At 71.3% G+C, this 771,347-nt stretch carries 679 protein-coding genes, 1 tRNA gene, 4 pseudogenes and 2 riboswitches; of the genes and pseudogenes, 352 read left to right on the forward strand and 332 right to left on the reverse strand.

The window, feature by feature from the left end; genetic code table 11:
- Positions 1-1,993: 1,993 nt before the first annotated feature.
- A complete protein-coding gene (locus ACQEVI_RS24070; RefSeq protein WP_432903905.1) occupies positions 1,994-2,191 on the forward strand; it encodes a hypothetical protein in 198 nt (65 codons plus the stop codon).
- Between the two features lie 425 nt (positions 2,192-2,616).
- On the opposite strand, the gene ACQEVI_RS24075 is transcribed toward ACQEVI_RS24070, so the two are convergent.
- On the reverse strand, positions 2,617-3,318 hold the full coding sequence (locus ACQEVI_RS24075; protein WP_432903908.1) for a GNAT family N-acetyltransferase: 702 nt from the start codon (positions 3,316-3,318) through the stop codon (positions 2,617-2,619).
- A 36-nt stretch (positions 3,319-3,354) separates the two neighbouring features.
- Between ACQEVI_RS24075 and treY the strand changes: the two genes are divergently transcribed.
- Together treY and treZ are read left to right on the forward strand one after the other, a co-directional pair.
- Positions 3,355-5,901, forward strand: coding sequence for a malto-oligosyltrehalose synthase (gene treY / locus ACQEVI_RS24080; protein ID WP_432903911.1), 2,547 nt, complete (start codon positions 3,355-3,357; stop codon positions 5,899-5,901).
- The gene (gene treZ, locus ACQEVI_RS24085) at positions 5,898-7,778 is read left to right on the forward strand and encodes a malto-oligosyltrehalose trehalohydrolase (protein WP_432903914.1); all 1,881 of its coding nucleotides are present in this window, start codon (positions 5,898-5,900) and stop codon (positions 7,776-7,778) included. The genes treY and treZ overlap by 4 nt, the downstream gene beginning before the upstream one ends.
- A gap of 51 nt (positions 7,779-7,829) precedes the next feature.
- Here the strand turns inward: treZ and ACQEVI_RS24090 are convergent, their stop codons facing one another.
- Both ACQEVI_RS24090 and ACQEVI_RS24095 read right to left on the reverse strand, forming a co-directional pair.
- Positions 7,830-9,275, reverse strand: a complete 1,446-nt coding sequence (locus ACQEVI_RS24090) for a dihydrolipoyl dehydrogenase family protein (protein ID WP_432903917.1) — start codon at positions 9,273-9,275, stop codon at positions 7,830-7,832.
- Position 9,276: 1 nt separating this feature from the next.
- Positions 9,277-9,834 (reverse strand): hypothetical protein, encoded by a 558-nt coding sequence (locus ACQEVI_RS24095; protein ID WP_432903920.1) that lies wholly within the window; start codon positions 9,832-9,834, stop codon positions 9,277-9,279.
- 152 nt (positions 9,835-9,986) lie between these two features.
- On the opposite strand from ACQEVI_RS24095, the gene ACQEVI_RS24100 reads away from it, so the two are divergent.
- Positions 9,987-10,574, forward strand: a complete 588-nt coding sequence (locus ACQEVI_RS24100; protein WP_432903922.1) for a TetR/AcrR family transcriptional regulator — start codon at positions 9,987-9,989, stop codon at positions 10,572-10,574.
- A gap of 57 nt (positions 10,575-10,631) precedes the next feature.
- Positions 10,632-12,038, forward strand: coding sequence for a threonine/serine ThrE exporter family protein (locus tag ACQEVI_RS24105; protein WP_432903925.1), 1,407 nt, complete (start codon positions 10,632-10,634; stop codon positions 12,036-12,038).
- Between the two features lie 30 nt (positions 12,039-12,068).
- Here the strand turns inward: ACQEVI_RS24105 and ACQEVI_RS24110 are convergent, their stop codons facing one another.
- A complete protein-coding gene (locus tag ACQEVI_RS24110; RefSeq protein WP_432903928.1) occupies positions 12,069-14,489 on the reverse strand; it encodes a protein kinase domain-containing protein in 2,421 nt (806 codons plus the stop codon).
- A 165-nt stretch (positions 14,490-14,654) separates the two neighbouring features.
- Positions 14,655-15,014, reverse strand: coding sequence for a MerR family transcriptional regulator (locus tag ACQEVI_RS24115; RefSeq protein ID WP_432903931.1), 360 nt, complete (start codon positions 15,012-15,014; stop codon positions 14,655-14,657).
- 52 nt (positions 15,015-15,066) lie between these two features.
- On the opposite strand from ACQEVI_RS24115, the gene ACQEVI_RS24120 reads away from it, so the two are divergent.
- Entirely contained in the window at positions 15,067-16,080 is a 1,014-nt protein-coding gene (locus tag ACQEVI_RS24120) for an aldo/keto reductase (RefSeq protein ID WP_432903935.1), read from the forward strand.
- Positions 16,081-16,149: 69 nt separating this feature from the next.
- On the opposite strand, the gene ACQEVI_RS24125 is transcribed toward ACQEVI_RS24120, so the two are convergent.
- The gene (locus tag ACQEVI_RS24125; protein WP_432903938.1) at positions 16,150-16,614 is read right to left on the reverse strand and encodes an HtaA domain-containing protein; all 465 of its coding nucleotides are present in this window, start codon (positions 16,612-16,614) and stop codon (positions 16,150-16,152) included.
- A 146-nt stretch (positions 16,615-16,760) separates the two neighbouring features.
- Between ACQEVI_RS24125 and ACQEVI_RS24130 the strand changes: the two genes are divergently transcribed.
- Positions 16,761-17,834 carry a glycerophosphodiester phosphodiesterase family protein gene (locus ACQEVI_RS24130; RefSeq protein WP_432903941.1) on the forward strand — a complete coding sequence of 358 codons (1,074 nt, stop codon included), beginning with the start codon at positions 16,761-16,763 and terminating at the stop codon, positions 17,832-17,834.
- Between the two features lie 87 nt (positions 17,835-17,921).
- On the opposite strand, the gene ACQEVI_RS24135 is transcribed toward ACQEVI_RS24130, so the two are convergent.
- Complete coding sequence (locus tag ACQEVI_RS24135; RefSeq protein WP_432903944.1) at positions 17,922-18,398, reverse strand: ArsR/SmtB family transcription factor; 477 nt, start codon at positions 18,396-18,398, stop codon at positions 17,922-17,924.
- Positions 18,399-19,055 carry an SRPBCC family protein gene (locus ACQEVI_RS24140; RefSeq protein ID WP_432903947.1) on the reverse strand — a complete coding sequence of 219 codons (657 nt, stop codon included), beginning with the start codon at positions 19,053-19,055 and terminating at the stop codon, positions 18,399-18,401.
- Between the two features lie 154 nt (positions 19,056-19,209).
- Between ACQEVI_RS24140 and ACQEVI_RS24145 the strand changes: the two genes are divergently transcribed.
- Positions 19,210-19,854, forward strand: a complete 645-nt coding sequence (locus ACQEVI_RS24145; RefSeq protein WP_432903950.1) for a GNAT family N-acetyltransferase — start codon at positions 19,210-19,212, stop codon at positions 19,852-19,854.
- Positions 19,855-19,919: 65 nt separating this feature from the next.
- Here ACQEVI_RS24145 and ACQEVI_RS24150 read toward each other — a convergent pair whose 3' ends face one another.
- On the reverse strand, positions 19,920-20,315 hold the full coding sequence (locus tag ACQEVI_RS24150; protein ID WP_377131718.1) for a hypothetical protein: 396 nt from the start codon (positions 20,313-20,315) through the stop codon (positions 19,920-19,922).
- A gap of 80 nt (positions 20,316-20,395) precedes the next feature.
- Entirely contained in the window at positions 20,396-21,565 is a 1,170-nt protein-coding gene (locus ACQEVI_RS24155) for a trans-sulfuration enzyme family protein (protein WP_432903954.1), read from the reverse strand.
- A 59-nt stretch (positions 21,566-21,624) separates the two neighbouring features.
- On the opposite strand from ACQEVI_RS24155, the gene ACQEVI_RS24160 reads away from it, so the two are divergent.
- Positions 21,625-22,095, forward strand: a complete 471-nt coding sequence (locus tag ACQEVI_RS24160) for an Lrp/AsnC family transcriptional regulator (protein ID WP_432903957.1) — start codon at positions 21,625-21,627, stop codon at positions 22,093-22,095.
- A gap of 53 nt (positions 22,096-22,148) precedes the next feature.
- Here the strand turns inward: ACQEVI_RS24160 and ACQEVI_RS24165 are convergent, their stop codons facing one another.
- From ACQEVI_RS24165 to ACQEVI_RS24175, 3 genes are all read right to left on the reverse strand, one after another.
- Positions 22,149-23,201, reverse strand: a complete 1,053-nt coding sequence (locus tag ACQEVI_RS24165) for a serine protein kinase RIO (protein WP_432903960.1) — start codon at positions 23,199-23,201, stop codon at positions 22,149-22,151.
- Between the two features lie 269 nt (positions 23,202-23,470).
- Positions 23,471-25,711: a serine/threonine protein kinase gene (locus ACQEVI_RS24170; protein ID WP_432903963.1), complete on the reverse strand. Its 2,241-nt coding sequence runs from the start codon at positions 25,709-25,711 to the stop codon at positions 23,471-23,473.
- Between the two features lie 101 nt (positions 25,712-25,812).
- Positions 25,813-27,045, reverse strand: coding sequence for a hypothetical protein (locus ACQEVI_RS24175; protein WP_432903966.1), 1,233 nt, complete (start codon positions 27,043-27,045; stop codon positions 25,813-25,815).
- A 198-nt stretch (positions 27,046-27,243) separates the two neighbouring features.
- Here ACQEVI_RS24175 and ACQEVI_RS24180 point away from each other — a divergent pair, with 198 nt between their 5' ends.
- Positions 27,244-29,115, forward strand: coding sequence for an ATPase (locus tag ACQEVI_RS24180; protein WP_432903969.1), 1,872 nt, complete (start codon positions 27,244-27,246; stop codon positions 29,113-29,115).
- An 82-nt stretch (positions 29,116-29,197) separates the two neighbouring features.
- On the opposite strand, the gene ACQEVI_RS24185 is transcribed toward ACQEVI_RS24180, so the two are convergent.
- The gene (locus ACQEVI_RS24185; protein ID WP_432903972.1) at positions 29,198-30,019 is read right to left on the reverse strand and encodes a metal-dependent hydrolase; all 822 of its coding nucleotides are present in this window, start codon (positions 30,017-30,019) and stop codon (positions 29,198-29,200) included.
- Positions 30,020-30,185: 166 nt separating this feature from the next.
- On the reverse strand, positions 30,186-30,680 hold the full coding sequence (locus tag ACQEVI_RS24190; protein ID WP_432903975.1) for a GNAT family N-acetyltransferase: 495 nt from the start codon (positions 30,678-30,680) through the stop codon (positions 30,186-30,188).
- A gap of 141 nt (positions 30,681-30,821) precedes the next feature.
- On the opposite strand from ACQEVI_RS24190, the gene ACQEVI_RS24195 reads away from it, so the two are divergent.
- On the forward strand, positions 30,822-31,883 hold the full coding sequence (locus ACQEVI_RS24195) for an LLM class flavin-dependent oxidoreductase (protein WP_432903978.1): 1,062 nt from the start codon (positions 30,822-30,824) through the stop codon (positions 31,881-31,883).
- A gap of 115 nt (positions 31,884-31,998) precedes the next feature.
- Here ACQEVI_RS24195 and ACQEVI_RS24200 read toward each other — a convergent pair whose 3' ends face one another.
- From ACQEVI_RS24200 to ACQEVI_RS24225, 6 genes are all read right to left on the reverse strand, one after another.
- Positions 31,999-32,469, reverse strand: coding sequence for an HNH endonuclease (locus tag ACQEVI_RS24200; RefSeq protein ID WP_432903981.1), 471 nt, complete (start codon positions 32,467-32,469; stop codon positions 31,999-32,001).
- A gap of 576 nt (positions 32,470-33,045) precedes the next feature.
- Entirely contained in the window at positions 33,046-33,891 is an 846-nt protein-coding gene (locus tag ACQEVI_RS24205; protein WP_432903984.1) for an ion transporter, read from the reverse strand.
- Between the two features lie 66 nt (positions 33,892-33,957).
- Entirely contained in the window at positions 33,958-35,235 is a 1,278-nt protein-coding gene (locus tag ACQEVI_RS24210) for an arginine deiminase (RefSeq protein ID WP_432903987.1), read from the reverse strand.
- 216 nt (positions 35,236-35,451) lie between these two features.
- A complete protein-coding gene (locus tag ACQEVI_RS24215; protein ID WP_432903990.1) occupies positions 35,452-36,168 on the reverse strand; it encodes a DUF1684 domain-containing protein in 717 nt (238 codons plus the stop codon).
- Positions 36,169-36,210: 42 nt separating this feature from the next.
- Positions 36,211-37,086 (reverse strand): intradiol ring-cleavage dioxygenase, encoded by an 876-nt coding sequence (locus ACQEVI_RS24220; RefSeq protein ID WP_432903993.1) that lies wholly within the window; start codon positions 37,084-37,086, stop codon positions 36,211-36,213.
- A 122-nt stretch (positions 37,087-37,208) separates the two neighbouring features.
- Complete coding sequence (locus tag ACQEVI_RS24225) at positions 37,209-37,661, reverse strand: nitroreductase/quinone reductase family protein (RefSeq protein WP_432903996.1); 453 nt, start codon at positions 37,659-37,661, stop codon at positions 37,209-37,211.
- A 107-nt stretch (positions 37,662-37,768) separates the two neighbouring features.
- Here ACQEVI_RS24225 and ACQEVI_RS24230 point away from each other — a divergent pair, with 107 nt between their 5' ends.
- Positions 37,769-38,161 (forward strand): VOC family protein, encoded by a 393-nt coding sequence (locus ACQEVI_RS24230; protein WP_432903999.1) that lies wholly within the window; start codon positions 37,769-37,771, stop codon positions 38,159-38,161.
- Positions 38,162-38,205: 44 nt separating this feature from the next.
- Here the strand turns inward: ACQEVI_RS24230 and ACQEVI_RS24235 are convergent, their stop codons facing one another.
- A complete protein-coding gene (locus ACQEVI_RS24235; RefSeq protein WP_432904002.1) occupies positions 38,206-38,541 on the reverse strand; it encodes a PEP-utilizing enzyme in 336 nt (111 codons plus the stop codon).
- Positions 38,542-38,607: 66 nt separating this feature from the next.
- Between ACQEVI_RS24235 and ACQEVI_RS24240 the strand changes: the two genes are divergently transcribed.
- Both ACQEVI_RS24240 and ACQEVI_RS24245 read left to right on the forward strand, forming a co-directional pair.
- Positions 38,608-39,258, forward strand: a complete 651-nt coding sequence (locus ACQEVI_RS24240; protein WP_432904005.1) for a transcriptional regulator — start codon at positions 38,608-38,610, stop codon at positions 39,256-39,258.
- A gap of 10 nt (positions 39,259-39,268) precedes the next feature.
- Positions 39,269-39,862, forward strand: a complete 594-nt coding sequence (locus ACQEVI_RS24245) for a histidine phosphatase family protein (protein ID WP_432904008.1) — start codon at positions 39,269-39,271, stop codon at positions 39,860-39,862.
- A 13-nt stretch (positions 39,863-39,875) separates the two neighbouring features.
- On the opposite strand, the gene ACQEVI_RS24250 is transcribed toward ACQEVI_RS24245, so the two are convergent.
- Together ACQEVI_RS24250 and ACQEVI_RS24255 are read right to left on the reverse strand one after the other, a co-directional pair.
- Positions 39,876-40,325: an NUDIX hydrolase gene (locus ACQEVI_RS24250; RefSeq protein ID WP_432904011.1), complete on the reverse strand. Its 450-nt coding sequence runs from the start codon at positions 40,323-40,325 to the stop codon at positions 39,876-39,878.
- 103 nt (positions 40,326-40,428) lie between these two features.
- Positions 40,429-41,130, reverse strand: coding sequence for a TetR/AcrR family transcriptional regulator (locus ACQEVI_RS24255; RefSeq protein WP_432904014.1), 702 nt, complete (start codon positions 41,128-41,130; stop codon positions 40,429-40,431).
- 140 nt (positions 41,131-41,270) lie between these two features.
- Between ACQEVI_RS24255 and ACQEVI_RS24260 the strand changes: the two genes are divergently transcribed.
- On the forward strand, positions 41,271-42,467 hold the full coding sequence (locus ACQEVI_RS24260) for an FAD-dependent monooxygenase (protein ID WP_432904017.1): 1,197 nt from the start codon (positions 41,271-41,273) through the stop codon (positions 42,465-42,467).
- A gap of 114 nt (positions 42,468-42,581) precedes the next feature.
- Here the strand turns inward: ACQEVI_RS24260 and ACQEVI_RS24265 are convergent, their stop codons facing one another.
- Together ACQEVI_RS24265 and ACQEVI_RS24270 are read right to left on the reverse strand one after the other, a co-directional pair.
- Positions 42,582-43,418 carry an ABC transporter permease gene (locus ACQEVI_RS24265; RefSeq protein ID WP_432904020.1) on the reverse strand — a complete coding sequence of 279 codons (837 nt, stop codon included), beginning with the start codon at positions 43,416-43,418 and terminating at the stop codon, positions 42,582-42,584.
- A complete protein-coding gene (locus ACQEVI_RS24270) occupies positions 43,415-44,485 on the reverse strand; it encodes an ATP-binding cassette domain-containing protein (RefSeq protein WP_432904023.1) in 1,071 nt (356 codons plus the stop codon). The genes ACQEVI_RS24265 and ACQEVI_RS24270 overlap by 4 nt, the downstream gene beginning before the upstream one ends.
- Before the next feature lie 127 nt (positions 44,486-44,612).
- Between ACQEVI_RS24270 and ACQEVI_RS24275 the strand changes: the two genes are divergently transcribed.
- Entirely contained in the window at positions 44,613-45,629 is a 1,017-nt protein-coding gene (locus ACQEVI_RS24275) for a helix-turn-helix transcriptional regulator (protein WP_432904026.1), read from the forward strand.
- Positions 45,630-45,709: 80 nt separating this feature from the next.
- Positions 45,710-46,243 (forward strand): hypothetical protein, encoded by a 534-nt coding sequence (locus ACQEVI_RS24280; protein WP_432904028.1) that lies wholly within the window; start codon positions 45,710-45,712, stop codon positions 46,241-46,243.
- A 109-nt stretch (positions 46,244-46,352) separates the two neighbouring features.
- Here the strand turns inward: ACQEVI_RS24280 and ACQEVI_RS24285 are convergent, their stop codons facing one another.
- Both ACQEVI_RS24285 and ACQEVI_RS24290 read right to left on the reverse strand, forming a co-directional pair.
- Entirely contained in the window at positions 46,353-47,048 is a 696-nt protein-coding gene (locus ACQEVI_RS24285; RefSeq protein ID WP_432904031.1) for a response regulator, read from the reverse strand.
- On the reverse strand, positions 47,045-48,760 hold the full coding sequence (locus ACQEVI_RS24290) for an ATP-binding protein (RefSeq protein ID WP_432904034.1): 1,716 nt from the start codon (positions 48,758-48,760) through the stop codon (positions 47,045-47,047). Before ACQEVI_RS24290 ends, ACQEVI_RS24285 begins: the two co-directional genes overlap by 4 nt.
- 161 nt (positions 48,761-48,921) lie before the next feature.
- Here ACQEVI_RS24290 and ACQEVI_RS24295 point away from each other — a divergent pair, with 161 nt between their 5' ends.
- Together ACQEVI_RS24295 and bla are read left to right on the forward strand one after the other, a co-directional pair.
- On the forward strand, positions 48,922-50,334 hold the full coding sequence (locus ACQEVI_RS24295; RefSeq protein WP_432904037.1) for a cation:dicarboxylate symporter family transporter: 1,413 nt from the start codon (positions 48,922-48,924) through the stop codon (positions 50,332-50,334).
- Between the two features lie 119 nt (positions 50,335-50,453).
- Positions 50,454-51,452, forward strand: a complete 999-nt coding sequence (gene bla, locus ACQEVI_RS24300; protein WP_432904040.1) for a class A beta-lactamase — start codon at positions 50,454-50,456, stop codon at positions 51,450-51,452.
- Here the strand turns inward: bla and ACQEVI_RS24305 are convergent.
- From ACQEVI_RS24305 to ACQEVI_RS24320, 4 genes are all read right to left on the reverse strand, one after another.
- Positions 51,406-52,734, reverse strand: coding sequence for an enolase C-terminal domain-like protein (locus tag ACQEVI_RS24305; RefSeq protein WP_432904043.1), 1,329 nt, complete (start codon positions 52,732-52,734; stop codon positions 51,406-51,408). The genes bla and ACQEVI_RS24305 overlap by 47 nt on opposite strands.
- On the reverse strand, positions 52,731-54,353 hold the full coding sequence (locus tag ACQEVI_RS24310; protein WP_432904046.1) for an aldehyde dehydrogenase (NADP(+)): 1,623 nt from the start codon (positions 54,351-54,353) through the stop codon (positions 52,731-52,733). Before ACQEVI_RS24310 ends, ACQEVI_RS24305 begins: the two co-directional genes overlap by 4 nt.
- Before the next feature lie 20 nt (positions 54,354-54,373).
- On the reverse strand, positions 54,374-55,294 hold the full coding sequence (gene kdgD, locus ACQEVI_RS24315) for a 5-dehydro-4-deoxyglucarate dehydratase (RefSeq protein ID WP_432904049.1): 921 nt from the start codon (positions 55,292-55,294) through the stop codon (positions 54,374-54,376).
- 202 nt (positions 55,295-55,496) lie between these two features.
- Positions 55,497-56,378, reverse strand: coding sequence for a LysR family transcriptional regulator (locus tag ACQEVI_RS24320; RefSeq protein WP_432904052.1), 882 nt, complete (start codon positions 56,376-56,378; stop codon positions 55,497-55,499).
- Positions 56,379-56,546: 168 nt separating this feature from the next.
- Here ACQEVI_RS24320 and ACQEVI_RS24325 point away from each other — a divergent pair, with 168 nt between their 5' ends.
- The 4 genes from ACQEVI_RS24325 to ACQEVI_RS24340 are packed head-to-tail and all read left to right on the forward strand — an operon-like array spanning position 56,547 to position 60,056.
- Positions 56,547-57,566: a tripartite tricarboxylate transporter substrate binding protein gene (locus ACQEVI_RS24325; protein ID WP_432904055.1), complete on the forward strand. Its 1,020-nt coding sequence runs from the start codon at positions 56,547-56,549 to the stop codon at positions 57,564-57,566.
- A gap of 6 nt (positions 57,567-57,572) precedes the next feature.
- Complete coding sequence (locus ACQEVI_RS24330) at positions 57,573-58,082, forward strand: tripartite tricarboxylate transporter TctB family protein (protein ID WP_432904058.1); 510 nt, start codon at positions 57,573-57,575, stop codon at positions 58,080-58,082.
- A gap of 28 nt (positions 58,083-58,110) precedes the next feature.
- Positions 58,111-59,664: a tripartite tricarboxylate transporter permease gene (locus ACQEVI_RS24335; protein ID WP_432904061.1), complete on the forward strand. Its 1,554-nt coding sequence runs from the start codon at positions 58,111-58,113 to the stop codon at positions 59,662-59,664.
- Positions 59,661-60,056 carry a universal stress protein gene (locus ACQEVI_RS24340; RefSeq protein ID WP_357506222.1) on the forward strand — a complete coding sequence of 132 codons (396 nt, stop codon included), beginning with the start codon at positions 59,661-59,663 and terminating at the stop codon, positions 60,054-60,056. Before ACQEVI_RS24335 ends, ACQEVI_RS24340 begins: the two co-directional genes overlap by 4 nt.
- Here ACQEVI_RS24340 and ACQEVI_RS24345 read toward each other — a convergent pair.
- The gene (locus tag ACQEVI_RS24345; RefSeq protein ID WP_432904064.1) at positions 60,053-60,760 is read right to left on the reverse strand and encodes a FadR/GntR family transcriptional regulator; all 708 of its coding nucleotides are present in this window, start codon (positions 60,758-60,760) and stop codon (positions 60,053-60,055) included. The two genes, ACQEVI_RS24340 and ACQEVI_RS24345, sit on opposite strands and share 4 nt — an antisense overlap.
- A gap of 26 nt (positions 60,761-60,786) precedes the next feature.
- Positions 60,787-61,920, reverse strand: a complete 1,134-nt coding sequence (locus ACQEVI_RS24350; RefSeq protein WP_432904067.1) for an L-talarate/galactarate dehydratase — start codon at positions 61,918-61,920, stop codon at positions 60,787-60,789.
- 80 nt (positions 61,921-62,000) lie between these two features.
- Between ACQEVI_RS24350 and ACQEVI_RS24355 the strand changes: the two genes are divergently transcribed.
- The 4 genes from ACQEVI_RS24355 to ACQEVI_RS24370 are packed head-to-tail and all read left to right on the forward strand — an operon-like array spanning position 62,001 to position 65,003.
- Entirely contained in the window at positions 62,001-62,942 is a 942-nt protein-coding gene (locus tag ACQEVI_RS24355; protein WP_432904070.1) for an NAD-dependent epimerase/dehydratase family protein, read from the forward strand.
- A gap of 21 nt (positions 62,943-62,963) precedes the next feature.
- Positions 62,964-63,368 (forward strand): ArsR/SmtB family transcription factor, encoded by a 405-nt coding sequence (locus tag ACQEVI_RS24360; RefSeq protein ID WP_432904073.1) that lies wholly within the window; start codon positions 62,964-62,966, stop codon positions 63,366-63,368.
- Positions 63,365-64,078, forward strand: a complete 714-nt coding sequence (locus tag ACQEVI_RS24365) for a cation transporter (protein ID WP_432904076.1) — start codon at positions 63,365-63,367, stop codon at positions 64,076-64,078. The genes ACQEVI_RS24360 and ACQEVI_RS24365 overlap by 4 nt, the downstream gene beginning before the upstream one ends.
- Positions 64,071-65,003 carry a cation diffusion facilitator family transporter gene (locus tag ACQEVI_RS24370; protein ID WP_432906093.1) on the forward strand — a complete coding sequence of 311 codons (933 nt, stop codon included), beginning with the start codon at positions 64,071-64,073 and terminating at the stop codon, positions 65,001-65,003. The genes ACQEVI_RS24365 and ACQEVI_RS24370 overlap by 8 nt, the downstream gene beginning before the upstream one ends.
- 35 nt (positions 65,004-65,038) lie before the next feature.
- Here the strand turns inward: ACQEVI_RS24370 and ACQEVI_RS24375 are convergent, their stop codons facing one another.
- A complete protein-coding gene (locus ACQEVI_RS24375; RefSeq protein WP_432904079.1) occupies positions 65,039-65,647 on the reverse strand; it encodes a TetR/AcrR family transcriptional regulator in 609 nt (202 codons plus the stop codon).
- Positions 65,648-65,731: 84 nt separating this feature from the next.
- Between ACQEVI_RS24375 and ACQEVI_RS24380 the strand changes: the two genes are divergently transcribed.
- Positions 65,732-66,163: a nitroreductase/quinone reductase family protein gene (locus ACQEVI_RS24380; protein ID WP_432904082.1), complete on the forward strand. Its 432-nt coding sequence runs from the start codon at positions 65,732-65,734 to the stop codon at positions 66,161-66,163.
- A gap of 22 nt (positions 66,164-66,185) precedes the next feature.
- Here the strand turns inward: ACQEVI_RS24380 and ACQEVI_RS24385 are convergent, their stop codons facing one another.
- Positions 66,186-67,298 (reverse strand): epoxide hydrolase family protein, encoded by a 1,113-nt coding sequence (locus ACQEVI_RS24385; protein WP_432904085.1) that lies wholly within the window; start codon positions 67,296-67,298, stop codon positions 66,186-66,188.
- Between the two features lie 321 nt (positions 67,299-67,619).
- On the opposite strand from ACQEVI_RS24385, the gene ACQEVI_RS24390 reads away from it, so the two are divergent.
- On the forward strand, positions 67,620-69,527 hold the full coding sequence (locus ACQEVI_RS24390) for an HNH endonuclease signature motif containing protein (RefSeq protein ID WP_432904088.1): 1,908 nt from the start codon (positions 67,620-67,622) through the stop codon (positions 69,525-69,527).
- Positions 69,528-69,562: 35 nt separating this feature from the next.
- Here ACQEVI_RS24390 and ACQEVI_RS24395 read toward each other — a convergent pair whose 3' ends face one another.
- The 8 genes from ACQEVI_RS24395 to ACQEVI_RS24430 all read right to left on the reverse strand — a co-directional run bounded on the left by ACQEVI_RS24395 (position 69,563) and on the right by ACQEVI_RS24430 (position 81,264).
- On the reverse strand, positions 69,563-72,274 hold the full coding sequence (locus tag ACQEVI_RS24395; protein ID WP_432904091.1) for a glycoside hydrolase family 127 protein: 2,712 nt from the start codon (positions 72,272-72,274) through the stop codon (positions 69,563-69,565).
- A complete protein-coding gene (locus ACQEVI_RS24400) occupies positions 72,267-73,709 on the reverse strand; it encodes an aminopeptidase P family protein (protein ID WP_432904094.1) in 1,443 nt (480 codons plus the stop codon). The genes ACQEVI_RS24395 and ACQEVI_RS24400 overlap by 8 nt, the downstream gene beginning before the upstream one ends.
- 172 nt (positions 73,710-73,881) lie before the next feature.
- Positions 73,882-74,733 carry an ATP-binding cassette domain-containing protein gene (locus ACQEVI_RS24405; protein WP_432904097.1) on the reverse strand — a complete coding sequence of 284 codons (852 nt, stop codon included), beginning with the start codon at positions 74,731-74,733 and terminating at the stop codon, positions 73,882-73,884.
- Positions 74,730-75,626: an ABC transporter ATP-binding protein gene (locus ACQEVI_RS24410; protein ID WP_432904100.1), complete on the reverse strand. Its 897-nt coding sequence runs from the start codon at positions 75,624-75,626 to the stop codon at positions 74,730-74,732. The genes ACQEVI_RS24405 and ACQEVI_RS24410 overlap by 4 nt, the downstream gene beginning before the upstream one ends.
- The gene (locus ACQEVI_RS24415; RefSeq protein ID WP_432904103.1) at positions 75,623-76,615 is read right to left on the reverse strand and encodes an ABC transporter permease; all 993 of its coding nucleotides are present in this window, start codon (positions 76,613-76,615) and stop codon (positions 75,623-75,625) included. Before ACQEVI_RS24415 ends, ACQEVI_RS24410 begins: the two co-directional genes overlap by 4 nt.
- Positions 76,615-77,559, reverse strand: coding sequence for an ABC transporter permease (locus ACQEVI_RS24420; protein ID WP_432904106.1), 945 nt, complete (start codon positions 77,557-77,559; stop codon positions 76,615-76,617). The genes ACQEVI_RS24415 and ACQEVI_RS24420 overlap by 1 nt, the downstream gene beginning before the upstream one ends.
- Positions 77,560-77,563: 4 nt before the next feature.
- Positions 77,564-79,270 carry an ABC transporter substrate-binding protein gene (locus ACQEVI_RS24425; protein WP_432904109.1) on the reverse strand — a complete coding sequence of 569 codons (1,707 nt, stop codon included), beginning with the start codon at positions 79,268-79,270 and terminating at the stop codon, positions 77,564-77,566.
- A gap of 89 nt (positions 79,271-79,359) precedes the next feature.
- Positions 79,360-81,264: a glycoside hydrolase family 127 protein gene (locus tag ACQEVI_RS24430; protein ID WP_432904112.1), complete on the reverse strand. Its 1,905-nt coding sequence runs from the start codon at positions 81,262-81,264 to the stop codon at positions 79,360-79,362.
- A gap of 237 nt (positions 81,265-81,501) precedes the next feature.
- Between ACQEVI_RS24430 and ACQEVI_RS24435 the strand changes: the two genes are divergently transcribed.
- From ACQEVI_RS24435 to ACQEVI_RS24465, 7 genes are all read left to right on the forward strand, one after another.
- The gene (locus tag ACQEVI_RS24435) at positions 81,502-82,182 is read left to right on the forward strand and encodes a GntR family transcriptional regulator (protein WP_432904115.1); all 681 of its coding nucleotides are present in this window, start codon (positions 81,502-81,504) and stop codon (positions 82,180-82,182) included.
- 78 nt (positions 82,183-82,260) lie between these two features.
- Positions 82,261-83,451: an NAD(P)/FAD-dependent oxidoreductase gene (locus ACQEVI_RS24440; protein ID WP_432904118.1), complete on the forward strand. Its 1,191-nt coding sequence runs from the start codon at positions 82,261-82,263 to the stop codon at positions 83,449-83,451.
- Positions 83,448-83,768, forward strand: a complete 321-nt coding sequence (locus ACQEVI_RS24445; RefSeq protein ID WP_432904121.1) for a (2Fe-2S)-binding protein — start codon at positions 83,448-83,450, stop codon at positions 83,766-83,768. Before ACQEVI_RS24440 ends, ACQEVI_RS24445 begins: the two co-directional genes overlap by 4 nt.
- Entirely contained in the window at positions 83,765-85,228 is a 1,464-nt protein-coding gene (locus tag ACQEVI_RS24450; RefSeq protein WP_432904124.1) for an FAD-dependent oxidoreductase, read from the forward strand. Before ACQEVI_RS24445 ends, ACQEVI_RS24450 begins: the two co-directional genes overlap by 4 nt.
- 26 nt (positions 85,229-85,254) lie before the next feature.
- A complete protein-coding gene (locus tag ACQEVI_RS24455; RefSeq protein WP_432904127.1) occupies positions 85,255-86,172 on the forward strand; it encodes a dihydrodipicolinate synthase family protein in 918 nt (305 codons plus the stop codon).
- A gap of 73 nt (positions 86,173-86,245) precedes the next feature.
- Positions 86,246-87,247: a proline racemase family protein gene (locus ACQEVI_RS24460; RefSeq protein ID WP_432904130.1), complete on the forward strand. Its 1,002-nt coding sequence runs from the start codon at positions 86,246-86,248 to the stop codon at positions 87,245-87,247.
- A gap of 93 nt (positions 87,248-87,340) precedes the next feature.
- The gene (locus ACQEVI_RS24465) at positions 87,341-88,858 is read left to right on the forward strand and encodes an aldehyde dehydrogenase family protein (RefSeq protein ID WP_432904133.1); all 1,518 of its coding nucleotides are present in this window, start codon (positions 87,341-87,343) and stop codon (positions 88,856-88,858) included.
- A gap of 45 nt (positions 88,859-88,903) precedes the next feature.
- Here the strand turns inward: ACQEVI_RS24465 and ACQEVI_RS24470 are convergent, their stop codons facing one another.
- On the reverse strand, positions 88,904-89,902 hold the full coding sequence (locus ACQEVI_RS24470) for an aldo/keto reductase (protein WP_432904136.1): 999 nt from the start codon (positions 89,900-89,902) through the stop codon (positions 88,904-88,906).
- 171 nt (positions 89,903-90,073) lie between these two features.
- Positions 90,074-91,243: an epoxide hydrolase family protein gene (locus ACQEVI_RS24475; protein WP_432904140.1), complete on the reverse strand. Its 1,170-nt coding sequence runs from the start codon at positions 91,241-91,243 to the stop codon at positions 90,074-90,076.
- Positions 91,244-91,345: 102 nt separating this feature from the next.
- Here ACQEVI_RS24475 and ACQEVI_RS24480 point away from each other — a divergent pair, with 102 nt between their 5' ends.
- Complete coding sequence (locus ACQEVI_RS24480; RefSeq protein WP_432904143.1) at positions 91,346-92,032, forward strand: TetR/AcrR family transcriptional regulator; 687 nt, start codon at positions 91,346-91,348, stop codon at positions 92,030-92,032.
- Positions 92,029-93,639 (forward strand): CocE/NonD family hydrolase, encoded by a 1,611-nt coding sequence (locus ACQEVI_RS24485; RefSeq protein ID WP_432904146.1) that lies wholly within the window; start codon positions 92,029-92,031, stop codon positions 93,637-93,639. The genes ACQEVI_RS24480 and ACQEVI_RS24485 overlap by 4 nt, the downstream gene beginning before the upstream one ends.
- Here ACQEVI_RS24485 and ACQEVI_RS24490 read toward each other — a convergent pair.
- Positions 93,636-94,085, reverse strand: a complete 450-nt coding sequence (locus ACQEVI_RS24490; RefSeq protein ID WP_432904149.1) for a MarR family winged helix-turn-helix transcriptional regulator — start codon at positions 94,083-94,085, stop codon at positions 93,636-93,638. The genes ACQEVI_RS24485 and ACQEVI_RS24490 overlap by 4 nt on opposite strands.
- Before the next feature lie 127 nt (positions 94,086-94,212).
- Between ACQEVI_RS24490 and ACQEVI_RS24495 the strand changes: the two genes are divergently transcribed.
- Positions 94,213-97,338 (forward strand): efflux RND transporter permease subunit, encoded by a 3,126-nt coding sequence (locus ACQEVI_RS24495; RefSeq protein WP_432904151.1) that lies wholly within the window; start codon positions 94,213-94,215, stop codon positions 97,336-97,338.
- 40 nt (positions 97,339-97,378) lie between these two features.
- Here the strand turns inward: ACQEVI_RS24495 and ACQEVI_RS24500 are convergent, their stop codons facing one another.
- On the reverse strand, positions 97,379-103,474 hold the full coding sequence (locus ACQEVI_RS24500; protein WP_432904154.1) for an Ig-like domain-containing protein: 6,096 nt from the start codon (positions 103,472-103,474) through the stop codon (positions 97,379-97,381).
- 355 nt (positions 103,475-103,829) lie between these two features.
- On the opposite strand from ACQEVI_RS24500, the gene ACQEVI_RS24505 reads away from it, so the two are divergent.
- The 7 genes from ACQEVI_RS24505 to ACQEVI_RS24535 all read left to right on the forward strand — a co-directional run bounded on the left by ACQEVI_RS24505 (position 103,830) and on the right by ACQEVI_RS24535 (position 113,896).
- Positions 103,830-104,819, forward strand: a complete 990-nt coding sequence (locus ACQEVI_RS24505) for a heavy-metal-associated domain-containing protein (RefSeq protein WP_432904157.1) — start codon at positions 103,830-103,832, stop codon at positions 104,817-104,819.
- A 10-nt stretch (positions 104,820-104,829) separates the two neighbouring features.
- Entirely contained in the window at positions 104,830-107,184 is a 2,355-nt protein-coding gene (locus tag ACQEVI_RS24510) for a heavy metal translocating P-type ATPase (protein WP_432904160.1), read from the forward strand.
- A complete protein-coding gene (locus tag ACQEVI_RS24515; RefSeq protein WP_432904163.1) occupies positions 107,181-107,387 on the forward strand; it encodes a YHS domain-containing protein in 207 nt (68 codons plus the stop codon). The genes ACQEVI_RS24510 and ACQEVI_RS24515 overlap by 4 nt, the downstream gene beginning before the upstream one ends.
- A gap of 111 nt (positions 107,388-107,498) precedes the next feature.
- Positions 107,499-107,840 (forward strand): metal-sensitive transcriptional regulator, encoded by a 342-nt coding sequence (locus ACQEVI_RS24520; RefSeq protein WP_432904166.1) that lies wholly within the window; start codon positions 107,499-107,501, stop codon positions 107,838-107,840.
- An 87-nt stretch (positions 107,841-107,927) separates the two neighbouring features.
- The gene (locus ACQEVI_RS24525; protein ID WP_432904169.1) at positions 107,928-110,006 is read left to right on the forward strand and encodes a heavy metal translocating P-type ATPase; all 2,079 of its coding nucleotides are present in this window, start codon (positions 107,928-107,930) and stop codon (positions 110,004-110,006) included.
- A 116-nt stretch (positions 110,007-110,122) separates the two neighbouring features.
- Entirely contained in the window at positions 110,123-112,849 is a 2,727-nt protein-coding gene (locus ACQEVI_RS24530; protein WP_432904172.1) for a glycoside hydrolase family 97 catalytic domain-containing protein, read from the forward strand.
- Between the two features lie 99 nt (positions 112,850-112,948).
- Positions 112,949-113,896, forward strand: coding sequence for a DUF808 domain-containing protein (locus ACQEVI_RS24535; protein WP_432904175.1), 948 nt, complete (start codon positions 112,949-112,951; stop codon positions 113,894-113,896).
- On the opposite strand, the gene ACQEVI_RS24540 is transcribed toward ACQEVI_RS24535, so the two are convergent.
- The 3 genes from ACQEVI_RS24540 to ACQEVI_RS24550 all read right to left on the reverse strand — a co-directional run bounded on the left by ACQEVI_RS24540 (position 113,886) and on the right by ACQEVI_RS24550 (position 115,976).
- Positions 113,886-114,653 (reverse strand): GNAT family N-acetyltransferase, encoded by a 768-nt coding sequence (locus ACQEVI_RS24540; protein ID WP_432904177.1) that lies wholly within the window; start codon positions 114,651-114,653, stop codon positions 113,886-113,888. The two genes, ACQEVI_RS24535 and ACQEVI_RS24540, sit on opposite strands and share 11 nt — an antisense overlap.
- Before the next feature lie 91 nt (positions 114,654-114,744).
- Entirely contained in the window at positions 114,745-115,182 is a 438-nt protein-coding gene (locus ACQEVI_RS24545) for a VOC family protein (RefSeq protein ID WP_432904180.1), read from the reverse strand.
- A gap of 32 nt (positions 115,183-115,214) precedes the next feature.
- Positions 115,215-115,976, reverse strand: coding sequence for an SDR family NAD(P)-dependent oxidoreductase (locus ACQEVI_RS24550; protein WP_432904183.1), 762 nt, complete (start codon positions 115,974-115,976; stop codon positions 115,215-115,217).
- 134 nt (positions 115,977-116,110) lie between these two features.
- On the opposite strand from ACQEVI_RS24550, the gene ACQEVI_RS24555 reads away from it, so the two are divergent.
- The 4 genes from ACQEVI_RS24555 to ACQEVI_RS24570 are packed head-to-tail and all read left to right on the forward strand — an operon-like array spanning position 116,111 to position 119,391.
- Positions 116,111-117,202, forward strand: coding sequence for a cupin domain-containing protein (locus tag ACQEVI_RS24555; protein WP_432904186.1), 1,092 nt, complete (start codon positions 116,111-116,113; stop codon positions 117,200-117,202).
- Complete coding sequence (locus ACQEVI_RS24560) at positions 117,199-118,059, forward strand: fumarylacetoacetate hydrolase family protein (RefSeq protein ID WP_432904188.1); 861 nt, start codon at positions 117,199-117,201, stop codon at positions 118,057-118,059. Before ACQEVI_RS24555 ends, ACQEVI_RS24560 begins: the two co-directional genes overlap by 4 nt.
- A gap of 2 nt (positions 118,060-118,061) precedes the next feature.
- Positions 118,062-118,868 (forward strand): maleylpyruvate isomerase family mycothiol-dependent enzyme, encoded by an 807-nt coding sequence (locus ACQEVI_RS24565; RefSeq protein ID WP_432904190.1) that lies wholly within the window; start codon positions 118,062-118,064, stop codon positions 118,866-118,868.
- 10 nt (positions 118,869-118,878) lie between these two features.
- Positions 118,879-119,391 (forward strand): MarR family winged helix-turn-helix transcriptional regulator, encoded by a 513-nt coding sequence (locus ACQEVI_RS24570; protein WP_432904194.1) that lies wholly within the window; start codon positions 118,879-118,881, stop codon positions 119,389-119,391.
- 84 nt (positions 119,392-119,475) lie between these two features.
- Here ACQEVI_RS24570 and ACQEVI_RS24575 read toward each other — a convergent pair whose 3' ends face one another.
- From ACQEVI_RS24575 to ACQEVI_RS24590, 4 genes are read right to left on the reverse strand one after another with little or no spacing between them, the layout of a single operon-like run.
- Positions 119,476-120,330, reverse strand: a complete 855-nt coding sequence (locus ACQEVI_RS24575; protein WP_432904199.1) for an ABC transporter ATP-binding protein — start codon at positions 120,328-120,330, stop codon at positions 119,476-119,478.
- A complete protein-coding gene (locus tag ACQEVI_RS24580; protein ID WP_432904202.1) occupies positions 120,323-121,093 on the reverse strand; it encodes an ABC transporter permease in 771 nt (256 codons plus the stop codon). The genes ACQEVI_RS24575 and ACQEVI_RS24580 overlap by 8 nt, the downstream gene beginning before the upstream one ends.
- On the reverse strand, positions 121,093-121,887 hold the full coding sequence (locus ACQEVI_RS24585; RefSeq protein ID WP_432904205.1) for an ABC transporter permease: 795 nt from the start codon (positions 121,885-121,887) through the stop codon (positions 121,093-121,095). The genes ACQEVI_RS24580 and ACQEVI_RS24585 overlap by 1 nt, the downstream gene beginning before the upstream one ends.
- Positions 121,884-122,855 carry an ABC transporter substrate-binding protein gene (locus ACQEVI_RS24590; RefSeq protein WP_432904208.1) on the reverse strand — a complete coding sequence of 324 codons (972 nt, stop codon included), beginning with the start codon at positions 122,853-122,855 and terminating at the stop codon, positions 121,884-121,886. Before ACQEVI_RS24590 ends, ACQEVI_RS24585 begins: the two co-directional genes overlap by 4 nt.
- A gap of 142 nt (positions 122,856-122,997) precedes the next feature.
- On the opposite strand from ACQEVI_RS24590, the gene ACQEVI_RS24595 reads away from it, so the two are divergent.
- The 6 genes from ACQEVI_RS24595 to ACQEVI_RS24620 all read left to right on the forward strand — a co-directional run bounded on the left by ACQEVI_RS24595 (position 122,998) and on the right by ACQEVI_RS24620 (position 128,762).
- Positions 122,998-123,822 (forward strand): PaaX family transcriptional regulator, encoded by an 825-nt coding sequence (locus ACQEVI_RS24595; protein ID WP_432904211.1) that lies wholly within the window; start codon positions 122,998-123,000, stop codon positions 123,820-123,822.
- Between the two features lie 162 nt (positions 123,823-123,984).
- Positions 123,985-125,676 carry an AMP-binding protein gene (locus ACQEVI_RS24600; RefSeq protein WP_432904214.1) on the forward strand — a complete coding sequence of 564 codons (1,692 nt, stop codon included), beginning with the start codon at positions 123,985-123,987 and terminating at the stop codon, positions 125,674-125,676.
- Entirely contained in the window at positions 125,673-126,863 is a 1,191-nt protein-coding gene (locus ACQEVI_RS24605; RefSeq protein WP_432904217.1) for a thiolase family protein, read from the forward strand. Before ACQEVI_RS24600 ends, ACQEVI_RS24605 begins: the two co-directional genes overlap by 4 nt.
- Before the next feature lie 98 nt (positions 126,864-126,961).
- Complete coding sequence (locus ACQEVI_RS24610) at positions 126,962-127,420, forward strand: MaoC family dehydratase (protein ID WP_432904220.1); 459 nt, start codon at positions 126,962-126,964, stop codon at positions 127,418-127,420.
- Positions 127,417-128,361, forward strand: coding sequence for an SDR family NAD(P)-dependent oxidoreductase (locus tag ACQEVI_RS24615; RefSeq protein ID WP_432904223.1), 945 nt, complete (start codon positions 127,417-127,419; stop codon positions 128,359-128,361). Before ACQEVI_RS24610 ends, ACQEVI_RS24615 begins: the two co-directional genes overlap by 4 nt.
- Positions 128,358-128,762 (forward strand): acyl-CoA thioesterase, encoded by a 405-nt coding sequence (locus ACQEVI_RS24620; protein ID WP_432904226.1) that lies wholly within the window; start codon positions 128,358-128,360, stop codon positions 128,760-128,762. Before ACQEVI_RS24615 ends, ACQEVI_RS24620 begins: the two co-directional genes overlap by 4 nt.
- Here the strand turns inward: ACQEVI_RS24620 and ACQEVI_RS24625 are convergent.
- The gene (locus ACQEVI_RS24625) at positions 128,755-129,708 is read right to left on the reverse strand and encodes a PaaX family transcriptional regulator (protein ID WP_432904229.1); all 954 of its coding nucleotides are present in this window, start codon (positions 129,706-129,708) and stop codon (positions 128,755-128,757) included. The genes ACQEVI_RS24620 and ACQEVI_RS24625 overlap by 8 nt on opposite strands.
- Before the next feature lie 103 nt (positions 129,709-129,811).
- On the opposite strand from ACQEVI_RS24625, the gene ACQEVI_RS24630 reads away from it, so the two are divergent.
- From ACQEVI_RS24630 to ACQEVI_RS24665, 8 genes are all read left to right on the forward strand, one after another.
- Positions 129,812-130,672: a fumarylacetoacetate hydrolase family protein gene (locus tag ACQEVI_RS24630; protein ID WP_432904232.1), complete on the forward strand. Its 861-nt coding sequence runs from the start codon at positions 129,812-129,814 to the stop codon at positions 130,670-130,672.
- Positions 130,669-132,768, forward strand: coding sequence for an acetate--CoA ligase family protein (locus ACQEVI_RS24635; protein WP_432904235.1), 2,100 nt, complete (start codon positions 130,669-130,671; stop codon positions 132,766-132,768). Before ACQEVI_RS24630 ends, ACQEVI_RS24635 begins: the two co-directional genes overlap by 4 nt.
- Positions 132,752-133,990 carry an FAD-dependent monooxygenase gene (locus ACQEVI_RS24640; RefSeq protein WP_432904238.1) on the forward strand — a complete coding sequence of 413 codons (1,239 nt, stop codon included), beginning with the start codon at positions 132,752-132,754 and terminating at the stop codon, positions 133,988-133,990. The genes ACQEVI_RS24635 and ACQEVI_RS24640 overlap by 17 nt, the downstream gene beginning before the upstream one ends.
- Before the next feature lie 27 nt (positions 133,991-134,017).
- Positions 134,018-134,974, forward strand: coding sequence for an alpha/beta hydrolase (locus ACQEVI_RS24645; RefSeq protein ID WP_432904241.1), 957 nt, complete (start codon positions 134,018-134,020; stop codon positions 134,972-134,974).
- A complete protein-coding gene (locus tag ACQEVI_RS24650) occupies positions 134,971-136,479 on the forward strand; it encodes an aldehyde dehydrogenase family protein (protein ID WP_432904244.1) in 1,509 nt (502 codons plus the stop codon). Before ACQEVI_RS24645 ends, ACQEVI_RS24650 begins: the two co-directional genes overlap by 4 nt.
- A complete protein-coding gene (locus ACQEVI_RS24655) occupies positions 136,476-137,594 on the forward strand; it encodes an NAD(P)-dependent alcohol dehydrogenase (RefSeq protein WP_432904247.1) in 1,119 nt (372 codons plus the stop codon). Before ACQEVI_RS24650 ends, ACQEVI_RS24655 begins: the two co-directional genes overlap by 4 nt.
- Before the next feature lie 104 nt (positions 137,595-137,698).
- A complete protein-coding gene (locus ACQEVI_RS24660; protein ID WP_432904250.1) occupies positions 137,699-139,030 on the forward strand; it encodes a glycoside hydrolase family 125 protein in 1,332 nt (443 codons plus the stop codon).
- Between the two features lie 31 nt (positions 139,031-139,061).
- On the forward strand, positions 139,062-140,156 hold the full coding sequence (locus ACQEVI_RS24665) for a GntR family transcriptional regulator (protein WP_432904253.1): 1,095 nt from the start codon (positions 139,062-139,064) through the stop codon (positions 140,154-140,156).
- A 13-nt stretch (positions 140,157-140,169) separates the two neighbouring features.
- Here the strand turns inward: ACQEVI_RS24665 and ACQEVI_RS24670 are convergent, their stop codons facing one another.
- The gene (locus ACQEVI_RS24670) at positions 140,170-142,125 is read right to left on the reverse strand and encodes an HNH endonuclease (protein WP_432904255.1); all 1,956 of its coding nucleotides are present in this window, start codon (positions 142,123-142,125) and stop codon (positions 140,170-140,172) included.
- Positions 142,126-142,363: 238 nt separating this feature from the next.
- Between ACQEVI_RS24670 and ACQEVI_RS24675 the strand changes: the two genes are divergently transcribed.
- On the forward strand, positions 142,364-144,259 hold the full coding sequence (locus ACQEVI_RS24675; protein WP_432904258.1) for a glycoside hydrolase family 76 protein: 1,896 nt from the start codon (positions 142,364-142,366) through the stop codon (positions 144,257-144,259).
- Between the two features lie 18 nt (positions 144,260-144,277).
- On the opposite strand, the gene ACQEVI_RS24680 is transcribed toward ACQEVI_RS24675, so the two are convergent.
- Entirely contained in the window at positions 144,278-144,607 is a 330-nt protein-coding gene (locus tag ACQEVI_RS24680; protein ID WP_432904261.1) for an ANTAR domain-containing protein, read from the reverse strand.
- 220 nt (positions 144,608-144,827) lie between these two features.
- Here ACQEVI_RS24680 and ACQEVI_RS24685 point away from each other — a divergent pair, with 220 nt between their 5' ends.
- Positions 144,828-145,310 (forward strand): heme-degrading domain-containing protein, encoded by a 483-nt coding sequence (locus ACQEVI_RS24685; RefSeq protein WP_432904263.1) that lies wholly within the window; start codon positions 144,828-144,830, stop codon positions 145,308-145,310.
- 37 nt (positions 145,311-145,347) lie between these two features.
- Here the strand turns inward: ACQEVI_RS24685 and ACQEVI_RS24690 are convergent, their stop codons facing one another.
- Positions 145,348-145,986 carry an RICIN domain-containing protein gene (locus tag ACQEVI_RS24690; RefSeq protein ID WP_432904266.1) on the reverse strand — a complete coding sequence of 213 codons (639 nt, stop codon included), beginning with the start codon at positions 145,984-145,986 and terminating at the stop codon, positions 145,348-145,350.
- 204 nt (positions 145,987-146,190) lie between these two features.
- On the opposite strand from ACQEVI_RS24690, the gene ACQEVI_RS24695 reads away from it, so the two are divergent.
- Complete coding sequence (locus tag ACQEVI_RS24695; protein ID WP_432904269.1) at positions 146,191-147,468, forward strand: hypothetical protein; 1,278 nt, start codon at positions 146,191-146,193, stop codon at positions 147,466-147,468.
- Between the two features lie 2 nt (positions 147,469-147,470).
- On the opposite strand, the gene ACQEVI_RS24700 is transcribed toward ACQEVI_RS24695, so the two are convergent.
- From ACQEVI_RS24700 to recQ, 3 genes are all read right to left on the reverse strand, one after another.
- Entirely contained in the window at positions 147,471-148,124 is a 654-nt protein-coding gene (locus ACQEVI_RS24700; protein ID WP_432904272.1) for a hypothetical protein, read from the reverse strand.
- A 19-nt stretch (positions 148,125-148,143) separates the two neighbouring features.
- A complete protein-coding gene (locus tag ACQEVI_RS24705) occupies positions 148,144-148,446 on the reverse strand; it encodes a hypothetical protein (RefSeq protein WP_432904274.1) in 303 nt (100 codons plus the stop codon).
- A gap of 91 nt (positions 148,447-148,537) precedes the next feature.
- Positions 148,538-150,394, reverse strand: coding sequence for a DNA helicase RecQ (recQ, locus tag ACQEVI_RS24710; protein ID WP_432904277.1), 1,857 nt, complete (start codon positions 150,392-150,394; stop codon positions 148,538-148,540).
- A 101-nt stretch (positions 150,395-150,495) separates the two neighbouring features.
- Here recQ and ACQEVI_RS24715 point away from each other — a divergent pair, with 101 nt between their 5' ends.
- The 3 genes from ACQEVI_RS24715 to ACQEVI_RS24725 all read left to right on the forward strand — a co-directional run bounded on the left by ACQEVI_RS24715 (position 150,496) and on the right by ACQEVI_RS24725 (position 156,260).
- A complete protein-coding gene (locus ACQEVI_RS24715; protein WP_432904280.1) occupies positions 150,496-152,955 on the forward strand; it encodes a DUF1963 domain-containing protein in 2,460 nt (819 codons plus the stop codon).
- Positions 152,858-154,039: a DNA polymerase IV gene (dinB, locus tag ACQEVI_RS24720; protein ID WP_432904283.1), complete on the forward strand. Its 1,182-nt coding sequence runs from the start codon at positions 152,858-152,860 to the stop codon at positions 154,037-154,039. The genes ACQEVI_RS24715 and dinB overlap by 98 nt, the downstream gene beginning before the upstream one ends.
- A gap of 391 nt (positions 154,040-154,430) precedes the next feature.
- Complete coding sequence (locus tag ACQEVI_RS24725; protein WP_432904285.1) at positions 154,431-156,260, forward strand: family 43 glycosylhydrolase; 1,830 nt, start codon at positions 154,431-154,433, stop codon at positions 156,258-156,260.
- Positions 156,261-156,323: 63 nt separating this feature from the next.
- On the opposite strand, the gene ACQEVI_RS24730 is transcribed toward ACQEVI_RS24725, so the two are convergent.
- Positions 156,324-157,490 (reverse strand): aminotransferase class I/II-fold pyridoxal phosphate-dependent enzyme, encoded by a 1,167-nt coding sequence (locus ACQEVI_RS24730; protein ID WP_432904288.1) that lies wholly within the window; start codon positions 157,488-157,490, stop codon positions 156,324-156,326.
- 459 nt (positions 157,491-157,949) lie between these two features.
- Between ACQEVI_RS24730 and ACQEVI_RS24735 the strand changes: the two genes are divergently transcribed.
- Positions 157,950-159,665, forward strand: a complete 1,716-nt coding sequence (locus ACQEVI_RS24735; protein ID WP_432904290.1) for a glycoside hydrolase family 27 protein — start codon at positions 157,950-157,952, stop codon at positions 159,663-159,665.
- Positions 159,666-159,745: 80 nt separating this feature from the next.
- Here ACQEVI_RS24735 and ACQEVI_RS24740 read toward each other — a convergent pair.
- Positions 159,746-159,830 (reverse strand) — tRNA-Leu (locus ACQEVI_RS24740).
- A gap of 154 nt (positions 159,831-159,984) precedes the next feature.
- On the opposite strand from ACQEVI_RS24740, the gene ACQEVI_RS24745 reads away from it, so the two are divergent.
- The 16 genes from ACQEVI_RS24745 to ACQEVI_RS24820 all read left to right on the forward strand — a co-directional run bounded on the left by ACQEVI_RS24745 (position 159,985) and on the right by ACQEVI_RS24820 (position 177,168).
- Positions 159,985-160,536, forward strand: coding sequence for a GNAT family N-acetyltransferase (locus ACQEVI_RS24745; protein ID WP_432904292.1), 552 nt, complete (start codon positions 159,985-159,987; stop codon positions 160,534-160,536).
- Between the two features lie 76 nt (positions 160,537-160,612).
- The gene (locus tag ACQEVI_RS24750) at positions 160,613-161,842 is read left to right on the forward strand and encodes an AI-2E family transporter (RefSeq protein ID WP_432904295.1); all 1,230 of its coding nucleotides are present in this window, start codon (positions 160,613-160,615) and stop codon (positions 161,840-161,842) included.
- 4 nt (positions 161,843-161,846) lie between these two features.
- Entirely contained in the window at positions 161,847-163,025 is a 1,179-nt protein-coding gene (locus tag ACQEVI_RS24755) for an AI-2E family transporter (protein ID WP_432904298.1), read from the forward strand.
- A gap of 61 nt (positions 163,026-163,086) precedes the next feature.
- Entirely contained in the window at positions 163,087-164,472 is a 1,386-nt protein-coding gene (locus ACQEVI_RS24760; RefSeq protein WP_432904301.1) for a replication-associated recombination protein A, read from the forward strand.
- Between the two features lie 225 nt (positions 164,473-164,697).
- Positions 164,698-165,324: a 30S ribosomal protein S4 gene (gene rpsD, locus ACQEVI_RS24765; protein ID WP_275004421.1), complete on the forward strand. Its 627-nt coding sequence runs from the start codon at positions 164,698-164,700 to the stop codon at positions 165,322-165,324.
- A gap of 192 nt (positions 165,325-165,516) precedes the next feature.
- Positions 165,517-165,906 carry a DUF948 domain-containing protein gene (locus ACQEVI_RS24770; RefSeq protein ID WP_357506046.1) on the forward strand — a complete coding sequence of 130 codons (390 nt, stop codon included), beginning with the start codon at positions 165,517-165,519 and terminating at the stop codon, positions 165,904-165,906.
- Positions 165,903-166,157: a hypothetical protein gene (locus ACQEVI_RS24775; protein WP_432904305.1), complete on the forward strand. Its 255-nt coding sequence runs from the start codon at positions 165,903-165,905 to the stop codon at positions 166,155-166,157. Before ACQEVI_RS24770 ends, ACQEVI_RS24775 begins: the two co-directional genes overlap by 4 nt.
- 200 nt (positions 166,158-166,357) lie before the next feature.
- Complete coding sequence (alaS, locus tag ACQEVI_RS24780; protein ID WP_432904308.1) at positions 166,358-169,054, forward strand: alanine--tRNA ligase; 2,697 nt, start codon at positions 166,358-166,360, stop codon at positions 169,052-169,054.
- 77 nt (positions 169,055-169,131) lie between these two features.
- Positions 169,132-169,650: a Holliday junction resolvase RuvX gene (gene ruvX, locus ACQEVI_RS24785; protein ID WP_432906095.1), complete on the forward strand. Its 519-nt coding sequence runs from the start codon at positions 169,132-169,134 to the stop codon at positions 169,648-169,650.
- A 64-nt stretch (positions 169,651-169,714) separates the two neighbouring features.
- On the forward strand, positions 169,715-170,851 hold the full coding sequence (gene mltG, locus ACQEVI_RS24790; RefSeq protein WP_432904311.1) for an endolytic transglycosylase MltG: 1,137 nt from the start codon (positions 169,715-169,717) through the stop codon (positions 170,849-170,851).
- 278 nt (positions 170,852-171,129) lie between these two features.
- Complete coding sequence (locus tag ACQEVI_RS24795) at positions 171,130-172,239, forward strand: endolytic transglycosylase MltG (protein WP_432904314.1); 1,110 nt, start codon at positions 171,130-171,132, stop codon at positions 172,237-172,239.
- Positions 172,240-172,242: 3 nt separating this feature from the next.
- On the forward strand, positions 172,243-173,136 hold the full coding sequence (locus ACQEVI_RS24800) for a shikimate dehydrogenase (protein ID WP_432904317.1): 894 nt from the start codon (positions 172,243-172,245) through the stop codon (positions 173,134-173,136).
- 53 nt (positions 173,137-173,189) lie between these two features.
- Positions 173,190-174,434 (forward strand): chorismate synthase, encoded by a 1,245-nt coding sequence (aroC, locus tag ACQEVI_RS24805; protein WP_432904320.1) that lies wholly within the window; start codon positions 173,190-173,192, stop codon positions 174,432-174,434.
- A 32-nt stretch (positions 174,435-174,466) separates the two neighbouring features.
- Positions 174,467-175,021, forward strand: a complete 555-nt coding sequence (locus ACQEVI_RS24810; protein WP_432906098.1) for a shikimate kinase — start codon at positions 174,467-174,469, stop codon at positions 175,019-175,021.
- A 5-nt stretch (positions 175,022-175,026) separates the two neighbouring features.
- Entirely contained in the window at positions 175,027-176,190 is a 1,164-nt protein-coding gene (aroB, locus tag ACQEVI_RS24815) for a 3-dehydroquinate synthase (protein ID WP_432906101.1), read from the forward strand.
- Between the two features lie 237 nt (positions 176,191-176,427).
- Positions 176,428-177,168, forward strand: a complete 741-nt coding sequence (locus ACQEVI_RS24820) for an excalibur calcium-binding domain-containing protein (RefSeq protein ID WP_432904323.1) — start codon at positions 176,428-176,430, stop codon at positions 177,166-177,168.
- A gap of 33 nt (positions 177,169-177,201) precedes the next feature.
- Here the strand turns inward: ACQEVI_RS24820 and ACQEVI_RS24825 are convergent, their stop codons facing one another.
- The 3 genes from ACQEVI_RS24825 to ACQEVI_RS24835 form a co-directional block, all read right to left on the reverse strand.
- Complete coding sequence (locus ACQEVI_RS24825; protein ID WP_432904326.1) at positions 177,202-177,975, reverse strand: glycerophosphodiester phosphodiesterase; 774 nt, start codon at positions 177,973-177,975, stop codon at positions 177,202-177,204.
- Positions 177,976-178,054: 79 nt separating this feature from the next.
- Complete coding sequence (locus ACQEVI_RS24830; protein WP_432904329.1) at positions 178,055-179,104, reverse strand: alpha/beta hydrolase; 1,050 nt, start codon at positions 179,102-179,104, stop codon at positions 178,055-178,057.
- Positions 179,105-179,160: 56 nt separating this feature from the next.
- Positions 179,161-180,219 carry a LacI family DNA-binding transcriptional regulator gene (locus ACQEVI_RS24835; protein WP_432904332.1) on the reverse strand — a complete coding sequence of 353 codons (1,059 nt, stop codon included), beginning with the start codon at positions 180,217-180,219 and terminating at the stop codon, positions 179,161-179,163.
- A gap of 217 nt (positions 180,220-180,436) precedes the next feature.
- On the opposite strand from ACQEVI_RS24835, the gene ACQEVI_RS24840 reads away from it, so the two are divergent.
- From ACQEVI_RS24840 to ACQEVI_RS24860, 5 genes are all read left to right on the forward strand, one after another.
- Positions 180,437-181,738 carry an extracellular solute-binding protein gene (locus ACQEVI_RS24840; RefSeq protein WP_432904335.1) on the forward strand — a complete coding sequence of 434 codons (1,302 nt, stop codon included), beginning with the start codon at positions 180,437-180,439 and terminating at the stop codon, positions 181,736-181,738.
- Between the two features lie 86 nt (positions 181,739-181,824).
- Positions 181,825-182,670 (forward strand): carbohydrate ABC transporter permease, encoded by an 846-nt coding sequence (locus tag ACQEVI_RS24845; protein WP_432904338.1) that lies wholly within the window; start codon positions 181,825-181,827, stop codon positions 182,668-182,670.
- Complete coding sequence (locus ACQEVI_RS24850) at positions 182,670-183,521, forward strand: carbohydrate ABC transporter permease (RefSeq protein ID WP_432904340.1); 852 nt, start codon at positions 182,670-182,672, stop codon at positions 183,519-183,521. The genes ACQEVI_RS24845 and ACQEVI_RS24850 overlap by 1 nt, the downstream gene beginning before the upstream one ends.
- Positions 183,522-183,595: 74 nt before the next feature.
- Positions 183,596-184,981 carry an alpha-hydroxy-acid oxidizing protein gene (locus ACQEVI_RS24855; RefSeq protein ID WP_432904343.1) on the forward strand — a complete coding sequence of 462 codons (1,386 nt, stop codon included), beginning with the start codon at positions 183,596-183,598 and terminating at the stop codon, positions 184,979-184,981.
- 108 nt (positions 184,982-185,089) lie between these two features.
- Positions 185,090-186,532 (forward strand): MFS transporter, encoded by a 1,443-nt coding sequence (locus ACQEVI_RS24860; protein WP_432904346.1) that lies wholly within the window; start codon positions 185,090-185,092, stop codon positions 186,530-186,532.
- Between the two features lie 57 nt (positions 186,533-186,589).
- Here the strand turns inward: ACQEVI_RS24860 and sigJ are convergent, their stop codons facing one another.
- Positions 186,590-187,687, reverse strand: coding sequence for an RNA polymerase sigma factor SigJ (gene sigJ / locus ACQEVI_RS24865; protein WP_432904349.1), 1,098 nt, complete (start codon positions 187,685-187,687; stop codon positions 186,590-186,592).
- Between the two features lie 79 nt (positions 187,688-187,766).
- Here sigJ and ACQEVI_RS24870 point away from each other — a divergent pair, with 79 nt between their 5' ends.
- Positions 187,767-187,943: a hypothetical protein gene (locus ACQEVI_RS24870; RefSeq protein WP_432904352.1), complete on the forward strand. Its 177-nt coding sequence runs from the start codon at positions 187,767-187,769 to the stop codon at positions 187,941-187,943.
- Positions 187,944-187,966: 23 nt separating this feature from the next.
- On the opposite strand, the gene ACQEVI_RS24875 is transcribed toward ACQEVI_RS24870, so the two are convergent.
- A complete protein-coding gene (locus ACQEVI_RS24875) occupies positions 187,967-188,401 on the reverse strand; it encodes an iron chaperone (RefSeq protein WP_432904354.1) in 435 nt (144 codons plus the stop codon).
- Between the two features lie 117 nt (positions 188,402-188,518).
- Between ACQEVI_RS24875 and ACQEVI_RS24880 the strand changes: the two genes are divergently transcribed.
- Positions 188,519-190,018: a DUF222 domain-containing protein gene (locus ACQEVI_RS24880; protein WP_432904357.1), complete on the forward strand. Its 1,500-nt coding sequence runs from the start codon at positions 188,519-188,521 to the stop codon at positions 190,016-190,018.
- On the opposite strand, the gene ACQEVI_RS24885 is transcribed toward ACQEVI_RS24880, so the two are convergent.
- A protein-coding gene (locus ACQEVI_RS24885; protein WP_432894622.1) for an IS3 family transposase occupies positions 189,973-191,234 on the reverse strand; the annotation gives its coding sequence in 2 pieces (ribosomal slippage) (positions 189,973-190,889 and positions 190,889-191,234; 1,263 coding nt in all). The two genes, ACQEVI_RS24880 and ACQEVI_RS24885, sit on opposite strands and share 46 nt — an antisense overlap.
- A gap of 220 nt (positions 191,235-191,454) precedes the next feature.
- Here ACQEVI_RS24885 and ACQEVI_RS24890 point away from each other — a divergent pair.
- Positions 191,455-191,619: a hypothetical protein gene (locus ACQEVI_RS24890; RefSeq protein WP_432904360.1), complete on the forward strand. Its 165-nt coding sequence runs from the start codon at positions 191,455-191,457 to the stop codon at positions 191,617-191,619.
- Positions 191,620-191,848: 229 nt separating this feature from the next.
- Here ACQEVI_RS24890 and ACQEVI_RS24895 read toward each other — a convergent pair whose 3' ends face one another.
- Together ACQEVI_RS24895 and ACQEVI_RS24900 are read right to left on the reverse strand one after the other, a co-directional pair.
- The gene (locus ACQEVI_RS24895) at positions 191,849-193,327 is read right to left on the reverse strand and encodes an MFS transporter (protein ID WP_432904363.1); all 1,479 of its coding nucleotides are present in this window, start codon (positions 193,325-193,327) and stop codon (positions 191,849-191,851) included.
- Positions 193,324-194,373: an alcohol dehydrogenase catalytic domain-containing protein gene (locus ACQEVI_RS24900; protein ID WP_432904365.1), complete on the reverse strand. Its 1,050-nt coding sequence runs from the start codon at positions 194,371-194,373 to the stop codon at positions 193,324-193,326. The genes ACQEVI_RS24895 and ACQEVI_RS24900 overlap by 4 nt, the downstream gene beginning before the upstream one ends.
- Before the next feature lie 125 nt (positions 194,374-194,498).
- On the opposite strand from ACQEVI_RS24900, the gene soxR (ACQEVI_RS24905) reads away from it, so the two are divergent.
- From soxR (ACQEVI_RS24905) to ACQEVI_RS24915, 3 genes are all read left to right on the forward strand, one after another.
- Positions 194,499-194,987 (forward strand): redox-sensitive transcriptional activator SoxR, encoded by a 489-nt coding sequence (gene soxR / locus ACQEVI_RS24905; RefSeq protein WP_432904367.1) that lies wholly within the window; start codon positions 194,499-194,501, stop codon positions 194,985-194,987.
- A gap of 92 nt (positions 194,988-195,079) precedes the next feature.
- The gene (locus ACQEVI_RS24910) at positions 195,080-195,676 is read left to right on the forward strand and encodes a hypothetical protein (RefSeq protein WP_432904370.1); all 597 of its coding nucleotides are present in this window, start codon (positions 195,080-195,082) and stop codon (positions 195,674-195,676) included.
- Positions 195,677-195,712: 36 nt separating this feature from the next.
- On the forward strand, positions 195,713-196,168 hold the full coding sequence (locus tag ACQEVI_RS24915) for a type II 3-dehydroquinate dehydratase (RefSeq protein WP_432904374.1): 456 nt from the start codon (positions 195,713-195,715) through the stop codon (positions 196,166-196,168).
- Positions 196,169-196,206: 38 nt separating this feature from the next.
- Here ACQEVI_RS24915 and ACQEVI_RS24920 read toward each other — a convergent pair whose 3' ends face one another.
- Both ACQEVI_RS24920 and ACQEVI_RS24925 read right to left on the reverse strand, forming a co-directional pair.
- The gene (locus ACQEVI_RS24920; RefSeq protein ID WP_432904376.1) at positions 196,207-197,028 is read right to left on the reverse strand and encodes a hypothetical protein; all 822 of its coding nucleotides are present in this window, start codon (positions 197,026-197,028) and stop codon (positions 196,207-196,209) included.
- Between the two features lie 6 nt (positions 197,029-197,034).
- Positions 197,035-197,634: a SatD family protein gene (locus ACQEVI_RS24925; RefSeq protein ID WP_432904379.1), complete on the reverse strand. Its 600-nt coding sequence runs from the start codon at positions 197,632-197,634 to the stop codon at positions 197,035-197,037.
- Positions 197,635-197,950: 316 nt separating this feature from the next.
- On the opposite strand from ACQEVI_RS24925, the gene ACQEVI_RS24930 reads away from it, so the two are divergent.
- The 24 genes from ACQEVI_RS24930 to fmt all read left to right on the forward strand — a co-directional run bounded on the left by ACQEVI_RS24930 (position 197,951) and on the right by fmt (position 222,991).
- Entirely contained in the window at positions 197,951-198,700 is a 750-nt protein-coding gene (locus tag ACQEVI_RS24930; RefSeq protein WP_432904382.1) for a hypothetical protein, read from the forward strand.
- Positions 198,697-200,916, forward strand: coding sequence for a hypothetical protein (locus ACQEVI_RS24935; protein WP_432904385.1), 2,220 nt, complete (start codon positions 198,697-198,699; stop codon positions 200,914-200,916). The genes ACQEVI_RS24930 and ACQEVI_RS24935 overlap by 4 nt, the downstream gene beginning before the upstream one ends.
- 46 nt (positions 200,917-200,962) lie before the next feature.
- Positions 200,963-201,961 (forward strand): SPFH domain-containing protein, encoded by a 999-nt coding sequence (locus ACQEVI_RS24940; protein ID WP_432904388.1) that lies wholly within the window; start codon positions 200,963-200,965, stop codon positions 201,959-201,961.
- Between the two features lie 3 nt (positions 201,962-201,964).
- Complete coding sequence (locus ACQEVI_RS24945) at positions 201,965-202,525, forward strand: hypothetical protein (protein WP_432904391.1); 561 nt, start codon at positions 201,965-201,967, stop codon at positions 202,523-202,525.
- Entirely contained in the window at positions 202,522-203,115 is a 594-nt protein-coding gene (locus ACQEVI_RS24950) for a Pycsar system effector family protein (RefSeq protein WP_432904394.1), read from the forward strand. The genes ACQEVI_RS24945 and ACQEVI_RS24950 overlap by 4 nt, the downstream gene beginning before the upstream one ends.
- Before the next feature lie 140 nt (positions 203,116-203,255).
- Entirely contained in the window at positions 203,256-203,819 is a 564-nt protein-coding gene (gene efp / locus ACQEVI_RS24955; protein ID WP_357452682.1) for an elongation factor P, read from the forward strand.
- A 91-nt stretch (positions 203,820-203,910) separates the two neighbouring features.
- Positions 203,911-204,327: a transcription antitermination factor NusB gene (gene nusB, locus ACQEVI_RS24960; RefSeq protein WP_357452685.1), complete on the forward strand. Its 417-nt coding sequence runs from the start codon at positions 203,911-203,913 to the stop codon at positions 204,325-204,327.
- Positions 204,328-204,352: 25 nt separating this feature from the next.
- On the forward strand, positions 204,353-204,904 hold the full coding sequence (locus ACQEVI_RS24965; RefSeq protein WP_432904398.1) for an MFS transporter: 552 nt from the start codon (positions 204,353-204,355) through the stop codon (positions 204,902-204,904).
- A 65-nt stretch (positions 204,905-204,969) separates the two neighbouring features.
- Positions 204,970-205,245 (forward strand): ArsR/SmtB family transcription factor, encoded by a 276-nt coding sequence (locus ACQEVI_RS24970; RefSeq protein ID WP_432904401.1) that lies wholly within the window; start codon positions 204,970-204,972, stop codon positions 205,243-205,245.
- 293 nt (positions 205,246-205,538) lie between these two features.
- On the forward strand, positions 205,539-206,186 hold the full coding sequence (gene pyrR, locus ACQEVI_RS24975) for a bifunctional pyr operon transcriptional regulator/uracil phosphoribosyltransferase PyrR (protein ID WP_432904404.1): 648 nt from the start codon (positions 205,539-205,541) through the stop codon (positions 206,184-206,186).
- Positions 206,183-207,193 (forward strand): aspartate carbamoyltransferase catalytic subunit, encoded by a 1,011-nt coding sequence (locus ACQEVI_RS24980; protein WP_432904407.1) that lies wholly within the window; start codon positions 206,183-206,185, stop codon positions 207,191-207,193. Before pyrR ends, ACQEVI_RS24980 begins: the two co-directional genes overlap by 4 nt.
- Positions 207,190-208,545 (forward strand): dihydroorotase, encoded by a 1,356-nt coding sequence (locus ACQEVI_RS24985; RefSeq protein ID WP_432904410.1) that lies wholly within the window; start codon positions 207,190-207,192, stop codon positions 208,543-208,545. The genes ACQEVI_RS24980 and ACQEVI_RS24985 overlap by 4 nt, the downstream gene beginning before the upstream one ends.
- A complete protein-coding gene (locus ACQEVI_RS24990; RefSeq protein WP_432904412.1) occupies positions 208,542-209,168 on the forward strand; it encodes a hypothetical protein in 627 nt (208 codons plus the stop codon). Before ACQEVI_RS24985 ends, ACQEVI_RS24990 begins: the two co-directional genes overlap by 4 nt.
- An 8-nt stretch (positions 209,169-209,176) precedes the next feature.
- Entirely contained in the window at positions 209,177-210,457 is a 1,281-nt protein-coding gene (gene carA, locus ACQEVI_RS24995; RefSeq protein ID WP_432906104.1) for a glutamine-hydrolyzing carbamoyl-phosphate synthase small subunit, read from the forward strand.
- The gene (gene carB / locus ACQEVI_RS25000) at positions 210,457-213,831 is read left to right on the forward strand and encodes a carbamoyl-phosphate synthase large subunit (RefSeq protein ID WP_432904414.1); all 3,375 of its coding nucleotides are present in this window, start codon (positions 210,457-210,459) and stop codon (positions 213,829-213,831) included. Before carA ends, carB begins: the two co-directional genes overlap by 1 nt.
- The gene (pyrF, locus tag ACQEVI_RS25005) at positions 213,828-214,736 is read left to right on the forward strand and encodes an orotidine-5'-phosphate decarboxylase (protein ID WP_432904416.1); all 909 of its coding nucleotides are present in this window, start codon (positions 213,828-213,830) and stop codon (positions 214,734-214,736) included. Before carB ends, pyrF begins: the two co-directional genes overlap by 4 nt.
- Before the next feature lie 267 nt (positions 214,737-215,003).
- Complete coding sequence (mihF, locus tag ACQEVI_RS25010) at positions 215,004-215,315, forward strand: integration host factor, actinobacterial type (RefSeq protein WP_116675126.1); 312 nt, start codon at positions 215,004-215,006, stop codon at positions 215,313-215,315.
- 1 nt (position 215,316) lies between these two features.
- A complete protein-coding gene (gene gmk, locus ACQEVI_RS25015) occupies positions 215,317-215,916 on the forward strand; it encodes a guanylate kinase (RefSeq protein ID WP_432906106.1) in 600 nt (199 codons plus the stop codon).
- Positions 215,917-216,061: 145 nt separating this feature from the next.
- The gene (gene rpoZ / locus ACQEVI_RS25020; RefSeq protein ID WP_357508611.1) at positions 216,062-216,397 is read left to right on the forward strand and encodes a DNA-directed RNA polymerase subunit omega; all 336 of its coding nucleotides are present in this window, start codon (positions 216,062-216,064) and stop codon (positions 216,395-216,397) included.
- Between the two features lie 14 nt (positions 216,398-216,411).
- The gene (gene coaBC / locus ACQEVI_RS25025) at positions 216,412-217,650 is read left to right on the forward strand and encodes a bifunctional phosphopantothenoylcysteine decarboxylase/phosphopantothenate--cysteine ligase CoaBC (protein ID WP_432904421.1); all 1,239 of its coding nucleotides are present in this window, start codon (positions 216,412-216,414) and stop codon (positions 217,648-217,650) included.
- 58 nt (positions 217,651-217,708) lie between these two features.
- Positions 217,709-218,899 (forward strand): methionine adenosyltransferase, encoded by a 1,191-nt coding sequence (gene metK, locus ACQEVI_RS25030; protein ID WP_432904423.1) that lies wholly within the window; start codon positions 217,709-217,711, stop codon positions 218,897-218,899.
- A gap of 115 nt (positions 218,900-219,014) precedes the next feature.
- The gene (locus ACQEVI_RS25035) at positions 219,015-221,300 is read left to right on the forward strand and encodes a primosomal protein N' (protein WP_432904426.1); all 2,286 of its coding nucleotides are present in this window, start codon (positions 219,015-219,017) and stop codon (positions 221,298-221,300) included.
- A complete protein-coding gene (locus ACQEVI_RS25040; protein ID WP_432904429.1) occupies positions 221,297-221,968 on the forward strand; it encodes an HAD family hydrolase in 672 nt (223 codons plus the stop codon). The genes ACQEVI_RS25035 and ACQEVI_RS25040 overlap by 4 nt, the downstream gene beginning before the upstream one ends.
- Positions 221,969-222,043: 75 nt before the next feature.
- Positions 222,044-222,991 carry a methionyl-tRNA formyltransferase gene (gene fmt, locus ACQEVI_RS25045; RefSeq protein ID WP_432904432.1) on the forward strand — a complete coding sequence of 316 codons (948 nt, stop codon included), beginning with the start codon at positions 222,044-222,046 and terminating at the stop codon, positions 222,989-222,991.
- Positions 222,992-223,141: 150 nt separating this feature from the next.
- Here fmt and ACQEVI_RS25050 read toward each other — a convergent pair whose 3' ends face one another.
- Positions 223,142-223,537: a hypothetical protein gene (locus ACQEVI_RS25050; protein WP_432904433.1), complete on the reverse strand. Its 396-nt coding sequence runs from the start codon at positions 223,535-223,537 to the stop codon at positions 223,142-223,144.
- A 173-nt stretch (positions 223,538-223,710) separates the two neighbouring features.
- Between ACQEVI_RS25050 and ACQEVI_RS25055 the strand changes: the two genes are divergently transcribed.
- The gene (locus ACQEVI_RS25055) at positions 223,711-225,255 is read left to right on the forward strand and encodes an RsmB/NOP family class I SAM-dependent RNA methyltransferase (RefSeq protein ID WP_432904435.1); all 1,545 of its coding nucleotides are present in this window, start codon (positions 223,711-223,713) and stop codon (positions 225,253-225,255) included.
- 24 nt (positions 225,256-225,279) lie between these two features.
- Here ACQEVI_RS25055 and ACQEVI_RS25060 read toward each other — a convergent pair whose 3' ends face one another.
- From ACQEVI_RS25060 to ACQEVI_RS25070, 3 genes are all read right to left on the reverse strand, one after another.
- Positions 225,280-226,380 (reverse strand): DUF3592 domain-containing protein, encoded by a 1,101-nt coding sequence (locus ACQEVI_RS25060; protein WP_432904437.1) that lies wholly within the window; start codon positions 226,378-226,380, stop codon positions 225,280-225,282.
- 29 nt (positions 226,381-226,409) lie between these two features.
- Entirely contained in the window at positions 226,410-227,030 is a 621-nt protein-coding gene (locus ACQEVI_RS25065; protein WP_432904440.1) for a hypothetical protein, read from the reverse strand.
- A 65-nt stretch (positions 227,031-227,095) separates the two neighbouring features.
- Complete coding sequence (locus tag ACQEVI_RS25070; RefSeq protein ID WP_432904443.1) at positions 227,096-227,524, reverse strand: DUF1761 domain-containing protein; 429 nt, start codon at positions 227,522-227,524, stop codon at positions 227,096-227,098.
- A gap of 79 nt (positions 227,525-227,603) precedes the next feature.
- Between ACQEVI_RS25070 and rpe the strand changes: the two genes are divergently transcribed.
- From rpe to ACQEVI_RS25115, 9 genes are all read left to right on the forward strand, one after another.
- The gene (rpe, locus tag ACQEVI_RS25075; RefSeq protein ID WP_432904445.1) at positions 227,604-228,266 is read left to right on the forward strand and encodes a ribulose-phosphate 3-epimerase; all 663 of its coding nucleotides are present in this window, start codon (positions 227,604-227,606) and stop codon (positions 228,264-228,266) included.
- A gap of 219 nt (positions 228,267-228,485) precedes the next feature.
- A complete protein-coding gene (locus ACQEVI_RS25080) occupies positions 228,486-229,631 on the forward strand; it encodes a sensor histidine kinase (RefSeq protein WP_432904448.1) in 1,146 nt (381 codons plus the stop codon).
- Entirely contained in the window at positions 229,628-230,314 is a 687-nt protein-coding gene (locus ACQEVI_RS25085; RefSeq protein ID WP_432904450.1) for a response regulator, read from the forward strand. The genes ACQEVI_RS25080 and ACQEVI_RS25085 overlap by 4 nt, the downstream gene beginning before the upstream one ends.
- 75 nt (positions 230,315-230,389) lie before the next feature.
- Positions 230,390-231,043 carry a DUF2306 domain-containing protein gene (locus ACQEVI_RS25090; protein WP_432904453.1) on the forward strand — a complete coding sequence of 218 codons (654 nt, stop codon included), beginning with the start codon at positions 230,390-230,392 and terminating at the stop codon, positions 231,041-231,043.
- A 58-nt stretch (positions 231,044-231,101) separates the two neighbouring features.
- A riboswitch (FMN riboswitch) is annotated at positions 231,102-231,236 on the forward strand.
- Positions 231,237-231,429: 193 nt separating this feature from the next.
- Positions 231,430-232,470, forward strand: coding sequence for a bifunctional diaminohydroxyphosphoribosylaminopyrimidine deaminase/5-amino-6-(5-phosphoribosylamino)uracil reductase RibD (gene ribD / locus ACQEVI_RS25095; RefSeq protein ID WP_432906108.1), 1,041 nt, complete (start codon positions 231,430-231,432; stop codon positions 232,468-232,470).
- Positions 232,470-233,180, forward strand: a complete 711-nt coding sequence (locus tag ACQEVI_RS25100) for a riboflavin synthase (RefSeq protein WP_432904455.1) — start codon at positions 232,470-232,472, stop codon at positions 233,178-233,180. The genes ribD and ACQEVI_RS25100 overlap by 1 nt, the downstream gene beginning before the upstream one ends.
- Before the next feature lie 23 nt (positions 233,181-233,203).
- Entirely contained in the window at positions 233,204-234,601 is a 1,398-nt protein-coding gene (gene ribB / locus ACQEVI_RS25105) for a 3,4-dihydroxy-2-butanone-4-phosphate synthase (RefSeq protein ID WP_432906111.1), read from the forward strand.
- On the forward strand, positions 234,598-235,077 hold the full coding sequence (gene ribH, locus ACQEVI_RS25110) for a 6,7-dimethyl-8-ribityllumazine synthase (RefSeq protein WP_432904458.1): 480 nt from the start codon (positions 234,598-234,600) through the stop codon (positions 235,075-235,077). The genes ribB and ribH overlap by 4 nt, the downstream gene beginning before the upstream one ends.
- A gap of 329 nt (positions 235,078-235,406) precedes the next feature.
- A complete protein-coding gene (locus ACQEVI_RS25115; RefSeq protein ID WP_432904461.1) occupies positions 235,407-235,604 on the forward strand; it encodes a hypothetical protein in 198 nt (65 codons plus the stop codon).
- A gap of 176 nt (positions 235,605-235,780) precedes the next feature.
- Here ACQEVI_RS25115 and ACQEVI_RS25120 read toward each other — a convergent pair whose 3' ends face one another.
- On the reverse strand, positions 235,781-236,026 hold the full coding sequence (locus ACQEVI_RS25120) for a hypothetical protein (RefSeq protein WP_432904464.1): 246 nt from the start codon (positions 236,024-236,026) through the stop codon (positions 235,781-235,783).
- A gap of 915 nt (positions 236,027-236,941) precedes the next feature.
- Here ACQEVI_RS25120 and ACQEVI_RS25125 point away from each other — a divergent pair.
- Together ACQEVI_RS25125 and ACQEVI_RS25130 are read left to right on the forward strand one after the other, a co-directional pair.
- The gene (locus ACQEVI_RS25125) at positions 236,942-238,045 is read left to right on the forward strand and encodes a hypothetical protein (protein ID WP_432904467.1); all 1,104 of its coding nucleotides are present in this window, start codon (positions 236,942-236,944) and stop codon (positions 238,043-238,045) included.
- 319 nt (positions 238,046-238,364) lie between these two features.
- On the forward strand, positions 238,365-238,838 hold the full coding sequence (locus tag ACQEVI_RS25130) for an acyltransferase (RefSeq protein ID WP_432906113.1): 474 nt from the start codon (positions 238,365-238,367) through the stop codon (positions 238,836-238,838).
- A gap of 2 nt (positions 238,839-238,840) precedes the next feature.
- Here the strand turns inward: ACQEVI_RS25130 and ACQEVI_RS25135 are convergent, their stop codons facing one another.
- The 6 genes and pseudogenes from ACQEVI_RS25135 to ACQEVI_RS25160 all read right to left on the reverse strand — a co-directional run bounded on the left by ACQEVI_RS25135 (position 238,841) and on the right by ACQEVI_RS25160 (position 245,195).
- On the reverse strand, positions 238,841-239,308 hold the full coding sequence (locus ACQEVI_RS25135; RefSeq protein WP_432906165.1) for a hypothetical protein: 468 nt from the start codon (positions 239,306-239,308) through the stop codon (positions 238,841-238,843).
- A 163-nt stretch (positions 239,309-239,471) separates the two neighbouring features.
- Positions 239,472-240,114: pseudogene (locus ACQEVI_RS25140) on the reverse strand (IS701 family transposase); the annotation flags it as partial.
- Positions 240,115-240,355: 241 nt separating this feature from the next.
- A complete protein-coding gene (locus tag ACQEVI_RS25145) occupies positions 240,356-240,955 on the reverse strand; it encodes a histidine phosphatase family protein (protein WP_432904470.1) in 600 nt (199 codons plus the stop codon).
- A complete protein-coding gene (locus ACQEVI_RS25150; RefSeq protein ID WP_432904473.1) occupies positions 240,936-241,886 on the reverse strand; it encodes an alpha/beta hydrolase in 951 nt (316 codons plus the stop codon). The genes ACQEVI_RS25145 and ACQEVI_RS25150 overlap by 20 nt, the downstream gene beginning before the upstream one ends.
- A gap of 70 nt (positions 241,887-241,956) precedes the next feature.
- Positions 241,957-244,482, reverse strand: a complete 2,526-nt coding sequence (locus ACQEVI_RS25155) for a hypothetical protein (RefSeq protein ID WP_432904475.1) — start codon at positions 244,480-244,482, stop codon at positions 241,957-241,959.
- Between the two features lie 515 nt (positions 244,483-244,997).
- On the reverse strand, positions 244,998-245,195 hold the full coding sequence (locus ACQEVI_RS25160; protein ID WP_432904461.1) for a hypothetical protein: 198 nt from the start codon (positions 245,193-245,195) through the stop codon (positions 244,998-245,000).
- 192 nt (positions 245,196-245,387) lie between these two features.
- On the opposite strand from ACQEVI_RS25160, the gene ACQEVI_RS25165 reads away from it, so the two are divergent.
- From ACQEVI_RS25165 to ACQEVI_RS25180, 4 genes are all read left to right on the forward strand, one after another.
- Positions 245,388-245,897, forward strand: coding sequence for a hypothetical protein (locus ACQEVI_RS25165; protein WP_432904478.1), 510 nt, complete (start codon positions 245,388-245,390; stop codon positions 245,895-245,897).
- An 82-nt stretch (positions 245,898-245,979) separates the two neighbouring features.
- Complete coding sequence (locus tag ACQEVI_RS25170) at positions 245,980-246,243, forward strand: phosphoribosyl-ATP diphosphatase (protein WP_108494143.1); 264 nt, start codon at positions 245,980-245,982, stop codon at positions 246,241-246,243.
- A 56-nt stretch (positions 246,244-246,299) separates the two neighbouring features.
- Positions 246,300-247,163, forward strand: coding sequence for an ATP phosphoribosyltransferase (hisG, locus tag ACQEVI_RS25175; RefSeq protein WP_432904482.1), 864 nt, complete (start codon positions 246,300-246,302; stop codon positions 247,161-247,163).
- A gap of 5 nt (positions 247,164-247,168) precedes the next feature.
- Positions 247,169-247,657, forward strand: a complete 489-nt coding sequence (locus ACQEVI_RS25180) for a PH domain-containing protein (protein WP_432904485.1) — start codon at positions 247,169-247,171, stop codon at positions 247,655-247,657.
- Between the two features lie 99 nt (positions 247,658-247,756).
- Here ACQEVI_RS25180 and ACQEVI_RS25185 read toward each other — a convergent pair whose 3' ends face one another.
- The gene (locus ACQEVI_RS25185; RefSeq protein WP_432904488.1) at positions 247,757-249,751 is read right to left on the reverse strand and encodes a DEAD/DEAH box helicase; all 1,995 of its coding nucleotides are present in this window, start codon (positions 249,749-249,751) and stop codon (positions 247,757-247,759) included.
- Between the two features lie 374 nt (positions 249,752-250,125).
- Between ACQEVI_RS25185 and ACQEVI_RS25190 the strand changes: the two genes are divergently transcribed.
- The 10 genes from ACQEVI_RS25190 (at position 250,126) to ACQEVI_RS25235 (ending at position 257,589) form a co-directional block, all read left to right on the forward strand.
- On the forward strand, positions 250,126-250,680 hold the full coding sequence (locus ACQEVI_RS25190) for a CDP-alcohol phosphatidyltransferase family protein (protein ID WP_432906115.1): 555 nt from the start codon (positions 250,126-250,128) through the stop codon (positions 250,678-250,680).
- On the forward strand, positions 250,677-251,597 hold the full coding sequence (locus ACQEVI_RS25195; RefSeq protein WP_432904491.1) for a DUF881 domain-containing protein: 921 nt from the start codon (positions 250,677-250,679) through the stop codon (positions 251,595-251,597). Before ACQEVI_RS25190 ends, ACQEVI_RS25195 begins: the two co-directional genes overlap by 4 nt.
- Positions 251,594-251,926, forward strand: coding sequence for a small basic family protein (locus ACQEVI_RS25200; protein ID WP_116675147.1), 333 nt, complete (start codon positions 251,594-251,596; stop codon positions 251,924-251,926). The genes ACQEVI_RS25195 and ACQEVI_RS25200 overlap by 4 nt, the downstream gene beginning before the upstream one ends.
- 2 nt (positions 251,927-251,928) lie before the next feature.
- Entirely contained in the window at positions 251,929-252,684 is a 756-nt protein-coding gene (locus ACQEVI_RS25205; protein ID WP_432906118.1) for a DUF881 domain-containing protein, read from the forward strand.
- Between the two features lie 258 nt (positions 252,685-252,942).
- Positions 252,943-253,416, forward strand: a complete 474-nt coding sequence (locus ACQEVI_RS25210; protein ID WP_116675148.1) for an FHA domain-containing protein — start codon at positions 252,943-252,945, stop codon at positions 253,414-253,416.
- Positions 253,413-254,243: a transcriptional regulator FtsR gene (gene ftsR / locus ACQEVI_RS25215; protein ID WP_432904495.1), complete on the forward strand. Its 831-nt coding sequence runs from the start codon at positions 253,413-253,415 to the stop codon at positions 254,241-254,243. Before ACQEVI_RS25210 ends, ftsR begins: the two co-directional genes overlap by 4 nt.
- Positions 254,244-254,376: 133 nt before the next feature.
- Positions 254,377-254,886, forward strand: a complete 510-nt coding sequence (locus ACQEVI_RS25220; RefSeq protein WP_432906121.1) for a bifunctional nuclease family protein — start codon at positions 254,377-254,379, stop codon at positions 254,884-254,886.
- A gap of 122 nt (positions 254,887-255,008) precedes the next feature.
- Positions 255,009-255,599, forward strand: a complete 591-nt coding sequence (locus tag ACQEVI_RS25225) for a MerR family transcriptional regulator (protein ID WP_432904498.1) — start codon at positions 255,009-255,011, stop codon at positions 255,597-255,599.
- A gap of 113 nt (positions 255,600-255,712) precedes the next feature.
- Positions 255,713-256,393: an MBL fold metallo-hydrolase gene (locus tag ACQEVI_RS25230; protein WP_432904501.1), complete on the forward strand. Its 681-nt coding sequence runs from the start codon at positions 255,713-255,715 to the stop codon at positions 256,391-256,393.
- A 101-nt stretch (positions 256,394-256,494) separates the two neighbouring features.
- Positions 256,495-257,589 (forward strand): mechanosensitive ion channel family protein, encoded by a 1,095-nt coding sequence (locus tag ACQEVI_RS25235; RefSeq protein ID WP_432904504.1) that lies wholly within the window; start codon positions 256,495-256,497, stop codon positions 257,587-257,589.
- Positions 257,590-257,641: 52 nt separating this feature from the next.
- Here the strand turns inward: ACQEVI_RS25235 and ACQEVI_RS25240 are convergent, their stop codons facing one another.
- Complete coding sequence (locus tag ACQEVI_RS25240; RefSeq protein ID WP_432906123.1) at positions 257,642-258,871, reverse strand: phospholipase D-like domain-containing protein; 1,230 nt, start codon at positions 258,869-258,871, stop codon at positions 257,642-257,644.
- A gap of 381 nt (positions 258,872-259,252) precedes the next feature.
- Between ACQEVI_RS25240 and ACQEVI_RS25245 the strand changes: the two genes are divergently transcribed.
- The gene (locus ACQEVI_RS25245; RefSeq protein WP_432904507.1) at positions 259,253-260,842 is read left to right on the forward strand and encodes an FAD-binding oxidoreductase; all 1,590 of its coding nucleotides are present in this window, start codon (positions 259,253-259,255) and stop codon (positions 260,840-260,842) included.
- 37 nt (positions 260,843-260,879) lie between these two features.
- On the opposite strand, the gene ACQEVI_RS25250 is transcribed toward ACQEVI_RS25245, so the two are convergent.
- A complete protein-coding gene (locus tag ACQEVI_RS25250; protein WP_432904510.1) occupies positions 260,880-261,911 on the reverse strand; it encodes a tyrosine-type recombinase/integrase in 1,032 nt (343 codons plus the stop codon).
- Positions 261,912-262,095: 184 nt separating this feature from the next.
- Entirely contained in the window at positions 262,096-262,668 is a 573-nt protein-coding gene (locus tag ACQEVI_RS25255) for a TetR/AcrR family transcriptional regulator (RefSeq protein WP_432904512.1), read from the reverse strand.
- Positions 262,669-262,723: 55 nt separating this feature from the next.
- Here ACQEVI_RS25255 and ACQEVI_RS25260 point away from each other — a divergent pair, with 55 nt between their 5' ends.
- Together ACQEVI_RS25260 and ACQEVI_RS25265 are read left to right on the forward strand one after the other, a co-directional pair.
- Entirely contained in the window at positions 262,724-263,812 is a 1,089-nt protein-coding gene (locus ACQEVI_RS25260) for an FAD-dependent monooxygenase (protein WP_432904515.1), read from the forward strand.
- Between the two features lie 67 nt (positions 263,813-263,879).
- A complete protein-coding gene (locus ACQEVI_RS25265) occupies positions 263,880-264,926 on the forward strand; it encodes a zinc-binding dehydrogenase (protein ID WP_432904518.1) in 1,047 nt (348 codons plus the stop codon).
- Positions 264,927-264,999: 73 nt separating this feature from the next.
- Here the strand turns inward: ACQEVI_RS25265 and ACQEVI_RS25270 are convergent, their stop codons facing one another.
- Complete coding sequence (locus ACQEVI_RS25270) at positions 265,000-265,578, reverse strand: TOPRIM nucleotidyl transferase/hydrolase domain-containing protein (RefSeq protein WP_432904521.1); 579 nt, start codon at positions 265,576-265,578, stop codon at positions 265,000-265,002.
- A gap of 668 nt (positions 265,579-266,246) precedes the next feature.
- On the opposite strand from ACQEVI_RS25270, the gene ACQEVI_RS25275 reads away from it, so the two are divergent.
- Positions 266,247-267,077 carry a hypothetical protein gene (locus ACQEVI_RS25275; RefSeq protein WP_432904524.1) on the forward strand — a complete coding sequence of 277 codons (831 nt, stop codon included), beginning with the start codon at positions 266,247-266,249 and terminating at the stop codon, positions 267,075-267,077.
- A 153-nt stretch (positions 267,078-267,230) separates the two neighbouring features.
- Here ACQEVI_RS25275 and ACQEVI_RS25280 read toward each other — a convergent pair whose 3' ends face one another.
- From ACQEVI_RS25280 to ACQEVI_RS25290, 3 genes are read right to left on the reverse strand one after another with little or no spacing between them, the layout of a single operon-like run.
- Positions 267,231-267,608 (reverse strand): nuclear transport factor 2 family protein, encoded by a 378-nt coding sequence (locus tag ACQEVI_RS25280; RefSeq protein WP_432904527.1) that lies wholly within the window; start codon positions 267,606-267,608, stop codon positions 267,231-267,233.
- Positions 267,609-267,621: 13 nt separating this feature from the next.
- The gene (locus ACQEVI_RS25285; RefSeq protein WP_432904529.1) at positions 267,622-268,002 is read right to left on the reverse strand and encodes an MmcQ/YjbR family DNA-binding protein; all 381 of its coding nucleotides are present in this window, start codon (positions 268,000-268,002) and stop codon (positions 267,622-267,624) included.
- Positions 268,003-268,048: 46 nt separating this feature from the next.
- Positions 268,049-268,708: a DNA-binding response regulator gene (locus ACQEVI_RS25290; RefSeq protein WP_432904532.1), complete on the reverse strand. Its 660-nt coding sequence runs from the start codon at positions 268,706-268,708 to the stop codon at positions 268,049-268,051.
- A 107-nt stretch (positions 268,709-268,815) separates the two neighbouring features.
- Here ACQEVI_RS25290 and ACQEVI_RS25295 point away from each other — a divergent pair, with 107 nt between their 5' ends.
- Both ACQEVI_RS25295 and ACQEVI_RS25300 read left to right on the forward strand, forming a co-directional pair.
- Positions 268,816-269,850, forward strand: a complete 1,035-nt coding sequence (locus tag ACQEVI_RS25295) for an oxidoreductase (protein ID WP_432904535.1) — start codon at positions 268,816-268,818, stop codon at positions 269,848-269,850.
- Positions 269,851-269,860: 10 nt separating this feature from the next.
- Positions 269,861-270,775 carry an NmrA family NAD(P)-binding protein gene (locus ACQEVI_RS25300; protein WP_432904538.1) on the forward strand — a complete coding sequence of 305 codons (915 nt, stop codon included), beginning with the start codon at positions 269,861-269,863 and terminating at the stop codon, positions 270,773-270,775.
- A 21-nt stretch (positions 270,776-270,796) separates the two neighbouring features.
- Here ACQEVI_RS25300 and ACQEVI_RS25305 read toward each other — a convergent pair whose 3' ends face one another.
- Positions 270,797-271,894, reverse strand: a complete 1,098-nt coding sequence (locus tag ACQEVI_RS25305; protein ID WP_432904541.1) for an acyl-CoA desaturase — start codon at positions 271,892-271,894, stop codon at positions 270,797-270,799.
- A 98-nt stretch (positions 271,895-271,992) separates the two neighbouring features.
- A complete protein-coding gene (locus tag ACQEVI_RS25310; protein ID WP_432904544.1) occupies positions 271,993-273,282 on the reverse strand; it encodes a sensor histidine kinase in 1,290 nt (429 codons plus the stop codon).
- 102 nt (positions 273,283-273,384) lie between these two features.
- Between ACQEVI_RS25310 and ACQEVI_RS25315 the strand changes: the two genes are divergently transcribed.
- On the forward strand, positions 273,385-274,074 hold the full coding sequence (locus tag ACQEVI_RS25315; RefSeq protein ID WP_432904546.1) for a response regulator: 690 nt from the start codon (positions 273,385-273,387) through the stop codon (positions 274,072-274,074).
- 19 nt (positions 274,075-274,093) lie between these two features.
- Here the strand turns inward: ACQEVI_RS25315 and ACQEVI_RS25320 are convergent, their stop codons facing one another.
- Positions 274,094-276,508: an ATP-binding cassette domain-containing protein gene (locus ACQEVI_RS25320; RefSeq protein ID WP_432904548.1), complete on the reverse strand. Its 2,415-nt coding sequence runs from the start codon at positions 276,506-276,508 to the stop codon at positions 274,094-274,096.
- A 77-nt stretch (positions 276,509-276,585) separates the two neighbouring features.
- Here ACQEVI_RS25320 and ACQEVI_RS25325 point away from each other — a divergent pair, with 77 nt between their 5' ends.
- Positions 276,586-277,566 (forward strand): PhzF family phenazine biosynthesis protein, encoded by a 981-nt coding sequence (locus ACQEVI_RS25325; RefSeq protein WP_432904551.1) that lies wholly within the window; start codon positions 276,586-276,588, stop codon positions 277,564-277,566.
- Between the two features lie 7 nt (positions 277,567-277,573).
- Here the strand turns inward: ACQEVI_RS25325 and ACQEVI_RS25330 are convergent, their stop codons facing one another.
- From ACQEVI_RS25330 to ACQEVI_RS25340, 3 genes are all read right to left on the reverse strand, one after another.
- Positions 277,574-277,993 carry a VOC family protein gene (locus ACQEVI_RS25330; protein ID WP_377131173.1) on the reverse strand — a complete coding sequence of 140 codons (420 nt, stop codon included), beginning with the start codon at positions 277,991-277,993 and terminating at the stop codon, positions 277,574-277,576.
- 20 nt (positions 277,994-278,013) lie between these two features.
- A complete protein-coding gene (locus tag ACQEVI_RS25335; protein WP_432904555.1) occupies positions 278,014-278,514 on the reverse strand; it encodes a helix-turn-helix transcriptional regulator in 501 nt (166 codons plus the stop codon).
- Positions 278,515-278,583: 69 nt separating this feature from the next.
- Positions 278,584-278,955: a hypothetical protein gene (locus ACQEVI_RS25340; protein WP_432904558.1), complete on the reverse strand. Its 372-nt coding sequence runs from the start codon at positions 278,953-278,955 to the stop codon at positions 278,584-278,586.
- Between the two features lie 266 nt (positions 278,956-279,221).
- Between ACQEVI_RS25340 and ACQEVI_RS25345 the strand changes: the two genes are divergently transcribed.
- Positions 279,222-279,890, forward strand: a complete 669-nt coding sequence (locus ACQEVI_RS25345; RefSeq protein ID WP_432904561.1) for an AAA family ATPase — start codon at positions 279,222-279,224, stop codon at positions 279,888-279,890.
- A gap of 250 nt (positions 279,891-280,140) precedes the next feature.
- Positions 280,141-280,287 (forward strand): hypothetical protein, encoded by a 147-nt coding sequence (locus ACQEVI_RS25350; RefSeq protein WP_432904564.1) that lies wholly within the window; start codon positions 280,141-280,143, stop codon positions 280,285-280,287.
- Here ACQEVI_RS25350 and ACQEVI_RS25355 read toward each other — a convergent pair.
- Positions 280,284-281,720: a recombinase family protein gene (locus tag ACQEVI_RS25355; protein WP_432904567.1), complete on the reverse strand. Its 1,437-nt coding sequence runs from the start codon at positions 281,718-281,720 to the stop codon at positions 280,284-280,286. The genes ACQEVI_RS25350 and ACQEVI_RS25355 overlap by 4 nt on opposite strands.
- Before the next feature lie 171 nt (positions 281,721-281,891).
- Between ACQEVI_RS25355 and ACQEVI_RS25360 the strand changes: the two genes are divergently transcribed.
- Positions 281,892-282,071: a hypothetical protein gene (locus ACQEVI_RS25360; protein WP_432904570.1), complete on the forward strand. Its 180-nt coding sequence runs from the start codon at positions 281,892-281,894 to the stop codon at positions 282,069-282,071.
- Between the two features lie 124 nt (positions 282,072-282,195).
- Here ACQEVI_RS25360 and ACQEVI_RS25365 read toward each other — a convergent pair whose 3' ends face one another.
- Positions 282,196-283,572 (reverse strand): NAD-dependent malic enzyme, encoded by a 1,377-nt coding sequence (locus ACQEVI_RS25365; protein ID WP_432904573.1) that lies wholly within the window; start codon positions 283,570-283,572, stop codon positions 282,196-282,198.
- A 136-nt stretch (positions 283,573-283,708) separates the two neighbouring features.
- Between ACQEVI_RS25365 and ACQEVI_RS25370 the strand changes: the two genes are divergently transcribed.
- Positions 283,709-284,236 carry a GNAT family N-acetyltransferase gene (locus tag ACQEVI_RS25370; protein WP_432904576.1) on the forward strand — a complete coding sequence of 176 codons (528 nt, stop codon included), beginning with the start codon at positions 283,709-283,711 and terminating at the stop codon, positions 284,234-284,236.
- Here the strand turns inward: ACQEVI_RS25370 and ACQEVI_RS25375 are convergent.
- The 4 genes from ACQEVI_RS25375 to ACQEVI_RS25390 form a co-directional block, all read right to left on the reverse strand.
- The gene (locus ACQEVI_RS25375) at positions 284,190-285,029 is read right to left on the reverse strand and encodes a tyrosine-protein phosphatase (protein ID WP_432904579.1); all 840 of its coding nucleotides are present in this window, start codon (positions 285,027-285,029) and stop codon (positions 284,190-284,192) included. The genes ACQEVI_RS25370 and ACQEVI_RS25375 overlap by 47 nt on opposite strands.
- Before the next feature lie 70 nt (positions 285,030-285,099).
- Positions 285,100-286,194 carry a MerR family transcriptional regulator gene (locus tag ACQEVI_RS25380; RefSeq protein WP_432904582.1) on the reverse strand — a complete coding sequence of 365 codons (1,095 nt, stop codon included), beginning with the start codon at positions 286,192-286,194 and terminating at the stop codon, positions 285,100-285,102.
- A gap of 95 nt (positions 286,195-286,289) precedes the next feature.
- Positions 286,290-287,246: a ribonuclease Z gene (locus ACQEVI_RS25385; RefSeq protein ID WP_432904584.1), complete on the reverse strand. Its 957-nt coding sequence runs from the start codon at positions 287,244-287,246 to the stop codon at positions 286,290-286,292.
- An 80-nt stretch (positions 287,247-287,326) separates the two neighbouring features.
- On the reverse strand, positions 287,327-287,665 hold the full coding sequence (locus ACQEVI_RS25390; protein ID WP_377131149.1) for a hypothetical protein: 339 nt from the start codon (positions 287,663-287,665) through the stop codon (positions 287,327-287,329).
- A 205-nt stretch (positions 287,666-287,870) separates the two neighbouring features.
- Between ACQEVI_RS25390 and ACQEVI_RS25395 the strand changes: the two genes are divergently transcribed.
- The gene (locus ACQEVI_RS25395; protein ID WP_432904588.1) at positions 287,871-289,250 is read left to right on the forward strand and encodes a 3'-5' exonuclease; all 1,380 of its coding nucleotides are present in this window, start codon (positions 287,871-287,873) and stop codon (positions 289,248-289,250) included.
- 29 nt (positions 289,251-289,279) lie between these two features.
- On the opposite strand, the gene galE is transcribed toward ACQEVI_RS25395, so the two are convergent.
- Positions 289,280-290,302 (reverse strand): UDP-glucose 4-epimerase GalE, encoded by a 1,023-nt coding sequence (galE, locus tag ACQEVI_RS25400; protein WP_432904591.1) that lies wholly within the window; start codon positions 290,300-290,302, stop codon positions 289,280-289,282.
- A 63-nt stretch (positions 290,303-290,365) separates the two neighbouring features.
- Here galE and ACQEVI_RS25405 point away from each other — a divergent pair, with 63 nt between their 5' ends.
- From ACQEVI_RS25405 to ACQEVI_RS25420, 4 genes are all read left to right on the forward strand, one after another.
- Entirely contained in the window at positions 290,366-291,058 is a 693-nt protein-coding gene (locus ACQEVI_RS25405) for a LysE family translocator (RefSeq protein WP_432904594.1), read from the forward strand.
- Between the two features lie 31 nt (positions 291,059-291,089).
- The gene (locus ACQEVI_RS25410; RefSeq protein ID WP_432904597.1) at positions 291,090-292,544 is read left to right on the forward strand and encodes a tyrosine-type recombinase/integrase; all 1,455 of its coding nucleotides are present in this window, start codon (positions 291,090-291,092) and stop codon (positions 292,542-292,544) included.
- 166 nt (positions 292,545-292,710) lie between these two features.
- Positions 292,711-293,127 (forward strand): YciI family protein, encoded by a 417-nt coding sequence (locus ACQEVI_RS25415; RefSeq protein ID WP_432904600.1) that lies wholly within the window; start codon positions 292,711-292,713, stop codon positions 293,125-293,127.
- A gap of 14 nt (positions 293,128-293,141) precedes the next feature.
- On the forward strand, positions 293,142-294,332 hold the full coding sequence (locus ACQEVI_RS25420) for an RNA polymerase sigma factor (RefSeq protein WP_432904603.1): 1,191 nt from the start codon (positions 293,142-293,144) through the stop codon (positions 294,330-294,332).
- A gap of 85 nt (positions 294,333-294,417) precedes the next feature.
- Here ACQEVI_RS25420 and ACQEVI_RS25425 read toward each other — a convergent pair whose 3' ends face one another.
- Positions 294,418-295,179, reverse strand: coding sequence for a TioE family transcriptional regulator (locus ACQEVI_RS25425; protein WP_432904606.1), 762 nt, complete (start codon positions 295,177-295,179; stop codon positions 294,418-294,420).
- A 58-nt stretch (positions 295,180-295,237) separates the two neighbouring features.
- Here ACQEVI_RS25425 and ACQEVI_RS25430 point away from each other — a divergent pair, with 58 nt between their 5' ends.
- The 5 genes from ACQEVI_RS25430 to ACQEVI_RS25450 all read left to right on the forward strand — a co-directional run bounded on the left by ACQEVI_RS25430 (position 295,238) and on the right by ACQEVI_RS25450 (position 301,385).
- Positions 295,238-296,458: an erythromycin esterase family protein gene (locus tag ACQEVI_RS25430; protein WP_432904609.1), complete on the forward strand. Its 1,221-nt coding sequence runs from the start codon at positions 295,238-295,240 to the stop codon at positions 296,456-296,458.
- Positions 296,459-296,744: 286 nt separating this feature from the next.
- Complete coding sequence (locus ACQEVI_RS25435; protein WP_432904612.1) at positions 296,745-297,713, forward strand: DNA-binding protein; 969 nt, start codon at positions 296,745-296,747, stop codon at positions 297,711-297,713.
- Positions 297,714-297,787: 74 nt separating this feature from the next.
- Positions 297,788-298,204: a VOC family protein gene (locus ACQEVI_RS25440; RefSeq protein ID WP_432904615.1), complete on the forward strand. Its 417-nt coding sequence runs from the start codon at positions 297,788-297,790 to the stop codon at positions 298,202-298,204.
- A 144-nt stretch (positions 298,205-298,348) separates the two neighbouring features.
- Positions 298,349-299,962 carry a DUF222 domain-containing protein gene (locus tag ACQEVI_RS25445; protein WP_432904618.1) on the forward strand — a complete coding sequence of 538 codons (1,614 nt, stop codon included), beginning with the start codon at positions 298,349-298,351 and terminating at the stop codon, positions 299,960-299,962.
- Positions 299,963-300,098: 136 nt separating this feature from the next.
- A complete protein-coding gene (locus ACQEVI_RS25450) occupies positions 300,099-301,385 on the forward strand; it encodes a CehA/McbA family metallohydrolase (RefSeq protein WP_432904621.1) in 1,287 nt (428 codons plus the stop codon).
- Here ACQEVI_RS25450 and ACQEVI_RS25455 read toward each other — a convergent pair.
- The 6 genes from ACQEVI_RS25455 to ACQEVI_RS25480 form a co-directional block, all read right to left on the reverse strand.
- On the reverse strand, positions 301,375-302,754 hold the full coding sequence (locus ACQEVI_RS25455; protein ID WP_432904624.1) for an MFS transporter: 1,380 nt from the start codon (positions 302,752-302,754) through the stop codon (positions 301,375-301,377). The genes ACQEVI_RS25450 and ACQEVI_RS25455 overlap by 11 nt on opposite strands.
- 14 nt (positions 302,755-302,768) lie before the next feature.
- Positions 302,769-303,581: a ChbG/HpnK family deacetylase gene (locus ACQEVI_RS25460; protein WP_432904627.1), complete on the reverse strand. Its 813-nt coding sequence runs from the start codon at positions 303,579-303,581 to the stop codon at positions 302,769-302,771.
- A gap of 33 nt (positions 303,582-303,614) precedes the next feature.
- On the reverse strand, positions 303,615-304,184 hold the full coding sequence (locus ACQEVI_RS25465) for a hypothetical protein (protein WP_432904630.1): 570 nt from the start codon (positions 304,182-304,184) through the stop codon (positions 303,615-303,617).
- Between the two features lie 261 nt (positions 304,185-304,445).
- On the reverse strand, positions 304,446-305,081 hold the full coding sequence (locus ACQEVI_RS25470; protein ID WP_432904633.1) for a hypothetical protein: 636 nt from the start codon (positions 305,079-305,081) through the stop codon (positions 304,446-304,448).
- A gap of 154 nt (positions 305,082-305,235) precedes the next feature.
- Positions 305,236-305,907, reverse strand: coding sequence for an FMN reductase (locus ACQEVI_RS25475; protein ID WP_432904636.1), 672 nt, complete (start codon positions 305,905-305,907; stop codon positions 305,236-305,238).
- On the reverse strand, positions 305,904-307,070 hold the full coding sequence (locus ACQEVI_RS25480) for an LLM class flavin-dependent oxidoreductase (RefSeq protein WP_432904639.1): 1,167 nt from the start codon (positions 307,068-307,070) through the stop codon (positions 305,904-305,906). The genes ACQEVI_RS25475 and ACQEVI_RS25480 overlap by 4 nt, the downstream gene beginning before the upstream one ends.
- Positions 307,071-307,399: 329 nt before the next feature.
- Between ACQEVI_RS25480 and ACQEVI_RS25485 the strand changes: the two genes are divergently transcribed.
- A complete protein-coding gene (locus tag ACQEVI_RS25485) occupies positions 307,400-307,744 on the forward strand; it encodes an RNA polymerase-binding protein RbpA (protein WP_026365682.1) in 345 nt (114 codons plus the stop codon).
- Positions 307,745-307,857: 113 nt separating this feature from the next.
- Here ACQEVI_RS25485 and lnt (ACQEVI_RS25490) read toward each other — a convergent pair whose 3' ends face one another.
- The 6 genes from lnt (ACQEVI_RS25490) to ACQEVI_RS25515 form a co-directional block, all read right to left on the reverse strand.
- The gene (gene lnt / locus ACQEVI_RS25490; RefSeq protein ID WP_432904643.1) at positions 307,858-309,531 is read right to left on the reverse strand and encodes an apolipoprotein N-acyltransferase; all 1,674 of its coding nucleotides are present in this window, start codon (positions 309,529-309,531) and stop codon (positions 307,858-307,860) included.
- Positions 309,532-309,569: 38 nt separating this feature from the next.
- Positions 309,570-311,366, reverse strand: a complete 1,797-nt coding sequence (locus tag ACQEVI_RS25495; protein ID WP_432904646.1) for an amidohydrolase — start codon at positions 311,364-311,366, stop codon at positions 309,570-309,572.
- Between the two features lie 40 nt (positions 311,367-311,406).
- A complete protein-coding gene (locus ACQEVI_RS25500; protein WP_432904649.1) occupies positions 311,407-314,352 on the reverse strand; it encodes a DEAD/DEAH box helicase in 2,946 nt (981 codons plus the stop codon).
- A 63-nt stretch (positions 314,353-314,415) separates the two neighbouring features.
- Positions 314,416-315,156 carry a twin-arginine translocase subunit TatC gene (gene tatC, locus ACQEVI_RS25505; protein ID WP_432906126.1) on the reverse strand — a complete coding sequence of 247 codons (741 nt, stop codon included), beginning with the start codon at positions 315,154-315,156 and terminating at the stop codon, positions 314,416-314,418.
- A 37-nt stretch (positions 315,157-315,193) separates the two neighbouring features.
- Positions 315,194-315,493: a Sec-independent protein translocase subunit TatA gene (tatA, locus tag ACQEVI_RS25510; protein WP_432904652.1), complete on the reverse strand. Its 300-nt coding sequence runs from the start codon at positions 315,491-315,493 to the stop codon at positions 315,194-315,196.
- A gap of 173 nt (positions 315,494-315,666) precedes the next feature.
- Complete coding sequence (locus ACQEVI_RS25515) at positions 315,667-315,954, reverse strand: metal-sensitive transcriptional regulator (protein WP_432904655.1); 288 nt, start codon at positions 315,952-315,954, stop codon at positions 315,667-315,669.
- A gap of 130 nt (positions 315,955-316,084) precedes the next feature.
- Between ACQEVI_RS25515 and ACQEVI_RS25520 the strand changes: the two genes are divergently transcribed.
- The 3 genes from ACQEVI_RS25520 (at position 316,085) to ACQEVI_RS25530 (ending at position 318,614) form a co-directional block, all read left to right on the forward strand.
- Positions 316,085-316,270: a hypothetical protein gene (locus ACQEVI_RS25520; RefSeq protein WP_432904658.1), complete on the forward strand. Its 186-nt coding sequence runs from the start codon at positions 316,085-316,087 to the stop codon at positions 316,268-316,270.
- 69 nt (positions 316,271-316,339) lie between these two features.
- Positions 316,340-317,758: an MBL fold metallo-hydrolase gene (locus ACQEVI_RS25525; protein WP_432904661.1), complete on the forward strand. Its 1,419-nt coding sequence runs from the start codon at positions 316,340-316,342 to the stop codon at positions 317,756-317,758.
- A 46-nt stretch (positions 317,759-317,804) separates the two neighbouring features.
- The gene (locus tag ACQEVI_RS25530) at positions 317,805-318,614 is read left to right on the forward strand and encodes a sulfite exporter TauE/SafE family protein (protein WP_432904664.1); all 810 of its coding nucleotides are present in this window, start codon (positions 317,805-317,807) and stop codon (positions 318,612-318,614) included.
- Here the strand turns inward: ACQEVI_RS25530 and ACQEVI_RS25535 are convergent.
- From ACQEVI_RS25535 to ACQEVI_RS25545, 3 genes are all read right to left on the reverse strand, one after another.
- Positions 318,604-318,936, reverse strand: a complete 333-nt coding sequence (locus ACQEVI_RS25535) for a hypothetical protein (RefSeq protein ID WP_432904667.1) — start codon at positions 318,934-318,936, stop codon at positions 318,604-318,606. The two genes, ACQEVI_RS25530 and ACQEVI_RS25535, sit on opposite strands and share 11 nt — an antisense overlap.
- Before the next feature lie 77 nt (positions 318,937-319,013).
- Positions 319,014-319,988, reverse strand: coding sequence for a helix-turn-helix transcriptional regulator (locus ACQEVI_RS25540; RefSeq protein WP_432904670.1), 975 nt, complete (start codon positions 319,986-319,988; stop codon positions 319,014-319,016).
- The gene (locus ACQEVI_RS25545; RefSeq protein WP_432904673.1) at positions 319,981-321,153 is read right to left on the reverse strand and encodes a helix-turn-helix transcriptional regulator; all 1,173 of its coding nucleotides are present in this window, start codon (positions 321,151-321,153) and stop codon (positions 319,981-319,983) included. The genes ACQEVI_RS25540 and ACQEVI_RS25545 overlap by 8 nt, the downstream gene beginning before the upstream one ends.
- A gap of 34 nt (positions 321,154-321,187) precedes the next feature.
- On the opposite strand from ACQEVI_RS25545, the gene ACQEVI_RS25550 reads away from it, so the two are divergent.
- From ACQEVI_RS25550 to ACQEVI_RS25585, 8 genes are read left to right on the forward strand one after another with little or no spacing between them, the layout of a single operon-like run.
- Complete coding sequence (locus ACQEVI_RS25550; protein ID WP_432904676.1) at positions 321,188-322,384, forward strand: DUF3866 family protein; 1,197 nt, start codon at positions 321,188-321,190, stop codon at positions 322,382-322,384.
- Positions 322,381-323,124: a DUF4129 domain-containing protein gene (locus tag ACQEVI_RS25555; protein WP_432904679.1), complete on the forward strand. Its 744-nt coding sequence runs from the start codon at positions 322,381-322,383 to the stop codon at positions 323,122-323,124. The genes ACQEVI_RS25550 and ACQEVI_RS25555 overlap by 4 nt, the downstream gene beginning before the upstream one ends.
- Positions 323,121-323,618: a hypothetical protein gene (locus ACQEVI_RS25560; RefSeq protein WP_432904681.1), complete on the forward strand. Its 498-nt coding sequence runs from the start codon at positions 323,121-323,123 to the stop codon at positions 323,616-323,618. The genes ACQEVI_RS25555 and ACQEVI_RS25560 overlap by 4 nt, the downstream gene beginning before the upstream one ends.
- Complete coding sequence (locus ACQEVI_RS25565; protein ID WP_432904683.1) at positions 323,611-324,609, forward strand: AAA family ATPase; 999 nt, start codon at positions 323,611-323,613, stop codon at positions 324,607-324,609. Before ACQEVI_RS25560 ends, ACQEVI_RS25565 begins: the two co-directional genes overlap by 8 nt.
- Positions 324,606-326,003, forward strand: coding sequence for a DUF58 domain-containing protein (locus tag ACQEVI_RS25570; protein WP_432904686.1), 1,398 nt, complete (start codon positions 324,606-324,608; stop codon positions 326,001-326,003). The genes ACQEVI_RS25565 and ACQEVI_RS25570 overlap by 4 nt, the downstream gene beginning before the upstream one ends.
- A complete protein-coding gene (locus tag ACQEVI_RS25575; RefSeq protein WP_432904689.1) occupies positions 326,000-326,608 on the forward strand; it encodes a hypothetical protein in 609 nt (202 codons plus the stop codon). The genes ACQEVI_RS25570 and ACQEVI_RS25575 overlap by 4 nt, the downstream gene beginning before the upstream one ends.
- Positions 326,609-326,633: 25 nt before the next feature.
- Entirely contained in the window at positions 326,634-327,146 is a 513-nt protein-coding gene (locus ACQEVI_RS25580; RefSeq protein ID WP_432904691.1) for a Dps family protein, read from the forward strand.
- A 23-nt stretch (positions 327,147-327,169) separates the two neighbouring features.
- Positions 327,170-327,802, forward strand: a complete 633-nt coding sequence (locus ACQEVI_RS25585; RefSeq protein WP_432904694.1) for a GNAT family N-acetyltransferase — start codon at positions 327,170-327,172, stop codon at positions 327,800-327,802.
- Positions 327,803-327,860: 58 nt separating this feature from the next.
- On the opposite strand, the gene ACQEVI_RS25590 is transcribed toward ACQEVI_RS25585, so the two are convergent.
- Positions 327,861-328,466, reverse strand: a complete 606-nt coding sequence (locus ACQEVI_RS25590) for a tyrosine-type recombinase/integrase (protein WP_432904697.1) — start codon at positions 328,464-328,466, stop codon at positions 327,861-327,863.
- Positions 328,467-328,552: 86 nt separating this feature from the next.
- Here ACQEVI_RS25590 and ACQEVI_RS25595 point away from each other — a divergent pair, with 86 nt between their 5' ends.
- A complete protein-coding gene (locus tag ACQEVI_RS25595) occupies positions 328,553-329,227 on the forward strand; it encodes an IMPACT family protein (protein WP_432904700.1) in 675 nt (224 codons plus the stop codon).
- A gap of 76 nt (positions 329,228-329,303) precedes the next feature.
- Here the strand turns inward: ACQEVI_RS25595 and ACQEVI_RS25600 are convergent, their stop codons facing one another.
- Entirely contained in the window at positions 329,304-330,263 is a 960-nt protein-coding gene (locus ACQEVI_RS25600; protein WP_432904703.1) for a type IV toxin-antitoxin system AbiEi family antitoxin domain-containing protein, read from the reverse strand.
- A gap of 300 nt (positions 330,264-330,563) precedes the next feature.
- On the opposite strand from ACQEVI_RS25600, the gene ACQEVI_RS25605 reads away from it, so the two are divergent.
- The 5 genes from ACQEVI_RS25605 to ACQEVI_RS25625 are packed head-to-tail and all read left to right on the forward strand — an operon-like array spanning position 330,564 to position 337,437.
- Positions 330,564-331,952, forward strand: a complete 1,389-nt coding sequence (locus tag ACQEVI_RS25605; protein WP_432904705.1) for an ABC transporter substrate-binding protein — start codon at positions 330,564-330,566, stop codon at positions 331,950-331,952.
- Positions 331,949-332,881 carry a carbohydrate ABC transporter permease gene (locus tag ACQEVI_RS25610; protein ID WP_432904708.1) on the forward strand — a complete coding sequence of 311 codons (933 nt, stop codon included), beginning with the start codon at positions 331,949-331,951 and terminating at the stop codon, positions 332,879-332,881. The genes ACQEVI_RS25605 and ACQEVI_RS25610 overlap by 4 nt, the downstream gene beginning before the upstream one ends.
- A gap of 25 nt (positions 332,882-332,906) precedes the next feature.
- Positions 332,907-333,755, forward strand: coding sequence for a carbohydrate ABC transporter permease (locus tag ACQEVI_RS25615; RefSeq protein ID WP_432904711.1), 849 nt, complete (start codon positions 332,907-332,909; stop codon positions 333,753-333,755).
- On the forward strand, positions 333,752-335,194 hold the full coding sequence (locus ACQEVI_RS25620) for a Gfo/Idh/MocA family protein (RefSeq protein WP_432904714.1): 1,443 nt from the start codon (positions 333,752-333,754) through the stop codon (positions 335,192-335,194). Before ACQEVI_RS25615 ends, ACQEVI_RS25620 begins: the two co-directional genes overlap by 4 nt.
- A complete protein-coding gene (locus ACQEVI_RS25625; protein ID WP_432904717.1) occupies positions 335,191-337,437 on the forward strand; it encodes an alpha-N-acetylglucosaminidase TIM-barrel domain-containing protein in 2,247 nt (748 codons plus the stop codon). Before ACQEVI_RS25620 ends, ACQEVI_RS25625 begins: the two co-directional genes overlap by 4 nt.
- A gap of 22 nt (positions 337,438-337,459) precedes the next feature.
- On the opposite strand, the gene ACQEVI_RS25630 is transcribed toward ACQEVI_RS25625, so the two are convergent.
- Genes ACQEVI_RS25630 through ACQEVI_RS25640 form a run of 3 tightly spaced genes read right to left on the reverse strand, consistent with a single transcriptional unit; the run spans position 337,460 to position 340,554 of the window.
- The gene (locus ACQEVI_RS25630; RefSeq protein ID WP_432904720.1) at positions 337,460-338,863 is read right to left on the reverse strand and encodes a UTP--glucose-1-phosphate uridylyltransferase; all 1,404 of its coding nucleotides are present in this window, start codon (positions 338,861-338,863) and stop codon (positions 337,460-337,462) included.
- 22 nt (positions 338,864-338,885) lie between these two features.
- Positions 338,886-339,506 (reverse strand): L-threonylcarbamoyladenylate synthase, encoded by a 621-nt coding sequence (locus ACQEVI_RS25635; protein ID WP_432904723.1) that lies wholly within the window; start codon positions 339,504-339,506, stop codon positions 338,886-338,888.
- A gap of 52 nt (positions 339,507-339,558) precedes the next feature.
- On the reverse strand, positions 339,559-340,554 hold the full coding sequence (locus tag ACQEVI_RS25640; RefSeq protein WP_432904726.1) for a threonine ammonia-lyase: 996 nt from the start codon (positions 340,552-340,554) through the stop codon (positions 339,559-339,561).
- 95 nt (positions 340,555-340,649) lie between these two features.
- Between ACQEVI_RS25640 and ACQEVI_RS25645 the strand changes: the two genes are divergently transcribed.
- Together ACQEVI_RS25645 and ACQEVI_RS25650 are read left to right on the forward strand one after the other, a co-directional pair.
- A complete protein-coding gene (locus ACQEVI_RS25645) occupies positions 340,650-341,570 on the forward strand; it encodes a LysR family transcriptional regulator (RefSeq protein WP_432904729.1) in 921 nt (306 codons plus the stop codon).
- A 62-nt stretch (positions 341,571-341,632) separates the two neighbouring features.
- A complete protein-coding gene (locus ACQEVI_RS25650; RefSeq protein ID WP_432904732.1) occupies positions 341,633-342,091 on the forward strand; it encodes a hypothetical protein in 459 nt (152 codons plus the stop codon).
- Between the two features lie 28 nt (positions 342,092-342,119).
- Here the strand turns inward: ACQEVI_RS25650 and ACQEVI_RS25655 are convergent, their stop codons facing one another.
- On the reverse strand, positions 342,120-342,692 hold the full coding sequence (locus ACQEVI_RS25655) for a DinB family protein (protein WP_432904735.1): 573 nt from the start codon (positions 342,690-342,692) through the stop codon (positions 342,120-342,122).
- Positions 342,689-343,573 (reverse strand): class I SAM-dependent methyltransferase, encoded by an 885-nt coding sequence (locus tag ACQEVI_RS25660; RefSeq protein ID WP_432904739.1) that lies wholly within the window; start codon positions 343,571-343,573, stop codon positions 342,689-342,691. The genes ACQEVI_RS25655 and ACQEVI_RS25660 overlap by 4 nt, the downstream gene beginning before the upstream one ends.
- Before the next feature lie 130 nt (positions 343,574-343,703).
- Between ACQEVI_RS25660 and ACQEVI_RS25665 the strand changes: the two genes are divergently transcribed.
- Positions 343,704-344,780 carry a hypothetical protein gene (locus ACQEVI_RS25665; protein ID WP_432904754.1) on the forward strand — a complete coding sequence of 359 codons (1,077 nt, stop codon included), beginning with the start codon at positions 343,704-343,706 and terminating at the stop codon, positions 344,778-344,780.
- A gap of 4 nt (positions 344,781-344,784) precedes the next feature.
- Here the strand turns inward: ACQEVI_RS25665 and ACQEVI_RS25670 are convergent, their stop codons facing one another.
- A complete protein-coding gene (locus ACQEVI_RS25670; protein WP_432904757.1) occupies positions 344,785-345,696 on the reverse strand; it encodes a DMT family transporter in 912 nt (303 codons plus the stop codon).
- Between the two features lie 436 nt (positions 345,697-346,132).
- On the opposite strand from ACQEVI_RS25670, the gene ACQEVI_RS25675 reads away from it, so the two are divergent.
- Positions 346,133-348,160 carry an HNH endonuclease gene (locus ACQEVI_RS25675; RefSeq protein WP_432904760.1) on the forward strand — a complete coding sequence of 676 codons (2,028 nt, stop codon included), beginning with the start codon at positions 346,133-346,135 and terminating at the stop codon, positions 348,158-348,160.
- A gap of 226 nt (positions 348,161-348,386) precedes the next feature.
- On the opposite strand, the gene ACQEVI_RS25680 is transcribed toward ACQEVI_RS25675, so the two are convergent.
- Complete coding sequence (locus ACQEVI_RS25680) at positions 348,387-349,067, reverse strand: pyridoxamine 5'-phosphate oxidase family protein (protein ID WP_432904763.1); 681 nt, start codon at positions 349,065-349,067, stop codon at positions 348,387-348,389.
- A gap of 101 nt (positions 349,068-349,168) precedes the next feature.
- Between ACQEVI_RS25680 and ACQEVI_RS25685 the strand changes: the two genes are divergently transcribed.
- Positions 349,169-350,560 (forward strand): PLP-dependent aminotransferase family protein, encoded by a 1,392-nt coding sequence (locus ACQEVI_RS25685; protein WP_432904766.1) that lies wholly within the window; start codon positions 349,169-349,171, stop codon positions 350,558-350,560.
- 56 nt (positions 350,561-350,616) lie between these two features.
- Here the strand turns inward: ACQEVI_RS25685 and ACQEVI_RS25690 are convergent, their stop codons facing one another.
- The 9 genes from ACQEVI_RS25690 to ACQEVI_RS25730 all read right to left on the reverse strand — a co-directional run bounded on the left by ACQEVI_RS25690 (position 350,617) and on the right by ACQEVI_RS25730 (position 368,266).
- The gene (locus tag ACQEVI_RS25690; RefSeq protein ID WP_432904770.1) at positions 350,617-352,470 is read right to left on the reverse strand and encodes an ABC transporter ATP-binding protein; all 1,854 of its coding nucleotides are present in this window, start codon (positions 352,468-352,470) and stop codon (positions 350,617-350,619) included.
- On the reverse strand, positions 352,467-354,377 hold the full coding sequence (locus ACQEVI_RS25695) for an ABC transporter ATP-binding protein (protein ID WP_432904773.1): 1,911 nt from the start codon (positions 354,375-354,377) through the stop codon (positions 352,467-352,469). Before ACQEVI_RS25695 ends, ACQEVI_RS25690 begins: the two co-directional genes overlap by 4 nt.
- An 87-nt stretch (positions 354,378-354,464) precedes the next feature.
- The gene (gene ddaH / locus ACQEVI_RS25700) at positions 354,465-355,256 is read right to left on the reverse strand and encodes a dimethylargininase (RefSeq protein WP_432904776.1); all 792 of its coding nucleotides are present in this window, start codon (positions 355,254-355,256) and stop codon (positions 354,465-354,467) included.
- A gap of 9 nt (positions 355,257-355,265) precedes the next feature.
- Positions 355,266-357,896, reverse strand: coding sequence for a GNAT family N-acetyltransferase (locus ACQEVI_RS25705; protein WP_432904780.1), 2,631 nt, complete (start codon positions 357,894-357,896; stop codon positions 355,266-355,268).
- Positions 357,897-357,904: 8 nt separating this feature from the next.
- Positions 357,905-360,358 (reverse strand): GNAT family N-acetyltransferase, encoded by a 2,454-nt coding sequence (locus ACQEVI_RS25710; RefSeq protein ID WP_432904782.1) that lies wholly within the window; start codon positions 360,356-360,358, stop codon positions 357,905-357,907.
- A complete protein-coding gene (locus tag ACQEVI_RS25715; protein ID WP_432904785.1) occupies positions 360,355-361,767 on the reverse strand; it encodes a lysine N(6)-hydroxylase/L-ornithine N(5)-oxygenase family protein in 1,413 nt (470 codons plus the stop codon). The genes ACQEVI_RS25710 and ACQEVI_RS25715 overlap by 4 nt, the downstream gene beginning before the upstream one ends.
- Positions 361,764-363,359, reverse strand: coding sequence for a pyridoxal phosphate-dependent decarboxylase family protein (locus tag ACQEVI_RS25720; RefSeq protein ID WP_432904788.1), 1,596 nt, complete (start codon positions 363,357-363,359; stop codon positions 361,764-361,766). Before ACQEVI_RS25720 ends, ACQEVI_RS25715 begins: the two co-directional genes overlap by 4 nt.
- 178 nt (positions 363,360-363,537) lie before the next feature.
- A complete protein-coding gene (locus tag ACQEVI_RS25725; protein ID WP_432904791.1) occupies positions 363,538-367,320 on the reverse strand; it encodes an Ig-like domain-containing protein in 3,783 nt (1,260 codons plus the stop codon).
- 52 nt (positions 367,321-367,372) lie between these two features.
- Positions 367,373-368,266 carry a glycoside hydrolase family 16 protein gene (locus ACQEVI_RS25730; protein WP_432904794.1) on the reverse strand — a complete coding sequence of 298 codons (894 nt, stop codon included), beginning with the start codon at positions 368,264-368,266 and terminating at the stop codon, positions 367,373-367,375.
- A 210-nt stretch (positions 368,267-368,476) separates the two neighbouring features.
- Between ACQEVI_RS25730 and ACQEVI_RS25735 the strand changes: the two genes are divergently transcribed.
- Positions 368,477-368,863, forward strand: coding sequence for a hypothetical protein (locus tag ACQEVI_RS25735; RefSeq protein WP_432904796.1), 387 nt, complete (start codon positions 368,477-368,479; stop codon positions 368,861-368,863).
- Here ACQEVI_RS25735 and ACQEVI_RS25740 read toward each other — a convergent pair.
- The 3 genes from ACQEVI_RS25740 to ACQEVI_RS25750 form a co-directional block, all read right to left on the reverse strand.
- Entirely contained in the window at positions 368,858-369,370 is a 513-nt protein-coding gene (locus ACQEVI_RS25740) for a hypothetical protein (RefSeq protein WP_432904799.1), read from the reverse strand. The genes ACQEVI_RS25735 and ACQEVI_RS25740 overlap by 6 nt on opposite strands.
- A gap of 86 nt (positions 369,371-369,456) precedes the next feature.
- Complete coding sequence (locus ACQEVI_RS25745) at positions 369,457-371,682, reverse strand: carbohydrate-binding protein (protein WP_432904802.1); 2,226 nt, start codon at positions 371,680-371,682, stop codon at positions 369,457-369,459.
- Positions 371,683-371,918: 236 nt separating this feature from the next.
- Positions 371,919-372,923, reverse strand: coding sequence for an NADPH-dependent oxidoreductase (locus ACQEVI_RS25750; RefSeq protein ID WP_432904805.1), 1,005 nt, complete (start codon positions 372,921-372,923; stop codon positions 371,919-371,921).
- 113 nt (positions 372,924-373,036) lie between these two features.
- On the opposite strand from ACQEVI_RS25750, the gene ACQEVI_RS25755 reads away from it, so the two are divergent.
- Positions 373,037-373,411 (forward strand): hypothetical protein, encoded by a 375-nt coding sequence (locus ACQEVI_RS25755; protein WP_432904808.1) that lies wholly within the window; start codon positions 373,037-373,039, stop codon positions 373,409-373,411.
- Between the two features lie 121 nt (positions 373,412-373,532).
- Complete coding sequence (locus tag ACQEVI_RS25760; protein WP_432904811.1) at positions 373,533-374,201, forward strand: DsbA family protein; 669 nt, start codon at positions 373,533-373,535, stop codon at positions 374,199-374,201.
- An 18-nt stretch (positions 374,202-374,219) separates the two neighbouring features.
- On the opposite strand, the gene ACQEVI_RS25765 is transcribed toward ACQEVI_RS25760, so the two are convergent.
- The 3 genes from ACQEVI_RS25765 to ACQEVI_RS25775 are packed head-to-tail and all read right to left on the reverse strand — an operon-like array spanning position 374,220 to position 375,624.
- Positions 374,220-374,681, reverse strand: a complete 462-nt coding sequence (locus tag ACQEVI_RS25765; RefSeq protein ID WP_432904814.1) for an NUDIX hydrolase — start codon at positions 374,679-374,681, stop codon at positions 374,220-374,222.
- Positions 374,682-374,707: 26 nt separating this feature from the next.
- Positions 374,708-374,878 carry a hypothetical protein gene (locus ACQEVI_RS25770; protein ID WP_432904816.1) on the reverse strand — a complete coding sequence of 57 codons (171 nt, stop codon included), beginning with the start codon at positions 374,876-374,878 and terminating at the stop codon, positions 374,708-374,710.
- Positions 374,879-374,937: 59 nt separating this feature from the next.
- Positions 374,938-375,624, reverse strand: coding sequence for a PAS and ANTAR domain-containing protein (locus ACQEVI_RS25775; RefSeq protein WP_432904819.1), 687 nt, complete (start codon positions 375,622-375,624; stop codon positions 374,938-374,940).
- Between the two features lie 218 nt (positions 375,625-375,842).
- Between ACQEVI_RS25775 and ACQEVI_RS25780 the strand changes: the two genes are divergently transcribed.
- Positions 375,843-376,196, forward strand: a complete 354-nt coding sequence (locus tag ACQEVI_RS25780) for a TraR/DksA family transcriptional regulator (protein ID WP_432904821.1) — start codon at positions 375,843-375,845, stop codon at positions 376,194-376,196.
- Between the two features lie 79 nt (positions 376,197-376,275).
- A complete protein-coding gene (locus tag ACQEVI_RS25785) occupies positions 376,276-376,470 on the forward strand; it encodes a hypothetical protein (RefSeq protein ID WP_432904824.1) in 195 nt (64 codons plus the stop codon).
- Between the two features lie 35 nt (positions 376,471-376,505).
- On the opposite strand, the gene ACQEVI_RS25790 is transcribed toward ACQEVI_RS25785, so the two are convergent.
- A complete protein-coding gene (locus tag ACQEVI_RS25790; protein WP_432904827.1) occupies positions 376,506-376,964 on the reverse strand; it encodes a hypothetical protein in 459 nt (152 codons plus the stop codon).
- A gap of 241 nt (positions 376,965-377,205) precedes the next feature.
- Here ACQEVI_RS25790 and ACQEVI_RS25795 point away from each other — a divergent pair, with 241 nt between their 5' ends.
- Positions 377,206-378,525 carry a hypothetical protein gene (locus tag ACQEVI_RS25795; RefSeq protein WP_432904829.1) on the forward strand — a complete coding sequence of 440 codons (1,320 nt, stop codon included), beginning with the start codon at positions 377,206-377,208 and terminating at the stop codon, positions 378,523-378,525.
- Here ACQEVI_RS25795 and ACQEVI_RS25800 read toward each other — a convergent pair.
- From ACQEVI_RS25800 to ACQEVI_RS25825, 6 genes are all read right to left on the reverse strand, one after another.
- Entirely contained in the window at positions 378,447-380,153 is a 1,707-nt protein-coding gene (locus ACQEVI_RS25800) for an alpha/beta hydrolase (RefSeq protein ID WP_432904832.1), read from the reverse strand. The genes ACQEVI_RS25795 and ACQEVI_RS25800 overlap by 79 nt on opposite strands.
- Before the next feature lie 91 nt (positions 380,154-380,244).
- Positions 380,245-380,973: a response regulator transcription factor gene (locus tag ACQEVI_RS25805; protein ID WP_432904835.1), complete on the reverse strand. Its 729-nt coding sequence runs from the start codon at positions 380,971-380,973 to the stop codon at positions 380,245-380,247.
- Entirely contained in the window at positions 380,970-382,121 is a 1,152-nt protein-coding gene (locus ACQEVI_RS25810) for a sensor histidine kinase (RefSeq protein WP_432904837.1), read from the reverse strand. The genes ACQEVI_RS25805 and ACQEVI_RS25810 overlap by 4 nt, the downstream gene beginning before the upstream one ends.
- A gap of 38 nt (positions 382,122-382,159) precedes the next feature.
- Positions 382,160-383,308 carry an SGNH/GDSL hydrolase family protein gene (locus tag ACQEVI_RS25815; RefSeq protein ID WP_432904840.1) on the reverse strand — a complete coding sequence of 383 codons (1,149 nt, stop codon included), beginning with the start codon at positions 383,306-383,308 and terminating at the stop codon, positions 382,160-382,162.
- Positions 383,309-383,317: 9 nt separating this feature from the next.
- On the reverse strand, positions 383,318-384,262 hold the full coding sequence (locus ACQEVI_RS25820) for a lysostaphin resistance A-like protein (protein ID WP_432904843.1): 945 nt from the start codon (positions 384,260-384,262) through the stop codon (positions 383,318-383,320).
- Positions 384,259-384,816 (reverse strand): small multidrug efflux protein, encoded by a 558-nt coding sequence (locus ACQEVI_RS25825; protein ID WP_432904846.1) that lies wholly within the window; start codon positions 384,814-384,816, stop codon positions 384,259-384,261. The genes ACQEVI_RS25820 and ACQEVI_RS25825 overlap by 4 nt, the downstream gene beginning before the upstream one ends.
- Positions 384,817-385,076: 260 nt before the next feature.
- Here ACQEVI_RS25825 and ACQEVI_RS25830 point away from each other — a divergent pair, with 260 nt between their 5' ends.
- Together ACQEVI_RS25830 and ACQEVI_RS25835 are read left to right on the forward strand one after the other, a co-directional pair.
- The gene (locus ACQEVI_RS25830) at positions 385,077-385,412 is read left to right on the forward strand and encodes a PadR family transcriptional regulator (RefSeq protein ID WP_432904849.1); all 336 of its coding nucleotides are present in this window, start codon (positions 385,077-385,079) and stop codon (positions 385,410-385,412) included.
- Positions 385,412-385,888 (forward strand): HAAS signaling domain-containing protein, encoded by a 477-nt coding sequence (locus ACQEVI_RS25835; protein ID WP_432904851.1) that lies wholly within the window; start codon positions 385,412-385,414, stop codon positions 385,886-385,888. Before ACQEVI_RS25830 ends, ACQEVI_RS25835 begins: the two co-directional genes overlap by 1 nt.
- 39 nt (positions 385,889-385,927) lie before the next feature.
- Here ACQEVI_RS25835 and ACQEVI_RS25840 read toward each other — a convergent pair whose 3' ends face one another.
- The 9 genes from ACQEVI_RS25840 to ACQEVI_RS25880 all read right to left on the reverse strand — a co-directional run bounded on the left by ACQEVI_RS25840 (position 385,928) and on the right by ACQEVI_RS25880 (position 398,866).
- Complete coding sequence (locus tag ACQEVI_RS25840) at positions 385,928-387,439, reverse strand: mannitol dehydrogenase family protein (RefSeq protein ID WP_432904854.1); 1,512 nt, start codon at positions 387,437-387,439, stop codon at positions 385,928-385,930.
- A complete protein-coding gene (locus ACQEVI_RS25845) occupies positions 387,436-388,224 on the reverse strand; it encodes a carbohydrate ABC transporter permease (RefSeq protein ID WP_432904857.1) in 789 nt (262 codons plus the stop codon). Before ACQEVI_RS25845 ends, ACQEVI_RS25840 begins: the two co-directional genes overlap by 4 nt.
- 26 nt (positions 388,225-388,250) lie before the next feature.
- A complete protein-coding gene (locus tag ACQEVI_RS25850) occupies positions 388,251-389,195 on the reverse strand; it encodes a carbohydrate ABC transporter permease (RefSeq protein ID WP_432904860.1) in 945 nt (314 codons plus the stop codon).
- Between the two features lie 103 nt (positions 389,196-389,298).
- The gene (locus tag ACQEVI_RS25855) at positions 389,299-390,666 is read right to left on the reverse strand and encodes an ABC transporter substrate-binding protein (protein WP_432904863.1); all 1,368 of its coding nucleotides are present in this window, start codon (positions 390,664-390,666) and stop codon (positions 389,299-389,301) included.
- A 354-nt stretch (positions 390,667-391,020) separates the two neighbouring features.
- Positions 391,021-391,869, reverse strand: a complete 849-nt coding sequence (locus ACQEVI_RS25860; protein WP_432904866.1) for a DeoR/GlpR family DNA-binding transcription regulator — start codon at positions 391,867-391,869, stop codon at positions 391,021-391,023.
- Positions 391,870-391,980: 111 nt separating this feature from the next.
- On the reverse strand, positions 391,981-392,817 hold the full coding sequence (gene pflA / locus ACQEVI_RS25865) for a pyruvate formate-lyase-activating protein (RefSeq protein ID WP_432904869.1): 837 nt from the start codon (positions 392,815-392,817) through the stop codon (positions 391,981-391,983).
- Positions 392,817-395,066, reverse strand: a complete 2,250-nt coding sequence (pflB, locus tag ACQEVI_RS25870) for a formate C-acetyltransferase (RefSeq protein WP_432906129.1) — start codon at positions 395,064-395,066, stop codon at positions 392,817-392,819. The genes pflA and pflB overlap by 1 nt, the downstream gene beginning before the upstream one ends.
- 60 nt (positions 395,067-395,126) lie before the next feature.
- Complete coding sequence (adhP, locus tag ACQEVI_RS25875) at positions 395,127-396,137, reverse strand: alcohol dehydrogenase AdhP (protein WP_432904872.1); 1,011 nt, start codon at positions 396,135-396,137, stop codon at positions 395,127-395,129.
- Positions 396,134-398,866, reverse strand: a complete 2,733-nt coding sequence (locus tag ACQEVI_RS25880; protein ID WP_432904875.1) for a cation-translocating P-type ATPase — start codon at positions 398,864-398,866, stop codon at positions 396,134-396,136. The genes adhP and ACQEVI_RS25880 overlap by 4 nt, the downstream gene beginning before the upstream one ends.
- A 126-nt stretch (positions 398,867-398,992) precedes the next feature.
- Between ACQEVI_RS25880 and ACQEVI_RS25885 the strand changes: the two genes are divergently transcribed.
- On the forward strand, positions 398,993-399,871 hold the full coding sequence (locus tag ACQEVI_RS25885; RefSeq protein ID WP_432904877.1) for a universal stress protein: 879 nt from the start codon (positions 398,993-398,995) through the stop codon (positions 399,869-399,871).
- On the opposite strand, the gene ACQEVI_RS25890 is transcribed toward ACQEVI_RS25885, so the two are convergent.
- Entirely contained in the window at positions 399,859-401,334 is a 1,476-nt protein-coding gene (locus ACQEVI_RS25890; protein WP_432906132.1) for a multicopper oxidase family protein, read from the reverse strand. The two genes, ACQEVI_RS25885 and ACQEVI_RS25890, sit on opposite strands and share 13 nt — an antisense overlap.
- 536 nt (positions 401,335-401,870) lie before the next feature.
- Here ACQEVI_RS25890 and ppdK point away from each other — a divergent pair.
- Positions 401,871-404,588, forward strand: coding sequence for a pyruvate, phosphate dikinase (ppdK, locus tag ACQEVI_RS25895; protein WP_432904879.1), 2,718 nt, complete (start codon positions 401,871-401,873; stop codon positions 404,586-404,588).
- A 61-nt stretch (positions 404,589-404,649) separates the two neighbouring features.
- Here the strand turns inward: ppdK and ACQEVI_RS25900 are convergent, their stop codons facing one another.
- Positions 404,650-405,615 carry an Acg family FMN-binding oxidoreductase gene (locus ACQEVI_RS25900; RefSeq protein ID WP_432904881.1) on the reverse strand — a complete coding sequence of 322 codons (966 nt, stop codon included), beginning with the start codon at positions 405,613-405,615 and terminating at the stop codon, positions 404,650-404,652.
- 265 nt (positions 405,616-405,880) lie between these two features.
- On the opposite strand from ACQEVI_RS25900, the gene ACQEVI_RS25905 reads away from it, so the two are divergent.
- The 4 genes from ACQEVI_RS25905 to ACQEVI_RS25920 all read left to right on the forward strand — a co-directional run bounded on the left by ACQEVI_RS25905 (position 405,881) and on the right by ACQEVI_RS25920 (position 408,768).
- Complete coding sequence (locus ACQEVI_RS25905) at positions 405,881-406,174, forward strand: hypothetical protein (RefSeq protein ID WP_432904884.1); 294 nt, start codon at positions 405,881-405,883, stop codon at positions 406,172-406,174.
- Positions 406,175-406,184: 10 nt separating this feature from the next.
- On the forward strand, positions 406,185-407,477 hold the full coding sequence (locus tag ACQEVI_RS25910) for a wax ester/triacylglycerol synthase domain-containing protein (protein ID WP_432904887.1): 1,293 nt from the start codon (positions 406,185-406,187) through the stop codon (positions 407,475-407,477).
- 100 nt (positions 407,478-407,577) lie between these two features.
- Positions 407,578-408,468, forward strand: a complete 891-nt coding sequence (locus ACQEVI_RS25915) for a universal stress protein (RefSeq protein ID WP_432904889.1) — start codon at positions 407,578-407,580, stop codon at positions 408,466-408,468.
- A gap of 114 nt (positions 408,469-408,582) precedes the next feature.
- A complete protein-coding gene (locus ACQEVI_RS25920; protein ID WP_432906135.1) occupies positions 408,583-408,768 on the forward strand; it encodes a hypothetical protein in 186 nt (61 codons plus the stop codon).
- A 49-nt stretch (positions 408,769-408,817) separates the two neighbouring features.
- Here the strand turns inward: ACQEVI_RS25920 and ACQEVI_RS25925 are convergent, their stop codons facing one another.
- The 3 genes from ACQEVI_RS25925 to ACQEVI_RS25935 all read right to left on the reverse strand — a co-directional run bounded on the left by ACQEVI_RS25925 (position 408,818) and on the right by ACQEVI_RS25935 (position 412,349).
- The gene (locus ACQEVI_RS25925) at positions 408,818-409,753 is read right to left on the reverse strand and encodes a universal stress protein (protein WP_432904891.1); all 936 of its coding nucleotides are present in this window, start codon (positions 409,751-409,753) and stop codon (positions 408,818-408,820) included.
- A 129-nt stretch (positions 409,754-409,882) separates the two neighbouring features.
- Positions 409,883-411,796 carry a heavy metal translocating P-type ATPase gene (locus ACQEVI_RS25930; protein ID WP_432904894.1) on the reverse strand — a complete coding sequence of 638 codons (1,914 nt, stop codon included), beginning with the start codon at positions 411,794-411,796 and terminating at the stop codon, positions 409,883-409,885.
- A gap of 25 nt (positions 411,797-411,821) precedes the next feature.
- Positions 411,822-412,349, reverse strand: a complete 528-nt coding sequence (locus tag ACQEVI_RS25935) for a flavodoxin family protein (protein ID WP_432904896.1) — start codon at positions 412,347-412,349, stop codon at positions 411,822-411,824.
- A 177-nt stretch (positions 412,350-412,526) separates the two neighbouring features.
- On the opposite strand from ACQEVI_RS25935, the gene ACQEVI_RS25940 reads away from it, so the two are divergent.
- On the forward strand, positions 412,527-413,474 hold the full coding sequence (locus ACQEVI_RS25940; RefSeq protein WP_432904899.1) for an Acg family FMN-binding oxidoreductase: 948 nt from the start codon (positions 412,527-412,529) through the stop codon (positions 413,472-413,474).
- 12 nt (positions 413,475-413,486) lie between these two features.
- On the opposite strand, the gene ACQEVI_RS25945 is transcribed toward ACQEVI_RS25940, so the two are convergent.
- Together ACQEVI_RS25945 and ACQEVI_RS25950 are read right to left on the reverse strand one after the other, a co-directional pair.
- Positions 413,487-415,205 (reverse strand): GAF domain-containing protein, encoded by a 1,719-nt coding sequence (locus tag ACQEVI_RS25945; RefSeq protein ID WP_432904902.1) that lies wholly within the window; start codon positions 415,203-415,205, stop codon positions 413,487-413,489.
- 159 nt (positions 415,206-415,364) lie between these two features.
- Positions 415,365-418,226 carry a cation-translocating P-type ATPase gene (locus tag ACQEVI_RS25950; RefSeq protein ID WP_432904905.1) on the reverse strand — a complete coding sequence of 954 codons (2,862 nt, stop codon included), beginning with the start codon at positions 418,224-418,226 and terminating at the stop codon, positions 415,365-415,367.
- Between the two features lie 296 nt (positions 418,227-418,522).
- Here ACQEVI_RS25950 and ACQEVI_RS25955 point away from each other — a divergent pair, with 296 nt between their 5' ends.
- From ACQEVI_RS25955 to ACQEVI_RS25965, 3 genes are all read left to right on the forward strand, one after another.
- Positions 418,523-419,293: an SDR family oxidoreductase gene (locus ACQEVI_RS25955; RefSeq protein ID WP_432904907.1), complete on the forward strand. Its 771-nt coding sequence runs from the start codon at positions 418,523-418,525 to the stop codon at positions 419,291-419,293.
- A 146-nt stretch (positions 419,294-419,439) separates the two neighbouring features.
- On the forward strand, positions 419,440-420,009 hold the full coding sequence (locus ACQEVI_RS25960; protein WP_432904909.1) for a hypothetical protein: 570 nt from the start codon (positions 419,440-419,442) through the stop codon (positions 420,007-420,009).
- A gap of 95 nt (positions 420,010-420,104) precedes the next feature.
- Positions 420,105-420,758, forward strand: a complete 654-nt coding sequence (locus ACQEVI_RS25965) for a response regulator transcription factor (RefSeq protein WP_432904912.1) — start codon at positions 420,105-420,107, stop codon at positions 420,756-420,758.
- 60 nt (positions 420,759-420,818) lie between these two features.
- Here ACQEVI_RS25965 and ACQEVI_RS25970 read toward each other — a convergent pair whose 3' ends face one another.
- Positions 420,819-422,483, reverse strand: a complete 1,665-nt coding sequence (locus tag ACQEVI_RS25970) for a GAF domain-containing protein (protein WP_432904915.1) — start codon at positions 422,481-422,483, stop codon at positions 420,819-420,821.
- A gap of 137 nt (positions 422,484-422,620) precedes the next feature.
- On the opposite strand from ACQEVI_RS25970, the gene ACQEVI_RS25975 reads away from it, so the two are divergent.
- Together ACQEVI_RS25975 and ACQEVI_RS25980 are read left to right on the forward strand one after the other, a co-directional pair.
- Complete coding sequence (locus ACQEVI_RS25975; protein WP_432904917.1) at positions 422,621-423,502, forward strand: universal stress protein; 882 nt, start codon at positions 422,621-422,623, stop codon at positions 423,500-423,502.
- Positions 423,503-423,530: 28 nt separating this feature from the next.
- The gene (locus ACQEVI_RS25980; protein WP_432904920.1) at positions 423,531-424,418 is read left to right on the forward strand and encodes a universal stress protein; all 888 of its coding nucleotides are present in this window, start codon (positions 423,531-423,533) and stop codon (positions 424,416-424,418) included.
- A 13-nt stretch (positions 424,419-424,431) separates the two neighbouring features.
- Here ACQEVI_RS25980 and ACQEVI_RS25985 read toward each other — a convergent pair whose 3' ends face one another.
- The 3 genes from ACQEVI_RS25985 to ACQEVI_RS25995 form a co-directional block, all read right to left on the reverse strand.
- Positions 424,432-425,034 carry a GyrI-like domain-containing protein gene (locus ACQEVI_RS25985; RefSeq protein ID WP_432904923.1) on the reverse strand — a complete coding sequence of 201 codons (603 nt, stop codon included), beginning with the start codon at positions 425,032-425,034 and terminating at the stop codon, positions 424,432-424,434.
- Entirely contained in the window at positions 425,027-425,401 is a 375-nt protein-coding gene (locus ACQEVI_RS25990) for a hypothetical protein (protein ID WP_432904926.1), read from the reverse strand. The genes ACQEVI_RS25985 and ACQEVI_RS25990 overlap by 8 nt, the downstream gene beginning before the upstream one ends.
- A 125-nt stretch (positions 425,402-425,526) precedes the next feature.
- Positions 425,527-426,375: a helix-turn-helix domain-containing protein gene (locus tag ACQEVI_RS25995; protein ID WP_432904929.1), complete on the reverse strand. Its 849-nt coding sequence runs from the start codon at positions 426,373-426,375 to the stop codon at positions 425,527-425,529.
- Between the two features lie 116 nt (positions 426,376-426,491).
- On the opposite strand from ACQEVI_RS25995, the gene ACQEVI_RS26000 reads away from it, so the two are divergent.
- Entirely contained in the window at positions 426,492-427,439 is a 948-nt protein-coding gene (locus ACQEVI_RS26000; RefSeq protein ID WP_432904931.1) for a helix-turn-helix transcriptional regulator, read from the forward strand.
- Positions 427,440-427,501: 62 nt separating this feature from the next.
- Here ACQEVI_RS26000 and ACQEVI_RS26005 read toward each other — a convergent pair whose 3' ends face one another.
- Entirely contained in the window at positions 427,502-428,479 is a 978-nt protein-coding gene (locus ACQEVI_RS26005) for a saccharopine dehydrogenase family protein (protein WP_432904934.1), read from the reverse strand.
- 141 nt (positions 428,480-428,620) lie between these two features.
- Entirely contained in the window at positions 428,621-429,229 is a 609-nt protein-coding gene (locus tag ACQEVI_RS26010; RefSeq protein ID WP_432904937.1) for a TetR/AcrR family transcriptional regulator, read from the reverse strand.
- Positions 429,230-429,348: 119 nt separating this feature from the next.
- Here ACQEVI_RS26010 and ACQEVI_RS26015 point away from each other — a divergent pair, with 119 nt between their 5' ends.
- From ACQEVI_RS26015 to ACQEVI_RS26025, 3 genes are all read left to right on the forward strand, one after another.
- Complete coding sequence (locus tag ACQEVI_RS26015) at positions 429,349-429,825, forward strand: nuclear transport factor 2 family protein (RefSeq protein ID WP_432904940.1); 477 nt, start codon at positions 429,349-429,351, stop codon at positions 429,823-429,825.
- Positions 429,826-429,935: 110 nt separating this feature from the next.
- Positions 429,936-430,367 (forward strand): ArsR/SmtB family transcription factor, encoded by a 432-nt coding sequence (locus ACQEVI_RS26020; protein WP_432904943.1) that lies wholly within the window; start codon positions 429,936-429,938, stop codon positions 430,365-430,367.
- Entirely contained in the window at positions 430,364-432,064 is a 1,701-nt protein-coding gene (locus tag ACQEVI_RS26025; protein WP_432904945.1) for a SulP family inorganic anion transporter, read from the forward strand. The genes ACQEVI_RS26020 and ACQEVI_RS26025 overlap by 4 nt, the downstream gene beginning before the upstream one ends.
- A 60-nt stretch (positions 432,065-432,124) precedes the next feature.
- Here the strand turns inward: ACQEVI_RS26025 and ACQEVI_RS26030 are convergent, their stop codons facing one another.
- Complete coding sequence (locus tag ACQEVI_RS26030; RefSeq protein ID WP_432904948.1) at positions 432,125-434,614, reverse strand: phosphoketolase family protein; 2,490 nt, start codon at positions 434,612-434,614, stop codon at positions 432,125-432,127.
- Positions 434,615-434,826: 212 nt separating this feature from the next.
- On the opposite strand from ACQEVI_RS26030, the gene ACQEVI_RS26035 reads away from it, so the two are divergent.
- Entirely contained in the window at positions 434,827-435,705 is an 879-nt protein-coding gene (locus ACQEVI_RS26035) for a universal stress protein (RefSeq protein ID WP_432904951.1), read from the forward strand.
- A gap of 655 nt (positions 435,706-436,360) precedes the next feature.
- A complete protein-coding gene (locus tag ACQEVI_RS26040; RefSeq protein WP_432904954.1) occupies positions 436,361-437,353 on the forward strand; it encodes an ice-binding family protein in 993 nt (330 codons plus the stop codon).
- Between the two features lie 268 nt (positions 437,354-437,621).
- Here ACQEVI_RS26040 and ACQEVI_RS26045 read toward each other — a convergent pair whose 3' ends face one another.
- Positions 437,622-438,422, reverse strand: coding sequence for an SDR family NAD(P)-dependent oxidoreductase (locus ACQEVI_RS26045; RefSeq protein ID WP_432904957.1), 801 nt, complete (start codon positions 438,420-438,422; stop codon positions 437,622-437,624).
- A 121-nt stretch (positions 438,423-438,543) separates the two neighbouring features.
- On the opposite strand from ACQEVI_RS26045, the gene ACQEVI_RS26050 reads away from it, so the two are divergent.
- Both ACQEVI_RS26050 and ACQEVI_RS26055 read left to right on the forward strand, forming a co-directional pair.
- Positions 438,544-438,981: an AraC family transcriptional regulator N-terminal domain-containing protein gene (locus tag ACQEVI_RS26050; RefSeq protein ID WP_432904960.1), complete on the forward strand. Its 438-nt coding sequence runs from the start codon at positions 438,544-438,546 to the stop codon at positions 438,979-438,981.
- Complete coding sequence (locus ACQEVI_RS26055) at positions 438,978-439,211, forward strand: helix-turn-helix domain-containing protein (RefSeq protein WP_432904962.1); 234 nt, start codon at positions 438,978-438,980, stop codon at positions 439,209-439,211. The genes ACQEVI_RS26050 and ACQEVI_RS26055 overlap by 4 nt, the downstream gene beginning before the upstream one ends.
- A gap of 67 nt (positions 439,212-439,278) precedes the next feature.
- On the opposite strand, the gene ACQEVI_RS26060 is transcribed toward ACQEVI_RS26055, so the two are convergent.
- A complete protein-coding gene (locus ACQEVI_RS26060; RefSeq protein ID WP_432904965.1) occupies positions 439,279-440,307 on the reverse strand; it encodes an NAD-dependent epimerase/dehydratase family protein in 1,029 nt (342 codons plus the stop codon).
- A 138-nt stretch (positions 440,308-440,445) separates the two neighbouring features.
- On the opposite strand from ACQEVI_RS26060, the gene ACQEVI_RS26065 reads away from it, so the two are divergent.
- The gene (locus ACQEVI_RS26065) at positions 440,446-441,303 is read left to right on the forward strand and encodes a helix-turn-helix domain-containing protein (RefSeq protein ID WP_432904968.1); all 858 of its coding nucleotides are present in this window, start codon (positions 440,446-440,448) and stop codon (positions 441,301-441,303) included.
- Positions 441,304-441,308: 5 nt separating this feature from the next.
- On the opposite strand, the gene ACQEVI_RS26070 is transcribed toward ACQEVI_RS26065, so the two are convergent.
- Genes ACQEVI_RS26070 through ACQEVI_RS26085 form a run of 4 tightly spaced genes read right to left on the reverse strand, consistent with a single transcriptional unit; the run spans position 441,309 to position 444,899 of the window.
- Positions 441,309-442,544, reverse strand: coding sequence for an ABC transporter permease (locus ACQEVI_RS26070; protein ID WP_432904971.1), 1,236 nt, complete (start codon positions 442,542-442,544; stop codon positions 441,309-441,311).
- Complete coding sequence (locus ACQEVI_RS26075; RefSeq protein WP_432904974.1) at positions 442,541-443,248, reverse strand: ABC transporter ATP-binding protein; 708 nt, start codon at positions 443,246-443,248, stop codon at positions 442,541-442,543. Before ACQEVI_RS26075 ends, ACQEVI_RS26070 begins: the two co-directional genes overlap by 4 nt.
- Positions 443,249-443,256: 8 nt before the next feature.
- A complete protein-coding gene (locus tag ACQEVI_RS26080) occupies positions 443,257-444,384 on the reverse strand; it encodes a peptidoglycan-binding protein (protein WP_432904977.1) in 1,128 nt (375 codons plus the stop codon).
- Positions 444,384-444,899, reverse strand: coding sequence for a hypothetical protein (locus tag ACQEVI_RS26085; protein WP_432904980.1), 516 nt, complete (start codon positions 444,897-444,899; stop codon positions 444,384-444,386). Before ACQEVI_RS26085 ends, ACQEVI_RS26080 begins: the two co-directional genes overlap by 1 nt.
- A gap of 156 nt (positions 444,900-445,055) precedes the next feature.
- Between ACQEVI_RS26085 and ACQEVI_RS26090 the strand changes: the two genes are divergently transcribed.
- Positions 445,056-445,715: a response regulator transcription factor gene (locus ACQEVI_RS26090; protein ID WP_432904983.1), complete on the forward strand. Its 660-nt coding sequence runs from the start codon at positions 445,056-445,058 to the stop codon at positions 445,713-445,715.
- Between the two features lies 1 nt (position 445,716).
- Positions 445,717-446,949 (forward strand): sensor histidine kinase, encoded by a 1,233-nt coding sequence (locus ACQEVI_RS26095; protein ID WP_432904984.1) that lies wholly within the window; start codon positions 445,717-445,719, stop codon positions 446,947-446,949.
- Here ACQEVI_RS26095 and ACQEVI_RS26100 read toward each other — a convergent pair.
- The gene (locus ACQEVI_RS26100) at positions 446,936-448,000 is read right to left on the reverse strand and encodes a Kelch repeat-containing protein (protein ID WP_432904987.1); all 1,065 of its coding nucleotides are present in this window, start codon (positions 447,998-448,000) and stop codon (positions 446,936-446,938) included. The two genes, ACQEVI_RS26095 and ACQEVI_RS26100, sit on opposite strands and share 14 nt — an antisense overlap.
- A 111-nt stretch (positions 448,001-448,111) precedes the next feature.
- Between ACQEVI_RS26100 and ACQEVI_RS26105 the strand changes: the two genes are divergently transcribed.
- Positions 448,112-448,969, forward strand: coding sequence for a helix-turn-helix transcriptional regulator (locus ACQEVI_RS26105; RefSeq protein ID WP_432904990.1), 858 nt, complete (start codon positions 448,112-448,114; stop codon positions 448,967-448,969).
- 51 nt (positions 448,970-449,020) lie between these two features.
- Here ACQEVI_RS26105 and ACQEVI_RS26110 read toward each other — a convergent pair whose 3' ends face one another.
- The gene (locus tag ACQEVI_RS26110; protein WP_432904993.1) at positions 449,021-449,866 is read right to left on the reverse strand and encodes an SDR family NAD(P)-dependent oxidoreductase; all 846 of its coding nucleotides are present in this window, start codon (positions 449,864-449,866) and stop codon (positions 449,021-449,023) included.
- A 62-nt stretch (positions 449,867-449,928) separates the two neighbouring features.
- Between ACQEVI_RS26110 and ACQEVI_RS26115 the strand changes: the two genes are divergently transcribed.
- The gene (locus ACQEVI_RS26115; RefSeq protein WP_432904996.1) at positions 449,929-450,525 is read left to right on the forward strand and encodes a TetR/AcrR family transcriptional regulator; all 597 of its coding nucleotides are present in this window, start codon (positions 449,929-449,931) and stop codon (positions 450,523-450,525) included.
- A 27-nt stretch (positions 450,526-450,552) separates the two neighbouring features.
- On the opposite strand, the gene ACQEVI_RS26120 is transcribed toward ACQEVI_RS26115, so the two are convergent.
- On the reverse strand, positions 450,553-451,644 hold the full coding sequence (locus tag ACQEVI_RS26120) for an oxygenase MpaB family protein (RefSeq protein WP_432904999.1): 1,092 nt from the start codon (positions 451,642-451,644) through the stop codon (positions 450,553-450,555).
- 326 nt (positions 451,645-451,970) lie between these two features.
- On the opposite strand from ACQEVI_RS26120, the gene ACQEVI_RS26125 reads away from it, so the two are divergent.
- From ACQEVI_RS26125 to ACQEVI_RS26145, 5 genes are all read left to right on the forward strand, one after another.
- The gene (locus tag ACQEVI_RS26125) at positions 451,971-452,591 is read left to right on the forward strand and encodes a (2Fe-2S)-binding protein (protein WP_432905001.1); all 621 of its coding nucleotides are present in this window, start codon (positions 451,971-451,973) and stop codon (positions 452,589-452,591) included.
- Positions 452,591-453,568 (forward strand): FAD binding domain-containing protein, encoded by a 978-nt coding sequence (locus ACQEVI_RS26130; RefSeq protein WP_432905003.1) that lies wholly within the window; start codon positions 452,591-452,593, stop codon positions 453,566-453,568. The genes ACQEVI_RS26125 and ACQEVI_RS26130 overlap by 1 nt, the downstream gene beginning before the upstream one ends.
- A 9-nt stretch (positions 453,569-453,577) precedes the next feature.
- The gene (locus tag ACQEVI_RS26135) at positions 453,578-454,801 is read left to right on the forward strand and encodes an XdhC family protein (protein WP_432905005.1); all 1,224 of its coding nucleotides are present in this window, start codon (positions 453,578-453,580) and stop codon (positions 454,799-454,801) included.
- Between the two features lie 11 nt (positions 454,802-454,812).
- Positions 454,813-457,074, forward strand: a complete 2,262-nt coding sequence (locus tag ACQEVI_RS26140; protein ID WP_432905007.1) for a xanthine dehydrogenase family protein molybdopterin-binding subunit — start codon at positions 454,813-454,815, stop codon at positions 457,072-457,074.
- An 81-nt stretch (positions 457,075-457,155) separates the two neighbouring features.
- Positions 457,156-457,962: an SDR family NAD(P)-dependent oxidoreductase gene (locus tag ACQEVI_RS26145; RefSeq protein ID WP_432905009.1), complete on the forward strand. Its 807-nt coding sequence runs from the start codon at positions 457,156-457,158 to the stop codon at positions 457,960-457,962.
- Between the two features lies 1 nt (position 457,963).
- On the opposite strand, the gene ACQEVI_RS26150 is transcribed toward ACQEVI_RS26145, so the two are convergent.
- Positions 457,964-458,620, reverse strand: a complete 657-nt coding sequence (locus ACQEVI_RS26150) for an FMN-dependent NADH-azoreductase (RefSeq protein WP_432905012.1) — start codon at positions 458,618-458,620, stop codon at positions 457,964-457,966.
- Between the two features lie 79 nt (positions 458,621-458,699).
- On the opposite strand from ACQEVI_RS26150, the gene ACQEVI_RS26155 reads away from it, so the two are divergent.
- The 4 genes from ACQEVI_RS26155 (at position 458,700) to ACQEVI_RS26170 (ending at position 461,254) form a co-directional block, all read left to right on the forward strand.
- Positions 458,700-459,041: a winged helix-turn-helix transcriptional regulator gene (locus ACQEVI_RS26155; protein WP_432905015.1), complete on the forward strand. Its 342-nt coding sequence runs from the start codon at positions 458,700-458,702 to the stop codon at positions 459,039-459,041.
- A gap of 246 nt (positions 459,042-459,287) precedes the next feature.
- On the forward strand, positions 459,288-459,680 hold the full coding sequence (locus tag ACQEVI_RS26160) for an ester cyclase (RefSeq protein WP_432905018.1): 393 nt from the start codon (positions 459,288-459,290) through the stop codon (positions 459,678-459,680).
- A gap of 143 nt (positions 459,681-459,823) precedes the next feature.
- Complete coding sequence (locus ACQEVI_RS26165; RefSeq protein ID WP_432905020.1) at positions 459,824-460,768, forward strand: SDR family oxidoreductase; 945 nt, start codon at positions 459,824-459,826, stop codon at positions 460,766-460,768.
- Positions 460,769-460,924: 156 nt separating this feature from the next.
- Positions 460,925-461,254, forward strand: coding sequence for a hypothetical protein (locus ACQEVI_RS26170; RefSeq protein ID WP_432905023.1), 330 nt, complete (start codon positions 460,925-460,927; stop codon positions 461,252-461,254).
- Positions 461,255-461,394: 140 nt separating this feature from the next.
- Here the strand turns inward: ACQEVI_RS26170 and ACQEVI_RS26175 are convergent, their stop codons facing one another.
- Positions 461,395-462,318, reverse strand: a complete 924-nt coding sequence (locus ACQEVI_RS26175) for an alpha/beta hydrolase (protein WP_432905026.1) — start codon at positions 462,316-462,318, stop codon at positions 461,395-461,397.
- Between the two features lie 17 nt (positions 462,319-462,335).
- Here ACQEVI_RS26175 and ACQEVI_RS26180 point away from each other — a divergent pair, with 17 nt between their 5' ends.
- Entirely contained in the window at positions 462,336-462,674 is a 339-nt protein-coding gene (locus ACQEVI_RS26180; protein WP_432905029.1) for a MarR family winged helix-turn-helix transcriptional regulator, read from the forward strand.
- 11 nt (positions 462,675-462,685) lie between these two features.
- Positions 462,686-463,390, forward strand: a complete 705-nt coding sequence (locus ACQEVI_RS26185; protein WP_432905031.1) for a hypothetical protein — start codon at positions 462,686-462,688, stop codon at positions 463,388-463,390.
- A 53-nt stretch (positions 463,391-463,443) separates the two neighbouring features.
- Here the strand turns inward: ACQEVI_RS26185 and ACQEVI_RS26190 are convergent, their stop codons facing one another.
- The 5 genes from ACQEVI_RS26190 to ACQEVI_RS26210 all read right to left on the reverse strand — a co-directional run bounded on the left by ACQEVI_RS26190 (position 463,444) and on the right by ACQEVI_RS26210 (position 466,337).
- Positions 463,444-463,740 (reverse strand): SDR family oxidoreductase, encoded by a 297-nt coding sequence (locus tag ACQEVI_RS26190; RefSeq protein ID WP_432905034.1) that lies wholly within the window; start codon positions 463,738-463,740, stop codon positions 463,444-463,446.
- Complete coding sequence (locus ACQEVI_RS26195; RefSeq protein WP_432905036.1) at positions 463,728-464,177, reverse strand: DUF5709 domain-containing protein; 450 nt, start codon at positions 464,175-464,177, stop codon at positions 463,728-463,730. Before ACQEVI_RS26195 ends, ACQEVI_RS26190 begins: the two co-directional genes overlap by 13 nt.
- 203 nt (positions 464,178-464,380) lie before the next feature.
- Positions 464,381-465,025: a TetR/AcrR family transcriptional regulator gene (locus tag ACQEVI_RS26200; protein ID WP_432905038.1), complete on the reverse strand. Its 645-nt coding sequence runs from the start codon at positions 465,023-465,025 to the stop codon at positions 464,381-464,383.
- Between the two features lie 21 nt (positions 465,026-465,046).
- The gene (locus ACQEVI_RS26205; protein ID WP_432905041.1) at positions 465,047-465,388 is read right to left on the reverse strand and encodes a hypothetical protein; all 342 of its coding nucleotides are present in this window, start codon (positions 465,386-465,388) and stop codon (positions 465,047-465,049) included.
- Between the two features lie 319 nt (positions 465,389-465,707).
- Positions 465,708-466,337 carry a sigma-70 family RNA polymerase sigma factor gene (locus ACQEVI_RS26210; protein ID WP_432905043.1) on the reverse strand — a complete coding sequence of 210 codons (630 nt, stop codon included), beginning with the start codon at positions 466,335-466,337 and terminating at the stop codon, positions 465,708-465,710.
- A gap of 329 nt (positions 466,338-466,666) precedes the next feature.
- On the opposite strand from ACQEVI_RS26210, the gene ACQEVI_RS26215 reads away from it, so the two are divergent.
- From ACQEVI_RS26215 to ACQEVI_RS26230, 4 genes are read left to right on the forward strand one after another with little or no spacing between them, the layout of a single operon-like run.
- Entirely contained in the window at positions 466,667-466,915 is a 249-nt protein-coding gene (locus ACQEVI_RS26215; protein ID WP_432905045.1) for a hypothetical protein, read from the forward strand.
- A 58-nt stretch (positions 466,916-466,973) separates the two neighbouring features.
- Positions 466,974-467,567 carry a molybdopterin-dependent oxidoreductase gene (locus ACQEVI_RS26220; RefSeq protein ID WP_432905048.1) on the forward strand — a complete coding sequence of 198 codons (594 nt, stop codon included), beginning with the start codon at positions 466,974-466,976 and terminating at the stop codon, positions 467,565-467,567.
- The gene (locus tag ACQEVI_RS26225; protein WP_432905050.1) at positions 467,564-468,328 is read left to right on the forward strand and encodes an FAD-binding oxidoreductase; all 765 of its coding nucleotides are present in this window, start codon (positions 467,564-467,566) and stop codon (positions 468,326-468,328) included. The genes ACQEVI_RS26220 and ACQEVI_RS26225 overlap by 4 nt, the downstream gene beginning before the upstream one ends.
- Positions 468,328-468,648, forward strand: a complete 321-nt coding sequence (locus tag ACQEVI_RS26230) for a DUF6510 family protein (RefSeq protein WP_432905053.1) — start codon at positions 468,328-468,330, stop codon at positions 468,646-468,648. The genes ACQEVI_RS26225 and ACQEVI_RS26230 overlap by 1 nt, the downstream gene beginning before the upstream one ends.
- Before the next feature lie 51 nt (positions 468,649-468,699).
- On the opposite strand, the gene ACQEVI_RS26235 is transcribed toward ACQEVI_RS26230, so the two are convergent.
- From ACQEVI_RS26235 to trxA, 6 genes are all read right to left on the reverse strand, one after another.
- Entirely contained in the window at positions 468,700-468,939 is a 240-nt protein-coding gene (locus ACQEVI_RS26235; protein WP_432905056.1) for a uracil-DNA glycosylase family protein, read from the reverse strand.
- 63 nt (positions 468,940-469,002) lie between these two features.
- Positions 469,003-469,446 carry a GNAT family N-acetyltransferase gene (locus ACQEVI_RS26240; RefSeq protein WP_432905059.1) on the reverse strand — a complete coding sequence of 148 codons (444 nt, stop codon included), beginning with the start codon at positions 469,444-469,446 and terminating at the stop codon, positions 469,003-469,005.
- Between the two features lie 126 nt (positions 469,447-469,572).
- Entirely contained in the window at positions 469,573-470,127 is a 555-nt protein-coding gene (gene msrA / locus ACQEVI_RS26245) for a peptide-methionine (S)-S-oxide reductase MsrA (protein ID WP_432905062.1), read from the reverse strand.
- Positions 470,124-470,597 (reverse strand): peptide-methionine (R)-S-oxide reductase MsrB, encoded by a 474-nt coding sequence (msrB, locus tag ACQEVI_RS26250; protein WP_432905065.1) that lies wholly within the window; start codon positions 470,595-470,597, stop codon positions 470,124-470,126. The genes msrA and msrB overlap by 4 nt, the downstream gene beginning before the upstream one ends.
- A gap of 101 nt (positions 470,598-470,698) precedes the next feature.
- Positions 470,699-470,971 (reverse strand): hypothetical protein, encoded by a 273-nt coding sequence (locus ACQEVI_RS26255; protein WP_432905068.1) that lies wholly within the window; start codon positions 470,969-470,971, stop codon positions 470,699-470,701.
- A gap of 43 nt (positions 470,972-471,014) precedes the next feature.
- Positions 471,015-471,395, reverse strand: a complete 381-nt coding sequence (gene trxA, locus ACQEVI_RS26260; RefSeq protein ID WP_432905071.1) for a thioredoxin — start codon at positions 471,393-471,395, stop codon at positions 471,015-471,017.
- 294 nt (positions 471,396-471,689) lie between these two features.
- On the opposite strand from trxA, the gene ACQEVI_RS26265 reads away from it, so the two are divergent.
- The gene (locus ACQEVI_RS26265; protein WP_432905074.1) at positions 471,690-472,607 is read left to right on the forward strand and encodes an NADP-dependent oxidoreductase; all 918 of its coding nucleotides are present in this window, start codon (positions 471,690-471,692) and stop codon (positions 472,605-472,607) included.
- An 81-nt stretch (positions 472,608-472,688) separates the two neighbouring features.
- Here ACQEVI_RS26265 and ACQEVI_RS26270 read toward each other — a convergent pair whose 3' ends face one another.
- Complete coding sequence (locus tag ACQEVI_RS26270) at positions 472,689-473,336, reverse strand: DsbA family oxidoreductase (RefSeq protein ID WP_432905077.1); 648 nt, start codon at positions 473,334-473,336, stop codon at positions 472,689-472,691.
- Between the two features lie 192 nt (positions 473,337-473,528).
- The gene (locus tag ACQEVI_RS26275) at positions 473,529-475,991 is read right to left on the reverse strand and encodes a glycoside hydrolase family 9 protein (RefSeq protein ID WP_432905080.1); all 2,463 of its coding nucleotides are present in this window, start codon (positions 475,989-475,991) and stop codon (positions 473,529-473,531) included.
- Positions 475,992-476,581: 590 nt separating this feature from the next.
- Between ACQEVI_RS26275 and ACQEVI_RS26280 the strand changes: the two are divergent.
- Positions 476,582-478,230, forward strand: a pseudogene (locus ACQEVI_RS26280) (IS1634 family transposase).
- Between the two features lie 66 nt (positions 478,231-478,296).
- Here the strand turns inward: ACQEVI_RS26280 and ACQEVI_RS26285 are convergent.
- The 5 genes from ACQEVI_RS26285 to ACQEVI_RS26305 form a co-directional block, all read right to left on the reverse strand.
- Entirely contained in the window at positions 478,297-480,606 is a 2,310-nt protein-coding gene (locus ACQEVI_RS26285; RefSeq protein ID WP_432905083.1) for a hypothetical protein, read from the reverse strand.
- 687 nt (positions 480,607-481,293) lie between these two features.
- Entirely contained in the window at positions 481,294-482,463 is a 1,170-nt protein-coding gene (locus ACQEVI_RS26290) for an OmpA family protein (protein WP_432905086.1), read from the reverse strand.
- Between the two features lie 40 nt (positions 482,464-482,503).
- Positions 482,504-483,370: a hypothetical protein gene (locus ACQEVI_RS26295; protein WP_432905089.1), complete on the reverse strand. Its 867-nt coding sequence runs from the start codon at positions 483,368-483,370 to the stop codon at positions 482,504-482,506.
- Positions 483,367-483,855 carry a hypothetical protein gene (locus ACQEVI_RS26300; RefSeq protein WP_432905092.1) on the reverse strand — a complete coding sequence of 163 codons (489 nt, stop codon included), beginning with the start codon at positions 483,853-483,855 and terminating at the stop codon, positions 483,367-483,369. The genes ACQEVI_RS26295 and ACQEVI_RS26300 overlap by 4 nt, the downstream gene beginning before the upstream one ends.
- Entirely contained in the window at positions 483,855-484,649 is a 795-nt protein-coding gene (locus ACQEVI_RS26305; RefSeq protein ID WP_432905094.1) for a hypothetical protein, read from the reverse strand. Before ACQEVI_RS26305 ends, ACQEVI_RS26300 begins: the two co-directional genes overlap by 1 nt.
- Positions 484,650-485,186: 537 nt before the next feature.
- On the opposite strand from ACQEVI_RS26305, the gene ACQEVI_RS26310 reads away from it, so the two are divergent.
- From ACQEVI_RS26310 to ACQEVI_RS26320, 3 genes are all read left to right on the forward strand, one after another.
- Entirely contained in the window at positions 485,187-485,510 is a 324-nt protein-coding gene (locus tag ACQEVI_RS26310) for a DUF6112 family protein (protein WP_432905097.1), read from the forward strand.
- Positions 485,511-486,316: 806 nt separating this feature from the next.
- The gene (locus tag ACQEVI_RS26315; protein ID WP_432905100.1) at positions 486,317-487,402 is read left to right on the forward strand and encodes a hypothetical protein; all 1,086 of its coding nucleotides are present in this window, start codon (positions 486,317-486,319) and stop codon (positions 487,400-487,402) included.
- 441 nt (positions 487,403-487,843) lie between these two features.
- Positions 487,844-488,407 (forward strand): LysR family transcriptional regulator, encoded by a 564-nt coding sequence (locus ACQEVI_RS26320; protein WP_432905109.1) that lies wholly within the window; start codon positions 487,844-487,846, stop codon positions 488,405-488,407.
- A 236-nt stretch (positions 488,408-488,643) separates the two neighbouring features.
- Here ACQEVI_RS26320 and ACQEVI_RS26325 read toward each other — a convergent pair whose 3' ends face one another.
- Complete coding sequence (locus tag ACQEVI_RS26325; protein WP_432905112.1) at positions 488,644-489,243, reverse strand: hypothetical protein; 600 nt, start codon at positions 489,241-489,243, stop codon at positions 488,644-488,646.
- Positions 489,244-489,483: 240 nt separating this feature from the next.
- Here ACQEVI_RS26325 and ACQEVI_RS26330 point away from each other — a divergent pair.
- Positions 489,484-490,718 (forward strand): IS3 family transposase gene (locus ACQEVI_RS26330; RefSeq protein ID WP_432906138.1). Its coding sequence is split into 2 segments (ribosomal slippage): positions 489,484-489,712 and positions 489,712-490,718, totalling 1,236 coding nucleotides; the frame shifts between segments, so codons are not numbered across the junction.
- A 61-nt stretch (positions 490,719-490,779) separates the two neighbouring features.
- On the opposite strand, the gene ACQEVI_RS26335 is transcribed toward ACQEVI_RS26330, so the two are convergent.
- Together ACQEVI_RS26335 and ACQEVI_RS26340 are read right to left on the reverse strand one after the other, a co-directional pair.
- Complete coding sequence (locus ACQEVI_RS26335) at positions 490,780-491,871, reverse strand: IS630 family transposase (RefSeq protein ID WP_432905114.1); 1,092 nt, start codon at positions 491,869-491,871, stop codon at positions 490,780-490,782.
- A gap of 46 nt (positions 491,872-491,917) precedes the next feature.
- A pseudogene (locus tag ACQEVI_RS26340) lies at positions 491,918-492,988 on the reverse strand (IS630 family transposase); the annotation flags it as partial.
- Between the two features lie 322 nt (positions 492,989-493,310).
- Here ACQEVI_RS26340 and ACQEVI_RS26345 point away from each other — a divergent pair.
- The 5 genes from ACQEVI_RS26345 (at position 493,311) to ACQEVI_RS26365 (ending at position 498,943) form a co-directional block, all read left to right on the forward strand.
- The gene (locus ACQEVI_RS26345) at positions 493,311-494,240 is read left to right on the forward strand and encodes a hypothetical protein (protein WP_432905117.1); all 930 of its coding nucleotides are present in this window, start codon (positions 493,311-493,313) and stop codon (positions 494,238-494,240) included.
- A 133-nt stretch (positions 494,241-494,373) separates the two neighbouring features.
- Positions 494,374-496,806 (forward strand): CHAT domain-containing protein, encoded by a 2,433-nt coding sequence (locus ACQEVI_RS26350; RefSeq protein WP_432905120.1) that lies wholly within the window; start codon positions 494,374-494,376, stop codon positions 496,804-496,806.
- A gap of 16 nt (positions 496,807-496,822) precedes the next feature.
- Complete coding sequence (locus tag ACQEVI_RS26355; RefSeq protein ID WP_432905123.1) at positions 496,823-497,200, forward strand: hypothetical protein; 378 nt, start codon at positions 496,823-496,825, stop codon at positions 497,198-497,200.
- A complete protein-coding gene (locus ACQEVI_RS26360; protein WP_432905126.1) occupies positions 497,197-497,868 on the forward strand; it encodes a hypothetical protein in 672 nt (223 codons plus the stop codon). The genes ACQEVI_RS26355 and ACQEVI_RS26360 overlap by 4 nt, the downstream gene beginning before the upstream one ends.
- Positions 497,869-498,139: 271 nt before the next feature.
- Positions 498,140-498,943 (forward strand): hypothetical protein, encoded by an 804-nt coding sequence (locus ACQEVI_RS26365; protein ID WP_432905129.1) that lies wholly within the window; start codon positions 498,140-498,142, stop codon positions 498,941-498,943.
- A 16-nt stretch (positions 498,944-498,959) separates the two neighbouring features.
- Here the strand turns inward: ACQEVI_RS26365 and ACQEVI_RS26370 are convergent, their stop codons facing one another.
- Complete coding sequence (locus tag ACQEVI_RS26370; protein ID WP_432905131.1) at positions 498,960-499,184, reverse strand: hypothetical protein; 225 nt, start codon at positions 499,182-499,184, stop codon at positions 498,960-498,962.
- Positions 499,185-499,266: 82 nt separating this feature from the next.
- On the opposite strand from ACQEVI_RS26370, the gene ACQEVI_RS26375 reads away from it, so the two are divergent.
- The gene (locus tag ACQEVI_RS26375; RefSeq protein ID WP_432905134.1) at positions 499,267-500,022 is read left to right on the forward strand and encodes an alpha/beta fold hydrolase; all 756 of its coding nucleotides are present in this window, start codon (positions 499,267-499,269) and stop codon (positions 500,020-500,022) included.
- Here the strand turns inward: ACQEVI_RS26375 and ACQEVI_RS26380 are convergent.
- The 4 genes from ACQEVI_RS26380 to ACQEVI_RS26395 all read right to left on the reverse strand — a co-directional run bounded on the left by ACQEVI_RS26380 (position 499,991) and on the right by ACQEVI_RS26395 (position 503,181).
- Positions 499,991-500,362 (reverse strand): DUF1990 family protein, encoded by a 372-nt coding sequence (locus tag ACQEVI_RS26380; RefSeq protein ID WP_432906141.1) that lies wholly within the window; start codon positions 500,360-500,362, stop codon positions 499,991-499,993. The two genes, ACQEVI_RS26375 and ACQEVI_RS26380, sit on opposite strands and share 32 nt — an antisense overlap.
- 3 nt (positions 500,363-500,365) lie before the next feature.
- Complete coding sequence (locus ACQEVI_RS26385) at positions 500,366-500,542, reverse strand: hypothetical protein (protein ID WP_432905137.1); 177 nt, start codon at positions 500,540-500,542, stop codon at positions 500,366-500,368.
- Between the two features lie 25 nt (positions 500,543-500,567).
- Positions 500,568-501,815 carry a hypothetical protein gene (locus ACQEVI_RS26390; protein WP_432905140.1) on the reverse strand — a complete coding sequence of 416 codons (1,248 nt, stop codon included), beginning with the start codon at positions 501,813-501,815 and terminating at the stop codon, positions 500,568-500,570.
- A gap of 127 nt (positions 501,816-501,942) precedes the next feature.
- Entirely contained in the window at positions 501,943-503,181 is a 1,239-nt protein-coding gene (locus ACQEVI_RS26395) for a hypothetical protein (RefSeq protein ID WP_432905143.1), read from the reverse strand.
- 212 nt (positions 503,182-503,393) lie between these two features.
- On the opposite strand from ACQEVI_RS26395, the gene ACQEVI_RS26400 reads away from it, so the two are divergent.
- The 3 genes from ACQEVI_RS26400 (at position 503,394) to ACQEVI_RS26410 (ending at position 507,650) form a co-directional block, all read left to right on the forward strand.
- Complete coding sequence (locus tag ACQEVI_RS26400; protein ID WP_432905146.1) at positions 503,394-504,416, forward strand: hypothetical protein; 1,023 nt, start codon at positions 503,394-503,396, stop codon at positions 504,414-504,416.
- A 74-nt stretch (positions 504,417-504,490) separates the two neighbouring features.
- Entirely contained in the window at positions 504,491-505,141 is a 651-nt protein-coding gene (locus tag ACQEVI_RS26405; RefSeq protein ID WP_432905148.1) for a C39 family peptidase, read from the forward strand.
- A gap of 151 nt (positions 505,142-505,292) precedes the next feature.
- Positions 505,293-507,650 (forward strand): glycoside hydrolase family 3 C-terminal domain-containing protein, encoded by a 2,358-nt coding sequence (locus ACQEVI_RS26410; protein ID WP_432905151.1) that lies wholly within the window; start codon positions 505,293-505,295, stop codon positions 507,648-507,650.
- 8 nt (positions 507,651-507,658) lie between these two features.
- On the opposite strand, the gene ACQEVI_RS26415 is transcribed toward ACQEVI_RS26410, so the two are convergent.
- Both ACQEVI_RS26415 and ACQEVI_RS26420 read right to left on the reverse strand, forming a co-directional pair.
- On the reverse strand, positions 507,659-508,270 hold the full coding sequence (locus ACQEVI_RS26415) for a TetR family transcriptional regulator (RefSeq protein ID WP_432905154.1): 612 nt from the start codon (positions 508,268-508,270) through the stop codon (positions 507,659-507,661).
- Between the two features lie 7 nt (positions 508,271-508,277).
- Positions 508,278-509,192, reverse strand: coding sequence for a hypothetical protein (locus ACQEVI_RS26420; RefSeq protein ID WP_432905157.1), 915 nt, complete (start codon positions 509,190-509,192; stop codon positions 508,278-508,280).
- A gap of 158 nt (positions 509,193-509,350) precedes the next feature.
- Here ACQEVI_RS26420 and ACQEVI_RS26425 point away from each other — a divergent pair, with 158 nt between their 5' ends.
- Positions 509,351-510,952 (forward strand): RNA-guided endonuclease TnpB family protein, encoded by a 1,602-nt coding sequence (locus ACQEVI_RS26425; RefSeq protein ID WP_432905159.1) that lies wholly within the window; start codon positions 509,351-509,353, stop codon positions 510,950-510,952.
- A gap of 79 nt (positions 510,953-511,031) precedes the next feature.
- On the opposite strand, the gene ACQEVI_RS26430 is transcribed toward ACQEVI_RS26425, so the two are convergent.
- A complete protein-coding gene (locus tag ACQEVI_RS26430) occupies positions 511,032-512,075 on the reverse strand; it encodes an N-acetylmuramoyl-L-alanine amidase (RefSeq protein ID WP_432905162.1) in 1,044 nt (347 codons plus the stop codon).
- A gap of 134 nt (positions 512,076-512,209) precedes the next feature.
- On the opposite strand from ACQEVI_RS26430, the gene ACQEVI_RS26435 reads away from it, so the two are divergent.
- From ACQEVI_RS26435 to ACQEVI_RS26445, 3 genes are all read left to right on the forward strand, one after another.
- Positions 512,210-512,569: a GntR family transcriptional regulator gene (locus ACQEVI_RS26435; protein ID WP_432905164.1), complete on the forward strand. Its 360-nt coding sequence runs from the start codon at positions 512,210-512,212 to the stop codon at positions 512,567-512,569.
- Positions 512,570-512,793: 224 nt separating this feature from the next.
- Complete coding sequence (locus tag ACQEVI_RS26440) at positions 512,794-513,585, forward strand: DUF899 family protein (protein WP_432905167.1); 792 nt, start codon at positions 512,794-512,796, stop codon at positions 513,583-513,585.
- Between the two features lie 30 nt (positions 513,586-513,615).
- Positions 513,616-514,401, forward strand: coding sequence for a DUF899 family protein (locus ACQEVI_RS26445; RefSeq protein WP_432905170.1), 786 nt, complete (start codon positions 513,616-513,618; stop codon positions 514,399-514,401).
- Positions 514,402-514,431: 30 nt separating this feature from the next.
- Here the strand turns inward: ACQEVI_RS26445 and ACQEVI_RS26450 are convergent, their stop codons facing one another.
- Positions 514,432-514,887 carry a hypothetical protein gene (locus ACQEVI_RS26450; RefSeq protein ID WP_432905173.1) on the reverse strand — a complete coding sequence of 152 codons (456 nt, stop codon included), beginning with the start codon at positions 514,885-514,887 and terminating at the stop codon, positions 514,432-514,434.
- Positions 514,888-515,009: 122 nt separating this feature from the next.
- On the opposite strand from ACQEVI_RS26450, the gene ACQEVI_RS26455 reads away from it, so the two are divergent.
- A complete protein-coding gene (locus ACQEVI_RS26455; protein ID WP_432905175.1) occupies positions 515,010-515,441 on the forward strand; it encodes a hypothetical protein in 432 nt (143 codons plus the stop codon).
- A gap of 5 nt (positions 515,442-515,446) precedes the next feature.
- Here the strand turns inward: ACQEVI_RS26455 and ACQEVI_RS26460 are convergent, their stop codons facing one another.
- The gene (locus tag ACQEVI_RS26460; RefSeq protein WP_432905178.1) at positions 515,447-516,412 is read right to left on the reverse strand and encodes a hypothetical protein; all 966 of its coding nucleotides are present in this window, start codon (positions 516,410-516,412) and stop codon (positions 515,447-515,449) included.
- An 89-nt stretch (positions 516,413-516,501) separates the two neighbouring features.
- Positions 516,502-517,338, reverse strand: coding sequence for an SDR family NAD(P)-dependent oxidoreductase (locus ACQEVI_RS26465; protein WP_432905181.1), 837 nt, complete (start codon positions 517,336-517,338; stop codon positions 516,502-516,504).
- Positions 517,339-517,399: 61 nt separating this feature from the next.
- Between ACQEVI_RS26465 and ACQEVI_RS26470 the strand changes: the two genes are divergently transcribed.
- The gene (locus ACQEVI_RS26470) at positions 517,400-518,113 is read left to right on the forward strand and encodes a TetR/AcrR family transcriptional regulator (RefSeq protein ID WP_432905184.1); all 714 of its coding nucleotides are present in this window, start codon (positions 517,400-517,402) and stop codon (positions 518,111-518,113) included.
- A gap of 154 nt (positions 518,114-518,267) precedes the next feature.
- Here the strand turns inward: ACQEVI_RS26470 and ACQEVI_RS26475 are convergent, their stop codons facing one another.
- Positions 518,268-519,164, reverse strand: a complete 897-nt coding sequence (locus tag ACQEVI_RS26475; RefSeq protein WP_432905187.1) for an NADP-dependent oxidoreductase — start codon at positions 519,162-519,164, stop codon at positions 518,268-518,270.
- Positions 519,165-519,310: 146 nt separating this feature from the next.
- Here ACQEVI_RS26475 and ACQEVI_RS26480 point away from each other — a divergent pair.
- Positions 519,311-519,592: pseudogene (locus tag ACQEVI_RS26480) on the forward strand (MarR family winged helix-turn-helix transcriptional regulator); the annotation flags it as partial.
- 181 nt (positions 519,593-519,773) lie between these two features.
- On the opposite strand, the gene ACQEVI_RS26485 reads toward ACQEVI_RS26480, so the two are convergent.
- The 4 genes from ACQEVI_RS26485 to ACQEVI_RS26500 all read right to left on the reverse strand — a co-directional run bounded on the left by ACQEVI_RS26485 (position 519,774) and on the right by ACQEVI_RS26500 (position 523,637).
- Positions 519,774-521,000 (reverse strand): YibE/F family protein, encoded by a 1,227-nt coding sequence (locus ACQEVI_RS26485; RefSeq protein ID WP_432905190.1) that lies wholly within the window; start codon positions 520,998-521,000, stop codon positions 519,774-519,776.
- 58 nt (positions 521,001-521,058) lie between these two features.
- Positions 521,059-521,892: an HAD family hydrolase gene (locus tag ACQEVI_RS26490; RefSeq protein WP_432905193.1), complete on the reverse strand. Its 834-nt coding sequence runs from the start codon at positions 521,890-521,892 to the stop codon at positions 521,059-521,061.
- 131 nt (positions 521,893-522,023) lie between these two features.
- Complete coding sequence (locus ACQEVI_RS26495) at positions 522,024-522,614, reverse strand: putative glycolipid-binding domain-containing protein (RefSeq protein WP_432905195.1); 591 nt, start codon at positions 522,612-522,614, stop codon at positions 522,024-522,026.
- A 45-nt stretch (positions 522,615-522,659) separates the two neighbouring features.
- Positions 522,660-523,637 (reverse strand): D-alanyl-D-alanine carboxypeptidase family protein, encoded by a 978-nt coding sequence (locus ACQEVI_RS26500; protein ID WP_432905198.1) that lies wholly within the window; start codon positions 523,635-523,637, stop codon positions 522,660-522,662.
- A 174-nt stretch (positions 523,638-523,811) separates the two neighbouring features.
- On the opposite strand from ACQEVI_RS26500, the gene ACQEVI_RS26505 reads away from it, so the two are divergent.
- The 5 genes from ACQEVI_RS26505 (at position 523,812) to metE (ending at position 529,739) form a co-directional block, all read left to right on the forward strand.
- Positions 523,812-524,273: an RNA polymerase sigma factor gene (locus ACQEVI_RS26505; protein ID WP_432905200.1), complete on the forward strand. Its 462-nt coding sequence runs from the start codon at positions 523,812-523,814 to the stop codon at positions 524,271-524,273.
- Position 524,274: 1 nt separating this feature from the next.
- The gene (locus tag ACQEVI_RS26510) at positions 524,275-525,210 is read left to right on the forward strand and encodes a hypothetical protein (protein ID WP_432905203.1); all 936 of its coding nucleotides are present in this window, start codon (positions 524,275-524,277) and stop codon (positions 525,208-525,210) included.
- 9 nt (positions 525,211-525,219) lie between these two features.
- Positions 525,220-525,705 (forward strand): GNAT family N-acetyltransferase, encoded by a 486-nt coding sequence (locus ACQEVI_RS26515; protein WP_432905206.1) that lies wholly within the window; start codon positions 525,220-525,222, stop codon positions 525,703-525,705.
- 171 nt (positions 525,706-525,876) lie between these two features.
- Entirely contained in the window at positions 525,877-527,034 is a 1,158-nt protein-coding gene (locus ACQEVI_RS26520) for a Cmx/CmrA family chloramphenicol efflux MFS transporter (protein ID WP_432905209.1), read from the forward strand.
- A 197-nt stretch (positions 527,035-527,231) separates the two neighbouring features.
- A riboswitch (SAM riboswitch) is annotated at positions 527,232-527,334 on the forward strand.
- Between the two features lie 8 nt (positions 527,335-527,342).
- Positions 527,343-529,739, forward strand: coding sequence for a 5-methyltetrahydropteroyltriglutamate--homocysteine S-methyltransferase (gene metE, locus ACQEVI_RS26525; protein WP_432905212.1), 2,397 nt, complete (start codon positions 527,343-527,345; stop codon positions 529,737-529,739).
- A 77-nt stretch (positions 529,740-529,816) separates the two neighbouring features.
- On the opposite strand, the gene ACQEVI_RS26530 is transcribed toward metE, so the two are convergent.
- The 6 genes from ACQEVI_RS26530 to ACQEVI_RS26555 all read right to left on the reverse strand — a co-directional run bounded on the left by ACQEVI_RS26530 (position 529,817) and on the right by ACQEVI_RS26555 (position 536,858).
- Positions 529,817-531,415, reverse strand: coding sequence for a ricin-type beta-trefoil lectin domain protein (locus ACQEVI_RS26530; protein ID WP_432905215.1), 1,599 nt, complete (start codon positions 531,413-531,415; stop codon positions 529,817-529,819).
- Positions 531,416-531,572: 157 nt separating this feature from the next.
- Positions 531,573-532,577: a LacI family DNA-binding transcriptional regulator gene (locus tag ACQEVI_RS26535; RefSeq protein ID WP_432905218.1), complete on the reverse strand. Its 1,005-nt coding sequence runs from the start codon at positions 532,575-532,577 to the stop codon at positions 531,573-531,575.
- Positions 532,578-533,771 (reverse strand): sugar ABC transporter permease, encoded by a 1,194-nt coding sequence (locus ACQEVI_RS26540; RefSeq protein ID WP_432905221.1) that lies wholly within the window; start codon positions 533,769-533,771, stop codon positions 532,578-532,580. It abuts the gene before it with no gap.
- A complete protein-coding gene (locus ACQEVI_RS26545; protein WP_432905223.1) occupies positions 533,768-534,553 on the reverse strand; it encodes an ATP-binding cassette domain-containing protein in 786 nt (261 codons plus the stop codon). The genes ACQEVI_RS26540 and ACQEVI_RS26545 overlap by 4 nt, the downstream gene beginning before the upstream one ends.
- A complete protein-coding gene (locus tag ACQEVI_RS26550; RefSeq protein ID WP_432905226.1) occupies positions 534,550-535,641 on the reverse strand; it encodes a substrate-binding domain-containing protein in 1,092 nt (363 codons plus the stop codon). The genes ACQEVI_RS26545 and ACQEVI_RS26550 overlap by 4 nt, the downstream gene beginning before the upstream one ends.
- A 98-nt stretch (positions 535,642-535,739) precedes the next feature.
- Positions 535,740-536,858, reverse strand: coding sequence for an ROK family transcriptional regulator (locus ACQEVI_RS26555; protein ID WP_432905229.1), 1,119 nt, complete (start codon positions 536,856-536,858; stop codon positions 535,740-535,742).
- 340 nt (positions 536,859-537,198) lie between these two features.
- Here ACQEVI_RS26555 and ACQEVI_RS26560 point away from each other — a divergent pair, with 340 nt between their 5' ends.
- The 7 genes from ACQEVI_RS26560 to ACQEVI_RS26590 all read left to right on the forward strand — a co-directional run bounded on the left by ACQEVI_RS26560 (position 537,199) and on the right by ACQEVI_RS26590 (position 548,189).
- Positions 537,199-538,485 carry an ABC transporter substrate-binding protein gene (locus ACQEVI_RS26560; RefSeq protein WP_432905232.1) on the forward strand — a complete coding sequence of 429 codons (1,287 nt, stop codon included), beginning with the start codon at positions 537,199-537,201 and terminating at the stop codon, positions 538,483-538,485.
- 109 nt (positions 538,486-538,594) lie between these two features.
- Positions 538,595-539,497 carry a carbohydrate ABC transporter permease gene (locus tag ACQEVI_RS26565; RefSeq protein WP_432905235.1) on the forward strand — a complete coding sequence of 301 codons (903 nt, stop codon included), beginning with the start codon at positions 538,595-538,597 and terminating at the stop codon, positions 539,495-539,497.
- Positions 539,494-540,387, forward strand: coding sequence for a carbohydrate ABC transporter permease (locus ACQEVI_RS26570; protein ID WP_432905238.1), 894 nt, complete (start codon positions 539,494-539,496; stop codon positions 540,385-540,387). Before ACQEVI_RS26565 ends, ACQEVI_RS26570 begins: the two co-directional genes overlap by 4 nt.
- 49 nt (positions 540,388-540,436) lie before the next feature.
- Complete coding sequence (locus ACQEVI_RS26575; RefSeq protein WP_432905241.1) at positions 540,437-541,459, forward strand: helix-turn-helix transcriptional regulator; 1,023 nt, start codon at positions 540,437-540,439, stop codon at positions 541,457-541,459.
- 126 nt (positions 541,460-541,585) lie between these two features.
- Positions 541,586-546,274, forward strand: coding sequence for a S8 family serine peptidase (locus ACQEVI_RS26580; RefSeq protein WP_432905244.1), 4,689 nt, complete (start codon positions 541,586-541,588; stop codon positions 546,272-546,274).
- A gap of 89 nt (positions 546,275-546,363) precedes the next feature.
- A complete protein-coding gene (locus ACQEVI_RS26585) occupies positions 546,364-547,650 on the forward strand; it encodes an amidohydrolase (RefSeq protein ID WP_432905247.1) in 1,287 nt (428 codons plus the stop codon).
- Positions 547,651-547,715: 65 nt separating this feature from the next.
- A complete protein-coding gene (locus ACQEVI_RS26590; RefSeq protein WP_432905250.1) occupies positions 547,716-548,189 on the forward strand; it encodes a hypothetical protein in 474 nt (157 codons plus the stop codon).
- A gap of 12 nt (positions 548,190-548,201) precedes the next feature.
- Here ACQEVI_RS26590 and ACQEVI_RS26595 read toward each other — a convergent pair whose 3' ends face one another.
- Positions 548,202-548,834, reverse strand: coding sequence for a TetR family transcriptional regulator (locus ACQEVI_RS26595; protein ID WP_432905252.1), 633 nt, complete (start codon positions 548,832-548,834; stop codon positions 548,202-548,204).
- A 65-nt stretch (positions 548,835-548,899) separates the two neighbouring features.
- Here ACQEVI_RS26595 and ACQEVI_RS26600 point away from each other — a divergent pair, with 65 nt between their 5' ends.
- On the forward strand, positions 548,900-549,742 hold the full coding sequence (locus ACQEVI_RS26600; protein WP_432905255.1) for an SDR family NAD(P)-dependent oxidoreductase: 843 nt from the start codon (positions 548,900-548,902) through the stop codon (positions 549,740-549,742).
- A gap of 85 nt (positions 549,743-549,827) precedes the next feature.
- Here ACQEVI_RS26600 and ACQEVI_RS26605 read toward each other — a convergent pair whose 3' ends face one another.
- Together ACQEVI_RS26605 and ACQEVI_RS26610 are read right to left on the reverse strand one after the other, a co-directional pair.
- Entirely contained in the window at positions 549,828-550,577 is a 750-nt protein-coding gene (locus ACQEVI_RS26605) for a hypothetical protein (RefSeq protein ID WP_432905257.1), read from the reverse strand.
- 39 nt (positions 550,578-550,616) lie between these two features.
- A complete protein-coding gene (locus tag ACQEVI_RS26610; RefSeq protein ID WP_432905260.1) occupies positions 550,617-551,024 on the reverse strand; it encodes a winged helix-turn-helix transcriptional regulator in 408 nt (135 codons plus the stop codon).
- Between the two features lie 91 nt (positions 551,025-551,115).
- On the opposite strand from ACQEVI_RS26610, the gene ACQEVI_RS26615 reads away from it, so the two are divergent.
- Both ACQEVI_RS26615 and ACQEVI_RS26620 read left to right on the forward strand, forming a co-directional pair.
- On the forward strand, positions 551,116-551,973 hold the full coding sequence (locus ACQEVI_RS26615) for an SDR family oxidoreductase (protein WP_432905263.1): 858 nt from the start codon (positions 551,116-551,118) through the stop codon (positions 551,971-551,973).
- Between the two features lie 98 nt (positions 551,974-552,071).
- Positions 552,072-553,085 (forward strand): zinc-dependent alcohol dehydrogenase family protein, encoded by a 1,014-nt coding sequence (locus ACQEVI_RS26620; protein WP_432905266.1) that lies wholly within the window; start codon positions 552,072-552,074, stop codon positions 553,083-553,085.
- A gap of 107 nt (positions 553,086-553,192) precedes the next feature.
- Here ACQEVI_RS26620 and ACQEVI_RS26625 read toward each other — a convergent pair whose 3' ends face one another.
- Entirely contained in the window at positions 553,193-553,597 is a 405-nt protein-coding gene (locus ACQEVI_RS26625) for a RidA family protein (RefSeq protein WP_432905269.1), read from the reverse strand.
- A gap of 145 nt (positions 553,598-553,742) precedes the next feature.
- On the opposite strand from ACQEVI_RS26625, the gene ACQEVI_RS26630 reads away from it, so the two are divergent.
- Complete coding sequence (locus ACQEVI_RS26630) at positions 553,743-554,408, forward strand: TetR/AcrR family transcriptional regulator (protein ID WP_432905271.1); 666 nt, start codon at positions 553,743-553,745, stop codon at positions 554,406-554,408.
- Positions 554,409-554,429: 21 nt separating this feature from the next.
- Here the strand turns inward: ACQEVI_RS26630 and ACQEVI_RS26635 are convergent, their stop codons facing one another.
- Positions 554,430-555,137, reverse strand: coding sequence for a FadR/GntR family transcriptional regulator (locus ACQEVI_RS26635; RefSeq protein ID WP_432905274.1), 708 nt, complete (start codon positions 555,135-555,137; stop codon positions 554,430-554,432).
- 261 nt (positions 555,138-555,398) lie between these two features.
- Between ACQEVI_RS26635 and ACQEVI_RS26640 the strand changes: the two genes are divergently transcribed.
- Positions 555,399-555,881, forward strand: a complete 483-nt coding sequence (locus ACQEVI_RS26640; RefSeq protein WP_432906143.1) for a gluconokinase — start codon at positions 555,399-555,401, stop codon at positions 555,879-555,881.
- Here ACQEVI_RS26640 and ACQEVI_RS26645 read toward each other — a convergent pair.
- The 4 genes from ACQEVI_RS26645 to ACQEVI_RS26660 all read right to left on the reverse strand — a co-directional run bounded on the left by ACQEVI_RS26645 (position 555,865) and on the right by ACQEVI_RS26660 (position 560,040).
- Complete coding sequence (locus tag ACQEVI_RS26645) at positions 555,865-556,866, reverse strand: hypothetical protein (protein ID WP_432905277.1); 1,002 nt, start codon at positions 556,864-556,866, stop codon at positions 555,865-555,867. The genes ACQEVI_RS26640 and ACQEVI_RS26645 overlap by 17 nt on opposite strands.
- 43 nt (positions 556,867-556,909) lie before the next feature.
- Positions 556,910-557,881, reverse strand: coding sequence for an alpha/beta hydrolase (locus ACQEVI_RS26650; RefSeq protein ID WP_432905279.1), 972 nt, complete (start codon positions 557,879-557,881; stop codon positions 556,910-556,912).
- A 139-nt stretch (positions 557,882-558,020) separates the two neighbouring features.
- Positions 558,021-558,674, reverse strand: a complete 654-nt coding sequence (locus tag ACQEVI_RS26655) for a LuxR C-terminal-related transcriptional regulator (protein WP_432905281.1) — start codon at positions 558,672-558,674, stop codon at positions 558,021-558,023.
- Between the two features lies 1 nt (position 558,675).
- Positions 558,676-560,040: a sensor domain-containing protein gene (locus ACQEVI_RS26660; RefSeq protein WP_432905284.1), complete on the reverse strand. Its 1,365-nt coding sequence runs from the start codon at positions 560,038-560,040 to the stop codon at positions 558,676-558,678.
- A 131-nt stretch (positions 560,041-560,171) separates the two neighbouring features.
- Between ACQEVI_RS26660 and ACQEVI_RS26665 the strand changes: the two genes are divergently transcribed.
- Complete coding sequence (locus ACQEVI_RS26665; RefSeq protein ID WP_432905286.1) at positions 560,172-561,827, forward strand: glycosyltransferase family 2 protein; 1,656 nt, start codon at positions 560,172-560,174, stop codon at positions 561,825-561,827.
- A gap of 78 nt (positions 561,828-561,905) precedes the next feature.
- Here the strand turns inward: ACQEVI_RS26665 and ACQEVI_RS26670 are convergent, their stop codons facing one another.
- From ACQEVI_RS26670 to ACQEVI_RS26700, 7 genes are all read right to left on the reverse strand, one after another.
- The gene (locus ACQEVI_RS26670; protein WP_432905289.1) at positions 561,906-565,925 is read right to left on the reverse strand and encodes a LamG-like jellyroll fold domain-containing protein; all 4,020 of its coding nucleotides are present in this window, start codon (positions 565,923-565,925) and stop codon (positions 561,906-561,908) included.
- Between the two features lie 556 nt (positions 565,926-566,481).
- Positions 566,482-568,680 (reverse strand): glycoside hydrolase family 31 protein, encoded by a 2,199-nt coding sequence (locus ACQEVI_RS26675; protein WP_432905292.1) that lies wholly within the window; start codon positions 568,678-568,680, stop codon positions 566,482-566,484.
- Positions 568,677-570,806: a glycoside hydrolase family 127 protein gene (locus tag ACQEVI_RS26680; protein ID WP_432905295.1), complete on the reverse strand. Its 2,130-nt coding sequence runs from the start codon at positions 570,804-570,806 to the stop codon at positions 568,677-568,679. The genes ACQEVI_RS26675 and ACQEVI_RS26680 overlap by 4 nt, the downstream gene beginning before the upstream one ends.
- A 31-nt stretch (positions 570,807-570,837) precedes the next feature.
- Positions 570,838-571,656 (reverse strand): carbohydrate ABC transporter permease, encoded by an 819-nt coding sequence (locus tag ACQEVI_RS26685; RefSeq protein WP_432905297.1) that lies wholly within the window; start codon positions 571,654-571,656, stop codon positions 570,838-570,840.
- Positions 571,653-572,603: a carbohydrate ABC transporter permease gene (locus ACQEVI_RS26690; RefSeq protein WP_432905300.1), complete on the reverse strand. Its 951-nt coding sequence runs from the start codon at positions 572,601-572,603 to the stop codon at positions 571,653-571,655. The genes ACQEVI_RS26685 and ACQEVI_RS26690 overlap by 4 nt, the downstream gene beginning before the upstream one ends.
- A 95-nt stretch (positions 572,604-572,698) precedes the next feature.
- The gene (locus ACQEVI_RS26695) at positions 572,699-573,994 is read right to left on the reverse strand and encodes a sugar ABC transporter substrate-binding protein (RefSeq protein ID WP_432905303.1); all 1,296 of its coding nucleotides are present in this window, start codon (positions 573,992-573,994) and stop codon (positions 572,699-572,701) included.
- Positions 573,995-574,066: 72 nt separating this feature from the next.
- Positions 574,067-575,089 carry a LacI family DNA-binding transcriptional regulator gene (locus ACQEVI_RS26700; protein WP_432905306.1) on the reverse strand — a complete coding sequence of 341 codons (1,023 nt, stop codon included), beginning with the start codon at positions 575,087-575,089 and terminating at the stop codon, positions 574,067-574,069.
- A gap of 193 nt (positions 575,090-575,282) precedes the next feature.
- Between ACQEVI_RS26700 and ACQEVI_RS26705 the strand changes: the two genes are divergently transcribed.
- From ACQEVI_RS26705 to ACQEVI_RS26715, 3 genes are all read left to right on the forward strand, one after another.
- Positions 575,283-576,986, forward strand: a complete 1,704-nt coding sequence (locus tag ACQEVI_RS26705; RefSeq protein ID WP_432905309.1) for a CBM35 domain-containing protein — start codon at positions 575,283-575,285, stop codon at positions 576,984-576,986.
- Positions 576,987-577,178: 192 nt separating this feature from the next.
- Positions 577,179-578,237 (forward strand): LacI family DNA-binding transcriptional regulator, encoded by a 1,059-nt coding sequence (locus ACQEVI_RS26710; RefSeq protein ID WP_432905311.1) that lies wholly within the window; start codon positions 577,179-577,181, stop codon positions 578,235-578,237.
- A 73-nt stretch (positions 578,238-578,310) separates the two neighbouring features.
- The gene (locus tag ACQEVI_RS26715; RefSeq protein ID WP_432905314.1) at positions 578,311-580,446 is read left to right on the forward strand and encodes a beta-galactosidase; all 2,136 of its coding nucleotides are present in this window, start codon (positions 578,311-578,313) and stop codon (positions 580,444-580,446) included.
- 13 nt (positions 580,447-580,459) lie between these two features.
- Here the strand turns inward: ACQEVI_RS26715 and ACQEVI_RS26720 are convergent, their stop codons facing one another.
- Positions 580,460-581,023, reverse strand: a complete 564-nt coding sequence (locus ACQEVI_RS26720) for a MarR family winged helix-turn-helix transcriptional regulator (RefSeq protein ID WP_432905317.1) — start codon at positions 581,021-581,023, stop codon at positions 580,460-580,462.
- Positions 581,024-581,207: 184 nt separating this feature from the next.
- Between ACQEVI_RS26720 and ACQEVI_RS26725 the strand changes: the two genes are divergently transcribed.
- A complete protein-coding gene (locus ACQEVI_RS26725; RefSeq protein ID WP_432905320.1) occupies positions 581,208-583,448 on the forward strand; it encodes an MMPL family transporter in 2,241 nt (746 codons plus the stop codon).
- A 27-nt stretch (positions 583,449-583,475) separates the two neighbouring features.
- Here the strand turns inward: ACQEVI_RS26725 and ACQEVI_RS26730 are convergent, their stop codons facing one another.
- Complete coding sequence (locus tag ACQEVI_RS26730; RefSeq protein ID WP_432905323.1) at positions 583,476-584,270, reverse strand: ferredoxin reductase; 795 nt, start codon at positions 584,268-584,270, stop codon at positions 583,476-583,478.
- A complete protein-coding gene (locus ACQEVI_RS26735; protein WP_432905326.1) occupies positions 584,263-584,871 on the reverse strand; it encodes a sulfite oxidase-like oxidoreductase in 609 nt (202 codons plus the stop codon). Before ACQEVI_RS26735 ends, ACQEVI_RS26730 begins: the two co-directional genes overlap by 8 nt.
- A gap of 143 nt (positions 584,872-585,014) precedes the next feature.
- Between ACQEVI_RS26735 and ACQEVI_RS26740 the strand changes: the two genes are divergently transcribed.
- From ACQEVI_RS26740 to ACQEVI_RS26755, 4 genes are all read left to right on the forward strand, one after another.
- Complete coding sequence (locus ACQEVI_RS26740) at positions 585,015-585,791, forward strand: NPP1 family protein (RefSeq protein ID WP_432905328.1); 777 nt, start codon at positions 585,015-585,017, stop codon at positions 585,789-585,791.
- A 162-nt stretch (positions 585,792-585,953) separates the two neighbouring features.
- Positions 585,954-586,670, forward strand: coding sequence for an alpha/beta fold hydrolase (locus ACQEVI_RS26745; protein WP_432905330.1), 717 nt, complete (start codon positions 585,954-585,956; stop codon positions 586,668-586,670).
- Positions 586,671-586,754: 84 nt separating this feature from the next.
- Positions 586,755-588,158 (forward strand): NAD(P)/FAD-dependent oxidoreductase, encoded by a 1,404-nt coding sequence (locus ACQEVI_RS26750; protein WP_432905332.1) that lies wholly within the window; start codon positions 586,755-586,757, stop codon positions 588,156-588,158.
- A complete protein-coding gene (locus ACQEVI_RS26755; RefSeq protein ID WP_432905335.1) occupies positions 588,148-589,830 on the forward strand; it encodes a cytochrome b in 1,683 nt (560 codons plus the stop codon). The genes ACQEVI_RS26750 and ACQEVI_RS26755 overlap by 11 nt, the downstream gene beginning before the upstream one ends.
- 73 nt (positions 589,831-589,903) lie before the next feature.
- Here ACQEVI_RS26755 and ACQEVI_RS26760 read toward each other — a convergent pair whose 3' ends face one another.
- From ACQEVI_RS26760 to ACQEVI_RS26770, 3 genes are read right to left on the reverse strand one after another with little or no spacing between them, the layout of a single operon-like run.
- A complete protein-coding gene (locus tag ACQEVI_RS26760) occupies positions 589,904-590,875 on the reverse strand; it encodes a hypothetical protein (RefSeq protein ID WP_432905337.1) in 972 nt (323 codons plus the stop codon).
- Between the two features lie 14 nt (positions 590,876-590,889).
- Positions 590,890-592,314 (reverse strand): dCTP deaminase domain-containing protein, encoded by a 1,425-nt coding sequence (locus tag ACQEVI_RS26765; protein ID WP_432905338.1) that lies wholly within the window; start codon positions 592,312-592,314, stop codon positions 590,890-590,892.
- A gap of 5 nt (positions 592,315-592,319) precedes the next feature.
- The gene (locus tag ACQEVI_RS26770; RefSeq protein ID WP_432905340.1) at positions 592,320-593,339 is read right to left on the reverse strand and encodes a hypothetical protein; all 1,020 of its coding nucleotides are present in this window, start codon (positions 593,337-593,339) and stop codon (positions 592,320-592,322) included.
- A gap of 1,191 nt (positions 593,340-594,530) precedes the next feature.
- On the opposite strand from ACQEVI_RS26770, the gene ACQEVI_RS26775 reads away from it, so the two are divergent.
- From ACQEVI_RS26775 to ACQEVI_RS26785, 3 genes are all read left to right on the forward strand, one after another.
- Positions 594,531-595,025 carry a MarR family winged helix-turn-helix transcriptional regulator gene (locus tag ACQEVI_RS26775; protein ID WP_432905343.1) on the forward strand — a complete coding sequence of 165 codons (495 nt, stop codon included), beginning with the start codon at positions 594,531-594,533 and terminating at the stop codon, positions 595,023-595,025.
- 110 nt (positions 595,026-595,135) lie between these two features.
- Positions 595,136-595,942: an MBL fold metallo-hydrolase gene (locus ACQEVI_RS26780; RefSeq protein WP_432905346.1), complete on the forward strand. Its 807-nt coding sequence runs from the start codon at positions 595,136-595,138 to the stop codon at positions 595,940-595,942.
- Positions 595,933-596,343, forward strand: coding sequence for a nuclear transport factor 2 family protein (locus ACQEVI_RS26785; protein WP_432905349.1), 411 nt, complete (start codon positions 595,933-595,935; stop codon positions 596,341-596,343). Before ACQEVI_RS26780 ends, ACQEVI_RS26785 begins: the two co-directional genes overlap by 10 nt.
- An 85-nt stretch (positions 596,344-596,428) precedes the next feature.
- Here the strand turns inward: ACQEVI_RS26785 and ACQEVI_RS26790 are convergent, their stop codons facing one another.
- Positions 596,429-596,710 (reverse strand): DUF1905 domain-containing protein, encoded by a 282-nt coding sequence (locus tag ACQEVI_RS26790; RefSeq protein ID WP_432905351.1) that lies wholly within the window; start codon positions 596,708-596,710, stop codon positions 596,429-596,431.
- Positions 596,711-596,824: 114 nt separating this feature from the next.
- Here ACQEVI_RS26790 and ACQEVI_RS26795 point away from each other — a divergent pair, with 114 nt between their 5' ends.
- The 4 genes from ACQEVI_RS26795 to ACQEVI_RS26810 all read left to right on the forward strand — a co-directional run bounded on the left by ACQEVI_RS26795 (position 596,825) and on the right by ACQEVI_RS26810 (position 601,073).
- Positions 596,825-597,484: a TetR/AcrR family transcriptional regulator gene (locus ACQEVI_RS26795; protein ID WP_432905353.1), complete on the forward strand. Its 660-nt coding sequence runs from the start codon at positions 596,825-596,827 to the stop codon at positions 597,482-597,484.
- Positions 597,481-598,833 carry an FAD-binding oxidoreductase gene (locus tag ACQEVI_RS26800; protein WP_432905355.1) on the forward strand — a complete coding sequence of 451 codons (1,353 nt, stop codon included), beginning with the start codon at positions 597,481-597,483 and terminating at the stop codon, positions 598,831-598,833. The genes ACQEVI_RS26795 and ACQEVI_RS26800 overlap by 4 nt, the downstream gene beginning before the upstream one ends.
- A 127-nt stretch (positions 598,834-598,960) precedes the next feature.
- Entirely contained in the window at positions 598,961-600,322 is a 1,362-nt protein-coding gene (locus tag ACQEVI_RS26805; protein ID WP_432905358.1) for a jacalin-like lectin, read from the forward strand.
- A gap of 181 nt (positions 600,323-600,503) precedes the next feature.
- Positions 600,504-601,073, forward strand: coding sequence for an SgcJ/EcaC family oxidoreductase (locus ACQEVI_RS26810; RefSeq protein WP_432905360.1), 570 nt, complete (start codon positions 600,504-600,506; stop codon positions 601,071-601,073).
- On the opposite strand, the gene ACQEVI_RS26815 is transcribed toward ACQEVI_RS26810, so the two are convergent.
- Both ACQEVI_RS26815 and ACQEVI_RS26820 read right to left on the reverse strand, forming a co-directional pair.
- The gene (locus tag ACQEVI_RS26815) at positions 601,036-602,448 is read right to left on the reverse strand and encodes an ATP-binding protein (RefSeq protein WP_432905361.1); all 1,413 of its coding nucleotides are present in this window, start codon (positions 602,446-602,448) and stop codon (positions 601,036-601,038) included. The genes ACQEVI_RS26810 and ACQEVI_RS26815 overlap by 38 nt on opposite strands.
- The gene (locus ACQEVI_RS26820; protein ID WP_432905364.1) at positions 602,445-603,176 is read right to left on the reverse strand and encodes a response regulator transcription factor; all 732 of its coding nucleotides are present in this window, start codon (positions 603,174-603,176) and stop codon (positions 602,445-602,447) included. The genes ACQEVI_RS26815 and ACQEVI_RS26820 overlap by 4 nt, the downstream gene beginning before the upstream one ends.
- Positions 603,177-603,259: 83 nt before the next feature.
- Between ACQEVI_RS26820 and ACQEVI_RS26825 the strand changes: the two genes are divergently transcribed.
- Positions 603,260-604,057: a DUF4184 family protein gene (locus ACQEVI_RS26825; protein WP_432905367.1), complete on the forward strand. Its 798-nt coding sequence runs from the start codon at positions 603,260-603,262 to the stop codon at positions 604,055-604,057.
- A 19-nt stretch (positions 604,058-604,076) separates the two neighbouring features.
- Here ACQEVI_RS26825 and ACQEVI_RS26830 read toward each other — a convergent pair whose 3' ends face one another.
- The 7 genes from ACQEVI_RS26830 to ACQEVI_RS26860 form a co-directional block, all read right to left on the reverse strand.
- Positions 604,077-605,807 (reverse strand): ABC transporter ATP-binding protein, encoded by a 1,731-nt coding sequence (locus ACQEVI_RS26830; RefSeq protein ID WP_432905369.1) that lies wholly within the window; start codon positions 605,805-605,807, stop codon positions 604,077-604,079.
- Positions 605,804-607,507: an ABC transporter ATP-binding protein gene (locus tag ACQEVI_RS26835; RefSeq protein ID WP_432905372.1), complete on the reverse strand. Its 1,704-nt coding sequence runs from the start codon at positions 607,505-607,507 to the stop codon at positions 605,804-605,806. Before ACQEVI_RS26835 ends, ACQEVI_RS26830 begins: the two co-directional genes overlap by 4 nt.
- Before the next feature lie 260 nt (positions 607,508-607,767).
- Positions 607,768-608,598 (reverse strand): transglutaminase-like domain-containing protein, encoded by an 831-nt coding sequence (locus ACQEVI_RS26840; protein WP_432905375.1) that lies wholly within the window; start codon positions 608,596-608,598, stop codon positions 607,768-607,770.
- 74 nt (positions 608,599-608,672) lie between these two features.
- Entirely contained in the window at positions 608,673-610,700 is a 2,028-nt protein-coding gene (locus ACQEVI_RS26845; protein WP_432905377.1) for an HNH endonuclease signature motif containing protein, read from the reverse strand.
- Positions 610,701-611,003: 303 nt separating this feature from the next.
- Positions 611,004-611,921, reverse strand: a complete 918-nt coding sequence (locus tag ACQEVI_RS26850; protein ID WP_432905379.1) for a DNA-3-methyladenine glycosylase family protein — start codon at positions 611,919-611,921, stop codon at positions 611,004-611,006.
- 36 nt (positions 611,922-611,957) lie between these two features.
- Positions 611,958-612,674, reverse strand: a complete 717-nt coding sequence (locus ACQEVI_RS26855) for an esterase/lipase family protein (RefSeq protein ID WP_432905381.1) — start codon at positions 612,672-612,674, stop codon at positions 611,958-611,960.
- Positions 612,671-613,456, reverse strand: coding sequence for an alpha/beta fold hydrolase (locus ACQEVI_RS26860; RefSeq protein ID WP_432905384.1), 786 nt, complete (start codon positions 613,454-613,456; stop codon positions 612,671-612,673). The genes ACQEVI_RS26855 and ACQEVI_RS26860 overlap by 4 nt, the downstream gene beginning before the upstream one ends.
- A gap of 88 nt (positions 613,457-613,544) precedes the next feature.
- On the opposite strand from ACQEVI_RS26860, the gene ACQEVI_RS26865 reads away from it, so the two are divergent.
- Positions 613,545-615,116, forward strand: a complete 1,572-nt coding sequence (locus ACQEVI_RS26865; RefSeq protein WP_432905387.1) for an NAD-dependent epimerase/dehydratase family protein — start codon at positions 613,545-613,547, stop codon at positions 615,114-615,116.
- Here the strand turns inward: ACQEVI_RS26865 and ACQEVI_RS26870 are convergent.
- From ACQEVI_RS26870 to ACQEVI_RS26890, 5 genes are all read right to left on the reverse strand, one after another.
- A complete protein-coding gene (locus ACQEVI_RS26870) occupies positions 615,113-615,394 on the reverse strand; it encodes a CDGSH iron-sulfur domain-containing protein (RefSeq protein WP_432905390.1) in 282 nt (93 codons plus the stop codon). The two genes, ACQEVI_RS26865 and ACQEVI_RS26870, sit on opposite strands and share 4 nt — an antisense overlap.
- Before the next feature lie 10 nt (positions 615,395-615,404).
- Positions 615,405-616,499, reverse strand: a complete 1,095-nt coding sequence (locus tag ACQEVI_RS26875) for a YihY/virulence factor BrkB family protein (protein ID WP_432905393.1) — start codon at positions 616,497-616,499, stop codon at positions 615,405-615,407.
- Between the two features lie 198 nt (positions 616,500-616,697).
- Positions 616,698-617,324, reverse strand: a complete 627-nt coding sequence (locus ACQEVI_RS26880) for a DUF3618 domain-containing protein (protein WP_432905396.1) — start codon at positions 617,322-617,324, stop codon at positions 616,698-616,700.
- On the reverse strand, positions 617,321-617,800 hold the full coding sequence (locus ACQEVI_RS26885) for a phage holin family protein (protein ID WP_432905399.1): 480 nt from the start codon (positions 617,798-617,800) through the stop codon (positions 617,321-617,323). The genes ACQEVI_RS26880 and ACQEVI_RS26885 overlap by 4 nt, the downstream gene beginning before the upstream one ends.
- Positions 617,784-618,554: a hypothetical protein gene (locus tag ACQEVI_RS26890; protein WP_432905401.1), complete on the reverse strand. Its 771-nt coding sequence runs from the start codon at positions 618,552-618,554 to the stop codon at positions 617,784-617,786. Before ACQEVI_RS26890 ends, ACQEVI_RS26885 begins: the two co-directional genes overlap by 17 nt.
- A gap of 243 nt (positions 618,555-618,797) precedes the next feature.
- On the opposite strand from ACQEVI_RS26890, the gene ACQEVI_RS26895 reads away from it, so the two are divergent.
- A complete protein-coding gene (locus ACQEVI_RS26895; RefSeq protein ID WP_432905404.1) occupies positions 618,798-619,931 on the forward strand; it encodes an iron-containing redox enzyme family protein in 1,134 nt (377 codons plus the stop codon).
- A 119-nt stretch (positions 619,932-620,050) separates the two neighbouring features.
- Positions 620,051-620,839, forward strand: a complete 789-nt coding sequence (locus ACQEVI_RS26900) for a PAS and ANTAR domain-containing protein (protein ID WP_432905407.1) — start codon at positions 620,051-620,053, stop codon at positions 620,837-620,839.
- A 97-nt stretch (positions 620,840-620,936) separates the two neighbouring features.
- Here ACQEVI_RS26900 and ACQEVI_RS26905 read toward each other — a convergent pair whose 3' ends face one another.
- From ACQEVI_RS26905 to ACQEVI_RS26920, 4 genes are read right to left on the reverse strand one after another with little or no spacing between them, the layout of a single operon-like run.
- The gene (locus ACQEVI_RS26905) at positions 620,937-621,689 is read right to left on the reverse strand and encodes a succinate dehydrogenase/fumarate reductase iron-sulfur subunit (protein ID WP_432905410.1); all 753 of its coding nucleotides are present in this window, start codon (positions 621,687-621,689) and stop codon (positions 620,937-620,939) included.
- Positions 621,686-623,635 (reverse strand): fumarate reductase/succinate dehydrogenase flavoprotein subunit, encoded by a 1,950-nt coding sequence (locus ACQEVI_RS26910; RefSeq protein WP_432905412.1) that lies wholly within the window; start codon positions 623,633-623,635, stop codon positions 621,686-621,688. The genes ACQEVI_RS26905 and ACQEVI_RS26910 overlap by 4 nt, the downstream gene beginning before the upstream one ends.
- A 32-nt stretch (positions 623,636-623,667) precedes the next feature.
- Positions 623,668-624,477, reverse strand: coding sequence for a hypothetical protein (locus ACQEVI_RS26915; RefSeq protein WP_432905415.1), 810 nt, complete (start codon positions 624,475-624,477; stop codon positions 623,668-623,670).
- Positions 624,474-624,767: a hypothetical protein gene (locus tag ACQEVI_RS26920; RefSeq protein ID WP_432905417.1), complete on the reverse strand. Its 294-nt coding sequence runs from the start codon at positions 624,765-624,767 to the stop codon at positions 624,474-624,476. The genes ACQEVI_RS26915 and ACQEVI_RS26920 overlap by 4 nt, the downstream gene beginning before the upstream one ends.
- A 132-nt stretch (positions 624,768-624,899) precedes the next feature.
- Between ACQEVI_RS26920 and ACQEVI_RS26925 the strand changes: the two genes are divergently transcribed.
- Both ACQEVI_RS26925 and ACQEVI_RS26930 read left to right on the forward strand, forming a co-directional pair.
- Positions 624,900-625,931 (forward strand): protein kinase family protein, encoded by a 1,032-nt coding sequence (locus ACQEVI_RS26925; RefSeq protein ID WP_432905419.1) that lies wholly within the window; start codon positions 624,900-624,902, stop codon positions 625,929-625,931.
- A gap of 61 nt (positions 625,932-625,992) precedes the next feature.
- Entirely contained in the window at positions 625,993-626,340 is a 348-nt protein-coding gene (locus ACQEVI_RS26930) for a hypothetical protein (protein WP_432905422.1), read from the forward strand.
- 101 nt (positions 626,341-626,441) lie between these two features.
- Here the strand turns inward: ACQEVI_RS26930 and ACQEVI_RS26935 are convergent, their stop codons facing one another.
- Together ACQEVI_RS26935 and ACQEVI_RS26940 are read right to left on the reverse strand one after the other, a co-directional pair.
- Complete coding sequence (locus tag ACQEVI_RS26935; RefSeq protein ID WP_432905425.1) at positions 626,442-627,317, reverse strand: oxygenase MpaB family protein; 876 nt, start codon at positions 627,315-627,317, stop codon at positions 626,442-626,444.
- Positions 627,318-627,350: 33 nt separating this feature from the next.
- Entirely contained in the window at positions 627,351-628,289 is a 939-nt protein-coding gene (locus ACQEVI_RS26940) for a Ppx/GppA phosphatase family protein (RefSeq protein WP_432905427.1), read from the reverse strand.
- A gap of 135 nt (positions 628,290-628,424) precedes the next feature.
- On the opposite strand from ACQEVI_RS26940, the gene ACQEVI_RS26945 reads away from it, so the two are divergent.
- Positions 628,425-629,582: an endonuclease gene (locus ACQEVI_RS26945; protein WP_432905429.1), complete on the forward strand. Its 1,158-nt coding sequence runs from the start codon at positions 628,425-628,427 to the stop codon at positions 629,580-629,582.
- Positions 629,583-629,607: 25 nt separating this feature from the next.
- Here ACQEVI_RS26945 and ACQEVI_RS26950 read toward each other — a convergent pair whose 3' ends face one another.
- Both ACQEVI_RS26950 and ACQEVI_RS26955 read right to left on the reverse strand, forming a co-directional pair.
- Positions 629,608-631,146: an HNH endonuclease gene (locus tag ACQEVI_RS26950; protein ID WP_432906146.1), complete on the reverse strand. Its 1,539-nt coding sequence runs from the start codon at positions 631,144-631,146 to the stop codon at positions 629,608-629,610.
- A gap of 346 nt (positions 631,147-631,492) precedes the next feature.
- Entirely contained in the window at positions 631,493-633,328 is a 1,836-nt protein-coding gene (locus tag ACQEVI_RS26955) for an ABC transporter ATP-binding protein (protein ID WP_432905431.1), read from the reverse strand.
- Between the two features lie 133 nt (positions 633,329-633,461).
- Here ACQEVI_RS26955 and ACQEVI_RS26960 point away from each other — a divergent pair, with 133 nt between their 5' ends.
- Positions 633,462-634,028 (forward strand): TetR/AcrR family transcriptional regulator, encoded by a 567-nt coding sequence (locus tag ACQEVI_RS26960; protein WP_432905434.1) that lies wholly within the window; start codon positions 633,462-633,464, stop codon positions 634,026-634,028.
- 10 nt (positions 634,029-634,038) lie between these two features.
- Here the strand turns inward: ACQEVI_RS26960 and ACQEVI_RS26965 are convergent, their stop codons facing one another.
- Together ACQEVI_RS26965 and ACQEVI_RS26970 are read right to left on the reverse strand one after the other, a co-directional pair.
- Positions 634,039-635,139: a Gfo/Idh/MocA family protein gene (locus tag ACQEVI_RS26965; protein WP_432905437.1), complete on the reverse strand. Its 1,101-nt coding sequence runs from the start codon at positions 635,137-635,139 to the stop codon at positions 634,039-634,041.
- Positions 635,124-635,828 (reverse strand): ThuA domain-containing protein, encoded by a 705-nt coding sequence (locus ACQEVI_RS26970; RefSeq protein WP_432905440.1) that lies wholly within the window; start codon positions 635,826-635,828, stop codon positions 635,124-635,126. Before ACQEVI_RS26970 ends, ACQEVI_RS26965 begins: the two co-directional genes overlap by 16 nt.
- A 144-nt stretch (positions 635,829-635,972) precedes the next feature.
- Between ACQEVI_RS26970 and ACQEVI_RS26975 the strand changes: the two genes are divergently transcribed.
- Positions 635,973-637,013: a LacI family DNA-binding transcriptional regulator gene (locus ACQEVI_RS26975; RefSeq protein ID WP_432905442.1), complete on the forward strand. Its 1,041-nt coding sequence runs from the start codon at positions 635,973-635,975 to the stop codon at positions 637,011-637,013.
- A 3-nt stretch (positions 637,014-637,016) separates the two neighbouring features.
- Here the strand turns inward: ACQEVI_RS26975 and ACQEVI_RS26980 are convergent, their stop codons facing one another.
- Both ACQEVI_RS26980 and ACQEVI_RS26985 read right to left on the reverse strand, forming a co-directional pair.
- On the reverse strand, positions 637,017-638,738 hold the full coding sequence (locus tag ACQEVI_RS26980) for an acyltransferase (RefSeq protein WP_432905445.1): 1,722 nt from the start codon (positions 638,736-638,738) through the stop codon (positions 637,017-637,019).
- A 16-nt stretch (positions 638,739-638,754) separates the two neighbouring features.
- Positions 638,755-639,792 carry a DNA topoisomerase IB gene (locus ACQEVI_RS26985; RefSeq protein WP_432905447.1) on the reverse strand — a complete coding sequence of 346 codons (1,038 nt, stop codon included), beginning with the start codon at positions 639,790-639,792 and terminating at the stop codon, positions 638,755-638,757.
- A 523-nt stretch (positions 639,793-640,315) separates the two neighbouring features.
- On the opposite strand from ACQEVI_RS26985, the gene ACQEVI_RS26990 reads away from it, so the two are divergent.
- The 4 genes from ACQEVI_RS26990 (at position 640,316) to ACQEVI_RS27005 (ending at position 644,222) form a co-directional block, all read left to right on the forward strand.
- Entirely contained in the window at positions 640,316-641,323 is a 1,008-nt protein-coding gene (locus ACQEVI_RS26990) for a HAMP domain-containing sensor histidine kinase (RefSeq protein WP_432905450.1), read from the forward strand.
- The gene (locus ACQEVI_RS26995; RefSeq protein ID WP_432905453.1) at positions 641,320-641,967 is read left to right on the forward strand and encodes a response regulator; all 648 of its coding nucleotides are present in this window, start codon (positions 641,320-641,322) and stop codon (positions 641,965-641,967) included. The genes ACQEVI_RS26990 and ACQEVI_RS26995 overlap by 4 nt, the downstream gene beginning before the upstream one ends.
- Positions 641,968-642,019: 52 nt before the next feature.
- Positions 642,020-643,675 (forward strand): cation:proton antiporter, encoded by a 1,656-nt coding sequence (locus ACQEVI_RS27000; protein WP_432905456.1) that lies wholly within the window; start codon positions 642,020-642,022, stop codon positions 643,673-643,675.
- A gap of 76 nt (positions 643,676-643,751) precedes the next feature.
- On the forward strand, positions 643,752-644,222 hold the full coding sequence (locus tag ACQEVI_RS27005; RefSeq protein ID WP_432905459.1) for an SRPBCC family protein: 471 nt from the start codon (positions 643,752-643,754) through the stop codon (positions 644,220-644,222).
- An 11-nt stretch (positions 644,223-644,233) separates the two neighbouring features.
- Here ACQEVI_RS27005 and ACQEVI_RS27010 read toward each other — a convergent pair whose 3' ends face one another.
- The gene (locus ACQEVI_RS27010) at positions 644,234-645,700 is read right to left on the reverse strand and encodes a non-reducing end alpha-L-arabinofuranosidase family hydrolase (protein WP_432905462.1); all 1,467 of its coding nucleotides are present in this window, start codon (positions 645,698-645,700) and stop codon (positions 644,234-644,236) included.
- Between the two features lie 453 nt (positions 645,701-646,153).
- On the opposite strand from ACQEVI_RS27010, the gene ACQEVI_RS27015 reads away from it, so the two are divergent.
- Positions 646,154-647,131, forward strand: coding sequence for a TerC/Alx family metal homeostasis membrane protein (locus ACQEVI_RS27015; protein WP_432906149.1), 978 nt, complete (start codon positions 646,154-646,156; stop codon positions 647,129-647,131).
- A gap of 123 nt (positions 647,132-647,254) precedes the next feature.
- The gene (locus tag ACQEVI_RS27020) at positions 647,255-647,734 is read left to right on the forward strand and encodes a hypothetical protein (protein ID WP_432905465.1); all 480 of its coding nucleotides are present in this window, start codon (positions 647,255-647,257) and stop codon (positions 647,732-647,734) included.
- An 8-nt stretch (positions 647,735-647,742) separates the two neighbouring features.
- Here the strand turns inward: ACQEVI_RS27020 and ACQEVI_RS27025 are convergent, their stop codons facing one another.
- A complete protein-coding gene (locus ACQEVI_RS27025; protein ID WP_432905468.1) occupies positions 647,743-649,911 on the reverse strand; it encodes an MDR family MFS transporter in 2,169 nt (722 codons plus the stop codon).
- 89 nt (positions 649,912-650,000) lie between these two features.
- Between ACQEVI_RS27025 and ACQEVI_RS27030 the strand changes: the two genes are divergently transcribed.
- Positions 650,001-653,285, forward strand: coding sequence for a family 78 glycoside hydrolase catalytic domain (locus ACQEVI_RS27030; RefSeq protein ID WP_432905470.1), 3,285 nt, complete (start codon positions 650,001-650,003; stop codon positions 653,283-653,285).
- Positions 653,286-653,365: 80 nt separating this feature from the next.
- Here the strand turns inward: ACQEVI_RS27030 and ACQEVI_RS27035 are convergent, their stop codons facing one another.
- From ACQEVI_RS27035 to soxR (ACQEVI_RS27055), 5 genes are all read right to left on the reverse strand, one after another.
- Positions 653,366-653,560, reverse strand: coding sequence for a CsbD family protein (locus ACQEVI_RS27035; RefSeq protein WP_432905473.1), 195 nt, complete (start codon positions 653,558-653,560; stop codon positions 653,366-653,368).
- 86 nt (positions 653,561-653,646) lie between these two features.
- Complete coding sequence (locus ACQEVI_RS27040; RefSeq protein WP_432905476.1) at positions 653,647-657,519, reverse strand: S8 family serine peptidase; 3,873 nt, start codon at positions 657,517-657,519, stop codon at positions 653,647-653,649.
- Between the two features lie 87 nt (positions 657,520-657,606).
- Complete coding sequence (locus ACQEVI_RS27045; protein WP_432905478.1) at positions 657,607-658,290, reverse strand: PAS and ANTAR domain-containing protein; 684 nt, start codon at positions 658,288-658,290, stop codon at positions 657,607-657,609.
- A gap of 103 nt (positions 658,291-658,393) precedes the next feature.
- On the reverse strand, positions 658,394-658,780 hold the full coding sequence (locus ACQEVI_RS27050) for a VOC family protein (RefSeq protein ID WP_432905481.1): 387 nt from the start codon (positions 658,778-658,780) through the stop codon (positions 658,394-658,396).
- A 91-nt stretch (positions 658,781-658,871) separates the two neighbouring features.
- The gene (soxR, locus tag ACQEVI_RS27055) at positions 658,872-659,324 is read right to left on the reverse strand and encodes a redox-sensitive transcriptional activator SoxR (RefSeq protein ID WP_432905483.1); all 453 of its coding nucleotides are present in this window, start codon (positions 659,322-659,324) and stop codon (positions 658,872-658,874) included.
- 57 nt (positions 659,325-659,381) lie between these two features.
- On the opposite strand from soxR (ACQEVI_RS27055), the gene ACQEVI_RS27060 reads away from it, so the two are divergent.
- Positions 659,382-660,812, forward strand: a complete 1,431-nt coding sequence (locus ACQEVI_RS27060; protein WP_432905486.1) for an MFS transporter — start codon at positions 659,382-659,384, stop codon at positions 660,810-660,812.
- Here the strand turns inward: ACQEVI_RS27060 and ACQEVI_RS27065 are convergent.
- The 5 genes from ACQEVI_RS27065 to ACQEVI_RS27085 form a co-directional block, all read right to left on the reverse strand.
- Positions 660,780-661,193, reverse strand: a complete 414-nt coding sequence (locus tag ACQEVI_RS27065) for a nuclear transport factor 2 family protein (protein WP_432905488.1) — start codon at positions 661,191-661,193, stop codon at positions 660,780-660,782. The two genes, ACQEVI_RS27060 and ACQEVI_RS27065, sit on opposite strands and share 33 nt — an antisense overlap.
- Positions 661,194-661,304: 111 nt before the next feature.
- Positions 661,305-662,894: a trypsin-like serine protease gene (locus tag ACQEVI_RS27070; RefSeq protein ID WP_432905491.1), complete on the reverse strand. Its 1,590-nt coding sequence runs from the start codon at positions 662,892-662,894 to the stop codon at positions 661,305-661,307.
- 83 nt (positions 662,895-662,977) lie between these two features.
- Complete coding sequence (locus ACQEVI_RS27075; protein WP_432905493.1) at positions 662,978-666,478, reverse strand: hypothetical protein; 3,501 nt, start codon at positions 666,476-666,478, stop codon at positions 662,978-662,980.
- A gap of 144 nt (positions 666,479-666,622) precedes the next feature.
- Positions 666,623-667,114 (reverse strand): hypothetical protein, encoded by a 492-nt coding sequence (locus tag ACQEVI_RS27080; RefSeq protein WP_432905495.1) that lies wholly within the window; start codon positions 667,112-667,114, stop codon positions 666,623-666,625.
- A gap of 98 nt (positions 667,115-667,212) precedes the next feature.
- The gene (locus ACQEVI_RS27085) at positions 667,213-669,378 is read right to left on the reverse strand and encodes a trypsin-like serine protease (protein ID WP_432905498.1); all 2,166 of its coding nucleotides are present in this window, start codon (positions 669,376-669,378) and stop codon (positions 667,213-667,215) included.
- Positions 669,379-669,706: 328 nt separating this feature from the next.
- Here ACQEVI_RS27085 and ACQEVI_RS27090 point away from each other — a divergent pair, with 328 nt between their 5' ends.
- The 3 genes from ACQEVI_RS27090 to ACQEVI_RS27100 all read left to right on the forward strand — a co-directional run bounded on the left by ACQEVI_RS27090 (position 669,707) and on the right by ACQEVI_RS27100 (position 671,513).
- Positions 669,707-670,072 (forward strand): hypothetical protein, encoded by a 366-nt coding sequence (locus ACQEVI_RS27090; protein ID WP_432905501.1) that lies wholly within the window; start codon positions 669,707-669,709, stop codon positions 670,070-670,072.
- Between the two features lie 19 nt (positions 670,073-670,091).
- The gene (locus tag ACQEVI_RS27095; RefSeq protein WP_432905504.1) at positions 670,092-671,108 is read left to right on the forward strand and encodes a sodium:calcium antiporter; all 1,017 of its coding nucleotides are present in this window, start codon (positions 670,092-670,094) and stop codon (positions 671,106-671,108) included.
- A gap of 66 nt (positions 671,109-671,174) precedes the next feature.
- Positions 671,175-671,513: an Imm51 family immunity protein gene (locus ACQEVI_RS27100; protein ID WP_432905507.1), complete on the forward strand. Its 339-nt coding sequence runs from the start codon at positions 671,175-671,177 to the stop codon at positions 671,511-671,513.
- Between the two features lie 45 nt (positions 671,514-671,558).
- On the opposite strand, the gene ACQEVI_RS27105 is transcribed toward ACQEVI_RS27100, so the two are convergent.
- The 3 genes from ACQEVI_RS27105 to ACQEVI_RS27115 form a co-directional block, all read right to left on the reverse strand.
- On the reverse strand, positions 671,559-673,421 hold the full coding sequence (locus ACQEVI_RS27105) for a carboxylesterase/lipase family protein (RefSeq protein WP_432906151.1): 1,863 nt from the start codon (positions 673,419-673,421) through the stop codon (positions 671,559-671,561).
- A 37-nt stretch (positions 673,422-673,458) separates the two neighbouring features.
- Positions 673,459-674,214, reverse strand: coding sequence for a GOLPH3/VPS74 family protein (locus ACQEVI_RS27110; protein WP_432905510.1), 756 nt, complete (start codon positions 674,212-674,214; stop codon positions 673,459-673,461).
- A gap of 106 nt (positions 674,215-674,320) precedes the next feature.
- Positions 674,321-675,127: a MerR family transcriptional regulator gene (locus tag ACQEVI_RS27115; protein WP_432905512.1), complete on the reverse strand. Its 807-nt coding sequence runs from the start codon at positions 675,125-675,127 to the stop codon at positions 674,321-674,323.
- A 156-nt stretch (positions 675,128-675,283) separates the two neighbouring features.
- On the opposite strand from ACQEVI_RS27115, the gene ACQEVI_RS27120 reads away from it, so the two are divergent.
- Together ACQEVI_RS27120 and ACQEVI_RS27125 are read left to right on the forward strand one after the other, a co-directional pair.
- Positions 675,284-675,793, forward strand: coding sequence for a small multidrug efflux protein (locus ACQEVI_RS27120; protein ID WP_432905514.1), 510 nt, complete (start codon positions 675,284-675,286; stop codon positions 675,791-675,793).
- Positions 675,794-675,847: 54 nt separating this feature from the next.
- Positions 675,848-676,594, forward strand: coding sequence for a CPBP family intramembrane glutamic endopeptidase (locus ACQEVI_RS27125; RefSeq protein ID WP_432905517.1), 747 nt, complete (start codon positions 675,848-675,850; stop codon positions 676,592-676,594).
- Positions 676,595-676,834: 240 nt separating this feature from the next.
- On the opposite strand, the gene ACQEVI_RS27130 is transcribed toward ACQEVI_RS27125, so the two are convergent.
- The 7 genes from ACQEVI_RS27130 to ACQEVI_RS27160 form a co-directional block, all read right to left on the reverse strand.
- Positions 676,835-678,175, reverse strand: coding sequence for an FAD-binding oxidoreductase (locus ACQEVI_RS27130; RefSeq protein ID WP_432905520.1), 1,341 nt, complete (start codon positions 678,173-678,175; stop codon positions 676,835-676,837).
- A gap of 126 nt (positions 678,176-678,301) precedes the next feature.
- A complete protein-coding gene (locus ACQEVI_RS27135; protein ID WP_432905523.1) occupies positions 678,302-679,129 on the reverse strand; it encodes a helix-turn-helix transcriptional regulator in 828 nt (275 codons plus the stop codon).
- Positions 679,107-680,108 (reverse strand): SDR family oxidoreductase, encoded by a 1,002-nt coding sequence (locus ACQEVI_RS27140; RefSeq protein ID WP_432905525.1) that lies wholly within the window; start codon positions 680,106-680,108, stop codon positions 679,107-679,109. Before ACQEVI_RS27140 ends, ACQEVI_RS27135 begins: the two co-directional genes overlap by 23 nt.
- Before the next feature lie 98 nt (positions 680,109-680,206).
- Positions 680,207-680,968: a DUF427 domain-containing protein gene (locus ACQEVI_RS27145; protein WP_432905528.1), complete on the reverse strand. Its 762-nt coding sequence runs from the start codon at positions 680,966-680,968 to the stop codon at positions 680,207-680,209.
- A 117-nt stretch (positions 680,969-681,085) separates the two neighbouring features.
- Complete coding sequence (locus tag ACQEVI_RS27150) at positions 681,086-681,871, reverse strand: SDR family NAD(P)-dependent oxidoreductase (RefSeq protein WP_432905531.1); 786 nt, start codon at positions 681,869-681,871, stop codon at positions 681,086-681,088.
- Positions 681,872-681,921: 50 nt separating this feature from the next.
- Positions 681,922-682,899: an alpha/beta hydrolase gene (locus ACQEVI_RS27155; RefSeq protein ID WP_432905534.1), complete on the reverse strand. Its 978-nt coding sequence runs from the start codon at positions 682,897-682,899 to the stop codon at positions 681,922-681,924.
- Positions 682,900-682,966: 67 nt separating this feature from the next.
- On the reverse strand, positions 682,967-683,272 hold the full coding sequence (locus tag ACQEVI_RS27160) for a putative quinol monooxygenase (RefSeq protein ID WP_432905536.1): 306 nt from the start codon (positions 683,270-683,272) through the stop codon (positions 682,967-682,969).
- A gap of 157 nt (positions 683,273-683,429) precedes the next feature.
- Between ACQEVI_RS27160 and ACQEVI_RS27165 the strand changes: the two genes are divergently transcribed.
- From ACQEVI_RS27165 to ACQEVI_RS27175, 3 genes are all read left to right on the forward strand, one after another.
- Positions 683,430-684,347 (forward strand): AraC family transcriptional regulator, encoded by a 918-nt coding sequence (locus tag ACQEVI_RS27165; RefSeq protein ID WP_432905538.1) that lies wholly within the window; start codon positions 683,430-683,432, stop codon positions 684,345-684,347.
- Positions 684,348-684,502: 155 nt separating this feature from the next.
- A complete protein-coding gene (locus tag ACQEVI_RS27170) occupies positions 684,503-686,317 on the forward strand; it encodes a galactose-binding domain-containing protein (RefSeq protein WP_432905541.1) in 1,815 nt (604 codons plus the stop codon).
- A gap of 264 nt (positions 686,318-686,581) precedes the next feature.
- Positions 686,582-687,598, forward strand: a complete 1,017-nt coding sequence (locus tag ACQEVI_RS27175) for a hypothetical protein (protein ID WP_432905543.1) — start codon at positions 686,582-686,584, stop codon at positions 687,596-687,598.
- A 503-nt stretch (positions 687,599-688,101) separates the two neighbouring features.
- On the opposite strand, the gene ACQEVI_RS27180 is transcribed toward ACQEVI_RS27175, so the two are convergent.
- A complete protein-coding gene (locus ACQEVI_RS27180) occupies positions 688,102-688,605 on the reverse strand; it encodes a hypothetical protein (protein ID WP_432905545.1) in 504 nt (167 codons plus the stop codon).
- A gap of 277 nt (positions 688,606-688,882) precedes the next feature.
- Here ACQEVI_RS27180 and ACQEVI_RS27185 point away from each other — a divergent pair, with 277 nt between their 5' ends.
- Positions 688,883-689,314, forward strand: coding sequence for a transposase (locus tag ACQEVI_RS27185; protein WP_432905548.1), 432 nt, complete (start codon positions 688,883-688,885; stop codon positions 689,312-689,314).
- Between the two features lie 698 nt (positions 689,315-690,012).
- On the opposite strand, the gene ACQEVI_RS27190 is transcribed toward ACQEVI_RS27185, so the two are convergent.
- The 4 genes from ACQEVI_RS27190 to ACQEVI_RS27205 all read right to left on the reverse strand — a co-directional run bounded on the left by ACQEVI_RS27190 (position 690,013) and on the right by ACQEVI_RS27205 (position 701,875).
- The gene (locus ACQEVI_RS27190) at positions 690,013-690,270 is read right to left on the reverse strand and encodes a hypothetical protein (RefSeq protein WP_432905551.1); all 258 of its coding nucleotides are present in this window, start codon (positions 690,268-690,270) and stop codon (positions 690,013-690,015) included.
- Entirely contained in the window at positions 690,271-697,854 is a 7,584-nt protein-coding gene (locus tag ACQEVI_RS27195; RefSeq protein WP_432905553.1) for an RHS repeat-associated core domain-containing protein, read from the reverse strand. It lies immediately after the preceding gene.
- A gap of 59 nt (positions 697,855-697,913) precedes the next feature.
- A complete protein-coding gene (locus ACQEVI_RS27200) occupies positions 697,914-701,057 on the reverse strand; it encodes a LamG-like jellyroll fold domain-containing protein (protein ID WP_432905556.1) in 3,144 nt (1,047 codons plus the stop codon).
- 365 nt (positions 701,058-701,422) lie between these two features.
- Positions 701,423-701,875, reverse strand: coding sequence for an SRPBCC family protein (locus ACQEVI_RS27205; RefSeq protein WP_432905558.1), 453 nt, complete (start codon positions 701,873-701,875; stop codon positions 701,423-701,425).
- Positions 701,876-702,060: 185 nt separating this feature from the next.
- Between ACQEVI_RS27205 and ACQEVI_RS27210 the strand changes: the two genes are divergently transcribed.
- Genes ACQEVI_RS27210 through ACQEVI_RS27245 form a run of 8 tightly spaced genes read left to right on the forward strand, consistent with a single transcriptional unit; the run spans position 702,061 to position 711,941 of the window.
- Complete coding sequence (locus ACQEVI_RS27210; protein ID WP_432905560.1) at positions 702,061-703,224, forward strand: heme/hemin ABC transporter substrate-binding protein; 1,164 nt, start codon at positions 702,061-702,063, stop codon at positions 703,222-703,224.
- Positions 703,221-704,255, forward strand: a complete 1,035-nt coding sequence (locus tag ACQEVI_RS27215) for a FecCD family ABC transporter permease (protein WP_432905562.1) — start codon at positions 703,221-703,223, stop codon at positions 704,253-704,255. The genes ACQEVI_RS27210 and ACQEVI_RS27215 overlap by 4 nt, the downstream gene beginning before the upstream one ends.
- Positions 704,252-705,058, forward strand: coding sequence for a heme ABC transporter ATP-binding protein (locus ACQEVI_RS27220; protein ID WP_432905564.1), 807 nt, complete (start codon positions 704,252-704,254; stop codon positions 705,056-705,058). Before ACQEVI_RS27215 ends, ACQEVI_RS27220 begins: the two co-directional genes overlap by 4 nt.
- A complete protein-coding gene (locus ACQEVI_RS27225; protein ID WP_432905567.1) occupies positions 705,055-706,296 on the forward strand; it encodes a hypothetical protein in 1,242 nt (413 codons plus the stop codon). Before ACQEVI_RS27220 ends, ACQEVI_RS27225 begins: the two co-directional genes overlap by 4 nt.
- Positions 706,293-707,681 (forward strand): hypothetical protein, encoded by a 1,389-nt coding sequence (locus ACQEVI_RS27230; protein WP_432905569.1) that lies wholly within the window; start codon positions 706,293-706,295, stop codon positions 707,679-707,681. The genes ACQEVI_RS27225 and ACQEVI_RS27230 overlap by 4 nt, the downstream gene beginning before the upstream one ends.
- Positions 707,682-707,733: 52 nt before the next feature.
- Entirely contained in the window at positions 707,734-709,437 is a 1,704-nt protein-coding gene (locus ACQEVI_RS27235; protein ID WP_432905572.1) for an HtaA domain-containing protein, read from the forward strand.
- Between the two features lie 6 nt (positions 709,438-709,443).
- A complete protein-coding gene (locus tag ACQEVI_RS27240) occupies positions 709,444-710,469 on the forward strand; it encodes a WxL protein peptidoglycan domain-containing protein (RefSeq protein ID WP_432905574.1) in 1,026 nt (341 codons plus the stop codon).
- Complete coding sequence (locus tag ACQEVI_RS27245) at positions 710,466-711,941, forward strand: family 43 glycosylhydrolase (protein WP_432905577.1); 1,476 nt, start codon at positions 710,466-710,468, stop codon at positions 711,939-711,941. The genes ACQEVI_RS27240 and ACQEVI_RS27245 overlap by 4 nt, the downstream gene beginning before the upstream one ends.
- Before the next feature lie 47 nt (positions 711,942-711,988).
- Here the strand turns inward: ACQEVI_RS27245 and ACQEVI_RS27250 are convergent, their stop codons facing one another.
- Complete coding sequence (locus ACQEVI_RS27250) at positions 711,989-714,874, reverse strand: VWD domain-containing protein (RefSeq protein ID WP_432905579.1); 2,886 nt, start codon at positions 714,872-714,874, stop codon at positions 711,989-711,991.
- Between the two features lie 67 nt (positions 714,875-714,941).
- Positions 714,942-716,624, reverse strand: a complete 1,683-nt coding sequence (lnt, locus tag ACQEVI_RS27255) for an apolipoprotein N-acyltransferase (protein WP_432905583.1) — start codon at positions 716,622-716,624, stop codon at positions 714,942-714,944.
- Positions 716,625-717,061: 437 nt separating this feature from the next.
- Between lnt (ACQEVI_RS27255) and ACQEVI_RS27260 the strand changes: the two genes are divergently transcribed.
- From ACQEVI_RS27260 to ACQEVI_RS27275, 4 genes are read left to right on the forward strand one after another with little or no spacing between them, the layout of a single operon-like run.
- The gene (locus tag ACQEVI_RS27260) at positions 717,062-717,487 is read left to right on the forward strand and encodes a DUF6507 family protein (RefSeq protein ID WP_432905589.1); all 426 of its coding nucleotides are present in this window, start codon (positions 717,062-717,064) and stop codon (positions 717,485-717,487) included.
- On the forward strand, positions 717,484-718,242 hold the full coding sequence (locus ACQEVI_RS27265) for a hypothetical protein (RefSeq protein ID WP_432905592.1): 759 nt from the start codon (positions 717,484-717,486) through the stop codon (positions 718,240-718,242). Before ACQEVI_RS27260 ends, ACQEVI_RS27265 begins: the two co-directional genes overlap by 4 nt.
- Entirely contained in the window at positions 718,164-719,294 is a 1,131-nt protein-coding gene (locus ACQEVI_RS27270) for a hypothetical protein (RefSeq protein ID WP_432905595.1), read from the forward strand. Before ACQEVI_RS27265 ends, ACQEVI_RS27270 begins: the two co-directional genes overlap by 79 nt.
- A 9-nt stretch (positions 719,295-719,303) precedes the next feature.
- A complete protein-coding gene (locus ACQEVI_RS27275; RefSeq protein ID WP_432905598.1) occupies positions 719,304-719,723 on the forward strand; it encodes a hypothetical protein in 420 nt (139 codons plus the stop codon).
- A gap of 393 nt (positions 719,724-720,116) precedes the next feature.
- Here ACQEVI_RS27275 and ACQEVI_RS27280 read toward each other — a convergent pair whose 3' ends face one another.
- On the reverse strand, positions 720,117-721,046 hold the full coding sequence (locus ACQEVI_RS27280) for a hypothetical protein (protein ID WP_432905601.1): 930 nt from the start codon (positions 721,044-721,046) through the stop codon (positions 720,117-720,119).
- Positions 721,040-721,675, reverse strand: a complete 636-nt coding sequence (locus ACQEVI_RS27285) for a hypothetical protein (RefSeq protein ID WP_432905604.1) — start codon at positions 721,673-721,675, stop codon at positions 721,040-721,042. Before ACQEVI_RS27285 ends, ACQEVI_RS27280 begins: the two co-directional genes overlap by 7 nt.
- Before the next feature lie 484 nt (positions 721,676-722,159).
- Between ACQEVI_RS27285 and ACQEVI_RS27290 the strand changes: the two genes are divergently transcribed.
- The 8 genes from ACQEVI_RS27290 (at position 722,160) to rbsD (ending at position 733,198) form a co-directional block, all read left to right on the forward strand.
- Positions 722,160-723,623, forward strand: a complete 1,464-nt coding sequence (locus ACQEVI_RS27290; RefSeq protein WP_432905607.1) for a family 43 glycosylhydrolase — start codon at positions 722,160-722,162, stop codon at positions 723,621-723,623.
- Positions 723,624-723,695: 72 nt separating this feature from the next.
- Positions 723,696-726,614: a sugar-binding domain-containing protein gene (locus tag ACQEVI_RS27295; RefSeq protein WP_432905610.1), complete on the forward strand. Its 2,919-nt coding sequence runs from the start codon at positions 723,696-723,698 to the stop codon at positions 726,612-726,614.
- Positions 726,615-727,262: 648 nt separating this feature from the next.
- Positions 727,263-728,300, forward strand: a complete 1,038-nt coding sequence (locus ACQEVI_RS27300) for a LacI family DNA-binding transcriptional regulator (RefSeq protein WP_432905613.1) — start codon at positions 727,263-727,265, stop codon at positions 728,298-728,300.
- Entirely contained in the window at positions 728,300-729,856 is a 1,557-nt protein-coding gene (locus ACQEVI_RS27305; protein ID WP_432905615.1) for a sugar ABC transporter ATP-binding protein, read from the forward strand. The genes ACQEVI_RS27300 and ACQEVI_RS27305 overlap by 1 nt, the downstream gene beginning before the upstream one ends.
- Positions 729,853-730,833 (forward strand): ABC transporter permease, encoded by a 981-nt coding sequence (locus tag ACQEVI_RS27310; RefSeq protein ID WP_432905618.1) that lies wholly within the window; start codon positions 729,853-729,855, stop codon positions 730,831-730,833. The genes ACQEVI_RS27305 and ACQEVI_RS27310 overlap by 4 nt, the downstream gene beginning before the upstream one ends.
- A 105-nt stretch (positions 730,834-730,938) precedes the next feature.
- Complete coding sequence (locus tag ACQEVI_RS27315) at positions 730,939-731,883, forward strand: substrate-binding domain-containing protein (RefSeq protein WP_432905621.1); 945 nt, start codon at positions 730,939-730,941, stop codon at positions 731,881-731,883.
- Complete coding sequence (locus tag ACQEVI_RS27320) at positions 731,880-732,815, forward strand: ribokinase (RefSeq protein WP_432905624.1); 936 nt, start codon at positions 731,880-731,882, stop codon at positions 732,813-732,815. The genes ACQEVI_RS27315 and ACQEVI_RS27320 overlap by 4 nt, the downstream gene beginning before the upstream one ends.
- Positions 732,812-733,198, forward strand: a complete 387-nt coding sequence (gene rbsD, locus ACQEVI_RS27325) for a D-ribose pyranase (protein ID WP_432905627.1) — start codon at positions 732,812-732,814, stop codon at positions 733,196-733,198. Before ACQEVI_RS27320 ends, rbsD begins: the two co-directional genes overlap by 4 nt.
- Before the next feature lie 24 nt (positions 733,199-733,222).
- On the opposite strand, the gene ACQEVI_RS27330 is transcribed toward rbsD, so the two are convergent.
- From ACQEVI_RS27330 to ACQEVI_RS27345, 4 genes are all read right to left on the reverse strand, one after another.
- Positions 733,223-734,578 carry an ABC transporter substrate-binding protein gene (locus ACQEVI_RS27330; protein ID WP_432905630.1) on the reverse strand — a complete coding sequence of 452 codons (1,356 nt, stop codon included), beginning with the start codon at positions 734,576-734,578 and terminating at the stop codon, positions 733,223-733,225.
- 11 nt (positions 734,579-734,589) lie between these two features.
- Positions 734,590-735,516 (reverse strand): carbohydrate ABC transporter permease, encoded by a 927-nt coding sequence (locus ACQEVI_RS27335; protein WP_432905633.1) that lies wholly within the window; start codon positions 735,514-735,516, stop codon positions 734,590-734,592.
- A gap of 26 nt (positions 735,517-735,542) precedes the next feature.
- Positions 735,543-736,493, reverse strand: a complete 951-nt coding sequence (locus ACQEVI_RS27340; protein WP_432905636.1) for a carbohydrate ABC transporter permease — start codon at positions 736,491-736,493, stop codon at positions 735,543-735,545.
- A gap of 91 nt (positions 736,494-736,584) precedes the next feature.
- Positions 736,585-738,795 (reverse strand): alpha-galactosidase, encoded by a 2,211-nt coding sequence (locus ACQEVI_RS27345; protein WP_432905639.1) that lies wholly within the window; start codon positions 738,793-738,795, stop codon positions 736,585-736,587.
- 215 nt (positions 738,796-739,010) lie between these two features.
- On the opposite strand from ACQEVI_RS27345, the gene ACQEVI_RS27350 reads away from it, so the two are divergent.
- A complete protein-coding gene (locus tag ACQEVI_RS27350; protein ID WP_432905642.1) occupies positions 739,011-740,162 on the forward strand; it encodes an ROK family transcriptional regulator in 1,152 nt (383 codons plus the stop codon).
- 309 nt (positions 740,163-740,471) lie between these two features.
- On the opposite strand, the gene ACQEVI_RS27355 is transcribed toward ACQEVI_RS27350, so the two are convergent.
- Together ACQEVI_RS27355 and ACQEVI_RS27360 are read right to left on the reverse strand one after the other, a co-directional pair.
- Positions 740,472-741,269 carry a glyoxalase gene (locus ACQEVI_RS27355; RefSeq protein WP_432905644.1) on the reverse strand — a complete coding sequence of 266 codons (798 nt, stop codon included), beginning with the start codon at positions 741,267-741,269 and terminating at the stop codon, positions 740,472-740,474.
- 134 nt (positions 741,270-741,403) lie between these two features.
- A complete protein-coding gene (locus ACQEVI_RS27360; RefSeq protein WP_432905646.1) occupies positions 741,404-742,294 on the reverse strand; it encodes an HAD-IIB family hydrolase in 891 nt (296 codons plus the stop codon).
- Positions 742,295-742,495: 201 nt separating this feature from the next.
- Here ACQEVI_RS27360 and ACQEVI_RS27365 point away from each other — a divergent pair, with 201 nt between their 5' ends.
- A complete protein-coding gene (locus ACQEVI_RS27365; protein WP_432905649.1) occupies positions 742,496-743,533 on the forward strand; it encodes a helix-turn-helix domain-containing protein in 1,038 nt (345 codons plus the stop codon).
- A gap of 26 nt (positions 743,534-743,559) precedes the next feature.
- On the opposite strand, the gene ACQEVI_RS27370 is transcribed toward ACQEVI_RS27365, so the two are convergent.
- The 11 genes from ACQEVI_RS27370 to ACQEVI_RS27420 all read right to left on the reverse strand — a co-directional run bounded on the left by ACQEVI_RS27370 (position 743,560) and on the right by ACQEVI_RS27420 (position 757,202).
- On the reverse strand, positions 743,560-744,081 hold the full coding sequence (locus tag ACQEVI_RS27370) for a flavoprotein (protein ID WP_432905651.1): 522 nt from the start codon (positions 744,079-744,081) through the stop codon (positions 743,560-743,562).
- Between the two features lie 216 nt (positions 744,082-744,297).
- The gene (locus ACQEVI_RS27375; RefSeq protein WP_432905654.1) at positions 744,298-745,698 is read right to left on the reverse strand and encodes a PepSY-associated TM helix domain-containing protein; all 1,401 of its coding nucleotides are present in this window, start codon (positions 745,696-745,698) and stop codon (positions 744,298-744,300) included.
- The gene (locus ACQEVI_RS27380) at positions 745,695-746,942 is read right to left on the reverse strand and encodes a Dyp-type peroxidase (RefSeq protein ID WP_432905655.1); all 1,248 of its coding nucleotides are present in this window, start codon (positions 746,940-746,942) and stop codon (positions 745,695-745,697) included. Before ACQEVI_RS27380 ends, ACQEVI_RS27375 begins: the two co-directional genes overlap by 4 nt.
- Entirely contained in the window at positions 746,942-747,562 is a 621-nt protein-coding gene (locus ACQEVI_RS27385) for a copper chaperone PCu(A)C (protein WP_432905658.1), read from the reverse strand. The genes ACQEVI_RS27380 and ACQEVI_RS27385 overlap by 1 nt, the downstream gene beginning before the upstream one ends.
- A 14-nt stretch (positions 747,563-747,576) precedes the next feature.
- The gene (locus tag ACQEVI_RS27390; protein ID WP_432905660.1) at positions 747,577-748,239 is read right to left on the reverse strand and encodes a copper resistance CopC family protein; all 663 of its coding nucleotides are present in this window, start codon (positions 748,237-748,239) and stop codon (positions 747,577-747,579) included.
- Positions 748,240-748,372: 133 nt separating this feature from the next.
- Complete coding sequence (locus tag ACQEVI_RS27395) at positions 748,373-749,011, reverse strand: hypothetical protein (RefSeq protein WP_432905663.1); 639 nt, start codon at positions 749,009-749,011, stop codon at positions 748,373-748,375.
- A 213-nt stretch (positions 749,012-749,224) separates the two neighbouring features.
- Complete coding sequence (locus ACQEVI_RS27400) at positions 749,225-751,789, reverse strand: excinuclease ABC subunit UvrA (protein ID WP_432905666.1); 2,565 nt, start codon at positions 751,787-751,789, stop codon at positions 749,225-749,227.
- A 122-nt stretch (positions 751,790-751,911) separates the two neighbouring features.
- Positions 751,912-752,688, reverse strand: coding sequence for a cation-transporting ATPase (locus ACQEVI_RS27405; protein WP_432905669.1), 777 nt, complete (start codon positions 752,686-752,688; stop codon positions 751,912-751,914).
- Positions 752,689-752,793: 105 nt separating this feature from the next.
- On the reverse strand, positions 752,794-753,615 hold the full coding sequence (locus tag ACQEVI_RS27410; RefSeq protein ID WP_432905672.1) for a maleylpyruvate isomerase N-terminal domain-containing protein: 822 nt from the start codon (positions 753,613-753,615) through the stop codon (positions 752,794-752,796).
- A 150-nt stretch (positions 753,616-753,765) separates the two neighbouring features.
- Complete coding sequence (locus ACQEVI_RS27415) at positions 753,766-756,345, reverse strand: ABC transporter permease (RefSeq protein WP_432905675.1); 2,580 nt, start codon at positions 756,343-756,345, stop codon at positions 753,766-753,768.
- Between the two features lie 50 nt (positions 756,346-756,395).
- A complete protein-coding gene (locus tag ACQEVI_RS27420) occupies positions 756,396-757,202 on the reverse strand; it encodes an ABC transporter ATP-binding protein (RefSeq protein WP_432905678.1) in 807 nt (268 codons plus the stop codon).
- 234 nt (positions 757,203-757,436) lie between these two features.
- Between ACQEVI_RS27420 and ACQEVI_RS27425 the strand changes: the two genes are divergently transcribed.
- The gene (locus ACQEVI_RS27425) at positions 757,437-758,357 is read left to right on the forward strand and encodes an aminoglycoside phosphotransferase family protein (protein WP_432905680.1); all 921 of its coding nucleotides are present in this window, start codon (positions 757,437-757,439) and stop codon (positions 758,355-758,357) included.
- Between the two features lie 143 nt (positions 758,358-758,500).
- Positions 758,501-761,884: a S8 family serine peptidase gene (locus tag ACQEVI_RS27430; protein WP_432905683.1), complete on the forward strand. Its 3,384-nt coding sequence runs from the start codon at positions 758,501-758,503 to the stop codon at positions 761,882-761,884.
- A 221-nt stretch (positions 761,885-762,105) separates the two neighbouring features.
- Here the strand turns inward: ACQEVI_RS27430 and ACQEVI_RS27435 are convergent, their stop codons facing one another.
- Positions 762,106-762,321 (reverse strand): hypothetical protein, encoded by a 216-nt coding sequence (locus ACQEVI_RS27435; RefSeq protein WP_432905685.1) that lies wholly within the window; start codon positions 762,319-762,321, stop codon positions 762,106-762,108.
- A gap of 91 nt (positions 762,322-762,412) precedes the next feature.
- Here ACQEVI_RS27435 and ACQEVI_RS27440 point away from each other — a divergent pair, with 91 nt between their 5' ends.
- The 3 genes from ACQEVI_RS27440 (at position 762,413) to ACQEVI_RS27450 (ending at position 765,702) form a co-directional block, all read left to right on the forward strand.
- Complete coding sequence (locus ACQEVI_RS27440) at positions 762,413-763,684, forward strand: hemolysin family protein (protein WP_432905688.1); 1,272 nt, start codon at positions 762,413-762,415, stop codon at positions 763,682-763,684.
- Between the two features lie 69 nt (positions 763,685-763,753).
- Positions 763,754-764,422 carry a response regulator transcription factor gene (locus tag ACQEVI_RS27445; RefSeq protein ID WP_432905691.1) on the forward strand — a complete coding sequence of 223 codons (669 nt, stop codon included), beginning with the start codon at positions 763,754-763,756 and terminating at the stop codon, positions 764,420-764,422.
- Positions 764,419-765,702: an ATP-binding protein gene (locus ACQEVI_RS27450; protein ID WP_432905694.1), complete on the forward strand. Its 1,284-nt coding sequence runs from the start codon at positions 764,419-764,421 to the stop codon at positions 765,700-765,702. Before ACQEVI_RS27445 ends, ACQEVI_RS27450 begins: the two co-directional genes overlap by 4 nt.
- Here the strand turns inward: ACQEVI_RS27450 and ACQEVI_RS27455 are convergent.
- Positions 765,665-766,195 (reverse strand): SgcJ/EcaC family oxidoreductase, encoded by a 531-nt coding sequence (locus tag ACQEVI_RS27455; protein ID WP_432905697.1) that lies wholly within the window; start codon positions 766,193-766,195, stop codon positions 765,665-765,667. The genes ACQEVI_RS27450 and ACQEVI_RS27455 overlap by 38 nt on opposite strands.
- 203 nt (positions 766,196-766,398) lie before the next feature.
- Here ACQEVI_RS27455 and ACQEVI_RS27460 point away from each other — a divergent pair, with 203 nt between their 5' ends.
- Positions 766,399-767,784, forward strand: a complete 1,386-nt coding sequence (locus tag ACQEVI_RS27460) for an ABC transporter substrate-binding protein (protein WP_432905700.1) — start codon at positions 766,399-766,401, stop codon at positions 767,782-767,784.
- 19 nt (positions 767,785-767,803) lie between these two features.
- Here ACQEVI_RS27460 and ACQEVI_RS27465 read toward each other — a convergent pair whose 3' ends face one another.
- A complete protein-coding gene (locus ACQEVI_RS27465) occupies positions 767,804-768,013 on the reverse strand; it encodes a helix-hairpin-helix domain-containing protein (RefSeq protein ID WP_432905703.1) in 210 nt (69 codons plus the stop codon).
- A gap of 9 nt (positions 768,014-768,022) precedes the next feature.
- On the reverse strand, positions 768,023-768,601 hold the full coding sequence (locus ACQEVI_RS27470) for a TetR/AcrR family transcriptional regulator (protein ID WP_432905706.1): 579 nt from the start codon (positions 768,599-768,601) through the stop codon (positions 768,023-768,025).
- A 140-nt stretch (positions 768,602-768,741) separates the two neighbouring features.
- Between ACQEVI_RS27470 and ACQEVI_RS27475 the strand changes: the two genes are divergently transcribed.
- Both ACQEVI_RS27475 and ACQEVI_RS27480 read left to right on the forward strand, forming a co-directional pair.
- Positions 768,742-769,611: an alpha/beta hydrolase gene (locus ACQEVI_RS27475; protein WP_432905709.1), complete on the forward strand. Its 870-nt coding sequence runs from the start codon at positions 768,742-768,744 to the stop codon at positions 769,609-769,611.
- Positions 769,612-769,752: 141 nt separating this feature from the next.
- Positions 769,753-770,064 carry a hypothetical protein gene (locus tag ACQEVI_RS27480; protein WP_432905712.1) on the forward strand — a complete coding sequence of 104 codons (312 nt, stop codon included), beginning with the start codon at positions 769,753-769,755 and terminating at the stop codon, positions 770,062-770,064.
- 66 nt (positions 770,065-770,130) lie between these two features.
- Here the strand turns inward: ACQEVI_RS27480 and ACQEVI_RS27485 are convergent, their stop codons facing one another.
- A complete protein-coding gene (locus tag ACQEVI_RS27485; protein WP_432905715.1) occupies positions 770,131-771,231 on the reverse strand; it encodes a ricin-type beta-trefoil lectin domain protein in 1,101 nt (366 codons plus the stop codon).
- Positions 771,232-771,347 lie beyond the last annotated feature (116 nt).

Raw genomic sequence — 771,347 nt, forward strand, 5'->3', positions numbered from 1 at the left:
GACGGTTCCTGCTGCAACCGTTATAACCGTAGTTCTCGTGCGACAGTTCAAGGATCCTGGCGGAACCGTTAACCGACTGCCGCACGACGACATCGATGTCCGGCGCGCGCGGGCGCGTGCCGGAATAATGATAATTCCTGGAATCTGGTCACTGGCGGCTTATTCATGGCCCGGAACCATCGATTATATGGCGCAACGGGAGTGGAATACTGCACGCGGCACGTCTAGCGACTGGGTGGAGGTCGTTGAGGCTGCGCTTGGTTTCTGTGTCGCCTTATGCGTAGTAGTTGGTCTAGGGCTGTATTTTTTGAATCGCCCGAAACTTCTGATTCATCCGTGTTTTCGTGGTGATCCTGGTTTGTTGAGGGCACGTCGGCTTCGGGCTGAAGGTGTTGATGTGGATGCGTTGTATGAGGCGTCTGCGGAGCGGTGGCGAGAGCATCAGCGTCGTCGTGGGCGCACGGTGGAGTCGCCTGGGGATGGAGGCTCTGGGTGACGTGGTGCACCTGGGTGGCCACGGTCGGCGTCGGGCCAATGCCAGGAAGACTCTTCTTTTCGCGCTGCCTCGGTGGTGTGGCTCTTGTTGCCAGTGGTTGGGGTGTCGGGTGGTCAGGGCGGCGGCAAAGTCGTGGCTATAGGAGCGGCGTGAGGCCTGCTGTGTAGCGTCTTTGCTGGTGAGACGGGGTGCGAGGACGTGTCCGGGTTCGAGTTGGATCCGTAGTTCCTACACTGCCCGGTTCGCCCCGAAGGAACACGCCCTCGCGATGCCATCGTCTCGCCTTGTTGCCCCAGCGTCCAAGCCCGTCTCACGTGAGGCTCCTGCAACTACGGCAAGGGCGGGAGCATCACCAGGGCCAAGAAGAAGGCCAAGCCCAAGCCCACCATCAACGACTTCAATTCGCGTTCGAGAAAGGCCCAGGCATATATGCCGCCTGCTTACTGGGCGGTTCGCCCGGCATCGACCACTGGTGGCCTAATGGGCGGTGTCTATGGTCTCGGCGGGTCTAATTCATTTGGGTTTGGTGTGGGTGTCTCGGCCGGCGTGCATGGGCAGGTTGGTTACGGAAAATTGCTTCGGTAGTGAACCCGCCTAGGAAGGTTGTGTGACGTGGAGACAATTCCATTCGCTGTAGGACTAGGGCTCGCTGTGCTCGGGGTGATGGGGATTCGCGATCCGGATAAGTGGGGTGGGCGATATCAAAAGCTCCTTGACGCGATGCCTAATTTCTACCGAGACTCAAATGTTTGGGGTGGCACTCAGAGGGGCCTGTCGATTCGCCTCTCGATGTTTTGGATAGTTGGTGGTGCAATATTTGCTATCGGTTCAGTGGCGAGATTCTTGTGGTAATTTTGAAGTTTAGTAAATGATCTCCATTTTCCGCATGGTGGGCGGTGGGGCCTGAGAGGCCATATAGCATTTCTTATCAATGTCGTTCTGTAGCATTGCGGAGGGGACTGTTGCCAGAGCCTCGGCAAAGTCGCGAGGCGGGATTGATACCTGCGTCTTTGCACGTGGGGCGAAACAAGTGCGGGCGTGTCCGGCCCGGTTGGATGGAAGTCCTTCACGCCACCGTCCGACCGAGGAACACGCCCGCGTATGCGATCTTCCCGTCCTGACGCAGGGCTGGCCGGTTCTCGGTAGGTGAGATAGGTAGGGCGCGACCCTGACCTGCGAAGATGGGAGTTTTCTACACTTCCGTTTCGCGCGAAGGGGTCGCGCCCGTGTTCCCATCTTGGCTCATCCGTGCCCTGCCTGGCTACGACCTTTCCGGGTGGGAGCCCTCGGACGCGGCGGTCATCCGCGCGACAATCGAGGAAACATCACGGGGTTTTCGGGAGGCGCAGGGATAGGGGTCGGTTACCGATATGGGGGTACTATAAGCGTGGCAACACAGTAATTATCGGGCGGTGAAAGATGGATTGGGAATCAGTCATTGGCGACCCCGTGCGCGGTCCTATGCTTCTAGGGGGCTTCGGCTGCATACTTTTTGGTGTGGCGGTCATGATATTTTATCGCCCGATCGGGAGGTTCTTCGAATGGCTTATTGATCACATTATTCCCCCGGATCTCAGGGATCGGTTCGATGTGGCTCCTTGGGGGTTGGGCCTGGAGAAGAGCAATCTGCTGGCCGGTGGCCTCTTCATCATCTTTGGCTGTGTCTATGTATGGGTAATTCTGGTATTAACCTGAGCTCTTAGTCGGTTGCGGCTGACTCGCGACCATGGCTGGTCGGTTCGCGGTGAGTGCGATGCGGTGTGGACCGGGTTGTTGGGTTCCGGCAATGGGTTGAGCGTGGCCTTCGCTTCGCAAGACAGGAAATGTCGAGTCAACCGTCTTAAGACGCAGCATTTGCGGCAGCCGGTGGCTGGTCCGCTGGTGCCATCGTGGCGGCGGGCCCGGCGGCTCACCTCCTTATCTGCGGCGCCGAGTTTCCTTTGGAGGTCGCAATCAAGGCCCGTCGGGTGCTTCGCGATCCGCCGGAGTGACGCCGAGCGCTCCTAAATCCTTGGCCGTTGTGGCGGGCGGTGGGGTCTCCGCCGGATCGGTACTTCGAAGCCTTCGGGCCCGCTGCTCGAGCTGAATCCGGCGTCGTCGCTCGCCTGGACAGGTCGCTGTCAGACCGGGCGCGCAGCAAGTTGCCGACAATCCTCGTCGAAGCCGAGTCGGGCCGCGACGGCGAGCGACGCGGAGTTGGTCTCCAGCGCTCGCCAGCGTGCGATCCCATGGTGTCCGACGGCGTACCGGACGGCGGCCGAGGCGGCGGCTACGGCGTGACCACGTCCGCGGGCCTCCCGGGCTACCAGGACGCCCACGTCTGCTGCGACGCCGTCGAAGGGCGTTAGGTTTGCTGCGGCAACCGGTCGGTTCTGGGCGTCGTCCAGCAGCCAGGCGTGCCCGACGTCGTCACCTGCGAACCCGCTCTCTGCCCACTCGTCGGGCGATACCCGAGAGGCGAGCGCGGCTCGCACCTGTGCCGGCGACGCCGGGTAGGCCGATCCAGCGGCCTGTAGCTGCTCGTGCGAGCCGGCGAATGAGTGGACGCTCGGGCCGAGCACCTTCCAGCCAGGTAACCGCTCAGTCCACCAGTCCGGGCTCATCACGGTGTTCGGGCTCAGCGGCCACGCGCGCACATGCGCGGTCATCTCGGACGGCGCCGTGATGAGGACCGCGCCCTGTCGAAGTACGGCGTAGATGCCGGGGTAGCCGGCGAGGTGCTCACCGTGTGCGACGACGCGGACTTCTCCGTCTTGTTGGCTGGTCGCGCCGAAGGTCCGCTGCCAGAACTGATCGATGCGGGACCGAGTCGTAAAGTGCACGGTGCGAGTACAGCACCCCCGAGCGACGGAGGCACAGTGCATTCCCATCTCCCCGGACCAGGTCGCCGCACCCCGGTCAGCACCTACCGCCTGCAGCTCGGCCCCGATCTGACGTTCGCCGCGGCCGAGAAGGCGCTGCCCTACCTCGACACCCTGGGGATCACCGACCTCTACCTCTCACCCGTCCTGCAGGCCGCGCTGGGTTCCACGCATGGGTACGACGTCGTCGACCACACCCGGATCAGCTTCGCGATGGGTGGCCGGGAAGGGCTCGAACGGCTCGCCGCCGCGGCGCACGCGCGCGGGATGGGCGTCGTCGTCGACGTCGTGCCGAACCACATGGCGGTGCCCACGCCCGCCTGGCACAACCGCGCCCTGTGGTCCGTGCTGAAGTACGGGCCCGAGTCCCCGTACGCGAAGTGGTTCGACGTCGACCTCGCCGAGGGCGAAGGGCTGCTCATGCCGGTGCTGGGCGCACGGATCGGGACGGTGCTCGCCGCCGACGAGCTCGTGCTCGACCACACCGTCGTGCCGGGGGACGGCGGCGCAGGTACCGACGAGGAGCAGCCGGTCCTGCGCTACTTCGACCACCTGTTCCCCGTCCGGCCGGAGACGGAGCACCTGCCGCTCGCGGAACTGGTGGGCCGCCAGCACTACCGGCTCGCGTACTGGCGCGTGGCCGACGAGGAGCTCAACTACCGCCGCTTCTTCGACGTCGGCACCCTCGCGGGCATCCGCGTGGAGGACCCGGGGGTCTTCGACGCCACGCACGCGCTGCTGCTCGAGCTCTTCGATCAGGGCGTCATCGACGGCTTCCGGATCGACCATCCCGACGGCCTGGCTGATCCCCGCGGGTATCTGCGCAGGCTGAGCGAGGCGACCCGCGGGGCGTGGATAGCGGCGGAGAAGATCCTCGAGGAGGACGAGGAACTGCCCGACGACTGGCCCGTCGCCGGCACCACCGGCTACGACACGGCGTGGCGGCTGCACGCCCTGCAGGTCGACCCCGACGGCGCTGCGCCGCTCGCCGGCCTCCTGCACGAGGTGACGGGCGAGCACACCACCCTCGACGACCTCATCGAGGAGGCCAAACGACAGATCGTCGAGACCTCGCTGTACGCGGAGACGCACCTCGTGACCACCATGCTGGCCGACATCTGCCGCGAGGACGTGCGGCTGCGCGACCACACCTTCCGGTCCATCCAGGACTGCGTCACCGAGCTCATCGTCGCGTTCGGCCGGTACCGCGCCTACGTCGTGCCCGGGGAGGCGGCGCCGCCCCTGGCCGAACGGGTGGTGCGCGACGCGGCCGACGTCGCCCGGTCGCGGCTCGACCCGGACCGGCACGACACGCTGGACGTCGTCGTCGACCTGCTGCTCGGCCGGGAGGTCGGTTCTGCCGGCCGCCAGAACGAGGAGCGACGGGCCGAGCTCGTCGTCCGGTTCCCCCAGGTGTGCGGCGCCGTCATGGCCAAGGGCGTGGAGGACACCGCGTACTACAGGTGGACGCACCTGGTGAGCCTGTGCGAGGTGGGCAGCGCACCCGACCGCTTCGGCGTCGGGCCGGACGAGCTCCACGCCCTCGCGCGGCGCACGTCCGAGTCGTGGCCCGCGACCATGACCGCGGGCTCCACGCACGACACCAAGCGCGGCGAGGACGTGCGCTCGCGCATCGGGGCGATCGCCGCGCACGCCAACGCCTGGACGGCGCTCGTGCGGCGCCTGCGCGAGGCGACAGCCGACCTGCGCCCCGCCGACCTCGACGGCCGCACCGAGAACCTGCTGTGGCAGACGCTCGCGGGAACCTGGACCCCCGCGGGACCGATAGAGGCCGACCGCCTCACCGCGTACCTGGTCAAGGCGTCCCGGGAGCAGAAGGCGTGGACCACCTGGACCGCGCCGGACGAGGCTCGCGAGGAGGGTCTGGTGCGGTACGCGACAGACCTGCTCACCCACCCCGACGTCGTCGACGGCTTCACCGGCTGGGTCGAGCGCGTGACGCCGACCGTCCGGCGTTCGGTGCTCGCGACCAAGCTGCTCCAGCTCACCGTGCCCGGCGTCGCCGACGTCTACCAGGGCACCGAGGTCACGGGGACGTCGCTCGTCGACCCCGACAACCGGCGGCCCGTCGACCTGGAGGCGCTCGCGAGCACGCTCGCCGCGCTCGACACGGGCCGGACGCCGTCGGACCTCGCGGAGGAGAAGCTCGCGGTGACGGCCGCCGCGCTCCGTGTCCGGCGGGCGCACCCCGACGCGTTCGTCGGGGAGGACGCCGGCTACGAGCCGCTGCCGGTGACGACGGGCCGCGCTGTGGCGTTCGCCCGGCGGGACGCTTCCGGGCCTCGGGTAGTCGTGGTCGCGACACGGCTCGGCGACGCGCCCGGCCAGGCGGAGGCGACGGTCGTGCTGCCCGAACCGAACCCGGGCGAGGCATGGCGGTCGCTGCTCACGGACTCGACTGCCGACGGCGGCGCCGTGCACCTCGGCGACCTCCTCGGCGGCTGGCCTGTTGCGCTGCTCGTGGCCGAGCCCGCCGGCAGCGCCGGGTCTGTGGACATGACGACGGACGGGGCAACCGCATGACCGCGCCCCTGCGCCTCTGGGCGCCGCGCGCGTCCCGTGTCGACCTCGTTCTGCCGATGTCCGGCAGCACGGAGCCCATGACTGCCGACGACGGCGGCTGGTGGCACACCGCACGTCCCCTCCTGCCCGGCACCGACTACGCGTTCTCACTCGACGGCGGCCCGCCGCGCCCCGACCCGCGCAGCCCCTGGCAGCCTGCCGGCGTGCACGGTCCGTCACGCACGTTCGACGCCGCCGCGCACCCCTGGACCGACGCCGCCTGGCCCGGCCGCGACGTGCTCGGCGCCGTCACCTACGAGCTGCACGTCGGCACGTTCACGCCCGACGGCACGCTCGACGCCGCCGTCGGGCGCCTCGACCACCTGGTCGACCTGGGCGTCGACGTCGTCGAGCTCATGCCGGTGGCCGCGTTCGCCGGGCACCACGGCTGGGGGTACGACGGCGTCGCACTGTGGGCAGTGCACGAGCCGTACGGCGGCCCGGCCGCACTGCAGCGCTTCGTGGACGCCGCCCACGAGCGCGGCCTCGCCGTCTGCCTCGACGTCGTCGACAACCACCTGGGCCCGTCGGGCAACTACCTCGCCGAGTTCGGCCCCTACTTCACCGACCGGCACCAGACGCCCTGGGGCGCGGCCGTGAACCTCGACGGCGAAGGCTCCGCCGAGGTGCGCGCCTTCGTCATCGAGAAGGCACTGCGCTGGTTCCGCGACTTCCACGTCGACGCGCTGCGCCTCGACGCCGTCCACGCCCTGGTCGACGACTCGCCCCGGCACCTGCTGGCCGAGCTGTCCGACGCCGTCGCCACGCTGGCCAAGGAGATCGGGCGACCGCTCTCGCTCGTGGCCGAGTCCGACGCCAACGACCCCCGCACCGTCACGCTCACCAGCGAGGCGTTCGAGGGCCGCCCCGGGTACGGCATGACCGCCCAGTGGGCCGACGACGTCCACCACGCCCTGCACGCCCTCATCACCGGCGAGCGGCAGGGCTACTACGACGACTTCGGCGCACCCGAGACCCTCGCCAAGGCCCTCACCGGCGCCTTCGTGCACGACGGCGGCTGGTCCACCTTCCGCGGCAAGCTCTGGGGCGCGCCGGTACCGCCGGACCTGGACGGACGCCGCTTCGTCGTCTGCTCCCAGAACCACGACCAGGTGGGCAACCGGGCGCTCGGCGACCGACCCTCCCGCGTGCTGGCGCCGGGGGCGCTCGCGGTGAGCGCGGCCGTCGTACTGCTGGGACCGTTCACGCCGATGCTGTTCATGGGGGAGGAGTGGGGCGCGACCACGCCGTTCCAGTACTTCTCGGACCACGAGGAGCCGGAGCTCGCCGAGGCGATCTCACGCGGGCGTGCGCGGGAGTTCGGCGGGCACGGCTGGGCGGAGCTGTACGGGGCCGACGTCGTAGTGCCTGACCCGCAGGCGCGCGAGACGTTCGAGGCGTCCCGGCTCGACTGGGCGGAGCCCCGCTCCGACGGCGGACGCCGGATCCTCGACCTGTACCGGGCGCTGGTCCGGCTCCGGCACACCGAACCGGTCATCGCGTCGGGAGACCGGCGCGCCACGACGGTCCGGGTCGAGGACGGTGCGATCGTGCTGACCCGTGGCGCGGTCGAGGGTGGTTCAGCCGACAGCGGCCTGAGCGGCGGCGGCGCTCGCGTCGACGTGGTGCTCGGACTGGAGGAGCGGCCGGTGTCGGTGGTGGTCGAGCACGAGGGTGAGCCGCCGTCGGTTGCGCTCGATTCCGCGGCGGTGCTCGGAACTGATCCGGCGACGCTGGAGAGCCGACCCGGCGCGACGACCGTGACGGTGCGGGGCCCGGGCGTCGTCGTGCTGCGGCAGGCAGCGTCCGACCTCGGGGCTCACGACGACGAGCGGTGAGGCCGGCCGCCGGCCGCGCATGCGGTCGGCGACCGGAGGCCTTCGCACGCGCTACGCGGACCGGCCGTAGGTCTCCAGCAGCCGGAGCCAGACCTCGCTGATCGTGGGGTAGGCCGGGACGGCGTGCCACAGCCGGTCGATCGGCACCTCCGCGGTGATGGCGATCGTCGCGGCGTGGAGCAGCTCGGCGACGTCGGGTCCGACGACGGTGAAGCCGACCAGCACCTTGCGGTCCTCGTCCACGACCATCCCGGCGCGACCGGTGTACCCGTCGGCGTGCAGGCTGGCGCCCGCCACGGCCCCGAGGTCGTACTCCACGGCGCGGACGCGCAGCCCGGCCGCCTCGGCAGAAGCTGCCGTGTGACCGACGGACGCGATCTCCGGGTCGGTGAAGATCACCTGCGGGACGGCGCGCTCGTCGGCGGTCGCTGCGTGCCGGCCCCAGGGCTCCAGGTCCACGGGCTTGTCGCCCGCGCGAGCGACGAGGGTCTCGCCCAGCGCCCTGGCCTGGTACTTGCCCTGGTGCGTCAGCAGCACGCGATGGTTGACGTCGCCCGCGGCGTACAGCCAGCCGTCGCCGACGGGCGTGCCGTCGCTGCCGAGCACCCGCAGGGAGTCGTCCACGCGCAGCCAGTCGCCGGGGGCCAGCCCCACGTGCTCCAGGCCGATGGTGGCTGTGTTCGGGGTGCGGCCCGTGGCGACCAGCACCTCGTCGGCGTCGAACGTCGTGCCGTCGGCCAGGCGGACGTGCACCGTCCCGGCCTCGTCGCGGCGCACGCTCTCGGGCTCCGTGCGCAGGTGGAGCGTCACGCCGTGGCCCTTGAGGGTCTCGGCCACCAGGTCGCTCGCGAACGACTCCACGGTGGGCAGCAGCCCGTCGCGGGCGATCATCGTGACCTGCGACCCGAGGGCCGCGTAGGCGGTGGCCATCTCGGCGCCCACCACGCCGCCGCCGATGATCGCCAGCCGCCCCGGGACCGCCTGGGCGGACGCGGCCTCGCGGCTGGTCCACGGCGCGGCGTCGGCCAGGCCGGGGACGTGCGGGATCCGCGCGCTGCTGCCGGTGGCGACGACCACGGCGTGCCGGGCGGTCAGGACCGTGGTGCTCCCGTCGGTGCCCGTGACCTCGACGGTGCGGGGCGCGCTGATCCGGCCCACGCCGCGCACCAGCTCGATGTCGGCGCTGTCCAGCCAGGCGACCTGGCCGTCGTCGTGCCAGTGGGCGGCGAAGGCATCGCGGCGGGCGAGTACCGCGGCGGCGTCCAGCTCTCCGGTCACTGCCGCGTTCGCGCCGGGGAGGTTCCGGACCGCGCGCAGCGCGGCGGCGTCACGCAGCAGGGCCTTGGTGGGCATGCAGGCCCAGTAGGAGCACTCGCCGCCCACCAGCTCGCTCTCCACGACGGCGACCGTGAGGCCGCCCTTGACGGCGCCGTCGGCGACGTTCTCGCCGACCGGACCCGCGCCGATGACCACGACGTCGAAGGTGTTCTCGGTCATGTCAGCTCTCCTTCTTGGCGACTCGGTGCAGGCGCAGCGCGGAGGCGAGGAAGAAGATGCCGCCGAGCGTGGCGTACCCGGCCAGCGAGGTCAGCATGGCGTTCGGCCCGCCGGCCATCAGGAAGAAGCCCGTTCCGGCGAACACGGAGATGCCGCCGCTGAGGATCATGGCCCACTGCCCGCCGAGCCGGTAGCGGCGGACGGCGACGACGAGCTGCACGATGCCCGCGGTGATCGCCCAGACGCCCCACACGCGCAGCACGGCGGGGATGCCCGACGTGACGGCGACGGCCAGGCCGATGGCGGTGAGCAGGCTGAGGGCCATGTTGAGGTACAGGCCGACGGTCGGTCGCGCGGTCTTCGAGGACCGGAAGTCGACGACGGCGGCCGCGACGTCGAACAGCGGGTAGAGCACCAGCAGGCCGATCGCGACCGGGCCCAGGCTCTTGCCGACGGCGACCAGCAGCACCGCCCAGACGATGGCGAAGCCGAACCGGACGAAGTACAGGTTTCGCAGCGAGACGGCTGTGGCGGTGGGTGAATCCGTAGCGGTTGTCATGAGGTTCCTTGTGATCGAGGCCGCGGCGAGGGGAGCGGCTGCGCCCTTCCCAGCGGCGATATGTCTAGGTAGAATGACTAGTAACTCCACCTGTCTGGACAGTACACATCCACCAGCGCCGGGCGCAAGGGGAGCAAGAAGAGGAGCCACGTATGATCGCGACCGTGCAAGGGTCCATGCGAGAACGCCTGATCGAGGCGGCCAACGAGCTGTTCTACGCCCAGGGGCTGCGCGCCGTGAGCGTCGACAAGGTCATCGAGCGCGCGGGCACCACGAAGGTGACGTTCTACCGGCACTTCCAGAGCAAGGACGACCTGATCGTCGCGTACCTGGAGTCCCGCGCCGAGCTCGAGCGCACCGGCGTCGACGCGGCGATCGCCCACGGTGACGGCGACGTCGACGTCACGCTGGGCCTCATGGCCGACCACACCGGGGCGGCGGCGTGCAGCCCCGGGTTCCGCGGGTGCCCCTTCATCAACGCGGCCGCCGAGTACCCGGACCCGGACACCGCCGTCCGCAAGCTGGTCGACGCGCACCGCGACTGGTGGACGAGCGCGTTCGCCCGGCTCGTGGCCCCGCTCGGGCTGGCCGACCCCGCCGCCGTCGCGGACGACCTGATGCTGCTGCGCGACGGCATCATGGTCGCCGGCTACCTCGGGGAACCCACCAAGGTCGCCGCCTCGTTCCTGCGCAGCTGCCAGGCCGTCATCAAGTGCGCGCCCCGCGCGTCCGGCGGGTAGTCCCGGCGTGCTCCGGGCCGCGTGCCGGTGGCGGCGTCTCTGAGCACAATGGGGAGCATGCCTCAGCCAGCTCGTCGAAGCCTGTACTCGTCGGTGCGCAGAGCCCTGCGCACCGACCCGTCGGACGTTCCGGCCACCGAGGTGCATCCCGCCGTCGACGACACGATGGTCATCCGGTCGCTCGACCTGGCGATGCGCATCGGCGAGTCGATGTTCGCCGTCGGGGCGTCCGCCCACGAGGTGACCCTGGCGATCACCCGCGTGGCCGACGCGTACGGGCTCCAGGGCGTGCACGTGGACGTCACCTACACATCCATCACCCTGTCCTACCACCCCAGCGGCGAGAGCTGGCCGCACACGCTGCTCCGCGTGGTGCGCGTCGCGGCGCCCGACCACATGAAGCTGCAGCGGCTCCAGGCCCTGCTGGTCGACATCGACGAGGGCCTGGACCTCGACGAGGCGCGGACCGCGTTCCGGGCGATCCGCCGGGTGCCGTTCCGGTACCGGCAGCCCGTCGTCGTGACGGCGCGGGCGCTGCTCGCGGTCGGCGCGAGCATCCTCTCCGGGGGATCGCCGGTGGTCGTGGCGCTCACCTTCGTCGCGGCGCTCGCGGCCGCCGCGACGCAGTCCGGGCTCGCCAGGCTGCGCGTGCCGTCTTTCTTCAGCCAGATCGCGGGCGCCTTCGTCACCACAGCGGTCGCGGTGGTCGTGTCCGCGCTCGCCGCCGCGGACGTCGAGCCGTTCGCCGGCGTGCGGCCCTCCATCATCGTCGCTTCCGGGATCGTCCTCATGCTCTCGGGCCTCACCGTGGTGGGCGCGGCACAGGACGCCATCGACGGTTTCGCGCTGACGGCGGCCGGACGCATCCTCGACCTCACGCTGCAGACGCTCGGGCTGGTCGTGGGGATCCTGGCCGGGCTGGAGCTCGGCAGCATGCTCGGGTTCCGGATGACCCTGCCGGACGGTCCGCCACCGCTGGGCCCGCTGCCCGACCAGGTCTGCGGAGCGGTGATCATCGCGGTGGCCGTGGCGCTGTTCAACGGCGCGGGCATGCGGATCATCGCCGTCAGCGGGGTGCTGGGCGCGGTCGCGGCGCTCGGTTACGCCGTCGCGCTGACGGCGGCGGGGCTGCACCCGGCGGCGGCCAGCGGCGTCGCGGCACTGCTGGCCAGCTTCGTGGGTGTCCTGATCGCCCACAACCTGCATGTCCCGTCCGTCGCGGTGACGACGGCGGCCATCGTACCGCTCGTGCCCGGCGGCGCGGTGTTCTACGGGCTGCTCGGCATGGTGCACGCCGAGCCGGCGTCGGCGCTGACAGCCGACGGCGGGGCCGGCTCCCTGGTGCTCGCGGCATCGGTAGGGATCGGGCTGGCGGCGGGCGCGTCGCTCGGGATCTATCTCGGGACGCCGGTGCGGGCCACGCTCGCCGGCGTCGCACGCTCCCGCGCACGCGTCCGCCGCTGACGGCACGGTCCCGTCAGCGGCGGTTCCTCGTCAGGCTCCCAGGTACAGCAGGTCGGAGCTGATCGCCCACAACACTGCCGACCCCGCGCCCACGAGCAGCACGGAGACCACGTAGAACCAGATCCGCATGGGTTGCCCGACGATGCGCAGCAGCGCCGCCAGGCCGAGGGCGGCGATCGCGAACGCCGGCGCGGCCAGGAACGGGTCGCCCGCCTGCGGGTCTTGCGTGACCAGCAGGTACACGGCTCCCAGGAGCAGCAGCCGCGGGACCCAGCGCACCAGGGTGCCGAGCAGGCGTAGCGGCCACGGCCTCTTCTTGCGCTGCGGCGCGGCGACCGGGGCCGGGGGCCTCTGTTTCGCGGCCTGCTGGCCGGCCGGCTGCACCCTCTGCTGCGCACCGGGCCGGACGCCCTGCTGCACGGCCGGACGGGCACCCTGCTGGACACCGGGCTGGACACCGGGCCGGACACCCTGCTGTGCAGCCGGACGGGCGCCCGGCTGCATGCTCGGCGGCCGCGTCGCGGGCTGCTGCCGGGCGGGCGGCTGCATGACCGGCATCGGGCGCGTGGCGTGCGCTACCTGCTTCACCGGCGGTTGCTTCGGGGCCGGGCCGAGGTGCTTGACGGGGCTCTTGCGCGGCTCGAACGACTGGGGCTTCGGGGCCAGGGCCGCCTTGCGCACGACCTGGGTCGCCGCGACCGGCGAGGGCGCGGCCGATCCCGGCGGGACGGCCGGGGGAGCGGACCCCCGCCTGCCGCCGGCGGGCGCCTGCTCGACCTCCCGGACCGGTTCGGGGCTGCGGAACGCGCGCCAGCCGCGGAGCGTGTCCGCGTGGCCGTCGGGCGGGGACGCGCTCCGCCAGCGCATCGCCTGCCAGATCCAGTCCTTGATCTCGGCGGGTGTGCGGCCGTCGGCGACGTGCGCGCCGATCTCCGCGACGTGGTCGGCGACGACCTGCTCCGCGGCGCCGTCGAAACCGTCCGCGTGCACCTCGGCCAGGACGCTCATCAGTGCGCGGTCGTACACGAGGGCGTGCCAGGGCTCCGTGACGCGGGAGGAGGGCGTTGCGGCGTCGGACCGGTCGACGCCCGGCCGGAGCGGCCCCGGCTGGAACGGTTTGGTGTGGCCGCGTCCGGTCAGCACGTCGGTCGCCGGGAGGGCGGCCGCCTCGCCCGCCGTCACGCCGGCGCTGAGGACCTGCGAGGTGAGCATCAGCGTCGGGTCGGGCGTCGCACTCGCGAGACGGGCGCGCACCACCCGCGCGATGTTCTCCAGCGGCGGCCGGTGATCTGGCTGGTACCGGGTCATGGCGAGCACCAGCGACCGCACGTGCCTGTCGATGACGGGCGGTGCGGGCAGGGGCTCCTCGCCGGGGACGACGGCGGCGGGCTCCTCGTCGACCAGGTCGGTGGCCACCAGGTCGCGCCCCAGGAAGTTCAGGTCCAGCGGCAGCGTGCCCGTGCTCGCGTACAGGAGCAGCAGGCCGAGGCTGTACACGTCCGACCGCGGGTGCACCCGGCGCCCGAACAGCTCCGGCGCCATGTAGGAGACGGTTCCGGCGGGCTGGGTCGACGTCGCGGCGTCGAACACCTTGGCGATGCCCAGGTCGATGAGCACCGCACGGTCGCCGTCGACCATGATGTTCGCCGGCTTGAGGTCACGGTGCAGGGCACGCTGCTCCTGCAGCACCAGCAGCGCGTCGACCAGCTGCTTGGCCAGGCTCAGCGCCTCGCTTCCGGACAGCGGACCTTCCTCGCGCACGCGGTCCCGCAGCGTGGTGCCTGGCACGAGCTCCATCGCGAACCAGGGCTGGTCCGCGTCCAGGCCGGACTCCACGAAGCGCGGGAAGCCCCTGCCGTCCAGGCGTTCCAGGAGGTGCGCCTCCTGCGCGAAGCGATCCCTGGCGTCGTCGTGGAGGCCGGTGAGGACCTTGAGGGCTACCTCGGAGTCGTCGTCGGCCACCGCGCGGTACACGTGCGCGAAACCGCCGTGGCCGAGCGCCTCGGCGAGCGTGAACCGGCCCATGCGTTCGCCGCTCGCGGGGATGCGCCGAACCGGGCGCACGGGGAGCGCTCCGGCGAGCGGGGTGCGCCGGACCGGTGCGACGTCGGGTGCGGGCTCGGGTGCGAGGACCGGGACGAAGTCGGCCGGCGGGGCAGGCACCTGGGGTTCGTCGGGTTCCGGTGCCTGGTCGGACGGCGGTGCCTGGTCGGACGCAGGCGCCGGGTCGGGTGCCGGGGCTTCGTCGAGGGCGGGGTCGGGGTCGGCCGGCGGGGGCGGCGGAGGCTCCGCCGCCGAGGCCTGATCTGTCGCTGGGGCCGGAGCCGGCTCGGGGTCCAGGACGGAAGTCGGTGCGGCTACGGCTGGGAGCTCAGGATCGGGCAACGGGACCGGACCGGGGCCGACGGCCGCTGGCGCGACCTCGCCGACGCCTGGCGCTGGTGACGTCATGCGGGCAACCTACCAGCGCCTTCGCGCCCGTCCCAGAAAAGTCCCAGCCTGCCGCTGACGGATATTTCTGGTAATGGTCGGCCAACCTTCAACCAATAGTTGAGCCTCAGCCTCGACCTGAGGTTGAAGCTTGGTGCCGACGGTCCCGGCGTCGCGGTTGATGCCTCAGACGCCCTGTTCCCGGTACCACGCGATCTTCTCCCGCAGCCGCTCCTGCTGACGGCGGAGCGTGTCCATCGACTCCTGCACGCGCCGGTCGTGCTCGTCGAGCAGCGCCACCCGCGCGGCCAGGGTGGCCTCGTCGAGCGACAGCTCGGCGTACCGCTTGAGGTCGGCGATCGGCATGCCGGTGTCGCGCAGGCAGTGGACGAGGTCGAGCCAGCCCAGGTCGTCGTCGGTGTAGGTGCGGTGCCCGCTCGACGTGCGCGCGATGGGACGCAGGATGCCCTCCCGCTCGTAGTACCGCAGCGTGTCGATGCTGAAGCCGGAGACCTCGGCGGCCTGCGCGGGCGAGTATGTGGTCATGTTCAGATCTTGCCCTTGACCTGGAGCGCGCTCCAGGGTTTTGGCTCGTGCCATGACCACGTCGCAGACCACCTCGATGACCACGTCGCAGCCCACCACCGCCCACGACACCCAGCCCGCCGAACGTCTCGTGCTCGGCGCCATGATGTTAGGCACGGCGGTCGACGAGGCGACGTCGTTCGCCGTCCTGGACCGGTTCGTCGATGCCGGCGGCCGCTGGATCGACACCGCCGACTGCTACGCCTTCTGGGCGAGCGAGTCCGGCTACGGCGGGCAGAGCGAGGAACTCCTCGGCCGCTGGTTCGCGGCACGCCCCGGCGTCCGCGACCGCATCCTGCTCGCCACGAAGTTCGGGGCCGAGCCGCGCGACGCGGCGAACTGGCCCGCCTCCCGCACCGGCCTGTCCCCGGCGGCGATCCGCGAACAGATCACCGGCAGCCTGCGCCGCCTCGGCACCGACCACGTGGACCTCGCCTGGGGGCACATGGAGGACCGCTCGGTCCCGGTCGAGGAGACGGCTGACGCCTGCGCGGCCCTCGTGTCCGACGGCGTCGCTGCCCGCATCGGCCTCTCCAACCACCCGGCGTGGCGGGTCGAGCGGGCCCGGCAGCACGCCGTCGCCCAGGGGGCCGAGCCGTTCAGCGTGCTCCAGCACGCCTACAGCTACCTCCAGCCCCGCCCCGGGACGCTCACGGGGAACCACCGGTTCGGCTGGCTGAGCGACGAGCTGGCCGACCTGGCCGCCGTCGAGGGCCTGGACGTGTGGGCCTACACGCCGCTGCTGTCCGGGGCGTACGACAACCCGGCGAAGCCGATCCCCGAGATCTTCGACCACCCGGGCAGCACCCAGCGCCTCGCGGTGCTCGACGAGGTAGCGGCCGAGGTCGGGGCAGCACGTGGTCAGGTGGTCCTCGCCTGGCTCGTGGCGCGCGGCATCCGGCCGATGCTGGGCGGCAGCAAGGTGCACCAACTCGACGCGGCACTAGAGGCCGTGACCCTGGAGCTGGAGCCCGCCCTCATCTCGCGGCTGGACGAGGTAGACGTCATCCCGCCCTCCCCCCGTTGAGTGCTGGGTATTTGCCCTGTCGGAACGTTCCGACAGGGCAAATACCCAGCACTCAACGATCAGGGGTGGTCAGGTGAGGTCGATCGTCACGGGCTCGAAGGGGGTGGTTGCGGGGTAGGTGCCGCCCCAGAGCTTTGCGCCCTCTTCGGTCAGTTCTACCTGCTGCCAGGTGAGCCGCATGTCGTCCTCGGAGCGCTCGGGTGCCCCGACTAGCCGGAACGCGTCCGTGCGCACGTCCGCGTCGCGGTCCCGGATGGACATGGTCCAGTCGGGGCCGCCGTCTGCGGGGGCGGTGACCTCGATGTCGGCGACCTCGCCGACGAACGAGCCGAAGTGCCCGATGAAGACCACGGACCCCGTGAACGCGAACAAGCCGGAGTCGGCGGTCGGGTCCGGGCTGCGTTCCGGGTCGAGCGGGAAGTGGAACGAGGCGCCGCTGCCGCCGACGGCGTCGTCCTGCACGATGCGGCCGCCAGGCGCCCCCATGACGTACATCAGCAGGCTTGCCTTGATCTCCCAGTCCAGATGAGCCACGCGAGAACCGTACTCCCACGTGCGGGTTCATGGTTCTCGGCACCGTGAAGCGGTCATCGAGCGGATGACGCTCGTTCACAGGGGCTTCGACGGGACGACGGCGTGGCGCCATACCGCCGACACCGGACGTGGCCAGGCTCGGACGCATGAGAACCACCCCACGCCGCATCACCACAGCCCTGGCCGTGACCGTCGCGGGCGCGCTCGCCCTGGGCGCCGCACCGGCGTCCGCCGCGCCAGAGGGGCATCCCCGCGCCTTCGACCTCCAGGCCCATCGCGGCGGCATCGCGCTCACCGTCGAGAACACGCTCCCGGCCTTCGACAACGCGCTCGCGCTCGGCGTGAGCACGCTCGAGCTCGACGTGCAGATCACGCAGGACGGGTACGCCGTCGTCACGCACGACCGCGACCCGAGCCCCGCCAAGTGCGTCGACACGGAGCCCGCGTTCCCAGGCGATCCCGAGTTCCCCTACGTGCCCGACAAGACATACATCAAGGACCTCACGCTCGCGCAGGTCCGGACGATCGACTGCGGTTCGCTGCGGCAGCCGCAGTTCCCCGGGCAGGAGCTGCACCCCGGCGAGCGCATGCCGCTGCTGTCGGAGGTGCTCCGGCTGGTCAACCGCCACCACGCCCACCAGGTCACGCTCAACATCGAGACCAAGGTCGAGGCCGGCGCCCCTGAGCAGACGGCGCCGCGCGAGCAGTTCATCCAGGTCGTCGCGCGCGAGGTCCGCAGGGCGCACCTCGTGAACCAGGTCACGATCCAGAGCTTCGACTGGGGTTCGCTGATGCGGATGAGCGAGGTCGAGCCCCGGTTCCCGCTGGTCGCGCTGACCAACGGCCAGCAGTTCCTCCAGGTCGGCGCGCCGGGCGCGTCACCGTGGCTCGGTGGCATCGACATCGACGACTTCCAGGGTTCGATCCAGGAGAAGTTCGTCGCGGCCGCAGCCTCGTTCGGGGTCGACGCCGTCTCGCCCGTGCACGGCGACCCGCAGGGCGGCGGCGTGGACGACCCGGGCTACGTCCCCTTCACCACGCCCGAGCTCGTCGACGCCGCCCACGACGCCGGCCTGGACGTCATCCCGTGGACCGTCGACGACCGCGCCACCATCGAGTCCCTGATGGACATCGGCGTCGACGGCATCATCACGGACCGCCCCGACCTGCTGCGCACGATCATGGCGGAACGCCACCTGAAGCTCCCCAAGCGCTACTGACCGGCAGTACCGTCCGGGAGCCCAGTGATCTGGCCCAGAACTCCTGCGATTTCTGGGCCAGATCACTGGGCTGCGGGGGATCGGGGTTCAGCCGGCCGCTTCGCCCGCCCTGCTCTCGCCGCCCGCCTCGCGCGGCGCTGCCCGACGGCGTTCCCGGCGTCCGCGGGCCAGCTCCGTCGCCAGGGCGTCGAGCGGCTGGGCGAACGTGTCCTCGAACCGGGCAAGCCAGGCGCGGGCCGCGGCGGTCCCGGCGTCGTCCACGGCGTACAGGCGGCGCGTGCCCTCTGCGCGCACCTGGACCAGGCCCGCCTCGCGCAGCACCCGCAGGTGTTGCGAGACCGCCGGCTGCGTGATGCGCACGCGGGCCTGCAGGGCGGTGACCAGGGCTCCGGCCGGCTGCTCGCCGGTGACCAGGAGCTCCAGCAGTCGACGCCGCACCGGGTCGCCGAGCGCCTCGAACACGCCCGCCTGCGCCGAGTCCGAGACGCCGTCGCTGTCTGGAGCGCCGCTGTTCTGGTCCCGACCTTCCCGGCCGCCACGGTGCGGCCGGGCGGCCGCCGGCACTCAGGCCTCCGGCTCGGCGGTGGGCGGCACCGTGTAGAAGGCGAGGGTGCGCTCTCCTGCGGCGCGGGACTGGTCCGCGTCCTCCCCAGCGGCGATCGCGGCGTCGGCCCAGTCGGTGCTCGCGAGCCGCACGAACTCCACGCCGACGGGGGAGAGGGTCCACTCCTCGAACTCCTTCGCGTCGTTGTCGGAGCCGGTGGCCAGATGCAGGCCCAGGCCGACGAGGGAGAGGTCCCAGCCGACGCCGACGGCGCCCGGCCCGTACTGCGTCCAGAAGTCGGGGTCCACGGGGGCCTCGTGCACCAGCTCGAGCGTGGTGCCGTCGTCGGCCGGGCTGAGTGAGACCGTCACCCACGAGACCTGGCCGCCGAACTCCCAGGTGATGTCGAAGCTCTCCGGGGCGTCGCACCGCTCGACCTGGCCGCCGGCATTGCCCTCGAGCTGGTAGCGGCCGCCCACCGAGAGCTCGCCGTCGACCGGGAGGAACCACCGGGGCAGGCGCTCGGCAGAGGTCAGCGCGTTCCACAGGTCGTCGCGGTCGGAGGCGTAGGTGCGGCGCGCGACGGCGATCTTGGTCGGGACGCCGTCCCGGCTGCCGTCGCGGACCTCGCGGGTCACGAGACCGGCGGTGGCGACGGGATCGATGGTGGTGGTCATGGTGCTCCTTATATAAGCAGACACTTATGTTGGTTCACGAGACTCCCACGAGTGCAGGCGCTGGCGCAAGTGCAGGGATTTGTGACCGTGTCGATAAAAAGTGTGCCAAGCGGGTTGCCTCACGAGTGTCAGTCAGGCGGAGTAGGTTCCGAACATGGCCCAGATCGCCGTGGTTCCCGCGACTGCCGACCGGTTCGGCGACATCGCCCGCGTCCTCAACCCCACAGGGCGCGAGCAGGCGTGCTGGTGCATGCACTGGCGGGCGCCGACCAAGGAGGACGTCACGACGCGCGGGGCGCGGCTGCGTGAGCTGACCGAACGGGAGCCTGCGCCCGGAATGCTCGCGTACCTCGGGGATCCCGCCGGGGCGAACGCCGGCGCGGGGGAGTCAGGCGCGGAGGTGGCGGGCTGGCTCGGGTTCTCGCGGCGGTCGGACGCCAGATCGCTGCAACGGTCCCGGGTGCTGCCCGTCGGCGAGCCGGAGACGTGGGCCACCACCTGGGCGTTCATGTGCGTCACAGTGCGCGCCGGCTTCCGCCGACAAGGAGTCGCCCGGGCCCTGCTCGACGCCGGGGCCGACTACGCCGCCCGCCACGGGGCGACGGCGCTCGACGCGTTCCCCGTCGAACCCGAACCCGGTCGTCGGGTGCCCGTGGGCGCCGCCTTCGTCGGTACCGTCGGGATGTTCGAGGGTGCCGGGTTCGACCGGCTGGCGCCCACGGGTGCCACGAGCGGCCGGTTGATCCGCTGGCACATGCGGCGGGAGCTCACGGAGGGGCGGGCACTCCCGCCAGGCTGACCGCACGCCTCAGCTGATCGCCGCACACGGATCGTCGCGTGCGCCCGCCGCGCACGCGGCGGGCGCTACTCCTCGACCGGCACGACCACGCACAGCTCGAACGTCTCCCGGCCGCGGCGCAGGAGGTACCGCACGCGCTCCGCCGTCTCCTCCGACGCGTTCTCGTCCTTGTAGCTCCAGCGCACGTCGACCCAGAGCAGGGCGTCGCCGACCTGCTCCACGGCGCGCACCTCCGGGACGGCGGCGACGAGCCCCTGCTCCCGATAGGCGGCCAGCATGCCGCCGAGGGCGTCCCGCGCCGCCTCGGCGTCGGGCACGACGAGGGACCGTCCGGCCTCCACCACCACCGACGGGTAGGCGAGGCTCTCGGTCACGGTCTCCAGGTCGCCCGAGCCGAGCGCCACACCGTAGTCGACGAAGAACTTGACCAGGTCGTCCTGGTCATAGGGAGTGCTGCTCATCCCTCCACGTTAGGCCGACTCCCCGTTGAGTGCTGGGTATTTGCCCCCTCAGCGCCGCCAAGAGGGCAAATACCCAGCACTCAACGTGCCGCGTGGGTGAGGGCCGCCAGCAGGTCTTGCCAGAGGTCTTCTACGTCCTCCAGGCCTGTCGACAGGCGGACCAGGTCGGGGGAGATGCCCGCGTCCTTGCGGGATACCTCGTCCATGATCCGGTGGGTCAGGGAGGCGGGGTGCTGGATCAGGCTGTCGACGCTGCCGAGGCTCACGGCCGGCGTGATCAGCCGGACGGCGGAGACCAGCGCCACCGGGTCCACGGACGTCTCGAACGAGACCATCGCCCCGCCCACGCGCGGGTAGTGCACCCGCGTCACCCGGGGGTGCTCCGCCAGCCGGCGCGCGAGCTCCGCCGCAGTGGCCGACGCCGCGCGCACCCGCACCGGCAGGGTCGCCAGCCCGCGCAGGAGCTCGTAGCCCGCCATCGGGTGCAGCATGCCGCCGGTCATGAACCGGACCTGCCGCAGCGACCGGGCGAACTCCTCGGAGCAGGCGATGACGCCGCCCATCACGTCTCCGTGCCCGCCCAGGTACTTGGTGGCGCTGTGCAGCACCAGGCTCGCGCCGAGCGTCAGCGGCCGCTGCAGCACCGGTGTGGCGAACGTGTTGTCCACCAGGAGCGGCGCCGTTCCGCAGGCGTCGGCCAGCGCGCGCAGGTCCACCTCGGTGAGGGTCGGGTTGGCGGGGCTCTCGACCACCACCAGCCCTGTCCTGTCGGTGATGGCCGACGCCGCCTCGTCCGGCGTCACCCACCGCACGGTGTTGCCGAGCAGGCCGGACTCGAGCAGATGATCGGTGGTGCCGTACATCGGCCGGACGCCGACCACCTCCGGCTTGCCGGCAGCGACCTGGGCCAGCAGGCAGGCCGACAGCGCGGCCATCCCGCTCGCGAACGCGACGGCGGCCTGGGCTCCCTCGAGCTCGGCGAGCGCGTTCTCGAAGCGGCGCACGGTCGGGTTGGCGACGCGGCCGTACACGGGCGGGCCGCCGTCGTCGTGCCCCGCGGCGAACTCGTCGAGGCGCTCGGCCTCGCCGACGACGTCGTGCGACGGGTAGGTGGTGGACAGGTCGATCGGCGGGGCGTGCAGGCCCAGCGCGGCCAGGTCGTCCTTGCCGGCGTGGACGGCGCGCGTGTTCCAGGAGTGGGTGCTCCCTGCGGGCGGGGTCTCCGCGTGCGTGGTCATGTGCGTGGTCATGGAGGACTATCGGCACCCGGGGCCACACATACCGGTCAGGCATGCTAGAAATTCGGCCTATGGGCCAGAACGTGATCCTGGATTCGGTAGATCGTGCGCTGCTGGACGAGCTGCAGAAGGACGGTCGACTCTCGAACAAGACGCTCGCGCAGCGCGTGGGCGTCGCGCCGTCGACGTGCCTGGCCCGCACGCAGCGGCTGCAGAACGCCGGGGTGATCCGCGGCTACCGCGCCGAGATCGACCCGGCCGCCGTCGGGCGCGGGCTGCAGGCCATGCTGATGGTGCGGCTCACCACCCATTCCCGGCCCCTGCTGGGCCCGTTCGTCGAGTGGATCCGGCGGCTCCCGCAGACCCGAGCCGTGCACCACGTCTCCGGGCCTGACGACTTCCTGATCCACGTGGCCTGCGTCGACACCGACGAGCTGCAGCGCGTGGTCCTCGACCTCACGGCGCGCGGCGAGGTGGGCCGCGTCCAGACGGACCTGGTGTTCTCCTCCTGGACCTGCGGCCCGGTCACCCCGGCGGGCTGACGTGTCAGACGTACAGGTCACCGGAGTGACCTGTACGTCTGACACGTGCGGGGTCAGAGGGCCTGGCCCAGCAGGTCGGCGAACAGCGCGTCCGCGTCGACGTCCAGGCCCCGGGCCGTGAACCAGGCGCACACCGTGCGGCAGTCCCGCAGCAGCACGTCGCTCGCGAACGGGTTGGCCACCAGGTCCACGACCTGCGGCAGGTCGATGATGACCAGCCGCTCGCCGTCGGCCAGGATGTTGTACGGCGACAGGTCGCCGTGCGCGAAACCGAGCCTGGCCAGCACGGACATGCCGTGCGTCAGCTGCTCCCAGTACGACTCGAGCAGGTCGTGCGACGGGCGTTCCCGGGTCAGCCGTGGTGCGGCGACCGCCTGGACGCCGCCCATGTCGTCGGTCACCTCGGTGCCCACGAACTCCATGAGCACCTCGGTGCCGTCGATCTGCACCGGATAGGGCACCGGCGCCCCCGCCGACCAGAGGCCGCGCAGGGCGACGAACTCGGCGTCGGCCCACTGGGTGGCCGAGACCGCGCGGCCCCACGCGGACTTCCGGTCCTCCATGGCGCGCTGGTCGCGGGTACGGCGCGTCCGGCGGCCCTCTGTGTACTCGGTGCCGCGGTGGAACTGCCCGTGCTCCAGACTGCGGTACCGCTTGGCGACCAGGAGGCAGCGTTCGGCACCCCCGGACGGAGTGTCCTCGGACGGCGCCCCCGCCGGGACGGCGCGTTCGATCAGGAAGGCGTCCGCCTCCTTGCCGGTCTTGAGGATCCCGAGCTCGGTGTCGAACGCGGCGTCCCGGGTGACCAGCCAGTCGGGCAGGGGTTCCGGCCCGCGCTGTCCCTTGGCGACGGATCGCCAGGTGGACCAACGCTGGCCGGGGCCGGGCTGGCTGGGGTCCGGCGCGGGATCGGCGTGCGCGAGACCGGCGTCGGACGGGTCCGCCCCGAGCATGCTCGGATGCGGGCCCTCCAGCTCCTCGCGACCGACCTGAGCCCGCCGGGCGGTGCGCAGCTCGTCATCGGTCGGCCGGGTGCTGGGCTGGTTGTTGCTCCTGTTCGCGGCGTGGATCAGGAGGGACTTCGGTGCTTCGGGAAAACGGGGCAAGACAGTGCTCCTTGATGCCGGAGCACTACCGGATCAGTCCCGGGTGCTCCTGGTGACAGTGGCGTCTGCTGCCGCGAGGGCAGCCGCGCGAACGACGTCGTCCATGACCGCCTCCTCTGCTGTCCGCACTCCTGGAGTGCACCGTGCGGGAGCTCCTGCTCCCTGTGCTGGCCGGCCAACGAGCGCCGCCTCTGGGCTGCCTCGGTGACCGTGCGCCGAGCATGTCACGCCCGTGCGGCGGGCCGCACCTGATTATTGGAGAGGTCTTCTCAGTTCCAGGGCAGGGCGTTCTCGATCGACTCCCACACCGAGTCGCGCACGTCCTCGGTCGTGTCCTGGACACCCTGCTCGAGGTCGTCCTGGATCTGCTCCCGCTGCTGCTCGAACGAGTCACGCGCGTTCTGCGTGACCTGCTGCGCGTAGCCGACGACGCCCTGCACGGCGATCACGATCACCCACAGCACGACGACGAGCCAGAACGGCCACGTACGACCACCGCGGCGCGTCCGGACCGCCCGGAAGAGGTTCACGACGGCCGAGGTGACGATGCCGAGCAGCGGGATCGACAGCTCCGCCATGCGCGGCAGCCACACGGGGTCCAGGTTCAGCGCCGACACCGTGATGGCGCCGAGCGCCGTGAACAGCGGCAGCCCGGCCGCACTGGGCATCACGTCGAACCCGGGGACGAGGCGTACCAGCTGGTAGAGCGCGAGGGCGAGCAGCACGCGTGGGATCCAGCCGAGCAGGGCGGCCAGCACGCCCAGGCCACCGCCGGAGTCGCGCTTCGCGTCGCGGTCCCGGGCGTCCTGAGCGCCCCGGTCGTCGCGCCGCGACGGGGGCCCGGCCGGCTGGACCGGGGGCTGCGCGGGCGACTGTGGCGGGAGGTTCGGTTGGGTGCGGGCCGGGGCGGCGGGCCGCTGGGCGGGCGCGGGTGCCTGGCGGGTGTCGGACGCCGGAACCGGGCGGAACGCGGGTGCCACCTGCGTGGCCTGCTGGTTGGACACGGGTACGGGCACCGGTACCTGCGCCGTCCGCTGGGGCGGCCGGCCGGACTGCCGCCGGAGCGGGGGCGCCGCCGTCGGGCTGCCGGGGAGCGGCAGGCCGTGGCGCCGCCGGTAGGCGATCCAGCCGTCGAACGTGTCCGGGTATCCCTCGGGTGTGAAGGCCGGCGCCCAGCGCATGGCGGCCCACAGGTAGTCCTTGATCTCGGCGGGCGCCCGCCCACCGGCGCGCTGCGGCCCGACGGCGGACAGGTAGGTGGAGATGACCTCCTCCGCCGCGCCGTCGAACCCGTCACCGTGCACCTGGTGCAGGCGGCCCATGAGCTGCTGGTCGTAGACCAGGTTGGTGACGGGCTCGCCGTGCTGCACCGGGTTGTTCGCGAGCACGCTGGTCGGGGGGACGGCGGCCGACGGGGCCCCGCTCTCGGTGAGCACCTCGGTGACGAGGCCGCGCTCGATCGTGGTGGCGCCCGCCGCGGCGAGCAGTGCGGGGTCGAGCGCCGCGTTGTCGTTGGCGAGCTGGGCCACGGTCCCGATGAGGTTGTGCAGCGGCGGCCGGTCCTCGGGCTGGTGCCGGGTCATGGCCAGGACGAGGGGCAGCAGACGCCGGTCGACCGGTCCGACGTCGGCCGCCGTCAGGTCGCGGCCCACGAAGTTGAGGTCGTTGGGCAGCTGGCCCGTGGCGAGGAAGATCAGCAGCAGGCCCAGGCTGTACACGTCGGAGCGGGCGTGCGGCTTGCGCACGAACAGCTCGGGCGCCATGTAGGAGATGGTGCCGGCGGCGTGCGTCGACGTGCTGGTGCCGTGGCCCTTGGCGATGCCGAGGTCGATGAGCACGTACCGGTCGGGCGCGGCGATGATGTTGGCCGGCTTCACGTCCCGGTGCAGGAAGTGCTCCTCCTGGAGCACCGCGAGCGCGTCGAGGACATCGCCGGCCACGCGCAGCACGTCCCGCGTCGGCATGGGCCCCTCCGCGGACACCCGCTGGGACAGGGTCGGGCCCGGTACGAGCTCCATGGCGAACCACGGGGTGGGCGACTGCAGGTCGGCCGTGACGAGTCGCGGGAACCCGCGTCCGGCCAGTCGCTCCAGCAGCGCGGCCTCGCCGACGAACCGGTCCAGCGCGCCGAACTCGGAGTTGGTGAGCACCTTGAGGGCCACCTCGCCGCCCTGCCCGACGGCGCGGTATACGTGCGCGAACCCGCCGTGGCCGAGCGAGCCGACCAGCTGGAACGGGCCGAGGACCTCACCGGTGGCGGGGATCCGCTGCCCGGTGGCGGGTGCGGCGCCCGGGTATCCCGCTCCGTGCGACCCGTTCGTCGGACCGGCACCCGAGGGCTGCACGACCCGCGTCGCGGCGGTCGGCGGTGGCGCCGTCAGCGGTGGTGCGGGGGGCGACGTCAGTATCCGTGTCGGTGTCGGCGGCGGGACGGCAGCGGTCTGGTCGCCACCTCGAGCCGGCTGACCGGCGGGGTGTGCGGCCGTCGTGCGGGTGGTCTCGTCGGACAAGCAAGGACTCCTCAGCAGCGCACCGGCACAACCGGCTGGACCAGAGAAAATCTATCAGCGTCCCGCCGGACCGCTCAGTAAAGAGCCTGATCCGTGACCTCTCAGCCGTTCCCGCCGGGCAGGGCGTCCTCGAGCTGGTCGGTCGCGTTCTGCTTGGCGTCGTCCATGCCCTGCTCGATCTGCTGCTCGACGGAGTCCTGGGCGTCCTTCTTCGCGTCCTCGACCGTCTCGTCGACGGAGTTCTGGACGTCCTCCTGGATGTTCTTGGTGGCCTCCTGCGCGTAGCCGACGATGCCGCCGACGGCGAAGACCACTATCCAGGCGACGACCGCGAGCCCGTAGGGCCAGATCGCGATCGACGTGCCCAGCGAACGGATCGTGTTGAGCAGGCCGGCGAGCGCGATGCCGAGCGCCGGGATCGTCATGTTGGCGGCCTGGTCGGACCACTCCGGGTTGAGGTTGAGCAGGCCGAGCACACCGTCGCCGATACCGCGGAACAGCGGGAACTGCGAGACGTCCGGCATGACGTCGAACCCAGGGATCAGCCGGACGAGCTGGTAGACACTCAGCGCGAGCAGGATCCGCGGGATCCAGGCCAGGGCGGCGCCCGCCGCGGAACCGCCGGGGGAGTCGTCGCCCCGGTCCCGCTCGCGGCGCGGGATCGGCGGTGTCGGCGGCGTCTGCTGTGGTGCCTGCGGGCTGAAGGCCTGGTCGAAGGACTGTGGCTGGCCGTAACCCGGCTGCTGGCCCGCCTGGCCGTAACCCGGCGGCTGGCCGTACGCCTGCGTCGGCTGGACCGGCGGCTGGCCGTACGCCTGCGTCGGCTGGCCGTAGCCTGCCTGGCCCTGCCCGTAGCCCGGCTCGCCCGGGAAGGTGGCGGCCTGCGGCTGCGTGGGCTGCACGGTCTCGTACGGGCGGTACGGTCGCGCGGGCGGCGGGGTAGCGGCCCGGTAGTCCCGGCCCTGGTCCTGCTGCGGCATGCCCGACGGCGGTATCACCTGGGTCTGGTCGCCGTACTGGTTGCCGTATCCGGAACTTGCCTGCGGAGTGCCCGACGGCGGCATGACCTGGGTCCGGTCGTCGTACCCGGCGTTGCCCTGCGGCGCTCCGGTCGGAGGCATCATCTGGGTCCGGTCGCCCTCGCCCGCTTCGCCCTGGCCCGGCCAGGCCGCCTGTCCGCCACGCCCTGCCCGACCGTCCTGGACCGTGTCCATCCACTGCGTGGCGGCATACGATGACGGGGCACCGGGCTGCGCAACCGGGTGAGCGGGCGGCCGCTGGATCTGCGTGGGGTCGTCCGCCGGAGGAATACGGCGGGTGGGCTCGTCGGACACGCGAAGGCTCCTCGGTTGTGGTCCCGGCTTCGACAGCTGCACTGTGGCACCCGATCGCACTGTGGCACCTGATTGCGCGAGAACTTACCAGGTGGCGTGATTGCCTTGTTGGGGTGGCCAGGCGGACAAACATGTCCGACCCTTGCTTCGGGGGCGATCCACGCTATGCCGCCTGCCCAGGAACTTCGGAGGAAACGTATGAGCTCTGACACCGTGCCCCGCTGGCCCCGGATCGACGCAATAGTCCGGGAAGACGGTTCCGGTGAGGTGACGATCGACGGGACCTTCCACCCCATCACCACGGGCAGTCTGGAAGAGGCGCGCGTGGAGGTGCTCCGTAAGGTCACGGAGAACGCCGCGAAGGTCGGCCGGCCCGTGCGGGCGTCGGCGACAGGGCCCGAGGGGCTGTGGAACCTGATCGTGCACCCGGACGGGACGGTGGTGCCGGAGGAGGACGAACCCGCGCCGCCGTCGGCCCCGACGCCGCAGGCGCCGCCGGCCACGGCGCCTGCCGGTGAGGTACCCGGTGGGACGCCGGCTACGGAGCCCGGGGCGATGCCCGGCCCGACGGCGATGCCCGAGCCGACGGCGATGCCCGGCCCGACGGCGGAGCCCGCGCCGGTGTTCGAGGACGCACAGGCAGCGGATCTGCCGCCGCTGGGTGAGCCGGCTGACGTGACCGGTGGCGCGGACCAGGACTCGTTCGGCACGGCGGTCGAGGCCGACCCGGAGGACACCGTGCGTCGTCTGCCCCGGACCCCCGAGGTGACCGACGCCGCGGCGCCCGGCCCCACGTCGGCCTACGCGCCGAGCGGGGCGCACCCCGAGGCGGCCAGTGAGGCGGCCAGTGAGGTCCCGGTCGCGGACAGGGTGCGGCAGAACGCGACGGACGACACCAGGAGCGGCACGGTCTCCAGCCCGCCGAGCACCGTCCAGGGCAGCATGCCGACCACGATGCCGGGCAGCATGCCGAACACCGCGCCGGGCACCATGCCGGGCGCCATACCGGCCGGCATGCCGGCCCGGCACGTGAGCCCTCCGGCCGGCCCGGTGCACGCGGTGCCGGGCGCGGGGAGCATGGGCGGTGGGCTGTCCGCACCGCCGTCGGACCCGATCCCGGTGACCGATGGGGAGGCCCCGCGTTCGCGGCGCGAGGCCCGCGAGTCGTTCCTCACGCACCAGCAGGACGAGGAGCCCGCGACGCGCGGGTTCCGCGGGATGCTGACCCGGATCGGCATCCGGGTCGGGCCGAGCGAGGCCGAGCGGGCGGAGCGCGCCGACGAGCGCGCCGTCAGCCAGCACTGGCCGGGACCGCGCACCATCTCGATGGTGAACGGCAAGGGCGGGGCGGGCAAGACGCCGTCGACGGTGCTGCTCGCGGCGGTGTTCGCGCAGTTCGGCGGCGCCGGCGTCGTCACGTGGGACAACAACCAGACGCGCGGCACGCTCGGCTGGCGCACGGAGCAGGGCCCGCACGAGTCGACGCTGCTGGACCTGCTGCCGCAGACGGACCGCCTGCTCGGTCCGTCGGCCCAGGCCGCGGACCTCGCGCGGTACGTGCACCACCAGACGCGCGACCGGTTCGACGTGCTGCGGTCCAAGCCGATAGCGATGGCCAACGAGCAGCGCATCGAGCCGCAGGACGTGGACGCCATCCACTCCGTGCTCTCCAAGTACTACCGGATGATCCTCATCGACTCCGGCAACGACGAGTCCGACCCCATGTGGCAGCGGATGATCGACCTGACCGACCAGCTGGTGGTCGCCACGACCACGCGGGACGACCACGCGGAGGCCGGGGCGCTGCTGCTGGAGGCGCTGTCGACCCGCGACGGCCGGTCGGCATACCTGGCGCAGCAGGCGGTCGTCGTCGTGAGCCAGGCCGACCAGAAGGAGCCCGCGAGCGAGCTGGAGAAGGTCGCCGACGGGTACCGGTCGCTGGCCCGTGCGGTGGTCACCGTCCCGTTCGACCCGGCGATGGTCGACGGCCACCTCCGCTTCGGCGCGCTGCGTCCGGAGACGCGCCGGGCCTGGCTCGCGGCGGCCGCCGCCGTAGCGGGCGGCCTCTGACCCACCGAACCGTTGAGTGCTGGACATTTGCGGCTTCCGAGCCCCGAAAGGCGCAAATACCCAGCACTCAACGAGGCCAGGGTCAGGCGGGGAAGAGGGACACCAACTGGTTCCAGACCGACAGGGTGTCGAAGCCCATCTGGTCCAGCATCGCCCAGACGATGCCGACGATCGCGTACAGCGAGATCGGGATGAGCAGGATCCACTCGCGTACCGACCCGGCGTCGCCGATGATCGGGATCGACAGGTTGCCGCCGGTCCGCCACATCCAGTCGAGCTCGATGCCTCGCTTGTTGCGCATCCAGTACGGGGACCGGAACTTCAGCGGCCACAGCAGCGGCACGCCGGCGGTCGTGATCAGGTCGCCGATGATGTGCACGGTGCAGCCGAGCGCCACGCTGAACGGCATCCAGTACCACTCCTCGGGCGCGAAGATCGCGATGAGGACCGCCAGCGTCACCGACATCGTCCACGGGAAGATCTTCGTGTCGCGCGTGATCTTCAGCGCCTTCAGGGCGAACGCGACGAGCAGCACGCACATGATGCCCGGGCCGATCAGGATCGCCCCGAACTCCGCGGTGCCCGTGTCGATGCTCAGGAAGCTCAGCGCCCAGGCGATCGCAGTGAACACGGCGACGCCGAGGATCGAGTGCGTGCCCTTGCGGTGCCCGCCCGACACCGCCTCGATGCCCTTGACGACCACGTTCGACACGGGCTTCAACGAGTTCGCGATGGTGCCGGAGTGATGGTCGGCGTCGGGCAGCAGCGCCGCGCCCGCGCAGACGAGGGCCCCGGTGAACACGCTCGCGTCCGACACGGGATACCAGCCGAAGGCGATCGGCGTCGAGGCGGTCACAGCTATCCAGGCCGCGGCTCCCGACGCGGCGTGGTTGCCTCCCATCATGGTGGTGTGCACTCCAGTTCTCGGGTCTCCCCGAATCGACAGATGATGTGGCAGATGGCCCGCCGGCCCCCGGCCGGGCAGGCCGAAGGCCCTGGTGGCAGGGCCGAGCCAGGGCATTGAAGCAGGTGAGAGCGGTGGAGCGGGGGAGGGCGCGCCGATCCGGCGGTCAGGCGCCCGTCACGTACGCGTAGTGGTGGAAGTGCTGGTCGCGGACGAAACCCTCGGACTCGTACAGGCCCTGCGCCGCGACGTTGTCCCACGCGGTGGCCAGCGAGACCCGGATGGCGCCGGCCTCCTTGGCGCGGCGGCACGTCTCCCGTACCAGCGCCCGCGCCGCGCCCGTCCCGCGCACGTCGGGCGAGACGAACAGGTCGTTCAGGACCCATGACCGGCTCAGGCTCACCGACGACCACGTGGGGTAGCTCTGCGTGAAGCCCACCAGCGTCCCGGCGGCCGGCGCGTCGTCCGCATCCGACCTGTCGCCGTCCGGCTGTGCGACGGCGACCAGGAGCACGCTGTCGCCCGCATCGCGGCGGGCGGTCAGATAGGCGCGCGCTTCGGCGTCGGGCACCTCCTGGTCGTAGAACCTGAGGTACTGACGGAATAGGTCGACCACTGCATCGACGTCGTCGTCGGTCACGGTGCGCACATCAACAGACACCTCGCGATCATGTCAGGCCCCAGGGGGTGGGCGCTATGACCTTCGGCGATACCGCGACGATCGCCGGGGTGATAGACGCGCGAGCCCGCACGAGCGCCCCGCTCCGGAACACGCCGGACCCCGTGACGGTTGACAGAGGCGATGAATACCCAGCCACGCTTGTCCGTCCTTGACCTCGTGCCCGTCCGTTCGGGCCAGACCAGCGCTCAGGCCCTGTCGGCCTCGCTCGAGCTGGTGGCGCTCGCCGACCGCCTCGGTTACGAGCGCTACTGGTTCGCGGAGCACCACAACATGGCCGCCGTCGCGGCGTCGTCGCCGCCGGTCATGATCGCCGCCGCGGCCGCGCGGACCTCCCGCATCCGGGTCGGGTCGGGCGGCGTGATGCTGCCGAACCACGCCCCGCTCGTGGTCGCCGAGCAGTTCGCGGCGCTGGAGGCCATCGCGCCCGGTCGGATCGACCTCGGCATCGGCCGCGCCCCGGGCAGCGACCCGGTGGTCACGTCGTTGCTGCGCGCGACCGGTCCGACGGCGGACGTGGACCGGTTCCCGCAGCACGTCACCGACATCCTGAGCCTGATGGGGCCGGACGGTGCCCGCCTGCGACTCGTCTCCGGCGACATCTACGACGTGCGGGCCACGCCCGCCGCCGGGAGCGTCCCGACCGTGTGGCTGCTGGGCTCCAGCGACTACTCCGCGCGCCTCGCCGCCGAGCTCGGCCTGCCCTACGTGTTCGCCAACCACTTCTCCGGCCAGGGCATGGACCAGATCCTCGCGCTGTACCGGGACGGCTACCGGCCGTCCGAGGAGCATCCGGAGCCGCGCACGTTCATCACGTCCAACGCCGTGGTCGCGCCGACGTCGGACGAGGCGCACGACCGCGCACTGCCGCAGCTGCGGCAGATGGCCCGGCTGCGGTCCGGCCAGAAGCTCGGCCCGCTCGAGACGGTCGAGGACGCGGTGCGCGCGACCGCCGCCGAGCCCGTCGACGGCATGATCGCGCAGTCCATCGAGGCGATGCGCACCCGGTGGCTGATCGGTGACGCCCAGCACGTGGCCGCCGAGGTGCGGGGCCTGGCCGAGCGGCACGGGGTCGAGGAGGTCATGCTCGTCCCGGTCGCCGGGTCGCGGGCCGACGAGCCCCTGGACGCGACGCCCGGCCGTGCGCAGACCCTCGAGCTCCTGGCCGCCGCGCTCGCCTCCTGAGACGCGACTGCCCGAGAAGCGAAGGGTCAGGTGATCGGCACCTCGCAGTTGCCGATCACCTGACCCTTTGCCTACCTCACCGTGCCCGGTCGTCAGTACGGCCAGGTCGCTACAGCTAGGCCGCTCGGGCTGCCCGGTGCCGGATGGCGCGCGCGTACTCCGCCCGCGGGACGTGCGGCGTCACGTAGAGGACCATGCCGGCCTCGGCCGGCGTGCGGTCCGCCTTGAGGGAGTTGCACTCGTAGCAGGCGGCCACCAGGTTCATCCACGTCGAGGGGCCCCCGCGCGACCGCGGCAGGATGTGGTCCACCGTCTCGGGGGCACCGCCGCAGTAGGCGCAGATGCCGTCGCGCCGCTTGACGCCCAGCTTGGTGCACGCGGGCGCCCCGTCCGACTTGTAGAGCCACCGCATCGTGACGTACCGGACCAGCCGCAGCACGCGCGGTAAGGGGAACGGCCCGAAGGAGCGGCCGTCGACCGCCTCCTCCACCACCGCGACCTCGCGCACGAGCATGTGGATGGCGTGCCGGACCGATACCCGGTGCAGCGGCTCGTAGCCGGCATTGAGGACTAGGACGTCGGCCACGGGCCTGCTCCTTCCGGTGAGCTTCTCGTTCTCGTTCTTCTCGTGATCGTCGGTTCGTGCTGTTGTCTCTGGCCGTTCTGTACGACTACCCCCTGGACGATTCCCGCCCCGGGACGAAAAGAGCCGCCCGGGAAAAGGCATCCCGAGGCGGCTCACAGCGCTGGTCCGGCAGAACCGGATCAGCGGCGTATGGCGCCTCGTATGGCCTCACGGCCGTCTCGCAGGTGCGTCGCAGTGGTCGGGTAGGACGAAGCGGTGGTCGCACTGGTCTTGCACAGGCCTGAGGCCTGGAGCGCGATGCTGATGCGGGCCATCGTGGGTTTCGTCCTTCCGTCTCGTTCTGGTCTGACCGTATGAATCTGGCTTGTGCTGGTACCCCGGCAGGTAGCAAAGGCACACGACCTGCCGCCACGGCGCGAGTCCGTGTGTGAAGAAAGGTACAACGAGGACTTGGTAGCGTCTATGGCTTTTCCGGAACTGCAACCCAAGGATGCATCAAGTGCTCGGCGTGGCGCCGCAACACGGCGTGTCGCGGTGGCCGGCCGCTAGCTGTCCCGAGCTACGCGGGCCCACCGTTCAGGGAGCGACGGCGGGCACCGCGGCGGCCGCCGGCTCCGGGGCGCCTGCCCTGGACGAGGCGAGCTCGGCCTGCAGCGTGGCGAGCTGTGCCCGGATGGCGCGCAGCTCGGCCATGACCTCGGCGTCGGACTTCTCCTCGTGCTCGGCCAGGTCGTCGATGCTCTCCATACCGCTCACGACCACGGCGATGAAGAGGTTCAGCACGGCGAACGAGACCACCAGGATGAAGACGACGAAGAAGATCCAGGCGCTCGGCTCCTCCCGCATCACGTCGGCGGCTATCTCCGGCCACGCCTCGCCCGTCATGGTCTGGAAGAGAGTGAACGCGCTGGTCCCGAGGTCACCGAAGTGATCGGGTGCGATGCCCCCGTACAGGTTGGTCGCGATCACCACCGACACGTACATCACCAGGAGCAGCAGCGCGCCCACCGAGCCCATGCCGGGCACGGCCGCGACGAGGCCGTTGACGACCCGCTTCATCGACGGGACCGAGTCGGCAAGCCGCAGCACGCGCAGGATCCGCAGGGCCCGCAGCACGGACATCGGACCCGTCGCCGGGATCAGGGCGATCCCGACGACGAGCAGGTCGAAGACGTTCCAGGGATCACGGAAGAACCGCGTTCCGTGCGCGACCAGGCGCAGCGCGATCTCGGTGACGAAGAACCAGAGCATCACGTCGTCGAGGACCTGCAGCACCTGGTCGGCCCGCCCCGCGCTGATCGAGGTCTCCAGGCCCAGGACGACCGCGTTGGCGATGATCACGCCGAGCACCGCCCGCTGGAACCAGCGGTGCTCGACCAGCCGGCGCAGGTGCTCGCGAACCGTTCCGCCGTCGACCGGCATCCGGACTCCTTTCAGGGGTTTTGTCCGGGATGCAGGGTAACGGCTGCGGGTGGTGCGATCCGTCCTCTACCAGCTGACGGGCTCCCGGATGATCGGGCACGTCATGCAGTGGCCGCCGCCCCGGCCGCGGCCGAGCTCGCCGCCCGCGATCTCGATGACCTCGACGCCCGCCTTGCGCAGCAGGTCGTTGGTGGTGGTGTTGCGGTCGTAGGTGAACACCACGCCCGGCTCGACGGCGACCGAGTTGTTGCCGCTGTCCCACTGCTGGCGTTCCGACTCGTAGACGTCGCCGCCGGTCTCGATGACCCGCAGCTCGCCCAGCCCGGAGGCCTGGCCCACGACGTCGAGGAAGGACGACCCGCCGGCGTCCGTGACGGACACGCCGAGCGGTCCGGAGTCGGGGCGCAGCACGAACGGGTGCACCCGGTCGACGATCCGCGGGTAGACGGTGACGGTGTCGACGTCGACGAACGTCATGACCGTGTCCAGGTGCATGGCCGCGCGCAGCCGCGGCATGCCGGCCACCACTATCTGCTCGGCCGCGCCCTGCTCGAACAGGGACGCCGCGACCTGCGTGATCGCCTGGCGCGAGGTGCGCTCGCTCATGCCCATGAGGACCGTGCCGTTGCCGATCGGCATGATGTCGCCGCCCTCGAAGGTCGCCTCGCCGTGGCTGGTCTCCGGGTCGCCCCACCACACGCGGCTGCCGACGAAGTCGGGGTGGAACGCGTAGACCGCCTTCATGAGCAGGGTCTCGTCACGCCGGGCCTGCCAGTAGAGCGGGTTGAGCGTGAGCCCGCCGTAGATCCAGCAGGTCGTGTCGCGGGTGAAGAGGGTGTTCGGCAGCGGCGGCATGAGGTACTCGCGGGTGTCCGGGCTCATGTCCGCGAGCGCGCGGAAGCCCGGCGGCAGCTCGGGCACGTCGGCGACCGCGAGGCCGCCGATGAGGTACCTGGCCAGCTCGTGCTCCGGCAGCGACTCCAGGTACTCGCGCGTCGCCTCGACCAGGCCGTTGCCCACGATCTCCGGGACGATCTTGCGGTCCAGGAGCCAGTCGCGTGCGCCGGGTACGCGCAGCGTCTCGGCGAGCAGGGCGTGCAGCTCGACGACGTCGACGTCGCGGCTGCGCAGCTCGGCCACGAAGGCGGCGTGGTCCTGCTGGGCGCGTTCCACCCACAGGACGTCGTCGAACAGCAGGCCTGCCGAGTTGGACGGGGTGAGGCGCTGGTGCGCCAGGCCCGGCGCGCAGACCAGTACCTTGCGCAGGCGGCCGACCTCTGAGTGGACGCCGTACGCCGACGAGGGTGAGCCGGCAGGGGGCGGTGTGATGTCGATGGTGTTCATCGGGCGCTAACGGTACTCATCTGGCCGCCGTCGTGCCGAGCAGAGATCCGATCGCGCCGCCGCGCGCGTTGCATATACGCACTGATTAGCCTCATCGGCTGCGAACGAGTATTCCAAGTGTCAAAGTCGGACCATCGCCAGGATCCGCACTTGCCTGAGCCGGTGAATACGACGAGGAGGTGTGACAGATGGCCCGTTCATGGGACGACTTGGTCGTCAGCTACGCGTGCGCTCACCGACCGGGACCTCGACGTCGAGCGTGTTGCCGGGCTGCGCGAGCGGGCAGGTCCACGCCGGGTCGTAGGCGCAGGACGGGTTGTAGGCGAAGTTGAGGTCGAGCACCAGGTCGCCGACGCCGTCGTCGTCCGGCCCGCCGCCCGCGCCGCCGTCGGACCCGCCCGCGTGCCCCAGCCAGGCGCCCTTGATGGTGTCCAGGAGGTAGCGGCCACCGCCGTAGGTGCCGCCGGGCGGCCCGGCGAGAGCGTCCTTGATCGGCACGAACAGGCCGCCGCCGTACGAGGCGAGGCGCCAGACGTCGAGCGAGCCGAGGTCACCAAGGGTCTCGTGCCGGAGCACCACCTTGCCGAGCAGCTCGAACGGCACGACGCCGTCGGTTCCGGTCGGGACGTCGAGGCGGCGCGGGGCGCCGTCGGGCCCGGGATCGGCGGGTATCACCGGGGCGGTCAGGCGCCAGGCCGGGTCGTACGGCGTGACGGACAGGCCGGTGAAGCCGGGCTTGTCCTCGGGCAGGATCGGTGACGCCGGGTGGGTCGCGAAGAGCTCGTCCCGGGCCGCGACCCACCCGGCGTGCGCGGCCGCCGGGTTCACCACGGCACGGGCACGGACATCGGCGTAGAGCGCGAAGACACGCCGCCGCCAGTCCGCGGTCTGGAGGGCTGTGGTGGCCGGGGACGTGGTGGCAGCGTGCGTCATGCCCCCGACACTACCCAGGCACACCGACATTCACCCGGGTGCTCACACCGGCACACGGAGCGTGGCCGTGTAGCCCTGGTCCACCGAGCCCGACGTCTTCGCCATCTGCAGGGCGTACCCGTCGGAGAACACCATGTCGGAGTCGAGGGTCACGTCCTGCAGGTTCGCGACGCTGGACTCGTAGCCCGCCGTCGCGTACACGGCCTCGCTCACGGCCTGGGGGAGGGCGAGCTGCGAGGTGCGCATCCGGTTCGTGGCGCTGGTGGCGTCGTCGAGCGAGGGGTAGACCTCGAAGTGGACGTGCGGCCAGCGGCCCGGGTAGCAGGCGGGGAAGATCGACGTGAAGGTGACCCTGCCGTCGGCGTCGGCCTCCTGGACCCCGCGCAGGTAGTTCTGGTCCGTGATGTCGTACATCGAGTACCTGCCCTCGCGGTCGCAGTGCCACGCGTAGACGGCGGCGCCCGCGACGGGGGTGCCGGCGTCGCCCTCGCCGGAGACGTCGACGACGGTCAGCGAGAAGGTGAGCGGGATGCCCTCCGCGGTGCCGGACGAGTCGCCGAAGCTGGTGGTGATGTCGCTGCGCACCACGCCCGTCGTCGTCAGGATGTTGGGGCCGTTGGTGCCGTCGGCGGGGTAGGGGCCGTTCGTCTCCTCGGGGATCTCTCCCTCGCCGACGTCGGCCTGCGAGGTGTCGTCCGGTGCGCCGCCGCCGGGGCCGCCCGACGGCGGGCCGCCGGTCGACGCGCCGGTGGTCGGGGAGCAGGCGGCGAGCGCCGCCACCAGGCCGCCGGCGGTCAGCAGGCCGATGGCGTGCCGCCGGTTCAGGAGGGTGGGGAGGTCGTGGGAGAGCCCGAGGTCGTGCGGTTCGGGCTCCTCGGGCTCCACGGGGCGGCCGGGAGCGGTGCTGTGGTTGCTCATGGGCCGAACGTAGGCAGGGCCGCTGGGGCGAGCCGGTGGGAACGCTGGGAGGGCGCTGGAGCCCCAGGCACGGCCGGACAGGTCAGCGCGGCGTCAGTCTGCGCGGGCCGGCCCGCGCAGGGTCAGCGCGGCGTCAGCCGGATGACGGGGAGCAAACGGTCGGTGATCTGCTCGTACCTGCGGAAGTTGTCCGCCGCGTCCTTGATCTGCTGCCAGGCCTGCTCGCGCTCTGCCCCGTGCAGCTCCTCGGCGGTCACGGCGACCTTGCGGCCGGCCTGCTCGACGGTCACCTGGTCGGGGTGGGCGGCGAGGTTGAGGTACCAGGCGGGGTTGGCCGGCGCGCCGCCCGCGGACGCGACGACGAGCCAGCTGCCGTCGGGGCCCGGGAACCACGCGAGCGGCGTCTGGCGTTCCTGCCCGCTCTTGCGGCCGACGGTGGTCAGGACCAGGAGATCCATCCCCATGGTCTTTCCCTCGGTGCGCCGGGCGCGCCCCATCAGCAGCCGGTTCATCCAGCGGAACGTGCGGCCGGGCTGCTTGGCGCCGCGGGTACCGGTGGGGTGGGTGAAGCTCATGGTGGGTGCCTTCCCGGCAGACGACTGTCGTGGCCACAGCTGGTTCGCACCACCGACTATAGGGGCGTGGACCAGGCGCGGCGTCCGGCGACGTCTAGGATCTTCGGGTGCTGCGACTCTCCGATGTCACCTACCTCGTCCTCGACCACGACGAGGCGATCACGTTCTTCGTCGACGCCCTGGGATTCGTCGTCCGGGAGGACGAGACGAACGAGTCCGGCCGGCGCCGGGTCGTCGTCGGCCCCGCGGACGGGGGGACCGGGTTCGTGCTCGCCGTGACCGACGACGTGGGCGCGGCGGGCGCCGTCGGGCGGCAGGCCGGCGGGAAGGTCGCGTTCTTCCTGGAGACCGACGACTTCGCCGCGCAGCACGCGCGGATGACGGCGGCCGGCGTGCGGTTCCGCGAGGAGCCGCGCCACGAGGTCTACGGGACGGTGGCGGTATTCGAGGACCTGTACGGCATGCCGTGGGACCTGATCGAGCCGCCTGCGCAGGGCTGACGAGCTCCCTGCACAGCCGGGCGGGTCAGCGGTTGGGCGGTGGGTCAGGCGGTGACCCGCCCGGCCCCGCCGTCGACGGTGACGGTGTCGCCGTCGCGCAGCGTGGTCATGGCACCGGGGACCGCGAGCACCGCGGGGATGCCGTACTCACGGGCCACTATCGCCGCGTGCGAGAGCACGCCGCCGGTCTCGGTGACGACGGCGGCGACGACACCGAACAGGGCGGTCCAGGCCGGCTCGGTGAACCGGCACACGAGGACGTCGCCGGGCAGGACCCGCCCGAAGTCGTCAGGGCTGTGCACCACACGTGCCGGGCCGGAAGCGCGCCCTGGGCTACCCGGCGTCCCCGTGATGCTCGTGGCGGCGGAACTGTCCGACATGTCTTCCTCCCTGGGCGTACCTGCCTGCGTTGACATCGGCCACCAGGAGGATGCACGGTGAAAAATATGACGCACAACCCGGTGCTCGGCCGATCCTCTCAGCCCGAGCTGCTCGTCCTCCACTCGGTCCGGATCCAGGGTATGGCCGACGACGACGCCGTCGCCGTGCGGTTCGGGCTCGACGAGGCGGACACCCGCGAGACCTTGCTCGACGACGAGGCCTACGGCTGGATCAGGAAGGCGGCGTTCGGCGCCACCGCGGGCTGGTCCATGACCGACCGTGGCCGGGCCGAGGACGACCGACGGCTGGCCGAGGAGCTGTCCGACGCGGGTAGCCGGCCCGACGTCGAGAAGGTGCACCAGGCGTTCGGGCCGCTGAACGCGCGCCTGCTGCAGGCGTGCACCGACTGGCAGCTCCGCCCGGAGGGCGGCGACCGGCTCAGCGTGAACACGCACACCGACCCGGACTGGGACGCGGCGGTGCTCGCGGAGCTCGAGGTGCTGGACGACGAGCTGGCCCCGCTGGTGGGCGAGCTGAGCTCGCGGCTCGCGCGGTTCGAGGGGTACGACGAGCGCTTCTCCGCGGCGCTCGCGCACGCCCGGTCCGGGCGTGGCGAGTGGGTGGCCGGGACCGGCATCGATTCGTGCCACGTCGTGTGGATGGAACTGCACGAGGACCTGCTCTCGACCCTGGGGATCCAGCGGGACGCACAGTAGGTTCGTGCCCATGGCGACCAGACATCTCTACCTGGCCAGGCACGGCGCGGCGGACGCGTTCGGCGAGCTCACCGACGTCGGGCACCGGCAGGCCAGCCTGCTGGGTGAGCGGCTCGCCGGGCTGCCGGTCGACGCCGTCTGGCACTCGCCGTTGCCGCGTGCGGCGGCGAGCGCACGGGTGATCGGCGAGCACCTGCCGGGCGTCCCCGTCGCGGAGGCCGCGGAGCTCGTCGACCACGTGCCGTACGTCCCCGCAGCTGCCGACCTGCCGCCGGCCTGGGCCGGGTTCTTCGACGGGTTCGACGACGCCGAGCGCGCCCCGGGGGAGCGGCTCGCCGGGGCGCTGGTCGACCGGTTCGCGAGGCCCGCCGAGACCGAGACGCACGAGGTGCTCGTGACCCACGCGTTCCAGGTGGCCTGGCTGCTGCGGCACGCGCTGGACGCGCCGCCCGCGCGGTGGCTCGGGCTGAACAGCGGCAACACGGCGCTGACGGTCATCGAGTACCGGGAGAGCCTGCCGCCGGCGGTGGTGCTGTTCAACGACATGGGGCACCTGCCGCGGGACCTGCGCTGGACGGGTTTCCCGCCGTCGGCCCTGCCCTGAACGGCAGCCCCGCTCAGCTGATCAGGCCCGCCCAGCGGCGGGACAGGTCCACCAGCGGCACCCGGTTCAGCGCGTCGACCTCCTGCGGCGTGTGCCAGGCGACGTCGTCGGTGGAGCCGTCCACCTCGACGCGCAGCTCGCCGCCGATGACGTGCGCGCGGTACACGATCCGCAAGGCCTGCACGGGGCGTTCCGCCGGGCGCACGCGCTCCGCCGCGGGGATCACGAAGCTGTCGACGCCGAGCAGGCCGTCCAGCTCGACGTGGTAGCCGGTCTCCTCGAGGACCTCCCGGACTGCCGCGTCGGCGGGGTCCTCGCCCGGGTCGAGCCCGCCGCCGGGCATGGTCCAGCCGCTGTGCTCGTACTCGCTCCAGTGCGGCAGGAGCATCCGCCCCAGGTTGTCGGTGATGACGGCATAGGCGGCGACCCGCAGATCGATCCCGGCTGCTGTGCTTGTGAACATCCCCCCATCCTCCCGCCCACCGCCCGTTGAGTGCTGGGTATTTGTCCTTCGAAACCGATTCAGCACGACAAATACCCAGCACTCAGCGGAGAGGAGGGCTCGGTCAGGCGTCCGTGGTGACCGGGCGTTCCCGGGGCCGGAGCACCGCGGTGGTGGGGCGGTCCGGGGCCGCAGCCTCGACGAGCTGGTCGATCGTGTCCTCCAGGGCGCCGAGCACCTCCGGGAGGGCGGCGACGACGTCGGCCGGAGCCACGTCAGGGCGGCTGTACGTCGAGTCGAGCAGGCGTTCGGCGGCGTCCAGGAGCGTCTCCATCCGCTCCGGCGCCGCGAACCCGAGGGTGAGCGAGCCTTTCATCACGGTCTCGAAGCCCGCGACGATCTCGCTGGTAGGGGTGTCCCGGAGCAGACCGTGTGCCTGCATGATCGTGATGACCCTGTGCAGCGGGTCGCCGGGAAACCGCTCAGGATCCGGCGCCGCCCCCGGAACGCCCAGGACGTGCGGTGCGAGGTCCGGGTTCTCCAGGACCGCCAGGATCTCGCGCCGGACCACGCGTCCCACGGTCAGCTGGGTCGCACCAGTGCGCAGGTCGTCGGCGAGGTCGGCCATGAGCTTGGCCAGCTCGAGCTGCAGGACGGCGTCCCGGAGCCGGGCCTTGGTCGGCCAGTACAGGAAGACGGTGCCCTTGCCGACGCCGGCGCGCACGGCGACGGCGTCGACCGTCGTCTGCTCAGCCCCGTCCAGCCGGAACTGTGCTCTGGCCGCGGCCAGGATTCCCTCCGTGCGGTCCTGTACCGGACGCGCCATCGTCACCCCTCCGCTCGCTCGGTCCGGGGCCACCGTCGGCGCCCCTCGGCTCGGTCCGGCTCATCGTAGTCCGCCGTTCTTGACTGGCGAGCACTTACCAGTCAATAATGGAGCCAACATCGTCCGGAGGAGAGATCCACATGAGCAAGCCGCGCGCGCTGGTCGTCGGGATGGGTATCGGGGGGCTGGCCACAGCCCTGCGACTGCATGACGTCGGCTGGGAGACCGTGCTGATCGAGCGGGCAGCAGAGCGCCGAGGGGCTGGATACTTCGTCGGGATGTTCGGCACCGGGCAGGCCGCAGCCGCGCGGCTCGGGGTGCTGGACGCGATCGGGAACCGCACCGATCCGGCGTCGATCACCTACGACGTCGAACGGGACGGCCGCCGGCGTCCGGGCATGGGCTACGGCGACCTGCCGGGCAACCCGCAGCTCATCCTGCGCGGCGACGTCGAGGCGGCCCTGTACGACCAGGTGGTGCCACTCGCCGAGATGCGGTTCGGCACGACGCCGGTGGCCGTGGACGAGAGCGCCGACGGCGTCGACGTCACGCTGCGCACCACCACGGGCGGGCAGACGACCGAGCGGTTCGACCTCGTCGTCGGCGCGGACGGCCTGCGGTCCACGGTGCGCCGTCTGGTGTTCGGCCCCGACGCCGACTACCTCAATCCGTTCAACCACATCATCGGCGCGACGACCCTGAAGGAGCCCGCACCCGGCTTCACGGCGATGGATGGTCTGGTCCTCGCGGAGCCGGGCCGGTCGGCGTGGGTCTTCCCGTTCGCCGACCACCAGCCCGGGATCCTGTTCAACTACCGCACGGACGACGAGGACGCGCAGTTCCGGCGTCCGCCCATCGAGTCGCTGCGCCTCGCCTTCGGGCCCGAGCCCACCGGGCCGGTGCTGGGCAATCTCCTGGACCAGTTCGAGGCGGCCGACGACTTCCTCTTCGACTCCGTGCACCAGGTGGTGATGCCGAGCTGGCACACCGGCCGGGTGGTCCTGCTCGGCGACTCGGCCTGGTGCGTGACGCTCTACTCGGGCATGGGCGCGTCCAGCGCGCTGGCCGGTGCGGACCTGCTGGGCACGGTGCTGCAGCGCAACCCGGGCAACCCCGCCCGGGCGCTGCGGGAGTGGGAGATGCGGCTGCGCCCGTTCATCGCGGACCACCAGAAGAACGGGCGCCGGGACCTCGTGATGTTCGTCCCGCAGACCGATCGGGACAAGGTGAGACGCACGCTCACCCAGACGCTCCTGGGCAACGCCACGACCAAGCGACTGATGCAACGGGCCCTAGCGGGCCAGTTCAAGGAGAAGTCGATAGACGTGGCCGCCTGACCCGCCGTTCGTTGAGTGCTGGGTATTTGTCCTTCGAAACCGATTCGCCAGGACAAATATCCAGCACTCAACGGGGTGGGCCAGCCGGAACGGGGTGGGCCAGCCGGTGGGCGGTCAGTCCGCCGAGCGGATCATCGCGCGGACGCCGACCGCGAGGCCCAGCGCGGCGGTGGCGAGCGCCGCCACCCAGCCCCAGGCGACCGTCGCGGACAGGAGGTCGCCGGCGAAGGCGGCCCGGCCCGAGTCGACGACGTAGCGCAGCGGGTTCAGGGCCGACGCCGCCCGCATCCACGCCGGGCCGTTCTCCAGGGGCAGCAGCATCCCCGACAGCATCATGACCGGGAACAGGAACGTCTGCTGCACCACCCAGAACATCCACTCCTGCTTGCGCACCGCGAGCGCCAGCGCGTACGACAGCGAGCCGACGCCGATGCCGAGCACCGCGAGCTGTACGAGCGTGAGCACCGTCCCGATCGGGTCCGGGCGCAGGCCGAACGGCAGCATGACCAGTACCACGATCGCCGACTGGACGACGATCGGCACCATCTCCTTCAGGGCCCGCCCCACGAGCTGTGCCGGGCGGGACAGCGGTGTGACGAGCATGCGTTCGTGCACGCCTGAGGAGAGGTCGAGCTGCAGGTTGGAGCCGGTCACCGACGTGCCGAACAGCGTGGTCATCGCGAGCACGGCGGGCACGAACCACAGCCAGACGTCGCCGCCGAGCGCCTCGCCGGCCGAGCCGGCCAGGAGCGGGCCGAACAGCCCGAGGAAGACCAGCGGCTGGACGAGGCCGAAGACCAGCGAGAACGGGTCGCGCACCACGGGGTGCAGCTCGCGGACCAGGACGATCCGGGTGTCGCGCAGGAAGCTGCGGCGGGGGAGCGGCCGGGCGGTGCCGGACGCGGCAGGGCCGGATGCGGTAGGCCCGGGGGTCAGGGTCGCGGCGCTCATGCCAGGACCTCCTTCTTGTTGGTGCTGGTCGCGGGGGTGGTCTCGGCGGGCTCGGCCTGCGAGCCGGGCTCGCCCGGCGAATCCGGCGAGCTCTCCCGCAGGCTGCGTCCGGTGAGGTTCAGGAAGACGTCGTCGAGCGTGGGCCGCGTGACGTCCACGCGGCTGACCGGGACGCCTGCGGCGTCCGCCGCGCGGAGCAGCCCCGGTGTGGCGCCGGGTCCGTCGGCGGTGCGGATCTCGACGGTCCGCACCCCGCCCGCCGAGCCGGCACCGGCCCCGACCCGTACCGAACGTGTGCCGGGCGCCCGCTCCGCGATGGCGGCGAGCGCCGTCGCGTGCTCGGCTGCCACGCCGAGGGTGACGAGGTCTCCCGCGAGCTCGGCCTTCAGCGCGTCGGCGGTGGCGTCCGCGATGACCTGCCCGTGGTCGACGACGATGACCCGCTCGGCGAACGTGTCCGCCTCGTCGAGGTAGTGCGTGGTGAGCACGATGGTCATGGGCTCGGCAGCCGCGGTGCGCATGCGGAGGATGTGCTCCCACAGGTTCGCGCGGTTGTGCGGGTCCAGGCCCGTCGACGGCTCGTCGAGGAACAGCAGCGACGGATGGTGGACCAGGCCGACGGCCACGTCGAGGCGGCGCTTCTGCCCGCCCGACAGGCTCTCGATCTTGCGGTCCGCCTGCTCGGTCAGGTCCAGGGCCTCGACCAGCTCGGCGGCGCGGCTCCGGGCCGTGCGCCGGTCCAGGCCGTAGATCTCGCCCTGGGTGACGAGCTCGTCGCGGACGAGCTGGGACGCGCCGCCGGCGCCGCCCTGGCCGACGTAGCCGATGGCGGCACGGACGCGGTCGGGCCGGGTGGCGACGTCGTACCCTGCGACCTGTGCGGTGCCCGACGTCGGCGGGATGAGCGTCGTCAGCATGCGCAGCGTGGTGGTCTTGCCCGCGCCGTTGGGGCCGAGCACGGCCACCAGCTCGCCGGGCTCGACGTCGAGCGAGATGCCGCGCACGGCGTGCACGGTGCGGGTACGGCTCACCACGAAGTCCTTGGTGAGCGCTTGGGTGCGGATCACGATGTCTCCTCTTTGCGATCTGTCGTGCGGTCTGACTTGCGGTCTGGTTCTTCCGGCTGGCTACGTGTCCCACTCTCTCGGTAGTAGCGGTCAGGTTCTGGCCTCTACCCCGTGCGATGCTGAACTCATGCTCGAGACCTCCGGACGCCTCCTCGCCCTCCTGTCGCTCCTCCAGGCCCGACGGGACTGGCCGGGCGCGCTCCTGGCCGACCGGCTGAACGTGAGCCCGCGCACCGTGCGGCGCGACGTCGACCGCCTGCGCGAGCTGGGCTACCCCGTCAACGCCACCAAGGGGCCCGACGGCGGCTACCGCCTGGACGCCGGCGCCGAGCTGCCGCCGCTGCTCTTCGACGACGACCAGGCGGTAGCCGTCGCGATCGCGCTCCGCACCGGCACGATCCCCGGCGCTGAGGAGGGGGCGCTGCGGGCCCTGGCCACCATCCGGCAGGTGATGCCGGCGCGGCTGAGGGCCCGGCTGGACGCGCTGGAGGTGACCACCGTGCGTCGTCGGCGGGCCGGAGCGGCCGGGGCCGCCGAACCGGTGGTCGACCCCGACCTGCTTCTCTTGCTGGGCTCGGCGTGCCAGGCCCGCGAGGTGGTGCGCTTCGACTACGAGGGCGGCACGATGGCCACGATCGGCGAGGGCGCGGGCGCCTTCCGGCCGCCGCGCCGGGTCGAGCCGCACCACCTCGTGACGTCGGACGGGCGCTGGTACCTCGTGGCGTTCGACCTCGACCGCGACGACTGGCGGATGTTCCGGGTGGACCGGATGCGGCTCCGCACCGGGACCGGGCCGCGGTTCACGTTCCGCGAGGTGCCCGGCGGCTCCGTCGCGGACTTCGTCGGCTCCCGGATCAGCGGGTCGCCGTCACCGGTCCACGGCGAGGCGGTGCTCCACGCCCGGGCCAGCGACGTCGCCCCGTGGGTGGGCGGCCAGGGCCTGTGCGAGCCCCTGCCGGACGTCGACGGCATGCCGCGCTGCCGCGTGGGACTGGGTTCGTGGTCCTGGGGCGGCCTGGCCGCACGGTTCGGCGCCTTCGACGTGCCCTTCGAGGTGGAGGGGCCGCCCGAGCTGGTGGCGGCGACCCGCGAGCTGGCCGGCAGGTACCGCGCCGCGCTGCCGGACGACGTCTCCACCCAGTAGGTTGTGCCAGTTCCCGAAACAGACACAGCGGACACAACCGCAGCAGAGATGCCGCAGCAGAGATAACGGAGAGCGTGCGCATGACGAATCTGTCCGACTTCAGCGACGACGAGCTGGGCCAGATCCTGGACGCCCCGGGAGCGGTGCTGAAGGGTGCCACCCTGGCGGACGGCCGGCCCGGAGCGATCCGGTTCATCCGGGAGACCGCGACCGGCGCCAAGGTGTTCCGTGAGGCGCAGCAGCACGAGAACGACTTCATCCAGTCGGTGGCGATCGCGCTGCGGGACAGGATCAAGGACGAGGAGGCGGCCGAGCTGTCCCCGGCCGCCAAGGTGGGCACGCCGGAGGGCGTGGCCGTGCCGGAGGACCCGCGCCCGAACCCCGAGCGCGACACGGCGAAGGCGGTCGAGCTGACCGCGGCCTCGATAGCGGTGCTGCGGGAGCGGGCGGACCAGCAGGACCTCGCCGCGTACGGCGACTGGCTGCTCCGGATCGCGACGGAGGTCGTCAAGGCCACCAAGTCCAAGGAGGGCGGCCTCTTCAGCAAGCGCCTCACGGTCAGCGAGGGCGAGCAGGACTACCTCGACCGGCTGACGGCGGCGCTCGGTCGCTGACGCCCCTGGACCACGGTGCTGACTCGGCGCACGTGGTAGCGCGAGTCAGCACCGTGGTCCGACCAGCTCGCTGACTCGGCGCACCGCGTGCGGTCAGTCAGCACCGGGGTCACGTCGCGCGGTCCCGGGCGTACTCGAGCTCGGGCCGCCCGCGTGCCCCGTAGCGGGGCGCCCGGGACGCGACCCCGGCGTCCGCCAGGAACTCCAGGTACCGGCGTGCGGTGATGCGAGCGAGGTGCAGCTCGTCCGCGACCTCGCTGGCCGACAGCGCGCCGGGCCGCCGGGCCAGCAGGTCGGACACCGCGTCCAGCGTGTCCTGGGACAGGCCCTTCGGCAGCCCCGCCGCGTTGGAGGTCCGCAGCGCCGCGAACGCCGTGTCCACCTCACGCTGGCTGAGCGTCGAGACCGGCGAGCGCATCTGCTCGAAGTACTTGCGGTACGCGCCGAGCTTCTCGGCGAACAGCCCGAACACGAACGGCTTGATCAGGTACTGCACGACGCCGATGGCGACGGCCTCGCGCACCGTCTCGAGCTCGCGCGCCGCCGTCACCGCGATGACGTCCACGACCAGGCCCGCCGCGCGCAGCTGCCGGCACAGGACCAGGCCGTGCAGGTCGGGCAGGTTCATGTCGAGCAGGAGCAGGTGCACCTCCGCGTCCGCGCCCTGGGCGTCGCGCAGCGCGCGCACGGTCTCGCTCGCGGTGTGCACCACGCCGGCCAGCTCGAAGCCCTCGACCCGGCGCACGTACTCGCCGTGCGCCTCCGCCGTACGGTGGTCGTCCTCCACGACCAGTACCCGGATCATGCTCCGCTCACCTGTGCCCCCGTGGTGCCCGTTGCTCGTGCCCGCGGCGCGACGGCGGTCGGCCGGGGGAGCGTGACCGTGAAGACCGCCCCGGCGCTCGTGTCTGTGCCGTGCGAGACCTCGATGTCGCCGCCGAGGCTCTCCACGACCTGGCGCACGAGCGCCAGCCCGTAGCCCCGCCCGCCCGCCGTCGTGTCCTTGGTGCTCCAGCCGTGCTCGAAGATGCGGTCGCGGTCCGCGTCGGCGATGCCGCTCCCGCTGTCGGAGACCTGGAAGACCAGCGAACCGTCGTCGCCGTTGGCGAGGTACACCTCGACCCACGCCTCGACGGCCGGCTCCGTGGCTGGCTCCGTGGCTTCGTCCAGGGCGCGGGCCGCCGCGGCGTCTGTCGCGTTGTCGATCAGGTTGCCCAGGACGGTGACGACGTCGACCGGCTCCAGCCAGTGCGTGCCCGGCGCGAGGTGTGTCTCGAAGTGCATCTCCACCGCTCGTTCGCGCGCCTGCGCCGCCTTGCCCAGCACGAGCGCCGCGATGACGGGCTCCTCGATCGCCTGCACCACGCGGTCCGTGAGCCGTTGACCGAGGTCCCGCTCGCTCGCGACGAAGCGCAGCGCCTCGTCGCTGCGGCCCAGCTCGATGAGGGTGGCGATGGTGTGCAGGCGGTTGCTGAAGTCGTGGGTCTGGGCGCGCAGCGCGTCCGAGATGGTGCGCACCGACGACAGCTCGCCGGTGATCCGCTGCAGCTCCGTGCGGTCGCGCAGGGAGATGACCTCGCCGACGTTCCGGCCCGACGCCGCCGCCGTGTCGCGGCCCACGAGCAGGACCCGGTCACCCACCCGGACCGGCCCCTCGGGCGTGTCGCCGCCGAGCACGTCGCGGACGGCGGGGGACAGGCACGGGTCGGCGACGGCGAACGGGGCCGCGAGGTCGGGCACGCCGAGCAGGCGCAGCGCCTCGTCGTTGGCGAGCACCACCGTGCCGTCCTCGACGAGCAGCATGCCCTCCTCGACCGAGTGCAGCACCGCCTCGTGCGCGGTGAACAGGTGCGCGAGCTCGTCCGGGCCCTTGCTCTCCGTGATCCGGTCCAGGCGTCGCGCGAGCAGCGCCGCGGCGACCGCGCCCGCGCCGAACGCCAGGAGCGTCCCGACCCCGACGATCACCAGGCGCGGGACGATGCTGTCCCACAGCCGGTCGAGCGTTACCCCGGCGGACACCATGCCGACGACCTCGCCGTCGTCCCCCACGACCGGGACGACCGCGCGGACCGACGGGCCGAGCGTGCCGTCGTAGACCTCCGTGAACTTCTCGCCGCGCAGGGCCGGAGCGGTGCTGCCCACGAACGCGCGGCCGATCTGCCACTCGTTGCGGTGCGTGTACCGGGTCCGGTCGGTGTCCATGACGGTGAGGTAGTCGATCTGGGTCGCCTCCATCACCCGTTCGGCGTACGGCTGCAGCACGCCCGACGCCTCGGCCACCGAGCCCGCCCGGTCAGTGGCGGCGTCCGCGTGCGCCCGCGCGACCGTGTCGATCACCAGCGACTCCGTGGCCACCGTGGCGGCGAGGTCCGTGCTCTCCTTCGCCGCGTGCGTCTGCGCGGTGGACCGGGCGTCGAGCACCAGGAGCCCGAAGACGACCATCGCGCCGGCGAACAGCAGCGCCGTGTGCACGGCGAGGAACCACCTCGCGATACTCGCACCCCGTCGCTGCGCCACGGCCCCATTGTCACCCCCCGGCGCCGACGAGCCCGACCACCTGGAGGCCCGACCATCCGGCGGCCCGCCCATCTGGAGAACATTAAGTACGCAATGGCGGGATTCCCCGTCCCGCCCAGCACTCTTGCAGCTGACCACACAGCGTTGTGAGAGGAAAAACCATGGCGGTAACGAAGCCCGCCGGCACCGGGACCACCCCGCGCCGCCGGCTCGACAAGAGTCACTACCTGTACATCGCGGTGATCGTCGCCGTCGTGGCCGGCGTCATCGTGGGCCTCGCGTCCCCCGGCACCGGAGTGGCGCTGAAGCCGCTCGGCACCGGGTTCGTCGACCTGATCAAGATGATGATCTCGCCGGTGATCTTCTGCACCATCGTGCTGGGCATCGGATCCATCGCGAAGGCCGCTACGGTCGGCCGGGTCGGTGGCCTCGCGCTCCTCTACTTCCTCGTCATGTCGACCTTCGCGCTCGTGATCGGCCTGGTCGTCGGCAACCTGCTGCACCCGGGCGAGGGCCTGTCCATCGCCGGCACCAGCTACGAGGCGGAGGGCGAGGCGTCGTCCCTCACCGAGTTCGTGCTCGGCATCATCCCCACCACGCTCGTCTCGCCGCTCACCGGCGAGTCCGTGCTGCAGACCCTGTTCGTGGCGCTGCTCGTCGGGTTCGCCATCCAGCAGCTCGGCGCTCGCGGCAAGCCCGCCCTCGACGCGATCCGGCTGATCCAGGGGATCGTCTTCCGCGTCCTGACGATGATCCTGTGGGTCGCGCCGGTCGGCGCGTTCGGTGCCATCGCCGCCGTCGTCGGCGAGACCGGCTGGGGCGCCGTCGTCCAGCTCGGCACGCTGATGCTCGGGTTCTACGTGACCTGCGTCCTGTTCATCGTGATCGTGCTCGGCACCGTGCTGCGGCTCGTGTCCGGCGTGAACATCTTCCTGCTCATGAAGTACCTGGCGCGCGAGTACCTGCTGATCGTCAGCACGTCCTCGTCCGAGGCGGCCCTGCCGCGCCTGATCTCCAAGATGGAGCACCTCGGCGTGTCCAAGCCGGTCGTCGGCATCACGGTGCCGACCGGCTACTCGTTCAACCTGGACGGCACCGCGATCTACCTGACCATGGCGTCGCTGTTCATCGCCTCCGCCATGGGGACGCCGCTGTCCGTGCCGGAGCAGATCGGCATGCTCGCCTTCATGATCATCGCGTCCAAGGGCGCCGCGGGCGTCACCGGTGCGGGTCTGGCGACCCTCGCCGGCGGCCTGCAGACCTACCGCCCCGACCTGGTCGACGGCGTGGGGATCATCGTCGGCATCGACCGCTTCATGTCCGAGGCGCGTGCCCTGACCAACTTCACCGGCAACGCCGTCGCGACGGTGGTGATCGGTACCTGGACCAAGGAGATCGACCGCGAGCGCGTGACCCAGGTGCTCTCGGGCGACATCCCGTTCGACGAGAGCGCGATGGACGACCCGCACGGCGCCCCAGCCGACGACCACTCCGACAACGACTCCGCCGGCGACAACGCCGACGGGCGAGCGAACGGCTCCCGGGAGAAGGCGGTCGAGCCGGCCACGGTCTGAGACCGCGGACATGACCGACGGCGGTCCGGGCACTCTGGGGGTGCCTGGACCGTCGTCAGCTTCTCGGCCGGACGGCTCCTCGGACGGACGACGGCGGCGGCGAGCAGCAGACTGGTCGCATGCACCGGAACCTGCGACGGCTGGCGCCCCTGCTCGCCTCGGCCGCACTCGTCCTGACCTCCTGCACGCCCGGCAGCGCGGGACCCGCACCGAGCCCGACGCCCCCGGCGTCCGCCGGCCCCGCCGCCTCCGACCCGATGACGCGCGAGAAGGCGACCACGCCACCGGCTCCTGTGCCCGACGTCGCCGCCGAGATCGGCCGCCTCGAGAAGACGTACGACGCGGTAGTGGGGCTCTACGCGCTGGACACCGGCACCGGGGCGGAGGTGACCCACCGCGCGGACGACCGGTTCGCATATGCCTCGACGTTCAAGGCGCTGGCGGCTGCCGCGGTGCTGGAGCGCAGCAGCCCGGACGAGCTCGAGCAGGTCGTCACCTATGACGCCAACGACCTCCAGGAGTACTCGCCGGTGGCCGAGCGGCACGTGGCCGAGGGCATGACGATGCACCAGATCATCGACGCCGCGGTCCAGGAGAGCGACAACACGGCGGGCAACCTGCTGCTCGACGCGCTGGACGGTCCGTCGGGCCTGCAGGCGGCGCTGCGCGCGATCGGCGACGAGACCACGACGCCGTCGCGCTACGAGCCCGAGCTCAACGACGTCGCTCCCGGGGACGAGCGGGACACCAGCACCGCCCGGGCGCTCGCCCAGGACCTGCGCGCCTACGGCCTGGGCGACGTGCTCGACGGTGACGCCAGGGCGACCCTCGTCGACGCGCTGCGTGGCAGCGTCACCGGTTCCGAGACGATCCGGGCCGGTGTGCCGGACGGCTGGGTGGTCGGCAACAAGACCGGCACCTCGGGGCGCGGCGGCCGGAACGACATCGGCCTGCTCTGGCCGCCCGACGGCGAACCGGTGGTGCTGGCGGTCCTGACTCGGACCGAGGACCCCGAGGCGGAGCCCGACGACGCCCTCCTGGCGGAGGTGACGACGGCGGCCGTCGAGGCACTCAACGGACCAGGCAGGGGCGTTTCGGGTCGAACTGCCATCCCTTGACCAGGTACTGCATGGCCAGTGCGTCGTCGCGGGCGCCCAGGCCGTGCTCCAGGTACAGCTCGTGCGCGGCGGCCAGGCGGTCGCGGTCCAGCTGGACGCCGAGGCCCGGCGTCGTCGGCACCGCGATGGCGCCGTCGCGGATCCGGGGCGGCGCCGTCGTCAGGCCCTGCCCGTCCTGCCAGATCCAGTGGGTGTCCAGCGCCGTGATCGTGCCGGGCGCGGCCGCGCCGACGTGCGTGAACATGGCCAGCGAGACGTCGAGGTGGTTGTTGGAGTGCGAACCCCAGGTCAGCCCGAACTCGTGGCAGAGCTGCGCCACGCGGACGGAGCCGGCCATGGTCCAGAAGTGCGGGTCGGCCAGCGGGATGTCGACGGCGCCCGCGCGCACGGCGTGCGCCATCTCGCGCCAGTCCGTGGCGATCATGTTGGTCGCGGTCGGCAGGCCGGTCGCCCGGCGGAACTCCGCCATGACCTCCCGGCCGGAGAACCGGCCCTCCGCACCGCACGGGTCCTCGGCGTAGGCGACGACGCCGCGCATGCGTCTGCCCAGCCGGATCGCCTCGGCCAGCGGCCAGCCGCCGTTCGGGTCGAGGGTGATCCGGGCGTCGGGGAACCGCTCCTTGAGCGCCACGACGGCGTCGACCTCCAGGTCACCGGCCTGCACGCCGCCCTTGAGCTTGAAGTCGGTGAAGCCGTACCGCGCGGCGGCGGCCTCGGCCAGCCGCACGACGTCGTCGGGCGTCAGGGCCTGCTCGCGGCGCAGCCGCCCCCACGCGTCCGACTCGTCGTCCCCGCGCAGGTACGGCAGGTCGGTGGCGCCCGGGTCGCCCACGTAGAAGAGGTAGCCGAGCATCGGCACGCTCTCGCGCTGGACGCCGTCGCCGAGCAGCTCGGCGACGGGCACGCCGAGGTCCTGGCCGTGCAGGTCCAGCAGCGCGGACTCCAGGGCCGTGACGGCGTGCACCGTGGTGCGCAGGTCGAACGTCTGCAGGCCGCGACCGCCCGCGTCGCGTTCGGCGAAGACACCGGAGACGGTGCGCAGCAGACTGCGGTACCGGGCCACCGGCTGCCCGACGACGAGCCGCCCCGCCTCCTCGATGGTCGCCCGGATCTTCTCCCCGCCCGGCACCTCGCCCAGCCCGGTCCGCCCGTCGGAGTCGGTGACGATCGCGATGTTCCGCGTGAAGAACGGGGCGTGTGCGCCGGACAGGTTGAGCAGCATCGAGTCGTGGCCCGCCACGGGCACCACCTCGACACGGGCGATCGTGGGGTGGGCGCTCACCGGGCGGCCTCGCTCGGCTCGTTCGCGCCGAGGACCACGTCGAGCACGCCGTCGACCCGCCGCGTCAGGTGCCACGGGTTGTCCGGCCGGACCGGCTCGGGCAGCAGATACTCCGGCAGGTTCTGATAGGCGACGGGGCGCAGGAACCGCTCGATCGCGAGCGTCCCCACGGACGTGCCGCGGGAGTCCGACGTCGCGGGGAACGGACCGCCGTGCACCATCGCGTGCCCCACCTCGACGCCGGTCGGCCAGCCGTTGGCCAGGATGCGGCCCGCCTTGCGCTCCAGGGCGGGCAGCAGCGCCGTGGCGGTCGCCCGGTCGTCCTCGGTCAGGTGCAGCGTCACGGTGAGCTGCCCCTCCAGCCGCTCGATCGCGGCGAGCAGCTCGTCGACGTCGGCGTACCGGACCACCAGCGAGGCGGCGCCGAAGATCTCGGCCTGCAGCACGGGGTTGCTCAGCAGCGTCGGGACGGCGCTCGCGAACACGGCCGGTGCCGGGGCGTTGTGCGTGCCGCCCGGGGAGCCCGCCCCGACCAGGCGCACGCCGTCCTGTGCGGCCAGGGTGTCCACGCCCTGCTGCCAGGCCTCGGCGATCCCGGCGGTCAGCATCGTCTGGCCGGCGGCGGTCGCGGCGGCGCGCCCCGCGGCCTCGACGAACGCGTCGCCGCGCTCGCCGTCCGGCACGAAGACGAGCCCGGGCGCGGTGCAGAGCTGACCCGACGAACCCGTCACCGACGTGAGGTACGCGGCGGCGAGGGAGTCGACGTCGCCTGCCAGGGCGCCGTCGAGCAGGATCGTCGGGTTGATCGAGCTCATCTCGGCATACACGGGGATGGGCACGGGGCGGGCGGCGGCCGCCGCGACCAGCGCGAGGCCGCCGCCGCGGGAGCCGGTGAAACCGACGGCCTGGATCACGGGGTCCGTCACGAGGGCCTTGCCCACGGCGTTGCCGGGCCCGTAGAGCAGGGAGAACACGCCGGGGTGCAGGCCGCACGTCGCGACGGCGTCGGCCACCGCGCGACCGACCAGCTCCGCCGTGCCGGGGTGCGCGTTGTGCGCCTTGACGACCACGGGGCAGCCCGCCGCCAGCGCGGAGGCGGTGTCGCCGCCCGCGGTGGAGAAGGCGAGCGGGAAGTTGCTCGCGCCGAACACGGCGACGGGGCCGAGCGGCACCTTGCGCTGCCGGATGTCGGCCCGGGGCAGGGGAGTGCGGTCGGGCAGGGCCGGGTCGATCCGCACGCCACGGTGGTCGCCCTGGCGCACGACCTGCGCGAACAGGCGCAGCTGGCCGGTGGTCCGGGCGACCTCCCCGGTCAGGCGGGCCGCCGGGAGGCCGGTCTCGAGCATGGCGCGCGCGACGACGTCGGACCCCAGGGCGTCGATGTTGTCCGCGATCTGCTCCAGGAACCGGGCGTGCGGTTGCGGGGCGAGCGTGGAGAAGGAGGCGAAGGCTTCCTGCGCGGCGGCGGTCGCCCGGGCGACCTGGGCGTCGTCGAGCAGCGAGTAGGCGGGCTCGAGGGCCTGCGCCGTCGCGGGGTCCTGGCCGGCGCAGGTGCCCGCTGCGCCCGCGAGGGGCGCGCCGGCGACTATCGAGTGTCCGGTGAGCTCGGTCGTGGTCATCGTCTTTCTCCCGTGCTGTTTCAGCGGACGCCGGCGGCGTCGATCAGGGTGCCCAGGTCCTTCAGGTCCCGGTCGGTCAGGTCCTGCAGGGGCGGGCGGACACTTCCCATGTCCCGGCCGACCGCCTTCAGGCCACCCTTGACTATGGATACCCCGTACCCCTTGGCGCGGTCGCGGACGTCGAGATAGGGCAGCACGAACCGGCGCAGCTTCTCGGTCACTGCCGCGCGGTCCTGGGCGCGCACGTCCCGGTAGAAGGCCAGGGCGAACTCGGGCACGAAGTTGTACATGGCCGACGAGTAGGTGCTCATGCCGAGCTGGAGCAGCGGCAGCGCGAAGGTCTCCGCGGTGGGCAGCCCTCCGAGGTAGAAGAGCCGGTCACCGTTGGTGGCGTAGACGCGGGTGAGCTGCTCGATGTCGCCGATGGCGTCCTTGAACCCGATGAAGTTGGGGTGCCGCTCGGCCAGCCGGGCGACGGTCTGCGCGGAGTAGACGGCGTTGCCGCGGTTGTAGACGATGACGCCGAGACCGGTCGAGGCGCACACCGCGGAGGCGTGCTCCAGGAGCCCGTCCTGGTCGCACTCGGTCAGGTACGGGGGCAGCAGCAGGATCCCCTCCGCACCGGCGGTCTCGGCGGCCCGCGAGTTCGCGATCGCCTGGGCGGTGTTGCCGCCGGCGCTGCCGAGCACGGGGGTGCGTCCGGCCGCGGTCTCGACGGCGAGCCGCACGACGTGGGCCGACTCCTCGGGGGTCAGGCTGAAGCCCTCACCCGTGCCGCCGGCGGCGAACAGGCCGCCGATCTCGAAGCTCGACTGCCAGTCGATGTGCTCGCGGTACCGCTCGTCGTCGATCTCCCCGTCCCCGGCGAACGGGGTGACGGGGAACGAGAGCAGCCCGTCCTTGAGGGCGGCGGCGAGCTCCTGGGGTGCGTACGTGGCCAAGGGGGGGCCCTCCTGTGACAGACGTCGGCGATGTCGTTGCTGGGCGCCAACCTAAGAACCCGAACGATGCCTGTCCAAGCCCGAAAGTGCATCAACTCATACCCCAACAACATCGCTCGCCCACCCCCCGCTCCGTTGAGTGCTGGCTTTTCGCCCCTCAGGAGGCGCTGGCAGGGCGAAGATCCAGCACTCGACGAGGGGGTCAGTCGTTTGGGTGGAGGAAGGTCAGGAAGCTGTGGAGGGCCGGGTTCTTCGAGGTCCGGTTCCAGATGGCGTGGAGCTCGACCACGCCGTGCGGGACGTCGCCCAGCTCGGCGAACGTGACCCCCGGCAGGCCCAGGAGCCGGGCCGACTCGGGGACGAACGCGACGCCGCGGCCCGCTGCGACCAGCGAGCACATGGTCAGGATCTGGCTGACGACGTGCACGACGTTGGCGTGCTCGACGTCGATGTAGCGCACCACCATGTCGTAGAAGTACCGGGCCTTGGTGGGGTGGTGCCCGATCAGCGCCTGGTCACGCAGGTCGCCGACGACGACGGGCCGGTCCAGCCGGGCGAACGGGTGCTCGTGCGGCACGGCCAGGACGAGGTCCTCCGAGAGGAGCAGGCGCGAGTCGAAGCTCTCCTGGTCGAACGGCGGCCGGCCGAGGGCGAGGTCCAGCTCGCCGCGCCGGATCGCCTCGATCTGCTCGATCGTGACCAGCTCCTGGAGGTCGAGGTCCACGTCGGGCATGAACTCGGCGATCTCCTGCACGAGCGTGCCCAGCAGGCTGAACCCGGACGCGGCGGTGAACCCGAGGCGCAGCACGCCCGCCCGGCCCGCGGCGATCTTCCGGGCGAGCGCGGGGGCGGCGTCGGCGGCGGTGAGGAGGCGGCGGGCCTCCTCCAGGAAGACGGCGCCCGCCGTCGTCAGCTCGACGTGCCGGTTGTCCCGCTCCAGGAGCGGCACGCCCACCGCGCGTTCGAGCTTCTGGATCTGGCGGCTCAGCGGGGGCTGGGTCATGTTCAGCCGCCCCGCGGCGCGGCCGAAGTGAAGTTCCTCCGCGACGGCCTGGAAGCAGCGGAGCTGATCGAGGGTGTACACGATGGCCTTTCCGAGGCTCGATGCATTCCGAGAATCAAGCAATGCAGTAAGAGGCTTAGACAGGCATCGTAAGGGCTTCCTATGCTCAACGACCTACCGGGATATGCCCTTTCGATCTGATCCCCGTACCGATCTCAACCCGTATCCATCTCAATGAGGAGAGCTGCGATGACAACCCCAGCACACAGGACCCCGCGCACCCGCAGGGCCTTCCTCGGAGCCGGCGCGGCGTTCGCCGCCCTGACCCTCGCCGCATGCGGCGGAAACGTGGCCGGAGGCTCCGACGCCGACGGCGCCGACTTCCCGACCGGACCCGTGACCATCACCGTGGGCCAGGACGCCGGCGGTTCCACCGACCTGATCGCCCGCGCCGTGGCCGAGGGCATGGCCGAGGACCTCGGCGTGTCCGTGCCCGTGGTCAACCGGGCCGGGGCCAACGGCGCGCTCGCGACCGAGGAGGTCGCCGCCAAGCCCGCCGACGGCCACGAGCTTGTCCTGCTCAACGCCTCCCTCATCACGATCACGCCGCTGGCGGTGTCCGAGGACGAGGCGGTGGACCTGAGCAACCTCGACGTGCTCAAGGGCCTCTCGCAGGACGACTACGTGCTGCTCGCCAGCGCCGAGTCCGGCTTCGAGACCTTCGACGACCTCAAGAACGCCTCCGGTGACGTTACCTACGGCACCACCGGCGTGGGCACCGGCTCGCAGCTCGCGCAGGCGGTCCTGTTCGCGCAGGCCGACGTCGAGGGCACCGCGGTCCCGTTCGACTCCGGCTCGCCCGCGCTGACTGCCGTCGTCGGCGACCAGGTACAGGTGGCCACCGTGCAGCTCGGCGAGGCCAAGCCGCAGATCGACGCCGGGAACGTGGTGCCGCTGCTGGCCTTCTCGGCCGAGCGCAACCAGTTCCTCCCGGACGTGCCGACCGCCGTCGAGGAGGGGTACGACGTGCCCGTCTCGCAGTATCGCGCCGTCGCCGCCCCGAAGGGCCTGCCCGAGGACGTCAAGGCCCGGCTCGTGGAGTCGATAGACGCCGCCATCGGGTCCGGCACGTACCAGGACCTCAACGAGAACAACCTGCTCACGCCGCACGAGATCTCCGGTGAAGAGGTCACCGCGGAGTGGACGGAGCTCGCCGAGAAGTACCAGGCGCTCACCGACGAGTACGACATCAGCCTCGCGGAAGGCTGACCCGTCGTGGAGAGCCCAGCCGTACGGACCGCCGAGCCGGTCGAGCCCTTCGAGCCCGTGGACGACGTCGCACCGCCCGCCGCCGGCCCGGTCGCCAACCTGGCCGCGTGCCTGGTGACCGCCGGCGTCGGTGTGGCGGGTGCGGTGGCGGCGGTCTCTCTGGGTCTCGGGACGCCGTCGCGGCCCGGGGCCGGGCTCTGGCCGCTCGCGGTCAGCGTCGCGGTCGTCGTGCTGTCCCTCGTCCAGATCGCTGTCGGACGGCGGGGCGGGGACGGCGAGAAGTTCTCCCGGTACTCGTGGCTCTCGCTGGCCGGCCTCGCGACGCTCCTGGGGCTCGTGGCCCTGCTGCCGGTGATCGGCTTCGAGATTCCCGCGCTGCTGCTGAGCCTCGTCTGGATGAAGCTCCTCGGCGGGGAGTCCTGGCGCTCCGCCGTCCTGTACTCGGTGCTCGTCGTCGGCGTGCTCTACGCGGTGTTCGTCGGGGCGCTCGGCACGAACGTCCCGCACCTCCTCTGATCTGACTGCCCACAAAGGGATATCGCACGTGGAATCGCTGCAGAACGTCCTGGCCGGCTTCGCCGTCGTGCTGGAACCGACGAATCTCCTGTACTGCCTCATCGGGGTGGTCATCGGCATGCTCATCGGGGTGCTGCCGGGCCTCGGGCCGGCGGCCACCATCGCCATCCTGCTCCCGCTGACCTACGGCGTGGAGCCGGTCACCGCGATCATCATGCTCGCCGGGATCTTCTACGGTGCCCAGTACGGCGGCACGATCACCTCGGTGCTGCTGCGGCTGCCGGGCGAGGCCAGCTCCGTGGTCACCGTCCTGGACGGGCATGCGATGGCCCGGCAGGGTCGGGCGGGCACGGCGCTCGGCGTCGCCGCCATCGGCTCGTTCGTGGGTGGCACGGTCGCGATCATCGGGCTGACGTTCCTCGCGCCGGTCGTGGCGGGCTTCGCGCTCGACTTCGGGCCGCCCGAGTACACGGCGCTCGCGCTGCTGGGCATCCTGCTGGTCTCGACCATCGCGTCCGGTGCGAAGCTCAAGGCGCTCATCGCCGCGGCGATCGGGCTGCTGCTCGCCACCATCGGCCGCGACGCCTTCACCGGCGCCGAACGGTTCACGTTCGACAGCCTCAGCCTGGCCGACGGCATCGACTTCGTGCCCGTCGCCATGGGCCTGTTCGGCCTCGGCGAGATCCTCTACAACCTGGAGGAGCGGCACCGCGCCGTGCACGCGCCCGGCAAGATCGCGAACGTCTGGCCGTCGCGGAAGGATCTGCGGGAGTCGTCGGGGGCCGTGACCCGCGGGTCCGTGCTCGGCTTCTTCCTCGGCATCCTGCCCGGCGGCGGCGCGACCATCGCCTCCATGGCGGCCTACGCCGCCGAGAAGAAGCGCGCCAAGGACCCCAGCCGGTTCGGCAAGGGCGCCATCGAGGGCGTCGCCGGCCCGGAGACGGCGAACAACGCCGCCGCCACCAGCTCCTTCATCCCGCTGCTCACCCTCGGCATCCCCGCCAACGCAACGATGGCGCTCATGTTCGGCGCGCTGCTGATCCAGGGCATCACGCCGGGCCCGCAGCTCGTGACCGAGCACCCCGAGCTGTTCTGGGGCGTCGTCAACTCGATGTACATCGGCAACGTGCTGCTCCTGATCATGTCCATCCCGCTGGTGGGCGTCTTCGTCCGGATCCTGCGGGTGCGGTCGGCGATCCTCGCGCCGGTCACCGCGCTGATCACGATGATCGGCGCGTACACGATCAACAACTCCGTGTTCGACGTGCTCCTGGTCGTCGTCTTCGGAGCCATCGGCTACCTGATGAAGAAGTTCGGCTTCGAGCCAGGGCCGCTCGTGCTCGCGTTTGTGCTCGGTTCCTTGCTGGAGTCGAGCCTGCGGCGCTCGCTGCTCATGTTTGACGGGTCGGCCGCCGGCTTCTTCACCCGGCCCATCTCCGCGACGTTGCTGGTCGTGTTCGTGGTGGTCGCCGTGCTGCCCCTGGTCCGGTCCGTCCGCAACCGGCGGGCGGCGCAGAACCCCGCGCAGGACCGATCCGCGCAGGACCGATCAGCCCAGAACCGAGAGGAAGAGTCAGTATGACCATCGTCGTCGGCTACGTGCCCACGCCCGCGGGGGAGGCCGCCGTACGAGCGGCGATCACCGAGGCCCGGCTCCGGGACGAGGACCTGCTCGTCGTGAACTCGGCGCGCGAGGGGTCGGTGGTGGAGACCACCGTCGCCACGACGGAGGACCTCTCCCGGGTGCTCACCCTGGCGGACGACGCCGGGGTGCGGGCCGAGGTCGTGCGCGGCACACACCGTGACGACTTCACCGACGAGATCCTCGACCTGGCCGAGAAGCACGACGCGTCGCTGATCGTGATCGGCCTGCGCCGCCGCAGCACGGTGGGGAAGTTCATCATGGGCTCGGTCGCGCAGCGCATCCTCCTCCAGGCGGACCACCCGGTCCTGGCGGTCAAGCCCCCGCGCTAGCTGGGCCGTGGGCTATCGGTCGTCGTTGTTCCGGACTCGTCCAGGAGGCGGCGGCGCGAGCCTGCCAGGTGGACCCGCATCGCGGCCGCGGCGGCCAGCGGGTCCTGCGACTCCAGCGCCGCGAGCACTGCCCGGTGCTCCTGCACGACGGCGGTGAAGCGGCCGCCGTCGTGCCGGTCGAGGCGGCCGCGCGGCATGGCGATCATCTGCGGGCCGAGCCGGTCCAGGGCCTCCAGCAGGAACCTGTTCCCCGCGGCCTCGGCCACGAGCCGGTGGAAGGCGAAGTCGTGCTGCATCGCGGTCGCCGGGTGGCCGTCCGACGACGCGAGGGAGTCGAGGCGGTCGGCCAGCGCCGCGAGCTGGGCCGGCGTACGCCGGGTCGCGGCCAGCGCGGCGGCCTCGGCCTCCAGCGCCAGGCGGTACTCGACCAGGGCGAGCCGGTCGGCCAGCGAGCGGGCGAGCGGCGGGGCGCCGTCGGCGTCGTCGGCCGGGGGAGTGAGCGCGTAGCTGCCGCTGCCGCGCCGGGTATGGACCAGGCCCTCCAGGTTGAGGCGCGCGATCGCCTCGCGGACGACGGTGCGGCTCACCCCGTGCTCGGTCGCCAGCCGCGGCTCGCTGGGCAGCTTCTCGCCCGGGGCGATGTCGCCGTTGACGATGCGGGTCCGCAGCGACTCCACCAGGGTGCCGCTCAGGGTCTGGGCCATGTGCTCATGCTTCCATCTGTTTCGGGTCAGGCCGGGCCGAACAGGGCCGTGTCCGTCGTCCACGCGCGGGCCTGCTCGCTGAACGTGACGCCCAGCCCGGGGCGGTCCGGGACGAGCATGCGGCCGTCCTTCGTCTCCAGGCGCTCGTTGAACAGCGGGTCCAGCCAGTCGAAGTGTTCGACCCACGGCTCACGCGGGTAGGTGGCGGCCAGGTGGAGGTGGATCTCCATGGCGAAGTGCGGCGCGAGGTCCAGCCCGGCCTGGTCCGCGAGCGTGAGCAGGCGCAGGAACTGCGTGATCCCGCCGACGCGCGGGGCGTCCGGCTGGATGATGTCGCACGCCCGCGTCGCGATGAGGCGCTCGTGCTCCGCCACCGAGGCCAGCATCTCGCCCGTGGCGATCGGGGTGTCCAGGGCGGCGGCGAGCGCGGCGTGGCCCTCGGCGTCGTACGCGTCCAGCGGCTCCTCGATCCAGTCGAGGTCGAACTGCTCCAGCCGGCGGCCCATGCGCAGGGCGGTGGTGCGGTCCCACTGCTGGTTGGCGTCGACCATGAGGGGCACGTCCGGGCCGATGTGCTCGCGGACGGCGGCGACGCGCGCCAGGTCCGTGGCGCCGTCGGGCAGGCCGACCTTGATCTTGATGCCGCCGATGCCCTCGGCGATCGACCGGCTCGCGCGCTCCTTGACCTCCTCGATGCTCGCGTTGAGGAAGCCGCCGGAGGTGTTGTAGGTGCGCACCGAGTCGCGGTGCGCGCCGAGCAGCTTGGCCAGCGGCAGGTCCGCGCGCTTGGCCTTGAGGTCGTACAGCGCGATGTCGATCGCGGCGAGCGCCTGGGTGGCGACGCCCGACCGGCCTACGGAAGCCCCCGCCCACAGGAGCTTCGTGTACAGCTTGGCCACGTCGTTCGGGTCCTCGCCGACGGCGGTCTGCGCCACCTCCTTCGCGTGCGCGTACTGCGCGGGTCCCCCCGCGCGCTTGGAGTAGGAGAAGCCGAGGCCCTCGAAACCCTGCTCCGTGGTGATCTCCGCGAGCAGGAAGACGACCTCGGTCATCGGCTTCTGGCGGCCCGTGAAGACCTTGGCGTCGGAGATGGCGGTGGCCAGCGGCAGCGTGAGGGTCGAGAGCTGCACGGTCCGGATGGCGTCGGGCTGGTACGTCATGGCGCTCCTTTGCGGCGGGTGTCCAGGCGATCATACAAGTAGCGAACCTGTATGACGAATATGGGTGGCACCCTGAGCCCATGACCACGCATCTCGTCGTCGGCGCCGGACCCGTCGGCGCCGCTCTCGCGCGCCGGCTGTCCCAGGCCGGCCGCACCGTCCGGGTGGTGACCCGCTCCGGCGGCGGCCCCGAACTTCCCCGCGTCCAGCGGATCGCCCTCGACGCCACGGACGCCACGGCGCTCGCCGACGCCGCCCGCGGGGTCGGCGTCGTCTACAACTGCGCGAACCCCGGGGCGTACCCGGCATGGGAGCGCGGCTGGCCGCCCCTGGCGGCGTCGGTGCTGCGCGCGGCAGAGAGCTCGGGCGCGGTCCTCGTCAGCCTCGGGAACCTCTACGGCTACGGGCCGGTCGACGGGCCGATGACCCGCAACCGGCCGCTCGCGCCGTCGAGCGCCCTCGGTGAGGTCCGGGCGCGGGTCTGGCAGGAGGCGCTCGCCGCGCACCGGGCCGGACGCGTGCGTGTCACGGAGGCGCGTGCCTCCGACTACATCGGGCCGACCGTCCCTGAGTCGCACGGGCTGCTGCCGACCTACGCGGCCGCGACGCTCGCGGGCAGGACGGCGTCCGTCCTGGCCGATCCTGACCAGCCGCACACGTGGACCGCCGTCGACGACGTGGTCTCTACCCTCATCACGCTCGGCGCCGACGACCGGGCCTGGGGTTCGCCGTGGCTGGTGCCGTCCAACGCGCCCGCGACCGTCCGTGAGGTGCTGCGCGAGCTCGGGGCGCGGGCCGGGACCGGTGAGCCGCGACTGCGGCGCGTGCCGCGCATCGCGGTGCGGGCCGGAGGTCTCGCGGTGCCGCTGGTGCGCGAGGCGCTGGGTGTGCTCTACCAGTTCGACCAGCCCTTCGTCGCGGACGCTGCCGAGACCACCAGCGTGCTCGGCGTCCGCCCGACGCCGTGGTCGGCAGTCCTGGACGCGACGGCTGCGGCTTGGCGCGCGCGGGCGGTCGCGTAGCGCGCCTGTTAGCATCGCTGCATGGCGATGATAGAGGTGGATGGCGATGCAGTCGCGGACGGGCCTGCCGCGATGGCGGTGGCGGCCTGCCTGTTCCACGGGTTCTCGGACCCGTCCCGGCTTGCGATCCTGCGGCACCTCGCCCTCGGTGAGCACCGCGTGGTCGACCTGACCCGGCACCTGGACCTCGCCCAGTCGACGGTCTCCAAGCACCTGGCGTGCCTGCGGGACTGCGGACTCGTCGAGTCCCGGCCGGAGGGCCGGGCCTCCGTGTTCTCGCTGACCCACCCGGAGGCGACGCTCGCGGTGCTCGAGTCCGCGGAGCGGCTGCTCGCACTGACCGGCGACGCCGTCGCGCTGTGCCCGGTCTACGGTGTCGACGGTTCGGCCGCGCACGCGTCCGCGCCGGAAGGGGTCGCGTCATGAGCACCCGGCCGGGCGCGGAGACGCAGGCGCAGACGACGGAGCGGCTGACGCGACGGGGCTTGCGGCTGGCCAAGTTCACCGTCGCCTACAACGTCGTCGAGGGCGTGGTCGCGATCGCCGCCGGCATCGCGGCGGGGCTCGTCTCGGTGATCGGGTTCGGCATCGACTCCGGCATCGAGTCGATCTCGGCGGTGCTGGTGGGCCTTCGGCTCTCCGCCCGCCTGCGGCACGGCGAGGCCGACGAACGCAAGGAGCTCATCACGCTCCGCCTCGTCGCGATCACGTTCTTCCTGCTCGCGGGCTACGTCACCGTCGAGGGTGTGCGCAGTCTCGTGGTCGGTGCGACCCCGGAGAGCTCACCGGTCGCGATCGGGCTCCTGGTCGCGTCGCTCGTGGTCATGCCGCTACTGGCCGAGGCCAAGCGCCGCGTCGGGGTGGCCCTGGCCGACCCGCTGATCCTGGCCGACGCCGCCGAGACACGGATCTGCGTGCTGCTCTCCGTGTCGACGCTCGTCGGTCTCGTGGTGTTCGCGCTGACCGGTGCCGGCTGGGTGGACGCCGTCGCCGGGTTCGTCATCGCGGCATTCGCGATCCACGAGGGCCGCGAGGCGTGGGAGGGCGAGCTGGCGCACGACCATGGTCATGACGAGCACGGCCATGATGAGCACGAGCACGATGGCGACCAGCGAAAGGCTGCAGTCGATGGGTGACCACCAGCACCACCACGGCGCCCATGGCGCCGCCGGTGACGAGAGCAACCGGCGGCGCCTGGCGGTCGCGTTCGGGATCACGGCGGCCGTGTTCGTGGCGCAGGCGGTAGGCGCCGTGCTCACGGGCAGCCTCGCGCTCCTTGTCGACACCGCGCACATGCTGACCGACGTCGCAGGCCTGGCCATCGCGCTGTTCGCGGCGTCGCTCGCGCTGCGGCCGCCGTCGCCGCGCCGGACGTGGGGGTTCCGGCGGGCCGAGATCCTGGCCGCGCTGGCCCAGGCCGCCGTGCTGCTCGCCGTCGGCGTCTACGCCCTGGTCGAGGGGGTGAGCCGCCTGGCGGGTCCGGCCGAAGCACCCGGCCCGGGCCTGCTGGTGTTCGGCATTGTGGGCCTGGTCGGGAACGTCGTGGCGCTGCTGGTGCTGGCGGGCGGCCGGTCGGCGTCGCTCAACCTGCGTGCCGCCTTCCTGGAGGTCGCGAACGACGCGCTCGGGTCGGTCGCGGTGATCGTGGCGGCCGTCGTGATCGCGACCACCGGATGGCAGCGCGCCGATGCCGTCGCGGGGCTCGTCATCGCGCTGCTGATCCTGCCCCGCGCGGCGAAGCTCCTGACCGACTCGGCGAACGTGCTGCTGGAGTCGACGCCGGCCGGGATCGACCTGGACCAGGTGCGGGCCCGTCTGCTGGAGGTGGACAACGTGGAGTCGGTGCACGACCTGCACGCCTCCCTCGTCGCCACCGGCCTGCCGACCATCAGCGCGCACGTGGTGGTGCGGGACGCCTGCTTCCGCGACGGGCAGGCACCCCCGGTCCTCGACGCCCTGCAGCGCTGCGTCGCCACCGAGTTCGACGTGTCCGTCGAGCACTCGACCTTCCAGCTCGAGCCCGCCGAGCACGCACGTCACGAGTCGTCGACCCACGCATGACGGCGCCCGGTGGTCGCTGGTCGGCGACGTGCCGGTCAGACCGCCGGGAGGCAGACGCGCTCGACCAGGTAGCGCCAGCCGGCCTCGAAGCGGTCGGTGAGCCCTGACCGGTCCGGCTCAGGGCCGTCGAAGAGCCGGAGGAGGAGCGGGCCCTCCAGCGCGGACGTGAGCTGCCCGGCGAGCAGGTCGACGTCGGCGCCGGGCAGGTCGAGCTCGCGGAGCAGGACCCGGATGTGGATCTGGGACAGCGGCGGGCGGCGGCCGTTCGTCGGTCGGCCCTCGATCGCGGACCGGGCGATCTCGTGGTTCTCCGTGAGGAAGCGGATGCGGGCAGTTCCGTAGGCGACGAGGCGGTCGACCGGCGGAGCGCCCGGACCGAGCGGTGGGGCCCCGGAGAGGATCTCCTGCTGCAGGGCGCGCTCGTTGTCGTCCAGCAGTGCCTGGAAGATTCCCGCCCGGGTGCCGAACCGCCGGAACACGGTGCCCTTGCCGAGCCCTGAGCGTTCGGCGAGCCGGTCCATCGTGAGGCAGTCAGGACCGTCGGCGGCGATGAGCTCGCGGGCGGTGGTGAGCAGCAGCTGACGGTTCCGGGCGGCGTCGGCCCGTTCAGGGTGCGGTGTGCCCCAGGTCAGCGGTGTACTCATCCGTGGATGCTATCGGGAATCGCGTAAGCGGGGTAAAGTCCGGTTAGTCGACCGAAGTGGCCGACCAATACTGCGGAGGACAACATGGCAGACATGAACAGTGGCGTCATCGAGGCGTTCCGGGCCAACGCGGGCGTCGTGGGTGACGACGTCATGGGCGGGCACTTCACCGGCAAGCGACTCGTGCTGCTGCACCACGTGGGGCGGGTCAGCGGCAAGGACTACGTGACGCCGCTCGTGGCCGCGGCCGACGGGGACGCCTACGTCATCACCGGTTCGCTCGGCGGCGCGCCCAAGGACCCGGCCTGGGTCGCGAACATCGAGGACGGCCCCGGCGAGGCGACCATCGAGATCGGGGACAAGACCATCCGCGTGACCACCACCGTGGTCCGGCCGGGGCAGCCCGACTGGGAGCGGCTCTACGGCATCTGGGCCGAGTACTGGCCGGACGCCAAGGAGTACGAGAAGAACACCGACCGCAAGTTCCCGGTGATCCGGCTCGAACCGAAGGCCTGAGCTCCGGTTCGAGCCGACCGGGTCAGCCGACCGAGCGGACGAACCCCCGTATGCGCGCCGCCATCTCGGCAGGTACCTCGGCCACCGAGAAGTGACCGCCCTCCTCGAGGCGGTCGAACTCGCGAAGATCGAGATAGTGGCGGCGCGCGAGCACCTCGGGGTAGCCGGCCTCGTGGCGCTGGATGAACACCGCCGCGGGCACGTTCGTGGGCGGGATCGGATCCGGCTGGTCGGCCCCCTCGTAGTAGGGGCGGAACGATGACGCGATCGTCTGGGTAGCCCAGTAGATGGTCGCCTCCGTGAGGAGGCGGTCCCGCGAGATGCGGCGCTCCACCGCGCGGGGGTCGCCCGGCGGCGTGTCGCTCCACTCGACCAGCTTCTCGGCGAGCCACGCCAGCAGGCCGGCGGGGGAGTCGTTGAGCGCGGCCGCGAGGGTGTCGGGCCGGGTGGCCTGCACGTGGCCGTAGGCGCCGTCGGTCTGGTGCTTCGCGGCGATGTCGTCGAAGAACTCCTTGACCTCGGGGTCGCCGAGGGCGGCGCGCTCGTCGCTGGTGGGGAAGTGCGCGTGGGTGGCGACGATCCCCGCCACGTGCTCGGGGTAGCGGGCGGCGATGAGGTCGCTGACGTTCGCCGTGACGTCCTCGCCGTACGTGAAGTACCGCTCGTAGCCGAGCACGTCCGTCATCAGCGTGTGCATCGTCGCGGCCAGCCGTTTCTCCGATATCGGCCCCGCGACGTACGGCGAGGAGAACCCGAATCCGGGCAGGCTCGCGACCACCACGTGGAAGTCGGGCAGCAGGTCGGCGAAGTCGAGCTGCAGCGCGAACGTGTGCGGCCAGCCGTGCTGCACCAGGAGCGCCGGCGCGTCGGGCCGGTCCGAGCGCAGGTGGACGAAGTGCAGGTCGACGTCGTCGAGCTCCGCGATGAACTGCGGATGCTCGTTGAGCCAGGCCTCCCGGGCGCGCCAGTCCCAGCTGATCCAGTGGTCGACCAGCTCGCGCAGGTACGCCGCGGTCATGCCCGACGCCGGACGCCGGGGCGAGTCGTCCGGGATCCGACTGCGCGCCAGTCGCTCGCGCAGATCGGTGAGGACCTGGTCGGGGACGTGGACCGTGAAGGGCTGTGGCTCGCTCATGGGAAGGACGCTATGCCGAGCCACTGACATCGACACTCGCCGTCGGATGTGGGCCGCGGGCTCCGCGCTCTGAGGTCCGGATGGCGGCGAGGGCGCCGTTGCTCAGACGGAACGGGCTGCCCTGGAGCTCAACTGGCGGCGGCTCGGCGAGCTGACCGGCTGGGCATGTGGGCGACCCGGGTTACGCGGTTGGCAGAAGGTCGGGCGAGTGTGGGTGGTCGGCCATAGGGTCGAACAAACGTCCGTAGGAATGGCGCCCACGGCTAGCCTTGGCTTCGGATACCTGCCTGATCTCAGATACCTGGTGAGGAGTGTGCTGGCATGCGTGAAATTCTGTCCAGCGGCGTCATGCGCGACGGCGTCATGCCCGGCGGCGCGCCGGTCGATGAGGCGATCCCGTTCGGGGACTGGGACGCATTCGCCGGACCGGACCGGTTGCCGGAGATGCCTGGGTGGCTGGACTCGATGCCGGACTGGCCGCCGGATACGTTGCCGGTGGCGTTGTGGCCGGTGGAGGCGCTGCGGGCGGCGCTGAGTGATATGCCGGGCGCAGAGCTGGCGCGGGTGGTCGCGGAGGCGGTCGGCGTAGGCGTCGGTGCGAGCGCGGTCCCGGACGAGGACCCTCTGGAGGATCTTCCGGACGGCGCGCTGGGTGACCTGGTCGCCGCATGCGGGCGCCTGCAGTCCTGGGCTGCGGGGGTGCAAGCGAGGGTTGTGGCCGAACGCGCCGCCCGGGAGACCAACCCGCTCGCGCACAGCTCGCTGGTCGGGCAGGTCACCAGCGAGCTCGTGGTGACCGAGTCGGAAGGTACCGAGGTCGTCGTGCGTGCCGAGTCCGGTGCCCAGCACCCGAGGGTGATCGCAGCCCTGGCCGCTGGGCGGATCGACGTGCGCAAGGCACACACCCTGCTGCGCTCCGCGTCCCAGCTGACCGTGGCCGAGCGATCGGAAGCGATCGAGCGGTATCTGCCGCAGGCCCCGCACCGGACCTGGCGGTGGCTGCAGGCTCGGATGCTCGCGTTCGCCAAGGCCCGCCACGGCGCGGCGGCCACCGCGCGAGCCGAGGCACAGCGCCGCAGCGTGCAGCTGGACCGTGCCGAGAACGACATGGGCTGGGTGTCGGCCTACCTGCCGGCGGCCGACGCGGCTGCGGTATGGGGTGTGGTGGACGACATGGCCCACCAGCTGCGCCGCACCAGCGGCGAGGACCGCAACCTGGCACAGCTCCGCGCGGACTCGTTGACGGGGATCGTCACGGGCCGACTTCTACCCGTCGACCGCTTCACCGACACGGGCACACAGGGTGACACGGACACCGGCACGACTGGCACGACTGGCACCACCGAGACCACCGGAACCACGGCGAAGGACGGGCCCGCCGAGAGCGATGCGGCGTCGACCGATGGGGATGAGCGCGCGGAGGTTCCGGTCTGCTCGTGTGGTGGCCGGGCCCCCGTCCAGCAGGTAATAGTCCGGCCGGTGCGGATCATTCCGACCCGCCCGGTGGTACGGGTGACGGTCCCCGCCAGCGTGCTCCTGGGTCTGGACGACGCACCCGGCGACCTGAACGGATTCGGACCCATCCCGGCTGAAACGGCCCGGCTCATCGCGCAGGACGCGACTTGGCAGCGCCTGGTGACCGACCCGGTCACCGGGGTGCTGGTCGACTACTCCACCACCGCCTACCAACCGGGCCGGGTCCTGCGCGCAGCGGTCGAGGCCAGGGATGACACCTGCACCTTCCCTGGCTGCGACCTCCCGGCCGAACTATGCGACCTCGACCACATCGAACCCTTCGACCATCATCGGGACGATGGCCGAGGCCCCGGCCACGGCCATCAGCGTGAGAACCACATCGTCACCGCTGGTGCGGCCGGGCGGGGGCAGACGAGCGCATGGAACCTGCACGCTCTGTGCCGTCGGCATCACCTGCTCAAGACCCACGCGGGCTGGGGCGTCGTGCGCGACCCCGCGACCGGGATCACGACCTGGACCACTCCCACCGGCCGCACCCAGCACCGACCACCGACCGTGCTGGACACTCACGTCGACATCGACCAGGTCGACCCGGACACCAGTCACGACCTGAGTCTGCGAGCCCTGACCGGCCGACGCCTGCCACGGCGGTACGCCACTACCGAGCCGGGTGCCGTACCGGCCGGACCCAACGGACCCAACGGACCCGCCGAGCCGACCGGCTTGTTCGGCCCCGGAGAACCACCTTTCTGATGCGGTGCGTGTGCAGCGGGTTGTCGTGCGCGCGGTCAGCCGGCGGGCGGGAGCTCGAGGGTCTGCACCGGCTCCTCGTTGCCCGCCCGGTCGGTGGCGGTGAACTCGATGACCTGAGGCGCGTCGCCCAAGGCCCGCGTGAACGGTTCGCGGAAGGTCGCCCAGAACGTGTCCGGCCCCTTCCACCGGATGCTGTCCACGCCGGAGACGTCGTCCGTGGCGGCGAGGCTGATCTCGACGCCGTGCAGGCCAAGGCGGCGGGTCGTCGCGGTGGTCACCGGCGGCGTGGTGTCGACGCTTACCTCGCTGACGACGTGCCGTTCCCGTCCCTCGGAGTCGACGGCGCGCGCCGTGACGGTGTGGACGCCGTCGCCGAGCCGTAGCGGTTCGGCTCCCGCTGGTCGCCACGGCCCGTCGCCGACCCGGACCTCGACGGTCGGCTCGCCGACGTCGGCGCGCGCCGCAACGGTGAGCTCAGCCGGCCGGTGGTACCAGCCGGTGACGCTCGGCGCCGTGGCCGGCACCACCTCGACACGGGGCGCTGAGCCGGCGAAGGCGGCCGTGGGCGCCTCAGCGAGGAGAGCGGCTTCTTCACGCGCGGCCTCCGCCTCGTTCGCGATCCCGCCGACGTCTCCCATGTCCCGTCCGACGCCGGAGCGTGCGGCAGCCCGCAGGACGTCGCGCGCCTCGGCGGCGCTCAGCAGCCCCAGACCGACGAACTCGTGAGCGGTGCGCAGTACAGCCCGGAGGAACTCGGGCCGGGAGGCGAAGCCGCCGTCCGACCACAGGACGTCGAGGAACGTGTCGCCGTCCCGGCGGGCCACGTTGGGCACGCCGGAGTCGGCCGGCTCCGCGCCGGCGTCCAACCCCGCGCCCGCGCCCGCGAAGGCGATCCGGGCATCGGCCCGCCGCAGATACATGTGGTACCGCGCGTCCGATCCGGACCACGCGGGCTCCAGGACGAGGTCGCCCAGCCGCCACGTCCCGTCGTCGGCCCTCGTCAGGGGGGCGTCAAGCGTCCCGTCGAGGCGTCGCCAGGTCGCCGCGGCGACCGGGAGCCAGGTGGTGGCGGCGCTGCGGGCCAGCAAGACGGTCGGCCCGAGCTCAAGGGTCACCAGGGACGCGTCGTCGGGCGCCGGCACCTCGCGCAGGGCCAGCGGCATGCTGATCTCGACCACCGTGCCCGGCACCCAGTCCCGCCGCAGGGAGACGTACTGTCCGGGAACGGCGTCCACGGCCACGGGCGAACCGTCGACGGTCACCGCGAACCCACCCGCGGCCCAGCCCGGAACCCGCAGCCGAAGGTCGAGGTCGCCGGAGGCGTCGACCAGCAGACGGCTGCCGCCCTCCAGCGGGTACGCGGTCTCCTGGACCACCCGCACGTCCTGCTCGGCCCAGTCCAGGGCCGAGGCCACGTAGAGGTTGAACCAGAGGATGCGCTCACCGCCCCGCACGGACCGGAAGTAGACGGAGTCCTGGTACTTGACGTGGTTCTCGAGCCCGGTGCCGCCGCAGCACGTGCCGACGTTGTCGTACTCGCGCAGCGCCCCCGGGTTGACCGGGAACATGTACGTGACCTCGGGTGAGTCGTCCGAGTCGACGTCGTGCCGTGAGCCGAGGACCTGGTTGGTGACCGCCCGCTCGTGGTACTCGGCGTAGCGCGCGTCGCCGGTGCGCTCGAACAGGGCGCGGGCGAGCTTGAGCATGTTGTAGGCCACGCACGTCTCGGCGTTCCGGTTGCCGATGTCGCGCGCGACGGCGCCCGCCGGACCCCACAGCTCGTTCTCGCCGGAACCCCCGTGTGCGTACGTGCGCCCCGGGACGAGCATGTCCCAGATGTTGACCACGGCGTCCAGGTAGCGCGCCTCGCCCGTCAGGTCGTGCAGCGCGAGGTAGCCGAGCAGGGTCGCGGCGTGCTGGTTGGCGTGCATGCCGTCCAGCACGTCCCGGCCGGCGGCAGCGGCGTCGAGCAGCGAGTCCAGGTCGAAGAGCCGGGCCGTCTCGGCGAACCGCTTGTCGCCGGTCAGGACCGCGAGGTCGCACAGCACCTCGTTCATGCCGCCGGCCTCGCCCGCGATGTACAGGGACCACATGTCCCTGCGCTGGTCCGCCGACAGGACGGACAGCCGGCCGTGCACCCAGCGCCCCATCTCGGCGGCGATCTCCAGCGCCGTCCGCGACCCCGCGTGCCGGTGCGCGTCGAGCAGGCCCGCCATGATCTTGTGGCACGTGTAGTACGGCGCCCAGATCTCGCCGTACGGGGCGAGGCCCTCCAGCCGGGAGAACTGCCACTCGCCGTACGCCGCGAGGAACCCCGGATGGCTGTAGCGGCCCGACGCCGCGAGCGCATCCCGGACCTCACGCAGGCCCTCCACCATGTCGTCGACCTTGGCCTTCAGCTCGGCCCGCGGGGCAGCGTCGTTCGTACCGGCGTAGGCCAGGGCGAGCATGGACAGGAAGTGCCCCGCGTAGTGTCCGCGCAGCAGGTTCGCCGTGGGCGCCGCCTCGCGCCCGGGGTACTCGTCGGGCCCCCAGGCCTGCTCGTCGGGGTGGCCGAAGCCCTCCCACCCGCCCGGCGGCAGCGCGCCCCGGGTGTCCAGGCCGGCGTTCGCGCGGAAGACGGCGAGCAGCCGGTCGACGGGGTAGGCGTGCGCCAGGTGCAGCAGCTGGTCCCGGGCGCGCGTGAAGATGCTTTCCCGCAGCGAGACGGCGTCCAGCGGGAACGGTTCGGCGATCGGCTCAGGCATCGCCCATCCGCTCCTGGGTCCAGCGTTCGATGCCCGCGGCGTCGATCGGCAGCGCGTCGGAGAGCACCTCCGCGCCGTCGGCGGTGACCAGCAGGTCGTCCTCCAGGCGGACGCCGATCCCGCGCAGCTCGGGCGGCACCGTCTCGTCGTGCGCGTGGAAGTACAGCCCGGGCTCGACTGTCATGACCACGCCCGGCTCCAGGGGCGCCGCCTGGTACGTGGGGTAGTCGGAGTGGGCGCAGTCGTGCACGTCCAGGCCCAGGTGGTGGCCTATGCCGCAGACCAGCCAGCGGCGGTGCTGCTGCCCGCCGGGGGACAGGGCCTCGTCGACCGAGACGTCCAGCAGCCCCCAGTCGTGCAGGCCTTGGGCGATGACCTCCATGGAGGCGAAGTGGAAGTCGAGGTACTCGACGCCCGGCCGGATCTGCGCCATGCCCGCGCGGTGCGCCTTCTCGACCAGGTCGTGCACGTCCCGCTGCAGCGCGCTGAAGCTGCCCGACGGCGGGATGGTCCGCGTCACGTCGGCCGTGTACAGGGAGTTCGCCTCGACGCCCATGTCGAGCAGCAGCGGCATGTCGGGCAGCACGGGGCCGTCGCAGCGCACCCAGTGCAGGGTCGGCGCGTGGGGGCCGGAGCCGACGATCGTCGTGTACCCGGGCCCGTTGCCGTAGGTGCGCGCGTGCCTGTCGAACGTGCCCTGCAGCCAGCGTTCGCCCAGCCCGCCGATCGCGCGCGGCAGCTCCGCGACGACCGCCTCGAACCCGGTGACCGTGTGGTCGACCGCCTCGCGCAGCTGTGCGATCTCCCAGTCGTCCTTGATCATCCGCAGGTCCGACAGCGCTCGGGCGAGATCCTCGGACGGCTTCAGACCGTACCTGCGCACCAGCTCCTCGTCGACGGACGGCGACGCGAGCGCCCCGTCCAGGGTGTCCAGCACCGCGTCGAGCGCGGAGAGCGGTTCGACGGCGATGCCGAACGCCTCCGCCCAGTCGCTCAGGTCCGGGGACGGCCCGACCCAGAGCTCGCCGTACGCCGCGTTCCCGAAGAACGCGCTCTCGCCCGGCTTGGCCGGCGGCGGCAGGTAGAGCGTCGCGTCGTGGCTCCCGCCGCTCGCCCGCAGCACGAGCACGCCGTCCTCGGCCTGCGCGCCGGTGAGCCAGACGAAGTCGCTGTCCGCGCGGAACCCGTACTGCACGTCGCCGTTGCGCAGGCTCGCGCGCCCCGCGCCGACCACGACGTCGCTCGCGCCGATCCGCTCCGACAGGCGGCGGCGGTGCTCGGCAGCGGCGGCGGGCGCCCCGGGCGTCATCGGCACGACGACGGCCGGGGCGCCCCACCCGTGCGCCATGTGGGCGTTGAACGCCTCGCTCTCGACCAGCCGGGGGGCACGCGTTCCCGCATAGGGCGGACGTCCTGGGTTGGTGCTCGTGCTCATCGAATCTCCTTGTGGACGCGGGCAATGTGGTGACGGTGTGATGGTCTGCCATGTCGGACCAGCGAGCTGACTCGGCGTCCCGGAGTCGTCGAGTCAGCGCCCTGGTCCGACCAAGCCACTGACTCGCCGTACTGCGGACGCCGAGTCAGTGGCGCGGTCCCGGTGCCGGCGCTCATGCCGTCGCCCCAGTCGACCGGGCGGCGTTCGTCCGCCGCTGCCGCTCCCACTCGGGCCGGATGCGCGGGACGGCGTCGAGCAGCCTGCGGGTGTACTCGTGGCTCGGGGCGCCGAAGACGGCGTCCCGGTCGCCCTCCTCGACGATCTGTCCCTGCGTCATCACCGCGACCCGGGTCGCGATCTGCCGCACCACCGCGAGGTCGTGCGCGATGAACAGGTACGTCAGCCCCTCCTCGCGCTGCAGGTCCCGCAGCAGGTTGATGACCTGCGCCTGGACCGACACGTCGAGCGCCGAGACCGCCTCGTCGCACACCACCACACGCGGGCCGACCGCGAGCGCGCGGGCGATCCCGATGCGCTGCGCCTGCCCGCCCGAGAACTGCGCCGGATACTTCTGCGAGTGGTCCGGGTCCAGCCCGACCCGCTCCATGAGGGAGCGCGTGAACGCCCGGGCGTCGCCCGGGACCGGACGTCCCTGGTAGACCAGGGGAGCGGTGATGATCCGCTCGACGGTGTGCCGCGGGTTGAGCGAGGAGTACGGGTCCTGGAAGACGACCTGCACCTCGTTGCGGAAGCGGTTCAGCGCCGACCGCCTGAGCGTCGTGACGTCCTCGCCGTCGAGCTGCACGGTGCCCGAGGTGACGTCCAGCAGGCGGGCGGCGAGCCGCGCCGTCGTCGACTTGCCCGAGCCGGACTCGCCGACCAGGGCGAGGGTCTCGCCCGCGCGGAGCTCGAAGCTCACGTCATCGACGGCCCGGAACCGTTCCGGGGGACGCAGCAGGCCGCCGGTGCCCAGCACCGGGAACTCCTTGACCAGGTTCGTGGCTCTCAGGAGCGGCTCGCTCATGCGGCACCTCCGTTCTTCGGGACGACGTTCTCGGGGACGACGGCGGGCGCCACCGCACGCAGCTCGCCGATCTCGTCGTCGATGCGCGGCACGGCGTCGAGCAGCGCCTGGGTATAGGGGTGCTGCGGGCTGGTGAAGATCTGTTCGACGGCGCCCTGCTCGACGCACACGCCATCCTTCATGACGACGATGTGGTCGGTGATCTCGCTGACCACCGCCAGGTCGTGCGTGATCAGCACCAGGCCGGTGCCGGTCTCGCGGCGGATCTCCTGCAGCAGGTCCAGGATCTGGGCCTGCACGGTGACGTCGAGCGCCGTGGTCGGCTCGTCCGCGATCAGCAGCTCGGGCTCGGTGCTCAGCGCCATCGCGATCATGACGCGCTGGCGCATCCCGCCCGAGAACTGGTGCGGGTAGTGGTTCACCCGCACCGCAGCGTCCCGGATGTGCACCCGTTCCAGGGCCGCGATCGCGACCTTGCGCGCCTCCCGGCGGGTCACGCCGGGACGGTGGGCGCGGTAGGCCTCCTCGATCTGCAGCCCGACCGTGTAGTACGGGTTCAGCGAGGACAGCGGGTCCTGGAACACCATGGCGATGCGGTCGCCGCGCACCCGGCGCAGCTCGGCCTCGGACATGCCGACCAGCTCCCGCCCGCGCAGCCGCACGCTGCCCGTGCGCCGCGCCGCCCGGGGCTGCAGGCCCATGATCGCGAGGCTGGTCATGGACTTGCCCGAGCCGGACTCGCCGACGATGCCCAGCGCGCCGCCGGGCTCGAGGTCGAGGTCCAGCGAGCGGACGGCGTCGAGCGGGCCGCGCGGCGTCGTGAAGGTGACCGTGAGGTCGCGCACCTGCAGCAGCGCCTCGGTGTCGTTCTTGGGGCTGGACTCGGTCGTCATGCGTTCACCCGCACTCTCGGGTCGATGGCGCTGTACACGACGTCGACCACTATGTTTCCGACGACGACGAGGAACCCGGCCAGCAGCGTGACGCCCATGATCACCGGCTGGTCGTTGCGGGCGATGGAGTCGGCGGCCATCTTGCCGACGCCGTTGATCCCGAAGACCGTCTCGGTGATGAGCGCCCCGCCCAGCAGGCCGGCGAAGTCCATGCCGAAGATGGTCACCACCGGAGTCAGGGCCGGCCGCAGGGCGTGCCGCCGCCAGATCAGCGACTGCGGCAGGCCCTTGGCGTAGGCGGTGCGCACGTAGTTCTCGCGCAGCACGTCCAGCACGTTGGCGCGGGTGAGCCGCGTGTAGGCGGCCGCGTACCCGACCGCGAGGACTATCCACGGCATCACGAAGTTGAGGAACCACTGCACGGGATCGTCCGCGAAGGCGACCGCCTGGGGGAACGGCAGCCACTGGAGCTGGACCACCAGCACGTACTGCAGCACCAGGGCGAGCACGTAGTTGGGGATCGACATGCTCGTCAGGGTCAGCCCGGTGGTGAACCGGTCGAGGAACGTGCCCTCCTTCACCGCGCTGAGCAGGCCGCCGATCACTCCCGCGAGCAGCCACAGCACCGCGGCGCCGATGGCGATCGTCGCGGAGACGGGCAGCCGCTGCACGATCATGTCCCAGACCGCCTGGCTGGACTGGAACGAGTAGCCGAGGCACGGCGCCGCGCAGTCGACGGCGCTCGCGCCCGCACCGTAGGTGCGGCCCGCGAAGATGCCGGCGACGAACAGGAAGAACTGGGTACTGAACGGCTGGTCCAGCCCGAGGTTGCCGCGGATCTGGTCGATCACCTCGGGCGTGCAGTTCTTGCCGCAGATCTGCACCGCCGGGTCCGGCGAGAGCGCGAAGAAGACCAGATAGGTGAACAGGCACACCAGCAGCAGGACCACGAGTCCCGACGCGATGCGCGTGACGAGGAACCGGAGCATCAGCGACCCTCCTGGGCGTCGACGACGGCGCGCAGCCGGTCACCGAGCACGGTGAACGAGAGCACGAGCAGGAACAGGCACACGCCCGGCACCACGAAGTACGCGGGGTCGACGGCGTACCACTTCACGGAGGCGGCGATCATCTGCCCCCAGCTCGGGGCGGGTGGCACGACGCCGACGCCGAGGAACGACAGGCCCGCCTCGGTGCCGATGTAGCCGGGCACGGCCAGCGTCGACATCACGATGATCGTCGAGCGGAGGTTCGGCAGGATCTCGCGGAACACGATGCGTGTCCCGCTGGCCCCCGCCGCCCGGGCCGCCTCGACGAACTCCCGCTGCGCGAGCGACATGGTCTGCCCGCGCACGATGCGTGCCAGGTAGGGCCACCCGAAGACCGAGATCACGACAACGAGCAGCCCCGACCGGTTGCCGGCCGGCAGGGCGGAGAGCACGGCGATCATGAAGATGAGCGCCGGGAACGCCATGAGGAAGTCCATGACCCGCGAGATCACCAGGTCGACGCGCCCGCCGAAGTAGCCCGCCACGAGCCCGAGCGACACACCCAGCACGGTGGTCAGCGCGGTCGCCGACAGCGCGATGCTCATCGAGACCCGCGCGCCGTAGACGATGCGCGCGAAGATGTCGCGCCCGCTGCCCGGCTCGACGCCGAGCCAGTGCTCGGGGCCCATGCCGCCCCACGCGCCGATCGGCATGCCACCGAGGTTGGGGTCGATGGCGCTCTGGTCGAACTCGTACGGCGTCCAGCCGCTGATCGAGGTGAGCACGGGCGCGAAGATGGCGACGAGGGTGACCAGGGCTATGTAGCCGAGGCCGAGCATCGCGCCGACGTCGCGCCGCAGGGTCTGCCAGGTCCCGCCGGCACCGCCGCTCCGTGCGACGGTGCCGGCGGGACCTGCCGTGAGGTCCGTCTGGGACGGCATCATCGGGTCAGCCCTTCTCGGGGTCCTTGAGACCGACGCCGACGTAGTCGATGCCGCCGGTCGCGGCGTTCGCCGAGGAGAACAGGCCGGTCACGTTCTCGCCCGGCAGCATGACGCCCTTGGCGACCATGAGCGGGACGACCGGGGCCAGCTCGAGGATCTGCTCGTCGAGGTCACCCCACTGCTCGTTCGCGGCGTCGATGTCCGTCATCGCCTTGATCTCGTCGATCCGCTCGTTGACGGCCGGGTCGTCGATCTGGGCGATGTTGCCGTTGCCCTTGTCGTAGATGTTGCGGCCGTCGAACAGCGGCGGGATGAACGTCGCGGCCGACGACGCCCAGTCGGGACACCAGCCGGTGATCGCGGCGTCGTGCTGCTGCGACGGGGTGCCGATGGTCTCGTAGTAGGTGGAGGTGTCGATCAGGTTGAGCTCCACGGTGATGCCCACCCGCTCCAGCGACTGCTGGACCGCCTCGGCCTGGGCCTGCATGGACTCCTGCGCGCGGATGTCGAGGGTCATGGTGAACCCGTCGGACAGCCCCGCATCGTCCAGCAGCCTCTTGGCGGCCTCGACGTCGCCGGTGCCGTCCTCGGACGGGTACAGGTCGAAGTCCTTGTGGCCGGCGACCGACGGCGGCAGGATCGTCGTGGACGGGTCACCGAGCTGCGTGCCGCCGCTCGCGTTCACGATGGTGGTGCGGTCGATCGTGTAGCTGATCGCCTGCCGGACGCGGACGTCGTCCATGTGCTTCTTGGTGGTGTTCAGCCCCATGTACGTGGTGCAGATGCCGGGGAACTCCAGGACGCGTTCCTCGAGCTGGGGCGTCTGCAGGCGCGGGAGCGTGGCGGGCTGGATGTTGCCGGCGATCGCGTTGACGTCGGCGCCCTGCCCGGCGATGAGCCGCTCGTCGATGGTGGCCGGGTCCAGGCCAATGGTGAACTCCCAGGCGTCCGGCTTGGCGGCGCGCACCTCGTCGGTGGCCGGGTCCCAGTTCTCGTTGCGCTCCAGCTTGATGGTGCTGCCCGGCACGTACTCGGCCAGCTTGTACGGTCCCGAGGCGATGATCTCGTGGATGAACTCGTCGCCCGCGCCGCTGTCCACGGGGAACGGCGTCGCGTTCACCTGGGAGAGCACGGCGTCGAACTCGGGGAACGGCTCCTTGAGGTGGAACACGATCGTCTTGGCGTCCGGCGTCTCGATGGTCGGCAGGTCGCCGGTCTCGTACGGGCCCTCGTAGTCCTCCGGGGCGTCGATGACCTGCTTGAGGTACGGCGAGCCGATGCCGATCTGCGGGTCCCAGGCGCGGGAGATGCCGAACTTGACCTCGGCCGACGTGATGGGGTCGCCGTTGTCGAACGTGACCCCGTCCTTGAGCGTGTACGTCCAGGTCAGGCCGTCGTCGGACGCCTCGCCGAGGCTCTCGGCGAGGTCCGGGACGATCTCGTTGGGGTCCTCGGCCGAGCCAGGTGCCGACGTCGTGAGCTGCCGGTAGACCAGCCGGTAGAAGTTGTTCACCCCGCCGTCCCAGCCGCGGGCCGGGTCGAGGTACGAGAAGTCGGCGTTCTGCAGGACGTGCACGGTGCCGCCCACAGCGGGCTCCGCGGTGAAGCCGCCACCCCCGGAGGAGTCGTCCGGCGCGCCGCCGCCGCAGGAGGCGAGGGCGAGGGCGGTGGCGGCAGCGAGGACGGCTGTCGTTGTCCGATGGAGCTTCACGATGTGGCCTCTCGGTTGAAGACGCCGGAGCGTCGAGGGGTCGTACGGGTAGGGGCGTGCGGGCAGTAGCCCTCGGCGGGTCGGTCCGGTCAGGTGTGCCGGAGCCAGACCCGCATCGCCCCGGGTTCGCGGTTGGCCCAGAGGTGGTAGGGCACCAGCGGTACCTGCGTCGTCGTCGACGAGGTAGGTGGGTCGGTCCGGTTCGCGGCCGGGTACGGGTCGTCCGACGGCGCGGGCCGCCGGCTCACGTGCGCGGTCAGGGCATGCCGCAGCACGGGGCCCGGGAAGGGCGGCGAAGCTTCTTCGACGGCATGCACCACGAGCTCGTCGACCGGCACGGGGGAGTCTGCCTGCTCCAGGCAGTGCACCACCGGCCCGCGCACGGCGGCGACGGCGCCGCGGGTCGCGTCGACGGCGGGGTGCGAGACGACGAGCACCGGAGACATCGGCAGGTCGAGCACCATCTCCTGGCCGGGCCGCCACACGCGGGTCAGGTGGAGCCACCCGGCCGGCGCTTCGCCGTCGGCCTCGCTGTAGACCGGTTCGCCGTCGACCGTGACCCGCGGCGCCGTCGCCCAGCCCGGGACGCGGAGGGCCAGTGTCGACGGCTCGTCGCGGGCGGCGAGCACGCGGACCGTGACGCGACCGTCCCAGGGATAGTCGGTGACGACGTCGACGCAGAGGGCGGCGGAACGCACGCGGCACGCGGTGAGCAGCGCGATCGTCAGGCAGTCCGGCGTCTCGAGCGCCACGTGGTCCTGGAGCGCGCTGACCCAGCGCGCCGCGTTCGGCGGGCAGCAGGCACAGCCGAACCACCGGCGGCGCAGCGGCTCCGCGGGGCCGGTCGGCCGGCCGTCGGTGTGGTCGGGACGGCGCTGCAGCGGGTTGTCGTAGAAGAAGCGGGTGCCGTCCAGCGAGACGCCCGCGGCGAACCCGTTGTAGAGGACCCGCTCCACGTGGTCCAGGACCGCGGCGCTCCCGGTGGCCAGGAACAGCCGCCAGCCCCACTGCATGGTGCCGACGGCGGCGCAGGTCTCGGCGTAGGCGCGTTCTGAGGGCAGCTCGTACCGGTCGCCGAACGCCTCGTCCGAGTGCCGTGACCCGATCCCGCCCGTGACGTAGGACTTGGTGCGGACCATGTCGTCCCACAGGCGCAGCAGATGGTCGATCCGGGCCGTGTCACCGCGCTCGATGGCGACGTCGGTGGCGCCCGCCGCCAGGTAGACCATGCGCACGGCGTGCCCGGTCACCGTGTCCAGGTCGCGCAGCGGCGCGTGGTCCGCGTAGTACGCGGGCCCGAACGGCGCCCTCCCGAAGAGGCCGGAGCCGCGGCGCTCGACGAACAGCTCGGCCTGGCGCAGGTAGGGCTCGTGGCCCGTCTCGCGGTACAGCTCGACGAGCGCCGTCTCGATCTGCGGGTGGCCGCAGTACTCCGCGCGGCCGTCCTCGCCGAACCGGTCCACCACGAGGTCCGCGAACCGGCGGGCGACCGCGAGCAGCCGGTCGTCGTCCAGTCCGCGCGTGGCGGCGAGCGCGCCCTGGATCAGGTGGCCGAGGTTGTACAGCTCGTGCCCGCCCGCCAGGTCCGTCCACGGCGGGACCGTCGCGCCGGGGCCCTGGTGGAACGTCGACAGGTAGCCGTCGTCGGCCTGGACGCGCTCGATGAGGGACACCGCCTCGTCGTAGAAGGCGCGCACTGCTGCGTCCTCGGGTACCGCGTCTCCGGGTGCCGCTCCGCGGGCCAGCTCGTACACGGCCGCCTCCAGCGTCTTGTAGACGTCGGTGTCCATGAACGGGTAGCCGCCGCGGAACGGCTCGCCGGTCTGCTCGGCGACACGGCGGAAGTTGTCCAGGACGCCGGAGGCGCGTACCTGCTCGACGACGTGGGGCAGCGTCGCGGCGGTGTTGCGCTGCTGCCACCGGCCCAGCAGGCCGTCGGTGAGCGCTACCCGGGCCGCGCGCTGCTGCGCCTCTGTCCTCGTGTGGCTCGGCATCGTCCCCGCCCTCGGTCCATCGATCAGCGATATGTGATGCGTGATATTCTACTGATCGACGGTGGCGGTGTCGATGGGGTGAATGTAAACGACACGTTTCGGTGTCTCCCGGCCGGTCTTGGCCCCTGTAGCCCGGCTGGTCCGCCCACCCTCAGGTACCCTCAGGCGCCATTGACGACGGGCTTCGCATCCCGTGTAATATACTACTAGCGTTGCCTGACCACCCAGGAGTGCAGCATGAGCGCCACAACACCTACCCCGTCGGTCCGCCGTCTACCACCGGTCGCGAGCCTGCGCGAGCAGGTTCACCGCGCCCTCGTGGCGGCGATCGTCGCTGGTGAGCTCGAACCCGGTGAGCTCGTCTCCGTGCCGACGCTCGCCGCGCGGTTCGACGTGTCGGCGACCCCGGTGCGCGAGGCGGTGCTGGACCTGGAGCGGCGCGGTTTCCTGGAGGCGGTACGTAACAAGGGGTTCCGTGTCACCCGCGTGAGCGACCAGACCCTGCGGCACGTCGCCGCCGTCCGGCTGGTGATCGAGCCGGTCTGGATGGAACGGCTGGCCAAGTCGTTCCCCGTCGGGCAGCTCGCGGAGTTCCGCGCGCTGGCCGACGAGATCGTCGAGGGCGCGCGCACCGGCGACCTGGTCGCGTACCTGCAGGCGGACCAGACGTTCCACCTGCGGCTCATGGGCCTGCTGGGCAACCCGGTGGCCAGTGAGATCGTCGCCGACCTGCGCGACAGGGCGCGACTGCTCGGGCTGTCGACGATGGTCGCGAGCGGCACGCTGGCCAGCTCGGCCCAGGAGCACCACGAGCTGCTCGACCTGCTCGCCGCCGGTGACGGCCCGGGCGCCAAGGCGCTCATGGAGCGGCACATCGGGCACTCGCTCGGCACGTGGGCGGGCAAGCCGGAGGACTGACGCCGTCGGTGCTTGTCGAGACCGCTGAGCTGGTCGAGGCCACTGAGATGAACTGACCGGGCGATCGAGGGGGTGGATGTGGCAGCGGACGTCGTGATCGTCGGCGCCGGGATAGTCGGCGCGGCCTGCGCGCGAGCCCTCGCCCGCGCAGGCGCCCGGGTGACCGTGCTCGACCGCGGGGCGGCCGCGGCCGCGACCAGCGCCCACGGCGAGGGCAACCTGCTGGTCTCCGACAAGGGTCCCGGCCCGGAGCTGGAGCTCGCCAAGGTGTCGCTGCGCCGGTGGGTCACGCTCGCGGACGAGCTGGCGGACGAGCTCGGGCCCCGGTTCCCGTCCGTCGAGCACGAGGCCAAGGGCGGGCTGGTCGTCGTCACGTCCGACGACGGTCTGGCCGGGCTGCGCCGGTTCGCCGAGGCGCAGCGGGCGTCCGGCGTCGACGCGGCCGAGGTGACCGCCGAGGAGGCGCGCGGGCTCGAACCCGACCTGGCGCCCGGCGTCGTGGGCGCCGTCCACTACCCGCAGGACGCCCAGGTGCAGCCGGTCGCGGCCGCCGAGGCGCTGCTCGCGTCCGCGCGTCGGGCCGGGGCGGAGGTCCGCACCGGCGTCGAGGTGACCGGCCCGCTCCTCGGGGCCGACGGCGCTCTCGCCGGCGTCGTCACGTCACACGGGGAGGTGGCCGCGGGCGCCGTCGTCGTGGCAGCTGGTCCCTGGTCGGCGGAGGTCGCCGAACGGCTCGGCTCCTGGCTCCCCGTACGGCCCCGCCGCGGGATGGTGCTCGTGACCACCCCCATGCCCCAGCGGATCCGGCACAAGGTCTACGACGGTGACTACTTCGCCGCGACGCAGTCGGCGGGCGCTGAGCTGCAGACCTCCGCCGTCATCGAGTCCACGCGCGGCGGGACGGTGCTGATCGGGTCGAGCCGCGAGCAGGTCGGGTTCGACGAGCACTTCCGGGCAGAGGTGCCCGCCGCGATGGCGCGGCGCGCGGTGGCGGTGTTCCCGTTCCTGGCGCGCACCCAGGTCATGCGGTCCTACCTGGGCTTTCGGCCGTACATGCCGGACCACCTGCCGGTGATCGGCCCGGACCCCGTCCGCGCCGGGCTGTGGTTCGCCACGGGCCACGAGGGTGCCGGCGTCGGGCTGGCCCCGGCGACCGGCGACCTGCTCGCCGCGCAGCTGCTCGGGTTCGAGCCTTCCGTGGACGCCGGCCCGTACGCCGCCGACCGGCGGACGCTCCTGGAGACCCGGCCCTTGGAGTTCCGACCATGACCTCGTACCGCGTCCCCGCCGAGCGCGATCCCGCCCGGCCCGGTGCCGACCGGCCGCTGACCGTCGTCGTGGACGGCGAGCCCGTCACCGGGACGGCCGGTCAGACGATAGCCGGCGTGCTGCTGGGTGCCGGACGGCGCGAGTGGCGCACCACCACGACGGGCGGGGCGCCACGCGGCGTGTTCTGCGGGATCGGCGTGTGCTTCGACTGCCTCGTCGAGGTCAACGGCCTGCGCGACGTGCGCGCCTGTCTGCGGCGTGCGCAGGACGGCGACGTCGTGACCCGGCAGGGCGGCCTGGGGGAGGAGGCCCGATGAGCGCCGCGACGAGACACGTGGTCGTCGTCGGTGCGGGCCCGGCCGGGCTCGCCGCCGCGCGGGCCGCCGCGCGCGCGGGTGCGCGGGTCACGCTGCTGGACGCCGCCGACGGGCTCGGCGGCCAGTACTGGCGTCACCTGCCGGCGGAGCGTCCGGCTGGCCGCGAGGGCCTGCTGCACCACAGGTGGGCGACCTTCGGTGAGCTCGACGCCGCGCTGCGGGCGCACCCGGACGTGACGGTGCTGCCCTCGGCCCAGGTCTGGTCGCTCGAACGGCTCGACGCCGGCCTCCGGCTCAACGTGCTGATCGGGGAGCCCGACGGGGCCGGGCGCGAGGCGCTGGTGCTCGAACCGGACGCCCTGGTGCTCGCCACGGGTGCCCACGACCGCACCCTGCCGTTCCCCGGCTGGCAACTGCCCGGCGTCTACTCCGCGGGTGCGGCGCAGGCGCTGGCGAAGGGGGAACGGGTGGCGGTCGGACGGCAGGTCGTCGTCGCCGGGGCCGGGCCGTTCCTGTTGCCCGTCGCGTCATCCCTGCTGCAGACCGGCGCCGACGTCGTCGGCGTGCACGAGGCGAGCCGGCTCGGATCCCTGGCCCGCGGCTGGCTGAACCGGCCGTGGGAGCTGGCCGGGGCCGCGGGCAAGGCCGGCGAGCTGGCCGGATACGTCCGCGACCTGGTGCGCCACCGCGTGCCGTGGCGGCCCGGCGAGGCGGTGGTGGCCGCGCACGGCGACGGCCGGGTCGAGGCGGTGACCGTGGCGCGGCTCGACGCGCGCTGGGCACCCGTCGCCGGGACCGAGCGGCGCGTAGTGGCTGACGCGGTGTGCGTCAGCCACGGCTTCACGCCGCGCCTGGAGCTCGCGATCGCCGCCGGGTGCGACCTCACGCCGAGCCGGTTCGTGGTGGTCGACGACACCCAGGCCACCTCGGTCCCCGGGGTGTGGGCCGCCGGCGAGGTCACCGGCATCGGTGGCGCCGACGCGGCCCTGGCCGAGGGCGCCGTGGCCGGGACCGCGGCGGCCGGTGGTGACACCGGCACCGGAGCGGCTCGCGCGGCCGGCCGGGCACGCACCCGGGCGCGCGGCTTCGCGGCGCGCATCGAGGCGGCGCACGGGATCCGGGGTGGGTGGACCGGCTGGCTGCGCGACGACACCGTCGTCTGCCGCTGCGAGGAGACCACCTATGGACGCGTGCGCGAGGTCGTCGAGCTGACCGGATCGCACGAGCCGCGCTCCGTGAAGCTCACCAGCCGCGCCGGGCTCGGCCCGTGCCAGGCGCGCATGTGCGGCCGGACGCTCCAGGAGCTCCTGGCCGGTCCGGAGGCCGCGGACGCCGGAGGTGCCGCGGCGCCGACCATGGACCGCCGCCCGTTCGTCGTCCCCGTCCGGCTCGGTGACCTGGCCGCCCTGCCCACAACTTCCCGACCACAAGCGTCACCCACTGCCTCACCAACAGCATGAGCATCCCAACCCGGAGGAGACCGGACATGAACCAGCGCTTTGACCTCGGCGGCGTGATCGTCGCCACCACCCTCGCCTTCAAGCCGGACGCCTCCGCGCCGGCCGGGCTCGCCGTCGACTACGAGCGGTTCGCCGCGCACTGCGAGTTCCTGATCGACAACGGCTGCCGCGGCGTCGGGCCGAACGGTTCGCTCGGCGAGTACTCGTCCCTCACGGACGACGAGCGCCGCAAGGTCGTGCAGACCGCCGTCGCGACGGTCGGTGATCGCGGGCTGGTCGTGGCCGGTGTGCACGGCGTCGGCTCGCACCAGGCCAAGCACTGGGCAGAGCTCGCGAAGGAGGACGGCGCGGACGGCGTCCTGCTGCTGCCGCCCACCATCTACCGCGCGAACCGGTCCGAGGTGATCGCCCACTATGCCGCCGTCAACGAGGTCGGCCTCCCGATCATGGTCTACAACAACCCGTTCGACACGAAGGTGGACCTGACGCCCGACCTCCTCGCGGAGCTCGCCCAGCTGGAGAACGTGGTCGCCGTCAAGGAGTTCTCGGGCGACGTGCGGCGCGTGCTGGAGATCAAGGAGCTGGCCCCCGACCTCGACGTGATCGCCGGCGCCGACGACCTGCTCTTCGAGTCGCTCGTGGCAGGGGCCACGGGCTGGTTCGCCGGCTACCCGAACGCGTTCCCGCGCGAGGCGGTCGAGATCTACACGCTGGTCACCGAGGGCAGGATCGCCGAGGCGCGCGAGCTGTACACGCACCTCGTGCCGGCGTTCCGCTGGGACTCCCGCACCGAGTTCGTGCAGGCGATCAAGCTCTCGATCGACATCACCGGCCAGAGCTACGGTGGCCCCACCCGCCCGCCGCGCGGCCCACTGACGCCCGAGCACGAAACCCAGGTCCGCAAGGACACGGAGCAGGCCCTCACCTACATCGCCTCCCGCTGAGTGCTGGATATTCGCCCGCTCGAAAGGATTCGACGGGGCAAATACCCAGCACTCAACGGACCAAGGAGAGAGCATGCGTAGCAGTCGGACCATTAGCGCCGTCGATTCACATACCGAGGGGATGTCTACGCGGGTCGTGACCGGGGGTGTCGGGGTCATACCTGGGGACACCATGAACGACCGGCGGCTGTACTTCATGGAGCACATGGACGACCTGCGGCTGTTCCTCATGAACGAGCCGCGGGGGCACGCCGCGATGAGCGGCGCCATCCTCCAGCCGCCGACGCGGCCCGACTGCGACTGGGGCGTCGTCTACATCGAGGTGTCCGGCTGCCTGCCCATGTGCGGGCACGGCACCATCGGCGTGGCGACGGTCCTGGTCGAGACGGGCATGGTCGACGTCGTCGAGCCGGTCACCGAGATCCGGCTCGACACGCCCGCCGGGCTCGTCGTCGCCAAGGTGGCCGTCAGCGACGGCCACGCCGACGCCGTGACCATCGAGAACGTGCCCAGCTTCGTCACCGCGCTCGACCAGGTGATCGAGGTGCCCGGCTACGGCACCGTCCCGTACTCGATGGCGTTCGGCGGCAACTTCTACGCGCTCGTCGACCTCGACGATCTCGGGCTGCCCTTCGACCGTGCGCGCCAGCAGGACCTGCTCACCGCGGGGCTGGCGATCATGGACGCGATCAACGAGACCGCCATGCCGAAGCATCCCTCGCTCGACGGCGTGGAGGGCTGCCACCACGTCGAGCTGATCGCCCCCGGTTCGGATGCCCGGCACTCCCGGCACGCCATGGTGATCTACCCGGGCTGGTTCGACCGGTCGCCGTGCGGCACCGGGACGTCGGCCCGCATGGCCGAGCTCTGGGCCCGCGGCGAGCTCGGGCTGCACACCGACTTCGTCAACGAGTCGTTCATCGGCAGCCGGTTCGTCGGCCGCCTGGTCGCGGAGACCGACGTCGCCGGGGTTCCCGCCGTCGTACCGACCATCACCGGGCGGGCCTGGGTGACCGGAACCGCCAACTACGTGCTCGATCCCAGCGACCCGTTCCCGACCGGCTTCGTCTTCTGACTCTGCCCGCCCGACCTGCCCGCCCGACCTGCCCGCCCGACCTGCCCGCCCGACCTGCCCGCCGAACCCCGCCACCCGCTGAGGAGCCGACCCATGACCGCCACCGCGGCACCCGACCTCGACCGTACCGTCGACGACGTCGCCCGCCGGGCCGCCGACGCCTTCGACGAGCTCTCCCGCACGGCGCCCGGCGTCCGTGCCGAGGGCCTGCGCGCCGCGGCCGCCGCGCTCGCCGACCACGCGGACGAGCTGGTCGCCATCGCCCAGGAGGAGACCGGCCTCGCCGAGGCCCGTCTGCGCGGCGAGCTCAAGCGGACCCAGGTGCAGCTGCGCCTGTTCGCGCACGTCGTCGCCGACGGCGCCTACCTCGACGTACGCCTCGACGAGGCAGACCCCGAGTTTGTCCTCGGGCCCCGACCCGACCTGCGCCGCAGCCTCTGGCCCGTCGGCCCCGTGCTCAACTTCGCGGCGAGCAACTTCCCGTTCGCGTTCTCCGTCGCCGGCGGAGACACGGCGGCGGCGCTCGCGGCGGGCTGCCCCGTGATCGTCAAGGTGCATCCCGGCCATCCGCAGCTGTCGCAGCGCGTCGCGGAGCTGGCCTCGGTCGCGTTGGCCGCGGCCGGGCTGCCGGAGGCCACGCTGCAGCTGGTCGCCTCGCAGGACGCCGGGATCGCGCTGGTCGAGCACCCGGCGGTGCGCGCCGCCGCGTTCACCGGGTCGCAGCGCGTGGGGCAGCTGCTGGCAGCCCGGGCCGCCGCGCGGCCCGACCCGATCCCGTTCTACGGCGAGCTGGGCAGCGTCAACCCGGTGCTCGTCTCGCCGGAGGCGCTCCGCGAGCGGGCGGGTGACCTGCTCGCGGGGTACGTGGCGAGCGTGTCCGGTTCGGCGGGCCAGCTCTGCACCAAGCCCGGCTTCCTCCTCGTCCCCGAGGGCGCCGGGTACGACGACGTGGTGGTCACCGCCGCGGCGCAGGTGCCGGAGCACCGGCTGCTCAACCCGTCCATCGCTGACGGGTACGAGCGGCGGGTCGCAGAGGTGCTGGGGGTCGAGGGCGTGCGGGTGGTACACGCCGGCGGGTTCCGGCGCGACGCGGACGGACAGGCCTGGGTGACGCCCACGTTCGTCGCCGTCCCGCTCGACCTGCTTCGGAGCGCCGGGACGGCGCTCCTCGACGAGGTGTTCGGGCCGTTCTCCGTGATCGTGGAGTACCCGGCGGGTGCTCGCTCGACCGGTGAGCTGACGGCGGAGCTGGGCGCGGCGGTCGCCGAGCTGTTCCCCGGCAACCTCACGCTCACCCTGCACCTGGGATCAGGGGAGACGGAGGGGGAGTGGGCAAGCCTCGTGACGCGGCTGGCGCGGCACGCCGGCCGGATCCTGCTCGGTGGCTGGCCGACGGGCGTCGCCGTCACACCGGCCATGCAGCACGGTGGGCCGTGGCCGGCCACGACGACTGACGGGACGTCCGTCGGTACCGCGGCGATCGGCAGGTTCCTGCGCGGGGTCGCCTTCCAGGACGCCCCGCAGGAGCTGCTGCCGCCGCCGCTGCGCGACGACAACCCGTGGGACGTGCCCCGGACCGTCGCCGCGCGTGGCGAGTCGTCGGGCTGGTGACCGGCCCAGCCGATCAGCCCGATCAGCCCGATCAGCAGCCCCGCCTTACAGCCCCGTCATGCGGAGCATCGCCTCGGTGTAACGCTCGCCGCTGACCTGGATCTTCTCGGCACCGACCGCGATCTCGGCCAGGTCAGCGGCGGTGAGCTCGATGTCCGCGGCGCCGATGTTCTCCTCGAGACGGCTCGTCCGGCGGGTCCCGGGGATCGGGACGATCCACGGCTTCTGGGCGAGCAGCCAGGCGAGCGCCACCTGCGCCGTCGTGCAGCCCTTGCGGGCCGCGACGGCGCCGAGCAGCTCGACGAACGCCTGGTTGGCGTCGCGGTTCTCTGCCTTGAAGCGCGGAAGACCGGTGCGCATGTCGTCCTCGGCGAGCTGGGTGGCGGAGGTCAGCGCGCCCGTGAGGAACCCCCTGCCGAGCGGGCTGAACGGGACGAACCCGATCCCGAGCTCCTCGAGCGTCGGCAGGATCTCGGGCTCGGGATCCCGGGTCCACAGCGAGTACTCGCTCTGCAGCGCCGTGACGGGCTGGACCGCGTGTGCGCGACGGATGGTGTCGGCCCCCGCCTCCGACAGCCCGAACCGGCGCACCTTGCCGGCCTGGATCAGCTCGGCGACAGTGCCCGCGACGTCCTCGATCGGCACCTGTGGGTCGACGCGGTGCTGGTAGAAGAGGTCGATCACGTCCGTGCCGAGGCGGCGCAGCGCGGCGTCGGCCACCTCCCGGATGTGCTCGGGGCGGCTGTCCGTTCCGACGCTCCGGCCGTCCTCGTCGAGCTCGAAGCCGAACTTCGTGGCGATGACCACCTGGTCGCGCACCGGGGCGAGTGCCTCGCCGACCAGCTCCTCGTTGACGAACGGGCCGTACACCTCGGCCGTGTCGAAGAGGGTGATCCCGCGGTCGACCGCGCCGCGCAGGACCGTGATCATCTCCTCGCGGGTGCCCGGGTTGGGACCGTAACCCTGGCTCATGCCCATGCAGCCCAGCCCGATGGCCGAGACCTCGAGGCTGCTCGTGCCGGATCCCAGTGTTCGCGTCTGCATCACATGGCTCCTCGATCGTGATGAAGGGTTGCACCGAGCCTATGTCGCCTGGTCGGCAGTTGGCATCGAGATCGGTCCAGCGCTGGACCGATCTCGATGCCAACTGCCGACGTCATGCGAGAGTGCCGACTTCGACGCGAGGCGTCCTGCTTGGCTGTGCGCCAGGCGTCGTCAGCCCGCGCCACTCCCGCGGAACGGGCGGAAGAAGTCGCGCAGCTCCTGCGCATAGAGCTCGGGCTCCTCGAAGGGCGCGAAGTGCCCGCCCCGCTCGGGTTCCGTCACGCGGACCGTGTTGGCCGTGCGCTCGAGCCAGGCCCGCGGCGGGCGGACGACGTCGCCGCGGAACACCGAGAACCCGGACGGCACCTCGACCCGGCGGGTGAGCTGCCCGGCGGGGATGGCCGAGTTCGCGTTGTACATCCGCATGGACGACCCGATGGTGCCCGTGAGCCAGTAGATGGTGATGTTGGTGAGGATCTCGTCCCGGGTGTAGCCGCGCTCGACGCCGCCGTCGCTCCACGACTGCAGCTTCTCGACGATCCAGGCGGCCAGCCCGGCAGGGGAGTCGTTCAGCGCCGCGGCGACGGTCTGAGGCTTGGTGCGGTGGATCGCGCCGTAGGCGCCCTCGGTCGCGCTCCAGGTCGCGGCCTCGGCGAACCAGGCCCGCTCCGCGGCGGTGAGGGTTGCCGGGTCGCCGGCGAAGACGGGCAGGCCCCCGTCCGTGCGGTGCACCGCGGCGACGCGGTCGGGGTGGTCGAGAGCGAGGTATCGGCTCACGTGGCTGCCCAGGTCCCCGCCCGCGGCGCCGAACCGCTCGTAGCCGAGGGTCCGCATGAGCTCGGCCCACAGCCCGGCGACGGCGACGGAGCTCAGCGGCGGCCCGGTGGGCCGGTCCGAGTATCCGAAGCCGGGCATGTCGGGGACGACGACGTCGAACGCGTCGGCCGGGTCGGCGCCGTGCGAGCCAGGGTCGGTCAGGAGCGGGACGACCTTGGAGTACCGCCAGAACGAGTCCGGCCAGCCGTGGCAGAGGACCAGGGGCAGCACCGGGCCGGCCGGGGCCGCAGCGCGGGCGTGGACGAAGTGGATCCCGTGTCCGCCCACTCGGACGCGGAACCGGGGGAGCCGAGCGAGCGCGGCCTCCTGTGCCGGCCAGTCGAACCCGTCCGCCCAGTACGCGACCAGCTCGCGGAGATGGTCGAGGTCGGTGCCGAGGGACCACCCGACGTCCTCGGGGGCGTCGGGCCAGCGGGTCGCCCGCAGCCGCGCACGGAGGTCTTCGATGGCCTCGGGAGCCGTCCGCGAGACGAACGGCTCGGGGGCAGCAGGGGTGTCCGGCACGGATCTCACCCTACGTGGGCCGTCATTGTGAGGCGACGGCGATCAGGGCCCAGAGGCAGCCCCTACGAAAGCAGACACTTGTTCAATAATTAACATCTGTCTATGATCGGCGGCATGGAGCTCGACCTGGCGCAGTCGGCGCCCGTCAAGGACCGCCGCGTGCGGAGATCGCGTGCGGCGCTCACCCGGGCCGCCGTCGCCCTCGTCACGGAGCGGGGCACCGCCTCCGTGCCGCTCTCCGACATCGCGGCCGCCGCCGACGTGAGCCGGCAGATCGTCTACCAGCACTTCGGCGACCGGGACGCGCTGCTGCTGGAGGCCGCGCTGGACCTGGTCCGGACGGAGCTGATGCCCGGGCTTGCCGACGCCGACCCAGACGCCGATCCAGACGCCGACCCGGAGATCGACACAAGCACCGCCCCGGCGACCGCCCGGGATCAGGTGCTCGTCATGACGCGGCACTTCGCACAGCACCGCGTCTTCTACCGCGCGATGCTGAACAGCTCCAGCGCCTCAGCGCTCAACGAGGCGTTCGGCGGGCTGTTCGGCGCGGTGAACCGGCGTGCGTTGCAGGAGCAGTTCGCCGGCATGTTCGACCCCCAGCAGATCGAGGACCTCACGGTGTTCGTGACCGGGGGCAGCGCGAGCATCGTCTACGCGTGGGTCACGGCGGGCGACGAGCCGCTCGACCCGGAGGACCTTGCCGACCGGATGATCGGCCTGGCCGACATCTTCACCGCGGCACTGGGCCAGATCACCGCTACCGACACCAAGGAGTCCGGCCGATGAGCCTCATGAGTCATGTGCTGCAGCGCCAGCAGAAGCTTCCCGAGCCCCGGACGCGGCGGCTCCGGGCTGACCGGAACCTGCGCGTCCCGATGCGGGACGGCGTCGACCTGCTGGCCGACCGCTGGGCACCGCGCGACGGTGGCGACGGCCTGCCCACCGCGCTGATCCGCAGCCCGTACGGGCGCTCCGGGCTGTTCGCCGCGATGGTGGCCCGGCCGCTGGCCGAGCGCGGCTACCAGGTGCTGATCCAGAGCGCCCGGGGCACCTTCGGTTCCGGCGGTGTCATGGACCCGCTGCGCCAGGAGCGCGAGGACGGCCTGGACACGCTGGACTGGGTGATCAAGGAACCTTGGTTCGGTGAGGCGCTGGTGCTCTTCGGGGCGAGCTACATGGGCTTGGTGCAGTGGGCGGTCGCAGACAGCCTGCCGCCGCAGGTCAAGGCAATGATCCCTGTGGTCACCGAGTCGGCCCTGACCAGGGAGTTCCTGCGCGCGGACGGCCGGTCGCTGGAGGTGCCGCTCGAGTGGGGCGCCATGGTCGCCACCCAGGAGCGGCCGTTGGCGCTGCTGCGCATGAACGCCCAGACCAAGAGGTCCGCCCGTGCGCTGCGCACCCTGCCGCTGAGCGAGTTCGACGTCGCGGCGGTGGGCAGCCGGTCCCAGTACCTCCAGGACGCCCTGGCGCACGACGCCGCCGACCCGCACTGGGACCGTCTCGACCACACCCACCGGGTCGCCGGCACGAGCGTCCCGGTCAGCTCGGTCGCCGGCTGGTACGACATCTTCCTGCCGGGGCAGCTGCGGGACTTCAGGATCCTGCAGGACGCCGGCCGGACCGCCCGCCTCACCGTGGGGCCCTGGACGCACACGGAGCCGGTGGCAGCGACGTCCGAGGCGCTCGACTTCGGCCTGGCGTACGCCCGCGGCGAGGAGCCGGCGGAGCGCGCGCCGGTGCGGCTCTTCGTGATGGGGGAGGGAGAGTGGCGCGACTTCGAGAGCTGGCCGCCCGCGGGCTACGAGCCGCAGCGGTTCCACCTCCAGGCCGACGGCGGGCTCGCCGCGGACCTGCCCGTGGAGTCCGCCCCTGACGAGTACCGGTACGACCCCGCGGACCCGACCCCGGCTGCCGGAGGCATCAGCATCAGCAGCGGCGGCCGCGTCGAGAACAGCGCCCTGGAGTCCCGGCCGGACGTCCTGACGTACACGACCGAGGTGCTCGAGGAGGACGTCGAGGTCGTCGGCGAGGTGAGCGCGGAGGTCTGGTTCCGGTCGAGCCTTGCCCACGCCGACGTGTTCGTGCGGCTCTGCGACGTCGACCCCGAGGGCCGGTCGTTCAACGTGTGCGACGGCCTGGTGAGCCTGACCGGCGCGGACGCTCTGTCGCCGGCCGCCGTGACCCTGTGGCCGACGGCGCACCGGTTCAGGCGCGGTCACCGCATCCGGGTGCAGGTCTCCAGCGGCGCCTTCCCGCGCTTCGCCCGCAACACCGGGACCGGCGAACCACTCGCGTCCGCCACGACGCTCCTGGCCGCGGACCAGACCGTCCATCACGACCCGGAGCACCCCTCGGCGGTGATCCTGCCGGTCCGGTCGGCGCAGGGCGGCTAGCTCGCCAGCCGGCGGGCCGCCTCCAGCAGGGCGCCGGTGCCCTGGACGAGCGCGCGCAGGTCGTCGACGGAGAGCAGGGCGAGGAGGTCCGGCGGCAGGTCGTCGTCGTGCGCGACGAGGCGACGGATCGCCTCGGCCCCCTTCTCGGTGCTGGTCACGCGGCGGACCCGGCCGTCGACGGGGTCCTGCGTGCGCACGGTCATGCCGGCGGCCGTCAGCCGGTCCAGGATCCCGGAGACCGTGGCGGCCGAGACGCCGAGCGCCTCGGCGAGCCGCTGCGGCGTCGACTCGCGGTCGACCTGGACCAGGGCCAGCGCCCGCAGCTGCTGCACGGTCAGGTCCGTCTCCAGCAGCGGCCGCAGCCGCGTGGCGAAGAACTCCTCGCCGAGGAGGCGGTGCAGGTGGGCGAGCTCGGCGACGAGCTGGTCGCGGGTCTGGTCGGTCACGGGGTGACTGTAGTTGCGTGGCGGGAACCCCGGCCGGATCCTTTGCGTTAGGCAAAATACTGCGCCGGAGGGGAAGTGGGCCCGGCGTATCCCCAGATCTGGAGGCAGTGTGTTCCGTCTTGCCCGTATGTCGCTCGCGAACCGCGCGCTCGTCGCGCTCGCGACGATCGCCGTCTTCCTCGTCGGCATCTACAGCATGGGGCAGCTCCGGCAGGAACTCATCCCGTCGTTGAACGTGCCGATGGTGGCGGTCACCGCCGCCGACCCGGGTACGTCGCCCGAGATCGTCGCCGACCGGGTCACCGACCCGATCGAGACGGCGGTCCGGACCATCGACGGCGTCACGGGCGTGACCTCCACGGTCTCCACGGGCGTCTCCATGACGACGGTCGAGCTGGAGTACGGGACCGACGTCGACACGATCGAGCAGGAGATCACCTCCGCGGTGGACGGCCTCCGGGACCTGCCGGAGGACGTCGAGCCCCAGGTCATCGCCGGCTCCCTCGACGACCTGCCCGTGGTGCAGCTCGCGGTCTCCGGCGACGGCACCGAGCAGGAGCTCTCCGACGCCATCGAGTCCGTCCTGGTGCCGGAGCTGACGGGGATCGCGGAGGTCCGCGACGTCACCGTGACCGGGACCACCGAGCGCCAGGTGGTGATCGAGGCGGACGACGAGAAGCTCGCCGCGGCCGGGCTCAGCGCCACGCAGCTCTCGTCGCTGCTGCAGGAGAACGGCACGGTCGTGCCGGTGGGCGAGGTGACCGAGGACGGCGAGACGAGCAGCGTCCAGGTGGGCACCTCCGTCGAGTCGGTCGAAGAGCTCGAGAAGCTGCCGCTCGTGCCCGCCGCGGGTGCCCCGGGCACCCCGGGCGGCGTCGCCGGCGCACCCCAGGCCCCGGGCGCCGCGCCGGAAGCCGAGCCCGCCCCCGCCGTCGTGCACCTGGGTGACGTCGCGGAGGTGCGCGTGCAGGACGTGCCGCCCACCTCCTTCTCCCGCCTGGACGGTGAACCGTCGCTGGCCATCGCCCTGACCAAGACGCCGGACGGCAACACGGTGGACGTGTCGCACGCGGTGCACGACGTGCTGGCCGACGCGCAGGAAGAGCTCGACGCGGAGGGCGTGAGCACCACCGTCACGTTCGACCAGGCGCCGTTCATCGAGGAGTCGATCGAGGGCCTGACGACGGAGGGCGGGCTCGGCCTGCTCTTCGCGGTGCTCGTGATCCTCGTGTTCCTGGCGTCGATCCGGGCCACGCTGGTCTCGGCGATCTCGATCCCGCTGTCGCTCGCGGTGACGTTCGCGGCCATGAACCTGACCGGCTACACGCTGAACATCCTCACGCTCGCGGCGATGACCATCTCGATCGGGCGGATCGTTGACGACTCGATCGTCGTGATCGAGAACATCAAACGGCACCTGTCGTACGGCGAGGACCGGGTGGACGCCATCGTCACCGCCGTCCGCGAGGTGGGCGCCGCCATCACCGCCTCGACGGTGTGCACGGTGGCGGTCTTCGCCCCGATCGCGCTGGTCGGCGGCATGGCCGGCGAGCTGTTCCAGCCGTTCGCGGTCACCGTGGCGATCGCGATGGGCGCGTCCCTGGTCGTCGCGCTCGTGGTCGTGCCGGTGCTGGCCTACTGGTTCATCAAGGTCCCGGCCTCGGCCGACGGCGGCGTCGCCATGCGCGAGGCGGCCGAGCTCAAGGAGCGGCGCGGCGCCTGGCAGCGCGCGTACGTGCCGTCCCTGTCCGCCGCGCTGCGTCACCCGGCCGTCACGCTGGGGGTCGCGGTGGTGCTGCTGGCCGGCACCGTGGCGCTGGTGCCGCGCATGGAGACCAACTTCATCGGCAACGCGGGCGAGGACACGCTCACGGTCACCCAGGAGTTCGAGCCGGGTACCGCCCTGGCGGCCCAGGACGAGGCCGCCAAGGAGGTCGAGGACGTCCTCGCCGACATCGACGGCGTCGAGACCGTGCAGACCACCGTCGGATCCGGGGACGGGATGGCCGCCGCGTTCGGCCAGGGCGGCGGCGCCGGCAGTGCGTCGTTCGCGCTCGCGCTCCAGGACGACGTCGACGGCGAGGCCGTGCAGGACGACGTGAGCGAGGCGCTCGACAAGGCGGACCTGACGGGTGAGGTCACCGTGGGCGCCGGGGACTCCGGGTTCGCCGGCAGCACCGTGGACCTGGTCGTCACAGCCGCCGACGCCGACGGGCTGGCCGACGCCGCGAGCACCGTCGAGGACGCCGTGACGGGCCTGGACGGCGTGGCGGACGTGACGAACAACCTGGCCGCCGAGCAGGCCGGCATCCAGGTGACCGTCGACCGGGACGCCGCGGCGGAGGTCGGGCTCACCGAGGCCACGGTCTCCGGGCTGCTGGCCGGTGCGATGAACGAGTCGAGCATCGGGACGGTCGACCTGCGCGGGTCGTCGCTCGACGTCGTGGTGGCCGGCGACCCGCCGGAGACGGCGGCCGAGATCGAGGACATCGAGGTGCCGACGGCGGCGGGCGTGCTCCCGCTGAGCGACCTCGTGACCGTCGAGGAGGTGTCCGCCCCGGCGTCGATCACCCGGGTCGACGGCGAGCGCAGCGCCACCGTGGCCGTGACCCCCTCCGGGGACGACCTGGGCGCGCTGTCCCGGACGCTGACCGCGGAGATCGAGGACCTCGACCTGCCGGACGGCGCCGAGGTGAGCGTGGGCGGCCTCGCGGCCGACCAGGCCGACGCGTTCGCGGACCTCGGCCTGGCGCTGATCGCGGCGATCCTCATCGTGTACCTGGTGATGGTCGCGACCTTCCGGAGCATCGGGCAGCCACTGATCCTGCTGGTCTCCGTGCCGTTCGCGGCGACCGGTGCGCTGGGCGCGCTGCTGCTGACCGGCACGCCGCTGGACGTCGCGGCCCTGATCGGTGTGCTGATGCTGGTGGGCATCGTGGTGTCGAACGCCATCGTGCTGATCGACCTGATCAACCAGTACCGGGCGGACGGGCGGCCGCTCGACGAGGCGGTCAGGGAGGGGGCGCGGCAGCGGCTGCGGCCCATCGTGATGACCGCGGCCGCGACGATCCTTGCCCTGACCCCGATGGCGTTCGGCCTGACGGGCGGCGGGGCGTTCATCTCGCAGCCGCTGGCGCTCGTGGTGATCGGCGGCCTCGTGTCCTCGACCCTGCTCACGCTGTACGTGGTGCCGGTGATCTACACGCTGTTCGAGCGGCGCACCGAGAAACTGGCGGCGGGCACCGCGCGGTAGGCGCGGTGCCCGCCAGGGCGGCGAGCGAGCCGAACGGGTGTCAGCCGATGTTCCAGGTGCGCCCCGTGTAGAGGTCGTCAGGGGTCTTCACGCCCACTTGTGTGCCGTTGTAGCTCTGGCCCATGAAACAGCTCACCCGCTGCGAGCCGCTGTCGCCGCTGATGGTGTACTTGGTGCTGCCCGCCCACGTGGTGGCGTGCCCAGGGTGGATGTCGTGCCAGTGACGCGGGCCGCCGTTGTTCGACGTGTCGCCCGCCCAGCAGGCGACCTGGTGGTTGCCGCTGCCCATGTTCCGCCAGTTGATCATCCAGTACTCGCACCGTTCGTTCGCGCAGCCGGCGGACACGCCCGACGACGTCACCCACAGCTCCGGGTCGGGCCTCGCGTCCGTCCGTCCGGTCGCGCTGGACCAGGCGCTCCAGCCCGCGGCGTTGTGGGCGCGGGCCTGCAGCGTGAAGCTCTGGTCGTAGTCGTTCCCCGCGTTGACGTTGAACGGCCATGACCTGCGTGTGCCGGAGCCGCTGGAGCTGCCGGAGAGCCGGTACTCGATGCTGTCGACGGTCCGGCCACCGTTGCTGCCCGGACCGGTCACGGTGAAGTACCCGCTCCTGGCGTCGGACCGGTGGTAGGTGATCCCCGGGCTGCCGGGCACGGTGTACGGCGTCACGGCGTTCGACGGCGCCGACCAGTCCGAGCACGTGTGCTGGTTGCAGGCCTTCACACGGAAGGTGTACGACCGTCCGTTGCTCAGGCCCCTGTACGTGGTCGACGTCGTGTTGCCGACGTCCCGCGCGTCCAGGCCACTGGCCTGCACCTCGTAGCTCGGCCCGGAGCCGCGGAACTGGGGGATGTCGCTCCATCGCACGTCGGCCTGGCCGCTCGTCGTGGACCCGAGCGACGCGGTCGGCGCGCTCGGGGTGTCCGGTACGCCGTGCGGGATCACCTCGTTCGAGAACGGGCTCGCCAGGCCGGGGCCCGCCTTGTTGGTCGCCCGGACGCGGAACTTGTACGCGGAACCGGTCGAGAGGCCCTCCACCGTCTCCGTCGTCCTGGTGGTGTCGATGGACTTCACCAGCTCGCCGTTCGTGTACACGCCCAGCGAGTACTTGTCGATGGAGTCGCCGTTGTTCGCGGGCGCGTTCCACGTCACGGTGATCTGGCCACCCTCGAACGCGTCCACCCGGGCCGCCTCCGGCGCGCGCGGTGCCTCCGGGGGAGCTGCCGGGATCTCCTCCGCGGACGGCTCGGACCAGTCGGACGGGTCGGGGGCGTCGTTCTCGGCCTGCACCCGCACCGTGTACGCGGTGCCGTTCTCCAGGCCCGTCCAGACGGTCGTGCTGTTCTGGAGGCACTCCTTCTGGGTCACCCCGTTGTTGGGCGGCGGGCTGATCTCCAGGTTCACGCAGGTGATCGCGGACCGGTCGGTGTAGGCCCGGTTCTTCCAGGTCACGGTGAGCTCGCTGTCGCCGAACTCGAGCGTCGGCGGTGTGGGCTTGTCGGGCTTCTCGTCAGGTCGCGCCTCGCGCGACGGCGGCGACGGTTCCGACTCGTTCACCTCGTTGGTCGCCGTGACCGTGAAGGTGTACTTCACGTTGTTCCTCAGCCCGTCGAACGTGCAGGTGGTCGTGGCGCACCTGTGCTCCTGACCGGTGTTCGTCCGCAGGGTGTAGTCCGTGATGTCGGCGCCGTTGTTGTTCGGCTGCTCCCAGCTCAGCACCACGGTCTCGGAGCGGACCTCCTCGATCCGGGGCGCCCGCGGGGCGTCCGGCTTGCCGAGCACGGTGAGCTTGGCGATGCCGTCGACCTCCCGGTCCGGGTCCTTGGTGCCGTCCTGTACCCGGTAGCGCACCATCATGGTGCCGGTGAAGTCCGCCGCGGGCGTCACCACGAGCTGGTCACCGCTGTACGACGGGACGCCGTCACCGCTGTCGACGGTCGGCGCGCCGACCAGCCTCAGCGGCTCGCCCGGGAACGGGTTGACGTCGTTCGCGAGCACCGGGATGGTGGCCGCCTTGCCCTGGTGCGCGTCCAGCACCAGGTCCTGGGCCGTCTGCACCAGCGGGCGCGTCGAGGGCACCACCTGGACGACCAGCTTGGCCGAGACGGCCGGGTTCTGCCCGTCGGACACCGTCATGGGCAGCTCACGCCGGGTGCCCTTCGGCACCGACATCTCGACCTGACCGGTCACGGTGGCGCCCGACATCGACGCCGCGATCCCGTCCTTGCCCACCACCTCGAACGTCAGGGGATCCTTGTCCGGGTCCTTGACGTACCGCGACAGGTCGACCGAGGCCTCCTCGCCGGCAGCCACCTGGAGCACGGGGGTGTCGATGATCTTCGGCGGCAGGTTCTTGCCCGGCGTCACATCGATCGGCAGGGTCAGCACCGCGGTCAGGCCGTCCGGGTCGTCGAGCTCCGGGCTGTCGGTGACCTCGAAGCTGACCGACGCGGGACCCGCGTAGTCGTCGGCGGACGTGTAGACGACGGTGTTCTCGTCGGTCACGCTGACGTCCCCCTCGACCGCCTTGACGGTGCGCTGGGTGGTGATGCGCGGCTCGTGGTCCTCCCGCACCACCACGTAGTCCGCGAGGTCGATCGTGAGGGGTTCGCCGCTCGTGGCCTTCAGCGGGTCCAGGCCGGGCCTGACGTGCGGCCGCGACTCGTTGCCCGGCACCCGGACGAAGGCCTTGGCCGTCAGGCCGTCCATGTCGGTCACCGTGTAGGTGATGACGCGGGCTCGCTCCGTGAGCTGCACCTTGACCGCGTCCGAGCCGGTGACCGTCACACCCTCCAGGCCCTCCTCCACGGCGACCTCGAGGTCAGCCGCGACACCGTCGGGGTCGACGTCGTTCTCCAGGACGTTCACCGTGACGGCGGCGGCGCCCTTGACGTCGTCGGCCGTCACCACGTCGTCGTGCGCGACGGGGCGCAGCAGCGGGGCGTCCTTGTCCACCTTCACGGTGATGGCGCCCGTGGCGCGGGCCTTGAAGCTGTCCTGGATGCCGTAGAAGAAGGAGTAGACGTTCTGCTCTTCGGGCGCCGTGACGACGACGTCGTCGTCGACCGCCTTGGGCGTCATGTCCTCGGTGCCCTCGAAGCTCTTGGCCGTGAGGCCGATCTGGTTGCCGTCCGGGTCGGAGTCGTTGTCCAGGGCGGCGATCGCCACCGTCCGACCCGGCCGGACCGTCGTCTCGTCGTCGGCGGCGTGCGGGTTCTGGTTGCTCGGGGAGGGGGCCGCGACACCCACCCGGACGGTACCCTCGGCAACCGCCCCGCGGGTGTCCAGCACCTGGTAGGAGAAGCCGTCGAGACCCGTCGACTCCGGGCCGGCGTGGTAGTCGACGAAGCCGTCCACGATCGTGGCGGTGCCCTTGGACGGCGCCCCGGAGATCGAGCTCAGGGTCACGTGGTCACCGTCGGGGTCGGTGCCGTCCAGCGGCAGCGGGATCCGGACGATGCCGTCGCTCAGCACCCGCGCCTCGACGTCCGGCAGCTGGGGTGCGCCGTTCTCCGGCGCGTCCACCACGTTGATGGTGATCTGTGCCGAGTCCTGCTGGCCGTTCGCGTCCTCCACCTCGTAGACCGCGAAGAAGGTCCCGGCCTCCTTGCCGGCCCGGTAGCGCACGGTGTCCTCGGACACGAACGCCTCGCCGTCCGACGGCGACTCCTGCAGCTCGTCCGTGACCGTCATCGTGAGGCCGTCCGGGTGGGAGTCGTTCTTCAGCACCGGGATCGTCACCACGTCTCCGACGCGGACCCGGGCGGTGTCGGGACCGGCCTCGGGCGGCCGCAGCTGGTCCGACGCCGGGATGGGCACCACGCGCAGCTGACCCTCGACGGTCCCTGACCCGTTGGCCACCGTGTACCCGATGATCACCGGGTCGTCGAGACGCTTGACCTCGGAGACCTTGAGGATGTGGTGGTTCAGCACCGAGACGCTCACGGGGGAGCCGGACGGTTCCGTCACGTCCCGCACCACGAGCACGCCGCCGGCGGGGTCGGTGTCGTTGGCCAGGACGTCCACCAGGGCCGAGCCGCCGGTGGGCAGCAGCACCTGGTCGGAGACGGCGACGGGCGCCCGGGCCTCGTCGGGCGGGTCGGTGATGTCCACACGGACCAGGCCGAGGCTCGGGTTGGGGCCGTCGGACACCTGGTACGTGACGTCGTACGAGCCCGGCTCGTCGCTCTCGAACTTGAACGTACCCGCCGTCTGGTTCGCGGTGACCGTGACGTCCTTCGGCCCGTCCACCCGCGTCAGGCGCAGCGTGTCGTCGTTGGGGTCGCGATCGTTCCGCAGCGGGTGCACCGTCACCGGGTCGCCCGTGAGGACGGTCACGTGGTCCTGCACCGCCAGCGGCGGCACGTTGCTCGCCACCACGTTGACGATGAGCTTGCCCTCCACGGGCATGCCCTCCGAGTCCGACACGGTGACCTCGACGATCTTGTGGCCCGTCGTGGTGCCGCCGTCGCGGAACTCCACCGTCCCGTCGGGACGGAACCGGACCTCGTCGAGCTTGTTCACCGTGCTCGCGTTCGACAGGAACAGGTCGTCGCCGTCGGGGTCCTTGAAGTACGGCAGGATCTTGATCCGCCCCATGCCTTCCTGGCCCACCTGCAGCACGGGCTCGCCCGACTGCGTCGGCGGGTTGTTCTCCTCCGGCGGCACCACCCTGACCGTCACCGACTCGGTGGCGGTGCCGTTCTCGCGGCCGTCGTCGACCTCGTACTCGAAGGTCGTGGTCCCCTTGGCGTCCACCGGCACGTTCGCCTGCAGTGCTGCGCCGTCCAGCACGCGGTCGACGCTGATGTCGCCGTCCGGCTCGGACGCGACCTTCGCCGTCATGACGTCGCCGTCCGGGTCCATGTCGTTGCCCAGCACGTTCAGCACGGTGGTGCGGCCCGGCCGCACGCCGAACGTGTCGGGCTTGGGCTTGGGCGGACGGTTCGCCTGGTCGCGCGGGGTCACGGCCGTGTCGACCTGCTTCGGGGTGACCTCCTCCGACTCGGTCTTCTTGCCCTCACCGTCGTCGGGCGTCTCCAGGTCCCAGTCGTCGACCTTCTCGAAGTCGTCCGCGGCCATCCACAGGGCGCCGCCCGCGATGTCGTTCAGCACTATGACCTTGCGGTTGACCCGGTAGGCCAGGGTCGAGGAGCTCTCCAGACCCTCCAGCACCTCGTTCAGGTCGTGGTCCTGGCCCGGGCAGTTGCGCAGGACCTGGCCCGAGCCGGACCAGGCGCCGTAGGTGCAGCCGCCGAGCTGTACCGGCGCGGCGGGCTCGCCGGACGCCGCGCCCTCGGCGGTCAGGGTGGTCAGGACGGAGCCGCCCAGCGGCTGGGAGACCAGGCCCTTGGTGGTCGCCACGACCACGTCGTCGGCCTCGCCGGAAGGCTGCTGCAGCGCGCCCTGCGCGCCGCCCTCCACCTCGACGGTGTCGCCGCCCGGCAGCACCAGGTTCCCCGTCGACTCGTCCAGGACCACCGGCTCGTCGCCCACCGCGGTGACCTGGATCTCGGCGTCCGGCTGCACCGGCAGGTCGGACTCCTCGGGCTTCTGCGCGACGCCCTGCGTGTTCGTCGGGATCGTGTACAGCTTGCGGTCGGACGGCACCGCGAGGAACACGGTGCCCTCGGTGCTCACCGTGAGCTCACCGTTGATGCCGGCCTTCCGCGGCTTGAGCTCGTCCTCGTCGAACGCGACCGCGCTGTCGAACGGCAGGACCCAGATCCGGCCCGTCTCGCCGTCGTACACCGCGGTGGTGGCACCACCGGCGGCGGCCTGCGCGCCCGGGGGGAACTTCATCGTGCCCCGCAGCACGAGCTGCGCCGGGTCGACGGGGCTCGCGGAGGAGTTGCCCACGGCGTTCAGGAGGACGCGCTGCGCATCCTGCTCGACGTCGAAGTCGGTGGAGTCGGTCAGCAGGGTCCCGTCCAGGGCCCTCGCGTCGTAGTTGAACCGCCCGAGCTTGCCGTCGGCCGTATTGGTCACCCAGACGCCGGAGTCGTTCAGCTCGACGTCGGCCGTCGCCTCACCCTCGTAGAGGAGCGCGAAGCCGACCAGGCCCGCCGCGAAGAGGGTCACCGCCCCGACCGAGACGGCGGAACGGCGATTCTCGTACACGCGCGAGACCAGGCTCATGCGTCCTCCACTTGGTCATTCCCACCCCGGAACGCCCGCCCGATCACGACGTTGGCGGGGCGGGAGGAGTCTATCGAGGCGGCCGGGGCCCTGTCGCCGAATTCCGGGACGGCGTTGTGCCTGGTGCGGGCCCAGTTCTCGGCCAGTTCGGGCCGGTCGCGGCAGTACGACGCCGCGCGCTGCTCGACCCACTCCTTTGCCTGGGCCGCCTTGACCGGAATACACCCGGGGGGTATATGGTTGCCCGCATACGGTTACCCCCTAGGGGTAGCATCGTCCAGCGGAACGTCGAGCGGAAGGAAACGACAGTGGCGACCAGCGAGAACGTGACCGGGTACGAGGCGGAGCGCGCCTCATGAACGCCCCCCAGCGGCTCGGCGCCTTCGGAGCAGGTCTGGCGGCGCTCTTCGTCGCCGCCTTCGTCGTCGCGGGGGCCGTGGTCCCGCTGGGCACCGTCGCGGCCTGGTCCGGGGCGGCGCAGGACGAGAAGCACGAGGAGCCGGCGATGGACATGAGCGGGACGGCCGGGGCGACGACGTCGGTCCACGGGCTCGCCCTCGAGCAGGACGGCCTGCTCCTGAGCCCGGTGAACGCGCCGGACGAGGTTGACGACACGGGCACGCTCTCGTTCTCGATCACCACCGCGGCCGGCGCAGCGGTCACCGACTTCGAGACCGCGCACGACAAGAAGCTGCACCTCATCGTGGTGCGCGCGGACGGGTCGCAGTTCCGGCACGTCCACCCCGCGATGTCGGAGGACGGCCTCTGGTCCATCCCGTGGACCTGGGACGAGGCGGGCACGTACCGCGTGTTCACCGACTTCGTCCCCGGGACCACCGGCGAGAACCTGACGCTCAGCCGCACGATCGACGTCGCGGGGACCCTCTCGCCCGAACCCGCCACCAAGGTCGCCGCGAGCGACACCCTCGACGGGTACACCGCCACGCTCACCGGAGACCTGAGCGCGAACGGCAGCTCCATGCTCACCGCGACCGTCACGAAGGACGGCGAGCCGGTCACCACGCTGGAGCCGTACCTCGGCGCCTACGGGCACCTGGTCGCGCTGCGCGACGGCGACCTGGCCTACCTGCACGTGCACCCCGAGGGCGACGAGCCGGCGCCCGGATCGACGTCGGGCCCCGACATCGAGTTCATGACCGAGGCGCCCACCCCTGGTCGGTACCTGCTGTACCTCGACTTCAAGGTCGACGGGGAGGTGCGCACGGCGGAGTTCGTCCTCGACACGGGGGAGGCGGCGGCCGCTGACGAACCCGCCGACAAGCCTGCCGATGAACCCGCCGAGGAGCCCGCCGACGGGCACGGCGAGTCCGGCCACGGTCACTGAAAGGAGCACCATGTCTGACACGGAAACGACTGTCGACCTCGACATCGGCGGCATGACCTGCGCGTCCTGCGCCATGCGCATCGAGAAGAAGCTCAACCGCCTCGACGGGGTGAGCGCCACCGTCAACTACGCGACCGAGAAGGCCAAGGTCACGGCCCCCGCCGGGTACGACCTCGGCGCCATCGTCGCCGAGGTCGAGAAGACGGGCTACACGGCGACCCTCCCGGCGCCGAAGGAGGCCCCGGAGCCCGGCGGCGACGCCGTCGGCGCGCGCGACCTGGAGCTGCTGTCGCTGCGGAACCGGCTCGTCGCCTCCGTGGTGCTCGCCGTCCCCGTGATCGTGCTCGCCATGGTCCCGGCCTGGCAGTTCACCTACTGGCAGTGGGCGTCGCTGGCGCTCGCGGCCCCGGTGATCCTGTGGGGGGCGTGGCCGTTCCACAGGGCCGCGTGGACCAACCTGCGGCACGGCGCGGCGACCATGGACACGCTCGTCTCGCTCGGTGTCCTGTCCGCCTTCCTCTGGTCCCTGTACGCGCTGTTCCTCGGCAGGGCGGGGGAGCCGGGGATGACGCACGGCTTCGAGCTGACCGTCGCGCCGTCCGACGGCGCGGCCAACATCTACCTCGAGGTCGCCGCGGGCGTCACGATGTTCGTGCTCGCCGGGCGCTACTTCGAGAAGCGGTCCAAGCGGCAGGCCGGCGCCGCGCTGCGGGCGCTGCTCGAGCTGGGCGCGAAGGAGGTCGCCGTGCTGCGCGGCGGCACCGAGACACGCATCCCGGTCGGGGACCTGGGCGTGGGCGACGAGTTCGTCGTCCGGCCGGGGGAGAAGATCGCCACCGACGGCGTGGTGGTCGCCGGATCCTCCGCTGTCGACGCCTCGATGCTGACCGGCGAGTCCGTGCCCGTCGAGGTGGGGGTCGGCGACACGGTCGCCGGGGCCACCGTGAACGCGGGCGGCCGGCTCGTGGTCCGCGCCACGCAGGTGGGCGCAGGCACGCAGCTCGCGCGCATCGCCCGGCTCGTCGAGGACGCGCAGTCCGGCAAGGCCGAGGTCCAGCGGCTCGCCGACCGGGTCTCCGGGATCTTCGTCCCGGTGGTCATCGCGATCGCCGTCGCGACCCTCGGGGTCTGGCTGGGCGGCGGGTTCCCCGCCACCGCCGCGCTGACCGCCGCCGTCGCGGTGCTGATCATCGCCTGCCCCTGCGCGCTCGGTCTCGCGACGCCTACCGCGCTGCTCGTCGGCACGGGGCGCGGGGCGCAGCTCGGCATCCTGATCAAGGGTCCGGAGGTGCTGGAGTCGACGCGCAAGGTGGACACCGTGGTGCTCGACAAGACGGGCACCGTGACGACGGGCCGGATGACGCTGCTCGACGTCGTCCCGGCCGACGGCACCAGCCGCGCCGAGCTGCTCCGCCTGGCCGGTGCCCTGGAGGACGCCTCCGAGCACCCGGTCGCGCAGGCGGTCGCGAAGGGCGCGACCCAGGAGATCGGCGACCTGCCCACCCCGGAGTCGTTCGAGAGCGTCCAGGGGCTTGGCGTGCAGGGCGTCGTCGACGGGCACGCCGTGGTCGTCGGCCGTGAGGCCCTGCTCGCCGACTGGTCGCTGTACCTGCCGTCGGACCTGGCCGAGGCCAAGTCTCAAGCTCAGGTCGAGGGTAAGACGGTCGTCGCGGTCGGCTGGGACGGTCAGGCCCGTGGCATCCTCGTGGTCGCCGACCAGGTCAAGCCGACCAGCGCGGCCGCCGTCGCGCAGCTCGTCGCGCTGGGCCTCACGCCGGTGCTCCTCACCGGCGACAACCGTGCGGTGGCCGAGCAGGTGGCGGCCGAAGTGGGCATCACGGAGGTCATCGCCGAGGTGCTGCCGCAGGACAAGGCAGACGTCGTGGCCCGGCTGCAGGCCGAGGGCAAGGTGGTCGCGATGGTCGGTGACGGTGTGAACGACGCCCCCGCCCTCGCGCAGGCCGACCTGGGCCTCGCGATGGGCACCGGCACCGACGCGGCGATCGAGGCGGCGGACATCACGCTCGTGCGCGGCGACCTCACCTCGGCGGCCGACGCCATCCGGCTCTCCCGCCGGACCCTCGGCACGATCAAGGTGAACCTGTTCTGGGCCTTCGGGTACAACGTCGCGGCGATCCCGCTGGCCGCCCTCGGGCTGCTCAACCCCATGCTCGCCGGCGCGGCGATGGCGTTCTCCAGCGTCTTCGTCGTCGGCAACAGCCTCCGCCTGCGCTCGTTCCACCCATCACCGACGAAAGGACCCCGCACATGGGACACGACCACTCGCACGACGACCGTGCGCACGATGACCAGGCGCAGGCCGAAGGTAGCCACTGCGGAGGCCACGGAGGCGCGGCCTCGATGAGCCACCACGGCGGCAACCTGCTCGGCCCGTCGGCCGAGGAGCTCGCGGAGTGCCCGGTGATGCGCGGCAGCACGGTCGTCAAGGCCGACGCCGAGGCGAAGGGCCTGTTCCGCGACCACGAGGGCCAGCGGTACTGGTTCTGCTGCGCGGCGTGCGAGGCCCCGTTCGACGCGGACCCCGCCAAGTACGTGACGGCCGCCTGACCGAAGGGCGGCCTCGGTTCCGCGGCGCATCCCGTGCAGTGCGCCGCGGAACCGTCATTTCGCCCGCCCCACCAGGGTGCTTGACCAGATGGAGATGAGATCATGGGAACCATGACGGAATCAGGATCCCCTGCCGACCCCGGCCCGGCCGGAGAGGCTGAGGCGCCCACCGCCCACGGCTACATCACCGACAAGGAAAGGTACCTCGCGCGGCTCAAGCGCATCGAGGGCCAGGCGCGCGGGATCCACCGGATGGTCGACGAGGAGCAGTACTGCATCGACATCCTGACCCAGGTGTCCGCCCTGACCAAGGCGCTGGAGAGCGTCGCGCTCGGCCTGCTCGACGACCACCTCAAGCACTGCGTGGTGGACGCCGCCCGGATGGGCGGGCCCGAGGCCGATGCGAAGGTCAAGGAAGCCTCCGACGCGATAGCGCGGCTCGTCCGCTCGTAGCGCCCTGGTGCAGGTGGCCCGCGTCACAGGCTGTTCCGGCCGTCCGAACCCTTGACGGGGGTACCCCCTAGGGGTATATCTGGTTCTATGAACGAGTCACACCAGCACCCCACCGAGCCGCACGTCGCGTCGGGTGCGGCCGCGCACGAGATGCATGACGAGCACGCCGGCCACGCCGGCCACGCGGGTCACGCCGGCCACAGCGGCCACGGCGACCACGTAGGCCAGTTCCGCCGACTGTTCTGGATCATGCTCGTCCTGGCCGTGCCCGTGGTCGTGTTCTCGGACATGTTCGCGATGATCCTCGGCTACACGCTGCCCGACACGATGCTCGTGAACGCGATATCCCCGCTGCTCGGCACCGTCATGTACGCGTGGGGCGGGTGGCCGTTCCTCACGGGGGCGGTCGGTGAGCTCCGCTCCCGGAAGCCGGGCATGATGCTGCTGATCGGGCTCGCGATCACCGTCGCGTTCGTCGCCTCCCTCGGCGCGAGCCTCGGCCTGCTCGACCACCAGCTCGACTTCTGGTGGGAGCTCGCGCTCCTGATCGTCATCATGCTGCTCGGTCACTGGATCGAGATGCGCTCGCTCGCGCAGACGACGTCCGCCCTGGACTCCCTGGCCGCGCTGCTGCCCGACGAGGCGGAGCGCGTCGACGGCGACCAGATCGTCAAGGTCTCGCCGGCCGAGCTCGCGGTGGGCGACGTCGTGGTGGTCCGGCCGGGTGGCAGCGTCCCCGCCGACGGCCGCGTCGTCGACGGGCGCGCCGAGATGGACGAGTCCATGGTGACGGGGGAGTCGCGCACCGTCCCGCGGGGCCCGGGCGAGCCCGTGACCGCCGGGACCGTCGCCACGGACTCCGGCCTGCGCGTCGAGGTCACCGCCACCGGCGACGACACCGCGCTCGCCGGCATCCAGCGGCTCGTCACCGAGGCGCAGAGCTCGTCGTCGCGCGCACAGCGCCTGGCCGACGTCGCCGCGGGCTGGCTGTTCTGGTTCGCGCTGGCCGCCGCCGCGATCACCGCGATCGTCTGGTCGCTCGCCGGGATGCCCGACGGCGCCGTCGTCCGCACCGTCACCGTCCTCGTGATCGCGTGCCCCCACGCGCTCGGCCTCGCCATCCCGCTCGTCGTCTCCATCGCGACCGAACGGGCCGCGCGCGGCGGCGTGCTCGTCAAGGACCGCCTCGCGCTGGAGAGCATGCGCACCGTCGACACCGTGCTGTTCGACAAGACCGGCACCCTCACCAAGGGCGAGCCGACGGTCGCCGACGTCCAGCCGGCCGGCGACATCGACGGCGACACCCTGTTGGCACTCGCGGCCGCCGCCGAGTCGGACAGCGAGCACCCGCTGGCCAGGGCCATCGTGCGCGCGGCACAGGAGCGTGGGCTCGCCGTCCCGCGGGCATCAGGGTTCGCTTCCTCGCCCGCCGTGGGCGTGACCGCGACGGTCGACGGCCACGAGATCCGGGTCGGCGGTCCGCGGCTGCTCGAGGAGAGCGGCCAGGACGAGCTTCCGGTCGCGGACGCCTGGCGTGGTGACGGTGCGATCATCCTGCACGTCGTGCGCGATGGCACCGTCATCGGCGGCGTCAAGCTCGCGGACGAGGTGCGCCCCGAGTCCGCGGACGCTGTCCGCCGGCTGCACGACCTGGGGGTCCAGGTCGTCATGATCACCGGCGACGCCGAGGCGGTCGCGCGGTCCGTGGCCGAGGAGATCGGCGTCGACCGGTACTTCGCCGGCGTGCGGCCCGAGGACAAGTCGGCCAAGGTCCAGCAGCTGCAGGGCGAGGGTCGCAAGGTCGCGATGGTGGGCGACGGCGTCAACGACGCCCCGGCGCTGGCGCAGGCCGACGTCGGCATCGCCATCGGGGCGGGCACCGACGTGGCCATCGCGTCCGCGGGCGTCATCCTCGCGAGCGACGACCCCCGTTCGGTCCTGTCGGTGATCGAGCTCTCCCGGGCCAGCTACCGCAAGATGAAGCAGAACCTCTGGTGGGCAGCCGGGTACAACCTGATCTCGGTGCCGCTCGCCGCCGGTGTCCTGGCGCCGGTCGGGTTCGTGCTGCCGATGTCGGTGGGAGCTGTGCTGATGTCGCTCTCGACAGTAGTGGTCGCGCTCAACGCCCAGCTCCTGCGCCGCCTGGACCTCCGCCCGGGCAAGTAGGCCGATATCTGGAGCGATATTGCCCATATTCCCTATAAGGGTATTGACCCGGTCTGGGGTGTTCCCTAACCTGGCGGGCGGCGCACCGGGCGCCCGTCGGAGTCAAGGGAGACCTCGTGAAGCTGTTTGCTGCGCCCCGTCCTGCTCTTCTCCTGGTGTCAGCGGTGTCGGCGGTCGCGCTGGTGGCGAGCGGGCTGGTGCTCGGTGGCTCGGCGAGCGCCGCCCCGGCCCGCGACACCGCCGACCCGTCGAGCTGGCGGGTGAACGGCCCGCGCGGCTCGGCCCTGGACGGCGTCGTGCGGCTCGACGACGCCGGTGAGGTGGCGCTGGACGTCGTCGCCGACGGCGACACGGTGCTCTCGGCGACGCGCCTGGGGCTGCGCGGCAGCGACGGGGACCTCACCACCGGCCTGACGTTCGTCGAGCGGCGCGACCGCAGGGTCTCCGACTCGTACACCATGGCCACCGGCAAGAGCGTGCGGCGGTCCTACGTCCACACGGAGTCGGTGCTCACGTTCGCGGACGCCGCGGGCACCCGCCTCGGGATCGCCGTGCGGGTCTCCCGTGACGGCGTCGCCTACCGTTACCTGCTCGACGGCGCGGGCGAGCACCGGGTGGACGACGAGTCGGGTGCCTGGGAACCGGCGTCGGACGGGCCGGCCTGGATGCAGCGCTCGTACGCCGTCAACTATGAGGCCGAGTGGACCACCACGACGGCCGCGGCCGGGAACGGCGGCGGCAGCGTCGGCTTCCCGGTGCTGTTCCAGCAGGGTGACCGGTACGCGCTGGTCACCGAGGCGGACCTGCACGGCGACTACTCGGGCGCGCACCTGTCGCACACGGCGGGGTCGCTGCGCTACGACGTCGACCTGTTCGAGGGGCGGCCCGTCACCTCGACGGGTGCCCTGTCGACGCCGTGGCGGGTGGCGATCGTCGGTGACCTGCCCGCCGTTGTCGGCTCGAACCTGGTCGACGACCTCGCCACGCCCAGCGCCCTGGACCCGGACACCGAGTGGATCAAGCCCGGCCGGTCGAGCTGGAGCTGGCTCACCGACTGGGACAGCCCGCGCGACGAGGCCCGGCAGCGGGACTTCATCGACCTGGCCGCGCGGAACGGCTGGGAGTACGTGCTGCTCGACGAGGGCTGGAACGCGAGCTGGGTGCCGCGCACCGTACGCTACGCCCACACGCACGGCGTCGACGTCATCGCCTGGTTCCACAGCCGTGACCTGCGCACCCAGGAGCAGCGCGACGAGTGGCTGCCGCGCCTGAAGTCGTGGGGGATCAGCGGCATCAAGGTCGACTTCATGGACTCCGACTCGCAGGAGATCCACCGCTGGTACGACGACGTCGCCCGCGACACCGCCCGGTACGAGCTGATGATCAACTTCCACGGGTCCGCCCTGCCCACGGGCATGCAGCGCACGTGGCCGCACATCATGAGCTACGAGTCCGTGCGCGGCATGGAGAACGGGATCAGCCCGGAGCGCAGCCTGATCGTGCCGTTCACGCGCAACGTCGTGGGGTCGATGGACTTCACGCCGGTGGTCTTCTCCCGCGACAACGACAAGACGTCCAAGGCGCAGCAGGTCGCGATGAGCGTCGCGTACGAGTCCGGCTGGCAGCACATCTCGGACAAGCCCGAGGGGTACGCGGCCGAGCCGAACGCCATGCCGTTCCTGCAGAACCTCCCCACGACGTGGGACGAGGTGCGGCTCCTGAGCGGCACGCCCGGCCGGGACGCCGTGCTGGCGCGCAGGTCGGGGGACCGCTGGTTCGTGGGCGGGATGCGCGCCGGCTCCGGTGACCCGCTGGCACTCCCGCTGGAGGGTCTGACCCGCGGCAAGCGGGTGCTGGTCGACCTGCTGACCGACGACGGCGCGAACGGCTCGGCCACGGTGCACACCACCGTCCGGGCCGGGGCGGGGGAGACCCTCGCGGTCCCGACGGCGAACAACGGCGGCTTCGTGGCGGTCGTGTGCGAGGCGACCCGGAACCGTGCGTCCTGCCTGGAGCCGGTCGTGGACCGGCCGGACGCCACGCTCGCCGTGGAGCCGACCGAGGCCGACGTCGAGCCGGGCGCCACCGTCGAGGTCCGGGCCACGTTCACCGTGGCCGACCGGGACGTCACGAGCGTGCGGCTGACGCCGGACCTGCCCGCGGGCTGGACCGCGGACCAGGGCACCCAGACCGTCGCGCGCCTCGCCGCGGGCCGGAGCGCCGAGGTGACCTGGCAGGTCCAGGTGCCCGCCGACGGGGCCACCGGCACGTTCGAGGTGCCGATCGACGTCGGCTACCGAGCGGCCGCGGGCCACGGCGGCCGGGACCGGTACGTCGCGGCGAGCCAGGCCACCCTCTGGGTCACGCCGCCCGCGCTGACGGGCACCCGCCACGTCTCCGACCTCGACTGGCTGGAGGAGTCCAACGGCTACGGCCCGATCGAGCGCGACCGGTCCAACGGCGAGGCCGCGGGTGACGATGGGCGGCCGATCACCATCGCGGGCGTCACCTACGCCAAGGGCGTGGGCATGCACGCCACCGGCTCGCTGACCACCTGGCTCGGCGGCACGTGCACGGCGTTCCGTGCGGTGGTCGGCATCGACGACGAGGTCCTGGACAAGCCGGGCGACACCGGCGTCGGCTCGGTGCGGTTCCGCGTCTACGGCGACGGCGTCCTGCTGACCGAGACGCCGGTGCTGTCCAACGACGACGGCGGCATCCCGCTCGACGTCGACGTCACCGGCGTGCGCCGCCTGCGCCTGGTGGCCGACGAGGGCGCCGACGGCAAGAACTTCGACCACGCCGACTGGGCGGACGCCCGGGTGACGTGCGGGGAGGGCTGACCCGCCGGACCGCATGCCCGCTCATCGGCCCACGTTGCATAGGCTGCGCCTCATGACGACACATCGCTCGGAGACGGGGGCGGCGCCGTGGGTGGCCTGATGGGACTGCTGGACGACATTGCCGCGCTGGCGAAGCTGGCGGCGGCCTCGATCGACGACGTCGGGGCCGCCGCCGGCCGCGCGACGGCCAAGGCGGCGGGCGTCGTCGTGGACGACACCGCCGTGACACCGCAGTACCTGCGCAGCGTCGCGGCGCAGCGCGAGCTGCCGATCGTGTGGAAGATCGCCAAGGGCTCGATCCGCAACAAGCTGATCTTCATCCTCCCGGCCGCGCTGCTGCTGAGCCAGTTCCTGCCGTGGCTCCTGCCGATCATCCTCATGATCGGCGGCACCTACCTGGCCTACGAGGGCGCCGAGAAGATCTGGCACAAGGTCTCCGGCCACCACGACGCCGAGCTGCCGGCCACGGAGGTCAGCCCCGAGGCCGAGAAGAAGATGATCGCGGGCGCCGTCCGCACCGACCTCATCCTGTCGGCCGAGATCATGGTGATCGCGCTCGCCGAGGTGGCCGACGAGGCCTTCTGGTCCAGGCTCCTGATCCTCGTGGTCGTGGCGTTCGTCATCACGATCATCGTGTACGGCATCGTCGCGGCGATCGTGAAGATGGACGACGTCGGCCTGCGGATGGCCCAGTACGACTCCGGGTTCGCCAAGAGGTTCGGCCGTGGGCTCGTCCTGGCGATGCCCCGGGTGCTCGCCGTGATCTCCGTGGTCGGCACCGTCGCGATGCTCTGGGTCGGCGGGCACATCCTGCTCGTCAACCTCGGCGCGGACGGCACCGGCTGGATCCCGGCACCGTACGAATGGGTGCACCACCTCGAGGTGGCGATCCACGACGGCACCGGCGCGCTCGGCGGCACCCTCGGGTGGCTCTTCAACACGCTGTGCTCGGCGATCGTCGGCCTGATCGTCGGCGCCGCCGTGGTGGCGGTGCTCCACCTCCTGCCCTCACGGAAGAAGAAGGAGGAGGAGCCGGTCAGCCACTGACCGGTGCGCCGGCCGGGCCGACCGGCCCGGCCGGCGTCCGCACGGAGCCGAACGCCACGCGCCGGCGCAGCGTGAAGCCCAGGTTCTCGTAGAGAGCTGTCGCGTGCGTGTTGCTCGCCGCGGCGTGCAGCATGGCGCGCGCGCCGCGCTCGTGGATGTGGTGGACGACGTCCAGCACGAGACGCGTGGCCAGGCCCTGCCCGCGGTACCGCTCGTCGGTCGCGACCGCGCTGATCTCGGTCCAGCCGGCGGGCCGCAGGCGCTCGCCGGCCATGGCCGCGAGGCGTCCGTCGCGCCGGATCCCGACGTACCGGCCCAGCTGGTACGTCCGGGGCAGGAACGGGCCGGGCTGGGCGCGCTCCACGAGGTCGAGCATCTCGGGGACGTCGGCGGCCCCCAGGAGCACCGCCTCGTCGTCGGGGCGGCCGTGCAGGCGTTCGGTCTCGACCAGCTGCACGCCCTGGAAGGGCTCGCCGCGTACCCAGCCGGGCGGCAGCGCCACCGACTCGGGTGGCCCGGGGAACTCGGCGTCGTACCCGACCAGCTCGATCACCGCGTCCCACACGCCGGGGTCGTCCCAGGTCCGGACGGCGGCGAAGGGCGAGACGTCGGCGGGGTACCGGCGGGCGAGGTCGTTGCCCTCCGCCAGGTGTGCGTGCGCGCCGGTGAGGGCGGACCACGCGGGGTTGTCGAGCACCGCGTAGTCGGGTGCCGCGTGATCGGGTGCTGCGTCGAGGGTTCCGGACCTGAGGTTCACGTAGTTCTCCAACGGGCATCCGGCCGGTCGCATTCCGGCCGGGCCGCCCGCCGTCCGCGCTCAGCGCAGCGCGGCGACGACCGCGCCCAGGTCAGTCCAGGCAGAACTCGTTGCCCTCGACGTCCTGCATGTTCTGGCAGGACTCGTTCTCCCCGTCGGCCAGCAACAGGACCCCGCGCGTCGCGCCGATCGCCTCCAAGCGCGCCGCGTGGGACTCCAGGACGGCCAGGCGTTCCTCGCCCACGAAGCCCCTGCCGACCTTGACGTCGAGGTGCACGCGGTTCTTGACGACCTTGCCCTCGGGCACACGCTGGAAGAACAGCCGTGGGCCGGCGCCGGTGGGGTCGCTCGCGGCGAACCATGAGTCCCGCTCCGGCTCGGGCAGCGAGAGGCTGTACTCCTCCCACGTGGCGAACCCGTCCTCCGTCACGTCCGGGGGGACGTATCCCAGGGCTTCGCACCAGAACCGGCCCACGCGCTCGGGACTGGCACAGTCGAAGGTGATCTGGATGGGCTGCACGGTCGTCATGGGCACACCCTAGGACGGCGGCGGGCCGCCGATCACACTGATTCCTTGGTGATACTCCAGCCGCCGTCGACCGGCAGCTCGACGCCCGTGACGTACGAGGCGCGGTCGGAGCAGAGATACGCGATGGCATCGGCCACCTCAAACGCCTCGCCCAGGCGTCCGAGGGCGGTCGCGCCCGCCGCGCTCGCCCGGTCCGCCGCGCTCGCGCCGTCCCAGTGCGGCGTGAGCACCGGGCCGGGCAGCACGCTGTTGACGCGCACCGCGGGGGCGTACTCGGCGGCGAGCTGCCTGGCGAGCCCGGTCATCCCCGCCTTCGCCGAGGCGTAGGCGGCCCGGCCCGGCAGCCCGAAGCGCGCGTGCACCGACGAGACCATGACCACCGCGCCGCGCCCCGACGCCGTCAGGTCGGGCAGCAGCGCACGGGTGCCGAGGTAGGCGCCGGTGAGCGAGACCCGGAGCTGGTGCTCCCAGCTGTCCAGCGGCGTGTCCTCGAGGGACGCGACAGTGGTGGCGTACGCGTTGTGCACCAGGATCTGCGGCCGGCCCAGCTCGGCCCGGCACGTGAGGGCGGCCGTGGTCCAGGCGGCCTCGACGGCGACGTCCATGACCGCCGCGGCGGCGCGGTGGCCGGCGGCGCGCAGCTCGTCGCGGAGGTCGAGCACCGTGGGGGAGACGTCGACGAGGAAGACGTCGGCACCGTCCTGGGCCAGCCGTCGAGCGGTGGCGGCACCGATGCCTCGGGCGGCGCCGGTGACGACGGCGGTGCGACCGTCCAGGGGGAGATCACGCGTCATCACAGGTGCCTTTCGTCGATGGGTGGTCCTTCGGCAGGCTACCCGCGACGGAGCAGGGTGGTGCTGGACGGCGAGTGCTCCCGACTATATCGTTGGCATACCAACGAATGGCGACGAGGCCAGGAGGAGCACCCATGCAGCAGATGGACGGCACGGCCGACACCCCGGAGCTCGAACAGCTCTACGCGGACTTCGAGACGAACCACCTGGCCCCGCTGTGGACCCAGCGCGACGACCTGATGCCCTTCACTCCCTCGCCGAAGGCGGTGCCGCACGTGTGGGAGTGGTCCACGCTGTTCGGCATCGCGGAGCGGTCGGGCGAGCTCGTGCCCGTCGGGCGCGGCGGGGAGCGGCGAGCGATCGGCTTGGCCAACCCCGGGCTCCCCGGCACGGCGTACGCGACGCCCACCCTGTGGTGCGCGATCCAGTACCTCGGCGGGTTCGAGACCGCGCCCGAGCACCGGCACAGCCAGAACGCCTTCCGGTTCGTCGTCGAGGGCGAGGGCGTCTGGACCGTCGTCAACGGTGATCCCGTGGCGATGCGGCGCGGCGACCTGCTGCTCACCCCCGGCTGGAACTTCCACGGCCACCACAACGACACCGATCGGCCCATGGCGTGGATCGACGGCCTCGACGTGCCGTTCGCGCACTACGCCGACGTCGGCTTCTTCGAGTTCGGCTCCGAGCGCGTCACCGACGAGGCGTCCCCGGACGTCTCCCGCTCCGAGCGGCTCTGGGCGCACCCCGGCCTGCGCCCCCTCAGCGCGCTCGAGGACACCACGAGCTCGCCCCTCGCCGCCTACCGCTGGGAGCACACCGACCGGGCGCTGACCGAACAGCTCGCCCTGGAGGACGCCGGCCACCCGGCGACCGTCGGCCAGGGTCACGCCGCCGTCCGGTACACGAACCCGACCACCGGCGGCGACGTCATGCCGACGCTGCGCTGCGAGTTCCACCGGCTCCGCGCCGGCGCGTCCACGCCGGTCACGCACGAGGTCGGGTCCTCGGTGTGGCAGGTGTTCGAGGGTGAGGGCACCGTGGTGCTCGGCGAGACGGAGCACCGGCTCCACACCGGCGACCTGTTCGCCGTGCCGAGCTGGGTGCCGTGGTCGCTGCACGCCGACAGCCAGTTCGACCTGTTCCGGTTCAACGACGGCCCGATCGTCGACCGGCTGCACTTCACGCGCACCTACGTGCCCGGCCAGCGCAACGAGGACCTCGCATGAGGCTCGGGACGCTCCGGCTCGGCACAAGCGCAAGCACGAGCACAGGCACGGGCACCGTCGCCGTCCGGGTCGACGAGGGGGTGGCGGTCGAGATCGGGGGCCACGCCGACGTCGGGCATCTGCTCCAGGACCCGTCGTGGGCCACGATCGCCCGCTCCGCCGACGGCCCGGAGCATGAGCTGGCGGGACTCGACCCGCAGGCGTGGGCGCCTCCGGTGCTCCGGCCGGCCAAGATCGTCTGCGTCGGGCTCAACTACCGCAACCACATCCGCGAGATGGGTCGCGAGCTGCCGGAGTACCCGACGCTCTTCGCCAAGTATCCCGAGGCGCTGATCGGCCCGTACGACCCGATAGTCCTGCCGGCGCACGCCGCGGACGCCGTCGACTGGGAGGGCGAGATCGCCGTCGTCGTCGGGCGGACGGCGCGGCGGCTCACCGTCGCGGAGGCCGAGGACGCGATAGCCGGCTACGCCGTGCTCAACGACGTGACGATGCGCGACTTCCAGTACCGCAGTCCGCAGTGGCTGCAGGGCAAGACCTTCGAGGCGACGACGCCGTTCGGCCCCTGGCTGACGACGCCCGACAGCGTCGACCAGGCGGGGGAGCTGCTCACGGAGGTCGACGGCGAGGTCGTGCAGCGCACGGCGATCGACGACATGGTGTTCGGCCCGGCCGCGCTCGTGGCCTACATCTCGCAGATCGTCACGCTGCACCCGGGCGACGTCATCGCGACCGGGACGCCGGGCGGCGTCGGCCACGCTCGCAAGCCGGCGCGCTACCTCGCGCCCGGGCAGGAGCTGGTCACGTCCGTCACCGGGCTCGGCACGCTGCGCAACGCCGTCGTCAAGGAGGGCTGAACATGCCCGCCCGCACCGACCGGACCACCGACCCGGACCTGCTCGCCGGCCTGCTGCTCGCCCGCCGCGGACAGGCGTACTTCTCGCGCAAGCTCAACGAGCTCCGGAACGACCGCCTCGAGGCACCGTCCCTCGTGGCGGGCTGGACGCGGCGGCACGTCGTCGCGCACGTCGGGCTGAACGCGCGGGCGCTGACCCGGCTCACCGAGTGGGCGGCGACCGGCGTCGAGACGCCGATGTACGCCTCGCCCGAAGAGCGCGACCAGGAGATCGAGTTCGCCGCGACGCTGCCCGCCCGGGCGCTGCGGAACCTGTGCGCGCATGCCGCCGTGCACCTCTCCGTTGAATGGCGTGACTTGCCTGAGGAGGCCTGGCGTGCCCCGGTGCGCACGGCGCTCGGGCGGGTCGTGCCGGCGTCCGAGACCGTGTGGATGCGGACCCGGGAGGTCTGGGTGCACGCCGTCGACCTCGACAACGGCGGCTCGTTCGACGACTTCCCGCCGGAGCTGCTCGACGCGCTGCTCGCCGACGTGGTCGGCGGGTGGCGGCGTCGGCTGGGGCCGGACGGCTTGCCGTCGCTTGTTCTGGAGCCCGTCGACCGCGAGCGCGCGGTGCCGGTCGCCGAGCCCGGGACGACGGCTGACGGGTCGACAGCGGACGGGACGTCGTCGTCCGGGACGGTGGCGCTGGGAACGGTGGCGCTCCGCGGGACCGCCGCGGACCTGACCCGGTGGGCGACGGGACGCGGGGGTGCGGGCGTCGTCGCCCCGAACGGCGGTGCGGTGCCCGCGCCGCCGCGCTGGCTGTGATGATCGGGCCATGACTCAACCAAGCGGCGTGGCCGCCGCCCAGGCGAGCGAGGCGGACGGCGTCGGCGCGCGGCAGTCCCTGAACCTGCCCGAGCACGTGGGCTTCCTCATCCGGCGCGCCCAGCAGGTGCACCTGGCGGTGTGGGCCGAGGAGGCGGGGCAGGGCCTGAGCAACGTCCAGTTCGGCGTGCTCAACGTGCTGCACCGGACGGGCGGCGCCAGCCAGCGTGAGCTGTGCGACGCGCTGGACCTCGACCGCTCGACCGTCGCGGGCCTCGTCTCGCGGCTCGAGGCCCGGGGCCTGGTCGAGCGCGCGCGGGCGGCGTCGGACCGCCGCCGCAACCTCGTTGGTCTCACCGAGGCGGGCGCCGCCGAGCTGCGCCGGCTCGTCCCGCACGCGGCCGAGGTGGACGCCTCGCTCACCGCCGGGCTCAGCGAGGAGGAGCAGGCCACGCTGCGCCGACTCCTCACCCGGATCCTCGACACGCACGGCCACCACGCGAGCGACCCCACCCCTCGTTGAGCTGTCAGACGTCGCCCGACGTGTCAGACACACAGGTCACCCGGGTGACCTGTGTGTCTGACACGTCCGGAGGCGTCTGACAACTCAACGAGGGCTGGCCGGCAGGCCGGTCCGGTCGCCGCGTTTCGCGCGCTGGATCTGCTCGTGCACGTGCGTGCGCAGCTCCGTGAATCGCGGCAGGGCGCGGGTCGAGATCTGGTCGCGCTCGGCGGGCAGGTCGACCGCCAGGTCCTCCTGCACCACCGTCGGAGAGCTCGACAGCACCAGCACCCGCTCGCCCAGGTACACCGACTCGTCGATGTCGTGCGTGACGAAGAGGACGGTGACCCCGAGGTCCTGCCACACGCGCCGGACCAGGTCCTCCAGGTCGGCGCGGGTCTGGGCGTCGACGGCCGCGAACGGCTCGTCCATGACGAGCACCTCGGGCTGGTAGGCGATGGCCCGGGCGATCGCGACCCGCTGCTGCATGCCGCCGGAGAGCTGCCACGGATACGTCGACAGCGCGTGCCCCAGGCCCACCTCCTCGAGCGCGGCCCGGACGACGTCGTCCCGCTCGCCGCGCGGCATCCCGCGGGACTTGAGCGGCAGGGCGACGTTGTCCCGCACGCTGAGCCACGGGTACAGGCTGCGCCCGTACTCCTGGAAGACGACGGCCATCTTCTTGGGCGGTGCGAGCACGGTCTCGCCGCCGAGGGCCACCGATCCGGTCGTCGGAGCGAGCAGTCCCGACAGGCACTTGAGCAGCGTCGTCTTGCCGCAGCCCGACGGGCCGACTATGCAGACCAGCTCGCCCGCCCGGACGTCGAAGCTGATGGAGCGGATCGCCTCGACCCCGTCGGAACCCGCCGAACCCGAGTAGGTCTTGCCGAGGTCCCGCACCGAGAGCAGGGTGGTGCTCGGCGCCTCCGTCGGCTTCTCGTGCGTGCTGATGTCAGCCACGTGCCACCTCTCTCATCCCGTGGTACCAGTGCAGGACCCGCCGTTCGGCGATCCCGTAGAGCCCCGCCACGGCGACGCCGACGAGCCCGAGCAGCACGATGCCGCTCCACATCTGGGCGATCATGAAGCTGCGCTGGAAGTAGACGATCCGGTAGCCGAGCCCCGAGGACGAGGCGAACATCTCCGAGATCACCATGAGGATCAGCCCGATCGACAGGCACAGGCGGATGCCGGCCATGATCTGCGGGCTCGCGGCGGGCAGCACCACGTAGCGCAGCGACAGCGCACCGCGCAGCCGGTAGGAGCGGGACGTCTCGGTGAGCACCGGGTCGACCCCGCGCACCCCCTCGACGGTGTTGAGCAGCACGGGCCACACGCAGCCCGAGACGATGACGGCGATCCGCATCGTGTCGCCGATGCCGAGCATCAGCATGAGCACCGGCACCAGGACGACGGGCGGCACCGCGCGGAAGAACTCGAGCAGCGGTTCGAGCAGGTCCCGCAGCCAGCGGGTGGTGCCGATCGCGGTTCCGGCGACCACCCCGATCACTATCGACAGCAGCACGCCGATCGCGAACCGGCCGAGGCTCGGCAGCACGTCGGCTGTGAACGCGGGGCCGAACCAGGTGTCGACGAACGCCTGAGCGATGGTCGCCGGCGGCGGGAAGTAGATAGAGGCCGACCGGTCCGTGACCAGGACCCAGGCCAGCAGGGCGAGCGCGGGCAGTCCGGCCGCGTAGCCGATGGCGCGCAGCGTACGCATCACAAGGCCTCCTCCCTGCGCACCGAGGGGTGCCAGTGCAGCAGCCGCCGTTCGAGCAGCCGGCTCGCGAGATTGACGAGGATCCCGAGCCCGCCCGTGACCAGCACGAGCGCGTACAGGCCGGGTGCGTCGGGGGCGGACCGGTAGAGCTCGATCTGCCGCCCGAGGCCCGGGTTGCCGATCACCAGCTCGGCCGTGATGGTCAGGACCAGGGCCACCGAGGCGGCGAGCCGGAACCCGGTGATGACGTAGGGCAGCGCCGTCGGCAGCACGAGATGGCGCAGCTGGTCGAGCCGCCCGAGGCCGTAGCTGCGAGCGGTGTCCCGGGCGACCGGGTCGACGTCGGCCACGCCGTGCAGCACCTGGACGAACACCTGCCAGAACGGCGCGTACACGACCACCATGAGCGCGGCCTCCCGGGACAGCCCCGCGACGAGCACCGCGAGCGGGATGATCGCGACCGACGGGATCGGCCGCAGGAACTCCACGCTGCTGTGCGTGGCCCGGTCGAGGAACGGCACGAGCCCGACGACGGTCCCGAGCATGATCGCGGCGACGACGGCGATCCCCAGTCCCGCCGACCACGTGATGACGGTGTCAGCGAGGGTGGTCCAGAAGTCCGGCGTCGTGAGTTCGTGGCCGAGGCGCACCAGCGTCGTCGAGGCGGTCGGCAGGTACGTCCGGCTGACCACGCCGGAGAGCGCGGCGGCCTCCCACGCGGCCAGGAACCCGAGGATGCCCAGCAGGCCGAGCACTCGGGTCCTCGTCGGGCTCGTACGGATCACTCGGTTCACTCGACGATGATCGCGTCGACGTCGGGTGCGGTCTGGAAGTAGTCGTACTCGACGCCGAGGTCGGCCAGCGCCTGGATGGCGTCGGTGTTGACGGTGGTGGTGAAGTGCGGCAGCGGCAGGTTCGCCGCGGCCTCCTCGGGCAGCTCGAGGTTGTCGACGAGCGTCTGGCGGACGGCGTCGTCGTTCTCCTCCGCCCAGGTGAACGCGTCGTCGAACGCCGCCCGCACGTCGGCGACCAGCTCGGGGTCCTGCTCGACCGTCTCGGTGGTCGCCTGGACCACGAGGGTCGGCAGGCCGGGGACGACCGCCTGGTAGGGGTAGACGACGGTGGTGCCGCCCGCGCCGACGATCATGGAGACGAACGGCTCCGGGACCCATGCGGCGTCGATGTTCCCGGCCTCGAGCTGGGCCGCGGCGTCGGGGAAGGCCACCTCGACGAACTCGATGGCTGCGGGGTCGCCGCCGTCCGCCTCGACGGCGGCGCGGATCGTGAGGTCGCCCGCCGCGCCGAGGGAGTTGACCGCCACCTTCGCGCCGGCGAGGTCGGCCGGGCGAGTGATGCCGGTGTCCGCACCGGCGACCACCGCGTTGATGTCGTCCCCCTCGGGGTAGCTCTCGGCGTACCCGGAGATGATCACGGCGGGGAGCCCCTGCTCGGCCGCCCGCAGGGCTCCGAACGGCTGCCCGATCGTCAGGTCGACGTCCCCGTTGACCAGGGCGGGCATCGCCTGCGCGCCGCCCTGGATCGGCTGGACTGTCACGTCCAGGCCGCGGTCGGCGAACACGCCGGCCTCGACGGCGGCCCACAGCGGCGCCGTCTCGCTGATGCTCAGCGCCCCGATCGTCACGGCCCGGTTCCCGTCCTCCCCGGTCTCGGGCGGGTCCTGCGCATCGGCCGTGCAGGCGGCCAGGCCGAGGGCCAGCAGAGCGGCACCGGCGGCCAGGACGCCCGGGCGTCGTCGGCTCATGGTTTCCTCAATTCGTCGTTGAATCGTGAGGGTGTGCGAAATGCATGACACTTGCGTGTACAGCGTGCAGCCTCCATGTCATGCATGTCAACGGCCCTGGTCGTCGCGCTCGCTCTGAGACCGTTCTGGAATACTCCGATCCATGTCCCGCCGTCCCGAACAGCTGCTTCTCGCGTTCCTCGGGGAGTTCGTGCTCGACGCCGACGTCGAGCACGTCCCCTCTGCCGTGCTCATCGGGCTGCTCGCCGAGCTCGGCACCGGCGACGCCGCGACCCGCGCCACGCTCGCCCGGATGAGCCGCCGCGGCCTGCTCGAGAAGGTCCGCGCGGGCCGGGAGGTGGCGTACGGCCTCGCTCCGGCCGGTGAGTCCGTGCTCCGCGAGGCGCGCGGCCGCGTGCTCGCCGACGAGCCCTTCGCGCCCGTCGGCACCGGCTGGACCCTCGTGACGTTCTCCGTACCGGAGAGCCAGCGGGACGCGCGCCACCGGGTACGGGCGGCCCTGACCTGGGCGGGCTTCGGCCTGCTGCGCGACGGGTTGTGGATCGCACCCGGCGAGGTCGACGTCGCGACCGCACTCCGGCCGCTCGACGGCGACCTCACCGACGTCGAGCTGTCCGCGTTCCGCGCGTACGAGATCGAGGGGTTCTCGGCGGCGCGGGCCGTTCGCTCGGCCTGGGGGCTGGACGAGATCCGTGCGCACCACCTCCAGTTCCTCGCGACGTGGGCTGACGTCGAGGCCGATGTCGGCGGCTCGGCCCACCCGCTGCGGGACATGACCGCGCTGGGCGCGGACTGGCTCGCACTGCTGCGCGCCGACCCTCGCCTCCCCGCCGAGCACCTCACTGCCGACTGGCCGTCCGGGCGGTCCGCGGCCACGTTCCGTCGGCTCCGCGAGGAGCTCGTCGGCGCGGCGCGGGCGGACCTCGCCGGGCTGCTGGGTCGCTCGAAGGCGCCGTCGGCCGGCTGATCTCGGTCGGTCGACATTCGACGTTCTCATGACGGGCGTCACGAAAGTGCTTGACGTCATGCGGCGCGGTGGGGCACGATCGAAGCCTCGCCGACGTCCGGCTGCCTGAGACCCGTCTGGGACCCAGGAGCCGGCCGCGGCCCGCCCACGAGGATGTGAGCAGTGGACCAGCCGACCCCTCAGCCGATACAGGACAACGATCTGAGCCGAGCGAACTACGCGACCATCTGGGAGTCCGTGGCTCGCGCCGTACCCGAGCGGCCCGCCGTCGTCGCCGACGGCCGCACGATGAGCTACCGCGACCTGGACGACGCCGCGGCCCGCGTCGCCGGCACGTTCCGCGCCGAGGGGCTCGGCGCCGGGTCGCGTGTCGCGATCTTCATGTACAACCGCGTCGAGTACCTGGTGACCGTGTACGCGGCGTACAAGATCGGCGCGATCCCGGTCAACATCAACTTCCGCTACCAGGGCCGCGAGCTCGCCGACCTGCTGCGCGCCGCGCACCCCGAGGCGCTCGTCCACCCGACCAGCCTCGGGCAGCACGTGCGCGACGCCGCCGCGCACGTCGCGCTGCCGGGCCTCGTCCTCACGGTGCCGGACGAAGCAGTGACCGACGACGACAGCCCCACGGCGCCCGGCCGGCCGTTCGCCACCGCGCTGGCCGCCGAGCCGCTCGACCCGCAGCCGCTGTCCCCGGACCACCAGATCTTCATGTTCACGGGCGGCACGACGGGCACCCCGAAGGCCGTCGTCTGGACGCACGGGAACCTGTTCGACAGCCAGCTCTTCTCGATCTACGGCTCGCTGCCCGTGGCCGTCCCGAAAGACCTCGACGAGGTCACGCGCATCGCCGCGCGCACGGACCTCCCGCCGACCGTGACCCTGCCGCTGACCCCGCTCATGCACGCCCTCGCGCTGTTCAACGTGATGAACGCGCTGGTCCTCGGCGGGTGCGTGATCTTCCTGCCGTCCGCGAACCAGGGTCCGCCGGCCGCCGCCCGGACCGTCCACGAGCGCCGGGTGACGCGGCTGATCGTGGCGGGCAACGCCGTCGTCGGCCCGCTCGTCGACGTGCTCGACTCGCCCGCGGGCGCCGGGCTCGACGTGTCCAGCCTGACCACGGTGCTCAGCTCGGGCATGGCCTGGTCCGACGAGCTCAAGCTGCGCCTCCTCGCCCACGCGCCCCGGGCGACGCTCGTCGACATCTTCGGCTCGAGCGAGGGCGGCCCCTTCGCCTACGGGGTGGTCCGCGGGCCGCAGGACATCCCGTGCCATCCGCGGCTGGCCCAGGGCACCGTCGTGTTCGACGCCGAGCTGCGCGAGGTCCAGGACGTCCCCGGCGCCACCGGTGTGCTGGCCTACCGCGGGCAGATGCCGCTCGGCTACGACGGCGACCCGGAGCGGACCGCCGAGGCATACCCGGTCATCGACGGCGTCCGGTACGTGATGCCGGGGGACCACGTGCGGGTCCTCGGCGACGGCCTGGTGGAGCTGCTCGGCCGCGGCTCGGCGGTCGTCAACACGGGCGGCGAGAAGGTCTTCACCGGTGAGGTCGAGGCGGTCCTGACGGCGATCCCCGGCGTGACCGACGCCGTCGTCTTCGGCTCGCCCGACCCCCGCTGGGGCGAGGTCGTGACCGCCTACGTGGTCACCGCGCCCGGCTCGTCGCTCACCGCGGAGCAGGTCCAGGAGGAGGTCGGACGGCGGCTCGCCGGCTACAAGAAGCCGCGCAAGGTCTTCTTCGTCGACGCCCTGGAGCGCAGCCCGAGCGGAAAGCTCAACATGCGCGCCCTGCGCGCCCAGGTCCCTGAACTAGAGGCAGTCCCCGAGCTGGAGGCAGGTCAGCACACATGAGGTTCCGCGACGCGCACATCCCCTTCGGCCTGAGCTGGACCTCGCCGTTCGCCAAGTGGCAGGGCCCCCTGGCGGAGGTGAACAGCCTCGACCTGGCGGTCGACGTCACCGGCCGGGCGCTTGCGGCCCGCGGGCTGCCGCCCGAGGAGATCACCGAGTGGACGCTCGGCTGCACCGTGCCCCAGCAGTACGGGTTCTACGGCGTGACCCTCGTGTCCCGGCGGCTGGGCGCCGGCCGGTACGGCGGGCCGTGGCTCTCGCGGGCCTGCGCGACCTCCGCCGTCGTCGTCGAGCACCTGGCCACCCAGGTCGAGCTCGGCGCGCACGCCACGACCATCGGCGTCATCACCGACCGGACCAGCAACGGCCCGCTCATGCTGTACTCCAGCCAGCGCAGCGCGGGTGGCGCGCCGCTGGCCGAGCACTGGGTGCTCGACCCGATGAAGCTCGACCCGACCACCGGCCAGAGCATGAACGACACCGCGGAGAACACCGCCGTCGACGGCGGCTACACACGCGAACAGGTCGACGAGGTCGCGCTGCTGCGCCACGAGCAGTACGTGAGCTCGCTCGCCGACGACCGCGCGATCCAGCGCGAGTACATGGTGTCCGTGCGCCTCCCGACCAAGAGGGGCGAGACCTGGGTCGAGGAGGACCACGGCGTCTTCCCGACCACCGCCGAGGGCCTGGCCAAGCTGTCACCCGTCAAGCCCGGGGGAGTGGTCACCCACGGCGCGCAGACCCACCCCGCCGACGGCTGCGCCGGCGTCGTCGTCGCGTCCGCCGACCGGGCCCGGGAGATCGGGCAGGACGGCGTCACCGCGCAGATCCTCGCGACCGGGTTCGGCCGCGCCGAGCCCGCGTACATGCCCAAGGCCCCCGTCGAGGCCGCCCGCACAGCACTGACGGACGCCGGGATCGAGATGTCCGACGTCGACGTCGTCACCACGCACAACCCGTTCGCGGTGAACGACCTGTGGCTGGCCGAGCAGACGGGCTACCCGCTGGAGCGGATGAACCCCTACGGGTCCTCGCTCGTCTACGGACACCCGCAGGGTCCGACCGGGGCCCGGGCGATCACCGAGCTCATCCATGCCCTGCACGCCCGGGGCGGCGGCACCGGCCTGTTCACGGGCTGCGCGGCGGGCGACTCCGCCGGGGCCGTCGTGGTCCGGGTCGACGGATAGCCCACCCCGCCTCCTGCCTACCTACCTCAACCACCGACCCGATTGCGAGCGACCCGATGACCCCGGTACCCACACCGCCCACGACAGAGACCGAGACCGTGACAGCCCCCACGAGAGTGGCCCTGGCCGACCTGCCCCAGCACGTCGGGACCGTGTTCGGCCCGTCGTCGTGGCGCACCATCACCCAGGAGGAGGTGGGCGACTTCGCCGACCTCACCTCCGACCACAACCCCATCCACGTCGACCCCGAGGCCGCCGCGCGGTCGCCCTTCGGCGGGACCATCGCGCACGGCTACTTCACGCTGAGCCTCCTCGTCCCGCTCATGGCCGAGATCTTCGAGGTCACGGGCGTGGCGACCGGCATCAACTACGGGCTGGACCGCCTGCGCTTCCCGGCTCCGGTGCCGGTCGGCGCGCGGGTCCGGGTGCTGTCCACGTTGCACGAGGTCACCGAGGTGCCCGGGGGGTACCAGACGGTCTTCGAGAACATCGTCGAGGTGGAGGGCCAGGCCAAGCCCGGCGTCGTCGCCGTGATGGTCCTGAGGTTCCTGGGATGAGCGGGCACATCGACCTGACCGGGAAGGTCGCGATCGTCACCGGCAGCGGGCAGGGCCTCGGGCTGGCCTACGCGAAGGCGCTCGCGGCGGCGGGCGCGAAGGTCGTGGTGAACGACGTCGACGGTGCCGCCGCCGAGCGCGCCGTCGCGGCGATCACCGAGGCGGGCGGCGCGGCGGTGGCGGTCGTCGCACCGGTAGGCCCGACGAGCACGGCCGACCTGCTGGTGCAGACGGCGGTCGAGGAGTTCGGGCGGCTCGACGTGCTGGTGGCCAATGCCGGGGTGCTCCGGGACCGGGTGCTGTGGAAGATGGCGGACGCCGACTTCGACGACGTCGTCGGAACGCACCTGCGGGGCACGTTCACCACAGTGCGTGCGGCCGCGATCCGCCTGCGGGAGCAGGGCGAGGGCGGCCGGATCGTCGTGATCGGGTCCCCGGCGGGGCAGCACGGGAACTTCGGGCAGACGAGCTACGCGGCCGCCAAGGCCGGCGTCGTCGTGATGGCCCGCACGTGGTCGCTGGAGCTGGCGCGCGCGCAGGTGACGGTGAACGTGGTGGTCCCGACGGCGATCACCGCGATGACCGCGACCATTCCCGTGTACCAGGAGGTCGCCGCGGCGTACGAGCGCGGCGAGACCCTGCCGCACGTCGTCCGCCGGGAGCACGCGCTCGGCGGCCCGGAGGACGTGGCGCCGCTGATCGTGTGGCTCGCCTCGGACAGCAGCGCGGGGGTCACCGGGCAGGCGATCGGCGTCGGCGGCGACAAGCTCTCGCTGTACTCGTACTCCGAGGAGCTCGCCGTCACCTACCGGGAGGGCGGCTGGTCGGCCGAGGCGATCGCCGAGGCCTGGCCGTCGACCTTCGCCCCGGCGAGGCAGACGAGCGGCATCACGCTGCCGCCGCTGGACGCTGATGCCGCGGCGGATGTTCCGGCACGGTGAGCAGGCACAGTGAGCAGGTCCGGGTCGAGTTCGCCGACACGGACGCGGGCGGTCTGATCCATCACACCGCGGCCCTGCGGTGGGCCGAGCGGGCGGAGCACCAGCTGCTCCGCTCGCTCGGACGCTCCGAGCGCAATGGGTCCGAGCTCATCGGGCCAGAGCTCACCCGGTTCCCGCGGCGCCGGCTGGAGGTGGACTTCCTCGGCCCCCTCCGGTTCGGCGACGAGGTGGTCGTCGAGATCGCGGCCACGGCGGTCGGCCGGACGTCGGTCACCTACCGCTGGCAGGTGCTGCGCGACGGCGTGAGCTGCGTCGAGGGCACGACGACGTGCGTCCACGTGGACGACGCCGGCCTGCCGTCCCCCGTGCCGGCGGCGCTGCGGGCGGCGCTCGTCACCTGACCGCCGGGTCGGCCGTGGCCGGCAGCACGGGCGGCGTCGAGCGCTGGGCCACGTGGTCGGCGAGCTCGGGCGCGTGGCGGCCGATGATCTCGCGCACCCGCGCCGAGGCGGGTACGCCGAGGCGGTCGTAGGTGTCGAGGAAGAGCTCGCGGGCCCGCGGCCGCGGCCAGCCCGCCGGCAGGAGCGACGTCGGCAGCTCGGGGTCGAGGCCAGGGAACGCGCGCCAGGCGTCCATGAGCTCGGTGCGCCGCACGAGGGCGTCGACCGGGTCGATCGCCCCCTGGCCGAGCGCGGCGTGGGTCGGCTCCCACTCGTCGACGAACGCCTGGTACATCGCGGCGAGGCCGTCGAGGTCCCAGGCGTTCTGCGGGGGCACGGTCGAGGGCAGGTCGGGTGCGGTCGCCACGAACGCCGTGGCTGCCGTGACGCCGAGCTCGACCAGCTCGGCGAGCGCCTCCGCGTGGTGCTCGTGGGGCGAGACCCAGAGGGCGTCGTAGAGCGGCGCGAAGCCCAGCCAGCGCAGGCGCGTGCGCAACGCCTCGCGGACGGAGCGGTTGGCCTCGGGCACGGAGAACGCGACGACGCTCCAGCGGCCGTCCCAGGCGTGGCCGTCGTCGTCGCCGAAGCCGAAGATCCGGGTGGCGCCGTCGCTCAGGACGTCCTGGGCGCGCGGGGTGAGCCCGTGGAAGGTGTTGCGCCCGGCGCGGGCGGTCTCGAGCAGGCCGTGCTTGACCATGCGGCTCAGCGCGGCCCGGGCGGCGACGTCGCTGACCCCGAAGTCGGCGAGCAGCTCGACGAGCGCGGCCGACGGCAGCGGCTCGCCGCGTCCCCACCAGTAGTCGCCCAGCAGGGTCAGCAGCAGGCTCGGCGGTGAGCCCTGGCGGGTGCGCGGCAGCCGGGGGTGCTCGGTCTCGGCTCTGGCGCTCGCCTTGGTCGCCTTCGTCATAGGTCGCCTTCCCACGTTCAGAACTCGGGCCAGAACCCGATGCTTGACATACCGTACCCCGACCGCCGATGGTTGTGTCACATTACCGAAGGAGCACCTGACGATGAGGTTAGCCAGCACCGTCGACGCCCGCCTGCACGCCGTCGTGGAGGACCGTCTCGTCGACCTGACCGACGCCCTGGGAATCAGCGGGCCCGGCGCGGGCGGTCCGCTGCTCGCGTTCCTCGAGCGTGGGGGCACCCTCGCCGAGCTCGCCGCCCTGCCGCTGGACGCCCTGCCCACCCGCCCGCTGGACGGGGCCCGGCTCGCCGCGCCGATCGCCCGCCCCGGCAAGGTCGTCGGCGCACCGGTCAACTATCTGGACCACAAGGCCGAGATGGGGGAGCAGAAGACCATCGCGGAGTACGGCGTGTTCCTCAAGGCGAGCTCCTCGGTGATCGGTCCCGACGACGCGATCCGGCTGCCGTACACCGACGTGCGGACCGACCAGGAGGGCGAGCTCGCCGTCGTCATCGGGCGGACGGCGTGCCGCGTGGCCGCCGCCGACGCCCTGGATCACGTGCTCGGGTACGCCCCGACCCTGGACATCACCGTGCGCTCCACCGAGGACCGCTCGACCCGGAAGTCGTTCGACACGTTCACGCCGTTCGGCCCCTGGATCACCACCGCCGACGAGGTCGGCGACCCCGGCGAGCTGGAGCTGCGCTGCTGGGTCGGCGGGGAGCTGCGCCAGCGGGTGGCGACCAAGGAGCTCATCTTCGACGTCGCCGAGCTGGTCGCGTACACCAGCCACGTCATGACCCTGTACCCCGGGGACGTCATCGCGACGGGCACCCCCGCGGGTGTCGGGCCGATCTCCGCGGGCCAGCGTGTGGTGGTCGAGATCGACCGGCTCGGGCGCCTCGACGTCCCCGTGACCGACGACGGCGCCATCCCCTACGGCAGCCGGCCGGGTGCGCGATGAGTGCCGGGACGAACGCCCTGAGGAACGGTCTCGACCCTCTGCTCCGGCCCCGCAGCATCGCCGTGGTGGGCGCCTCGGCCAGCCCGGACAAGGCCGGGCACGCGATGATGCAGGCGCTCGACGGCTTCGCCGGCGACCTCTTCCCGGTCAACCCCCGCGGCGGCACCATCCTCGGCCGCACTGCGGCGACCGGCCTGGGCGAGCTCCCCGGTCCGGTGGACCTCGCCGTCCTCGTGATCCCGCCCCAGGCCGTCCCCCGTGCGATCGAGGAGGCCGCGGCGGCCGGTGTGCGCGCCGCCGTCGTGTGCGCGGGCGGCTTCGCCGAGAGCGGCCCCGACGGCCGCAAGGTCCAGGAGCAGACCGTCGAGGCCGCCCGGCGCGGCGGCGTCCGGCTGCTCGGCCCCAACACGTCCGGCTTCATGAACCCGGTCGACGGCGTGTTCGCGAACTTCATGCCCGCGGCCGCCGCGCTGCGGCCCGGCACGGTAGGGGTCGTCGCCCAGTCCGGCGGCATCAACCTCGCTCTCGCCTTCCTCCTGGAGCGCGCGGGCATCGGCCTGCGCCTCGGCGTGGGGCTGGGCAACGCGCCCGACGTCGGCTTCGCCGAGATGCTGGACTTCTTCGCGGACGACGACACGACCACCGCCGTCGGCCTGCACGTCGAGGGCATCGCCGACGGCGGCGCCCTCGTCGCGGCCCTGCGCCGGGTCACGGCCCGAAAGCCCGTGGTCGCCTTCAAGGTCGGGCGCTCCGACGTCGGCGACTTCGCCAGGTCCCACACCGGAGCGCTCACCGGCTCCTACGCGCTGACCCGCGCCGCGCTCGCGCAGGCCGGGGCGGTCGTCGTCGACGGCCTCGACGAGATGGTCGCCGCCGTCACGGCGCTGCGGTCCGTGCGGCTGCCCGCCGCGCCCCGGTCCGCGACCGGCGTCGCCGTGCTCACCGGCCAGGCCGGGCCCGGCCTCGTCGTCGCCGACGCGCTCGGCGCCCGGGGCGTGCGCCTCCCCGAGCTGACCCCCGCGACCCTCGACCGGCTCGGCGACCTCCTGCCCCCGCTGACCTACCAGCGCAACCCGGTGGACACCGGGCGGCCCTCGGACACGTTCCCCGACGTGCTGCGCCTCGTCGCCGCCGAACCCGGCATCGACGCCGTCGGCGTCTACGCGCTCGACGAGCCCGGCGTCCTGGACCCGGTGACCGCCGTCGAGGGCGCCGCCGGGCGGGTGCTGTACGCGACCGGCGGGCCGACGTCCGCGATCGAGCGGCACCGGGCCCGGCTGGCGGAGATCGGCGTCCCGCTGTACTCCGGCCCCGGTGACCTCGCGATCGGGCTCGCCGCCCTGGTCAGCGACGCCGCCGCCCGCGCGGTGCCCGACGCCCCGCCCGTCGCCGCCGTGCGGACCCTCGGGCGCGACCTGGACGAGGACGAGGCCAAGACGCTCTTCGAGGCCCAGGGCCTGCGCACCATGCGCCGTCGCGCGGCCGCGAACCGGGCCGCCGCCCACGCGGCCCTGGACGCGCTCGGCGGTCCGGAGAGCCCCGTGGTCGTCAAGGTCCTCGACGCGACGGTGCTGCACAAGTCCGACGTCGGCGGCGTGCACGTCGGGATCCGCAGCCACGCGGAGCTGGACGCGGCCCTCGACGCCATTGACGCGATCGGCACGACCGGACGCCCGCCAGGGCAGCGCTACCTCGTCGAGGAGCAGGCGCCGTCCGGCACCGAGCTCATCCTCGGCGGCGTCCGCGACGCCGTCTTCGGGCCGGTCGTCCTGCTCGGCCTCGGCGGCGTGACCGTCGAGCTGGGTGGGCCCGGAGCTGAGCCGGTGCTGCGTCTCGCCCCCCTGTCCGCCGAACGCGCCGCCGAGATGGTCGACGCACTGCCGCCCGCGGTCCTCGACGGCTTCCGCGGGGCGCCCCCGGTCGACCGCGGGGCGCTCGCAGCGGCCCTGCTCGCCGTGAGCGACGTGCTCACGGCGCACCACGACATCACCGAGATCGATCTCAACCCGGTACGGGTCACCTCCCGTGGACCGGTCGTCCTGGACGCCGTCGTCGTCCGGACCCCAAAGGAGGAGAACCATGACCAGCACGCCTGAGACCGAAGGGGTCCGCGAGCGCGAGACCCTCGTCGTCGGCGCCGGCCCGGTCGGCCTGACCGCGGCCCTGGCGCTACGGTCCTTCGGCCGGCCGGTGACCGTCCTGGAGGCGGGGCCGGAGGGCCGGGAGCGGCCGGGCAGCCGGGCGATCTTCACGCACAGCCAGACGCTGCAGATCCTCGACCGGCTCAGCCCAGGGCTCGGCGCCGAGCTGTACGAGCACGGCGTCTACTGGAACACCCAGCGCACGTTCTACGAGGGGAAGGAGGTCTACGCCAAGACCTACCCCGACCCCGCGCCGGGCACGTACCCGCACTTCACGAGCCTGCCGCAGGTCGAGACCGAGCGGTACCTCCACGAGCGGGCGGTCGCCGCCGGCGTCGAGTTCGTGTGGGAGCAGGAGGTCTCCGACGTGGTCGCCACCGACGACGGCGTACGGGTCACCACCGAGGGCGGCGACCGCTGGCAGGCGCGGTACGTGATCGCCGCGGACGGCTCTCGCTCCGCCGTGCGCAAGCAGATCGGCGCCCGGATGGAGGGCGGGCGCGACGACGGCTGGTACATCGTCGTGGACGTCGGCGAGATCGATCAGCCGGCGCTGCCCCAGGAGCGGCACTTCCACTACGCCCACCCCGCGGTCCAGGGCCGCAACGTCCTGGTCGTCCCGTACGCGGGCGGCTACCGCGTCGACCTGCAGCTCGTCGACGGCGACGACGCGGACAAGTTCGCCTCGCCCGACGGCGTCCGGGCCTGGCTCGACGCGGTGCTCCCGTCCGGGTACGCGGAGCGCACCTCGTGGGTCTCGACCTACCAGTTCCTCCAGCTCGTCGCGCACGACTTCGCCGACCCGGCCCGCAGGGTGCTGCTGGTGGGGGAGGCCGCGCACCTGTTCGCGCCGTTCGGCGCGCGGGGCCTCAACTCGGGAGTGCCCGACGCCGAGGCGGCCGCCTCCGCCGTCGTCCTCGCGCTCGCAGCGGGCACCCGGGAGTCCGCGCGGACGGCGGTCGAGTCGTTCGCCCTGGCCCGCCGGTCCGCGGCACTGTTCAACCGCGACGCCGCGGGGGAGGCGCTGGCGCACCTGCGCCCCACGACCGAGAAGGCCCAGGAGGTCCGGGCCGCCGCCGAGGTCGCCCCGCAGAACGAGGCGGCGTCCAACTGGCTCGAGAAGGCGCCCTACGGCCCCCGTGGCGTGCACACCGCGCAGACCGTCTACCGGTACTGACGACACACACTGGGAGAGGTGGCAAAGATGTCCGTACTCAGCAACGTGCACGTGGCGTCCGCGGTCGCGCTCGGCATGCAGCGGCTCTCCGCGGTCGGCCTCAAGCTGGCCGCGCGCGGCAAGCCGACGCCGTTCCCCGAGTGCCGCGCGGAGGTCGACGAGATCGACGTCCCGACGTCGATCGGTCCCGCGCGGGCGTACGTCTACCGGCCTGCCGGCCCGTCCGTCGCCACATCCGCCGACGAGGCCGCGAACCCGCCCGTGCACGTGAACTTCCACGGCGGTGGATACGTCATGCGGGACGTCGAGCTCGACGACCCCCTGTGCCGCTACCTCGCCGCCGAGGCGGGGGTGGTCGTGATCAACGTCGACTACGCCGTCGCGCCGCAGCACAGGTTCCCCGCGCCGCCCCACCAGGCCTACGAGGTCGTGCGGTGGGTCGCGGAGCACGCGGACACCCACGGCTGGGACGCGAGCCGGCTCACGGTCGGCGGACAGAGCGCGGGCGGTGCGCTCGCGGCGGCCGTGGCGCGCCAGGCCCTGGAGCAGGGCGGCCCGCGCATCGCGCTCCAGGTGCTCCACTACCCGCCGCTCGACCTGGTCACGCATGCCCGCGACAAGGTGGCGGCCGGCACGAACCCGCTGATCAAGCCCTGGATGGGCGACGTCTTCGACAACGCCTACATCCCCGACCCCGCGATGCGCGCGGACCGCCTCGCCTCCCCGGCGGGCACCGCCGACACCGCCGACCTGACCGGTATCGCGCCCGCCGTGGTTCTGACCTGCGAGCTGGACCGGCTCCGCGGGGACGGCGTGGCCTACGCGCGACGGTTGCGCGCGGCGGGCGCCCTGCTCGCCCACGTCGACCTCCCCGGCGTCGACCACGGCTACGACATGAACGACCTCGACACCGCCCGGCGCACCTACGCACTCATCGCCGAGCGGCTCCGCGAAACATTCTCGATGACGAGAGGGCAGTCATGACCATCACCGACAACCCGACCGCTGTCACGGGCAGCGTCCAGTTCCCGCCCGGCCGGCTCTTCATCCGCGGAGAGTGGCGCGAGGCGGCCGACGGTGAGCGCCGCGACGTCATCAGCCCGGCCACGGGCGCGGTGATCTCCTCGGTGGCCTGGGCCTCGACGGCCGACGTCGACGCCGCCGTCGCCGCCGCACGGGAGTCGTTCGACTCCGGCGTCTGGTCGCGGCTGAGCGGCCGCGAGCGGTCGCGCGTCCTGCTGAAGGCCGTCGAGATCCTGCGCGAGCGGCGCGAGGAGTTCGCGCAGCTGGAGAGCCACGACGTCGGCAAGCCGATCACGTTCGCGCGGATCGTCGACGTCGAGCACGCGATCCTGCAGTTCGAGTACGCCGCGAGCCTCGGCCAGCACCTGGACGGCTCGGTCCGGGAGATCCCCGCCAACGCCCACGCGTACGTCCGCAAGGAGCCGATCGGCGTCGTCGCCGCGATCACGCCCTTCAACTTCCCGCTGATCCTGTCCTCGACCAAGATCGCCCCGGCGCTCGTCGCCGGGAACTCGGTGGTGCACAAGCCGGCCGGCGACACGCCGTTGAGCGCCCTGTTCATGGCCCAGGTGCTCAAGGACGCCGGCGTCCCGGACGGCGTCCTCAACGTCGTCACGGGCTCGGGCGCGAGCCTGGGCGACCACCTCGTCGGCCACCCCCAGGTCGACAAGGTCGCGTTCACCGGGTCGACGGAGGTGGGCGCGCACGCCGCGGCGCTCGCCGCGCGCACCCTCAAGCCGTTCACCGCGGAGCTCGGCGGCAACGCGGCCAACATCCTGTTCGCCGACGCCGACCTCGACAAGGCGATCGGCACCGTGATCGGCGCCTTCGTCTTCAACGCCGGCCAGTTCTGCATGGCCGGGCCGCGCCTGCTCGTCGAGCGGCCGATCTACGACACCGTGCTCGGCATCCTGGGCCAGGCGGTGCCCGGCGTGCCCTTCGGTGACATCACGGACGACGCCACCGTCGTCGGGCCGCTCGCCAGCCAGAAGCAGCTCGACAAGGTAGCGGCCATGGTCGAGTCCGCGCGCAAGGACGGCGCGCAGGTGGTGTGCGGCGGCGAGCAGGCGGATCTGGGCGGGGACCTGGGCGGTGGGTTCTACTACCGGCCCACGGTCCTGGCGGGCCTGTCGTCGGACGCCGAGTGCGTGGCCGAGGAGGTGTTCGGGCCGGTGCTGACCGTCCAGCCCTTCGACACCGAGGAGGAGGCGATCGCGATGGCCAACGGCACGGCGTACGGCCTGGCGTCCGGTATCCAGAGCTCGGACATCGCGCGCATCCACCGCGTCGCCAAGCGGCTCGACGCCGGGATCTGCTGGGTCAACGGCTGGGCCGTGCTCGACCCGGCTGTGCCGTTCGGCGGGGTCAAGGCGTCCGGCTGGGGGCGGGAGTACGGCCCGGAGGCGCTGGCGTCGTACCAGCGCACCAAGTCCGTCGTGATCGACCTCGGCGAGGACCAGTCATGAGCACGGGCACGAGCACCACGACCAGGGCCGCCGTCCTGTCCGCGCCCCGGACCTCGTTCACCGTGCGGGACGTCGAGCTCGCCGACCTGCGCGAGCGGGAGGTCCTGGTGCGGATGGTCGCCACCGGCGTCTGCCACACCGACCTCGGCGTGTGGGCGGGCGGCATCCCGTTCCCGCTTCCGGGAGTCGTCGGTCACGAGGGCGCGGGAGTCGTGGAGCAGGTGGGCTCGGCGGTCACCGCGATCGCTGTCGGGGACAAGGTGGTGCTGAGCTACGCGTCCTGCGGGGACTGCCCGGCGTGCCTGGACGGCCACCCGGCCTACTGCGCCACGTGGCTGCCCCGGAACCTGTTCGCCGGGGCTCGCGAGGACGGGACGGCGACCCTCTCGCTCGACGGCACGCCGATCGGCGGGCACTTCTTCGCCCAGTCGTCGTTCGCCCAGCACGCGATCGCCGAGGAGCGCAACGTCGTCGTCGTGCGCGCCGACGCCGACCTGGCAAGCCTCGCCCCGCTCGGGTGCGGGGTGATGACGGGCTTCGGATCGGTGTGGAACGCGCTGGACGTGCGGGCGGGCGCGCGGGTCGCGGTGTTCGGCGCCGGTGCCGTCGGCCTGTCGGGCGTGGTGGCCGCCGCGCTGCGCGAGCCCGACCTGCTCGTCGCCGTCGACGTCGTGCCGGAGCGGCTGGAGCTCGCCCTGGGGCTCGGTGCCACGCACGCGATCAACGGCCGGGAGGAGGACGCCGTCGCCCGGATCGCGGAGCTCACCGGCGGCGCGGGCCTGACCCACGCCTTCGACACCACGGGGGTGCCCGCAGTGGCCCGGTCCGCGATCGAGGCGCTCGGCGCTCGGGGGCACCTGGTGACCTGTGGCGCCCCGCCGCCCGGCACGGACATCCCCGTGGACTTCCAGGGCATCCTCCCCGGGAAGTCGGTCAGCGGGGTGACGATGGGCGACGCCGACCCGAAGGTGCTCGTCCCGCAGCTCGTCGACCTCGTCGCCGCCGGTCGGCTCCCGCTCGGCCGCCTCGTCAAGCAGTACAAGCTGTCCGAGCTCGACGAGGCGTTCGCCGACATGCACCACGGCACCACCGTGAAGCCGGTCATCGTGCACTGATCTCTTTATTGCACCTATTGCAATACTTTGACGTAGGTGTAATGGCCTCCTACGCTGCACGGCAGGTCGGGCGACACCGGTCGCCGCAGCACGGAGGCAGAATCATGACCAGCGCACTCTTCCCGCACGACGCCCTGTACGACCCGGACGTCCTCGCGGGCCTGGTCGCCGCGGTGGCCGAGCGGCTCGGCAGCCGGGTGGCCGACGCCGTCGGCCGCTGCATGTCGGACACGCTCGCACGGACGATCACCTCGCACCCGGACGGCACGGCCTTCGTGATCACCGGCGACATCCCGGCGATGTGGCTGCGGGACTCCACGACGCAGCTCGCGCCGTTCCTGCACCTCGCGGACGCCGACCCCCGGCTGGCCGACACGATCGCTGCGGTCTCGCGGCGGCAGCAGGACTCGATCCTGCACGACCCCTACGCCAACGCGTTCAACGACGGCCCGACCGGGGCCGGGCACCGGGACCGCACCGGAGAGCGAGGCACCGGCCAGTCACCGTGGGTGTGGGAGCGCAAGTACGAGATCGACTCCCTCGCCTACCCGGTCCAGCTCGCCTATGACCTGTGGCGCATCACCGGCCGCACCGACCACCTCGCGCGGTTCGGCGAGGTGGCGCGCACCGTCGTCGACCTGTGGCGCACCGAGCAGTGGCACGAAGAGGCGTCCCCGTACACGTTCGAGCGGGCCGACTGCCCGCCGTCCGACACCCTGGTGCGCGACGGACGCGGCCCCGAGGCCGCGTTCACGGGGATGACGTGGGCGGGCTTCCGGCCGAGCGACGACGCGTGCCGGTACGGCTACAACGTGCCCGGCAACGCCTTCGCCGTCGTGGCGCTCGGCTACCTCGGCACGCTCGCGTCCGAGGTGCTGCACGACGTCGCCCTGGCCGAAGACGCCGCCGCGCTGCGGGCGGACATCGAGCGCGGCATCCGCGTGCACGGCGTCGTCCCCGGGCCGGCGGGCGAGCCGGTGTACGCGTACGAGGTCGACGGGCGCGGGGGAGCGCTCCTGGCTGACGACGGCAACTCGCCGAGCCTGCTGTCCCTGCCGCTGCTGGGCTGGTGCGCCGCCGACGACCCGCTCTACACCGCGACCCGCGCGATGATCCTCAGCGACGCGAACCCGTACTACTACAGCGGTTCGGCGGCGTCCGGGATCGGCAGCCCGCACACGCCGGAGGGGCACGTCTGGCCCATCGCACTCGCGATCCAGGGGCTCACCACCACCGACCCGGACGAGCGCCGGGAGCTGCTGGACCTGATCCTGGCGACCGACGCGGGGACGGGCGCGGTCCACGAGTCCTTCCACGTGGACGACCCCGCCACCTACACGCGCGAGTGGTTCTCCTGGGCGAACGCGATGTTCTGCGAGCTCGCGCTGGAGACCGCCGGCCTGCGCACGTACCGGCGGATTCATTGGTCATACTGATTGGCCACGTCCGATCCGCGAAGGGGCATCAGTGAGCCAGCCGCTCTACCTCGAGGTGTACGAGAAGCTCCGCGACGCCATCCACGCCGGCACCTATGGTGTCGGTGACCGGATGCCCGCAGAGGCGGAGCTGACCAAGCAGCTGGGGGTCAGCGCCATCACGCTCAAGCGGGCGATGGACCTGCTGCGCGCCGACGGTTACATCACCCGCCGGCCCCGGCTGGGCACCGTCGTCGTCAGCGACACCGCCACGACCGCCGTCAGCACCGGTGGCGGACCCACCCCGCTCATCGGGTGCGTGCTGACCGACTTCGACGACACGTTCGGCACACGAGTGCTGGCCGGACTGCTCGACGCGTCGAGCACCGTCGCGAACCTCGTGGTCAAGCGCAGCCTCGGCAACCGCGAGGCGGAGGACGACACGGTCCGGGCACTGGTGGCCGACGGCATCCAGGGACTGATCCTCGAGCCGAGCTCGTCGCAGTACGTGGCCCCGGCAGTGCTGGAGCTGATCACCCAGTCGTTCCCGGTCGCCATCCTGGACCGCGTGTTCGACGGCGTCCCGGTGTCGTCGGTCTGCTCCGACAACGTCTCGGCGGGCCGCCAGGCCGCCGACGTCCTCTTCGCCGCGGGATACGACCACGTCGGGCTGGTGTCGGCGTCGAGCACCGTCTCGACGGTGCAGGACCGGCTCGACGGCGTCGTCGCCGCGCACGCGACCCGGCATATCCCGTTCGACCCGGCGCACCAGTTCCGCAAGGTCCGTTCTACGGTCCCCGGGAGCGGCGTCGCGCCCGACGACGACATCGCCGAGCTGGAGAAGTTCCTCGCCACCAACCCCGGCCTGACGGGCGTGGTCGCCACCGAGTACAACATCGCCGTCCTGCTGCGGGAGGCAGCGCAGCGGGCCGGCCGGACCGTCCCCGGTGACCTCGGCATCGTCTGCTTCGACCACCCCGACGCGTTCTACGACAAGGCGCGCTACCGGTTCACCCACATCCGGCAGGACGAGTCGCGCATGGGGCACGAGGCGGTGGACCTCGTGCTCGCCCAGTTCCGCGAGGCAGGACAGGTCACCAAGGTCACGCTGCCCACCGAGCTGGTGCCCGGGAGCTCGACGCGCTGAGACCGCTGCTCGCTCAGAACGGGGGTTCATCGGGTTGAGCTCGGCCCGTCGCGTGGGTAGAGGCGGTCGAGCCGCCTGAGCCGTCCGAGCTGGCCGGGCGGGGTAGGTGTCGGCCGGTCAGGGCGCGCAGGGTGAGGTCGTGGCTGGTGTCGGGGTCGATCTCGTCGATCTCGATGTGGGTGTCCAGCACGGTCGGTGGCCGGGTGTGGGTGCGTCCGGTCGGTGTGGTCCAGGTGGTGATCCCGGTCCGGGGGTCGCGGACGACGCCCCAGCCGGCGTGGGTCTTGAGCAGGTGGTGCTTGCGGCACAGGGGTTGCAGGTTCTGTGCGCGGGTCTGCCCGGGAGCACCACCTGTGTTGTTGCTGTCGCGGACGGGGTCGTCGTTCTTGTGGTGGTCGAAGGGTTGGATGTGGTCGAGGTCGCATCCGGTGGCGGCGGTGTCGCACCATCCGAAGGTGCAGGTCTCGTCTCTGGCTTCGACGGCTGCGCGGAGGACTTTGCCGGGTTGGTAGGTAGTGGTGGAGTAGTCGGTCAGGATTCCGGTGACGGGGTCGGTGAGCAGGCGTTGCCAGGTCGCGTCCTGCGCGATGATGCGTGCGGTCTCGGCGGGGATGGGGCCGAACCCGGCCAGGTGTCCAGGTGCGTCGTCCAGGCCGAGCAGGGCGCTGGCGGGGATGGTGACGCGGACGATCGGGCGGGTGGGTGTGATCCGCACCGGCCGCACGATCTCCTGCACGATCTGCTGCACGACGGGCGCCCTGCCGCCGCAGGTGCATACCGAACCGTCCGTGGCGTCAGGCGCCCCGGCACCGCCGGAACCCTCCGTGCTGGTCTGCGCGCTTGTGTCGCTCACGGTGATCACCGCGACGTCCGGGCTGGTGCCTGTGCTGGTGTCGGTCTCGGTGGGGGTGAGGCGGTCGGCGGGTAGGAGGCGGCCGGTGACGATGCCGGTCAGGGAGTCGGCGCGTAGCTGGCTCAGGGTGCGGTCCTCGCCGGTGGTGTGGCGGAGCTGGTGGGCCATGTCGTCCACGACGCCCCAGACTGCTGCGGCGTCGGTCGCGGGCAGGTAGGCGGACAGCCAGCCCATGTCGTTCTCCGCCCGGTCCACGTGCACGCTACGGCGGGCCGTCTCCGTGTTCGTGGTCTCGGCGGCGCCGTGCCGGTTCTTGGCGAAGGCGAGCATCCGGGCCTGTAGCCATCTCCACGTCCGTCGTGGTGCCTGGGGCAGGAACCGGTTGATGGCTTCGGTGCGTTCGGCCACGGTCAGCTGGGCGGCGGAGCGCAGCAGGGTGTGTGCCTTGCGTGCGTCGATCCGCCCGGCCAGGAGGGCTTGGATGACGGTGGGGTGCTGGGTGCCGGACTCGGCCCGGACCACGACCTCGCTCGCCTCGGGCTCGGTGACCACGAGTTCGTTGGTGACCTGTCCGACCAGCGAGTTGTGTGCCAGCGGGTGACTCTCGCGCGTGGAACGCTCGGCCAGGACACGGGCTTGTATGCCTGCGGACCAGGACTGCAGCCGGCCGGACGCGATCATCAGGTCGCCCAGGGCGTCGTCCGACAGGTCGGCCAGCGGGCCCGTACCCAGCGCGCCGCCGGGCACGCCCGGGTCCGCGTGTGCTTCGGGGTGGGGGTCGAGGTTGCCGGCCAGGTCGATCGCCTCGGCCACCACCCGCGCCAGCCTTGGGCCCGGCGCACCCCGCAGTGCCTGCCGCAGGACCTCCTCCGGCCACAGGAACACGGGAATCGTGTCGGGAGGCCAGTCCGGCCCAGGATCCGGCATCTCGTCCGGCCCCGACCCCACACCCGCATCGAGCTCCCAGGCAGGGAATGCGTCCTCGACGGGCGTCACATGACCGAAGGGCGCTTTGGCGGGTACCGAGCCGTCGCCGACGGCGCCGGAGACGCCGTTCCGGGACATGCCGTTCAGCAGCGTGCCGCTCGCGCCGTCGTCGCACTGTTGTTCACCCATGCCGGCACACCCCCTTTCACTGTGGACCTCTTGAACTATCGGAACATAAGTCTATGGATCAGCCCCGTGACTGCGGACATGTGTTCGATTCTACGCTCAGCCTCTGACACTCGCCCCGGCCGCCTGCCATGCCCGCCGTGGGTGATATCGGACCGATAGGTGCATTGCACCGTTTGCTAATGTAGTTTTTGGGGAAAATCCGGGACGCAACGTCGCGCCCGGGGGAGGAGCCCACCTGATGCTGCGTCGGATCCGACTTGTCCTGATCGCTCTCGCCGTGGTCGTCGGCCTCCAGCCGGTCGCCGTCGTCCAGGCGAGCTCGCCCCCTGAGGCTCCGGTGGCCGCCGGCTCGGCCGAGGTCGCCCGTGCCCGGGTCGCCACCGAGGTGCTGCTGGACTCCTACGACGAGCAGAAGGCGTGGTTTCCCTCGAGCTGGTGGAACTCCGCGGTCGCCCTGCAGACCATCGGCGACTACATGGAGCGCACCGGGGACCGGAGCTATCTGGACGAGCTGGACCACAGCTTCGAGACCAACAAGGGACCGTTCCCGGCCGGCGAGCGCTCCACCGACGAGATCTACGGCAACTTCACGAGCCGCGCCATCGACGACGCCGGCTGGTGGGCCCTGAACTGGGTGACCGCCTACGACCTGACCGGTGACCAGAAGTACCTCGACATGGCGGGCACCATCGCCGACTTCATGCACGGGTTCTGGGACCCGAGCACGTGCGGCGGCGGGATCTGGTGGAACGAGGAGCGCACGTACAAGAACGCCGTCACCAACGGCCAGTGGATCCGGCTGACCGCCGAGCTGCACAACCGCATCCCCGGTGACACCGCCTGGCTGAGGCGGTCCCAGGAGGCCTGGGACTGGTACGTCGCCAGCGGCCTGATCAACTCCGAGGGACTGGTCAACGACGGGCTGACCGACGCCTGCGCCAACAACCGCGACACGGTGTGGAGCTACAACCAGGGCCTCGGCATCGGCGCAGCGCTGGAGCTGTACCGGGCGACGGGTGACGCCGAGCTGCTCGCCTCCGCGCGGCGGCTGGCCGACGCGGCGCTCGGGTCCGACGCGCTGACGACGGACGGGGTGCTCACCGAGTCCTGTGATCCGCTCGGCCGCACCTGCGACGACAACCAGAAGCAGTTCAAGGGCATCTTCATGCGCTACTTCACGGAGCTGGCCGATACCACCGGCGACGCGCGCTACGCGGAGTTCGTGGACCAGCAGGCGGAGACGATCTGGGCGAACGACCGCGACTCCGCCGAGCGGCTCGGCCTGCGCTGGTCGGGTGCGGGCACCACGGCTTCGCCGAACGTCTTCGACTGGCGCACCCAGGCCAGTGCGCTCAGCGCCCTGATCGCTGACGCTCCGCAGGACGCGCCGAGCCGGTCGCTGTCCGCGACGATGTCGCCGACGCAGCTGGTGGTGATGCCGAGCCCCGGTGCCACGTCGTCGGCGCGGACCGAGGTGGAGGTGGCCGCGACGTCGGAGAGGCGCCGGTCCGTGCGGGCCGACGTGCGGGTGGGCGGTCCGGACGGCTGGACGGTGGACCCGGCCCGGAGCCGGGTCCGGCTTCTCCCGCCGGGCGGCGGCACGCCCGCGCGGGCGAGCATCCCGCTGGACGTCACGGTGCCCGCGAACACCGCGGACGGCAGCTACCCGCTGACCGTGACGGTCACCGCGAAGCCCGGGCTCAGCTACACCACCCGGGTCACGATCCAGGTGGCGAGCACCATCGACTTCGACGCCGGGTCGACGCAGGAGCTCGCCTGGCTGTGGGACGCGGGCGGCTCCGGGCTGAGCCACGTCGGGAGCCGGTTCGCCGACGGCACCAGCCACTTCGTCTACCGGTTCCCGTTCCCCGCCGAGGCCACGTCGGCCGAGGCGACCCTGACCATCGACAACCAGTACGTCGTCCAGGTCGGGCCCGACGGCGAGAGCTGGACCACGGTGCTGACCGAGGACGAGCCGATCAGGGACAGCTCCAACAAGGCCGACCACACCCTCGACCTGACGCCTCACCTCGGCTCGGACAAGGCCGTGTACATCAGGGTGACCGACGCCTTCCCCGAGGATGGCTGGGGCGGCGGGGTCTACCACGTCGCGGCGCAGTTCGGTACGTCCTGACTGCCTGACGCCGGCCCGTCAGGCCGCCTGGTGGGCCGGTGGTCCGGTGGGCAGCGGCTTGTTGTCCTCGTCTCTCGGGTCTCTCGGGTCGCTGCTCGGGTCGGGCTCGACGGGCCGCACGCAGCCGAGGGCCTGCACCAGCATGTCCTGTGTGATGCCGCCGCGGAGGTCGTCGCCGTCCTGCAGCGCGGTCATGACCTGGTCCGCGGCGATGCGTACCGGGATGCGAGCCCTGTCGGCGGCGTCCAGCAGGATCTGGGCGGCCTGGTCCTCGTCGACCCGACTGGCGACGACGACCACGGTCTTCGCCCGTTCGATCATCGCCTCGCCCAGGAGCGCCGGAGACACGGGCGTGTCCACCTGACCGGGGCGGTCGCTCTCGGGACCGTGGCCACCGGCAACGTGTTTGGTGGAGGTGTCTTGATACTGATTGACGGATGTCATGTGTCATCTCCCAGATCCCCCTGCGGACCTGGAGCCGTTTCATGACCCCGGACTTGCAGTATAGAGCACTTCGGACGATTCGGACAGGCCCTCATTGCTCGCGGATATTGGGCAGTATGGGGGTATGACCGAATCGGATGTCAAAACAGCCGTCGCCGAGGTAGAGGCGCAGGAGGCTGAGCTCGTCCTGACCACGTTCACCCACGAGGAGGCCTGGCGCCTGGGCTCCCGGCTCGTCGAGCTGGCGACCGAGCGCGACCTGCCCGTCGTCGTCGACATCCGCAAGGGCACGCAGCAGGTGTTCCACGCGGCGCGGCCGGGCACGACGCCCGACAACGACTCCTGGATCAAGCGCAAGGTGCGGGTCGTCTACCGGTTCGGGGCGTCGTCGTACCTGATGGGGCTGCGGGCCAGGGCGAAGGGGACCGACTTCAACGCCGACCAGGGCCTGCTGTTCCAGGAGTACGCCGCGCACGGCGGAGCCTTCCCGGTGCGTATCGCGGGTGTGGGCATCGTCGGTGTCGTCACCGTGTCCGGTCTGGCGCAGCAGGACGACCACGCCCTCGTCGTCGAGGCGCTGCGGGAGCTCGCGGCGTCCCAGGTGTGACGTCGGCCGCCGACCCGGGGTGGCGTGCCACCCCGGGTCACCCCGAGACGGACCATCGCTGGTTGTCGCCGGCATGGCAGTCGTAGACGATGACGGGCGTCGCGTTCTCCGTGCCCGCCCCTGAGACGTCCAGGCAGAGACCCGTCGCGACGTTGCGCACGGTGCCGTCGGCCTGCGGCGCCCACTGCTGGTTGGCTCCGCCGTGGCAGGTCCAGACGGCGACGGCGGCACCGGGCGCCCCGCCGCTCTGGTCGTCCACGCACATCGATCCGAGAGCGCGCAGCTCCCCGGAGCCGGACACCGTCCACTGCTGGGCCGCGCTGCCGTTGCAGTCGTAGATCTGCAGGGCGGCTCCGTCGACGGCGGTACCCCCGGGCACGTCGAGACACCGGCCGGACGCGGCGCCCTGCACCGCGACGACCGTCGGCTCCGGGGGAGGCGCGCTCGGGGTGGCGGACGGGTCCGGGCCGGCGGAGGCCTCGGACGGGCTCGGGCCCGGCGCGGACGCCGTCGTGCCCTGGGCAGGGCTCTGCGTGGGCGCGCTCCGCGGGTCGGACACGTCGCGGGTCAGGACCCACACCGTGCCGATCACCGCCGCGAGCCCCAGCAGGACGGCGAGCACCCACACGAGCAGTGCCACCGGCATGCGCCGACGCGACGTGACCTGGTCGTACACCCTGACGTTTCCCTTCGTGCCCGACGGCGTTCCCGCCCGCCGGCGTGAGCATCGACGAGCCGCACCCTACTGGGTCGCCGATGCCGCCTGATCCGGCGCGGCATTCTCAGCGACTGCGGATTCGGCGACCGGGGGCTCGGGGGTTTCCTATAGAACTGTGGATGAAGAGGCTGTTTGGCAATGATGGTGTCGGATCATGTTCGTATGGACTTCGAAGAGACGACCACATCTGAGACGACCGCATCCGCACTGAGGCACGCGTCCGAGCTGTACGCGAGGCTGCTGGAGTACGCGACCAGCCCGCCGTTCGGCGAGCGCACTGCCGCCAACTTCCGCCGCGTTGCTGCGATGACCGGGCATCATGACGGCGGCACCCTGTGCGGGCATCATGGCGCGGGTCGCGCACGGGCCCTCGCGACGGCACAGATCGTCTTCGACGCCCCACCGCTGGGGATGCGCCTGATCGACCGCTACGCCGACTGGTCCGCGGAAGCGACCGGCCGGGACCGGGGACTGCTCGACGCATGGCGTGCCGGCGGTGTCCACGCCGTCTTCGAGATCACGCGCCGCGCCGGCAGCGGGGTGCGGGCACGCTGCCTCGGCGACGACCTGGAGTACACGCTGCACGTCGACCCCAAGGCTCCGCTGCCCCGTGCGGACCTGCGGACCGGGCGGTTCCTGGCCGGGCACGCACTCCCGGTCGGTGAGCTCTGGATGCTGGTGGGTGCCGTCGACCTGTACGCGCCGGGGGAGCGGAAGGCGATGCTCGGCCTGATGGCCGAGCTGGTCCGGGACGCACCGGCGCTGCCGTTCCGCAACCCCGCGATCCTCGAGCAGGCACGGGTGGCCCTCGCGGCGGAGCACCAGGAGTTCCTGCGCCTGTTCGGTGGGCAGGGCGTGGCCAGGGCCGGCTCCCGGCTCGTCGAGGACCTCGACCGGCTGTGGGAGACGTCGGGCATCTGGGAGACCTGGTGGTCGAGCCTGCCGCTGGAGCGCGACCTCTGCGACCTCCGCGAGGCGCTGGACCAGGAGAAGCCAGACGGCGGGACGTGGTACCCCGTGCACCACCCGGTCCACGGGCTACGTGTGCTCGGGCCCGGCTACGGGATGCTCGCGGACCTGCACGGCTCGACGTCGCCGATCAGCCCGGCGACCGCGGACCACGTGTCCGAGGTCCTGGACGCGAGGCGCGTCCCCGACTTCGCACTCCGGGACCTCGCGGAACGGCACCCCGTCCGCGCGGGCGAGATCTACCGTGCCGCCCTCGGCCGGCCTGGGTTCACGTGGGCGCAGGAGGGCGCCGCCTGGCTCAGGGATCGTGCCGGCGACGTGCCCGCGCACCCGGCGCTGGTGTGGATGCCGGAAGGTGCGATGCCCGCCGGGTCCGGGAAGCCTGACCGCGCGATCGCGGTGCCGCACCCCTTGGCGGTCACGTTCCCTCCGGTTCCGACGCCGTCCGGAATGACGGGCGACGCGCACTGAGATCAGCGCCCACCCTCCACCACGACCTCGCGCACCCACGCCCCGTCCGCAGGGCCCTCGGGACGGAAGCCCACGCTCCGCAGGTACGCGAGCTCCCCGGGCCCGGCACGCGGCACCATGACACGCCGGAAACCCTTCGCCGCGAAGATCCCGCTGCGCCGGTACACGAACTCGCCGGGCGTGAAGTCACGGAACCGCTTGGTCACCCAGTCGAGGTCGACGACGCCTGTGCCGTCCCCGGCGTCGCGCACCTCCACGACCCCGACGGTCTCGTCACCGCGCTGCACCAGGAACGCCGAACGCTCTTCACCAGGCCCGGGCAGCGCCACGAACCCCGGTGCGACGCTCGCGATGTCCGCGGCGTGGGTGCGGAGCACGTGCAGCAGGTACGCGTCGTCGGGCGCCACCTCGATCACCTCGTACACCGCGGCGTCGTGGCGCTCCCGGTTCAGGCGCCACAACCAGTAGATGTTGATGAGGCTGATCGCGGCGTTCATGGCGGCGAACGGCCAGATGCCCACTATCGCGTTGTAGGCGGTCGCGACGAGCGAGCCGATGAGGTTGAGCCAGCGGAAGCGGAGCACGCGCGCCTGCGTGAGAGAGAGCACGACGAGGATGGAGCCGGTCCACCCGGCGATCTCGAGCCAGGGAAACATGCCCTGACCCTAGGCGCTCTTACCAGGACCAGCCGCGCGAGCTGAGCTCCAGCTCCTCTCGCAGGCGCTCGCCCGCCGCGGTGCGCTCGTCCGCGCGCAGCGGTGCCGTCTCGGTGGGCAGCCCCGCGAGCTGGCACGCCTCGCGCAGCAGCGCGTCGTAGGCGCCCTGGACGGCGAACCAGTGGTGGGCCCGCGCGTAGACGTCGGGGTCCTCCTCGACGCGGCGCAGCTCGGCCGCGAGCTCCCCGAGCCGGATCTGCAGGCGCAGCGTCACCAGCGGGTCGGGCTCGCGCGCCGGACGTGGGAGGAAGTTCCAGGTCATGGTGTGCCACCGCTACGTCGTCGTAGGACTGGGGGACACGACCAGCGTAGGTCCGCCGGGCGGCTATGGCCATGGGATTGCCGCCGGAGCGTCAGTCGGAGGCGTGCAGCGCCGCCAGGATCCCCTCCCCGTAGCGCTCCAGCTTCGCCTGGCCGACGCCGCTGATCCCGCTCAGCGCATCCAGGTCCGCCGGGCGCTCGGCGACCACCGCGCGCAGCGTCGCGTCGTGGAACACGACGTAGGCCGGCACCCCCTGCTCCTTGGCAGCCGCGGCACGCCAGGCCCGCAGGCGCTCGAAGACCGGCTGGTCGACGTCCGACAGCGGGGCTGCCTCCGGGCGTGCGCCGCCGGAACGCACGGGCTTGCGTGCGGTACGCGCCGTCGGGGCCGGGTCACGCCGCATCCGCACCTCGCGCTTCCGGCCCAGTACCTCCGAGCTCGCCTCCGTGAGCACGAGCGTGCCGTGGTTCGAGTCCACCTCCAGCAGCCCCTGGGCCAGGAGCTGGCGCGCCACGGACCGCCACTCGCCGTCGGACAGGTCCTCGCCGACACCGAACACGGTGAGGCTGTCGTGCCCCCACTGCGTGATCTTCGGCGTGGACTTTCCCCGCAGGATGTCGACCACGTGCCCCACACCGAAACGCTGGTTGCGCTCGCGGTCCAGGCGGAACACCGCGGACAGCAGCATCTGCGCCGGGACCGTCCCGTCCCAGGCCTCGGGCGGGTTCTGGCACGTGTCGCAGGCGCCGCAGCTGCCCGGATGGCTCTGGCCGAAGTAGCGCAGCAACTGGGCGCGGCGGCACTCGACGGTCTCGCACAGCGCGAGCATCGCGTCGAGGTGCGCCGAGAGCTTGCGCCGGTGCGCGAGGTCGCCGTCGGACTCGGCGATCATCTTGCGCTGCTGCACGACGTCGGCCAGCCCGTACGCGAGCCACGCCGTGGACGGCAGGCCGTCGCGTCCGGCACGCCCGGTCTCCTGGTAGTACCCCTCGACCGACTTGGGGAGGTCGAGGTGGGCGACGAACCGGACGTCGGGCTTGTCGATGCCCATGCCGAACGCGATGGTCGCGACCATGATGACGCCGTCCTCGCGCAGGAACGTCGACTGGTTGGCCGACCGTACGTGCGCGGGGAGGCCCGCGTGGTAGGGCAGGGCACGGATGCCCTGGTCGGTCAGCTGCTGAGCCGTCTTCTCCACCGAGGCGCGCGACAGGCAGTAGACGATCCCGGCGTCGCCGGGGTGCTCGGTGCGCAGCAGGTCCAGCAGCTGCTTGCCCGGGTTGTCCTTCGGTGCGACGCGGTAGGTGATGTTGGGGCGGTCGAAGCTCGCGACGAAGTGCCTGGCCTTGGTCAGCCCGAGGCGGGTGGCGATCTCCTCGCGGGTCTGGTGGGTGGCCGTCGCGGTCAGCGCGATGCGCGGGACGCCCGGCCAGCGTTCGGCCAGCTCGCTCAGGCGCAGGTAGTCGGGCCGGAAGTCGTGGCCCCACTGGGACACGCAGTGCGCCTCGTCGATCGCGAACAGGGCGATGGTGCCCTGGTCGAGCAGCCGCGCCGTGGACTCGACGCCGAGCCGTTCCGGGGCCAGGTACAGCAGATCGAGCTCGCCCGAGCGGTAGGCCTGCTCCACCGCGCGACGCTGGCCCGGGTCCTGCGTGGAGTTGAGGAAGCCGGCCCGGACGCCGAGCGCGTCCAGTGCGTCCACCTGGTCCTGCATGAGCGCGATCAGCGGCGAGATCACCACGCCGGTGCCGCGCCGGACGAGCGCCGGGATCTGGTAGCACAGCGACTTGCCGCCGCCCGTCGGCATGAGCACGAGGGCATCTCCGCCGTCGGCGACGGTGTCGATGATGTCCTGCTGCTCGCCACGGAAGGCGTCGTACCCGAAGACGTCACGCAGCACGTCGAGCGCGGTGGCGGTCGGGGTGGGGGCGACGTCCGGAAGGGTCATGGCCGCCAGTGTGCCAGGGACCGCTGACACCGGCCGAACGGCCGGCGGGTCGAGCGGCCGAGCCGGGCGGGCATGTCAGACCCTGCCCATAAACTCCCGGTATGTACACATTCGACGAGGAAACGGCGTCCGCGGTGCGTGAGGCTCTCGCGCCGCTCAAGGTGGCGCAGGTCTCCGACCCCGCAGTGGACCACGTGCTGCGTGGCACCGGGCCGGGCGTCCTGGAGCTGCTGCGCGAACGGCCGCGCGGTACGAGGATGATCGCCGAGCCGGGCGGGTACCACCCGGCCGAGCTGACGGACGCCGTCGTCGAGCTGCATCCCGGGTGGACCCGGCGGGATGCCGAGGCCGCGCGGCTCGCCATCTACAAGGGAGCGCCCGTCGGCCTGCTCGCCCGGTTCGGGCAGGTGCTGCACGCGGCCTCGGGCCGGGCCGCGGGGGACGGCGAGCCGTCATGGCTGGCCACGCTGACCCACGACGTCGGGCGAGCGAGCACCGCCACGGACGCGGCCGACGCGGCCGACGTCCGGCTGCGGTGGAACCCGGACCTCGTCGAGGAGATCGCGAGGGCCGGCGACGCGCCCGGCCGGTCAGCAGTGCACTCCACCCTGTCGGCACTGCTGTACGTGGACCACCACCACTGGGCACGCAGCCGGCACCACATGCTGGAGGGTGACGCGGGTGTCGCGTACCTCGCCCGGCACACCGACATGCTCGCGGAGGTCGCCACCGGGTCGGAGTTCCACGTCCGGACCTATGTGGCAGCCCGGTGCGCGCACACTCCGGGAGCGCACGCGGATCTGGTCGCCCGGCTGGCCGTCGACGCGGACGCCGGCGTCCGCGCCCAGGCACTGGCCACGCTGTCCCGGCTCGACGGGCCCAGGCAGGTCGACGCGCTGAGAAGGCACCTACGGACCGCGCCGCCGGACCGGCTGCCGGACGTCCTCGCCCGCCTGGGCGACCTCGACGACGGCGTCGTGGCGATCGAGGAGGCCCTGGCCGTCGACGGCGGCGACGCCGTCGCCGGGCCGCTGGACCCGGACCGCGAGCGGCTCCTGCGCCGGGCCGCCTTCCGCGTGCGGGTGCTGCGCTCGGCGGAGGCGGCCGTCCCCGTGCCTCCCGTCGCGGCGCCGCAGGACGCGGCGCTCGCGGAGGAGCTGCAGGCCCTGCACGGCCTGCGGCCAGGGAGCGGGAAGGACGAGGACCGTGCCTGGCGAATTGCCGAGAGCAGGCTCGCCCTGCTGCCCGACGTGCGCGCCCTGCGGGACGCACGGCGCGCCGCCGGAGCGGACGACGCGGACCGCTGGACCGCCGAGCTGCTCATCACCCGCTTGGACGACTGGGGGCGGAAGATCGGTGCCACCCTCACGCCCGAGGACGCCGAGCGCTGGTGGCCGCTGTTCGCCGAACGGCTCGACCTCGCGGACGAGTACCTCGACGGCGGCGACGGGAAACGGCACCCGGACCACTACGCCGTCGACACGAGGACGATGATCCTGACGATCCTCGAACGGTTCCCCGCAACCCCCGAGGCGCTGGTCCCGCGTCTTGCCTCGTTCGCCCTGGGCGGGGACCGCCATCGTCTGCCCGCCCGGCGGATGCTCGGTGAGCACCCGGGCGCCCGGGCCACCGCGCGGGCTGCTCTGTCTGAGCTGTCCGACGGCGACGCGAGCACGCGCTCGTCCGCAGCGGAGTGGCTCGCGGAGCTCGGCGAGCTGGGAGCGGTCGCGCCGGAGCCCGGCTGGGAGTTCGGGGAGGGGGTGCTGCCCGCGTCCGTCCGGACCCTGCCGGCGTCGACGCTGTGGTGGCTGGACCGGTTCCAGGAACAGGCGCTCGACCGTGGCGTCCCGGCGGACGACGTCGACCGGTGGCTCGGGCTCGCACGCCCGGCACTGCGCACGGCGCCCGACGGCGGTGGCCCCGTCGTCGGCCGGCTCGGTGGCCCGCTGCTGCTACCGCCGGACGTGCCCACCCCTGCCGCGGTCTTCGAGCCCGACTACCGCGCCGAGTACCAGCTCATCGTGACGCTCGACCTGGCGGCGATCCCGCCGGACGCCACCGACCTGCCGCTGCCGCCCGACGGTCAGGTGCTCCTGTTCGCGAACGTCGAGCTGGAGGACGAGCTCCTCGCGGGCGGCGCCGTGCACGTCCCCGCGGGGACGCCGGTCGAGGAGCGGGTTGTCGCTCTCGACCACGAGACCTACGGCTACGACTCTCCCGAGGACCTGGACGAGTCCCTGCGGCGCAGGCCTGACCTCCGCCTGGTCCCCGGCGTGTCCCTGCCGTCCTGCCCGCTCGACGCCGAGACCCGCGCCGCGCACCCCCACGCGGAGACGCTGCAGGCCGTCTGGTCCGAGCAGTCCGACGAGGGCGGCGAGTGGCAGCTCGGTGGTCACGCCTACGACTTCGACGGCATGGGCGACCCGGCCCGTGGGGACTGGGTGGTGCTCGCACAGTGGGTCGGTGTGCCGATGGGGATCCTGTACTGGACCATCGACCGCCGGGATCTCGAGATGCGGCGCTTCGACCGGGTCGTCGTGCGGATGTACGCGAATCCCTGACGGGCTCGGCGCCACGATCCTGCATGCCGACCTCGACGCGTTCTACGCGTCGGTCGAGCAGCTGCTGGATCCCGCCCTGCGCGGTCGGCCGGTCGCCGTCGGCGGCGGGCCGCGCGGGGGAGTGGTCCTCGCGGCCTCGTACGAGGCCAAGGCGCACGGGGTGCAGGGTGGGATGCCCGGCTGGCGGGCGGCCCGGCTCTGTCCTGACCTCGTGTTCGTGGGCGGTCACTTCGGCGAGTACCAGCGGCTGGGGGACGCCGTGATGGCCGTCCTGGCGGACGTCACGCCCACGGTCGAGCGGATCTCGATCGACGAGGCCTTCCTCGACGTCGCGGGTGCGACGCACCTGTTCGGCCCGCCCGCCGCGATCGGCGCGCGGATCCGCACGCGCGTCCGGACCGAGGTGGGGCTCTCCATCTCGGTCGGCGCCGCGCGGACCAAGCACCTCGCGAAGATCGCCTCCCAGGTGGCCAAGCCGGACGGCCTGGTCGTCGTCGACCCCGGCGCCGAGCGGGCCTTCCTCGACCCTCTGCCGGTGGGCCTGATCTGGGGCGTGGGCCCCGTGAACGAGCGGCGCCTCGCGGACCTGGGCATCCGGACGATCGGTGAGCTGGCACGGACCCCGTCGTCGGCGGTGGAGCACATCCTCGGGCAAGCCGTCGGGCACAAGCTGAGCGCGATGGCGCACGACGAGGACCCTCGCCGGGTCGTCACCAGCCGCCGCGCACGCTCCGTGGGGGCGCAGTCCGCCCTGAGCCGGCGCCGCCCCGAGCCCGACGACGTCCGGGCGGTCGTGGCGCACCTGTCCGACCGGGTGTCGCGGCGGCTGCGTGCCAAGGGGCGCGCGGGCCGCACCGTGACGGTCGCGGTGCGGTTCGCGGGTATGCACCGGGCGACGCGGTCCCTCACGCTGCCCGTGCCGGTCGCGGCCGCGCAGGGCGCGGCACGGCGCGCCGTCGACGAGTCGATGGACGCGATCCGCACGCGGTTCGGTGGTGACGCCGTCGGCTACCTGCCCGTCGTGCTGCGCCGTGGCGGTGCCGTGCCCGACGAGTTCCGGGAGCTGGCCGAGCGCGACCCGTGACCGAGCGGTCGACCCTGACGTATGACGTCAGACCCTTGACGTGTGACGTTGTTAGCGCTCACAATTGGGTCAAGCCAGACTTACCAGGCAGAGTCGCTCTCATCAGAACGTGGATAGTTCCGCCTGCTCCGTCGAAGGATGTTAGCGCTCACTTCTTCGCGCGGGCAGGCGTCTTGGTGTGCCCTCTCGGGTGAACCGTTCGGCCTTGATCAAGGAGGATCATGTCTGCCCTTTCTCGCTCATGCCGACTTCTGGTTCTCGATCGATGACGCCGCCGTCGCGCACGTCCTGGATCGAGTTCTCCATCAGCCGCAGGCGGCTGCTCATCGGCGGAGCCGGCCACCGGTTCGCGACTGCCGCAGCAACTCCATCCGAACGAGGGGATCGAACAGTGAAACTCACACTTCAGCGGACGTCGAAACGCGTCCTCGCCGTGGCGTTGAGCCTCCTGTGCACGGCGGCTCTTGTTCCGCCCGCGGCTCAGGCGGACAACCCGATCGTGCAACACGTCTACACGGCCGACCCGTCACCGCTGGTCCACGACGGCCGGGTCTACCTGTACACCGGGCACGACGAGGACGGCTCCACGTCCTTCGTGATGAAGGACTGGCGGGTGTCGTCCTCGTCGGACATGGTGAACTGGACCGATCACGGCTCGCCGATGAGCCTGGAGACCTTCAGCTGGGCCAGCTCGGACGCCTGGGCGGGGCAAGCCGTCGAGCGCGACGGCAAGTTCTACTGGTACGTGCCGGTGCGCATGTCCAACGGATCGGGAGCCATCGGGGTCGGGGTGTCGGACAGCCCCACCGGACCGTTCCGTGACGCGATCGGTGGTCCGCTGATCCAGAACTCCGAGATCGACCCCACCGTCTTCATCGACGACGACGGCCAGGCCTACCTCTACTACGGCAACCCGAATCTCTGGTACGTGCGGCTCAACGCCGACATGATCTCGTACTCCGGCAGCCCGACGCAGATACCGCTGACCACCGCGGGGTTCGGCACCCGCACCGGCAACCCGGACCGTCCCACGCTGTACGAAGAAGGACCCTGGGTCTACAAACGGGGCGGTCTGTACTACAACGTGTATGCGGCCAACTGCTGCCAGGAGTTCATCGCATACTCCACGGCACCCAGTCCGACCGGGCCGTGGACCTACCGTGGAACGGTCATGCCCGCCCAGGGCGGCAGCTTCACCAACCACCCAGGGATCGTGGACTTCAAGGGCGGCTCGTACTTCTTCTACCACAACGGCGCTCTGCCGGGCGGTGGCGGCTTCACGCGGTCGGTCGCGGTGGAGAAGTTCAGCTACGACGCCGACGGCACCATTCCGGCCATGAACATGACGACTGAGGGGGCGCCGCAAGTCGGCACGCTCGATCCCTATGTCCGCCAGGAGGCCGAGACCATCGCGTGGGGCAGCGGCATCGAGACCGAACCCTCCAGCGAGGGTGGGATGAACGTCGGCTGGATCGAGGACGGCGACTACATCAAGGTCAAGGGCGTAGCCTTCGGTTCCGGCGCGAGCTCGTTCACCACCAGGGTGGCCTCAGATACCAGCGGCGGCCGGGTCGAGCTGCACCTGGACAGTCCTACCGGGCCGACGGTCGGGACCTGCACCGTGCCGGGCACCGGAGGCTGGCAGGCGTGGAGCACTGTCTCGTGTCCCGTCACCGGTGCTACCGGGACCCACGATCTCTACCTGCGCTTCGCCGGTGACAGCGGGTTCCTGTTCAACATGAACTGGTGGCAGTTCGCCGCCGGCCAGGCCGCCTTCTCGTCCACCGCCGTCGCCCAGCACAGCGGGCACTGCCTGGACGACCCCGACCGGAGCACCGCCGACGGCACCCAGTACCGGCAGCACACCTGCGGCGCCGGTGCGGAACAGCGGTTCGACTTCCGCCCGGTGTCAGGGGTGGCGGACGCCTACTCCCTGGTGAACCAGCACAGCGGCAAGTGCCTCGACGTCGGTGGCGCCTCCACCGCCGACGGCGCGGCGGTCCAGCAGTGGACCTGCCACGGCGGCACGAACCAGCGGTTCACGCTGCGGCAGGTCGCCGACGACGACTACCAGCTCGTCGCGGTGCACAGCGGCAAGTGCGTGGACGTCAGCGGGATCTCCACCGCCGTCGGAGCACAGGTTCACCAGTGGACCTGTGACTCCGCCAGTGCCCTGGACACCAAGAGGAACCAGGTCTGGCGCCTGGCCGGCAAGAACTGAACCAGTACAGGGTCGGGCCCGGGCCGAAGCCCGGCGCCTGATCCTGTCCGAGGCTGGGCGGCGTCAGCCGGGGCCGAGCTCGCGCAGGGCGGGCAGCGCCTTCTCGAGCATGGTTGTCGTCGCCGTCAGGCTGATCCGGAAGTAGCCCGGGCTGTTGAACACGGTGCCCGGCAGCACGAACACACCGCGTTCGGCGAGTGCGGCGACGAAGGCGGTCGCGTCGCCGCCCGGCGCCGCGCCCCACAGGTAGAACGCGCCCTCAGGGACGGTGAGTGCGTACCCGGCAGCGCCGAGCGCACGCACCATGAGGTCGCGGCGCCGTTCGAGCTCCGCCACGTCGATCGAGACGGTCTCCAGGGCGGGCGCCGCGTACTGCATGACGGCGTCCGGGAAGCCCCAGCCCATCCCCATCTGGAGCGGCAGCATCGCGGCGCGCAGCTCGGCGCGCTCCGCACGGGGTATCAGGGGTGAGAGCGCGAGGTAGCCCAGGCGCTGGCCGGGAGCGAGCAGCACCTTGCCGTAGCTGTAGTCGATCAGGGTCCACGGGTAGCAGGCGGCGGGGCTCGTGAAGTTGATGCCGTCGAAGCGGAGCCGCCGGTACGGCTCGTCGGAGAGCAGCCAGATCCGCCGGCCGCCTCGTACCGACGCCGACTCGAGCGCCTCCGCGAGCTCGGCCAGCCGGTCTCTGGTGTAGATGCGGCCGGTGGGGTTCGCCGGCGAGTTGACGACGACGATGCGCGTGCGGGGTGTGATCGCCCGGGCGACGGCGTCGACGTCCAGGTCGAAGGTGTCCGGGTCGAGCGGCGCCTTGACGGCGACCAGGTCCGCGGCGCCGAGCATCGGGGCGTAGAACCAGCCCGGCTGCGGGACCACCACCTCGTCGCCCACGTCGGCGACGAGCCGGAACGCGACCGATATGGCACCGAAGGCGCCCTGGGTCAGGGCGATGTCGTCCGGCTCGAAGGGCAGCCCGAGCTCGTCCCGCAGACCGGCGGCGACCGCCTCCTGTGCCGGCGCCTGGCTGCTCTTGTAGGCGAACCAGTCCTCGGCGCGCGGCTCGAGGTTCGCCCGCAGCGCGTCGACGAACGCGGGCAGCGGCATCTCGTGCGGGTCGCCGAACGTCAGGTCCACGACCCCGGGCCGGCCGTCCACGGCACGCAGCGAGAGGAAGAACGACGTGACGGGTTCGATCGCGTCGCGTGCCGCGAGGGCTCGCTTCGACAGCTCCATGCCGCAGTTCCTCTCGCGAGATACCGGCCGCCCCCGACGCTCCTCATGATGCCCCCGAACCGGTGGGTGCCGCTAGGAGCAGGTGCCTGGTGCGGGGCCTCGCGGAGGATGGCGTCGACCTGTCAGAGAAGTAGAAGAATCGTTTAACTCTCTGTCTGGCCATTGCACTCAGGGTGAGTGCCTGCCAGTATCGCCCTGATGTTAGCGCTCACAAGGTCTCCCGAATCGAAGCTGATGCGGCCTCGCGCCCGGCACTGACTCCTCGGATCCGTGTCCAGCGCTCCTGCGCAAGTGCTCGTCCATCGATGAGAGGAAGTCAATGATGCCTTCCCCACCGCTTCGGGATCCTCAACTACGCCACCACCTCCCTCGGCGGCGAGGTCACCGTGCGGCGGTCCGACCTGACCGCCCCGTAGAGCACCACTCACCGCCCACCTCACCCCGCACGAAGGAGTGCTCGTGAAGAACCTGTCTCGTCGCCGCCGGCTCTCGTTGCTCGCCGCGACCGCACTGACCACGTCCATGCTCGCCGTCGTACCGGTGGCTGGTGCCGCTGCTCCGTCCACGACCGCTGCCACCACCACCGCCACCACCACCACCACCACCGCGGCCGCTGCTGCGCCCGACCCGACCGTCGAGGAGCCGGCGCCGCTGCCTCCGCTGGGCTGGAACAGCTGGAACACCTTCTACTGCAACATCAACGAGCAGATGGTGCGTGAGACGGCGGACGCCATGGTGAGCTCGGGCATGGCCGCTGCCGGGTACCAGTACGTCGTCGTCGACGACTGCTGGATGCAGGACACCCGGGACGGGGCAGGCAACCTGCGCGCCCGGACGGACCGCTTCCCGTCGGGGATGAAGGCGCTGGGTGACTACATCCACGCCCGTGGGCTGAAGTTCGGGATCTACCACGCGCCGCGGGAGAAGACCTGCAACCAGTACTTCGCGAACCTCCCGGGGACGTCGTCGAACGGGTTCGAGACCCAGGACGCGAACCTGTTCGCCTCGTGGGGCGTCGACTACGTCAAGCACGACTGGTGCGACCCGCGCGGCACCGTGACGGAGCAGGCCGCGCTGTTCAAGAAGTTCGGTGACGCGCTGAAGGCCACCGGCCGCCCCATCGTCTACTCGATCAACCCGAACAGCGCCCACTCGAACACCGCCCCGACCTACCCCGGCTGGGGCGAGTTCTCGGACATGTGGCGCACCTCCGAGGACCTGGACGACGCCTGGTCGACGGGCTGCTCGCCGTCGGCCGACTGCTTCGTCGGGATCACGGAAGCCCTCGACATCATCGAGCCGATGCGCGAGTGGACCCGGCCCGGACGGTACAACGACCCCGACATGCTCATGGTCGGCGTGCGGAACACGCTGACGCCCACGGAGAACCGCGCGCACCAGAGCATGTGGGCGATGCTCAGCGCCCCGCTGATCGCCGGCAACGACCTGAGGAACATGAGCGCCGACGTGCGTGCGGTCCTCACCAACCGCGACGTCCTCGCGATCGACCAGGACCCGCTGGTGCGACAGGCGGACCGGGTGCGGGACGACGGTGACGCCGAGGTCTGGGCCAAGCCGCTCGCCGACGGCTCCGTGGCGGTCGCTCTGCTCAACCGCGGCTCCGGCAGCCGGCAGATCTCGACCACGCTCGGCCAGGTCGGGCTCGGCTCCGGCACGCACTCGCACCGCGAGCTGTGGACCGGCGCCACGGGCGCGACCACCGGACAGCTCACCGCACAGGTCGCCGCGCACGGCGTCGCGCTGTTCAAGGTAAACCCTGGCGGCACGTCCGAGCCGCCGACCGGCACGCTGGTCAGCTCCGCATCGGGCCGCTGCCTCGACGTTCCGGGCAGCGCCACGGCCAACGGCACCGGCCTGGCGATCTGGGACTGCCACTCAGGAGCGAACCAGACGTGGACGGCGACGGACGGCACGCTGCGGTCGCTGGGCAAGTGCCTCGACGCCCCGCTCGACGCCACGGCGGGCACCCGGGTGCAGCTCTGGGACTGCAACGGCGGCAACAACCAGCAGTGGACGTTCCAGGCCGACGGCACGATCCGCAGTGTGCGGTCCGGCCTGTGCCTGGACGTCGACCGCAACCTCACCGCCAACAGCACCGCGGTGCTGCTCTGGACGTGCACGGGCGCGGCGAACCAGCTCTGGACGCGCCGGTAGCCCGGTAGCACTTCCGCCGGACAACACAGAAGGCCCCCGACGTGGAGGTCGGGGGCCTTCTGAGTCGCTGTCTCAACGAGTGTCCGGAGGGGGACTTGAACCCCCACGCCCGATAAAGGGCACTAGCACCTCAAGCTAGCGCGTCTGCCATTCCGCCACCCGGACAGGTGGACCGTTCCCGGCGTTTCCGCCTTCTCGGTGCGTGGAAAAACATAGCACGCAGGTCGGGTCGGTTCCGAATCGAAAAGCGTGTGACCTGGGTCGCGTGCGATCCACCGTACGTGCGAGCACCCACGACCGGCTGGCACACTCGCAAGACGTGACTACCCCGCACTGGCCCCTGACCACCGAACGGCTCGAGCTGCGTCCGGTCACCCCCGCGGACGCCGACGCGTTCTACGCGTGGCGCTCGCTGCCGGAGGTGGCGCGCTACATGTTCCAGCCCCCGTGGACGCCCGAGCTCGCCGCGCGCAAGCTCGTCGACTGGTCGGGCGCCCCGTTCACCATGCCGGGTGACGTGCTGGTGATGGCGGTGACCCACCGCGCGAGCAGGGACGTCATCGGCGAGGTGCTCCTGAAGTGGGCACCCGGTACCGGGCAGGTGGAGGTGGGCTACGGGTTCCGCCCGGACGTGGCGGGACACGGTTATGCCACCGAGTCCGTCCGCGCGGCGCTCGGCCTCGCGTTCGAGGACTACGGGTTCCACCGGGTCTTCGCGCGCATCGACGAGGAGAACACGCCGTCGACAAGGGTGTGCGAGCGCCTCGGCATGCGGCTGGAGGCCCGCCTGGTGGAGAGCGACATCCGGCCCGACGACGGCGTGTGGGCCACCGAGCTGAACTACGCGATGCTCGCGCACGAGCACCCGTAGCCGTGCCAGTTGTCGGGAGCTGCGACCTGCCGCTAACGTCCGCCTGGACAATTCGCCCAAAAACAATAGTGGGAGCATGGCGATGACGGTTGACGCGCCGACGGTAGCGCCGACGACAGCGGCGGAGTCGCCGACCACCCCCCAGTCTCTGCCAGGACAGTCTCTGCCAGGGCAGCCTCTGGCCGGGCGCTCTCCGGCGGGGGCAGGGTTCGGGGCACCCTGGATCCGCTCCACCGGCGACCTGGCGTGGAAGCTGATCGGCATCGGGCTCGCGGTGGCCCTGATCTTCTACGTGGTGAGCCTGGTCCAGCTCGTGTTCGTCGCGCTGTTCCTCGCCCTGGTCTTCACCTCGGTGCTGCTCCCGCTCGGGGACCTGTACGACCGCGTGATGCCCCGCGGGCTGGCGATGGCCGCGTCCCTGCTGACCGCGGTGCTCGCCGTCGGCGGGCTCGTGACCTACGTGGTGTCCTCCGTGGTGAGCCGGTGGGAGGAGCTGGCCGCGGAGTTCGGCACAGGCCTCACGGACCTCGCGGTGCTGGTCACCGACATCCCGCTCGTCGCGAGCCTCGGTACACCCACCGACTGGCTGAAGGACGGCGGCGCCTGGCTCCAGGAGAACGCCGGCTCGTACGCGGGCACCGCCGCCGAGAGCGCCGGGATCATCGGCGAGGGTGCGACCGCCGTCGTGCTCGCCATCTTCTGCACGGTGTTCTTCCTGACCCAGGGCAGCCGCATGTGGCGCTGGGTGCTGTCCCTGGTCCCCGCCGACCGGCACGACCGCTGGGAGAGCGCCGCGGTCGCGGGCTGGACCTCGTTCTCCGGGTTCACGCGCGGCATGTTCTTCGTCGCCCTGGCCGACGGCGCGCTCGCCGGCGTCTTCCTGACAGTCGTGGGCGTGCCGCTCGCGCTCCCGCTGTCCGTGGTGGTGTTCCTCGGGGCGTTCGTGCCCATGATCGGCCCGGTCGCCGCCATCGTCGTCGCCGCGCTCGTCGCCCTGGCCGCCAAGGGCCCCGTGCTGGCGCTCGTGGTGCTCATCGGCATGGTGGTCGTGGCACAGATCGACGCCAACGTCCTTCAGCCGCTGATCACCGGCAAGCAGGTCTCGCTGCACCCCGTGGTGATGGCGCTCGTGGTCGCCGGGGGCTCGGTGCTCGGCGGCCTGCTCGGCGCCGTCGTCGCGGTGCCGCTCACCGCGGTGACCTGGGCAGTGATCAGCACGCTGCGCAAGACTCCGGTACTGGTCGCAGGGTCGGGCACAGAGTCGGGCGCGGCGTCAGGCACCGCGTCCCACCATGAGGCAGACTGAATCGGTGCCTGACCCTGCACCACCCCCGAAGACCGTGCCGCACGACCCGGCGCCGGCCGAGGGCGCACCACCACCCTGGTTGCGCACCTCCGCCGGCTGGTCGTGGCGCCTCATCCTGCTCGTCGCCGCCATCGCCCTTGTCTTCTGGGCTGTCACGCAGGTCCTGATCGTCTTCGTCGCCGTGTTCCTGGCACTCGTCATCACCGCGGTGCTCAACCCGCTGACCGACCTCTACGACCGGGTGATGCCCCGCCCCCTGGCCACGGCCGCCGCCATCCTCTCCGGCGTGCTGGTCATCGGCGGCCTCCTCACCTACGTCATCGTGTCCGTCGCCGGCCAGTGGGAACGACTCGCAGGCGAGTTCAACACCGGCATCGACCAGATAGTCGACCTGATCGAGAACAACTCGTTCCCGGTCGAGGTCCAGGTCGACACGCGCGACCAGTGGATCGACGACGCCGCCAACTGGATCCAGGAGAACGCCCAGACCCTCGTGGGCACGGCCGCCGAGAGCGCCGGCTCTATCGTCGAGGGCGTCGCCGTCCTCGTGCTGGCGATCTTCTGCACCGTCTTCTTCCTCGCGTCCGGCGCCACGATGTGGCGCTGGTTCATGACCCAGGTGCCCGCCCGCACCCGGAGCAGATGGCACGCCGTCGCAGGCGCCGGCTGGTACACGTTCTCCGGCTACACCCGCGGCATCGTGCTCGTCGCGATCACCAACGGCATCCTGGCCGGCATCTTCCTGTCCGTCCTCGGCGTGCCGCTGGCCGCACCCCTGGCCGTCCTGGTGTTCATCGGTACCTTCATCCCGCTCATCGGCGCGCCGCTGGCCATGATCATCGCGGCGGTCGTGGCGCTCGCGGCCGACGGCCTCCTGATCGCCCTCATCGTCACGCTCGGCATCGCGGGCATCGGCCAGCTCGAGGGGCACGTGCTGCAGCCGCTCATCATGGGCAAGCAGGTCTCGCTGCACCCGGTGGTCGTCGCGCTGGGCGTGACCTGCGGGACGGTGGTGGGTGGCATCCTCGGCGCGATCATCGCCGTCCCGCTCATCGCCGTCGCCTGGTCCGTGTACAGCACGCTCCGCAAGGATCCCGACGACGGCGCGCCTGACGAGCGGGCCGACGACGAGGCCGGCCCGCCCGGCGACGTCGACCCGCCCCACGAGTCGCCGGCGACGTAGACCCGCACCGGCTGTGCCGGGCATGGCCGGGCATGTCGGTGAGCGTCCGTAGGCTGGGGGCATGGTCGATCTCTTCGATGCCGCGACTACCGACACGGCCGGCACCCCGGCTGCTCGGTCGTCGTCACCCCTCGCCGTGCGCATGCGCCCGGCCACCGTCGACGAGATCGCCGGGCAGCAGCACCTGCTCGAGCCCGGGTCCCCGCTGCGCCGGCTGATCGAACCCGGGGCGGGCGGCCGTGCGGCGCCGTCGTCGGTGATCCTGTGGGGCCCGCCCGGAACCGGCAAGACCACGCTCGCCTACCTCGTCGCCACCGTGTCCGGGCGCCGCTTCGTCGAGCTGAGCGCCGTCACCGCAGGCGTCAAGGACGTGCGCCAGGTGGTGGAGGACGCCCGTCGCCGCCTCGCCACGGGCGGCGACGAGACCGTGCTCTTCGTCGACGAGGTGCACCGCTTCTCCAAGTCCCAGCAGGACGCCCTGCTGCCCAGCGTCGAGAACCGGTGGGTCACGCTCGTCGCCGCGACCACCGAGAACCCCAGCTTCTCCGTGAACTCGCCCCTGCTGTCCCGCTCGCTGCTGCTCACGCTCCGTCCCCTGGAGACCGAGCACATCCGCGAGCTGATCCTGCGCGCGGTCACCGACGAACGCGGCCTCGGCGGGGCGGTGGAGCTCGACGACGAGGCGACCGAGCACCTCCTACGGCTCTCCGGCGGCGACGCCCGCAAGGCGCTCACCATCCTGGAGGCCGCGGCGGGAGCCGTGCTGTCGGACGACGTCTCGACGGGCGGCGACGAGGATGCCGTGCCCCGCATCGGCCTGCCCGACGTCGAGCGCGCCGTCGACGTCGCCGCCGTCCGCTACGACCGCGACGGCGACCAGCACTACGACGTCATCTCCGCCTTCATCAAGTCCATCCGCGGGTCCGACGTCGACGCCGCCCTGCACTACCTCGCCCGCATGGTCGCCGCAGGGGAGGACCCCCGCTTCATCGCCCGGCGCCTGGTCATCTCCGCGGCCGAGGACGTCGGCATGGCCGACCCCTCCGCCCTGCAGACCGCCGTCGCCGCCGCACAGGCGGTCCAGCTCATCGGGATGCCCGAGGGGCAGCTCGTGCTGGCCGAGGCCGTCGTGCACCTGGCCACCGCACCGAAGTCGAACGCCGCCTACGTGGGCATCAACGCGGCGCTCGCGGACGTACGTGCCGGGCGGATCGGCACCGTACCGCCGCACCTGCGCGACGCGCACTACTCGGGCGCGAAGCAGATGGGGCACGGCGACGGCTACCGCTACGCGCACGACTGGCCGCACGGCGTCGCGCCGCAGCAGTACCTGCCCGACGTCCTGGCCGGCTCGCGCTACTACGACCCGAGCGACCGCGGTTACGAGCGGCAGGTCTCGGAGCGGCTGGAGCGCATCAGGGGGATCCTGGGCAGCGAGGGGAAGTGACGGGCACGAGTGACCCGCCCCACGGCAGGCCGATCGCCTGACGTGCGCTAAGATGTTCAGGTTGCCCATGGCGACCCCCTGGGACCTCGGCCCCGCGAACGGGATGGTCGGATCACTGATCCACCCACCCGTTCCATCGGCTGGTCCCGCACCCGGTGTGGTTCCCCCTCGCGGGAGAGCTGTGCGCGGGTGTGACCTTCATTCACTACAGGACAGGAATTCACAGTGACTTCTGTGACCCGTGCGCGCCGTCAGGTGCGCCTGAGCCGCAAGCTGGGCCTCGCGCTCACGCCCAAGGCCGTCAAGCACTTCGAGAAGCGTCCCTACCCGCCTGGTGAGCACGGCCGTGCCCGTCGCCGCACCGAGTCGGACTACGCGGTGCGTCTCCGCGAGAAGCAGCGTCTGCGTGCGCAGTACATGCTCCGCGAGAAGCAGCTGCTCAAGGTGTACGAGAACGCCCGCAAGCAGGCCGGCCTGACCGGTGAGGTCATGGTCGAGGACCTCGAGACCCGCCTCGACGCCGTCGTGCTGCGTGCCGGCTTCGGCCGCACGATCCTGCAGGCGCGTCAGCACGTGACGCACCGCCACATCCTCGTGGACGGCAAGATCGTGGACCGCCCCTCGTTCCGCGTGAAGCCGGGCCAGACCATCCAGGTCAAGCCGAAGAGCCAGGCCACCGTGCCGTTCCAGGTCGCCGCCGCCGGTGCGCACCGCGACGTGCTGCCGGCCCTGCCGGGCTACCTGGACGTGCAGCTCGAGAAGCTGTCGGCCACGATGACCCGCAAGCCGAAGCGTGCCGAGGTCCCCGTGACCTGCGACGTGCAGATGGTCGTCGAGTTCTACGCTCGCTGACCCGGCCTGCTCGGTAGTACAGGACGCCCCGTCCGCGCCTCGGCGCAGGCGGGGCGTCCTGCTGTCGTTTGGCGGGGCGCGGGCGGCGGCGTCCGGGATAGGGTGACAAACGGTTCCGGCCGACAGCTCTGACAGAGCTTCAGGGCCGGGCACCAGCTGACCACCAGCGGACCTTCAGGTAGGAGTTTGCGCATGACCTTCGGCGACCTCGGAGACGTGGCGGGACTGATCGCGGCCATCGCGTTCGTGCTCCTCGTGGGCTTTCTCGCCGTTCCCCTGTGGAAGCTGGGCAAGCTCCTCGACGAGGCGCGCTCCAGCGTCCGTGACGTCACCGAGCACTCGGTGCCGATCCTCGACGAGGCAGCGGCCACCGTCGCGTCCGCGAACACCCAGCTCGTCAAGGTCGACACGATCACCACGTCGGCGGCGTCGGTCAGCGAGAACGTTTCGGCGCTGACCGGGCTGTACGCGGCGACGCTCGGCAAGCCGCTCGTCAAGGTCGCCGCGTTCTCCTACGGCGTGCGCCAGGCCTTCGGCCAGGCCAAGGGCCGGTCCGGCAAGCACACCGAGGCCGGAGCATGATCCGCCGCCTGTTCTGGGTGGGCGTCGGGGTGGCCGTCACGGTCGTCGTCATCCGCAAGGGCCGCCAGGTCGTCGCGCGCTACACGCCCGAAGCGGTGAGCGAGCGCGCCGCGGCCGCCGTGGACGAGGCGGGCGTCCGGCTGAACCGGATGGCGCACACCTTCCGGTCGGACTTCGCCACGGCGCGCGCCGAGCGCGAGGCCGAGCTCATGGCTTCCCTCCGGGGCGAGCTGCCGGGCCACCAGCGCTAGCCCGCTCCCAGCCGTACAGCGTTGCCAGTCGTACAGCGTCGTCAGCCGTACGCCATCATTCAGTTTCCGTCCGTGGCACTACCAGCGGCAGAATAGAGTCGCGTCCGGATCCGGACGCGACTCGCGCGTCCCACCCGCGATTCACCGCACTTCCGCACGACCACATCTCCGCACGACCGAGAAGAAGGATCACTGACCTCATGCGCACCGCCGAGATCCGCAAGCGTTGGCTCGACTACTTCGAAGCTCAGGGTCACGCGGTGGTGCCGTCTGCGTCGTTGATCTCGCCGGACCCGTCGACGCTGTTCACGATCGCGGGCATGGTGCCGTTCATCCCGTACATGACGGCGCAGCAGACGCCGCCGTGGAAGCGCGCCACGAGCGTGCAGAAGTGCGTGCGCACCCTTGACATCGAGGACGTCGGCAAGACGACGCGCCACGGCACGTTCTTCCAGATGAACGGCAACTTCTCGTTCGGCGACTACTTCAAGGCCGACGCCATCCGCATGGCCTGGGACTTCCTGACCGGCTCGCTGGACGACGGCAAGCTGGGCATCGACCCCGACAAGCTGTGGGTCACCGTCTACTACGAGGACGACGAGGCCCGCCAGCTCTGGAAGGACATCGTCGGCCTGCCCGACGAGCGCATCCAGGGGCTCGGCAAGAAGGACAACTACTGGTCCACCGGCCAGCCCGGCCCGGCCGGCCCGTGCTCGGAGATCTTCTACGACCGCGGCGCCGCCTACGGCCCCGACGGCGGCCCGCTGATCGACGAGGGCGGTGACCGCTTCGTCGAGATCTGGAACCTCGTGTTCATGCAGTACGAGATCGACGAGGTGCGGTCCAAGGAGGAGTTCCGCATCCTCGGGGAGCTCGCCAACAAGAACATCGACACCGGCATGGGTCTCGAGCGTGTTGCCTTCCTGCTGCAGGGCAAGGACAACATGTACGAGATCGACGAGGTGTTCCCCGTCATCGAGGCAGCCGAGAAGCTCAGCGGCAAGGTCTACGGCGAGAACCGGGACGACGACGTGCGCATGCGCGTCGTGGCCGACCACGTCCGCTCGGCCCTGATGATCATCGGCGACGGCGTGCGCCCCTCCAACGAGGGCCGCGGCTACGTGCTGCGCCGTCTGCTGCGCCGCTCCGTGCGCGCCATGCGCCTGCTCGGCGTCGACGGCCTCGCGCTGCCGTCGCTGCTGCCCGTCTCCAAGGACGCGATGGCCGCGTCCTACCCGGAGCTCGCAGAGAACTTCGACCAGATCTCCGCCGTGGCCTACGCCGAGGAGGAGGCCTTCCGGCGCACGCTGGCCTCGGGCACCACGATCCTGGACACGGCCGTCGCGAACCTGAAGAAGAGCTCGGGCGGCGAGGGCGGCGTGCTGCCGGGCGAGGCCGCCTTCCAGCTGCACGACACCTACGGCTTCCCGATCGACCTCACGCTCGAGATGGCCGCAGAGCAGGGCGTCCAGGTCGACGAGCAGGCCTTCCGCTCCCTCATGCAGGAGCAGCGCACCCGCGCCCGTGCCGACGCGCTGGCCAAGCGCACGGGCGGGGCCGACGTCGCCGCGTACGAGGCCCTGGAGAAGGAGCTGTCGGCTCCCGTCGAGTTCCTCGGCTACACGCAGACGGACGCCTCCGTACGCGTGACGGGCCTGCTGTCCGGCGGTGTGCCCGCCCCGGCCGTCACCGCGCCGGCCGAGGTCGAGGTCATCCTGGACCGCACCCCGTTCTACGCCGAGGCCGGTGGCCAGCTCGCCGACCACGGCACCATCGTGCTCGACGCCGGTGCCACCATCGAGGTCGACGACGTGCAGCGCCCCATCAAGGGCCTGAGCGTGCACCGCGGCCGCCTCGTCGAGGGCACCGTGGCGCTGGGCGACCCCGGCACCGCCCAGATCGACACGGAGCGCCGCAAGGCCATCAGCCGTGCCCACTCGGCCACGCACATGATCCACAAGGCGCTGCACGAGCTCGTCGGCCAGGACCGCACGCAGGCCGGGTCGGAGAACGCCCCGAGCCGCATCCGGTTCGACTTCCGCTCGCCGTCGGCCGTGCCGGCCTCGGCGCTGTCGGAGATCGAGGAGCGCGTCAACGTGCGGCTCGCCGACAACCTCGAGGTGACCGACCAGCTCATGCCGATCGCCCAGGCCCGCGAGGCCGGCGCCATGGCGCTGTTCGGCGAGAAGTACGGCGACGTCGTACGCGTGGTCTCCATCGGTGACGACTGGTCGCGCGAGCTGTGCGCCGGTACGCACGTCAAGCAGACGGGCCAGCTGGGCCGCGTGACGCTGCTGGGCGAGTCGTCCATCGGCTCGGGCGTACGCCGCGTCGACGCCCTCGTGGGCGACGGCGCGTACGGGTTCCAGGCCAAGGAGCACGCCCTGGTGGGCCAGCTCACCGGGCTGCTCAACACGCGCGCCGAGGAGCTTCCCGACCGAGTGAGCTCGCTCGTGTCCCGCCTCAAGGAGGCCGAGAAGGAGCTCGCCGGGCTGCGGCAGGGCCAGCTCCTGGCCACGGCCGGCAAGCTCGCCGCCGAGGCGCCTCGCGTCGGCGAGGTCCGCGTCATCGCGCACGACGCCGGCGAGGCCCAGGCCGACGACCTCCGCGCCCTCGTGCTCGACGTGCGTGGACGCCTCGGCGAGGCCGAGCCCGTCGTGGCCGCCGCCGGCGGCGTCTCGGGCGGCCGGCCGGTCGTGGTGGTCGTGACCAACGCCGCCGCCCGCGCGGCCGGCTACAAGGCCGGCGACCTGGTCCGCACCGCGGCCCAGACGCTCGGCGGCGGTGGCGGCGGCAAGCCGGACATGGCCCAGGGCGGCGGCACCGACCCGGCCAAGCTGGGCGAGGCGCTGGCGGGTATCGCCGAGAGCGTCCGCCTGGCCGCCGTCGGCGCCTGACGCCTGTGCCTGTCGAGCCTGTCGAGACCTCCGAGCCCGGCCTCCCTCGGGGGGCCCGGCTCGGGGTCGACGTCGGTATGGCGCGGATCGGGCTCGCCGCGAGCGACCCCGACGGCCTCGTCGCCACCCCGGTGGAGACGGTGCCGCGGGTGCTGACGCCCGGGGGCAAGGGCGGCAGCGGCGGCAAGGGCGGTGGCGGCAAGAGTGCCCGTGGCACCACCGCCGACGTCGCCCGGATCGTCGCCGAGGCGGAGGAACGTTTCGCCGCCGTCGTCTACGTGGGGCTGCCCAGGCACCTGTCCGGCAAGGAGGGCGCCGCGACGGCCGACGCGCGGGCCTTCGCGGCCCGCCTGGTCGTCGCGCTCGCCGCTGCCGGTCAGGCCGCGGAGGTCCGTCTCGTGGACGAGCGGATGACCACTGTGTCGGCGCACCAGGCCCTGACCGCGGCGGGTCGAAAAACCAAACGGCACAGGTCTGTGATCGATCAGGCCGCTGCCGTTATCATTCTGCAATCTGCACTCGACGCGGAGCGGGCGAAGGGGGAGCGCGCCGGCGAGCTCGTCGAGGCGCGGACCATGTCAGACACGCATGAATGACCACGCACGAATGACCACGCACATATGACCTAGTCGCCCCCCAACGAAGGACAGTGAGTCTCCGGTGACGGATCTCTTCACGGCGCCCCCGCGTAACCAGGAAGACCCCGCGTTCCCTGAACCCAGATCGAGCAGAAGGGCACAGCGCCGCCGACGGCGGAACCGGCACGGCCGTTCCCTCGTCGTGCTCCTGGTCGCCCTCGTCCTGGTCGGCGGGGCCGGCTACGCCGTCTGGTCGAACCTCGAGTCCCTGACCGGCCTGTCGAACCCGCTCGCGTCCAAGGACTTCCCCGGACCCGGCGGCGACCAGATCGACGTCGAGATCCCCGAGGGCGCCACCGGCACCGCCATGGGCGAGGCGCTCTACGACGCCGGTGTCGTGGCGAGCGTCGCCGCGTTCACCGCCGCGTTCGAGGCGAACCCGGACTCCGTGATGATCCGCCCGGGCACCCACACCATGCTCGAGGAGATGCCCGCTAGCGACGCGGTGGCGCTGCTCGTCAAGAACGACACGGTCGACCTGCAGCTCACGATCCCGGAGGGCTACACGGCCGACCAGATCGTCGAGCGCGCCGTGCAGGTCAGCGGCCTGCCCGCCGAGGACTTCCGGGCAGCGCTGGAGGACCCGGCGGAGATCGGGCTGCCCGACCAGGCCGACGGCAAGGTCGAGGGCTGGCTGTACCCGGACACCTACACGCTGGATCCGGACGAGACGGCCGCGGGGCTGCTCACGCAGATGGTCGAGCGCACCAAGGGGCTGCTGGAGGAGAAGGGCGTCTCCTCCAAGCAGTGGCAGGTGGTGCTGACCAAGGCGTCCCTCGTCGAGCGCGAGGGTCTGCACAGCGACGACAAGCCGAAGATCGCGCGCGCCATCGAGAACCGGCTGGACGACGACATGCGGCTCGAGATCGACGCAGCGCTCGCGTACGGTGCGAAGAAGCCGGGCACCGAGCTGACGAAGGCCGACCGCGACAACACGGAGAACCCGTACAACACCTATCGGCACTCGGGCCTGCCGCCCGGTCCGATCGCCAGCCCTGGCGAGGTGTCCGTCGACGCTGTCCTGAACCCGACGCCCGGGGACTGGAAGTTCTGGGTGACGGTCAACCTCGACACCGGCGAGACGAAGTTCGCCGATGACTTCGAGGAGCACCAGCGGTACGTGCAGGAGCTGCGTGAGTGGCAGGCCGCGAACGGGTGAATTCCCAGGTCGCTGCGGTTCCTGACGGTTCGGCGCGGTGACTTCGGGAGTTGGCCGCGAACGTGCTGATCGGGGTAGCGTTCGCGGCACCCGGGCTGTGATGCGATCGTGACATCCGATCGTGATGTCGCGCGCCCGGGCGTGACCAGGCATGGATCGACCACGATCCAGGCAGCGCAGAGGATGGAGCGAGCGTGACCGAGGCCCTTCCCGGAGTGAGTTATCAGGGGCCCCCGCGGCACGCCAGCGGCTCTCGCGGCCGACGAGGAGATCGGGACATGCCCGGCGGCAGGCGCGACAGCGGCATTGGGAGCGACCGGCGCGGCGGCAGGCGGGACAGGCGGCAGAAGCGGTCCAGGCGACCGCTGGTCGTCGCCGTGCTCGCCGTCCTGCTGGTCGTCGGCGCCCTGGGCGCGTGGACGGTGGTCAACGACGGCTACCTCTTCGGCATCCGTACCCCGCTGGCCGCCCCGGACTACGAGGGCACGGGCGGCGAGGCGATAGTGGTCGAGGTGCCCCAGGGCAACGGCTACACGATCGGCGCGGAGCTCGTGGAGCAGGACGTGGTCGCCAGCGCCGAGGCGTTCGTGCGTGCGTTCAACGCGAACCCGGACGCCTCGTCGATCCAGCCCGGCACCCGTGAGATGAAGCTGCGGATGAGCGCGGCGTCGGCCGTGGCGCTGCTGGCGCAGAACAACGTGGACCGCGCCGGCCTGACCGTCGTCGAGGGCAGCACGGTCGCGCAGATCGAGCAGACGATGATCGAGACGGGCTGGCCCGAGGCGGACGTCAAGGCGGCCCTGGCGGACCCGGCGGCACTGGGCCTGCCCGCGGAGGCAGGCGGGCACCTGGAGGGCTGGCTGGCGGCCAACACCTACGAGGTCAAGCCGGACAGCACGAGCGCGGCGGACGTGCTGGGGCAGATGGTCGCCCTCACCGTGCAGGAGCTGACCGAGCTGAACGTGCCGGCCGACCAGCGCAACGATCTGGTCATCAAGGCGTCGCTGGTCGAGCGGGAAGCGCCGGACGACTACCGGGGCGAGGTCGCCCGGGTGATCGAGAACCGGCTCGCCGCCGGCGAGGCGCTGGGTCTGGACGCGATCGACTCCTACGGCCGCAAGAAGCCGTCGCACGAGATCACGAAGGCGGAGTTCCAGGACAAGTCGTTCCCGTACGCCTCGCGCGTGGTCAAGGGACTGCCGCCGACCGCCATCGGTGCGCCGAGCAAGGCGTCGATCGAAGCAGTCCTGAAAGCGCCCGAGGGGCCGTGGCGGTGGTACGTGACGGTGAACCTGGACACGCAGGAGACGAAGTTCACCGACAACTACGACGAGTTCCTGGCCTTCAAGGACGAGTACCAGGCCTGGGCAGCGGAGAACGGGTACTGAGCCATGAGCACCACGATGACCCGCCGGGCCGCCGTGCTCGGGCACCCCGTCGCGCACTCCCTGTCCCCGGTGCTGCACGGCGCGGCCTACCGGGCCCTGGGGCTGGACGGCTGGCAGTACGGCGTGCACGACGTCACGGAGGACGCCCTGGAGGGCTTCCTGCGTGACGTCGACGCCGGCTGGGCGGGTCTGAGCCTGACCATGCCGCTCAAGCAGGTGGTGATCCCGCTCCTGGACCACGTGGACCCGCTCGCCGAGGCGGTGGGTGCCGTCAACACCGTGCTGGTCTCCGGGGGTGGCCTCTCCGCGGGGCGTGCCGGCAGTGGCGCCGTGACCACCACCGGCACGAACACCGACGTGCACGGCATCGTCGCGGCGCTGCGCGAGGGCCTCGGCGCCCGCGGCGTCGCCGACGCGGTGATCCTCGGCGGTGGCGCGACGGCGGCGTCGGCCCTCGCGGCGGTGGCGGAGCTCGGCTGCGTCTCGCCGCGGGTCTTCGTGCGCTCCCTGGACCGGATCGGCCCGCTGCGCGCGGCCGTCGCGCGGATGGGCGTGAGCCCGTCGTTCGCGGTGTTCGACGAGCGGGCGACGACGTCGGCCCTCGCGGTCGCGGACGCCGTCGTCTCGACGACGCCGAAGTACGCCGCCGACCAGTGGGCGCCGCTGCTGACGGGGCTGCTGACCGGCGCGGGGGAGAAGCCCCGCGGCGTGCTCCTCGACGTCGTCTACGACCCCCGCCCCACTGCCCTGCAGTCCGCCTGGACCGCGCTGGGCGCCGACGCCGTGGGCGGCGAGCGCATGCTCCTGCATCAGGCCGCCGAGCAGGTGCGCCTGATGACCGGCCGCCCCGCGCCGCTCGCCGCGATGGACGACGCGCTCCGGACGGCGCTGGGCTGACGGCCTGTGGACAGCGGGCGCCGGGTGCGTCACGCGCGTGAAACAATCGCGCCATGCTGCGTTGGTTGACATCGGGTGAGTCGCACGGTCCTGCCCTCGTGGGCGTGATGGAGGGTCTGCCCGCTGGGGTGGAGCTCACGACGGGGGACATCCAGGGTGCGCTCGCGCGCCGCCGCCTCGGTTACGGCCGGGGCGCGCGCATGAAGTTCGAGCAGGACGAGGTGCGGGTGCTCGGCGGGCTGCGCCACGGGATCACGCAGGGCGGTCCGCTCGCCATCGAGATCGCCAACACCGAGTGGCCCAAGTGGACCGACGTCATGTCGGCCGACCCGGTGCCGCCGGAGGCACTCATGGTCGACGCCGGCACCGGTGACGAGCGCGAGGTGGCCCGCAACCGGCCGCTGACGCGCCCGCGTCCCGGCCACGCCGACCTGATCGGCATGCGCAAGTACGGCTTCGAGGACGCCCGGCCGGTCCTGGAGCGTGCGTCGGCCCGCGAGACGGCGGCCCGCGTGGCGCTCGGCGTCGCGGCCGCGAAGTTCCTGGAGCAGGCTCTCGGCATCCGCCTGGTCTCGCACGTGGTCGCCATCGGCGGTGCCGCGGTGCCCGACGACTCCGCGCTCCCGACCCCCGACGACCTCGCCGCGCTCGACGCCGACCCGGTGCGCTGCCTCGACGCCTCCTCCTCGAAGCTCATGGTCGAGGAGATCGACCTGGCCAAGAAGGACGGCGACACGCTCGGCGGCGTCGTCGAGGTGCTCGCCTACGGCGTGCCGTCCGGGCTGGGCACCTACGTGCAGGGCGACCGCCGCCTCGACGCGCGCCTCGCCGCCGCACTCATGGGGATCCAGGCGATCAAGGGTGTCGAGGTCGGCGACGGCTTCCGCACCGCGCGCCGCCGTGGCACCGCGGCCCACGACGAGATCGTGCGCGAGGCCGCGGCCGGCCCGGACGGCGCGGGCGCGCCCGGGCGGATCCGTCGTACGACCAACCGCGCGGGCGGCATCGAGGGCGGTATGTCGAACGGTGAGGTCGTGCGCGTCCGTGCGGCGATGAAGCCCATCTCGACGGTGCCGCGCGCGCTGCCGACCGTGGACACCGCCACCGGCGAGCCCGTCACGGCGCACCACCAGCGGTCGGATGTCTGCGCGGTGCCGCCCGCCGCCGTCGTCGCCGAGGCGATGGTCGCGCTCACCCTTGCCGAGGCCGCGGTCGAGAAGTTCGGCGGCGACTCGGTGGCCGAGGTACGCCGCAACATGGAGTCCTACCTCGCGGCCATCCCGGAGCTGCTGCAGTGAGCGGCCCTGCCAAGATCGGCCCCGTCGCCGTGATGATCGGCCCGCCCGGCTCCGGCAAGTCCAAGGTCGGCCGCATCCTCGCGGCGGGCCTCGGCGTCACGGTCCGGGACACCGACGCGGACATCGAGGCGGGCGCGGGCAAGCCCGTCAGCGAGATCTTCGTGGACGACGGCGAGCCCCGCTTCCGCGAGCTGGAGCGCGCGGCGGTGCTCACCGCCCTCGCGGAGCACGACGGCGTCCTGTCCCTCGGCGGTGGCGCGGTCATGAACCCCGCCACCCAGGAGGCGCTCGAGAAGTACACGGCCGACGGCGGGCAGGTCGTCTTCCTCGACGTGCCGCTGGCGATCGCCGCGCAGCGGGTGGGCATGAACCAGGCCCGGCCGCTGCTGCTGGGCAACCCGCGCGCGCAGTGGCAGAAGCTGATGACCGAGCGGCGCCCCACGTACGAGCGGCTCGCGACCCTGACCGTCGTCTCGAGCGAGCGGCCCGGCGAGCAGGTGGCCGCCGAGATCGTCGAGGCGCTGGGCCTGGAGGCCACGGCGGGCGAGCTGATGGATCCCAAGAAGAACGAGGAGAGCACCACGTGAGCACCATGAGTGCCTCGAGCGAGACCGCCCCTACGCGGGTCACCGTGCAGGGAGACACCCCCTACGACGTCGTCATCGGCCGCCACCTGCTCGGTGAGCTGCCCGCGCTGGTCGGCCCGGCCCGCAAGGTGATGGTGGTCCACCCGGCCGCGCTGTCCGCGACCGCCGACGCGATCGCGGAGGACCTGAAGGCCGGCGGGTACGAGGCGTTCGTGGCAGAGGTGCCCGACGCCGAGGAGGCCAAGACGCCCCAGGTCGCGGCGTTCCTGTGGGGGCTGCTGGGCCAGCTGGACTTCACGCGGTCGGACGCGATCATCGGGGTGGGGGGCGGAGCCACCACCGACCTCGCGGGCTTCGTGGCCGCCACCTGGCTGCGCGGGATCCGGGTGGTGCACGTGCCGACCACGCTGCTCGCGATGGTCGACGCCGCGGTGGGCGGCAAGACGGGCATCAACACGTCGGAGGGCAAGAACCTCGTCGGTGCGTTCCACCCGCCTGCGGGCGTGCTGTGCGACCTGGCGGCCCTCGGCTCGCTCGACAAGTGGGACCTGGTCGCGGGCCTGGCCGAGGTCGTCAAGACCGGCTTCATCGCCGACCCGGTCATCCTGGAGCTGGTCGAGGCGCACGTCGACGAGCTGCGGAACTGGGCGGGCACCGAGGCCACCGACGACACCTGGGCGGTCGTCGCCGAGCTCGTCGAGCGTTCGGTCCGGGTCAAGGCGCAGGTCGTCGGCGAGGACCTCAAGGAGGCGGGCCTGCGGGAGATCCTGAACTACGGGCACACCCTGGGTCACGCGATCGAGCTGGCCGAGCGGTACCAGTGGCGCCACGGCGCCGCGGTGAGCGTCGGCATGGTCTTCGCCGCCGAGCTCGCCCGCATGGCGGGCAAGCTCCCCGACGACGTCGCCGACCGCCACCGCGCCATCCTGTCCTCGCTCGGGCTCCCCGTGCACTACCGGGGCGACCGCTGGGACCAGCTGCTGGCTGCCATGCGGCGGGACAAGAAGACCCGCGGCGACCTGCTGCGGTTCGTGGTGCTGGACGACGTCGCCAAGCCGGTCCGCCTGGAGGGCCCCGACCCGACCCTGCTGGCCGCCGCCTACGCGGAGGTCTCGAAGGAGCCGCCGACCCAGGGTCCGGGAACGCCGGTCACGCTGACGCTGGGCTGAGTGCGCCTGCACCGGGCCGACTGAGCCGGGTCGCGCGTCGGGCTGCACGCTGGTGGCAACGTGACCTGGCACCTGCCACCGGGGTGTTGGTTGACCGGGCGACCAGGATCGAGGGGGAGGTGCCGCGGGTGATCTTGCTGCGATCACTGCGCGGTGCGAGGTGAACGGGCCTACCGTCCGACGCACAGGGGCAACCCGCGTGCGGCTCCGGTCGCACGCCGACCGGAAGGCGCCATCGTGCGTAAGGTCTACAACTTGCCGCCAGGCTGGCCCGCTCCTACCTCGGAGTGGACGCCGGACCTGCGGTGGGAACCCAATCCCGAGTGGTCGAAGCCTGATGGCTGGCAGCTCTGGGTCGACGTACCCGACACGGCGCTGATCGGCGAGGGCGCTGTCGTCGTGGACGTACCGGACGAGGAAGTGCACAAGCCACCCCGGCGCAAGCCGCTGCTGGTCCTCGGCGGGGTGGCGGCGACAGTGGTCGTCTTCCTCTTCGGCGTCGCCGCGGGCGGAGGATCGGGTGCGGCCGCCGCGGCGGAGGCTGAGGCGTCCGCCGCGGCGGCGGAACGCGCGGAAGTGCAGACCGAGACGGAGGCGCTCGCCGGGGCGCAGGAGCTGCTCGCCGCGGACGAGGCGCAGCTTGCTACCGACCAGAAGGGCCTCACGACACAGACGGCCGACATGAAGCAGAAGGCGGAAAAGCTCAGGTCACGGGAGGTCGCGGTGAAGTCCGCCGAGACGGACCTGGAGGCGAGAGAGTCCGACGTCGCGAACCGTGAGGCGGCCGTCGAGTCCGCGGAAGCCGCGGGCACCGCGGAGGAGGAACCCGCGGTCGAGGAGCCCGAGGACACGGGCGGCGCGGTGTACTACGACAACTGCGACGCCGCCCGAGCGGCCGGCGCCGCTCCGGTGCGCTCCGGGGACCCCGGGTACGGCTCGCACCTGGACCGGGACGGGGACGGCGTCGGCTGCGAGTGAGAAGCCGGTTCCTGACGGCGGGCCGCGCTGCGCCTACTCCCAGAGACCTCGCTCGATCAGGAGGTCCTTGAGCAGGTCCGCGCGGTCCGTCACCAGGCCGTCGACGCCCAGGTCGATCAGCTGCTCCATCTCGTCGCGGTCGTTGATGGTCCACACGTGCACCTTCTTGCCGAGCGCGTGCGCCGCCTCGAGCGATGCGGCGTCGACCACCGTGACGGACTTCTCGCGCACGGGGACCTGCAGCGCGTCGACGTCGCGCAGGGAGCGGCGGGCCAGCGGGCGGGCGTGCAGGCGCACTCCGGTGAGGAAGCCTCTGATCTCGTTGCGTCCTGCGGACGTGGCCACCGGGCGGGACAGCTTGGCGAGCGTGGCCCGGCGCCGGGCGGCGTCGAAGGAGGTGACGCACACGCGGTCCCAGGACGACGTCTTCTCGACGGCGCGGGCCACGGGGCCCACCCCGGAGGCGTGCTTGACGTCGATGTTCACGCGCAGCTCCGGCCAGCCGCCCAGGATGTCCTCGAGCAGCGGCACGGGTTCGACTCCGCCGATTCGGGCCTCGCTGACGTCGGACCACGGCAGCTCGGCGACGAGGCCGGTGCCGTCGGTGGTGCGGTCGAGGGACTCGTCGTGCAGCGCGACCGCTACGCCGTCGGCGGTGCCGTGCGCGTCCGTCTCCACGTACCGGAAGCCGAGGTCGACGGCGGCGCCGAACGCGGCCAGCGAGTTCTCCAGGCCCTCGGTACCGACCGAGGCGTGTGCGAACCCGCGATGGGCGAGGGCTTGGAACGGCCCCTCGAAATAGGTCACTGGCTGTCCTTCGTGTCTCGGTACTGAGCGGTCTGACGGGTGGTCTGGCGGGTGGTCCTGCGGGTCGGTCGTGCCGGCCTCAGGTCGCGTCCCGGGCACCGACGACGGCGCCCACCCGGCTGTTCGTCCATTTCAACATGCCGTCGAGGTATGCCTCGCGCGGCCCGCTGGCCGACAGCGTCAGATCGTGCACCGCGCCGGGTACGACGAGCTCCGTGACGTCATGCCCCAGGGACGGGGCGAGCGCGGCCATCTGCTCGACGTCGAGCACCGTGTCCTGCGCGTCGAGGAGCGGGTTGTCGAGCGCGTCCGGGCCGGAGGAGTCGGACCGCGCCAGCAGCACCGGGCACGCGATCTCCAGTCCCTGGGCGACGCGTGCCTGCCCGCGCCGGACCGCGACGAACCACCCGACCCGGCTGGGCAGGCCGTCGGGCCGCTTCAGCGTCGTGTCGAACTCCCAGCGCCCGCCGTTGGCGGCCAGCAGGTGCTCCGCGTACCGCGAGGGACTGTCCTTCAGGACCGCGGTGGCGGCGAGGCGGCCGACGGTGTCCAGCAGCCGCGTGCCGACACCGCGGTGGAACTCGGACGCCCAGAGGTCGAGGAACGGGGAGTCGAGCACGAGGACGTCGGGCCCGGCGTCGGCGCCCACGGCGTTGCGGTGCGCGTGCGCCCACAGCGCTCCCGTGAGCCCGCCGGTGGAGTGGGCGTGCAGCACGAGCGGCAGCCCGGGCTCCAGTGCGCGGACGGCCCGGGCGGCCGTCGAGATGTCCGTGGCCTGCTCGCGCAGGTCCATCACGAAGTGCGGGATCTGGTCGGGCTGCAGGGACCGCCCGGCAGCGCGCAGGTCGAGCGCGTAGAACGCGTAGCCCGCCGCCGCGAACGCGCGGGCCAGGTGCTCCTGGAAGAAGTAGTCGTTGTAGCCGTGCACATGGACGACGGCCGCGTGGGGCGCGGGAGCGTCGTCCGGGTGCGGGTACCGCACCAGCGTGGCCGGCCCGAGCGGGGCCTCCTGGAACGGTTCGCCGAGCAGGTGGTCGGTGTGCCAGTCGAGGCCGACGGGCGCCGCCCCCGGGTCCTGGGCGCCTGCCGGGTAGCCGTCTGCCCGGTCCGCAAGGTACTGCTCTTCCAATGGTGCCTCCACGTCGTCGCGCGCTGCTCTCGGTGCCCTCGTCGTGCTCAGTGTCGTCAGTGCCGGGGGTGCGGCCCGGGGACCGTGGTCACCGGCGCGGCGGTCGATCCCCGGATCACCAGCTGTGTGGACAGCTGGACGTGGTGGGAGTCGGCCGGTTCCCCGCGCGACTGCTGGAGCAGGGTGCGCAGCGCGACCCGGCCCATGTCGCTGATGGGCTGCCGCACCGTGGTGAGCGGAGGTGCGGTGGACACGGCCATGGAGGTGTCGTCGAAACCGACGACCGACAGGTCCTGGGGCACGCGCAGGCCGCGCTGGCGCGCCGCCTCGAGCACCCCGAGCGCCGAGGCGTCGCAGCCCGCGAAGATGGCCGTGGGCGGCTGCGGCTCGGTGAGGAACCTGCTGGCCATCTCGAGGCCCGCGGGGACGCTGAACTCGCGCTCCAGGATCAGCTCCGGGTCGATCGCCGCGCCGGCGGAGCCCATGGCGCTGAGATAGCCCTGCAGGCGCTCGCGCGAGGCTATCGAGCCCGGAGGCCCGCCGGCGAACGCGATACGGCGATGCCCCAGGTCCAAGAGGTGCTGGGTCGCCTGCAGGCCCCCGGTGAAGTTCGTGGCCCCCACCGAGACCACCTCGTCGTCGAGGGGGTTGAGCGGGTCGATCAGGACGACGCTGAGTCCGAGGGCGCCCATCAGGTCCCGCTGGTCGGCGGTGAGCTCGGAGGTCACGACTATCACGCCCGTACGTCCGTGCGCCGCCAGCCGGCGGATCCAGGGCGCGGAGAGCGGTCCGTCCTCCCCGAGGTCCGGATCGGCCATGTCGACGAGCACCTCGACCCGCTGCGCGTGCGCCGCGGCGACGATCCCTTCCAGTACGTGCATCGAGTAGAGGTTCACGAGCGTGTTGAAGACGACGTTCACCTTCTGCAGGCGGTCGCGCTCGCGCGGCCCGGTGGTCGGCACGTAGCCGAGCTCGTCGATAGCCCGCTCCACCCGCCGGCGGGTCTGCGAGGAGATGTTCGGCCGGCGGTTGAGCACCTTGGAGGCGGTCGCCTTGGAGACCCCGGCCGCCCGGGCGACCTGCTCCAGCGTGGGGCGCGATGCCTGCATCCTCATCAGTGCGACCTCCCTCGGACTGCTCGCCTCGACCCGTTCGGGACGACAGGTCCCAGCCTATGCCAAGGAAATAGTTTCGCAGTATTGGTGCGCGTAGAGCGCCCGTAGTCCCTTGACAGCCCTCGAATGCCCTCCCTACCGTCGAAGGCCATTAGGAAACGCCATGAAACTATTTCTGAACGGTCGACACCGTCGTCGGCAGGAGAGGACTCGGACAATGAGGCTCGGGATCGGACGACGCGCGGGTGCGGTGGTGGCCGCGGTGACCGTGGCGGCTGTGCTGGCGGCCTGCGGGGGCGGCAGACAGCCCGGACAGGCTCCCGCGGGCGGCGCGAACGCGTGGGCTCTGACCGGTGAGAGCGGCGACGTGCTCGGTGCGCAGTTCGACGCGTGGAACGAGGCCCACCCGGAGGAGGAGTTCGCCGTCGAGTACTTCGCGAACGACGCCTACAAGGAGAAGATCCGCACCGCCGTCGGCGCGGGGAACGCGCCGACGCTCATCTACTCGTGGGCGGGCGGCACGCTCGAGGACTACGTGGCGAACGGGAAGGTCGTCGACCTTGGCGACAGCACGGCGCGGCTGGAGGAGGAGCTGATCCCCTCGGTCGCCGACAACGGCAAGGTCGACGGCACGGCATACGCCGTGCCGACCACGCACAGCCAGCCGGTCGTCCTCTACTACAACCAGGAAGTGCTGGACGCGGCGGGGGTCGAGGTCCCGGCGACCTACGAGGAGCTGCTCGCCGCGGTGGGCACGCTCAAGGACGAGGACGTGATCCCGATCGCGCTGGCGGGCCAGAGCGTGTGGCCCGAGCTGATGTGGATCCAGTACCTGACCGACCGGACCGGCGGTCCGGAGGTCTTCCAGGCGGTGCTCGACGGCGAGGAGGGCGCATGGTCGGACCCGGCGATCGTCGAGGCCACGACCAAGATCCGTGAGCTGGTCGACGCGGGCGCCTTCGGTGACACCTTCGGGTCCGTCAACGCCGACCAGAACGGTGACACCGCGCTCGTGCAGACCGGGAAGGCGGCGTTCCTCCTGCAGGGCAGCTGGGTCTACCCGGACTTCGTCGCGGGCAACCCCGAGCTCGTGGAGTCCGGCGGACTCGGCTATGCGGCGTTCCCGGTCGTCGAGGGCGGCGCCGGTGACCCGGCCAACATCGTCGGCAACCCGTCGAACTTCTGGTCGGTCTCCGCGGACGCCTCCGAGGAGGCACAGGCCACGGCGAAGCAGTTCATCTCGACCGAGGTGCTGAACGACGCCGCCGTCGACGACCTTCTCGCCATCGGCACCGTGCCGCCGATCACCGGGATCGAGGACAAGATCGCCGAGCAGGACGACGCCGACTACCTGTCGTTCGTCTACGGCCTGGTCAGCGATGCCCCGCACTTCCAGCTCTCCTGGGACCAGGCGCTACCGCCCGCCCGGTCCCAGGCGTTGCTGGACAACCTGAGCCAGCTGTTCCTCGGGCAGATCGACCCGCAGCAGTTCTCCGACGCGATGGACGCGACGCCGTGACCGTGGCGGCCCCCTCCTTGAGCCCTGCCCGTTCCCACCCGGCTCGCCGGCCGGGAACGGGCAGGACCCAGGGGCCGCCGGTATGGATGGCCGCCCCGGCGCTCGCGCTGTTCGGGGTCTTCGCCGTGGTGCCGCTCCTGGGTGTGCTCGTGCTGTCCTTCATGAGCTGGGACGGCCTGGGGGACCCGGTATGGACCGGTGTCGACAACTGGGGGCGGACCCTGTCGGACCCGGTGACGCTGAACGCGATGCGGCTGACCGCCGTCGTCACGGTCGCCTCATGGCTGTTCCAGGCGCCGGTGTCCCTGCTGCTGGGTGTCTTCATGGCGGGCAGGCAGCGCTATCGAGCCGTGCTGTCGGTGCTGTACTTCCTGCCCCTGCTCTTCTCGGCGGCGGCCGCGGCAATCGCCTACCGTGCGCTGCTGGACCCGAACTTCGGTCTCGGCTCGGCGCTGGGCATACCGCTGCTGGCCCAGGACTGGATCGGGAACCCCGACCTTGCGCTCTGGGTGGTGCTGTTCGTCATCGGCTGGTGCTTCGTCCCGTTCCACTCCTTGCTCTACCAGGGCGGCGTGCGGCAGATCCCCGCGTCGCTCTACGAGGCCGCGCTGCTGGACGGCGCCGGCCGGGTGCAGCAGTTCTTCCACATCACCCTGCCGCAGCTGAAGTACACGATCATCACGTCCTCGACGCTCATGATCGTCGGCTCCCTGACCTATTTCGACCTGATCTTCGTGCTGACCGGAGGCGGGCCCGGGAACGCGACCCGCATCCTTCCGCTGGACATGTACCTGGCGGGCTTCCGCAGCTACGACATGGGCCGGGCGAGCGTCATCGCGGTGATCCTCGTCGTCGTCGGGCTGGGTGTTTCGCTGGCGCTGAACCGGTTCTCGGGCGCGAGCCGCATGGAGTCCCAGATGGAGGGCGTCTGATGTCCGCACGCGCTGCCCGGGCGGTGCGCACGGCGCGCACCGCGCCCAACGTCGTCGGTGGCCTGGCCGGCTGGATCTGGCTGCTCGTCATCATCGTGCCGATCTACTACATCATCGTCACGAGCCTGCGGCCCGAGGCCGACTACTACTCCGAGAACTCGCTGTCGTGGCCGTCCCGCCCCACGCTGGACGCCTACGGCGAGGTGATCGCGAACGACTTCCTGCTCTACTTCGGCAACTCCGTGTTCGTCACCGTCGTCTCCGTCGTGGTGATCCTCGCGGTCTCGCTGATGGCGTCCTACGTCGTCGTGCGCTCCAGGCGCCGCTCCGCCGCGCGGATGTTCCAGATCTTCCTGCTGGGCATCGCGATCCCGATCCAGGCCACGATCGTGCCCGTCTACTACCTGATCATCCAGCTCGGCCTGTACGACACGCTGTGGGCGCTGATCCTGCCCTCCATAGCGTTCGCGATACCGCTGTCCGTGCTGATCCTGACCAACTTCCTCCGGGACGTGCCGGTCGAGCTGTTCGAGTCGATGCGGGTCGACGGCGCGGGCGAGTGGCGCACCCTGTGGAGCCTCGCGCTGCCGCTGACCCGCCCGGCCGTCGTCACGGTGGCGGTCTACAACGCGCTGCAGGTCTGGAACGGCTTCCTCTTCCCGCTCGTGCTCACCCAGAGCGCCGAGACCCGGGTGCTGCCGCTGTCCCTGTGGGCGTTCCAGGGAGAGTTCTCCGTGAACGTGCCCGCGGTGCTCGCCGCGGTGGTGCTGTCCGTACTGCCGATCCTGGCCGCCTACGTGATCGGGCGGCGTCAGCTCGTGTCGGGCCTCACGGCGGGGTTCGGCAAGTAGTCCGTCGGGTGGTTCAGCCGGGGCATCGCCGTGTGGGCGGGAGGCGTCAGGCAGCGCGTGACAGGATGTCCGGCATGCGCGATATCGGCCGGGCGGTGCAGTCGTCGATCTACCGCAACGGGGTGTTCGGCCACCGGCCGGTCGTCCCCACCGACCCGGACGCGCTCGCCGAGAGCGCCCGACGCCGGATGACCCGTACCGGCTGGTCCTACGTCGCCGGGGGAGCCGGCGCGCAGCGTACCGTCGACGCGAACCGGGAGGCGTTCGGCAGGTACCGGATCGTGCCCCGCCAGATGGTCGACGTCGGCGAGCGGTCGCTGGCCACCACCCTCCTCGGGCGCGACCTGCCCGCGCCCGTGCTGTTCGCGCCCGTGGGGGCGCTCGAGCTCGCCGTGCGGCACCAGCTCGTCCGAGGAGGCAGGCGGGCCGCACCCCGCAACGCCGAGCCCGCGCTCGCCCGGGCCGCCCGCGACCTCGGCCTGCCCGTCGTCATCTCCACGCAGGCGTCGACGCCCATGGAGGACACCGCCGCGGTGCTCGGCAGCAGCCCGCGCTGGTTCCAGCTCTACTGGTCGTCCGACGACGCACTGGTCGAGTCCTTCGTCAGCCGCGCCGAGGCCAGCGGCTGCGCAGCGATCGTCGTCACGCTCGACACCCACGTGCTCGGCTGGCGCACACGCGACCTCGACCTCGGCTACCTCCCGTTCGCCCGCGCCGAGGGCATCGCCCAGTACCTGAGCGACCCCGTGTTCCAGGAGCTGGTCGAGGCCCGCGTCCGCGCTGCGGGCTCTGCGGGCTCGGGCTCTGCGGGCTCGGACACGGCAGCCTCGGGGCCGACGTCGCCCCGGCCCACCGTCGCCGCCGTCCGCTCCCTGCTGTCCATGGCCCGCCACCACCCCGGACCCACCTGGCGCAACCTCACCCAGCCCTACGCCCGCGCCGCCGTCGAGACCTTCCTCGACGTGTTCTCCCGCTCCACCCTGACCTGGGCCGACCTCGCCTGGCTCCGCGAACGCACCTCGCTCCCGATCCTCGTCAAGGGTATCCAGCACCCCGACGACGCCCGCGCCGCCCTCGACCACGGCGCGAACGGCATCATCGTGTCCAACCACGGCGGCCGGCAGATCGACAACGCGCTCGCCTCGCTCGACGCCCTGGCGCCGGTGGTCGACGCGGTACGCGCCCACGCGGGGACGGGTACGGGCACGGATACCGGCACGGCGGGGGTCCCCGTCCTGTTCGACTCCGGCATCCGCACCGGCGCCGACGTCTTCACCGCACTCGCCCTCGGCGCGGACGCCGTCCTCCTGGGCAGGCCCTGGGTCTACGGCCTCGCCCTCGCGGGCGCCGACGGCGTCCGCGCCGTCACCGAGCACGTCCTGGCCGAGCTCGACCTCACCATGGCGCTCGCGGGTGTGTCGGCCACGGGACAGATCGGGCGGCACAACCTGGCACTCTGACGTGCGCTGTGACGTGCGCTGTGACCTGCGGCTCCGGCCCGGGCGTCGGTATCAGATCGTGACCGCCTTCAGCACCCGCCGTTCACCGGATCCGGGCAGACTGCCGCCATGACCGACGCCACCCGCGGACCCGAGACACCGGATCCCACCACTGCCGCCCCGCTACCCCCGAGAACGGGCCTGGAGCTGCAGGAGGGTGTGCGGGTCCCGCGCCGTCAGGTGTTCTCGTGGGCACTGTGGGACTGGGGCACGCAGCCGTTCAACACGGTGATCCTGACGTTCGTGTTCACGGCGCTGTACCTGACCACGGAGTCCTTCCTGGACCCGGCCGTCGCGGCCCTCGGCGAGAACGACCCCGCCTACGAGCGCGGCCTCGCCGGGCTCACCAGCGGCGTCGGCCTGTGGAACACGCTCGCCGGCCTGCTCATCCTGGTGCTCGCCCCCGTGCTCGGACAGCGCGCCGACGCGACCGGCCGCCGCAAGGTGTGGCTGGCCGGCGGTACGGCCGGCATGGTCCTGTGCATGCTCGCGCTGTGGTTCGTCGAGGCAGACCCGGTGTACTTCGTGCTCGGCGCCGCTCTGATCGGACTGGGCAGCGTGCTCAACGAGATCGCCGGCGTGAACTACAACGCCATGATGGTCTCCGTCGCCACGCCCCGGACCGTCGGCAAGGTGTCCGGTCTCGGCTGGGGTCTCGGCTACGTCGGCGGCATCCTCGTGCTCCTGTTCGTCGTCATCGCGGACTGGGCCGCCTGGTGGGGCATGCCCACCGACAACGGTCTCGCCTTCCGCGTGATCGCCGTGGGCTGCGCCCTCTGGACCATCGCCTTCGCCTGGCCGATCCTGGCCTTCGTGCCGGAGCTGCCGCCCACCAAAGGCCACGCCAAGGTCGGCTTCTTCGCCAGCTACGTGGTCCTGTTCCGCGACGTGCAGGGCCTGTGGCGCACGTCGCGCCGCACGTTCTGGTTCCTGCTGGCCAGCGCCGTGTTCCGGGACGGCCTGAGCGGTGTCTTCGCCTTCGGCGCGATCATCGGCAAGGTGGCGTTCGGTTTCAGCACCAGCGAGGTGATCATCTTCGGCATCGCCGCCAATCTGGTGGCCGGCATCAGCACCGTCGTCATCGGCCGTGCCGACGACCGCTTCGGTCCCCGTTCGGTCATCCTCAGCACGCTCAGCATCATCGTGGTGGCCGGGCTCGCTGTCGTGTTCCTGCGCGATCTCGGCCCGATCGTGTACTGGGTCGGCGGCCTGATCCTGTCGGCCTGCGTCGGGCCCGCGCAGGCCGCGTCGCGGTCCTACCTCGCCCGGGTCACGCCGGCGGGCAAGGAGTCGGAGATCTTCGGCCTCTACGCGACGACCGGCCGCGCCGCGTCCTGGATGTCGAGCGCCCTGTGGACCATCACCATCGCTGTGACCGGCGCGACCATCTGGGGCACCCTCGGGATCGTCGCCGTCGTCCTCGTCGGCCTGGTGCTCATGTGGTTCGTGCAGGACGCACCAGTGGCAGGGAGCCGGTCCGAAGCGCTGCCCGGGACGCACACCGGCGCGTGACGGCGACGGTGCGTGCGCGGGTCACGCGCACGCACCTGGGAGACCTGCCCGGGAGACCTAGCGAGCGCCCCCGCGCTGGCGGTCGTTCCGCAGCCACTCCCGGAGCCGCTCCAGGTCCGCCTGCGGCCCCAGGTGCCGCAGCTTCTCCGGGTTGACCACGCCCCGGATACCCGCGAGCTGTCCGTCGACCACCTCGAACGACCAGGTACCGATCAGACCACCGCCGATGACGTCGTCCGCCACGATGAGCAGACCGGGCTCCCCACCCACCAGAGCACGCTCGAAGTGGACAGGCGCCCCACGGCGCATGAAGCCCGCCAGCAGACGCGCCACCGCGTCCCGCCCCGAGACCGGCCGGATGATCGACAGGCCCGGCGGCACCTTCCCGCCGCCGTCACCGGTGACCATGACGTCCTCGGCGAGCAGCTCCAGGAACGGGTCCACCGCACCCTCCTCGCACGCGGCCAGGAACCGCGTGACGAGCTCCTCCGCACGCACCCGGTCGGAGCGACCGGGTGCTGAGCGACCGGGTGCCGAACGGGCGGCGTCGTCCCGCTCCCGCGCGATCCGCCGTCGGGCACGCGACGCCAGCTGACGCGCAGACACCTCGCTCGTGCCGATGACGCCCGCCGCCTCGGCGTGGGAGTAGCCCAGCACGTCGTGCAGCAGGAAGGCCGCGCGCTCCGTAGGGGTGAGCCTCTCCAGCAGTACGAGGAACGCGGTCGAGAGGTCGTCGGCCAGCTCGGCGTGCGCCGCGGCGTCCGGCGGCGCGGACGCCATGGCGACCGGGAGGTTCGTCTGCACAGGACCGACCAGAGGCTCCGGCAGCCACTCGCCCACATATGACTCACGCCGCACCCGGGCCGAACGCAGCACGTCGATGGCGATCCGCGTCGTCACCGTGGTCACGAACGCGTCCGGGTTACGCACCCCTTCGGTCTGCGACAGACGCAGCAACGCCTCCTGGACCACGTCCTCCGCCTCGGCCACGCTGCCGAGCATCCGGTACGCCACGCTGAACGCCAGGGGGCGCAGCCGGTCCAGGGCGGCGCCGTCGAGCCGCGTACCGGGTGGTTCTGTGGCCTCCTGCGCGTGGCCGTCCTGTGTGTGGCTGTCCTGTGTGTGGCCGCCCTGGGAGGTCTCCGGGTCCGTCATGAGCACATGCTCTCGCGTCATACCCCTACGACGAGGGACAGGCATCAAACGTGACAGCGGCTGGACATACTCTGCGCCCGTGAGAACAACCGCGCTCCTCTTCGGCGGCGTCGGCTACCTGCTCTGGCAGGCAGGGGCATCGGCGATCGGGACGGCGCTCGCGGTCGTACGGGTGCTGCACCGTGCTGGTGCTGACCGCCGGCACGCCGAGCATCCTGGAGACGGGCGGGACGGGGCTCTGACCGGCGCGGTATGAGGTCACTGCGGCAGGGCCGAGCGTCAGCGTGAATGCATCGCGTCTATCTCGTCACGGCGGAACAGGATCAGCCGGTCCAGGACATCGTCGGGCAAGGGGCGGTCGGACGTGAACCGGATGGTCCCCTTCGACGTCGAGAAGCCGGCCAGGTCAGTTTCGAGCGCCTCGATCGCGGGAGGGCTGAACGGGTACAGGCCGATGTGCTTCGCCGTGGCCCGGGCCGACACGAGTGGGCTTCCTCGATAGCGCAGCGCTGCCATGCCGTAGCTCATGCCTTCCTCGGCGTCGGGCACGAGCTCCAGCGCCCTTGCTCGCACGCGCCCGACGGCGTCGCGGACTGAGCCGTCGAGGCTGGCGATGTAGTCGGTGAACTCGTCCATGAGCACAGCCTCGCCGGAAGGACGGCGGGGCGCGAGGCGGTGCCCGGTAGGGCGGTCGAGGTCCACGGTGGTCTTCAAAGGGTTATCCACAGATTCGAGATCCATCATGCAGACCGCACGAGTGTTCGACATAATAGATGCACTGAGAGAGTGAGCACTAGATACCAGCGATTCAGATGGGCGGAGGTGGGCATGATGGAGCACACGACAAACAGCGGTCCGGCCAGTGGCCCGCCTCCTGCTGCGGTCTCGATCGAGGAAACCCTGGCCCGGATCGAGAACGAGATCGACCACCTCACCACCCTGACTACCCCGGAGACCCTGACCGGGTGGGACGCCCCGGCGGTCGGCCGCCTGGTCGAAGCCCACACCCGCATCCGTCGGCTCACCGGCCGTCTGGACGGTGTCCGGTACACCCTGCTGCCCCGGATCGAGGACGAGGGCTCCTGGCGCTCGGGTGGCATGACGCGCACGTTCACGACCTGGCTGCGCCTGCGTGAAGGGATCTCCGCGCGCACGGCCGGTAAGGACATGACGATCGCGCGGCGTCTCGCGACGGCGCTCCCCGTGACCCGGGAACGACTGGTCGCCGGCACCCTGGGTGTCGACCACGCCCGCGTGATGACCGAGGTCGCACCCACCAGTGAGACGCGCACCGACGCACTGTCATGGTTGATCGATACCCGTACCGGGCACACCACCACCCCGGAACAGTTCGTGCAGAGCGTCCCGGTCGACTTCCCCGACCCCGCCGACGACCCCGACGGGGCACGGACCCGGGAGCTGGTCACCCAGGTCCTGCAGGACGCGGTCACCGAGGGGACCCTGGTCACGGGTGAGGGCATAGTGCTGCGTGAGGCGGGTGTGTTGAACGCGGACCAGTTCCGCACGGTCGCGCGCCGGTTCGCGACCGTGACCGACCCGGACACCGACGACCTCGATGACGACAAGGCCGCCCACGGTGAGTTCTTCGACCTGGCCAAGACGTTCGGCGGGTACCACGTGGCCGGATTCCTGACCGACGAGCATGGTCTGCAGCTGGCCACCGCGATCAACGCGGTCCTGGGCGCCCCGTCCGCGGACGACGCCCGGACCACGACGCAGCGCCGCGCACAAGGCCTCGCCGACGTCGCCCGGGTGGTGCTGGACACGAACCAGGCCTCCCCAGGGGCCGCGATCGCCCCGCACCTGAACGTGACGGTGTCCTGGAACGAGTTCGTCACCCAGGTCACCCGCACCCGCGACGGCCTATGCCTCTCGTGCGGACAGACCCGACCCGGGCGCGGCCACCGCCCGGGCGCGGGTCCGAACGTCCCGAGCACCAGCACCAGCACCAGCACCAGCACCGGTAGCGGTAGCCCGACCGGCAGCCCCACCAGTAGTCCGGGTGGAGACCAGGGTGGCTGGAGTACCGCGGGAGCAACAGTGTCCGGGTTCTTGTCCTCCGGTGGTCCGGTGTTCACCGAGACCGGCAGCCGTGCCCCACGCGCCCTGGTGCGCCGCCTCGCGTGCCACAGCGCGGTCACCCGGATCGTGTTCGGACCCGACGGCGCCGTCCTGGACGTCGGACGCGCGCAACGCACCGTGACAGGACAGATGCGACGCGCCGTCGGGCCTTCGCCCCGAGAAGTGGACACGTCTTCGTGTGGTCAGGCGGCCAGCCGTAGCGTAGCCGGGTCGGTCTCGTGTTCGTAGTCGATAGGGCTCTGGTTCCCGAGGCGGGAATGCGGGCGGCGCAGGTTGTAACGCGTGATCCAGCGGAAGACCGCGAGGCGGCAGGCGCGGGCGCCGTCGAACGCGGGTGCGCCGGCCAGGGTCTCGCGTTTCAGCGTGGCGTTGAACGACTCTGCCAGGGCGTTGTCGGCGCTGGTGCCGACCGCGCCCATGGACTGAGTCACCTGCAGCCGGCCGCATAGCTGCGCGTAGTCCTTCGATCCGTACTGGGCTCCGTGGTCGCTGTGGAAGATCGCGCCGGCCAGAGAGCCGCGCTCGGCTACGGCGGCCTGGAGGGCGTCGGTGACCAGCTCGGTGCGCATGTGATCAGCCAGCGACCAGCCCACCAGACGGCGCGAGTACAGGTCGATCACCGTCGCCAGATACAAGAACTGCCCGCCACCGACCGGCAGGTAGGTGATGTCGCCGACATACCTGCGGTTGGGTGCCTGCGCGGTGAAGTCCCGCTTGATCAGGTCGCCCACCCTCTGCCCCGATGGGTCCGGGACTGTGGTGCGTACTCGTCGTCGTAGCCGGATCCCCGCGATGCCGTGCTCGCGCATCACACGAGCGACCCGTTTGTGGTTCACCGGCGGCCCGACCGGGTCGGCCTTACGCAGCTCGGTCGTCACCCGCGGCGAGCCAAGAGCCGGATCCTCCTTCAGCAGAGCCCGGATCCGCGCCGCCAGCCCGGCATCAGCAGCAGCCCGGGCGGCACGACCAGCGGCGCCGTCGCGCCACTTGTAGTAGCTCGACCGGTTGATCTCAAGGACCTGGCACAGCCGCTTCACCGAGTAGGTGGGATGGTGCTCGGCGACGAACTGGAAGCGGCTCACCAGGTCGTCTCTCCCGCGAAATACTTCGCGGCCTTACGCAGGATCTCCCGCTCGGTGGCGAGCTTGCGCTTGTCGGCCTCCAGGCGGGCGTTGGCCGCCTCGAGCTCGGCGACCCGTGCCTCCAGCTGCCCGACCCTGCCACCGGAACGCACCGCGGGCTCGCCGGGCGTCGTGCCCGCTGCCGGACCGGCCGTCACGGCGGCCTGCCCGCGCTGCTCGGCAGCGCGGCGCACCCATAACCGCAACGTCTCTCGCGAGACGCCCAAGTCCCGGGCGATGCCCTTGATCGTCGCCCCGGGCGTGGACTCGTACAAGGCCACAGCATCGGCCTTGAACTCCTCCGGATAGTTCTTCATAGCCATGCGGATCAAACTCGCTTCCTCTGGATCCACGATCCAGTATCAGCGTGTCCACCAAACGGGGTGAGGGCCCGTCATCGCGAGGGACCAGCACTGCGTCTGGCCAGGGTGTGACCAACCACCCTCACGCTGCGAGGTCCACCACGCGATCACCCACTGGGCCGATGGCGGAGACACGTCGGTGACCAACAGTGCGTTGTTGTGCTGGTACCACCACCAACTCGTGGACTCCAAGAACATCACCATGCACTGGACCGGGAAGCCCCCGGCCGACAACACAGCAAACACCCTGCTGGAGACCGGATGGGCCTTCACCGACGCCTACGGACACCGCATCCGCCTACCCGAACCCATCGAAGCCCCACCCCCACCCGTCGAAGCTGCCTGACTGACCAGCCGGCCGGGTAAGGCGCGACCGCGGCAACCCGTCCGGCCCGGCTGGTGGCCCGCCGCAGCCGCCTGACCTGTCAGGCCCAGCGGACCAGCAGGCCTGGCGCATCCGGCTGACCCACCAAGAGCATCTCCCCGAGAGGTGATACCCGCTCACTGCCCCGGACCCGGACCCGTCGGCTATTGAGGCAGCCTGACCTCCAGCTAGCCAGGCCGCCTCGCTCCGCTCATTGCCTGATGAGTCGTGTGCGGCCCGCCAGGAGCACGGTCATCATCGAGAGCAGGCCGGTGAGCCCGAGCACCGCTGCGTAGGCGGGCAGCCCCACGACGTCGTGCAGGGTCCACAGGAGCGCCCCGGTCGCGGTGGACGCGATCGCGGCGGCGACGGCGTCGGCCACCTGGAGCGCCGACGAGGCCGAGCCCTGCTCGTGCGGCGCCGCCAGCTCGAGCGTCAGGACCGACAGCGTGGGGTAGACCAGGCCCATACCGCTGCCGGACAGCACCCAGAACGCCATCCCGATCCCGGCCGGCACGGCGGGGAGCACGAGGACGGCCGCGCCGATCATCCCGAGGGCGAGCAGGCCTCCGCCCAGCCGCACGTAGCCGGCATGGCTGAGGTGCAACAGGTCGCGGCCACGCACCCAGGACGCCCCGGACCAGCCGAGCGCTCCCACCGTCAGGATGAGGCCGGCACCACCAGGGCTCAGGTGCCGCTCGTGCACCAGGAGCAGGGGCAGCAGCACCTCCGCACCGACGAACGCCGCCGACACCAGGGCCCGCACCGACACCACGGCCGGCAACCCGCGTCCGGCCCGCAGCACGGCCAGGGCGAGGCGCAGCGCGTGCAGCGGGGGACCAACTGGTTGACCGGCGGCCGCATCGCGCCGGTCGCCGTTCGCGCTGGTCTCCTCCAGGGTCGTGCCGACCGGGGCCAGGTTCTTGAAGGCTGTGCTGTCTGAGCCTGCGCCGTTCGAGGTTGTGGCGCCGTTCGAGACCGTGCCGTCCGAGACCGTGCCGTCCGCGGGGTCCGCCCGGTCGCCGCGGGCCGCCGTGAGGCCGGGGCGCATCAGGAGCGCCGCCGGCACCGTGAGCGCTGCGGCGCCCAGGAACACCCAGCGCCAGCCCACGTGGTCCACGACGAGCCCGGCGAGGCCTGGCCCGACGATCGCTGGCACGACCCACGCCGCGGCGAACGCCGAGAACACGGCGGGGTGCCGTTCGGCGGCGAACACGCGCGCGACCAGGACGTACAGTGCGACGCCGAACAAGCCGTTGCCGACGCCCTGCACCGCGCGCCCCGCGACGAGGGCGCCGATGTCGGTGGCCGTCCCTGCGACGACGAGCCCGACCACGAAGAGCGCCACGCCGGTCCACATGGCGGGCGTCGGGCCGCTGCGGTCGCACCAGCGCCCGGCCGCGAGCATCCCGACCACGCTGGTCGCGAAGGTCACCGCGAACGCGAGCGTGTAGTACCGCAGCCCGTCGAGCTCGACGGCGACCGTCGGCATCGCCGTGGACACGGCGAGGGCCTCGAACGCCCCGAGCGAGCAGAGCGCGACCATCCCGGCGAGGACGAGGCGCTGCGCCGCCCGGCTCAGCGCCCCCGACGCAGGAGCCGGCTGCGTGGCCGACGGCATGGCTGGGTCACCGCCCGGCGGAGTCGCCGGGGGAGCGTCCGACGGCGACGGAGGAACGGTCGCGGTCACACCAGCACCACCTTGCCGGTGGTGCGACGCTCCTCGAGCTCGCGGTGAGCCCGGGCGGCTTCGGCGAACGGCACGCGGTGCGTCGCGATCCGCCACCGGCCGGACGCGGCACGCGCCAGCGCACGCTCCTGGTAGGGGCGCTGGTCGGGCATCGGGGGAGCGTCGGGTCCGAGGGCGTAGCGCACCTCGATCCGGGAATCGACCTGGTCGGCCTCTGTCCAGGAGGTGTACCGGTTGGGCTCGCCGGACGCCCAGCCGTAGGCCACGAGCCGGGCGCGAGCGGAGGTGGTGGCCACCCCGCCGTCGTCGAGCAACGCGGTGGCGGCGGTACCGAGGTCCCCGCCGACGCCGTCGAGCACGACCGTCGCAGGGGAGTCGCCGAGCGCGTCCCGCGCGATGTCCGTCCAGCCCGGGACGGAGTAGTCGACGAGAGCGAGCCGTGCACCGGCGTCCGCTCCCGCCAGCAGGTCCTCCAGGACCTTCAGCCGAGGCCTGCTGCTCGCCAGGGCGACGACGCGCGCACCGGCACCGAGCGCCTCCTGCACGAATAGTGTGCCAAGCCCGCCTGCGGCACCGGTGACGACGACGACGTCGGCGGCGGTCACAGCCGCGATGTCGAGGGTGTAGACGGCCATCCGGCCCGTGCCGATCATGGCTGTCGCGTCGGCAGGGTCCAGGGGAGTGCCGTCCGGACCGTCGGGGATCAGGTGCAGCTTGTCGGTTCCGACGACGACGCGCCGGGCGTACCCGCCGCCGTCGGGCACGCGGCCGAGGTGTGCCACGACGCGCCGTCCGGTCCACGAGGGATCGACACCGGGGCCGACGCCGGAGACGGTGCCCGCGATCTCCCGGCCCGGGACCGTCGGGAGGCTGGGCAGGGGGAGCGGAGGACCCTCCTCGCCGCGGCGGATGCTCGTGTCGACCAGGTGCACTCCGTGCGCCACCGCGTCGACGAGCACCTCACCGGGGCCGGGCGCGGGGTCCGGGATCTGTTCGAGCGTGAGCACCTCGGGCGGACCGAAGGAGTGGTGTCTGATGGCGTCCATGCGGTCATCCTCTAACCTGAACCAAAGTTGAGGTCAATCGCGTCCCGTGCGAGCGGCTCCACGGCGGCCGTCGGCGTCGCCCGAGCGTCGTCGCGGGAGTCCTGGAGAGCCTGAGGAGGCCACCTGTGGAAGCACCCAGCCCCGCCGTCCCGTGGGACCGTGACGAGCTCACGGTCGGTGATCTCGCCGCGCGGAGCGGCGTGTCCGTGTCAGCGTTGCACTTCTACGAGCGCAAAGGGCTGATCGCGAGCCGGCGCACGTCGGGCAACCAGCGCCGGTACCGGCGCGAGACGCTGCGGCGTGTGGCGTTCATCAGGGTGTCGCAGCGCGTGGGGATACCGCTCGCGGACATCGGTGCCGCGCTCGGCACGCTCCCCGGTGACCGCACGCCGACCGCGAAGGACTGGCGGCGCATCTCGCAGGCCTGGCACGACGATCTCGACGCGCGGATCGAGCAGCTCTCCCGGCTCCGTGACCATCTCACCGACTGCATCGGCTGCGGCTGCCTCTCGCTGCGGCGCTGCACGCTGACCAACCCGCACGACGAGCTCGCCGAGGCCGGCCCCGGGCCGCGGACGCTCCTGGTGGAGGGGCTGGAGCCGGACGGGTCGTGACGGCGGGGCTGATGGAGGTCGACTTTGCGGGCGGTCCCGGCGTCGGTTCTGGTAGAAAGCCGCACTGGTGCCGCGCCGACCGAGGGAGAGCTGTGGGTACGTACTACGAGTGGGTCGCCGACCTGGACGTGAGCGAGCGCGACGCGCCCGAGGTCGGACGGCGGGTGGTGGAGGCGCTGGTCGCCCGCGGGGTGATCCTTCCGGAGCTGTCCCCGGACGCGGCGCTCGGGGGCGACGGCCATCCTGCGGGACCTGCGTGGGCCGACACCGTGGAGGCGTCGGCGTCGGGAGATTCGCCGTGGGGCGTCCAGGTCCAGGTCGGCCGCGTGGTGCAGGACGGCGGGCAGTTCGACGTCGGCTCGGTGACGTGCCCGCGCTGCTCGGCCACGAGAGAGTTCTTCGGGCCGCCGGAGGAGTTCGGTCCGACCTGCTCGGACGAGGAGGGCCTGGGGCGGTTCTACGACGCGGCGGCGGCCTGGAGCGAGGGGGACGGCGGGAGCGATGCGGACCTGGAGTGCCGGGCGTGCGGCGTCGCCACGCCGGTCGTCGAGTGGCGGGCCGACGGCGCGGCGCTCACCTGCCTGGCCTTCATCTTCTGGGGCTGGGACGAGCTTCGTCCCGAGGTGCTGCGCTGGGTCGCCGACGCGACGGGCGGGCACCGGATCACGAGCGGGAGCGGCAAGATCTGACGGCGCTGTACCGCCGTGCCCGTTAGGCTCGCGGCCATGGCTTCTGCGCTGCCCCGTGTCCTGGTGCTCAACGGTCCCAACCTCGGCCGTCTCGGCGTCCGCGAGCCCGAGATCTATGGCCATGCGTCCATGGCAGACCTCGAGGTCGCCGCCGCGAAGTGGGGCGAGGAGCTGGGGCTGGAGGTCGAGGTGCGGCAGACCGACGGCGAGTCGGAGATCGTCGGCTGGCTCCACGAGGCGGTCGACGCCGGCGCCCACGTGGTGCTCAACCCGGCCGCGTTCACGCACTACTCGTACGCGCTGCGCGACGCCGCTGCCCAGGTCACCACCGCGGACCTGCTGCTCATCGAGGTGCACCTCTCCAACCCGGCCACGCGGGAGTCGTTCCGGCACTACTCCGTGGTGGCCGGGATCGCGACGGGCACCATCGCGGGGTTCGGGTTCGACTCCTACCGGCTGGCGCTGTCGGCGATCGCGATGCGCCTCGGATGAAGCGCATGGCTTCAGTCGGTGAGAGTTGAGCTGCTGGCTTAACCAAGCACCAGCCTCGCAAGCCCGAGACCTGCGAGTGCGAGAAGCCAGCTGGCGAAGCTGCCGATGAGGAAGTACTCGGTGACAGGGTTCGGGCCCTGATGCGCCGGGACGGTGGGCGAGACGCCGGCGCCCTTGGCCGGTTCGCCGCTCATGGACGACTGGATGATGATGGGCGAAGCCGCTGCTCGCGTGCTCGACTCGCTGGCGGCCAGCTCAGGGAAGCGGAGCAGGCCCTTGGCCCCGACCACGACGGCTGCGGCGGTCAGATTGCCCGCAAGGCCCAGTCCGACGATGAAGAGCCGCTCCATCGGGCCGAGCACGCGCCCGCTCCGTAGCCGGTCGGTCCCTGCCTTGGTGGGAACCTTGACCGCGTCGAGAATGAGTCGCACGAGCACGTTCGCGGTCGTGACCTGCGCGAGTGCGATCCCGGTCACGAATACCACCTGTGAGGGCGAGAACGCGGACAGCGGACCCGGGGCCCAGGCCGGCCATGCTGCGGAGCTGCTGTCCCCGAAGAGGAGCGCAACGATGATGCCCGCGCCGAGCGCCAGGAACGCCGCGCTCCGCGCTGCCGTCTCGCCGACGGTGCGAGTGATCACGTCGAGCAGCACCCAGACAGCGAGGAGCAGCGCGAGCGGTACACCGACGCTGAGCCCCGTGGCTGGGGTGACTCCACCGGCTGCGAAAAGTGCGATCAGGGTGACCAGGCCGGCGACGAGCGCGGTGTAGCGGCGGGCGGGGGAGATGCCGTGCGGGTGAGTGTCACGGAACGCGTCCGCCACCCCCAGCGCTGCCAGGAACGCTCCGAGGACTGCCATCCGTGATCACGCCTTTCCGAAGGTGAGCTGTGCGTCGTGCGCGGCCCGCACGCCCCTGGCGAACGCCTGGCTGACTGCTGACTGCGAGATCTTCTCAGCCGTGGCGATCTCGCGCTGCAATCGTCCCTGAAAGGACAAAAGGAGCATTCGCTGCTGGCGATCGCTGAGTCTAGCGACGAGGGCGTCGCGAGCAAGCAGGAATGCGTTCACGAGTGCGGGGGACGGATTCTCCTCGGAGGGGCCCACGTACCAGGTGCCATGACGGCCCTTGAGAGTGCCGATCGCCTCGCGTGCCGTCCACCACCCCGGGCCGTCCTGAAGGAGGGGGTGGCGGCTGCTGTCGTGGACGGTGACGTCACCCTTGCCAAGGCCGAAACGCATCTCGATATCGGGTGACAGCTCGAGGTTGATCAAGAGTGCTGCGAGCGTCGCATCGCCCACCGTGGTGAACCCGCCCTGCACCTCGTCGCCGAGCGTGGGCTCAAGGGGTTGCGCGGTGTCGATCGTCTCGTTGACGCGGTTCAGGGCTGCGCCGATTGCCTGCTGCGCAGCTGCCCGGTCGGTGATCTTGCGGGAGCCGACGATGTCTCCGATGAGGGTGAACACCAGTTCAGCATATACCTCAACTTCTAGGAAAGTAAGTTGTGCGCTTCTGCGTTTGATCGATCTTGAGTCTGGATGGTAACGAGACCGTCGTTGGTATTCGGCTCGGTCATAGCGGGCCCGGGGCTTCTCCCCTAAAATCCCTAATCTGGTTCAGACTGGTTGAGAACGGACTCAAACGTGGTGGCCCGCAGGGCCGTACGGTCACGCGAGGTCAGGCGAGCAGCGTTGCGACCTGCTTCGGTAGTGCTTGGTGGTATCGGCGGCGACGCTTGGGGATGCCTTGGCATATTCAGAGAACCACGCTCGACACCGACTGATGCTCGGCGTCGACCTGCAAGGCTCATCCGATCCGGCCCGCGAGGAGAGCCTGTCCTCGGAACTGGTCGGTAACCTGCAAAGTCTGGTCCGTCAGGCCTTGAAGAGCCAGGGCATCGGGTCGGACGCGTACTCCTGGCAGAACCGTGGCGACGGCGGTCGCTTCGACTTCCATGACGTCTCGCCGGTACGCGTGATCGAGGCCGTGACGGAGCAGGTGCCGTCGGCGTTGCGTCGACACAACAGGCGAGTAGCGCAGGCTCTGCGGATGGCACTGCGGTTCGTTGTTCATGAGGGCTACGTCGTACCGCACGAGGCCGATCGCGATCACAACGGCCGCGCCGTGCAAGACCTCTCTGGAATCCTGGACTCGCCCGAGCTTCGCGAAGCTCTGCGCCGGCGCGGCGACTGGGTGCTGGCAGTGACGGAGCCGATATGGAACGGGGTGGTCCTTCCCCGGCACGGGGATCTCGACCCCGGAGCGTTCGAGGCAAGCAGCGTGCGAGTGAAGTCACGCGGCGTGCTGCCGGTCTGGATCACTCCCCGGGGTACTGGCGCTGCCCGGCCTGACCCGGCTGCGGCGAGCCGGCCTACGAGCCACGACGCACCGTCCGGCGGCGTGCACGGGTCCGCTGAACCACCTCGCGTCAGTTTTGGTGCGCCCGTGACGTTCGACGGAATCACCTCGATCGGGGGCACCCAGTACATCGGTGGGCAGAGCGACAGGACACGCGACAGGCAGAGCCCGTGACGGCCGACGAGAAGCCCGCCGGCGGGACGCCGCAGAACGACGCCGACAGACCTCGTCGGAGGGCAGGCGGTGACGAGCCCGCCGACCAGGACGGCCGCGTTGACCAGAACGACCGTGAGGCCGAGCCGGACGGCGACCCGGAGGCCGACCCGAGCCTGAACCTCGCCGACCTTGATCGCGACCTGACGCGCTTCCTGGGGCCCGACTCCATCAGGTTCGACGCGCCGGTTGACGTCCATGGCGTCACGGCGATCGGCGGTAGCCAGCACATTCACCTGGGTGGTGAGCAGCGCAGACGGACGCTGTCCACGCCGATCGCCGTCGAGTACCTCGCCGAGATGCGGCATCTCGACGCCGACCATCCTTCCGCGGGCGCCGCGCGCGCCGCGCTGCAGACCAACAGGGTGTGCATCCTGCAGGGACCACGCGGAAGCGGGCGAGGCTTCATCGCGAGGACGGCGGCGGCAGATCTTGTCGGCGAGGGTGGCGACTGCCGCCTCATCGAACCGGGTACGGATCCCCGTGACCTCGCGGCGGAGGACTTCGAGGCAGGCTGCAGCTATGTTCTGGAGTCTCCCGAGATCGCCCGGGACCGGTCGCTCGCCGAGTACGTCCTGGCACGGCTCGCCGGCCTGCTCACGCGCCGCAAAGCCGCCCTCGTGCTGGTGGTCGATGACGACGTCCTGGCCACGGACGAGGTGATGACCTGGGTCGTTCGGATCACCGACTCGCTCTCCCGGGCCGCTGTCCTGCGCAGCCATCTGCGCCACCACTCGGCGCGCGAGGGCCGCACCGAGGCCCTGGAGCTGCTCGATGATCCCCTGATCACCACGTGGCTGGACGAGGACGCTCCGTCGCTCGTGGAGGTGGCGAGGATCGGGGCGCGGCTCGCCAAGGGGGACGCGCCCGCGGAATGTGTCGAGGGCGCCGGTGCGCGGCAGCGGGAAACGGTAAGAGAGATCCTCGGCTCCCCGGAGAAGCCCCGCGAGCTGGCCATCGCGATCGCGTTCTTCGGCGGGCTCCCGTACTCGACCGTGTACCGGATGGAGACGGGACTGGCGGAGCTGGTCCACGCCGTGACAGGGGACGACAGCCCGAGGCGAGGCAGGTTCCTCCGGGAGCGGCGCTCGCGCCTCGACGCGATCGGCGCGGAGATCACCCAACGAACCGTGACCACCGAATACGGGGCCAGCCCCGCGGAACTGGTGGAGTTCCGGCGTCCACAGATGTTCGATGCGGTGATAGAGCAGACCTGGCGCGACTTCGGCGGGTCCGAGATCCTCCTGACCTGGCTGGGCGGCTTGGCCGTGCACCGAGACGTGGCCGTCCGGCTGCGGGCGGCGACCTCGGTCGGCCGGCTCTCCTGGCTGGGATTCGGGGACGTGGCCGAGAACCTGCTGCAGTCCTGGTCCTACTCGACCAGCTCGCGCAGGCGCCTCGCTGCCGCGATGGCACTGAGCGTCGCCATGCAGAACGAGGCCGTCGCCGGCCACGCACTCGGGCTCGTGGAGTCCTGGACGGTTTCGGGAAGCCGCCAGCAGAGGACCACCGCCGCTTTGTCGTGGGGCCTCGCTGTCAGTCCGCTCTGGCCGTACCCGGCCCTCGACGGGCTGGGCCGGCTGTTGTCGGACCGCGACGGCGGCGTGGTCGCTCGGGCGGTGCGCGACGGCCTGTCCAACGTGTTCGAGGGGCATCCAGAGCTGGTCGTCCGAACCCTGGACCAGTGGTGGTCGACGGCGGACGTGTCCTATCGGCGGGAGATTATCGCCGCGTTCCTGCAGAGCTGCCCGCTCCCCGGAGTCGGGCGACGAGCTTCCGCGCTGCCCGCGGTACTGGAGATGCTCGAGACCGGTCTGACCCGTCCGTCCCCCCGGCCGGCTTATGGGTCCGGCGGCGGGTCGGCGCGAGATGCGGTGCTCCGCCTGTGGCGCGCGGCGCTCAGGGCGCCGGAGAGCCAGCCGGTCGCACTTCCCCTTCTGCTGGGCTGGGTTCGACAGGCCGACCGCGAGACGGCGTATCGAGATCCGGTGCTGGAGCTGATTGTTCACGTCGCGGTGGACGAGCGAGACCGGTTGCGGTTGCGGCACGCGCTGAAAGGACTCCTGGGCAAGCCGAGCGACCCGTCCCCGACCGCCTCGTCCCCGACCGCCCAGGCCGCGCTCGAACGGCTCGATGAACGGGCGTCGACCCGCGCGCGGCCAGGAGCGTTGCCATGAGCACTGCCCGCACTGCCAGGAGCACTGCCAGGAATGGAGCGAGCTGATGGGTACAGAGCGGGTTGTTGTCGTCCGGGGACCCTTCGAGCCGAAACGTCCGAGGCACGTCGTCGAGGACGCGAGGCCGGGAAGCCACGAGCAGGTCGTCTTCCATCGCGGAGGGATCTCAAGCGTGCTGCAACCGGGGGAGCTACCCACCTCTGGGATGAGCTGGTTCTCGCGGCAAGGACACGGGACCTACCGGATCGTCGACATGAGCAGCCATCCGCTGCTTATCGAGGCGCCGCTGGCCAGCTCGGACAAGGGTCTCGCCTTCGCGTGCGAGGTCAGTGCGAAGTGGCGTGTCAACGACCCGCTCGGTGCGGTGGAACATGCCCAGACCGATGTCCGGCAGCTCGTGGAGCGAGCCGTGCTCCAGACACTACGCAGGACGAGCCGGCGGTATCAGATGGAGGATGCGCCAGAGCTGGAGCAGGCGTTCCTGCAATCGGATCTCGGGGCGCTCGCGTCCGCGGACCTGGAGTTCGTCGAGGTTCGATCCGTCGACGTCAAGGTCGACTTCGACCCGGCGTGGGAAGGCGAGCACCGGACGCGGAAGCTCAAGGAGCAGGTTCACCGGACCGCCAAGGCTGACCGCGAGGCCGCCGGCGACGTGCTCAACGACGAGGACGGGGTGACCAGAGAGGCGATCGCGCGGGATCCCTCGTACGCGACCAAGCTCGCGGACGATCTCCGCAAGCGGCGGGACGAGGACCGCGTCTGGGGCCATGACCGGGAGAGCGCACTCCTGCAGGCGCGGTTCGCACTGCTGAAAGCGAAGGTGCAGTCGCCAGACACCGAGGAATGGGAGGTCGCGCCGCTCCTGGAGGCCATGGACGCGTTGTTGATCGAAGCCGGGAGCCGTACCCGTGAATCGGAGCCGCAGGCGATAGCGAGTCCAAGCACTCACGCGATCACCGACGAAGATCGGGACGGAGATGCGGATGGAGACCCCGGTGGAGCTCACGCGAGCCCGGGTGGCGACGCACCTGACCGGCAGGACTGATGCGTGGAACCGATCGGTGTGTTGAGTGCGGTAGTCGCGTTCTGGGTCGGCCTCTTCCCCTGGCTCCCTTACCCGGTCCGCGTTCCGGTGTCAGCGGTCGCCGCGGTGATCGCCGTGCGTCTCTCCCTGCGCTGGCTCGTTCCGCTCGTCGGCCGGGTGCTGGGCGGCGTGGGACCAGTTCTGACGGACGTCATCTGCAGCGTTCTCCTGTACGTGGACCTGCTGTGGTCGAGCCTGCTCGTCCGGATCCGCCGACCGTTCCCGGTGATTCTGCGCCGGTACGGCGCGCTCGTCGAGGACGCCGTGGACCTGCTCGGCCGGGCACTGGGACTGCTGTCCGGTGCGCTGGCGCGCGCCGCCAAGGCCGGCGTGGGCCTGGCCGTCGCGGTCGTCGCCGTGGTGATCCTCCTGATCAACGTGCCGGGGGTCGCTGACGGCGGCTCCGGGGGAGAAAACGACGTCCCGATGACGAGCTGGTGGAACCAGGTCGGCGCCTGGGTCGAAGGATCGTCCGATGTCCAGAAGCCCTCTGACGGCAAGAGATCCGGGGAGAGTGAGGAATGAGCTGGTGGGGATCCGCCCGTATGCACCGGGCCTCCCGTGGTCTGTTCGGCGTGTTCAGGCCGCGCGACCCGGCAGAGCAGCCCGATCGCCGGAGCGAGAACGCGGCTGACGCGCAGTTCGTCCAGTCGATGCTCCACCTGACGATCACCAACGCCGACATCAAGACGAGTGTTCTCGTGGGAGCCATCGCCCTGACCTTCGGGGTAGGCACTCCGGCGCTCCCGTTCTCGCTCGCGCTGGAGTCCGGCGCCCGGCCGGCCGTGGTCGGCGCCGTGATCGGCATCGCCGCGATGGTGCTGTGCGGTATCGCGGGACTCCATCTGGTCCTCTCTCTCCGGCCACGCATGAAGCAGAGCGGGTTCTCCCGGTACTCCTTGCCGGACATCACGAACGCCTCGGTCGAGGAACTGGTCGCGACCAGACCGGAGGACGACCGGCATGAAGCCTGGCTCCAGGCCAAGAACCTGGCCGACATCTCCGCGCAGAAGCATGCGCATATCCGACGTGCGCTCATGTACTACCCGGTCTCGGTGGTCCTGATGGTCGTCGCCGCAGGGATCGGCATCGTCGTGCGCGGCGGTGGGGGATAGGCCGACGTTCGTGTCGCCGTCCGCTAGACTTGACCGCTGCTGCTTGACACCTGCTTGATCACCCAGCTCGATCACCCCAGCCGCCGGCCCCCTGTCGGCGCGCCCCGGGTGCAAACCTTCACCGACACAGGAAGACGAACGTGGCTACCTCCAACGACATCAAGAACGGCACCGTGCTCCGTATCGACGGCAACCTCTGGTCCGTCATCGAGTTCCAGCATGTCAAGCCGGGCAAGGGTGGAGCGTTCGTCCGAACGAAGATGAAGAACGTGCTGTCCGGCAAGGTCGTCGACAAGACGTTCAACGCGGGCATCAAGGTCGAGACGGCCAACGTCGACCGTCGCGACTTCCAGTACCTGTACATGGACGGCGAGGACTTCGTCTTCATGGACAACGACACGTACGACCAGGTGAACGTGCCTGCGGCGACGGTCGGCGACGCCAAGGACTACATGCTCGAGGGCATGAGCGTCATGCTCGCCTCGAACGACGGCACGCCGCTGTACATCGAGCTGCCGACGTCGGTGGTCCTCGAGATCACCTACACCGAGCCGGGCCTGCAGGGCGACCGGTCCACCGGTGGCACCAAGCCGGCGACGCTCGAGACGGGCGCCGAGATCCAGGTCCCGCTGTTCCTCGAGCAGGGCGTCAAGGTGAAGGTCGACACGCGCACCGGTGACTACCTCGGTCGCGTCACGGAGTGACCCGCGGCTGACGGGCAACCGGCGCACAACAGCCCACCAGCGGGTTTCGTAGCAGAGCTCCAGTAGCGAACTTCAGTAGCAGAAAGAGACCATGGGCGCACGCACCAAGGCGCGCAAGCGCGCCGCCGACATCCTCTTCGAGGCGGAGCAGCGGGGCATCGACCCGCTGAAGCTCCTCGCCGACCGCGTGGCGGTGCCGCACACCGAGGCGGCAGTGCCGCAGTACACGGTTGACATCGTCGAGGGTGTGCTCGCGCACCGCGACCGCATCGACGAGGTGCTCGAGACGTACTCGCAGGGCTGGACGCTCCAGCGCATGCCGGCCGTCGACCGCGCACTGCTGCGGATCGGCTCCTGGGAGGTCCTGTTCAACGACGAGGTGCCCGACGCCGTCGCGGTCGACGAGGCGGTCGACCTCGCCGGTGACCTGTCGACGGACGACTCGCCGGCCTTCGTCAACGGCCTCCTCGGCCGGGTCAAGGACCTGAAGCCGACCCTGCTGGCGTGAGTGCCCGCGCAGGCCTGCAGTACGCGTGAGCAGCACCGGTCCCGGCGCTGAACGGTTCGACGAGCGACGTCTGCTCGTCGCCCTGTTCGGCGCCGGGACCGCTGTGTTCGCGCAGCTCTACGCGCCGCAGTCCGTCCTGCCCGACGCGGCCCGCGAGCTGGCGACGTCCGCCTCCGCGACAGCGCTGCTCGTCTCCGCCGCCACCCTCGGCCTGGCCGTCGGCGTGCTGCCCTGGGCCTGGGTGGCCGACCGCGTCGGCCGGGTGCGGGCGATGACCTTCGCGATGCTCGGCGCGACGGCGGTCGGGCTCGCGGTCCCGTTCGCGCCGACGTTCGGCCTGATGGTCGCCGGGCGGGCGGTGGAGGGGCTGCTCGTCGCGGGGGTGCCCGCCGTCGCCATGGCGTACCTGACGGAGATGCTCATCGACGCGGGTGCGGCCTCCGCTGTGCCACGTGCCGCGGGAACGTACGTGGCGGGCACCTCGATGGGCGGGCTCCTGGGCCGGCTCGTGGCGGGCGGCGTCGCCGAGCACCTCGGCCGGCGCGGGAGCCTGGCGGCCGCGGTGCTGCAGGACTGAAAGTACGCCGAGTCCCGTTCCTGGTGAAGGCCCCGCCAGCAGTGACACAAGAAGTGACACAAGAAGTGACACAAGAAGCGCCGCCCGCGCGGTCGCCCGTCGCCACGTTCGCCGCCCTCGCTGGTCGGCTGCCCGTCACGTGGCAGGCGATCACCAAGCATCTCGCGCTCCTCGAAGCGGCCGGGCTGGTCGAGTCGCAGAAGGTGGGCCGCGAGCGCCGGTACCGTGCCCTGGGTGCCGAGCTGACGGCGCTGGGCCGGCGGCTGGTCCGCATCGGGGGCGCCTGGGAGGCGCGGCTGGTCCGGATCGCGAGCATCGCTGAGGACCTGGAGCGGGGCTGAGGTCGGCACGTTGCTGGGTCCGGTCCGCGGGGTCGGCACTTCGCATCGAGATCGGTCCAGCGCTGGACCGATCTCGATGCAGACTGCCGACCTCGGTGCAGGCATCCAGCGGGCTGCCGACCTCAGCGCTGCAGGACACCCAGCAGACCGCCGCCCGCCACGCCCTCCGGATGTGAGCAACGCCGCTCCGGCGGGCGGCGGCCCCGGCTCTCGGCGCAGGGGCGGCGGGTTAGGGTGGTGGCTGTCAGACTCCCTTTAATCCCGTCCCGTGAGGCGGAGAAGGAGGTCGCCAGATGAATCCTGGCAGCCGCATGCCCGAATCCAGCGCCATCCCCAGCAGCCCTCAGAGCACAGAGCCCAGCACGGACCCCGGTACCGCCGCACGGACGGTGCTCGGCGAGGCCGACATCGCTCGTGCCCTGACTCGCATCGCCCACGAGATCGTGGAGCGGAACAAGGGCGCCGCCGACCTCCTCCTGCTCGGCATCCCGACGCGCGGCGTGCAGCTCGCGCACCGGCTCGCCGAGCGCCTGGCGCAGATCGAGCCCTCGTTCAACGGCGAGTACGGCACCCTCGACGTCACCATGTACCGCGACGACCTGCGCCGTCAGCCCACGCGCGCCGTCGGGCAGACGGTCCTGCCGGGCAGCCTGGACGGCACCATCGACGACAAGGTGGTCGTGCTGGTCGACGACGTCCTCTTCTCCGGCCGCACCATCCGTGCCGCGCTCGACGCCCTGAACGACCTGGGCCGCCCCCGCGTGGTGCAGCTCGCGGCCCTGGTCGACCGCGGCCACCGCGAGCTCCCGATCCGCGCCGACTACGTGGGCAAGAACCTGCCCACGTCGCGCAGCGAGCGGGTGCGGGTCCGGCTGTCGGACGTCGACGGGGGAGCCGACTCCGTCGTCATCAGCGGGGTCGAGAAGGGGGCCGGGTCGTGAAGCACCTCCTGACCACCCAGGGCATGTCCAAGGACGACGCGATCCTGCTGCTGGACACGTCCGCGCAGATGGCCGCCACGCAGTCGCGCGAGAACAAGAAGCTGCCGACGCTGCGCGGGCGCACCGTCGTGAACCTGTTCTACGAGGACTCCACGCGCACCCGGATCTCGTTCGAGACGGCGGCCAAGCGCCTCTCGGCCGACGTCATCAACTTCTCCGCCAAGGGGTCGAGCGTGTCCAAGGGGGAGTCCCTCAAGGACACTGCCCTGACCCTGCACGCCATGGGGGCCGACGCCGTGGTGGTGCGCCACTCGGCGTCGGGTGCCGCGCACCAGCTGGCCCACGCGGGCTGGCTCGACGCGGGCGTGCTCAACGCGGGCGACGGCATGCACCAGCACCCGACGCAGGCGCTGCTGGACGCGTTCACGATCCGCCGGCACCTGGTGGGCAACGTCGGCGAGGACGGTCGCGGCACGGACACATCCGTGGGAGCGGACCTGGCCGGGCTGCGCATCGCGATCGTCGGTGACGTGCTGCACTCCCGCGTGGCCCGCTCGAACGTGTACCTGCTGCACACCCTCGGCGCCGAGGTGACGCTGGTGGCGCCGCCCACGCTGGTCCCGGTGGGCGTGGAGACGTGGCCCTGCCGCGTCTCGTACCACCTGGACGAGACGCTCGAGCAGTGGCAGCCCGATGCGGTCATGATGCTGCGGGTGCAGCGCGAGCGGATGTCGGGCGGCTCGGGTTCGTTCTTCCCGAGCCCCATGGAGTACAGCCGCAAGTTCGGGTTCGACGCCCGCCGCCTCGCGGTGCTGCCCGACCATTCGATAGTGATGCACCCCGGTCCGATGAACCGCGGCCTGGAGATCTCCGCGGCCGCCGCCGACCACCCCCGCTCCGTGATCGTGGAGCAGGTGGCTAACGGTGTCGCCGTCCGGATGGCTGCCCTGTACCTGCTGCTGGCCGGAACTGACGAGTCCGGCACCGACGAGAGGAACACTCTGTGAGCGCCCCTTCAACCACGACCTACGTGCTGCGCGGGGTGCTCCCCTACGGCGCGGACGCGGTCGATGTCGTCCTGGCGGACGGAGTGATCGCCGCGATCGGGGCCCCCGGCACGGTAGTGGTGCCCGAGGGAGCCCATGAGGTCCGGGCGGAGGGGCACGTGCTCCTGCCCGGGCTCGTCGACCTGCACACCCACCTGCGCGAGCCTGGCCGGGAGGACGCCGAGACGGTGTTCTCCGGCACCCGGGCCGCCGCGGCGGGCGGGTTCACCGCGGTGCACGCCATGGCCAACACGACGCCGACGCAGGACACCGCGGGCGTCGTCGAGCAGGTGTACCGGCTGGGCCAGGAGGCCGGCTGGGTCGACGTGCACCCCGTCGGCGCGGTGACCGTGGGCCTGGACGGACGGACGCTCGCCGAGCTGGGCGCCATGGCCGACTCCGCGGCCCGTGTCCGGGTCTTCTCGGACGACGGCAAGTGCGTGCACGACCCGGTCCTGATGCGCCGGGCGCTGGAGTACGTCAAGGCGTTCGACGGCGTCGTGGCCCAGCACGCGCAGGAGCCGCGCCTGACCGAGGGCGCGCAGATGAACGAGGGCATCGTGTCCGCCCAGATCGGCCTGACGGGCTGGCCGGCCGTGGCCGAGGAGTCGATCATCGCGCGCGACGTGCTGCTGGCCGAGCACGTGGGCTCGCGGCTGCACGTGTGCCACCTGTCGACGGCCGGGTCGGTGGAGATCATCCGGTGGGCCAAGGGCCGGGGCATCGACGTCACCGCCGAGGTGACGCCGCACCACCTGGTGCTGACCGACGAGCTCGCCCGCGACTACGACCCCGTGTTCAAGGTCAACCCGCCGCTGCGTACCGCCAAGGACGTCGAGGCGGTCCGCGCGGGCCTGGCCGACGGCACCATCGACATCGTCGCCACCGACCACGCGCCGCACCCGGTCGAGGACAAGGACTGCGAGTGGGCGTCGGCCGCGTTCGGCATGACCGGCCTGGAGACGGCCCTGTCCGTCGTGCAGCAGACCATGGTCGACACGGGCCGTATGACCTGGGCCGACGTCGCCCGCGTGCTCTCGGAGAACCCGGCCCGGATCGGCCGGATCGAGCAGGGCCAGGGCCGGCCGGTCGCCGTCGGCGAGCCCGCCAACCTGACCCTCGTCGACCCGTCCGCGACCCGGGCGATCGACGGCCGCACCCAGGTCACCGCCAGCGACAACACGCCGTTCACGGGCATGGAGCTGCCGGGCCGCGTGGTCGCGACGTTCCTGCGCGGCCGTGCGACGGTGCTCGACGGCACAGTCGTTGACCGAGCCGTCGAGAGCAAGCCCTTCGAAGGAGCCACCCGATGAAAATCCTGGCCGTCGTCCTGCTGGTCCTCCTGGCGATCTTCCTGGTGCTGTACGTGACGCTCATCGGCCGACGCCGGCTCGCGCAGCGCACCACCGCCCTCGTGCCGGTGCCACCGCCGGTGCCGGGCACGGACCAGACGGGCACGGACCAGACGGGCACCGTACGGTTCGGCCCGCTGGAGGCGGTCTACGTCTCCACCACGCTGCACGGCGACTGGCTCGCCCGCGTCGGCGCGCACGGGCTCGGCGACCGGTCCAACGCGCTGGTCTCCGTGCACGACGGCGGCGTCCTGGTCGAGCGTGAGGGCGCCGACGACCTCTGGGTGCCCGTGCATACCATCCGCAGCACGAACCTCGCCCCGGGCATGGCCGGCAAGTACGTGGGCGCCGACGGGCTCGTCGTCCTGACGTGGGCGGTCCCGGAGGCCGACGGCGTCGCCGCCGCCCTCGTGGACACCGGCCTGCGCACCCGGCGCGCCGAGGACCGCGGCGCGCTCGTCGACGCCGTCCGGCACCTGCTGGCCGCTCAGCAGCCCCAGCAGTACGTCCAGCAGGACCCTCTGCAGTACCCGTACCCGCAAGACCCGCACCAGCAAGACCCGCACCAGCAGGAGGCCCGGTGACCATCCCGATGACACCCGCAGCACAGACCGCCGCGGAGTCCGCAGCGCTCGTCCTCGAGGACGGCACGACCTACCGGGGCCGTGCGTACGGCGCCACCGGCACCACGTTCGGCGAGATCGTCTTCTCCACCGGCATGACCGGATACCAGGAGACGCTGACGGACCCGTCCTACCACCGGCAGATCGTCGTCATGACGGCCCCGCACATCGGGAACACCGGCGTGAACGACGAGGACCCCGAGTCCGGCCAGATCTGGGTCTCCGGCTACGTGGTCCGCGACCCCGCGCGCCGCGTGTCGAGCTGGCGGGCGCAGCACTCGCTCGGCGAGGAGCTCGCCGAGCAGGGCGTCGTCGGCATCTCCGACGTCGACACCCGTGCGCTGACCCGACGGCTGCGCGAGGAGGGCGTGATGCGCGCCGGCATCTTCTCGGGCGAGAACCTGGTCCGCGACGGCTACCCGCGCTCCGTCGAGGAGCTCGTGGCCCAGGTGCAGGCCTCCCCGCAGATGGCGGGCGCCGACCTGGCCCGCGAGGTCTCCACGAAGGAGGCCTACACGGTCGAGCCGCAGGGTGAGTGGCTGGAGAACAACCCGGGCAAGGCCCCCGTCGCCACGGTGGTCGCCGTCGACCTCGGCATCAAGACCATGACGCCGGTCCGCCTCGCCGAGCGCGGCGTCCGCGTCGTCGTCGTGCCGCAGGCCTCCACCATCGCGGACATCGAGGGCGCGTTCGCCGCGCTGCCCGACGACGCCCCGCGCGGCGTCTTCTTCTCCAACGGCCCCGGGGACCCGGGCGCCGCCGGCCACGAGGTCGAGCTGCTGCGCGAGGTCCTGGACCGCGGGATCCCGTTCTTCGGCATCTGCTTCGGCAACCAGCTCCTGGGCAGGGCCCTCGGCTACGGCACCTACAAGCTCGGCTACGGGCACCGCGGCATCAACCAGCCGGTGCTCGACCGCACCACCGCCAAGGTGGAGGTCACCGCGCACAACCACGGCTTCGCGGTCGACGCCCCGCTCGACGAGTCCGGCTCGACGGCGCCGCACGACGGCGGCCGCTACGGCCGCGTCGTCGTCTCCCACGTCGGGCTCAACGACCAGGTCGTCGAAGGCCTGACCTGCCTCGACCTGCCCGCCTTCTCGGTGCAGTACCACCCCGAGGCGGCCGCGGGCCCGCACGACGCCGCCTACCTGTTCGACCGGTTCGTCGGCCTGCTGACGAACCCGGCGGCCTGGCCGCCCGCGATCAAGTCCCAGCCAGCAGCTCAGATCAACACCGAGGAGAACCACTGATGCCTCGCCGTTCCGACATCTCCTCGGTCCTCGTCATCGGGTCCGGCCCGATCGTCATCGGCCAGGCCTGCGAGTTCGACTACTCCGGCACCCAGGCGTGCCGCGTCCTGCGCGAGGAGGGCCTGCGGGTCATCCTCGTGAACTCGAACCCGGCGACGATCATGACCGACCCCGAGTTCGCGGACGCCACGTACGTGGAGCCCATCACCACCGAGGTCCTCACCACGATCATCGCCAAGGAGCGTCCCGACGCCCTGCTGCCCACCCTCGGTGGCCAGACGGCGCTGAACGCCGCCATCGCGCTGGACGAGGCAGGGGTGCTCGAGAAGTACGGCGTCGAGCTGATCGGCGCCAACATCCCCGCCATCCAGAAGGGCGAGGACCGCCAGCAGTTCAAGGACGTCGTCGCCAAGTGCGGCGGCGAGTCCGCGCGCTCCGAGATCGTGCACTCCATCGACGAGGCCCTCAAGGCAGCGGAGATCCTCGGCTACCCGATGGTCGTGCGCCCCTCGTTCACCATGGGCGGCCTCGGTTCCGGCCTGGCCTACGACGAGGCGGACCTGCACCGCATCGTCGGGCAGGGCCTGCACTACTCGCCCACCACGGAGGTGCTCCTGGAGGAGTCCATCCTGGGGTGGAAGGAGTACGAGCTGGAGCTCATGCGCGACCGCAACGACAACGTCGTGGTCGTCTGCTCCATCGAGAACGTCGACCCCGTGGGCGTGCACACCGGCGACTCCGTCACCGTGGCCCCCGCGATGACGCTGACGGACCGCGAGTACCAGAAGCTGCGCGACATCGGCATCGCCGTGATCCGCGAGGTCGGCGTCGACACCGGCGGCTGCAACATCCAGTTCGCCATCGACCCGGCCAACGGGCGGATCATCGTCATCGAGATGAACCCGCGCGTCTCCCGCTCCTCGGCCCTGGCCTCCAAGGCGACCGGCTTCCCGATCGCGAAGATCGCGGCCAAGCTCGCCGTCGGCTACACGCTGGACGAGATCCCGAACGACATCACCAAGGTGACCCCCGCGAGCTTCGAGCCCACGCTCGACTACGTCGTGGTCAAGGTCCCGCGGTTCGCGTTCGAGAAGTTCCCCGCCGCCGACGACACGCTGACCACCACCATGAAGTCCGTGGGCGAGGCCATGGCGCTCGGCCGTAACTTCACCGAGGCGCTCGGCAAGGCCCTGCGGTCCATCGACAAGGGCGGCGTCCAGTTCCACTGGGACGGCGCCGCCCCGTCGGGCGAGGACCTGGCGACGCTGCTCAAGGAGATCGAGCGGCCCACGGAGGGTCGCATGGTCGCCGTCCAGCAGGCGCTGCGGGCGGTCGCCACCGGTGAGACGACGCTCGAGCAGGTCTTCGACGCCACCAAGATCGACCCATGGTTCCTCGACCAGATCCAGCTCGTCAACGAGGTCGCGGCCGAGGTCGCGGCGTCGCCCACCGTCACCCAGGACGTGCTGCGGCACGCCAAGCGGCACGGGCTGTCCGACGCCCAGGTCGCGCGGCTGCGCGGCATGGGCTCCTCGGGCGAGGTGACGGTCCGCGAGATCCGGCACGCGCTCGGCGTCCGCCCGGTCTACAAGACCGTGGACACCTGCGCCGCCGAGTTCGCGGCCAGGACGCCGTACCACTACTCGAGCTACGACTCCGAGACCGAGGTCGCGCCCCGCGAGCGCGAGGCGGTGATCATCCTCGGCTCCGGGCCCAACCGCATCGGGCAGGGCATCGAGTTCGACTACTCGTGCGTGCACGCCACCCTGGCGCTCAAGGACAAGTACGAGACCGTCATGGTCAACTGCAACCCGGAGACCGTCTCGACGGACTACGACACGGCCGACCGCCTGTACTTCGAGCCGCTGACCTTCGAGGACGTCCTCGAGGTCTACCAGGCCGAGCTCGCGGCCGGACCGGTCAAGGGCATCATCGTGCAGCTCGGCGGGCAGACGCCGCTGGGCCTCGCGCGGCGCCTGGCCGAGGCCGGCCTGCCGATCCTCGGCACCAGCCCCGAGGCGATCGACGCCGCGGAGGACCGCGGCCTCTTCGGGCAGGTCCTGCTCGACGCCGGTCTGCCGGCCCCGGCCTTCGGCACCGCTCGGTCGCTCCCGCAGGCCCGCGAGATCGCCGACCGCATCGGCTACCCCGTGCTCGTGCGCCCGTCGTACGTGCTGGGCGGCCGCGGCATGGAGATCGTCTACAGCGAGGACCAGCTCACCGGGTACGTGGAGCGCGCGCTGGAGGCGGCCGCCGTCTCCCACGCCGACTCCGGCGCGCACGGCACACTCGCCGCGCCGCTGCTGATCGACCGCTTCCTCGACGACGCGATGGAGATCGACGTCGACGCCCTGTTCGACGGCGAGGAGATGTTCCTCGGCGGCGTCATGGAGCACATCGAGGAGGCGGGCATCCACTCGGGTGACTCGGCCTGCGTGCTGCCCCCGGTGTCGCTGAGCGAGACCGAGATCGCGCGCATCCGCCGCTCCACCGAGGCCATCGCCCGGGGCGTCGGGGTCCGCGGCCTGCTGAACGTCCAGTACGCGCTCGTGAGCGACGTCCTGTACGTCCTGGAGGCCAACCCCCGCGCGTCGCGGACCGTGCCGTTCGTCTCCAAGGCGACGGGCACGCCGCTCGCCAAGGCGGCCGCGCGGGTCATGGTCGGGGACTCGATCGCCGACCTGCGCGCGGAGGGCCTGCTCCCGGAGCACGACGGCGCCACGCTGGACCTGGGCGCCCCGCTCGCGGTCAAGGAGGCGGTGCTGCCGTTCAAGCGGTTCCGCACCCGCGAGGGCCTGGTCGTCGACTCGGTGCTCGGCCCGGAGATGCGCTCGACGGGCGAGGTCATGGGCTTCGACAAGGACTTCCCGCACGCGTTCGCGAAGTCGCAGGCGGCGGCGTTCGGCGGGCTGCCGACGTCGGGCACGGTGTTCGTCTCCGTGGCCGACAGCGACAAGCGGCACGTGGTCTTCCCCGTGAAGCGCCTGGTGGAGCTCGGCTTCAAGGTCCTGGCGACCGAGGGCACCGCCACGGTGCTGCGCCGCAACGGCATCGAGGCGACGGTGGTGCGCAAGCACACCGAGGGCCGCGGGCCGGACGGCGAGCTCACGGTCGTGGGGCTTATCACCGAGGGGCAGATCGACCTCGTGGTGAACTCGCCCTCCGGTCAGGGTGCGCGCGCGGACGGCTACGAGATCCGGGCGGCCACGACGGCGGCGGACAAGCCCATAGCGACCACTGTCGACCAGCTCGCGGCCGCGGTACAGGGTATCGAGGCGGTGCTCGCGGGTCCGTTCGAGGTGGCGAGCCTCCAGGAGCACCAGGCCGCGACGGTGGCCCGCCTGGCGGCGGCCGAGGCAGCGGTGGGCGGATGACCGGCGTCGAGCCCTTCGGTGCCCGGCTCGCCGCCGCGATGGACGAGCACGGTCCGCTGTGCGTCGGCATCGACCCGCACGCGTCGCTCCTCGCGGCCTGGGGCCTGCGGGACGACGTCGACGGGCTGCGCGAGTTCTCGCTGCGGGTGGTGGACGCGCTCGGCGGCAGGGTCGCGGCGTTCAAGCCACAGGCGGCCTTCTTCGAACGGCACGGCTCGCGTGGTCTGGCGGTGCTGGAGGAGGTCATCGCGGCGGCTCGCGCGGCGGGGTCAGGGGGCTCCGGCAGCGCCGGGACGCTGACGATCGTGGATGCCAAGCGCGGCGACATCGGCTCGACGATGGGCGCCTACGCGGAGGCGTTCCTCGCGGACGGCTCGCCCCTGGCGGGGGACGCACTCACGGTGTCGCCGTACCTCGGGTTCGGCTCGCTCGCGCCGGCCGTCGAGCTCGCCGCGGCCACCGGTCGCGGGCTGTTCGTGCTGTGCCTCACCTCCAACAAGGAGGGTTTCGAGGTGCAGCACGCCCGCACCGGGATCTCAGGGCAGTCGGGCCCGGCTGGAGTCCCGGGCGGCACGGTGGCAGCCCTCATGGCCGCGCGTGCGGCGGTGCTCAACGCGGGTGCGGAGCCCATGGGTTCCGTGGGCCTCGTGGTGGGCGCGACGATCGGTGACGCCGTCGCTGCCACGGGGACCGACCTCGTCGCCGTCAACGGACCTCTCCTGGCCCCCGGTGTGGGTGCGCAGGGGGCGGGGGAGCGGGAGCTCGCGACGACGTTCGGGGACGCCCGGCGGAACGTGCTGGCGTCGTCGTCCAGGGGGGTGCTCGCGGCCGGACCGGACCCGGACGCACTGGTGGGAGCGGCACGAACGGCCGCGCAGGAGGCGAAGACCGCACTCCGGAGCTGAAAATCGTCCGCAGGACAAAGCGCCCTCGATCGCTATGGATCGAGGGCGCTTTGTCATGGAATGCACCAAATGCGTAAAAGACCATGTGCATGAGTTTTCACGAAGTGGCGTTCTGCGATTGCCGACCGGTGGGGCGGTGGCTACTTTCGATGCAGCAGTTCACACCAGACCGGTCGCGGACCAGGTCACGGACTTGGGCATCCGGCCCGAGCGAGGACCGGACGTCCTAGCCCAGGAGGCCGGTCGAGACACGAGTAGGTGACTTGCGTGGCACTACCTCCCCTCACCCCCGAGCAGCGTGCGGCAGCACTCGAGAAGGCCGCCGAGGCGCGTCGCGCTCGGGCAGTGATCAAGAACAAGCTCAAGTACTCGCAGGGCTCCCTCAAGGAGGTCATCGAGCAGGGTCAGAAGGACGACGTCGTCGGCAAGCTCAAGGTCGTCTCGTTGCTCGAGTCACTGCCCGGGGTCGGTAAGGTTAAGGCCAGGGCGATCATGGAAGAGATCGGGATCGCCGAGACCCGCCGCGTCCGAGGCCTCGGACCGCACCAGTCGGCGGCGCTCATCGAGAGGTTTGGCTGAGATCAGTACGACACAACCCGCACGGCTGACCGTGCTCGCAGGACCCACCGCGGTGGGCAAGGGCACGGTCTCCGCCGATGTGCGGGACCGCTATCCCCAGGTCTGGCTCTCCGTGTCGGCGACCACCAGGTTGCCGCGCCCGGGCGAGGTGGACGGAGTGCACTACCTGTTCGTGTCACCGGAGGAGTTCGACCGTATGGTCGCCGCCGGCGAGATGCTGGAGTGGGCAGTGGTGCACGGTCACAACCGTTACGGGACGCCACGGCGGCCGGTGGAGCAGAAGCTCGCCGCCGGGGTGCCCGTCCTCCTGGAGATCGACCTCCAGGGTGCACGCCAGGTGCGTGACGCGGTGACGGCCTCGGGTCTTGAAGCCCGATTCGTCTTCCTCGCCCCGCCGAGCTTCGACGAGCTGGTCCGCCGGCTCGTCGGGCGCGGTACCGAGGACTCCGAGGAGCGCGAGCGCCGACTCGCCACCGCGCGGGTCGAGCTCGCCGCGGAGGCGGAGTTCGACGTCACGATCGTGAACGACGACGTCCACCGCGCCACGGACGCGCTCGTCGCTGTGATGGGTGTGGGTTCCACCACACCTGTCGCCGGCTAACTGGCCTGCCCGGATCAGACCAGGGCAGACCACAGCAGGCCGGAGCAGACCGGATCCGGTCTGCTCTGCCGCGTCCGAGTGATCGAGCAGGTAGACTCGTGCCTCGGACTTTCCCCCCCGTACCTCAGACTTCTGGAGCTTCACCATGGCCGGAACCGTCGCCGCCCCCGAGGGCATCACCGACCCGCCGATCGACGAGCTGCTCGAGCGCATCGACTCGAAGTACGGCCTCGTGCTGTACGCCTCCATGCGCGCACGCCAGATCAACGCCTACTACTCGCAGCTCAACGAGGGCCTGCTGGAGAACGTGGGTCCGCTCGTCGAGACCCGCAACCAGGAGAAGCCGCTCTCCATCGCGATGCGCGAGATCACCCAGGGCCTCCTCACGATCGAAGAGGTCGACCCGGCGGAGGTCCAGGCGCAGGCCGACGCCGCCGCGGCAGCCAAGGCCGAGCAGCCGCTGCCCGACTTCCCGGCCTGACCGGACTCGTCGTCATGAGGATCCTCCTCGGCGTGACCGGGGGGATCGCCGCGTACAAGGCGGTCCTCCTGCTGCGCCTGCTGCGCGAGCAGGGGCATGCCGTGCGGGTGATCCCCACCAGTGCCGCCCTCGAGTTCGTGGGCGCGCCGACCTTCGAGGCGCTGTCGGGCGAGCCTGTCAGCACCGAGGTGTTCGACGACGTGCCCGGCGTGCAGCACGTGGCGCTGGGCAAGGGCGCCGACCTCGTGATCGTCGCCCCGGCGACCGCCGACTTCATGGCGCGTGCGGTCGCCGGCCTCGCCGACGACCTGCTGACCACCACGCTGCTGGCGGCCCGCTGCCCGGTGGTGTTCGCCCCGGCGATGCACACCGAGATGTGGGACCACCCCGCGACACGGTCGAACGTGGCGACGCTGCGCGAGCGCGGCGTGCACGTGATCGAGCCGGCGTCGGGCCGGCTCACCGGCACCGACACGGGCCCCGGCCGCCTGCCTGAGCCCGAGGACATCGCGCGCGAGGCCCTGGCGCTGGTCGAGACCCCCGAGACCCAGGACCTGACCGGCCGCCGCGTGGTCGTCTCCGCGGGCGGCACGCGCGAGCCGATCGACCCCGTCCGGTTCATCGGCAACCGGTCCAGCGGCCGGCAGGGTGTCGCGCTCGCGCAGGCGGCTGCCGCGCGCGGCGCGGAGGTGACGCTGGTCGCGGCGAACCTCGCCCAGGACGTGACCGACCAGGTCGAATCCGTGCGGGGTGCGGCGGGCCGGCTCGCCTGCTCCGTCGTACGGGTCGAGTCGACCGCCGAGCTGCGCTCCGCCGTTCGGGTCGCCGGTGCCGCGGCCGACGTCGTGGTGATGGCCGCCGCCGTCGCCGACTTCCGGCCCGCCGTCACGCCGGACGCCAAGATCAAGAAGGTGCCGGGCCAGGGCCCCGCGCCGATCGAGCTCCTCGAGAACCCGGACATCCTGGCCGAGCTCGCGCACGAGCGCCTGCGTCCCGGCCAGGTGGTGGTGGGCTTCGCCGCCGAGACCGGGGACGCGTCCGGCAGCGTGCTCGACCACGGCCGCACCAAGGCACGGCGCAAGGGCGCCGACCTGATAGCGGTCAACGCCGTCGGCTCCGGGCGTGGGTTCGGCACCGACAGCAACGAGGTCACGTTGCTCGACGGCACCGGCGAGGTCGTCGGTGCGGCGTCGGGGACGAAGCGTGAGGTCGCGGACGCCGTCTGGGACGCCGTCGTCAAGCTGTTGCCGTGATCCCCGTCTCACCTTTCAGGATCGACTGCTCGCTGTGCGAGACAGTAGGCTGGGCCTCATGAGCGAGCTGCGTCTGTTCACGTCCGAGTCCGTGACCGAGGGTCATCCGGACAAGGTGTGCGATCAGATCAGTGATGCGATCCTCGACGCGCTCCTGGAGCAGGACCCGGCGTCGCGCGTGGCGGTGGAGACCATGGTCACCACCGGCCTGGTGCACGTCGCCGGTGAGGTCACGACCGAGGCCTACGTCGAGATCCCGCAGATCGTGCGGGACGTCGTGCGCGGGATCGGCTACACGTCGTCCACCATCGGGTTCGACGCCGACTCGTGCGGCGTCTCCGTGTCGATCGGCCAGCAGTCGCCGGACATCGCGCAGGGCGTCGACAAGGCCCTCGAGATGCGGGACGACACGAGCGACCTCGACCCCCTGGACGCCCAGGGCGCGGGGGACCAGGGGCTCATGTTCGGCTACGCGTCCGACGAGACCCCGTCGCTGATGCCCGTGGCCGGCTGGCTGGCGCACCGCCTCTCGGAGCGGCTGGCCGCGGTGCGCAAGTCCGGCGAGGTGCTGGGCCTGCGCCCGGACGGCAAGACGCAGGTCACCGTCGGGTACGACGGCGACCGCCCCGTCGCGATCGACACGGTGGTGCTCTCGACGCAGCACGACGCCGACGTCCTGCAGGAGAAGCTGCACGTCGAGGTGGCCGAGCACGTGATCGCTCCCGTGCTGGAGTCCGCGGGGCTCGAGTGGTCGGGCGCCAAGAAGTTCGTGAACCCGACCGGCAAGTTCGTCATCGGCGGGCCGCAGGGCGACGCCGGACTGACGGGCCGCAAGATCATCGTCGACACCTACGGCGGCATGGCGCGGCACGGCGGCGGTGCGTTCTCGGGCAAGGACCCCTCCAAGGTGGACCGGTCCGCCGCGTACGCCATGCGCTGGGTGGCCAAGAACGTGGTCGCGGCAGGGCTGGCGCGGCGCTGCGAGGCGCAGGTCGCCTACGCGATCGGCAAGGCGCACCCCGTGGGTCTCTACGTCGAGACGTTCGGCACCGAGACGGTGCCCGTGGAGCGGATCACCGCCGCCATCCGCGAGGTGTTCGACCTGCGCCCTGCCGCCATCGTGCGCGACCTCGACCTGCTGCGGCCCATCTACCGCGCGACGTCGACGTACGGGCACTTCGGGCGGGACCTGCCCGACTTCACGTGGGAGCGCACGAACCGCGTCGAGGACCTGCTCAGCCTGTTCTGAGCGTGTCCTGAGCCTGTTCTGACGGCGGTCCGCTCCGGCGGCGGGCTGATCCGACGGCCGCCCGGCGCGAGCAGGCCCGGCTCCGGATGTCGGTGGCGCGTGGTGGGATAGGCACGTGAACGGGGACACGGAGCAGGACACGCTGCCGGACGGAGCGCTGCTCGGGCTGGACGAGGTGGGCGCCGTGCCCGCGGGTGGCCGTGGGCGGAGCAGGTCCCGGAACCCGCTCGACAACGCCGAGACCAACGGCGTCCCGATCACTCAGACGTTCCCGGTGGCGCACGTCGTGCTCGACCTGCAGCCCGCGCACCTCGACCAGGCGTACGACTACCTCGTCCCGGTCACCATGGCCGACGACGCCCGGCCCGGCGTCCGCGTCAAGGCCCGCTTCGGGCGGCAGGACGTCGCGGGGTACGTGGTGGCCCGCCAGGAGACCTCCGACCACGACGGCCGCCTCGTGCCGCTGCGCAAGGTCGTGTCCGGCGAGCAGGTCCTGACGCCGCAGGTGCTCGACCTGTGCCGGGCGGTCGCGAACCGATACGCGGGCACGCTGGCCGACGTGCTGCGCCTCGCCCTGCCGCCGCGGCACGCACGCGTCGAGAAGGAGCCGGTGCCGGCCGCCGATCCGCTGGTCGAGCCTGACCCTTCGCCGGTCGAGCCTGCCGAGAGCCCCGACTCCGCGGGCACCCCGCCGTCGTCCACCGCCTGGGCCCCGTACCGCGGGGGAGAGGCGTACCTGCGCCGGATCATGGCGGGCGAGGCACCACGCGCCGTGTGGTCGGCGCTGCCGGGCGTGGGGATCGATACGGATACCCGTACCGATACCCGAACCGGCAGCGCGAGCACGCCGCACTGGGCCGCCGCGGTCGCACGGGCCGTCCTGGCGTGCGTCGCGGGCGGCCGCGGGGTGCTCGTGGTCGTGCCGGACGCCCGCGACGCGGCGCGCGTGACCGCCGCGCTGGAGCTCGCCGGCCTCGGGACGGACGACGTCGTGCGGCTCCTCGCCGACGACGGCCCGGCCCCTCGCTACCGCGCGTTCCTGCGCGCCCTGCGGGGCGCCGCGCGCGTGGTGGTCGGTACCCGGGCCGCGATGTTCGCGCCGGTCATGGACCTCGGGCTGGTCGTCCTGTGGGGCGACGGCGAGGAGACCCTCGCGGAGCCGCACTCCCCGTACCCGCACGCCCGCGACGTGCTGGCGCTGCGTGCGGAGCGGGAGAGCGCGGCGTTCCTGCTGGGCTCGCCGGGCCGTACGGTGCAGGCACAGGCGCTGCTGGCGTCGGGCTGGGCCCGTGAGCTGGCGGCGCCCCGGGACGTCGTCCGCTCCCGCGCGCCGCGCGTCCGGGCCCTGACCTCGGTCGAGCTGGCGCGGGACGGCGCCGCCGCAGCGGCCAGGCTGCCGTCCGTGGCCTGGAAGGCGGCCCGCGACGCTCTGGAGCGGGGCCCCGTGCTGGTGCAGGTGCCACGATCGGGCTACCTGCCGGTCGTGGCGTGCTCCCGGTGCCGGGTGGCGGCCCGTTGCGGCCACTGCCACGGCCCGCTGGGTCTCCCGCACGCCGACGGCGCCCCGCAGTGCTCGTGGTGCGGCCGGCTCGCGGGCGGATGGCACTGCGACGAGTGCGGCTGGACCGGACTGCGGTCGGTGCGTGTCGGCTCCGCACGCACGGCAGAAGAGCTCGGGCGCGCGTTCACCGGCGTGCCGGTGCGGCTGTCGTCGGCCACGGCACCGGGCGGTGTGCTCGACGCCGTTCCCGGCACGCCCGCGCTCGTCGTCGCGACGCCCGGCGCGGAGCCGGTCGCCGAGTCCGGGTACGCGACGGCCCTCCTCCTCGACGCGGCGGTGATGACGGGCGGCACCGGCCTCGCCTCGGGCACGGAGGCCCTGCACCGCTGGCTGGCCGCCGCGTCCCTGGTCCGGCCCGGGCCTCAGGGGCAGGTGCTGCTCGTCGGCGACGGCGCACCAGGCCCTACGCAGGGCCTGGTGCGCTGGGACCCCGCCGGCTTCGCGGAGCGCGAGCTCGACGAGCGGGCCGAGCTGCACCTCCCGCCCGCCGTGCGCGTCGCGGCGGTGACCGGCGACCGGACGGCTGTCGAGGCCGTCGTCGCGCGGGTCGGGCTGCGCGAGGACCCAGGGACGGGCTCGGGCGTGCTGGGGCCGGTCGAGCTCGACCCGGACGCCGTCGGGCGCGGGCCGGGCGGCCGAGGCACGGGGGCGCCGTCGTCCGGCCGGGGCGGTCCAGCCGGGGTGCAGGCGCTGGACCTGCCCGTACGGACCGTGCTGCGCGTACCGCTCGCCCAGGGCGACGAGCTCGCCCGTAGGCTCAAGGCGAGCCTCGCCGTCCGGTCCGCACGCCGTGAGGGCGGGACGGTCCGTGTCCAGCTCGATCCGAAGGAGATCCTGTGAGCTCTGCCGATACCAACCCCGTGACCGGCCCTGCGACAGACCCGACCGAACCGACCGGCCCGGCGATCGACACCGTGGTGTACGACTTCGGGAACGTGCTGATCGGCTGGGACCCGTTCGGCCCGTACGAGGGCCGGCCCAAGGCCGAGATCGAGGCGTTCTTCGAGGCCGTGGACTTCAGCTCGATCAACCACGCCGCCGACGCCGGGACGCCGTACGCCGTCTTGCTGGAGCGCGTGGAGCGCACACGCCCCGACCTGGTCGCCGACCTGCGCCGGTACGTGGAGCACCATGAGCTGTCGCTGACCGGACCGATCGAGGGGTCGGCGGAGCTCGTGGCGGAGCTCAAGGGCCTAGGGCTGAGGCTGTACGGGCTGACGAACTGGCAGGCCGAGACGTTCTACAGCGCCGAGCCCGCCGCGCCGGCGATCGGCCTCATGGAGGACGTCATAGTGTCCGGCCGCGAGGGCATGGCCAAGCCCGACCGGCGCATCTTCGAGCTGGTCGTGGAGCGGTTCGGCGTCGACCCGGCCCGCGCCGTGTTCATCGACGACAAGGACGTGAACGTGGACGCCGCGCGCGGCGTCGGGTTCCACGGTGTCGTGTTCACGAACACGGAGGCCCTGCGCAAGGACCTGCGCGCGCTGGGGCTCCCGGTGGCGGAGTAGCAGCCCGAGAACGAACTGCCGGAAGACGCTGCGCCCGAGAACACAGCGCCGGGCCGCCGAACCTAGAATGACCCGGTGCGTCTTCTCTTCGCAGGAACCCCCGAACCCGCCGTCGCCTCGCTGGAGGCACTGATCGCCTCCCGTCACGAGGTCGTCGCCGTCCTGACCCGCGCCGACGCGCCGTCCGGCCGCGGCCGCAAGCTCACGCCGAGCCCCGTGCGGGCCCGCGCCGAGGAGGCCGGGATCCCCGTCATCACGGACGTCCCGCGCGGCGACGAGTTCATCGAGCGGCTGCGGGCCCTCGAGGTCGACGCCGCCCCCGTCGTCGCGTACGGCCACATCCTGCGGCCGGCGGTCCTGGCAGTGCCCCGCCTCGGCTGGATCAACCTGCACTTCTCGGTACTGCCCGCCTGGCGCGGTGCCGCTCCGGTCCAGCGCGCGGTGATCGCGGGCGACGAGGTGACGGGCGCCACGACGTTCCTCCTCGACGAGGGCATGGACACCGGCCCCGTGCTCGGCACGGCCACCGAGACCATCCGCCCCACCGACACGTCGGGCGACCTGCTCGGCCGGCTCGCGGTCTCCGGCGCGGAACTGCTCGTGGCCACCCTCGACGCGCTGGAGGACGGCGCCCTCCAGCCCCAGCCGCAGCCGGCCGACGGCGTGTCCGTGGCCCCCAAGCTCACCACCGACGACGCCCGCGTGGCCTGGACCGACCCTGCGCTCGCGATCGACCGCCTGGTGCGGGGCTGCACGCCCGCCCCCGGCGCGTGGACCGTGCTGCCGGACGGCAGCCGCCTGGGCCTCGGGCCGGTCGGACCGCGCCCGGAGGTCACCGACCTGCGGGCGGGCGAGGTGCGTGCGCTGAAGCACGAGGTGCTGGTCGGCACGGCCACGCACGCCGTCGCGCTCGGCGAGGTGCGGCCCGTCGGGAAGAAGGCGATGCCCGCGCCCGACTGGGCGCGGGGCGGCGGACGCCCCCTCGTGGAGGCAGGCCTCGTGCTGGGCGGCGCGGCCGTCTGAGACTGCGGGTGACGCTGAGACGGCTGGGCCCGGAGGGGGCGTCCCCTCCGGGCCCAGCGGTGTCCGCTCCGGTGCGGACGGTGTCGGCTCAGCTCAAGGGCGCCTCAGCTCAAGGGCGGCTCGACCCAAGCCCGTGCTCAGTTGTGGAACTCAGTTGTAGAACTCCTTGACGCCGGTGCAGCGCGTCGCCGTCGAACCGTTCATCTCGCAGAGCTGTCCGGCGAGGCGGGTGTCCTCCACCCAGATCATGGCCTTGTCACACTTGACCCCGTCCGCGGCGACGTTGTCCCGGCAGTACACGTGTGTGCCGCCCTTGTTCCCGACACGCCAGACGTCGAGCCGCACGTTGCGGTCGTTGCCGTAGGTGTCCCAGGCCTGGACCCGGTTGGCGGAGTCGTCCGCGAACGCCTTCGCGACCACGGTGCCCGAGGCGTTCTTCAGGGTCCAGGACATGTCGTTGGCGGACGCGCTCGGCATTGCCCCCAGCACGAGCCCGATCGACGCCGCTGCGACCAGGGCACCGCGGGCCAGCTTCTTCCCGAACATGTTTCCTCCAGTGGTTCTCGTCCGATTGGTGCGCTTCTGTCACCGCGCGGACGAAAGGTTAAGAGCCGTCGAGGGCGATCGGCTCGACGGAGGGATGGGGAGTTCTCCCCATGGTGCTCCAGCCGGATCCGTGCAGAACCGGCTGACCAGGCGCGTCAACGTAGGATCGGGGAGTGCCGAACACCTCATCTCACCCGCCCCAGGACGATCCGCGTCGCGACGATCCGCGCCGGAACTCTCGAGGCCGGGAACGCAGCGCGGCGCGGTTCCGGGCCGGCGACCGTCCCCGCACGTCGCAGGCGCCGTCGGAGCGTCGCAAGCGCACCGACCCGGCCCGGATGGTCGCGTTCGACGTGCTGCGTGAGGTGGACGAGTCCGACGCGTACGCGAACCTCGTGCTGCCCCCGCTGCTGCGCGAGCGGCAGATCCGCGGACGGGACGCGGGCTTCGCGACCGAGCTCACCTACGGCACGCTGCGCCTGCGCGGCCGGTACGACACGATCCTGGCGACCTTGGTGGACCGTCCGCTGCCGGGGCTGGACCCGGCGCTGCTCGACGTCCTGCGGCTCGGTGCACACCAGGTTCTCGGCATGCGGGTGCCCGTGCACGCCGCCGTCTCCGAGACGGTGGGGCTCGCGCGCAACCGCGTGGGCGCCGGGCCCGCGCAGATGGTGAACGCGGTGCTGCGCCGTGTCTCGGAGCGTTCGCTCGACGAGTGGCTCTCGGTGCTCACGAAGGAGGCGCCGGACGTGTTGGCCGGCCTCGCGGCGACCGAGTCGCACCCGATATGGATCGCCCGGGCTATGCGCGAGGCGCTGGCCGGCAACGGCCGCGACGTGGACGAGATCGGTGCGCTGCTGGCCGCCGACAACGTGCCGCCGCGCGTCACGCTGGTGGCGCGGCCGGGTCTGGTGGACGTCTCGGACGAGGCCGCCTGGGGCGACGCCGAGCTGGTGGGCGGGCGCTGGGCATCGACCGCGCTGCGCCTGGAGGGCTCGGACCCCGCTGGAATCCCGGCGATCCGGGAAGGGCTCGCCGGCGTTCAGGACGAGGGTTCGCAGCTCGTGACGCTCGCCCTCGCGGACGCGCCCCTGGAGGGCCGTGACGGGCGCTGGCTCGACCTGTGCGCCGGCCCGGGTGGCAAGGCGGCCCTGCTGGCGGCGCTGGCCGCGCAGCGCGGCGCGACGCTGGTCGCCAACGAGGTGGCACCGCACCGTGCCCGCCTCGTCGCGAACGCCCTCGCTGCCATGCCCGAGGGCGCGGTCGAGGAGGTGCGCACCGGTGACGGGCGTGAGGTGGGTGCCGACGAGCCCGGCGCCTACGACCGGGTGCTCGTCGACGCTCCCTGTACCGGGCTGGGCGCGCTCCGCCGTCGGCCCGAGAGCCGGTGGCGGCGGACGCCGTCGGACCTCGCAGCGCTCACCGGCCTGCAGCGCGAGCTGCTCGCCTCGGCGCTGGACGCCGTCCGGCCCGGGGGAGTGGTGGCGTACGTGACGTGCTCGCCGCACCTCGCCGAGACGCAGCTCGTGGTCTCCGACGTGCTGAAGAAGCGCGACGACGTCGAGCGGCTCGACACGGCCGCCGCCGTGCGGTCCGTGGTCAGCACCAGTGGCACAGGCGAGGAGATTCCCCTGTCGGACCGCGACGACGTCCAGCTGTGGCCGCACGTGCACGGGACGGACGCGATGCACCTGACGCTGCTCCGCAAGGTCGCTTGACCTGTCGGCCTGCCTGTCCTGTCGTCATCCGGCCGGTGGACCGGCCGCGTGGTCTGTCGCGTGGTCTGTCGCCGGCCGCCGGGCGCGCTGGACGAGCGCGACGGCCGCGGCGAGGACAGCCACCGACGCCGTCGCGGTGAGCGCGACGGACAGGCCGACGACGAACCGCGTCTCGGCCTGCCAACCACTGTCTCCCAGGGCCTGCGCGTTGCCCGGCTGACCCGGCTCGTAGACCAGCTCTACGACGTCGCCCTCGAAATAGACGTCGTCCCACGGGCTGATCGAGGAGGTCGCCTCGGTGCCGTCCGGCAGTTGGAAACGCACGTCGAGCCAGCAGCCGCCGGCGCTCCAGTCGCTCCTCTCGACGACCCCCCGTGCGCGGGCACCGGTGTCCTGGAGGGCTCGCGCGTCGTTGACGGACTCTGCCGCGAACAGCCCGAACAGCACCGCGCTCGCCACGGGCGCGAGGATCAGGAAGAACACGATCTGCGGCGTCTCGAGGCGGGCAAGCACCTGCGGGCGGCGCCTGGCGGGACGAATTTCGAGCGGTGGTTGTTCGCTGAGGAGATGTTCGTTCCCAGGACGCCCGTCGCGCAGACGGGTCCAGGCGCGTCGAAGGAGCTCGCCGATCGCGAGAGGCACGAGGAGCAGCAGTGCGAGAGCGAACAGGTCGAACAGCGCGACAAGAATGGTGTCGAAGTTGACCAGTGGTTCGTCGACGGCTATGGCGACCCCTGGGTCACGAGGGTCGTAGACCACGTCGATCGTCTCGCCCACATCGACGCCGCGTGGCCACCTGTCGAGGGTGGTCTCGAAGCGCGGTGGCTCGATGGGCCGGGCCGTGAGCGAGTCGGGGCCGCGCCCCACGTCGAGGCGCAGCACCGAGGCTTCGACGCGCACGCCGTGACTCTCCAGAACTGCCCGCTCCTGGAAGTAGCCGAACGTCAGATAGGCGGGAAATGCTGCGAAGGCGAGAAGCCCACAGATCATCGCCAGGAGCGCACCAGCGGTCGCGGATCGGAGGGCTGCCCGCGTCCTTGCCGACTGCGCGGCCATGCGGGCTCGCGCCGTTGCCCAGCGCGAGTCTCGCGACTCTTCTTCCCCCGCGGCGATCTGGCGCTCCATCGCGCGGCGCGCCTCCTTCTGCCGCCGCGTCACTCCGGCCGCCCGCGGCGTCGGCGGCGGAGCGACCCCAGAGCGGCCGGGACCGAGAGCGGCACGAGCACGAGCGCGACGGCCCCGATGACGACAAGAACCCGCACGTCCGAGGTCCAGCCGTACCGGATCCCGTCGACGACGACCAAGACGCCGAGTGCCGCGTTCAGGGGCGGAGCGATCAGCATGATGAGCACGAGACGAGTGTCCAGGCTGTCGAACCAGTCGCCCGTGTCCGTGCGGGCCTGGGCCGTGAACCGGGCGGCGGCTCGCGCACAGCGGGTGAGCAGCGGGCCGTCGTCGTCCGTGGTGAGGAGGTGCCGAAGGCGCCGGATGACCTCGCCGCCTGCTACGACCACCCCGGGCAGGCAGACCACCACCACCAGATCGACCAACAGCGCGGCAGGGAGTCGCCAGTCGAACGGTGCGCCGGCACGGACCTGCGAGATCGTCGTCCAGAAGAATCCGGTCGCCAGGGTTGCCATACCTCCCACGAGGGCGACGAGCTGCGGCGTCGACCGCGCCCTGATCTCGTCCACGCGGAACGTCGCGCGCAGCGACCGGAGGCGTCGGTGCCGACTGCTCAGCACGTCGCCCCCTTGCTCCCGCTCTTCGGTCACGCCGGGAGACTAGCGGTGCGTCCCGCCGACGGGTCGGGGATCCGGCACGCCCGGTGGGTGAACTTCTACACGCCCGTCGGCGGCCACACCCCGATGATCACTGCCATGACCAGGATCGTCACCAGCTCGTGGGCCAGGTTCAGGGTGGTGAGCGCCGGGGGACGGCCCTCGAAGGCGTCGTGCGTGATCATGCGCGCGGCGGTGAACCCGATCCAGAGCAGGACGGCGGTCACGACGGACGCCGTCAGGAACGCGCCCTCGTAGAACTCCCACGAGATGTAGACGGCGCCGGCCAGCACCCACGCCGTCAGGAAGCTGACGACGACCGTGACGACGATGGGCCAGATGCCGGCCGCCTCGGCGGCCTTGGGGTCCACCTTCGCCAGCCGCATCCAGCGGGTGCCGAACACCTTCGGCGTGTACCAGAGCGAGCCCACGACCAGCGTGGACAGCGTGGCCACGATCACTGCCCAGTAGTTCACTTCGGGGATCATCGTCGCTCCCGGACTGTGGGGACTGCGTGGTTGGGTATGCGGTTCGGTGGTGCGGAGAATCGCGCTCTACGCTGGCATCATGGCAGCCCTCATCGCCCCGAGCATCCTGTCCGCCGACTTCGCGAACCTGGAGCGCGACCTCGGCCGGATCGCCGACGCCGACTACGCGCACGTCGACGTCATGGACAACCACTTCGTGCCGAACCTGACGCTGGGGCTGCCGATCTTCGAGCGGCTCGCGAAGGTGTCGCCGATCCCGCTCGACGCGCACCTCATGATCGAGAACCCTGACCGGTGGGCGCCCGCGTTCGCGGAGGCGGGGGCGGCGTCGGTCACCTTCCACGCGGAGGCCGCGCAGGCGCCGGTACGCCTGGCGAGGGAGCTGCGGAGGCTCGGGTCGCGGGCGGGTGTCGCCCTGCGCCCGGCGACGCCGGTGGAGCCCTACCTCGACCTCCTCGCCGAGATCGACATGATCCTCGTGATGACCGTCGAGCCGGGGTTCGGCGGGCAGTCCTTCATCGAGGGGACCCTGCCGAAGATCCGCCGCGCGCGGGAGGCTGTGAGCGAGTCCGGTCTGGACGTGTGGATCCAGGTCGACGGGGGAGTGTCGCGAGAGACGATCGAGCGTGCGGCCGAGGCCGGGGCGAACGTCTTCGTGGCGGGTTCGGCGGTGTACGGGGCCGAGGACATCCCGGCCGAGATCGCGACGCTGCGCGAGCTGGCGAGCAAGCACGCGCACTGACCTTGCGCCTCAGCGGGACCGGATCGCTCTACACAGCGATTGTGCCCACAATTCACGGGAGTTTTGGGCCCAATCGCTACGTAGGAATAAATAGTGTGCCAAGCGCGCCGCGCGACCGCGCCCGGCAAGCAGTACGTCGCACCAACAGCCCAGGATCGGGGAGCCCGGCTCGTACTTTTGCCTGATCCGGCGGTGTCCTGGCCCTCGTAGCATGAGCGCGTGTCCGCCATCCGCTCGGTCTGGGACGAACCGCGGCCCGCCGACCCGCCCGTGCGCGTGTGGCGGGACTGGGTGCTCGTCGCCGTTGTCGTGGCCGGGGCCGTGATCGAGGCGGTCACGCGGACGGACGTCCAGGGACGGTGGCTGGAGCTCGCCACCGTCGTCGTGCTCGCGCCGACGCTGCTGTGCCGCCGGACGCACCCGCTGACGACGGTCGCCGTCGCGTTCGTGGCGTCGACGGCGCCGGCCCTCGTGCTCGGCCGGGACCTGGCCTTCGCCTCGAACATCTTCATGCTGGTCCTGGCGTACGCGCTGTTCCGATGGGGGAGCGGGCGGGCGATCGTGCTCGGCGTGGCCGTGGTGCTCGCGAAGATGGGGACGAACGTGGCGCTCGGCTTCCTCACGCTCGCCGACGTGGGCATCGGCTGCCTGATCCTCGGCTCGACGTTCGCGCTCGGCCTGGCGCTCCGGTACCGGTCCGGCGCGCGTCGGCGCGAACGCGAGCAGGTGGTGCTGCTCGAACGGGAGCGACTGGCCCGGGACCTGCACGACGTCGTCGGGCACCACATCTCGGCGGTCGCGGTGCGGGCACAGGCCGGGCTCGCCGTGTCGCAGACCGATCCCGGAGCGGCTGCCGAGTCCTTGCGGGTGATCGAGGAGCAGGCCTCCCGTGCGCTGGCCGAGATGCGCACGCTGGTCCGCGTCCTGCGGTCGGACGAGCTCCGCCCTGGCGAGGACGGCGGCGACGGTGCGGACGAGCTCGCTCCCGGGCCCACGCTGGCCGACGTCGAACGCCTCGCCGACCCCACCGTGCCGCACGTCGGGGTCGACCTGGAGGGCGACCCCGCCCGGGTCTCGGCGGCCGTGGGCGGTGCGGTGCACCGCATCGCCCAGGAGTCGGTCACGAACGCGCGCCGTCACGCCCGGGGCGCCACCCGGATCGCGGTCCGCGTCACCGTCGGTGAGACGTCCGTCCGGCTCCGGGTGTCCGACGACGGCGGTGCGCCGGTCTCCCCGACCCGCGCCGGGTACGGGCTGGCCGGGATGCGTGAGCGTGCGGCACTGCTGGGCGGCACGCTCGACGCCGGGCCTGACGCGGCCGGCTGGACCGTCGAGGCGAACCTCCCGCTCACGGGCGCCGTATGAGTGCCGGAGACATCCGCGTCCTCGTGGCCGACGACCAGGAGATCGTCCGTACGGGCCTCACCATGATCCTGAACGCCCAGGAGGGCATCGAGGTCGTCGGTGAGGCCGCCGACGGCCGGGCCGCCGTGGAGCTCGCGCAGCGGCTGCGCCCCGACGTCGCCCTGCTCGACATCCGGATGCCGGACGTCGACGGTATCGAGGCGACCAGGCTGCTCGCGGGCCCCGGTGTCGCGGACCCGCTCGCCGTCGTCGTGATCACCACGTTCGACCTGGACCAGTACGTGTACGCCGCCCTGCGCGCAGGGGCTCGCGGATTCCTGCTCAAGGACGCCGGGCCGGAGCTCCTGGCCCAGGCGATCCGGGCCGCCGCGTCCGGTGACGCCCTGATCGCCCCGAGCGTCACGACGCGCCTCCTGCGCGCCTTCGCCGACGCCGGTCCGCGCGCCGTCCCCGCCCAGCCGCTGGACCCGCTCACGGCGCGCGAGGAGGAGGTGCTGCTGGCGGTGGCCGGTGGCCGGACGAACACCGAGATAGCGCGCGAGCTGTTCGTCACGCTGAGCACCGTGAAGTCCCACGTCGCGAACCTGATGACCAAGCTGGGGGCGCGCAACCGCGTGGAGGTGGCGCTCTGGGCGTACGACACGGGGCGGCTCCGCCCCGCGCGCCCCACGCCCCGACCCTGACTCGTACTTTCGGCCAGGCCGAGACCGGTCCCCGGGCCCATGACCCGCAGGGGCACGGCCGAGCAGGCTCGCACCATGACCACATCCCAGGTGACGACCAAGCTCACCAGCCGCCGCCCGTGGCTCGTCCCCGCGGGCCTCCTCCTGCTCGCGCTCGTCCCCGCGCTCGGCGGTGCCGCGCGCGTCTCCGAGCTGGCCTCCGACCCCGTGCTCACCGCCGACAACGCGCGGTTCGTGACCCAGCCCGTCCCGGTGCTGGTGCACATCGTCTGCGTGACCGTCTACAGCATGCTGGGCGGGTTCCAGTTCGTCCCGAGCCTGCGACGACGCAGCTGGCACCGGCTGGCGGGCCGCGTCCTGTTCCCCGCCGGGCTCGGTGTCGCGCTGACCGGGCTCTGGATGACCGCGTTCTACGACCTGCCCACCAAGGACACCGTGGTCGTCAACGGGGTCCGCTACGTGGTCGGCGTCGTGATGGTGGTGTCGTTGGTCCTGGGCGTGCGCGCGGCGCTGCGGCGCGACTTCGTGGCGCACCCGGCATGGATGATGCGGGCCTACGCGCTGGCCATGGGCGCGGGTACGCAGGCGCTGCTGATCGGTCCGTACATCGTGGTCGCGGGGATGCCGGGGCCGGTCGTCAACACGGTGCTCATGACGGCTGCGTGGGTCATCAACGCGGCGGTGGCCGAGTGGGTGATCCGTCGACGGCGGATCGCGGCCCGGATGTGACGCAAGCCATGCCGACTGCCGCGAGGTTTGTGGCATGCTGGCAGACAGCAGTACGCACACACGTGCTCCGGGGTCGGTGTAATTCCGAGCCGGCGGTTATAGTCCGCGACCCGCGTTCTCCGCAAGGAGGACCGGTTGATCTGGTGAAACTCCAGGACCGACGGTGAAAGTCCGGATGGGAGGAAGCACGTGCGGCGTCGCCGTCCCCTGGGGCGTGCGTCGTCGTGACGTCGTGCGCGCGGGCAGGGCCGGTCGGCCTCGCCCGCGCCCCCGTCGTCCACCCCGGAGCACCGAAGCTCGGGGAGGACAGCATGACCCAATCACCGCAGGGCCGCGCCGCGGACTATGCGGCCACGACGCTCGGAACGACGACACTCCGGACCGCCATGCGCCGCGCTCTCGCGCTGGCCGCGCAGGGTCCCGCGTACGGCCCGAACCCGCGCGTCGGCTGCGTGCTCCTCGACCAGGGCGGTCAGCCGGTCGCCGAGGGCTTCCACCGCGGCGCGGGCACACCGCACGCGGAGGCGGCGGCGCTGGCCGCCGCTCGTTCGCGTGGCGTCGACCCGCGGGGCACGACAGCGGTCGTGACGCTCGAGCCCTGCGCCCACCACGGCCGTACCGGCCCCTGCGCCGACGCACTGATCGACGCCGGCGTGGCCGCGGTGCACGTGGCGGTCGCCGACCCGAACCCGGTGGCGACGGGTGGCGCGGCCAGGCTGCGCGCCGCAGGGATCGAGGTGACGACCGGCATCCTCGCCGACGAGGGCGAGGAGCTGCTGCGGCAGTGGCTGCACGCCGTCCGGACCGGACGCCCCTACGTCACCCTCAAGCTCGCGACCAGCCTCGACGGACGGGTCGCCGCCGCGGACGGGACGAGCCGCTGGATCACCGGCCCGCAGGCACGCGCCCACGCCCACACGATCCGCGCGCAGGTCGACGCGATAGTCGTCGGCACGGGGACCGCACTGATCGACGACCCGTCGCTCACCGCACGGACGATCGACGGCGGCCTCTTCGAGCACCAGCCGCTCCGGGTGGTCGTCGGCCGCCGCGCGGTGCCCGACGACGCTCGCCTGCGTGGTCCGGGCGGTGCCCTGCTGCACGTGCCCGAGCACGACCTCGACGCCGTCCTGCGCGAGCTCGCGGAGCGCGAGGTGCGGCACCTGCTCGTGGAGGGCGGCCCCACCCTGGCCACCGCGCTGCTCGCCGCCGACGCGGTGGACGAGCTCCACGCGTACGTGGCGCCCGTCCTGCTCGGCGCGGGCGCGACCGCCGTCGGGGACCTGGGCGTCACCACGATCGGCGACGCCGCACGCTTCACCACCCACGACGTGACCCGGCTCGGCGACGACGTGCTCCTGGTAGCGCGCCGCAGCCAGCCAGTCCAGCCAGGTCGGCTCAGCCGGCACACCAAGGAGGAGATCTGATGTTCACCGGAATCATCGAGGAGCTCGGCTCCGTCGTAGCGCTCGACCGCCCCGACGGTGACGAGGGCGCGGACGCCGTCGTCACCGTCGCGGGCCCGCTCGCCGCGTCCGACGCCCAGGCCGGTGACTCGATCGCCGTCGACGGGGTGTGCCTCACCGTCGTCTCCGTGGCGGACGGCGCGTTCGTCGCGGAGATCATGCCCGAGTCGCTGCGCCGCAGCTCGCTCGGGGGCCTCGTGCCGGGTTCCGTGGTGAACCTGGAGCGCGCACTGCCCGCGAACGGCAGGTTGGGCGGCCACGTGGTCCAGGGACACGTCGACGGCATCGCCACGCTGGTGCGCCGCACGCCCGGCCCGCGCTGGGACGACCTGGAGTTCTCCGCACCCGCGGCACTCACCCGGTACGTCGCGGAGAAGGGCTCCATCGCGCTGGCGGGGGTCTCGCTGACCGTCACGTGGGTGTCGGACGGCGGCTTCGGGGTGTCGCTCATCCCGACCACGCTCGCCGCGACGACGCTCGGCAGGCTGGTCCCGGGCGACGTCGTGAACGTCGAGGTGGACGTGCTCGCGAAGTACGTCGAGCGGCTCCTTGGGGCGGGGGTGGCGGTGCCGGGCGGGACGACCGCGGCGGATACGTCGGCGGATACGTCGGCGGATACGTCGGCGGATACGGCAGCCGGCGTCGGCGACCTGACCGGGGCCGCACGATGAGCGCGGGCGGGACGGTGCACGTCATGCACCAGGGCGCCGTGAACGGGCCGGACACGAGCCTCGTGGAGCGGGCCCTCGCCGAGCTCGCCGCCGGCCGGCCCGTCCTCGTGGCGGACGACGCCGGGCGGGAGAACGAGGTCGACGTGGTGTTCGCGGCGAGCGTCGCGACCGCCGAGTGGGTGGGCTGGACCGTGCGGCACTCGTCGGGCTACCTGTGCGCGCCGATGCCCGCGCACCGTGCGGACGCGCTGGAGCTTCCGCTGATGGTGGAGCAGAGCGAGGACCCCCGGAGGACGGCGTACACGGTGTCCGTCGACGCCGCGGTGGGTGTCACGACCGGCATCTCCGCTGCGGACCGGGCGCGGACACTGCGCGTGCTGGGTGACCCGTCCGCCGGCCCGCGAGACCTGATCCGGCCGGGGCACGTGCTGCCCCTGCGGGCGCGGGCCGGCGGCGTGCTGGAGCGCGCGGGGCACACCGAGGCCGCCGTTGACCTCGTACGACTGGCGGGCGGTCCGGCAGGCGACCTGGGCGAGGTGGGCGCCATCGCCGAGCTCGTCCGGGACGACGGCGCCGTGATGCGCCTGGACGAGGCCCAGGCGCTGGCCGAGGAGAAGGGGCTCGTGGTGCTGACCGTCGCGGACCTGGTGGCGTGGCGCCGGGTGCACGACCCCGCCCCGCAGCCCGACGCCGCGGCGGCCGATGGTGCCGATGGTGCCGAAGACACGGTCGTCCGGGTGCTCCGGGCGGGGGAGGCGTCGCTGCCGACACGGCACGGGAACTTCCGGGTGATGGCGTACCGGGACCTGCGTTCGGGTGCGGAGCACCTGGCGCTGACGCCCGTCGCCCTGTCCGGCCCGCTGTCCGGCCCGCGGCGCGCGGGCTCCCTGGTGCGGGTGCACTCCGAGTGCCTGACGGGTGATGCGCTGGGCTCCCTGCGGTGCGACTGCGGTCCGCAGCTGGAGGCGTCGCTGGCGGCGGTCGCCGCGGAGGGTGGCGCCGTCGTGTACCTGCGGGGCCACGAGGGCCGGGGCATCGGCCTGGCGGCGAAGATCCAGGCGTACGCGCTGCAGGACGGCGGCCGGGACACCGTCGAGGCGAACGTCGACCTCGGGCTGCCGGTGGACGCGCGGGAGTACGGCGCGGCGTCGGCCATCCTGGCGGACCTCGGGCTCGACGGCGTGACGCTGCTGACGAACAACCCGGAGAAGGTCGCGGGCCTGCGCGCGGCGGGCACCGACGTCGTCGGGCGCCGGGGGCTCGTGGTGGGACGCGGCGTGCACAACCACCGGTACCTGGAGACGAAGCGTGTGGTCATGGGCCACCGCATCGAAGAGCTGGACCTTGATCTCGAGCTCGAACCGAGCCTCGAACGAAGCCTTGGACGAAGCATGAACGAGGACGAAGGAGCATGCGCATGAGTGGCGCTGGAGCACCGAAGGTGACAGTGGACGGTAGCGGCCTGCGGGTCGTCGTGATCGCGGCGAGCTGGCACGAGCAGGTGATGGACGGGCTCCTGGCGGGTGCCCGGAGGGCGCTGCGGGAGTCGGGCGCCGACTGGACGGAGGTCCGCGTGCCCGGCTCGTTCGAGCTGCCGGTCGCGGCGGCGCGGGCGGCAGCCGGGGGTGCGGACGCCGTGGTGGCGCTCGGCGTCGTGATCCGGGGCGGCACACCGCACTTCGAGTACGTGTGCTCCGCCGCGACGACCGGACTGACGGACGTGAGCGTGCGCACCGGGGTCCCTGTGGGGTTCGGTCTGCTGACCTGCGACGACGAGGCGCAGGCACTGGACCGGGCAGGGCTGGAGGGTTCGCACGAGGACAAGGGAGCGGAGGCGGCGGAAGCTGCCATAGCGACCTCGGTGGTTTTGCGTGACCTCTCTTCGGTCGCATCGTGAAGATGGAGGCGACTCATTACTGGAGCGTGGCTCCCATATCTGGGTGGTGAGGTGCGCAGCAGAACCGTGAGCGTGGACGCAACGATCAACCGGGCCCATCAGGACGGTACGAACACAACGCGCCCGGAGCCAGGACACAGGGAGCGAAAGCGAACACAAGAATCCCGGTGACGGCTTCGTCTCCAGCTCTCGGGGCCGAGACCGCGAACCGGCGGGTCTCGGGATCGTTCGCTCGTGGCGGGCTGAGCACCAAGATTCATCACGCGGTGTACGGGCGTAGGCGGCCGCTGGTCGCGGTGGTCACTGGCGGGCAGCGTAACGACGGTGCGATGTTGGTCGAGGTCCTGGCCGACATCCGCGCACCGGGCCAGGACGACCGTGTACCCGCCCCGAGGCTGTGCTCGCGGACCGGGCCTATGCCACCAGCCCTGGTCCGTAAGCACCCGCGCGGCTGGGGCATCAAGACCGTGATCCCGAGAAGAACGACAGCCGCTGCCCGCAAGCGCAAGGGCTCGGCCGGCGGGTGACCAACGGATCTGGACGTCGAGCTCTATAGTCAGCGCGACATCGTGAAACGCTCCTTCGCTCTGATCAAGCAAAGGTGCGGCCTGGCCACCCGCCACAACAAGCTCGCCCTCACCTACCGCGCCGCGACCATCCTGTCCGCCTGCCTCATCTGGTCACGCCACACAGGAAACACGACCTAGCTAATGCGGCGGCGCAGAACTTCCCAGAACTTCTTCAGGATCGTCTTGACAAGGTTGGCATCGACGCGCGGGCCGGTGGCCGAATCCTCGGCGGGTTCGCTGCGCGTCACCTCGACCTTCGGGACAGCCCGCCGATCCTTCAGGTAACCCAACACCTGCGGGACGATCATGTGCGCAAGGATGAAGACCACCGCCACGACCGCCTGCGGCCACGAGTCAATCTCGACCTCGATGCCATCCATCACTCCGCCACCTTGCCCATCGAGCAGCCAAACTCGCCGTAGCAATCGGCTGGCTCCGTGCCGTACCAACCGACCCAGCCAAGCATCACGTTGTACTGTGCGTTCACGGGCTTCTCCTCACTTGGGGCTCGTGCCGTCGCCCGGATCCCTTCAAGTTCCCGGGCGACGGCTTTTGCGGCCCTTTCATTAGGGCTACAAATACAGAGAATACGCTGGCAAATGTATCGACCGCCGAAGTATTGAACGGTTCCGCAGGGTTTCTCATAGTCTCTTGAAGTAAGCCCACGGGGATGCGCGGTTACCTGCAGGATCCTGAAGTAAGCAACAGAGATATGCAGTCACACACGACGCACCGCCTCTTCTTGCGGCCTACCGGGTATGTTCTGCTCAACTCACCAGTCTCACAAGCCAACGACGGTGACGGCGTTCTTTCAATCCCGGTCGGCAGGATCGTGAGGCTGTGGTGGTAAGTACCGAGTCAGTGGCCGGCGGTCGCACACAACCCGCGCAACGAAGGCGTTGGCGCTGCCTTCGATGAATCTGGCGTCGTTCGAGGGCTTCGCGGGCGTCGGCGGGAACGCACCCTCGTATCCGACGATTCAGCTCGACTCCTAGGCCAGGCGTATGGCGGCCGAGGCGAGGCGGCAGTGCACGAGCACGCTGGATGGCTCGCGTGAAGCACCGAGACTGGACGAACCAGCGCAAACTGTGCGAATGTTCACGAGATACCCTTGATCAGCCGTGCCAGCGATGCACGTTCCACTCGGACCTCTAGAGCTAAAGTACTCACTAGCTGGCACCCCTCTGCCGCAGTCCTCGGGACGGCCTGACCACGGTTCACGCCGAAAGGCAATCCGTCGACTACGCACCTGCCTGAGCAAGCCGATGCATCTCGACTGTAGGAGAGCCACGGAGATGAAGTCACTCGGACGTGTGGATGCAACAAAACGACTCCTACTCGAAGAACTCCGAGTAACGGAACAAATGTTGGCGAGCGCCGCCACCAAGGAATCCCGCCGTTACTGCGACGCGCAGATCACAACACTTCCCGACCTCGGGCTGCCCTACAATGTACGCCGCATGCACGGCGGGTTCTTTACCGGTGCATGCTACCAATGGGAATCCGATGTCCCACTCGTCCCAATCGATGCCACCGTCAATGTCTGCGGCGTGAGCATCTTCCGTACTGACATCGACATATCGAGTGCCGAACATTTCAGGGAGCGAATCGACCACGCCAAGAACGCCCTGGCGGAAACCACGCCCTTCGTCTGGAACTTCACGTCGGGGCATCACTTCATCATTCTTGCTGAGTCAGACGGCGCCGGTACTTTGCCTGCAGGTCGTTATATAGTTCTTCATGCTTCGACTGCGGAGTTCAAGGCCCAGTTCAATGGGCTGTACCCTGGACCAACCAACTGGTATTCCGACGCAGTCAAGACCCTGGACGGCGAGAACGGCCGATACCTGCGTTACCTGGCGGGCCGTCCTGCGGAAGAGTTCTATCGCACGGCCTCAATGCTCGAGAGCTACCAGCGAGAGCGTCAAAGGATTTGTGCTGCATTGGTGGTGGGCAACAGACACCTCCAAGAAGAGATTCTGTCTCTCCCCCACTACGGCATGCCCGACCAAGCATCTGTCGCAATTGGATGTCAATGGGTGTCACCGGCTTCTGCGGACTACGTTCTACTAACTCGACCGCGAGGGCCGATCTTTCTCCTCAGAGCGCGTGAAGGCGGCTCCAACACACTCAACACGATGAACGGCGAGCGGCTGCTCGCCCCACACGGTCTCGGAGTCCGCGCCGAACACGAACTCACGCTTGGACGGACGGCGGAGACTCTGGTCGTCTCAGGTCAGCAATTCCCGCTCGAATCAAGTCTCGTCGATGCACCCATCGCCACGATACGAGAGTTCGACCGAGAGGAGACCATGAGAGAAGTTACAGCGGCATGCCCCAGCGACATTGAAGCAGAACTCGTTCAAATCCACGCCTATTTCCGCACTGGAACACTCTAACGACGGCACTAGAAAAGATTCGGCAGCATGTCGAAATACACAGGCCAACGTTCTACCGCCTAAAAACACAACTCAACGACAAAAGTTGGGCGGAGGCTCGATGAGGAAAGAACTGCTAGGACGCGATCCTGGTGCTCGCGGAGTAGCGAGGCTCGGATTCGCGTATTACTCCCTAAAATCACAGATCATATTTGCCATATTGCGCAAGGTTGTTCCGGCGCACGTAGAATGCGGAGGACCAGTTTGGCACATCCTACAGAACTGGCTCGCCAAGAGGTCCTCCGTCGGCGTGGACCTGGCAATGCGCAACTGGTTCTACATGGCGACACTGAAAGATCGATCCAAGGCCAAACTTTGCGTGCTCCCAGACGTAACAATCCACTACCCGACCAACGTGCAGATCGGATACAACGTATTCGTCAACCGAGGCGTTCAGATCGACGCACCATCGTCAATTTGTATCGGCGACGGTACCCTTATCGGGCCGCACGTAGTAATTAATAGCGGGAACCACAGATTCGATGCGCCAGACCTTTGGATCCGTAACCAAGGGCACGATTTGCGGCCCATAATAATTGGGTCGGACGTCTGGATTGGAGCCAACGTAACCATTCTTGCTGGCGCAATAGTCGGCGACGGTTGCGTGATCGGTGCGGGCGCCGTCGTGTCCGGCAAAATCCCAGCCAATTCAGTCGCAACCGGAATCCCCGCGCGTGCTGTACGGCGTCGCGGGCGGAGGCCTACAGCCGAGAACACCGAGGAGAGCAATACCGCACATATGGACCATGACTAGTACTACAGCCGTAGATCGGGCCGGTGGGCTGCGGTGATGCTGCCTTCGCGTCGTCGGTAGTGAGCGCGGCGGGCACGGTGCTGGTGTCGTCGTCGCCACCGGGACCAGGCCAGGACCCGCTTGACGGTCTTGGAGGCCGTCGCGGTGAGAGCGGCGAATAGTCGTCTGGCCTCGCCCAGGGTGATCGGGACGAGCCCGACGCTGTCGTGGTCGGGCTCGGTGTCGTTCATCGTCATGGCGAGCATGGTGAGGAAGGCGTGGGCGAGCATTGCCAGGGTGGTCCACCGGTGCCAGGAGTTCCAGCGGCGGACCTGGTGCTCGTCCAGGCCGGCGTGGGTCTTGGCGGCCTGGACGTTCTCCTCGACGGTCCACCGGCGGGCCGCCACGTGCACCAGGTCGCCGATCGCGACTGGGCGTGGTATCCAGCAGCGGTACCAGGCCAGCTCTCCGGTCTGGTCGTTGCGGCGCACGAGCAGGGCGTGGTGACCGGACCCAAGGTCTGATCCGTCGGCCTCTGGTTGCAGCTCGAGGACTACCCAGGAGTACCAGCGCCGCCCTTTGGACCCGTCGCCGCACGACATCCGCGCCCACGCATCGTCCGGAACCAGGCTGGTGGCCTTGTCTGCGCGCAGCGGTCCGGCGCCGGTCGGAACGACCCCGGTTGCAGCCGATCGCCGGCACATAGCCCAATCCGAGCCGCCGGCAGGTAGCGCGTAGGTGCGGGTCGGCGCCGTAGACCTCGTCCCCGGCGACCCACCGCGCCGGCGTCCCGGCGGCCAGCGCGTCGGTGATCATGTCCGCGGCCAGGTGTGGCTTGGTCGCGAACGTTGCGTCGTGCGGGACTCCGGCCTCGGTGCGGCGGTCCGGGTCGCTCGCCCAGGACTGGCAGGTAGAGACGCCGGTCGATGAACGTGTGCCCGCGCTGTGCGGCGTAGGTCAGGAACACCGCGACCTGCGCCTTCTCGACCCTGCCCGCGGTGCCGGTGTACTGCCGCTGTACCCCGACCGACCTGGTGCCCTTCTTCAGATCGCCGGTCTCGTCGACCACGAGCACCGCACCCGGGTCGGCCAGGCGCCCAAGCGCGTAGGCACGCACGTCGTCACGCGCCCCGTCGGCATCCCAGACCGCCCGCCCGAGCAGGTGCTGGAACCGGTGCGGGGTCTCGTGGCCGGCGTGCTCGGCGATCGTCCAGCAGCTCTTCCGCTCCAGCGGGGCGACCAGCCCCGCGAGCAGATCCCGGCCGGCACCACGGGCGTCTCGGCGCGCGAACCGGCCGGTGACCTGCCCGAACGCGGTCTCGAACGCGGCCTGCCACGCTTGAGGGTCTACGCTATTGGCCGCGGCCACCGCCACGGACTTCTTGTTCCACACAAGCAACGAAGCATCCCGGCGGTGGCCGCCCCATGTCCAGGCATCACCGCAGGTCAGCGACCCGATCTACGGCAGTAGTACTAGCAGCCAACAAGCTCAATTGATACCTTACGCGGCGCCGACGTCGGCCAGATGCCCAGAGTGCTCACTCCAATCTGGCAGATCGGGATTGGTGACACATCCTCGGTGACAGGCGAATCACCTGCGCATGAGGCGTTGCCTCGGCATAAATCGCGACAGCGTCGACGAGTCCACACACCGACAATGCGGCTCGAATCCAGCCATTGTGCGTGACCACCATCGGAACACTTCCGGGCTCCAGCCTTTGAATCTCATCAAGGAAGGAGCCGATTCGATCACACATCTCGTCCAGGGACTCGCCACGGATGGGCGTGTGCCTTGCGTCGATCCAGCCAAACTCGGAAACTGCTTGAGGATCGGACTCTCTCACCTCCGCCTTGGTGCGTCCCTCCCAGACTCCCAAGTTGCGTTCCAGTAAGCGATCATCAAGCCGAATCGGCAACGCAGTGGTAAGCAACTCGGCCGTTTGACGCGCGCGCAGAAGAGGGGAGCTATAGAGGTGGGTCACGTGCCAAGCCTCTGCCTTGTCCGCCAACAGGTCTCGGGCAGCGCGAAGCCCCTCGTCACTCGCCGGGAGATCGCGCTGACCCATAAACGTACCGGACGAGTTACTTTGCGTTCGGGCATGCCTGACCAAGAGAATCTCAGGGATCAACTCTGTCACCCAATCCCTCCAGCATCCTCCGAAGCGCAGAGCATGCTTCAGAGAGAATTTTCGCTGCCCGGTCGATGGCGCGAGTCTGCATTGCGAACCCGTGCATCTGATCGTCCGCATTGACGTACGAGACGGTCACGCCAGCCTTCGCCATCGCGTCAGCTAGAGCCGCGCCCTCGTCACGGAGGGGGTCAAACTCAGCGGTATAAATAATGGTCGGCGGAAGTGCGACCTGGTCTCCCTGGAGAGGAAATAGGTAGGGGTCGCTCCGATCCCAGGCCTCGGGCAGGTATGCGGACCACGCCCACTCCATAAAGGCTCGGTTGAGAGAATATCCAACGCCACGTTGTACATAGGATGCAGTCTCAGGCTCGAGGTAGTCGGTCACGGGGTACAGCAGGAACTGTGCCGCAATTGCCGGCCCACCAAAGTCACGGGTCTGCTTCGCGAGGGAAACTGCAATTGTCCCGCCTGAACTATCGCCCCCGACCGCAATTTGGTTGTTCACACCAAGACTCGCTCGGTGGTTTGCGGCCCAAGCGAGAGCTTGACGTGCATCCTCGATCGCTGCGGGGTACTTGTTCTCCGGGCTGCGGCGGTAGTCGACCGAGAGGACCGCAACCCGTGCTTCCTTGGCGATGATGCTGCATAGGCGATCGTGAGTGTCAAGGTCATTCACAATCCATCCACCCCCGTGAAAGAAGAGCAGAAGCGGGAGTTGCCCACCAGGTTCAGGGTGGTATAGCCGCGCCCGAATATCCTCTGCCTCCGTGGGAACGACAAAGTCCTCCAAGCGCGGGATGCTCTCCGGTTCGCCCTGGATGAAAGCCGCTCGCATTCGGGCGCGCGACTCTTCGGTGGGCAGCTGATAGACCGGCGGCAGTCCACTCGCGGCCGCGGCGTCGATGATGGCTTGTGCTTGCTGGTTTAGTTCCGTCACTACTAATCACTCCATTTCCAATAGTTGGAAGTCTGCTTCTGCCGGACCTCACGAGACAGCAAAGTCCGCCCTACTCGGGAGATTGCTGAATCCACTCAGCCGTTTCCTCCGCTCTATCGCTCAGTCCGAGACTCTCAAAGCGCGCGGAGGCGCTCTGCGCTTGATCCGTCGCCTCCATCGTCCGGTCCATTGCCCGCAATGCGCGCGCCATTAGCCACTCGACTTCGGCAAGGTAGTATTGATCTCGCAACTCCTCGCAGTTCTGACGAACTCCAACCAGTTCCTGGAACACTGTTGCCGGCGCGCGCGAAGAGGTCTCAGCAAGATCCAGGTCAGCAAGCTGAAGTTGGATCACCACATTTGCCCTGCGGAACCCGTGGGCCTGCGCGTGCTCAGCGGCCTTCTTGAGTTCCTTACGCGCAGCGCTCGCCCGTCCGTCGTGGCGCTGAACGATACATCGCGCGAACCAACGCAGATTTGCACTGTAGTCAGCCGGGCCGAGCGTCTCGGGGGAGCGGAGATTTTCAAGCCAGAGCTGTTCCGAAGCGTCGCATTCGGATCGTGCATGGTGGTAGAGGGCCCGAGCGTGGCGAAGTTCCGCTAGCGCGCGCGGGCTCAGTTCGGTCGCCGCAGATGTGACCAGTTCCTGCAGCCTTGGTAGGCGTCGCTCAACCTCTGCCACGTTGTGCTGTTTGGCAGCGATGTTGATGTGGTAAACAAGTGCGTCGAATTCCTCGACGGCATCAGCCAGGCGCCGGGCGGCCTCTGCTCGCATGAGATTCACATTGGGCGTAGCAGACCAAAGTCCGCGAACGTAGTAGTAGTATCGAACCTCTCGGCAGAGCTCGATAACAATTTCATCCAAACCGCGCCTATCGGCCTCGATGATCGCGTATTCGACTGCACTCCGCACACCGGGTGCGTCGAGGGCCCGTAACCGAGACACGTCGTCCGGACAGAAACCAACAGTATTGGCGATCCGTAGTGCTTCACCCATCCATCTGCCGACCAGGTCTTCGTCCGCCCCTTGCTCGACCGCTGCCCGTGCGCGCCGCGCCGCCAAGCCGTCGAGACTGTATGACAGCGAGAACGCACGAAGCTGCGGGCTCGCGAACCTCGCATCCTGCAGTTCAGTCATGGCCCTCTCGAAGCGGGCTTCTGGCATGCCCGTGACTGCAATTACTGATGTGTGTTCAGCACCGTCCGGGAATAGCGACAGGGCCCTGAGAAGCAACTGTCCATCGTCCGACAGTGCGCTCCACGATTCGCGGAGCAGATCTAAGTCAGGATCGGCTGAATTTCGGATGTCCTTCAGAATCACCTCCACCGGTCTCCTCCTGAGCAAACCCACGGCGCGCTCTAGGAGTTTGAAGTTGCCGTCAGCAGCTTCCCATAATGTCATCAACTCCGGACTTCCCGCGGTGATACCGGAAAGTGCACGTTGCCGGAGTAACCGCTCGAAAAAGGCTGGCGCAACCGAGTCGTCAGGTCGCTCTACATCGACCTCCACCATGAAGTGTCCCATTCCGCGTGGGGCGATTGTCGACGTCAACATGACCTTGCTCGGGCTCGGAACCAACCGAATCCAGTGCCCAACGTCGGGATCTGTGATCGTCTCGAAATTGTTCAATACGAGAAGCGTTGGAACCTGCGCAAGTAGCGCGAGCGTCCGCTCTGAGCCGACGTCCACGTCCCCACGGGCAAGAGTCGGGTCGTTCAACGTCACCGAGATTGCCTCGAACAGCGAGTCGAGCGTCGTCGTCCCGGGGATCTCTTCGTCAGACACCCAAACGACGGCGCGGAAGAGTTGCCCTTTGCCGACCTGTTCTAGTGCGACCCGGTGGGCCAAGGTGGTCTTCCCTCGCCCGCTCACCCCTACGAGACATACCACCGGCTGAGTGCTTTCTAGGCACTCGATCAGTTGCGACCGTAGGGGTGGGCGATCAATAAAGTCTCCGTACCAGGGTGCGGGAATGTTCGACAGCGCCATCACCCCGGCTGGGCCAGGCAAGGTAGGCAAGACGGCGACATTGGCTCCTGTCAGGCCGCCCAAGGGTCCACTGACGCCCTCCCGTCCAGGCGACTCGGTGCCCGTGCGATTTGCCTTCGTCGCGTTAATTGCAGCGCGCACAGAGTCGGCGCGGAACGGGATCTGCTTGTTCACCGCCTTCTTCTTCAACCGAGGATCACGCGCCCGAGTCGTAATCCAAGCAGTCACGGAGGCGGGAATGCGGGCGCCGAAGGCCAGCTCGTCAAGCTTGTACACAGTCTCTTGATCGAAGAAGTTCCGCGCTTTGGGGCCTTCTTTGAAGCGCGGGTCAGTCTTCTGTTCTGTGATCCAGTCGATGTCATACGACTGGAACAGGCCCATGCGCAGGAACCAGTAGGCGTGCTGATGACCTGGACAGTCGCCGTAGTCGAGCGTGCGCTCGCGCCCCCCGTCGGTCCACACGTGGTACGACTGTGCTCCGACCCTTAGCTCCACCTCCTCCATCGAGCCCTGCCCCGCCTCGGGGGCGTAAGCGCCGATCGCCCACGACACAAGTTCACGAAAGGAGGTGAGGGCGCGGACCTCCTCTGGCGGCACGAACTCCATGCCATAGAGCATGCCAGTCGGGAGGCTGCTCGTGCGCGTGTCGCCAGCACGCAACGCCCACTAACCCAGCCGCTAACCCTCGCTCACTCACAGCAGATGTTCTGGGCAGATGTTCTTGGACGTGGGGGGCCACCGACTGCAGGACTCGTCGCTTGTGTGGAACAAGGCGCAGCGTTGGTGGTCTGAAGCTACTCCGGGGCTTGATGCCCTCGGAGAGGAGCCGAGGACGGCGTACCCAGAGGCGGCTCCTGAGCTCAGCCAGACGGTGCGCTCGTTGGCACGCTATCCGCCAGGTGCAGTACCTACGACCTGGAAGTTCTGCGCCGCCGCATTAGCTAGGTCGTGTTTCCTGTGTGGCGTGACCAGATGAGGCAGGCGGACAGGATGGTCGCGGCGCGGTAGGTGAGGGCGAGCTTGTTGTGGCGGGTGGCCAGGCCGCACCTTTGCTTGATCAGAGCGAAGGAGCGTTTCACGATGTCGCGCTGACTATAGAGCTCGACGTCCAGATCCGTTGGTCACCCGCCGGCCGAGCCCTTGCGCTTGCGGGCAGCGGCTGTCGTTCTTCTCGGGATCACGGTCTTGATGCCCCAGCCGCGCGGGTGCTTACGGACCAGGGCTGGTGGCATAGGCCCGGTCCGCGAGCACAGCCTCGGGGCGGGTACACGGTCGTCCTGGCCCGGTGCGCGGATGTCGGCCAGGACCTCGACCAACATCGCAAGGTGCTGCTACGTGATCCGACTCTCACCCTAGCGCCCTAGCCGCATGTTAATAGTGTGCCAAGCGGACTAGAAGCACCCAACCTCCAGAAAAAAGTTCACCAACAGCCAAAAGGACAGGCGGACAGGCCACACTGACCAGGTACGACACCTTCATGGCCCTGGCGGGCGGCTTCGGCAGCACTGACGGTGGCGGCGCTCTCGGGTTGGCTCACCGATTGCGCCGCCGTCGGCACCACGACGCCGGCAACGAGCGGCGAGGCGTGTGTCGACTGGGTGATCTTCGAGTCGCCTGACGAAGCGGCCGCCGACGCGGGCGCCGTGCTGCGGGGGAGCGTCGTCGAACGGGAGGGCGCCGCGCCGCCCTTCAGCGTTGAGGCGCACCGCTGGCTGTTCGACGTCGAGGAGGTGCTCGAACGGCCGGAGCCGCCCGGCGGTGTGGAGCCATCGCCGGAGGTGGAGGTCGCGCCGGGGGAGCGGGTGGCCGTCGTGTCGACGCCGGAGACGTGCCGCGAAGGCGGCCTGTACCCCGGGGGTGACCCGCTGGACCCTGCGACGGGCCTGGCGGCCGCGGACGGTTCGGTGATCGTGCTGCTGTCCGAGGGTGACGGTCAGGGCGGCGGGGGAGAGCTCCACCTGATCACGCCGGTCCAGGGAGTGCTCACGCCCGACGAGGACGGCTCGCGGCTGGCCGGGTGAGTGGCTGGTGCCATAGCCGGAACACGGCCAGAACGTGGGACGGCGGAGGGTGGTGCCCCCGTCGCCCGACTAGGCTGAGCCCGTGAAGACCTTCGAGACCCTGTTCGCCGAGCTGACCGAGAAGGCCGAGACCCGTCCAGCGGGATCCGGCACCGTGGCCCAGCTGGACGCCGGCGTCCATGCGATCGGCAAGAAGGTGGTGGAGGAGGCCGCCGAGGTGTGGATGGCGGCCGAGTACCAGTCGGACAGCGAGACCGCTGAGGAGATCTCCCAGCTCCTGTACCACCTGCAGGTCCTGATGGTTGCCAAGGGACTGACCCTCGAGGACGTGTACACGCATCTGTAGCGAGACCTCGTGTCTCGCGCCCAGATCCGTCGTACACCCAGAGAGGAACCAACCACATGCTGCGCATCGCCGTCCCCAACAAGGGTGCCCTGTCCGGCCCCGCTTCCGAGATGCTGCGCGAGGCGGGCTATCGCCAGCGCCGCGACACCCGTGAGCTCGTGCTCGCCGACCCCGAGAACGACGTCGAGTTCTTCTTCCTGCGCCCGCGCGACGTCGCGGTCTACGTGGGCACCGGAACGGTCGACGTCGGCATCACCGGCCGTGACCTGATGCTCGACTCGGGCGCGGACGCCGTCGAGCACCTGGGCCTCGGGTTCGCCCGGTCCACGTTCCGTTACGCGGCCCCCGCGGGCCCGGGCGAGGCCGACCCCGTGACCTCCGTCAGCCAGATCGCCGGGCGGCGCGTGGCGTCGTCGTACACCACGCTCGTGGCCCAGCACCTGGCGAAGCAGGGCGTCGAGCCCGCCGCGATCGTGCACCTGGACGGCGCCGTGGAGTCGAGCGTGCGGCTCGGCGTCGCCGACGTCATCGCCGACGTGGTCGAGACCGGCACGACGCTGCGGGCCGCGGGCCTCGAGGTGTTCGGCGAACCGATCCTGCGCTCCGAGGCAGTGCTCATCCGGCAGTCCGACGCCGAGCCGCCCGCAGGCCTCGGCATCCTGACCCGCCGCCTGGAGGGCGTGATCACCGCCCGTGAGTACGTGCTCATGGACTACGTGGTCCCCGCGTCGCGGCTGGAGGAGGCGGTGGCGATCACCCCGGGCAAGGAGTCCCCGACCGTCTCGGCGCAGCACCACAGCGATGCCTGCGCCGTGCGCGTCATGGTCCCGCGCCGGGAGACCAACCGGATCATGGACGCCCTGTACGACGTCGGGGCGCGTGCCGTCATCGTGACGTCGATCCACGCCTCGCGGCTGTAGACCTCATGGGTGCGGGGGCGGACACAGGTCAGGGAGCAGGGGGCAGCGCCCCTCGCGGTGACCGCTTCCGCACCTTCCGGGGTCGCTTCGGCACGCCGTCGGCGTACGGTCTGGCGATCCTGGCCGGGGGCGGCTGCACGTTCGTCGCGCTGGCGTCGAGCACCGCGGACACCGTCAACCGCGTGGCGATGATCGTCTTCGGGCTGGTGGGCGCCGTGATCGCGTGGCGGTTCGGCGCCGTGCGTGCCGTCCCGGACCCGGGCGGCCTCACCGTGGTCAACTACGCCACGAGCCGCCGGCTCGACTGGGCCGAGATAGTGACCGTGCGGTTCGGGCCGAACGACCCGTGGGTGCACCTCGACCTGGCCGACGGCGACGTGCTCGCCGTGATGGGCATCCAGCGGGCGGACGGCGAGCACGGCATGGCCGAGGCGCGCCGCCTGGTGGCGCTCATCGCGGAGCTGGGCGAGGCCGCGGAGCCCGACCGCCCGTAGCGGGTCACCCGGCCGGACGACAAAGAACGGCGGTCGTGCTTACCGAGATCAGGTCTCGGTAGGCACGACCGCCGTCGTCATACGACTGCGTTCACCGCGTCAGCGGCTGGTGCGCGCGTCCCAGTGCGGGGTGGTGCGGGCACGGGGGCCACGCTCGCCGTCGGGACGGCGGTGGTCGCCACCGCTCCGGGGCGCGCGGTCACGGTCGCCGCCGGTGCGCGCGGGGCCGCGGTCGAGCGTGATGCGGAGCGGCTTGCCGGCAACGCGAGCCCGGCCCAGACGGTCCAGCGCCTCGGTGTCCAGCGGGGCGATGATGTCCACCAGCGAGAAGCTGCCGAAGATGTCGATCTTGCCGACGTCGGCGCCGGTGATGCCACCCTCGCCCGTCAGCGCGCCGACGATCCCGCCCGGCTGCACGCCGTGCGTGTGCCCGACGGCGATGCGGTAGCGCGTGCCCCGGGCCGGACGGCGGATGCCGCGGTCACCCTCGGACCGGCCGCGCGGAGCGCCACGGTCACCGGACCGGTCGTGCCGGTCACCGTCGCGCGTGGTGCGCCTGGCGGCCGCCGACCTGGCCTCGGCCTGCTCGCGCTCGTACTCCTCCTGCTCGGCGCGGGCACGGGGGCCGTCGTCGCCGACCGCGAGCGCCGCCATGGCGGCTGCGATCTCGATGGGGTCGGTGCCGGTCTCGTCCGCGTAGGTGCGGATGAGGTCGGTGTACATCTCGAGGCGTCCGGCTTCGCGGCGGGCCGCGACCTTGCCGATTGCGCGCTTGACCTGGTGGGCCGAGACGTCGCGGGGGGAGGGGATGGCGACCTCTTCGAGCGAGGCGCGGATGGTGCGCTCGATGCTGCGGAGCTTGCCGCGCTCGTGGGGGGTGACGAAGGTGAGTGCTTCGCCGGTGCGTCCGGCGCGGCCGGTGCGGCCGATGCGGTGGACGTAGGCCTCGGGCTCGCCGGGGACGTCGAAGTTGACGACGAGGCCGATGCGGTCGACGTCGAGGCCGCGGGCTGCGACGTCGGTGGCGACGAGGACGTCGAGGGCGCCGGAGCGGAGTCGCTCGACGATCTTCTCGCGTTCCTTCTGGGCGACGTCACCGGAGATGGTGGCGGCGGAGATGCCCTTCTCGATGAGGGCGGAGCCGACGTCTTCTGCTGCGCCGCGGGTGCGGGTGAAGACGATGGCGGCGTCGGCGTCGGAGGTGGCGAGGACGCGGGCGAGGGAGCCGACCTTGTGGCGGAAGGGCACGACGGCGTAGGTCTGGCGCACCGCGGTGACGGTGGAGGCCTGCCGGGTGACGGCGATCTGCACGGGGTCGGTCATGTGGTGGTCGGCGACCTTGCGGATGGCCGGCGGCATGGTCGCGGAGAAGAGGGCGACCTGGCGCTTGGTGGGTGCCTGGCCGAAGATCTCTTCGACGTCCTCGGCGAAGCCCATGCGGAGCATCTCGTCGGCCTCGTCGAGGACGAGGAAGCGGATGTCGTCGAGCTTGAGGGCGCCGCGGTCGAGGTGGTCCTTGATGCGGCCGGGGGTGCCGACGACGACGTGGACGCCGTCGCGCAGGGCGCGCTGCTGGGGGATGTAGGGGGCGCCGCCGTAGACGGGCAGGACGCGGACGTCGTCGAGCTCGGTCGCGAAGGACTCGATGGCGTCGGCGACCTGCATGGCGAGCTCGCGGGTGGGGGCCAGGACGAGGGCCTGGACCTTGCGGAGCTTGGGGTCGATGGCGGCGAGCAGCGGGAGGCCGAACGCGGCGGTCTTGCCGGTGCCGGTCTGGGCGACGCCGGTGATGTCGCGGCCGGAGAGGAGCTCGGGGATGGCGCGTGCCTGGATGGCGGACGGCGTGACGAAGCCGAGCTTGTCGACGGCTGCCATGAGCTGCGCGGGGAGGCCGAGGCTCGCGAAGGTCGGGCCGGTGGGCTCGGGTTCCGGGGCGGGGGCCGTGGTCTCCGGGGTGGTGTCCTCGGAGGTCGTGTCCTTGGTGGTGACTGCCTCGGGGGCCGTCTGGTCGCCGGTGTCGGCGGTGGCCTGCGCATTGTCCTGCTGGATGTCCTGCTCAGCAGGCGCGATCAGGTCATGGGTGTCGATAGACATGCAGTGATGCACCGTTCGTCGTCGCGGGCGGAGTCAGGGCCGAGGTGAGGGCCCTCGCGTCGCTCGCTCCCGAAACACCTTCCCCGCAGCCGAGGCTGCGGGCCTGTCTCGCACGTTTTGTGCACACACGGGAAGACGACGAACTCCAAGGGGATGTGGCACCACCCTATCGGGTGCTGGGGCCTTCGGCACAGAGCGGGGGAGCGTGACGTGCAGCACGCGGGTGATGTTGTGCGTGGTGAGGGGCGTTGTCGGACGGTCGGACGGCGCGCCGGTGCGGATACGCAACGCTTACGCAGCGCTCTCCCCGTAGTATTGCGACCGAGACGAAACCGGCGTGAGCGAGGGCGGTGAGCGTGTCCACTGGGGCGGAGATGAGCTCCCGGGTCCTGACCGTGCCCAACATGATCAGCCTGGTGCGGCTGGCGCTCGTGCCGGTCTTCGCGGTGCTGATCGTCGTGGGCGAGGACGGCTGGGCGCTGTTGGTGCTCGCTGTCTCGGGTGCCTCGGACTGGCTCGACGGTGTGCTTGCCCGTCGCCTGAACCAGGTCACCCGGCTCGGGCAGATGCTTGACCCGTTCGCAGACCGGCTCTTCATCTTCGTGACGCTGATCGGTCTGGCGTGGCGTGAGGTGGTTCCCCTGTGGCTGGTGCTGGCGATCGTGGCGCGGGACGTGCTGCTCGCGCTGACGGTGCCGGTCCTGGCCCGCCTGGGCTACGGGACGCTCGAGGTGACGCTGGTCGGCAAGGTCGCGACGTTCGCCCTGCTCTACGCGTTCCCGCTGCTGCTCCTGGCCGCGGTACCCGGCTGGCTGGGCACCGCGGCGCACGTGGTCGGCTGGGCCTTCACCTGGTGGGGAGTCGGCCTGTACTGGCTGGCGGGGCTGCAGTACGTGGCGCAGGTGCGGCGCCTGGCGGCCGCGGGATGACCGCTCCGCGCACCACAGCTCCGAGCACCGCTGTCGCCCGCCGGGCAGGGCGGCGTCCCGACGAGTCGATGACGCTGCTGCGCGAGGTCACGGAGCGACCCCTGGACCCGGGCTACGCGCTGATGGCACAACGGCGCGCGGAGGCGGGGGAGACGACGTCGCGTCGTGGGACGGCGAGCACGCTGGGCCTGCTCCTGGTCGCCGTGCTGCTCGGTGCCGCGACCACCGTCGCCGTCCTCGACCTGCGAGCGCCGCAGCCGTTGGCCACGAAGGGTCGTACGGTGCTCATCGAGCAGATCCAGGAGCGCAGCGCCGAGGTGGAGTCGCTGTCGCGGCGTTCCGCGGAGCTCAGCTCGGAGGTGGACGGGCTGCAGGGTGCCGCGTTGTTGCCGTCGGCGCTGGTGGAGATCAACGAGCTGGACCGGTGGGTGAACGGTGCGGTGCCGGTGCGGGGTCCTGGTGTGGTGGTGAGGCTGACGGACGGCGCGGGTGGTGGGCTGGTGGATCCGGGTGACGCGCCCGCGGAGTCCCGGGTGCGGGACGCGGACGTGCAGTTCGTCGTCAACGAGCTGTGGGCGGCCGGCGCGGAGGCGATCGCGGTGAACGATCAGCGGCTGACGTCGTTGTCGGCGATCCGGAACGCGGGTGACGCGATCCTGGTGGATCTGCAGCCGTTGAACGGTCCCGTGTACACGGTCGAGGCGGTGGGTGACCCGGAGGACATGCAGGTCGAGTTCGCGCGTTCGGCGGGTCTGGGGTTTCTGCAGCTGCTGAGCGCGGAGTACGGCATCGAGCACGAGGTGACGGCGAGCGAGGGGATGTACCTGCCGGGTGCGGGTGCCCCGACGTTGCGGTACGCGCAGACAGCGCAGTCAATGCAGTCAATGCAGGACCGATCAGTGGAGGACAACGGATGATCGCGATCGTCGGGCTCGTGATCGGGGTGGTCGCCGGTCTCGTGCTGCAGCCGACCGTCCCGCTGATGCTGCAGCCGTACCTGCCGATCGCGGTGGTCGCAGCCCTGGACGCCCTGTTCGGGGGTCTGCGGGCGATGCTCGACGGGCTGTTCGACGACAAGGTCTTCCTGGTCTCGTTCCTGTCGAACGTGGTGGTGGCGGCGTTCATCGTGTTCCTCGGCGACCAGCTCGGCGTGGGTGGGCAGCTGTCGACGGCGGTGGTGGTGGTGCTGGGTATCCGGATCTTCTCGAACGCCGCCTCCATCCGCCGGCACATCTTCAAGGCGTGAGCATGGGCGACGAGCGCGACAGGACCGAGCCCGACCCGTCGGTGTCGGGCTGGAAGCGTCTGATGCGGCTGCTGCGACCCCGTGGCACGCGTTCCGAGGTGCTCACCGGCCTGCTGTGCCTGGCGCTGGGCTTCGCGCTGGCCGTCCAGGTGGGGCAGTCGACGGGGGACCAGCTCAGCAGCCTGCGCCAGGACGAGCTCGTGCGGCTCCTGGACGAGGTGACGCAGCGCGCCGACCAGCTCGACGCGCAGGTCGCGGACCTGGAGGGCATCCGGGACGACCTGCGCTCGGAGGACGGACGCGACCAGGCGGCCCGTGACCTCGCGCGGCAGCGCGCCGAGCAGGAGGGGATCCTCTCGGGCCGGCTTCCCGCCCACGGTCCGGGCGTGCAGGTCCACGTCGCCGACGGCGACCGGCCGCTGGAGGCGCAGGTCCTGTTCAACCTTCTCGAGGAGCTGCGCAACGCCGGTGCGGAGGCGATCGAGGTCAACGGGGTACGGCTGGTCACCACCAGCTACTTCGTCGACTCCGGTGGCGGGGTCGTGCTCGACGGCGCCGCCGTCGCGTCCCCGTACGAGTGGACCGCGATCGGCAACGCCGAGACGATCGACCGCGCCCTCGAGATTCCCGGCGGCGCCCTGCCCCGGATCCGGGAGGCGGGCGGCGAGGCGACCACCACGGTCTCCGCCCAGGTCAGCGTCGAAGCCGTGCGCATACCCGGCGAGCCCGAGCACGCCGAGCCGACCCAGGAGAAGTGACTGGGGAAGTGACTCGCGCCACGTTTGCGCCGGTTCCTGGCGCAGATCACCGGAACATCGGGCCGAGCTGTGAAAACTGGCATGCGGAACGGCCGTGACCTGGGTAGTTTTATCCGGGTTGGTTCCCTTCTATGGTTCCCGCCCCGATCCCGATCGAGGTAGGTTGAGTGGAACCCGGACGCGGTCCCGACCGTTGTCCGAACGTAGCGCCCCGCCTTGTGACCAACGCAGTATCCCCACCGCACCCGAGGAGACCTGATGACGGACCCCAGCGCCCATCCGGTCGGGCCCGATACCACGGCCAACCTGGGTCGGATCGCGTTCCCGACCTCAGACGAGCAGGCGCCCCGCACGGCGCTCAGCCCCGAGGAGGCCGCCGCCGTCGCCGCCCTGCCGCGGCACTCCGCGCTGCTGATCGTGCAGCGCGGTCCCGGATTCGGCGCCCGCTTCCTCCTGGACACCGGCCGCAGCGTCGCCGGCCGCAGCGAGCAGGCCGACATCTTCCTCGACGACGTCACGGTCTCCCGCAAGCACGCCGAGTTCGTCCGCGAGGGCGACTCGTTCGTCGTGCGCGACATCGGCTCCCTGAACGGCACCTACGTCAACCGCGGTCGCATCGACGCCGCCACGCTGGTCACCGGCGACGAGGTGCAGATCGGCAAGTTCCGCCTCACCTTCCACGCCAGCCCGCAGTCGCCGGCGCAGTGGGGCGCGGGGACGCCCGCCCCGTGACAGCCGGAGCCGCGCGCGACCATCGTGGGGTCCACGGCGGCACCGAACCGCGTCATGACCGTGCCCACGAGCGCGGCCGTGACCACGAGCAGGACGCCGAGCAGGGCCCGCAGCACGGTGCCGCGCAGGACGACCTCGACGCGCCCTGGCCCCGCGGGATCTCCCGCCAGGCCACCATGCGCATCAGCGACGTCCTGCGCGCCCTCGGCCAGGAGTTCCCGTCCGTATCGCACTCCAAGCTCCGCTTCCTCGAGGAACAGGGCCTGATCGAGCCGGTGCGCACGCCGTCGGGCTACCGCCAGTACAGCCAGGCCGACGTCGAACGCCTGCGCTTCGTCCTCACCGAGCAGCGCGACAGCTACATGCCGCTGAAGGTGATCAAGGAACGCCTCGCCGCGATGGACGCCGACCCCGACTCGGCCGAGCACCCCGCGCCCCGACTCGCCGGCACGGGCTCACCCGCCCGGCGCCGCTGGAGCGCGCAGGCCGTGGCCGACGCAGCCGGCGTCACCGAGGAGTTCGTGCAGAACCTCGCCCAGGCAGGGCTCCTGCCCGCGTCGGGCGGCACGTTCGGCTCGGGCGCCGTCGAGGTGGCCCGTATCGCAGGGGCACTGGCCGAGTTCGGCATCGAACCACGCCACCTGCGTTCCTACCGCACCGCCGCCGACCGGCAGGTAACGCTCGTGGACCAGGTCGTCGCACCCCTGCGCAGCCAGCACGCCAGCGCGGCCCGCGGTCGCGCCGCGAGCATGGCCAGCGACATGGGCGAACTGTTCACCCGCTTGCACGCCGCATGGGTCCGACAGGGTATCGACGACCTCGGCTGAGCCGTGACCGCCACAATTATTCACCCACCATTGCCTCCGGGCGACCGGTCCGTGACCAGAAATTTGTCCCGAGCGCGCGACGAGTGACGGTCAATGGCCGTACGGTGAAAGCGTGAGGCCGGACGACGTGCCGATGGTCCCCGTGGAGATCCTCGGCGTTCGACAGCAGCAGCGCGATCAGGAGATCGTCGTGCTGCTGCTCGACAGCGCCGCTGACCTGGCCATCCCCATCGTCATCGGAGCACGCGAGGCCAGCGCCATCGCGATGGCACAGGCCGGGCTCGCCACACCCCGCCCCATGACGCACGACCTGCTGCGCGACGTGCTCGGCGCAGTGGGCGTCGCGCTCGAACGAGTGGACATCGTCGCCCTGGAAGGCGGGATCTATTTCGCCGAGCTCGTCCTGAGCAACGGCGTCCACCTCGACTCCCGGGCCTCCGACGCGATAGCGCTGGCCGTCCGCACCGGCAGCCCCGTCCTGTGCTCCGCCGAGATCGTCGCACTGGCCGGCGTGGAGATCGTCGACGTCGACCAGCAGGCCGAGGTCGAACGGTTCCGCGACTTCCTGGACCACGTCACGCCCGAAGACTTCCTGGGGCCGCCAGGAGGTGGAGCCCAAGGCGGCAGTGGCCGAACCGGGTGAAACGGGATCAATCTGGTGGGTGAAAACCCACCAACTCGCGACACGCCGAACCTTTCACGGCGCGCATCTTTGAAATCACCTTCGACGCGCCTTAGCGTGGCCATGACACCCCAGGAGGCACAGTGAACACCAGCGGTGAGAGAGCCACACGCGCTACGGTCCCGCACGGCGCGCAGGGCCTCCTCTTCGGTGAGGACCTGACGGAGCAGGACGCCACGACGGGCTACCGCGGAACCACGGCATGCCACATCGCCGGCATCACGTACCGGCAGCTCGACTACTGGGCCCGTACCGGCCTCGTCGAGCCGAGCATCAAGCCGGCCACCGGCTCCGGCACGCACCGGCTGTACAGCTTCCGCGACATCCTCGTGCTCAAGGTTGTCAAGCGACTCCTCGACACAGGCGTCTCCCTGCAGCAGATCCGCACCGCCGTCACCGCACTGCGCGAACGCGGCGTGGACGACCTGGCGCAGATCACGCTGATGTCCGACGGCGCGAGCGTGTACGAGTGCACCTCGCCCGACGAGGTGGTCGATCTCGTCGCCGGCGGTCAGGGCGTGTTCGGCATCGCGGTCGGACGGGTGTGGCGCGAGATCGAGGGCACCCTGGCCCAGATGCCGACCGAGACCCTCGACCAGGGCGAGACAGGCGAGGTCGCCACGGTCGAGGGTGACGAGCTCGCGCAACGCCGAGCAGCCAGGTCCGCCGTCTGACAACCGCCTCCACACCGAACGACATATCGAACGACTCAGCCGTCTGGCACGGGGCGCCACGCACCCCGACCAGGCGGTCTGCCGTATCCAGGGGTCGGGCGTAGCCTGCGAGCATGCAGCTCATCTTCCACGGGCACGCGTGCGTCTCCCTCGCTCTGCCGGACGGCGGCGACACCCTCGTGATCGACCCCGGCGCCTACAGCGACACCGCCACCGCGCTCACGGGCGCCGCTGCAGTGCTCATCACTCACGACCACTTCGACCATATGGACCTGGAAGCGGTGCTCAAACACCTCGAGTGCTCCACCGACACCCACGTGTGGGGCCCAGCCTCCGCGCTCGAGGACCTGACCTCCGGCGGCGCGCCCACGGAACGCCTGCACGAGGTCGCACCGGGCGACGTCCTGGAGATCGTCGGCACCCAGGTCACTGTCGGCGGGGGAGCCCATGCCGAGATCCACCCCGAGGTCCCGCAGCTCGCTATGAACGTGACCTACCTTGTCGAAGTCGACGGAGGCCGCATTTACCACCCAGGCGATTCGTACGAGGCACCGGCTACGGTGCCCGATGGCGGGCTCGACGTGCTGCTGGTCCCGGTGTCGGGGCCCTGGACGAAGCTGGCCGAGGCCATGGACTTCGCGCGCTCCGTCCCCGCCGGCGCCGTCGTGCCGATCCACGACGCCCTGCTGTCCGAGATCGGGCACACGCTCACCGGTCGGTGGCTGGACACCGCGCGGCTGGGCGGGAAGTACACGTACTCGCGACTCCAGGTCGGGGAGTCCACGGCCGTGTGACGCGGCCCGGCTCGTCCGGAGCTCGAGGGCGCCTCGGACGAGGCCCCATGTCTGGCTTGTGGGGTTTGCGGCATGTGGCGTCGGTGGGTGACGCTGTGCGCGTGGCAGACGAAGAGATCGAACAGGCAACGAACCTCGCCGTCACGCTCGGGTGGGTGGCCCTTGCGGTGACGGTGGCGTTCTTCGCGGTGATGCTGGCATCGAAGCTGGTGCGTTTCGCCGCTCGCCGTCACGACACCGTCCGGGAGATCGCGCTGCGGTTGCGCAAGCCCGCCCACGCCACGTTCATGGTGCTGGGCATGTGGATCGCCGTGTGGTTGACCGCGAACCGCGGCGACCAATGGCTGCCCGTGCTGCGGCACGTCGTGCTCGTCTCCGTGATCCTGAGCTCGGCGTGGATGGTCGCGACCATCGCGCTCGTGATCGAGGACCGGGCTCTGCACCGTGTGGGCAACCGCATGTCGGGACGGCACGCACGCCGCTTGCGGACCCAGATCATGGTGGTGCGGCGGCTGACCATCGGTCTGGTGTCCGTGGTGGCCTGCGCTGCCGTGCTGTTCACCTTCCCCGAGGCGCGCGCCGCGAGCGCGAGCCTCCTGGCGTCCGCGGGTGTGCTGTCCGTGGTCGCGGCGCTGGCTGCGCAGTCGGATCTGGGGAACGTGTTCGCCGGGCTGCAGATCGCGTTCAGCGAAGCGGTGCGGGTCGGTGACGTCGTGGTCGTCGAGGGCGAGTGGGGCACCGTCGAGGACATCACCCTCGCGTACGTGGTGGTGGGCATCTGGGACGAGCGCAAGCTGATCCTGCCGTGCACCTACTTCACCTCGACACCGTACGAGAACTGGACGCGGAAGTCGTCGGAGGTGCTGGGCACGGTGGAGATCGACGTCGACTTCCGGGTGCCGCTGGATGCCATGCGCGCGGAGCTGCGCCGTATCGTGACGGGGTCCTCGTTGTGGGACGGGCGGGTGGTGAGCTTGCAGGTGACTTCCGCCGTGTCCGGTGTCGTGCGCGCTCGGGCCCTGGTCAGTGGCGCTGACAGCTCAGCGCTGTGGGACCTGAGGTGCCTGGTGCGCGAAGGTCTGGTGACCTGGCTGCAACGTGAGGCCCCGGACGCCCTGCCGCGGACCCGGTGGGAGAACGGCACCGGCGGCACCGGGGGTGTCGTGGTGCCAGGACCTGCGGACGCACTCGTGTAGGCCCTGGCGCTCTGCGGCGGAGAGTCCGCGGCGGGAGTCTTGCAGCAGGGTTCTACAGCAGGGGGCGCAGCGGGATCAGGAGGTACTCGCCGATCTTGGCGAGCGCGCCACGTTCTTCCCACTGGGCGAGGGTGAGCTCCTGCGCGTTGGACAGGTCCATGGCGAAGATGTCCTCCATGCGGCCGGCGAGGCCTGGGTCGACGACCTCGAGGTTGATCTCGTAGTTGCCGGTGAGGCTGAGCCGGTCGATGTTGGCGGTGCCGATGGTGGTCCAGCGGCGGTCGATGGTCGCGGTCTTGGCGTGCACCATGGCGCCCTGGTACAGGAAGATCCGTACCCCGCCGCGCAGCAGGGAGGCGTACTGGCCGCGGGCGAGCCAGTCGGCCACCACGTGGTTGGAGCGGTGCGGCACGAGGACGCGGACGTCGACGCCCCGTGCGGCGGCGGCCAGCAGCCCGGCGTGGATGTCGTGGTCCGGGATGAAGTACGCCTGGGTGATGTAGACGTGGCTGATGGCCCGGTCGATGGCGTCGAGGTAGATCCCGCGGATGGGGAACACGAGCTCGGACGGCGCGTTGCGCGCGGCCTTGAGGTGGGGCAGCCAGGTCCCGGATCCGGCGTCGGCCAGGATGGGGTGGCGCTGCTTGCGGTGCCGGTTCCAGAAGTCGACGAACGCGTTGCGCAGCTCCCACGCGGACGGCCCCTCGAGACGGACATGGGTGTCGCGCCAGTGCGTGGCGTACAGGGAGCCGATGTTGTACCCGCCGACGAACCCGGTCTCGTCGTCGACCACGAGGATCTTGCGGTGGTCGCGGCCCGAGGTGCGGATGTTGAGGTACGCCATCCCTGGGCGCAGCACGGGGAAGCGCAGCACGTGCACGGCGGGCGGGAAGCGGAAGAACGAGTACGGGACGACGAGGTTGGCGAAGCCGTCGACGATGACGTACACCTCGACGCCGCGCGCGGACGCGTCGATCAGGGCCTGCTTGAACCGCTGGCCCATCTCGTCGTTCTTCCAGATGTACGACTCGAGCATCACGGTCTTGCGGGCGCCGGCGATGGCCTCGAGCATCGCCTCGAACAGGTCGGCGCCATAGGTGTAGACCGTGGTGGCGGTCTCGTCGATGTGCTCGGTGAGCGGCTTCTCCGTGGGGAACCTCGACGTGAGCGGGTGCAGCCGCTGCCGGATCTTGTCCGTGATGGTGAGCGCTACCGCCGCCCCTACCGGTACCGCCGCGGCGACGATCGCGGCCCGGGTCGCCAGCGTGCGCGCACGCTGCATGAAGTCGGTCGGGATGTCGAGCGTGAGCTTGGGAAGGTTGCGGGGGAGGTTGCCAGGGACCTTGCGAGACGCCACGGACTCAAGGTACCCGGTCTCAGACGCAGGATCGCGGAATTACGGCCGCTTGGCGTCGTCACGCCGGTCAGCACATGCCGGTGAGACGTCGGCCGCGTACTGACGCCGTCGTTTATTGGAGCGAATTTCGCTCCGCATGTCCCTATGCTCACGTCGACGACAGCGTGCCCTCCGTGGTGGCGATACAGCTCTTCGGTCACGAGGCCTCGACCGGACCCGTCTGTCGTGAACGACGGTGGCCCGACGGAGGGACTTTCCATGGCAGGACCAGGCCCCGCGCGCCGGGTACGGCAGCGGATACGGAGCGTGCGGCGGTGGGCTCTGGGCGCCGTCCTCGTCGTGGTGCTCGTCGTCGGCATCCTCGCGGGCGACCGGTACTCCTCGGCGCCGGTCGGACCCCGGACGTGTACCGCCGAGGTGCGGCCCGTCAGCTCCGGGGCCACGGGCACCATCCCGACCGTACCGGCGCGACCGGACGCCGTCGCGGGCCTGAGAGGCCTGGAACAGGTCGGCGGTGTCGTGAACGACGCCAGCTGCCTGAACGAGGTGCCCGTGCACGGTGTCGTGCGTCCCGGCGGCGAGGAGGACGTCGTCCGGGCGGTCGCGTACGCGCGGGAGAACGACCTGGCGGTATCCGTGTCGGGGACGCGGCACGCGATGGGCGGGCAGGCGTCCTATCCCGGCGGTCTCGTGCTCGACATGCGAGGGCTCGACACCGTGACCGTGGATGCGGAAGCGGGCACGGTGCGGGTGGGAGCCGGCGCCACCTGGCGGAGCGTCCTGGAGACCCTGCACGCAGAGGGCCGGGCCGTGGCCGCGATGCCGAGCATCGACATCCTCAGCGTGGGCGGGACGGTCTCGGTGAACGCGCACGGGGTCGACTTCCGGCGGGGATCGATCGCCGGGACGGTACGGTCCCTGCGGCTCGTGTCCGCCGACGGCACGGTGCGCGACGTCGACCGGGCGAGCGACCCTGCCCTGTTCAGTGCGGTGATCGGTGGCTACGGGCTGTTCGGAGTGATCACCGAGGTCGAGCTGGAGACCGAGCGGGACACCGTGTACCGGCTGGAGCAGCGCGTGATCCCGAGCGGGGACCTCGCCCGGACCTACCTCGACGAGGTCGCGCCCGACGAGGACGCGCGCCTGATGTACGCCCACCTGTCCACGGCGCCGTCGTCCTTCCTCTCCGAGGCCATCCTCTATACGTACAGCGACGCCGGAACCCCCGGAAGCGTCGCCGAGCCGATCCCGATGCTGAAGGACACCCAGAACTCCCGTGTGGGACGGTTCGCACTGAACCTCGCCAGGCACGGCGGCTTCTTCCAGGAGGCACGCTGGGTCGCGCAGAAGCACGTACTACCGAGCTTCCAGCCCTGCGCCACCTCGCGCAACGCGGCGCTGCGCGACGCCGAGGCCTGCATGGTCGCCCGGACCCAGGCCACGTACAACGGGCTAGGGCTGCTCAACCACAAGCTGCCGGACCGTACCGATGTCCTGCACGAGTACTTCGTGGAACCGGACCGGCTCGGCGAGTTCCTCGAAGCCGCGGCACCCGTGCTGCGTGACCACGACGCCGAGCTGCTCAGTGCGTCCGTCCGGGTGGTGCACCGTGACGAGGCGCTCCTGTCCTACGCGCAGGGCACCCGGCTGTCGGTGGTCCTGTACCTCAGTCAGGACCTGTCCGACGCCGGGAACGCCGACATGGCAGGGCTGACACGACGGCTGGTACGCCTCGCCCTGGAGTGCGACGGCACGTTCTACCTGCCGTACCAGCCGCACTACACGCGCGAGCAGGTGGCGCAGGCATACCCGACCCTCGACGAGTTCTTCGCGCTGAAACGACAGCACGACCCCGAGGAGCGGTTTCGCAACGCGTTCTACGCGCGGTTCTCCTGACCGCGGTGAAGCCCGAGCGGGGCACGACGTCGCGTGATCAGTCGAAGGCCCCCGCCAAGGGGTGGGACCGGATGGCGGCGGCGAGCTCGCCCTCGATGCGGTCGAGGTAGACGCCGGTGGTGGCGATCGAGGCGTGCCCGAGCAGCTCCGCGACGACCTTGACGTCCCAACCGTCGGCCACCAGCAGCGTCGCCGTGGTGTGCCGCAGGGCGTGCGGGGTGGCCTCACGCTGGTAGGGCGCGGGCATGCGGCGCACCGCACGGGAGAGCAGTGCCCGGATCGCCTGGGTGTCGATACGGCGCCCACGCCAGGACAGCAGGAGGGCACGCTGCGCGTCAGTGTCCTGCGGGCGTCTGGCGGCCAGGGTGGGACGTAGGTGGGTGAGGTAGTCGTCCAGGGCGCAAGCCAGGGGCGGGGACAGCGTCACCGTGCGGGTGTTGCCACCCTTGCCACGGATACGCCAGGTGGTGCGCTCGGGCTCGCGTGCGACGTCGTCGACGTCGGTACGGGCCAGCTCCGAGACACGCGGGCCCAGGACCAGGAGCAGCGCGACCACCAGCCGGTCGCGCAGCGCGAGGTCCTGGTCGGTGCGGGCAGGGGTCTCGGCCGGGCCGGTGGTCAGCAGGCTGCGCGCCGCACCCGCCGACAGCGCCGTACGGGCGGTGCGCAGGGTGCCACGTACCTTGGCCGGCGGCGCGGCCCACTGCATGGGGTCGGCCTGTACCCAGCACTCCCGGGCCGCGTACGCGAAGAACCGCGTGACGGACTGCCGGAACCGGTTGACCGTGGCCGTGCTGCGCCCGGGCCCGGGTTTGCGGTCCGGGTCGGTGTAGCGGGCGTCGGGCGCCGACTGGTAACGCACCAGGACGCTGTCGACGTCGGAACCGCTGACGTCGTCCAGGATGCGATCCCGCCCCGTGAGGCGGCCGAACTCGGTGACGTCGCGCGTGTAGCTGCGCGCCGTGGCGGGCGACAGGACACCACGGATCGTCTCGACCTCGACCGCCGCGAGGTAGCGGCGGGTGGCTTCGGCGACGGTGATGCGCTCGAGGCGCGGGGGAGCGACCATGACCGCCACCCTAGGCGGGACCACTGACACTCCCGATATGCCGGAATGTGCCGCTGACCTGCGACGCGACCCGCACCTCTCGACAGGTCGTGCGGAGGTCGTCCGGCACGGCCGTGCCAACGCTCAGGCGAGCCTGCCGCGAGCGCCGGCACGGAGCCGACACCTGCGTGGTCGGCGGGCACCGTCAGCGGGGCTTCGGGATGAGGGCGCGCAGCAGAGTCGTCAGGCCGGCCGCGGCTGCGTCTGACCCGGGAGGGGTGTCGGGGAAGGCGAGCCGGTGCACCACCAGGCCGTCCAGGTGTGCCATGAGCAGTGTGGTGTGTGCGTCCGGGTCGCTGGAGCCGGCCGCCGTCAGCCACTCCCGGCCGATGGCGGCCACCCGTTGCGCACCGCGTCCCATCTCGGTCTGTAGCGCCTCGTCACGTGCCGCCTCCATGAACAGCGAGTACCGCGCGACCGTCAGGGTGCGCAGGGGGCCTGTGAGGGTCTCGACCATGCTTCCGAGCGTCGTGGCCAGTGTGTCCGGGGTGGTGGGGGCCGCCGCGCCTGCCAGGCGGCTCCAGCCCTCGGCCTCGACGTCGATCATGCGCACCACCATGGCCCGTAGCAGGGCCTCCCGGGTGCGGAACAGGTTGGACGCCGAACCGGTGGGCAGCCCGGCGGCGGCATCGACGGCGCGGTGGGTGAGGGCACGTATGCCTTCCGTCCCGACCACATGGATCGCGGCGTCGAGCAGGGTCTCGGTACGGGTGGGCACCCCCACACACTACGAATGTAGTCAACCGCACTACATCTGTAGTACCGTCGCCGGCATGCCCCACGCCACCATCATCGGAGCCGGCATCGCGGGCACCGCCACCGCGATCGGCCTCACCCACGTCGGCTGGCACGTCACCCTCCACGAACGCGCCACCCACCCCGAGACCAGCGGAGCGGCCCTCGGCATCTGGCCGACGGCGCTCGCGGCCCTGGACGAGCTCGGCGTGGGGGAGGCGCTGCGCGCGGTGGCCACACCTCAGGCGGCAGGCAGCATCCGGCGGCCCGACGGCGCGGTGCTGGCCGCCCTCAGCGCCGAACGCGTCACGCGCCGCCCTGGTGACCCGGTGCACCTGATCGCACGCCGTGACCTTACCGAGGTGCTCGCCGCGGCCCTGCCCGCCGGTGCCGTCCGGTACGGCTCGAGGGTCGAACCGGCGGGAGAGGGGCTCGACAGCCTGGCCGGCCTGGAGAACGAGGCGGGCGAGCCGCGGGCCGACGTCGTCGTCGTGGCGGACGGCGTCTTCAGCACCTACCGCACCGCGCTCCTCGGGGCGCGGTACCGCGCCCGCTACACGGGGCAGAGCGGCCTGCGTGGGCGGGTGGCGGTCACCACGCGCGAGGTGACGGAGACCTGGGGGCCAGGCCGCCGCTTCGGCGTCACGCCCTATCTCGATGGCACCACCAACTGGTACGCGTCGCTCGACGCGCCACCCGGACAGCGTGCCGCCGGGGGAGAGGTGGTGCTGCTGCGCGAGCTGTTCGCCGGCTGGCACGACCCGATCGGGCAGATCCTCGAGGTGATCACCGAGGACGACGTCATGCGCCACGACGTGTACGACGTCCACCCGCACCTGCCCAGCTACGTCGTGACCGGGGGAGCCCGCAACGCCGTCCTGGTCGGCGACGCCGCGCACGGCATGACGCCGGACCTCGGCCGCGGCGCGTGCGAGGCGTTGGTCGACGCCGTCACGCTGGCCCGCTGCCTCGCGTCCGACCGTGTCGCCGAGGGGCTCGTCCGCTATGACAGCCTGCGCCGCCGTCCGACCCAGCGCCTCCAGACGCTCGCCCGGAACGTGGGCCGGATCGCGCACGCGCGGCGTCTGGCAGGGGCACGCGACCTCCTGCTGCGTGCGGCACGCTGACCGGTCCGCCCTGGACCGGGTGGCTGGGATGCGGCTGGGAGGCGAGTGGTCGTGATTCAATCCGCCTGTGCGTGCCATCGTGTTCGACCAGTTCCAGGGCCCCGTCGACGTCCGTGAGGTGGCCGACCCGAGCGCCCCTGACGGAGGTGTGGTCGTGCGCGTGCACGCGACCGGGCTGTGCCTGAGCGACTGGCACGCCTGGGCCGGGCACGACACCGACATCACCACCCTGCCGCACGTCCCCGGCCACGAGCTCGCCGGCACCGTCGCCGCGGTCGGCGCGGGTATCACGAAGTGGCAGGTGGGGGATCGTGTGACCGTCCCGTTCGTCAGCGGTTGCGGCACCTGTGAGTGGTGCCGCAGCGGGCAGGCGCAGGTCTGCCCGGACCAGACCCAGCCCGGCTTCACGCACTGGGGCTCGTACGCCGAGCTGGTGGTGCTGTACGCGGCCGACGCCAACCTGGTCGCCGTCCCCGACGGCGTCTCCTACGAGACCGCGGCGAGCCTCGGCTGCCGCTTTGCCACCGCCTACCGGGCGGTGGCCGGACGTGCGTGCGTCCAGGCAGGGGAGTGGGTGGTGGTGGTCGGAGCGGGCGGCGTCGGCCTCAGCGCGATCATGATCGCCGTCGCCCGCGGTGCCCGCGTCGTGGCGGTCGACCGGTCGGAAGGCGCGCTGGAGGCGGCCCGCCGCGCCGGCGCCGAACGCACCGTGCTGGCCGACGGCCGCGACGTACCCGCCGTCGTGCGGCAGCTGACCGACGGCGGCGCGCACGTCGCAGTGGACGCCGTGGGGAGCGAGCAGACGTGCGCCGACGCGATCGGGAGCCTGCGCCGCCGCGGGCGCCACGTGCAGGTGGGCCTGTTCGCGCCGGTCGACGGCGGTCCGCGCGTGCCCATGGGCCGCGTGATCGCCTGGGAGCTCGACGTGCTCGGCAGCCACGGCATGGCGGCGGCCGACTATCCCGAGATGCTCGAGCTCGTGGCGTCCGGGGCGCTGCGCCCGCAGGACCTGCTGGACCGGATCATCGGGCTGGCCGAGGCGGCAGCGCTCGTGCCGACCATGGACACGGAGCCGCGCGCCGGGATGGTCGTGCTCGACCCGCGGCGGGCCTGATCCTCCTCGTGGGCGTGGGCGTGGGCGTGGGCGTGGGCGTGGGCGTGGGCGTGGGCGTGGGCGTCGGCGTCGGTCAGGTCGCCCAGCGCAGCACCGCGTCCAGCGGGGCGGGCACCCGGTCCAGCGGCAGCGCCTCCGCCAGGCGCCGGCCGTAGCGTTCCTTGCGCCCGCCCTTGGACCCGATGAAGCGGTGCAGCTGCTGGGTGGTCGTGCGTTCGCGCTGAGCGGGCTGCCCCTGCAGCCGTTCGAAGCTGCGCAGCTCGCCCTCGTCGTCGATCAGGGCCAGGAACCCGTCGATGCCGATCGCCCGGATGAGCTCGTCCTCAAGATCGCGGTCGCAGCGGAAGAAACCGAGGTCGGTCAGGGGAGTGGTCGCCGCGAACGGGCGCAGGCCCACCCGGTCGAGCCCCTTGATGACGAAGCGTTCCTCGGCGGCGTCGTACAGCCCGCCCAGACGAACCCCCTGGCCGCCGAACGCCACCAGGTGGTGGCCGATGTTCGTGATGCCGCCCATCGCGAGGACCTGCACCCCGAGGTCGTCGAGGGGGAGACCCAGCCGTGCGGCCAGCGTCTCGACCGCCGCGCGGTCACTCTCGCCCTCCACGAGCAGCACCGTGCTCGTGGAAGCGGCGAGGACTCCTGCGAGGTTCATGGTTCCCGGATGGTATGCCCCGTCCACAGGGGCAGGCCGCAGGATTTTCGGGCTGCTACCGTGTTGACCTTGCTTCGTAGTGGAAGACCGTTGTGTTGCGCTATACACAATGCTATAGATGTCTTGCTGGTCGAGGTCGGCGGGGAGCGGGGCGGCGTGCGCAGCGGTAGTCCCGCGACGTCGCGGTAGTCGAGCCGCTTGGACTGCGTGAGCGGCGGCCAGGGCGCATCGCTGATCCCTGAGATCGGTCCATCACGCGGCGCTGATCGTGACTTCGGTCGGTTGCACTGAGATCGGCCCATCAGAGCGCATTCGTCAACCGACCGAGGTCAGAGGATCCTGCCGAGGGGCGATCGTGCAGGACGGCGCCCATCGTGGCCCATCGTGCGCCAGACCGTGCAACGGGTGCGGCATGACCGGTGGACGGCGGGGCAGTAGCTCTCCGGGCCGCTTCTCCGCCGTAATGACATAATGTGCATTATCGGTTTCAACCTGATCTGGCTGCACAGGCCGATCCACGACGCGAAACTGGTGCGCTGACGTGCCAGACTGCGGCCGTGGCCCAGCACACGTCGTCGCCATACGAACCAGCGTCAGCGCCAGGATCTCCAGCAGGATCGTCACCAGGGACCGAGCTGCCACCAGGGCCGTCGACGCCGACGTCCTCGATGCCGCCAGCGTCACCGTCGTCAGCCTCCGCAGCTCCACCAGCTCCACCAGCCTCGCCAGGACCGCCAGGACCGGCCGAGCTCGTCGAGCGCCTCACCGCCTGGGCGCGTGAGACCCCGTGGGTCGAGTGGCTCGAGCTCGCCGGCTCTCTGGGACGAGGCGCCGGAGACGAGTACTCGGACATCGACGCCGGTGTCGGCCTGCTGGACGGCGGCGTCCTGGGCGCCGTCCAGCAGGCGGTGACCGAGTTCGCCCCTGCGGCCGCGGTGCTGCGCCAGCCGTTCGGGCCGGAGACGACGCACCTGGTCTGCATCTACCAGGACGGACGGCAGCTCTCGCTCGTCGTGATGCCGTCGGCAACGCGTACCGGTCTCGCACCCGAAGCCCTCGCCCTGGTGGACAAATTGGACAGGCTTTCCACCTCGCTGGACCGAGCCATGTGGGACCCCGATGCTGACGGACGGCGCCAATGGGCCTTTCTCGCCTGCATCGCCGCAGGTGACGCGCTCAAGCACGCCCGCAGGGGCACCTGCTGGAGAGCCCTGCGCAGCCTGACCGAGGCTCGGGACCTGTACCTCCAGCTGGTCGCCGCACAGGAACGGGTGGTCTTTCCGCAGTTCGGGGCTGTCAGCCTGGAGAACGCCGGCCGGCCCGTACCCGAGAGGCTCGCCGCTACTCTCGTCGACTCCCCCGACCCGGATGCGATAGCCGACGCCGTCCAGGCGCTCCTGTCGCTCCTCGCACCGTTCGTCGCGGAGCACGGGCTCGAGGAGCTCTGTCGTGCCCTTCGCCTCGACCTCCGCCAGGGCGAACCGGACTCACCGCGATGACGTCTGAACGCGCCGTCCCGGAGCTCGCCCGACCGCGTCCTGGGTCTACTCCCCCGTTGCTGGTGTAGAGCACCTGGCGCCGACGTCCTCCCACTCCCCCACCCACATCCCGTACCCCGTAGCGCTCATCACGCCGGAGCTGCTGAGCCAGCTCTACTGGGACTCGGTCCGGTCCGGGGCGATCGGCCACTCCTCGAAGGCGGTGCAACGGCCGTCGTCGTCGAGCTCGATGATCCAGAGGTCGAGCCAGCGGTCACCGGACCCGCCGTACTCGACGCTCACGCGGACGACCGCCGTCGGACCTTCTACGGCCACCACCTCGGCGGACATGGTGAACGACTCGTCCGGCCCGTCACGATGGGACTCCCAGAACTCCGCGAGCGCCGGCAGTCCGACGATGGGTGCTGCCCAGGGTGAGGTCTTGTAGGTGGCGTCGGTGGTGAAGAGGTCGGTGAGGGCGTCGGTGCCTGGTGTGCGCCAGAGGCGTTCGTAGGTGCGGATCCAGGTCTGGACTGTGGTGTGCTGGCTCATGTCTCGAGATTAGTCAGCCGGCTTGGGGCGTGGGTCGGTCGACCTGTGCGGCGAGGTCTTGTGGTGCCTGGATGCAGTAGGAGTCGGTGAGGAGCTCGGCGAGCTCGTCCCAGTCGGTGTGCTGGTCGAGGATCAGGCCGACGACGTTGGTGCCCCAGCTGGCCTTGAAGTACTGGGGGCCGAGGTGTGGGAAGGCCTCTACCTCGTCGGGTTCGGCGCGGAAGGTGATGCGGACGAGGCCGTCCTCTCCCCCGAAGACGTGACCGATGGTGGCGTCTCGGACCTTCCAGGCGATGCCGGTCCAGGCGTCGTGCTCTGCGCACTCCGGGAGGGGTTCCAGGATGGCGGCGAGGCGCTGGACGGTGTCGGTCGGGACGGGGGCTCGTTCGCTCACGGCAGGAGTCTTGCACCAGCCACTGACATGGTCGCCGGCAGGGTGGTCAGACGAGGCCGAGCTCTCGTGCGCGTACGCCGGCCTGGAAGCGGGACTCGGCGCCGAGGGCGTCCATGAGCTCGGCGACGCGGCGGCGGTAGGTGCGTACGCCGAGGCCGAGGGTTCGGGCGGCGGCCTCGTCCTTGGCTCCCTGGCTCAGCAGGTCGAGGACCTGGGGTGCGAGCTGGCGGATCTCGGCGATCTGGGTGTCGTAGACGTCGAGCTCGGTGGCTGAGTGCCAGGCGGCGTCGAACAGGGAGGTGACTCCCTGTACTGCCTCGCGCTGGGTGATGACGGTGTAGCTGCGCCTCCCTGCGGTGAGGTCGCCGGCGAGGATCACCAGGCGGCGGTCGAGGATGATCGTCTCGTTGATCTCCTGGGTGGTGACGCGGACGTGTGCGCCGTGGCTGTCGCGGTCGCGGGCGAGGTGTCGTGCGGCGGCGTGGTCGAGCAGCATCGCGGAGCGGTACATCTTGCGCAGGCGGGCTCCGGCCGGCCGGCGTTCGCGGACCAGGCCGGTGAACTCGGCGGAGGTCTGTGCGGTGGCCCAGGTGGCGAGGTCGTTGGCCGCGCAGGCGACGTCGGTCGCGGTGGTGAACAGGTGCCTGGTCCGCTCGAAGAGCTCCTGCTCGCCGTGGACGATGGTGACGGCTTCCCCGGTCTGCATGGGTTCGATTATGGGTTCGATGGTGCCGGCCGCGCTCCCCCGCGCCGGGGTCGGCAGCTTGTTGCCATCGTGCCGGCTCCGGGTCGGGGCGGCGTGATGCTGGCTGCATGACGACAGACGTGAACACGACAGCAGCGAGCGCCCCGACGATCCCGACCGGCCCGGCCATCCCGGCCATCCCGGACGCTGCGGCGGCCGGTACCTGGCGGCTCGGCGACCGCACGGTCAACCGGGTTGGGCTCGGTGCGATGCGGTTGGTGGGGATGCCCGGGGACGAGGCGCCGCGTGGCCGGGACGGTTCCATGGCGGTCCTGCGCCGGGCCGTCGAGCTCGGGGTGAACCACATCGACACGGCGGCGTTCTACTTCATGCCGCTGCGTTCGGCCAACGAGCTGATCAGTACTGCACTGCAGCCCTATGGGGATGCCCTGACGATCACCACCAAGGTGGGTCCGTCCCGGGCCCGGGACGGCGGGTTCGAGCACATGGCGCGTCCCGACGAGCTGCGTGCCCAGGTGGAGGAGAACATCCGCCAGCTCGGTCGCGACCACCTCGACGTCGTGAACCTGCGCTGGGGTACGCGAATGGCTGGTGAGGGGCGTGAGCCCGAGTCGGTCGCGGAGCACTTCGGGGCGCTCGCGGACCTGCGTGACGCGGGTCTGGTCCGGCATCTCGGTATCTCGAACGTGCTGCCGGAGCAGGTGACCGAGGCGATGTCCGTCGCGCCGGTGGTGTGCGTGCAGAACCAGTACGGCCTGACCAGCCGGGAGGACGACGCGGTGCTCGACCTGTGCGGTCAGCACGGTATCGCGTTCGTGCCGTTCTTCGCGGTCGGGGCGGCGGTGCCGGGTGCGGCCCTGCACGGAGGTCCTGACGAGACCGGTCAGGCGGAGGTGGCGGCCGTCGCCGCGGCGCACGGTGCGACGCCGGCGCAGGTCCGCCTGGCGTGGACCCTGCACCGGGGCCCGCACGTCCTCGCGATCCCGGGTACCGGGAACGTGGCGCACCTCGAGGAGAACGTCGCGGCGGGTGCCCTGCGGCTGACGGACGACGAGCTGGCGCTGCTCGACGGCGTCGGCCGGGACAGTGCAGGCCGTGACGGCGCCGGCACGGGAACCACGGAGGCACCCGCGTCCCGGTAGCCTGACCGCCGTGAGAATCGCGGTCACCGGCGCGACCGGCACACTCGGGAGCCAGGTCGTCGACCTCCTGGCCAGCACAGGACACAGGGCAGAAGGACACGGCGCCGACGGCGGCCCCGAGCACGGCCCGCACGAGGTGCTGGCACTCGCCCGACGGCCCGACGCCGTCCTGGCCGCGCTGAGCCCCGCAGCGCGCGCCTCCGGCGTCGTCTTAGCGGTGTATGCCGACTACGACGACGCCGGGTCGCTCCGGGCGGCCCTGCGCGGGGTCGACGTCCTGGTGTTCGTGTCCAGCGACGGCGAGGCCGCGCGGATGCTGGTCCAGCACGAGAACGTGGTGCGGGCCGCGAGCGCCTGCGGGGTGGGGCACGTGGTGTACCTGAGCGGTGTGGACGCGGATGTGGCGTCGCCGTTCTGCTACGCGTTCACGAACGGGCGTACGGAGGCGCTGCTGGCGGAGAGCGGGTGCGGTGTCACGTTCGCGCGGGCGTCGTTGTTCACGCAGTTCTTCGCGGGGTTCCTGCGTCCGGCGCTCGTCTCGGGTGAGCTGCGTGTGCCTGCGGGGAGCGGGCGGGTCGCCCTGGTGTCGCGGGCCGACGTCGGGCGGTGCCTGGCGGCGCTCGCCCTGCTGCCGCCGAGTGGGCGGTACCGCGACCTGACGGGACCGGAGTCGTTCACGTTCGAGGCGCTCGCGGGTGTGCTCACCGGGATCGCGGGGATCCCGGTGAGCTACACCGACGTTCCGGCGCGGGTTCACGTGGAGGAGTTGGCCAGGTCCGGGGAGGACCCCTGGTGGACGTATGCGTACTCGACCATGTTCGCGTCGGTCCGGGCGGGCCGCTGGGGCACCGTGTCGGGCGAGGTGCTCAGGCTCACGGGGCGGGCGCCGTCGTCCGTCGCGGATGTCCTGAGGCCTGCTGCCTGACTTCTCCTGCCCGTGCTGCTGTTACCGGTACTGCGCGACGATCGGGCAGTCCATGGGGTTGGCCTCGCCGAGCCCCACGCGGTTGAGGTAGGCGGTGATGATGCCGTAGGACTCGAACAGCCCGGTCTCGGTGTAGGGGATGTCGCGCTCGGCGCAGAACGCCTGCACGATCGGCCGGACCTGCTTCAGGTTGACGCTGGCCATCCGCGGGAAGATGTGGTGCTCGATCTGGTAGTTCAGGCCGCCCATGGCGATGTCCGTGAACCAGCCGCCGCGGATGTTGCGGGAGGTGAGCACCTGGCGGCGCAGGAAGTCGATCTTGAGGTCCTTGGGCAGCAGCGGCATGCCCTTGTGGTTCGGCGCGAAGGTCGCGCCCATGTACAGGCCGAACGTCGCGAGCTGAACGGCCATGAACGCGGCGCCGAGCGCGGGCCCGAGCGTGAGGAACATGAGCGTCGGGAACCCGATGAGCCGGACGCCGACGAGCACGCCCTCGGTGGCGCGGTGCTTGATCGCCGGCGTGGTGGCGAGGCTCTGGATGGCGGTGAGGTGCAGCGACGGGCCGAAGAGCGTCAGCAGCGGGAAGAACAGCCAGCCCTGGCGGCGGGTGAACCAGCGCATGAAGCCGGTGCGCCCGGCCTCCTCGCCCGGCACGAACACGAGCGTGCCGGTGGCGATGTCGCCGTCCTTGCCGATCACGTTGGGGTTGCCGTGGTGCTTGTTGTGCTTGCGGGCCCACCAGCCGTGGCTGAGGCCGACGACGAGGTTGGCGATGATCCGCCCGGCCCACTCGTTGTGCCGTCCGGAGCGGAAGATCTGCAGGTGCCCGGCGTCGTGGCCGAGGAACGCCCACTGGGTGAACACGATGCCGAACAGGACGGCCACCGCGAGCTGCCACCACGTGTCGCCCAGCGTCAGCAGCAGCGTGAACGCGAGCGCCAGGCCTGCCGCGAGGAAGGCGGCGCGGGCCGCGTACCAGCCGACGCGACGGCCCATCAGGCCGGCGGCAGTGGCGCGCTCGGCGAGATCGAAGTAGTCGTTCGTCTGCTGGTTGCGCGCGGTGCGTGCTGGGCGGGTCCGCTGGGCCGAGCGAGGCGGCGCTTCGGTCGTGGTCGTCATAGGTGTCAACCTAGGAACCGGGTTGCCGGTCGCGCGTCCCCCGCGGGAGCCAACCTCACCCCCTACGTGAGTAGTGGGTGTCACCGACGTGACCGGCCCTATGCGAGCAGCGGGTGCTCGTCCTCGCCTACGGGAAGGGTCGCGGAGAGCTCGAAGCCGCCGTCAGGGGTGGGGCCGGAGGCGACCGTGCCGCCGAGGGCGGCCGCGCGTTCGCGGATGCCCGCCAGGCCGAGCTGGGCGCCCGGCGTGGGTTCCTCGCTGCGCGCGGGGGCCGTGTTGGTGATGCGGACGCGCAGGTCGTGCCCGTCGTCGGTGACCGTGACGGTGATCGCCGAGCCCGGAGCGTGCCGCAGGGCGTTGCTCAAGGCCTCCTGGACGACGCGGAAGCCGGTGAGCCCTACCGCGTCGGGGACCACTGCTTCCGTGCCCTCGTAGGCGATCTCCGCGCCGGAGGCGCGGGTGGATCTGACGAGCTCGGCGATGTCGGACAGACCTGGCATGGGGGCGGTGGGTGCGGTGTCGTGGCCGCGCAGGATGCCGAGCAGTCCGCGCATCTCGCTCAGGGCGCGCCGGGAGGAGGCGGCGATCTCCTCGAACTCCTGCTGGATCGTCTCGTCGAGGCCGGGCTGCCGGTAGCGCGCGGTCGAGGCCTGGACCGTGATGACGGACATGCTGTGCGCGACGACGTCGTGCAGCTCGCGCGCGATCCTGTTGCGTTCCTCGAGCTCCCGGCGCCGGCCTGCCTCGGCGGCGCTCTGCCGTTCGGCCTGCTCCATGCGGACGACGCTGAGGATCCACAGGCGCACGAGCACGCCGACCAGGGCGATGGCGCCGCTGAGGGAGACCAGCACCACACCGTTGGCGCCGGCGGACGCGGTGGCGTCTCCGACGATCAGCGCGGGCGCGAGGACCGTCAGCATGGCTCCCGCGAGCCACAGGGACGCCGCCCAGTACCAGGAGTGGCGCAGGGCGAGCACGAACACCGTCAGGCAGTGCGTGAGCAGCACGGTGACCGGCCACGGCCAGGGCCACTCGGGGGCCGCGCCGGCAGTCACGATCATCAGGCCGAGCGCGGCCGGGATGGACGCGCCGAGCCCGGCCCAGGCCCAGCGCACCGCCATGATCGCAGCGGCGCAGTGCACGATGGTCAGGGCCATCGCGGCCACCGGGTGGGTGTCGTACCCGGTAGCCGTCACCGGCCAGCCGACGGCGACGAGCGCCACCGCGGCGACGGAGACCACTGTCCACATCCAGACGACCTCGCGCCGGGCGATCGAGAACGTGCTGAGGTCCAGGCGGGTCAGCGAGCGCAGCCGCCAGTAGCGGGCGCCACGACTGGCTGCGGCGACGGCGCTCGGTACCTGTGCACGAGCATGTGGGTGGTCCATTCTCTGCAGGCTATGCGCCCCACGTGTGCGGCGCGTCACCCGCGAGAGGGACCCGGCGTCATACTTTCGGGTTTCCTCTCGGGCGTCGGCTACTTTGGTTCTATGCCCCCAGCCCCCGAAGATGCCGACAGTGCGATCCGGGTGCTGATCGTCGACGACCAGTCGATGATCCGGGCCGGGTTCGCCGCCCTCCTGAACGCGCACGAGGGGATCACCGTCGTCGGCACGGCCGAGGACGGTGACGGGATCTTCGACGTCGTGCGGCGCACCCAGCCCGACGTCGTGCTGATGGACATCCGCATGCCGAAGGTCAACGGGCTGGACGCGACCCGCACGATCATGGCCATGCCCGGCACACCGCCGAAGGTCATCATGCTGACCACCTTCGACGCCGACGACTACGTGTTCTCGGCCCTGCGCGCGGGGGCGAGCGGGTTCCTGCTGAAGGACTCCCCGCCCGAGGAGCTCACCCAGGCCGTCCGTGTGGTCGCCGCGGGCGAGGCGCTCCTGTCACCGAAGATCACGCGGGCCCTCATCGCCGACTACGCGGCCCGCCCGGAGCGGCCCGCCTCGGCGGACGCCAGACTGTCCGCGCTGACCGACCGCGAGCTCGACGTCATGAAGCTGGTCGCCGCCGGCCAGTCCAACGCCGAGATAGCCACCGAGCTGTACCTGGCCGAGCAGACGGTCAAGACCCACGTCTCACGCATCCTGAACAAGCTCGAGCTGCGCGACCGGACCCAGATGGTGGTCTGCGCGTACGAGTCGGGCCTGGTGCGCGCGGGCCACTGACCCCCAGGAGCCTGTCCCGTCAGCGCGCGGGCTGCTCCCCCACGTACTGCGCGAGGTGCTCGCCCGTGAGCGTCGGCCGGCCCGAGGTCGCCTGGGCCACCAGGTCGGCCGGGGTGCCCTCGAAGACGATGCGGCCGCCGTCGTGCCCGGCGCCCGGACCGAGGTCGATGATCCAGTCGGCGTGCGCCATGACCGCCTGGTGGTGCTCGATCACGATGACCGACTTGCCCGACTCGACGAGGCGGTCCAGGAGGGCGAGCAGGTTCTCGACGTCCGCCAGGTGCAGACCCGTGGTCGGCTCGTCGAGCACGTAGACGCCACCCTCACGGGCCATCTCGACGGCCAGCTTGAGCCGCTGCCGCTCTCCCCCGGACAGCGTCGTCAGCGGCTGGCCGATACCCAGGTAGCCGAGACCGACGTCGGACAGCCGCTCCAGGATCTTGTGCGCGGCCGGGACCGGCGCGGGGCCGTCCTTCGCGAAGAACGCGGTGGCCTCGGCGACCGGCATCGCGAGCACCTCGCTGATGTCCTTGCCGTTCTCACCACCGTTCTGGCCACCACCGAGCGTGTACACCAGCGCCGACGCGTCGAACCTCTTGCCACCGCAGTCCTCGCACGTGGTGGCGACGGTGTCCATGAACCCGAGCTCCGTGTAGATCACGCCGGCGCCCTTGCAGGTGGGGCACGCACCCTCCGAGTTCGCACTGAACAGCGCGGGCTTGACGCCGTTGGCCTTGGCGAACGCCTTGCGGATCGGGTCCAGCAGACCCGTGTACGTCGCGGGGTTGGACCGCCGCGAACCCCTGATCGCGCCCTGGTCGACCGTCACGACCCCTACGTCGGCCGGCAACGACCCGTGGATCAGCGAGCTCTTCCCGGACCCCGCGACACCCGTGACGACGGTCAGCACCCCGAGCGGCACGTCGACGTCGACGTCGCGCAGGTTGTGGGCGCTCGCCCCGCGGATCTCCAGCTTCCCCGAGGCCGGGCGCACGGAGTCCTTGAGCCGTGAGCGGTACCCGAGGTGGCGGCCGGTGAGGGTGTCGCTCCTGCGCAGCTCCTCGACGGTTCCCTGGAACTGGATCGTCCCGCCCGCGGAACCGGCGCCCGGTCCCAGGTCGACCACGTGGTCGGCGATCGCTATCGCCTCGGGCTTGTGCTCGACGACGAGCACCGTGTTGCCCTTGTCCCGCAGCTCGGCCAGCAGCCGGTTCATCCGCTGGATGTCGTGCGGGTGCAGCCCGATCGTCGGCTCGTCGAACACGTACGTGACGTCGGTCAGCGCCGAGCCGAGGTGCCGGATCAGCTTGGTGCGCTGCGCCTCACCCCCGGACAGGGTTCCTGAGGGACGGTCGAGCGAGAGGTAGCCCAGGCCGATCTCGGTGAACTTGTCGAGCTGGAGCTGCAGACCCGTCAGGAGCGGGCCGGTGGACGCACCCTCGTCGGTGGTGGCGAGCTTGCGCACCCAGGCGGCGAGGTCGCTGATCTGCATGGCGCACGCGTCGGCGATGCTGATGCCGTCGATCCTGGACGACCGTGCCGCCTCCGCGAGCCGGGTGCCGTCGCACTCCGGGCAGGTCACGAACGTCACCGCCTGCTCCACCCACGCCCGGATGTGCGGCTGGAGCGAGTCGACGTCCTTGCTCAGCACCGCCTTGCGGACCTTCGGGATGAGACCCTCATAGGTGAGGTTGATGCCCTTGGCCTTGATCTTGGTGGGCTCCTTGTGCAGGAAGTCCGCGAGCTCCGTCTCGGTGTAGTCGCGGATCGCCTTGTCCGGGTCGACGAAGCCCGACTCGATGTACGTGGCGACCATCCAGCCCTCGGCGTTGTAGCCGGGAATCTTGATCGCGCCCTCGTTCAGCGACTGCGAGTCGTCGAAGAACTTCGTCAGATCCAGGTCGGAGACCTGACCGCGGCCCTCGCACCGCGGGCACATGCCACCGTGGTAGACCTGCTCCCGCACGATCGTCTTCTCGCCGGTGGCCGACGTCATCACCCCGCTCGCCTTGCGCGCCGGGACGTTGAACGAGAACGCGATGGGCGGCCCCACCTGCGGCTGACCCAGCCGGCTGAACAGGATGCGCAGCAGCGCGTTGGTGTCCGTGACGGTGCCGAGCGTGGAGCGCGGGTTGGACCCCAGGCGCTCCTGGTCGACGACGATCGCCGTGGTCAGCCCGTCGAGCTGGTCCACCTCCGGCCGGTCCAGGGACGGCATGAAACCCTGCACGAACGCGCTGTACGTCTCGTTGATCATGCGCTGCGACTCCGCGGCGACGGTCGCGAACACCAGCGAGCTCTTGCCCGACCCGGAGACGCCCGTGAACACGGTCAGACGCCGCTTCGGGATGTCCAGGCTGATGTCCTTGAGGTTGTTCTCCCGAGCGCCCTTGACGCGGATCAGGTCGTGGCTGTCGGCCGGGTGGGTGTCCATGGCAGCAGACTAGGCGGGGTGCCGCGAGCGCCGCTTCTCGATATCTGATCGGTATTCCGCGCCCCTACAGTTGCGCTGTGAATGATGCGAGCAATGCCGCGAGCAAGGTGCCGTTCGTGCTGGTCGATGTCTTCGCGGGGCGGCCCCTGGCGGGGAACCCGGTGTCCGTGGTCCCGGACGCGGACGGCCTTCCCGTGGGGACGATGCGGGCGATCGCGCGGGAGTTCAACCAGTCGGAGACGACGTTCGTGCTCGGTGCCTCGGACGGGCGGGCGGACGTCCGGTTCCGTTCGTTCACGCCGACCGGTGAGGAGGTCGGCGGGGCGGGGCACAACATAGTGGGTGCGTGGATCTGGCTCGCGAGCGCGGGCCGGCTGCCGGTCGGGCAGGAGTCGTTCGTGCAGGAGATCGGCGACGACCTGCTCCGGGTGCGGGTCGCGCGGGCCGGCGGCGCGGCAGTACCTGGAGCGGCAGTACCTGGAGCAGCGGGGCCCGGGTCGGCGGGCGGCGTCGAGGTCACGATGACCCAGCTGGCGCCGGTCGCGGGCGGCGTGCTTCCCGCGGGCGCACGGGGCGGGCTGGCGGGCGCGCTCGGGATCCGGGCGGCCGACCTGGCAGAGAGCTCGCCGCGCGTGATCTCGACCGGTGCCGGTCACCTGCTCACGGAGGTGCGGTCGCGGGACGTGGTGGACCGGGTCTCGCCCGACTCTCGGCGGCTGGCCGACGCGCTGCGGGCGGTCGGCGCGGAGGGCTGCTACGTGTACACGCTCGAGGCGGGTACGCAGGAGGAGCGGGTGGCGCCGTACGCGCGGTTCTTCAACCCGATCATGGGTATCCCGGAGGATCCGGCGACCGGTACGGCGGCCGGGCCGCTGGCGGCGCGCCTGGTCGAGGAGGGCGTCCTTGCCCCGGGTGCGGCCGTGGAGATCGAGCAGGGCACGGCCCTGGGCCGGCGGAGCCTGATCCGGGTGCGCGCGCTGCCGGACGGCGTGGAGCTGACCGGCAGCGGCGTCGTCTCGGCGGAAGGCGTGCTGCACCTGTGGGCGGACCAGGTCTGACCCAGGGTCAGAGCTGCTTGATGCGGACGGTGTTGCCCGCCGGGTCGCGGAAGGCGCAGTCCCGGAAGCCGTAGGGCTGGTCGATGGGCTCCTGCATGACCTCGGCGCCGCTGGCCGCCACCCGTTCGAAGGTGCTGTCGAGGTCGCTGGCGCCCAGGATGACGGCGGCGTAGGTGCCCTTGGCCATCATCTCGGCCACGGTGCGGCGTTCGGTGTCCGTGACGCCGGGGTCGGCGGCGGGCGGGGTCAGGACGATGGACGGGCCGGACCCGCCGCCGGGGCCCACGGTGATCCACCGCATGGTGCCCTGGCCGACGTCCAGGAGGACCTCGAAGCCGAGAGCGTCACGGTAGAAGGCGAGCGAGGCCTCCGGATCGGTGTGCGGGAGGAACGTCTGGTGGATGCTGATGCCGGTGTCTGTGCTCATGGCAGTCACGCTAGAGCCGGTCAGGGGGTGCGCGCTTCTCGATTCCTGACCGGGTTCTTGGCCGCGTTCCGCACGGGTCTGGTGACCTGCTTCGCGATGCACGCCGGGAGGCCTGCCGTGTCGACCGACTCGGCCGCCAGCAGCGGATCGTTGCGGTAGACGCTCGGCGGAACACCGACGAGCTCGGTGAAGCGGGTGCTGAACGTCCCCAGCGAGGAGCAGCCGACGGCGAAGCAGACCTCGGTGACGCTGAGATCCCCACGGCGCAGCAGCATCATGGCGCGCTCGATGCGGCGCGTCATGAGGTAGCTGTACGGGGACTCGCCGTAAGCGGCCTTGAACTGCCGCGACAGGTGGCCGGCCGACATGTGGACCCCGGCCGCGAGCGCCTCGACGTCCAGGGGCTGGGTGTACTCGCGGTCCATGCGGTCGCGCACCCGGCGCAGCAGCGTGAGGTCGCGCAGGCGCTGGGCGGCGCGCTGGGCATCGGTGGCGTTGCCGGCGGGGGTGTTGCTGGTCACGTGTGCGATGTTGCCACGGCACGGCGGTTCGCGGTGGCGACGGGCTCGGTCCCCCTGTCGAGCCTCTGGTCAGTCCTCGCTGATGAAGTCGTCGGTGAGGATCAGCTCGGAGCCGTCGTGCCCGTGCACCACCAGGTGGCCGGTCTCGAACGTCACCTCTATCTCCTCGGCGGTGTGGTGCTCGAGGTCGGTGAACGGGCTGGCGACATAGCTGATGCGCGGGCCGAGCTCGGGGTCCTTGCGTGCGACCCACAGGACACCGCCGGGCGACCCGTCGTCACGCAGCTGGACGCACAGCGGCCCCGCTGGCTGCCCCGGGTCCGGGTCGCACACCTCGTGCACGAGCCGTGGCTGGAGGTGGTCGGCCACCACCGACCAGGTACCCACGCCGGCCAAGGCGATCACCGCACCGGACAGGACACCCAGGAGGAAGCGTTTCACACCGCCGACCCTAGCGGGTCGGGGAGCTCGCCCGGACGTCGCGATATGCGCTCCCACCAGCCAGGACTCATCGCCGGAACTGGGAACAAACGTGCTGGTTTCGTCCGTTACCAGTCAGTGGAATGAGTACGGAACGAGCATCTGTCCGACGACCTCACTCGCTCCGGTCCGTGTGCCATGTCCAGCACCTCCTCAGGGTGTTCCCGGTGTTTCCGGATCGGCTCGCGCGATGCTGCTCACCCGGCCCCCTACGAGTGGAGGACCATGTGACGACACCCGCTGTACCGCCCCGCCTGCGCCCCGTACCCGGCCCTGACGAGACCCCCGGCCCGCTGATGATCGTCGTGGGAGGCGTACCAGGGGCCGGCAAGAGCACCTTGCTCGCGAGGGTCGCCGACGACGTGCCCCGCACCGTCGTGCTCGACCCCGACCGCTACCGGCGCGCGATCGCCCGGCGCCTGCCGTCCTTCGTCCCGTACCCCGCCTACCGGTGGGCGGTGCACACGCTGCACGCCGTCGAGACGGTGGCCCGCCTGGCGCGCGGCCCCCGCTCCGCCGCCCCGCTCCTCGTGCACGACACGGCCACCCGCGCCCGGCGTCGGGAGACCCTCGGCCTCCTGGCGCGGCTGCGCGGCTGGGACCCCGTCCTGGTGGCGGTGGACGTCTCCCTGGCCGAGGCGCTCGACGGCCAGCTCGACCGCGGCCGGGTGGTACAGCCCGAGGAGTTCGTGCGGCACTGGGAACGGTGGACGGCGCAGCGCTCGGCGCTCGCGGCGTTGGACGGCGGTCCGCGCGGCCCGTGGTCCGGCGTGTACCTGATGGCGCGCTGCGACGCGTACCGGCGAGTTCGCGAGATGGCCAGGGCGCGCTCGCTGGTGCTGGCGGCCGCGGTGCCTGCCACAGCCGGCACCGCCGACCGGCCGTGCGCCGCGTAGCCCGCTGAGCGACCGTTGCCCCGGCCCTCACCGCCAGCCGAGGTCCGGGGCGACTTGCCGCAGGATGTTCTCGATGCCGTGCACGTTGTAGTCGACGCCGAGCTGGTTGGACACGGTCAGCAGCACGCCGGGCGCGCTGGAACACGAGTCGCCGAGCTGCGCGAGGAGTACCGCGTTACGCGCCGGCCCGGTAAGCGCGCACGTCAGTGGTTCGGGCCATACTTCCGGATATGGCGGGATGGCGACCGGCGTGGACGCACTCGCCGGAGACCGGCGGTCGGCACCGAGCCTGACACTCATGGCGCACGAGCTGACGCTGGAGTTTGACCAGGCCACGCTCACCGACGACCCGCGCGCTCGCACCTACGCCGAGGCACTCGCCACCTTCGCGAGCTAACGGGCCTTCGCTGCCGCGTGCTCCGTCTCGTGCGTCGATCCTCGGCGGACGATCGCCACGTTCGCCGGATCGAAGCCGCGCACGGCAGCCTTCGTCACGACGATGGCGTCAAGTACGGTCGCCAGCGCTTCCGCTGCCCCGTGGACGTCGTCAGGGTCCGTGAGCGCCTCCCAGAGTGTGCGGCCGGTCGGCACGTTCCGTACCTGCCCGGCGTCTGCCTGTAGCGCTGCCAGCGCCGAGCGAGCGGCGTCGACGTCTTCATACGCGGCGAGCGCGTCCTCGCGCGTCCTGGCGGCCCGCTGGCGCGCCTCTGCCGCCTCGACGACGCCCTCGGCGGCCCGGAGCGCTGCCGGGTTGGTGCCGTGCGTCTCGACTCGGAGGAGCTGCACACGCGTGGCCCACGGCTCGAGCTCCGCGAGAACGTGCGCCTCGAGGCGCTCGTAGTTGATGTTGGCTGGCGCCGGACAGTCCCCGCCGTTGGTCTTGACGGAGCATCGCGCGTAGAGGTAGCCCTGGTCGCGCTTCACCCATAGGGGCGACGAGCACCCGGCGCACTCCATGACGAGCGAGAGACGCCACGTTGTGGAGCGCGGTCGGCGGCCGTCACGCGGACCCGTCCGCCGCGACGCGAAGATCTCGCGCACGGCGTGCCACAGGTCGGCGTCGAGGGCAGGCTCGTAGACCTGGCGGCCGTCCCGAATACCGACGATCGCGTCGCCGGTGAGCGTCGAGCGGATCGTTGACGTGTTGAACGTCTTGCCGACGCGGGGCCGGAAGAGCGACGCGTTCGCCTGCGCCGTCGCGGCGTGCAAGCTCCCGCCGTCGCGGATGAACTCGGCGAGCTTGGTCCAGAACGCGGCCTCGTCGGGCTTCGGCGTGAGGATCACGCCCGCGCTGTTCGGGTCCTCGGCGATCTGGTAGCCGTACGGCACCCGCCCGCCAGCGAAGCGCCCCTTCGCGTCGAGGACCGCCCGGGCGTCGCGGACGCGGTCGGCAATCACGGCGGCCTCGAGTTCGGCGAACGATGCCAGCACCTGGGCCACGAACCGGCCCATCGGTGTAGCGAGATCGAGACCCTCCTTTACCGTGGCGAGCGTCGCGCCGAGCGCTTCGAGGTCCTCGGCGATCGTGAGGAAGTCCTTCGTCGAGCGGGCGAGGCGGTCGATCTTGAGCGACAGCACGCGGGTAGCGCCGTGCCGAGTGACATGTTCCCGCACTTCGCGCAGGCCGGGCCGATCGAGGCGCTTGCCCTTCACGCTGGCAGAGACGTCGAGATCGCGCACGACTGCGACGACGTCCCAGCCCTGCGATCGCGCGTAGGCGCGACATGCGTCCTCTTGGCTCTCGGGCGAGACGGTCGGGTCAGCGGTGCCACGGTGCACGCTGAGGCGTATGTAGATGACCGCGCGCGGGGCGCCTGCTGGAGTGTCCATCCGGCGAGCGTACGCGCCACTCCGCTTTACCGGCTACGCGCTCTCGTAATGCATGGCGATGGCGCGAACCGTGGTCTCGATGCGGTGGTCCATCCCGTGACTGCGGGACCGTTCCCGAACCGTTATCGATACCCGGGCATCGTTTACGCCTCCCCGGACGTCTCTATCAGTGTGAGCAACAGTGTGAACACCAACTATCAGTACCGCACCGACGACCGTCGCACCCAGCCGGACCCCGTCCGCTGGTGGATCCCCCTCGTCGCCTCCACGGGCGCCCTGCTCGTGCTCGTTCTCGGCACCGCCGCGATGGTCAGTGGCCTCGTGAACGCCACCATCAGCAACATCGGCTGAGCTGCCCGCTCGCCAGGCATGATCTTGGCAGACAGGATCTCGGCAGGCATGGAACGGCCCGGACGTCAGCGACGTCCGGGCCGTTCCATGCTCAGGCCATGCTCAGGCCATGCTCAGGCCATGCTCAGGCCTGCTTGCGCACCGCGTCCGCCACGGCCTCGGCCACCTGGTGGTCGAAGACACCCGGGACGATGTACGCGCTGTTCAGCTCGTCCGGTCCGACGACCTCGGCGATCGCCACCGCGGACACCCGGAGCATCTCCGTCGTGATGTCCTTGGCGCCCGTGTCCAGCAGGCCACGGAACAGTCCGGGGAACGCGAGCACGTTGTTGATCTGGTTCGGGTAGTCGCTGCGCCCGGTCGCCACCACCGCCGCCGTCTCGGACGCCTCCAGCGGGTCGACCTCCGGTGTCGGGTTCGCCAGGGCGAACACCACCGCGCGCTCGGCCATCTGCGCGATGTCCGCGCCCGACAGGATCCCGGCCGCCGAGACGCCGATGAACACGTCGGCGCCCTTCAGCCCCTCCTGGAGCGTGCCGGCGAACCCGTCGACGTTCGTGTTCTCCACGATCCAGCGCCGGTGCGGGTCCTGCGTCACGACCCCCTGGTGCAGGGCGCCGTCCCGCCCGAACGCGACGATGTGCCGTGCGCCCTGCGCCTTGAGCAGCCGGACGATGGCGTTGCCCGCCGCCCCGACGCCCGACACGACGATCCGCACGTCCTGAAGCTTCTTGTCGACCACCTTGAGCGCGTTGATCATGGCCGCGAGCACCACGATCGCCGTCCCGTGCTGGTCGTCGTGGAAGACGGGGATGTCGAGCTCCTCGCGCAGCCGCGCCTCGATCTCGAAGCAGCGCGGCGCCGCGATGTCCTCCAGGTTCACGCCCCCGTAGACGGGCGCCATCGCCTTGACGATCCGCACGATCTCGTCGGTGTCGGTCGTGTCCAGGCACACCGGCCACGCGTCCACCCCGCCGAACTCCTTGAACAGGGCCGCCTTGCCCTCTATGACCGGCAGGGCGGCAGCCGGGCCGATGTCGCCCAGGCCCAGCACGGCCGTGCCGTCGGTGACCACGGCAACCGTGTTGCGCTTGATCGTCAGCCGACGGGCGTCCTCAGGGTTCTCCGCGATGGCCAGGCACACCCGCGCCACACCCGGCGTGTACGCCCGCGACAGGTCCCGGCGCGTCTTGAGCGGCACCTTGTTCGTGACCTCGATCTTGCCGCCCAGGTGCATCAGGAACGTCGAGTCGCTCGACTTGAGCACCTCCGCCCCGTCGATGGCGTTCACGGCCGCCACGACCCGCTCGCCGTGCTCCGCGTCGATCGTGTCGCACGTGACGTCCACGACCAGCCCGTGCGACGTCGAGTGCGCGATGTCCACGCCCATGACCGCGCCCCCGGCGTCGGCTACCGCCGCTACCACCGAGCTCGTGGCACGCTGCGACGCTGCCACCTCCACGCGCAGGGTGATCGTGTAGCTCGGGCTGGGCAACGACATCGTGGTTCTCCTCGGTGATCCGGTGCTACCGGGCGCGACACTGCGCACGAGGAGATTCCTACCGCCACAGGGTGACGTGCGCCACACGGGCCCGCCATGCGGACGATCCGGCCCGCTCCCGACGGAAGATGGCGCCGTGCAGATCGCCATCGACTCCCCCGCCCGCGACGACGTCAGACGGCTCCTCGACGAGCACCTCACCGACATGTTCGCCACCTCCCCCGCCGAGAGCGTGCACGCCCTCGACCGCTCGGCGCTGCTCGCCCCGACGATCACCTTCTGGACCGCACGCGACGACGACGACGACGCCACCCTGCTCGGCTGCGGCGCCCTCAGCCGGCTCGACGTCCCCGGACTCGGCGATACCGGCCCCAGCGATACCGGCCCGCACGGCGAGATCAAGTCCATGCGCACCGCCGCGCACGCCCGAGGCCGCGGCGTCGCCTCAGCACTGCTCGACGAGATACTGGCCGAGGCGCGCCGACGCCGGTACACCCGCGTCAGCCTGGAGACCGGGACGCAGGACTACTTCGCCCCCGCACGCAGGCTGTACGCCCGGCACGGATTCACCGAGTGCGGCCCGTTCGGCAGCTACACCCTCGACCCGCACAGCGTGTTCATGACCCTCGACCTGAGCGAGCCCGACCTGAGCGAGCCCCGGTAGCGCCCGCCCCGGACGACCCGGACCCGGACCACGGCTCCCCGGTCCGCAGACGCCCCCGCAAGGCGGCGATCCGCCCCTCGTCCAGCCCCGCGTACCGCAGGTAGGCCACCGGATCCAGCTCCGCCAACCAGCTCAGCAGCGCCGCACGGCGCTCGCGGACACGCACGTCCAGCTGCTGCGCGGTCCAGGTCCTCCCCGGGTTCTGGACCCAGGCGCCCTGCTCCTCGTCGTAGGCGACGCCGCCACCGCAATGGGTGGTGCCGCGGAACGCCTGCACGTAGTCCTCGGCGATCGCCTCGTGCTCCACGCCCGTCAGGGACAGCAGCATCGCGGAGATCATCCCGGTCCGGTCGCGGCCGGCCGCGCAGTGCACCAGCGCCGGACCCGCCGCGTCCGCGAGCGCCCGGAAGGCGGTGCCGATCAGGTGCGGGTACATCGCGATGTTGGGCGCGTAGGAGCGCGGGTGGTCGAGCCATGGCCCGCAGGTCTCCAGGAAGTGGGGGTCGCCGGGGTCCTCGGTGGGGGTGTTGCGGGTGAGGAGCCCGCCCGGCCGTGCGGCGTCGGGCATGCGGTCGCGGGCCTGCTTGATCTCGGCGGGGTTGCGCAGGTCGACGACGGTGGTCAGGCCCGCTTCGAGCGCTTCGGCCCAGCCCGTGGGGGTGATCGGTTCGGGTGCGCCGGAGCGCCAGACGCGTCCGGGAGCGGTGGTGCCGCCGTCGTCGAGCGGAAGGCCGCCCAGGTCGTGGAGGTTGACGGCGCCGTCCCAGGCCATGGGGTTCACCGGATTGCTCATGGGCGGCATCGTGGTTCGGGTCCAGGGGCTGGTCAACGGGGAGAACTGCCCCTGGACACCGAGGTAGCCGTCAGGCGGCCAGGTCGACCACGACGAGCGCGTAGTTGTCGGGCGCACCGGCTTGCTCGACGGCGTCGGCGATCGCCTGCCCGACGTCGTCCGGGTCGCCGTGCGCCACCATGAGGGTCGCGAGGTGGTCGGGTTCGAGGACGGCGTGGACCCCGTCGCCGGTGAGGACCAGGCGGTCGCCCGGGCGGACTGCGGTCGTGGCGAGGTCGGGGCCGCTGCTGGTGCCGGCGTGACCCCTGGTCCCGGCCGGGACGATCGCGCGGTTGAGGAGGCTGCGGTCCTCGTGCGAGCGGGCCTCGTCCTCGGTGAGCCGGCCCTCCTCGATCAGTGCGGCGACCACCGTGTGGTCCCGGGTGAGCTGCTCTGCCCGGCCGTCGCGTACGAGCCACAGGCGGGAGTCGCCGACGTGGGCGCTGAGGAGGGTCGAGCCCACGAGCAGCGCGGCGGTGAGGGTGGTGCCGAAGTGGTCCGGGTCGGTCAGCGCCGAGGCCTCGGCGGTGAGGGTGCGCTCGGCTTCGGCGGCAGCGGCGAGGAGGGCCGCGGACGGGTCTCCGTCGGACTCGGCCCAGGGCGTGTCCAGGGCGGTGAACGCGCTGACGGCCAGCCCGGCCGGGACGGCGCTCTGGTGGGGTCCGAAGCCGTCGGCGACGACGAACAGGGACTGCCCGGCGTGGAGCGCGTCCTGCTGGGCCGGGCGGGTCCCCTGCCCGAGCCGTGCGGCGCTGCGGGCGGTGAGTGTCGGTCCTGTGGTGGCCATGGTGGTCTCCTTCGTGCGCAGGTCATCGACGAGGGAGGCGACGACGGAGCGCCGGGAGGCGGTGTCGGCCTCGGCCTGTCTCCAGAAGGCGGTGATCTCCGCGGCAGCAGCGCCGGGCGGCAGGGCGGCGACCGCCCTGATCCGCGCGAGCGGCATCCCGATCAGGCGCAGCCTCGCGACCAGGCGGGCCTGGTCGAGCTGCTCGGGCGTGTACCAGCGGTACCCGTTGAACGGGTCCACCCTGGTGGGGGCGAGCAGGCCGAGGTCGTCGTACAGCCGCAACGCTTTCGGCGTCAGGCCGGACATCCGGGCGAACTCGCCGATGCTCAGCTGCTCCACTCTCACCATCCTCGTCCCCGGCGAGGGTCGCCGGTGTCCAGGAGGTTGACGCTTCCCCCAGGGTGAAGGTCAAGGGGACGGCGCGCCGGTCGTCGTCACCGCCTCCGGGGCACCGGGACGCGGTCCAGGTCGGCCGCGACGGTGAGCTCGCCGTCGAACACCGTACGTGCCTCCTTCTCGAACTCCTCCGGGTCGGTGTACCGCTGCGAGAAGTGGGTGAGCACCAGGCTGCGCACACCGCACTGCGCCGCGACGGTCGCCGCCTGCAGGGCCGTCAGGTGCCCGTGGTCGCGTGCGAGGTCCCGGTCGCGGTCCAGGAACGTCGACTCGATGACGAGGAGGTCGACGCCGTCGGCGAGGCTCCACACCGCGTCGCAGAGCCGGGTGTCCATCACGAACGCGAACGACTGCCCCGGTCGCGGGTCGCTGACGTCCTCGACCCGGACGGTCCCCCGCGGGGTGTCCAGCGCACCTTCCTGGGCCAGCCGCCCGACGTCGGGCCCGCTGATCCCCGCGGCGGCGAGCCGGTCGGGGTCCATCCGGCGGCCGTCCACCTCGTCGAGCCGGTACCCGTAGGCCTCCAGGGAGTGGTCGAGGCGGGCCGCCCGCAGGACCGTGGGGCCGTGCACCTCTCCCGGCACGCGCGGCACGACGCCGTCGTGGGCCAGGCCCTGCTGCGCGAGGTGCTCCTGGTGGTAGTACGCGGTGGAGTCGCACAGCGCCTCGATCCAGCGCCTGCCGGACGCCGGGAACGTGACGGGCACGGTGTGCGGCACGCCGTCGAGGCTGATGCGCTGCACGACGCCGGCCAGGCCGAGGCTGTGGTCGCCGTGCAGGTGGGTGATCGCTATCCGGGTCAGGGCGGTCGCGGAGATGCCCGCGTGCAGCATCTGGCGCTGGGTGCCCTCGCCGGGATCGAACAGGATCACCTCGTCGTCCCAGAACAGCGCGTAGCCGTTGTGGTTGCGGGTCCTGGTGGGCACCTGGCTCGCCGTGCCGAGCGCGACGAGCTCGCGGCTGGCGAGCCGGTGGTTAGCGGGGCGCTGGAACACGTTCGCATTGTGTCCCGAAGACACCGGAACCGGCACGAGAAAACTGCATGACAGAGGTACTGGCAGGCATTTTCAAAAGATCACCCGCATCCGGGAAGCAGATTCACCGGGTCACAGCCATACTTCGCCTGAGCCAGTACGAGGACGGCCCAGCCGAATCCGAGCAGCATGGCTCCGCCAACAAGGATGTTGAGGACCGGATAGTTCCCGTCCTGCAGGACGGGAGCCAGCGCCAGGGCGGCCCCCGCGAGGAGGCAACCGAGTGTCACAATGGTGATTGGGCTGGTCAGAGCGTCGGAACCGGTCGGCGCGGACCACCCGAACCGGCCCCCGAAGAGGGTCAGAGCGACGTACGGAAGAGCGAAACCGAGCGCGGCGATCGCGCGCCAGTCCATGATCGAGAGCTTCGACAACACCATGACCTCCCCTTTTGACCCACCCCGGACGGTGGCCAAACACCCACTACAAGTGTTAATAATCAGGGGGTGGTCCGCTATCTTTGGTAGTGATTTTCACAGAATCCGACATATTCGTACGATCTCCACTTTCAGGACTCCCGCGCTGATGGCACCCTGTGGCGCGTCGTAGCGCCACGGGCGGTACGGCTGTCGAGAAAGGACTCGCATGGCGAGGGACGAACGCGTAGGCAAGCCCGCCTACGCAGCGGTGTCGACACGGATCACCGGTATCCGGGTGGCTCGGGCGCGCTTGCGGGAGATCGCCGTCGTGCGGGTCGACGAACGGGGCGCGGTCGTCGACGAGTGGTCGGCGGTCCTGCATCCGGACGGCGCGTGGATCGCGCTCGCCGACGTCGCCGCCACCCTGCGCGAACGCCTCTCGCAGATGGCGATCATCACCCACAACGGCCGGCTCGGCATCGAGGTTCTGCGGGCCGAGCTGTCGCACCTGGGATGGCAGCTGCCCGCCTTCGCGCAGCTGACGACCGTCGACGCCAGCTATCACTACCTGCCGGGCCTGGTGCACCGGCGGCTCTCCGACTGCTGCACCGCCGCAGGGGTCCCGTTCGACGGTGGCGGCGTCCCGCCCAACACGAGTCCCGTGAACGAGGCCCGCGCCACCGCGGGGCTGCTGAGCCGGTTCCTGCAGAGCGGGAACGGGAAGTCCGACCTGCCGGAGCTGCTGCAGGTCACGCTGCGAGCCTGGGTGTACCCCTGGCCGGCTGGTCCCAGCCGGGCGGCCGAGCCGCCCCGTCCGTGGCCGGGCCGCCGGGGCCCCGGCATCCTCACCACCCTGGCGGGACAGCCGCTGGCCGACGCGATCTCCGCCGTCGCCGACGTGCACACCCACGGTTACCTGGCGCTCGTCGCGGAGCTGCTCCAGGACGGGCGCCTCACGCCGGAGACGTCCGCCGGGCTCGCCGACGCGGAGCCGCTCTACCGGCTCACGCCCGAGGCCTCCGCCGACATCCGCAGAAAGTTCTTCGACGCACTGGTGCGCCAGGCGATCGCCGCCGACCGGTACCACCTGGAGGCACGACAGGAGCTGTGGCGGGTCGCGGACACGATCGGCTGCCCACGGGACGCGGTGATCGAGCCGATCGTCGAGGCCACCCCCGTCGAGTTCCCCAAGCTGGACGACGACACCGGAGCCAAGAAGCCCACCGACGGCCGCAGCGTGGCCACCCCGGCCCAGATGCGGGCCTGGGCCATCGCCAACGGGTTCGACGTCGAGGGCTACATCCGGCTGCCCTGGTCGATAGTGCGGGCCTTCGAGGAGGCGCACGCCGAGCCGGTGGACCGGACCGCGCGCCCGACGTCGTCGCACGACGGGCCGGCGAACGAGCAGCCGGTGAACGAACGGCCCACGCTCGACCAGTCGATGCTCGACCGGGTAGCGCGCGAGCGGCCGATCCTGCGATCGGGCTCGCTGCCGAACCCGCACCCGGCTCCCCGGCTGGGCCGGGAGCAGGGCCTCGACGGCGAGGTACCCCAGCTCGAGTTCGACCGGCTGGAGACCCCGCCCATCGGCAACCCGGTCGTCTGACCCGGTCGTCGGACGCAGGGCCCGCCCGCTCAGGCGTCCGGGAACCCCTTCGGGTTCTTGGACTGCCAGCGCCAGGTGTCCGCGCACATGTCGTCGATCGTCCTGGTCGCGCGCCAGCCGAGCTCGGTGTTGGCGCGGGTCGGGTCGGCCCAGAACGCGGGCAGGTCACCGGCCCGGCGCGGGCCGATCTCGTAGGGCAGCTCACGGCCGACGGCCCGCTCGAACGCCTTGAGCAGCTCCAGGACCGACGTCCCCGTACCGGTCCCGAGGTTGAACGCGCGCGCCGGCTCCTTCATGTCGTCCAGGTGCTCCAGGGCCGCCACGTGCCCGGCCGCGAGGTCGGTGACGTGCAGGTAGTCGCGCTCGGCGGTGCCGTCCGCCGTCGGGTAGTCGTTCCCGAAGACCGTCAGCTTGTCCCGGCGCCCCACGGCGACCTGCGCGATGAACGGCATCAGGTTGTTCGGGATGCCCTGCGGGTCCTCGCCGATGTCGCCGCTCTCGTGCGCGCCGACCGGGTTGAAGTACCGCAGGAGCGCGACCTTCCAGCCCTCGGAGATCTGCGCGATGTCCGTCAGGACCCGCTCGATCATCACCTTGGTCTGCCCGTACGGGGACGAGGACGACAGGTGCTCGTAGTCCTCCCGGTACGGCACCGGCGCCTTCTCGCCGTACACCGTGGCCGACGACGAGAACACCAGCTTCCGCACGCCGTACTTCGTCATCGCCGACGCCAGGGCGAACGTGGAGTCCAGGTTGTTGCGGTAGTACTCCAGCGGCTTCGTCACCGACTCCCCCACCGCCTTGTACCCGGCGAAGTGGACGACGGCGTCGATCCGCTCGTGCGCGAAGAGCGCCTCCGTCTTGTCGACGTCGGTCAGGTTGAACGCGTGGACCGGGATCGCACGGCCCGCGAGCGCCTCCAGGCGGCCCTGCACGGTGGGCTTGGAGTTGGAGAAGTCGTCGACGACCACGACGTCATGACCGGCGGCTACCAGGGCGAGGACGGTGTGTGAGCCGATGTAGCCGGCTCCACCGGAGACGAGAACGCGCATGGTCCCAAACTACCGGCTGCCAGAGCCTTCCCGGTTCGGGCGGACGCGGGTAGCCTCCGGCCCGTGACGGTGCTCGAGGCGATGCTCCTGTTCGCGCTGGTCGCGATCCCGCTGACGATCATGCCCGGTCTGGACAGCGCGCTCGTGCTGCGCACGGCCGTCGTGAGCGGCCGCAAGCATGCCTATGCGACGGCGCTCGGCATCAACGCGGGCGTCCTGGTCTGGGGAGTGGCCGCCGCGGTGGGTGCGACGGCGGTGCTCGCCGCCTCCGCGACCGCGTACCGCGCCCTCACCCTGGCGGGCGCCGCCTACCTCCTGTGGCTCGGCGGGCAGATGCTGTGGTCCAGCTTCCGTCCTGGCCGCTACGACACGCTGCCCGACGCCGCTCTGACCCGTGGTGCCCCGGTCGAGGCCGACCTCGCCAGGGAGCGCTCGGCCTGGCGCTCGTTCGCCCTCGGTGCGACGACCAACCTCCTGAACCCGAAGGTCGGCGTCTTCTACCTCGCCACCATCCCCCAGTTCCTGCCCGACGACGTACCGCACCTGCTCATGGGTCTGCTGCTGGCCGTGGAGCACGACGTCCTCGGGTTCGCCTGGCTGGCCCTTCTCATCAGCGCTGCCGGCCTGGCCCGGCGCTGGCTCTCCGGGCGTGTCATCGCCCGGGTCACGGACCGGATCACCGGCACGGTGCTGCTCGCCTTCGGCGGACGCATCGGATGGAACGCCCTGACCGGCCAGGCCCGCGTCGTTCCCTGACCTGCGCCGTCATGCCCGATATCCTCGCCGTGTGGCCTACACCGAGCAGCGCACCGACTCCGAGGGTCGCACCGGCCACGTCGGCCGCTACCGCGTCGACGGGCGCCTGCGCAGCACCCGCCGCTTCACCGCCAAGCGCGAGGCGCTCGCGGAGGCGAGGCGGCAGGAGGAGGCGGGCAAGCACGCCGAGTGGGTGGACCCCGCCGCCGGCCGGGTCACGGTCGCCGAGTGGTTCGCGATCTGGCAGGAGTCCCGGGTGGACCGTGCGCCGCGGACCATCGAGGCCGAGCGCGAGCGCTTCCGGTCCCTGGTCGCTCCCGTGTTCGGTGACCGGCCGCTGCGGCAGGTCACGCACGAGGACGTCGCCCGCTGGGCCGCGACGATGACGTCGCCCACCACCGGTGAGACCGCCTCGCCGGCCCGGCGCCGGGACGCGGCCCGCCTGCTGGTTGCGCTGCTCGACGCCGCCGTCGACGCGCGGCGCCTGCGCAACAACCCGGCGCGGACGCCGTCGGGCAAGGTGCCAGCTCTGCCGCGCGCGCCGAAGACCAAGCCGCACCGCTACCTCTCGCACGAGCAGCTGCGCCGCGTGGCGGACGCCGCCAGGACGCCGCAGGCCCGCACCCTCGTGCTGCTGACGGCGCTGACCGGTCTGCGCTGGGGCGAGGTCAGCGCGCTCACGGTGGCCGACGTCGACCCGTTGCGCCGTCGCGTACGCGTCAGCAAGGCGTACACCCGCCTCGACGACGGCACCCTGCTGCTCGGCGACACCAAGACCCATGCCCGCCGCGAGGTCCCGCTGCCAGCGATCCTCGTCGCCGACGTCGCGGCGCAGGCCGCGGGCCGGACGCCCGCCGACCTGCTGTTCACCGGGACCCGGGGAGGTCCCCTGCGCCGGGAGAGCTTCGACCGGTCGGCGTTCCGGCCCGCCGTCCTCGCGGCCGGCCGTGCGGTCCGCACGCTGCGCGAGGCCCTGGGCCTGCGTGCCTCCGGCCTGTACGACGACGGTGTGGTCGCCGCGGTCCGCCGGCTCCAGTCCGACGCGGGGCTCGACCCCACCGGCGTCTGCGACCCGGCGACCTGGTCCCTGGTGGCCGACGCCGACCGGACGCGCCGGGACGGGACCCGCGGCGAGAAGGTGAGCCGCACCAGGCTGCTCACCGCGCTGTCGGGTACGACGCTGGGGCCGGGCGCCGAGGACTTCGACACGCTCACCCTGCACGACCTGCGCCACACCGCCGCCTCCCTCGCCATCTCGGGCGGGGCGACGGTCAAGGCGGTGCAGCGCATGCTCGGGCACGAGTCGCCGGTCCTGACCCTGTCCACCTACGCGGGCCTGTTCGAGGACGACCTCGACGCGCTGGGCGACACGATGAGCGCGGCGTTCCAGGCGACGTCGTTCGAGCCCGCTGGCGCATCCGCGTCCCCGGACGCACCCGCCAACGTCACCGCGATCGGCTCCGCGCGGGCCTGGGCGGCGGGCTGACCCGCCCCGCCCCGCCCCGCCCCGAAGAGTGCTTGCCGCACAAGTTCTCGCGAATCCGGGATGCTGATGTCGAGAACGTGCGACCGGCTCCGTCCCAGGGGCGAGGGCGCGCACCGCGTCCACGACCGACGGGCCCGGCGACGGGCCCTCGACCAGGGAGAACACCATGGCGAAGTACCTGCTGCTCAAGCACTACCGGCACAGCGGCCCCGCACCCGTCCCCGGCACCGAGGTCATGATGGACCAGTGGACGCCCGAGGAGATCACCGCGCACATCGACTACATGAGCCGGTTCGCCGAGAAGCTGACGGAGCGCGGTGAGTTCGTCAGCGAGGGCGCGCTCCTGCCGGAGGGCACGTTCGTCCGGTACGACGGCGAGGGCCGGCCCCCGGTGACCGACGGGCCGTTCGCGGAGACCAAGGACCTGATCGCGGGCTTCATGATCATCGACGTCGAGTCCCAGGAGCGGGCCTACGAGGCCGCCGCCGAGCTCTCCGCCGCGCCCGGCCAGGGTGGTCGCCCGATCCACGAGTGGCTCGAGGTGCGGCCGTTCTTCGCCGAGCTGCAGGCGACTGCGGAATAGGTCAGGACCGCAGAATGCACGAGGACCGGGTGAACGAGCTGATGCGGACGCTGGCGCCGCAGGTCCTGGGCGTCCTCGTCCGTCGCGGAGCGGATTTCGCGACGGCCGAGGACGCCGTGCAGGAGGCCCTGATCGAGGCGGTGCGCCACTGGCCCGACAGCCTCCCGGACGAGCCGAAGGCCTGGCTCCTGCGCGTCGCCGGCCGCAAGCTGATCGACGCCCAGCGCGCCGAGGCGGCCCGACGGCGACGGGAGGAACGCGTGCACGACGAGCCCGCACCCGGCCCCACCGAGCAGTCGGACGACACGCTGCTCCTGCTGAGCCGGTGCTGCCATCCGGCGCTCAGCCCGGCGTCGGCCATCGCGCTGACGCTGCGCGCCGTCGGCGGACTCACCACCGCGCAGATCGCCCGAGCCTTCCTCGTGCCCGAGGCGACCATGGCGCAGCGAATCTCCCGGGCCAAGCGCACGATCACCGGCGAACGGTTCGACACCCCGGGTGACGTCCGGGCAGTGCTGCACGTGCTGTACCTGATGTTCAACGAGGGCTTCACGGGCGAGATCTCGCTCGCCGACGAGGCGATCCGGCTGACCCGCCAGCTCGCCACGACCGTCTCCCGGGACGCCGTCGACAGCGCGGACCCTGAGATCTCCGGCCTTCTCGCCCTGATGCTCCTGCACCACGCCAGGCGGGCCGCCCGGTACAACACCTCGGGTGAGCTCGTCCCCCTGGACCAGCAGGACCGGTCGTCGTGGGACACGGCGATGATCACCGAGGGCGTCACCGTCCTGCAGGGGGCCCTGGCCGGCGACCGGCTCGGGCCCTACCAGGCGCAGGCCGCGATCGCGGCGCTGCACGACGACGCGCCCACCGCCGAGGAGACCGACTGGCCGCAGATCCTCGAGTGGTACGACGAGCTGACCCGGCTCGCGGACAGCCCGGTCGTCGCCCTGAACCGGGCGGTCGCCGTCGGTCAGGTCGACGGCCCGCGTGCGGGACTGGCCGTCCTGGCCGACGGCGACCCGAAGCTCGCACGCTGGGACGCGGTGGCGGCCCACCTGTACGAGCGCGCGGACGACGCCGCCCAGGCGATCCGGCACTACACGATCGCCGCCGACCGGGCGACCAGCCTGTTCGAGCGGACCCACCTCATGAAGCAGGCGGCGCGGCTGCGGGTGTCGTCGCCGGACGCACCGGGGTCGTGAGCACCACAGCGAGCGCACGTGGTGGCCGGTCCGGATGCGGCCGAACCCTGCTCCGGTTCGGCGTTGACGACCTACCTCGGTCTCGTCAGGTGCGCTGGAGGTACGCCTCCAGCGCGGCGGCGCCGGTCAGCATCGCCCGACCGCGCGCGGTCAGCCGGGCGTTCCAGCCGTGCAGCGTGGCTTCGAGGGGCTCGAGCCCGCCGGCGGAGCGCACCTGGGCGATCAGCGGGGCGATCTGCTCCAGGAGGTAGCCGCCGCGGCGGAGCTGGTGGGTCAGCCTGGCATCTCGCACGGCTGCCTCGTCGTAGACGCGGTAGCCGGTCTGCGGGTCGCGGCGCGGGCGCACCAGGCCTGCGCGCTCCCAGGTGCGCAGCGTCGCGGGCCGGATCCGGAGCTGTGCGGCGAGCGGGCCGATGAACGTCTCGCGCGGCCCGGTGCGGGGTGCGGGCGTGGTGCCGGTCTCCGCGCCCGTCTCTGTGCCCGTCTTCGTGCCGGCGGGATCGAGGTCGCGCAAGGCGCTCTCGACTGCCCGGAGCGTCCGGCGGTCGTCCAGGAGCTGGACGTGGCTCTCGTCGACGAGACGGAGCGCGTAGGCGGTGTCGCCGTCGTTCACCGCTCGCATGATCGTCGCCGCAGTCCGGTGGCCGTGGCCCGGAACCAGGGCGAGGAAGGCGCGCAGCGCACGCGCGTGCAGCGGGGTGTAGGTGCGGTATCCGCTCGGCGTGCGGACGGCGGCCGGGAGTATGCCCGCATCCTCGTAGTTCCTGATCGCCTGGGTGGACAGGCCGTGCTCACGTGCCAGGTCGATCGGCCTGAGCCGAACATCGCTTTGAAGCTTTGGGCCCATCCGCACTCCAGATTCGAGGGCAAGTCTCAACCGAGGCGTCAACGATACCTTTGAAGGAATGGCGACCGACCTCAAAGAGACCATCCGTCCCGTCGACTCCGCAGCCGTCATGGGGCTGCTCCCGGCCCGCCCGCGCATCCTCGCGCTGGGTGAACCCACCCACGGCGAGGGCGCCCTGCACGCCGTGCGCAACGAGCTCTTCCGGCAGCTCGTCGAGCAGGAGGGTTATCGGACCATCGCCCTGGAGAGCGACTGCCTGATGGGCCTGCTCGTGGACGACTACGTCACCGGTCTCGACGACGCCTCTGCTGAGGACGAGCTCGACGACGTGATGACACACGGCTTCAGTCACGAGTGGGGTGCGTTCCCCGGCAACCGCGAGCTGGTGCGCTGGATGCGGTCCTTCAACGCGGGCCGGCCGGCGTCCGACCAGGTCCGGTTCGCGGGCGTCGACGGCCCGCTGGAGATCACGGGCGCCGCGAGCCCACGACAGACCCTGACCACGCTGCACGGATTCCTGGCGGAGCGGCTGGGCACGGGCCTGCTCCCCTGCTCCGGCGACGCCCTCGACAGCCTGATCGGCCCGGACGACCGGTGGACCGAACCCGCCGCCATGATCGACCCGTCCCGTTCCGTGGGGCAGTCGGCCCAGGCGCGGGAGCTGCGGCTCATCGCTGACGACCTCGTGGCGCTGCTCGTGGCGCACGCACCCGGGCTGATCGCCGCGTCCACACCGGACGAGTGGGAACGGGCCCGCCTGTACGGGCGTACCGCGACGGGCCTGCTGCGCTACCACTTCTGGATGGCGGACACCTCCCCGGGCCGCATGACCTGGCTGCTCGGTGTGCGGGACGCGATGATCGCCGCCAACCTGCTCGCACTGGCCGAACGTGGACCGGTGCTGGTGAGCGCCCACAACAGCCACCTGCAGCGAAACCAGAGCACCATGCGCATGTGGGACCACCCGAGGCTGGAGTGGTGGGGCGCCGGGGCGCTCGTCGACGCGGAGCTCGGTGCGGGATACGCCTTCCTGGCCACGGCCGTCGGCACCATCCGGCACCAGGGTGTGGACGCTCCGCCGTCGGGCAGCGTGGAAGGCCTGCTGTACGCACTGCCCGGGGATCACTACCTGGTCGACGCCGGCCGGCTGGCGGCCTCGCTCGGAGAGCACCTGCCGGACGCCCGCGTGTCCCCCTGGTTCGGGTACGCCCCGCTCGACCCGGCGCAGCTCGCGGCCGCCGACGGCATCGTGTTCGTCAGGGACGCGGAAGAGCGCTGAGCGCTCGCCGTCCAACGCGGCCTCGGCAGATCCTGCGGAGCTCGGTGCGCCGGTGGCGACGGAGCGCTCGTTCCACAGCGCGGAGTCACGGCATCCGGTGCTCACTATGTGCTCTTGACGCCGCTTCTTGAGCTCTCAGAACGGGCGCTGATCGTTGATATTTAGCCGTTCTCGGGTCCAGTACGCACCCGCTTCAGGAAAGCGGGTGCGTACTTTGTGGGTCGAGAAGTAGTAGTAGTATTGCGCCACTACTCGTACTACTACGAGTGCGAAACTGTGGGCCGGAATGACTGACGGATCGGGGAACAACGTGCGGGACAAAGAACGCGTCTTCCAGGCTGCCGAGGCGCTGACGGCGGAGGGTGCTGCCGTCACGGTGACGAACGTGCGAGAGCGCGCGGGCTGCTCCAACGCCGCGGCGACGAAGTACCTGCGGGAGTGGCGAGACAGCAAGGCCGCGGAGAGCGAAGCGCGGCAGACCCTCCCCGAGCTGCCGGCGGCGGTTGCCGCGCTGGTGGACCGTGGCGTCGACGCGCTGTGGGGCGCCGCGGTCGAGGTGGCCCGGTCCGAGCACGAGGCCGCGGCCGCCGCACAGGACGAGGCGCTGACCGCCGTCGTCGGCGAGGCGGACGCCCTGGCCGCGCGCGTGGACGAGGCGGACGCGGAGCTCGCGCAGTTCCGTGCGGTCCTGGAGTCGGCGCGCGAGCAGGCACGGTCCGCCGAGGAGGATCGCGCAGCGGTGGAGAAGGAGCGGGCGGACGCCGTGGCGACGTCGGCCCGCCTGGAGGGCGACCTGGCCGCACTGCGAGAGGCGCTCGACACCGCACGGGACGAGCTCACACAGGAGCGAGCCGCCACGACCGCGGCCGAGCGCGCACGGTCCGACGCCGAGGCGGCCCGTGCGCAGGCGGAGGGCGCCGCCGTCGGGCTGCGGGAATCGCTGGCCGATGTACGTGGGGCACTCGAGATCGCGCGGACCGAAGCCGCTCAGGCACACCGGGACCAGGCGACGGCCGAGACGGCCCGCGCCCTGGCAGAGGCGTCGGTCGCCCGGCTGGAGGGCGATCTGTCCGCGTCGCGTGACGCTCTGGCGTCGGCACAAGAACAGGCGGCGGAGGCGGAGCAGGCCCGTGTGGCGGCGATCGCAGCGCGGGCTCAGGCAGAGGGGATGGCGGCCGGGCTGCGGGAGGCGCTGGAGGCGGCGACGTCCGCGGCGATCTCGTCGCCTGTTCCTGCCGAGAGGGCGGGCAGCTGATCGGTAGGTAGTGACGTCCGCGCCCCTGCCCAGCGGCGGGCACGAGTGTCAGTGGGTGGTGCTGTGATGGCCTGATGAACCTTCGCGGATTTGCCACCATCAACTACTGGGCCGACGACGTCACCGCGGCCGCGGCCTGGTACACCGAGCTGCTCGGGGTGGAGCCGTACTTCCAGCGCCCCGGCCCGGACGGGGCGCTCGCCTACGCCGAGTTCCGGATCGGCGACAGCGAGGCAGAGCTCGGCCTCGTCAGCCGGGCCTTCGCGCCGCCCGGCCTGCCCTCCGCGCCGGGCGGCGCACTCATGTACTGGCACGTCGACGACCTGGAGGGCACGATGGCGCACCTGCTTGAGCTGGGCGCCACCGAGTTCCAGCCGATCACCTCGCGCGGCGACATCGGCTTCGTCACCGCGTCCGTGGTGGACCCGTTCGGGAACATCCTCGGGGTCATGTACAACCCGCACTACGTGGAGCAGCACCCGGTCTCCTGACGGCTCACGCCATCTCAACGCAGCTGAAAAAGTTATCCACGGATTTCAAACAGCGCGCGCCATGCGTACACACGTTCGATAGGGTTGAAGGGTGAGGTACCCGCACCGGGAACCGCAAGAGACTCAGGAAGGAGGCGGAGCACCATGGCATTCACGTCCCCGCCTCCGTCCGGTCAGGAGCCCGAGGCCCGCGCCTTCGAAGAGACACTGACCGACCTGGAGTCCCTGGCCGACGAGCTCGTCGAGTCAGCCGGTCCCGACGCGGTGGCCGGTGTCGGCGGGCACGCGACGACAGGCGGAGTCGCGGTCTCCCGTCTCGCGTCCGCCGCACCCCGCCTCCGCGCACTCGGTACGCGGCTCGACACCCTCCGGCTCACCTGGCTACCCGTCATCGAGGCGGAGCTTCCGTGGCAGACAACCGGCGCACGAAACTTCTCGGCCTGGCTGGCACGGACGGAGAACGTCAGCACGACCACCGCGAAGCGTGAGACCCGGACCGGCCGAGCGCTCCGCGACCACCTACCCTCCACCCGCACAACGGCGCTCGCGGGCGGCATCGGCGCCGACCACGTCCGCGCACTGGTGGACGTGGCTCCGACCAGCGACGCCCGCAGGGCCGCGCTCGCCGCGCCGATCGAGCCGGATGATCTGCCGCCCACCGTGGAGCCAGTCGTGGTGCCGAGCGTGCCGGCCGGTGACGTTCCCGATGCGCCCACCGGCGACGAAGCGACCACCGAACCGGCGGACCAGGATTCGGTGGGGTCGGACTCCGCCGGGCCGGGCGTTGACGGATCGGGCGAGGACGGATCGACCGAGGACGGCGTCCCCGCTCCCCCGCCGATCACCGGCGAGGAATATCTGACCGGCCTGGCGGGCGCGTGTGACCCGTCGCGGTTCCGTCGGGTGCTGAAGCGGTTCGGGCAGGTCGTCGATCCGGACGCGGACGACCGTGGGTACCGGCAAGCGACCGAGCGGGAGCACCTGGAGGTCTCCCCGACCTTCGGTGGCTGGCACGTCAACGGGTTCCTGACGGACGAGCACGGGCAGCTGCTCGCGACGGTGCTCGGCTCGATGATGGGCGCTCCGACACCGGGCGACGACCGCACGCCGACGCAACGTCGCGCGCAGGCACTTGCCGACGTCGCCCGGGACGTGCTGGACAACGGGCGCGTCGGCACGGGTGCCGCGGTGCGGCCGCACGTCCACGTCACGGTCTCGCTGACAGAGCTGATCCGGCACACGGACCGAGCCGCCGCACGCACGGGCACCGGCGGGCTCCGTCCCGGAGACCTGACGTCCTTGACGGCCCAGCCCGCGACGTTCATGGGTGCGTCGGCGACGGGCAGCGTCGTCCCGCGCGACCTCCTGCGCCGGCTGACGTGTGACGCGGAGATCACGCGGGTCGTGTTCGGCGCGGACGGGACCGCTATCGACGTCGGTCGTGCACAACGCACGGTGACGGGCCAGATGCGCAAGGCGGTGATCGCGCGGGACCAGCATTGTGTCTACCCCGGGTGCGATCAGCCCCCGAGCCGGTGCGAGGTGCACCACGCGCTACGGCACTGGGCCGACGGCGGGGAGACCTCCGTCGCGAACTCGGCGCTGTTGTGCTGGCATCACCACACGCTGGTGGACACCACCGGGATCACGATGGCCTGGGAAGCAGGCGCGAACCCGGATCAGCCCGGCCGATGGACGTTCACCAACCGCCACGGTCATCGAATAGAGCTGCGCGGTGCGTGGCCCAGGGCCGCATGAGCCAGATCGGCCGCCCAGAGTGCGCCGTCCGGGCTGACGCTGATGCCGCGCGGCTCGGACACGTCCCGCTGTCCGAGGCACAACAGATCGCGGCGGCGCTCGCGGAACACGCCGGAGCACGGCTTACGCTCAAGACGTGACCAGCGAGGAGCGCCGTCTGCGGCTGTCGATCGACGACCAGATCGAGGACCGGTACCTCGAGGTGCCGTTCGACATCCCGGCGGGGCGCGCCGTCGAGGCACTGGAGGTCACCCTCGCCTACGACCGGGATGCCGCGGTGATCGACCTGGGCTGCCGCGATCCGGAACGCTGGCGCGGGTGGTCGGGCGGCGCCCGGTCCCGCTTCGTGATCACGCCGGGTGCCGCGACCCCCGGGTACGAGCCCGGTGAGCTGGTTCCCGGCCGGTGGGCGGTGGTCCTCGGTCTGCACGGGCTGCCGGCCGAACCCGTCGACGTCACCGTCACGATCGCCACGGGGGTCGACGCCGGCGCGGTCGAGGACGAGCCGCCCGCCCCGCCCCCGCCGTCGGGCGGCAGCGCAGGATCCCGGGCAGCGACCGGCCGCACCCGCCTCGGTCGGGACCTGCCGGCGCCGGACGGCCTGACCTGGTTCGCGGGCGACCTGCACGCGCACACCACGCACTCGGACGGGACGCTGAGCATCGCCCAGCTCACGGCGGCCGCAGCGGCCCGGGGCCTGGACTTCCTCGCGGTGACCGACCACAACACCGTCTCCCACCACGCGCACCTGCCGGGCGTGGGCGCCGCGTACGACGTCTGCCTCCTGTCGGGCCAGGAGGTGACCACGCATGCGGGCCATGCGAACGCGTTCGGCGACATCGGCTGGGTGGACTTCCGGCGTCCGGCGGCGCGGTGGCTGTCCGACGTCGAGGGGCGCGGCGGCCTGCTGTCCGTGAACCACCCCGTGCAGGACGACTGCGGGTGGCTCCATCCCGTGCGGACCGGATTTCTCGAGCTGTGGCACATCTCGTGGTTCCTCGACCTGACGGCAACGGGCCCCTGGGCCTACCTGCGGGCGGCGGGCGGAGCACCCGGCGCCGCAGGGGAGCTCGACAGGCCCGTCCTGCTGGGCGGCAGCGACTTCCACACGCCCGACCAGGGTTTCCCGCCCGGCACGCCCACCACGTGGGTAGCCGCCGAGGACCGCACGCCGGGTGCGATCCTGGACGCCGTCCGGCACGGGCGGACCGCCATCAGCCGCTTCCCCGGGCCGGGCGAGCCCGTTCTGGTGCGGGTGGGCGACGATCTGGTGGCCGTCGACGCGGACGGCACGGTGCTGGTGGACGCGTCCGGCCGGCGTCGTCGGGTGCGCGGCGACCGGGTGGTCCTCCCTGCGCCGTCCGAGCCCGGGCCCTACCGGCTGGAGGCGCCCGACCGCACGCTGCTGGCGATCAGCGCGTGACCGGCTCCGGCCCTGACAGAGAACCCGTCTCCTCAGGTCCGGCCTCCGCCGAGCCTGTCTCCTCCGGGGCCCCGGGCAGCCTGATGAACCGCGACACCGTCGTACCGATCACGAGCAGCGCGAACGGGTACAGGGACAGGTAGACGCGGAACGCCTGCCCCGGGTCGGGCCCGGGGTCCGTGCCGGAGCGGTAGCCGAACCACAGCGCCAGCGAGGCCAGCGCTCCAGCGGTCACCAGGCCGTTGAGCCGCCCCAGCACCCCGAACGACGCCAGGAAGAGGCCGCTACGGTGCGTGCCGTGGCGGGCGGCGTCGGCGTCGAGCACGCGGGCGATGACCAGGTCGTTCGTCGCGAGCACACCCGAGTAGCCGACGGCGACCGCGAGCCCGGCCAGGATTCCCGTGAGCAGGTCGTTCGCGAAGTACATCGGGATGAACCCGACGGCCGCCACCGGCAGCGCGAGCCGCCAGGTCCACGCGGCGCCCTTGCGCCGGACCACGGCGGCCCACACGCTCAGCATCCCGATCGCCACCACGATCACGACCAGCTGCAGGATGCTCGCGTCCAGGGCCGAGCCCTGCAGCGTGTGGTGCACGTACAGCTGCAGGCCGCCGAGGACCAGCGCCATCGCGGAGCCGTAGCAGGCGTTCACGATCCCGACCGTCCAGAAGTGCGACGTCGACAGGATCTGCCGGACCGACCGGAAGAACAGCGGCTTCGGCTCCGCGTCGAGCGCGGGGTCCTCCCGCACACCGAACGCCGTCCACAGGATCACGGCTGCCGCCACCACGGCGAAGATCAGCGCCAGGCGCCCGTAACCGACCGTCGAGCCCTCGGTGCCCAGCACGTTCCGCGCCAGGACGGGCGTCAGCGCCAGCGCGATCACCAGCGCGATGAGCTGGGCGCCCTGCCGGACGGCGTTCGCCGTCGCCCGCCGCCGCTCGTGCGTGAACAGCTCGGGCAGCAGCGCGCCGTAGCTCGCGTTGATCAGGGAGTCGGCCATCTCGGTGGTGATCGCGAACACCGCGAACCACACCGCGAGCCCCACCGCGGAGTCGGCCACCGGCCCCGGCACGGAGAACAGGGCGACGGTCGTGACCGCCAGCACCAGCGCACCGGTCACCAGGTACGGCCGACGCCGCCCCCACCGCGACCGCGTCCGGTCCGACAGGTACCCGAACAGCGGGTTGTCCAGCGCGTCGAGCACCCCGTAGACCGCGTACACGGCCGCGTAGACGACGGCGTCCAGGCCCAGCAGCTCCACGTACACGTAGAGCATCGAGCCCTTGACGAGGTTGATCGGCAGCGAGGTGCCGAACATGCCGATGCCGTAGCGCATCGGCGACGTCCCCACATGCTCGGTGGCCACGTCGGCGAGCCTACTCACCAGCGCGCGACCAGGTCGATGCCCTGCCGCTCGACCTCCCGGATGAAAACCGGGTCGCCCAGCAGCCGCAGCTCCCACGTCCGCTTGCGCCACCACCCCGCCGACAGCTCCCGCAGGCGCGGCGTGTCCGGAGCCGGATGCAGGAAGATCTCGCTGGTGCCCTCGGGCAGCCGTTCCAGCAGGCGCAGGTAGTGGTCACGCAGCCTCTTGTAGTCGCGGGCCTCCGCGTCGCCGCCCCGGAGCGTGGCGATGGCCCGCGGCAGGCGCACCCCCGCGGCGTCGGCCGCCGCCACGGCGCTCGCATGCCGTTCCCGCACGACGGCGGTGGCCAGCAGGGGGTCGCCGTCCCCGTACAGCTCCAGACCGCGAGGCAGGCGGAAGGCCAGGCCGCGCCGCGCGCACACCCCGATCGCCTCGGCGAGGTAGGAGCGGCCCAGCAGCCCGTAGAGCGTCCCCTGATGGGAGTCGAGGCGGTCGGGCGGGGGCGAGCCGACGGCGGACGTGGCCCGGGCCAGCGCGTCGATCTGATCGGTGACCCGGTCGGCGACGTCGTCGAAGCCGCCCGCGGGCGCGGGCGCCGGAAGCACGACGTGCACACCGGGTGCGACGTCGGGAGCCGCACGGGCGAACGCGTCCACGGCACGTGCCGCACCCGGGTTCTCGGGGTCCTCGGGCGGACTGCCCTCGACGTGTGCCGTGATCACGCCGACCGCGGTCAGCGGTGAGCCGGCCAGCAGGGCGGCGATCTCGCGGTCGGCGTCGGGGTCGGTGCCTGCGTCGTCCGCGGTGAGCACGAGGCTGCGCGTCATGTGCCCAGTCTGGCTCAGCCGGGCTGGGCAGGCTCAGTGGTCGCCGATCACGCTCGTGCCGAGAGAGTCCGCGGCCTCGCCGAGCTCCACCTCGAGGGCCCACGGCGTGGTCACGTGCGGGATGGCCGCGGGGACGCTGGGCAGCATCGTCGTGTGCAGGGTCAGGCTCGTACCCAGTGAGTCGGAGCGCCAGACGCCGGGGCCGACGATCTCGAACTCACCCGCCCCGGTGCGGTGCAGCACGACCACGTACTCGTGACCGTCCCGCAGGATGGCGGCCATCCCGGCCCCGGGCGGCGCATCCGTCGACCCGACCTGGGTGACGGCGAGGTGCGCGTTCTTCGCGACCACGCCCAGCAGCACCTTGCGCAGCTTCAGCTCGGTGCGGGTGTACGGCACCTTGTCGACGACGTCGACCGCCGAGTCGCCCGCCTGCACGACGGCCACGACGTCGGCGTCCGAGACCAGCTGCTCGACCGTCTCGTAGTCCTCGGGTGCGGTGAAACCCACGGCCGCCTGGTCACTCATGCAGCCGCTGAGGAGACCGATCGTGCTGATCGCGCCGATCACGCCGAGGGCTGCCCCCGCCCGCCGTCGCATCACTGGTGCTGCCCTCCCCGTCCTGGCCTCAGGTGCCTCGTTCGGCGCCTCTCGTTGAAGAGAGGGACGGGACGCGGCGCATGGTGCACTCGGTTCACGAGCCCGTGCCGCGTGCTCGTTCGTGCAACGAATGTTCCTCCGCTGTACGAACACGGGACAAGGGCTCACGGGGGCGAACAACGGCTGTCGAGCCACGGAGATTGCCGCGATGCGAAAAAGCGGCCGCACGCCGACGACCGGCCCGATGCGGTGGGCGGAACCTCGTCAGGCGGCGTGCGCCCTGCCGATCGCGCGGACGAGGCCCGACGTCGAGATCGAGCCCTTGCGGTAGCGCTCCACGGCGGCGACGAGCGCCTCGCTGACGTCACGCGGCACGTGCGACGACCGGGTGACGGGGTACCAGATCTCGCGCTCGAAGACGGCGGTCCGCCGGGCGGGCCCGCGGAAGAGACGCCCGGCGAGGGCCGGCGGCGCGGGGACCGGGCCCGCGGCCGGAAGCGTTGGAGGCCCGGGCGGGGCGGGTACCGGTGCCGGGGGCGCCGGGACGGGCGCGGCCTGTGGCGCGTCCGCCACGGGGTGGTCCGCGAGGCGCGACGCACGGTAGCGGGCACCGGGGTTCCAGCGCAGCGTGGGTACGGCCGGCTTGGCGGGCTTCACGCCGCTGGTCTCCCGGCGGGGTGCGGGAGCGTCGGACAGCGCGGCGGTGTCCGTGTCCATGTCCCTGTCCGTGGTGAAACCAGCGGTCGAGCCGGCAGCCGCCTGCTCCGCGTGGGCCTTGCGCAGCGCCGCCACTATCCGGGCGACGCGTCCGGTGTCGGCCGCGAGGTAGGGGGCGTGCGGTCCCTGAGGGGCGTTGGCGCTCGAACCGTCCGAGACCTGATTCTCCGTACCGTCCACCATGACAGCTCCCTCACCCATCGTCCCGGCCACGACCAGCGGCGACCGCTGTCCCATATGTTCCCCGCCCGGCCCGGGGCATGCAAGCCCCGGGCGAGACTCTCCGACCGGGGCTTCTGCCTGGTCACCGCGCGGACGGTGCCTGCGCGGACGGTGCCTAGTTGCTGTCTCGTTCGCCGCCGAGCATGTCCAGGAAGCTCGGGGTGCTCGCGAACGGGTCGGCGGGCTTCGCGTGCTCGCCCCGGGCGAACACGAGGGCGGCGAGGGACCGGCCGGCCCGTTCGATGCGCTGCGGCAGGGAGCTGCCCCCGTCGTCGTGCCCGGTGCCCGCGGCCTGCGCCCAGTCGTCCGTGGCCGCGAAGACCGACGTCGTCACGACGTCGGCCCGCAGGTAGGTGAACAGGGGCCGCAGCGAGTACTCGAGTGCGAGCGAGTGGCGTGGGGTGCCGCCCGTCGCGCCGAGCAGCACGGGCATGCCCGTGAGCGCTTCCTTGTCGAGGATGTCGACGAACGACTTGAAGAGCCCCGAGTAGGTGGTGGTGAACAGCGGGGTGACGGCGATGACGGCGTCGGCCCGCGTGATCGTCTCGATGGCGCGGGCGAGGTCGCCCGTGGGGAAGCCGGTGAGCATCGCGTCCACGATCGCGTGGCCGTGGTCGCGCAGCTCGACGACCTCGACGGTCACGTCCTGGCCGAGGGCCTCGAGCTCGCGCACCGTGGCGTCGGCGAGGCGGTCCGCCAGCAGTCGCGTGGACGACGGCTGTCCCAGCCCGGCGTGCACGACGGCGACGGTGCGGCGGGCCGCCCCCGCAGTCCTGAAGTCGGTCATGAGAGGACTTCCTCTGCTTCCTCGGCCAGCTTGCCGGTGTACTCGTCCCCGCCGTCGCCGACGTGGGTGGCCCCCGCCGCGTTCTTCGCGCGCGCCGCGGCGACCCGCTCGGTGTGCGTGGGCGGGTTCGCCGGCACGCCCTCCGGGCGCTTCGCGTCGGCGATCTTGCGCAGCTCGGGCACGACGTCGGCGGCCAGCAGGTCGATCTGCTCCAGGACCGTCTTGAGCGGCAGACCCGCGTGGTCGACGAGGAACAGCTGACGCTGGTAGTAGCCGACGTCGTCGATGAACGAGCCGTACCGGTCGATGACCTGCTGCGGCGACCCGACGGTCAGCGGGGTGTCCCGCGTGAAGTCCTCCATGGAGGGGCCGTGGCCGTAGACGGGGGCGTTGTCGAAGTAGGGCCGGAACTCGTCCCAGGCCGCCTGGCTGTTCTTGCGCAGGAACGCCTGCCCGCCGAGGCCCACGATCGCCTGGTCGGCGCGGCCGTGGCCGTAGTGCTCGAACCGCTGGCGGTAGAACTGGACCATCTGCTTGGTGTGGCTCATGGGCCAGAAGATGTTGTTGTGCAGGAACCCGTCGCCGTAGTAGGCGGCCTGCTCGGCGATCTCGGGGCTGCGGATCGAGCCGTGCCACACGAAGGGCGGCACGCCGTCCAGCGGCCGCGGCGTGGCGGTGAAGCCCTGCAACGGGGTGCGGAACTTGCCCTCCCAGTCCACGACGTCCTCGGTCCACAGCCGCCGCACGAGCGCGTAGTTCTCGATCGCGAGCGGGATGCCCTGGCGGATGTCCTGCCCGAACCACGGGTACACGGGGCCGGTGTTGCCGCGCCCCATCATGAGGTCCATGCGGCCGTCGGAGATGACCTGGAGCATCGCGTACTCCTCGGCGATGCGCACCGGGTCGTTGGTCGTGATCAGCGTCGTCGCGGTGGACAGGGTGATGTTCTTGGTGACGCCGGCCAGGTAGCCGAGCATCGTCGTCGGGCTGGAGGCCACGAACGGCGGGTTGTGGTGCTCACCCGTGGCGAAGACGTCCAGGCCCGCCTCGTCGGCGTGCTTGGCGATGGTGAGCATCGCCTTGACGCGTTCGGTGTCGTCCGGGGTGTGCCCCGTGGTCGGGTCCGTCGTCACGTCGCTGACACTGAAGATCCCGAACTGCATGATGCCTGTGCTCCCAAGGTTGTGTGCTGCTGCTCTTCCAGATGTTCATGCAGATGCATGCACGTCGGCCTCAACCTGCTGCTAGTGTCGATTGTTCCCACCGAGCCCGCTCCCACCGGCCGGGACGCACGTGAGATCGGGCACATCAGCGCCCAGTTTGCCCGGAGTGCGCTTGCGCGCGCACATCCGACGCGTAGCCTGATCAGACGGCTGGAAAGTGGACGGCCGAAGAGTTTGAGCAATCACGGCTGGAACATCACAGAGGGTCCCCGCGTTGGCACTACGGACCTTTTTCCGCCACCAATCCCGACAACCCTCTGGAGGACATCGTGCCCGACCGGTCCCTGCGCGGTATGAGCATCGGTAGTAAGAGCATGGAGTCCGACGAGGGCGTGGACTTCGCCCCTCGGTTCCAGGCCTACTACGACTGCCCCAATGGCCACACCATCATCCTGCCCTTCGCCACTGACGCGGACGTACCCCCGATCTGGGAGTGCCGCTGCGGCGAGGAAGCACTCCTGCGCGACGCCGAGAAGCCGGAGCCCAAGGCGACGAAGCCCCAGCGCACCCACTGGGACATGCTCCTGGAGCGCCGCACGGTGAAGGAGCTCGAAGACCTGCTCGACGAGCGCCTCGAGCTGCTGCGCGCCGGCAAGCTCCGCCGCTCCGCCTGAGAGCAGCACTTGAAAGCAGTACCTGAAAGCAGCTGAACGACCGTCGGGTCCGGACCACATGGTCCGGACCCGACGGTCGTTCTACGTCTACCGGTTCTGTCTACCGGTTCCGTCTACCGGTGCCGACGTCCACCGACCAGCCCCGCCACGACCAGAGCCACCGCGAGAGCACCGACCACCCAGCCCGGCCAGTACCCCGCAGCGACCGCAGGCGTGATCGAGGACCGCAACGGCAGGTGCGTCACGAACTCGTCAGCCGTGAACAACCCCGTACGCCGCACCACCGTGCCGTCCGGCGTGATCACCCCCGACACACCCACCGTCGAGATCTGCACCGCCGCCCGACCCGTCGTGATCGCCTGCATCCGCGACATCGCCAGCTGCTGCGTCGACTCCGCCGTGAACCCGAACGACGCATTGTTCGTCGGGACCACCAGCACCTGCGCACCCTCCAGGACCGCGTCCCGCACGATCTCGTCGTACGCCACCTCGAAACAGATGACCGTGCCCATCCGGTACCCGCCCTGCCCCAACCGGCTCGGCACCTCCACGACCGGCGGGTTCACCCCCGCGATCATGTCCGTCGTCACCCGGTCCACCTGATCCGACAGCAGCCGCAGGAACGGCCGCATCGGGATGTACTCACCGAACGGCGCCGGATGCTGCTTCGCGTACCGCCCGATCACCCCGTTGCCCGCCTGCCACAGCAACGACACGTTGTACCGGCCCCCCGACTCCGGGAACTCCTGCGCCCCCACCAGGATCGGCGCCCCCACCGCCGTCGCCGCCGCGTCCAGCCCCCGCGCGACGTCCGGCGCCGTCTGCGGGTCCAGATCACTGCCGTTCTCCGGCCACAGCACCACGTCCAGCTCACCCGCGAAGTCCTCCGCCAGCGTGTACGTACCCTCCAGATGGTTGTTCAGCACCTCCGCCCGGTTCGCGAAAGCACCAAGACCCGGCTCCCCCACGTTCCCCTGGACCGCACCCGCCCACAGCGTCCCGTCCTCCGCCAGGTCGCTCCCCGCGTCATACACCTCGGCCCCGTCCGGCGTCTCGACGGCGCCGGCGCTCGCGGACGTCGCCAGTGGCAGCGCGAGCGGCGCGACGACGACCGCGACACCCAGCGCGAGGGCTCCGGCGGCGCGGCGTACCTCGCGTCCGGGGGTGCTCGCCGGTGCGGTAGCTGGCGTGGTAGCTGGCGTGGTGATTGGCGTGGCACGGAGCCGGACCGCGCGGACCAGGCCGGCCACGGCCAGGGCGAGCAGCACACCGGCGAACGCGACCAGCAGGCTCACGGCGACGGTGCCGCCCAGCCAGGCGGCGCGTCCGGTGGGGGTGCCTGCCATCGCCCACGCGAGGCGGCCCCAGGGGAACCCGCCGAACGGGACCTCGGCGCGCCACTGCTCCACCGCCACGTAGAGCACGGCGAACGCCGCGGCGAGCCGCCAGCCGCGGCGGCGCAGGAATCTCGCGCGGCGCACCCAGGTCCAGAGCGCGCCGAACAGCGCGAGGAACAGGGCTTCGACCGTCGACATGGCGATCCAGGGCGCGGTCTCGGTCGACTCGTGCGCCCACCACAGGTGGGGCAGGAAGAAGGCCAGGCCGAACAGGAGACCGATCAGGAAGTTCCACCGGGCGCTGTCCCTGCCGAGCGACCAGTACAGGGTGGCGACGGCGACGAAGGCGGCGGGCCACGCTCCGGCGTCGGGGAACGCGGACCAGAGCAGGAGGCCACCGGCACCGGCGAGAAAGAGGGACAGCAGCCGTGACGGCTCGGGCAGACGCACGCCCGCAGCCTACCGTCGGCCCACAACGAGGCCGATCATCAGAACGTGTCGTGGAGGATGACGCCGTCGCGCATCGTGTGCAGGCACTCCGGCGTGACGGCGTCCGGGGCGAGGTCGGGCAGCAGGGGCGTGCCCGCGCGGGCCTCCTCGCTCCAGGAGCTGAGGCGGCCGGGTGCGGCCTGCACGCCGAGGCGTTCGGCCCGCCAGACGGCGAGGTGCGCGGGCGCGCCGACCCGCAGCTGCCCGGCGCCGGTGTGGTCGAGGCCGGCGAGGCGCCAGCCGCCGCGGGTGTGGGCGCGGAACGCGGCGCCGGCGGAGATGCGCTGGTCGGGGTCCTCGTGGCTGGTCGCGGCGCGCACGCCCTGCCAGGGGTCCACGGGGGTGACCGGGGTGTCGGACCCGAACGCGAGCGGCACCCCGGCCTGGGCGAGGTCGGCGAACGGCATGAGTGATCCGGCCCGCAGAGGGCCGAGGCGCGTGGCGTAGACGCCCTTGCTGCCGCCGAAGGAGGAGTCGAACGCCGGCTGCACCGACAGGCCGACGCCCTGCGTGAGCAGTACGGCGAGCGTCGTCGCGTCCACGAACAGGCCGTGCTCGATGCGGTGGTGCGCGGCGCGTACCGCGCTGTCGCCGGTGAGCTGGGCGGCGATCTGGAGCCCGAGGACCATGGTGTCCATCGCGCGGTCCCCGATGACGTGGAACGCGCCCTGCACACCCGCGCCCGGTCCCCGGGCGTTCTGGACGGCGGCCAGGTGGTGGGCGATCTGCTCGGCGGACAGGTACAGGTTGCCGGTCCAGGGGCTGCCGTCGGCGTGGGTCAGCGCGCCGGAGAAGGACGCGGAGGACGGGTCGAGCGGCAGGTCGGAGTAGGGGCTGCGCAGGGCGGCGGTGCGGGACCCGATGGAGCCGTCGACGTTGAGGTCCCCGCCGATCCCGGTGAGGAACGGCAGCTCGGCCAGCAGTGCGCGGGCGTCGTCGGTGGTGCGGCAGAGCTCGCCGCGGTAAGCGGCCAGGTGCGGCAGGGCGGGGGCGTCCGGATCCGCGACGGACTCCTCGCTGATCGAGCCCGTCGTCATGGTGTACAGCTCGGCGAGGCCGGCCCGGGTGTCGAGGTGCGCACCGCTCATCTCGTGCACGGACACGATGCCGCGGGCCGCCCATGCGGCGAGGGTCTCGCGGTAGAGGCGGGTGCGGCGCTCGGGAGAGAGCGTGTGGGCCACGGCGCGCACCGTGTGGTGCAGGTCGGCGGTGACGAGGCCGGTGTCGACGGGGGCGTCGGACCAGCCGGAGCCGGACATTCCCATGCCCGTCCAGGCGGGGTCGCGTTCGATGCCGGCGCGGGCGGCCATGGCGCTGGAGACCACGGCCGAGTGCACGTCGACGCGTGCCGCGTAGACGGGACGGCCGCCGCAGGCGTCGTCGAGCTCCTGCCGGGTGAACGTGCGCTCCTCGGGCCAGGTCTGCTCGTCCCAGCCGAAGGCGAGCAGCACCTGGTCACCGGACGGGTCGGTGGCGGCCAGCCGCCGGGCACCGGTGTGCAGGGCGGCCAGCGCGTCGGCGAGGGAGTGCACTCCCCCGGCGGGCGTGAGGTCCACGGCGTCGCTCGCCAGGCCGGTCTCCAGGACGTGGGCGTGCGCGTCGACGAACCCGGGGGTCACCAGCGCGCCGTCCAGGTCGATCACGCGGTCCGCGCGGGCGGCGAGGCCCGCGGCGGTGTCGTTCGCACCGAGCCAGGCCACCACACCGTCGTCGACCAGGATCGCCTCGGCGAAGGGGTCCGCCGACGAGTGGATGACGCCGTTGCGGTACAGGATGGATCGGGCGGGCTGGCTCACGGTGGAAATCGTATGCGATCAGCCCGCCCGGCGCGGCTGGTCAGAGGCTCGAGTACGCCACCACCCCGCGCAGCACCGCGTCCTGTGCCTTGCGCGCCGTGGTGCGCAGCTTGTCCGACGGCGCCGCGCCCCCGAGCTGGTCGAGCACGTCGATGACCTGCTTGCACCAGCGCACGAAGTCGCCGGCGGCCAGGTCGGACCCGCGCAGCACGCTGTCCAGCGTCTTGCCGGACGCCCACCGGTACATCGCGCCGACCAGTCCCAGGTCGAGCGGGCCGGTGGCGTCGATGCCGTGCGCCTCCTCGAGGTCGTCGACCTCGGACCAGACCCGCTGGGTCTCGTCCAGCACGGCGGCCAGGCGCCCGGTGGGGCCGCCGGGGATGTACGGGTCGGGGGCGTCGTCGCGTCGTGACTGGTACACGACCGTGGAGACGACGGCGGCCAGGCCTGCCGGGTCGAGGCCGTCCCATGCCCCGCGGCGCAGGCACTCGGCCAGGAGCAGGTCGTTCTCCGCGTAGAGGCGGCGCAGCCATCGGCCGTCGTCGGTGACCCGGATCCTGCCGGACTCCTGCAGGCCGGTGCCCGTGTCGGTGCGGGCGTCGGTGCGCTGCAGGTAGCCGAGGGTGAGGAGCACGTCGAGGGTGCGGTCGAAGGTGCGGGCGATGGACCCGGTGCGGCCCTCGACGCGGCGCACGAGCTGGTCGTGCTCCCGCTTGAGCTTGTTCCAGCGTTCCGCCCAGCGCGCGTGGTCATCGCGTTCGGGGCAGGCGTGGCACGGGTGCGCCTTGAGGGCCTTGCGCAGCCGGGCGAGCTCGGCGTCGGTCGCGGCGTCGGACCGCCGTCCGACCCGGCCCCCGCGTGCGGCGGCGCCGGGTGGTGTGCTGGTGGAGTGGGCGGAGGGGACGTCGTCGGCGAGGGCGCCCAGTGCGTTACGCATGGAGGAGACGAGGTCGCGGCGGGCGTCGGGCTTGCGGGGGTTGAACGCCTTGGGGATCTTGACGGTCGTGACGGTCTCCAGGCCGGCGGGGGCGTCGGCGAGGGTCAGCTTCTTGACCTGTCGTTCCTGGGTGAGCACCGTGGGGCGTGGTCCGTCGAACCCGCCGGGTTCGCCGGGGTCGAGCACGAGGACGTACCCGCGCCGCCGTCCGGTCGGGACCTCGACGACGTCGCCGCGGCGCAGCGCCTCCAGGGAGGCCACGATCTGTGCGCGTTCGGCGCCGGACGCGGCGCGCGACAGCTCCTTCTCGCGGTCCTTGATGGCGCGACGCAGGTCCATGTACGCGCCGAAGTCGCCTTCGGTGCAGGACATGGCCTTGGCGTACCCGTCGAGGGCCTCGGCGTGCGCCTGGGCCTGCTTGGCGAGGCCGACGACGCCGCGGTCGGCCTGGAACTGCGCGAAGGAGGTCTCCAGGACCTCGCGGGCGCGGTCGCGGCCGACCTGGGCGACGAGGTTGACGGCCATGTTGTACGTGGGCCGGAAGCTGGACTTGAGCGGGTAGAGGCGCTTGGACGCGAGGCCGGCCAGCGCCACGGGGTCCAGCGCGGGGTGGTCGACGACGACGGCGTGGCCCTCGACATCGATGCCGCGGCGGCCGGCGCGCCCGGTGAGCTGGGTGAACTCGCCCGGGGTGACGGGGACGTGGCTGGTGCCGTCCCACTTGACGAGCTTGTCCAGGACGACGGACCGGGCGGGCATGTTGATGCCGAGCGCGAGGGTCTCGGTGGCGAACACGACCTTGACGAGGCCGCGCGAGAAGAGGTCCTCGACGGTCTCCTTGAACACGGGGAGCATGCCGGCGTGGTGGGCGGCGACGCCGCGGGCCAGGGCCTGTGACCAGGCCCAGTAGCCGAGGACGTCGAGGTCCTCCGGCGGGATGGCGGCGGTGCGCTCCTCCACGACGGACCGGATGGTCGCCTCCTCCTGCGGGGAGGTCAGCCGCAGCCCGGCCTTGAGGCACTGGTCGACGGCGGCCTCGCAGCCCGCGCGCGAGAACACGAAGTAGATGGCGGGCAGCAGGGCGTCGGCGTTGAGCGCGTCGATGACGATGAACCGCGGCGGGGTGCGTCGGTTCGGGCCGATGCCCCCTGAGCTGTCGTCGCCGCGGCGTGCGTCACCGCCGCGGTACCCGCGGCCGCGCCCGGCGCCCCGGCCGCGTCGTCCGCCGGGGCCGGAGCGGTAGTCGCCGGGGCGGTTGCCGCCGCGCCCGGACCGGAACGCGGCGGACAGGTCGGGGTTGATGGGCGGGTTGGTGCCGGGGTCGGTCGGGTCGACGTGCCCGTCGTACAGGTCCAGGAGGCGCGGCTTGCCGCGCGGCTCCTGGGAGGACATGAGGACGTGCTGCCACAGGGGTACGGGCCGGCGTTCGGAGACGACGACGGCGGTGTCGCCGCGGACCATCTCGAGCCAGTCGCCGAACTCCTCGGCGTTGGACACGGTCGCGCTGAGGGAGACGAGCTGCACGTCGTCGGAGAGGTGGATGATCACCTCTTCCCAGACGGGGCCGCGGAAGCGGTCGGCGAGGTAGTGCACCTCGTCCATGACCACGTACGCCAGGCCGTCCAGGGTCGGGGAGCCCGCGTAGAGCATGTTGCGGAGCACCTCGGTGGTCATGACCACCACCGGTGCGTCGCCGTTGATCGTGGTGTCGCCGGTGAGCAGGCCGACGTTGTCGATGCCGTGGCGGCGCACGAGGTCGGCGTACTTCTGGTTGGACAGGGCCTTGATGGGCGTGGTGTAGAACGCCTTGCGGCCGGACGCCAGCGCGAGGTGGACGGCGAACTCGCCGACGACGGTCTTGCCGGCTCCGGTGGGTGCTGCCACGAGGACGGCGCGGCCTTGTTCGAGGGCCTCGCAGGCCTGCACCTGGAAGTCGTCGAGCTCGAAGCCGATGACCTCCCGGAAGCGGGTCAGCTCGGGGTGCTCGGCCGCTGAACGGCTCTGGGTCCGAAAGGCCGTGTACCGCTCGGCGGGGCTCAGCTCGCTCATGGGCACAGCCTACGGTCACTCACCGACAGCCCCGGGCGCGACAGGCGCACCGGGGCTGTCGGGTCAGAGCTCGGCGGCCGCGAGCCGCTTCTCGACGCGCTTGTCGTGCAGCTGCGCGACGCCGACGGCGGCGAAGTAGAGCACGCAGATCGGCAGTGCGACGAGGATCATCGTCATGGCGTCCGGGGTCGGCGTGATGATCGCCGCGAACGTGAAGGCGACGAGGATCGCCCACCGCCAGCCGGCCAGCATCGCCTTGGCGGTCAGGATGCCCGCGAAGTTCAGGCCCACCAGCAGCACCGGGGACAGGAACGCGAGCCCGAACGCGATGAGCAGCCGCATCACGAGGGACAGGTACTCCTGGGCGTTGGTGAACGCGGTCGCGTCGTCCGGCAGGAACCCGGACAGGATCTCGATCGCGTGCGGGAACACGAGCCACGCCATGTACGCGCCACCGAGGAACAGCGGGAACGCCGCACCGACGAACCCGTACGCGTACTTCTTCTCGTTCTTGTTCAGGCCCGGGGTGATGAACGCCCACACCTGGTAGAGCCACCAGGGGCAGGTGAGGAACACGGCGAGGAACAGGGACGACTTGATCTTCAGGTCCAGTGCTGCCATCGGACCGGCGAAGTTCAGGGTCATCTCGTTGCCCCGCATCTCCTCCGCCACCACGAGGGGTCGCTGGAGCAGGACCAGCAACGGGTCGTAGAGCAGCCATCCGGCGACGGCGCCGACCACGAGGCCGACTGCTATCAGGACGAATCTCTTGCGCAGCTCGAGCAGGTGCGCGAGCAGAGGCATGCGGCCGTCGGACGGCCGCCTCGTACGTGCCACCGGTTCAGGCCTTGGGGATGTCGCGGTCCCTGTTGGAGATCAAGCCCGGTACCTCGTCGGTGCTCGAGCTCGCGCCCGGTCCCGCCGTCGAGCTGGGGCTGGAGGTGGTGGTCCCGCCCGGGGCCTCAGCAACGTTGCTGTTCGCGTTCCCGGAGCCGTCCTCGCGCAGGTCCTTGACCTCCTTCTTGAAGATCTTCATCGACTGGCCGACGCTCTTGGCCAGACCCGGCAGGCGGGAGGACCCGAAGAGCAGAAGGACGACGACGAGCAGGACGATCCAGTGCCACGGCTGCATTGCGCCCATGGTGACTCCTTACGGTGCGGTACCGATACGCGGTGTGATGCGGATATGACCGATCCTACGCGGACCAGGGGGGCACAAAGGTAGCCCTGCGGTGGACGGAAGATGGCACGGCCCGCGGGTGCCCGTGCCGACGGGCACCCGCGGGCACGGGCAGGCACCGGTCCGGACCAGGCTCAGGCGAGCGTCAGGAACAGCTTCTCGAGCTCGTCGGGCTGGGCGAGGTTCTCGGCGTCGGGGTCGGCGAGGCACTCCTTCAGCGCTGTCGAGATCACCAGGAAGCCGGCCCGGTCAAGGGCCTTCGAGACTGCCGCGAGCTGCTGGACGACGTCGCGGCAGTCCTCGCCGTTCTCCACCGCGGTGACGACGGCGGCGAGCTGACCGTGCGCGCGCCGCAGCCGGTTCACGATCTTGCGCTGAGCGTCCGCGTCGTGGAGCACTCCCGTGCGCGTCGTATCCGTCATGGAACTCCCTCTCGTGGTTCGACTTGACACCGAGGATACCCCCCTGGGTATCCTCCCCACATACCCCGGGGGGTATCTACGACAGGCTAGCGCCGGACACGACAGACATTCAGACCTGAAGGAGTACGACATGTGTCGAGCAGTGACCTGCAACGTGTGCAAGAAGACGACCTGGGCCGGCTGCGGACAGCACGTCCAGATCGTGAAGCAGTCCGTGCCCGCATCCCAGTGGTGCAACGGCAAGCACACGCCGGCGCAGATCGAGGCGTCGAAGACGGCCGGCGAGGGCTTCTTCGCCAGGCTCTTCGGCCGTTGAGCAGGTCGTGCGACGCGAAGCGACCGCGACGAACGGCTGACGGACACCTGATCTGAAGGAGGAGCGACCATGCTGCTGGAACGTATCTACGACGAGGACCTCGCCCAGGCGAGCTACCTGATCGGCTGCCAGGCGACCGGTGAGGCGATGGTGGTCGACCCCCGGCGTGACCTGGCCGTGTACCTGAGGAGTGCCGAGCAGAACGGGATGCGGATCACGGCAGTGGCCGAGACCCACATCCACGCCGACTACCTCTCCGGTACCCGCGAGCTCGCCGCGCGGACCGGCGCGACGATGTACGTCTCGGACGAGGGCGGGCCGGACTGGACCTACGGCACCGCGTTCGACGGCGCGGTGCGGATGAAGGACCGTCACGACATCAGGCTCGGCAACATCACCGTCCAGGCCGTGCACACCCCGGGCCACACGCCCGAGCACCTGTCGTTCCTCGTCACGGACGGGGCGCAGGCAGATTCGCCAGGGTTCATGCTGACCGGCGACTTCGTCTTCGTCGGCGACGTGGGCCGCCCTGACCTGCTGGACGAGGCGGCCGGTGGTGTCGACACCCGCTTCGCGGGTGCGAAGGCTCTGTTCGCGAGCCTGCGAGACCGGTTCCTGACGTTGCCCGACTACGTGCAGGTGCTGCCCGCCCACGGTTCCGGCAGCGCGTGCGGCAAGGCGCTCGGCTCCGTCCCGGCCTCCACCGTCGGCTACGAGCGTGCGTTCTCGTGGTGGAGCGGCTACGTCGAGAACAACGACGAACAGGGTTTCGTGGACGAGCTCCTCGCCGGCCAGCCGGACGCGCACGCCTACTTCGCTCGCATGAAGGTGCAGAACAAGACGGGCCCGGCTGTGCTCGGCGAGCTGCCTGCCCTGGTGGAGTACACGGCAGAGCAGCTGAACGCGGGGCTCGCGAACGACGAGCTGATCGTCGTCGACACGCGACACAACAGCGACGTGCACAAGGGCACCGTGTCGGGCGCGCTCAATATCCCGGGTCCGGCGAAGGCCGCAAGCTACGGCGCGTGGGTGTACGACCCAGAGACCGAGAGCCGTCCGCTGGTGCTGCTGACCAGCGATGCCGCTCAGGCGGAGGTCTTGCGCGACCACCTCGTGCGCGTCGGCATCGACACGGTCACCGGCTACACGACGTCGTGCGACGGACTCGAGCTGGTGACGCCCACGCTGCTGGCTCCGCAGGACCTCGGCTCGTTCGAGCACGCGCTGCTCCTGGACGTGCGCAACAAGACCGAGTACGCGCAAGGCCACCTGCCGGGCGCGGAGCAGCTGAGCGGCGGCCGGGTGCTCTGGTCGCTGGACCAGCTTCCCGAGGACGGCACGATCGTGACCTACTGCCAGAGCGGCGTGCGCAACAGCGTCGTCGCGAGCGCACTGCGCCGGCACGGATACGACGTGGCCGAGCTCGACGGCTCCTACCAGGGCTGGGCGGCACTACCGGGGAACGTTCCAGTGGTGTCGGTGGCGTGAACGACGGCACCGGCCCGCCCTCCCCCTGCTACCCGAGAGACAGATCATGGACCTAGTCCTCATCGGCACGCTCCTCCTGGCGGTCCTTGTCGGTATCTCGCTCGGGTTGCTGGGCGGGGGCGGGTCCATCCTCACCGTGCCGATCCTCACGTACGTCGTCGGCATGGACCCGCAGGAGGCGATCGCGGCATCCCTGTTCATCGTCGGCACCACCAGCGCGGTCAGCACGCTCTCGCACGCCCGAGCGCACCGGGTGCGCTGGCGGACCGGCCTCGTCTTCGGTGCCGCCGGCATGGCGGGCGCCTTCGTGGGAGGCCTGCTCGGCGGGTTCGTGCCCGGCACGGTGCTCCTGCTCCTGTTCGCCGCGATGATGATCGCCACGGCGACCGCGGTGATCCGTGGGCGCTCGCGGCGGACCGCAGCCGTGGACGACGCCGCGCGGCCGCTGCCGGTCGCGCGCCTTGTCCTGGACGGGTTCCTGGTCGGTATCGCGACGGGTCTCGTGGGCGCCGGCGGCGGGTTCCTCGTCGTGCCTGCGCTGACGTTGCTCGGCGGTCTGCCCGTCGCGGTCGCGATCGGCACGTCGCTGCTGGTGATCACCATGAAGTCGTTCGCCGGCCTGGCGGGCTACCTCCTCACCGTGCAGCTGCAGTGGCCGACCGTCCTCGCGTTCACCGCGGCAGCCGTGGCCGGTTCGTTCATCGGCACCGCGCTGGCGGGGAAGATCCCCGAGAAGCGGTTGCGTACCGGCTTCGGCGTCTTCGTACTGGTCATGGGGGTGGTCGTGCTGGTGCAGGAGCTGCCGGCGGCCATCTCGCTCGTCACCCCGGGTGCGTGCCCTGGGATCAGTCGTTGAAGTGCTTCCACTTCTGCCACGTCACCAGGTGCCGCGCCCGGCGCGCGTCCTTGCGCCCTGCGCGGGCGGTGCGCTGCGCGTTGACGCGCTGGTAGTGGATCGTCACGTCGTCGAACAGGCTGGGGCCGGCGTGCCGCGTGGTCGCGGCCTCGCGTGCCCGGTCGGACAGCTCCTGCAACCGGTCGCTCGACTCGCCGATGCGGCGCGACGCCCGTCCCAGCTCTTCCATCAGACCCTTTGCCGACCGCCAGAGAGAGCGGGCGAGAAAGAACGCTCCGACGAGGCTGCCTACGATCAGCAGGGTCCATACCCAGAACCACATGGTCGCCAAGCGTAGTGCGAATTTGCGGATGTGGCTGCGTCTCGGGTCGGCGGACCTGTCGCTGCCCTGGTTCGGGCCTAGTTCTCGTAGAGGGCGAGTGCCTCTGCGGCGGTCCCCGCGACGTCGTCGGCCAGGGAGCTGGGTGAGACGGACCGCACGTACGGGGCGAGCTGGATCAGGGTGCTGCGCAGCCAGCCCGGGTTGGTGACGCGCAGGGTGACCTCGAAGTCGCCGTCGGGCAGGTTGCGTACCGACTCGACGGGGACCTCCTCGGCGAACCACCGGGCCCGGGGTGCGAACCGGATGGTCGCCAGCGGTGAGGACCCGCCGGCGAACAGGGCCGCGAAGTCGATCTCGGCCGCCCGCTCCCCCACACCCGGGTGGTCCTGCACGGGAAGGTCGGACTCGGTGGCCTCCAGGATCCGGTCGACCCGGAAGGTGCGGGGCGCGGCGGCGCGGTAGCACCAGGCGGCGAGGTAGGCGAACTCGTCCTGCGTGTGCAGCCGGACGGGGTCGACCTCGCGTTCGCTGACGACGTCGGAGGAGGTCACGTACCGGATCCGGAGGCGGTGGCGGGCGGTCAGCGCGGACGTGATCGCGGACACGACCTGCCGGTCCCCGCCGGGAGCGAGGCGGACGTCGACGGCGTTCGCCGCCTCACCGGTCGCATCGGTGAGCTTGCGCAGCGCCGACTCCACGACGGCGGACCGGGCGGGGTCGGCCTGCACCGCGCCCGTGGCCTTCATGGCGCGCAGCGCGGCGACCAGCGCGACGGCCTCCCGAGTACCGAGCCGCAGCGGCCTGGTCATGCCCCGCGCCTCGGTCAGGTGCACGACGCCGCGGTCGATGGACGCGGCGTCGAAGTCGATGAGGTCGTCGGGCCAGTACCCGGGCGTGCCGGAGACCCAGAGGGCGTCGACGTCCTTCTGGATCTGTGCGGGCGTGGTCCCGAACCGCCTGGCCAGGTCAGCCACCGAAACCGGTCCGGCGCCGTCGAGGTAGGCGACGATGCCCAGCAGGCGCAGCAGCCTGTCGTCCGCGCGCTCAGCCACGGGACACCCCCTGTGTTCCCGTGCCGGCAACAGAACCCGTGCCCAGTGCCGCCGCCGCGGTGAGCCGGCGCAGCGTCTCGTTCCGTACCGGTTCGGGTTCGAGCACCACCAGCGCCGCCCCGTACCCGGCGGCCTCGGACGCCATCCCGGACAGGGACCGGTAGGGCACCTCGAGGATGTCCCACCCGGCGTGATCGCCGGCCCGTTCGCCCGCTGAGGCACCGGCATCTGCCCCGACAGGTCGGGGCAGGCGCTCGCTGTAGGCCTCGCGCTCTCCCTCGGGTACTGGTTTGGCGCGGGCACGCAGCGCCCCGGCGCGTTCGGGGCGGACGGCGACCACCGCCGCCCGGACCTCACCGTGCTGCGCCTTGCCGAGCATGACGTCGGTCTCGAAGTCGGGGATCTCGTAGGCGACGGCAGGACCGGTGATGCGCACGCGGGACTCGATGCGGGACATGCGGAACACGCGGGGGGCCAGCCGGTCGCGGTCGAAGCACATGAGGTACCAGCCGCCGTCGCGCGCCGCTATGCGCCAGGGTTCGACGTGCCTGGTCAGCACCGCGCCGTTGTACGCGGCCCGGTAGCTGAACGTGACCACGCGGCGGGCCTCTATCGCCTCCATGAGGGGCCCGTAGGCGTCACCCACGGCGCGCACGGACGGCGCGAGACCGGCCAGGGCATCCACGGAGGGGTCCCCGGCGCCGGCGGCACGCAGCTTGACCATCGCCCGGTTGATGTCCGTCCGCAGGGTCTTGTCCTGCCAGAACTGGGCGGCCAGGGACAGCACGCCGAGCTCGGCCGGAGTGAGGTCGACCGGCGGCAGCGCGTAGGCGTCCTGGTCGATCCGGTACCCGAGCTCGTCGGTGTGCCCACCGGTCCCGACCGTCACGACAGGGATGCCGAGCGCCCGCAGCATGTCCTTGTCCCGCTCGAACATCCGCTCGAACGCCTCGTCGCTGGGCGCGTCGGCGTACCCGGCCACCGCGGTGCGGACCTGCTGCTTGGTCATCGCCGCGTTCGTGTTCACGAGCGCGATGACAAGGTTCAGGAGCCGCTCGGCGGGGTTCAGACCGGGCGGCTGGCCGCCCGGCTGAGCGGACAGCTGGGTGGACGGCGGGACGGGTGACGGCGCGCTCTGCGCGCTGGGAGGCGGATCGATGGACATCAGGACAACGGTAGCGTTCGGTAGCCTCCACCCTGTGATGACGTGGCGGATCGGGACCGTGATTTCCACAGGCAGGTCGTGGCGGGGCGCACGCGAGCTCGAGGTGACGCTCGACCGCCCCCTGCCGGGGCGCGACGCCGCCGAGGCGGTGACAGGGCAGGTGACAGGACCGGTGACGGTGCGCGCCCTCGCCTACACCGACCTGGTGGGCGACCCCGGGCCAGGCGACGCACTGCTCCTGAACGTCTCCGCGCTCGCCCGCGGACTGGGCACCGGCGGGTACGCGCTCGTCGTCGGTCCGGCCTCGGCAGGCACCCCCCTGCCACCCGACCCGACCCCGGGCCCGGGACACCTCGTCAAGGCCCGGTACACACCCCTGCAGACCATGGTGCTCGGCGTCGACGAGCAGGAGTCGCCCCACCACGCGACCCTGGCCGACGCCGACAACCTCGACGGCATGCCCGTGGTCGTCGCGGACCTGCACTCCGCGCTGCCCGCCGTCGTCGCCGGACTACGGCACGCCCACGCGGCCGCCGGATCCCCGGACGAGCTGCGGATCGCCTACGTCATGACCGACGGCGGTGCCCTGCCCGCCGCGTTCTCCCGCACCGTAGCCGCCCTGCGCGACGCCGACTGGCTCACCACCTGCGTCACCGTCGGCCAGGCCTTCGGCGGCGACCTGGAAGCAGTGACCGTGCACACCGGCCTGCTCGCCGCCCGGCACGTCGCCGAGTGCGACGTCGCCGTCGTCACCCAGGGGCCCGGCAACCTCGGAACCGGCACCCGCTGGGGCTACTCCGGCGTCGCCGCCGGGGAAGCCGTCAACGCCGCCGCCACCCTCCACGGCCGCCCCGTCGCCTCCCTGCGCGTGTCCGGCGCCGACCCCCGCGACCGCCACCTCGGCATCTCCCACCACTCCCTGACCGCATACACCAGGGTCGCCCTCGCCCCCGCCGACATCCCCGTCCCCGCACCGGACACCGCGCTGGAGCACCTGCCCGCCTGGGGCGCACCCCTCACCCACCGCATCCGCGAACAGGCAAAGACCCTCGCCGCACCCGGCAGCACCCGCCACACCCTCGTCGACGTCCCCACCGACACCACCCTCCTCGACACCCTGCGCACCGCACCGGGCGGACTACGCACCATGGGCCGCAACCTCGACGCCGACCCCGCATCCTTCGTCACAGCCGCCGCCGCCGGCATCCACGCCCACCACCTCACGACATGAAACCCATCACCCGCCTGACCATCACCTTCCTCCTGGTCACCCTCGTGGTACTCGGCGCAGCCACCGCCGCCCCCTGGCACCTCAACCCGCCCCACCTGCCCACCCCGGAGCTCTCCATGCCCCAACAGCAACCACCACCGAGCCCCGAAGCCAGCCCCAGCCCACAACCCCAACCCCTCGACGAACCCACCCGCGACGACCGCTGGGTCGTCCTCGTCACCGCAATCCTCCTCAGCCTCCTCCTCGCAGCCCTGCTGACCTTCGCCGCCCGCAAGCTCCTCACCATCCTCCGCGGCCAGATCGACACCACACCCGACAACCTCACCGGCGGCACCGGCACCACAACCCCCGACGACACCGTCGACCTCCCCGAGCTCCAGGACGCCGTCACCCGCGCCCTCGCCCACCTCGACGGACACGCCCGCCCCCGCGACGCCGTCGTCGCCGCCTGGGTAGCCCTCGAAGAAGCCGCAGCCCGCGCAGGCACCCACCGCGACCCCGCCCAGACCCCCACCGAGTTCACCGGCACCGTCCTCGCCAACACCCCCGCACCACCAACCGCCGTCGCCCGCCTGCGCACCCTCTACCAACGCGCCCGCTTCACCGACCGGCCCATCGACCGAACCGCCGTCACCCAGGCCCGAACGGCGCTCGCGGACATCGCACGCAGCCTCGACGTCTACGACCCCACCGGCCCCACCGACGACCTCGCCGGCGACAGCGAACAAGGCCGCGCGTGACGTCCTGGAACTGGCGACGCGTCACCACCGTCACCCTCGTCGCAGGCCTCGCCGCCACCGGACTCGTCTACTGGAACGTCGTCGACCCCTGGCACGCCGCCGCAGCAGCAGCCGTAACCGCCGCGATCAGCATCCTGTGGTCCGCCACCGACGCCACCACCCCCGACCCCGAATGGCCCGACCTCCCCATCGAGGCCCGCGCCGGCGGACGCCACGACGTCTCCGACCTCGGCTGGTCCGTGTTCGGCCGCGACGGCCACGTCACCGACCGGGTGGTCCGCCGCATCCGCGCGCTCGCCGCCGACCGGCTCCGCGCACACGGCGTCGACCCCACCGACCCCGCAGCCGAACCCGACGCCGAACGACTCCTCGGCGCTCGCGTCCTGCACCAGCTCAAGTCCCGACAGCCTCCGACGGCGCGCACCGTACAGACCTGGCTCGACGCGATAGACCGCCTCGGCGCCGCACCCACCACCGAGGAGAACCATGCCTGACCGCACCAACCCTGAGACCGGCCCAGCACCACTGCCCGTCGCCGACGTCGCGGCGCTGGGCGAACAGGTCCTCACCGAGGTGGGCACCGCCGTCGTCGGCATGCGTGACGCGCTCCAGGTGGCCCTCGCCACCATCCTCGCCGGCGGGCACGTGCTCTTCGAGGACGTGCCAGGCCTCGGCAAGACCCTCGCGGCCCGCTCCCTGGCCGCCGCCCTCGGTCTCGACTTCGCGCGCCTCCAGTGCACCCCCGACCTGCTGCCCGCGGACATCACCGGCTCCTCGGTCTTCGACCCGGCGACCCGCACCTTCGAGTTCCGCCCCGGACCGGTCTTCACCGGCCTCTTCCTCGCCGACGAGATCAACCGGACCGCGCCCAAGACCCAGTCCGCGCTCTTGGAGGCCATGGCCGAACGGCAGGTCTCCATCGAGGGCACCAGCCGCCCCCTGCCCAACCCCTTCCACGTGCTGGCCACCTCCAACCCCGTCGAGTACGAGGGCACCTACCCCCTCCCGGAGGCTCAGCTCGACCGCTTCATGGTCCGCCTCGGCGTCGGCTACCCCGACCGGGCCCAGGAGGCCGAGGTCGTCACCCGTCGCCTCGCCCGCCGACAGGAAGCCACCTCCGTCCGCCGCGTCGTCGACGCCGCCACCGTGCGCGCCATGCAGGCCGGGACCGAGCTGGTCCCCGTCGACCCCGACGTCGTCCGCTATTGCGTCGACCTCACCGCCGCGACCCGTGGACACCAGGCCCTGGAGGTCGGTGCCTCCCCGCGCGGCTCGCAGAACCTCGTCCTCCTCGCCCGCGCGGTCGCCGTCCTCGACGGACGCGACTACGTGCTGCCCGAGGACGTCAAGCGCGTGGCGATCCCCGTCCTCGCCCACCGCATCACCCTCACGCCCACCGCGTGGGCGTCGGCCACCCGGCCCGAGACCGTCGTCGCGGACCTCCTGCACACCGTCCCCACGCCTGCCACGGTCCCCACCCGATGACCGTCGGCGGCATCATCGTCGCCGGCGGACGGACCTCGTACAGCAGACCCGCTGACGGCTCCCACGGCTGGCGCCCCACCTCCGCGCACACCGCCGCCGTCACGGTCGGGATCCTCCTGCTCGCCACGAGCGTCCTCGCCGGCCGCGCCGACATCGCGCTCATCGGCATACCCGGCCTCCTCGCCGCTACCTGGGCCCACTCCAGCCGTCCCACCACACCCCTGCGTGCGGACCTCCACGAACCGGCGGGCCCCACCACCCCGGGCGAGCTCACCGCGACCCTCCAGCTCGCCGCCGGTCCTGGCGAGGGAGCCGACGTCGTCCACCTCCGCATCACCGCGCCCGGGCACCGCACCACCCACCTGACACTGGCGGCCCGCCCGCAGGATCACGCCCAGGAACAAGCCCAGGCCCAGGGTCGCGACGTACCGCTCCGCCTCTCGTCCGTCCGCACCGGCCCCCAGCAGACCTTCACCGTCGACCTGCGCGGGTCCCGGCACGGCACCTGGGAGGAGGAGCCGACCCTGGTCCGCGCCGCGACCCGGCTGGTCCTGCCCGGCGCGGCGCCGCTCGGCCGCCTGCCCCTGCCGCGACGGCTGCGCGGCCTCACCGGACCGCACTCGGCACGCCGCCTCGGCGACGGCACCGAGCTCCGCGACATCCACCCCTTCACGCCGGGGGACCGGCTGCGCCGGATCGACTGGCGCACCACCGCCCGCCGCTCCCCCGAGCTCGACACCCTCTACGTCCGCCGCACCTACTCCACGGCCGAGGCGACGGCGGTCCTCGTCGTCGACTCCCGCGACGAGGTAGGACCCGACGTCCGCACCTGGCGCGGCTACGGCATCATCCGGGTCGACGAGCCGACGTCGCTCGACCTCGCCCGCCACGCCGCGGCCTCGGTCGCCACAGCCCTGGTCGAAGCGGGCGACCGCGTGGGCCTCGAGGACCTCGCCCGACGACGACGCCCCCTCCCGCCCTCAGCCGGACGACGCCACCTCCGCCGCCTCGTGCACGGACTCGCCCTGGCCCACCCGAAGGACCCCGCTTCGGCACACCGCGTACGGCCGCCGCAGCTCCCGGCGGACGCCATCGTCTACCTCTTCACGACGCTCCTCGACGACGACCCCCTGCACCTCGTCCGCACCTGGCGCACCGCGGGCCACCCCGTCGTCGTGATCGACACCCTCCCCGACGTCCACCCCGTCATCGAGAGCCACCTCGTGATCGCCTGGCAGATCGGCCGCCTCGAGCGCGAGGACCGGATAGCCGCCCTGAACGTCGAGGGCATCCCCGTCGTCCGCTGGGCCGGATCCGCGCGGGAGCAGGCCGCCGTCCGCTTCGAAGCACTCGCCCACGCAGCCCGACGCCACATCCCCGGACGTACCCCATGATCCCCAGCTCCCTCACCGAACGGCTGCGGCACCTCAGGCTCCGCCTCGACGACCCCGGCCGGCGCCCCCTGCCCGCCGTCACCGTCGAGACCGGACCCACCCTCCGCGGCTGGACCTTCCGCCTCGCACTGCTCGCCCTCACCCCGCTCCTGCTCTTCACCGCCGCCGCCCGCACCCCCGACGTCCCCCTCGGGGTCACCGGAACCGTCGCCGTCCTCGCCACCGGCCTCCTCGTCGTCCGCCCCACCCCCGCCACGGCCGGCGGCGTCATCGTCGTCGCTACCGTGCTGTTCTGGGGCTTCACCAGCGAACCCTTCGACCCCTGGGCACTCGTCGTCGCGCTGCTCGCCCACCTCCTCGCCCGCACCACCTGGTGGGCCGCCCACGTCCCACCAGGTGGTCGCACCGAGCTCGCGGCCCTCCGCACCGGCTGGCGACGCGACGCCTCGGTCCTCGGCGCCACCGGCCTCCTCGGCGCCCTCGCCATGCTCGCCTCCGGGACGACGGCGACCACGGCCGTGCTGCTCGCGGCACTGGCCCTGGTCGGGATCGTGCTCCTCGCGCTGGCGACCGGACGAACCTCGCATGAGGATGGGCAGAACTGACCGATCGCTGGAAGAGAGGATCGACATGTCCCCGAAGCTGCCCCGCTACACCGTCCCGTCCCTCACCCCCGAGCAGGGGGCCGAGGTCGCGGAGATCCTCCAGCAGCGGCTGCACGCGCTGAACGACCTGCACCTCACGCTCAAGCACGTGCACTGGAACGTCGTGGGACCGCACTTCATCGGCGTCCACGAGATGCTCGACCCGCAGGTCGACGCCGTGCGCGCGATGGTCGACCAGATCGCCGAGCGCATCGCCACCCTGGGCGGTGTCCCGGTCGGTACGCCGGGTGCGCTCGTCGCGGCCCGGAACTGGGAGGACTACCCGCTCGGCCGCGCCACGACCACCAAGCACCTGGCCGCGCTCGACGACGTCTACGACTCGGTGATCACGCACCACCGCAAGGCCGCCGACGACACCGCGAAGCTGGACGACGTGACGAACGACCTGCTCATCGGCCACCTGCACGAGCTGGAGCAGTTCCACTGGTTCGTGCGCGCCCACCTGGAGTCGGCGTCCGGGGCGATCCCCGAGCAGTGACCGCGAGCGGTTAGGGTGCCGGGGTGACCGAGCCCTTCATCCGCCCGTACGGCGTCGCCGACCGTGCCGACGTCGCAGACATCTGCGTCCGCACCGCCGCTGCCGGCGGCGACGCGCGCGGCGTCTACTCGTCCGACCTGCTCATGCCCGACGTCTACGCCCTCCCGTACGTGGAGCACTCCCCCGACCTCGCGTGGGTCGTCGAGCACGAGGGCCGTGCCGCCGGATACATCATCGGTGTCGCCGACACCCAGGCCTTCGTCGACTGGTGGGCCCGCGAGTGGACGCCGGGCTTCGTCGCCCGCCACCCCGCCGTCGGCCCGGCCACAGGCCGGAACCCGTCCTACACCGAGGCCCAGCTGCTGCACGACGGCACGGACCCGCAGCGCATGGTCCGGGGCCTGCACCACGGCGAGCTGACGACGCATCCCGCCCACCTGCACATCGACCTGCTCCCGGTGCTCCAGCGCCGCGGCCTGGGCTCCCGCCTCATCGACACGCTCCGTGCCGCCCTCGCGGAGCGCGGCGTGCCCGGTGTGCACCTGGGCTACGCCGCGGAGAACACCGCTGCCCACTCGTTCTACGACCGCTACGGCTTCACGAAGCTCCCCTCATCGACCCCGAGCGCCCCACTGGTAGGCATCCCGACCAAGTGACCGTTGAGTGCTGGATATTCGCCCCTTCAGCAGGCCTGGACGGGCGAATATCCAGCACTCAACTGGACTGGGCCGCTTCTATCCAGGCTCGGCGGATCTGTTCGAAGCGGGTGGGGAGTGGTGGACGCAAGGCGCCGTAGCGCGCGTTGGTCCGGTGCACGAACCGCCGCCACGACAGCACCAGCCCCTGCCGGCTGATCGGCAGACCGGACGCGACGGTCGTCCCGTTGTCGTGCGTGTGGTGCACCGTGAGCAGCAGCGCCCTCGGCACCGAACCCTCGAGCTCCGCCGCGAGCTCCTCGCGCACGACCATCCAGTGCTTCAGCAGCACCACGAGGTCGGCCGGCAGCAGGTGCCGCCGCGGTGTGCGGTGCTTGCCGTGCCGGACCAGGACGCTGCCGTCCGAGGCCTTCGCCCGGGCCGGCCCGAGATCGATGTCCTCGACACGGACCCGCAGCAGGTCCCCGTACCGGGCACCCGTCGCGCGCACCAGGCCGGTGATCACCGCGAGCCGCACCGCCTCGGGCTTCGCGCCGGTGCGCATCGCCTCGGTGGAGAGCTCGCGCCAGACCCACTCGGCCTCCTCGAGGCTCACGGGCGGCCGCGGATAGCGGGCGAGCTCCCCGCTCCCTGCTTGTGGTGACGTGGCATCGGTGCTGGTCATGGTGGAAATATACGCTTGGCACACTATTAATCGATGGAGAAGACGCCGCGTGTCGTCGATCCGCGAAGTCCCCGTACCCTCGTGCGGTGGACCTCCCCAGCACCATCGCCCGGCCGATCGACCACGAGGTGGTCATCAAGAAGTCCCGGTTCCTGGCCCACCTCGCACCCGCCACGAGCGTCGCGGAGGCCGACGCCGTCATCGCGCGCCTCCGCAAGGAGCTGTGGGACGCAGGCCACCACTGCGTCGCGATGGTCCTCGGGACCGGCGCCGACGGCGCGAGCCAGACGGCCCGCTCCTCCGACGACGGCGAGCCCGGCGGCACCGCAGGCGTGCCCATGCTCGAGGTCCTGCGCCATCGCGACATGACTGACCTGGTCGCGGTGGTCACCCGCTACTTCGGCGGCGTCAAGCTGGGCGCGGGCGGGCTGGTCCGGGCGTACTCGGGTGCGGTGGCCGGCGCCCTGGACGTCGCCTCCGGGGCCGGGGCGCTGCTTCGCCGGGAGCTCCTGTACGAGGTCGAGGTGCCCGTCCCCCACGGCGACGCCGGCCGGATCGACAACGTGCTGCGCGACTGGGCCTCGTCCCACGGGTCGGTGATGGAGCCGCCCGCCTACGACGCCGTCGCGCACCTGCGGCTGCTGGTGCCGAGGGAACAGCTGGACACCCTGACCGCCGACGTCGCCGCCGCCTCCGCGGGCGCCCTCTCCCCCGCCGTCGGCTCCCCGCGGGTGGTGGACGTGCCGGTACCGGCCGGGTAAGTGGGTTCGACCCCTACATTCTGCATGCCACCGTCGGCGTGTCGCGTGCAGAACGTAGGGGTCGAATGCCCGGGACCTACGGTGGGTGCACCACTTTGCGGACCGCGCCGCCGACAGTGCCGGGAGCCCGGACCTCCTTCCAGGTGAACCGGAGGATCATCACGCCGCCCAGTGCGACGAGGTCGTTCTGACGTGATCGGTCACGAAAGAGCGCAGCCAGCTCGGAATGCACCCCGGCGCCGTCGATCTCGACGACGAGCAGGCGGCCGTCCGCCAGCCGGAAGCCCATGTCGCCCCGCCCGAGCAACGTGCCGTCCGGGGCGAACACCTCCACCTGGAGCTCGTCCGGCGGGACACCCGCGTCGATGCAGTCCAACCGGGCCAGCGACTCGAGCACCGACTCCGCGCCCTCCACCGACTCGTCCCACCAGGGCGCCGATCGCATCGAACCACGCCGCCCCCTGGCCAGCTCGCGCGCTCGGTCCAGTCCTCGCGCATCGACCACCCTGCGGTGGCGAGCGCTGTCGAGCACGGCGATCGCCGTCCGGCGATCCAGCCTCGGAACCGCCTGCGCGAGCGCCCGCTCCGGCTCGGTGTACCGAAGCCCGTTCCGTACGAGGTGCCGGTCCCCCAGATCCACCTGCCGGACCATCAGGTGCTCGCTGCTCCGCCCGTACCGACCGTCCAGGTATGCAACCTCGGGAGTGAACTCCCACGGGATGCCGTGCACCCCGGCCACCACGAGCGCGGCCTCGCCGACCGCTACCGCACCGGGACCGGCCAGGAGCTGCCCCAGCCACACCTTCCAGAGCCGGACATGGTCGTACTCCCGCGCGGTCAGTCGGTCGGCGATGGTGTCCCTTCGGGTGTCGCAGATGCCCCGAGCCACCCGCCGCAAGACTCCCGCCGCGACGAGCCTCTCCCGTCGACCCCGGTCGACGCCGTACATGTCGCACTGGGCGATCGTGAGCAGGCCCTCTTGGGCGGCTGCGAGGCGCAGCAGGCGGGGCGGCAGGGTGGGCAGGGGGCGGGCCATGCAGCTAGTTGACCGCACCGGGAGACAACACCGCCGCGCCAGGACCGCCCGCTGTGGACGACCTGGCACAACCACGGCCTGTGGTCACGCTCGGCCCCACCGCGGCATGCGCAGGCGAGCCCAACACGCGGCACGCCACCCTCGGCGTGTCGCGTGCAGGATGTTGGGGTGGCCCGCGGGAACCGCCGGGACCGGGTCGACGGCGAGCACGGTCCCCTCCCGCGCGTCGGCCTTGACTGACCTCCTTCGCGGGTGAAGTCTCTGGGGCACCCGCACCGGCACAAACACCGAGGAGGGACCATGCACCGTCGCATCCGCTCGTCCGCCGTCGTCGTCGCACTGACCGCCGCCGCAACCCTCCTGGCCGCTTGCGGCCCGAGCGCCGAGCAGGAGGGGCCGGCCGACGCCATCACCTTCTGGACGCCGCAGTCGACGCCGGAGCGGGTCGCTGCCCAGGAGGCCGTGGCGGCCCGGTTCACCGAGGAGACGGGCATCGAGGTCGACGTCGTCCCGCTCGCGGCCGCCGACCAGGACCAGGCGCTGGTCACCGGTGCCGCGTCCGGCGAGGTGCCGGACGTGATCCTCGCCGGTTCCTCGCAGATCACGTCCTGGCAGGCCCAGGGACTGCTCGACACGGACGTCGTGCAGGAGGCGATGGACACGCTGGACCCGACGACCTTCAACGATAACGCGCTGGGCGCGGTCACCGTTCAGGACGACGGGGGCAACGGCACGGTCGCCGCCGTCCCGAGCGACGGCTGGGTACACCTCATCGCCTACCGCACGGACCTGCTCGAGGAGGCGGGGGTCGAGGTGCCGACCACCGTGGCCGAGCTCGCCGAGGCCGCGACCACCGTCAAGGACGAGCTCGACATCACGGGCATCGCGCTCGGCACCCAGTCCGGCACCGCCTCGGGCACGGAGGGCATCGAGTCGATCTTCCAGTCGGCGGGCTGCGAGCTCGTGGCCGACGGCGCGGTCACGATCGACTCGCCGGAGTGCGCACAGGCCGCCGGGCACTTCAAGGAGCTGCGCGACTCGTCGGTCGCCGGCGACTACGACGTCGAGTCCGCACGCGCCGCCTACCTGGCGGGGGACGCGGCGATGCTGCTCTTCTCCACGCACATCCTCGACGAGCTGGCGAACCTCGACGAGGCCGTGCCGCCGTCGTGCGAGCAGTGCGCCGACGACCCGGAGTTCCTCGCCGAGCAGTCGGGCTTCATCACGGTGCTGGACGAGTCCCATCCGGCCCAGTTCGGCGCCACGCTCGCCTACGCGGTCCCCGCACGCGCGAACGCCGACGAGGCGCGCCAGTACATCGAGTACGTGCTGGGCGAGGGCTACGCCGACACGCTCGCCGTCGCGACCGAGGGCCGCCTCCCGCTGCGCACCGGTACCCCCGAGAACCCGACGGAGTACCTCGACGCGTGGGGCGGCCTGGGCTTCGGGCCCGAGGTCGAGTCGTCGGTCGCCGAGGTGTACGGCGACGACCTGGTCACCGCGATGGGCGAGGGCATGGCCGCCGTCTCCCGCTGGGGCCAGGGCACTCCCGACGCCACGCTCGCCGGGCTGGTCGCCACCCAGGGCACGCTCGCGCAGCAGCTCGACCCGCTGTACCGGGGTACCGATCCGGCAGAGGTGACCCAGCAGATGGCCGCCGAGGTGACGGCCCTGCAGCAGGACCAGTGACGGCCCGACCGACCACGGCTGCCCAGCGCACGAACCGCTCGGGGTGGCTGCTCGTCTCGCCGTCGCTCGCGGTGGTCGCCCTGGTCGTGCTGCTGCCGTTCGCCCTGGTGGTGGTGTTCGGGTTCTCCGAGATCCGCCTCGTCGACATCCCGTACCTCGGGACGGAGCCGATCGAGTGGACGCTGGACAACTTCCGCCAGGCCGCGGCGTCGCAGGCGTTCTGGGGCGCCCTGTGGACCACGGTCCTGTACGCGGGTCTGACGGCGGTGGGGTCGCTCGCCGTGGGCCTCGTGCTCGCGCTGGCGCTGCGGCGGCCGTTCCCCGGACGCGGCCTGGTGCGCGCCCTGCTGCTCGTGCCGTACGTGCTCCCGGTGGTCGCCGCGGCCACCATCTGGAAGACGGCGCTCAACCCGCAGTACGGCGTGGTCAACGCGTTCGGCCGCGCGTACCTCGGGTGGGACACGCCGGTGGGCTTCCTCAGCACCACCACTGCGGACGTCTGGGGTGTCCCGGTGCCGGTGGCGCTGCTCGTGGTGGTGCTGTTCGACGTCTGGAAGTCGGCGCCGCTCGCGTTCCTGTTCCTCACGGCCCGGCTCCAGTCCGTGCCCGGCGAGATCGAGGAGGCCGCCGCGCTCGACGGCGCGAACCGCCGGCAGGCCCTGCGGTTCATCCTGATCCCGCAGCTGCGGGCGGTGGCCCTGCTGCTCCTGCTGCTGCGGTTCATCTGGTCGTTCCAGACCTTCGACGACGTCTACCTGCTCACCGAGGGCGCCGGGAGCACACAGGTCATGGCCATCCAGGTCTACACGGAGCTCGTCACCAAGGCCGACATCGGCAGCGCCGCGGCGTTCGGCCTGCTCATGAGCCTCATCCTGTGCGTGCTCCTCGCGGGGTACGTGCTGCTCTCCCGACGAACCGACGAATCATGAGAGGGCAGCACATGGGGGGGCAGTCATGAACGGCATCCGGCCCACCCGTGCCGCACGCGTCGGACGCGGCGTGGTGGTCACCGTCGCGCTCCTGTGGTCGCTGGGGCCCGTGCTGTACGGCGTGGTGCTCTCGGTGCGGCCGTACGGCGAGGTGGTCCGCGACCCGCTCGGCCTGCCGTCCGGGCTCGACCTGTCCGCCTTCACGACGGCGATGCGGGACGAGGCCGACGGCGGGTTCGGGCTGGGCCGCTTCGTGCTCAACTCGCTCGGCGTCGCCGTCGGGACCGTCGCGCTGAGCATCCTGGCGTGCGTGCTCGGCGCGTACGCCGCCGCCCGTCTGCGATACCGCGGCCGGGCCGTCACGAACGGCATCATCCTGGCGGTGTACCTGTTCCCCGGGATCGTGCTGGCAGTGCCGAAGTTCGTCATCCTGTCCCGCCTCGGCCTGACCAGCACCCTGGTGGGCCTCCTGATCGTCTACGTGGCGGCCACGGTGCCCGTCGCGCTCTACATGATGCGGAACTTCTTCCTGGCGCTGCCGCAGAGCGTCGAGGAGGCGGCGATCATGGACGGCTGCACGCTACCCCAGCTCCTGGTCCGGGTGGTGCTGCCGATCGCGATCCCCGGCGTCGTCGCCACCGCCATCTACGTGTTCATGATCGCCTGGAACGAGTACTTCTACGCCCTGCTGTTCCTGGTGCAGCACCGCGACCTCTGGACCGCGCCGCTCGGCATCGCGCAGCTCGGCGACTTCCAGGTGCCGGTCACCGTGCTCCTGGCCGGCTCCATCGCGGTGACGGTACCCGTGGTCATCGTCTTCTTCCTCGCGCAGCGGTACATCGTGTCGGGCCTGGTCCAGGGGGCGGAGCGATGACGACGCCCCCGGTCCGGCCGCCCGTCAGGCTGGCCGTCCTCGGAGCCGGCGGCCGCGGCGCCGACGCCTACGGCCGCTGGGTCCGGGCGCACCCCGACCGTGCGCGGATCGCGGCCGTGGCCGACCCGGACGCGACCCGTCTGGCGGCCCTGGCCGGCACGACCGCCGCCCGCTACGCCGACTGGACCGACCTGGTCGCGGACCTCGGCCGGCTGCGGCCCGCCGCCGTGATCGTCGCACTGCCCGACGCCCTCCATGTCGCCGCGGCCACGGCGGTCGCGCAGCACGACGATCACGGCGGCGGGCTGCCGATGCTGCTGGAGAAGCCCGCCGCGCCGACACTCACCGCCCTGACCGACCTGGCGGGCGTGGTGCGCCGGACGGGCGCCCGGATCGCCGTCGGGCACGTGCTGCGGTTCGCGCCGTTCTGGCGGGCGGTGCGGGCCGTCGTCGAGGCGGGTGCCCTCGGCGACCTCGCGACCATCGAGGTGCGCGAGAACATCGGGTTCTGGCACTTCGCGCACTCGTTCGTCCGGGGCAACTGGCGCAACGCCGCCGAGTCGAGCCCCATGGTGCTCGCCAAGACCTGCCACGACCTCGACCTGATCCGCTGGCTCGCCGGGTCGGCGCCCCGGACCGTGGCGAGCGAGGGTTCGCTGCTGCACTTCCGCCCCGAGCACGCACCGGAGGGCGCCCCCGCCCGCTGCACCGACGGCTGTCCCGCCGCCGCGGACTGCCCGTTCCACGCGCCGCGCTACTACCTGGACGCGCTGCGCGACGTCACGGGTCATCCGGTCACGATGCTCGGCGACGACCTGTCCCCCGCCGGCCGCCTGGCCGCCCTGCGGCGCGGGCCGTACGGGCGCTGCGTCTACCACTGCGACAACGACGTCGCCGACCACCAGCAGACCCTCCTGCGGTTCCCCTCCGGCCTGACCGCGACGCTCACAGCCAGCGCGTTCACCGCCGAGAACACGCGGCACCTGGCGATCACCGGCACGCGCGGGCAGCTGCACGGGCACATGGAGTCGGGCGAGATCCGGGTGGACCTGTTCTCGCCGTCGGGCCGGCTGCCGGACGCCGTCCTGGGCGCCCTGCCGGGCGTGGAGCTCGTCGAGTCCGGCACGGACGGGCCGCTCGGCCACGCCACCCACTCGCTCGTGGCCCACCCGGCCCCGGAATCCGGTCACGCCGGCGGCGACGACGGTCTCATGGACGCGTTCTGCCGGGCGGTGGTCGACGGCACCGTCGGTTCGGGCGAGCTGTCGTTCGCCACGGCGCTGGACAGCCACCTCATGGCGTTCGCCGCGGAGCGGTCGCGTGCGGGTGCGGGCGTGGTGGACTTCGGGCGGTGGTCCGGCGCGGCGCTCGGCTCCCCGGGCGCGGGACCCTGCCAGGACGGCACGGGCCAGGACAACACTGTCCGGAGCGCGCTGTGAGCGCGACGAGCGCGTGGGCGGACGCCGTCCGCGGCGTCGCCGAGCGGGCCGGCCTGGACCCGCGGCAGGTCACGGTCGAGGGCGCCGGGATCGAGACCAACCAGTCCGACACCGCCGGGTACCGAGCCGAGGCCGGCCACCTGACGATCCGGGCGACCGACGCGGTGGCGGCGTCCGTCGCGCTGGCCCGGTACGTCCGCGACAACCTGGGGACGCGGCTGACCTGGCAGCGGGCGCGCGTCAGCGCGAGCCCCCTGCCCGACGCGCCCCCCACCACCGTCTCGTCGCCGCACGAGGTGCGGTACTACCTGAACGTCGTGACCTTCGGGTACTCGACGCCGTTCTGGGGCTGGGACCGCTGGGAGCGCGAGGTCGACTGGATGGCGCTGCACGGCATCACGCACCCGCTGATGCTGGTGGCACACGAGGCGGTGCTGGCCGAGACGTTCCGCCGGGCCGGTCTGCCCGACGCCGAGGCCGCACGCTGGCTGGGCGGCGCCGCCCACTTCCCGTGGACGTTCATGGGCGGCATGCACTCGTTCGGCGGTCCGCTGCCGGCGCGCTGGGCCGAGCGCCGCGTCGACCTGGCCCGGCGCATCCTTGACCGGATGCGCGAGCTCGGCATGACGCCGGTGCTCCCCGCGTTCGGCGGGCACGTCCCGCCCGCCCTCGCGGGTCCCGGGCCGGACGACGACCCCGCCGACGACCACCCAGCCGGCGAGATCGAGTGGCAGGGCTGGCGCATCCCCCTCCTGCACCCGGAGTCGCGTCGTTTCCGGGAGCTGTTCGCGACCTTCGCGCAGGTCCAGCGCGAGCTGCTCGGCCCGGGGTCGGGGCACTACGCCGTCGACCCGTACATCGAGTCGGTCCCGCCGTCGGGCGACGTCGAGTACCTGCGCGCCGCCGGCCGCGGCACGTACCGGGCCCTCGCCGCCGCGGATCCCGACGCCGTCTGGGTGCTCCAGGGCTGGCCCTTCCACTACAAGGGCGCGTTCTGGACGCCCGACCGGGTAGCCGCGTACCTGCGCGACGTCCCCGTCGACCGCACGCTCGTCCTGGACCTCTGGGGTGAGCACGTACCGCTGCACACGGCCCTCCTGGCCGACGGCGCCCCGCTCGCCGGGCGGCCCTGGGTCTGGTGCGCGCTGCACAACTTCGGCGGCCGGCCGGCGCTGTTCGGCGACCTGCGCGGCCTGGTCCGGGACACACACGCCCTGCCCGACGGCGTACCCCACCTGCACGGGATCGGTCTCGCCCCCGAGGCCATCGAGAACAACGAGGTCTTCTACGAGCTGGCGACCGACCTCGCCTGGGACGACGCGCCGCGCTCCCCCACGGAGCTCGACCGCTGGCTGGACCGGTTCGTGCTGGACCGGTACGGGCTGACCGGTGAGCTACGGGCGAACCTGGCCCAGACAGCGCTACGCGCTTGGCACACTATTTATTCGACCCTCCACGGCGAGGGCCGCACCCGTTCCGTCCCGACGCCCGTCATCGCTCGTCCCTGGAGCGCGGGCCTGCCGTTCCCCGCCCAGCGCAGCGCGGGCGAGGCCATCGGGAACGTGCCCCCGACGCCGTCGTCCGACATCGACGCCGAGAACGACCCCGCCGTCGCAGCCGCGCTCCCCCGCCTCGACCGGGCGGTGCGGCAGCTGACCGAGGTCCGCGACAACCTCCCGGAATCCCTGCCCAGCTCCGCGTCCAGCTCTGCGCCCGACCCCGTAGCGAACCCAGCGCGCGACCTCCTGAGCGCCGACATCGCCGAGCTGGCGGGCCACGTTCTCGCGCAGGGCACCCGGGCGCACGTGCGGGGCATCCTGGCGGCGGCACGCGCGGGCGACCCGGACGGCGTCCGCACCCACATGAGCCGTCTGCGCGCCGACCTGCTGCGGCTCGACGACCTGGCCGGCGCCCGCCCCGAGACCCGGCTCTCCACCTGGGTCGACGCTGCCCGCGCCTGGGGCGACACCGACGCAGAGCGGGACGCCATGGAGCGCGAGGCGCGGAGCCTGGTCAGCGTCTGGGGTGGGCAGCACAACGGCCTGCACGACTACTCGGGCAGGCACTGGCAGGGCCTGGTCCGGGACCTCTACCTGCCGCGCTGGCAGGCCTGGGCGGACTGGCTGGCCGACGCCGCCGCGCACGGCCCGGTCCCACCGGACACCGACCCGGCCCCACTACACGAACGCGTAGTAGCGCTGGAGGAGACCTGGCGAGCACGCACACGATCCGGCACACGATGATCGGTAGAGCCGAACCCCGCGCTCAGAAGCCTTCCGGGCCCACCGTCACGCCGTCGGGCACCGTGCCGCCGTCGCCCGTGAGCTGCCCCTTGCCCTCCACCCGCACGCCGGACCCGAAGGTCCAGTCGCCGCGGACCGTCAGCGAGTCCGCGTCGCGCAGCGACGGCGCGCCCGCGGCGAACCGTTCGGTGAAGCCGTCGATGAGCTTGTAGTGGTCCTTGTCGAGGTCCACGAGCGGTGCGAGGGCCTGTGCCTCGAGCCGGTAGTCGGGCGTCAGGTCGTAGACGTCCGACCGCAGCACGAGCAGGTCGTTGGTCGTCTTGACCGGCAGGAACCGCGAGCGCTCCACCTCGATCGCCGTCGCGCCCTCGAAGACGGCGACCGCGGCACCCATCGCGGACTCGATCTGCACGACCTCGGGCGACGACGGGTCCGACGGGTCGACGGTCTTGTCGTTGCGGATCAGCGGGAGCTCCAGCACCCCCGACGTCCGCTCGAGCTCGGCGCCCAGCGCCTCGAGGTTGAACCAGAGGTTGTTGGTGTGGAAGAACGGGTGGCGCGTGGCGTCCAGGGACGCGGCGACATCGTCGGGGTGGGTCTGCGCGGTCTCGCGCTGGACCACCTGGCCGTCGGCCTTGCGGATCACGAGCTGGCCGCCCTTGACGTCAGCGGGCGTCTTGCGACACAGCTCGGCGGCGTACGGGGCGCCGGACGCGGCGAACCAGCCGGCGATCGTGGCGTCCGGCGTGGCGCCGAGGTTGTCCGAGTTGGAGACGCACATGTACCGGAAGCCGGCCTCCAGCAGCGCGACGACGACACCGGACGCGTGCAGCGCCGGGTAGAGGTCGCCGTGGCCGGGCGGGCACCACTCGAGGTCGGGGTCCTTCTCCCAGGTGACCGGCGTGAGGTCCTGGCTGAGCAGCTTGGGCTCGCGGTTCTGCAGGAAGTCGATCGGCAGCCCGTCCACCGCGAGGTCGGGATAGCGCTCCAGCGCCGCGAGCGAGTCGTCGCGGGTACGAAAGGAGTTCATGAACAGCAGCGGGAGCCGGGCGCCGGTGGCCTCCCGGGCCGCGCGCACCTGACCGACGATGATGTCGAGGAACGTGAGGATCTCTGATCCGTCGGGTGCCTCCCGCACCGGCAGCAGCGACTTCGCCTGGTCCATGCCCATGGACGTGCCGAGCCCGCCGTTGAGCTTGAGCATCGCGGTCTTCGCGAGGGCGGCGGCCGCCTCGTCGTCACCGATGGTCAGCTCGGCGCGGTTCGGGATGTCGACCAGCGGGTCGATGTCGTCCTCGCGGATCATGCCGCTCGCACCCGACTGCAGCAGGTGGTAGAACCGCGTGAACGTCTCGATGGCGGCGGGCGCCACGCCGGCTTCGGTCATCTTGGTACGGGCCTGCTCGAGCCCGGTGAGGTCCGTCATGGGCACAGGTTATTCGAAGCGGTCACTCAAAACGCGCAGGATCCCCGGCACCTACGCGCACGACGTCGGGGAACCCGTCGGACCAGTCGATGACGGTCGTGGGCTCGGTCCCGGCGTCCCCGCCGTCGACCACGGCGTCGAGCAGGTGGTCGAGCTCTTCCTTGATGGTCCAGCCGTCCGTCATCGGCTCGGCCTGGTCCGGCAGGATCAGCGTGGACGAGAGCAGCGGCTCCCCCAGCTCACGCAGCAGCGCCTGCGTGACGGCGGAGTCGGGGATGCGCACGCCCACCGTCTTCTTCTTGGGGTGGGCGAGCCGGCGCGGGACCTCGGCGGTGGCCGGGAGGATGAACGTGTACGGCCCCGGCGTGGCCGACTTGATCGCGCGGAACGCCGAGTTGTCGAGCTTCACGAGCTGCCCGAGCTGCGCGAAGTCCGAGCACACCAGCGTGAAGTGGTGCTTGTCGTCGAGCTTGCGGATGCTGCGGATGCGGTCCGCGCCGTCGTGGTATTCCATCCGGCAGCCCAGCGCGTAGGAGGAGTCGGTCGGGTAGGCGACCAGGGCGTCGTCGCGCAGCATGGCGACGACCTGCGCGATGCTGCGCGGCTGGGGGTCGACGGGGTGGACGTCGAAGTAGCGGGCCATGCCGCCGAGCCTAGTCGGGCCCGGATACCTGCGCAGCGCTCACACGACGGACTCACAGGACGGACAGGGCCCGCCGCAGCTCGTCCCCGCTGGCGTTCCCGCCGGTGCACACGACGCCGACGTCGCGGCCCGCGAAACGATCCGGATCGGCGAGGACCGCCGCGAGCGCCGCGGCGCCGGCGCCTTCGGCGACGGTGTGCGCGCCGGTGAGGTACAGGTGCTGGGCGGCGGTGATCTGCTCGTCGGTGACGAGGACGAAGTCGGTGAGGTGCTCGCGCATGAGGGTCTGGGTGGTCTCGAAACCGCAGCCGACGGCGAGGCCTTCGGCGCGGGTGCTGTTGGCGCGCTCGACGAGGGCTCCGGCGTGCCAGGAGTCGTGGGCGGCGGGCGAGGCGGCGGACTGGACGCCGATCACCGCGGTGCCCGGGGCGACGGCGGCGGCGACCAGGCTCGCGGCGGCGGCGCCGGACCCGCCTCCGACGGGTACGACGAGGACGTCGAGTCCGGGGGCCTGCTGGAACAGCTCGAGGTAGAGGGTGCCGACGCCGGCGATGATGCCGGGTTCGTTGGCCGCGCCGACGAGGCGGGCGCCCGAGCTCTCGGCGAGCGCGGTGGCCTGGGCGCGGGCGTCGTCGAAGTTGGCGCCGTGCAGCAGCACGTCGGCGCCCTGGTCGAGGACTGCCCGGAGCTTGACCGGGTTGGGGTCGTCGGGCATGACGATGGTGCAGGCGGTGCCGGTGAGGCGGGCGGCGTAGGCGACGCCCTGGGCGTGGTTGCCGGTGGAGTAGGCGACGACGCCGCGGGCGCGTTCGGCGTCGGACATGGAGAGCAGGAGGTTGCTGGCGCCGCGGGCCTTGAAGGCTCCGGTGCGTTGCTGGTTCTCGTGCTTGACGACGATCGCGGCGTCGGTGGCGCGGTCGAGCTCGGCGTACTGCCCGACGGGGGTGCGGACGACGACGCCCTCCAGGCGGGCCTGTGCGGCGAGGACGTCGGCGATGGTCGGCGGGGCCGGGGCCGAGAGCCGGGGCGGGAGGGTCGCGAGCGTCATGGTTCCAGCGTGACCCCCGCATGACCCATAGGTCCAATACCTATTACGAAGATTTTCGATCGATAACGCCTATCTTTCTGGGTTAGCCTGGTGTCATGACCGCAGAGCTCGACCTGACCCGGCTGCGTGTCCTCGCGGCGGTGGCCCGTACCGGTTCCGTCACGGCGGCAGCGAAGGAGCTGCACTACGCGCAGCCATCGGTGAGTCACCACCTGTCCCGCCTGGAGGCCGACGCGGGGATCCCCCTGCTCCAGCGGCACGGCCGCGGCGTCCGCCTCACCGAGGCCGGCCGCCTCCTCGCGACGCGCGCCGAGGAGATCCTGGGCCGCGTCGAGGGCGCACGCCGCGAGCTCGACGCGCTCGCCGGCCTGCGTGCGGGCCGCGCCAGGCTCGCCGCGTTCCCCTCCGCGCTGGCCACCGTGGTGCCCGACGCCGTCGCCCGGCTGCAGCAGGAGCATCCTGGCCTCTCCGTGGGTTTGGTGGAGCACGAGCCGCCGGACGCCGTCGCCGCCCTGCAGTCGGGCGCCGTCGACGTCGCGCTGGTGTTCGAGCACACGGACGTGCGCCACGCGCGGTCCATGGACGACCTGTCGCGCTACGAGTCCACGACGATCCTCGACGACCCGGTCCACCTCGTGACGGCAGTCGACCTCGACGCGGCTCCCGTACCGGGGTTCGTGCCGGACCTGAAGCTGCTCGACGACGCGGAGTGGATCGCCGGCTGCGAACGATGTCGCGCCGACATGGTGGCCCGCTGCGCCGCCGTGGGGTTCGCGCCGCGCATCGCGTTCGAGACCGACGACTACGTGGCGGTCCAGGCCCTGGTGGCCGCAGGGGCGGGCGTGAGCCTGCTGCCCGGGCTCACGCTCCGCGCCCACCGCAACCCCGGGATCGCGAACGCTCCCCTGCCGGGCGCCGTGCGCCGGGTCATGGCGCTGACCGTCGGGCCGCCCGCGCCGCCCGCCGAGGCCCTGATTCGGCAGCTCGTCGCGGCAGGCGCTAACGTCCCACTGTGACCACGGCCACTTCGCCGCACGCTGCCGGCTGAGGACTGACCGAGGACGGACGAACAAGCCCGATGCTCCTGCTGTCCACCTTCTTCTACTCCGCGGGCTCCGCCGTGGCGGCCTTCATGGCGCTCGAGGCGTACCTGGCCGTCGCCGCGACCAACGACACCTACCCGAGCGTGCTGCTGGCGGCCGTGGCCGCGACCGGGCAGATCACCGGCAAGCTGCTCTGGTACTGGGCCGGCGCCGGGACCACCCGCCTGCCGTGGCTGCGCCGCAAGCTGGAGTCCCCGAAGGCCGCCGCCGCGATGACCCGCTGGCGCGACCGGACCGACGGGCGCCCCGTCTACATGGGCCTGGTGCTGCTCGCCTCCGCGTTCGCGGGCCTCCCGCCGTTCATGGTGATGTCGGTGGTCGCGGGCGTGCTGCGCGTGCGGCTGTGGCTGTTCATCAGCACCGGTCTGGTCGGCCGGTTCTTCCGGTTCTGGATAGTGCTCGAGGCGGCCGACTACGCGTGGCTGCTGCTCTGAGCCCTCCGGGGCGTCAGGGGTTGGGTCGTCAGAGGTCCGTCGCGCCGTCCAGGGCCTCGCGCAGCAGGTCGGCGTGCCCCGCGTGCCGGGAGTACTCCTCCACCATGTGCACGAGGATCCAGCGCAGCGAGATGGGGCCCCTGCGGCCGGGCCGCGCGGTGGTCCGGTCCAGGACGCCCGCGCCGGGCGGCGGCACCTCGCTCAGTACCTCGTCGAGGATCCGCTCGGAGGCCGCGACGGCGTCGTCGAACAGCGCGGTGAGCTGCTCGGGTGTGTCCTCGAGGGCGCTGTGCCAGTCCCAGTCGGAGTCTGCCTCCCAGTCCACCGTGTCCCAGGGCGGGGCCGGCTCGTTGCCGGCCAGCCGCACGTTGAACCAGACGTCCTCGACGTACGCCAGGTGCTTGAGCATCCCCGCCAGCGTCATGGTCGACGGCGGGTGCGGCGTACGCAGCTGCTCCACCGTCAGGCCCTCGCACTGGCGGCGGATCGTGGCACGGTAGAAGTCGATGAACGACCGCAGGATCGTCAGCTCGTCGCCGACGATCGGCGGGTCGGTCCTCGGGACTGCGCTGGTCTCGGTGTCCGGCTGGGAAGTACTCATGGCGAGACAGTACCGATCGCCAGGACGTGCTGACTCATGTCGGCGACCCCGGGCGTCGTCGACAGCGCACGGGCCAGCGTGAGCGCGGCGTCGATCAGCTCAGGGGCCTCGGGGGCGTCGAGCCGCACCCGTTCCAGCGCCCCGCCGGCAGGCCCCTCGATGCCGTGCACGACGACGTCGGACAGTCCCGCTTCGGCGGCCTCCGCCGCGAGCTCCGCGGCGTCGTGGAAGTGGGCCACGGGGAACGCGATGCTGTCGGGGGCCCTGCCGTGCTCGAGGATCGCCTGCCAGGTCGCGGGTGGGAAGAGCTCGTAGCCGCCGCCGACCAGCCCCGCGAGCCGCGTGATCGCGGCCGCGACGACGGTGCCGCCCGGTCGGGTCACACGCACCGCCTCACGCAGGGCGAGCAGCCGGTCCTCGCGGCTCGCGAGGTGGTAGAGCGGGCCGAGGAGGAGCACCGCGTCGAACTCGCCGTCCACGAGGTCCAGATTCGGTGCGCCCAGGTTCCTGGCGTCGCCGACGCGCGCCTCGAACGTGCCGTGCTGCGCCGCTCGGGCGACCTGGGCGGCGACCGGGTCGACCAGCAGCACGTCGTAGCCGTCCTCCGCCAGCGGTGCGGCGTGCACCCCGGTGGCGCCGCCGACGTCGAGCACCCGCGCGCCAGGCGCGAGTCGCTGCCGGATCAGCTCCTGGGTCCTGGTGTGCTCCACGGAGCCCTGCGCCGAGCCGGCCGACAGCCGGGCATGCTCGTCCCAGCCAGTCCGGCCCGAGTAGTACTCCTGCACACGGGTGTCGACGGTGCCCTGGTCGGCCGCATACCGATCGGTCCGGCCGCAGTCGTGCCCGCCGGCTCGTCCGTTGCCGCTCGTCTCGCTCACCATGGCGAGACCGTAGCGGCGCCCCGAGGCCGCCCGCCACGTGTTTCCAGCAGGAAAAAATTGTCTTCTTCACGCGAAACGAATCGTTACGTGTCCAGTAAGCCTCTTTTGCTCGGAGTGTGAGCATGGCAACATGCGCAAGGTGCACCTGATCCGAGAATTCGCACCTGACGCCTACGAGTTCGCGCTGTCGTCCTGGTCGTGGATCGGAACCGGTGACAAGACCCCGCGCTTCGCGTCCTGCTTCGGCGACATGTTCCTCGAGTCCCCTGACGGCTGGTGGTTCCTCGACACGGTGGAAGGCACGCTCGAACGCCGCTGGAGCTCCATGGACGGCATGTTCGCCGAACTCCAGGGCAGCGACGGCCGCGCCGAGTACCTCCTCGAGGAGACGTTGAACGCGGCCCTCGGCCAAGGGCTGCTGCTGGGCGAGGACGAGGTCTTCGCCTTCCTGCCGCCCCCGGCAGTGACCGGCACCATGTCCGTGAGCTCCCTGGCGCCGCTGCGCTTCGCCATCGCCGCGAACCTCGCCGGCCGCATCCACGGTGAGCTGAACGGCGTGCAGCCCGACGCCGGCGCGTCCGCCCTCTTCGCCGCCCAGCGGTACGCGGCGCAGCAGGCGGCGGCGCAGGCGGCTGCGGCGCAGGCCGCCGCCCAGGACGAGGCGGCCAGGGAGGCGGCCGCGCAGGAGGCGGCGGCGGAGCGGGCAGGGGGACAGCGGGCAGCGGGACAGCGGGCGGCGGCGCAGCGCGCTGCGGCAGCCCGGTCGGCTCAGCAGGCACCCGCACAGCGAGCAGCCGCGGTCCAGGCCGTGCCCGCCCGACAGGTTGTGCCCGCCCAGCGGGTCGCCGCAGCGCCGCCCACCTTCGACGCGCCCAACCCGCAGACCGACCGGTGGCAGCCCGCGGCGCAGCAGCCGATCACCGGCGCCTACCCCGTGTACCGGCCCGCCCCGGAGCCCGAGTACGCGGACGCCGGCTACGAGCCCCGGTACGCCGCGGGTTCGGAGCTGGACTACACCGGGGGCTACGTCGCCCCGGGCGGGAACGGCGGGTACGACTACGTGGACAACTCCCACACCGCCGACTCCGGGCAGTTCAGCCAGTACATCGCCGACCAGTACAACACCGGCCAGATGGCCGCCATCGACCACACGTCCGTCCCGGCACGGCAGGGGCCGCACCAGGACGGACGCTGGTCGTACGCCTGACGCGCTACTCCTCCAGACCCGCCACGGCCGCCAGGATCAGCACCGACCCCACGATCCCCAGGGGACCGAGCCGCTCCCCCAGCAGGACCGCGGCCGCGACCGCCGCCGTCACCGGCTCCAACAGCGTCGCGACGACCGCCGCGCCGCTGCGGGTCGTGCGCAGCCCGGCGTAGAAGAGGCCGTAGGCCAGCGCCATCGTGAAGATCCCGAGATAGGCGAGCGTGCCGAGCGCCGTCGGATCGCTCGTGACGAACGGTCCGCCGCCGACCAGCGCCACGGGGACGAGGCCGACGGCGCCCGCCGTCGTCGCGACCGTCGTCAGGGCGAGGGGGTCCACACCGTCGGACGCGAGCAGGGTGCTGCCGAGCGCCGTCGTCGCCGCGTAGACGGAGCCTGAGGCGATCGCCAGCAGCAGGCCGAGCACGGGCCGGGGCCCGACGGCGTTCGCGCCCGACGCTGTACCCGACGCCATGCTCACCAGCACGAGGCCGGACAGCGCGGAGCTCACGACGAGCGTCAGCCGGACGGTGCTCCTGGTCGCCGTCCGACGCCGGGCCCGGACGAGGTCGACGACCGCGAGGAGGACCGGAGCCAGCCCCAGGCTGACCACGGTCGCGACGGTGACACCGGCCGTGGCCACCGACCCGAAGTACAGCGCCTGGTAGGCGCCGGTCCCCAGGCCGACGACGACGGAGCGGGCCGGGTGCGCCCGCACAAGCGCCACGAGGCGCGGACCCCTGCGCAGGGCGAGCGAGGCGACGAGCAGCGCGCCGGCCGCGATGAGCATGCGGTAGGCGCTGACCGTGAGGACCGACATCGGCGCGTGGTCGCGCAGGATCTCAAGTGCGAGGCCGCCGGTGCCCCAGAGAATTCCGGCGAGGCATACGAAGAGCAGCCCGATACGAGTGGATGACATGTGTGCTCCTGGCCGGTCCCCGCGGGGTCCGGCCCGTTCCGAGGGAATTCCGAGGGCAGGGAATCGTCGTGGAGCACGCCCCAGCACCGGCCCGTGTGGGCCGGTCGTAGTGCCGCTCCGGTCAGACGACCGGGGGCGGCAGGACGGAACGAGTGGGAGTCACGATCGGGATGTTAGCAGCGCTTCTCGGGGTGGTGGTGGGGTGTCCGGTCGGGTCGGCCGGTCGAGTCGGCCGATCGAGTTGGTGGGCGTGTCGGTGTCGCTGGGTAGGGTCGTTGGCACGGGCTCTGTGGTGGAAGGAACGGCCGTTCGGCTACCCCAGTGCTTCCGGCGACATGGGTTGTCCACATCTTCGAATCTGGAGATGCGGAGCGCCTCTATCGAACATATATTCGATTCTGAGGGCACTTTTGATAGCGAGAGGGAGGTAAACGACATGGGTGGAAGCGTGGACGGCAGCACCGGGCCCACCACAGTTGTCGAGGGCTTCCTGCGCGATGCGCTGCTGCCCTCTCCCGTCGACCCGGCTCTCGACGCCGCAACGGCCGCATGCACGACCCTGACCTGGAATGCGATCCGCCACGACGGCGAAGGCAACCTACCGACCGCCACCGTCACGTGGCCCGGTCACAGCCTGGCCACGAAGGTCCGGAGCACGACGAACGTCACGGGCACGCCGGGCACGCCGGGCACCTCAGCCACTGACGGTGGCCCAGACGACGCGAGCTCCGGCGCACCGGCCGGGCTTGACCACTTGCCTGTCGGCGCGGGTCTGGTCGAGGTGCTGGCCGGTATCGAGGTCGCTGACCTGACAGACGATGTCCTGCTCGATGCCGCGGCACGCTGGCAGGACCTGATCTCCTGGGCCACCGCGATGCAGTCACGTGCGCTGGGCGAGATCGCCCGACGCCGGTCTTGGACCGAGGAACACAACGCCGCAGCCGCCGAGATCAGCGCCCGCCTGCGAGTCCCGCAACGCGAGGCGAACAAGCACCTCGCCCGCGGCGCCGGCCTGGCCGAGCACCCCCAGGTCATGAACGCCCTGCACGCAAGCCTGATCGATACCGCCAAGGCCGACATCCTGCTGCGCTCGGGCAACCCCCTGACCCACGAGGAACGCGACGAAGCGATCACCCGCTACCTACCCGAGGCACCCGACCGAACCCGCGGGTGGCTGCGGAACAAGATGAACGAGTTCGCCCACCAGCTCAACGGCACCCTGAAGACCACCAAGCACGCCATGGCCCGCCGCGCGGTCTACCTCGACCCGGCCGACAACACCATGGCCTGGGTCAGCGCGAACCTGCCCGCCCCCGACGCCGCAGCCGTCTGGGACGCGATCGAACAAGCCGCCCACACCCTGCGCCGCGCCCCGGGCAGCACCCGGACCCTGACCCAGGCCCGCGCCGACGCCCTCGTCGCGATCACCACCGGCCGCATCATCGTCCCACCCCACCCCGAGTGCGCCCAGGCCGACGGCAACGACGCGGCCACCAGCGCAGTCACCACGACCACCACTGACACGACCACCACACCGACGACGGCAGAGGCAGCTACGCCTGAGGCGACAGCGGTCACGCCAGAGGTAGCAGCAACGGCAGAGACAGCCGAGACCGCCGGGACCGCAGGGACTGCTCTGGCGGCGGTCTCGCACGAGGAGACGCTGCCCCGGACCACGGTCGCGGCCACGGGGTGCACCTGCGGCGGCTGCACCTGCGGCGGAACGACGATACGCGTGATCCAGGTCAAACCTCAGATCAGGGTCACGATCCCGGCCACCACGCTCCTGGGCCTGGACAGCGCCCCCGGACACCTCGAGGGGTACGGGCCGATCCCCGCGGACATCGCCGCCCAGATCGCGACCGACGCGACCTGGCAGCGTCTGCTGACCGATCCCACCACCGGGATCCTCACCGACTACTCCACCACCACCTACCAACCCGGCAAGATCCTGCGCCAAGCAGTCACCACCCGCGACCAGAGCTGCACCTTCCTGCAGTGCGAGCGACCCGCCCACTGGGCCGACCTGGACCACATCCAGCCCTTCGACCACGACCTCGACCCCACCAACCAGCCTCCCGGCACTCCAGGGCAGACACGCGCCACCAACCTGCAACCCCTGTGCCGCGCCCACCACCTCGCCAAGACCCACCACGGCTGGACCCCCGTGCGTGACCCCACCACCGGCACCACGACCTGGACCGCGCCCACCGGACACACCTACACCCGGCCACCCACCCAGACCGGCCAGGTCAGCAACGACATCACCAGCCTGAGCGACGACACCCGAGCACGCCTCGGACAACCACCACTCAACCAACGACCCACCACCACAGAACCGACGTCTGACGGATCGACGACTCACGGATCGAACACCGACGGGTCGAACACCGAACGGTCATCGGTCGAACTACCCACTACCGAACAGCGCCTGAACCGCTTCCCCGACGAACCACCCTTCTGAGGCAGCCCCACCGATCGGCAGCCCCCTCAGAGAGTTCACTCAGACAGCTCGCTCAGCAGGCCAGCTGATAGCTCAGGCTCGCCAACAGGGCGGCTCGTCGCTCAGCACGGTCAGTCAGTCAGCACGGCCAGGCAGGGAGGCGGCCGGACGGAAAGTCCAACAGTGCCCCGGGGGACATCAAGACCCCGTCACGCGCCGACGTCGAGCACGGACCCCGGCGGGCGCTTCACGCCTGGCCGAGCTCCGCCGCACGACGCAGGACCAGCTCCGGCACCGGCTCATTCACGTAGTCCTCGGTCACGGGCGCCGATGCGGCCCAGCGCACGGGAACGAGCCCGGCCCAGCCGGTCAGGTCCAGGTCCCCCGGCTCGAGCGTGGCGCCGCCCGCGCGCTGCTTCATCGAGGCCTCGGCCAGCGGCAGCGCGATGACCGCCGTCGCCGCGAGCTCCTTGCGCGTCGCGGGCGGAAGGGTCGCGGCCCGCCCGGGCATCATGTGGTCGACGACGAGGTCCAGCGCCAGGCGTCGTTCCTCCAGGTCGGTCACCCGGCGCGGTCGCCCTATCACGACCGCCGACCGGTAGTTCATCGAGTGGTGGAAGCCGGTCCGCGCCAGGACCAGCCCGTCGAGCTCGGTGACGGTCACGCAGATGTCCTGCTCCAGGGCCGGGGCGAGCCAGCCCGCGGCGACGGACCCGTGCAGGTAGAGCGAACCGCCGTCGTCGGGCCCGGAGGCATCGACGGCGAAGGCCGTCGGCAGCACGACCGGGTGTCCTCCGGCGACGACGCCCAGGTGCGCAACGAGCGCGTCCGAGAGCAGCGCCATGAGCTGACGCCGGTCCTCGACCTGGCGGTTGCGGCCGCGGGTCGGAGTGGTGCGCGGGGTCGGGGAGAGCTGCTGCGTCGTCATACCGCTAGCCTGGCCCGGAAGTGGCTGGTGGACACGGGCCAGTTCACCGCGATTCAAACAAGCCACTTGTCCCAGCCCCAGCCCCAGCCGGAGAAGACCTCATGCTCCCCGTCCGCCTCGACCGCACCCGCGCCGAGCCGCTCCCCGCACAGCTCGCCGGCACCGTCCGCGAGCTGGTGACCGGTGGCACGCTCACCGCGGGCGACCGCCTGCCCTCCAGCCGCGCCCTGGCGGCCGACCTGGGGGTGGCGCGCGCCGTCATCGAGCAGGCGTACGACCAGCTCCTGGCCGAGGCGTGGGTGGAGACGCGCCGTGGGTCGGGCACGTTCGTGGCGTCCGGCGGAGCGCTTCCCCCGGCCGCGCGCGCAGCACAGGCACACGCATCCGCGCACACGCCGGCACATGCCTCCGCTCCCCCGACCCGACCCCGAATCCGGCCGGCCACCCGCGAGCCGCAGCTCATCCGCCTCGACTCCGGGACGCCCTGGATCGACCCCAGGCACCTCGCGGGCTGGCGGCGGGCCTGGCGCGAGGTGTCCGCGGCGGTCCCGCCGCGGGGCTATCCCGATCCGCGCGGACTCCCCGACCTCCGCGAAGCACTCGCCGAACGGCTCGCCCGCACCCGCGGCATCGCGGTGCAGCCCGACGAGATCCTGGTCACCGCCGGCTCGACGGACGGCCTGCGGCAGCTCCTGGGGGCATTGCGCCCGGGGGACGTCCTCGTCGAGGACCCCGGCTACCGCGCGGCCGCCGAGTCGGTCCGGTCGGCCGGGCGCGGCGTCGTCGACCACCCTGCCCTCGAGCCCGTCACGGGCCTGGCCGGCTGCGCCGCCGCCTACGTCACGCCCGCACACCAGCACCCGCTGGGCCGGGTCATGCCGGCCGCGGACCGGCTCGCCCTGCTGGCGGCGGCCCGGGAGGCGGACGCGGTGGTGGTCGAGGACGACTACGACTCGGAGTTCCGGTACGACGTCGCCCCCGTGCCCGCCCTCGCGGCCCTCGACCGGTCCCGGGTCGCCTACCTGGGCACCGCCTCGAAGTCGGTGAGCCCGAGCCTGCGGCTGGGTTGGCTCGTCGCGCCGCCGGAGGTCCACGAGCGCCTGGTCCGGCGTCGCACGGTCACCCACGACACCCCACCCTGGCCCACCCAGCGCGCCATGCTCACCCTGCTGCGCGACGGCTGGGCCGACAAGGTCATGCGCACCGCCCGCCGGGTCTACGCGGACCGGGCGCCGCGCGTCGCAGCCGCCATGGCGCCGCACGCGGAGCTCGCCGGCCCGTTGGCGGGGATGTACTCGACCTGGCTGACGGACCCGGCGTCGGCCGAGCGGGCACGCGCGGCAGGGCGCGGCGCCGGCTTCGACGTCCCGATCCTCGCCGACTACTGCCGCAGCGCCCGCCTGACGGGGCTGGTGCTCGGCTTCGGCGGGGTGACCGACGCGGAGCTGGACCGCGCGCTCGACGCGATCGTCGACGGCCTGGCCCGGAGGTGAACCCTTTCGAGGTCCACCCCGTCAGACCACCCCGGCAGACCCCCGTCAGCCCCCCGTCAGACCAGCGAGTCCCGCCACGCCTCGTGCAGCCGGGCGTACCGGCCGTCACCCGCGACGAGCTCGGCAGGCGCCCCGTCCTCGACGATCCGCCCGTGCTCCATCACCAGCACCCGGTCGGCGATCGCCACCGTGGACAGCCGGTGCGCGATGATGATGGCCGTCCGGTCCGCGAGCAGCGTCTGCAGGCCGCGCTGCACGAGCCGTTCGCCGGGCATGTCGAGCGACGACGTCGCCTCGTCGAGCACGAGCACCGCCGGGTCGGCCAGGAACGCCCTGGCGAACGACAGCAGCTGCCGCTGGCCGGCCGAGACCCGCCCGCCGCGCTTGTTCACGTCGGTGTCGTACCCGTCAGGCATGTCGAGCACGAACTCGTGCGCGCCCACCGCCCGGGCGGCGGCCTCGATCTCCTCCTGGGTGGCGTCCGGCCGGCCGAGCGCGATGTTCTCCCGCACCGACCCGCTGAACAGGTACGCCTCCTGGGTGACCATGACGACGGCGCGGCGCAGGTCGGCCGAGGCCAGGTCGCGCACGTCGACGCCGTCCAGGCGCACCGCCCCCTCCGAGGCGTCGTAGAACCTGGTCACCAGCTTGGCGACCGTCGACTTGCCGGCTCCGGTCGTCCCGACCACCGCGACGGTCTGCCCGGCGGGGATCGTGAGGTCCAGGCCGGGCAGCACGACGGGGCCGTCCCCGTACCGGAACCGCACGTGGTCCAGCCGCAGCTCGCCGCGGGCCCGCCCGCCGTCCGCCAGCGGCAGCGGCGTCGGGTGCGCGGGCTCGGTGACCGTGGGCTCCTCGGACAGCAGGCCCGAGACCTTCTCGAGCGCCGCCGTCGCGGACTGGAAGGAGTTGTAGAACATGCCGAGCTGCTGCACCGGCTGGAAGAACCGCTTGCAGTAGAGCAGCACGGCCGCCAGCGCGCCCACGGCCAGGGTGCCGTCCAGGACCCGCCAGCCGCCGACCGCGAGCGCCGCCACCACGGTCAGGTTGCCGATCAGGATGAGACCTGGTTGGAACCGGCCGTTGACGCCGAAGATCTGCAGGTTGGCGTCCCGGTAGTCCTCGCCGAGCGTGCGGTACTCGGCCTCCGTGGTGGGCTCGCGACGGAACGCCTGGACGGCGCGCATGCCCGTCATCGTCTCGACGAACTTCACGATGAGCCGGGCCGACGCCGTCCGCTGCTCCCGGTAGAACCGCTGCGACATGCGCTGGAACCAGCGGGTGAGCAGCCAGGCGGGGACGAACGCGACGGCGAGCACCAGGCCGGACCGCCAGTCGATGAGCAGCAGGCTCACGAAGGTGAACAGCATGAGCAGCAGGGAGGAGACGACTCCGGTCAGGCCGCCGTCGAGCAGCTCGCGCAGCGCCTCCAGGTCGGAGGTCTGCCGGGAGATGATCCGGCCCGACGTGTACGACTCGTGGAACTCCAGCGAGAGGCGCTGCGTCTGGCGGAACACGCGGCGGCGCAGGTCGAGCAGCACCGCCTGCGCGATGTGTGCGGCTGCACGTACGTAGGCGCCGGCGGCGACCCCGCCGAGGATCGCGGCGGCGAGGTACCCGGTGCCGCTGAGGACCAGCGGGGTGGCCGAACCGTCCTGCAGTGCGGGTACCGCCTGGTCGATGGCGACGGCCACGAGCCACGGTCCGGCGACCTGGCCGAGGGTGGATGCGACGACGAGCACCGCCGCCCAGGCAAGGGCCTTCTTGTGCGGGCGCAGCAGGTCGCCCAGCAGGCGCATCGACCGGCGCCGGACGTTGCGCGAGGCCTCCTTGCCGAGGCGGGTCTCGTCGTCCGCCGCGGCGTCGGTGGGCCGACGGCGGGCGGTGGTCGGCTCGGTGGTGGCGGTCATGACAGCGCCTCCTGGCTCTGGTCGGAGGTCTGCCGGTCGGAGCTTCCCGGGGCCGGGCAGTGCGGATCGTTCGCCTGGTAGTCGTTCTCGAGGCTTGAGATGATGTACCGGTAGTGCGGGTCGCGCGCGAGCAGGTCGTGGTGCGTCCCGACGGCGGTGACCCGGCCGTCCTGGAGCACGGCCACCCGGTCGGCGAGGGCGACGGTGGAGGGCCGGTGCGCGATGACGAGCGTCGTCGTGGCGTCGAGCACGTCCCGGAGGCGGGCGGTGACCGCTTCCTCGGTGGTGACGTCGAGCGCGGAGAGCGGGTCGTCGAGCACGAGCACCCGCGGCCGGGCGGCGATGGCGCGGGCCAGCGCCAGGCGCTGCCGCTGTCCCCCGGACAGCGACAGGCCCTCCTCGCCGATGCGTGTGTCGACGCCGTCGGGCAGCTCGGCGACGAACTGCGCCTGCGCCACCTCGAGCGCCTGGGTCAGGAGCGCCTCGCGCTCGGTCTCCGGCAGGGTGTCGGGGACGCCGAGCAGCACGTTCTCGCGTACGGACGCGGAGAACAGCGTGGGGTCCTCGAACGCGACGGCGACCCGCTCGCGCACCTGGGCGCGGGTCAGGTCCCGGACGTCGACGCCGTCGACCTCGACCGCGCCGTCGGTCACGTCGAAGAGCCGGGGCGGGAGCATCGCGAGCGTCGACTTGCCGGACCCGGTCAGCCCGACCAGGGCGGTGGTGGTGCCGGGCGGCAGCTCGAGGTCGACGTGGTCGAGCACGGGGCGGACGGCGTCGTCGTACCGGAAGGTGACGTCGCGGAAGGCGACGTGGCCGCCGGCCTGTCCGGCCCTCCCGGGGGTGACCGCCGGGAGGCCGGCGGGCGTCGCCGGGTCGGTCAGCGGGTTGGTGGTCTCCATGACCTCGAAGAACCGGTCGACGGCGGTGCGGGCGTTGAGCGTCATCGAGAGGGTCATGCCGAGGTCGACGACGGGGCCGTTGATGACCTGGGCCGTGGCGAAGAACGCGACCAGGGCGCCGAGCGTCATGTCGCCCTGGGCCACCAGGTAGGCGCCCACCACGAGCGCCACGGCCTGCGTGACCTCCGGGATGGTGCGCAGGGCTGTGGTCAGGCCGGCGTCGGTGGTGGCCTTGCGGATCTCGGTCTCGCGCAGCCCTTCGGCCTGGTCGGTGAACTGGTCCAGCGCGTCGGGCCCGCGACCGAACGCCTTGAGCACGCGGATGCCGTGCACGGACTCCTCGACGGTGGTGGCGAGGTCACCGGACTGGTCCTGGGAGAGCCGCGAGATCTTGCGGTACCTGCTGGAGAACCGGAAGGCCAGGATGGTCACCGGGATCGACCCGCACAGGAAGATGATGCCGAGCCAGCCACCCGTGGCGACGAGCAGGGCGACACCCACGATGATGGTCACGACGCTGACCACGAGCTGCAGGATGCCGAACACGAGCCAGCGGCGCAGCAGGCCGAGGTCACCCATGATGCGGCTCAGCAGCTGGCCGCCGGGCCAGCGGTCGTGGAACGCGACGGGCAGGTCCTGCAGGTGCGTGAACAGGGCCATCCGCATCCCGGCCTCGACGCGGGTTCCCGGGAACATCACCAGGGTGCGGCGCAGCAGGATGAGCCCGGCCTCCCCCACGCCGAGCACGGCGATGAGGACGACGGACCAGGCCAGGCCCGACCAGTCGTGCTCACGGACGCCCTCGGTGAGCGGGCCGTCGGTGACCCACCGGAGCACGGCAGGGATGGCGAGCGCCATGAGGCTGGCGCCGAGCGACGCGACCAGCCCGCCGACCAGGCGGGGCAGGGCGGTGCGGACGTAGGGGTGGAGACGGCGGATCGAGGCGAAGGTGCTGCGCTCGGACGATGGATCGGATCGATTCGAACTATCGGCTGTTTGAGGCATCGGATCCATTATCCCGCCGCCCGCAAGTTGTTAGTTGCGGTAAGCACTTTGTTCCGGTGTGACCTGCGTCACGCCGAGAGCAACCCGTCAGCGCACCCGCACGGACAGGCAGGTCACGCACCCCTCGAGCTTCTCGAACTCGGTGACGGGCGTGGTGAGCACCGTCAGCCCGCGCCCCCGGAGCAGCTCGGTGGTGGCGGGCGCGGCCGCGGACATCAGCACCGTGGACTCGTCCAGCACGACGACGGCGCTCCCCTCCGCCTCGGGCACCGGCACGAACGCGTCGAACACGCCCGGGTCCTCGACGAGGGGCGCGTACCCGACGACCGTGCCGTCGGGCAGGGCGGTCACCGCGGACTTCAGGTGCAGCGCCCGGGTCACGGGTACCTCGACGACGCGCCACCCGCGCGGCTCGAGCAGCGCCCGGAGCTGGGCGGCTCCCTCGGCGTTCGTGCGTGCCGTGCGGCCGACGTACACGGTGCGGCCCACCTTGAGGACGTCGCCGCCCTCGAGCGTGCCCGGCTCCGTGATCTGCGCGAGCTCGGTCACCACCGCCTCGACCGCCGGCCGCACCGACTCCACCTCGCCGCGCCGGGTCAGCGCCCCCGGACGGGTCAGGACCGCCAGGTCGCCGAACACGACCACCGCGTCCTCCACGAAGACCCCGTCCGGGTGCGCCTCCGCCGCCGGCACCGCGCGCACGTCCCAGCCGTACCCGCGGAACACCTCGACGTACCGCTGCCACTGCTCGGCCGCCAGGTCCGCGTCGACGGGGACGCGCTCCAGGTGGGTGAGCTCGCCGTCGGCCAGGCGGGCCGACGGCGGGCGGACCAGCAGGGTGCGCCGTGGGCGTCCGGCAGCGGTCTGTTCAGTGGCCATCCCGCGACGTTAGCGGACCGCCCGGCCGCCGTCCGCCTCCTCGCGCCCCAGGTACGCCATCCGGGCCACCTTGGGACCCTGCGGCGACTCGTACGAGACCTGCTCCCCCGCGGTGAAGCCCATGGCGACCATCCGGCGAAGAGCCTTGTCGTTGTTCGCGTCGGGCTCGCCGACCAGCCGGCGGGTGCCCGGCCCGGCGAAGAGGAACCCGTGCAGGGCCGGCCCGAGGACGGTCCACGGGTTGGCGGGCGAGCCGTGCCGCGCGGTGGGCCCGCGGCTGCCGAGGAAGAAGTGCATGCCGAGGTCGCCCGGCTGGACGTCGTAGGCGGTGGCGATCGGGTCGTGCTCCGGGAGGTACGCCTGCAGGAGCACCACGGGCTCGCCGTCCCACCGCACCAGGTAGGCGTGATGGGTCGGCAGGGACTCGACGAACGCGTAGGTGTCCCGCACCTCGTCCCGCGTGTGCTCACCCATGCCCCAGAAGCCCGCCCGCGGCTGGGTGAACCAGCCGTGCAGCACGTCGGCGTCGGCGTCGGGGTCGACCAGGTGCACGGTGATGACGCCGACCGCGCCGAAGTCGCGGCGCCACACCTCCGCCCCGCGCGGGCCGTTCAGCAGCCGCAGCGTCGTGTCCACGGGATGCAGCCGGTCCCAGTCGGTGACGACGGGGGTGGTGGCGGCGTCGGCCCAGGTGGCGTGCTGGTCGTCGAAGTGCGGGCTGCCCGGCCGGCCGTCGGCGCCGAAGGGCACGCCCCAGCGACTGTTGGCGCGGTCCGCCAGGTCCCAGACGTAGCGCGCCACGGAGCCGCGGTAGGCGGTGGCCGCCACCCCCGGCGACCCGCCGGTGCAGCGGACCGTGTCGTTGTTCCCGGAGATCGGTGCCGGGGTCACGCCGGCCGCCGGGTCGCCCGGGCCCGGCACCGGGTGCAGCGGGGCGGGGACGTGCAGCTCGCCCCAGGTGGGCTCGCCGGTCTGCCCGACGGCGGACACCTCGGCCAGCGCCGCCCGCGCCTCGGCCGCGGAGTCGATCCGCAGCCAGTCTGCGCCAAGGATGTTGGCGAGCCCGGCCCCGACCGCCGTCGGCACGTCGAACACGCCGCCGAGCACCGGGGCGAAGGACGGGTCCTGCCCGTGCGGCTCGTGCAGCGGCGCGAGCACGGGATGCCGGGCGAGGCGGTGCGTCAGGGTGTCCCGCCACCGCATGTACAGGGCGGCGTCCGTCGAGCCGGCGTCGACGTGGGCGCCGTCCGCGACCCAGGCGCGCAGGCGGACGGCGGCGGGCGAGGCATCGTCGACGAGGTGCGCGACGAGCCCGGGCGCGCCCAGGTCACGGGTGTCGCCGTGGATCCGCGCCTGCGTCGCGGGCGACTCCGGGACGGTCGCCGCGGCGAGCAGCTGCCGGATCCGCTCCGCGCGGTGCGGCGCGTACGACCAGCCGAGGTCGTGCTGCTCGCGGCCGGGCCGGACGTCGCGCGGGCCGAGGCCCGGGCGGCCGTCGAGCCCTCTGCCCGAGCCAGCAGGCTGCTGGGTCACGGGCCGCTCGTTCGCGTCGACGGCGACCTGGGTCACCGCTACCGGCGCGGGAAGGTCCACGTACCCGTCGGCGGGCTTGGCGGCGTACAGGGCACGGTCGGCGGCGGCGGGGACCTTGCCCGCCGTCATGCTGAGCACCTCGCCGGTGCTGTCCGCCGCGAGGACCCGGTTGACCGGGTCCACCCACCCGCTGAACGCCTCGGCGACGTCGCCGACGGTGCGGGCGTGCAGCAGGGCGCGCCAGGACGCGACGCCGACGTCGGCCAGCTCGCGCGCCGGCCAGTGCAGGTGCCAGCCGTCGGCGCCGCCGCTGTCCGCGCCGTCGGCCACCACCTCGACATGGTGCGCGATGGCGTTGGTGATGCCCCAGGCCACGGAGCCCGCGTGCCCGAAGTGCGGGATGCCGGGCACCCCGGGGAAGGCGAACCCGAGCACGTCGTACGGCGCGGCCGGGTCGGTGCAGGCGAGCCGGACCTGCTGGTAGGGGCCGGGGAGCTCGAGCGTGCGGTGCGGGTCCCCCGCGACGAGCGGGCTGCCCGACGAGGTGTGCGAGCCGTGCACCGCCCACGCGTTCGATCCGGAGCTCGGCCCGGCTTCTGCCGCGAACAGGCCGAGCACCTGCTCCAGCGGCACTCCCGGCACGTGCAGGTGCCGGGCGACGTGCTCGCGCCACAGGATGCTCGGGAAACCGTTGAACAGCACGTGCGCGGTGAGGAACACCCCGATCGGCGTCCACGGCTGCCAGGGCTCGTGCGGCACCCCGGCCAGCTCCGGCACGTCCCGCCCGCCGGCGAGCAGGCCGGCGCTCACGCCGTCGGCGTACGCGGCGAGCCACTCCTGCTCGGGCCGGTCCAGGGCCGCGTAGATCTCACGGGCCGTGGCGGCCAGGCGCTCCCGGGCCGCGAACCGGTCCCAGGCGTCACCCGCCGTGCCGGCGATCTCGGCGTACCGCTCCTCGGCCCGCATCCGGTCGGCCTCGATCTGCAGGCCGCGGTCCTGGGCGGTCACCCAGCCCTGGCCGTAGGCCAGCGCCGTCTCGGAGGCCGCCCGCACGTGCGGGATGCCGAGGTCGTCACGGAACAGGTCGAACTCCACGTTGCCCATCATCCTTCGAATCATCTGTCGGTTCTTCGGCCGGCCGGGTTGGCCAGGGTCCCGGCGTAGATCAGCGACTCCGACTGGTTGGTCAGGTCGACCATCTGGAGGGTGTTGCGCAGCTGCAGCCGGTTGAGGCACGAGTGCGCGAAGTGCGCGGCCCGCAGGTCGATCCCGGGAACGGCCGCGGCCGGGTGCTCCGCGGCGTGCCGGTCGATGGTCTCCGCGACGAGCGCCCAGAACCGGTCCTCGCCCAGCACGCCGTCCTCGGCGAGGATGCCGGACAGGTGGCGCAGCACGCCGTCGAACACGTCGGTGAAGATCGCGAGCGCCTTCTCCTCGTCGTCGACCACCTCGCGGATGCGTTCGATCCGGTCGGGCAGGGGCTGGTCGCCGAGGACCACCACCTCCTCGCCGATGTCCTTCATGACGGCGCGGCGGACCACGCCGTCGTGCAGCACGAGGATGAGGTTCTCGCCGTGGGGCATGAACGCCAGCTCGTAGGTCACCAGGCAGTGCACCAGCGGGTACAGGTAGGCGTCCAGGTAGGCACGCAGCCACTGCTCCGGCGCGATGCCGGACTCGCGGACCAGGGCGGTGGCGAACGCCGTGCCGCTCACGTCCCGGTGCAGCAGGCTCGCCATGGTCACCAGTCGCTCGCCGGCGGCGAGGCGCGGTACGGGAGACTCGCGCCAGAGGGCCGCGAGCATCTTGCGGTGCGGATTGGGCGCGGGCGTGCGGTGGTAGACGTCGCCCGTGTAGCCGACGGACGCGACCTCGCGCAGGACGCTGAACCCGGCGGCCTGCAGGGTCGAGTCGTTCGTGACCAGGTCGGCCACCCAGTCGTTGATCGACGGCGTCGCACGCATGTAGGCGGGCGACAGGCCGCGCAGGAACCCCATGTTCTGGATCGCGAGCGCGACCTTGACGTAGTGCCGTTCGGGGCGTGTGCGGTTGAACATGGTGCGGATCGACTGCTGCGGCTGGTACTCGTCCGAGCCGGGGCCGAGCGGCACGAGGTCGCCGCGGGCGACGTCGGCCGCGAAGGTGATCGCCACGCGGTGCTCCCACTGCCAGGGGTGCACGGGCAGGTACAGGTAGTCGGCGCTGTCCAGGCCACGCGCGGCGAGCCGGTCGGCGAAGGCCGCGCGCTCGGCGTCGGACAGCTCGGCGCCGTAGTGGCCCTGCTCGCTCTGGTCGGTGGCGAGCGCCAGGTGGGTGTGCTCCCGGCGGGCGGCGAGCCACAGCATGCGCATGCGGGCGCCGCGTTCGGGGGCGTAGGCGCGGTAGTCGCTCAGGGAGAACCCGATGCGGCCGTTGTTCGCGACGAAGCCGGGGTGGCCCTCGGACATGGCTGCCTCGACCTGCTGGAACGCCTCGGCGGCGGCCCGGGTGCCGGACGCCGTCCGCATCGCCTCGAGCAGGCCGGTCACCGACGGGGTGTGCCCGTCGAGCTCGCGCTCCCGCTTCGCGGCGGCGCTGGCCAGGGTGGAGGAGAGCTCTTCGAGGTAGGTCGCGAGCATGGCGTCGGGCACCTGCAGCAGGGGCTGCAGCTCGGTGACGAGCTCGAGCGCGTCGACGGGCAGCTCGACGTCGCCGCGCATCCCGGCGGTGGCCGTGCGGCGGATCGACGCCGGGTCGACGACCCAGTGCTCCAGGGCGTACCGGCGGGCGGTGTACCGGTAGGTGACGCCGTCGAGCGTGAGGCGGAAGCCGTCCGCGGGGGCGCCGGGGGCGTCGTCGGGCTCCGGCTGGAACAGCCGCTCGTGCGCGAGCTCGGCGAGCGCCTTGGCCGCGAGGTGCCGGTGGGCGTGCTCCATGTGATCGGGGGTCAGGTGGTCGGCGGTCAGGTGGGTCGCGAGATCCACTCCGTCGCCCAGGGCGGACGCCGCGAAGTCGGCGCGGGTGGCGACGCTCAGCGCGGCGCGCTTGGCGTGCGCGCCGCGGCCGAGGTCCAGCTCGCGCAGGACGCGGAAGCCCGCCGCGGCGTTCTTGTCGGCGATCTTCCGGTTGCCGACGTCGGGCTCGACGACGACGCGGGTGGCGCCCCTGCCGCCGTCGGGCAGAGCGTCAGTGAGGCAGAACCGCATGACCGCCGTCATGACGGCGTCGGTCATGCCGTGCCGCGGGTTGACGGGCGGGGCGACCAGCAGGTGCATGCCGAGGTCCCCGGGCAGGGCGTCGTGGACGTCCACGAGCAGGACGTGCGCGGGGTCGTACGTCTCGGTCATGAAGACGGGCTCGCCATCGAGGCGGCCGAGCCAGGCGGCCTCGTGGGGGCCCGCCTGGACGCCGGCGAGGTACTCGCGCACCTCGTCGAGGCGCAGCTCGGCCATCTGCCAGTACGAGGCGGCGGGGTGCGCGAGCCAGCCCTGGACGAGCTCGGCGTCCCGGTCCGGGACTATCGGCTCGATGGTGATCTCGCCGAGCCGGGTGGTCGTGGTGAACGTGTGCACGGTCGTCGGGGCGGTCACCGGGCGGCCTCCATCTCGTCGGGCTGGCTGGCGGTGGTCTCGACAGGATCGGCTCCCGAGGCCGGCAGGCCGAACTGCTGGAACGCGATCCGGCGCTCCGTCGCGTACGGCTCGCGGCCCGTGACGTTAGCGAGGATCACGGAGTTGCGCCAGGGTCCGAACCCGAGGTCGGGCGCGGTGACGCCGTGCGTGTGCTCCTCGACGCCCACGACGTGGATCCGCCGGTCGTCGTCGACCGTGTAGTCGCGCGCGACGGCGTACCGGCCGCGGTGGTCGAGGTTGACCAGGCCGGGCGCCAGGAAGCCGGGCGCCGTCGGGGCGTAACCGGTGGCGACGACGAGCGCCCGGGTGCGGTGCTCCGCCGTCGTGCCGAGCTGGGCGTGCCACAGGGTCAGGACGTACTCGCCGGCCCCGTCCGCGCCGTCGGCGTCGAACCGGGCGGCGGTCACCTCGGTGTCGGACAGGAGGGTCGTCGGCACCTCGGCGCCCAGCGCGGACTTGCGGTACAGGGTGTCGTAGATGTCGTCGATCAGGTCACCGCTGATCCCCTTGTAGAGGTTGCGCTGCTCGCGGGCCAGGACGTCGCGCTGCGCAGGAGGCAGGGACACGTAGTGGTCGGTGTACTCGGGCGACGTCATCTCGAGCGTCAGCTTCGTGTACTCCATCGGGAAGAACCGCGGCGAGCGGGTCACCCAGTCCACGCGGTGCTCCCCCGCGCCCGTGCCGCAACCGTCCAGCAGGTCGCGGTACACCTCGGCGGCGGACTGGCCGCTGCCGACGACCGTCACCGAACCGGACCCTGCGCCGGCCGCCGCCAGCTCCGCGCGGTGCGGCAGGTAGTCGCTGGTGTGCACGACGGGCCCCGCACCCTCCAGGCCCTGGAGGTGAGCCGGCAGGCGCGGCTGCGTCCCGGTGCCGAGCACGACGTGCTTGGCACAGTATTTCTCGACACGCCTCTCGACGCCCTGGCCGGTCTCGGCGGTCACCTCGAACAGATAGCCGCCCTCCCCCGCCGTGGGGTCCTCGACCCGGACGACGCTCGTCACGCGCCGCCCCCAGCGCAGCGACGGCAGCTGCTCCGCGACCCAGCGGCAGTACTGGTCGTACTCGGCGCGCAGCGGGTAGAACGACTCGCGGATGTAGAACTGGTACAGCCGCCCCGTCGCCTTGAGCCACGCGAGGAACGAGTACGGCGACGTCGGGTCCGCCATCGTCACCAGGTCGGCCAGGAACGGCACCTGGAGCGTGGTGCCCTCGATGAGCATCCCGGCGTGCCAGGAGAACCCGTCACGCTGGTCGAGGAACACCGCCTCGACGTCGTCGAGAGGTTCCGCGAGCGCCGCGAGGCCGAGGCCGAACGGGCCGATCCCGATCCCGAGCAGGTCATAGGTGGTGGTCGGGGCGGTCATCGCGTCTCTCCGTCGGTATTCAGGTCGGCGCGGGCCAGCCGCGGGTGCACGTCGCGGCAGGGCGGCTCGTCGGCATCCAGCAGCGCCTCCCCCGCGAGCAGGCCGTGGGCGGCGGAGCGGACGAGCTCGAGCACGCCCCGGATGTCGGCGAGCGTCGCGTCGGGGTTGAGCAGCGTGAGCTTGAGGCAGGGGCGGCCGTCGATGACGGTCTTCGCGACGAGCGCGCGGCCCGAGTCGAACAGCACGCGCCGCACCTGGGGCACCAGGGCGTCGGCCCGCGCGGCGTCGAGGCCCTCGGGCTGGTAGCGGAACAGGACCGTGGAGAGCTGGGTGGTCCCCACGACCCGGAAGTCGTGGTCCGTCGCGAGGTCCTGGTGCACCGCGGCGGCCAGGTCGCAGACGGCGTCCACCATCGTGCCGACGCCGTCCGCGCCGAGCGCGCGCAGCGTGACCCAGAGCTTGAGCGCGTCGAACCGGCGGGTCGTCTGCAGGGACTTGTCGACCTGGTTGGGCTCGGCGTTCTCCTCCGGGTTGAGGTAGTCGGCGTGCCAGGCGACGGGTGCGAGGTCGGCCCGCTCCCGGACGACGAGCGCGCTGGAGGACACGGGCTGGAAGAACGACTTGTGGAAGTCGACGGTGACGCTGCGGGCCCGCTCGATGCCGTCCAGCAGGTGGCGGCGGCGCGGGCTCACGAGCAGCCCGCAGCCGTAGGCGGCGTCGACGTGCAGCCAGGTGCCCACGGCGTCGCAGAGGTCGGCGATCGGGTCGAGGGGGTCGATGCAGCCGCGGTCGGTGGTCCCGGCTGTCGCGACGACGGCGATGACCGTGTCGCCGGTGCGCTCGATGTCGACGAGGGTCTGGGCCAGGGCGTCCGGGCTCATGCGGCCGTCGCTGTCGGTGCCGACGGTGACCACTGCGTCGTCGGGCAGGCCGAGCAGCAGGGCGGACTTGGCGATGCTGAAGTGGCTCACCGCGGTGGCGAGGATGCGCATGGACTCCAGCGGGGTTCCGGCGCGGCGTGACTTCTCGCGCGCCAGGAACAGTGCCTGGAAGTTGGACTGGGTGCCGCCGGACGTGAAGATGCCGTCGGCGACGGCGTCGTCGTCCTCCGCGCCCACCGCGAAGCCGATGCGGCCCGCGGTCCACTCGACCAGGCGGCGCTCCATGAAGGTGGCGACGGTGGACTGGTCGTAGGTGTCGACCGAGGTGTTGATGGCGGCGAGCATCGTCTCGGCACCGATCGCGGGCAGCGCCACCGGGCAGTTCAGGTGCGCCGTGTACGTGGGCTCGTGGAACCAGATCGCGTGCTTCGCGTACAGGTCGCCGGCCTCGCGCAGCGCCTCCTGCGTGCCGGACGGCGGGCCGTCCAGGTCCACGGCGTCCACCAGGGCGCGCAGCTCGGAGCGGCTGGCGCCGGAGAACGGCTGCGTGACGGCGGCGAGCCGGGCGGCGACGTCGTCGGCGACCTCGCGGACCGTGTCCGCATAGACACTCGCGGTGGCCCCGCGCAACAGTGCTGTCGTGTCGTGGCTCGCGCCCGGGCTGGGGGCGGTGGTCGCTGGCTGCGTCGCTGCGGGCAGGCGTGAGGGCATGCGGAAGGCTCCTCGAGAAGGGATGGGGAAGTTACCGGCGTAGTACTGCCACGCCGCCCGAAGGGGGCGACGTGGCAGTACTTAGGTTTGCCTGACCTAACTTAATCGTTCGGCGAGCCGCGTCAAGACGTGGGTGAAAGGAGCTTCGTGGTACAGGTCACTCTGGTCACCTGGATCTTCAGCCTCCGTGCCCGGGCCGGACCACCAGCCGCAGGACGAGCTCCGTGCCGGAGCTCGCACCGCGCAGCACGAGGTCGTGGCTGCCCGGGCGAACCCGCGGGACCACGAAGCGCGGGGTGACCGTTCCGCCGTCCGTCGCGGTCACCTCGCCCAACGACAGGTTCTTCCATGGCCACCGGTCGGCCTCCAGCCCGACGGACACCACCTCGCCGGGCGCGAAACCGCCCGCGCCGAACGTGACCTCCCGCCCGACGGCGCCGTGCACCGGCCACGGGGCGACGGTCACCGTGGCGACCGCGACGAGCCCGGTCCCCTCTACAGCGCCGCGCACGGTGAACGTCCCCGCCTTGGCGTACGCGGCCTTCTTGACGGGCTCCCAGTCGACGGCGGACGTCGTCCGGCCGCCCCCGGCGAGCGTCACGCCCACCGTCCGAGGCAGCGCCGGCGCCCTGCGGGCCACCGTGCCGACGCCCACGGCGTCGACGCTCTCCGGCTCGTCCCAGAACCGCGTGCGCAGGAACGTAGCGGTCGACGTCGCCCGGGTGCTGTTCGCCGTGGCGGTGACGCCAGCGTCGAGCTCGGCGTCGGCGTCGGTCAGCGGCGCGGTCCCGACCTGCGTCCACGACCGCTCGGGCGACGTGCGGTAGTAGCCGGTCATCGTGCTGTCGTCGGTCCGTTCGAGGCGGAGCTCGACGGGCGCCGTCGCGAGCGCGACCTTGCTGCCCTCGCTGTCGAGCCAGCCGTCGCCGTTCGAGTCCCACTGCAGGTAGGCGCCCGACGGGCTGGTCACCAGGTCCACGTACCCGTCGGCGCTCCCCTTCCCGGCCGCCGACAGGTCGTTGCGGACGACGAGCCCCGCGCGCGGGTCGGCGCTGTCCCCTCGGTCAAGACCTGCCACATACGTCTGCACGGACCCGCCGACGGGCAGCCGGCCCGGCTGGTAGACGACGCTGAGGTTGTCCTTGTTCGTCCACAGCCCGTCGTCGGAGTCGGAGACGCGGAACGCCGCCCCCTCCCCCTCGCAGGCCGACCCCGGGCGGGTCGCCAGCGTGGCGAAGGACCACGGGGCGCTCACCTCGTCGTCGGCGCACTCCGTGGCGGCGAAGGCGACCGTGTACGTCCGCGTGGTGCGCCCGTCGGGCGCCGTGACGGTCACCCGCGCGGCCGCCTGGTCGGCACGGACGGACACCGTCGCGTCGCCCTGGACGGGGTCAGCGGTCACCTCGGGGACGGGTCCCCACGGCCCGGGGTCCACCCGGTAGTCGAGGGTGGCGGCGTCGAACCCGGGGACGGCGGCGCCGTCGACGGCGAGACCCGTCAGCCGGGCGTCGCTGCGGGGGTTCAGGACGCGGACGAGGTAGATCCGTTCGGCGACCGCGGCGTCGTCCTCCGTGGTCGTCACCGTCACGTGCGCCCACGGGTGCTCGGCGGTCGGCTGGTCCACGGTGACGGCCGCGGCGGGATCCGCCGCGGTCCCCGTGATGACCGGCTCGGAGCCGGTGGTGACCACCGTCTGGTCCCAGTCCGCCGGGTCGAAGCCGTCCACGGTCTCGCCGTCGACGGCCAGCGTCGCGAGATCGGTGGCCGACGTCGGCGCGAGCCCCAGGATCTCCACCTCCGCGACCGCCTGCCACGTCGCGGCCTCGGTCGTCAGCCGCAGGCGGACGCCGGTGGTGGGCGGCACGGACGACGTGTCCAGCCGGACCGCCGGCGCGGGGCCCGCGGCGTCCTGCGCGACGTCGGCCGCGACGTCCGTCGTCTGCCAGTCCCCGTTGGTGTCGACGTACTCCACGGTGATCCGTGACGGCCAGGTCGCGGTGGCGCCGTCCTTGTACAGGTGGGCCACCATCTCCTGCGGCGCACGCAGCTCCGGCCACGTGTAGTCGAGGGTGCTGTTGCGGGGGTGGTTGCCCCCGGCAGCCCAGTCGTCCCAGCCCTTGCCGAGCCTCCCGTCCGTGGTGCTCTCCGCGAGCTCCTGCCGGACCGATGCCGTGACCTGGGCCGACGGCGCGAGGTTGTGCACGCCGTGCGCGACCACCTCGACGGTGCGCCGGAACGTCCGGCCGGCCGTGAACTCGTCGTCACCGGCAAGGGTGCCCGTGATCGTCTGCGGACCCGCCGAGCGGATCACGTCCGGGCTCCACGTGACGGCGACGTCGGTGGCGACGCCGTTCGCCGTGACCTCCACCGTGCCGGGCAGCGCCTCCGCGAGGTCGTCGTTGGTACGGACCGTCGCCGGCAGCCGGTCGTCGGTGACCTCCCAGATGTACCGGCCCGCGCCCTTGTCGTCCCAGTACTCGCCGGTCCACCCGTCCGCCCAGCGGGCGTCCTCGACCGCGGGGTTGCGCATCTCGAGGCTCCCGCGCTCACCGATGGTGATCGGCAGCCAGACGTACGTGGAGTCGGCGGCGCCGGCGTTCCAGCGGTCGCCCATGTAGACGAACCTGCCGGCCGCCGCGTCGAGCGGGAAGACGTTCGTGGACTGCGACCCGAAGCTCGTCTTGCGCGAGTCGCCGACCGACAGCAGGCCGTCGCCACCCTCGGGGATCGTGTTGTAGGGGACGTGCTCGTACTGGTCGTCCGGGTCGACGCCGCGGATCCACGTGCCGAGCATCGAGTCGGCGGTGTAGTAGGTCTCCGGGTTCGGCGACCAGCCGGTCGCACCGGAGGCGACCGTGTAGTACTTGCCGTCGTGCACGAACACCGCGGGCGCCTCCAGGACGCCGCAGCGGCGCACGATGCCGTAGTCCGCACCCGCGACGGGTGCGCCCTCGGTGCCGTCGGCCCAGATGCGCGGGTACCGGCCGTCGGCCGAGAACTGGATGCCCACCTCGTCCTCGGTGGTCGTCCTCTCGACGTTCGTGTACTCGTCGTCGAGCTTCGCGATGTAGAGGCTGCGGTTCTCCTCCGAGGAGTAGACGACGTAGGCGGTGCCGTCGGCGTCCTGGAAGACGGTCATGTCGCGGGCCTGGCCGGGCACGGCGCTGGGCATGTCGCACGCGGTCTGGTAGGTCGGCTCGTTGTAGAGGCGGTAGGCGCCCTGGAGCTCGAACGGGCCGGTCGGCGAGTCGGCGACGGCGACCGCCGCCAGCGACCGGGCGTAGTTGCTGCCGCCGGGCGTGATGCTCCCGTCGGAGTGCCACCACATCACCCACTTGCCGGTGCGCTCGTTGTGCAGCACCTTCGGCCGCTCGAAGATGGCGTTGAGCTGCGCCCCGCCCGCCTCCGTCGTGGCCCGGACGTTGAGGTGGTAGAACAGCTCGTCGATGCGCTCGGCGTCGGGCGTGCCGTCGTCGGCCACCGTGTCGTAGAGCGCGTCGAAGTACTCGGACTCCAGCTCCGCGCGCGACGTGACCGAGCGCAGCACCACGCCCTCGTTGGTCCAGTTGTACGTGTCGGTGGACGTGTACAGCGAGACACCGGGGCTCTCGTAGTAGCCGTTGGACCGGTCCTCGCCGTACCAGTGGTAGACGGTGGTGCCGTCCTGGTCGACGGCGGTGGTCTCACTCGCCTCGACGCCGAGCTCCTCGGCGGTCTGCGTGACGATCTGCCCGCCGTGCGCCTGGATGTGGCGCCCGTCGGTGTCGTACCAGTGCGGCCGGAAGTAGCTGCCCGACGACGCACCGGGGTCGGCCACGGCCGGATAGGCCCGGTAGTCGACGGGGTCGGGGATCGTCGGGACGTCGGCGGCGGCCGGCGCGGCGACACCGGCCGCGCCGGCCGCGAGAGCGAGGACCGTGGCGGCTGCCGCCAGTCCGCGCGAGGTACGTCGAATACTCATGGCTGGAAAGTCCTCACGCGTCGTTGGCTGATCAGCCGGCCCTGCGGACCGATCAGTTGGCGGTCCGGCCCACGTAGACGTCGCGGGCACGGAAATGGGTGTCGGTGGTGGGGCCGGGCGAGCCCGACGACCCCTCCATCTGCAGGTTGATGATGAGGTTCATCGGCTTGCCCACGAAGTTGGATCCGATGTGCGAGGCCTTCCACACGTCGTCCAGGTAGTAGTGGATCTCGACGTCGGTGGCGTTGATCTTGGTCATCCAGATGCGGTACTCGTGCCAGCTCCCTGGTGAGCTGACCGGGACGATCGTGTTGTCCCAGGCGCCGTCGTAGGTGTTGAACCAGTTCCGGGCGTCACCCTTGAACTCGAGGATGTCGCTCTCCGGCGGCCAGCTGTTCGCGCCCGTGATCCAGAACGCGGGCCACGTGCCCCGGGCCGACGGCGCCTGGAACTCACCGCGGATCTCGTAGCTCGGGTAGGTGTCGTTCACGATGATCTGGTTCTTCGCGTGGATCGCGGCCGAGTGGTACTCGATCGGCAGGAAGGGGTCCTTGTCGCTGTTGCCCTCGTCCCACGTGATCCGGGTCGCCTTGATGTTGAGCTGCCCGGCGGGCGACAGGAACAGGTGGTTGCTGTCGGTGGAGCTGGCGTACATGCGGGCGGTGCCGTTGTGGTCCGACCCCCACGGGTACAGGTAGTTCCACTCCGCCTCGAGCGCGGCACGGCTGGCAAAGGAGCTCCCGTCGATCAGGGTCTCCCACGCCATCGCCCCGGCCTCCGCCGGTGCGTTCTCGTCCGCGGGACCGGCCGAGGCCGCGGGGACGGACCCGCCGGCGAGCAGGAGGACCGCGGCGGCCCCGGCCGCGTACACCGCACGCAACGGGCCGGGACGGGCTGGTACCGGACCGGCCGGCACAGGACGGAGGTTCGCAGCGCTGATCGGCATGAGGTTCCCCTTTTGGTCGACTGTCCTCGTTGACTGTCCCGGTCGGGCGCTGGTTTCCCTGGGGTGCGAACTGCGATGTTAGCGCCACCATTTGGGGAGTTTGCCACCATCTGCGGGGTTGGTCAAGATTGCGTCAAGTCGCGGAGCTCCACGCGAGCGAGGCGCCGTGCCGCGGGCGGACACGCTCCGGAAAAGTGCACTATGGGGACCATGCCGCGAAACAGCTACCTCGTCGCTCTGTTCACCTTCGTCATCGCCGCGCTGACGACCGCCACATGGTGGACCCTGGGCCGGGACACGACCCGTGAGGTCGACGCCGCCACCGGCAACGTGACCGGGCCCTACGAGGCGCCCCAGGTGATCGCGTGCGTGGTGGTGCTCGTCGCTCTGGTGGTGGTCGGCGCCCTGGTGCTCCCGGCGTGGCTCGCGGTGCTCGCGGTCAGCCTGCCCTTCACGGCCGCCTGGACGCTCCACGCGTCGTCGACCGACGACTCGGGGCTCTGGGCGGTCGGCGCGATACTCGTCCTGGTCGGCACGCTCGTCGGCGGCGTCGTGGTCACCGCGATCACTCGCAGGCTCGTGCGCAACCGGTCATGACGACGCCCGGGCCACGTCCCGGACGAGCACGGGCGTGCGCCGCCGGCCGACGCGGGTGAACCATTGCGTCATCGGATACGACAGCCGCACCACGAAGTAGTTCACGTACTCGAGGACCCCGAACGCCCAGACGAGCAGGCACAGCACCAGGGCACCCGGACCCGGGCCGGTCAGCAGCAGCCCGGCGAGGCACGCGGCGAGCAGGACGGGGTCGAGCAGCCGGAACGCCTGGTACAGCAGCGCGACACCGCGCGGCATCCCCGGGCGCCCCGCACCCGGCAGCCAGGTGCGTGCGAGGAGCCAGTACGCGCTGCCCTGGAGCAGGATGACGAGCAGCGGCGCCATGGCCCACCAGAGCGCCCGCCCGCCCGCGTCGTCGAGCCGACCTGCCACCATCGGCTGCACGACGACGAACACCACCACCGCGGCCAGCTCCCCCGTGCCGAGGCTCAGGTAGGTACGACGCAGGCCTGCGATGCCGTGGCGAGGTCGGGCTCCGTCGATCACCCGCGCCAGCGTAGTGGACCGCCTCGGGCGGTCGGGGCGGGCGGACCGCACGGTCCGCCCGCCCCTGATCTGGAGCCGTGGCTCCGTTACGGGGTGTGGATGTCGGGCCAGGGATAGCTGGTGACCTCGCTGCCGATGTGGAAGCTCGGGTGCGGCGGCTGGTTGTAGGCGGTGTTCTGCCAGGCGATCGCCACGCGGTACTGGGGGTCGTGCATCAGTGTCGCGATGCGCAGGGTCGTCCGGTGCGGTGTGGCGTAGATGCGCAGCGCCGTGTTGTCAGCGGTGCGCCAGACGACCTCTTCACGCCAGTCGCCGAACAGGTCCGCCGAGAGCGACGGCGTCGCCTTGGTGCCGTTGTTCGACGCCACGTTCGAGCCGGTCAGGAGCCGGCCGTTCTGGTAGTCGTCGATGTGGGTGCCGTCGAGCAGCTCGCGCTCGCCGTCACCGTCCCACCAGGCCAGGAAGTTCAGCGAGCTCGGCTTGCCGCCGACGGAGCCTCCTGAGGCGTTCCGCAGGTCCGTCACGTTCGCGGACCAGAACTCGCCCCCGGCATTGGCGGTGGTGACGTTCGCGGCCACGCCACGGCCGTTGTCGCCGCTGGGGCTGGTCTGGAACAGGACCGTGCCGTTCGAGCCATGGAGGCTGGACGACGGGGCAGAGCCGCTCTCGTGCACCATGTACACCTCTTGGCCCGCACGACTGGGCACGAAGTCCGAGACATGGAGCGCGTCGCCGTGGCCCATGCGGGAGTTCCACAGCGGGTTGCCGTCCGAGCCGACCACCATCGCCCCGTAGACCACGTCCTGCCGGCCGTCGCCGTTCATGTCGGCGATCGACAGGCTGTGTGCGCCCTGGCCCTCGTACTGCGAGCCCCTCGCGTTCGAGTCGAAGATCCAGCGGGTCGTGAGGTTCTGGCCGTCGAAGTCGACCGCCCAGATCACCGAGCGCGTGTAGTAGCCACGCGCGAAGATCATCGACGGCGTGGACCCGTCGAGGTATGCGGTGCCGGCCAGGAAGCGGTCGACCCGGTTGCCGTAGTTGTCACCCCAGCTGGCGACGTTGCCGCGCGGGGGCTGGTAGTCGACGGTGTCGACCGCGCCGCCCGTGCGGCCGTCGAAGATCGTCAGGTACTCCGGCCCCGTCAGGACGTAGCCGCCGCTGTTGCGGTGGTCGGCACCGGCGTTGCCGATGACGACGCCACGGCCGTCGCGCGTGCCGTCGGCGGTCTTCATCGCGATCTCGGCGTCGCCGTCGCCGTCGTAGTCGTACACCTGGAACTGGGTGTAGTGGGCCCCGGACCGGATGTTGCGCCCCAGGTCGATGCGCCACAGGCGGGTTCCCTGCAGGGTGTACGCGTCGACGATCGTGTTGTCGGTGACGCCGGACTGCGAGTTGTCCTTGGCGTTGTTCGGGGACCACTTGACGACGTACTCGTAGTCACCGTCGCCGTCCAGGTCGGCGACGCTGGCGTCGTTGGCCTCGTGGATGCTCGAGGGCCGGCTGATCGGGATGTCGAAGTAGCCGCCCGAGCCGAACCTGACCTCGGCTCCCGAGCGCGCACCCTCCGTGCCGCCGTTGACGGCCGCGACGGTGTAGGTCCCGTTTCCGGTGTCGAGGTAGTTGGTGGCACCGGTGATCGGCGTCGAGTTGAGCCGCGTGCCGTCGCGATAGACGTTGAAGGCCACGTTCTGTGCGTCGGTGCCCAGCAGGCGCCAGCTGACGAGGTTGCCGCTGCCCGAGGGCACGACGGTCACGCCACGGGTGAGGGCCTCGACCTCGTAGGCGCCGTTGCCGCCGCCGGGCTCCTCGGAGCCGCCGGTCGTGGCGTCCAGGTAGTCGATGTTGGCCAGGCCGCCCGCGCTGGTGGCCCGCAGCCGCACCGTGTTCGTACCAGCGGCGAGCTGAGCGGTGACCGTCTGGCTCGCCCAGGCCGTCCAGGCGCCGGTGGCGCCGAACTGCGAGGTCCCCACCACCGCGCCGTTGACGAGCACCTCGCCCGGCCTGCTCTCCGTGGCGCCGTTGGCATAGCCGAACGTCAGCGTCGCCGGACCCGCCGTGGCGGCGTTGACCCGGAACTCGACAGCGGCGCCGACAGCGTTCTCGGAGTTGCAGAACCCGCTGCCCGAGTGCCCGGCGTGGTTGGCCTCGACCAGGCCGCCGCAGACGGTCGGGGCGGTCTCCGCCTCGTGGCGGACGGTGGCCGCGTAGGCCGTGCTCAGCGCGACGACGCTCGACGCGACGACAGCGAGACCGGAGAGCCCGGCCACGAGCGCCGCTCTGGTACTTCTTCGCCTCGATCTTGTCTCGGACATTGTTCGCTCCTCTGTGCAGTGACTCGTCATTGAGGTGGCTCGGCCGTTTCAGGCACGGGCGGAGGGCTGGCGAGGTGCGGTGACGACGACGGGGCTCCATCGCCACGGTGTCGTCCACCACCGACTTGTATCGATCTAATCGGCGTCGTCGACGGTAAGGTAAGCGTTTGCCCGGTGTCAACGAGCAGCGCCTGCTTAAACGTTTCGTCGCCCTCGGTCAGGCGCGTCAGCGAACGTCACCACGACGGCATGCCCAGCGCGGCCAGCGCGGAGCGCAGTCGTTCCCGTCCGCGCAGCGACCCGTTGCCGCGCATGCGGGTCAGCACGCGCCCGATCCACCCTCCTGTGAAGCCCTGGTCGCGGTAGAAGGCGGTCATGCGCCGCTCGTACGCGCCGAGCGACCGGAGCTGCCGCGCCATGTCGTAGGTCTCGTGGTGCAGGACGACGGCCTGCGGCAGGCGGGGCTTGACCCGTCCGGGGCATGCCGGGTCCGGGCGGCCCACGACCAGCCCCACGACAGGTGCGGCCCCCCGGGGCAGCTTCAGCTCGGCCGCGAGCGCCTCCGGGTCGTCCCGCACCCCGCCGAGGTAGACGGTGCCCAGGCCGAGGGACTCGGCGGCGACGACTGCGTTCTGGGCGGCGAGAGCCGCATCGAGGAACGCGGTCATGGTGGTCTCGAGGTAGCCGGTGGCGTGTACCGCCGTGCTCCGGCTCGCGCCGAGCGCGCGGACGCGGGCGAGGTCCGCGATCCAGACGAGCAGGAGCGGTGCGTCTCGCACGTGGTCCTGCTCGCCGCACAGCGTGGCGAGGCGGGCGAGGCGTGCCGGGTCGGTGACGGCGACGACGCTCCAGAGCTGCAGGTTGGACGACGTCGGTGCGGACTGCGCGGCCGCGACGAGGGTGGGCAGCACGGAGGGTGCCAGCGGCCCGGGCAGGAACCGGCGGACGGAGCGGTGGGCGAGCTGGACCTCGAGCACCGAGCGGGGCAGGTCGGCTGCGGCCGCGAGGGTCCCGGACACCTGCGGCGCAGCGGTGTCCGCGTGCCGGGAGCTCACGCCGTAGCGTGCGGCGACCTGGGTGCGGGCGGCGGCGAGCCGGCCGGGGTGCTCGCGCGGCCCGGGGTCGGGCTGGAGCGTTCGTGCGGTGCGGGTGGTTCGGCCGGTACGGGGGGATCGGGTGGCGGGTGCGGAGGCGGTCTCGGTCGGTCGGGTGGCGACCGGAGAGGCGTCGATGGCTGTCATGAGAGCTCCGTAGGGTGGACGGAGGGCTACGCACTCATGCGGAGCGCCTTCTCGTCAAGACCCCGTAGCGGCATCTCGTGCTCCGGGCGGGTTCGGTTACTGTTGGGCTCGCCATGGACGTGACTCGTCGCACTCGACCCCTCCTCGCCGGTGTCCGGCGCGGGCTGGCGGGCGCCCTGACGGCCATGCTCCTCGTGCTCGCCGTGGTCAGCGCGGGCGCCGTGGTCAGCACGTATCACGACGCAACCACCGTCGAGGTCGCCGTCGGGCCGATCCACGACGGCCTCCGGGACTGCTCCGACCACCACTCGCCGTCGGCGCACTGCGATCCGGTCGTGCCTGTCTTCTCCTCCGGGCCCGCCGCGGCGCCCGTACCGTCGACAGGCTGGCTCGTCTCCGCCGTGGGGCACGGCGACACCCCGGTCCCCGCCAACACGGCTGACGCGAGCGCACCGTCGCTGCACGCGCTCGGGATCTCCCGGACGTAGACCGACCCGCACCGCCGACGCGCCCCCGTGTCGGCGGCATCGGCGCGCCCTGATCTCGGGTGCGCTCCGCGTGGTTCTGCTCCGAGTCGACCGGCTTCGGCCTCCGCCCAAAGGAATCTCCATGACTGCACAGCGCCCGACCTCCCAGCGCCCGACCTCACGACGCCTGCTCCAGCTCGTCCTCCTGGCCGGGGTGCTCGGCCTGCTCGGCCTGCTGGTCGCCTACATCCTGAACAGCCCCGAGCGTGACGCGACCGCCGCCGACGTCGTGCGCGAGGACAGCCACGTCCTGAACCAGGCACCCGACGAGAAGGCGGTGCTCGTGGAGTTCCTCGACTTCGAGTGCGAGGTCTGCCGCGCCTACTACCCCACGGTCGAGCAGCTGCGCGCGGAGCACGGCGACGAGCTCACCGTCGTGATGCGCTACTTCCCGATCCCCGCGCACGCCAACTCCACCAACGCCGCCGTCGCGGTCGAGGCCGCCGCGGCACAGGGCCGGCTCGAGTCGATGTACCAGCGGATGTACGAGACGCAGGGCGAGTGGGGCGAGGCGCAGGACTCCAGGGCAGATGTCTTTCGCGGCTTCGCACAGGAGCTGGACCTGGACATGGACGCCTACGACGCCGCTGTCGCCGACCCGGCGACCACCGAACGAGTCCGGTCCGACTTCGACGAGGGCCGAGCGCTCGGCGTCGGCGGCACGCCCACGTTCTTCCTGGACGGCGAGAAGCTCGAGACCACCAGCCCCGAAGCCCTGACCCAGGCAGTCCAGTCCGCCCTGGCCGGGTAGCACACTCGTTGAGTGCTGTCAGTGCTCGACGAGCCCGCCGACGGGGACTGGTGCGACGTGGCCGTCGGCGGGCGTGTGCTCGTTCAGGCTGAGCCCGATCGCGACGAGCGACGAACGCCTGAGGTTCGCGACGTCGTCGACCGGAACCCAGGCCGCCGCGACGATCTCGGGGTCGGGCTCCGCCCGCATGTCGCCGCCCGTGATCGAGACCCGGTAGTAGATGCCGACGTTCTGGTGCTCGGGTCCCGGCTGAAGTCGTTCCGCTGCCGGGATGATCCGGGAGTCCACGCCGAGCAGCCGCTGGACCGCACCGCGGTAGCCGGTCTCCTCAAGCAGCTCCCGCACCGGGGTCTCGACCGGATCCTCGCCGTGCTCGACACCTCCGCCGGGCAACGTCCAGTGTCCAGTTGCACGGTGATGAACGAGGAGCACGCACCCGGCATCGATGCAGACAGCATAGGCCGCCAGCCGAAAGGTCATCGCAGCAGCGTACGGCGGCGGCGCTCCTAGCCCTCCACGAGCCGGAGAGCCTTCTCGGTGAAGTAGGTGACCTCGCCGTCGGCGTCCTCGACGCCGAAGACGAACTTGCCCGAGGGAGTCGCACGGACATCGACGACTGCGCCGCGTCCACGCGCGGTGACCACTTCGGCTCCTGGCGTGAAGATGCTTGTGCCCATACGCCGAATTATGCGGGCACCAGGTGGCGGCGCGCCTCCGACGGGAGACGGATTGGGCATCAGAGGTCGTCGGATATCTCCGGGTCGGCCAGGAAGTTGTCGATGACCTCGCTCGTCGGGAACTCCGTGACGTCCGGCCCGGAGAACAGCTGCACCAGCGAGTAGGCGATGTCCCGCAGAGGGACGTTCGACTGGTTGGACGCCTCGCGCAGCCGGTCGATCGCCTCGTCCTCCTCGATACCGTGAACGACCATGAGCACGCCCTTGGCCTGCTCGATCACCGCGCGGCGCTCCGAGGACGCCTGGATCGAGGCCGACGCCTCGCGAGCCGCTGCCTCACGCTGCGCCTTGGTCACGTCGATGAAGTACCCGAACAGCTCCGTCGTCCGACCGGTGGCAGGGTCACGCCGGCCTTGACCGGTGACGGCCAGCGTGCGGGTCCTTCCCGCGGCATCCACGATGCGGTGCACCGAGCTGAACGGCTCCCCCGTCTCCGCCGCGCGCTGGAGCATACCGTCCACGCGGTTGCGGTCGTCCGGATGCTTGTGCGACAGCATCAGCGGCGTCGTCGGCACGACCTCGCCCGCCTCGAAGCCATACATCACATACACCTCGTCCGACCAGGCCCACTCCCCCGTCGCCAGGTCGAGCCGGTACCGACCCACAGGAGGCCGGACGCCGCTGACGAGCGCCTCCTCGATGTCGCTCGCGGACGGCGTCTGGCTGGTCCCTGGCCTGGGGTCCACGGGGGCCTCCTCTGGTACCGGTTGTCAGGGCTCCGTGCCCTGCTAGGGAACGGAAACTACGGTGGGAAGGATATCGCGACGAAGATGCTTCATCGGCCAGCAGTTTCACCCGGCGTCCGTTCACCACCCGACCGCTCAGCGCGCGAACCACGATGGACCGTCAGCTGTAGCCTGCGAGGGGCGGCAGGACCAAGGCTCGTGAGGAAGGTGGCGGGAGAATGGCTCCGATCACTGAGATCCACGGACTGTTGATCGCCGACCGCGAGCGCACATGTGATCTGATCTCCTCCCTCTCGGGCAACATCGCCTCGATGGTGGAGGCGTCGCAGCTCACCACGGCCGACGACGAGCACGATCCCGAAGGGTCGACGATCGCCTTCGAGCGTTCCCAGGCGAGCACGCTGCTCGCTGCGGCCAGGGACCACCTGGCCGACGTGGATGCAGCGCTCGCGAGGATCACGGCCGGCAGCTATGGCTACTGCGAGCGCTGCGGACAAGCAGTCGCACCTGACCGCCTGCTGGCCCGGCCCGCTGCACGCACCTGCATCAGCTGCGCCGCCGCCGGCCAGTGAGTGCGAGCACAGCGCGGTCCCCGTAGCGTCGAGGCGTCGCGCGACCGCGCGGCCACCATCGGCTCTGGAGGAACCAGCAATGAGCGAGAGCGACCCTTCGCGGAACGACGCCGAATTCGCCGAGCTGGCCGAGCGTCAGGCAGAGGCCGTCCGGGCGCAGGACCCGGACCCGGACGACACGGATGCTCGCCCCGCGGACGAGAAGGCGATACCCGGCGAGCACCCCGAGGACAACCCCGACAAGGACGGTGAGGACCGGTTCGACGCCGGCTGAGGCGGGCGGGCGGACGACGACGGCGGAGGGTGCGGCTAAGGGGTGGCCAGCTCCCGCTCCGGATACACCGCGACGTCCACCAGGGTCCGGGCACCCAGCGGCTCGTCCAGCTCGACGGTGAACGGCGTCGGCGGGTTGGACGGACAGGTCTGGCCTTCGCCCGGCGGGGCCTCGACACCGACCACGAGCTCGACCCGGTCCTCGTGCTCGACCAGCCGCTCCAGGGTCACCCGGCCGTCGGCCGCCTTGCCGCCCGCGCACGCGACCTCGGTGACGAGCAGGTGCACCTGAGACGACTCGGGGTCCGGAAGGTTGTCCGGGTCGAGCGCCAGTATCGCCTCGCCGAGGTCACCGAGGTCGTACTGCGACGCGCTCGGTCCCCCGGATGCGTCATCGACGGATGGCCCGCCTGCAGCACCCGCCTGGGCGCAACCACCGATCAGCATCGCCAGGGCGACCGCCCCGCCCTGCATCAGCCTGCTCCGTCGCATCATGTCGGCTCCTCCGGTCAGAGCCGCATCGTCAGCGGCGCTCTTCCGGAATGTGTGCGGTGCGGGTCAGGTCTTGCAGGCCGCCGGCGTCGGCCCTGCTCCGGCAGGCGGTCGCTACGGGCAGCACGCCGCGCCCGGCGAACAGCCCGACCGCGACCGCGGGAGACCGCAAGAGCAGGCTCGCACGGCACACATGACGGGTGTGGGACCACCGCGGCCCCCACATTCAGCACGGAGGACCACGATGGACACCAACAAGAACTGCGACCCCGGCGTGCCGGTGCCCGCTGACGAGCTCGCCGCGCGGCGTGCCCGGCGTCGGACCAGATGGATCGGTGCGTCCGCCGCGGTGGCCCTCGTGGCCGTCGGGGGCGGCGGGTACCTGGCGGGCGCCGCGAGGGTCGTCGGTGGCTCCGACGGCGTGGGCGAGAGCACGGCCGAGGCGCCGATCACGCTGGAGGCCCCGGTCGGCGCGGCGGACTCGCGCGGCGGCGCGCCGGCGTCCGGCCCGATGGCGGCGACGGACTCGGAGATGGCGGCCGAGAGTGCCGACCAGAAGCTGTCGTACCCGTACGGCTTCTGGGGCCGCACCGTGTTCCACGCGGATACCGGCCTGTCGACGACGGGCTCGGAGGCCGAGGCGTTCGGCCTCGACCCCGCGGGAGTCCTGTCGGCCGAGACGGCACGCCGTGTGGGCGACACGCTCGGCGCCTCCGGTAAGCCGCGCCAGGAGGGTGGCTCCTGGCTGGTCGGCCCGGCCGACGGCAGCGGCCCGACGGTCCACGTCTACGCGGACGGCTCGGGGAGCTTCGACTTCTACGACCCGGCGCGCGACCCGTGGTCCTGCCCGCTCCCGGACAAGGCCGAGCCGGGTACGACGGACGAGGGCGGCACCGACAGCGCGGAGATTCTCCCGGCCCCGGACTGCCCGACCACCGTGACGCCCGACGCGGCCCCGGCCACGGGCGACGCCGTCACGGCGCTGCGGGACGTGATGGACCGCCTCGGCGTCGACCCCGCGGGCTTCGAGCTGGAGGCGGGCGAGTCGTACGAGGATGACCCGTGGCGCTCCGTCACGGCGTGGCAGGTGGTCGAGGGGCAGCGCACGGGGCTCTCCTGGAGCGCGTCGGTGTCGGCGTCCGGCATCGCGAACCTGTACGGCTTCCTCGCGGAGACGATCTCGCTCGGCCAGTACCCGGTGGTGAGCGAGGCCGAGGCCGTGGAGCGCCTGGGTGACCCGCGGTTCGGCGCCGCCGGCGGCACGATCGCGCAGGCGGCAGAGGCGCGTGTCGTACAGGACGGTGCCGCGGAGGACGGCGACACGGCCGCCAGCGACATGGTGCCCGTCCCCGACCCGACCGTGCCCGCCACCCCGACCCCCGGCGCACAGATCGCCTGGCCGGTGACCGACGTGACGATCACGTCGGCCCGTCTCGGCGTGGCGCAGCAGCACATGCCGGACGGCGCGGTGCTGCTGCTCCCGGCCTACGAGCTCCGGGACGCCGACGGCACCGTCTGGTCGGTCCTCGCGGTCGCCGAGGACGTACTCGACGTCACGCCCTGACCAGCGCCGGGCGGGCGGGTGGTGGCCGGGGCGACGTCGCAGACCGTGCCGTCCGCGGGAAGCACCCCGTCGATCAGCGCGGCGTCCACGGCGTCGTCGACGCACGGGCCGCTGGTGCGGTAGGACGTGTGCGCCACACCCTCACGGGTGAGCAGCACGGCGTCGTCCAGCCGCTTCGCCATGGTCTCGGCCCAGTGGTGCGGGGACACGTTGTCCAGCCGACCGCCGACCACCAGGATCGGCGGGGCGCCGGCGCCGGTGAGCTCCTTCGTGAAGCGGTCCTCGTTCTCGACGGGCCACAGCGCACAGTTGAGCGCGCTGTACGCGGCCCGGCTGCCCAGCCGGTCGGCACGGGCGGCGATCTTCCTCGCCGCGGCGCGGTGCACCGCCAGGTTGTTCAGCCGGGGCCAGTCGGCGCACCGGACCGCGGTGTGCGCCTCCTGGAGCGTCGCGAACGGACCGCCGAACGGCGCGACGGTGACCTTGGAGACCAGGAAGTGCAGGGCCGTGCCGTCGCCCTGCTGGGCGGCGAGCAGGCCCGCGGTGAGCACGGGCCAGAGCGCGCGGTTGCCCGCTGCCGCCCGCACGCTCTCGAGCGCCATGGCGCCGTCGAGCGGGCCGCCCGGCGTGAGACCCTCGGCCGGCGGGACCTGCAGCGGCTCCGCCTCGAGCTCGGTGATCAGGGCGTCGAGCGCGGCCTCCGGATCGCCGTCGCCGAAGGGGCACACCTCGACGCCCTCGGCGCGGCACGTCTCGAACCACGCGTCGAGCGTCTCCTCGTTGGACACCGCGACGTCGTCGAGGAGCCGGAGCGGGTTCCTGAGCCACAGCCTGGTGTCGACGGGGGCGTCGATCACCATCTGGCGCACACGGTCCGGGAACATCGTGGCGTACATCGGACCGACCACCGTGCCGTAGGAGGCACCGTAGAAGGTGACCTGCTCCTCGCCGAGCGCGGCACGGACCTGGTCGAGGTCGCGTGCGACGTTGTCGGTGGACAGGCTCGCCAGGAACTCGGGGCTCTGGTGCGCCAGGCAGCCCTCGGTGAACGTGTCGGCATCGGCGAGCAGCGTGGCGAACCGCTTGCCGCCGGGGAGGTTCGGGTCGCGGTCCTCCGTCGCCTGCTCGGCGCGCTGCTCGTCGGTGAGGCAGCGGACGGCGCCGGACTCCCCGACACCGCGCGGGTCCATGCCGACGACGTCGAACCGGGCGACGACGTCGGGCGAGTACGGGCTGGCGGCACCGTCCGGGTCGATGGACGCGACCGTCTCGGTGGCCGACACACCCGGACCGCCCGGGTTGATGAACAGGCTGCCGATGCGCCGTTCCGGATCGGTGGCCCGGTGGCGGGTCACCGCGAGCGCGATCTGCTCGCCGTCCGGCTCCGTGTACTCGAGCGGCACCTCGACCGTCGCGCAGTCCAGGCGTGGGCCGCACTCGGTCCAGTCGATCGGGTCGGGGGTGGGCGGCTGCACGTCCGGGGCCGCCGGGCCGCGGTCCGGCGACGCGGCCAGCGCCATGCCGGACGCACCTGCGCATCCGCTGAGCGCCAGGGTGGCGGCGACCAGGGCCACGACGATCCTCGGCGCGAAGGACGGGACAGCTGTCTGTCGGGTTGTTCGATGCATGAGACCGACGTTAAGCATTTCACCCGGCGTGCGCCTCCGCCGATGGGTCGGAGTCTCCCCACCAAAGGAGGAACGGTGTCGCGGAGGACGCTCACTCCGGTCGTTCGGGCTGATCCGGTCGTTCGGGCTGATCTGGTCGTTCGAGCTCGGCGTCGTGCACGAGCAGGGCGATCTGCACCCGGTTGTTGAGGTCGAGCTTGGTGAGGATCGCCGACGCGTGGGACTTGACCGTGGTCAGGCCGAGGTGCTGGCGCGCCGCGATCTCGGCGTTGGAGCGCCCTGTCCCGATCTCGACGGCGATCACGCGTTCCCGCTCGCTGAGCGCGCCGAGGCGACGACGGGCCGTGGCTCGGCGCGTGCTCTGCCCCGGCTCCGCGACCCGGGCGATCAGCCGCTTCGTGACCTCCGGCGACAGCACCGGCCGCCCCTGGGCCGCCTGCCTGATCGCGACGACGAGCTCGTCCGGCGGGGTGTCCTTGAGGAGGTAGCCGGCTGCCCCGGCACGGAGCGCACGCAGGACGTGGGTGTCGGCGTCGAAGGTGGTGAGCATCATGACCTGCGGGGCGTCCGGCCGCCTCCGCAGCGTCTCGGTGGCGGTGAGCCCGTCGGTGCCGGGCATCCGGATGTCCATCAGGACGACGTCGGGGCTGTGGCGTCGGGCCAGCTCCACCGCTTCGGCGCCGTCGCTCGCTTCCGCGACGACGCGCAGGTCGGGGGCGCCGCTCAGCATCATCCTCAGCCCGAAGCGGACGACCGGGTCGTCGTCGGCGACCAGCACGTCGATGGTCGGCCTGTCGTCGGCGGGCACGAGAGGAGTCACGACGGCCAGGGTAGGCGCAGCCGGACCCGCCAGCCGCCCGACCCGGTCGGGCCGTGGTCGAGACGCCCGTCCACGATCCGGGCGCGCTCCCCCAGGCCGCGCAGCCCCGCGCCGGGACCGGCCGGGCGGGCGGGGTACGACGGCGGGCCGTCCGGCGGACCGTTCACCACCTCGGCCAGCACCTGGTCGCCGGGCCGTCCGGCGATCCGCACGACGACCGACGTGCCCGCCGCGTGCTTGCGCACGTTGGTCAGCCCTTCCTGCACCAGGCGGTAGAGCGTGCGGCCCTGGGTGTCCGGGAGGGTCCGGTCGCCGGTGGTCACTCCGGCCTCGTCCCGCAGCTCGACCGACGTCCCGGCCGTACGGGCCTCGTCGACCAGCTCCAGGACGTCCGCGACGGCAGGTAGCGGCAGCTCGCCCACGGGCGCCCGGAGCACCCCGATCACCTCGCGGAGGTCCTGCAGGGCGCGGTGCGCGTTCTCGCGGACCACCTCGGCCGCCCGCGCCACGTCCGCGGCGGGCGCGCCGCGCGAGTAGGCGAGGGCGCCCGCGTGGACGCTGAGCAGCGACAGGCGGTGCCCGAGGACGTCGTGCATCTCCCGCGCGAGGGCCTCGCGGGCCTCGCGCTCGGAGCGCTCTGCACGGAGCCGCGCCTCGACCTCGGCCGCCATGGCCCGCTCCCGCAGGGACGCGATCAGCGCCCGGCGGTGACGCACGGAGAGCCCCCACGCGACGGTGGCGAGATGTCCCAGCCCGATGATGACGAACACCGTGACCGGCGGGACCTCGGCGACGGGCCACAGCAGCTGGTACGTGCTGACGGCCGCCAGGCTGACCGTGCACACCGCCGCCGTGGCCCGGGCCGAGCGGTGCACCGCCACGGTGAACAGCGCGATGATCGCCGCCCCGGCGACCGTCTCCGAGAACGAGCTCGAGGCGGTGAGGGCGACACCGATCACCAGCGGGAACCGGCGCCGCCACCACAGCGCGACGCAGCCGAGCAGCCCCGGGGCCCAGTCCGTGTACACGGCCCACGCCGGGACCGCTCCCGGCTCGCTCGCCTGGAGAACCGCCGTGACCAGCCCCAGCGCGGCGGCCACCGCGATCATCACGCAGTCGACCAGCCGCCGGCGCACGGCTGTGCCCACGTCGCCTCCTGAGGTCGGTGTCGCGACCGTGTCCGGGCTCACGAGCTCGTGAACGGCCCCGTTCCGGCGAACGCGTACCGGGCGAACCGTTCGCCGATCAGCCGGTGGGTGGCGGTGTCCGGGTGCAGGGCGTCGGGCAGCGGGTGTTCGACGGCGTCGTCCGCGCCGTAGAGCGTGGTGCCGTCGAGGTGGTGCAGGTTCGGGTCGCCGCGGCGTTCGACCACGGCGGCCAGCGCGTCGCGGATCACTCGGAGGGTGAGCTTGCCCTGCTGCTGCTCCTCGCTGCGACCGGTGGCGACGAACCGGAGCTGCCCGGTCCCGAGCGCGTCCGGATCGACGGCGCCCGGCCCCGGCGTGTCCTCGTGGATGCCGCAGAAGATCGGCGAGGCCAGCACGAGCGGGGTCGTCGGGTGGCCGTCGCGGATCGTGTCGAGAAAGCCGTGCACCGCCGGCACGAAGGTGCGCAGCCGCATCCCGTCGAGGTTGACGACGTTGATGCCGAGCTTGACGCTGATCAGGTCGGCGGGCGTGTCGCGGATGACGCGGGCGAGGAACGGGTCGACCAGGGCGCTGCCGCCGAACCCGAGGTTGCGCAGGTCGACGTCGCCGAGACGCGCGGCGACGGCCGGCCAGATCTGGGTGGGCGTGCTCGCGTTCGACCCGTGGCTGATGGAGCTGCCGTGGTGGAGCCAGAGGCGACGCGTCGGCTCCACGGGAGCGACGGGCGCGTCGGAACGGAGCTCGACGAGCTCGACCGACTCGTTGTGGGGCAGCCAGAGCTCGACCAGCTTGTCGCCCGCGGGCAGCCCGTCGAACGTGGTGGTGTGCGGCAGGCCGGGACGGAACTCGGTGGCGCCCGTCTCCAGGTCGGCCTCGATCAGGTCGCCGCCGTCGAGCACGCTGCTGGCGACGGGCTCGCCGTCGAGCACCAGGTCGACGGCGCCCCGCGGGCGGTCGGCGCCGCGGTAGGCCACCCGCAGGGGGTGGCTCACGAGCGAGACGGTGCGGGCGCTGGTGGTCAGCACCACGCGGACGCCCGACGGCTGACCCTCCACCATCAGCAGCTGCGGGTCCGGGAACCGTTCCCGCACCCAGCCCGGGAGCCGATGGGGACGCAGGCCGCGCGCGGTGCGTTCGAGCTCGGCGGTGCCGTGCAGGAACTGCGCGGTCAGGGGCGTGCTGAGCATGGTGCTCCTCTACCTCGACTGATTTCCTTGAATAGTTCCACCTCGTCGGTCAGCCGGCGGTCCGTCGTGCCGGGTCCGGTACCAGACCACCGAGGTGATGACCGCCAGCAGGGCGACCGGGATCAGGAAGGCGACCGAGCCCGCACCGGACGAGCGGTCCGTCGCGGTGAAGAGGTCCGCGTGCAGCACCAGCGCGAGCAGGAACCCGAAGACGTTGTTGGCGGCGTGCAGCACCACCGCCGTCTCGACGCCGCCCGTGCGCCAGGTGATGAGCGCGAACGCGACGCCGACCGCCAGGAACTGGAGGTTGAGCCAGAGGTCCGTGGAGAGGTGGATCGTGGCGAACAGCACCGCCGAGACCACGACACCCAGGGCGAGCGCGGAACGTGGGCCGCGGCCCCAGCTCGCGGCGACGCGGAAGATCAGCCCGCGGTAGCCGTACTCCTCACCCGCGCTCTGCAGCGGCACGACGACGAGCGAGACCGCGAACATGAACAGCAGGTCCGCCGGCACCCAGTCCCCCGGCGCCGAGGGCTCCAGGACGGCGAGCACCGTCATGTAGACCGCCCAGACCGGCACCAGGAACAGGACCGCCCGGCCGAGGACCGCGGGCCGGAACACCTGGAGCACGGAGTGCAGCGAGGCGCCCCGCACCCCGTACAGCCAGCGCTGGATGAGCATGCTCCAGGGGATCAGCAGCGCCGTGGACGCGAACGTGGCGGCCATGGTGACCGGCGTGAGCCCGGTGCCGCCCGTCACGACGCCGTCCCGCCCGAGCAGGAGGTCGATCTGACCGCCGAGCTGGGCGAAGGCGGCGCCGAAGCCCACCAGTCCGGCGTGCAGCAGCACGATCGCCAGGATGCCGCGCCCGATGCGGCGCTTGTCGCCCGCGAGCGCCAGGTGGTACGGCACACCTTCAGGCACCGGCCTGGGCAGAGCGGTCCAGCGGCTCATCGGACGGCCCCGAGGACGCCGCTGATGATGAGGGCGGTGAGGGTGGTCCAGGCGATGATGGCGATGGCCTGCCAGATCAGGATGCGGGTCTTGCCGACGCCGGAGGCGGCGAGCATGGTGGCCGTGAAGTGCGTGGGCAGCAGGAGCGGGCCGAGCAGGCTCACGCCGGGGACGCCGTAGCGCTCGTAGGCGCGCTGGAACTTCGCGCGGCGCGCGTCGCTGCGCGCGTCTTCGGTCCTCGCGCCCGGCGGTACCTCCAGCGTGGACCCGGCGCGGGCCGGGGCGCCGGCGTGGGCCAGGACCTTTTCGCGGTGCCGGGTCACGACGGCGTTGCGCGCGCCGGAGCCGAGCAGCACCAGGGCGGTCACGACGAGGAAGTTGCCGGCCATCGCGGCGATGGCGGCGACGACCGGGTTGATGCCGCCGAGGATGCCGATCGCGACGCCGCCCTCGCCCTCGATGAAGGGGATGGCGCCGGCGACCGCGACGATCAGCGGCTGGACGAGCTCGGGCACCTGCCCGAGGAGGTTCTGGAGGGTTTCGACGAGGTCCATGGGGTGCTCCTGCGGTGGTGGCCGGCGGTGGGCGTCGGGGTGGCCCCGGTGCTGACTCCAGTCCACCGCTCGCGAGCTCCGCCCAGAAGTGCCGGACTGTCACCGCCTTCCGGATGCTCCGCACACCCCACCCATGACATGTGTCACGCCCCCGGAAGCAGGTGCGCTACCACCACCAGATCGGTCTGGTGCCTCAGCACGACGGGGCTCCTCGCGGGGCGGCTACCTTGTTACGCAGGGTACCTGCTATCGTGTACCGCATGATACCGACCTCGGACATGGTCCTGACGCAGTTCCGCAAGGGAGTCGTGGAGTACTGCGTCCTGGCCTGCCTGCGTTCGGCACCCGCCTACGGGCTCGAGCTCGCCGAGCGGCTCGGTGCCAACAGCTCCCTGCTGACCAGCGAGGGCACGCTCTACCCGCTGCTGTCGCGTCTGCGCCAGCAGGGCTGGGTCACCACGACCCAGGTTGCGTCCCCGGTAGGCCCTCCGCGCCGTTACTACGAGATCACCGACGAGGGCCGGGCGGCGCTGGAGACCTTCACCGCCACCTGGTCCCGCTTCACGACCGACGTCCGCACGACCCTGGAGTCCTGATGACCGCAACGCCCGACTACCCGCCTCTGGTCGAGGCCTACCTCGCCGACCTGGACCGCGCCCTGACCGCCGCGGACCCGCGCGAACGCGCCGAGACCGTGGCGGCGGTGCGCGAGCACTCCGCCGAGCTGCTCGCGCGGTACGGCAGCGACGACGAGGCGGCCCGTCGCGTGCTCGACGACCTGGGCCCCGTGGAGACCATCGCGGCCGAGGTGACCCCCGCGCCGGCGCCCGTCGCCCCAGCACCCGTCGGTACGGCGGGAACGACCGAGGCCGTCGACGTGGTGCTGGTCGTGCTCGCCGTCGTGGTCTGGCCGCTGTCCCCGGTCGCCCTCGTGTGGGCGATCGTGCGTCTGCGCGCTCGCGTCGGCAACCGCGCCCTGCAGTGGCTCACCGTGGTGCTCGGCGCCCTCCCGACCCTCGGCGGCATCTTTCTCCTCCTGATGCACACGTTGAACCTTGTGTTCGACGCGTAGATCGAGACACCGGTACGCGTGACCGGCTGCTCAGCAGGCTCAGGTGCGCAGGTGGTCACCACGCCCGGGGCCGTCGCCGAACAGCTCGACCAGGGTCGCGTGCGCCCCCACCCGGTGCAGCGAGGCGAGCGCTTCGAGGTAGGCCTCCACGAAGCGCGGTTCGTCGACGAGCGACCCGAACAACGCCGGGTTGCGCAGGAACGCGACCGGGTCGTCCCGCTGGGACCGGGCGAGCGGCACGAGCTCGCCGGCGAGCCGGTCGACGACGTCGATGGGCTCGCCCCGCTCGTCGACGCCCTCGGCGTAGCGCGCCCAGCTCGCGATCACCGCGGCCGACCGGGCGATCTCGCCGCCCGAACGGAGCTGCTCGCGCACGACGGGCACGAGCCACTTCGGGATCCGGTCCGACGTCTCGGCGCAGAGCCGCGCGAGGGTGTCCCGCACGGCGGGGTTCCCGAAGCGCTCGACGAGCGTCGCCTTGTACTCGTCGAGGTCGACGCCAGGCACCGGCCGCAGCGTCGGCGTCGCCTCGTGGTCCATGAAGCCGCGCACGAACGCCGCCAGCACCGGGTCCGCGACCGCCTCGTGCGCGTACCGGTAGCCGCTCAGCCACCCGAGGTAGGCGATCGCCTGGTGGCTCGCGTTGAGCAGCCGCAGCTTCATGAGCTCGTACGGCTCGACGTCCTGCACCAGCTGGACCCCGGCGTCCTCGAACGCGGGCCGGCCGAGCGGGAACCGGTCCTCGAGCACCCACTGGAAGAACGGCTCGGCGACCACGGGCCAGCGGTCCTGGACACCGAACCGCTCACGGACGAGGGCGCGGTCCTCGTCGGTGGTCACGGGCGTGATGCGGTCCACCATCGAGCTCGGGAACGCGACGGCGTCGTGCACCCACGCGCCCAGGTCCGGGTCGCGCAGCGCCGCGAACGCGGAGAAGACGGTGCGCGCCTTCTCACCGTTGCCCTGGACGTTGTCGCAGGACATCACGGCGAAGGGCGGCACTCCCGCGGCCCGTCGCCGGGCCAGGGCCTCCACCACGTAGCCGAACACGGTGGTCGGCACCGCCCCGGGCCGGGCGTCGGCGACGACGCCGGGCGCCGTCGCGTCGAACTCGCCGGTGACCTGGTCGAAGTTGTAGCCGCCCTCGGTGATGGTGAGGGAGACGATGCGGGTCGCGGGGTCGGTGAGCCGCGCCAGCACGGCCTCCGGGGCGTCCGGCGCGAACAGGTACTCGACCAGGCTGCCGATGACGCGGGCGTCGAGCCGGCCGTCCGCATGCTTGGTCACGAGCGTGTACAGGCCGTCCTGCGCCCGCAGCACGTCACGCATCACGGCGTCACCGGGCAGCAGGCCGACGCCGCAGATACCCCACTCACGGGCCTCGCCGTGGCGCAGCAGCTCGTCGACCGCGAGCGCCTGGTGCGCGCGGTGGAAGCCGCCGACGCCGAGGTGGACGATGCCGACCTGGATGCCGGTGCGGTCGTACGGGGGCAGGCTGACGCGGGCGCCGTCCGGGGCCGTGCGGAGCCGGAGGCCGAGGTCCAGGGTCATTTGATGGCTCCCATCGCGAGGCCGCGGACGAGCTGCTTCTGCGCGATCCAGCCGGCGAGCACCACCGGCACGATCGCGACGGTCGCGGCCGCGGACAGGACGGCGAGGAACTGGCCGCGGCCGTCGACGAAGCTGGTCAGGAACGGCGGGGTGGTGCGGGCGGTCTGGGCGGTCAGGAGGTTCGCGAGGAAGAACTCGTTCCACGCGAAGATGAAGCAGATCAGGCCGGCCGCGGCGACGCCGGGCATCACGATGGGCAGCACGACGCGGAAGATCTCGGTGCCGAGGCGGGCGCCGTCGAGCTGTGCCGCCTCGATGAGCTCGCGGGGCACCTCGACGAGGAAGGACCGCATCATCCAGACCGCGATCGGCAGGTTCACGCCGATGTACAGGATGGTCAGCCAGGTGATGTTGTCGAGCCCGCCCACGGACTGCAGCAGCAGGTAGACGGGGATGATCGAGGCGGCGACCGGCATGAAGCGGGTCGAGATGAAGAAGAACAGCGCGTCACGCACGTTGACGACGGGCCGGATGCTCAGCGCGTAGGCGGCGGGAACGGCCAGCACGAGCACCAGGAGCGTGGAGCCGACGCTCGCGCTGAACGAGTTGATCAGGTACGGCATCATGTCGCGGCCGAAGACGGCCCGGAACTGGTCGAGCGTGAAGTCGGGCGCGAAGGTGGGCGGCACGGTGGCGGCCTGGCTCTCCGGCTTGAACGCCGTGAACACCATCCAGGCCACGGGGAAGAAGAAGGCGAGCACGAGCACCCAGGTGGCCGCGGTCACCAGGGATCCGCGTAGACGCGACGACGTCATCGTGCGATTCCTTCCGTGGAGAAGACCTTGAAGAGGGTCCGCAGGGCGACCGAGGCGACGACGATCGTGACGAGCACGGTCATCACGCCGTACGCGGCGGCCTCGCCGACCTCCAGGCCGATGAACGCCCGCTCGTAGAGCAGGTAGGACAGTGTCTTGGTGCCGCCGGTGCCGCGGGTCATGATGGCGATCGGGTCGAAGACCTGCAGCAGCATGATCGACGCGAGCAGCACCGCGATCTCGACGTACTGGCGCAGGTGGGGCAGCGTGATCCAGCCGAAGGTGCGCAGCGGGCCGGCGCCGTCGACGGCGGCCGCCTCGAGCACGTCCTTGTTCTGCGCCTGGAGGCCGGCCAGGAGGATGAGCATCGCGAACGGCGTGTACTGCCAGGTGAGCACCAGGATGATCGTGACGATCGGCACCTCGGTGTTCCATGCGACGGGCGGCAGCCCGACCAGGCCGAGTCCCCAGTTGGCCATGCCGGTGGCGGCGTCGAGGATCGACCACTTCCACACGAGGGCGGCGGCCGCGGGCATGACGAGGAACGGGGTGATCATCAGCGTGCGGGCCACGCCGCGCCCGACGAAGTTGCGGTCGAGCAGCACGGCGAAGAGCAGGCCGAGCAGCGTGGAGAGCACCACGGAGGTGCCGGTCACCGCGACGGTCGCCCCGAGCGAGGACAGGAACGAGCCGTCGCGCAGCACGTGCACGTAGTTGTCGAGGCCCGCGAACCCGCGGTCGCCCGGGCGCAGCAGGTTCCAGCTCTGCAGGGAGTAGTAGATCGTCATGACGAAGGGGATCTGCGTCAGCACGATCGAGGTGGCCAGCGCGGGCCACAGCATGGCGCGCGACACGGCCAGGCTGCGCCTCCTGCCCGATCCCCCGGGCGGCGCCGGCCGCCGGGGGCGCCTCGTCGTCGGGGCGCTCATGAGAGTGGTCATCTGGCCCTCCTGGGGCTCGCGAACAGGTGCCCGCAGCGCGGCGGGCAGGTGGACGACGGCGGGGCCGGGCGCGGGGAGCCGTGCTCCCCGCGCCCGGGACCGGCTACTTCTGGGCGTCGCCCGCTTCCTGGGCGAGCTCCTGGCCGCGCTCCAGCACGGGACCGAGCTCGCTGCGTCCGGCGAAGACCTCCGCCAGGTCCTGCGAGACCTGGTTGCCGAGGTCCTGGAACTCCGGGATGGTGACGTACTGGATCCCGGTCCACGACTGGGGCGCCACGCCCGGCTGCTCCGGGTTCACCGCGAGCATGATGTCCCGTGTGATGGGCGCGAAGGCCGCGGCGGCCTCCTCGTACTCCGGGATCTCGTAGGTGGAGTTGCGCGCGCCCGGGGGCACCCGGCTCCAGCCGAGCTCGGTGCCGACGAGCTGGTGGTACTCCTTGCTCGTGGCCCACTTGACGAACTCGATCGCTTCCGCACGGTTCTGGGTGGTCTCCGGGATCGCGAGGTTCCAGGACCACAGCCAGCCGGACTCCTCGGTCTCGACCACCGGTGCGTGCGCGTAGCCCATCTTGCCCGCGACCTGCGACGACTCGGGGTCCTCGAGCAGGCCCGCGGCCACCGTCGCGTCCACCCACATGGCGGACCGGCCCTGGCTCACGTTGTTCAGGCACTCGGTGAAGCCGGTGGACACGGGGTCCGCCTCCCCGGCGTCCTCGACGAGGTCCACGTAGAACTGGACGGCCTCCTCGAACTCCGGGGAGTCGACCTGGGCGTTCCACTCGGCGTCGTACCAGCTGCCGCCGAACGTCTGCACGACCGTCGTCAGGGGTGCGAAGAGCTCGCCCCAGCCGGGCTTGCCGCGCAGGCAGATGCCGTCGACCGTGTCCGAGTCGATCTCCCGGGCGATGTCCGCGACCTCCTGCCACGTCGGGTGCTCTGGGACCGTGAGCCCGGCCTCGTCGAGCAGCTCCTTGTTGTACATGAGCATCGACGACTCGCCGTAGAACGGGACCGCGTAGAGCGAGTCGTCGACCGTCAGCGCCTTCTTCACGGGCTCGAACAGGTCGTCGACGTCGTAGTCCGCGTCCGACTCGAGGTCGCCCGTCAGGTCCGTGAGCCAGCCGTTGTCCGCCCAGATCGGCACCTCGTAGGAGCCGACCGTGACGATGTCGTACTGGCCGCCGTCGGTGGCGACGTCCTTGGTGACGGCGTCACGCAGGTCGTTCTCCTCCATCTGGACGAAGTTGACCTTGATGTCCGGGTGGTCCGCCTCGAACGCGGACTTGAGCTCCTCCATGTCCTTCATCTGCGGGTTGTTCACGGTCGCGAGCGTCAGCTCGACCGTCCCGCCGTCCTCGCCGGCGGCACCGCCGTTGCCGCCGCCTCCGGCCCCGGCGCACGCGGTCAGCACCAGTGCCAGCGCGGCGGCCGCGGCCCCTGCGGGCGCGACCCTTCGGCGCGCAGTCCTCATGAGCATCATTGCCTCGGCCCTTCTCGTCACGTCGTCGTGAGTTCGTTGTCGTGAGTTCGGTGTCGCGTCCCGGGGACGCGGATCCGCACATAGTGGGCGGGGCCGCTAGGGCGGTCAACGACGGCGTCTCCGAAACGTTCACCGGGGCTGTGGAATAGCACAGACGCGGCGCGTCACGGCCCCGCACGCCGGATCCTCCCGGCCGCGCACGGGGGCCCGCACGGGCGCCGGGGCCGACAAGATGGGCGGTTCCGCACCGTTCGCGGCCCGCGTCCGCCCCCGGAAAACGCATCCCGGACCGGGCACGAACTGGTACGTCCCGGCGGGCGGATCGGTCACGCCGCGGGACGCTCGTCAGACCTGGACGATCTCCGCACCAGCCGCGTGGAAGGCACGCGCGCGCGCCGAGCCGAGCTCCGTGCCGGTGATCATCGCCTCGAAGTCGTGGAGCCCGGCGAAGCGCACGAAGCTCGTGACGCCGAACTTGTGGTGCGCCCCGATGAAGATCCGGCGCCTGCTCACCTGGACCGCCGCCGCCTTGACGCGCGCGACCGCCGGGTCGGGCGTCGTCAGCCCGTCCTCGACGGTCACCCCGTTCGCGCCGATCAGCCCGAGGTCGAGGCGGAAGGTGCGCAGCATGTCCACCGCCGTGCCGTCGACGACGCCGAGCGTCTTGCCGCGCACCCGGCCGCCGATGATGATGATCTGCACGTTCGCCCGGGCCGAGAGCTCCGTCGCGACCGGCAGGGACGACGTGACCACGGTCAGCTCGCGGTCCCGCGGCAGGGCCCGCGCGGCGAGCAGCGGCTGGAACCCCTCGTCGACGAAGATCGTCTGCGCCTCCCCCAGCCGCCGCGCCACCTCGGCGGCTATCCGGGCCTTCTCCTCGGGGAAGCTCTCCTGCCGCTGCGAGAGCGCAGACTCGAACGAGCTCGTCTCGACCGGGAACGCGAGCCCGTAGCTGCGCCGGACCAGGCCCTGCGCCTCAAGCTTGCGCAGCTCACGGCGCACCGTCTCCTGCGAGACCGACAGCACGCGGGCGGACTCGCTGACCTCGATGCGCCCGCGGCGACGCACCAGGGCGAGCAGCTCCTCGGACCGCGACGCCTGCCGCCCAGGACTGGTCGCGGGCGCCACGCGTTCCTGCGCCACGCCCGGTTCCGGGCGCACCGGCCCGGTTCCGGCGGGCGTGTCGATCGCCATGATCAAGCCTCTCGTCGTGCGAGTTCCTGGCCTGAGTCTGCCAACTGCGGCCGCGTTGCGGAACCGGCCCCCGGCGGCACCCGCGGTCCGGCACGCGACCAGGGCACGCCGTCAGTACGTCGTCAGGCCCTGCGCCCGGAACTGGTTCCGCACACGCTCCGTCAGCTCGGGCGACGGCGGCCGGGTCCCCTCGAGCTCGTAGGTACGCCCGAGCGCGGCCCACTTGTAGCGCCCCATCTGGTGGAAGGGCAGCACCTCGACCCGCGAGACGGTACCCGGCCGGATCTCGTTGAGCTCGGCCACGTAGGCGGCGACCCGCTCGACGTTGTCCGCGTCGTCGGTCAGGCCGGGGACCAGGACGAACCTGACCCAGACCTCGGGAGCGTGGCCGCCGGCCAGCCCGGCCCGGGCGAGGCGCTGCCCGAACGCGAGCGTCGGCGCCAGCTCGCCGCCCGTGACCCGGCGGTACGTGTCCGGGTCACCGGACTTCACGTCGAGCAGGACCAGGTCGGTGTCGGCGAGCATCTGGTCGGTGAGGTTGGCGCCGAGGAACCCGGAGGTGTCCAGCGCCGTGTGCACGCCCAACTCCTTGGCACCGCGCAGCACGCGCGCCGCGAACCTGGACTGCATCAGCACCTCGCCACCGGACAGGGTCAGACCGCCACCGGTAGCCCGGAACGTCGGCAGGCAACGACGCACACGCGCGAGGACCTGCTCGACGGTGACGGGCTCGCCGTCCTTCATCTCGAGCATGTCCGGGTTGTGGCAGTACAGGCAGCGCAGCGGACAGCCCGCCACGAACACGGTGAGCCGGGTCCCCGGGCCGTCCACCGCGGTGACCAGCTCCCAGGAGTGCACCGAGCCCAGCTCACCGGACCGCGTCGCGGCCAGTCGCCGCGAGCGCAGAGGGGACAGGTCGGTGACGCGAGCCGGCGCCCGCAGGGGCATCACAGCGCCCCGTGGAAGGTCCTGCTGAGCACGTCGAGCTGCTGCTCGCGCGTCAGCCGGACGAAGTTCACGGCGTACCCGGAGACCCGGATCGTCAGCTGCGGGTAGTTCTCGGGGTGCTCCATGGCGTCCTCCAGGGTCTCCCGGTTCAGCACGTTGACGTTCATGTGGTAGCCGTCCAGCCCCACCGACGCGTCCAGCAGCCCCGCCAGGTTGGCGACCTGCTCGTCGCGTGTCCGTCCAAGACCGGCCGGTACCACGGTGTTGGTCAGCGAGATGCCGTCCCACGCCTGGTCGTACGGCAGCTTGGCCACCGACAGCGCCGAGGCGAGCATGCCGTGCGTGTCCCTCCCGTTCATGGGGTTGGCGCCCGGTGAGAACGGCTCCCCCGCCCGCCGCCCGTCCGGCGTGTTGCCCGTGGCCTTGCCGTAGACGACGTTCGACGTGATCGTCAGGACCGACTGGGTGGGCAGCGCGTCCCGGTACGTGTTCTGGCGACGGATCTTGTCCATGAAGGACTCGACGAGCTCGACGGCGATGGCGTCGGCCCGGTCGTCGTCGTTCCCGTAGGCCGGGAACGACCCCTCGACCTCGTAGTCGGCCACGATGCCGCGCTCGTCGAACACCGGCATGACGCGGGCGTACCGGATCGCGCTCAGCGAGTCCGCCGTCACCGCCAGCCCCGCGATGCCGCAGGCCATCGTGCGCAGCACGTCGCGGTCGTGCAGCGCCATCTCCAGGCGCTCGTACGCGTACTTGTCGTGCATGTAGTGGATGACGTTCAGCGCCTCGACGTAGGTCGCGGCGAGCCACTCCATCGTCGTGTCGAGACGGCGGCGGACGTCGACGTACTCGAGCGGGCGGCCGGCGGGGACCGCCGGGAACGCCGGCGTGACCTGTCCGCCGCTGACCTCGTCACGCCCGCCGTTGATGGCGTACAGCAGGGTCTTGGCCAGGTTCACGCGAGCGCCGAAGAACTGCATCTGCTTGCCGACCGCCATCGGGGACACGCAGCAGGCGATCGCCGCGTCGTCACCCCAGGCGGCACGGATCTGCCGGTCGGACTCGTACTGCAGGGCGCTGGTGTCGATCGAGACGCGGGCACAGAAGTCCTTGAACCCGCGGGGCAGGTCCTGGCTCCAGAACACGGTGAGGTTGGGCTCGGGAGCGGGGCCCAGGTTGTACAGGGTCTGCAGGTAGCGGAACGAGGTCCTCGTGACCAGGGTGCGGCCGTCGTCGCCCATGCCGCCCACGGTCTCGGTGACCCAGGTGGGATCGCCCGAGAACAGCGTGTCGTACTCGGGGGTCCGCAGGAAGCGCACGATGCGCAGCTTGATGACGAGGTCGTCGACGAGCTCCTGCGCCTGTTCCTCGGTGATGCGGCCCGCCGCCAGGTCCCGCTGGAGGTACACGTCCAGGAACGTCGAGGTGCGACCCAGCGACATCGCGGCCCCGTTCTGCTCCTTGACCGCGCCCAGGTACGCGAAGTAGAGCCACTGCACGGCCTCCCGGGCCGTCCTGGCCGGGCCGGAGATGTCGTAGCCGTAGGAGGCGGCCATCTCCTTGAGCTCGCCCAGAGCTCGGAGCTGCTCGGCGTGCTCCTCCCGCTCACGGACGACCTTCTCGCTGAACGGCTGCGTGTCCAGGCTCAGCTTGTCCGCCCTCTTGGCGTCGATCAGGGCGTCGACGCCGTACAGGGCCACCCGGCGGTAGTCGCCGATGATCCGCCCCCGGCCATAGGCATCCGGCAGGCCGGTGATGATGTGGCTCCTGCGGGCGGCGCGGACGTCCGGCGAGTACGCGTCGAAGACGCCCTCGTTGTGGGTCTTGCGGTACTTGGTGAACGTCTCCTTGACGGACTCGTCCACGGCGTAGCCGTAGGTGGCCAGCGAGGTCTCGACCAACCGCCAGCCGCCGTTCGGCATGATCGCGCGTCTCAGCGGCGCGTCGGTCTGCAGCCCGACGATCAGCTCGGCATCCCGGTCGATGTAGCCCGGCGCGTGGGCGGTGATGCCGGCGGGGGTGTGCGGGTCGACGTCGTACACGCCCTTGGCGCGTTCCTCCGGGAACAGGGCGCTCACGGTGTCCCACACGTGCGTGGTGCGGGCGGTCGGCCCCGCGAGGAAGCTCGCGTCGCCCTCGTACGGCGTGTAGTTGCGCTGGATGAAGTCGCGCACGTCCACCTGGTCCTGCCAGGGTCCGCCGACGAGACCGGCCCACGGGGAACCGTCCGCCTCGCTGCCCGACATCGGTACGGCCCGCACCTCGTGCACGGTGGTCATGGTTTCGCTCCTGCGTGGTAGTCGGGCTCAGAAGCCGAAGACGATGCGGGCGGGCACCTGTCCGCTCAGCACCTCGGCGATGGACTCGTTGACCTCGTCGAGCTTGCGCTCCACGGCCACGACCTCGGTGCGGCCGGCCGCGTGCAGCGCGAACACGTCCGCGAGGTCGTTCCGCGTACCGACGATCGACCCGATCACCGAGATGCCCTTGAGCACCGTGTCGAAGATCGGCAGCTGGATCGTGCCCTCGGCGGGCAGCGCCACGCAGACCAGCCGGCCACCACGCCGCAGCGACGCGAAGGCCTGGTCGAACGAGGCGGACGACGCGGCGAGCGCCACCGCCACGTCGGCACCGCCCAGCCGCTGGATGGCCTCGACCGGGTCCTCCCGGGCGGCGTTGACCACGTGGTCCGCGCCGAGCCGCGTGGCGAGCGCGAGCTTGTGGTCCTCGACGTCCACGGCGATGACGAAGGCACCGGCGATCCGCGCGTACTGCAGCGCGAGGTGGCCCAGCCCACCGATACCGAACACGACCACGGTCTCCGCGGGGGCCACGTTCGCGACCTTGATGGCCTTGTAGGTGGTCACTCCGGCGCAGCTCAGCGGAGCGGCGTCGGCGGGCGACACGCCGTCGGGCACAGGCGTGGCGAACTTGGCGGCCACGACGGCGTACTCGGCGAAGGCCCCGTTGACGGAGTAGCCGGAGTTCGCCTGCTGCTCGCACAGGGTCTCCCAGCCGCTGATGCAGTAGCGGCACTCGCCGCACGCGCTGCCGAGCCAGGCGATGGCTACTCGCTGGCCGAGAGCACGGGACGTCACGTCGGGCCCGAGCTTCTCGATGCGGCCCACACCCTCGTGCCCCGGGACGAACGGCGGGGTCGGCTTGACCGGCCAGTCGCCGTGGGCGGCGTGGATGTCGGTGTGGCACAGCCCGCTGGCCTCGATCCGGACCAGCACCTCGCCCGGTCCGGGCTCCGGCACGGGGATCTCCTGGATCTCCAGCGGGGCGGTGAAGTCGGTGACGACCGCGGCTCTCATGACAGCTCCGTTCGGGCGGTGATGCTGGACTGGCGACCGCCTGGGTGGCGGTAGCTCCAACATCTCTCCGCACGGCCCGCGCGTGGCAGGGACGAAGGTCCCTCGTGCGGCAGAGAAGGTCCTGGGCTGCCGCCGTGTGCTCGAACGGCCTTGGCAGCGGCATCGGCCAGCACGACGACGACCGGTGCGGCGAGCACGACCGCCCAGCCGGCGGCGGGTGGCGAGCTGCCGCCGAGCAGGCCGGCCAACGGGGGCGCCAGGAACACGGCGAGCAGGACGAGCTCGATCCCCACTGCCCAGAGCAGCATCGGGTTACCCGCCATCCGCAGCGCGCCGACCCAGCGGTACTCGCTGCGGCACGCGAACGCGTTGCCGAGTTGGCCCAGGACGACAGCGGCGAAGGCGGCCCCGGACGCCGCTGCCAGCGACTGCCCGGAGGGCTCGGCACCGAGAGTCCAGCCGGCCAGTCCGAGGACCACGAAGAAGGCCGCCATCTCGACCGCCGCCTCGGCCGGGCCGAGGACACCGAACACCCGCCCCAGCACACCACGGTCGATCAGCGCGCCGGTCGACGGCCGCTGCCGCATCGTCGCGCGGCTGGGCGGTTCCGCACCGAGCGCGAGGGCGGGCAGCAGGTCGGTGCCGATGTCGAGGGCGAGGATCTGCAGCACGGTCAGCGCGAGCGGGATCTCGCCGCCGCTGAGCGCCCAGAAGAGGAACGGGGTGAGCTCGGCGACATTGTCGGTCAGGTGGTAGGTCAGGAACCGGCGGATGTTGGCGAACGCCGCACGGCCCAGCTCGACGGCGGCGACGATGGTCGCGAAGTTGTCGTCCAGGAGCACGACGTCAGCGGCCTCGCGGGCGACGTCGGAGCCGCTGCGGCCCATGGCGATGCCGATGTCGGCCTCGCGCAGGGCCGGGCCGTCGTTGACCCCGTCGCCGGTCATGGCGACCGCGTGTCCACGAGCATGGAGCGCGCGAGCGATCCGCAGCTTGTCCTCGGGTGTGACCCGGGCGACGACCACGCCGTCCCGGTCGACCAGCTCACCGAGCGCGGCGTCGTCCGCCGGAAGGTCGGAGCCTTCGAGGACCGGCCCGTCCCGCAGCAGACCGACCTCCCGGGCGATCGCCGTCGCCGTGCCGATGTGGTCGCCGGTGACCATGGCGAGCTTGATGCCCGCACTGCGGCACGCGGCCACAGCGGCGTGGACGTCGTCGCGGGGCGGGTCCTCCAGACCGACGAGGCCGAGCAGCTCCAGGTCCTTCTCCACATCGGGCATCGACGCGTCCTGATCTGCCACGGCGGCGGCGCGGCGCGCGATCGCCAGGACCCGCAGGCCTCGCTCCGCCATCTCGGCCACGGCACGGACGGCGTCGTCGCCTGCGGAGGTGAGTGCGAGGACCGAGTCCGGTGCGCCCTTGACGTAGACCTGGTCTCCTGCGACGACCGACATACGACGGCGGCGTGAGTCGAACGGCAGTCGCCGCAGCAACGGCCGCGCCGTCTCCTCGGCGGATACGTCGATGCCTGCCCGCAAGGCCAGGACGTGCAGGGCGACCTCCATCGGGTCCCCGTGCGCCGTCCACTGCTCACCGCTGCGGACCATCCGCCCGGTGGAGCACCGCGCCGCGACCAGCGCGACGTCGCGGAGAGCCGGAACCACATCGTCCTCGGCAGCGATGCGAGCGGTGGGCGCGTACCCGTGCCCGACGACGGACGCGGTTCCCTCGGGCGTCCACACCTCGACGACCGACATCTCGTTGCGGGTGAGCGTGCCGGTCTTGTCGGTGCAGATGAACGTCGTGGAGCCCATGGTCTCCACGGAGTCGAGGCGGCGCACGAGCGCGTTGCGGGTCGCCATCCGCTGCGCGCCCCGGGCCAGGGAGAGGGTCACGGTCGGCAGCAAGCCCTCGGGGACCAGCGCGACCATGATGCCGACGGCGAAGAGGAACCCGTCCGACACCGGCATGCCGAGCACGAGGGCGACGACGAAGAACGTGGCGCCGACGGCGATGGCGATCCCGGCGATCATGCGCACGACGCGACGAAGCCGGATCGCGAGCGGGCTCGCGGAACGGCTCGCGGTCCGGGTGAGGGCCATGACGTGGGCCAGCTCTGTCCCCATTCCTGTCGCGGTGGCCTCGACGGTTGCCTCGCCCTCGACCACATAGGTCCCCGCGTGGACGTCGTCGCCCGGCGATGGATGGGTCGTGCTGCTCTCGCCGGTCAGAGCCGACTCGTCGAGCGCGAGACCGGTCACCGAGACCACGCTGCCGTCTGCTGCTATGCCGTCGCCGGCCTCCAGGAGAAGCAGATCCCCGACGACGACGTCCGCCACCGGGATCTGCCGGCGGCGCCCGTCGCGCAGGACGGTCGCCAGGGCGGGCATGAGCTCGAGCAGCTTCTGGCCGGCCTTGTCGGCCCGGTACTCCTGCAGGAACGCGAAGATGCCGTTGACGATCACCACCACCGCGATGGCGACCGCGAGCTCGGGCATGTCGGCGATCCATGCGAGGACCGCAGCGGCCCACAGCAGCAGCGCGAAGAAGTGGAGCAGCTGCCCGAGCAGGAGCCGCACCGGGGACGGTGGCCGAGCCTTCGGTACCAGGTTCGGCCCCAGCTCCAGGAGGCGATGAGCCGCGTCGGACGACGACAGGCCCCTGCGTCCCCCGTCCGGCGTACCTGTCCCTACCGTCCCCATCGTCACTCCCGACGCGGTTCGCTCCACGCCATCAGCCTGTGGTCGCGGCCACCGGTGAACCAGTGACCTTGGTCCCGGCCCAGGGGGGCCACCAGTCACTGCCGTGTCGGCCACGAGGGCTGCTGTGCTGGCGGTACGAGAAGGAGGACGATCATGGACAGCACCTGGTACCGAGGCGTCATCGTCGGGGTCGACGGCTCGCACGAGAGCATGGCGGCGCTGCGCTGGGCAGCCTACGCGGCTGACCTGCACGGGGCCCGTCTGACGGTGATTGCCGCTCACCCTGTGCCGCCGGAAGCAGGCCCGGGCCTGAGCAACCTCGCCGAGGACGCACACGAGCACGCACGCCGCGCGGCCGACGCCGCCCGGGAACGGCTCGGCACGCGGCGGCCCGGAGGACAGGACGTCGAGACGCTCGTCCTGCCCGGTAACGCCGCCCATGTCCTCGTCCAGCGGTCGACCGTCGACGATCTCGTCGTGGTGGGGCGACGCGGACTCGGTGCGTTCGACCGCGCGCTGCTCGGTTCCACCTCCTCAGCGCTGTCGGCTGCTGTGTCCGGCACGGTCGCGGTGGTGCCGGCCGGCGTGCTGACCGAAGTGCCCCGGAGGATCAGGGCCGGAGTGGGGCCCGTCGACGAACCGGACGTCCTGGGCACGGCGTTCACGGAGGCGGACGCACGCGGGTGCCCGCTCGAGGTGCTGCACATCACGGGCACCGACCCGATGTCGTCCGCCCTGCTCGACGGCGACCCCCTGGCGTCGTCGTGGCGCGAGGCCACGACGACGGATCTCTCCGACAGGTTGGCCCGGTGGTCGGACAAGTACCCGGAGGTCAGCTACACGGTGGTGATCCGGCGCGGCGACCCGATCACGACGGTGCTCCGTGGCCTGAGCCAGGAGGATGTCCTGGTCCTCGGCGGGCGGCGTCGCTCGGCGGTCGCCGGCCGCCTGCTGCGCAGCGTGCCCGACGCCGTGCTGCGCGCCGCACCGTGCCCGGTCGTGGTGGTGCACGCGCATCGTCAGGTGCGGTAGGACAGGGTGGTCATCATCCCGGCCTCGGCGTGCAGGATGTTGTGGCAGTGCAGCGCCCACTGGCCGGGGTTGTCGGCGTCGAGGTCGACCTCGAGCGACTCCATCGGCCGGACGATCACGGTGTCCTTGCGGGCCCCGCCGTCGACCAGACCGAACGTGTGACCGTGCAGGTGCATCGGGTGGAACATCATCGTCTGATTGATGAAGCGCAGCCGCACCCGCTCGCCCGACCGGACCGGCAGCGGGCGCGAGTCCGGGAACGTGCGGCCGTTGATCGTCCACCGGTACCGGCTCATCGAGCCGCCGAGGACCACGTCGTGCCGCCGGTCCACATCACCGCCCGGGAGAAGCACGGCCTCCGCGGCGACCAGATCCGTGCCCAGCAGCACCTGGCGGCTCAGCTCGGAGATCGTGGCGTCCGCGGGCGAGACGCCGCCACCGGTCCGGATGAGAGCACGCCCCTGGCCCTGCTTTCCCTCCGCGGACGCCACGAGCGGGAACACACCGTCATCGAGGGTGAGCGTGACGTCGACGCGCTCACCCATCCCGATCAGAAGCGCGTCGGAGGTCACCGGGGTGACGAGGAAGCCGTCGCTGTGCGTGACCGTCATGCGATGCCCGCCGACCGCGACACGGAACGCCGTGTCCGTGCCGGCGTTCACGAACCGGACCCTGACCCGCTGCCCCGGCCGGGCGGTGAACTGGTACGGCGCGTCCGGGGTGCGGCCGTTGACCAGGTAGTGCGGGTAGTCGACGTCGCCCGCGCCGCCGAGCAGCGGTGAGCTCATCGAACCGCCCATACCGCCGCCCATGGACCCTTGGTCCATACCGCCGCCGTTCTCGGTCAGCTCCGCGAGGACGTCGTCGGGAGTCCGGCCGGTGCCGTCGACCCAGTCGTCGAGCACGACCACCCACTCGTCGTCATAGGCCCCCGGCTCGGCCGGGTCGTCGATCACCAGCACGCCGTAGAGGCCACGGTCGAGCTGCACGCCGGTATGCGGGTGGTAGAAGTACGTCCCCGGGTCCGGCGCGACGAACTCGTAGGTGAACGACCCGGCGGCGGCGATGGGGTCCTGGGTGATGTGCGGGACGCCGTCCATGTCGTTGCGCAGCGCGAGACCGTGCCAGTGCACGCTGGTGTCGGTCGGGAGCTGGTTGTCGACGGTGACCTCGAGCAGGTCGCCCGCCGTCGCGCGCAGCAGCGGTCCGGGCACCTCGTCCCCGTAGGCCCAGGTCTCGACGGTTCGGCCACCGAGATCGAGGGTGACGGGACGCGGCGTCAGCCGGGCGGTCACGGTCGAGCGGCCCGCGACCAAGCGGGCCCGCTCGGCCTCGGCCACAGCGGCCGACCGCGGGCCCACCGACGTCTGCCCCGAACCGGTGCTGGTGCAAGCCGTCAGGCCACCGATCGCCGCGGCGCCGGCCAGGCCGGCGAGCCCGGCGACGAAGGTACGGCGGGTCATCGAGGTCAACGAGCTCTCCTCACCGTCGTGTCTTTGTCGGGCTCAGGAGCGTCGGACGCTGGGTGTACCCGTTCTCGTCGCGCTCACCGGCGGGCGTAGCGCCGGGCAGGCGGATGCTGCGCCGATGGGCGTACAGCCGACAAGCATGTACGGCATGCTCCACAGGCTCATGTCGTTGTCCCCGTACATCATCGTCACTCCTCGTGATCCGGGCCGGTCGACGCCGGCCGGTGGCTCCTGGGGTGCGGAACTCATGGTGCGCACAGGATGCTCGGACGGTTCAGGGGCCAAGGTCGTCTCGTGGTGGGACCAACGTCCCTACCCCCTATGGATGCGACTCGGTCGTCGTGGAGCCGTGCAGGGTCTGCCGCGCCGCGTCCGGGGGACTTCGTCCTGAGATTCCGGGCCGTTCGTCCCTGGTACGGCCGTGCCCGGGCGAGGAACGTTGGCCACGTGGTGACGCCGGCCTGCCGTCGGCAGGACCGTCGCGTCATGGCCCTGGCCCGCGATCGCGGGCGCAGACCGATGGAGGCGCAATGACCACGCATGCGGAGAGCCCGACCGGAGACCTCGTCACGAACGCACCGGCGGAAGCGACCGACGAGCGGTACGTCTACGACCTGTCGGAGGGGAACGCCGAGAGGAAGGCGCTCCTCGGCGGCAAGGGAGCGGGCGTCGCCGAGATGAAGCGCATCGGTGTACCCGTCCCGGACGGCTTCACGGTGACCACCTCGGCGTGTGTCACCACGATGAGGAACGACGGCGCGTGGCCCGCAAAGCTGTGGGACGAGATCCAGGCGCACCTGGACGCCCTGGAGCGGCGCACGGGCCGCACGCTGGGAGCGGCCGAGCGGCCGCTGCTGGTGTCGGTGCGGTCGGGCGCCGTGCGCTCGATGCCCGGGATGATGGACACGATCCTCAACCTGGGCATCTCGGACGCGGCGGCCGACGGCCTGGCAGCCGAGTCGGGCGATCCCCGGTTCGCCTGGGACTCCTACCGCCGGTTCGTGCAGATGTACGGCGAGGTCGTCGAGGGCGTGCCGGGGCAGGTGTTCGAGGACGAGCTGACGGCGCTCAAGGAGCGCCGCGGCGTGACGCAGGACACCGAGCTGACGGTGGACGACCTGAGGGAGCTGGTGACGACGTTCCGGAGCGTGGCCCGCCGGACCACGGGTCACGACCTGCCGACCGACCCGCGCGAACAGCTGCGCCGGTCGGTGGACGCGGTGTTCGGATCGTGGAACAGCCCACGAGCGCGCGTGTACCGCAGGCTGAACGACATCCCGGACGACCTGGGTACCGCTGTGAACGTCATGCAGATGGTGTTCGGCAACAAGGGCGACACATCTGCGACGGGCGTGTGCTTCACGCGCAACCCGGCGACCGGCGCCAAGGAGCGGTACGGGGAGTTCCTCCTCGACGCGCAGGGCGAGGACGTGGTCGCGGGCATCCGGACGCCGCGGCCCCTGCCGGAGCTGGAGTCGGTGCTGCCGAACGCGTACGCCCAGCTCATGGCCATGATGGACAAGCTGGAGCACCACTACAAGGACATGCAGGACATCGAGTTCACGATCGAGGACGGCACGCTCTACCTGCTGCAGGTGCGCGCCGGGAAGCGCACCGCCGCGGCGGCACTGAAGGTGGCCCGCGACCTCGTCGCGGAGGGCGAGATCGACAAGGAGACCGCGCTGCGGCGGATCGACCCGGCCCAGCTCGACCAGCTCCTGCACCCCACGCTCGACACCGCCCGGGCCCCCGCCCCGCTCACGCACGGTCTCAACGCGTCCCCGGGCGCCGCGGTGGGCACCATCGTGTTCGACGCCGACACCGCGGCCGCACGAGGCAGCGCCGGCGAGAACGTGGTGCTCGTGCGCTGGGAGACGACGCCGGACGACATCCACGGCGTAGCGGCGGCCCAGGGCGTGCTCACCGCGCACGGCGGTATGACGTCGCACGCAGCGGTGGTCGCGCGTGGCATGGGCAAGCCGTGCGTGGCCGGCGTGGGCGACCTGCGCATCGACGCCGACGCCCGCACGCTGACGGTCGGCGACACCGTCCTGACCGACGCGGACACGATCACCCTGGACGGCACCACGGGCCTCGTCTACACCGGAGCGCTGACGCTGAGGCCACCGCGGATCACCGACGACTTCTCCACGGTGCTGGGCTGGGCCGACGAGGTACGCCGCCTGGGTGTTCGCGCCAACGCCGACACGGGCACCGACGCGGTCAGGGCCCGCGAGCTCGGCGCCGAGGGCGTGGGGCTGTGCCGCACCGAGCACATGTTCATGGCCACGGACCGCCTGCCCGTGGTGCGGCGCATGATCATGGCCGATTCCGCCGCGACCCGGCAGACCGCCCTGGACGAGCTGCTGCCCATGCAGCAGGCCGACTTCGAGGAGATCTTCACCGCGATGACGAGCCTGCCGGTCGCCGTCCGGCTCATCGACCCGCCGCTGCACGAGTTCCTCCCGGACCTGGTGGAGCAGTCCCTGCTGGTGCAGCGGCTGGAGACCGACGGCACGTCCGGGGAGCTGGAGCAGGCGCGAGCCGTCCTGGCCCGCATCACACGCCTGACCGAGACGAACCCCATGCTCGGCACCCGCGGCGTGCGCCTCTCGCTGCTGTACCCCGAGATCGCCGTCATGCAGACCCGTGCGATCATCCGCGCCGCGCTCGCGGTGCGCGGGCGCGGCCTGGACCCGCGCGTGGAGATCATGGTGCCGCTCGTCGGGTTCGCCGAAGAGCTGCGGAGCGCGCGCGAGATCGTCGTGGCCACCGCGGACGACGAGCTGGACCGCGCCGGGGCGGTGGACCTCGGCTACCGGGTCGGCACGATGATCGAGCTGCCACGAGCGGCCCTCACGGCGAACGAGATCGCCGAGCACGCCGACTTCTTCTCGTTCGGCACGAATGACCTGACGCAGACGACGATCGGCATCTCTCGCGACGACGCCGAGGAGTCCTTCCTCGCCGCCTACCTCGAGGCAGGCATCGTGCCGGCCGACCCCTTCGCGTCCCTCGACGTCGACGGTGTGGGCGAGCTCGTCCGGATCGGCGTCGAGCGCGGGCTGCGGACCAGGCCCGACCTCGAGACCGGCGTCTGCGGCGAGCACGGCGGCGACCCCGCGTCGATCGCCGCGTTCGACGCCATCGGCCTCGACTACGTGTCCTGCTCGCCCTACCGCGTCCCGATCGCCCGCTTGGCCGCCGCGCTCGTCAGGCTCGACGACGCAGCGCGCGACGCGACGTAGCCGGCGCGGCCGTCAGCCCCGCGGCGAGGGCCGCGGGGCTGACGGCTACCTGGTTCGCCGGCTACTCGACGCGACGCGACGCGGTGTCTCGGAGTGCACTGGCCCGGCGGGGTGCGTGCGCCGGCCTCGCGCTGCGCCCGAGCCGCATGAGCATCTGCGGATGCCCGCTGAGCGACAGGGCCTTGCGCAGGTCGTGACGCGTCGTGGGGTTCTCCAGGACGGTGGTCGCGAACGACGCGTGGACGAAGTGGGTGGTGGCGGCCAGCAGAGCGTGCTCCAGCGCCTGGCCGGCCGCGATCCACTCCCGGGGGGAGTCGCCGGAAGTGCTCAGGACCGCCAGCGTCGAGTCCCGCTCGAACTGTTCGCGGCCCACGCTGGCGGGAAACCGACGCACCGGTGCGTCGGGGTTGCTCGGCGCGCGCCCCAGGAGGTGTGCGGGTACGCCGTCGTCACGCCCCGGCCAGCTGGTCGTCCACGCCGCCTCCTCGTCGCGGCCGACCATGTCCTCTGCCGCGATCGCCTCCGCCCTCCGCATGAGTCCGACCACCTCGGCCCGTGCGGGGTCCGAGGGCTGGATCGTGCGCAGGCTCGCCCCGTCCGCGTCGGCGGCCCGCTGGATGGCGACCAGGACGTCCCCGGGAAGGGGCCGGTCCTCGAAGGGGGTGCGCGAGGTCACGCGGTGCTCGATCGCCAGGGACAGCTCGAGCTCGTCCGCGCTCGGATCGCCACCCGGCTCGAGCACGAGCTCGGCGACGAGCAGCTCGTCCTCCGGATCGGGCAGCACCGTCACGACCGCGGTCAGCGACTCACGACGAGCCGCAGCTCTGGCGTTGAACAGGAAGGCCCCGCAGCTGATGAACATCTCGCGGCCCTGAGGGTCACTGTGCCGCAGCCGTCGCGACGGGTCGGCACGGAGGGTCAGGCTGGAACCCGTGACCGCCACCTGCCAGGGCTGGGTGTTCAGGACGCTCGGGGCATCCCCTGCCGCTCTCAGGATCCTCTCGATCCGTGCGTCGACGACGTCCATGTCTCGTCTCCCTCGGTTCTCGCTCATGCGGGCGCCGGCCTGACCCGCCAGGTCCGGAGGGGGCCTCCGTGCCGGCGGGGACCGACTCGTGCTCTTGCCCAGCACACCACCCGCGCCCCGCGGCTCGGCAGGGCAGGTGGTCCTTGCTTCGCCTGACCTTCGTCCCGTTCGTGAGAGAACAAAGCCCCGCACCGGCCGGACGATCGCCTCTGCCACCCCGGCCCGACCGGTTGGTGTCCTGGTGAGGAGCAGGAGGAGGGCGGTCATGAACAAGAACCGGTACAGGGGCGTCATCGCCGGCTGTGACATCCACACGTCAGACGTGCTCGTGCCAGAGCTCCGCATCCGCGCCGTCGGCGACGAGGTCAAGCTCGCGCCTTCGGTAGCGCTGACAGCCCCGGGCACCACCCGCCTCGTCGTCCGTGAGCGATACGCGTATCTGGCGGGCTGGGCGCGCATCCTCGCCGAACCGGTCGAGATGGTGAGCTTCCTCATGTCGCAACGAATGCTCCGCGGCATCCGCGAGCGCGCGGAGCGCCAGACGCCGGCCGGAGCCTGAGCGGCGACCCGTGCGCCCGGCATCGCAGCGGCTCGCCGCGGTCGACGAGGCGAACCTGGTGCTCGACCACGCCGGCCAGGTCAACGTCTTCCTCGTCGCGGGCCTCCTCTCCCCGGGCGGGTTCGTCGGTCCCGACGGCGCCCCTGACCTCGCGGCGCTGCGCTCCGCGCTCGGTGAACGAATCACCGGGCTGCCACCGCTGCGCAGAGTTCCCCGCGCCACCGGCCGCAGGCGCCGCTGGGAAGAGGCATCACCGGACCTCGGGTACCACATTCGGCTCGTCAGGACGGTCGGCGGCCTCGTGGGCCTCGAACGGCTGTGCGCGGAGCTGATGACCGCGCCGCTGCCGCTCGACCGGCCGCTCTGGGAGATCCTGGTCGTGCCGGGCGCGGGTCCCGGACGGACCGGCGTCGTGCTCCGCATCCACCACGCGGTGGCGGACGGAACGGCAGCGGTGACGATCGCCCGGACACTGTTCGATCCTCCCGAACCAGAGCCGGCAACTGTGCCGACCGCCACGTGGGCGCCGACGATTCCACGGCCCCGGCCGGGCGCGGAACCACGACAACGACGCGACCCGCGGCGCCCTCTCCGCAGGCTCGGCTACGCCTTGCACCGCATCCGGAAGACTCTCACCGGCCGAGAGCTGGGGTCCACGGTGCTGCTCGGCGAGCGCAGTCCGCGCCGCGGCGTCGCCTTCGTGGACGTGGACCTCGCGGCGCTCGAGGCGCGCGTGCGACCGCTCGGAGCCACCGTCAATGACGCGTTGCTCGCGTCCGTCGCCTCGGGCTACCGGGCAGCTCTGCCCGCAGCCGGCGAGCAGATCCCTGCGCGGCTTCCCGTCTCCGTGCCGGTCGCGCTCCAGCGGCACGGCACATCGGGCAACCAGGTCGGTGTCATGCTCGTACGGCTGCCGCTCGACGTGCCCGCGCCCCGCGATCGCCTTCGGCTGATCGCGGGGCAGACCCGGGCGGAGAAGGTACGGGCGCGGGAGCAGGGCACGCTCGAGTTCATGCGCGGCCCCGTCGGGGCGCGCATCATGGACCGTGTCGCGCGGCGGCAGCACCTCGTCGGCGGGTTCGTCACCAACGTGCCGGGTCCGGTCGGCAGGTTGTGCCTCGCGGGCGCTCCCGTCACCGCGATCTGGCCGGTCGCGGTGCTCGCCGCGAACGTCCGGCTGGGCGTGGCTGCCTTCTCGTACGCCGGCCGGCTCTCCTGCAGCGTCCACTTCGACGCGGCGAACGTGCCAGGTACCGCTTTCGCACGCGCCATGAGCGAAGAGCTGGTGCGCCTCACCGCGTGACTGCCATCAGGGGACGTTGGTCCCGCTCGGGCGGGCCGCTCGTCTCTGCCGCCAGGAGTGACCAGTTTGGTGTCCTGGTGGTGAGCAGAGGAGGACGATCATGAACAACGACAACAACAGCTGGTACCGAAGTGTCATCGTCGGGGTCGACGGTTCGGACGAGAGCCTGGCGGCGCTGAACTGGGCGACCCTCGCCGCCGATGTGCACGGGGCTCGTCTGGTGGTGGTGGCCGCTCACCCCGTGCCGCCCGAGGCGGGCCCCGAGACGAGCAGCCTCATCGAGGAAGCGCACGAGGAGGCACGCCACGCGGCCCGTGCCGCGCGCGACCGGCTCGGCGGATGGCGCCCTGGAGGTAGGGACGTCGAGACACACGTCCTACCGGGTAGCGCCGCCAGTGTCCTTGCCGAGCAGTCGACCAACGACGACCTCGTCGTGGTGGGGCGCCGCGGGCTCGGTGCGTTCGACCGCGCGCTGCTCGGGTCCACCTCCTCAGCACTGGCGGCGGCCGCACGGGGCACGGTAGCGGTCGTGCCGTCCGGCGCAGCAGCCGACGAGCCTCGCCGGATCAGGGTCGGAGTAGGCCCCGCCGACGAGCCCGACGTGCTGGGAACGGCGTTCGCGGAGGCAGACGCGCGGGGGCGCCCGCTCGAGGTGCTGCACGTGACGGGGACCGACCCGATCTCGTCGGCCCTGCTCGACATGGATCCCGTGGCCGCGTCGTGGCACGAGGCCGCCGGGGTCGACCTGGCTGATCGGCTGGCGCGGTGGTCGGACAAGTACCCGACGGTCACGTACACGGTGGTGATCCGCCGTGGGGACCCGGTCGCCACCCTGCTCCAGGGCCTGGCCCGGAACGACATCCTGGTCGTCGGCGGACGCAGCCACTCGGGGGTCACCGGGCGCCTGTTGCGCAGTGTGCCCGACTCCGTGGTCCGCGGCGCGCCGTGCCCGGTCCTGGTCGTGCACGCACACCGGCACCCGGTCAGCTGACCGGAGCCGGTTCAAGACCCGGCAGTGCCCGGCCGCAGGCGGGCACTGCCGGGTTCTGCCGGCAGGAGACCCCTGCGCACATACCCGACAGAGGAAACAGAGGAGATGGATGTGATGGGAGATCGGAACACGGGTGCCGCCGCGGGCGGCGGCGCGATCTACGGGCTCGGCATCTTCGGTGCCTGGGTCTATTTCTGGCAGCAGGCCGACGGGTTCTGGGAGTTCGTCTGGGCGGTCGTGCAGGGCGTCTTCTGGCCGGCGTTCATGGTGTACGAGGCCTTCGCCGCGCTCGGTGGCTGACCCCGCATCGGGTACCCGGTGGGCTGATCGCGAAGAAGGGCTGATCGCGTCAGCTCTTCAGGATCTCTCCGGAGCTCTCGAGCACGAGCGGTGCCATGGACGGTTCACGCCCGAGCGGAACCAGCTCGACCGGCGTGTCCGAGACACCGAGCACGGCTCGCGGCGTCCGCCCCAGGCGCACCGGGTGCCGCAGGTCGCGGTGCGGACGTGCGAGCATCAGGAGGTCCGCGTCGGCCGCGGCGTCGACGAGGACGTCGGCGGGGCGGCCCTCGACCGCCGATGTCTCCACCTCCACGCCCGGGAAGGCGTCCCGCCAGTCGCGAGCAGCGGTCTCCAGCATCTGGTTGCCAGAACTGACGGACTCGCCTGCGGAGGCGTCGGTGCCACCGGTCTCGGCCGCGAGCTCCGGGACCTCCACGGCATGCAGCAGGCGCAGACCGGCGTGCCGGGCGGACGCCATCGAGTAGGCGCGAGCCAGCAGCTCACCGTCACGCACGATCGACTTGATCCCGACGACGATCCGCCCGAGCTCGCGCTCCCGCCAGTCCGACGGAACGACCACCACGGGAACCGCCGCCCGGGCGACCACCCCGGCGGTCGTCGTTCCCGCGAGCAGTCCCTCCGTTCCCCGGCGGGTCTCCCTGCCGAGCACCACGAGATCACCCGCTGCGGCCGCCGCGACGAGCTCGGCCACGCGCGGACCCCGGCCGAGCAACGACTCGAACCTGACGTCGAACGCACCAGAGCGTGCCTCTGCCACCACTCTCTCGAGGACGCGCTCACCTGAGCTGCGCAGGTCGTCGACGTCGCGCCCCGCCGAGGGCCAGAGACCGCCCTCCGGAAGAGAGGTCGGTACGACATGCACCAGCCGGACGGCGCAGCCCTGGATCCGGGCCGCGCGAACCGCGTACCGCACGGCACCGGCGCTGCGTCCGGTTCCATCGACCGCGACGACTACCAGGGAGGGTTGCCGGGTTGTTCTCATGACGGATCTCCTTGTCCTGTGCTCTCCACGCTGTTCGAGTCGTGCTTGTCCTGCGTGCTTGTTCCTGCGTCGCTCGTGCTCAGCCTGTCGGGCACGGCCACGTCCCTTGCAGGGCCGACGGTCACGGGTTCACGGGACCTTCGACCCGTGCGTCGGCACTGGTCGCCGTCCGCTCCTCGGGGCTGCGGCGGTGGCGAGCCCGCTGGGCGGGCCGCCCAGCGCACGGAGCGCGTAGAGGATCGTCGCCAGGTCGACCAGCTCCTGCACCAGGGCGCCCGCGACCGCGGGAATCGCTCCGGTCATGGCCACGAGCATGAGACCGACGCTCAGCCCGATACCGATCCAGATCGCGGTGAGCGCGACACGCAGCGTGTGCCGACCGATCGATATGGCGTCGACGACCTTGGCGAGCGAGTCGACGAGCAGCACGACACCGGCAGCGTCACCGGCCGCGGTCGCGCCCTTCGCGCCCATGGCGACCCCGACGTCGGAGGCCGCCAGCACCGGGGCGTCGTTCACCCCGTCACCGACCATCAGCACCGGCCGAGGACTCAGCTCGGCGGCAAGCCGCACCTTCTCCGGCGGGAGCAGCTCGGCCCGGACGTCGTCGATCCCGACCTGCCGGGCGATCGACTCCGCCGTCGGCCGCGCGTCCCCGGTCAGCATCGTGATGTGCTCGATGCCGTTCGCCCGCAGCCAGGAGACGACTGCAGGCGACTCGGGGCGAGCATCGTCCGCGAGCACGATGACCCCCGCGAATCGCCCGTCGACCGCCACGTAGGCCGCGGCCTCGCCGGGGCCGAGTGCGGCTCGGGTCGTGTCCGGCGCGATGGACGCGACGTAGGCCGGCTTGCCGACGACGACGGTCCGCCCCTCGACGACGGCGGTCACGCCGTTCGTCGCGACCTCGGTGGCGTCGGTGGCGGTCAGCAGGTCGAGACCGCGCTCGGTGGCGGCACGGCGGATGCTCTCGGCGAACACGTGCGAGGAGTACTGCTCGGCCGAGGCCGCGAGCCGCAGCAGCTCGTGGGCGGCGAACCCGTCAGCGGGCCGGACGGCGACGAGGTCGGGGCGGCCCCGCGTCAAGGTTCCCGTCTTGTCGAACGCGGCGGACCGCAGGCGTGCGAGCTGCTCGATGACCGTGCCGCTCTTCATGATCACCCCGCTCCTGGCCGCACGCGAGAGCCCACCGAGAAAGGCGACCGGTGCGGCGATGAGGAGTGGGCACGGGGTCGCCAGCACGAGCACCTCGGCGAAGCGGGTCGGGTCTCCGGAGATGGTCCACGCCGCGCCCGCCAGCACGAGCGAGACGGCCGTGAACGGGACCGCGAAACGATCGGCGAGCCGGACGACCGGTGCCCGTGAGCTCTCGGCGGCCTGCACGAGCGCGACGATCTGCTGGTACTGGCTGTCCACGCTGCGGCGTACGGCTCGCATCCGCACCACCCGCGACCCGTTCACGGCGCCCGACAGCGCCTCCTCGCCGGCCGCGCGAGTGACGGGCAGGCTCTCCCCGGTCAGTGAGGACTCGTCGAACGTCCCGCTGTCGGTGAGCAGGACGCCATCGACCGGCACGATCTCCCCGGGGCGCACGAGCAGCACGTCCCCGATGGCGACGTCGTCGACGGCTACGTCCCGCAGCTCGTCGTCCCGGGGCGTGTCCGCGTGCCGCAGCACGTGCGCGACCCGGGGCGAGCGATCGAGCAGGGACGTCAGATCACGCTTCGCGCGCCGTGCGGCGAAGTCCTCGAGCGCTCTGCCGCCCGAGAGCATCAGCACGATGATCAGTGCCGCGACGTACTCCCCTACCGCCAGGGTCGCGACCATCGCCACGACCGCGAGGACGTCGAGGCCGACGTGCCCGCGAAGCACGTCGCGCACCATCCCGACGAGCGTCCAGACGATGAACGCGCCGACGTAGGCGGTGGCGACCCACCGCGCGACGATGCCCTCGCCCGTGGCGCGAAGAGCGAGCACCGACGCGAGGAGCACGATCGCGACGGTGATCTCCGGATACCGCCACAAGACGCGGAACACCCGCATGGTCACGTCTCCTTCGCCGGCCAGGTCAGGAGCTCGGTCTGCTGGACCTACGCGCCGCGACCTCGGCACCCAGTGCCCTCCCCCAGTCACGTGCGCGATCGACCTCACCGTCGCCCAGCGGACCGGCGACGTCCATGACCCGAAAGCTGGTGAAGGCCGCGGTGAGGCGGTAGCCCAGCCGGTCCAGCCGGTGGCTCGCCGCCCGCGCGGCGGATCCTGTGATCCGCGTGGTCACCCGGGTGTCGAACGTCGTGGCCTCCGTGTCCGCCGTCGCGGCCGGAAGGCTACCGAGCCACTCGCGGATACCACGGCCGCGGGAGACGAGGGTCCCGGCCCGTTGCGCGGCGTCGCGCCGGGTCGTGGGCCAGGACATGCTGAAGGCATGGGTCGGCCCGCCGACGACCAGCAGCGTGACGTCGGCCGGAACGGCGTCGGGCGCCGCACCCACCTCCACGACATGGGTGTGCATCGACGCCTCGATCCCCTCCCCGACCGCCCGCGCGACCTCTTCCGTGTTGCCGAACATGGACTCATAGACCACGAGCGCACGCATCGCCGTCACCTCCTGTTACCTCATGTGTCCGTGCAGTCCACGTTCCTCGCCCGGTCCCCTGGGCATCAGGGCCGTCCGGCCCCGGCCGGCGGGACGTTCGGCCCTGCCGCGTGCGTACCGCGCGACGAAGACTGAGGACCTGTCCGTACCCGGACGGCCGTCGAAGGGAGAGACATCATGGACGTCGTCGACTCGCGGGTCGAGCGGATCTTGAGGGCGGCGGCGAGCGCCCCGAGCGTCTACAACACCCAGCCGTGGCAGGTGGATGCCACGGGCAGCACCGTGCTCCTGCGTGCGGACGCCGCGCGGCAGCTGCGGCACTCCGACCCGCACGGCCGCGAGATGCTGATCAGCTGCGGGGCGTTCCTGTTCAATGCCAGGACGGCCGCTCGGCGGGACTCGCTGACCGCCGTCGTCAAGGTCCTGCCGGACCCGGACGACGAGCTCCTGGTGGCCGAGATCGAGTTCGAACCGGGCCCGGTCCCGAACACGGACGAGCTCGAGCTGTCCGTGGCGATCGAGCGGCGCACGACGTCACGGGTCCCGTTCGACGACCAGCCGCTGTTCACGGACGTGCTGATGTCCATCCAGCAGGCCGCACTGGACGAGGGCGCGGAGCTGCGGCTGATCCAGCCCTCGGAGCCCGTGCGCGAGGACGTGATCGGGCTGGTGCGCAGGGCGGAGGCGCTCGCCGCCGAGGATCCCGCGGCTCGTGCCGAGGAGGCAGCATGGACCGCCACCGGTCCTGGACGCGAGGACGGCGTCCCGCAGGAGCTGCTCGGTCCGGGCGCGAGCGACGACCAGGCTCCGGTGCGACGGTTCCACGCCAGCACCGGCAGCACGCAGTTCGAGCAGCGGTCGACGTTGGCGGTTCTCTCGACCGCCGGAGACTCCGCCCGGGAGTGGGTGGCGGCGGGCCAGGCGTTGCAGCACGTGCTGCTGGTCGCCACCACCTACTTCGTCCACGCGTCGTTCGCGACCACGGTCCTGGAGAACCCGACGACTCGTCATGACCTGCGCCAGGCCCTGTCGCTCGACGGGGCACCGCAGATGCTCATGCGGCTGGGGTACAGCTCGAGGCCGGAGCACACGCCTCGCCGCTCGGTTCCCCTCGCCGTGAGCTAGCGACGATCCGGGCTAGCGACGATCCGGCGAGCGCTCCTGCCGTGACGACCTCGGGACGGGAGCAAGCGGGACGTGCCATCGTGCTCGCGTGCCGCTGGAGTCTCGCCGTTCGAGGACGAAGGTACCGCCTCGCGACCGTGCCCTGGCGGTCAGGTTGGCGGTGCCGCTGGCACGCGCGATCCGCGGTGGGATCCCGACCCCGTCGTCATCGACGATGACCACGACCTCCGACATCGTGGCGGTCAGGCTCACCTCGGCCGTGCTGGCCTGCGCGTGCCGGGCCACGTTGGCGAGTGCTTCCCGCACCACGGCGAGGACGTCGTCGGCGAGGGGGCCGATGACGACCAGGTCGACCGGCCCGCTGAACGTGATCCTCGGCGGGCTCCGGAGACTCGGGGCGATCTCCGTCGTGACGTCGAGGAGGCGGCGGCGCACGGACTCCGACGTGGGACGGGTCTGCAGGGCGAAGATCGCGGTGCGGATGTCACCGATGGCCGCGTCGAGGTCGGCGATGTGCCTGTCGATCGTGACCGCATGCTCCGGCGCGCGAGCCGCCAGGGCCTGCAACCCGAGACCCGCGCCGAAGAGCCTCTGGATGACGTGGTCGTGCAGATCCCTGGCGATGCGGGCACGGTCCTCGATCACATCGAGTCGCTGCCGGTCCGCGCGGGCCCAGGCCAGGGCGACCGCGAGCCCGGCCTGGGCAGCGAACTCGGACACGATCCCGCGGTCGTCGGCCGAGAATCGCGGTCGCTGGGCACCCCTACTCACGCACAGGGCGCCGACCGGCGTCCCGGACACGATCAGCGGCACGGCGATCGAGGAACCGCCCGTGGGCTGCTCGCCCAGCGCGGACGTACCGATGACCTCGTCGGAGGACACGATGTGCCCGCCGGAGATCGCCTCCGCGACGACCGAGTCGTCGGCAGGCATGGTGGCGCCCTCGTGCGCATCGGCACCGACCCCGCGTGCGGTGTCTACCAGCAGCTCGCCGTCTCCGGCCGGCACGACGACGGTGACGAGGTCCGCGTCGACGAGTGAGACGACCCGTTCGGCGACGGCGCCGAAGGCGTCGGCCGTCTCGGGTGCCAGCAGGGTCGCGGTGACCTCTGCCAGGGCCTTGCTCAGCCGCTGGGCCCGGCGCGACTGCTCGTACAGACGTGCGTTGTCGATGGCGACGGCCGCCGTCGCGGCCAGCGCCGTCACGAGCTCTTCGTCCTCCGCGCTGAACGGCCCGTCCGCCCGATTCGTCAGGTACAGATTGCCGTAGGTAGCGTCGCGGACCCGGATCGGGACGCCGAGAAAAGCCCCCATGGGCGGGTGATGCGCGGGAAACCCGATCGAGCGCGGGTCAGCGCCCAGGTCTTCCAGCCGGATCGGCCCGTCGCAGTCGATGACGGCGCCGAGGATGCCGTGGCCCTCCGGGAGGTGCCCGATCTCGCGGGCGGCATCATCGCTCATCCCGACATGGATGAACCGCTCCAGGCCTCCGTCGGCATCGATGACGCCGAGCGCACCGTACTGGGCGTCCACCAGGGTGACGGCCGCGTCGACGATACGGTGCAGGACCTGCTCCAGCTCCAGGTCTCCGACCACTATGCGGTTGGCGCGCAACAGGTCTCGCAGACGTCCGTGTGCGGCCTGTACCTTGTGGGCTCGCTCGATGAGCTCCCCTATCGTGCTCTCGAGCTCCAGGGGCACGTCGGGGAATTGGAACGACTCGTCATTCATCGCTCCCCTCTCCCAGGCATCCACCCGAGTCTACGTCCGAGTCCCGGCTTCGGGACCTTGGACACGGTGGAGATCCACGCCGCGGTCGGACCCGTATTTCTCAGTCCGGAACGGCAGGGGGCGTACCGGGGCGTTAGCCCCCTGTCCCTGGCGAAGGTCCTACGCCACCTCACCGGGGTGGCGTGCCCGCCACAGCAGCTTGCGGAGCTCGTCGAACCAGAGCACCGAGGACGCCATGGCGACCGCGACGCCCCAGTGTGCGAGGTCGAGGCTCGCGGTGCCGAAGGCGACCTGGAGGAACGGCACCTGCACGACGGCGACCTGGAGCACCACGCCCAGGCCGATCGCACCCCAGAGCCAGCGGCCGGCGAACATCCGGTGGAAGGCGCTCGTGGTCTCCGACCGGGAGTTGAGGACGTTGAACAGCTGAGCCAGGACGAGGGTGGTGAACCCGGCGGTGCGGGCCACGTCGAGCGAGTCGGTCCCTTCGATCATGCCGCCCGGCAGGAAGATGTCGATGGTCAGCAGCGTGGCCACGCCCATGACGAGCCCGATGCTCAGGACACCCGTCCACATGCGCGCGTCGATGATGCGCTCGTGCGCTCCGCGCGGGGGCCGGGCCATGACGTCGTCGGTCTCGGGGTCCACACCCATGGCCAGGGCCGGCCCGGAGTCGGTCACCAGGTTGATCCACAGGATCTGGGTGGCCAGCAGCGGCACGACGACGGCCTCGCCGCCCGCCGCCCCCTCCAGGCCGATGACGCCGGCCAGCAGTACACCGAGCAGCACCGTGAACACCTCGCCCATGTTCGACGAGAGCAGGTAGCGCAGGAACTTCTTGATGTTGTCGAAGATGACCCGGCCCTGGCGCACGGCGGCGACGATGGTGGCGAAGTTGTCGTCACCGAGGATCATCTTGGCCGACTCCTTGGTCACCTCCGTGCCGGTGATCCCCATGGCCACGCCGATGTCGGCGGTCTTGAGGGCCGGGGCATCGTTCACGCCGTCGCCGGTCATGGCGACCACGTGCCCGTCGGCCTGGAGCGCGTCCACGATCTGCAGCTTGTTCTGCGGGGCCACCCGGGCGTACACGGACACGGTGCGGGTGGTCTCGCGCAGGCCTGCGGCGTCGAGGCCGTCGAGCTCGGTCCCGGTCACAGCCCGGGCCCCGGCCTCCACGATGCCCAGATCGGTAGCGATCCGGGTGGCCGTGACCGGGTGGTCGCCGGTGATCATCATGACGCGGATGCCGGCCCGGTGGGCCTCGGCCACCGCGGCCGTCACCTCGGGTCGGGGCGGGTCGATGATGCCCACCACTCCGAGGTAGACCAGGTCGGACTCGTGCTCCTCCAGGCCCTCGTGCCCGAGCCCCTCGGCGACCCGCCGGTACGCGACGCCGAGCGTGCGGTACGCCTGGTCCGACAGGCGCTCGACCGCGTCGAGTGCCGCGCCTCGCCGCTCGTCGTCGAGCGGGACCGTCTCGTCGCCCACCTGCACGGAGGTACAGCGTCCGAGCAGCACGTCGGGGGCGCCCTTGGTGACCAGCGCCCAGGCGCCGTCGCCCGGCGGGTCCACCAGTGCGGACATCAGCTTGCGCTCCGAGGTGAAGGGGACCTCTCCGCGGCGCTCGAACTCGGCCACGCGGTCCACGGTGCCGGCGAGCTTGTGCGCGGCGACGAGGAAGGCCGCCTCGGTGGGGTCGCCCTGCACCGTCCACTCGCCCTCGGCCTCGACGAGCTGGGCGTCGTTGGCGAGCGAGCCACCGCCCAGCACCATGGTCACCTCCCGGAGCAGCGGCTCGTCGGCGAGCGGTCCCCCGTCACCGTCCGGCCCGGTGTGCACCTCGCCGTCCGGCCGGTAGCCGACGCCGGTGAGCGCGACCTCGCCGGAGGCGGTGACGACCCGCTGGATGGTCATCTCGTTCTTGGTGAGGGTGCCCGTCTTGTCCGACGCGATGACGGACGCCGAGCCCAGCGTCTCCGCGGAGTGCAGCTTCTTCACGACGGCGTTCCGGCGCGCCATGGTCCGCACACCCACTGCCAGGACCACCGACAGGATCGCCGGCAGGCCCTCGGGCACCGCTGCCACGGCGAGCGAGACGCCGAGCAGGAGGACGGTGACGAGGTCTTCCGCCGTGCGGACGTCGTTGACCACTGCGGCGAGGACCATCACGACGACGGCGATGCCGATGACCGTGAGGCCGAGCACCTTGCTCACCCGGGCGATCTCCCGCTGCAGCGGGGTGATCTCCTCCTCGGTGACGTCGAGCAGCTGCGCGATCGCGCCCATCTGCGTACCCATGCCGGTGGCGACCACGACGGCCCGGCCGACGCCCTGGGCGACTGCGGTGCCCTTGTAGACCATGTCGAACCGGTCGCCCAGCGGCGCGGCGGCCGGCAGGACCGCCGCGTCCTTGAGGACCGCCTCGGACTCGCCGGTCAGCGACGCCTCCTGGACCCGCAGCGCCGTCGCGCTCAGCAGGCGCGCGTCGGCGCCGACGGCGTCACCCTCGGTCAGCACGAGTACGTCCCCGCGGACCAGCTCGGCCGACCGCACGGTGACCCGGCGGCCGTCCCGGAGCACGGTGGAGCTCGCCTCCGTCATCGAGCGGAGCGCCGCGACGGCATTCGCCGCCTTGCTCTCCTGGACCAGACCGAGCACCGCGTTGAGCACGACGATGGCGGCGATCACCAAGGCGTCCACGGGTACGCCGTCGGCACCCTCGACCCACCAGACGGTGACCGAGATGCCCACGGCGACCAGCAGCAGCGCCACGAGCGGGTCGCGGAACGGCTCGAGGACCTTGCGCCACAGCGGCACGGGCGGCTTGGACCGCAGCTCGTTGGGTCCGTCGGCGGCCAGCCGGCGCGCGGCCTCGGCGTCGTCCAGCCCGAGGGCGGGATCGACGCCGAGCTCGCGGGCGACGTCGGCCGCCTCCCGCAGCGACGGGTCGGACCGATCGGAGGCCGTCGACGAGACGGACGACGGGCGGCTGGGTCTGGACGAGGTGCCTGAGGTCACGAGTGCAGCCGGACCGGGCGGTGCTCGATCTCCGCGATGTCCTCCGCGTCGAAGAGGCGGACGGTGACGTTCCAGGCATGGGCCATAGCAGGGCTCCTGTCGATCGGTTCCCCTCCCGACCTGGGAGAGCGAGCGAGCTCCCAGGGTCTCGTGCGAGTGCGCGCACACACCAGGGACCAACGGCCCGAGGCATCGGGACCGACGGCACAGGGCTGTGCCCGTACCGGCTGCCTAGCGTGAGAACCGCCCCGGTGACCTGCCGGGATCGGCGCGACGCACGACACGGAGGAACCACCATGCGCACCATCGTCGTCACCGGCTCGGCCTCGGGAATCGGCCGCGCGATCCTGCGGCTGCTCGAACAGCGAGGCGACCGGGCCATCGGCGTGGACCTTCACGACGCGGAGATCGAGACCGACCTCCGCACCCCGGACGGCCGGGCCACGATGGTCGAAGAGCTACGGGCACGCAGGGACCACATCGACGGCGTCGTCGCCAACGCCGGCGTGGCGCACCAGACCCCGGACGACATCGCGGTCAACTTCTTCGGCACGGTCGCGACGCTGGAAGGGCTGCGACCCTTGCTCGCCGGCTCGCGTGCCCCTCGCGCGGTCGCCACGGCATCGATGGCCAGCCTCATGCCGTCGGACGCCGAGCTGGTCGACCTGTGCCTGGCCGGAGACGAGGCCGGTGCGCTGGAGCGCGCCGCCAAGCTCGTGGAGGCGCGGCAGAACGACCTCATCTATGCCAGCAGCAAGGTGGCTCTGTGCCGTTGGCTGCGCCGCGCGGCTCCCGGGAAGGAGTGGGCGGGTGCCAGGATCCCGCTCAACGCCATCGCGCCGGGAGTCGTCGAGACTCCCATGGTCGCGGGCATGATCGGTACGGAGATCCAGCGCGCGGCGATGTCCGCCCTGGTGCCGATGCCGCTGAACGGCTTCATGCGGCCCGAGGTCCCCGCAAACCTCCTGACCTGGCTCGTCAGTGAGAAGAACTCGCACCTGTGCGGCCAGGTCATCTTCGTCGACGGCGGGTCCGACGCGATCATCCGCGGCGACTCGACCTGGTAGGCGCAGCCCGGGCCGTTGTCCCGTCTCGGCACGGGACCAAGGTCCTGTCCGACAGGAGTCAGGTGGCCCTGCACCCGACCATACGGTTCGCGGGACGGTGGTCCCAGGCAGCCGGAAAGGTTCCGGCGCATCCCCAGGAGGACATCATGAGCTCCATCAGCCACTCCGCATCGTCGGCGCACGCGCCGGTCGCACGGGAGCGTGCGGCCACGTCCGCCACGACCGTCACGAGCACGGCGGTCGCCCGGTACAGCTTCGCGGGCGTCCGGCTGCTGCTGGCCGTCGAGTTCCTCTGGGCGTTCGGCGACAAGCTGTTCGGCTGGGGCCTGGGCACGCCCACCGAGCGCGCCTGGATCAACGGCGGCTCCCCGACCGCGGGCTACCTCGGCGGCGTCGAGGGACCGTTCGCCGGCTTCTTCGGCGCCCTGGCCGGAAACGTCGTCATCGACTGGCTGTTCATGCTCGGCCTGCTCGGCATCGGGCTCGCCCTGGCACTCGGCATCGGCATGCGGATCGCGGCCGGCGCCGGTGCGCTGCTCATGCTGCTGATGTGGTTCGCATCGATGCCGCTGGAGAACAACCCCTTCGTGGACTACCACCTGGTCGACGCCGTTCTGCTCATCGGGCTGGCCGCGTTCCTGGCCGGCGACACGTTCGGCCTCGGCAAGCAGTGGGCCCGGCTGCCGCTGGTCAAGCGGTTCCCCGTCCTGCGATGACGCAGCAGCCCATGGTGCCTGCACCCGCGGTGCCCGTCCCGGTAGCCACCGGGACGGGCACCGCCGCCGCAGGACGGACCGCTACCGTAGGTCGCATGGACGTACGTGTGTTTCTTGTCGACGACCACGAAGTCGTGCGCCGCGGCGTCGCCGACCTGCTGGAGTCAGAGCCCGGGGTGACCGTCGTGGGCGAGGCGGGCACCGCCCGCGAGGCGCTCGCCCGCGTCCCCGCCCTCGCCCCTGACGTCGTGGTGCTGGACGTGCGGCTGCCCGACGGCGACGGCGTCACCGTCTGCCGCGAGCTGCGCTCCCGCATGCCGGACCTCGCCTGCCTCATGCTCACCTCGTTCTCCGACGACGAGGCCCTCTACGACGCGATCCTCGCCGGAGCGGCCGGCTACGTCCTCAAGCAGGTGCGCGGCACCGACCTCGTCCAGGCCGTGCTGACCGTCGCCTCGGGCGGGTCCATGCTCGACCCCCGCGCCGCGGCCCGCGTCATGGAACGTATCCGCACCGACGCCCACCACGAACCCGACGCCCTGGCCGGCTTGACCGAGCAGGAACGCCGCATCCTCGGCCTCATCGGCCACGGGCTGACCAACCGGCAGATCGGCGCCGAGCTGTTCCTCGCCGAGAAGACCGTCAAGAACTACGTCTCCAGCATCTTCGCCAAGCTCGGCCTCGAACGCCGAGCCCAGGCCGCCGTCCTCGCCGACCGGCTCGAGCAGGACGAACGCCGACAGCACTGAGTCCGACAGCACTGAGTCCGACACCGCTGAGCGGTGCCCGGCAGGTTGGTTGCGTCGGGCCTACAGGGAATCGTCGGCCGGCAAGGGCACACGCCACACCAGACGCGTCCCTGCCCGGTCGGCACCCGGGTCCACGAGCTCGATGACGAGCGACCCGCCGAGCTCTTCCGCACGTTGCGCCAGGTTCCGTAGCCCGCTGCGGGCAGCCGTCGGCGGGATGCCCGTGCCGTCGTCGCTGACGACGAGCACAAGATCGTCAGTCACGGCAAGCCGAACCTCCGCCCGGGACGCGGATGCGTGCCGGGCGACGTTCGACAGTGCCTCACGCACGACCGCGACGACGTGGTGGGCGACGTCCGGCGGCACCAAGGTGTCCACCGCACCCTCGAACCGCAGCCGTGTCCCGAACCCGAGCGAGACCGCAGCGGCGTCGACCTCGGTGATGACGCGCGAGCGCAGACCGACTCGCCGGGCGCCGGCACCGTCAGACCGTTCACCCGGCTGCAGCCGGTAGATCGTGGTCCGCACCAGGGCGATCGTCTCGTCGACCTCGTCGACCGCCGTGGCCAGCTGTTCCGCCAGCTCCGGCGGCGCGGTGCGCGCCACTCGCTGCAGCGAGAGCCCGGTCGCGTACAGCCGTTGGATCGCCAGGTCGTGCAGGTCGCGCGCGATCCGCTCGCGATCACGGAGCAGGACGAGCCGTTCGGCGTCGGCACGTCCCTCTGCCAGCTCCAGCGCGACGGCGGCCTGTGCGGCGAAGGCGCCCAGGGCTTCCACCACCACCGACGAGAACGGCTGGCTGCCCTGCACGCGTGCCGCAGCCAGGACACCACGGACGCGACCCTGCTCGCCGAGCGGCCACACCGCCAGCGGTCCGAGCTCCACCGGCAGGTCCAGCGCGAACTCGGCGCGCTCGTCCTTCGTGGCGTCGTCGGTGACCATCGGCACCCCGGTGCGGAACGTGAGTGCTGCGAACGTCCCGTCGGCCGACAGGACCGAACCCACCCGGTCCTCCACCCCCAGCCCGGACGCCGTCTGCAGCAGCAGGCGGCCTGTGTCCGGATCCGGCACGGAGACGGCCGTGAGATCCGCGTTGGCGACCTCACGTGCCTGGCTGCCGATGAGCGCCAGGACCTCGTCGGGCGACGACCCGGCCAGGACCTGGCGCGAGATCCGGTCGTTGGCGCGGGCCCAGCGTTCCCGCAGCTGCGCGACGTCGTACAGGCGCGCGTTCTCGATGGCCACGCTCGCGGCCGACGCGAGCGCTTCCAGCACCCGCTCGTCCTCGGCCGTGAAGTCTCCCCCGCCGCGCTTGTCCGTGAGGTAGAGGTTGCCGAACGGCGCGCCGTGCACTCGCAGCGGCATCCCGGCGAAGGTGTGCATCGGTGGGTGGTGCGCGGGGAAACCGACCGAGACGGGGTGGGTGGACAGGTCGTGCAGGCGGAGCGGCACGGGGTGGCGGATCAGCTCGCCCAGCACGCCGTGCCCCGTGGGGTAGGGACCGATCGCGGCGATCTGCTCGTCGGTCATGCCGACGGTCAGGAACCGGGCGATCCTGCCGTCGTCACCCAGCACGCCCAGCGCACCGTACCGGGCGTCGACGAGCACCATCGCGGTCTCGACGATGTGGTGCAGCACCGTCTCCAGGTCCAGGCCGCGGCTGACCGTGACGACCGCTTCCAGCAGCAGGTCGGTGCGGTCGCGCGGGTCACTCGTCGGGTCCATCGGCGCCTCCGGGGCCACGGTAGCGCCTGCGGGTCGCAACCACGAGTGAGGACCTTGGTCCCGAGCCCCTGGGCCTCCCGGCTCTGCCGGACACCGTCCGCCGGCTGGTGTCCTGTAGGTGACAAAGGAGGAAGATCATGAGCACCACCTGGTACCACGACATCGTCGTCGGGATCGACGGCTCGCACGAGAGCCTGGCAGCACTGGACTGGGCGGCACGTGCCGCCGACCTGCACCGGGCACACCTGACGGTGGTGGCGGCCTACGCCCCACCCATGACTCCCGACCCGGGGATCGGCGATCCGATCGGAGAGCTGCGCGACCAGGCCCACCGGGCCGTACAGGCAGCACGCACCCAGCTCGCCGAGCACCACCCCGAAGCTGGAGACGTCGAGTTCACCGTGACCCCGGGCGCCGCCAGCTACGTGCTGGGTCAGCGGGCCCAGACCTGCGACCTGGTCGTCGTCGGACGCCGTGGCCTCGGAAAGTTCGACCGCATGGTGCTCGGCTCGACCTCGTCCGCGCTGGCGGCGGCCGCCGGCGGAGCAGTCGCCGTCGTACCGGCAGGCGCGACGACCGGTGATCCGCACCGGATCAGGGTGGGTGTCGGCCGGGACGACGAGCCAGACGTGCTCGGTGCGGCGTTCGCCGAGGCGAACGTGCGCGGTTGCCCCCTCGAGGTGTTCCACGTGACGGCGAGCGACCCGATCGCTTCCGCCGTCCTCGAGATGGAGCCGGTCGCCGGTTCGTGGCAGGAGGCGGCCAGGGCCGCCCTGGCCGATCGGGTCGCCCGCTGGTCCGAGAAGTACCCGCGCGTCACCTGCTCGATCGTGATCCGCCGCGGGGACACGGTCGCCGCGCTCCGCAACGGTGTCACGACCGACGACCTCGTGATCGTCGGCGGACGTAGGCACTCCCGGGCGATGGGCCGGATGCTCGGCAGCGTGCCCGACGCCCTGCTTCGTTCGGCGCCGTGCTCGATCATGGTGGTGCACGCACATCACCACGCGCACGACTGAACCCGACCTACGTGAGGAGAGGACTCCCATGGCCCAGACGGTGCAGCGCCCCGTAGTGGTCGGCGTGGACGGGTCGGAATCGGCCACGCAGGCAGTGCGCTGGGCCGCCCACGAGGCCGGCCGCCGCAGCGCTCCGTTGGTGCTCTTCCACGCGTGGACGCCGATCCCCGTCGCCCCTCGGCACGCGGGTTCGCTGGGCCCTTACCACGACGCGCTGGTCGAGCAAGGGGGCGAGTGGCTCAGGGAAGCCGCCGCGGCGGCCCGGGAAGCGGCGCCCGGCGTCCTCACCACCACCCAGCTGGTCAGCGGCTCGGCGGCCGCTCACCTGATCGAGAGGTCAGCCTCGGCCGGCCTGGTGGTGCTCGGCTCACGCGGGCTCGGCGGGTTCGCGGGCCTGGTCGTCGGGTCGATCGCCGTCGCGGTCGCTACCCACGGGTGCTGCCCCGTCGTGGTGGTCCGGGGCGTGGAGCCAGGTACCGCGCCCCGACAGGACGGGCCGGTGGTGGTCGGCGTGGACGGGTCGCCGAACAGCCGGGCCGCGCTCGACTTCGCCTTCCAGGCCGCAGCCCTCCGCGGCGCGCCCCTGACAGCCGTGCACGCGTGGAGCGACCTGCCCGTCACGACCGTCTGGGAGCTGACGACGGACTGGCACTCGATCCAGCAGAACGAGTCGGAGGAGCTGAGCCGCTGGCTGGCCGACGGCAAGGCGCGCTACCCCGACGTCCCCGTCGAGCAGGTCGTGGTCCGGGACGGCCCGGCCCACATCCTTCTCGAACGCGCCAGGACCGCCCAGCTGGTCGTGGTCGGATCGCGCGGACGCGGTGGATTCCGTGGACTCCTGCTGGGATCCACCAGCCAGGCCATGATCCATCACGCTGCCTGCCCGGTGGCCGTCGTCCCACCGTCCCGACCATGAGCGGTCGCAACCGTCAGGCCACCGGATCCCGCAGGATCGTGCGCAGCGTGTCCTGCGGGGTCGTGCTGGTATAGGCGTCGAGGTACATCTCCCGGTGGGGCCCGCTGCGAGCCACGCCGGCCTGCTCGGCGAACCGGCCGAGCCGGTCGAGCGTGGCGAGCTCGTCGGCGAAGGGTCCGTGGTGCATCACCTGGACCACGGTCTCCTCGGGCAGGTCGAACAGCTCGAGCCGGTCCTCTGTCGGGTCCGAAGGGCTCGCCGCCGCGAGACGAGCAGCGGCGAGGTCCGCGTCGGTGGTCGTGGCCCCGACGGCGGCCATGAGGCGGTAGTGCAGCGCCGAGACGGGGTGCACGCTGTAGAAGTCCGCGATGCCGACCTGCGTCGAGCCCTCCGGGTACCAGTACTGGCCCTCGGCCACCGGCTCCGACGCACCGGGTGATGCCGGCGGAGCGAGCGCCCGGGCGACGTCGACGACCAGCGCCTTCTTGCGGTAGTACTCGTCGTCGCCCGGTGCTCCCGCTCCCGTCACGAAAACGTAGCGGGCTGCGGGCGAACGAACGAGCTCCGGCTCGTCGGACGCCGCGTAGTGATCGGTCAGGGGAAGCGCGTCAGCCACGGAGCCCACCCCCGATCTTCTGCATGGTCTCGGCGTAGGCGGCGGGTAGGTCGACGTCGAGCTTGTCGGCCAGGACGAAGAGCCACCACAGGCACTCGGCGAGCTTGTGCCTGAGCTCGGCGTCGACGTCGCCCTCGATGTCCCAGGTGCGCTCGGCGGCCAGGACGAGGCGGCCCACGTAGGCGGCGTCGTTGGTGAATCCGACCGCCAGCTCGGGCAGGGTCCAGGTGCGCTGCAGGATGCGCTGTTCGATCTGCTCGTACAGGGCACGCACCTCCAGCGCGGTGGTGTCGGCGTCGGCCAGGGTCTGCTGGGCCGGGTCGTGCTCGGCCCCGCGGCCCGTGGCGGGAGACCTGTTGCCGGTCATGTCAGTTCCTCTCGTGGTCTGGCGCGCACCGGTGGTCCGGTACGGCTCCAGCCTGCGGGGCACGAGGACGGTGAAGAAGGCAGTGGCTCCCTGGGTGTGGCACACCCTGGCTCCCGGGCGGACGTCTACTTCGGGTCGGCGAGTTCCGTGGAAGCCGCACGGTCGGCCGCGATGGTGCCGAGGAGAGCGAGCGAGTCGGCGCTGGGCGACCCGGCCGCAGCGGTGGCGACCGTGAGCTGCTGCCCCGGTGCGTCCCGGCTCTCGAACGTCTGGTAGACCAGCTCCAGCTGCCCGACGGCGGGGTGGTCGATGCGCTTGGCCGTCGCGCTCAGGCCGGTCACACGGTGGTCCTGCCACAGACGCGCGAAGTCCGGGCTCTCGTCCTTCATCCGAGCCACCAGTGCGGACACCTCCGGGTGCACGGGGCTGTATCCCACCGCCAGCCGGAGCGCGCTGACCGCGGCGCGCGCGATGTGCTCCCAGTCCATGAAGTACCTGCGCGAGGCGGGGTCGGTGAACAGGTAGGGCACGGCCCCCTTGGCTACCTGTTCGCTGCCGAGCAGCTCCCCGGCCACGGGGTTGGTGGCCAGGATCCGGAAGGCCGGGTTGACGACGTACGCGGCGACGTTCGGCATGCTGTCGAGCAGACGCAGCATGTCCTGGCCGACCAGGTCGCTCGTGGCGAGCGCGGTAGGTGTCAGGCGGGCCAGCCGGAACGCGTGCGCCTGTGCGTCCGGGCCCAGCTGCAGGGCGGTGCAGATCGCCTCGACGACCTGGGCCGACGGCGTCCGCTCGCGCCCCTGCTCGAGGCGTGCGTAGTAGTCGGCACTGACCCCCGCCAGGACGGCCACCTCCTCCCGCCGCAGACCCTTGACCCGGCGTGAGCCGGCCGTCGGCAGGCCGACGTCCTGCGGGGAGACCCGGGCGCGCTGTGCCGTGAGGAACTCCCCGAACGCGTTCTCTCTTGTTGCCATGCGTTCGAGGCTACGCGCGGACCGGCCGTGGACCCTGGGTGTGGCTGCCTGGGTGCGGCGCACCCCCGCGGTGCGGCCTCGCGGACTACGGCCGGGGCCGGCCGTGTTGGACAGTCGTGATCAGCACCTCCTCGCGGCTGCTGCAGCTGCTGTCCCTCCTGTGGTCACGGACGAGCTGGACGGCCGGCGAGCTCGCGCAGCGCATGGACGTCACGGAACGGACGGTGCGCCGTGACGTCGCTCGCCTGCGCGACCTCGGCTACGACGTCGAGTCCGAGCCAGGCCACTGGGGTGGATACCGGCTCGGGGAGAGTCGTAGCCACCTGCCCCTCGTGCTCGACGACGAGGAGGCGCTGGCCGTCAGCGTGGCGCTGCGGGAGGCCGCGCAGACCAGGGTGCTCAGCGACGACCAGGCGGTGCTGTCGGCTCTGTTGAAGCTGCGCCAGCTGCTGCCGGCGCGGGTGGCGTCCCGGCTGGGCGCGATGGACGACGTCTTCGAGCACACCACGAGAGTCTGCGGGCAGCCGCTCTCACCCGGGATGCTCGCCGGGCTGGCGCAGGTCTGCCGGCGCAGCGAGCGGATCACGCTGTCCTACCGAAGCATGCAGGGAACCGACACGGTGCGCGACGTCGACCCGTATCGCCTCGTCTTCACCGGGAACCGCTGGTACCTCGTAGCGCGGGACGTGGCCAAGGGAGCCTGGCGGACCTTCCGCGCCGACCGGGTGATCGACGTACACCCCACCGGCCGGGTGGTGCGTCTGACCGACCCGCCCGACGCCGCGCGCCTGGTCGCCGAGATGCTCGTCAGCGACCACCCGCTCTACGCCGTCGTGCGCCTGCGGCTCCCGCTCGACGACGCGATGCGCGCGGTGCCGCCCACCGCCGGTACTCATGAGCCCGACGGGCCGCACGCCACGATCGTGCGGGTCGGCGGCACGGACGCGCAGTCCCTCGGGGAGTACCTGATGCGCCTGGGCGTCCCGCTGACCGTCCTCTCCCCGGAGCCCGTACGCGAGGCGGTACGACGATGTGCCGTGGCGCTGGTCGAGAGCAACACCTGACCAGGGCGGCGGGTGCGCCGCCCCGGCCGCGGTGCACGTACGGTTCCGCCCGGCGGTGACTGTCAGAGGTCGACGACGGTCGTGTCCGCGATGCCGGTGGCCAGCTCCGGTCCGTAGGCCGAGGCCGGGCTCTGGAACCCGGCGGTGAACTGCCCGTCGAGCACACGGCGCGCGATCTCGACCGAGCTCAGCTGGGTGAACGTGTAACCGGTCGGGGTGTCGATCAGCGACCGCACTACCTGTCCGTTCCGGCCGGTCACCTCGGCCAGCGCCAGGTAGCGGCCCTGGCTGCGCTCGGCCGCGGTGGGTCCCGGGTGGGCGTCGTCGACGTCGGGGAAGCCCGCGTCGGTGCCCAGGAACACCTCGATGTTCTCGATGCCGGTCGACCTCACGGCGGTGATCAGGTCGCCCATCGGGACCGGCACGCAGTCCTCCGGGCCGTTGCCGAAGTCGAACGACCGCGTGGCGGCCTCGTCGAGCCGGGTCAGCTCGCCCGACCGGCGCACCAGGTCGCCCAGGTCCTCGATACCGGCGGAGCTGGCGAGCGAGCCGCGAGAGAAGCCGCCGGTCACGCGTAGCGCGATCGTGAGCTTCTCGGCGTCGGCCACCCGGCGGGCGGTGTGCAGGGCGAGGCTGTCGCTCGGCACCACGTCCCACCCGGTGCCGGACATGATCATGACCCCGGCACGAGACGCCTCGGCGTCCTTGGACTCCGCCAGCGCGAAGATCTCGAGCTCCGCGGTCGTGTCGAGATAGTGCACGCCGGCCTCGATGGCCGCGTCCATCAGCTGGCGGGCCGTGTGCCGGAACGGTCCGGCGACGTTGAGCACGCAGTCGACGTCCCGCAGCGCGGCGCGCACCGCGTCGACGTCATCGACGGCGAACACCCGGGACGCGATGCCCAGGGAGCCCGCCAGGTCGCCGACCTTTCCGGTGTCCCGTCCGGCCACGGTCACGTCCAGGCCGATATGCACCGCCCGCTCCGCGACCAGTCGACCGGTGTACCCGGTCGCGCCGTAGATCAGCAGTCGTCCGCTCATAGCTGGGGTTCCTCTCGCAGGCCGGGCCCTTCCCGGTTCACCTGCACGCTATGGACCGACCCGGACAGGTCGGGTCCGCAAAGCGCCGCCGGTCGTGTGATCCAGCAGACAGCACCGTCCGCGGGCACCTCGGCCGCGTAGTCAGGACGACGATTCGCGGGGGTGCTGCATCCAGTCGGGCAGGGCCGCGTACAGGCGGCGAGCGATCTCCTCCGGCTCGCCGTCGAGACCGTCCCCGAGCGCGGCCGACAGGACGCCGTTCATCCCGCAGGCCGTGTAGATGTCCTCGACGGCACTGTCGGCGTCGGACTGCTGCTCGTCGCCGCCGAACTCGTGCCGAAAGTCCCGGATCTGGTCCACGAGCAGGTCCCCGATACCCATCAGTCCACTCGGTGACTGCCAGGTCGAAGCCAGCAGGAAGAGGCTTCTGCGGCGCCGAAGGGTCTCGAGCATGGTGTTCAGCGTCGCCAACGCCACCGAGGCGGGGTCGGCACCGAGCTGACGGTCGCCGAAGTCGAGGGTCCGCAGGGCGCGGAAGTCGCTCGTGATCACGTGAACCGCGGCGTGCTCGACCGAGTCGAAGTGGTTGTAGAACGTCGCCCGGTGAATCCCGGCGGCCTCCGCCAGGGTGGAGACCGAAGGGCACGCGTCCGTCCGCAGCACGAGGTCGGCCAGCGCGTCCGCGATCGCCTGTCGTGAGCGCGCGAACCGCGGGTCCTCACCAACCACCGCAGGCGGTTCAGTCACCATGCGCCGCACCGTACATGACGTTCCTCTCCACGAGCGCCTCCGACACCCATGCTATTCGACAGGTGTCGATTAGAGGGCTACGTTGATCTCAACATCGCATCGTCAGACAAGGAAGCGTCATGTCGGTCATCGACAGCACCACCACCCCCACGGCAACAGCGGACAAGCTCGCCGTGATCGAAGCCCTCTACCGCTATGCGGCCGGTCTCGACCTGCGCGACCGAGCCCTGCTCGCGTCGGCGTTCGCCGAGGACGCGGTGGCCGACTTCGGGCCCGCCACGAGGAAGGCCGGCTTCGACTACCCGGAGGTGGAGGGCAGGGAGACGATCGCCGCGGCCCTGGCGGACTCGCTCAGCAAGCTGGACACGACGCACTCCGTGAGCAACCCGCGGGCCGACGTCGACGGAGACACCGCGAGCCTGGAAGCCATCGTGGCGTGCCAGCACCTGCCGCGCGACGACCACTCGCGCCACGTCCTGATGACCAACCGGTACGACGTCGAACTGGTGCGGCAGGGTGACGCCTGGGTCATCCAGCACCTCATCGTCGACAACGCCTGGACCGAGGGTGACACCACCGTCCTCTACGGCGTCTGACGCCCGGGGCCTCATCTCGGACACGGACCAGGTTCCGCCCTTCGCTCGGCGAGGGCGCGCAGGCAGAGCACCGAGCACGCATTGGTTTCAGCAAGTGCTAAAGTCACGAGGTGGATACGCAGCCGCTGTACGCGATCAAGGCAGAGCTGTTCAAGGCCCTGGCCCATCCGGTCCGCATCCGGCTGCTGGAGGTGATCGCGGCGGACCCGGACCTGGCCGCCCCGGTCTCTCGCCTGCTGAACGTGACGGGTGCTGAACCCTCTGCGATGTCCCAGCACTTGGCGGTCCTCAAACGTGCGGGGGTCGTGGCCTCGACCCGCTCGGGCAACGCCGTGGTGTACCGGCTGACCGAACCCTTGGTCGCAGACCTGCTCGTCGTCGCCCGCGCCTTCCTGCTGCGTCGCCTGGCCGGCCACGACGCCGAAGCCGCCCAGCTCGCGGTCGCGCAGCAGCTGCCGACGCTGCCCGGGGCGAGCGCCCGGGCCGTGCTCGAAGCAGCCCTGACCGAGAGCGTCCCGGCCGAGCGGACGGCGAAGCCGTGACGGTCCGCGACGTGCTGGTCCGGCTGGACGTGCGCGACCTGCTACCCCGGCGTGACGACTACGACCTGCGCCCTCGGTCGATCGGGGCCGACCTGCTCGCCGGGTTGACCGTGGGCGTGGTCGCACTGCCGCTGGCTCTCGCGTTCGGTGTCAGCTCCGGCGTCGGGCCGGCCGCGGGCCTGGTGACCGCTGTCATCGCGGGCGTGGTCGCGGCGGTGTTCGGCGGTTCCCGGTTCCAGGTCTCCGGCCCGACCGGCGCGATGGCCGTCGTCCTGGCGCCCGTCGTGGCCGCGTACGGACTGCCCTCTGTCGTCCTGGTCACGATGCTCGGCGGGCTGATCGTCCTGGCTGCCGGACTGCTGCGGCTCGGGCGCGTGGTCACCTTCATCCCGTGGCCGGTGGTCGAGGGGTTCACCCTCGGGATCGCCGCGATCATCTTCCTGCAGCAGGTCCCCGCTGCCATCGGGCAGGACGCCGCCGTCGGGGGCAACACGCTGGTGACAGCTGCCCACGCGATCGCCGACGCCGCCGGCGCCCTCGATGCGCTCGCCCTGGACGCGACCACGTTGTGGTCGCTCGCGACCGTTGCGCTGGTCGCCGCTCTCATGCTCGTCCTGCCCCGGCTGCATGCCGCGATCCCCGCCTCGCTGGTCGCTGTCGTGGCCGCCACGGTGCTCGCCGAGGTCACCAGTGCACCGGTCGCCCGCATCGGGGCCCTGCCCGACACGCTCCCGGTCCCGGCACTGCCCGGCGTCAGCGCCACCGGGCTGGGCGACCTGCTGGGTGCGGCCGTCGCGATCGCGGCGCTGGCCGCCATCGAGTCCCTGCTGTCCGCCCGGGTCGCCGCGTCGATGGCACCCGGAGGGTCCGTCTACCACCCCGACCGGGAGCTGGTAGGTCAGGGTCTGGCCTCGCTCGCCTCCGGCCTGTTCGGCGGCATGCCGGCCACCGGCGCCATCGCGCGCACCGCGGTCAACGTGCGTTCCGGAGCCCGCACCCGCCTGGCCGCGGTCATCCACGCGCTGGTCATCCTCGCCGTGATCTACCTCGCCACCGGGCCGGTGAGCCGCATCCCGCTGGCAGCGCTGGCCGGCGTGCTCATGGTGACCGCGTTCCGCATGATCGGCGCCGGCACGATCCGCGCGGTCCTGCGCTCCACGCGCTCGGACGCCGCCACGTTCGTCGTCACGGCCGTCATCACCGTCGCGTTCGACCTCGTCGAGGCAGTCCAGATCGGGCTGGTCGTGGCCGCGTTCTTCGCGTTGCGGCGCCTGGCCCGCGCCTCGTCCGTGCACCGCGAGCCGCTGCCCGGCGTCGCGCACGAGGGCGACGAGCACATCGCGCTCTTCCGGCTGGACGGCGCCATGTTCTTCGGAGCCTCGGACAGGATCCTCACGGAGGTCACCGACGCCTCGGTACGGGAGAACGTCCTGGTCGTCATCCTGCGCCTGTCCCAGCTGGGCATGGTCGACGCCACCGGAGCACGCGCACTGGCCGAGCTAGTCGCCGCCCTCGAGCAGCGCGGCATCACGGTCCTGGTCAAGGGCGTGCAACCCCGGCACCGCAAGCTGATGACCACCGTCGGGGTGCTGGACGAGCTCCGCCACGAGAGCCACCTGTTCCTCAGGCTCGACGACGCCGTCGCCCACGCCCGCTCCCACGTGCGACGCGCGGACGAAGGCCCCGACGTCTCGTGACCGCCCCGGGACCCCAGCGGCTCATGAAACTAGGCGAACGTCAGCCGCGTTCGATCCCTGCTACTCGTTGTCTCCACCGGTGCCGAGCGTAGCGTCAACCTGGCCGCCGTCTGCCAGGTCCTGGGCATCGGGCCAGACCCAGTCGCGGACCTCGGGGATGTCGTCGCCGTGCTCGCGGGTCCAGGCACGCGCACGGATCCGCGCGTCCTGCATACGCTGACGCAGCCCGGCCTGCGCAGCGCCGAGGGAGGGGACCCGGTCGATGACATCGATCACCAGGTGGTACCGGTCCAGGTCGTTGAGCATGACCATGTCGAACGGCGTCGTCGTCGTGCCCTCCTCCTTGTACCCGCGCACGTGCAGGTTCGGGTGGCCCGCGCGACGGTACGTGAGCCGGTGGATCAGCCACGGGTACCCGTGGTACGCGAAGATGACCGGCCGGTCCGTGGTGAACAGGCCGTCGAACTCGGAGTCCGTCAGGCCGTGCGGGTGCTCGGTCGAGTCCTGCAACCGCATCAGGTCCACGACGTTGATCACCCGGACCTTCAGGTCGGGCAGCTCACGACGCAGGATGTCCGCCGCGGCCAAGACCTCCAGGGTCGGCACATCACCCGCACACCCCAGGACCACATCCGGCTGCTCGCCCGCCTTTTCGGTGCCGGCCCACTCCCAGATGCCCAGCCCGCGCGTGCAGTGCTCGACAGCCTGCTCCATGTCCAGGAAGTTCGGCGCGGGCTGCTTGCCCGCCACCACCACGTTGACGTACTGGCGGCTGCGCAGGCAGTGGTCGTACGTGGACAGCAGAGTGTTCGCGTCCGGCGGGAGATACACCCGCACGATCTCGGCCTTCTTGTTCACGACATGGTCGATGAACCCGGGATCCTGGTGACTGAACCCGTTGTGGTCCTGGCGCCACACATGACTGGACAACAGATAGTTCAACGACGCGATCGGCCGCCGCCACGAGATGTCGTTCGTGACCTTGAGCCACTTCGCGTGCTGGTTGAACATCGAGTCGATGATGTGGATGAACGCCTCATAGCTCGTCAGCAGGCCGTGCCGACCCGTGAGGAGGTAGCCCTCCAGCCAGCCCTGGACCTGGTGCTCGCTGAGCATCTCCATCACCCGGCCCGCCCGCGCCAAATGGTCGTCCACCTCCGGGCCGAGGTACTGCGCGTTCCACTGCTTGTCGGTCGTGTCGTACACGGCCTGCAGACGGTTGGACGCGACCTCGTCCGGCCCGAAGATCCGGAAGCTGGTCGGGTTGCGCCGGATCACGTCGGTGAGCCACTCGCCCAGCACCCGCGGCGCCTCCGAGACCGAACCGCCGGGCACCGGGACGTCGACCGCGTAGTCACGGAAGTCGGGCAGGCGCAGGTCCTTGAGCAGCAGGCCACCGTTCGCGTGCGGGGTCGCGCTCATCCGCAGCTCCCCGTCCGGCGCCAGCGAGGCGATCTCCGGCAGCACCCGGCCGTCGTCGTCGAACAGCTCCTGCGGGCGGTACGACCTCAGCCACGCCTCCAGCACGCGCAGGTGCTCGTCGGTGTCGCGGGCGTTCGCGAGCGGCACCTGGTGCGCCCGCCACGACCCCGTCGTCTTCTTCCCGTCGATCTGCGCCGGGCCGCTCCACCCCTTCGGGGTGCGGAACACGATCATCGGCCACGCCGGACGACTCAGGTCGCCCTGCGCGGCACGCGTCTTGATTGCGGCGATCTCGTCGAGGACCTCGTCCAGCAGGGCCGCGAACCGTGCGTGGAACACGGTGGGCGACTCCGGTGAGTCGTCCTGCACGGTGAAGAAGTACGGCTTGTGCCCATACCCGACCATCAGGTCACGCAGCTCGCCCTCCGGGATGCGCGCGAGGACCGTGGGGTTGGCGATCTTGTAGCCGTTGAGGTGCAGGATCGGCAGCACGACACCGTCCTGGGCGGGGTGGAGGAACTTGTTCGAGTGCCACGACGTCGCCAGCGGACCGGTCTCGGCCTCACCATCGCCTACCACCGCCGCGACGAGCAGGTCGGGGTTGTCGAACGCCGCACCGTAGGCATGGCTCAGGGAATAGCCCAGCTCACCGCCCTCGTGGATCGACCCCGGTGTCTCCGGCGCGACATGACTCGGGATCCCACCCGGGAAGGAGAACTGCCGGAACAAGCGCTTGACGCCCTCGGCGTCCTCGGGGATGTCGCTGTAGACCTCGGAGTAGGTGCCGTCCAGGTAGGCAGAGGCGACCAGACCCGGCCCGCCGTGGCCAGGGCCGGTGATGTAGATCGTCTTCTGCTGCCGCTCCTTGATCGCCCGGTTCAGATGCGCATACAGAAAGTTCAGACCCGGTGTCGTGCCCCAGTGGCCCAGCAACCGGGGCTTGACGTGCTCCCGGGTGAGCGGCTCGCGCAGCAGCGGGTTGTCGAGCAGGTAGATCTGACCGACCGAGAGGTAGTTCGCGGCCCGCCACCACGCATGGATGCGTTGCAACTCGGCGGGCTCAAGCTCGGCGACACCGGTCGCGCGCCATCCGGTGGCCGTGGAGTCGGGGACAGTGATCGTCGTCATCGCGTCTGCTCCTGTTTGCGAGTTACGTACGGGCTCAGTGCCGGCTGACGGCAGCCGCTCCACCATGGCTTCGAAGGTTCGGCGCGGGAAAGGGACGAAGGTCCCCAGGCACGACGGAGAAGGTCCCGTCGATCCGTGACCCTCAGCCCTACCGACGACGGCTCGCCTCCGGGCAGTCTCGAAGGAAATGCCGAGTCAAGGGAGGGTTCGTCATGGGTACCACGCAGAGAACGGCACCTGCCGTCGTCGTCGCCGTCGACGGGAGGGGACAAGGTTTGGGAGCGCTCAGGTTCGCAATTGACGAGGCCCGCGCCCGGGGCACCGGTGTGCGAATGGTCCATGTCCTGGACCGCGACGACACGGGCCAGATCATGGACCCGCACATGACGGAGGCGTGCGTCGCCGCGCCCGACGTCGAGTTCGACTGGCGTTTCAGGCGCGGCCAGCTTGCGGACGAACTGGTCGCGGCCGCTGGGGCCGGCGACCTCCTGGTCCTGGGGCAGACGACACCGTGGAGCCCCGAGCGGCCCGGCATCAGCGCTGTGATCACGGAGACCGCCGCGCGCACGGTGGCCGCCGTGGTGGTGGTTCCCGCCGACTGGCGAGCCCGGCACCACCAGCGCATCGTCGTCGGGGTCAAGTCGTGCACGAACGCCGGAGGGCTGCTGGCGCGTGCGTTCGCGGAGGCCTCCGCACGAGGTGCCACCCTGGAGATCATGCATGTGTGCGACACCCCGGATCTCACCGCTGCCGCCCGCGTCGACGTCCGGCCGGGCGACCGGCACAGGTCCGAGGGCAGGTCGCTGGAGACCCTGGTGCACGACTGGTCCAACATCTTTCCCGGCGTCGCGGTGGAGACGTCGTTCACCCGCGGACAGCCGGCGCGCGTACTGGTCGACGCCGCGACCGACGCGGACCTCCTGATGATCGCCCGGCACCAGCTGGACCTGCGGCATCTGGTCCGCCTCGGGCCGGTGCCGCGGGCAGTCCTCGGGGCCGCGGACGTCCCGGTCGAAGTGGTTCCGCTGACCGGTGCGCCGACCCGGGCACCGCTCGTGCTCGCACGTTCGGGCACGATCCTGGAGAACTGACGTAGCGAAGGTCTACCGTTCCCGCTCGCAGCGCAGGTTGCACTGCAGTGCGTTTCTTTCCGCGATTCAGGGTCTTTTCCATGACGGGCTCATGAAATCCGACGACCCGTTGTATCGGGGCCATGACGCGAAAGGGATGCGGCTCCCGCCCCCAGAGCGGGAGCCGCGTTCGCAACATATCACCCGCAATTTCATCCCCCGTCGAAACGGTTGCCAAAACGGGGGTAATTCCCCCTGCCCGCGCAGCACGTCAAGCAATTACCGGATGCTCGATTTCTAATGGTGAACACCGCCACGAGCATGCATTCCCAGGTCGTACGGGTGCGCGATGCTGCCAGTGCGACAAAACGGGCGGCAAACACGGCGCGAGGCCACTCCCCCGGCCCGAAATACGGCGTAGCGTGGAATCGACAAGAACTGCCCAAGAGCTCAGGTTACTCTTCATTGGAATCCCATTCCGGGCGCTAAATCACCGTCCTATGCGTAGTGTCCGATGCATTCACAAGGCGCGATTGAGACTCCGAGATCCGGAGGATCGGAAGGGGTTTTCATGAGAAAGCATAAAGTCCAGCATGCTGAGGCGACAGCACGGCCGCGTTCGCTCCGACGTGCCGCCACGGGCACGACCCTTGCACTGGGAGGCGCGCTCACACTCGTGGTCGCGACACAGCAGGCCTGGGCGATAGGCACCCCTGTCGACCTCGGCACCGCCGGCACCTACTCGGTGCTCGGCGGGCAGACCGTCACCAACACCGGACCCTCGGTTCTCTCCGACAACGTCGGTGTGAGCCCGGGTACTGCGATCACAGGGTTCCCGCCCGGCGTCGCCCTGGGCGACACACACTCGGCGAACGCGCACGCGCTCCAGGCGCAGAGCGACCTCACCACCGCGTACAACGACGCCGCGGGACAGGCACCCGACGCCAGCATCTCCGGCGACCTGGGCGGACTCACCCTTGAGCCAGGGGTCTACAACGCATCCAGCTCGATCGGGCTCACCGGGACGCTCACGCTCGACGCTCAGGGCGACCCGGACGCGGTCTTCATCTTCCAGGTGGGATCCGCACTCACCACCGCGAGCTCGAGCACTGTCGCGCTCCTGAACGACGCACGGGCCTGCAACGTATTCTGGCAGATCGGCAGCTCGGCCACGCTGGGCACGGATACCACGTTCGTGGGCACGATCATGGCTCTGACCTCGATCAGCGTCACCACCGGCACCACCGTGGACGGGCGCGCTCTGGCCCGCAACGGGTCGGTCACCCTGGACTCCGACGTCTTCACCCAGAGCGCCTGCGAGACCACTCCGCCGTCCTCGCCGCCGCCGACGGGCAGCCCATCACCCACCGACAACCCGACAGGGCCACCGACCGACGGCCCCACCACACCGCCGAGCGACGCCCCCTCAGGGCCACCGAGCCCGACTCCGTCCGGTGACGGCAGCCCCGGTGGCAACGGCAGTCCAGGCGGCCCGGGCAGCGGGAATGGCAACGGCAGTGGCAACGGGCCCGGCGGAGGCAGCCAGGGCATGCTCGCCACGACCGGGCCGTCAGTCAACGCGCCGCTGCTCGCCACTTCGATCGCGGCGATCCTCGCCGGAGTCGGCCTCATCGCGACGAGCGTCCGGATGCACCGCCGTAGGGCCTGACACGTGTGATCGTGAGGGATCTGGCAGCCTGGCCGAGCGCGGCGAGTCCGTCTCCTGCCCGTACGACAGGACGGCGAGAAAGCCCTCCTCCAGCGGGTACACCCCGATGGGCGTCTCATAGGGCTTGCCCGAGCGCCGCCCCACGTGCCGGAGCGCGATTGACACGCCCAGCACCTGTACTGCTGGGAGTCCTCGAGGTCCATCAGAGCGAGCGACGACCAGCCGGTGAACGGCTCGCCGTCGGACGCGCCGCCGCAGACGAGCGGGCTCAGCCCCGCAACCGGGTCGTGGCGAGGCCGCCGTCGACGTCGACCGTCCCACCGTGCACGAAGGCCGCCTCGTCGGAAGCGAGCCAACGGACCGCGAACGCGATGTCGACCGGCCGCACCGGCACCCCGGCAGGCGTCCCCGCGGTCATCATCGCGAGCAGCTCGCTCGAGTCCGCGTTCCCTGGGGTGGCCGTCGCACCCGGTGCGACGGTCGACACTCGTACCCCATGGGGTCCGAACTCGGCCGCCCACGCGCGGGTGAGCTGCTCGAGCGCCGCCTTCGTCGCCGGATAGAGAGCCATCGCCGGCACCCCGACGCGGGCCATCCATGAGCCGATGTTCACGATGACACCTGATCCTCGGTCGACCATCGCAGGGGCGAGCGCGGCGACGAGCACGTGTGGTGCCCGGATGTTCGTGGCCCAGAGCGATTCCATCTGCTCGTCGGTGGTCGCCGGGGTCGGCGCGTTCGGGTAGACCCCGGCATTGTTCACCAGGATGTCCACCCTGCCACCGAGCGCATCGGTGGCGCGAGCGGCGAAGGTGCGCACGGCGTCCGGTGCCGCCCCGAGGTCGCCGCGGACCGCGGCGGCGGAACCGCCCGCCGCGGTGATCGTGTCGACGACGGCCCGCGTCCGGTCGGCGTTCCGCCCGGCGACGGCGACGTGTGCGCCGGAAGAGGCGAGAACCCTGGCGATCGCCTCACCGATGCCGCTGGAGGCGCCGGTGACGAGCGCGGTCCGGCCCGCCAGTCGATCGTCGGTGGTCAGGGAGCCAAGGAGCGCTTCGTTCGTCTGCATGCTCCGATCGTCACTCGAACCCGGGTGCCGAGGGTTGCCCAGAACTCCGGACTCGTTGCCGGATCCCGTGTCGTCCACAGCGGTGCCGCCCTTGTCCGCCCCGGCCAGGCAGAATGAGGATGTGGACGACGTCACCTCGGACCGGCTGGACCACGCGCTGGCCAGTGCGCTCCGCAACGTGGGTCAAGCGACACGCGCGTCCCGCATCGGGCTTCGCGTGTCGCAGGTCCCCGGGCCCACGAAGCTCGGGTACCAGCGCTACCGACCGTCCCTCTCAGTCGTGCTCGCGGGATGGAAGCGGTCGATCGTCGTTGACGACGACGACACCTGGGGCCGGGAGCGGTTCATCATCACGCCGGTGGACCTGCCCGTGGTCGCCGGCGTCGTCTCGACAGACCCGGACGTCGGTTTCGTGGCCGGGGTCTGGCAGCTGGACACCCGGATCATCACCGAGGTCGCCGCCACGATGTCCCGGCCACACCGTGACGACGTCCCCACCGCCCGGCTCGGCACCTGGACACCCGGTCTCGCCGACGCTTCCGCCAGGTCACCGGGATGACACCCGTGCAGTACCTCCGGCGCGTCCGGCTCGGCGAGGCCCGGCACCGCATGGTCGTCCTGGGTGACAGCGCGGCTCAGGCGGCCACCGCGGTGGGGTACAAGAGCGCCTCGCACTTCTCCCGGGACTACCACGCGCTGCACGGCCGCCCACCGGCCACCGACGCCCAGTGGGTACGTCAGCAGATCGCGCTCGGCGAGGTCACCACCAGCGACGTCGCGCTCGGCTGACCGACCACGCCGAGTACGTCGAGCGCACGCTGACCGCTCCTCCGGCGTACGGGCGTGCTGGTAGTAACTAGTCGGCGAGTCCTCGGGCGATCATGCTGCGGCCGGCGGCGACGATCGCCTCGCGGGCAGGCCGAGGGGTGATGCCGAGGAGCGTGCGGGTCTTGTCGTTGGAGACCCGCTTGATGTAACCGAGGTCCGCGGCGACGGACTTGTACTCGTCCTGAAACAGCGCGGTGAGTCTCACGACGAAGTTCGGGATGGACCGGGTCGGGACCTTCGACGCCTGCACGCCGAGGTCGCGCCTGAGGGTCGCGCCGATCTCCTTCATCGCGATCGCAGGCTCGCCCGTGGCGACCAGGAAACGCTGGCCGGCCGCGCCCGGCGCGGTCATCGCTGCGACGTGGGCCGCGGCGACGTCGCGTACGTCCACGATCGGCACGAACATGTTCGGGTATCCCGGCATGTGCCCGTTCAGGCTGTTCTGCACGATGTGGTTCGCGCCCGACACGTCGTTGCCCATGACCGGACCCATGACGGCGACGGGCAGGATCGTCGTGAGCTCCAGCCTGTCGCCACGCTGCGCCATGAAGTCCCACGCGGCCCTCTCAGCGAGGATCTTGCTACGCCCGTACACGTCCACGCCGGGGCCGTTCAGCGGCGACCAGTCGCGCTCGGTGAAGACGCGGTCGAGGTGCCCGTGCCCGAACCCGACCGCGTGGAACGCGGAGGTCAGCACCACACGCCGCGCCCCGGCGTCGCGGGCAGCACGCAGCACACGCAGCGCCCCGTCGCGGGCCGGCGAGATGACCTCCTCCTCGTCCTTGACCTTGCCGGTACGGATGGGCGAGGCGAGGTGGATGACATAGTCCGTCCCGGCCACTGCTTCCGCCCATCCGGCGTCGTTCATCAGGTCCGCTTCGACGAAGGCCAGCGCGTCGTCGCGGACCGCTCCGCCATCTCGCAGCACGCTGCGGACGGTGGCCTCTTTGCGCAGGGAACGAATGGTGGAGCGCACCGTGTGCCCCTGCTCCAGGAGCTGGACGATGACATGCCCCGCGATGAAGCCGGACCCGCCAGTGACGAGAACGTGTGACATGAGAGTCTCTTTCCGTGACGTGAACCTCGAGCGATGACGCGATCCTCCCCACCCGGCCGGCGGCCACCCAGACCCCTGCTGACACTGGTAGCGGCAGGGCCTACCCTCCGATCAGAGCCCCCGCTTACCGTGGTGGGCATGACTGACGAGCCGAACGCCCTGGGCGAGTACCTCAGGGCCCGACGTGAGCTCGTCGCCCCGGAACAGGTCGGGATCCCCGTCGTCGGCGTCCGCCGGGTTCCCGGCCTGCGGCGTGAGGAAGTCGCGATGCTCGCCGGTATCAGCGCCGAGTACTACCTGCGCCTCGAGCAAGGGCGAGACCGCCATCCCTCCCCCCAGGTCGTCGAAGCGATCGCACGCGTCCTCCAGCTCGACGACGACGCCTACCTCTTCAGCCTCACCTCCGGACGGCCCCGCCGGAAACGCCCCAGGGCCCGCCGCGAAGTGCTCCCTGCCAGCACCGCTCGGCTCGTCGACGAGCTCCCGTTCCCCGCCTTCATCGAGGGTCGCTACCTCGACGTCCTCGCCGCCAACCCCCTCGCCTCCGCCATCTCGCCCCGGCTGGTCACCGGCGGCAACCGACTTCGAGACGTGTTCCTCAGCGAGGCAGAACAGGACCTCTTCGAAGACTGGAAGCGTGCCGCCGCCGCCCTCCTCGCCGGGTTCCGCAAGACTGTCGGTCGCAGCGTCGACGACCCTCGCGTCGTCGAACTCGTCGGAGAGCTCTCTGTCGCGAGCCCGGAGTTCCGCAGGCTCTGGGCGCGCCACGACATCGCCGAGCGCACCGGCGCAGGAGTCACCTTCGACCACCCCGCTGTCGGCGCACTCCACCTCGACCGGGAAAAGCTCGCCGTCGCGGGCGCAGATGGCGTCATGCTCGTCATCTACCACGCCCAACCTGGCACGGATGCCGCCGAACGCCTCACACTGCTCGGAGCCATGGCCGCCGCGGCCCCGGTAGATCAGCATGCGACAGCAGCGGCCGGCCCTGGCTGATCCGGTCAGGAGCTCAGCGCCGCCGTGGGTGGGGTCCTGGCGGCGCGGACCGCCGGGTACAGCCCTGCGACCGCCCCGATCACGAGCGTTGCGCCCACCCCGACGACCATCGCGACCGGTGGAAGCGCGAACGGCCAGCCGTTGACGCCGGCCATGACCGCCGTCGCGGCGGCGCCGAAGACGCTGCCGAACACCCCGCCCAGCGCCGACAGCAGGAGCGCCTCGGCCAGGAACTGGGCCAGCACGTGCCCCCGGGTGGCCCCGAGCGAACGGCGCAGGCCGATCTCACGTCGTCGTTCCAGCACCGAGATGATCATCGTGTTGGCCACGCCGATGCCGCCTACCAGCAGAGCGATCGAGCCGAGCCCGAGCAGCAGACCCGTGAACGCCTGGTTCGCCGCTGTCCGCGCGGCCAGTGCGTCCGACGGGCGCGACACCTCCACCTCGTCGGGCGCCTCGGGCGCGATGGTCGGTGCGAGCAGCTCGCGGACCTGTTCCACGGCGTCGTCCGCCGACCGCTCGTAGACCATGGTGGGGCTGCCGTCGAAGCCGAACAGGTCACCGGCGACCTCGTGACCCACGAGCGCGGCGGAGTCGAGCTCGGGGGCCAGTGCCACCGGCCTCAGGATGCCGACCACGGTGAAGTAGGTACCGCCCAGCCAGACCTGGGTGCCCGGCACCACGACGCCCAGGCGCTGGGCGGCCGTGCTGCCGAGCACGACGGTCTGGAAGGTGGCCGTGGCCGGGTTCAGCCACACGCCGGAGCTCACCTCGGCCGAGACCACGCCGAGCAGATTCCGGTCGGCGACCATCGTCGTGATCCCGCCGGTGGCGGCCGGGTCCGACAGCGAGCTGCGGTAGACCGGCTCGGCCAGGGTCGCCGTGCTGCTCGCGCTCACGACCCCCTCCACCCGCCTGACCTTGCTCACCGTGTCCGGCGGCAACGTGGTCTGCTCGCCGGTGAGACTAGTGCCGGCCTTGGCCGTGAGCAGGTTGGTCCCGAGCGCGGCGAGCTGGTCGTTCAGCCTGGCCTGGCTGGACGACGAGACACCGACGACGGCGATCATCGCGGCGATGCCGATCGCGATCCCCAGCGCTGACAGCACGGCCCGCGTGGGGCGGGCCCGCAGGCCGGTGGTGCCCAGCCGCAGCACGTCCCGCCCGAGCAGGCGGGACCGGGTGGGCACCGGGCCGGTGCCGGACGGTGCGGCCGGGAGGCGGGTCGACGTCGTCGTGCTCATGCCTCCACCCCCGGGGCACGTGTGTCGCTCAGCACGCGCCCGTCGCGCAGAGCGATCCGGCGGGGTAGCTGCGCGGCGAGCTCCGCATCGTGGGTGATCACGACGACGGTCGTGCCCTGGTCGTTGAGCTCGTGGAGCAGCTCGACGATCGCGGCCCCTGACGCGCTGTCCAGGTTCCCGGTGGGTTCGTCGGCCAGGAGCAGAGGCGGATCGCCCACCACCGCACGGGCGATCGCCACGCGCTGGCGCTCACCGCCGGAGAGCTCGTTCGGCCGGTGGTCGAGCCGGCGGCCCAGTCCCACACGCTTCAGCGCGGCGACGGCCCGACGGCGCCGCTCCGCCCGAGGAACGCCGACGTACAGCAGCCCGTCGGCCACGTTGTCCAGGGCGTTGACGCCCTCGGCGAGGTGGAACTGCTGGAACACGAACCCGATCCGGTGGGCGCGCAGCGCCGAGAGCGACCGGTCGTCAAGCTCGGCCACGTCGAGACCGTCGATGCGGGCCACGCCTGCGGTCGGGCGGTCGAGCGTGCCGATGAGGTTGAGCAGCGTCGACTTGCCCGACCCGCTGGGGCCGACGATCGCGACCAGCTCACCGGGCAGGATCTGCAAGGTCACGCCGGCGCAGGCCAGCACGGGTGGATCGCCGTAGCTGCGCTGAACATCGTCGAGCGCGACGATCGGATTCGGAGGTAGGGCGGTCATCAGTACCGTCATCGCTGCGGCACCACCACTCGCTGACCGGCGGCCACGTCATCGCCGGAGATCTCGACCCGGCCGCCGGCGAACAGGCCGGTCTCCACGGGCACCTGGCGGGTGCCGCCGTCGGCGTCGACCACCTCCACGCCGAACTGCTGCGGCGTGATGGCGATCAGCGCGCCTACCGGCACCGAGAGCACGTCCTCACGTCGCGCACTGGGGATGTCGACGGTCACCGAGGCCTCCTGGAAGGCGGAGGCGGCCTGGGGGTCGTCCAGCGCGACCACGACGGGGATGACGGTCTGCGGCTGCCCGGTCCCGTCCTCCGTCTCGGTCGGGGTGCCGACCGACGTGATGTGCCCGGTGGTCTCCTCGCCGCCGGGCAGCCGCACTGTCACCTCGGTGCCGAGCACGGCGAGCTGCTGGTCGGCAAGCCGCATGTTCACGTTCACGACCTGTTCGGTGCCGGTCGCCTCGAACAGCTCGGCCCCGGGTGCGGTCCGGTCGCCGACGGATGCGGTGAGCGTGCCGATCCGCAGGGCGCCGTCGGCGAACTGCACGGACCCGAGCGTGAGCTCACCCGTGCGTGTCTGATCGTTCTCCTCCTGCCAGTCCATGATCGCCTCGGTGGTGTCCCACGTGAACGTCGCGTCTGGCTGCTCGTCGAGATGGCCCAGCGCACGCAGGCTCCGCTCGAGTTGACGCACGTCGGGTCCGTCGCTCATGCCGCTCTCGTAGTCGCGCCAGGCGGGTAGCCCGCCCTCCAGCAGAAACACCGGCACGTTGTCCACGCCATACAGTCGTTCGCCCGGACTCACCTCCGTGCCGGCCTTCGGCAGACCGGTCACCACTCCGGCACGGGCCGACTGGATGGCACGCAGGTCGGAGAACCGCAGCGTTCCCGCTGCGGTGGTGCTGCCCTCCAGGTCGCCCAGGACCACCTCGTCGGTGTCGCCCTGGAACGCCTGCGTGGTGCTGACCTGCTGCTCGGCCGAGCTCGCGAAGGCATGTACTCCCACTCCCACGCCACCGGCCGCCGCCACGCCGACGGCCAGCCAGGCCACAGCGCGCCCGCGGCGCCGGGGGCGTGGCGGCGCGCTCACCGACGGCACGTTCTCGTTGTCCGGTTCGGTGCCGGACATCAGTTGCCTGCCCCGGTGGAGCCGCCGACGCCCTGCGGTGCACATGTCTCGAACACGTCGCCCGCGACGTCCGCGGGGACGATGAGCTCGTCACCGGGCCCCGGGTCCGGCACGTCCACGCCGTTCTCGCGGAAGCACGCCGCGATCTCCAACCACTCGGCGCGCTGCTCCTCGTCCGACGCACCAGAGCCGCCACCCGGGGCGGCGGGCGGCAGACCGAGCTCGTCCTGGCAGGTCTGAGCGGCCTCCATGAACCCGTCGCCCGCAGGCGCCTGGATCGAGCCGTTCTCGTCGGGGTCGGGCATGTCGATGCCCTTGTCGCGCATGCAGGACGCGAAATCGAGCTGGTACTCGTCGAACGACCGGTCGGAGGCCGAGCTGTCGGAGCCGCTGCTCGAGCCGTCGTCCTGGCCGGACGCGTCGGCATCGTCGGGACCGCATGCCGTCAGTGCGGTCAGCAGCAGGGGGATCGCCAGCGCGGCGATGGTCAGCCGGGTGGGACGGTACGTACGCATCGAGGTCTCCTCGGATCGGTGCCACGGGTTGTCCGTGGACACCGAGCAGTCCAGCAGCGCACCCGTTGTCAGGGTGTTCAGAGAAACCTTGATGTTTTCCCAACATCGTGTGTGGTTGTCTGGCTCCTGTCGTGTCCCCGTGGTCGGAGGTTGGTCGTGCGCGTGTTGATCGTCGAGGACGAGCCCTACCTCGCGGACGCCGTCCGGGTGGGCCTGCGCCGCGAGACCATCGCCGCCGACGTGGTCCACGACGGCGGCGCAGCGCTCGCCGCGGTGGAGGAGCACACGTACGACGTGGTGGTGCTCGACCGTGACCTGCCGGGCATCCACGGCGACGAGGTCTGCCGACAGCTCGCCGAGCACCATCCCGGCGTGCGCGTCCTGATGCTCACGGCCGCCCGCACCCTCGGCGACCGCGTCTCCGGGTTCGAGCTGGGTGCCGACGACTACCTGCTCAAGCCGTTCGAGTTCCCCGAGCTCGTGGTGCGGTTGCGGGCGCTGGAGCGGCGCAGCCAGCCGGCCCGGCCCCCGGTGGTCGAAGGGCAGGGGGTGCGGCTGGACGCGTTCCGCCGCGAGGTCTACCGGGACGGCCGCCTGGTGCGGCTCAGCCCCAAGGAGTTCGCCGTGCTGCAGATGCTGATGAACGCCGACGGCGGGGTGCTCAGCGCCGAGACGCTGCTGGAGCGCGCGTGGGACGCCAACGCCGACCCGTTCACCAATACCATTCGTGTCACGGTCTCGAACCTGCGCCGGCGCCTGGGCGAGCCACGGGTCGTACAAACCGTCCCCGGTGCCGGCTACCGGTTCGGTGCCTGAGATGGCTACCCCGGCCCCCGTCGCCGGACGTCGGCGTCGGCGTCGGCGTCGGTTGACGATCCGGGCCCGCCTCACCCTGAGCTACGCCGCCCTGACGACCGGCTGCGGCGCCGTGCTCATCACGATCGTGTACTTGTACATGCGGTACGTGCCCAACTATCAGATCATCGAGACGCAAGCACTGGGCCCGGACGATGCCGAACCCTCCGGGATCTCGGGCTCGACCGGCCTCACGCCGGTGAGCCCTTCCGGGCCCACCGACTACGGGGTATCCATCCAGATCAGAACCGTCGCCGACTTCCTCGACACCCTGTTGGTCGCGTCGGTCGTCGCGCTCGTGCTGCTGGCCGTGGTCGGCGGAGCCGTGGGCTGGGTCGTGGCCGGGCGGATCATCAGACCGCTCGCCGTCATCAACGCGGCCGCTGCCCGCGCCTCGGCCGGCACTCTCGACCACCGCATCGACCTGGAGGGCCCGGACGACGAGATCCGCGGCCTCGCCGATACGTTCGACCGCATGCTGGCCTCGCTCGACCGCTCGTTCACCGCGCACCGCCGGTTCGCCGCCAATGCGTCCCACGAGCTGCGCACGCCGCTGGCGACCACCAAGACCATGATCGACGTGACCCTGGCCGACCCGGACGCGGAACGCGCCGAGCTGCGCCAGCTCGCGGAGCGCATCGGCGAGGTCAATCAGGCCAGCATCGAGACCATCGACGCGCTCCTGGATCTCGCCGACGCCGACTCGAGCACCCCGACACGGGAACTCGTCGATCTCGCCGACCTGGTGGAGAGCGTCGTCGCAGAGTTCTTCGACGAGGCGGCGGCGGCCGACGTGGAGCTCACGGCCGAGTACGCCCCGTGCACCGTGCGGGGCGACGCCGTGCTGCTGCGGCAGGCCGCGACCAACCTCGTGCGCAACTCGATCCGGCACAACCTGCCCGCGGGACACGCCGCCGTGCGGGTCCTGGCGCACGGCGCACGGGCACGCGTGGCCGTCACCAACTCCGGCCCGCGAGTCGCCGCAGCCGCCGTGGAGTCCCTCACCGAGCCGTTCGTCCGCGGCGCCGGGCGCTCGACGACCCGGGGTTCCGGGCACGGGCTGGGTCTGGCCATCGTGGCGGCCGTGGCCACCGCGCACCACGGGACGCTCGCTCTGCACCCTCGTCCTGAGGGAGGGCTGCGGGTGCACCTCGATCTGCCGGCGGCGTCCTCGCTCTCTCCTATCCCGGGGTGAACGCTTCGTTGAGCGCGCTGGCGAAGTTGCCGCCCACCTCGGTACCCCCGCCAAAGGTGTAGATGACATCACCGACGGTGGCGGCGCCGAGACCGTGCCGCGGCGTGGGCAGGTTCCCCGCGTCGGTCCACTCGTCGGCTTCCGGGTCGTACCGCCAGACGTCGTCGTAGACGAGCGGGTCCGGGTTGTGCTGCTCGCCACCGAACACGTAGATCGAACCATCGTGCACGGCCGCGGCCAGCCCACCACGCGCCTCGGGGAGCGGTGCGACCGTCTCCCACTCGTCGGTGGCCGGGTCGTACACCTCGACCGTCGCCACGTTCTCCTGGACGGCGGAACCATCCTCGGCGAGCGAGAACTCCCTGCCACCGATCACATGGATCCGATCGTCCACGACGGCCGACGCGGCGCTGTTCCGCGGGGTCGGAGCCGGAGCAAGCCGCGTCCAGGTACCGGTAGCGGGGTCGAACATCTCGTTCCTGTCGCTGTCGACGTGGGTCGTGAACGTCGTGGCGTCAGGTGTCCCACGGACCCGACCGCCGATCACGAACACCTGGTCACGCACGCTCTCGATCACGAACTCGGCACGCGGCTCCGGCAGGTCGACGCCGGTCGACCAGGCGTCGTCCTCCGGTGAGTAGACGAACGTGTCCGGCTCGGCCCGCCACCGAGGAAAGCCGCCGCTGAACCCGCCGACGGCGTACAGCGCACCGTTCGCCTCGGCAAGGCCGATGTGATGCCTGGCCTGCGGCATCGTCGCCAGCCGGCGCCAGGAGTCGGCGACGGGGTCGTAGGCGTCGAAGTGCGCGGACACACCGGTGTTGGGGTTGAGCAGTCCCCCGGCGACGTAGATCTGGTCGTCGACCACCTCGGGGTAGAGCTCCTGCCGTTCGAGCGCCATGGGCGCGCGCTCCTGCCAGCTGTCCGTCCGGCTGGAGGACACCTCGGACGACGAGGCCGGCGCGACGGTGCACGCCGTGGTCAGCATCGTGCCGACGGCGAGCGTGGCGACGGCCGCGCTGGTTCGGCGAGCGAGTATCTGTCTGGTCACGGTGGATCCTCCGTCTGTTCGTCGGGAACCCCACGTTCCAGGACCTTGGCAGCGCGAACCAGGGGATGCCACCCCCTGTGACGGCGACCCCGCTCACCTGATACTTGGGACATGAGAGCCACCGGGTACGCCGAGCTGGGCGCATTCCTCCGCTCACGCCGCGAACGGATCCGGCCCGAGGACGTCGGGCTGGTTCCCGGTCCGCGGCGCCGGGTGCCCGGCCTGCGGCGGGACGAGGTCGCCCTGCTGGCGGGCGCCTCGGTGGACTACTACAACGAGCTCGAACGCGGAGCCGGCTCCCAGCCGTCCGAACAGATGCTCGCCGCGCTCGGCCGGGCGCTGCGGTTGTCCGACGACGAGTGGCGTCACCTCTTCCATCTGGCCGAGCGGCCCGTGCCCCCCGCGGGCGGTGCGACGTCGCACGTGCAACCCGGGATGCTGGACCTGCTCGGCCGCCTGACCTCGACGCCCGCGAAGGTGATCACCGACCTGCACGTGACGCTCGTACAGAACCCGCTCGCCGTCGCGATGCTGGGCGATCACTCGCACTTCACCGGCAGGCACGCCAGCTTCGCCTACCGCTGGTTCATGGACCCGGCGTCCCGGGCCATCTACCCCGAGGCCGACCACGGCTCACAGTCACAGGCCTTCGTCGCCGACCTGCGCGCGGGGGCTGCCCGCCGAGGCAGCAAGGACACCGAGGCACGGTCCATGATCGCCGAGCTGCAGGACGGCTCCGCGGAGTTCGCCGAGCTGTGGGCCAGGCACGACGTGGCATTTCGCCGCCGTGGCCGCAAGCGCGTCAACCATCCCCGGCTCGGCCTGCTCGACGTCAACTGCCTCAACCTGTTCAGCGAGGACGGTCGGCAACGACTGCTCTGGTTCACTCCCACACCCGGCACCGACAGCGCCGAGCTGCTCGACCTGCTCACGGTGATCGGAACACAGTCGCTCGACGCCCCGTCCTGAAGGCACCGGCGCGGGATCACCCGCGCCGACGCGACCGTGCCGGGGGTCCCCTTATCGGTCCGCTCGACCGCGCGCGGCGAGAGCGGGTGCAGCGGCTGGGGCATTGCGTGAGCGAGCGCCGAACTGCCCGGAGATGATCACGCCCCGGCGGCGGGTGAAGAACCGGCCGGCGCCGGCTGCGATCGTGTTGACCCGGCCCGAGACGACGCTGGGCTGGCGGTTTCCGCGGTCGAGGGAGCGCAGACCGGTGTCGACCACCTGCTCGGGGGTCTGGTAGCTCCCGTTGTAGGCGCCGCTGGCGAGGTCGTCGAAGAACTCGGTGCGGGTCAGGCCGGGGGCGAGGGAGAGCACGCGCAGGCCGCTGGACCGCGACTCGTACCAGAGCGCCTCGGTGAAGCTCAGCACGAAGGCCTTGCAGGCGGCGTAGACCGCCATGTCCGGCGCGGGAGCGTAGGCGGCCATGCTGGCGACGTTGACCAGGATCCCGCGCCCCGCCAGCCGGAGCGGCTCGATGAACGCACGGGAGATGTCGACGAGGTTCGCCACGTCGACGGCGATCTCGTCCTGCAGGCGCGCCGGGTCCTCCTCGTGGAACGGCCCGTCGGTGCCGAAGCCGGCGTTGTTGACGAGCCCGGTCACGGTGAGGCCGCGTGCAGCCACCTCGCCGGCGAGGACCTGCCCGGCTCCGCGCCCGCTCAGGTCGAGGGCGATCGGGGTGGCGCGCACGCCGTGCTCGCGTTCGAGCTCGTTCGCGAGCCCCTGGAGGCGGTCGAGGCGGCGGGCGACCAGGACCACGTCGGAGCCGCGCTTCGCGAGAGCCCGTGCGAAGGCGGCGCCGATCCCGGAGCTGGCGCCGGTGACGATGGTGGTCTGGGACGTGAAGTCGACAGGAGGCATGCTGCACTGTAGGCACGCCCTTGCACCGAATGCAAGAGACGTACTGCGGGTAAGGTTGGTGCATGGATCCACAGTCTGATGTTCCGACGCTGCGCGAACGGACGCGCCGGGCCGTCCACGCCGAGATCGCCGGCACGGCCTTGCGCCTGTTCGTGGAGCAGGGCTTCGAAGCGACGACCGTCGACCAGATCGCGGCCGCCGCCGGGATCTCGCGGCGGTCGTTCTTCCACTACTTCGGGAGCAAGGAGGACGTCGTGATGGGCGACCTCGAGGCACTCGGGCTACGCGTGCGCGAGACGCTCGAGGCACGCCCCGCGACGGAGACGGCGTGGGAAGCGCTGCGGGAGACGTTCATCGACCTGCACCAGCGGGGCACCGACGCCGCGACCCCGTTGCAGATCGCCAACATGTACGCCGATGCGCCATCGCTGCGCGCACGACACCTCGAGAAGCACCTGCGCTGGCAGGAACTGCTCGCCCCGGACATCGAACGGCGTCTGGGCATCGAGCCCGGCGCGGCAGCCGACCCGCGAGCGCGTGCCGTCATCGCCGCAGCCCTCGCCTGCCTGGACGTGGCGGTGGAGGCATGGCGCCAGTCGGGCGGCACCAGCGATCCCGTGGACCTGTTCGACCAGGCGGTGGCCGCCCTCCGCGCCTGACGCACTCCGTGACGTCACGGCCCCACGTCACGGGGCCGTGGCATGGTCCTGATAGGCGGTGCTGCCTCCGGAGAGCGCAGTGACCATCCCGTGTACGGCGAGGGTGCCGTCCTCCACGGCCTTCTGCACCGCGCCCGGGATCTGCGCCTGGTAGTGACGCACCGTGGCCTCCCCCGCCGCGAGCAGGGGCAGCACCGCTGTGATCGGCGAGTCCGGGATGCCCAGAGCGGCAGCGTTCTTGCCGTGGTATTGGCCTGCCAGGGCGTTGAGCAGGTCGCGCCAGCCCGGCGCGTCCATCGGCGACTGCGGCGCGTTCGCGAGGGTCACCGTCGCCGCGTCGAACAGTGCCCCGACCAGAGCGCGGCTGTTCTCATCGGGCGGGGCGGTGGTGGAGTCGAGCAGGTCGAGCAGCTCGCCGGCCCGTGCGTGGTCCTCGATGTCGAGGAAGAACTCCTCGTCCAGGCCGAGCAGGTGACCGATGTACCACCAGTAGCGGTACAGGCGCGACTGTTCCTCGGGAGTGAGCCGGTAGCCGACGCTCTCCAGGAACGTGAACGGCACCACGGTGAAGTCGAGCCAGGTGCGCGCGACGTCGGCCTGGTTGATCGGGATCCCCCACCGGTCGGCGTCCCAGCCGTGGGACATGGCCGATGCCCGGGCGCGTGCGTGCAGCAGCCGGACCTGGACCGTCTGCACGTAGCCGGGGGCGCCGTGGTGCAGGCCGCCGGGCAGGATCGCGGAGGCGACCCACAGCCCGGTCTCGGCGAGCCGGCGCGGCGCCGTCGAGGTCAGCCGGCCCGTGCCGACGAGAAGTCGCGCGATGGCTGGGGAGCTGTAGGTGTGCGCAAGGGAGCCGCCGGCGGAGGCCAGGCCGCGCCAGTGCGGTGGCACGGCGAGCGAGGTCCGGTCTCCTGTGTCCAGCAGCTCCGGCGAGATCCAGCCGGGCACGGTCTCGGCGTGGGCGAGCAGCGCGTCGACGGCGGGCGGTGCGTCCGGCACGTTCGCCCGGCCCTCGGTGAGACCGCGCTGGAGCGTCGTCCGTGCGGACCGGCCGAGCTCGTCGAACTCGACGATGACGGCGTCGGCGAGCGGGTCCCCCACCTGAAGCATGCGCGCCATGAAGTCGGCACGATCGCCGTGCCTGTTCCGGGCTGAGTCGAGATCGACAAGGCGTTCGGGCACCGATGAGTCATTGCTCGAAGGGGTCATGACGTCATTCAAGTCGCCGCCGAGGCCGACAGCCACGCCCTGTCGATCCCCCCAAAGAGCGCGGAGGCACGGACCCTCCAGCGCCACCAGCTCGACCTCAGCCTGGGATCGACAGAGCCTGGCTGTCTCCCTCCCCGTTGGCCAACCTGGGACCAGCACCGGACCCGGACGCCACACGGCGGATCGCGGCACCGCCCTTCCCCTGCCCGATCCAGCGACCAGCCAGGAGAGACCCGATGAACCAAGACAACGATGCAGGACGCGCCCGTTCGGGTGTGTCCCGGCGCAACTTCCTGGGCGGCGGCCTGGTCGCCGCCGCCGTGACCCCGCTGCTGACCGGACAGGCGGAGGCGGCAGACGCCGCCGCACCCACCGCGGACGGTGTGCCCCAGGTGACGGTGCGCGCCGCCGTCAACGGTGACCCGGTCTCGGTGCGGGTGGACCCGCGCGCCACCCTGCTCGACACGCTCCGCGAGCGGCTGGACCTCAAGGGCACCAAGAAGGGCTGCGACCGCGGCCAGTGCGGTGCGTGCACCGTCCACGTCGACGGCCGGCGCGTGCTGTCCTGTCTCACCCTGGCCGCCTCGACCAACGGCCGAGCCGTCACCACCATCGAGGGCCTCGCCGACGGCGACCGCCTGCACCCGATGCAGCAGGCCTTCGTCGACCACGACGGTCTGCAGTGCGGCTTCTGCACGCCGGGGCAGATCATGTCCGCCGTCGCGATGGTCGACGACGAGGGCCCCGCGCGCTCGGACGCCGAGATCCGCGAGCGCATGTCCGGCAACATCTGCCGGTGCAGCGCCTACCCCCGCATCGTCGACGCGATCCGGGACGCGCAGCAGGTGATGCGCTGATGCGGCCCTACACCTTCGCCCAGCCGCGCTCGGTGCGCGAGGCCCTGCGGGGCGCGGGACCGGACACCGCCTTCCTGGCCGGGGGCACCACCCTGGTCGACCTGATGAAGCTCGAGGTGATGACCCCCGACCACGTCGTGGACATCAACCGGCTCCCGCTGGACGGGATCACGCTGGACCACAAGGGGCTGCACATCGGTGCGCTCGAACGGATGAGCGACGTGGCCGCCGACCGCACCGTGCGGCAGCACTACCCGATGGTCGCCGAGGCGCTGGAGCTCAGTGCCTCGGCCCAGCTGCGCAACATGGCGAGCATCGGCGGCAACCTGCTGCAACGCACCCGGTGCGGCTACTTCCGCGACGTCACGACGCCGTGCAACAAGCGCGAGCCCGGCAGCGGCTGCTCGGCTCTGGAGGGGATCAACCGCGGCCACGCCGTCCTCGGCACGAGCGACGCCTGCATCGCGACCCATCCCAGCGACCTGGCCGTCCCGCTGGTCGCTCTGGACACGGTGGTGCACCTGGGCTCCAACCGCGGCACCCGGACCGTGCCGCTGGAGACCTTCTACACGCTGCCCGGGGCCACGCCCCACATCGAGAACACCCTGCGTCCGGGCGAGCTCGTCACCGGGATCACGGTGCCCAGCTCCCCCTTCGCGGCGCGCTCGCACTACCTCAAGGTCCGCGACCGGCAGTCCTACGAGTTCGCGCTCGCCTCCGCCGCCGTCGCCCTCGAGCTGCGCGGGCGCACCATCACCCAGGCCAGGATCGCTGTCGGCGGTGTGGGGACCCGGCCGTGGCGGCTGCCGGCGGTCGAACGCGCGCTGGCCGGGCGACCGGCGACCTCCGCCACGTTCGAGGCCGCCGTCAGGCGCGCGGCGGACGGCGCCCAGCCCCGCGAGTACAACGCGTTCAAGCCAGCCCTGCTGCGTCGCACCCTGGTACGGGCACTGACCGAGCTCGTGGAGAGCCGATGAGCGGCCCACGTGAGCCGGTTCGGCCGGGCGCCGTCGAGCCGGGCGGTCCCGGATCGGACGGTGGCCATGCTTGAGCTCGCCGATGAGCTGCTCGAACGCGTCCGGCGCGGAGTCCCGTTCGTCACGGCCACCGTGACCGGCGTGGCCGGTAGTACTCCCCGGCAGCCTGGCTCTTCCCTGGTCGTCGATGCGGACGGCGCGGTGCTGGGCAACGTGTCCGGCGGCTGCGTCGACGCCGCCGTCCACGAGGCCTGCCAGGAGATGCTGGCCGGCGACCACCAGCCCCAGGCGCTACGGTTCGGCTACTCCGACGCCGACGCCATCGGCGTGGGCCTGACCTGCGGCGGCACGATCGAGCTGCTCCTGCGCCACCACGACCCGGCCGCCGGGCCGGAGCTCGAAGGGGCACTCGCCGACGCCGCGGGCGGCCGAGCGGTGGCCGTGGCCACGGTCGTGCGTGGCCCGGGCACCCACCTCGGCCGGGCGGTCGTCGTGCGGCCCGGCCGGACCGTCGCGGGAAGTCTCGGGGACGAGCTGCTCGACCGGGTGGCCGGGGATCGAGCGACGGACCTGCTGCATGCAGGGCAGACCGGCACGGTCGAGCTCGGGGTGGCGGACAGCCTCTGCCGGGAGCCCCTGACCCTGCTGGTGGAGTCCAGCACCCCGGCCCCACGGTTGCTCGTCTTCGGCGCGATCGACCACGCCGCCGCGCTGGCCCGCATCGGCACGTTCCTCGGCTACCGCGTGACCGTGTGCGACGCGCGGGCCACGTTCGCCACCCCGGAGCGCTTCGCGGACGCCGAGGTGGTCGTCGACTGGCCGCACCGTTACCTCCAGGCGCAGGCCGACGCCGGGCTGCTCGACAGCCGCACCGTTGCCTGCGTGCTCACCCACGACCCCAAGTTCGACCTCCCGCTCCTGACGGCCGCTCTGCGGCTGCCCCTGGCGTACGTCGGGGCCATGGGCTCACGCCGCACCCACGAGGAACGCCTGGCCCGGCTCCGCGGCGCAGGCCTGACCGGTGGCGAGCTGGGCCGCCTCCACTCCCCCATCGGCCTCGACCTCGGGGCCCGTTCCCCGCAGGAGACCGCGCTGTCCATCGCCGCGGAGATCGTCGCCGACCGGCACGGCGGCTCAGGGGTGCCCTTGAGCACCGGGGTCCCCATCCACCACCACAGCGCCCCCATCCACCACAGCGCCGCCTCGACCGGCGCGCTCACGCTCAGCAGCTAGAAGGAGTCACGATGCCCCGTACCCCAGTCGGACGCGAGACCGACCGCGTCGACGGCAGGCGGAAAGTCACCGGCGCGGCCGAGTACTCCGGCGACTACCCCGCCACCGACCTCGCCCACGCCCACCTCGTGACCAGCACCATCGCACGAGGCACCATCACCAGGATCGACACGGCGGCCGCGCTCGCCTCGCCCGGTGTCCTGCGCGTCTACGCCGCGCCAGAGCCACGCCTGGGCCTGTATCCGATCACCGGTCCGCTAGCCGGCTTCGTGGAGAACTACGTGCCCCTGAAGGACACAGAGGTCCGCTTCCACGGCCAGGCCATCGCGATGGTCGTCGCCGAGACCCCCGAACAGGCACGCGACGCCGCGGCACTGGTCACCACGACCTACGACACCCAGCCGCCACGCACCTCCCTCGCGGACGAGCCCCACGAGCCGGCCGGCCCCACCCTGACCGGGACGCCGAGCAGCGTCGAGGTCCTGGCTCCCGGCGTGGGGTCGATCGACGACGCGCTCGCCGCCAGCGACGTCGTCGTGGAGGCCGAGTTCCACCAGCACATGCAGCACCACGTGGCCATGGAACCCCACGCGATCCTCGCCGTCTGGGACGGCGACCAGGTGTTGATCCACGCCGGCGCGCAGATCCCCGCAGCGTTCGCGCTGGGGATGTCCCAGCGACTCGGCGTCCTGCCGCAGAACGTCCGGCTGAACACCAAGTACGTGGGCGGTGCGTTCGGTGCCCGCGTCATCCTGTGGAGCGACACCCCGCTACCCGCCGCCGCGGCCCGGGAGATCGGCCGCCCGGTCCGGCTCGTTCTCACCCGCGAGCAGATGTTCACCCTCACCGGCCACCGACCCCAGCTCACTCAGACCGTCCGGCTGGGCGCCTCCCGTGACGGCGTCCTGAACGCCGTCAGCCACCGGAGCGTCTCCGAGCGGCCGACCACCGTCACCTTCCCCATGACACCGGCCCACAACACCACGGACTCCCTCTACCGCACTCACAACCTGCACGTCCACGCCGAGCTGGCCGTGCTGGACATTCCTGGGAGCCGGGCGATGCGCGGCCCCAACGAAGCCCCCGGATCGTTCGCCCTGGAGACGGCGATGGACGAGCTGGCCGTCGCCACCGGTATAGATCCGGTCGAGCTGCGGCTGCGCAACCACGCCACGGTCCATCCCGTCTCGGGCCTGCCCTGGTCGAGCAAGCACCTCGAGGAGTGCTACCGCGTCGGGGCGCGGCGATTCGGCTGGTCCGCTCGCAGCGCCACACCCCGGTCGCGCGTCGAGGGGCAGTGGTTGTACGGCACCGGGATGGCCGCCGCCATCTACCCGGCACACCGCCGCCCCGCGAGCGTGCGCGTCCGGTTGCTCGACGACGACACGGCCGTGGTCTCGACGGGGATCTCGGACTTCGGCACCGGCGGGGCGACCATGGTCGCGGTGTCCGGTGCTGACGCCCTGGGGATACCCCTGGACCGGGTGACGCCCGAGATCGGTGACTCCGTGCTGCCCCAGGGCGCACCCGCCGTCGGCTCCAGCGCCACGCACGCCACAGTGCCCCTGGTCGTGGACGCCGCCCGCGACGCGATCGACGAGCTCAAGCGGCTCGCCGTCACCGACGACGGGTCACCGTGGCACGGCGCGAGCGTGGACGACCTGCACTACGAGCGCGGGATCCTGCACGGCCTCGGCCGCTCGATGACCTTCGGCCGCCTGCTCAGAGCCGTCGGCTCACCGGGCATCACCACGCTCGCCGAGTCCCCCGGGGCCGCCGACCCGGGGTACGTGCACCACAGCTTCGGCGCCCACTTCTGCGAGGTACGCGTCAACCGGTTCACCGGCGAGACCCGCGTCACCCGGTTCACCACCGTCGCCGACGTCGGCCGCGTCATCAACGCCAAGGCCGCCCGCAGCCAGCTCGTCGGCGGCGTCATCTTCGGCATCGGCCACGCCCTCCTGGAGGAGAACCACGTCGAGCTCCGCACCGGACGCCTGGCGAACAGCACCCTGGCCGACTACCTCGTGCCCGTCAACGCGGATGTCCCCGACATCGACGTGGTCATGCTCGACCGCCCCGATCCGATTCTCACCGGGCCGCTCGGCGACGGCAGCGAGGACGTCGGGACCCAGAGCCTGGGCGCACGGGGCCTCGGCGAGATCGGCACGGTCGGCTCGGCGGCCGCGATCGCCAACGCCGTCTACAACGCCACCGGCATCCGGGTGCGCGACGTGCCCCTCACCCTCGACAAGCTGATCGACCGCCTCTAGTCAACGACCGGGGTCAGGCGCCGCGGGGCGGCGCGAGGGCAATCCGTACGGCAAATCAGGCATGGGATCAAGGGGTATGGGATGAGAGTACTTGTGACCGGTACGTCGAGCGGCATCGGCAGCGCGATCGCCGTCAGACTCGCCGAGCGCGGCCACGAGGTCGTGGCCGGAGTGCGGCGCCTCGCGGCCGCCCCGGCCCACCCGCGGATCAGGGCCGTAGAGCTGGAGGTGACCGACGCCGCGCAGCTCGCCGCCGTGGCAGAGGAGGTCGGCCCGCTCGGCGGCGTGGTGAACAACGCCGGGATCACCATCGCAGGGCCCCTGGAGCACCTGCCCCTCGACCGCCTTCAGGAGCAGCTGGAGGTCAACGTCGTCGGGGTCGTCGCCGTGACCCAGGCGTTCCTGCCCGCGATCAGAGCGGGGCGCGGGCGTCTCGTCATGATCGGTTCAGCCGCCGGTCTTGTCACCACACCGTTCCTCGGCGCATACAGCGCCTCGAAGTTCGCCGTCGAGGCGGTCACGGACGCGCTCCGTCAGGAGCTGACCCCGTGGAGCCTTCCCGTGGTGATGATCAATCCCGGCAGCTTCACCTCGCAGAACCGGGCCAGGACAACGGCGACGGCGGAGGCGGACCGCGCGACCATGGCGGAGCCCGCGGAGCGCCGGTACGGACGCGCCCTGGACGCGTTCGTCCGGTTCAACGAGTCCGTGGAGGCGGGGGCCGGTGATCCGGCGCGGGTCGCCGCCGTCGTCGAGCGAGCACTGACCGCGCGTCGGCCCCGGACGCGCTACCTCGTCGGCGCGGACGCACGCATGGTCGTCACCATGAAGCAGCTCCTACCGGCCCGGACGGTGGACAGGATCCTGTCCAGGGTCATGGGTCTGTGAGTCAGACCTTCTGCGTCGCGCGCGCCTCAGCCAGCTCGCGCCCGGAGCGGACAGCGGCTGTCTCGGCATTGCGCTTGAGCTCGGCCGCCGGCTCGGCGAAGGCGTCCAGCGCCGGGTTGACGCCGACGAGGGTGAACGCGCGGTGCACGACGCGCAGGTCGAGGCCCCAGACGTCTTCGAGCACGCGGCGCAGCCAGGCGGTGGAGTGGTCCCAGCCCTCCTTGGGCGAGCCCTCGGTGTAGTTGCCGCCGAGCACCGTGACCAGGGTGGCGGGCTTGCCGCGCAGCGCGGTGCCCTGCGGGTCGATGCGCGGGTCGGTGTAGGCGAGGTCGAACCAGGTCTTGAAGTGCTGTGAGACGCCGTAGTTGTACAGCGGCACGTTGAACAGGAGGGCGTCGGCGCCGGTGAGCTCGTCGGCGAAGGTGCGGGCCAGGGAGATCGCCTCGCGCTGCGCCTCGGTGCGCTGGCCCTCCGGGGTGAACCCGCCGTGCACGGCGTCCGGCCACGCGGTGGCTGGTACCGGGGCGGTGGCGAGGTCACGGCGCACCACGGTCGAAGCGGGGTGGGCCGCGGTCCATTCTCCCTCGACAAGGTCGCCGAGGGAGCGGCTGGCCGAGGTGGCGGGAAGGATGCTTGCGTCCAGGCGGAAGAGGGTCACGACAGCTCCAGTTCTTGTTTCCAGAGTCACTCTGCAAATCAGAGCGACTAGCGAAACCGTAGCACGCTAGACTGGCGCGATGGCAGACGACGGCGTGCAGACGCACCAGTGCGATGCGGCGATCACGCTCGCCTTCTCGATCCTGGGCAAGCGCTGGAACGGCATGATCGTGGCAGTCCTCGGCTCAGGTCCGCTGTCGTTCGTGGCCGTGCGGCGCGCCGTCACCGGCATCAGCGACGCGGTGCTGTCGGACCGGCTCTCCGAGCTCGCCGACGCCGGGCTCGTCACCCGCGATGTCGATCCCGGGCCGCCCGTAGCCGTCACCTACGCCCTCACGCCGTCCGGTCAGCAGCTGCTGCCGTTGCTGCAGGATCTCGGGCGCTGGGCCCTGGAGAACATGGCAGACGTCGCCCACCGCTGAGACGCAGCGGCGGTGGGCCGTCGATCGTGTGCTGAACGCGCTCTCGGACTCGTACCCGGTGGCGAACGCGAGCTCGGAGATCGTCTGCACGTTCCGCCGAAGACCGTCGCGTGCCAAGCTCATGCGCCCCTGGATCAGGCGCGGTTGCAGGCTTGTCGTGTGCCCGCACCTCGATCGCAGACTGCGAGACGAGGTGACCTTGTGCGGCTCAGTTCTGTTCGAGATCTGTTCGAGAGGAAGATTGACATGACATACGCCGAACTCCGCGAGTTCTACGAGGACTACATCGCGGTGCTCAACGCCCGCGAGTTCCACCGCCTCGAAGAGTTCATCGCCGAGGAGCTCACGCACTTCGGTGACGCCGTTACCCGTGACCAGGTCGTCGCCGCGCTGAACGCTCAGGTGGACGCCGTGCCCGATCTGAAGTGGCGCCTGGACGACTTCAGGGCCAGCGGCCACGAGGTGGCCGCACGCCTGACCAACACCGGCACCCCCGTCAAGGAGTGGCTCGGGGTCGCTCCCACTGGCGCATCGTTCGAGGTCACCGAGTACGCGCTCTACCGGATCCGCGACGGACGGTTCGTCAACATGACGAACCTGCAGGACTCCGACGCCGCCAGGCAGCAGCTGGGCGGCTGACCGCGGAGGGGTCAGCCCGCTCGGGCCGCCTTCTGGCCGTCGCTCACGGCTCGGCTCTCGTAAGGGCGGATTGTCAGGTCCTGAATAACGCCGTCCACTTCGGCGACAGTAGGACCGACAACCTGACTTCTAGGAGTGGACCAATGTCGCGCAAAACCATCGATATCGCAATCCCCGACCTGTCGGGAAAGCTTGCCGTCGTCACCGGTGCCAGCGACGGAATGGGCCTGGGTATGGCCTCGCGCCTCGCAGCGGCAGGCGCCGAGGTGATCATGCCCGTGCGCAACCCGCGCAAGGGGGAAGCCGCGATCACGAAGATCCGGGACTCCGTGCCCGCGGCGAAGGTATCGCTGCGAGACCTCGACCTGTCCTCGCTCACGTCCGTCGCCGCACTCGGTGACACGTTGCGCGAAGAAGGGCGCCCGATTCATCTCCTGATCAACAACGCGGGTGTCATGACCCCACCGGACCGACAGGCCACGGCCGACGGGTTCGAGCTTCAGTTCGGCACGAACCACCTGGGTCACTTCGCACTTGTCGCGCATCTGATGCCGCTCCTGCGGGCCGGCCGCGCGCGGGTCACCTCGCAGGTGAGCATCGCCGCGAACCAGGGCTCCATCAACTGGGGCGACCTGAACTGGGAACGCAGCTATGACGGGACGCGCGCCTACAGCCAGTCAAAGATCGCATTCGGCCAGTTCGGCCTGGAGCTCGACCGGCGCAGCCGCGCGAGCGGCTGGGGTATCACCAGCAACCTCTCGCATCCTGGGGTCGCTCCGACGAACCTGCTCGCGGCACGTCCAGAACTCGGTCGCAGCGAGGAGGTACCGTCCCGGAGAATGATTCGCTTCCTGTCCGAGAGGGGCATCCTGCTCGGGACGGTCGAGACGGCCAAGCTGCCAGCTCTCATGGCAGCCACCGACCCCAACTCCAAGCCTGGCGGTTTCTACGGCCCGAACTGGCCTGGACGTGTCGGAGGGCCGCCCGCCGAGCAGAAGCTCTACTCACGACTGCGCAGCACGGACGAGGCCGCACGCGTCTGGGACGTCTCCGAGCAACTGACGAAGACGGCCATCGGTGCCTTCTGAGAGTCGGCGTCGATCTTCGCCGGCGACCTGCGGGCCGGCCTGCCGGCCTACCGTGTGCACCGGGTCGGTGAGCTCCTCGAAGAGCTCACCGACGCCCGGGGCTCGAACTACGTGGTGCCGTGAGCCGCACCGCTCACATCAGAGATCGTCGGCTGCTTGCTGGACGGCCGCGGCGATCGGTGTGGTCCCGGACACCAGCTCGAGAACCTTGCGAGCCGTGGCCGGCGCATCCAGCAGGGCGACGATCACTGCGGCGACATCCGTCCGAGGGACGGGAGCCAGCCCCAGACCGGTAGCCAGGGTCACCTGCCCGGTGCCCGGCTCGACCGGCCCGACCCTGTCCTCAGCGAGCTCGGCGCCAAGGGGCTCGGCGAGATCGGGACGGTCGCATCGGCCGCCGCGGTCGGCAACGCCGTCTTCAACGCCACGGGCAGACGAGTGCGCGACCTCCCCATCACCCTCGACAAGCTGCTGCAGCACGACTAGCCGCACGGCCCGGCAGCTCCTGGTCACCAGCCTGGGATCGGGCGGGCCTGGATAGGGCTCCGGCGTCGTTTCGTGGCAGGGTCGTCGACCAGGGCGGAACTACAGCGCCGGCTGCCGCATGCGCGCGTGGCGGCTCCGACCTACAGGTGGTCCGTGTAGAAGCCGGCCAGCCGGTCGACGGCGGCGTCGACGTACTCGGGCACGTCGTACATCTCGTAGTGGCCGGCGCCCTCGATCACCATGAGGTCGACGGGGTCGGGGGCCAGCTTCCACAGCCGCATACCGGACTCGTAGGAGCCGGTGTTGCCGACGCGTCCGGCGAGCACGACCTGCAGCGGCTGGGTCATGAGCTGATCGGCCAGGTGGAAGGCGTCATAGCCCAGGAGCAGCGCGTCGCCGCGCGAGAGGCGGCGGTTGGTCGACTTCTCGTGGTGACCTCGCTCGGTGCGGTAGTAGGTGATCGCCTGGGTGGTGTCGATGTCGGTCAGGCCGGCCGCGGCGGCGTCCTCCAGGGTGTCGGGCAGCCAGTTCTCACGGGTCAGGTCGCCGGTCCGCGCCTCCTCGGTCCGCGCGTCGGCCATGTCGTCGAGCGCAGCCACCGGCCCGTCCGGCTGGAATCCACGGAACGAGGTACCCATGTTCGTCGGCACGACCGTGCCGACCGCCTTGATGCGGTGGTCGGTGCGGGCGGTGTGGACCGCGTAGCTCCCGCCGGCACAGATACCGAGCACGCCGATCCGGTGCGGGTCGATGCCAGGGATCGTGCCCAGCGCGTCGATGGCGAAGGAGATGTCCTCACCGCGGCGGTAGGGGTCCTCGAGGTCGCGTGGCTGGCCGCCGCTCTGACCCTGGTGTGCGGGGTCGAACACGAGCGCCGCGATACCCCGGGCGGCCAGGCGTGCGGCGTAGTTCGCGCCGATCTGCTCCTTCACGCTGCTGCCCGGGGTCGAGAGCACCACGGCGCGCAGGGGCTCGGCGTCGGAGGTGGCGGAGAAGCCGTCGGGCAGATGAAGGTCGGCGGCGAGCTCAACCAGCCCCCGGGGGATCGTCAGGTGCTCGAGCATGGTGGAGAACCTCTCTCGTGGTTTCGTTCCATGATGTCGCCGAGGTCGCCGCCTCGCCGTACCCGGCCCAGCTGGCGAAGGAGTTGGTGATCCCCAAGGCGAGCGTGACGGTCTACGTGCGCAACCTCGTCGCCAAGGGGTTCATGCGTCGCGAGATCGACGACGCCGACCTGCGGCGGCACCGGCTCGAGCTCACCGAGGCGGGCGAAGCGGCGCGCGACCGTTCTTTCGCGGCGCTGGCGGCGGCGTTCGAGCGCCGGCTCGCGCTGATCGGGCCCGGAGACCGGGCTGATCTCGCCCGCATCCTGACGGCGCTGCTCGCGCCCGGAGCGGGAGCAGTTCCATCAGCGCTGTAGGGTCCGTGGCCATGAGCTCGACGAAGAGGCTGCTGGTCGACGACGTGGACTGGTCGCGGCTGTTCCATGCCTACGGGGTCGCGTCGGACACGGCGCAGCACCTGCAGGGCCTGTTGTCCGACGACGATGCCGCGTTCGGTGAGGGTCTCGACCATCTCCACGGTGCCGTGCTCCACCAGGGGACCGTCTACCCGGCGACGGCGCCCTCGCTACGGGTCGTGGCCGGGATGCTGCACGACCGAGGGCGCCACCAGGTACTGCGCCGCCACGACGAACACGGGCGGTCGCGCCTGGCCTCGCTGCTGGAATGGGTCGACGCAGTGGGAGACAGCGCGTCCTGGCACGAGGACACCCGCGCGCGGGACGCTGCCGAACCCACTCACGAGGACATCGACGCCTTCTACCGTGCGATGGCAGCGGACGACGAGACGGTGTGGGAGTCCGACCTCAACCACTACCTGTGGGCCAGGTCGATCGCCGAGCTGCCGGCGGCCTGCGGCGAGGCGCTGACACCGGTCTCGACGTTCTTGGCCGACGAGGACGAGGCAGTGCGTCTCGCGGCTCTGGATGCCTACGTCCGACTCGCAGCGGTGCAACCGGACCGGGCGACGCCGGCCGGACCGCTGGCTGCAGCAGCGCAGGTCGCGTCCGGGCGGGACGAGCGTGCCGTGGTCGTCCTGGGCCTGGGCGGCCTCGGAACGGACACCACCCGGTAGCTGTCCGACGATCGCGACGCGGTGGCCGGCCTCGCCTCCTGACCGGTAGGCCTTCACAGCGCGAATCCCCCGGAGACCTGGATGTCCTGGCCGGTGATCCGCCCGGTATCCGACGAGACCAGGAACGCGATCACCCTGCCGACGTCCTGCGGCTCGCCGATCCGGCCGAGCGTGGTCCTCGCCGCGATGCCGTCGATGATCTCCGGGAAGCGATCGAACGCGTCGTCTCCGATCCGCGTGCGAGCAGGCCCCGGAGCGACGGAGTTGACAGTGATGCCGCGGCCGGCGAGCTCCTTGGCCAGGTACCGGGTAGCCGTGACGAGGCCGCCGTTCTCGCTCAAGCCCGCCATGCATCGTCGTCAAGGACGACATGGATCGCGGCTTCCTCCGCGGAAGCACCGGCGCCGTCGATCCCCACGTCGCTCGCCCGCAGGTCTGAGGAAGGGTCGTCGGCATCCTGCTGGGCCCAGACAAGGCGACCCGCCCGCAAAGAGCCGACTTGGTCGTCGATGAGCTCACCGTCCGTGTCTGACGCGTCTCCCAGACCGTCGCCCAGGTAGGCGTCCGTGGTTTCGGGGACCTCTCGGGCCAGCCTCGTCGCGAGCGGCTCGTGCTCACCAACCTCCTGGGGCGTGAAGCCCCAGCCGAATGCCAGTGGCTTGTCGAGCGGGGAATACCCTGCCCCGTCGTCGTCCCCTCCGAGCTCGTCGTCGTCGAGGCTCTCGTCCTGTGGGAGAAGTCCGAACACGTCCTGTTCGGTGCCGTAGTCGTCAAACTTGTCGCTCATGTCGCCCTACCTCCGATGGGGTGTGCACTGGGGCCTGAGGCCGGGCCTTGTGGTGTCGTGGCCTGCCGTCGTTCTCGCGCGTCGCGGACCGCTCGTGGTACCGGGATGCGGCCGGCCTCCGTCACGGCCCCACATCGTTCGTGCGCACCGGGTGAGCAGATCTTTCGCGCGCGACCGCGACAGGCCACACAGCTGGGCTGTGACTAGGAAGCTGCGCGCCCTGGTGCGGCGAGACCTTCCAGGTGGGTGAGAGCGACGTCGATCGCGATGGCCATCGGTTCGACGTCGCGGGCAGTCTGCGCCAGGAGGTAGCCACCCTGGAGAGATGCGAGGAATCCGACAGCGAGACGAGCAGTGTCGACAGAGTCGTCCAGCACCCCGGCTCGCTGCATCCTGCCGAGGGCGCCGTCGATCAGCTGCCGCCAGGCACGGAACAGCTCGTCCAGCATGGCGCGGGCGACCGCGTCATGGTCGGAGACCTCGCTCGCGAGCGAGCCGAGCGCGCACCCGTACATGCCGTGGCGCAACGTGTTCGCCTTGACCAGTGAGTCTCGCCAACGCCGCAGCCCGGCCAGTGTCGAGACCTTTCCGAGCATGTTCGTCTCGCGGTCGATGACGAACTCCCCCACGTGCGTGATGACGGCCCGCACGAGCGACGGCTTGTCCTCGAAGTGGCGGTAGAGCTGGGACTTGCTCGCGCCACTCGCGACCATGACATCGTCCAGGGTGGTGCCTGCGATCCCCTGGACACGCATCAGGTCGGCGGCCGCGGCGACGATCCGGGTCCTGGTCTTCATACCTCGTGCCGTCAGCCGAATCGCCGGGCTCTCGTCCGAGTTCTCGTTCACAGCGACATCGTACTGAGAAGGCTAATCAGGTCGTCGGTCATCGGGATCCTCCGGTTCTGGGTGTAGGAGCACTGGTGCCAACGCGATGTCGAGCGCGGCCTCGAGCGACTGTGCGTCCTGCGCCAGCCAGCTCAGGGTGGCGCCACCGTGTAGTGCTGCCAGGATCGCGGTGGCCACCTTCTCAACGCGTCCGGACGCGGCCGCCGGGCCGGCACCGGTGTCGCAACCCGCCGCGATCCGTTCCAGTGCCGCTGCGATCAGCGCCTGCCAGCTCTGGATGAACTCGTTCTGCCGATCGGCCCCATGACCACGACGCAGCGCCTGGGCGTACGGAGACTGGCGGTCCATGACCTCACGGATCACGCGGTTTCGCCAATGAGCGAAGTCGTCGGAGTGACCGGCCGCGGACAACCAGCGTTCCTCTGTGTCGAGAACTGCTCGAAAGTGCTCCGTGACGTCAGCGCCGGTTCCGCCCGTGGTGCCGGTGCCGGTGCCCGTGCCCGTACACGTGGAGTGGTCGCCCGTACGTTCGCTTGTCACCGCGTTGTTCGTCCCCTCATGAAATGCGTCGGCCGCGGGCTTCCAGGTAGCCCCTGCGGCCACTTACATGGACCAGATAGTCCTGTTCGACCGGATGCTCGCGCGAGGCTCGGGACGAGCGACGAGCGCAGGCCAGGACCGCTCATGGTGAACGGAGCGCCGGCAGATAGCCCTCCGAGACGAGTTCCGCACGCAACTTCTTGCGAGCGTCGAACAGCACCTTGTACAGCGCGTTCCTCGTCGAACCGAGCTTCTCCGCGAGAGCGTCCATGGGCACCTCGTTCACCACGGTCGCCATGAAGACGAGCCGCTGCCGATCGGTGAGCTTGTTCTTGATGACGCCCGACACCGCTGTGACGAACTCGGCCGCTTCAGCCTCCTGGCCCGGGCCGGCCTCGAACCTGGATGCCAGTCGCGACCAGTCCTCGTAGTCGTACGGAACATCGTGATGACGCCAGTGGTGCCGGTTCATCTTCGTTGCGACATCGAAGATGACGAACTTGAATGCCCACGTCGTAAAGCGTGATTCACCCCGAAAGGTATCCAGCCTCCGACTGATCGCCATCAGTGCGTCGGCCGCGGCTTGATGGGCGATGTCGTCCACTTCGGGCCCGTACATGCGCAAGGACGAGGCGCGCCGTGTCGCCTCGCGGCGCGCGACCCGGTGCAGAAGCGAGTAGAGCTCCCCACAGGCGGCCTCGCGGACCGATCCGGTTGCACCGAGGCGCCGCACCCACCTGCGGTTGTCCTGAGCAATCTGCAGATCGTCCATCGTGTCCACCCTCCTGGCCCGCGGGCGAAGAGGAATCAGCGCCGGCCATGTCCGTGCACGCCTCGAACCGAGGGCGTCCCCACACCGTAGACCGGACCCTAGGGTCCAGACAAGACAAGAGATCGGCACACTGTCGGACAGAGAAGGACCCTCACGTCCATTTGGTACGCCGGTGCCGGACATCCTCCAGGGATGTCTCGAGGCAATGACGTAAGACGGTGTCGGCAAACGTCCACTCACCTCGTGAACCAGCCATTCAGGTTGTGTCGTTGAGCGCCCGATGAGCACTGACACGACGAGCGGGACCTCACGCTCGGCATGGGAGAGGCATGGGATACGGCCCCAAGGGCTCCGGTGATGGGCACTGGTCGAGGCTGGACAACCTCCTCCGGACCAGCCCCGTCGATCCCGGCTGCTCCGTGAGCCGACGGGACATCGGTGCCTACGCCGAGCTCACCATCAGTGGTGGCGCTCCCGCACCGCGCTTTCCGGGCGTCGCGGCCCATCTGGAGTCGTGCGCTGACTGTCGGGAGGACGTCGAAGGGCTGATCGCCGCGCTCCGGGACACGGCCGATTGAGATCCATCACCAGACACCTCGGGCCCCCGCGAGGGCACCAGTTCAGATTGGAGTCGGCATGTCATTCGCGACCCGCGGATTTTCCGGCCGCAGAGGCCAAGCAGACACGCGCCTACCACCAGGGCAGACCATGGTCGACAAGTGGCCCGTGCTCAGCGCTGGGCCCACACCGCACGTCGAGACCAAGGACTGGGAGCTCACCGTCCAGGACGAGACCAGCGACGATCACCGCTGGGGCTGGGACGAGCTACTCGCACTCGGTGTCGAGGACATCACGGTGGACATCCACTGCGTCACCCACTGGTCCAAGCTCGGCATGGCCTGGCGCGGCGTCAGCCTCGACAAGATCCTCGAGAACGTCGCCTCCGAGCACCAGTACGTCATGGCGCACTCCTACGGCGGCTACACCACCAACCTGCCTCTGGAAGACCTGGCGGGCGGCAAGGCCTGGATCGCTACGGAAGCCGAGGGCAGTCCCCTGCACCCGGAGCACGGCGGCCCGGCCCGCCTGCTCGTGCCGCACCTCTACTTCTGGAAGAGCGCCAAGTGGGTGCGGGGCCTGACCATGATGCCGACCAACGACCCCGGGTTCTGGGAACGGTACGGCTACCACATCTACGGCGACCCGTGGAAGGAGCAGCGGTACCGGTGAACACATCCCGTACGACGGCCCAGCCCGCCCAGCACCGCATGCGCAGCACCTGGCACGCGGCCACGATCGTGGCGAACCGCGCCGAGACACCGCACTCGGCCCGCATGACGTTGGCCGTACCGACCTGGCCGGGAAGCGAGCCGGGCTCACACCTCGACGTGCGGCTGACCGCGCCGGACGGGTACCAGGCCAGCCGCTCCTACTCGATCGCGTCCTCGACGCCGTGGGGTCATGTCGTCCTGGCGATCGATGAGCTGCCCGACGGCGAGGTGTCGCCGTTCCTGGTCAACGAGGCCCGGCCCGGCGACAAGGTCGAGGTCCACGGCCCTCTCGGGTCCTACTTCGTCTGGTGTCCCGGCCAGAGCCACCGGCCGGTTCAGCTGATCGCCGGCGGCTCCGGCATCGTCCCGCTGTACGCGATGGCCGTGGCGCACGACCTGGCCGAGGACTCCACGCCCTTCCAGCTGCTCTACTCGGTGCGCACGCCCGCGGACGTCTTCTTCGCCGACGAGCTGGCCAGGCTGGCGGGGCCGCACCTCCGGGTCGAGCACGTCTACACGCGCCACGCCCCGGACGACTGGTCCGGCACCGTGGGGCGCCTCACGCGGGAGTCGCTGGCGGCGAGCACGATCCCACCCGCGGAACGGCCCCGCATCTACGTCTGCGGATCCACCGGATTCGCAGAGACCGTCGCTGCCTGGTTGCTCGACCTCGGTCATGCCCCAGCGGACATCCTCACCGAACGATTCGGAGGACTCTGATGTCGAACCACCTCGACGGCAACGCGCTCGCCGGTGTGCTCTCGGAGGTGTTCGCCACTGACGTGACCGCGGCACGTGCCCGGTGCGGCAGGTGCGGACGGACCTCCCCCGTCGCCGAAGCGATGGTCTACCCAGACGCTCCCGGCCTCGTCGCGCGGTGCGCGTCGTGCGACCACGTCCTCGTCGTCGTGGTCACCGCAGGCGAGCGCCTGGTTCTCAGCCTCGCGGGACTGGACACCATCGACCTGCGGATCTCAACGGCTCACCGCGCTGTCGACCACGCCGGTGACGACGCCCGGGTCAGTCGCGGATCCGGATGACCGTCTTGCCGCGCGCGGGTTCGGTCGAGTTGAAGGCTGCTTCGTCTCGGTCTACCGCGTCAGGGCCGACGCGACCCGCGTCCGAAGAACGGGGACGACCTCGTCGGCGAACCATGGGTTGCGGGTGTGCCAGCGGAAGTTCAGTGGTGAGGGGTGCACCAGCGGGATCATGGTCGGCAGGTACTCGTGAAAGGCGCGGACGGTCTCGGTGAGGTTCTTCTTCACCTTGTCAGCCAGGTAGTGCTTCTGTGCGTAGCCGCCGATCAGGATGGTCAGCCCGATCTTCGGCATCAGGTCCGGCGATGGCAGCCCGGATGCTCTCGAAGCTCGGACCGTCAGCGCCCCGTGGCGCCGTCACCGCGGCGCCACCTTGACGACGCCCGGGTGCTCCTGGTCGACGACGTCCTGGTACTCGACATGCTTGTCGATGAAGGTCCGCACGATCGGGCACAGGACCGTGGCCGTCCTGCCCTGGGCACGAAGGTCGTCCAGGACGTGCCGGATGAGCGTGGTGGCGGCCCCCTGGTCGCGGAACTGGGGAAGGATCGACACGGCGACGAGGACGACCCTCTCGCCGACGTCATTGAAGGTCAGGCCGCCGACCTGCTGGCTGCCGACAGTCGCGTCGTAGATGCCGACCTCGTCGTCCCTGGCGATCTTCAGCTCGAGAGGCTGGTCGTGACCAACGACAACCTCGTGCACCAGAGCCTCCTGGTCTTCGTCCAGCGGGCCGGCCGGATCGGCGCTCGCCTCAGCGTCTTTCCGCGTCGTGGGTGCGGCCTGGTTCGGATCGGTCATGGGAGTTTTCCTTTTCACCGAGGCTTCTTCTTGGTCTGGTCTGGTGCGTGGTTCTCTCGCCCTCGCCTGGGCGCAGGCGAACCGGGGCGTGGCCCCCCACGGAGCGAGGGGGCCACGCCTGCTCGGTCAGGCGGAGGTGGTGCTGCGCCGCGGAAGCACCCAGTTCGGGCGCGGGAAGTGGCAGGTGTAGCCGTTCGGATAGGTGATCAGGTAGTCCTGGTGCTCGGGTTCGGCCTCCCAGAAGGGTCCTGCGGGCTCGATCGTCGTCACCGCCTTACCGGGCCAGAGGCCCGAGGCGTCGACGTCGGCGATCGTGTCGCGAGCGACCGTCTCCTGCCCGGGGCTGAGCGGGAAGATCGCCGAGCGATAGCTCGCACCGATGTCGTTCCCCTGCCGATCGAGGGTGGACGGGTCGTGGATCTGGAAGAAGAACGCCAGGATGTCGCGGTAGCTCGTCGAGTTCGGGTCGAAGATGATCTCGACCGCCTCGGCGTGCCCCGGATGGTTTCGGTAGGTCGCGTGATCGTTGCGGCCACCGGTGTATCCCACGCGGGTGGCCAGGACGCCGGGCTGTCGGCGGATCAGGTCCTCCATCCCCCAGAAGCACCCGCCGGCCAGCACGGCCGTCTCGGTGCCCGTGAGGCGTGTGACCTGTCCGCTGTCGTTCGGTCCGCTGCTCATGAGCCCTGCCCTTCGCTCGACGTGGGTGTCTCGAACAGCGACAGGTACTCGCCGTAGCCCTGTGCCTCCAGCTCGGCGACGGGCACGAAGCGCAGCGCGGCCGAGTTCATGCAGTACCGCTCACCTCCGCGATCCGTGGGGCCGTCCCCGAAAAGGTGGCCGAGGTGGCTGTCCGCGGCGGTGGAACGCACCTCGGTGCGGACCATGCCGTACGACCTGTCCGTCACTGCTCGGACGGTGCCTGCGCTGATCGGCTTGGTGAAGCTGGGCCAGCCGGTGCCGCTGTCGTACTTGTCGATCGAGGAGAACAGGGGCTGGCCGGAGACGACGTCGACGTAGATGCCGGGCTCGTGGTTGTCCCAGTACTTGTTCCTGAACGCCGGCTCCGTTCCGCCGTCCTGCGTGACACGCAGCTGCGTCTTCGTGAGTCGAGCCAGCACGTCCGGCGACCGGCTGTAGTCCTGTGTCATGTCTTCGTCCCTTCTGACACCAGATCGTGGTGCCGTCACTACGGGTAACACTGCGACCTCTGGTTGTGGTCCCGAGATCTCGACGATCCGTCGAGGGCCGGTCAGTACTGGGGCGCGGCGGCCCGGAGGAAGCTGACGACGGCGTCCGCGGGCACCTCGCACGGCTTGAGCACGGGCCCGTTGGTCGTGATCCATACGTTCGCGCTGATCTGCTCGGCGTCGCTGAGACGCTCGGCGCTGATCGAGACGACCTTGCCGTTCGCGCGGGTCGTGCGCGTCACGCCCCAGGTCTGCCCCGATACCCGCACGCTGGACCATCCCTCGGGAATCTTCACCACGAGTGCGTCCAGCTCTCGGTCGCGTGGTTGGTCCATGGATCGCCTCCCTCTGGCTGTCACGTCTCGATGATGCCCTGAGTCACCTGCCGTGCGCGTGTGGGGCGCTCTCCGCCGCAAGATCCCCGCGGACCGTGTCCATGTCGAGGTTCTTGACCTCGTCGACGACCTCCGCGAGAGCCGCGGCCGGAAGGGCACCCGCCTGGTTGAAGACCAGAATGCCCTCTCGGAACGCCATCAGCGTCGGGATCGCAGTGATGCCGGCAGCCGCCGCGGTCCTCTCGGCCGCCTCGGTGTCGAGCTTGCCGTGGACGACGTCAGGGTTCTTCTTCGCGGACTCCTCGAAGATGGGTGCGAACTGCCGGCACGGGCCGCACCAGGTAGCCCAGAAGTCCACCAGGACGATGTCGTTGTCCTTGATCGTGCTCTGGAAGTTGCTGTCGGTGAGCTCGATGGTCGTCATCGTCTCCCTCTCTCTCGAAGCGGTGGTCGCGGTCGCGACCTCCTCATCGGGTCGCGGCGGCCACGTCGCGGCGCCAGCCCGGCGAGCCGTGGATGACGGTCGAGCGGCTGGCAACCGAGCGCCGCCTGGTACCGGTGGCATCCCCGCACGTGACCGCCGCGACCCTTGCCTCGTGGGTGTCACGGGTTCCCGTCGTCTTACCCGGGCGCTGGTAAGACGACGGACTCTCGCGCCGCTAACTCTGATGAACCGAAATACGGTTGGAGACACGCACGCGATACGGGGAGGCGCCCGATGAGAGCCATCGTGGTGACTGACGAGGCCGCAGGTATGGCCGGTATGACGTTGACGGATCGTCCCGAGCCGGAGCCGGCCGGGAACGACGTCGTCGTCCGGGTGCACGCGTCGGGGTTCACTCCCGGTGAGCTGACGTGGCCAGGGACATGGACCGATCGCCTGGGACGTGACCGGACGCCGTCCGTCCCTGGGCACGAGGTGGCCGGCGTGGTGAGCGCGCTCGGCTACGGCACGAGGGGGCTGTCCGTCGGCCAGCGGGTGTTCGGCCTTACGGACTGGACCCGCGACGGCACGCTGGCCGAGTACGTGGCTGTCGAGGCGCGCAACCTCGCGCCGCTTCCCGGGGATGTTGACTTCACGGTGGCCGCGAGCCTGCCGATCTCGGGCCTGACCGCGTGGCAGGGCCTGTTCGTCCACGGTCGCTTCGAGGCGGGGCAGACCGTTCTGGTGCACGGGGCCGCCGGCGGCGTCGGGTCTGTCGTGACTCAGCTCGCGCGGGAAGCGGGCGCCTACGTGATCGGCACCGGCCGTACCGCAGACCGGCAGGCCGCGCTCGACTTCGGGGCGCAGGAGTTCGTGGATCTCGGCAACGACTCGCTCGGGGACGTCGGTGAGGTCGACCTCGTCTTCGACATGATCGGTGGAGACATCCAGAAGCGCTCGGCGGCCCTGGTCCGGTCCGGCGGAACGCTGGTCAGCATCGCCGGACCGCCCGAGGTGCGTCCGGCCGACGGCCTGGCGGTCGACTTCGTCGTCGAGGCCGACCGTGCCCAGCTCGGCGAGCTCGTCCAGCGCGTTCGCGACGGACGGCTACGGACGAACATCGCGAACATCGCGACCCTGGACGACGCGATTGCCGCGCTCAACCCGACAGAACGGGTCAAGGGCAAGACGATCATCCGCGTTCGTCCGTAGAGCACTGGTCGAGCTTGTCGAAACCTCGGTCTCGACGAGCTCGACCAACGCAGCGACACGCCCCACGGACCGTCATCAGAGTCACGCTCCGTGCGCGTTGCGCGCAAGCACAAGAGCGTTCTTGACCGTGCCCGCCGTCTGTATACCGCTCAGCGTGTACTTGCCGTTGACCACTGCGAACGGCACGCCTGACACACCGAGCAGATATGCCAGGTGGTTGTCCTGCTCGACCGCGGCCGAGTACATCCCTCGCCGAAGCGCGGTGGCAGCTCCGTCTTTGTCGAGACCGCACTCGACAGCGAGATCGACGAGCGTCCCGAGATCACTGATGTCCAAACCCTCGGCGAAGTGTGCCCGGAAGAGCCGCTCGACCATCGGCAGGGGCTCCCCGCACGCCGCCGCGAAGTGCACGAGCTCGTGGGCCTTCTGCGACCCGGTCGAGACAAGCTTCGTACCGTCGTAACCCAGGCCCAGCTCCGACGTCAGACTGGCGATCCCCGCAGGGAACCAGCTCGTCTCGCCTTCGCGTGGCCCGTCGGCAAGGTGCCCAGCCCGGTCGGGAAAGAGTGAGTACGTTCGGAACCTGACGTCAACACCACCCAGCTCGGCGGCAGCTCTCCTGAACGCGGCGAGCTCGATGTAGCACCAGACACACTGCAGGTCTCCCCACATCTCCACCTTCAGCGGCGCGACGTCGTGCTGGTCATAGCTCGCGGTGTCCAACTCCATACCTCCGACTCGGCGGAACGATCTGCTACGGACAAGTATCCGGACCCGGGACGCAGCATCCGAGAGTCGCCGCTCTCGTTGTTCTCGATCCTGCGGTGCCCGGGAGATCTCGGCTCCACACGACAGGGCCGAGGCCGGGTACCGGACACATGGTCCGGTACCCGGCCTCGGCGGTCCTACCGAGCGTCGGCCCTAGCGTCCGTGGTGACCGCCTCCAGGACGTCCACCACCCGGGTGACCCGAGTGACCCGGGCAACCGGAGCCGGCGGCCGACATGTCGTCCGCCCAGGACGCGAGCCAGCCGAGCGGCGCGTTCCAGTTGATCGTCATCTCGTTCGTCGACCACGAGTCGACGAGGTCGATGTAGCAGAACTGCGGGGCACAACCCTGGAGGTTCTCCTGGGCGACCGGGTCCTGGATCGCCGAGTTCGCGCCGCCCGCCATCATGCCGTCGGGGTGCGGTGGCAGACGGTCGGCCGATGCCATCCAGCGGTTGTGCATGTTCTCCGAGTACTTGGTCCCGTACCCCTTGACGTAGGAGTTGTTGAGCGCGTTGCGTCCCAGGACGTAGTCGAACGACTCCAGTGCTGCAGCACGGTAGCGGTCTTCGCCCGTCAGGTCGTACGCGGTCGCGATGACCACCGCGTTGTTGATCACCTGGTGGTTCGAGCCCCAGCTGTAGTCCCCCGGGTGGTAGGCGTGACCGAACGGCTCGTCCTGCTGCACGGCGGCGTACTCGTCCGCCCCCTCGATCACGGAGGCGACCACGTCCGCACGCCCGGGCAGGTCGTTCGGCACCGTCGCGAGGTCGAGTCGTGCGGCCGCCGCGGTAAAGCCCCAGTCGAAGCCGGAGGGCCGCCAGATGTCGCCCTCGGCGCCACCGACGTGGTACTCCGAGGCCAGCACGGCGTCGGAGAACTCGCCCTCGCCCGTGGCCAGGAACAGCTGCGCGGCCGCCCAGTACCACTCGTCACCCAGGGAGGTGTCGTTGTACGGGCCGCCTCCCGGATTCGGGTCGATGCTGTTCGTGTCCGGCGCGTAGATCTCCGGGTGGGCGACCGCCGCGTCCCAGGCGCGCCGCGCGGCGGCGAGCAGCTCGTCGGCGTACGCCGCGTCGTGCTCGGCGTACAGACGGGCGCCCTGCGCGGCCGCTGCGGCCGTGTTGAGCGTCGCCGCCGTCGAGGGCCGGTGCACGTAGCGCGGCATCGGGTCCTCGCTCGGCAGAGTGTTCATGCCGGTCCAGGCGATGTCGTGGAGCTTGTGGTGCACCAGGCCGCCGGCATCGACCCGCTGTCCGTCGATCGTCATCTCGACGCCGTCGGCCACCTGCATGCTGAGCATCCAGTCGAGGTTCCAGCGGGTCTCGTCGAGGATGTCCGGCACGCCGTTGTCCCGCTCGGGAATCACCAGCGTGGAGTCGCCCAGCGCGCCGTCGGTCACCGTGTCGGCGTGCAGCGTGCGCTCGTAGGCGGACAGCAGCTGGTACACCGAGATGCCGGAGTTCACGACGTACTTGCCGTGGTCGCCGGCGTCGTACCAGCCGCCGGTCGCGTCGATGGCGTAACCGTCAGGGCAGGCCCAGCCGTCCTCGCCGTAGTGCCCGTCAGCGCCCAGCTGCGGATTGCCCTGGTGGTCGACGGCGCCGCTCGGCGGCAGGCAGGGCACGCTCACGTCGCCCTGGTTGACGTCGTCGCCACCGAACTCGGACACGTGGCCCGCTGGGCGCACGTACTCGGTCTTGAGCTGTTCGCCGTCCACATCGACCGGCACGATCTCGTAGCCGGAACGCTGCGTGTAGTAGATGCCGAGGGAGTCGGCACGCAGCTGGTCGTAGAGGTCGGCGGAGATGTCGAACGGGTAGGACGTCTCGCCGTCCGCGGCCAGGGTGAAGCCGGTGCCGGTCGAGGTGACGTCCGAGAAGTCGATCGTGTGCACGTCGAGGCCGGCCGACTCGTCGAACCCCTCGGGGACGGACTCACCGGAGGCGACGACGGCGCCGTCCGGCCCCTCGACCTCCCAGGCGACCGGCTCGGTCGCGTCGGTGACGAGCGTGGCGCGCTTCGGACCGTCCGGCAGGTAGCCGACCTGGTTCACCCGGACCCGGGGGCCGGTGTCGGGTTCGTACTCCTCGACCTCACCGCCGGTGAGGAGCGAGACCTCGTCGAGGCACAGCTCGAAGTCCGCGGCGTTGCCGCCAAGCTGGAGCTGGACCTCGGTCTCGGCGTCGGCGGCGAGCTCGAACACCTCGGTGAACGCCTGCCCGTCCGCGCTCAGGGCGATGTCCGCGTAGTAGAGGGGAGGCCATTCGGCCTCCGGGTCGGGCACGAGCACGCGGGCGGACGCCTCGGGGGCCGCACTCGCCGTCACCCCGATCGTGTAGGTCTCGCCGGCTGCGACAGAGACGTCGCTCTGGCCGACGATGACGTCCCACTGCTGGCCGCCACCGGGCACGACGCCGCACAGGCCGGCCTCCGTCTCGGTGAACTCGACACCGCCCGCGACCCACCAGGGCGCCATGCCGCCGTCGAACGTGGGATTGGTCAGGATCTCCGTGCCGTCGTCGGCCTGGGCCGTTGCAGGCAACACGACGCCCACAAGGGCGAGCGATGCCACTATCGCGGCCAGCCGACGTCGTCGCTGCTGTCTTGTGTTCACGCTGACTCCTCGATGAGTGCGCTTCCAGAGCCGGAAGTTCGTCACCGTATCCAGAGCCGGGTCCGATGTGGCACCCTCGGGCGCCGATCTGATTCGTTTAAGACACCGAGAGGACCAGCCCATGCCCCGCACGAATCCGTGGGGCACCAGTGGGGGTTTCAGGTGGCCCCTGCGGGCCATTCCTGTCCACCGCCGTCCAAACAGGGTGAAGAATCGGCACAGGTAAAACGCTGCGCCCACCGAGATAGTCGACCTAGAACGGGCAGAGCAGTACCCTTTGGCCATGAACGCGCTTCACCGCGCTGACCTGGTCCGATGCCCTAACGAACGCCCGATTGGGCACCAGTGGGGTTTCATCGATCAGTTGCCGTTGCCACCAGGCTGAGCCGGTAGGCACGATGTCGACAGCCAGGTGGGCTGAATCATCGGTGTACGAGGCGTTTGCCCCGCGGGTTCAGGCTAGCGGTTGGACGGCGGACCTGAGTTTGGTCACCTCGGTCTGAGTAGCTCGGTTGCAGGGCTCTGATCTGCGGTGATGTTGGTCTTAGTGCGCGGTTTCACGCACTAACGGGCTGGCCTACGCTCGGTGGGTGGCGTTCATTCGACGGGTCCGGACCGCGTCCGGGGCGACGGCTGTACAGATCGCGGAGTATGTCGGCGGGCGTCGTCAGCGGATCGTGGAGCATCTCGGGTCGGCGCACTCGGAGGCTGAGCTCGGGATCTTGCTGGAGCGGGCTCGCGGCCTGCTGGCCGATGACCAACAGGGCGTCCTGACCTGGGCCCGGAGCCCATGACGCGCGCGGTGGGACTGGTCCCGGCGCCCGGTGAGCCGGCCTTGCTCGGCGACCAGCCGGCCCTATCTCAGGCGGCATCTCAGGCGGCGCTGGTCGGTCCCGCGCGGGTGGAGTCGACCGCGTCGCGGGTCTTGTTCGACGCTCTGGTCGGCGTGTTCACTGATCTGGGGTTCGACGGGCTCGGGGACGACGTGTTCCGGGACCTGGTGATCGCCAGGGTCGTGGAGCCGACCTCGATCCTGGACGTCGGGAGGGTCCTGAGGGACCTGGGCCACAGCCCGGTCAGCGACAAGACGATGCGCCACACCCTGGCCCGCTGCGTCGGCAACGGCTACCGCGACCAGATCGCCGGGCTGTGCTTCGATCACGCGCAGGCCAGCGGTGATGTGTCGTTGTGTTTGTACGACGTCACCACGCTCTACTTCGAGGCCGAGAAAGAGGACGGGCTGCGCAAGGTCGGCTACTCCAAGGAACGACGAGCCGACCCGCAGATCGTCGTGGGCCTGCTGGTAGACCGGTACGGCTTCCCGCTGGAGATCGGCTGTTTCGAGGGAAACAAGGCAGAGCGCCTCACGATCGTGCCGATCATCGAGCAGTTCCAGGCCCGCCACCAGATCGAGGGTGTCGTGGTGGTCGCCGACGCGGGCATGCTCTCCGCGGGCAACCTGGCCGAGCTGGACCGCGCCGGGCTCGGGTTCATCGTCGGCTCCAGGATGACCAAGGCGCCGATCGACCTGGAGTCCCACTTCCGCTGGCATGGGGACGCGTTCACCGACGCCCAGGTCATCGACACCATCACTCCCAAGACCGGGCAGAACCTCGAGAACGACCCGATGCTGCGCAGCGAACCGGTCTGGGACCCGGCCACGCACACGCGGTCCTGGCGGGCGGTGTGGTCCTTCTCCCGCAAATGGTTCGTGCGCGACAACGCGACCCTGACCCTGCAGGAGAACCGCGCCCGAGACGTGATCGACGGATCCCGGACCGCGAAGGCCACGAGGTTCGTCAAGACCAGCGGGGACGCACGCACCCTGGACGAGAAGGCGCTGACGCGAGCCCGGGCACTGGCCGGGCTGAAGGGCTACGTCACCAACATCCCGGCCACGGTGATGCCGCCGGCAGAGGTGATGGCCTGCTACCACGACCTATGGCACGTGGAGCAGTCCTTCCGGATGAGCAAGACCGATCTGGCCGCCCGGCCGATGTTCGCCCGCACCCGCGACGCGATCGAGGCGCACCTGACCATCGTGTTCACCGCCCTGGCCGTCGCCCGCACGGCCCAGGACCGCACCGGTCTCGCGATCCGCAACATCGTGCGCCAGCTACGTCCCCTGCGCTCGGCCACGATCACGATCAACGGCACTACCGCCACGTTCCCGCCCGCGATCCCCGCACCACAGCAGACCATCCTCGACGCACTGAACCGCGACGACGTCACGCACTAACCCGAATGACCAAACTCAGGTCAGAAAAGGGGCCCGTCCGGAATTTTCAGAGCATCTGGCCTCGGATCATGCCAGTGACAGCGCCCCGCACTTGCATGGTTCAGACAACCGGGCCCAAGTTGCGCACGTAACGCAGTGTGTGCCGTCATAGATGACGAGCGCTGCCTGCGCCAACTGTTCGACGTCGCTCCAGGGTATTGCCTCGGCCCATTCGTTGAAATGCGCACCGAGGAGGTTCCGGATTACCAGTCGTAGATGGACTGCCTTGACCGCATCCTGCAACGACGTCTTACGAAGCACCTTCTCCACACCAGGCCATAGGTCGCCGAGCGTGTACCTGTCACCCTCCTTACGGTGAATACTGATTTCCAGCCGCCAGGACAGTTCCTGGCAGATCTGCTCCAGAAGCATTCCGGAAGCGCTGGCTGTAGCACGAGGCCTTCCCTGGGCGAGCTCCTCCCGTACATCATGAGCGATATCGCCGCCCGCATCGCCGAGCTCAATTCCGCCGTTGAACGTCCATCGTGTAATCATGTGCTCGTTAAAAGGCCGACCATGCGTCTGATATAGCCTTCGGAGCTGGTTGAGCCATGCTCGGTCATGACCTGTGACGATGAGTTGCCACTCCTTGAATTCCTCAAGGACGAAGTCCATTACGTCGAGCCGAACTGACGCATCGACACTTTGGAGTGCATCGTCGAGCACAAGAATCTTCGCTTGCCCCATCTCTCCGGCTTTTCGCGTGACGGCCAGAAAGAATAGCAGTGCGATCAAATCGCGGTAGCCTTCGCTCAATACCTGCTGGGGCAGCGCAACTGCGCCATTAGTGAATTCGACGACCACGTCGAGACTCACCGGACCCGACTTGCCCAGCAGTACCTTGATCGCCTTGACGTGCTCCGCACGAGCGATGCGCAAAAAACCACCCGTCAAATCATCGGAGATCGCATGGAGGACGGGAACTATTCGTGCCTGCTGGTCTCTGTATGCCTTAGGATTAAGATTTTGGACGCCGGCATCCAATTTCTTCTTCAACTCAGACAGACGCGTCTGGATCTGCCATAGGGCAGATACATTTCCTCGCGCTTGGGTGGGGAGGGCGTCCATTGGCTGCTCGTACGCACTGAGATCGACACCCGCTAGCAACTCCTTAACCAAGGCGTCGACGTGCCCCCGGTTGGTGTAGTCCTTACCGTCGCGTGGGTACAGGGCTCGGACTTCATGGGCAAGCTCGTCACGGGCAACTCTGAGCCGGAACTGTTCCTCGCGAAGCATGTTTAGTTCTTCGTCCGGGCGGGCGCCGATGTCACCAGTCGGATCAGGGAAATAGTCGAAAAAGATGGTGCCCCGAGAAATCGCCTCAGTGTCGAGGAACCGGATGATGTCGGCCCGCCTGATCGCGACCGGCGCGATTCGAAATCCGGGTCGCACTGCTTCTCTAGACGCAGCCACGCGCCCATCGATAGTCTTCGCTAGGTCCCTGTAGACCGTGCTTTCGTCGCTGAGCTCCACTGTCGCCGAGGCCTTCTCGACGGTGAGATTCGGAACCCTCGCCCGCAGACTACTGTTGAAATCCGCGGATCGATCGATCCGGCCTTGCAGGGCAAACTCAAGCCCATCGACAAAGGTTGACTTCCCAACGCCGTTATCGCCCCAAAGGAGAACATCCGTCGGCTTGCCGTTCTTAGTGACACTCAAGGAGATCTGGCCCACCGCCCCCCTGAAGCCCGCTACAGTCACTGAACGCACGCTCAGGTTGGCCTCGGAGCGGTCGTATACGGGAAGCTCGCCAGTTACAGCCTCTACTTCAGAAGCGGCGATGCGCGACAAGTTGCGGGCCACATCGAGATCTACAGCAGCCGATTCAACGTTGGCAATGTGCTCGCCAGCTTGGGACATGACGACGTTCGTATACGCGTGCACGCGACTAACCAGCGTGCCCCACTCCGAGGCGTTGAGACCTGCGATGCGCTGGACGTCGCGCGGGTTCACACGAGTTGTGGATCTCTTCGTGTATCTCGTGGCCCACTGGGGCAGGCCTACACATCCGTCAAGCAGGGTGGCCGCCATCCTCGCGGATCCCGCGTACGCCCCCAACTTGTTTGCAGCTGAAACAAGCACGCTTACGAATGCCAACAGTACTTTGAGATGCGTTCGGCGCTCGAGACGATCGCCTGCCACCCTCACTTCGCGCTTCATGATTTCGAGCGCAACGACCGCGGCCGATGCGTGATCACGTTTCTTTGTGTAACCCATTCGCACCGAGTACAGGGCATTCGTCTCGACCTTCTTCAGTCCGAACGCTCGGCTCTCGGCGTCGACTCGGCCAGCGATGGTCGATGCGACATCGAGAAGATCGTCGTAGACAGACTGCACGCCCATCCTCAGCACCAGCCGCGTGAAGTAACACACCCGTGGACTAGCCAGCGCTGCTCGGTTGCCTGCGCCGCCCCTGTCGACGCTCCCGGGAACCCGTATCGCAGGGTTGCAACTTTGCTCACGACATCTCCTCCCCTGAGCCAGCCACGACGTCCCGACCTCGGGAAACCTTTGGCGTCTCAGCATGCCAGAGCTCGAACGAGCTCATTGGAGAACTGGTCGATCTTCACCCGTATCCGCACTTAAGCGCCGGTGTAGGCGCCGGCGTTCGGTAGGTGGCCGGGTGAACTCGACGCCGCTGACTCGGATCACCCCGTGATGCGCTTGTCTGCCGCCGGAGGGCTCCGCCACCCTAGACGTCCGCCGGGGGATGGAGAAGATGTGTCAGCCGATCCTGTCGTGACGCCCTCTGAGGAGTTGGCGTACTGGCTCAGGAACCTACGTCGTGTATCGGGTTTGACGCTTAACCAGATGGCTGATGCCTCGGGCCGGGTCAGCGCCGCAGCTTTCGGAGCGGCGTGCGTTGGTACGCGGCCTGCAAGCCGCAAGACCCTTGAGGAGTTCGTTCGGGTCTGTGGTGGTGTCTGGGATATCTGGCTGCCGTACTGGGCATATCTCCAGCGCGAACGAGAAGCTGGGGATCGGCCACGTCCCCGGTCCGAGTTTCTTCCGCCGCCTGACCCGCTAGGCGCACGCCTCACCGGATAGGAGCATGACTACCTTCCGGTTGCGGGCGGCAGGTTCTGGGATGCGCTGCTCGTCCTCCCAGTCGTGGATGTGCCACCGGTCCCACCAGCCCTGACCTTCCGACGTGACTCGACGGGAGTCCACTCCCTGGTCGATGAGGACTCGCCGGACAGCGGCGGCCCGCCTCTGCGACAGGTCCCTGGCTTTGTCCTGGCTTGTGCCGGTCGCCGTCGTGCCGATCAGGTGCACCTGCAGGTCGCTGGTACTGATCTGCTCGGCCCAGGAACTGAGGATGGTGTCCACCTCAGTGGGCCGTAGGAAGGTCGCCTGGTCAGGGACGAATTTCACGGTCGCGTCCTTGAAGGTCACAGTTTCGCAGGTCGGCGTGGGTGGCGGTGGCGGTGGTTCCGCGACAGGAACGACAGTGACGGCGGGAAGCTTCGCGGAAGGCGCCCTTCCGGCCGGAACATCCTGAAATTCGACAGTGGCGCCGGTGCGTTCGATCACGGCGCGCCAGATGCTCTCGAGGTCGGCTCGTTGGCCAACAGTGAGGTCCGGCTGAGGAGCCGCTGTCTGCCCCATTCCAACCCAGACGACCTCCAGACCGGTGAGGTCTGGCAGATCTTGTACGTCATCTTTCAGATAGTTGGCCGCGTCACTTGGCTCCGATGAGATCGAGAAGTCTGTGACGAAGGAGAACGGGTCCACCGTCTGCAACCCCGAATCAACGAGGATGATCGTCCGCTTGTGATCTTCGTCGACGTCGCCCAGGCTTAGGGCGGCCACCTCGAGAGCGGCCAGTGGGGCAGCCTCAGGCTCGTCGGCAACCACCCTCGGAAGCGTCGTACCCACAACCTCATTCACATACTCACTGATCGCGATCTCTCGCCATTCCTGTGTCTTCGCATCTCGTACATCGCCTGCGTCCGTAAGCCAGCCGGTGAACGTGGGCTGGCCGTCGATGCCCACAATCCCAATCTCTCCGCATGAATCCACTGCGTCCGCGAGGAGATCGATAGCAGGCTTCGAGAGCTGGGGCACCGGGGAGTTTTGACGGCCCCCTACCGCAAAGACGATCGACTGGGGATCACCGACGCAGTCGGGCGGCTCGGCAGCGTCATTTCCGCAGCCCGCGAGCACTATGGGGGTGATGGTGAGGACCAGCACGGCGGAGGCACGTGGTCGTCGACCTGTCTTCTGCACAGCGTCACCTGTTCTTTGCTTCGGGGGCGGACATAACCGTGGCGATTGCCTCGGTGGTGGGAATTCCTTTGGCCACGGTCGTGGATGCTGGGTCCCTAAGAACGGCGGCGATATCGGTGCGGACGGTGTGTTTGAGCGCGTTTGCCTCGCTCACGATAACCTCGACGGATGCACTAATGATGTCGTCATCGAGACGCGAATCCAACGGCTTTGCGAGCGTCTTCGAGAGGGCGTTCAGGTACGCGATCTCATTGAGGGTGCGGCTACGTAGTGCCTCGAGCCTCTTGACGCGTGCGACGGTGCGTCGCACCTCGGAGAGATGGGCCTGGTAGAGCATCCAGACCAGAAGGAACGTCGTCAGGCCGATCATTACGGTCACAATGCCGAACAGCGCGGTGTACAGGACCGCACTCGTTATCTCAAGACCGTAGATGACGTACACGTTCGTCGAAGAGTTGCCCATGACCACAATCTCGCCCGGTACCGAGACTTCCTTTGGGCCGTCGCTCCCCGCGGCCCGTGCCGCAACGAGAATGACGATGAGCGCTATCCAGACTATTGCGGTCAGCCAGATGAGCCAGGCCGGAACCTTTTTGCCGTTGCGACGTTCTTGGATGAACGTCGCAAGGAAATGCGGAAGGACGGCCGCTCCAACCGCGGCTACGGCGCTAAAGAGCTGAACTGTCAGTCCGTATTCCCTGCCGCCGGTGAGTGTCGTCATAGCTGCGACGATGTTGGACCAGTCGACCGTCACGAGGACGGTGACGGCCGCGCCGCTGACCAGTCCAGGCGCCACGCCACGTACGGCTGGCCGAGCCACGGTCGCGGCGAACTCGTCAGGCGTCACGCCGCTCTGAACTTGGGGCTTCATGACCGCGCCTCCTCGCTGGTGGACTCACTGGTGGGTGCGGGGTCCTTGTCATCGCTGCGCCACTCGCGCCTTTGAGCGGCCCGCCACCGTTTGAGAGCGGCGTTTCGCTCGGTCCGCGCTTCTGCGATCTCGCTGTTGAGGACCGTGACGCGATTTTCGAGCGCGCGTGCGAGTTCCTCGGCCTCCGTCGCGATGTGCGCCCGCTCCTGCTGCGTTCTGGCAGCGACAGCGCGCCGCTGGAGTTGCTGGCGCTTGAGGTCAATCCGGTCGAGCTTGGCCGCGGCGTCGATGTCGCTGTCGAAGTCGCCAGCGTTGCCGGCGTCTAGCGCCCCTCGATCCGCTGCTGAGCGCACCGCGTTACGGAGCTGATCGGCAAGGCCGGCAAGCCGGTGGGGCTCGGCGTAAGGTTCCGGATCGCGGTAGGAGGGGACGCCGCGGACCAGCGTTCGATAGCGGAAGTTCTCCCAGAACCGACTGAGGCTCATCAGTTGTACTCCCCTGCTGCTGACGGATCCAATGTTGGTGGTGCGATGGTCTCGACGGCCTTTCGATAGGCACGTTCCGCGACGCCGCCGATGGAGGGGATCGACGTAGCCAGGACCGCTGGGTAGCGCTCCGGCAGTGCGTCAGCCTTCTGCCCGTCAGGACCAGGGATCCGACGTGGGACAGAATTGTCTGCAGTCGATGCGGCTGCGCGGAGATAGATCGCCAAGCGCGCTCCGAGCACGTGCTGCTGGAGATCTGCCTTGGTGGTGGCGATCCGCTCATGTTCTGAGATCGCCGCCTCGAGCGCGTGAAGTTGCACCTCCAACGCGGTATGGACGTCCATCTCAGCACTCCGGCGCGCGCGCACGGGCCGAAGCTCACGCTGCTGCTCGGCCCGGCGGCGGGCGCGAACGACATCTTTCGGGAGCTGATCTTCGTACGCACGAACTTCGGCGCTCCTGTCGTTCGAGCGCGCGGTGGCGACCAGCTCTGTCGATGCCGCCGCGTGCCGACGTGCTGCCGACGCCATCTCAGCCCGGATGCGCTGCGCATCCCTGTGAGCTGCCGCTGTGTATCCGAGGCAGTGCTTCCAGATGACGCTGGTCACGCCGGTGGCCCGGCTGAGCTCCTCGTCGATGAAATGGCTTCGCGCCCGCCCGTCCTCGGCAACGGTGATGACGCCGGAACGTCCATCGCTTCGCCCCGCCCGAGCAAGACGGAATCGCACGAACAGTCCGATGGACCGGCGTGGCAGCTTCGGCTGCCGGGCAAGGTGGCGCTCGAGGTCGTCCACGGTGTCCCCCTTACGTGCGTGGTCGTGCACTCATTTAAGGGACAACATCCGTTTTTGTCCTGTTGAACCGCAATGTAGGCGTTTGTAGAAATTTGTAGAGAGGGATAACCCGACCTATCTCCGTTCACTCCAGGAGAGACTGCGGCCTTGGGGCAGGCAGACATCGACAGGGTGCATGCAGTGCCGCAACCGATGTGCTATGCCCGGTCCGCTTGGAGCGCGTGGTTCGGTGTGAGCTCGATACCCTCCTCGCCCCGCGCCAATCCTCGTTCCCGGTCCGATCGCGGCGAGCACTGAGGTCTGCCCCGATCTCGTCCAGGCGAACGACCCATCTGCGGTGCATCAGCCGCCTCAACGGCGATCACCGGCCCAGCGTCAGCACGCGGTATCTACCTCGATCGGAATCTAGGTTTAGCGGCCCGCGGTCAATCCCGATGGTGCTCGCCCGCCCGCGTCACCGCTGCTGCACCGGTCCAGCGGTGTTGCTCTCGCCCCTGCTCTCAGACAGCCGTGTCACTGCTGCTGAGGGAGTCAACCATGTTGCACCGTGCCATCACGGGTGTGGCCACCGGTCTGGTCGGTGGCATCTCGATAGACCCGAACACAAACGGTCTACCTGGTATCGACCAGTTCAAGACCATCGTCGGCGCGTTGATGACCGTGGGACTGACTTGCGCGGTACTCGCTGTGATCGTCTCGGCGATGGTGTGGGCGCTGGGCGCCAACTCGTCGAACCCCCAGTTGGCAGGCCGCGGGAAGACCGGTGTGCTGGTCGGGCTCGGGGCGGCGATCATCTGCGGCGCGTCGGTGACTGCCGTGAACTTTTTCTGGGATGTCGGTCAGTCCATCCAGGCCGGGTGAGCCCTGTAGGGATTCATCGAAGATGTCGGTCTGACCGGTGTTGTTGTCGACCAGATGTCGGTTGACCGGATTCTTGTCGGTTCTCCGAATGGCGGTCGTTCGAAATGTCCCGTTGCCGCGCCATGGCCGGCGGCAGCCTGAATCGACCGGTACTGGCCAAACCCTGAAGCCATGCGGGACAATGCGTCCGGAGCCCACCATTGCCCACGTGCCGTCGGTCATCCGTTAGTGCGCGCTCTGGGAGCGGGGTTGGTCCGCCGACACCGGCACCACTGCGGAGCGCCCTACAGGGGACGGCCGCGACGCGACACGGGCGACACGCCGGGCCGGACGTACGCGCCCCGTCATTTCACCCTGGTTTCACGCCGCCAACCATGGCTCCTGATGTCCGCTTTGCATACGTTTGTGACGACCACGTACCCGACAGGCGCTCGGCAACGAGCGTGGAAAGGAACGATGGCATGTCACGGATTCATCGACGGCGCGGCCTCGTAGTTGCGCTCACCACCCTGGCGGTAGCGGCCGCCGGACTCACTTCGTCAGCAGTCGCCTCGGACGGAACACCGGATACAGAGGTCGGGCAGCTCAGTCCCGCTGATCTGACGGAGGAAGCGCGCGACCTCGGGATCAAGCCCAGCTCGCTGAGCGAACTCATGAAGCACGCCGAGGTTCAACCTGCGGGGAGCCTACCCGGGGCGGAGGTCCAAGCGCCTCAGGAGGTTGCGGACCTGGCCGCCGACTTGTGGGCGGACCGACCCGCTGGCTTCGGAGATGTCCAATGGGACCACTCGCAGAAGCAAGCAACGGTGTGGTGGCACGGTACGCCGCCGAAGACCATCGCGGAGCAAGTAGCCGGACTCGGTGTCGCTGCCGACTTCAAGGCGATGCTCTACCCACGTCACGAGCTGGAGGCCGAAGCGGAGCGGGTGCTCGCATCCGGTAAGGGCCTCTTTGGGACGATCACGGTCAAGACCGACGGCACCGGCCTGGTGGCGACGGTCGAGAGCCTCGACGCGAAGCGCTCTGCCGCGACGCAGATCAACAGCGCTTTCCCGCTCGAGATCGACGTCGTCGAGGGCGGTGTGACTCCAGCGGTCTCTCCTGACGACCGGAAGTACACCCCGTACTTCCCGTACGCGGGCGGGGCGAACATCATCCATCAGTCCGGTACCACTGCGTGCACGTCGGGATGGCCGGTGATGATCGATGCCCCGCACTCAAGTCGGCCACGCAACTACGGCATGATGTTCGCGGACCACTGCATCGACGGGCAGCCGGACCAGAATGATGACGTCTGGGCAACCTGGCCCGACCCGCAGGACTCCAACCGGTCGTACTTCTACGGGGCGACCTCCTCGTACATGTACCGCAGCCACGACCAAGACGTTGCGCTCATGGTCAACCTGCCCAGCTGGACGGGGATCAATGACCCCGACCTGATCTACTACCCGTACGTCTACGTGGGTCCGCACGTGAACGCGAGCCGGTACATCGTCACGCAGTCCAGGGTTGCGGTCATCGGGGAGAACTGGTGCCTCGGTGGCGCGCCCAGCGGCACGAACTGCAACAACGAGGTCACCTCGACTGGTGTGTACTACAACTGGCCGCGTGGGCAGGTCGGGCCGATGGTGCGGACGGTGAACCCGACGCAGGCAGGCGCTGGTCAGGGTGACAGTGGCGGCCCGGTCCACACGACCTCGCTCGATGGCAACCCATACGCACAGGTCGGCGGCATCATCTCGGCCATCGAGGGCCCGTACGTCAACTGCCGGGCGAACAACGACGGCCGGCTGTGCAGCCGCACGGTCCTGAGCGCGCAGTACTGGTCGATCCAGGACAACGGCCTCGCGATCCGTGCGATGACGGCATCCAACTACGACGAGGACATGTAGGGTTCAGCAATCCCTGTGCTGGGTGGTGCCGGTCTGCTCATCCGCAGACCGGCATCACTCGCTCGACACCGTCCTGCGTCGAACGACTCATCTCGCACTCCATCAACCCGTTGCCCAGGCTGAGCCAGATCAGCACTCCAACGAGTACCGCCACACCCACGAGAAACACGGTCGCCCAACGCTTGGTCCGCAGGGACACGAGTGCCTCCATGGTTAGATGTCTGACCTTGTGGCATCACAGTGCCCGTTCGCTAGCGCCCTGGTCAAGGCCGTGCGTCGGCCATGAGCGCAACAACTTAGTCCAGCGAAACATGCGGTGCGCCGCATTGGCCGAGGACGACAGCCGGAATGCTGTCGGCGCGCTCGCCGGAGAGATTGTCCCATTTTGGGTACGTTGGCGGTTCCCGCCGCGCAGGTGGGGCCTCGACGGAAGGCCCGGCTATGGGTGCCGGCAGTCCGCTCAGCTTCAAGGACAGCTCCGGCAGGGAGTCGACCACGGATCTCGGGACCGTTGCGTCGAGCATCCTGGCCGTGGCCGCGCCATGGCGGGTGTTACGGTGGCGGCACGGGCAGGCGCACTATTCGGGCTGGCACTGGTCGGCGACCACCGGCGGGCATGTCGTCTACGAGAGCCGTCTGGAGCTGGCGCGCCTGTTGCTGGACACACACGACTTCATCGACCGGCACGCAACCGGCGGGCGCCACCCCTCGCAATTCCCGCTACCGCTGCGTGACGCGCTACGCGGATTAGGCGCCCGGCAACGACTCGAACGCTTCGTGACCCTCGCCCACCAGCCCAGCCTCAACCAGGCCGCCCGAGCCCACGACTGCAGTTCGGCAAACCTGACCACTCAGCTGGCCACGCTGGAACGCGCCACCGGAGGATCGCTCATCCAACGGCGCCCCCGGCCCCTTCCCGTCGGGCCGCTCACACCTCTCGGACAGGAACTATGCCGCCAAGCCCAAGAGCACCTTGGAATCGCGCCCATCCTCCCCACCACATGAGAAGAACCGGACACAATCGAGGAAGAGAACAACTCTGATGCACGTTCTACTGCAGCAGAAATTCCAGAGCTGGTCTATTCCTCGGCTTACCGACAAAAATGCTGCGCACCTGACAAGTCAGTGCAATCCCTACATCACCGTAATGATCCACCAAAGGTGTGAAGCGGTGCACTTGTACCAAGTTGTCCTCGAATGAGTTGCTCGTTACCGGCTGCCGATCCTGTGACTACGACACGTCAAGGGCGGCCAGCCGAGCCGAGCACGATATCGTTCGAAATCTTCTCGGCGAGTTCTGCCTGTCGAGCCCAGACCTGACCAATCGCGGCGTTCAGTTCATCACTCGGGGGTTCGCCGTCAAGCGCTCGACCCGCTTCGCCGAATTCGAAAAGTGTCGCGTACCCGTGCGCCGCATCTGAGAATGCCTCTTCTGCAGTCTTAACTTCATCCGAGCAGTACGCCCGAACTCGGATCTCAAGCTGACGTGAAATACATGCCTCTTCGATAAAACTGACTATGTCTGGATCCTGCCCCCGCATGATCAGATCTTCGTAGAAATCATGCGCCTTTTTTACACGATCTTCCAGGCTTGCCGCCCATTCAAGAAGGTCGGCCCCCACTTTCCGACGCTCTTCCCATACTCGCTCATCTGCCGCTAATTTCCGCTGCGCTTCGAGTTGATCCGCCGCCATCCTCCGCTGCGCTTTGAGGGTGCGGCTCGTCGTCCACCAGCTAACAAACGGCCCTGCAAATCCGACCAGCAGGGCAATTCCGGCTGCAACCAAGGCGACCTTCGTCTCCGCGGTCAGTGACGTCCAGTTCAGATCGAGGAGCTCCACGCCCCAGAGCGTGCCGCATCGGCGCACGTTTGGCCAGGTCGCGGCCACAGTCCCCAGAAGGAGGCGGACCTTGGCGGCTGCCCAGCAACGCCTCGAACGCTTCGTCACCCTCGCCTACCGGCACAGCATCAACCAGGCTGAACCGCCCCGGGTTTCGTGGAGGGTTCCTTCCTTGGGAGGATCCTGATCGTGTCGACCTCGAAGCGTTACCCGGATGAGTTGAAGGCCCGTGCGGTGCGCATGGTGCTGGAGCACCGGGCGGAGTATCCGTCGCAGTACGCGGCGGTCAAGGCAGTGGCCGAGCGGCTGGACATCGGTATCGAGAGCCTGCGGTTGTGGGTCAAGCGGACCGACGTCGATGCGGGCCGGGCGCCGGGCGTCACGACCGCGGAGTCGGCCCGGATCAAGGAGCTGGAGCGGGAGAACCGTGAGCTGCGGCGGGCCAATGAGATCTTGAAGTCCGCAGCGAGTTTCTTCGCGCGGGAGCTCGACCCGCCACGTCGGTGATCTGCGAGTTCATCACCGATCACAAAGCACGGTTCAGGGTCGAGCCGATCTGCAGGGTGCTCACGGAGCACGGCTGCGCGATCGCCCCGAGCACGTATTACGCCCACCTCCAACGCCTCGCCCGGCCCGCCGCGCGGACGGTGTCCGATGCGGTGCTGGTCGAGCAGATCCGCGCGCTGCGGACCCTCACCAACACCGCTGGTGAGGTCGTGGCGGCCCCCGAGTCGCTCTACGGGTATCGCAAGACCTGGCGGGTGCTGCGCGCCCGAGGCGTCCAGGTCGCGCGCTGCACGGTCGCTCGCGTCATGGCCTCCAACGGCTGGTGGGGCACGACCCGGCGGCGCAAGGTCCGCACCACGATCCCGGGCAAGGACGGCCACCGTGCTGGTGATCTGCTGAACCGGCAGTTCACCGCGCTGCGGCCGGACCATACCTGGATCGCGGACTTCACCTACGTGCGGACCTGGGCCGGGTTCGTCTACGTCGCGTTCGTCGTGGACGTGTTCGCCCAGCGGATCGTGGGGTGGCACGCCGCCCGGACCAAGCACACCGATCTGGTGCTGCACGCGCTGCGGATGGGGACCTGGACCCGTGCCCACCACGGCCGGCCCGTGACCGGTGTGATCCATCACTCGGATGCCGGGTCCCAGTACGTCAGCGTGCGCTACGTCGAACGGCTCGCGCTGGAGGGCCTGACGCCGTCGGTGGGCAGCGTCGGGGATGCGTATGACAACGCGCTGATGGAGACGATCGTGGGCCTGTTCAAGGCCGAGTGCATCGACACGACCGTGTTCCATCTCGGGCCCTGGAAGACGCTGACCGACGTCGAGTACGCGACTGCTGAGTGGGTCGAGTGGTTCAACAACCGCCGCGTCCACTCCACCCTCGACTACCGCACCCCCGCGGCCGTCGAGGACATCTACTACGCTCAAGCCCCGGCTGGAGAGCCGGAAACCGTCAACAACTGAACTCTCCAACGAACCCGGGGCGGTTCAACTCGCAGTTCAGGACCATAATCCCGAACAGGTCCTAGTGTCCTGAGTCAGGAATTCTGTTCAAATATCCGGCGAGTCGTTCGAGGATCTCGTCGGCGGTCTTGGTCCAGACATAGGGCTTGGGGTCGGTGTTCCAGGTCGCGATCCAGTCGCGGATGTCTTTCTCCAGGGCCTGGACGGACTTGTGCGCGCCGCGGCGGATCTGCTTGTTGGTCAGCTCGGCGAACCACCGCTCCACGAGGTTGAGCCAGGACGACCCGGTCGGCGTGAAGTGCAGGTGGAACCGCGGATGGGCGACCAGCCAGGTCCGGATCGCGGGCGTCTTGTGGGTCGCGTAGTTGTCCAGCACGAGATGCACGTCCAGGTCAGCGGGCGTCTGCTTGTCCAGCATGATCAGGAACTTCTTGAACTCCTCGGCACGGTGACGGCGGTGCAGCGACCCGATGACCTTGCCGGACGCGATCTCCAGGGCGGCGAACAAGGTTGTGGTGCCGGCCCGGACGTAGTCGTGCGTCACGCGCTGCGGGATCCCGGGCATCATCGGCAGCACGGGCTGGGAGCGGTCCAGCGCCTGGATCTGGGACTTCTCGTCCACGCAGAACACCAGCGCCCGCTCGGGCGGGTCGAGATAGAGCCCGACGACGTCGTGGACCTTGTCCACGAAGTACGGGTCGGTCGAGAGCTTGAACCCCTCCACCCGGTGGGGCTGCAGGCCGAACGCCCGCCAGACCCGCGAGACCGTCGACTGCGACATGCCGATCTCCTTGGCCATCGACCGGGTCGACCAGTGCGTGGCGTTCTTCGGTGTGCTCTCCAAGGTCTTGGTCACCAGGGCGGCGACCTGCTCGTCGGTCACCGACCGGGGCCCGCCCGAGCGCGGCATGTCACCCAGGCCCGCGATCCGGTGCTCGACGAACCGCGCCCGCCACCGCCCCACCGCGTGCGACGTCGACCCGAGCCGCTCGGCGACGTCCTTGTTCGTCGCGCCCGTCGCGCACTCCAGGATGATCCGGCACCGCAACGCCCACGACTGCGGCGTCGAACGACGCCGCACCCACCCCTCCAACGCTGCCCGCTCGTCCTCGGACAACACCAGCTCAGCCTTCGGCCGCCCCGCACGCGTCATGACCCCAGCATATAATTAGGAACAGAATTCCTGATTCAGGACACAAGTGCCCCGCGTTTGAAGTGGTCTGACGGTTGGCTTTCTTGAGGATCTGGTCGGTGGTCTTGGTCCAGACGAACGGATGGCAGCGGTCGTTCCACCCGGTGATGAACTGGCGGATCTTGGCGTTGAGGTCCTTGACCGAGCGGTAGGTGCCGCGGTGGATGGCCTGGCGTTCGATAATCGAGAACCAGACCTCCACCAGGTTCATCCAGGAGGCGTGGGTCGGCGTGAAGTGCACGACGATCCGCGCGTTGGCCTCCAGCCAGGCCCGTACTTCTGCGGTCTTGTGGGCTGCGTAGTTGTCCATGACGAGATGCAGCTCCTGGTCGGGGTAGGCGCGGGCGACCTGACGCAGGAACGCGAGGAACTCCTGGCGGCGGTGGCGGGGTTTGCACGCGGCGGTGACCTTGCCGGTCGCGATCTCCAGCGCGGCGAACAGGGTCGTGGTCCCGTGCCGCACGTAGTCGTGGGAGCGCCGCTCGATCAGGTGGGGCTGGGTCGGCAGGACGGGCTGGGTGCGGTCCAGGGCCTGGATCTGGGACTTCTCGTCGATCGAGAGAACGATCGCGTTCTGCGGCGGGTTCAGGTAGAGCCCGACGACGTCGCTCACTTTCGCGACGAGCTCGGGGTCGGTGGAGAACCGGAACGACTCGGCGCGCCAGGGCTGGATCCCCGCTTCGCGCCAGATCGCCGCGACGGTCGCGTCGGCGATGCCCAGGTGCCGGCCCATCAGCCGGGTGGACCAGTGCGTCACCCCGTACTTCTTCGGCGGGGGGTTCAGCGTGGTCGCGATGACCTTGGCCCGGTCGACCACGCGCGGGCGCCCTGAACGTGGCTCGTCGAGCAGGCCGTCCAGCCCGTGGCGCAGATACCGGTCGCGCCATGCGATGACCGTCGGGCGCGAGACCCCGACCCGGACCGCGGTCTGCGTGTTCGAGTGACCCTCACCAGCCAGCAGCACGATCCGCGCCCGCTGCGCCAGACCTGCCGCGACCGTCGAGGACCGCGTCCATCGCACCAGCTCCTGATGATCTTCCGCGGTGATGCTCAACGTCGGGGCAGGACGATTCGCCATGCCTCATGATCCCAAAGACCCAACCGTCAAACAACTAACCACGCGGAGCACTAGAGCGTCTATTCACTGAGCGCTCGACGATCGGTCCCGGTCGTCCCGAAGGACGACCCCGACGCAACGGCCTACCTTCACCGTTGGGAACACTGCCGGGGCGGGCCGCCGCTCTTCTGGCCTGTGTCGACACCAGCGTTCGCCGCGTCAGATCACCCGCTGGTTCACCCCGGATTCCGTTGTGCCCGGTCGACCGGCTCAATAACGTTCGATGCCACTCGCTGATGCGACGCCGTCCCTGGGTATCCGAACCGTGCGAGGAGTTCCTGTCATGTTCGAAGGTGTCAAAGCCTGGTTCGAGGGCATGGGCGTCGGATTCCAGCTGGCGCGGGACGGCTGGACCGAGATGGTCCGGCCCACCTACAGCTTCTTCGGCGGGCAGAAGGACCGAACGATGGAGATCGTCGCCGGGTTGCGCGGCACCGGCGGCATGCTGATCTTCCTCGCCCTGTGGTACTTCAGTGCCCTGCCCCGGGACGCGGCCGAGCGCACCGTCGAGGACTGGGCCGTCCTGGGACCGCTGGAGACCATGGCCGATGGCCTGATCGCATTCCTCCTGGTGCTCGTCGTGATGTGGATCGTCTCGGTCTTCCTGCTCGTCGTAGCGCGGCCCGGGAACCGAAGGGCGGTGTACCAGTGCGCCCAGATCGCGTTCGCCCCGGTGCGCTGGATGATCATGACGCCGTTGAGAGTGCTTCTTCCGCTTCTGCTGGTCGACGCCCTCGCGGTGGCTGCCTTCGCGAGCTTCTTCCTCCCCGAGGAGTGGTGGCCGCTGAAGGTCCTGGCCGGCCTGGCACTGCTGCCGCTGGGGATAGCGGCCTGCGTGCTGCAGGGGGCGTTGATCGGTCTGCTCTTCTATATGGGCTGGATCGTGCTCTCGGGTTCCGGATCGATCGCCACCAACTACTTCCGCGCCATCGACGGGCACCCGACGATGCGCGCGCTCATCGCCATCGGCGTCTTCGGCACCTACCTTGCCTTCGGCCTCCTCGGTTTCGAGATCTTCGATCTCGGCCTCACCGAGTCCGGCGACCTCGCGGCGACCTACTTCACGTTCTCTGGCGGCGGCGAGCTCGGCTGGTACCTGTTGACCGTACCGGTGCCGCTGATCGGCGTCCTCATCGCGATCTGGGAACTACGTCGGCTGCATCGCGAGCACGGCGCCACCGTGCGCTCCGAACTGACCTACTCCCAGGACTGAACAGATCCCGTCGCTCAAGTCGGCGGGTACGAGTGCCCGGACGACCCCATGGGCATCCGGCATATGCCTATCGCACATCGACAAACAGTTCGAGGCGTCGTCACACTCGGAACCGGTCACGTAGAGAGGACCCATGTTGTCGGAGATGCCCAATGAGGCGCTCAGCCGCACGATCCATGCCGCGTGGTGCATGTTGCCGTCGGAGGACGCCACTCGGCTTCTTGACGACGTACACGCCCCCGAAGCTCTCGCGCTTCGACAGCGGTACTTCGTCATCAAGGACGCGGTCTCGCTTCCGGAGAACGCGGGATCGTTCCGCATGCCCTTTGACCTCTGGTACGAACAGGTGCGCGAGTACAACCTCGCAGACGTCGCCCTGAGGGCTCATCAACTCGACGACGCCCATCAACACTTCGAGAGGCTCGCTCTCCTCCAGCGACCTGGTGACTTCCCAGCCGCGGCGGTGGAAGCACGCGTCGGTCAGGCGGGCGCACTGGCCGCGGCAGGCAAACTCCGGCCGGCGGCCGAGGTGTTCGCCGAGGCGATCGACTTGGCTCGGTCCGCCGGGTATGCCCATGCCAAGGTCCGAGCCTTGATCTTCGTCGGCCACATCCAGCTGAGCGACGGAGGCCTGGACGAAGCCGTGACGACCTTCCACGAGGCGGCACGCACGGCCCATGAGCGCGGATGGCAGCTCGACGAGGCAAACGCGGCCATCGGGCTCAGCACGGCGCTTCGCCAACGCGACCTGCACGACCCCGAGGCGGCCGCAAGCATCATGGGCGCGATGGCGCTCATGGAACGAATCAACTCGCGCGAGGGGCTCCTTAACGCACGGCTTGAGTTCGGCGAACTGCTGCGGATGCAAGGCCGAGACGATGAGGCGATCGACCAACTCACCATCGCGGCCGATGAGGCGCGAAATCTGGAGCGACCGGTCCAGCTCGCCAAGATCCTGGACGCAGTCGGGTCGGCGGCGCTGAACGCGGAGCGGTTCGACGAGGCCGAGCGCTGGTTCCGTGACGCAGCCGAGGCTGCGCCTCAAGATTCCCCGCTCGAGCGGGCGAATCCTTCATACAACTTGGGCAAGCTCCTTCGTTGGACCGGCGCCCCCGAGGAAGGTCTTACCGCTTTCACAGCGGCCCGTGACGGCTATGTGGCCGCTGCCAACCTGTGGATGGCTGCCACTGCGGAGTCGGGTATCGCGGACTGCTTGGAGCAGTTGGACGACGTCCAGGCCGCCCTCGGCCACCGGCTCGACGCCCTTCGGATGATCGAGACCGGACGCGCCGGGCAGCTAGGGCACCGTTCCCAGTCCGACTACGCGAACCGTCAGGGGCAGCTCTACGGCAAAGCCTTGCAGACCGCGACGAACGCCGACTCGGCACCGGCCTTCGTCGCCGCGTTCGAGTCCCTCTCCGGGCGGCGGCTCGCCGGCATCCTGGAGGAGGGCACGACCGACGACACACTCCTGCGCGCCGACGTGATCGCAGCTCGCAAGCACACGGCCCTGCTGGCCGCGGTCGCCGTCGACCTAGGAGACCCGCGTGACGAAGACCGGTTCGACGACATCGTCGCAAGGATCTACTCGCCGTTCGACCCGAACCACGGACAGGACCTCATCGATTCGCTCGAGCTCGCCGACGGCGACACGATAGTCACGGTCTCGCTGCTGCCGAGGACCGACCACATCGCGTGGGCCGTCTTCTCCGGATCGTCGACGATCACACTGGGCGACCACCCGATCAGCGCAGAAGCCGCAGCTCTGATCCGGGACCTGCATGCACGGGGCCTCGACCCCAAGGCAGAGCTCGAGAGCCTGGCACCGCTGGGTGAGCTGTTCGCACATGGTCTCGCCGACGTCCTGCCGGCCGACGGGCGACGAATCTCCCTGGTTCCGTCCGGCGAGACCTGGGCCGTCCCGTGGAGCGCCGTCCCTCTGGCGGACGGTTCACGCTTCGGCGCGCGCTGGCCGTTCACCGTGGCGCCGTCGCTGACCGCCCTCGCCTACGCACGCAAGACCCCCCGGCCAGATCTCCCCCGGCATGGCGCCTGGTGGCGAGCGCCTGATGTCGCCAGCCACTGGGCGGACGGAGCGTCGTTCACGCCCCTCCCGGACGCGGCCACGGCCCGTGTCTGCCTGCTCTCCGGGACCACAGATCTGGTGGTAACCGTGACACACGGCCGAATCCATGCGACAGACGTCCATTATCTGGCGCTTGACGACGAGGTCCGGGTGACCCCGCGCGACCTGCAGGACGCGACCCCTGCCCGGCTCTTGGCGATGATCGCGTGCTTCGGCGCTGTCGTTCCCGACGCAGGCGGAGGAGACCCACTCACCCTGCCGGTGATGGCCCTCGTCCGAGGCTCGCGTCATGTCCTGGCAACGACGTCCGAACTTCTACGAGACCAGTCGGCCGAGTACGTCAACTTTGTCCTTGCCGAGCTGCGGAGCCGCCCGGCGCCAGAGGCTGTCCACGAGATGGTCCGTAGATGGCTACGCCGAGGCCGGTTCGAGAACCGTCCCGCCGCCGCATGGGCGCCCCTGCTCGTCGTCGGCGCCTGAACGAAAGGGAACTCTCATGGCCATGCTGCCCTACGAGACTGCCGACACCATGGGCTTGCGGTGGACGGACAACGCTTACGACTTGATCGAGGCTCAGAAGCTCGTCGTCACCTTCACCGGCACCCAAGAGGTTCCTGTCGTCCAGGTCTCGGGACTGTGCCCCCGGTGCGGTGATCCGTTCACCGCAGACCAGGTCCTGGCCGCGGCGCTGGCCAACGGCGATGTGCTCGGCGACCAGGGTACCGATCGGGACATGCATCCGGACGCGGGGTCATGGCGCCGGATCGTGGTGTCATGCGAGTGCACTGAGCCGCACGACGGCCGGCCCGCCGAGCGGCCGCATGGCTGCGGCATCACGTACGTCATCGAGATCGACGAAAACTCCGCCGGATGAGTGCCACGCCGGCGCCGCGTCCGGCTCGATTGCGCCGTCCGGCAAAGGGGCCGAGCCCCGCCGAGGTCAAACATCGTCATGACTGGGACGCGAAGGTTGCCGCCAGCCTCACTCGGACCACCGACACGGCAGAAAAGTGGCGCAACGGCCTAGCCGGCCTCGTCACAGTAGTCCTCGGTGCGATGCTGTTCAGAGGACCCGAATCCGTCGCGAAGTTTGCAGGCGTCTGGGGCTACGTAGTCGCGACCCTGTTCGTCCTGGCCGTGGGGCTCATCCTTCGAGGGCTCTGGCACGCACAACACGCGGCTGCACCGCCAGTCACGCTGCGCAAGCTCAAGGACGTCCTGGAGCGGTACGGGTCGATCGCAGCGCACGAGGTCGCGGTCGCGGAGGCCTCCAGCGACCGGCTGAAGGACGCCCGAAGTCTCGTCGCCATCGGTCTCGCCACACTGCTCGCAGGCATCTTCATCTGGTGGCTGGCCCCCGCCGCGGGCACGGAGGACCCGTCGGTCGAAGTCATCCTCAAGGGCAAACCCGCGACTGTCCTGTGCGGAACCCTCACGGGCGCGGGCGGTGAGGTACTCCGCATCGAGACAGATCGCACGACCTATGACGTCAACCTGACCGATATTGCCACCTTCGAGATCTCCAAGGGCTGTCGCAGCTGACCTTGGAGTACCCGCGCGCGGCGACCGTGACCTCAGGAACGCCCTTGGATCTCGTTCGAGAATGACCGGCAGCACGAACACGATCCCGGCCATCGGCCCGTCGCCGCCCGTGATGCCCCGCGCGATCCTGTGGAGCATCAGTCGGGTTTCAGATGACCCCTGAAGGCCAATCCTGTCCAGCACCGCCTAAACAGGGTGAAGCGACTACCGGCAGCACGCCGCGCCCACCGAGATAGTCGACCTAGAACGGGCAGAGCAGTACCTTTTGGCCATGAGCAGCGACAGCGACGCGCCTCCGAGCGAGGGCGGCGAGAAAGCCGAGCGGATGGACCGCCTCCGGGCACTGTTGACCAAGCCCATCAAGATTCCCGAGTCCGCGTCGAACGACAGCGAGGACGCGGACTACTCCGCACCCGTGGCGGCCGCCGCGGGGCCCAAGGCGGCCAAGGGCGCCAAGGTGCCGGTCGAGACCCCACCGGCGGTCAAGGCGGCGGCCGAGGCTCTCGATCGCCTCAGCGACGAGGAGAAGGAGCCTGCCGCGGACGACGGCGCGCAGTCCGGCCGGCCGAGCAGGTCACGCCGCACCTGGGCGGACGCCTACCTCGCCAAGCCGGACAAGCCCCTGACCCCGGAGGAGGTCCGCGCCGAGCTGACCGTCAACCTCAAGGAACAGGCCACCGACCTGCGTGAGCTCATCGCCAAGGAGAGCGTCGCACAGGCGAAGGCCCACGAGCAGGCGCTCGCCCAGGCGATCGAGCAGGCGCGCGAGACCACGGCGGGCGAGCTGGCCACCGCGATCGAGCAGTCCGCCGGCACCGCCCGCGAGGAGGCCGCGCGGCTGCGGGAGCGGATCGACGAGCTCACCTCGACGACCGGCGCGCTGCGCACGGACCTCGACTCGGCGCGCGCTGTCGCCTCGGCGGCTCAGGCCGCCGCGGACGCCGCCACGACGTCGGCGCACGCTGCCCGTGAGGCGGCCGACGCTGCCACCAAGAAGGCGGCTACCGCGACCACGTTCGCCTGGGTGGGCATCGCCCTGGCCCTGGTGGCCGCGGTGCTCGCAGTGGTGCTGTAGCTCAGCACTGATCAGCTCAACGCGGATCGTCGAGATCGGTACCGGCGCGCAGCACGAAGCGCCGGTGCCGACGACGGCCGTGACCCCCGTAGTACGTGGGCGACTCCCGGACCGGCGGGTACGTGAACCGCGGGCCCGTGAACAGCTCGTCGAGCAGTTCGGCGAACGCCCCGTCGACCGGCGAGCCCACCGCCTGCGCGCCTGGCCGGCCGGGTGCCTGACCTTCTGTTGATTCGTACATGTGTTCGATCCTACTCGTCGCCCGCACCGGAGTCCATCGAATGCGTTGGCCAGTTCCGCACCGCCGCCGTTACGGTCGGCGGATGATCCTCAGCCACGACGTCACGGGCTCCGGCCCTGCCGTCCTGCTCCTGCACGCAGGTGTCGCCGACTCCCGGATGTGGGGCCCGCAGCAGGCCCCGCTCGCCGAGCACCACCGCGTGATCCGGTGCGACCTGCGCGGCTACGGTGACACGCCGCTGACCAGCGAGCCGTTCGACAACGCGGGCGACGTGCGGGCCCTGCTCGGCTCGCTCGGCGAGCGTCCGGTGGCGATCGTCGGGGCGTCGGCGGGCGGGAACGTGGCGCTCCAGCTGGCCTCCGAGTGGCCGGACCTCGTGTCCCACCTGGTCCTGCTGAACTCGGCCTTCGCCCTGCCCGCGACCCGCTCCCTGCAGCGGTTCGGGCGGCGCGAGGACGCTCTGCTCGAGGCTGGCGACGTCGACGGCGCCACCGAGCTGAACGTCGCCACCTGGCTCGGACCCGACGCCGACGACGTCGCCCGCGGCCTGGTGCGCACCATGCAGCGGCACGCGTTCCAGGTTCAGCTCGGCGCCGGTGACGACATCCACCAGGAGGCCGGCCCGGACATCGACCTGGAGGCGATCACCGCCCACACCCTCGTCGTCTCGGGCGGCCAGGACCTCGACCACTTCCGCGCCGTCGCGAACCATCTCGCCGGCCGCATCCCCGGCGCGAAGCACACCCAGCTCGGCTGGGCCGGCCACCTGCCGAACCTCGAACGCCCGGCCGAGGTGACGGCGCTGGTCAGGGAGTTCCTGGCCGAGTTCCCGCGCTGAGCCCGGCGGCGCTCAGGTAGCCGCGCGTCACCCGGTCCTGGACACGGTGGGCGACGCGCGGCAGGATCCGGGAGCCCCAGAAGTCGTGCCGGGCCACCGCGTGGATCTCGAAGACGAACCGGTCGCCGTCGCGCAGCACGCGGAACGACTCGACACCCGTCTCCGGGTGACGGGGCAGCGTCGCGTAGGTGAAGCCGGTCTCGTCGGGCGTCCGGACGACGTCGATCACCCGGCACGGCGCGGCGAACCAGAGCGGCCCAGCCCGTACAGCCTGCACCACTGTGACGCCGACGGCGGCCGGCCCGCTCGGGACGATGACGAGTCCGGCGCCGCGGTGGATCTGTCAGCCGAAGAGCGCGTCGGCTGTGGCGGCCGGCGTCACGTCCGGGCCGAGCACCACCCGTTCGCGCAGCACGCGGGCGCGCGCGGGTGGCGCGTCGAGCCAGCCGAGCTCGGCGGTGGGCCGCTCGGCAGCCGAACGGTCGAGGATCCGCGCGAGGTCGGGCCGGGTCAGGTGCACCCGGGAAGCCTACGGCTCTGGGCCGTCACCGCGCCGGGCGCTGCTCCTCGAAGCGGACCGGGAGCTCCCGGGGCACCGACGACCACAGCGTCCCGGTGGCGCGCAGCTCCTCGGGCGGGACCGTCAGCGTGATGCCGCCGAGGCGGCGCAGCGCGGCCCCCACCGCCACCTGCGCGATCACCGTGGCGGGCCGGCGGGCGGGGCAGGCGTGCGGGCCGGCGCCCCACGTGAGGTAGGAGAGGTTGCCCGACTCCATCCAGATGTCGTCGCCGCTGGCGCGCGACTCGGCGCTCGCGCCGAGGATGCCGGGCACCACCGCGTCGCCGGCGAGGATCTTCCGGCCGCCGAGCGTCGTGTCCGCGAGCGCGAAGCGGGGTGCGGCGTTGGGTGCGGGCGGGGCCGAGCCGAGCACGGCGGTCAGGGTGTCGGGCGCGGACAGCCGCCCGCCGGAGCGCCCGTCGAACCGCGGGTCGGTGAGCCGCATGCGCAGGGCCTGGGTGATCCACGCGACCTCGAACTCGCTGCCGAGGATCAGGGTCGCGGAGACAGCGCTCTGCGCGTCCAGGTCGGTGGGTGCGCTGGGGTGGTTCAGGATCGCGGAGGTCAGGTCGTCCGACGGTTCCGCGCGGCGGCTGGCGATCAGGTCGGCGATCAGGGCCCGCTGCGCGTTGAGCGACTCGCGGCCCGCCGCGCCCTCGGCCTGGAACACCCGCTGGGCGTGGCGGAGCATGTCGCGGGACTGCGGGGCGTCGAGGCCGAAGATGGTGGACATCACCAGGATGGGGACGGCGCGCGCGTAGTCGCCGACGAGGTCGCCCTCGCCCTTGGCCAGCAGCCGGTCCAGCGCGATCCCGCACCACTGCTCGACGATCGTCGCGAGCCGGTGCTCGTCGATGCTCTCGAACGCGTCGTCGACGAGGCGGCGCAGGTGGCGGTGCCGCACGCCGTCCACGTAGTAGATCCCGTCGCGCGGGGCGAGGACGCCGCCGACGCCGCGGTCCGGGCGGACCGTGCCGTCGACGAGCAGGCTCCAGTTGCGCGAGTCCCGCGCGAAGAGGCTCTCGTTGCGCAGCACGGTGACCAGCTCGCGGTGCCCGAGCACCAGCCAGGCCGGCACGCCGGGCTCCAGCAGCACGGGGGCGACGTTGCCCCACCGTGCGCGCAGCCGCTCGTAGACCTGCGCGGGATCGGCGCTGGTGGTGGTCTCGATGAGTGGCGTCAGGTCGTCCAGGTCGATCAGGCGCTCCGACTGGGTGGTCGTCGTGACTGTCATGGCTCCCCGGGGGTTTCGGGCGCGACAGATCGCGCAACACGGCTTTTAGGCGGAATGTACCTCATGTCCGATGCGCGCCATGAACCCGGAGCTCTCTCCCGGCACGTGGCCGCCCGCAGCCCAAGCGCTAGCGGCGCGCCTCGAACCGCACCGGGAGCTGCCACGGCATGGACGACCACAGGGTTCCCGTGACGGGCAGCGAGTCGGCGGGGACCGTGAGCACCACCCCGCCGAGCCGGCGGAGCGCCACCTCGACCGCCACCTGCGCGATCACCCTGGCCGGGCGCCGCACGGGACAGGCGTGCGGGCCCGCGCCCCAGGTGAGGTAGGCGAGGTTGCCGGGCTCGAGCCAGAGGTCGTCCCCCGACGCTCCTCGTGACTCCGCGCTCGCGCCGAGGATGCCCGGCACGAGGGCGTCGCCCGCCGCGATCCTGCGACCGCCCAGCATCGTGTCCGCCATCGCGTAGCGCGGCCCGGTGTTGCTGGCGGGCGGGATGGAGCCGAGCACGGCCTCCAGCGTGTCCGACGCCGACAGCATGCCGCCCGACCGCCCGTCGAACCGCGGGTCCGTCAGCCGCATCCGGAGCGCCTGCGTGATCCACGCGACCTCGAACTCGCTGCCCAGGACGAGCATCGTGGAGACCGCGCTCTGCACGTCCTCGTCGGTGGGGCGGCTCGGGTGGTGCAGGATCGCCGAGGTCATGTCGTCCGACGGCTGCGTCCGGCGCCGGGCGACCAGGTCCACGACCAGGCGCTTCTGCGCGGTGAGCGCCTCGGCACCCTCCGCGCCCCTGGCCCGGAAGATCCGGCGCGCGTGGCCCAGCATCGCCCGCGCCTCCTCCGGGCCGAGCCCGAACATCGTGGACATCGCCAGCAGCGGCACGGCCCACGCGTACTCGCTGACCAGGTCGGCCTCGCCCTTGGCCGCCACCCGGTCCAGCGTGCTCTCGCACCACTGCCGGACGGTCACGGCGAGGCGGCGCTCGTCGAACCCCTCGAACGCGTCGTCGACAAGACGGCGCAGGTGCCGGTGCCGCGTGCCGTCGACGTAGTAGACGCTGTCCCGCGGGGCGAGGACCGCGCCGACGCCGCTGCTCGGGTCCAGGCCGCCGGCCGCGACCAGGCTCCAGTTGCGGGAGTCGCGCGAGTACAGGCTCTCGTTGCGCAGCAGCGTGGCCAGCTCCCGGTGTCCCAGCACGAGCCAGGCCCGCACGTCACCCTCCAGGAGCACTGGGGCAACGTTGCCCCATCTGGCACGCAGCCGCTCGTACACCGCGGCCGGGTCGGGGCTCCTGGTGGTCTCGGTCAGCGGCGTCAGGTCGGCCAGGTCGGTCAGGCGTTCGGCCAGGGTCGTCGTGACTGTCATGGTTCTCGGTTCTCGACGCGCCAGAGGCGCACGGTACGTCGTCGTCGATCGAAACGTATCGCATACGCGGCGCTCTGTACCGAAAAGTCGGGCAACCGCCCTTCGCCTGACAAGTCGTCATCCATCTGCCATGCGCTCTTCGCTCGTCGGTAATGCCGCGGGTGAAGTCTTCCCGGGACGATGGTCACCTGCCGATCGGGACGAGGGAGAACATGCCTGGAACTGCACGAACACCGAAGCTCGTGATGGGTACGACGGCGGCCGTGGTCGCCCTGGGCGTCACGGCCGCGGGATCCGCGGCGGCCGGTACGACGGCGACCACGCCGGTGCCCGCGGAGCTCTCCGCGGCCGGCAGCGCCGACCTGGCGCAGCGCTGGGCGCCCATCCACTACCAGGACGTCGACCAGACCGGCACCAACGCGCTGGGCGGCCGGTCGGACTACATCGCGGCCTACGACTTCGACGGCGACCTCGACGCCCGCAACAACTGGGAGAACACCGGCAACCACTCCCTGGCCGCGACCGCCTACTACTCCGTGCTGGAGACGGGCACCCACTGGTTCGTCACCTACATGTTCTTTCACCCGCGGGACTGGTCCGACTCGATCTTCGACACGGAGCACGAGAACGACGCCGAGGGCGTCATGGTCGCCGTCCAGAAGGACGGCTCGACGTACGGCGTCCTGCGCGCGGCCGTCACCGTCGCGCACACCGACTTCTTCTCGTACACGCCGGCGGGCAGCACGTGGGGCGCCGGCGCCGAGAGCATCGACGGCACCCTGCAGACGGCGACCAGCCCGCACGACGGGCTGGCCCATCCCGTCACCGCCCAGGAGGCCAAGGGACACGGTCTCAAGGCCCGCCCGGGCTACGACATCCGGGGCGACGGCGTCATCTACTACCCGGCGGGCCGCGCCGAGGTGCCCGAGCACCCGGACGACCGCGACGTCTCCTACCGCCTGGTGGACGTGCACGCGCCCGGCGGGCTCTGGTCGCAGCGCGCCAACACATCGCTGTTCGCGAGCCACGGCACGTTCGCGGGCGACGGCGGCGGAAGCTGCGGCGACGGCGGCATCTCCTGCTCGCAGAACTCCGCGAACGCGCCGTGGGGCTGGGACGACCGCGACGACGGCCCGGGCCGTGGTGCCCTCGCGACCGACCCGGCGGGGCTCGCGGCGAACTACTTCCGCATCCCGGAGGCGCTGGACCGTGCCTATGTGAACTACCCGTACTGATCCCGCGACCGGCTCGTGTCAGACGCTCAGGTCACCGGGGTGACCTGAGCGTCTGACACGCGAGAATGGTGCCCGTGACCGACACCACCTCACCCGCCGTCCGACACCAGGTCCCGTACTACTCGCAGTGGGCCTCCCCCGAGCTCGTGCCCGCGATCGTCGGCGGCACCATGCGTGCCGCCGACGATCCACGATGGGCCGAGTACGGGGCGAGCACCCCCGAGGAGTACGAGTGGTGGGCCGATCAACTGTGCGGCGTGGCGTGCCTGCGCATGGCCCTGGGGTACTGGCACCTGGACGTCCCGGATCCGATGCGGCTCGCCGCCGACTGCGTCGAGGTCGGCGCTTACGTCCACCGCGAGGACGGTGGTCTCGACGGCCTCATCTACGCCCCCTTCGCCGCGTACGTACGGGCTCGGTGGGGCCTCGGCGCCGACGTCTACCCGGACCTTCCGATGGACCAGATCACCAAGCACGTCGCCGCCGGGGACCTGGTGATGCTGTCGGTCTACCGGACCATCCGCGCGCTCGACCCGGCTCCGCCCCGCCGGGGTGGGCACCTGGTGCTCGCCGTCGGCGCCGACGAGGAGCACGTCGTGATCCACGACCCGTCCGGGCTTCCTGGGAAGTCGCAGGAGTACACCCACGTCCGCTGGTCCGACCTGGACCGCTTCTACGCCGGCCGGGGCATCGTCCTCGGCCCGCCCCTGGCGTCGCGGACCTGAATGCCCGCGGCGGTGCGCTGAGGTTCGGGTCGAGGTTGAGAGTTCGTCAACCTTCACGTTCAAGTTGAACCTCAGTTTTCGCGCCGACGGCCCAATTACTACCACCTGGTAGGTTTGCGCCGCGAGGGTCGCGACAACCAAGGAGTGCAGCATGTCCGTCGAGGAATCCGTCGAGGAGCCGACCGCCCAGGGTCGCGTGCTCGACGTCGAGCACGTGCTGGCCGGACTCACGCTCGAGGAGAAGGCGTCGCTGCTCTCGGGTCTGGACTTCTGGACCACGCAGCCGATCGACCGGGACGGCGGCGGCGCCGTGCCCGGTGTGATGGTCACCGACGGCCCGCACGGCCTGCGCAAGCAGGCGGACTCCCCCGACCACATCGGCCTCGGCAACTCCGTGCCCGCCACCTGCTTCCCCACCGCGGCCACGCTCGGTTCGACCTGGGACCCCGCGCTGCTGCGCCGCGTCGGCGAGGCACTCGGCCGGGAGACCCGCGCCAACGACGTCGCCGTGCTGCTCGGGCCGGGCATCAACATCAAGCGGTCGCCGCTGAACGGGCGCAACTTCGAGTACCTCTCCGAGGACCCGGTGATCGCCGGCGAGCTCGGCGCCGCGCTCGTGGCCGGCATCCAGTCGCAGGGCGTCGGCACGTCGCTGAAGCACTTCGCGGCGAACAACCAGGAGGCCGACCGCATGCGCGTCTCGGCCGACGTCGACGAGCGCACCCTGCGCGAGATCTACCTCGCGGGGTTCGAGCGCGTCGTCGAGCGGGCACAGCCGTGGACCGTGATGTGCTCCTACAACAAGATCAACGACGTGTACGCGTCGCAGAACCACTGGCTCCTGACCGAGGTGCTGCGTGACGAGTGGGGCTTCACGGGTCTCGTGATGTCCGACTGGGGCGCGGTCCGCGACCGGGTCGCCGCCGTCGCGGCGGGGCTCGACCTGGAGATGCCGGCCTCGGGCGGGCGCACCGACGCCGAGGTGGTCGCCGCGGTCCGCGCGGGCGAGCTCGACGAAGCCGTGGTCGACGTCGCGGCGCGGCGGGTGCTGCGGCTGGTCGCGCGCTCCCTGCCCGCGCTGGACGCTCCGGGGACCTACGACGCCGAGGCGCACCATGCGCTGGCGCGGGAGACCGCGGCGGCCGGCGTCGTGCTGCTGAAGAACACACCGGTCGACGGGCGGGGTGGCGGGCCGCTGCTGCCGCTCGCGTCGGGGGACGGCGTCGCCGTCGTCGGCGAGCTCGCCCGCACGCCGCGCTACCAGGGGGCCGGCTCCTCCCAGGTCAACCCCACACGGCTCGACGACGCACTGACCGCCCTGCGCACCGCGACGGGTGCGGAGGTGCCGTTCGCCGCCGGATACACGGTAGACGGCGCGGACCGGGGTTCGGGCACGGACGACGACGCCCTCCGTGCCGAGGCCGTCGAGCTGGCCCGCACGGCCGGCACGGTGCTCGTCTTCCTGGGGCTGCCCGCCTCCTACGAGTCCGAGGGCTTCGACCGCACGCACCTGGACCTCCCGGCGCAGCAGGTCGCGCTTCTGGAGGCGGTCGCCGCCGTCAACCCCCGCGTCGTGGTGGTGCTGGCGAACGGCTCGGCCGTCTCCGTGGCGCCCTGGCAGGACCTCGCCCCGGCGGTCGTCGAGGGCTGGCTCGGCGGGCAGGCGGGCGGCTCCGGCGTCGTCGACGTGCTGCTCGGCGCGGTGAACCCGGCCGGGCGCCTGGCCGAGACGCTGCCCCTGCGCCTGGTCGACAACCCGTCCTACGGCAACTTCCCCGGCGAGCTGGGGCACGTCCGGTACGGCGAGGGCGTCCTGGTGGGCTACCGCTGGTACGACGCGCGGGAGCTCGACGTCGCCTACCCGTTCGGGCACGGCCTGTCGTACACGACGTTCGCCTACGACGGCGTCGCGGCCGAGGTGCTCAGCACCGACGGCGGCGGCGCCGACACCAGCGGCTCCGGCGGCGGCACCGACGGCGCAGCGCGGGTCCGCGTGCGGGCCACCGTCACCAACACCGGCGACCGCGCCGGTGCGGAGGTCGTGCAGGTGTACGTCGGCGACCCGGTGTCGCAGGTGCAGCGCCCCGAACGCGAGCTCAAGGCGTTCGCCAAGATCCACCTCGCCCCGGGCGAGTCCCGCGAGGTCACGCTCGACCTCACGGCGCGCGACCTGTCCTACTGGCACCCGGTGCTGCGCCGCTGGGTCCTGGAGGGTGGCGAGTTCGTGGTGTCGGCCGGCGCGTCGTCGCGCGACCTGCGGGGCTCGGCCACGGTCGTGGTCGACGGCGACGACGTCCGCCTGCCGCTCGGGCCCCTGTCCACGGTGGCCGAGGCGATCGACCACCCGGTCGTCGGCGCCAGGGTCGACGCCCTGGTGCACGGCGGCGCCGTCGGCGACGACCTGCTCGCCATGGTCGGCGACATGCCGCTCGCCGTCGTCGCCGACTTCGGCCTGGCCGGCCTGGACCGCGCCGCGCTGGCGACCCTCCTGACGGAGGCCAACGCCTGACCGTTGGCCTAGCGGAGGATCAGGGTCAGGTAGGCCTTCAGGTCTGCGGCCATGTCTACTCGATCGGCGGCCGGGCCTTCCAGGGACAGCAGCCACTGGACCTGCAGCCCGTCCATGAGGGCCACCACCGTGCGCGCCGCCTGCTCCGGGTCGACGCCGGGCGCGAGACCGCCGCGCGCGGCCCGCTCCCGGAGGTGGGCCGCCTGGTCGGCGACCAGCCGGGTGTAGCGCCGCTGGAAGAAGGCGTGGGCGGGATGGTCCGGTGACGTCGCCTCGGTGGACAGGCCCGCGAACAGCTCCACGAGCGGACGGCGCAGCCGGTTGCGCTCCACGACACGGACCAGGGCGTCGAACTCGTCGGCGCCCCGCGCCAGGTCCTCCCGGACGGCCTCCTGGTCCACCGCGTCGCGGTACTCCAGCACCGCTTCCAGCAGGGCTGCCTTGTTCGGGAAGTGGTGCAGCAGCCCGGGGTGGGACATGCCCGCGCGCGCGGCGATGTCCCGCAGCGAGGCGCCGTGGTAGCCGACGTCGGCGAACACGAGGATCGCCGTGCGGATGATCTCCTGCTGGGTCGCGCGGCCCTTGGCGTACCCGCCGCGCGCACCGGTGGTGGTGTCCATGACGACGTCAGGCCAGCCTGGCGCTCACCACGAGCTCCTGTCCGACGTCGAGGCGCACGTCGGCCAGCCGGACGCCGTCGGGCAGCTGCTCGGCGAGGTCGATGTCCCGGCTCGTGGCGGCCTCCACCCGGCCCCTGATCGTGCCGAGCAGCGCGGCCACTATCGGGTTGCCGCTCGCGAGCTGCACGTCGCGGACCGCGAGCACCATGTTCTCGTCGATGCTGACCGACGCGGTGGCCTGCACCCGGGCCGAGAGGAACATGCCCTTCTTGACCGCGGCGTCGACCCGGAGCGCCGCCGCGCGCGGGCCGCGCGACACCAGGTCGACGTCCAGCCCGGTCAGCGTGACGCCCTGCTGCAGCAGCACCACCGTGAGCAGCCCGCGGGCCGTCGCGACCAGGCCCGCCTTGTCGACGGCGACGCGCGCGTGACCTGCTACCGGGTGCGCCTCGCTCGGCTCCACCGGCTGGATGCCGACACGGCCGTCCGCGCCCTCCACCCAGTCGAACCGCAGCCCCTCGACCTCGGCGGTGATGTCGACCGGCAGGTCCACGGCGACGAGCCGGTGGGCGTCCACCCGGAGCCGGCGCAGCGTGCCGGGCTCGCGCCGGACCACCTCGGGGCGCCACTGCTGCGCGGCGTCGCCGACGCCCGGCGCCCCCGCCGGTCCGGGGGCGCCGTCGGCGCGGACGACGACGCCCGTCAGGTCGATGTCCGCGGACGCGACGTCGCTGCCGTCCAGGACGGCGCGGATGCCCGCCCGCTCGAGCCCGACCGCCCGGCCGCCCAGCGCTTCCGCGAGCGCCACGCGGACGCGGGCGACGAGGTCGGCGGCGTCGGCGGGCCGCGGCGCGGTGCCGAGCGGGATCGCTTCGGGGGTGCGCTGCTCGGTGGACTGGGGTCGCGGGTAGGCGTCGCTCATGGACGTGAGACTAGGCCGTGTTTCGGAGCTCGTGGGAATCCGGGAGCAGGCTGGTGAGCTGGAGAGTTGTCAGGAAGGTCGAACTGACGTCCGGATCCATTAATAGTTGAAGTGCGGTTCACGGGCGTTTGTCAGTGGCTGGTGGCAGGATGATCCGCATGCCCAGGCACACGTCGTTCCGGTTCTGTCTCGACCCGTCGGTCGAGCAGGAATACGTGCTGTCCCAGCACGTCGGAGCGGCGAGGTTCGCCTTCAACCAGGCCCTGCGCCTGCACAAGGACGCCCGCGCCGCCGCCGAGCGCGGGCAGGGCCGGGACTCCACGCCCGAGGCCGCGCCCGGAGTCGGGTCCGACGATCACCCCGGGCGTGACATCTCTAACGCCGTCCACGCGCCGTGGACGGGGTTCGATCTGATCAACGAGTTCAACAAGTGGAAAAGGTCCGAGGCTGCCGGACGCCGGTTCCTGGTCGACTCGACTGGGATGACAGGGGTTCAGGTGACGGGTCTGGTCTGGCAGGGCCGGGTGCTGGCGCAGGTGTTCGAGGAAGCCTGCGTCGACCTCGGGCGCGCGCTGAAGGCAGCCACCGACTCCCGCACCGGTACCCGGAAGGGACCGAAGATCGGCTTCCCGCGCTTCAAGAAGAAGAGCCTCACGGGTGGGTCGTTCCGGATCCGGAACAAGATCAGTAAGGGGAGGGCCAGTATTCGCCTCGGGACCGGGGAGCGTGTCCGGGCGGTGAGCCTGCCGAAGATCGGCGTCCTGCGGGTACGGGGATGCACCCGACGGCTGCGGCGGATGATCACCAAAGATCGTGCCCGGATCCTGTTCGTGACTGTGTCCCGCGGGGCCAGCAGATGGTGGATCTCTATCACTGTAGAGGCCGCGGACCTGCACCCCACGCAACGGCATGCATCCCAGCCCGGCGAGGTCGAGGCCGCTAAGCGCGCCACCCAGCCCAGCAAGCAGAGCTGGGTGGGTGTGGATCGTGGCCTGCACGCCCTGGCCGTCGCCGGTTCGTCCGACGGCACCGAGGTGCTGCGGGTCGACAACCAGCGCGTCCTGCGGCGTGGCCTGCCGCGCCTGCGTCGCCTGTCCAAAGCCGTGTCACGCAAGAAGAAGGGATCGAAGAACCGCAAGAAGGCCGTCGTTCGTCTGGGACGGCAGCATGCCCGGATCCGTGACCGTCGTCGCCACGTGCTGCATCAGGTGTCCAACCAGCTGGTCAAGAACCACGCCCGGCTGGTCCTGGAAGACCTGAACATCACCGGCATGCGATCCAACCCCAAGCTCTCCCGCGCCATCTCGGATGCGGCGTGGGGTGAGCTCGCCCGGCAGATCACGTACAAGCAGGCCTGGCGCAGCGGCCAGGTCGTGGTCGCGGACCGGTGGTTCCCGTCGTCCAAGACCTGCTCCGCCTGCGGCACTGTGCGCAAGGACCTGACACTCAAGGACCGCACCTTCGAGTGCCGCGAGTGCGGGCACGTAATGGACCGGGATCTGAATGCCGCAGTGAATCTCGCCGCCTGGGCCGAGAACCACACCCCCACCGTCGCAGACACTGACGGTGTGGGGCGTGGTGTTGCCCGGGTCGGGACCGTCAAGCAGCCGGCCCCGTCAAAAACGCCCACCGACAGGACACCCCCACCCGCCCCGGCCCGCGTGGCCGGGGTGGGGAGGGACTGGATGACGTGGGAACCAACCCTCAGGCCGCACCCGCGGCCTGAGGGTTGGACGCCCGAGAAGGGCGGTGTTCCATGAGCCTCGTGACTTCTGAAACACGCCGTAACTGCGTGAGACTGGCTGCGAACGCGCCGTGGCGATCGGAGCTGTACCCGCCCTATACCCGCCCGTCGTTGAGGCGGCGCTGGAGTGCCATGACTGCCCGGGACTCACGGGAGATGACGCCGTCGACGCGCGTGCCGAGGTAGTCCTGGAGGGCGCGGATCGTCTGGGGGCCGATCTTGCCGTCGACCTGTCCGGACCTCATGCCGATCCGGCGCTGCAGGGTGGCGATCACGCGGGAGCCCTGCGCGTCGAACACCCACTCCCAGCCGGTGGTCAGGCCCGGGTTGTCGTCCCGCCACGCGATGCTCTGCGAGGAGACGACGCCGTCGACGGGGGTGCCGAGCTCCTGCTGCAGCCGCGTGGTCGTGGTGCGGCCCCAGAACCCGTCGACCCTGATGCCGGCGGGCTTGCCGGGGCTCGGCGGGGTGGAGCCGGAGCCGGTGCGGATGTCGTCGAGGCGCGCGTACAGGTGCCGGCCGGGGCAGGCGGTCTGCGAGACGTCGCGGTGCCCGGCGAGCGGCGCGCCACGCGTCCACAAGCGCCCCTTGCCCGCGCCGAAGATGGCGGCGGCCGTCGAGATCTGGGCGGCCGTGGGCGAGCTCACCTCGTAGTTGCCCGCGAAGCAGATGGACCGCGCGGTGCTGTTGCGGCCGCCGGTGTGGGTGCCGCGGCGGTTCCAGCTCACGCCCTGGTACGCGCGGCCGGAGGGGAAGACGACCACGTTGTAGGAGATGCCGGTGCCGAACCGTGTCTGGCCGACGCTCTCCAGCGCTCGCATCTGCTCGGCCTCTTCGGCGACGCTCGCGTCGGGTGAGAGCTGGGCGGTGACCGAGTGGTGCACGAAGACCTCGACCGCCGGGCCGGTCAGGGTGAGGTCCCCGTCGGGATACCGGGCGCCCCACGAGGCGCGCGACGCGATGCTCGGTGTGGCCAGGGGCTCGTTGCCGGCTGCGTCTGTGGGCTCGACGTCGGTGGGCTCGACGTCGGTGGGTGTCTCGCCGGTGGTCCGGCCGCCGTCGCCCGCCGGCTCGTCGTCCGCGCCGAGCACCTCCAGCACCGTCCCGTCGTCGTCCCTGATCTCGTACAGCTCAGTCATGGTGACTCCCATGCTCCAGAAATGTCTCACATGTCTACCATCGGGTGGTTGCCGTGGCGACCTCCGGGCGTGGTCCCGAACCACGGCCCGGTGTGGGACGATCCCACGCGTCGCGGACGCCCGGCACTTGTACTGTGGATGCCGTGATCAGCATCGATGCCGACTCCCCCGTTCCGCCCTTCGAGCAGGTGCGCACCACGCTCGCGCAGCAGATGGCGGACCGGGCCCTGCCCGTCGGCACGCGCCTGCCGACGGTGCGGGCGCTCGCGGCGGAGCTCGGCATCGCCGTCAACACCGTGGCGCGCGCGTACCGCGAGCTGGAGACGGCGGGCCTGGTCGAGACCCGCGGCAGGGCCGGAACCTTCGTGAGTGCGGCCGGCGACCAGCGCCTCTCCCTCGCCCAGGGCGCGGCGTCCACGTACGCGGAGACGGTCCGCGCGCTCGGGATCGGCCGGGCCGAGGCGCTGGAGATCGTCTCGGCGGCGCTGCGGTAGCGATCAGCTGGCCGAGAACGCGCACGGGGCTGCCTGCCGCCCAGGCGGCGTCCGACCAGCTGGTAGTCGTCGAGCACGGCGATGCGCATACGCCTCACCTTGAGCGTGCCGTGTCGATCTGTTCGGGACTCGTTCGTCGAAGGGGTGGCCGGTCGGCCGATGACATTCGGTGCTGCCGGTCGTCAGTACTCGTGGAAGAGCCTGCGACCGAACACGGAGCGAACATGACCGACACGCACGACGCCCGCCTCGACGACACCGCTGCAGCGGCCGCTGCCGCCCCGTCGGTGGTCGACCGGGAGACCTGGCTGCGCGAGCGCAGCGAGCTGCTGGCCCAGGAGAAGGCACACACGCGCCGGGGCGACGCGATCGCCGCTGCCCGACGACGGCTGCCGATGACCGAGGTCGACGCGAACCTCACCGTGACCGGGCCGGACGGACCGCGGTCCCTGCTGGACCTGTTCGAGGGCCGCGAGGAGCTGTTGGTCTACAAGCACATGTGGCACCGCGGAGAGCCGTTCGAGAACCAGTGCCCTGGTTGCACGTTCGCCTACTTCGCCGTGCGCGACCCGGCGTACCTGACGGCGCGCGGCGTCTCGTTCGCGCTGCTCGCGCAGGGGCCCTGGGACGAGGTCGCGCCGTTCGTGGAGTTCATGGGCTATCCCCCGCACTGGTACGCGGCGGACGGGATCGAGGACCCCGCAGTGGGCGGCGGCGAGTTCGGCTGGGTGTCCTTCCTGCGTCAGGGAGACCGCGTGTACCTCACGTACGAGACGACGGGACGGGGCGCCGAGGTCGCGATGCCGTCGCTCGGCCTGCTCGACATGACGCCGCGCGGACGCCTGGAGACCTGGCAGGACAGCCCCGCGGGCTGGCCGGAGAGCAAGGCCTCCTTCTGGTTCTGGACGGCGGACGAGGACGGCACCGGGAACGGCGGGAGCGGCGGCCGCCCGACCGCTCAGTGGTCCCGGCCGGGCGCGACGGCCGCCGTCGTACACGGTTCCCATGACCACTGAACAGCTTGTCGATCCAGCGAGGAGAGCATCATGACAACGACGCACGAAGGCCACACCGAACGGACCGGCCCGGTGGCGGTCCCGCCCATCACTGACCGGGAGGCGTGGCAGGCCGCGCGCGACGAGCTGCTGGTGCGCGAGAAGGCGCACACCCGCGAGGGTGACGCGATCGCCGCGGCCCGGCGCCGGCTGCCGATGACCGAGGTCGACGGTACGGCGGTCGTCGTCGGGCCGGAGGGGCCGACCACCCTGCTGGACCTGTTCGAGGGCCGCGAGGAGCTGATCGTCTACAAGCACATGTGGCACCTGGGCGAGCCGTTCGAGAACCAGTGCCCGGGCTGCACGATGACCTACTACGCGGTGCAGGACCCCGCGTACCTGAGGGCGCGGGGCGTGTCGTTCGCGGTGTTCGCGAAGGCGCCGTACGCCGAGCTGGCACCGTTCGTCGAGTTCATGGGGTACCCGCAGGACTGGTACTCGGTCTTCGACTCCGACGACGAGACGGTGAGCGGCGACGACTTCGGCACCTGGGTGTGCTTCCTGCGCCGGGGCGACCAGGTGTTCCTCACCAACTCCGTCACGGGACGCGGCGCCGAGTCGACCATGCCGGCCCTCGCGCTGCTCGACATGACGGCACGGGGCCGCATGGAGGCCTGGCAGGACCACCCCGAGGGCTGGCCGGAGGGCAAGGCGCCGGGCTGGTTCTGGCGTGCCGACGAGGACGGCGTCGGGAACAGCTGGAACGGCGGGCGCCCCGCCGTCCAGTGGACCCGTCCGGGTGCGACGCCGGTGACGGCGGGCGAGCACCACCACTGACCGCCTCTGCCGGGCGGGGTGCCCGGGCGCTCAGGCCGCCGCGGTGCGGTCCGGGCGCCCGGCCCCGTCCAGGCTCAACCGCACCCCGGGCCGCAGCATGGTCACGACGCCGGCCACCACGAAGGCGATGTGCAGCACGCGGATCGCCGGCATCGCCGGGGAGACGTCTCCGCCGAGCGTGTAGTACCAGCTCGCGCCGCCGGCGAGGTCGGCGGCCATGGGCACCACCATCGAGGCCAGGCCGAGCACGCCGAGGCCGGCCAGGAGCGCCCACCAGGCCCAGCGGCGTCCGGCCACCAGGTACCAGGCGCACGCGAGCGCCGCGGCGAAGACCAGGCCGCGGAGGACCATCTGGGTGACGAGCTCACCGTCGATGCCCTGCTGGGCGTGGATGGCCGCGACGGAGACGGCGCCCTCGGCGATCCCGGCGAGGACGGCGAGCGCGAAGGCCGCCGCCGACAGTGTGCGGAGCTTGGTTTCGGTCATACGTACATGCTGGTCAGGACGCGGCTCCGGGAGAATCCGGCTGGCCTACGTCCTGGGCGGTGGGTTGTCCCGACCGTGTCTCGTGACCCTGCCTCGCCGGCGCGGGTGCGACACTTCCTGCCATGCGCGACGAAGAGTGGTCCCGGCAGCGAGCGGAAGCGGTCCGGCTGCAGGGCGAGCGCCTGCAGGCGCGGCAGGACGCCGAGCACACCCGCGCCGAGGCCCTGCTGCGCGAGTTCGTGGCCGTGGCCCGGGACTCCGAGCTACCGGCGGAGCCCCTGCAGGTGCAGGGGTACGGCGGCCGCGGCACCGCCCGCACGCCGTTGCGGGGCTGGTACCTGCGCGTCGACCGCACGTCCGGGATCAGCACCGACGGCGACTTCTACGTGCTCACCGCACCCCTCGGGCTGCTCGACAGGGTGCGCGGGGTGCGGCCGGAGCCGCGCCGTCCGCCGCTGCTGCTCGGCGCGGGCGGCAAGGACGGCGACTCCATCTCCCTGGCCGACGCCCTGGAACGCCTCCTGCCGGGCTGGCGGGCTCCCTCAGCCGGCTGACCCGGTCATGATCCGGCCAGGAGCTGCTCGCGTCGCTTGCCGAGATTGGCGAGGCCGCCCTCCAGCACCACCACACGACTGGCGGCCCGCTGCTGCACATCGGTGACGGCGTCCAGCGCCGCGCGCACCCGGTCGCGCGCCTCGCCGATCCGGCTCATGACCGACCAGTCGCTGAAGATGTTGTCGAACCAGACGTCGAACATGTCCTCGAGGCTGTCGGACGTGATGCCGCCGACGCCGTTCTGGCCGAGGTCCCCGAGCTCGCGGGTCAGGGCGCGCAGCGCCTCGTCGGCGTCCCGCATCAGCACGACGGCCTGGTCCATCTTCTCGCGCTTGATCATGTCCGTGAGGAACCCGCCGCCGCCGAACGTGTCGTACGCCGCCCAGTTCCCGGCGCTGTCCAGGTGGCCCAGGGCACTGGTCAGCGCTCGTTCGGCACGCTCCGCCGCACCGACCACCTCGCGCAGCTCGGTCAGCTCGCCGCGCGTCGTGCCGACCTTCTCCGCCAGGAGGGCGAGCTCGTCCGCGCCGTCAGACCTGGTCGCGACCACCCATGCCTCCTTCGCGGCCAGCGCCGCGGTCCGCCGGGCCGTGACGTCGCCCAGCGCGGTCAGCGCGCGGCGGACCTCCGTGCGCTCCTGGTCGGCGCTGCTGACCGCTGCCCGCGCTGCCGCCACCCGGTACTCGGCGGCGCGGTGCTCCGCCCGCTCCACCTCGAGCCGCTCGTCACGGTTGCCGCGGATGGTCGCCCAGATCAGCGTGGGGCTGAAGTCCTCCAGCTTCTGGACGTCCGCCGCCTCCCCCTCGAGCGCCTCGGTCGCCCGCGCCAGCTCGGCCCGGGCGGCGGCGAGCGCCGACTCCGCGGTCGTGCGCCGGCCGCTGAGCCGCGCGTGCTCGAAGCTCGCCTCCTGTGCTGCCTCGAGCTCGGACTGGACCTGCTGCGCCTGGGTCGGGTGCGCGTGTGCTGCCATGCCGGTCAGGCTATGGCGTGGGCGGCCGGGGCGATACGAAACTCGGCGGCACCTGAGGCGCTCGCCGGCCGCCGGCCGTAGTCCGGCCGTCAGCCCGCCGAGCGGCCCAGGTCCTCCCAGCGTCGCCAGCCCGCCAGCCGCTCCTCGGTCAGGGGCAGGACGGCGTCCGCCGCGAGGTCGCCCACCAGGATCCGCAGCGGCGGCTCGTCCGCGTCGACCACGGCGAGGACCACCCGGGCGACGTCCGCCGGGGACGACGAGCCGGGCGGGTGCCACGCGGACGCCCGCAGCGCGTCGTACGCGGGCAGCGCCTCGGCCCGCACCGCCGACTCCCCACGCCACGCGGTGTCCACGGGCCCGGGCTCGACGAGCGTGACCCGGATCCCGAATCCGGCCACCTCCTGGGCGAGCGCTTCGGAGAGCCCCTCCAGCGCCCACTTCGACGCGCTGTAGCCACCGAGCCCCGGCCAGGCGGCGACGCCGCTGGAGCTGGACACCTGCACCACGTGCCCCGAACCCTGCGCACGCAGCACCGGGAGCGCCGCCTGGGTCACGTGCAGCACGCCGAAGAGGTTGACCTCCAACTGTTCGCGCAGCTGTTCGGACGTGATCTCCTCGACGTACCCGAACAGCCCGTGGCCCGCGTTGTTCACGACCACGTCGATGCGGCCGAGCCGTTCGGTGGCCGCCCGCACCGCGGCCGTCGCCTGGGCCGGGTCGGTCACGTCCAGGCGCAGCGGTACGACGGCGTCGCCGTGCTCGGCCACCAGGTCGTCCAGCGCGGCGACGTCGCGCGCCGTCGCCGCCACCCGGTCGCCGCGCTCCAGGGCTGCGGTGACGATGGCGCGGCCGAGCCCGCGGCTCGCGCCCGTCACGAACCAGACCCGGCCGGGTGCCACGTCTACCTGCGCGCTTTCAGCCGTCATGGGCGACATCGTGCCAGGTGGGCGCCGTGTCGGCACCTGCCTTTCGAGCTAGGCTCGCGATATGCCCGAGGACGACGACACCCGGCCCCTGACTCGGCGCGAACGGCTCCGGCGGCAGACCGTCGACGAGATCGTCGAGGCGGCACTGGGGCTCGTCGACGACGGCGGTGCGCACGGCCTGTCGCTCGCCTCGGTCGGCAAGGCGGTAGGCATGACGCCGCCCGCGCTCTACCACTACTTCGCATCCCGCGAGGCGCTGCTCGACGCCCTGGTCCTGGCCGGGTACGCAGACCTGGGCACGGCCGTCGAGACCGCGGCACGACAGGCGCAGGACAGGTCCCCGGCAGACCGGCTCGCCGCGATCACCGGCGCCTGGCGTCGCTGGGCCCTGGACCATCCGCGCCGGTACTCGATGCTCTTCACCGGCAGCCGACGCGAGGCGGTGGACCCCCTGGAGAGCGTCGGCGCGATCAGCCAGAGCATGCTCGCCCTGGTCACGACCATCCAGGAGGCCGCGGGCGACACGGGTGACACCGGCGGCGACGCCGAGGGATCGGTGCTAGACCAGGATCTGGCCCGCTGGGGCAGGTCCGTCGGCTTTCCGGCGAAGGAGGCGTCACCGGCGGCGCTCCGCCTGGCCCTGTCTACCTGGTACCGCGTGCACGGGCTCGTGTCCCTGGAGATCGTCGGCGCGTTCGGCACCATGGGGCTCGACGGCGAGCGCCTCCTGGCCGCCGAGCTGGAGGGCCTGGTCCGCGAGGCCGCGCGCATCTGACCCCGGAACCTGGTCGAGCGTCGCAGATCCCCCGCCTCCGATGGTCCGCTCTGACCAAGCTGCTGCGCATGCGTTCGAGGTGCTGTTGTCAATCGGTCAGAACCATGCGTACCTGCTTGCTCGAAGCGGACCTCGCGGAGCCACTGGACGAGCGTCACGGCACGAGGACGACCTTGCCGCCCGCATGGCCGCCGTCGACCAGGGCCTGCGCCCGCGCGGCCTCCGCGAAGGGCAGCACCTTAGCGACCGGCACGGAGACCTCGCCGCGGGCGACCAGCCCCATGACCTCCGCGAGGACCTCCGCAGAGTGCTCGGACCGCTCCGAGAACTCGACACCCAGCGCGTGCGCCGCCGGGTCGGCGAGGGTCAGCACCCGGTCGGTGCCGCCCCGCAGCTCGATGCTGTCGGGCAGGACGCCGCTGCCCGCGCTGTCCAGCACCGCGTCGACGGCGGGGGCGAGCGCACGGACCCGGTCGACCACGCCTTCGCCGTAGGTCGTGGGCGTCGCCCCGTATCCCGCCACCCGCTCCTGGTTGGCCGGCGACGCCGTGCCGATCACGCGCACGCCCGCCGCGACCGCGAGCTGCGTCGCCAGGCCGCCGACACCGCCGCTCGCGCCGTGCACCAGCAGCGTCTCCCCCGGCTTGAGGTCGAGGATCCGCAGCGCGCGCCGGGACGTCTCGGCGACGACGGGGAGCGCTGCCGCCTGGGTGGCGTCCAGCCCGTCGGGCACCGGCGCCCAGACGCGCAGGACCGCGAGCTCCGCGGCGCCGCGGCCGGCCGGGCCGGCGACCCGGTCCCCGACGGCGACCCCGGTGACGTCGGCCCCCACCTGGTCGACGATGCCCGCCACCTCGAGGCCGGTGACGGCCGGGAGCCGCGTGCGGAACGCCGCCTCCATGGCGCCCGACCTGACCTTCCCGTCGAACGCGTTGACGCCGACGGCCTCCACCTGGACGCGGACCTGGCCGGGGCCCGCCTCCGGTTCCGGCACCTCCCCCAGGTGCAGGACCTCGGGGCCGCCGAACTCGTCAAGAACCACTGCGCGCATCACGTTCTCCTTGGTCTTCGGCAGGCCGCCGAACCACGCGCCTGACGATTTTGCTGTTCGGGACAGGTAACCTCGGGGACCGCCTCCCTATTCCGCCCGCCATCGCTCCCGCGACCGTGCCCGCACCGCGTCCTACGATGGGGCGCATGGCACCTGCCCCGGACAGTGGGTCGAACGCTTCATCCGCCGGACCGCTCAGCCTCGCGATCTTCTCGCTCGCGCGGGCACACCGGGCGCTCGCCGCGGACCTGCTGCGCCCGCTCGGCCTCCATCCGGGCCAGGAGCTGCTGCTCATGTTCCTCTGGGAGCACGGACCCCAGCGGCAGACGGACCTCGCCGAGCACGTCGCGACGGACTCGGCGTCGATGACGCGGACGGTCCAGCGGCTGGAGCGCACGGGGTTCGTGCGGCGTCGGCCCGGACCCGACGACCGGCGCGTCACCCTGGTGGAGCCGACACCCGCGAGCCTGGCGCTGCGGCCGCGCGTCGCCGAGATCTGGGCCCAGCTGGAGCGGGCGACGGCGGGCGACCTCGACCCGGCGCGCCGTGACGAGGCCACGTCGCTCCTGCGTGCGCTGGAGCAGAACGTGGGCAGCACCGCCGTGACCGTCAGCTCGCCGTCGTCCCGGGACCGGGCCCTGCGGCCCACGCCTCGGACACGGGCGCCATCAGCTCCGGGTCGGAGGCCGGCTCGGGCGTCGTCGAACCCTCCGCCGCCGGCCCGGGGACGGTGAGCGTCGCGATCGCGGTGGTGATCGGGATGGCGAGCACCAGCCCGATCGAGCCGACGAGGGTACGCACGACCTCCTCGGCGATCTCGCCGGAGGTCAGCGCGGTGGCCGGCGACTGGTCGACGAGCCAGACCATCATCAGCAGCGGCAGCGCGGCGCCGACGTAGGCGAACGCGATGGTGTAGACGGTCGACGCGATGTGGTCGCGGCCGATCCGCATCGCGCTGGTGAACAGCTCGGAGCGCGACGCCCCGGGCGCGACGGCCCGTAGCTCCCACACCGCGGACGCCTGGGTGATCGTCACGTCGTTCAGCACGCCCATCCCGGCCAGGACGATGCCGCACAGCGCGATCCCGCGCAGGTCGGCGCCCGGCGCGCTGGACGGCAGGAACGCCGACATCTCGTCGTTCGTCCCGGTGATCTGCGCGGCCCCCGAGGCCCAGGCGGCGAGCCCGGCGGTCAGCGCGAGGCCGACGAGCGTGCCGAGCAGCGCGGTCGACGTGCGGGCCGACAGGCCGTGCGCCAGGTACAGGGTCACGAACATCACCAGGGACGACGTCACCAGCGCGACGCCGATGGCGGACTGCCCCGCCAGCAGCGCCGGCATGGTGAAGCCCAGGAGCACCACGAACGCGACACCCAGCCCCGCCATGGCGGCCAGTCCGCGCCAGCGCGCGACCAGCAGCACGACGACGGCGTAGACGATCGCCAGCAGCGCGATCGGCAGCTCACGCTGGAAGTCCATGAACACCAGCGGGTCGACACCGGGCTGCGCGACCTGGGAGATGTCGACGGCGGTGATCCGGTCCCCCGCGGCGAGCGGGATCGACGGACCGGGCGACTGCATGCGGGACGACGCGCCGCCGGGGAGCTCTACCGGGATGCTCCCGGTGGTGGGGTCGGCGGGCCCGGTGACGGTGGCGTCGACGAACGAGGTGCCCTCGGCTCGCGCGGGCACGCGGTCGGGCACGTCGCCGGCGTTCGGCCACAGCAGCCACAGCCCGGCGAGGGTCACCAGAAGAGCGGAGACCAGGGTCACGACCAGCAGGAACGTCGTGCGTGGCGCGGCTGGGCCGGCCGCACCGTGCGAGTGAGCGTGCGCCATGCGCACATCCTCACCCAAGGCCGCGTCGTGGGCGCGGCGAGCGGGACACGGTCCGGGGTCAGGCGGTCGGGAGCCGGAGCGCGTCGACGAGCGCGGCTGCAGCGCCGTCCTCGTCCACCGTGCCCGTGATCCGGCCGGCGACGGCGCGGACCGTCGCGGGCGCATGCCCCATGGCGATCGCCACGGCCGCCCACCGAAGCATTTCGAGATCGTTTTCGCCGTCGCCGACGGCGATGGTCCGGGCCGACGCGACTCCCAGCTCGAGCCGGATGCGCTCGAGCGCCGTCACCTTGGTGACCTCGGGAGCGGTGACGTCCACCCAGTCCACACGGGCCGCGACGGCGGTGACGCCCGACTCGCGCAGCGCCGGCGCGAGCCGCAGCGCCCACTGCCCGTACACGACCACCCGCGGCGTCGGGCGCGCCCAGATCTCCTCCAGCGTGCCCAGCACCTCCTGGTGCCCGTTGAGCAGGCGGTCGGGGAACCGTCTGGTCACGCGGTACCCGGTGCCGACCACCTCGGCGGCGAGCCGCAGGTCGGGCCGCGTCCTGGCGACGAGCCGGCACACGGGCCCCGCGTCCAGGGCGGTCACCTCGACGACGGAGTACCCGTCCGGGCGCAGCCGCGCGGTCACCGCGCCGTTCGCCGCGACCACCCAGCCGTCGCTGATGCCGAGCTGGCGGGCCGCCTGCACGGCACCCGACAACGACCTGCCCGTGGCGACCACCAGGTGGTGCCCGGCGGCGCGAACGGCGGCTATCGCATCGAGCACCGCGCCGGTCGGCCGCCGTCCGGCGCGCACGAGCGTGCCCTCGACGTCGCAGGCGACGAGAGCGGGTGTGGACGTGGGCACGTCCGAGAGTGCTGCGGCCCGGGAGGTGGTCGCGGTCACGATATTCCCCTGGTGATAGGTGGTGGGAACATCATGTCTCATACTGGGACATTTTGGAACTCGCGTCTCAGGGTCTGGAGACCCGATCACGCAGGTCAGCCCCGCTGGTCGGCGCTCGGCCGGCCCTCGGCTCAACGCTCCCGGACGGCGATCCCCGGATACTTCAGGACCAGGCCGGACCCGTCGTAGGTGAGCACGCACTCGAAGTCGAAGGTCGACGACGCGTAGTCGAACCTGATCACGGTCGGCGTCCGGCTCCGGAGCCGGTACTCCTGCTCGAGCCGCTCGACCCCGAGGTCACCCGCCCGGACGAAGGCCGCGGGCACCTCGCGCGGCTCCCCCGGGGCGGGATCCAGCCGGTGGACGGGCAGCGTGTTCGTCACCGCCGACGACTCCAGGTCCACGTCGAGACAGCCGTCGAGGTCGCGGCGCGGGACGCCGTCGACGAGCCACCGGGCGTCGTCGCCCTGCCCGGTCCGGTCGAGAGTGGTCCGGACGGTTCCGGCTGCCGACACCGCCCGCACCTCGGCCCGACGGGTGCACCACTGCGGGTCGACCTCGATCCGGTACCCGACGGACCACGCCTGCGGCCCTTCGACGGCGGTGGTGTGCCCGCGGAGCAGGTACCCGTCCGCCGTCGGCTCCGCGAAGAGCACCTCGAAACCTGCCCGGACCCCGCTGTGGGTCCAGGCGGACACGTCGGGCAACGGATCCAGCCGCACGGCACCAACCCTATCCGCGCGGGACCAGGAGGCCCGGTCGACGACTCAGTCGGCGTAGTCCCCGCCCGGCACGTCGAAGACCTCCTCCAGGGTCGTGACGCCGGTGGCCCGCATGTGCGCCGCCAGCTCCCGGCCGACCCAGCGCAGGTGCCAGGGTTCGGGTGCGTAGCCGGTGACTGCGCTGTTCTGGCGTGTGTACCGCACGAGCATGCCGAACTCGGCGGCGTGCTCGGCGACCCAGCGACCCTTTACGGTCTCGGCGAAGCAGGCCTCGAAGTCGCACCCCGGCCGGGTGGTGCCGCCGACGTCCACCCCGAGGCCCGTCTGGTGCTCGCTGTGCCCCGGACGTGCCGAGACGGCGTCCGCCTGCTCGGCGCCGAGCTGCGCCACCCACCCTTCGTAGACCTCCACCTGCTTGGGATAGCCCCGGTAGGCGCTGCGCAGGGTGAGCCGCACGCCGTCGGCGTCGGCGGCGTCGAGCAGCGCGGCGACGTCGGGAGCGGCATCCGTCCGGACGAGGTACCCGCGCACGACGGTGAGGTCGGGCTCGTGGTCGATCGGGTCGAGCGGCCTGCGCTTGTTGACGACCACCCAGGGGCTCTCGGGATCGCCGGTCGAGTGCTCCCTCAGGTCGAGGCCGGTAGCAGGTGGGGCGGCCGGGGCGTCGACGGGGCCCTCCGCGGGGGCCGGTATCGGGCTCGGCCCCGTCCGCGGCGCCGGGGCTTCTGCCGGCTGCTCTGCCAGCTGCTCTGCCGACTTGTCTGCCGGGTTCTGCGCTGCCGGGTTCTGCGCTGCCGGGCCGGACGCGGCGGCCTGCGGCTCCGCTCCGCTCGTACCACCCCCTTCCTTGCCGAGGTCTGCGGCAGCACAGCCGGTGAGGAGCAGGCTCGCGGCGAGGACGACGGGGGCGAGGCCCGCCGGACGGAACCAGGTGCGGGCACGGCTGCGGGAGACGGTCACATCAGCGTTGGTGTGCACGGTCCGGATCGCGATGTCAGCGGCGGGCTGTGACGTGGACAACATCCGCGAGGTGCCATGGGGGCGCTCCTGCCGGACACACTGAGTCGGAAGCACGTCTCTTCGTCCGTCTCTTCGTCTGCGGAGCCCACCCTGGCCACGAACACCGAGCCACAGCGCCTCGAACCGGGCAGGCACACGCCTGCCCACCTCTCGTCCGCCCTGACGGAGTCGCTGTTCGTGGCGCACGCGAGCGCCGTGTACCGGTACGCGCGCTCGCGGCTCCCTGCCGCCGAGGCGGAGGACGTGGTGGCCGAGGTCTTCGCCGTCGCGTGGCGCAAGGGCGAGCTGCCGGACAACCCGCGCGCCTGGCTCCTCGGGGTGGCCCGCCGCGTGATGGCGAACCAGGTGCGCGCCCAGCAGCGACGCAACGCGCTGGTCGAGCGGGTCCGGGCGCATCCGGTCCCGGCGGGTCAGGACGGCGTGCGGCTCGTCGGCGAGCTGGACGAGCTGCGCCGGGCGCTGGCCCTGCTGCGCCCCGCGGACCGCGAGGTGATCGCCCTGCTCGCCGCCGCGGAGCTGTCCACGGCGGAGGTCGCCCAGGTCCTCGGCTGCACGACGGCGACGGCGGCCACCCGGGTGCACCGCGCACGACGCCGTCTGCGTGCGGTCTACGAACAGCTCACCGAGGAAGGTTCCTGACGTGGAAGACGAAGAGCTGACCCGCGCCCGGCGCGCCCTGCGGGGGGTCGACCCGGAGCTCGACCTGGCGCGCGTGTACGCCGAGTCGCGGGCCCGCGCGCTCGGCGTCGGCAACCATCTGGAGGGCGACGCGCACCTGGACGAGCAGGAGCACGCGCAGGACCACTGGGCGACCGACGAGCGCGTAGTGGTCCTCCTGCACGACCTCGACGCCGAGCCCCGGCGTGGCCGCTCCCGCGCGTACCGCGGCCGGGCACTGGTGTGGGGCGTCGCGGCGGCGGCAGCGGCCGCCGTCGTGGTGACCGTCGTGAACCTGCCGGCGCCCGGCGCGCAGCCCGGCTCGTCGCCCGGCACCAGCCTCTCGCCGACGACCTCCCCCGAGCCGCGCCCGTCGCCGACCAGAGCGCTGACGCCGTCCGAGGTGGTCGACCGCACCGCGCCCGCGGTGGCCGGCGCGGACTGCGCCGTGAAGGTCCGTTCGACGCTCGGCAGGGAGTCGGCGACCCGTTTCGACCGCCCTGCGACGGACACCGGGACGCCCGAGCCGGTCCCGCTGAGCACGCGGCCGCTGGAGGTGCTGCAGCTGGCGACGGTCGACGCGGCCCTCGACCTGCCCGGCCTCGCGGGGAGGGACCACCGCCTGGACGACGAGTTCCTGCTGGAGGAGGAAGACGGCCGGGCCCTGGTCCGGATCCGGTTCGACACCCCGGCCGAGCAGGTGCTCGGCGGCGAGCTGACACGGATCGACGTGGTCGTCGACACGGCCACCTGGCTCCCGTACACCGCGGAGACCTGGGCGAAGTCCGACGACGGCCAGGGGTACCAGGTGCACAGCGAGTTCAGCTGGACGTCGTGCGCCACCCCCAGCAGCGGCCCGAGCCCGGCGGCCACCGACGGCGACCCGTCGCCGTCCGACCCGGGTAGCCGCTCCCGCTAGGATTCCGGCGTGCTCCACCTTGCGACACCTGACGACCTCGACGACCTGGCTGCCTTCCTGCGGTCGGCCGACCTGACAGTCGCCGCCCTCGCGGAGCCGGCGGTGCACCTGTGGCTGGAGCGCGACGAGGCCGGCGCCGTGTGCACGACCACCGGCTTCGAGCTCGGGGCGGGCGGCGAGCACGCGCTGGTCCGCAGCGTCGCCGTCCGACCGGACCTCCGGGGCACCGGGGACGGACTGCGCCTGGCGCGCTTCGCGCTCGACCGGGCCGCCGACGCCGGGGCGCGCCAGGCCTGGCTGTTCTCCCGCCGTTCCGGCGGCTTCTGGCAGAAGCTCGGCTTCGAGGCGACTACGACGGACGCGCTCGCCGCCGCGCTCCCCGACGCCCACCAGGTGCGCCTGTTCCGCTCGACCGGCCAGCTGGACCGCGAGGTCGCGTGGCACCGGCCGCTGCCCGCGCGCGCCGATTCCGGCGCACGGCACACGGCCCGATAGGGTCGGCTCATGAGGTCTCCAGAAGCATCCAGGTTCGGGCTGCCGGTACTCCGGTAGCCCGAGATGCCCCTGTAGAGACCGCCGAGCCACACCTCGGCCGCTTTCCAGCGCATCCGAAGGGCCCGTAGTGCCGTCCAGGCCTACCCGTTCCCCCTTCCTTCGGAGGCATCCATGCCTGTCCTGCTCCACGTGCTCGCCGTCGCGGTCTTCGCGCAAGGCACGTCGGAATTCGTCCTCGCCGGGCTCGTCCCCGGCATCTCCGCCGACCTCGGCATCACCATCGCCCGGGCCGGCTACCTGACCTCCGGCTTCGCGGTCGGCATGGTCGTCGGCGCACCGCTCACGGCGGCGCTCGGCCGCCACCTGCCACCCCGGTGGACCCTGACCGGCTGCCTGCTGGTCTTCGTCGCGGCCCACGCGGCGGGCGCGCTCACCGACCAGTTCGCCGTGCTGCTCGTCAGCCGGTTCGTGGCCGCGCTGGCCAACGCCGGGTTCCTCGCCGTCGCGCTCTCGACGGTCACGACGATCGTCCCGGCCGGCAAGCAGGCCAGGGCGCTCGCCGCGGTCCTCGGCGGTACGACGCTCGCCCTGATCGCCGGTGTCCCAGCCGGCGCCCTCCTCGGCGAGGTCTGGGGCTGGCGCTCCGCGCTCTGGGCGATCGCCGGGCTGTCCGCGCTCGCCCTGGTCGCGGTCGCCGTGCTGACGCCGGGGCGGCTCGGTCCGCACGGGCCGCACGCCCGGGTGGACCTCCGGGCGGAGCTCGGCACCCTTCGCTCCCCCGACCTGGTGCGCTACCTCGTGCTCGGGGTGCTGGTGAACGGCGCGACGTTCTGCGCGTTCACCTACCTGGCGCCGATCGTCACGGACGGTGCCGGGCTCGGTTCGTCGCTGGTACCGGTGGTGCTCGCGCTGTTCGGGCTGGGGGCCTTCGCCGGTGTCTCGGCAGCGGGGCGCCTCGCCGACGTGCACGGGCACCTGGTTCTCGGGATCGGCGTCCCGGTTCTCGTCGCGGGCTGGATCCTGTGGGCAGTTCTCGCGGGGAGCCCGTCGGCCGTGTGGGTGCTCGCCCCGGTGCTGGGCGCGCTGTCGTTCGCGGTCGGCGGCACGCTGATCGCGCGCGGCATGGCCGCGGCCCACGGAGCCCCGACGATGGGCGGCGCGTTCTCGACGGTGGCGCTGAACCTCGGCGCGCTCGTCGGCCCGCTGCTCGGCGGCCTGGCCATCGGGCCGCTCGGGCTCGCGGGCCCGCTGGTGGTCAGCGCGTCGCTCGCCGCCGCCGCGGCGTTGTGGTCCGCGACGAGCCGACGTCGGCCCACTCCCCGGAGCTGACCGGTCGGCGGTCGCCGCGCTGACCCTGCCTATGGCCGATCTGACCATGCACCTGCTGCCAGATCGGGGCCTCGCCTGGCAGCAACCGCATGGTCATCTGCTTGGCACACTTTTCAGCCGCCGACCAGCCACGACACGATCGTCTTGAGGGGTGGACGGTTTTCCGTTCGCATCGCGGTCATGCTTACGATCCAGGTCAATCATCCAGAGCGGTCGAGAGTCCTGGCTCAACGACACCGCAGCAACCTGCCCCCGAACCGCCACACTCGGGCAAGGTGCTAACGCCAGGTCCGATGGAGCTGATACGCATGGCAGTCGAGTTCACGCACCTTCCCACCGCCACGATCCTGGGCTACCCGCGCATCGGCCGACGACGCGAGCTCAAGCGCGCCGTCGAGTCGTTCTGGGCCGGGCGCACCACCGCCGACGAGCTGGAGGCCACGGCCCGTGACCTGCGGCTGGCCACCGCTCGGCATCTCGCCGGACTGGGTCTGGACGGCGCGGCCGCCGTCCCCGGCTCGTTCTCGTTCTACGACCAGGTGCTCGACGCCGTCGCCCTGCTGGGCGCGGTGCCCGAGCGGTTCCGCGACCTGGTCCCGACGGGCTCGACCGACGAGAGCGAAGGCCCGCTCTCCCTGGAGGGCTACTTCACGCTGGCCCGCGGCGAGGGCGACAAGCCGCCGCTCGAGATGACCAAGTGGTTCGACACGAACTACCACTACCTGGTCCCGGAGATCGGGCCGGACACCCCGATCGGGTTCGTGGACGACCGCCTGGTGCGCCAGTTCACGGAGCTCGCCGAGCCCGCCGACGGCGGCCAGGCGGTCGTGACCCGCCCCGTGCTCGTGGGCCCGGTGACGTTCCTGCTGCTCAGCAAGGCGGCGGACGGGGCCCCCGACGGCTTCCACCCCCTCGACCGGCTCGACGACGTCGTCGCCGCCTACGCCGACGTGCTGCGCGCACTGGCCGCCGCGGGCGCCCCCTGGGTACAGCTCGACGAGCCCGCGCTGGTCACGGACCTGCTGGACGTCCCGTTCGACGAGGTGGCGGACGCCGTCCGCCGGGCCTACGCGCGGCTCGCCACCGGCCTCTCCCCCGCCGCCGGTGCGACCGGCACCGCCGAGCGCCCCGCCATCCTGGTCACCGCGCCGTACGGCGACCTGCGCAGCGAGGCGGGCGACGGGCTCGCCCTGCTCGCCGGCACCGACGTCGAGGCGATCGCGGTCGACGTCGTCAAGGGCGCCGTCCCCACCGGCCCCGTCGCCGGCCTGGAGACCAAGACCCTCGTGGCCGGCGTCGTCGACGGGCACAACATCTGGCGCGCCGACCTCGACGCCCGCCTGACCACGCTCGAAGGCCTGTCCGCAGTGGGAGCGGGCGCGGTCGCCGTCGGCACCTCGACCTCGCTGCTGCACGTGCCGCACGACGTCGCCGACGAACCCCGCCTCGACGCCGGCCTGAAGTCGTGGCTCGCGTTCGCCGACCAGAAGGTCGCCGAGGTCGTCACGCTGGCGACGGGCCTGACCGGCGGCCGGACGGCGGTCGCCGACGCGCTCGCCGAGTCGACGGCCGCGGTACGGTCCCGCGCCCAGGCGCCCGGCGTCGTCGTACCGGAGGTCCGGGAGCGGACCGCGGCGCTGACCCCCGCCGACGTCGAACGCGCGCCGTACGCCGAGCGGGCCGCGGCCCAGCAGGCGACGCTCGACCTGCCGCCGCTGCCGACCACGACTATCGGCTCGTTCCCGCAGACGGCGGAGATCCGCAGGACCCGGGCGGCCTGGGTGCGCGGCGAGCTGTCGGACGCCGAGTACACGACCGCCATGCGCGCCGAGATCGCGAGCACCGTGGCGCTCCAGGAGGAGCTGGGCCTGGACGTGCTGGTGCACGGCGAGCCCGAGCGCAACGACATGGTGCAGTACTTCGCGGAGCAGCTCGACGGCTTCGTGACCACGGTGCACGGCTGGGTGCAGTCGTACGGCTCGCGCTGCGTGCGCCCGCCGATCCTGTGGGGTGACGTGTCCCGGCCCGCGCCCCTGACCGTCGAGTGGACCGCGTACGCGGCGTCGCTGACGGACAAGCCCGTCAAGGGCATGCTGACGGGCCCGGTCACGATCCTGGCCTGGTCGTTCGTGCGCGACGACCTGCCGCTGGGCGACACCGCGGACCAGGTCGCCCTGGCGCTCCGCGACGAGGTCACGGACCTGGAGGAGGCGGGCATCGGCGTCGTGCAGGTGGACGAGCCCGCGCTGCGCGAGCTGCTGCCGCTGCGCCGGGCCGACCACCCGGGGTACCTCGACTGGTCGGTGCGCTCGTTCCGGCTGTCGACCGCCGGGGCCGGCACCGCGACGCAGGTGCACACGCACCTGTGCTACTCGGAGTTCGGCCAGGTCATCGGTGCGATCGACGGCCTGGACGCCGACGTGACCTCCGTCGAGGCGGCGCGGTCCCGCATGGAGATCGTCCCCGAGCTGGCCGACGCCGGGTACGGGCGCGGCATCGGGCCGGGCGTCTACGACATCCACAGCCCGCGCGTGCCGTCGGTCGAGGAGGTGACCGAGCTCGTGCGGCTCGCCGCCAAGTCGATCGACCCGCGCCTGGTCTGGGTCAACCCGGACTGCGGCCTGAAGACGCGCGCCTACGCGGAGACCAAGGAGTCCCTCCGCAACCTGGTGAGTGCGACGCAAGAGGTCCGCGCCACCCTCTGACCCCTCGTTGAGTGCTGGATATTCGCCCCGCAACGCCCGTTGGAAGGGCGAATATCCAGCACTCAACGGAGTGGGTGTCAGCCGACGCGCCACTTCTGGGCCGCCGTGCCGTTGCACGTCCAGATCTGCAGCTGCGTGCCGTTCGCGCTGTTGCCGTTCGGGACGTCCACGCACTTGTTCGCGAGGATCGAGACCAGGTCCCCCGCCCCGCTGAGCGTGAACCGCTGGGCGGCGTTGCCGCTGCAGTTCGCGAGCTGGACCGCCGTGCCGTCCGCGGTGTTGGCCCAGGCGACGTCCATGCACTTACCGCCGGCGCGCAGGGTGCCGTCGGAGTGGAAGGTCCAGCGCTGCGCCGCCGTGCCGTTGCAGGTCCAGATCTGCAGGCGCTTGCCGTCGGTGAACTCGGAGTTGGGTACGTCGATGCACTTGCCACCCACCCCCACGAGCGGCCTGCCGTCCCCGCCGCCGCCCGACGTCGTCGTGAGCTGCAGCCCGTAGGCGCTCAGGATCGGGTTCAGCGGCTGGTAGATGAACCGGCCGCCCGAGGAGCAGTCGCCGATCCGGCCGGACGTGACGCCCTGAGCCTGGTTGCCCGACAGCACGGAGCCGCCGGAGTCGCCGCCCTCTGCGCACGCCGAACCCGTCGCCATGCCGGGGATGTCACCGTTGCCGTAGTTGATGGTGACGTTCTTCTCCTGGATGACGCCGCAGCGCCAGCCCGTCGTGCGGCCCGAGCGGCAGACCGACGCGCCGATACCCTGCTCCGCCGATCCGGCGACCGCCGCCGTCCCGCCCGCGTAGTTGTTGACGCGCGGGGTGGGCGTCCAGTTGCCGTTGGTGGCCACCCACGCCCAGTCGCGGCCGGGGAACACCGAGGCACGGTAGGTGCCGAGCGCCGCGCCGTCGGGCGCGTTGACGGGGTTGCCGGCCGCACCGCAGTGCCCGGCCGTCACGAACCCGCCCTGCACGGCGAACCCGATCGAGCACAGCGTGACGAACCCGTCGCCCGTCGGACGGTGGAACTCGTCGCCGCCGCGGATGTCGCGCGCGATCTTCGGGGCGACCTTCGACCTCTCGACGCGCACGACGTCGGCCGGCAGGTCCGCCTCGGCGATCAGCGCCTTGGCCGCGGCGACGTCGGCGGCCTGGACGACCACCTCGTTGGTGGTGGGGTCGGCGTACCAGGAGTGGACGGACGCCGGGGCGCCCACCTCGTCCAGGGACTCCTTCCACTCGGTCAGCGCCTCCAGGCTGTGCTCGACGACGACGGCGTCCGCGCCCGCCCGCTCGGCGACCTTGGCCGCCGCGGGGGTGGTGACGGCGACCCGGGGCGCGTCGGCGCCGTCGGGCAGCCAGGTGCCCGCGTAGGCGCCGCCGAGCCGGGACGTGAGGTGGGCCTCGACGATCGCGGCCTCGGCGTCGAGCGCGAGCCGGTCCGGGATCTCGGCGGGGGTGAGGCCGAGGTCGCGCACCATCGCGCGGACCTGGGCGTCGGGGAGCTTGTTGCTGAGCTGCGTCGTGCTGGACTGCGTCGCGCTGAGCCGGCTCGTGCCGGCCGCCGTCTCCGAGGGCGGCGCTGCCCCCGCCGCGGCGGCTCCGGTGAACGTTGTACCGACGACGATCGCGGCGGCCGACAGCGCTATCAGAGAGCGGGAGGCTCTCAAGGATCGTGACATGGTGTGCTCCTCATCAGGCCTGGGGAACCGGGTGCCTGGGAGCGTATTGACGCCACGTCACCACCAGAACAGGTGGGACGGCGCCGTGTGGAAAGTACGTATCACCCCTTATGTGCCTCTGAGACGGGCTCGGGAGGGCCCAGGGACGACGAGACCGTCAGCGGGGCGGACGCTCCCCGCTCCCCCGGGCGACCACCCGGGTCGGTAGCACCACGAGCTCCACGGGCCGCGCCGGGTCCGCCGACCGCGCGACGGCGAGCTCGGCCGCACGCCGCCCCATCTCCACGGCGTCGTAGGCCACGACGGTGATGCCCAGCAGGTCGGCGAGCTCGAAGTCGTCGAAGCCGACGACCGCCACATCGGAGCCGCCCGGCGCTTCCCGCAGCGCCTGGAGCGTCCCGACGGTCACGCGGTTGTTCGCGGCGAGCACCGCGGTGGGCGGCTCCGGGTCCGCGAACAGCTCCACCACCAGGTCGTGGGCGGCCGCGACGGAGTGGGCGCCCGAGCGGTGCAGGCGCTCGGCGTCGGGCACCCCGGCGTCGCGCATGGTCGCGAGGAACTCGGTGCTGCGCTCCTGATAGGTCCACAGGTGCGGCTCGTCGCCCACGAAGGCGATGCGGCGGTGCCCCTGGGCGAGCAGGTGGTCGACGGCGGCCCGCGTGCCGCCGCGGTTGTCGATGACCACGGTGTCGACGTCCATCCCGGCCGCCGGGCGGTCCACCGCCACCACGGTCAGCCCGGCGGCGATCTCGGCCTGCAGCGCCGAGTGGTCGGCGCCGGCGGGCGTCACGATCAGCGCGCCGACGCGCCGCTCGAGCAGCTCGCCGGTCAGCGACCCCTCCCGCGCGGGGTCCTCGTCGGACGACGCGGTGAGCAGCTGCAGCCCGTGCTCCCGCAGCTCCCGCTCGATGCCGCTGGCGAGGGCGGAGTAGAACTGGTTGGCGAGGTCGCCGGTGATGAAGCCGACCAGGCGCGAGAAGCCGCCGCGTGCGAGGTCGGCGGCGACCGCGTTGCGCCGGAAGCCCAGCGAGGTTGCGGCGTCCAGCACCCGCTCACGAGTGGCATCGGCCACGTTGGGCTCGCGATTGAGCACCCGGGACGCCGTCTTCAGGCTCACCCCTGCGGCCTCGGCCACCACTGCCAGTGTCGGACGACGAATCATTCAGGCCTCCCGGCGCTTGCGCAGCAGCATGTCGATGATGATCGCCAGCAGCAGCACGGCGCCGGTCACCATGTAGCGGGCCGCCTGGTCGACGTTCATCAGGGTGAGCCCGTTCGCGATGGACTGGATGACGAGCACCCCGAGCACCGCGGACCACGCGCTGCCCCGCCCGCCGAACAGGCTGGTCCCGCCGATCACCGCCGCGGCGATCGCCACGAGGTAGGTGTCGGCCCCTCCGGTGCCCTGGTTGGCGGCGCCGAGGCGGCCTGCCGCGAGCACGCCACCGAGCGCGGCGAGGGTCGAGCAGGCCACGAAGCACAGCACGACGGTGCGCCGCACGGGCACGCCCGCGAGCATCGCCGCCCGCCGGTCGCCGCCCACCGCGCGCACGGACCGGCCCCACCGCGTGCGGCGCAGCAGCACGTCTGTGACCACCACCAGCAGCGCGAACAGGAGGACCGACCAGCCGATGCCGCGTGCGGTGCCCGCGTACAGGTACGCCACTATCGCGGACAGCACCGCGGCCAGGACGAGGGTGCGGACGGCGATCTGCGGCACGCTCGCGCAGGCGAGGTCCGCGCGCCGCCGTCGGACCCGGGCGGCGACCTGCAGGGCCGCGGAGACGACCACCGTCACGGCGACCAGCGCCCAGGCGACGCCCGAGGGCAGGAACCCCTGCTGCACCGAGCGGACGAACCACGACTCGAACGGCAGGTTGATCGAGCCGAGCGGGCCGAGCACCCGCAGCTGCACCCCGGCGAGGAACAGCAGCCCGGCCAGGGTGAACACGAAGCTGGGCAGCCCGAGCCGCGTCGAGAGCGCGCCGTAGCCCAGCCCGACCACCACCCCGCAGGCCAGGGCGGCGAGGATCGCGACCGCCACCGGCCAGCCCAGCGTCACGGAGCCGACGGCGACGACCGCCGCCGCGAGCCCGCTGAGCGACCCGACCGACAGGTCGATCTGGCCCACGAGGAGCACCAGCACGACGCCGAGCGCGATGACGCCGACGGGGGCGCTCTGCAGCGTGAGGTTGACGAGGTTCTCGGGTGCGAGGAACGCGGGGTTGACGGCGCCGAGGATCAGCCAGATGCCGGCGAGCGCGGCGACTATCGGCAGCAGGCTGTTGCTGCCCCGCATGCGCTGCCAGACGGCGCCGGACAGGCCCGCGCCGGTGACGCTCGGTTGTGCGCTCATCGGCGTGCCGCCCGGTCCGGTCCGGTCTGCTTGGTGCCGATCTGCTTGGTGCCGGGCCGGACGGCGCCCGTCATGGCGGCGAGCAGGTCCTCGTAGGACGCGTCGCCGTCGAACACGTCGTGCACCCGGCCGAGCCGCAGCACGAGGATCCGGTCCGCGACCGCCTGCAGGTCGCCGGCCTGGTGGCTGACCAGGACGACGGCGTGGCCGCGCTCCCGCAGCCGGACGATCAGGTTGAGCACCTCGGCGGTCTGGCGCACACCGAGGGACGCCGTCGGCTCGTCGAGGACGACGACACGCGGCGAGCCGAGCAGCGCCCTGGCCACCGCGAGGACCTGGCGCTGGCCGCCGGACAGCGTGCGCACCGGTTCGCGCAGGGTGGGCACGCTCGCGGCGAGCTGGTCGAGCAGGCGCCAGGCCTCGCGTTCCATGGCCACCTCGTCGAGCAGGGGCCCGCGCCGGGTCTCGTGCCCGAGGAACAGGTTCTCGACGACGTCGAGATCGTCGACGAGCGCGAGCTCCTGGAACACCGCGGCGATGCCGACGGCGCGCGCGGCGGCGGGCGAGCCCAGCACCACGGGGCGCCCGTCGAGCAGCACCTGGCCGGCGTCCGGCCGGTGGGCGCCCGCGAGGACGCCCGCGAGCGTGGACTTGCCCGCGCCGTTGTCGCCGACGACGGCCAGCACCTCGTGCTCGTGCACGTCGGCGTCGACGTCGACCAGCGCGCGGACGCCGCCGAACCGCTTGGACACGCCCCGCAGGGAGAGCACCGGGTCGCTCATGACTCCTCCTGCCCGATCAGGCCCGCACGCTCGCACGCGGCCTCGTACGCGGGCACGCAGATCTGCTCGGTGGAGTAGACCCGCCCGTCGACGATCACGTGCTGGACGTCGGCGGCGGCGACCGCGCGGGGTGCCAGCAGCATGGTCGGCACACCCTTGATGACCACGCTCGCACGGGGGTCCTCGCCGCGCAGCACGCGTACGGCGAGCTCGGCGGCCGTCTGGGCCTGCTGGTCGGTCGCCTTGTAGACGGTCATGTACTGGTCCCCCGCGATGATCCGCTGGACGGCGGCAAGCTCGCCGTCCTGCCCGGTGGTGACGGGCACGGGGTCGAGCCCAGCGGCCTTCGCAGCGGCGATCGCGCCGCCCGCCATGCCGTCGTTGGCGGCGAGGATGCCGTCGACCTGGCCCGGGTACCTGGTCAGCATCGCCTCGGTCCACTCGGTGGCCTTGTCGGGGCTCCAGTCGGGCGTGTAGTGCTCGGCGAGCACGTCGATGTCCTCTCCTTCGAGGGCGCGGCGGGTGCCGGCCGCGATCGCGAGCGCGTTGGGCTCGGTCGCCGAGCCGTGCACCAGCAGTACCCCTGGCCGTCCGTCGTCGGAGCCGTCGTCGGCCCGTGCCTCTGCTCGCTCGCCGACTCGCTCCTTGACCGCACCGACCAGGGCCGAGCCCAGCAGGAAGCCGATGAACTCGTAGTCGTACGACACGTAGTAGTCCGCGCCGTCCACGAACCGATCGTAGGCGATGACCTGCGCTCCGAGCCTCTTGGCCTGCACCACTATGCCGACGGCGGCGACGGTGTCCACGGCGTCGAGCACCAGCACGTCGGCGCCCTGCGCGAGCATCGACTCCGCCTGCTGGAGCTGGGCCGCGGCGTCCTGCCCCGCGTTGGCGTACAGGACGGTGCAGCCGGGGCAGCGGCGGTCGACGACGGACACGAAGGTGGGCCGGTCGGAGGCCTCGTACCGCGCGGTCTGCGCCTCGGGCAGCAGCAGCCCGATGGTCCCCTCGTGCGCGCCCCCCTCACTCCCGGCCGACCCCCCGACCCCGCTGGTGGTACACCCCCCAACCAGAACCCCGACCGCCACCACCCACCCCACCGCCCGTTGAGTGCGTGATATCCGCCCTCTCGAAACGGTTCGACGGGGCAAATACCCCGCACTCAACGGGCGGGAGGGACGGGCGGTCACTGGGCCACTCCTAGGGAGCCGAACATGCGGGCCTGGTCCAGGGCTGCCGCCAGGGCACCGCGGACACCGGCGTCCGCGCCCAGGGTCGAAGGGATGACCTCGACCGGGCCGCGGGACGTCGCGACGATGCGCTGGCCGAGCGCGGTGCGCAGGGGTTCGAGGAGCACGTCCCCGGCCTCGGCGAGGGTGCCGCCGATCACCACGATGTCGGGGTCGACGAGGTTGCACAGGTTGGCCAGCGCGATGCCGAGGTGCCGGCCGGCGTCGAACACGACGCGGCGGCAGCCGGCGTCGCCGGCGAGCGCGCGGGCCACGAGGTCCGCGAGGGTGAGGTGCCCCGCCTCGGGGGGCAGCATCGACAGCAGGCTGGTGGCACCCACCAGCATCTCGAGGCAGCCGCGGTTGCCGCAGCGGCAGACGGGACCGTGCTCGTCGACGGACACATGACCGATCTCGCCGGCCACCCCGGACCTGCCGTGCAGGGCCCGGCCGCCGAGCACCAGCCCACCGCCCACGCCGTGCGAGACCCGGACGTAGGCGACCGAGTCGTACCCCGCTCCGGCGCCGAACCTGGCCTCCGCGATCGCGGCGAGCGTCGAGTCGTTGTCGGCGGTCACGGGGACGTCGAGCTCTGCGCCCAGGATCTCATCGACGTGCACGCCGTCCCAGCCGCGCATCATGCCGACGGTCACCACCTGGCCGGTGCGGATGTCGACGGGCGCGGGCACCCCGACGCCGACCGCGAGGAGCTCGGACGGGTCGGCGTCGACCGCCTCCATCATCTCCCTGACCAGCATCGCGACGCGCTGCAGGCCGGCGTCGGCGCGGTGGTCGGGGGCGAGCGGCATGCGCTGCTCGGCCAGGACCCGCATGGACGCGTCGGAGAGCGCGACGCTGAGCGAGCGCATCCCGAACCGGATGCCGGCGACCACACCGAGGTTGCGGGCGAGGGTCACCTGGAGCGCGCGCCGGCCGTTGCGCGTGGACTGCGCGGTGTGGAGCACACCGGCGGTGGTGAGCTCCTTGACGATGTTGGAGATAGTGGCTGGGGACAGCCCTGTGACGCCGGCCAGCTCGATCTGCGTGAGCGAGCCACGCTGCTGGACGGCGCTCACGATACGGGCTCGGTTGGCCTCACGGAGTGAGGTCTGCGAACCCGGTGTTACCCGATCCGCGCGCACAGCGCCCAGGGTAACCGCCTTCCGGGGCACTATGCGGGGTTTGGATACACGAACTGAACCTTCAGGTCACGATCAGGCCTCGCTTGCGTTCAATTCTTGACACCAACGCGGCCCGGTCGTTCGAATAGGACCCGGGTTCACGGGCGTACAGGCGCGCCCGGCCGGTCGCAGGAACGATGTGGTCCTGGGCGCGAAGTGACTTCACCCTTCGGCGCACACCACGACGTCGTCCGGGTCGGTGCTCCAGCGACCGAGGAAGGTTGAGGGACCCCAGATGCGTTCGAACCGGAGGATTACCGCGACGGTGGCGACAGCCGCTGTTCTCGGTCTCACGCTGGCCGCGTGCGGCGGCGGGAACACGGGTGGCGACAACGGTGGGGAGGGCGGCGGCAGCCAGGTCGAGGTGTTCACCTGGTGGGCGGCCGGCTCCGAGAAGGCAGGCCTCGACGCCCTGGTCGGCGAGTTCGAGAAGCAGCACCCCGACATCGAGTTCGTCAACGGCGCCGTCGCCGGTGGTGCGGGCTCCGCCGCGAAGGACCTGCTCCAGACCCGCCTGCAGGCGGCGGACCCGCCGGACACGTTCCAGGCCCACGCCGGCCTGGAGCTGCAGGACTACATCGACGCCGCGCAGATCGAGGACGTCTCCGACCTCTACGACGAGTTCGGGCTGACGGACGCGTTCCCGGCCGACCTGGTCGACCGGCTCTCGTCGGACGACGGCGCGATCTACTCGATCCCGTCGAACATCCACCGCGCGAACGTCGTCTGGGCCAACCCGACGGTGCTCGAGGAGAACGGGATCGACCCCGCTGCCGAGTACGAGGACCTCGACGCGTGGATCGCCGACCTCGAGACGCTTGACGCCGCAGGCGTCACGGCGCTCTCGGTGGGCACCACCTGGACCCAGGTGCACCTGCTCGAGACGGTGCTGCTCGCCAGCCTGGGCGCCGACGCGTACAGCGGGCTGTGGGACGGCAGCACCGACTGGGAGGGAGCCGAGGTCACCGCGGCGCTCGAGAACTTCGAGACGCTCATGGGCTTCACCAACGACGACCGCGACGGGCTCGACTGGCCGGAGGCCACCCAGCTGGTGATCGACGGCAGCGCGGCGTTCAACGTCATGGGTGACTGGGCGGTCGCGGCGTTCGAGGAGCAGGACAAGGCACTGGGCACGGACTTCACGGCGGCCCCGGTTCCGGGTACCGACGGGACGTTCGACTTCCTCGCCGACTCCTTCACGCTGCCGGTCGGCGCCCCCGACCCCGAGGGCGCGAAGGCGTGGCTGGAGACGGTGGGCTCGCTCGAGGGCCAGGTCGCGTTCAACAAGGCGAAGGGCTCCATCCCCGCCCGCACCGACGCCGACCCCGCGGACTTCTCGGAGTACCAGCAGACCGCCATCGAGTCGTTCGCGAACGACACGATCGTGTCCTCGCTGATGCACGGAGCAGCGACCCCGGTCGCGACGCTCAACGCGATCTCCGACTCGACGAGCAAGTTCACCACCGGTGCGTCCGACCTGGCCGGGTTCCAGTCCGAGCTGGCAGCCGCCGCACAGGGCTGACACCGCCGTGGGCCGCGCGCCGTCGGGACGTCCCGACGGCGCGCGGCTGCGCCCACCATCTCGGCCGCTGTCCCGGCCACCATCTCGCCCATCCATCTGGGGTACCTACATGATCAACAAGCTGCGGCGACTCGGGCCTCCACTCCTCCTGCTCGCCCCGTCCCTGATCCTCATCGGCGTCTTCGTCTACGGGCTGATCGCGGCGAACTTCACGACGTCGCTGACGGACAACCACACCGCGGCGCAGGCCACCGGGCAGGAGCCCACCGCCTTCGTGTGGTTCACGAACTACCTCGACCTGCTGGCCAGCGAGGACTTCCAGCACTCGCTGATGAACCTCGTGCTGTACACGGTCGTGTTCCTGGCCGGGACCATGGTCATGGGCTTCCTGTGGGCGTGGATGCTCGAGAAGCCCGTCAAGGGCGAGGGGCTCTTCCGCTCGGTGTACCTCTTCCCGATGGCGGTCTCGTTCGTCGCCTCGGGTGTGGTGTGGCGCTGGCTGCTCAACTCCAACCAGGACGACAAGGCCTCGGGCCTGAACCGCCTGTTCCAGATCGTCGGTCTCGACGCGCTGCAGAACAACTGGTGGAACAACGTCACGTTCGGCATCATCGCCATCGCCATCCCCGCGATCTGGCAGCTGTCCGGCTACGTGATGGCGCTGTTCCTCGCCGGGTTCCGCGGCATCCCCGAGGAACTGCGCGAGGCCGCGCGGATCGACGGCGCGAGCGAGTGGAAGCTCTACCGGTACGTCCTGTTCCCGCAGCTGTCACCGGTCGCGCTGTCCGCGCTGATCATCATCGGCCACATGTCGCTCAAGGCGTTCGACCTCATCATGTCGATCTCCAAGCCGGCCAACTACCAGACCAAGGTTCCCGCCGTCGACATGTTCGTGTTCAAGTCGAGCTTCGACTACGCGAACGCCGCCGCCGTCGGCTCGATCCTGCTGATCATCGTCGCGCTCGTCATCGTGCCGTACCTGATCCGCACGAACCGCGAGGAGAAGCGATGACCGCCGCGACCAACGTGCTCGCCAGCCCGCGCCCGGCGCCCACCAGGCGCCCGCCGCGCGTCAGCAGGAGCCGCTACTCCCTGGCCCGCACCCTCAAGTACGCGGGGCTCATCTTCTTCCTGGTAGTGGTCCTCATCCCGGTGTACGTGCTGCTGGTGACCAGCTTCAAGGGCACCGGCGACGCCGACCCGAGCCGCGCCTGGGCGCTGCCCCAGCTCTGGACGCTCGACAACTGGGCCACCGCGTGGACCGCGCTGTCCCCCGCGATCATGCGTTCCCTCGCGATAGTGGTGCCGAGCTCGATCATCTCGGCGTTCCTCGGGTCGCTCAACGGGTTCGTGCTGGCCCGGTGGAGCTTCCGCGGCGCGGACCTCGTCTTCACGCTGATCCTGTTCGGGATGTTCATCCCCTACCAGGCGGTGATGATCCCGCTGAACCAGCTGGTCCTGGACATCGGCGTACCCACGGGCGTGCCGACGCTGATCATGCTGCACGTCGTCTACGGCATCCCGATCACCACGCTGATCTTCCGCAACTACTACATGACGGTGCCGCACGAGCTCATCGAGGCCGGACGGGTCGACGGCGCGGGCATGCTGCGCACGTACTGGTCGATAGTCCTGCCGATCTCGATCCCGAGCTTCGTCGTGGTGCTCATCTGGCAGTTCACCTCGGCGTGGAACGACTTCCTGTTCGCGGTGTTCTTCTCGTCGTCCCAGAACGGTCCGGTCACGGTCGCGCTGAACAACCTGGCCAACGGTGCGCTGCTGCAGAACTACGGCGTATCGATGGCGGGCGCGCTGCTCGCGTCGCTGCCCACGCTGCTGGTCTACATCGTGCTGGGCAAGTACTTCGTGGGCGGCCTGATGTCGGGTTCGGTCAAGGGCTGAGGTCCAGGGCGGGCCGGGTCGGCGGCCGCGGCGTCCTACCCTGGGATCCATGACAGCGGAAGCCGGCAGCGGCGTCGATGCCAGCAGCGCCGATCCGAGCGCCGGGTTCGATGCCGTCGGCATCGACGACGACACCCGGCTCGTCTACCGCTACGTGCTCGCCCAGGGCACGGTGCGGGTGGACGACGTCGTCCGCGACGTCCCCCTGGAGGGGACCGACGCCGCCGGCATGCTGGCCCGGCTGCGGACCGCAGGGCTCATCAACCGCACGAGCGGCGGCGAGGGCGAGTACACCGCCGTCGACCCACGGATCGCCCTGCGCGCCCTGACGGAGCGCACGGCGACTCACCTCGACCGCGTCCGGGCGGCGATCCCCGACCTGGCCGACCTGTTCGAGCAGACGGCCGACGCCGGCGCGTCCGGCGCCGGTGTGCACGTGATCGACGACCCCGCGCTGATCGGCGCCTGGTACACCCGCCTGGAGCACGAGGTGACCGGCGAGTTCATGGCGTTCGACCGGCCGCCCTACGTGCTGGCGGGCGAGAACCCCGTCGAACCGCTCGTCCTGGAGCGCGGCGTGCTGTGGCGCGCGGTGTACGCGGCAGAGGTGCTCGAACGGCCGGGCGCCTGGGCCGAGATGCGCTACGCCGCGAGCAAGGGCGAGCGGGCCCGCATCGCGCGGACCCTGCCGACCAAGCTCGCCATCGCCGACCGGCGGACGGCGCTCGTCAGCTCCACCCTCGACGCGCACCGGCCGACGGCGATCGTCGTCGAGGGCGGGCCCCTCGTCGACCTGCTCTGCGCCGCCTTCGAGGCCGTGTGGGCGGACTCGACAGAGGTCCCGGCGACCGACAGCCTGGAGGGCGCCACTCCCCCGGACCGCGGCCCGGGCAAGGACGACCGGGCGCTGCTCGCCCTGCTCGGCTCGGGCGCGAAGGACGAGACGATCGCGCGCGAGCTCGGGCTGTCCGAACGGACGCTGCGCCGGCGCAGCGCGGACCTGCTGCGCCGCCTCGGCGCGGCCAACCGCTTCCAGGCCGGGGCGCAGGCGGTCCGCCGCGGCTGGATCTGATCCCGACCCCGGATCGCCCTCTCCGCGTGACAGCCGTGTAAACACTTGTGGCCGGTAGCGGCCAGTGGCCGGAGCCGGCCATTACCGCCATTGCCGAGCCGGTACGACGGCGGCTAGACAACCCCTATGCAACCTCCGTCCTCCGGCCGCCGCTGGGGTGCTCTCGTCACGGGTACCCTCGTCGCTGCCTGCGTGATCCTGCCGCCGGGTGCCGCCGTCGCCGCCCCGAAGCCCATCCCCCAGAGCGACCCGGTCCGGGTGATCATCGAGCTCGACGCGCCGAGCGCCGCCGAGGTGGTCGGTGCCGAGAAGGTCGCCGCCGCGCGTACCGGCACGGGCTCGGCCAGGGCGCGCAGCGCCTTCGCCGCCGAGTACCGGGCCGCCGTCGAGAGAGTCGAGGACGCCCAGGGCGGCGTCACGTCGTGGGCCGTCCGTAACGACGTCGTGCTCGACGACCCGCGGTCGGTCACCGGGGTGCTCGACGCGATGGCCGCCACGGTCGACCCCGCGGACCTGTCCGAGCTGCGGGCCGCCCCCGGCGTCGCCCGTGTCACCGAGGACGCGCCCGTCCGCCTCCTCGGCGAGGCCAACATCCCCGCCACGGGCGCGCCGCAGGTCTGGGAGCGCAGCGACGCCGACGGCACCCCCGTCAAGGGTGAGGGCCGTACCGTGGCGATCATCGACACGGGCATCGACTACACGCTGCCCGACCTCGGGGCCGGGTTCGGCCCGGGCCACCGGGTGGTGGGCGGGTACGACTTCGTCAACGACGACGCCGACCCGATGGACGACCACATGCACGGCACCCACGTGGCCGGCATCGTCGGCGCCGGCGGGGACAACCTCTCCGGTATGGCGCCCGACGTCACGCTCACCGCGTGGAAGGCCATGGACGCGAACGGCGGCGGCACCACCGAGAACCTGCTGCTCGCCCTGGACGCCGCGATCGACCCGCTGGGCGAGGCTCCGGCCGACGTCGTGAACATGAGCCTCGGCACGCCCGGTGACGGCACCGACCCGCTGGGCCGGGCGTCCACCGCGGCCGTCCGGCAGGGTGTCGTGGTCGTGGCCGCGGCGGGCAACTCCGGGCCCTACGGCCAGAGCGTCAGCTCGCCGGCCGCCGCCGAGGGCGTCATCGCCGTCGGCGCGAGCGTGACCGGCGTCGCCGACCCGACCCTCACGCTCGACCCGGCCCGGCGGGGCGGCGAGCGCCGGCCCCTGGACGTGACCCGGTTCCCGCTGTCGGCGAACCCGCCCGCCGGGGGCCTCAAGGCCCGGCTGGTCGACGTCGGCGACGGCTTCGAGGAGGAGGACTACGAGCAGGCGGGCGACGTGCGCGGCGCGATAGTCGTCATGCAGAGCATGACCACGACCTCGCTGGGCCAGGTCCAGGGACCGCACCTGCTCCAGGCGCAGCTCGCCGAGCAGCACGGCGCCGTGGGCGCGCTGCTGTACACGCCGAGCCCGACCGACCCGGCGGGCGACGACGGTGCCGGTCCCCAGGGCTCGGCCGACATCCTGGCGGAAGGCGGCTTCGACCTGCGCCGCGAGCGCCTGGTCATGATGAACATCAGCTCGGCCCAGTACCAGACGTTCAAGAAGGAGGTGCTGGCCGGCACGGCACGCGGCACGATCGGCTCCGTCGACCGGACCGACACGATCACGGGCTTCAGCTCGCGCGGCCCGAGCGACGCGATGACACTCAAGCCCGAGATCGTGGCGCCGGGCTTCGAGATCATGTCCGACATCCCCGCCGAGTTCGGCGTGGACGGCGACCAGTACCGGATGTCCGGCACCTCGATGGCCGCGCCGCACGTCGCGGGGGCCGCCGCGCTCCTGGCGCAGGCGCGTCCTGAGCAGTCCGGGGAGCAGCTGCGTGCGTCCCTCGTCGGCAGCGCGCGGGGGCTCCGGTCCGACGACGCCGACGTGTCGCCGTCGGCCCAGGGCGCCGGCACGCTGGACGTGGCCGCCGCCGTCGACCAGCGGGTCACGGCCTCCCCCGACGCCGTCTCGCTGGGGCTGGCCGACATGGGTGCCGACCCGGCGCGTACGAGCACCCTCGTGCTGCGCAACTCCGGCACGAAGCCGGTGACCGTCAAGCTGGCGGCGAAGCCCGCCGCGACGAGCACCGGCCGGGCCGAGCTCTCGGCGCGCCAGGTCAGGATCCCGGCCGGCCGCAGTGCCTCGGTCGACCTCACCGTCACGCCGGACACCGCGTCCCCGGAGGCCGGCAGCGTCGACACGGAGACCTCCGGCGTCGTCGTCGGCAAGGTCACGGACGGCAGCACCGTCCGCGTGCCGTACGCGGCGTACGTGCGCCCGCTGCAGGTCCAGGCCTCGCCGTCGCTGGCTACCGGGAGCACCGAGGTGTTCGTCCACGCGCCGATGACGCCCGAGGCGCCGCCGACCGTGCGGGCCACCGCGCCGTCGGGCGACGTGTACGCCGCGGCGCTGACCGCCGTCGGCTCCAGCCCCGGCTGGTTCCGCGGCACGGTGCCGCTCGACGAGCCGGGCACCTACCGGCTCGACGCCCGGGCGACGGTCGCCGGCCGCACCCTGACCGGTTCGGGAGGCGTGCAGTCCGAGGGCGCCGACCAGCCGGGCGGGTGGGAGCAGGTGGGCCTCTCGGGCGCGGCCCGTGAGCTGGCCACGTCACCGACGTCGCCGGGCACGGGCCTGGCGATGACGTCGACCGGCGTGCACCCGTTCGTCACCACCGACCACGGCGCCACGTGGCAGCGGGTGCGCAGCATGCCCGTCGCCGACGGCTGGGGCATCCCCGTGGCCGACACGGCGAAGCCCGGCGGGTTCTACGTCGCACTCAACGGGGCGTCCGGCAGGGTCGTCCTCGACCCGAGCTATCAGGGCCGCGTAGTGCACACGCCGGACGCCGGGGCCACCTGGACGGTCCTGCCGTTCCCGGACGTCGCGATCCGTGAGCTCGTCGCCGACGGCGACGCGCTCGCCGCGGTCACGGACGAGGGCCTCTACCTCAGCCAGGACGGCGGGCAGCGCTGGCGCCACGTCGCCGCCACCTGGGGCAGCCTGGTCTACAACGCGGCCTTCGCGGGCGACGACCTGCTGATCGCCACCTACGAGGGCGTCTACCGGATCGCCGACGTCCTCGCCGGCGGCAGCGAGGTCACGCAGCCCTACGTCACCACCGACTACGTCGACCGGCCCCAGGGCGTGGTGGCCGAGGGTTCCACCGCGGTGCTGGTCCGCGGCGACGGCGTCTCGCTGACCTCGACCGACTCCGGGACCACCTGGACGGAGGGCGCCGATTCCGGTCAGTCGTACGTCACCGTGACCACGCTGACCGACGGCACCGTGTACGCGTCGGGCCTGTCGTCCTACAGCACGAGCTCCGACAAGGGCGCGACGTGGCAGACCCACCCGCTGCCCGTCCACGGCCCGCTCGCCTCCGACGTCGACCACTGGCCCGGGGCTCCCGCCGGCCAGGTGATCATGGCGATGGAGGGCGCCGGGTACTACACGACCGACGACGGCGAGGAGTGGACCAAGGCGGGGGTGTCCGGCAGCGACATCTCCGGCGTGCACGCCGGGTTCGACGGCGACGGCGAGCCCGTGCTCCGGGCGGTCGACTTCGAGGGCCTGCACCAGCAGCCGCTGGCCGAGCTGGACCCGGGCGCGCAGGACTGGGGCTCGATCGGCGCCGAGGGCATCGTCGGGCGTCAGCTCACGCACGTGACCCAGTCCCCGCTCGGCGACCGCGACGTCTGGGCGGTCGGCACCAACGCGTTCGGCGGCGGCCGCATCCTCACCGCGAGCGCCGGTGAGTCCGACGCCGACCTCGCGCAGGTCGGCCCGACCGGGGGCTTCAGCCCGACGGCGCTGGCGGTGTCCCCGCACGACGAGGAGACCGTCGCGGTGGGCTACACGTCGATGGTCGACTCGGGCCTCATGGTGTCGCGCGACGGGTTCGAGACGTGGACCAGCTACGACCACGGCCTGCTGATCCAGCAGGTGGTGGCCGACCCGGTGGACGACGAGCGGCTGTGGCTGGCGACGTCGTCCGGCCTGTACCGCTCGGACGACCTGGGCAGGACGCTCACCCGGCTGACGCAGGACGAGGCCCGGTCGGTCTGGGTCGACCCCGCCGACACGGACCACGTGGTGGTCGGCGAGCTGCCGGGCATCCGGGTGAGCTCGGACGGCGGCGAGTCGTTCCGGACCGCGGAGGTGCCGAACGCGTCCGCCGCGGTGGACTCGTTCGTGGCCGTCGAGGTGCCGGACGGGCCGGCCGCCGGGACGGAGCTCCTGGTCGCGGGGGCCGCGCGGTGGCGGCCGTACGGGCTGGCGGCCAACGGCGCCGGGGTGCTCGTGTCGGCCGACGGCGGCGCCACGTGGGCCGCGGCGTCGAACGGTCTGACGGCGATGTCCGTGCGCTCCCTGGCCGTGAGCCCGGACGGCGCGTGGGTCTACGCGGGCGCCTCCGAGGGCGGGGTGCACCGCACGGCGGTCAGCGCGCTCGTGCCGGACGACCTGCTGCCCGCGGCGACCAGCACCGGGATCGAGGCGCCCGGCTCGGTGCGGCCGCTGGAGCCGTTCCGGGTGCAGGTGGAGGTCTCCGCGCAGGACGTGACGCCGTCGGGACGGGTGACCGTGACGGTCGGCCGCGAGGGTGACCGTCACCCGTACGAGCGGACGGTGCGGCTGCGCAACGGCCGCGCCGAGGTGCTCGTGCCCCCGCTGCTGCGGCCGGGCGCGTACACGGTGACGGCGCGGTACGCGGGCACGGACGACCTGGCGGCGTCCGAGGCGAGCGCCGACCTGGAGGTGCGCCGCCGCTGACCCGCTGCCGAGGTAGGACCCTGGGGAGGGTTCTACCTCGGCAGGGCGGGCGCGGGCGGGTGCGGGCCTCCGGTGGCATCGTGGGGCACATGACGGATCCAGTGGTGCCCGCAGGTGTCGATGCCGTTCTCGCGCCGCTGGGCGGGCTGCGGCAGGAGCTGTACGACACCTATGTCGACCTGCACCAGCACCCCGAGCTGTCCTTCGAGGAGCACCGGACCGCGGCCGTCGCCGCCGAGCGGCTCGCTGCCCTCGGGTACGTGGTGCACTCCGGCCTGGGCGGGACCGGCGTCGCGGGCGTCCTGAGCAACGGTGACGGACCGTGCGTGCTGCTGCGAGCCGACATGGACGCCCTGCCCGTGACGGAGGACACCGGGCTGCCGTACGCCAGCACCGTGCGCGCCACCACCGCGGACGGGGTCGAGTCGGGCGTGATGCACGCGTGCGGGCACGACGTGCACGTCACCGCCCTGCTGGGTGCGGCCGACCTGCTGGCCCGGGGCCGGTCGGCCTGGTCGGGAACGTTGGTGGTCGTCTTCCAGCCCGCGGAGGAGCTGGGCCGCGGCGCCCGCGCCATGATCGACGACGGCCTGTACGACCTGGTGCCCCGCCCCGACATCGTGCTGGGGCAGCACGTCGCGCCCGTCTCGGCGGGCCTGCTCGGCGTCCACGCCGGTCCGGCGTTCGCCGGCACCGATGTCGTCAACGTCCGGCTCGTCGGCAGGGGCGGCCACGGGTCGCGGCCGGAGGCGACCGTCGACCCGGTGGTCATGGCCGCGTCGGCGGTGCTGCGGCTGCAGACCATCGTCTCGCGCGAGGTCGCGGCGGGCGACGCCGCCGTCGTCACCGTGGGAACACTGCACGCCGGGACGAAGGAGAACATCATTCCCGACGACGCCTACCTCGGCGTGAACGTCCGCTCCTACGACGAGGCGGTGCGGGCCCGGGTCCTGGCCGCCATCGAGCGCATGGTGCGGGGCGAGGCGGCCGCGGCGGGCGCACCGGAGCCACCGACGATCACCACCGGCGACTCGTTCCCGCCCGTGGTCAACGACCCGGTCGAGACCGAGCGCACACGAGGCGTCCTCGCCGCCCGCTTCGGCGCCGAGCGCGTCATCGACCCGGGCCCGGTCGCGGGCAGCGAGGACGTCGGCCTGCTCGCCACCGCGGTCGGCGTGCCGATCGTGTACTGGCTGCTGGGCGGCTGGGACCCGGCCGCCTATCGGGCAGCGTTCGCCGCGGGCACGACGGACCGCGACATCCCCTCCAACCACTCCCCGCGGTTCGCGCCGGTGCCCCACCCGACGCTGGAGACGGGCGTCGAGGCGCTCGTGGTCGCGGCCCTGGACCGCCTGGCGGCGCCGGTCGCCGGCTGAGCGCCCCAGCCGCGGTGAGGCGAGCGGACTTCCCGACGGCGCCCTGTCGTGGTTGGCTTCCGCTCGTGGAAATCATCGTGACCAGCGTGGTCGCCGTCCTCGGCACGCTGCTCGGTTCGCTGGCGACGCACTACTTCCAACGCCGGAACCGGGCCGACGCCGAACGCTTCGAGCGCAACGAGCGCCTGCGCCAGGAGCGGGTCAGCGCGTACACCACGTACGGCGGCGCGCTCGTCAGCCTGCGCCGGGCGCAGATCGACCGCTGGTACGCGGTGCACGAGGACCGCTACAACGCCGACCCCGAGGAGTTCCGCTACGAGACCTACCGGCTGCGGACGAGCGCGCTCGAGGCGATGTTCCGGGTCCAGCTCGTCACGGAGTCCCGGCAGCTGATCGACCTCGCACAGCAGGCGATCGACAGTGTCGACCGCGTCAAGCTGCGCACCCCGGCAGAGGAGTTCAAGGACGCCCGCGACGCGTCCAGGCAGCACATCTTCGACTTCGTCGAGGCGGCGCGCAAGCACGTCGACGTCGCGTAGGACGCGCGGGCGTCAGGCAGGTTCCCGCGGTCCGACGGCGGCCATCGCCCGGTCGACAAGCACCGCCATCGTCTGCGTGGCGCCGCCGGCGAGCCACGCGTGCTCCGCGGCCAGGACGCAGCCCAGCGCGGCCGCGACGACGGCGCGCGGCGTCGGGTCGTCGGCGGCCCACGGCGTGCCCGCCTCGTCGGCGCGCTCGCGCACGACCAGCTCCGCAGCGCTCTCGACCCGCTCGATCTTCTCCAGGTACCGCGCGCGCAGGCCCGGCGTCTCGAGGATGATGCGCTGCATCGGCGCCGCGAGACCGCTGGACCCGGCGTGGTCGAGGTGCGCGATCATCCCGTCGAACGAGTGCCGCAGTGCGGTCCAGACCGGTTCGTCCGCCGGTCGTTCGCGCAGCGCCGCGAGCACCTCGTCGCCCACCACGTCGAGCTTTCCGAGCACCACGTCCTCGCGCGTCGAGAAGTACCGGTAGAGGGTGCGGCGCGACATCCCGGCGGCCTCGGCGATGTGCCCGATCGTCGTCGCCTCGTAGCCGCGCTCGACGAACAGCCGCTCGGCGGCCTCCGTGATCTCCTTCTGGATCGCGCGGCGGGTGCGTTCCCGGAGGCCGGTACGTGCCTGGTCGGTGTGCGCCTGGTCCATGCTGCGCGAGGTTACACGATGCGCCGCTGTTGACACACTGTGCCACTCGCTACATGCTGTGCAATATGGACACCACCTCCCCCAGGATCATCGTCATCACGGGCGCGAGCGACGGGATCGGCGCCGCCGCGGCCCGGCTGCTCAGCGCCGCCGGCCACCGCATCGCCGTCGTCGGGCGGTCACCGGAGAAGACCGCCCACGTCGCGCGCGAGGTCGGCGGGAAGCACTTCGTCGCCGACTTCACGGACCTCGCCGACGTGCGCCGACTGGCCACCGAGCTCGACGACGCCTACCCGCGCATCGACGTCCTGGCGAACAACGCCGGCGGCATCCTCGGCGGCGACCGCACCAGGACCGTCGACGGCCACGAGCGCACGCTCCAGGTCAACCACCTCGCGCCGTTCCTGCTGACCAGCCTGCTCCTGGACAAGCTCCTCGCCAGCCACGCCTCCGTCATCCAGACGTCGAGCGTGGGCGCCCGGCTCTTCGGGCACCTCGACCTCGACGACCTGGGCCACGACCGGGACTTCACCCCGCACCGCGCGTACGGCACGGCGAAGCTCGAGAACATCCTGTTCACCACCGAGCTGCACCGGCGCTTCCACGACCAGGGGCTGTCGGCGGCGGCGTTCCACCCGGGCGGCGTCGCGACCAACTTCGGCGCCGAGAGCACCAGCTTCTTCCGGCCGCTCTACCAGAGCCGGATCGGCAAGATGGTCCTGGTCACGCCGGAGAAGGGCGCCGCGCAGCTGGTCCGGTTCGCACAGACGCAGCCCGGCGCCGCCTGGCAGTCGGGCGCGTACTACGAGAGCGGCCGGGTCGCGCGCCGGGTCAACCCCCAGGCGCGCGACGCCGACCTGGCCCGCCGGCTGTGGGACCGCTCGGCGGAGCTGGTGGGCCCTCGTTGACCACAGCGGTTGCTGCCAGAAGTCGGCCCGATCTGGCAGCAACCGCTGTGGTCAACTTCGCGGATCGCCGGGTGGCTCGCCGGCGTCAGACCGTCTCGCGGGCGCCGCGGCCCGCGCCGCCGGTCCACCGGCGGCGGAACCAGCCCTCCCAGGCGTGCCCGCCGAACCGCTCGCCCGCCTCGATGAGGTCCGCGAACGAGTGGTAGCCGCCGGGCAGCCCGACGCGCAGGCGTACCGGGGGCAGGCCGGGCAGCGGTGCGGGGTCCTTGGTGCGGTACCGCTTGAGGCGGGGCAGCTCGAGCAGCTCACCCTCGCGCATCGGAACGATCTCCAGCGCGATGCCGCGCTTGTCGGTGATCCGCAGCGCACCGTAGAGCCGGTCCTTGAGCCAGCCGCTCACCTTCGCCTTGAGGTGGGCAACGGGTCCGCCGATGGTCGGCAGCTCCGGCGGCATCTCGTACGACAGGCCGACCCGGGCCGCCTGCGTCCACCGGACCAGGTCCCAGGAGGCGCCGTGCCAGAACCAGATCCCTGCCGCGTCGACGACGACGCCGCGAGGCCGGGTCACGCGCCAGAAGTTCGCGATGAACAGGACGCACAGCCCGCCGAACAGGAGCCCGAAGAAGCCCGCTATCGCCTTGGCCACGGGATCCGGGTCGGTCACCACCGCGTAGCCGCAGGCCCACCCGAGCGGTCCGGTCAGCACGATGCCGACGACGAGCGTGATCGCGCCGAGGCGTCCGAGGTCGAGCCGGTGCGCGTCCGGCGAGAAGACCGGTTCGGCGGCCCGCGCCGGACCGCCCTGCGCCGGGCCCATCATGTCCTGGTTTGTCACCCGGGTGATCGTAGCGGCCGAACCGGTAGCACGGACTGCTTACGCGCGCTCCTCGCCCGGCTCCGCAGCGGCTTGGCCGAGGGCACCCTCGGCCGCCGCACCCTCGAGGAGGTCCGCGAGCGCACGCAGCTTCTGCGCGACGCCCTCGCCGAGCGGCGTCAGCGCGTACTCGACACGTGGCGGGATGGTCGTGACGACGTCGCGCGTGACCATGCCGTCGCGTTCGAGCGCCTGCAGCGTCTGGGACAGCATCTTCTCGCTGACCCCCTCGACCCGTCGGCGCAGCGCATTGAAGCGGTAGCTCCCCTCGCCGAGCGCGAGCAGCGCGAGTGAGGCCCACTTGGAGGTGACGACCTCGAACGCGGCGCGCGAGCCGCAGTCGCGCGCGAAGACGTCCGCCACCAGCTCCTGCGCGGGGCTGTCGGATTCCAGGTCGGTGGTGCTCACGGACCCAGGGTACCGCGCACGGCGGGAATGTGGTGTACTTTCGATTCGTTAGTGCTTCCTGCTAGCAACTACCCGAGCAATGGAGAGTGTCATGACCACCTACGCCGTCACCGGAGCCACCGGGGGCCTCGGCCACCGCGTCGTCGAGGAGCTCCTCTCCCGCGGCGTTCCCGCCTCGGACGTCGTCGCGATCGTCCGCACGCCCGGCAAGGCCGCGGACCTCGCGGAGCGCGGCGTCCAGGTCCGCGAGGGCGACTACGCCCGGCCCGAGACCCTTCCCGCGGCGCTGGCCGGGGTGGACCGCCTGCTGCTCGTCTCCGCGAGCGAGCCGGGCACGCGCGTCGCGCTGCACAGCGCGGTGATCGACGCCGCGAAGGCCGCCGGCGTGGGGCGCATCGCCTACACAAGCATCCTCAAGGCGGGCAGCACCTCGAACCCGCTCGCGGGCGAGCACGAGGGCACCGAGGGGGCGCTGCGCGCGTCCGGCGTCCCGATCAGCATCCTGCGCAACGGCTGGTACTACGAGAACTACACCGGACAGCTGGGCCAGTACCTCGAGCGTGGCGAGATCGCCGGCGCCACCGGGGACGGCAAGATCTCGGGTGCGGCGCGCGCCGACTACGCCGTCGCTGCCGCAGCGGCGCTGCTGACCGACGAGGGCGACGAGGTCGTCCACGAGCTGGGCGGGCCCGCGTTCACCCTCGCCGACCTCGCCGCGACGATCAGCGACGTGACCGGCACCAAGGTCGCCTACCGCGACCTGCCGGTCGACGAGTTCCAGGCCGAGCTGCAGCAGGTCGGGCTCGACGCCGGCACCGCGGGCTTCGTCGCCGGGCTCGACGCCTCGATCGCGGCGAGCGACCTCGAGACGGACAGCGACGACCTGACCCGCCTCCTGGGCCGTCCCGCGACGTCGCTCGCGGACGCGGTCCGCGCCGCGCACTCCTGACCCCGCCGGGGGGGTCGGCAGTTCGTCAGGTGGTCGGCACCCCGGGCTGCCGACCACCTGACGAGCTGCCGACCACCCGGCACCTGCACAATGGGCACATGCGCGGAGCAATCATTCATGGCCCTGGGGACGTCCGCTTCGAGGAGCGGACCGACCCCGTCATCGTGGAACCCACCGACGCCGTCATCCGGACCGTCGCCGCCTGCGTGTGCGGCTCGGACCTGTGGCGCTACCGCGGGATCTCCCAGGTCAAGCGGCCGACGCCGATCGGGCACGAGTACGTGGGCGTCGTCGAGCAGGTCGGTGACGCGGTCACGACCATCCAGCCCGGCGACTTCGTCGTCGGCGGGTTCCTGCACAGCGACAACACCTGTGCGGTGTGCCGCAAGGGTATGCAGGCCAACTGCCTGCACGGCGGCGGGTTCGACGGCTGCCAGGCCGAGAAGATCCGCATCCCGAACGCGGACGGCACCCTGCTCGCCACCCCGGGCGAGCCGGACGCCGACCTGATCCCGAGCCTGCTGAGCCTCTCCGACGTGATGTGCACGGGCTGGCACGCGGCGGTCTCCGCCGGCGTCGGACCGGGTTCGAGCGTCGTGGTGGTGGGCGACGGCGCCGTCGGGCTGAGTGGCGTGCTCGCCGCGGCGCAGCTCGGCGCGACGACGATCATCGCGATGAGCCGGCACGAGTCGCGGCAGAAGGTGGCGAAGGAGTTCGGCGCCACCCACATCGTCGCCGAGCGCGGCGAGGAGGGGCTCGCCAAGGTCCTGGAGCTGACCGAGGGCATCGGCGCGGACGCCGTGCTGGAGTGCGTGGGCACCGAGGAGGCCCGCGCGCAGTCGGTGGGGCTCGTGCGCCCCGGCGGCATGATCGGCCTGGTCGGCGTACCGCACGGGGACCTGCCCACCGACACGCTGTTCTGGGGCAACAAGGGCATCCGCGGCGGCGTCGCCCCCGTGCGCGAGTACCTTCCGCACCTGCTGGACCTGGTGTGGAAGCGCGAGATCGACCCGGGCAAGGTCTTCGACCTCACCCTGCCGCTGGCCGAGGTCGCCGAGGCGTACCGAGCGATGGACGAACGGCGCGCCATCAAGGTGCTGCTCCAGAACTGATCCCTGCGGTTCGGGAGCCGGGCCCGATGACCATGCAGCTGCTGCCAGACCGATCCCGGAACTGGCAGCAGGTGCATGGTCATCTCGCGCCGGTGGCGGACGGCGGGTCAGTCCGCGAGCGCCGCCGTCAGGTCGACCTCGACGAGCTGGCCAGGGAACCCGAGGACCGCGACACCCAGGAGGGTGCTCGCGGTGGTGAACGCCTGCGCGAGCGGGCCGTCGTTCAGCCGCTGCCAGACGGCGGAGAGGTCCCCACGCTCGCCGCTCGCCACGTAGATGACGGAGCGGACGACGTCGCTCGGCGCGGCCCCGGCGGCCGACAGAGCGGCCAGCGCGTTGGCCGCCACCTGGTCCGTCTGCGCCAGGAGGTCGCCGGGCCCGACGAGGATGCCGGACTCGTCGAGCGGGCACTGGCCCGCGAGGTAGGCGGTCCGGCCCGACTTGACGATGGTCACGTGGTGGTAGCCCGGTGTGGGGTGCAGGCCGTCGGGCTGTACTCGGTTGATCTGCATCGCCGGAGTGTCGCAACGTGCCGCTGCGCGATGCGACCTTTTTCGCGAAGTCCGGACGGGAAGTACCAGGCTGGTCCCGTCTCCGAGTCGTGGGACCATGGTCGCGCGAGTGGAACACCCCGTCCGTTTCGGCGAAGCGAGAATGATGACCGAGCACCAGTCCGAGCCCGCCGGGACGACCATGTCCGCGCCTGCGCCGCACGAGCTGCGCTCCGACGCGCGCGACAACCGCGAGCGCATCCTGCAGGTGGCGCGCACGATCTTCGCGGAGGACGGCATCGACGTCCCGATGCGGGAGGTGGCCCGCCGCGCCGGCGTCGGCCCGGCGACGCTGTACCGGCGGTTCCCGACCAAGGAGGCCCTGGTCACCGAGGCGTTCCGGGAGCAGATGGCGACCTGCAACGCGCTGGTCGACGCCGCCGTCGCCGACCCGGACCCGTGGCGCGGGCTGCGTACCGTGATCGAGCAGGTCTGCGCGATGCACGCCGAGGACCGTGGCTTCACCGCCGCGTTCGTCTCGGCCTTCCCGCAGGCCGTCGACTTCGCCCAGGAGCGCAGCAGGGCCCTGCAGGCGCTGTCCGGGCTCATCCGCCGGGCCAAGGAAGCAGGTGGTCTGCGCCGCGACTTCGTCCTGGACGACCTCGTCATGCTGATCATGGCCAACTCCGGCATCCGGGCGACCTCACGCGAGGCCGTGGTGGCCGCCTCGCGCCGGTTCGTGGCGCTCCAGCTGCGGTCCATCAGCACGCGGCCCGACGACGGTCCGCTGCCGCCCGCCGTCCGCCTCCCGCTGCTGGCCGCGCTCCGCTGAACCTGAGAACCGGGACAGCCGTCAGGGCTTGAGCGCCCGGCTCTCGCCGAGAGCCCCGCGCACCTCGCGCACGATCCGCGCCATCGCCTCCTCGGCGCCCGGGCCGTCGCCCCTGGCCACCGCGGCGGCGACCGCCTCGTGCGCGTCGAGCGCCTCGGGCTCGGGGTAGGCGGGCATCAGGCCCAGGTGGGTGCGTCCGGAGATGACGACGGCGACGACATCGGCGAGCGCGCTGAACAGCTCGTTGCCGCTGGAGCGCAGGAGGAGCTCGTGCATCTCGATGTCGAGCGCCAGGAACTCCTCGCCGCCACCCTTGCCCGCCTCGCCGAGCTCGCGCATCCGGCGCGCGATGCCGACCAGCTCGTCGCGGACGGCGGCCGTGGCCGCGCGCGCGGTGCAGGCGGCGGCGAGCGGCTCGACGGCCTGGCGCAGCTCGGTGAGCGAGCGCAGCTGCGAGGCCCGGCCGGGACCGGCCAGCCGCCACTCGATGACCCGCGGGTCGAGCACGTTCCACGCGTCGTGCGGCAGGACGACGATGCCCACGCGCGGCCCGGAACGGACCAGCCCGGCGCCCTCGAGGAGGCGCATCGCCTCCCGCGCCACGGTGCGCGAGACCCCGAACTCCGCCCCTATCCCGTCCAGCGTCAGCGACGCCCCGACAGGCAGCTCGCCTGCGGTGATGCGGCGGCCCAGGGCATCGAGGACGGGGCCGTGCAGCACTGGCGACATCCTCCAAGAGTAGGGCGCTCTGCGGTCAGGCTCCGCGGCCGTGCTCGGTGCGGCGTTCGTTCGCGGCGTCGGCGGCCGCACTACCCGATCTTTATTGGTGACATGAATCACGCGCCAATGGTGTTATCAATAAGTGAGGATGGGGAGATGGACACAGACGTCACCGAGACAGCGAAGTTCTCGGCCCAGCCAGCCAGCGGGCCGCTCAGCAGCGCAACGGGCAGCAGCGGGACGGACCGCGCACCCCGGGCGATCGTCGTCATGGGCGTGGCCGGATCGGGCAAGACGACGGTCGCCGCGCTCCTGGCCGGACGGCTCGGCGCCTCGTTCGCCGAGGGAGACGACTTCCACTCCCCCGCGAACGTCGCGAAGATGGCCGCCGGCCACCCCCTGGAGGACGACGACCGCTGGCCGTGGCTGACCGGGATCCGCGACTGGTTCGCGACGGAGCTCGCAGCAGGCCGGAGCGCCGTCGTGCCGTGCAGCGCCCTGCGCCGGAGCTACCGCGACCTGCTGGAGACCGCCGGCGACGTTCGGTTCGTGCACCTCACCGGCTCCTACGACCTGCTGCGCGAGCGCATCCAGGGCCGGGCCGGGCACTTCATGAAGCCCGAGATGCTCGACAGCCAGCTCGCTGCCCTCGAACCCCTCGGGGACGACGAGCCCGGGTTCGCCGTCGACATCACCCCGCGGCCGGACCAGATCGTCGAGGAGGCCCTCCGCCTGCTCAGGGGGCCTCGGTGAGGCGCAGCAGCAGCTGGGCCAGCCGGAACCGCGCTCGCCCGTCGAGGGACCGCGGGTCGTAGCCGAGGTCGTTCGTCAGGGCGTCGTGGCGGGCCTGGAGCGTCGAGTGGTGCATGCCCAGCGCCGCCGCGGCGGCGCGGACGCTCTCGGCGGACGCGAGCTCGTCGAGCACCGCCCGGGTGCGCGCGTCGAGCCGGGCCAGCGCTACGACGTCCGGCTGCTCGGCGGCCACCGGCTCCAGCGCGCTGACGGCGGCCAGCACTATCCCGAGGGCGGCGGCGTCCACGACGGCGTCGCTCCCGGGAAGCAGCCGCAGCGCGAGCACCGCCGTCCGGAAGGACTCGGGGAGCTCGTCCGCACGGAGCGGGACACCCACCCCGGCGGGGCCGGAGACCTCCGCGTCCCGGTCGAGGACCACCGCCCGCACCAGGCCGTGGGGTGTGGCCACCACGGTCGACGGGCCCGTCCCTGCCCGCCGCTCGACCGGGTGGGCGAGCGGCCGCGCCACCACGCGGACGAGGCGCGCGGGATCGAGCCGGAGCCGCGACAGCGCGACCCGGCGCTCCTCGACGTCGCGAGCGGCGTCGAGGGCCGTCTCCAGCGCGCTGTCCGCTTGGCCCGGGCGGCGAGCGCCGACGACGTCGACCGCGAGCGCCAGCCGTTCGATGACCATCTCGTCGTTGGCGTGCGGTGAACCGTCCCGCTCCAGCCAGACCCTCCCGGTGCTGACGGGGCGGGTCGGCCAGCCGGGCAGCGGGCCGGCGGAACCGGCGTCGTCGGCAGGCTGGTCGCCGTCCGGCCCGATGCGGTGGGTCCGCCGGCCGTCGAACGCACCGGCGACCGTTCCGCTGAGCACCGCCGCGCCGCGCAACAGGGCCTGGAGGCCTACGCCGCCCGCGACCAGCACGTCGAAGTAGGCCACGACCTTGAGGGTCTCGCTGGCCTCAGGATCGAGTGCGGTCAGACGTCCCACGAGTTCTTGCATGAGTTCGCTCCATCGCGCGTGTGGGACAAACCCTAGGCGATGCTCACACGCCGAGTGCTCGCGCCACCCACGAGTCCCGTGCCGCGCGCGCCGCCTTGGCCAGCACGCTGTGCGGCGCCATCATGTCGAACCCGTGGAACCCGCCGGGCCATACGTGCAGCTCGGCCTGCACGCCCGCGGCCCAGAGCGCCGTCGCGTAGGCGACGTCCTCGTCGCGGAAGACCTCTGCGCTGCCGCAGTCGATGAACGCGGGCGGCAGCCCGGACAGGTCGGCGGCTCGGGCCGGCGCGGCGTAGATCGAGACGTCGTCCGTCCCGCGCCGGTCGCCCAGGAGCGCCGACCAGCCGGTGACGTTCGAGCCGCGGTCCCAGACGCCCACCCCGTCGATCTGCCGGGTGGAGACCGTCTGGTCCCGGTCGTCGAGCATGGGGCAGATCAGCACCTGCCCGGCCAGGGCGGGGCCGCCCTCGTCCCGGGCGATCAGGGCGACACCCGCGGCCAGGCCGCCGCCCGCGCTGCCGCCGGCGATGATCAGGCGGTCCGGGTCGATACCCAGCTCCTCGGCGTGCTCCGCCGTCCAGACGAGACCCGCGTAGCAGTCGCGCACGGGGTACGGGTCGGGGAACTCGGGGGCGAGGCGGTACTCCACGGTGACAGCTACCGCGTCGAGCTCGGTGATCCAGGCCAGGAGCAGGTCCAGCCCGGTGAACCGGTCGCCGATGATCATGCCGCCGCCGTGGGTGTGATAGATCCCCGGGCCGACACCGGTGCTGCCCTGGCGGCGCAGCACGCTCACCTGGATCTCGTCGCCGTCGTGGCCGGGGATCGTCACGTCCCGGCGCTCGACGCCCGCCGCAGCGAGCGAGTCGTCGACGCTCACGTCGAGCCCGGGCATCCCCTGGCGCAGCATCGGGATCATCTCGACGGTGAACGTCGTCGGCATCTGCTCCGACAGCAGCGTGAGCGCCGCCTCGAGCTCCGGGTCGAACGGGGGCCTCTTCAAGGTCTCGGCCACGAGAACTCCTTCGTTCTGTGCACCGCACAACGAGGACGGCGGCGCGCTCTACCCGAAGTCTCTGCCACCGGTGCCCGTGGAGGCACCCGCCGAACGGGGCGCGATGCCGCCTGATCGTCCGCCACCCGGCGGGTGCCGGTCAGCCGCGCAGGTAGGCGAGCACCGCGCGGACCCGGCGGTGGCCCGCGTCGTCGGCGGTGAGCCCCAGCTTGGCGAACACGTTGCCGATGTGCTTGGCGACCGCCGCGTCGCTCACGACGAGCCGCCGGGCGATCTCGGGGTTCGCCCTGCCCTCCGCCATCAGTGCAAGCACCTCGCGTTCGCGTGGCGTCAGGGTGTCCAGCGGCGACGAGCTCCGGTCGAGCAGCGACCGGACGATCTGCGGGTCGATGACCGTGCCGCCGGCCGCCACGACCTCCAGCGACGTCATGACGTCGCTCACCCGCCCGATGCGGTCCTTGAGCAGGTAGCCGATCCCGCCCGACGAGCCGGCGAGCAGGTCACGCGCATAGGCGTCGGCGACGTACTGCGACAGCAGCACCACCGGCAGCGCCGGGTGGTGGTGGCGGAGCTCCACCGCAGCGTCGATGCCGTCGTTCTCCAGCCGCGGCGGCATCCGGACGTCGGTGATCACCAGGTCGGGCAGCTCACCGTGCGCGCCGTCCGCCAGCACGAGCCGCACCAGCTCGTCGGCGTTGTCCGTCACGTGCACCACCTCGTGCCCCACTCGTTCGAGCAGCCCGACCAGGCCGTCACGGAGCAGGATCGAGTCCTCGGCCAGCACTATCCGCATGTCACACAGTCTCCGTCACGGTGGGCGGGGCGGACGGCGGCTGGGCTGTTCGCGGCTCGGCGGGTCGCGGCTCGGCGTCCAGCGCGGCCGTCCGTGCACGGGCCGGCAGGAGGAGGGCAACCGTCGTCGGCCCGCCGGACGGGCTGGTCACCGTCAGACTGCCCCCTGCGGCCTCGGCACGCTCCCGCAGCCCGACGAGCCCGGTCCCCGAGCCTGCGCCCGAGCCGAAGTCGGCCCCGCCGAGGCCGTCGTCGTGCACCCGGACCGTCAGCAGCCCACCGTCGCGAGCGAGCACCACCCGCGCCCTCCCCGCCTGGCTGTGCCGCGCGACGTTCGTCAGAGCCTCGCTGACGACGAAGTAGGCGCAGAGCTCGATCTCCGGGTCAAAGCGGTCCTCGACGGTGCACGCCAGAACCACCGGGACCGGCATCCGGGAGGTCAGCTCGTGCACCGCCGCCCTCAGCCCGTGGTCGGCGAGCACCCGCGGATGAATGGCGCGGACCGTCGAGCGGAGGTCCTCGAGCGCGGCCTCGGCGAGATCGTGGGCCCGCCCCAGGTGGCGGTGCAGCCGCCCGACGTCGACGCCCGCCCGGGCCAGCTCGCCGGCGTCCAGCTCGGCCGAGCCCAGAGCGATCGTGAGCGTCACGAGCTTCTGCTGGACGCCGTCGTGCAGGTCGCGTTCGATGCGGCGCAGGTCGCCCTCGAACGACCGGACCAGGCTCGTCCGCGAGGCGGTGAGGCGCTCGATCTGCCGACGCAGCTCAGGGCCTCGCGGCGCCAGGAGAGCCCGTGCCAGGGCCGCCTGCAGGAGCGCGAGCAGCCCGAGGACATAACCCACGGCGGGGATCATGACGATCGCGGCGAGGAACCCAAGGAGGACGCCGGACGAGTTGTCGACCCAGAAGGGGTCGCCGTTCATCCAGTACTGGGGAACCGTGAAGACCATGACCACGGACCACACGGCGGCTATGTGCACGGCCGCGGCGACCCAGCCGATCGGCAGCACGACAGCCACATAGGCCACCTCCCGCCAGGTCGCGGGTTCGCGCAGCCGGAACACGACGCGGCGGAACCCACCGAGCTCGGTCGGCTCGTGCGGGTCCGCGATCCGCGTACTGCCCAGCCGGCGCACCCGGCCGCGGTCGAGCCGGGCGATCAGCGGGCTGAGCACCAGCATGGCCGCCAGCAGCACGGCGAAGGCACGGAAGGACGTAGGCCACCGCATGGCCCCGCTCAGACAGAAGGCCCCCAGCGGGCCCGCGATGAGCGCGGTCATGGACGTGAACAGCCACGCCTGCGGCAGCCACCTCGAGACGAGGTAGCCAGGCCGCCGCAAGGCGAGGGCGAGACGGTCGGGTTGGCGCACTCGTTCAAGGTACCGTCGCGGATTCCAGCCCGGGATAGCGCCCGCTCGACTTCCGGGGTAGTGCCTGGTCTACCCCTGGTCTCGCCCCCGTGCCAGTGACCCGCGGGCCCGCCCCGGGTGGGATCGAAGGCATGCTGACCACCGGCCCAGAGGACCGCAACCCCGACGAGCCCCGCACCCACCGCGGCCGCTCCCACGATCGCTCCGGACGGGGCGAAGGCATGCCCGGACCGCTCTCCGCACTCGGTCCCGCGCTGGTGCTCACCGTGGCCTGGGCCGTCCTCTCGACGGCCGCCTGTCTCGTCCTGGCAGCGGCAACCCACCCAGCGACCCCCACGACCTGGACGACGACGGGGCTCGCCGCCGCCGCGATCGCCGCGGCCTGGCTGGTCGGCATCCGGGCTGCGGTGCTCCTGGTCGCCGCGACCCGGCGTCCGCACCCCTCGGTCGGAGTGCGGGCCCGCAGACCGCGCCCCGAGCTCGACGACCTGGAGGTCGCTCTGCTCTGCACGACGGCGGACGACTTCCGCGCCGACGTCGTGGAGCGCAGCATGCGCCAGAGCCACCCGCGCACCAGGGTCGTCGTCCTCGACGACTCGCGTAGCGCCGCGGCCCGGGCCACCGTGGACGCGTTCGCGTCCCGCACCGCTGCTGCCGATTCCGCTGCCGGCGGGACCGTCCAGGTGGTCCGCCGCGCCGACCGCACCGGGTTCAAGGCCGGGAACATCAACAACTACCTGCGCCATCATGCGGAAGGCGTGGACGCGGTGGTGATCCTCGACGCCGACCAGGAGATCGGCCCGGACTTCGTCCGGACGGCACTGCGACATCTCCACGCGAGCCCCCAGGTGGCGGTCGTGCAGGGTGCCATCCGCTCGCGACGAGGCAAGACCCGGTTCGTCCGGGACTTCCGCGGAATGTTCGACACCCACCTGCGCGCGATCTCGGCGGGCCGGGCCTGGTTCGGCATGGCGACCTTCGTCGGCCGGGGAGCGCTGCTCGACGTCGGCGCGCTGCGTGACGCCGGCGAGTTCCCCGAGGTAGTCGCCGAGGACGCCGCACTGACCCTTGAGCTGGCGCGTCGAGGACGCATCGTGCGCTATGTGCCGGACCTCGTCTCCGTCGAGGACGCCCCCACCGACTACACCGCTTTCACCACGCAGTTCGGCAAGTTCACCGAGGGTGCCATGCAGTTGCTTGGTAGAGGCCGCGGCAGAGGCTCCGGCACAGGCCCCGGCCGGGGCCGTGGCCTGCTCTTCGACACCCGGCTGCGCCCCGCACGACGGCTGGACGTGTTCCTGGACCTGGTCTCGCCGCTCGTCGGTACCGTCATGATGGTCGCGCTGTTCGGGTTCGCCCTCGCGGCGGCCGCCGCACGGATGCCAGGAATACCGGTCGCGCTCGGCGCCTCGCTCGGGATCCTCGGGTCAGTACCCCTGCTGCCCGAGGCGATCCGAAACGTCCGGCGCGGCGGTCCGGTGGCGGCTTGCCTGTTCCTGCTGCGCGGCGGCTTGCTGTACGCGTCCGTCGCGATCGTCACGCTGCGCGCGGTCCTGCGGGTGGGCCTCGGAGTCCGCGCGCGGTTCCTGGTCACGCCCAAGACGAACGACCACGCGGGGCTGCGCACCGCCGTCCACAGACGGCGGCCGGAGCTCGCCGCCGCTGCAGCGTCGATCCTGACGGCGGTCCTGCTCACCGGGACCGTCGCACCGGCGGGGGTGTTCTGCGTCGTGGCGGCCACCGCCGTCGGGTACTCGCTGACCGGCGGCCGCCCGGCCCGCCAGTGACCAGGCGTCCCGGCTACCTCGTTGGTCGAGCTGGTCGAGACCGGGGTCTCGACCAGCTCGACCAACGGGCAGTCAGCTCTACGAGCCGCAGGCGTTCCCCTCGTAGGTGTGCTCTGTCGCCACGCCGGCCGCCGTGACCGTCACCGATCCGGCCGCCAGTGCCGACGAGCGGGCCGGGAACGTCTGGCGCCAGGTGTCACCGGGCGCCAGGTCTCTCGTCGACCGCTTCCCGAGCTCGCTCGCGATCCGCACGTCGAGCGGCTCGTCCGAGACGTTCCGTGTGCTCACGACGAGGAACGCACGCGGTCCGCGACAGATGGTCTCGGTCATGACCTCGGTCAGAGCCGGTGCTGCGTGGGATGCCGCGAGCGGCGACACAGTGATCCGGTCGACGACCGGCGCCCAGCGGGACCGCAGCGGGAAGTCCGGCCAGACGTCGGACGCGTAGGTGGTGCCGTCGAAGTTCGGCGCCTCCTGCGAGCTCAGCGTGATGGTGTTCGCCCCCTCCTCCAGGTCGAGCACCACCGTCTTCTCCCAGAAGCTGTTCGCGTGGAACGTGTGCGGGAAGAGCACCGGGGCCGGGGCGCCACCGTTCACCGAGATGTCCGCCCGGCGGGCGATCGGGTCCGGGTTGTAGTGCGACGCCGGCGACTGCTCAGGGTTCGAGTACCGCAGGACGACGGCGTGCGGGCCGGCCTGGCCTGCGTCGACCTGGAACGTCAGCGTGCTGCCGTTGCCCGGCTCTCCCCCGACGTCTGTCACCGCCTGGCCGCCCTCGGCCAGTGAGAAGTCGGCGACCTTCGCCGAACCGGCCAGCTCGGCGTCCTCGGCCTGGTACTCGGTCGCCGCGAGCGCCCCGGTCCCGGGGGCCACGGTGAGCCGGTCGACGACGACGCCGTCGGCGCCGCCCGTGACGACCACCTTGTTGACGCCTCCGGTCAGGTGCGCGGCGACCTCGTGGGCTCGCGCCGACCCACCCTGGCCGAGGTCGAGGACCTCGCGGCCGTTGACGGTGAGCGTGCCGGTGCCGGCACCGAGGGTGTCGACGCCGAGGGTCGCCTCGCCGTCGCGGGCGCCGTACACCCAGAACGTGGCGGTCTCGCCCTCGGCCAGCTCGACGCCGCCCGCGCCGGAGACCGTTGCCGGGTCGACGCCGTCGGGCGCCTCGTACAGCGCGCGCCCGCCGTCGAGCGTCGCGTGCTCCGCTTCGTAGACGGACACGCCGGCGTCCGGGTTCGGCAGGGCGAGCGTGATGCGGTCGAGGATCGCGTCCCCCTGGGTGACGCCGGTGCCGTCGAGGCTCTGCGCGGCGAGCGAGATGGTGTGCGTGCCCGCCGTCAGCTCCACCGTCGTGTCGGCGTGGTCCCAGACCACCCACTTGTAGCCGAGCGGCAGGTGGAGCTCCTGCTCGGCGGCGCCGTCGACCCGGACGAACACGTTGGTCGGGCCTTGCTCGGCCACCGCCTCGTACGTGTTGGCGCTGTTGGCGAAGACCGACAGGTCGTACGTGCCGTCCTCGGGCACGGTCACCTCGAAGTCGAGGACGCCGTCGGAACCGGTGCGCAGCCCGCCGACGTCGTACCCGCCGGAGGTGTAGAACTTGCCGACGTCGGCCGGGGAGCCCTCCGGGCCGTTCAGGCTGTAGCCCGACCCGGTGTAGGTGGCGTCCTCCGCCTCGTAGCTGCCCTCCCAGGACGTGGGTGCCTTGCTGGTGCTCTCGCCGACGCCCGCGGGCGTCACGACGATCTCGTAGGCGGACGACTCCTTGAGGAGCGGCAGCGCCTCGCCGTCGAACTCCACCGCTACCTTGCCGCCGGCGACCGGGAGGGTCAGCTCGGCGAGGTGTCGCGGCTGGGCGGAGTCGCCGAGCTGGCCGGTCCACGGGATCTCCCGGACCGTGACGCGGACGTCGTCGCCGAACACGTCGGCGGGCACGTTCACGAGCTCGACGGGCGCTGCGCCGTCGGCCCCGCCGACGATGGTGCGCGACATCGCGCGCTCGGTGTCCAGGGTGGAGACGCCCTGCAGCGTGTAGTTCTCGCCGGGGAACGGCGGAGTCACCTCGACCGTGCTCCCGCTCATCTGGGCGTACGCGTTGAACAGCCACCACTGCCCGTTGCCGCGGTCGGACTGGACGGCGGAGTCGGAGAGGTTCCCGTCGATGTTCCAGTACGCGATGTCGGCGTCGACCTTGGAGTCCTCGATGGCCGAGATCCACTGGATCATCTGGCCGGGGACCGAGGTGTGGTAGTTGAACGCGTACTCGTTGATGTTGATCGGCAGGTTGATGCCGGCCAGGTCGGTGCCGGCGAAGACCTCGGCCTCCCAGTCGCGGTAGGTCGCCACGGACTCGCGGATCTTCTCCGGGTGGGACAGCTCGTGCCAGGTGATGATCTCCGGCACGGTCCCGGCCTCGACGGTGTGCTCGAGGAAGCCCTTGACCTGGCTGTACAGGATGCTCGTGTTCGGGCCGGCGATCCGCGCGTCGGGCATGCGCTCCTTGATCAGCGCGTGCACCCGGTCCCAGGCGGCGAAGTAGTCGGCCGGGTCGTCGAGCCAGGACGTGCCGTCATAGCTCCACTGCCCGGTCCCGAACATGTTGCCCTCGGGCTCGTTGAACGGGACGAAGACGATGTTGTCCCGGTACTCCTCCGGGAGCTCCAGCACCTGGTCGACCTGGACGGCGATCTTGTCGACGAAACCGTCGAGCTTCTCCTGCGGGGTGTCGCCCGGCCACTCGTACGGGAAGCCGCGGTGGATGTCGGTCATGTAGATGTAGACGTCGCCGTCCGTGGCGTCCGCGAGCGGCCGGACCACCTCGAGCGCGTCGGCGCCCGGGTGCTGGGGGCCGTCCTGCGCCTTGGTCGAGACGGTCCGGACGCCCATGCCCTCGATCAGGTTGTCGCTCGGCAGCCCGTCGCCGTACAGGCCGTACAGGGTGCCGGACGCGCCGCCGTGGAACTGGCCGGTCTCGGAACCCAGGTCTACTTGCAGCTCACCCCGGTGCACCGTGACGGTGGTGGTCACGGGCGCGCCCGTTGCGTCCCCCGCGACGGTGAACTCCCCCGGCTGCGCGTACTGCGCGGGGTCGATCTCGTCCCAGGTCACCGGTACGTCGCGGTCGTAGTCGTCGCTGAAGACGGCGCGCACCGCCTCGGGCAGCTCGGGCGCCGCGGCGACCGTCGTGCGCACCTCGAACGTGTCCTTCGTCAGCTCCACCATGTCTGGCCTCTCCTCCACGAGCTGGGCCACCTGGTCCCCGCTCAGGGCCGCCCGGTACAGGCGGAAGTCGTCGATCGCGCCGTCCAGCAGCGGATCAGGGTAGAACGACCGGCCGATGTAGCCGGCCGACTGCGCGGCGTCCGTGAGCAGGTCGCCGGCGGCCACCGTGGACCGGGCGCTGCCGACGGCCACGCCGTCCAGGTAGGTGGTGAGCCGGTCGGCCGCCGTGTCGAGGGTGGCGGTGAGCGTCACCCAGTCATCGGCGCGCAGCGGGCCGTAGCCGCTGGTCTGCGCCTCGCCGCCCCCGCCGTTCGTGGTCAGCGCGGTGCGCAGGCGTCCGTCACCGTTCGACGGCGTGGCGAACAGGTACCGCGAGGTGTCCGTGCCGAGGTCGAAGACCCGCTGCCACGCACCGCCGGTGCCGCCCCAGCGCACGCGTGCCGACACGGTGACGTCGGTGGCACCCTCCAGCGCGGCCCGCGGGATGGTCACGTAGCCGCCGCCGGACCCGCCCGGCAGGTCGAGCGCGGTGCCCCCGCCCTCGGCGTCCACCACGCTCGTGGTGCCCGAGATCGCGCCGTCCAGGCCGTTCCCCGAGGTGTCGGGGACGACGGCGCCCGCGACGTCGTCCATCGTGTAGTGCAGGTCGGGCGCCGGAAGCTCCTGCGCGGTCCCCGTGGTGGTGGCGCCGACCCCGGCGGCCGGGGCCGCCAGCGCCGCACCGGCTGTGCTGCCGGCGAGCGCCAAGGCCGCGAGCGCCGCGACGGCGGAGCGCCGGGACCTACGCCACGCCGGTCCGGGGTGGGGTGCTGGTGCTGGTCCGCTGCTCGGCGGCCCGCTGCGCGAGCGGCCGTGCCATGAAGGTGTCGTGCTCATCGTTGAGTGCCTTCCTTCTCGTCATGGGTGGAACGTGGTTCATGGGTGGAACAGGGTTCATGGGTGGAACAGGGTTCATGGGTGGAACGGGGATCGGTCGCTGGGCCTGGGCTCGAGATCGGTCGGTTGCTGGATTGGGCTCCTTGAGTTCGGTCGGTTGCTGACCTCGATCCGTGAGATCGGTCTTTTGCTCTGAGATCGGTCGTTTGATTGACCGATCTCAGAGCAAAAGACCGATCTCACGCCTGGCGCCGTGCAAGGGACCGAACCCACGCCCGGGCGGTGCAGCGGACCGGCCTCGTCGAGAGACCTCCCCCGCCCGGCGAACCGGTTCGACGATGCCCAGCAGAACGGCATCCGGGAAGATGTGTCCGGACGCTGGTAGGCCGCTGCGGCCAGCCCACGAGGTCGGCAGTCCGCTGCGCGCCGCCTGCGAGGTCGGCACTCCGCATCGAGGTCGGTCCAGCGCTGGACCGATCTCGATGCCATGTGCCGACCTCGTGCGGGACTGCCGACCTCGCGGAGCGAAGCGTCGACCGGTGCCCAGCAGGCGCACTCAAACCGCCCCGTCGGTACGCGGTCCCGCAGTAGCTGTCCCCAAAGTGGACGGCCCCGCCGCATCTGGCCCCGCACCAGTCGGCCCCGCACCGACACCGCCCGCCCCCGCCGTCGGCGCTCCTTCGGCGGGCGTACCCAGCGCGACCCGGCCCGTCGTCCGGCCGACGACGTGCGGCAGGGCGCCGTCACGCAGGAACACCGGCACGACGTCGAGCGGGGCGTCCGCGCGCACCGTCGCGCCGCCGTCGTACGCCTGGCCCGTGGCGGCGTCGGTCCAGCGGGCGCCCGCCGGGAGGTAGACGTCGCGCTCCCGCACGCCCGCGGCGAGGACCGGCGCGACCAGGACGTCCGGGCCGAGCAGGAACTGGTCGTCGACGTCCCACGCGCGGGGGTCGCCGGGGAAGTCGTGGAACAGGCCGCGCATCACCGGCTGGCCGTCGGTGTGGGCGGCGCGCATGGCGTCGCGGACGTAGTCGCGGAGGGACTCGCGCAGGTGGACGTAGCGCTCCAGCACGCCGTAGACCTCCTCGCCGAAGCTCCACAGCTCGTTGGGGCCACCCGAGCCCAGCCGCGGCGAGCCGTCGGCCGCGACCACCTCGTGCCCCGGCAGTCGGTCGCCGTGCAGCCGCATCACGGGGCTGAACGCGCCGAACTGGAACCACCGCACGAGCAGCTCGTGGAACGCCGGGTCGGTGACGTCGCCCCGGTGGAAGCCGCCGATGTCGGTGGTGAACCACGGGATCCCCGCGACGCCCATGTGGATGCCGGCGGTGACCTGCCGCGCCAGGTCCTCGAACGTGGACGAGATGTCGCCCGACCAGACGAGCGCGCCGTAGCGCTGGCTCCCGGCCCAGGCGCACCGGACCAGGTTGACGACCTCGCTCTCGCCGTCGGCCACCAGGCCCTCGTAGAAGGCGCGCGCGAAAGCCTGCGGGTACACGTTGCCGACCCGCAGGGCCGGGCCGAGGTGGTACCGGAAGTTGTCGTAGTCGTAGACGCCGTACTCCGGCTCGGCCTCGTCCAGCCAGAACGTGCGGATGCCGTGGGCGCCGTAGTTGCGCCGGCAGATGTCCCAGAGCCAGCGCCGCGTCTCGGGGTTGGTCACGTCGAGGAAGGTGCTGGGGCCCTGGAACGACATGTGGACGTCGAGCCCGCGGTCGGCGCGCACCAGCAGATTGTTCCGGCGCAGGTACGAGTCGTTCTCCGACTCCAGCGAGACCTGCGGCCACACCGAGACCATGAGCTCGGCACCGAGCTCGCCCAGCTCGGCGACCATGGCCGCCGGGTCCGGCCAGAACTCTTCCTCGAACCGGTAGTCGCCCATCTTCGGCCAGTGGAAGAAGTCGGCGACGATCACGTCCAGCGGCAGCCCGCGCCGGTGGTGCTCGCGCGCGACCTCCAGCAGCTGCTCCTGGTTCCAGTAGCGCAGCTTGCACTGCCAGAACCCGAGCCCGCGCTCGGGCATCATCGGGGCGTGCCCCGTCGCCTCGGCGTAGGCGCGCGAGATCTGCGCGGGGGTGCGACCGGCGGTCACCCAGTAGTCGAGCTGCTTCGTCGACTCGGCGTGCCACTCGGTGCGGTTGCGCGCGAACGTCGCGCGCCCGATCGCCGGGTCGTGCCACAGGAACCCGTACCCGCCGCTCGACATGACGAACGGCACGCTCGCCTGGGAGTTACGGTGCGCCAGCTCGAACGTGGAACCCTTGAGGTCCAGCACGTGCTGCTGGTACTGGCCCATCCCGTACAGCTTCTCGTCCGGGTCGGACTCGAACGACGCCGTGAGCGTGTGCCCGTCGTCGCCGAGCCGCGGGCGGAAGTTCCGGGCGCGCAGCTGCAGCGAGCCGCCCTGGCCGAGCTCACGGAGCAGGAGCCGGCTGTCGGCGTCGTAGAAGGCAAGGTCGCAGTGCGACACCTCGTAGCCGACGGACTCGTAGAACCCGCTGGTCGTGGTGAGCTCCACACGGAGGTCGCCGTTGACGAGCGTCGCGCCGTCGGCCCTGAGCTCGACGCGCGCCGCGGCGTGGGCCTCGGGGTCGGGCGGCAGCAGGGCCCAGTCGGTGTCCTCGACGTCGCCGAGGACCGTCGCGCGTACCCGCACGCTGTCGCGGCCCCACGGCTCGACGACGACGGTCTCGCCGCCGCTCCGCCAGGTCAGGCGGGTGCCGTCGGCGCGCACCGGCGTGGTGGGGTCGGTCATCGGGTCTCCTCGGGTCGTGCAGTGGGTCGTGCAGTGGGTCGTGCAGTGGGTCGGGCAGTCGGTACAAAGACACGCATGGTCGACGGGCCACGTTCGGCCCAGCGGTGGTAGGGCACCAGGGTCAGGTCGAGCGCGGCGGGCACGCCGGTGTCCGACGTCGGCGCGGGTGCGCCGCCCGGACCGCCGGGGCCGAACGGCGGGGTGCCCGCGCCGCCCCCCGGCAGCGGCACGACGGCGGCACGGACCACCGCGCCGTCACCCTGCGCACGAGGCGCGACCTTCGGGTCGAGCCGCACCTGGTCGAGCAGCACGCCGTCGGGCAGGTCCACCGACTCCAGCGCGAGCACGAGCGGGCCGCGCTCGACGGCGACGGTGCCGCGCACGGCGTCGACCCGCGGATCGGGCCAGGTCAGGCGCGGGGCCACGGGCAGGTCGAGCGTGACGACGTCGCCCACCGCGAGCGCGGGGGTCCCGGCCGTCGCCCATCCCGGCCGGACGGCGGCGGTGGCACCGTCGGGGCCGGTGAGCGTGGCGCCGTCCGCCCAGTGCGGTACGCGCAGCCGCAGGGTGACCGGCCGCTCGGGGACGGCGGTGACCTCTACCCGGATGCGGCCGTCGTGCGGGTACTCGGTGGTCACGCGCAGTGCGAGCTCACCGCCGTGCTCCCCCACTTCCAGGCCGTCGACCGAGATCCGGAGGTCGCCCGCGGTGTACTGGGCCAGCGACACGACGACCCCGTCGCCGTCCGACGAGTCACCAGACGCCTCCTCGACGAACGCCGCGTACGCCTGCCACGAGGCCAGGGTGCGCGCCACGTTCGTCGGGCAGCACGACACGTCGAACCACGGCGCCCGGACGCCTCCCTCGGCGCGCGGGTTGACGGCGTCGGGCCGCACGTCCGCGCCCGGCTCGCGCTGCTGCAGCGGGTTGGCGTAGAAGAACGCGCGCCCGTCCGCACGCGGCGAGGTGGCGACGACGTTGTAGAGGGTGCGCTCGATGAGGTCGGCGTACCGCACCTCGCCGGTGGCGAGCAGCAGGCGCCAGGAGACCATGACCGACGCGACGCCCGCGCACGTCTCGCAGTACGCACGGTCGGGCGGCAGCTCCCAGTCGTCGCCGAAACCCTCGTCCTGGTGCCGCGAACCCATGCCACCGGTGAGGTAGGTGCGGCGCTCCACGGAGCGGGTCCACTGCCGTTCGACGGCGGCGCGCAGGTCGTCGTCCCCCGTGTCGACGGCGACGTCGACCGCCCCGGCCGCGAGGTACAGGGCGCGCACGGCGTGGCCGCGCCAGACGTCGGCGTCGCGCACCGGGACGTCGTCCTGGAAGTAGGCGGGGCTGAGCAGCGCGATCGGGGCGAGGGTGCCGTGCCCGCGCCGCTCGACGAAGAGCCGGGCCTGCTCGGTGTACCGCGGCTCGTCGAGCGCACGGCCCAGCTCGGCCAGGCCGAGCTCGATCTCGGGATGGCCGCAGATGCCCGGCTGCCCACTGCTACCCAGGCCGTCTACGCCGAACTCCCGGCAGACATGGTCGGCGGCGCGGCGGGCGACGCCGACCAGGGCGTCGTCCTCCCCCACAGTCCGCACACGCGCGACCGCCGCCTGCAGCAGGTGGCCCGTCACGTACAGCTCGTGGCCGGTCGAGAGATCGGTGTACCGGCCGGCCTGCCCGGCATGGCCGAAGCAGGTGTTCAGGTAGCCGTCCTCGTCCTGGGCGGCCGCCACCCGGTCCACCACCTTGCCCAGCAGTTCACCCGTGGCGGGTTCGCCCGTGCGGCCGTACTCCCAGGCCAGCGCCTCGAGGAGCTTGTACACCTCGGAGTCGGAGAACTGCCATCCCGGCCGCTCCCCGCCCGTGGCACCCTCCGCGACCCGGTCGAAGTTGCCGAGCCAGCCGAGCTGCTCCATCCAGTCCAGGCAGTGCTGCAGCGTCGCCCGGGCGTTCGTCTCCTGGAGCGCGCCCCAGAAGCCGCCGTCGAGCCGCAGCTCGCCGACGCCGAGCCCGCGGCGCAGGCCGCGCGGGACGACCGGTCGCGCGCGGGCTGCCCGGGCTGCCCCGGCCGCCCGGGCCGCCCCGGCCGCCCGAAGCTGCGACGCGACGGGGCGCGTCGAGTGTTGCTCTGTCACAGGGTTCCTTTGTCTCTGTTCCTGGTACTCGTCAGTCCTTGACCGCGCCCGCGGTGACGCCCGCGGCCACGTACCGCTGCGCCACGACGAGCAGGATCGCCGCCGGCACGGACGCGACGACGGCGGTCGCCATGATCGCGTTCCACTGCGTCGTGTTGTTGCCGATGTAGTTGTAGATGCCGAGCGTGATCGGGATGAGCTCGCCGTTGCGGTTCAGGGTCGAGGCGAAGATGAAGTCCGACCACGCCCACAGGAACGCGAACAGCGAGACCGTGAGCGTCGAGTTGCGGCTCACCGGCAGCACTATCGAGCGGAAGGTACGCCAGGCGCCCGCGCCGTCGACCCGCGCGGCCTGCAGCAGCTCGCGCGGGATGCCCGACATGAACGCCGTGTACAAGAGCACGCCGAACGGCACCGCGACCGTCGAGTCGGCGATGATCAGCCCGCCGACGGTGTTGAGCAGGCCCAGGCTGTTGTAGACCGCGTAGAAGCCCATGGCCATGACGACCGCCGGGATCATCTGCGCGACCAGCAGCAGGAAGTTCAGCGTGCGCCCGCCGCGCAGGTTGAGCAGCGCGAGCGCGTAGCCGGCCGGCGCGGCGATCACCACGGTGAGCACCACGCAGCCGAGCCCCACCAGCAGGCTCGTGCCGAGGGCCGGGAGCTGCTGCTGGAACACCGCTGTGTACCCCTCGAACGTCGGGTCCCAGGGGAACCAGTGCGGTGGGTCGGACCGCAGGTCGCTCGTCCGCGTGAGAGAGACGTTCACCATCCAGTAGACGGGGAACAGCATGAACGCGGTGAGGACAAGGCCGAGGGCGGTCTTCCACCAGGGCTTTCGACTGGTCATGAGTCCTCCTGACGGCGCTGGAGCTGCAGGTGCAGGAATCCGAAGACGAGGGCGACGAGGATCAGCAGGTTGCCGACCGCGGCGGCGGGCGAGAAGTCCGGCTGCCCGGTCCCGAAGGCCTCCCGGTAGGACCAGATGGCGAGCGTCGTCGACGCGTCTCCGGGCCCGCCGGTGGTCATGATCCAGATGACGTCCACGACCTTGAGCGTGTAGATCAGCCCCAGCAGGATCGTGATGGCGGAGACCGGGCGCAGCAGCGGGAACGTGATGCGCCAGAACTGCTTCCACGGCCCCGCGCCGTCGAGCGACGCCGCCTCGTACACCTCGCCCGGGATGTTCTGCAGCCCCGAGTACAGGATCACGAGGTTGAACGGGATACCGAGCCAGATGTTCGCGATCGTCACCGACAGCAGCGCGGTGTCGGGCGAGGTGAGCCAGTTGATCTGCGCCAGCCCGAACGCGCCCAGCACCGAGTTCACGATGCCGTTGTCGCTGTTCAGCATCCACGCCCAGGTCGACGCCGACACGATCAGCGGGAGCAGCCACGGCACGAGGAACATCGCCCGCAGCAGCCCGGACAGCCGGAACCCGGAGCGGAAGAACACCGCGAGCGCCAGGCCGATCGCGTACTGGAACACGATGGAGGCGACGGTGAAGACCGCGGTGTTCCAGAGCGCCGTCGGGAACGTCGCGGAGGTGAAGATCTCTGCGTACTTCTCGAACCCGACGAACTCGGCGTTGCCCTGGACGAACGCGCGGATCGTGTAGTCGTGGACGCTGAGGTCGATGTTGCGCCACAGCGGGTAGACGTAGAAGAGGATCAGGTACACGAGCAGCGGAGCGGCGAACCCGGCGGCGGCCCACTGGGAGGCAGCGGGCCCGCGGCGCCGGTGCGGCGTCGGCTGCCGGTCCACACGGGCCGCCGTCGCCGCAACGATGGCAGTCATCAAAGCTTCCTTAAGTCTTTCCGTTGAGTGCTGGATATTCGCCCTTCGACGGGCAGTTTCAGGGCGAATATCCAGCACTCAACGGCGGCGGGTGGTCAGTTGGTGGCTGATTCCGCTTCTGTCTGGGCCGTCTTCAGGGCCTCTTCTGGCGTAGCCGCGCCCGAGAGGGCGTTCTGGACTGCCGTCCAGAGGGCCTCGGAGATCACCGGGTAGTCGGCGCCCAGGTCGTCGCTCGTGCGGCCCTTGGCGTTGCGCACGGCCTCGACCCACGGCTCGAGCTCGGGCTTCTCCTCGACGAGCGCGGCCTGGCCGTCCGCCGTCGGCGGCACGTAGTACGCGAACGTGTTCGCGGTCTCGACGAAGCCCTCCGGCGTCGTCATGCACTCGACGATCTGGCGGGTCACGTCGTAGCGCGCGGTGTCCTCCTGGACGGGCGCCATGATGAACTCGCCGCCCGTCGGTGCCGGTGCGACGCCGCCGTCGCGCGCGGGAAGCTGCACGATGCCAGTCTCGAACTCGGCCTCGGCCGCGCTGTTGACCTGCCACGTGCCGTTCTCCGCGAAGGCGAAGTCGCCGGTGAGGAACTCCTCCCACACGGTGTTCTGGGAGTTGTTGATCACCGAGTTGGGCGCGTAGCCCTCGTCGAGCCAGCCCTTCCACAGCTCGAGCGCCGCGACGGCCTCGGGCGAGTCGAGGTCACGCAGGTCCGCGCCGGCACCCCAGAACCATGGCAGGAACTGGAACGAGCCCTCCTCGGTGCCGATGCCGGCGAACGTGATGCCCTTGTGCCCGGCGTCCGTCACCTCGGCGAGGGCCGCGGTGAGCGAGTCCCAGTCGGTGATCGAGGCCGGGTCCACGCCCGCGTCCTCCAGGACCTCCGCGTTGTAGTACAGGGACAGCGTGTTGGCGCCGATCGGGATGCCGTACGTGTCCCCGCCGACGACGCCGGCGGCGAGCAGGTTCTCGTCGATCGCGGAGGTGTCGAGGCCGAACTCCTCGACAGTGGTGAGCATGCTCGTGTCCGCGAGCGTGGACACCGCCGGGTTGTCCAGCAGGATGACGTCGGGCGACGTGCCCTCCTGCGCGGCCAGCAGCGCCTGGTTGGTCAGCGCGGTGGTGTCGTAGGCGGTGCGCTCGATGGTGACGCCGGCCTCCTCGCCGCACGCCTGCACCCGGCCGGTCCAGTCGGACGCGTCGTCGTGCTGGGGGTACGGGTCCCACCAGGTGTAGGTGCTGTCGTCGCCGCCGCTGCTGCCGCCGGCGGCCGCACCGCCGGACGAGCACGCGCCGAGCACGCCGACCAGGGCGAGCGCGGAGAGGGCCGCGAGCGTGGTGGGCCTGCGCCTGGTCTGCCGGGCGGGCTGCGGGGTCTGGGCCGCGGTGTGGTGCATGGTTCCTCCTTGAACAGGTCCGGCACGACGACGCCGTCGGCCGGCTGGGGGGTACTTGTCTGCTGGGGGGTGTCAGGCCGGCCGCGGCACGCCGGTGCTGCCGCGGTCGACGAGCTCGGGGGTCACGAACCGCACGACGTGCGCTTCGTCGGCCGCCACCTCGCCCTCGATCCGGCGCACGAGCTGGCGCACGGCCATGCGGCCGAGCCGGTCCGGCGCGCTCTCGATCGAGGAGTAGGGCAGCGAGAACGTGCGGGCGAACTCGTCCGAGTACCGGCCGACGACGGACAGGTCGCTGGGCGCCGTCAGCCCGCGCTGGTGCAGGACGGTCGGCAGGGCTGCCGCCGCCGCCTCGTTGTTGATCAGCAGCCCGGTGACGGCGGGGTGCGTGTCGAGCAGGGCGTTCAGGTCCTGCCCGACGTCGGGCTGGTGCGACGACGCCGACACGGTGTGCAGCCTGATGCCGCGCGCCTTCGCCGCCTCGAGGGCGGCGTTCTGCAGGCGCCACACATAGGCGCCGCCACGCTCGATCACGTGCTCGGGCTGCGACACGAGGGTCACCTCGCGGTGCCCGAGCCGGTGGAGGTGGTCCACCATGAGGCGGCCCGCCTCCTCGAAGTCGAGGTCGAAGACGTCGACGCCGGTGCAGTCGGCGGGCAACCCGACGAGCGCACCCGGCTGTCCGGCGGCGCGCAGGATCGGCAGGCGCTCGTCCCGCTCGGCGACGTTGAGCAGCACGACGCCGTCGACCATCCGCGAGTCCGTGATGCGGCGCAGGGCACGTGTGCCGTCCGCCTCGGTGACGAGCAGGATGTCGTAGCCGAGCTCGCGGGCCGTGTTGGAGACGCCCAGCATGTACTGGAGCATCGCGGGTGCGAACTCGTCCTCGAGGAACTGGGCGAGCAGCCCTATCACCATCGTCTGCGACGTGGCGAGCGCCCGCGCCCCGGCGTTCGGTGTGTAACCGAGCTGCCGGACGGCGTCCTCGACCCGGCGGCGCACGTCCGCCGAGATCGCCCGCTTCCCCGACAGCGCGTACGACGCCGTGCTGCGGGAGACTCCCGCCGCCTGGGCGACATCCCCGATGGTGGCCACTCCGCCTCCTGTGCTGTTGCGCGCTCCGTTGCTGGCCGGCTCGCATCCGTTGCGAACCGGTTCGACTCTAACCAGAGATCTCGGCGAAGCGCAAGAGTGGACAAATTGGCCTCTTGCGGCGCACACCGTTCGAAACTAGCGTCGTGGCAGGCCGGAAAGTCGAACCGGTTCGCAATCTCAACGAGGAGATTCCATGAAACGCACCCTGTCCCGCGCCAGCATCCTCGCCCTCGTCCTGGGCGTCGCACTGGTCTCCCCCGCCGGCCCGGCGCAGGCCGCCGGCAACACCCTCACGGTCGACGTCGGCTCCGTCGTCCGGCCCGTGACGCACGTCGGTTCGGGCGGCCTGTACGGCGTCGGCTCGAACTCCAAGCCCACCACCGACCAGCTCCTGCCACTGAGCCCGAACAGCTTCACGCAGCCCGCGCCGGGCACCACCCACCTGGGCAACGGCGCGACCGAGCCGTGCTGCGACGCGCTCGACGTCGCGGACAACATCACACGCGCCGGCGCCCAGCAGCTCGTCCGCATGCCGGACATCTACCCGTCGTTCCCCTACCAGTGGCAGGGCTGGGCGGACTGGGAGCAGAAGGTCCGCACCATGGTGCAGAAGCGCCTGGCGGCCACCTCGACGACGAACATCCGCGGCTGGGAGCTGTGGAACGAGCCCGACTGGACCTGGAACACGTCGGCGGCCGGGTCGTTCAACGACGGCTGGACCCGCACGCACCGTCTGATCCGGTCGCTCGACACGGTGACGCCGATCGTCGGACCCAGCGACTCGCACTACAGCCACAACCGGATGGTGTCGTTCCTGACCCACGCCCGGGACACCGGCACGCTCCCCGACGTCATCGTCTGGCACGAGCTGGGCGACATGGACTGGAACTCGTTCGACGACCACGTGGCCGACTACCGGGCCATCGAGAGCTCGCTCGGCATAAGCCCGCGCCCGATCTCCATCAACGAGTACAACTCGTTCAACCAGATGGACATCCCGAGCGTCGCGGTGCACTGGATCTCGGTGCTGGAGCGGCACGGCGCACGCGAGGCGCACCGCGCGTACTGGTTCGAGGCCGGTACGTTCAACGGCCTGTTCACGCTCCAGGGTCAGCCGACCGCCTCGTACTGGGCCTACCGCTGGTACGGCGCACAAGCGGGCAACATCGTGCGCACCACCCCGCAGAGCTGGCTCGACGGCGTCGCGGCGTACGACTCGAGCCGCAAGATCGTCAACGTGGTGCTCGGCGGGGACAGCGGCAACAACAGCGTGCGGGTCAACGGCCTGGGCTCGTTCGGGTCGTCGGTCCGGGTGACCGTGAACGCGGTGCCCGGCAGCGGCCGGCACACCCATGTCGCGGCGCCGACGGTGCTGTCGACGTCCACGCTGCCCGTGTCGAACGGCAGCGTCACCGTCCCGGTCAACGGGATGACGGCGGAGGGCGCCTACCAGGTGGTCGTCACCCCGGCCGGCGGACCGACGTCGAGCTGGCAGCAGGTCTACGAGGCCGAGAACGCGAACGTCGTGAACGCGCAGACCCGGGGCTCGTCGGCCGCGTCGAACGGCTCGTACGTCGGCGGCATCGACGGCGCGGCCGACATGCGCTCGCAGAGCTTCGTGGACTTCACGGTGAACGTGCCCACGGCCCGCAGCTACACGATGGCGGTCCGGTACGCGAACGGCACCGGGTCGACGTCGACCCACGGGCTGGCGTACAACGGCGGCGCGTTCTCGACGGTGGCCTATCCGCCGACGGCGGGCTGGGCCCAGTTCGGGACGACGAACGTGACCGTCTCGCTGCGGGCCGGCTACAACGTGATCCGGCTGGCGAAGGGCTCACCGAACTTCGGGGGCGGTACGGGCTACGCGGAGCTGGACAGCATCACGCTGTCGTAGACGCGCGCTTCTACCCAGTGATCCGGCCCGAACTCGTCGTGAGTTCGGGCCGGATCACTGGGTACGCGGGCGCCTCCCCACGAGAGATGGGGGCTTGACCGGCTAGTCAGACCCGTGATGTGCTCTGCGGCGTTGACTACGTAGTCAACGGGTCGGCAAGGGGTCGAGCAGGGTTCAGCGAGGGAGCTGCGCATGGGTGCCACGGGTGCCGCACCACGGGTGTCGATGACCGACGTCGCCCGCCGCGCCGGCGTCTCCCAGAAGACCGTCTCGCGGGTCGTGAACGGCGAACCGCACGTCACCGAGGCGATCCGGGCCAGGGTCCAGGCAGTCGTCGACGAGCTGGGGTTCCGCCCGAACGCCGCGGCACGCGCCCTGGTGACCCGCCGCAACCGGCGCATCGGCATGGTCACGCCGAGCACGTCGCTGTACGGCCCGGCGTCGATCCTGGAGGGTGTCGACGGCGCGCTGCGCGGCTCCGGCTACCACCTGAGCGTCGCGCGCACGCAGGGCAGCGGCGTCGGCGACCTGCAGGCCGCGATCGACGAGCTCGTCGCCCAGGACATCGCGGGCCTGGTGCTCTCCGAGCCGATCGACCTGGGCCGCCCCGACCTGCGCATCCCGAACGGGCTGCCCGTGCTCAGCTTCGGCTCCCCGAGAGTCGGCTCCCCCAGCGCCACCGAGGCGATCGCGCGCCCCGACGAGCTCGTGCTGGGCGCCGACGAGACGGCCGGGGCCCGGTCCGCCGTCGAGCACCTGCTCGCGCTCGGGCACCGCACGGTGCACCACATCGGCGGCACGGAGGGCTGGTCGGCCACGGCGCGGCGGATCGCGGGCTGGCGTGCCGCACTGTCGGACGCCGGGATCGAGGTGCCGCCCGTCGTGCACGGCGACTGGACGCCCCGGTCGGGGCACGAGGCCGCCGTCGGTCTGCTGCGCCGCGCCGGCGTCACCGCGATCTTCGCCGCCAACGACCACATGGCCATCGGCGCCGTCCGGGCCGTCGAGCAGGCCGGCCTGCGGGTCCCCGAGGACGTCAGCATCGTGGGATTCGACGACGCCCCCGAGGCCGAGTTCCTCTCCACCCCCCTGACGACGGTGCGCCAGGACTTCGCCGAGGTCACCCGCCTGGCGGTGCACCGCCTGGTCGGCACCATCGAAGGCCGTCCGCCCGCGGAGCGCCACCGGCTGGTCCCCGCCCGGCTGATCGTCCGCGAGAGCACCGCGCCACCGCCGTCCGCCACCCACTGACCTGTCAGAACCACAGGTCACCGGAGTGACCTGCGCGTCTGACAAGTTCCGGCCCACCACCCGAGAGGCAAGCATGAGCACACTGCACCACCTGAACGACGGGGTCCTGTTCGGCGCCGCCTACTACTACGAGTACCACCGCCCCGAGCAGCAGCGCGCCGGGCAGCTCGAGCGGGACCTGGACCTGATGGTCGAGGCGGGCTTCACGGTGATCCGGGTCGGCGAGTCCGTCTGGTCCACCTGGGAGCCGGAGAACGGCCGCTTCGACCTCGACTGGCTGCAGCCCGTGCTCGACGGCGCCCACGAGCGCGGCATCAAGGTGATCCTCGGCACGCCGACCTACGCCGTGCCGATGTGGCTGGCGCGGCTGTACCCGGAGATCAACGTCGTCCGCGCCGACGGGAAGGCGATGGGCTGGGGCGCACGCCAGGAGATCGACTACGCCCACCCGGCGTTCCTGTTCCATGCCGAGCGGATCATCCGCGCCGTCGTCGCCCGGTACGCGCAGCACCCCGCCGTCGTCGGGTACCAGGTGGACAACGAGCCGGGCAACGAGATCTTCCACAACCGGCAGGTCTTCGAGCGGTTCGTGGACCACCTGCGCACCCGGTACGGCACGGTCGAGCGGCTCAACGACGAGTGGGGCCTGACGTACTGGTCGCACCGCCTGTCCACCTGGGCGGACCTCTGGACGCCGTCGGGCAACGCGCAGCCCCAGTACGCCCTGGCCTGGCGCACGTTCCAGGCGCAGCTCACGACCGACTTCATCGGCTGGCAGGCCGACGTCGTCCGCGAGTACGCGCGCGAGGACCAGTTCGTCACCACCTGCATCTCGTACGACCGACCCACCGTGCAGGACGACGCGCTCACCCGTGACCTCGACGTGACCGCCGGCAACCCGTACTACCGGATGCGGGACCACCTGGCCCTGCCCCTGACCGTCACCCCGGACGAGTCCTGGATGGCCTCGGGCACGTGGGCGCTGTACGCGATGGCGGACCGCATGTACTCCTCGAAGCAGGCGCCGTACCTCGTCACGGAGACCAACGCACAGGCGATCGGCGGCCCGTGGCAGAACGAGCCCGCCTACGACGGCCAGTGGCGCCAGGTGGCCTGGGCCCTGGTCTCCCGCGGCGCCACCATGATCGAGTACTGGCACTGGCACACGCTGCCCTACGGCACCGAGACGTACTGGGGCGGGATCCTGCCGCACTCGCTCGAACCCGGCCGGACCTACCACCAGCTCGCGGCCCTGGGCGGTGAGCTGCGCACGGCAGGCGCGGCGGTCGCCAACCTGACCCCGGACGCCGACGTCGCACTCGTGTACTCCACCGCCAGCAAGTGGTCTCTCGCGGAGTTCCCGCAGATCGGCGGGGGTGCGGGGCCGGACCGTGGCGGCTACGACCGGATCTTCGGCAGCTTCTACCGCGGGGCGTTCGACGCCGGTCTGCAGGCCCGCCTGCTGCACGACACCCGGCTGACCGACAGCACGCCCGAGGAGACGGCGGCCACCCTGCCGGTGCTGGTCGCGGCCGGCGTCACGATCGCCGACGACGCCTGGCTGTCGTGGCTCGAGCGGTACGCGGCGGCCGGCGGGCACCTCGTGCTCGGCATCCGCACCGGGTACGAGGACGAGGAGGCCCGCGCCCGCGCCGAGCGCAAGCCCGCGCACCTGAGCGAGGCAGCGGGTGTCTTCTACGACGAGTTCGCGAGCATCGACACACCCTTGGCCGTGCGGGGCGCGGACGGCTTCGAGCTGCCCGACGACGCCCGCGCGACGAGCTGGGTCGACAGCCTCCAGGTGCTCGACGCCGACGTGCTGGTCCGCTACGACCACCCGCACTTCGGCCGGTGGCCGGCCGTGACCACCCGGGCACACGGTTCCGGCCGGGTGACGACGGTGGGCACGATCCCCGATCCGGCGCTCGCGCGCGCGGTGCTGCGGTGGGCGGTGGCGCACGGCGGTGCGGGCGCGGCGTCGGCCGGGGCGGCCGGACTGGAGTGGCGCCCGCAGGGGCCGTCGCAGACGGTCGGCGGCGCGACCAACCCCGCGGGTGAGCGCGTGCGGTTCGTGCACTCGTGGTCCTGGGAGCCGAGCACCTTCGTCCTGCCGGGTGCGGTGCGCGACCTGCTCAGCGGCGAGGAGCTGGCCGCGGGAGCCGAGCTGGAGCTCGGCCCGTGGGACGTGCGGGTGCTGCTGGAGGTGTGATCAGGCGGGGTCGTCAGGCAGGGTCGTCAGGCCGGTCCTGGTCGGATGCCGCCAGGTCGTCGAGGAAGCGGATGACGACCTCCCGCTCCTCGGCGGTCAGGCGGGCCGCGGCGTCGAACCGTCGGGCGTGGCTGCGCCCGACGGTCTCGCGCGCGATGCGCCGCGTCTCCGGGGTGACCTCGATCGCGAGGCTGCGCCGGTCGGAGGCGTGCGGGGTGCGCCGCACGTGGTCACCGGCCGCGAGCCGGTCGATGAGCTTCGTGGTCGACGCCGTCGTGATGCCCAGGTGCTCCGCGATGGCGCCCGGCGTCACGACGCGACCGTGGTTCTCCATGGCGATGAGGAAGCGCAGCGCACGCATGTCGGTCTCGCCGAGCTTCATGTAGCGCCGTGACGTCTCGCTCATCCGGCGCTCGGTCTCGCGCCAGCGACGCAGCCCCTCGAGGACGCGCACCACCTGGTCGATGTCGGGGTCGTCAAGGCCCGCGATCCGCACGATCTCGTGATCGGGATCCAGGATGCGCGGATCCAGCATCGACGGCTCGGCGTCCTGGCGGGTCAGAGCTTCGGGATCCACGTTGGGATATTACCCCCTTGCCTTATTGCGTCATTTGCTTGCAGGTAGCCAGGCTAGCTAAATTGGCATGCGGACGGCCGGGCACCTGACCCGGCCGACATCACAGGAGGAACCGACGCATGCGGCTCTGGTCATTGGATCCGGCACTGGATCCGGCACTGCTCGACCGGCAGGGTCTCACCGCATGCCGGCGCGAGGCCCTGGGCTCGGAGCGCGCCTCGTGAGCACCGGTTCGCGCGTACCGCGCTGGCTCCGGGTGACGCTGCCCGCCGTGCTCATCCTGGTCTGGCTCGTGGGCGCGGCGATCGGCGGCCCGTACTTCGGGCGCATCGACGAGGTCTCCTCCAACGACCGCACCGCCTACCTGCCGGAGACCGCCGAGGCGACCGAGGTGCAGGAGCGGCTCTCCGGCTTCACCGACGACGACGCGGTGCCCGCGATAGTGGTCTTCGTCGCCGGGGAGGGTGCCGGGAGCGGCGCCGAGGGCGAGCTCTCCGAGGACGACCTCACCGCGATCGGCGATCGGCTGAGCGCGGCCGGCGAGCTCGAGGTGGTGGACGGCGACGTCTCCCCGCCCCTGCCCTCCGACGACGGCGCCGCCGCGCGGGCCTTCGTGCCGCTGTCCGGCTCCGCGGACCTCGGCGAGGCCACCGGCGAGCTGCGGGACACGCTGAGCGAGGACCTGCCGACCGGCGTCGACCTCTACATCACGGGACCCGCGGGCTTCTCGAGCGACCTGGCGTCCGCGTTCGCCGGGATCGACGGCCTGCTGCTCGGTGTCGCGCTCGCGGCAGTGCTGGTCATCCTCGTGGTGGTCTACCGTTCGCTGCTGCTCCCGCTCGCCGTGCTCGCGACGAGCATGTTCGCGCTGTGCCTCGCGCTGCTGACGGTCTGGCACCTCGCCCGGGCCGGGGTGCTGCTGCTCAGCGGACAGACCCAGGGCATCCTGTTCATCCTCGTCATCGGCGCGGCGACGGACTACGCCCTCCTGTACGTCGCGCGCTTCCGTGAGGAGCTGGTGCGCACCCCCGACCGGTGGACCGCCACCTGGCGGGCCCTGCGGGGCTCGTTCGAACCGATCCTCGCCTCGGGCGGAACGGTGATCGCGGGCCTGCTCTGCCTGCTGCTGAGCGAGCTGCGCTCCAACAGCACGCTCGGCCCGGTCGCCGCCGTCGGCATAGCGTTCGCGATGCTCGCCGCGCTCACGCTGCTCCCCGCGCTGCTGCTCGCGCTCGGCCGCGCGGCGTTCTGGCCCCGCCGTCCGGCGTACGACCCTGCCGCGGCGCAGCCCGGCTCGGAGCGCAGCGGGGAGCGCGGGCTGTGGGGGCGGGTCTCCCGCGCCGTCCGTACCCGGCCGCGGACCATCTGGATCACGACGGCGGCGGTCCTCGCCCTCGGCTGCGTGGGGATCACGCAGCTCCAGGCCTCGGGCGTACCGCAGTCGGAGCTGGTCCTCGGGGCGTCCGACGCGCGCACGGGGCAGGACCGGCTCGCCGAGCACTTCCCCGCCGGGTCGGGGAGCCCGGTCTACGTCGTCGCGCCCCAGGACGAGCTGCAGCGGGCGGCCGACGTCCTGCTGGAGGAGGACGGGATAGCGCAGGTGGCGATCTCGGCGGACACCCCGAGCGGGACCGCCCCGGTCACGGCCGAGGGCGTCCAGGCGGCCGAGCTGCCCGCGGGGGCGCCGGGTGATGCACCCGAGCCGGCCGTACCTGAGCCCGCCGTCTCCGACGGCGAGGTGCTCCTCCAGGGCACGCTCGGCGACGCCGCCGACTCGGCCGCCGCGGAGCAGACGGTCCGTGACCTGCGCACCGCCTACGCCGACGCGGTCCCCGGGGCGCTGGTCGGCGGCGAGTCCGCCACCGACCTCGACACGAACGACGCGTCGATCCGGGACCGGACCCTCATCGTCCCGATCGTGCTCGTCGTGATCCTGCTGATCCTGATGCTGCTCCTGCGGGCCGTGCTCGCGCCGGTGCTGCTGGTCCTCACGACCGTGCTGTCCTTCGGGACGGCGATGGGTGTCGCCGCCCTGGTGTTCAACGACCTGCTGGGGTTCCCGGGCGCCGATCCGGCGGTGCCGCTGTTCGGCTTCGTCTTCCTCGTCGCGCTCGGGATCGACTACAACATCTTCCTCATGACCAGGGTCCGTGAGGAGTCGATGGCGCACGGCACGCGTGAGGGCGTGCTGCGCGGGCTGAGGCTCACCGGGGGCATCATCACGTCGGCCGGGCTGGTGCTCGCGGCGACCTTCACCGCGCTCGCGGTGATCCCCGTGCTGTTCCTCGCGCAGCTCGCGTTCATCGTCGCGTTCGGCGTCCTGCTCGACACCTTCGCCGTCCGGTCCTTCCTTGTCCCGGCCCTCGGCTACGACATCGGCCGGGCCATCTGGTGGCCGTCCAAGCTGGCGCGCGGGCGGAGGTAGCCGGCCCGCCGTCCGCCGGGGCCGCGCTCAGCCCGCGGCCGGACCGAATCGCTCGGTCCGGACCCGGGCCGGGTCGTGGCCCTGCGCCACGATCATGCGCGAGACCGCCTCGACGAACCCCGTCGGACCGCAGACGTACACGCGCGGTTCCAGCTCGGCCGGCCAGCCCCACGAAGCCAGCTCCGAGTCGGTCAGGCGTCGCGGACCGCGGAGCGCGGTGAGCGAGACCGCCCTGGTGTAGATGGTGGTGGCCTCGAAGCCGTCGCCACGGGCGACGAGCTGCTCCAGCTCCTTCGTGTACAGCCGGTCCTCGGGCGTGCGCACCGAGCAGATCAGCCGGAACGGCGTCCGGTCACCGGCCGCACGACGCGCCCGGACCATGGCCATCACCGGGACCAGGCCGGACCCGCCGGCCAGGAGCAGGACGGGCGTGCCGGCGTCGGACACCGGGTCCCAGACGAACCAGCCACCGATGGGCCCACGCACCTCGATGGCGGAACCGGGCGGGAACTGGTCGACGAGGTACGGGGAGACCTCGCCGTCCCGCACGCGCTGGACGGTCACCTCGACCTGACCGCTCCCGACCGCCGTCGGCCCGCTCGCGAGGGAGTACGACCGCTCTGCCGTGTAACCGTCGGGTGCGGTGAGGCGCAGGTCCAGGTGCTGACCGGCCAGGTGCCCCGGCCAGCCCGGGACGTCGAGCACGAGGGTCATCGCGGTCGCGCTCTCTGCCCGGCGTTCGACGAGGGTCGCGACCTGCCAGCCCGAGGGGACGGCGTACCTGTCGCCGAGCCGGGAGCCGGCGGGCCGAAGCTCAGTCACCCTGGTACCTCTGCTCGCGCCACGGGTCGCCGAGGTCGTGGTAGCCGAGCTTCTCCCAGAAACCGGGCCGGTCCGTCGGCATGAGGGTGAGCGAGCGCACCCACTTGGCCGACTTCCAGAAGTACAGGTGCGGCACCAGCAGCCGGGCGGGGCCACCGTGCTCGGGGTGCAGCGGCTTGCCGTCGAAGGTGTGCGCGATCCACGCCTTGCCGCCCAGGAGGTCCGCCACCGGGAGGTTGGTGGTGTAGCCGCCGTAGGAGCCCACCATCGCGAAGTCCGCGGTGGACTCCACCTCGGCGAGCAGCACGTCGAGGGAGACCCCGCGCCAGCGGGTGCCGAACTTGGACCAGCGCGTGACGCAGTGGATGTCCACGGTCGGCGTGTCCTGGGGCAGCGCCATCAGCTCGGCCCAGGTCCAGGACTTCGTGGCACCCGCCTCGTTGGTGACGGTGAAGCTCCAGGTCTCCGTGCTCACGTTGGGCGTGGGACCCGCGGAGAGCACGGGGAACCCTTCCTCCGCGTACTGCCCGGGAGGCAGTGTCACGCCTTCAGGGCGCGCACGTCCGTGGAAGCCGGGGGTCAGGGGGGTATCGCTGGTCATGCCTCAAGGTAATGCGACGGCGGGCACCACGTCATGTACGGGATCACCCTCATTGCTCAGCCCCTGACCCGCCCATAGCATCCACCTGTCGCGATTTTCACCCGCCGTCGTCACACCCGGTCAGGACCGACGAAAGGCCAGTCATGCACCGACCTCTCTCAGCGCGCCTCGTCGCCACGCTCGCGATCACCGCGCTCGCCCTGACCGCACCCGCGGCCGTCGCCCACGCGGACCCGCCGCCCAACCTCCCGCAGAACGCCACGGGGCTCGAGCAGACCTTCTCCCCCGCCTACGACTACGACGGCGACGGCTGCTACGCGACGCCCGCCATCGGCCCCGACGGCACCATCGCGCCCGGCCTGAACATCGGCGGGGCCGTCAACGGGAACTGCCGCGACCAGTGGGACCTGGACAACTCGCAGACCTACTCGCGCGAGAAGTGCAACAACGGCTGGTGCGCGGTGATGTACGCGAGCTACTTCGAGAAGGACCAGACCATGGCCGGCCCGATCGCCGTCGGGAGCCACAAGCACGACTGGGAGCACGTCGTCGTGTGGGTGAACCAGGCGTCGGACCAGGTCGAGCACGTCTCGATCACGGAGCACAGCGGATCGGCCACCTATCCGCGCTCCCAGGTCCGGTTCGAGGGGTCGCACCCCAAGATCGTGTTCCACAAGGACGGCCCGAGCACCCACCTGTTCCGGCTCGCGAACGGCAACGACGACCCGCCCGAGAACCACTACGGCAGCTGGCGCTACCCGCCGCTCGTGGGCTGGGACGGCTGGCCCAGCACGTCGCTCCGCGACCGCCTCATGACCGCCGACTTCGGCGGGGCGACCATCAAGATCGACGACGGCGACTTCACCTACTGGCTGGAGCGGATGAAGCCCGCCGGGATCCCGTTCGACCCGGCGGCGTAGCGCCCACCCTCCGGAGCGGCCACCGACCGTCTTCTTGGGCGCGCCCATGCCCGCGCCCACCTCGTGAATCTCCCTGCGACGGCGAACCGTCACAGCCGGCGCACCCAGCCGGTCGTACGTGTGAGGCCCGCCAGAAGGCGGCACGCACAAGGGAGAACTGTCATGTCCACACCCACCGTCGTCCTGGTCCACGGGGCGTTCGCCGAGTCGTCGAGCTGGAACGCCGTCGTCGGGCAGCTCCAGCAGCAGACGCTGCGGGTCGTCGCCGCGGCCAACCCGCTGCGCTCGGTCACCGGCGACGCCCGGTACCTGCGCGACGTGATCGCGTCGATCGAGGGGCCGGTCGTCCTGGTCGGCCACTCGTACGGCGGCATGGTGATCACGGAGGCCGCGGCAGGCAGCGATCAGGTGGTCGGCCTCGTCTACGTCGCGGCGTTCACACCTGACACCGGCGAGAACGCGTTCACGCTGTCCGCCAAGTTCCCCGGCAGCACCCTCGGTGGGGCCATCGCCGCCTACCCGGTCTCGACCGGCGGCAACGAGCTCGTCATCCGGCCGGAGGTGTTCGGCGAGCAGTTCGCCGCCGACGTCGACGACGACCTCGCCGCGCTCATGGCCGCCACCCAGCGGCCCGTCACCGAGGCCGCCCTCACGGAGGGCCTGCCCACGGCCACCCCCGCGTGGCGGACGATCCCGTCGTGGTTCGTGTTCGGTGACGCCGACCGCAACATCCCGGCCGAGCTGATCCGGTTCATGGCGGAGCGGGCGGGGGCGCGCTCGTCCACCGAGGTCCCGGGTGCCTCGCACGCCCTGGCCCTCTCACACCCGGTGGTCGTGGCGGAGACGATCTTCGCCGCGGTCCAGGCGACCAAGCGGTAGTTGGCCGGAAGCCGGTGTGACCACCACCACGTCACATCCGATCGCGCTGCGTTGTCGATCAGGTAAGACCACCAGGAGGTTGTGATGGGAAGCATCTCGGGACAGACACCGGAGAAGATCCTGATCGTCGGCGGTGGCTACGCCGGCTTCTACACCGCGTGGGGACTGGAGAAGAAGCTCCGCCGGGGCGAGGCCGAGGTCACCCTCGTCGACCCGCACGGCTACATGACCTACCAGCCGTTCCTGCCCGAGGTCACGGCCGGTTCCATCGAGGCACGGCACGTCATGGTGTCGCTGCGCGGGCACCTGCGCCGCACCACGATCATCGCCGGCCACACGACGTCCATCGACCACGCGCACCGCACCGCGACCGTCCGGACCAACGACGGCGCGCTGCGCGAGATCGGGTACGACACGATCGTCGTGACCGCCGGGGCCGTGACCCGCACGTTCCCGGTCCCGGGGGTCGCGGACGAGGCGATCGGCCTCAAGCACGTCGAGGAAGCCGTCGCGATCCGCGACCAGCTCCTCACCGCCTTCGATCGAGCGGCCCTGCTCCCGCCGGGCAACGAGCGTCGACGGCTCCTGACGGTGACCGTCGTCGGCGGCGGGTTCACGGGCGTCGAGGTGTTCGGCGAGCTGCTGTCCCTGGCCACGGGCCTGCTGCGCTCCTACCCGGAGCTCGGCGTCGACGACCTGGCCTTCCACCTCGTCGACACGAACAAGCGCATCCTGCCCGAGGTCACCGACGAGCCCGGCCGCTGGGTGGTGGAGCACCTGAAGAGCCGGGGCGCGCGCATCCACCTGGGCACCCAGGTCGTCTCGGCCGCGGACGGCCGGATCCTGCTGTCCACCGGCGAGTCGTACGGCAACGGCCTGCTGATCTGGGCCGCGGGCAACGGCAGCAACCCCGTCGTCGCACGGAACACCGACCTGCCGGTCGACGAGCGCGGCCTGGTCCGCGTCCGTGCCGACCTCCGCGTCAGCAGCGACCCCGACAGCGACGCGGCGACAGTGCCCCACGCCTGGGCCGCGGGCGACAACGCGGCGGTTCCCGACCTCGCCTCCCCCGTCCCGGGCGCTCGGACCGTGCCCAACGCGCAGCACGCGGTACGCCAGGGCAAGCGACTGGCGGCCAACCTCGTCGCCGACCTGCGCGGCAGGAAGGTGCGCCCCTACATCCACCACAGCCTGGGCACGGTTGCCACGCTCGGCATCGGGCACGGCATCTTTCAGTACCGCCGCCTCGTCATCAAGGGCTTCCTGGCCTGGCTGATGCACCGCGGCTACCACGTCCTGGCCGTCCCCACCTGGGAGCGCAAGGTGCGCGTGCTGCTCGTGTGGGTCTCGGCCGTGTTCTTCGGGCGCGACATCATCCCACTCGCCACCGTGCAGCGTCCGCGGGCCGCCTTCCTGGCGGGCGGCGACCCGTTCGCGGGGGCCGACGGCGCCCGGCCCGAGCTGAGCGTGGTGCGCGATGCAGGCTGACCTGGCCGGACGCCGGGTGCACCTGCGCTGGTCCAACCTGTTCGGCGTCGTGACGTTCGCCTGCCTGCTCGTCCTCGCGGTGACCGGGGTGCTGCTGGCGAACTGGTACACGCCGTCGAACGAGCTCGTCACCTACGACGGACCGTACGGGCCGCTGCAGGGCGCCACGGTCACCGAGGCCTTCGCCTCGACGATGCGCATCTCCTTCGAGCAGACCGGTGGCCTCCTGGTACGCCAGACGCACCACTGGGCGGCGCTCGTCATGCCGGCGTCGATGATCATGCAGCTCCTGGTCACGTTCTTCACCGGCGGGTTCCGCCGTCCGCGACAGCTGAGCTGGGTGCTGCTGGTCGTGGCCTTCATCCTGGTGCTCGCCGCCGGGTGGAGCGGGTACGCGCTGCCGGACGACATGCTGTCCGGCACCGGCCTGCGCATCGTCGAGGGTGTGGTGCTCAGCATCCCGTTCGTCGGCACCTGGGTGGCCGGCTGGATGTTCGGCGGGCCGTTCCCCGGCCAGATCATCGAGAACCTGTACCCGGTGCACGCGATCATCGCGCCAGGACTGCTCGTGCTGGTCATGGCGGTGCGCGGGGTGCTCAGCGTGCGACATGGGCAGGCAGCCCACCCGCGGCCGGCACCGGCGCTCGGCCTGCGCCTATGGCCCGACGCCACCCTGCGTGCCGCCGGGATGACCGGGATGACGAGCGCGGTCCTGGTGCTGCTCGGGGCGACCTCGACGATCAGCCCCGTCTGGTCCTACGGGCCGGCCTCAGGGGGTGAGGTCGGCGCCGGGAGCCAGCCCGACTGGTACATGGGTTTCCTCGACGGCGCGCTACGGCTCGTCCCCGTCGGCTGGGAGACCGAGTGGATGGGCTGGACCATCACCTTCGCGACCCTGGTGCCGCTCGTCGTGATCGGCGGCTACTTCGCGCTCCTGATCGTCTACCCGTACCTCGAGGCGTGGGTCGACCGGGACAGGGAGCTGCACCACGTGCTCGACCGGCCGCGCAACGTCCCCTTCCGCACCGGGGTCGGCGTCGCGGGCGCGCTGTTCTACGGGATCCTGTGGGGCGCCGCGAGCGCCGACATCGTCTCCACGGAGTTCGGCGTGCCGTTCGAGACGATCATCACGACGCTGCAGGTGGCGCTGCTCGCGGGGCCTCCGCTGGCGTTCGAGGTGACCCGCCGGATCTGCATCGGGCTGCAGCGCAAGGACCGAGAGATCGCGCTGCACGGGCACGAGACGGGCCGCATCGTCCGGATGCCGAACGGCGGTTACGCGGAGATCCACCAGCCGGCGAGCGAGGACGAGCGCGCGCTGTTGTCGGTCGCTCCGATACCGCCGGTGCCAGGGCGGCCCGACGCCACCGGCCGGCTCTCCGGCCGGGAGCGACTGCGGGGCGCGCTGTCGCGGCAGTTCGGCACAGGGCATGTGGTTGCGAAACTGGTCGCCGCACCTGGTCCCGTCGAACCAGATACTGCCGAGCAGTGGAAGCCGCGTGCCGCCGATCAACAAGAGCGCCGAGTTTGGAGGAACGCTCTCATATGCGAGCAGGCCGAGCCTCACCGAAGAACCACCCTTCATTCCCCCGCCCCAGGGAGCAAGCCCTCGGGGGAAGCGCTAAGCACAGTAGGCCGCCGATCCGGACGAACCACACAGGGTAAGGAATAGTCGCTGGGAACTCAGCAGAAACCAGAGAAGGCATCATCACCGCAGCCCACAGACCCGATCTGCGGCAGCAATACTAGTAGTTCTCGGTTTCAACGATAGGCTCCCAAAACATGCCCTCGATGGCCGCTCCCTCACTGCAACAAACTCCTGCAAATGGACATCCGCGCGACGCTGACCAGCCCGTGAACGCGCCGAACGAACTATTCTGATAAGCCTGGCTCGTACACACGGGAGAATGCCTGCAAGCACTCCTCGCGAACGCCCAGAGAAGCACATCAAGCTCAAGCTCAGGCAACTTGGAAACAGCCGACATCTTGGTGCTGATCGCGTACGCAGCCGACCTGAGATGCGCCGCCACGTCGCTGTCGACCGAATCGCCCGAACGGAGCGCGCTCGCGAGTTCGTCAGAAACCCGGATGCATCCCAACCTCAAGAGTAGGCGGATCCGGTGGTAGTCGACCATGGGAGAAACTGACTCCGGATCAGCCATCCTCACTCTGCCGGAGAAGTGTACCGTCATCAGAAAGGTGGTGCTCTTCTTTTGCTGCGAGTCCGAGAACGCTGATAGTGACGCGAGCCGTTCGTAGGCTCCACCGGCGCCACCTGCGGTAAGCACGTCACCCTCAAACTGGAGAACGTCAGAAATTCCATTCCCGTATCCAGTCAGTTCGCGTGCCAGGGAACGCACGATCTCGGTACGACGGTCAAGATCGCGGAACTCAACCTTGGTTTCACTTCCACCGTGGACCACCAGCTCAGCAAGGCTGGTCGCGTCAACATCCCGCAGAAGCTCGGGCCCAATGCCATCTTCAGCAGCAGCGACGAAGCCACGCAACAGTACATCCCAACCCTTGTAACGCGTATCAACATACGTCGCCCTGAGCGCTCCCTTGGTCGAGTGGCAAATCGAGGCCGCAAACAACACTGCGTCGAGATATCTTGAGTTCTCGAGCGTAGAGACCGGTGCCATCCACTCATAGAGAGAGGGCTTGACATGCCATGCTCGGACGCGATCGGCAACCGACTCGACAATGGGCCAGTCCACGCTTACCAACGTACTCACTGCTGCGCTCCCCGCCGCCAGGCGAAACGACCGATCAAGAATAGAACGCCACTTGTTACGAGTGCTGCCACGAGATTCGCTACGATATTCGCTAGTAGTGAGTCACCATCGCCCAGAATCGTCTGAAAAAGGTCGGCGGCCACACCATTGGCTACGATGACCGCAATTGGCCAGACCAACGCGCCTGCGCCAACGATCAGAATGGCCCGACGCGTGCGGTCGATCACCTCTGCTGACTCAAGGCCTGTCGGCGACTCACGCCTGATACGCTCCACCAGCTCCGAGTCTCGCATCGCCCGGACCTCCTCTCGAGATATAGGCAAGTGACTTGGGAACGCCTCAAGGTCAGCACGGAGACTGGTGGCATCAGCCGCAGACCAAGGGCGAGCGACAATGTGTCCCAGTTCAGCGAACATTACCCGTGCGGCCTCCATTCCAGTGGTCAGCCGCACCGTCCTACCAGAGACGTTAGTAACGGGCATGGTGAAGAATCCCTTGAAACCCGGGTCTACGTAGCTCGAGCCTGGCGCCAGCGAGTTTGCCACCAATAGCCCACGCGGGATGACAAGCCCGGCAAGATGTGGGACGAGATCGAAACGTTCAACTGACTGCAAGAGTGCTGTGTCGCCCGGGGCGAGGTCGATGAATCCATTCTTAGCATTGACGCGAGTGTATCGACGCTCACCGTGCTCCGCTTCGTAGCTCGCGGTCGAAACCTGTGCGACCCTGTCCAAGCGTAAGCCGTAACTTGCCTGATGGACACAGTCCTTGCTCCACGTGCCTCGCTCGAACACTTCGCCCGATTCGAGCGCCCGCAAGATCTGGATGTCCGACAGAAAGGCACTGCCCCGGCTCGCCGCCCCTCCCCTCCGCCGCATCTTGCGCTCAACGAATTGCTGAATCATTCGCCCGGCATCACTGAGCGAATCGTTCACGACCACTCGATCCTCAATGAGTTCTGGGAGACCGTCTCGAGCCCTCTCATCGCAGATGGCAAGTTGCTGGAGTGCGAAGTCGACCCGGTCTCCGTTGCCACGACCGATAAGACGCTTCGTCAACTCGTCCTTGCTCGGCGGCATGACCAGGACGCCAATTTTATACCCTTGGAAGGCATCGATGTCGGCAAGATTCTCCAGTGCAAAGTCCACGACATAGACGTCTTCCATGCTCAATAGAGACTCGCGCAACTGGTCGCTGTCCAGGCCATATCGCGCTGAAAGCACTTGCGAAGTTGACACAACCTTCCCGGCGGACACCATTCTGCCATATTCGACGTCGGTGACTGATCTCCTGTCATCCTCGTCAATCCGCGGCTTTCGTGTCGTGTAGGTGACCAGAGGCTGATACCCTACGTCGCGAGCCAGAAGTCGTGAAAGGGACGTCTTTCCGACGCCCGACGGTCCAAAGAGAACTACCAACATCGAGACTAGACTCCTCGTCCTACGATGCGCATGCCTCGGATGGTGGAGCCTGCTCGCAGGACAGAATTGAATGGGCAGTAGATGTGCGGGAATCCCTTGGTTCGATACTTGCATAGTCCGCAATCTGTGCAGGGTTGGGTCACTTTTCCGTCCAGGATGTTGGGGTCAGCAAGGAGCGCTCGCCCGAAGAGAACCACGTCCGCTTCTTGATTGGCGAGGAGTTCGTCAGCCATAACTTTCGTGGTCACGTTGCCCGCAAGCAGTACTGGCACACCAAGCGTGCGGAGTGTTGCAGCATGTTTCGCCCAGAGACTTGTGCCCAGGCGCCTCGATGGCATGATGAGGTCGTTCTGAGTGTCGTACATCCCTGCCGTAACACTGATATAGGCCAGCTCGGCCGAGAAATCGGCGAGACCCTCGAGGAGTTCGTCCAAGATCAAGCCGGCAGGGTTGTTCTCAGCAACGTTGACTCGGATCCCGGGTGGGTATTGTGTCTCATCCGCTATTGCGCGCACGACGTCGCGAACAAGCCTGAATCGTTTCTGGACATTCCCTCCGTACTGATCTGTGCGGCGGTTTGTGGCTGGCGACATAAAACCAGACAACAGATATCCGTGTGCTGCGTTTATTTCGATCAGATCCGCGCCTGCGGCGAGCGCAAGTGTCGCGGACCGGGAAAAGGCGTGTATCACTTCGGTGATCTCGCTCACCGTAAGCGCGTGGGGATCGCCACCGACAACGGGGCACGGGTCGGCTGTCGGCCCCACAAGCCTTGCCCCAGTCTCCGCGGACCGACCCTGTCGGCCAGCGTGTTCTATCTGAACTATCAAGCGCACCCCCGCCTGATGGGCTTCGCTTTTCACCATCGACAGCCCTCGGGTATTTTCCATGGATCGCAATACAAGGCTTGTCGCGTTGGCACGCCCATCCGCATTAACGGCAACCCCACCGATTGTCATCAGGCCCAGAGACCGCCGACAGTACTGCCGATAGAAGTCGAGGGCAAGAGGTGTAGCGGAGCCCACGCTGTCGAACAGAGATGTATTTAGTGGAGCCAGCCCATATGGCGCTTGGAGCTGGATTCCTGCAAGTCTCAGACTCAAGTCCCGCTCCGCTCGCGATACTTGCTCGACTGGGGAGGCAAGATTATCTTGCGTGGTGCTCGACTCGCAACGAATTCGGTGGGTGATGTCTGAGCCGTCCCCGCGTGTTCGGCTGCGGGAATCCCGGAAGGATGCCGGTCACGGTGCCTCCCTCAATCCACAGAAATTGCGTGAGCGGACGGTGCGAATTGTGGCGGAAGCCGCTCCGCAGTGCCGCGTGGGGCATGACGTGATCCGCAAGTGTTGTCAGGAGCTAGAAATCGGATCGCCTGAGTAGGTTGTTCAGAGCGTCCGGTGACCCCATGAGCGCGTACGGCGTCGGCCGGCATCATGGCTGGTCAGCGTCGAGATCGGACAGATCATGAGCCCGGTCGGTTCCAGGTCGTCTGCGTCAAGTCTCGAGCCGCGCGAACGACGCGTGCGCCATAGCTCTACTGCCGCCTCGCACCCGCCCAGACGACCGAACCGATCGCCCGCGCCTGGGACGCCAACCACCGCCAACCACCGCGGCAACGCTACGACTTCGAGCTCCGTTCGGACGCGCAACCGTGACGATTTTCATGTTCGGGCAACGCCCGTGCCGAAAACATCCGCTTCAATCGCGCGATCACAAGCTTCTCCGCCCTGGCCGAGCACCCCCATGGGCCTGCTCAAACAGTGACGCATCCTCTCCACCGTTATCCGTCTGTTCGCGCATCCACGAGAATTGTCCGGAAAGATCATCACGGCCAACCGGAACAGTCGCAAATATCGATGCGCGTGATCCCCAAGACAGTCGTGAACCAAATGAGAATACTCAATATCACCAAACCAACAATCCCAGGTCGAATTGATGCGCGCACCTGGACCCTCTCCCCCGAGAACAGAGTCATCCCACCTCGAAGCACGATGAGATTATTTCGAGGTGCTCCAGCCCGCAACTGGTGGCGCCACCTGGACACGACTCCAGGATCGCCGAGTGGGCCCGCAACGCCGTCCTGGTCTGGTCGGCCGTCGACTTCGCGCTCGACCACGCGGCTTCCTGAGGAGACCGGCTAGGTCGAGTGCCGCGGGCCGGACCTGCCAACCTGCGGCTTCCTCCTGCCAGTCTCTCCGCTCACCTACGCTGGCCCGATGACCCCGACGCCCGAGTTCTCGTCCCCCCGCGAGGCCGCCTACGACCCCCGGATCCTGGTCTTCGGCCGGCTCCTCGGCGCCGCGAACCGGCTCGACTACATCCTGGGCCGGGCGCTCGAGGAGCAGACCGGCCTGAGCCACACGCTGTTCGAGCTGCTGCTCGTCGTGGGTCGCGCCGGTCCCGACGGGGTCCCGGTGCGGGACATCGCCCAGGCGCGGGTCCTCACCTCGGGCGGCGCGACCCGCCTGGTCCAGCGGGCAGCGGACCAGGGGCTCATCGAGCGCAGGCCGTCCACCGAGGACCGGCGTGTCCAGCTCGTCGCACTGACACCCGCCGGCGAGGAGCTCCTGCTCCGGGCCAGCGCCGTTCACGCGCGCAACATCGAGCAGTACCTGGTGGACGTGCTGCCGGCGGACCAGGCGGAGGTCTTCGCCGTCGCCATCCGCACCCTGAGCAAGAACGCGGAGCAGCAGCTCCCCGTCATGCCCTGAGCGCGTCGCAGCCGCTCGGGAATAGCTGACTAGTCAGCCTTTGTTCCGCCTGCACACGGCCACCACGCCGCGTCGCCCGCCACCGGGCGCCCCGAGGTAAGGAACACACCATGTCGCTGTCCTTCGAGGTCTTCGACCTCGACTTCCCCGCCGGCTCGAAGAACAAGTCCGCCGTGCTCGTCACGGGCGAGAACGAGGCCCTGCTCGTCGACGCCGGCTTCACGCGCGCCGACGGGCACCGGCTCGCCGCCGCCGTCCTCGACTCCGGCAAGCCCCTGGGCACGGTGTTCGTCAGCCACGCCGACCCCGACTTCTACTTCGGCCTCGAGGTCATCGCCGACGCCTTCCCCGACGCACGGATCGTCGCCACGCCGATCGTCGTCGAGCACATCGACGCCTCGTACGAGGGCAAGCTGAAGGCCTGGGCGACCCTCGGCGCCAACCTGCCGACGCGCCTGGCGAAGATCGAGCCGCTCACGGACGACTTCATCGACGTCGACAACTCGCGCTTCGAGCTCCGCGGGGGCTCCGCCGTCCTGCCCGACCGCCACTACCTCTGGAACGCGGAGCACCGCGCGATCATCGGCGGCGTGCTCCTCTTCCAGCAGGAGCACGTCTGGGTCGCCGACACCGCCACGCCGGAGCAGCGCGCCGCCTGGATCGAGCTGCTCGACCAGATGGAAGGGCTCGACCCCGAGCTCGTCGTCGCCGGGCACCGCCTGCCCGACACGGCGAACGACGCGAGCGCCATCGACTACACCCGCACCTACCTGCGCGACTTCGAGCGCATCCTCGACGCCTCCGCCGACGGCGCGACGGCGACGGCCGCGCTGGTCGAGGCCTACCCCGCCTCGGGGATGCTGATCGCGGCCCAGCTCGGGCCGAAGGTCGCGAAGGGCGAGATGACATGGGGCTGACCGACACGTCGGCGGCACCCCGCGACGTCGTCCGCCGGCAGTATCTGGCCTCGACGGCAGGTGATCTCGAAGCGCTCCGCGCCACCATGGCGCCCGACGTCGAGTGGACCGAGATGGCCGGGTTCCCCCTGGCCGGCACCTACCGCACACCCGAGGGCGTCACGTCGAACGTCATGACGAAGCTTGGCGCGGAGTGGGAGGGCTGGGCTGCCCACGACGACAGCTACGTGGTCGACGGCGAGAACGTGGTGGTGCTCGCGCGCTACACCGCCACGCACCGGGGCACCGGCAAGGGTCTGAACGTCCGGGTCGCGCATCACTTCGTCGTGCGGGGCGGGCTCATCGTGCGCTTCGAGCAGTTCGTCGACACCGCGCTCGTGCGCGACGCGGCGACGGCCTAGCGACCGTCCATCAAGGGCCGACGACGGCGGGGCTGACGCGGAGGGCCGCTTTCCGCGCCGGACCCGCCGTCGCGCGCACCTGCCGTTACGCACTCGCCTTCTCGAGAGTCACGCGCACCTGGTCGCCCGCCGCCTTGCCGATCACCTTCCGGGTGGCCGCCTTGACCGGCCCCACGTGCGCACCGTTGCCGATGGGCATCAGCGTGACGGCGATCGCGTGGTCGTCGATCGTCCCCGTGACCCGCACCGGCTTGCCCGTCCCGAAGAACGCGCGCGATCCGGGCACGTCGAACACCGTCCACGAAGCAGCCTCGGGCGAGACACGCAGCTCCGCCTCGAACGTAAGAGATTCCGAGCTCTCCACCATGTTGATCCCCTCTTCTCGTGGTCCGCTTTCGGGACCGTCGCGTTTCTAGACTGGAAAGTCCAATAACTAGACTCTAGACTGCTCGGTATGATGTTGCAAGGAGGTGCCCGTCCGATGCGGCAAGGTGACCGGCTGACGCGACCGAGCTCGCGCAAGAAGCACGACGCCGCGCTCGCGGCCGCGGAGGTCCAGTTCCTCGCCACCGGGTTCGAGTCGGTGACCATGGACTCCATCGCCAAGGAGTCGGGGGTGGCCAAGCAGACGCTCTACAGCTACTTCGGCAGCAAGCAGGAGCTCTTCCTGGCCCTGGTCACGGAGAAGACCCGCGTCACGAGCCGTTCGGTGCTCTCCTCCGTGCCACGGGTCACCGACGCCGCGACGGCGCGGGACGAGGTGCGCGACCTGCTGGTCGCACAGCTGACGGCCGTCATGAACCCCGAGGTCCTGGCCCTGCGGCGGCTCGTCATCGGGGAGGCGGTGCGCTTTCCCGAGCTTGCCCGGGCGCTCTACGAGAACGGCCCGCGCGTCGCGATCACGTCGCTCGCCACCGTCATCGGAGATCTCGTGGACCTCGGACTGGTCCGGATCGCGGGTCCCGACGCCGACGGCAGCCCCGACGCCGACACAGCGGCGACCCAGCTGAACTGGCTCGTCATGGGTGACCCGGTCAACCGGGCGATGCTGCTGGGCGACGACGCGATACCGACGTCGGCCCAGCTCCGGGCCCACGTCGACGCCGCGCTCGACCTGTTCTTCGCGGCGTACGGCGCATGAGGCCCGCCTGGCAGGCGCTCGACGCGGCCGTCGACGGCGAGGTCGTCCGGCCCGACGACGACGGGTACGCCGAGGCGAGACTGCTCTTCAACCGCCGGTTCGACGACCTGCGTCCGGCCGCCGTCGCCTTCGTGACCTCGGCCGCCGACATCACGGAGTGCCTGCGGTTCGCCCGGGCGCACGGCATCCCGCCGGCCGTCCGGAGCGGCGGCCACTCGTACGCGGGCTGGTCCAGCGGGAACGGCCGGCTGGTCATCGACGTGCGGCGGATGAACGACATCGGCGTCCTGCCGGGCGTCGCGCGCATCGGCGCCGGGGCCCGGCTCGGCGACGTCTACGCGGCGCTCGCCGAGCACGGCGTCACGATCTCGGGTGGCACGTGCCCGTCCGTCGGCGTCTCGGGTCTGACGCTCGGCGGTGGGCACGGCCTGCTGTCGCGCGCGTACGGCCTCTCGTGCGACAACCTCGTCGAGGCGACGGTGGTGACGGCGGACGGCGCGGTCCGGACCTGCGACGCGGAGCGGGAACCGGATCTGTTCTGGGCGCTGCGCGGGGCGGGGAACGGCAGCCTCGGCGTCGTCACGGAGCTGCACCTGAGCACTCACGCGATCCACGAGTCCTCGTCCGCCGACCTGGTGTGGCCGTGGTCGCGCGCCGCGGCCGTGCTCGCGGCCTGGCAGGACTGGGCGCCCGACCTGCCGGACGAGATGTGGGCAGCCCTGCGCCTCCAGCAGGACGCCGGCGGCCCCTCGGTCTCGGTCGTCGCCTTCGCGCTCGGCGGCCACGACGACCTCGCCGCGCGGCTGGCGGCACTCCCCGACGGCCGCACCCGCCACGAGATCCGCACGGAACCGCACCTCGACACCATCCGGCGGTTCGCCGGAGAGACGTCCGGGCCGGACGAGCGGCCGTCCTACGACGTGCGGAGCGACTTCTTCGCGCGCTCGATGCCGGCCGAGGCGATCGGTGCGGCCGTCACCACGGTGGAGAACGCCCCCGCCGGCATCGCCGCCTCGGTGGCGGCCGTCGCGATGGGCGGCGCCGTGAACCGCCGGCCGGTGCACGAGACGGCGTTCGTCCATCGGCACCACCGTTTTCTCGCGCAGTACGAGGCGAGCTGGAACCCGCTCGACGACGCGGGCACTGCCCCTGCCGACGCGGAGGAATGGCTGGCCGCGATCCACTCCGCCATGCGGCCCTACGTGTCCGGAGAGGCGTACCAGAACGACTTCGACCCCCGCCTGCCGGACTGGCGCCGCGTCTACCACGGATCCGCCGCGGACCGCCTCGCGGAGATCGAGCGTCGTTACGACCCGGACCGGATCTTCGACCTCCCACGAACCCGCTGAGCCCGCCGGTCCGTCACGTACGGGCAATGGTCACGTAAGCCATAAGCAGTGACGAAGTCATGTATATCGGCCAGGCTGTACGAATATGCCAGGTTTCACCCGGCACCTTCGACGACTGGAGCACGGTATGCGGACACGCAAGGCATTCGCCAGGACCGCACTCGCCACGGCCGCCCTGGCTACGATCGTCCCGCTCGTCGCCGCGATCGGCCTCGCGGCCCCGGCGTCAGGATCGGCAGCACCGTCAGCCGTCACGAGCGGGTCCTTCTCGATCCTCAGCTACAACATCGCCGGGCTGCCCCTCGGGATCGGCGACGGCGACCCGGAGACCAACACCCCGATCATCGGCTCTCGCCTGGCCCCCTACGACGTCGTCCAGGTCCAGGAGGACTTCAACTACCACGCCGCGCTCTACGCGGCGGACAGTCACCCGTACCGGACGCCGACGAGCGGCGGCGTCCCGTTCGGCAGCGGACTCAACACGCTCTCGCACCTCCCGTTCGAGGACTTCGAGCGCGTCGCCTGGGCCGACTGCTCGTCGGGCTCCGGGGACTGCCTGACCCCCAAGGGCTTCACCTTCATGCGGGCCCGCCTCGCCGAGGGCGTGTGGGTGGACCTGTACAACCTGCACACCGACGCCGGCGTCGAGCCCGGCGACCTGGCCGCCCGGCGCGCCAACCTCGCCCAGCTCACCACGTTCATCCGGTCCCGCTCGGCGGGGAACGCGGTGATCGTCTACGGCGACACCAACACCCGCTACACCCGGGCCGACGACACGATCGCCGAGCTCGCGTCCGCGAACGGCCTGTCCGACCCGTGGGTCGAACTCGTCCGCGGCGGCGACGCCCCCGACCAGGGCGCACCTGCGCTGGTCTGCGACGACGCGACGGTCGACGAGAACTGCGAGGTGGTCGACAAGGTCCTCTACCGCGGCGGAGACCACGTCGCCCTCGACGCCGTCGAGTACCGCAACGACCACGCCGCCTTCCGCGACGGTGCGGGCGAGAACCTGTCGGACCACTACCCCATCGCGGTCGAGCTCAGCTGGTCCCTCAGCCCAGACTTCCGGATGAGCGACCAGTTTGGCGGCCCGCACGGCACCTTCTTCACCGACGTCGACGACCTCACCGCCGGCGCACGGCCCGTCGAGCTGCGCGTGCGCGGCGGGTCCAGGGTGGACCAGATCGGCCTGACGCTCGCCGACGGCGCCCGCCTCGAGCACGGCGGCAGCGGGGGCACCCTCGGGACGCTGGCCCTCGCCTCCGGCGAGTACCCCGTCAGCCTGCACCTGTGCCAGGTCAAGCACGAGGGCCACACCCGGATCGCCTACGCCCGGTTCACGACGAGCACCGGCCGGACCCTCGCCGGCGGCACCTCGACCGGCGACTGCACCACGTACACCGCGCCGTCCGGCTGGCAGATCGCCGGCTTCCACGGCCGCGCGGGCGACGAGCTCGACAAGGTCGGTGTCATCTACACCCGGCGCTGAGCCGAGTGGTGCAGCCCGCCGGCAGCCTTTCCTGAACGTTCTTTCCTCAACGTTGTACGAGCGCTAGATCCACGCTGCACAGCCCCTTCCCGGCGTACGGCGAGGGTGGGACCACTCCCGATCGAACCCCGGGAGCGGCCCCACCACCAGGGGTCACGACGTCAAGCCCACTGGAGCTGTGATGACCTCATCCCCCAACGGACCCCGCCGGATGCGCGAGCGCGCCGGCCTCGTCGCGGTCACCGCTGTCCTCACCGCCGCCGCCACCGTAGGTGTCACGGTCGGCATCACCGGCATCGCGACAGCCGACGACAGAGCCACGGCCGGCGACAGCAGGTCCGCCGCCAAGCCCGGCAAGGCGCCCACGGAGCAGGAGATCGCCGCCCTGTTCGACGAGTGGAACGCCGCGCTCGGCACTGGCGACGCCGAGGCCGTGGCCGACCGCTACGCACCCGACGGCGTGCTGCTCCCCACGGCGTCGGCACAGATCCGGACCACCCGCGACGAGATCGTCGACTACTTCGAGCACTTCCAGGAGAACGACCCGGTCGGCGAGAAGACCGAGACCGTCGTCACGGTGCTGGACAAGAACACGGCAGTCGACGCCGGCACGTACGTCTTCACGCTCACCGACCCCGAGACCGGCGAGGTGCGCGACGTCGAGGCCCGCTACTCCTACGTGTACGAGAAGATCGACGGCGACTGGCTGATCGTCAACCACCACTCCTCGGCGACGCCGGCCGAAGGCTGATCCGGACGCCGAGCCCGCCAGGGCCCGGCGCGTCCCGGAGCGTCACCGCACCGCCGTCGTCGGTCACCAGCTGCTTGACGATGGCGAGCCCCAGACCCGAGCCGGACCGGCCGGTAAGCCCGTGCCCTCGCCAGAACCGGTCGAAGGCGCGGGCCTTGTCGGCGTCGGACATGCCGGGGCCCTGGTCGAGGATCTCCAGCACCACCTCGTCGTGGTGCGGCTCGGCCCGGACCGTGATCCTGCCGCCGTCCGGGGACACCTCCAGGGCGTTGGACAGCACGTTGTCCAGCACCTGGTCGAGGTGGCCCGGGCTGGCCAGGACCTCGAGGCGGTCGTCCGGCGGGCCCGCCAGCAGCGGCCCGGCCAGCGTGATCGTGACGCCGCGCTCGTCGGCGGCCGCCTGCCAGACCGTCAGCCGTTCCTCCAGGACGTCGCGCAGCGGCAACGGCTCCGCGACGGTCGCCTGGGCCTCGGCGCGGGCGAGCACCAGCAGGCCGTTGACGAGCCGGCTCATCCGCACCACCTCGGCGGTGGCCTGTTCGACGTCCTCCGTCACGTACGGGTCGTCGACGCCGTCCGCGATGTTGTCCAGGGACAGGCGCAGGGCGGTGAGCGGCGTGCGCAGCTGGTGCGACGCGTCGGCGACGAAGACCCGCTGCGCGGCGATCAGCGTGTCGAGGCGTTCGGCGCCCTGGTTGAGGGTGCGGGCAAGGGTCTGCGTCTCGTGCGGCCCGGTGACCGGGGAGCGCGCGGTGAGGTCGCCGTCGCTGAACCGGCTCGCCATGGCGTTGAGCTGGCGCAGGGGCCGGGTCAGCCAGCGGGCGGCCAGATAACCGAGGCCCGCGGCGATCACCAGCACCCCGACCGCCAGGATCGCGCGGAAGCCCCAGATCGTCCAGAACCGGTCGGTGAGCTCATCGGTCGGGAAGATGATCCGGACGGCGCCGACGACGTCGCCCCCGGGCCCGGCCTGCGCGCGCGCCGGGACCGTGATCACCAGCTCGGTTCCCCAGGGGGTCGCGGACCCCCAGTCCGTCGTCGACGTGTTCTCGCGCAGGGCCCGGTCGACCGCGGCGTCCGGCTCCGGCCGGGGCAGGCCGGACACCGCGTCGCCGCCGGCACCCGTCCCCAGGGCGACGGCCTGGACCGTGCTGCCCGTCTCCACGGAGTACGCCCCGGCCATCTGCACCAGCGCGTCGCGGGAGGCGTCGTCCCCGGCGCCGAGCAGCAGCGCCATGGTGGTCGCCTCCCGCCGTACGGAGGCGTCGGTGTCGCCGCGCAGCTGGCTCGTGAGCGTCAGGGCCACCGGGACCGTGAACGCGGCGAGCGCGACCGCGACGAGCAGCACGTAGCTGACGATCAGCCGGCGGATCATGCGGGCCGCGCCCCGGCGTCCAGGATCTCCAGGCGGAACCCGACGCCGCGCACCGCCTCGATGGCGACCGCGCCGGCCAGCTTGCGCCGCAGCGCCGCCACGTGGACGTCGAGGGTCTTCGTCGGGCCGAACCAGTGCGCGTCCCAGACCGCTTCCATGATCTGCTCGCGCGACATCAGCGCACCCGGCTCCTCGGTGAGGAAGCCGAGCAGGTCGTACTCCTTGGGCGTCAGCGCCACCGGGCTGCCGTCCAGGTGCACCCGGCCCGCGCGGCGGTCGATGGTCAGCCGCGGGCCGTACCGGTCCGGGCCGCCCGGCGCCCGCCCCGCACCAGCGCCCGCCGGCCGGGCGCGGCGCATGACCGCCCTGATCCGGGCGATCACCTCACGCATGCCGAACGGCTTGGTGACGTAGTCGTCCGCCCCGAGCTCGAGGCCGACCACCCGGTCGGCCTCGTCGCTGCGTGCGCTGATCACGATGATCGGCACGGCGCTCCGCTCGCGCAGCGCCCTGCAGACGTCGAGGCCCTCGACGTCGGGCAGCCCGAGGTCGAGGAGCACGACGTCGTAGGGCTCGGTGCCGTTGAGCTCGGTGCCGTTGAGCTGGCCGGCCGCCGTCAGCGCCTCGCCACCCGTCCGCACCCACTCCACCGCGAAGCCGTACCGCACCAGACCTCGACGGAGCGACTGGGCCACCGGCTCGTCGTCTTCAACCAGGAGTACACGCACGGGTGAAACCTTACGGTCTGACCGCAGCACGGTAGTGTCCGGCAGGCACCACCGCGCCCCGCCCCAGCTCCGAAGGACGACCGTTGCCGTTCACGCTCTCGCATCCCGCCGCAGTGCTGCCGTTGCTGCGGCGCCCCTTCAGCGCCGCGGCGCTGGTCGCCGGCGCCCTGGCTCCCGACCTGCCGTACTTCGCCCGCAGCACGCCCATCCCGGTGAGCGCCCAGTCCTGGTACGAGCCGTACCTGAACGCCACGACGTCGCACACCCTGCTCGGTGCGCTGACCGTCAGCCTGCCGTACGCGGTGGCGCTCTGGGGTCTCTTCCTGGTGGCCCGCCGCCCGGTCGGCAGCCTGCTGCCCGCGTCGTCCGAACCGCGCCCGCCCGGGCCGGACAGTACGGCGACGTTGCTCCGGCGCGCCGGCTGGGTGCTGCTCTCCCTGCTGATCGGCATCGCCACGCACCTGGTCTGGGACTCGTTCACGCACAGCGACGGCTGGGTCGTCATGCACGTGCCGTTCCTGAGCATGCCGCTGGCCGGCGACCTCACGTGGGCCAGAGCCCTGCAGCACGTCAGCACGATCGGCGGGCTGGTGATCATCGCCGTGTACCTGTGGCGCCGCCGCGCCCGGCTGCGGCCCGCCGGCCCTGCCGGACGGCGGAGCGCGTTGCGGCTTCTCGCGATCGTCGCCGGTATCGCCGCTGTCGGTGCGGTCGCCGGCACCCTGGAGTGGTGGGGCGGCAGCTCCGGGCTCGCCGCGCGAGACGTGGTCGAGGGCGTGCTCTCCGACGTCGCGACGGGCGCCGGCGCCGCGCTCATCGGCGCGGTCCTCCTCTACGTCGTGGGCTGGTGGGTGGCGCGCGCCGTCGGCAGCCGTCGCTGAGCTCAGTCGGTCGGCGCTGTCAGTCGCGATGCCGGCGCCAGGCCTGCCACAGGCGGGCATAGCTGCCGCCCGAGGCCAGGAGCTCCGCGTGCGTGCCCTCCTCCGCGATGCGGCCGCGCTCCATCACGACGACCCGGTCCGCCGCGGCGGCCTGGCTCAGCCGGTGCGCGACGACGAGGGCGGTGCGCCCGTCGATCACCGCCTGGGCCGCCCGCTCGAGGCGGCCGGCGTCGCTCGAGCCCGCCTCGGCGGTGGCCTCGTCCAGGATCACGACGCCGGGATCGGCCAGCAGCACCCGGGCGAGGGCGAGCTGCTGCGCCTCGGCCGGGGTGAGCGCCGAACCGTCGAGGCGGGTGTCGAGGCCGTCCGGGAGCCGGTCCAGGAGCGGTCCGGCGCCGACGACGTCGAGGGCGTGCCGCAGCGCCGCGTCGTCGGCGTCCGCCCGTGCGAGCGTGAGGTTGTCGCGCAGGCCGGCCTCGAACACGTGCACCTCCTGCGTGACGAGCACCACGCCGTCCGGGGTGTCCACGGTCCCCGACGTCGCGTCGTGCACCCCCGCCGCGAGCGCCGCGAGCGTGCTCTTGCCCGCACCCGAGGCGCCGACGACGGCAACCGTCTCGCCCCGCGCGACCGCGAGGTCGACGTCGACGAGGACCGGGTGGTCTGCCGTGTACGAGTGGCCGACGCCGCGCAGGCTGATCCCGGCACCGTCGGGGGCGTGCCGCCGCGAGCGGCCGTCGACCTCTTCTGAGACCCCGGCACCGCGCCCGGCCCCGACGACCCCGGTGATCCGCGCGAGCGACGCCAGCGCGGACTGCATGTCGTCGATCACGAACAACAGCTGGCCGATGGGGTTGAACAGGCGCAGGAACAGCAGCATGGCCGCCGTCGTGCCGCCGATGGTGCCCCCGCCGTCCCGCACGACGAAGAACCCCACGACGAGGAGCGCGGTCATGCCCGCGAGCTCGGCGGCGTTGATGCGCCCCGAGAACGCGTTCTGGACGGCGCGGGCGTGCATGGTCCAGCGCACCACCGCCCAGGACGCGGCGCGGATCCGCACCAGGTGCCGGCCGGACAGGTCGAAGGCGCGCACCGTCTCGATCCCCCGGAGCGAGTCGAGCAGGTGCTGCGCGCGGTGCGCCATGGCGGCGCGCTCGCCCGCGTACAGCCGTGGGGCCCCGCGCAGGTACCGGCGCACCGCGAACGCGTGGATGGGCAGGACGACGAGCAGGGCCAGGGCGTAGCGCGCGTCGATCACCGCCATCCCACCGAACGTGACCACTATCGTGAAGAACGACCCGGTCAGCGCGGGCACGACGGCGGGGATCGCCTCGGCGACCTCGGCGACGTCGTCCCCCGCACGGGAGATGAGGTCGCCCGTCCCGGCGCGCTCGACCTGCGACTGGGGCAGCCGCAGCGCGGCCGCGACCATGTCCTCGCGCAGGCGGGCGAGCATCCCCTCCAGCAGGCGGGACGCCCCGATCATGCCGACGGCGGCGAGCACCGCGCCGACCACCACGGAGCCGACCATGACCGCGCCGGCGATCCAGACGGTGCGCGCTGCCCCGCCGGCGGTGACGGCGTCGACCACCTCTCCGATCGCGAGCGACGGCAGGACCCCGGCCGCCGCCGTCGCGACGAAGACCACCACCAGTCCGGCGAGCTGCCAGCCGCGGCGGTCCAGGGCGCGCCACATCTCGCGCAGCACCGTGCGCCCGTCGGCGATGGGCAGGCTGTGGTCGGTGCTCATCGGTGCTCCCCCGCTGCTGCGTGCTCTGCCTGTCCTGCGTGCTCCGCGTGCTCCGGCGGGACGCCGTCGCCGGACGCCACGGTGACCACCCTGTCGGCGACCTGCAGCAGCGCCGGTGACCGCGTGAAGACCACTGTCCGCCGTCCGGCGCGCACGCGGCGCAGTCCGTCGGCGATGGAGGCCTCGGTAACGGCGTCGACGGCGGTCGTCGGATCGTGCAGGACGAGCACCGGAGCGTCCGTGGCAAGGGCGCGGGCCAGCGCGACGCGCTGGCGCTGGCCGCCCGAGAGGGACGCGCCGCCCTCGCCCACGGGCGTGTCCCAGCCGTCCGGCAGGATCTCGGCGAGCTCCCCGCATCCCGCGGCGTCGAGCGCGTCGGCGACCCGGTCGGCGTCGGCTCGGTTGTCGTCGGCTCCGGGGAGCGCGACGTTCTCGCGCACGGTGCCGGCGAACAGGTGCGCCTCGTGCGGCACGACGAGCGCGGCGAGTCGCGCGCCGCGGATCGTGTGGAGCAGGGCCCGGGCGGTACGCGCGTCGGCGGCCACGGCGACGAGCTCCCCGCTGGGCATGTCCTGGGCGAGCTCGGCGAGCAGGCTCTCGGCCACCGTGCGCTCAGCAACCGAGCCGGTCGAGGCAGCGGTGTCGGTTCCCTGCGCAGGTCCGGGCTCCTCCCGCAGCAGCTCGAGGAGCCGCTTGGCCGACGCGTTGGCTGAGGCCCACAGCGTGCCCGCGTTGCGGGCGAGCGACTGCAGCGGCTCCAGGAGGAACTGCGTGAGCCCGACGACCGTGACCAGCTCGACGATCCCGATGGCGCCCCGCACGGCGAGGATGCCCGCGGCCACCGTGATCGCCGTGACGAACAGCCCGGTGGTGAGGTCCATCGTGCCGACGAAGAGCCCCTCGGCCCGACGCGCGCGCAGGGTGCTCTCGAGCGCCACGCCGCTCGCGCGCCGGTAGCGGCGTCCCGCCTCGGCCTCGGCGTGGACGCCCTTGAGCACCCGGTAGCCGGACATCAGGTCGGCGGCCTCGCCCGCGGCGGCGGCCGCGGCCTCCTGCTCGTCGCCGCTGCGGCGGCGCAGCGACCCGCCGGTCCGGTCGGTGAGCCACAGAACCGCCGGCGCGCCGAGCAGGACGGCGAGGCCGAGCGGCCACGAGATGACGAGGAGCACCGTTCCCCCGAAGACGACCGCGGCGAGCTGCCCCACCGGGTACACGCCGATCGCCACCGCGGACGAAAGGCGGCTCACGTCGGAGGTCGCCAGCGAGAGCGCGACGCCGGGTGACGCCGACGCACCCCGCGACGGCCCCCTGGTGAGCAGGTGCGCGCTCACCATCGAGCGGAGCTGGTGCTGCACGACCAGCGTGCCGAGCTCGGCGAGGCGGGAGCCGAACCGCCAGGAGAACGACAGCAGCGCGAAGTCCGCGGCGAGCAGCGCGACCCACAGCACGAGCTGGGCGACGTCGCCGGTGCTGACCGCCCGCTCGATGGCGACCCCCATGAGGACCGGGACGAGCGCCTCGCCGAGCTGATGGGTGACGCTCAGCGCGGCGGCGGGCACCGTGTACCGGCGCGCGCCGGTCATGACGCGCAGGGTGAGACGACGGGGCGTGGTGCGCTCGTCGACGCGGATCTCGCGCGTGCGCACGGGTTCGGCGGGCGTCTGCGGCCAGGTCCGGCCCCGGCCGGTGCGGCGGCTCATCGAGCACTCGGCCCCGTCGAAACTGTGGCGGTGCGGTGCGAGGACTTGAGGTTCATGAGATCTTTCGGCGTCATAGCAGATAGGGCAAGGTCAGATTAGCCTTACCTAACCTTGGTGCGCCATCGTGTTAGGCGGCGGCGCGCCTTGTGCCGCCCGCTGCTCGCGGAGGTCCTTGGCGACCTCGCACCGGCTCCTCATCAGGGCGGCTACCCGTCGGTGACAGCTTCATCGCCGCGTTCCGACGACGAGCTGGCGTGACCTCACCTCAGCAGGTCTTCCGGAACCACCAGATCCTCATGGCGCGACAGCCGGGCGATCGCCGTCACGTCGCCCTGAGCACACGTCTCGGCCAGCGTGTCGATGAGCGCGTCGTAGTCCGGACCGGTCTTGCCGTCGTAGGCATCGGTCATCCGGCCCCACTCGTCCCAGGGCAGCATCTCGTGGTTGCGCAGCGCACCAAGATCGCGGACGGCGTTGCCGCTGATCTCGGCCGGCCCCCAGGCGTGGTCCGTGCCGGTGACGCCGAACAGCCGCGCGTCGATCAGACCGGCCCGGTACCGGGCCCACGCCTCACCGCCGGTCAGGAACTCGTCCGGGGCGAGGTCCTCCGGGTGTTCGACGTAGCTCCGGCCGAGATGCTCGGTGTCGACGCGCACCCAGCGGTTCTCGTCGGCCGCCCAGTACTCGGTGATCCAGTGATCGAAGCCGCGCCCCTCGTCGAAGTACGTGCCGAAGCCGCAGCGTGCCCGAGCGGGAATGCCCCGCGCCCGCAAGAACGCACAGGCGAGGACCGTGAAGTGCCGGCAGGTCCCGACCACCCGCGCCGCGGGCTCTCGGGCGTGCTGCAGCGAAGGAGCGTCGAGAGCCATGAGCACAGCGACCAGCTCGTTCGCCGCCCGGATGTCCTTCTCCGCGAGCCGGTCCGCGCCCAGCCCTGCCGCGGTGGCGTCATGCGGCTGGATCACGAGGCCCTGTGCGACGGCACAGATCCCGACAGGATCGTCGGGGAACCCTTCGATCAGCCGGACCTGCTCCGCATCGAGGGTGGTGAAGAGTCCAGGACGGGAGTAGTCGAGCACGCCATCGGCCATGATCCGGATGCTACGCGGGACCACTGACATGGAGATGCTGCGGTTCGGAGTCGCGGGCCGGCCGTCGGGGCTCGTTAGAAGGGTGGTTCGTCGGGGCCAGCCTGAGCCGTCGAACCGGTCGGTCTCGCCGGGTCGGTCTGGTTGATCGGGTGGTCCGGTTGGTTCGGTACGGAGCCGGGTTCGGTGGTCGCGTAGGCGCGCGGCAGGCGCTGCCCGGTCAGTGCTTGGAGGGCCAGGTCGTGGCTGGTGTCGGGATCGATGTCGCCGAGGTCGACGTGGGTGTCCAGCACGGTGGGTGGTCGGGTATGGATGCGGCCGGTGGGTGTGGTCCAGATCGTGATCCCGGTGTGCGGGTCACGGACGATGTTCCAGTCAGCGTGTGTCTTGAGCAGGTGATGCTTGCGGCACAGCGCGTGCAGGTTGTGCGCGTTGGTCTGCCCTCGTTCGACGGGCGCGTCGCCTTTCCTGGTGTGGCGGTCGCCGCTGCGGTCGATGGTCTTCGTGTTCTTCTGGTGGTCGAAGGATTCGATGTGGTCCAGGTCGCACCGCTCGGCCGAGGTGTCACAGCCGGGTGCGGTGCACGTGACGTCTCTGGCCTCGACTGCGCCGCGCAGGGTCCTGCCAGGTTGATAGGCAGTGGTGGAGTAGTCGGTCAGGATCCCGGTGACAGGGTCGGTCAGCAGACGCTGCCAGGTCGCGTCGGCCGCGATGATCCGTGCGGTCTCGGCAGGGACCGGCCCGAATCCCGCAAGCTCGCCGGGCGCGTTGTCCAGGCCGAGCAGCGCGGTGGCCGGGATCGTGACCCGCACGACGGGGCGGGTCGGGACGATCCGTACCGGCCGCACGACCTCCTGCACCACAACCTCCTGGACCACCTGCTGCACCGGCGCCCGACCACCACACGCGCACACCGGCACCGGCCCGCTTTCGGTGGTCCGGGTGCTCCCGTTTGCCGTGGTGTTCCCAGCGGTCGTCGTGTCGGCTCGAGTGCCAGTGTCCGCGCCCGCACTTCCAGCAGCCGCAATCCCAGTCGTCGTGCCAGTCGCCGCGCCTGGGCCCGCGCTGGGAACGGGGTCTGTGTCGGGTTCGGTGTATCGGTCGGCGGGCAGGAGGCGGCCGGTGATGATCCCGGTCAACGAGTCGGCGCGTAGCTGGCTCAGAGTGCGTTCCTCACCGGTGACACGGCGCAGCTGGTGGGCCATGTCATCCACAACTCCCCAGACCGCCGCGGCGTCCACGGCCGGTAGGTACGCGGACAGCCAGCCCATGTCGTTCTCCGCACGGTCGACCTGCACACTGCGGCGTTGCGCTTCGGCCCGAGCGGCCTGCGCAGCGCCGTGCAGGTTCTTCGCGAAAGCGAGCATCCGGGACTGCAACCACTTCCACGTCCGGCGCGGTGCCTGGGGCAGGAACCGGCGGATCGCCTCCGCCCGCTCCGACACCGTCAGCCGGGACGCAGAACGCAGTAGCGTGTGCGCTTTACGAGTGTCGATCCTGCCTTTCAGCAGGGCGGTGATCACACTGGGGTGCTGGGTCCCGGACTCGGCTCGGACCACGACCTCGGTCGCTTCCGAGGCCGTGACCACCAGCTCGCCCGTGACCTGCCCGACCAGCGAGCTGTGCGCCAGCGGATGCGACTCCCGCGCCGCGCGCTCTGCGACGACGCGGGCCTGCACGCCCGCTATCCAGGACTGCAGCCGGCTGCACGCGAGGACCACGTCGGCCAGGGTCTCGTCCGACAGGTCGGCCAGCACACTGAAACCCATACCCTCACCACCGCGCCCAGCCGGACCGGTACCCGCGCCCGAGTCTGAGTCTGAATCCGGGTCCGCGGCGACGGGCAGACCGATCTCCAGGTTCCCGTCCACGTCGAGAGCCTCAGCGACCACGCGCGCCAGCCGCATACCCGGCGCGTCCTGCAACGCCCGACGCAGGACGTCCCCCGGCCAGAAAGCGACCGGCACGACCTCCGGAGGCCAGTCCGGCGCGAAGTCCTCCGGCATGTCAGGCGGCGTTACCCGCGTGCCACTCGGCATCTCCACCGGCGGCACCACGTCCGTATACGCACCGCGCGTGCGGTCGTCGAACGATCCCTCATACATTCCGGCCCACCTCCCCCGTGGTTCATTCCTCAAGAAGAGTAAACTCAGGCCTCCATCTCTTAGGACCTTTGTTCGATCCTATGCTCGACCACTGACACCCACTTGTTCCTTCTGCCCTCTGCGCAGGACTGCCGAACCTCACCGCCTCCCCGTACACGGCCGCCTACTTGACGCGCTCACCACGGCTGAACCCACGCCGGCGCACCCGAAGACTGCATCACAAGACCCCACCACAAGACCCAGAGCCGAGACCCAGAGCAAAGGTCCCGCGCAGAGACCCAGCCGCCCAGCAACGACTACCGGTCAGAACGCCCGGTAGTCCGCGATCGGCAGCTTCGGCCCACGGCGGGGCGCCTTGTGCCGCCCGTCGATCATGAGCAGCCGAACCACCCTGTGCCGGTGCGGCGCGTACGGCGCCAGCAGCCGCAGCATCCCGGCGTCGTCGGTGCGCTCGCCAGAGAGCGCCCAGCCGACCGCCGCAGGCAGGTGGAAGTCGCCCACGGAGACGGCGTCCGCGTCACCAAAGGCGCGCTGCGCCACCTCCGCCGACGTCCACACACCCACGCCCTGCACCTTCTCGAGCCGCGCGCGAGCCTCGGCGGGTGCCATCGCACACGCCTCCTCAAGGCGCGGCGCCACCAGCGCGCACCGCATCACCGTGCGGGCACGTCCGGGGTCGACGCCAGCGCGGTGCCAGTCCCAGACCGGCACCCGCGTCCAGGTCTGCGCGTCCGGGACCACCCGTAGCCCGCCCCGCAACCCCTCGGGCGCCGGGCCCGGCGCCCGTGTGCCGTAGCGCCGCACGAGCCACTGCCACGCCCGGTGGGCCGTCAAGGTCTGCACGCGCTGCTCCAGGACCGCGGGCACGAGGGCCTCCAGCACCCGGCCGCTGCGCACCATCCGCATCCCGGCCGCCCGACGGTGGGCGTCGCGGACCTGCGGCGGCGGCGCGAAGTCCGTGGCGTCGTCGTCCTCCCCGAGCAGCGTGGGCAGCGCGTCGGCGGCCTCCCGCGCGCCGTCGCCCCAGTGCTGCACCACCACCTCGTGCGGGCCGGCGGGCACGAATCGCTGCGTCACCGGGCCCGTGGCCAGCAGCGACGTCCGCCAGACGGTTCCATCGGCCGCCCGGTGGAACGTCGGGTCCGCGGGCCCGTGCCCCAGCGGTCCGAGCGTCAGGGCGACGTCGGTCCGGCGCGGCGAGCTGTGGCGGACGGTGAGCACATCTCAGTTGACCACGCGCGGCCCGGCGAACCGGAATCAGCGCACCGCGCGCTCGGACTCCACCCGCGCCACCTCGCGCACCACGGTCTGCACGAGCAGGCGGTGCCCCAGCGGCCGGAAGTGCCCCGACAGCGGCAGCTCGATGTTCCGCGCACCCTCCAGCCGGCCCGTCTCGGGGATGTGCGGGTCGAACCGCGGGTAGACGGCGGTGATGCGCTCGTTGACGAGCAGCTCCCCTGCGAGCGCCAGCAGCACCGGGTCACGGGGGTCGAACGACCGCAGCGACCGAGAGAGCATGTACCGCGCCCAGCGGGAGCCGGTGAACGGCGTCGCGATCGCGACCATGCCGAGCACCCGGTCGCTCGCCCCCGAGAGCAGGACCCGCTTGCCGATGAGGCCGCCCTTGCTGTGCGCCACGAGTACCACCCCGGTCAGGCCCGTGCGCTCCAGGTGCTCGACCACTGTGTCGGCCGACTCCGGGACCGGCCGGAGGTTGAGCCTGAGGCCTGGGACAGCATGGACCGGATGTCCCGCACGGGCCAGCGCCGTGGCGACGGGCTGCAGGAACTCCCAGGTCTCGTAGATGCCGGGCAGCAGCAGGACGGGGGCCCTCGACGACGCGCCGGCCGCCCCGGGCAGCTTCGGCCGCCGGAGATAGTGCCGCGCCTGCCGCTCCGTCGCCCATGCGTAGTCGGCGGCCCACGCGACGAGCCGCGCGAGCACGCCGTCGGGCGAGCGTCGTCGGCCGCTCATCCGACGCCCCGGTCCGCCGCCGGCCATGCGTCCAGGACAGCCTCGGCGACGCCCGCGGGGTCAGCGTCCATGGCGTGATGCCGGCCGCCCACGGTGCGGTACCGCCCGAGCGGGGCACTCGCCGCGAGCGTCTCGGCCCAGCGCTCCGTCGCGACCGGGTCGCCCTCACCCCGCACCACGACTACCGGTGCGGCGATGCGGGGCAGCACGTCCTCCAGCCGGTGCTCGACGACGTGGCGCAGCTGCCGCAGGTAGTACGGCGCGCCGCAGCGCACCAGGGAATCGAACAGGAGCGTTCCGATGGTGCGGGGCGACTCCCCCACGACATCGATCGCGAGACGTACCGCCTGACGCGGGAACGTACGTGCGCCCGGCTCCGCCGTCGGGCCGAGGAGGACGCCCGCCGACGCGGCGTCGGGATGGTCGGCGAGCAGGTCGCCCACTACCTGCGTGCCCATCGAGTGGCCGACGAGGACCGGCGCGGGCAGACCGGCGTCGAGCACGTGCTCGCGGACGTACCGCGCGACGACTGCCGCGTGCTCGGGGACCGTGACGTCGCGGCGCGGGTGCGGGGACGCGCCGTACCCGGGCAGGTCCAGCGCGTGCACCTCGCCGTGGGCCACCAGGTGGTCCACGAGCCTGGCGTACGTGCGCGACGAGCAGCCCACGCCGTGCACGAGCACGAAGGCTCGGCCCGCGTCGGGCGGCGCCGAGACGTGTCCGACGACGGTGAGGCCGTCGTCCTCGAATCGGTGGGTCCGGCGCGAGCTGATCCTGGGCATGTCGCCAGCATGGTGGAACACCCGCCGACACGCGAGGTACGCAGCGCCGTCGAATGCGAGTGCACGGGGCCGGTGTGACGGTGTTCTCATGCGTGTAGTCGTCGTGGGAGCCACAGGGAACGCCGGGACCGCGCTGCTGCGGGCGCTGCACGCAGAGCCGCGGGTCACGTCCGTGCTCGGTATGGCCCGGCGGTTGCCCGACCGGAACGCCGAACCGTACCGGTACGCCGAGTGGGCGCCCGTCGATCTCTCGGCGGAGGACGGGGCTGTCGTCGACCAGCTCAGCGAGCACGTCCGCGGCGCCGACTCCGTGGTCCACCTCGCGTGGCTCGTCCAGCCCAACCGCGAGCGCGACCTGCTGCGCCGCACCAACGTGGAGGGCACCCGCCGGGTGGCCGACGCCGTCGCACGGGCGGGCGTACCGCACCTGGTGGTCGCGTCGTCGGTGGGTGCGTACTCCCCGGTCGACGACGACGGCCCGCGCCGCGAGGACTGGTCCACCGGCGGCATACCGACGTCGCACTACAGCGTGGACAAGGCGGCGCAGGAGCGGGTGCTGGACGAGCTGGAGGCCGAGCACCCCGAGGTCACCCTGGCGCGCCTGCGCCCCGCGCTGATCTTCCAGGCGGACGCCGCCCAGTCGGTCGTGCGCTACTTCCTGGGTCCGCTCGTGCCGACGCAGCTGCTGCGGCACGGCCGTCCGCCCATGCTGCCGCTGCCCGCCTGCCTGCGGCTGCAGGCGGTGCACGCGGACGACGTCGCCGACGCCTACCGGCGCGTCGTCCTCGAACGGGCCGGCGGCGCGTTCAACGTCGCGGCGGACGACGTGCTGCGCGGTGCGGACCTGGCCCGGATCGTCGGCCACGGGCGGCTGGTCGAGCTGCCGCCCGCCGTCGTGCGCGCGGCGCTGGCCGTCGCCTACGACGGCCGGATCGTCCGCGCCGACCCTGGCTGGCTCGACATGGCGATGACCGTGCCGGTGCTCGACACGTCCCGGATCAAGGACGAGCTGGGCTGGACGCCCCGCCGCACTGCGGCGCAGTCCGTGGCGGACCTGCTCGACGGCATGGCGGCCGGGCAGGGAACCGGCTCCGCTCCCCTGCGCCCCGCGAGCCCCCGGCCGGCAGGGGCGTCGGTGCTGCCGCTGCGGGCCCGGGGCGACCTGCGCATACCGGACACGATGGACCGCAACCTGTTCGGCCTCTACCTCTCCGAGCACCTCACCGCATCCACGGCCGGTGTGGGGCGCCTTGAGCGCATGACCCGTGCCTACCGGGACACGCCCTTCCACGCCGAGCTGGCCGAGGTGACCGAGCAGCTCCGCGGTGAGCGAGAGCTCTACCGCGACCTGCTGGACCGGCTGGGCGTGCCGCGCCGCCGCTACCGCCAGGTCGTGGCGTGGGCGGGCGAGAAGGCGGGCCGGCTCAAGCTCAACGGCCGGGTGGTCGAGCAGTCCCCGATGACCATGGTGTTCGAGCCCGAGATGATGCGGGCGGGAGTCCTCGCCAAGATCGGTGGCTGGCAGACGCTGCTCGAGCACGCCGACGAGATCGGCCTGGACCCCGCACAGCTCGACGAGCTGATCGCCCAGGCACACCAGCAGATCGACGTGCTGGCGCGGCTCCACGCCTACGCGCGCGGACGGGCGTTCCGGCTCTAGCGCGGCGGTCCCGCGCTGGTCCCGCGCTGGTCCGTGGAGCGGTAGCCGTTCACCTTGTGTGTCCCGTCGCACCACGGTGCGATGGCGGTGCCGCCACAGCGGCACAGTGCCACCGTGGCCCGACGTCGCTCCACGGGCTCGCCGTCAGGGCCGAGGATCGTCGCCGGGCCGCGCAGCAGCAGCGGGCCGTCGGGGCACGCCGTGACCGTGACCTCCGGGGCAGCGTCGCCGGTCGCCCCGTCCGCACGGGCTGTCATGGACTCGTCGAACATCGTCATGCGGTCTCCCTCAGGTTCGCTGGCCGGTGCGGTCGCCGTCCTTGTCCGCACCGTCTCGCTCGGCGGCGAGCCTCAGCTCCCGGCCGCGCTCCACCTCCTTGAGGTGCTTCGCCTCGCGCTTCTCGCTCGCGCGGGCGTCCTTGGGCGGCAGCTGCACCGTCTCCTCGGCGGCGATGCCGCCCTGGAGCTCACGGCCCCGCTCGAGCTCGGCGTCCAGCTCGGCTCCGAACAGCAGCGCGAGGTTGGTGATCCACAGCCACAGGAGGAACACGATGATGCCGGCGAGCGACCCGTACGTGGCGTCGTAGCTCGAGAACGTCGCGACGTAGAGCGCGAACGCGGCGGACGCGAGCACCCAGACGAGGATCGCCACGAACGCACCGACACTGAGCCAGCGCATCCTGGGCTGCCGCACGTTCGGGGTGACGTGGTAGAGGATCGCCACGAGGACCACGACGAGCAGCAGCACCACGGGCCACTTGGCGATGCCCCAGACGGTCACGGCGGTGGACCCGAGGCCGACGGCGTCACCGACCGCCTGCGCGACCGGCCCGCTGAGCGCCACCGCCGCCACGATCAGCGCCGCTATGACGACCGCTACAAGGGTGACCAGCAGCATCACGGGGCGGAGCTTCCAGACCGGCCGGCCCTCGTCGACCTCGTAGATCCGGTTCATCGCACGTCCGAAGGCGCCGACGTACCCGGAGGCGGACCACAGGGCCAGCACCACACCGAGGAGCAGAGCGAACCCGGCCTTGCCGCCGCCACCGGCTGCGTTCTGGACGAGCGGTTCGACCACGGACAGCACATCGGGCGGCAGCACGCCGTCCATCGTGCCGATCACGCGCTCGACCGCCTGGCCTCCGTTGCCCACGAGGCCGAGCACCGAGACCAGTGCGAGCAGGGCGGGCGCCGCCGCGAGGACCGCGTAGTAGGTCAACGCCGCGGCCAGGTCCGTGCACTGGTCGCGCGAGAACTGCCGCACGCTGTTCCGCAGGGCGTACGTCCACGTCCGCTTGTGCAGGTCCGGGGGCGCGTCCGGCTTGCGTCGGTCGTCCGGATGCGGGGCGTCGGTCCGCTCGGACGTGTCGTTGATCTCGGCCATGTCATCTCCCACGCTCTCGCTCGACGCTGCTCGCTCGCCGGTACCAGCCGCCGGCTGCCGTTCCCCTCGCCGGCTCGGTGCGACCGGTCCCCAGAACTGGTCACACCGAGCCGGTCGCTCAATACCGGTCGCTCAGTGCCAGTCACTCAGTGCCAGTCACTCGGTGGCCGGTCCCCAGAACCGGCCACCGAGAACAGGTCACTCGGAGCCCGACGCCCGCGAGCGGATGTCGGACGCGGCCTCGCGGCCGTGCTCGCCGACCGTGCGCGCCGCGTCCTTCGCGGCGTTCCCCACGGCCTCGACGCTCTCCCGCGCCGGCTGCTCGAGGTCGTGCACCAGCTCGGCCGCGGTCGACTTCGCGCCCTCGACGAACGGTGCGGCCTTGTCCTCGGTGGCCTTGACGGCGCGCTGCTCGACACGGCTCGACGGCACGAGCGACGCGACCACCAGGCCCAGCCCGAAGGCGACGAGGCCGGCGGCGAGCGGGTTGCCCTGGGTCTGCTCGCGCACCTTGCGCGGCGCCGACCCGGCGGTCTCGGCGACGGACGACACGGTGTGCCGCGCCGAGTCGGCGACCGACGACGCCGCCCCCCGGCTCCGGTCGGCCAGGTCGTGCGTGGCACCCTGGGCCGAGCCCATCGTGTCGTGCGCCGAGCCCATGACGCGGTCCTTCACACGGGCAATGCCGGACTTCGCCTGATCGACCTTGCGCCGTGCCACGTTGCTCGGGTTCACCTTGTCACCGAGGGTGTCCACGTCGTTGCTCAGCTCGGCGCGGGTGCGCTCGATCTCTTCCCGGATCTCCTGCGGGTCGCTGGTGCTCATGAGTTCCTCTCCTCGTGTCCTCGCAGTGCGTCGGGAATCTTCTTGACCGTGTCGGCAGTACGGGGCATGCCCTCCACCGCCTGCAGTTCCTTCTTGCCTCGAAGGGTGAGCACGACGGCGACCACTGCCCACAGCGCGGCGACCACGAGGCCCGACCAACCCAGGCCCGTCACGGTGCCGAGAGCCCACCAGAGCGCGAGGGACAGGAACAGCAGGACCATGTGTCCCGCCACACCGGCGCCGCCGAACATGCCGGCGCCCTTCCCTGCGCGCTGGGCGGACTGCTTCGCCTCCGCCTTCGCCAGCTCTATCTCCTGCCGGACGAGTGTCGAGAGGTCACGGCTGACCTCGCCGACGAGCTCGCCCACGCTCCGGTGGTCGGCCTGCCCGGAAGGGGCACCCGTCCCTGCGGTGCCGATGCCTGCCGACGCAGGTGCCGCGCTGGACGCGACGAACGGGTCACGCGTGTCGGACATCGCTCTCACCCCCGAAGGTCTGCGGTCGTGTGCTGCCCGCCATCGTCGGCGGGAACGTCGGCGGGGTCTCCCCCGCCGGGTAGGCGGACGTCGGGTAGTCGCCGCCACCGCTGACCTGCCCAGTGCCTGTGCCGCTCGGACCACCGGCGTCCGTGTCGCCCGTGCTCGCCGACCGGTCGGGGCCGTCCGAGGGCGCGTCCTTCGCGCTGCGCAGGAACCGCCCGACGAGCAGCCCGGCCCCTGCCGCCATCACGAGGAACAGACCCGGCCGACGCCTGGCGAAGCTTTCGACCTCGTGCAGCACCGCGCCCGGCTCACGGTCCTCGAACCACTGGGCGACCTGCTTGGTGGCGTCGCCCGCACGGTTGACGATCTCGCTCGCGTAGCCGGGCTCCTGCGTGCCGCCGGCCATCTGGCTCAGCTCGTCTCCCAGCGACCGGATGCCGCCGGCCAGCTTCTGCTGCTGCGTCCCCGCCTGCGAGCTCAGCTCGGTGCGCGCTCGGTCGGCCAGCCCGCGCACCTGATCCGTGGCCTCGTGGGCGACGTCGCGCGCCCGTTCCTTCGCGTCGTGAGCCGCATCCCGGCCGGCGTCGCCTATCTGCGACGCCGTCTCAGCGGCCCGCTCCTTGACACCGGCCCGGTCCTGCCCGGCATCGTCCTGTCCGGCATCGCCCTGCCAAGCACTGTCGTCTGTCTCTCCGGGCGCCCAGGTGCGCTGCGACCCAGACCGTGCGCCGTATGGAACATCGCTCATGGTCGGACTCCTGTCCTCGTCCTCGCCCGGACGGACCGGGCGCGAATGGAGCACGGGCCTCAGTGGACCGTGCTCCACCAGTGCGGCCGCTTCCTGACCTCGCCCACCAACGTAGGACGACGGGGACCACTCGCAACCCAGGGGCGGCACGCCGTCGCACGTCTCGCGAGCAAGGCGCTTCTCGCGCAGGATGAATTCGGCGTCGAGCAGGGGCGCGGCTGGTGCGCGAACAGGAGCCTCAACATGACCACGACCCCGGTGCGGGACCACATCTCCACGAGCGGCACAGAGGGAAGCGCCTCGCGCTCCGGCGCCCAGCTGTCGCTCCCACGTCCCCGTGGCCCGCTGAGCTCAGCGCTGCTCGCCGCACTCACGGCCGGACCGCCCACCGACGACACCTACGCCCAGCTCGCTCCGTTGCGTGAGACGGCCGCGGCTGCTCTGCGCCGCGAGCCCGAGGGCGGTGTGCTGCACGACGGCGACCTGCAGCTCGCGCTCACCGTCCTGTACGGGCTGCACCACCGAGGCGTCGACGGGGTCGACGACGCGTGGGAGTGGGACCCGTCGCTGCTGGGTGTCCGGCAGTCGCTGGAGCGGCCGTTCGAGGCGGCAGTGCGGGCGCGGGCGGGACGGCCGACGTGCGACGCCACCGATGCTGCCGGCGTCGCCCGTCGGCTGTTCGAGCTGGCCGAGGCCGACGACTCCCCGAGCATGTCGCGCTACGTCGCCAGGCACGCGGACGCGGACCAGGCCCGCGAGTTCCTGGCCCTGCGCTCGGTCTACCAGCTGATGGAGGCCGACCCGCACACCTGGGCGATCCCGCGGCTGTACGGCACGCCCAAGTCGGCCCTGGTGGAGATCCAGGCCGACGAGTACGGCGGCGGCCGTCCGGGACACCTGCACGCGGAGCTCTTCGCGCGCACCATGCGCAGCGTCGGGCTCGACGACACGTACGGCCGGTACCTCGACACGGTGCCGACGCCGTCCCTGGTCTCGCTGAACACCATGTGGCTGTTCGCGCTGCACCGCCGGCTGCGCGGCGCGATCGTCGGGCACCTGGCCGCGTACGAGATCACCTCGGCGATCCCCAGCCGGCTGTACAGCAGCGGCTTTCGGCGCCTCGGCTACGGCGCCGAGACGACTGGCTACTTCGACGAGCACGTGGAGGCCGACTCGGTCCACGAGCAGATCGCGGCGCGCGACCTCGCGGGCCGGCTCGTGGAGCAGCAGCCCGAACTTCTCGACGACATCCTCCTCGGGATGACCGCATGCCTGGCGGTCGAGGGCGACATGGGCGCGTACACGCTCGGCCGCTGGGAGGAGGGCGAATCCGCCCTGCTCGCACCCCTTGAGGACGCTGCTTCGGCAGGGGCCTGAACTGCGGTTTCGTAGGGAAACCAGAGGCCTCGACTGTCCGAATCGTCCGAACCCGGCTACACTGTGAGACTCGGGGTCATGAAGCGGCTCCAGGTCCGCAGGGGATCTGGGAGGTTCATATGTCATCCGTCACTCAGCTCGAGACGGACTTTGCCGAAGAGACCGGGAACGACGCCGGCAGCAGCACGCCGGGTTTTTCCGCAGCAGATCTGACGCGCGCCCTCGGTCTGGGGACCAACCTTCTTGTCGGTCGGTACAGCGTCGACCTCACCTCGGGCACCTGGTGGTGGTCCGACGAGATCTACACCATGCACGGATGGAAGCGTAACGAGGTCGAGCCGGGCCTCGATGCTCTTGGCTCCCGTAAGCACCCCGACGACCGCGCCCGCGTGGTCCGGGCCGCCGGGGAGGCTCTTCGACTCGGTAAGCCTTTCGCGTGCGCGCACCGGATCGTGGACCGGAGCGGCCGGACCCGGACCGTGGTCGTCACCGGCCAGGGCTCGCAAGGCGCCCGCAGCCGGTCACCGCAGCTGGTCGGCTACGTCCTCGACGTCACGCCGGTCCAGAAGGAGGCGCTCGACCGCCGGTCGGAGGCCGTGGTGAACCGCGCCTTCGTCAGCCAGGCCACGATCGAGCAGGTCAAGGGCGTCATCATCGCGGTGCGTGGGGTGGACGAGGCCAAGGCCACGGAGATCCTGGTCGGCGCCGCACGGGACGCCGGCGTATCCCTGCGGCTGGCAGCCGACCAGGTCATGACGGCGCTCCAGAACCGGGGCGACGGCGTGATCGCGACGGAGGACGCTCTGGACCAGGCGTTCGCCGCCGTCCACCCCGTCAGCCGGCCGCGCGGTCACGACCCCCTGCTGACCCGGCGTCCGCGCAGGACCACGCGCAAGACCGAGGGCTGACCCGGCCCGTCCGCCGAGCCCTCGCAGACGACCGGTCCCGCCGCCCGACGGGCGGCGGGACCGCAGTCACGAGACAGGACTGATCACCGCCCACCCGTCAGCCGCGCCGCCGCGAGATCGTCCGCCCCAGCCAGACCAGGGGGTCGTACCTCCGGTCCGCGACGCGCTCCTTCATGGGGATCAGCGCGTTGTCGGTGATGTGGATGCCCTCCGGGCAGACGTCGGTGCAGCACTTCGTGATGTTGCACCGGCCGAGCCCGTGCTGCTCCTGCGCTGCGGGCACCCGGTCGGCGACGTCGAGCGGGTGCATCTCCAGCTCGGCGATCCGCATCAGGAAGCGCGGCCCGGCGAACGACTCCTTGTTCTCCTCGTGGTCGCGCACCACGTGGCAGGTGTCCTGGCACAGGAAGCACTCGATGCACTTGCGGAACTCCTGCGAGCGCCCGACGTCGACCTGCGCCATCCGGTACTCGCCCGGCCCCAGGTCGGCCGGTGGCGTGAACGACGGGATCTCACGCGCCTTCGCGTAGTTGAACGACACGTCGGTCACGAGGTCGCGGATCACCGGGAACGTCCGCATCGGCGTGATCGTCACGACGTCGTCGCGCTCGAACACCGACATCCGCGTCATGCACAGCAGGCGCGGCTTCCCGTTGATCTCCGCGGAGCACGACCCGCACTTGCCCGCCTTGCAGTTCCACCGCACCGCCAGGTCGGGTGTCTGCGTGGCCTGCAGCCGGTGCAGGACGTCGAGCACCACCTCGCCCTCGTTGACCTCCACCTCGAAGTCGGTCAGTGCGCCGCCGTCGGCGTCTCCCCGCCAGACCCGGAACGTCCCTGTGTAGCTCATGCGGTGCCTCCCATCGGATCTGGATCTGGATCTGCCGGCTGGCCGGGGTGCGCCGCCAGCTCGGCCGACGTGTAGTACTTCTGGAGCTCGGCGAGGTCGAACAGCGCGAGCAGGTCCTCACGCATGGGCACCCGTTCGGCGGGCTCGACGACGACGCGCGGGACCACCTCGCCGCCGTCGGCGCAGCGCGTCACGAGCACCCGGTGGCGCCACTCGGCGTCGAGCCCCGGATGGTCCTCACGGGTGTGCCCGCCGCGGCTCTCGGTGCGCAGCAGGGCCGACGCCGCCACCGCCTCGCTGACCATCAGCATGTTGCGCAGGTCGAGCGCGAGGTGCCATCCGGGGTTGTACTGCCGGTAGCCCTCGACGAACACCTGCCGTACCCGCGCGCGCAGCTCGCCGAGCCGCCGCTGCGCCTCGGCCACCTCGGACTCCGTACGGATAATCCCCACCAGGTCGTTCATCATCCGCTGGAGCTCGGCGTGCAGGGTGTAGGGGTTCTCTGCTTCCTGAGTCTCCGACGGCGGGGCGAACGGGGCGAGCGTCATCTCCGCCGCCGCGTCGATGTCGACCGCGCTGACGGCGGGCCGCCGCTCCAGACCGACGACGTAGTCGGCGGCGCCCAGCCCCGCGCGCCTGCCGAACACCAGCAGGTCCGAGAGCGAGTTACCGCCGAGCCGGTTGGAGCCGTGCATGCCGCCGGCGCACTCCCCCGCAGCGAACAGCCCCGGGACGCTCGACTGCCCGGTGTCGGGGTCGACCTGGATCCCGCCCATCACGTAGTGGCACGTCGGGCCGACCTCCATCGGCTCGGCGGTGATGTCGACGTCGGCCAGCTCCTTGAACTGGTGGTACATCGAGGGCAGACGCCGCTTGATCTCGTCGGCGGGCATACGGCTCGCGATGTCGAGGTAGACGCCGCCGTGCGGCGAGCCGCGCCCCTCCTTGACCTCTGTGTTGATCGCGCGGGCCACCTCGTCGCGCGGCAGCAGGTCGGGTGTACGGCGGTTCTTCTCCTGGTCGTCGTACCAGCGGTCCGCCTCGTCCTCGGTGTCGGCGTACTGGCCCTTGAAGACGTCGGGCACGTACTCGAACATGAACCGCTTGCCCTCGGAGTTCTTGAGCACCCCGCCGTCGCCGCGCACGCCCTCGGTCACGAGGATGCCCTTGACGCTGGGCGGCCAGACCATGCCCGTCGGATGGAACTGGACGAACTCCATGTCGATCAGGTTCGCACCGGCGCGGAGCGCGAGGGCGTGGCCGTCCCCCGTGTACTCCCACGAGTTCGACGTGACCTGGAACGACTTGCCGATGCCGCCCGTGGCGAGCACCACGGCGGGCGCCGAGAACACGACGAGCTGCCCCGACTCGCGCCAGTACCCGAGCGCCCCGGCGATCGCGCCGTCCTCTGTCAGCAGCTCCGTGACCGTGCACTCGGCGAACACGCGCAGCCGCGCCTCGTAGTCCCCGGTCTCCGCGAAGTCGTCCTGCTGGAGCGCGACGATGCGCTGCTGCATGGTGCGCAGCAGCTCCAGCCCGGTCCGGTCGCCGACGTGCGCGAGGCGCGGGTAGGTGTGCCCGCCGAAGTGGCGCTGACTGATCCGGCCGTCCTTGGTGCGGTCGAACAGCGCGCCGTAGGTCTCCAGCTCCCAGACCCGGTCGGGCGCCTCCTTGGCGTGCAGCTCCGCCATCCGCCAGTTGTTCAGGAACTTGCCGCCGCGCATGGTGTCGCGGAAGTGGACCTGCCAGGAGTCGTTCTCGTTGACGTTGCCCATGGCCGCGGCGCACCCGCCCTCGGCCATCACGGTGTGCGCCTTGCCGAACAGCGACTTGCAGACGATCGCCGTCCGCAGGCCGCGTTCCCGGGCCTCGATCGCGGCCCGCAGACCGGCGCCCCCGGCCCCGATGACGAGGACGTCGTACTCGAGCCGTTCGATCTCCGTCAAGACGGGACTCCTGTTCAGCTGGTTCGACTCGGCTAGCCGATGAGCCGCAGGTCGGTGATGGTCCCGCTCGCGACGAGCGCGACGTACAGGTCGGTCAGGATCAGGGAGGCGAGAGTGGTCCACGCGAACTGCGCGTGCCGCGTGTTGAGCGCGGACACCCACGTCCAGAGCCGGTACCGCACGGGATGCTTCGAGAAGTGCGTGAGGCGGCCGCCCATGATGTGCCGGCACGAGTGGCACGACGCCGTGTAGCACCACAGCAGCACCACGTTCACGAGCAGCACGAGGTTGCCCACGCCCACGACGAACCCGTCCGTCGGATGCCGGAACGCGACGAGCGCGTCGTAGGTGTTGATCACCGAGATAACCACCGCGACGTAGAAGAAGTACCGGTGGGCGTTCTGCAGGACCAGCGGGAAGCGGGTCTCGCCGTGGTAGGTCGCGTGCGGCTCCGGCACCGCGCACGCAGCGGGCGCCAGCGCGAACGACCGGTAGTACGCCTTGCGGTAGTAGTAGCAGGTCAGCCGGAACAGCAGCAGGAACGGCAGGCTCAGCGCCGCGTAAGGCAGCAGGGGGTGGTCCGGCAGGAACATGCCGAAGTGCGCCGAGCCCGGCTCCGACGCGCAGCCGAACGAGACGCAGGGCGAGTAGAACGGCGTCAGGTAGCGCTCGTCCGCGAAGAAGTACTGCTGCTGGAAGGCCCGCACGGTCGCGTACCCGACGAAGATCAGCAGGCCGACCGTGGTCGCCAGCGGCGGCAGCCACCACCGGTCGCTCCGCAGCGTGCGGGCCTCGATGGCGGCGCGGCCCGGGCTGTCCACACCGCGCGTGGTGGTCGTCACGAGCGGTCGCCGTGGTAGCCGCCGAGCCCCTCGTCGTCGGCGTCGCTGAACATCGTCTCGTCCAGTGGTGTGTCCGGCACGACGACGTGCTCCGGCACGCGCCCCGAGGTCCTCACCTGCCGCGGGGGCTCCGCCGACAGGAGCTCTGCCGCGTCGATCTCCAGCCGTTCGAGGTCGTTCACGAGCCGGCGTACCTCCGGCGCGTCGCCGAACGCGCTGCGCACCACGGCGACGCTCTGGCGCAGCTGCTCGATCGAACGGCGGAGCGTCGCGATCTCGGTGGTCGTCATCGGGCACCTCCGTTGGCGACGCGCCTCACGACGGTGTGAGGTGCGCCACCACAGACTCTGCCGTGAACGCCCCGGTTAGGCAAGGGCGGCGCGCGCGTGGACACCATCTCCGCACGTGAGAGGCTGGCGGGCATGTCCAACGCTGCCCGGCTCACCGCCCACGGCGCCGCGTCCACAGCACTGTCCCTGTGCAGCGACCGCAGGCTGCGCGAGCTCGTGGACGCCGCCACGCCCATCGGTTCCGGCATCGGCGGGAAGACGCTCCTGCTGGACGTCGAGGGCGTCCCGGTCTTCGTCAAGCAGGTGCGCCTCACCGAGCTCGAGCTCCGACCCGAGAACCTCCGCTCGACGGCGAACCTGTTCGAGCTGCCGGACTTCTGCCACTACGGTGTCGGCAGCATCGGCGGCCCGGGGTTCGGTGCCTGGCGGGAGCTGGCCGCGCAGATCATGACGACGAACTGGGTGATCGCGGGCGACCACGAGGGCTTCCCCCTGATGCACCACTGGCGAGTGCTGCCGGACCGCGGCGAGCCGCTCCCCGAGGAGCTGGCCGACGTCGATCACGCCGTCGACTACTGGGGCGGCGGGCCGGAGGTGCGGCGGCGGATAGAGGCCCTGCAGGAGTCCTCGGCGAGCCTCATGCTGTTCCTGGAGTACATCCCGCAGAACCTGCACGACTGGCTGGGCGTCCAGGTCGAGGCAGGCGGCGAGGCCGCCGAGCAGGCGTGCGCCATGGTGGAGGAGGAGCTGGACGCCGGGATCTCGTTCATGAACGCCCGCGGGCTGCTGCACTTCGACGCCCACTTCCAGAACATCCTGATCGACGGCGAGCGGCTCTACTTCGCCGACTACGGCCTCGCGATCTCGTCCGGCTTCGAGCTCAGCCAGGGTGAGGCCGCCTTCTTCGACGAGCACCGTGGCTACGACCGGAACCTCGCCCTCACGCACCTGGTGAACTGGCTGACCGTCGCCCTGTACGGCTACGGGCCAGAGCAGCGCAGGGAGTTCGTACGCTCCTGCGCCGAGGGCGTGACCCCGCAGGGAGCGCCTGCGGGCATCGCGGCACTCCTGGTCAAGCACGCGCCGCTCGCCGCGATCGTCGGGGACTTCTACCGCCAGTTCCAGCGGGTGAGCCGCGCGACGCCGTACCCGCTGGTCACGTAGAGCCGGATATTGCCCCGGCGACCGATCTGGTGTTAGGTAAGGCTTACCTGACCAAGCGGTGGTGCAGTGGGCCCGCGGCTGGCCGGGCGACCTGGAGGACTACGTGGCGAACTACGGCGACCCCGCCGACGAGCACAACGACGGCTGGGGGCTGCACATGCTCCTGGCGGGCGATGCCCACGACGCTCCCGAGCTCCAGAAGCTCCTCGCGCTCATGCCACGCTGCGCCTACGGCCAGGTGTACGTGGAGGTCGGCGCCACCGGTGGCCAGACCGACGTCGACCCGGCGGGCTGGGACATGCCGCCAGGGATGAGCCTCACCGTCCTGCGCCGCTCCCCCGGCTCGCCGCGCGCCCGGCGCGGCCGGCTCGACCTCGCGCCGGTCCACCTGCACCGGCCCGATCTCTGACCTCTGCCACGGCTGCCACGCCTCGGGTTGTGCCGTGGGACGATCGACTCCAGAACGACTGGTCGACCACGAGGAGGGTCCGTGCCCGACCCGCCGCCGGCTCACCACCGGCGGCCCCGTTGCGAGACGTCGTCCAGACCCCAGCGCACGGCCCGGACGGCGAATCCTCCGGCGGGGCCGCCCAGGACCCGGCTGAACCGGGTGCCCACGCCGAGCTCGTCACGGGCCCATTCAGGCAGCAGGGCCACGGCTCCCGCCGCGAGCAGGCGGTAGGGAGCGCGTGCCGGCCAGGGCAGCGGCGGCTCGCGCAGCAGGAACCTCGCCGTGTCGAGCGCCGCGGGCGTGGCCTCCAGCTCGCCGCGGTAGGACGCCAGGCGGTCGGCCAGCTCGGCCACCGTCTCCGGGACGTCCTTAGCGCCGAGGGCCCGCGCGACCCGGCCCGACTGCGCGACGTACTCGTCGGCCTCGGCCGGGTCGAGCGGCCGCACCCCGTAGCGCTGGTGGGCGGTCAGGAACGAGTCGGCCTCCGCGACGTGCACCCACGTGAGCAGGTGCGGGTCGCTCGCGCGGTACGTGCGGCCGTCCGGCGCCTTGCCCCGCACCCGTGCGTGGACGGCGCGCACGCGGTCGACCATCTCCTGGGCGTGCTCCGCCGTCGCGAAGGTCGTGTAGCCGAGGAACGTCGAGGTGCGCGCGAGGCGACCCCACGGGTCCCCGCGGTAGCCGGAGTGGCCGGCCACGCCCGCCATCGCGAGCGGGTGCAGCGACTGCAGCAGCAGCGCCCGCAGCCCGCCCACGAACGTCGCCGAGTCGCCGTGGACCAGCCGGATGGGGCTGTCGGGAGGAAACCAGCGCGGTCCGGGTGTGAGGTGGATCCGGTCCCGTGCCGCGTACCCGCCGGGCCCGGCGATCCGCATGAACAGCGCATCCCCCACCCGAGCACGCAGGCGTTCGACGGGGTTCGTGACAACCGACATACCGCCAGTATCCGCCCGCCCAGCGCGGAGGGGTCAGCCGACGCCGATATGCGGCATCCGGTCGAGCCGCTGCAGGATCACGCCCTCGCGCAGCGCCCAGGGGCAGATCTCGAGCTCGGTCAGGTCGAAGACGTCCATGCAGGCCTCCGCGACGAGCGCGCCGGGCACGATCTGGTGCGCCCGGCTCGGCGAGACCCCGGGCAGCCGGGCCAGGTCGTCGAGGCTCGTGCGCGTCAGCTCGTCGATCCGGTCACGTAACGCGTCGAGCGACAGCACCCGGCGCACGAGCGGGCCTTCGGCAGCCGGCGCCGCGCCGCAGATGCGCGCGAGCGAACGGAACGTCTTGGACGTCGCGGCGGCGCGGTCGGGCCGTCCGGCCCGCAGGAGCGTCCCCGCGTTCTGCGCCATCTCGGCGCGGAGGTCCCGGCGCAGGGCGCGCAGCGCGTCGGCGTCGGGCGCCACGCCGAAGTGGCTGCGGGCCAGGCGGGCCGCACCGAGCGGGAGCGACCACGCGGCGTCGGGGGCCTCGTCGGCGCCGCCCGCGATCTCGAGGGAGCCGCCGCCGATGTCGAACACGGCGAGCCGCCCGGCCGACCAGCCGAACCACCGGCGCACCGCCAGGAACGTCAGCCGGGCCTCGTCCTCGCCGCTCAGCACCTCGAGCCGCACCCCGGTGCGCTCGTGCACCGTCCTGAGCACCGTCTCCGAGTTCACCGCGTCGCGAACCGCCGACGTCGCGAACGCCAGCGTCTCGGCGCAGCCCCGGTCCTCCGCCAGGCGCACGGCCTGCGCGGTGAACTCCACGAGGGCCTCGACGCCCGCGGGGCTGACGGCGCCGTCGTCGTCCAGGTGCTCCGCGAGCCGCAGCGGCTGCTTGTACGAGGAGGCGGGAAGCGGCGCCGCGCCACCATGCGCGTCGACCACCAGCAGATGTCCTGTGTTGGACCCGATATCGAGGACGCCCAGACGCATGGAGCAGACGCTACCCCGGCCGGGTGACACGGAGCGGCGCGATCCGCACCAGTGAGATCACACCTGCCCCATAGTATGTAGAGAATTTACCTCGCCGACACCAAGGGACCTACCTGGTCGGCCTACGGTCCGGTCATGCGGCAACTGCTCGGGCGCCCAGCGCGGCCCGCCTTCCTGGCCTTCTCCCTCGTCCTCACACTCCTTGCGCTGACCCTGACCCAGGTCAGCGCCTCGGCGCCCGGCCATGCGGCCACTCCGCTCACGGTCGCGCAGGCGACGGCTACCCAGAACGGCTCGACGGCGACCGTCCGGGGATACGTCGTCGGGCAGCCGACCGCCACGAGCACCGTGGTCACGAGCGACTTCCCCAACGACTACGCACTGGCACTCGCCGATGCACCCGGCGAGACCAGCACCGCGCGGATGATCTACGTCCAGATCCCCACCGCCTCCCGCTCGGGCTACGGCCTGGCGTCCAACCCCGGCCTGATGGGCCGGCAGCTCGACGTCACCGGCGCCCTCTCGGCCTACTTCACGCACGCCGGGCTCCGGAACGGCACCGCGTTCACGGTCGTGGGCTCCGACGGGGGCGGCGGCACGCCGACGGACCCCGCCGGCTACTACGATCCCGCGGACGGCCGGACCGGGACCGCGCTGCGTTCCGCCCTGCACGGCATCATCGACGACCACACCGGGGTCAGCTACGCGACCGTGTGGACGGCGCTGCGCGAGACCGACGAGGACCCGAACAACCCGAACAACGTCATCGAGCTCTACTCGGGCACGTCGATCTCGAAGACCAGCAACGGCGGCGACCCCGACGACTGGAACCGCGAGCACACCTGGGCGCAGAGCCACGGCGGCTTCGGTACCGCGACCGGTCCCGGCACGGACCTGCATCACCTGCGGCCCACCGACGTCACCGTGAACTCCACCCGCGGCAACAAGGACTTCGACAACGGCGGGTCGGCCGTCCACCAGTGCCCGGACTGCTTCACCGACGCCAACTCGTTCGAGCCGGCCGACAACGTCAAGGGCGACGTCGCCCGCATGCTCTTCTACATGGCCGTGCGGTACGAGGGCGATGACGGCTGGCCCGACCTCGAGCTGAACGACTCGACCTCGAACGGGTCGGTGCCGTTGCACGGGAAGATCTCGGTGCTGCTGGCGTGGCACGCGGCCGACCCGGTCTCGGCGTCGGAGCGCCGGCGCAACGAGATCATCTACACCGACTGGCAGGGCAACCGGAACCCGTTCATCGACCGCCCGGAGTGGGCAGAACAGATCTGGTGAAGGCATGCCTGGGCACGCCGGCGGTTCAGTTCGTGTGCGGCCGAGGTGGATGCGCCCAGGCGAGGTCCGGTCGGGACCGTCGCTGCCGCCTGGGACCGGGCTGGTCGCGTCGCCCTGGTGGGCGGTAGGCGATCACGCCAGGGCGGCGGCCGGTATGGCAGCCGATCGAGTAGCGGCTGCGCGGGATGCGTCCGGGCCTGGGACCTGTCATGCCGACGGCCGGCGTCCACGCCGGTGTCGCGTCAGCGGGCGGGGCCGGTGGGGTCGGCGCCGACGTGGCCGTCGCTGTAGTGTCCGCTCCCGAAGAGATCGGTGCAGGCGGTGCGGGCGCCACGGAGACAGACGTGTGCCCCGTCGGTGTAACCGTCTCGACCGCGTGCCGGCCGTCGACCTCGGTGACCTTCTGCCTCCAACCCGGCGCCTGCTTCGCATGATTGCAGCGCGCGCACAGACCCTGACCGTTGCCCAGGCTGGTCGCACCACCCTCCGCGTGCGGCACCACATGGTCGAGGTGTCGTATCGGTGCGTCGCACCACGACGAACCACAGATCCCCTGCCCTCGCGCCCGCAACAGCGTGGCCAGACCCTGCGGATGGAATCGCGACGTCGACGTCGTCGCCAGCAGCCGACCGTGGGGATCGACATAGATCGCGCGCAACCACGCCGCGTCCGCGTCGATCCCGTGCGCGACCAGGTTCCGTACGATGGGACCCGGGACGGTGCCCACGCCGGCGGGAGCGCCCTCGATCACCACGGCAGGTTCGTCACCCTCGGTGAGCAGCGTCTGGTCGGAGACCAGCAGGTTGATCGTGACGGGCACCTCGTCGGCCTTGCCCGGCTCACGGCCGGCGACTCGCTCGATCAGGGTGTCAGCCATGATCTGCCCTGCGCCCCGCTCGTCGCCGGCCGCCTTCGCCGCATCGGCATGAGCCTTGAGCTGCGCGTACGCCTGAACACCCTGCGCCATCGGCACCAGAGCCGTCAGATAGACCATCAGATCCGGCGCCGGCCGCACCGAGACCCGCCGCTCCGAGACAGCCTTCGCGTTCCGCTTCACACAGGCATGCACGTCGAGCTCGCCCGCCAGCTCCTTGACCTGCGCGATCAGCCGCCGGGTACCCGTCCGGGCAAGTACGGCCAGGTTCGCAGGCCCGCAGATCCGCTCGTCGATCTGCGCCCGGTGCTCCACCGAGAGGTGGGCGGTCTCGCGCACCATGAGCGTCGCGCGCCACTGCGAGAGCACACCGGTGCGCAGCGCGTCGAAGGTGTACGGCATATCAGTGATCCACACCCGAGCCGTGCCCAGGAACGCTCCTCCCGCATGCGGACTGAGCCGCATCGCCGGACCCACCTGGTTCGGCACACCACGACCCCGCCGCTCCGCCCGGATGCCCTGCCGCTCCTCGTCCGCCTTGGTGGCCTCCTCCAGCGCGACCGCCAGCCGACCTTGGGTCGCCGTCACCGTGTTCTTCACGGCCTCCAGCTCACCGAGCAGGTCCACCCACTCCGCCTGCGCCTCCTTCGAGACGGACGACGCCGTGTCGGTACCGCCTGGCAGGATCATGCCGGCCAGCACCTCACGCAGCGCCCGAACATCTGCCGCACGCAGCACCGGCCCGCGGGGCTGATCGCCCGCTCCAGGTGCACCTCCAGCTGATGTCATGCCATCAACATATGGCACACCCGTTCGCACCGCTCGCCCAACGAGGCCCCGTACGCCACCAGCAGAACCCACACGCCCGAGTGCGGCCATGTCCCCGAAGAGCCGTCAGTCGACGCAGAACTTTGTTGCCGTCGATGTCCTGCAGCTGGGCGAGGAGCCGCACCCCGGCTTCGACCACGTCCAGATCGACAACTCGGCAGCCGCCCGGGACGCCGCCCGTCACCCGCTGGCCACCGGGCGGGAGAGCTCAGGCCGCCGGCGCCGCGACGCTCGTGTCCAGCCGGAGCGCCGCGACGAGCTCACGGTAGAGCTCGTCCCGTTCGAGCAGCTCGGCGTGCCGGCCGATCGCTCGCACGTGGCCGCGTTCGAGCAGCACTATCTGGTCGGCGTCGATCACCGTCGAGATCCGGTGCGCGATGGTCACCACGGCGCCGGTGCTCGCGACCTCCCGGATCGCCCCGGCGAGTGCGGCCTCGGTCAGGCCGTCGAGCTGTGCGGTCGCCTCGTCGAGCAGCAGGATGTCCGGCCGGGCGACGAGCGCCCGCGCCACCGCAACCCGTTGCCGCTCGCCGCCGGAGAGCTGCGAGGCGCTGACCTCGGTGTCGAGACCGTCCGGCAGCGCCGCCACGCGCTGACTCAGCCGCAGGGCGTCGACGGCGGCCCGGATCTCGGCGTCGGTGGCGTCCGGGGCGGCGTACGCGAGGTTCTCGCGCAGCGTTCCGGGCACTATCGGGGTGTCCTGCTCGACGTACGCGATCCGGGAGCGGATCTCGTCGGTGGTCAGCTCCGCGTACGGCAGGCCGTCGAGCTCGACGCGCCCCTCGTCCGGGGCGAGGAACCGGAGCAGGAGCGACATGATCGTCGTCTTGCCGGCGCCCGACGGCCCGACGATCGCGGTGTGCCCGCGCCGGGGGACGTCCAGGGTCACGCCCTCGAGCGCGGGGGCGGCCGCGGCGTCCGAGCCGGCGTAGCGGTACGTGACCTCGTGCAGCCGCAGCACCGGAGGCGCGGCGCCGTCGGCCGGTCCGACCCGGCCGAGACGCGGGGCGCCATCGGCGGAGGCGACGTCGTCGGTCTCCAGCTCCATCTCCTCGACGTCCGCGATCCGCGCGGCGGCCGCGAGCCCGGACTGCAGCGACGTCAGCGACATCGTCAGGAGCATCACCGGCATCATCAGCTGGAACACGTACAGCAGGAAGGCCACGAGCGTGCTCACGGTGATCGCGTCGGTGGAGACCCGCCACGCGCCGACGCCGAGCAGCAGCATCACCGCCAGGTTGACCGCGACGCCGGTGATCGTCCACGACACGTTCTCGAGCTTGACCGCGCGGATGCCGCTGCGGGCCGAGGCCTCCGCATGGCTGGAGACCCGGTCGGTCTCGCGCGACTCCGCGCGGGCGGACTTCACGGTCCGCAGGGCGCGGACCACACCCTCGAGGCGTCCACCGAGCGCCCCCACGTGCTCCTGCGCCTCCTGCTGGGCCTTGGACAGCCGCGGCATGAGCGCCACGACGCTGATCCCGGCGAGGATCAGCACGACGACCGTCACGCCGAGCAGCACCGCGTCCAGGTAGGCCATGAGCACTATCGCGCCGACGAGGCCGATGATCCCGTTGACGAAGTTGACCACGCTGGACGTCGTCGCCTCGCGGATGAGCAGCGTGTCCGAGGTGACGCGGGTGACGAGCTCGCCGGGCGCGCGGGACGTGACCTCGGGGACCCGGGCGTGGAGCAGATGACGGACCAGGCCGGTGCGGGCCGCGAGGATGATCCGCTCGGCGAGGGTGCCGAGCATGATGCCCTGGACCAGCCCCATGACGGTTCCGGCCACGAGCAGGACGCCGAGGATCGTGATCGGGGTGCGCAGGGAGGCGGACGCCTCCAGGCCGTCCAGGACCGACTTGGTGACGAGCGGCGTCACCAGCTCGGCGGCGGTACCCAGCACGCCGAGGACCAGGGCGACGACGAGCACCGCCTTGTGCGGGCGCGCATACGCCCAGAGGATGCGCGCCTTGTCCTTGGTGGTCCGATCCTTGGCGGTCCGACCCTTCGTCGCGCGTTCGGTAGTCCCGCCGTCTGGCACGTCACCACTCCATCTGCTCGGTTCATCTGGTCGGTACGGATCGGCTTGCACATCCGCGACCCATCGTGCGACACGCGTGTCGCATTTGGCAACTGAATTGTTTCTTCGGGAGCGACGACATACTCTCGGCCTCGTGACGACGGAGCAGATCGAGCGCGGAGCACGCGCGCGGACCCGGCAGGCGGTGCTGGACGCGGCCGCGTCCGTGTGGGCGCACGACTTCTCCGCGTCTCTGAGCACCATCGCCGAACGCGCCGAGGTCAGCCGCTCGACGCTGCACCGCTACTTCACCGATCGCCAGGCCCTCGTCGACGCCCTGCTCCTCGACTCGCTGGCGCGGCTGGAGGCCCTGGACGACGGCACCGGCGCTCCGGGTTCGGCGAAGGCGATGGACACCCTCGAGCAGTACCTGCGCGCGGGCGTCGCGATGGGTGACCGCGTCATCTTCCTGTTCTCGGACCCGAACAGGTTCGACGGGAACCCGCACTGGGCCGCCGACGAGGGGGACGACGAGATGCGGGCGCTGATGGACAGCGCCCGCACCGAGGGCTCCATCGCCCCCGGGATCCCGACGTCGTGGGCGGTCTCCCTCTACTACGCGGTGCTCTACACCGCCGCCGAGGTCAGCAATCAGGACCTGCCGCGGCACGTCGCCGCCGACCTCGCCGTGCAGTCGTTCCGGCGCAGCGTCGCGCCGTAGTCAGCCCCCCTCAGCCCTCGCGGGTCGCGCCCGGCGCGTCCGACAGCGGAACGGGTGCGGGCCGGTCGCACGTGCTCTCGACGGTCACGGCGGTTCCGCTGCCCGCCGACGCGAGCAGCGACGTCATGATGTCGAGCACGTGGTACGCGAGATCTCCGCCGGCCCGGGCGTCGACGCCCGGCGGTGTGGCCGCAAGGTCGGCGACGCCGTACCCGCGTCCAGCGGAGCGGTACCCCGCGCTGGGCGGCAGGGTCTTCCACTCGCCGTCGAGCTCGTGGAGCTGGACGTCGCCGTCGAACCTGTTGGGGTCCGGAACGATCAGCGACCCGGTCTGGCCGTGGACCTCGATCTCGGAAGCCCGCGTGGCGACCGAGTCGAAGCTCATGACGAGGGTCGACAGCACACCGGACTCGTGCCGGAGCACCCCGGTGACGTGCGTGTCGACGTCGACGGGGACGACGGCGCCCGCGCGTGGCCCGGAACCGATGGTGCGCGTGGCGCGGGTGTGGCTCGCCGCGCCGACGACGGACGCCACCGGGCCGAGCAGCGTGACCAGCGTCGTCACGTAGTACGGCCCCATGTCGAGGAGCGGGCCCCCGCCGGGCTGGTAGTAGAAGTCGGGGTTCGGGTGCCAGCGCTCGTGGCCGGGCGTCATCATCGTCGCGGTCGCGGCGACCGGCTCGCCGATCGCGCCGCCGTCGATGGCCGCCCGCGCCGTCTGCACGCCGGTGCCGAGCACGGTGTCCGGCGCGCAGCCCACCCGCACCCCTGCCGCCCGGCCCGTCTCGACGACGACGCGCGCGTCCTCCAGCGTGGCCGCCAGCGGCTTCTCGCCGTACACGTCCTTGCCCGCGGCGATCGCCTTGAGCGCGATCTCGGCATGCGCGGCGGGGATCGTGAGGTTCAGGACGAGGTCGACCTCGGGGTCGGAGACCAGCTCGTCGACCGTCAGCGCCCGCGCGCCCTGCTCCGCGGCGACCGTCTCCGCGCGGTCCGCGTCGAGGTCGGCGACCGCGACGACCCGCACGGCCGCGAGCCGCGCGAACGCGGACAGGTACTGGCCGGAGATCGCGCCGAGGCCGACGATCCCCACTCTCAACGGCTGGCCCACAGGATGCCCCTCTCGATGATGGTGCGGACGTTCGGGTCGCTGACCGTGGCGAGGTCGTGGCCGGGCGTGGAGACGAAGACGCGGCCGCTGCCCCACCGGCGGGTCCAGACGGCCGGGCTCGTGACCGGCCGGTGCCAGGCGTCGAAGTCGCGCGCGGCGACGGTGGTGGTCGCGAGGACGTCGTTGTAGTCGTCGGACAGCACCCAGTACTGCTCCGTCGTGAGCTCGAAGCTGGAGATCCCCGCGACGATCGGGTGGTCGGCCCGTTCCGGCACGATGTCGATCGTGTGCCGCAGGAAGTTGTCGGCGGCCTCGCCGGCGAGCTCCTCCGGGGGAGCCTTCGGCGGGTGCGTGGCGAACTGCCCGCCGATCAGCTGGAGGTAGTCGGAGCTGCTCCGGTAGGAGTCGGCGATCCCGCCGTGCCACCCCGCCAGCCCCGTGCCGTTCCGCACGGCCGTGATCAGGCCGCGCAGCTCGTCCCCCTCGATGGTGTTCATCGTGTTGGTCTGGACGACGACGTCGACGCCCGCCAGGTAGTCGGCGTCGGTGTAGACCGCCGTCGTCTCCTCGATCCGCACGTCGTACCCCTGCTCCTTGAGGAACGGGACGAACGAGTCGGTCGTCTCGACGGGCTGGTGCCCGTCCCATCCCCCGCGCACGATCAGGGCGCGCTTCGTCGAAGTATTCATGTACAGCTCACTCCCAATAGTTGCGCAACATTGAGCCCCAGCGAAGTGCCATATTTCTTCGCACCCCTTTGATACAGCACCCGCCGAGCCGGATCAAGAGGCAGAATATTGCGCAACTTTTGGGGCGCAGCTAAGGTCGCCCGCATGCAGAAGTCACGCCGGACGACGCTCGCGGACGTGGCGGAGGCCGCCGGCACGACGGTGCCAACGGTGTCGAAGGTGCTGAGCGGCCGGTCCGACGTCTCCGCGGAGACCCGCACGCGGGTCATGAGCATCGTCGCGGAGCTCGGGTACCGCGGTCGGTCCGGCCGGGACGCGGCGACGCGCGGGGCGCAGTCCCCGTTCGTCGACCTCGTGCTCAGCGGCGTCGAGGGCACCTGGGCCAACCGCGCGCTGAGCGGCGTCGAGCACGCGGCCGAGGAGGCGGGGGTCGACGTCGTGGTCTCCGTGGCCCGGCCGCCGGACGACGCCTGGCTCACGCGCCTCCTGGCCCGGCGGCTACGGGGCGCGGTGCTGGCCCTCGTCGACACCACCGGTGAACAGCTCGCGACGCTCGCCGCGGCACGGGTGCCGATAGTCCTGCTCGACCCCGTCTCGCAGCCACCCAGCACCGTCGCGAGCGTCGGCGCCGCCAACTGGGCAGGGGGCCGCGCCGCCGCGGAGCACCTGCTCTCGCTCGGCCACCGGCACTTCGCCGTGCTGGCCGGACGGCGCACGCACCTCTACAGCCAGGCCCGCATCGACGGCTTCCGCTCGGCGGTGACCCAGGCCGGCCACGAGCTGCCCGACGAGCGCATCGCGCACACCGACTGGCAGCGGGCGAGCTCCGCCGAGCAGGCGACGCAGCTGCTACGGGGCACCCCCGGACCGACTGCCGTCTTCGCCTGCTCCGACACCATGGCACTCGGGGTGTACGACGCCGCGGCGGCCCTGGGGCTGCGCATCCCCGAGGACGTCAGCGTCGTGGGTTTCGACGACTCCCCCGAGGCGCAGTGGGTGACTCCCGCGCTCACGACCGTGCACCAGCCCATCGCGGAGATGGGCTCGGCCGCGCTCCGGATGCTGCTGCGTATCAGCGCCGAGCCGCCGCACGTCGAACCGTCGCAGGTCGCGCCGCGCGAGGAGCTGGCCACGCGGCTCGTCGTCCGTGGGTCCACCGCCGCGCCGCGCACGGCCACCGCTTGAGCGTCAGCGCTCGGTGACCGGCGCGAGCCGGACCAGCGGGTCGGGGCTGTGCACGCCACGCGGGCGGTAGCCGAGGTCGTCCGCGAGGCCGAGGTAGTCGGCCAGCAGCCAGACGATGCTCAGCCACATCTCGGTGCCCTGGAGCCCGGCCACCGCGTCGGCGCCGTCGCTCGCGGGAGCGAAGGCGAACCCCGCGCCGTCGACCCAGCTGCGCAGCGCCCGCCGCAGCTGTCCGCGCGCCCACGCCTCGCCCTCGGCGCGGCGGTGCCCGGTCTGCTTGGCCGCGAGCCAGAGCGGGTGGACGACGTCGAGCACGTTGCAGGCGGTGTGCCCCTCGGGCGTCGCCAGGTAGGGGTCGGCCGCGTGCTCCAGCACCGTGTCGATCGCGGCCTCCGGGTAGGGCAGCGGCAACCCGAGCTGCGCGTACGAGCCGCGGGTCAGCCGGTAGAACCCGTTCACCGCCTGCAGCCAGCGCGGCGCGGACTGAGGTGCGCCCCACATGCCGGTCTCCGGGTCCGCGGAGGCGGACAGCCAGCCCATGAGCCCGTGGAGCGGGCCGACGCCGCCGTCGGCGAGCTCCGCGGAGAAGTCCGCGATGTTGAGGGCGCAGGCCGTGGCGAGCGCGTCGACGGCGGCGCCGCTCCCCCATGCCTGCGCGCCCCAGTCGCGCGCCTCGAGCGAGGTGACGACGTCGCGGTCGCTCAGCGTGTGCACCGCGCGGATCGGGTGCGGCAGCCGCCCGCCGAGGAGCCGGACCGCGTAGCCGACGCTGAGGACGTGGTAGCTCGCGGGGCCGTCCATGGGGTCCAGGGGCTCGCCGGACGCCGGCAGCTGCGCCGGACCGGACAGGCATCCGTCGGACAGGTCGCCCGCCGGGATGAGCCCGGTCGCCGGATCCTGCCGGGCCGTGAGGCGACGGACCAGGTCCGCGGCGGAGAAGCCCGGCGGCGGCGCGTCGAGCAGCAGGTCCGCGATCTCGACGGCGTCGGCCCATGGCCGGACGGCGGGCTCGAGCGCTCCCGCGAGCGCCGCGGGCCGGTCGACGAACCGGCCGTCCTCGAAGCAGCGGGCGAGCACGTCGCCGGCCTGTTCACGGGCCCGCCCCCCGAAGGCCCGGAGCTCCGCGGCGAGGTCCGGGGCCAAGTCACCGCGCGTGCTGTCCGTCCGGCGGTCGCGCAGGACGCGCGCCGGGTTGCCCGCGACGACCGCCCAGTCGGGCACGTCCTTGGTGACGACGGAGCCGGCGCCGATGATGACGTGGTCACCGACCGTGACGCCGTCGAGGATCGTGGCGTTCGAGCCGATCCAGACGTCGTCGCCGAGCGTGATGCCCTTGCTCCAGGTGCCCTGCTGGTGGATCGGCCGGTCGGTGGACATGCTGTGGTTGAACCCGAGGATCGACGTGTGCGCGCCGATCCTGACGCCGTCGCCCATCCGGATCTCGCCGCGAACGACCGCGTAGGGGTTGATCGAGCAGTCGGCGCCGATGGTCAGGTCGCCCGTGACGTAGGCGAGCGCCGCGATGTACGTGCGGTCGCCCACCGTGAGGTGGTCGCAGAAGACCGCCGCGTTCGGCGCGACGAAGACGCCGGTGCCGAGGCGCGCCCCGGCGTCGACCAGCTCGCTCTGGCGAGCGGCCTGTACGGCACCCTCCGGCGATGTGGGGTCGTACTCCCAGGGATGGAAGTCGATTCGTCGGACGCCCTCGGCCATGGAGTGATGCACGTCCGCAACCCTAACCTCAGGCCGCGGGGGCCTCCCGGCTCTCCTCGGCGGCGGTCAGGAACTTCAGGAGAGCGCGCTCGTCGGCGTCCATCCAGCGTGACGCGCGCGACGCGTTCGCGCCCGACCGCTCGATCAGCTCGTCGAGCTCCGCGCGGTCGTCACCGAGGATCGCGGGGTGGACGTAGCTCTTGCGGCACACCGCAGGGGTGTTGTGCAGGTGGGCGGCGGCGATCCGGACGGCCTCGGCGCGCTGCGCGTCGTGCTCGCGCCGGGTCGCCGGTTCGAGGTGACGCAGGTGGCCGAGGGCGACGGCGCTCGCGCCCCAGGTCCGGAAGGTCTTGGCCGTGTAGTCGGCGGAGGTCACCTGGCCGAGGTACTCGTTGACGTCGCGTGACCCGATGCTCCGCACCTCGTCGCCGTCCACGTACTGCAGCAGCCGCTGACCGGGCAGCTCCCGGCAGCGGCGCACGATGTTCGCCACCCGCCGGTCGTGGACCACGACGTCGTGCGGTGTGCCCGACTTGCCGCGGAAGCGGAACCGCACCTCCGCGCCCTCGACGGTGGCGTGCCGGTCGCGCAGCGTCGTCAGCCCGAACGACTCGCCGGACCGCACGTACTCGTCGTTGCCGACCCGGATCAGCGTCTCGTCCAGCAGCCGGACGACGGTGGCGACCACCCGGTCCGCGCCGAGGCGCGGTGAGCGCATGTCGGCGTCCACGCGCTTGCGCAGCGCCGGCAGCGTGGCGCCGAACTCCGCCAGCTCGTGGAACTTGGCGGCGTCGCGGTGCTCGCGCCACCGGCGGTGATAGAGGTACTGCTTGCGGTTCTTGGCGTCACGCCCGGTGGCCTGGACGTGGCCGGACGGGTCGAGGCAGATCCAGACGTCGCTCCACGCGGGTGGGATGACGAGGGCGCGGATCCGCGCGAGCGTCTCGGGGTCGGTGACCCTGGCGCCGTCGTCGTCCACGTACGAGAACCCCTTGCCGCGCCGACGTCGTCGGATGCCGCCGTCGGCGTCGCAGCTGTGGGTGAGCAGGTCCCCGATGTCGCCCATCACCGCTCCCTCCGCGTGCCCTCCTCATATTGACACGAGGTGCGATCCCGGGAGGGACGTGAATCAGCTCCCGAACATCGCGATCAACCCGGCCCGCCAGCACGTGACGACCACCACGCACCCCGGGCGGGACAACGGGGGCACGAGCAAGCCGTATGTTTCGCGGACGCGGCTCTCTCCCCGGCTTGTTCGGCGGACCGTACGTACCGGACGGCCCCGGGGTGGAGCGGCTGTCGGCCGTCGTGATCACGAGTGGGGAGCGCACCGAGGTGCTGCGTGATGACACCGCCGACGCCGCGGCCGTGACTTGCCCAGCTCTGCGGGCACTCGTCATCCGACCCGGTCCGCTTTCCTGGCACGACTCGGCCCACGAGGTATGGCGGGGCCACCGCCAGGACGATGAGCGCCCCGGTGACCGCTAGTGCTACCAAGTCCATTCACCACGGTCGCTCACGGGCGCAGTGACGAACAATGGGGTCTGTCCCTCATCTTTTGCGCGTGGTGACCTGGGAGGGTGGTTTGCATGTTCCACTTGTCGATGCCGTTGTTCTGGCGTGTCTGCCTGATCAACGGTGCGGTGTTTCTGCTGGGGACGCTTGCTCTCGCTCTCTCGCCGGCCACGGTGTCGGCGCAGCCGTTGTTGTCCGAGCTTGTCGTGCTCCTGCTCGGACTGACCGTGATCGTGCTGGTCAATGGTGCACTGCTGCGGGCGGTGCTGCGTCCGCTGGACCGGTTGACCGCCGTGACGGCACGGATCGACCTGCGGTATCCCGGCCTGCGCCTGGACGAGGCGGGCTCTGGCCCGGCGCGTGGGTTGGTGCGCGGGTTCAACGCGATGCTGGAGCGACTCGAGGTGGAACGCTCGACGAGTACCGCCCGTGCCCTGCAGGCGCAGGAAGCAGAACGGCAGCGCATCGCCCAAGAGCTCCACGACGAGGTGGGGCAGAGTCTGACGGCGGTTCTGCTCGGGCTCCGGTATGTCATGGACACCGCACCTGAGCCGGTGCGCATCGAGCTCGACGGGCTGCGGGACACGACTCGCACAAGCCTGGAGGAGGTCCGCCGGATCGCCCAGCGACTGCGGCCCGGCGATCTGACGGACCTGGGGCTGATCAGCGCCCTGGCCGGTCTCGCCCGCGACACGTCGGCACGCCACGGACCACATGTCCGACGACGGTTGCCTCCCGCGGTCCCGGACCTGCCTGCCGAGACCGAGCTCGTGATCTATCGCGTCGCGCAGGAGGCCCTGACCAACGTGGTCCGCCACGCACGGGCCACGACCGTCGACCTCGACCTCACGCTGTCGGACGGCGGCCTCGTCCTGCAGGTCACGGACGACGGTGCCGGCATCCCTGACGGTGCGATGGGCGCCGGGATCCAGGGCATGCTGGAACGCGCCCAGATGATCGGCGGCGATCTGGACGTGCGCCCCCGCACAGATGGTCGTGGAGCTCGTGGACCCAGCTGCGGCACCGAGGTGCTGCTCCGGTTGCCACTGCCTGCACCCGACACGGGGAGGGCCGATCCATGACGGTGCGGATCTTGTTGGCCGACGACCACACCCTGGTGCGCAGCGGCGTGCGCCGGATCCTGGAGTCCGAACCCGATCTCCAGGTCGTGGCCGAGGCAGCAGACGGGGTTGAGGCGGTCGAGCTGTCGCGCTCGATCCATCCCGATCTTGCCGTGCTCGACGTGTCGATGCCCCGGCTGACCGGCCTGCAGGCGGTCCGGGAGATCTCCCAGCGGGCCCCCGAGGTACGGACGCTGATCCTGTCCATGCACGACAACGAGCAGTACTTCTTCGCCGCGCTCAAGGCGGGTGCCAGCGGGTACGTACTGAAATCTGCCGCGGACGAGGACCTGGTAGCGGCCTGCCACGCTGCCATGCGCGGCGAGCCGTTCCTCTACGCCGGGGTCGCCGGCACCCTCGTGCGCGACTTCCTCGAACGGACGCGCCGCGGGGACCGCATGCCCCGTGCCGTGCTCACCCCGCGCGAGGAGGAGGTGATCAAGCTCATCGCCGAGGGTCACACCTCCATGCAGATCGCCGCCGAGCTCGTGATCAGCCACAAGACCGTGGAACGGCATCGCTCCAACATCCTGGCCAAGCTCGGGATGCGGGACCGGACCGAGATGACCCGGTACGCGATCCGAGCGGGACTCGTCGAGCCGTGACGTCACCGCCGTCCAGCAGCACCTGAAATCCTGAAAGGGGCGTGATCGTTCGATGACCGGACAGGAATTCGGGATGCTCGCAGCGATCCTTGCGGTTGCGGCCGTCACCGGGCTGGTCGCCAACCGGCTGCGTCAACCATTGATCGTCGCCTTCATCGGCGTGGGGGTCCTGGTCGGGCCGATCGGCACCGGGTGGGCGAGCGGCATCGGCGAGATCGAGCTCCTGGCGCACCTCGGCATCACGATCTTGCTGTTCCTGGTCGGCCTGCGGCTCGACCTTCACCTCATCCGAACGACCGGTCCGGTCGCACTCGCCACCGGCCTGGGCCAGGTCGCGTTCACCGCCGCGATCGGCTACGGCATCGCACTGGCGCTCGGCATGGACAACGTCACCGCCATCTACGTGGCCGTTGCGCTGACGTTCTCCTCGACGATCATCATCGTCAAGCTGCTGTCGGACAAGCGAGAGATCGACGAGCTGCACGGGCGTATCGCCGTCGGCTTCCTCATCGTGCAGGACCTTGTCGTGGTCGTCGTCATGATCGCGCTGACCGCCTTCGGGCAGGAGACCAGCGACCACGTCGCACTCGACATCGTCTTCGTGATCGGCAAGGGCATCGCACTCCTGGCCGGGGTCGCTCTGGCCATGCGCTACGTGATACCTCGGCTGCTGCCCCTCGCGGCCCGCTCCCAGGAGCTGCTCGTGCTCTTCGCCGTTGCCTGGGCTGTCTCGATCGCCGCAATCAGTGCCTGGCTCGGGTTCAGCACCGAGGTCGGCGCGTTCCTCGCGGGCATGTCGCTGGCTTCGACACCGTTCCGCGAGGCAATCGGCGCCAGGCTGGTGAGTCTGCGCGACTTCTTGCTGTTGTTCTTCTTCCTCGCGCTGGGTGCGCAGCTGGAGTTCGCGGACGCCACCCGGCAGCTGGGCGAAGCGGCAGTGTTCTCAGCCTTCGTCCTCATCGGCAACCCGCTGATCGTGCTGATCATCATGGGGCTGATGAGGTATCCGGTGCGGGTGTCGTTCAAGGCCGGACTTACCGTCGCCCAGATCAGCGAGTTCTCGCTCATCCTTGCCGCCCTCGGGCTGAGTCTCGGCCACATCACGTCCGGCACCGTCAGCCTCATCACCGTCGTCGGGCTGATCACGATCGGCGCTTCGACCTACATGATCCTGTACTCCCAGCCGCTGTTCGAGAAGCTCAGACCGTTCCTGGGAGTCTTCCAGCGCCGCGATGCCCGCCAGCACGCCATTCCCAACGGGACCTCCGAGGCCGACGTCCTGATCTATGGCCTGGGCCGGCTCGGCAGCCAGGTCGTGGACCGTCTCACCAGGGCAGGCAAGTCCGTCGTCGCGGTCGACTTCGACCCCGACATCGTCAATGCCTGGAACCGTCAGGGGATCACCGCAGTCTTCGGCAGCGCCGAGGACATCGATCTTCTTGAGTCCCTCCCGCTTGCCCAGGCACGCTGGGTGGTCAGCACGATCCCGTCCGCGGAGGTCAATCTCGCCCTGCTGCACGCACTGCGCTATCACGGCTACCAAGGGCGCATCGCCCTGACCGCGCTCTCGGCGCGCGACGCGCAGCGTCTGAGGCAGACCGACGCCGACATCGTGGTCGAACCGTACTCTTCGGCGACCAACGCGGTGCTCGACCACATCGCCGACCACGCCGGGGAAGGCAGCACCGGAGACCTGGACCGCGCTTGAGCTCTGCCGGTCGGCGCGCCGACACCTGAACTGCGGCGGGGTACGGTCGTGTCCGAGAGCACGACGGAAGGCAACTATGAGCACCGAGACCCCGCGCCACAGCGTCACCGCGACGACCCATATCGCCGAGCCGCCCGAGCGCGTCTGGGCCGAGCTCATGCACCCCGGTGCGCGGTGGATGCTCGGTGCCAACATCGAGACCGACTTCCAGCCGGGCAGCCCCATCACGTTCGAGGGGCACTTCTTCGGCCGCGTGTTCGCCGACAAGGGCACGGTCATCGCCGTCGAACGGCCGCGGCTCCTGCACTTCACGCACTTCGCGCCGCTGAACGGCCTGGACGACGTCCCCGAGAACTACCACGACATCCGCATGGTGCTGGAGCCCGACGACGGCGGCACGCTCGTCACCGTCGTCGAGCAGAACATCGACACCGAACGGCACGCCAAGGCTGCCGAGGGGTACTGGAAGGACGCGCTCGCCACGCTCGCGCACCGTGACGGCGGGACCCGCGCCTCGCACAGCCAGCGAGACGCGGGTACCGCGTGACGTGAACGCCCCTACCGCTGGAGCGTGAGCAGGCCCGGCCGGTACGGGAGCAGGCCGTAGTCCACCCCGTCCGAGCTCGGCGACCGGCCCTGGTACAGCAGCTGCAGGTTGCAGGGATCGACGGTCATGGTCTGGTCCGCGTTGGTGCGCAGGAGCTCACCGTGGCTGATGTCGTTGGTCCAGGTGGCCCCGCTGTTGGCCTTCCCGGCGAACGGGTTGCTCTCCGTGGCGGCCTGCGGGGTCCAGGTACCGGAGAGGCTGGTCGCCGTGAACGAGCGGAAGTACCGCCCGTTGGAGCCGATGGCCTCGACGATCATCAGGTACTTGTTCTGGTCCTTGAGCTTGTAGACCTGAGGGGCCTCGAACAGGTTGTTCGTGGTGTCGCTCATGATGGTCTGGTAGGAGCTGCCGAAGTTCCCCGGGAAGTTCCCGATCGGCATGCTGGCCCGGTAGATCTTCCCGTTGTCACCGGCGAAGAACAGGTACATGTTCGTGCCGTCGCCGATGATCGTCTGGTCGATCGGTCCGGTGTTGGAGCCGGAGATCGACCCGGTGAACAGCGGGCTCGCTGCCGACCAGCCGTTCGGGTTCGTGGGGTCGCTCGAGGTCCGGTACATGAACGGCGACGGACCCCACTGGTAGGTCAGCACCCAGATGTTCCGCGGCGCGAAGTAGAAGAGCGAGGGCGCCACCGTGCCGGAGTTCATGGCGTTCTGCGAGGCGCTCCCCATCTGCGAGTAGTTGGAGAAGAGGCTGAAGTTCATCGAGCCCCAGGACGTGCCGAAGTCGTGCGTCGTCGCGTAGACGAGCTGCTGACCGTTGTACGGGGCCACGGTGAAGTCCTTCAGCGCGACCCAGCCGGACCTCGGGTTCGCCAGGACCCCGGTGGACGACCAGCGGTAGCTGGACGGCAGGTCGCAGGACGTCGACGTGTTGCTGACCAGCGAGGCGTCGTCGATGTAGAGGTTGTCGGTACCGGCCGCCGTCTCCACGTAGAACGTGGCCGACGACAGGGTCCCCGACCAGGACACCGTCGTGGTGCCGGTGAGCTGCGTCCAGCCCGACGAGTTCACGGCCCCCTGCGCCAGGTTGACGTAGCTCGTCGTGCCGCCGGCGGTCAGCGCCAGCGTGATGCGGCCGGTCGGCGTCCCGCTCTGGGAGCGCACCCACGCGCTCGCCGTGTAGCTCGTGTTGTTCGTCAGCGCGGACGTGACGGTCTGCGCTGCGCCGTTCCACGCGGCGGTGCGGCCCGTCCGCAGCAGGGCGCGAGCGCCGCCGTGGACCGGGCTGGTCGTGGACGCCAGTGACCCGGCGCCGAAGACCGACCAGCCGGTCGTGCCGTTCTCCAGGTCGCCGTTCGTGAGCAGGTTGGCGCTCGCGGCGGCGGCCGGGGCGACCTCGGACGGCAACGCTGCCGCCGGGGCCAGCACCAGGGCTGCTGTGAGCGCCAGTGCAAGTCGTGCGATGGACTTCCTCATCCTTCGCTCCTCTTTTGTGAGGGCGCAGTCTGCGACGACCGCGCCTGGGCAGTACCGGTCAGTGACCGGCCGGTGACCGGTCAGTGCAGTGCCCTACCTGCGGCGTGATCAGGACCGCGGCTCATCGGGAGCCGCCTGCGTGGAGCCAATCGTGTGAGCGCTAACATCGTTGTCGCGGGGAGTGCTCTCACGCAGCGGTAGATTGTCGATAACGTTATCGAAGTCCCACCTGGCACACAAGACATATCTCACCCAGAAACGTGTCGTAGGATGCGCACTGCGAGGGGAGTACTTCCCTAACATCGTCCGGTCATTACGGCGCACCATGCGACCTCGGGCGGCGACCTTGCTCGGCAAGGTGAAGGAGACCTCGGAGCCATCTACCACGGAGACTCCTTGCTCGCCTTCACAGGTACCGCTTCTGCTGCCCTGCCCTCTGTCGCCACTCCCACCATGTGGGCCGTGACCATCCTCGCCGTCCTGGCCCTGATCGCCGTGGACTTCCTCATCACCAGGCGCCCGCACGAGGTGTCCATGCGTGAGGCCCTGGGCTGGAGCGCCTTCTACATCGCGCTCCCCCTCGCCTTCGGCGGCTGGATCTGGGCCACGTTCGGCTCCGACATCGGCGTCCAGTACCTCACGGGGTACCTCGTCGAGAAGTCGTTGTCGGTCGACAACCTGTTCGTGTTCATGCTCCTGCTCACCGCCTTCGCCGTACCGGCCGCGCTGCAGCAGCGCGTCCTCCTGCTCGGCATCGTCGGGGCCCTCGTGCTCCGCGGGGTGTTCATCGCGCTCGGCGCGGCGGTCCTGGCCAACCTCAGCTGGGCGTTCCTGCTCTTCGGTGCGATCCTCCTCGCGACGGCGGTCAAGATCCTCGTCGACCAGCTCCGCGGCAGCTCCCACCACGTCGAGGTCTCCGAGCTGCGTTCGGTCCGGCTGATCCGCCGCTTCATGCCCGTCACCGACGACTACCGGGGTTCCCGCCTCTCGGTCCGCGAGGGCGGCAAGCGCATGCTCACCCCGCTGGCGGTGGTGGTGGTCGCGGTCTTCGCCGCCGACGTCGTCTTCGCGGTGGACTCGGTCCCCGCCGTCTACGGCATCACGAGCGACCCGTACCTCGTGTTCGCTACGAACGCGTTCGCCCTGCTCGGCCTGCGCGCACTGTACTTCGTGCTCCAGGGTGCCCTGAGCAAGCTCGTCCACCTCGGGTACGGGCTCGCGACGATCCTCGCGTTCATCGGCGTGAAGCTCGTCCTGCACTGGGCCCACGGCATCTGGGCGGGCGTCCCGGAGATCCCCACGCTCGCCTCGCTCGGCGTCATCATCGGCGTCCTCGCCGTGGTGACCGCCACCAGCCTGTACGCCACGCGCGGCTCGAAGAGCTCGGAGCAGCCCGAGCGCGTCGCCACGGCCGAGACGGAACCCCGGTGAGCCGACGGGCCGCCCGGTAACCCGGGCGGCCCGTGAAAAAAAAGGCCACTCAGGCCCACGAATCGCTACAAATCCGCTTTGATGGGTGGACACCACCGATTCGACGCCAAGGAGACCTACCCGATGAGCCAGGTAGCCCAGGTCGGCACCGTCTACCAGACCAGCCAGGAGCTTCTCGCGGCCGACCTGCCGCACCTCAGCGTCGCGCTGGACGCCAGCGGGTACGCGGTCCAGCGCGACGTGGACGGCAACTGGTACAGCGTGTCCTCCGTCGGGCCGACGGACCTCGCGGAGATCTACACCGTCATCCATCTCCCCGCACGACCGCTCCCCACGAGCTACGGGTCGGTGGTCATCACGGACAACGGCACACCGTTCATGCGCCGCTGGGACGCCGCGACCGACGACCGGTTCGGCAACGAGCACTGGATAGGGCCCGACGGCGCCACGGTGAACGGCGAGCACCTGCGCCGCCTCGGCATCGCACGGGCGTGGGACGCGGGTACGGGCACGGGTTCGAGCTCGATTCCGGGGAACGGCGTCCCGACCGGCTCGGGCACGCGTACCCGCTCCCGCGCGACCCACCACTCCCCCGCCCGCTGACCAGTCCGTCAGGTTGGCTTCGGGTGGTCGGCCATGAGCTCGTGCGTGAGCTGGTCCACGAGCTGCGCGACCTCCGGCTCGTCGCCGTCGGGCCACTCGGCGACGTAGCGCCGCAACCGCTCGCGCTCCGCCTCCCGGATGGTCTCGGCGACGGTGTCCGCGGCGGGCAGCGCCCGGACCGTGTCGCCGTCGACCTCGACCAGGCCGCGAGCGGCGAGCGCGTCCGCGACGTCCCGCACCACCTGCTCGGAGGCCGAGGCACGCTCGGCCATGAGCCGCACGGACCGTGTGCGCTTGAGGGAGACGCGCGTGACCATCCACGCCTCCGCCGGGGACAGGCCCACCTCCTGCGCCGTCATCTCGTAGACCCGCAACGGGTCGCGTCTGCCCACGCGGCGCCACAGGATCATGCGCAGCTCCTCGAGCGACGTGCGGGACGACGGGAGCGCGAAGGACGCGCCCGCCGCGTGCCCCGCACCACCGTCGCCGCCCCTGGTCGCGGTGCGTAGCTCGACCTCGGGCAGCAGCCAGGTCAGGGCGAACGCCAGCAGTGCCACCGGCACCGCCCCCAGGAAGACGACGTGCAGGGCTCCGGAGTAGGCGTCGAGGAACCAGGCCTGCACCTCGGGCGCACACCGCGCGAGGGTCTGGGTGGACGCCGCGAGCGCCTCCGGCCCGCAGGCGCCCTGGGCGGTGCCGGGGACGTCGTCGGACAGCTCGGCGGTGAGGCGGCCCGAGAAGACGGTGCCGAAGACCGCCACGCCGATCGACGCGCCGATGGTGCGGAAGTAGGTGGTGCCGGACGTGGCGGTACCGAGGTCGCGGTAGCCGACGTCGTTCTGCACGGCGATGACGAGCACCTGGGTGACCATGCCGAGGCCGGCGCCGAACACGAACATGCTCAGCCCGGCCTGGAGGGTGGTGGTGTCCTGGCCCATGAGCGAGAGCAGGTAGAGGCCGACGGCGGTGATGGCCGTGCCGAGGACCGGGTAGATCTTGTAGCGCCCGGTGCGGCTGATGAGCTGGCCTGAGCCGATGGACGTGATGAGCAGGCCGAGCATCATCGGCGTCATCTCGAGGCCGGACTCGGTGGGCGTCGAGCCCTTGACGGTCTGCAGGTACAGCGGCAGGTAGGTGATCGCGCCGAACATCGCGAAGCCGACAGCGAACCCGATGACCGCCGCGACGGAGAAGACCCGGCTGCGGAACAGGTGCAGCGGCAGCACGGGTTCGGGGGCGCGCCGCTCGACCGCGATGAACGCGACGAGGGAGCCGACGGCGAGCGCCGCCATGGCGTACACAGGTGCGGAACTCCACGCCCAGGTGGTGCCGCCAAGGCTGGTGACGAGCACTATCGCCGTCGAGAGGGTGGCCAGCAGGATGATGCCCGCGTAGTCGATGCGTGGCCTGGCTCCCGCGGCGATGCGCGGCAGGACGGACGCGACGACGATCAGCGCGAGGGCTCCGACGGGGATGTTGATGTAGAAGACCCAGCGCCAGTCGAGGTTGTCGACGAAGAACCCGCCGAGCAGCGGTCCGGCGACCGACGAGACGCCGAAGACGGCGCCGAACAGGCCCTGGTACCTGCCGCGTTCCCGCGGCGGTACGACGTCGCCGATGATCGCCTGGGACAGCACCATGAGCCCGCCGCCGCCGGCGCCCTGGACCGCGCGCCAGGCGATGAGCTGACCCATCGTCTGGGACGTGCCGGCCAGGACGGAGCCGGCGAGGAAGATGACTATGCAGGCGATGAAGAGGGTCTTGCGCCCGAAGAGGTCGCCGAGCTTGCCCCAGAGCACGGTGGTCGCGGTGCTCGCCAGCATGTAGGCGGTCACGACCCAGGACAGGTGCTCCGCGCCGCCGAGGTCGGAGACGATGGTGGGCAGCGCGGTGGCGACGATGGTCTGGTCGAGGGCGGCGAGCAGCATCGCGAGCATGAGCCCGCCGAAGATCGCCCAGACCCTGGTCCGGGGCAGCACCTGCGGTCCGGCCTCCGCGCTCGGTGTGGTCATGCGGCGCCTCCCAGCGTCCTGGCGGACGGCGAGGTCCGCGCCCGCCACACACACTGGCACGGCCCGTTCGGGTCGGCGCGGGGAGCGGCGGTGTCGCAGCACCTCGGCCCGCGTGTACGCAATTTCCCTGACCGTCGGGGGCTGGTTCCCTCTGCGAGCGCGCACCTATGCTGGCCGCGCGTGGTTGAAACGTTGCAATGGAGCTCTCTTCTCAACCGGCCGGTCGACGACGACCGGTTACGCCTGGAGGCGTCATGACCCTGGACCGCAGACTGTTCCTCAAGACCGCCGGCGTCGCCTCGACCGCCGTCGCGCTGCCCGTGGGCGTCCCCGCCGTCGCGGCGTCCGCGACCAGCGAGCCGCGGCACGGCGGCAGCGCCGTGCGACTGGCCGACCTGCTCGTCGAGAAGAAGACGAGCCCGCTCGGGATCGACGTCGACCGCCCCCGGTTCTCGTGGACCGTCGGGTCGGCCCGGCGCGGCGTCGAGCAGACGTCCTACCGGCTGCGGGTCAGCACCCGCGGGCCGCGTGCCCGCGTGGTGTGGGACAGCGGCATCGTGCCGTCCCAGGAGTCGGCGAACGTCGAGTACGCGGGCCCGGCGCTGCGCGCCGCCACCGACTACGACTGGCGGGTGGACGTGGCGACCACGCACGGGAGCAGCACCACGACGTCGGGCTTCCGCACCGGCCTGTACGCCGAGAGCGACTGGGCCGGTGCGGCCTGGATCGGCAACGAGCGCCGCCCGGACCAGGTCACCGACCTGACCTTCGCCGGCGCCTCCTGGATCTGGCTGGCGGAGGGCGAGCTGCCCGACCAGGATCGTGGATTCCGCATCACGCAGACCGGACCCGACGGCGCGTCCGCGACGAGGGCCGAGATCCTGATCACCGCCGACGACTCCTTCACGCTCTGGGTGGACGGCGTCGAGCTGGGCGCCACCGAGCCCGCCGAGAACGGCTGGCAGGCCTCCCGATTCCACGAGGCCGACCTCTCCGGCACCCCGGGCAGCACCGTCGTCGCGGTGCGCGGCACGAACGACGGGGTCAGCCCCGGGGCGGTGCTCGCCGTCGTCCGCCTGACCTGGTCCGACGGCACGACGACCACCCGCACGACCGGGAGCGGCTGGAAGGCGGCGACACAGTTCCCGGCGGACTTCGCGCGGCCCGACCTCGACGACTCCGGCTGGGAGCCGGCCGCCGAGATCGCGGCCTACGGTTCGGGGCCGTGGGGCAGCGGGGTGCGGCTGCCGACCCGGGACCCGTTGCCGGCGCCGCTGCTGCGCAAGATGCTGGAGGTGGGGCCGCGCCTCGAGCGCGCAACGCTCTACCTGGCGGCGGGCGGGTACGCGAACGTGTCGCTGAACGGCAGGCCGGCCGACGACCAGGTGCTCGCGCCGGGCTTCACCGACTACGACGACACGGTCCAGTACACCGCCGTCGACCTCACGCGGAGCCTGCGGCGGGGCCGCAACGCGCTGGGTATCGAGCTGGGACGCGGCTTCTACGGCATGACCGGCGGCAACGTGTGGCGGTGGGAGGCGCCGCCGTGGCACGACGAGCCGGTGGTGCGTGCGGTGCTGCACCTGGAGTACGCCGGGGGCGCCGTCGAGCGCGTGGTCACCGACGCGACCTGGCGGATCCACGACGGGCCCACGGTGTTCGACGACCTCTACGGCGGCGAGGCCTACGACGCACGCCGGGCCCTGCCCGGCTGGGACAGCGCAGGGTTCGACGACGGCGGGTGGGCGCCCGCCTCCGTGGCTCCCGGCCCGCGGGGTGTGCTGGTCAACCAGCGCCAGCAGCCGATCGAGGTCATCGAGTCACTGCCCGCCGTCGAGGTCACCAAGCCGGAGCCGGGCGTGTACGTCGTGAAGTTCCCCCGGGTGATCGCGGGCTGGGTGGCGTACACCGTGACCGGGCCCGCCGGGACGACGGTCCGCGCCGCCCACGGCGAGAAGCTGACCGACTCCGGGCGCGTCAACCTGAGCAACAACGGCGGGTTCCAGGCCGGGTTCCAGACCGACCGCTTCACCTTGGCCGGCACCGGCCGGCCCGAGACGTGGGAGCCCCGGTTCTCCTACAAGGGCTTCCAGTACCTCGAGGTCACCGGCTGGCCGCAGGACGGGCCCCCTCCCCTGGCGGCCTTCACCGCGAAGGTCGTGCACACGGCCGCCGCCGAGACCGGGATGTTCGAGAGCTCCAGCGAGATCATGAACCGGACCCACCGCGCCGTCGTCGACACGCTCAAGAACAACATCCACGGCATCCCGACGGACACGCCGATGTTCGAGAAGAACGGCTGGACCGGCGACGCCGCCGTCGGCGCCGAGATGTTCCTGACGAACCTCGACGTGCACGAGCTGTTCGCCAAGTGGCTGCGCGACGTGCACGAGACGCGCGACGCCCAGGGCCGGCCGCTCGTCATCGCGCCCAGCTCCGGGAGCTGGGGCGAGTGGGGCGTGTGCCCGCCGTGGCACGCGGCCTACGTGATGATCCCCTGGTGGCTCTACCAGTACGGCGGCGACAAGCGGGTCCTGGCCGAGTGCTACGACGGCATGAAGCGGTACGTCGACCTCGAGCTCGACCGGTCCCAGGGCGGCATCGTCCCCGACGCGCGGCTCGGCGACTGGGTCAGCCCCGAGGCGAGCCCCGCGGGCGGCAACGCGCCCGAGGACCTGCGGGTCTCGGCCACGGCCTTCCTCTACTCCATGACCGTGTTCATGCGGCGCAGCGCCGGGTTCCTGGGCAAGGCGGCCGACGTCGAGCACTTCGCCCGGAACGCGGCGACGATCCGGGCCGCGTTCAACGACGCCTTCCTCGACGCCACCGCGGGGCGGTACCGCGGGACCGGGGACCGTGGCTACCGGCAGACGCACAACGTGCTCGCCGTGGCCTTCGGCCTCGTGCCCGACGCCGCCACGACGCAGCGCGTGGTGGACGGCATCGTGGCCGATGTGCGTGCCAAGGGCACCAAGCTCAACACGGGTGTGCTCGGCACCAAGTGGCTGCTGCCGGCGCTGACCCAGCACGGGTACGCCGACGTCGCCTACGAGCTCGCCGTGCAGACCGGCTACCCGAGCTGGGGCTACATGATCGAGAACGGCGCGACCTCGATGTGGGAGCACTGGTCGCTGGAGGCGCGCTCCTACGGGCACTACTTCCTCGGCACCGTCGACGACTGGTTCTACCAGCACGTCGCCGGCATCCAGGCGTCACCCGAGACCGGCTACCGGGACATCACGATCGCGCCCGCGGTCACCGAGCACCTGGAGTCGGCGCGGGCCGGCATCCGGACGCCGTACGGCACGGTCTCCAGCGAGTGGCGCCGTACGGGCGGCAGCCTCACGCTGGGCGTGACGGTCCCTGTCGGGTCGACGGCGACCGTTCGGGTCCCCGCGCGTGATCCCGAGGCCGTCACCGAGCGGGGACGCCGGCTGTCGCTCGCAGGGACGCCTCCGGAGGGCATCGCGGCCGTGTCCGTCGAGGACGGCGCGGTGGTGGTGCGGGTCGGGTCCGGGTGGTACGCCTTCGTCGCGTAGCCGGCCCGCGCGACGACAAGCACGGGGCGAGGCCGCGCGTCGCGGCCTCGCCCCGTAGAACCACTACCTGTCGAAGGCGTCTATCTGTCGAGTGCGTCCTTCGCGTCCTGCGCGGCGTCCTTGATGTTCTCCCCCGCGTCCTTCAGGTCGGCCTTGGCCTGGTCGGCCCGGCCCTCGGCAACGAGCTCCTCGTTGTCGGTGGCGTCCCCGACGGTCTCCTTCGCCTTGCCCGTGGCCTTCTCGGCTGCGTTCTGGACCTTGTCTCCGGCGCTCATCAGCTCACCCTTCTCTCGGTCCCTCAAGGCTCACCCGGACCCGTCCCACTCGCACGCGGCGACGTCGCCCGGCCGGAAGCCGTCGGTCAGCTCTGACCGCCGACGGCGTACGCCCGGATCACCGTCTCCCTGACCGTCGAGCCCGCGGCGTCCCGCGCCTCGGCCCGCAGCGAGACGTACTCGGTGCCGCGGGGCACCCGCACGGTCGCGGTGAACTCGTCCGCGCCGTCGTGCGCACCGCCACCGGAGGCGACTGCCACCGGCTTCCAGGTCTTCCCGTCGTCGGCCGACGCCCAGAGCTTCATCTCCTCCACCGCCGACGGCGTGGAGCCGGCCTGCTGAGCGGCCGACAGACTGAGCACCTCGCGGAGGTCACCGCGGTTGCGGTCGTCGAGGGACAGCCCGTAGTCGATCTGCAGCAGCGGCAGCACCACGCGGTCGTCCGCGAAGCCCGAGGTGAACCGCCACTCGGTCGCCACCCGGGTGGACAGCTGCCACCAGGGCGTGGACCGCGCGACGTCGGCCCGCATCCGGTACCGCTTCGGCTCGGCCGGCAGGTCGAAGACGTAACCGGAGGTGTGGTCGTTCTCGAACACCAGCTTGCCGTCCTGCCACAGCCGGAACCGGACCTCGGCCTCCTCCTCCCACGGCAGGGCGACCGGCACCGAGTGCCCCGCGTCGTCGACCCAGAACGGCAGCTCGAACGCGAACGAGTCCCATTCCCGGACGGCGGACGCCCCGCCGAACTCGCCGTACCCGGCCACGCCCGGCGGCGTGAACCCGCCATGGTGCACCTGGGCGAGCCAGACCTCGGCCGCGGTGTCCCCCGGCTGGAACGCGCGGATCTCCGAGGCGAACCCGCTCGCCAGCCGCGCGTCGCTGTACCGCGGCATCACCTCGTGGTACCAGCGGACGCCCTCGGCGGCGGTCACGTACTCGGTCCGGTCCAGCGGCGCGACGAGCTGGTTCATGAGGCCGAAGATCGCAGAGCGGCCGGCCCGCTCGATGACGGGCGTCACCTGGACCTGCCCCTCGGCACCCATCGCGCGGTAGTCCATGTCGAGCGTCGCGAGGTTGCGGGGCCCGGCGCGCAGGACGAGGTCCTCGTCGGGCACCTGCCCCTTCCGCTCGACCACCGTGTCGTAGGTGTAGGCCGCCTGGTCGCGGCCGAGGACGCGCAGCTTCACCGGGCGGCTGCCCAGCTCGTCGCGGAGGCGGTCGCCGGTCTCCCGGTCGGTGGCGAGCACCGGGATGCCCGCGCCGTCGACCACGCCCGGAACCGTGCCGAGCCCGTCGCCGCGGACCAGCAGTCCCGCCGCGCCGGCGGCCTCGGCGGCGGCGGCCTGCGCCACGACGTCGCCCTGGCTCACCAGCGCGAACCGGCCCCGCGCTCCCGCGGCGGCCAGCTCCGCCGCGGAACCGGCGCCCGCGTCGACCAGCCGCACCTGCCTCGTGCCGGTCACCGGCTCGGACCCGGGCACGGCGGTGGCGGGCACGTCGCCCGCACCACGGTCGGCGGTGACCTGGAGCACCGGCTGACGCTGCTGGGTCGCGGACACGAACTCGAACTCGACCCCCTCGCCCACCCGCTCGGTCGGCAGCACGTAGAAGTCCGGCGCGGCGACGTCGTCGGCATACCCGCCGTACTCGGCGCTCACCGTGCCGTTGTACTGGCCGTCCACGAGCCGGTAGAAGAGGAGCTTCTTGCCGGCGTCGTCCGTCACCCGGTGCGTGTGGACGTCCAGGGGGCGGGCGTCGCGCGCTTCCAGCTCGATGGTCGTGCTCCCGTCCACCTGCACCAGCGGGTCGGACATCGCCGTGACGGCCCTCGGCCAGGACGAGCCCGGCTCGCGCGCCTCGAAGAACCCGGCGAGGTAGTACGAGCCGGGGTCGACCCGCACGGTCGCCACGCCGTCCGTGAACCGCGGCTCGACCCACATGAGGTCCCACGGGTCCGCCGCGTTCTGCAGGACCAGGTGGTCGTCCGACGTCGCCGGTGAGCCGTCGACGTCGGTCGCCCGGATCGTCAGGTCGTACTTCTCGCTCTCGTTGACGAACCCGACGGCGGTGCGCACCTGGACGCCGCCCGGCGCCCGCGCGACCAGCCCGCCGCCGTACGCGCCGGGTGGCGCGGCGGCCGGGTCCAGGGTGAGGTCGACGCTCGCGGTGCCGCCGGCCGGGACCGACAGGCTCGTCGCCGACGCCGTGACCGTGCCGTCCGGGGCGGGCTCGCCCGCCTCGTCCCGCACCGCGAGCGTCAGGTCGAGCTCCACCGCGGCCTTCCCGGGGTTGCGGTAGGTGACGGTGCGGGTCATCGGGTCCGCCTCGTCCTGCGGGTACCGCTGGATGCCGAACGAGAGGGACGGCGGGTCGGAGGTGACGCTCTGCTGCAGGGCGCGCGGGATCCAGACCCGGCCCGTGCCCTCCTGCCAGACCGAGTTCGGCCGCGTGTGCTGGGTGGACGCCATGAGCACGTCCTTGAGCTCCTGGCCGGTGAGGTCGGGGCGGGCGGACTGCAGGACGGCGGCGGCACCCGCCGCGTGCGGCGCCGCCATCGAGGTGCCGCTGGCCGCGACGTGCAGGTCGTCGACCGGCTCGTCGAGGGTGGTGCCTGCGGCGCGCGCCGCCACGATGCCGACGCCGGGCGCCGCGATGTCAGGCTTGAGGGCGCCGTCGGCCCGGGGGCCGACGCTGGAGAAGCCGGCGACGCGGTCGTCGTCGCCCACCGCCGCGACCGTGAGCGCGCTCGACGCGGTACCGAAGGTGGGGATCGTGCCGTGCTCCGGTCCCTCGTTGCCCGCGGCGGCGACGGCGAGCAGGCCGTACTGCTCGCTCAGCGCGTCCACGGCGAGCGACGCCGGGTCGGTGCCGTCCGTGTAGTTGCCGGGCTGGCCCAGCGAGAGGTTGAGGATGTCGGCGCCCTGCTCGGCCGCCCACTCCATCCCGTCGATCACCCAGGACGTGTCGCCGCCGTCGGACGTGAGCACCTTGGCGTCCAGGACGCGCGCGCCGTGCGCGACACCTCGGTTCACGCCGTCCGACGCCTCGCCCGAGCCGGCGATGATCGAGGCCACGTGCGTGCCGTGCCCGACCTCGTCGGTGGTGCTGTCCGGGTCCTCGCCGGAGCCGGTGAAGTCCCGCGCGGCCGCGACGACGCCGTCGTCCAGGTCGGGGTGCGCGTCGTCGACGCCGGAGTCGATGACGCCCACCGACACGCCCTCGCCGGTGTGCCCGGCCGCCCAGGCCTGCGGGGCGCCGATCTGCGGCGTCGAGTCGGCGTCCTGCGGATCGACCCGGCGGTCCAGCCACACCTTGGCGATCCCGCCGCCGGACGGCGCGGCCTTGGCGCCGGGGGTGCTGTCCGGCCCAGCGCCCAGCGCGCGGAGCAGTGCCCAGGACGACGCCGGCTCGCCGGGCCCCGCCGCCGTCTCCAGGTCGCCGGCCACCGCGCCGATGGACTCCAGCGTGCGCTCGGTGTCGACGCCGAGCGCCGCCCAGTCGGGCCGCGCCGCGCGGGCGTCGCCGCTGCCGCTGGCCTGGATGATCACCGGGAGGTCGTTCGTGCGCCCGTCGGCCACGAGCCGCTTGACGTCGAACAGGTCGCGGTCGAGCTTGTCCGGGACGAGCGAGAGGACATCGGTCGGGATGACCAGGTGCCGCTCCTCGCCGGCGACCTCGTGGAACGCGACCGGCGCCCCACCGGGGCGCTCGGCCGGGAGGATCCGGACGAGGTCCGCGCCGTCCCGCTCGGTGACGGCTACCTGGTCGCCGGTGACCAGGGTGACGACCGTGGTGGTGGGCCGCTCCGGCGGCGTCGTGCGCTCCGGCGCGGCGACGTCGCCGGGCGCGAGCGCCGCGCCGGACGTTGCCACGAGAGCCACGGCCGACGCCGCGGCGACGACGATCTTGCTGACGGTCCGGCGTGCGGGCCTGACCGTCCGGCGTGCACGAGCCTTCATCACTGAACCCCGATCTGCGGTGAGAGACGTCTCTACCTGCTGTAACGCGCCTCGAGCCGGATCGGTTGGGTATCGGTGGATGTGAGTTCAGTCGTCCAGCTGCGGCCGGGGGTCGGCCAGGAACTTCTCTATCGCCTCGCGGGTCGGGACGTCGGTGACCTCCGGCCCGAAGAACAGGCTCACCAGCGTGGTCGCGATGTCCCGCACCGCGACGTTGGACCGGTTGGACGCCTCCCGCAGGAGGTCGAACGCCGCCGTGTCCTCGATGGCGTAGACCACCATGAGCACGCCCTTGGCCTGCTCGATCACGGCCCGCCGCTCGTCCGAGGCCTTGATCGAGGCGGTCGCCTCCCGCGCCGCCGCCGCACGGTGGGAGTCGGTGACGTCGATGAAGTAGCCGAACAGCTCGGTCACCCGGCCCGTGGCGGAGTCCCGTTTGCCCTGGCCGGTGACCGCCAGCGTCCGGGTTTTGCCCTTGGCGTCGAGGATGCGGTGCACCGAGCTGAACGTCTGCCCGGTCTCGGCGGCACGCCGCAGGACGCCGTCCACCCGCCCGCGGTCGTCCGGGTGCTTGTGCGACAGCATCAGCGGCGTCGTCGGCACGATCTCGCCCGGCTCGAAGCCGTGCATCTCGTACACCTCGTCGGACCACGCCCACTCGCCGGTCGCGAGGTCGAGGCGGTAACGACCGACCGGCGGCCGGTCACCGCCGTCCAGCGCCTGCTCGATCTTGCCGAGCGAGACATCACCGGGAATCTGTGCAGAGCTCACGGGCACCTTCCAGGAATGAGTCGCCGAACCGATGCTCGAACGATACTGGAAAGCTAGCCGAGCAAGGGTCCGATCCGCATCAGGTCCGCTCCGCCCCGGTGGCTCAGTCCTCGATGAGCGCTATGACGTTGCCCGCCGTGTCAGCGATCCAGCCGATCGTGGGGCCCTGGGACGGGTCGGTGCTCCGTGAGACGCCGTGCTCGTCCTGGTCGAACCCAGGGTAGCGGATCAGGCTCACCCCTGCCGCCTCCAGCTCCGTCACCGCCTCGTCGATGTCCGGCACCACGAGGTTGAGCACCGTGTACGACGCCGGTGCGTGGGCCTCCCCCTTGGCGTAGACGAACACGGACGACCCCTCGGTGAGGTCGATCTCGAGCGCGCCCATCGCGTTGTCCCGCACGAGCAGGCCGAGGGTGTCACGGTAGAAGTGGCGGGCGGCGTCGAGATCGTCGACCGAGAAGCCGCTGAAGCTGCGGAGCGTGGTGACCATGATGGGTTCCTTTCGTCGGACCAGTCATGTGGCGGACGACGGTGCGGGCCGGAAGTCATCGGTCGTTCGTGGATCGCACCGGACCGGGCGATCAGGTCGTAGGTTCGAGCCGCTGAGGTCCCGGCCCCCGCTCGCCCAGCTCGTCGTCGACGTTGAGCAGCCGACAGGACTTCATCGACAGGCAGCCGCAGCCGATGCAGCCGGTCAGCTCACGTTCCAGCCGCTCGATCTCGCGTCGCTTCTGCTCCAGCTGGCCGTGCCACTGCTTCGAGACCCGTCGCCAGTCACGCGCACTGGGGATGGTGTCCAGCGGCAAGGTGGAGAACACCTCCTGCACGTCGGCCAACGGGATGCCGAGTCGCTTGGCGACCAGGATCAACGAGATCCGCCGCAGCATGTACCGCGGGTAGCGTCGCTGATTACCGCCGGTGCGCTCGGACGAGATCAGCCCCAGCTGCTCGTAGTAGTGCAGGGCTGACACAGCGACCCCCGTACGGCGAGCGACCTCCCCCACCGACAGCCTGTCCTCAGGATCCTTCGCCACCCGGCCCTCCGTTCTGGGCTTGACCTCAAGTGAACTTGGGATTTTACCGTCTTCCGCATGACAACTGTCGAACAGGCCGGTACCGGTACGTGGCGAGAACTACTGGGCCCGGCCCATCTCGGAACCTCGCTCGTGCTCGCCGGCGGCGTGGCCCTGCACGCCATCAACATCTTCCTGACCACGAGCCTGCTGCCCACGGCGATCGGCGAGATCGGCGGCGAGCGTCTGTACGCCTGGTCCACCACGGTCTTCATGATCGCCTCGGTGATCTCGTCGATGCTGGTCAGCCAGATCCTGGGCTCCAGAGGCCCGACGGGGGCCTATCTGATCGGGTTGTCGCCCTTCGTCGTGGGCACGGTCGTCTGTGCGATCAGCCCGACGATGGAGATCCTCCTCGTCGGGCGCGCGATCCAGGGCTTCGGCGGCGGCCTCCTGGCCGGCCTCGGCTACGCGGTGATCCAGAGCGCACTGCCGGCGCATCTCTGGGCCAAGGCAACGGCGCTGATCTCAGCGATGTGGGGCGTAGGAACACTCGCCGGCCCTGCGGTCGGTGGTCTCTTCGCGCAGTTCGACGCCTGGCGGTACGCGTTCGTCGTACTGGCCGTCCTGGGAGTCGTGGTGGCCGCAGCCGCGCCCCGGGTACTGCCGCACGGACAGCGCTCCGCGACGCCCCTCTCGGTCCCGGTCGGATCGTTGGTGCTGCTGACAGCCACGACCGCGGTGATCAGCGTGGCAGGGATCCTGACCGTGCGGGTCCAGCTCGTCGCCGCGATCGCGGTGGCGGGGGCGCTGCTGTTCGGCTTCCTCCTGCGGGAGAGGACCGCGGCCGTCAAGGTGCTCCCCGGGTCGACCTACGCCCCGGGATCACCACTGAAGTGGATCTACCTGACCATCGCGATCCTCATCACCGGAACAGCATCGGAGGCGTTCACGCCGCTGTTCGGGCAGCGGCTCGCCGGCCTCGAGCCGGTCGTCGCCGGCTTCCTCGGCGCCGTCGTCTCGCTGGGCTGGTCGATCACGATGATCTTCAGCGCGAACTACTCCGATCCCCGCACACTGAAGCGGCTTCGGATCATCGGGCCGGGGGTCCTGGCCGCCGGGCTGGCCGTCACGGGCCTGTTCCAGTACGACGGCGCCGGGATCGCCACCGTCGCAGTCTGGATGGCCGGGCTGCTCGTCGCCGGAGCCGGTATCGGCCTCGCGTTCCCGCACTTCATCGTCGCGGCGATGAGCAGTTCGCCGGACCCCGAGGAGGCGGGAAAAGCCGCCGCGGGCGTCAACACGGTCGAGCTGATCGGACTCGCCCTCGCCTCGGCGATCGGCGGGGTCCTGGTGAACCTGGGGCTGCCGTCGCACGCCGACTCAGCCAGATATCTCCTGCTCGGATTCGCGGTGATCGCCGCGCTGGGCTGCCTGACCGCCTACCGGGCGGAACGAGCGCAGACGACGATCGGCTCACAGGACACCGCCGCTGTCCCCGGAGCTTGATCCGGCGACGATCGTGGCGTGCGCTGCGACGATCTTCCACCCTGCCCGGTCGTCGTGCGTCCAGGTCCGGGTGTAGCGCATCCGGGCAGTCAGGAGCTGACCGCCGAAGGTGCCCTCGAGAGTGCCGAGGAACAAGGTGACCCCGGTGCCGGCGGTCACGAGCACCCTGAGGTCCTCTTCCTCGACGCGACTCATCACCTGATAGCCGGATGCGTGCGCCTGCAGGTCGTCCCGCTTGGACAGGACGCTCCCGTCCGGCCCGGTGAACAGAGCCGTGTCCTCGATCAGGCCGTCCAGGGCGTCGACGTCGGACGCGAGCTGGGCGGCCTGCAGGCGCCTCTCGGCCTGGCGGAGGCTTTCAACGTGGTCGGCGATCGTCATGGACCCAGCGTGTCGAGCGAGTGCGCCCTCCACCAGGAGATTCGCTCATGGCAGATGCACGCTGACGCCGGACGGCCCCACCTGAGAGGGTGGGGCCGTCCGGCGCCGGGCTCAGCCGATGTGGTGCCAGGTGCCCCAGCCCTGGCTGACCTTCACCGGTGCGGCGAGGTAGTGGCCGCGGGTCGTGTTGTACCAGTGAGCGTAGTAATTCAGGTCGCCGTTGGTGTTGCGGGCGATGACGTCCGCCGTGCCGTCGCCGCTCCAGTCCGCCGCCACGATCGTCGTGACGTCGCCCCATCCCGTTGCCAGCTGCGTCCGGGCACCGAAGCTGTTGCCGCTGGTGTGCGGGTACAACCAGAGCGTCCCCGAGGCGTCGACCGCGAGCACGTCGGCTCGGCCGTCGCCGGTCACGTCGTCCGCGGTGACCAGACGCATACCGTCCCACCCGTGCCCGATCCGGACCGGCTGGCCCAGGCTGCTGCCGCTTCCGTGCACATAGAGCAGCAGATCACCCGCACCGTTCACCGCCAGCACGTCGGCACGGTCGTCACCGGTCCAGTCAGCGGCCATGACCTTGGTCATGTTCCCCCAGCCCGTGCCGATCCGGATCCGGCTGCTGAAGTAGTCCACGCCCTCGGCGGACCGCTGGTGCGGGTAGTACCAGAGGACGTCGCCGGCATCGACCCCGACCACGTCGTCCGCGCCGTCACCGCTCCAGTCCGCGGCCATGACGAACTTCCAGGTGCCCCAGCCCGGACCGAACCGGTGGCCGGTGCCGAGCCTGTCGTCCGCGGCCTGGCGGTGGTGCCAGAGATAGCCGTCGGCGTCGACGCCGATGATGTCAGCACGCTTGTCGCCGCTGAAGTCCGGGAGGCACCGAGCCGGAGCGCAGCCCGCGGCTGCGGCAGGCGGCGGCTCGGGCTCCTCTCGCTGCACGACCTCTTGGATCCAGCCCGATACGTCGTCGACCCGGGCTTCGACCGCGCCGGTGCGGGTCTCGGCGGGGTCGCTGCCGAAGCAGCCGCCCTGCCAGGACCGGCTGTTCACCGCGACGAGCTCTGGACCGTCGGCCGTCACCCGCAGGGCTGGCCCGCCGGCGTCACCGGCGCAGATCGCCGCACCGTCCTGACCGGTGATGGCGATGTCTCCGCCCGACACGGAGTCGACGACGAAGGTGCCCGTGTGGCGCTCCAGCGGGGCCCACTCGGTGGCCGTCCTGCCGTAGCCGGGGACGACGAGCTCGGTCCCTGCCTCAGGAGGCTCGGACGCCACCGCGACCGGGGCGATCTCCGGCACCGGCCCGAACAGGCGAGCCAGGACGAGGTCGCGGGACTCGTGCGGGACCAGCTCGACGACGTCGCGCTCCTGCCCCGAGTCGGTGGTCAGGTCGGTCCGGCCGATCGTGGCGACCGTGGTCATGGGCGGCGCTCCCGCGACCGGCGGCAGGCCGGATGCCGGATCCTCGGAGAAGCAGCTCGCGGCCGTGAGCACCCACGACGTCGCGACCAGCGCGCCGGAGCAGGCACGCCCGGTCTCCTCGTCACCGATCTCGAGCCGCGCGGTGAACTCATGGTCGGTGTCGGACGGTGCACCGACGACGGCTGTGGCGGCCGGCACGAGCAGGGGCGCCAGCAGCAGGACGGCGGTCAGCGCGGTGACAGCGCCAGCGGGGGCATGGCGGCGCTGGGGTTTCGTGGTCATCATTTCCCTCTGCTGTCCGGTGAGGCGAATCGTGGGAACGGCCAGAGCTGCGGCGAGCCATCGTCCGTCTGTCTTCTCCCCCATCACGGGCCCAAGGTCACTTCGAACTGGATGACCTGGGTCGTCCGCGACATCGGCCCGGAGTCGCCGACGATGTCATCGACCAGCGAACCGACTGAGTCGCTCCACCAGTCGGTGTAGCCGATGATGGGCGGATGGGTCGCTGACTCGATGTCCGACTCGTTGTACGCGGTGTATCGCCAGACCACGGAGCCGTCCGGGTTCTCGCGAATGGGAGTCATCCTGACGTCGTGCGAGCCCAGGTACGTGTACGCGAGGTTTCCCGTCTGCCCGAGCGAGTTCCACGCCCCGAGGTCTCCGAGGTAGGTGCTGATGCCCTCGAAGCCCCCGAGGTCGTAGTCCCAGGCATAGGTGCGGCCGAGCTCGTACTCCCACTCGGTGTTACCGCGCTGAAGTTCGAGCATTATGGCAAGCACCCGCTGCGTGTCGTCATCCTCTCGGTAGAGCGCGGTAAACGGGTCGTCCGGACCGAAGCACTGCGACCTGGAACCGCGGCCGTTGAGCCAGTCCCATCCCAGCTCCCACGGGTTGAAGTCGTTGCCCGACTGCAAGGGATCACCGAACGGCGTCAGGCAGCTTTCCGCCCCGGGCGGGAGGTCGTCCTCGCCGTCCCCGACAGGGACGGTCGCGTTGTCCGCCGCAGCCTGGGCCGCCTCGCGCAGTGCGGCCTCGATGGCGAGAGTCCGAGCTTCGAACGCGGCCTGGGCGGCGGCTCTCGCATCCATGCCCGCCGCGAGGGCCGCGTTCCGGGCAACCGTCGCCGAGGCCTGGGCGTCGAGGGCGTAGGAGGCGGCCATCGTGGCTGACCGCACGGCGCGAGTCGTCGCGTGCCTGGCCACCTTGCTCGCCTGGCGCGCCGCGGCGGCTGCCTGACGTGCGGTCTCGGCGGATCGCGCCGCGTCGGCTGCGGATCGCTCGGCGGCCGTGGCGTTGTCTCGCGCCTCCCGAGCGGACTGGGCGGCGTCGGCCGCGTAGCCAGCAGCACGATCGGCCCACTCGGCGGCTTCGGCGGCGGCGCGGCGTGCGATGGCCGCCGCCTCGGAGGCTCGTGCCGCGTCCTCCTGTGCGTCCGCGGCGATCTTGGCCGCACGCGCGATCGACGCGCGGACTGCGCTGATGTGCGTGGCGTGATCGTGGTCGATCCGTGCGAAGTCGTGCTGCGTGGTCCGGATGAACTCGTGAAGCATGTGCGTGTCGCCCTCGAGCGCGATCTGGGCCGCCGCCTTGACATAGGGGCCGCCGTTCGCCAGAAGGGTGGCAGCCGCCACTCGGTCGTCCTCCCGTACGGCAGCGGCCAGTTCGACGTTCAAGAAGACGTGCAGGGCCTCGGCAGTCCCCCGTTCAAGGGCAGCCTCGGCGGCGCGCCGGACCGCGGGACCGGTGCTGTCGCTGGCCAGGATCGTGAACACCTCGACCCGGTTGTCGTCCTTGGCCGCGACGACGGCACCGTGGTCGAGGAACGACCTGATCGTCGCGGGGTCCCCCGACTGGAGGGCTCTCGCAGCCGCTGTGGCCACACGCTTCGTGGACACCGCAGCTGTCGCGGCGACGTTCTCGGCGTTGTCCTGCTGCAGAGCGATGACGCGGTCGGCCTCGATCCAGTGGACGACGTCCTCGTCCGAGCCTGCCAGCGCGAACTCCGCCGCTTCCCGGGTCCAGGTACCGGACCGGTCGACGAGCTGGGCCGCTGCCTGGCGCCCGGTCACCGCGGCTTGCTCGACCGCACCGTCCCGCAGCGCCGACTCCGCGGAGCTGAGGAGTGTCCGGATCTCTTCGGACAGCCGAGCCTCCTGCGTCCGCTCCCGGTTGGCACGCTCGCGCTCACCGGTCTCCGTGTCAGCCCGCAGGCGGGCCAGCTCGATCGCCTCTTCGGTCTGTTCGGTCAGGCGGGCGAGCTCGGCCTCGCGAGCCGCCTGCTCGACGTCGCCTGCCTCGGCGACCGCGTCGGCAGCCGCGTTCGCCGCCTCGACAGCCGCTCTGGCGGCAAGCGTGGACCGGTTGGCGTAGTCAACCGCCTCGCCGGCGTGATCAGCCGCTTCCTCCGCGGCATCGGCCGCATTCTCGGCATGGTCGGCAGCGCTGGTGGCCGCTCTTTGCGCGACACGGGCGGCAGCGGCCGCCTGTCCGGCCAGCGCCTGCGACCTGTTCGCGGCCTGAGTCGCCCTGGCAGCCGCAGCCTCGGCCACGGCAGCGGCCTGCTGAGCGGCGGCAGCCTCGGACCGCGCCGCCCCAGCCGCCACAGCCGCCTCGGCCGTCGCCCGGGCGGCAGCAGCCGCGTGATTCGCCGAACTGGCAGCAGCCGCACCCGCCGCACCCGCCTGATCGGCCGCCGCCGCTGCGAGCCCGGCCTTCGACGCGGCCGAGCGGACGACGTCGACCATCCGCCGGGCGATCTGGGCTGCGGCCCTGGCTGCCGCCGCCTTCGAGGCATCACCGGACGCTGCGATCGCCGCGCCGTACGCACGTGCCGCAGCGCGCCCCGCCGATGCCGCCGCTGCGGCCGCCGCCTGCGCGGCAGCCACCGAACGCTGAGCAGCCGCCTGCGCCGTCCGCGATGCCTGCACTGCCGTCGACGCGGCCGCGGCAGCGCCCCTGGCAGCCTGCGCCGCCTGGTTCGCCGCCCGGGCCGAACGTTCGACGTCGCGCTCTGCGGCCTCGGCCTCGGCCTTCGCCTCCAGCGCGGCGGCCTTCGCCTTCTCGGCAGCCTCGACCGCCTGGCTCGACATCTCGACAGCCTCGTCAGTCTTCCGCGCCGCGCGTCGTCCCTCTGCCTCCACGACCTCGACCAGCTGCTCGATCGTCGCCGACTCCTCGTCCCGCGCCCGGGCGATGTGCTGGCCCGATGCCAGGAACCACCGGATCGCCCTGGGTGTGCCGTCGTCCAGAGCTCGCTCGGCGTACTCGCGCACCTCCGGTGACGCCGTCGTAAGTATCGACATCACCTCAAGACGGTCGTCCTCGTCCTGGGCGGCGTACTGCCGGTCGCTCAGGAAGGCACGAAGCTCGAACGTCGACTCTGCTTGCAGCGCCGCGGATGCCTCGCGTCGCACCGCGGGACCGCCGTGGGCCATGACCGTCGTGACGGCCACCTCGAGATCCTCGTGCACCGCGGTCTCGAACCCGCCCTGCAGGAAGGTCTCGATCGCTGCTCCCCCGCCGGACAACGCAGTCCCGATACCCCCACGGGTCGCCCTGCCCGCCGTGTCCAGTGCCTCCAGGAGCGTGAACCGGTGGTCCTCGGCCTTGGCCACGGTCAGCGTCCGGGAGAGGAACGCCGTCACGTCTGCCGCGCTGCCCACGAGCGCCGCCGCGGCAGCGGTACGGACAGCACGTCCGCCCTTCCGGTACGCCCGGACGACCTGGCCACGTTCGGTGTCCGGAAGGCCCGTGCCTGCTGGGACGGCCCCAGTAACGGGGCCCCTCGCCGCGTAGGCAGTGCGGGCGCCGATCGTGCAAGTGGGTAGTGCGCCGACGGCCGCCACCCCGGCGATAACGGTCAGCATCTGACGTCTGTTCAACACCCATGGTGAATCCTGTGGCATCACGATTCTCTCTCTGCTCGCCCCGCGTCTTCCTGAGTCGTGCTCGGTGGGGTCGTGCGGCACGGCCGAACCGCGCCGCGCGACCCGGACAGATCGCGACGTGCGCTACTGCGTCACCCGTATCTCGACAAGGACGTGCTCCCGGCCGTCGACGGCCTCGCCGACGCCCTCCCAGGTGTCCGCTGGGATGTCGTACTCGACCTCAGCGCCCTCGGCGGTCATCTCGAGATGGGTGTTGTCGGAGTCGTTGGTCCGCACCCCATAGACCGAATCGAGCTCCAGGCTCAGGAAACCCTCGGTACCGGTGGTCCGGAAGCACACGTCGTCCCGACCACGAGCGAGCAGCGTCAGAAGGTTCTCCTCACTCCCGCACTCGGCCAGAACGATGTGGCCGTCGCCCCGCTTGAGCAGGAAACCCTGCTCCTCGAAGATCTCAGCCGACCGCGGGTAGTCGAAGGTCTCCACCGCGAACGGTGGGAGGTCGTCGGCGACGACCTCGTTCCGCACCGCGTCCGCCATCGCGGGGGCAGCGAGGAAGGTGGCGATCGCGGCGGCGGTGATCCCCGCGGCGATGCCGGCCCTGGACAGGTATCTCATGGTCACTCCTGAGTTCCGGCGAGTTGTTCGTGGCATGACTTGCTCCTTCCAGGCGAGGTGGTGCAGCCGATCGCCCGGCCGCACCGCTCGCCGTCAGATCACTGGATCGAGGAACCGAACGCGACGCCCGTCGCCGGGATGTCTCCGGTACCGGGCTGGTAGGTGGTCACGGCTCGCGTGGTGCCGCCCGTCACGTTGCTCCAGGGGACGGCATGGACCGATCCGTGATTCGACGGGCCGTCGGGCATACCGACGTAGAGATGCTCGTCGGTGCCCGTCAAGGCTTGTCCGACCCGCTCGCCGGCTCCGGGACTGCCGGGAAGGCCTCCACGTCCCGGCTCCAGCCAGAACTGGTTCTCGACCGGCCCCCTGAACGAGTCGAGCCCGGCGAACACCTGGACGGCACCGGTGTCGCGAAGAACAGCCGGGTCCTCGTCCGGCACACCCGCGGCAAGGACCATCGTGTCCCCTGAGGCGTCTGCCGGATCCGTGCTCGTGATCACCACGGACGCACCGAAGTGATCGTTCTGCTCCGGCCCGCCGGACACGCCCTCGACGTCTTGACCGACGTCGCCGACCTGGGCCCAGCCACCACTCGACCGCAGGTGGAACGTCGCGACCCGCCCCGCGCCGTCGCGGTCGCCGCCGTTCTCCGGATGGACGAGCGACTCTCCTGGCGCTCCGACGGCCAGGAGCGAATCGGTTGGCGACGCAGCGCCCGAGGGGCGATACTCCGTCATGTCGAGCGCGCCACCGAACTCGTCCCCGGGCTCCGACGCTCCACTGACACCGGCGGTGTTCTGCTGGATCGCCATGAACTGCACGGGCCGGCCCTCGCTGTTGAGACGGTGCTCGAACACGTGCACGAGACCCGAGTCAGCATCACTACCGATGGACTCGTACGGCACCCCTACGGCGAAGAAGTGGCTGTCGCCCGTGACGACCTGCCCGAACCGGTCACCCGCCTCGACCCCGCCTTCGACGCCTTCGACATCCTGGTGGACGGCCCGCGGAGCCATCGATCCCAGGCTGTAGAGGATCATTCCGGCGGTAGCGGTGGAACCCAGGCTCTCACCCGGTACGCCCATCACCAGCCACGGCGTCCCGTCACGTGCGTGCCCGGCCGCCACGGAGTAACCCAGCAGGTCCCCGGCCTCAGGAGCGGACACGCCGAGCGAGCCCTCCCCTTGCCCCTGCGCATACGTGACATCCGCCGGCCCGTTGGTCAGGCCCTCCCGCGAGCCGTGGATGATCTCCACCCACCCGGCATCGCTCGCGCCGTCCAGATGTTCGTACGGTGTCCCGACCACCAGGTCCGTGCACCCGTCCTGGTTCTTGTCGAAGGTCGCGAGGCTGTAGCCGAACCGGTCGTTGGGCTCGGGATTCCCGGCTACGCCAGGTGATGCCTGAGTGATCAGCATCGTGTCCCCGGAACCCCCGTAGATGATCCGAACCGCGCCGGCCCGGGCAAGACCGCCTACGGTCGCCTCAGGGTCCGCGATCGCGAGGTCGCGCACACCGTCGCAGTTGAAGTCGACGATCCTCGGCTTGTCCAACGCGTCGGTGATCCAGCCGGTCACGTCGTCGGCCCGGACGCCGATCGCGGTGTTCCGGGTCTCGTCCGGGTCTACCCCCCAGCAGCCGGCCTGCCAGGACCTGCTGGCGACCGCGACGAGCTCGCCGCCCCGCAGGACGGGCGCACCGGTGTCTCCGGCGCAGACCGAGGCGCCGTCGTTCCCGGAGATCGTGATCTCGCTGCCCGCGACAGCGTCCACGCCGAACGCCCCGGTGTGCAGGGCCAGGGGTGCCCACTCGGTCGCCGTACGACCGAATCCGGCGAGCAGGAGCTCGTCTGCCCTCGTAGGCGCCGACGACGCGATCGCCACCGGGTCGATGCCGTCGACCGCCCGATCGAGCCGCGCCACGACGAGATCCCGTGTCTCGTGCGGGACGAGCTCGATGACCTTGCGCTCCTGGCCGGCGCTGCTCGTCAGGTCTACCCGGCCGATGGTGGCGACCGTCGGGAGCTCGGGAGGGCCGTCCGGCACGCCGATACCCGCGGCCGGGTCGTCCACGAAGCAGCTCGCCGCCGTGAGGATCCAGCGGTCCGAGACGAGCGCGCCGCTGCAGGCCCGCTCGCTGTCGCCGATGTCGAGTCGTGCGGTGAACGCGTACGCCGCGTTCCCGTCCGCGGTACCGACAACGGCCGCCGCCGGTGCGGCAAGCAGAGGGGCGGCCAGCAAGATGCCCGCGGCGGCAACCACCGCCCTCTTCATTGACGCGCGGGGGGACGATCTCTTCTTCATCTCAGCTCCACCGTGTCGTAGCCGCTTCCCGCTCTGCTTTCGGCAGAGCTCGAGTGCCTCGGCGGAAGCGGGACCGGCTTTGCTACCAGTTGTGGTGGAGGACGGCGACCGTGTCCGCAGCGGCAGGTATCACCATGCCGAGCGGGCCTTGCAGGAAACATGCAGAAACCTTGTAGCCCCCGCTCATGGCGACCGAGGCAACGAACAGGGGTTCCGCTGGTCAGGTGCGAGCTCGCATGCGACAGGGCAGCATCGATGTTCAGGGAAGGCGACGAAGGGAATGACCATGACCGAGTTCACAGGACCGACGGGACCGATCCGCGAGGTCACCGAGGGGATGACCGTCATCGATGCCGGCGGTGAGACCGTCGGGACCGTCGATGAGGTCCACATGGCCGACGCAGGTGCTGTCACCGGCACCGGCCAGTCGCCCGACCAGCCCGGTGGCCCGGTCGTGTGGATCGCCGAAGCATTTCGCGGCGACAGCGAGATGACCCAGCAGGCGCAGGAGCGTCTCGTCCGCCTGGGGTACGTCCGGATCGACGCCAGCGGACTCTTCTCCGGACACCGCTACGTCGAAGCAGACCAGATCGCCGCTGTCGACGGGAACCAGGTACGACTGTCGGTCGTGGCGGATCAGCTGCTGAGGTAGGCCAGCCAGAAAGGACCGGATGACACCGCTGCTGCTCGCGATCCTCGTCTTCGCCGGTGCCGCCTTGATCACGGTGCTGGGCAGCGTCCGGCTGGCCGGGCTCGGCGACGTCCTCGCCGACCGCACCGGCTGGGGCGAGGCGATCTTCGGCGCCGTGTTCTTCGGCGTCTTCACCTCGCTCAGCGGCATCGTCATGACCGCGGTGTCCGCCGCCGACGGCTACCCGGAGCTCGCCTACTCCAACGCCGTCGGCGGCGTCGCCGCACAGACGTTCGCGATCGCCATCGCTGACCTCTTCTACCGCAGGTCCAACCTCGAGCACGCTGCCGCGTCCCTGCCCAACATGCTCTTCGGCTGCCTGCTCCTGGCCATGCTCGCCATCACCCTCATGGGCAGCTTCTCCCCGGAGCTCATGCTGGGCCCCATCCACCCGGCCAGCCTGGTGCTCGTCACCGTCTACGGCGCGGGACTTCTCCTGGTCCGCCGCTCAGCAGCCCGGCCCATGTGGCGCGCGGTCAAGACGGAACAGACACGCCAGGACACAGCGGACGAGAACACCGCCCCGGGCCGGCGCCTGCGGGGCCTGTGGACCGAGTTCGCCGCCATCGGGCTCGTCGTCGGAACAGGCGGCGCTGCGATCGCCTGGGCCGCCGAGCGGATCGTGGCCGAAACCGCGCTGAGCGAGGGCTTCGTCGGCGCCGTCCTGATGGGCGCCGTCAACGCCCTGCCCGAGACCGTGACCGCCATCGCGGCCGTCCGGCGCGGCGCACTGACCCTCGCGATCGCCGCCGTCCTGGGCGGCAACACGCTCGACGTGCTCAACGTCGCGATCGGCGACGCCTTCTACACCGGCGGCTCGATCTACCACGCAGCCACCCCGGACTCGCTCTTCCTCACGGTCGCCAGCGTCCTGATGACCGTTGTCGTCGTTGCCGGGCTCCTCGTCCGCCAGAACCGCGGACCAGGCAGGGTCGGGTTCGAAGGCATCGGACTGGTCCTGGCCTACGGCGCGACGGTCCTGGTGCTCGCGTTCTAGCTGCGATGAAGCAGCGTCCGATCGTCCAGTGCGGCAGTGTCGGTCACCGGTGCTAGGTTCCGGCACATGACGGTATCGAAGCTGGTAGAGACCACCCCCGGGAAGTTCTCGTTGCTGCTGAACGCAGGGACGACGCCGGTCGACGCACTGGTCGAGGAACTTGAGCACGAGCCGAACGGATACTTCTGGGAGGGCGTCGCGCGCAGGCTCGTCGCTACCGAGGCTCCTTCGCTCGAGAGCCGGTTCGAGTACGACCCGGAGGGCGACACGTTCTGCGCCTACAGCGAGGACCGAGCCGCGCTCGAAGCATTGGGCGAGCTGCTGGACGCCGTCGCCACGGACGGCGACAAGATGCGAAGCCTGGTCACTGCGGCCGACGCGGACGGGTTCGATTTCGACGACTGAGCGGCGTAGCGCGCCAGCACTCCGTCATGAGTCCATGTCATGCCATCAGGCGATCGGTCCCCGATAGCTCATCCAGTAGTCGATCGCCACGGGCCGTGGACGGGACGTCATCCCGCTGGGGACGCCAAGCTGCATGACCTGTTCCGGGGCGTCGGTGAACGTGGACCATACGGGCAGCCCAGCCCCGTTGGGGTCACCTGTCCGGACGAAGTTCAGCCAGTAGCCGCTGAGCTGGTCACGCAGCACATGGTCCGCCTCGCCGTACTCCGCCGCTCCGTCGGCGCCCAGGTTGTCGAAGGCGTACATGACCTCCGCGCCGTGGTACGCCCCGTACTCCTCCAGGCCCTCGTCAGGCGGGGTGTGCGTGAAGAAGTACAGGTAGGCGGGCGCCTGGCCGCTCTGCGTCTGCAGCCGTGCCCAGCGGTACATCGCGCGCGTGAACACGCGGTCGGCCTGCGCCTGCAGCATCGAGTCGAGCACCTGCTCCTCGGTCCCGCCGGGGTACAGGTCGAGGTAGGTCTCCACCTCGTCGCCGTGGTCCTGCCGTGCGGTCGCGCGGTACTCCTCGGGGGTCATCGGCTCCGGAGGGAAGGCCCGGATCAGGGAGTCCTCGTCCGCGTTGCTGCCCACCATCGTCGGGACGTCGAGCTGGTCGCCCGCCGCGTAGATGTCCGCCGGGCTGCGGTCCAGGACATGCCCGTCGACGGAAGGCCGCCAGTGCGGTCCGACGGCCGTGGCGGCCTCCGTGATCCGGTCGACGGGCAGCCCCCGCAGCTGGGCCACCGTGTCCACCCCGAGCTCCTGGGCCAGACGCTCGCCGGCATCCTCCGCGACCGAACGCGAGTCGCTCTGGTCGCCGTCCTCGGTGTTCCCCTCGGTGCCCATGCAGGCGCCGCTGCTACCGATGATGCCGTCGAACAGCCCATCGGCGAGGGGCGTTGCCCCCAGGATGCACACGCTCTCGCCGCCCGCTGACTCGCCGGCGACCGTCACCCGGTCAGCATCGCCACCGAAGGCGGCGATGTTCTGCCGCACCCACTCCAGAGCTGCGATCTGGTCCAGGATCCCGTAGTTGCCCGATGCGCCGTAGGACGACTCGGCGGCCAGCTCCGGGTGGGAGAGGAACCCCATGACGCCCAGCCGGTAGTTGATCGTGATCACGATCGCTTCTCCGGTGGAAGCCAGCGCCTCGCCGTCGTACAGGGGCAGGGCACCCGATCCGGTGGCGAAGCCGCCGCCAGGGACATAGACGAGTACGGGCAGCTCGGTGGACGCGGGCCGCGTGGCACGCCAGATGTTGAGGTAGAGGCTGTCCTCGCTGACCGGGTAGGGGTTGAGGAACGTGTCCTCCAGCGGGATGTCGAGGGTCCGGGACAACGCCCTGCTGGCGAAGGTCGTGGTGGCCTGCACGGGCGCCGCCGAGAAGCGGTCGGCAACGAGCACGCTGGACCGCGGCTCCAGGGGGCGCGGCGCCCGCCACCGCAGTTCACCGACCGGAGGCTGGGCATAGGGCACCCCCGCGAAGATCTCGACCGTGCCTGCATCGTTGCGCACGCCGGTCACCGGACCTTCCGCCGTCTCGACCGGCTGCGTCGCCTCCCGTTCTGCACCGCCTGCCACCCTGAACTGCGGTCCCGGATGGGCGAGCACGACTGTTCCGGCCACGACGGCGCCTGCCACCAGCCACGCCCCCACCCGGAGCACGACCCCACGCCGCAGCCACCGAGGGGCGGAGAACACCAGCGCGACCAGGAGCACCGCGACCAGGCCCCAGCCCCACCACGGCGTCTTGTTCAGCCAGCCGAGCACCAGCACGAGTGCGACCAGGAGGACGAGCGGCGCCCAGAACCAGGCGGAGCGCCGCGAGGGACCTGGACCGGGCTTGCGAGGAGCTGCCTGCGCAGTCATTTCCACGATGTGTTCCTTGTCTTCCTTCCTTGTCGCGCTATCCGCGAGGTAGCACAGCCGCGGCGACGATGACGTTGTTCACGATGGTCGCGGTCACGGTGCGTGCCACGGCCTTGGCCGCAGCCTCCGCTCCCCAGTTGCCGTCCTTGAGTTCTTCGGCGCGGGCGATGACGGGAGAGGTCCACGGGATGTCGCGGTCGAACTGAGGCAGTGTTCCGCTGCCATAAAGGAGCGCTGTCAGCGCCGCGGTGCGTTCCGTGGGCTCCGCGCCGTCGACGAGCACAGCACGGACCTCAGCGAGTAGGCCGTCACGGCGCCCGGTGTCCCCCTGCTGGAGCACTGAGGTCTGGAACAGGCCGAGCGCCTTCCGCGTGCGGCGGTGGAGGTCACCACGCTCGACGAGTCGGTCCAGCACCGGTTCGCGCAAGGCGGGTCCCGTCGCAGCGAGGACCGTCTGCACGCTTCGCGACGTGCGAGCGACATACTCCCAGCTCGAACGAAGCAGGTCGTCGGACGGAGGGTTGTCGGCGACAGCCTCTACGGTCATCGTGCCGATCCGCGTGGTTCCGGTTCGGACGTGGCCGCGGAGCCCTAGCTCCGCGAGCACCGCGCCGGCGAGGACCCAGTAGAGCGTGGTCTCGCCGGCGATGTTCCCCGCATCTCCCTGGCGACCGGAACTCGGCTGGAAGAGAAGCAGGAGCAGGTCCTCCACCAAGGTCCGGTCCCGGAGCGTGGCAGGCTCTTCCGAGTCGCTCGAGGCATTCACCCGCTCGGGTCGCTGTTGCTCGGTCATTTGCTCGATCCCTTCCTCACCCTTGATCGGTGTCAGGCCGTCTGCGTGTTCAAGTCGGTCCCTGCGGCCGTCTGGTGCCATCCAAGGGCCTGTCGTCGGAACACAGTCAACTGCTCTCGGACGGTTGCTCTGCCGGCCCACCGGGCAGTTGCTCGCGTGCGAGCGCGTTGGCACGGACGAGGACATCCAGCTGCGCTGGGTTGTACAGCTCCGTCACCGCCTCCACGAACGTCTCCGCCGTGACGAGTCCGCTCTTGGAGAGGTGTGCGGCGGGGTCGGTCAACCACGGATAGTCGATGAGATTCTGCGCAAGAGTCTTCGCGAGTCTCTCGGCGAGTGCCCGCCGTGTCTCCTCGTCCGCGTCGGCCGGAAGCTGGTCGATGTCAGCGCTGAGACCTTCGGTGTCAGCCTCAGCCATCTTCTGAACGTCGGCGAGCGCTTCCTCGTCGTACAGCTGCGTGTAGATGTGGATCATCGAGCTATCAGCTTCGGACAGCCTCGATGCCACGGAAGCGAACCCGGCAGGTGTGTGCGCCGGTGACTGTTCACGGAGGATCGCGGCGATGTCTTCCCGCGCCTTCGTCAGGCGTTCGATGTGAGCTCGGAGCTCGGCGTCGAGGTCACGGAGAGCGTCCGGTACGCGATCGGCTCCTGCGCTGACATCGCCGATCCCCGAGAGCGGAAGGCCCAGGTCGGCGAGGCGTCGGATCCGAAGGAGACTCACCAGGTGCCCGACCCCGTACAGCTTGTATCCGTTGTAGCGACGCTCAGGTTCGTCGAGCAGCCCGACCCGGTGATAGTGCCGAACCGTGTTCACCGTTGTTCCCGCCAGCTCTGCCAGCTCGCGAGTGCTCCATGGCATGTCTCGTCCTCTCCGCTTCTCCTCGTCCGAGTGATCTGCAGGACACACCATGTCCCTGCCACACGGTCAACCGTTGTCTGACGTGGAAGAGGGAACATCGAGGCGGCTGCCCCTCTTCCCCGGCAGGCTTGACCATGTTCCGGGAACACAACCTCTACTACGTGTGGTTGTCGGCGAACCGCGCCGACCGTAGAGAGGAACGCTTCAATGACCGCCATCGAGGAGCTTGTCGGGAATTTCCAGGAGCTTGTGTCTCAGGTGCCTGAGATCGTCCAGCCGCTTGTCCTCATGCTCGCCGCCGCGGTTCCGTTCATCGAGGGGGAGGTCGCGGCGCTGATCGGCGTCGCTGGCGGGCTCAATCCAGTCATCGCGGCTGTAGCTGCCGCATCAGGCAACTTCATCTGCGTGCTGCTCGTGGTGTCCCTCAGCTCCCGGGCACGTACAGCAGTGATGGATCGGAAGGGTGTGCGTGGTCCTGCCAAGCCCGAGTCGAAGGGACAGCGGAAGTTCAAGAGGTGGCTCGTGCGATTCGGCGTGCCTGGAGCGAGCATCCTCGGCCCGCTGGCGATTCCCACCCAGTTCACGTCGGCGCTACTCGTCGCCGGCGGAACGCCACGGGGCTGGGTGCTGCTGTGGCAGGGCGTGGCGATCGTCCTCTGGACGACGGCTTCGACGGTATCGATGTGGGCCGCGCTGACGTTCGTCGTCGGCGTGTAGCGCAGGAGGCCTCCGACTTGACCCTGTGCGGGCAACATGGTTTTCGCTGCAACCATGCACAAGAACTCTGGCACGACGACCTTGCGCGTCCGTCCTCGGGTCTGGCTGGGCCTCTCGGTATTTGTCGCCTACCTCGCGGCCTTCTACGCCATCTGGGTCGTCAACGGAATCGACTACGCCCGCGTCGGGGAGAGCGAGGAAACCCTGCTGAGATGGTACGTGGCACCCCTCGCCGGTGGTCTCGTCGTTCTCTTGATCGTCATCTCGATCTTCGGATGGTGGCGACCAACACTGCGAGAGACGAGGCGGCTCCCGAGAGGTGCTGCCGTGGTGCCGGCAATCATGGCCGCGGCCGCGATCCTCAATCTGGTGTTCGGTGAGTTCTCCAGAGTGACGACGACGATGTGGATCCTCCTCCTCGTCGGCAGCGTCCTGGTTGGGTTCAACGAAGAAGTGGCCGCACGCGGTCAGCTCTTCGTCGCGTTGCGCAGTCGATTTGGGGAAGTGGGTGTCTGGTTCTTCTCCACCACTCTGTTCGCGCTGCTGCACCTGCCCAACTTCTTCTTCGGTATCGGTTCGCTCGCGTTCCTTCAGGTCCTCATCCAGTTCGGACTTGGCTCCGTCTACTACCTGGCGTTCCGCTCGACGGGGTCGCTGGTCCCCGCAATGGTCCTGCATGGCCTGTGGGATTTCTCGACGTTCTCATCGAGCCTTCCTTACGCCGGACTCGCTGCCCCGTTCATCGGGATCGCAGGCGTTGTCGTAGCCGTGGTCCTCCTGGCGAAGGAACGCCACGGTTGACAACGTGGCAGGGCCCGGGCCTTGAATGTCAGTAGGGGTGGACACCCGGTCGAGCGTCGGAGAAGAGGGCAGATAGCGCAGGGAACCCCAGGACCGGACACGGGATCAACTACCTCCTGCCCGACGCGCCACCCATGGAACACCTCTCATCGACACGAAGTGCGGGTCCACCTGCGCGAGAAGCCGCCCTACGCGAGCGCCGCCCCGACCAGAGGCGACGCCCGCGTTCGCCCCGATCCCCTACTTCGGCCGGACGTTGTGGTTGTGCGCGAAGATGTTGTGCGGGTCGTACCGCCGCTTGACCTCCGCCAGGCGCTCGTACGTGGCCGCCGGGTAGACAGCGGCCACGTCGTCGACCGTGGCTGCCGTGAGGAAGTTGGCGTAGGCGCCGCTGACGTGCGGGCCGAGCTTCTCCCAGATCGCGTCCAGGCCGGCGCGCGCGGCCTCGACGACGGGCATCGGACCGCCCACCAGGGTGGCGACCATCAGCTCCGCCTGCCGGTGCGCGTAAGCGGTGGCGTCGCCGGGAACCCGGGCAACGGCACCACCCACGCTGCGGATCGCGATCGACGGCGACCCGGGCGACGTCCCGATCTCGGCCAGGATCTGCAGGACCTCCGCCACCGACTCCCGCTCGACGAAGCCGTCGTGGGCGAGCACCTCGATGCCGGGCGGCGGGGACCCGCCCTCCACGAGGATGTCCGCGTAGGCGTGCGGCGCGACGTCGTCGTCCAGGACGGTGCCGAGCGCGCGGATCGGGGCGAGCGCGCGGGCGGCCGCCTCCGGGTCGTCGCCGTCGAACGCGACGTGGATCTCCACCGGCGCCTCCGGGCCGCCGGCCAGCGGGTTGGCGAGGTTCGCGATCGACGTGACCTCCTCCGGCGCGGTGCGCAGGTAGTCCGCCCAGCCCTGGAGCACATCGACGGCCTCGGCCTGCGGGAACGTGACCTTGCCGAAGACGACCTCCGTGGTCGGGTGCGCCTCGAACTCGAAGGACGTCACGACGCCGAAGTTGCCGCCGCCACCACGGATCGCCCAGAACAGCTCAGGGTTCTCCTCGGCGCTCGCGGTGAGGACCTCGCCGTCGGCGGTGACGATCTCGGCGGCGACCACGCTGTCCAGGGCCAGGCCGTACCGCCGGACCTTCCAGCCGATGCCGCCGCTCAGCGTCAGCCCGCCCACGCCGACGCTCTTGGTGTCGCCCGCGGAGATCGCCAGGCCGTACGGGGCCAGCGCCTCCGCGACCTGGCCCCAGTGGGCGCCGCCGCCGATCCGCACGAGGTGGCGCTCGCGATCGACGACCTCCACGGTCGCGAGCAGGCTCAGGTCGATGACGACACCGCCGTCGTTGGTGCCGAACCCGGCGAAGCTGTGGCCGCCGCCCCGCACGGACAGCCTCGTGCCGGACCCGGCGGCGAACCGGACCGCGGACCGTACGTCGTCGACGGTGCCGGGGCGCAAGACGTAGGCGGGGCTCCCCGCGGCCAGCTTCGAGCGGCCGACCGCCGCGTACTCGGCGTCGCCCGGTTCGATGATGTCGCCGCCGAAGTCACGGCGAAGGGTCTCGATCGGTGAGGTCATGGCGTTCCTTCCACAGGGGTGCGGTGCGCGGTGCACCGACGCAGTAGTGACCCCTCAGACCCGCGAGATGTGACCGCGGGCGATGTGACTGCCCCCACACGGGCAGCACTCCCGGAGCGCCGTCGATCAGACCGAGCCCACCACCGCGAGCAGGCGCAGCCGCTCGGCGCTCTCCGTGCCGGGCACCGCCGTGAACACCGTCAGGGCCTGGTACTGGTCGGGGTCCAGCAGCGACTGCCCGTGCAGCTCGACGAGCCCCACCTCCGGGTGGTTCAGCCGTTTGGGCTCGCAGTAGGGGCCGAGCACGGGATGCTCGTCCCACAGCCGCGCGAACTCGGGGCTGCGTCCGCGGAGACCGGCCGCGAGCTCACCCGCCGGCGACGTCGGCCCGGTCTGGGCATGGACCGCGGCGAGCCGGGCCGTGAGGGTGCGGCCGTGCCGGCCGTGGTCCTCCTCGGGGATCCGGTCCCGGCTACGCGGGTCGGTGAACCACCGGTAGATCCGGGCCCGTTGCGGACCGGTGTACGAGGTCTCGTCGCCGAGGAGCGCCGCGGCGAGCCGTGTCTGGCGCAGGGTCACCCCCAGGACGTTCTCGACCTGCGCGGGCGCGTCCGCCAGCCCGTCCAGGATCCGCATCAGGCCGGCGTTGATGTGGTCACTGCGCCGGACGCGGCGCGGCAGGGCGTGCCCGGCGAGCTCGACCAGCCGGTCCCGCTCCTCGAGCGTGAGGTGCAGACCGTGGGCGATGGCCGCGAGCACCTGCTCCGAGGGCACCGCGCCGCGGCTCTGCTCGATCCTGCTGTAGTAGTCCGCCGAGACGCCGCTCAGCGCGGCGACCTCCTCCCGCCGCAGGCCGCTCGTGCGTCGCCGCGGCCCGCGGGGCAGCCCCACGTCCTCGGGCTGGAGCGCCTCCCGGCGGGTGCGCAGGAACTCACCGAGCTGCTCGCGATCCATCGACCTCACCTCGTTCTTCGAGCGCCGCGTCAGGAAACCGCACGCCCGTCATCTTCTCGGACGCCGCCCACAGGCGCGCAGCTGCCACCTCGTCGGTGGCGGACCGGTAGACCCGCTGCCGGGCGGACCCACCGGTGAAGTGGCCGATGCCGTCGGGGCCGTAGAACGTCCCGCCGTCGGCGGCCGGGTCGGTGGCCGCCTGCAGCGCGGGCAGCAGCCCCTGCTCGACCGGTTGCACGAAGATCCTCAAGCCGAGGAGCCGCCGCATCACGGCGTCGATCCGCGGCGGCTCCGGGCTGCCGAGGCCCGGCCCCGCCGTGTACAGGCCCGTGTAGGTGGTCCCGGGATGGGCCGCGTTGCTCACGATCCCCCAGCCGTGCGCCCTGCTGCGCCGGTCCAGCTCGAGGGCGAACATCAGCTGGGCCAGCTTCGAGAGGTTGTAGGCGCGCACCGGCGAGTAGTCGCGCTCGCTGTTGAGGTCGGCCCAGTACAGGCGCCCGAACCGCGCGGCCGCGCTCGTCATCGTGGTGACGCGCGCTCGGGAGCCGCTCAGGAGCGGCAGCAGGTGCCCGACGAGCGCCATGTGCCCCAGGTGGTTGGTGCCGAGCTGGAGCTCGAACCCGTCCGCCGTCGTGGTGCGGGCAGGCGGCGTCATCACTCCCGCGTTCGCGACGAGCAGGTCGATCGGCCGGCCCTCGGCCAGGAGGCCGTCCGCGAGCGCCGCCACCGACTCGAGCGACGCGAGGTCCGCGGGGCGGGTGGTGACGACGGCGCCGGGTACGGCGGCGCGCAGCCGGTCGGTGGCCGCGCGGCCCTTCGCCGGGTTGCGTACGGGGAGCACGAGCTCGGCTCCGGCGCGGGCGAGGCGTTCGGCGAGGCCGAGCCCGATCCCGTCGCTGGCTCCGGTCACGACGGCGCGCCTGCCGGTCAGGTCCGGCACGACGACGTCGGGCCGCTGGGCGGGGTTCTTCTTGCTCACTGGGGTTCCTCTCACGCCGGTCTGTGTCCGCACCAGCCTGTGCGCGCCCGGGGTCCGGATCCAGGTCCAGCTTGTCCTTGGCTGGCACCGTCGGCGGGCTACGGCCGGTCGATCCGTTCGCCGTCGACGTAGACCTCGAGGTCCGCGCTCTGCTCGGGCCAGAAGCAGGCCAGCCCGGCGACGGCCAGCCCTTCGCGCAGCGGGGTGTCGTAGCCCCAGACGACGTCGGGCAGCTCGAGCGCGCCGACCGTGAGCGTCCAGTACGCGGCGGTGCCCTTGTACGCGCAGTGGCTCACCGTGTCGGTCGGGGTCAGCAGGTCCATCCGGACGTCGACCCGCGGGAGGTAGTACCGCGGCGGCTGCCCGGACTGGACCAGGACGACGGGGCGGCACGACTCGGCGACCACCACCCCGCCGGCCACGACGCGGACGTGCCGGCTGGACGGCATCGCGTCGACCCGCACGTACGGGTCGCGGGCGTGGGTGTGGATCACCTCATCCTCCGCGAGCCACGTGTCGAAGGCCGACCAGGCCAGCGTCGTCATGGTGCGCAGGTGTTCGACGGGCGCCTCCGGGTACCGCTGGGCCGCGCCCGCCAGCACCTGGTCGCCCACCACGACGTCGTACAGCTCGCTCGGGCCGAGGCTCCGGGACCGGCGTCCCGGACCTGCCGCGCGCAGCTCGGCCTGCACCCCGCCCGGGGCGAAGAAGTACTGCGGGTAGTACGGGTGCTCCCAGACCAGCAGTGGCGGGTCGGCGTCGGCGACCAGCACGCCCGAGCTGTAGGCGCGCACCCGGACCGATCCGGGCTCCACCGTCCCCGGCTGGACCACTACTGCCCGCTGCACGATGCCCGCCATCTTGTTCCTCACCTCGCGTTGCCCGTCCCCCGCCGCGGTCGAGCGGCGAGGCGTCCGTGTCCTTCCGGCTGTTCGACCGACGAGCCCCGTGATGTGTGACCACCGCGGCGCGACCCTTCAGAGCGCGAATCCCCCGGAGACCTGGATGTCCTGGCCGGTGATCCACCCGGCGTCCGTCGAGACCAGGAACGCGATCACCCTGCCGACGTCCTGCGGCTCGCCGATCCGGCCGAGCGTGGTCCTCGCCGCGATGCCGTCGATGATCTCCGGGAAGCGATCGAACGCGTCGTCTCCGATCCGCGTGCGCGTGGGCCCCGGAGCGACGGAGTTGACAGTGATACCGCGGCCGGCGAGCTCCTTGGCCAGGTACCGGGTGGCCGTGACGAGGCCGCCCTTCATCCCCGCGTAGCCGGAGTACCCGGCCTCGGTGTCCCCCGGACGCACGGAGCTGCTCGAGACGTTCACGACGGATCCGCCGTCCGCCAGCAGGGGCAGCAGCGCCTGGGTCAGGAAGTAGGGGCCCTTCAGGAGCACGCGGTAGTACCGGTCGAACGCGTCCTCGGTCATCTCGGTGAAGGGCAGCCCGCCACCGAAGCCGGCGTTGTTGACCAGGGCGCGGACCGTCGTCGCACCCCACGCGGTCGAGATCGCGTCCGTCAGCTCCTGCCGGAAGGCGGGAAACTGGTCGCTGTGCGCGATGTCGAGCCGGATGGCGACGGCGTCACCGCCGGCCTCCCGGACGAGACGCACGGTCTCCTCCGCCTCCTGCGCACGGGAGTTGTACGTCACGACGACGTGCATCCCGCGGCGCGCGATCTCGATCGCCGTGCCGCGGCCGATGCCCGCGCTCGCCCCGGTGATTACCGCGACGGGAACGTCACTGCTGTTCTGGTCCTGGTTCATCTCTGCCATCTCCCTGTTGTTCGTCTCTGTCTTGTTCGTCTCTGCGTTGTTCACGAGCCGGCCCGCACATCCAGCACCCGACGGAGCCAGTCGGCGCGTGTCCGGCGCGCCGCGATCGAGACCTGCGCCCCGGGCACGAGCGCGTCGAAACCGTGGAACCCGCCGGCCCACACATGCAGCTCCGCGTGGCCCCCGGCGGCCCAGATGCGGCTGGCGTAGCTGACGTCCTCGTCCCGGAACACCTCGGCCGAGCCGACGTCGATGTACGCGGGCGGCAGGCCCGACAGGTCACCGGCCCGGGCGGGCGACACGTACTGCGACACCTCGCTCTCCGGACCCGCGCCGAGCACGGACCGCCAGCCGAACGCGTTCATCGCCCGGTTCCACGTCGCGGGGCCCTCGGCGAACTGGTGGCTCGACCCTGTGTCGTTGCGGTGGTCGAGCATGGGGCAGACCAGCACCTGTGCCGCGAGGTCCGGCGTGCCGCGATCCCGCGCCAGCAGGGCGACGCCGGCAGCCAGGCCACCCCCGGCACTGGTGCCCGCGACGACGAGCCGCGCCGGGTCGACGCCCAGGTCGGCGGCGTGCTCGGCCACCCAGACCAGGCCCGCGTAGCAGTCCTCGACGAGGTCGGTGCCGGTCACCTCCGGCGCCAGCCGGTAGTCAACGGTCACGACGACGGCGCCGAGCCCGTCGAGCCACTCCAGCGGGATGTCGATGTTCGAGAACCGGTCCCCCAGCACCATCCCGCCGCCGTGCACCCAGTAGACGCAGGGCGCGGGCGTCGAGCGATCGAGGCCCGGCGGGCTCAGGACGGTGAGCGGGACGGGCGTGCCGTCCGGGGCGGTGACGGCGAGGTCGCGCCGGTCGACGGTCCGCCCCGTCGTGAGCAGGCTCTCGATGCCCTCCGCCGTGGTGGCCGCCAGGCCACGCACCTGCGCCAGCGTGTCGGGGCCGAGGTTCGCGGCGGGGAGGAGGTCGAGCAGCGGACGCAGCTCGGGATCGATCTCGGGACGAGCGATCGTCATGACATGTTCCTCTCAGGAAGGGTTCGGGTCGTCAGGGCGCGGGACGGCGCTACCAGGGGCGGGCGGGTCAGAGCTCGGCCTTGCCGCCGACCAGCACCTGGTCCGTGTACTCGGACTCCCCCGCCAGCAGCTGCTGCAGCTCGGCGACGAGGGCCTGCGCCTCGCTGGTCGCGAAGAACGTGGCGTGGGCCTCCTCGCTGGTCCAGCCCTCGATGACGTGCACGACGTCGGCGTTCGCGGTGGAGCGGCTGATCAGGAAGACGGGGCAGTCCGTGCGGGACAGCGACGGGGCGTTCAGCAGCATCTCGACCAGGGCGTCGCCCTTGCCGGGCAGCGCGGTCAGGGTGGCCTGGAATCCGTGGCGAACGGTCATGTGAGTCTCCTCGGTGCGAGGGCCCCTGGGAGCCCGGTTGCTTGTGCCTCCATCACACCGCGCGAGCCCACCGCTCCGAAACGACGATCGTCCTGATCACTTGCACGATCCTCCCGACACCGCGAGCATCGTGAAGACGTCGTGCCATGCTCGTGCCATGAACGGTGCAGACCTCGACGAGCTGCGTACCCTGATCGCCCGCCATGCCCGGCGCGACACCCACGCGACGGCGCTCGACGACGTCCTGGTCTCGGCGGTCGACCGGTCCGCACCACCTGCGCCCTCCATGTCGGGCGTCGTCATGGCGCTGATCGCCCAGGGCGCGAAGCGGATCGCGCTCGGCAGCAGCGTGCACGAGTACGGCCCCGGGCAGTACCTGGTGGCGTCCGTCGACCTGCCGGTGACCGGCCTGTTCACCAAGGCCCGACCCGACGAGCCGGCGCTCGGCTTCGGGCTCGTCCTGCGTCCCGCCCTGATCGCCGAGCTGCTCCTGGCGGCCGCACCGGGCGACCTCCCTCCGGCCAGCGCCGCCGCACCGCCCGGCATGGTGGTCAGCGACGCCCCCGCACCCCTCGTCGACGCGGTCGTGCGACTGCTGCGCCTGCTCGACAGCCCGCGCGACGCCGCGGTCCTGGCACCCCTCGTCAAGCGCGAGATTCTCTGGCGCCTGGTCACCGGGGAGCAGGGCGCCACCGTGCGCCAGCTCGGCCTGGCCGACAGCGGGCTCGCCCACATCGCCCGCGCCGTCCAGTGGATCCGGGAGCACTACGCGCAGCCCTTCCGCGTCCAGGACGTGGCGGCCCTGTCGGGCATGAGCGCCTCCGCGTTCTACCGGAACTTCCAGGCGGTCACCGCGATGAGCCCCATCCAGTTCCAGAAGCAGATCCGGCTCCAGGAGGCGCGCCTCCTGCTCGCCACCCGGCCCGGCGACGTGACGGGCGTGGGGCTACGGGTCGGCTACGACAGCCCCTCGCAGTTCAGCCGTGAGTACCGCCGGCAGTTCGGCCTCCCGCCGAGCCAGGACGCCGTCCTGCTGCGCGACACATCCGCCGGCCGCGCTCCGGCGCTCGTGTAGGCCACCGCCGGGGTGCCACCCGTCCGGTGCCACGAGAAGGCGAAAACTCCGCTCTTGACACGGTATCGCCCGCCCCACAGACTCCTTTTGCACCCATGGCGGCAAAAGTTGCATGACTGTCGCCATAAATGACAGAGTCGTCGATCGGAGCACCCATGCAGATCTCCCACTCGCCTGGCGCGCGGCGCCTCGGCGCGGCACTGACGGGCGGCGCGCTCCTCGCGGGCACGCTCGCTGCCGCCCCGGCCGTCGCCGCCCCTTCCGTCGTCGCCACCCCGTCCGCCGGCGCTCCCGCGGTGACCACCACGGCCGCCGAAGCATGTGGAGCGGACGACGGGCTCCCCGACTCCAAGATCTCCATCCAGCTGTACACGCACGTCAACGAGCTCGGTTCCGGGACACCGTCCCCCGAGACGATCGACCGCGTGCTCGGCGAGGTGGCCAACGCGGGCTTCACCAACATCGAGCCGTTCAGCCAGCCCTACTCGATGCCGGTCGGCGACTACCAGGCGATCCTCGACAGTCACGGCCTGGAGGTGTCCTCGAGCCACGGCAGCACGGACTGGGACACGTGGCCCGAGACGGTCGACTACGCCGTCGCGCTGGGTCAGGACTACATCGGGACCGGCGGGATGGCAGGTAGCTACGGCACCTACGAGGAAGCGTTGGCGACCGCGGAGTACGTCAACCGGCTGGGCCGGTACGCGAACGAAAACGGCGCGAACAAGATCGCGCTGCACAACCACCAGAGCGAGTTCACGACGCGGTACCCCCACCCTGAGACGGGTGAGATGGTCAGCGCCTGGCAGGTCATCGAGGAGAACACCGACCCGCGCTACGTCACGTTCCAGCTCGACGTCGGCTGGGCCGCGGACGCCGGCATCGACGTCCCGGCGTGGATCGAGGAGTACGGGGACCGCATCGAGCTCCTGCACATCAAGGACGCGGTGAACGTCAACGCCGAGGGCGACCCGAGGCAGGTCGGCCTCGGTAACGGTGACATCGACCTTCCGGCGATCATCGCCGCGTCCGAGCCTTACGTGGAGTACTACACCTACGAGTGGGACTACGCGCCGTCGTTCGAGTCCTCCGCGGAGTCCTACCGGTACCTGCGCTGCTACCTGGCCGACGGCGGGGGCGGCGACCAGTGCGCCGACGAGGACCAGGAGTCGCTGGCACTGGGCCGGCCGGTGACGACGTCCAGCATCGACGACCCCGCTCGCACCGGCGAGATGGCGGTGGACGGCAACGCCGGCACCCGGTGGGGCAGCCAGTGGAGCGAGCCGGAATGGATCGCGGTGGACCTCGGCGCGAGCTACGACCTCAGCCGCGTCGTGATCGACTGGGAGACCGCGTTCGCGTCAGGCTACGAGATCCAGACCTCGCCGGACGGCGACACCTGGACCACGGTGCACGCCGTCACCGACGGCGACGGCTTCTTCGACGACATCGACCTCTCGGGCACGGGCCAGCACGTGCGCCTTTACGCCACCGAGCGCGCCACGCAGTGGGGCTTCTCCCTCTACGAGCTGGAGATCTACGGCACGCCGAGCGGCGAGGAGCCCGCGCCGGCGCCCGTGGCTCGCGGCGCCGGGTACTGGTCGTCGGAGTACCGGCAGGTCCGGAACCCGGACCACACGGCTGAGGAGCTGCTGTGCTTCCTGTCGGCCACGCGCGCGCAGAGCGACGTGTTCGACGAGGTCGTCGACCTGACCACGCTGGACGACGCCGTGCAGGTGCTGTGGGCGCCCAAGCACGACGAGTGGGTCGACGTCATCGACCGGCAGCTGCTCGCCGTACGGCTCAACGTCGCGGCGGGCTCGGTCTCCCTGGAGGACCCGCTCGCCGGGGGCACGACGGTGGGCGACCTGCTGCACGCCGTCGAGGCAGCGCGCCTCGACGTGGGCACGAAGAAGGCCGACCTCAAGGAGTACAAGGACGCGCTGGAGGCCGTGAGCGCCCGGCACTGATCGGGACAGTCCGCGGCTGGGTGTCGGGGTGCGTTCGTCGGGACGCACCCCGACCCCGATCTACGCATCGCCCGCCTGGACGAGTTCTCCCGGCACTGTCTCGGTCGACTCGCTCCTGCTCCGGATGAAGGAAGCAGGTGCGGCCTCCGAAGCCTCCATCCGCCGCGACTACCAGAGACTGAACCAACTTCGAAGCACATCCCGGCGCGCTTGATCTGTTCCAGGGGTCCTGACGGGCACGCGGCCTGTGGGGCATAGTGGGGCATGGCCGACACACTGCACTTCCGCGGGATCAACTACGACACCGGCACCAACTACATGCCGGGCTGGCACTCACGCCAGGACTGGTCGACCGAGGGCATGCGCACCGACATCGCCGTGATCCGCGACCAGCTGCACTGCAACGCCGTCACCCTGTTCGGTTCGCAGCTCCCCCATCTGGCCGAGTGCGCCGAGTACGCGGCTGACGCCGGCCTGGCCCTCTGGCTGCAACCGCGCCTGATCGACGTCCATGCCGAGACCGCCCTTGATCACCTCACCCAGGTCGCCGACCTTGCGCAAGCGCTCCACGACCGCGGCGCCGACGTCCGCCTGAACGTGGGCTGCGAGCTGAGCATCTTCGCCCCCGGCATCATCCCGGGTCGGACCTACCAGCACCGCGCGACGGCTCTCGGGGTCATCTGGCCGCTGCTGCCGCTGTTCAACGTCCTGCTGAACCGGCGCCTGCGGACCGCGGTCGCCCGAGCCCGTGACCACTTCACCGGCGAGATCACCTACGGCGCCGGCTCCTGGGAGAGCGTCGACTGGAGCCCGTTCGACCACGTCGGCGTCAACCTGTATCGCGACAAGAGCAACGCCGCCACGTACGGCGCGGCACTCGCCGGACTGCACCGCCACCGCAAGCCCGTGCTCATCACCGAGTTCGGGTGCTGCAGCTACCCCGGTGCCGACCGCCAGGGTGGAGCGGGCGACGCGATCATCGACTGGAGCGACCCCACCCGACCCCGCGTGAAGGGAGACCACCCACGCGACGAGTCCGTCCAGCAGCGCTACCTCGCCGAGTTGCTTGACTCCTTCGTCGAGCACGACGTCACCGGCGCGTTCGTCTTCGAGTTCAGCGAACCGACCTACCCTCGCTCCCCTGATCCGGTCCACGACATCGACGTGGCCAGCTTCGGGGTGCTGGCCGCCGACCCCACCACCGCCGTGGGCGATCGCCCGTACGCTCTGGTGCCCAAAGCCGCGTTCCACGAGATCGCGCGCCGCTTCAGCGCAGCCTGACCGAGCACCGAACGCTGTTCTACAGCAATTGGCGCGAACCGGCCAGCCGAGACCAGTCGGTCTCGTACCGCCCCTCGGCGTGCGGCCAACGTTCGTCGGCCGGCCACTACAGCGGCCCGCCGAACGAGCTCTCGCTCGCCATCGGCGCCCCCGGCGTCGGATGGAGCCTGGTGGTTGTGCGATCGCAGCCCACCAACCTGGGAAACACCTCGGTGATGTCTGACGGCGGTGGCGGAGTCCTCAGGGACCGGTACTCTGCCGGACTCTCACGGAGATTGAAGAACCGACCGGCAAACCGGCCGGTCAGCCGACCCGTCGCGGCGCCGTAAGTGACAGCTGGTCCGTGTGGGTGGCCAAGCTGCGCCGTTGCAGTACCGGTCAGCTGGCGCGGGCCACGTCGAAGACGGTCTGGTTCCGGTGAATGGCCTGTAGGTGACAACCAGGTCACGGTGACGCCGCCCTAGGCGACAGCTCAAGCCAGCCAACCGCCTGGACAGAAGGGGTCAGTCCTGGGCGTCGCGCAGGTCGGCGCCGAGCACCGAGAGGTTCTGTCCGATGCTGTCGAGGGCGGCTGCGGCGTCACCGCTCACCGCCTCCTCGGCCTGCTCGAGCTGCGCCGTGGCCTGGTCCACCTGCTGCTCCGCGTCGGCAACGGCCTGCTGGCCCTCCGCGGACGCGTCCTGCTCAGCCTTCTCCAATGCGGCCTGCGCGTCGTCGATCGCCTGGTCGGCCTCGGCCACGGCTACCTCGGCCTCGGCCCTCGCCTCGGCATCGAGGTTCTCGAACGTCGCGTGAGCGTCGTCGATCGACTGCCTCGCCTGGTCGACGATGCCCCGCGCCTCGCCCGAGACGTCCTTCACCTGGTCGGCGGTGTCATTGATGTCCTGGTCCGAGCACGCGGCGAGCGTGCCACCCAGGCCAAGGGTGAGGCCGGTGGCAAGGGCAAGGGAAGCCAGACGGCGGGCGACGGGGACGTGCTGCCGGCTCGCGATGGGGGTGCGGTTCACGCTGTCCTCCTCAGTACGGGTATGGCAGTCCGAACACGGTGACACGACGTACGCCGAGTCGCATCTGTGCTGGTTTGCACGGCTGGTTCCTCGGTCCGCGACCTCGCGAGACCGGCCCGCGCCGGGCAGAGTCGAAGTCCCGGGAACGAGGGCGCGTGTCCGCCCGGCCCGAGCGAGTGCAGTTTCAATTTCTCGCGCCTCAGCACCCAATGGAAAACACACAGTGCTGGATCGCCACCGAACCTAGCGTCGTGGACGCAGACCCGCAGGCCAGAGCGTGCCGCGGCCGATCAGGAGTACGCCGCCACTACGGCGACGACGCTCGACCGCACACATCCAGCGTCACCTATCTGAACAGCAGTCCCTCCTGCACCGCCATCACGCCGTCGTCGAGGACCACGTCCGAGCTGCCAAGACCACCGGGCTTGGCCTGCTGCCCTCCACGTCCTGGCGGATCAACACCGCCTGGATCCTGCTGACCGGCATCGCCCGCGACCTCGACGTCTGGACCCGGCTGCTCGCCTTCCACGACCACGATCACCTCGCGAGAGCCGAACCAGCAACGATACGCGAGCTCGTCTACCGGCTACCCGCCCGCCTGGCCCACCACGCCCGTCGCAGATGGCTGCGCTTCGACCGCGACCACCCCCACACCGACGCGATCACCAGCGCCTGGCACCGCCTCACGAACCTGCCCGCCGTGACCTGACCAGACCGACGACGTTCCCACGAGCCGGAACGGAGCGACCGCACAACCCCCGGGCTGGAACCGGCGCACGCAGCGACACGCGATAGCGAAACACTGCCAAACGCGGCCAAGCCACACATCGGACGAGAACGTCAGGCCGGGCTACCCACCAGGTGAATGATCGAGGCTAGCGCGGTCCGCGCCGTCGTCTCCGAGAAAACTGACATCTTGATAGAAGCCCTCCCAGCCATTCGAGACGGGGCGAAACTATCGGCACTCACTCGGAACCTCGAAACCAAGGGAGTTCTCGACTTCAAATAGCGCAAATTCACCCGCCCCCGGCTCTGGGCCCGTTGCACCCCCAGATCGGGTTGACATCACCTTGGCAATTCTCGCATTCTGCTCGCCGAATCTCGACACGATGTTAAGCCAGAAATTGGCATCATGAATTATGGTACGAAAACGATCTCAGGAATGTAATCAACCGGATATCGGAGCGACTGACCCTCCAGGCTGAAACTGGCCGGCCCGGAGATGTCAAACCACTCGGGGGGCGTCACCAGGCCTGCCCTCGTGGTGTGAGGACCGTGGCCCACCACCCCGCTGTATGGAGTACCTACCGCAGACGCTCGTCTACGCTCGGCAGCCGCAGCTGCGGACCTTAGGGGGCGCGACTCGACTGCAGTCCACCCGCAGGATTCGCTCGTACCGGCACCCACCTATGCCCCCGAATCGAGACCAATCATGAACGGCAGACCCTCTACGAAATTTTTAATGGAGGAATCCCCCTCAGATGAACCAATTCTGGAAATTATCCGCAGTAGCTCTGCGCGATCACCTTCCTCAAGCCCCGAGATCTCTCCCGTTATGGACTCCATTCCACGAACCGCAACATCCGGATCGATTTCAGAATCACTGGCGTTCTCGAACACCATTAGAGCCGCAATTATGGCTCGAACCAGTGGTTCGCTGTCCATCTACGGGGCCTGCCTCACTATGATCGTCGACACTTTCGAGAACTCCATAAATCTTCCGGCCGCCGCCACAGCGGCAGGAGTCGGCAACTCCCAGACAACTTGCATACCGTTGTATGCGGCTACCGCCGCTTGGCGCCGAGCTTGATCTACAGCCTTTGCACTAAAGACAGGATTCAACTTTCGATCGATGATCTCGAGCCCGTCAACCCCATCGAATCTAGCACTCACGATCGAACCATCAGCACCCGGCATCTCAAGCTGCGGAGCCATTCCACGGCCAGTAGCAGGATTCGATCTCGCACCTGTAGCACCTGACTGGTAGTTGTAGGCCCTCTGCGACATTGCAGGTGATCCGCTCCGCAGATCACCACCCTCGTCGACCCAGTTGACCGGGTTGTTGGCAGCGTTTGGTTGGCCAGGCGCGGTTGGACAGTTGTGGACAAGGACTGCGTCCGCGTGATCCGCAGCAGGGGGCCCTCGAGTACTACCAGCGCCTACGTCCGCACCCGTCGCGATCACCGAGTACGTGTGCAGCCCCTGCACCGTCAGGTTCCAGGCCGGCTCGAAGCTCACCTCCTCGGTCAGGGCGGCGTAGACCTCCATCGTGCCACCGTCCGCGGTCAGCACCACCTCACCCGGAACAAGCTCATCCGCACGCTGGAACTCCTGATCCGACTCGGACCAGAACGGGTGATCCTCGGTTGTCAGGATCTCGCGCTTCTCACCAGTTCTGGTGGTCAGCACCAGGGTGAGCATGACGTCGTCATGCCCATGCACCGCTTCGACCGGCTTGGCCTCCTGCTCACCCGTCTCCGCATCAGTAGCCACCACCTCGTCGCCGGGCTTGACCTGATCGATCGCCCTGACAGTGCCATCCGCCATCAGCACACCGGTGGACCCGGCGAACGAACAGCCAGACCCGAAACGCTGCTTCAGGTTCGACACCGCGGTCGAGATCCGCTGCGTCTTGACCTTGGCAGCAGCCGCAGCCGTATTCCGCGACACCGCAGACGCCATCGCCTGCGCAGCCTGCGAAGCACGCTGAGCAGCAGCGCTAGTCACCGACCTGATCGCGTTGGACGCCACCCCAGCAGCAGTTGGTGCGATACGCCGGGCGATCGCACCAAGAACAGGCCCACCGACCAGCCCTGACGCGGCGCCTAGTGCTGTCTCGCCCAGGAAGCTCTTCCAGCTGAACGGCTCCGTTTTCTGGACCTTGGTGCGCCACAGGTTCGAGACCGCACCACCGACCGCACCAGCGGCAACCGCACACCCGATCGAGCCTGCTCCCGCGGTGAGGGCCATGCATCCGCCGAACACAACCGCACCGGCCACAGTGCCGACGATCGCGGCCTGGTGCTTCTTGACGAACCCGCCCACCGCCGAGGCGGCCTTCGAGAACCAGGACAGACCTGACGGGTCGGAGTACGTCACCGGATTGTTCCCCGAGTACACATACGCGTTGAACTGCGCCGGCGTCCCCGCATCCAGCTGCGGATCCACACTCAGGAACCGGCCGATCACCGGGTCGTAGTACCGGGCCCCAAGTAGTACCAACCCAGTACCGGCGTCCTCGACACCACCCGCCGCACCCAGGAACCGCCGATCACCCGGCAGCCGGTCCGCACCAGTCAGCACCTCCCCCGACTCGGGATCAGTGGTCGTGGGAGTGCGATCGCCACCAAACGGATCCGAGTACAACCGGGTGACCGAGTCCGCCGTCCAGACAGTGTTCGGCACCGACGCCACAGGCGTGCCCTGCTGATCACAGACCAGCGAAGTCACCCCGCCGAGCCCCCGCCCGTCACGCACGGCCACCGTCTGCCCCGCGAAGCTGTAGTACCGAACCGCTCCCACAGCACCAGCAGGATCGACATGCACCTCCTGCCCACCAGGCAAGTACACGGTCGTACCCGACGCATCGGTACGCGTGATCCGCTCACCCTCGGCGGAGTACACGTACGACGCCTCACCAGCCTCGGTGGTGTTCTCCCCCTCAGTCCCTTCACCGCTCGTCGCGACGGTGGCCAGCTCGCCCTCGCCATCCCAACCCAGCAGCTGGGTGGTCTCCACCGCCCCGTCACCGTCGAGATCGTCCTCGACCTGGGCCGGGTCCGACGCGTCGACCGGCTCGGAGAAGTTCCGCGCGGTCTGGTTCCCCGCGGCGTCGTAGGAGAACGACGCGACGGTCTTCGCCGGGGCATCACCGATCGACGCCGCGGGCCCGGTCTGCTGGGTCTTCGTCGTCACCTGGTGCGGCCCGGCCCCGCCTGCGGCGTGCTGGTAGTTCGTGCGCACCACGTCGGTGCCGCCGTCCAGAACATGCTCGGTCAGGGACGTGCGGTTGCCCACCGCGTCATAGGTGTACTCCTGCCAGTACGGCGCCGCACTGAACTCAGCGGTACCCACATCAGCGGGCTCCACATCACCGACGGACGCCGCGCAAGTGCCGTCGGCGTCGGTCCACGCCCCCACGAGACGGCCGAGGCCGTCCAGGTCGAAGCACTGGTTGTCGTCGTTGACCTGCGCGTCGCTGTTCGCGGCATCCCCCACCTGCGGCGTGTCCTTGATCGACAGCACGTTTCCGGCATCGTCATACCCGTACGTGATGTCGACGTCCCGGCCGTCGAACCGCTCCCGGTCCAGCCCGATCCCCTTCAGCCGGCCCGACGCATAGTCCCAGTTGTACGTGACCACAGCGCCATAGGTGTTACCTAGGTCCATCGCCAGCGGCTTACCGTCCGCGGTGAACTGCGAGTCGGCCACATACGTGCCCCAGCCGAACCCGCCGCCCATCCACACCGGCATACCGGCATCGTCATAGAACGTGGTCACATGCTCCGCGCCCAGCACCGAGGCATCCGGCGTCGCCGCGTCGTCATCGGTCGCGGTCACACCGGGCAGCACCTGCTGACGCACCGAACCGTCGAGCCGGTACTCGTACGAGGTCGTGAACTCCCGCTCGGCCAGCCCGGTCAGCCCAGGCAGGTCGCTGGGCAGAACCATGGTGGTTGACGTCGGACGGTACGCCGCGTCGTAGGCCCCCACCTTCGTCGTGTAGGACTTGCCGTCCTGGATCCTGGTGGAGCTGGACGGCAGACCGAGTGCCTTGGCCCCGGCCGCGCCTGGCCCGGGGGTGGCGTCGTAGGTCCACGACGAGCGCACCGTACCCGCGCCGTCCGCGACCCGGGTCGGCCGCCCGAGGTTGTCGTAGGTGTAGACGAGGGTGCTGGCCTTCTTGACCGCGTCGCTCGCGCCGGACGCGTTGCCGTTCCCGTTGACGGTGCGCGCGACCTGCCCCACCTGGTCGTACTCGGTCGTCGTGGTCCCGGCGTCGGGGTCGGTCGCGCGGGTCTGCCGACCGCCGAAGTCGTACCCGTACGTCCACGTGTTGTCGGCCGGGTCCTTCATCGACGTGAGCTGGCCGAGGCGGTTGAACGCGTAGGTCGTCGCCTGATAGGTCGACGTGGTGAGGTTGCGCGGGTTGAACCCGGGCAGAGTCGACGGCTCGTACCAGTGACCGTTCGCAAGGTCGGACGACACCGCCGGCCGGCTCTTGTGCTCCCACAGCGCGGTGGTCCGTCCCCGGCCGTCCGTCACGGTCGTGGTGGCCGTGCCGCCGTCCGGCGGCACGACCGTCGTGTACGGCGCGTCGTACCGCGTGACCGTCCGGGACTGCTCGTTGAGGTGGTTGTCCTCCAGCCCGGTGTAGAAGATCTGATCGATCACACGACCCGCACCGTCATAGGAGTACACCGTGGCCGACGGCGCGACCAGGGTCGGCTTGACCGGCGTGTTCGACACGACGCCGGTGGCGTACTGGGTGCCGGACTCCTTCCAGACGCGTCCGGCGGTGTCGTAGAAGACCTGGGTGATCCGGCGCCCACGCTCAGCGGCGCTGTCCTGCCGGGCCTCGCCGGTGTCCAGCACCTCGTCCTGGGTCTGGAACACGCGCATCAGGCCGTCGTAGAGCTCCGCTGTGGCGTGCTGGACCGCCTTGTTCTCGCTGTCAGCGCCCAGGGTGCGGGTCAGCACGACGTTGAGGCCGTTCGTCCGGGTCGTGTACTCGTACTCCACCGAGGGCTTGCTCAGGCCGGCGTGCTCCGGGTAGGTGACGGTCCGCATCCGGCCGAGGGCGTCGTACGTCCCGTTGGTCGACTGCCCGTTGGCGTCCTTGCTCGACGTCATGAGACCGGTGACCTTGTTGAACGTCACCGAGGACGCCATGGTCCCCTTTGGGCCGGTGCCGTCCGGATCCGGCGTGGTCGTGGTCACCGTCGTGGGAATCACCGCTGACGCGGGCGTGTATGCCGTGGTGGTCTCGGCACCCGTGACGTCCTTGACGCTGGTCACGCGCCCGTAGGCGTCGTAGCCCATCGTCTGAGTCGTGACGTACCCCGTGCCAGAGCCGTTGCCGACCGTGGCAGTGGTCCGGTCCAGCTTCGGGTCCAGGCCGCGCACCGCCGTCGCCATACCGGCGGCGTTGTAGGTGGTGACCTGGTCGCTGATCACGTCGTCGGGGCGAGATACCTCGCCCGCCGTCACCTTGGCGCACGACGCCGCGTACGTCTGGGTGCGCGAGACCAGGCCGAGCATGTTCGCCTCGGCCAGCGCGGTGTCGGCGGTATGGGCGTAGGCGATGTGCGTGCACGTGTCATCAGTGGCGGTGGCAGCGTCCCCGAGGTCCTCGGCCCGGATCACCTGGCCGTTCTCGTCCGTCGACGTGGCGGACCGGGTACGGATGGCGACGTCGCCCGCCGCGTTCATCTCGTATCCAAGGGCCGTAGACCCGGCCTGCCGGGTCACCTTGGTCGTACCGTCGGTACCCGTGGCCGCGACCACGGGAGCCTTGGGCACGGTCACGGTCCGCGCCACGGCGCCGTCATCGGCGCCGCCGTCGTGCGTGATCTCCTCGACCGCCGTCCCGGCGTGCGCTTCGTGGTCCGTCACCGTCGTGCGGTACCCGGTGGGCCCGACCTCGAAGTCACCACCGGTGGTGAGGCCCCGCAGGTAGCGCGTGGTCGTCGACGATGCCTGCGAGCCCTCGCCCTGCGTGGTCACCACGGTGCGGTAGCCGCGGAACTCCGACCAGGTGACCTCGTCCTTCTTGGTCAGCGGCCCCGTGGGCTTGACCCACTTCGCACCGCCCGAATAGCTGTACTTCGTGGTGAGCTCGCCCGAGCCGGTCACGATCTCGTGCTCTCCCGAGATCGACGCACCGTTCTGGGTCACGGCATCCACGACGTACTTGTGGAACCAGTCCATCGGCAGGTCATCGCCCTGCCACTCGACCGGGAAGCACAGTCGGTCGTTATCCGGGATCCCAGCCTTCGTGGGCACATTGCCCGGGCCGCACTCGGTGCGATAGCTCGGGCTGATCACCGCACCTGACTCGGTGCGGACGCCGATCATCCTGGGCCGGTACATCGGCGGCAGACCGTCCCCCTGGGAGTCGATGCGGTTGGGCTTCATCTCCCGGGCGAACTTCACCGCGTTGTTCGACACGTCGTCCGACGTCCACGTCGTACCGCCGTGGCCCCTGTGCTGGATCGCGCTGAGCCACATCACCTTGGCTGACCCGTCACCGAGCGACCCGTCTCCCGGGGAGACGAACGACTGGTTCAGCTTCCACGAGTCCACTGGCTTGTACGCGCTGCCGTCGAGTACCCGGGTCACCACCCGGTCGAGCCGGTACAGCGTGTAGAACGACGGCGAGATCGCATCGAGCCCGCACGAGCTCGCCGAGCTGTAGCAGAGCAGGTCGCCGGGCACGTCCGGCCATGCGGCCAGGTTCTGCTTCACCCGGCCGGCGTCACAGTTCACGCCCGACCCCGGCACGCACCGGCTGGCGTACTCCAGGTCCACACGAACCGGCGCGGTACCCGACTCGGCACCCACCCGGGTGCCGTACAGGATCCTCGACAAGAACCCACCCGCCGTGTACGCCGCGACACCATCGTCCAGGTTGTACGTGTACTTGCGCGTCTCCTTCGAGTACACGTACGTCATCGTGCCGCCGGTCGGCTCCTCGACGTGCTCGAGCATCCAGCGGTAGGTCTGAGTCGTCCGTGAGGCGGCGAACCCGCCGTCCGACGGCGCCTTGTACCCCGCCTCGCCCGAGTGGTTGCCGTACACCGGCATCGTCCACGAGCTACCGGTGGCCAGGCCGTCCGAGGCACGCTCGCCACGCCCGAACGTGTACTTCGCGCCCTCGGCGGTGGTGACGAGCCAGTACTCACCCTCCTTGTCACCGTTGTCGGCACCGGTCTTGCGCTCGATCTTCGTGCCGTCGACCCGCTTCGGCATCCAGCCGTCAGCCGTCCTGACCAGGTCGACCGCCGACCCGTTCAGCACCATCGTCGCGTTGTCCTCACCGACGCACATGTCGCCGGTGGTGTGGTCGGCGTTGTTCGCCGAGCCCTCCTGGTCGTCCGCGCACGGGACGAACGTGCGCTCGATGTAGGACTCGGTCAGCGACCAGCCCTCACCGACCACACTGGTCTGGTTGTTCGTCGAGGCCACCCGGCCGTCCGACGCGGCGGAGTTGTACGACAGGTCCAGCTGCGGGCCGGGCCCGGTCACCTGGGGCATCTTCAGCGGGTAGGACCACGTGAACGCGCCCGTGTTCCCACCAACACCCCACGACGCGGCCGGTGCGAGCGACGTCGCGCCCCAGTCGCCGCCACCACCAGAGGTGGATGCCATCATCATCAACGTGGTCGGCTGGTCGTCGGCCAGGTCGACGGGAGCCGACACCGTCTCGGCGTTCGCGTGGTTGACGGCGCCCTGCACCGGCGTCGTCGTGCAGTCCGAAGGCTCGGAGGTGTCGCAGTCGGAGATCTCGACCAGGGTCAACCGCGACGCCCAGTCACCGCCAGGCGTCTCCCCGCTCTCGGCGAGGTTCGCGGCCAGGTCAGCGTACGAGACCTCCACGTCGACCGACTCGGGTGCCTCGGGCGTCGATGCCGGCTCGATCTGCACCAGGACACCTGGTGCACCGGCCTCGGGGTCGATCGTCTCTGCTGCGACGTCGATCGTGCCTTCGTCCTGACCCTTACGAGGAGCGACGGTCACGGCGACGCCGTCGTCCGTCACCACCTCGTGGGGGCCGTCGCCCAGATCGACCGTGGACGCCTCGGTGGCGGCTTCGTCGCCGGCGGGCTCGGCGAGCGATCGCAATGCGGTCGCCGTCATACCCGCCGTCTCCGCGGGCACGTCCTCGGTCGGCTCGGTCGCTCCTTCTCCTCCCGGGGCGTCCGCCACGGGAGGAGAGCTCGCCCGCGGCAGGACCTGTTCGGGAGCCTCGGACGGGCCGGGCACGGGCTCCCACGCCTGGGCCGTCAGGTCCTCCGCCGTGACCTGCTCCTGGTCGTCGACCGCCTGCTCGACCTTCTCGAAGTTGTCCGCGCGCGCCTCCAGGCTGTCGACCTCCGCGTCAGCAGCGGTCTCCAGCGCGACGATCCGACCGACCGCCGGCGCGGCAGTGGCCGGGTCAGCACCGAGCAGCACCACCAGCAGCCCGGCGACCAGGCTCACGCCTCCCGCCGTCCATCGCGAACGTGCTTCGCCGCCGTACCCGCTCATGCCCGTCCTCACCGAAGTCCGCCCACTGGTCCCGTGCCTGTTGCCGCCGTGCCCGCTGCTCACTGCTCGGCCTCGTTCTCACCTGAGTCGTCGCCCCAGGTCGGGTCGACATCGTCCACGCCGTTGCCACCCACGTAGGAGGAGGCTTCGGCGCCCTGGCACAGGCGGCGGATCTTCGCCTGGGCGAGGACCTCGCCACGGAACACGCGCACGTTGTCGACATGCCCGGTCCAGTAGTTCGACGCGGCGCCACCGATGAACCCACGCCCGACGACGAAGCGTCCGGGCGTCTGCGGGAGGTCCGCCGTCATGCTCGCCTCGGCAAGGATCGGCTCCCCGACCGCGGGGTCGTCCGGAGTGCCCGCGTCACACACGTACAGCCGGAGCTTGCCCGCGGGCTTGTCGTACTCGCCCAGCAGGTGCACCCACTGCCCGAACCGCACCGGCACCGCCGACCGCGCGTAGGTCGTGGTGTTCGATCCCACCTCGCGGTTGACGCCGAACGTCCAGCACGCGCCGTCAGTGGTCGGGCACGAGGTAGGCCGGTAGCCCAGCCGGAAGCCGTTGTACAACGGCCCCTCCTGGGACAGAGCCGTGTACCAGCCGGTTCGATCCGTGTCCGGATCGAGCTTCACGTGCGCGGAGACCACGAACGACGTACCGGTGTCCACCACCGGCGCATCCGTCCACGCGATCTTGCCCACCCGAGTCCTCAGGGCAGAGTCCCCGTCGCGCGCTCCGAACTCCTGATGCGGCCCCGGCCCGAACGTGGAATCGGCCGAGATATTCAGCTGCCCAGCGGAGAGGTACTCGCCACGGTCCGCGTCGAACACGGCCGTGTCCTGGCCAGGATCTTCAGGGTCATCGAACGTCCACACCCCGTCCTCACGAGCGGCGGCGACGTCGAACTCGTACTCGGTCTCCGACGTCAGGCCGGCCGAGTCCGCGACCTTCACGTACAAGAACTTGGGTCCCGTCCCGCCAGGAGCGAAGCAGATCTCCTCGGTCCGGGTCGAGTCGAGGACGATCTCGTGCGTGGTGATCCGGGTCGCATAACCCCACCAGATTCTCTTCGAGTCCGTCGACGGCGCGTAGATCTCGAAGCAGCCGGTCAGTCCCAGACCACCGCGTTCCTTGCCCGACTCGTAGTAGGCCTCGGCGTCGGGGTGGTCACGCAGCGGGGTGATCCTCGCCTCCGCAGGCGCCGAGATATCGACACGGAAATAGCACGCCGGCGTGTCCGCGTACCCGACCATGCGTCCGCCCGAGTCCTTGATCTGCGCGCGCCACCGGTACGAGCCACCGCTGTCGAGCTCCTCACCCTCGGGCACACGCATCGTGAACCGGACACCGCTGGTCCCGGGAGACTGCCACGGCCGCCACGCGGACTCCCACACCCGTTCGTTGTTCGAGTTCTTGATCACCGTGAACTGAACGCTCACCTGCTGCTTGTCCGGGTCCTTGCCCACGACAGACAGGGACGGTCGCAGCGAACGTGACGTCTTGGGCGAGGAGGCATTCGTGCTGCACCCGATGTTCGCACCGTCGATGATCGTCTGGTAGTTGAACGGAGAGGCCGGCGGACGGTTGTACTCGACCGAGAACCGAGCGTCGTAGCGCAGCTTCTTCCACGTGTCCATGTCGGACGCCGCCTCGCCACGCAGGCCGAGGTGGATCCCCGACCAGCCGTTCGTCGCCATCAGCTTGCCGACCTCGGTCGCGTTCCACTCCGTCCCGTGCGGACCACCACACGCCGAGGAGTAGTAGGCATCGCTCGCGTTGCTGATGTGGTAGGAGGAATCCCACGTGCCGGCATGGTTCGACCAGTTCGTCGACGCGTTGATGCTGGGCGTGCGGTACAGATACATCGTCGTCTTGGTGCAGTTGTAGGAGTGCGTGCCATGGGCGCGGAACGTGGCGCTGACGACGTCGGCGGAGGAGAGACCACCCACGAACGACAGACCACTGAACTGCCAGACCAGACGCTGGAAACCTGATCGCTGGCACACCAGGTCGAGGTTGACGTTGCAGTACCCCATCCCGGACGAATCGGGGAACTTCCAGCCCCCCGTGCTCGTCGGCCACGCCGCCTTCAGCGACGTCCACGCGCTACGGCTACCGGACACCGCCGGGTCGACGAAGACCGGGTAGCTCCCGCTCGGGTCCGTGACCATGTCCTCGTCGGCCCGGATGACCGCACTGCGACCGTCCTCCGCGATGACCGTCTCCAAGGCAACCGCACGACCATCAGCCTGCGCGACCTCGACCGAGGCCACCCCGGCGCTGTCCATGCTTGCCGCACCGTCGCTTGCCGCACCGTCCACCATCGCCGTCCGCGACGCCGACCCAGAACCCGCCTCGGCGGACGCGGCGACCGAGTCCCACTGCCAGCCCGGCGCGCCCGTGAACGTCAGCGTTCCAGCAGGGTCGACCGCGTAGAACCCCTCGGCAGGCTCCTCATCGGCACCATCCTCGGCAGCCGGTTCGGCGAGCGACTTCGCGGAAGGAGCGGAATCCTCCGAGACGCCGGTCGCGTCCACGCTGGTCGGGTCCTCCCACGCGCCGTCGGGAGTCCCGTCAGCCGGCACCGGGTCAGGCGCCATGCCTTCGATCTCGGGCTGCTGGTCCGTGAGCTCGAGTCCGCCGGTGACGTCGACGACGAAGCCAAGGCCCTCGTCACCCGCAGCCGCGATCAGCGCCTCACCCGCAGCCGCATCAGCGATCCGGAGAACGGGCGTGTAGCCGGTGGCATCAGGGTGGATCGTCAGCACCAGATCAGCGCCGTCGATCTCCTCGCCCCCCGAGACCCGCACCGGATAGGTGACGATCGACGCGTCGGCCGCATCGACCTCCGGCGTGCCCAGGCCCAGCCCGTCCGGCAAGCCCATGGACAGCGCGAGGGTGTCCATGCTCATGGTCATGAACGGGCCGCCATTGGCTGCCTCGCCAGACAGGTCCATGCCATACACCGGCGCGGCCACCTGCGGCACCCCGGACCCATCCAGGCTCACCGTCGCGTCCGTGGCCTCCCAATCGCCAGAGAGGTCGGTGCGTACGGCCCCTGAGGACGCATCGGCGCGGATGGTCTGTCGTGGTGTGGCCCAGAAGGTGTCGTAGACCGTGCGCAGTGCCTCGATCTCGATGTCCTTGTCGCACGCCTCGGCCAGTACGAAGGCCTCCGGTTCGAAACGGGCCGAGGACACGGAGCAGTCAGTGACGACCTCGCCCTCGGCACGCATGGTCTCGACAGCGAAAGTCCCTCCCGCCGCCAACGCGATCGCAACTACCCCAGCAACCAGATCGCTGCCACCAGCGCCAAGCCGCACCACCATCGCCACGCCTTCCCCTCACGGACGCAGCACCGGATAGCACCGCAAAACAGACCGGCAAGAACATAAGGCGTATCCAGGGGTAACCATGACCAAATCGAGAAGTTCAGCGGGTGATTCTTGAAAAATCACCCGGCGGCGCAGATCGCTACCGCCGAGCAGACCGCGCCTGGTCCGGCCGTGCTGCGGGTGTGGCACGGCGTCGGACCGCAGCTGGCGCGCCGCGAAACCTGGACCGGTCAGCGCCGGAGCTGCTCGGGTGCCTGCCGCTCCGCGATGAGCGCGAGCCGCCGCAGCGCCTCCGCGTTGCGCGGGCGGATCACCGCCTTGCGCACCGGCCGAGGCACCAGCACGCCGGGCCCCTTGTCCGCATCCTCCGTGATCCGGATCAGGCACCCGACACCCACCGGCATCACCTCGATCAGCACGCGCGCCTCGCCCGCGGGCCAGCCCCTGGCCTGCAGCTCTATCGACCGCTCCGGGTCCCAGGCGCGCACGACCGTCTCGTCGTCGAGCAGGGCGGGCCACAGGCCCACGGAGTGCTGGATGTGGGTGCCCGGCTCCGGCCACGTCGGGTCGACCGCCCGGATGCGTGCCGCGCCGACCACCCACGTCGAGTAGGACCAGCCGTCGGCCAGCACGCGCAGGACCGCGTCGGGAGTGCATCGAGCGGCCCGCGTGACGGTCACCATGATCTGACCTTAGCCAGGTCACGGGTACTGGCAACCGGCCGGATCCATGCTGCGACCAACCCCGACCACCGGGTGAATTGCCCCTTCCGTAACCCTCCGCCCTTGACGTCCTTAGGCATGACTGGCCTAAGTTAGGCACACCTAATCCTCTCTGGTGCCGTCCTGGCATGCGAAGGAGTGCCTTGATGTCGCGCCTGCTCGGAGCCGGTTCCGGCCGCCCTGCGGTACCTGACCGGTCCGCCCTGCTCCTGCGCCGCCCGCTGGCGGGTGTGCTGGCCGTCGCGATCGCGGCGCTCGCCGCAGGGTGTGGGCTGGAGCTCCCGGCAGCAGGCGGCGCGAACGACGACGGCGCGATGGTCGGCGCCCAGCAGCTGGGCGACCTGGACCCGATCGCCGACCCGCGCGCCTGGACCGGCGAGATCACCGTCGGCACCACGGAACGCGCCGTCGACCCGGTCACCGACAGCCCTGATCCCGACCTGCCCGCCACGGTCACCGATGTCCAGGGAACCGAGGTGACCGTCACCGACACCAGCCGGATCCTCGCGCTGGACCTGTACGGCTCGCTCTCACGGATCGTGTTCGAGCTCGGCCTGGGCGAGAACGTCGTCGGCCGGGACGTGTCCTCGGGCTTTCCCGAGATCGCCGACCGCCCGCTGGTCACGAGCAACGGCCACGAGCTGACCGGGGAGGCGATCCTCGACCTCGCCCCCACGGTGATCCTCACCGACACGACCCTCGGCCCCTGGGACGTGGTGCTGCAGATGCGCGACGCGGGCATCCCCGTCGTCGTGCTGGACAGCCACCGCAGCCTGCAGACGTCCGCCGACCTGGCCCTGGCCACCGGCGAGGCGCTGGGCCTGCCCGCCGAGGGCGCAGCGCTGGCCGAGCGCACCGAGAGTGCCGTCGACACGACGCTGGCACACGTCGAACGCCTGGCACCGGCCGACCCTGCCCTTCGCCCGCGCGTCATCTTCCTCTACGTGCGCGGGCAGTCCGGCGTCTACTACCTGTTCGGCGACGAGTCCGGGGCCGACTCCCTCATCGAGGGGCTGGGCGCCGTGGACGCCGCCGGGGAGGTCGGCTGGAAGGGCATGCGGCCGCTCAACGACGAGGGCCTCATGTCCATGCAGCCCGACCTGGTGCTCCTGATGACCGGCGGCCTGGAGTCGGTGGGCGGCGTCGACGGGCTGCTCGAACAGGTGCCCGCTCTGGCCCAGACCCCGGCCGGCGAGAACCGCCGGTTCGTCGCCATGGACGACACGGAGATCCTGTCGTTCGGGCCGAGGTCGGCCGACGTGCTCGACGCCCTGGCCCGCGCGTTCTACGCGCCCGAGAGCCTTTCTTGAGGACCAGGACGGCGGCCCTGGCGACGGGGCTCGCCATCGCACTCCTCACGCTCGCGGTGGTCGCGGCCGGATCGGGGCAGCTCCACGTGCCACCCGCAGAGGTCGTCGGCTCGCTCCTGCACCGGGCGGGCCTGGACGTCGGCCCGCTCCCCGCGCACCCGAACGGCGACGCCGCCCTGTGGACCATCCGGTTCCCGCGCGTCGCCATGGCCGCCCTCGTGGGTGCCGCGCTGGCCACCGCCGGCGCCGTCATGCAGGGCGTGTTCGGCAACCCGCTCGCCGAGCCCGGCGTCGTCGGCGTCTCCTCGGGGGCCGCCGTGGCGGCGTCCGTGACCATCGTGCTCGGGCTCACCGCGCTTGGCCCCTGGACCACCGCCGCCGCGGCCTTCGCGGGCGGGCTCGCCGCGACGTTCCTGGTCTACGGCCTGGCCAGGTCCGCGGGCCGCACCGAGGTGGTCACCCTCGTCCTGACCGGGGTCGCGGTGAACGCCGTGTGCGGCGCGGGGCTGGCCCTGGCCACGTTCCTCGGCGACACGCAGTCCCGCGAGCAGATCGTCTTCTGGCAGCTGGGCTCCTTCAACGGCACCCGCTGGGCGTACGTCGGCGTGGTCGCGCCGCTCGTGGTCCTCGGCATCGCGGGCGCGCTGCTCCTGTCGCGGCGGCTGGACCTGCTCGCCCTCGGTGAGCGGTCCGCGCGCCACCTCGGGGTGAACGTCGAACGGCTCCGCGTCCTGAGCATCGTGGTGGTCGCCGTGCTGACCGCCGCGGGGGTGGCGTTCTGCGGGATCATCGCGTTCGTCGGCCTCGTGGTGCCGCACCTGATCCGGATGGCCGTCGGACCCGCCCACCGCGTGCTGGTACCGCTCAGCGCGCTGGGCGGCGCGGTGCTGCTGCTCGCGGCCGACCTGGTCGCGCGGACGGCGGTCGGGTACGCGGACCTGCCGATCGGCATGCTGACCGCACTGGTCGGCGGGCCGTTCTTCTTCTGGCTCATCCGCCGCACCCGCCGCACCGCCGGGGGCTGGGCATGAGCCGGGCGGCGTTCCTCACCCTCACCGGCGTCCGGGTCCGGGCCGGGGACGCAGTCCTGCTGGACGGCGTCGACCTCGACGTCCGCCAGGGCGAGGTGCTCGTCGTCGTCGGACCGAACGGCGCCGGGAAGTCGACGCTGGTCTCGGTGCTGGCCGGTGACCGCGTGCCTGACGCGGGCGAGGCCACCTGGACCGGCACGCCCCTGGCCGCGGTCCGGCACGCCGAGCTCGCCCGCCTGCGGGCGGTACTCCTCCAGGAGAACCAGGTCAGCTTCCCGTTCCGGGTGGTCGACGTCGTGCGGATGGGCCGGGCGCCCTGGCAGGGCTCCAGCCCGGTGGACGACGACGCGGTGGTCGCCCGCGCGCTGGACGCCGCCGACGTCGCGGGCCTTGCCGAGCGGCGCTACCCGAGCCTGTCGGGCGGCGAGAAGGCCCGCACGTCGTTCGCACGGCTGCTCGCCCAGGACACCACGGTGCTGCTCCTCGACGAGCCGACCGCGGCGCTCGACGTCCGTCACACCGAGCACGTGCTGCGCCACGCCCGGCGGCACGCGGCGGGGGGCGGCGCGGTAGTGGTGGTGCTGCACGACCTCGCGCTCGCCGCCGCATGGGCCGACCGCGTGCTGGTGCTCGACGGCGGGCGGGTCGCCGCCCTCGGCGCGCCCGCCGAGGTCCTGACCGCAGACCTGCTCTCCCGGGTCTACGAGCACCCGGTCGACGTGGTCGCGCACCCCGTCACCGGTGGCCTGCTCGTGCTCCCCCGCTACGCCGCGACCCAGCCCCCTACCGAGGACCCCGTATGACCTCCCGTCAGCAGTCCCGCCCCACGACCTCGCTGGTCGCGCCCTTCGTGGTGATCGCGATCGCCCTGCTCGGAACCGTGCTGGCCGGTCCGGTCATGGTGGCCCACGCCGCCGCCGGTGTGGCGGTCTCCGGACAGCCCGACCCCGGCCGGGCGACGACGGTGCGCGTGTCGGGCAGCGGGTTCCAGTCGGTGCCCAAGGCGTTCGGGGGCATCTACGTGTTCTTCGGCTGGGTCTCCGACCCGTCCGGCGGGTCGTGGGCGCCCAGCCGCGGTGGCGTGTCCGGCGACACCTACCGTTACGTCCCCGACGCGGAGACCGCGCAGAACGCCGGCTACCAGCGGTTCGTCGCCTTCCCCGGTTCGAGCACCGAGGCCGAGGCGAACGGCGGCACCGTCGCGGCCGACGGCACCTGGTCGACCGACCTCGTGATCCCGGGCGCCCGCTTCGAGGCGGCCGACGGCGGCACCGTGGACTGCACGGCCGTGCAGTGCGGGATCATCACCATCGGCGCGCACGGGGTGCGCAACGCCAACAACGAGACCTTCACGCCGGTGACCTTCGCTTCTGCGAGTGCGGGTGACGACGGCGGGGCGCCTGCGGGCGGCGGTTCCGGCGGCGGTTCCGGCGCCGGTGACACGGACACCGGCACGGACGCGGGGACCGACGACGCCGCGGGCCGGGCCCCGGGTACGGAGACCGCCGACCCGCAGACGTCCGAGCGCCCGGGACGGGCGAGCCTGGGGATCGACCAGGCCACCGCCGTCGTCGGGCGCGTCATGAGCTTCGGCGCGCAGGGCCTCGAACCGGGCGAGCAGGTGAGCGTCACGCTCGACGACGGCCTGCTTGCCGTCGGACCGCTGGTCGCGGGAAACCACGGCGAGGTGGCGGGCCTCGTCGAGCTGCCCGCCGACCTGCGCACCGGCACGCACGTGCTGCGGCTCACCGGTGCCTCCTCCGGCACCGCTGTCGAGACCGAGGTGACGGTGACCCGCGACCCGGCGGAGGTCACGGCCGCCGAGGACGCCGAGAACGATGCGGCGGCAGCCGACGGGGCCGACGGCGCGGGCGGGACCTGGCGGCCCGAAGAGACAGCGGTGGGCGTCGCGGCGCTGCTGCTCCTCGTCGTCATCGTGTCGTCGCTGGTCACCGCCCTGCGGCGGCGCGCGGAGAAACGGCGTGCCGAACGCGCGGCGGCCGACGTCCCCACCGAGCAGCAGCAGGAGGTCGGCGCATGAGCCGCACGACGAACCGCCTGAGGTGGACCGCCGCCGTCGTGCTGGCGGCGGTGCTGTCCGGGACTGCCGCGACGACGACGACGGCCGTGGCAGCCGCTGACGACGACCAGGGGCCGCTGCTGCTCACCGTCACCGTGCCCGAGGACCAGCAGGAGCCGCCCGGCGAGGGCGAGGACGGCAGGCTCACCGATGCCGAGCTGCGGTGGGCGGTGAGCGTCCAGGCGGGGTCGGAGAGCCATCTGGCCGGCCAGTGCAACTTCCTCGTGGCAGGCCGGCCGGGTACCGACGGGGACACGGGCGGCGGACGCCTGTGGACCGACGCCGACAGCGATCTCTACCACGGGCGGTCCGGTGACGTCCGCGTGGTGCGCACGGTCGGGCGCGGCGCGGACAGCACGCAGCGGACCGCCACCTTCGGCACCCGGTGCACCTCGCCGGACGGGCTCCCGGTGTCGTACGGCGCGGGCCGCACCACCGGAGCCGAGGTGGTGCTCACCGGCGGGGCCGGCACGCGCCAGGCCGACGGCTCGGTCCGCATCCGGTGGGACGGCACGTTCACCGTCGTGTTCTACGGCGGCCTGGTCTACTGGTGGGTCGCCGACCCGGAGCTACGCCTGGACGCGCGGGGCAACGGCTCGCTGACCGGGACGCTCGGCGGTTACGGCACCGACCAGCAGGACACGACCCGCTGGGAGCCGCTGCCCGCCACGCGGGCTGCGCTGGTCACCTTCACCGGGCGCCGCCTGGACCCGGACTCCCGCGGCGGGCACCTGGTGCCCGACTACTGCGGCGAGCGCGTGACGACCGGCGGCCGCGTGCCGCAGCTCCGCGAGGATCCGCCGGGCAGCTGCTGGGGCGCTTTCCCGCAGGCTTTCGTCGACTTCCACCAGCTCGTGGGCGAGCCCGAGTTCTGGTACACCACCGGCACCCGGGACGAGATCAAGACGCCCGCGAACGTGAGCGTGAGCTTCGACGCCGACGAGTCGGTCGGCAGCGCGGGCCCGGGCGGCGAACCTGGCGGCGGTGGTCCGGGCGCCGACGGCGGGACCGGCGCCGGAGGCGGCTCGGGAGCCACGGGCTCCGACCTGGAGTCCGACGTCGTCCCGCCCGCCACCGCGGACCGCCCCCGCGGCAGCGGAGGCGCCACCACCGGCGACCCCGACCCTGCCCCGAGTCCCGACGCCTCCGGTTCCTTCCTGCCCGTCGCCGCCGCCACGCTCGGCGCGGCCGGCGCGGACCTGATTCCCGAGGGCCTGATCCCGGGCGGCGCCACCGGCCGCCGGCTCGCCCTCCTGACCACCGTCCTGCTGGTCGCCGCGTCCGTGGCGATCCTCGGCTTCCGGCAGGGCTGGCTCGTGCTGCCCTTCCGGCGGCGCGACCCCTGACCCCAGCCCGATATCCATCCCCACACGCAACATTCCTCAGAGAGGGACATCGATGACACGCAGCAGACCGGCGAGCCGTGCGCGGCTCCGCGCCGGGCTCGCAGTACTCACCTTCGGGCTGGGCACGACCCTCGTCGTCGTGCCGACGGCCATGGCCACCGCGGCGGCAGCCGAGGCGGACGAGGTCACCGCGGAGAGCGGCGACCTGGCCTGGGGCTTCCGCGAGAGCTTCCGCAACTACGTGGGACGCCAGACGGCGGCCCTGCCGCCCGTCGGGGCCGTCCCGGTCGGCCAGCGGATCACGCTCGTGGCGCCCGGCCAGTTCGACGAGGCCGGCACTCCCGCCGCGAACCTCGACACCAACCCGCCGAACGAGACGCTCCCCTACCTCCTGCCCGTCGCGGGCGGGACGGTCACGGACGCGGACAACCTGACGGTCGGGAGCACGGGCGGCGCCGTCTACCACTTCCCGTCCCACGCCTTCACGGTGACGGTCAAGGACGTCGCCGTGGTGGTCGACGGCGGCACGGGCACCCTCGTGGGTGACCTCGCCGTCGAGATCCCGGAGAACAACCTGGGTTACGAGCCGGGCACGTACGGCGGCGACGACGTCGTGCTCGGCAACGTCGCGACGACGACCGTGGACGTCACCGGCGACACCGTGACGGTCACCGGGACCGGCGTCACCCTCACGGCCGCGGGCGCCACCGCGCTGCAGGACTTCCTCGCCGAGGGCGCGGCGCTCGACAACTTCACCGTGAGCGCGGGGACCACCGCGCCCACGGAGGAGCCCGACACGTGGAACCCGACGGTGACGCTGTCCGCGGCGTCGGGCCTGGACCCCGCGGGCGAGACGGTGACGGTCACCGGGTCGGGCTTCGACCCGGCCGCCAACGTGAACACCTCCGGCCGGCCGCCGGTCGCCGCGAACGCGCCCAGCGGCGTGTACGTGGTGTTCGGCGCGTTCGGCGAGCCCTGGCGCCCGTCCCAGGGCGCCGGCTCGGGTGCGCGGACGGTGCTCGACCAGAAGTGGGCGCTGCCCGAGCCTTCGTACTCGCAGGTGCTCGCCGCCTTCCCGAACGTGGCCGGCCAGCTCGTGCTGCTGGCGCCGGACGGCACGTTCACCGCGGAGGTCTCCGCTGCGACGTCCGACACCGCGGTAGGTACCTACGGCGTCTACACCTATGCGGCGGGCGGCGCCCCGGCCAACGCCGCCCACGAGCTCGGCGTCCCGGTGACGTTCGAGACGCCCGGCGGCGGTGCGGGCGACGTAGTCCTCGACGTCACCGTCCCCGAGGACGACGGCGGCCCGGTCGACCCCGAGCCCGGCGCGTTCACCTGGACCGTCGTCGGCGGCGCGGGGGCCGTGAGCCTCGGCACCGCCGAGGCGGGCGCGGACGCCCTCACGGCCACCGGCGACCTCAAGCAGGTCACCGTCAGCGACACCCGCGCCGGCGGTCCCGCCTGGAGCATCACCGGCACGGCCGGCGACTTCTTCGCGGGCAGCAGCTCGTTCCCGGGCAGCAGCCTGGGCTGGTCGCCGGCGGTCACCACCAACACCGGCGGAGCGGTCGCCGGCCCCGTGGTCCGGCCGAGCACCGGATCCGGCCTGACGGCAGGCGCCACCCTGGTGTCCGCGCCGGAGGGGCACGCGCCGGGCTCGGTGACGGCGGACGCCGCCCTCGACCTGCGCATCCCGCTGGACACCCCGGCGGGCGACTACACGAGCGTGCTCACGCTCACCGCGGTGGGCTGACGGTTCGTGGACCGTCGTTCACCACTGCTGCCGCGGCGTGCCTCCTGGCGCGCCGCGGTAGCGGTGTTCCTCGCCTCCCTCTGCGCTGCCCTCGGCGGGGTGTCCCCCGCCGTCGCGGTCGCGTCCGCAGACTCCGCCGACCTGTCCTGGTCCGTGACGCCCGCCGACGACCGCCAGGGTGCCGGCCGCGCGAACTACACCTACGCGGTGGAGCCCGGCGACCGCGTCTCCGACGCCCTGGTCGTGACCAACAGGTCGGCCGCTCCCCTGCGGCTGTCCGTCTACGGCACCGACGCGTTCACCACGTCGAGCGGCCACATCGACCTCCTGACCGCCGACGAACCGGCGACCGGCCTCGGCACGTGGCTCACGTTCCGCAAGGCCGCGCTCGACCTGGAGCCCGGTGAGTCCGCTACCGTGCCGTTCACGCTCCGGGTCCCCGAGGACGCCGCACCCGGCGACCACTCGGGCGGTGTGGTCACCGCCCTCACGCAGCGGGTCGGCGACTCTGCGCTCACGGTGGACCGGCGCCTCGCCCTGCGTATGCACGCGCGTGTCGCGGGCGCACTCGCACCGGGGCTGGAGATCTCGGGGGTCAGCGTGTCGACCGACCTGACGCCCAACCCGTTCGGGACCGTCACCTCCACCGTCCGATACCGGCTGACCAACACGGGGACCGCCCGGGTGGTCCCCACGGAGACCGTGACGGTCACCGGCCCGGTCGGCGCTGCCGGCCGGACGACGTCTGCCGGGCTCGACGAGGTGCTGCCGGGCTCCACGGTGGACCGGGTGGTCGAGGTGTCCGGCGTCCGCCCGCTCGTGCGGGCCGAGGCCGCGGTCAGGGTGGACGGCCTGGTCGTAGGCATCGGTGGGGGTGGCGTGACCTCGGCGCACGACGACGCGAGCGGCTGGGCGGTGCCCTGGGCGCTGCTGGTCCTCGTGGTACTGGCAGTGTCCGCCGCGGTGGTGGTTCCGCTGGTGCGGGGCCGGGTTCGACAGTCCCGACCGGATGCTGTAGACCCTGCTCCATGAACGTCGTACCGATCATCCCCGGCTACCACCCCGACCCCTCGGTATGCCGGGTCGGCGACGACTACTACCTGGCGAACTCGTCGTTCGAGTACGCGCCAGGGGTCCCGCTATGGCACAGCCGCGACCTGCTGAGCTGGACCCTCGTCGGCAACATCCTTGACCGCCCGGAGCAGTTCCTGGCCGGGCGCGCCGGCTCCAGCCAGGGGGTGTTCGCCCCGACCCTGCGCCAGCACGACGGACGGTTCTGGCTGATCACCACCGACGTCACCGGCCCCTCCGGACAGCTCGTCGTCTCCGCCGAGGACCCCGCCGGTCCCTGGAGCGCCCCGACGTACCTCGAGGGCCTGCACGGCATCGACCCCGACCTCGCGTGGGACGACGACGGCACGTGCTTCGTGACGTACTGCTCCTCAGGCCCGGACGGCGTGGGGATCGCCCAGGCGCGCGTCGATCTCGACAAGGGGACCGTCCTGGAGGAGCCCCGGTGGCTGTGGAGCGGGACCGGCCTCGCGCACCCCGAGGCGCCGCACCTGTACCGGCGCGGCGCCTACTGGTACCTGCTCATCGCCGAGGGCGGGACGGAGCGCGGCCACAGCGTCTCGGTGGCGCGCGCGACCCGGCCCGAGGGGCCCTACACCGGCGCGCCGGCGAACCCGGTGCTCAGCCACCGCAGCACCACCCACCCCGTCCAGAACACCGGCCACGCCGACCTCGTCGAGAACCCGGACGGCAGCTGGGCGATGGTCTACCTGGCCGTGCGCCCGCGCGGCTACACGCCGATGTTCCACGTCAACGGCCGCGAGACCTTCCTCGCGGGCATCGACTGGGTGGACGACTGGCCGGTGGTCGACGAGGACCGCTACGACGTGCCGGTGCGGGACACGTCGTACACGGACACGTTCGACGGTGCCGCACTGCACCCGCGCTGGGTCTCCCCCGGCACCGGCCTGGCCGAGGTCGCAACGCCAGGGCCCGACGGCGGGCTCCGGCTCAGCCCCGGCACCGGCCCGCGCGCCGACTCCGGCGCCCTGACCGCCCGGACCCTCGATCTCGCGTGGCGCTTCGAGGCGGACCTCGGGCTGGCGCACGGTTCGGGCGCGCTCGTGCTGCGCCTGGACGACACCCACTGGTGCGAGATCCGCGCCGACGCCGGCCAGGTGCACGCCGTCGTCCGCATCGGTCCGCTCGAGACGCCGCACGGCGCAGCCGTCCCGCTGGCCGGTTCCTCGCTCACGCTCCGGGCCGAGTCGGTCGCCCCGACGACGAACGGGCCGGACGACGTGCGCCTGTCCGCCGTCGTCGACGGGACGGAGCACGAGCTGACCCGCTTCGACGGCCGGTACCTCTCGACGGAGGTGGCCGGCGGCTTCACGGGCCGCGTCGTCGGGCTGCGGGCGCTCGACGGCGTCGTCGACGTCACCGAGGTGCGCTACACCCCGCTCACCGCTGACGGGGCGGGCCAGCCCGGGTGACGCGGTTCGCCCGACGTCCGGTCGTGGTGGTTCTCCGATCCACCACCTCAGCCGGCGCCGACCACTCGAACCGTCGCCGCGCCGATGTCCGTGCCGGACGGGTCCACCAGCACGGAGTACCGGCCGTCGGCCGGTAGGGCGACTGCGTCGATCCGGCCGACGCCGTCGGTGAGGCAGCCCGACCGGACCGGACCTCCACCCGGCCCGATCAGCCGCACCTGGCCGCAGCCGCTCGGCAGCGGCATCGTGTCCTCCGTCGTGGTGATCTCGACGGCCACGCGCTGACCCTTGGTGGCGTCGAACGCCACCCGTGCCTGCGCACCCGGCCGGCCGACGACGACTGCCACGGCGTCGCCGTCCACCGTCGCCTGCCGCATGTCGTCGACCGCGACCACGACGCGCAGGGTGACCTGCCCGGTGCCGTCGCCGCTCGGGTCGACCACCACGGAGTGGGTGCCGGTCGCGGTGAGCCTGGTGCGGTCGATCAAGCCGCCGTCGTCGTCGAAACAACCGGTCCGCAGCGTCACGCCGTCCGCGTCGACGAGGCGCACCACGCCGCACCCCTCGGGCAGGGTGCTTCCGCTGAGCTCGACGAGCACCACCTGGTCGGCGTCCGCCTCGAAGGTTACCGTGGCAGCCGCGCCCGGCCTGGTCAGGTCAACGATCGCCGTCTCGCCCGTGAGTGGCACCACGGTCGCGTCGTCGCGGAACGCGTGGCGCTCGGGGCCTGGCGGTCCGGCACCGAAGGTTCGTCCGTCGGCGTCGCGCTGCGACTCGCCCGCCGCAAGTGCGAATGCGACGGATCCGCTCATCGCGACGTCGAGCACGCAGTCGTCGAGCAGCGGTCCTGCGACCAGCCCGACCAGCCCGCAGGCGAGCTCGGCACGTTCGCGGGCCGCGATGCCGAGGCCCTGGACCGTGACCACCTGGTCGGGGAACGAGCGATCGGTGAACGCCTCGGTGTCCTCGCCCAGGCCGTAGTCGAACAATGACTCGTCAGGGCTGACCCGCCAGCTGTCCACGAGCTCGTCGTACAGCGACGCCCGGGTCAGCGGCTGGGTCAGAACGGTGCCGTCACGGGTCACCAGGTCGGCGACACCGCTGCCGTCGGCGTCGCCCAGCAGGCCCTGTACCGCGCCCCGCCGCTCACCGGCCAGCCGCAGGTAGAGCCGCAACCCGGCCGCGCCGATCGGGTCGACCTGTACCGCCGACCCGTCCGGCCACGTCACCCGGTAGCTGTCCGGCGCCCAGGCACGCGACGACCTACCCCGCCAGAGGGTCCCGCCGCCGGGGAGCCGCTGTTCACCACGCTCCATGGCTCGTGGCTCGCCGTCCACGCGCACGACGACGTTCGCGTCCTCGAGCGCGAGCGTCACCCTGTCGGCGCCGACCTGGGCCGCCACGGCAGTGTTGACCGATACCCTGCGGGACGGGCCGAGCGGGGACTGTCTCGCTTGGACGGTCAACGCGGCACGGTCGGCGGCACCCGACGCATCCTGGACCAGCACCACCTCGCCGACGGCCTGCGGACTGAACTTCACGCCGTCCCACGTGGTCAGGTGGGGGTCGCCGTTCGACTCCGCGCAGGCGACCTCGCGTGCCGCGTCGCAACGGTAGGTGACCGCGCCAGGAGGTTCCTCACCCCTGGCCGGCTCGGGCCCGCACTCGGAGAGCGACGCGGGCAGCGGATGACCCCCGTAGTGGGTGCGCGGTGCGAGACCCCTGGCGACCCGCAACCGGTTCTCGGCGTATGTGGCCATGACCTCCTCCGTGCGCAGGTCGCCGGCGCCGCAGAACCACCTCGGCCGGTCCGCTCCCTGGCCGATCCGCATCGCGTGCCACAGCTCGTGGAACAGCTCCGAACAGGCGTCCGCCGGGATTCGCGGGCTGTGCGGGAACTCCGGTGTGGGGTCCCAGACCACTATGGATCTGCCGCGGGTCTCCCCGGGACCACCGATGTCCGGGGTGCTGGAGGTCATCGTGATGTCGCCGGGCTGGACGATGATCAACGGCGAGCTCGGGTCGCGCGCCCAGTCCACCACCCGTCGGGTCTCGGGTGTGCTCCGCGCCGGGTCACGCAGCTCCGCGAGGCAGGCATCGACAGCGGCGGAGAAGCCGGGAGCATCTGTCTCGTTCACGATGACCCGTGCCTCGGCCGGCTCCGGCTGGGCGACGACCGTCCATCCTGCGGCGAGCACCAGCACGAGGGCCATCGTCTCCGGGGCTTGGGGCTGCCGGCGGCGACGCACGAGGAACCACGCTGCCACGGCGAGGGCGCTCAGCAGGGCAAGCCCGGCGGCGATCGGGACCCAGGGCAGGCCGGGTTCGCTCTCTGTCGTGGGAGCACCTGGACCGTCGCCGACCGTGAACCCCGTCGTCACCGCACCGCTGGAGCCGGCGCAGACCGCCGGGTCGGACTCGACGAGCGGGGCCTCGTAGCGCAGGGTCAGCTCGTAGCGTCCGGGTGTGTCGATCGGCCACAGCGCCATGATCCCGTCCCCCGAGGAGAGGGCTTCGACGTCGGGCAGGGTGTGGAGAGGTGTCCCGTCGCCCAGGTCGCGCGGGGTGAGCTGGACGTCGACGGCGCCGCCCGGCTCGGTCGGGACCATGCCGGTCAGGACGGCCTGGTCGATCCCGGCGCCGTAGTAGGCGTGCGTGAGATCCGGTTCGACCGGCGCGCCGTCCCGGGTGAGGCCCGAGATGTGCAGGCTGGCGTCGGGGGCCGTCGCGAGGGCGCAGGTGGCACCGCTCGCGTTGGTGACGGTCGCCCGGAAGCTGATGGCCTCGCCGACGGCGACGTGCTCGGCGTCCGCGGTCACGACCAGGCCTACCGGGACATCCGGGGCGGTGTCCGCCGACGCGGGGGCCGACGTCACCACCATGGCCAGGACGATCACGGCGCCGGCACGTAGCAAGGTTGCTGTGCGGATCATGGCCACCTCAGGTTCGACCCCAGGGCACCGTTGCCCCGCTGGGTGGACCATATCGGCGGTACCGCCGTCAGGCTGCGGGGCTCGCCGATCGGACTTCGCGTCGATGGTGCAGCGCCCGCCGCCGGGCCGCGAATCCCAGGACGGCAAGGCTCAGGAGCGTCCCCCACCACAGCAGTCCCTGGACCCACGGGCCGAGCACGACCCCCGCGGTGCTGCCGTCGCGCAGCTCGATGTCGGTGACCAGGAGGCCCGCCTCGTCGAAGGGCAGCGTCCGGAGCAGGGTCCCGTCCGGGGCGAACACCTGGCTGGTGCCGGTGGTGGAGAGGTTGACGACGCTGCGGCCGGTCTCGATCGCGCGCATGCGGGCGATCTCGCGCTGCTGCAGGTTCTCGTCGGTGCCGCGGAAGTCGGCGTTGTTCGTCTGGAACATGAACACCTGGGCGCCGTCGCGCACGCCCTCCTGGATGACGTCGTCGAAGGCGACGTCGAAGCAGATCGCCAGGCCCGCCTTGACCCGCCCGAGGTCGAAGACGGGTGAGTCGTCGCCGGGCGTGTACCCGCGCGAGATGAGACCGACGAGGTCGGGGACTATCGCGCTGTACAGCCACCGGTCCGGGATGTACTCGCCGAACGGCACCGGGTGTCGCTTTGCGTGCGTCGCCGTGGAGCCGTCCGCCGTCCAGAGGAACGAGGTGTTGTAGACCAGGTCCCCGACCTCGGACGCCGCGTTCAGGACTATCGGCGCACCGTAGGCGTCCGCCGCCGCGGAGAGTGTCCGGGCGGTGGCCGCGTTCGACCTGGGGTCGCTGTCGACGCCGCCCTCCGGCCACACCACGACGTCCACCCGCTCGCTCTCCAGCGGCGCCGAGGCGTCGAGCTGCGAGCGCAGCACCTCCAGCGGCGCGCGCTGGTCCGCGTACGCGGCGGGCCCGTTGCCCTGGACGGCGCCGACCCGGAGGGTTCCGGCGTCGGCGGTCGGGAACTGGGGAACCACGATCATGACGACGGCGAGCAGGCCCACGGGCAGCGCGCCCCACCACCGGGCGGCCGCGACCGCGCGGTCGTCGTGCCCGGCTCGTTCCCGCTGGACGCGGACCGCCCACCGGACGGCCTCGACCGCTCCGGCGCACAGAGCGACCATGAGGAACCCGAGCCCGGAGACGCCCAGCCACGATGCGACGGGGGCGATCGGGCTCTCCGACTGGCTCAGGGCGAGCCGACCCCACGGAAACCCGCCGTACGGCCACGAGCCCAGCACGAGCTCACGCGCCGTCCACGCCCCGGCGACGAGCGCCGGGAGCGCCACGAGGCGGACGGCGGCGGTATCGCGCCAGCGCGGCAGCCACCGGTAGGCGAGCGTGACGAGGGGCGAGAAGGCCGCGAGGAGGAGCGTCTCGAACGTGGCGAGGGCCACCCACGGCACCCAGCCGAGGGGGTCGTCGCCGAGGAACTGCGAGGCCCACGAGACGTGCGGAAAGTAGAACGCGGCGCCGAACGCCGCCCCGACGAGCACGCTGCCCCACAGGCTCCGCCCGACGAGGGAGACGAGCGCGAGCGGCACGGCCACGAACGCGAGCGGCCACCACCCGAGCGAGGGGAAGGCCGCGTCGAGCGCGAACCCGCCGGCGATCGCGAGGGCGAGCGCCGCCCAGAGCGGCGCGAGCGGGCGCTCGGCGTACGTTGCGGCGGTGCCGGCAGCATCCCGCACGCGGGCCCGGGCGGTGCGGCCCGGGATGACGTTGTGAACCAAGGCTCTCGTTCTCGCAGAGTGAGCTAACAGGATGAAACCGGGTGAGCGGAAGAGGACGCGACACACGGCGACAGGCCGGTGGACGTCACGCGCATGATAGTCCGTGCCGCTAGGTCGCCCGGCTGGTGCGGGTTCGCTCGCCGCATCTGTCCCGTTCACGGCGATCCGCGCCGACCGTGACGTCGAGACCTTCCTACGGGGCAGGTACGACACCCTGCACCCCCACCTGAACGACCGAGAGTTCCGCCTCGTCCTGGGCACCGACACGATCCAGGGGAAGCTCGTTTCGCCTTCGCGTGATCTCCGAGGTCCGCCATGGAGTGAGTCCGCTTGCCGGTTTTCTTGGACATGGCTGGCTGCGCGTGCAACTGTGTCCGCGTCACAGCAGGTCATCTGCTTGCAGACGGTTCGATTGCTTGGCTGCCTGAGGGGGCGCTGTGACGGGGTATCGGGTCTCACCGCGGGACGTGGAGCAGACGCTGGGTCAGGTCCGGGCCGAGGCGGACGGGCTGGGGCGTGTCCTGGACGACGTGTGGACCGATGCCCCTCGTGCGTCGGGCGGCAGCTCGATCGTGGCCGGCGCGCTGGGCGGGTTCGTCGAGGCCTCCCAGGACGGCATGAAGGCGGTCGCGGGCCGGCTGGAGACGGCGCCGGGCGCGATGGTGCGCGCGGTCGCGGCGATCCTGGACGGTGATGAGGAGATGGCTCAGACGCACGCGCGTGGGTTGTCGCAGGACGAGGTCTTCCAGCCGCCTCGGCTGGGCTACCCGTCCGGGACTCTGGGGGCGCCCGTCCCGGCACAGCCTGGCGACGGTGGCTTTGATCCGGGCCGGTTCGGCGCGCGGCCGGGGCGTGACTCGTGATCGTCGACGCAGACCGCGTACCCGGCCTGCACCTGGACCCCGACAGCATCGAGATCGGTGCCAGGTCCCTACGGCGTGACGCGACCAGGGTGCGGGAGGCAGGCCTTGCGGTGACGGGGGCGTGGCAGGGGCTGGGCGCGTGCTACGAGACGCCGGACACCGACCAGGTGCTGCGCGCGCTGGACCCGGTGCGGGTGGCGACGGACAAGCTGGCCGACGACCTCGACCAGGTCGCCGACGTCCTCGACCGGTTCGCGGACGAGGTCCGCTCCCTGCAGGCCAAGCGCTCGGGGCTGGTCGCGCGGATCGGGGACTTCCACTCGCGTGTCGCTGCTGAGGCCAGCATTCTGGGCGGTGCCGCACTGCCGGGGGTGCTGGCTCCGGAGCTGTCGTTCGAGAACCAGTCGCTGCTGGGCCAGTCCGGGTCGCTGGGTGAGGAGTTCGAGACTGCGGAGCTGGAGTGTGCGAACAAGATCAAGGCGATCGGGTCGCCTGCGACGCTGCTGGATCGGGCTGGGACGTGGTTCCAGGACGTGGCCGCTGGTGTCGGGAACGCCTGGGACAGCACCGTGGACGCCGTCCAGGAAGCGGTCACGGCCGGGTGGGACTGGACCACCGGGGCGGCCGACGACGTGGCGGGGTGGGTCGGTGACCGCATCGACGTGACCGCCGATTCTTGGCTGGATGTCCACGAAGCCTTCGGCCTGTTCCCGTCGCTTTCGCGGGCACTGCTGACGATCCGCGGCCCCAGCTGACCCGGGTCGGGGCCGCCTACCTGCAGGCCCTCGGCGCCGGTATCGATGCCTGGGGGACAACGCTCACCTATGGCATCTGGGATGTCGACCTCGCCGGCGACGGCGATCCAGTGGTCGGCGCGCCGATCAAGGCTGACGAAACAGTCGATGGACAAGAACCGGTGCGTGCGCTCAATTCGCTCCGAGATGTCCTGCGGACCGTCACGGATTCGTACAACACCAACGACGGGCTTGGCAAGGTCGCTTGGTATGACCGGACGGAGGGGTATGTGCGGGTCACGAAGGTCGTCCCGCCCAACGGCGGTGAACCGCGCATGGTGGTGAGCATCCCAGGCACCCAGCCATGGTTCCCCTGGGACGACCTAGGCAACAACCATCCCGCGGACTTCATCGGCGACCTCGTCGGCGCCGCAGGTGGCCGGTCGACCTACAGCGCCACTGTTGCCCTGGCGATCGACGAGGCGATCGCGACGGATCCGGACCTTGACTCTGGGACGCCCATCCTCCTGGCAGGCCATTCACTGGGCGGTATCACCGCAGCGGACCTGGCCTCCGACCCTGAATTCCTTGCCGACCACAACATCACTGACGTCATCACCGCTGGTTCTCCCATCGACAACGACCGGATTGACTCCAGGATCCATGTCCTGGAAGTCGCTCACGCAGGAGACGCGGTTCCTTTGCTCGACTTCGCCGACCTCCGCGTCACACTCCAACCCGGACCTGACATCATCCCCGGCATGCCGTTCCACGTCGAATTCTCCAGCAGCGGCCATGCGCCCGAGGACCTGCACACCAAGATCACGCTCCCGAACCCTGAATCAGAGGTTGAAGGCCGAGAGGTTTTCGAGATTCTCGCGGACAATCACGATCATTTCAAGTACGGTAATTCGGTGAGCGCGGCACTCTCGTCGCATCCCGAGCTCGCGGAGTTCGAGGAGCGACTACTTCGGGAGGGATACCTTAATCCATTGTCCGAAGACCCGGATGCGGAAACGAAGGGTTCCCAGCCAAGCTACGAAGTCTATGACGTGCCCGTCGGACGAAGGTAGGCGAACATCATGAGTAACCTATATGCAAAGACTGCGTGCGCGATATTCGTTGCAACGCTCACGCTGTCGAGTTGTTCCTCGCCATCGATCTTTGGTGAGGATTGCCCAGAGGTTCTTGCCAGTGCGGCTCTCACCGTGACCGAGGTTGTGTCTGCAGAGTTTGAATGCGGCGGCACGATTAATGATCAGGGCGTGGACGGTACGATTGTTCTCGATGTCGAGAACCAAGAAGAAGCAAACGGAGTGATCGAGAAGATCTATCGAGCGCTTGCTGCGAATCCTGACGTCGTCGACACAATACCAAACATTCGTTTTGTCCCTGAGCAGGGCGATGGCTCGTTTCGCGACACCGATCTCGGATTCAATGGTTCTCCATCAATCGGTGATATGCGTGAGAAGTACGGCATCACTCCCTCGCCCACTTCGTAGTCAGGACTCCTTGTGACGACCACGAATCCGAACGGTGCCCCCACGATCCGGTCGGTCCGTCTTGACGGTGAGGAGTGGGTCGCTGCGCTTGCTGAGGTATCCGCTCGCGTGGAGGGCGGCCCAGACCCTGTGCAGCCCGTCGAGGAGTCCGCAGCTGCCGTGTTCGAAGCTGGTCCGATGGTTGCGCCGCCGCCCGTCGATCTCCTGGTCCGCCACGGCTCCGCTCCCATCCGGGCGTCGCTCACCGCCACGTCAGGCAGCCAGGGTTCGGTTGCCCGCGTCTCCCTCGTCGGTGACGAGGCGCTGGTGATCCTCCAGGCGATCGCCGAACGCGACGGCCGTGTCCTGATCGAACCCGGAGCCGAGCTCCGCCTCGCCACGTTGGGCGTTCGGCTACTGGGTGATGACCTGGGCTTCGCCCATCACGATGCTCGCGGTGCTGGCGAGTTCCACGGGGATGGTCCCGAACTGGCCCATGCCTTCCCACTGGACGGTCCAGTAGGACGTCGCTGTGACCTCGTACTCGCCCTGTTTGGTGTACTTGTAGCCGCAGTCCGGGGAGTCGGAGATGTCGTAGCGGTCCTCGTAAGGTGTTCCCTTCCCGACGCAGGTGACGGTGTTGCCGTCGCCCATGTCCCAGACAGTTTTGTCGACCTTCGCGGTGGCGGTGACGGTGTACTGTCCCGCGGTCGCCGACTCCTCGATCGGGCCGAACGTGTTCGGGGTGGGTTCGTTGACCCACATCCATTGCGGCATGCCGACGATCCCGATGCTTCCGGGCTTGTCTTCGGGGACGATGCCGACCTCGATCGGCTGCAGGTTCATCTGCTCGACCGCGCTCTGGGCCAGGACCGTCGGATCGGGTGCTCCCGGCGCCGCGGCGACCCACACTCGCGACATCGGGCAGTCGGGAATGAATTCCCGAACCGGACTCGGAACGCAGTACTCCATCATGCAGTCCAGGATCACGCCCTCGGTGCGGCCCTCCCACACCCCCTCAGACCTACGAGGCTGTGGCTTCGTGACGCCCTCGAACAAGCACCGTTGACCGTTGACGTTGAGCCAGACGGCGCCGGAATCGTCCGACCCGTTGTTCTTGTCCCCGGCGGCAGGGTTGGTGCCGCCATCCGAGCTACCGTTCGAGCCACCGTCCTCAGCGCTCACCGTGACACATTGGCCCATGGCGTCCACTGCACTCCCAGACGGGCATTCGCCGCCTTGGACCGGCGGAGCGTCCGCAGCGGCCAGCGCAGCACTCGTCGATGGCACGGCCAGCGTTGCCAGCAGGAACAAGATGAGAACTGCCGCAGCGCGCCTCAGCACGTCTCGCTCTCCATGGACTCGATCCCGTCAACCAGCCACGGACCGTTCGGGTACTCGTAGTTGGCCACACCAACCCCGTAGACGAGTCGACTCTTGCCGTTTGCCGGCTTCGTGGACTCCCCGTCCTTGCCGAGAGTGTCCATGTTGCTGATGTCGATACACACGATGAATTCGACGAACGGAATCTCCGGCGGGGTCTGCTTCGGCTTGTTGGTCAGATCCACCTTCTGCACCTTGACCGAGTCAATCTGGACCTCACCTACCCGATGCTGACCCGCATAGCTGACCCCGGAGTAGACGCTCTGGATGTGGGTCAGCCCAGAGCCGATAGCGACCTTCTCGAATTTCTTCGGGTCGAACTTCTCCGGAGCCTGCATAGCCACGTTGTCCAGCCGGTAGTACTCGCGGAGCACCTTCTCGGCATGCTTGACCGCCTTCTCCTCGGCGGTGAGCTTCGTCTTGGTCGGCGACGGCGACGGTTCAGTCGGCGCGGATGCCACCTCCGACGCGACGGGCTCAGCGCCAGGATCAGGCTCAGCCGAGCACGCGGCCAGGCTCAACCCGAGCGCCACGATGGCGACGGCGCTCCCGAGACGAGTGGCAAGGCGTGGGGTGCGGGACGGCGTCATGCGCAAAGGGCCCTTCGGTCGGTCGGGTACGCGCTCAGCGCGTCGTCACGGTGCGGACCGGACGAATCGGCCACTACCTGACCCGGATCGTAGCGGGGTGAAACCCCAGACGACACGAGAGACGCGTGCCACGCGATCAGGGCTGAGTCGCGCCCCGACTCGGCCGGCCGATCGCGGGCAGCGACCTGAACCCCTCGTCGTGTGGTGAGCCCTGGTGCGATGGTGAGGCGCACGACTGAGCCACGTGTGCGGCACGCGATCCCTCAGCGTGCGTGGTGGACGGGTTTCTACGTCCGCGAGTCGTTCTTCAGCAAGTGGTTCGCGTTCGCCGGACGGCGCGCTCCTCTGGGACGGCGTGCCCGCAGGCGTCCCCACCGGGTGACCTGACGGGCGCGCAAGAACCCTCGCCTTGACCGGACGAGCCCCGCTCGGGCAGAGTTCGCGATGTTAGCGCTCACAATCTCGATGACAAAGGAGTCATCCCGTGCCGTCACCCTTTGCCGCCCCGCTGTCCAGGCTGCGCCGTCGGGCCCTCGCGGCCGGGACCGCCGCCCTCATGGCGCTCGTCCTCGTGCCCGCCGCTCCAGCGTCCGCCCAGTTCATCGACGTGCCCAACCCGATAGTGCAGCAGCGCGCCGACACTGCGATCTATAAGCACACCGACGGTTACTACTACATGACGGCGTCCGTACCGGACTACAAGCGCGTCGAGCTGCGCCGGTCGCAGACCCTCGCGGGCCTCGGCTCCGCCACGCCGGTCACCGCCTTCACCGCGCCGTCCAGCGGCAACCTGAGCGGGTGGATCTGGGCGCCCGACATCCAGTACGTCGACGGCGCCTGGTACATGTACTTCTCGGCGTCGCCCGACTCGTCGCGGTTCGCGCAACGCCTGTACTCCATACGCAACACGTCGGCGAACCCGACGACGGGCACGTGGTCGGCGCCGCAGCGCATGACGACGGGCTGGGACTCGTTCCAGCTCGACCCGGCGTCGTTCACCCACAACGGCACCCGGTACTTCGCGTGGGCGCAGGACAGCCCCAGCACGAACTACAACAGCCACATGTACCTGGCGCGGATGACCTCGCCGACGACCATCGACACCGCATCCACCATCGAGATCGCGCGGCCGACCCACTCCTGGGAGATGGAGGGCGTCGCCGGCGTCGTCGAGGGGCCGTCGCCGATCGTGAAGAACGGCCGGGTCTTCATCGCGTACTCGGCGTCCGCCACGGACTCCCGGTACAAGCTCGGCGTGGTCTCCGCCTCGGCGTCGGCCAACCTGCTGTCCGCGTCGTCGTGGTCCAAGCGGTCGACGCCGGTCTTCCAGACGGCGAACGGCGTCTACGGACCCGGCCACGGGAGCTTCACCGTCGCGGAGGACGGCGTGACCGACATCCTCGTCTACCACGCGCGCAACTACGCGACGCCGAACCCGGACGCCCTGACCGACCCCAACCGGCACACCCGCGTCCAGCAGCTGTACTGGGCGGCGGACGGCTACCCGTTCTTCGGCCAGCCGCAGGCGACCGGCTCCGGCCAGCCGGGCATCCGCGGGCGGCACAGCGACAAGTGCGTCGACGACTACGAGTGGAACACCTCCGACGGCGCCCTCGTCAGGCTCTACGCGTGCAGCACCGCCGCGGCGCAGAAGTGGGAGCTCAGCTACACCGGCGGCTACTACCGCATCAAGAACCTCCATGCGGCGAAGTGCCTGGACAACCTGAACGGCTCGACGGCGCTCAACGCCGACGTCGGCCTGTGGACCTGCAACGGCAACCCCAACCAGGACTGGTCGATCGTCGACCAGGGCAACGGCTGGTTCTCCCTGCGTAACCGGACCAGCGGGACCTGCCTCGACAACTACGAGTGGGACACCGCCAACGGCGCACGCCTGTCGATGTACACCTGCAACGGCCTCGACGCCCAGCTCTGGCGCCGCGGCTGATCCGCGAATCGTCCAGGCAAGTGCAGAGCATCGTCCCTTCAGCGGCCGCGTGAGCCGACCTAGGGTCGTGGCATGCTCACCGTCGAGTCCATGCCTGATCCGGACGCCACCGACCCGGACGCCACCGCCCCGCAGACGTCGCCCGAGGCCCGCCCGGCCCTCGACCTGTCGGGTCAGTGGCGCTGCGCCCTGGACGCGGACGGCGTGGGCGAGCTCGAGCAGTGGTTCCGCACCGGCCTGCCCGAGGACTCACCTGCGGTCGCCCTCCCGGGCTCGATCCAGCACCAGGGCCTCGGTGACCCCGTCGGCCTGGAGACCCCGTGGACCGGCAGCATCGTCGACCGGTCGTACTTCACCGACGAGCGCTACGCCCCGTACCGCGAACCGGACAACATCGCGGTGCCGTTCTGGCTCCAGCCGCGCGTCTACTTCCGCGGTGCGGCCTGGTTCCAGCGGGAGGTCGAGGTGCCGGCCCACTGGGCGGGCCGCGACGTCGTCCTGTCCCTGGAGCGGGTCCACTGGGAGTCGACGGTCTGGGTGGACGAGCGGCAGGTCGGCTCCGAGCGCAGCCTCACGACCGCGCACCGGTTCGACGTCGGCTGCCTCTCCCCCGGCCGCCATCTCCTCACGATCCGCGTGGACAACCGCACCGTGGTCGACGTCGGGCCCAACGCGCACAGCGTCTCCGACCACACGCAGGGCAACTGGAACGGGATGGTCGGCGCGCTCACCCTGGCCGCACGGCCGGAGGTGACCATCCGGCGGGTGCGTGTCGTGCCCGACGTCGCGGCCCGGTCCGCGCTGGTCAAGGTCGACATCGCCGCGGGCAGCGGCAGCGCGGGGACCGGCAGCGTCCGCGTCACCGCGCGGCGCTTCAACGTCCCGGGCGAGGCGCAGGGCGAGCACGAGGCGGGGCCGGCGAGCGTCACCTTCGACGCCGGGCACAGCCGCGACCTGGCCGAACGCGGCCTCACCGCAGGCGGCACGCACGTCGACGTGCTGCTCCCGCTGGGCGACGACGCGCTGACCTGGGACGAGTTCCAGCCGGCGCTGTACGAGCTGACCGTCGAGCTGGTCACCGACGTCCGTGGCAGCGAGCATCGGCACGTCGCCCGCACGGTGTTCGGTCTGCGCGAGATGGGCGTCGACGAGACGCAGGTGACGATCAACGGCCGCCGGACCTTCATCCGCGGCACCCTCGAGTCGTGCGTCTTCCCGCTGACGGGCTACCCGCCCACCGACGTCGGCTCGTGGCGCCGCATCATCGCCGTCTGCCAGGCCCACGGGCTGAACCTGCTGCGCTTCCACTCCTGGTGCCCGCCGGAGGCGGCGTTCGTCGCCGCCGACGAGGCGGGCTTCTACATCCAGGTGGAGGGCCCGGTCTGGGCCAACCAGGGCGCCGCGCTCGGCGAGGGCCGCCCCGTCGACGCCTACCTCTACGAGGAGACCCGCCGCATCCTCGACACCTACGGCAACCACCCCTCGTTCGTCATGATGGCGCACGGCAACGAGCCCGGCGGGCGGGACGCCGAGTTCCTCGCGTCGTGGGTCAACACCTGGCGGACGTACGACCCCCGGCGCCTGTACACGAGCGGCGCCGGCTGGCCGGCCATCACCGAGAACGACTTCGACAACATCCCGGACCCGCGCGCGCACCGGTGGGGCGAGGGACTGGAGTCGCGACTCAACGGTCGCCCGCCGGAGACCGAGTCCGACTACCGCGAGTGGGTGCGGTCGCGTCCCCGCCCGATCATCAGCCACGAGATCGGCCAGTGGTGCGCGTACCCCGACTTCGCGGAGACATCGAGGTACACGGGGCTCATGGAGCCGCGGAACTTCGGCATCTTCGCCGACTTCCTCCGTGAGGCGGGCATGGCCGACCAGGCCGAGGCGTTCCTCCACGCCTCCGGCCGGCTCCAGCTGCTCTGCTACAAGGAGGACATCGAGGCGGCGCTGCGCACCGAGGGGTTCGGCGGTTTCCACCTGCTCGGCCTGAGCGACTTCCCCGGTCAGGGCACCGCCCTGGTCGGCGTCCTCAACCCGTTCTGGGAGTCGAAGGGGTACAGCACGGCGGAGGAGTTCGCCCGCTTCTGCGGCCCTACCGTCCCGCTGGCACGGCTGCCGCGCAGGGTCTGGACCGCGGACCAGGAGATCGAGTTCGAGGTCCAGGTCGCGCACTTCGGCCCGACGCCGCTCGACGCCGACGTGGCCTGGAGCCTCCTCGGTGCCGACGGGGTGGAGCTCGGCACCGGCGTCGTCGCGCGGGGTGCCCACATCCCGATCGGCAACAGCACCCGATTGGGCCCTGTGGTCGTGCCTGCGGGTCTCGTTTCGGCGCCCGCGCAGGTGAAACTTGTCGTATCCATCGCACCCGTCGCGTCCGAGGACGCCGCCGGCGCCTCCTTCCGGAACGACTGGGACCTGTGGGTGTACCCGGCCGCCGAGCACGAGCCGCCCGACGCCGTGCTGGTCACGAGCGATATCGGCGAGGCCGTCGAGCGGGCGGGCGCGGGCGCGACGGTGCTGCTCGAGCTCGCACCGGAGAGCATCGGGAACGACGTCGCCCTGGGGTTCACACCCGCCTTCTGGAACACCGCGTGGACCGAGGGCCAGGCGCCCCACACCCTCGGCGTCCTGCACGACCCGACACACCCGGTGTTCCGCCAGTTCCCCACCGAGGGCGTCACCGACTGGCAGTGGTGGGAGCTGCTGCACGGCGCCAAGGCGATGCTGCTCGACCGGCTCCCGCAGCAGCTGCGACCGCTCGTCCAGCCCATCGACACGTGGTTCGAGGCGCGGCGGCTGGGCGTGTTGTTCGAGGCGAGGGTCGGGGCGGGCAAACTCATGGTGAGCTCGCTGAATCTCGATCCTTCGGGCAACCGCGCGGCCGCCCGCCAGCTCCGGCACAGCCTGCTCGACTACATGAGCAGCGCCGACTTCGCTCCCGCCGAGACGATCGAATCGAGCGACCTGATGAGCGTCCTGCGCTGACGCCCGCGCCACGCTGTCCAAGCACCTGGCTGATCCTGTCGGCAGTGTCCGGCGCCTCGACTCCGAGGCTCTTGAGTACTGCGGCAGTGTCTGCGTCCCTGCGCCATGCCACCGCGATCTCCTGGACGATCCGCACGAGAGTCTCCACGGTCTTGTCGGTGGCGCCCAGCGCGTCGAACAGGGCAAGAGCTCGGCCGCGTGGGGTGCGTTCGTCGTCCCACTGCACGAGGAGCTCGACCGCCACGGTGAACTGCGCACTACGTCCGCCGAGGCACCGAAAGCGCCGCGCCTACCCGGGTGAAAACCCGCTAGGTGCCTGCGGGCCTGACTCGGCGTACCAGGTACGCCGAGTCAGGTCCGTGGTCCGACCAGCGCGCTGACTCGCGGTACCCGGTACGTCGAGTCAGTCAGTTGGGATCAGCTGCAGCCAACCCAATTCCGCGACACGCCGTAGCGTGCCGCCGCTGCTGGTCCGTGACCGCACTCCGGGTTGATGGCCTCGAGGTCGACGGCCCGCGCCGCACCGCCCGATTGACATCCGGGCGATCCGCTCGTAAATTCGTGGAATCGGTTCCATGGAATCGGTTCCATGAACTCGTCAATCCAGACAAGAGACGTCGGGCCACGAGTGCGGCAAGGAGGCTGTGAATGCGTGCGGTGACCATCCATGACGTGGCGGCCGAGGCAGGTGTGTCCGCGGCGACCGCGTCGCGCGTGCTGTCGGGGCACCCGGCCACGTCCGAGGAGTCGCGCACCCGCGTGACCGAGGCGGCCCGCAGACTCGGCTTCCGACCGAACGCGCAGGCGCGCTCGCTGCGCAAGAACCACACGAACACGATCGGCCTGCTCCTGTCGGACGTGCGCAACCCCTTCTTCGCGGACATCGCGCACAACGCCGAGCAGCACGCGCTCGAGTCCGGGATCGCGACCCTCCTGTGCAACGCGAACGAGAGCACTGAGCAGCAGGACCTGTACCTCGACCTTCTCCTGTCGCAGCGGGTCGCGGGCATCATCGTCGCGCCCCAGGGCGACGGGGCAGGTTCGCTGCGCGAGGTTCTCACGCTCGGGGTACCGGTGGTGTTCGTGGACCGCACGATCGACGGGGTCGACGTACCGAGCGTCACCTCGGACAACCGCTCCGGCATCACCGGCGCGGTCGCTCACCTCGCCGGCCTCGGGCACCACCGCATCGGGCTCGTCGCCGGGCCCCAGGAGACATCGACCGGCCGCGAGCGCCTCGAGGCGTTCCGGCAGGCGATCGCGGAGCACGGCCTGGACGACGACCTGGACCTGGTGCACCTGGGCGACTTCCAGGTGACCAGTGGTGCACGGGCCGCGAACCAGCTCCTGGACCTGCCCCACCCGCCCACGGCGGTCCTCGCCGCGGACTCGCTCATGACGTTCGGCGTGCTGGAGGTGCTGCGCGAACGGGGTATCCGGGTGGGCAGCGACCTGTCGGTCGTCGGGTACGACGACGTCGCCGCGTTCCGCTGGTTCAGCCCCCAGCTCACGGTCGTCGCCCACGATCCCGCGCGCATGGGCGCCCTCGCGGTCGATCTGATCCGCGACGTCCTGGACGGCCGCCCGGCTCGGTCGGTCGTCCTGGAGTCGTCGTTGGTCGTGCGCGAGTCCACCGGACCGGCTCCCGGAGCGGGTCCTGTCCCCCACCCCGCAGGAAGGCAGTGATGACCGCGGATCCGGTGCTCTCGTTGGAGCACGTCACGAAGAAGTTCGGCCCGGTCACCGTGATCGAGGACGTCACGGTCCATGTCCGGCCCGGCCACGTCCAGGTCCTGCTCGGCGAGAACGGCGCCGGGAAGTCGACCCTCATCAAGATGATGGCGGGCATCTACCAGCCCGACGGCGGTCGTGTCGTCGTGGACGGCCGCCCGGTCGTGCTGTCCGACGTGCGCACCGCGGAGTCGCTCGGGATAGCGACGATCCACCAGGAGCTGAACCTCGTGCCGACCATGTCGGTGGCGGAGAACATCGTGCTCGGCCGGATGCCGTCCCGGGCGGGTCTGCTCGACCGTCGTGCGGTGCGCCGCACCGCACGCGACGCGCTCGCGCGCATCGGGCTCGACCTGGACGTCGACACGCTGGTCGGTGAGCTCGGCATCGCGCGCCAGCAGCTCGTCGAGATCGCCAAGGCCCTGAGCACGAACGCCCGCATCCTGATCCTCGACGAGCCGACGGCGGCGCTCACCGGCGACGAGACCGACGCGCTCTTCGGGGTCGTCGAGGAGCTGCGCGCGGCCGGCGTCGGGATGGTCTTCATCAGCCACCATCTCGAGGAGATCGGGCGGATCGGCGACTCCGTGAGCGTGCTGCGCGACGGCGCGCTGGTCGCGGAGGTACCGGCGTCCACGGACGAGGACGAGCTCGTTCGCCTCATGGTCGGCCGGGACATCACCGACCACTACCCGCGGCGACGGGACTACGACGGACCGGACGAGGTGCTGCTCCAGGTCGACCGGCTGAGCAGCGGCGACCGGCTGCGCGACATCAGCCTGACCGCGCGGGCCGGCGAGGTCGTCGGGATCGCGGGCCTGGTCGGCGCCGGGCGCACGGAGCTGCTGCGCGCCATCGCCGGGGCGGACGCCTATGACTCCGGCGAGGTGCGGGTAGCGGGCCGACCGGTACCGCGCCGCGGCATCCCGGCGGCGATCGATGCCGGCATCGGCCTGGTCCCGGAGGACCGCAAGGCGCAGGGCCTCGTGCTCGACGCGTCGGTGAACGAGAACATCGGTTATGCCACACTCGGCAGCACCGCCCGCGCCGGTCTGGCGGACCGGCGCGGTCAGCGGGACCGGGCACGCCAGATGGCGGAGCGGCTGCGCATCCGGATGAGCGGCATCGACCAGCCGGTCCGCGACCTGTCCGGCGGCAACCAGCAGAAGGCCGTGTTCGCCCGCTGGACGCTCGCCGGATCCAGGGTCCTGCTGCTCGACGAGCCGACGCGCGGCGTCGACGTCGGCGCGCGGGTCGAGATCTACGAGGCCGTCAACGCCATCACCGCGGCGGGCGGGACCGTCGTGATGGTCTCGAGCGACCTGCCCGAGGTGCTCGGGATGAGCGACCGGGTCCTCGTGATGAGCGGCGGCCGCCTCGCGGGCGAGCTCGCTCGCGAGGACGCCACCCAGGACCGTGTCATGGCACTCGCCGTGCGCGACGTCGACCGCGACGCCGAGGACCACACGACCGCAGCGACCACAGCGACCACAGAAGGAACGGACCGATGACCACCACGACCGCCGCACCGGCGAAGCAGCGCTCGCTGCGCTCCACCCTCGGCTCCCTGCTGTCCGGCAACGGGGCCCTGGTCGGCCTCCTCGTGCTGTGCCTGGCCCTGTACATCGCCACGCCCGCGTTCCTGACCGGACCCAACCTCGTCAACATCGGGATCCAGGCGTCCACGATCGCGGTCCTCGCGTTCGGCATGACGTTCGTCATCGTGGCCGGCGGGATCGACCTGTCCGTCGGCTCGGTGGCCGCGCTGTCGGCGATGGCGTCGGCCTGGATCTTCACGTCGGCCGGTCTGCCCGGGTGGATGTCGATCGTCGCGGGCCTCGCGACCGGCGCGCTCGCCGGCGCCGTCAGCGGGCTCGGCGTGGCGTTCGGCCGGCTCCCCTCGTTCATCGCCACCCTGGCGATGCTGTCGGTGGCCCGCGGCCTGACCCTCGTCCTGTCCGACGGGCGGCCCATCGCCACGTCCCCCGAGGTGTCCTTCCTCGGCTCGCGCATTGGCGGCGTACCGGTCCCGATCCTCGTGCTGGTCGTCACCGGCGTGATCGCGGCGTTCGTGCTCAACCGCACCGTCGTCGGACGAGAGATGTACGCCGTCGGCGGCAACGTGGAGGCCGCGCGGCTGTCCGGCATCCGGGTGCGCAAGGTCCTCGTGACCGTCTTCGCGCTGGCCGGCGTCTACGCCGCGCTCGCGGGCATGCTGCTCGCCGGGCGGCTCAACTCGGCCCAGCCGCAGGCCGCCTCGGGCTACGAGCTCGACGCGATCGCCGCCGTCGTCATCGGCGGTGCCTCCCTCGCCGGCGGTGTCGGCAAGGTCTCGGGCACGCTCATCGGCGCCCTGGTCCTGGCAGTCATCCGCAACGGCCTCAACCTCCTGAACGTGTCGTCGTTCTGGCAGCAGGTGGTCATCGGGCTCGTCATCGCCATCGCAGTGGGGATCGACGTGCTCCGCCGCAAGAACACCCGGCACTGACCCACCGCCTCCCTGCCTTACCCGCACCACGTCCTACCCGCAGCACCCGCACCACCGTGCACCACCCTCGGCCCAAGGACGGGCCGCCGAAAGAAGGAGCCGAAGTTGAAGTTCTCGAACACCACGAAGGTCGTCGCGTCCGTCGTGACGAGCCTTGCCCTCGCCACCACGCTGACCGCGTGCAACCGCGGCGGTGACGCCGCCTCCGGGCAGCAGCAGGTCACCCTCTCGCTGTCCACGCTCAGCAACCCGTTCTTCGTCGACGTGCGGGACGGCGCACAGGACGCGGCCGACGAGCTCGGCCTGACCCTCGACGTCGTCGACGCGCAGAACGACTCCGCCACCCAGGCCGACCAGGTGGCCAACGCCGTCACCGGCGGCGCGGCCGGCGTCATCATCAACGCCGTCGACTCCGACGCCGCCGGCGCGGCCGTCGCCCCCGCACTGTCCGACGACCTGCCCGTCATCGGCGTCGACCGTGCCGTCAACGGCGCCGACATCACCTCCCTCGTCTCCAGCGACAACGTCGCCGGTGGCAAGCAGGCCGCCGACGCCCTCGCCGCGGCGATCGGCGAGAAGGGCAAGGTCATCGTCCTGCAGGGCGTGGCAGGTACGTCCGCCAGCCGCGACCGCGGCCAGGGCTTCGCCGAGGGCATCGCGGCCTACCCGGACATCGAGGTCGTCGCCACGCAGACGGCGAACTTCGAGCGCGCCGAGGGGCTCGACGTCGCGACCAACCTGCTGCAGTCGAACCCCGACGCCGTCGGCATCTTCGCCGAGAACGACGAGATGGCCCTCGGTGCGATCCAGGCCCTGGGCGACCGGGCGGGCAGCGACGTCTTCGTGGTCGGCTTCGACGGCACCGACGACGGCCTCGCCGCGGTCGAGGCGGGCACGCTCGCCGCGACGGTCGCGCAGCAGCCGACGGAGCTCGGCAAGCAGGCGGTCCAGCTCATGAAGCAGGTGCTCGACGGCGAGCAGGTCGCCAAGGACACCCCCGTGCCCGTCCAGACCGTCACCAAGGACAACGTGACGGACTTCCTCCAGTGAGCCGGGTCGTCGTCGTCGGCTCCGTGAACGCCGACCTGCTCACCCGGGTGGCCGTCCACCCCGCCCCCGGGGAGACCGTCCTCGGACGGTCGATGTCCGTCCTCGCCGGCGGCAAGGGCGCGAACCAGGCGGTCGCGGCCGCCCGGCTCGGGGCCGAGGTCGCGTTCGTCGGAGCCGTCGGCGACGACTCGTTCGCCGACCAGGCGACGAGCGGCCTCCGGGCCGCGGGCGTCGACCTGGCGGCGCTCGCCAGGGTGCCCGGCCCCACCGGCATCGCGCTCGTCACCGTGTCCGCCGACGGCGAGAACTCGATAGTCGTCGTCCCGGGGGCCAACGCCGCCGTCGCGGCCGACACCGTGTCCGCGCACGCCGCGACCGTGGCCGGGGCAGACGTCGTGGTGCTGCAGGGCGAGATCCCCCGCGCCGCCATCGAGACGGCCGCGCGGCTCGCCCGCGGCCGCGTGGTGCTCAATCTCGCCCCCGTGATCGAGCTCTCCGCTGACGTGATCCGCCGCGCGGACCCGCTGGTGGTCAACGAGCACGAGGCCCGGCTCGCGCTTTCGCTCGTCGGCGGCCCGGACGTGCCCGACGACGACCACGCGGCAGCGGCGCGCGCGCTGACGTCCGCTGGAGTCACGTCCGTCGTCATCACCATCGGTAGCGCGGGAGCCGTCGTCGCGACCCGCTCCCGCACCACCGAGGGTGATGCGGAGGTCGCCGTCGCCACGGTGCCCTCCCCGAAGGTCAGCGCCGTCGACACGACCGGCGCCGGCGACGCCTTCGTCGGCGCCCTGGCCTCCCGGCTCGCCGCCGGGGACGAGCTGCTCGACGCCGCCCGCCTCGCCGCTCGGGTCGGCGCGTACGCCGTCACGGGCATCGGGGCGCAGCCCTCCTACCCCTCCTCGACCGACGCGCTCCCGGAGGTGCGATGACCCGCCGGCACGGCGTCCTCAACCCGGCCCTGGCTGCCGGGCTGGCCCGGCTCGGGCACGGGCACCTGGTGGTAGTGGCCGACTACGGCCTCCCCCTCCCCCGCGAGGCGGACGTGGTCGACCTGACCCTCGTGCACGGTGTGCCACGCTTCACCCAGGTGCTCGACGCGCTGCTCGCCGAGATCGCCGTCGAGGGTTCCCTCGCCGCGGCGGAGAGCAGCGGGACCGACGTCGAGACCTGGCTGAGCGAGCGTGGCCTCACCCCCGACCTCCTGCCGCACGACGACCTCAAGGCCCTGCTGCCGCAGGCGCGCCTCGTCGTCCGGAGCGGCGAGGCGACACCGTACGCGAACGTCGTGCTGCGCTGCGGCGTGCCGTTCTGACCAAGCGGCTACTCGGCTACTCCGCTACTCGTCGAGCAGCTCGTCGACCCGCCGGTTCGCGGGCACGAGGCTCTCGGGCTCGGTCTGGAAGGACAGCACCGAGTCCATGGTGGGCTGCATGATCGTCTGCAGCTGGGCCCACCGGTCGGTCACCGGCGAGGGTGTGGTGGTGCCGTCCGCCACGTGCACCGAGAACGCCTCGGCGTCCACGCCGAGCTCCTTGAAGGTGGTGACCGCCTGGTCGGAGGCCTCCTTGACGGCCGGGAAGACCCGCCCCTCCTCGGCGACCTCGAGCTGGCAGTCGGGGCTCGCCAGGTACTCGACCCAGGCCCACGCCTCGTCGGGGTGCGGCGTGCCGGCGTAGATCGCGTCGGACAGGCCGTTGAACACCGTGCCCCGCTCCCCCGACGGGCCCACTGGTGTGGGCGCCACCTGGAAGTCCGCGCCGGCCAGCTCGCTGATCGACCGGGCGTTCCACGAGCCCTCGATCAGGGACGCGTACGCCCCGGCGCCCAGTGCCTCCTGGCTGCCGATGCCCGACGTCGCGACCGCCAGCGACGGCATGTAGCCCTTGTCGATCAGGGACCGGTACCAGCCGATCGTCTCGACCAGGGCGGGGTCGCCGTAGTTGAACGCGGTGGGCCAGGGGTTGCGGTCGGAGTAGGCCCAGCCGTTGCTCAGCGCGAAGGGCGCCCACTGGACCTGGCCGTACCCGCCGCCGGACTCGTTGTACCCGAGGCCGTAGACCTCGACGTTCTCCTTGTCGAAGCCTGGTTCGTCACCGCGGACGCCGTTGGCGTCCACGCTCATGTGCGCGACGAACTCCTCGAACGTGCCGCCGTCTTCCGTGTTCCACTCCAGCTCCCACAGGTCCTCGCCGGTGTACCCGGCCTCGGCGAGCATGTCGGCGTTGTAGTACAGGCCCACGGTGTCCCAGTCCTTCGGCAGCCCGTAGAGGCCGCCGTCCTGGCCGCGCCACAGGTCGACGAGGCCGTCCTCGTACTGGTCGAGGTCGATCCCGGACCCGGCCACCCGGTCGGAGACGTCGAGGATCTGGTCGAGCTCGGCGAACTTGCCGAACTGCTGGGAGTGGTCGACGAAGACGTCGGGTGCGCTCTCGGCGACCATCCGGGCGGTCAGCTGGGTCCAGTAGTCGTCCCAGCCGTACTGTTCGATGTTGATCCGGACTCCGGGGTTGGCGGCCTCGAAGTCGTTGGCGCACTGCTGGTACCCGGGTACCTGGTTGGCGTCCCACATCCAGTAGGTGAGCGTCGCGGTGCCGTCCGGCGCCGCGGGGTCCGTGGCCGCGCACCCGGCGAGGCCGAGGCTCAGGCCGACGGCGGCGGCGAGCGCCGTGGTGGTTGTCCTTGCAGTGGTCATCGTCGATGTCCTCACTTGATCCCCGAGAAGCCGATGGAGTTGACGATCCGCCGGCCGAGCACGACGAAGAGCAGCACGATGGGCGCCGCCGCGACGAGGGTGGCCGCCATGAGCCCCGACCAGTCGGGGCTGCCCTGCGGCGTCTGGGAGCGGAAGATGCCGAGCGCCACGGTGAGCACCCGCACGTTGTCGGACTGCCCGACCAGCAGCGGCCAGAAGTACTCGTTCCACGCCTGGATGTAGGTGAGCACCGCGAGCGTGGTGATCGGTGCGGCGCTCATCGGGAGGACGATCCGCAGGAACGTGCGGGCCCTGCTGGCGCCGTCGATCATCGCCGCCTCCTCGATCTCGTGCGGTATGCCGAGGAAGAACTGCCGCAGGAAGAAGATCGCGAACGGGGTCATGAAGAACGTCGGGAGCACGAGGCCCGGGAACGTGTTGAGCAGGCCCAGCTCCTTGATGAGCACGAAGTTCGGGATGGCGGTGAAGATGCCCGGCACCATGAGCGCCGACAGGAACACGGCGAACACGATGTCCCGGCCGGGCCAGCGCAGGCGGGCGAACGCGTAGGCGGCCATCGCCGAGAAGAAGACCTGCCCCACCGTGATCGCGGTGGCCACGATCACCGAGTTGCGCAGGTACAGCCAGAAGTTGATCCGGCCGCCGGCGCCGCCCTGGGCGAGCGACTCCTCCAGCGTGGTGAGCCCGAACACACGCCGGAACGCGTCGAGCGTGAAGCCGGCGGGCAGGAGGTTGCCCGCCTGCGCGGCGAGCTCGGAGTTCGTGGAGAGCGACGTGCGCAGCATCCAGTAGAACGGGAAGAGCGTGATCAGCAGGATCACGATCATCGTGGCCCAGCCGAGGATCACGCCCCAGCGCGGCCTGGCGGACGTGGTCGTAGCAGGCGTGGTCGTAGCAGGCGCGGTCGTCGTCGACATGCCGGCTCCTTCGGTTGGTGTGGGCATCAGTTCGTGTCCGACTCGCTCGCCCGCGTCAGGCGGAGCTGCAGGAGCGCCACGCCGAGCAGGACGAGGAAGAGCACCACGGAGAGCGCCGACGCGTACCCGAAGTCGAGCTGGCCGAACGCGAGGTCGTAGATGTACAGGTAGATGACCCGCGTCGCGTCGACGGGGCCGCCGCCGGAGGTGACCGCGACGGTGTCGAAGATCTGGAACGAGCCGGTGATCGTGACGACGAGCACGAGCGCGAGCACCGGCCGCAGCAGCGGCAGCGTCACCGACCAGAACTGCCGCAGGGGTCCGGCGCCGTCGAGCTCGGCGGCCTCGTACACCTGCTGGTCGATCATCTGGAGGCCGGCGAAGATCAGCAGGGCCGTGTAGCCCATGTGCCGCCACACGTTGATCAGCGCGATGGTGGGCAGCGCGAGCGCCGGGTCACCGAAGAACGCCTGTGCGTCGATGCCCACCCGCTCCAGGAGCACGTTCACGATGCCCATCTGGAAGTCGAGCATGAAGAACCAGACGAGGGCGACGATGACGTTCGCGACGAAGTACGGCAGGAGCACCGCACCCCGCACGAACGCCGAGCGGGTGAGCCGTTGCATGAGGACGGCGATCGCGATGGCGAGGACCGTCTGCAGCCCGATGTTCATCACCACGTAGTACGCGGTGACCTTCATCGCGTTCCAGAACAGCGGGTCCTGCACCAGGCGCTCGTAGTTGTCCAGGCCCACGTACCGGGGCGGCGCGAGCACCGAGTAGTCGGTCAGCGAGAACCACGCCCCGCGCACCGCCGGCACGAGGTAGAACGTGACGAACCCGATGGTCGCCGGGACGAGGAAGATCAGGGCGGTGCGCAGGTCGCCGAACCGGGACCCGCGCGATCTTCGCTGCCTGCCCGGTCCGCGCTGCCTGCCCGGGGTGGCCCCCGGGGCCGCCGTGGTGAGGACTGCCATGGTGTCTCTCCTGTCGCGTCGTTGCGAGCTGGGGCGTGCTGGGGTGACTCTGGTGGGGCGGGGCCGCGGCGGTCCGCCGCGGCCCCGTCCGTCAGACCTCGGGGACGGACCGGACGTCGAGCAGTACCGACCGCTCCGGGAACTGGTTGGGCACCTGCAGGCCGACGACGCCGAGGGTGCGGCCGGACAGCCGCGCGCCGTCCTTCCACCAGGCGGGCGCCCAGGCGCCCGCCCAGGGCGAGATGTCGTCGCCGGGGGCGAGCGGCCGCACCTCGTAGGTGCGTGCCGGGTCCAGGCCGGGCAGGCGCACCCGTCCGGGCGGCGCGAAGACGCCGGTCGTGAGCTGCACGATCGCGAAGATCCCGGCGGACCGGTCGCCGGCGACCACACCGTGCACGCGCAGGGCCGCGTCGGGGTGGTCGGCGCGCACCACCCTGCCGGTGTGCAGCAGCCCGCGGTGCTCCTTGTAGGCGGCGACCCAGGCGGCGAGGCCGGTCAGGTCGTCGTCGGAGGCGCGGGTCAGGTCCCACTCGACGCCCAGGTGACCGAAGAACGCCGTCGCTCCGCGGAAGCTCAGCTCGTGGGTACGGCCGGTGGTGTGGGCGCGCGTCGAGCCGATGTGGGAACCCATCATCTCGGGCGGGACGATCATGCCCGTGCCCGCCTCGATGACCTGGCGCTCCAGGGCGTCGATGCAGTCCGAGGCCCAGATCCGGTCGGTGCGCTCGAGGATGCCCAGGTCGGCGCGCCCGCCGCCGCCCGAGCAGCTCTCGAACTCCACGTCCGGGTGCGCGGCGCGCAGCGCGTCGATGAGCTGGTAGGCGGCGAGCGTCTGGCCGTGCACGCCCGGGCGGCCGGTGGCCTGGTGCCCCGCCTCGATGAGGTCGCGGTTGTGGTCCCACTTGACGAACGCGATCGGGTACTCGGTGAGGATCGCGTCCATGCGCCCGAACACGTGGTCCCAGGCGCCCCGGTTGGCGAGGTCCAGCACCTGCTGGTTGCGGGCCGACGGCGGCAGGCGCCGGCCGGTCCGCAGGATCCACTCGGGGTGCTCCCGCGCCAGGTCGGAGTCCGGGTTGACCATCTCCGGCTCGAACCACAGCCCGAACTCCATGCCGAGCCCGGTGACGTGGTCGGCCAGCGGGTGCAGGCCGTCCGGCCAGACGCTCTCGTCGACGTACCAGTCGCCGAGCCCCGCCGTGTCGTCGCGGCGCCCCTTGAACCACCCGTCGTCGAGCACGTAGCGCTCGATCCCGACGGCGGCGGCGGCGTCCGCGAGCGCCGTCAGGCGGGGCAGGTCGTGGTCGAAGTAGACGGCCTCCCAGACGTTGATCAGCGTCTTGCGGGGGCTGGTGGGGTGCTGCGGCCGGGAGCGCAGGTAGGTGTGGAAGCGGTGGGAGAGCTCGTCGAGCCCGTCGCCGTAGGACGCGTACAGCCACGGCGAGGAGTACGACTCGCCGGCGGTGAGCCGCACCTCGCCCGACAGGAGCAGCTCGCCGCCGCCCAGCACGCGGGCGCCGCTGGGCATCTCCTGCTCGGCGTAGGTGCGGGTGTTGCCGGACCAGCCCACGTGGACGCCCCAGACCTCGCCGCTGCCGTGGCCGAAGCCGGACCGGCCAGCGGTGAGGAGCAGGGTGCCGTCGTGGCTGCGGGCGCGGCGCGACTCGCGCAGGTGGGTGCCCGCGGTGAAGGCGTGCCGCTGGGCGGAGCGTTCGCGCAGGTGGCGGCCGGTCCAGTCGAGGACCTCGTCGGCCTCGGCGGGTACGGGCAGCGCGGTGTCGAGGCCGGCCACGGTGAAGACGTCGTCGGCCGTGTTGGTCAAGGTGGAGCGGGTGCGCACGAGCCCGGACGGGTACTGCTCGACGACGAGGGTGAGCTGGAGGCCGGCGTCGGGGTCGGTGGCGGTCACGACGAGGCGGTGGGCGACGGGGGTGCCGTCGTCGCGCGTCAGCGGACCGGTGAGCGTGCTGCGGGTGACGCGGAACGCCGTCGACCACGCGACGCCGTCCCGGGAGCCGGTGACGCCGGGGGTGGCGAGCCAGCCCGCCGACTGCTCGGGCAGCAGCGTGAGCGTGTACGGGGCGTCGGGGGTGCCCGACACCACGGGGACCACCGAGGCGAGGACGAGCTCGGCGACCTCGGCCGGTCCGACGTCGCCGAGGTCCGCGCCCCAGTGGAGCACGCGCGGCAGGCGCTCACCGGAGGTGTCGAGCAGCAGGCTCACGCCCCCGGCACGCAGGTGGGCGAACGACTGCGCGGCCTCGGGTGCGGCGTCGTGCTGGGTCTGGAGAGAGACGGGCATCGGGTGGGATTCCTCGCGGGGTCGGGACGTCGGTGTCGGAGTAAGTTTTACTACGGAAGATATTTGAGGGTCAAGGACAGCGGGTGACCGAATCTGGGTGCCCATTTGTTTTGCGGTGGAACCTAACGACGAATAGGCTGGTCGCGCGGCACAATGGCCGCGAGGATCTGGACGCGCGGTACCCGAGCTGATTCCGAGCGAGACCTGGAGGGTCGATGACGACGAGCGGCGAGGCGCGGCCCTGGGTGCCGCTCGCGGGTCAGTCCCACCGCGTCGCGCTCGAGGTGCTGCTGCACGGTCCGCTGTCCCGGGCGGAGCTCGCGCGGCGCACCGACCTCAGCGCGGGCAGCCTGACTCGTCTGACCAAGCCGCTGGTCGAGGCAGGCCTCCTCGTCGAGGTCGGGCCCGGTGCCGGTGACCTACGACCCGGCCGCCCGTCCCAGCCGCTCGACATCGTCCCCGACGCGCACCACTTCGTGGGCGTGAAGATCACCGGGGACACCGCCCACGGCGTCGTCACCACACTGCGGGCCGACGTCGTCGCGTCCGCCAGCCGGCCGCTCGACGGCCGCACCCCGGACGAGGTGACCGACGTCGTCGCCGGGCTCGTGGACCACCTGGCCGCCCAGGTATCGAACGTGACAGCCGTCGGCGTCTCCATCGGCGGGCATGTCCTGCCCGACGGGACCGCGCACCGCGCACCCTTCCTCGGCTGGGCCGACGTCCCGCTGACCACTCTCCTGCAGGAGCGGACCGGCCGCCCGGTCGTCGCGGCCAACGACGTCCTGGCGCTGACCGAGGCCACACACTGGTTCGGCGAGGGCCGCGGGCACGGCCAGTTCGCCCTCGTCACCGTGGGCGCGGGCGTCGGGGTCGGCATCGTCGCGCACGACCGCCTGCTCGACGGGCCCAACGCGGGCCTCGGCATGCTCGGGCACCATGCACTGGACCCCCTGGGCCCGCCATGCCCGCTCGGGCACCGCGGGTGCGCCACCGCGATGCTCACCACCGGCTCGATCGAGCGCCAGGTCGCCGCCGCACGCGGCGACCTGGTGCCCTACGACGAGATCCTCGACCTCGCCGACGCCGGCGACGAGCTCGCCCGCCGCGTGGTGGACGACGCCGGTCGCGCGCTCGGCCGGCTGGTCGCCGTCGTCACCGACATCGCACTCCCCGAGGTGGTCGTCCTCGGCGGCGAGGGCGCACGCCTCGCGGTCGTCGCGCGGACGGCGCTCGACGCCGGCCTGGCGGGCGACCTGGACCCGCTCGCCGAGCCGCCGGAGCTCGCGGTGCAGGCCTCCGGGTTCGACGTCTGGGCGCGCGGCGCCGCGGTCATCGCGATCCAGACCTACGTGCTGGGCCGCTGAAGCCCCGCTGGTCGAGCTTGTCGAGACCCGGCCCTATCGCTGGCGGAGCTTGTCGAGACCGCATGACCCGCAAGTCTCGACAAGCTCGACCAACGGAAGGAAAAGCTCGACCAACGGAGCAGGGTATGCCCGGTGAGAGGGTGCCAGGCCTGCTGGAATCCGTTCAGCCTTGCCCGACTCAGTTCGCCCCAGCTGAACTATTCAGCCCAGCCCGCAAACCTGGTGCCCAGCCGAACGAAGTTCAGCCCAGCCGGCACCCACCGAACCACCACACCGTGACCGCCAGGACCGCATCAGCGCGAGCCAGCATCAGAGAGGCTTGGCTCGGCCCCGAGGCCCTGCGGATTCGGCGATCCAGGTCTCCAGGTCGTCGGCGAGCTGCAGGTCGTCTGCCACGAGTCGCCGCTCGTCGTCGTCCAACTCCGTCAAGAGCGCCTCCAGGTCCGCCCTCAACGCCGGGATGCGCTCGCGTTCGTCGAGAGCGGTCGCCAGCTCGATGAGCGTCGCGTACGCGATGGCCCGGTTCACCGGCGTCGCGTCGCCGCTGTGCCTGCGCAGCGCGGAGGTCACCGCCCGGAACGCTGCCTTGTCGTCGTTCTTGAACTCCCGGTAGATGCGGGCATTGTCCAGAGCGCGCCGCAGCGGCGGCAGGCTCTTGTCACCTCCGTACTCCAGGTCCTCGGGCTCGTCGCGCCGGATGAAGATGATGCTGTTCCCCGTGGGGTCGACGAGCGTGAAGCGGGTCGCGCCAGGACGGTATCTGGTGATGCGCGGCCGACCCTTGGCGAGGACCTTGCCGTACGACGCGCGCATCGCCGCGGTGAACGCCGCGTGGTAGGACGCGACGTCGTCGACCATCACCAGGCAGCCGCCCGCGTCCTCGTCGGCCGGGTCAATCCCCTGGGGCGCCTTGCCGTAGTGCAGCTGGAAGCCGCTCATCGCGAACGCCAGGTAGAGGTACGGCTTGTGCATCTCGTACGCGATCTCGAAGCCGAGCGCCCGGTAGAACGCGGTGGTCTCCTCGCTGGAGATGCAGGGCAGCAGCGGGACCGTCGTCTCGTTCGCCCGGATGCCGGCTGCCGGCAGGTCGGTGGATATCAGGTTCACACGGGACTCCTCGCAGGTCAGGTGCCGGGAAGGCTAGACCGGATCGCGAAGATTCGCCTATGAGATCGTTTTGCAGTCCCGGTGTGTGGGCCTGCGGCTGGGCAGGGCGCTGGGCGCTCTGCCCAACCGCGAGTTCAGTGGGTGCCGACGATGTCGGCGTTCGCTCCGCCCACCCATGTCTCGTCCGCGAGGTCCTCGTCAAGCTTGGCCAGGGAGTTCAGGATCAGGGCTGCGCCGTCGTCCTCGACGCTCTTCGTCGCGTAGTTGGCGGCGAACCGGACCAGTGCGGGCGCGCCGCCCATGGCCACGCCGCGTTCGGCCCATGTCAGCATGGAGATGTCGTTCTCGCTGTCCCCGATGGCGACCGTGCGACTCCTAGGGATGCCGAGCTCGCGGCGGACCGTCTCCAGCGCGGTCGCCTTGCTGACCCCGCCGGGCGTGACGTCGATCCAGTCCGGCCGGGTGCGGGTGGCGGTCATGCCGAGGGCACGGATCGACGGCACGAGGTGGGACGCGTTCACTCCATAGATGGCCAGGCGCGGGGTCGATCCCGTCCACAGGTCGTCGGGCCGGGCCACCTCGACCTGGACGCCGCCCAACTCCTGGGGCGGAAAGAAGGTCGAGACGTGGTAGCCCTCGCCCACTATCTCGGCCGCGATCCGAAGGTCAGGGCGGACGACGGTAACGAATTCCACGACTGCCTTCGCATCGACCGTGTGAATCCCGGTCACCTCGTACCCGCCACGGTCCATCCTGGCGACGACGGCGCCGTTCGAGGCGACGATGTATCCGTCCGCGATTCCCATGAGGCGAGCGGCGTACAGCGCACCGGACAAGGAACGCCCAGTAGCGAGCACAAGCTCATGCCCGGCATACCGGGCGGCTCGTATCGCGCCGAGGACGGCCGGGGTCGGGTTCTGACCCGTCACAAGGAGCGTCCCGTCGATATCGAGCGCTACGAGTCGCCGAACGAGCAGATCAGGCACCCTCGGCGTGTCGTTCTGCTCGTGGAACGGAAGGCTCATCGTTGCTCCCTCTGCGCGCCTGCCATCAGCTGTGCTGACAGTGGGCCCGCATGGTCGCGGGCCGTCCAGGATCCACTTTCGGCGTCCCGGAGGGCCCGGAAGTGACACGTCCCTGTGTCACCCTGCGCGCAGCACTCGGCCCGACCGGAGGCGGGGTCTAGGCTCGCCAAGGTCACGGCTCCTGGAGCAGGGATCGGAACCATGAACGACGAAGAAGCGATCGGCCGGCGCATCGCGCACTTCCGCAAGGCACGCGGAATGACGCAGGTTGCCCTGGCGCAGCAGGCATCGATCAGCCTGTCTCTGCTGCGGAAGGTGGAGCAGGAGTCGCGAGAAGCAACCCCCGTCCTGATCGCCGCTGTGGCGAAACCTCTCGCCATAGCCCACTTACGGCAGGCGGACCGCAATGCCCAGGCACTCGCACGCGTTCCGGCTCTGCTACTGGAGACGACCGCCGCCATCCATACGATGTCGACGGCAGCCGAGCGAGAGCAACTGTTCGACGCCGTCGCCACAGTGCTGCACCCGACCATGTCCATCCTGCACGCCACCGGCTACGACGACCTTGCCACGATCGTGGCCGACCGCATCGCCTGGACAGCAGCCCAGTGGGGCAATCCACTGGCGGTTGGCCTGGCCGCTCACACCCGCACGTCGTCGATGCTCCGGCACGGGACGTACGACGTCGGGCTGCGGCTGATCGACAGCGCCAGAGCTGTGCTCGACTCCGCGCCCACACGAGACGACACAACCTTGCGGATGATCGGCTCACTGCACCTGCGCGCCGCGGACCTGTCCGCACGAGCAGGAAGTGCCGCAGGGGCGAGCGCTCATATCTCCGAGGCACGCGACATCGCCGAGTACCTACGCGTCGAGACCGACCATCTCTGGCGCAATCTCGCGTTCGGGCCGACGAACACCGCGTTCCATGACGTGGCGACCGCCATCGAGCTCGGCGACGGGCCCCGGGCGCTCACCCTCGCTCGCGACCTCCGGATCCCTGACGGGTTCCCGCCCACTCGGACCGGACACCACTTCATGGACATCGCCCGCGCCTACCTTTGGCAAGGCCGCCACGAGCAAGCCCTGGCGAGCCTTCAGCGGGCCCGGGAACTTGCCCCGCAGCAGACCCGTCACCACCCCACGACACGCGAGGTAGTGCGCATGCTCGTTCGTGCACACCGGCACACGAACAAGCCGCTCGCACGGTTCAACGCCTGGATCGGCGCAGGCGGCTAGCCAGCCCTCAGCAGCCAGGCGACGTACTACGCACGCGCGGGCGTCACCGTGTCGAGGATCTCTTCCCACGGGAAGTCGTCCGCTGCGCCGTCGCCTGACTGGTGCGGCTCGCTCGGGCCGATCACGACGTTCACACCCCACTCCTTGAGGACAGACAAGCTCCCCTGGTAGGTCGGGTGGTCAGCGAACTTGACGTTGATGTAGGGCCCTGCAGTGATCGGGATGTTGCGGCCAACCTGTTCGGCCAGGCGGGTCAAGACGTAGGTGTCCGCGATGCCGAGTGCCCACTTTGTGAGCGTGTTGTACGTCGCCGGGGCCACGATCACAGCGTCTGGGTCAGGCAGCGAGTACCCGACCGTGGTGTGGAAGTCCGTCCGCACCGGACGCCCCAGGAACTCCGCGACCTGCTCCATCGCCTCGGGGAAGCTACTGACCGCTTGATCGGTGGCGAGAACATGCACCTCCCAGCCTCGGTCGACGGCAAGCGGCAGCAACTGTGTGGGCACCTGCCGAGTTGCCCCGGCGGCGGTCACGACGACGTACAGCACACCCAGACCCATGGTTCCGAGGCTACTGCGTCCCGGCACTTAGCCAGGCTCCGAGTCCTCGGCAAGGCCCACGGCGTCGACACTGCCTGCCACACGACCGCCGCGCTCGCACCGCTGAACAGGCGAGCACAGCTGCAAGCCGCCTGAGCCGTAGGCCGACTGGTCAGGGCGGCTACTCGGCCGGCCTCACGCCGACCGGGTAGCCGTTCTGTCCGATCAGGTCCGTTGCCGTGCCCTGACCACCCCGATCAGGACGTCCACCAGGACGAAGGCCGCGAGCGTGTAGCCGACCAGCGGGAGGAACCAGCCGACCGCGACGGCGCACACGACCACGGCGGCCACGCCCCACCACGGTGCGCCGCGCAGCGCCCCGCGGACGGGAGGCGGACCCACGAGCCCGCGCGGCTCGCGGGTCGGCCGCCGCTTCCACCACATGAGGTAGCCGAGCACCACCATGGAGCCGATGCCCAGCGCGAGGGCGAAGAGCACCAGCTGGTTGGCCAGGCCGAACATGACGCCCATGTGCAGCGCGATCCCCCAGGAGCTGAGCTTGGCGATGAACGGGAACTCGGCGAAATCGGTCCGGTCGGTCACCTGCATGGTGGCACCGTCGATCGCTACCGAGTCGCCAGCCGTCGGGAAGCTTCGCTTGTTCTCCTTGACCACCCAGGCGGTGCCCGGCACGGCGGGCGGGGTGATCTCGATCTGCGTGGCGTCGATGTTGACGCGCTGGGCGATGGCTAGGACGCCGTCGAACGTCGCTGGGTTGGCCAGTCCGGTGGGCTCGGCTGTAGCGCCCCCGCCGTGCGAGTGCCCGCCGCTCTCTTCCGCGCCCTCGCCGGTCAGGCTCGTATCGAGGGAGGGCGTCGTCCAGCCGACAGCGGTGCGCAGGTCGCTGAAGTTGGCGCCACCGTACTTGGACCAGGTGATCCCGGTAACGGACAGGAACAGCGCCGCCAGCACCACGACGGCGCCGATGGTGGTGTGCCAGGACAGCACCCGCCGGTACCCTGTCCGCCGCCGCTTCGGTGGTGCGACGGCGCCACCGGCGACGGCGGCAGCACGACGGGCGGCGCGCAGCCGGAGGATCCACAGCACGAGTCCCGCGGTGGCGACGATCCCGAGCCAGGAGGCCGCGAGCTCGCTGTACAACCGCCCCGGATCGCCGAGGTGCAGGCTGCGGTGCAGGTTGGAGATCCAGGTACGCAGCGGGAGCGAACCGCTGGAGCCGTAGGCGACCAGGTCGCCCCGGACCTCGCCAGTACCGGGGTCGACGAAGATCGCGCGGGACTCGCTGGGACCCAGGCCGTCCTGCGCGAACATGACCCGAGTGGTATCCCCCAGCTCCGGTGCGGGACGCACCGCGGTCAGAGCACTGGCCTCGCCGACCTCCTGCTGGGCGATCCCTATCTGCTCGGCCAGGCTCAGCCGGGTGTCGGTGACCGGGGCGTGCAGCTCGTGGTCGTAGACCACCTGCTCCAGGGCGGGGGTCAGCGCGTACAGGGCACCGCTGGTCGCGGCGACCAGGATGAACGGGCCGACCAGGAGGCCCGCGTAGAAGTGCAGCCGCCGCAGGAGCGGGCCGAACCACGGGCGGCCGGCAAGCGTGTCGGTCATTGAGGAGCCTGCTTTCCGGTGAGAAGGGTTTCACCGACAAAGCCGCCCTCGGCGCACCCCGGCGGGATGGCGAAGACGGCCGAGCCGATCGGCACTGTCCATTCGTTGAGCAGGTCGAGCTGGTCCAGGCGCTTCTGGATCGGGACGAACTGCCGGTCGACGTCGGCCTGGAAGGAGACGAAGATCAGTCCCGACAGGGAGATCGCCTCCCCGATGGGCCGGTCGTCGTAGTTGTAGCCGCGCCGGAAGATCCGCTCGGCGGTGTTCTCGCTGCGCGCGCGGCGCACGTGGGAGAACTCCGGGATCACGGGGAACCCGATGGGCGTGGTCGCCTCGAAGTCGGGCTCGTCGAGCTCGTCGGTACCGGTCAGGGGCGCCCCGTTGGACAGGTAGCGGCCCACCGACTGCTCGCGGCCGCCACGGTCGAGCCGGTCCCACTTGTCCAGGTCCATGCCGATGCGGCGCACGACGACGCTCGTCCCGCCGGCCAGCCACCCGTCGCGACTCCACACGACCTGGTCGAAGTCCGCGGTGCCGGGCGCCGGGTTGGACGTGCCGTCGACCTGACCGAAGAGGTTGCGCATGGTCGTGCCCGGCCGGACGCTGCCGTGCGCGCGCCGGAACCCCTGCTGGCTCCAGCGCACCGAGGCGAAGCTCCGGGTGTCCTTGAGCAGCATGCGGGCGGCGTGCGCGACGGCGAGGGGGTCGTCAGCGGCGATCTGGAGCAGCAGGTCGCCGTCGCTGAACTCGGGCAGCAGCCGGTCGACGGCGAACGCGGGCAGCGCCTTCAGCCAGCCCGGCGCCTCGCCGCGAGCCCGGGCGACGAACCCGGGGCCGAACCCGAACGTGACAGTCAGCCGCGCCGGGACGGTCGCCAGCTCGGGCTCGGAGTCCGCGAGCGCGGGGCTCCCCTGGGTCAGGCGAGCGGCGTCGTCGGTGAGGATGCGCATCATCCGCACCAGGTCCTCGCGCGTGGTGCCGTCGAGCAGGTCGAGCGCGACGAACAGCCCGTTGGCCTGGGCCGCGGTGTCGATCCCCGCCTGGTGCGCGCCGTAGAAGGCGACGGTCTGCTCGCCGTTCAGCGCCGCCGGCTCGGCGGCGGAACCGTCGGAAGTGGCGCTCACGGCGAGGTCGGCGCCGATGGCGGCGGCCGCGCCGACACCGGCGACAGCTCCCCCGAGGAGGAACTGTCGCCGGGTCGACCCGGACCGGCCGGAGCTCACGCTCTTGCCGGGCCCGGACATCAGCCGTCCGTGCCCGTGCTGTCGGCGTCGCTGTCGGCGTCGCCCATGTCCATCTCGGCGTCGCCGCCGACGTAGTTCTCGTTCGCCCCCGAGTAGTCCTTCACGGGCGCGGTGAACTCGTAGGTCGAGTCGTCGGCGAACGTGAGGGTGAACGTGACCTCCTCACCCGCCTCCAGCGGGTCGGTGAGGTCCATCAGCATGATGTGGCTACCGCCGGGAGCCAGGGTCAGGGTGTCGCCGGCGGGGATGACGAAACCGCCCTCGATCTCCCGCATGATCATCTCCCCGGACTCGTTCTCCACGGTCTCGTGCAGCTCGAGCATCGAGGACGCCTCGGTGGTCGCCGAGACCACCGTGACGTCGTCGGGCCCCGCGTTGGTCAGCTCGCCGAACGCGGCCGACATCCCCGAGTCGCCGGCCTTCACCCAGCCGTCGGCGAGGGTCACGTTCTGCGCGGCGGGTTCCGCCGCGCCGTCGGCGCCGTCGGGCGACGCGCCGGCGGTGGTGCCGCAGCCCGCGAGGGCCAGGGCGACCGCCGCGAGGACGACGCCCGACCGGATGCTGGTCACCGTGCTGGTCTTGCTCTGGGTCTTGCTCTGACGAAGGGTCAGCAGGTTCATCACAGGAGTACCTCTCACGCTGATCGCGCTGTCTCCGAGGAGCCCGGCTCGTCGCCGGCCTCGTCGGTGCCGCCCGCATCGCTGCGGCGGCGCAGGAACTGGACAAGTGCGAGCAGGGCCACCGCGACAGCGGCCCCGCTCGCGCCGACGAGGACGACCCGCCAGGGCCCCTCGTCCTCCTGTGCGATCTGAGTCCGCGTACTGCTCTGTGCGTCGGTCCCCGGCACGCTCGCCCCGCCGGTCTCGGTGGCGCCTGGTTCGGCGGCACCGGGCGCAGCGGCTCCCGCCCCGCCGGCCAACGGTTCACCGTCGCCGACGGTGAACGGGACGACACCCGTGATCGGGTGCCCGTCGGACGACACGACCCGCCAGCGGATCTCGTACCCGGCGTCGGGCATGCCCGGGTCGAGCACCGCCGTCACCGTGGGGCCGTCGACCTTCGGGACGTCGGACACCCACTCGGTGCCGTCGGCGTCAGCCACGACGACGGCGGCACCCATGTCCAGGACGTCGGCGGAGAACGTCAGGGACACCTCCACCGGCGCCTCGGCCAGCCTCTGGTCGGACGCGGGGTCGCTGGAGATCAGCTTGTCGTGGGCGGACGCGGGTACCGCCGTCGCGAACAGCGCGACGACAGCCACCGCGAGCCCGGCCACGAGGGGACGGGATCGGGGCATGAGAAGACCTCCTCCGACGTCGCGATGCGACGTCAGCACGCACAGGGACAGAAGTCCCCGCTCGCCGCTCGGGATGAGCACGTGGCGAGCACGGAACAGCGCACGAGCACCTGGTGTGCCCGTGCTGCGGAGCTCAGACCGCGTGCGGTGCGGGAGGTCCCCTGCGGAGCAGAGGGGAGAGCTGAGGGTCCGGGTGCAGCGACCGGAAGGTAGCGGCGACGACGCCGGGGAGCGCCGGGAGCACGAAGGCGCCGACGTGGTCGACGACGGCGCGCCCGCCCAGCAGCCAGGCGGCGGCCCGCACGGCGAGCTCGCGCAGGCGGAGGAGCAGCAGCTCCCCGCGGTACAGGACGACGATCGTGACGACCGCGGCCAGGGCGTGCGACAGCCACATCGTGACGTCGGCGGGCGCCATCTGGACGGCTTGCCCGGCGGCCGGCGACGGCGGCATCATCATGGCGTCATGCCCGGCGTGCGCGCCGGACCCCGCGGACACCATCTGGGAGTCCGCCGGGGTGCCCAGCGTGAACAGCACATGGAAGAACAGCTGGCTCGCGGCGACCGAGGCCGAGAGCCCGGCCAGCGACAGGCGCCCCGACCAGGCGACGCAGATCGGCAGGGAGAGCACCAGCGGGACGACGATGCCCAGCAGGCCGGGCATCTCCCCACCGCCGGCCAGGTGCGACATCAGGGCGACGAACGTCGCCGACGACGCCGCGAGACCACCACGCAACGCACGCGCACCCCTGGTGCGGTCGTCGCGTGCGGGCATCTGGTCGCTCTCCGTCTCACGGTCGGTCAGGTTCCGGCAGTTCGGGACGACGCCGTGGCCTGGAAAAGGATCGAACGCAGCCTAACCTCCTGGCGGCTCCCAGAACAGCACCGATCCGACATACTGGCGGCGACCCGGCGTGTGATCCTGATCCCCGCAGGTCGCCCGGGGTCAGGCACCGGCACCTGAGCGAGCCGCCCGGACGCAGCCCGGCTAGACGGCGCTGGGCGCGGTGGTCAGGTGGGTGCGCAGGTAGCTGCCGGTGACGCTGGCGGGGTTGCCCGCGACGTCGTCGGGCGAGCCGGTGGCCACCACCGTGCCGCCGGCCGCCCCTCCGCCCGGCCCCATGTCGATGATGTGGTCGGCGTTGGCGATCATGTCGAGGTCGTGCTCGATGACGATCACCGTCGCCCCCTGGTCCAGGAGCCGCTGGGTGACGTTCAGGAGCGTGCGGACGTCGAGGGGGTGGAGGCCGACGCTCGGCTCGTCGAGGACGAAGAGGGTGTCTGCCTGGTCGCGGTGCAGCTCGGCGGCCAGCTTGAGGCGCTGCGCCTCGCCGCCCGAGAGTGCCGGCGTGTCCTCCCCGAGCGTCAGGTAGCCCAGGCCGAGGTCGACGAGGGCCTGGAGCTTGGTGCGCACCTTGCGGAGGTCGCCGACGTGCTCGAGGGCGTGCCCGACGGTGGAGGCGAGCAGCTCCGGCAATGAGACGCCCTCCCCCGCGTCACCGTCGGCGTGCCGCCCTGACGAGGGCCGACGGACGGTCGACGCGTCCGGGGCGTACCGGCTGCCACCGCAGTCCGGGCAGGCGATGTCGACGTCGGGCAGGAACTGCACGTCCAGGACGATCTGCCCGGTGCCCTCGCAGCGCGGGCACCGCAGCGACCCGGTGTTGTAGGAGAAGTCGGCGGCGGTCAGGCCGCGCTCGACGGCGGACCCGGTGGCGGCGAAGGCCCGGCGCAGGTCGTCCATGATGCCGCTGTAGGTGGCGACGGTGGACCGGACGTTGACGCCGATCGGGGTGGCGTCGACGACGTCGGCCCGGCGGATCCCTGGCGCGTCGACCGCGGTGACGTGGGCCGGCACGGGGCCGCCGGCCGCAGCTGCCTGGACGGCGGGCACGAGGCTGTCGAGGATGAGGGTCGTCTTGCCGGAACCGGAGGCCCCGGTGACGGCGGTCAGTCGGCCGAGCGGGATGTCGACGTCCAGCGCGTGCACGGTGTGCAGGGGTGCGGTCCTGAGATGGATGCTGCCGCGGTCGAACACGTCGTCGCGGCCGGCCCGGTCCCGGATCACCACTGGCTCGCGTCCGGTGAGGAATCCGCCCAGCAGCGAGGCAGGGTCGTCGTCGAGGTCCTCGACGGTGCCCGTGGCCAGGACCGTGCCGCCCTCGACGCCGGAACCCGGGCCGATCTCGATCAGCCAGTCCGCCTCGCGCAGCACCTGCACGTCGTGGTCGACCAGGACCACCGAGTTGCCGTCCCGCAGCAGGTCCTGGATCACCCCGAGCAGGCCGTCCACGTTCGAGGGGTGCAGGCCGATGGACGGCTCGTCCAGGACGTAGAGCACCCCGGTGGTCCGGTTCCGCACCGCGCGTGCCAGCTGGACCCGCTGCCGCTCACCTGTCGACAGGGTGGAGCCCGCCCGGTCCAGGCTCAGGTAGCCCAGCCCGAGCTCGACCAGCCGGCCGGCCATCTCCTGCAGCTTGTCGACCAGGTTCTGCGCCATCTCTCGCATGTCCGACGGCAGCGTGCCGGGCAGGGACGGGGCCCAGGCCACCACCTCGTCGAGCGTCTTGGCGGTCGCCTCGGCGAGGTTGATGCCGGCGAGCTGGGAACCGAGCGCCTTCTGGCTCAGCCGGGTGCCGTGGCAGGTCGAGCATCTCTGCGCGCTGATGAACCTGTTCACGCGGGCCAGCCCGCGCTCGGTGGTGGCCTTGTCCAGCGCCTCCTGCACCGCGAGACGCGCGTTGCGGTAGGTGAAGTTCAGCTCGAACAGCTTGCCGCTCTTCGAGGGCACCGAGATGTGCCGCTTCTCCTCCGGCCCGTGCAGCACGGTCTCCCGCTCGGCGGCGGTGAGCTCGCTGTACGGGACGTCGGTGCGGACGCCGAGCTCTGCCACCACCTGCGGCATCACCGTCAGCCCGAACATCGACCACGGCGCCACCGCGCCGCCGTCGATCGTCCTGCTCGGGTCGGGCACGAGGGACGCCTCGTCGATCTCCCGCACCACGCCGGTACCGGAGCAGGCAGGGCACGCCCCGTCGGAGTTGAACGCGAGCGCCTCGGCGCCCGGCGGGTAGAACACGGCCGCGCAGACCGGGCACACCAGGTTCAGGTCTGCCGCCACGTCGATCGTCGGGTCCAGGCGATGACCGTTCGGGCACAGGTGCGAGCCCAGCCGGGAGAACATCAGGCGCAGCACGTTGAGCAGCTCGGTGGAGGTGCCGAACGTGCTGCGCACGCCGGGCACTGCCGGGCGCTGCCGCAGCGCGAGCGCCGCGGGTACGTGCTCGACGCTGTCGACGGCCGCTCGCGGCGCATGGGACATCCGCCGGCGGGTATAGGTCGAGAGCGCCTCGACGTACCGGCGAGAGCCCTCGGCGTAGAGCACCCCCATGGCGAGCGACGACTTCCCGGACCCGGACACGCCCGCGATCGCGACCAGACGCCGCAGCGGCACGGTCACGTCCACGTCCTTGAGGTTGTGAACCTTCGCCCCGCGGACCTCGATCGCGAGCGGCGCATCGCCCCACCCACTACCTGCCGACTTCTCCACCATCGATCCCCCGGCTGTCGTCGGTTGGCACCACAGACGACGCAACTCTATTCCGCACGCCGCCCGCTGTTCCCGCTTGTCGAGGAGCGGGAGGCCCGTGCGTCATCGACGTCAGGCAGGACCGATCAGAAGAAGTTGCGCGGGTCGAAGTCCTTGGCCAGGTCCGAGAGCTGCTGGCCTGCGCCGGAGACCTGGTCCCCGAGCCCGGACAGCGCGCCGTCGGCCGTGCCGGCCAGACCCTCCACACCAGCCGCGGCCTCGCCGACGGCCCCGCTGCCGAGCTCGCCGACACCCGCTGTGGCCTCGTCGAGGGCCCCGGCGCCGAGGTCACCGACCGACGACGTGAGCCCCTCGACGTCGACGCCCGACGCGAGTGCGTCGAAGTCGACCCCAAGGTTCGCCGCGTTCTCGAGGAGCGGGCCCGCCACGCTGCTCACCGCGGCGCCGGCCGCGACCGCGCCCAGGATGCCAACGGCCCCGACTGCGACGCCCGCCACGGCTGCGCCCGTGCCGACCTTCGCCAGCGTCGACCGCATGGAGCCCGGCCGGCGCGCCTCCGAACGTGCTGCCGCCCGGGACAGATCGGGAACGCTGGCCGAGCGGGGCTGCTCGTGCGGCGGCAGCTCCATCTGCATGCGCCGCAGCACCGCCTCACGCTGCGCCGGCGTCAGCCGGGCGAACGACTCGGCATGGATCTGCTCGATCTGATGCGGTTCGGCGGTGCTCATGAGGTAGTCGTAGCGGGCGATGGCCTGCCGGTCGGCGTCCGTCGACGCCTGCGCGCCCGGCCGGCCCTGCGGGACGGGCCGAGCCTGCGGAGCGGGCGCGTAGCCCGGCGCTGCCCCGCTCTGGGAGTCGAGCAACTTCTTCGCGAGGCCGATCATGTTGGAGAGCTTGGACATGCGGTCCGTTCCTTCCGTCGGTCTGGCGCACCACCCTTCCAGCCCCTGATGAGAGGTTCGTGAGAGCCGGATGAGAGCTGTCTCGGCCAGGTGGCGGCGAGCCGGTCAGTCGGCTATGTGGGCGGTGTTGTCGAGCCAGTGCCGGACGAGGTCGATGTCGCCCTCGACGCTGACGCCGGCCGCATCCCGGGCGGCGAGCGGAAGGCGCCGGGTCAGGGTCAGCAGCAGCGCTCCGGCCGGCCCCGTCACGGTGACGTCTGCCCGCTGGACGCCGGGCTGCCACATCGCGCCGTCCGGCCGGCGTTCCACGAACCAGGCGCCTACGCCGTCCGCGGTATCGGTGGCCAGCCACTGCAGCGTCTGCCCGGTGCCTCGGATGGCGTGCGCGGATTCCGACCGCAGCATCTCCCACGTCGGTGACGTGAGCATCGCGAGGTGGTGACCGATGAGGGCAGCCGCGGCGTCCCCGTCGATGTAGTCGTGGAGGTCGGCGTCGGCTGCCCTGTGAGCCGTCCTGGAGCCGTCGAAGCCGTGGACGATCGTCTCGTTGAGGACGTTGATCAGCCAGAACCGCGCCCCGGGCCGCTCGTCCCCAGCGGGGTTGAACACCGGCGCGTCGAGCGCGTCGTCGGAGAAGGCGCTCGCGACGCGCTGCGCCGACTCCGACAACCACTCCGGCCAGTCACGAGGGTCGGCGGGGAGGGCTGCCATCTCCGTGGGCAGCTCTGCGGGGTCGGTGATGCGGCGCTCGACGATCTCGGCTGTCCAGTGCTGGACCTGGCCCACGTGCTCCACCAGGTGAGTGACGGTCCACTCCGGCGTGGTCGGCACGGGAGCGTCAGGCCCGGCGGCGGCGGCTGATTCCGCCAGCCGCCGGGTGTGCTCGACGATCGCCCGGCGTGCGCGTTCCGCGTTCAGCTCGGTCATCTGACTGTCCGTTCCGTAGGTTGGTCGTGCCCTGGCCGACTCCGCGAGCCGCAAGAACTCACCGGTGCCCTCCGGTGGGTCGCCCGGACGTACGACCAGGCCCCGCACCTGCGTAGGCAGGTGCGGGGCCCTCGGCCGGGCCGACCGACGTCACTCCACGCCGAGCGCCGCCACCGGTGAGGTGCGGGCAGCGGCCCGGGCCGGCAGGACCGACGCGAGCAGGCCGGCGGTGAGCGCGACGGCCAGCACGATGCCCAGGTCCGCCCACGGGACGGCGTACCGGACGTCGCCCATGACGGACAGGGCCGTGGCCGCCCCCGCCCAGCCGAACACGAGCCCCAGCACGATGCCGAGGATCGCACCGACGCCCGCGATGAGCACGCCCTCCACGGCGAGCATGCCGCGCAGCTGCTCCTTGCTCAGACCGATGGCCCGCAGGGTCGCGGACTCGCGGGTCCGCTCGATGACCGAGAGGGACAGCGTGTTGGTGACGCCGATCAGGGCGATCACGACGGCGACGGCGAGCAGGCCCACCACGATGCCGAGGATCACGTCCACCACCTGGCGGAACTGGGCGGCCTGGGCGGCCGGCCCCATGACGAACGCGCCGCCGTCCACCTGCGCGACGGCGTCCTGGACGTCCGCCAGCACGGTGGTCGCCTCACCGCCCGAGATGTGCGCCCAGATGTCGGTCGTCGTGTTCTCGGCGGGGACGTTCACGCGACCGAGGTCGGCGGCCGTGATCGTGCGGTTGAGCGCGTCGGCGGTCGTGATGACGACGGTCAGGTCGACCGCTCCGTCGTCGCTCGACACCGCTACCGGGTCGCCCGCGTCGAGCGACATCTCGTCGGCCGTGCCCTGGGTGAGCAGGATCGAGCCGTCGGTCAGCAGCCCGGCCTGCTCCGGCACGTTCACCACCGCGGTGAGCTCGTCGGGGTCGGCGGCGACGACGCTCGAGTCCGCCACGTCGCCGAGCGTGACCGTCGTGCTCGTCACGAGCACCGTGTCGGCGATGCCGGGGGTGTCGGCGACGGCGTCGCGCAGACCCTCGGCGTACTCGGGCGAGGACGGCATCACAGCCACGTCGTACGGAAACTGCTCGTCGAGGAGGCTGTCCGCGGACATGCGGGCACTGGCCGCGCCGGTGGACATCATCGTGACGAGCGTGACGCCGATGAGCAGCGCGGTGGAGGTCGCCGCCGTCCGGCGCGGGTTGCGCAGGGTGTTGGCGACCGCCAGGCGAGCCGCCGGACCGGTGCGGGCCACGAGCCTGCCCAGGACCGCGGCGACGCGGGGCAGCCACAGCACCGCGCTCAGCACGACGCCGAAGAACGCCAGGGCACCACCGCCGACCGCGGCGACCAGGCCGAGCTGGGTACCGCCGTTCATGCCCAGCGCCACGCCGCCGCCGAGTGACGCGAAGCCGCCGACCAGGGCGAGCAGCGAGATCACGAGGCGGGTGCGGCCGGAACGGGCGCGCAGCGTCGGGGCGTCGGACGGCCGCAGCGCGGCGAGCGGCGCGACCCGGGTGGCCGAGCGGGCAGGGGCCACAGCGGCCAGGACGGTCACGCCGGCGCCCACCGCGAGCGGGAGCACCACCGCCTGCCAGGTCGGCGTGATCGTCGCGGGCAGCGGTACGCCCAGGTCGAAGGCGGGCGCCACCATGAGCGCCACCTGGGCGAGCACCCCGCCGGTCAGGATGCCCACGGCCGAGGCGACCACGCCCAGGATCGCCGCTTCGAGCAGCACGCTGCGGTAGAGCTGGCCGGTGCCCGCGCCGATGCAGCGCAGCAGGGCGAGCGTCCGCGTCCGCTGGGCGACGAGCACCTGGAACGTGTTGGTGATGACCATGGCCGCGATGAGCAGGGCGATGGCGGCGAACGTCATGACGAACACGAGGAAGACGAGGTCCTGGCCGCCGGTCTGCGCGGCGGCCCGCGCCGACGCGACCTCCTCTGTGGTGTCGACGTCCACGCTGCGGTCGGCCCCGCCGGCGGCGGCGTCGAGCGACTCGGCAAGGGACTCGGCAAGAGGACCGGGCACGCTCCCGCCGTCGAGCGGTGCGTCGAGCGCGACGAGCAGCTCGCTGACCGGGTTCGGGTAGGGCTCCACCGCGTTCCAGGCGTCGAGCGTCGCGGCGGGAACCGCGGCGGCCCCGCCGTACACGGAGTAGGCGCCGTACGGGTCGGCGGCGAGGCCGGTCACGGTCAGGGTCTCGGTGACGTCCTCCGGCTCGCCGAGCTCGGCAGCCGGATCGTCCGCCTGGCTGTCGGCCCAGCCCTCGGGGTACACGGTGCGCTTGAGCGTCACGGTGTCGCCCAGGCCGACCTCGAGCCGCTCGGCCAGGTTCGACGTCAGTGCCACCTCGCCGTCGGCGGCGGGCCAGGCGCCGTCGGTCAGCTCGAGCGGCGAGAGCCTCGGGTCCTCGGGGACCGGCGCGAACGTCTGGTAGCCGCCCTTGCCGCCGTTGCGCAGATCGCCGAACCAGCTCGTGAGCGGCTGGACGGTCGCGACGCCGTCGACGGCCGAGACGGCGCTGACGTCGTCGGCGGTGAATGATCCGTCGTCGGCCGTGGCGACGACGACATCGGCCTTCGCGTACTGCGCCGCGACCATGTCGTGCGTGGTGCCCTGGATGACGCCGCCGGCGAGCAGCGTCACGGTGACGAACGCCGTGCTGATCAGGATCGCCACTCCCGCGGCGGTGAGGCGGCCGGCACTGCGCCGCATCTGCCCCAGGGTGAGCCGGGCGGTGGGGAAGGAAAGAAATGAGTTCCCCATCACGCACCTGTCTCGAATGCGGAGGCCCGGGGGGCGGTCGCGACGGCGGGTTCGAGGGTGCGCAGCGCGTCCAGGCCGGCCATCGCGGAATCAGGCGTGGGATCACTGATGTCCCCCGCGATCCGGCCATCAGCGATCAACACCGCACGATCCGCATACGCGGCCGCCGACGGGTCGTGCGTGACCATGATGATCGTGCGACCCAGCTCCCGCACCGAACGACGCAGGAACGAGAGCACCTCAGCCCCCGACCGCGAGTCCAGGTTCCCCGTCGGCTCGTCCGCGAACACCACATCCGGCTGCGCGATCAACGCACGCGCGATCGCGACACGCTGCTGCTGCCCACCAGAGAGCTCACCCGGACGATGCGTCAGCCGCCCCCGCAACCCCAGGGTCTCCACCAGGGTGTCGAACCAGGCCCGGTCCACGCTCCCGCCCGCCAGCTCCACCGGCAGCGTGATGTTCTGCTCCGCCGTGAACATCGGCAACAGGTTGAACTGCTGGAACACGAACCCGACCCGGTCCCGACGCAACCGCGTCAACGCCTTGTCGTTCAGGCCCGTGATCTCCGTGTCACCCAGGAACGCCTGCCCGCTCGTCGCGGAGTCCAGACCCGCCAGCAGATGCATCAACGTCGACTTCCCCGAGCCCGACGGGCCCATGATCGCCGTGAACCGGCCCTGCTCGAAGTCGACGTCCACCCCGTCCAGGGCCCGCACGGTCGCCTCGCCCTTCCCATAGGTCTTGGTCAGTGAGCGTGCGCGCACAGCGGGTGAGGCCCCGGACGCATTAACGGTGAAGTCCATGGAGGAGACGCTACGGAGACACGCCCTCGGACCACATCCGGCCCTGGTCTGGTCCTGCCGCGGCGGTGGTCATACCCAGGTCGTACGCACGGCGCCCGTGGCAGGGTCCGGTCGCTCGACGGCGACCTCGATCGTCTCGAGGTAGGCCAGGTCGCCACCGGGTCCCGCAGCGTCAGCGATGCCGCCACAGCGAAAAAGATTGGCCCGGAACACGTCCGTCCCGATACTTGTGCGATGCCCCTCGCGCCGCTCCCCTCGTCCGTCCGTCAGCGGGCCCTCGACTGGTACGGCGACCGGGGCCGTACCTGGGTCGACGCGCTCCCCGCGACGGTCAGTGGCCTCGCCGAGGCGTGGGACCTGCACCCCGCCGGAGCTCCGTTCACCGGCGGCACCACCGCCTACGTGCTGCCCCTCGACCGGGCCGACGGCAGCCCCGCGGTGCTCAAGCTCGATCTGCAGGACGCGGAGAACCGGTCCGAGCCGACCGCCCTGCGCGCCTACGACGGCGACGGCGCGGTGCGCCTCCTCGAGTACGACCCCGACTCCGGCGCGATGCTCCTCGAGAGCGCTCGACCCGGTACGGCGCTGCTCGCCCACCAGTTCCCAGGCCTGAGCGAGCACGACGCCGCCCGGGAGCGCTTCGCGATCGCCTGCGACCTGTTCCGCAGGCTCTGGCGCACCCCGGTCCCCGCCGTCGGCTACCCCGCGATCCCCCGGGCTGCCGATCTCCTCAAGGGCTGGGCCGAGTACTTCGACGAGGCCGCGGGCCGATCACCCGACATCGTCGAGGAGCTCGCGCTCGGTGTGCGCCTGTGCGGCGCGCTGGCCGATACCGACGAGGTCGGGATCGCCAACCGCGACAACCACCTGAGCAATGTCGTCTCGTCCGTCCGCGAGCCCTGGCTGCTGATCGACCCCAAGCCGGTGCTGGCCGAACGCGCCTTCGACGGCGGGTACTTCCTGTTCAAGCAACAGCTCCACGGACCCGTTCGCGGCACCGAGCTGCTGCACGCCGTGGCCGACGGGCTCGGCGCCGACCTCGAACGCGTCCGAGCCTGGGCCACGCTGCAGGCGGTCGCGCACATCGCCGACGCCGGGAGCGCCGCCGAACGCGAGGCCGGCAGCGGCGTCCTCCGCGCCATCCAGCGTGCCTGAGCCGGAACCTCCTCCGACACTGAGGTCGACACCTCCTGGTTCGGACTGATTCCGCAGGTCACGCAACCCATCTCCGGGGCTCGCGCGTCTGATGACCGTGGCGCCGCACAGGCGGCGCGCTCGACCCGGACGGGAGCAACCCGATGCGCAGACAAGCAGGTGCGGCAGCGGTCGCGATGGCGATCGCACTGGGCGGGGGGACGTGGGCGACCGCGGGCGTCCCGCAGGACACACCGGCACCACACCATGAGCAGGAGTCCCCGGCGGCCGCGACGCGGGGTCGTCCCGCGACCGTCACGCTGCTGACCGGCGACGTCGTCACGGTGCGGACCGCGCCGGACGGCTCGGTCACGGCGACAGCGCAGCCCGGCGCGGGCCGGGAGGGCATGGCCTTCTTCCAGCAGCGTGCGGGAGAGCATCTCTACGTCATCCCGCGCGACGTCGCGCAGCTCGTGCCAGGCCGCCTGGACCGCGCGCTGTTCGACGTCGCGGGCCTGGTCAAGGCCGGGTACGACGACGCGTCGCGCGACACGTTGCCCGTGATCGTCCAGGCCGCCTCGGCGGCCGGCTCCTCCGACGGCAGCGCCCGGTCGGCGGCGCCGACCGAGCAGGACTGGGCGGCGTCGGGCATCACGCCCGACCGGAGGCTGGAGTCGGTGGGCGCGGTGGCCGACGTCCTGCCGAAGGGCCGCGCGGCGAAGCTGCTCGACGCCCTCGCGCCGGCCGACACCGGCGCATCCGTCAAGAGGGCCGACAGCGGCAGCGTCGGGTACGTCTGGCTGGACCAGCCGGTCCGGGCCTCGGACGCCGACTCCAGCCCGCAGATCGGCGCCCCCGAGGCGTGGGAGGCCGGGTTCACGGGTGAGGGCGTCACGGTCGCCGTGCTCGACTCCGGCATCGACGCGACGCACCCCGACCTGGACGAGGTGGTGGTCGGCGAACGCGACTTCTCCGGCAAGGGCAACGTGGTCGACGGCGACGGCCACGGCACGCACGTCGCGTCGATCCTGGCCGGTTCGGGCGACGCGTCCGACGGCGTGAACAAGGGCGTCGCCCCGGACGCCGACCTGCTGGTCGGCAAGGTGCTGGACGACGACGGCTACGGCGAGCTGTCCGGCGTCATCGAGGGCATGGAGTGGGCGGCCGCGGAGGGCGCCGACGTCGTGAACCTGTCGCTGGGCAGCCTGTTCTTCGACGTCCCGTCCCCGGACGCCGTCGCGGTGGACGAGCTGACCGAGCAGTTCGGCACGCTGTTCGTCGTGGCCGCCGGCAACGACGGCGACCTGGGCGAGGGCACCGTCGGCTCGCCAGGCATCGCCGCGAAGGCCCTCACCGTGGGCGCCGTCGACGACGCGGACGAGGTCACCGTCTACTCCAGCCGTGGCGGCGCTGACGCCGGGCTGCTCAAGCCGGACGTCGTCGCCCCGGGCGACGGGATCGTCGCCGCGCGGGCCGCAGGCACGACGGCGGGCGACGTCGTCGACGACCTGCACGTCGCGCTGAGCGGCACGTCCATGGCCGCCCCACACGTGGCGGGCGCCGCCGCGATGCTCAAGCAGGCCCGGCCGGACCTCTCCGCCACGGCGCTCAAGTCCGCGCTGATGGGTTCGGCGGTGTCGACCGGCGCCGACGTCTGGACCGAGGGCGCCGGGCGGATCACCGTCCCGGGCGCCATCGCACAGCAGGTCACGGCCACGCCGTCGGTCTCGTTCGGCGCCTTCGCCTGGCCGCACGACGGCGAGACGGCCACCGAGACCGTGACCTACACGAACGCGGGGTCCGACGACGTCACGCTCACCGTCGCGAGCGACGTCACCGACTCGGCGGGCACCGACGTGACCGCCGCGCTCACCCTGTCGGCAGGCTCCGTGGTCGTGCCGGCGGGCGGGACCGCGACCGTCGACGTGACCGCTGCCGACGGCCCGGGCGCGATCGGCGCGATCGGCGGCACGCTCGTCGCCACCGGGTCGGACGGCACCACGGTACGCACGCCCGTCGGCTGGGCCAAGGAGCGCGAGTACGTGAACCTCACGGTGCGCGCCGTCGACCGGGCGGGCGAGCCCGTCACGGCCGACACCTGGGGCGCCGCGATCAAGCTGGACCCCGAGAACGGCGGCGTCTTCGGCACCAACCTCTTCTTCGAGGACGGCGTCGCCACGGCACGTGTCATCCCGGGCGTCTACAGCCCGATGGCCTTCGTCGAGACGCTGGACGAGGACGGCGCGGTCACCGACGCACTGTTCCTGTCGAGCGGTGAGGTCGACGCGACGGCCGACGCCGAGGTGCTCCTGGACGGCACGACGGCGCGGGAGGTCACCACATCGACGCACCGGCCGGCCGAGCTGGCGAGCCTGGGCCTCTCCGTGGAGACAGAGGACTCGGCGGAGCTCGCCACCGCGGGGGTCAACGTGATGTACGGGCCAGGGACTGACCTCGCCCTGACCCCGGTGCCCGCGGCGTCGCACGGCGACTACGACACCATCGTCCAGGCGACGCTGCTGCCGCCCACCACCGGGGCCGACAGCAAGGACAAGGCGGCTCCCTACCGCTACGACCTCGCCCACCACAGCGAGGGCGTCGAGGTGCCGGCACTGGTGGGCGACCGCAGCACCACGGTCGCCGTCGACACGAGCTACGGCGCCTCGGTCGGCGACACCCACCTCGCGCGGCGCCACTACTGGGAGCCAGGCACCATCATCGCCGGCGGAGCCGACGAAGCGGTCCCCGTCGGGACGCGGCGCACCGAGTACGTGACGGCCCTGCCGGGCAGGTGGTACCTCGGGTCCGAGATCCAGGAGGACGGCGTGGGCGTGGTGCTCACCGAGGCCGTGCGGCACGTCTGGAGCGAGCCGGGCCGCGCCCGGCAGGGGCTGGCGACGGGTGCGCTCGCGCCGTCGACCACGGCGATCACACCGGTCACGCAGGTGGGCGGGGACATCTGGCTCACGCCGTCGGGCCGGGCCGATGCCGACAACGGCGTCCTGTGGGGTTCCGACATCGTCGAACGCCTGCGTGTCTGGCAGGACGGCGAGCTGATCGACGACGTCCCCGAGCCCTACTCGTTCCCCACCGTGCCCGAGGGCGGGGCCGACTACCGGATGCTGCTGGAGAGCACGCCCGACGACCCCGCGTACCGGCTCGCCACCAGCGTGACCGGTGAGTGGGAGTTCCACGCGCGGCCCGACGACGCCGAGGAGGCCTACCCGCCGCTGCTCGACACCACGTGGGACGTGCGCGGGCTCGACCCGTCGGGCTCCGCACCGGCGACCACACGGGTGCGAGTCGGTGTGGGCTACCAGGACGGCGCGTACGACACGTCGACGGTCGAGGGCGCCCGCCTGTGGTGGTCGTCCGACGACGGCACCACCTGGCACCGGGCCAAGGTGACCCGGACCGGTGACGACACGTTCGTCGCGGCGGTCAGGGCACCGGCCGGCGCCGAGCACGTCTCGCTCAAGGTCAAGGCGTGGGACGCGGCGGGCGCGTCGGTGACCAAGACGGTCGTCAGGGCATACGCCGTCGACTGACACCCCCGTTGAGTGCTGGATATTCGCCCTGTCGTGAGCGATCACGGGGCGAATATCCAGCACTCAACGTTGGGAGCCTCAGCAGCTGCCCTGTCGCGCCGTCGACGTTGACCTCGCCGAAGTGCTGGAAGCCCTCCAGCGGCGAGGTGTTGGCGCGCGGCGGGGAGCTGACGAACTCCCAGAACGGGTCGAACCCCTCGAACGCGGCCCGCTCGGGCGCGTTAGGCGAACTGCCCGCGGTACTCGGCCAGGGTCTCGGCGACCTTGGCCTTCTCCGGGGTGACGACGTTGCGCCAGACCCACGGTGTCGCCGCTGTGCAGGAGGAAGCCGGTCGGCCCGTGTCCACACCACCGCGCCGGAAGACGTCCGGGTAGCCGCGGCCCGACCACCGGGTGAACCGGCAGTGGCACGGCGCGTCAGGACCCCGGTTTGACACACGAGTTCTCGGACCATGTACTCGTCGCCATGGATGACGCACACAGTCCCCGTGCCCACCGCCCGAGCCGGGTGCGCGAGGGCGGCGTCTGATGGACCAGGACACGTGGGTCAACATCGCGCTCGTGCTGCTGTTCATCCTGATCGGAGGCGTCTTCGCCGGCACGGAGCTTGCCCTGGTCTCCCTGCGCGGGAGCCAGATCAGTCGCCTGGAGGCCATGGGCGGGCGTGGTGCCCGGGTGGCCGCGGTCGCGAGGGACCCCAACCGGTTCCTCGCCGCCGTCCAGATCGGTGTGACGGTCGCGGGGTTCTTCTCCGCCGCATACGGTGCCTCGACGCTGGCACCGGACTTCGCACCCGTCCTCATGGGTCTCGGGATGCCCGACGACCTCGCGCAGACCCTCTCGCTGATCGTGCTGACACTGGTGATCGCCTACCTCTCGCTCGTGCTCGGCGAGCTGGTCCCGAAGAGGTTCGCGCTCCAACGCTCCCAGAGCATCGCGCTGGCCGTCGGGCCCCCGCTGGACCGGTTCGCGAGCCTGATGCGTCCGGTGGTGTGGCTGCTGTCGGTGTCCACCAACGCGGTGGTGCGGCTGCTCGGAGGTGACCCGCGGGCCACCTCCGAGGAGATGACCGAGGAGGAGCTGCGGGACGTCGTCGAGACCCACGAAGGGCTGCCCGAGGAGGAGCGCCGCATCCTGCGCGACGTCTTCGACGCCGCCGACCGGTCGGTCAGCGAGGTGATGCGCCCCCGCGGCGAGGTGGCCTTCATCGCCGGCGACATGCCGGTGTCCGAGGTGCTCGAGATCGTCCAGGCGAGCCCGTACTCGCGTTATCCGGTCATCGGCACGGATTTCGACGACGTCGTCGGCGTCCTGCATGTCAAGGACCTGTTCGGGGTTCCGGGCACGACGCCGGTGCGCGCGCTGATGCGCACCATGCTCTTCCTCCCGACCACCACGCAGCTGGTCCCAGCGCTGTCGCAGATGCGGCGCGAGAGGCGTCATCTGGCCGTGGTGGTGGACGAGTACGGCGGTACCTACGGGATCGTCACGCTCGAGGACCTCGTGGAGGAGATGGTCGGTGACATCCGCGACGAGCACGACACGCACGAGGTCGGGCAGCTCGCGTCGAACGACGGGATCACTCGTGTGGAAGCCGGCATCACCATCGAGGAGTTCGCCGAGCGGACCGGTGTCGAGCTGGCCGACGGGCCCTACGAGACCGTGGCGGGCTACGTCATCAGCCGCCTGGGCCGGGTCGCCGAGGTCGGCGACACCGTCGAGGTCGACGGGCTCGACCTGATCGTCACCGCGGTCCGGGGACGGCGCCTGACCCAGCTGGAGGTCGTCCGACGAGCTTGACGCACGTCGCCCGGCCGCCCCGGGCCGCGAGACGTCGGCAGAGGTTCCACCGAGGAATAGTGTTCGTGCGTGCACGTGCTCCTGGTGGAAGACGACGAGTCGCTGGCGATGTCGTTGCAACGTGGGCTGGTCCGGTACGGGTACGAGGTCGAGTGGGTGGCGAGCGGCGCCGCGGCGCTGCGGGCCGACCCGGGCGACGTCGTCCTGCTGGATCTCGGACTGCCGGACGCCGACGGGCTGGACGTGTGCAGGGAGCTGCGAGCACGCGGCGACGTTCCCGTCATCGTCATCAGCGCGCGCAGCGACGAGGTCGACCGGGTGGCGGGCCTGGAGCTCGGGGCTGACGACTACGTCTCCAAACCGTTCGGGGTGCGTGAGGTGATCGCCCGGATCAGGGCGGTGATGCGGCGGGTGAACCCCGGTGGGGGCGCGGCCGGCGTCGGCCACTACGGGCGGGTGACCATCGACCGCAGAGCGGCACGGGCGTTCCTCGACGGGATAGAGGTACCGCTGGCACGCAAGGAGTACGAGCTCCTCGCCTTCCTGACCGAGCAGCCGGGCGCCCTCCTGACCCGGGAACGGATCATGGAGGTGGTCTGGGACGTGAACTGGTTCGGTCCCACGAAGACCCTCGACGTGCACACCTCGGCGCTGCGGCGGAAGTTCGCGGGGGCGCTGACCATCGAGGCCGTACGCGGGGTCGGCTACCGCCTGGTCGTCGAGGGCGCCGAGCCATGACCCGGCGGCTGATCGTCAGCTACGTGATCCTGATCGCGATAGCGCTCCTGGCCTTCAAGCTGCCGGTCTCGGTCCCCGTCGGCAACCACCTGCGGGACGACACCGAGTCCGCCGTCCAGCGAGACGCCATGGCGATGGCGCTGCTGCTGGCGGACGGCGACCGGGACGCGCGCGACGCACTGGCCGAGACGGTGTCGGCGTACGAGCGGGACACACCCGGCGGCGTGGCCGTGCTCGATTCGTGGCACGGCCGCGACGCCACCGCCGAGTGGACCGACGTCGAGCTGGTCGTGACCGTCCCGGCGACACCGAACGGCGCCGTGCGGATCAGCTACCCGACCAGCGCGCTCGACGAACGGGTCCTGGACGTCTGGCAGCTGCGGGCCCTGCTCGCCGTCGGGATCCTCGCGGTGACGGCGCTGCTCGGGGCGCTGGCGGTGCGTCTGCTGACCAAGCCGCTGGGCGACCTGCAGACGATGGCCGGCAGGCTCAGCGACGGCGACCTCGCCGCCCGCACCGCCGTCGCGGGCCCACCGGAGACGCAGACGCTGGCGCTGGCCCTGAACTCCGCCGCCGAGCGCCTGGAGACCCTGGTCGCGGCCCAGCGGGTGTTCGTGGCCGACGCCTCCCACCAGCTCCGGACGCCGCTGACGGTGCTCCAGCTCTCGCTGGAGAACATCGTCGACGGCGTCGACGACGCGAGCGTCCGGGAGGACGTCGACCGGGCGAGCCGGGAGGTGACCCGGATCAACGGCCTGGTCAACGGGCTTCTCGTGCTGGCCCGGGCCGAGGCCCGGACCAGTGGCACACAACCGGTACCCCTGGCGGAGCTGGTCGAGCAGCGGCTCGACCTCTGGCACCTCGAGGGCGACGAACGCGACGTCGCGTTCCGGCTGACCGGAGCCTGGGCCGCCGGGCCGGTGGTCCTGGCGAGCCCCGGGCAGATCGAGCAGGTCCTGGACAACGTGCTCTCGAACGCGCTGAGCGTCTCGCCCGACGGGGCGACGATCACCCTCGACGTGCGGGTCGGTACCGACGACGTCGTGCTCGAGGTCCGCGACGAGGGTCCGGGCATGACCTCCGCCGAGAAGGCCCGCGCGTTCGACCGGTTCTGGCGCGGGCCGGGTCATACGGGCAGGTCCGGCTCCGGGCTCGGTCTGGCGATCGTCAGACAGCTCGTCGCCGACGCCGGTGGGGCCGTCGTGCTCGACGACGCCCCCACCGGCGGCCTGAACGTACGGATCAGCTGGCGGCAGGCAACAGCGACGAGTGGTGGCTGATGATCAGCCACTCGCCGTGCACCTTTTCGTACACGAAGGTGTAGCGCGCGTCCGCGAAGGTCTGCGTACCGTCGTCGGCGGTGAAGGTGAAGGTGTAGAGGCCGGTGTCGATCGCCGTGTTCTTGTCGAGCACCTCGATGACGGACTGGGTCCGCTCCCCGCTCGGGTTCTTGGCGAGGAAGTGCTCGAAGTAGTCCACGAGCCCGGCGCGGTCCGTCCGGACCACGGGCGAGAGCGTGGGCAGCAGCACCGCGTCGGGGGCGTAGAGGTCGGCCACCTTCTCCGGGTCGCCGGTCTCGACAGCGGCGTTCCACCGGTCGAAGAGCGCGTCGATCTCGGCCTTGGTCGGCGTGCCGTGGTGGGTCGCCACCTGCGCGTGGCCGGCGGTCTGCGCGGTCTGCGGCGCAGCGGCCACGGCGGTGGCTACGGCCGGTCCACCAAATGCGGCGGCGGCCAGCACGGCCCCCGCGCCGATGACCCAAAGCTTCTTCATGGATGTCTCCCTGGCATAACGGACGTACCGGAAGCCATCACTGTCGCAAGCCGTGGGTTAGCGGAGAGTGAGCGCCGATCAAGCCGGTGGACAGGGAACGAGAACCCGCGCGGCGCACCCGGCCGGGGCGGCTCCTACGGGTTGCCGCCCCAGCTCACGGGCCGGATGCTTGACCCGCCGACCGAAAGGGGTTACCCCGCCACATGTCCGCACCACCAGCCATCCGCCGCTGGGCCGTGGCAGCGCTCACCAGTGCGTGCGTCCTGGCCCTGGCGCTGACCGCGTGCGGCGCCCCCCGCACGATCGCAGGGGGCAGCGCCGACCGTGCGGGACTGTCCCACGATGCGCACGACGCTGTCCTCCGCGAGGGCGGCGACCTGCTGGTCTGGGCATGGGAGCCCACACTGGACAAGGTCGTCGAGGACTTCGAGGCGAAGTACCCCAACGTGAACGTCGAGATGGCGAACGTCGGCACGGGCAACGACCACTACGTCGCACTGCAGAACGCGATCAGCGCGGGCTCGGGCGTACCCGACGTCACGCAGATGGAGTACTACGCCCTGCCGCAGTTCTCCATCGCCGGCTCGCTGGCAGACCTGAGCGAGTTCGGTGCGGGTGACCTGAGCAGGTCCTTCTCGGCCGGTCCGTGGGGTGCCGTGACCGCTACCGGCAGTGCGACGGGCGACGAGGCCGTGTACGGCCTGCCGATGGACTCCGGCCCGATGGCCCTGTTCTACAACGCGCGGGTCTTCCAGGAGGCCGGCGTGACGGTGCCCACGACGTGGGAGGAGTTCGTCGCGGCCGCGGAGGCCATCCACGCGCACGACCCGGACGCGTACATCACGTCGGACAGCGGCGACGCGGGGTTCACGACGTCGATGATCTGGCAGGCCGGCGGCCACCCGTTCCAGGTGGACGGCACGAACGTCACGGTGGACCTCGCCGACGAGGGTAGCGCGCGGTTCGCGCGCATGTGGCAGCGGCTCATCGACCGTGGCCTGCTGGCCGACGTCCCCGCCTGGTCGGACGTCTGGTTCCAGGCCCTGGGCACCGGTGAGATCGCCGCGCTCGTGACGGGCGCCTGGATGCCCGCGAACCTCGCGACCGGTGCAGGCGCGGCGTCGGGCGACTGGCGCGTCGCGCGGATCCCCCAGTGGACCAAGGGGGCCTACCAGACCGCCGAGAACGGTGGCTCAGCGCTGGCGATCCCGGAAGGGAGCCAGAACAAGGAGCTGGCGTACGCCTTCCTCAAGTACGCGAACATCGGTGACGGCGTCACCACCCGCCTGGAGGCCGGCGCCTTCCCCGCCACCATGCGAGACCTGACCGATCCCGCCTTCCTCGCCGAGGAGCCGGAGTTCTTCGGTGGGCAGCAGATCAACAGGGTCCTCGCCGACTCGGCCGCCCACGTCGCGCCCGGGTGGCAGTACCTGCCCTATCAGGTGCACGCCAACAGCGTCTTCCCCGACACCGTCGGCCAGGCCTACACCGGCTCGCACACCCTCGCGGACGGGCACGAGGCCTGGCAGGAGTCGGTCATCCGTTACGGCAACGAGCAAGGGTTCAGCGTCACCGGCCCGGACGAATAGGTAGCCGCCCCCGACCCCGTCACGGACGCGTGCCACGCGCCTCGGCGAGGAGGCGCACCGCCTTGGGCCCGACGCCGTGGATGGGGAGGAGCACGTCGAGGTTCTCGGGGAGATCTTCCATCGTCCGGTATCCCTCGGCCAGCAGGGCACCCGTCGCCGGCCGCCCGATCTTCACGCCGTCGAACACGGGTCCCATGTCGGTCTGGTCCGGGTCCGCCTGATCCGTCATGAGCCCACGCTACTGCCCGTGACTCTCGCCGGCGGATGCACCCAGCGAGGTGATGAAGTGCTCGGCCGCGGCGTCGATCTCGGCGGTCGGAGTCAGTAGCCGCTGCAGCAGCAGTCCTCGCAGGCACGAGGTGGCGATGATGCTCTGCCGTTCTGCCTGGGTCGGCGTGGCGCCGTCGCGAAGGGCGGCCGCTCCGAGGATGCGCGCCAGGTCGTCGATGTCCGCGACGAACTCGTGGAACACGTCCTGCTCGTAGACGGCGAGTCCGACCAGGTGGAAGAAGGCGCGGATCCGGTCCTCGTGCGCCGGGTCCGAGTAGAAGCTCCAGATGGTCCTGCACAGGGCTTCGAACCCGAGCTCGTCGCCGGCCGCGGCGATGACGAGGTTGTCGCGGCGGCGCGCCTCCGACAGCACGGCACGCAGCAGACCTGGCCGCGAACCGAAATGATAGGTGAGCAGCGTGTGGTGCACACCGAGCCGCTCGGCGACCTGGCGCATCGAGAGGTTCGCACCCGGACCGTTCTCACCGAACTCGTCGAACAGCGCTTCCAGCAGCCGCTCCCGACCTTCTCCGACCGGCGATCTCACGGTACCTCCCGTTGACGAACTCACCACTGTTGAGTAGCGTACCGGACAGTGAATTCACCACTGTTGAGGACGGTGCGCCGGGCCGTGGAGAGGATCGTCCTCGTGGTGAGGGCCGGCGGCACCATGAGAGGAGAAGCTCGATGAGCGAGATACTGCACGGCTGCCTGCCGGACACGGAGTACTTCGAGGCCACCGCACGGTCGGGGCACAGCTACGGCGTCTGGGTGACCACACCGCCTGGCTATGCGGACTCCACAGATCCACTGCCGCTGATCTACGTGGTGGACGGCAACTGGACCGTTGGTCTCACCGCTCCCCTGATCGTCGCCCAGGCGGACCCGTTCCTGACGATCGGCCCCTACATCCAGGTCACCATCGGCTACGCCGGCGCGGAGGCAGCGGCCTGGGAGCATCTGCGCAACCGCGACCTGGTCCCGCCGGGGGAACCTGTCAGCGCGGAGATGGTGGCCACCGTCGAGTGGGCACGTGACACCGGGAAGATGACCACGGCGCAGATGGAGGCCTACCTCGCGGAGCTGTCGGACACGCACGCGGATGTCTTCCTCGACTTCCTCACCGCCGAGCTCCACCCCCGGCTGCGGTCGAAGCTGCGTGTCAGCGACTCCGGGCACGGCCTGTTCGGCTACTCCTACGGGGGCCTCTTCGCCCTCTACGCCTGGCTGCGGGAGGCGGCACCGTTCACGACCTTTGGCGCAGGCAGCCCCGGTGTGGTGAGTGCCGACAGCCGGATCTTCGACCTGGTCGAAGCCCTCCCCGAGCCGGGCGAGGACTCCGCTCCCCCGCGCCTGCACATCACGCTGAACGAGGCCGAAGCGCTCGGAGATATCCCGATCTACCGCGGAATGGCGCGCAACGTCCTCGCGGTACTGGACCAGCTGCACACCAAGGGCCGGTCGGAGCAGGTCTCGAACACGATGCTGCACGAGACACATGTCACGGGGCTTCAGGCATCGTTCCTCAGCTATCTGAAGGCGTGCCACGCGCGGTAGCCGGATCGTTCCGGTGTCGGGCCGGCCGCGCCGGTGACCTGCTGGGCGGCATCGCACCTGCTCCGTCTGGGCACAGTTGCCACGAATTCACCCTGCGATCCACGAGACCCACGCCACCGGCCCGGCGTAGCGTGGCGAGCTGTGGACGATGACGAGCTCGTGGCTGCCATGATGCAACCCCTGGAGATCGACTTCCAGGTCACCGACCATTTCGACGAGTGGGACACAGAGGGCATCGCGCAGTTCCGTCGCTGCGGACGCCGGGCGATCCGGAAGCTCGGCTACAAGGCGCACACGTTCCAGACCGACCCGGCGAAGCGTGACGACCGCCGCGTGATCGTGTACGCCATGATCACGAACCGCACCGAGGACGACGAGGCGCGCCTTGCCGAACGCAGCTGGTTCCTGATCCAGAACATGCCGTCCTCGTTCGAGGAACGGACGGACCCGTAGCGTCCCGGGCCACGCTCACGACGCCGGAGCGTACGACGGCGTCGTGAGCGCGACCGGGTCGGCTGTCTAGCTACCGACCGTCCATCGCTGGTTGGCCTGTCCGGCGCCGCAGGTCCAGAGCTGGACCTTCGTGCCGTTGCTGGTGCCGAAGCCCGAGGCGTCCAGGCACAGGCCGGACTCCACGCCGGTGATGGTGCCGTCGGCGTTGACGTTCCACTGCTGGTTGGCCTGTCCGTTGCAGTCCCAGATGACCACCTGGGTGCCGTTGCTGGTGCCGTGCCCGTAGGCGTCCAGGCACTTGTCGCCGTACACCTTGAGCTCCTTGCCGGCGGTGTCGGTCCACCGCTGGTTGGAGCCTCCCCAGCAGTCCCACAGCTGCACGTCGGTGCCGTTGGTGGTGCCGACCCCGGTGACCTCGAGGCAGCGGTCGGACTGCGCGCCCACGATCTCCGTGCCGCTCGGGGCGCCGATGCTGCCGGGTACTGCTCGCAGTGCGTCGTACCAGACTGCGGCCATCTTGTCGTAGCCTGCGGCGGTCGGGTGGACGCCGTCCTCCAGGTCGGCGGCCGTCAGGGCGCTGTGCATGTCGACCAGGTGCACCTTCTTGCCTGCGTTCACCTTGCTCTGCACGATGCCGGGGATCGCCGCGTTGAACCTGTTGACCGCCGCGTCCCCCTCGCTCCAGCCGAGCGGAATGATCTGCGCGACGAACACCTCGGCGTCCGGCGCCGTCGTGGTGATGCGGTCGATCAGCGCGGACAGCCGGTCCGGTGCGCCGGAGCTGTTGTCCTGGAGGACGTCGTTGGTACCGATGTGCAGCAGCACGGTCTGCGGCTGGTACGTGTTCAGCCAGCCGACGACGTTCGCGTCGATCTGGTCGATGCGCCACCCGGGGTGGCCTTCGTGATCGTGGTCGCCGAGACTCGCCGGTCCGTTGACCTGCGACCCGACGAAGTCCACGGTGTACCCGCCGTTGGCCAGGCGCTGCCAGAGGCCGATCCGGGACCCGCCCGGTGTCTGTGTGCCCTCGGTGATCGAGTCACCCAGCGGCATGACCCGCACCCCGCCGTTGGACTCCGCGCTGGCGGGTCCGGTCGGTGTCGTCACCATGGCCAGGACAACGCCCAGCGCCACGGCCGCTCCGAGCCACCTTGCTCTTGTTCGCATCATCTACTCCTCAGGCTCTGTTCGGGATTGGCTCTGTTCGGGATCGCAATGAGCTCAGTCGCGCCGCAGGGTCAGCAGACCCGGCCGGTAGGGCAGCGTGCCGTACTCCCCGCCGT

Origin of the sequence: Promicromonospora sp. CA-289599, assembly GCF_050936155.1 — a bacterium.
GTDB lineage: Bacteria > Actinomycetota > Actinomycetes > Actinomycetales > Cellulomonadaceae > Promicromonospora.

Coding starts and splice junctions, on each gene's coding strand:
- treZ (WP_432903914.1), top strand. CDS start 5,898: ATGACCGCGCCCCTGCGCCTCTGGGCGCCGCGCGCGTCCCGTGTCGAC.
- ACQEVI_RS24090 (WP_432903917.1), bottom strand. CDS start 9,275: ATGACCGAGAACACCTTCGACGTCGTGGTCATCGGCGCGGGTCCGGTC.
- ACQEVI_RS24095 (WP_432903920.1), bottom strand. CDS start 9,834: ATGACAACCGCTACGGATTCACCCACCGCCACAGCCGTCTCGCTGCGA.
- ACQEVI_RS24100 (WP_432903922.1), top strand. CDS start 9,987: ATGATCGCGACCGTGCAAGGGTCCATGCGAGAACGCCTGATCGAGGCG.
- ACQEVI_RS24105 (WP_432903925.1), top strand. CDS start 10,632: ATGCCTCAGCCAGCTCGTCGAAGCCTGTACTCGTCGGTGCGCAGAGCC.
- ACQEVI_RS24110 (WP_432903928.1), bottom strand. CDS start 14,489: ATGACGTCACCAGCGCCAGGCGTCGGCGAGGTCGCGCCAGCGGCCGTC.
- ACQEVI_RS24115 (WP_432903931.1), bottom strand. CDS start 15,014: ATGACCACATACTCGCCCGCGCAGGCCGCCGAGGTCTCCGGCTTCAGC.
- ACQEVI_RS24120 (WP_432903935.1), top strand. CDS start 15,067: ATGACCACGTCGCAGACCACCTCGATGACCACGTCGCAGCCCACCACC.
- ACQEVI_RS24130 (WP_432903941.1), top strand. CDS start 16,761: ATGAGAACCACCCCACGCCGCATCACCACAGCCCTGGCCGTGACCGTC.
- ACQEVI_RS24140 (WP_432903947.1), bottom strand. CDS start 19,055: ATGACCACCACCATCGATCCCGTCGCCACCGCCGGTCTCGTGACCCGC.
- ACQEVI_RS24145 (WP_432903950.1), top strand. CDS start 19,210: ATGGCCCAGATCGCCGTGGTTCCCGCGACTGCCGACCGGTTCGGCGAC.
- ACQEVI_RS24150 (WP_377131718.1), bottom strand. CDS start 20,315: ATGAGCAGCACTCCCTATGACCAGGACGACCTGGTCAAGTTCTTCGTC.
- ACQEVI_RS24155 (WP_432903954.1), bottom strand. CDS start 21,565: ATGACCACGCACATGACCACGCACGCGGAGACCCCGCCCGCAGGGAGC.
- ACQEVI_RS24160 (WP_432903957.1), top strand. CDS start 21,625: ATGGGCCAGAACGTGATCCTGGATTCGGTAGATCGTGCGCTGCTGGAC.
- ACQEVI_RS24180 (WP_432903969.1), top strand. CDS start 27,244: ATGAGCTCTGACACCGTGCCCCGCTGGCCCCGGATCGACGCAATAGTC.
- ACQEVI_RS24185 (WP_432903972.1), bottom strand. CDS start 30,019: ATGATGGGAGGCAACCACGCCGCGTCGGGAGCCGCGGCCTGGATAGCT.
- ACQEVI_RS24195 (WP_432903978.1), top strand. CDS start 30,822: ATGAATACCCAGCCACGCTTGTCCGTCCTTGACCTCGTGCCCGTCCGT.
- ACQEVI_RS24205 (WP_432903984.1), bottom strand. CDS start 33,891: ATGCCGGTCGACGGCGGAACGGTTCGCGAGCACCTGCGCCGGCTGGTC.
- ACQEVI_RS24210 (WP_432903987.1), bottom strand. CDS start 35,235: ATGAACACCATCGACATCACACCGCCCCCTGCCGGCTCACCCTCGTCG.
- ACQEVI_RS24215 (WP_432903990.1), bottom strand. CDS start 36,168: ATGACGCACGCTGCCACCACGTCCCCGGCCACCACAGCCCTCCAGACC.
- ACQEVI_RS24220 (WP_432903993.1), bottom strand. CDS start 37,086: ATGAGCAACCACAGCACCGCTCCCGGCCGCCCCGTGGAGCCCGAGGAG.
- ACQEVI_RS24225 (WP_432903996.1), bottom strand. CDS start 37,661: ATGAGCTTCACCCACCCCACCGGTACCCGCGGCGCCAAGCAGCCCGGC.
- ACQEVI_RS24235 (WP_432904002.1), bottom strand. CDS start 38,541: ATGTCGGACAGTTCCGCCGCCACGAGCATCACGGGGACGCCGGGTAGC.
- ACQEVI_RS24240 (WP_432904005.1), top strand. CDS start 38,608: ATGACGCACAACCCGGTGCTCGGCCGATCCTCTCAGCCCGAGCTGCTC.
- ACQEVI_RS24245 (WP_432904008.1), top strand. CDS start 39,269: ATGGCGACCAGACATCTCTACCTGGCCAGGCACGGCGCGGCGGACGCG.
- ACQEVI_RS24250 (WP_432904011.1), bottom strand. CDS start 40,325: ATGTTCACAAGCACAGCAGCCGGGATCGATCTGCGGGTCGCCGCCTAT.
- ACQEVI_RS24255 (WP_432904014.1), bottom strand. CDS start 41,130: ATGGCGCGTCCGGTACAGGACCGCACGGAGGGAATCCTGGCCGCGGCC.
- ACQEVI_RS24260 (WP_432904017.1), top strand. CDS start 41,271: ATGAGCAAGCCGCGCGCGCTGGTCGTCGGGATGGGTATCGGGGGGCTG.
- ACQEVI_RS24265 (WP_432904020.1), bottom strand. CDS start 43,418: ATGAGCGCCGCGACCCTGACCCCCGGGCCTACCGCATCCGGCCCTGCC.
- ACQEVI_RS24275 (WP_432904026.1), top strand. CDS start 44,613: ATGCTCGAGACCTCCGGACGCCTCCTCGCCCTCCTGTCGCTCCTCCAG.
- ACQEVI_RS24280 (WP_432904028.1), top strand. CDS start 45,710: ATGACGAATCTGTCCGACTTCAGCGACGACGAGCTGGGCCAGATCCTG.
- ACQEVI_RS24285 (WP_432904031.1), bottom strand. CDS start 47,048: ATGATCCGGGTACTGGTCGTGGAGGACGACCACCGTACGGCGGAGGCG.
- ACQEVI_RS24295 (WP_432904037.1), top strand. CDS start 48,922: ATGGCGGTAACGAAGCCCGCCGGCACCGGGACCACCCCGCGCCGCCGG.
- bla (WP_432904040.1), top strand. CDS start 50,454: ATGCACCGGAACCTGCGACGGCTGGCGCCCCTGCTCGCCTCGGCCGCA.
- ACQEVI_RS24310 (WP_432904046.1), bottom strand. CDS start 54,353: ATGACCACGACCGAGCTCACCGGACACTCGATAGTCGCCGGCGCGCCC.
- ACQEVI_RS24325 (WP_432904055.1), top strand. CDS start 56,547: ATGACAACCCCAGCACACAGGACCCCGCGCACCCGCAGGGCCTTCCTC.
- ACQEVI_RS24340 (WP_357506222.1), top strand. CDS start 59,661: ATGACCATCGTCGTCGGCTACGTGCCCACGCCCGCGGGGGAGGCCGCC.
- ACQEVI_RS24345 (WP_432904064.1), bottom strand. CDS start 60,760: ATGGCCCAGACCCTGAGCGGCACCCTGGTGGAGTCGCTGCGGACCCGC.
- ACQEVI_RS24350 (WP_432904067.1), bottom strand. CDS start 61,920: ATGACGTACCAGCCCGACGCCATCCGGACCGTGCAGCTCTCGACCCTC.
- ACQEVI_RS24355 (WP_432904070.1), top strand. CDS start 62,001: ATGACCACGCATCTCGTCGTCGGCGCCGGACCCGTCGGCGCCGCTCTC.
- ACQEVI_RS24360 (WP_432904073.1), top strand. CDS start 62,964: ATGGCGATGATAGAGGTGGATGGCGATGCAGTCGCGGACGGGCCTGCC.
- ACQEVI_RS24365 (WP_432904076.1), top strand. CDS start 63,365: ATGAGCACCCGGCCGGGCGCGGAGACGCAGGCGCAGACGACGGAGCGG.
- ACQEVI_RS24370 (WP_432906093.1), top strand. CDS start 64,071: ATGGGTGACCACCAGCACCACCACGGCGCCCATGGCGCCGCCGGTGAC.
- ACQEVI_RS24375 (WP_432904079.1), bottom strand. CDS start 65,647: ATGAGTACACCGCTGACCTGGGGCACACCGCACCCTGAACGGGCCGAC.
- ACQEVI_RS24380 (WP_432904082.1), top strand. CDS start 65,732: ATGGCAGACATGAACAGTGGCGTCATCGAGGCGTTCCGGGCCAACGCG.
- ACQEVI_RS24385 (WP_432904085.1), bottom strand. CDS start 67,298: ATGAGCGAGCCACAGCCCTTCACGGTCCACGTCCCCGACCAGGTCCTC.
- ACQEVI_RS24390 (WP_432904088.1), top strand. CDS start 67,620: ATGCGTGAAATTCTGTCCAGCGGCGTCATGCGCGACGGCGTCATGCCC.
- ACQEVI_RS24395 (WP_432904091.1), bottom strand. CDS start 72,274: ATGCCTGAGCCGATCGCCGAACCGTTCCCGCTGGACGCCGTCTCGCTG.
- ACQEVI_RS24400 (WP_432904094.1), bottom strand. CDS start 73,709: ATGAGCACGAGCACCAACCCAGGACGTCCGCCCTATGCGGGAACGCGT.
- ACQEVI_RS24405 (WP_432904097.1), bottom strand. CDS start 74,733: ATGAGCGAGCCGCTCCTGAGAGCCACGAACCTGGTCAAGGAGTTCCCG.
- ACQEVI_RS24410 (WP_432904100.1), bottom strand. CDS start 75,626: ATGACGACCGAGTCCAGCCCCAAGAACGACACCGAGGCGCTGCTGCAG.
- ACQEVI_RS24415 (WP_432904103.1), bottom strand. CDS start 76,615: ATGCTCCGGTTCCTCGTCACGCGCATCGCGTCGGGACTCGTGGTCCTG.
- ACQEVI_RS24420 (WP_432904106.1), bottom strand. CDS start 77,559: ATGATGCCGTCCCAGACGGACCTCACGGCAGGTCCCGCCGGCACCGTC.
- ACQEVI_RS24430 (WP_432904112.1), bottom strand. CDS start 81,264: ATGCCGAGCCACACGAGGACAGAGGCGCAGCAGCGCGCGGCCCGGGTA.
- ACQEVI_RS24435 (WP_432904115.1), top strand. CDS start 81,502: ATGAGCGCCACAACACCTACCCCGTCGGTCCGCCGTCTACCACCGGTC.
- ACQEVI_RS24445 (WP_432904121.1), top strand. CDS start 83,448: ATGACCTCGTACCGCGTCCCCGCCGAGCGCGATCCCGCCCGGCCCGGT.
- ACQEVI_RS24450 (WP_432904124.1), top strand. CDS start 83,765: ATGAGCGCCGCGACGAGACACGTGGTCGTCGTCGGTGCGGGCCCGGCC.
- ACQEVI_RS24455 (WP_432904127.1), top strand. CDS start 85,255: ATGAACCAGCGCTTTGACCTCGGCGGCGTGATCGTCGCCACCACCCTC.
- ACQEVI_RS24460 (WP_432904130.1), top strand. CDS start 86,246: ATGCGTAGCAGTCGGACCATTAGCGCCGTCGATTCACATACCGAGGGG.
- ACQEVI_RS24465 (WP_432904133.1), top strand. CDS start 87,341: ATGACCGCCACCGCGGCACCCGACCTCGACCGTACCGTCGACGACGTC.
- ACQEVI_RS24470 (WP_432904136.1), bottom strand. CDS start 89,902: ATGCAGACGCGAACACTGGGATCCGGCACGAGCAGCCTCGAGGTCTCG.
- ACQEVI_RS24480 (WP_432904143.1), top strand. CDS start 91,346: ATGATCGGCGGCATGGAGCTCGACCTGGCGCAGTCGGCGCCCGTCAAG.
- ACQEVI_RS24485 (WP_432904146.1), top strand. CDS start 92,029: ATGAGCCTCATGAGTCATGTGCTGCAGCGCCAGCAGAAGCTTCCCGAG.
- ACQEVI_RS24495 (WP_432904151.1), top strand. CDS start 94,213: ATGTCGCTCGCGAACCGCGCGCTCGTCGCGCTCGCGACGATCGCCGTC.
- ACQEVI_RS24500 (WP_432904154.1), bottom strand. CDS start 103,474: ATGAGCCTGGTCTCGCGCGTGTACGAGAATCGCCGTTCCGCCGTCTCG.
- ACQEVI_RS24505 (WP_432904157.1), top strand. CDS start 103,830: ATGAACGCCCCCCAGCGGCTCGGCGCCTTCGGAGCAGGTCTGGCGGCG.
- ACQEVI_RS24510 (WP_432904160.1), top strand. CDS start 104,830: ATGTCTGACACGGAAACGACTGTCGACCTCGACATCGGCGGCATGACC.
- ACQEVI_RS24515 (WP_432904163.1), top strand. CDS start 107,181: ATGAGCCACCACGGCGGCAACCTGCTCGGCCCGTCGGCCGAGGAGCTC.
- ACQEVI_RS24520 (WP_432904166.1), top strand. CDS start 107,499: ATGACGGAATCAGGATCCCCTGCCGACCCCGGCCCGGCCGGAGAGGCT.
- ACQEVI_RS24525 (WP_432904169.1), top strand. CDS start 107,928: ATGAACGAGTCACACCAGCACCCCACCGAGCCGCACGTCGCGTCGGGT.
- ACQEVI_RS24535 (WP_432904175.1), top strand. CDS start 112,949: ATGGGACTGCTGGACGACATTGCCGCGCTGGCGAAGCTGGCGGCGGCC.
- ACQEVI_RS24545 (WP_432904180.1), bottom strand. CDS start 115,182: ATGACGACCGTGCAGCCCATCCAGATCACCTTCGACTGTGCCAGTCCC.
- ACQEVI_RS24550 (WP_432904183.1), bottom strand. CDS start 115,976: ATGACGCGTGATCTCCCCCTGGACGGTCGCACCGCCGTCGTCACCGGC.
- ACQEVI_RS24555 (WP_432904186.1), top strand. CDS start 116,111: ATGCAGCAGATGGACGGCACGGCCGACACCCCGGAGCTCGAACAGCTC.
- ACQEVI_RS24560 (WP_432904188.1), top strand. CDS start 117,199: ATGAGGCTCGGGACGCTCCGGCTCGGCACAAGCGCAAGCACGAGCACA.
- ACQEVI_RS24565 (WP_432904190.1), top strand. CDS start 118,062: ATGCCCGCCCGCACCGACCGGACCACCGACCCGGACCTGCTCGCCGGC.
- ACQEVI_RS24570 (WP_432904194.1), top strand. CDS start 118,879: ATGACTCAACCAAGCGGCGTGGCCGCCGCCCAGGCGAGCGAGGCGGAC.
- ACQEVI_RS24580 (WP_432904202.1), bottom strand. CDS start 121,093: ATGCGTACGCTGCGCGCCATCGGCTACGCGGCCGGACTGCCCGCGCTC.
- ACQEVI_RS24590 (WP_432904208.1), bottom strand. CDS start 122,855: ATGAGCCGACGACGCCCGGGCGTCCTGGCCGCCGGTGCCGCTCTGCTG.
- ACQEVI_RS24595 (WP_432904211.1), top strand. CDS start 122,998: ATGTCCCGCCGTCCCGAACAGCTGCTTCTCGCGTTCCTCGGGGAGTTC.
- ACQEVI_RS24605 (WP_432904217.1), top strand. CDS start 125,673: ATGAGGTTCCGCGACGCGCACATCCCCTTCGGCCTGAGCTGGACCTCG.
- ACQEVI_RS24615 (WP_432904223.1), top strand. CDS start 127,417: ATGAGCGGGCACATCGACCTGACCGGGAAGGTCGCGATCGTCACCGGC.
- ACQEVI_RS24625 (WP_432904229.1), bottom strand. CDS start 129,708: ATGACGAAGGCGACCAAGGCGAGCGCCAGAGCCGAGACCGAGCACCCC.
- ACQEVI_RS24630 (WP_432904232.1), top strand. CDS start 129,812: ATGAGGTTAGCCAGCACCGTCGACGCCCGCCTGCACGCCGTCGTGGAG.
- ACQEVI_RS24635 (WP_432904235.1), top strand. CDS start 130,669: ATGAGTGCCGGGACGAACGCCCTGAGGAACGGTCTCGACCCTCTGCTC.
- ACQEVI_RS24640 (WP_432904238.1), top strand. CDS start 132,752: ATGACCAGCACGCCTGAGACCGAAGGGGTCCGCGAGCGCGAGACCCTC.
- ACQEVI_RS24645 (WP_432904241.1), top strand. CDS start 134,018: ATGTCCGTACTCAGCAACGTGCACGTGGCGTCCGCGGTCGCGCTCGGC.
- ACQEVI_RS24650 (WP_432904244.1), top strand. CDS start 134,971: ATGACCATCACCGACAACCCGACCGCTGTCACGGGCAGCGTCCAGTTC.
- ACQEVI_RS24655 (WP_432904247.1), top strand. CDS start 136,476: ATGAGCACGGGCACGAGCACCACGACCAGGGCCGCCGTCCTGTCCGCG.
- ACQEVI_RS24660 (WP_432904250.1), top strand. CDS start 137,699: ATGACCAGCGCACTCTTCCCGCACGACGCCCTGTACGACCCGGACGTC.
- ACQEVI_RS24670 (WP_432904255.1), bottom strand. CDS start 142,125: ATGGGTGAACAACAGTGCGACGACGGCGCGAGCGGCACGCTGCTGAAC.
- ACQEVI_RS24675 (WP_432904258.1), top strand. CDS start 142,364: ATGCTGCGTCGGATCCGACTTGTCCTGATCGCTCTCGCCGTGGTCGTC.
- ACQEVI_RS24685 (WP_432904263.1), top strand. CDS start 144,828: ATGACCGAATCGGATGTCAAAACAGCCGTCGCCGAGGTAGAGGCGCAG.
- ACQEVI_RS24695 (WP_432904269.1), top strand. CDS start 146,191: ATGGACTTCGAAGAGACGACCACATCTGAGACGACCGCATCCGCACTG.
- ACQEVI_RS24700 (WP_432904272.1), bottom strand. CDS start 148,124: ATGTTTCCCTGGCTCGAGATCGCCGGGTGGACCGGCTCCATCCTCGTC.
- ACQEVI_RS24705 (WP_432904274.1), bottom strand. CDS start 148,446: ATGACCTGGAACTTCCTCCCACGTCCGGCGCGCGAGCCCGACCCGCTG.
- recQ (WP_432904277.1), bottom strand. CDS start 150,394: ATGACCCTTCCGGACGTCGCCCCCACCCCGACCGCCACCGCGCTCGAC.
- ACQEVI_RS24715 (WP_432904280.1), top strand. CDS start 150,496: ATGTACACATTCGACGAGGAAACGGCGTCCGCGGTGCGTGAGGCTCTC.
- ACQEVI_RS24730 (WP_432904288.1), bottom strand. CDS start 157,490: ATGGAGCTGTCGAAGCGAGCCCTCGCGGCACGCGACGCGATCGAACCC.
- ACQEVI_RS24750 (WP_432904295.1), top strand. CDS start 160,613: ATGGCGATGACGGTTGACGCGCCGACGGTAGCGCCGACGACAGCGGCG.
- ACQEVI_RS24760 (WP_432904301.1), top strand. CDS start 163,087: ATGGTCGATCTCTTCGATGCCGCGACTACCGACACGGCCGGCACCCCG.
- ACQEVI_RS24770 (WP_357506046.1), top strand. CDS start 165,517: ATGACCTTCGGCGACCTCGGAGACGTGGCGGGACTGATCGCGGCCATC.
- ACQEVI_RS24775 (WP_432904305.1), top strand. CDS start 165,903: ATGATCCGCCGCCTGTTCTGGGTGGGCGTCGGGGTGGCCGTCACGGTC.
- alaS (WP_432904308.1), top strand. CDS start 166,358: ATGCGCACCGCCGAGATCCGCAAGCGTTGGCTCGACTACTTCGAAGCT.
- ruvX (WP_432906095.1), top strand. CDS start 169,132: ATGGCGCGGATCGGGCTCGCCGCGAGCGACCCCGACGGCCTCGTCGCC.
- ACQEVI_RS24795 (WP_432904314.1), top strand. CDS start 171,130: ATGCCCGGCGGCAGGCGCGACAGCGGCATTGGGAGCGACCGGCGCGGC.
- ACQEVI_RS24800 (WP_432904317.1), top strand. CDS start 172,243: ATGAGCACCACGATGACCCGCCGGGCCGCCGTGCTCGGGCACCCCGTC.
- aroC (WP_432904320.1), top strand. CDS start 173,190: ATGCTGCGTTGGTTGACATCGGGTGAGTCGCACGGTCCTGCCCTCGTG.
- ACQEVI_RS24810 (WP_432906098.1), top strand. CDS start 174,467: ATGATCGGCCCGCCCGGCTCCGGCAAGTCCAAGGTCGGCCGCATCCTC.
- aroB (WP_432906101.1), top strand. CDS start 175,027: ATGAGTGCCTCGAGCGAGACCGCCCCTACGCGGGTCACCGTGCAGGGA.
- ACQEVI_RS24835 (WP_432904332.1), bottom strand. CDS start 180,219: ATGAGGATGCAGGCATCGCGCCCCACGCTGGAGCAGGTCGCCCGGGCG.
- ACQEVI_RS24840 (WP_432904335.1), top strand. CDS start 180,437: ATGAGGCTCGGGATCGGACGACGCGCGGGTGCGGTGGTGGCCGCGGTG.
- ACQEVI_RS24845 (WP_432904338.1), top strand. CDS start 181,825: ATGGCCGCCCCGGCGCTCGCGCTGTTCGGGGTCTTCGCCGTGGTGCCG.
- ACQEVI_RS24850 (WP_432904340.1), top strand. CDS start 182,670: ATGTCCGCACGCGCTGCCCGGGCGGTGCGCACGGCGCGCACCGCGCCC.
- ACQEVI_RS24855 (WP_432904343.1), top strand. CDS start 183,596: ATGCGCGATATCGGCCGGGCGGTGCAGTCGTCGATCTACCGCAACGGG.
- ACQEVI_RS24860 (WP_432904346.1), top strand. CDS start 185,090: ATGACCGACGCCACCCGCGGACCCGAGACACCGGATCCCACCACTGCC.
- sigJ (WP_432904349.1), bottom strand. CDS start 187,687: ATGACGGACCCGGAGACCTCCCAGGGCGGCCACACACAGGACAGCCAC.
- ACQEVI_RS24880 (WP_432904357.1), top strand. CDS start 188,519: ATGGAGCACACGACAAACAGCGGTCCGGCCAGTGGCCCGCCTCCTGCT.
- ACQEVI_RS24900 (WP_432904365.1), bottom strand. CDS start 194,373: ATGGACGCCATCAGACACCACTCCTTCGGTCCGCCCGAGGTGCTCACG.
- ACQEVI_RS24915 (WP_432904374.1), top strand. CDS start 195,713: ATGGCTTCTGCGCTGCCCCGTGTCCTGGTGCTCAACGGTCCCAACCTC.
- ACQEVI_RS24920 (WP_432904376.1), bottom strand. CDS start 197,028: ATGGCAGTCCTCGGAGCGTTCCTGGCAGCGCTGGGGGTGGCGGACGCG.
- ACQEVI_RS24930 (WP_432904382.1), top strand. CDS start 197,951: ATGCTCGGCGTCGACCTGCAAGGCTCATCCGATCCGGCCCGCGAGGAG.
- ACQEVI_RS24940 (WP_432904388.1), top strand. CDS start 200,963: ATGGGTACAGAGCGGGTTGTTGTCGTCCGGGGACCCTTCGAGCCGAAA.
- ACQEVI_RS24950 (WP_432904394.1), top strand. CDS start 202,522: ATGAGCTGGTGGGGATCCGCCCGTATGCACCGGGCCTCCCGTGGTCTG.
- nusB (WP_357452685.1), top strand. CDS start 203,911: ATGGGCGCACGCACCAAGGCGCGCAAGCGCGCCGCCGACATCCTCTTC.
- pyrR (WP_432904404.1), top strand. CDS start 205,539: ATGAATCCTGGCAGCCGCATGCCCGAATCCAGCGCCATCCCCAGCAGC.
- ACQEVI_RS24990 (WP_432904412.1), top strand. CDS start 208,542: ATGAAAATCCTGGCCGTCGTCCTGCTGGTCCTCCTGGCGATCTTCCTG.
- carA (WP_432906104.1), top strand. CDS start 209,177: ATGACACCCGCAGCACAGACCGCCGCGGAGTCCGCAGCGCTCGTCCTC.
- carB (WP_432904414.1), top strand. CDS start 210,457: ATGCCTCGCCGTTCCGACATCTCCTCGGTCCTCGTCATCGGGTCCGGC.
- pyrF (WP_432904416.1), top strand. CDS start 213,828: ATGACCGGCGTCGAGCCCTTCGGTGCCCGGCTCGCCGCCGCGATGGAC.
- rpoZ (WP_357508611.1), top strand. CDS start 216,062: ATGGCCGGAACCGTCGCCGCCCCCGAGGGCATCACCGACCCGCCGATC.
- coaBC (WP_432904421.1), top strand. CDS start 216,412: ATGAGGATCCTCCTCGGCGTGACCGGGGGGATCGCCGCGTACAAGGCG.
- metK (WP_432904423.1), top strand. CDS start 217,709: ATGAGCGAGCTGCGTCTGTTCACGTCCGAGTCCGTGACCGAGGGTCAT.
- ACQEVI_RS25050 (WP_432904433.1), bottom strand. CDS start 223,537: ATGTTCGGGAAGAAGCTGGCCCGCGGTGCCCTGGTCGCAGCGGCGTCG.
- ACQEVI_RS25060 (WP_432904437.1), bottom strand. CDS start 226,380: ATGGAGCGCCAGATCGCCGCGGGGGAAGAAGAGTCGCGAGACTCGCGC.
- ACQEVI_RS25070 (WP_432904443.1), bottom strand. CDS start 227,524: ATGATCCCCGAAGTGAACTACTGGGCAGTGATCGTGGCCACGCTGTCC.
- rpe (WP_432904445.1), top strand. CDS start 227,604: ATGGCAGCCCTCATCGCCCCGAGCATCCTGTCCGCCGACTTCGCGAAC.
- ACQEVI_RS25085 (WP_432904450.1), top strand. CDS start 229,628: ATGAGTGCCGGAGACATCCGCGTCCTCGTGGCCGACGACCAGGAGATC.
- ACQEVI_RS25090 (WP_432904453.1), top strand. CDS start 230,390: ATGACCACATCCCAGGTGACGACCAAGCTCACCAGCCGCCGCCCGTGG.
- ribD (WP_432906108.1), top strand. CDS start 231,430: ATGCGCCGCGCTCTCGCGCTGGCCGCGCAGGGTCCCGCGTACGGCCCG.
- ACQEVI_RS25100 (WP_432904455.1), top strand. CDS start 232,470: ATGTTCACCGGAATCATCGAGGAGCTCGGCTCCGTCGTAGCGCTCGAC.
- ribB (WP_432906111.1), top strand. CDS start 233,204: ATGCACCAGGGCGCCGTGAACGGGCCGGACACGAGCCTCGTGGAGCGG.
- ribH (WP_432904458.1), top strand. CDS start 234,598: ATGAGTGGCGCTGGAGCACCGAAGGTGACAGTGGACGGTAGCGGCCTG.
- ACQEVI_RS25115 (WP_432904461.1), top strand. CDS start 235,407: ATGTTGGTCGAGGTCCTGGCCGACATCCGCGCACCGGGCCAGGACGAC.
- ACQEVI_RS25120 (WP_432904464.1), bottom strand. CDS start 236,026: ATGGATGGCATCGAGGTCGAGATTGACTCGTGGCCGCAGGCGGTCGTG.
- ACQEVI_RS25125 (WP_432904467.1), top strand. CDS start 236,942: ATGAAGTCACTCGGACGTGTGGATGCAACAAAACGACTCCTACTCGAA.
- ACQEVI_RS25130 (WP_432906113.1), top strand. CDS start 238,365: ATGGCGACACTGAAAGATCGATCCAAGGCCAAACTTTGCGTGCTCCCA.
- ACQEVI_RS25155 (WP_432904475.1), bottom strand. CDS start 244,482: ATGGAGTTCGTGCCGCCAGAGGAGGTCCGCGCCCTCACCTCCTTTCGT.
- ACQEVI_RS25160 (WP_432904461.1), bottom strand. CDS start 245,195: ATGTTGGTCGAGGTCCTGGCCGACATCCGCGCACCGGGCCAGGACGAC.
- hisG (WP_432904482.1), top strand. CDS start 246,300: ATGCTGCGCATCGCCGTCCCCAACAAGGGTGCCCTGTCCGGCCCCGCT.
- ACQEVI_RS25180 (WP_432904485.1), top strand. CDS start 247,169: ATGGGTGCGGGGGCGGACACAGGTCAGGGAGCAGGGGGCAGCGCCCCT.
- ACQEVI_RS25185 (WP_432904488.1), bottom strand. CDS start 249,751: ATGTCTATCGACACCCATGACCTGATCGCGCCTGCTGAGCAGGACATC.
- ACQEVI_RS25190 (WP_432906115.1), top strand. CDS start 250,126: ATGAGCTCCCGGGTCCTGACCGTGCCCAACATGATCAGCCTGGTGCGG.
- ACQEVI_RS25195 (WP_432904491.1), top strand. CDS start 250,677: ATGACCGCTCCGCGCACCACAGCTCCGAGCACCGCTGTCGCCCGCCGG.
- ACQEVI_RS25200 (WP_116675147.1), top strand. CDS start 251,594: ATGATCGCGATCGTCGGGCTCGTGATCGGGGTGGTCGCCGGTCTCGTG.
- ACQEVI_RS25205 (WP_432906118.1), top strand. CDS start 251,929: ATGGGCGACGAGCGCGACAGGACCGAGCCCGACCCGTCGGTGTCGGGC.
- ACQEVI_RS25210 (WP_116675148.1), top strand. CDS start 252,943: ATGACGGACCCCAGCGCCCATCCGGTCGGGCCCGATACCACGGCCAAC.
- ACQEVI_RS25220 (WP_432906121.1), top strand. CDS start 254,377: ATGGTCCCCGTGGAGATCCTCGGCGTTCGACAGCAGCAGCGCGATCAG.
- ACQEVI_RS25230 (WP_432904501.1), top strand. CDS start 255,713: ATGCAGCTCATCTTCCACGGGCACGCGTGCGTCTCCCTCGCTCTGCCG.
- ACQEVI_RS25240 (WP_432906123.1), bottom strand. CDS start 258,871: ATGCAGCGTGCGCGCACGCTGGCGACCCGGGCCGCGATCGTCGCCGCG.
- ACQEVI_RS25250 (WP_432904510.1), bottom strand. CDS start 261,911: ATGGTCGCTCCCCCGCGCCTCGAGCGCATCACCGTCGCCGAAGCCACC.
- ACQEVI_RS25260 (WP_432904515.1), top strand. CDS start 262,724: ATGCCCCACGCCACCATCATCGGAGCCGGCATCGCGGGCACCGCCACC.
- ACQEVI_RS25270 (WP_432904521.1), bottom strand. CDS start 265,578: ATGAACCTCGCAGGAGTCCTCGCCGCTTCCACGAGCACGGTGCTGCTC.
- ACQEVI_RS25275 (WP_432904524.1), top strand. CDS start 266,247: ATGCCGCCAGCGTCACCGTCGTCAGCCTCCGCAGCTCCACCAGCTCCA.
- ACQEVI_RS25280 (WP_432904527.1), bottom strand. CDS start 267,608: ATGAGCCAGCACACCACAGTCCAGACCTGGATCCGCACCTACGAACGC.
- ACQEVI_RS25290 (WP_432904532.1), bottom strand. CDS start 268,708: ATGCAGACCGGGGAAGCCGTCACCATCGTCCACGGCGAGCAGGAGCTC.
- ACQEVI_RS25295 (WP_432904535.1), top strand. CDS start 268,816: ATGACGACAGACGTGAACACGACAGCAGCGAGCGCCCCGACGATCCCG.
- ACQEVI_RS25305 (WP_432904541.1), bottom strand. CDS start 271,894: ATGACGACCACGACCGAAGCGCCGCCTCGCTCGGCCCAGCGGACCCGC.
- ACQEVI_RS25310 (WP_432904544.1), bottom strand. CDS start 273,282: ATGGACCACCCACATGCTCGTGCACAGGTACCGAGCGCCGTCGCCGCA.
- ACQEVI_RS25315 (WP_432904546.1), top strand. CDS start 273,385: ATGCCCCCAGCCCCCGAAGATGCCGACAGTGCGATCCGGGTGCTGATC.
- ACQEVI_RS25320 (WP_432904548.1), bottom strand. CDS start 276,508: ATGGACACCCACCCGGCCGACAGCCACGACCTGATCCGCGTCAAGGGC.
- ACQEVI_RS25330 (WP_377131173.1), bottom strand. CDS start 277,993: ATGAGCACAGACACCGGCATCAGCATCCACCAGACGTTCCTCCCGCAC.
- ACQEVI_RS25355 (WP_432904567.1), bottom strand. CDS start 281,720: ATGGACACTCCAGCAGGCGCCCCGCGCGCGGTCATCTACATACGCCTC.
- ACQEVI_RS25365 (WP_432904573.1), bottom strand. CDS start 283,572: ATGTCGTTGCCCAGCCCGAGCTACACGATCACCCTGCGCGTGGAGGTG.
- ACQEVI_RS25375 (WP_432904579.1), bottom strand. CDS start 285,029: ATGAGCAATCCGGTGAACCCCATGGCCTGGGACGGCGCCGTCAACCTC.
- ACQEVI_RS25390 (WP_377131149.1), bottom strand. CDS start 287,665: ATGGTGTTGTCGAAGCTCTCGATCATGGACTGGCGCGCGATCGCCGCG.
- ACQEVI_RS25395 (WP_432904588.1), top strand. CDS start 287,871: ATGGCGAGGGACGAACGCGTAGGCAAGCCCGCCTACGCAGCGGTGTCG.
- galE (WP_432904591.1), bottom strand. CDS start 290,302: ATGCGCGTTCTCGTCTCCGGTGGAGCCGGCTACATCGGCTCACACACC.
- ACQEVI_RS25415 (WP_432904600.1), top strand. CDS start 292,711: ATGGCGAAGTACCTGCTGCTCAAGCACTACCGGCACAGCGGCCCCGCA.
- ACQEVI_RS25420 (WP_432904603.1), top strand. CDS start 293,142: ATGCACGAGGACCGGGTGAACGAGCTGATGCGGACGCTGGCGCCGCAG.
- ACQEVI_RS25425 (WP_432904606.1), bottom strand. CDS start 295,179: ATGGGCCCAAAGCTTCAAAGCGATGTTCGGCTCAGGCCGATCGACCTG.
- ACQEVI_RS25430 (WP_432904609.1), top strand. CDS start 295,238: ATGGCGACCGACCTCAAAGAGACCATCCGTCCCGTCGACTCCGCAGCC.
- ACQEVI_RS25435 (WP_432904612.1), top strand. CDS start 296,745: ATGACTGACGGATCGGGGAACAACGTGCGGGACAAAGAACGCGTCTTC.
- ACQEVI_RS25440 (WP_432904615.1), top strand. CDS start 297,788: ATGAACCTTCGCGGATTTGCCACCATCAACTACTGGGCCGACGACGTC.
- ACQEVI_RS25445 (WP_432904618.1), top strand. CDS start 298,349: ATGGCATTCACGTCCCCGCCTCCGTCCGGTCAGGAGCCCGAGGCCCGC.
- ACQEVI_RS25460 (WP_432904627.1), bottom strand. CDS start 303,581: ATGACGCGCAGCCTCGTGCTCACCGCGGACGACGCAGGCACCGACCCC.
- ACQEVI_RS25470 (WP_432904633.1), bottom strand. CDS start 305,081: ATGGTGGACGGTACGGAGAATCAGGTCTCGGACGGTTCGAGCGCCAAC.
- ACQEVI_RS25475 (WP_432904636.1), bottom strand. CDS start 305,907: ATGACCGACTTCAGGACTGCGGGGGCGGCCCGCCGCACCGTCGCCGTC.
- ACQEVI_RS25480 (WP_432904639.1), bottom strand. CDS start 307,070: ATGCAGTTCGGGATCTTCAGTGTCAGCGACGTGACGACGGACCCGACC.
- ACQEVI_RS25500 (WP_432904649.1), bottom strand. CDS start 314,352: ATGAGCGAGCTGAGCCCCGCCGAGCGGTACACGGCCTTTCGGACCCAG.
- tatC (WP_432906126.1), bottom strand. CDS start 315,156: ATGCCTCTGCTCGCGCACCTGCTCGAGCTGCGCAAGAGATTCGTCCTG.
- tatA (WP_432904652.1), bottom strand. CDS start 315,493: ATGGGCGCAATGCAGCCGTGGCACTGGATCGTCCTGCTCGTCGTCGTC.
- ACQEVI_RS25515 (WP_432904655.1), bottom strand. CDS start 315,954: ATGACGGATACGACGCGCACGGGAGTGCTCCACGACGCGGACGCTCAG.
- ACQEVI_RS25520 (WP_432904658.1), top strand. CDS start 316,085: ATGTGTCGAGCAGTGACCTGCAACGTGTGCAAGAAGACGACCTGGGCC.
- ACQEVI_RS25525 (WP_432904661.1), top strand. CDS start 316,340: ATGCTGCTGGAACGTATCTACGACGAGGACCTCGCCCAGGCGAGCTAC.
- ACQEVI_RS25530 (WP_432904664.1), top strand. CDS start 317,805: ATGGACCTAGTCCTCATCGGCACGCTCCTCCTGGCGGTCCTTGTCGGT.
- ACQEVI_RS25535 (WP_432904667.1), bottom strand. CDS start 318,936: ATGTGGTTCTGGGTATGGACCCTGCTGATCGTAGGCAGCCTCGTCGGA.
- ACQEVI_RS25545 (WP_432904673.1), bottom strand. CDS start 321,153: ATGTCCATCGATCCGCCTCCCAGCGCGCAGAGCGCGCCGTCACCCGTC.
- ACQEVI_RS25555 (WP_432904679.1), top strand. CDS start 322,381: ATGAAACCCATCACCCGCCTGACCATCACCTTCCTCCTGGTCACCCTC.
- ACQEVI_RS25565 (WP_432904683.1), top strand. CDS start 323,611: ATGCCTGACCGCACCAACCCTGAGACCGGCCCAGCACCACTGCCCGTC.
- ACQEVI_RS25570 (WP_432904686.1), top strand. CDS start 324,606: ATGACCGTCGGCGGCATCATCGTCGCCGGCGGACGGACCTCGTACAGC.
- ACQEVI_RS25575 (WP_432904689.1), top strand. CDS start 326,000: ATGATCCCCAGCTCCCTCACCGAACGGCTGCGGCACCTCAGGCTCCGC.
- ACQEVI_RS25580 (WP_432904691.1), top strand. CDS start 326,634: ATGTCCCCGAAGCTGCCCCGCTACACCGTCCCGTCCCTCACCCCCGAG.
- ACQEVI_RS25590 (WP_432904697.1), bottom strand. CDS start 328,466: ATGACCAGCACCGATGCCACGTCACCACAAGCAGGGAGCGGGGAGCTC.
- ACQEVI_RS25600 (WP_432904703.1), bottom strand. CDS start 330,263: ATGGCCCGCCCCCTGCCCACCCTGCCGCCCCGCCTGCTGCGCCTCGCA.
- ACQEVI_RS25605 (WP_432904705.1), top strand. CDS start 330,564: ATGCACCGTCGCATCCGCTCGTCCGCCGTCGTCGTCGCACTGACCGCC.
- ACQEVI_RS25615 (WP_432904711.1), top strand. CDS start 332,907: ATGAACGGCATCCGGCCCACCCGTGCCGCACGCGTCGGACGCGGCGTG.
- ACQEVI_RS25620 (WP_432904714.1), top strand. CDS start 333,752: ATGACGACGCCCCCGGTCCGGCCGCCCGTCAGGCTGGCCGTCCTCGGA.
- ACQEVI_RS25630 (WP_432904720.1), bottom strand. CDS start 338,863: ATGACGGACCTCACCGGGCTCGAGCAGGCCCGTACCAAGATGACCGAA.
- ACQEVI_RS25635 (WP_432904723.1), bottom strand. CDS start 339,506: ATGGCCCGCTACTTCGACGTCCACCCCGTCGACCCCCAGCCGCGCAGC.
- ACQEVI_RS25640 (WP_432904726.1), bottom strand. CDS start 340,554: ATGACGCTCGCGACCCTCCCGCCCCGGCTCTCGGCCCCGGCCCCGCCG.
- ACQEVI_RS25645 (WP_432904729.1), top strand. CDS start 340,650: ATGACCGCAGAGCTCGACCTGACCCGGCTGCGTGTCCTCGCGGCGGTG.
- ACQEVI_RS25650 (WP_432904732.1), top strand. CDS start 341,633: ATGCTCCTGCTGTCCACCTTCTTCTACTCCGCGGGCTCCGCCGTGGCG.
- ACQEVI_RS25655 (WP_432904735.1), bottom strand. CDS start 342,692: ATGAGTACTTCCCAGCCGGACACCGAGACCAGCGCAGTCCCGAGGACC.
- ACQEVI_RS25660 (WP_432904739.1), bottom strand. CDS start 343,573: ATGGTGAGCGAGACGAGCGGCAACGGACGAGCCGGCGGGCACGACTGC.
- ACQEVI_RS25665 (WP_432904754.1), top strand. CDS start 343,704: ATGCGCAAGGTGCACCTGATCCGAGAATTCGCACCTGACGCCTACGAG.
- ACQEVI_RS25670 (WP_432904757.1), bottom strand. CDS start 345,696: ATGTCATCCACTCGTATCGGGCTGCTCTTCGTATGCCTCGCCGGAATT.
- ACQEVI_RS25675 (WP_432904760.1), top strand. CDS start 346,133: ATGGGTGGAAGCGTGGACGGCAGCACCGGGCCCACCACAGTTGTCGAG.
- ACQEVI_RS25680 (WP_432904763.1), bottom strand. CDS start 349,067: ATGACGACGCAGCAGCTCTCCCCGACCCCGCGCACCACTCCGACCCGC.
- ACQEVI_RS25685 (WP_432904766.1), top strand. CDS start 349,169: ATGCTCCCCGTCCGCCTCGACCGCACCCGCGCCGAGCCGCTCCCCGCA.
- ACQEVI_RS25690 (WP_432904770.1), bottom strand. CDS start 352,470: ATGACCGCCACCACCGAGCCGACCACCGCCCGCCGTCGGCCCACCGAC.
- ACQEVI_RS25695 (WP_432904773.1), bottom strand. CDS start 354,377: ATGCCTCAAACAGCCGATAGTTCGAATCGATCCGATCCATCGTCCGAG.
- ddaH (WP_432904776.1), bottom strand. CDS start 355,256: ATGGCCACTGAACAGACCGCTGCCGGACGCCCACGGCGCACCCTGCTG.
- ACQEVI_RS25705 (WP_432904780.1), bottom strand. CDS start 357,896: ATGATGGGCAACGTGGAGTTCGACCTGTTCCGTGACGACCTCGGCATC.
- ACQEVI_RS25715 (WP_432904785.1), bottom strand. CDS start 361,767: ATGACCGCCCCGACCACCACCTATGACCTGCTCGGGATCGGGATCGGC.
- ACQEVI_RS25720 (WP_432904788.1), bottom strand. CDS start 363,359: ATGCCCTCACGCCTGCCCGCAGCGACGCAGCCAGCGACCACCGCCCCC.
- ACQEVI_RS25725 (WP_432904791.1), bottom strand. CDS start 367,320: ATGAGTATTCGACGTACCTCGCGCGGACTGGCGGCAGCCGCCACGGTC.
- ACQEVI_RS25730 (WP_432904794.1), bottom strand. CDS start 368,266: ATGCCGATCAGCGCTGCGAACCTCCGTCCTGTGCCGGCCGGTCCGGTA.
- ACQEVI_RS25735 (WP_432904796.1), top strand. CDS start 368,477: ATGCCGCGAAACAGCTACCTCGTCGCTCTGTTCACCTTCGTCATCGCC.
- ACQEVI_RS25745 (WP_432904802.1), bottom strand. CDS start 371,682: ATGTCCGAGACAAGATCGAGGCGAAGAAGTACCAGAGCGGCGCTCGTG.
- ACQEVI_RS25750 (WP_432904805.1), bottom strand. CDS start 372,923: ATGACAGCCATCGACGCCTCTCCGGTCGCCACCCGACCGACCGAGACC.
- ACQEVI_RS25755 (WP_432904808.1), top strand. CDS start 373,037: ATGGACGTGACTCGTCGCACTCGACCCCTCCTCGCCGGTGTCCGGCGC.
- ACQEVI_RS25760 (WP_432904811.1), top strand. CDS start 373,533: ATGACTGCACAGCGCCCGACCTCCCAGCGCCCGACCTCACGACGCCTG.
- ACQEVI_RS25765 (WP_432904814.1), bottom strand. CDS start 374,681: ATGACCTTTCGGCTGGCGGCCTATGCTGTCTGCATCGATGCCGGGTGC.
- ACQEVI_RS25770 (WP_432904816.1), bottom strand. CDS start 374,878: ATGGGCACAAGCATCTTCACGCCAGGAGCCGAAGTGGTCACCGCGCGT.
- ACQEVI_RS25780 (WP_432904821.1), top strand. CDS start 375,843: ATGGCTCCGATCACTGAGATCCACGGACTGTTGATCGCCGACCGCGAG.
- ACQEVI_RS25785 (WP_432904824.1), top strand. CDS start 376,276: ATGAGCGAGAGCGACCCTTCGCGGAACGACGCCGAATTCGCCGAGCTG.
- ACQEVI_RS25790 (WP_432904827.1), bottom strand. CDS start 376,964: ATGATGCGACGGAGCAGGCTGATGCAGGGCGGGGCGGTCGCCCTGGCG.
- ACQEVI_RS25795 (WP_432904829.1), top strand. CDS start 377,206: ATGGACACCAACAAGAACTGCGACCCCGGCGTGCCGGTGCCCGCTGAC.
- ACQEVI_RS25800 (WP_432904832.1), bottom strand. CDS start 380,153: ATGCATCGAACAACCCGACAGACAGCTGTCCCGTCCTTCGCGCCGAGG.
- ACQEVI_RS25815 (WP_432904840.1), bottom strand. CDS start 383,308: ATGCTCAGCACGCCCCTGACCGCGCAGTTCCTGCACGGCACCGCCGAG.
- ACQEVI_RS25820 (WP_432904843.1), bottom strand. CDS start 384,262: ATGAGCCGCTGGACCGCTCTGCCCAGGCCGGTGCCTGAAGGTGTGCCG.
- ACQEVI_RS25825 (WP_432904846.1), bottom strand. CDS start 384,816: ATGGACCTCGTCGAAACCCTCCAGAACCTCCTCGGGCAGGTGCCCGAG.
- ACQEVI_RS25830 (WP_432904849.1), top strand. CDS start 385,077: ATGATACCGACCTCGGACATGGTCCTGACGCAGTTCCGCAAGGGAGTC.
- ACQEVI_RS25835 (WP_432904851.1), top strand. CDS start 385,412: ATGACCGCAACGCCCGACTACCCGCCTCTGGTCGAGGCCTACCTCGCC.
- ACQEVI_RS25840 (WP_432904854.1), bottom strand. CDS start 387,439: ATGACCCTGGACCTCGGCCTCCGGCTCCGCACGGCCCCGGACGGCGCC.
- ACQEVI_RS25850 (WP_432904860.1), bottom strand. CDS start 389,195: ATGACCACTCTCATGAGCGCCCCGACGACGAGGCGCCCCCGGCGGCCG.
- ACQEVI_RS25855 (WP_432904863.1), bottom strand. CDS start 390,666: ATGAGGACTGCGCGCCGAAGGGTCGCGCCCGCAGGGGCCGCGGCCGCC.
- ACQEVI_RS25860 (WP_432904866.1), bottom strand. CDS start 391,869: ATGGCGATCGACACGCCCGCCGGAACCGGGCCGGTGCGCCCGGAACCG.
- pflA (WP_432904869.1), bottom strand. CDS start 392,817: ATGCCCCTGCGGGCGCCGGCTCGCGTCACCGACCTGTCCCCTCTGCGC.
- pflB (WP_432906129.1), bottom strand. CDS start 395,066: ATGTCGGGCAGCGAGGCGGACGGTTCCCCGTGGGCCGGTCTCGTCGGC.
- adhP (WP_432904872.1), bottom strand. CDS start 396,137: ATGAGAGCCGCGGTCGTCACCGACTTCACCGCCCCGCTGGAGATCCAG.
- ACQEVI_RS25885 (WP_432904877.1), top strand. CDS start 398,993: ATGGACAGCACCTGGTACCGAGGCGTCATCGTCGGGGTCGACGGCTCG.
- ACQEVI_RS25890 (WP_432906132.1), bottom strand. CDS start 401,334: ATGACCCGCCGTACCTTCGTCGCCGGGCTCGCCGGCCTGGCCGGCGCC.
- ppdK (WP_432904879.1), top strand. CDS start 401,871: ATGACCACGCATGCGGAGAGCCCGACCGGAGACCTCGTCACGAACGCA.
- ACQEVI_RS25900 (WP_432904881.1), bottom strand. CDS start 405,615: ATGGACGTCGTCGACGCACGGATCGAGAGGATCCTGAGAGCGGCAGGG.
- ACQEVI_RS25905 (WP_432904884.1), top strand. CDS start 405,881: ATGAACAAGAACCGGTACAGGGGCGTCATCGCCGGCTGTGACATCCAC.
- ACQEVI_RS25915 (WP_432904889.1), top strand. CDS start 407,578: ATGAACAACGACAACAACAGCTGGTACCGAAGTGTCATCGTCGGGGTC.
- ACQEVI_RS25920 (WP_432906135.1), top strand. CDS start 408,583: ATGGGAGATCGGAACACGGGTGCCGCCGCGGGCGGCGGCGCGATCTAC.
- ACQEVI_RS25925 (WP_432904891.1), bottom strand. CDS start 409,753: ATGAGAACAACCCGGCAACCCTCCCTGGTAGTCGTCGCGGTCGATGGA.
- ACQEVI_RS25930 (WP_432904894.1), bottom strand. CDS start 411,796: ATGCGGGTGTTCCGCGTCTTGTGGCGGTATCCGGAGATCACCGTCGCG.
- ACQEVI_RS25935 (WP_432904896.1), bottom strand. CDS start 412,349: ATGCGTGCGCTCGTGGTCTATGAGTCCATGTTCGGCAACACGGAAGAG.
- ACQEVI_RS25940 (WP_432904899.1), top strand. CDS start 412,527: ATGGACGTCGTCGACTCGCGGGTCGAGCGGATCTTGAGGGCGGCGGCG.
- ACQEVI_RS25945 (WP_432904902.1), bottom strand. CDS start 415,205: ATGAATGACGAGTCGTTCCAATTCCCCGACGTGCCCCTGGAGCTCGAG.
- ACQEVI_RS25955 (WP_432904907.1), top strand. CDS start 418,523: ATGCGCACCATCGTCGTCACCGGCTCGGCCTCGGGAATCGGCCGCGCG.
- ACQEVI_RS25960 (WP_432904909.1), top strand. CDS start 419,440: ATGAGCTCCATCAGCCACTCCGCATCGTCGGCGCACGCGCCGGTCGCA.
- ACQEVI_RS25965 (WP_432904912.1), top strand. CDS start 420,105: ATGGACGTACGTGTGTTTCTTGTCGACGACCACGAAGTCGTGCGCCGC.
- ACQEVI_RS25970 (WP_432904915.1), bottom strand. CDS start 422,483: ATGGACCCGACGAGTGACCCGCGCGACCGCACCGACCTGCTGCTGGAA.
- ACQEVI_RS25975 (WP_432904917.1), top strand. CDS start 422,621: ATGAGCACCACCTGGTACCACGACATCGTCGTCGGGATCGACGGCTCG.
- ACQEVI_RS25980 (WP_432904920.1), top strand. CDS start 423,531: ATGGCCCAGACGGTGCAGCGCCCCGTAGTGGTCGGCGTGGACGGGTCG.
- ACQEVI_RS25990 (WP_432904926.1), bottom strand. CDS start 425,401: ATGACCGGCAACAGGTCTCCCGCCACGGGCCGCGGGGCCGAGCACGAC.
- ACQEVI_RS25995 (WP_432904929.1), bottom strand. CDS start 426,375: ATGGCAACAAGAGAGAACGCGTTCGGGGAGTTCCTCACGGCACAGCGC.
- ACQEVI_RS26005 (WP_432904934.1), bottom strand. CDS start 428,479: ATGAGCGGACGACTGCTGATCTACGGCGCGACCGGGTACACCGGTCGA.
- ACQEVI_RS26010 (WP_432904937.1), bottom strand. CDS start 429,229: ATGGTGACTGAACCGCCTGCGGTGGTTGGTGAGGACCCGCGGTTCGCG.
- ACQEVI_RS26015 (WP_432904940.1), top strand. CDS start 429,349: ATGTCGGTCATCGACAGCACCACCACCCCCACGGCAACAGCGGACAAG.
- ACQEVI_RS26030 (WP_432904948.1), bottom strand. CDS start 434,614: ATGACGACGATCACTGTCCCCGACTCCACGGCCACCGGATGGCGCGCG.
- ACQEVI_RS26035 (WP_432904951.1), top strand. CDS start 434,827: ATGGGTACCACGCAGAGAACGGCACCTGCCGTCGTCGTCGCCGTCGAC.
- ACQEVI_RS26045 (WP_432904957.1), bottom strand. CDS start 438,422: ATGCAGACGAACGAAGCGCTCCTTGGCTCCCTGACCACCGACGATCGA.
- ACQEVI_RS26055 (WP_432904962.1), top strand. CDS start 438,978: ATGACACCCGTGCAGTACCTCCGGCGCGTCCGGCTCGGCGAGGCCCGG.
- ACQEVI_RS26060 (WP_432904965.1), bottom strand. CDS start 440,307: ATGTCACACGTTCTCGTCACTGGCGGGTCCGGCTTCATCGCGGGGCAT.
- ACQEVI_RS26065 (WP_432904968.1), top strand. CDS start 440,446: ATGACTGACGAGCCGAACGCCCTGGGCGAGTACCTCAGGGCCCGACGT.
- ACQEVI_RS26070 (WP_432904971.1), bottom strand. CDS start 442,544: ATGAGCACGACGACGTCGACCCGCCTCCCGGCCGCACCGTCCGGCACC.
- ACQEVI_RS26075 (WP_432904974.1), bottom strand. CDS start 443,248: ATGACCGCCCTACCTCCGAATCCGATCGTCGCGCTCGACGATGTTCAG.
- ACQEVI_RS26080 (WP_432904977.1), bottom strand. CDS start 444,384: ATGTCCGGCACCGAACCGGACAACGAGAACGTGCCGTCGGTGAGCGCG.
- ACQEVI_RS26085 (WP_432904980.1), bottom strand. CDS start 444,899: ATGCGTACGTACCGTCCCACCCGGCTGACCATCGCCGCGCTGGCGATC.
- ACQEVI_RS26095 (WP_432904984.1), top strand. CDS start 445,717: ATGGCTACCCCGGCCCCCGTCGCCGGACGTCGGCGTCGGCGTCGGCGT.
- ACQEVI_RS26105 (WP_432904990.1), top strand. CDS start 448,112: ATGAGAGCCACCGGGTACGCCGAGCTGGGCGCATTCCTCCGCTCACGC.
- ACQEVI_RS26110 (WP_432904993.1), bottom strand. CDS start 449,866: ATGCCTCCTGTCGACTTCACGTCCCAGACCACCATCGTCACCGGCGCC.
- ACQEVI_RS26115 (WP_432904996.1), top strand. CDS start 449,929: ATGGATCCACAGTCTGATGTTCCGACGCTGCGCGAACGGACGCGCCGG.
- ACQEVI_RS26120 (WP_432904999.1), bottom strand. CDS start 451,644: ATGGCGCGCATGCTTCAGGTGGGGGACCCGCTCGCCGACGCCGTCATC.
- ACQEVI_RS26125 (WP_432905001.1), top strand. CDS start 451,971: ATGAACCAAGACAACGATGCAGGACGCGCCCGTTCGGGTGTGTCCCGG.
- ACQEVI_RS26130 (WP_432905003.1), top strand. CDS start 452,591: ATGCGGCCCTACACCTTCGCCCAGCCGCGCTCGGTGCGCGAGGCCCTG.
- ACQEVI_RS26140 (WP_432905007.1), top strand. CDS start 454,813: ATGCCCCGTACCCCAGTCGGACGCGAGACCGACCGCGTCGACGGCAGG.
- ACQEVI_RS26145 (WP_432905009.1), top strand. CDS start 457,156: ATGAGAGTACTTGTGACCGGTACGTCGAGCGGCATCGGCAGCGCGATC.
- ACQEVI_RS26155 (WP_432905015.1), top strand. CDS start 458,700: ATGGCAGACGACGGCGTGCAGACGCACCAGTGCGATGCGGCGATCACG.
- ACQEVI_RS26160 (WP_432905018.1), top strand. CDS start 459,288: ATGACATACGCCGAACTCCGCGAGTTCTACGAGGACTACATCGCGGTG.
- ACQEVI_RS26165 (WP_432905020.1), top strand. CDS start 459,824: ATGTCGCGCAAAACCATCGATATCGCAATCCCCGACCTGTCGGGAAAG.
- ACQEVI_RS26175 (WP_432905026.1), bottom strand. CDS start 462,318: ATGCTCGAGCACCTGACGATCCCCCGGGGGCTGGTTGAGCTCGCCGCC.
- ACQEVI_RS26185 (WP_432905031.1), top strand. CDS start 462,686: ATGAGCTCGACGAAGAGGCTGCTGGTCGACGACGTGGACTGGTCGCGG.
- ACQEVI_RS26190 (WP_432905034.1), bottom strand. CDS start 463,740: ATGGCGGGCTTGAGCGAGAACGGCGGCCTCGTCACGGCTACCCGGTAC.
- ACQEVI_RS26195 (WP_432905036.1), bottom strand. CDS start 464,177: ATGAGCGACAAGTTTGACGACTACGGCACCGAACAGGACGTGTTCGGA.
- ACQEVI_RS26210 (WP_432905043.1), bottom strand. CDS start 466,337: ATGGACGATCTGCAGATTGCTCAGGACAACCGCAGGTGGGTGCGGCGC.
- ACQEVI_RS26215 (WP_432905045.1), top strand. CDS start 466,667: ATGGGATACGGCCCCAAGGGCTCCGGTGATGGGCACTGGTCGAGGCTG.
- ACQEVI_RS26220 (WP_432905048.1), top strand. CDS start 466,974: ATGTCATTCGCGACCCGCGGATTTTCCGGCCGCAGAGGCCAAGCAGAC.
- ACQEVI_RS26230 (WP_432905053.1), top strand. CDS start 468,328: ATGTCGAACCACCTCGACGGCAACGCGCTCGCCGGTGTGCTCTCGGAG.
- ACQEVI_RS26235 (WP_432905056.1), bottom strand. CDS start 468,939: ATGCCGAAGATCGGGCTGACCATCCTGATCGGCGGCTACGCACAGAAG.
- ACQEVI_RS26240 (WP_432905059.1), bottom strand. CDS start 469,446: ATGACCGATCCGAACCAGGCCGCACCCACGACGCGGAAAGACGCTGAG.
- msrA (WP_432905062.1), bottom strand. CDS start 470,127: ATGAGCAGCGGACCGAACGACAGCGGACAGGTCACACGCCTCACGGGC.
- msrB (WP_432905065.1), bottom strand. CDS start 470,597: ATGACACAGGACTACAGCCGGTCGCCGGACGTGCTGGCTCGACTCACG.
- ACQEVI_RS26255 (WP_432905068.1), bottom strand. CDS start 470,971: ATGGACCAACCACGCGACCGAGAGCTGGACGCACTCGTGGTGAAGATT.
- trxA (WP_432905071.1), bottom strand. CDS start 471,395: ATGACGACCATCGAGCTCACCGACAGCAACTTCCAGAGCACGATCAAG.
- ACQEVI_RS26265 (WP_432905074.1), top strand. CDS start 471,690: ATGAGAGCCATCGTGGTGACTGACGAGGCCGCAGGTATGGCCGGTATG.
- ACQEVI_RS26270 (WP_432905077.1), bottom strand. CDS start 473,336: ATGGAGTTGGACACCGCGAGCTATGACCAGCACGACGTCGCGCCGCTG.
- ACQEVI_RS26295 (WP_432905089.1), bottom strand. CDS start 483,370: ATGAAGCCCCAAGTTCAGAGCGGCGTGACGCCTGACGAGTTCGCCGCG.
- ACQEVI_RS26300 (WP_432905092.1), bottom strand. CDS start 483,855: ATGAGCCTCAGTCGGTTCTGGGAGAACTTCCGCTATCGAACGCTGGTC.
- ACQEVI_RS26310 (WP_432905097.1), top strand. CDS start 485,187: ATGTTGCACCGTGCCATCACGGGTGTGGCCACCGGTCTGGTCGGTGGC.
- ACQEVI_RS26320 (WP_432905109.1), top strand. CDS start 487,844: ATGGGTGCCGGCAGTCCGCTCAGCTTCAAGGACAGCTCCGGCAGGGAG.
- ACQEVI_RS26335 (WP_432905114.1), bottom strand. CDS start 491,871: ATGACGCGTGCGGGGCGGCCGAAGGCTGAGCTGGTGTTGTCCGAGGAC.
- ACQEVI_RS26345 (WP_432905117.1), top strand. CDS start 493,311: ATGTTCGAAGGTGTCAAAGCCTGGTTCGAGGGCATGGGCGTCGGATTC.
- ACQEVI_RS26350 (WP_432905120.1), top strand. CDS start 494,374: ATGTTGTCGGAGATGCCCAATGAGGCGCTCAGCCGCACGATCCATGCC.
- ACQEVI_RS26355 (WP_432905123.1), top strand. CDS start 496,823: ATGGCCATGCTGCCCTACGAGACTGCCGACACCATGGGCTTGCGGTGG.
- ACQEVI_RS26360 (WP_432905126.1), top strand. CDS start 497,197: ATGAGTGCCACGCCGGCGCCGCGTCCGGCTCGATTGCGCCGTCCGGCA.
- ACQEVI_RS26365 (WP_432905129.1), top strand. CDS start 498,140: ATGAGCAGCGACAGCGACGCGCCTCCGAGCGAGGGCGGCGAGAAAGCC.
- ACQEVI_RS26370 (WP_432905131.1), bottom strand. CDS start 499,184: ATGTACGAATCAACAGAAGGTCAGGCACCCGGCCGGCCAGGCGCGCAG.
- ACQEVI_RS26375 (WP_432905134.1), top strand. CDS start 499,267: ATGATCCTCAGCCACGACGTCACGGGCTCCGGCCCTGCCGTCCTGCTC.
- ACQEVI_RS26390 (WP_432905140.1), bottom strand. CDS start 501,815: ATGACAGTCACGACGACCACCCAGTCGGAGCGCCTGATCGACCTGGAC.
- ACQEVI_RS26395 (WP_432905143.1), bottom strand. CDS start 503,181: ATGACAGTCACGACGACCCTGGCCGAACGCCTGACCGACCTGGCCGAC.
- ACQEVI_RS26400 (WP_432905146.1), top strand. CDS start 503,394: ATGCCTGGAACTGCACGAACACCGAAGCTCGTGATGGGTACGACGGCG.
- ACQEVI_RS26410 (WP_432905151.1), top strand. CDS start 505,293: ATGTCCGTCGAGGAATCCGTCGAGGAGCCGACCGCCCAGGGTCGCGTG.
- ACQEVI_RS26415 (WP_432905154.1), bottom strand. CDS start 508,270: ATGGACACCACCACCGGTGCGCGCGGCGGGTACGCCAAGGGCCGCGCG.
- ACQEVI_RS26420 (WP_432905157.1), bottom strand. CDS start 509,192: ATGAGCGACGCCTACCCGCGACCCCAGTCCACCGAGCAGCGCACCCCC.
- ACQEVI_RS26425 (WP_432905159.1), top strand. CDS start 509,351: ATGCCCAGGCACACGTCGTTCCGGTTCTGTCTCGACCCGTCGGTCGAG.
- ACQEVI_RS26430 (WP_432905162.1), bottom strand. CDS start 512,075: ATGACTGAGCTGTACGAGATCAGGGACGACGACGGGACGGTGCTGGAG.
- ACQEVI_RS26440 (WP_432905167.1), top strand. CDS start 512,794: ATGACCGACACGCACGACGCCCGCCTCGACGACACCGCTGCAGCGGCC.
- ACQEVI_RS26445 (WP_432905170.1), top strand. CDS start 513,616: ATGACAACGACGCACGAAGGCCACACCGAACGGACCGGCCCGGTGGCG.
- ACQEVI_RS26450 (WP_432905173.1), bottom strand. CDS start 514,887: ATGACCGAAACCAAGCTCCGCACACTGTCGGCGGCGGCCTTCGCGCTC.
- ACQEVI_RS26455 (WP_432905175.1), top strand. CDS start 515,010: ATGCGCGACGAAGAGTGGTCCCGGCAGCGAGCGGAAGCGGTCCGGCTG.
- ACQEVI_RS26460 (WP_432905178.1), bottom strand. CDS start 516,412: ATGGCAGCACACGCGCACCCGACCCAGGCGCAGCAGGTCCAGTCCGAG.
- ACQEVI_RS26465 (WP_432905181.1), bottom strand. CDS start 517,338: ATGACGGCTGAAAGCGCGCAGGTAGACGTGGCACCCGGCCGGGTCTGG.
- ACQEVI_RS26470 (WP_432905184.1), top strand. CDS start 517,400: ATGCCCGAGGACGACGACACCCGGCCCCTGACTCGGCGCGAACGGCTC.
- ACQEVI_RS26475 (WP_432905187.1), bottom strand. CDS start 519,164: ATGCGCGCAGTGGTTCTTGACGAGTTCGGCGGCCCCGAGGTCCTGCAC.
- ACQEVI_RS26485 (WP_432905190.1), bottom strand. CDS start 521,000: ATGGCGCACGCTCACTCGCACGGTGCGGCCGGCCCAGCCGCGCCACGC.
- ACQEVI_RS26500 (WP_432905198.1), bottom strand. CDS start 523,637: ATGTTGTCCACGTCACAGCCCGCCGCTGACATCGCGATCCGGACCGTG.
- ACQEVI_RS26520 (WP_432905209.1), top strand. CDS start 525,877: ATGCCTGTCCTGCTCCACGTGCTCGCCGTCGCGGTCTTCGCGCAAGGC.
- metE (WP_432905212.1), top strand. CDS start 527,343: ATGGCAGTCGAGTTCACGCACCTTCCCACCGCCACGATCCTGGGCTAC.
- ACQEVI_RS26530 (WP_432905215.1), bottom strand. CDS start 531,415: ATGTCACGATCCTTGAGAGCCTCCCGCTCTCTGATAGCGCTGTCGGCC.
- ACQEVI_RS26535 (WP_432905218.1), bottom strand. CDS start 532,577: ATGATTCGTCGTCCGACACTGGCAGTGGTGGCCGAGGCCGCAGGGGTG.
- ACQEVI_RS26540 (WP_432905221.1), bottom strand. CDS start 533,771: ATGAGCGCACAACCGAGCGTCACCGGCGCGGGCCTGTCCGGCGCCGTC.
- ACQEVI_RS26545 (WP_432905223.1), bottom strand. CDS start 534,553: ATGAGCGACCCGGTGCTCTCCCTGCGGGGCGTGTCCAAGCGGTTCGGC.
- ACQEVI_RS26560 (WP_432905232.1), top strand. CDS start 537,199: ATGCGTTCGAACCGGAGGATTACCGCGACGGTGGCGACAGCCGCTGTT.
- ACQEVI_RS26565 (WP_432905235.1), top strand. CDS start 538,595: ATGATCAACAAGCTGCGGCGACTCGGGCCTCCACTCCTCCTGCTCGCC.
- ACQEVI_RS26570 (WP_432905238.1), top strand. CDS start 539,494: ATGACCGCCGCGACCAACGTGCTCGCCAGCCCGCGCCCGGCGCCCACC.
- ACQEVI_RS26575 (WP_432905241.1), top strand. CDS start 540,437: ATGACAGCGGAAGCCGGCAGCGGCGTCGATGCCAGCAGCGCCGATCCG.
- ACQEVI_RS26580 (WP_432905244.1), top strand. CDS start 541,586: ATGCAACCTCCGTCCTCCGGCCGCCGCTGGGGTGCTCTCGTCACGGGT.
- ACQEVI_RS26585 (WP_432905247.1), top strand. CDS start 546,364: ATGACGGATCCAGTGGTGCCCGCAGGTGTCGATGCCGTTCTCGCGCCG.
- ACQEVI_RS26595 (WP_432905252.1), bottom strand. CDS start 548,834: ATGGACCAGGCGCACACCGACCAGGCACGTACCGGCCTCCGGGAACGC.
- ACQEVI_RS26600 (WP_432905255.1), top strand. CDS start 548,900: ATGGACACCACCTCCCCCAGGATCATCGTCATCACGGGCGCGAGCGAC.
- ACQEVI_RS26615 (WP_432905263.1), top strand. CDS start 551,116: ATGACCACCTACGCCGTCACCGGAGCCACCGGGGGCCTCGGCCACCGC.
- ACQEVI_RS26620 (WP_432905266.1), top strand. CDS start 552,072: ATGCGCGGAGCAATCATTCATGGCCCTGGGGACGTCCGCTTCGAGGAG.
- ACQEVI_RS26625 (WP_432905269.1), bottom strand. CDS start 553,597: ATGCAGATCAACCGAGTACAGCCCGACGGCCTGCACCCCACACCGGGC.
- ACQEVI_RS26630 (WP_432905271.1), top strand. CDS start 553,743: ATGACCGAGCACCAGTCCGAGCCCGCCGGGACGACCATGTCCGCGCCT.
- ACQEVI_RS26635 (WP_432905274.1), bottom strand. CDS start 555,137: ATGTCGCCAGTGCTGCACGGCCCCGTCCTCGATGCCCTGGGCCGCCGC.
- ACQEVI_RS26640 (WP_432906143.1), top strand. CDS start 555,399: ATGGGCGTGGCCGGATCGGGCAAGACGACGGTCGCCGCGCTCCTGGCC.
- ACQEVI_RS26645 (WP_432905277.1), bottom strand. CDS start 556,866: ATGCAAGAACTCGTGGGACGTCTGACCGCACTCGATCCTGAGGCCAGC.
- ACQEVI_RS26655 (WP_432905281.1), bottom strand. CDS start 558,674: ATGCGGATAGTGCTGGCCGAGGACTCGATCCTGCTCCGTGACGGCCTG.
- ACQEVI_RS26665 (WP_432905286.1), top strand. CDS start 560,172: ATGCTGACCACCGGCCCAGAGGACCGCAACCCCGACGAGCCCCGCACC.
- ACQEVI_RS26670 (WP_432905289.1), bottom strand. CDS start 565,925: ATGAGCACGACACCTTCATGGCACGGCCGCTCGCGCAGCGGGCCGCCG.
- ACQEVI_RS26675 (WP_432905292.1), bottom strand. CDS start 568,680: ATGACCGACCCCACCACGCCGGTGCGCGCCGACGGCACCCGCCTGACC.
- ACQEVI_RS26685 (WP_432905297.1), bottom strand. CDS start 571,656: ATGACCAGTCGAAAGCCCTGGTGGAAGACCGCCCTCGGCCTTGTCCTC.
- ACQEVI_RS26690 (WP_432905300.1), bottom strand. CDS start 572,603: ATGACTGCCATCGTTGCGGCGACGGCGGCCCGTGTGGACCGGCAGCCG.
- ACQEVI_RS26695 (WP_432905303.1), bottom strand. CDS start 573,994: ATGCACCACACCGCGGCCCAGACCCCGCAGCCCGCCCGGCAGACCAGG.
- ACQEVI_RS26705 (WP_432905309.1), top strand. CDS start 575,283: ATGAAACGCACCCTGTCCCGCGCCAGCATCCTCGCCCTCGTCCTGGGC.
- ACQEVI_RS26710 (WP_432905311.1), top strand. CDS start 577,179: ATGGGTGCCACGGGTGCCGCACCACGGGTGTCGATGACCGACGTCGCC.
- ACQEVI_RS26715 (WP_432905314.1), top strand. CDS start 578,311: ATGAGCACACTGCACCACCTGAACGACGGGGTCCTGTTCGGCGCCGCC.
- ACQEVI_RS26725 (WP_432905320.1), top strand. CDS start 581,208: ATGCCGGCGCGAGGCCCTGGGCTCGGAGCGCGCCTCGTGAGCACCGGT.
- ACQEVI_RS26735 (WP_432905326.1), bottom strand. CDS start 584,871: ATGACCAGCGATACCCCCCTGACCCCCGGCTTCCACGGACGTGCGCGC.
- ACQEVI_RS26740 (WP_432905328.1), top strand. CDS start 585,015: ATGCACCGACCTCTCTCAGCGCGCCTCGTCGCCACGCTCGCGATCACC.
- ACQEVI_RS26745 (WP_432905330.1), top strand. CDS start 585,954: ATGTCCACACCCACCGTCGTCCTGGTCCACGGGGCGTTCGCCGAGTCG.
- ACQEVI_RS26750 (WP_432905332.1), top strand. CDS start 586,755: ATGGGAAGCATCTCGGGACAGACACCGGAGAAGATCCTGATCGTCGGC.
- ACQEVI_RS26755 (WP_432905335.1), top strand. CDS start 588,148: ATGCAGGCTGACCTGGCCGGACGCCGGGTGCACCTGCGCTGGTCCAAC.
- ACQEVI_RS26765 (WP_432905338.1), bottom strand. CDS start 592,314: ATGTTGGTAGTTCTCTTTGGACCGTCGGGCGTCGGAAAGACGTCCCTT.
- ACQEVI_RS26775 (WP_432905343.1), top strand. CDS start 594,531: ATGACCCCGACGCCCGAGTTCTCGTCCCCCCGCGAGGCCGCCTACGAC.
- ACQEVI_RS26780 (WP_432905346.1), top strand. CDS start 595,136: ATGTCGCTGTCCTTCGAGGTCTTCGACCTCGACTTCCCCGCCGGCTCG.
- ACQEVI_RS26785 (WP_432905349.1), top strand. CDS start 595,933: ATGGGGCTGACCGACACGTCGGCGGCACCCCGCGACGTCGTCCGCCGG.
- ACQEVI_RS26790 (WP_432905351.1), bottom strand. CDS start 596,710: ATGGTGGAGAGCTCGGAATCTCTTACGTTCGAGGCGGAGCTGCGTGTC.
- ACQEVI_RS26795 (WP_432905353.1), top strand. CDS start 596,825: ATGCGGCAAGGTGACCGGCTGACGCGACCGAGCTCGCGCAAGAAGCAC.
- ACQEVI_RS26800 (WP_432905355.1), top strand. CDS start 597,481: ATGAGGCCCGCCTGGCAGGCGCTCGACGCGGCCGTCGACGGCGAGGTC.
- ACQEVI_RS26805 (WP_432905358.1), top strand. CDS start 598,961: ATGCGGACACGCAAGGCATTCGCCAGGACCGCACTCGCCACGGCCGCC.
- ACQEVI_RS26810 (WP_432905360.1), top strand. CDS start 600,504: ATGACCTCATCCCCCAACGGACCCCGCCGGATGCGCGAGCGCGCCGGC.
- ACQEVI_RS26815 (WP_432905361.1), bottom strand. CDS start 602,448: ATGATCCGCCGGCTGATCGTCAGCTACGTGCTGCTCGTCGCGGTCGCG.
- ACQEVI_RS26830 (WP_432905369.1), bottom strand. CDS start 605,807: ATGAGCACCGACCACAGCCTGCCCATCGCCGACGGGCGCACGGTGCTG.
- ACQEVI_RS26835 (WP_432905372.1), bottom strand. CDS start 607,507: ATGAGCCGCCGCACCGGCCGGGGCCGGACCTGGCCGCAGACGCCCGCC.
- ACQEVI_RS26840 (WP_432905375.1), bottom strand. CDS start 608,598: ATGGCCGATGGCGTGCTCGACTACTCCCGTCCTGGACTCTTCACCACC.
- ACQEVI_RS26845 (WP_432905377.1), bottom strand. CDS start 610,700: ATGTATGAGGGATCGTTCGACGACCGCACGCGCGGTGCGTATACGGAC.
- ACQEVI_RS26855 (WP_432905381.1), bottom strand. CDS start 612,674: ATGAGCGGCCGACGACGCTCGCCCGACGGCGTGCTCGCGCGGCTCGTC.
- ACQEVI_RS26860 (WP_432905384.1), bottom strand. CDS start 613,456: ATGCCCAGGATCAGCTCGCGCCGGACCCACCGATTCGAGGACGACGGC.
- ACQEVI_RS26865 (WP_432905387.1), top strand. CDS start 613,545: ATGCGTGTAGTCGTCGTGGGAGCCACAGGGAACGCCGGGACCGCGCTG.
- ACQEVI_RS26870 (WP_432905390.1), bottom strand. CDS start 615,394: ATGACGATGTTCGACGAGTCCATGACAGCCCGTGCGGACGGGGCGACC.
- ACQEVI_RS26875 (WP_432905393.1), bottom strand. CDS start 616,499: ATGGCCGAGATCAACGACACGTCCGAGCGGACCGACGCCCCGCATCCG.
- ACQEVI_RS26880 (WP_432905396.1), bottom strand. CDS start 617,324: ATGAGCACCAGCGACCCGCAGGAGATCCGGGAAGAGATCGAGCGCACC.
- ACQEVI_RS26885 (WP_432905399.1), bottom strand. CDS start 617,800: ATGTCCGACACGCGTGACCCGTTCGTCGCGTCCAGCGCGGCACCTGCG.
- ACQEVI_RS26890 (WP_432905401.1), bottom strand. CDS start 618,554: ATGAGCGATGTTCCATACGGCGCACGGTCTGGGTCGCAGCGCACCTGG.
- ACQEVI_RS26895 (WP_432905404.1), top strand. CDS start 618,798: ATGACCACGACCCCGGTGCGGGACCACATCTCCACGAGCGGCACAGAG.
- ACQEVI_RS26900 (WP_432905407.1), top strand. CDS start 620,051: ATGTCATCCGTCACTCAGCTCGAGACGGACTTTGCCGAAGAGACCGGG.
- ACQEVI_RS26905 (WP_432905410.1), bottom strand. CDS start 621,689: ATGAGCTACACAGGGACGTTCCGGGTCTGGCGGGGAGACGCCGACGGC.
- ACQEVI_RS26920 (WP_432905417.1), bottom strand. CDS start 624,767: ATGACGACCACCGAGATCGCGACGCTCCGCCGTTCGATCGAGCAGCTG.
- ACQEVI_RS26925 (WP_432905419.1), top strand. CDS start 624,900: ATGTCCAACGCTGCCCGGCTCACCGCCCACGGCGCCGCGTCCACAGCA.
- ACQEVI_RS26935 (WP_432905425.1), bottom strand. CDS start 627,317: ATGTCGGTTGTCACGAACCCCGTCGAACGCCTGCGTGCTCGGGTGGGG.
- ACQEVI_RS26940 (WP_432905427.1), bottom strand. CDS start 628,289: ATGCGTCTGGGCGTCCTCGATATCGGGTCCAACACAGGACATCTGCTG.
- ACQEVI_RS26945 (WP_432905429.1), top strand. CDS start 628,425: ATGCGGCAACTGCTCGGGCGCCCAGCGCGGCCCGCCTTCCTGGCCTTC.
- ACQEVI_RS26950 (WP_432906146.1), bottom strand. CDS start 631,146: ATGATCCTGCCAGGCGGTACCGACACGGCGTCGTCCGTCTCGAAGGAG.
- ACQEVI_RS26970 (WP_432905440.1), bottom strand. CDS start 635,828: ATGAATACTTCGACGAAGCGCGCCCTGATCGTGCGCGGGGGATGGGAC.
- ACQEVI_RS26975 (WP_432905442.1), top strand. CDS start 635,973: ATGCAGAAGTCACGCCGGACGACGCTCGCGGACGTGGCGGAGGCCGCC.
- ACQEVI_RS26985 (WP_432905447.1), bottom strand. CDS start 639,792: ATGGGCGACATCGGGGACCTGCTCACCCACAGCTGCGACGCCGACGGC.
- ACQEVI_RS26990 (WP_432905450.1), top strand. CDS start 640,316: ATGTTCCACTTGTCGATGCCGTTGTTCTGGCGTGTCTGCCTGATCAAC.
- ACQEVI_RS26995 (WP_432905453.1), top strand. CDS start 641,320: ATGACGGTGCGGATCTTGTTGGCCGACGACCACACCCTGGTGCGCAGC.
- ACQEVI_RS27000 (WP_432905456.1), top strand. CDS start 642,020: ATGACCGGACAGGAATTCGGGATGCTCGCAGCGATCCTTGCGGTTGCG.
- ACQEVI_RS27005 (WP_432905459.1), top strand. CDS start 643,752: ATGAGCACCGAGACCCCGCGCCACAGCGTCACCGCGACGACCCATATC.
- ACQEVI_RS27010 (WP_432905462.1), bottom strand. CDS start 645,700: ATGAGGAAGTCCATCGCACGACTTGCACTGGCGCTCACAGCAGCCCTG.
- ACQEVI_RS27015 (WP_432906149.1), top strand. CDS start 646,154: ATGTGGGCCGTGACCATCCTCGCCGTCCTGGCCCTGATCGCCGTGGAC.
- ACQEVI_RS27020 (WP_432905465.1), top strand. CDS start 647,255: ATGAGCCAGGTAGCCCAGGTCGGCACCGTCTACCAGACCAGCCAGGAG.
- ACQEVI_RS27030 (WP_432905470.1), top strand. CDS start 650,001: ATGACCCTGGACCGCAGACTGTTCCTCAAGACCGCCGGCGTCGCCTCG.
- ACQEVI_RS27035 (WP_432905473.1), bottom strand. CDS start 653,560: ATGAGCGCCGGAGACAAGGTCCAGAACGCAGCCGAGAAGGCCACGGGC.
- ACQEVI_RS27040 (WP_432905476.1), bottom strand. CDS start 657,519: ATGAAGGCTCGTGCACGCCGGACGGTCAGGCCCGCACGCCGGACCGTC.
- ACQEVI_RS27050 (WP_432905481.1), bottom strand. CDS start 658,780: ATGGTCACCACGCTCCGCAGCTTCAGCGGCTTCTCGGTCGACGATCTC.
- ACQEVI_RS27060 (WP_432905486.1), top strand. CDS start 659,382: ATGACAACTGTCGAACAGGCCGGTACCGGTACGTGGCGAGAACTACTG.
- ACQEVI_RS27065 (WP_432905488.1), bottom strand. CDS start 661,193: ATGACGATCGCCGACCACGTTGAAAGCCTCCGCCAGGCCGAGAGGCGC.
- ACQEVI_RS27070 (WP_432905491.1), bottom strand. CDS start 662,894: ATGACCACGAAACCCCAGCGCCGCCATGCCCCCGCTGGCGCTGTCACC.
- ACQEVI_RS27075 (WP_432905493.1), bottom strand. CDS start 666,478: ATGCTGACCGTTATCGCCGGGGTGGCGGCCGTCGGCGCACTACCCACT.
- ACQEVI_RS27080 (WP_432905495.1), bottom strand. CDS start 667,114: ATGAGATACCTGTCCAGGGCCGGCATCGCCGCGGGGATCACCGCCGCC.
- ACQEVI_RS27090 (WP_432905501.1), top strand. CDS start 669,707: ATGACCGAGTTCACAGGACCGACGGGACCGATCCGCGAGGTCACCGAG.
- ACQEVI_RS27095 (WP_432905504.1), top strand. CDS start 670,092: ATGACACCGCTGCTGCTCGCGATCCTCGTCTTCGCCGGTGCCGCCTTG.
- ACQEVI_RS27100 (WP_432905507.1), top strand. CDS start 671,175: ATGACGGTATCGAAGCTGGTAGAGACCACCCCCGGGAAGTTCTCGTTG.
- ACQEVI_RS27105 (WP_432906151.1), bottom strand. CDS start 673,421: ATGACTGCGCAGGCAGCTCCTCGCAAGCCCGGTCCAGGTCCCTCGCGG.
- ACQEVI_RS27110 (WP_432905510.1), bottom strand. CDS start 674,214: ATGACCGAGCAACAGCGACCCGAGCGGGTGAATGCCTCGAGCGACTCG.
- ACQEVI_RS27115 (WP_432905512.1), bottom strand. CDS start 675,127: ATGGTGTGTCCTGCAGATCACTCGGACGAGGAGAAGCGGAGAGGACGA.
- ACQEVI_RS27120 (WP_432905514.1), top strand. CDS start 675,284: ATGACCGCCATCGAGGAGCTTGTCGGGAATTTCCAGGAGCTTGTGTCT.
- ACQEVI_RS27125 (WP_432905517.1), top strand. CDS start 675,848: ATGCACAAGAACTCTGGCACGACGACCTTGCGCGTCCGTCCTCGGGTC.
- ACQEVI_RS27130 (WP_432905520.1), bottom strand. CDS start 678,175: ATGACCTCACCGATCGAGACCCTTCGCCGTGACTTCGGCGGCGACATC.
- ACQEVI_RS27135 (WP_432905523.1), bottom strand. CDS start 679,129: ATGGATCGCGAGCAGCTCGGTGAGTTCCTGCGCACCCGCCGGGAGGCG.
- ACQEVI_RS27145 (WP_432905528.1), bottom strand. CDS start 680,968: ATGGCGGGCATCGTGCAGCGGGCAGTAGTGGTCCAGCCGGGGACGGTG.
- ACQEVI_RS27150 (WP_432905531.1), bottom strand. CDS start 681,871: ATGAACCAGGACCAGAACAGCAGTGACGTTCCCGTCGCGGTAATCACC.
- ACQEVI_RS27155 (WP_432905534.1), bottom strand. CDS start 682,899: ATGACGATCGCTCGTCCCGAGATCGATCCCGAGCTGCGTCCGCTGCTC.
- ACQEVI_RS27160 (WP_432905536.1), bottom strand. CDS start 683,272: ATGACCGTTCGCCACGGATTCCAGGCCACCCTGACCGCGCTGCCCGGC.
- ACQEVI_RS27165 (WP_432905538.1), top strand. CDS start 683,430: ATGAACGGTGCAGACCTCGACGAGCTGCGTACCCTGATCGCCCGCCAT.
- ACQEVI_RS27170 (WP_432905541.1), top strand. CDS start 684,503: ATGCAGATCTCCCACTCGCCTGGCGCGCGGCGCCTCGGCGCGGCACTG.
- ACQEVI_RS27175 (WP_432905543.1), top strand. CDS start 686,582: ATGGCCGACACACTGCACTTCCGCGGGATCAACTACGACACCGGCACC.
- ACQEVI_RS27190 (WP_432905551.1), bottom strand. CDS start 690,270: ATGGACAGCGAACCACTGGTTCGAGCCATAATTGCGGCTCTAATGGTG.
- ACQEVI_RS27195 (WP_432905553.1), bottom strand. CDS start 697,854: ATGAGCGGGTACGGCGGCGAAGCACGTTCGCGATGGACGGCGGGAGGC.
- ACQEVI_RS27205 (WP_432905558.1), bottom strand. CDS start 701,875: ATGGTGACCGTCACGCGGGCCGCTCGATGCACTCCCGACGCGGTCCTG.
- ACQEVI_RS27210 (WP_432905560.1), top strand. CDS start 702,061: ATGTCGCGCCTGCTCGGAGCCGGTTCCGGCCGCCCTGCGGTACCTGAC.
- ACQEVI_RS27220 (WP_432905564.1), top strand. CDS start 704,252: ATGAGCCGGGCGGCGTTCCTCACCCTCACCGGCGTCCGGGTCCGGGCC.
- ACQEVI_RS27225 (WP_432905567.1), top strand. CDS start 705,055: ATGACCTCCCGTCAGCAGTCCCGCCCCACGACCTCGCTGGTCGCGCCC.
- ACQEVI_RS27230 (WP_432905569.1), top strand. CDS start 706,293: ATGAGCCGCACGACGAACCGCCTGAGGTGGACCGCCGCCGTCGTGCTG.
- ACQEVI_RS27235 (WP_432905572.1), top strand. CDS start 707,734: ATGACACGCAGCAGACCGGCGAGCCGTGCGCGGCTCCGCGCCGGGCTC.
- ACQEVI_RS27245 (WP_432905577.1), top strand. CDS start 710,466: ATGAACGTCGTACCGATCATCCCCGGCTACCACCCCGACCCCTCGGTA.
- ACQEVI_RS27250 (WP_432905579.1), bottom strand. CDS start 714,874: ATGATCCGCACAGCAACCTTGCTACGTGCCGGCGCCGTGATCGTCCTG.
- ACQEVI_RS27275 (WP_432905598.1), top strand. CDS start 719,304: ATGAGTAACCTATATGCAAAGACTGCGTGCGCGATATTCGTTGCAACG.
- ACQEVI_RS27285 (WP_432905604.1), bottom strand. CDS start 721,675: ATGACGCCGTCCCGCACCCCACGCCTTGCCACTCGTCTCGGGAGCGCC.
- ACQEVI_RS27295 (WP_432905610.1), top strand. CDS start 723,696: ATGCTCACCGTCGAGTCCATGCCTGATCCGGACGCCACCGACCCGGAC.
- ACQEVI_RS27300 (WP_432905613.1), top strand. CDS start 727,263: ATGCGTGCGGTGACCATCCATGACGTGGCGGCCGAGGCAGGTGTGTCC.
- ACQEVI_RS27305 (WP_432905615.1), top strand. CDS start 728,300: ATGACCGCGGATCCGGTGCTCTCGTTGGAGCACGTCACGAAGAAGTTC.
- ACQEVI_RS27310 (WP_432905618.1), top strand. CDS start 729,853: ATGACCACCACGACCGCCGCACCGGCGAAGCAGCGCTCGCTGCGCTCC.
- rbsD (WP_432905627.1), top strand. CDS start 732,812: ATGACCCGCCGGCACGGCGTCCTCAACCCGGCCCTGGCTGCCGGGCTG.
- ACQEVI_RS27330 (WP_432905630.1), bottom strand. CDS start 734,578: ATGACCACTGCAAGGACAACCACCACGGCGCTCGCCGCCGCCGTCGGC.
- ACQEVI_RS27335 (WP_432905633.1), bottom strand. CDS start 735,516: ATGTCGACGACGACCGCGCCTGCTACGACCACGCCTGCTACGACCACG.
- ACQEVI_RS27340 (WP_432905636.1), bottom strand. CDS start 736,493: ATGGCAGTCCTCACCACGGCGGCCCCGGGGGCCACCCCGGGCAGGCAG.
- ACQEVI_RS27345 (WP_432905639.1), bottom strand. CDS start 738,795: ATGCCCGTCTCTCTCCAGACCCAGCACGACGCCGCACCCGAGGCCGCG.
- ACQEVI_RS27350 (WP_432905642.1), top strand. CDS start 739,011: ATGACGACGAGCGGCGAGGCGCGGCCCTGGGTGCCGCTCGCGGGTCAG.
- ACQEVI_RS27360 (WP_432905646.1), bottom strand. CDS start 742,294: ATGAGCCTTCCGTTCCACGAGCAGAACGACACGCCGAGGGTGCCTGAT.
- ACQEVI_RS27365 (WP_432905649.1), top strand. CDS start 742,496: ATGAACGACGAAGAAGCGATCGGCCGGCGCATCGCGCACTTCCGCAAG.
- ACQEVI_RS27375 (WP_432905654.1), bottom strand. CDS start 745,698: ATGACCGACACGCTTGCCGGCCGCCCGTGGTTCGGCCCGCTCCTGCGG.
- ACQEVI_RS27380 (WP_432905655.1), bottom strand. CDS start 746,942: ATGTCCGGGCCCGGCAAGAGCGTGAGCTCCGGCCGGTCCGGGTCGACC.
- ACQEVI_RS27385 (WP_432905658.1), bottom strand. CDS start 747,562: ATGAACCTGCTGACCCTTCGTCAGAGCAAGACCCAGAGCAAGACCAGC.
- ACQEVI_RS27390 (WP_432905660.1), bottom strand. CDS start 748,239: ATGCCCCGATCCCGTCCCCTCGTGGCCGGGCTCGCGGTGGCTGTCGTC.
- ACQEVI_RS27395 (WP_432905663.1), bottom strand. CDS start 749,011: ATGCCCGCACGCGACGACCGCACCAGGGGTGCGCGTGCGTTGCGTGGT.
- ACQEVI_RS27400 (WP_432905666.1), bottom strand. CDS start 751,789: ATGGTGGAGAAGTCGGCAGGTAGTGGGTGGGGCGATGCGCCGCTCGCG.
- ACQEVI_RS27405 (WP_432905669.1), bottom strand. CDS start 752,688: ATGTCCAAGCTCTCCAACATGATCGGCCTCGCGAAGAAGTTGCTCGAC.
- ACQEVI_RS27410 (WP_432905672.1), bottom strand. CDS start 753,615: ATGACCGAGCTGAACGCGGAACGCGCACGCCGGGCGATCGTCGAGCAC.
- ACQEVI_RS27415 (WP_432905675.1), bottom strand. CDS start 756,345: ATGCGGCGCAGTGCCGGCCGCCTCACCGCCGCGGGAGTGGCGATCCTG.
- ACQEVI_RS27420 (WP_432905678.1), bottom strand. CDS start 757,202: ATGGACTTCACCGTTAATGCGTCCGGGGCCTCACCCGCTGTGCGCGCA.
- ACQEVI_RS27425 (WP_432905680.1), top strand. CDS start 757,437: ATGCCCCTCGCGCCGCTCCCCTCGTCCGTCCGTCAGCGGGCCCTCGAC.
- ACQEVI_RS27430 (WP_432905683.1), top strand. CDS start 758,501: ATGCGCAGACAAGCAGGTGCGGCAGCGGTCGCGATGGCGATCGCACTG.
- ACQEVI_RS27440 (WP_432905688.1), top strand. CDS start 762,413: ATGGACCAGGACACGTGGGTCAACATCGCGCTCGTGCTGCTGTTCATC.
- ACQEVI_RS27450 (WP_432905694.1), top strand. CDS start 764,419: ATGACCCGGCGGCTGATCGTCAGCTACGTGATCCTGATCGCGATAGCG.
- ACQEVI_RS27455 (WP_432905697.1), bottom strand. CDS start 766,195: ATGAAGAAGCTTTGGGTCATCGGCGCGGGGGCCGTGCTGGCCGCCGCC.
- ACQEVI_RS27460 (WP_432905700.1), top strand. CDS start 766,399: ATGTCCGCACCACCAGCCATCCGCCGCTGGGCCGTGGCAGCGCTCACC.
- ACQEVI_RS27465 (WP_432905703.1), bottom strand. CDS start 768,013: ATGACGGATCAGGCGGACCCGGACCAGACCGACATGGGACCCGTGTTC.
- ACQEVI_RS27475 (WP_432905709.1), top strand. CDS start 768,742: ATGAGCGAGATACTGCACGGCTGCCTGCCGGACACGGAGTACTTCGAG.
- ACQEVI_RS27485 (WP_432905715.1), bottom strand. CDS start 771,231: ATGCGAACAAGAGCAAGGTGGCTCGGAGCGGCCGTGGCGCTGGGCGTT.